This window comes from Paraburkholderia kururiensis (genome assembly GCF_034424375.1).
Classification (GTDB): domain Bacteria; phylum Pseudomonadota; class Gammaproteobacteria; order Burkholderiales; family Burkholderiaceae; genus Paraburkholderia; species Paraburkholderia kururiensis_A.
In genome coordinates this window covers 2059584-2982329 of the sequence record NZ_CP139965.1, presented here as the reverse complement: position 1 = coordinate 2982329, position 922746 = coordinate 2059584, and the positions used below count along the sequence as shown (strand labels likewise).

Genomic DNA, 922746 nt, shown 5'->3' with positions numbered 1-922746 from the left:
GGACATCCGTTTTGTGGACACCGTGGCCGACAACGCGTCGAGCGCGCTGTTCGTGCTGGGTAGCCGTCCCGTTGCGCTTGCCGACATCGATCTCGTTGCAGCCGGTATGACGCTCGAGCGGGAAGGCGAAGTGCTGTCGCGTGGCAATGGAGGCGCGTGCCTCGGCAATCCGCTCAACGCGGCCGTCTGGCTCGCGGACCGCATGGCGCAACTCGGCACGCCGCTGCGTGCGGGCGACGTCGTGCTCACGGGCGCGCTAGGCCCGATGGTTGCCGTGACTCAGCCTGGTACCTACACCGCGCACATCGAAGGGCTCGGCAGCGTACGCGCGAGCTTCGCATAACGCCGCGCGCGACACATTCATTCAGTCAAGGAATTCGACATGGCTTCCGCCAAACTCAAAGCGGCGATCATCGGTTCGGGCAACATCGGCACCGACCTCATGATCAAGATCATGCGCCACGGCAAGCATCTGGAAATGGGCGCGATGGTCGGCATCGACCCCAACTCGGACGGTCTCGCACGTGCCGCGCGTCTGGGTGTCGCGACGACTCACGAGGGAGTGCAGGGCCTCGTCAATCTGCCCGTGTTCAACGACATCGACTTCGTATTCGATGCCACCTCGGCAGGTGCTCACGTGAAGAACGACGCGTTTCTGCGTCAACACAAGCCGGACATCCGCGTGATCGACCTCACGCCTGCTGCGATCGGCCCGTACTGCGTGCCCGTGGTCAACCTCGACGCGCATCTCGATGCAAAGAACGTGAACATGGTCACTTGCGGCGGTCAGGCCACCATCCCGATGGTCGCGGCCGTATCGCGGGTGGCGCACGTGCATTACGCGGAAATCGTCGCTTCGATCAGCAGCCGGTCGGCCGGGCCCGGCACACGTGCCAACATCGACGAGTTCACCGAAACAACCTCGACGGCGATCGAGGTGGTAGGGCGCGCGGCGCGCGGCAAGGCGATCATCGTGCTGAACCCGGCCGAACCGCCCGTGATGATGCGCGACACCGTCTACGTCCTTTCGGAAGCTGTGGACCCGGCGCGCATCGAAGACTCGGTCGAAGAGATGGCGAAGGCCGTGAACGCGTATGTGCCCGGCTATCGCCTCAAGCAGAAGGTGCAGTTCGACGTGATTCCCGAGAGCGCGCCGCTCAACATTCCGGGCCACGGCAAATTCAGCGGCCTGAAGACGTCCATCTTCATCGAGGTGGAAGGCGCAGCGCACTATCTCCCCTCGTATGCGGGCAATCTGGACATCATGACCTCAGCCGCGCTCGCTACTGCGGAGCGCATGGCACGTGCTGCCGTGGCCGCTGACGTGGCTGAATAAGAGGCGAGGAACACGCGAACATGGGCAAGAAACTCTATATCTCCGACGTAACGCTGCGCGACGGCAGCCACGCGATTCGTCATCAATACTCGATCCGGAACGTACAGGACATTGCGCGCGCGCTGGACAAGGCGAAGATCGATTCCATCGAGGTGGCGCACGGCGACGGCTTGCAAGGGTCCAGCTTCAACTACGGCTTCGGCGCGCATAGCGATCTGGAATGGATCGAGGCCGTGGCCGACGTCATCCAGCACGCGAAGATCGCGACGTTGCTGTTGCCGGGCATCGGTACGTTGCACGACCTCAAGGCCGCCTACGAGGCCGGCGCGCGCGTGGTACGCGTGGCCACGCATTGCACCGAGGCCGACATCTCGAAACAGCACATCGAATACGCGCGCGAGCTCGGGATGGACACCGTCGGCTTCCTGATGATGAGCCACATGACCTCGCCCGAAAATCTCGCGCAGGAGGCGAAGAAGATGGAGAGCTATGGCGCAACGTGCATCTACGTGGTGGACTCGGGAGGTGCGTTGAACATGAGCGACGTGCGCGACCGCTTCCGCGCAGTCAAGGGCGTGCTCAAGCCCGAAACCGAAACCGGCATCCATGCGCATCACAACCTCAGTCTCGGCGTGGCGAACTCCATCGTCGCCGTGGAGGAGGGCTGCGATCGCATCGATGCATCGCTCGCCGGCATGGGCGCGGGCGCCGGCAACGCCCCACTCGAAGTCTTTATTGCCGCGGCCGAGCGCATGGGCTGGAACCACGGCACCGATCTCTACACGCTGATGGATGCCGCCGACGACATCGTGCGCCCGTTGCAGGATCGCCCGGTGCGCGTGGACCGCGAGACACTGGCGCTCGGTTATGCCGGCGTGTATTCGAGCTTCCTGCGCCATTCGGAAGTCGCGGCGAACAAGTACGGCCTCAAGACCGTGGACATCCTGGTCGAACTGGGCAAGCGGCGCATGGTGGGTGGCCAGGAAGACATGATCGTCGACGTCGCGCTCGACCTGCTGAAGAAGCGGGAAGCCGCGCAGGCATAACAACGAGCAGGAACGTAGGCGGCGCGCGGTTAATCCGCTGCGCCGCTTATGTCCTTTCACCGCAGCACGAAAAGCACATTCACGCAAAGGATCCGCACATGAGTGCCAATGCATCCGCCTCTACCGAAGCCTCTTCCAGCCGGTTCGCGAAGGTTCGCGACGGCGAAGTCGAGTTCAACGTCCACTACAACGATGTAGGCCCCGCCTCAGGCCGGGCCGTCGTGATGCTCCATGGGTCCGGGCCGGGGGCCACCGGCTGGGCAAACTTCCACCGCAACATCGATGCGTTCGCCGCCGCGGGCTATCGCGTGCTGCTGATCGACATGCCCGGCTGGGGAAAAAGCGACGCATTCCTGAATACCAGTGGCTCGCGTTCGGACTTCAACGGACGCATCGTCAAACTCGTGCTGGACCAAATCGGTATCGAACGCGCGCACGTGGTGGGCAATTCGATGGGCGGCCATAGTGCCACGGCTTTCGCACTCGCCAATCCGGAGCGTGTGGGCAAGCTCGTCTTGATGGGCGGAGGCACGGGTGGCCCGAGCCAGTTCGTGCCGATGCCCACGGAGGGCATCAAGCTGCTGAATCACGTCTACCGCGAGCCGACGCTCGAGAACGTGAAACGCATGATGAACGTCTTCGTCTACGACGCGAGCGCGTTGACCGACGAGTTGCTGCAACTGCGCGTGGAGAACATGCTGGCGCGCCGCGATCATCTGGAAAACTGGGTCAAGAGTCTTGCGGCACAGCCTAAGCAGTTCAGCGACTACGGCCCGCGCCTCGCGGAAATCAAGGCCCATGCACTGATCATCTGGGGCCGCGACGACCGCTTCGTGCCGTTCGATATCGGCCTGCGTTTGCTGTGGGGCATGCCGAATGCCGAGATGCACATCTTCAACCGCTGCGGTCACTGGGCTCAGTGGGAACATGCGAACAAGTTCAATCACATGGTGCTGGAGTTTTTGCGGGACTAACGCCGGTTAAAGAGCGCTTTACGCGCCCGGACGAAACGACGCTCGCCGCATCAGCCCGATCAGGGCCTCGATGTGCGGCGAGTGCGGTCCTGGGCGCGAGACCATCAACAGATCGATCGACGGAGCGGGCTCTGCGAGCGGACGACAGCACAGCGATTCACCTGTGAGCGCCATGACGTACTCGGGCAGCAGTGCAACACCCAGCCCCATACCCACGAGGTTCAGGTTGAGCAGAATGTTCGTCGCAATCTGCACCACGTCGGGGTGTATTCCGTGCATCTCGAAGTAGCTTTGCACGATGTCGTAGAGCTGACCCGCATACGCGGGGTCGGTGCGAATGAAGGGCAGGCCATCGAGCATCTTCGGCGTGATGCATGCATGTGCCGCGAGCGGATGGTTCGCCGGCATCAACACGACGAGCGATTCCGTGAGCACCACTTCTGTCTGTAGTGCCGCCGTGCGAACGGGACGGCGCATGAACGCGATGTCGATGTCGCCGCGCAGCAGCGCGTCTTCCTGCTCCATGGTCGGCAGGCTGCGTAGCTCGACGTTCAATTCGGGAAACTGCAGCCGCAATTTCGGCAACACGGCCGGGAAAATCCGTATTTCAGCGGCCGGCACGAAGCCAATGGTCACCGTGAGCGCACGCTGCTCGCCCACATGACGCGCACGCGCGATAGCGTGCTCCACCTGCGCGAGCGCGAGCCGCGCCTCTTCCAGAAAAGCCTTCCCGGCCTCAGTCAATTCGACCTTGCGCTTCGAGCGCACGAAGAGCGGCGTGCCTACTTCCTCTTCGAGATCGCGAATCTGCTGGCTGAGCGAAGGCTGGGCCGTATTCAGACGAAGGGCGGCGCGCGTGAAGTTGAGTTCGTCCGCGACGGCGATGAAGTAACGCAGGTGTCGGAGTTCCATTGGTCGAATGATCGCTGATAAGTCTCACAACCTACAAACAAAGTATTTCACAGCGCAGGCGCGAACAACGATCATGCACCGCGTGCTTACCGATATGGAATGGGTAATGCCACGGAGGAGACACGGATGACCACCACCAATATCAACGTCGACGCGCTCGTGGACGCCAGAAACGGACGCGTGACGTCGGCAATCTACACCGACCCCGCGATTTACGAACTGGAAATGGAGCGCATTTTCGGCCGCTGCTGGCTGTTTCTTGCGCACGAAAGCCAGATTCCCAAGGCCGGCGATTTCTTCAACACCTACATGGGCGAGGACCCGATCGTCGTCGTGCGGCAAAAGGACGGCTCGATCAAGGCATTCCTCAACCAATGCCGTCATCGCTCGATGCGCGCGAGCCATGCCGACAGCGGTAACACGCGGGCATTCACGTGTCCGTACCACGGCTGGTCGTATGGCGTGGATGGCGCGCTGATCGAAGTGCCGCTCGAACCGCGCGCGTACCCGCAGGGCTTGTGCAAGGAGAAGTGGGGCTTGCTCGAAGTGACGCGCGTGGAGACCTACAAGGGCCTTGTGTTCGGCAACTGGGACGCCACGGCGCCCGACCTGCGCACGTACATGGGCGATATCGCGTGGTATCTCGACGGCGTGCTCGACCGTCGCGAGGGCGGCACGGAAATCATCGGCGGCGTGCAGAAGTGGGTGATCGACTGCAACTGGAAATTTCCGGCCGAGCAGTTTGCAAGCGACCAGTACCACGCGTTGTTTTCGCACGCGTCAGCGGTCGAGGTGCTCGGCGCGAAGAGCGGCGACGCGAACAAGGCGCTCGGCTCGGGCCAGACCGCGCGCCCTGTCTGGGAGACCGCGAAGGACGCCGTGCAATACGGCGAAGACGGTCACGGCAGCGGCTTCTTCTTTACCGAAAAACCCGACGCGAACGTGTGGGTGGACGGCGAGGTGTCGCAATACTTCCGCGACACGTATCCCGAAGCCGAGGCGAGGCTGGGCAAGGTGCGCGCACTGCGTCTTGCCGGCCACAACAACATGTTCCCCACGCTGTCGTGGCTCAACGGCACGGCGACGTTGCGTGTGTGGCATCCGCGCGGACCGCACCAGGTGGAAGTCTGGGCGTTCTGTATTGCCGACAGGAACGCGCCCGACGACGTGAAGGTCGCGTTCGAGCGCAGCGCCACGCGCGCGTTCGGTCCTGCCGGCTTTCTCGAACAGGACGACTCGGAGAACTGGGCCGAGGTGCAGAAGGTATTGCGCGGCCATCGCGCGAAAAAGACGCGGCTCTGTCTGGAGATGGGACTCAACGGCGAGCGCGTGCGCGAAGACGGTGTACCTGGCATAACGAACTACATCTTCTCGGAAACAGCCGCGCGCGGCATGTACCGGCGCTGGGCCGACCTGTTGATGTCGGAAAGCTGGGACGAGGTCGACGAGCGCACGAGCGCGTACAAGCAGGAGGTGCTGAAATGAACGTGATGGACGCACCGCAGTCCGCCGCGGTTTCTCTGGAGTTGCATCACGAGATTTCGCAGTTTCTGTATCGCGAAGCCGCACTGCTCGACGACTGGAAATTTCGCGAATGGTTGGACCTGCTGGCCGAAGACATCGGCTACGTGATGCGTACGGTCGTCAACGCGCAGACGCGCGATCGTCGCAAAGGCGTGCAGCCGCCCACCACGTGGATTTTCAACGACACGAAGTTTCAGCTGGAGCGACGCGTCGCGCGTCTCGAAACCGGCATGGCGTGGGCGGAAGAGCCGCCGTCGCGCACGCGCCATCTGGTCTCGAACGTGCAGATCGAATCGACCGCGAACCCGGACGAATTCGACGTGCGCGTGAACTACCTGCTGTACCGCTCGCAAAAGGAGCGCGACGAAGCGTTCTATGTCGGCATGCGTCGCGATTGCGTGCGTCGCGCCGACACCGCGCACGGCTGGCTGCTGTGCCGCCGCGAGATCGTGCTCGACCAGGTGGTGTTGACGTCCCATAACCTCAGTGTGATTTTCTGATCATGAGCCGTATTACCGTTTGCCCGGTCGGCACGCTGGCCGAAGGCGAAGCCGTAAAGATTGACGGGCCGTCCGAGGCGATCGCCGTCTTCAACGTGCAGGGCGTGTTCTATGCGACGACAGACCGCTGTAGCCACGGCAATGCTTCGATGTCCGAGGGATATGTCGAGGACGACGGCACCGTGGAGTGCCCGCTGCATGCCGCACGCTTCTGTCTGAAGACCGGCACGGCGCTCTGCCAGCCTGCAACGGAGCCGCTCGCCACTTATCCGGTAACGGTGGAAGACGGCACGATCTACGTCGAAGTGGCGGAGGCCGAAGCATGAGCTGGCTGAAGGAAGAGGTGGCGCTCATCACGGGCGGTGGCTCCGGCCTCGGGCTTGCGCTCGTGGAGCGCTTTCTCGACGAGGGCGCGCACGTGGGCGTGCTGGAGCGCTCGGCCGAAAAGGTTGCGGCACTGCAGGCACGCTTCGGCGAAAAAATTGTTGCCGTGCAGGGGGACGTGACGCGTTACGCCGACAACGAGCGCGCTGTGACGGCGGTGACGGCGCGCTTCGGCAAGCTCGACACGTTCGTTGGCAACGCCGCGATCTGGGACCATGCCGCATCGCTGATCAGCCTTTCTCCAGAGCGCCTTGCCGAGGGCTTCGACGAACTCTTCTCGATCAACGTGAAGGGTTATCTGCTGGGTGCGAAGGCCGCTGCGGACGCGCTCATCGCATCATGCGGCAGCATGATCTTCACGCTCTCGAATGCATCGTTCTATCCAGGTGGCGGCGGGCCGCTCTATACCGCGAGCAAGCATGCGGCGGTCGGTTTGATCCGGCAGCTTGCCTATGAACTCGCGCCGAAGGTGCGCGTCAATGGCGTGGCGCCGTGCGGGATGGCGAGCGATCTGCGCGGGCCGGCATCGCTCGGACAAGACCGCATACGCATCATGGATTCGCGTACCCCTGAAGACATCGCGAGCATCCTGCCGTTGCAGTTCTTCCCGAGTCCCGACGACTTCACGGGGCCGTTCGTACTGCTCGCTTCGCGTGCGAACAACCGCACGTTGAGCGGCGTGACGATCAACGCCGACGCAGGGCTTGGCATTCGCGGCATTCGTCATGTCGCGGGCGGCCTCGCGTTGTGAGTGTTGCGTACGAAAACATCATGAATCAGCCCACTTTCGTTATCGTCGGCGCAGGGCAGGCCGGTGCCCGAGCTGCCATGGAACTGCGTCGGCAGCGCTTCGACGGCCGCATCATCCTGATCGGCGACGAACCTCATTTGCCCTATGAGCGGCCTCCGCTCTCGAAGCAGGTTTTGTGGAATCCTGAAGAGATGCAGCCCGGCATCCTTCCACGCGGCTTTGAGCGAGAAGCCGCAATCGAGCTGATGACGGGCTCGGCGGTACAGATGCTCGACGTGTGCACGCGCACGTTGACGCTGGCCGACGGCAGACGGGTTGCCTACGACAAGCTGCTGCTGGCAACGGGCGCGCGGGCGCGCCGGCTGCCGCTGCTCGACAGCCTCGGCGCCGGCGTGCATACGTTGCGCACGGTCGACGAAGCCCGCGCGCTCGCAGCTTCGCTGCGCAGTACGCGGCGCGTGGCGATTGTAGGCGGTGGGGTGATCGGACTCGAAGTGGCGTCCAGCGCGGTCGAACTCGGTGTGGCCGCGACCGTGATCGAGCAGGCCGACGAGGTCATGGCGCGCAACGCACCCGCGGTTCTGCGCCGGTATCTTGAAAACGCGCATCGGCAACGCGGGGTCGAAGTGCGCACGGGCTGCCGCCTCGTCGACGCGCGGCGCGACGTCGATTCGTTCGTACTCGTGCTCGACGACGGCACGGAAGTCCGCGCGGAAACGGTGGTCTACGGAGTGGGTGCGGAGCCCAACGTGGAACTGGCGCGCGATGCCGGCCTCGCCGTGAGTAGCGGGATCGTGGTCGATGCGAACTGCCGCACGTCGGATGGGGACGTATTCGCCGCGGGAGACTGCGCGTGCCAGTGGAACACCTCGGAAGGACGGCACGTGCGACGCGAAACGTGGGAGAACGCGAACCGTGAGGCCGAGACGGCGGCGAGCGCCATGCTCGGGCACACGACCGCACCGGTTGGCGTGCCGTGGTTCTGGACCGACCAATACGGCATGAACATCCAGTTCGCGGGCGACATGCAGGCGCCGACGTGGCTCGTGCGCGGCACACTCGACGATCCCGCGTTCGTGCTGTGTGGCCTGCACGGCGACACGCTCACGGGTGCCGTCACGGTGAACCGTGGTCAGGACATGCGCAGCCTCAAGGAACTGATCGCGATGCAGGCCACCGTCGAGGCCGAGGTGTTGACCGACAGCACGCAGAACCTGCGTGCGTTGGTAAAGCGTCTGCAAGAGACGGTTTAAACGCGCCTTCCACGCCACTTCAACTTCACCACTCATACCTCGTAGCGGCTCAGCAGGAATCTGCTTCGGAGCTGCTGCACTTTGCGACCGCCCTGAGGCCACTGGCAGCAGGGTCGGCCGCCATCGTCACCTTCATCGCCGCCGCTTCCGTGATCGTCGCATCAGCGTTGCCGCAATCGCCCAACGTCGGGCGACGCGCGTTCACGCTCTCGCAGCTTGCAAGCGATGTGCAGATAACACGGGCGAATATGGATGCCAACAGCGTGAGGAGGGAGCAGTCGGGATTAACCGGCGCGGTCGGAAGCAAGCTTGTCGAAGCGGCTCGCCGTTACGGCGGCCGCCTGAACGTGAACGGCGTGCGTTATTGCACGCGGAAGATCGCAACGGCCGTTTGCAACTCGCCTGCTTGCGATTCGAGGGACGATGCGGCCGCTGCCGCCTGTTCGACGAGCGCGGCGTTTTGCTGGGTGACCGAGTCCATCTGCGAGATCGCCTGGTTAACCTGACCGATCCCCTTGCTTTGTTCCACCGATGCCGCAGCGATCTCGCCCATGATGTCCGTCACGCGGCGTACGGACTGTGTCATCTCTTTCATCGTCGCGCCCGCGGAGTCGACGAACTGCGTACCGTCTCGCACACGGTCCACCGACTCCTGAATCAACTCCTTGATCTCTTTCGAAGCCGACGAAGAACGCTGCGCGAGCGAACGCACCTCGGCCGCCACCACCGCAAAGCCGCGCCCCTGTTCACCGGCGCGCGCAGCTTCCACCGCGGCATTCAACGCCAGTATGTTGGTCTGAAAGGCGATGCCCTCGATCATGCCCACGATGTCCGCAATCCGGTCCGAACTCGCGTGGATGCCGTTCATCGTGTCGATCACCTGGCTCACGATATGGCTGCCGCGCTCGGCGACGTCCATCGCCTGGGCCGTCACCTGGCTCGCCTGGCGTGCGTTCTCAGCGTTCTGGTTGACGGTCGCCGTCAGCTGTTCCATGCTCGCGGCCGTCTCCTGCAGTGCTGCCGCCTGTTCCTCGGTGCGCTGCGAAAGGTCCTGATTGCCGGCTGCAATCTCGCTCGTGGCGGTCGCGATCGAATCCGTCGAAACCTTGATCGAGCGGATCGTGCCGGCCAACTGGTCCTGCATGCGCTTCATCGAATAGAGCAGGCTGCTGGTGTCGCCCGGTGCGGTCCGCACCTCGAGCGCGAGGTCGTTGTTGGCGATGTGCCCGGCGATCTCGGCGGCATACGCGGGTTCGCCGCCCAGCGTGCGCAGAATGCCGCGATTGATGACCACGACGATCACGCTCAGAAACGCCGCCGCGAGCGCCAGCAGACCGATGCTTTGATAGAGCGCGGAGCGGAAGGCTGCATCGATGTCGTCGATATAGACGCCCGTCATGAACACCCAATCCCACGGACGATAGCTGTCGTTATAGGAGAGCTTCGGATAGACCCCTGTCACGTTGGGTTTGGAAAACGAGTAGGACGTGAAGCCGTGTCCGTCGCGTTTGATCTGCTCGATCACGTCACGATAGAGCGGCACGCCGTTCGGGTCTGTGAACGAGCCCATATTGCGGCCCTGCAATTCAGGCCTGAACGGATGCATCAGCACGACAGGCTGCGAGTCGAGAATCGTGAAGTAGCCCGAATCGCCGTAGCGGATATCGCGTATGACGTCGAGTGCCCGTTTCTTCGCTTCGTCTTCGGTGATCTTGCCTGCGGCCGCCTGCGCGGCGAAGGTTTTGACGACGCTCAGCGCGGCCTGGGTCGCATGCACGAGATCGGTCTTTCTCTCGTCCAGACGAATCGCGCGTGTTCGCCATGCATCCGTCACGGCCAGCGTGGCGAGACAGACAAGGCTGGCCAAAAGCGGCATCCATAACTTCTGCGAAAAAGACAGCTTCATCACCGACACACTCCTTGTGGGAAATGAGCGCGAGTCCGGTGGCTCGCGCCTCTTCTACTCTGTCAGTGTTTACGACGTTTCCTTTGAAAACGTGAGGGCAGCGCGCAAGAATATTTCCTCAAAACTCCATACGATTAGTAGTATTTGTCCTGCAATTGCCTTCGCATGAGTAATCAGACTTCGTTCACCATGGCGTCGTCTGCACAACCGATTCGCTGAGTTCTGAGATCCAGGGCTGATCGACTAAATCGAAAAAAGAAGGCCTCGAAATGGAGGCCGCATTTCCACGGGAATTTCGGATAACGCGGAAGCTGGCCCGTTATTTCGTCATCCATATCAAAAGCGTGGAAGATGCTCAAGCGACTCGAGTTCAGCATCAGCCGTGCTGACCCAGATAGGGGTCACCAAGCAGCCCACCGTCACGCGTCACGGACGACAGCTCGTCGCAGGCAGCCCGGAATCCAACACTTCCAGGAGACGGTCGTTGCTTGCAGCGGTCGAATAAGGAGCAGGAGCGGTACGTTCTCCTGCCACGTCGTCGCGTTACTTCGGCCACTGCCACGAAGGCTCGGAAAGGTGCGCTGCGAAATAGTCCGATAAGACCCTCACCTTCGCGGGCCGCGCACGCGCCGACGGCGTGACGAAATAGAGACCGCCCGTTGTCAGCGACCAGTCTGTGAGGATGGCTTCGAGGCTGCCGTCGGCCAGGTACGCTGCCGCGATGAACTCCGGCAACTCGGCAATGGCGAGGCCGTCGAGCACAGTGGGAAGCAGCGCGTCGGCATTGGTTACGCGCAGCGGACCCGCCGGCGTCACCGGTTCCTCGTCGCCTGCGTCGTTCGTGAAGCGCCACACGTCGCTGCGCGCGCGGTACGCGTACGAGAGGCAGGCGCGGCCCGCCAGTTCGCGTGGATGCGTGGGCCGGCCCTCGCGTTTCAGATAGGCGGGCGACGCCACGACGAATTGCTTCACCGTGCACAGCTTGCGCGCCACCAGCGACGAATCGGGCAACGCCGCGATGCGCAGCGCCGCATCGAAACCGTCGGCCACCAGATCGACGGATGCATCGGAGAGATGCAGGTCGATCGCCACCTCCGGATACGCGCGAAAGAAGCCCGGCAGCAGCGGCGCGACCCAGCGCAAGCCGAACGACATCGGCACGGCAAGGCGAACGAGCCCGCGCGGCTGCACCGACATCTCACGCGCTGCGCTTTCCGCTTCCTCCGCCTGGCGGTAAATGTCGCTCGCCTTCTCGCAGACGGCGCGCCCGAACTCCGTCAGGGCGAGCTGGCGCGACGTGCGGTTGAAGAGCCGCGCGCCCAGACGGTCTTCCAGCCGCGCCACGCCGCGCGAAACGGTGGCGATCGAGACGCCCATCGCGCGGGCCGCCGCGGCAAACGAACCTTCTTCCGCCACCTTGGCGAACATCGCGAGTCCTTCGAAATCGGGCAGTTTCATCATTTCATTTTTGCAACGTTGGTTTTCGATTAATTCTATTTCGAAAAGAAGAGGCCGTCGATATTCTCCTCACATCGCAGCACGAACACCGAATCGCAGTCCCTCATCCACTCATTGAACGAACGAAGGAGAAACGTCATGGCACGCAAACTGGAAGGCAAGATCGCACTCGTTACCGGCGCAACCAGCGGCATCGGGCTGGCCACGGCCCGCCGCTTCGCCGCGGAAGGTGCACACGTCTATATCACGGGCCGCCGCGAGGCGGAGCTGGAGGCGGCAGTGAAATCGATCGGCGCGGGCGCGACGGGCGTGCGCGTGGATTCGACGAAGCTGGCCGAACTCGACCGCCTCTACGCGCAGATTCGCGAAGAGAAGGGCCGTCTCGACGTGCTGTTCGCAAACGCAGGTGGCGGCTCGATGCTGCCGCTCGGCAGCATCACCGAAGAGCACTTCGACGACACGTTCGATCGCAACGTCAAGGGCACGTTGTTTACGGTGCAAAAGGCTTTGCCGTTGCTCGGCAAAGGATCGTCAGTGATCCTGACGGGTTCGACGGCGGGCAGTGCAGGAACCGCCGCGTTCAGCGTCTATTCCGCTTCGAAAGCAGCCGTGCGTGCCTTCGCACGCAGCTGGATTCTCGATCTCAAGGACCGCGGTATCCGCGTCAATACCATCAGCCCGGGCGCCACGCGCACGCCGGGCCTCGCCGACCTCGCCGGTCCGGACGCCGCGCAGCAGCAAGGGCTGCTCGACTATCTCGCTACGCTGATTCCGATGGGGCGACTCGGCGAGCCGGATGAAATCGCGAGCGCCGCGCTGTTCCTCGCCTCGGACGATTCGAGCTTCGTGAATGGCGCCGAACTGTTCGTGGACGGCGGCCAGCAACAGGTCTGACGTGACCACGAACGCGGGCTCTTCATCAGCGCCTACGCGCCGTCCTTCGCTGCCCGCGTCGGACGGCGCGACGCCTTGATGGAACGCAGCTCGCTGCAATGCGCTTCGGCCCACAACCACACGCTGCAAAACGCGGCGCACAGGCTCGAGCCGAGTTCGGTCAATTGATACTCCACGCGCGGCGGCACTTCGGGATAAACGGTGCGCGTCACGAAGCCGTCGTCCTCCAGTTGCCGCAACGTCTTCGTCAGCATGCGCTGGCTGATGCCGCCCACCAGTTCGCCGATGCGCGTAAAACGCAGCACGCCGTTCTGTGCGAGTACTTCCAGCACGCACATGGTCCACTTGTCGGCAATGCGCGCAATGGCCTGCATGACCATGTCGTCGATTTCGGGAGTCGACGACGCGCCGTGCGGCGATTGAAATACGACTCGCCTGCCGGATGCAGCGGGTGCCTGCGTGGGCGTTGCAGCGGTCGCCGCAGCGGCCACGTCATTACTTACCGTCGTGTTCGTATCGGCCATAAAAGTGCCTACTTCCGGAAAGAGACTGACGGAATTATGCTCCGCTACGTCAACCCCAGGAGGACACGATGAACGTCACCGGAAATACGATTCTGATCACGGGCGGCGGCTCGGGCATTGGCCGCGCGCTGGCCGAAGCGTTCCACCGTCTCGGCAACAAGGTCATCATCGCGGGCCGGCGCGAGGCCGCATTGCGAGCCGTGGCCGAAGCGAATCCCGGCATGGAAACAGCGGTGCTCGACGTAACGGATGCGGGCGCCATCGAGCGTTTCGCCGCGAAGCTCGTGCACGACCATCCCACGCTCAATGCGGTGCTCAACAACGCGGGCATCATGGCGCTGGAGGACTGGCGCAAGGAGCCCGTCGATCTCGCGGTGGCCGAGTCCACCATCACGACCAATCTGCTCGCGCCCATCCGTCTGACGGCGGCCTTGCTGCCGCATCTGAAGAAGCAGGCGCGCTCCACGGTGATGTTCGTGTCGTCGGGGCTGGCGTTTCTCACGCTTGCGCCCACGGCCACCTATTGCGCGACGAAAGCGGCCATTCATGCGTTCAGCGATGCGCTACGTTATCAGTTGCGCAATACGTCGGTGGATGTGGTCGAGATCGTGCCGCCCTATGTGCAAACCGAACTGCTGGGCGCACATCAGGCAACGGACCCGAACGCCATGCCGCTCGCCGAATTCATCGACGAAGTCATGGCGATTCTCGAAACGCAGCCCGACGTGCGCGAAGTGCTCGTCAAGCGCGTGCATCCGCTTCGCTTCGCCGCGCAACAGGGCGAGGAGAAATACCGGGCGCAGTTTCAGACCTTCAACGACCGCTCTGAAGAAGCGTTGCCCTGATCGACGCGATACGGTCCTCGCCCGCGCGCTGCTGCTGTAAAGAGAACGCGGAGGCCATCTCTCTGTACGCCGTTATCGCGGAGTGTTCCTGGTCCGCTCGCCATGCCAGGATCCTCTCCGCCTTGACGTTGCAGCGTGCGATAAGGAGGAACGCGACGTAGTCGTAGTGAAAGCGCTGCGCGGTGGCGAGCAACGTGCTGGGCGGCATCATCTCGCGCAGCGGCGCGCGAATAACGCTGCGTGATCGAGGGGCAACGCCTTGTGCGTTGCCCTCGCGTCGTTCCTCTTCCGGCGCAGCCTCGCACATCGAGGAAGCATGTCGGCCGGTACTTGCCATCCCCTCCTGTCATTTCTTTCGTCGCGAGCGCACTGCCGCTCCAACGGCGCCGACGGTGCCCACGTGGCGCCCATGCCGCCCGAACGCGGCCCTGCATGTGCCGCGTACCTTGTGTTGCCCTTTTGTCGTTGTACACTCCGATGTCCCGCCGTTCGTCGGGCAACGTCGTGAAGGCGGCGGCAAGCGCCGCCGTCTCCTCGCCGCCGTTGCCAATCGACGCGGTATCGAAGCGTGTGAGCATGGGTAGCCGTTGATCGCCAGCGTCATGGTTTTCAACACCCCTCCTTCTCATGAAGACGATCAAGATCGGGCAACTCGAAATCTTGCTCGACCGCCGCGAAGTGCGCGTCGACGGACGCAAGGTTCGCGCGGGCAGCCGGGCCTTCGACATCCTCGTGCTGCTCATTGCGGCGCAGGGCGAAGTCGTCGCGAAAGACGAGATCATTCGCCGCGTCTGGCCCACCACGGTCGTCGAAAAGAACAACCTGGAAGTGCACATCTGCGCGCTGCGGCGCGTATTCGGCCGCGAACGCGATCGCATCCGCACTGTGCCTGGGCGAGGCTATCGGCTGATCATGGACGGCGTGCTGCCGGGCCTTCCGGGGCCGGGCGTGTCGAAGCAAGGCAGGCCTAAGCAAGGCGCGTCGAATGCCGCCGTACAGCGTGCGGCCGTACAGCGCCCCGCCGACGCGCTGCAACCCGCGCACGAACAGCATGCGCAGCCGTCGTTTCCCGAGAGCGCTCAAGAGCCGACTTCCTCCGATGCCAGGCCGAGACCGCGTCAGCCGCTGCCTGCACGCATGCCGGAACTGATCGGCCGGCATGAAGCGCTGGCCGGCATCGCGGACGCCTTGCGCACGCGTCGCATCGTGACGCTCGTGGGGACGGGCGGCATCGGCAAGACGCGTCTTGCCGTCGAACTCGCGCATTACCTGCAGCACGAATTCGCGGACGGTGCGGTGTTCGTGCCGCTTTCGGCCGCGCACGGCTGGCGCTCCGCGCTCGACGCGCTCGCGGTCGCCATGGGCAGCCGGCTGTCGGCAGGGCCCGCCGCGTTGGCGCAACTGGCGGGCGAATGGCGCAATCGCGAGGCGCTGGTCGTGCTCGACAACTGCGAGCAGATACTCGACATCGCCGCGGCCATCGCCGAGGCGCTGGTAGCGGCCGGCAGCGGCGTCCGCGTGCTCGCCACGAGCCGCGAAGCGCTGCGCGTGCCGGACGAAACGGTCCACCATGTGCCGCCGCTTGCGTTGCCGTCGGCGGCTGGCGGCACCGGCGAAGTGCTCGACACCCCCGCGGTGCAGCTCTTCCTCATGCGAGCTCAGGCCGACGGCGCACACTTCCTGCTCGACGAAACCGTCGTTCGGCTCACCGCGGACGTGTGCCGCCGGCTCGACGGCATTCCGCTCGCGCTCGAACTGGCGGCGTCGCGCGCGGCGGTGCTGGGGCTCGGTCAGCTCGCGGCGAATCTCGACGACCGCTTCAGCATTCTCACCGGCGGTCGCCGCACGGCGCTGCCGCGCCATCAGACGCTGCAGGCCACGCTCGACTGGAGCTACCGTCTGCTCGGCCGGGACGAACAGAAGCTGTTGCGTTGGCTCGGTACGCTGGTGGGCAGCTTCTCCTTCGACGCCGCCCGCGCCGTGGGCGAATACGCGGGCCTCACCGCCATCGCCACGCTCGATGCGCTCGGCGGGCTCGCCGCGCGCTCGTTGCTCGCCACGGAACCCGAGGGCGCGGGCTATCGCTATCGGTTACTCGAGACCACGCGGGCCTACGCGCAGCAGCAGCTCGACGACGAGGGCGAACGCGCGCGAGCGGCGGACGCGCATGCGTCGCTCGTCGTGACGCTGCTACGCGAATTGCAGACGCAATGGAAGCAGCAGCCCATCGAGGAATGGCTCGTGCACTTCATGCGCGAGCTCGGCAACGTGCGCGCGGCACTCGACTGGACGCTCGAAGGCGCGGGAGACGCCGTGGTCGGAATCGAACTCGCGGCCATCACGGTGCCCTGGCTGTATGAGCTTTCGCTGGTGGAGGAGTGCTGCGATCGCGCTCGCGCGGCCTTGCGTTGCCTCGCACGAACGGAAGGGGCCACGCTGCCCGTCGATACCGAAACGCATATCCGGCTGGTGGGCGGTCTCGCGGCAGCAGCCGTCTATACGGATGGTCCGCTGGAAGAAACACGCGAGGCATGGTCGCGTGTTCTCGATCACGCGCTGAAAACGGGCGACACGGGGCACGCGTTGCGCGCGCGTTGGGGCGTGTGGAACTGGCATCAATACGGCGGACGCGCGCGCGAAGCGCTCGTTCTCGCGCGTCGTTTCGGCGAGCAGGCCCGCGAAACCGGCGAGGCGATTCACGGCGTGCTGGCGGCACGCGTGGAAGGCATCGCGGAACACTATGCGGGCAATCAGCCGCGCGCCCGCACGTTGCTGGAGCAGATGATCGAGCAATACGACGCGCCTCTCGCACGCTGGCACACGACGGGCTCTCGCGTTGACCACAGCACCGCTGCGCGGGCCACGCTCGCTCGCGTGCGATGGGCACAAGGCGAACAGCACGAGGCCTGCGAACTGGCTGCCCGGAGCTTTCACGCCGCGCTACGGGCGGACTACGAGATCGTGACGTGCTATGTGCTTGTGGAAGCAGCGGTGCCGCTTGCGCTCCTCAACGCCGACAACGCTGCAGCGAGGCAAGGCATCGACGTATTGCAGCGACTGTCCACGCGTTTCGGTCTCACGATCTGGAGCACCTGCTGCGCCTGCTACGACGCCTGGCTCGCCACGCTCACGCAGCCCGGGCCCGAAGCCACGGCGCGACTCGCGGTCGCGATCGCCGCGTTGCGGGCCACGAACTTTCTCGCGCCGCTGCCCATGCTCTCGGGGCAGCTCGCCCGCGCGCTCCTGCATGAAGCACGCGATGGCGAAGCGCTTGCGGTGATCGGCGAGGCACGCCGCCATTGCGAACGGAGCGGCGCCCGCTGGTACGACGAGGCGCTCGGCCGCATCGACGACGAAATATTGGGCGCGCCTTATGGCGGCAGCGCCGCGCGGCACACCTTTACGTCCATGACGGTCGACCTCGCGCGGGACGTCATGGCTGCGCCCGAAATTCGCGCGGCCATGGGCGCGCTGCGTTTGCCGCCAGGACAGCCCACTAAAACGGCCCGCGAAAACCCTTAAAAACCCGGTGATTACGGCACGTTCCCCATGTGGGACAATAAAAACGTTACCGGTTCACGCGCGGCAGGCGGACCATTGCACGCGATCGGACTTAGCTCGTCGGGGGAGGCGCATTGAGGGTGCTCACGGACGTATCGCATCTGTTCCTGTCGACGCTGCCGCCCGACCGGCGCCAGCGCCGGCTCGCGGCGGTCATGATGTCGGCCTCGGTGGCGATGCTGGCCGCGCTTGCGCCGTTCGCGCGCGTGCAGTTGCCTGCGGTCTGGGCCTTCATTCCCGTCTACGAAACCGCGGTCATCGTCACGGACCTGGTCACGGCCTGGCTACTGCTGAGCCAGTTCTCGATTCTCCGTTCGCGCTCGTTGTTGCTGCTTGCGGGCGGCTACCTGTTTTCCAGCCTGATCGCCGGCGCGCACATGCTGAGCTTTCCCGGGCTGTTCGCGCCGTCAGGGCTGCTCGGCGCGCGCGACCAGACCACGGCGTGGCTCTATATGTTCTGGCATGGCGCGTTTCCCGTTGCGGTGATGGGCTACGCATCGGACCGCGGCGAGCGGGAGCCGCGGCCCGCGTCCGTGCGCGGTGCCGCGATACCCGTTGTGTTGTGTGTCGTCGGCGTCGTGGTTGCCGCGGCTGCCTTCATATTCCTTGCGACCGGCGGACACGACGCGCTGCCGCGCATCATGCGCGGCTCGGCCATGGCGTCGAGCATCTTCGTCGTGGTGGGCACGGTGTGGGCGCTGAACGTTGCGGCGCTCGTGGCCGTGTGGCGTCGCACGCCGCGCTCGGTGCTCGATCTTTGCGTGATGGTCGTGCTCGTTGCGTGGTTATGCGATATCGCGGTGTCCGCGATACTCAATCACGGCCGCTTCGATCTGGGCTTCTACGCGGGGCGCGTGTATGGCTTTCTCGCGTCCACGGTCGTGCTGTTCGCGCTGCTGTTCGAGAACGGCAAGCTGTATGCGAAAACGGTACGGGCCCTGGAAGGCGAGCGCTTCAAGCATCGCCTCGTCCAGGAGAAGACCGACGAACTGAACGAAGCCAACGAGCGGCTCGAACAGCGCGTCGCGGCGCGCACCGCGGAGCTCAGCACATCCAACGAAGAACTGCGGCGCGAGGTGGAAGAGCGCCAGCGCGCGCAGCGTGATCTCGCCGCCTCGCGCGAAGAGTTGCGCGAGATGTCGGTCATCAGCGCGTCGGCGCGCGAAGCGGAGCAGCGGCGTATTGCGCGCGAACTCCATGACGAACTCGCGCAGACGCTTGCCACCTTGCGAATCGATCTGGAATGGCTCATCGAGCGTGTGCCTCAAGACGACGCCGATCTCGCGCGCAAGATTGCAGGCATGCATGGTTTGCTCACTGAGGCCGTGGGCTCCACGCGGCGCATTGCGGCAGACCTGCGTCCGTTGATGCTCGACGACCTCGGGTTTGCCGCCGCCACGCAATGGCTCGTGGAGAACTTCGAAAAGCGTTACCGGATTGGTTGCATATTGCATATCGAGCCTTCCGGGCTCACGCTTGCCGAACCCTATGCAACGGCCGTGTTTCGCATCGTTCAGGAGTCGCTCACGAACATCGCGCGGCACGCCCAGGCCTCGCACGCCGAAGTGGATCTGCGTCATCGCGACGGCACGCTTGCCCTCACCATTCGCGACGACGGCGCCGGCTTCGACTCGGCCAGCGCGCGCAAGCCTGGTTCGTTCGGTCTGGTGGGGCTGCGCGAGCGAGCGTATCTGGTGGGCGGCACGCTGCGCATCGAGACGTCGCCGGGCAAGGGCACGCGCATCGAAGTCCAGCTTCCGCTCGACGCCGCAGCAACCGGCGACGGCAACCCATTGACGTCGCAAAACCGCGCCTTCCAGAACACGACCCGCTGAGGGCGCGCGTCGCAGCATCGGAAAATCCCTACGCCGGGCCCACAAGTCCTACATCGATTGCGGCCACCCCCGATACAGCCCGCCGCGCAAACCCGCCAAACTGCACGCTGCGAGAATTTTGGCTGTGCCGCGCGGGCGCCTATGATGAATGGCAGGCCGCAGCGCATCCAGCGACACCATTTTCATCGGACAAGAACGTGCAGAAGGTGCCCAAAGGGAAAGCCGATACGCCCGAAACGCACGCCGTAGACGCGGCCGGCGCCGGCGCGCACACGCAGGCTCACAGCGGGCCTGCGGACGGCCACGTGCGGCGGCTCGTCTACGTGGCCCGTCAGCACGACGAGTCGTTGACGGCCCACCTGCGCGAGGCCGGCTGGGAAGTGGTCGCCGCGCGTACGCCGGCTCGCGCGGAGAAAGCGGTGGCGTGCGGCGTGAGCACCGCAGGTTTCATCGACCTCTCCGGCTTCGCGCCGCGCGATCTTTCGGAACTGGAAGCCTGCCTGAAGACCTCGCCGCTCGGTTGGGTGGCCACGGCGAAGAGCCGCCAGCTCGCGGACCCCACGGTGCGCCGTCTCATCAGCCAATATTGCTTCGACTACGTCACGCTGCCCATTCCGTGGGACCGCTTCGCCGAACGGCTGGGGCATGCGCTCGGCATGGGCGCGCTCGGCGCCGAGGTGCAGATCGCCGAGGGAACGAGCCACGACGCGATGATCGGCGAATGCGATGCGATGCGGCAGCTCTTTCGCGCCATCCGCAAGATCGCGACGAGCCATGCGCCCGTGTTCATTTCGGGCGAGTCGGGCACGGGGAAGGAACTCACGGCGCGCGCCATTCACGAACATTCGCCGCGACGCGGCGCGCCCTTCGTGGCGCTGAATTGCGGAGCCATTCCGCATCACCTGCTGCAGGCCGAACTCTTCGGCTATGAGGCGGGCGCATTCACGGGAGCGACGCAGCGCAGGACCGGGCGCGTGGAAGCGGCCGAAGGCGGCACGCTTTTTCTCGACGAAATCGGCGACATGCCCATCGAGGCGCAAGCGAGTCTGCTGCGCTTTCTCCAGGAGGGCAAGATTGAGCGGCTGGGCGGCCTGCAGTCCGTGCCGGTGAACGTGCGCGTCATTTCGGCCACGCACGTGAATCTCGAAGATGCCGTGCGCGAAGGGCGTTTTCGCGAGGACCTGTTCCATCGCCTGTGCGTGCTGCGTATCGACGAGCCGCCGCTGCGCGAGCGCGGCGCCGACATCGAACTGCTCGCGAACCACATGCTCGCCAGGTTCCGCTCGGACAGCACGCGACGCATTCGCGGCTTCACGCCGGACGCCATCGAAGCGATGCGCACGTACTGCTGGCCGGGCAACGTGCGCGAGCTCATCAATCGCGTGCGGCGTGCCATCGTGCTGGCGGAGCACCGGCTCATTTCGGCTCACGATCTTGAGCTTCGCCCCGCCGACGAAGGACCGATGACGCTTGCCCAGGTGCGCGAGGCCGCGGAAAAACGCGCTATCGAAGCCGCGCTGCTGCGGCGGCGCAACCGCGTGGGCGAAGCGGCCGAAGCGCTCGGCGTGTCGCGCATCACGCTGTACCGGCTCATGAACGCCTATGGCATGCGCGCGGCGACGGACGATGCGATGCACGACGCGGCACATGAGCCGTCGCACGACCCCGCGCACGACGGCCCACCCGCGGCGCCTGCCGATGGCGGCGCCACCCCGGACGCCGGTGCGCCATCCGGCAAAAGCGGAAACGCTGCCTGACGGCGGCGTGATGGTAACGCGTGATGGCAACGTATTAGGCGCGGCGCTCAGTCCGCGTATTGCCCGACTCGCCGCATTCCCTTCGCCTTTTCTCGATCCAGCATTCCATTTTCTCTATGCCATGCCGATAGGTAATTGAATCGGCGTTATGTGCGCATGCAGCAACTTGGCGGAATCCATCACGAGCGTGACGGAATTCGACATTGGGCTTGCCATATCCTTCTAGCCATGGGTTGCATCAAGTGGAGCGGGCCATGTTTGCCTGCTGCATTGCGCTGGGAGAACCGCCTGTCAAGCTCGCCGGGCCTGTTGGTCGCGCGAGGGGAGAGGGGTCTGCCTGCGCATCGGAATGCGTCCCCGGTTGAATGCCATTAACGTCGTTTTAGCGGCTATTTCCAATATCGACTCGAATCTGTGTCGATGAATTAATCAAGCGATTTACGGCCATTTTTTTTGGCCGCGGCGCTTCACGCCTGCTCGACCTCGCGTCGAATCAAGTCAAGTATCCTCGCAACGGAGAAAGCAGACATGGCCGGATTTCAGGGAGTGTTCGCGCGGGCAGTGGATGTCGCGCTGATCGTGGGCGGCGGCGCGCTCGCGTCGCACATCCGCTTCGAAGAACTCGCAGACACGCATTCTCCTGCCGCGTTCATCGCCTTTGCCGCGGCGTTTGCGCTCGCCGTGCTGCCGGCCTTCGACATCTATGAATCGTGGCGCGGCCGTTCGATGCTGCACCATGCCGGCCAGCTTTTGCTCGCGTGGCTCGTCGTGCAGGCCTGCGGCGTTGCGCTCATGTTCGTTCTGCACCAGACCGTGCTGATTTCGCGTCTATGGTTTGCGTATTGGACCGTCATGACAGGCGTGGCGTTGGTCGCGTCGCGGGTGGCCTCGCACCTCGTGCTTGCGCGTTTGCGCAACGCGGGCCTGAACCTGCGGCGCGTGGCAGTCGTCGGGTTCGGTGGCCGTTCGGACCAGGTGTTGCGCAATATCGAGGCGTCGTCCGCGAGCGGGTTTCGTGCCTGCGCGCGCTTCGATCTGCGCGATGCCGGCAACGCCGCCGGGCACGCCACATTGCCCGCCTTCGCGGACCTCGACGCGTTTGTGCAATACGTACGGGCCGAGCGCGTGCAGGAAGTGTGGCTCGCCCTGCCGCTTTCCGAGGAACGCACGATCGCGCGCGTCGTGAACGAGTTTCGCGACGACCTCGTGAATATCCGCTTCATTCCGGACGTGAGCGACATGACGCTGTTCGACAGCAGCATGATCGACCTGATCGGTGTGCCGGCCATCAACCTGATGGCCTCGCCGCTGCCGCTGCACGCAAAGCTGAAGAAGGAGCTGTTCGATCGTTGCTTCGCCGCGGTCGCACTGCTCGTGCTTTCTCCGCTGCTGATCGCGATCGCCGTCGCCGTGAAGCTCTCTTCGCCGGGGCCGGTGCTCTTCACGCAGTACCGCAAGGGCGCGGACGGACGCGCCTTTCGCATCTACAAATTCCGCTCCATGCGCGTGCATCGCGAGGAGCCGGGCGTGGTTCGACAGGCCACGCGCAACGACGCCCGCATCACGCGTGTGGGCGCTTTTCTGAGGCGCACGAGCCTCGACGAGTTGCCGCAGTTCTTCAACGTGCTGCTGGGCGATATGTCGGTGGTGGGACCGCGTCCGCATGCGATCGAGCATGACGAGTTGTACCGGAAAATCGTGGACGGCTACATCCATCGCTATCGCATCAAGCCGGGCATCACGGGCTGGGCACAGGTGAACGGTTACCGCGGCGAGACCGACCAGCTCGAGAAGATGCAAGGCCGCGTCGAGCACGATCTCTACTACCTGCGCAACTGGTCGTTTGCGCTCGACATGCGCATCGTCTTCGCGACCATCGCGAAGGGATTCACGCATCGGAACGCGTATTGAATCTCGCTGAGCGGCCGGGGCGTGCACGCGCCGGCCGTCCCTCCCGTTCCCGCTGGTTCCGCGCGTTCCGCCTTCCTCGTTAGTCCCCCATCCAACGTTCGATCGTTCGTTCCAGGTTGCCTGGCCTGGCGCGCCTATGCGCTCGTGTCATGCACTCGTGTCATGCACTCGTGTCGCGCGACCCGTTGCAGATGCCTCTATCAAGCGCCTCAAAAAAAGAACCCGCCGATACAACAGGCGGGCGCAAACGGGGCCAAACCTCACGCGTTACATCGATGGATGCGCTATCGGCATGACGTGATCCATGTGGTCCACGCGATGCAGCGCCGGCGGCGCGCTCACGTGGCGCTTCACGTCATAGAAGCGGCGCAATGTCCGCGGCGCAGCTACATGGCCTTCACCGCAGGCCTTCTTGTCGCGCGATATTCGGTGGGTGTCGAGCCGAGATGTTTGCGGAACAGCTTCGAGAGGCGTCCGCCGCTGCCGATGCCGCAGCGCCGCGCGATCTTGTCGACGGGCAGATTCGTTTCGGCAAGCAGACGGCAACTCATGTCGAGGCGCACGTAGAGCAGGTATTCGGACGGCGTCACGCCCATTTCCATCTTGAAGCGCCGCAGGAAGTTGCGCTCGCTCATGGCGGCCACCTGAGCGGCGTCGTCGATGGAGACCTGGCGGTCGCCGTTCGCCTCGATCCAGCGTGCCGAAGCCTGAATCTGTTCGCTGATGCAGATCGAAGCGTTCTTGCGCACGATCGCCGTGAACTGCGTTTCGGCGGGCGGCGCCACCCAGTTGCCGATCTGCCGCGCAACGTCGGCGCCGTGGTCTTCCTGCACCACCGCGAGTGCCCTGCGCAACGGATTCACGCACTCGGACAGGATGCGGTTGCCGGGCGCATTACGCGTGAGCTCGCCCATGCGCTCGCCGTGCGAATCGTTGCCCGCCGTCTGCGCGATGCCCGCGGCCTCGAGCAGCAGCCGGCCCTCGCCGATAGGCACGATGGATTCGCTGCGCGGATAGGCGCGACGCAGCCATGTGATGAGACGCTCGTCGCGCAGCGCATGACTCACCCCCACGCCGCCCACGATGAAGAGCGTATGGAACGGATCGGTAAGGCGATGCGCGTCCACGCTCTCGGTCCAGACGAACACGGACGACGAGCTTGCGATACGGCCGCCCGATGCCGAGAGCAGGCACACCTCGTAGCGCGTGCCGCCGCGCTGCGAACTGGTGAAGTCGTTCGCAGCCTGGAAGACTTCCACGATTGTGGCGGCACCAGGAAGGGCAAAGCCGTTGAATAACGCGATACCAATGCGTTTTGTGATGCGCGTTTCAGGCATAACGCTCGCCGGTGCTGCACGATTGACCTGGACGTTGACAATGCACTCCATCTGACTTCCCCGAAAGATAGGTGGTCCACTCCGACTGGCATTGAGGCGGATTAATTGGTCGCTCGATGCTACCTGGCGTTTATCTCAAACGTAATTTGCTGGCCGAATTCGCCAATAATTTGTCGGATATCGTCCACGGTTAGATAAGCGAATTATTAATGTCGAATTGACGGACATATCGCGCTTGTGGCTATGCCGGATCGGCAATAGTCTTCCAGTTGAAACGTTTGCTTTTTCCTCATTGCGCATAAATGCGGCGCGAATCGCCGCATGGTGTGTGGCCGCTCGCTCCGCCACGCGCACGGTGGCGCCTCGGCACAACGGCAGGCACGGCGGACGCGGGCTGGCCGCATACGCCGGGGTCCTGCGAACGGTCATCCGGCGCGCGGCGTATATGCCCGCGTCATACTGGTTTAGGGAGTGGCTTGCGGCATTTGGCGCGACGGAATTTGTTGCAAATTCTTTCGCGCAACATGGTTCGCGACGGGGGCAAAAGACAAGCCTTTGTCGGAATATGCCAATGCAGCTGGCTTATCGTATGCAGACAGAAATAGTGCGTAATGCAATTTGATTGCGTGATTCGGTATCCGGAAAGAGATGCATATAGCGGCATGACTGCCCTGTGACAACCGGTATCGGGTTGCGCGCATACGACAATGAGAGCGTCTTGCGGCGTGACTACACCCATATTGATCATCGAGCCGGTGGCGCGCGGCTTTCGCCTGGAAGTGCTTGCCAGTGCGATATCAGCCATCCGCAAACGTTCAATGTACCCGATTTTCATCATTACGCGTATGGATTTCGCGAGCACGGAGTTGACCCGGCTCGATATGTCCGCATGGCAGCAGGTGCATATCGTGCAGGCGCCCGTGGACTTCGGCGGGGCCACCATGGGGCGGCTGGATGCCGTTCGGATGGACGCGCTCCTGAATGCCTGCGCGGAAATGGTGAATGCGGATCAGGATGCACAACTGATTTTCCTCGGCGCCGACGATTATCTCGATGCATTTTCCGCCCATGCTTCTACGCTCAAGCAGCGATTCGCCCGCTCGCGCGTTTCGGTGTCGATGCCGAATACGGAAGATCTGATTGCGCGGCAACTGAAGGCGTCGGGAAAGAGCGCGTTAGGGCGGCAAGCCGTGGCGTCGCTGAACGCGGCCGACGCCACGTTGATCGCATTCGACGACGCCTTGCGCGGGCATCGCATCGGTCAACGCGAGGTCGTGGTGCTGCCCGACCCGTGGCATGGCCATTTCGCGACCGCGCAGCGCAGGCGTTCACGTGAGCGCTTCAAGTTCGCGCCGGCCATGCTGGTGATGGCGGCGGCGCTCGACCCTGCGGCGGGCGGCGACCCGGCGTCGTGGCTGGGCGCGGCCGAGCGGCTTGCCGAGGTGCCGGGCGTGCACCTCGCGCTGCATGGCAAGGTTCGCGCGCTCGACCGGCCGAAGCTGCGGCGCCTCGTCGAACGTTTTGGCCCGCGCGTGAGCCACACGGGCTCGGCGGCTGCGTCGGACGATGTCGCGCGCGACGTGCAGTTGCTCGCGGCCGCGGACGTCATGCTCACCTCGTTGATCGGCGCCGCGGACAGCCAGGGCGCCGATGGACTCTGCGAACACACGCCGTTGTCCGAAGCGCAACAGGCGCGCCTGAACGGCTTCGGTGCGGCGTTCGATCATGAGGCCGCGCGTCAGCTCGTGGCGAGCGCCGACGCGCTGCGTCTGTTTTCCGGCAAGGAAATGGCGCTGCTGCGCGACACGCTGGAGCGTCACGCGCAGGACCTGCTGGTCGATTCGTTCGGCGCCGGCTTGCGTGCGGCGCTCGGCGTCGACGCCTGAGTGGCATTCAATCGGCGTTCAATTGGCGACGCGGCCCGATCCCGATCCCGATTCCGATTCCGAAGCTGCGTCGTTCAAGCCTTCCGCCGCTTCCTCGCGCATTCACCTCACTGCGGAGTTCACATGCTCAAAGTAACCAAGGCGGTATTCCCCGTGGCCGGTCTCGGCACGCGCTTTCTGCCGGCCACGAAGGCGAGCCCGAAGGAAATGCTGCCCATCGTGGACAAGCCACTGATCCAGTACGCGGTGGAAGAGGCCATGGCCGCCGGCATCACGGAAATGATCTTCGTGACGGGCCGCAGCAAGCGCGCCATCGAAGACCACTTCGACAAGTCCTACGAGATCGAGGCCGAACTCGAGGCGCGCGGCAAGGACAAGCTGCTCGAACTCGTGCGCAGCATCAAACCGAGCCACGTCGACTGCTTCTACGTGCGTCAGCCCGAGGCGCTGGGTCTCGGCCACGCAGTGATGTGCGCCGAGAAGCTCGTGGGCGACAACCCGTTCGCCGTGATCCTCGCGGACGATCTGCTCTACGGCACGCCGCCCGTCATGCAGCAGATGATCGAGGTGTTCGACCACTATCACAGCTCGGTGATCGGCGTGGAAGAGATTCCGCCCGAGGACACGAAGTCGTACGGCATCGTGGACGGCAAGGAGTGGGAAGACTCGATCATCAAGATGTCGGGCATCGTGGAAAAGCCGGCTCCCGACGTGGCGCCGTCGAACCTGGGCGTAGTGGGCCGCTACGTGTTGAAGCCGCGCATCTTCGAACATCTGCGCGCGCTGAAGCCGGGCGCGGGCGGCGAACTGCAGCTCACGGATGCGATCCAGTCGCTGCTGGCCGACGAACAGGTGCTGGCCTACAAGTACCACGGCACGCGCTTCGACTGCGGCAGCAAGCTCGGTTATCTGAAGGCGACCGTCGAGTTCGCGTTGCGCCACCCCGAGGTGCAAGCCGACTTCAGCGCGTATCTCAGTGATCGACTGGGGTTCGGGTTGGGTGAGGCGTCGCTGCGAGCGTCGGCGCAGCAGGCCGAAGTCACCGGCTGATAGGGGGACGAACGGCGGCGCCGGCCCGTCGCAGGTCGCAGTATCATCGGCGCACTTTCCGTTCGCGCCATAGCGACGCCGACGACGCGACAGACAAGGCCTGGTGGAGGGCTGTCGCGCGGACCCGATGCGGGTCGTCGACGGCCATCGCTTCGCCACCCGATTGCCGGATGAAAACTTTCCTTCTCTACGTTGCGACTGCGGCGGCCGAAATCGTCGGCTGCTACCTGCCTTATCTGTGGCTGCGCGAAAGCCGTAGCGTCTGGCTGCTCGCGCCGGCTGCGCTTTCGCTGGCGCTCTTTGCCTGGCTGCTCACGCTGCATCCCGCCGCCGCGGGCCGGGTCTATGCGGCCTATGGCGGCGTGTACGTGTCCGTGGCGCTCGTCTGGCTCTGGGCTGTGGAGGGCGTGCGGCCCACGGCCTGGGATTGGTCCGGTGTCGCCCTGGCGCTGGCCGGAATGGCCCTGATCGCGTTCCAGCCGCGCTGACTCGCGCATCCATCATCACCCAGACGCGCCAAGACGGGCCGACGCGCGCCGCGCTCGTTGCGCGCAATTTTGTCCGGTTATCATCCGGGAAAACCCTGTCCTCCCTCTTGCCGCGCGAGCGTCCTTACCCGGATGCGTGCGCGGCGCGGCATGGTTTCCCCGTTCGCCGAATGCGCGTGAAGCCGGAGATCCCGGCTGAAGCGCGCGTCGGCGCCGACTCACCGCCGGGCGTCGTCCCGGCCATCGGCGCGCGGCCACAAGCCGGGCAGCCGATTCGCATGAACGTCGTCGACATGATCATTGCCGTCGCTGATTCGATTCGCGCGCGCTACTCGCGCGTGCTTCAAGACCTGCACCGTCGGGCGGTGATTGCCGATCCCGGTCTGCTGCGTCTTCGCAACGCCGCACGCTCGGCGCTTGCCACCTTCTTGAGCGCTGCACTCGCGTCGGCATGGGCGCTTCACCACCATCTATCCGTGACCGTCGCCGCGCTCGGCGTGCTGTTCGCGATGATCGCGCCGCTGTTTCTGCGCGACGCGCGGCTCTCGGGCTGGATGATCTCGCTCGGCTGGCTTTATGCCACGGCCTGCGCGTGTTTTGCCGGGGCCGCCGCGGTGGCCGCCCAACCGGCCATGCGCGGCGCCGGCCTCCTGTTCGTGGTGTTCGCGGGCATGCTGTGCCAGCGCAGCGGGCCACGCGCCATCGGTTGCGCCATGCTCGCGCTGGTCGCGTTTTATCTCGGGCTGTATCTGCATCCCGCGCACGCGATGGTCGTCGCGATGCTGGCCGTCTCGGCGTGCGCGCCCGTCGTCGTGACGTTCGTTTCGCGCGTCCTCATTCCGGTGCAGCGGCGCCGCGCGTGGTCCGTGTGGCCGACCGTGCGGGGTCTGACGCGCGACGCGTGGCGCACGGCCGCGCGCTTCAATCGTTCGGCGCGGCGTGGCAGCCGTTTTCTGCAAGGGCTGCGCAAACGCGAGCAGACCGTTCTCGTCGCGCTCGTGCATCGGGTCCGCGCGCTCGCGTGGCTGCCCGCCATACCCGCGACCCTTGCGGCGGCGGTGGCCATGCTGGTCGGCAGCGGATTGTCGGAAGAGCGCTGGATGTGGGCGGTCATTAGCACGTTCGTGGTGTTCCTCGGCACCACGTCGCGCGAGCACACCATCAACCGCGCGATGCAGCGCCTTGCGGGAACGTTTGCCGGCGCGCTCGTGAGCGCGCTCGTCGTGACGGCGTTCCGCCACACGCCAGGCGTGCTCGCGGCGGCCATGGTGCTGTCCGTGTTCGGCTGGGCCTATTACATCTTCCACGCCTACGCGCGGGGCGTGTTCTTCATCACGGTGCTGGTGGGGCTCGTCTATGGATCGCTCGGATTCGAGATCGTGCCGCTCGCGCGCCTGCGCGTGGAGGAGGTCGTGACAGGGTGCCTGATTTCGCTCGCGCTCGCGCTGCTCATGATGCCCTCGGCGGCGGCGCGGCGCGTGCAGCCCGGTGTGGCGGCGGGGCAGTAGGGCCGGTACCGCCGGCGCGTCCCCGTCTTGATAGACTTGCGCTTCCAGAAAAATCAGACGGGGAAAACGCGTGAGCCTCGACGAATACTACAGGCGGCTCGAGCTGCCGGGCACGGCGTCGCAAGCGGACATCAAACGCGCATACCGGCGGCTGCGGGCGAAGTACCACCCGGACCGCAACAAGGGGCGGGAGTCGACGGTCGAGCCGGTGTTCAAGCGCGTGCAGGAAGCGTTCGAAATCCTGATGGGCAAGCGCGAGGCGCCGGTTTCGCCGGCGCCTGCCAAGGCGCCCGCCGCAAAAGCCGGCAAAGGCTGGAGCAAGGATCCGGGAAAAGACGCGGGCAGAGACCCCGGCAGACACCCAGGCCCAGGCAGCGCCAGGGAAGACCACAAAGACAGCGGCCGGGACGGTAGTAAAGACAGCAGCAAGGAAACTTCCGCGCACACCGCCGCGCGTGAATTCCGCAGCGGACCGCCCATGCGCGGTGCGAACTGCCTCGTCGAACTTTTCGTGCCGCTCGAAGCGGCGATTCACGGCGGGGCCGTCGAAGCGACCTATCCCGTGAACGCCGCGTGCCGCGAATGCGGTCAGTCGCGTCGTTCGCATGCATCGACTTTCGCCTGTGCCGCCTGCGATGGCCGTGGCCTGACGCCTCACGGCATGCGTTGCGCCGCGTGTGCGGGAACGGGGCGTCCGCTTGCTGGCCGGTTGTGTGCCGCATGCGCCGGCACGGGCGTGCGCAGCGAACGCAAATCGCAGGCCGTGCCGGTGCCCGCGGGCGCGTGGGACGGACAGCGGCTCGTCGTGGAAGGCGGTGGGCAGCCGGGCGTGAACGGCGGCGCGCCAGGCGATGCGATCTTTTCCGTGGCCATCGTCTGCGATTCCGCGTTCCGCCGTGACGGGCTGAATCTCGCCTGCGAGATCGAGGTCGATTTCGTCACCGCGACGCTGGGCGGCTCTTTCGAGACCCACGTGCTGGGCCACCCGCTGCAAGTCGCCATTGCGCCGAACGCGCAGCCGGGCAGCACGATCCGGTTGCGCGGGCAGGGCCTCGCGGACCGCCACGGCAAACGCGGCGACCTCACGCTGCAACTCGTGCTGGGCATGCCGGCCGCCGTTGAATGGCTCAGCGACGAGGAACGGCACCAACTGCGCAAGATATTCGACGCTGCCGGGCAGCGCGCGGCGCGCGTGACGGCGAAGGAGGGGACGTGAACATGAAGCGTGTGGGGTGGATGGCCGGGGCGGTACTCGTCTGCCTGCCCGTGGCGGCGTTCGCATTCATCAAGCCGCTGCGCGTGGCGGTGCCTGCGTGGGTCCCCGGTGTGCAATGCGTGAGCGCCAGTATTTGCACCGACAACGTCGCCGCGCTCGCGGACGCGCAGGGGCTTTATCGCGAGGGGTATGCGAGGGCAGGCGCGGCGGTCGGGCCATTCCGCGGCACGCCACGCATCGTGTTCTGCACGACGTCGAGCTGCGCCGATGCCTTCGGAATGGGCCGACGCGCCGCCATGGCGGTCGGCAACCTGGGGATGATCGTGGCGCCGCGCGGCTGGACACCGTTCTACGTCGCGCATGAACTGATCCACTATCGCCAGGCGGAGTCGCTCGGCAACCTCGCCGTGGCGACGCAGCCGCGATGGTTGATCGAAGGCATGGCGTATTCGTTGAGCGGCGACCCACGCCATCCGCTCGGCGAGCCGTTCGAGCAATGGCGGTCTAAATTCGAGGCCTGGCACGCAAGCATCGGTTCGCGGGATATGTGGCAGGCGGCGAGGGACGTGCGGTAGGCCAATCAGCAAAGGGGTCCAGTTGAAGGTGCCGAAATGAAGATCACGCTTGCGTACATCGAAGAGCCGCCGTTCGGCTGGACAGCGACCGACGGTTCGGCAACCGGCGCCGATATCGACCTTGCCACCGTCGTGTTGCGCACCCTGGGCGTGACGCAGATCACGCCGTGCCTCACCACGTTCGCGGAACTGCTGCCCGGCGTCGCGGCCGGTCGGTGGGATCTGAACGTCCCGCTTTTCGTCACGCCCGAACGCATGAGCCAGGTCGATTTCAGTCTGCCCGTCTGGGCTATCGGCGACGGGTTGCTCGTGCGTGTCGGCAATCCGATGTCGTTGACGGGCTACGGCGCCGTCGCCGCGCGCCGCGACGCGCGGCTTGCCGTCATCACGGGGCAGGTGCAGCACCAGGCGGCAAAAAGCGGCGGCGTCCACGACGACCAGATCGTGCTCTTCGACGCACAGGGCGAGGCCATCGAGGCGCTGCTCGCCGGCCACGTGGACGCCTATGCGAGCACGGCACTCGGCAACCGCGTGGTGGCACAGCGCGTCGGGTTGCAGCGAGTGGAGGCGGTCGCTGTAACCCCAAGCGCTCATGAGGCCGGCACGTCCGCCGGCTGCCCCATGCCGATGGGCGCGTTTTCGTTCAGGAAGGGCAACGCCGCATTGCGCGACGCCTTTAACCGCGCGCTGCGTGCGTACCTCGGTTCGGCGGAGCATCGCCGCCGCATGGCGGCCTTCGGTCTCACCGCCGCCGAAATCGACCCCATCGTCGATCACCGCACCTGACTACGCTCGGGCGCTACTACCTCGCGCCGCTACCGTCCCCACGCCCCTCAACTAAGCCTCTCCATCAAGCCCCCAGGCACGTCCCTTGCGCGTCGTCCTTTCCGAGCCATTCTCCGGAAGAGACCCGCCATGCCCCACGTGACCGAACCCGAACACGGCGCCGCGCTCGACGTCCCGCATCCGTCCAAAGATCGCAAGGCGCACACGCCGCCCGCCACCGTTCCCATCCAGCTCACGGTGAACGGCAAGCGGTACGAACTCGAAGTGGAGCCGTGGATCACGCTGCTCGACCTGCTGCGCGAACGGCTGCATCTCACGGGCACCAAGAAGGGCTGCGATCACGGGCAGTGCGGCGCCTGCACGGTGCTCGCCGACGGCGTGCGCATGAACGCGTGCCTCGCCCTCGCGGCGGTCTACGACGGCGCCGCGCTCACCACCATCGAAGGACTGGCCGAAGGCGACACGCTGCATCCGCTTCAGCGCGCGTTCATCGAGCACGACGCGTTCCAGTGCGGCTACTGCACGCCGGGGCAGATCTGTTCCGCCGCGGGCCTGCTTGCCGAAGGCCACGCCCATTCGCGCGACGACGTGCGCGAATTGATGAGCGGCAACCTGTGCCGCTGCGGTGCGTACGTGAACATCGTGAACGCCATCGAGGCCGTACGTGCGGGCTCGGCGCAAACGCCCCCTCAGGGCGGCGAGGAGGAATCCCGATGAATCGTTTCTCCTACGCCCGTGCCGCCGACGTCACGCACGCGCTCGACCTGCGCGGCGCCGGTCCCGCCCATCAGTTCATCGCGGGCGGCACCAATCTCGTGGATCTGTTGCGGGAACACGTGGCGCGACCCGCGCGCGTCATCGACATCACGCGGCTGCCGTTGCGCGAAATCGAAGCCACGCCCGCAGGCGGCCTGCGCGTCGGCGCGCTCGTGACGAACAGCGCGCTCGCCTACGACGCGCGCGTCGAGGCGCGCTACCCGCTGCTCTCCAAGGCCATTCTCGCGGGGGCGTCGGCGCAGATCCGCAACGTCGCGACCGTGGGCGGCAACCTGCTGCAACGCACGCGCTGCCTCTATTTCTACGACACCACCACGCGCTGCAACAAGCGCGCGCCGGGCACGGGCTGCGCCGCGCTCGACGGCGTGAACCGCATGCACGCCATTCTCGGCGCAAGCGAGCATTGCATCGCCACGCATCCTTCGGACATGTGCGTGGCGCTCGCCGCACTCGACGCCGAAGTCGTCGTGCAAGGGCCGGACGGCGCGCGCTCCGTTCCGTTCGCCGACTTCCACCGCTTGCCGGGCGACACGCCGCATCTCGACACGACGTTGCGCCACGACGAACTCGTGACCGCGATCGTGCTGCCCGAGCAGGGCTTCGCCGGGCATCACGCCTACGTGAAGGTGCGCGACCGGCAGTCGTTCGCGTTCGCGCTCGTCGCTGTCGCAGTGGGCGTCGAACTGGACCGCGACGGCCTGATTCGCGACGTGCGCTGTGCGCTGGGCGGCGTCGCGCACAAGCCCTGGCGTGATCGCGAGGCCGAGCGCGCGCTGGTGGGCCGGCGTCCCGCGCGTCCTGCGTTCGGCGAACTCGCGGCGGCCCTGGTGCGCGACGCGCAGGGCCGCCGCGGCAACGCGTTCAAGATCGAACTGGCCACGCGCGCCATCGTGCGCGCATTCGAACAGGCGCTTGCGCCGAAGGAGTACCGCGGATGAGCACCACGCCACTTTCTTCTTCCGGTCAGGCCAGCGCGCGTGTGGGCATCGGCACCGCGCTGCCGCGCGTCGACGGCGTGGCCAAGGTGACGGGCACGGCGCGCTATGCGGCGGACTACATGGCGGACGACGGCGCGCACCCCACCACGCGCAACGCCACGCACCCCACCGCGAACATCGCCGCCCACGACCTCGTCTACGGCTTCATCGTGAACAGCGCGATTGCGACGGGCCGCATCGTCTCCATCGACGCTTCCGCTGCGCTCGCCACGCCCGGCGTGCTGCTCGTGCTCACGCACGAAAACCGGCCCGACCTCGCGCCGCTCGACCGCGCCTGGAAAGACAAGGTCGCGCCCGGCGGCATGCCGTTCCGCCCGCTCTACGACGACCGCGTCTGGTACAGCGGGCAGCCCGTGGCGCTGGTGATCGCGACGTCGCTCGAACTCGCGCGCCATGCGGCCTCGCTGCTGCGCATTCGTTACGAGCCCACGCCGCATCAGACCGCGCTTGGCGAAGTGCTGCACACCGCGTATCCGCCCTCCACCGAAAAGGGCGGCTTCGATCCGCCTCCGCCGCCGCGCGGCAAGGCCTATGCCGCGCTCGCGAAGGCGCATGCGCGCGTGGACGCGTTCTACTCCACGCCCGTCGAATTCCATCAGCCTATGGAGATGCACGGCTGCACCGTGGTGCCCGCAAGCGACGGCACGTACACCGTCTACGAGAAAACGCAGGGCGTGATGAACACGCAGCAGTACCTCACGCGCGTGTTCGGTTTTGCGCCGGGGCAGGTGCGCGTCGTATCGCAATTCGTGGGCGGCGCGTTCGGCTCGGGGCTGCGGCCGCAATACCATCTGCCGCTCGCGATGATGGCCGCGCGCGAACTGAAGCGCCCCGTGCGCGTCACGCTCACGCGCCAGCAGATGTTCACGTTCGGCCACCGTCCCGCCACCGTGCAGCACGTCGCGCTCGGCGCGCGCCGCGACGGCCGGCTCGCGGCGATCATTCACGAAGCCGTGTCCGAGACCTCGCAGTTCGAGGACTACGCCGACGTTACGGTGAACTGGGCGGGCCAGATCTACGACGCGCCCAACGTGCAGCTCGGTCACAAGGTGGCGAAGCTCGACGTCTACACGCCCTGCGACATGCGCGCGCCCGGCGCCGCGCAAGGCGTCTTCCCGCTGGAATGCGCAATGGACGAACTGGCCGTGACGCTCGGCATGGACCCGCTCGAGTTGCGCATCCTCAACTACGCGCAGCGCGACGCCAACAAGGACCTGCCGTTTTCGAGCAACGCGCTGCTCGAATGCTATGCGCAGGGCGCGGAGCGTTTCGGCTGGGGCGCGCGCAGTGCCGAACCGCGTTCGATGCGCGAGGGCCGCGAACTCGTCGGCTGGGGCATGGCGACGGGCGCCTGGGACGCGATGCAGACCGAGGCCAGCGCGCGCGCCGTGCTGGATGCGAGCGGGCGTCTGCGCGTCTCGTCGGCCACGGCCGACATCGGCACCGGCACCTACACGGCGATGACGCAGATCGCGGCCGACGTGCTCGACATTCCGCTCGACGACATCACCTTCGTGCTGGGCGATTCATCGCTGCCGATGGCGCCGCTGGAAGGCGGCTCGTGGACGGTGTCGTCGGTGGGCAGCGCCGTGCATGCCGCTTGTGTGCAGCTGCGCTCGCGGCTCGCGGAAATCCTGCAGACGCACGGCGGTGTGGCGTTCGCGAATCTCGATACGGAAACGCTCGCCGCGACGATGAAGATTCGCGACGGCCGCGTGCGGCTGCAACGAATGGAAGAAGACAGCGAACACAACAGCGACGAAGACACCGCAGCGAGCATCGCACTCGCCGACCTGCTGCACAGCGCGCGTCTGCGCGAACTCGACGAGCAGGTGACGGTCTCGCCCGACGCGCGCCAGAAGCAGTTTTCGATGGGCACGTTCTCCGCCGTCTTCGCCGAGGTGCGCGTGGACGAAGCGTTGGGCGAGATACGCGTGAGCCGCGTGGTGAGCGCCGTGGGCGCGGGTCGCATCGTCAACCCGAAGACGGCGGCGAACCAGGTGGCGGGCGGCGTGGTGTGGGGCATCGGCATGGCGCTGCACGAGCACGCGCAGTTCGATCACAGCCTCGGCCGCGTGATGAACCACAACCTCGCGGAGTACCACATGCCGGTGAACCGCGACGTCGGTGAGATCGACGTGCTGTTCGTGGACGAGCACGACGACGTGGTGAATCCGCTGGGCGCGAAGGGCGTGGGCGAGATCGGCGTGGTGGGCGTGGCGGCGGCCATTGCGAACGCCGTCTATCACGCCACGGGCCGGCGCGTGCGCGATCTGCCCATCACGCCGGATAAGGTGCTCGAGTCGCCGCGTTGAAGCCCTCGACGCGACGGTGCATGAACGCGATGAGCCCGCCGCCCCCGCGCGCGGCGGCTCGCGCTTGAAATGATACCGTCGTGGTTACATTTCGTGCGGCACGCGCGCCGCTCACACCGTGCGCCGCGCGAGCATCGAACGAATATGACCGATGGCCGACGCCGGGTTGAGTCCCTTCGGGCACACGTCCACGCAATTCATGATGGTGCGGCAGCGGAACAGCCGATACGGGTCTTCGAGATTGTCGAGCCGTTCGGCCGTGGCTTCGTCGCGTGAGTCCACGATGAAGCGGTAAGCCTGTAGCAGTCCGGCGGGCCCGACGAACTTGTCCGGGTTCCACCAGAACGTCGGGCACGCCGTGGAGCAGCACGCGCACAGAATGCACTCGTAGAGGCCGTCGAGCTGATCGCGCTCCTCGGGCGACTGCAGACGCTCGCGTTCGGGCGGCGGATGGTCGTTCACGAGGTAGGGGCGTATCGAGTGGTACTGGTTGAAGAACTGCGTCATGTCCACGATGAGGTCGCGAATCACGGGCAGGCCCGGCAGCGGACGCAGCGTGATGTGCGCAGGCATCTGGCCCATGTTCGTGAGGCAGGCAAGACCGTTCTTGCCGTTGATGTTCATCGCGTCCGAACCGCAGATGCCTTCGCGGCACGAGCGGCGATACGCGAACGTTTCGTCCATCGACTTGATACGGCCCAGCACGTCGAGCAGCATGCGGTCCGTGGGCTGCAACGCCACCTCGTAGCGCTGCATGTGCGGCTGGCTATCGCGGTCGGGGTCGTAGCGGAAGATGTCGATGGTGCGGGTGTCGGGCATGGGTGTTCCTGGTGGGCGTGGGGCGTGTCGTTCGCGGCATCGCGGCGCGGCAATGTGTCGAGACGAAGCGGTGGGGCGACGCGATGAAGCGAAGCCATGAAGAGAGGCCATGAAGCAAAGCCACGAAGCAAAGCGGTGAAGCGCGAGCGGCGGCGCTCGGCGACGTAACAGGCACAAGCGCAAGCTTCGTGCCGCACGTCACGCGAATGGCGCATGTGCAACGCGCCCTGCGCGGAAGGTGGGCGGAATGACGCTTGCTGCCCCCAGTGCAGCACAGCAACCGTTGCCCCTCACGAGGAGAACCCGATGACTTCACCGAAGCAACCCGCCGACCTTCCGCGCGCCGCTCACAAGACATCCCCCGAGCCCCATACCACCGACCAGCCTCCGCGACCCGACACAGAGCCGAAGACGCCGGTGCGCGACGCGCTCTCTCCGCCGGGGCACGCGCCGGGCGGCGGCGAGATCGATCGCGTTCCCGACGAAGCCGCCGACAAGGTCGCGCCACGCGATCCGCGCGAGACGCAGGCGCGCGACCCCGGCTCGAAGCCATGGCCCGACGAACTCGACCGACCCGACGCGGCGGGCGACCGGCCGCGTCCGCTGTAACGCGAACAACACCCATCGAGGCAAATCGAAGGCACATCGAAGCGCGGGCCGCCTTGCATCACCCGCGTTTCGCACTTCTCTCGCGCTCCTCTCGCGCTTCATCACTCCCACCTCCCACCGAAGCACCCCAGCCCCTCACTCGCCCGCGCCCACGCCGCTCGAATACGAGCCCGATCCTTGCCCCGGGTCCGCGCGGCGCAGCTCGCGCTGCATCGGCGCCGGAAAGCCCGTGGGCTCCACAGGCTCCGCGTTCTTGCGCATGCGCGCCACCTGTTCGGCAGTCGCCGGCCCGCCGCGATTGCCCCAGCTCGTCTGGATGAACGAAACCACCTCGGCCACCTGCGCGTCGTCGAGCAGCGAGGCATACGGCGCCATCGTCAGGGCGGAAGGCGCCGCGCGCGTGCCCGGCTGCGCGCCACCCGACAGCACGATATGAATCGCGGACGTGGGGTTGGACGTCTGCAGGATCGGATTGCCCGCCAGCGCCGGGAACGCCTTGCCGTAGCCCTTGCCGTTCGAGCTGTGGCACGCGGCGCAGCGGTCCAGGTAGAGGCGCGCGCCGGGGCTCGCGGCCTGCCCCTCGTAGAGCGCCTTCGCGAGGTGCGCGTCGTAGGCGAAGGCGGGCGCCTTGCCGTCGTACGGCCCGAGCGACTTCAGATAGGCCGCGATGGCGTGCAGGTCCGCGTCGTTCATGTACTGCATCGAATCCACGATCACGTCGTTCATCGCGCCGAACGCGGCCGTGCGCGCTGTCTTGCCGGTCTTGAGGAACTGCACGAGTTCGTCGGCGGACCAGTTCGCGAGCCCGCCGCCGTGCTCGTTGCGCAGCGAGGGGGCGATCCATCCGTCGATGGCGCCGCCGCCCGAGAGGTACACGGGCCCGTCCTGGTTGGTGAGCGCCTTTTCCTGCAACGTGAAGCTGCGCGGCGTGTGGCAGCTGCCGCAATGCCCGAGCCCCGTGACCAGATAGGCGCCGCGCGCCGTTTCCGCGGACATGCCCGCGGGCGGCACGAACGGCTGCGGCTTCGGCGCGAAGAGCGCGCGCCAGAGCTTGAGCGGCCAGCGCATGGAAAGCGGCCAGGCAATGCCGTTCTGCCGGTTCGGCTGCGAGACGGGCGGCACGGCCGTCATGAAGTAGGCGTAGAGCGCGTGGAGGTCGTCGTCGGTGAGGCGCGCGTAGGACGGGTAGGGCATCGCGGGATACACCACGTAGCCCGCCTTCACCTCGCCGTGCCGCATGAGGCGCGCGAAGTCGTCGAAGCTCCAGGTGCCGATGCCGGTGCGCCGGTCCGGCGTGATGTTGGTCGAGTAGATGGTGCCGAGCGGCGAGCCGATGGGCAGGCCGCCCGCGAACGGCGCGCCGTTCTTCGCGGTGTGGCAGGCCACGCAGTCCCCGGCACGCGCCAGGTAGGCGCCGCGCGCCACGAGCGGCGAGGGCGCCTCGCCGTGGCTCGCGGCCGCGGCGAGATTCGCGTCGGGCGCGCGCGGCCCGCCCGCTTCGGCGGACGACGCGCTGCGCCCTTCGAGCGCCTCGCCCGTCGCCGCGGACGCGGGCGGCTGTTGGGCGCGCGTGGCGCGATCCACGGCGGATTGGCCCGGCCCGCTCGACGAAGCCGACCCCGGCGCCACCTGCGCCTCGCCCGTGGGCGGCAGCGAAGCGGAATCGGCGCGTACTGCCGACGGCATCACGGCGAGCCCCACGGGCAGAAGACACGACATCACCAGCGGCGCGGCCACCATGTGGCGCACGCTGCGCAACCAGCCGCGAACGCCACCCGCGCGATGGGCAAGAGCCGGAACGTATGCAGCCCGACCTGCCGTGGCCGCTGTGTTTCCGCAAGACGAAGACCTCATGCTGTTGACCTCCTCGTGCTCGGACCGTGCTCAGACGAGCGCACGCGGGTTGGCGAGGTACTGTTCGCGAATCGCCTTCGCGCACCAGTACGCCAGCGCGCACGCCGTGCCCGTGGGGTTGTAGCCGAGGCCGACCGGAAACACGCCGGAGCCCACCGCGAAGACGTTGGGCACGTCCCAGCTTTGCAGATAGCGGTTCAGCACGCTCGTCTCGCGGTCCATGCCCATGGCCACGCCGCCGGCCCAGTGCGTGGTCTGGTAGGGCCGCAGATCGAACCGGTCGCCGAAGTTCTTCACGCTCACGTTGATGGACTTCGGATTCATGGCGCGCGCCACGTCGAGCATCCTGTCCGTGATGTAGCGGCTCATGCGGATGTCGTTGTCTTTCCAGTCGAACGTGAAGCGCAACAGCGGCAGGCCGAAGTGGTCGCGATAGGTCGGATCGAGATCGACGTAGACGTCGCGATAGACCATGTTCGTGCCGTGCACGTCGAACGAAGCGAAGTTCAGGTAGTTCGCCTTCACCGCGTGCTTCCATTCGAGCCCCCAGCGCGGCGTGCCGTGCGGCGTGGGAATGCCCGAGATGGGCTTCGCGCCCGCCGGGTTGCACCACACGGGCGCGCCGCCCACGAAGTGCGCGGGGCCGTGGTCGAAGTGGTCGCCGTTGTAGTCGTCCACGGCCACGCCGTTGCCGCCCGCGCCGATGAACATGTTGGTGTTCTTGCCCGCGTCGAAGAACATCTGCACCGTCGACATGGTCTGGTACGCGATGTTGCGTCCCACCACGCCCTTGCCGGCCACGGGGTCGTAGGGCGTGCCGATGCCCGAGAGCAGAAAGAGCCGCGCGTTGTTGTAGGCGAACGTGCTTGCAATGACGATGTTCGCGGGCTGGCGCACGGTGTTGCCGTTCTCGTCCACGTAGATGACGCCGGTGGCGCGGCGCTTCGTGTCGTCCAGATCGATGCGTGTGACGAAGCAGCGCGAGCGCAGTTCGAAGCGCGGCTCCTGGCGCAGCGCGGGCAGGATGTTCACGTTGGGCGACGCCTTCGAGTAGTTGTAGCAGGCGTAGCCCGAGCAGTAGCCGCAGAACGTGCACGGTCCCATCTGGCAGCCGTACGGATTCGTATAGGGCATCGACGTGTTGGCCGACGGCTCCGAAAACGGATGCAGCCCCACCTGCGCCGCGGCGAGCTTGAACAGATGCGCCGTGTAGTGGTCGGCCTGCGGCGGCAGCGGATAGTCGGACGCGCGGTCCGCTTCGAACGGATTGCCGTCGCCCACGATCTGGCCGCGCACGCGATACGCGCGGCCCGAGGTGCCCATCATCTTTTCGACGAAGTCGTAGTGCGGCTCGAGTTCTTCGTAGGTGACGCCCCAGTCCTGAATCGTCATGTCGTCGGGAATGAAGCGCTTGCCGTAGCGTTCCTCGTAATGGCTGCGAATGCGCAGTTCCTCGGGCAGCGCGCGCCACTGTTGCCCGGACCAGTGCAGGCCCGCGCCGCCCACACCCTCGCCGGGCTTGAACGCGCCGATCTGGCGATAGGGCAGCGCCGTGTCGCCCACGCGGTGGCGAAACGTGAACGACGACTTCGACATGTTCTGAAAGAGCTTCCAGCGTTGCAGATACGTGAGCTCGTCGATGGTCTTCGGATAGGCGCCGTCGGGGTAGGTGTCGCGATAGTTGCCGCGCTCCAGCGCGACCACCGTGAGCCCCGCCGCCGTGAGTTCTTTCGCCATGATTGCGCCGGTCCAGCCGAAGCCCACGATCGCCACGTCGACGGGCTTCATTGTTTTATCTGCCTTGTCTGCCATGGGTACTCCTGTGATGAAACGGTGCAGGCGGGTTGCCTCGCGGGCGCGGGGCACGTACGGTCCTGACGCACGCCGTGCGCTAGCCGCGCGAGATGGGCGGCAGCGGGTAATGGGCGCCGTACTGGCGCACCCAGTCCATGTAGTCCGCGCGGGCGCCGGGAAAGCCGATCATCTGCCACGCGCGCATGCCGCGATTGCCGCCGTGCACGGGGTCGCAGAAGTAGCCTTCGTAGGTGTTGGCGAGCAGTTGCCCGAAGAAGGTGGCTGCGGGCACCTCGCCCATCTCGAGCTTGCCGTCTTCCAGTTGATGGAGAACGGCGTCCTTGTCGTTGGCGGCGAGGTCGCTGAAGTGCTTGCCGTGGTCGCGGCGCATGGCGTCGTCGAGGCCGCGCAGCGCATGGCGATAGAGTTCGCGCGGCACGAGCGAAAGCTGGTAGCCGAACTGCGGCGCAGCGTCGGCATGGAAGGGGCCGTTCATGTACCAGAGTTCGCCGTGCCCGTAGGGCAGGTCCATCTGGCGGTCGATGAACTCCGGCACGCCCGCTTCGAGGGCGCCGGGGCCGGCGTCGTCGGCGGGAATGAGGCGGTCCACGAGCGCGTTGAGCGTGGGCCACTCGTCGGCGTTGAAGTACTGCGGACGGTAGCCGGCTTCGCCCGCCCCCGACGCCGTGCGCGCCGGGTCGAGCAGCGCGGCGCCGCCTGCTGCGGCGGCGACGGCCGTGGCAGGCGCGGCGAGCGTGGCGATGCGGACGAACCGGCGACGGCCGGGCTGGATGCCTTGGGAGTTGTCTCCCCGGTTGTGTCCCATCGCGGGCTCCCGGTGTGATCAGCGCTGGGGAGCCCGACGCAACTCATGTGCCGCTCGCCAATGGACGGCACAGCGAAGTGCATGGCGAAGAGCGTGGCGAAGTACGCAACAGCGCGACGTCGCGAGGCGGAAGAGGGCGCATACAGAGGGCATACAGAGCGCATAGAGCAAACGCGACGAACCCTGTGCCGGGACATATGCGTCGCGACTCGCACGCCGACGATATGCAGACGTCAGGCGCCAGGGCCACAACACTTATTGCAAGGTGCCCCGACACTTTTACATCGGCACGGCGGCACTTCGCGCCACCCGTCGAGCGACGCTCTCGCGCATACGACCGGCCCGCTTACGGGCCGCCTGCACTCGCGCAGGCACCGCGCTTGCGGCGCGAGCCCAACGCCGGTTCACCTCGCTGCTTTGCCTCGCCGCCTCACATTCTTCCCACCTCGAAATCTGGAACGCCCATGCACGTCACGGCCCTTCTGCTTTCGCGCTTCCAGTTCGCGTGGGTCATCGCGCTGCACATTCTGCTGCCGGCCTTCACCGTGGGCCTGTCGTGCTACATCGCGACGCTCGAGGTGCTCTGGTGGGCCACGGGCCGCGACGTCTACCGGCGGCTCTCGGCGTTCTGGCTGCGCATCTTCGCGGTCTCGTTCGGCATGGGCGTGGTCTCGGGCATCGTCATGCCGTTCCAGTTCGGCACCAACTGGAGCCGCTTCGTCTCCGCCACCGCGAACACCATCGGCTCGCTCATGGCCTACGAAGTGCTTGTCGCGTTCTTTCTGGAGTCCGCGTTTCTGGGCGTGCTGCTGTTCGGCCGCAAGCTCGTGCCGCGCTGGGCGCATGTGATGTCCGCCATCTTCGTTGCGCTCGGCACGCTGCTGTCGTCGTTCTGGATTCTCGCCGCGAACAGCTGGATGCAGACGCCCTCGGGCTACACGATCATCGATGGCCGCTTCTACCCGCGCAGCATGCTCGACATCATCTTCAATCCGTCGTTTCCGTTCCGGCTCGCGCATACCGTCACGGCGTTTCTGGTGACCACCGCGTTCGTGGTGCTGGGCGTCGGCGCGCACTATCTGCTCAAGGGCCGTGCTCAGGAAGAGAGCCGCGTCATGGTGAAGATGGCGCTCTTCTTTCTCGCCATCATGGTGCCCGTGCAGGTGGTGCTGGGCGACGCGCACGGCCTCAACACGCTCAAGTACCAGCCCGCCAAGCTCGCGGCCATGGAAGGCCTGTGGGACACGGGCCGCGGCGTGCGCGCCACGCTCTTCGCGATTCCCGACGACGACGAGGAAACCAACCACTTCGAAGTGGCCATTCCGAAGCTGGGCAGCCTCTACCTCACGCACAGCTTCAACGGCCTCGTGCACGGCCTCAAGGATTGGCCGCGCGAAGACCGGCCCGTGGTGCCCATCGTGTTCTTCGCGTTCCATCTCATGGTGCTGATCGCCGTGATCATGCTCGCCGTCGTGGTGCGCGGACTCATGCTCTGGCGCGGCAGGCGTCTCTACACGCGGCGCGGCTGGCTGGCCGCATGCCGCCTCGCCATGCCCGCGGGCTTCATCGCCGTGCTCGCCGGCTGGACCACGACCGAAGCGGGCCGCCAGCCGTGGACCGTCTACGGACTCATGCGCACGGCCGATTCCGTTTCGCCTTCGCTCACCACGTCGAACGTGGCGCTGTCGCTGGCGGCCTATGTGATCGGCTACATCGTGATCTTCGGCTCGGGCTTCATTCTGCTGCGCCGGCTCGTGCATATCGGACCGAGCGAGGTGCCCGCGGACGGCGCGCACGAAGAAGCCGCCGGCCCAGGCCCCGGTCGTCGCGCGGCGCGACCGCTCTCGGCGGTATCGGACGCGCCCGCCGTGCCGCCGCTGCCCGTGGACGCCAATACACGGCGCGACGGTTAGCGCGCCCGCCACGACGAAAGCGCTGAAGCCAAACGGAGAGCCTCACCATGCAGCAACTCGATCTCGTCCCGCTGTGGGCCGGCATTCTCGCACTGGGCGTGCTGATGTACGTGCTGCTCGACGGCTTCGATCTGGGCGTGGGCATGCTGCTGCTTTTGCGCCGCGACGAAGCGCACCGCGACCTCATGGTGGGGTCCGTCGCGCCCGTGTGGGACTTCAACGAGACGTGGCTCGTGCTGGGCGGCACGGCGCTGCTCGCGGCGTTTCCGGTGGCCTTCGCCATCGTCGTGCCCGCGGTCTACTTTCCCGTGGCCGCGATGTTGCTGGGGCTGCTGTTTCGCGGCGTCGCCTTCGAGTTCCGCGACATTCCGGGCTCGCACAAGCACGCGTGGAACGGCGCGTTCGCGTATGGATCGCTCGTGGCCACCTTCGCGCAAGGCGTGGTGGCCGGCATGTTCGTGCACGGCTTTCCCGCCGTGAACGGCCAGTACGCGGGCACGAGCTGGGACTGGATCGCGCCGTTTCCGCTCATGACGGGCGTGGGTCTCATTGCGGGCTACGTGCTGCTGGGCGCGACGTGGCTCGTGCTGAAGACCGAAGGCGCGTTGCAGGACTGGGCGCGGCGCATGGCGAGCCGCGCGGTAGTGGGCGTGTTCGCGTTCATCGTCGTGGTGAGCGTGTGGACGCCGCTTACCGATCCGCGTATCGCCGCGCGCTGGTTCTCATGGCCGAACCTGTTGTTCTTTTCGCCTGTGCCGGCGCTCACGGTCGTGCTCGCCGTGCTGCTCGTCTGGGCCTTGCGCGCGCGCCGCGACGTGTTGCCGTTCCTCTGTTCCATCGGGCTTTTCTTTCTCTCGTTCACGGGGCTCGTCATCAGCCTGTGGCCTTACGTGGTGCCGCCTTCCGTTACCTGGCACGACGCCGCGGCCGCGCCCATGTCGCACGAATTCCTGCTGATCGGCACGGCGTTCCTGCTGCCCGTGCTGATGCTCTACGTGTGCTGGTCGTACTGGGTGTTTCGCGGCAAGGTGCGCAGCGATACGGGATACGGACACATGTGAGCGACGCGGCCGTTCGGCGATTCGCGCTCGCCAGGCTCGCGGCTTGCTCGCTCCCCGCCTGCGGTAACCGCATCGTTCACGACAGGCAAGGAGCAGGTAATGAAGCTGCAGGGAAAACGCGTTCTCGTCACCGGAGCGGACTCCGGCATCGGGCAGGCCATCGCCGCCCTGTTCGCGCATGAGGGCGCCGACGTCGCTATCGTCTATCACACCGACCGCGCGGGCGCCGAGGCCACGCAGCGGCTCGTGCAGCAGGCGGGCCGCCGCGCGCTCGTGATGCAGGGCGACGTGGGTAACCCGGCGTCGGTCACGCGTTTTTTCGAGCAGGCGTGCGCGACCTTCGGCGGCCTCGACGTGCTCGTCAACAACGCGGGCGTGGGTGCGAGCCAGGCGAACGTGGCCGACCTCGACGACGCCGAAGTCGAGGCCGTGCTCAAGACCGACCTGCTGGGGCCGCTCTACTGCTGCCGCGCGTTCGTGCGGCATCGGCGCGAGAGCGCGGGCGGCGCAGGCGGCTCAGGTGGCGGCGGACGCATCGTCAACGTGTCGTCGGTGGCGCAGCATTTGCCGACGCCGGGCAGCGTGCCCTACGGCATGGCGAAGGCGGGCGTCGGCTCGCTCACGCGCAGCCTCTCGCGCGAAGTCGCGCCCGACCGCATCAACGTCAACAACATCGCGCCGGGCCTGATCGAAACGCCCATGACGGCCGCCCGTCTGCAAGACCCGCAGCAGCGCGATCAGTCGTTCTCCGTGATTCCGTGGCATCGCGCGGGGCAGCCCGAGGAAATCGCACGCGTGGCGCTCTTTCTCGCCAGCGACGACGGCGACTACGTGACGGGTCAGACCTGGACCATCGACGGCGGTCTCACCATGCAATGGGGCGGGGCCTGAGGACCGTGGGGGCGCGGGTACGTCCTGGCGCGTGTCCTGCCGCACGCGCCCGTGTCCGCGTCCGCGTCGCCACACGCCTTGCCGCGCCGTGCCCCGCAGGCCGGCCCCCCGCGTCCGCTACTCGCGCGCCCGCTCGATCATCGCCGCGCGCGTGTTGCGCTCGATGGCGAGGACAGTCAGCAGCAGTGTGAGCGTGGCCGCAACGCCGAGCAGCGTGCCGAACGCCTCGCGATACGTTTCCAGCTTTTCGGCGGCCTGCTTGCGGGCGTCGGCCATGGCTGCGATCCGTTCGATCGTGAGTCGCGCGTACTCGCTCATCGCCGCCGCCACATAGTGTTGCCGGTTGTCCCATTCCCACGCTGCCGCGTGCTGGTTCGCCGCCGCGACCACCGCAGCGAGGCCGTCGACGAAAGTGCGTCGGCCTTGCACCGGAATGTCGCCCAGCCAGCCGTTCAGAATGGACTGGCTGCTCGTGTCGCTCGTCAGCACGGTGTTCAACGGCTTCGGAATGGGAATGCCCATCGCGTTGGGGACATCGATGCCCGAGTCCTGCGCGTTGAAGAAGTCGTCATTGGCCGATTGCGTGCCCGGTACGGCCGCCAGCACCGTCGCGACGGACACGGGCGCCGCATTGCCCGAGGGGAACGCGGCCTTGCCCGCGACGAGGCTGATGCCGAGCGCCGCGATGGCCGCAAGCGCGCCGCCCAGCAGAATCTGGCACAGCACCCTGGCGATGCTGAAGAACACCCGTCGTTCGGCTTTTGCAGTCATTTTTCTGAGTCCCGTTTGCGGATACCGCGGGTGCGGCCCGGCTGTCTTTGCAGTGAGCGTGCTGGTCTTTCATTCGTATTACGTCGCGCGCGCGACAACGTGCTGCAACGCGCCTCGACGATCGCAGAGACGCCATTTCGTACCGCACAGTTCCCGTGGACTGCGAGGAGAGGCGTAGGGACAAACCCGGCGGGGCTGCGCCGCGGCCGCGTTCAGGCGTTGCTCGGCTTGCCCGTAAAGGCCGAGATGGGCTTCTCGACGTCCTGGTCCAGCCCTTGCGCAAAGGCCTTCAACCCTTCGATGAGCGGCAGCAGCGCTTCCCACAGCGCGTCGTCGTGCAGCATGCGATAGGCGCCCGTTACGCCAGGCGCCGCGTGACTGTCCGCTTCTTCGGGGCGCCAGCTGCCCGCGCGGTCCAGTGCGCCTTGCAGCGCGAACGCGATCTTGTAGAAGCGCGCGGGCGGAATGCGCGAAAGCGCCATCAAGAGAATCGAAAGGTTTTGCAGCGCGTTGAGCGTGCCTTCTTTCTGCAACCCGCCTACGAGCACTTCGGCGAGCGGCGTCTTCGCGCACACCACGTCGTTGGCGAAGCGCAGCACGCCGTGCTCGTGCAGGCTCTGCAACAGACGCGCGAGTTCTTCATGGGCGTCGGGGCCGATCTTCGGCGGCGTGACTTCATGGTGAATGCGTTCGGCCATCAGAAGCGCTCCGGGTGCGGTGCGCGCGCCGGCGGTTCCACGTAGTCGCTGCGCGACCATTTGCGCGTGGCGTCCACACCGTCGTTCGGCGTGCGCGTGGCGTTGCGATAGTTTTCGGGCGGCAGCGGCGTGCGGCCTTTTTCCTTCGGCAGCAGTTCGAGCTTCACGGCCACTTCCTTGTAAGCGGGCGTGTTCACGTCGGGGTCGTGATGCTCCCCCGTCATGCCGTTCATGCCCGGCTTGCCCTGGTGGATCGGCACGAAGAGCGTGTGGCCGGTCACGCGGTCGGTGACGAGCGCCTGCAACTCCGCCGACCCGCGTCGCGAAGTCAGCTTCACCCACGCGCCGCTTTCGATGCCGCGTTCGGCCGCCAGCTCGCGGCTCACTTCGACGAACCACTGCGGCGCTTCCGCAATGACGCGCTCGCCGCGTCCGGTCTGGTTGTTCGACTGGAACTGTTCGAGCATGCGGCCGTTGTCGGCGATCAGGTCGTATTCGGCATCGGGCGCTTCCGCGGGCGGCTGCCATTTGAGCGGGTACAGCGTGGCCTTGCCGTCGCTCGTGTGAAAGCGCTCGGTGTAGAGCAGCGGCGTGTCGCTGCCGTCCTCGTTCATGGGCCACAGCAGCGAGCCGAAACCCTCCAGCCGCGCGTAGCTCACGCCCTTGAACAGCTTCGCGATGCCGGCCACTTCGTCCATGATCTGTGACGGGTGCGTGTAGCCCCAGTCGTGGCCCATGCGCGCGGCGAGGTCGGTCAGGATGCGCCAGTCGGGGCGACTGTTGCCCAAGGGCGGCATGACTTCGTAGAAGCGCTGGATGCGCCGCTCCGTGTTCACGAAGGTGCCGTCTTTCTCGACGCTCGGGCAGCCCGGCAGCACCACGTCCGCGAATTCGGCGGTGCGCGAGAGGAAGATGTCCTGCACGACGAGGAATTCGAGGTCCGTGAAGGCCTTGTGCACGTTGCTCGAATCGGCATCGGAAAACGCCGTCTCTTCGCCGATCACGTACATGGCCTTGAGCTTATGCTGCGCGGCCTCTTCGACCATCATGAAGTTGTCTTCGCCCACCTTGTCCGACAGCTGCTCCGGTGCCACGCCCCAGGCCTTCGCCCAGCGTTCGCGTACCTGCGGGTCGGTCACTTTCTCGTAGCCGGGGTAGACGTTCTTGAGGCAGCCGAAGTCGCTCGCGCCCTGCACGTTGTTGTGGCCGCGCATGGGGTAGCCGCCCGTGCCGGGCCGGCCGTAGTTGCCCGTGACGAGCAGCAGGTTCGAGAGCGCCGTGCTCGTATCGGCGCCGTGCGAATGCTGCGTGATGCCCATGGCCCAGAGCAGGCACACGCTGCGCGCGCGGCCGATCATCTCGGCGGCCTGCACGAGTTCTTCGCGCGGCAAGCCCGTGACCTCGGCAGCGAATTCGAGCGTGAATGGTTCGAGCGACGCGCGGTATTCGTCCACGCGATTCACGCGCGCCTTCAGGAAGTCGAGGTCGGCGAGGCCGTGGTCGAACATGTAGCGCGAGAGCGCCGAGGCCCATACGAGGTCCGTGCCGGCTTTGGGCCGCAGATGCAGGTCCGCACGCTCCGCCATCTCGTTGCGCCGCGTGTCCACCACGATCAGCTTCTGCCCATGATGCTTCTTCGCAGCCTTGATGCGCGACGCGATGACCGGATGATTCTCCGCCGTGTTGCTGCCCACGATCACGACCAGTTCGGCAGACTCGATGTCCTTGATGGTGCCCGCGTCGCCGCCGTAGCCCACCGTGCGAAAGAGCCCCATGGTGGCGGGGTTCTGGCAGTAGCGCGACGAGTTGTCCACGCTGTTCGTGCCGATGATGAGCCGCGCGATTTTCTGCGTGAGATACGCCTCTTCGTTGCTCGCCTTGCTCGATCCGATGAAGCCGATGGCGTCGGGCCCATGTTCCGCGCGAATCTGCAGCAGCCGCTGCGCGACCACGCCGAGCGCTTCGTCCCAGCTTGCCTCGCGAAAGCGGCCGTTCTCGCGCACGAGCGGCGTGGTGAGCCGCTGCGGATCGTTGATGAAGTCCCATGCGAAGCGGCCCTTGATGCAGGTCGAAATGCCGTTCGCGGGCGCCTCGGCCACGGGCTGCACCTTGAGCAGTTGCCGGTCGCGCGTCCACATCTCGAACGAACAGCCCACGCCGCAATAGGTGCAGACCGTTTTCGTGCGCTTGATTTCGGGCTGGCGCCAATGCACGTCCATGCTCGACAGCGCGGTGACGGGCGGCGCGCCGATGGTGTTTTCGAGCGTCTTCACGATGTCGATGAGCGGGCGCTTGATCGACTGCGGCATCGACGTGAACGGACCGGCATCGGGCTGCATCGTGCGTTCGAGCAGCGCATTGCACGGGCATACCGTCACGCAGTGGCCGCAGCTCACGCAACTCGATTCGCCGATGGCTTTGCCGCCGTCCCACAGCACGCGCGGGTGCTCCATCGAAAAGTCGATGCTCAACGTTTCGTTCACCTCGACGTTCTGGCACGCCTCCACGCAGCGCCCGCACAGAATGCACTGGTCGGGGTCGTAGGTGTAGAACGGGTTCGTCTGGTCCTTGTCGTAGGGCTTGCGCTGGAACGCGTAACGCTGGATGGGCGGGTTCAGGTCCGCCACCGTGTTGTGCAGCGTGCAGTCGCCCGTGTTGTGCTCGCACACGGAGCAGTAGAGTTCGTGCTTCGCGAGCAGGCGGTCCAGCCCTTCGTGCTGGGCCTCGCGTGCCGTTGCGCCCGCCGAGGTGACGACGAGGCCTTCCGCGCTGCGCAGCGTGCAGCCGCGCACGAGCTTGCCGTTCACCTCGACCCAGCACACGTCGCAGGTCTGGATGGCGCCGAGCGACGGGTGATAGCAGACGTGCGGCAGCGTAATGCCCTGCGCGGCGAGGAAATCGATGAGCGGCGTGTTGCGCGGTCCGCTGACGGGCCGGCCGTCGAACAGCAGCGTGCAGAGGGTGTCGTCTTCCATTGTGGGCGTGCCGAAGGAGGGTTCGAAAGACCCTCAGCACGTGGCATTCCTGCGGGTCTCGTCAGCTGTGTTGCGGCGTATCCGTTGCAGCCCGTTGCCGCCCGTTGTTGCAGCAGGCGCCGAAAACGCTGCTGCACTGCCGCGACGCCGCGACGCAAACGCACGCGCGCCCCGTCTATGGGGTTTCACCGCATAGGCCGTTTCGCGCGGCGTGAGTACCGTGGCGCGAGGCACGAGGAATGCGAGGTTGACGGCGCACGTACCTCGCCTACACTCTTCAGACGTTTCCGGCTTCGGCATTGCCGGCCCTTGCAGGACCCTTCGGATGCTCGATGGAGGTCACGCCATGAACGCGCAACGTTTGATCGTCAGTGCCGACCGCGGCAAGCTCAGCGTGATCGCCGTATGGAAAACGCTGCAACGCTATGAGGTGCAGGTGAGCGGCTGCAAGGCCATCGTGGACGCGCAGCGCGGCGCGGAAAGCCTCATCATCGACCTCGCCGACGCCACGCCCGAACGCCTGAGCAACGTGGTGGCCGCGCTGAACCGGCAGCCCGCGCCGCTCAAGGTGCTGGTAAGCGTGGCATCGGACGCGGCGCAACGCGCGAGATGAGGCGCCGCATTCCCACACGGTCGGCTCAAAACAGCTGGCGCGGCCTGCCGTCGGCCATCTCGCGCGGCATCGTCTCGGGCAGCGTGAAGACGACGTGCGGCAGGTCGTCCAGCAGACCGTCGAAGCGCGCATCGGCTTCGCTCGTAAAAAGCGCATCGAGATAATCGAAGCTCAAGAGCGGTACGAGCGCGCGCAACGCCGCTTCCTCGTCGGGATGCGGGCCGGTTTCGATGCCGTCCACGTCGAGGCGCACGGTGTATGCCGCGCTGGCCGCGCGATCCAGCGCGCCGATGTCGATCAGTTTTCCCGCCGCGTTTTGCGCGAGCACCCGGCCGTCGTGGGCGAACACCCGGAACGGGCGGTCGAATTGCGGCAGGGAGCGTCGAGCTTCGTTTCTGATGTGCCCTCGTGCTTCACGTGATTCGTTAGCCATCCTGATTCCTCCTCATTTCAGCGTGGGACCGGTATGAGGCCGATCCCATGAGCCGATACCGCAAGGAGAGTGCCACGTCAGGCCGTTGCCCCGGGCTCGCGAATCTGCCTAGACGTCGCCGCGATGCCTGCGCCACGCGAACAGCGCCGCGAGCGCGAGCGTGGCCGCGGCGAACGTGGTGCGCCGGTGCGTATCGAGCCAGAGCGACGCGCTGCCGGCACGCGCTTCGTCGCCGAACGAACCGCGCAGGCGATGCTTGTCGGGCACCGGTTCCCAGAGGTCCGCGGCGCGCCCGGGGTCCGCGGGCGTCTTGCGCTGCTGGCCGCGCCACGCATGGTGCGCGAGATAGCGGTCGAGCCACGCGGGCGCAAGGCGGTTCGCGAAAATCGCCTTCACGGACGAGAAGCCCACGTCGAGTTCGCGCCGCTTGTGGGTGGCGGCCCAGAAGATGGCGCGCGCGGCCACTTCCGGTTCGTAGACCGGCGCAACGGGCCGCGGCTCGCCCGGCAGGCGGCAGAGCGCCCAGTCGAATTGCGGCGTGTTGAGCGCGGGCATCTGCACCATCGTCACGTGCACACGGCTTTTCTCGTGCAGCAGCTCGCAGCGCAGCGCGTCGGTGAAGCCGCGTATCGCGAATTTCGCGCCGCAATACGCGGATTGCAGCGGAATGGCGCGATACGCGAGCGCCGAGCCCACCTGCACGATGGTGCCGCGATTGCGCCGCCGCATGTGCCTGAGCGCGGCCATCGTGCCCCACACGTAGCCGTGGTAGGTCACGTCGGTGACGCGCGCGAACTCCGCGGGTTCGATCTCCGTGACGGGCGCGAACACCGTGACCATCGCGTTGTTCACCCACACGTCGATAGGCCCCAGCTCGCGTTCCACGCGCTCTGCCGCCGCGTGCACGGCGTTTGCGTCGCTCATGTCGAGCGCGATGGGCAACGCGTGTGCGCCCAGCAGGCGGATGCCTTCCGCGACGGTTTCGAGCGCCTCGGCATCGCGTGCGATGAGCGCCACGTTCGCGCCGCGCTGCGCGAAATGCAGCGCAGCGGCGCGCCCCACGCCCGCGCTCGCGCCCGTGACCACCACGATTTTCGGTGTGCATGAAAGGAACGGCATGGCCTTGTCTCCGTTGTGCATGTGATCAGAGTTCGCCGCGCGCGCGCAGCGTCGCGATGCGGTCCGCCGTGCGGCAGGCAATGGCCTGGATGGTGAGCGACGGGTTCACGCCGCCCACCGTGGGGAACACGGAGCCGTCGCAGATCCAGAGGTTCGGAATGTCCCAGCTGCGGCAGTCCGCGTTCACGACGCTCGTGCGCGGGTCGTCGCCCATGCGCGCGGTGCCGTTGAGGTGGCACGTGTCGTCGTGCTGCTTCCAGACGTTGCGCCCGCCTGCCGCTTCGAGCGCACGCTGCATGAAGTCCAGCGAATGCTCGACGAGCTTCAGGTCGTTTTCGCAGTACGAATGCGTGACGCGCGCAATCGGCAGGCCGTACTGGTCTTTCTCGTCTGCGAGCGTCACGCGGTTGCATTCCTGCGGCAGCGTTTCGCCCACGATCTTCAGGCCTGCCTGATGGTTGTACCGCTCCATCTCGGCCGCGAGCGCGTCGCCCCAGAGGCCGCGTCCCGTCTGCACCGCGGCCCATGCCTTCGGCAGCGGCCCCTGGCTCATGTAGCAATAGCCGCCGAAGAAGTCCTTGCCTTCGTCCGTATAGTTCCAGTGCTCGGTCATCGCGAGCGAGGGCGGACCCTTGTACCAGCGGATCTCTTCGTCCATGAGCCCCCACACGGCCTGGTTCGACTGCACCATCAGGTTCTTGCCGACGAGGCCCGAGCTGTTCGCGAGGCCGTCCGGAAAGCGCGGCGTGGCCGACATCAGCAACAGGCGCGGCGTTTCGATCGCGTAGCCCGCCACCACGACGTGGCGCGCACGCTGGAATTGCCAGCGGCCTTCGCGGAAGTATTCGACGCCGTCTACGCGGCCCTGGTCGTTCACGGAGATGCGGCCGGCCATCGCGAGGTCGCGAATCTCGGCACCGGCGCGCAGCGCGCGCGGTATCCATGTGACGAGCGCGCTTTGCTTCGCGTTGGTCGCGCAGCCCGTTACGCAGAAGCCGCGATAGACGCACGGATGCGCCGCGCCGCGCGGTGCGGAGACGGTGGCGAGCGGCGTGGGCGTCCACGGAATGCCGAGCGCTTCGCAGCCGCGCGCGAGCACGAGCGCCGAGGCGTTCAGTTCGTGCGCGCGATACGGATAGCGCGGTCGCGGCGGGCCCCACGGGTAGTTCACGGGCCCCGAAATTTTCAGCGCGTCTTCCACTTCGCCGTAGTAGCGCCACATCTCGCGCCAGTCGATGGGCCAGTCCGCGCCATAGCCGAGCAGGCTGCGCGACTTGAACCACTCGGGACGAAAACGCAGCGACACCATCGCGAAATGCACGGTGCTGCCGCCCACGGCCTTGCCGCTGTTGTTGCTGCCGAGCTTCAACGGATGGTCGCCGTCGCAGAGGCGCTCGTCGGTCCAGTAGAGCTTGGACTGATGCGTTTCGTCGGAGGCGAACTCTTCGAGCGGACGCCACCAGGCGCCGGCGTCGAGCGCCACCACCTTGAAGCCGTGCTCGGCGAGCCGACAGGCCAGCGTGCCGCCGCCCGCGCCGGTGCCGATAATCGCGAAGTCCACGGGCTCGTCCTGGCGGTACTCGCGCATGGGCACCCAGCCGCCCGGCGTGAAGACGTCGGGCGCGCGGCCGTGCCTGCCACGCGGATGGTGCATGGCGTCGAGCAGCGAATCGTTGCGCACGTCATCGGACACGGCGGTTCTCCCGTGTCACGCGCGCGAGGCCCGCGGGCGTGGTGTCGTGTGCCTCGGCGGGTTCCCACGGGTCGCGGCGATTGGCCTGCATGCGCACGTAGCCGCGCGGATTCGCGGGGCCGCCGAAGCCGATCTCGTTCCACGATTGCGGATGTCCGTAGTACGCCGAAGCGAGGTCGTGCAGCACGCGCTCGGTGAAGAAGAGGGCGCTCGGCATGCCGCGCCATTCGGGGCCGTGCAGTGCGCCGCGCTGCATGTCGCGAATCAGGTCGTCGCGCGATGCGGTGCGCAACTGCGCGAACGGCACGCCATGACGCGCGCGGCTCGCGGCGTCGAGCGCGGCGAGACCGGTTCGCCACGCTTCGCGCAGCGGCGGCAGACGCGCGTCGCGAAAGCCGTCGCGCACGTCGTCGGCGAGCTTGGCATCGATGTAGGCGGCGAGGGGCACGGCGGGTTCGCGGTTTGGGTCGTGTGCTTCATTCCGCTCTTCGTCCCGCTCCCCGTCGCTGTTCGCCGACGTGCCCGCGGCCTGCGGAATGATCGCTGCGCACAAGGCCTGCAACGTCTGCCATTCCAGCGCGTTGCAAAAACGCGCGACGTTGCGCTGCGCAAGCCGATGGTCGATCACGGCGCGTGTCGCGTCGTCCCACGACACGCTGTCGCGTTTGCGCATGACGTCGTAGCCCGGGTAGCGGGGCGTGTGCCGCTCGACGGGAGACGACGATCGATCTTTTCCCGACGGCGCTTTCGACAACGCATGCTTCATTTTTCCGTGCTCCTCAAACGCAATGCCGCGAGCCCCGCGAGCGCGAGGGCGGTGAACGAGGGCGGCGCGGGCAGCGGCGGACCGTTGAGCACGTTCTGCGTCCATGCGCGCCAGCCGCCTTGATAGCGTGCGATGCCGCGCGCGTGGAAGCCCACGCCGATCACGCCGAGCGCCGTCGTCACACGCAGCCACAGCCGCGTCCACCAGCGTTCGCGCGGCGCGCTGAGCGCGGCACGCGCGAGCAGCGCCGCACTGACGGGCGCCACGACGATGGGCGCATACATGGCGCGATGCTGGAACGAGCCGCGAAAGTGCAGCAGCGCGACTTCGCCCAGCGTGCCCGCGAGGCCCACGGCCGAGACCAGCGCGAGCGCCTTGCCCGCGGGCATGCCGAAGAGCTGCGGGTCTTCGGCGGGCTCGTCGCGCAGCCGTTCGCCCACGGCGCCCAGCACGCCGGACAGCAGCAACGCCATGGGCGCCCCGAGCGGCGCGCCGTAGAAGAGGTTGTGCCAGCTCAGTTGCCCCGGCCGCTTCGTCACGTTGTAGAGATGGAACCCCGTGCCCACCACGCCCACCGTTGCCGCGAGTCGATACGCCGCGTGGCGCAGACCGTGCAGGCCCGGCGTGCGGTCCGTGCCGCCGTGCGCGCCGGCGGCAAGCGCGAGCGCGCCGGCTACGAGCGGCGCATACATGGCGCGATTCTCGAACGACCCGCGATAGTGTTCGATGCCGCTATCGGTCAACGCGGCCCACGCGAGCAGGGCCGATCCGCGATTGAACGTGCGTGCGGCATGGATGTGCTCGTGCACGAGCGTGCCGTCGCTGTCGCGCCTGGTGGGTACGGCGCTGGGCGACGTGTGGCGGGCTGTTGGGCGGACTGAGCCTCGGGCGCTAGACCGAGCGGTGGGAGATCTTCCGTCATCGGTCGCGTCGTCGTCGCGGTGGGCGCCGCGTACCAGCGCACACGCGGCAAGACCGACCGCGCCGGCTACACCGAACCACGACAGAAAAGAGTGATCTCGATCGTTCATCGCAACTTCATCCCGTTGTTTTCCTTGCCGTCGAGCGACGGTTCATCCCACCGCGAACGGCTGCGCGTCCGCGTAGCGGAAGGCGAGCCCGCAGCCGGGCCGCGACAGGTCCGGTGCGATGGCGCCGTCGCGCGGCGTGGGCGCGCCGTCGAACAGCATGGATTCGATCCGCACGTGGTCGTGAAACCATTCCTGGTGGCGCAGGCCCGGCACCGCGGCGGCCACGTGCAGATGCAGGGCCGGCGCGCAATGCGCGGAGAGCGGCACGTGCCACGCGTCGGCGAGGCGCGCGGCCTGCATGAAGCCCGTCACGCCGCCGCAGCGGCTCACGTCGGCCTGCAGCACGTCGACGGCCCGCGCTTCGAGCAGGCGGCGCGAATCGTCGGCGGTGTAGCTGTATTCGCCCGCGGCGACGTCCATGCCCGCGGGCGCACGCCGACGCACGGCGTGCAGCCCCGCGGCGTCGTCCGAACTCACGGGCTCTTCGAACCACGTCACGCCGTAGGGTGCGAACTGTTCTGCTGCACGCAACGCCTGCTGTACGGAAAGCGCGCCGTTGGCGTCGACGAAGAGTTCGGCGCTTGAATCGATCGCCGCGCGCGCGTGCTTCACGCGCTCGGGGTCGCGCGCCGGGTCGCTGCCCACTTTCATCTTCACGGCGCGGCAGCCGTCGTGCGCGACCCAGCGGCCCAGTTGCTCCGCGAGATGCGCGTCCGTGTAGTTCGTGAAGCCGCCGCTGCCGTAGAGGGGCACCGCGTCGCGAGCCATGCCGAGCACCTGCGCGAGCGGCGCATGCAACAGCTTCGCCTTGAGGTCCCAGAGCGCGCAGTCCAGCGCCGATATGGCCGTGGCCGCGAGTCCTGCGCGGCCCAGGTTGCGCACGCGCTGCTGCATGCGCAGCCATAGCGCGCCGGTGTCGCCGGGGTCCGCGTGCATCAGCACGGGCGCGAGCGTGTCGCGCATCAGGCTCGCCACGCAGGCATCGGAATACGTGTAGCCGAGTCCCGTTTCGCCGCCCGCATCGATCTGCGCGACCACGAGTGTGGTGGCGTTCCAGCTGAACGTGCCGTCGGACTCGGGGCTCTCGGCAGGAATGGTGTAGGCCGCGGCGCGCAGGGCGGTAATGCGCGGGCCGAAGCGGCGCTCGTATCCGTCGGTGAGGTCGGTCTTGCCGGTGGGCTCCGTTCGCGGTTCGCGTGATTCGCGTGAGGCGCGTGATGAGGGCGCGTCGTTCATTTCGTTCGTCGCCTGTGGGTTCGTCTGCTGCGCCTGACAGCGCGGTTGATGCACATGCGGCACATGCGGGCCCATGCGGGCACTTGCGTGCGCGGACGGTCGTGATGACCGCCGCAAACGAGGCGCGCGCAACATCCGTTCCTTGCAGCGCGTAAGCGACGAAGGCGGCATGCGGCAGACAGCGGAGAGCCGAGACGGTATCGAACGAGGCGCCGTTGTAGCGCCTGGAATTTTTACCGGGCCTCTGCCTTTACCAGGCATCTGCCGCGGAGCAGGCGCGCCACGACGCAACCAACGAGGTGCGTGGACTCGCGCCTTACATGCGTTCCTTGATGCCGCGCGCGATCAGCCACACGTTGACGGGATACGTGGTGGCGAAGCCCGCGAGCATGGCCCACTGCATCGGCAGCCAGTACGCGAGCGTTTTCGGCGTGAGGCCGGTAAAGGCGTGGGACGTGAACCACATCACGACGAACATGCCCACTTCGTAGGCGACGAGCGAAAGCGTGTCGGCCTTGATGGCCTGCACGAGTCCCTCGCGCACGCCGAGGCCGCGCATGGGCGCAATCGCGAAGAACTGGAACACGATGCCGAGCGCGTAGGCCAGCACGAAGCCCACCACCACCTTGCCCGCGAACACCGAGCCCCACGGGCGGAAGTCGGTGCCGTAGGCAAGCCAGTCGCCGATGAAGTCCCCGAGCGCGCAGCCCGCGCCGCAGTGTGCCGCGCCTTCGAATACCGCTTGCCACATGGGACGCGACGGGACTGATGGAGGCGAGGCAGTCTCGTGCTGGCCGCGGTGTTCAGTGTGGGCGTCGTGCGTCTTGTGCGTCTCGTGCGAAGAGGCACGGTTCGCGCGGCCGAACCAGAAATAGAAGATCAGCCCCACGGGGCCCCAATAGAGCACCGTCAACGGCCAGACGAATGCCATCACGCGCATGGGCGGGCGGTGCCGCGGCAAGGCGACGTCCGCGGCCACGTAGAGCGCGGCGAGCACGGAAAGCGGCAGCCATACCGCTGCCGCCTGAGCCAGCCAGGGTGGCATGAGGGTCCTCACAGGTGCGTCGAAAGCGGTCGAAGCGATGCGCGCAAACGAAGCCGGTGGCGTGGCGCGTGGGCTCCACATGCGCCACGTGCATCACGTGCTGCACGTACAGGCGTTCAGCACGAAGCGCGCCCACGGTCGGCAACCGTGGGCGCGCAGTGTGGCAACGACGCGGACGCGATGAGGGGGAAGAGAAAGCGATTCAGACCGGCAGGCTCAGGCGAGCCCGCGGTCAGCAATCAAAACCGGTCGGCCCGGAACGGCGTCGGATCGACCACCGGCTGTGCGCCCGTCACCATCTCGGCAATCAGCCGTCCCGTGACGGGGCCCAGCGTGAGGCCGTGATGCGCATGTCCGAACGCGAACCACAGGCCGGCATGGCGCGGCGCGGGGCCGATCACGGGCATCATGTCCGGCGTGCAGGGGCGACGGCCCAGCCACGGCGTGGCATCCAGCCGTTCGCCGAGCGGAAACACCTTGCGCGCGATGGGCTCCACCGCGTCGAGCTGGGCCGGCGTGGGCGGCGCGTCGCGCAATGCCAGTTCGGCGCCGGTGGTGAGGCGGATGCCGCGCGCCATCGGCGTGATGAGGTAGCCGATTTCGGCATCCAGCACGGGCTGGTTCAGACGCGCGCCGTTCTGCGCGGCGTAGTGCATGTGATAGCCGCGCTTCACCGCGAGCGGCAGACGGTAGCCGAGCCGGGTCGTCACGAGATCGGACCACGGTCCCATTGCCACCACCGCGGAACGCGCCTCGATCACGCCGGCGTCGGTGGTCACGCGCCATTGCGGTTCGAGCGTCGCGGCATCGCCCGTCAGGATGCGGCCGCCCAACTGCTCGAAGTGGCGCGCGTAGGCCGTGACGAGCGCGTTCGGGTCGCTCACCGAGTCCGAGTCCGTATAGCGCAGGCCGCCGATGAGACTGTGGCCGAGCCAGGGCTCGTCGTGTTGCAGACGCGCGGCGTCGAGCACGTCGAACTGCACGCCGTACTCCGCGTTCCAGCGGCGCGCCTGGCGCTGTTCCGCTTCGAACTTCTGCGCCGTGCGAAACACCTTGACCCAGCCGCCCGTGCGCAGCAGCGCTTGCGCGCCCGATGCCTCGATCAGCGCGCGATGCTCGCTGATGCAATGCTCGATCAGCGTGGAATACGCGCGCGCGATGGCCGCGTGACGGTCGGGCCGCGAGTTGTACCAGTAGCGGTACAGGAACGGCAGCAGGCGCGGCAGCGCGGACGGGTGGTAACGCACGTCGGTGGAGCGGTTCAGCGCATAGCGCAGCAGCGTGCCGAAGCCGCGCGGGAAGGCATACGGATAGACGCCCTCGCGTTGAATGAGCCCTGCGTTGCCGAACGAGGTTTCGTAGCCGGGCGCGCGGCGATCCACGAGCGCGACCGCGAGTCCGCGCTGTTGCAGATGCAGCGCCACGGAAACGCCCACCATGCCTGCGCCGAGTACGACGGCATCGAACTTCATTGCAGCGATTCCTTTTTTCGTTGTGTGTTGCGAGCGTGAAGCGACACCGCAGCTTACGCCACGGAGATCCCGCCGTGCGCGCGAGCCGGCGCGTCGAACACGGGCGGAGCCGTCACGATGGACTTGAGCGACGGGTTCGGCTGCGTGAGCTTCGAGAGGTCGGGCCGCGGACGACGCAGCGCGGGCACCGCGTCGAACGCATGCTCCAGCGCCTGCGCGACGGCGAGCGTCTTGAGGTCGCCGTGGAAGGGCCCGACGATCTGCAGGCCGAACGGCATGCCCGCGTGGTCCACGCCGCACGGCAGCGAGAGCGCGGGGTGCGTGGTGAGCGTGACCACGTAGGTGAGCGCGAGCCAGCGGTAGTAGTTTTCCTGCGCGCGGCCGTTGATCTGCGCCGCGTAGAGTTCGCGCCACGGGAACGGCGAGACCGGCGTGGTGGGCGAGACGATCACGTCGTAGCGCGCGAACGCGGCCTGGAAGCGGCGGAACACGCGCGTCTGCTCGGCTTGCGCCCAGGCGCTGTCGGCGAGCGTCATCGCGGCGCCCATCTCGTAGTTCGCGCGCGTGTTGGGGCCGAGCGCGCCGGGGTCGCGTGCATACGCGTCGCGCAGACCCGCCACGAAGCTTTCCGCGCGAATCACGTCGAAGGCGCGGTGCGCGTCGCCCAGATCGAACGGCACGGGCTCGCAGGTATGGACCATGGACGCGAGCGCGGCCATGCGCGAGCGGAACACGGCGCGGATGTCGTCGTCGACGTCGCAGCAGCCGAAGTCTTCGGTGAAGCCCACGCGCAGCGTGGAGAGATCGAGCGCGGGCGGCGTGGCGAAGTTGAGCGGATCGGTGTCGTAGCTGAGCGGGTCGCTTGCCGAAAGCCCCGCCGTGGCTGCCAGTTGCAGCGCGGTTTCGGCCACCGTGCGGCCCATCGGACCGACCACCGAAATCGGCGTCCAGCCCAGCAGCCGGCGCGAATTCGGCACGAGCCCCGGCGACGGACGAAAGCCCACCACGCCGCATTTGGCCGCGGGAATGCGCAGCGAGCCGCCCGTGTCCGAGCCCGTGCAGACGGGCAGCATGTCGCAGGCGAGCGCGGCGGCGGACCCGCCCGACGATCCGCCCGCGTTGAGTTCGGTATTGAACGGATTGCCCGTGGCGCCCCACACCGGGTTGCGCGTGTTCGCGCCCGCGCCCAGTTCGGGCACGTTGGTCTTCGCCACGACGATGGCGCCCGCGGCGCGCAGGCGCTCTACCAGCACGACGTCGTGCGAGGGCACGTTGGCCCGCGACATCGGCGAGCCGTAGGTGGTGAGCAGCCCGGCCGTGTCTTCGAGGTCTTTCACGCCGAGCGGCAGGCCGTGCAGCAGACCGAGCGGTTCGCCCGCCAGCACCTTGCGCTCGGCTTCCCTGGCCGCGGCGCGGGCCGTCTCATAATCCGTGGCGGTGATCGCGTTGACGGCCGGGTTGATTGCTTCGATGCGCTCGATGCAGGCCTCGAGCAGTTCGACAGGCGAGATTTCTTTTGCGCCGATCAGACGGCGCAGTTCGACGGCACTGCGTGCGACCAGCGCGTTGCGATCGGATGGGCGTTCGGACGGGCGTTCGGACGAATGAGCAGACACGGTTGCGGACATGAGTACGGTTCCGGAGTCGGATGAAGGTGAAGAGGCTTGAACACGCTCGAAGAAGCCCGGCCGGCGCTACATCGACGCGCTATGCCAGCGTCTCGCCCGTGCGGTCGCGCAGCCAGATCACCGGCACGAGCGACACGGCGCAGGCCGCGGCGACATACCACGCGGGCGCCAGCACGTTGCCCGTCAGCGCCACGAGCCAGCTCGCGATGAACGGAGAGAAGCCGCCGAAGAACGACGCGCTCACCACGTAGGTGAGCGCGATGCCCGTGGCGCGCACGGGCTTCGGAAACAGCTCGGGGATCATCACGAGCACCGGCACGATGTGCCCGGCGACGAACACCGCGAGAAACGCGGAGACGGCGCAGAGCCGGAGCGTCGACGGCTCGGCCGAGAGCCACGCAAACGCAGGATAAACCGTCACCAGCAAAATGACGCGCGAGACCACCAGCACGCGCTTGCGGCTGTAGCGGTCCGCGAGTTTGCCCGCGAGCGGCGCGGCCGCGAACAGCACAAGCGAACTCACGATGCCTGATACGACCGCGGCTGTCTGCGGCAGATGCAGCGTGCGCACCGCGTAGTTCGGCAGGAAGAAGGCGGTGATGTAGACGGACACCGAGCCGCCCAGCTCCGCAAACGTGCCGAGCACGGTGAGCTTGAGGTGCGTGGTGAGCGCGGCTTTCAGCGCGGCGTAACGCCCGGTGTTCGACGAAGGCGCCGCGTCGCATGTCGCGCAGGCGTGAGGTGCCGTGTGGTCGCCCAGCGTTTCCTCGAGCCGCTGACGGATCAGCATGCCCACGGGCGCCGCCACGATGCCGAGCAGGAACGGAATGCGCCAGCCCCAGGCGAGCAGGGCGTCTTTCGGCAGAGCCGCGTTAACGAGGGTCGCCACCACGGCGCCCAGTGCAATGCCGAGCGCGATGGCCGCGAAATTCCAGCTTGCGAAGAATGCGCGCGTCGTGTCGGACGCGTGCTCGATGAGCAGCGTCGTGCCGGGGCCGAACTCGCCGCCCGCGGCGAAGCCCTGCAGCAGACGCGCGCCCAGCACGATGAAGGGCGCGGCGAGGCCGGCCACGGCGTAGGTCGGCGCGGTGGCGATCAGCGCACAGCTCACGGCCATCAGCATGATGGTGAGCACCATCGCCTTCTTGCGGCCCACGCGGTCGGCATAGCCGCCAATCACGATGCCGCCCAGCGGCCGCACCACGAAGCCCACGCCGAACACGCCGATGGAGAGCAGGAACTGGTTCACGGGCGACGCGGCCGGGAAGAACAACTGACCGATCTGGATGGCGAAGAAGCTGTAGATCGTGAAGTCGTAGTACTCGAGCGCCGTGCCGAGCGTCGTCGCGGCGATGACCTGGGCCTTCGAGAGGCCCGCCTTTTGCAATGCGAGAGTGGACACAGCGGCGGCTCCTTCAGCGTGGCCCTTGGATGCGGTTATCCTATACGAGAAAAAAATAATTCTCGTATACGACAAAACCCGCGGCCAGGCGAGCAACAGGCTGCGACGACGATCGTTACCTCACGCTCAGCTTTTCACATGGCCAAATCCGCTGTCCGTTCTGCCACCCGTTCTGCGCCGGTTGTTATGCCAAAAGCGATGCCAAAAGCGATGCCAAAAGCGGCCCCCAAAGCGGTGCCCAAGGCCGCGACCCAGGCGGCCCCCGCTTCGCAGCCCGGCGCCGGCCAGACCGATCACAAGGCCGTCGGCGCACGGCTGCGCGAGGCGCGCAAGGCGCGGGGGCTCACGCTCGTGCAGCTTTCGGAGCAGTCGGGCATTGCGGTGTCGACCATCTCCAAGGCCGAGCGCGGCGACATCGCGCTTACCTACGACAAGTTCGCCGCGCTCGCGCATGCCTTGCAGCTCGACTTCGGCGCGCTCTTCGGGCGCGCTTCGTCCGACCCGGCCCGCACCCGTCAGACGCCGATGACGCCGGCGTTTACGGCCTCGGGCAAGCAGATGATCTACGACACGCCGAACTACGAGTACGGCATGCTCGCCGCCGACCTCACCGGCAAGCGCATGGTGCCCATGCGCGCCCACGTGCGCGCGCGCTCGCTTGCGGACTTCCCCGACTACATCCGCCACGGCGGCGAGGAATTCGTGTTCCTGCTGCAAGGCGCGCTCGAACTGCGCTTCGAGAACGGCACCGCATACGCGCTCACGCCCGGCGACAGCCTTTATTTCGACAGCGCCGTGGGCCACGTCTACCTGAGCACGGGCGAAGGCGACGCCGAAGTGCTCGTGTGCTGCGTGGACGCCGACACCGACGCGCCGCGGCCGCCCGAAGCGATCTGATTCGCGCATCGCGCGAGGCGTGGAGTAGCGCGGGGCCGGCCGCGCACGCCGCGCTGCGCGATGCGATGCTGTTTCACGCGACCTCGCGTCGCGCACCTCCAGTACCATTGGCCGCACCACCGCTATTGTCGAAGTCCAGCGAGGAGACCCACGATGAAGCTGTGCAGCACCTTCGCGGCGAGGGCCGCCGCGCCCGTCTTCGCGCCTGCGCCGCGGCTTGCCTTTGCGCGTCTCGCGACGACGGCGGCCACGTTCGTCGCCGCGTCGGCTTTCTGGTTCATGGCGCCGGAGCCGGCCTGCGCGCAGACCCCGGCGCAGACGAAGACCCTCTACCTCGGCATGAACGGCGGTTCGATGGAAAAGGCGTACACGAGCCAGGTGCTGCCCGACTTCGAGAAGGCCCACAACGTGAAGGTGACGGTGGTGCCCGGCACGTCGTCGGAAACGCTCGCGAGGCTCCTGGCCGACCGCGCGCATCCGCCTATGCACGTGGCCTTTCTCGACGACGGCGTGATGGCGCGCGCGGTGAAGAGCGGCGTATGCCAGAAGCTCGACGACTCGCCCGTGCTGCGCGAACTGTATCCGTTCGCGCGCATGAAGGACGACATCGGCGCGGGCGTGCAGCTCGGCATGACGGGCATCGGCTACAACACGAAGCTCTTCGCCGAGAAGGGCTGGGCGCCGCCCGGTTCGTGGATGGACTTCGCCAATCCCAAATACCGGGGCAAGGTGGTGTTCCAGTCGGCGGCCACGAGCACGTTCGGACTGCACGGCTTTCTCGCCATCAACCGGCTGCTGGGCGGCAGCGACCGGAACGTCGAGCCCGCCTTCACGAAGTGGGCGAGCACGGTGGGGCCGAACGTGGTCGCATACATTCCGGATTCGGCGAAGCTTGCGCCGATGATCGAGCGCGGCGAGGCCGGCCTCTTTCCGCTCACGCCCACGGCCGCGGGCGACCTGGAGGACAAGGGCGTGCCCGTCGCCTACGCGAATCCGAAAGAGGGCGCCGTGCTGCTGCTCGTGGACCTGTGCGTGGTGAAGGACAACCCCGATCCCGACCTCGCCCAGAAGCTCGCGCAATACCTGCTTTCGGCCGCGGCGCAAACGAAGGCGGCCGCGGCGGGCCGGCAGATTCCCACCAACCGCGACGCCGCGACCACGCCCGCCATGCGCAAGAGCATGGGCGACCTGAGCGACCTGGTGCGCAAGGTGACCGTGGTGGACTGGGACGCCATCAACGCCCATCGCGCCGAGTGGGACGCGCGCTGGAAACGGACGATCGCGCAGTAGCAGGCGCGCGCGACCCGCTGGCCCGCCGGCACGCCCGGTCGGCACCACGTGCGCCCTCAGGATTTCCTGACAGGCGATTCAGCACCTATCCCGCTCCGATTCCGGCCTTCCCGACGGAAAGCGGGCCCTCGGGCTCCTACCATGTCGACTGGGAACGACAGGCGCAACACGACCATGCCACGCCTGGTATCGCCATCTGCGGGGAGCGGTTTTTTATCATGTCCAGCCTGTTGTCCGAGCGCGAGGCGCTGTACCAGCGCATCGAGCGCGCTTGCATGTGTCTCTTCGACACGTGGTGCGAAACGCGCAGCGTCGCGCCGCTCACTTATCTGCTGCACTGCTGGCCCCTCGCGGACGGTAGCGCGCGAGCCATTCGTCGCATGCGCGACACGTTGCGCGAATTGCAGGGCTCGCATCCCGACTCGCTCGCCCCCTCGGCCGCTGCGACGCTCGCCACGCTGATCTGTTACCTCGACGAGGCGCTCGTCGAAGGGTCCGTTGCGGAGCAGAAGGCGGGCCGCTAGCGGGCGAGGCCGCGCCCGGCGGCAACGCGCCGCGTCGAGGTCTCGCAGTCTCGCGGCCTCGCGCACCATGGCCGGCCGTGCAAAGCGCAGCAAGGCGCCGCCAAAGGCAACGTGGGAGCCAAAGCCAGCCACCATGACGAGCCACTTCGATTCCGACGCTGCGGGGCCGCCCTCCATCCTGATCGTCGACGACACGCCGGCCGGTCTCGCCGTCGTCATGGAAAGCCTTGCCGACAGGGGCTTTCGCGTGCTGACGGCGCTCGACGGCATCGAGGCGATCGAGCGCGCAAAGTACGCCCAGCCCGACGTGATCCTGCTCGACGTGGAGATGCCCGGCATCGACGGCTTCGAGACCTGCCGCCGGCTCAAGGCGCACGCCTGCACGCGCGACATCGCCGTCGTCTTCATGACCGCGATGACCGACGCCACCGACCTCACCGAAGGCTTCGCCGCGGGCGGCGCGGACTACGTGACGAAGCCGCTGCGCCTGCCCGAAGTGGCGGCGCGCATCCACACGCAGCTCGCCTTGCGCGGCATGCAGCGCCAGCTTGTCGCGCAGCACCGCGAACTCGCTGACGAAGCGGCCGTGCGCGCACGCACGGAGGCGGCGCTGGGCCGCATCCGCGAAGCCCTGGAGGAGCGCGTGGCGCTGCGCACCGAAGAGCTTGCGCGCGCGAACGCGCGGCTCACCGCGCAGATCGAGGAACGGCGCCGCGCCGACGCGAAGCGCCTCGCGAGCGAGGCGCGCTTTCGCACCATCGCGGAGGCGAGCCCGGTGCCGCTGTGCATCGCGTCGATGCCCGAGGGGCGCATTCTCTACACCAACCAGCCCCTGCGCGCACTGTTCTTCGGCGCTGACGTTACCGATACCGCCGCCGCGCGGGACGCCAGCATCGTCGACTTCTGCGTGGACCCCGTGCAGCGCGACGCGCTCATCGCGCATCTGCGCCGCGAGGGCAGCTTCGTCAGCGCCGAAGTCCAGTTGCGCCGCGCCGACGGCACGACGTTCTGGGCCATCGCCACCGCGCGCGTGGGCACCTACGACGACGCGCCCGCCATCTACGTGGGCCTGAGCGACGTCACGGCGCGCAAGCAAGCCGAAGAGGCGCTGCGCGCGAGCGAGGCGAGCCTGGCGAACGCCCAGCGCATCGCGCGTCTGGGCGACTGGGCCTGGGACGCGGCGCGCGGCATGGTGCACTGGTCGGACGAAACGTGGCGCATTCTCGGCCGCTCGCGCGCCGTCGCGCCGAGCTACCGCACCTATCTGCGCGCCGTGCATCCCGACGACCGGCCCGCCGTGCGGCAGGCGGTGCGCGAGCTGCTGGCGGGCGCGCCTGCGTACGGCATCGATCACCGCGTGACGGGCAAAGACGGCGGCGTGCCCGCCGTCCGTATGGTGCGCCTGCAGGCCGAGGCCGCGCCCACGCCGCCGGGCGGCGTGTTGCGATTGATCGGCACGCTCCAGGACGTGACCGAACGCAAGCTGATCGAGCAGGAACTGCTGGCGTCGCGCGAGCAACTGCGCGAGCTGGGCGGGTACATGGAAGCCGTGCGCGAGGAAGAGCGGCGACGCATCGCGCTCGAAATCCACGACGAACTGGGGCAGCTTCTGACCGCGCTGAAAATGGATGTGGCGCTGCTGCGCATGCGTCTCGGCACAGACTGCGAGGCGCGGCGCAAGGCCGACGACATGCGCGAGCTCGCGGAAAAAACGCTCTGGATGGTGCGCAACGTCTCGAACCATTTGCGGCCCGCGGCGCTCAACTTCGGCATCGTGTCCGCGCTCGAATGGCTTGCCGAAGACTTCGCGCGGCGCACCGGCATCGTGTGCCAGTTCCGCGCGCGCGGCGGCGAGCCCACGCTGCCCGATGCGTCGGCCACGGCGGTGTTTCGCATCGCCCAGGCGTCGCTCACCAACGTCGCGCGCCACGCGCGGGCCTCGCGCGTGGACGTGACGCTCGACAGCACGCCCGAGGGCTTCGCGCTACGGATCGGCGACGACGGCTGCGGCTTCGACACCGACGCCGCGGGCAAGGGGTATTCTTATGGCCTGCTCGGCATGCAGGAACGGGCGAGGCTGATCGGCGCGGCGCTGCGCATCGACAGCGCGCCGGGCACGGGCACCGTGGTTTCGATGATCATCCCGGCGGAAAGCGGAACAACAACACCATGATCCATATCCTGATAGCGGACGACCACGCGATCGTCCGCGGCGGGCTCAAGCAGATCGTCGCCACCACCACCGACATCGTCGTGGCCGGCGAAGCAGCGAACGGCGCCGAAGTGGTGGAGAAGCTGCGCACCTGCCAGGTCGATTTGCTGCTGCTCGACATGACCATGCCGGGCATCAGCGGCGTGGGGCTGATCCGCCGCGTGCGCACCGAGCAGCCTGCGCTGCCCATTCTCGTGCTGAGCATCCACAACGAAGCGCAGGTGGTGTCGCGGGCATTGCGCGCGGGCGCCACGGGCTACGTGACCAAAGACAGCGACCCGGAAATCCTGCTCGCCGCGATCCGCAAGCTCGCGGCGGGCGGCCGCTTCATCGACCCCAAGCTCGTGGACGCCATCGTGTTCGAGGCGCACGCGGGCGACGCGCCGCCGCACGAAGTGCTCTCGGACCGCGAGTTCCAGGTGCTGCAGATGTTGGCCTCGGGGCGCAGCATCAATGACATCGCCGACGCGTTCGCCCTGAGCGCGAAGACCATCAGCACGCACAAGATGCGGCTCATGCAGAAGCTCAACCTGACCAACAACGCGGAGCTGATCCGCTACGCGATCAAGCACGGGCTCGTGGCGGAGTAGGGCTGCGCTTGTGCGTGTGCCTGCGCCTGCGTTTGTACCCGGCGACCGGCTCACTCGCCTATGAGATGCAGCACAATCTCGCGCGACTGCGGGTGACGCCGGTGCTCGAACAGATAGAGCCCCTGCCACGTGCCGAGCACGGGTTCGCCATGCTCGACCGGAATGGAAAGCTGCACCTGCGTGAGCGCGGTGCGCAGGTGCGCGGGCATGTCGTCGGGGCCTTCGGTGTCGTGCTCGTAGCGTGAGGCGTCTTCGGGCGCGAGCGTGGCGAAGTAGCGCTCCATATCGCGCCGCACCGAAGGGTCCGCGTTTTCCTGAATCAGCAACGACGCCGACGTGTGGCGGCAAAACACGGTGAGGAGCCCCGTGTCGATCGCGGTCTCTTCCACGAACGCGCGCACGTGTTGCGTGAATTCCACGAGCCCGCGCGCGGGGGCTCGCACCTGCAGATGATGAATGGCCTGGCGCATGGGAGTGCCTTTTGAACGTGCGAAGGTGCGGACGTGCGGCCCGCGGCGCGCGTGGGTTGCCGCGCGGTGGTGGGTGTTGGTGCGCGCTGGTGCATGTCGGCCCGAACCGCGAAGGGTGCGGGCCATGATACGGGAAGCGCGCGCCAGTCGTACGCATGGGGTGTGGTGTGCAACCAGCACGCGTTGCGCAAACAGCGCGCCCGGTCGCGTGACCCGGGCCGCGTGCCCCCGGCCTCACCTACATCATCGGCATATGCAGATGGTGCGGATCGTCGAGCGTATCCGCGATGCGCTGCAAGGCTTCGCGGCAGTCGGCGCGATCCTGCGGACCGCCCAGGCACACGCGGATCGCGTTGGGCGCGTTGCCGTCCGTCGAGAACGCCGCGCCCGCCACGGCGCCGATGCCCTGATTGCGCAGATGCAGCGCGAGTTCGGACGCGGCCCAGTCGCACTGTGCCGGAATGGGCAGCCACAGGTGGAAGCCGTCGGGATGCGCATCGTAGGGCCACGCCGTGAGTGTCTGCGCGGCAATGGCCTGGCGCGCGTTCGCTTCCGTGCGAATGGCGCGCAACATGTCGTGCGCCGTGCCGTTGTTGATCCACTGCGTGGCGAGCAGCGCGGTGAACGGGCTGGGCATAACCGTGGTGGCGCGCAGGGCGCCCGCAATGCGCTGCGTCTGCCGCGCCGTGGGCATGGAGAGATACGCCACGCGCAGTCCCGCGCCCAGCGTCTTCGCGAGTCCCGTGACGTAGCACGTGAGTTCGGGCGCGAGCGTGGCGAGCGCGACGGGTGCCGTCTCGGGCAGCATCGCGTAGGCGTCGTCTTCGATGATCGGCACGCTGTAGCGCAGCGCGACGTCGGCGAGCGCTTCGCGCCGCTGCGTGGAAAGCGTGAGCGTGCTTGGGTTTTGCAGCGTGGGGTTGCAGTAGAAGGCGCCCGGTTTCTCCGACTTGCAGAGCGCCTCGAACGCATGGGGCAGTGGCCCTTCCTCGTCGCGCGCCAGCGCCTGCAGCCGCACGCCGAGCTGCGAAGCGATGGCCTTGATGCCGGGGTAGGCGAGCGCATCGAGGCAGATCGTCTCGCCGGGCCGCGCGAACTGCGAGACGAGCGCCACCAGCGCGCTGTGAATGCCGGGGCAGACCAGCACCGTTTCGTCCTTGCAGTCGGGCAGCCGCATGCGCAGCCACTCACGGCCCGCGGCGCGGTCTGCCGCGGTGCCGCCGAAGTCCTGATAGCGCAGCAGGCGGTACGGGTCCGTTTCGGCGAGCAGGCTTGCGGCGGACGCGGCCAGCCGTGCCGCGAGCTCGGGCGGCTCGGGCGGCATGTTCATCGACATCTCGACGCTGCTGCCGCCGGCGAGCGGCAAGGTCTGCGTCTTGCCGCGCACGAACGTGCCGCTGCCGGCGCGCGCATCGAGCAGGCCGCGCTTGCGCGCCTCCGCGTAGGCGCGTGCGACGGTGGTGTAGTTGAGCGCGAGCGCGGCCGCGAGATCGCGCAGGCCCGGCAGCCGGTCGCGCGGTCGCAGCCGGCCGCTCGCCAGGTCTTCCTCGATCAGGTCGGGAATGGCCAGATAAGCGGGCTTGCGGATTTCGGCCAGCCTTTTATGCCAGTGATGCGCAAGACTCTGTGTGAGATTCTGCGTGAGACTGTCCATAACCGGTGATTTTCCTCTTTTGCCGCACGCGCGCGGTTCAATTCAAGATAGCACGCAGCCTTTAAAAAAATAAAAACAGATTGCTTTTATTTCTTTCATTGATCGCATTGATTGGGTCAATGCACGGTTTCGGCGTGTCGCGCACCATCGCCGCGCGACAGAATGCCGCTGCGCGCGGTCTGGGTGCACGCCCGGCGCCTTGCCGCATGGCCTGAAACGGCCTCCCACGCGCCTGCGCCGGCCTTCGCAAAAAATTTTCGGTTCGCCTTGCGACTTCCGCTTTGCTTGATTGGAAAGTGATTGCATTTTGCGGGCCAGTGATTGGCATATCCGTTGCGTTATTCGGTGCGCCGGTTACGCGAATTAGCCGGGATAACCGCAATAGCCGCATAAACCGCACAACCCATGCGATAAATCGGAGAGAGCCATGCCCGCTGTCAATCAACCGCTTCACAAGAACGGCGATTTTCTGGTCGATTACGAAGAGAAGGTGTTCGAGGACGTGAAGGCGGAGCCCGGCGAGAAGGCGCTCGTCACGTTCCACACGGTGGCGTTCGAAGGCTCCATCGGCTTCGTCAACCTGTTGCAGGCCACGCGGCTGCAGCGCAAGGGCTTCGAGACGTCGGTACTGCTCTACGGCCCCGGCGTCACGCTCGGCTTGCAGCGCGGTTTTCCCACGCTGGGCGACGAAGCGTTTCCGGGCCACCTCAACTTCAACAAGCAGCTCGTGAAGTTCATGGAAGAGGGCGGCAAGGTCTACGCGTGCCGCTTCGCGTTGCAGGCGCTCTACGGGCACGGCGAGGCGTCGCTGATCGAAGGCATTCGTCCCATCAATCCGCTCGACGTGCTGGACCTGCAACTGCTGCACCGCAAGGCCGACGCGCTGATCATCCATACGTGGACGGTGTGAGCCGCGCGGGGGCCATCATGGCGGAACAACGAAGCGCGAGCGGCACCGTGCGCGCCGCCGCTGTGCAGATCGCGCCCGATCTGCATAGCGCGGCGGCCACGCTCGCAAAGGTCTGCGCCGCGATCGACGAAGCCGCGGGCAAGGGCGTGCAGCTCATCGTCTTTCCCGAAACGTTCGTGCCGTACTACCCGTACTTCTCGTTCGTGCGGCCGCCCGTGGCATCGGGCGCGGATCACATGCGGCTTTACGAGGAAGCGGTCGTCGTGCCGGGACCGGTGACCGAAGCGGTCGCCGCGCGGGCGCGCCGGCATGCGATGGTGGTGGTGCTCGGCGTGAACGAGCGCGATCACGGCAGCCTCTACAACACGCAGCTGATCTTCGACACGGACGGCGCGCTGCTGCTCAAACGCCGCAAGATCACGCCCACTTTCCACGAACGCATGATCTGGGGCCAGGGCGACGCCGCGGGCCTGAAGGTCGCGCAGACCGCGATAGGCCGCGTGGGTGCGCTCGCGTGCTGGGAGCACTACAACCCGCTCGCGCGCTATGCGTTGATGGCGCAGCACGAAGAGATTCATTGCAGCCAGTTCCCGGGCTCGCTCGTGGGCCCCATCTTCGCCGAGCAGATCGAGGTGACCATCCGGCATCACGCGCTCGAAGCGGGCTGCTTCGTGGTCAACGCCACGGGTTGGCTCACCGAGGCGCAGATCGAATCCGTGACCACCGACCCGAAGCTCCAGGAGGCGCTGCGCGGCGGCTGCATGACGGCGATCGTTTCGCCCGAAGGGCAGCATCTGGCCGCGCCGCTCACCGAAGGCGAGGGCATGGTCGTGGCCGACCTCGATCTCGCGCTCATCACCAAGCGCAAACGCATGATGGATTCGGTGGGCCACTACGCGCGCCCCGAACTGCTGAGCCTTGCCATCAACGACCGGCCCGCCGCGCCGCTCATGCCCATGCCCGTGCGGGACACGCGCGAGGGCGCGGTGGGCACGCCTTTCTTCGACACCGGCTATACCGGAGGACGCGATGAACGCCAGAGAGACCTTGCCGGCCGCGAGCCGGCAATTGATGACTGAGCTGCAGTCGAGCGGCCTGCGTCTGGCCGACCCGCACGCGGGCGCCGCGAGCCGGCGCGGCGGCGCGGGCCCGTCGGACCACAAGGCCGTGACGGTGGACGGCGTCACGGTCATGGTGCCCGTGCATACGAGTAGCGCCTGGCAATCGCCGTTCGTGGCGAGCGCGCCCGATGCCTCCGGCACGAGCACGCTGCTGCGCGGGACGATTCCCGTGGCCAGCATCCGCTTTCCGAAAGCGCCGCGCTTCTACGCGTTGCAGACGCTGGACGGCGTGCCGTATTCGCAGATCGCCACGCTGCACAGCGCCGACGTGCTCGCCACCACCGTGCTGCAAACCTGCATCCGCTACGAAAGCCGCCGCAAGGCCTGCAAGTTCTGCGCGATCGGGCAGTCGCTCGCGGCGGGCCGCACCATTGCGCGCAAGACGCCCGAACAGCTCGCGGAAGTGGCGCGCGCGGCCGTGTTGCTCGACGGCGTGAAGCACATGGTGCTCACCACCGGCACGCCGCCTACGTCAGACCGCGGCGCGCAGATGCTTTGCGAAAGCGCGTTTGCGATCAAGGCCGCAGTCGATCTGCCGATCCAGGCCCAATGCGAGCCGCCCGACGACGACCGCTGGTTCGAACGCATGAAGGCGAGCGGCGTCGATACGCTCGGCATGCATCTGGAAGTGGTCACGCCCGAGTTGCGCGAACGCATCATGCCGGGCAAGGCGAGCGTGCCGATGACGCGCTACATGCAGGCGTTTGAAGCCGCCGTGGCCGTATTCGGTCGCGCCCAGGTCAGCACGTACATCCTCGCGGGGCTGGGCGACAGTGCCGATTCGATTCTCGCGATGTCGCGCGACCTGATCGCGCTCGGCGTGTATCCGTTCGTGGTGCCGTTCGTGCCCATCAGCGGCACGCCGCTCGAAGATCATCCGGCGCCGTCGCCTGCGTTCATGCGCTCCGTGCTGGAGCCGCTCGGCGCGATGCTGCGCGAGGCCGGCATGCGCTCGGCGGAAATCAAGGCCGGTTGCGCGAAGTGCGGCGCGTGCTCGTCGCTTTCGTCCTACGAGGTGTGACCGTGCTCTGCGAGACCACCGAACCAGATGCCCTGCCGCTCGCGTATGCGCCTGCCGCGTATCGCGTGAAATGGGTCACGCTGCCGTGGGAAGCGAACGAGGCGTACAAGCTGCGGCGCGCAGTGTTCTGCATCGAGCAGGGCATCTTTCCCGGCGACGACCGCGACGCCGTGGACGAGCACGCGCAACTGCTCGTCGCGGTCAGTTGCATCGCGGGCCTGCCGGATCAGGTGGTGGGCACGGTGCGCATTCATGAAACGGAGCCTGGCGTGTGGCTCGGTTCGCGGCTTGCCGTGCACGCGGCGTTTCGCCGGCACGGCAAGATCGGCACGACGCTCATTCAACTCGCGGTGACGAGTGCGCACGCGCTGGGCTGCACCACGTTTCTCGCGCACGTGCAGAGCCAGAACGTGCCGCTCTTCGAGCGCCTGCATTGGGAGTCGCTCGCCGAGGAAGCCCTCTTCGGGCGTCCGCATCGGCTGATGCAGGCGCAGCTGGCGCATTACCCGCCGTGCCATGCGCCGCAGGCGGGGTTCGTGGTGGCGTCGAGGGGCGCGTGATGAACGCGACGCAAATCGCGCAGGCGCTGCCGCTCGATGCGCTGAACCTGGCCGCGCTCGTCGAACGGCTGCGTGCGAGCCGCGGCTTCGCGCACAAGACCGATATCGCGGACGTGGTAGGTGCGCTCGCACAGCGCTTTCCGAATGGCTCACATGATCTCGCGCAGGCTGTGGCCCTGGGCGACGACTGCGCGGCCATCGTAGACGGCGACGGCTACCTGCTGTTCGCCATCGAAGGCATGGTGGGCGACTTCGTGGCCGCGATGCCGTGGTTCGCGGGCTATAGCGGCGTGATGGTGAACGTGAGCGACATCTACGCCATGGGCGGCCGTCCGCTCGCGGTGGTGGATGCGCTCTGGAGCGACGGCGTGGCCGCCGCGCAGCCCGTGCTGGAAGGACTCGCCGCGGCGGCCACGGCGTACGGCGTGCCCGTGGTGGGCGGCCACAGCAACGTGCGCAGCGGCGCGGCGCAACTGGCGGTCTCCATCGTGGGCCGCGCGAAGGCCTTGCTTTCGAGCTTCAACGCGAAGCCCGGCGACCGTCTCGTCATGGCCGTCGACTTGCGCGGCCGGTACGAGGAACCGTATCCGTTCTGGAATGCGTCGGTGGGCGCGCCCGGCGAGCGGCTGCGCGCGGACCTCGAACTGCTGCCGCAACTGGCCGAGGCGGGACACTGCGATGCGGCCAAGGACATCAGCATGGCCGGCACGCTGGGCACGGCGCTCATGTTGCTGGAATGCTCGGGCGTGGGCGCGCGTATCGATCTGGATGTGATTCCGCGGCCTGCGTTCGTGCAGTCGGCCGTGGACTTCGAACGCTGGCTCAGCGCGTTTCCGAGCTATGGCTTTCTGCTCTCGGTGCGCGAGCCCAACGTCGATGCGGTGCTCGCGCGCTTCACCGAGCGCTCGCTTGCGTGCGGCGTGATCGGTACCGTGGACGCAACGCGCGAAGTCGTGGTGACGCAGCGTGACGATGCCGCCTTGCTGTGGGACTTGCGCGATGCGCCGTTCATTCTGCCGGCGTCACGTGGGCGGCGCGTGTCATGAGCAACCGGCTTGCGTCGTTTCCGCCCTCGGTGCCGGCAGCGGCGCGTCCTGTACGCGCGTTGCGCGTGGCGCTCTTCACGCACTCCGTGAATCCGCGCGGCGGGGTGGTGCATACGCTGGAGCTTGCGCGTGCGCTCAACGACCGAGGTTGCGACGTGACCGTGTTCGCGCCCGCCGCCGAAGGCGAGACGATGTTTCGCCGCTCGCCGTGCCGCGTGGTGCTCGCCCGCGTGACGGAGCGGCCCGCCAGCACGGTGGCGATGGTCGAAACACGCATCGCCGCATTGAGGCGCGCACTGCTCGACGTGCTGCTCGAACGCGGTGCGGATTATTTCGACATCCTGCACGCCGGAGACAGCATCAGCGGCAACGCGCTCGCGCAGCTGAAGGAAGAAGGGCACATCGCGGGCTTTGTGCGCACGGTGCATCACCTCGACGTGTTCGACGACTTGCGGCTTGAACACTGGCAGCGGCGCGCATGGCACGACGCGGACGTGGTGCTCTGCGTGAGCGACGCATGGGCGCAGCGTATGCGCCGCGATCACGGTGTGGCCGCGCTCACGGTGCCCAATGGCGTGGACGTCGAACGCTTCGGCGCGACGCCCGCCGACGAAGACCCCGCCGTGCGGCAACGCCTCGGCATCACGCGCGACGGTGGGCCGGTGGTGCTCGCCGTGGGCGGCGTGGAGGCGCGCAAAAACACGCTGATGCTGCTCGAAGCGTTCGCCCGCTTGCGGCAAGCGGCGCCGGCCGCGCAACTCGTGATTGCGGGCGGCGCGAGCCTGCTCGATCACGATGCCTACGCGCGGCAGTTCGCGGCGCGCGCCGCGGCGTGCGGGCTGCGCATCGGGCGGGGCGCAGCGGTGGTGTTGACCGGCACCGTGGACGATGCCGCCATGCCCGCGCTGTTCCGCAGCGCGGACGTGGTCGCGATGGTCTCCGTGCGCGAGGGCTTCGGCCTCGTAGTGCTGGAGGCGCTCGCGAGCGGCCGCCCCGTGGTGGTCTCGCGCATCGCGCCGTTCACCGAATACCTCGATGAGCGCGCGTGCGTGTGGGCGAATCCGTTCGACGCGGAGTCCATTGCCGATGCATTGCGACGTGCCCTGCATGCGCGCGGCGGCATCGACTTCGCGCAGGCCGTGCCCGCACTGCTCCAGCGCTTCAGCTGGGCGGCGAGTGCCCGGCGTCATGTACAGATCTACGAAGCGTGGCTTGCCGGGCGACGGCTCGCCGCGACTTGAGCCCCGGCTTCAGCCCTCGGGTTAAACCATCACAGGAGCACGTCATGCCCGTCATGCATTTCCTCGTCCGCTGGCCCGACGGCAGCGAGGCGGACTGCTACTCGCCTTCCACCGTGGTGGGCGACTTCTTCGCGCCGGGCGAGCGCTATGCGCTCGAAGACTTCGTCGAGCGCGCGCGGCGAGCGTTGCACATCGGCTCGGAACGTGTGCGCGAGAAATACGGCTTCGCCTGTTCCGCGGCCATGGACCAGCTCGCGCAAATCGAGCAGACCGCCGCGGCCTTCGCCGGTGTGGCCGATGCCGCCGTTACCGTGATCGAGTTGCGCTAGCGCGCAACGGTCGCGGTAACGGTAAGCGGCAAGCGCCACCCTCAACCGTCCTTTAGCGATTCAGGAATCCGTCATGTCGACTTCTCTTTCCACCCAACACGCCGGCGCGGCCGGCGAGCCCGGCCATTACAGCGTGATCGTCGTGGGCGGCGGGCAGGCGGGGCTCTCGGTGAGCTACTACCTGCAGCAGGCCGGCATCGATCATCTCGTGTTCGAAAAGCACACCGTCACCCACACGTGGCGCGACCAGCGCTGGGACACGTTCTGCCTCGTCACGCCGAACTGGCAGTGCGCACTGCCGGGGCACCCGTACGACGGCGCCGACCCGCACGGCTTCATGAAGAAGGACGAGATCGTCGCGTACCTGGACGGCTTCGTGGCCGCCGTGAATGCGCCCGTGCTCGAACAGACGGGCGTGAAGCGCGTGAAGCTCGTGGGTTCCGGCGCGCAGGGACAGGGCCCGACCCCGGGCCGCTATGCCGTCGCGACCGACCGCGGCGACTTCACGGCGGACCACGTGGTGGTGGCCTCGGGCGGCTATCACACGCCCATCGTCCCGCGCATGGCCGAGCGCGTGCCCGCGCACGTCGTGCAACTGCATTCGGCCGAATATCGCAACCCGCAGTCGCTGCCGGAAGGCGCGGTGCTCGTGGTGGGCTCGGGCCAGTCGGGCGCGCAGATTGCCGAAGACCTGCATCTCGCGGGCCGCAAGGTGTTCCTCGCCGTGGGCGACGCGCCGCGGTGCGCGCGCTTCTATCGTGGCCGCGACGTGGTGGACTGGCTCGCCGACATGGGCTACTACGACATGCCGGTGGAGCAGCATCCGTTGCGCGAAGGCGTGCGCGACAACACCAACCATTACGTGACGGGCCGCGACGGCGGCCGCGATATCGACCTGCGCAAGTTCGCGCGCGAGGGCATGGAACTGTACGGCCGCCTGCATGACCTGCGCGCAGGGCAATTGCACTTCGAAGCGAACCTCGCCGCGAGTCTCGACAGTGCCGACGATACCTATAACCGCATCAACGCGAGCATCGACGCGTTCATCGAGAAGCGCGGCATCGACGCGCCGCCCGGCTCGCCGTACGAGCCGCTCTGGCGACCGTCCGCGGAGCGCACCACGCTCGATCTTGCCGCGAGCGGCATCGCGGCCATTGTCTGGTGCATCGGCTTTACGCCCGACTTCAGCTGGCTCGACGCGCCCGTGTTCAACGGACGCGGCTATCCCGCGCACGTGCGTGGCGTCACGCCGCTGCCGGGGCTCTATTTCGTCGGACTGCCGTGGCTGCACACGTGGGGCTCGGGGCGGTTCTCGGGCGTTGCGCGCGACGCCGCCTATGTGGTGGACGCCATCCGCGGCGAGGCAGACAGAATGGGCAGGACAGACGAGCCGCCGGCAGAGCAAGCAGGCCAGCCGGGCCAGGATCAGCGTGCGGCGGCCTGAGCCTGGTCGGTGGCCGTGGCGTCATGTTGGGTGTCATGCCGCGGCGACGCCGTGCCTGCGTTTGCACGCCGCCTGCACATGGGTTTCGGATCAGATACTTACGGCACGTACCCGCAGGTTGTCCACAGTCTTGCCAACAAAAACTGGGGATAACTGTGGGGCCGCTCACGTCATCCGATACTTCGGCCCCGGCACCACCTCCGCGGGCACCGGCTCGTCGCACAGTTCCAGCAGTGAGCGTTCGATGGTGCGCGTCATCGCGTCGAGCGCGAGGTTGTTCGGCGCGGTGCCGAAGGGCTCGGCGATGTCGCCTGCAATGGCTTCGAGCGCGATCAGCGTGTACGAGACGAACACCGTGATGAGCGGCGTAAATACGCCCACCGACTCTACGAGGCCGAAGGGCAGCAGGAAGCAATACGCGTAGACCGTGCGATGCAGCAGCACGCCGTACGCAAACGGAATGGGCGTGGAGGCAATCCGCTCGCAGCCGCCCACGATTTTTTCGAGTTCATTCAATTGCGCGTCGAGCATCCAGAGCTGCGTGCCGTCCAGCGCGCCGCGCTTGTGCAGCGCGCCGAGCGTGGTGCGCAGATCGTTGAGGATCGCGACCGGCCGATACTGGCGCCCCTTCAGGGCGATGGCGCGCGCGGCGCCCACGAGCGGTTCGAGGTCGTCGTAGGGATCGGTGTCGCGCAACTGATGCTTGAGCGCATAGGCGAACGCCATGAGCGAGCGCACGAACGCGTCGCGGTCAAACTGCTGCGAACCTTCATGCGAACCTGTTGGCACATAAGCCAGCATTTGCGACGTGAGCGTGCGCGCCGAGATCAGCAGATTGCCCCACAGCGTGCGCGCTTCCCAATAGCGGTCGTAGCTGCGGTTGTTGCGAAACGCCAGAAAGATAGTGAGCGCGACGCCGCACAGCGTGAACGGCGCGGTGCTGAGCAGCATCTTTTCGCCGAGTATGCGGCCGCCCGTGGCCACGGCGAGCACGCTCACGCCGAGCATGATCGCAAGCTGCGGCATGATGGCCTGAAGCACCGAGCCGTTCCAGACGAACAGCATGCGCAGCCAGTGCTGCTGCGGACGAACGATCATGGCTGGGCCCCTCCTGTCGCGGCGCTCATGTCTTCATGCACCTGAACGCTCAAGCCGCTCAAGCCGCTCAAGCCGCGGCAGCCTGCGCGGCCGAGCGATGCAGCAGCACCGGAACGGATTTCGACGTGGGCGTGTTGCAGACGTCGGCCACGCTCGAAAGCGGCACGAGCGGATTCGTTTCCGGGTAATAGGCGCCGATGCAGCCGCGCGGAATGTCGTACTCGACAAGAAGGAAGCCGTCCGCGCGCCGCTCGATGCCGTCGTCCCAGACGGTCGTCAGGTCGACCCAGTCTCCCGCCTTGAAGCCCAGCATCGCGAGGTCCGCGGCGTGGATGAACACCACGCGGCGCTGGCCGAACACGCCGCGATAGCGGTCGTCGAGCGCGTAGATGGTGGTGTTGTACTGGTCGTGCGAGCGCGTGGTCATGAGCGTCATCACGCGTTCGCCGTAGAGGCGTTTCGCGCGATGCACGGGCGTGTCCGTGTCGAGCGCATGCGGCACGAAGTTGGCCTTGCCCGTTGCGGTCTGCCAGTCGCGCTCGCGCGAAGCCACACGCAGATGGAAGCCGCCCGGCTGCGCCACGCGTTCGTTGTAGCGCTCGAAGCCCGCAATGGACTGCTCGATGGCGTCGCGAATGCGCGCGTAGTCCGCGGCGTAGTGAAGCCAGTCCACCTTCGCGCTGCCGAGCGTGGCGTGCGCCATGTGCGCGACGATGGCCGTCTCCGACATCAGGTTCGGCGACGCCGGCGTGTTCATGCCGTACGAGATGTGGACCATGCTCATGGAGTCTTCCACCGTGACGCCTTGCGCGACGCCGTTTTGCAGGTCCACTTCGGTGCGGCCGAGCGTGGGCAGGATCAGCGCGGCCTTGCCGTGCACGAGATGGCTGCGGTTCAGCTTGGTCGCGATCTGCACCGTGAGGTCGCAGGCGCGCAGCGCGTCCCACGTGCGCGGCGTGTCCGGCGTCGCGATGGAGAAATTGCCGCCCAGCCCCACGAACACCTTGATGCGGCCCGCGAGCATGGCCTCGATGGTTTCCACCACGTCGTAGCCGTGCTCGCGCGGCGGCTCGAAGCCGAACACGCGGCCCAGGCGATCGAGGAACGCTTGCGTGGGCTTTTCCTCGATGCCCACCGTGCGGTTGCCCTGCACGTTCGAATGACCGCGCACGGGGCACAGGCCCGCGCCTTCGCGGCCGATATTGCCGCGCATCATCATGAGGTTCGAGAGCATCTGGATGGTCTGAACCGAGCGCTTGTGCTGCGTGAGGCCCATGCCCCAGGTCGCGATCACGCGCTGGCCGTTCGCGTAAATGCGCGCGAGCCCTTCGATCTGCTCGCGCGGCACGCCCGATTCTTCCTCGATGAGCGGCCAGCTTTCGGCGCGCAGGTCGTGGGCGAAGGCGTCGAAGCCCGAGGTGTGCGCGGCGATGAAGTCGAGGTCGAGCACGCGCGGCGTGCCGGCGTCGCGCGCTGCATCGTCCAGTTCGAGCACGCGTTTGGCGACGCCCTTGATGAGCGCGAAGTCGCCGCCCACCTTCGGCTGGATGAAGGTGGACGCGATGGGCGTGCTGCCGAGCGTGAGCATCTCCACGGGATGCTGCGGGCTCGCGAAGCGTTCCAGGCCGCGCTCGCGCAGCGGATTGATCGAGACGATGGTGGCGCCGCGGCGTGCGCATTCGCGCAACTCGCCCAACATGCGCGGATGATTGGTCGCCGGATTCTGGCCGAAGATCAAGAGCGTGTCTGCGTGCTCGAAGTCGTCGAGCGTGACCGTGCCTTTGCCGATGCCTACGGTGCCGGGCAACCCGCGGCTCGTGGCCTCGTGGCACATGTTCGAGCAGTCGGGGAAATTGTTGGTGCCGTACAGGCGCACGAAGAGCTGATAGAGGAACGCGGCCTCGTTGCTCGCGCGGCCCGAGGTGTAGAACGCGGCTTCGTTGGGGTTGCCCAGCGCGTTCAGGTGGCGCGCGATCAGCGCGAACGCGCCGTCCCAGGAGATGGGCACGTAGCGGTCGGTGAGGGCGTCGTAGACCATCGGGTCGGTGAGGCGGCCGTGCTGTTCGAGTTCGTAGTCGCTCTCTTTCATGAGCGCTTCGACGGTGTGCGCGGCGAAGAACGCGGGCGTGACGCGCTTCGAGGTGGCTTCCGCGGCCACGGCCTTCACGCCGTTCTCGCAGAACTCGAAGGTGGACGTGTGCTGGCGGTCGGGCCAGGCGCAGCCGGGGCAGTCGAAGCCGTCGGGCTGGTTCTGCCTGAACAGCGTGCGGTACTTGCCGCCCGCCACCTTTTCTTTCACGAGGCTGATGGCGACGTGCTTGAGCGCGCCCCAGCCCGCGGCGGGCTGATGGTAGGGCGCGATGCGTGCGCGGGGTTTCGACTCTGCCATGTGTGTGCTCCGTTGCTTTGCGCCGTGCGGGTGGGTGCGGCGTTATGGCGGCCACCGATCGCGACCAGCCGCGATCAGCCGCGCCCGATGGCGGCGTGTGGCCGCGTGCCGAAATGCCGCGGGCGCTTTTTCAGTGAACGAAGGTTAAGGGCGGCGGCGCCGGTGCAAGGCGCACGCATCGCGAGCCATTGAAGGAGTACAGTTCGGCAGGCGCGCCCGTTGCGGCGCGCACTGTACTCCCTGGCTGTGCCTCGTCCTGGAGGCAGGCCCAACCAAGCGAGGCACGCATTGAAGCTCTACGAAAAGCTCACGGCCGACGTCGAGGCCCAGATTCGCGGCGGCGTGTTCCGCGCGGGCGAACGCATTCCGTCCGTGCGGCAGACGAGCCAGCAATATCGTGTGAGCATCAAGACGGTGATTCGCGCGTATCTGCAGCTGGAAAGCCGCGGGTTGATCGAGAGCCGCCCGCAGTCGGGCTACTTCGTGCGGGCCGCGGCGGGCGGGCAGCGGCAGGCTTTGCGTAAGAACGAAGGCCGAGCGGGCGCGGAGGGCTTGACCGCGTCACGCCCCGCCGCCGTGTCGGCCCAGGTGGACGTGAGCCGCCTCGTGCTTGCCACGCTGCGCTCCATCGGCGTGGACAAGGCCGTGCCGCTCGGCTCGCCGTACCCGGACCCGTCGCGCTTTCCCTCCGCGAAGATCAGCCGGTACGCCTACAACATCGCGCGCCGCAAGGTGCAGTGGGGCGTGACCGACGAGTTGCCGCCGGGCCACCCGGAGCTGATCCGCCAGATCGCGCGGCGTTACGCCGAAAACGGCGTGCCCGTGGATGCGCGCGAGATCGTGGTGACGGTAGGCGCCACGGAGGCCATCAACCTCTGCCTGCAAGCGGTGGCCAAACCGGGCGACACCGTGGCCGTGGAGTCGCCGACGTTCTACGCGATGCTGCACGCCATCGAACGCATGGGCATGCGCGCCATCGAGGTGGCCACGCATCCGCGCGAAGGCATCGACATCGACGCGCTCGCCGACCTGCTCGCGAAGCGCCGCATCGCGGCCTGCATGGTGATGCCGAATTTCCAGAACCCGCTCGGCTTCCAGATGCCCGACGAGAAAAAGCGTGCGCTCGTCGAACTGCTCACGCGCCACGACGTGCCCGTGATCGAAAACGACGTGTACCAGGAACTGCATTACGGCGACGTGCACCCCACGGCGCTGAAGTCGTACGACACGGCGGGCATCGTGCTGCACTGCGCGTCGTTCGCAAAGAGCCTGACGGCCGCTTACCGCGTGGGCTGGGCGATGCCGGGGCGCTATCGCGATCAGGTCGAGAAGCTTAAGTTTCTCAACACGCTCACCACGCCTTCCATCGCGCAACTGGCCATTGCCGAGTATCTGAAGAACGACGGCTACGACCATCATCTGCGCCGCCTGCGTCAGGCCTATGCGCACCAGGCGAAGCTGATGCGCGCAACCGTGGCGCGTTTCTTTCCCGAGGGCACGCGCACGTCCGAGCCGCAGGGCGGTTACGTGCTGTGGGTGGAGTTGCCGCGCAAGGTGGACTCGATGCAGCTGTACCGCGACGCGCTCGAAGCGGGCATTACCGTGGGGCCGGGCTGCATGTTTTCGGCGAAGGGCGGGTATGGCCACTTCATCCGTCTCAACTACAGCTATGCGTGGTCGCCCGAGATCGAGCAGGCCGTGATTGCGGTGGGGCGGCTGGTGGTGGCTGCGGCGGCTGCGGCGCGATAAGCGGCTTTGCGCCGTTGGTGTCGCGCAAACGTTTGCCCAGGCGCGCAGCACAAAACGTGCACACAGATCGACGCTGAGAACCGCAGAAGTTAACGGCCGCGCCGGCCCAAACTTTATGTCTGAGAAAAGCAATAAACCGTTGCTCGGCGCGGCCCCTACGGGCTCCGTGACCGTCACATCCGAGTCACACGCGCGCACCGATAATCCGGGGGCTCGACGATTCCGCATAGAAAAAGCGCGAGCCACTACAAGACAGCATCCGGCTTGTTACGGGGAGTTGTGCCATGACCATACGCCACCGCATTACGTTGCTGATCGTTCTGATGTTCGTCGCGTTGTCGGCGATCGGCGGCTACGCCGTGTATCAGACGCGCCGCAGCGCCGTCGATGTGAAACAGGTCACGCAGGGCGTGGTGCCGAGCGCACTCGCTTCCGCGGATCTGGTTTCCGAAGTGAAAGACGTGCAGATCGCCACCATGACGCTCGTGTACGCGCCCGACGCCAACATGGTGACGCAGGCGCAGGCCGAGTTGAAGGCGAAGGAAGCGGCGCTGCACACGGCGCTCGACATCCAGGAGAAGTCCGCCGCGAGCCACGCGCAGCGCGGGCTCGTCACGCAGGCGCGCGAAAGCCTTGCCAATTATTTCCAGGCCATCGACGAAACCGCGAAGATGAAGGCCGCGGGCAAGAACGAACTGGCCCAGGCGTTTCTGTTCGCGAACGTCGCGCAATATCGCGACGAACTGGAAGGCATCGTCGAGACGATGCGCGTGGAGAAGAACCGCCAGAAAGACGACGCTATCGCCGCGCTGAACGGCATGCTGGCCACCACCGTCACCGCGATTTCGGGCGTGACGGGCGGCGCGGTGCTGCTGCTCACCGTGATCGGCCTGTTGCTCTATCGCCAGATCACGCGGCCGCTGTCGCACATGCAGTCGATGATGAGCGAGATCGCATCGAGCCAGGACTTCACACGGCGCGTGCCGGTGGGGCGCATGGACGAGATCGGGCGTTCCATCGTGGCCTTCAACGGCATGATCGAGAAGATCCAGCAAAGCTCGGCGCAGCTCAAGCAGAAGACCGCCGACATCCAGGCGATGCTGCAGAACATGCAGCAGGGCATTCTCACGGTGGTGGACGGCGCCGTGGTGCACGCCGAATATTCGGCGTACCTCGAAACCATTTTCGAGACGCGCGAGATTGCGGGCCAGCCGCTCATGAAGCTCGTGTTCGACGACACGGACATCGGCTCCGACGCGCTTTCGCAGGTCGATGCCGCGATTCACGCGTGCCTCGGCGAAGACAGCATCAACTTCGAATTCAATCAGCACCTGCTCGTGAACGAGATCACGAAGCGCATGCCCGACGGTCGCGAAAAGATTCTCGACCTCTCGTGGTCCGCCATCACGGACGAAAGCGACACCGTGGTGCGCCTCATGCTCTGCGTGCGCGACGTGACCGAACTGCGTCAGCTTGCGGCGCAGGCCGGCGAGCAGCAGCGGCGCCTCGAGATGATCGGCGAGATTCTTTCGGTGAGCCAGGAGAAGTTCCATCACTTCGTGGAAAGCGCGACGGGCTTCATCAGCGAGAACGAGCGCATCATCCGCCAGCACGAACGGCCCGACGGCTCCGCCATTGCCGAGCTGTTCCGCAACATGCACACCATCAAGGGCAACGCGCGCACGTATAGCCTCCAGCATCTGACCAACATCGTTCACGAAGCCGAGCAGGTCTACGAAGAACTGCGCCGCGCCGATAGTGAACACGGCAGCGAACACAAGTGGGACCAGGAAGCGCTGATGCAGGACCTCGCGCGCGTGCGCGAAGCTATCGAAAGCTATGCCGCGATCAACGAGGAGAGCCTGGGCCGCAAGGGGCCGGGCGGCGCGGGCAACCCCGAGCATTACCTCGTGGTGGAGAAGGCGCGCATTCAGGAAAGCCTGCGCCTGATCGAAGAAACCGACACGGCCGACCTGCGTGGCCTCTTGACCATGCGCGAGTCGGTGCGCGACACGCTGCGGCTCCTGGGCACCGAAACGTTCGGCAAGGCGCTCTCGGGCGTGGTGGAGTCGCTGCCGTCGCTCGCGAAGGAGCTGGGCAAGGAAGCGCCGCAGGTCCGCATCGACGACAACGGCTACCGCGTGCGCAGCCAGGCCGTGGGCACGCTGCGCAACGTCTTCATGCACCTCGTGCGCAACTCGATGGATCACGGCATCGAACCCGCAGCCGAGCGCCTCGCGCACGGCAAGCCCGCGGCGGGCACCATCGCCATCGAAGCCGGCGTGGACAACCACGTGCTGCAGATCACGCTTACCGACGACGGCCGCGGCCTCGCACTCGGCCGCATTCGCGGCATCGCGATGGAGCGCGGCTGGATCGATCACGACACCGAGCTTGCCGACGAAGCCATTGCCGAGTTCATCTTCCGCCCCGGCTTTTCGACGGCAGAGCGCGTGACCGAAGTGTCGGGCCGCGGCGTGGGCATGGACGCCGTGCGCAACTTCCTCAAGCGCGAGCACGGCAGCATCGAACTGCGTTTCACCGACAACAACAAGGGCGCGGCGTGGCGGCACTTCCAGACCGTGGTGTGCCTGCCGGGGCATCTGGCGGTGGACAGCGTCGGCATGCAACAGGCCGGACATGCGCCGCAAAGCGCCGGCAAAGCGGATTACGCGAGCGAGGACGTCGCGTAAGGCACGCGCGACGCGCAACGAAGGCATGCAGGACAAGCACGACATGCCCGACATGGACGCCGCCTCGCGCGGCGTCCCGGCAAGACAGCACAAAAAGCACCCGGCAGTGGCAGTGAGGAAAAAGACGTGATTGAAACTTATATCGCCGCCGCCCTGGCAGGCGGCGTGGTCGTGCTGATCGTGGCGACGCTCGTGTACAAGCGGCGCATGAGCCGCACGACCGCGGCGCTCGGCGCGCAACTGGACGGCGAGCGCGCCGCGCGGGCCTCGGCCGAGGCGCGCGAGCAGGCGCTCGCGGCGCAGCTCGAACGCGAGACGGCACAACGGGACGCCGATACGGCGCGCCTCGAAGCGCAACTCGGGCAGCAGTCGGAAGAAGCAGAAGCCGCGCGCGGCGAACTGCAGACCGCGCGGCGCGAACGCGACGAATGGCTCGCGCTGGGACGGCGCATCGCCGACGAAGCCGCGCGTTTGCGCGGCATGTCGGGCACGTTCGAGCGCTGGCACGAGCAGATGATCTCGCTCATGACGCAGAACCACGACATGCACGCGAAGAACCAGGAGCTGTCGTCCATCGTGGCGCACGTGCTGATCGTTTCGCTCAACGCATCCATCGAAGCGGCGCGCGCGGGTGCGGCGGGCCGCGGTTTTTCGATCGTGGCGAGCGAAGTGCGCACGCTCGCGTCGCGTTCGCAGGAACTCTCGAAGAGCTATAAGGACAGCCTCGACCGCAACGACCTCGTCACGGCCGCCACGTTCCAGGACATCCAGGCAGGCGGCAAGATGATTACGGCGTCGCTCGGCAGCGTCGAGGTGCTCGCGAACCAGCTTCAGGCGAAACTTCAGGCGCAGGCAACGACGTGATCACCGAGCAGGCGAAGCACAGCTTCGAACAGATTTTCCACAAGGCGGCCCGCACACGGCTCGTCATCCACGCCGACGACGCGTGCGAGATCGTGCGCGCCGACCACGTGGCCATGGAGGCCGACCCGGAAGCGCGCGTCGTGGTGCTCACCATCTCGTCGCTCTTTTTCCGCCTGCTGGTGGGCCTGCATTTCACCGACGACGACGCCACGCGCCGCTACTTCGCGCGCGAGACGTCGGCGGGCGGCCAGCCGCTGCGCGAAGCGTTCATGGAAGTGGCGAACCTGTGCTGCGGCGCGATGAATCAGGCGCTTGTCGGCCACTTTCCGGACCTCGGCATGTCCACGCCTTACGTGCTGGGCAGCGCAAGCCTCGCGCACCTGGCCGAACTGAAGCCGGACCACGTGGCGTCGTACGAACTCACGATAGGCGGCACCGTGCCGCTCGCGGCCACGCTGTGCGTCTGCGCGAACGCGCCGCTGGACTTCGCGGCGCACGTCGAGACATTCGAGGAAACCAGCGGCGAGCTGGAATTGTTCTAGGCAGGCCATACAAGGCAACCCAGCTAACGAAGCGACAAGGAAGGATCATGGCGAAAATTCTGGTGGTGGACGATTCGGGCACGGTGCGCGACGAGGTGGCGGGCTTCCTGCGCAAGAACGGCCTCGACGTGGACACGGCCGTGGACGGCAAGGACGGCCTCACGAAACTGCGGGGCAACCCCGGCATCCGGCTCGTGATCAGCGACGTGAACATGCCGAACATGGACGGCCTCACGATGGTCGAGAAGATTCGCGGCGAACTCGCGAACACGGCCGTGAACGTGATCATGCTCACGACGGAAAGCAGCCCCGCGATGAAAGAGCGCGGCAAGGCCGCGGGCGTAAAGGGCTGGATCGTGAAGCCGTTCAAGGGCGACGCGGTGCTGGAGACGTTCCGCAAGCTGGCGGGGTAGGGCGGCCGGCTGTCCTGCGCTTTTGCCGGGCGTGGGCGGACTCCGCCCTACCGCCCGCGACCTCTCACGAAGTCAATCCGTGACTTCGATCAGCCTTTTGCGTTAAAGAAATCTCCGCGCGTTGTCGTTACCAGAGCTAGTAACGAAATGTAACGACACCGCCGCGCCGGTCAAGGAGGCGTCCGCAGGTCGAAGTCGACCCGCGGGCGGACGGACCGGCGCGGCCATAACACGCTACGGGGATTGCATCGTGAACCAGCAACGATCGTCATGGCCGCGCACCGCCGCGCCGGGCGAGGTCATTTATTCCGAAGGCTTTGCGAGCGACGGGCTCGTCTACGTGATTGCGGACGGGAAAGTCGAAATTTCCGCGGTCTGCGACGACAGCAAGGTGGTGCTCGGCACCCTCAGCAAAGGCGAACTCTTCGGCGAAGCCGCGTTGCTGCCCGGCGAGCCGCGCGGCAACACGGCCCGCGCGCTGAGTTTCTGCCAGCTCACCGTGGTGGAGGCGAGCCTCATCGAACAGGAACTGGAACGCGTCTCGCCGCTGCTGCGCCACATGGTGCGCACGCTGATCCGCCGCGTGAAGAAGCGCGACGACCTGCTCGCCACCTACACCCACGCGGACTTCCTGCCCGGCGTGCTCTCGTATGCCCATGTGCTCGCGCTGATGGCGGGCGGTGCCGAGAGCGGCGGCGACCGCTGGGACGGCAACGGCCGGCGCGGGCGCGGCGAGGAAGTGTCCGTGCCGCTTTCCGAAGTCGTCAAGAAGTGCCGTGCCATTGCGGGCCATTCGCGCCTGCACGTCATGGCCATGCTGAAGCGCATGGAAAAGCTCAACCTCGTCACGCTGGAAGGCGGTCGCGCCGAACATCTGGCCGGCGCCGCGAGCCGGCTGGCGAGCCAGGACAGCGCGTCGAGCCGCCAGCAGGTCACGTTCGACCCCACGCGCATTACCGAGCGCGCCCAGCAGGTGGCCGATCGCGAACTCGATGTGGCGCTCGCAAGCGAACTGGAGCTGATCGATCTCGACGACCTCGAAGCGCTGATCGGCGTCGAAAAGTCAGTCATCCTGAACAAGCTTTCGCACGCCGAAATTGCCGACGACGTCTTCGCGTTCCGCAAGACCCGCGTGCTGGACTACGTGGAAGAGAAGGGCGTGAGCTACTTCTCGCGGCGCAACGCGCGGCCGGGCGGCGAGATCACGTCGATCGACGACCTCGCGTTCGTCGACCAGCGCACGCTGTTCGAAGCCGTGAGCGCGTTCGACACCTACGACCTCGCGAAGCTGCTCGCCTCGCTGGGCGGCCAGCCCGTGGCCGAGCGGCTGCTCTCGGTCATGACCGAGACGCGCAAGAACGAGGTGTCGTGGGTCATGCGGCGCGACATCAAGATCGACCCCATCGAAGTGGGCGAAATCGAACAGCGGTTCGTGGAAACGGTGAAGGCCATCAAGGCGGCCGCCGTGAATGCGGCGGCTTCGGGCCAGCCGGGCGCTTGAGCGGTTCGAAGCGCCTGGTACGCCTGGATATACGTTTGAGACTATCGGGAGGCGGGCGCGTCGCTCGCGTGCAGGGGCCGCAAACAGCGGCGCCTGCGCGCGAACGGCGCCCCGATGAAGCATGGACCTGTTGACCCTGTTCGGCGTGCTGTTCGGCGCTGCCGCCATCATCGTGGGCTTCTCGCTCGAAGGCGGCAGTATCGCCACGCTCGTGCAGCCGGAGGCGCTCGTCATCGTGTTGGGCGGCACACTCGGCGCCGTGATGATCCAGAACACGTGGGCGCGCTTCTTCGACGGCATCAAGCAGTTGCACCTCGCGTTCGTGAAGGCGCGCCAGGTGGATCGCGAGAGTCTTTCCGTGCTGCTCGAATGGGGCGACCAGGCGAAGCTGAACGGCATGCTCGTGTTCGAATCCATCGACGCGAGCGGCATCAGCCTCTTCGCCAAACGCGGGCTCGAACTGCTCGCGAACGGCGTGCCGACCGCAGTGATCGAAGACGCGTTGCAGCGCGAACTGGATGCCTACGAGCGCAACCACATGGCCGCCGCGCGCATCTGGCAGCAGGCCGGCGGCTATGCACCCACCTTCGGCATTCTGGGCGCCGTGCTGGGGCTCATTCACGTGACGGGCCACGTGCTCGAACCGGAACGGCTGGGCGAGGGCATTGCGGTGGCGTTCATCGCCACGCTCTACGGCCTCGGCCTCGCGAACCTCGTGTTTCTGCCGCTCTACGGCAAGATCAAGGCCCAGGTGGATAGCGAACTGCGCTTCCGGCGGCTCTATATGGACGGCCTGCTCGCGATCTCGCGCAAGGAGTCGCCGCAGATGATCGAAACCCGGCTCGCGGGCGACGTGCGCGGCCGCTCGGCGGAATCGCTCGTCTGAGGGCTTCGGCTCAAGGCTTCAGTCATGGATACCTCCTCTTCCAGCAGACGCGCTTCCGCGAAGCGGGGCCACGATCATGCGGACCACGATAGCCACGAAGGTCACGAAGACGGCCGCTCCGACCGCTGGCTGATCTCGTACGCCGACGTCGTCACCACGATGATGGTGCTGTTCCTCGCGCTGTACGTGTTGCAGCTGGCGAAGAACAAGGCGCTCGAAATCAAGGTGTTCGACGCGCACGTGGCCGGTCAGCGCACGGCGGGCGCGCAGCCCGCTTCCTCACCCGCGCCGGCTCTCGTGCAACGTGATCGCGCGCGGCGCGAGCTGATGGCGTCGCTGGCCCCGCTGCGCGAAACGAGCGAGATATCGGTCGAGCCCGTTGCGCAGGGCGTGGAGATTGCCATCAACGCGAAGGTGCTGTTCGATTCGGGCGATGCGCATTTGCGGCCTGCATCGTTCGACGAGTTGAGCAAGGTGGCGCTCGCGCTCACGCGGCATTCCACGCGCAACATTCTGGTGGAAGGGCACTCGGACAACGTGCCCATTGCGAACGCGAAATACGAGTCGAACTGGGAGCTGTCGTCGGCGCGCGCCGGCGCCGTGGTGCGTTTTCTGGTGGAGCGCGGCGTGGAGCCTCATCGGCTCGCCGCCGTGGGTCGCGCGGACAACGTGCCGCTCGTGATCGGCGACGACGCGGCGGCGCGCGCCGCGAACCGCCGCGTCACGATTCTCGTGCAGGACTGAAGCGGCAGCACACCGCCGCCGCGCGCGGCTAACAGCGCCGCACTGCTTCAGCCCTCTGCCACTGCCGCCTCACGCTCTCCACGCCCTTTCCCGTGGTGGTCCTGCGCAAGCAGCATGTACATCGCAGGCACCACGAAGAGCGTGAACAGCGTGCCGATGGAAAGCCCCGTGAAGATCACAAGGCCCATCGCGTTGCGGCCCGCGGCGCCCGCGCCCGATGCGATGACAAGCGGCACGACGCCCAGCACCATCGCGGCCGTCGTCATCAGGATGGGGCGCAGCCGCACGCCCGCGGCTTCTTCCAGTGCTTCGCGTTTGGAGCGCCCCGCGCGCTGCAATTCGTTGGCGAACTGCACGATCAGAATGCCGTGCTTGCTGACGAGCCCCATCAGCGTGACGAGCCCCACCTGCGTGTAGATGTTGAGCGTGGCAAGGCCAATGTTGATGAACACGAGCGCGCCGAAGAGCGCCATGGGCACCGAGACCAGAATCACCACCGGATCGCGGAAGCTTTCGAACTGCGCCGCGAGTGCGAGAAACACGATGATCGTCGCGAACATCAGCGTGAGCACGAACCCGCCGGACTCCTGCACGTACTGGCGCGACTGCCCCGAGAAATCCACCGAGTAGCCCGAGGGCGCGACCTGCGCCGTGGTCTTGCGCAGGAAGTCGAGCACCTCGCCCTGCGAAACGCCCGGCACCGTGACGCCCGAAATGGTCGCGGAGTTGAGCTGCTGGAAGTGGTTGATCGATTCGGGCACCACGGTGTGCTGCAGATGGGCGACCGTCGATGCCGGAATCACGTTGCCGTCCGGTGTGCGCAGGTAGTAGTCGAGCACCTGCGACGGGTTGAGGCGATCTACCTGCAACACCTGCGGAATCACCTTGTACGAGCGGCCCGCAATGGAGAAGTAGTTAACGTAGTTACCGCCCAGCCCCGCACCGAGCGACTGCCCCACGTCGCTCTGCGAAAGCCCGAGCGAGGCCACCTTGTCGCGGTCCACCACGAGCGTGACCTGCGGCTTGTCGAGCTTGAGGTCGCTATCCACGAAGAAGAACATGCCGCTCGCGCGGGCCTTCTGCAAGATGGCCTGCGAAACTTCGTTGAGGTTCTGGAACGGCTCGGTGGTGTTGACGACGAACTGCACGGGCAAGCCCTGCGAGCCCGGTAGCGGCGGGAACTGGAAGGCCGCCACGCGCGCGCCCGCAATGCCGTTCCATTCCTTTTGCAGCAACTGCTGCAATTCGTTGGCGCTGCGGTGGCGCTTGTCCCACGTCTTGAAGAGCACGCCGCCAATGCCCTGGTTGAGCGTGGGCGAGCCCGTCAACTGGAACATCTGCGAGTACTCGGGCAGCTTCTTCGAAATGTCGAACACCTGGTCCGCGTAGGTCTGCATCTGCTGGATCGTGGCGTCGGGCGGGCCCTGGATCTGCGAGAGCACGATGCCCTGGTCTTCCTGCGGCGCGAGTTCCGACTGCGAGGTCATGAAGAGATACACCGCGCAGGCGAGCACGAGCGCGCCCATTACCGTGAGCACGGGCCACGTGTCGAGCATGGAGTGCAGCGCGCGGCCGTAGCCGCGATGCAGGCGGTCGAACTGGCGGTCGATGAACTGCGTGAAGCGCCCCGATTCCTGTTCCGCGCGGAAAAAGCGCGAGCACATCATGGGCGAAAGCGTGAGCGCCACGACGCCCGAGACCGCAACCGCACCCGCCAGCGAAAACGCGAATTCCGTGAAGAGCGCGCCCGTGAGTCCGCCCTGAAAACCGATAGGCACGTACACCGCGACCAGCACCACGGTCATGGCGAGAATCGGGCCGCCCAGTTCGCGCGCGGCGATCAGCGCCGCCTCGAATGGTTTCTTGCCTTCCTCCTTCATGTGGCGGTCCACGTTCTCCACGACGATGATGGCGTCGTCCACCACGAGCCCGATGGCGAGCACGAGCGCAAGCAGCGTGAGCAGGTTGATCGAGTAACCGAGCAACTGCATCACGAAGAACGTGCCGATCAGCGAAAGCGGCATGGCGATCACGGGCACGATCACGGCGCGCAGGCTGCCGAGGAACAGGAAGATCACCACCGTCACGATCAGCAGCGCTTCCACCAGCGTCTTCACGACTTCGTAGATGGCGGTGTTGATGAAGTCCGTGGCGTCGTAGACGATCTCGCCCGTCATGCCGATGGGCAACTGCTTCTGCATGTCGGGGAACACGGCCTTTACGCGTTTGGCCACGTCGAGAATGTTGGCGTCCGGCGCCACCTTGATGCCGATGAACACCGAGCGCTTGCCGCTGAACGCCACGTTGAAGTCGTAGCTGTCCGCGCCGAGCACCACGTTGGCCACATCTTCCAGCCGCACGATGGCGCCGTTCTTCTCCTTGACGACGAGCTTCCTGAAGTCGTCCACGGAATGCAGATCGGTGGCGGCGTTGAGGTCCACGCTCACCATCTGCCCCTTCGTCGCGCCGAGCGTGGCGAGGTAGTTGTTGTTGCCGAGCGCGGTGTAGACGTCGGCCGCGGTCACGCCGTGCGCGGCGAGCCGCGCCGGGTCCAGCCAGGCGCGCAGCGCGAACTGACGCCCGCCCAGGATTTCGGCGGTCTGCACGCCCTCGATCGAATCGAGCTTCGGCTTCACGACGCGCAGCAGGTAATCCGTCACGTTGTTGGTGGGCAGCACGTCGCTGTAGAAGCCCATGTACATCGCGTCGGTGGTCTGCCCGGTCTGCACCGTGAGCACCGGTTGCTGCGCCTGCGGCGGCAACTGGTTGCGCACGGAGGCGATCTGCGTGTTGATCTGCGTGAGCGCGCGGTTCGCGTCGTAGTTGAGGCGCAGTGTGGCCGTGATGGTGGAGACGCCCGTGGTGCTCGTGGACGACAGATAGTCGATGCCCTGCGCCTGCGCAATCGCAGCTTCCAGCGGTTGCGTGATGAAGCCGGCGATGGTGTCGGCGTTCGCGCCGTAGTAGGCCGTGGTCACGGTGACGACGGCGTTCTCCGTCTGCGGATACTCGCTCACCTTCAGTGCCGCGAGCGAGCGCAGGCCGAGCACGAGAATCAGCAGGCTCACCACGGAGGCGAGCACCGGGCGACGGATGAAGAGGTCGGTGAAGTTGGCGTTCATCGAGCGTGTCCCGTCATTGTTCCTGCGGCGTGGGGTTCGGGCTGTCGGCGGGCTGCACGCGGTTGTCGACCACGAGCGGCGTGCCGTTCTTCAGCTTCAACTGGCCGCTCGTGACCACCTGCGTGCCTTCGGCAATGCCCTTCATCACCGCGACCTGGTCGCCGCGCGTGGGGCCCGGCGTGACGAATACCTGCTGCGCGACGGGCATGGTCTTACCCTCGGCCTTCTTGCCTTGCGCATTGGCTTGAGCGTTCTGTTGGTCGCCGTTCTTCACCACGAACACGGTGGCGCCGTACGGGTTGTAGGTAATGGCCGTCTGCGGCAGCGTGAGGTAGCGCTGGCCCGCGCCCGCGTCCACCTTCACGTTCGCGTACATGCCGGGCAGGAGCTTGCGGTCGTGGTTGTCCACGAGCGCTTCGATCTGCACGTTGCGCGTGTTGGTGTCCACCTTCGGGTTGATCGAGAGAATCTTGCCGGTGAAGGTGCGCCCGCTATACGCGTTGGTTTCCACGATCACGCTCTGGCCGATGGCGAGTTGCCCGAGCTGCTGCTGCGGCAGATAGAAGTCCACGTAGATGGGGTCCACCGTTTGCAGCGTGACGATGGTGTCGCCGGGATTCAGGTATTGCCCGGGATTCACGGTGGTGATGCCGAGGCGCCCCGCGAACGGCGCGCGAATCGTTTTCTTCGCGACGAGCGCGGTCTGCTGCGCGACCTGGGCGAGCTTGCTCTTGAGGTCCGCGGCGTCGGCGTCGAGCTGCGCCTTCGCGATGGCCTTGATCTCGTACTGCGCGCGGTCGCGCTCGAAGACGGTCTTCGCGAGTTCGGCCGCGGCTTCGAGTGCGGCGAGCTGGGCTTTGTCGGTATCCGCGTTCAGTTGCACGAGCAGCTGGCCCGCCTTCACGTCCTGCCCCGAGCGGAACGCGATGTCGCGCACGAGGCCCGCCATCTCCGTGGTCACGTCCACGCCGCGCACGGCGCGCAGGCTGCCCACGGCGGCAAGCTGCGGCTGCCACGCCTGGTAGCGCGCCACGGTCGCGGTGACGGTGGCGGGCGGCGCGGCGTTGCTCGCCATGAATTTCGCGATCATGTGCGCGCGGAACAGGTTGAAGCCGACGAGCGCGGCCACGAGCAGGCCCACGCAAATCAGCATCACGATCATCCGCCTCGTCATGGGTCGTTTCTGATTCATTGTCGTTTCTTCCTGCGTTTTGCCGCGCTTTATCGGGCGGCGTTGGACGAAGTCGTCGAACGGGAAATAGCGCTTGTGGAGAGGCTTCGATTCAGTTCACGGGCGGGCTGGCGGCCGCCTTCGTGTCGCCGGGTGCGTGGTTGGCTGCGTCGCTTGACGGGGCGTTCCACCAGCCGCCCCCGAGCGACTGGAAGAGGGCGGCCGTGTCGGCATAGCGGGCCGCCTGCGCCTGCGCGAAGTTCACTACGGTCTGCTGATACTGGCGCTGCGCGTCGAGCAGCGCGAGGTAGCTCACCGCGCCCACGCGGTACTGCGCGCGCGTGAGGTCCAGCGAGTCGCTGGCCGAATGCCAGGCCTCGGTCTGTGCCTTCAGGCCGTTCGCGTCGTTGTCGAGCGCGCGCAGCGAATCGGCCACGTTCTGGAAGGCCTGCAACACCGTCTCGCGGTACTGCGCGTCGGCCTGTTCGAAGGCCGCGACGGCCGCGCGCTTTTGCGCGAGCAGTTCGCCGCCGCGAAAGAGTGGCTGCAACAGGCTGCCCCCGATACTCCAGATCGTGCTGCCCGCGCGGAACACCTGGGCCGGCGTGAGCGCCTCGGCGCCGTAACTCGCGGAGAGCGTGAGCTGCGGATACATGGCCGCCGTCGCCACGCCGATCTGCGCGCTCGCTTGATGCAGCAACGCATCCGCCGCGAGGATGTCGGGCCGCTGCTTCACGAGCGACGACGGCACGCTCACAGGCAGCGTCTGCGGCAGCGAGAACATGTCGAGCCGGAATTCGGGCAACGCGGCTTCGGAGGGCAGCTTGCCCGAGAGCACCGCCAACTGATGGCGCACCTGGTCGAGCGCCTGTTGAAGCGAGGGCAGCGTGGCACGCGTTTGCGCGAGCAACGTCTGCTGCGCGAGCACGGCGGTGCGCGCCACGCCGCCCAGTTCGAACTGCTGCTGGAGCAGTTTCAGCTGCTGCTCTTCGTCGAGCGCGATGCCCGCTGTGGCTTCGATCTGCGCGCGCAGCGACGCTTCCTTCACTGCGGCCGTCACGATGTTCGCGGTGAGTGCGAGCCAGGCGGCCTGCAACTGGTAGCGCTCGTAGTCGATCTGCGCGGCGAGTCCTTCCAGCTGCCGCCGCGCGCCGCCGAACAGGTCGAGCTTGTACGACACGTTCACCGAGGCGTTGTAGAGATTCAGTTCTTCGACCACGCCCGGCTGGCCGACGCTGAGGCCGCTGAACTTCTGGCGTGTGGCGCCGAGCTGCGCGTCCACGGAAGGCAGGAGCGAACCGCCCACCTGAGCACGGTAGTTCTCGGCGGCCTGCCGCAGCGCGGCCTGCGCGGCGGCGATGTTCGGACTGTTGGCGAGCGCCGCGCGAATCACGGTGTCGAGCGGCTCGCAGTGAAAGAGCGTCCACCACGCGGCGGGTATGTCGGCGCCGGGCGCGAAGCGCTGCGCAAGCCCCGCCGCGCCCGGTGACGACGCGGTTTGGTCGGGCATGGGCGCCGGCGTGTAGCGGTCCACCGTGGGCGCTGCGGGCGCATGGTAGTTCGGGCCCACCATGCAGCCCGCGAGTCCGAGGCTCAGGCCGAGCCCGACGGCGCAAAGAAGGCCTGCATGGCGGGCAAGGCGAGACAGACGGACAGCGTGGGCAGCAGGAACAACGTGAGCGAAGCGACGGCGGGTGGCGCAGTGACTTATTGCGGCGCACCAGAGCGGAGGGTGCCGGGTCTGGCAAGCACGAGTTGTCATCGATTGACCTTATAGGGCTTGGCGCAATGCGGATCGTCGCAGAAAACCGCGACTAAATCACGCGGTGTGTGCGTTCGGGCGGACGGTGCGCGCCCATCGGTGCATGACGATTTCGCCGCGCCAGTTGTGACTTCGCGCGCATCGATCGTCGCGCTCGCACCGGCGTCTGCTGACACGCGCTGACATCGTTCGGCCGGCGCCTGCCGCAGCTACCTGGCCCCGTTGACGTGGATCAACGGCGCCGACCCGCGCGCCGGTACGGTACGGAGTGATCCCGGGGCGCGTGCTGTCGTCCCGCTTTGTCTCTTGCCGGAGCTGCCTTCATGACGATGCGCCATGTCGACTTTCTGCTGGTGGGCGGCGGCCTTGCCAGCGTCACGGCGGCCCGCACGCTGCGCATGGAAGACGCCGCCGCGAGCATCGCCATTCTAAGCGGCGAGGACGTGCTGCCGTACCAGCGTCCGCCGCTCACCAAGGGTTTTCTGAATGGCTCGGTCGGCGCGCTGCAAATCGCCATTCGTCCCGCCGAGTTCTATGCGGAGCAGCGCATCGATTTGATGCTGGGCGCGCGTGCGGTGCGCGTGGACGCCACAGGCCACGTGGTGCATCTCGCGGACGGCAGCGCGATCGGCTACGGCAAGCTGCTGATCGCCACCGGCGTGTCGCCGCGCGCGCCCGAGCTGCCGGGCATGGGGCTCGCGGGCGTGCACAGCTTGCATACGCTCGCGGACGCCTCGGCCGTGCGCGATGCCGCGTTGCAGAGCGCGCAGGCCGGCCGCACGAAGCACGCGGTGGTGATCGGCGCAGGCTTCGTCGGCATCGAAACCGCTGCGTCGCTGCGCGCGCTCGGGCTCGCCGTGACCGTGGTCGAGCGCAAAGACGCGGTGATGCCGCAACTGTGCGCGCCCGTGCTCTCGGCTTACTTCGCGAAGCGCTGCGCCGAGCACGGCGTCGCGGTGAAAACGGATTGCCTCGTCGAAAGCGTGGTGGGCCGTGAAGGCGTGGAAGGCGTGGAAGGCGTGGTCACGCACACCGGCGAGACGATCGCCTGCGATCTCGTGGTGGCGGCGATGGGCGTGGCGCCGAACTGTGCGTTCCTGGAAGGCAGCGGCGTGGTGCTCGGCGACGGCGTGGTGGTGGACGACTGCCTGCAATCGAGCGACCCCGACATCTATGCGGCCGGCGACGTGGCCAGCTTCTTCGACCCCGTATTCGGCGTGCGCCGGCGCATCGAGCACTGGGACAACGCGCGCCGTCAGGGCAACATCGCGGCGCGCAACATGCGCGGCGGGCGTTTTCCGTATCGCGACGTGTCGATGTTCTTCGGCGACGCGTTCGGCCAGCCGTACAACTTCCTCGGCTTCCCGCGCGGCGTGACGGAAACGGTGGAGCGCGGCTCGCTCGAAGCGGGCTCGTATTCGCTGCTGTATCTCGAGCACGACGTGCTGCGTGCGATCTTCTCGTTAGGCCGCACCGCGGGCGAGACCTCGGCGGCGGAAGAACTGATCCGCCTGCGCATCAGCCTGCACGGCGCGAAGCCGCGTCTTGCCGACACCACGTTCCCGCTCGACCGCCTGCCCGAGCAGACGGTGCTGATCCTGCAAGGCGGCGGGGCGCTGGGCGCGTTCGAATGCGGGGCGATCCGCGCGCTCGAAGAAAAGGGTGTGCGGCCCGACGTGATTTCGGCCGTCTCGATTGGCGCGTTCAATGCGGCGATTGTCGCGAGCCATCCGGGTGACGCGTCGCGCGCGCTCGAGGCGTTCTGGCGCGACGTGTCGATTCCGCTGCCTTCACTGCCTACGTTGCCCACGCCGTTTGCATGCGGCGACGGCGCGCTGCACAGTGCGCTGCTTTCCTGGTACGTGATGTGGTTCGGGGTGCCAAATTTTTTGCAGCCGCGCTGGTGGAATCCGAACCTCGGCCTCGCGGCGTGGCTGCCGTGGTGGACGAGCCTCTACGACACGTCGCCCGTGCGCACGCTGATCGAGCGCCACGTGGACTTTGACGCGCTGGCCGCGAGCCACACGCGGCTGCTGCTCAGTGCAGTGGACGTGGCCACGGGCGAGCCGCGCATCTTCGACAGCTACGTGGACCGCATCGGCCCCGAACATCTGCTGGCAAGCGGCAGCCTGCCGCCCGGCATGCCGTGGACGATGGTGGAGGGCCGCCCTTACTGGGACGGCGGCATCGTGAGCAACTCGCCGCTCGATCTCGTGATCGAGCGCTGCGGGCGCATTGGCGGACGCATCTTCGCTGTGGACCTGTTCTCGGGCACGCGCGCCATGCCGTCGAATCTGCTCGAGGTGATGCTGCGGCGCGACGAGATCGTCTACACCGACCGCGTGCGCAACGATCTTCGCTTCGAAGAGTATGTGAACGACTTCAGCGACCTCGTCGACGAAATTCTCAGGCAGGTGGACGAGCCCACGGCGCGGCGCATCCGCCAGCGTCCGCACTTCATCCGCCTGATGGGCAACCGCGCGCCGATCCGCATCGCGCGGATCGCGCTGGACGGCGGCCCGTTGTCGCTCTCGAGCGATTTCGATTTTTCGGCCTCGACGGTGGCGCGCCTGCAGACGCGCGGGTACGAGACGGCGCTTGCGGTGCTGGCGCGTGAAGAGATGCCGGCCGCGGCCGGTTGAATGTGGCTTTGGGATGGCCTGGGTGTCTTGGGGAGGAGGCGTGGCGCCAGGTGTCCGGCGTTTGCCGCCGCAACCACCCGCAGGGCGCGCTGCACCGTCACCGCTCACCCCTCACCCCGTTTGCGCCGTTTGATTGACCTCAAGCGATGGGTGTCGATCGCGCGCAGAATTTCTTCGTGGTGTCGCAAACGGTTCGATCTCGCGAACGCTCCCTTTATGGCGTGGGTCGCGTTCGTTGCCTTCGCGGCGTTCGTGGAGCAGCACGCCGCGACCGGGCACGCGACACGCTTTCTCTTCTGCTGCGCCTTCACGGTCGGGAGGATCTGCCATGGAATTTCTCTACGACGACCGCGCCCATGCCGGCCGCGTGCTCGCGGGAAGGCTCGCGCGCTATGCGGGGCGCGATGACGTGATCGTGCTCGGCTTGCCGCGCGGCGGCGTGCCCGTGGCCTACGAAGTGGCGCGCGCGCTCGGCGCACCGCTCGACGTGGTCGTGGTGCGCAAGCTCGGCGTGCCGAACTATCCGGAACTCGCGATGGGCGCGGTCGGCCGTGGCGACACCGTGTATCTGGACCGGCGCATCGTGGCCGAAGCCGGCGTGCCGCAGCACGAGATCGATCGCGTGCTGACCGCCGAGCGCGCGGAACTGCAACGCCGCGAGGCGCTGTACCGCGGGTCGCGGCCTGCGCTCGATGTCGAAGGACGCACCGTCATCGTGGTGGACGACGGCATGGCGACGGGCGCCACCATGCGCGTGGCTGTCCAACTGCTGCGCAAGGGCAACGCCGCGCGCATCGTGGTGGCCGTGCCGGTGGCGCCGGGCGAAACGGTGGCGCGCGTCGGGCCGCTCGCGGACGAGGTGATCTGCGCCTACGTGCCGCGCGTGTTCCAGGGCGTGGGACAGTTCTACGGCGACTTCGCCCAGACCGCCGACGCGCAGGTGACCGAACTGCTGGCGCGCTCGCGCGTGGAGCCCGCGGAGTAGGACAGATACCGTGCCGGGGTGCTGCATGGCATCGGCGCGGCGCAGACCGGGTAGCGGTCGTACCCGAACAAGGCGAGCGACGGGCGCGCGCATGCCGCGATCGGGCGGCATGAATCCGCGCTTCACGTGGGGCCTGAAGTCGCACGTTGTTACAGCCGGTGACCGAAAGATTTCACCGGTAACGATCGAGTAACCAACACGTGCAGCAGGTGGCCTATCGTGTCGCCATCGCAATGCAAGGAGTCAGGCAATCATGAAACGCAAAGCCAGTTTGTCGGCCTTCCGGATGGCGCGCCGGCTGCCGGCGTGGTCGCGGCTCGCCGTACCTGCCACCATGGTCGGTGTGGCGGTGGCGCTGGTGGGCTGCACGGTCATGCCCCCCAGCGGCCCGAGCGTGGTGGCGTTGCCGCCCAAGGGCAAGTCGCTCACCGAATTCCAGCAGGAAGACTATGCCTGCCGCGACTACGCGTTCCGCTCCACGGACTCGGCGGGCGCGGCGCAGGGCGCGACGGCCAACAGCGTGAACAGCGCCGCGCTCGGCACGGTGGGCGGCGCGGCGGCCGGCGCGCTGCTGGGCGCGGCGGCGGGCAACGCGGGAGCGGGCGCGGCGATCGGCGCGGGCAGCGGCCTGCTGCTCGGGTCGGCGGTGGGCGCGAACGGCGCGCAATATGCGTCGGGCGGTCTGCAGGCACGGTACGACGCGGCCTACGCGCAGTGCATGACCTCGAAGGGCAACACCATTTCGCAGCCGGCCTACGCCACGCCGATGTACGGTCAGCCGGTCTACGGTCAGCCCGTGTACGCGGCGCCGCCCGTCATCTATCGCGCGCCGCCTCCGCCCGTCTACTACTACGCGCCGCCGGCCCCCTGGTATTACTGACGCGGGCGGGTAGCAGCACGGCATCCCGCCCCTCATAGGACTGTCCGCGGCCCGGTTTTCATGACCGGGCCGCGGCATTTGCTGTCAGTCCTGCTTACGCGCCTGCACGTCAGCCGCGGTGCTCTTCCGCCTTGTGAGCGGGCGGATGGGACTGCGGGTGCGGCTGCGCCGAATGTGCGCTGGTGTGCGGCGCGGGTCGTGGCGCGGCGTTGGAGTGCTGGGCCGGACGCGGATTGTCGTGCGGTGCTTCCACGGCGTGAGGCTCTGCATGCTGCGCCGGCTCCGCATGGCGCGGCGCTTCTTGCGGCCGCACGGCTTCATGCTCCGGCTGCTGCGGCTCGTGCGGCGCCGCGGTTTCATGCGGCTGCATCCGCGCCGTTTGCGGCGCACGCGGGCCTTCCGGCTGAGGTGCCTCCTGAGGTGCCTCGAAACCGCCTTGCGCCGTCCGTCCGTTGCGCGCTTCCTCCTGCGCACGCGAGGCGCCGCCCGTCGGGTGCGGCACGCCATTGTCGGCGGCCGCGGGCGCGCGCGGTGCCGGCTCGCCGGGGTGCGCTTCACGGTCGATTCCATGGTTCGCTTCGCGGCTGTTTCCGTCCGCGGGCGCTTGCGGCGCGCCCGGCTCACGGGCCGTTTCGCCGCCGTGTTGCGGGGCTCGTTGCGGTTCGCCCTGCGGGGACGCCTGGAGTCCTGCCTGCCGGCCAACCGGCCGCGCCGTTTCGCGATCGATCACATGAAAGCCCTGCGTCTGTGGTTCGTGGGCCGCCGGCGCCCCGTGTGCGGTTTCGGGCGAAGCACTGCGCACGACCGGTTCGCCCGCGCCTTCCACGCGTCCGCCCGCTGACGCGAAACGCTGCGCAAGCGTGTCGTGGAATGCGGGCGGTACGGCCGGCGCACGCGTGGCGATGACCTGCCGCTGCGCGGCTTCGGCCGGCGCGCCGATCTTCGCGGCGCGCATGCCGCCCGCAAAGCTCTGCCGTACCGGGGCCACGGCGGGCGCGCCTGCTCCGAACTGCGCATGCGCCATCTGCTGCGGCGTGAGCGCATGGGCGGCCATGGCCACGGGTTGCCCATGCACGAAGGTGTTGGCCGGGACCGCGGTCACCGCGCCGGGCACGGTCTGGTTGATGTACGTGTTGTGCACGTTGGTGATGTTGTTGACGATCGTCGTGTTGTGGATGTTCGTCACGTTCACGTTGTTCACGCGTTCGTAGTAGCGCGGACTGTAGCCGTAGGCCGGATGCCAGGGCTCGCCCGGGCCGAGCGGGAGCCACGCCACGCCTGTGGTGATGGCCGCGCCGATGGTGAGGTTGATCCCCCAATGCGCGCCGCCGCCTCCGCCCCCCACGAAGGCCACGAGCGCCGGCGCATAGCAGGGCGGCCGCGTGACCACGACCGGGCCGGGCACCCACGCCCACACGCGGTCGATATACGCCCAACGTCCATAGTGGAACGGCGCGAAGCCCCAGGGCGCGTCGTCGATCCATGTCCAGCCCCATGGCGCGATCCACGCCCAGTGCCCGGCGTGATACGGCACCCAGCCGGCCGAGACGGCTACCGTCGGCACCCACACCTCGCCGTAGGTCGGATCGTGTCGCCACGTGCCGTTGGCATCCAGTGCTTCGTAGCCCGGCATCTCGCGCGAGACGTAGCGCGCCGAGACCGACTCGTCTTCGGCGCGGTCGCGCGCGGCGACCCAACGGTCGAAGCTGTCCGGCGCGGGGGCCGCACCGCCCGCCTGCTGCTGGAGATTCGTGCCGACGAAGCGGATCTGCTCGCCCGCGCTCATGGCATACGAGCCGCCGTCGCCGTACAGGGTGGCCGTTCCCGAGCGCAGCGTGACCGTCGTGGCGCTGCCGTCCGGCGCCACGTCGACGCGAAAGAGTCCGGCGTTCGTGGCGACGAGCGCGACGTTCGGCGTGTCGATCTCGAAGCTTTGGCCGGCGGGCAACGCGCGTACGTGCGCCGAAAGGGAGCCTTGCGTGACCTTGAGCTGCGTGACGGTGTCGGTGAGGTCGACGATATCGAGGGCGGTCTGCTGGTCGAGCCGCAACGCGGTGGAGCCCGCATGCAGTTCGGCCCGCGCGCCGCTGTCGGCCCAGAGTTGGTCGCCGGTGGTGAGCGGACGGTTCAGCACGGCGTAGGACCAGTCGGTGAGGCCCGCGGGCTCCATCGTGACGGTGCCGTTGAAGTAGTCGAGGCGCGCCACACGGCCCGGCGGGTCGCTCGCCGCAGCGCCTGCCGGCACGCCGCCCGGTGCCGCGGGCGATGGCACGGTGTCCTGAGCAAATCCAGGTGGGGCAATGAGGGCGAGCGCGGCGCATAGCGATAGCGCGCCCGCGCGGATGCGGTGCAAGCTTGTTGTCATTATTCGAAGCTCCGTTGTTATGGATCTGTCAGCGTGGACTGCGGCAAGCGGAATCAGGCCGGCTTCACCTGTGTCGTCACGTTTGCTAACGCCGTGATTGTTAAACGCGATGACACGCGCGAACCCGTCGCCGCGCACGACATTGCAACGAAATGTGAGTCCTGTATCGCGCGCGGCATGGGCGTCTGTAAAGGACACGAAAGCGCGCGACAGGGCACGAGCGCGCGTGCGTTGGTGGTATGGTCGGGCTTCGGTGTGTCCGTTTTAGGCGCCCGGATGCAGCGCGTGCGCGAGCGTCTTTCGTTCGGCGCGCTGCGCCGGCGCCCACCCATCACCACAAGACAGGGAGCCCCATGATCGACGCCGTGAAGGAAATCGCGGACCGGAACGCCAACCGCGAGCCGGAGCGCCTGGCCATGAAATACCGCGCCATGCGCACGTCGCCGTTCGTGTTCCTGCGCGGCACGTGCCACCTCTTCTACCGCCGGGTGCCGGCTCAGGGCGTGCTGGCGCAGGGGCCCACGGTGTGGATCTGCGGCGACATGCATCTGGAGAACTTCGGCAGCTACAAGGCCGACAACCGGCTCGTCTATTTCGACATCAACGACTTCGACGAGGCGTGTCTCGCGCCCGCGCTCTACGAGGTGGTACGGCTGCTCACGAGCGTGCTGGTGGGCGCCGCGGACCTGAAGCTCTCGCGCGCGGAAGCGCTGGGCCTGTGCCATTCGGCCGTGGACGCCTACGCGCGCGCACTCGCCTTCGGCAAGGCGCGCTGGGTGGAGCCGGAGACGTCGGTGGGCCTCGTGCGCGAACTCTTCGACGGCCTCGCCAAGCGCACGCGTGCGGATCACCTCGATCGCCGCACTGACCTCAAGGGCAAGAAGCGCGTACTGCGCGTGGACGGCAAGAAGGCGCTGCCCGTCGACGACCCCACGCGCGAAGCCGTGACCGCGTTCATGGCGAGCTTCGCGAAAGAACTCCAGACGCCCGACGCGCCCGCGTTCTATCGCGTGATCGACGTGGCGCGGCGCATCGCGGGCACGGGCAGCCTCGGCGTGGACCGGTACGTGGTGCTCGTGGAAGGCAAGGGCTCGCCGGACGGCAACTATCTGATCGATCTGAAAGAAGCGCTGCCTTCGTCGGTGGCGCCGACCCTGAAGACGAAGCAGCCGCACTGGTCCACTGAGGCGCAGCGCGTGGTGGCCGTGCAGCAGCGCATGCAGGCCGTCTCGCAGGCGTTCCTGCATGCCGTCACGTTCAACGGCCGTCCGTATGTGCTGCGCGGCCTGCAACCGTCGGAGGACCGCGTCGCGCTCGCGAACCGCGACGGCAAACTGCCGCCGCTGGAAGACGTGGTGAACACCATGGCCGAACTCTGCGCGTGGGCGCAGTTGCGCAGCGGCGGCCGCGAAGGCTCCGCCATCGCCGACGAGATGATCGCGTTCGGCGAGAAGACCGACTGGCAGATGCCGCTCATCGAGCTGGCCCTGCAATGCGAGAAGCAGGTGCAGGACGACTGGCGCGCGTATTGCGAGGCGTATGACGGCGGGGTGTTCGGGGCCGCGGCGAAGGGCTAGGGCCAGGGCGGCCGGCGGCGCGCCGCCACGTGCGAGCAGGCGGTTGTTCGCTTCACACCTGCAGGCGGCGATGGGCTTCGCTACTTGCCGCGCCGCTTCCCGGGCTGAGGCGCAAGCATGGCGCGCGCCCTGGCCGCGGCCTGCGGATGGCCCAGGTCGCGCGCCGCGAAGTGCGCGATCTTGCGCCCGGCAAGGCTCACGTTGACGTAGTCGTTGGGCGCTTTGGTCTGCGTGCCGTCGGCGGCACAGTGGTACTCGATGCGCAACTGGCTCTGCGTGACCACCACGCGCAGGTAGCCGTAATGCGTGTCGTCGTAGTTTTCGAGCACCACCTGGTCCGTGTCATTCGATGCCGCCTGCACGATTTGCGGCGCGCGCGGCGCCGGCGCGCCGGGCTTCGCGAGCTTGACGAGCCCGTGTCCGCCATTGCCGCAGACCACGTACGGAATCTGCGTGCCGTCCGTGCTGCGTGTGCGCGTGTAGCGCTGGTAGTTGTGCGCGTGTCCCGACAGAAACGCGTGCGGCCATACGCCGTGCCGTTCGCAGACGGCGTCGATCTGCGCGAGCATGTCGACGCTCGAGCTATGTTGGCCTATCGCGTAGGGCGGGTGGTGGGTGGCGAAGAGGAGCGCGCCTTCGTAGCCTTCGTCCTTGATCCGCTTGAGCGCCGCGTCGAGAAAATCGAGCTGGCTCGTACCGATGCGCGGGTCGGCGATCACGCCCGGGTCTTCCAGCGTATTGCTGTAGAGCGCGAGCACGCGCACGAACGGCGCTTCGAACGTGAAGAACACGCCGGGCTGAATCTGCGCGGTGCGCGAGAGACCGCCCGCTTCGGGTGTCACCGCGAAGTCCGGCGCGCAGAAGTTGCGCAGGTAGGCGTCGAGGCTCGTTGCGTGCGCCTCGGGCGACACCATGCCGTCGTGGTTGCCCGCGCAGGCGAGGATCGGCGCGGGATAGTCGCGATACGGTTCGTAGAACTGATCGTAGTAATACTTGCCCTCGCCGAAGCTGTAGACGATGTCGCCCAGCAGCAAGGCGAACTGCGGCACTTCGGCGGCGTCGGCTTCGGTAAAGTCGGCGGTCATCTTGTCCGCGACTTCGTTTTGCGTAGCGGGGCCTTTGACGCTGCCGCAGTCGCCCGTGGCGTGAAAGACGAGCTGTCCCGACGACGTGATCGTATCGATGGCCTTCCGGTTGCCGCCGAAGACATCCGCGAGCGCGAGCTGCGGCTCGACGCCGCCGCGCGGCGCGGGAAACGGCAACGGAAACAGCTTGTGCTCGGCGTTGAGCTTGTCGATTTCCTTGTAGGCCGCGTCGTCGGAGGGATGCGGCACGCGAAATACGCTCGGGTCCGGCGTAGGCTGCGGCTGCGCGAACACCGGATGGTCGAGCACGCGCGGCGCGGCGAACGCGTTCCCCGTGCCGGGGGCGGTGCCGCTGCGTTGCTGGCGCGTTCCTTTCACCGCGTTTGCGCTTTTCTTCGATTGCGGTTTCGACGTTGATTTCGCGGCCATGAGGCGTTCTCCTGTCGGTGGGCATCGAGCTGCAAGGCACGACGGTGCGGCGTGCAGGCCGTACGACAGGAGGTCGGGCGGAAAGTGCCGTTTGGGGCCGCCGAAAAAAGCGTGAAAGAAGCGTGAAAGAAGCGGGGAAAAAAGCGCGGAAGAGAAGCAGCAGCGCCCGCGCCGCTTCCCGAACGAAGCACTCAGTCGAAGCAGTTCCTGAACGCCACCGCCGCGATCACCGGCACGGAAAGCACCAGCGGAATCGCGAAGTAGGGCACTTCGAGGTCCACGACCCAGCTATAAACCAGCCAGCCGATACCGGCGCCGAGCGTGACGAGCCCCACGAGCGCCGTCAGGATATTGAGCATGAGGTTCGACGGGCGCCAGCGCGTTCGTTCCTCTTTGGAAGACGTCTTCATCGCAGTTCCGGCGCAGTGCGCGGCAAGGGGGAGCAACGGGATAGGCGATGAATTTTACTCTGCGGTGGGCCGCAGGCGTATCGGTACTATCCGTGCGCGGGTGTGTGCGCGCCGAGCGGAAGAAAGATGTCTGTGACGGCTTCATGTTCGGCTACGTCGGGAAAGAAGCGCACGCGCTCGAAGAAGAGCGGCGCGTCGCGCGTCTCGTAGCCGCTTGCCGGCAGCCATTGCCGATAGAGCCATGCCACGGAGGCGCGCAGCGTCGCGTCCGACCCCGTGTGGCGCAGCCACGCGCAGCGGCCCCCGGGCAGCGTCGCCGGGCTCACGCCGAACGCGTTGTCCGCGATCTCGCGCGCGGTTGCGGCGCACAGGTCGAGTCGGTAGTCGGCGGGGGCGACGGTCTCCGGGTCGTTCCACGCCACGACGAACGTGCGGCTGGCGGCGGGCGGCAGGCGGTTTAGCTTGCGCCAGTCGATGAAACGGCGGATGGATTCACCGACGAGCCGCGGGTCGCCGCGATGCACGAGGCACGCCACGCGGGTTTCGGGAAAGTCCACGATGCGCACGGCGTCGTCGGTATGGACGGGCGTCATATGCGTGCTCCTGATCTGGCTGATGACCTGCGATGCCGCGTGCCACGCGTCCCAGCGCGGCGCCTCGCGAAACGCGGACGGCGATTGTCCGCTGTCTTTCCTGAAGGCGCGCGCGAAGGCTTCGGGCGCCTCGTAGCCGCTCGCGAGCGCGATCTGCATGATGGATTCGCGCTGACGAAACGCGAGCCTGTGCGATGCACGCGTGAGCCGCACGAGTTGCACGTACCGGTGCACGCCCACGCCGAAGCGCAGCGCGAACTGCCGGTGAAAATGGAACTTCGAGAACGCGGCCACGCGGCTCAAGCGTTCCACGTCGAGCGGCTCGTCCAGGTGGCGGTCGATGTAGTCGAGCACGCGCCGAAACCGCGCGTCGTGATCTCTGGCTGCGGGGTCGTGCAAGCTGGCCTCCCTCTTTGCCCGCCGCGGGTGACGTGCGGGATGACCGCAGCTTACCGGCAGCGCGGCGCGCGCGCCTGACCGGAATTGCTCGACGGCAGCTGCCGGCTATTTTTTGCCGGGCATGAAGCGCAGCGCAAAGCGCATGAGCGTCGGATGGTTTGCGGGCGCAGCCGCCGCGTGCCGTAGCCGGCGAAGCGCCGGTCGTTTTCTTTGAGGCACACACGGCGTCGGCAGTGTGCCCCCGCAATCTCCAACCCAATTCCGACCCATTTCCAACCGCATGACCCTAAATGGCCGCCGCGCATTTCCCGCCGAATTTCCCCCGCATTCCGCTCCCCATTTCCTCGCACCATTTCCTCCCTAATGCCGGGCCTCATGCGAATCGATGTCCGCCAATGCGAAACGGCGGTGTTGTAATGCCGCGACATAGGAAAAGAAAAGGCGCGGTGGAAATGCGCAAATGCGAAAACGTTTGCGGGTGTTTAGTTTCAAGTATTTGAAGCGGGTTGTTAAAACGGCGTGACGCGCGCGAACTGCCTCAGCTAACAAAGTTTGATGCTTGAAGAAAATTCTTCGCCGTGGTGGTGCGGTTAGAATCCACGCGCAGGACAGAACAGGCGCGAGGCGCAATTCGGTAGGGCGAGGCCGCAAAGGCTTGCCGCGGGGCGCGGCGGGGACATTGCCGGCACATCGGAGAAAATGCCCGCAGCGGCGAATTTCCGGTGAAAATACACGAATTGCGAAGACCTGGATTCACGAAAAGCAACATTCCGGACGCACGCGGCCGCTTTCGAATTTCGCCGCAATCGCATTGCGCGAATTTCATGAGCGGCCGGCGACCATAAAAGGGCAGGATGTTGATAACGAACAAGAACGCCGGGCAATACGGCGGTAATGAGCGAGGTGGCCGGGGGGCGAAATTGCAGCGCGCGGCGGCCGCCATTTCGGCAGCATTTTCCATTGCACTGGTGGTCAATGCCGTGCCGTCCCCGGCACGGGCGCAGCCAACCCCGGGCGCGAGCCAGCAGGCCGTTCGCCCCACGGTTTCGGAATCTTCCGCTGCTGTCGCCGCCCAGGGTGCCGCGGCAGGCCCGCAAGAAAGCACGCGTCCGAACATCGCCTTCTTCGACGGCGCCGATCCGCCCGTCGACCTGCTGCAGGCATTCGACGCCGTGGTGCTCGATCCCGCGCGCGGCTTCGATCCCGCGGCTCATCCGCTCACGCATACCCTCTGGCTCGCGCGCACCGATACGGGCGGCGCCGGCACCCCGGTTCTTTCCTACGTCGAGTCGCTCTGGCAGAAGGGCTATCGCGGCTTCCTGCTCGATACGCCCGCCGCCGTCGATGCGTTCGATGCCATTCACGCCGCGCATCCCGAAGCGCGCCTCATCATCGGCGGCAGTCGTCCGCTGGAAGCCGCGCGGCCTCATACAGGCGCGGCCGCTGGCCTTCGTGCGGGCGCTGCCAGCGGGCTGTATGCCGTGGTGGGCGGCTCGCTCGTGAAGGGCGCGGCTGCGGGCAACGCGTCCGCCGACGCCGCGGGCCAGCCCACGCTCGCGGAGGCACGTGCCTTCACCGAACAGACCGGCGTGCCCGTCATCTCCATCGACTACTGCCAGCGTGCCGACCGCGCCTGCGCGCGCGACACGGCCGCGAAGGCCCTCGCGGCCGGCGTGCTGCCCTACGCGACCGACCCGGAACGCGACGTCGTGGGCATCGGCGCCATCGAGGTGCTGCCGCGCAAGGTGCTCGTCGTGCAGGACCGCAACCCGAAGGCGATGCTCGACATCACGCCGGGCGTGGACTATGTGTCGACGCCGCTCAACTATCTGGGCTACGACGTCGAGTTCGCCGACTTCAATTCGCCGCTGCCGCGCAACGTGACGCCCGACCGCTATGCGGGCGTCGTGGTGTGGATCACCGGCAACTCGGTGCCGGACCCCGTGCAGTGGGAGCGCTGGCTCGGCGCACGCATTGCCGACCACGTGAACGTGGCGGTGTTCGGCCACTTCGGCTTCGACGCCGCCAACGACATGGGCCCGCAGCTCGATCTGCAACCCGTGGCCGGCAGGCCGGCGGGCGCGCTTTCGGTGGTGGTGCGCGACCCGATGATCGGCTTCGAAGTGGACCCGCGCCCCGACCCGCGTGACCTCGCGGGCTTGCGCGCGGGCGCGAAGAGCCGACCGCTGCTGCGGCTGTCGGCGGGCGACGGCGCGATCTTCGACCAGGCCGCCATCACCCCGTGGGGCGGCTTCACGCTCGACCCCTACGCGGTCTACACGCTCGACGCCATTTCGCAGGACCGCTGGGCCATCAATCCGATGGCGTTCCTCAAGGACGCGCTGCGCCTTTCGCCCATGCCGTCGCCGAACGTGACCACCGAAAACGGCCGGCGTCTTTTCATGTCGCACGTGGACGGCGACGGTTTCGCCTCGCGCACCGAGTTTCCCGGCCCCGACTTCTCGGGCGAAGCGCTCTACGAGCGCATCTTCACGAAGTACAAGGTGCCGATGACGCTTTCGGTGATCGAAGGCGAAGTGGGGCCCGCGGGCCTGCATCCCGACATTTCGCCGCGGCTCGAACAGATCGCGCGCAAGATGTTCGCGCTGCCGTATGTGGAGATCGGCTCGCACACGTATTCGCATCCGTTCCGCTGGGACTGGCTGGATCTCGTCACGGGCAAGCGCATCGACAACGGCGAATCCGACGACGGCTTCTCGCTCAACATTCCCGGCTATAAGTTCAACATCGACCGCGAGATCACGGGCACCATCGACTACATCAACTCGCGGCTCGCGCCGCCGGGCAAGCGCACCATGGTGCTGCAGTGGCCGGGCGACTGCCAGCCGCCCGGCGTGATCGTGCGCAAGGTGTACGCGGCGCACGTCTACAACATCAACGGCGGCGACACGGTCATCACGAAGTCGGCGCCCAGCTGGACGAACATCGCGCCCATCGGCGTGGAGAAGGGCACGGGGCCGGAATCGTTCCAGCTCTATGCGCCAAACCAGGACGAGAACGTCTACACGAACGACTGGCTGGGCCCGTTCTACGGCTTCACGCGCGTGCTCGAAACCTTCGACATGACGGACCGCCCGTATCGCTTCAAGCCCATCGACGTCTACTACCACATGTACAGCGGCACGAAGATCGCCTCGCTGCGTGCGCTCGAGCAGATTTTCTCGGCGGTGCTGAAGCAGCCGGTGCTGCCCGTGCACATCACGGACTACGCGCGCAAGGCGCTCGACTGGCGCACCTTCGCGGTGGCGCGCGAGGTGGACGGCAGCGGCTGGCGCGTGCGCGGCGACGGCGAGGTGCGCGAGCTGCGCTGGCCGCAGACGCAGGCGCCGGACCTCGCCACGGCCACGGGCGTGACGGGCTACAGCGACGGACCGGACGGCACCTACGTGCACATCGACGGCGGCAACGCGCGCTTCGCGTTCGAACCCGCGGGCACTCAAAGCGGCACGGATGCAGGCTCGCGCGCGCTGCCCTACATCGCCGAGGCCAACGGCTTCGTGCGCAACTTCCATCGCACCGCGAACGGCATGACCTTCGAGTTCGGCGGCTACTACGAACCGTTCGTGCGCATTGCCAACGGTGCGCGCTGCACGGCGAGCGTCGCGGGTCGCGCGGTGGCCGCGCAGCGCGACGGTACGTTCCTGCGCTTCGACACGCCCGGCGTGGCGGGCCAGACGGTCGACTATCAACCCGTGAGCGTGACCTGTGGCAACTGAGCGCTCACCCCTTCGTCCCGTCCATGGCCCGCACGGCGCCGTGCAGGCGCGTGCCGCGCTGCCCGCCAAACGTCCGCGCATCGCGCCGCTCTGGCTCGTGCTGCTGCTCGCGGGCATGGTCGTGCTCACGTTCTACGCGACGTGGCCGGGCGGCGGCCTGCGCGAGCGCGTGGCCACGGCGCCTACGAGCGAGTTGAGCGTCGCGTATCTCGAAGCGTGGCTGCGCGTGCAGCCCGACAACGAGGAATTCCTGCAACTGCTGGGCACGCAGTACCGCGAGGTCGGCCGGCTCGACGACGCGCTTCGCGTCGCGCAGCGCATGGCGCGCTCGCAGAGCCCGGACATGCGGCGCTCGGCGCTGCTGCTGCGCCTTGGCATCGACGAGCAGAAGGCGTTTGCGTACCCCGAAGGCAGCCGCAAGCGCGAGGAAGCGCTCGAACAGGTGCGCGACGAACTGCACGCGGCCGCGGCCATGCAATGGGACACGGACGACCTGCAACACCTCGCGTCGCGCGCGGCCGCCACGGGCACGCCCGCGCTCGCACGCGACCTGTACGCGCGGCTTTCGCAGCAGGACGCGGCGGGGCGCCGCGAGTGGGACCGCGCGCTTGCCCGCTATGCCGTGGAAACGGGCTCGTATCGCGAAGCGGCGGACGCGTACTTCCGCCTGCAAGACAGTGCGACGACGCTCGACGCGCGCCGCAACGCGTTCCTTTCCGGCATTCGCACGCTGCAGTCGGGCAACCTGCTCGCCGATGCGCTCGACGCCGCCCAGCGGCACGCGGGCTCGCTCGAAAACGACAAGGCCACGCTGATCGTGCTGCTCAATCTGGCGCGTGCCGCGCAGCGGCCCGATCTGGTGGACCGTTACGCGAAGGCGCTGGCGAAATACGCGGCGGTGCCGCTGCCGTCGCCGGAAGACGCGCAACGCGCGGCACGGTTCGCCTACATGGATGGACCGGTCGCGACCCCGCGCGGTGGCATGCGCGGGCCCGCCGGCCTGTACGCCGCGGCGCTGCGCGAGGGACTGGGCGCGCGCATCATGCGCGTAGCGGCGTCTGCAGCGGCAGCGGCAGCGCCGCGTATTTCGCAAGCATCGGCCGGCGCTTCTTCTCCCGCCGCTTCCGCTGCCTCGGCCTCGGCACCCGCTGCCGTCTCCACCGCGAAACCGGCCGCTTCGACCAACACCAACACCAACGCCAACGCCAACGCCAACGCTTCCGAAGACGTCGCGAGCCTCGTCTTTACCGCGTTCGTCGAATCGCGCGATCTGGACAACGCGCAGAAGATCGCCGAGCAGCAAGTGGCGCGTCATCCCGATTCCGGGCTGTGGCTGAAGCGCCTCGCGCAGGTGGCCGAGTGGAACCACGCGCCCGCGCTCGCGCTGAAGACGTGGCTCGCCTACGCGCGCACCTCGAACGACGCCGACGCGTGGCAGACCGTGCGGCGCATGGCGCCCATGCTCAACGACGACGAAGCGTATCTGGACGCCATGATCCACGCGTCGGCCGCCGCGCCCGCCGACATGAACCTCGTGGACGCCGTGACCTCGACCTACGAGCGGCTGGGCCGCCCTGACGACGCGCTCGCGTTCCTGCGTGCGCATCCGCGCGACGGCGCGGGCGACGCCATCGACGAACGCATCGCCACGCTCGCCGAGCGCGCGGGTCACGACGACGAGGCGCTCGCCGTCTACCGGCAACTGCTCGCGCGCCGTCCGGGCAACACGCTCTATGCCGTGCGGGCCGCCAGCCTTCTCTTTCGCCGCAGCGATTTCGCGGGCGCCTATGCGACGCTGCAAAAGTCGCACGACGCGGCGAAAGACGACGACGTGCTCTACTGGCGCAACTACGCGCAGGTCGCGCGGCTGTTGCAGAAGGACGGCGGCGCGAACGACGCGTACCGTCATCTGCTCGCGGGCGGCAAGGAAAGCCCCGACGACCTCGCGGCGATGACGTATTTCTACAGCGCCTGGCCGCTCGACGCCGGCCGCACCGCCGAACTTCAGTATCGGCGCGACGGCACCGTGCGTGCGTTGCAGCTTGCGCTCTTCAACTACACGAGCGCGCGCGCCTGGGACCGGGCGGCCGCGCTGCTTGCGAGCCTCACGCCGAAAGAGCGCGAGCAGGCCGAAGCGTCGGTGGAATTTCTCACTACGCGTGCCGAGTACGAACGGCAGACGGACCACGTCGAGCAGGCGCTGCGCGATCTCGAACGCGCCGTCGCGCTGCCCGACGCCACGGACGACGCCCGCGCCGCGCTCTTGTGGACGCTCGTGGACGACGGCAACGACGCGGCGCTCAAGCGCGCGCGCTGGCGGTGGTGCGAGAACGCCCAGCAGCGGCCCGCGCTGTGGGGACCGTGCGCCGCCGCCGAACTGCGCATGGACCGGCCCGTGGCGGCGCTGCGTCTGTTGCGTCTGCAATCGGCCACGATGCAGCGCGACCCACTCTGGCTGCTCACCTACGCCGACGCCGAAGAGCAGGCGGGGCGCGCGGATCTCGCGCGCTCCATTCGCCGCCACGTCTGGCGCCGGCTGCAGCGCGAGAACCCGGCGGCACTGGCGGCCACCGGCCAGGTGGCAAAGACCGGGCTGCTGCAGGACGAAGACATGCGCGAACAGTTGAGCGGACGGCGCGTGACGCTGGCGCAGACCTTCGAGCGCGCCGACGTTTCGCTCGCGCTGCTCAACGACCTGATTGCGTCGGACGCGGGGCGCGACGGCAAGGGCCAGCCGCAGCCCGAGCAGCGCACGCTGCTGGGCAACACGCCAGGCCTGCTGCCGTTGCATCCGGCGAACACGGGCGGCAAGGCGGCCGGCGAGCCCGTCGATCCGCAACGCCTGAAGTCGGCGGTTGCCAAAGACGTGGCGCTCGCGTGGGCGCTGTCGCAGGAGGCGAACCCGCTTGCCAAACGCTGGCTCGCGCAGCAGTACGCGAACCGGCTCGCGCAGCCCGCCGACGCGCGATTGACGCTCGCGCTCGCCGACGGCGACACGGCCACGATGGAACATCTGCTCGACGAGGAGGGCGGCAAGCTGCCTGTCACGTCGCGCATCGACGCGTCCGTTGCTGTGGACCGTCCCACCGATGCCGAGCAACTGGCGTTCAACGCGCTTGAAGGCGCGCCGGACAACACCGACTACCAGACACGCCTGACCGACACGGCGCTCGCCTGGCCGCAATCCATCGACGCCGACGTCTCGAACCACATCGAGCATCCGCTCGACTACACGGAACTCGCGCTGTCGGCGAGCCGCAAGCTGACCGGGCGCTACCTCGTGGGCGTGACGAGCGTGCAGCGCTTCCAGCATTCGGCCGACGAGACCCAGCTCGTCAACGTGCCGGCCCAGGACCGCTCGATCGGCTTCTACGTGGAGCGGCGCACCAACGACACGTCCGTTACGCTCGCGGGCGGCCGGCGCGAAGGGCTCGACAGCTTCTATACGGCCAATGTGGAAGCGGAAGTAGGCCGCAATTCGCCTGTCACGCTCACCGTGCGCGCGGGCCGCAACCAGAACGCGACCGAATCGCAGGCGCTGCTCGTGGGCGGCATGAAGGACAACGTGGCCGGCACGCTGCTCTGGAACGTCACTCCGCGCTGGTACGTGTCGGGCAACGTGGAAGCCGACCGCTTCTACAGCCAGGCGCGCAACTACCTGGGCAGCGGCGTGCTGACGACGGGCGAGATCGGTTACCGCATCCGCACTACCTACCCCGACTACACGCTGCGCGTGGTCGGTACGCGCGGCAGCTACGGCGCCAGCGGCGGCGCGGACGCGCTGATTTCGCGGCTCCTGCCCGCAACGGCCGGGCCCGCGACCGCCGCGACGTTCGTGCCGCAGACCTACGCGCAATACGGTTTCTTCGCCAGCGTGGGCGGCGCGCTGCGCGAGCAGTACACGCACGCATGGCGTCCGTTCGCGGAAGTGGGCCTCGTCCACGACTCGCTGCAGGGCTGGGGCCCGCAGCTGAGCGCGGGCGTGGCGGGCACTGTGTTCGGCGGCGACCATGCCGCCGTCTATGTGGAGTATCAGCGCGTGTCGCAGCTCGGCACGTCGGTGCGGGTGATCGGCGGGCGCTACAGCTGGTTCTATTGAGGCAGGCAGGCGGGGCGGCACACGCGAAGCTTCGCGCGGCCGCTCCGGCACAAGCGGGCAGACCGTCGAACGGATCGGTCCGCACGCCGGCCAGATGCGAAGTATCTTGAGGAGAACATCAATGAAAGAAGAACGTGGTTCGCGGTTCGTGTGGTTCGCGCGGTGGGTTCCCATGGCCTCGCGTGCGTCGTTGTTCGTCGCCGCGGCGGCACTCGTCGCTGCGTGCGGCACGGTGCGGCAGACCAGCGCGCCCGCGCTTTCCGCACGCGACGCGGTCGCGGTGGCCTCCATCGCCAACTACACCGAAACGCCTGCGGCCGGCCGCAGCACCGAAGCCATCGCGGCCAGCGTGCTGCGCGCCAACGGGCTGACCGACGTGCGCGTGGCACCTGCCGGCACGGGCGGCGGCGCGGCGCTCTTCGACACGGCGCAGCGCCAGGACATGGACCAGCAGCTCGAATGGGCGCGCTCGCAGCAGGTCCGCTACGTACTGACGGGCGCGGTGGAAGAATGGCGCTACAAGGCCGGCGTGGACGGCGAACCCGTGGTGGGCCTCACGTTCGAACTCGTCGACGTGCAGTCGGGCCATATCGTGTGGAGTTCGACGGGTTCGAAGAGCGGCTGGAGCCGTTCGAGCCTCGCGAGCGTGGCGACGTCGCTGATCGGCAAGGTGCTCTCGCCGCTCGCGGTGCGCCGTTGATCCCGCTTTTCCTGGGACGTCGCCCGGCGCGGCACCTGCTGTTTCAGCCGATGCCGCGCGGCGCACGCCCAGTTGTCCGATCGCTCACAGGAAACACGCCGTGAACACCGCTGCCGCCCCAACCGAAACGCGCGAGTCCAAAGCGCGTACCGCCAATCCGCTGGGCAACCTCAGCCCTGTGCGCCGCTTCGTGGCGCCCGCCGTGGCCGGGCCGTTCGCCATCGTCGAGACGGTGCTGTTCATGGCGATCGCGATCGGCCTCGCCTGGGCGTACGACCGCGCCGACCCGCTGATGCTGCACGCGGGCTTCGCCTGGCTGTGGCTCGCGCCGCTCGTCGTCGCGCTGCGCTACGGCACGCTGCCGGGGCTCCTCGCGAGCGGGGTGCTGGTGGCGGCCTGGTACGGGCTCTATCCGCGCGGCAGCGCGTGGCCGCTCATGTACTTCACGGGCGGCTTCATCCAGAGCATCGTGGCAGGCCATTTCGGCGACACGTGGGGCAGCCGCGCGGCCCGTTCGCGCGCGCTCAACGACTACCTGAACGACCGGCTCGTCGCGATCACGAACAGCCACTACCTGATGCGCCTCTCGCACGAGCGGCTCGAAAAGGATCTGCTCTCGAAGCCCACCACGCTGCGCGATTCGATTACCGAGTTGCGCCGGCTTTCCGTGGCCCAGTCGGTGGCGCAGTCGAATGGCGAGCGGCAGCCGGGCGCTGCGCCCGCGGCCCGCGGCGACACGCTGCCCGGCGCGCAGCCGCTGCTCGAATTCGTCGCGCAGGCCTGCCAGATCGAAGTCGCCGCGCTGCATCCGGTGCGCGGCGGCCGTATCGCAGAGCAGCCGGCGGCGCGCGTCGGCGAACCGTTCGCCCTCGACGTGCACGACGAACTCGTCGCCCACGCGGTCGACACGCTGGGCGTGGCGCATCTGAAGAGCGTGCAGAACGGGCAGAACGGCGAGGGCACCATCACGAACACGCGCTACGTGGTCTGCGCGCCGGTGGTCTCCGCCGACGGCGAACTCATCGCGCTCGTCGTCGTGAAGCGCATGCCGTTCCTCTCGCTCAACTACGACAACCTTCAACTGCTGCTCGTGCTGCTCGGCTACTACGCGGACGGCGTGGAGCACACGAGCCTCGTGCAGGGCGTGCTCGACGTCGTGCCGGGCTGCCCCTACGACTTCGCGCTGGACCTCGCCCGGCTCGCGCGGCTCAAGCGTTCGGCGGGCATCGATTCGTCGCTCGTCGCGCTCACGTTCATGCGCGACGAGGCGGGCGAGTCGCTCTTCGAGCACGTCATGCGCCGGCGCCGCGCGCTCGACGTGATGTGGCCCGTGCAGAGCAAGGACCGCTCAGTGCTCATCAACCTGATGCCCGCGACGGACACCACCGGTATCGACGGCTACCTCGCGCGCATCGAGGCGAGCCTCAGGGCGCAGTTCGACACCGACCTCGAAGGCGCGCGCATCGGCGTGCATACGCTGCATCTGGAAAACGGCGATCCGGGCCCGGCGCTCGGGCGTCTGCTGAAACGGGCGGGTGTCGATGCGCAAGCCCGCTGACCTCGCCGTGACGGCGCTCGCCGTCGTCGTCGCGCTCGCCGCGCAGTTCGTGGCGCTGGCCGCGGTGCTGCGTCCGCCTGCGGGCATCGACCCGCTGCTCGCGTTCGTACCGCTGCAGGCTGCCGCGGGCCTGATCCAGGCGTTCGCCCTGCGGCGCGTGCTGCCCGCGCGTTACCGCGAGCCGCGCACGATGGCCATCGTGCTGCTGTGGGCGCTCTGCACGTTCGTGCCGCTCGCGGGCGGCCTCGTCGTGCTGGCAAGCGCCATCTGGGCCATGTGGCTGCCGGCTTCGCAGAAGAGCGAGCGCCTCTCCGAAGTGCCGCGCCCCGAGTTCGTGTCGTATCTCGTCTCGCGCGTCACGCACGGCGGCGGCGCGCGTCTTCAGGCGCGCCTCGTCAATACGCGCGTGGCCTCCGACGACCGGCTCTCCGCGCTCGTCGCGATCCAGGGCATGCCCACGCGCACCACGGGCACGCTCCTGCGCGAGTTGCTGGCCGATCCGCTCGAAGACGTGCGGCTCATTGCCTACGGCACGCTCGACAAGGCCGAGAACGAGATCATGCAGCAGATCTTCGAGGCGTCGAACGCACTGCAAACGGCCGCGAGCGGTACGGAGCGCCACGCGCTGAACCGTCATCTCGCCGAGCTGTATTTCGAGCTCATCTATCAGAATCTCGTGCAGGGCGCCGTGTATCGCCACACGCTCGAACAGGCGGACCGTCACGCCGAAGCGGCGCTCGCGAGCGACGGACGCGACGCCGCGCTGTGGCTGATTCGCGGGCGCCTTGCGCTCGCCAACGGCAAGCCCGACGAAGCCGCGGGCTACATCGAACTGGCGCAGCAACTGGGCTTTCCGCGCGAACGCCTGGTTCCGTGGCTCGCCGAGGCCGCCTATCTGCGCGGCGACTACCGGCAGGTGGCCGCGCTCGTCGCCTCGCTCGGCCATGCCGCGGCGCTGCCGACGTTGAAACCCGTTGCGAGGTACTGGCTGTCATGAAAGAGTCGCTCAAACGCCGCGCCGATGCCGTGGACGTCTGCCTGTTGCTGGAAGGCACGTTTCCGTTCGTGCGCGGCGGCGTGTCGAGCTGGGTCAACGAGATGCTGCGCGCGTACCCGTCCATCCGCTTCGGCATCGTCTTCATCGGCAGCCGCGAGGAAGACTATGCGGGCGCGGCCTACCCGCTGCCCGACAACGTCGTGCATTTCGAGGCGCATTACCTCTACGAAACCGGGGCGCCCGATGCGCTCGCGAGCCGCGCCGTGCCCGGCGATCCTGCGGCTTTCGCGCGTTCGGCGGAACTGCACGCGGCGCTGCGCCACGGTGACGACGCGGGCGCGCTGCTGGTGCACATGATGCCGATGCTGGGCGAACACGGCGCGCTCAACGAGGCGCAGTTCACCTCGAGCCTGCGCGCGTGGGACTACATCGTCGAGCAGTACAACACGCACTGCACAGACCCGTCGTTCACCGACTACTTCTGGACCGTGCGCATCATGCACAAGCCGCTGTGGCTGCTCGCGCGCGTGGCGGAAAAGCTGGTGCCGGCGCGCGTCTACCACACGGTGTCCACGGGCTACGCGGGCTTTCTCGGCGCGCTCATGCACTACCGCACGGGTCGGCCGCTGCTCGTGTCCGAGCACGGCATCTATACGAAGGAACGCAAGATCGACCTGCTGCAAAGCGAGTGGATTCGCGACAACCGCGGCGCGTTCGAACGCGACATCTCGCAGATCAGCTACTTCCGCGAACTTTGGGTGCGATTTTTCAGCACGCTCGGCAAGCTCGCCTACGACGCCGCCGAAGACATCGTCGCGCTCTACGAGACCAACCGTCAGCGCCAGATTGCGGACGGCGCGGCGGCCGAACGCACGCAGAACATTCCGAACGGCGTGGACGTGGACGGCCTCGCGCCGCTCGTCGCGAAACGCCGGCCCGGCCCGCATCGCGTGGTGGGGCTGATTGGCCGCGTGGTGCCGATCAAGGACATCAAGACCTTCATTCGCGCCATCTTCATCGCGTCGCGCAGCATGCCGGAGATCGAAGGCTGGATCATCGGGCCCGAGGAAGAAGACAAGGCGTACGCGCTCGAATGCCGGGCGCTCGTCGAGAGTCTGGGGCTGGCCTCGACGGTGAAGTTCCTGGGCTTCCAGCGCATCGACGACGTGCTGCCGAAAGTGGACGTGATCGCGCTCAGCTCGATCAGCGAGGCGCTGCCGCTCGTGGTGCTGGAAGGGTTCGCCGCGGGCGTGCCGTCGATTACGACGGACGTGGGCTCGTGCCGCCAGCTGATCGAAGGCATGGACGAGGAAGACCGCGCGCTCGGCGTGGCCGGGGCGGTGGTGCCCATCGCGAATCCCGCCGCGTTTGCGACCGCCGTGCTCGACCTCTTCGCCGACGACGCGCGCTGGCACGCGGCGCAACAGGCCGGGCTCGCGCGCGTGCGCCGCTATTACACGAAGCCGCAGATGATCGAACGTTACCGCCTGCTTTACGAGCGGTTGTCCGCGCTGCCGGACCGCGAGCGGACGGCCGGTTCAGCGGCCCGCGCCGCAGGCTGCCCCGTGCACGGCGGGGCTTCGCATGGGCAGGAGACACGCTAATGGCCGGCATTGGTTTCGAACTGCGCAAGATCATGAAGCGCGAGACGCTCACGGGCGTCGCGCGTGCCTACGCCTACGCGGGGCTCATCAGCTCAGGCCCGCTGATTCTCTCGATCGTGGGCATTCTCGTGATCGGCGTAATGAGCCTCGCGTTCGTGATTCCGCAATACGCGATCGTGCAGTTTCAGGTGTCCGTCACCTATCTGATCGCGTTCAGCCTGATTCTCACGGGGCCGTTGCAGCTTTCGTTCACGCGCTTCATCTCCGACCGGCTCTTCGAGAAGCGCCGCGACCTCGTGCTCTCCAACTACAACGGCGTCGTGCTGGTGGCCACGCTCGCCGCGGGCGTGATCGGCGTGGCCGTGATGGCGATCGGCTTTCGCGCGGAGCCGCTCGGCTACCGGCTCTTGATGGTGGCGGGCTTCGTGCTGCTCAGCAACATCTGGATCGCGGTGATCTTTCTGTCGAGCGTGAAGCAGTATCGCGAGATTCTGCTGGCGTTCTTCGTGGGCTACGCGTGCACGGTGGGCTTCGCGCTGATGCTGAACCGCCACGGCATCGTGGGGCTGCTGGGCGGCTTCGTGGCGGGGCACCTCGTGCTGCTGGGCGGGCTCTCGGGGCTCATCTATCGCAACTTCGTGAGCCCGCGGCTCATCTCGTTCGAAGTGTTCGAGCGCCGTTACGCGTACCCGCGGCTCGCGCTCGTGGGGCTGCTCTTCAACCTGGGCGTGTGGATCGACAAGTTCATGTTCTGGTACGCGCCGGCCACGGGGTCGGTGGTGATCGGGCCGCTGCACGCGTCGGTGATCTACGACATTCCGGTGTTCATCGCGTACGTGTGCGTGATGCCGGGCATGGCCGCGTTCCTCGTGCGCATCGAGGCGGATTTCGTCGAATACTACGACGCGTTCTACGACGCCGTGCGCAGCGGCGCCACGCTGCATCACATCGGCGAGATGCGCGACATGATGGTGACGAGCGTGCGCGCGGGCCTCTACGAGATCATCAAGGTGCAGGCCGTGGTGCTGCTGCTCATCTTCGCGTTCGGCGCGGGGCTGCTCGAAGAGCTGCACATCTCGGTACTGTACATGCCGCTGCTGATCGTGGACGTGGTGGCCGCGAGCCTGCAGGTGCTGTTCCTCGGGCTCATGAACGTGTTCTTCTATCTCGACATGCGGCGCACGGTGCTGCGGCTCTGTGTGGCGTTCGTCGTGCTGAACGGCGTGCTCACGGCCATCACGCTCCAGCTTTCGCCGAACACGTATGGCTATGGCTTTGCCTTCGCGCTGATGATTCTCGTGGTGGCGGCTGTGCAGTTGCTGGACCGCAAGTTCGCGCGGCTCGAATATGAAACCTACATGCTGCGGGCGTGATGTGAAAGCAACGGATGGGCATGGCATGACGGGCACGTTGCGCGGCGTGGTGACGTTCATCGCTCGCTTCATTGGGCGCGCGATGGCGTGCGGCGCGGGCCTCGCGGCGAGCGCTGCCGTGGCCGTCGCCCAGCCGGGTCCCGGCGGCAGCGCGGCGAGTGCTACGGCAGGGCAGTCCGAGGCGTCCGGCGGCAGCGCCAATGCGCAGTTGCCGTCGATTGCGCTCTACTACGGCGAACACCCGCCCGTGGACCAGCTCGCCGCGTTCGATACCGTGGTGGTGGAGCCCGACAGCGGCTTCGATCCCGCCGCCGCCCGCACGCCGGGTGCGCCCTGCACGCAATGGTTCGCCTACGTGAGCGTGGGCGAGGTGACGCCGCTGCGCGGCTACTACGCCGCCATACCGAAGCACTGGCTGCTCGCGAGCAATAAGGTATGGGAGTCGACGGTGGTGGATCAGAGCGCGCCGGGCTGGCCCGCGTTCTACGTGAAGCACGTCATCGCGCCGCTCTGGGCGCGCGGCTATCGCGGCTTCTTTCTCGATACGCTCGATTCGTATCAGCTGGCCGCGAAGACCGAGGCGGCGCGTGCGCGGCAACAGGCGGGGCTCGTGGCCGTGGTGCGCGCCATCAAGGCGCGGTATCCCGAGGCGCGGCTCGTCTTCAATCGCGGCTTCGAAATTCTGCCGCAGGTGCAGGGCCTCGTGTATGCCGTGGCGTTCGAATCGCTGTTCAGCGGCTGGGATCAGGCGAAGAAGCGCTATGTCGCCGTGCCCGCCGACGACCGCGCGTGGCTGCTCGGGCAGGCCCGCACGATACGCGAGCGGTACGGGCTGCCGGTGATCTCGATCGATTACTGCGATCCGCAGGACCGCCAGTGCGCGCGCGACACCGTGGCGAAGATTCGCGACGCGGGCCTCGTGCCGTATGTGACGGACGGAGGGCTGACGACGGTGGGCGTCGGCGTGCCGGGGCACTGTGCGGCGGGTGGGGTGCCGGAGGGTGCTTCGTCCGCACCGGCGAATACGCCGTCGCGCTGAGCGTGAACGGCCAGCCTTGACGTCACTGCGTGCCGCTCACGCAACGGCCGTGACGAACGCAAGCGCATGACGGCCGCCACTGCATCAGGCACGCTACTGCATCAAGTCCGCAATTGCGCGACGGCCAGCAACAACACCATGCTGCCGATCGCGCCGTCCAGCACGCGCCACGCCGCCGCGCGCCGGAACAGCGGCGCCAGCGCCCGCGCGCCGTAACCCAGTCCCACGAACCAGACCGCACTCACGGCCATGGCGCCGACCGCGAAGGCCAGCCGGGCGCCTTCGGGCTCGCGTGCGCCTGCCGTGCCGATCAGCAGAAACGTGTCCAGATAGACGTGCGGATTGAGCCACGTGAAAGCCAGCGTCATCAGCACGATGGGCAGCGCGCCCTGCGCGGGCGGCGTTGCCGTTGGCGTGGCCGCGCCGCGCGCCTCGACGTCGAGCACGGCATGGCCCGGCTGCACGGCGCGCCGCAACGCGCTCAACCCGAACCACGCGAGATACGCGAGCCCCACATAGAGCAGCGCGTGCACGAAGGTGGGATAACGCGCGACCAGCGCCGAAGCACCGCCCACGCCCGCGCCGATCAGCACGAAGTCCGACAGGGTGCAGAGCACCACGATCTTGCCCACGTGCGAACGCATGATGCCTTGCCGCAGTACGAAGGCGTTCTGTGCCCCGATGGTGACGATCAGCGACGCGCACAGCGCGGCGCCGTGCGAAAAAGCGCTCCAGTTCATAGCAGGCCCGGTGAGTAGACGAACGGCATGAGATGGCGCTAGTCTGCGCAATCGGCTGTCGTAAGAGAAGCTAATTTACTTAAACCGGATTAAGGAACGCTAATGCTCGACTACGCCCTGCTCGATGCGCTCGCGGCCGTGGTGCGCCACGGTTCGTTCGACCGCGCGGCCAGTGCGCTCAACGTCACGCCGTCGGCCGTGTCGCAGCGCGTCAAGCTGCTGGAGGAACGCATGGGCAGCGTGCTCGTGAAGCGCGGACAGCCGTGCGTGGCGACCGCGTCGGGCGCGTTGCTGTGCCGGCATACCGAACGCGTGCGGCTGCTCGAAGCGGAACTCACGGGGCACGTGCCCGCACTTTCGGCCGCGCTCGGCGATGCGTGGCCCACGTTGCGCGTGGCCGTGAACGACGACAGCGTGGGCACGTGGTTCATCGACGCCGTCGCGGCGTTCTGCGTGGAGCGCGAAATGCTGCTCGATCTCGTGATCGACGATCAGGACCACACGGCGCAGCGCATTCGCGACGGCAGCGTGCAGGGCGCCGTCACGACGCAGGCCGAACCGGTGCAGGGCTGCCGTTCCACGCGGCTTGGCCGCATGCGCTATCTCGCCGTGTGTTCGTCGGACTTCATGGCGCGCTACTTCGCCGAAGGCGTGTCGCGCGAGTCGCTGCGTCGCGCGCCGTGCATCGAATTCAATCCCAAAGACCAGCTGCAAAAGCGCTTCGTGCGGCGCATCACGCGCGCGGAGGTGGACCCGCCGCTGCACTGGATTCCGCACGTCGCGGGCTTTTTGCGCAGCTGCCTGAACGGGCTCGGATGGGGGATGTGCCCGGAGCGCATGGTGGCAGAGCATCTCGCGCGCGGCGAACTCGTCGAGATGGCCGCGGGCCGCCATCTCGACGTCGATCTCTACTGGCAGAGCTGGCGGCTCTCCATCGGCTGGCTCGACGACTTCGGCACCATGCTCAAGCGCCGCGCGTCGCAGTTTCTCGACTGAGTACGGCGCGCGAGCCTTCGCGCGTCGCGTTGCCGCTTAGCGGGCCTTGCCCGGCGAGGCCTCGCCGGCATCCACGGCGGGCGCTGCGGCGCCTTCTTCGGCGAGCACGGCGTCGCGCGTTTCCGGCATGGCGGCCCACACGAGCAGCACGGCGAGCGCACCCGCACCGGCGAGGCCGAAGAAGCTGATGGCGTTGCCGAAGTGGTCGGCGATGAAGCCGGCCACCGCGGTGCTGAGCGTGGCGCCGATGCCGGCCGAGAGTCCGAAGAGCCCGATGCAGAGGTTGTAGCGTCCCTTGCCGCCCGCCACGTCCGCGGCGATGAGCGGCATCAGCACGCCGAACACGGCGGCGCTGATGCCGTCGAACATCTGGATCGGCACGAGCAGATACGGGCTCGCCACGCCGGCGAACAGCAGCGCGCGCACGGGCAGCGCGGCGAAGCCCAGCAGCAGGATGGGCCGGCGGCCCCAGCGTTCCGCGGAGCGTCCCACCCACGGCGACATGAGCGCGACGATGGCTTGCGGCACGATGATGCACGCGGCGATCACGAGCTGCACGTTGTCGCCCATGCTCGCCGTGACTTCGCCCGCGGCGAGGTTGAGCATGGCCGCATTCGAGAGATGGAACAGCACGACGCACGCCGCGAAGATCAGCATGCGGCGGTCGCGCAGCAGATCGAGCAGCGACTCGCGTTCTTCGGCCGGCGGCGTCGGCACGTCTTTCGGGCCGCGGTGCAGCAGGCGCGAGGGCGGCCCCGTGTGCTCGATCATCGCGAGCGCGACGAGCGCGGGCAGCGCGAGCGCCGCCGTGAGCCAGAACACCGCGCGCGCCGAAAAGTACTGCCCCGTGAGACCCATCAACCCCGCGGCCACCGCGCTGCCGATCGACGCCCAGCGCGCGTTGCGGCCCAGCCGGTCGCCCAGATCGTGGCGTCCGACGAGCGTGAGCGAGATCGCGGCCATGGCGGGCACGAGCATGCAGCTCGCGAAGCCGTGAAAGACCTCGGCGGCCATCACCGGAACCACGGTGGGGCTCGATGCGAGCAGCACCGCGCACAGGATGATGGCGCCGATCGCCCACGCGGCGGCGGCCTTCTTGTTGCGCAGTGCGTCCACGGCGGCGCCGCCCGGCACCTGGCTCACCATCGCGCTGATCGTGCCCACCGAAAGCGCGAGGCCGATCTCGCCCTGAGTCCATTTGTGCGAGGCGAGATACGACGCAATGAACGGACCGAAGCCCGTCTGCACGTTGGCGACGAAGAAGTTGACCCAGTCGAGGGCGCGAAGGCTGCGTGCGTTGACCATGGCGCGGCCCGTCATTTCGGATTGCGCGCGACGGCCGCGGCTTTGTCGCTGTCGGCGGCCGACGCCGGCGCGGCCGGCGCCTGGGATGCGGCCGCCACGGCCGGTGAAACCGCCTGGATCGGCCGGTCCGCGGCATAGGGCGGCGACGCGTTGATCTGCGCCTCGGACAGATCGATGAGCGGATGCAGCTCCTTGTCCTTCGTGACGAAGCGCAGCGCCGACCAGTTGGCCGCAATCGTGCGCCGCTGCTGGATCAGGCCGCTCACGTCGAGCACCACGGCCTGCGGCTGCGCGGCGCCGTCGATCAGCACGTCCACCACGCGGCCCACCTTCGCGCCGTTCGGGCGCTCCACGGTGGCGTCGAGCATGGGCAGCTGCACGGGCGTGACCGGCAATTGGCCGCCTTGCGGCGCGGTGGGTGTGGGCGCGGGGCGCGGACGGTCCGGCACGGGCAACTGGGCCGGGGACGGGTTGAGCGTGATGGGCGCCGTTTTGGCCGCCGGGTTCACGCGGATTGCGCTCCACGGGAAGCTGGCCTTGCGATCGCCCACGCCCATGAAGCCTTGCAGGTTCACGACGATCTGCACGGGCTTGCCGTTCGCGTCGGCGACCATGTCCACGGCGCGGCCCACCACCTTGCCGTCGGGCTTTTGCACTTCGGCGTCGAGCAGCGTGCGCGTGGTGGCGCGATCGATCAGGCGCGTCGTGATGAGCGGCGCGGGCGCAGGCGGGGGCGGCGCCGGCGCGGGCGGCGGTGGCGCCGGCTCGGGCTTGCGCGGCCTGAAGACGGGGTGGTGCGGCTTCTTCGGCGCGGGCGCCTTCGCTTCTTCGGGCGCGCTCGCTTCTTCCATGGGCTCGGCCACCACGGGCTCGCTCGCCGGTTCTTCGGGCTCCAGTACCTCGGACCGGTCGATCACGGGCGCGGGCGGCCCGAGCCGCACCATGCTGCAACCCGAAAGCAGGGCGAAGGCAGCAACGACGAAAGCCAGCCAGACCGCGTGGAAAAGCGAACCACTGTGAACATCGCCAGAAACACAACCCGGAACGCTGCCGGGACGTGTGAGACCGCGTCTCATCAACTGACACTCCTTGAGCCGGGCCCGTCGCGCGAGGTGCGCGCCGCAGCCGGTGCAATTGAAACGTAACGTGCGGGAGAGTTTAACCCGCGTAGGTGTAAACACGCGGGCCACCGCGTGTGCCGCCGTGCGGGCGGCGATATAAGCATCGCGGCATGGCCGGCATGCGGACCATGCGATGGGAGCCCCTATTGTGTTCGCCTACGCTCCGTACCAACGCAAGAACAACACGAACACGGTACCGGACGCGTTTTGTCCGACGTGGCGAGCGAAGCGGACATCGCAGGGCAGGGCGATTGTAGACGAAGAATCGTCCGCCGCAGCCTGCGGCTGAAAACACCAAAGGAAACGGGACAACCCTGAAGACGGTGCGCCGCGGTGCGCCGTTTCAGCATGCTCATCAAGGAGGCACGCATCATGATGGAACCCCAGGCCCAGTCGATTGCAGACGCCGGCGCACAGCGCCTTGAAGGCGGCGCCGAACGCGCCGGCGGCGGTCATGTCGTCGAGCGCTACTTCGGCATTGCGGCGCGCGGCAGCACCGTGCGGCAGGAAGTCGTAGCGGGCGTCACGACGTTCTTGTCGATGGTGTACTCGGTGTTCGTCGTGCCGGGCATGCTGGGCAAGGCCGGCTTCGATACGAGCGCGGTGTTCGTCGCCGTGTGCCTCACCACGGCGTTCGGCTCGCTGCTGATGGGCCTGTGGGCGCGACTGCCCATTGCGATCGGCTGCGCAATCTCGCTCACCGCGTTCACGGCGTTCGGACTCGTGCTCGGCAAGGGACTGCATCCGGGCGTGGCGCTGGGCGCGGTGTTCCTGATGGGCATCGTCTTCACCGCGATTTCGGTGACAGGCGTGCGCTCGTGGATCTTGCGCAATCTGCCGCACGGCATCGCGCATGGCACGGGCATCGGCATCGGGCTTTTTCTGCTGCTCATCGCGGCCAACGACGTGGGCCTCGTCGTCAAGAATCCGGGGCCCGGGCTGCCGGTCTCGCTGGGGCACGTCACCGCGTTGCCGGTGCTCATGTCGGTGGCGGGGCTCGCGGCCATCTTCGGGCTCGTGCGGCGCCGCGTGCCCGGCTCGATCCTGCTCGTGATCGTCGCGATCTCGGCGCTGGCGCTCGTGCTCGATCCGGGCGTCGCGTTCCACGGCGTCTTTGCGTGGCCTTCGCTCGCGGCACCGGGTCATGCCTCGTTGATCGGCGCGATGGACATCAAGGGTGCGCTCTCGCTCGCCGTGTTGCCGAGCGTGCTCGCGCTCGTCATGACGGCCGTGTTCGACGCGACGGGCACCATTCGCGCGGTGGCGGGCCAGGCGGGGCAACTGGATGCGAACGGGCGCATCGTCAACGGCGGCCGTGCGCTGACCGCGGATTCGCTGTCGTCCATCTTCTCGGGCTTCATGGGCGGCGCGCCCGCGGCGGCCTACATCGAATCGACCGTGGGCGTGGCCGCGGGCGCGAAGACCGGGCTTACCGCGGCGGTCGTGGGGCTGCTCTTTCTGGTGGTGATGTTCTTCGCGCCGCTGGCGGGCCTCGTGCCTTCGTATGCGACGGCGCCCGCGCTCATGTATGTGGGGCTCATGATGCTCGCGAACGTGAGCCGGCTCGACATGGCGGACACCATCGACGCCATGTCCGGACTCGTCTGCGCGGTGTTCATCGTGCTGACGGCCAACATCGTCACGGGCATCATGCTGGGCTTCTGCACGCTCGTGATCGGCCGCGTGGTGAGCGGCGAGTATCGCCGGCTCAACGTGGGGACGGTCGTGATTGCCGTGGCGCTCGCGGCGTTCTATCTGGGCGGCTGGGCCATCTAGCGCGAGCCCGTCTTGTTGAGCCGCTGCGTGGCGGCGCTGGAAGACGGGATGGCGCCCTGAACGCCAAAACCCGAACTAGAGCGAAAGGGCGAACGCCGGCTTCAACAATTCCTCGATGGCCATCACGATCAGCCCCATGGCGCCCGCGGCCAGCGTCAGCGTGCCGTATTCGTCGTGGTACGAGTCATAGACGCACGCCACGACGAACAGAATCGCGAGCAGGTTGGTGAGCCATTCGAAGTTCAACTCGAGCGTCATCGTCAGCATCCGGGCAACGGAACGGCCGCTTCGTTTTCGATACGGCCTGGCGAGGCCGCAAGTCCCATCAGTCGTTCCCATCAGTCGCCCGGATTCTAGTCTGTCCACATTACGGAACGGCAACGCCGGCAAGGCCGCGCGGGCGGCCTGCGCGTGAGCCGAATTTTGTCGGCTTGCGGCGTGTCGCGGTGATGTGTATATACAAGTGAGGCGTCAGGGCGAATGGCTTTTCGGCCAGCCGCGCCGCACCGCCGTCCGCGCCCGCCGCGACCCTCATCCGATCCCCCGGAAATTCGTGCCGCAACCGCGGGCAAAGGGCGCGAGTGCTCGAGCGCCGCCTCGGCCTCATGGAAATCCCCAGGCCGGGATTTTTGAAAAACCGGTTGTATAGACAAGCTCGGCCCGCTAGACTTTCGCCAACTTGTATAGACAGGACGCGACGATGATTCTCACCCCCGGCCACCTCACCTTGCCCCAGCTGCGCCAGATCGCGCGCGAAGCGGTTACGTTGCAGCTCGACCCCGCGAGCTTCGCCGCCATCGACGCCGGCGCGCGCGCCGTTGCCGAGATCGCCGCGAAGGGCGAGCCCGCCTACGGCATCAACACGGGCTTCGGCCGGCTTGCGAGCACGCACATTCCGCACGACCAGCTTGAGCTGCTGCAACGCAATCTGGTGCTCTCGCATGCGGTGGGCGTGGGCGAGCCGATGTCGCGGCCGGTGGTGCGTCTGCTCATGGCGCTCAAGCTCTCCAGCCTCGGTCGCGGCCACTCCGGCATTCGCCGCGAAGTCATGGACGCGCTCATCACGCTCTTCAATGCCGACGTGCTGCCCGTGATTCCCGTGAAGGGGTCGGTGGGCGCTTCGGGCGACCTCGCGCCGCTCGCGCATATGTCGGGCGTGCTGCTCGGCATCGGCGAGGTGTTCATTCGCGGCGAGCGGGCCAGCGCGCAGGAAGGCCTGCGCGTGGCGGGCCTCGCGCCGCTCACGCTGCAAGCGAAGGAAGGGCTCGCGCTGCTCAACGGCACGCAGGCCTCCACGGCGCTCGCGCTCTACAACCTCTTCGCCATCGAAGACCTCTATCGCACGGCGCTCGTTTCGGGCGCGCTCGCCGTGGATGCGGCGGCCGGCTCGGTGAAGCCGTTCGATGCGCGCATTCACGCGTTGCGCGGTCACGAAGGCCAGATCGAAGCGGCGGCGGCGTATCGCGCGCTGCTGGAAGGCTCGGCCATCAATCTGTCGCATCGCGATTGCGGCAAGGTGCAGGACCCGTATTCGCTGCGCTGCCAGCCGCAGGTGATGGGCGCGTGCCTCGACCAGATGCGCCACGCCGCGCGCGTGCTGCTCGTGGAAGCCAACGCGGTCTCGGACAACCCGCTCATCTTCCCGGACACGGGCGAGGTGCTCTCGGGCGGCAACTTCCATGCGGAACCGGTGGCCTTCGCCGCGGACAACCTCGCGCTCGCCGCGGCGGAAATCGGCTCGCTCGCGGAGCGCCGCATCGCGCTCTTGATCGACGCCACGCTCTCGGGCCTGCCGCCTTTCCTCGTGAAGGACGGCGGCGTGAATTCGGGCTTCATGATCGCGCACGTCACGGCGGCGGCGCTCGCCTCGGAGAACAAGACGCTCGCGCATCCGGCCTCGGTGGATTCGCTGCCCACGTCCGCGAACCAGGAAGACCATGTCTCGATGGCGACGTTCGCCGCGCGCAAGCTGGCCGACATCGCGGACAACACCGCGAACATTCTCTCCATCGAACTGCTCGCCGCGGCCCAGGGCGTGGACCTGCGCGCGCCGCACGCCACGAGCCCCGCGCTGCAGCGCGTGATGCACGCGGTACGCAGCGAGGTGGCGCACTACGAACTGGACCACTACTTTGCGCCCGACATCGCCGCCATCACGCGCCTCGTGCAGAACGGCGCGATTGCCTCGCACTGCCCGTTCGCGTTCGAGTCGGAACAGACGGCCGAGGCGCAAGAGGCGCGATAACGGCATGAACGCACCGGCCTACCAGGGCATCAAGGACTTCATCCTCGCGCGCATTCATGCGGGCGAGTGGGCGGAGGGCCACCAGGTGCCGTCGGAAAACGAGCTTGCGCGCGAGTTCAAGGTGGCGCGCATGACCGTGAACCGGGCACTGCGCGAACTCACGGCCGAACAGGTGCTCACGCGCGTGCAGGGCGCGGGCACCTTCGTCGCGCGGCCCAAGTACGAGTCGACGCTCGTGGCGATTCGCAGCATCTCCGACGAAATCGCGGCGCGCGGCCATCGTTATCGTGCGGACGTGCTGCTGCTGGGCGCGGCTATCGCGGACGAAACGCTCGCGCCCGAAATGGAGATGAAGCCCGGCAGCCCCGTGTTCCATTCGCGCGTGCTGCACTTCGAAAACGACGAGCCGGTGCAACTGGAAGAACGCTGGGTGAACCCCGCGGTGGCACCCGAATACGCGTTGCAGGACTTCACGAACACCACGCCGAACCAGTACCTCGTGCGCGTCGCGCCGTTGCAGCGCGTGGAATACCGCATCGAGGCGCTCGCCGCCGACGCCGCCACGCGCGCGCTGCTGACCATGGAGGAAGGCGAGCCCTGTCTCGTGCTGCATCGTCGCACGTGGTCGAAGGGGCAGGTGGCGTCGGTGGCCAACCTCTGGCATCCGGGCAGCCGCTATCGCTTTACCGGCCACTTTTGAGCCGAACACCGCCTGCATCGAACCCAACGTAACTGAACCGAACCCCTCTGAGCCGAACCGAACCTGAGAGAGCCGACATCATGAACGACCCGAAGCACATCGATCCGCGTTTCGATCCCACCCGCACCATTCGCGCGCCGCGCGGCAGCGAACGTGTCTGCAAGAGCTGGCTCACCGAAGCCGCGTATCGCATGATCCAGAATAATCTGGACGCCGAAGTAGCCGAGCATCCGCATGCGCTCGTGGTGTACGGCGGCATTGGCCGGGCCGCGCGCAACTGGGACTGCTTCGACCAGATTCTCGCTTCGCTCAAGGACCTGGGCGACGACGAGACGCTGCTCGTGCAATCGGGCAAACCGGTGGGCGTGTTCCGCACGCATGCCGACGCGCCGCGTGTGCTCATCGCGAATTCGAACCTCGTGCCGCACTGGGCCACGTGGGACCACTTCCACGAACTGGACCGCAAGGGCCTCATGATGTACGGCCAGATGACGGCCGGCAGCTGGATCTACATCGGCTCGCAAGGCATCGTGCAGGGCACCTACGAAACGTTCTTCGCGGTGGCGAACCAGCATTTCAAGGGCGACCCGAAGGGCCGCTGGATTCTCACGGGCGGCCTCGGCGGCATGGGCGGCGCGCAGCCGCTCGCCGCGACCATGGCGGGCTTTTCGATGATCGCCGTGGAATGCGACGAGACGCGCATCGACTTCCGCCTGAAGACCCGCTACGTGGACCGCAAGGCAAAGACGCTCGACGAAGCGCTCGCGATGATCGAGGAAGCGAAGCGCACGGGCAAGCCCGTGTCGATCGGTCTGCTCGGCAACGCCGCGGACGTGTTCGCCGAATTCGTGGCGCGCGGCATCACGCCCGACTGCGTGACGGACCAGACGAGCGCGCACGACCCGATTCACGGCTACCTGCCGCAGGGCTGGAACATCGACGACTGGCGCGAGCGTCAGAAGACGGACCCGCAGAGCATCGTGCAACCGGCGAAGCAGTCGATGGCCAATCAGGTGCGCGCGATGCTCACGCTGCAGCAACGCGGCGCGGCCACGCTCGACTACGGCAACAACATTCGCCAGATGGCGCTCGAAATGGGCGTGCAGAACGCGTTCGACTTCCCCGGCTTCGTGCCCGCGTACATCCGCCCGCTCTTCTGCGAAGGCAAGGGGCCGTTCCGCTGGGTGGCGCTGTCGGGCGACCCCGAGGACATCTACCGCACCGACGCGAAGGTGAAGGAGCTGATTCCCGACGACGCGCATCTGCACAACTGGCTCGACATGGCGCGCGAGCGCATCGCGTTCCAGGGGCTGCCCGCGCGCATCTGCTGGGTGGGCGTGAAGGACCGCTATCGTCTCGGCCTAGCGTTCAACGAGATGGTGAAGAAGGGCGAACTGAAGGCGCCCGTCGTGATCGGCCGGGATCATCTGGACACGGGGTCCGTCGCGAGCCCGAACCGCGAAACCGAAGCGATGAAGGACGGCTCGGACGCCGTGAGCGACTGGCCGCTCCTCAACGCGCTGCTCAATACCGCCGGCGGCGCGACGTGGGTTTCGCTGCATCACGGCGGCGGCGTGGGCATGGGCTTCTCGCAGCACTCGGGCGTCGTGATCGTTTGCGACGGTACGGACGCCGCGGCGAAGCGCATCGAACGCGTGCTGTTCAACGACCCTGCCACCGGCGTGATGCGCCACGCGGATGCCGGCTACGAACTCGCGCAGCAGACCGCGCGCGAAGTGGGCCTCAAGCTGCCGATGCTGGGCCGTTGAAGACGTGAGCGTGCAGCCCGCGGATCGCATGACCCTGAACGACGTCACGCTCGTGCGTGTCGCGACGCTCGTCGCGTCGCCGTGGAAAAACGGCGGCGGCGTGACGCGCGAAGTGGCCGCCGCGCCGGAAGGCGCCGGCTTCGATACGTTCGTCTGGCGAGTAAGCCTCGCCGACGTGGCCGCGCCCGGGCCGTTCTCGCGCTTTCCGGGCATCGACCGCACGCTGGTGCTGCTGGCGGGCGCGGGCATGCTGCTCGACGAGCACGTTAGCGGCACAGACGCTGCCTCCGGCACGACGCACACGCACACACTGGAGCAACCGCTCGACGTCGCGCGTTTTGCGGGCGAAGCCAGCATCGACGCACGGCTCGTGAGCGGTCCCACGCGCGACTTCAACCTGATGGTACGTCGCGGCGCGGCCACGGCGACGCTCGACGTATGGCGCGGCAACGTGCAGCGTGAGCTTTCGGGCGACACCGTGCTGCTGTTCTGCGCGGCGGGCCCGATGCGCGTCACGCTGCCCGGCGCCGCGCCGGTGGACCTCGCAACCGACGACACGCTGCGCGTGGACCGCGCGCAAGCGCTCGACGTGAGCGCCGAAGGCGAGGGCGCGCTGCTTGCCGTGACGGTGCAGCATGTCTGATGCCGTGCGCCGCCGCGCGTTCACGCGAGCCGAGCCCGCACCTCGACCGCATTCCACACACCCCGGGAACGCCATGAACCCGACTGTCTGGCATCACCTGAATCTCTGTCCGCAGGGCGACCCCGGCGAATCCGTCGCGGACGCGGCGCTCGCAGTGCGGGACGGCACGATCGTCTGGCTCGGCGAACGTGCGGCCTTGCCTGCCGAATATGCGACGTGGCCGCGCGAAGACCTGGCCGGCGCGTGGGTGACGCCAGGGCTCGTGGATTGCCACACGCATCTCGTCTACGGCGGCCAGCGCGCCGACGAATTCGCGATGCGGCTTGCGGGCGCGAGCTACGAAGAGATCGCGCGCAAAGGCGGCGGCATCGTGTCGACCGTGCGCGCCACACGCGCCGCGAGCGAAGACGCGCTCTATGCCGCCGCGGCCGCGCGACTCGAACCCTTGCTCGCCGAAGGTGTGACGGCCATCGAGATCAAGTCGGGCTACGGCCTCGATCTCGCGAGTGAGCGCAAGACGCTGCGCGTGGCGCGACGGCTGGGCGAGCGCTACCCCGTGAGCGTGTACACGACGTTTCTCGGCGCACATGCGTTGCCGCCCGAGTTCGCGGGCCGTGCCGACGACTACATCGACGAAGTCTGCGAACGCATGCTGCCCGCGCTCGCGGACGAAGGCCTCGTCGATGCCGTGGACGTGTTCTGCGAGCGCATCGGTTTTTCGCTCGCGCAGAGCGAGCGCGTGTTCGACGCCGCGGCCCGGCGCAACCTGCCCGTGAAGATGCATGCCGAGCAGTTGTCGCTCTCGGGCGGCGCGGCGCTGGCGGCACGCTATCGTGCGCTCTCGGCCGATCATCTCGAATTCCTCGACGAAGCCGGCGTGATCGCGATGAAGGATGCGGGCACGGTGGCCGTGCTGCTGCCCGGCGCGTACTACTTCATTCGCGAGACGCAGTTGCCGCCGCTCGATCTGCTGCGCCGCCACGACGTGCCCATCGCCATTTCGACGGACTGCAATCCGGGCACGTCGCCGGCCACGTCGCTGCTGCTCATGATGAACATGGCGGCCACGCTGTTTCGCATGACCGTGCCCGAGGCGCTGCAAGGCGTGACGCGCCACGCGGCCCACGCGCTCGGCCGGGCCGACGTGCACGGCACGCTCGCGGTGGGGCGGCGCGCGGATTTCGCGGTGTGGTCCGTCGAAACGCTCGCGGAACTGGCGTACACGATGGGGCGTCCGCTGTGCGCGCGCGTGGTGCGCGGCGGCACGACGGTTTACGAGCGACCCGCGTATGGCCTTTGTACGCACGAATCGCCGTTCGGGCGCTGAACTGCTCGCTGCATCGGCCCAGTACCTCCCTCCACGCTCGTGACCCCTTACGCCACACGCCTCATAACGCGCCCATCACCATGACCCAGCAATCCCTGTTCGCCGCGTACGCGTATCTGCCCGATGGGTGGCGCTGCAATGTCCTCTTGCAATGGGACAGCAACGGCACGATCACGGCAATCACGCCCGACGCATCCGTGCCCGCCGACGTTCCTCACGCCGCCGGTCCCGTATTGCCTGGCATGCCGAACCTGCACTCGCACGCGTTCCAGCGCGCGATGGCGGGACTTACCGAATATCGGGCCAACGCCACGGACACCTTCTGGAGCTGGCGCGACCTGATGTACCGCTTTGCCGCGCGCATCACGCCCGATCAACTCGCGGCCGTCGCGCGCTGGCTCTATGTGGAGATGTTGAAGGCGGGTTACACGTCGGTGTGCGAGTTCCACTACGTGCATCACGCCGAAGACGGCGCGCCGTATGCGAGCGTGGCCGAACTCGCGCAGCGCGTGGTGGGCGCGGCACGTGAGGCCGGCATCGGCATGACCATGCTGCCCGTGCTCTATCAGTACAGCGGTTTCGGCGCGAAGCCGGCGCGCGACGATCAGCGGCGCTTCATCAACACGCCCGAGCGCCTGCTGGCGTTGCTCGACGGCTTGCGTCGTGCCTGCCCCGAACACGCCGGGCTGCGCTACGGCGTTGCGCCGCATTCGCTGCGCGCGGTGTCGGAGGCGTCGCTACGCGAAGTGCTCGAAGGGCTCGACGCCCATTTTCCCGGCGCGCCCGTGCATATCCACATCGCCGAACAGACCGCCGAGGTGGACGCATGCCTCGAAGCCGAAGGCGCGCGGCCGGTGCAATGGCTGCTCGATGGCTTCGACGTGGATGCGCGCTGGTGCCTCGTGCATGCCACGCACGTCGATGCGAACGAGGTGGATGCGCTCGCGAAGCGCGGCGCAGTGGCGGGGCTGTGTCTTACGACGGAGGCGAATCTGGGCGACGGCATCTTCCCCGCACGCGACTACCTCGCGGCGGGCGGCCGCTTCGGCGTGGGGTCGGACAGCCATATCGCAGTGGACTGGCGCGCCGAGCTGCGGCTGCTCGAATACGGGCAACGTCTCGCGCGGCGGGAGCGCAACGTGCTCGCCTCGGCGCAGGTCACGCACGTGGCCGACCGGCTTTACGCCGATGCGCTTGCGGGCGGCGCGCAGGCCACGGGCCGCGCCGTGGGCGCGCTCGAAGTGGGGCGCCGCGCGGACTGGATCGTGCTCGACGGCGAACACGCGAGCATCGCGGGGCACGAGCCGCGCACGTGGCTCTCCGGCGTGGTGTTCTGCGAGCATGGCGAGTCGCCCGTGCGCGACGTCTACGCGGGCGGCGCTAAGGTCGTGGAAAACCGCCGCCATCGCGACGAGCAGCAGGCTTATGCGGGCTATCGCGCAGCGCTCGCGGCATTGTTGCGGTAAGTTGCCGGGTGGGTTTGCAAATGAGTCTGCAGTGAGTCTGCAAACGCGTTTGCGGACGGGTCGCTGAAGTACGTTGTACGTTGGCCGAAACAACGTTCGCACGAAGCATGACCAGCGGAAGTCCCCTTTGCTGCGCATTCGCGGCTCCGTGTTTGCGCACTTCGCCGTTACTGGACCGACATGAACGCTTCCTTCTCTCCGACCGCTTCGCCGGTCTTTTCGCTGCAACGCGGCAGCGTGCCGCTGCTGATCTCCATACCGCACCTCGGCACGCGCATTCCCGACGACATCGCCGCCACCATGACGCCCGCTGCGGCGCGCGTGGATGACTGCGACTGGCATCTGGACCGCCTGTACGCGTTTGCGAAAGCGCTGGGCGCGTCGATTCTCACGCCCGTCTACGCACGCTACGTGATCGATCTGAACCGTCCGCCCGACGGCGCAAATCTCTATCCGGGCCAGGACACCACGGGCCTCTTGCCCGTGGACACGTTCGACAAGGCGCCGCTTTACCGCGACGGGCACCTGCCCGACGACGCGGAAATGGCGCGACGCCGCGAGGCGTACTGGCGGCCGTATCACGATGCGCTGAAAAACGAACTGGCGGCCCTGAAGGCCCGGCATGGCCGCGTGCTGTTGTGGGAGGCGCATTCCATCCGCTCCCACGTGCCGCGTTTTTTCGAGGGACGTCTGCCCGATTTCAACTTCGGCACGGCGAGCGGCGCGAGCGCGCTGCCCGGTCTCGCCGAGCACCTGGTCGCGCTCGTGACGCAGCACGGCGGCTACACGGCGGTCGCGAACGGCCGTTTCAAGGGCGGCTACATCACGCGCGAGTACGGCAAGCCCGCGGAGGGCGTGCACGCCCTCCAGCTCGAACTCACGCAGGTCACCTACATGCAGGAGCAGATGCCGTACGCCTATGACGAAATGCGCGCGGCGCAGGTGGCGCCGCTCATCGAAACGCTCGTGAAGGCGGCGCTCGCGCGCGTGACGGCGTGACGGTGTAAGGGCGCGATGGCGCGCAATGGCGTGCGGTTGCGCGCGGCACCGCAAAGCGGCTACCCTTTCACGACGAAGCGCCGCGCGGGCGTGGACGAGCGTGACCCCGAACGTGATCCGGTGTGACCCTACCGCGCGGCGCCCAGCCTCTCCGGCAAAAACCTGGACGGACCCACATGGACGACCCCGCAATGGACGAATCCGGTGAATCGCTGCTTCCGGTCTGGCGTGCCAATCTCGTGCTGCTCACGCGCAAGGTCGGCGCGGCGACGCGCCTCGCGCGCATGATGACGTTCTCCGAGTCCTATCTGAAGCTCATACTCGCGGGCCAACGCGACTTCAGCGACGAATTCGTGCGCGGCGTGGAGGCCGTGACGGGACTGCCCGCGGGCTGGATGGACACGCCGCACGAAGACGCGGACATTCCCGACGACACGCGCGCCTCCATCGACAACGAAATTCCCCACGCCCGCTTTCGCGGCACCGCGGCGCCGGTGCGCAAGAAGTCGGTACTGCGCGCGCCCGAGCCCATCTTCGGCCAGCCTGCGCCCACGAAGCGCGAAGAGCCGCCCACCGACGTGGAAGCGCATCGCAGGCTCGCGGGCCTGCGCAAGGTGCGCGAGCTTGCAGTGCAGGACGTGAAGCGCATCGAGCGGCATCTCACGCTGCTGCCTGTGGAGCATGCCGCGCTGCGCACGCGCATCGACGACGTGATTGCCGCGGCCGATCCCGATGCCCGCGTGCGCGCCGATCTCATGGGCCGGCTCGAGCAGATCGAGAAGCATCGCGAGCTGTTGCTGCGGCATGTGGAGAAGCTGCATGCGTTGCTCGCGCGCGTGGGCGAGCAGGAGTAGCGGACACGACGCGTAGCGAAGCGTCGTGGCGGCGTCGCTCGCTTCAGCGCCGCAATCCCGTCAGGATCTGTTCGGCGAGAAAGTCGCAGGGCGGCCGGTTCGAGCGGCCGCTGCGCGCCAGCACGATTTCGAGTTCGGGCAGCTTGGGCAGGCCCTGTGCGCGGCCGAGCTGCGTGAAGCCATCGGGCACAGCGCAGCGCGCGAGCGGCGCGATCGCGAGGCCCGCGGCCACCATGCTGCACAGGCCCATCAAGCTCGGGCTCTCGTACGAGGTGCGGTAGGGGATGCGGGCGCGTTCCAGCGCGCGCAACGCATTGGCGCGCGCGACGCTGCCTGTGCCGAAGACGGCAATGGGCAACGGCCTTTCCTTCCAGATTTCGCGGCCTGTCGCCGTGGTCGGAGCAGTGGCCGGTCCTGCCCGGCCGGGGCCTGCCCACACCATTGGCTCGAAGCGGATGAGTTCGCCGGACAGCCCCTTCATGCGCGTCACGCAGGCCAGGTCGATGCGGTTGTCCTTGAGGAGCGGAGCGAGCGCGTGGCTGGGCAGCCCGATCACCTGAATTTCCACCTTCGGCCAGCTTGCCGAGAACTGGCGCAGCACCGGCGGCAGCAGCGACGACGCGTAGTCGTCGGGCACGCCGATCGACACCCGGCCCTTCACCTCGGGATGCACCATCGAGGCCCACGCCTCGTCGCGCAGCGCCAGCATGCGGCGCGCGTAGCCGATGAGCATCTGGCCGTCCTGCGTGGGCACGGCGTTGCGCGGGCCGCGCACGAACAGCGTCTTGCCGAGCGACGTTTCGAGCGAGCGGATCTGCATGCTCACCGCGGATTGCGAGCGATGCACGAGCGCGGCGCCGCGCACGAAGCTGCCTGCATCGGCCACGGCGACCACCATGGCGAGCACGTCGAGATCGAGAGCCTTCATGAAGGGGAGATCGAGGTTGAGTGACGGAAAACGGCGTTGACGCTGCCATCAGAAAAGCTGATTGCGGCGTTCAATATAACGCGTTTGCCTGAACCCGCTCATGGCTTGCATACTGGCCCGGTTCTGACAACGTGCCGCTGCCGCGGCGGGAGACCGATGCAATGCCGATGAGTTACGACGAGTTTCGCCAACGGGGAATGCGCCTCGACATGTCGCGCGGCAAGCCCGCGCCCGAGCAGCTTGCGCTTTCGCAGGCGCTGGTGGACGACGCGCCGCGCGCAGGCTGGCTGTCGCGCGATGGCATCGATTGCCGCAATTACGGACACGCGCTGGGCTTGCCCGAGGCGCGTGAATTCGGCGCGGCGTTGCTGGGCGTGCCCGCAGCGCAGGTGGTGGCGGCGGGCAACTCGAGCCTCGAACTCATGTACGACGCGATCGCCTTCGCAATGCTGAGGGGCACGAGCGGTGCAGCAGGTGCGACAGGTTCAGCAGGCTCGACACCGTGGCGCGCGCAGGGCGACGTCGCGTTTCTGTGCCCCGTGCCGGGCTACGACCGGCACTTTGCGATCTGCGAGGCGCTCGGCATTCGCATGGTCAGTGTGCCGATGCGAGACGACGGTCCCGACATGGAGGCGGTGGAGCGCGAACTTCGCCGCGACCCCGCCATCAAGGGCATGTGGTGCATGCCGCTCTACAGCAACCCGAGCGGTGCGATCTGGTCGGACGAGACGATCCGGCGTCTTGCCGCCATGCCGGCCGCGCCCGATTTCAGGCTCTTCTGGGACGACGCGTATCGCGTCCACCATCTCACGCAGACGAAGCACGAGACGCTCGACGTGCTTCGCGCCTGCGCGGAAGCGGGCCACCCCGACCGTGCGATCGTGTTCGCGTCGCTCTCGAAGGTGACGTTCAGCGGCGGCGCCGTGGCGTTTCTGGCGTCGTCGCCGCGCAATGTCGAGTGGTGGCAGCGTTGCACGTCGGTGCGCACCATCGGCCCGGACAAGCTCAACCAGTTGCGCCACGTGCGCTTTCTGCCGGACCGCGCGGCGCTGGAGGCGCTCATGGAACAGCATCGGGCGCTGCTGCAACCGAAGTTCGATGCCGTGCTCGAGGTGTTCGGCGAGCGGCTGGGCAGCGTGCCCGGCATCAGCTGGACGCGGCCTGCGGGCGGCTACTTCATCAGCCTCTACGCGCCGCATGGGCTGGCGAAACGCACGGTTGCACTCGCCGCAGATGCAGGGCTCGTGCTCACGCCGGCCGGCGCGGCGTTTCCGTATGGGCACGATCCGCACGATACGCATCTGCGCATCGCGCCGTCGTTTCCTTCGCTCGACGAGGTTCGGCTCGCGGCGCAAGGCATTGCGGTGTCGCTGCTGCGAGCCATCGACGAGGCGCGTGATTGAACCGATGGGCTGGCAGCCCGACGAATGAAGCGATGCGTTCGAAGCACCGGCCACCCTTCACGCTGGCACGCGCGTCGCGATGAAATCTCCGCCCACCTTCCACGTCACGCCGTCCGCTTCCAGCGACGTACCGGTCCAGCGAAACGTGTTGGCCGTGATGTGAGTGAAGTTCCAGCGGATCGGCGTGCCGTCCGCGCGCGTGCCGATCTGCACGATGTCGTCGCCCACGCGCCTGCCGATCAGTTCGCTGCGCTGGCCGCTCACGGGATCGATCCACGTGACGCGCCACGCACGCAACGCGGGGTCCCATACGCGCAGCGTCGTGCCGTAGCCGAGCGGCCCCTCGGCTTGCGCGCCGCGCGTGCGGCCTTGCCATTCGCTTCGCGCGGGAAAGATCCAGACGTCCTGCATCGCGCGGCCGTCCAGCACCCACGCGAAGTGCGCCTCGGCCTTCATCGGTGCGGCGCGCATGTCGGTGCGGTAGTGCAGCACCTCCAATGTCCAGCTGCCCGCGAGCCAGCCGTAGAGGTCGTCGCTCGCGGCGATGTCGGCGGCGCGGCCCGATGCGCCGAGCGCGGACCAGAGTGCTCCTTGCGCGGTGTCGGCGTGCAGCGGGTCCGGTGCCTGGGAAGCGGAATCGAGGCGCGTGGCCCCGGCCATCTGCGGGTTCATCGGAAACCTCCTCGAGGGTGCGTGTGGCGCGTCACGCCGGCCACAGCGATGTGCTAAAAACGAGGATACGAGACCTCGCGGGGGACTTCCTGGTGAAAATTGCAGTGGATCTGCAGCAGGCACTGGCGACGCGAACACGCGACGGCGCGGCGGGTCACACGACGGCGCGTCCTCTCGCGGCGGGCGAGGGCTGGTGCGTGGACGACGTGCTCTGCACCTTCGGTCCGCGCGACCAGCCGTTCGAGGAGCGGCACGGCAGCGTCTGCATCGCGGTCGTGGCCGCGGGGTCGTTCGATTACCGGTGTGAGGCGGGGCGCGAATTGATGACGCCAGGTTCGCTCATGCTCGGCAACGCCGGCGCCTGCTTCGAATGCGGACACCGGCACGCGGCCGGCGACCGCTGCCTGTCGTTTCATTACTCGCCCGCATGGTTCGAACAGCTGGGCGCCGATCTCGGTGTGCGCAGCGGCGGCCTCGCGTTTCGCGCCACACGCGTGCCGCCCACACGCAGACTCGCGCCGCTGGTTGCGCGTGCGATGGCGGGTGCTGCCAGTACCGCCGGAGGGGCCAGGACCGACTGGAGCGAACTCGCCGTGCAGCTTGCGGCGGCCACGCTCTCGGTAATGAACGAACACGAGAAGGGACGCACCGCGTCGAATGCCTCGTGCGATACCGCAACGGCGTGGTCGCGTGTGGCGCAGACGGCGCGGCTCATCGAAGACACGCCAGGCGATGACCACACGCTCGCCACGCTCGCCGCCTGTGCCGGCGTGAGCGAGTTCTACTTCCTGCGCACGTTCGCGCAGGTGACGGGCGTGACGCCGCATCAGTACGTGCTGCGCACGCGTCTGCGGACCGCCGCGCTGCGTCTGCGTCGCCATGATGCAGGCGAGACGACCGTGCTCGATATCGCGCTCGATTGCGGCTTCAACGACGTGTCCAACTTCAATCACGCGTTTCGCGCCGAATTCGGCATGAGCCCGCGTGCGTGGCGTGCCGCAGCGCAGGGTCGATCCGGTGTCCTCAGCGCGGCCAAGCGCCCGGGGACACCGCGCGAATGAACGCCATGCTGCCGATGCTGCATGCGGCCGGACAGCCTCGCACCGGCATCGCGTCTGTGCCGCGTTTTGCGGGGCTGTTCGCCCGCATGCTTGCCGTCCTCATGCTCACCCTGCTCATGATCCCGCCAGCGCAGGCCGCTTCCGAGGCCGAGTCCGAAGACGTGCCGCCTTCCACCGTCGAGCGCGACGTGCATCTCTTCGTCGTCCAGCAAGACGGCTCCGTGGAAGAGCACGACGACACCGTGCTGCGCGCGAACACGAACGCGGGCGTCGATGAAATCGCGCAGCGTTACGTCTGGTTCAACAAGGACACGGAGCGCGTGGCGCTGCTCGCGGCCGAAACCATCGAGCCCGACGGCACCGTTCGGCGCGTGGAGCCCGAAGGCATACGCGACGTGCAGGAGCCGCGTTCCTCGGGCGCACCCACCTTCGAAGACGGCGTGCTGCGCACCGTGATCTTTCCGGGCGTGCAGCCCGGCGCGCGCGTGCATCTGGCGTTCCGCAAAACGCGCGTCGCGCCGCGGACCGGCGCAACCTTCGCGTACTTCGTGGAGCCCACGGGCGGCCCCGTCGAATTCCAGCAGCTCATCTACGACTTGCCCGCCGACGTGCCGCTCTACGCGGACGCACGCGGCTACGTCGCGCTCACGCCCGTCACCGCGAACGGCCGCACCCGCTACACGTTCGAGTATCGCCACGGTCCCTACGCGCCGCAGGAGGCGGGCGCGGCGGGCTACGTCACCTGGGGCGACCGCCTGATGGTCTCGACGGTGCGCGATTACGCGTCGTTCGCCGCGCTCTACCGCGATGCCGCCGCGGACCCTACGGCGACCGATCCGCAGGTGGCCGCGCTGGCCGCGGCGCTCACCGCGCATGCAACCACGCCGCGCGAAAAGGCGCGTGCCATCTACGACTGGGTGCGCTTCAACATTCGCTACGTGGCGCTCTTTCTGGGCGAGACGGCGACGGTGCCGCATCGCGTGACGGACGTCTTGCGCAACCGCTACGGCGACTGCAAGGACCACGTCGCCGTGTTCACTGCGCTGCTCGCCGCGGCGGGCATTCGCGCCGAGCCCGCGCTGATCGGTCTGGGGACCGTCTATACGCTGCCTTCTGTGCCGGGCTACGGGGCGGGCGCGATCAATCACGTAATCGTATGGATACCTGAATTACAGCTGTTCGCCGATACCACGGCGGGCGGCACGGCGTTCGGCTATCTGCCTTCCATCGTGATGGACCGGCCCGCGCTGCTCGTGGACGAAGGCGTGCTCACGCGCACGCCCGCCACGCAGGCGCGCACCCGCAGCGTGCACCTCACGATCGAGGTGAGTATGGACGGCAACGCGGCCTACGCGTACCACGTGGAAGACGACGGCGTGAGCGCCGAACTGGAGCGCAACGTGTTCCGCCGCGCCACGCGCCAGCGCGCCCAGCAGATCGCCGCGGACCGTCTGCGGCAAACGGGGCTCACGGGCACGGCGAAAATCCGCACGGCGCCCCTCGCGCCCACGGACGGCCCCTTCGCCACGACGACGACGGGCACGATCGAACACGCCGTCTGGCCCGCGGGCACCACCGCGATGCCCGCGCTATCGAGCCTCGCGGGCGGCATCGCGAGCCAGCTTCAGGCGTGGCTTTCCGTGCCGCGACGCACGCAGCCGTTCGTTTGCATCGACGGCGATTTCGACGAGACCGCGCAGATCGCGCTGCCGCGCACGGTGCGCGTCGAAGACCTGCCCACCGATACAGAGGTGCACGACCGCTTCGTCGACTACGCCTCGCACTACGTGTTCGACGCGGCGTCGCAGACGCTGCAGATCGATCGGCGGCTGCATACGCACTTCGGGCAACAACTCTGCACGCCCGAAGCGTTCGACGCGATGCGCGCCTCGCTCGTCGCGATCGAACGCGACGCGCTCTCGCAGATCGTGGTGCGCGCGAAAGAGGGCGGTGCGGCTCACACGCCGCGTTGAGACGGCGCAGGCCGGACGAGTCTGCTCATGAACCTGCGCTCATCAACGTGCGCTTATGAATCCACGCTCATGAACCCGTCAGCGTATTGGTCAGTTCCAGCGCCGGCGTGGTGGTGTTGCCGCCTTGCGCAACCAGCAGATGGATCTGGTTCGGCGCCAGCTGGCTCAGTACGCCGGCAACGGGCACGGTGGTGATGAGCCAGTCGGCGTTGTTGGCGAGGCTGAAGGTGGAGGACTGGAAGATCGGTGTCTTGCTGCCCGCCGTGGTCGCGATGGCGACGTAGTTGCCGCCCGAGAGATAGATGGAGTCCTGGCCGCTTGCCGGCGCCGCGTTCTTGAACGACACGCCGGCCATCGTCGGGCTCACGGTGTTGATGTCGGTGTTGGGCGGCACGATGTAGAGGTCCACGTTCTGCGCGTTGGCCGTGGCGTTGAAGGCGCGCACGCGGGCGTCGTTGGAGAGCAGGCCCTTGTCGAACGGGTCGTCGATCAGGCCGATGTCCGGCGCGGCGAGTCCGGGCAGCGCGAGCACGGTGTACTCGTGACCCTTGGCGACGTCGGGGAAGTTGCCGCTCGCGAGCGCGGTCGTCGAACCCGTGTTCGCATAGGCCACCGCCGTTGCGCCCGTATTGATGTTCGCGAAATTCGTGACCTGCTTGTACGAGATGCCGGTCTGCAACGGACTGCCGTTCACGAGGAAGTCGACAGTCGGCCCGCCTGCAATGGCGTGCACGAAATGGACCTCGGGGTTTTGCAGGCCCAGTTCCTTGCCCACGTCGTGACCGCTGCCGCCGCATGCGGCGACGAGCGCCGCCACGGCCGCGATCGAACCCAACGTACGAAATGCCTTCATGTTGTCACCTCATCGAAGAGGGCGAGCTGCCCATGTTTGTCGTGCGGCCGTCGCTGCCGGGGCTGCGTGCATAGGCACGCATGTCGCCTCGCGGCAGCATCGCAAAGGGACGGCGCGCGTTCTTATCCCTGTTGTCCGTCGCGCGTAAGACTGCGCAAGCGCTACTCGACGAACATCGTTTGGACGGCGGCAAAAGCGCAATCGGTGTGCCACGCATGGCACGAGCGCGTGCGCGGCGTGCGCAACGCAAGGCGGCTCAAGGGGAAGGGGGACACCGAAGAGGCGTTCTAATCGGCGTATTGCGGCGCGCAAAAGCCGTGGCAGCGGCCCTTCGGCCTGCAAATCCGCCACGGTTTTGCAAGAAGTGGTAAGAAACGAGTCCGGAGGAAGGAACGCGGCGAACCGCCGACGTCCATGGCGCAAAAAAACGGGCGGCTCGTGAACCGGGCCGCCCGTTTTGTCTGATGGGAACTGCCGTGATGGGGACGGCAGCGAGCAGAATCAGTCGATCAACTGCCCTTGGTCACGACCGTCACCCACGCACCGTTCTTCACCTGGTACATCGTGGACGAGCCGTGCTTCAGCGCGCCCGTGCTCTCGAACGCGATGTGGCCCGTCACGCCGTCGAAGCTGATGTTCTTGAGCGTGGCGCGATAGGCGTTTGGCGAGGTCGACTTCGCTGCTTCCATCGCCTTGATGGCGGCCCATGCCGCGTCATAGCCGAACGGCGCATACGAGAGGATGTCGACGCCGAAGCGCTTCTTGAACTTCTGCGAGAAGTCCTTGCCGCCGGGCAGTGCCGCGAGCGGACGGCCGTATTCCCAGGCCATCACGCCTTCGGCCGCGTCGCCCGCGAGCTTGATGAACTCGGGGTCCATCACGCCGCCGCCGCCCACGAGCTGCGCGCGCAGGCCGAGCTGCTTCATCTGCTTGGCGACCGACGCCGCCTGCGTGTCGAGACCGCCGAAGAACAGCAGATCGGCGTCCGTCGACTTGATCTTGGTGAGCTGCGTGCGGAAGTCCACGGCCTGGTTGTTCGTGTACTCGTGCGCGACGATCGTGCCGCCCTTCGCCTTCACGGCTTTCTCGAATTCGTCGGCCTCGCCCTGGCCGAAGGCCGTGCGGTCGTCGAGAATCGCGATGCGTTTGGCCTTCGTCACCTCGACGGCGTAGGCGCCCGCGGTGCCGGCGTTCTGCGCGTCGGTGGAGATCACCATGAACGCGTTGGCGAAGCCCTGGCTCACGATGGTCGGGTTGGTGGCGGCCGGGTCGATCATCGGAATGCCGGCGCCCTCGTAGATGCGCGAGGCCGGAATCGTGGTGCCCGAGTTGAAGTGGCCCACCACCGCGGACACGTTCTGGTCCACCAGCTTCTGTGCAGCCTGCACGCCGATGCGCGGGTCGGCCTGGTCGTCTTCGGCCACGAGCACGAAGTGCGCGACCTTGTCGCCGATCTTGATCTTCTGCGCGTTGGCTTCGTCGAGCGCGAGTTGCACGCCGTTCTGCAGGTCCTTGCCGTAGCCGGCGTTGGCGCCCGTGAGCGGCGCTGCGAAGCCGATCTTGACGTCGACGTCCTGCGCATGCGCCGCGAGCGGCGACATCGCAAGCGCGCCCAGCAGCACGGCGAAGGGTTGGAGGGTCTTGCGAAGACTCATGTTGTGCTCCTTCTTGTCGGCGGTTCGTGAAAGACGCGATTGCAACTGCGCCGGGCCGCATGCGCGGCGCCCCCCTGAGGCGTCGCGGCACGTCGCGTTCATGCGGTGCGCGCAGGCAGTCTGCCAGCCCGACACGGGCGGTGTTATCCAGACGTCCCCTGGGGGAGCGAAGCGATGTGGCGTTTGCGTTCGCCGTGCGTGTGGTCTCGTCGCCGGTGCCTGGCTGGCAGTCTGGCACGAATATAGGAAGCCAAATTGTTCGCGTCTTGGTCGAAGCCCTCGTTTTGGCTGCGCATTTCGGCACAGCGCGCGAGGGCGCAGGAACGCGGGAAGGAAAGGCGTCCGGCGCGGCGTTGCAGGCGGCGCGGGAAGCGTATATCTAAAGGCGTGGTGCCGGCGAAGGAGCGGCGGAAGAAGTGATGCGAGCGGTGCGACACAGCGGCGCACGCCGCCGCGTCGCTAGCCGCCCAATAGCATGACGATTTCAGCGCTCGGCTTGCAGCTCGAGCAGCGTTTCGTGCAGACGCACGAGCGGCTCTTTCGTGTCGTCGGAGGCCCAGGTGTCGAGGTCGTCGAGCGCGCGCTGGCAGCCGTCGAGCACCATGTCGAGATCGACGGCCACGCCGTTGGCGAGCGCGAAGCGCAGCGTCGCGGCGAACCGCTCGCAGTCGTCGTCGCCATACGCGATGTCGAGGTTTTCCGCGATCACGGCGGCGATGTCGCTGCGTGCGCGGTCCTCTTCGGCAACGAAATCGATGATGCCGCGCGCCACGTCGGGCGCGTGATAGAGCGCGATATCGAGCCACTGCGCGGCGTCGAAATCGTCGCTCTCCATCTGGCTCTCGAAGTATTCGATCGCCTCCTGCTCGTGCGTTTCGCCCGCGTCCACGTTCAGACACAACTGCTCGAAATACTCTTCCTGTTCGCTGCGGATGGGATGGCTCATCGTGAATCTCGTCTTTTGATGCGTGAAGCTGGGCAAGGGTGAAGTGCGCGCGCGATGCCGCGGTGGAGCGCGTGGGGAACGCGTATGGACCGCCTGGACTACCTGGATCGCTTGAGGCGCGTGGGCCCGCATTATAGGCGGTCCGCCTGAATGCCTGCGCGTGTGCCGCTCAACCGTTCAGCGCATCGGCCCGCCACGCTTCGAACCAGTCGCGCGGCTGCGCGATCTCGTTCTGGGCGGCCACGAGTTCGAGTTCGTAGCGGCCTGCGTCCCAGGTCTCGCGCATCACGGCGTTGACGGCGGCGAGCGTGTGCTCGAACGCCACGCGCAACGTGTTGCCGTTCATGAGGCACGCCACGAACACGGCGCTCGTCAGGTCGCCCACGCCCACGGGCTGCCGCGCGAACGGATAAAGCGGACGCTGGCCGACCCACGCTTCGCGCGCGGTCACGACGAGCATGCTGTAGGTATCCGCGGGACTGTTGCGGTCGAGCAGTTGTTTGACGAACACCGTCTTCGGTCCGCGCTCGATCAGTTCGCGGCAGGCCGCGACGGCTTCGTCGGCGGTTTCGAGTTCGCGGCCCACGAGGCGTTGCAGTTCGGCATGGTTGGGCAGCAGCACGTCGGCCACGGCAGGCATGTGTTCGGCGATGAAGGCGGCCATGCCGGCATCCGGCTCGCTGCCCGCGCTCGCGCTCATGACGGGATCGCAGAAATAGAGCGCACGCGGATTGACGGCCTTCACGAGCCGCACGATCTCGAGCACGGCTTCGGCCTGCCCCGGCGTGCCGAGATAACCGGAGAGCACGGCGTCGCAGCGCGGCAGCATGCCGATGGCGCCGATGCCTTCCACGAGGTCCTGCATCTGCGGCGGGTCGATAACGCTGCCGGTCCAGTGGCCGTACTGCGTGTGATTCGAAAACTGCACGGTGTTGAGCGGCCAGACGTTCACGCCGAGCCGCCGCATCGGAAACACGGCCGCGCTGTTGCCGGCGTGTCCGAAGACGACGTGGGGCTGGATGCTGAGAACGTTCTTCATGATGCGCTCTTGGCCATGCGGCTTTGCCGGTCTGGAGTCGATCGTGAGTGGGGCCCGCCGCCGTGGCGGGGGTGGGGTCGGGCGGGCGGTCCTGCGGTCCTGCGGACCGCCACGCCGGCGCCGCTGAAAACGTGTGACCCGGGTTCGCCGCCGTATGCGCTGCTGCACTCGAAACGCCTGCGGTATCCGCTGAACGATACCCGAAAAACCGCGCCGCAAGGCGCTTGCCGCCGTCTCTGTTGTACGGAAACTTCAGCAAGGATCAAGAAGGCGTGCCACGGGCCGGGGCGCGCGACCCATGACGCACGGGCGGCGTCGGTGCGCGGTCTGTGCCGCTTTAGTCTGCGCTGCGGCTATCAGGCAAGCTCGCGGTAGAGCGCGAGATACTGCTGCGCGGAGGCGCCCCAGCCGAAGTCCTGGCGCATCGCGCGCTGCTGCGTGGCGCGCCATTCGCGATGACGGCCGTACAACGCGAACGCGCGGCGGATGGCCGCCGTGAGCGCGCGCGGTTCGAAACGCTCGAAGACGAAGCCGGTGGCGAGGTCGTCGGCGAGATTTTCGAGCGACGCGTCGGTCACCGTGTCGGCGAGGCCGCCCACGCAATGCACGAGCGGCAGCGCGCCGTAGGCGAGCGCGTAGAGCTGCGTGAGGCCGCAAGGCTCGAAGCGCGAGGGCACGGCCATCACGTCGCTGCCCGCCACGATCTGATGCGCGAGCGCTTCGTCGAAACCGCGCTCCACGGCCACGGCCTCGGGATGCGCGTGGGCCGCGCGCATGAGCCCTTGCTCGAGCGCCGGGTCGCCGGTGCCGAGCACGACGAGCTGGCCGCCGCGCGTGACGATCTCGGGCAGCGCAGCGAGCAGCAGGTCGAGGCCTTTCTGTTCGGTGAGCCGGCTCACCACGCCGAAGAGCAGTGCATCGCTTTTTTCCGCGAGTCCGAACCGGCTTTGCAGCGCGGCCTTGCAGGCGCTTTTGCGTGCGAGCCGCGTGGGCGTGTAGCGCGCGGGAATCAGCGTATCGGTGGACGGATTCCAGACGCTGTAATCCACGCCGTTGAGAATGCCCGTGAGGTCGCGCGCGCGTCCGCGCAACAGCGCATCGAGCCCGCAGCCCTGCGCGAGCGTCTGGATTTCGCGGGCGTAGGTGGGGCTCACCGTCGTGAGCCGGTCCGCGTAGTAGAGCCCGGCTTTCAGGAACGAAAGCTGACCGTAGAACTCGACGCCGTGCATGTCGAAGAAAGCCGGCGGCAGCCCCAGCTGGCCGAACTGATGGGCCGGGAAGATGCCCTGGTAGGCGAGGTTGTGCACGGTGAAGACCGACCGCGCCGGGGCGCGCCCGCGCTCCTGTGCCGCGGCGGCGAGGTAGGCGGGCGCCATGCCGGCGTGCCAGTCGTGGGCATGCACGATCTGCGGAGCCCACGCGGAATCCAGATGCTGCGCGAGCTGGGCCGCGGCCCAGCCGAGCAGCGCGAAGCGCTGGGCGTTGTCGCCGTAGGGGACGTGTTCGCTGTCGAGATAGGGATTGCCGGGGCGGTTGTAAAAGTCGTCGGCGCGAATCACGTAGACTGCGAGGCCCGTGGCCGGCAGCGTGCCGAGTTCGAGCGTGGCTTCGCGCGCGCCGAAGCGGCGCGCGAGCGGCGCCACGGGACGCAGATCCGCGAGGCCCGCGAGCACGGCAGGAAAGCCGGGCAGCAGCGCGCGCACGTCGGCGCCCAGTTCGACGAGCGCGGGCGGCAGTGCGCCCGTCACATCGGCGAGTCCTCCGGTTTTCAGCAGCGGATACAGCTCGCTCGCAACGTGAAGGGCGCGAATCGTCATCGGGCAAGGCTCCTTGCGGGCTTGGGGTGGCCGCTCAGTGCGCCTGCTGGCGCCTCAGGGCTTCCTCCGTCACGAGCACCACGCCGCTTTCGGTGCGATAGAAGCGCTCGGCGTCGCGTACCGGGTCTTCGCCGATCACCGTGCCGTCCGGCACGGTGCAGCCGCGGTCGATCACGACCTTGTGCAGCCGGCAGCTCGTGCCCACGGTGACCTGCGGCAGCAAGACTGCCTCAGCGATGTTACAGAACGATCTCACGACCACGTTCGACGAGAGTACGGAGCGCGAAATCTGCGAACCGGAGATCACGCAGCCGCCGCAGACGATGAGGTTCGTGGCCGACCCTTGCAGCCCGTTGAGGTCGCGCACGAACTTGGCGGGCGGCAGTTGTTCCTGGTGCGTCCAGATGGGCCAGTTGCGATCGTAGAGATCGAGCGCCGGAATGGTGGAGGCGAGGTCGAGGTTGGCGGACCAGTAGGCGTCGACGGTGCCCACGTCGCGCCAGTAAGGCTCGACGGCCGGTGCCGAAGGGTCGGTGGGCCGCGTGGAGACGCACGACAGGCTGAACGGATGCGCCAGCGCTTCGCCCTGGGTCACCACGCGCGGAATGATGTCCTTGCCGAAGTCGTGATCGGTGGCCACGCTCGCGATGTTTTCTTCGAGCAGCCGGTAGAGGTAGTCGGCGTTGAACACGTAGATGCCCATGCTCGCGAGCGCCACGTCGGGGTGGCCGGGCATGGCGGGCGGGTCGGCGGGCTTTTCGACGAAGCCCGTCACGCGGCGGTTTTCGTCGACGGCCATGACGCCGAACGCGGTGGCGTCCATGCGCGGCACCTCGATGCAGCCCACGGTGCAGTCCGCGCCGCTCGCTTCGTGGTCCGCGATCATGCGCGTGTAGTCCATCTTGTAGACGTGGTCGCCCGCCAGCACGATCACGTACTTCGGCCCGATCGAGCGGATGATGTCGAGGTTCTGGAACACAGCGTCCGCCGTGCCGCGATACCAGTGCGCGCCTTCCACGCGCTGCTGCGCGGGCCACAGGTCGATGAACTCGTTGAACTCGCCGCGCAGGAAACCCCAGCCGCGCTGCAGGTGCCGCAACAGCGAATGCGCCTTGTACTGCGTCACGACGGCGATGCGCCGGATGCCTGAATTCAGGCAGTTCGAGAGTGCGAAGTCGATGATGCGGAATTTGCCGCCGAAGTAGACCGCGGGCTTCACGCGCTTGTTGGTGAGCGGACCGAGCCGCGTGCCGCGTCCGCCGGCGAGGACGATGGCGAGCGTCGTGCGCTGCAGATCGTTGAGGCGTGCCGGAGTGTCCATGGGTGTCTCCTTGTTGTGCCCCCGGGATCAGGTCTGCGGCGGTGCGGCTGCCGGTTGTTCTTGTTTTGCGGTCTGGTCGGGCGCGCTTCGTTGTTTCGTCGTTTCGTTGTTTTGTCGTGCGCCTTCGTTACGCGTTTTCGTTACCTTGCTGCCACGTCAGTTAGTTCTAGCACCGAATGCCTGCGCACGGAAAGGCGGATTTGCGACGGCGTACAGGCGTTGCGGCGCAACACGCGGCGCTGCGGCGGTCCGCCATGCCCGCTAGAATCGGCGCGGTCGTTCCGGCTTGTCGGGCTGATGCCCGCGCTGTCGTTCGTCAGGAGTCTGTGCCTTCATGTCCATGCCTTCTTGCCTCGCCGTGTTGCGTCGTCGGTTGTTCGCGGCATCTTGCGTTGCGCGGTGGGTCGCTTGTGCCATCGCTCGCGTCACCGCTCGTGCCACCGCTTGCGCCGCTGTTTTCATCGCCGCTTGCACCGTGCTCGCGTCTCCCGCATTCGCGGCAGCTGCGCCGGTTGCCGACGACGGCCCCGCCTATGGCCCGGAGTTGCAGGGCTTCGACTATCCCGCGCCCGTGCAGCAGTTCGAGTTCACGTCACAAGGCGTGGCGCTGCACATGGCCTACATGGACGTGCGGCCCGCGCAGGCCAACGGCCGCACCGTGGTGCTGCTGCACGGCAAGAACTTCTGCGCGGCCACGTGGGAAGGCACGATTCGCCGACTCACCGATGCCGGCTATCGCGTGATCGCGCCTGACCAGATCGGTTTCTGCAAGTCGAGCAAACCGGCGCACTACCAGTTCAGCTTCCAGCAGCTCGCTCGCAATACGCATGCCTTGCTGGCGTCGCTGGGCGTCGCGCGTGCGACCGTCATCGGGCACTCGACGGGCGGCATGCTCGCCGTGCGCTACGCGCTCATGTACCCGCGCGAGACGGAGCAACTGGTGCTGGTGAACCCCATCGGGCTGGAGGACTGGAAGGCGAAGGGCGTGCCTTCGCTTTCGGTGGACGAGTGGTACGCGCGCGAACTGAAGACCACTGCCGACGGCATTCGCCGCTACGAGCAGGCCACCTATTACGCGGGCGAGTGGCGCAGCGACTTCGAACCGTGGGTGCAGATGCTGGCCGGCCTCTATCGCGGGCCGGGGAAGGAGCAGGTGGCGTGGGACTCGGCGCTGCTGTACGACATGATCTACACGCAGCCCGTGGTCTACGAGTTCGGACTGATCGAGCCGCCCACGCTGCTACTGATCGGCGACAAGGACACCACCGCTATCGGCAAGGACATCGCGCCGCCCGAGGTGCGCGCGAAGATCGGTCACTACCCCGAACTCGCGAAGCAGGCCGCGCGCGCCATTGCGCACGCGACGCTCGTCGAGTTCCCCGATCTGGGCCACGCGCCGCAGATGCAGGATCCGCAGGCGTTTCACAAGGCGTTGCTGGAAGGACTCGCCCGGTTGCCGACGGCGCGTTGAGGTTCGATATCAGGCACCCGCACCCGCCGCCATCTCGTCGCGCACCTGCGCCGCGATCTCGAACGACCGCAGCCGCGCTGCGTGATCGAAGATCTGCGCCGTGATGATCAGTTCGTCGGCACGGGTTTCCTCGATGATGGACGCGAGCCCCGCGCGCACGTCGTCGCGGTCGCCCACCACCGAGTACGAGAGCGAATGCGCGACGCCCGCGAATTCGAGTTCGTTCGCCTCCAGCGTCTCCACGGGCGGCGGCAGTTGCCCCGGCGTGCCGCGGCGCAGATTCAGGAACTGCTGCTGGAGCGACGTGAAAAGCCGTCGTGCCTCGTCGGCGGTTTCCGCCGCGAACACGTTGACGCCCACCATCGCGTAGGGCTTTGCCAACTGCGCCGATGGCCGGAATTGCGCGCGGTACAGCCGCAGCGCGTTCAGCAGGTAGTCCGGCGCGAAATGCGAGGCGAAGGCGAACGGCAGCCCGAGCGCCGCGGCAAGCTGCGCGCTGTAGAGGCTCGAGCCGAGCAGCCACAGCGGCACATCCTGGCCCGCGCCCGGCACGGCGCGAATGCGCTGGCCCGGCACCGGTTCGGCGAAGTAGCGCTGCAACTCCACCACGTCGTCCGGAAACGAATCGGCGCTCGCCTGCAGGTCGCGGCGCAGCGCGCGGGCCGTGGTCTGGTCCGTGCCGGGCGCGCGGCCGAGCCCGAGGTCGATGCGGCCGGGGTAGAGCGCGGCGAGGGTGCCGAACTGCTCGGCGATCACGAGCGGCGCATGGTTGGGCAGCATGATGCCGCCCGAGCCCACCCGGATGGTGCGCGTGCCGCCGGCCACGTGGCCGATCACGACCGACGTCGCGGCGCTCGCGATGCCGGGCATGTTGTGGTGCTCCGCGAGCCAGTAGCGGCGGTAGCCCCAGCGCTCGGCGTGCTGGGCGAGATCGAGCGTGTTGCGCAGGGCGTCGGTTGCCGTGGAGCCGGCGGCGATGGGCGCGAGGTCGAGAACCGAAAAGGGGATCATGGAAAGGGCGAGCCGGGTCGTTTGCAGTGCGCGAGGCGAGCCGTCGACTGCCGCGGAGCCGCAGGCACAACGCGGGCGAAAGCGTGTCGGCTCGAGGCTCCGGCGAACGGTGGGCGCAGCGCAAGGTGAAGGAAAGCCGATTGTGCCAAAGCGGCTCCGATTGCGCTGAGGGCCGCCCCATGTCCCTGCGGCCGTCAGGGTCGGCGGGCCGTGGCAACCGGGCGGGACGACCGCTGGATAGGGCCGTGCGCCGATATAAACGGCCGGGCATAAAGGCGACAACCTATGCGGATCAGCATTTTTTTCCGGACATTTCATCCGTGCGGATTTAGAAAATAATGGCGCCCGATTTCGCCGCGCTATTGCGCCGTTGTAAAAAGTGCGCAAATAGTCGTGTAAAAGCCTCAGTTCGTGCCGGCCATCAGGCAAGCCACGCGCGGCCCTGCTAAAATTTCGCCACCATGAATGGGCGTGCGGTTGCCATTCAACAGGAGGGTGCAGCGTGAAGTCCGTCTGCCCTACCTGCCCCGTATTCGTAGCCCCTTTTCCGTCGAGCCACGGAAAGCGCATCGAGCCCGTCCGCCTTATCCGGCAGGACCGAGCGCCGCTGCGCTTTCATTTGCGTGTCAGGTGGCCGAATCAATATTACGGTCGATTACGGGAACGCGGATCGCACGCCTTCAACCCGGCAAGCTGCCCGCGCCATGCCGGCGCGGCAGCTCACGTGCGGGTCGCAAGCAGAAGGAGTCGGGATCGTGCGTACCAGCATTCCCAGCAAGGTTTCATCGAACGGCCGTGCGGCCCGTGGGCGGCGTGTCGCCCGGGGTAGCGGCCAATGACGCTTCCATCGTTGCCTGTTTTCGAGTGGCTGGCCATTGCGCTGTGCTGCGTGGCCACCCTCTATGCCATCGTGGCGGCGCTCGCCATGCCGTCGTTCGGCACTGCGCGCTTCACGCGCGAAGCCGTGCGGCGCGCCCGCGCGCAAACGCCGATGTCGGTCAGCGTGCTCAAGCCGCTGTGCGGCGCCGAGCCGCGTCTTTACGAAAACCTTGCAAGCTTCTGCGAGCAGTCGCACCCATGCTTCCAGTTGCTGTTCGGCGTGTCGTCGCCGGCCGACCCCGCGATTGCGGTGGTGCGCCGGCTCGAAGCCGCCTACCCGCACCTCGACATCGAACTCGTGGTGGACCCGCGCGTGCACGGCAGCAACCTCAAAGTCAGCAACCTCATGAACATGGTGGCGCGCGCGCGTCATGAGGCGATCATCATTGCGGACAGCGACATCGCAGTGGAGCCGGACTACCTGAGCACGGTCACGGCGCCCCTCGCCAACCCCGAGGTGGGCGTGGTCACGTGCCTTTACCACGCGAAGAGCATTGGCGGCTTCTGGCCGCGCGTGGGTTCGCTCTTCATCAACGAGTGGTTCGCGCCCTCGGTGCGGGTGGCCCACGCAGCCGGTTCGCGCGATTTCGGCTTCGGCGCCACGCTTGCGCTGCGCCGCTCGACGCTCGCGAAGATCGGCGGCTTCGAAGCGCTCAAAGACTGCCTCGCCGACGACTACATGCTGGCCGAACACGCTCGCGAGCAAGGCCTCGCCACGGTGCTCGCGCCCGTGATGGTGGAAACCGATGTGATCGAGCCGAGCCTGCGTACGCTCTGGCTGCGCGAAACGCGCTGGCTGCGTACCATCCGCTCGGTCAACCCGTCCGGTTTCGCGTTCCTGTTCATTACCTTTACGTCGCCGTGGCTGCTCGTGGGGGCGTTGTTCGCCTGGCTGCTCGATGGCAGCGCGGCCATGGCGGGGCAGCCGTTTGCGGCGAATCTGCTCGTGGCGAGCACGGTTGCGGGTATCATCGCGCGTGTTCTGCTGCATGCCCGCAGCGCGCGGCATGCCCGGGCGTTCTGGCGCGACCTGCCGCTCGTGCCGCTGCGTGACGGTTTGCTCGCGCTGCAGTGGCTCGGCGCGGTGTTCGGCACCCATGTGGTGTGGCGCGGCGCCCGTATGGCCGTGGCCAATCCGGTCACGGCGCAGCCGCGGCCTTCGGTGGTCGAGGTGTCGGACGGCCGCTAAAGGGGCGAACGCCTCGGGACGGAAAGCGTTCGGAAGGCCAGGGCGGCGGGTTGCCCCAAGGCAAGTCGCCCTCGGTTCGATCCCGAAAACGAGGCAGCGGTGCACTGCGCGCCGCGCGCCCATCAGCATCGTTTAAGCAGGACGACGTAGGCTGCCCCTTGCGGCGCTCGCATCGCATGTGCGGGCGGGCGCCGCGAAGCCGAGGCACGACGTCGATGAAAGCAGGCACGCCCGTACGGGCGCCATTCAACAAGAGTTCAGTTACAACGCAGGTTGCCGGAGCATTCATGAAAACGCTGTTTTTGCAGGCGCCGTCCTACGACGGTTTCGACGGCGGCGCGGGTTCGCGCTATCAGGCCAAGCGCGAGATCCGCTCGTTCTGGTATCCCACCTGGCTCGCCCAGCCGGCTGCGCTCGTGCCCGGCAGCCGCGTCGTCGATGCGCCGGCCGACGGCCTGTCGGTCGAGGAAACGCTGAAGATCGCCAACGACTACGACCTCGTCATCATCCACACGAGCACGCCGTCGTTCCCCACCGACGCGATGTTCGCGCAGGATCTCAAGAAGATGAAGCCGTCGATGCTGGTCGGCATGGTGGGCGCGAAGGTGATGGTGGACCCGCACAATTCGCTCACGGCCACCGACGCCATCGACTTCGTCTGCCGCGAAGAATTCGACTTCACGTGCAAGGAACTCGCCGAAGGCAAGCCGTTCCCGGAGATCAAGGGTTTGAGCTGGCGCGCGAAGGACGGCTCGATCGAGCACAACGAAGCGCGTCCGATCCTCGAGAACATGGACGAACTGCCGTTCGTCGCGCCCGTCTACAAGCGCGACCTGAAGATCGACAACTACTTCATCGGCTATCTGAACTACCCGTACGTGTCCATCTACACGGGCCGCGGCTGCAAGTCGCGCTGCACGTTCTGCCTGTGGCCGCAGACGGTGAGCGGCCACCGCTACCGCACGCGCTCTGTCGAAAACGTGCTGGAAGAAGCGAAGTGGATCCGCGACAACATGCCGGAAGTGAAGGAACTGATGTTCGACGACGACACCTTCACCGACGACCTGCCGCGCGCCGAAGCCATCGCCATCGGCCTCGGCAAGCTCGGCATGACGTGGTCGTGCAACGCGAAGGCGAACGTGCCGTACAAGACGCTGAAGGTCATGAAGGAAAACGGCCTGCGTCTGCTGCTGGTCGGCTTCGAATCCGGCGACGACCAGATCCTCGTGAACATCAAGAAGGGCGTGCGCACCGATTTCGCGCGCCGCTTCAGCGCGGACTGCAAGAAGCTCGGCATCAAGATCCACGGCACGTTCATCCTCGGCCTGCCGGGCGAGACGCAGGAAACCATCAAGAAGACGATCGAGTACGCGAAGGAAATCAATCCGCACACGATCCAGGTCTCGCTCGCCGCGCCGTATCCGGGCACGACGCTCTACAAGCAGGCCGTCGAAAACGGCTGGATGGAAGAGAACAAGACCATCAACCTCGTGAGCAAGGAAGGCGTGCAGCTCGCGGCGATCGGCTACGCGCACCTGTCGCGCGACGAGATCTATCACCACCTCGAGCAGTTCTATCGCCAGTTCTACTTCCGTCCCTCGAAGATCTGGGAAATCGTGCGCGAGATGCTGACGAGCTGGGACATGATGAAGCGGCGTCTGCGCGAAGGCGTGGAGTTCTTCCGCTTCCTGCGCGCGCACGAGGCGTAATGCAGTCCCCCGGGCTCGCGCCGCAGCGTCCATCCGGCCGGGTCCGAACGCTGATCATCACGGCAGACGACTTCGGCCTGCACGAGCGCGTGAACGAGGCCGTGGAGCGCGCGCACCGCGACGGCGTGCTCACGGCCGCGAGCCTCATGGTCGCCGCACCGGCCGCGCGCGATGCAGTGGAGCGTGCGCGGCGTCTGCCGCACCTGCGCGTGGGCCTGCACCTCGCGCTCGCGGACAGCGACGCCATGCTGCCGCCCGCGCAGATTCCCGCGCTCGTCGACGCCAACGGCCGTTTCGGCAGCAACATGGTGCTGGACGGCGTGCGCTTCTTCTTCCTTCCGCATGTGCGCCGCCAGCTCGCGCGTGAAATCCGCGCGCAGTTCGAAGCGTTCGCCGCCACGGGCCTCACGCTCGATCACGTCAATACGCACAAGCATTTCCATCTGCATCCCACGGTGCTTTCGCTGATTCTCGAGATTGGCCGCGACTACGGCATGCGCGCCATGCGCCTGCCGTGCGAGGCCGATGCGCCGGCGTGGCTGCGGCCGTGGATCAACCTCGTGCGGGCACGGCTCGTGCGCGCCGGCATCGACCACAACGACTACGTGGTGGGCATGACCAACACGGGCGGCATGGACGAGCAGGTGCTGCTCGACACGCTCGCGCGGCTGCCCGACGGGGTGGGCGAGATCTACTGCCATCCGGCGGCGCCCGCGGATTCGGGCGAAGGCCCGATCACGGCCTCCATGCATGCCTACCGCCACGCGGACGAACTCGCGGCGCTGCTGTCGCCGCGTGTGGCCGCCGCCATCGACGCGGCGGGCGCGGTACGCGGCGGCTTTGCCGACGTGTTCGCGCGAGGAGCGCAAGCGTCATGAAATGGCTCAAGTGGATGGGCTTTCCCGTCGGTATCGCGATCCTGATCGCCCTCGTCGTGCACGAAGGCGCGCGCGACGTGATGCACGTGATCGGGCAGGCCGGTCCCGCGCTGCTGTGGCTCGTGCCGTTTCATGCGTTGCCGTTGTTGCTCGACGCGCACGCGTGGCGGCTCTTGCTGGGCGGCCGCGCGCCGCTCGCGTTCCTCTGGTGGATCGCGACCGTGCGCGAAGCCGTATCGCGCCTGCTGCCTTCGGTGGGCGTGGGCGGCGAGATCGTCGGCATCCGGCTCGCGCGCTGGCGGGTGCGCGATGCGAGCCGCGTGAGCGCCTCCGTGATCGTCGAGGTGCTGATCACCATCGCCGTGCAGTACGCGTTTTCGGCGCTCGGGCTCGTGTTGATCGTGGCGAGCACGCATCACGCGGATTCGCTGCGCGCCATCGGCCTTGCGCTGCTGCTTTCGCTGCCGGTGCCGGTGATCACCGTGGTGCTGCTGCGTCGCGGCGGCATCTTCCACGCCATCGAACGCTGGGCGGGCCGGCTGCTCGGCGAGGCGCATCCATTCCTGCTGGGCGTCGACGGCAAGAAGCTCGACGCCGACATCGACGCGTTGATGTGCCGCGCGGGCCTCCTGTTCCGCTCGTTTGCGTGGCAGCTGGGTGGCTACATGCTGGGCGCGCTCGAGACCTACTGGGCGCTGGCGCTGCTCGGGCACCCGGTATCCATTGCAGGCGCGCTCGCCATCGAGGCGCTCACCCAGGCCGTGCGCCACGCGGCCTTCATGGTGCCTGCGGGCCTCGGCATCCAGGAGGCCGCCGTGGTGCTGCTCGCGCAGATGTTCGGCGTGAACCACGAGGTGGCGCTTTCGCTCGCGCTCGTCAAGCGCATGCGCGAGGTCGTGTTCGGCTGCATGGCGTTGGCGTCGTGGCAACTGGCGGAACTCGTGCGCGGCCGACGGCATGTGCGGCCGGCGGGTAGCGCGCTGGCCGTTGCCACGGCGACCGCGGATGTGTCGCGCACGACGGACGGCGGTGCGCAGGCCTCCAGCGACGCGCAACGCGCCTTAGACCACGACGACGAACGGCACGCTCGCGAGCACGTGCGGTAGTTTTTCTGTCGTTCTCTCGTCGAGCGCTCTGCACTTCGGTGGCCCTCCGGCGCTGATCGTGCCCCTCCATGTCGCTTTCCGCGACAGCATTCCCTTCCTGACCTGAAACACGACGCGCGATCCGCGACGATATGCGCGCCCATCTCCGGCTGTGCCCGCACCCTGCGGTGCGGTGCGGAAATTGCGGCGCAGCTGTCGCACGAGTGCCTGCGCCGTCGCCTCTCCGCGCGCGAAAACGGTGCGCAAAAACGCCATCACACAGGCATGGTCGATGCTTGAACGCCTCGCATCGGTGACATACGACGTCAGAAAGGGGGCTGACCGGCGCCGTCTGCGACCACGCGCCCTCTGAATTCACGTTGATGGTGCAAACGTCGCGGCCACGCGTGGCGTCCATGCGGTGCCCATGCCGTGCTCTTGCGACCCGACCGGCCAACGCAGGACCGCAAGGCAAGGCTGCAAAGCAAGGCCGCAAAGCAGAACCCCAAGGCAAGCCCGGAGGCCGACCTCGTCTCCCGCTATTTCGAAGCATGTGTTGCCGACTCTCTGGAACATTTCGAAGGAGCTTTCCGCGTCATGACCCGATTCAACACCCGTTCTTGTCAGGACGTGCGCCGCACACTGATCGAACGACGCGAAATTGCGTTGCTCGACGTGCGCGAGGAGCATCCGCACGCACAGGGCCACCCGCTTTTCGCGGCCAATCTGCCGCTCTCGAGACTGGAACTCGACGCACCCGTGCGCCTGCCGCGCCGCTCGGTGCCCATCGTCGTGCTCGACAACGGCGAAGGCCTTGCCGCGCGCGCCGCGCAGCGCTTCGCCGAACTCGGCTATACCGACGTGGCGCTGCTCGAAGGGGGGCTGAAGGGCTGGGCCGTTGCCGGCGGCGAACTGTTCCGCGACGTCAACGCGCCCAGCAAGGCGTTCGGCGAACTCGTGGGGGCGGAGCGCCGCACGCCTTCGGTCGATGCGCGCACGCTGCAGGCCATGCTCGACCGCGAAGAGAACGTCGTCGTGCTCGACGCGCGCCGCTTCGAGGAATACCAGCGCATGAACATTCCGGGCAGCATCAGCGTGCCCGGCGCGGAACTCGTATTGCGCGCGCGGCAGATCGCACGCGATCCTGCGACGCACATCGTCGTCAATTGCGCGGGCCGCACGCGCAGCATCATCGGTGCGCAGTCGCTCATCAATGCCGGCGTGCCGAACCCGGTGAGCGCACTGCGCAACGGCACCATCGGCTGGAACCTGGCGGGGCAGCCGCTCGCGCACGGGAGTGCGCGCCGCTACGACACGGCGCTCGACGACGTGCTGCGCCTCGAAGCCGCGGACCGCGCCCGCGCCCTTGCGGACCGCGCCCGCGTAGGCCGCACGACGCGCGACGAGGCACGCCGCTGGGCCGACGAACGCGTGCGCACGATCTATCGCTTCGACGTGCGTTCGCAAGAGGAATACGAAGCGGGCCACGTGCCGGGCTTTCGTCATGCGCCGGGCGGCCAGCTCGTGCAGGAAACCGACGTGTTCGCGCCCGTGCGCGGCGCGCGCGTGATTCTCGCGGACAACGACGGCGTGCGCGCGAACATGACGGCGTCGTGGCTCGCGCAGATGGGCGTGGAAGTCTATGTGGCCGATGGCCTCACGCGCGGCGATTTCAGCGAGGAGGGGCTCACCACCGCCGTGCGCGACGCGCTCGCCGCACCGGTTGCCCAGGAGGTGACGCCTGCCGAGCTTGCCTCGTGGCTGCACGAGCCGGGCACGGTCGTGATCGATCTGGCCGCGAGCACGAACTACGTGAAGCGCCACATTCCGGGCGCGTGGTTCGCCATTCGGTCGCTGCTCGCGGACGCCGTACATCCATTGCCGCAGGCGCGCCGCTACGTACTTACGTGCGACACGAGCGCGCTTGCGCGTTTTGCGGCGCCGGAATTCGCGGCGCTCGTGGACGGCAAGCCCGTGCACGTGCTCGCGGGCGGCACCGCCGCGTGGATCGATGCGGACCTGCCGGTCGAAGCAGGCGAGACGCGCCTCGCCTCGCCGCGTATCGACCACTATTCGCGTCCCTACGAAGGCACCGACGTACCGCGCGACACGATGAACGCCTACCTCGAATGGGAGTGCGGACTCGTGGCGCAACTCGCGCGCGACGGCACACATGGTTTCTTCGTGATCTGAATGTGGAGCAGCGTGTGGCAGGGTGCGGCGGCGTGTGTTGCCGCATGTATTGCCGCATGTGTCGCAGCGCGTTGCATCCGCATGCAGACGTGTACGCGGATGGCCCGCGGAATCGGTGTAAACGCGGTCTCGATAAATGCCGGCGTTGAGTCTAGATTGTGGTCCACCGAGACACACCGAATAGTCGAGGGACCAGCAAGCCGCGTGAGACGGCCCATCAATCACGGGGATGGCGCGCAGGTCGGAGGCATTCGCCTCTGACCGTGTGCGTCACCAGCGCTCACCCCATTTCCACCGCCCTGGTTTGCGCATGTCGCGAGCCTGAAGCGTTCGCCGCTTCGAGTCCTTCCGGTCCCTTCTCGCCGTTTTCCCCCGCGCGCGGTTATGCTGTCGGACATTGCGTTTGGCGCACGCCCGTTCGTGCATGCATTCGACCATGTTCAATCCTCACCCTCGCGGGTGGCTTGCGCGCATGATGCTCACGGCGGCGCTTGCCGCCGGCGTCACGCTAGGCGGCTGCGATAGCCGCGAAGGCGACTGGCTCGTGCAGAAACTCAAAGAAATCTTCAACGCCATCAAGCCCGACTTCCTGCTGCTGCGCGGCCTCACGCCGGGCGTCTCCACCGAAGAGCAGGTGCGCGACCAGATGGGCCGGCCCGAAACCGAACGCGTGTTTACCGACGGCTCGAAGCGCCTCGAATATCCGCGCGGCCCGCAAGGGCTCAACACCTACATGGTCGATATCGATCGCGACGGCAAGCTCGCCGCTATCACGCAGGTGCTCACGGCCGAAAACTTCGCGAAGATTCGCCTGGGGATGACCGAAGACGAAGTGCGTCGCCTGCTCGGCAAGCCCGGCGAGATCGCGGTGTATCCGCTCAAGCCCGAAACGGTGTGGAGCTGGAAGTGGCGCGAAGGCGGGGTCAACGAAGAAGCGTTCTTCAACGTGCACTTCGGGCCCGACGGCCGCGTTTCGACCACGTCGCGCTCCGACATCATCCGCGGACATTAGCGATACTGGCGGCATGCGGACGGCCAGCAGGACGACCTGCATGGCGACGTGCTGGCGATAGACCCGCCGCGAAAGACGCCCGACCGAAAAGGACAAGACAGACTCATGCAACGCAGATTCCGACCTCCACGCATCGCGCTCGTGCTGGGCGGGGGCGCCGCGCGCGGCTGGGCGCACATCGGCGTGATCCGCGCGCTGCACGAGGCGGGCATCAAGCCCGACGTCGTGTGCGGCACGTCGATCGGCGCACTGGTGGGCGCCGTGTACGCGAACGGCGACCTCGACTGGCTCGAGGAATGGGTGGGCCGGCTCACGTGGCAGGCCGTGGTGCGCCTGCTCGACCCGCGCTTCACGGGCGGCGGCCTCTTGGGCGGCCGCAAGCTCATCAATCTCTTTGCCGACCGCTTCGACGGTTGCCTGATCGGCGAGTTGAAGATGCCGTTCACGGCCGTGGCCACCGAACTCGATACGGGGCGCGAGGTCTGGCTGCAGGAGGGCAGCGTGGTGGACGCCGTGCGCGCCTCCATTGCGATTCCGGGCATCTTCACGCCCATCTGGCATGACGGCGCGTGGCTGGTGGACGGCGGGCTTTCGAATCCCGTGCCCGTTTCGGCGGCGCGCGCGCTGCGTGCGGACTGTGTGATCGGCGTGGATCTGAACCACGACATCCTCAATGGCCGCGATCTGGGCGGTGCCGTGGACGACACGCCCGTGCCCGACCCCGACGCGCCGCCGCCCGTCGCGCTTCGCCGCAACGGCAAGCCGTTTCCGCGCTGGCTCCAGCCGGGGCCGCCGACCACCGACGTGCGCGTGCGGCCCCCGCCGGGCGCGCGCGTGCCGTCGCTGCTCAACTCGATTGCGCAGAGCATCGACATCATGCAGGTGCGCATCACGCGCAGCCGTCTTGCGGGCGAGCCCGCGGACATCATGATCCAGCCGCGCCTGGGCGGCATGGGCATCTTCGATTTTCATCGCGCGGCGCCGGCCATCGAGGAAGGCAAAGCTGCGGTGGCCTACATGATGCCGGCCATCCGCGCGCGGCTGGGGCTGGACGGGTGAGGGGCTGAAGCCTGGAAAGCAGGCAGGCCAGGCAACCAGAAAACAGGAGGCGGCGCGGGCTCTCCAGCGGGCCCGCACTCCTTGCCCGGTCTATCGAAAAAGCGACCCCAAACTTGCGAATTTGCGGCGCGCCCGCAAGCGTACGCGCCCCTTGACGGCGGCATGAAGCCCGCCGTGGCGCGGCCTGGCAGGCCGCTCTCGCATCAGGCGAACTTATTGCGTTGCAGCATCGCAACCGCGTCCGATTGAGCAATTCATTTTCGCTTGGGAGTATCCGCGCCATGCCGGACGGCGGCCCATTGCGGCGAGGGCTACGCGGCCTGCGTGGCCCGGCCTGCGCGGCCCGACCTGCGCGGCTTGCCCCGAACAAAACACCTACGGAGACAACCCAGTGTTCCTGTACGGCTTCGGCCCGATTCTTCTTGCCGGCACGATCCAGACGATCGAGCTTTCGGTGCTCTCGCTCGCGGCGGCCGTGTTGCTCGGTCTCGTGGGCGCCGCCGCGAAGCTGTCGTCGAACCGGCCGCTGGCCGCGGCGGGCACGGCCTACACAACGCTGATCCGCTCGGTGCCCGACCTCGTGCTGATGCTGCTGCTCTTCTACAGCATCCAGATCGCGGTGAACAACGTGACGGACCTGCTCGGCTGGGATCAGATCGACATCGATCCGTTCGTGGCCGGCGTGCTCACGCTCGGTTTCATCTACGGCGCGTACTTCACCGAGACCTTTCGCGGCGCCTTTCTCGCCGTACCGCGCGGCCAGCTCGAAGCGGGCTACGCCTACGGCATGAGCGGCGCACGCGTGTTCGCGCGCATCCTCTTTCCGCAGATGATGCGTTTCGCGCTGCCCGGCATCGGCAACAACTGGCAGGTACTCGTGAAGGCGACCGCGCTCGTCTCCATCATCGGACTTGCCGACGTCGTGAAGGCCGCGCAGGACGCGGGCAAGAGCACCTTCAACATGTTCTTCTTCATCCTCGTGGCGGCGCTCATCTACCTTGCCATCACGACGGTGTCGAACGTCGTGCTGTTGTGGCTCGAGCGGCGCTATTCGACCGGCGTGCGGCACGCGGAACTGTAAGGGCTCAGGCGACCATGATCGAAATCCTCACGCAATTCGGACGCGCGTTTCTCTACTGGGACGGGCAGCGCCTCTCGGGCCTCGCCGTGACGCTGTGGCTGCTGGTGGCGTCGGTCGGCATCGGCTTCGTGATGGCCGTGCCGCTCGCCGTGGCGCGCGTGTCGAAGAAGCGCTGGCTCTCCACGCCGGTGCGCCTCTACACCTACGTGTTTCGCGGCACGCCGCTCTACGTGCAACTGCTGCTGATCTACTCGGGGCTCTACAGCCTCGAGTTCGTGCGCTCGCACGCCGTGCTCGACGCGTTCTTTCGCAGCGGCTTTCACTGCGCGATTCTCGCGTTCGCGCTGAACACCTGTGCCTATACGACCGAGATCTTCGCGGGCGCCATTCGCGCCACCTCGCACGGCGAGGTGGAAGCGGCGCGCGCCTACGGCATGAGCTGGCTCACGATGTATCGGCGGATTGTGTTACCGTCCGCGCTGCGCCGCGCCCTGCCGCTGTACAGTAACGAGGTGATCCTGATGCTGCACGCCACCACCGTCGCGTTCACGGCCACCGTGCCGGACGTGCTCAAGGTGGCGCGCGACGCGAACTCGGCCACTTACGCGTCGTTCGAGGCATTCGGCCTCGCGGCGTTGATCTACTGCACCGTATCGTTCGCGCTCGTGGCCGCGTTTCGCCGCGCCGAACGTCGCTGGCTCGGCTATCTCGCCGTGCCGCGGCACTGAGATTCAAGACACCGAAGCATCGAACACCGGGTCGACCCGGCCGGCCTCGACGGCCACCGGCCTGCATTCTGACGGGAGAGCATCTTGCCCCAAACCACGCAAACCGAAACCTGCAAGCTGAGCGCGCAGGACATCCACAAGCGCTACGGCGACAACGAAGTGCTCAAGGGCGTCACCCTCAACGCGAAGAAGGGCGACGTGATCAGCATCATCGGCGCGAGCGGGTCGGGCAAGAGCACGTTCCTGCGCTGCATCAATTTTCTGGAGCGGCCCAACGCCGGGCAGATCGTCGTGGACGGCGAGACCGTGCGCACGAAGGCCGACCGTCACGGCAACCTCGAAGTGGCGGACCACAAGCAGTTGCAGCGCATCCGCACGAAGCTCGCCATGGTGTTCCAGCACTTCAACCTGTGGGCGCACATGAACGTGCTGGAAAACGTGATGGAAGCGCCCATCCACGTGCTCGGCGTGCCGCGCCGCGAAGCCGAGGACCGCGCCCGCGAGTACCTCGAAAAAGTGGGCCTCGCGCCGCGCGTGGAAAAGCAGTATCCGTCGCATCTGTCGGGCGGCCAGCAGCAGCGCGTGGCGATTGCGCGCGCGCTGGCCATGCATCCCGACGTGATGCTGTTCGACGAACCCACGTCCGCGCTCGACCCCGAACTCGTGGGCGAAGTGCTCAAGGTCATGCAGAAGCTTGCCGAGGAAGGCCGCACGATGATCGTCGTCACGCACGAGATGGGCTTCGCGCGCAACGTCTCGAATCACGTGATGTTTCTGCATCAAGGTCGCACCGAAGAAGAGGGCACGCCCGCCGACGTGCTGGGTGCGCCGAAGAGCGAGCGTTTGCGCCAGTTTCTTTCCGGCAGCCTCAAGTAAGGCGCGCGGCGGTGGCCGTTGCCACCGTTGCCGTTGCCTTTTAAGCAACATTCCCCATCGCCGTTTTTCACTCCACTCCACACCGCACTCGCGCTGATTTCACGATGGCCCGCACGTCCAGCCCGGCTCGCACCACGCAGGTGGCCATCGTGGCCTTGCCGCCCGTGTCGATGTCGGGTGTGGGGCCGATCGTCGATACGCTCAATCTGGCCAACGAGATCGACGGCCGCGCGCTGTACCGCTGGCAGGTGTGCTCGTGGGACGGCCGGCCCGTGCCGCTTGCGGGCGGCGCGCACTGGGCTGCGGACGCCGCGTTCGGCGACGCGCTCGCGTGCGACTGGCTCATCGTCGTGAGCGAGCGGTTTCAGCAGTTCGCCGACTACCGGCTCTTTCTCGCGAGCCTCGCGCGCGTGGGGCAGCGCACGCCGCTCGTGTCGGGCATTCATCACGGCGTCTGGTGGCTCGCCATGGCGGGCCAGTTGTCGGGCTATCGCGTGAGCGTGAACTGGGAGGCCTACCAGCAGTTCGCCGAGCAGTTCGAGCGCTCCATCGTGACCCAGCAGATCTTCGAGATCGACCGCGATCGCGCCACCTGCGCGGGCGGCCAGGCCACGCTCGACTTCATGCTGGCGATGATCGGCCGCGAGCACGGCCCGGAACTGGCCGAACGCATTGCGGACGCGATGGGCACGGGCGCGATTCGCAGCGGCGAGGAGCGTCAGCGCATTCCGTTCGTGACGGCGCCCGGCGAGCGGCATCCGCGCCTGAACGACGCGCTGCTGCTCATGGAAGCGAACATCGAAGACCCGCTCACCACGGACGAGATCGCGAACCTGGTCGGCGTATCGCGCCGGCAGCTGGAACGGCTGTTCCGGCAGTACCTCGGGTCCATGCCGTCGAAGTATTACCTGGGCTTGCGGCTTGCCAAGGCGCGCACGCAGTTGCAGCGCACGAGCAAGTCGGTGGTGCAGATCAGTCTGGCGTGCGGGTTTTCGTCGGCGGCACATTTTTCGAATGCGTACCGCGAGCGCTTCGGCGTGACGCCGCGCGAAGACCGCCGCAACTGGATCGAAAAGCAGCACGGCGGGGCGGCGGGGGCAGGCGGCCGGCCAACCCGGTTGACGGCCGACGAGCCGCGCGCCACGGCGCTGATCGAACGGCCCGACGAAGACGGCTTCGAGCGCTGAGGGTGCATCGCGCATCGCAGCATGCAGGAACGGCAAGCCCGATAGAACGCGTCGCCTTCACGCAAGACGCTGGCGCCGCGGTTTCCTACACTACTTTCATCAGCGCCTCGCGCGACTTCCCACAGGATTGGCCATGAACGACCTGACAGTGACCCGACAGACCTTCGACGAAGTGATGGTGCCCGTGTTCTCTCCCGCGGCTTTCGTGCCGGATCGCGGCCAGGGCTCGCGCGTGTGGGACACCGAAGGTCGCGACTACATCGACTTCGCAGGCGGCATCGCGGTCACGGCGTTGGGCCACGCGCATCCGGCGCTGCTCGACGTGCTGCGCGAGCAGGGCGGCAAGCTCTGGCACATCGGCAACGGCTACACCAACGAACCCGTGTTGCGCCTCGCGAAGCGTCTGGAAGCGCTGACCTTCGCCGACCGCGCGTTCTTCGCGAACTCCGGCGCGGAAGCGAACGAGGCGGCGCTCAAGCTTGCGCGCCGCGTCGCGTTCGACCGCTTCGGCGCCGACAAGTACGAGATCGTTTCCTTCACGCAGTCGTTTCATGGCCGCACGTTCTTCACCGTGAGCGTGGGCGGCCAGCCCAAGTATTCGGAAGGCTTCGGCCCCGTGCCCGAGGGCATCCGCCATCTGCCGTACAACGACATCGAAGCGGCGAAAGCGGCGATCGGCGCGAAGACGTGCGCCGTGATCGTGGAGCCCGTGCAGGGCGAGGGCGGCGTGATTCCCGCGGACCCGGCGTTCCTGCGCACGCTGCGCGAGCTGTGCGACGCGCACGGCGCCGTGCTGATTTTTGACGAGGTACAAACGGGCGTGGGCCGCACGGGCCACTTCTACGCGTATCAGGGCACGGACGTGACGCCCGACATCCTCACGACGGCGAAGGCGCTCGGCAACGGCTTTCCGATCGGCGCGATGCTGACGACGAACGAACTCGCCGCGCACTTCAAGGTGGGCGTGCACGGCACGACGTACGGCGGCAATCCGCTCGGCGCCGCCATCGCGGAAAAGGTCGTGGAACTCGTGAGCGACCCCGCCGTGCTGGCCGGCGTGAACGCGCGCGGCGAAGCCATTCGCGCGAAGCTCGCGGCGCTCAACGAACGCTTTGGCATCTTCCGCGAAGTGCGTGGCAAGGGCCTCCTGATCGGTGCGGAATTGACCGACGCGTGGCGCGGCCGCGCGAAAGACTTCCTCACCGCCGCGGCGAAGCGCGGCGTGATGATGCTGATTGCCGGCCCCGACGTGCTGCGCTTCGCACCGTCGCTCATCATGCCGATGGACGACCTGAACGAGGGCTTCGCGCGCATCGAACAGGCCATTGAAGACGTGGTCGGCGCCGAGGCGAGCGTTGCGGCCGACGCGGCGCGCTGAATCGCGCAACGAACACGCGCTTAGCGTATTCATCCCCCTACTGGAACGACGATGCTATTCGTACGCCCCGCGCGCCTGGCCGATCTCGATGCGATCGCCCACATGGCACGCACCGCGCAGCCGGTGCTGCATTCGCTGCCGCACGACCGGCAGGCGCTGGAGGCGCGCATCGCGCTCTCCGAAGACTCGTTTCGCGCCGACGTCGATTTCCCCGGCGAAGAGTTCTACCTGTTCGTGCTCGAAGACAGCGAGACGGGAAGGCTGCTCGGCACGGCGAGCATCGTGGCGGCGGCGGGGTACGCCGAGCCGTTCTACGCGTTTCGCAACGACGCGCTCATTCACGCGTCGCGCGAACTGCACGTGAACCGCAAGATTCACGCGCTCACCATGTCGCACGAACTGACGGGCCGGAGCCGGCTGGCGGGCTTCTATATCGACCCGTCGCTGCGGGCCACGGCGGCGGCGCATCTGATGTCGCGCGCCCGCATGATGTACATCGCGGCGAACCGCAAGCGCTTCACGCCCGAGGTCTTCTCGCTGCTGCTCGGCGTGACCGACGAGTCGGGCGTGTCGCCGTTCTGGGAAGCCGTGGGCCGCAAGTTCTTCGGCCGCGACTTCCGCGAGATCGAAGTGGCCTCGGGCGGACGCAGCCGCACCTTCATCGCGGAAGTGATGCCGAGCTATCCGCTCTATGTGCCGCTGTTGCCCGAAGCGGCGCAGCGCGTGCTGGGCGAGCCCGACGAGAAGGCGCTGCTCGCGTGGGAGATCCATCTGGAAGAGGGCTTCGAGACGGACCGCTTCGTCGACATCTTCGACGCGGGCCCGGTGCTCACGGCGCAGGTGGATCGCACGGCGTCGGTGCGCAGCAACGAAACGCGCGTGGTGCGGGAAGAGGGCGGCGAAGCGGCGAGCAATGCGGCAGGCGGCGAAGCGGCGAGCACGGCCGCGTACCTCGTCGCCAGCAACCGTGCAGGCGACTTCCGCTGCGTGCTGGCCGAACTGCCTGTGCAAGCTCACGACCACACGAGCCAACGTCACGATGACGCCTGCACGAGCCGCCACCGCAGCGAGGCCGGCGCACCGCTGAGTGCCGCCGCGCGCGCGGCACTCGGCGTGCAGGCCGGCGACACCGTGCGCTGCGTGCGCCTGCATCGCAACGAAGAAGCGCAAGAAGCACGAGACACACAAGACAACGGCCCCTACCCAACCGGGGACGAACCGATGGGAGACGCACCATGATCGTCGTTCGCGTCGTGCAGACGGGCGATGTGGATGCGCTCGTCGCGCTCGCCCAGGAAACGGGGCCGGGCCTCACCACCTTCAAGCCGGACCGCGAGGCGCTCGCGGCGCGCATCGATCGCGCTCGCCGCACCATGGAAGAGCGCGCCGAGCCCTACGAGAAGGGCTATTTCTTCGTGATGGAAGACACGGCCACGGGCGACGTGGCGGGCGTCTGCGGCATCGAAACCGCCGTGGGCCTGCAGCAGCCGTTCTACAACTATCGCGTGAGCACGGTGGTGCATGCGAGCCAGGACCTCGGCATCTGGACGCGTATGCGCGCGCTCAACATCTCGCACGACCTCACGGGCTACGCCGAAGTCTGCTCGCTGTTCCTCTCGCCGCGCTATCGCACGAGCGGCGTGGGCGGGCTGCTCTCGCGCTCGCGCTTCATGTTCATCGCGCAGTTTCGCGAGCGCTTTCCGCAACGCATCTGCGCCGAACTGCGCGGCCATTTCGATGCGGACGGTATCTCGCCGTTCTGGCGCGCGGTGGGCTCGCACTTCTACCAGATCGACTTCAACGCCGCGGACTATCTGAGTTCGCACGGCCGCAAGTCGTTTCTGGCGGAGCTGATGCCGCGCTATCCCGTCTACGTCGAACTGCTGCCGGAAGACGCGCAGCAGGCCGTGGGCCTCACGCATAGCGATACGCTGCCCGCGCGCCGCATGCTGGAAGCCGAAGGGCTGCGCTACGAAAACCACGTCGATATCTTCGATGCCGGCCCGGTGCTGGAATGCCATATCGCGGACCTGCGCACGGTGCGCGAAAGCGTGGTCGTGCCGGTGGAGATCGGCGCGGCACATGAGCCTTCGAACGCGGCGACAAAAGCGCGCTCGCTGGTATCGAACACGTCGCTTGCCGACTTTCGCGTGGGCATAGCGCCGGGTGTCGTGGAGCACGGCGTGTTCCGCCTCTCGCCCGACGAAGCCGCCGCGCTGCGCGTCGCCGCGGGCGACCCCGTGCGCGTGCTGCCGCTCAAACAGAAACAGGAATGACCATGAACGAGCTTTTCATCGACGGCGAATGGGCCCCCGCCAGCGGACCCGCCTTCGCCTCGCGCAACCCCGGCACGGGCCGCACCGTGTGGGAAGGCCGCAGCGCATCGGCCGAAGACGTGGACTATGCCGTGGGCAGCGCACGTCGCGCGTTCGCCGCGTGGTCGCACACGACGCTCGACGAACGCTGCGCGATCGTGCGCCGCTTCGCCGCGCTCATCAACGAACGCAAGGAAGCGCTTGCCGAGGCGATCGGCCGCGAGACCGGCAAGCCGCTGTGGGAAGCGCGCACGGAAGTGGCGTCGATGGCGGCCAAGGTCGAGATCTCGATTCAGGCCTATAACGAGCGCACCGGCGAAAAGCGCACGGCCATGGCCGACGGTGTCGCGGTGCTGCGGCATCGTCCGCATGGCGTCGTGGCCGTGTTCGGTCCGTACAACTTTCCGGGCCATTTGCCGAACGGGCACATCGTGCCGGCGCTGATCGCGGGCAACACGGTGGTGTTCAAGCCGTCCGAACTCGCGCCCGACGTGGCGCGGGCCACGGTCGAAGTGTGGCAGGCGGCGGGCCTGCCCGCGGGCGTGCTCAACCTCGTGCAAGGCGAGAAGGACACGGGCGTGGCGCTCGCCCATCACCGGCAGATCGACGGCCTGTTCTTCACGGGCAGTTCGAACACGGGCACGCTGCTGCATCGCCAGTTCGGCGGACGGCCCGAGATCGTGCTCGCACTGGAGATGGGCGGCAACAATCCGCTCGTGGTGGCGCCCGTGGCCGATCTCGACGCGGCCGTGCATCACACGATCCAGTCCGCGTTTCTGTCGGCGGGGCAGCGCTGTACCTGCGCGCGCCGCATTCTCGTGCCGCGCGATGCGTTCGGCGACCGCTTCATCGAGCGCTTGCGCGACGTGACCTCGCGTATCGCGGTGGACGAATACGACGCCGACCCGCAGCCGTTCATGGGTGCCGTGATTTCGGCGCGCGCCGCGGCGCAGCTCGTGCAGGCGCAGTCGCACCTGCTCGCGCACGGCGCCACGGCGCTGCTGAAGATGGAACAGCGCGACCCGTCGCTCGGCTTCGTGAGCCCCGCGATGCTCGACGTGACGAACGTGAGCGACCTGCCCGACGAAGAGCACTTCGGCCCGCTCGCGCAGATCGTGCGCTACGCGACGTTCGACGAAGCGATGGAGCGCGCCAACGATACCGCCTACGGTCTCTCGGCCGGCCTGCTCGCCGACGACGAAGCGCTCTGGGCGCGCTTTCGCAGCCAGATCCGCGCGGGCATCGTCAACTGGAACCGGCCCACCAACGGGGCATCGAGCGCCGCGCCGTTCGGCGGCACGGGCCGCTCCGGCAACCACCAGCCCAGTGCGTATTACGCGGCGGACTACTGCGCCTACCCCATGGCGTCAGTGGAAAGCGCCGAGCTGCACATGCCCGCGAGCGTCTCGCCGGGCCTTCATTTCTGAGGATCGACGCGATGCAAGCCTTTGAAGCGAATTTCGACGGACTCGTCGGCCCTACGCACAACTACGCCGGGCTCTCGTTCGGCAACGTGGCGTCGAAGAACAACGAGAAGTCCGTGGCCAATCCGAAGGCCGCCGCGAAGCAGGGTCTGCGCAAGATGAAGCAGCTCGCGGATCTCGGCTTTCAGCAGGGCGTCTTGCCGCCGCAGGAGCGGCCCTCCGTGCGTCTGCTGCGCGAGCTGGGCTTCTCGGGCAACGAGGCCGCGATGATGGCGCGCGCCGCAAAAGACGCGCCCGAACTGCTCGCGGCCGCAAGCTCGGCCTCGGCAATGTGGACCGCCAACGCGGCGACGGTGAGCCCGTCCGCCGACACGCACGACGGCCGCGTGCACTTCACGCCCGCGAACCTGTGCAGCAAGCTGCATCGCGCGATCGAACACGAGGCCACGCGCCGCACGCTGCGCACCATTTTTGCGGACCCGGCGCATTTCGAAGTGCACGACGCGCTGCCGGGCACGCCCGCACTGGGCGACGAGGGCGCGGCGAACCACACGCGTTTTTGCGCGGAATACGGCGCGCGCGGCGTCGAATTCTTCGTGTACGGACGCAGCGAATACCGTCGCGAGCGCGAGCCGAAGCGTTACCCGGCGCGTCAGAGCTTCGAGGCGAGCCGCGCGGTTGCGCATCGCCACGGGCTCGATGAGGACGCCACCGTTTTCGCTCAACAGAACCCGGACGTGATCGACGCGGGCGTATTCCACAACGACGTGATCGCCGTGGGCAATCGCCATACGCTGTTCTGCCATCAGCGCGCGTTCGTCGAACAGCAGCAGGTGTACGACACGCTGCGCGCAAAGCTCGCGAAACTCGCTGCGCCGTTCGAGGTGATCGAGGTGCCCGAGGCCGCGGTGAGCGTGGAAGACGCCGTGTCGTCGTATCTGTTCAACAGCCAGTTGCTCACGCGTGCGGACGGCCGCCAGGTGCTCGTCGTGCCGCAGGAGTGCCGCGAGAATGCGCGCGTGGCCGCGTACCTGGACGGCCTCGCCGCAGGCAACGGTCCCATCGACGACGTGCTCGTTTTCGATCTGCGCGAGAGCATGAAGAACGGCGGCGGCCCCGCGTGCCTGCGGCTGCGCGTGGTGCTCAACGAAGCGGAGCGCGCAGCCGTGGCACCGGGCGTGTGGATCGACGACGCGCTGTTCGGACGGCTCGATGCGTGGATCGAACGGCACTATCGCGACCGGCTTGCGCCCACGGATCTGGCCGACCCGCATCTGCTCGTGGAATCGCGCACGGCGCTCGACGAACTCACGCAGATTCTGGGCCTCGGTTCGCTGTATGACTTCCAGCGTTGAGTCGGACGGGAGAGGTCACTTGAGCACGCACGTGGGCACGTCGGCCGAGATGCTTCGGGACTTCCTGGGCTTTACGCTGGCGGGACGACGTCTCGCAGCGCATGAAACGCAGGGCTTCACCGCGCATGGCGTGCGCTGGCGCTGGCATGACGAAGGCGTGCTGCAACTCGAACCCGCCGACGCCGTTGCCACCGGCATGCGAAGCATCGTCGCCTCGGCGGGCGTGCATGGCGACGAGACTGCGCCCATCGAACTGCTGGCGCGCTTCGTCGGCGACATCGCGCGCGGACGTGCCGCGCTGGCGTGTCGCCTGCTCGTCGTGCTCGGCAACATCGCGGCCATGCGCGCCTCGTGCCGCTATCTCGACGACGATCTCAACCGGCTCTTCAGCGGACGGCACGCGCAGCTCGCAGGCAGCCGCGAAGCGCCGCGCGCCGCCGCGCTCGAACGTGCCGCGAGCCGCTTCTTCGAAGATGCGCCTGCCCCGTCCGCCACGCCGGGCGCGCGCTGGCACATCGACATGCACACGGCGATACGCGCCTCGGTATTCGAGCAGTTCGCGCTGCTGCCGTACACGGGCACGCCGCCCACGCGCACGATGTTCGAATGGCTCGCCGATGCGCGCATTGCAGCCGTGCTCATTCACACGGCGAAGGGCACCACGTATTCGCACTACACGGCCGAGCATTGCGGGGCGATAGCGTGCACGCTGGAACTCGGCAAGGTGCAGCCCTTCGGCGCGAACGACCTCACGCGCTTCGCGGGCGCGGACTTCGCGTTGCGACGGCTGGTGAGCGGAGCGAGCGGCGATGGCTCGGCGGCGTTGCCGCGCGTCTTCACCGTGATCGACCAGATCACGAAGCAAAGCGACGCATTCGAACTGTTCCTCGCGCCCGACGTGCCCAACTTCACGCCGTTCGAAAAAGGCACGCTGCTCGCGCGCGACGGCGACTATCACTATGCGGTGCGCCACGACGAGGAGCGCATCGTGTTTCCGAATCCCACCGTGAAACCGGGACTGCGCGCGGGGTTGCTCGTGGTCGATACGACGCGCGAGACGCTGGCGTCGTTGCGCTGAGCCGACGGGCTTCGTCGGCTTCGTCTTCTTCGGTTCTACTTCTGCTGCTCGATTTCCACGGCTGGACTTTGACGGACCGCGTTCGCGCTCACGCGAATCGTGCGGCGCAAAGCGCATGACGCCTTGCCTGAGCGCGACGCGAAATTGCATCTTCGTCGGACAGCGCTCACATGTTTCGAAGCGCGGCATGTGACGGATAGAGGCGAACTTCACGCCGTCGCCTTTGCTGGCGTGAGCGCTGATGCGTGCCGCGCATCTGTAGAATCACGCGCTCGCCGCTGTTGCGGCGCATCACAACGGCGTGCCGTATTTGAGCGGACATTTTGTCGTTGCGATGCTGCGCCACCGGAATTGGCCGATATCAACTCGCGCCGATTCCGGCCGCACGAACCGTTTGTGTTTTCGTATCCATTGATCCCGCAAAGGGCTGCTTCATGAAATCGAACTCGAAATTGAACTGGAAGAGTATGGCCGCCTGCGCGCTGTTCGGCGCAGCGGCCGTGGCAACGAGCGGCGCGATGGCCGCCGACATCAAGGAAATCCGCTTCGGCCTGGAGGCGTCGTACGCGCCGTTCGAATCGAAGACGCCGGCGGGCGCTCTGCAAGGCTTCGACGTCGACGTCGGCAACGCCGTGTGCGCGAAGCTGAAGGCGAAGTGCGTGTGGGTCGAGAATTCGTTCGACGGCCTGATCCCGGCACTCGAGGCACGCAAGTTCAACGCGATCAATTCGGACATGACGATCACCGACCAGCGGCGCCAGGCGATCGACTTCACGGACCCCATCTACACCATCCCCAACCAGATGATCGCGAAGAAGGGCAGCGGCCTGCAGCCCACGGCCGCGTCGCTGAAGGGCAAGCACGTGGGCGTGCTGCAAGGCACGATCCAGGAGACCTACGCGAAGGCGCGCTGGGCGCCCGCGGGCGTGGACGTGGTGCCTTACCAGACGCAGGACCAGATCTACGCCGACCTCGCGGCGGGCCGGCTGGATGCATCGTTCCAGGACGCGGAGGCGGCATCGAAGGGCTTCCTCAAGCGTCCGCAAGGCGCCGGCTTCGAGTTCGCGGGGCCGCCCGTGAGCGACGAAAAACTGCTGGGCGCCGGCGTGGGCTTCGGCGTGCGCAAGGGTGACAAGGCGCTCAAGGACGCGCTGAACGGAGCGCTCAAGGAACTGAAGGCGGATGGGACGATCGACCGGCTGGCGGGGAAGTATTTTGATGTGAAGGTGGTGGTGAAGTAGGGGGGCTTGCGGGTTGTTTGGCAGGGAGGACGGCCGCGGGAGGCGGCCGGCTTCTTTTTGGGGGAGATGCTTAACGACTCGAAGCGGTCTTTCGACTTACGGTCTGCCTAACGACTGCTTGCAAAGGCCAACGGCCGCTCACTTTGGTAAATCGAAAGCTGAACTAGCGATTAAGCGCGGGTTATTGCAGCTCAAAGCTGGTCAACAATGTCCTCGATCCCCGCGTCGCGGAGTAGCTGCTTAACGCGTTCACGCTCTATGGACTTATTATCGGCAAACTCTTGCAGCAAGACTGGATATTGATTGCTGTGTCTCACCTGATTGTTTTTGACCGCAACTTGTATCATCTGGCTCAAATGTTTTTCGGGCTGCGCGGAGTCCATAAGCGGATACCTCAGCTTCTTCGCGAATTCATTTGCTTCTGCAAAATTATTAACTGTTCGATAAAGAACAATTAAGCGATCGATCACTGGTGCCGGCGTATCGAACCACATTTGGTTTAACAGTTCCTCGGCCGTCGCATGCCGCACCCTTGACAATGCTGAAGCGTATAGCGGTAAGGTCTCTTCCTTGAGGAGGTCATCTATATCGTCAAGAAAATCAGTGGGTAGATTTTCCACGAACGTCATCAGACGAAGGCGATCTGCCACGCCGACGTACGCCCAAAGCTCGGCACCGCGCTTTGCTCCAAGAAAGCTCACTGCCTTAGCGAGTCGTGCATCGTCCTGAAGCGTAGGTATCACGTTGCTCAATAGCTCGCGTACTAGACGCTTCCACGGCTCAGGATGTAATTCCGCGACCGCGAAAAGTGCGTTTGTCGCCCGTAATCGCCGTTCAAAATCGGAGTCAACCTCCTTCAGTAGGCGTTTTAGCAAAATGCTCAGATAGTTTCGAATCAGCGACTCTCTCGGTTTTGCCAGTGGTCCAGCACGCAGAAACACGACCATGTCTTTGCGCTTGGCTGGAAAAAAATTCGAATCCAGTTCCGTCTGGAGACGGGCCAGTGCCTGCTTTCCCTGGGCCGCAGGTTGGGAAAGCACGTAGCGGGTGGCGTTGACAATATGTAATCGGGCGAGTTCGGGAGAGGCTTCGAAGACTTCCATATCGGACACATGTGACGGGTGCGCACATCTGTTGCGGTCATCGACGAGGCGCTCTAGGTCGATATATTCGATGGGGGAAATGAATTCAAACCTGTCACGGGCCACCGTCAATAGGTCCTTCTCAAAAGTCAGCGCCGCCCTTACATCCCCATCCTGTCGAGCACGGTCGAATTTCGATATCGCTTCTTGGGCCATCGCATCGCCCGACGCAGCCAGCTCGCGAATCTTGTCTACTAGGTCGAAGGCGACGGCTATCCAGCACGAAACCACTGCTGATCGATAGGCCCCCGCTTTATAGCATTGCACCGCCTCGCGGATATATTTCCTCGAACGCGGATCCGGGCACTCCGATACCAATTCGTCTAGATCTATGAGCATTTAATCTCTCGGTCGGCGTTGTCTATGCCGTTCTCACGCCGGCATGACATGTCGCGAGAACTTCAGAAGGCGGCCTGCTGTAGACGTGTCACCAAATAATACTGCCATTGCCGACGATGCTAGATGTGCCATCCGGGTACGGACGACCGGTAGCTAGTCAATAGCCGACACCCGAATGTCGAACTCCTGCCCAAGGCGAGCGACGCATCATGGCCGCACGAGGATATTCCACCACGCCACCTCCCCGAAACCATCGCCTCCCTTTCCATACCCTCTGCAAAGACCCATCCCCACCCTCAACCTTCCCCCAACCATGCCGTAATCCCGAACGTAACGTCGTGATGTTTTCGCGCAAACGTAAGCCAATCGAAGGCACGCAAAGCGCGCAAAACCACGCCGCAAAACAGGCTGAAATTACCGGCCCTCCGCTGCCACCACCCACCTCGCCAGGATAGAATTTGACCTTGTTTTCGCGGCTCGCAAACGATTCACACGTCGCCCGTACGCACGCGGCGCCACACTGCATCGAAGCAAACACGTAAGCGCCGCAAGACACTAAAAAGCCGCACACACCACCACAAAACTCACGCAAGAAGTCGAGGCGCCGCGCGCCTTTCGGGGGACCGCAATGACGATGAGAGCAGCCGCAGGAGCAGCGGCCGAGACGGGTGAAGAATCGAGCAGGCAGCACGGCGGCTACGAGGTGACGTTCGCGCGTCAGCCCATACTCGATCGCGACGGCATGCTCTGCGCGTTCGAGTTCAAAAACCGCATCGTCGCGCCCGAGCATGACGACAGCGACAGCGATGACGACGACGACACTCCCGAGCTGCGTCTCGCCCGCCGCGAACGGCGTGCGGCGGCGGCCTTCATCGAGGCGCTCACGCATCGCGACGTGCGCGGTGCGCTTGCCGGCCACGCGGGTTATGTCGACGCAACGCGCGCTGTGCTCCTCGACGAACTCGTGCAGCGTATTCCGCCCGAGCGCTTCACGTTCGAACTCGCGCCCGACATCGAAGTGGACAGCGAACTCATCGCGCGTCTCGTCACGTTGCACGCGCGCCGCTATCGCTTCGTGCTGGATGGGGTGACGCAGGCTGACGAAACGCTTGCGAAGCTCTTGCCCTACGCCGAGGCGGTCAAGATCGACCTGCGCCACATTTCGCGCGCGCTGTTGCCGAAATTCGCGAGCGTGCTGAAGTCCGCGGGCAAGCTGCTCATTGCGCTCGGCGTGGATTCGCAGGCCGACTTCGAACTGGCGCGCGACCTTGGCTTCGACCGCTTCCAGGGCTACTTTTTCGCGCTGCCGCATGCATCGAGCACGCGTCGGCCTAGCGCGCCGCGCCACGCGCTGCTCAACCTGTTGAAACTGCTGTCCGCGGACCCGACGGTGGCGCAGCTCGAAGCCGAGTTGAAGCTGAACCCGGTGCTCGTCATGCATCTGATGCGCCTTGCCAATTCGAGCGCATTCGGCCTGGGTCACAAGGTCACGACGCTGCGCGAGGCCATCAACGCCACGGGAACGAATCGTATTGCACGCTGGACCCAGCTGCTGCTCTACGCCGACGGTCGCAAGGTCTCGCTCGAAGACGATCCGCTGCTGCAACTCGCGGCCACGCGCGCGCGCTTCATGGAGCTGGCGGTCGGCCAGTTGCCCGAAGCAGGCCGCGACGTGGCGGATGCCGCGTTTCTCGTGGGCGTGTTCTCGTTCGTCGATGCGGTGTTCGGCGGCACGCTGGAAAGTACGCTCGACGCGCTCACGATGTCACGCACGATCCGCGAGGCCATTCTGCATCGCGCAGGCCCGCTGGGTCGTCTGCTGACGGTGGTGGAACAACTGGAGCGCGCGGCGTGGGACGAGGTCGATGTCGTCTGCGCGGAGCTTGCGCCTTTCACGACAAGCACCGCTGCCGCGCTGGCGCTTGCTGCCGGTGAATGGGCGGGTATGGCGGACCACCATGCCGAAGCGGAAGGGCTGGAGCGGATCGAAGACTGATCGCTCCGTGGAGAAGGAATGAGCAACTGAGCGGAACGCGCGCCGCGGCAATCGCGGCGCGTATGGCGCCTCAAGTAGCACCTCAGGCGCCGCACCTCGCGCCGCGCTATTGCACCTCGATTTCCTGCGCCGGCACCGACACGAAGAAGCGCCCCAGTTCGCGCGCCAGTTCGTTGAGCGCGCTCATTGCCTGCGGCGTGATCTTGCGCGGCTCGTGTGCGTCGTTCCAGTCGCCGTAGAGCAGAGCGACCGGCGCGCCGCCTTCGGCCGCCACGGGCAGCAGCACGAACGCGCGGGCGTCGTCGAAGGTATGGCGGAACCAGGCGGGCAGGCGCGTCACGATCTTCGGGTCGCGCGCGTTCTCGATGTAGATGCCCACGGCGTTCGCAATCGCGAGATGGAATACGTCCGGCTGGAATGCGGCGTCGAAGGCGAGCTTCGGCAGTGCCTGCTCCACGCCTGGGCCGAAGCCGAATTTCGCCTCGAAGGCGTTCGAGCCGCGCCGCACGAACACGACGGTGCGTGCGAAGCCAAGTCCTGCGAGCACGGTTTCGGAGGCGAGCGCAAGCGCGAGCTGCAACGAGTTGTCGGGCGGCAGTGCCCGCAGGTCCGCGACGCCGGCGGCAATGCGCGCTTCGGGGTCCAGCGCTTCGCGTGCAATCGCGTCGGCGTTGGCCCGCAGTTCCATGATTTCGCGCATCACGCCTTCGCCCGCTTCCTCGCGCGCGAGAGCCACGCTCATTTCCACGAGCACTTCGGGGTCGGTGGCGAGGGCGCGGCTGTAGCGGTGCGCGAGTTCGGTGATGTGCGCCTCGCGTTCGCGCGGATCGATGTCGGGCGCAATCAACACGCTCGCCACGTCGGTTGAATAGTTGGTGGTGGCGCGCAGCCACTGGATAGAGCGCTGTTCGTCGGTGGCGTGCGGGTCGTAATGGCTCATGCCCGCGCGGATCGTTTCAGGCAGGCGCCAGCGCGAGGCCGCTTCGAGCCCGAGTTCGTCGAACGTGACGCCCAGCACGGCGACGCTCGCTTCACTCTCGTCGGCGCCGTCCATACAGCGCCGGCGAATCTGGTCCCACTCCGCTTCCAGATAAAACACGACGAGCAGCTTGCCCACCTGGCGCATCAGCGTGCAGACCACGGCTTCTTCGCCCACGCGCAGGTCGCCGTGCTCCGTGAGCTTGCGCGCGACGCAGCCCGACAGCATGGTGCGGTTCAGTTCGAGCTTGGCGTCGATGCGGCGCGGTGCGGAATGATGGAAGTGATCGACCAGCTTGAGGCCCACCACGAGGTGGCCCACGGCGTCCATGCCGAGCACCATCAGCGCGCGCGTGACGGTGGTGATGTTGCCGCCGAACGCCATGTACATGGCCGAGTTGGCGAGACGCAGCACTTTCTGCGTGAGCGCGAAATCGGAGAGCACGACCTGCACGAGCGCGGCGAAGTCGAGGTCGTCGTTGCCCATCGCCGCCACCGTCGTGCGCAGCGACTGCGACAGCATCGGGAAATCGCCGCGCTCGTTCATGCGCGCCCATAGCCTGTCGAGTACCGCTGCCTTTACCATCTGCCCCATGTCAATTCCGCGAAAGCCTTGCCTGTCCTGGTCCGGCCGCCTGCGCCCCAAGGCACCGCCGCCGGCCGTCGATATGATCTGCTGCACGCATCAGGCCGCCGCATGGAGATGGAGTTCGCGCGCTTCGAAGCGCTGAGCGAGCTCGTCGGAGGGCAGCGCCTTGCACACGAGCCATCCCTGTATGTGGTCACAGCCCATCTCGGTCAGCAACGTGCGCTGGGCTTCGGTCTCCACGCCTTCGGCCACGAGCTCGAGGTCCAGTGTGCGCGCAAGACCCACCACCGCGTTGACGATGGCCTGATCGTTGCGCGAGGTTAGCAGATTTTCGACAAAGCTCCGGTCGATCTTGAGTTTCGCGAGGGGAAACCGTTGCAGGTACGCGAGGCTCGAGTAGCCGGTGCCGAAGTCGTCCACGGCAAAACGGATGCCGATGGCCGTTAATTCCTCCAGCAGCACTTTTGCGTGCGCCGGGTCGTGCATGAGCAGGCTTTCCGTAATCTCGAACACGAGCCGGCACGGGTCGAGGCCCGTGAGGCGAATGGCTTCGCGCACGCTGTCGGTGAAGCGCGGATTGCGGAACTGCTGCGCGGAGACGTTCACGGCTACGTATTGCAGCGCGATGCCCTGGGCGTCCCATTGGATCAACTGCATGCAGGCCGCGCGCAACACCCAGTTGCCGAGGTAGTTGATGAGCCCCACCGACTCGGCGAGCGGAATGAACATCGAAGGCGGCACGAGTCCATGCACGGGATGCTGCCAGCGGATCAGCGCTTCCACGCCCACCACGCCGCGCGTCTGGCTGCTCGTGATGGGCTGGAAGTGCAGCGAGAACTCGCCGTTGCGCACGCCGTCGTAGAGGTCCGATTCGAGCTTGAGGCGCTGGGCGTCGCTCGGGTCGTTGTCGGGCACGTGAAAGGCGAGCGTGTTGCCGCCCGCGGCCTTGGCCTGCTGCAGCGCCTGGTCGGCCCAGCGTTGCAGCCGCGTGTCGCCCGCGGCGGTGCCGGCGCTGTCCGGCGTGTCGGCGGCGTGGCGCGCGTCCGGGTAGAGCGCGATGCCGATGCTCGCCGACAGATGCACCGGCTGGTCGCGGTACGCGTACGGCTGCAGGATCGAAGTCAGCATGCGCCGCGCGAGCGACTCCGCATGCAGCGAGGCGGCGGTCACGTCGGGGCGCGCGGCGTTCGAGGGAATCAGGATCGCGAACTCGTCGCTGCCCACGCGCGCCACGGTTTCGTGCTCGCCTGCGAGATGCGTGAGCCGGCGCGCGGTATCGCAGAGCATGGCGTCGCCCGCGTCGTAGCCGAGGGCCCGATTGATGCGCTGGTAGTCGTCCACGTCGAGCAGCAGCAGGGCGGCGGGCAGGCCGGTCTCGTCGGCGGTGCGCTGCGCGGCGGCGAGCGCGGGCGCAAGCGCGGTCACGTTGGGCAGGCCGGTGAGCTTGTCGTGGTTGAGCGCGTGGGTCAGCTCGACTTGCGTTGCCTGCCAGATGGACACGTCGAAGCCGGCAATGGCGTAGCCGTCCACGCCGCCGTGCGGATTCCTCACGACGCGCAGCTCGACGGCCACGGGGTAGGTGAGCGACTTGACGAGATTGAGCGTGTCTTTTTCCACCGCCCCCGTCTGGGCGGCGCGCGCGAGCAGCGCATCGACGCGGGCGATGTCGGAGGGCGCCACGAGGTCGTGCAGCGTGGCCGTCTCCAGATACTCGCGGTGATAGCCGACGAAGCGCAGGCTCGCGTCGGAGATATAGAGAAAGCGCAGTTCGCGGTCCACCTGCGCGAGGAAGTCCACGGCGCCGGCAGCCTGCTCGAACGGATTGGGCATGGGCGGGAGCGCGGCGATTTCGGCTCGACCTGCCGGGCCGCTGTGTGCGCTGCGGTCATCGTCCTGGCCGTTTCGGCCCGCGGGGCTGCGGCCCGCCGGCTCACCGGCGCCGCGCGGCGCGTCGGTGCGGCCGGCTGGGTGACTCGGGGACCGCCGCACGAGCGCGCGCAGGCGCTCGACGACCGTGCTCAGTATGTTCTGGCGTGGCGCGGTGTTCCTGTTCGCTTCCATGTATGGTCGGCAACCCTGTTTCCGCGCGGCCCGCTCCGCGGGGCGCGCGATGTGCTTCGAGGCGGAGCCGGGGCGTACTCGGGGTACGTGTTGACACCGCCCATCAGAGCAGGTTATCGACCGGCCAGCATAAATCTTTAGAGTCGATTTAAACATTTTCGGGGCCGCGACTATGCGTCCTCCGCACGATGCGGGGCCGCAGGGATTCAGTTAAAGTGGCGCGGTCATTGCCGGTCACATACGCCCTCGCGCGCATGCGCACCGGCTCACGAGGGTCCCGGCGTATGAGACGCGTGACGGGGCGGTCCGTGAAGGCCGCCGCAAGGGCGGTATGCATACGATGTGGAGAGCCTGAGCATGTCTGATTCACCGTCGCCGGACACCGCGAGCGTGCCGTCTGCGCCATGCGCATGCGCCCCGACGGGCGATGCGCCGTTGCAGCCGGTCGAGACCGCCCGCTCGGCTGATGCAGCGCCCGGCGAGGCCGGCGCCGATAGCGGTGCAACGCCGTGCCGCGTCGAGGGCAGCACCGCCAGCGCGTGCCGCAGCGACGCCCAGGCGGCCGCCGGGGCCGCCGCCACGGCCGAGCCCGTCTCGACGCAGTTCGTCTATGTGGGCCGTCAGCCCATTCTCGATCGCAGCGGCGCGCTGCATGCCTACGAACTGCTGTTCCGCTCGGGCCTTCACAACTACGCGGAAGTGACCGACGAGGCACGCGCCACGGCGCAGGTCGTGGTGCGCACCATCGGCAGCATCGGCGTGTCGGCCGTGCTCGGCTCGCATCGCGGCTACGTGAACATCGGGCGTGAACTGCTGTTCGACGACATCGTGCATTTGATGTCGGCCGACCGCTTCGTGCTCGAGATTCTCGAAACCGTGACCTTCGATGCACGCCTGATCCGGCGTGTCGACGAGCTGCGCCGCAACGGCTTTCTGATCGCGCTCGACGACGTCTGCGCGCTCACGCCGAGCGTGCTCGCGGCGCTGCCTCACGCGGACATCATCAAGGTCGATTTTCTGCAGACGGGCCGCGACGCGTTGCCTGCGCTCGCCGCGGCGCTGCGCCGCGAGGGCAAGACGCTGCTTGCCGAGAAGGTCGAGACCGAAGAGGACTTCGAGCTGGCGCGCGACCTCGGCTTCGACCTGTTCCAGGGGTACTTCTTCGCGCGACCGCAGGTGCTGAGCGCACGCCGCGTGAGGTCGTCGCGCGAGGCGCTGCTGCGCCTGCTCGCGCTCGTGGCGCGCGACGCGGGCATCGCGGAACTCGAAGTCGAACTCAAGCGCCATCCCACGGTGGTTGTGCAACTGCTGCGGCTCGTCAATTCGAGTGCGTTCGGCCTGGGGCGGCCCATCTCGTCTCTGCGCGAGGCCGTGATCGCCGTGGGCACGCGTCAGATCGCGCGCTGGGCGCAACTGCTGCTCTACGCGAACGGGCGCGACATGCCGTGGCGCTCCGACCCGCTCGTGCAACTCGCGGGCACGCGCTCGCGCTTCATGGAACTGGCGGCGCGCTGGCTCAAGCCATCGAACGAGGACTTCGCCGACCAGGCCTTCATGACGGGCATCTTTTCGCTCGCTCACGTGGTGATCGGCGCGACGCCCGAGCGGGCGCTTCACAAGCTCGGCCTGGCGCGCCCCATTCGCGATGCCATCGTCGATTACGCGGGCGAGCTGGGCGCTTTGCTCGCGCTGGCCGAGGCCGCCGAACGCGGCGAGTGCTCGCACGCGACGGTGGCCGGAACGGAGCTCGGGCCCGAAGTGCTGGCCGAATTGAGCCTTTCCGCAGCCGCGTGGTTCGGCGCGCACGCGGGCGACTGAAGCGGCGGCGAACGCGTGCCGGCGCATTGTGGTTCAATGGCCGTTCGCCCACCCGCAAGGAATTTCGAGATGAAACGCAGCGACATGAAGCGCAGCATCATGATGCGCAGCGCGACTTGCGCGGCGCTTGCAGCCGTGCTCGGAGCAGGCCTGTCGATCTACGCGGCGAGCGCATCCGCCACGCTCAAGCCCGGCGACGCCGCGCCGAACTTCACGACCGAAGCGTCGCTTGGCGGCAAGACCTATACGTACTCGCTCGCCGATGCGCTCAAGAAGGGCCCGGTGGTGGTGTACTTCTATCCGGCCGCGTTCACGAAGGGCTGCACGATCGAGGCCCATGAATTCGCCGAGGCCGTGGACGAATACAAGAAGTACGGCGCCACCGTTATCGGCGTATCGCACGACAACATCGATACGCTCACGAAGTTTTCGGTGAGCGAGTGCCGCAGCAAATTCCCGGTGGCCGCCGACGCCGATTCGAAAATCATCAAGGCCTACGACGCGTCCATGCCCATGCATTCGGCCATGGCCAATCGCGTCTCGTACGTCATCGCGCCGGACGGCAAGGTGCTCTACGAATACACGAGCCTCTCGCCCGACCAGCACGTGGCCAACACGTTGCGTGCGGTCAAGGAGTGGGCCGCCGCGCACGGTCAGCAATAAGGCCTGCGGTGCGGGCGTGTCCGGACCTGCCGGTCTTCGGGCTCAGGCCGTGAGGTCGACGATCACGCCCGCCGCGCGCCAGTGCATGTTCTGCGTGCGTTGCGCCAGTGCTTCGAGCAGCGCGGGCAAGGTCACGTTGCTCGTGCTGTCCACGCTGCCTGTATCGAGCGTCGAGAGGTAATCGTTGAGCGCGCCGTTCAGTTGACCGATGGCGCCGGTCATGGTGCCGCTTTCGGTGGTGGTGGAGGCGGACGTATCCGTGCTCGCGGCCGGCGTGGTCGCGAGGCCCCATTCCCAGTCGTCGCTGCTGTTGCCGTTGACGCCGTTCGCTGCCCGCGCGGTGGCGACGGCCGGGTTCGCGCGCGCCGAAGCCGCCAGGGCCGCAAGCGAGGTGCCGAGGTCGCGGTAGGGGCCGGTTGCCGCATCGATGGCGCCGGCCTCATGCACCGCGCCACTCGCGCTTGTGTCGTTCGTCCCGCTCGTCTGCGGGGTGCTCAATCCGGCTTGCGCCGCCAATGTGCTTTGCAGCACCAGCGCCTGGTAGAGCGCGACGAGAAAGCGTTCCTTTGCGGACTGCGTGTCTTCCGCCGAGGCGCCGCTCGTGCTCGTGATCGTGCCGCCCGCGGTACTCGTGACGCTCGACGCCGACGTGGCCACCGTAGCGGGATCGATACCGAGTTGCTGAAGGCTTTGTTCGATGGCAGCCAGCAACGGACCGTTGCTCGGGTTGCCGGTGGGAAGGTTGCCCGTGCGTGAGGGCGGCTTCTGAGGCGGCACGGCCGCAGCGGCCGGCGCATTGGTGGTGGAGGCCAGTGCGGCCGTCCATGCGCTTTGCGTCATGTCGATTCCCCGAAGCCCGTTGGCCCTGCGCGCTGGCCGCGCGTGATTATTGGCTGCATTCCGGCCACGCCTGTTCGACATGCCGTTGGCGTTCCCGTATTGCATTGGAATGCCAACGGATGCTAGCACGTCAAAATCTTACGGATTATCCGGCTTCATCACCTGTTATTACGTGCGCTCTTGCGTTCCCTCGCGCACGGATCAATACGCGACGTAGGGCCCATTGCCGCCGGGTGTGGATTGCTGCTCGATGGCCGCGTAGACAGTGCGTCCGTAGAAGAACGGCAGCCCCCAGTCGAAGATCGACGACGTGACGAAGGCGGGCCCCGCGAGCAACGGCATGACGGCGTCGCCCGCGTAGGTCTGCGCAAGCGTGCTGGCGTTGCCCACGTCGAACGAGACCGACGCGGTGATGCCGTTCGCCCCCTGCATCACGGCGCTCAATTGCTGCGTGGACGGCGGGCAGTAATACGCGCTGTTGGGGCTCGCGCACACGGGCAGCGCGCCGGTCTGAAAGAACACGCCGGTGGAGCCGCTGTCGACGATGCTGCGCGAGTACGTGGTGCCGTTGTGCGTGGTCGTGAAGGTGCCGTTGCTCGCGCTCACGCCGATCACCTGCGCGTTGCCGAGCCCATTGTTGCTGCGCGTGCCGATGCCGAAGATCAACTGCCCCGCGAGCGACGCCTGGCCGCCCGACGCGACCGCTGGCAGCGCGAGCAGCGAGCCGTTGTTGTCGGTGGCGAAATACGGAATGGGATTGGCCACCTGGAACGCTTCGGCAAGCGGGATCGACGTGCAGCCCGAACTCGTGCAGCCGTAGTAGGTGGCGGGCACCGCCTGGTTCACGCAGTTGTAGCCGCAATCGTGCTTGAACACGCCGATGCCGAGTATGCCGTTGGCCGCCAGCGTCGAGGGCGTGTTGCGCGAGGCGCCCACGTTCGTGCAGTCGGCAGGCGTGGTGCTGTACGACGGATCGATGACCTGGATGGGCAGCGACGCGGCCTTTTCGCCCGCGATCTGCACGTCTGCGATGCGCACGGGGCCCCACGTGTAGCCGTCGAAGAACTGCATGCATTCGGCGAGCTTGTTGCCGGAGGCGTCCTGCTCCTGAGGAAGCGCGACGGCGGCGGGCAGTTGCGAGGCGAACACGCGCAACCCCCACGAACCGGTATCCACGAGCACGTGGTCGATGGTCTGGCACTGCGCGGTGCCGGGCGCGCACACGGTCACGCTGACGAAGGGCATGTTGGGCACGCCGCTCACGCCGGGGTCCACGGTAACGGCCGCGGCGTTGGCCGCGAGCGCGGGTTGCGACGACGTCGTGTTGGTGACGGGCTGAGCCGGCGCCGCGGAGTTCGTGGTGGCGGCATTGCCGGTGGCGGCGGACCCGCCACCGCCGCCCCCACCGCAGGCGGCGAGAACGAACGAGAGCGCAAGCGCGATGAAAGACGCGGCGAACGAGCCGCGCGATGAACGTTGAGCCAGCATGATCGCCCCCGCCCTTACTGGATGACGCCGACGTCGACGCCGGCCGGCACGGCTTTCGGCAGCCACGCGTGACCCGCGAAGGCGCGCAGATGCCCGCCCGAATAGACCACTAGGTCGTTGCTCGAAACGGCAAGCGGCGTGGCCCGGCGCGTCGCGTTGGCCGCGACGTACTGGTCGAACGCGGCGCCGAGCGTCGCCTTCAGATCCGGCAGCGTGGGGCCTTCCCACGCCACGCCGAAGACGATGCCGTTCGGTGCCACGTACTCGCGCACCACGGTGCCCGAGGCAAGCGTGATCTCGTGCACCGTATAGGCCGCTTGAACGACCGCGGCGTGCGCAACAGCGCGCAGGCTCGCCACATCGTGGCTCACGCTGCTCGCGCTTTCACCGAGCGCGGCATGAGCCGGTCCGACGAGGGCAAAAGCGCCCCCCAGCATTGCGCAGGCAATGCCCGTAGAAAACTTCGGCTTCAATTGATTTCCTTCGACGTCGATACGCCTTTGACTGACAGATCGTGTCCGCGGAGGGCGGACGGCAAGCGCAGACATGGGCGAGGCCGGCGTGTTGGCCGGGGTGCGTCGCGATGCTGCGTGGATGCGTCAACGGAGAGGCGGCGCGAATCTTTAGCGACGTGAAGCGGCGCGATGCAATCGTTTGCGCGAAGTGTGGAACAGGGGCGCGGGACGGTGCTGTTTGAAAATCGGCAGGACGCTGCCAGCGCATGTGGCCACGCGCTCTGTTTTCCCGCTCACAGGCGTTTTAAGCGAACGGGTGTTAGCGAGCCTGCCGGGCGCGCGAAAAAAATTTCGGAAAAGACGCGGTCGCACGAAATTCTTAAGCGGGCTGTTCATACGCGGGTACACCGTTTGCTGAACGAGGGTACTCACCTTGTTCGTTGACTGCGGCAGGGGAGGGAGAGCGACGCGGCGGACCTGCGGCGTCGCTTCACGGCCGCGGCCCGCGTATGGAGGCGTCTATGCTTGGAACCATTCTGATCGTCGTACTGCTGCTGTTGCTGATCGGCGCGTTTCCCGCCTGGCCATATAGCCGGAGCTGGGGCTACGCGCCTACCGGGACGCTCGGCCTGATCGTCGTGATCGTCGTCGTGCTGGTGGTGTTGGGGCAGATATAGCGTTGCTGCCGATGTGGTTGCCAGTTTGGCTGCCGGTCGTTGCGGTGGCTTTTGCAACGGCGTTGCAGTGGCGATGAGAACCGGCAGTCTGTCATGCAGTGGGCCGCGCGAGGTTGGGCGCGGCCCGCTCTTTATTTGGCGTCCTGTTTAGTTCGCATGCCTCGCGCGTGGCGCACTTCACCGCTCACGCACGAATTACTTCACCGTCCCCGCCTCGAACGTCCCCGGCCGCCGCCGGCGGTCCCACCACACGCGCAGCCGATCCATGTAGAGATAGACCACCGGCGTCGTGTAGAGCGTGAGCATCTGGCTCACGATGAGCCCGCCCACAATCGAGATGCCGAGCGGCGAGCGCAGCTCCGCGCCTTCGCCGCGTCCGAACGCAAGCGGCAACGCGCCGAGCAGCGCGGCGCACGTCGTCATCATGATCGGGCGGAAGCGCAGCAGGCACGCCTGGTAGATGGCGTCGCGCGACGAGAGCCCTTCGCGCGAGGCCTGGATCGCGAAGTCCACCATCATGATCGCGTTCTTCTTCACGATGCCGATGAGCAGAATCACGCCGATCAGCGCGATGATGCTGAACTCCGTATTGAAGAGCAGCAGCGCGAGCAGCGCACCTACGCCCGCCGAAGGCAGCGTGGACAGGATCGTGAGCGGATGGATGTAACTCTCGTACAGAATGCCGAGCACGATGTACACGGCCGCGAGCGCCGCGAGAATCAGGATGGGCTGGTCCGACATCGACTGCTGGAACGCTTGCGCCGTGCCCGCGAAGCTGCCGTGGATGGTACCCGGCATGCCGATGCGCGCCATCGTGTCGTAGATCGCCGCGGTTGCCTGCGAGAGCGAGCGGCCCGGCGGCAGGTTGAACGAGATGGTGGAGGCCACGAACTGGCTCTGGTGATTGACCGAGAGCGGCGTGTTGCCCGGCCCGAACTTCGCGATGGCCGAGAGCGGCACCATGGTTTCCTTCGAGGTGGAGACCGCCGCGCCCGAGGACGCCCCCGACTTGCCGCTCGACGCAATCGAGTTGATCGCGAGGTTGCGCGCCGAATCGGCCGCGATGGTGGCCGCACTCGATGCGGTGGTGCCCGCCGTGCCGCCCGCCGCGCTCGACGTGGCGGCGGTAGTGGGCCCGCTCACGGTGCCTGCCGTGGCGTTGGTGCTCTGCACGCCGCTCGCGCTGCCGCCCGAGGTGCTCACGTAGATCTGCTTGAGCATGTCGGGGCTCTGCCAGTATTGGGGCGCCACTTCCATCACCACGTGATACTGGTTGAGCGGGTTGTAGATGGTGGACACCTGGCGCTGCCCGAACGCGTCGTAGAGCGTGTTGTCGATCTGCGCGGGCTTGATGCCGAAGCGCGCCGCCGTGGCGCGGTCGATGGTCACCATTGCTTCCAGGCCGCCTTGCTGCTGGTCCGAATTCACGTCCGCGAGTTCGGGGCGCGCCTGCAGTGCCTCGGTGAGCTTCGGCGTCCACTTGTAGAGGTCGCTGGTGTTGTCGGCGAGCAGCGTGAACTGGTACTGCGCATTCGACTGGCGTCCGCCCACGCGGATGTCCTGCACCGCCTGCAGGAAGGTGCGCGCGCCGGCCACGTGCGAGAGCGGGCCGCGCAACTGCTGGATGACCTGGTCGGCCGTTGCCTTGCGCACGCTCTTCGACTTGAGCGAGACGAACATGAAGCCCGAGTTGGTCTGCCGGCCGCCCGTGAAGCCCACCACCGTATCGACGTTGGGATTGGCCTGCACGATGCGCATCATTTCCGAGAACTTCACCTTCATGGCCTGGAACGACGTGGCCTGATCCGCCTGGATGCCGCCGATGAGCCGCCCCGTGTCCTGCTGCGGAAAAAAGCCCTTGGGCACGATGATGTAGAGCCACACGTTGAGGCCGATGGCCGCAACCAGAATGAGGAGCACCGTGCGCGGATGACGCAGCGACCAGCCGAGCGTGCGCTCGTAGCCGTTCTGCATGGCGACGAAGCGCGCTTCGAGCCAGCGTGCGAAGCGGCCTTCCTTGCGTGCGTCGTGCGGTTGCGCGAGCAGCCGCGAGCACATCATCGGCGTGAGCGTGAGCGAGACGACAAGCGACACCGCAATGGCGAGCGACAGCGTGAGCGCGAACTCGCGAAAGAGCCGTCCCACGATGCCGCCCATCAGCAGAATGGGCAGGAACACGGCCACGAGCGACACGCTGATGGAGAGCACCGTGAAGCCCACTTCGCGCGCACCGAGCAGCGCGGCCTGCATGCGCGGCACGCCTTTCTCGATGTGCCGCTGGATGTTTTCGAGTACCACGATGGCGTCGTCCACCACGAAGCCCGTGGCGATGGTGAGCGCCATCAGCGAAAGGTTGTCGATGGAAAAGCCCATCAGATACATCGCCGCGAAGGTGCCGATAATCGAGATAGGCACCGCCACGCTCGGAATCAGCGTGGCGCGCCAGTTGCGCAGGAACAGGAACACCACCATCACGACGAGCGCCACCGCGATCATCAGCGTGTGCTCGGTGTCTTTCAGCGAGGCGCGGATCGTCACGGACCGGTCCGCGGCCGGCGTCACGTCGACGTCCGCGGGCAGCGATGCCTTCAGCTGCGGCAGCATCGCGATCACGCGGTCCACGGTCTCGATGATGTTCGCGCCCGGCTGCCGGTACAGGATCACGAGCACCGACCGCTTGCCGTTCGAGAGGCCGAGGTTGCGCAGGTCTTCCACCGAGTCGACCACGTCGGCCACGTCCGAGAGCAGCACGCCCGCGCCGTTGCGATACGCGATCACGAGGTCGCGGTATTGCGCGGCGTGGTTGGCCTGGTCGTTGGTGTAGATCTGCACGTGGTTCGGGCCGAACTCGATGGCGCCTTTCGGGCTGTTCGCGTTCGCCGAGGCGAGCGCGGCGCGCACGTCTTCGAGGCCGATGCCGTAATGAAAGAGCGCCTGCGGCTTCAGCTCCACGCGCACGGCAGGGTTGGCCGAGCCGCTTACGTCCACTTCGCCCACGCCGTCCACCTGCGAGAGCGACTGCTGCAAGACCGTGGCCGCCGAATCGTAGAGCTGGCCCGCCGTGAGCGTGTTCGACGTGAGCGCGAGAATCAGGATGGGCGCATCGGCCGGATTGACCTTGTGATAGGTCGGGTTGCTGCGCAAGCTGGACGGCAGGTCCGCGCGCGCCGCGTTGATGGCGGCCTGCACGTCGCGCGCGGCGCCGTCGATGTCGCGGTTCAGGCCGAATTGCAGCGTGATGCGCGTGTTGCCGACGGAACTCATCGAGGTCATCTCGGTGACGTCGGCAATCGTGCCCAGATGGCGTTCCAGCGGGCTAGCCACGCTCGTTGCGACCGTCTCGGGGCTCGCGCCGGGCAGCGTGGCCTGCACGGAGATGGTGGGAAAGTCCACCTGTGGCAACGGCGCCACCGGCAACCGCGCGAACGCGAAGAGACCGGCGAGCGCGATGCCGATGGCGAGCAGCGTGGTGGCAACGGGCCGGGCGATGAACGGACGCGAGAGGTTCATGGCTTATGCCTCGGGCGTCGTGGCCGACGGGTTGCCGCCTGCGCCGCCGCCTGTGCCGTTGCCTCTATCGCCCTCCATGCCGAACCGCTCGCGCAGCCGGCGTGCGAGCGAATCGAAGCCGAGGTAGATCACGGGCGTGGTGAAGAGCGTGAGCAGCTGGCTCACGATCAGCCCGCCTGCAATAGCGATGCCGAGCGGCCGGCGCAGTTCCGAACCCGCGCCCGTGCCGAGCATGAGCGGCAGCGCGCCCAGCAGCGCCGCCATCGTCGTCATGAGGATGGGGCGAAAACGCAGCAGACACGCCTGGTAGATCGCCTCGCGCGGCGGCTTGCCTTCCACGCGCTCGGCCTCCAGCGCGAAGTCGATCATCATGATCGCGTTCTTCTTCACGATGCCGATCAGGAGCACGATGCCGATGATGCCGATGATGTCGAGGTCGTGGCCTGTCAGCATCAACGCGAGCAGCGCGCCCACGCCGGCCGAAGGCAGCGTCGAGAGAATCGTGATGGGGTGGATGAAGCTCTCGTAGAGCACGCCCAGCACGATGTACATCGTCACGATGGCGGCGAGGATCAGGAACAGTTCATTCGACAGCGACGCCTGGAAGGCGAGCGCCGCGCCCTGGAAGCGCGTCTGGAACGATGCGGGCAGGCCGATGTCCTTCTCCGCCTGGTCGATGGCCTTCACCGCGGCGCCCAGCGACGCACCCGGCGCGAGGTTGAACGACACCACGGTGGCCGGGAACTGCGAGAGGTGCGTGACGAGCAGCGGCGCCGCGCGTTCGTGGAAGCTCGCGATGGCCGAGAGCGGCACCTGCCCGTTGGTCGCGGTGGAAGAGGGCAGGTAGATCGAGTTCAGCGAGTCGGTGTAGTGCTGCATGTCCGGCTGCGCTTCCAGAATTACGCGGTACTGGTTCGACTGCGTGAAGATGGTCGAGATGATGCGCTGGCCGAACGCATCGTAAAGGGCGTTGTCGACGGTGGCCGGCGTGATGCCGTAGCGCGACGCGGTAGCGCGGTCGATCTCGATGTAGACGGACTGGCCGTTCTGCTGGAGGTCGGTCGCGACGTCGGCCAGTTCGGGCGACTGCTGCAGGCGGTTCAGGAGTTTGGGCACCCACGTGGCGAACTCCGCGATGTTCGGCGTGGTGAGCATGAACTGGTACTGCGTGGGGCTTACCGTCGAGTCGATCGTGAGGTCCTGCACCGGCTGCATGTAGAGCGAGGCGCCTGGAAGATGGGCCACCTGCTGCTGGATCTGGCGGATCACTTCGCTTGCCGTGTCGCTGCGCTCGTCGCGCGGCTTCAGGTTGATCAGCATGCGGCCGCTGTTGAGCGTGATGTTGGTGCCGTCCACGCCGATGAACGAGGTGAGGCTTTCCACGTTCGGGTTCTTCAGCACTTCGGCGGCCAGCGCCTGCTGGCGCTCGGCCATCGACTGGTATGAGGCCGACTGCGGCGCTTGCGTGATGGCCTGGATCACGCCCGTGTCCTGCACGGGAAAGAAGCCCTTCGGCACGAACACGTAGAGCACGGCCGTGAGCACGAGCGTGCCGAGCGCGACGAAGAGCGTCAGGCGATGGTGGTCCAGCACCCAGCGCAGCGCCACCGAATAGCGTTCGATCACGTAGTCGATGAAGGCGTGGGCGCGCGCCTCGAAGCCGCCGTTCTCTTTGGGCGGCGTGTGGCGCAGCAGCTTCGCGCACATCATGGGCACGAGCGTGAGCGAGACCACCGCGGAGATCACGATGGTGACCGCGAGCGTGATGGCGAATTCGCGGAAGAGGCGCCCCACCACGTCGCCCATGAAGAGCAGCGGAATCAGCACCGCGATCAGCGACACCGTGAGCGAAATGATCGTGAAGCCGATCTGCTTCGAGCCCTTCAACGCCGCTTCGAGCGGCGTGTCGCCTTCTTCCACGTAGCGCGCGATGTTCTCGATCATCACGATGGCGTCGTCCACCACGAAGCCCGTGGCGATGGTGAGCGCCATCAGCGAGAGGTTGTCGAGCGAGAAGCCGCACAGGTACATCACGGCGAGCGTGCCGATCAGCGAGAGCGGCACCGAAAGGCTCGGAATGATGGTCGCGTAGATGTTGGCGAGGAACAGGTACATCACGAGCACGACGAGCACCACCGACATCAGCAGCTCGAACTGCACGTCGCGCACCGAGGCGCGGATGGTCGTGGTGCGGTCCGTGACCACCTTCACGTCGAGCGAGGCCGGCAGCGACTGCTGCAGCGTGGGCAGGAGCCGCTTGATGCTGTCCACCACCTGGATCACGTTGGCGCCGGGCTGCCGCTGCACGTTGAGAATGATGCCCTGCGTGTTGTTCGCCCACGCGCCGAGCTTGGTGTTTTCGGCGCCCTGGATGATGTTGGCCACATCCGTGAGCATCACGGGGCGGCCGCTGCGGTACGCGACCACGGCGCTCTTGTAGGCGTCGGCGTCGGTCAGCTGGTCGTTCGCGTTGATCGTGTAGTTGCGCGTGGGGCCGTCGAAGTTGCCCTTCGGCGTGTTCACGTTGAGGTTCGCGATGGTGGTGCGCAGGTCGTCCAGATTGAGCCCGTACGCCGCGAGCGCACGCGGGTTCGCCTGAATGCGGATGGCGGGGCGCTGCCCGCCCGACAGCGATACCAGCCCGACGCCGGCCACTTGCGAGATTTTCTGGCCGAGCCGCGTGTCGGCCAGGTCCTGGATTTGCGTGAGCGGCAGCGTCTTCGAGGTGATGGCGAGCGTGAGAATGGGCGCGTCCGCCGGATTGACCTTCGCGTAGATGGGCGGCGCGGGCAGGTCGGAGGGCAACAGGTTGCCGGCCGCGTTGATGGCGGCCTGCACCTCCTGTTCGGCGACGTCGAGCGGCAAATCCAGGCTGAACTGCAACGTGATGACCGACGAGCCCGCCGAACTTTGCGACGACATCTGGTTGAGCGACGGCATCTGCCCGAACTGCCGTTCGAGCGGCGCCGTGACCGAAGACGTCATGACCTCGGGGCTCGCGCCCGGATAGAAGGTCTGGACCTGGATGGTCGGGTAATCCACTTCGGGCAGCGCCGAGAGCGGCAAGAAGCGCAGCGCGACGAGACCGACCAGCATGATCGCCGCCATCAAGAGGGCGGTGCCGACCGGGCGCAGGATAAAGGCGCGGGATGGATTCATGCGGCGTTACTGGTTGGCGGCGGCTTGTGAGGCGTGGCGGCGATGGCCGTGAGCACCGGATGCACCCGACGCCGCGTGGGCGCCTGATGCGCCCGACGCGCCGCGCGGCATGTCGGCCGGGATCGTGATCTTCGCGCCTTCGCGCAGGCGGTCGGAGCCGTCGGTCACCACGCGCTCGCCGGCCGCGAGGCCAGACTTGATGCTGGAACGTTCGCCGTCCACGGGTCCGACCTTCACGGGGCGCACCGTCACGGTGTTGTCGGGCTTCACGACGTAGACGAACTGGCCCATCGATCCGTTCAGCACGGCCGAGGTCGGCACGATCACGGCGTTCTTCAGCACGTCCACGAGCAGCCGCGCATTGACGAACTGGTTCGGGAACAGCCCGAGGCCCGTGTTCGGAAACATCGCGCGCAGTTTCACGGTGCCCGTGGTGGTGTCGATCTGGTTGTCCACGGTTTCGAGATAGCCGCCTTCGAGCGACGTGGTGTTGCTGCGGTCGTAGGCCGTGACCGACATCTTCGTGCCCGCGTGCAGCTGTTTCATGATGGCGGGCAGGTTGTCTTCGGAGGTGGTGAACACCACGCTAATGGGTTGAAGCTGCGTGAGCACGACGATGCCGTTGGTGTCCGAAGGCGTCACGTAGTTGCCCGGGTCCACCTGGCGCAGACCCACGCGGCCCGAGACGGGCGCCGTGATGCGCGCGTAGGCGAGGTCGAGCTTGTAGGTGGCGACGTTGGCGCGGTCGGACTTCACGGTGCCCTCGTACTGCTTGACGAGCGAGGCCTGCGTGTCCACCTGCTGGCTCGCGATGGAGTCCTGCGAGAGCAGCGTCTGATAGCGCTTGAGGTCGAGGCGCGCCGTGGCGAGCAGGGCCTCGTCGCGCGCGAGCTGCCCCTCGGCATTGGCGAGCGAAATCTCGTAGGGGCGCGGATCGACCTGGGCGAGCACGTCGCCTCGCTTCACCATCTGCCCTTCGTTGAAGTTCACGGACTGGAGCGTGCCCGAAAGCTGCGTGCGCACCGTGACGTTGGCGAGCGGCGTGACGGTGCCGAGCGCGGTGATCACGATCGGCATTTCACCGAGCGACGCCGTGGCCACGTGAACGGGCTGCGGCATGTTGGCGAACGCGCCGGGGCCGCCGCGTTGCGCCCCGGGGCCGCCCGGGGCATGCGCGCCGCTGGCGCCGCCAGGTGCGGCCGTGCCGCTTCCGGCGCTCCACGGATGCCAGCGCGCAATCACGATGCCGGCCACCACCAGCGCCACGACGAGCAGGCCAATGACCCGACCGCGACCGCGCGGCTTTTCCGGCGGCGGATGGCCGCCCGGCGTGCGTTGGGCGCTGGGCGCGTCCGGCGTGGTGGACGGGCCGGGCGACGCAGCCGAGGCCGGCGGTGGCGTCGGAGATGCGTGGGCGGGCTCGTCGTTGCGCGGCGTGTCGAGAGGCTTTTGTTGTTCGTCCATCGGTCAGATCGGTAACGGGCGTGTAGGTGGGAGCGGCGCAGCCGCGGCGGCGGGCGCGGGCGGTGCGGTTTCGTGGCGCGGGCGCTGGGCCCGCGGCTGCACGGTGGCCGCGGCGTCCGGAATCGCAACGATGCTACGCGAGGAACGTGGATGAACCGGTGACGTTCCCGCGACGGCGCTCATCGGAATGTGCTGTCGGGCCGTATGGCGGCCTGGGTTACGGTTTGTGCTGCGGTCTGCGCTGCGGTGTGCCGGATGCGCCGGCCTGAGTCCATTGGCAGGCCGCGTGCGTCGCGCCTTGTCGCGTGGTGCCCGCTTGCAGCAGAGGCGACGGACGCGACGGAGTCGGCAATGAGGCGGCGACGGGTATTCGATGTGCGGGCGGCGATGTGAAGAGGCGTGGTCGGCATGTGCGGCTAGAACAGGTGCAAGCGAACGGCGGAACAGCGGGGCGCGGCGCGTGGAGCCGGACCGTGAGGCGGTGGGCGACGGGCAACGCGGCCGGACAGCCCGCCGCGCAACGGCCCCTCGCCCGTGCCTTGCCGGAACGGCACGCAAGCCGCACCGGCGGCCGCGTCGAGGAACCATGATGCTACGTCCGTGCGTAAGTTACAGTCCAGCGGCGTATTTTTCGGTGGATTACGTACAGGCTGCGGTGCCTCGCTCGTCACGCCACGCCGCTTCGCACGGTGGGCCGCGAAGGCGAGGGCCGGCCTAGTTGTCGAGCCGCTGCTGAGGCGTGCCGCCGATCTCGCGCACGATGTTCGCAATGCATTCGGTAAGAGCGGGCACGGCGCGCTCGATCAGCCAGTCGCGCGGGCACTGGTGCGCCGCCCCGCCGCAATTGACGGCGTAGCGCTCGCCGGCGGGCCCCACGAAGCCCGCGGCGACGGCATTGAGCCCTTCGTGCCATTCGCCTGTCGCAATGGCGAAGCCTTGCGTCGCGGTTTCCTGCAGCGCGGCGTCGAGCCGTCCGCCGATCAGCGCCCAGTCGTCGCCCGTGGCCGCCTGCAGCGCGACGAGCATCTTGTCGCGCTCGGGCGCATCCAGCGCCGCCAGATAGGCGCGACCTACCGCGGTGCGCGGCATGTCGATGCGCGAACCCACTTCGAGCCGCGACACGAGTACCGCGGCGCGCGGCCGGATGGCATCGATCACCACCATGTCCAGCCGGTCGCGCACCGCGAGATGGACCGAGAGCGCGGTGCGTTCGGCGAGCTCGATCAGGAACGGCCGGGACCGCGCCCGAATGTCGAAGTTGCGTAGAAAGCCATGCGAAAGCTCGAGCACGGACGCGGTGAGCACGAAGCGTTCGTTGTCCGCGAGGCGAAGCAGAAAGCCCGTGTTGACGAGCGTCGCCGTGATGCGCGAGAGGGTCGCCTTCGGAATGCCGGTCTGCTCGGTGAGTTCGCGGTTGCTGATGGGCGCGTGGGCGGCGGCGACGCAACGGAGCACGGCAAGGCCGCGTGCGAGCGCCGTGACTTCGTCGCCGGATCCGTCCTTTTCCTTGACGGGATTGGCGACCGGGTGGGACGTCGGAGTCATGGTTGCTGTTTATGAAACATCATTTCAGTTTAGTGAAGTCAAGCGAGAATCCCGGCGCGCCGCACCATGCCGCACTCGTCGTATTGCGGCTGGGCTACGCGCACGACACCCAATCGAATAGAGCGCTGATTTTCGCGACAGATCATTCTACTGCACGGCGGCAGCGCACCTGGCGGAAGCGCGGGCCTTATGCGTCAAATTTTTCTTGACTTCGTCAGCATAAATGGAAAAAATGGAACCCGATTTCGAATTGCCGCGTCGGCACGGCATTTATTGTCGGGCGCTTAATGTGTGTCAAAATATGCGGATTGCATAATATGCCGTGACAACGGCAGCACGCAGGCGCGTTTGAGCAAGCTTCGCCCCGGCCGGCCGAGGCGCATGCGGCCCTGGCACGGGTGCCCAACGTTTTCGAAATACCGTCTCTCAGGTTCTAGCACGGCCCTCGGAATGGCTAGAACTTTTCAAGCGTCACGCGACAGCGTGGCGCTTTTTTTTGTCCTTTGTACGTTCCATCGGACTCCGCATAAGGCACTCACGTATTGCAAATCGAAGAGGCGGGGGAGAGCCAGCACGAACAATCGGCGATTGATTGCCGGCGCTCAGGGAGTGCCGCATTTGGGCGTTGTGGCGCTCAGCCATCGCGTCGATTCGCCAACTTCGCGACCGCGTTTTCGCCGCGAACATGAATTTATATTCATGAACCCGAGCGCGAGTGGACATCTCAACGCAGTAGAGTCCGCCCGTCGAAAGAGGGATGCGATATGGCGCAATTGCGCGTACTGACCGTCGAAGATGATGCCGTCACGGCAAACGAGTTCATCGATGAACTCAGGAAATGCGCTTTCGAAGTCGATTGGACCGACAACGCGGTCAAGTACGTGAGCCCGACCTATCGGGGACTCACCGCAGAAGCGATGTACGCCGCCGTCGCGCCCGCATGGCACCGAAGCGCGGCCTGTTGCACGCTCGAACGCGTGCAACAGGCTTCGCCGTTATCAGCATTCCGGACGTGCGGTCCATGGCGTTCCTCCTTGATTATCGAACGGACAGGCTCGGGCCGATGGCCCGAACCAGCGTGGCGGCATCTGCCAATGGAAGAATAAGGATGCCGAATTATCGTAACGGTATTCGCTTCGTGAAAGACATTTCACCGAAGACCATACCGAATGCTTGCGGAATCTGCGCGTTCGCGTTGAAGGCGCGCTTCCCTCTACGCGAAGGCATTCGAACGGCTTGTGTGCCTCATCGATTCCGAATCGCCGAACGCGCAACGCGGCAGGCTGCCAGGTCCCATGCGCCGCTGCCCACGGTCTTCAGCAGGATCGGCTTGTCTTTCGGCGCAGGCGCTTCGCAGGCGGAGGCCAGCGAGCGCACGGTAGACCAGTCCACCGCTGCCTGAAGCAGGTCGCCGGCTTCTTCGCGCGTCGCGTCGAGGTCATCGACAAACACGGCGCTCGCTTCAACGGTCGCTGGCGCGATCTCCGCGGCATCGGGCGTGAACGCGCCCACGCCGATGACGAGCCGGCCGGGCTGCGCGGCCTCGGTGTAGACGGGCGTTTTGCTCGTCGTGACCGTGATTACCGTGTCGATGTCGGCCGGATTTTTTTCGCGAGCGGACATGACGGCCACGCCCGCCAGTCTCATCGACGCGCAAAAAGCACGCTCCGCCTCCACGTGTTGCCCACGAACGTACAGCAACGCTTCGGGATGTAACTGGCCGATCGCCGCGGCATGAAACTGCGCCTGTTGACCGGTCCCGACGAGCAGAAATGAAGAGGGCGTGCGCGGATGAAGCAGACGCACGCCCAACATCGAGAGCGCGGCCGTGCGCCGCCCCGTGACCGTCGGGCCGTCCAGAATGAATTCCGGTTGCCCCGTGGCCCCGTCGCACACCGTCACGGTGCCGAAGATAGTGGGCAGCTTCTTCGCGACGTTTGCGGGGCTCACGCTGACGAGCTTGTGGATGGCAACGTCCGCGGCGCTCGCGGGCATCGAGAGAAACACACCGCCGTCCTGGAGCGGAACGCCTATGCGAACGGGCGCGTGGATAAGGCCTGCCGCGTGCTCCAGGGTAGCTTGCCTCAGCGCTTGCACCAGTGCGCCGAAGTCGAGAAACTGTGCCGTCGCTTTGGCGTCGAACACTTCGACGGTTTCCATACTTTCATTTCCTCATTGAATGCGCCGATGCGGACGGTGTTTGTCTCGCGAGAAACGGTCCACGCGGAATGGATGCAGATCGATGTCGGGCGCGGCTGCGTGTCTGTGGCGAGCCATCAGTCGCGCGACGAGTTCGCCCGTCAGGGGCCCAAGCGTGAAGCCCAGATGCTGGTGTCCCGTTGCGACGAAGACATTCTGTGCGTGCGGCAATTCGCCGATCATGGGCAGATAGTCGGGGAGCGTGGGCCGGTCGCCGTGCCAGCGCGACGCGATTTCCGGTAGGGCGCCTTCCGGAAACAGTTCGCGAAAGTGAGTGGCGAGAATGTCGGCTCGTTGCCAGTCGGGCTCGCTGCCGGCGCCCAGTTCCACCGTGCCGGCAAGACGGATGCCGTCTGCCATGGGATTGCAGGTGAAGCCTCGTTCCATGAAGCTCACGGGCACCTTCAGCAGATCGGTCGTGGGTTGCGAAAGCTGGACGTGGTAGCCGCGTTCCTGCGTAAGCGGAACGTTGCTGCCCAACGCTTGCATGAGCGGGCGACTGCGTGCGCCCGCGGCGATCAGGACCTTGTCCGCAAGGGTCCGCTCGCCGTTGATCGTCAACTCGACCTTGCCGTCAAACGATGGCTTGATACCGTCGACGCAGGCCAGCTTGAAGCGCGCTCCCGCCTTCATGGCCGCATCGAAAAAGCCTTGAACGACCTTTTGCGGATGCGTGACCGAGGCCATGCCCGGAAAATAGCGCGCGTGGCTGATGTGCGGCGTCAACGCCGGAAGAAATTCGCGGCGCACCTCCTGAGCCGAGAGGTTTCGGTACGGCACGCCGTAATGATCCAGCAACGAAAGCGTGCGGTGCTCCGTCTTGCGCGCGACAGGCTTCTCGAATACATAGAGCGAGCCGATGTCACGAAACAGGTCGCGCACGATGTGCTGGTCGAGCAGGCGGCGCCACGCGCCCGCCGCGCGCGTGATGAGGCTCGCGAGCGCCACCGTGTTGCGTTCGAAATTGTGTTGCCGCGACTGGCGCAGAAATTCGACCATCCACGGTGTCATGCGCGGCGCGCTGCATGGGTGCAGGCGCAGCGGACTATCGGGGCGCAGGAGCATGCGCGGAATGCCCGACAGTGTGTCGGGACTGGCGAGCGGCGCGACGTGATCGACCGCGATCAATCCGGCGTTGCCGAACGAGCAACCCATTCCCGGCGGCGAGGAGTCGATCAACGTAGTTCGGAATCCTGACTTCGCGAGATTGAATGCCGCAGCGGTTCCAACTACGCCGGCGCCGATGACAACGACGTCCTCCACGTGGGTCTCCTGCCGAAGGGTGGTTCGGCAGATACTACCCGATCAATTTCTGATGTGAAACAAATTTCGTATCGGAAACGAAGGTGGCTAGCGGCCTCGCCGGGCCTTTGTCGCGCTGTACGAGCCAGCTTCTTCGAGCAGCCACGCGCGAAACATCTCCAGCGGTTTGCCGTGCGACAACTCGGTGGGATACACGAGGTAGTAGCCGGAATCGGCCTCTGTCGACGCATTGAACGGAACGATCAAGCCGAGTTGCTCGAGGCGGTCCTCCACGAAGAACTTCGGCACGAGCGCGATGCCGAGGCCCGCGGCCGCTGCGGCGATCAGCATGGTGTGCAGTTCGTAACGCACGCCGTGCATGGTGGAATGGTCGTCGACGCCGAGGTCCGAGAACCAGCGCGTCCAGGCATCGGGACGCGTGGTGGAGTGCAGCAGCGGATACCCCAGCAGTTCATGCGGTTTCTTCACCGTGCGGGTGAGCAGGCGAGGGGAGCAGACGGGCACGGTTTCTTCGCCGAACAGGTAGTCGGCCGTGGTGCCGGGCCATGTGGGTTTGCCGTAGTGGATGGCGGCTTCGAAGTGGGACTCCTCGAACGAAAACGTGTCGGTGCGCACGCCCATGTTCACCCTGACGTCCGGCGCGCGGTCGTAAAACGCCTTGATTCGCGGAATCAGCCACTGCGACGCGAAGGTGGGTAGTACGGCGAGTTCGAGGTATCCGCCACCGCCGCCGTGGGCGATGATCGAAAGGGTGTCCCTGTCGAGGTTCTCCAGTGCGCGGCGCACCTGCGTTCCGTACAGGCGTCCCGCCCGCGTGAGGACCACCCGCTGTTTAGCGCGGACAAAGAGTCGTACGCCCAGTTGCGATTCGAGTGTCGCGATCTGGCGGGAGACGGCGCTTTCCGTGAGGAACAGTTCTTTCGCGGCGTGCGTGAAGCTTTCGTGCCGCGCGGCGGCTTCGAACGCCGTCAGCGCGCCCATGTTTGGAATCTTGAACTTGCGCATCTTAATTCCGAAAACTCATCATGTGGCAATTTTATCTCGCTTTACGCGGGCCACAACGATTTCAATAATGCACGGCATGCAGAACCGGCGTGCACACAGCGTCCCGCCGCGTGTTTTTTCGCCGCGCTTGCGCGGACCCGCTTCAGAGACCAATCATGCGCAATTCGAACATCGAACGTTTGCTGGAAAAGCTGCTCGGACCGGAAAAGACGGGACGACTCTTTGCCACGCTCAATTTCCCCGCCGTACTCGCCGACTGGGAAGACGGCAATGTGACGCGTGCCGAACTCGCCCAGGCCATGAACATGGCGCTCTTCGACGATCTTCTCGAACGTTCGCCGAACGGGCGCGCCTACACCGAGGACGCCATCGCGAACGGCGGCTCGGTCTACTTCGACCATGGCGCGCTGCGCACGGTGCGTTGGGCCGAGAACGGCGCGCTTCCGCCGGGAGAGGCGGCGTTCACGCGCATTCTTCGTCCGTTGGGTTTCAGGCTGAATGGTCGTTATCCGCTGGACAAACTCGGTATGACGGGGCGCGCATACGTGCATGCGGACGCTCCCGACGAGATCGCGCAGTTCTTCGTGAGCGAGCTGCACCCCGAGCGCTTTTCGGGCGAATTCCAGCAGGCTGTTTCGAACGTGCTGCGTTCGTCGAAGGACCCCCTTACGCCGCTTGCGGTTTCGCAGCTGTCCGAACTGGAGCGCGACGGCCATTTGCCCATCGACACGGCACATCGACTATTGCCCGTTATCGTGAGCGCATTTTCGCGTCAGCACGACATGCCGCACGTCGACGACTACGAGACCATTCTTCGTGAGTCTGCGGAAATGGCGTGGATTTCGACGGAGGGCAACGCATTCAATCACGCGACAGACCGCGTGGCGAACGTGTTCCAGCTCTCCGACGACGAAAAGGCGAAGGGACGTCCCATCAAGCCCGACGTTGAACGATCGCGCTCGGGCCGCGTGTTTCAGACCGCTTATCGCGCGGACATCGTGAAGCGCGAGTTTCGTAGCGCCGACGGCCGCGTCGTTACGCGCGAAGTACCGGGCTCGTTCTACGAATTCATCACGCGCAAGCGCGAATTCGACGAGACCGCACGCAGCTGGAAGACGGATCTGCGCTTCGACGCCGGTAACGCGACGGGCATCTTCAAGATGACGGCTCACGCGGCAAGATAGGAAAGCAGCCGTGAAAGCAGCCACGCCGTTTCAGGCAAGCAGCAGCCTGCTTCAGCAGGTGGAGACCGAACTGCGCCGCACCGTGCGCGGTGAGGTTCGGTTCGACGCGGGCTCGAAGGCGCTGTACGCCTCCGACGCTTCGAACTACCGGCAGGTGCCGCTCGGCGTGGTGCTGCCCACCGATGTGGACGACCTGGTGGCGGCCCTTGAGACATGCCACCGCCTGGATGTGCCGTTTCTCTCGCGCGGCGGCGGCACGTCGCAAAACGGGCAATGCGTGAATGTCGCGGTGGTGGCCGACACGAGCAAGTACGTCAATCGCGTGGTGAGCGTCAACCCTGCGGGCCGGACCGCAATCGTGGAGCCGGGCGCGGTCTGCGACACATTGCGCGAAGCGGCCGAACGGTACGGCCTGACCTTCGCGCCCGATCCGGCCACGCACAGCCGTTGCACATTGGGCGGCATGATTGCCAACAACTCGTGCGGCGCGCATTCGGTCATGGCGGGCAAGACGGTGGAGAACGTCGAGGCGCTCGAGATTGCCACGTATGACGGCGCACGCTTCTGGGTGGGTCCGACAGACGACGCCGAACTCGAAGGCATCATTGCGAAGGGCGGCCGCAAAGGCGAGATATACGCGCAGCTGCGGGACCTGCGCGACCGGTACGCCGATCACATTCGCGCTGAATTTCCGCAGATCAAACGACGCGTATCCGGTTTCAATCTCGATCAATTGCTGCCTGAAAACGGCTTCAACGTTGCACGCGCGCTGGTGGGCACCGAAGGCACATGCGCGGTGACGTTGCAGGCGAAAGTTCGCCTCGTTCACAGCCCGTCATGCCGCGTGCTGCTTCTGCTCGGCTTCAAGGACATTTACACCGCGGCCGACGCGGTGCCGCACTTCAACCGCTTCGCGCCGATCGCCATCGAGGGCCTGGATCGCGCCATCGTTCGCGGCCTTCAGGCGCGCGGGCTCAAGAAGGACGAAATCGCGTTACTGCCGAAGGGCGACGCCTGGGTGGTGCTCGAATTCGGCGCGAACACGCACGCGGAGGCGGTGCGGCAGGCGCAGACCGCGCACGCCTATTTCAGCGCAGGTCACGGCGGCGCCGACGTGACCGGCTTCGTGGTGGAAGACAAGACGCAGCAGCAGAAGGTGTGGTCGATCCGCGAGACGGGTGCGTCGGCGGTTGCGCTTTCGGTCGACCCGTCCATACCGGACCCGATGGTGGGCTGGGAAGACGCGGCAGTGGACCCGATGCGGCTCGGCGACTACCTGCGCCAGTTCCAGGCACTCGTCGACCGCTACGGCTACGAGACATGTCTTTACGGCCACTTCGGCGATGGTTGTGTGCATGCACGCATCACCTTCGATGTCCGAACCGTGGAAGGCGTGCAGAAGTGGCGCCGCTTTCTGCGCGAAGCAGCGCAGCTCGTGGTGGACTTCGGCGGCTCGCTTTCGGGCGAGCACGGCGACGGCCAGGCAAAGGCGGAATTTCTGCCCATCATGTATGGGCCTGAAATCATGCGTGCAATGGAGGAGTTCAAGGCGATATGGGACCCCGCCAATCGCTTGAACCCGGGCAAGGTGGTACACGCCTATCGTGCCGACGAGAACCTGCGTATGGGCCCGGCGTACAAGACCGTTACGATCGATACGAGGCTTACGTTTACGAGTCCAGAAGGCGACGGTATGCAACGTGCGGTGGAACGCTGCATCGGAATGGGGAAATGCCGGTCGCTCGATGGCGGCACCATGTGCCCCAGTTATCGCGCGACGCGCGAAGAGAAATTTTCGACGCGCGGACGCGCGCACCTCTTCTGGGAAATGCTGCAAGGGGAAGTGATGACGGAGGGTTGGGACAGTGAGCCGCTAAAAGAAGCGCTCGATTCCTGCCTTGCGTGCAAGGGCTGCAAGTCGGACTGTCCGACCCACACGGACATGGCGTCGTACAAAGCCGAGTTCCTGTCGCACTACTACGAGAAGCATCGTCGGCCGAGGCAGGCGATGTTCATGGGAAGAATCGGGCAATGGGCACCGTGGGCGAGCCGCTTTCCGTGGCTGACGAATTTCATGACTTCCGCTCGTCCCCTGGCTCGTATCGGCAAATGGGTGGCGGGCGTCGCGCCACAACGCACCCTCCCCGTGTTCGTGCCGAAGACGTACCGTGCATTGACGCGCCATCGCACGCCGGCGAGCCGCACCGCGACGGTCGCGAAGTCGGGCAAGGTGATGCTCTGGGTCGACACCTTCAACGACCATTTCTCGCCGGAGGTTGCTACGTCCGCGGCAAACGTACTGACTCAGCTCGGCTACGAAGTTGTGCTGCCGCGCAAGCGTTTGTGCTGCGGCCGCCCGCTCTACGACTATGGCCTGCTCGACGAAGCCAGGGCGCTGCTCAGGAACGTAGTCGACGAGCTGTCCGAAGACATACGCGCCGGCGTGCCGGTGGTCGGGCTCGAGCCCGGCTGTCTTTCGGTGTTCAAGGACGAACTGCTCAAGCAGTTGCCGCACGACGTCACGGCAAAAAGGCTCGCGCAGCAGACGTTCCTCTTCTCCGACTTTGTCGCGCGTGCGGACTTTCAATGGCCACGGCTGGAGGCCGATGTCGTCGTGCACGGACACTGCCATCAAAAGGCGGTGTTCGGGATGAAAGGCGAAACCGCATTGCTCGATAAGCTCGGTGTGCGCTGGTCGCTGCTCGATGCCGGCTGCTGCGGTATGGCGGGCGCATTCGGATTCAACGCCGAACACTATGCCCTGTCGATGAAAATCGGCGAGCAAAAGCTCCTGCCATCGGTGCGCGATGCGGCGCCCGAAACGATTGTCGTGACGAACGGCTTCAGTTGCCGCGAGCAGATTCAACAGGGCGCCGGCCGGCACACCTTGCATATTGCGCAGCTTGCAGAAAGAGCGCTCACGCGTGGGAACCTCCGTCGATCCGATACGCCTATCGAAGCGGTTGGTCATATAACATCGGTATCCTGAACAACTCTGTTTTCTGAATGCAAAGGGGACGCGCCGCGTCCCTTTTTTGTTGTTCGATTGAAGCAATGGGGGTATGCCCTTGTGCCTGATAGGGAGCTCGGGCTGCGCTGAACGACCCGGAATTCACGAGGTTGATGATCGGAACGCATCACGTCGTGCATAGATATCGTTTGATGCAGGTCTATTGGCTGCTGACAATTGCTCCACATCATCACCGGACGTGTGTTAGCTGCCAATGGTTGGCCGGGAGATGAGTGTGCTGTGCGCGACCGTTGAGGCCATCGCCTCGCGCTGTGTGTCGACTACAAATATCAAAGGAAACTCCCCATGCTCTCCCGTATTTGCGTGTCCCGTCGTCCTCTCGTCGTGGCTCTTTCTCTTTGCTTCGTTTCCGCGGCAGCTTGCGCGCAGGAAGCGGAGGTCAAGATCGGCATCGCCGGTCCGCTCACGGGCGGGGGTGCCGCCTACGGCAAGGACATCGAGAACGGCGTGCGAATGGCCGTCGACGAAGCCAACGCAGGCCATCCGAGTATCGGCGGCAAGCCGGTCAAGTTCGTCGTCGACTCGCAGGACGACCAGAGCGACCCGCGCGTGAGCGTGCAGGTCGCGCAACGGCTCGTGGATGACGAAGTGTCGGTGGTGATCGGCCATTTCAACTCGGGCACCACGCTGCCGTCGTCGAAGATTTACGCGAAGGCGGGCATTCCGATGATCACACCCGCGGCCACGAATCCGACCATCACGCAGGCGGGGCTCTCCACGATCTATCGCGTCATCGCAACGGATGCGCAGAACGCCGGCAACGCGGGCACCTATGCGGCCACGGTGACGAAGGCGAAGCGGATTGCCATCATCGACGACAGAACGGCATTCGGGCAGGGCGAAGCGGACGAATTCGAGAAGGCCGTGAAGGCGAACGGCGGCACCATCGTCGACCGTCAGTTCACCAACGACAAGGCGGTGGACTTTTCCGCACAGCTGACCGCCATCAAGAGCACGAACCCCGACCTCGTATTCTTCGGCGGCCTCGACACGCAGGCAGCCATGATCGTCAAGCGGATGCGCCAGCTCGGCATCAGGGCGCAGTTCCTCGCCGGCGGCGGCGTGATGGACGCGAACTTCATCAAGATCGCGGGCGACGCGGCGAACGGTTCGTCCGTGTGGGAATACGGCCAGCCGCTGTCCACGCTGCCGAAGGGCAAGGACTTCGAGGCGAAGTTCAAGCAGAAGTACGGTGTCGACATGCTCGCTTACGCGCCGTTCGCGTACGACGCAACGTGGGTCGCCATCAAGGCGATGCACAAGTCCAATTCCACGAAGCCCGCGGATTTCAACACGGCAATGAAGGGCACCGACTATCAGGGCGTCACGGGCCGTATCGCGTTCACGCAGACAGGCGACCTGAAGAATCCCAGCTCGACGATGTATCAGGTCAAGAACGTCGCCTGGACGCCGATCACGACGAAGACCGCCGACTAAACGCGTAAGCGTGTCACGAAGGATGCGTGCGGGCGAACGTCCGTCGCCCCAGGCATCTTTTTCGCACCAACGTGCGGCTTCGGCCATGCACCTGTATTGGAAACACTGAAGAGGCTCTACTGTGAAAGCATCAAGCATTCTCTCGGAACTCGGCATTTCGCATCTGGCGGAAGCGGGCGACATCGAGGTGCGTTCGCCCATCAACGGCGAACTGATCGGTCGTGTCGCGAGCCAAACGGTGGCGGACGTGGACGCGGCACTCGCGAAGGCGCACGAGGCCTTCAAGGTCTGGCGCAATGTGCCGGCGCCGCGCCGCGGCGAACTGGTTCGCCTGCTCGGCAACAAGCTGCGCGAGAAGAAGCACGCGCTCGGCAGCATCATCACGCTCGAAACCGGCAAGATTCTCCAGGAAGGCTTGGGCGAAGTGCAGGAGATGATCGACATCTGCGACTTCGCAGTGGGCCTCTCGCGTCAGCTATATGGGCTCATCATCGCCTCCGAGCGGCCGGGCCACCGCATGGCCGAGACGTGGCATCCCATGGGCGTTTGCGCGGTGATCTCGGCGTTCAATTTTCCCGCGGCCGTATGGTCGTGGAATGCGGCGCTCGCACTCGTGTGCGGCAACGCCGTGCTCTGGAAACCCTCGGAAAAGACGCCGCTCACGGCGTTGGCCGTAGACCGGATTCTTCAGGATGCCTTGAAAGAATTCGACTCGGCACCCGAAGGCCTGACAGGCCTCATCAACGGAGGCCGCGAAGTGGGTGCGAAGCTGGTTGCGGATCCGCGCTCGAACATCGTGAGCGCCACGGGCAGCACCGGGATGGGCCGAGCGGTCGGCGTGGAAGTGGCGCGTCGATTCGGCCGCGCGATTCTCGAACTGGGCGGCAACAACGCCGGCATCGTGAGCGGTACGGCCGACATGGAACTCGCCTTGCGCGGCATCCTCTTTTCCGCAGTGGGCACGGCCGGTCAACGGTGCACGACGCTGCGCCGCCTGTTCGTGCACGAGAGCGTGTACGACAAGACCGTGGAGCGGTTGAAGACGCTCTACGGCAAGGTGACGATCGGCAACCCGCTCGAGCAAGGCACGCTCATGGGGCCGCTCATCGACGAGCAGTCGTTCGATCGTATGCAGGCGGCGCTGGAGCAGGCGCAGCGCGAGGGCGGCAAGGTGTTCGGCGGCGAGCGGCAGATTATCGCGGGCAACGAGAAGGGCTTCTACGTGCGCCCGGCAATCGTCGAAATGCCGTCGCAAACGGACATCGTGCTCACGGAAACCTTCGCGCCCATTCTCTACGTGCTTAAGTATTCAAGCTTCGACGATGCGATCGAAGCGAACAACGCTGCGCACCACGGCCTGTCGTCGTGCGTGTTCACCACGGACATGCGCGAGAGCGAGCGTTTCCTGTCCGCGTCGGGCAGCGACTGCGGCATTGCGAACGTGAACATCGGGCCGAGCGGCGCGGAGATCGGCGGGGCATTCGGCGGCGAGAAGGAAACCGGCGGCGGGCGCGAATCGGGTTCGGATGCGTGGAAGGGTTACATGCGCCGTGCCACCAACACCGTCAATTTCTCGTCGGCGCTGCCGCTCGCGCAGGGCGTCGATTTCAACATCGGGTAGCAACGCGCATCGGGCGTGGGGCGTTTCGTTCGCAATAGGGAAGGCGATAGAGCGGACGATAGTGGACGAAGCCCCACGCCGCGCGTGGCATCAATCGCACCCTCAGCAAACATGGAGCCTGTCGTGAGTTCTAAAGTCGTTATCGTTGGCGGCGGCGTCATCGGTAGTTCTATCGCTTACTTTCTGCGCGCTGGCGACCCGACGATTTCGGTGACGGTCATCGAACGCGACCCGAGCTACGCGAGGTCGTCGTCGGCGCTGTCGGCCGCGTCTATCCGGCAGCAGTTTTCCACGCCGTTGTCCATCCAGATGTCGTTGTACGGCATCGAATTCCTGCGCGATATCGGCGAGCGCCTGGAAGTGGAGGGCCACCGACCGTCAATCGATCTGCACGAAGGCGGCTATCTCTTTCTCGCAACGCAAGCCGGCGAAGCCACGCTGCGCGAAAACCACGCCTTGCAGGCGAGCCTGGGCGCCGACATCGCGTTGCTCTCACCAGACGAGCTGGCGCAGAAATTCCCGTGGTTGAACGTCGACGATATCGTTGCCGGCGCATACGGGCTTTCCGGCGAGGGCTGGTTCGACGGCTACGGCCTCGTGCAGGCGCTTCGAAAAAAGGCTCAGTCGCTCGGCGCACGCTATGTGGCCGCTGACGTGACCGGCCTTGAGCGCGACGGACGCAAAGTGACGCACGTCGTGACCAGCGACGGCGAACGCTATGCCTGCGACACGCTCGTGAATGCAGCCGGCGCGTGGGCACGGCGCATTTCGGAACTGATGGGCGTGGACATTCCGGTCTATGCGCGCCGCCGCAGCATCTTCAACGTGTCGTCGCCTGCGCAGTTGAAGAACAGTCCGCTGCTGATCGACCCCACGGGCGTGTACTTCAGACCGGAAGGCAAGACCTATATCACCGGCACGTCGCCGGATGAGGACAACGATCCGGACGACCTGCCGCTCGACGAGGTGGACCACGAGCTCTTCGACGACGTGATCTGGCCGACGCTCGCCCACCGCGTGTCCGGCTTTGAAGCGCTGCGCGTCGAGAACTGCTGGTCCGGCTATTACGAGTACAACGTGTTCGACCACAACGCGATCATCGGTTATCACCCGGACGTCGAGAACTGCGTTTTTGCGAACGGCTACAGCGGGCATGGTCTGCAGCAAGGCCCGGCGACGGGGCGCGGCGTGAGCGAACTCATCGTCAACGGCCGGTACACCACGCTGGATCTGTCGTCGCTCGGCTGGGAACGGATTCTGGAAAACCGGCCCATCGTCGAAAAGAACGTCGTCTAGCAACGTCGTCTAGCGGGCTGCGTCGTTCCCGATCAGCCGGCTCCTCGCAAACGAAGACATGTACGAATTCACTGCACCTTTCCAGCAACCTGCCGGTTCGCCGATACGAGAACTGTTCAAGTACCTCGGAGAACCCGGCATGATTTCGTTCGCGGGCGGCTATCCCGCGAGCGACCTTTTCGACGTCGAAGGGCTCGACGCCGCGGCAACGCGCGCGTATCAAGCGCCTGCGCAATGCCTGCAATATGGTCCCACCGACGGATTGCCGTCGCTCAAGGCACAACTCGTTCAACTGATGGCGCGGCGCGGCGTGTCGTGCGCGCCGGACGAGATGCTCGTCACCACCGGTTCGCAGCAAGGCCTCGATCTGATCTTGCGCGTGCTCGTCGGCCCCGGCGATCTCGTGCTCACGGAACAGCCTGCGTATCCCGCAACGCTTCAGGCGTTGCGTTTGCAGCAGGCAAAGGTGGTCACGATTGCCGTGGATCGGGATGGCCTCGATGTGGCGCATCTCGCGAACCTGCTGGCTTCGGGCGAGGTGTCCCGGCCGCGGCTCTTGTATACGGTTCCGACGTTCGCGAATCCGACCGGCGCGACGCTGACACGCGAGCGCCGCATCGCGTTGCTCAAACTCGCGGTGCAGTACCGCTTCCTGATCGTCGAAGACGATCCCTACGGCGACCTTCGGTTCTCGGGCGAGCCCATTCCTTCCATTCTCGCGTTGACGAGCGAAGTGGCGGGATCGCGCGACTGGGTCGTGCATTTCTCCAGTCTCTCGAAAATCGTGGCGCCGGGTTTGCGGGTGGGCTGGACCATTGCGCCCGCGGCAATCACACGGCGCTGCGTCATCGCCAAGCAGACGGTGGACCTGTGCAGCGCGCCGTGGACGCAGGCCATCGCCGCGGAGTATCTCGCTGACGGCGCACTCGAGCGGCACGTGCCCACCATCGTCGCGGCATATCGCGAGAAGAATCACGCGCTGTGTCGTGCGCTTCGCGCAGCGCTGGGCGAGTGCATCGAATTTCACGCGCCATCGGGCGGCATGTTCGTGTGGGCCCGCATTCAAGGCCTCGACGCGGCGGCGCTGCTCGCGCGCGCCATCGAGCAGAAGGTGATCTTCGTGCCGGGCAACGCGTTTTTCGCGGATAAGGCCGACGCCTCCAGCTTGCGTCTTTCGTTTGCTGCGCCCGATGTCCCCGCGATCGAGGAAGGCGTGCGCCGGCTCAAGCGTGCCTACGACGCGGCAGTTGGCACGTCGGTCTGAATGTCGAATAGAAAATGAAGAGAGTGTGACCCATGAAGATCGTAGTGGCCGTAAAGCGCGTGGCGGATTTCAACGTGAAGGTGCGCGTGAAGGCGGATCAGTCCGGCGTTGAACTCGCCAACGTGAAGATGTCGATGAATCCGTTCGACGAAATCGCCGTGGAGGCGGCCGTGCGGCTGAAGGAGGCCGGGCAGGCGAGCGAAGTGATCGTCGTGTCGGCCGGGCCCGTGCAGTGCCAGGAGACGTTGCGTACGGCACTGGCCATGGGCGCGGACCGCGGCATCCACGTGAAAGTGGAGAGCGAATTGCAGCAGCTCGGCGTGGCGCGCATTCTCCGCGCAGTAGCCGAACGCGAGAAGCCGGGCCTCGTGATGCTCGGCAAACAGGTGATCGACGACGACGCCAATCAGACCGGTCAGATGCTCGCCGCGCTGGCCGGTTGGCCGCAAGCCACGTTCGCGTCGCATCTGCAAGTGAAAGACGGCGCAGCCAGCGTGACGCGCGAAATCGACGGCGGTTCGGAGACGGTCGATATCCGCTTGCCTGCGGTGGTCACGACGGACCTGCGACTCAACGAGCCGCGCTACGTCACGTTGCCCAACATCATGAAGGCGAAGAAGAAGCCGGTCGATGTGATCGACGTGGCCGCACTCGGCGTCGACATCCAGCCGCGCGTCAAGACGTTGAAAGTCAGCGAACCTCCGAAGCGCATCGCGGGCGAGTTCGTGGCGGACGTCGACGCGCTGGTCCACAAATTGAAGAACGACATGAAGTCGATGTGAGGTCGAGCCATGACGACGCTGGTGATTGCAGAACACGACGACACAACCCTGAAGGCCTCCACCTTGAATGCACTGGCCGCAGCGAAGCAACTGGGTACGGCCGTTCACGTGCTGGTGGCGGGTCACAACGTCCACGCGCTGGCCGCGGAAGCCGCGGCGTTCGAAGGCGTGGAAAAAGTGTTGCACGCCGATGCGCGCCATCTCGCGGGCGGCCTTGCGGAAAACATCGAACCGACCATCGTGGCCGTGGGCGATCGATACACGCACATCGTGTTTCCGGCCACCGCGTACGGCAAGAACATCGCGCCGCGCGTGGCGGCGAAGCTCGCCGTGGGGCAGATCTCCGACGTCACCGCGGTACTCAGCCCGGACACGTTCGAGCGTCCCATCTATGCCGGCAATGCGATGGCGACCGTGCAGTCGCTCGATCCGGTGAAGGTCGTCACCGTGCGCCTCTCGGCCTTTGCGCCCGTGAACGCTCGCAGCGAGCGCCATGCCCCCATCGAAGCACTCGCGCCTGCACCGGACTCGGGACGCTCTGCGCTCGTCGGTCGCGAATTGACGAAGCTCGAACGCCCCGAATTGACCGCGGCGAAGATCGTCGTGTCGGGCGGGCGAGGGTTGGGCTCGGCGGAGCAATACAAGGCCGTTCTGGAGCCGCTCGCGGACAAATTGCAGGCGGCGTTGGGTGCGTCACGTGCAGCCGTCGATGCAGGCTACGTTTCGAACGACTTCCAGGTGGGACAGACCGGAAAGATCGTCGCGCCGGACGTTTATTTCGCAGTGGGCATCTCGGGCGCGATCCAGCATCTGGCCGGCATGAAGGACTCGAAGACGATCGTCGCCATCAACAAGGACGCGGAAGCGCCCATCTTCGGCGTGGCCGATCTCGGGCTGGTTGCCGACCTCTTCGAGGCCGTGCCGGAACTGACGGGCAAACTGGGTGCTTGACCCGTGACGGTACGCGCGAAAGCCGGCCCTTCCGTATTTCCGTGCGGGGCAGGGTGCAACGTTGCGGTTAGATAACGTCGAGCTGAACGCGAAGTATCGTTACGCCGGCCGCGCGACCAGCGTGACGGTGAGGAGTCCGAGCACGGTCATCGCGAGCGAGATGCCCACGTGAATGGCGATCTCGCCGGCCGCCCAGCCGAGCCGGCCTTCCTGAAGGTGCGAGACGACTTCCGCGGAGAACGTCGAGAAGGTGGAGAGGCCGCCCATCAGCCCTGTGATGACGAAGAGCCGCCATTCGGGCGCGAGGCCCGGGTAGCGCGCGAATACGCCGACCGCCACGCCGATGATGTACCCCGCCATCGTATTGGCCGCGAGCGTGCCGAGCGGCAGAGGCGGAAAGAGACCGTTGAGCCGGATGCCGAGCAGCCAGCGCAGCAGCGAACCGAGCGCGCCGCCCAGCGCGACGGCAAGAATCGACAGATACATAGCGGGAAAGAAACCTGTAGGGGAAAAGAAATCTGCGCGACACAACCGCTTTTAAACGTGCCGAAGCCTGGCTGAAGCGTGACTGAAACGAAGCCGCTGCGCCTCCCGTTTTCAGCGCGTGAGTCTAGCATCGGGCGAATTTCGATGCGCTTACGTCGTGCCACCGTCGCCCATGACGTGGCCTAAAATCGCAAGAGCGGCGCATGCTGCGACTTCACGGGGACACGATATGAAAGGCTATCAACTCACGTTCTATACGGAGCAGAGCCGGCGCCACGAGCACCAGCCGGTGGTCGACTGGCTCATGGCGAGGGCAAAGCAGATGGGCGTGCAAGGCGCGACCGTCATTGCTGCGGCCGAGGGCATCGGCCATGCCGGTGCCCGTCACGCCGCGCGGTTCTTCGAACTGGCCGACCAGCCCATGCAGGTCATCTTCGCCGTCACGGAGACGGAGTCCGAATTGCTGCTCGACGCCGTACGACGCGCCAATGTGCACGTGTTCTACACGCGCTGCCCTATCGAGTTCGGCGTATTGGGTTTGCCGGGCGGCGAGCAGGCGGCGCCCTGACCCGGACCCCGGCGTAGGGCGCTTTCATGGTGCCCTACGCGAGGAAACGGGCTTCGCCGTGCCGCAACGCAAGCACGGCGACGCTACGCGCGGTTCAACTCGCGGTTTCCCGCTCCGGCGTTGCCGAGATGCGGTGAATCGAGAGGTCCGCGCCGTTGTATTCGGCTTCCTTATCGATGCGCAGGCCCACCGTCGCACGCAGCGCGCCGTACACCAGTGTGCCGCCCAACGTCGCAATGACGATGCCGCCGAGCGTGCCCACCACCTGTGCGCCGAGCGACACGCCGCCCAGCCCGCCCAGCGCGCGCAGACCGAAGAGGCCCGCCGCAATGCCGCCCCAGGCGCCGCAGATGCCGTGCAGCGGCCACACGCCGAGCACGTCGTCGATGCGCCAGCGGTTCTGCACGAGCGTGAAGAGGTACACGAACAGCACGCCCGCCACCGCGCCCGTGACGAGCGCGCCCAGCGGATGCATGACGTCCGAGCCCGCGCACACGGCCACCAGTCCCGCGAGCGGGCCGTTGTAGGTAAAGCCCGGATCGTTGCGGCCCGCGAGCCACGCCGTGAGCGTGCCGCCCACCATCGCCATCAGCGAGTTTACGGCGACGAGGCCGCTGATCTTGTCGACGGTCTGCGCGCTCATCACGTTGAAGCCGAACCAGCCTACGGCCAGCACCCAGGCGCCCAGCGCGAGAAACGGAATGTTCGACGGCGGATGCGCGGCCACGCGTCCGTCGCGCTGATAGCGGCCGTGACGGGCGCCGAGGAGCAGCACCGCCGGCAGCGCGACCCAGCCGCCGAAGGCGTGCACCACCACCGACCCCGCGAAGTCATGGAACTGCGCGCCGAAGGACTGTTCGAGCGCGGCCTGCACGCCGAAGCGTCCGTTCCACACGATGCCCTCGAAGAACGGATAGATGAAGCCGACGATCACGAAGGTCGCGAACAGCTGCGGGTTGAACTTCGAGCGTTCGGCGATGCCGCCCGAGACAATGGCCGGAATGGCGGCGGCGAAGGTGAGCAGAAAGAAGAAGCGCACGAGCCCGTAGCCGTTGTGGGCGGCGAGTACGTCGGCGGGGTCGAAGAACTGCACGCCGTAGGCGATCATATAACCGATGAAGAAGTACGCGAGCGTCGATACCGAGAAGTCGACCAGGATCTTCACGAGCGCGTTGACCTGGTTCTTTTTCCGCACGGTGCCGAGTTCGAGAAACGCGAAGCCCGCGTGCATGGCCAGCACCATGGCGGCACCGAGCAGCAGAAAGAGCGTGTCGGTGCCGGTCTTGAGGTTTTCCATCTGTCCGTCCTGCTATGCGCAAAAAACGGGCAGAGGAAGCAAGATGTGGGCCAAAATGGGTCGAAACGGCTTCATGAAGGTGCGCAGACGGGCCTCTGTGGGCCAGTACGGTGCGCCATGCCTGCGGCCGTAGTCAGATATCGGCCACGTCAGTGCACCGACTTCAGGCGAGTAGCACCTAAGAAGTGCGTTTGCCTCGAGAGAGGTACGGATCGCGCGCCAAATTGAGGCATTTTCTTTGAATTGGCTTACGCCGCTGGCGCGGCCATGCCCCGCGCATGGTGATGCGAGCGTTTCGCTGAAGCCCGCTCGCACGCGGCGGCCCGTCCGACAAGGCGTTCGCGCCGCCGTGCGAGGCGGCCGGGCGTACCCGCCTTTGTCGCCGGGCCCAAAGGCGACATAATGGGGCCCCCGCCATGAGTTCTCCGGCACGCCGCCCGGCAGGCTCGCGAACCAACCTGCGCGCATGAGACTGACGACCAAAGGGTTGCTGCTGATCGCCATTCCGGCCGTGTTCGAGCTGACGCTTCTCTCGGGAATCGTCAAGGCACAGGCCGATGCGCTCGAAGCCGAGCGCGCCGCGCAGCACAGCCAGGACGTGCTCACCCAGACGTCGCGCATTCTCGAACCCGTGCTTCTCGAATCGGCGCGTCTGCGCGGCGCGGTGGCCGCGACCGACACGACTTACGCCACGCCCGTTGCGCTCTGGATGGACGTCGATCGCCGCATCGACGGGCTCGTCGAACTCGTGGCCGACAACCCCGGGCAGGTGGAGCGCGCCGCGCAGATCCGCCAGGCCGTGCAGGCCTATCGCCAATGGTCGGACCGCGTGCAGGACCTGCTGCGCTCGGGCCGCCGCGCCGACGTGCTCGCGCGCTTTCGCGACCTGGGCGTGACCGACGTGCTCGATCGCGTGCGCGTGCAGGTGATTTCGTTCCAGGCCGAGGAAAAGCGGCTCGACGTGCTGCGCGCCGCGGCGGCCGAGGCGGCGCGTTCGCGGCAGCAGACGCTCGTCGTCGCGGCGGTGGTGGGGTCCATCGTGTTCGTTGCGCTCGCGGTGTATCTGTTCACGCGCGGCCTGCGTGGGCGCCTCGCGCTGCTGTCGGACAATGCCGGGCGTCTCGCGGGCAACGAGCCGCTCGCGCCGCTCACGGGCGGCGACGACGAGATCTCGCGACTCGATCTGGTGCTGCACGAGACGAGCCGGCGCCTGATCGAGGCCGAGCGTTTGCAGGTGCGCTTCCAGTCGGATCTCGCGCGGCGCGCCGCGGAACTGGCGAACATCAACGAAAGCCTGCGGCAACAGACGCAGGAAAACGAGATGTTCATCTACAGCGTTTCGCACGATTTGCGCGCGCCGCTCGTCAACCTGCAAGGCTTTTCGAAAGAACTCACGCACGCGTGCGAGGACCTGCGCCGCGTGGTGGCGCAGTCGTCGCTCTCGCCGGCGCAGCGCGCGCACATCGAGCAGCTCATCAACGACGACATTGCGGTCGCGCTGCGTTATCTGCAATCGGCGGTGTTGCGCGCTTCGCACATCATTGACGCGCTGCTGCGGCTCTCGCGCGTGGGCCGCGTCGAGTACCGCCGCCAACCCGTGGACGTGGAAGACATCGTGCAGCGCGTGATCGATGCCATGCGCGTCTCGATCCGCGCGCGGCGCGCCGAAACGGTGGTGCACGAACTGCCCGCCGTATGGGGCGACCCGACCGCGCTGGAACAGGTGTTCGCCAACCTGATCGGCAATGCGGTCAACTATTTGAGCCCCGCGCGCGAAGGCCGCATCGAGATCGGCACGACCGCTGCGCCTCCCGGCGTGCAGACGCTGCGCATCTTCTACGTGAAGGACAACGGGCTGGGTATTCCCGAAGTCGCGCTGCCGCGGCTCTTCAATGCGTTCCAGCGTATGCACGGCAACGTGGCTGCGGGCGAGGGCATCGGACTGGCGCTCGTGCGGCGCGTGGTGGAACGGCACGGCGGCCGCATCTGGGTGGAATCGACCGAAGGCGTGGGCACGACGTTCTACTTCTCGCTGCCCGAGGCGGCGGCGAAGGCGCAATTGACAGCCGAGGCGATGGGGTCGTCGGAGACGCAGGGGTAATGAGGCTTATCGGCTGCTGGGCGCCACTGCGAGGCAGGCGCGCCGCGCCGCGGTGTGGGCGGCACGGCGCGGATTCGAAATGCCGGAGGCGGTTGTTTCGTCGTGTCGTGCTCGGGCGCTAGCGGCTCAGCACGTCGGCCCGGCTATGCGCCTGTACGCTCGTACGCGGACACGACCGGAACGTTCCGCACGAAGTCGACGCTGCATCAAAGCTCGATGCGCGTGCCAAGCAGTGCAAGGAATTGCCGCAGCCATTCTGGATGCGCGGGCCATGCCGGCGCGGTGACGAACGGTGCGTCGGTGACGGCGGCGTCCACGGGGATGTCAGCATAGTCGCCGCCCGCGAGCCGCACTTCGGGTGCACAGGCCGGGTAAGCCGAGATCCGCTTGCCGCGAATCACGTCGGCGGCGGCGAGCAACTGGGCCGCGTGGCAGATCGCCGCGATCGGCTTCTGCGCCGACGCGAAATGGCGCACCAGATCGATCACGCGTTTGTCGAGCCGCAGATATTCGGGCGCGCGGCCGCCTGCAATGGCGATGGCGTCGTAGCGGGCGGGGTCGATGTCGTCGAACGATGCGTTGAGCGTGAAGTGGTGGCCCGGTTTTTCCGTGTAGGTCTGGTCGCCCTCGAAGTCGTGGATGGCCGTCTTCACGCGGTCACCGGCCTTCTTGTCGGGGCATACGGCGTCCACCGTATGGCCCACGGCCTGGAGCGCCTGGAACGGCACCATCGTTTCGTAGTCTTCGGCGAAGTCGCCGGTGAGAAACAGAATCTTCTTCGCTGCCATCGTAAGTCTCCGGTTGAGGAACGGAACACTGCGGACGTCGGTGGAGTCTACTCCAGCATCGTTGATGAATCAGTGACGCAGTCGATGGATGCTTTCCAATGGCGGCGCTACGCGCGCCGCGACGCGCCGGCGCTGGCAGCGCTGTTTCGCGAGGCGGTGATGGCGACGGCGCATTACGACCTGCGCGCTCGCACCGCCTGGGCGCACGCCGCCGCCGACCTCGACGCATTCTGCCGCCTGCTGGCGCCAGGCCTGACGCTCGTCGCTGTGGCACAGCGACGCCACAGCGAGGCCGCGCGCGGCGAAGAAGAGGTGGCCGCATTTGCGCAGTTGCATCCCGCCGATCACGTCGAGATGCTCTATACGGCGCCGCGCTGGGCCGGGCGGGGGCTCGCTGCGAGCCTGCTCGCGCGGCTCGAAGCGGCGGCACGCGAGGCCGGCGCCGTCGTGCTCACCGCCGACGCGAGTGCCGCCGCAAGAAGCGTGTTCGAGCGGGCGGGCTTCGGCTGTGCCGGCGACGAGGTGGTCTGGCGCGAGGGCGTATCATTGCGCCGTTTTCGTATGTGCAAGCCGCTCAACGCGACCCAGGATTTTCGATGACTCTTCATAACAACGCTCGCGCTTCCCTTTATACCGGCCGCTTCGGCCGTGCTTCTCGCCGTCGCTTCACGCTTGCCTCGCGTACCGCGCTTGCGTGGATGTTCGCGCCGCTCGTGCTGCTCGCGGGCTGCGAGAAGCAGACCTCTCCGTCGGATGCCGACGCGAAGCTCAACGACGCCGCAAAGCAGGCTGGCCAGAAGCTCGATCAGGCGGCGAGCTTCGTCGGTCAGCAGCTCGATGCCGCACGGGCCGCCGCGCAGCAGCATATCGACAAGGCGGCGTCCGCTGCGTCCGCGGCCGTGGGCGCATCGGCGCCTCCGTTGTCCATCGACCCGGGCGCGCTTGCTTCGATGGCGCAAGGGCATCTGCAGGGCGCCGCGAGCGCCGTGGCCGGCGCGGCCGCCGCCGCAGCGGGCAACAGTCTCGAACAGGCGGGCCGCAAGCTTCAGCAATGGGCGAGCGCCGTGGCCGGCTCGTCGTCGGTGGCGGCGCAAGGGGCGGCATCCGGCGCGGCGGGCGCGAGCGCGGCACCGGCGCGTACCAGCCCGTGAACCGCGAATTGCCGATTGACCGCTCCGGTAAATGTAACTACCATGCTTACACTTTTCGTCGTGCAGGTGCGTGATGAACACGAGTAGCCGCTTTGCGTTTGCGGTGCACGTGCTTGCGTTGCTCGCGCAGCAGGAGGGCGTACCGCTGTCGTCGGAGATCATCGCCGGCAGCGTGAACACGAATCCCGCGCTGATTCGCCGGCTGTTGACCATGCTGGCGCAGGCGGGGCTCACCACCTCGCAGCTTGGCGCGGGGGGCGGGGCGCTGCTGGCTCGTGAGCCCGAAGACATCACGCTGCTCGAGGTCTACCGCGCGGTGGACGAATCGCAGCTGTTCGGGCTGCATCGCGAGGAGCCGAACCCGGCGTGCATGGTGGGCCGGAACATCCAGCAGGTGCTGGTCGGCATCATCGACGATGCGCAGCGCGCCATGGAGGCATCGCTTGCGGCACGAACGGTTGCCGACACGTTTTCGGACGTGGTGCGCAATGAACGGCTGCGCAAGCGGCGTGCGACACGCGGCGATAGTTGAAGCGGTATGAGGGCGGGTGAGCGAAGCGCCGCCCGTCAGGGAACACGTAGTCAGGAACGGGGCATTGCCCCGGTTTTTTTCGCCTTATATGTAATCGTTATGGTTACATTTTTTGATCGTCACGAAGGGAGTATCGACATGAGCAAGACGTTGAAAATCGCACTGTTTGGCGCCACGGGCATGATCGGTTCGCGCATTGCCGCCGAAGCGGCGCGCCGCGGGCACCAGGTCACCGCGCTCGTGCGCAACCCGCAGCGCGTGCCGGCGGACACCGCGAACGTCCGCGCGTCGCAGGCCGATCTGCTCGATGCGGCGGGCGTGGCGGCGGCGGTGCGTGGCCACGATGTCGTGGCAAGCGCCTACGCCCCGCTTCACGACAACACGGCGACGCTCGATGCCGCCACCCGCGCGCTGGTGGCCGGCGTGCGCGAAGCGGGGCTCAAGCGCCTCGTGGTGGTGGGTGGCGCGGGGTCGCTCGAAATCGCGCCGGGCAAGCAGCTCGTAGACAGCGAAGGGTTCCCGGCCGCCTACAAGGCCGTTGCGCTCGCGCATCGCGACGCGTTCAACTATTACCGCACGGTCTCGGACCTCGACTGGACGTTCTTCGCGCCTGCCGCGATGATCGCCCCGGGCGAGCGCACCGGCCAGTTCCGCACGGGCGCCGGCACGCTGATCGCCGACGCCGCGGGCACGAGCCGCATTTCCGCCGAAGACTATGCGGTTGCATTCGTCGACGAGCTGGAGCAAGGGCGCTTCGTACGCCAGATCGCGACGGCGGCGTACTGATCGCGCATTCGCATTCATGGCGCGCTAAGGGGTGTCAGCGCAGATAGCGCAAGCACGCTGACAATCTGTTACGCGCGCTCACGTAGCTTCACGCGTTCGGGGCGGGAGGACGGCTAAACTTATGCCTCCTTTCCGGGTCCTTTGAGGCCCTCTTTTGATCCCGTTCGCCATGAAGTCAAGCCTGGAGCAGCGTGATGCAGGCACGCCGGCCGTGGCGCCGGCGTGCAGGACGGCTGCTCGTCTACCCGATCGTTCCGACCGTCGCCGCGGGCCGTCCCGTACCGGCCGGGCTGGTCGCGCGCGTCTCACAGCGTCGTTTCTTTCCCTGTGGCTCGTCGCGTTCGCGGTGCTCGCGAGTTTTGCCTGCGTGCCCGGCGCCGCGCGCGCGGCCGGCGCGACCGGGTCGCCCAGCGTGCCCAGCGCGCCGGTCCCCGGCGCGGCCACCCCCGTGTTGCCCGCGCTCCAGAGCCTCATCAGCAGCGCGACGGCGTCGGCGGCGGTGTCGGCCTCGGCGCCCGATGCGGCGTCCGCACCGTCCCCCGCCAGCGAGGCCGAGTTCGCCCGTTCGCTCGACAGCGTGATTTCGACGCTCGACAACGATCGCCAGCGCCGGGCGCTGGTCGCCCAGTTGAAGAAACTGCGCGACGTTTCGCAGCATGCGGCGCCGCCTGCCGCGGCGTCGTCCGCGCAGGGGGCAGCCGGGCTGCTTGGGGCCATCGCGTCGGGCCTTGCGTCAGTTGCCGCGGACGTGCACCAGGGCCGCACACCGGCGCGTTACTGGAGCGGGCGCATCAACGCCGCCGCCAACGAGCTGTATGCCATCGTCGCGAGCCAGGGTTCCGAGCATTTCGGCAAGGTCGTGCTCGACATGCTCGCGATGCTCGCCGGCTGGGGCGCCTGCGCGGGCAGCCTGATCTGGCTGCAACGCCGTCTGCATGCGCGCTTCGGCATCGTCGAGGGACTGAAGCCGAACCCCGCCACGCGCGAGCTGCTGATCTTCGCGCTGCGTCGTGTGGGGCCGTGGGTGGTCGCGTTCGTCGCCGCGCTCGCCTTCGTGCGCGCGATGCCCGAGGCGCTGGGCCGCACGCTCGGCATGGTGATCGCTTACGCGATCGTGGCGGGCGCCGTGTTTTCGGCGATCTGTCTCATCATGTTCTCGCTGTTCGGCTCCGGGCACCGGCGCGCGGCCGTGCACGTGCTGCTGCGCGACGCGCGCCGGCTGCTGTTTGCGATCGGCGTGTGCGGGGCGCTGGGTGACGCCGCGGTCAACTACGACGTCGCGCATCAGCTCGGCCCCAATCTGGCGGGGCTCGTCTCGACGGTGGCCAACATGACGGCCGCCGTGCTCACCGCGTATTTCGCGCTGGCGTTCCGGCAACCCGTCGCGCACCTCATTCGCAACCGGTCGTACGAACAGCGGCACGATCACCGCGCGGCGACCGAGGGCTTCGAGGTGCTCGCCTCGCTCTGGCATCTGCCGATGCTGCTGCTCGCGGGGGCGTCCATCGTCGCGACACTGGGCGGGCTCGATTCGAGCGAGGACGTCCTGCAGATTTCGGTGGTCACGGCTCTGCTGCTAGTGATCGCGTTCTTCCTGTCGGCCATCGTGCTGCGCGTGACGCGCCCGCGTTTGCACGACGCGCACCGTCGGCGGCGCCACCGTTCGCCGTATCTCTGGCGGTTGCTGCGCTTCGCCGGCACGCTCGTCATGCTGTTCGTCTGGCTCGCGTTCCTCGAGTTCTCGTCGCGGCTGTGGGGCGTGTCGCTCGCCGGCATGATCGAAGACAGCGTGACCGCGCGCGGCATCGCCCACGCGGTCACGGCCATTCTCACCACCGTCTTCGTGGCATGGCTGATCTGGATTCTCGTGGATACCGCGATCCAGGAGGCGCTCAATCCCGGCGGTCCGCGCAGCAAGTCGCGCAACCCCGGCACCCGCGCGCGCACCATGCTGCCGCTCGTGCGCAATGCGCTCGCCGTCACCATCCTCACCATCGCGGGCATCGTGACCGCGGCCAACCTCGGCATCAACGTCACGCCGCTGCTGGCCGGCGCGGGCGTGATCGGTCTGGCGGTGGGCTTCGGCGCGCAGTCGCTCGTGACCGACCTCATCACGGGCCTCTTCATCATTCTCGAGGACACGATTTCGGTGGGCGACTGGATCGAGATAGACGGCGGGCACGCGGGCACGGTCGAGCATCTGACCATCCGCACCGTGCGGCTGCGCGACGGCCAGGGCGCCATTCACGCCATTCCGTTCTCGCAGATCAAGATCGTGAAGAACCTCTCGCGCGACTTCGCCTACGCGGTGTTCGAGGTGCGCGTGCCGTTCTCGGCCGACGTGGACATGATTACGGCGCTGATCCGCGAAGTCGGCGCCGACCTCGCCGCCGACTTCCGCTACCGCAACGAAATGCTCGGGCCCGTCGAAGTGTGGGGGCTGGACCGTTTCGATCCGAACTGGATGGTGGTGAAAGGCCAGATCAAGACGCGGCCGCTCCAGCAATGGAGCGTGGCGCGCGCGTTCAACGTGCGCCTGAAGCGGCGCATGGACGAGGCGGGTATCGAGATTCCCGTGCCGCAGATGCAGGTGTACACGTCGCCGAAAACGCCTGGGCGGCAGGCGGAGAGGGCAGGGGACAAGTCGTCTGCGATCTGGCGCGAGACGGACGGCGCTCACGCGCACTCGCAGCCGGCGGCGGGCGTGACGGCCGCAAAGCCGCCTGTCGACGTGCCGCAGGCGCAGGCACGCGACGTCTCGCACGAACCGCGGCCGGCACCGGCGCCGACCGGCGGCTCGCTGGCCGCGCCGCCGCAGATTCCCGTGGCCGGCGACGCGCCAAAAGGCTAGCTCGGCGCGGCTTCGTGCGCGGGTGTTTCGACGGTGTCGGGTGCGATGGCTGGCCCGTTGCGGTGTAAGGCGCTTGATACCGCTTCGATACCGCCTTCGGCCACGCGAACCAGATCGTTCACGTGCGTGGCGATCTGCGCGCCCGCCACGCCGTAGACGTGTAACGACACGGCGCGTCGGCCGCTCTCGTTGACAAGCCGATGAATGGCCGCATGTCCCGCGCGCGTGAACGACACGGCGCCGGCGGCACGCGGCTGCGTGCGAAGCGCGGTCGCGTCGCCGCGGGCCTCGTTCCAGCCGTACAGCGATTCCGTGAGTTCGCCCTCGACCACCGCATAGCTGCACCACGTGTGATGCGCGTGCACGGGGCTCGCCTGGCCCGGCATCCAGACGAGCGCCGCGATGGCGTAGCGGCCTTGCGCGTCCGCGGCGAGCAGATGGCGGCGGTAACCGTGGGCATTGCCTTCGCGGGCCGGGTCGTCGAGCAGCTCCGGGTCGGCGACGGCGGCGGCCAGCGCCGAGCGGACGCGCTGCGCAAACGCGGCATCGTTTGCATGAAGCGGCGACGCGGATGCCGGCGCGCCCGTTTCGAACGCCGCATTCAACTGGTCGCACAGGTGCCGGATGGCAGCGGTGGGCGGCAAGCAGGGCTGGACGGGCGTAGGTTCGATGGTGGGTTTCATGGCGGAGGTCGGGACGCGATCGTTGTGGTTCGATACTGCGATTTATACCGGCTTGCGCGGAGAAAGGGTTTCCATATAATTTCCCGTCTGGCCAAAAAAGTAGAAAAAATTTCTATCCAAAGGGATGTGTGGGAATGGACATCATCGACCGGAAGCTGCTGGAATTGCTCCAGCAGGACGCCACGATGCCGGTGGCGGAACTGGCGCAGCGGGTGAACCTGTCGCAGACGCCGTGCTGGAAGCGGGTGCAGCGTCTCAAGGAAACCGGCGTGATACGCGCTCAGGTGGCGCTATGCGACCCGAAGAAGTTGGGCGTGGGTACGACGGTGTTTGTCGCGGTGCGCACGAACGAGCACACCGAAGCGTGGGCGCAGCAGTTCACGCGCGCGGTGCAGGACATTCCCGAGGTGGTCGAGGTCTATCGCATGAGCGGTGAAACGGACTACCTGCTGCGCGTGGTGGTGTCCGACATCGAGGACTACGACCGCGTCTACAAGCAGCTGATTCGCGCGGTGCCGTTGTTCGACGTGAGCTCCAGTTTCGCGATGGAGCAGATCAAATACTCCACGGCATTGCCCGTGCGACCGGCGGCGTTGGTGGACGGGCGTTAATGCACGCTCAGGCGCGCGCTGCTCGGCGCATCGGTGAGCAAGGCGCAAGGCGAACGCAAGGTGCGGCGGCGTAGAATGCCGGGTCTGCCGAAGCTGGACAGGCCGTTCAGCCAGGCGTGTCCGCACCATCCTTCCGATTCCGAGCCTCTCCCATGAACGATCCGCGAAAGAAGAACCCCACCCTTGGCGTTGCTATTTTCATCGTGGTGGCGGTGCTGCTCGTGATCGGCACGCTGCTGTTCAACGCGATTCGCGGCAAGCGCGAATACGACGAAACGAACGAGGCGCCGTCTACCGCGGCGGCCTCTGCTGCGTCGGCTGCGACGGCGCTTGCGGCACCTGCCAGCGCGCCGGCTGCTGCTGCCAGCGCGGCCTCGCAATAGGTCATGCAATAGGCCTTGCAATAGCCCATGCAATAAGCCGTGCAGCAGGCCGCGCTGGGGCGCGTGCGGTGGGGCGCGCCGTTGCGGTGTGTCGCGCCGCTCGGGCCACCCGCGATAACGCGCTTCGTTTCGCCTCCGCTTTTTCCTACCCCGCTTTCTATCCCTCTTCGGGCAACCGGATCGCGCTCGCGTCCTTGCGGATGAGCCAGGACGCCGCGAGCATCTGCTTGCACTGATGCGCGAGCAGCTTGAGTTCGTGCACCGCGTCGGCCGGGCAGTCCGGCGACTTTTCCGCTTCCACCACCATCGCGTCGAGTTCGCGGGAGATGCGCTTCGTGATCTCCGTGTGATCGGCGGGCGGCGCGACGCCTTCGTCGGCTGCCGAGAGGTTTTCGCGCACTGTGTGAAGAACGCGCTGCAACGGCTGGAGCGAGGTATGGTCCTGGAGCGGCGCCGTGGTCTTGAGGAGCGGCGCGGCAGCCGTGATCTGCGACGCGAGCGCATGGCTGCGGATCAGCAGGTCGTTGAGTTCCGCCACGAACATTTGCACGGTCTTCGGCTCCAGCATCATGCGCTGGAATGCCTGGCCGAGATTGGCGAACGCGATGTGGACGTTCTTGCGCGCGAGGCGATAGCGGAAGTCGCGGTCGAGCGCGCTCGCTGCCGCCGACGCGCCCGCCGTGGCCGACGCCGAAGCAGCCGCGGCGCGGCTGCCCACGGCTGCCACCATCGGCTGGCCCGGCCCGACTGCCGCCACGCCGCTTGCCACCGGCTGGGCAGCGGTGGCCATTGCGATGGCCGGCACGCGCGCCGCCGTTTCGGTGGCGAGCTCCGCGCTGGTCGCCATCGCGGCCGCCGGCCGTGCGATCCACGACCACGTGGCGTCCAGATACTGGCGCATTGCCGCGATCATGTCCGTCACGAGCTTGCCCATGAGCCGGTATTCCCAGTAGGGGAACAGGTGGCTCGCGGCAATCGCGATGGCGCAGCCCACCATGGTGTCGATGGCGCGCTCGCCGATGATCCGCATGCTGCCCGGCGCGAGCAGATGAAAGAGCAGCAGCACATACGACGACGTGAACACCACGCTTGCCGCGTAATTGAAGAGCAGCAGGCTGTAGCTCATCACCATCGACGCGAACATCACCACGATCAGCACGTGCGGTTCCTTGACGGTGAGGATCAGGGCGATGCTGGCGGCGCAGCCGATGAGCGTGCCGATGATCCGCTGCGTGTTGCGCTGCCTCGTGAGCGAATAGCCCGGCTTCAGGATGATGACCGTGGTCATCACGATCCAGTAGGCGTTCGTGAGCGGCAGCAGGCGGCCTAACCAGAAGCCGACGGCCACGGCGATCGTCACGCGCAGCGCATGCCGGAAGCTGGGCGACGCCATGGTGAGGTTCGAGAAAATCTGCCGGAACGGCACGCGGCGGCTGGAAACGAAGCGCGAGAGCGCCTCGTCGATGCGCAATTCCGTTTGCGTGGTGGGCGTCTCGCCCGTGAGGCTCTTGCGCATGCGGTCGATGAGCCGCGTGGCGCTCCAGATGCGCCGGAACGTGGCGGCCACGGCCGCGTACGCTTCCGGGTTCTTCGCGGGCAGCTCGTTTTCGCGCATGAGTTCGATTTCGTACTCGATGGCGCGCAGTTCCGCCTTGACGTTGATGCGGCCGCGCGGCGACTGGTTCTGCAGCACGGCGAGGCCGATGTCTTCGAGGTCGGCCGCGGCCTTGTCGATCAGGTCGCGGTAGAACACGAGCAGGTCGGAGCCGCCGAACGTGGTGCGCACGAGCGCGTAGTCGGTGTGCGCGCCCACGAAAAGCTCGTGCAGATCGACCGTATTGATGAACAGGTTGAAGTGCATCGCGCGGTGCGGGTCCAGGTTGCCGCTGCGCAGTTGCGGCAGATTGCGCAGCACGATGTCGCGCGCCGCGTCCTGGCGCTCCACCGCCGCAATCTGCTTCGCGACGAGATTGCGATAGCACTCGTCGAGGTCGTTGTCGAGATCGTAGAACTGGCCCCGTGCGCGCAGATAATCGGCACACGCGAACACGCTTTCGGCAATGGCCTGCTGCTCGATGCGGTCCATGAGCAGACGGCTCACGAGCGTGGCCCAGTACGTGTACCAGAGGCCGCCCGCCAGAATCCACGCGGCGTTGACGAGCGCCTCGTGCGGCGTGAAGTGCTCCTCGAGCGTCATGATCATCATGAACAGCGTGGCGAAGCTGATCTGCGGCCAGCGGTTGCCGTAGACCACGATCAGCGAGAGCACGAACGTGAGCGGCACCACGGTGCACCACAGGGCCACCGAGTTCACGGTGGCAAGGCCCGTTGCGAGCGCGGACAGAAAGCCGATCACGCTGCACGCAAGCATCTCGTTGTGCTTGTACTTGAGCGGCCCCGGCATGTCGACGACGCAGGCGCCGAGCGCGCCCGTGGCGATGGTGAAACCCACCTCGCTGTTGTGGAATACGATCAGGCTCAGCACCGCGGGCAGCGACACCCCGAACGCCATGCGCAACCCGCCGTAGAAATACTGGCTGTAGAGGAATTTCTTGATCTCGACGGAGTAGCGCATCGACTGCCAGTGTCTCGAAAACGGGCGAGGCAAAAAAGGAAAGGCCGAACGTCAAACGGAACGCCGCGAAGCGTCTGCCATAGCAGGACCCGCACGCAAGCCCGTATGGCGATGGGCTCGACAGACTGCGGGTGAGTCTAACTGATTTTGCCTGCGCTCAGACCTCGTCCGTTCGGCCGGGTTCAGCCCGAAAGTCCTCTTTGTTATGCTGTCGCCTCATCCGTGATCCATGCCGTTTTGGCGCGGTTCGCCGCCGTCTCTTTCGCAAAGGTCCATGCTGCAGCTTTTCTATTCCAACCGGTACGAGACGCTCGCCGATGCGCTGCTCGAAGACCTGCGGCACGCGCCGGAAGACCCGTGGAGCGCGCAGCCGGTCATCGTGCCGAACGCCGCGGTGCGGCGCCAGCTGGAACTCGACATCGCGAGGCGGTATGGCGTGTGCGCGAACATCGCGTTCGGTTACCTCGCGAGTTGGCTGTGGGCGCAGATCGGTCGGGTGATTCCGGTGCCCGAGCATTCGCCGTTCGCGCCGGACCGGCTCGTGTGGCGCTGTTATCGCTTGCTCGATGCCGCGGCCGGCGCCGAAGGCGCGCCGTGGCTCGCCTCGCCGCGGCTCGGAACCTATCTGCGTGCCGCCGACGACACGATGCGCTATGAACTGGCCCGGCGCATCGCCATGGTCTTCGATCACTACCTGACCTATCGGCCCGAGTGGCTGCTGCAATGGCAGGCCGGCCACTCGATCCTGGCGGCCGCCGCCGGCGAAGCGGCCGCGCCAGCTGCCGGGCCGCGTCTGCAATTGCCCGGTGCGAGCGAAGCCCAGCATGAAGACGAGCGCTGGCAGGCGGCGTTGTGGCGCGCGCTGTTGCAGGAAGTGGCGGGCGAGGGCCGGCCGCTTGCCGATGCAACGCCGCCTGCCTACCGCTTTCTCGACGTCGTGCGCACACTCGACCTCGATGCCGTGGCACGGGCACGCTGGCCGGAAGCTGTGAGCGTGTTCGCGTTGCCCACCATGCCGCCGCTGCACGTGGCGCTGTTGCGCGAACTGTCGCGCTGGATGGACGTGCGCCTCTACATGCTCAACCCGTGTCGCGAATTCTGGTTCGACATCGTGACCGAAGCGCGGCTCGAAGCGCTGGATGCAGCAGGCGAGCGCGACTATCACGAAGTGGGGCACCCGCTGCTGGCCGAATGGGGCCGGCAGACGCAGGCGCAACTGCACATGATTCATGAGTTGACCGAGAGCGCGGCATCGGGCGAGGCATCGGCTTACGAGCGAAACCCGCGGCCCACGTGGCTGGCGCGCATTCAGAACGCGATGCTCGATCTCGAGCCCGAAACGCAAACGCATACCGTGCCCGCGGAGCATGGCATCGAAGTGCATGTGTGCCACAGTCTCTCGCGTCAGCTCGAAGTGCTGCACGACCGGCTGCTCGGCTGGTTCGACGAGATCGAGGACTTGCAGCCGTCCGACGTGCTCGTCGCCGTGCCCGACCTCGGCGCGGCCGGTCCGCTGGTCGACGCGGTATTCGGCATCGCGTCGCCCGGCGAGACGCGCCGCATCCCTTATCGCATCACCGGTTTGCCGCCGTCGCAGGCCAACCCCGTGGCGCGCGTGCTGCTCGACTGGCTCGCGTTGCCGGAGCGCAGCGTCGGTGCGCCGGAGTTGATCGAGTGGCTGCGCGTCGACGCGATCGCCGCGCGTTACGGCATCGACGCCGCCGCGCTCGAAGCGGCCCAGACATGGCTCGCGGCGGCGGGCGCACGGCGTGGACTCGTGCCTGCCGAGCCCACGGGCGAGGACGTGCCCGTCGCGCGTCATACGTTCTCGGACGCGCTCACGCGGCTCTTTCTCGGCTACGCGCTGCCTGAGGGCGGCGAACCTGTCGACGCGTGGCTACCCGTGGAAGGTGCGGACGGTTCCGAGGCGGAACTGCTCGGCCGGCTCGCCCGTTTCGTCGACGACATCGACGCGTTCGCGCGCCGCTGTGCCGAAGGCAACACGCCTGCCGGGTGGAGCGCGCTGCTGCTCGACACGCTCGCGCAATGCTTCGATTCCGGTGTGGCCTTCGCGCCGATGCTGGCGGGCGCACGCGACGCAATCGACGCGATGGTGCGTGCCATGACCGACGGCATGGGCGTCGGTGCCGATGCCGCCGTGATTCCCGCGGCAGTCGTGCGCACGGCATTCGCCGAGGCGCTCGACGATCCCGCGCGCGGTGGCGTGCCGTGGGGCAGCGTCACATTCTCGTCGCTAACGAGCCTGCGCGGCCTGCCATACCGCGTGGTGTGCCTGCTGGGCATGGACGACGGCGTGTTGCCGAGCCTCGCGCGTGCCGACGAGTTCGACCTCATGGCGTCGTTCAGCAAGCCGGGCGACCGTCAGCGGCGCGACGACGAGCGCAATCTGTTCCTCGATCTGCTGCTCGCCGCGCGCGACCGGCTGCTGATCGCCTACACGGGCCGCAGCATTCGCGACAACGCGCCGCTGCCGCCGGCCGCGCTCGTGGACGAACTGCTCGACCATCTCGCCACGGTATCGGCGGGGCAAGGCGCCGGTCCCGACGAGGTCGAGGCCGCGCGACGCGCCTTTATCGTGGACCATCCGCTTCAGCCGTTCTCCGCCGACTACTTCGCGGCGTGGTCCGATCGCGCCGCGTCAGGCCGGGCCGCGACAGGCGAGGCCGCACGCGCCCTGTTCACCTACGACGCCGACCGCGCCGAACTGGCCGAACTGCTCGCATCGCGGCACGTCGAAGCACGCCCGCCGTTCTTCTCGCGGCCGTTGCCGGCCAGCACCGCGTCGCTCGTCGCGTTCGACGACTTCCAGCGCTTCTGGCGTCATCCCGCGCGCGCGCTGCTGAGAGACCGGCTCGGCATCGTGCTCGCAGACGCTCAGGCGGAACTGCTCGACACCGAGCCGTTCGAGCTCGACTACGCCGGCAGCGACGCACTTGCGGCGCGCCTCATGCCCATGCTGCTCGACACGCAGGAGCGCACCGATGCGCTGGAGCGCGCGCGGCGCGTGGCCGTGGCGAGTCCCGAATTGCCCGGCGGTGCGACGGGCGCCGTGTGGCGAGAGCGCGAACTCAACGCGTTGCGGCTACTCGCGGACCGGGTGCAGAGCGAGATTGCCGGTGGCGTCGAACGGTTGCCGTTCGCGCTCACCATCGATCCGCGCTGGCCGCACACAGACGACGTTGCGCTCTTCGGTGCGCACGAGCAGACCTTACGCGAAGCCGCCGAGGCGGCGCCGCTCGAATTGCACGGTTCGCTGAATCTGCTCACGGAAAACGGCCAGGTGATTTTCCGTTATGCCCGTCCCGGCGCGCGCGACTACCTGGCCGCGTGGCTTGCGCACCTCGTCTATTGCGCGGCGCAGCCCACCGGCCCTCGCCGCACGGTGTGGCACGGCAACGGCGAAACGTTTGAATTCGCTCCCGTGGATGCGCCGCTCGATAGCCTCGCGCCGCTCGCCGCGCTCTATCGGGCGGGGCAGATGTTGCCGCTGCGCTTCTTTCCGAGGAGCGCATGGAAGAAGTTCACCGAGAGCGAATCCGCTGCGCAGGGCGCCTGGATCAACGACCGCACAGGCGGCGAGTCCGACGACCCCGCCTGGCGCATCGCGCTGCGCGGCACGCCGCTTACGCTGGACGAGCCGTTCGGCACGTTGACCTCGCTCGTGTTCGAGCCGCTCGTCGCCCATCTGCGGAGCGCGTCATGACCGCCGCCACCACGCAGCGCCACGACGCGCCCGCCGAACTCGACGTGTTCGCGTGCCCGCTCGACGGCGTCAACCAGATCGAAGCGTCGGCGGGAACCGGCAAGACCTGGAACATCTGCGCGCTCTACGTGCGCCTGTTGCTGGAGAAGGACTGCAAGGCCGACGAGATACTCGTCGTCACCTTCACGAAAGCGGCCACGGCGGAACTGCACGAGCGCATTCGCGGCCGTCTTGCGCAGCTTCATCGCGAGATCGAACGGGCCATCGCGGAGCGAGACGGAGAGGGCGAGGCGGAGCCGGACGACCTCGATCCGTTCGTCGTGCGTCTCTTCGAAACCACGCTCGCACCGGAGCGCGGCATCGACCTCGATACCGCCGCGAAACGCGTGCGTCGCGCGTTGCGGATGTTCGACCAGGCGGCCATTCACACCATCCACGCGTTCTGCCAGCGCGCGCTGCAGGAAGCGCCGTTCGCGGCGGCGATGCCGTTCGCGTTCGAAATGGAGGCCGACGACGCGTCGCTACGCTTCGAGCTGGCCGCGGACTTCTGGCGTGAACAGGTCGAACCGGTCGCGGCCGCGCATCCCGCGTTTGCCGCCTGGCTCGTGGCGAACCGTGCGGGTCCGGCATCGCTCGACGCGCAACTGGCGCGCCGGCTCAAGAAACCGCTCGCCGTGCTGCGCTGGGATGGCCGGGCCGATGCAGCCGCAACCGGCGAAGACGCGCAGGCGCGCTTCGATGCCGCACGCGAACTCTGGTGCGCGGAGCGCGACACCATCGTGAGCCTGCTCGCCGAAGCGAGCGAGCGGCTCAGCAAAACCTCGCACAAGCCCGAGGCCGTGAGCGCGGCCATCGCCGCCTGGAGCGACTGGTTTGCCGAAGGCGATTGCCACGCGCCGCCGCCGCGCGCGGCGCTGAAGCTCACGGCGTCCGCGCTCAAGAAAGCGACGAAGATCAAGTTCACGCCACCCGAGCACGCGTTCTTCGCAATGGCCGACACGCTGGCCGCCGCCGCCGAGGCTGCCGAGGCGGCGCAGCGCGCGCGCTGGCTCGGGCTTGTCGAGGCGTGGCTCGATTTCGCGCCCACCGAACTGAGCGCGCGCAAGCGCACGCGTCGCGTCGTATCGTTCGACGATCTGCTCTCGAACCTGTATCGCGCGCTTGGCGCGCATCCCTGGCTTGCCCAGACACTGCGGGCCCGCTATCCGGCCGCGCTCATCGACGAATTCCAGGACACCGACCCGCTGCAGTTCTCGATTTTCAGCCGCATCTTCGCGCCGCGCGGTCCGCTGTTTCTGGTCGGCGATCCGAAGCAGGCCATCTACAGTTTCCGGGCCGCGGACCTGCACACGTATCTGGCCGCGCGCGATGCCGCATCGCATTGCTACACGCTGGCGGTCAATCAGCGCTCCACGCGGACTATCGTCGATGCGTGCAATCGCCTCTTCGAGACCAATCCGCGGGCGTTCGTGCTCGATCGCCTCGACTATCAGCCGGTGCGGGCCGGCTCGCGCGAGCGCCCGCCGTTGCATGACGATGCGGCGACGGGCGCGGATTTCCGCGTGTGGATGCTGCCGGAAGGCGCGAAGACCGAGGCAGCTGCGCGGGACGAAGACGCGATGCTCAGCAAGAGCGCCGCGCAGCGCGCAGCCAGCGAGGCGTGCGCGCAGGAAATCGTGCGGCTGCTGCGCGGTGCGCGCGAGGGGCGCGTCACGATCGGCTCGGCGCCGCTTACGCCCGGCAACATCGCGGTGCTCGTGCAGACGCATCGGCAGGGCAGTCTCGTCAAACGGATGCTCGCGGCATGGGGCGTAGGCAGCGTGGAGCTGGCCCAGGCATCGGTGTTCGAGACGCTCGACGCCGAGCAGATCGAACGCGTGCTGGCCGCCATCGATACGCCGGGCGACCTGCGTCGCCTGCGTGCAGCACTTGCAACAGACTGGCTCGGTCTCGACGCGGCCGCGCTCTGGCGCCTCGAACAGCTGGCTGACGCTCCGTCGGGAGAGGACGACCCCGCGCACGCGGCCGATGCCATGAGCTGGGTCGAACGCTTCTCGCGTTATCGGGCGCTATGGCACGAACGGGGCTTCGCCATGATGTGGCGCACGCTGATGCGTGAGCTGCGCGTCGCGCAGCGCATCGTCAGTGGACCCGAGGGCGAGCGCCGGCTCACGGACGTGAACCATCTCGCCGAACTCGTGCAGGCACGCGCGTCGGTCACACCGGGCATTGCGCCCACGCTGCGCTGGCTTGCCGCGCAACGCGCCCAAGGCGGCGGCGAAGAGGCGCAGTTGCGTCTCGAATCCGACCGCAATCTCGTGCAGATCGTGACCGTGCACAAGTCCAAGGGGCTCGAATACGCGGTGGTGTTCTGTCCGTTTCTTAACGACGGCGGATTGCGCGATGCGCCTTCGTCGGGCCTGCCCGACGCGCGCGAGTACCACGACGAAGCCGGCCATGCCGTGCTGCATTACGGTTGCGGCGAAGACGAAGCGCGCGAGGCGGACCGCTACGCCCAGCGCGAACAGGCGGCGGAGCGCGCGCGGCTCGTCTATGTGGCGCTGACGCGCGCGGTTTATCGATGTTATCTGGTCGCCGGTCCTTATCTCGCCTCGCGGTCTACCAGGGAATCGCAGCGCAGCGTGCTGAACTGGCTCGTGGCCGGCGCCGGCCGCGACTTCGAAACGTGGCTTGCCGATCCGCCCGATGTGCCCGTGCTCGGCGAGCAGTGGCGCGCGCTCGCAGGCGGGCCCATATCGGTCGAATCGTTGCCGAAGGTGGCGGGACGTGTGCCGCTCCAGGCCGATATCGCGGCCGGGGCACGCATGCAGGCGCGCGCGAGCCGGCGCGTCTTGCGCGACCCGTGGCGCCTTGCGAGCTTCAGCTCGCTTGTGGCCGACGGCGCGAGCCGCGGCGAAGCGTCGTCCGCAAACGAAGATGCGCGGCCCGATCACGACGAACTGGCCGACGTCACACCTGACGCGACGCCCTGGATCGCGGCTCGCCCGGCGGCTCTGCCAGCGGACGACATTCTCGCGTTTCCGCGCGGCGCCGCGGCAGGCGAATGCCTGCACCGCATGTTCGAACTGGCCGACTTCTCCGACCCAGGCACGTGGCCCGAGGCCGCCCGGCGCGCGCTCGTGGAGCGTCCCGCGCCCGCCGCGCCCGAACTCGTCCCGCGTTTGCCGGCGATGATGGAGAAGCTGCTCGCGGACGTGGTGGCCGTCGACCTCGTGCCGGGCATGACGCTCGCGTCGCTCGATCCTGCACGCCGTCTCAACGAGTTCGAGTTCGTGTTTCCCGCCGACGCGCTGGATCTCGCCGCGTTGCGCGCGCTGCTTCTTGCGCACGGCTATCCCGACGTCGCACTCGAGCCCGGCACGTTGCGCGGCTTCGTGAAGGGTTTCATCGACATGATCGTGGAACACGACGGACGCTACTGGATCGTCGACTGGAAATCGAACCACCTCGGCGACGCGCCCGAAGATTACGATGCGCCCTCGCTCGGCGAGGCCATGTCGGCTCACGCATATCATCTGCAGGCGCTGCTTTACACGGTCGCGTTGCACCGCTATTTGCGTACGCGGTTGCGCGATTACACGTACGACACGTATATCGGGGGCTACCTGTACCTGTTCGTGCGCGGCGTACGGGTGGCCTGGCGCGCGAGCGGCAAGGCGGGCGGGGTGCACGTGGGCAGATCTTCGGCGGCGCTCGTCGAGGCGCTCGATGCGCTGATGGGCGGAGGCGAGGCATGAGCACGACGGAACGACTATCGGGCGCACCCGCCGGCACCGTCATGCCGGCTCCGGCGGACTTCAGCCTCGCGCTGGCAGAAGGCTTCGCGGCGAGGGTCGGCATGCTGGCGAGGCGGCTCGGTGCCCACACGAGCAGCGTGCGCTGGGCGCAACGGGCCGCGTTTGCTGCGAGCCGCGCAACGTCGGAAGGGCACGTGTGCGTACCCCTGTCGGCGCTCGCGAGCCGTGACGGCGACGACATCGCCGAGATCCGCGCGGCGCTTCTTGCAAGCGGTGTGGCCTGCGACGGAACGCAGAAGGCCGAGGCCTTGCGGCCGCTCGTGATCGACGCGGCGGACCGGCTCTATCTCGCGCGCTATTACGATTACGAGCGGCGCCTCGCGCGATTGCTGGTGGCCCACGCGCAGGGCTCGCCTGCGGTCTCCGATGCATACGTGAAAGGGCTGCAGGATAAGCTCGAGCGCTTCTTCGGACCGGCGCCGCACGGCGAGGTGGACTGGCAGCGCGTGGCGGCGGTGACGGCCTTGTCGGGCCGGCTCACCATCGTGAGCGGCGGACCTGGCACGGGCAAGACGACGACGGTGGCGGGGCTCTTGGCGTGTCTGCTCGACACTCAACCGGATTTGCGCATCGCGCTGGCCGCGCCCACGGGCAAGGCCGCGCAGCGCATGCAGGAAGCGCTGCTTGCGCGTGCGGCCACGCTTCCCGCGGAGCTGGCCGCGCGATTGCCCACGACCTCCTACACGCTTCATCGGCTGCTCGGTCAGTCGCCGGGCGGCGGATTTCGCCATCACCGCGACAACCCGTTGCCGTACGACGTCGTGGTGGTGGACGAGGCCTCGATGATCGACGTGGCGATGGCGACGCATCTACTCGACGCGCTCGCACCGCGTACGCGGCTCGTCATGCTCGGCGACAAGGACCAGCTGGCGGCCGTCGAGGCAGGCGCCGTGTTCGCGGAATTGAGCGCGCGTCCGGCGTTCAGCCGGCAGGGCGTCGAGCGCATCGCGACGGCGTTGGGAATCGGTGCGGATCAATTCGAGGCGGCCTTGCCCGATACGGGCGGGAGGCCGTTGGGCGCAATGGGCGCAGGGAATTCGCCACATGGCAGTCGTCACGTTGGACAGGCAAACAATGCTGCACATGGCGACCTGTTCGACCCGCGGCCGCCCGAAGAGGAAGCGAAGTCCGCAACGATACCCGGCCCGGCTGTCGCGGCGACTGCGGTGCTCACGGATTGCGTCGTCTGGCTGGAACGCAATTACCGCTTCGGGCTCGACTCACCGATTGGCCGGCTCTCGCTTGCTATTCGCCGCGGCGACGCGCAGGCGGCGCTAGAGGCGCTGGCGTCCGGTGGCGCAGCCGGAAGTGACGCGGTGCCCGCCAATCCGGCTGTCTTTTATGAAGACGACAGTGCGCCACTTTCGGAGCGAACCGCTACCCGACTGGCCGGTGCGTTCGCTCCGTATGCGCAGGCGCTTCGTCGTGCGCTCGCGGCGCCCGTGCCCGATCCCGTACCGCTGTTCGATACGCTCAACCGGTTTCGCGTACTGTGCGCGACGCGCCTCGGCGCACGCGGCGTCGATGCCCTCAACGCACTGATCGCCGCCCGCGTGCGTCGCGCGGCCAACGTGCTGGTCGGGATAGGGGCGAACTGGTACGCGGGCCGCCCGGTCATGGTGACCCGCAACGACTACGCGCTCGGTCTCTTCAACGGCGACATCGGTATCGCGCTGCCGGGCGCGGACGGCGTGCTGCGCGTGTACTTCCGTACCAGCGATGGCGGCGTGCGAACCGTGTCGCCTGCCGCCTTGCCGCCTCACGACACGGCGTTTGCGCTGACCGTCCACAAATCGCAGGGCTCGGAGTTCGACCATGCGGCGCTGGTGCTGCCGGCCGGCGCGAGCCGCGTGCTGTCGCGTGAACTCGTGTACACGGCCATCACGCGGGCCCGCGAGCGCGTCGAGGTGGTGGGGTCACGCGCGGTCTTCGCCGAAGCCGTCGCGACGCCGACCCAGCGGGACTCCGGGCTTTCGGCGCGAATCGCCGAAGCGTTGCGCGAAGCAAACCAGGAGGACAAAGCATGAATGCGCGATACGCGATACCGCCCAACGAAATCGAGTTGACCGCGGTCCGCGCGCAGGGCGCGGGCGGGCAGAACGTCAACAAGGTATCGAGTGCGATTCACCTGCGCTTCGACGTGCGGGCGTCGTCGCTGCCCGAGGTCATCAAGATGCGCCTGCTGGCGTTGCATGATCGTCGCGTGACGCGCGAAGGCGTCGTCATCATCAAGGCGCAGGAGTATCGGACTCAGGAAATGAACCGCGCGGCGGCGCTTGCGCGGCTCGACGAGCTGATCGAAAGCGTGAGTGTGACGCGCAAAGCCAGGGTGGCGACGCGACCTACGCGCGCGTCGCAGACGCGTCGCCTCGACAGCAAGACGAAACACAGTGCGCTCAAGGCGGGGCGAGGCCGCATCGCCTTCGACTGACGAAAGCGGGGCAGGCCTGCTATTGCGACGACGCGTGCGGCCGTTCGCCGAGAAAGTCGACACACAGCACGTGAAGCTTGCCTGCGTGCGTGACCGCGACGGCCGCCGTGTAGCAATCCGCGCCCTCGGTGAGCGAGCAGTGCGGTCCCATGATGGCCACCCGCCCTGGCGCCGCGATGGCACGACGGAAATAGTCGCGCCGCGACCAGTTCGAATGGGTATCGGGAAAAAGCGGCGCGAGACGCGCGGGAGGGGGCGGCAGATGCGCTGCCGCAATCGAGGGCTGCTCCTGCTCGCCTGACTCGTTCGTGACGAAGACGCGACAGGCTTCGGCCACGTGAAACGCCACCTGAGCGGCTTGCTCGAGATCGCCCGTCTTCGCGAACGCGCTGCCGGCGTCGGCGGCAGCGCGTGTGAAGTCGTCGAAAGAAGGGCGCTGGCGACGCGCGTGCCGGCGTTCGTAGGACGCGTAGCGTTTCCACATCGAACGCAACTGCGCGGGCGCGGCGGCGCCGGCCGCGCGAATCGACGCATTCGGCTGGCCGAACCAGAAGCCCTGCACGAAATCGATGTCGGCGCGCATCAACACCATCAGCTCTTCCTCGGTTTCCACGCCCTCGGCGAGCACCAGCGTGCCCGCCTGATGAAGCATGGTGACAAGGTGGCCGATGAACGATGCGTCGCCGCCGTGCAGCGCCGCGCGCGTGACGAGCGAGCGGTCCAGCTTCACGATGTTGGGCCGGTAGCGCCAGACGCGATCGAAATTCGAGAAGCCGGTGCCGAAGTCGTCGATGGCGATGAGGAAGTCGCGCGGCTGGGAAGCGGCCATCGCCGCGACGGCGGCTTCGTCGTCGGCACGGTGTTCCAGCACTTCGATCACCACGCGCTCGTAAGGCAGACCGAAGTACTCGCACAATTGCTCGATGAACGCGCGATGCGGCCAGCCCGTTTCGAATGCCTGCGGCAGGGCGTTGAGAAAGAGCCAACCCGTTTCGATGCGCTGCTCGACGAAATTCGCGACGTGGAGGCAGCGCGTGAGCGGGTCGAGCTGCACCGGATCGCTGGCGGATTTGGGCTGCGCGAAAAGCGTTTCGGGCGCCACGGGCTGGCCGGCGGAGTCGGTTGCGCGTGTCAGCGCTTCATAGCCCACCACCCGCTGATGGGTGATCGACAGCACCGGCTGAAACACGCTCGACAGCGCATAGTCTCGCCATGTCGCTGTCCAGCCGGACTCGTTGCGCGCGAGATGCGGCAGCAGGGCGGTAATCGTCCGGTCTTCGACTATGGACATGGCAAAACGCCGAAGTGTGATGTCTGGAAGGGCGATGGCAATCGCGTTCCACGCTCGCCAAGTCGCGGCGAGCGGGGAGCGCGGATCGTGGCCGCCGGTGTAGCCCGTGTGAAACGCAATGCGCGATTGCAGCGCCGGCATTGCAATGCCCCGTCTGCTGCCGTGATTCGACTCAATGGCGCAAGTCGAGGCGAGTCTAACAGTTTGGGCGTTCGGCGAATGTTCGGGTAATCACGTTGCTCGCCATCAGGCATGACGTTGCAGGGCAACGATTGTCGTGGTGCTGCAACGTGGTGCGCATCGTGGGATTTCACCGCGAAGCGCGGCGATGGGATGCCGACAAATGGCGAGTTGTCGTGCTGGCTGTCGGGCATGACATCGACGGCCATTCCACGCCGGTTTCGACGGCGCCGTACCGAAAGTCCGCAGAGGACTCTTTTCATACGGGACGGCACCGCACGACTGCTCATCGCAGGCCCGACTGACCGCATCGCCGCCGCGCCGACGTGTGCGCCCTCCGCGACCTCAATGCGCCGCTTGCGGGACGTCGAGAATCAGGATGATCGTCCAGTCGGCATCGCCGTCGTGGTGATATTGACGTTCTGCAACGATGAACGGTTGCTGCTTGCCTTGAGGCCCGAGGAACAGCACGTCGCCCTCCATAGGCAGGCATTCGACCGGCGGCAGCGCAAGGAAGGCTTCCTTGTCGCCGCGCGGCATCAGCTTCTCGATCTTGCGGGATGCCGCTTCGGTCCATTCGATGTCCAGCTGGATATTGCTCATTGAGTCCTCCGCACCGGGTGGGCGCATGCTTGCTCGCGTGCCGGGCCGTGACTGCAGGCCCGACAGGGGATAAAGGAAAAGTGCGCGACTTTAGCATACCGACACCGGGCCATCGACCGACAGTAGACCGTTAGGCCACGTGACCCCGCGCACCCCAGAAGACCGCCATCTGCGGCCGCCCAATCTGACTAAAGTCGCACGGCGCCATTGCAGCAAATGTGTCGCCGAAAAGCAAAACAGGCCGGTGCCGGTAATCCGGCATCGACCTGTCTTGTGGGATGGCGGGCGCTGCCCTGTGCGGCCGCGCCCTGCCTTACATGCTTGCGCCCGAAGCGGCGGCAGCCTTGCCCGCCTTCTTGTGATGGCGCGCCGGGCCATGATGGCGCATGGGCTTGGCCGGTGCGGCTTCGGCCGGCTGCTGCGACTGCAGCGCCTGGGCACGTTGCTCGATGTCGGCGGCCTTGGCCGGATCGGTGCTCATCGTAATGCCGGTGTCGGACTGCGCGTAAGCGGCGCCGGTCAGTGCGGAAAGGGAAACCAGAATGGCGAGGGACACTTTCTTCATCGTTACCTCCGTAGGAGCGGTTTATGGACCCAGCTGGTGCCTGTCCAGTCCAAGAAGACGTTTGGAGAGACAATTCATTCTAACGAGCAATATGGGATCCAGATGACGGCGAGTTACACAACTGACGCATAGTTACATGTCGTTACATCTTCGTGCCGACTGTGACGGCCCCAGTGCACGCGGCTTGTCGTCGCATGTCGACTGCGCGGCGACCCATTGATGGCGATCCGGTACGGGCTATGCATGATGGGTCAGCCGCGCGATTGGACAGCCGGCCCTTCTGCTCAGAACCACCCGATGCGCCGGTAAACATGGAATTGCGCGATGCCGACAAGCTCGTGCAATGCCGTCTCGGCTGCCGCGAGATTCGACAGTCTCGGCAGCCAACCGCATTTCGCGTGCCGCACGTTGGACACGACCGGCTGTGGGGCGTACCCGAAGCGGTGAAAGTCGAGCATGGCCCGCGGCATCTGGTACGCCGATGTCACGAGCATCAACGAATCGTAACGTTGATGCTGCAGAATCGCCCCGACGTTCCGGGCATTCTGATAGGTGTTGAGGCTCGTATTGTCGAGAGCGATGTCGTTGCGCGCCACGCCGAGCGCGAGCAGGTAGGGCAGGTAAGTATCGGCCTCCGACGCCGGGTGCCGTTGCGGATTGCCGCCGCTCACGATTACACGGCAGCTCGCCCCATCGCTGTGACACCTGCGGTAGAGCTTCGATACGGTCACGATGCGCGCCATGGCGTCATGCTTGGGGACGAGCACGTTGTCGTCGCTAAATTCTGTGCCGCTGCCGAGCATGACGATGACCGTAGCTCCCGTGCCAGTGAACGTCACAGCGGTTGTCGCCAGGTCGTAAGGAGTGCGATAGATCGCGGGTTGTGCCCAGTCGAGTAGCGGCTGGGCGAGCCACCCGGCGGCGAACAACCAGAAGAGCGCTGCCGCGGCAACGGCGATAGCTCTGCGCGCGCTGCGCCACAGCATGAAAGCGATCACGAACAGCGCGAATAAAGTCGATAAAAGCAATTTATTTGCGGTAATGTATGGATTTTCCGGTGAACGTGCGTGTAGCCATCGCGCCTTCAAGGTTGCATCGTCCGCGCGCGCAAGGAACGGTAGCACGACGTTCGTACGGGGACCGGAATAAACGCGGCCGCCGCGCAAGGTCAGCCATGCCTCGCTGCAGGATGACCATGCCGGAGCGGCCGCAATGTCCGCCGCGCGTGTAAGCGCGCACAGGCGCCAGTGCCGCCGGCCATGCCGCGGTCTGTTGCGCCTGCGGGCCGGCACGGCGACGTCGGATCGGGTTGTGTCATAGCTGCACTTTGAGAAAGAAGCGAGATGACGACGTATTCCAACGAAGCGGTACTCGAAGCATTGCGGCGCGCGCAGTATCGTCAGGTCCCCTGGGCCCGGCGTCCCGAGGTGTTCGAATATCTTCGCGCCCTGGGGTTGATGGAGACGGTGCGGCAGCGTACGGTGGCACCGGCGCCCGGTTTTCATGCGCCGGTCGACATTGCAGTGCTCACCGATCGTGGCCGCGCGGAGTTCGCCAGACTGGCCCGCGACGAACGGTCCCTGCAATGGGAATCCTGCCGCATGAGCGACTACGTGGCGCGCCAGTGGCACGAAGCCGACCTCGAGGCACGTCATTAACGGGTGCCGATGACATAGGCCGTCGAGCCCGCCCCTCCCGACGGCGCCGTCATCTTCACTGGCTGCAAGGCACAAAAAAAACCCGTATCGCGAGATACGGGCTTACCGGATTACTGCTGCCACGCTGTGCTTGATGGCATTCGGTAGACCGCGTGGTCGGCACGGGGTTCCCGCAGCATTTGCCCACAGCCTCATTTGCGTGGCGACGCCCGGCGGGTATTCGGCATCGGCGGCTCCGGCCGTTCGCGAACATTGCTCGCGATGTCGCCGCGCAGATCGCCGCGCGGCGCAGGCGGCGTGAAGCCGCGGCCGCGCATGCCATCTTCCCGCCAGGTCTGAATCGTTGCGGGCCGCTCGGGACGCCAGTTCCAGCCCTGCGGCCGCTGTTGCGCATGAACTGCGACCGCCAGCCACGAAACCAGCGCGACCAGCAGGCCGCGCGCAAGCCGTGGTGCCAATTTCATGGCGCTTTCCTGTCAAGCCAGTCGTGCTGGACCTGTTTGCATGTTCCTACCGTATGCTGGTAGGCGAAAGCAGGCTGTAAATAATAGTAAAGAGATGTTTCGCTGAACGCTGAAGAACGATGCGGACGCAGGGGCGTTGCAGCCAGGCCGGGCTGATGCGGATGCTTGAGGACGGCAACCGCAGAGGCGGGGAGGCCGCTTCGGAACCGACTCTACCGTGCGCTACGGCTAACGCGTGAGGCACGGCTGCGGCAAGCAGGGGGCGATAAAGGAAGGGGGGAGGAGGATCGAAAGCACACCGGGCGCACGAAAGCGCCCGGTGTCGAAGAAAAGGGCTTTGTGCTCAGGCCATCTTGACCGGCGCGCGCCAGGACTCGGGATTGGTCCAGAAGGCGCCGCGCAGCCGGTCGCGGCTCGGCGGTGCCGGCGGCTTGGCGGCCGTCGCGCCGATGCGTCCGCGCAGCGAAATCTGCCGGCCGCTCGAACTGAGGCGCTTCACAATTTCGGCGAGCGTACCGTCGGCCTGCCACTCATCGAAACGGCGGCGGCACGTCGGCGGCGACGGATAGCGGCCCGGCAGCTTCGACCAGCCTTCGCCCGTCGACAGGACCCACAGCACCGCGTTGACAACTGCACGCGCTTCGACACGAGGCCTGCCGCGCCGCTCGCTCCGTGCGGGCTCCGCACAGAACAACGCCTCGACCAGCGCCCACTCGTTATCTCTCAAATCGTCGAACAGCATCATGTTTCACCTCAGCGAAGCTAACTCCGGTGCGCTGCCCCGCGCCGCGCACTCTTCACGCACCCCGTGGAGTGCCAGGAGGGACCGGGCTTGCCGCGACGGAAAGGTGCATCGTCGCGGGCGTTGCCGGCCCTGTGCGCATTCCTTTGCATGAAGCGTGCCATGTACGCAGCATTCACCTGTAAGCCGCGCGGCATCAAGCTCACGCGGGCGCTAGCCAGGGGCGTATAAGAATCCAAAATGCACATCCCGCAAATCGGGACAATCACCAATCTTGTGCAGTAAGGCTCGTCCAGCGTGCGTTTGCGCTCTATTGCTGCATTGCCGCGAATAGTTGTGCACCGTTGGCCTGTTTTTCGATGCAGGACAGACCGGCGGCCACATGCCGCCGGCGCGGCACGGCGACAGGGTAGAATGCGCATCAATCAACTCCACTCATGAGATGGCGCAATGAATGTGACGCTGCGGCAGTTGCGGGTGTTCATCGAAGTCGCCCGGCGGCAGAGCTTCAGCCGCGCCGGCGACGAGATCGGGCTCACCCAGTCCGCCGTAAGTCGCTGCGTGCGTGAACTGGAGGCGGAAATCGGCCTGAAGCTGATCGATCGCACCACGCGCGACGTGCAGCTCACGGACGTCGGCGCCAATCTCGTCGCGAGCGTGTCGCGCCTGCTTGCCGACCTCGACGATACGTTGCGCGAAGTTCGCGAGATCGGTGAGCAGCGGCGCGGGCGCGTGGTCGTCGCGGCGAGTCCGACCGTCGCGTGCCGGCTGATGCCGCGCGTCATCGCGGCATGCGGGCGGCAGTTTCCGTATGTCGCGCTCGGCCTGCGCGACGACGTGCAGAGCGATGTGGTGCGCAAGGTGCGCTCGGGCGAGGTGGATTTCGGCGTGATCATCGGACCGTTTGCGGCCGAGGACCTGACGAGCGAGACGGTCATGACCGATTCGTTCTGCGTGGTCATGCGTCACGACCACGCCTTGGCGGGGCGCCGTGAGGTGGCCTGGAAGGATCTCGATGGCGAGCAACTGGTCATGCTCGATCAGGCTTCCGGCAGCCGCCCCATCATCGACGCCGTGATGAACGAGCAGGGCGTGCACGTCACGGTGGCTCAGGAATTAGGGCATTCGGCGACGGTGTACGGCCTCGTCGAGGCGGGCATCGGCCTGAGCGTGCTGCCATGGCTCGCGCTGCCGCTGCCGGCTGGGTCGTCGCTCGTGGCGCGGCCGCTCGTACCGCGCGCGGAGCGTACTGTCGCGCTCGTGCGCCGGCGCGACCGCTCGCTGTCTCCGGCCGCGGAGGCGGTCTGGGCGCTCATCGGACAGATGCCGAAGCGCGCCGAAGACCTGGAGTGAGATCGCGCGATGCAGCGCAGGCACAGTCCGCCGTTCGAATGTCCCGTGACGTTCACTGCGAGAGACCGGGCCTGAATCGCCTGTGCGGACGTGCACGTGAGCTGGCCGTAAGGCGCGTTACACTGGCGGCTTTCCCGGAAACCGACGGGCGCGTTGCCCAATGAGAACCTGAATGAGTGCGTCGATGAACGAGCTCGATCCGTCGTTGCGAAGCTCCGCTGCGCTGGATGCGTCCACCCCTTTCCCTTCCCCCGCGTCGGGCGCGCCTCGTGCCCGCGATGCCGTGCGCGACCTGCGGCCTTCGCAGATCCGCGAGGTGGCGAACGCCGGTTTCGGGCTCGATGACGTGTTGCCGTTCTGGTTCGGCGAGTCGGACCGGGTGACGCCGGCGTTCATCCGCGACGCGGCGAGCGCGTCGCTCGCCGCGGGCGGGACGTTCTACACGCACAACCTCGGCATCGCGCCGCTGCGTGCGTCGATTGCGCGTTACGTGAGCGGCCTGCACGGCGAGACGTCGTCGGACCACGTGGCCGTGACGAGCGCGGGCGTCAATGCGCTGATGCTCGCGGCGCAACTCGTCGCCGGCGCCGGCGATCGCGTCGTCACGGTGACGCCGCTGTGGCCGAACATCGTCGAGATTCCGAAGATTCTCGGCGCGCGCGTGGAAACCGTGGCGCTGAACTACGGCGCGGCCGGCTGGACGCTCGATCTCGACCGGCTGCTGGCCGCTCTCACGCCGGACACGAAGCTGCTCATGATCAACTCGCCGAACAACCCGACGGGTTGGGTGATGAGTCGGGAAGACCAGCAGGCGGTGCTCGATCACTGCCGAAGGTACGGCATCTGGATCGTCGCCGACGAAGTCTACGAGCGCCTCTATTACGGCGAGCCGGGTGCCCTGACGGCCCCTTCGTTTCTCGACCTCGCGGGGCGCGAGGAGCGTGTCATTTGCGTCAACTCGTTTTCGAAAGCATGGCTGATGACGGGCTGGCGCCTCGGCTGGATCGTCGCGCCGCGAGCGCTGATGGACGACCTCGGCAAGCTGGTGGAGTACAACACGTCGTGCGCGCCCGAATTCGTGCAGCGCGCCGGTATCGCCGCGATCGAGCAGGGCGCGGACTTTACGCTCGAACTCGTCGCCAGTCTGCGCGCCTCGCGCGATCACCTGGCTCGCCTGCTTCGCGAGCACGCCGGCATCGACGTGAAAGTGCCGGCCGGCGCCATGTACCTGTTCTTTCCGGTGCCGGGAGGGCAGAACAGTCTCGAGCTGTGCAAGGCGCTGGTGCGCGAGGCCCATCTTGGGCTCGCGCCGGGCAGTGCGTTCGGCCCCGAGGGCGAAGGGTTCGTGCGGTGGTGCTACGCGTGTGATCTGGCGCGACTCGACGTCGGCGTCGAGCGGCTGGCGCGGTTTCTCGCGCAACACGGTCTGCGCTGATGAGGGCGTGGCGGCCGATAGTCGTGTGAATGCAGTGTGAGCATCGACGCGGCCTCAGTCTCCCGGTTCAGCGCGTACAAGGCGGTCTGCTTGCGCCGCCCGATGCCATGCGCATAAGGCCGATCGGCCCATGTCGATGCGGCTTTGGCGCCTTTGTGAACGCGGCTGAACGCCTTCACGGTGCGCCGGGGATTTCGTCTTTACGCACCGGAGGTTTTTGCGTAAGATGGCGCTCAGTCACGCGAGTCCTGCCTAAGGAATTTCGCTGCTCCGTCCGGCTGGGTCTGGCTACAAAGCCCGCTTCACGGCCCCCCGGCGCGTGCTCCCATCAATATGACCGATCAGAAATCGGGCGAGCGCGTCTCCAGTTCCATTTCGTCTGTCTGATCCGGTTTCCTGAACCTGACATAAGGTCTGACCTGGCTGCATGAATACTCAAGAGGCGAAGATCGTCCTCGAGACTGCTTTGATTTGCGCGCAGGAGCCGCTCAAGATCGGTGATTTGCGCAAGCTGTTTGCCGACGGCGTTTCCGCCGACGCGGTACGCACATTGCTCGAAGATCTCAGGCATGACTGGTCGGGGCGGGGCGTCGAACTGGTCGGCCTCGCTTCGGGCTGGCGCTTTCAGAGCAAGCCGGCAATGCGCCCGTACCTCGACCGGCTGCATCCCGAGAAGCCGCCCAAATACTCGCGAGCCGTGCTTGAAACGCTGGCGATCATTGCATACCGGCAGCCGGTCACGCGCGGCGATATCGAAGAGATTCGCGGCGTCACGGTGAATACGCAGGTCGTCAAGCAGCTCGAAGATCGCGGCTGGATCGAGGTGATTGGACATCGCGATGTGCCGGGCCGTCCAGCGTTGTACGCCACGACGCGCCAGTTTCTCGACGACCTGGGCCTGACGTCGCTCGAAGAACTGCCGCCGCTGGATGACCCGTCCGCACAGCTCAATGTCGAGATGCTGGGTCAAAGTGCCATCGACTTCGCCGACGAGGCTGAAGCTGCGGCGGAGGCTGCGGGCGAAAACGAAGTTCAGAGCGGTAACGGCGTTGAGATGGCGGAGGCGGCGCACGAAAGCGTCACGACCGGAGCCTCGAGCCAACTGGCGCAAGCCGAAGAGATTCCGTCCGCCGATGTGCCTCAAGCGCCGTTGCATGCGGCTGAGGCCGGCAACGGTAGCAGTACCGAAACACAAGAATCGATTGCCGGCAGCGAGTCTGCCGGCGATGAACCGTCTCTGGCCGGCAAGGGGCCGGCGGACGACGAGAACGTTGACGCTGCGCGGGGCGAATCCGCCGTGCGCGAGGCCAACGGCGAACACGGCGAGGCAACTGCTTACGGACACCGTCCGGAGCAGGACGCCGACGAAGCGCCGCAAGACGGCCGCGACGCGGAGCAGGATCGGGACACACCGGTCAGCCCCGAAGCCGCGTCCCGTAACGCCTGATCCGAACAAACACCTGTGCCGCGCCCGCAAGGGGCGCGCGCGACCTGACATTTCGAGGTTGTTTTGACACATACCCATGACACCGATTCGACCGGGGCGTCCGAGTCCGGGCGTGCCGCGCAACCGGCTCAAGCCGGCGAGCAAAACGTGACGACCGGCGCCGATGGCGCGCAAGGCCAGGGCGGGCAGGGCGAGGATCGTCCGCGCCGTGGCCTGCGCCGGGGGCCGCGCAGTCTGATTGCTCGCCGCCGGGCAGGCGCGAAGGCGAAGAATGCCGAAGGTGGGGCCGAACAGTCCGCGCCCGCAGCCGTTACGGAAGCACCGCCCGACGGCGTCGTCGTCGCTCAGGTGCGCGCGCCGCGCAAGGAGAAGGGGCCGAAGCCCGAAGGCGGGCGTCGCAACGCATCCGCGGGCAAGCGTCAGAAAGGCCAGGGTCGCGGTCAGGGTGACGCTCCGCAAGGTCAGCAGGGTTCGGCGGGCGCGAGCGGGGACGGCGCCGCCCAGGACGACCTGTTCCTCTATGTGACGTCCCCGGCTTTCGACGCCGACAACAGTACACCGGGTTCGGGCGTGCGTGCGCCGATGCTGCGCCGCGGCCGTCCGCAGGCGCCCAAGCGCGTGCTCTCCCCGGACGACGACGCACCCAAGCTCCATAAGGTTCTTGCCGAGGCCGGCATGGGCTCGCGCCGCGAGATGGAAGAGCTCATCATCGCCGGTCGCGTTTCGGTGAACGGCGAGCCCGCGCACATCGGCCAGCGCATCCTGCCGACCGACCAGGTCCGCATCAACGGCAAGCCCGTCAAGCGCAAGCTGCAAAGCAAGCCGCCGCGGGTGCTGCTCTACCACAAGCCCGCGGGCGAGATCGTGAGCCATGCCGACCCCGAAGGCCGTGCGTCGGTCTTCGACAAGCTGCCGCCCATGAAGACGGCCAAGTGGCTCGCAGTGGGCCGCCTCGACTTCAATACCGAGGGTCTGCTGATGCTGACGACCTCCGGCGACCTCGCCAACCGGTTCATGCATCCCCGTTATAGCGTGGAGCGTGAGTACGCGGTGCGGGTGGTGGGCGAGCTGACCGAAGGTTCGCGTCAGAAACTCTTGCGTGGCGTCGAACTCGACGATGGTCCCGCGAACTTCCTGCGTATTCGCGACGGCGGCGGCGAAGGGACGAATCACTGGTATCACGTCGCGCTCGCCGAAGGCCGTAACCGCGAGGTGCGGCGCATGTTCGAGGCGGTCGGTCTGATGGTGAGCCGGCTCATTCGCACGCGGCACGGCCCGATCTCGCTGCCGCGCGGCCTGAAGCGCGGCCGTTGGGAGGAACTCGAGGACAACCAGGTGCGCAGCCTGATGTCGTCGGTGGGCCTGAAGGCGCCTGTCGAGGAGAAGGGTGGTCGCAACGGCGCACCGGAGCGCCGCCAGCCGGACCCGATGGAGACGTCGATGGGCTTCATCCACAAGGAGCCTGTGTTGACCGCGCACGGCAACTTCAACCAGCCGCGTCAAGGCCGTCGAGGCGGCGCGGGCGGGATGGGCGGCGGTGTCGGCGGCTTCGGCAATAACGCCGGGCAAGGTTACGGTGGCCGCGGTGGCCACGCGGGCAGTCGCGGCGGCATGGGCGGACAAGGCGGTCGCGGGGGGCGCGATGTCGACGGCAACCGGGCGCCGGCTCCGGCCAAGCGCGCCTCGGGCAAAGCCGCCCCGAAAGCCAATCCGAACGCCAATGCCGGCGGCAACCGCCGTTCAGGCAGCAACGGTACGGGCGGGCAGCGCGGTGGACAGCGCGGACCGCAGCGCAACCGCTCTCGCGGTCACTGACGCACGGGGGCGGCGCGAAACTCGAAGTGAAAACCCTTGAGAATCAAGGCGTGTCGCCCCATATGGTCAAGCATCGGGAAGCCTTGCCGGTTTGCGTTCATATCGGAAAAAGGCTACAATTGCGAAGTCGCTGGGCGCGCGGTTTCACGATGTGCGGCTCAGGTGCGACCACCGGTTAGAAGAAGATGGGCGTTCAGCCCATTTTTTTTTGGTCGAAACGGTTGGGCATCTCGGGTCGGGCGGGAACGGAACGGGCGCGCCCGCCTGGTGCGCAGCCCGCGCGAGATGTTCGCAGGCTTGTCGCGCGAACATCTGGAGTGGGCATTGTGCAATTGACGGAACTGATAGAAACCACGGTCTCGGGCCTCGGCTACGAACTGGTCGATCTCGAACGCACCGGGCGCGGCATGCTGACCGTGTATATCGACCAGCCCCAGGGCATTGCGATCGAAGATTGCGAAAAGGTCACGCGTCAGTTGCAGCACGTCCTGACGGTCGAAAACATCGACTACGAACGGCTCGAGGTTTCGTCGCCCGGTCTCGACCGCCCGCTCAAGAAGCTGGCGGACTTCGAACGCTTCGCGGGAAGCGAAGTGGTGATCACGCTGAAAAAGCCATTGGACGGACGGAAATCGTACCGGGGCATCCTGCATGCTCCCGACGGTGAAACGATCGGTCTGGAATTCGAAGGGAAAGAAGGCGCTGCAATGCTCGATTTCACGCTCGCGGATATCGACCGCGCGCGCCTTGTGCCCAAAGTTGACTTTAGGAGCCGCAAATAATGAGTCGCGAAGTGTTGATGCTGGTGGATGCGCTGGCACGCGAGAAGAATGTCGACAAGGACGTGGTCTTTGCCGCCCTTGAAGCGGCGCTTGCATCGGCATCGAAGAAACTCTTCGACGAAAACGCGGACATCCGCGTCCATATCGACCGGGAAAGCGGCGAGCACGAGACGTATCGCCGCTGGCGCGTCGTGCCGGACGAGGCGGGCCTCCAGGAGCCGGACCAGGAAATCCTGCTGTTCGAAGCGCGCGAGCAGAAGCCCGACGCGCAGGTGGACGACTACATCGAGGAACCGGTGCCGTCCATCGAGTTCGGCCGCATCGGCGCGCAGGCCGCCAAGCAGGTGATCCTGCAGAAGGTGCGCGACGCGGAGCGCGAACAGATCCTGAACGACTTCCTCGAGCGCGGCGAAAGCATCATGACGGGGTCCGTCAAGCGTCTCGACAAAGGCAACTTCATCGTCGAGTCGGGCCGTGTCGAAGCGCTGCTGCGCCGCGACCAGCTGATTCCGAAGGAAAACCTGCGTGTGGGCGACCGCGTGCGCGCCTGGATCGCGAAGGTCGACCGCACGGCGCGTGGTCCGCAGATCGAGCTGTCGCGCACGGCGCCCGAATTCCTCGTGAAGCTTTTCGAGATGGAAGTGCCGGAGATCGAGCAGGGCCTGCTGGAGATCAAGGCCGCCGCACGCGATCCCGGCGTTCGCGCGAAAATCGGCGTCGTGGCGTACGACAAGCGTATCGATCCGATCGGCACCTGCGTCGGTATTCGCGGCTCGCGTGTGCAGGCCGTGCGCAATGAGCTCGGTGGCGAAAACGTCGACATCGTGCTATGGTCGGAAGATCCCGCCCAGTTCGTTATCGGCGCGCTCGCGCCGGCTGCTGTCCAGTCGATCGTCGTCGACGAGGAAAAGCATTCGATGGACGTCGTCGTCGACGAAAGCGAACTGGCTGTCGCGATTGGCCGTAGCGGCCAGAACGTGCGGCTTGCCAGCGAGCTCACCGGCTGGCAGATCAACATCATGACGCCGGACGAATCCGCGCAGAAGCAGAACCAGGAACGTACGGTTCTGCGCGATCTGTTCATGGCGCGGCTCGACGTGGACGAGGAAGTCGCCGACATCCTGATCGACGAAGGCTTTACGAGCCTCGAAGAGATCGCCTACGTGCCGCTCAACGAGATGCTCGAAATCGAGGCGTTCGACGAGGACACGGTGCACGAGCTGCGCAACCGCGCACGCGACGCGCTTCTCACGATGGCGATCGCCAACGAAGAGAAGGTGGAGAGCGCCGTGCTCGACCTGAAGAGCCTCGACGGCATGGACGCGGACCTTCTCGCGAAGCTCGCCGAGCAACAGATCCATACGCGCGACGACCTCGCGGAGCTGGCAGTCGACGAACTGGTCGAGATGACAGGAATGGAAGAGGACGCCGCCAAGGCGTTGATCATGAAAGCACGTGAACACTGGTTCCAGTGAAAGATGACCAGGACCTGAACGGGACCCGACCATGAAGCACTGAACCTGACGCGGCCGGATGTCGAAGGGCCGCACGATCCGATGTCAACCGCAAGGAATGGATCCTTGCATCAAGAGGAATGAATGGCGAGTAACAACGTAGCCCAATTTGCCGCGGAACTGAAAATGCCTGCTGGCGTCCTGCTCGAGCAGTTGCAGGCGGCAGGCGTCCAGAAAGCGAGCGAAGACGATGCCCTGTCCGAGACGGACAAGGCGCGTCTGCTCGACCACTTGCGCAAGTCCCACGGTTCCACCGACGGCGACAAGCGCAAGATCACGCTGACGCGCCGGCATACGTCGGAGATCAAGCAGTCCGACGCGACGGGTAAGGCTCGCACCATTCAGGTCGAAGTGCGCAAGAAGCGTACGTTCGTCCGCCGCGACGAGTCGGCCGAACAGGCCGAGGCATCGAATCATGCGACCGCTGAGGACGAACTCGAGCTCCAGCGCCGTGAGGAACAGGCGCGCCGTGAAGCCGAGCTGCTCGAGAAGCAGGCTCAGGAATTGAGGGAGCGTCAGGAGCGGCTGGAACGCGAAGAAGCGGAGCGTCGCGCTCGCGAAGAAGCGGCTGAAGCCGAGCGCCGCCGTGCCGAAGAGGAAGCGGCGAAGAAGCGCGCGGCGGCCGAAGCGGCAGCCCGCGAGCTGGCTGCGCAGACGGTCGAAGCCGAACGTACGGCGACGACCGAACAGGACGAAGCACGCGCCGCAGCCGAGCGCGCGGCCCAGCGTGAAGCGGCGAAGAAGGCCGAAGACGCTGCCCGCGAGGCATCCGAGAAGGCGCGCGCCGAGCAGGAAGAGATCGCTCGCCGCCGCGCCGCTGCGGAAGCCGAGGCACGCGCGATCCGCGAAATGATGAACACGCCGCGCAAGGCGCAGGTGAAGGCGCCGGAACCGGCGAAGCCGGTCGAGGCACCCAAAGCCGCCGAGGCGAAGGGTACGCTGCACAAGCCCGCGCGTCCGGCCGGCGAAGTTGCGCGCCCCGCAGTCAAGAAAGCCGGCGCACCGGCACCGGCCGCAACGCCCGCGTCGCCCACGGCGCCGGCAGGCGATCGCGCCAAGAAGCCCGGCGGCAAGGGCGGCTGGCAGGACGATGCCGCCAAGCGTCGCGGCATCAAGACGCGCGGCGATACCAGCGGCGGCGTGGATCGCGGCTGGCGTGGCGGTCCGAAGGGCCGGGGCAAGCATCAGGATGCGGGTTCGGCCTTCCAGGCGCCCACCGAGCCGATCGTGCGCGAAGTGCATGTGCCGGAAACCATCACGGTGGCCGACCTGGCTCACAAGATGTCGGTGAAAGCGTCCGAAGTCATCAAGGTCATGATGAAGCTCGGCCAGATGGTCACGATCAACCAGGTGCTCGACCAGGAAACGGCGATGATCGTCGTCGAAGAACTGGGCCACCGTGCGGTTGCGGCCAAGCTCGACGACCCGGAAGCGCTCCTTGTCGAAGGCGAGGCCTCCGACGCGGAAATGCTGCCGCGTCCGCCGGTCGTCACGGTGATGGGCCACGTGGACCACGGCAAGACCTCGCTGCTCGACTACATCCGCCGCGCGAAGGTGGCGGCGGGCGAAGCGGGTGGCATCACGCAGCACATCGGCGCTTACCACGTCGAAACGCCGCGCGGCGTGATCACGTTCCTCGACACGCCGGGTCACGAGGCCTTCACGGCCATGCGTGCCCGCGGCGCGAAAGCGACGGACATCGTGATTCTCGTGGTGGCGGCCGACGACGGCGTCATGCCGCAGACGAAGGAAGCCATCGCGCACGCGAAGGCGGCCGGCGTGCCGCTCGTCGTGGCCATCAACAAGATCGACAAGCCGGACGCGAATCCTGAGCGCGTGAAGCAGGAGCTCGTCGCCGAAGGCGTCGTGCCGGAAGAATACGGCGGCGATTCGCCGTTCGTGCCGGTGTCCGCCAAGACCGGCGCCGGCATCGACGATCTGCTCGAAAACGTGCTGCTGCAGGCCGAAGTGCTGGAACTCACGGCACCGGTCGATGCGCCGGCCAAGGGCCTCGTGATCGAAGCGAAGCTCGACAAGGGCAAGGGCCCGGTTGCAACGGTGCTCGTGCAGTCCGGTACGCTGAGCCGCGGCGACGTCGTGCTGGCAGGCAGCGCCTATGGCCGCGTGCGTGCGATGCTCGACGAAACCGGCAAGCCGGCGAGGGAAGCCGGCCCGTCGATCCCGGTCGAAATTCAGGGTCTCTCGGAAGTGCCGGCCGCAGGCGAGGAAGTCATCGTGCTGCCGGACGAGCGCAAGGCGCGCGAAATCGCTCTGTTCCGTCAAGGCAAGTTCCGCGACGTGAAGCTGGCGAAGCAGCAGGCCGCGAAGCTCGAAAGCATGCTGGAGCAGATGGGCGAGGGCGAAGTCCAGAACCTGCCGCTCATCGTCAAGGCCGACGTGCAGGGCTCGCAGGAAGCGCTGGTGCATGCGCTGCTCAAGCTGTCCACCGACGAAGTGCGCGTGCAGATCGTGCACGGCGCCGTGGGTGGCATCACGGAAAGCGACGTCAACCTGGCAACGGCTTCGAAGGCGGTCATCATCGGCTTCAACACGCGGGCCGACGCTCAGGCGCGCAAGCTGGCCGAGACCAACGGCGTGGATATCCGCTACTACAACATCATCTACGACGCTGTGGATGAGGTGAAGGCGGCCATGTCCGGCATGCTGGCGCCGGAGAAGCGCGAGACCGTGACCGGCATGGTCGAGGTCCGTCAGGTCTTCAAGGTGCCGAAGGTCGGCACGGTGGCCGGCTGTATGGTTACGGACGGTGTGGTCAAGCGCACGTCTTCGGTGCGCGTGCTGCGCAACAACGTGGTCATCCACACTGGCGAGCTCGACTCGCTGAAGCGCTTCAAGGACGACGTCAAGGAAGTGAAGCAGGGCTTCGAGTGCGGTATGTCGATCAAGAACTTCAACGATATCGTCGAAGGCGATCAGTTCGAAGTGTTCGAGATCACCGAAGTGGCGCGTACGCTGTAATACCAGGCGCTACGCATCCGGGCGGGGCGGGCGCAAGCCGGCTCCGCCCTTTGTTTTTGGGCGCCGCGCGCCGTGCCTTTCTGACGAGGCGCGCCCGCCCCTCAGCCGATGAACGGCTTACGGATTCACCATGGCGAAGAAACGCACTTCCCCCAATCGCAACGTACAGATTGCTGACCAGATTCAGCGCGACCTTTCCGAACTCGTGAGTCGCGAGGTCAAGGACCCGCGCGTCGGTCTCGTCACGATCCAGAGCGTTGAACTCACGCCGGACTACGCGCACGCGAAAGTCTATTTCACGACGCTCACGGGCGACCCCGAGCAAACGCGGCAGGCGCTCAACCACGCGGCCGGTCACCTGCACAACCTGCTTTTCAAGCGCCTGCACATCCATACCGTGCCCACGCTGCACTTCTTCTACGACAAGACGATCGAGCAGGCCGTCGAAATGTCGCGTCTCATCGACGAGGCGAATGCCACGCGCGCGAAGGACGACTGAGCCGCGCACGCATGACTGCATCTTCCGGAACTCCGCGGCCGAAGCTGCCGCGCCGCGCGCTCGATGGCGTGCTGCTGCTGGACAAGCCCGTGGGGCTGTCCAGCAACGATGCGCTCATTCGCGCGAAGCGTCTTTTCCTCGCGAAGAAAGCGGGGCACACGGGCACGCTCGATCCGCTCGCGTCGGGCCTGCTGCCGCTGTGCTTCGGCGAAGCCACCAAGTTTTCGCAAGACCTGCTCGAGGCCGACAAGACCTACGAGGCCACGATGCGTCTCGGTATTCGCACGGCGACGGGCGATGCCGAAGGCGAGGTGATCGCCACGCGCGATGTCCACTGCGACGAGGCCGACGTGCGGCGCGCGCTAGAGAACTTTCGCGGCGAGATCGTTCAGGTGCCACCGATGTATTCGGCGCTCAAGCGCGACGGCAAGCCGCTCTACGAATACGCGCGGGCAGGGCGGGTCGTGGAGCGTGAGGGCCGGCGCGTGACGATTCACGCGCTCGAGCTGATCGCGTGCGCGCTGCCCGACGTGACGTTTCGCGTGACGTGCAGCAAGGGCACGTACGTGCGCACGCTCGCCGAGGATATCGGCGAGGCGTTGGGCTGCGGGGCACATCTGGTCGCGCTGCGCCGCACGGGTGTCGGCGTGCTGACGCTCGAGCACGCGGTCACATTGGACGCGCTCTCCGACGCGCCCGAAGCCACGCGCGACGCCTGGCTGCAGCCCGTGGATGCGCTGCTCAGCACGTTCGCGGCGGTGCATCTCAATGCCGTCGCGACGAAGCGTTTTCTGCACGGCCAGCAGTTGCGTCTGGACGAGTTGACGCTCGACGATGCCCTTACCGACACCACGGAGGCATCGCGCGTGCGCGTATATGGCGACGACGGCCGGCTGCTCGGTGTCGCGAACGCACGCGACGGTGTGCTGGCGCCGGAACGTCTCGTCGTGACGGCCGCTTCGTAGGAACCGACGCGTCAAGGCCCGCAGGTAACGGCAAAACAAAAGGCGTTGCTGCCCACATACCGAAGTGCAGCAAAGCCTTTTTTGTTCACCTGGGCCGCAGCCCTCAATGCCCGATGTTCAATGCGCCGCCGAAGCCGCCGCGCCCGCATCCCCGCCGCCCGCGCGTTCGGGGCGCGTGATCCAGATTAGTGCGATCAGCGCCACGAAAATGCCTGCCGACACGTAAAACAGGTCGTTGACGCCGAGCTGGGCAGCCTGCTGCGTCACCATGTTGTTGAAGAGGCCGTGCGCCTGCGGCTCGGTGAAACCCGCGGCCTGCATTTGCCGCATCGACTGGTCGAACGTCGGGTTGAACGCATTGGCCTGTTCGGTAAGCTGCGCATGGTGAAAGATCGAGCGATGATCCCAGGCCGTCTGGAAGATCGAGGTGCCGATGCCGCCGCACATGATCCGCACGAAGTTGGAGAGGCCCGACGCCGCCGGAATGCGATGGCCCGGCAACCCCGACAGCGTGATCGAGACGAGCGGAATGAAGAACCCCGCCATGCCGATGCCCTGGATCAGCGTCGGCAGCGTGAGCGACCACGTGTCGACGCCGGTCGTGTAGAGCGAGCGCATCCAGAAGATCAGCGCGAAGATCAGGAACGACGCCGTCGCGATGTAGCGCGGGTCCGTGCGCGGCAAAATCTTGCCTGTTACCGGCGAGAGCAGGATCGCGAAGAGGCCCACGGGCGCCATCACGAGGCCGGCGTCCGTCGCCGTGTAGCCGATGTCGGTCTGCAGCCACAGCGGCAGTAGCACGAGGTTGCCGAAGTAGAGCCCGTAGCCCACCGAGAGCGCCACCGTGCCGCCCGTGAAGTTGCGCAGGCTGAAGAGCGAGAGGTCCACCACGGGGTGGTCGGCGGTGAGCTCCCAGACTACGAAGAACGCGAATGCGATCACGGCGACGAGCGCAAGCACGACGATCGTCGTGGAGGAAAACCAGTCGAGGTCCTTGCCCTTGTCGAGCATCACCTGCAGCGAGCCTACCCATGTGACGAGCAGCGCGAGGCCGACCATGTCGATGGGCGCCTTCTTCACGATCGAATCGCGGTGGCGGAAGATCGCCCACGTCGCGAGTGCCGCCACCGTGCCCACCGGAATGTTCACGTAGAAGATCCACGGCCACGAGATGTTGTCCGAGATCCAGCCGCCGAGAATCGGGCCGGCCACGGGCGCGATCAACGTCGTCATGGCCCACATCGAGAGCGCCATGGGCGCCTTCGCGCGCGGGTAGCTGGCGAGCAGGAGCGTCTGCGAGAGCGGAATCATCGGACCGGCCACGGCGCCCTGGATCACGCGCGAGGCGAGCAGGAACGGCAGCGTGGGCGCGAGGCCGCACATCCATGACGAGATCACGAACAGCACGATCGACGCCATGAAAAGGCGCACCTGACCGATGCGGTCGGTGAGCCAGCCGGTGAGCGGCACCGAAATGGCGTTCGCCACGGCGAACGAGGTGATGACCCACGTGCCCTGGTCGGAGGACACACCGAGGTCGCCGGAAATGGACGGAATCGAGACGTTCGCGATCGACGTGTCGAGCACGTTCATGAACACCGCGAGCGAGACCGCGATCGTACCGATCACGAGTTGCGCGCCGGAGAGCGGCGGGTGAGCAGCTTGTGGCTGGGACATGAGAGCATGAAGGGGCGCTTGCGCGCCCCTTTCCGATGTATTCGGGTAAGAAGTTGCCGTGCGGGCGGCTTGCCCTTACATCATCTTCACGGCGCGCGAGGCCATCGCCTTTTGCGCCGTGCCGGCCGTCTTGCTGGTCGCGTTCGGGCCTGCGTTTTCAGCGATGATGCGCGCGATTTCCGCGTCGGCGTCCGCGCCGTAGTGGTCGAACACGTTGGTCTGGTAGACCGTGTTCTGCGCGTTGCCGAGCTGGCCGCCGCTTTCGTCCTTGACGGTCACGTCCACCTGCATCGAAAGACCGATACGCAGCGGATGCTTCGCGAGGTCGGCCGGATCGATTTCCACGCGCACCGGCAGGCGCTGCACCACCTTGATCCAGTTGCCCGTGGCGTTCTGCGCCGGCAGCAGCGAGAAGGCCGAGCCGGTGCCGGCCGAGAAGCCCACCACCTTGCCGTGATACACCACCGACGAACCGTAGACGTCGGCCGTCATTTCTACCGGCTGGCCGATGCGCATGTGGTTCAGCTGGACTTCCTTGAAGTTCGCATCGACCCACACTGCGTTCAGCGGCACCACGGACATCAGCGGCGTACCCGGCGACACGCGCTGGCCCACCTGCACCGAACGCTTCGCGACGTAGCCGTCCACCGGCGCGGGCAGCACGTTGCGCGCGTTGGCGAGATACGCGTCGCGGACCTTCGCGGCGGCGGCCATTACGTTCGGATGCGTCGAGATCGTGGTGTTCGCAGTGAGCGCGCGGTTCGCGGCGAGCTGCTGCTCGGCGGCGTTCAGCGCGGCCTGGGCGCTCGCGACGGCATCGCGTGCGTGCGAGATTTCTTCCTGCGACACGGCGCCCGTCTGCGCCACCTGCATGCGGCGGTGCAGGTCGTCCTGGGCGCGCTTCAGGTCCGATTCGCGCTGGGCCACCTGGGCTTCGTATTGGCTGTCGTCGGCGAAGAGGCCGCGCACCTGGCGCACCGTCTGCGCGAGGTTCGCTTCGGCCTGCTCGAGCGCCACGCGGGCGTCGGCCGGGTCGAGGACGACGAGCGGGTCGCCGGCCTTCACAGTCTGCGTGTCGTCGGCCTTCACGGCGACGACCGTGCCGGTCACCTGCGGCGTGATCTGCACGACGTTGCCGTTCACGTAGGCGTCGTCGGTGCTTTCGTGAAAGCGTGCATCGAGGAAGTAGTAAAGACCGTAGGCAACTGCCGCGATCAGGATCACGACGACGAGCAGCGCCATCAGGCGCTTGCGTTTGCCGTTGGCATTGGCGGGCTGCGGGTTGGCCGCCGGTTGTTGCGGGGTGCTCATGACAGGGCTCTCCAGTGCTTTCGTGCTGTTCGTTCGATTGTTCTTTGAGGCTGTTCTTTAATTCGACGCGGTTGCGGTCGTGCTTGCTGCCGATGTTGTCGTGGGCGTTGCTGCTGCGCCCGGCGGGTTCGCCCCAGACTGCGTGGCCGGCGGCGCCGGCTCGCGGCTCCAGGGCGCGCCGTTCGCGTTCACGGCGACGGGAGGCACGAGCCCGGCGTCCTTCGCATCGAAGCCGCCGCCCAGCGCCGTGATGAGCGCGATCTGCATGTCGCGGCGGCGCATGTTGAGGTTCGTCAGGGTCTGCTCCGCGGCGAGGCGGTTCTGGTCGGCGCTCAGCACCTGCAACTGCGGCGACAGCCCGGCGCGATAGCGCACCACGGCGAGCTGCCAGGCCTTCGTCGAGGCATCCAGCGCGTGCTGCGCGTCGATGAGTTGCCGGTCGGCCGAGCGGATCGACGCGACCTGCGTGGCGACGTCGTTGAGCGCGTTGATGAGCGTCTGGTCGTAGTTGGCGACGTCCAGATCGAAGTCGGCGTAGCGGCCTTTCAGCTGGGCACGCAGGGCGCCCGCATCGAAGATCGGCAGGTGGATCGCCGGCCCGGCCTGAATCTGCCGGCTCGAGGCGCGCAGAAAGCGGCCCCAGCCGAACGCGTCGAAGCCGAAGCCGGCGGCCAGGTTGATGTCCGGGAAGAACTCGGCCTTCGCTTCCTTCACGTCGTGGGTCGCGGCTTCCACTTGCCAGCGCGCGGCGACGATGTCGGGCCGGCGCGCGAGCAGGTCGGCGGGCAGGTTGTCGGGCAGTGCGACGTTGGCGAGCGGATTGAGCGTGGGCTGCGCGATCTGCAGGCCGCGGTCCGGCCCCTTGCCGAGCAGGGCGCCCAACTGGTAGCGCACGGTCTGGATCTGGCCGTCGAGGTCGCTCAGGTTGGCCTGGCTCGTCGCGATGTTGCCGTTCGCCGTCTCGCGCTCCACGTTGGTGTCGAGCCCGGCCGTCACACGCTGGTTCGTGATCGTCCCGATGGTGCGGCGGTTGTCGATTTCGCGCGCCGCGATGTCGCGCAGCGCATAAAGCTGGGCGAGCTGGTTGTACGTCCGCGCCACGGACGAGGCGAGCGTGACGCGCGCCTGCTGCATGTCGGCCTCGGCCGCCTTTTCCTGCGAGACGGCCTGACCGAGCCGCTGGCGGTTCTTGCCCCAGACGTCGAGTTCCCACGAGGCGCTGGCGAGCACGTTGTTCTCGCTATACCAGTTGCCGCCGTACGGAGGCGGGTAGAGCCCGTTGCTGGAAAGCAGCTCGCGCGTCCACGAATAGCTGCCTTCCACCTTGGGATACAGATTCGACTTCGAGCTTTCGATGTACGACTGCGCCTTCGCGAGCCGTGCCTGCGCCTGGGCGATGGTGGGGTTGCCCGCCAGCGCTTCGTCGATCAGCGCGGACAGTTGCGGGTCGCCGAACTGCTTTGCCCAGTCGAGCGTGGGCCATTGCCCGCCCTGGGCGGGAATGCTCTGCGAGGACTCGTACTGCGTGGATTCGGCGATCGCCTTGTCGCTCTTGATGCCGAAGTAGTTCGCGCAGCCGGAGAAGGCGAGCGCCGTCGCCGCGGCTGCTGCGGCAAGGGCGATACGCCGGTACGACGGCGCGGGCGCAGACAGGGATGAGGGTTTCATTGCGCGTCTCGTTGCCTGAAAGGTGTCGGTGTGTGTGTCCGTAATGCTGGACGGTGCAGCTAATTTGATCAGCTGTTCTTCTTCAACTGCTTGCCAGGTCACGCATTGTCGGCGGCGTCGCAACTACAGGCGTTGCCGAGAATGCGCCGCAGCATGCTCTTCAGAAAACCGATCTCCTCGGGCGACAGGCCGGCGGTGAGCCGGTCGAGCACACCCGAAAAGATGGCCGGCATGCGGCGCGCGAGCGCGAGACCTTCCGGCGTGAGCGCGAGCCGCACGGCGCGCCGGTCTTCGGAACTGCGCACACGCTCCAGCAGTCCGCGCTTCTCCAACCGGTCCACCAGCCGCGTCACGGCGCTTGCGTCGATGCCGTACTCGCGTGCGAGTTCGGCCGCGAGCACGCACTTGCCGCTTGCCACCATGAAGAGCACGCTGGCCTGCTGGCTCGTGATGCCCAGTTCCGCCATGGTGCGCTGATTGACGAGGTTCGACATGCTCGATTTCACCCGTGCCAGCAGGTAGCCGACGCTCTCGCCGAACTGGTAATTGAGCAGGTCCGATGAAGCGGCGGCGGCCTGCGGCGGCTGTGTGGCGGGGGTAGGATCGGCCATGATTCTCGTGCGACTGCAATGGTTGACCAGGCAGGCATTATAGGGGGCGTTAATTGACGCGGCAAGTGTTTTCTCGGCTTAGGCAGAGAATCGGCGGATTGCCCCGGCCAGGGCCTGGGCTTTCGTCTGCGCGCGGATGTGGAGGCAGGCTTTATGACCCTTATCAATTTGTTCACGCGAACGTGCTAGAATTTTGGGTTCCCAAGAGTGCGCTCTGTACCGGTTTGGATTCGCCGAGCCGGTTTTGCCTCGCCCGTCGCTCCGCGGCCTTCCTGGTCCTGGTTTTGCGGCAGCAGGCGTCGGTAGTCGGCATTGCCGCAAGGAATCGTCTGGCGCACTCCAACTGTTCCCAGGTTTCTATGTCCCGCGCCCTTCGCAATATCGCCATCATCGCTCACGTCGACCACGGCAAGACCACGCTCGTCGACCAGCTGCTCCGCCAGTCCGGCACGTTCCGCGAAAACCAGCAGGTCGCCGAACGCGTGATGGACTCCAATGACATCGAGCGGGAGCGCGGCATCACGATTCTCGCCAAGAACTGCGCCGTCGAATACGAAGGCACGCACATCAACATCGTGGACACGCCGGGCCACGCCGACTTCGGCGGCGAAGTGGAGCGCGTGCTGTCGATGGTGGACTCGGTGCTGCTGCTCGTGGACGCCGTGGAAGGCCCCATGCCGCAGACGCGCTTCGTCACGAAGAAGGCACTGGCGCTGGGCCTCAAGCCCATCGTCGTGGTGAACAAGATCGACCGGCCGGGCGCGCGCATCGACTGGGTGATCAACCAGACGTTCGAACTGTTCGACAAGCTGGGCGCCACCGAAGAGCAGCTCGACTTCCCGGTGGTCTACGCGTCGGGCCTGAACGGCTATGCCGGGCTCGATCCGAGCGTGCGCGAAGGCGACATGCGGCCGCTCTTCGAAGCCATTCTCGAACACGTGCCGGTTCGCCCGGCCGACCCTGACGCGCCGCTGCAACTGCAGATCACCTCGCTCGACTACTCGACCTACGTGGGCCGCATCGGCGTGGGCCGCATCAGCCGCGGCCGCATCAAGCCGGGCCAGCAGGTCGCGCTGCGCTTCGGGCCGGAAGGCGAGGTGCTCACGCGCAAGATCAATCAGGTGCTGTCGTTCAGCGGCCTCGAGCGCGTGCAGGTGGATTCGGCCGAAGCCGGCGACATCGTGCTCATCAACGGTATTGAAGACATCGGCATCGGCGCCACGATCTGCGCGGTCGATACCCCCGAAGCGCTGCCCATGATCACCGTGGACGAGCCCACGCTCACCATGAACTTCCTCGTCAATTCCTCGCCGCTCGCCGGCAAGGAAGGCAAGTTCGTGACGAGCCGGCAGATTCGCGACCGCCTGATGAAAGAGCTCAATCACAACGTGGCGCTGCGCGTGAAGGACACCGGCGACGAAACCGTGTTCGAAGTCTCGGGCCGCGGCGAACTGCACCTCACGATCCTGATCGAAAACATGCGCCGCGAAGGCTACGAGCTGGCTGTGTCGCGTCCGCGCGTGGTGTTGCACGAAGTGGACGGCGTCAAGCACGAGCCGTACGAACTGCTCACCGTGGACGTGGAAGACTCGCATCAGGGCGGCGTGATGGAAGAGCTGGGCCGCCGCAAGGGCGAAATGCTCGACATGGCCTCGGACGGCCGGGGCCGCACGCGTCTCGAATACCGCATTCCCGCGCGGGGCCTGATCGGTTTTCAGAGCGAATTCATGACGCTCACGCGCGGCACGGGCCTGATGAGCCACGTGTTCGACGAGTACGCTCCCGTGAAGGAAGGCTCGCTCGGCGAGCGCCGCAACGGCGTGCTGATCTCGCAGGACGACGGCGCCGCCGTCGCCTACGCGCTGTGGAAGCTCCAGGATCGCGGCCGCATGTTCGTGAAGCCGGGCGACGCGCTCTACGAGGGCATGATCATCGGCATCCACAGCCGTGACAACGACCTCGTCGTGAACCCGATCAAGGGCAAGCAGCTCACGAACGTGCGCGCCTCGGGCACGGACGAAGCGGTGCGCCTCGTGCCGCCCATCCAGATGTCGCTCGAATATGCGGTCGAATTCATCGACGACGATGAACTCGTGGAAGTGACGCCGCAGTCCATTCGTCTGCGCAAGCGTCACCTGAAGGAGCACGAGCGCCGCCGCGCGAGCCGCGAAGCCGCCGTCGACTAAAGCGCCGCGTCGCTTTCAGAGGTTCGCTGGAAACAAACGGAAAAGCCGCCTTCGGGCGGCTTTTTTCATGGCTCACAAAACACCGGCCGATGCCCTTGGTTGGACGTCGACGAGATGTCGATGGGATGTAGAGGAACATTGCTTTGCATTGCACCACGCCCTGCAAAGCAATGTTGCGAATACCGAAAAGTGCTGCTGCGACGGGCGTTTGCGGCGTATCTCGCGGCTATTGGACGCATCCGATCTGTGCTATGCTCCGCGGATGCCAGTTTTAGGTCCTTCCAAGCAAGACTTGATTCGCGCAATCCGCTAAACGGTCAGGCCGTGTCGCGGAAGGTTGAGTAACCCGCTATTTCTCGAGAAACTCGAAGAAAGGTGAGCGTAAAAATGATGAAGCAATTCCAGCTGAACTCGTATCTGTTCGGCGGCAATGCTCCGTACGTCGAAGAATTGTACGAAGCATATCTCGATAATCCTGCGTCAGTGCCCGAGAACTGGCGTGAATACTTCGATGCGCTACAGAACGTTCCCGCATCGGACGGCACTTCGGCAAGCGACGTCGCCCACGGTCCCATCGTCGAGTCGTTTGCGCAGCGCGCGAAGGCCAATGCCTTCATCCCGCGCGAAGGCGGCGAGAACCTCGCCACGGCCCGCAAGCAGGTCCACGTCCAGACCCTTATCAGTGCCTACCGCTTCCTCGGCTCGCAATGGGCCAATCTCGATCCCCTGAAGCGTCGCGAGCGTCCCTCCATTCCCGAACTCGAACCCGCGTTCTACGACTTCACGGAAGCGGACCTCGACCAGACCTACAGCGCAAGTAACCTCTACTTCGGCTTCGAGCAGGCGTCGCTGCGCGAGATCGTCAAGGGGCTGCGCGACACGTACTGCGGCACGATCGGCGCCGAGTTCATGTACATCAGCGACCCCGAGCAGAAGCGCTGGTGGCAGGAGCGCCTCGAATCGATCCGCGCTACGCCGAATTTCACCGCCGACAAGAAGAAGCACATCCTGCAGCGCCTGACGGCCGCCGAAGGCCTCGAGCGTTATCTGCACACCAAGTACGTCGGCCAGAAGCGCTTCTCGCTGGAAGGCGGCGAGAGCTTCATCGCCTCGATGGACGAAGTGGTGCGCCACGGGGGCGCCAAGGGCGTGCAGGAAATCGTGATCGGCATGGCCCACCGCGGCCGTCTGAACGTGCTCGTGAACACGCTCGGCAAGATGCCGGCTGACCTCTTCGCCGAATTCGAAGGCAAGCACGTCGACGACCTGCCGGCCGGCGACGTGAAGTACCACAAGGGCTTCTCGTCGGACGTCGCGACCGAAGGCGGCCCGGTCCACCTGTCGCTCGCGTTCAACCCGTCGCACCTCGAAATCGTCAACCCAGTGGTGGAAGGCTCGGCCAAGGCCCGCATGGACCGCCGCGGCGACGACGCCGGCCTCCAGGTGCTGCCGGTGCAGATCCACGGCGACGCGGCCTTCGCGGGCCAGGGCGTCGTGATGGAAACGCTGAACCTCGCGCAGACGCGCGGCTACGGCACGCACGGCACGCTGCACATCGTCATCAACAACCAGATCGGCTTCACGACGTCGGACCCGCGCGATGCGCGCTCCACGCTGTATTGCACGGACGTGGTGAAGATGATCGAAGCGCCGGTGCTGCACGTGAACGGCGACGACCCGGAAGCGGTCGTGCTCGCCACGCAGATCGCCATCGACTACCGCATGCAGTTCCACAAGGATGTCGTGATCGACATCGTGTGCTTCCGCAAGCTGGGCCACAACGAGCAGGACACGCCGGCCGTCACGCAGCCGCTGATGTACAAGAAGATCGCGCAGCACCCGGGCACCCGTGCGTTGTACGCCGAGAAGCTCGTGCAGCAGGGCGTGATCGGCGCCGAAGACGCGGACGCTTACGTGAAGGCCTACCGCAAGGCGATGGACGACGGCCACCACACGGTCGATCCCGTGCTCTCGAACTACAAGAGCAAGTACGCGGTGGACTGGGTGCCGTTCCTGAACCGCAAGTGGACCGACGCGGCCGACACGGCCGTGCCGCTCGCCGAACTCAAGCGTCTGGCCGAGCGCATCACCGCGATTCCCGAGAACTTCAAGGTGCACCCGCTCGTCGAGCGCGTGATCAACGACCGCCGCGCCATGGGTCGCGGCGAAGCGGCGCTCGACTGGGGCATGGGCGAACACCTCGCGTTCGCATCGCTCGTCGCTTCCGGCTACGCCGTGCGCCTCACGGGCCAGGACTCGGGCCGCGGCACGTTCACGCACCGCCACGCCGTGCTGCATGACCAGAACCGCGAACGCTGGAACGACGGCACGTATATCCCGCTACAGAACATCGCCGAAGGCCAGGCAAAGTTCACGGTGATCGACTCGGTGCTCTCCGAAGAAGCGGTGCTCGGCTTCGAGTACGGCTATTCGACCGCCGAGCCGAACACGCTCGTGGCATGGGAAGGCCAGTTCGGCGACTTCGCCAACGGCGCACAGGTCGTGATCGACCAGTTCATCTCATCGGGCGAAGTGAAGTGGGGCCGCGTGTCGGGTCTCACGATGCTGCTGCCGCACGGCTACGAAGGCCAGGGTCCGGAGCACTCGTCGGCGCGTATCGAGCGCTATCTGCAGCTGTGCGCCGAGCACAACATGCAGGTCGTGCAGCCCACCACGCCGGCGCAGATCTTCCACCTGCTGCGCCGCCAGATGATCCGCCTCTTCCGCAAGCCGCTCATCGTCTTCACGCCGAAGTCGCTGCTGCGCCATAAGGAAGCCGTGTCGGACCTGTCGGAACTCGCGAAGGGCTCGTTCCAGCCTGTGATCGGCGAAACCGATGCTTCCATCGACGCGAAGAAGGTCAAGCGCGTCGTGGTCTGCTCGGGCCGCGTGTACTACGACCTCGTCGCGCATCGCCGCGAAGCGAAGGCCGGTGATGCCGCGATCGTTCGTATCGAGCAGCTCTATCCGTTTGCCCACAAGCAGTTCGAAGCGGAAATCAAGAAGTACGACAACGCGACCGAAGTGGTGTGGGTGCAGGACGAGCCGCAGAACCAGGGCCCGTGGTTCTACGTTGAGCACCATCTGAAGGAAGGCATGAGGGAAGGCATGAAGCTCGCGTACAGCGGCCGCCCGGCATCGGCTTCGCCGGCTGTCGGCTACTACGCGAAGCACTACGAGCAGCAGAAGGCGCTCGTGGAAGGTGCCTTCGGTCGTCTCAAGAGCGCGTCGATCGCGAAATAAGGATTGAGCGGACCGGGAAAGCGCGCAGGCGCTTTCCCGCGCGTGTGCGCGCGTTGCGTCTATTGCGCACATTGGCTGCCCGGTCCGCCGTACACGACATACACGTATTCAGGAAAATCACATGGCTATTGTTGAAGTCAAGGTTCCCCAGCTTTCCGAATCGGTTTCGGAAGCCACCATGCTGCAGTGGAAGAAGAAGCCGGGCGAAGCCGTTGCCCAGGACGAAATCCTCATCGAGCTCGAAACCGACAAGGTCGTGCTCGAAGTGCCGGCGCCCGCAGCCGGCGTGCTCGCGCAGATCATCAAGAACGACGGCGACACCGTGGTCGCCGAGGAAGTCATCGCCAAGATCGACACCGAAGGCAAGGCAGGCGCCGCCGCGGTGGAAGCCGAAGTGAAGCCCGCACCGGCCACCACGGCCGCTGCTCCGGCCGCCGCGCAACCCGCAGCGGCTGCCACGGCATCGTCGAGCGCGGTTGCTTCGCCTGCCGCTGCCAAGCTCATGGCCGAGAAGAACCTGGCCGCAGGCGACGTGGCCGGCAGCGGCCGCGACGGCCGCATCACGAAGGGCGACGTGCTCGGCGCAGGCGCGCCGGCCGCCAAGGCTGCGCCGGCTGCCGCGCCCGCGGCGCGCCCGGCCAAGCCTTCGCTGCCCGACGTCAAGTCGCCGGCATCGGCCGAAACGTGGCTCAACAACCGTCCGGAGCAGCGCGTGCCGATGTCGCGCCTGCGCGCGCGTATCGCGGAACGTCTGCTCGAGTCGCAGCAGACCAACGCCATCCTGACCACGTTCAACGAGGTCAACATGGCGCCGGTCATGGACCTGCGCAACAAGTACAAGGACAAGTTCGAGAAGGAACACGGCGTGAAGCTCGGCTTCATGTCGTTCTTCGTGAAGGCCGCCGTCCACGCGCTCAAGAAGTTCCCGCTCGTGAACGCGTCGATCGACGGTAACGACATCGTCTATCACGGCTATTTCGACATCGGTATCGCCGTGGGCTCGCCGCGCGGTCTCGTGGTGCCCATCCTGCGCAACGCCGACCAGATGAGCCTCGCCGACATCGAGAAGAAGATCGCCGAGTTCGGCCAGAAGGCTCGCGACGGCAAGCTCTCCATCGAGGAAATGACGGGCGGTACGTTCTCGATCTCGAACGGCGGCGTGTTCGGCTCGATGCTCTCCACCCCGATCATCAACCCGCCGCAGTCCGCGATTCTCGGCGTGCACGCCACCAAGGAACGCGCAGTAGTGGAAAACGGCCAGATCGTGATCCGTCCGATGAACTATCTGGCGCTCTCGTACGACCACCGGATCATCGACGGCCGCGAAGCGGTGCTCTCGCTCGTCGCCATGAAGGATGCGCTGGAAGATCCGGCGCGCCTGCTGCTCGACCTGTAATCGCCCGCATTGACTGCATCGAAGCGCCCGGCGCGCCGCAAGGCGCCGCGGGCGCGTCCATGACGCACCGGACCACGGACGTGATGGACGCACCTCGCGCGTGGCGCTTCCTATCGAAAGGATTCTTATGTCCAAGGAATTTGACGTCGTCGTGATCGGTGCCGGTCCCGGCGGCTATATCGCCGCGATTCGTGCCGCCCAGCTCGGCAAGACGGTGGCGTGCATCGAAAAGTGGAAGAACCCGGCCGGCGCCCTCAAGCTCGGCGGCACGTGCCTGAACGTGGGCTGCATTCCGTCGAAGGCGCTGCTCGCGTCGTCGGAAGAGTTCGAGAACGCCCAGCATCACCTCGTCGACCACGGCATCAGCGTGTCGGACGTCAAGATCGACGTCACGAAGATGATGAGCCGCAAGGAAGGCATCGTCGAAAAGATGACGAAGGGTATCGAGTTCCTGTTCCGCAAGAACAAGATCACGTGGCTCAAGGGTCACGGCAAGTTCACGGGCCGCACCGACGCCGGCGTGCAGATCGAAGTGAGCGGCGAAGGCGAAACCGAAGTCGTCACGGCGAAGAACGTGATCATCGCGACGGGTTCGAAGGCGCGCCACCTGCCGAACGTGCCGGTGGACAACAAGATCGTGGCCGACAACGAAGGCGCGCTCTCGTTCGACGCCGTGCCGAAGAAGCTCGCTGTGATCGGCGCGGGCGTGATCGGCCTCGAACTGGGTTCGGTGTGGCGGCGTCTGGGCGCGGAAGTGACCGTGCTCGAAGCGCTGCCCGAGTTCCTCGCGGCCGCCGACCAGGCGCTCGCCAAGGAAGCGGCCAAGCAGTTCAAGAAGCAGGGCCTCGACATCCATCTCGGCGTGAAGATCGGCGAAGTGAAGGCGACTGCAAAGGGCGTCACCATCGCCTACGCGGACAAGGACGGCAACGCGCAGACGCTCGAAGCCGACCGCCTGATCGTCTCGATCGGCCGCGTGCCGAACACGGACAACCTCGGCCTCGAAGCCATCGGCCTCAAGACGAACGAGCGCGGTTTCATCGACGTGGACGCGCACTGTGCGACGTCCGTGCCGAACGTGTACGCGATCGGCGACGTGGTGCGCGGCCCGATGCTCGCGCACAAGGCCGAAGACGAAGGCGTGCTGGTGGCCGAAGTGATCGACGGCCAGAAGCCGCACATCGACTACAACTGCATTCCGTGGGTGATCTACACCGAGCCGGAAATCGCATGGGTCGGCAAGACGGAGCAGCAGCTGAAGGCCGAAGGCCGCGAGATCAAGACGGGCCAGTTCCCGTTCCTTGCCAACGGTCGCGCGCTCGGCATCAACAAGGCGGATGGTTTCGTCAAGATGATCGCCGACGCGAAGACGGACGAGCTGCTCGGCGTGCACATCATCTCGGCCAACGCGTCGGACCTGATCGCTGAAGCCGTCGTGGCGATGGAGTTCAAGGCGGCGTCCGAAGACATCGGCCGCATCTGCCATCCGCACCCGTCGCTCTCCGAAGTGATGCGCGAAGCGGCGCTCGCCGTCGACAAGCGCGCGCTGAACATGTAATGACGCCGGTCGCATGACGCTGGCCGAATGAGGCAGGCTGCGAAGGCGGGCAGGGTGCGAATCCCTCCCGCCTTCTTTCTTACCGTTGCACGATGAACGTCACCGAGTACTACGAAAACGAACTGCGGACGCGCGGTTACCAGTCGGACGCCGCCCAGCGTGCCGCCGTGGACCGTCTGCAGCGGTGCTATGAAGAGTGGGTGGCCTACAAGGCGCGCCGCTCGAATGCCTTCAAGAAGCTCATCATCCATCCGGACCTGCCGCGCGGCGTGTACATGTGGGGCGGCGTGGGGCGAGGCAAGAGCTTTCTCATGGACAGCTTCTATGCCGTGGTGCCCGTGCAGCGCAAGACGCGTCTGCATTTCCACGAGTTCATGCGCGAAGTGCACCGCGAACTCGAAGAGCTGAAGGGCCAGGCCGATCCGCTCGACGAACTCGCGCGCCGTATCGCGAGGCGCTACCGGCTCATCTGCTTCGATGAGTTTCACGTCTCCGACATCGCGGACGCGATGATCCTCTACCGTCTGCTCGACCGGCTCTTCACGAACGGCGTGCAGTTCGTGATGACCTCCAACTACGCGCCCGATACGCTGTACCCCGACGGACTGCATCGCGACCGCATGCTGCCCGCCATCGAGCTCATCAAGGCGCAGCTCGACGTGATCAACGTGGATGCGGGCGTGGACTACCGGCAGCGCACGCTCGCGCAGGTGCAGGCGTATCACACGCCGCTCGGTGCGGCCGCAGACCGCGCGTTGCGCCGCGCCTATAGCGAGCTTGCCGCGGTGCCCGACGAAAGCCCCATCCTGCACATCGAAAAGCGCGAGCTCAAGGCGCTGCGCCGCGCGGACGGCGTCGTGTGGTTCGACTTCGCGACGCTATGCGGTGGCCCGCGCTCGCAGAACGACTACCTCGAACTGGCGAGCCGCTTTCATGCGGTGATTCTCTCCGAGGTGCCGCAGATGACGCCGCGCATGGCCTCCGAAGCGCGCCGCTTCACGTGGCTCATCGACGTGTTCTACGACCACAAGGTGAAGCTCCTGATGTCGGCCGCGGTGCCGGCCGAAGAGCTTTATGTCGAAGGCCCGATGGCCAACGAATTTGCGCGCACCGTGTCGCGCATCGTGGAGATGCAATCGAAGGAGTATCTCGACACGCCACGCCGGCTTGTCGACACGTCGCTCACGTGAACTGAAGCCGGGCCCAACGCAGCGAACCTCGGCCGACCGCTGTTAGCCCCGGCGTTACACGACGAAGGTTGCAGGCCTTGCGCCCGCAACCTTCATCACGCGATCACTGCCAACCTTATTGCTGCCGGATCCACGTCTGCGAGCGCCCGAGCAGCGACACGCCGATATAGCCGCGCACCACGAGTTTCTGCCCGCCGTCCTCGAGGTGCATGTTGCACTTGTAGACCTTGCCGTTCTCCGGGTCCAGGATGTGGCCGCCGTCCCACTTGTCGCCGTCCTTCTTCAGGTCGTTGATGATCGTCATGCCGAGAATCAGCTGGTTCTTGCGCGAATCCGTGCATTCCGTGCAGCGACGGTCGGGCGAATCGGCAGGATTGAGTCCCTTGATCACTTTGCCCGACAGCGTACCGTCGCCGTCCTGCGTGATCTGCACGAGCGCTTTGGGCTGGCCCGTGTGATCGTCGATGGTTTGCCACACGCCGACGGGCGTATCGGTCTGCGCCATGGCGGTCATTGCGCCGGTGAGCAACACGCCTGCGAGCGCGGCGTGGCGGATCGTGTTGAGCGCGACGGAGCGCGCACGTTGAGTCATGCGGATCATTGTCTTCCTCCTGAGTAAGAGTCGTCGCGAATGCCCGCCATGATGGGTGTGTTGAAGGTGCGTCAAGCGGCGGGTTTCGCGCGGCGTCGTATGCATCGACAGGCGACGCCTTGCCTGTTTCCAGCGGCCGGTGATCAATCGCACGGTCGTGCGATCGTGAACCGAGAGGGCAGGATACGTGAAAGCACGCCGCGCGTTTGCGAGTAAAACCTCTAGTCGCAGGCACTCGCGGCGCGCATTCAGTTAAGCTGATAAGAGAACGTCGCATTGATACGCGGGCTGCGCGAAGGGCTTTCCACGGGCGCGTCGCCAACGGCTTTCGCGACCGAAAGATCGAGGCTGTAGTACTTCGCGTCCGAGATGCGAAAGCCGAATGCAACCGACGCGAGCCGCGACGGTTGCGGCGTGCCGGCATGCAGATAGACGCGTGCCGTGTCGAACGACACGTACGGCGTAATGGTGCGCAGATACGTGAAGCCCGGCGTGAACGCACGATTGACCTCGAACGAAACGGCCCAGCCCGAATCGCCCGATGCCTCGCCCGGTTCATAGCCCTGCGCGAAACGTTGCGCGCCGAACGAAATCTGTTCGGAGGTGGGCAAGGTGTCGGGGCTGTACTGTCCCGTTGCGGAAATCGCGGTGCCGATCTTGAACGGCCACTCGTTGGTCTGCGAAAAGCTCGCACCGGTGCGCACGAATTGCAGCGACACGGGGTTCTGCTGCACGAGGCCCGGCAGGTTCGTATCGACAGATTTCGACGCGCCCAGTATGTCGAACGCCTTCGCCACGTTGATGCTCGCCTTGCGCACCTGGCTCGTCTGCACGCTCGTGTAATCGGCCTGCAGTTGCAGCACGCGCACCTGCGAGCGCAGTCCGTACTGCGCGCCGTTGATGGTGTTGTGATAGCGGTCCTCGTCGTGCGAGGCGTAGGCGCTCACGGTGCCCACCACGCTGCGCGTATTGCTCAGCAGCAACGGATACGCGAGCGAGCCGCCCAGCTTTTCGTTGATTACCGTTCGCTCCACATACGAAGGCAGCCCCGGATTGTCGACGGGATTGCCGCGATAATGCGAGGCGTCGATCTTCGCGATGAGCCCGTCGCTGCCTATCGGCACCGCGCCGTGAGCGGCGAGGTAGGTCTGGTGATCGCGGCCTTTGGGCAGCAGCGCGGAGATGCTCAACTGCTCGCCGAGCGAAGTGAGCCCGTTCTCGGTGGCCGTGAGCAGGCCCTGCACGCCGGGATGATTGAAGTCGATGCCCGTGCTCAGATCGACAGGCTTGCGGTCCACCTTGAGTTCGAGCGCCGTGGCGCCGTCCGTGTTCTGCGGCGGCGGCACGTTGGCCGCCACCTTCACGCCGGGCAACAGACCGAGCACGTTGATGTAGCGCTCGAAGGTGGCAAGTCGCAGCGGCCGGTCGGCGCGGATGTGTTCCGCGATTGCGCGGATCTTGCCTTCCACGTTGCCGGGCTTGCCCGTGACCTTCACCTCCGAGACATAGCCTTCCACGATCGTCACGCGCACCACGCCGTTCTCGAAGGTCTGCGCCGGCACGAACGCGAACGAGAGCGCGTAGCCGCGTTCCTGATAGAGCTTCGTCACGCCGTTCGCTACTTCGATCAACTCGCCGATCGTGATGTCGTGATTCACCAGCGGTGTGAAGCGCTTTGCCACGTCGTCGAACGGAATCGACTTCACGCCTTCCACCTGGAAGCGCGTGGGCGTGAGATGCCGCGCGAGCAACTGCTGCAACTGCGGCGCCTGCTGCTGAACCTGCACCGTGACGTTGGGCGCTTTCTGCGGCGCGTTGATCTGCGGCAGAGCGTCGAGCGGGTTGCCGCCGGCAGCGGCGGGGCGGCTCTGTGCGTGCGCAACGCTACCCGCGGCAAGCGTCGCCAGCGCGATCGTCCAGATTGCGTATGCGTTGTATCCGTTGTTCATCGGATTGTCCTCGTAGGCCATTGTTGTTGTGTGCGCGTTGTGTGCAACGCTGCTGTTCGATGTGTGCTGCGGTGCTGCTGGTTGCTGGCTGCGCGATGTGTGATGTGCAGAAGCGGCGTGGCGCGTGACGAGATGGGCCCTTGCGATCGCCGGCACCATCGATCGTCTCGCTTGCCTCGATCACCCGCCGTGCGGCCCGACGGTCTGTTCGGTCCGCACGGCGATGCACGGTCGTGGGACGCCGCATTCACGCGGCGCCGTCACGCGCGTTCAGCTCATTGCTTGTGGAGGATGCCGCCGAGCGCCGAGAGGCCGCCCGTCGTGGAACTCGCCCCCGAGGTGGAGCCCGCTGCGGATCCGAGTGTGCCCGTCACCTGGCTCACGATTGCCGTGAGCGGCGCGAGCAACTGACCGCCTGCGCCCGTGCCGCCTGCACTGCCTGCGCTACCCAGCGCACCCGTGACCGCGGAAAGCGGATTCGACGCGCCGCTCGTCCCGCTGCCGAGTGCCGACGTGAGCCCCGCGAGCGGACTGGCCGCGCCGCTGCCCGTAAGCGAAGACGTGAGCGTGGAAAGCGGATTCGATCCCGCCACCGACCCGAGCGGGGCGAGCGGCGTGCCGGTGAGCAGCGACGTCGCCGAGCCGAGCGGATTCGTGCCGAGCCCGAGGCTCGCGAGCAGGTTCGAGAGCGGCGTGAGCGGGTTGTAGCCGCCGGCGGGCGGACCGTTCGCCACCACTACGTTCGAGCTGCCCACAAGACTCGTGATGAGGCCCGGGATGGGCGCGGCGCCGTTCGCTCCGTTCGGGTTCACGAGACCGCCCGCGTTGGTCACCGTGTTGCCGAGCGCGCCCACGAGGCTGCCCACGTCGGCGCCGAGCGGATTCTGGGTCGTGCCGCCCACTGTCGCGCCGGCCTGCTGCAACGCGCCGCCCACCTGCGCTAGCGCGCCTGAAAGCGGCACGCCGAGGCCCGTCGCGACGCCGGCCGTCTGCGTCGTGTTGCTCACGGTCTGCACGAGCGGCGTGATCAGCGTGCTCACGGGCTGCGTGATCTGCTGGACCGGCGCGGAGCCCAGGGCATTGCCGAGCGTCGCGCCGCCCGCGTTGACCGCGTTCGCCGTGTTGGCGAGCAGACCCGCAACGGGCGTCGTCACCGGCGAGAGCGGGGCGAGGTTGCCCGTGCCCACGCCGCCCACCGCCGTGGAGAGTCCTTGCACGACGCCGCTCGTCGCGCTGACCACCGAGCCGAGACCTGCAACCGTGGTGCCGACCGGGTTTGCCGTCGAGCCCGTCTGACCGATGCCGTTGCTCACGGCATCGGCCAAGGCGCCCACCACGCCGCCTGTGCTCGACACCGCATTGCCGAGCCCCTGCGTCACCTGCGGGCTCACGCCGGGAATCGTGGTGGAGGCGATCGTGCTGCCCAGATCGCCGGCCGTTTTGGCGACGGTGGTCAGCGCGCCAGATGTGCCGGTCGAGCCCGACGTCGTCTGGCTGCCGCTGCCGGACCCGCTGGTGCCGCCGCTCGAAGCCGCGGCCGGCGGCGCGTTGACACTGCTGCCGCCGCAGGCCGCCACGAGGCAGGCCACGGCGAGCGCGACCGCGGGCACGCGCAGCGATGCGACGGCCGTTCGTGCGTGGCTCGGAGTGAAGGTGAGGTGATGGGTCATGGTTGCTCCTCGGTCTCTGTGTGATGCAGGTGGTCTGCCTCGCGTGATGCCTGTGCCTTCACGCGTTATTTCCAGTCGTCGTTATTTCTTCGCGATGCCGCCGAGCAGCCCGCCCACGAGCGACGTCACGCCCGCAAGCGGATTCGACGCGCTGTTGGTGCCGCCGCTCGCCGAGGTCAGCGAGATGCCCGGGGTGCCCGACGTGGCGGACGTGGCCGCCGGCGCCGCGCCCGACGTCGCACTCGTCGCTGCGCCGGCCAGCGACGAAACGATGCCGGTGACGGGCGCGAGCGGGCTGCCGGCGCCTGCGCCACCCGCGGCACCGGTCAATGCGCCCGTGAGCGTGCCGAGCAGCCCCGTGACGGGCGCAAGCGGGTTGCCGCTGCCCGTGCCGCCGGCCGCGCCGCTCAGCGTCCCGGTCACCGTGCTGACGAGCCCGGTCACGGGGGCGAGCGGACCGCTCGCGCCACCCGCCGCGCCGCTGAGCGCACCCGTCACCGACGACAGCACGCCCGTGACCGGCGCGAGCGGTCCGCTGCCGGCACCGCCTGCGAGTCCGCCGGTGACGCCGCTGAGACCACCCAGGCCACCGAGTGCGGAGGTGAGCGGCGAGAGCGGACTGCCGCCCGTGCCGCCGGTCACGAGACCGCCCACCGAGGCCACGGTCTTGCCCGTATCGGAGACGACGTTGCCGAGGCTCGCTGCTACGGGATTGCCGCCCGCCGACGACGCGACGAGCGCGCCGCCTTTCTCGAGTCCACCGCCGAGCGTGCCGAGCAGTCCGGCCACGGGCACGCCGAGGCCCGTCGTCGTGCCCACGGTCTGCGTCGTCGCGGCCACCATCGACGTGATCGGCGTGATGGCGGTGCTGACCTGCTGCGTGATCTGCTGCACGGGGCCGGTGGAGAGTGCGTTGGTGAGCGTGGCGCCGCCGTTCGTCACGGCGCCGCCGAGCGTGTCGATTGCACCGCCCAGCGGCGACGTCACCGCACCGAGCGGCGCAAGCGGGCCGCTGCCGAGGCTCGTGACGAGATTGCCAGCACTCGTGACCGCGCCGCCCACGTTGCTCACGGCGCCGCCGACGCTCGCGAGCGTGGTGCCCACGGGATTGCCGCCTGCGCCGAGCTGACCGAGTCCCTGCGTGACGCCGTTGCCGAGCGTGGACACGGCCGCCCCCACGTTCTGCACGACGCCGCCCGCGGCCTGGGTGGTCTGCGTGCTCACGCCGGGCAGCGTTTGCGAGCCGATCACGCTGCCGATGCTCGACACCGTGGATCCCACGTCGCTGACGACGTTGCCGGCACTGCCCACCACCTGGCCCGCTGCGTTGGCGGTGGGCGTGGTGCCGTTGTTATCGTTGTTGTTGTTATTGTTGTTGTTGTTATCGCCGCCCCCCGGCTTTTGCGTTCCCCCCGAACCCGTGCCCCCCGTAGAAATGGCTCCGTTGCTGCCGCTCCCCGCACCGCCCCCGGTACCCGAACTCAGCGTGCCTGAGCCGCCGCAGGCAGCCAGAGAAAGAACGACGGCCACCGTGGCGGCAATCGTCGTCGCGCGCATTCCGGTCTCTATTGTTTGAATCTGCATTTCGCCCTCGCATGAACATGTTGTTGGAAGCCTTGCGCGAAGACTCTCTGCAACAGCTATGCCATTTCAGTAGCGAACACAACGATGGATTCATCGCGCAAGGCGCAGAGCGAAGACGGGCGTGGCTTTGCGGCCTTTATCGAGGTGCCGCATACAGGTTTGCCGCGCGTGAAAGAACCGGCGAATCATGCGTTTTCAATGGCCGCGTAACGTAACGACCCCGAGCCCCCGTTACGCACGCACGCGTAACGGGGGTTACACGACGCTTGAAACGTGCGTTCAACGGTGAATTAGTGAAACGGGTCTAACGTATGGTTAGCCCTACCTGGTTCGCGTCGGAACTGCCGCTACGCTTGTGTGGCAGTCGAACCGTCGCCTCGACGGCGGACCAGAAAAGAGAAGTCGCAGGAAGAAGCACGGCAGGCCAGGCGGAAACATCCGGAAAAGGCTGCACGAAAAAGCCGAAAAAAAATTCGGAAAAAATTCGGTGGCAAATTGCTTCTTGCCGATTGATCGGTTATAAAGCGTTGGAATACGGGGTTTGACGAGGGAGGTGAAATATCGGGCCGAATATCCTATCCCCTATGCGCGGCTGAATTCCAGCTGCCATGTAGCATCGCGCTCCTAGAAAAAGAACCGGCATGGCCGGCTGCAAAGAACAGCCGTGAATTGCCGTCATATGCGCGCCGTTACGAATTTCAATTCGCATACAAAGATTAAACGCAGTGTCGAGGGCTAAAATGAAAAAGTTCGCCGGGCGTTTCCTGAGAGATAACAAGGGTGTAACCGCACTTGAATACGGGCTGATTGCGGGGTTGATTGCATTGCTGATCGTGGGCGGGGTTACGACGATCGGCACAAACCTAAAAACGGTTTTCGATACCATCGCGACATCGATCAACACGGCGAAGGGTTCCTGACGCGTAGCCGTCAACGATCCTTATTTAAAGCAGCAGTGCCATTTACACGGGCCGTCTGTCGGCGCGTGGGAAGGGTGCTGCCTGCCGGATCCGACATGAACCCGCTCGTGAGCAGCCTCGTGTTCGCCGCGTGGGCTGCGGCTGTCGCCGTGTGCGACTGCCGCAGCCGTCGTGTGCCCAATGCGCTCGTCGCAGTCGGCCTCATCGCCGCGCTGGCGTTCGCGCTCGTCCACGGCAACCCGTTCGGCCTGACGCCGGCGCGCGCGCTGGCAGGCGCGGTCGTGGGGTTCGTGGCGTTGATGCCGTTCTTCGCGCTGGGCGTGATGGGCGCCGCGGACGTCAAGGTGTTCGCCGTGCTCGGCGCCTGGTGCGGCGTCGATGCGCTGCCGGGCCTGTGGGTGGCCGCGAGTCTCGCGGCGGGCGTGCATGCCGTCGCGCTGCTCTTTACGATGCGCGGACACACGGCCACGTCGGGGCCGCAAACGTCGCATGGCATCGTGTTGCGCGGTACGCGCGGAACGCCTTACGTTGCGTGTCTCGCGGTGCCCGCCATCGCATGGCTTGCGCTGCACACGCTGCATCTGACGGCAGGAGCGGCGCGATGAATTCGCTGCGTACTCTTCGCCCTGTCAAACTTTCCGCCCGCTATATCAAGGCGAGTCCGGACTGCATCTCGCGTCACACGCGCCGGCGCGAGCGCGGCAGCACCGCCGTCGAATTCGCATTGCTGTTTCCCGTGTTCTTCGCCATCGCGTATGCGGTCGTGTCGTATAGCCTCGTGTTCGTCGCGCAGCAGAGCCTCACGCTCGCTTCCGAGGAAGGGGCGCGTGCCGCGTTGCGCTACCAGAAGGCCGCCAACATGAGCGCTGCGCTCGCGGCCCGCACGAGCGCAGCGTGTCTTGCCGCCACCAATGCCGCGAGCTGGCTCGGCAGCACGGCACTGACGTGTTCGCCGCAGGCGCAAAACTGCAGCTACGACAGCACGATGACCTGTGTTCAGGTGCAGCTCTCCTACGACTACAAAAACCATCCGCTCGTCCCGAGCCTGCCGCTCGTCGACTTCAAGATACCGGACGCCATCGTCACGCAGTCCACCGTGCAGCTCAATCCGGAGAACATCCTGTGAGGAACGCCATGCCTGCCATGAACGACCGCTCAGAGAGGAGGCGCGCATGGCCAACCTGACCCGCATCACCGCGGGCGTACTGCTCGTGCTCGCGCTGCTGCTCGCCGTGTTCGCCTGGATGCTGGCGCGTCGTCCCGCTACGCCGCTGCAGGCCACAGTCGCGGCCCATGCGACGTTCCCGGTCGTCGTGGCCACGCAGACGCTCGTCGCGGGCAAACCCGTCTCCGCCGACGCACTGCGCGTACAGATGCTGCCCATTCATCCTGGCGGCGCGTTCAGCGACCCCATGCTCGTCGCCGGCCGCGTGCCGACGGCGGACATCGCGCCGGATTCGCCCGTGCTCGAAACGCAGCTCTCGTCGGGCATCGCCGACAGCATCGCGCCGGGCCAGCGCGCCGTGGCCGTGCGCGTAGACGAATCGAACGCGGTGGGCAATCGCGTGCGCGCCGGCAACGTGGTGGACGTGTTCTTCACGTTGAAGCGCGACGGCGGCATGGGCACGGGGGGCGAGATCGGCCGTACCCAGGCGCGCCTCTTGATGTCGAAGGTGCGCGTGCTCGCGTTCGGCAGCCCCGCGCAGAACGCGTCGGTCAGCACGACCGGCTTCGGTGCCGATCCGAATGGCGTCGCGCGCACGGCCGTGCTCGCGGTGCCCGTTGCCGACGTCGACAAGCTCACGCTCGCGGAAAGCGCGGGCCGGCTCGTGCTCGCGCTGCGCAATCCGAAGGACGACGAGGTGGCGGACGCGTCCGCGTTCGCGCCTTATGCGGGCGTGGTGAAGACGGTGTCGCGCCAGCCGTTGCAAGGCTCTACGCAGGCCGCGGCCGGCGTGGCGCTCGACGAACTCGCAGGCGGCGCGGGCGCCGGCAGCCGCGCACCCGCGCCGGCTCGCGCAGCCCCGGTGCTGACGGCTGCCGCACGCGGCGCCGCGGCCACGGGCGGCGGGCGAGCAAACAGCATCGAAGTGGTACGAGGCGGGCACGCCGAGACGGTGGCGTGGTAACAGCAGCATCGGGGAGACGGAGCCGGATAGCCGGCCCGTGGGACGCCTTGTGAAGATGAAAAGGGCGCCGGTCGAGCAACAGGGAGCGGATGCGGGCGCGCACGCCACGACATCCACGACAACATGACAAAACGCATCGTTAAAGTCGCAGTGGCACTCGGGCTCGCGGGCATGGCGCTTGCCACGCACGCGAAAGACGCGCGCGCGGCGCCGGCCTCGGGCCTCGCCGCCGCGAGCATGCAGCAATCGACCATCGATCTCGCTGTGGGCGCGCAACAGACGCTCGCGGCCGGGCACGCGCTCACGCGCGTGGCGGTGGGCGATCCGTCGGTGGCGGACGTGCTCATCGTGAAGGGCGGGGGCGGCGGCGTGCTGCTCGTCGGCAAGGCCGCGGGCACGACGAGCGTGATGCTCTGGGAGCGCAACCGCGAGACGCCCGTCACCTATACCGTGAACGTCACCACGAACGCGGCCCGCGCGCTGCTCTCCGACGACACGCCGAGCGTCAAGGTGCTGGGCGGCACGGCGCTCATCGGCGGGTCCACGCCCACGCTCGAGAAGCATCAGCGCGCGGTGGTCGCGGCCAACGGCTCCATCGGCAAGGACGGCACGGTGTTCGACACCTCGACCATCGCTACGCGCGCCGTCGTGCAGGTGGACGTGCGCGTGGTCGAGTTCAGCCGCCAGGTGTTGAAGCAGGTGGGCTTCAACTTCTTCCGCCAGAACAACGGCTTTTCGTTCGGCACGTTTTCGCCGACTTCTTCGACCGCGGTCTCCAACAATCAGCTCTCCGTATTGCAGACGCCGATTTCGTCCGCGTTCAACCTCGTGTTCCAGTCGGCCTCGCACGGCATCTTCTCGGACCTGAGCCTCATGGAGAGCAACAACCTCGCGCGCATTCTCGCCGAGCCCACGCTCGTCGCGCTCTCGGGCCAGAGCGCGAACTTCCTTGCGGGCGGCGAGATTCCGGTGCCGGTGCCGCAGGCGCTCGGCACCACGTCGATCGAATACAAGCCGTATGGCGTGGGGCTCACGCTCACGCCCACCGTGCTCTCGCCGCAGCGCATCGCGCTCAAGGTGGCGCCCGAGGCAAGCCAGCTCGACTTCGTGCACGCCGTCACGATCAACGGCATCGCGGTGCCGGCCATCACGACGCGGCGCGCCGACACCACCGTGGAACTGGGCGACGGCGAGAGCTTCGTGATCGGCGGCCTCATCGACCGCGAGACGGCGTCGAACGTTGATAAGGTGCCGTTGCTCGGCGACTTGCCCGTGATCGGCGCGTTCTTCAAGCAGCTCAACTATCAGCAGAACGACAAGGAGCTCGTGATCATCGTGACGCCGCATCTCGTGTCGCCGCTCGCGAAAGGCGCGGCCTTGCCCGCGACGCCGGGCGAGCAGTCGGAGCAGCACGACGGTCCCGTGTGGCGCTCGTTCATCGGCGGCGCGTTCGCGCGCGACGCCGCGCCGGGGTTCTCGCGATGAACGGCGAGACACCACGAGCGCTCGCCGATCGAGAGCGGCGCACGAAGCAGCAAACAAAGCAACACACGAAGCAGTACACAAAGCGGCGCACCACGACGCGGCCGCAGGGAGAAGTCCAACATGAACGCGAGAACGCAGGCTTTGACTGAGCGCGCCGTCGCCGACTATTTCGTGTTCGCGTCGCTGGCCGGCGCGCACGTGGAATGGCTCGCCGACACGCTCGTCGCAGTGGGTGCCGTGGATGCGGTCACGCTCGACCCCACGCTGCTCACGCAGCGCATCGCCGCGCTCAACCCGTCGCTCGTGTTCGTCGACTTTTCGGGCGGTCACGTGGCCGCGGCCAGTGCCGCCGTCGCCGCCGCGCGCGCCGCGTACCCCGGGCTGCAGATCGTCGCGGTGGGGTCGCTCGCCGAACCGGAAAGCGCGCTCGCCGCGTTGCGCGCCGGCGTGCGCGATTTCGTCGATCTGGCCGCGCCCGCCGACGACGCCCGCCGCATCGCGCGCCGGGTGCTCGACCACCTCGTGGAGCCGGTGAGCCGCCACGGCCGGCTCGCGGTGCTGCTCGGCGCGCGCATCGGCATGGGCGTGAGCACGCTTGCCGCGAACCTCGCCGTCACGCTGGCACGCCGCGACGCGGCGCTCGGCCGCCAGGCCGCGCTGCTCGATCTCGGCCTGCCCGCGGGCGACGGCACCTTGCTGCTCAATACGCGCAGCGAATTCCATTTCGTCGAGGCCGTGCGCAACGTGCGCCGCTTCGATCAGACCTTCGTGCACACCGCGCTGTCGCGCCACACGAGCGGCCTCGCGCTCACCACGTTGCCGCCCAACCTCGCGGAAATGCGCGAGGTCTCGTACGCGTCGTCGCTTGCGTTGCTCACGCGGCTGCGCGCGTTCTTCGACCAGCAGATCGTGGATCTGGGCGGCTTCACCAACAGCGAGTTCATCGCGCAGGTCGTGCAGGCCGCCGACGAGACCTGGCTCGTGTGCGACCAGGGCGTGGCATCGATCGTCTCGGCGGTGGGCGTGCTCGATGCGCTGCGCGCCGAGGGCGTGGACACGGGCGGCGTGCGGCTCGTCGTGAACCGCTTCGAGCCGCAGCTCGATCTCACCGCGGCGCAGATCGCAGAGCGTCTCGACGTGGAGCTGCTTGCCGTGTTGCCCGAGCGGCGCGTGGCGCTTGGGCAGGCGGCGAACCGCGGCCAGCTGCTGGCCGACGCTTCGCCGCGCGACCCGTACGTGCGCGCGCTCGAACCGCTGATCGAACGGCTGGGCGGTCCCGCGGCGAGCGCGGGGCTGCCGGGCCGCGCCACGCGCGTGCGCCCGGCGCTCGACGCGCTGCGGCGTCTTCTTCCAACCTCAACGAAGCGGTCATAGACGATGGCAAAAGACATCGAGTTCGCCGACGACACGCCGATGTTCGCGCAGAGCCAGCAGTTCCAGGACATCAAGAACGCGGCGCACGAGCATCTGCTCACGCGCATCGAAGAGCTGGGCGCGGAGTTCGGCCGCTGGTCGCGCAACGCGATCAGCCAGTTCGTGGATCTGGAGATGGACAGCTTCGTGAGGCTGCGCCGCATTCCGATCAACGAGGCCGAGGTGCGCCAGATTGCCGAGGCGCTCACCAAGGAGCTGGCGGGCTTCGGGCCGATCGAAGACCTGCTCAACGACCCGGTCGTGGAAGACATTCTCGTGAACGGCTACAGCGATGTGTACGTGTCGCGCCACGGCATGCTTACGAAGATCCCCGTGCGCTTCGCCGACAACGCGCATCTCTTGCGCATCGTGCGGCGCATTCTCGCGCCCATCGGGCGGCGGCTCGACGAATCGAACCCGATGGTGGATGCGCGGCTGCCCGACGGCGGGCGCATCAACGTGGTGATCGAGCCGCTTTCCATCGACGGTCCAGTCGTCTCCATCCGCAAGTTTCGCAAAGACCCGCTGCGTCCCGACGACCTGCTCGGCAACGGCACCTACAACGCCGAGATCGGCGCGCTGCTCGAAGCCGCGGTGGCCGCGCGCTGCAACGTGCTGGTGTCGGGCGGCACGAGCTCGGGCAAGACGTCGCTGCTCAACGCGCTCGCGTTCCACATTCCCGAGCCGGAGCGCGTCGTGACCATCGAAGACACGGCCGAGCTTTCGCTGAACCACCCGCACGTGGTGCGGCTGGAAAGCCGGCCGGGCGGCTTCGACGGCACAGGCGTGGTGTCGATTCGCGACCTGCTGCGCAACACGCTGCGCATGCGGCCGGACCGCATCATCGTGGGCGAAGTGCGCGGCGGCGAAGTGCTGGAAATGCTCCAGGCCATGAACACGGGCCACGACGGATCGATGGGCACCGTGCATGCGAGTTCGCCGCGCGAGTGTCTGTATCGCCTCGAAATGCTCGCGGGGTTCGCGGGTTTTCAGGGCACCGAGGCGAGCCTGCGCCGCCAGATCGCCAACGCGATCGACTTCATCGTGCAGATCGGGCGGCTCTCCAACGGACGCCGCCGCATTCTTTCAGTGACCGAGGTCACCGGGCTCGCGGACAACATCATCGCGACGCAGGAGCTTTACCGCTACGAGCCGCTCACGACGCCCGAAGGCGAAGAGGTGGACCAGTGGACGTCGCTCGGCATCCATCCGCATTCGCCGAAGCTCGCGCGCTTCCGCCAGGCGCTGGGGGGCGGGAGCGGCAACTATGGCGGCAACTACGGCGGCGAGCCTGGCGGATTCGGCGGTGGCTTCGGGGGTGGCTTCGGCAGCGACTTCGGCGGCGGACGCGGCGGAGGCTTCCGTGGCTAGCGCCATCGCGCTGTTGATCGGGGCCTTCGCGTTGCTGTGCGCGGCGGTCGCGCTGTTGCTGTGGCGCAGCGGCGCGCAGCGCAGCGACCGTGCGGCCGCGGCGCGCTTCGTGGAGAGCCGGGTGGCGTCGGCGGCGCAGGGCGCGGCTTGGGCGGGACAGGGACCGCAAGCGGCACCGGTGCCGCATTCCGTTCATGCGGCCCATGCGGCGCATCCAGCCCATTCGGGTCAAGCAGCCCGCTCGTCGCCGCGATCCGCTGCCGCGGCGCAGACGCTCATGAGCGCAGCGCCCGGCCGCGGCGCGCCGCTCGTCGCGCGCGTGCAGTACTGGCAGGCCCGCCTTGTCACCGCCATCGACAACACCTTGCGCCGCGCGGGCATCGGCAACGCGCGCATGCCGTTGCTGTGCGTGTCGCTCGGCACGCTGGCGCTCGCCATCTGGGCGTTTGCGCGCGGCGGCGTGTGGGGCGTGCTGGCCACGCTCGCTTTCGTATCGGCGGGGCTCGGGTTCGTCGTGTCGCGGCGCGCGTACCGGCGCCGCGAAAAGATCGTGCGGCAGTTGCCGTCGTTTCTTGACGGCATCGTGCGGCTCATCGTGCTCGGCAACAGCGTGCCGGCCGCGTTTCAGGCCGCGCTGCAAACCACCGAGGCGCCGCTGCGCGAGTGTCTGGACCACGTCTCGCGCCTGTTGCGCAGCGGCGTGGAGATCGACCGCGCGCTCTATCACGTGGCGGGCGTGTACCGCACGCGCGAACTGGAACTGGTGGGCGCCGTGCTGCGCCTCTCGGTCAAATACGGCGGACGCGCGGACATCATGCTCGACCGCATGGCGACCTTCATGCGCGACCTCGAACAGGCGGGCCGCGAGCTGGCCGCGATGTCCGCGGAGACGCGTCTTTCGGCCTGCGTGCTGGCGTTGCTGCCGCTCGCGATAGGCGGTTTTCTCGTGCTCACGAACCCGAAGTACTTCGGCTCGATGTGGTACGACGAGGCGGGGCGACGGCTCGTTTTCGTCGCCTTCGGACTGCAGGCGTTCGGTGCGTGGATGCTGTACCGGCTCACGCGTCTGCGGAGCGGAACATGAGGAGCCGTGCATGAGGAGTCACGCATGAGCGCCGGGTCGCTTTTTGCCGCCGCGCTGGTGCTGGCCGCGCTCGGCTGCGCGCTGCTCGCGGCGCATGCCGTGGTGCGGCTCGCGGGCGCGAGGCGCAGCGCGCGCACGCTCGCGGTGGCGCTCGAGGCGCGGGCGGCGGCTGCGGCGATGGCGTCTTCGTCTGCTGCGGCTGCTGCGGCTCAGGTGGCGGCGCGCATGGGGGCGGGGACAGCGGCCGGGGCGGCTGCCGGTGGCGGCACGTCGGCGAATTCGACCGTGGGTGCAGGTTCGGGCGCAGCGGCGCGTGCCGGCGCGGGTATGGCCACAGGCGTCAATGGCATGGTGGGCATGGCCGGCCCCGGCGCTCGGGCCGCCGACCGGACGACTGCGGGCACCAACAACCGCCCGCGATCGCGCGGCCTTGCCGCGTGGGTCGAGCGCCTCGCCGATGCGGGCGTGCGCTGGCTCGATACGCCCTTCGGCCGTCAGGCCGTAGCGGACGAAGAGCGACGTCTGCTCGAACAGTGCGGCTTCGTGGATGCGCGCTCGCGCGGACTCTTCCTGATGGCGCGCGTGGCGTCGGCCATGGTGGTCGCGGCGTTCGCCGGCTGGTTCATGCACGGCGGCGTGGCCGCGTTCGACTGGATGGGCAGCAGCGGCGTGACGGGGCTCTTCGTGCCGGCCGCGGGGCTCGTGCTTGGCTTCATGGTGCCGAAGCTCTACGTGCAGCGGCGCGCCGCCGGCCGCCGCCGCGCCGTGGTGGACGAGCTGCCGATGCTGGTCGACCTGCTGCGCCTGCTGCAAGGCGTGGGCCTTTCGCTCGACCAGAGCCTCCAGGTGCTCGTCAACGAATTTCGCGGCGTGCTGCCGGTGCTCGCGGGCGAACTCGAAATCGCACAGCGGCAGTTCACGGCGGGACGCACGCGCGAGCAGTCGCTGCAACGCGTGGCCTCGAGCTACGACAACGAGGACCTGCGTGCCGTCGTGCGGCTCCTGATCCAGGTGGACCGTCACGGCGGCGCCGTGCAGGAACCGCTTCGGCAGTTCGGCGACCGCCTGCGCGAAGTGCGGCGCGCGATGCTGCGCGAGCGCATCGGCCGGCTCACCGTGAAGATGACCGCCGTGATGATCCTCACGCTGCTGCCCGCGCTGTTGATCGTCACCGCAGGGCCGGGCGTGGTTTCGGTCACGCATTCGCTGGTGTCGGTGCGACCGCACCGGTAGCGCGGCGTACGAGGGAATCGCGCATGGGAAAGAACGGCAAGGAACGAGGAGAGCCGCGCCATGAAGGAAGCGTCATGAACTACGTCAGCGAGACACTGCGCCGCGCGCTCGCGCTGGCCGCCGTTGCGCTGCTGGGCGCCTGCGCCTTCAAGGAGCAGGGCTACGGCGTGGGCGCGCAGGCCGAGCGCGAGGCGAAGCTGCAGCAGGCGAGCCAGCCCGCGCCCGACACGCCCGGCATGTACCTGGGCCTCATCGACCGGATGCAGGCGCAGGGGCTCTACTACGCGTCGCTGGCGCACATCGACGCCTACGAGAAGCAGTACGGCGCTTCGCCCGAGTCGATCCTGCTGCGTGCCGATGCCTTGCGCGCCACCGGCCAGCCGGCAGCGAGCGCGGAGGCCTACCGGCAACTGCTCGCCACGCCGCTTGCCGCGCGCGGGCATCGCGGGCTGGGTTTGCTGGCGGGCGGCGCGGGCGACTTCACGCGGGCGGCCGCGGAGCTTCAGGAGGCGGTGCGCCTTGCGCCTACCGATGCGTCCACGCTCTCCGACCTCGGCTATGCGCTCCTGCGCAGCGGCGACGTAACGGCCGCGCGCGTGCCGCTCATGAAAGCCGCGGAACTGGATCAGCACAATCCGAAGATCGTGAGCAACGTCGTGCTGTTTCTCGTCGCGGACGGACAGAACGCCGAAGCGCAGGCCGTGATGAAGCAGCAGAACGTGGCGCCCGACGTGCGCGCCGCGATCCGCAGCGACGCCGCGAAGGTCGCCCAGGCGAGCCGCCTGCGCCAGCGCGCGGCGGCGCGTGCGCATCTTTCGGAGACAGGCAGTGCGGGGCACGGCGACATGGGCGGTGTCGAACGCGCGGCGGCCGGCGAGAACGTGCCGATGGCGAGCATGCAGATGGGACAGTCGGGCCAGTCGGGCATCGACGTCGCGCCGCGGTTGTTGCAGCGCTTTTCGCAATAGCGCCAGTATGCGGCCTGGAAAGAACGAGCGCGCATACGCGTGCAGGTACGAGCGCAGGTACGAGTGCAGGACGGGAGGAAAACATGAAGACAACTGATCGGCACGCGCGTAGGGCAAGTGCCGCGCCGCGCGCCCGGGCGGGCGTGCTTTCTGCGGCGGCGTCGGCGTTCGCTTTGGCAATCGTGCCGGGGTTCGTTGCCGGCACGGCCCACGCGCAGGAGAGTAGCGGCGTGCTCCCCGCTCAGGCCCAGGCAACGACGAAGGCCGCCACGAAAGCCAACGCCCGGGCCAGCGACATCGGCCCCGCCACCTCGGCCTGGCTCGCGCTCCAGCGCAGCAACGCCGCGGCTGCGCCCGCGCAGCCCACGCCCGGCGCCGAAGCGACGCTCGCCTATCAGCGCTACCTCGAATCGTTCAAGTCGAAGATTCCGGAGCGCTTCGATTCGTCGATGGGGCAGGGCGGCAATGGCCTCGGCATGCTCGTGGGGTACGGCGGCGCGCCGTCGTCGAACTGACATGCCGGCTGGCTGCGTTCCTCGTCGGGTACCGCTGCGCGCCGCTCACCGCGGCCTGCGCAAGCAACGCGGCGCCATCTCGATCCTCGGCCTTGCGTGGATGCTCGTGGCGGTGGCGGCGCTGGGCGCCATCGACGTGGGGAACGTCTACTTCGCCCGCCGCGCGTTGCAGCGCGTGGCGGACATGGCCGCCATCGCGGGCGCGCAGACCGTGTCGAGCGCGACCGGATGTGCGGCCGCCACGGCCTCGGCACAGGCGAACGCCAACCAGGGCAACGGCCTGCCGTCCACGGGTACGGTCACGGTGACCTGCGGGCGCTGGGACCCGTCGTCGAACACGTTGCAGCCGTACTTCGGCACCACGGGCGCGCCGCTCAACGCGGTTCAGGTGACGGTGTCGCGCCAGGTGCCGTACTTCTTCGTGGGCCCGGCGCGCGAGGTGCAGGCCACGGCCATCGCGCAATCCACCAACATCGGCACGTTCTCGCTCACCACCACGCTTGCCACGCTCCAGGGCGGCCTGCTGAACAGCCTGCTGGGCGCGTTGCTCGGCACGAGCCTCAATCTCGACGTCGCCTCGTATCAGGCGCTCGCTGCGGCGCAGATCAAGCTGGGCGACCTTGCGGCCGCCGTAGGCGCGGCGTCGGTGAGCGAGCTGCTCGCCACGCAGTTGCAGGTGCGCGACCTCGCGAGAGCGATGGTCACGGCGCTCGCGGCCGGCAACGTGGCGAGCGCGAGCGCCACGAGCGCGCTCGGCTCGCTCGCCGCGTCGATTCCCTCGGGGCCGTCCATCAACGTGGGCAACACCGCGGGTGCGGGCAATCCGCTGCTTTCGGTGGGGCTCGCCGACGCGCAGTCCGCCGCGTCGGCCACCGTCAATCCGCTCGACATGCTGCTCGTGGCCGCCGAGATCGCCAACGGCCAGTCCACCGTTAATCTGGGCGCGGCGCTGAACCTGGGTCCGCTCGCCAACGTCACGGCGCAGGCGCGCATCCTGGAGCCGCCCGTGATCGCGGTGGGCGAGGCGGGGCAGGACGCCGCCGGCAACTGGCGCACCACCGCGCATTCGGCCGAGGTACGGCTCTATCTCGACGTCAGTCTGCTCAATATCGATCTTGGGCTCGTCAACCTGACGGCGCTGAACCTGCCCGTGTACCTGGAAACGGGCGGCACCGGCAACGCGCGGCTGGAAAGCACGCGCTGCACGGCGTCGCAGGCCACGAGCCAAAGCACGATCGGCGTGCAGCCCGGCGTGCTAGGCGTCTGCGTGGGCGGCAACGCGGCCGCGAACTTCACGAACTACAGTCTGCCGTCCAGTTGCACGCAGCCGGCGGCGCTGACGACGCTGACCGTAGGCATTCCGCCCGCGGCGTTGAGCGTGGCCGTCAACGTCGGCAACCCGACGAACAAGACGGGGCTGCAGCTCCAGCTTGCGCCTTCGACAACCGGCTACACCTCGCTCAACTTCAACGGCGTTGCCGGCGACAGCGACGACTACCAGTCCGTCAACTCGAACGCCGTGGGCAGCGCGGCGGGCGGCCTGCTGACGCAGCTGGCCGCGCAGTTGCCGAACTCGATCTACGCGACGCTCAACGGCGTGAACATCACGTCGGTGGCTGGGGTCGTGCTCGCGCCGCTGCTCGATCTGCTCGTTGCGGCGCTCACGCCTGTTCTGAATTCGCTCGACGCGCTGCTCGTGCCGCTGCTGCAACTGCTCGGCGTGCAGATCGGCGTCGCCACCGTGCACGACAGCGGCTTGTCGTGCGGCGAGGCTCAACTGGTTTATTGACATCCACCCATGAGAACCCCCACCAAAATCGAGGAACTCGACGTCTACGTCTGGGAAGGCAAGGCGGACATCGTCGACCGGGTCGCCCGCTGCATGGCGAGCTTCGACGTCGAGGTGATCCGCGCGGACGACATCGCCATCTCGCCGGAGCGCTCGGCGCTGCGGCCGTCGCTTGCCATCATCAGCGTGAGCGTGATCGATTCGGGCGCGCTCGTGCTGCGCGACTGGCAGGCGGCGCACGGCATGCCCGTGGTGTGGGTCGGCCAGGCGCCGCGTGACCACGACCCGACCATGTATCCGGCCGAGTACTCGCACATCCTGCCGCTCGACTTCACCTGCGCCGAACTGCGCGGCATGATCTCGAAGCTCGCGCTGCAACTGCGCGCGCATTCGGCGCAGACGGCGGCATCGGACGCGCTCGTCGCGAGTTCCGAATGCATGCAGGCGCTTCTGCACGAAGTGGACACCTTCGCGGATTGCGAAACGAGCGTGCTCGTGCACGGCGAGACCGGCGTGGGCAAGGAGCGCATTGCGCAGCTGTTGCACGAGAAGCACTCGCACTACGGCAAGGGGCCGTTCATCGCCGTGAACTGCGGGGCGATTCCCGACGGTCTCTTCGAGTCGCTGTTCTTCGGCCACGCCAAAGGCTCGTTCACGGGCGCGGTGGTGGCGCACAAAGGCTACTTCGAGCAGGCCGACGGCGGCACGCTCTTTCTCGACGAGATCGGCGACCTGCCGCTCTACCAGCAGGTGAAGCTGCTGCGCGTGCTCGAAGACGGCGCGGTGACGCGCATCGGCTCGCCTGCGGCGGTCAAGGTGGACTTCCGGCTGGTCGCGGCGACCAACAAGAACCTGCCGCAGCTCGTGAAGGACGGCACCTTCCGCGCCGACCTCTACTACCGGCTCGCCGTGATCGAACTCAAGGTGCCCTCGCTCGAAGAGCGCGGCGCGGTGGACAAGATCGCGCTCTTCAAGGCGTTCATCGCGACCGTGGTGGGCGCCGAGCGGCTCGCGGCGCTGCCCGACCTGCCTTACTGGCTCGCCGACGCGATCGCGGACATGTACTTTCCCGGCAACGTGCGCGAACTGCGCAACCTGGCCGAACGGATCGGCGTGACGGTGCGCCAGGTGGGCTCATGGGACGCAGCGCGCCTGCAGCGGCTGATTGCGCTTGCGTGCAGCACCCAGCCCGTGCCCGCCGAAAGCGCCGCCGAGGTGCTGGTGGACCGCAGCAAGTGGGACATGGCGGAACGCAACCGCGTGCTGGCAGCCCTCGACGCGAACGGCTGGCGCCGCCAGGACACGGCGCAGTACCTCGGCATCAGCCGCAAGGTGCTGTGGGAGAAGATGCGGAAGTACCAAATTTTCGAGGAGGAACCCGAAAGTCGGGAAACTGAGTAATAATGACCCCCGAATTGTTAAAACTAAAACTGTTCGATCAGGGGTTACATGGACCAGAAGTCAAAACTTCGACAGATCGCGCTCGTCGCGATGTTGACAATCGGGGGAGTGCAAGCCGGCTGCGCGCAGACCGCACCGGCTGAGAGCGGGGCAACGGCGACGGCGGGGGCCGTCGAGTCTCAACCGGCTGTGCCGGCGCCCTTGCCGGCAGTGACGCCGGCTGCTGCGTCGACCGTTGCGGCCGCGAGCGCAAACGATTCCGCGACCGAAGGCGGCAATGTGGCGGAGCTGCAACGTATGATCCACGGCCCGGACCTGGCCGAACTGCGCACCACTTACAACGGCAGCTACGGCGCAAGCCTCTTGTTCTACGCCAAAGAGATGACGTACTACGTCGCGCTGTTCCAGCAGAAGACGTTCTGGCGCGTCATCAAGACCACGGACGAAACCCGTGCCGAAGCCATCTACCGCGACTTCGCGCGGCAGACGGTGCAGCTTTCCGACGTCGAGATTCGCCGCACGCGGCTCGAAGCGCAGAAGGCGTTCACCGAACGCCTGATCGCCCTGCAGCAGATGCGCGCGAACCGTCTCGAGGCCGACCTCACGGTGGCGCGTCAGCAGCAGGCCGCCGTGGCGAGCCAGCAGAAGGAAACCCGCCAGCAGGCGAGCACGCTGCAGAACCAGAAGGCTGCGGCGCAGGAGCAACTGCGCGCAACGCAGCATCAGGTGCGCGACCTCCAGCGCCAGCTGGAAAGCGGCTTGCCGACGCGCTGATCGCGGCGTCCGCATCGGGCGTGACGGCTGCGGCGGTGCATGCCGCAGCCGGATCCAACGTGTGCAGATTATTTTGGCGCGCCGGTCGGCGTGCCTTTTGTGCTTGTGCGCCTGGCGTCGGGCATCCGCGCGCAGGCGGGCTCGCTGCTCCTTCGGGCGGTTCACGCCATACGGCTCGCCTGGCCTACGGCTTGTGCTTCTGCTTTTCCGGCGGTTCCGCGGGATCGACGGCGATCGGGTCGCTGGCGGGGAACGTCTCTTCGAGCGCCTCGTCGAGCCGCTCGTCGGCCGGCTCGACGGGATGTGCCGCGTCGGGGTGCGGCTGGTCGGTCTGCGGCGTGGATGGAGCGGGCTTCGTCATGGCGTTCTCCGGGCATCGGTTGGTCCTGAGAAGCATAGTTCAATGGTGCGCAGGGGGTAGCCGTGCCGGCCCCACACCTTCCGATGCCATCTGGGCGTGGGGCGCGTCAAAACATCGGATGAAAGCCAAACGCAAATGTCACGCTCCACGTTTATCGTGAAAGGCGAGCAGGACTTTCAGCGTCTTGCCGGCATTTGCTTCACCGCAAAGTTGGCCGTCAATTCTTACATTGAGGTTACGGCTGTACTAGCCTTGTAGAGGCCTGCCACAGGCCGCCGCATTTCTACAATTTCCCGTTACGACATTCGTCTTCGGAGTGTCGCGGATGCGGCACGCATCGTGCTCTTTCTCCGCACACAAACAAGGTGCACGTCTATGGAAACAGCCCGAAGGGAGCGGATGCGCCGCATCCACGCCTCACATCTGGTCGAAGCCGAGCTGGAACATCTGGAGTGGGCCACGCGTCAGCCGATGCGGCGGCCCCTGAGCGCCGGCTATTGGCGCCGCCGGGTACTGGCCGTCAAGACCGACTTCGAACTCACCCAGCAACAGGACAGACGGCTCGAGATGCTGCTCGCGCGGCTCGACAACACGCCTGTCTAGCGACGTGCGGCGCCGTGCCTGCCGGTGGCCGCAGGCACGGGTACATACGCTTCGCGCGGATCACCTCAGCACGCTGCAGATCCTCATCACATCATCGTTTCGAGAGCAAAAGCGTTGCGTCCATGTGCGCAAAGGGCGCCGCATGCGGGCGCCCTTGGGCAAATTCGGTCCGATGACGTCATGTGGTGGCAACGCGACAGGCACATCGCAACCCGAAGCGCCTGTCGCGCCGACGGCCGATTACTCGTGACCGCCGGAGTGGCCGCCGCCGTCGCCGTGGCCGCCGCTGCCGCCGTTACCGGCATTGCCGTAAAGCCTGCGGCGGCGCGTGACGACCACTGGTCCTTCGGACGACGACGTACGCTCGGCGCCGGGTGAGGGCGCGCCGGTCGAGCCTTGCGCGTCGCGCGGTTCGCGCGATTCACGCGGGCCGTGCATGCCATGCGGGCCACGAGTGCTGCCATGCTCGCCGTGCGACGGGCGACCCGTGCGCGGCCCGGGGCGCGTGCCCGTATCGAGCTGGATGGTGGAAATGGCGCGCTTGTAAATGCCTTGCAGGCCGACGGGCGTGCGCAGCATCACTAGGTACTGATCGAACGACTCGATGCAACCCGTCAGGCGAATGCCGTTGACGAGGTAAATCTCCACGCGCTTGCGTTCCTTGCGCGCGGCGTTCATGAAGTCGTTTTGCGGATGCGATTCTGCGGAAGGCATGGATGTTCGAGGCGGGCGGCGCAACGCCGCAGTAATGGGAAAACGATTGCTCGCCGCGATTCTACCCTGTGTGGGGCGAGCGCGTGCTGACAGACCAAACACGCCCACTATAGACGCTTGCGCCAGCATGCGCACTACACGAGCGTCATGTTACTTCCCGTTACCAGCGACGAAAGGCGGATCGCCTGGAATAAACGTGCGTCGCCGCGCGTTCAGGTGAGAGGCAGCGCGCATCCGCGGCTGCCTTTCCTGCCCACCGACATCGCGACACGTGCGGCGTTGCCGCCGCCTGCCGCGAGACGTCTTTCGGAGACGACCCATGAAATCGCCGCGCCTTTTCTCTCTTTTCGTGATGCTCTGCGCGCTTGCGCTGTCATCGCTGGCCACTGCCTGCTCGACGGGCAGCGACATGAATTCCGGCAGCAGCGGTCAGTCGAGCGGCAGCAGCGGCGGTTATTGACGAGCCGCGATGTGCTTCGCCGTCCGCCGCAAGACTTCGAATCCGAAGTCGTCAGCTGGTTGCCGCAGGTGCGCCGTTACGCACGTGCCCTGACAGGGGACGCGGCGTGGGCCGACGACCTCGTGCAGGACACCGCCGAGCGTGCGCTCTCGCGCTGGTCCGCGTTTCGTCCGCATAGCAATCTGCGCGCGTGGCTGTTCACGATTCTGCGCAATCTCTACGTGGACCAGCTGCGTGGCCGCCGCGAGTTCGCCGTCGATGACGAAAGCGCGCCCTGGCGCAACCTGGAAGCGCCGCGCAGCGAGGTGGATGGTCTCGTGCTGCGCGACGTGGAGCGCGCGCTGTACTGCCTGACCGTCGAGCAGCGCGAGGTGTTGCTGCTCGTCGGTGTGGAGGAACTCAGCTACAGCGAGGCGGCCGCCGTGCTCGGGGTGCCGGCCGGCACGGTGATGTCGCGGCTCTCCCGCGCGCGCGAGCATCTGCGCATGCTGCTCGCCGCCGGGCCCGCGGCGCGGCCCTGCACGTTGACCGTAGTGAGCAATTCGCGATGAACAACGACGACCACAGCCACGGCCGGGGCCACGCCAATCACGCCGACCCGCCCGCCGACGCGCTCGATGCCCGCGCCTTGCAGGCGTTGTCCGCGTTCGTCGATGCGGAGCTGCCGCCCCACGCGCGCACCGAACTCGAGGCACAGCTTGCCGCCGACCCCGAAGCGGCGAGCCGCGTGGCCGCCTACCGCGCGCAGCGAAATGCGCTGCGCGCGCTGTGCGCGGTGCAGTCCGGCAAAGCGAACGATGAAGCGGCCTATGTCGTGCTGCGCGCGCGCACGCCGTGGTGGCAGCGCGCGGGGCTGGCCGCGTGCTGGCTCGTCGTGGGTGCGGGGCTGGCCGCGACGCTCGCGACCGTGGTTCCGCCGCTCTTCCAGCATCACGACGACTACGGCAAGCCCGCCGCGTTCGCGCAGCGCGCCGACGTGGCCTACGCCGTCTATTCGCCGGAGCAGCGTCATCCCGTGGAAGTGGGGGCGGACGATCAGGCACAGCTCGTTGCCTGGCTCTCCAAACGGCTCGAGCGGCCGCTCTCCGTCCCCTCGCTTGACGACTACGGCTATACGCTCGTGGGCGGCCGTCTGCTGCCGGGCGAAAGCGGGCCGGCCGCGCAGTTCATGTACGAGAACGCGGCCGGCACGCGGCTCACGCTCTACGTGACGGGCGCGAAGAACCAGACCGCCGCGCTGCGCACGTTGCGCGAAGGCGAGCGGCGCACCATCTATTGGATCACCGACCGCACCGGCTACGCGCTCTCCGGGCAACTGCCCGAAGGTCGCCTGCATGCGATCGCCGTGGATGTCTGCACCGCGCTCGGCGGCAAGCCGGACCAGTGGTGACGTGCGAAACATCGCGTAATAGGGCCCGCAACAGTCGCGCCGGGATGCCGGAATAGCGTGAACCCGGCCAGACGTTTACGACGTGCAGACCCGGCCTCACGGCGCGCGACCGTGCCGACGCGAACGCGCTTCGCAACATTGCTTCAGCGAGGCAGCGCCGCGCGCATCGCTCACGGCAGTGGCACGCCGACGACAGGCCCGGGCCGTTGCGAGACTCAACCGTCGACGGCGCCGCATGACCCGTGCGTGCAGGTACGCGCCCGTTGACGGTCCTGTTGCAGGACGAACGTCATGCCGAAAACCTTTCCTCGTACCCTGGGATTCGCGCTCGCCGCGACGCTGTACGGTTGCGCCGTGCCGCCGCCGAGCGAGGCCGTGCAACCCGTGGCAGCCGTGCCGCTGAACGACACGCTGTGCCGCACGATCACGACCACAGCCGACATCGACAGCCAGCCGCAAACCGTGCGCGGCACCGCGTGCCGGCAGCCGGACGGCACATGGCAGACGACGGACGCGAGCCCGCCCACCGCCGTCGTCTATCCGGGCCCCTATGCCGACTACTATGATGACTGGTGGTACGGGGCCGCGCCCGTCACGGTGGTGGGCGGCGGATTCGTGTTCTTCGACGGTTTTCATCACCACCATCATGGGTCGTATGGCGGCAGTTTTTATGACCACGGCTTTCACGATCACGGCTTTCATGACCACGGTGGTTTCCATGGCGCCGGCATGCACGCGTGGGGCGGCGGCATGCATGGCGGTATGGGGGGCGGTATGGGGGGCGGGCGGCGCTGACCACGCGCTCCCCATGCAGCCAAGACGCACCCACGACGCCCCACCGTGATCGACGCAACCCGACGAGGCGCAAGCCGCGCTCGCCCCACATGATGCCCACCTTGCCACCCCATGTGTCCGCCGCGCGTTTTGCGCAGGCCCTTGCCGCGTTCGGCGCCGTCGTCGGTGCGAATCAGGTGTCGACGACGCCCGCCGAACTCGCGCGCTACGCCGACCCGTTCGCGCCCGGCGACGGCGAGCGCGCCTTCTCGGCGTCGGCCGTGCTCACGCCGGCGTCCGTCGACGAAGTGCGCGCCATTCTGCGTGTCGCCAACGAGCACAGCATTCCCCTATGGACGGTCTCCACGGGCCGCAACTACGGTTACGGCGGCGCGGCGCCGCGGCTTGCCGGCTCGGTGGTGCTCGATCTGCAACGGATGAACCGCATTCTCGAAGTGAACGAGCCGCTCGGCTACGCGCTCGTGGAACCGGGCGTCAGCTACTTCGACCTGTACCAGCACCTGCGCACGCACGGTTACCGGCTCTGGACCGACCCGCCCGCCGCGGGCTGGGGCAGCGTGATGGGCAACACGCTCGAACGCGGCTTCGGCTACACGCCCTACGGCGACCACGCGGCCACGCAGTGCGGCATGGAAGTGGTGCTCGCAAACGGCGACGTGGTGCGCACGGGCATGGGCGGCATCGATACGGGCACCGCCTGGCAGCTCTATCGCTACGGCTACGGCCCGCAGTTCGATCCGCTCTTCATGCAGTCGAACTACGGCATCGTGACGAAGCTCGGCGTGTGGCTGATGCCGGCGCCGCCCGCGTACTGGATCGTCGAAGTGCAGTTGCCGCGCGAAGACGATCTCGCGCCGCTCGTCGAAACGCTGCGACCGCTGCAGCTCGCAGGTACGATCGGTCAGCATGCCGTGATTGAAGGCGCGATCCGTCGCGCCGCGGGACTCTCGCCGCGCGAGCGCTGGTACGACGGTCCGGGCGCGATGCCCGAAAGCGTCGTGGCGTCGATGACGAAGCAGCTCGGCGTAGGCAGATGGAACCTGCATTTCGGGCTCTACGGCGACCCCGACGTGATGGCGGCGCAGTACCGGCTCGTCGAGCGCGCGTTCGCCGGCCTGCGCGACGCCCGTTTCATCGTGACGAAGTACGCTGGCGACGAAGCGCCCACGGCCGGCGGCGCGCGCAACCGCGCCGGCATTCCCGCGATGAGCGCCTTTCGCATGCTCGACTGGCGCGGCGGCACGGGGGCGCACGTGGATTTTTCGCCGCTCTGTCCCGCCACGGGCAGCGACACCATGCGCCAGTACACGCTCGTGAAGACGCGCGCCGCCGAATACGGCTTCGACTACTACGGCGGCTTCACCGCGGGCGGCCGGCATCTGCATCACATCTTCTCGGCAATTTTTCCGTCCGGAGACGCGCTCCTTACGCAGCAGGCGCGCGACCTCATGCGCGCATTGATGAGCGATGCGCGCGCGGCGGGCTACGGCGTGTACCGCTCGCATCTCGCGTGGATGGACTTCGCCGCCGCGCAGTACAGCTTCAACGACGGGGCGCTGCTGCGCCTTGCCGAAACGATCAAGGACGCACTCGACCCGCAAGGCGTGCTCTCGCCGGGCAAGCAGGGCGTGTGGCCGCGCGCGTGGCGCGGTGCGCGCGGCTATACGTGAACGGGCGGAGCGGGGCGAGGAAAAGGCGCGACGTGGACAGACGCAGATTCGTGATGACAGGAGGCGGACTCGCCGCCGGCTTGTGCCTGTCGCCGTGGACGGTGTGGGCGGCGGGCAAGGCCGGCGCCATCGTGCTGTTCGACGAGGCGCTCGTCGCGAAGCACGAGTTCGCGCGCTATGTGCGCGACGCAGGGTCCACGGCTTACGCCGCGCTGGACCGGCTGCCTTGCGTGCCCATTGGCGAAGACATCGCCGATGCGTGGTACGGCGCGTTGATGCCCGAACTCCTGCGGGCGCAGAGCGCACCGCGCCAGCCGTGGACGTTGGTGGGCATCGCGCGGCCGTCGGACTTCTTCGTGCTGTCGCGGCTCGCGCACATGGAGCGCGCCTTCAGCTGGCAGGTGCGCAGCGAGACGATGGGTGGCGCGCGTCGCGACGATCTGCGCGGCGCGCTTGCCGAACACGTGTGGTTCACGATGGTGGCTTCGTGAGCGTCTGCGTGGGCGCCGGAAGCCGTGTCGCCACGGCTTCCGCCTGGACGCTTGAGCGACCCTGGACGCCAGTGCGCGTCAGGCCTTGGCGGAAAGCCGGTCCTGGATGTGCTTCGCGCGCGCGGGCGAGGAGGGGTGCGAACTCATCATGCTCGACTGGCCGCCGTCGAGTTTCGCGAGCTTGTTGAATGCCGTCACGAGGCCGGACGGATCGAGGCCTTTGCGACGTTGCAGGTCGAAAGAGTAGTCGTCTGCGGCGCTTTCCTGCGATTGCGAGAACTGCGCCTGGATGAACTTCTCCGACACGTCGCCGAGCTGCGACGCCGACAGCGCGCCGGCCACGCCGCCGGCCGAGGACGCCGCCGAGCGCGCGGCGGAGGTCGCGTAGGCCACCTGCATGGCGTGCTTCGTGTGGCCGAGCGCCACGTGTCCCATTTCGTGGCCGATCACGCCGCGCAGCTCGTCGTCGGTCATGAGGTCCATCAGACCGCTGTAGACGCGCACCTGGCCGTTGGCCATGGCCCATGCGTTCACGTCCTTCGTGATGTAGACGCGGGCGTTGACCGGTTGGCCGTTGACCTGGCTGTCGAGCTGCTTCATCACGTGCGCGAGCCGTTGCTGATATTTGCCGCCGACCGGCGCGATCTTCGCGTTCTTGTCGTGCAGGACGCAGGCCTGGTCGCTGAGCGACTTCACGTCTGTGTCGGAGAGGGTGGCGGCCTGGCCCAGCTTCATGCCGGAATTGACGAGGGCATCGGTGCTCACGCCGCTGCAGCCGCACAGCATGGCGTAGCCGCCGAGGGTGAAAAACGTACGTCGGGAAATCGACATTGTTATTCTCCTGAATAAAAGTTCAGACGAGTCGTGCAGCACGCATTCGATCGTTTATTTCTGCCCATTCCCGATAATTCGATTGCGGGTGCAGCCGCATTGTTGAACGATAATGGCCGCGAATATCGATTGCGTCGCGTGTGACCCGGAATTAAATAAGCTTGTTGTATATCAAGCTTTCTTCGATGCGATGGGGACGCACATCGGTGGCGTACCGGCGGCGGCCCAAACGCCGTGCCACGGTAGCACGTATCGTTTGCGGTATCAGCCGGCGAAAGTCAAAAAAGGCCGCTGGAAAAGCGAATCGTGACGATTATTGACATTCAATTGAGGTGAACCGGTTTGATGGGGCAGTTGCGCGCCGCCGGACTTTTCTCGTCATTGCATTCCGCATTTCGCATTCCCCATTCCGATAATGTGAAATGGCAGCGGCGCCTTCATTCAAAACCGGTACTCGGGATTCTTCGGGTCGAACATGAGATCGTCGAAAGTCTTCGGCGAGATATGTTCGAATACGATGCGCTCGAAAATCCTGCCGTCGTTGTCGTAGGACTCGATGGTGCGAAACCAGGGATGCCGCAGATCGAGCCCCAGCACTTCCTTCTTCGCGTAGAAGGCGGGCCGGCCCGTCGGGGTCTCCCACGTGAACGCGACCACGCGCACGCCGTTCATCGTCTTTACTTCGATCCGGCTCGGGTGCGTGATGCCCGCTTCGGCGAACTTCGTGCCTTCGGCAAGGTACTGGCGAACGATGAACGCCGTACCCAGATCGGTCACGCGATGGTTCGACTGGGCGCGGGCGAGTACGCCGTCGAGCGACGCCCACAGCGGCATCACGTTGAGCAGGCCGCCCAGGTGGCCATACATTTCGTCGCGGCGCTTCGACGCGTCGTAAAGCACCTCCTGGCCTGCGTGCGCGCCGTCGGGCAGCCACTTCGCGTAGATACGCAGCGGGTCGTGCGCGAGCCGCACGAGCATGTGATCGGGCTTGCCCGGCCAGATGCCGCGCACGCGCTCGCTGCGCCACATGGTGAACTCGTACGAGGGGTAGCCGCCCGCACCGGTGGCGAGATAGCGCGGCAGCGTGAGCGGATCGAACGATTCGAACAGCGAGACGAGCTGGCCGTCGTCGAGCTTTTCGAGCAGACCGGTTTGCGCGGCGTGCGCGAGCCAGGCGACCTGCGCGTCGGGCGCGAGCCGGCCGGCCTGAGCAGGCGGTACGTTGGCGATGCGGGGCGAGGCAGAGGGCAGCGCGGTGGCGGCCACGTCGGCGGTGGTGTTGGCCGGTGCATCGGTGGAAACGGCCGTGCCGGCTGGGTCTGAGTTTGCGTTCGCGTCGCTCGCGACGGCGTCCTCGCCGGCCTGCTGGGCAGCCGCAGCCGCAGCCGAGGCCGCGGGCACCGGCGCCACCGTTGCGGCCACTGCCATCATCAACGCGGCGACCCGAATGCCGACACGCCGGCTCAGCGCAATATCCCCACCACGCCCCCACAACCGCTGCAAGACAAACGCAAGCAAGGCGTGGCCGCGCCCTGCCGCCGGTGGATGCTCCATCGTTCACTCTCCATGTTGAGCGAGAGGAGCCGCCAGGGCCCCTCGACGCAGGCAAATGGAAGAGTAAACGGTTCAGCCGCGCGTTTGCTTCCGCAGTTCCTCGTCGCGCAATTCGCGGCGCAGGATCTTGCCTACGTTGGTCTGCGGCAGCGACTCGCGGAACTCCACTTCCTTCGGCACCTTGTAGCCGGTCAGATGCTTGCGGCTGAACTGGATGACCGCCTCGGCCGTGAGCGACGGGTCGCGCCGCACCACGAACACCTTTACGTGCTCGCCGTGTGCGGGGTCGGGTACGCCGATGGCCGCCACTTCGCGCACATCGGGGTGCATCGCGATCACGTCTTCCACTTCGTTCGGATACACGTTGAAGCCCGAGACGAGGATCATGTCCTTCTTGCGGTCGATGAGCCGGATGAAGCCGCGCGCATCCATCACGCCGATGTCGCCGGTCGCAAGCCAGCCGTCTTCGTCGAACACTTTCGCGGTTTCGTCCGGGCGGTTCCAGTAGCCCTTCATGACCTGCGGCCCCTTCACGCACAGCTCGCCCGGCTCGCCGATGTTGGCCCAGCTGCCGTCGTCCTTCCTGAAGCGCACCTGGGTGGACGGCGCAGGCACGCCGATCGACCCCTCGAAGTCGTGCAGGTTCGAAAGATCCACGGGATTCATCGCGACGATGGGCGAGCACTCCGTGAGCCCGTAGCCCTCGATGATTGGCTTGCCCGTCACGGCCTTGAAGCGCTCGGCCACGGCCTTCTGCGTGGCCATGCCGCCCGCCATGGCGAGCTTGAGACCGGAGAAGTCGCGCTTGCGGAATTCCTCGTTGTCGAGGAACGCGTTGTAGAGCGTATTGACCGCGGTGATGCCCGTGAACCTCTCGTGGCGGATGATCTTCATCACGCGCGCTGTGTCGCGCGGATTCGCAATCAGGATGTTGCGGCCGCCGAGTCCCATGAAGATGAGTGCGTTCACCGTGAGCGAGTAGATGTGATAGAGCGGCAGCGGCGTGAGCACCGTTTCGACTTCGCCCGTGAGCTGGCCCGCCGACCACGCCTTCGCCTGTAGCAGGTTCGCGATGATGTTGCGATGCGTGAGCATCGCGCCCTTCGCCACGCCCGTGGTGCCGCCCGTGTATTGCAGGAACGCGATGTCGTCGTGGCTCGCCTGCACGGGCGTATGCGGGCGGCTGTAGCCGAGCGCGAGCGCATCGAGCAGCCGCACCGCGCCGGGCAGCCGGTACTCGGGCACCATCTTTTTCACGCGCTTCAGCACGAAGTTGATGAGCCGGCCCTTCAGGTTGAGCCCATCCGCGAGCAGGTCGCCCAGCGCCGTCACGATCACGTTGCGCACCTGCGTGCCGGGCAGCGCGTCCTGCACGGTCTTCGCGAAGTTCTCGAACACGATGATGGTTTGCGCACCGCTGTCCTTCAATTGATGCGCAAGCTCGCGCACGGTATAGAGCGGATTCACATTGACGACGATGCCGCCTGCCTTGAGCACGCCGAAGAGCGACACGGGGTACTGGAACGTGTTGGGCAGCATGATGGCCACGCAGTCGCCGGGCTTCACGCCGATGGACTGCAGGTACGCCGCGAGCGCCGTCGCCTTGCGCGCGAGTTCGCCGTAGGTCATTTCCTCGCCCACGCTCACGTAGGCCACGCGCTCGCGAAACTGTTCGATGCATTCGTCGAAGAACTGGACGATGGACGCGTACTGGTTGACGTCGATCTCGCGCGGCACGTCGGCCGGATACGAGGCGTACCAGATGCCGTCGGTGTTGGGCGCGGGTCTGGTCGAGCCGGCGCCCGCCGTGGGCACTGTCGGCACGGTGGGCACTGTCGGTGCCGTTGAGATAGGTTGGTTCATCGCTTCGTCTCCTGACTATTCTTGTAGGGAAATCGGGTGCGTGCGCGCGGGCGGAACGGCGAGGCTAGCGCTCCAGTATCGCCACCACGCCCTGGCCGCCCGCCGCGCAGATCGAGATGAGGCCGCGCGCCGTGCCTTCGGGTTTGTCGAGCTGGGCGAGCATCTTCGCGAGGCTCGCCACGAGCCGGCCGCCCGTGGCCGCGAACGGGTGCCCCGTCGCGAGCGATCCGCCGTTCACGTTGAGCTTCGCGGCATCGATGGGACCGGGCGGCGCGTCGAGCTGCAACTGCGTGCGGCAGTACTCGTCGTCCTGCCAGGCGGCGAGCGTGCAGAGCACCTGCGCCGCGAAGGCCTCGTGGATCTCGTAGAGGTCGAAGTCCTGCAACATGAGGCCCACGCGCGCGAGCATGCGCGGTACCGCATACGCCGGCGCCATCAGCAGACCTTCCTTCTTCTCGAAGAAATCCACGGCGGCCGTCTCGTAGGCGCTGAGATAAGCGAGTACGGGCAGCCCGCGCGCCGCGGCCCAGGCTTCGCTTGCGAGCAGCACGGCCGAAGCGCCGTCCGTGAGCGGCGTCGAGTTGCCGGCCGTCATCGTGCCGGCGTCGCGGTCGAACACGGGCGTGAGCGAGGCGAGCTTTTCGGCGGTCACGTCGGGGCGCAGATTGTTGTCGCGCGTGAGGCCGCGGTAGGGCGTCATGAGGTCGTTGAAGAAGCCGCGCTCGTAAGCCGCGGCCAGCTTGCGATGGCTTTCCAGCGCGAGCGCGTCCTGCGCTTCGCGCGCGATGTTCCAGCGCTTGGCCATCAGCTCGCAATGCTCGCCCATGGACAGCCCCGTGCGCGGCTCGACGTTGCGCGGCAATTGCGGCTTCACGAGCATGCCGGGGCGCAGCTTCGCGAGCGCGCCCACGCGCGCCGCGGTGCTTCGGCCGCGATTCGCTTCGAGCAGGATCTTGCGCATCTTCTCGTTCACGCCGATGGGCGCGTCCGAGGTCGTATCCACGCCGCCCGCGATGCCGGCCTCGATCTGCCCGAGCGCGATCTTGCCCGCCACGAGCAGCGCGGCTTCGAGGCCTGTGCCGCAGGCTTGCTGCACGTCGTACGCGGGCGTTTCCTTCGCGAGCGTGGTGGAAAGCACGGACTCGCGCGTGAGGTTGAAGTCGCGCGAATGCTTGATGACCGCGCCCGCGGCCACTTCGCCCAGCCGCTCGCCATGCAGGTTGAAACGATCGATAAGCCCTTGCAGTGCGAACGTGAGCATGTCCTGATTCGACGCGGTGGCGTAGGCGGTGTTCGAACGGGCAAACGGAATGCGGTTGCCGCCGACAATCGCGACGCGGCGCACGGCGGGAAGCGGCAAAGTCATGCAAGGCTCCTGGTCGTGGTTTGACAGGCAATCGTTGTAATGGCTTTGCGACGGCGCGAGCCATTCATCGCAGCACCCATTGAAACCGGCCGCGCAGATGCGGCTTCTCGCCGGCGGCGTCGCGCACCTCGAACTCGCGTTCCACGAGCGAGGTGGCCGCGCTCCAGAGCGACGCCTCACCGGGCAGCGCGAGCGGCAGCTTGAATTCGGCGCTGGCGCTTGCACTGGCGAGCGGCTTCGGCGGCTGCAGTGCCGCGCACGCGCGCGCGAGCGTCCACATGCCGTGCGCGATGGCGCGCGGAAAGCCGAACGCCTTCGCGGTGAGCGCGGTGAGGTGGATCGGGTTGTAGTCCCCGGAGACGCTCGCATAGTCGCGGCCGAGTTGCCGCGGCAATTGCCAGCGCGCGAGCCGCGCAAGTGCGTCGCGCTCGAACGCCATGTTGCCGAGCGGGTCGCCCGCTGCATTGATGCCGCGCTTCAGGTACACGCTCTCGCCGTCCCAGACGGCTTCGCCGCGCCGGTACACGCGCGAATTCACGACGAACGCCTGGCCTTTCTCGTGACGCAGCAGCGCGCCGAACTCGGCCTCCACGCGCAGCACGTCACCTTCGGCAAGCGGCTTGCGCAGGTGCACGTGATTCGCGAGGTGCACGATGCCGGGCGCCGACCATGGAAATGCGGGGTCCGTGAGTAGCATGAGATGCAGCGGGAACGCGAGCACATGAACGAACGTGAGCGGCACGCCGTGCTCGGGAATGAAGCCGCACACGCGCGCGTAGCGCTCCATCGCGAGCGGGTCGAGCGTCACCGTGGGACGCACGAGGCGCAGCGCCGGCAGCACGCCCGCGCGATGGCGCCGCGTGAGCCCGGCGAGTGTGCGCGCGTAGAGCGTCGCGGGCGCGGGCACGCGGTCCACCACGACCGTCTTCGCACGCCGTGGCGCGTCTGCGTTCCGCTGTTCGTGCCCGCTGCCCGACGGCTGCCCGATGCTCACGGCTACGCTCCAATCAGGCTCTGACCGCACACGCGTACCACCTGGCCCGTCACGCCCGCACTGCCGGGATGCGCGAGCCACGCGATGGTCTGCGCCACGTCCACGGGCTGCCCGCCCTGGCTCATCGAGTTCATGCGACGGCCGGCTTCGCGAATCGCGAGCGGCATCTTCGCGGTCATCTGCGTTTCGATGAAGCCGGGCGCCACCGCGTTGATCGTGATGCCGCGCGCACGCAACGGCGTGGCCATGCTTTCCACGCGCCCGATCACGCCGGCCTTCGAGGCCGCGTAATTGATTTGTCCCACGTTGCCTGCAATGCCGCCGATCGACGACACGCAGACGATGCGTCCGCCGTCGCGCAACGTGCCGGCGTCGAGCAGCGCATCGTCGATGCGTTCCTGTGCGCTCAGGTTGATGTCGATCACGCTGCGCCATGCGTCGACGCTCATCTTCGCCACGGTCTTGTCTTTCGTGATGCCGGCGTTGTGCACGACGATGTCGATGCCCTTCTCGTCGAGTGCCGCCGCGATGTTGGCTGGCGCTTCGGGCGCGGTGATGTCGAAGGCGAGGGCCGTGCCGGCGATGTGGCGCATCGTCGAGTCGAGTGCGTCGCGGGCCGCGGGAATGTCGATGCCCGTCACGTGCGCGCCCTGGGCCGCCAGTTCGTGCGCAATCGCCGCGCCGATGCCGCGCGCGGCGCCCGTCACCATCGCACGGCGGCCGGCGAGGGGACGTTGCCAGTCGAACGTGTCGGTAAGCGCCTGCACGGCAGGGGCGCTTTCGATTCGCACGACCTGGCCCGACACATACGCCGAGCGTGGCGAGAGCAGAAAGCGCAGCGTCGATTCGATGCCGTGCGCCGCATCCGGCGCCACGTAGATGAGATTCGCGGTCATGCCGCGCCGTGCCTCTTTGCCGAGTGAACGCACGAAGCCTTCGAGCGCGCGCTGCGCGGTCCATTGCCGCGCGCTCGCGCAAAGCTGCGGCGTGCGGCCCAGCACGACGAGCCGCCCGCAGCGCGCAACAGAGCGCAGCGCGTCGTGAAAGAACGTGTAGAGCGGTTCCAGATGCCGGCTGTCGTCGATGCCCGACGCGTCGAAGATCAACGCGTTCACGCGCGCGGGAGAGCCTGCATCCACGGGCTCGAAGCGGCCCGTCATGAGACCGTGCCGGGCCGCGAGCGGCATCCATAACGCCGCGCTCTCGTGGGCCACGCTCGTCATGCCGAGCCGCGCGATCACGCCCGCGAGCGCATCGAGACATTGCGGCTCGCGGCCGGCGCCGATCGCGACAAGCCCGTCGAACTCGGGCTGGTCCGCGCGATAGCGGCGCAACACCTCGGGCTTCGGCAGCCCTAGCGTGCGCACGAGCTTGCCGCCGAGCGGCGAGTTCACGAAGTTCAGGTAAGCGTCGTTCATCTTCGTGGTGGTCCTCGTAGTGGGATGGGCGCGTTTTCACGCGCTTTGTTCCGTGTCTTGTTTTGTGCCCGGTCTGGTGCTTCGTTTCGGGCGTTGTTCTGCTCGTGGGTCCGCTCGTTTTTCGTTCACGCGGCCAGATCCATCGCCCTTTCCAGCGCTTCGCGGCGTTTCTGCAGACCGGCGAGCATGTCGAAGTCCGGTGGGAAGTCGTCCACCTTGACGGCCTCGGCCACATAACGCGCATAGTCGTCGAGCGTTCGCCGTTCGTCTGCATCGATCAAGCCTTGCTGCTGGGCGCTCGCGGTCCACGCGGCGAGCGCGGCCATGCTTTGCGGCATCGGCGCGAGCCTGCCCGCGTGCACGGCGTCGCGCAGCCTGCGCTCGATGGCGGCCACGCGCGGGCTCAGCGCAAAGACCAGTTCGCCGTAGCCGATCGCATCCACGTCGACAGGCGGCACGTACGAATCCGCGACGAGACGCTCGCGCGCGGCACCCGGCGTCTGCATGAGTTCGGCGATCTGCGTGCCGAGCGCATCGGAGGGCGCGCGATGCGGCAGGCCGAACGGGAACGCCAGCGCGCGCACGAGCCACGCGACCACGCGGTTCGGGTAATTCGCGAGCACGCCGTCGATGGCCTGTTGCGCTGTGAAGAGCGCATCTTCCACGCCCCAGCACACGAGCGGCAGATCGTCCTGTTGGCGGCCGTCGTCCTCGTAGCGCTTGAGCGTGGCGGAGATCAGATAAAGCTGCGCGAGCACGTCGCCGAGCCGTCCCGAAATGCGCTCGCGCCGCTTGAGATCGCCACCCAGCACGAACATCGAAACGTCCGCGAGCAGCGCGAACACCACGGACAAACGCGTGGCCGCGCGATAGAACGGCGCGAGCGCGGCATCGGCGCGGCGCGGCGCGCGAATGAAGCGACCGCCTGTGAGACCGTAGACCACGCTGCGCACCGCGTTCGAGAGCGTGAAGTTCAGGTGCCCGAAGAATGCCGCGTCGAACTCGCGCAGCGCGCGCGGGTAATGGGCTTCGTTGCGGCTTTCGCGCGTGGCCGTCATTTCCTTGAGCACGTAAGGGTGGCAGCGTATCGCGCCCTGGCCGAAGATGATCAGGCAGCGCGTGAGGATATTCGCGCCCTCCACGGTGATCGCGATGGGGATCTGCTGATAGGCGCGCGCGAGAAAGTTCGACGGCCCCATGCAGATGCCCTTGCCGGCGACGACGTCCATGCCGTCGTTGATCACTTTGCGGGCACGCTCCGTGATGTGATATTTCGCGATGGCCGAGATGACCGAGGGCTTCTCGCCCAGGTCCACGGCCTGCGCCGAGAGCCGGCGCGCCGCGTCCATCACGTAGAGATGCCCGCCCATGCGGCCCAGCGCTTCCTGCACGCCCTCGAAGCGGCCAATCGCGGTGCGGAACTGCCGGCGCACGGCGGCGTAGGCGCCGGTGCCGCGCACCGCGAGCTTCGCCATGCCGACGTTCGACGAAGGCAGCGAGATGGCGCGTCCCGCGGCGAGGCACTCCATCAGCATGCGCCAGCCGTTGCCCACCTGCGCACGGCCGCCGATCACCCACTCGAGTGGGATGAACACGTCCTTGCCCCAGTTCGGGCCGTTCTGGAACACGGCGTTGAGCGGCCAGTGGCGCCGGCCGATCTGCACGCCGGGGTGCGTCGTGGGAATCAGCGCGCAGGTGATGCCGGGCTCGTCGTCGGCGCCGAGCAGATGGTCGGGGTCGAGCGCGCGAAACGCGAGGCCGAGCACGGTGGCGATGGGGCCGAGCGTGATGTAGCGCTTCTCCCAGGTCACGCGAAAGCCGAGCGTCTCGCGGCCTTCGAACAGCCCCTTGCAGACGATGCCGACGTCGGGAATGGCGGCCGCGTCGGACCCGGCATAGGGACTCGTGAGCGCGAAGCACGGAATCTCTTCGCCGCGCGCGAGGCGCGGCAAATAGTGGTTCTTCTGCTCTTCGGTGCCGTAGTGCATGAGCAGTTCAGCGGGGCCGAGCGAATTGGGCACCATGACGGAGACGGCCGCGGCCGAGCAGCGCGTGGCGAGCTTCATGATGACCTGCGAATGCGCGTACGCGGAGAATTCCCTGCCGCCGTAGCGCTTCGGAATGATCATGCCGAGAAAGCCTTGCTCCTTGATGTAGCGCCATGCCTGCGGCGAGAGGTCCTGCCAGACGGCCGTGGTGTCCCAGTCGTTCGCGAGATGGCACAACTCCTCGCATTCATGATCGAGGAACGCCTGTTCCTCCGTGCTCAACGTGGCCGGGCCGTGCGCGAGCAGCGTGTCCCAATGCGGGCGTCCGGCGAACAGTTCGGCGTCCCACCATACGGTGCCGGCTTCGATGGCATCGCGCTCGGTGGGCGACATCTCGGGCAGGATGCGGCGGAATATATCGAGCACCGGCCGCGCGAGCCATGCGCGGCGCAGCGGCTTGAGCGCGAGCAACAGCGCGGGCAGCACCACGACGACTGCGAGCAGCGCGGTGCCGGCCATGCCCGCAACGCCGGCAAGGTATGCGGTGCCCACCCATACGATCGATGCGGCGAGCCACCACCACGCACGGGCCTCGACATAAAGCAGCGCGGCCGCGCCGATGACGAACGCAACGATGAACCACGACATGACGTATTCCTCCCTGATTTGCCTGTCTGCGACCTGTTCGCGCCGATGACAGCGGGCGCGTGCCAGCCCGTGACTGGCTGAGGCCGTGCTGTTGTTGCCGGTTTTGAGCCGGTCTTGGTGTTGTCTTGTTAGTGAACCGTGTCAGGTCATTGTGTTGGCCGGTTGTGTCTCGCGGCCATGTTTCGGGTTGTGCGAGGCGCGGCCACCCCCACGCCTCGCACACCGACGCCGCTTTCCTCCCGCTCGAGCGCTTTCCCAGTAATCTCGCCGGTACGTGCCACGTGCCTGTGTTGGCCCGCGATCACATCGCGCCGCTCGCGGCCCGATGCAACGTCGATCCCGGCGCCACGCCGCCGCCCGGACGCTCCACGTCGCGCGGAGCCGATCCGGGCGGCGCCGCAGAAGAAGCCGCCGACGTCTCGCCGGGCGGAGCAAGCGGTGTGCTGCCGTCGGCCTTCAGCACAGGCGCCGATGCCGTGGCCACCGATGCCGTGCTGCACGCCATGGCTTCCACGCCGTCGCCCGCATCGTTTGCGTCGCCCAGCACGGCCGCGAACATCGCGAGCTGCGCCGAGTCGGGCAGCGGGGCCTTCAACGCGGACACCATCAACGACGCGAGTCGCGCGATCAGTTGCAGGTCGTTCATCGACTTGCCCTGCGAGAACTCGGAGATGAGCCGGTCCGTATCCGCGCCCGCGAGCACGCCCGAGAGCGCGCCGATGGCGAAGTGCAGGCGCCAGCCCAGCTCTTCGCGCGGCAGATGCGGCAGCGCGCGCTGAAACGCGGCGAAGAACCGCTCGGCAACCGATGCGTAATGCGCATTCAGAAAGTCGCGAATGAACGCCGAGGGATCCGTGTAGGCGCGGCCGAGGAGCCGCAGAAATGCGCGGCCGCCCACAAGCGGGTCGCGCGAAAGACGCAGCGCGGGAATGAACATCGCGCCCAGCACGTGCTCGCAGGTGAGCCGCTCGCCGAGCAGGGCGTCGAAGCGGTCCAGCAGTTGAAGCCGCGCTTCGTTGAGACGGTCGAGGCGGCGCGAGAGCATCGCGTGGATCAGCGCTTCCTTGCTGCCGAAGTGATAGTTGACCGCGGCCAGATTGACCTCGGCGCGCGACGTGATCTGCCGCAGCGACATCGCTTCGTAGCCGAACTCGACGAACAGCGTTTCGGCGGCATCGAGGATGCGGGTTTTCGTGTCGCCGGTGGCCCGGCTCGTGTTGCGGACTGCCATGTTGCGCCTCCATTGCCGGTGGCCCGGCACGCAAACAAGCGATTCAAATTTTTAATTCAAACAGTCGTTTTACCGAGAATAAGAGACGGTGCGGTGAAGCGTGAAGGGGTGAGCGTGGACGGACTCCTCTAAAAAAGCGGTCGTATGACGGGCCGCAAGGCGTGGGCACTGCACAACGTGCTAGGCACACCGGTGCGGTACGGGACGCGTTGTGCACGGCACAAACGAAAAAAGCCGTCCCGATTCGTCATCGGGACGGCCTCGTAAGGACTGCTGTGGCCGGCGGACCGTGGCCCGCCTTATTGGATGTTCGTGGTGCTGCTGCGCGAAAGATGGAACCCGGCGATGGAACCGCTAATCCATCGACGCCACCTGTTTCGCGGATTGTGTCATATCTATGCCGCGCCGTTCACGGCTGAAAAGAATCAGCACGGCGATGACGACCGCCACGGTTCCGCCGACAGCCGCGAGCGCGAACGAGTAGTCGTTGCCGCGGCTCGACGCGATGTAGGCCTGCATCGGAGCATTGACCGCTGCTAGCAGATTGCCAAGCTGATAGACAAGCCCGGGGAATGTCGCACGAATTTCGTCGGGCGAGATCTCGTTCAGGTGCACAGGAATCACGCCCCATGCTCCCTGCACGGAGATTTGCATCAGGAATGCGCCAGCCGCGAGCGCGATTGCACCGCTCGAGAACGCCCACAGTGGCAGCACAGGCAGCGCGATCAGCGCGGCGATGAAGATCGCCCACCGGCGACCGATTTTCTCCGAGAGCGCGCCGAAGAAAAGCCCGCCCACAATCGCCCCGATGTTAAGCGTGTCTGTAATCAGTGAGGCCGTATGCGGGTCGAAGTGATGTTGCTCTCGCAGGAAGGTGGGGTACAGGTCTTGACTGCCGTGTGAGAAGAAGTTGAAGCAGGTCATCAGCACGATCGCGTAGAGCGAGAGGCGCCAGTTGCGCTTCAGTGTTTCGACGAGGCCCGGCCGATGCTTCTTTTCCATGGCCTTCCACGCCGGCGATTCGGGCACGCTCGCGCGCACGTAGAGTACGAGCAGCGCGGGCGCTACGCCCACGAAGAACATGCCGCGCCAGTGAATGTGCTCATAGAGCGCGCCAAACACCAATGAGGCGAGCAGGTAGCCGCTCGGGTAGCCGGCCTGCAGCAGGCCGGAGACGAAACCGCGCGCATGCGCCGGCACGGTTTCCATGGTGAGTGCCGAGCCCACGCCCCATTCGCCGCCCATCGCAATGCCGAACAGCGAGCGCATGACGAGCAGCGTGGTGAGATTGGGCGAGAAGCCCGAGAGCAGTTCGAGCAGCGAGTAGCACGCGATGTTGACCATCAACGTGGGACGACGCCCGAATTTGTCGGCGAGCCGCCCGAAGATCAGCGCGCCGACAGGCCGCATGATGAGCGTGAGCATAATGGCGAAGGAAACAGTGGTGATTTTCGTATTGAATTCTGCGGCGATATCTTTCAATACGAAAACCATGAGAAAGAAATCGAATGCATCGAGCGTCCAGCCCAGATAGGCGGCGATCGTCACGTTTCTCTGTTCTCGCGTCCAGCTCATGTGATTGTTCTCCTGTATCTGCGGTGCTCCGCGCAGTTGGGCGAAAGCAGCGAGGCGCCCGGCACGCCCCGTGGTGCGGGCTTGCGGCGAGTGTACGCCGACGTTTAAACGGATGCATGAAACTCGCCGCCAAATCGGTACTAATCCCTGGTTGAATTGCGTCCCAATGAAAGCTTTATGTATTTAATGTATTGATAATGTAAATTTGTGCCGGAACATCAGGCATTTGGCGTTATTGCAATGCAATAAAGGTGGCGATGAAAAAGGCGAATCCGTCTTCGAGCGGATTAAGCGCGCTTTAAGCCTCACCCCGTACCTTCGAACGCAAAGCGTGGGACGTCTGCACGCCCACGCGGGTCCATCGACGTGACCAGCAAGGAGGTCGATATGAAGAAGCGTGCCATTCTCTGGATGCCTGCGGGCGTGTTCGCGGCGGTGTGCGGTTTGCAGCTCGCGTATGGGGCCGAGCCGGGCTTGCCGCCCATGCGGCACGCGGGCGAGATCGGTTATCTGTCGGGCGGTGTCGGCAGCGACCAGTCGAGCGCGATCAAGAGCGTCATGCACCGTTACCCGCTGGTACTCGAGTTCGTCGGCAAGACCGGCGCGGACAACGAATATCTCGCGGACGTGCCGGTGCGCATTGCGGACGCGCACGGCAACAACCTGCTGACGACGAAGGCCAACGGGCCGTTCATGCTGCTCTCGCTACCGCGAGGACGCTATGTGGTCAGCGCGAACTACAACGGCAAGACCGAGCGGCGCGAAGTGGATATCGAAGCCGCGACGCGCGCGCATGAAATGTTCGTTTGGCAGATGTAGCGGGTGGCGCGCCGCCTGCAGGCGAAGCGGCGTGCTGCGCTGCTGGCGCGCTGACGGACGCATGGCACACGGCGTATCGCACAGAAAACTGCGCGCCCGGCTGCTTCGCATAAGCAGACGGGCGCGGAGATGACGCAGTGGAAGCCGCGGAAACGGCGGCGCGATCAGTAGCGCGGAGGCGGGCGGTGGTCGTCGCGATGGTCGTCGTGCCAGCGGTGCGGCGGGCCCGGGTCGCGTGGATGGTGACGCATCCATTCGTCGTGCGCCCAGTAGCGATGGCCGTCCCAGTAACGGTCGCCGTGCCAGCCTACCGAGATGCGCAGGTCGACCGGCATCAGATGAGCCGCGGGGGCGTCGGCGGGCACGTAGCCCGGCGCATAGCCGGGCGCGTGTTGAGCCATGGCCGCACCTGCGGCAAACAGCGTGAAGCCGCCGGCGAGTGCGGCGACGAAGGGCTTGAGTTTCGATCGCATGAGCCTGTTCTCCATTGACGTGGCGGTATGGCTGTTGAGCTTGCCATGCCGCGTAGCGTGGTTTTATCGGTTGCAGTGCGTTCCATGTTACGGAGGCGTGCCGGCGCAAACGTAATGGGTTGTAAATGAGTGTTCCGCAATATTCGGACCGCCGGATGTTTCCACTGCGTGTGGACGGAATGAGGCCGCAGCGGCCTGCGAGGGATCACGCGTAGTCCGCGCGCGGTAAGGCGTTTCGCAGGCGCGGGCACTCGTGTCCGCCGGACAATCTGCCGTTACAACGCTCACAGCGCGGAAATCCTGGGGGGCTCGTGTGCGCGGCGCGGTTGCCGTGACGAGCGTGTTCAGGAACCGACGTCAACGACTGCGCCGCCACTGGCTATACGGCTTGTCGCGCTCCGATTGCGCGGCGGGTGGCGCGCTCACGCTCAGGCCGTCCGCTATTCCCGTAGCGTCCGACGAGGCACAGCGTGCCGATCACGAACACGTCGCAGGCGAGGCCCGCGAGCGAGGGAAAGGGCTGCGCGATGGTCGTGTGCGTAGCGGTGTCCACGGCCACGGAAAGCACGCTGCCGAACACGAAGCACACGAGCCCGCGTTGACCCACCGAGACGATCCACGGCGCCCATACGGCGAGCCGACGGACCCAACCCGCGTGCGTCGCGCGCGCAGCGAGCCACGCAATGGCGACGAAGTTGCCCACTCGCACGAAAGCGAGGTTTTGCTTCAGTTCGCCCGCAAGCGGATGCGCCTCATGCAGGCGCGCCGCCGCAAGCGCGAGCACGAGCGCAAGCGCTGCGACGCCGGAAAGCGCCGCCAGCGGAGAGGCGTGAATTCGCGTGTCGATGGGCTGTGCGCGCGCAAGCATGCCGAGCACGAACATCAATTGCCAGGCGAACGGATTGAACGACCAGGTGTCCGGCGCCGTAGCGGGTAAGAGCGCGAGCGCCTGCGGCGCCAGCCACCATAGCGCGATGCTGCCCGCCAGCAGCGCGGCGGGGCGACGCGTCGCGGCCGGCACGGCGAACGGCACGGCGAGGGCGAACAGCACGTACATCGGCAGCACCGCGGAAAGATACGGCTGACGCCGGAACGATGCGACCTCCAGCAAGAGGCCCGCGGGCCGCGCGAGGAAATCCGTCCAGTCGGTATAGCGCACGAGCGGCGAGTCGAGGTGCAGGCCCAGCAGCAGGGCGCCGCTTGCGAGCATGAGCGCCGCCGTGAGCAGATAGGCGCCGTAGATCTGGCCGCTGCGTTTGACGAAGCGTTTGCGGGCGGCCGATTCGCCGCGCCGCGCGCAAACCGCGGCCCACGCCGCCGCCGACGCGTAGCCGCCGAGGAACACGAACACCTCCGACGAGTCGCAGTACGCGAAGTTGTGCAGCGTGAACTTCGCGAGGATGCTGCCGGAGTTGTGGTCCACGGCAATGACGAGGAGGACGAGACCCCGAAAGAAGTCCACTTCGAGCGACCGCCGCACGTCCGTCTGCATCGTCTGTTGCTCGCAAGGAAGCCGGCCTCGGCGCGCGTGGGCAAGGTGTCCCCGCCATGACGGCGCGGCGCCTATGTGTGCCCGGCATCAGCCGGCGTTTCAAAGTGAGCGTTCAGGATACGGGGACGAAGATGGCGCCAGGCTGACAGCGTGCCGGCACGGCTGACACGTCCCGGCGGGCCACGGTGGCGACGCGCTCGCGAGGGGAAGGACGATAGCGAAGGAGAGGGTGGCCCGAGGGTGCCGCTCAAAGAAACGCGGGCAAAAAACGCGGCCAAAGAAAAAGGCCAGCATGTGCTGGCCTTCGAATCTGGTGCCCAGGAGAGGACTCGAACCTCCACGGAGTTACCCGCTAGTACCTGAAACTAGTGCGTCTACCAATTCCGCCACCTGGGCAGGTGTTCTGCTTTCGCCTCACCTCGTAAGGTGCCGCGAAGCGAAGACCGGCATTATAGCGAAGCGTTTCAGCTTGTCAATTGCGACCGGTGCCCGTGAGGACAGTCGATTCGACGATGGTCGGGATGACCGCCTGGCGCTGTGCCGTGTCCGCCGAAAAAGAAAAAGGCCAGCATGCGCTGGCCTTCGAATCTGGTGCCCAGGAGAGGACTCGAACCTCCACGGAGTTACCCGCTAGTACCTGAAACTAGTGCGTCTACCAATTCCGCCACCTGGGCAGGTGCTTTGCTTTGCGAAGTTGCTGCGAAGCAAAGATCGCCATTATAGCGGTTCATCGAACGCTGTCAAGCAATTCGAGCGGACCGCCTGCATGGCGCGCGCGCCGCATCGGCGCGCCCGTTTCCCCGTGCCGCAAGGCGGACGGCGCGTCATGCACGGGTGTTAGAATGGCCCGCAGCAAGCCGCCCGGCGCGCTTGCCGCGTCTCATCGACCGACGTCCCACGCAACGAGAAAAACCATCGACAAGCCCTTGAGCAAATATCCGTACCCGATTCCGAGTCGTGAAGAAATCCTCGGCGTGCTGCGCACGAGCGACTCTCCGCTGACGGCGAACGACATCGCCGAAGCGCTCGCCATCAAGCGCCAGGAGCGCGAAGGTTTCTTCCGGCGGATCGCCGCCATGGAGCGCGACGGCCAGATCCGGCTCGATGCGCGCGGACACTACCAGTTGACCCATCCGTCCAGTTTCGTGGCGGGCCGCGTACAGGGGCACCGCGACGGCTACGGCTTTCTCGTGCGCGACGACGGTCAGGACGATCTGTTCCTGCCGCAGCCCGAGATGCAGAAGGTCATGCACAACGACCGCGTGCTCGCGCGCATCGTGGGCTTCGACCGGCGCGGCCGTCCGGAAGGGCACATCGTCGAGGTCACGGACCGGGCGAATCGCCGCGTGATCGGGCGCCTGCTCAACGAGAACGGCGCGCTCATCGTGGCGCCCGAAGATAAGCGCATCGGCCACGACATTCTCGTCACGCAGAACACCAAGAAGGCCAAGGTGGGCCAGGTCGTGGTGGTCGAGCTCACGGACTTCCCGAGCCGCCATTCGCAGCCGCTTGGCCGCGTGGTGGAAGTGCTGGGCGACATCGACGACCCGGGCATGGAAATCGAAATCGCGGTGCGCAAGTACGGCGTGCCGCATGAATTCAGCGACGCCGCGCTCGAAGAGGCCGCGAAGCTGCCCGACGAGGTACGCCCTACCGACGTGCGCCATCGTGTGGACCTGCGCGACGTGCCGCTCGTCACGATCGACGGCGAAGACGCACGCGACTTCGACGACGCCGTCTACTGCGAGCCCGTCAAGGTCGGCCGCGGCGACGGCTTTCGCCTGATCGTCGCGATCGCGGACGTTTCGCACTACGTGCGCCCGGCAAGCGACCTCGACGTGGACGCGCTCGAGCGCAGCACCTCGGTCTACTTCCCGCGCCGCGTGATCCCCATGCTGCCCGAGAAGCTCTCGAACGGGCTGTGCTCGCTCAATCCGCACGTGGACCGCTGCGTGCTGGTGTGCGACATGGTCATCACCACGCGCGGCGAGATCAAGGCGTACCAGTTCTACCCGGGCGTCATGCATTCGGCCGCGCGGCTCACGTACACCGAAGTGGCCGCGGTGCTGAAGAACACCAAGGGGCCGGAAGCGGCGCGCCGCGCCGGGCTCCTCGAGCATCTGCAGAATCTGTACGGCGTCTACAAGTCGCTGTTCTCCGCGCGCCAGAAGCGCGGCGCCATCGACTTCGACACCACCGAGACCTACATCGTCTGCAATGCGCAGGGCAAGATCGAGCAGATCGTGCCGCGTCAGCGCAACGACGCGCACAAGCTCATCGAGGAATGCATGCTGGCCGCGAACGTCTGCGCGGCCGACTTCATGAAGCGCAACCGGCATTCGGGCCTGTACCGCGTGCACGCCGGTCCCACGGCGGAAAAGCTCGAAAACCTGCGCACGTTCCTGCGCGGCATGGGCCTCACGCTCGGCGGCGGCGAGACGCCGCACGCGAGCGACTACGCGGCGCTGATGGCGCACATCCGCGACCGGCCCGACGCGCAGATGCTGCAGACCATGCTGCTGCGCTCCATGCAGCAGGCCGTCTACAGCCCCGACAACATCGGCCACTTCGGCCTGGCCTACGAGGCGTACGCGCACTTCACGAGCCCGATCCGCCGCTATCCGGACCTGCTCACGCACCGCGCCATCTACGCGATCCTGCAAGGCAAGAAGTACCAGCCGGAGACGCCCGCTGGCGTCGCGCTCAACACGGCGCTGTCGCCGCGTGCCCGCGCGATGCAGCAGGAAGACGAGGAAAAACGCGGCAGCCGCGGCCGTCCGAACACGGCGATCTGGGAAGAGCTGGGCCTGCACTGCTCCGCCAACGAACGGCGTGCGGACGAAGCCTCGCGCGACGTCGAAGCGTGGCTCAAGTGCTACTTCATGCGCGACAAGCTGGGCGAGGAGTACGGCGGCATGGTGAGCGGCGTCACGTCGTTCGGCATCTTCGTGCAGCTCGATGCGCTCTTTATCGAAGGGCTCGTGCACGTCACGGAACTCGGCTCCGACTACTTCCAGTACGACGAGATCAAGAACGAGCTGCGCGGCGAGCGCACCGGCATCCGCTACCGTCTTTCGGACCGCGTGCGCGTGCAGGTGAGCCGCGTGGACCTGGACGCGCGCAAGATCGACTTCCGCCTCGTGCGCGACACGCTCAAGAAGCCGCTCGCGGGTCGTGGCGCGCCGGTCGAGAAGGCGGCTGCCGAATCCGCTGGACCGCGCGTGCGCGCGTTGTCGCCGCGCGATGCCCGCGAGGCGCGCGAAGTCCAGGACGGTCCGCGCGGCAAGAAGGCCGCGCCGGCACCGAATGCCGCCGTGAAGGCGGCCCGCGCCGCACGCGGGGCGACCAAGACGGCGAAGAAGCACGCCCCGTCCAAGGCCGCCGCGAAGAGCAAGGGCACCTCGCGCAAGAAGCGCTAATACCGCCGGAAGTATTCAAAGGTTTGTCTCATCCATGTCACGTCTCAAGGTTCTATACGGGTTTCACGCGGTTACCGCGCGGCTGCGCCACGATGCATCGTCAGTCGAAGATGTCTATTACGACGCCACGCGGCGCGACCGTCGCATGACGGACTTCCTGCATGTCGCGAAGGAAGCGGGCGTCCGGCTGATTGCCGCCGACGAAACGCGCCTCTGGGGACTCGCGCGCACGGAGCGCCATCAAGGTGTGGTGGCACGCGCGGGCGACCTGCCGCTGGCGCAGAACCTGGCCGAACTGCTCGACGGCATTCAGGGCACGGCGCTGCTGCTCGTGCTGGACGGCGTCACCGACCCGCACAATCTGGGCGCCTGCCTGCGCGTGGCCGACGCCGCCGGCGCGCACGCCATCATCGCGCCGCGCGACCGTTCGGCGGGTCTGAACGCAACCGCGGCCAAGGTGGCGAGCGGCGCCGCGGATACGGTCCCGTACATCACGGTCACGAACCTCGCGCGCGCATTGCGCGAGTTGAAGGAAGCGGGCGTGTGGGTAGTGGGCACCGCGGGCGACGCGCCGGCCAGCCTCTACGACACGAAGCTCGACGGTCCCGTCGCGATCGTGATGGGCGCCGAAGGCGAAGGCATGCGCCGCCTCACGCGCGACACCTGCGACGAAGTCATGCAGATTCCGATGGCGGGCACGGTGGAAAGCCTCAACGTGTCGGTGGCCTCCGGCGTGTGTCTGTTCGAGGCGGTCCGGCAGCGGCGCGCGAAGACGGGCGCCTGAGCCCGATCCGGTAAACTTGCGGCTTTTCCGCGCCTTGCGCGCGGGCCGCTTTGCCCCGTTTCTCCGCTTCTCTCCTTCAAGCCGCTTCATCCATGACTCAAGACGAACTCAAGCAACTGGTCGGCCAGGCCGCCGCCGACTACGTGAACGCCAACGTGCCCGAAGGGGCCGTGATCGGCGTGGGCACCGGCTCCACGGCGAACTGCTTCATCGACGCGCTCGCCGCCACGAAGCACCGCTATCGCGGCGCGGTGTCGAGCTCCGTGGCCACCACGGCGCGGTTGCAGCAGCACGGCATCAAGGTGTTCGACCTCAACGAGATCGAGTCGCTGCCCGTGTACGTGGACGGCGCCGACGAAATCGACCATCGCGGCGCCATGATCAAGGGCGGCGGCGGGGCGCTCACGCGCGAGAAGATCGTGGCCTCCGTGGCAGACGTGTTCGTCTGCATCGCGGACGCTTCGAAGCGCGTGGACGTGCTCGGCCAGTTCCCGCTGCCCATCGAGGTCGTGCCGATGGCGCGCACCGCGATCGGCCGCCGCGTTGCGGCGATCGGCGGCGTGCCCGTGCTGCGCGTGGCGAAAGACGGCACGCCGTTCATCACCGACAACGGCAAGGAAATTCTCGACGTGAAGGGCCTCGCCATCAGCGACCCGTGCGGCCTGGAAGCCGTCATCAACGCATGGCCCGGTGTCGTGACCGTCGGCCTGTTCGCGCAGCGCGGTGCGGACCTGTGCCTGCTCGGCACCGAAACCGGCGTTCAAACCATCACTTACGCGAAGCACTGAGCGAAGCGCTGAGCGCATCGCGCGAGGCCTCGCCTTTCGAAAGACGAGGCCTCGTCCATCAAGGACTCACGCAGCCGATTGCGCGGGTCATCTGCTCGACATAGACGTCGAGCGAGAAATAGCGCTGCGTATCGATGAGCGCCTGTTCGGCGAGCCGCTGCGCGAGTTCGGGCGCGGCGCGCAGCGTCTCGATCGCATCCACCAACGCCCGGCGGTCGCCCGGCGCCACCAGCCAGCCGTTCTGGCGGTGCCGCACGATCTCTTTCACGCCGCCCGCGCCCGCCGCAATCACGGGCCTGCCCGCCGCCATCCCTTCGATGATCACGCGCCCGAACGGCTCAGGCTCCGTCGAGGTATGCAGGATCACGTCCATCGCTTTCATCCACGCGGCCATGTCGTCGCGAAAGCCCGCGAAGTGCACGCGGTCGGCCACGCCGAGTCGTAGCGCCTGGCGGCGCAGCCGTTGCGCGTAGTCGTCTTCGCCGAAGAGCGCCGCGCCTACCAGCACGAGATGCACGTCCGGCAGCCGCGGCAGCGCGGCGATGGCGATGTGCTGACCCTTCCACGGCGCCAGCCGTCCGAAGAGACCGGCGAGCCACGCGTCCTCGGGCAGGCCGAGGCGGCGGCGCAGCGTGCCGGGATCGGCGCTGTCCACGTTCGCGAACGCGTGCGTATCGATACCGTTGTGCACGACCGGAATCGCCGCGAGCGGAATGCCCGTGAGCGAGGCGAGCGACTGCGCGGAGGCCCGCGAATTGGCCACCACGTGATCGACGAGATGGCGCGCGATGAACTTCACCGCGAGCAGCTGCATGGACCCAAAGTGGTCGGTCGACATGATGTCGTGCAGATGCCAGATGACGGGCCGCCTGTGCAGCGGCTTGCCCAGCGCGCCCAGTACGAGCGCTTTCTGCGTGTTGAGGAACAGCACGTCGTAGCGCTTCGCTGCCTCGGCGATGGCGCGCACCTGGCGCACGATGGCGGGCAGCGCGAAGAGCCAGCGAAAGCGCAGCGCTTCCTTGCTGATGCCCGACACGCGCGCCTCGCTCGCCACGCTCACGTTCACGCCGAGCGACGCAAGCCGCTCGCGAAACGGGCCGTCCGAGAGCAAGAGCACCGCGCCGCGCGCGGCGAACGCCTGGGCGAGCGGCAGCAGCGAAAATTCGGCGCCGCCCAGTTGCCCGCTCTGATCGACGAAGAGCACGGTCGACTTCGCCTTGAGGCCGGCCAGCAGCGCGCCGACTGACGAGCCCATCGACGAAGCAGCCGCCGACGGCTGCGCCTGCGGCAACCCATGAGCTGCGCCACGGAGTTCGGATGCATTCATCGGCGCTTACCTCGCGAAGGCCTGAAAGAAGTGGCGAGATGTCCCGCACTGGGCGCCATTATTCTCGTTACGTTCCCTGAATTGTGTGGTCGCGCGCACGCACGGCAACGCATAAGCCGTCTTACACTCGTTCGCGAGATACGAGACCAGGGGGCGGGGAAGATGAAAGTCGCGATCGTGCACGACTGGCTCGTGCAGCCGGGCGGCGCGGAGAAGGTGCTGGAGCAGATCATCCGGTGTTTTCCCGACGCGGACCTGTTCAGCCTCGTCGACTTTCTCGAGGACCGCACGCCCGTGTGCGGCAAGCCGGTCACGACGTCTTTCATCCAGCATCTGCCGTTCGCGCAGCGCCGCTATCGCGCGTATCTGCCGCTCATGCCGCTCGCCGTCGAGCAGTTCGATCTTTCGCCTTACGACCTCGTCATCACGAGTTCCTATGCGGTGGCCAAGGGCGTGCTGGTGGGTCCGGACCAGACCCATGTGAGCTATGTGCATTCGCCCATGCGCTACGCGTGGGACCTTCAGCACGCGTATCTGCGCGAGGCGCATCTCGAGCACGGCCCGAAGTCGTGGGCGGCGCGCGCGCTGCTGCATTACCTGCGCGGCTGGGATGCACGTTCCGCGAACGGCGTGGACCGGCTGATCGCGAATTCGCATTTCGTGGCCCGCCGCATGATGAAGACGTATCGACGCGAGGCAACGGTGATCGCGCCGCCCGTGGACGTCGATCGGTTCGAGCCGTGCAGCGCGAAGGAAGATTTCTATCTGACCGCCTCGCGCATGGTGCCGTACAAGCGCATCGACCTCATCGTCGAAGCGTTTTCGCTCGTGCCCGAACGCCGGCTCGTCGTGATCGGCGATGGACCCGGTTTTGCGGCGATCCGCGACAAGGCCGGTCCCAACGTGACGGTGCTCGGCTATCAGCCGTTCGAAGTGCTCAAGGACCACATGCGGCGCGCGAAAGCGTTCGTGTTCGCCGCCGAAGAAGACTTCGGCATTGTGGCCGTGGAGGCCCAGGCGTGCGGCACGCCCGTGATCGCCTATGGCAAGGGCGGCGCGCTGGAAACGGTCGTCCCGCTCGGCGAGCCGCAACCCACGGGCGTGCATTTCGGCACGCAGAGCGTGGCGTCGCTGCTCGAGGCCGTGGACCGCTTCGAGCGCGAGCAATCGCAGATCAGCGCCGCGGCGTGCCGCGCGAATGCCGAGCGTTTCAGCGCAGCGGCCTTCCGGCGCGCCTTCATGGTGGAAGTGACGCGCGCCATCGCGGCGGCCCGAGCCGGCCTGCACGGCGGCTACGCGGGCCATGCAGCCCATGCAGGCTACGAACGCTTTGAGCACGGCGAGCGCGCGCAGGCTTACGAGGGCTACGCGGGTTACGAGGCCCGCGAAAGAATGACGGACTCCGAACCGAGTTTCGACGTGAGGCAGGCGCCGGCCAACCCTCGCGATGCAGTAAGCGGCAGCGTGGCAGGTCGCATGTGGGGCCGCTGAAAGACCCGCTTCAAAGAAGACAGATCGATGCCTCCGTAGCGGGGCACACACACCACAGAAGGGGCCATACGACAATGAACGCAGAACCTTTTAACGGGGGCTTCCCCGATATCGCGAGTGCATGGATGCTGTTGCAACGGCAGATCCTGCTCAAGCCGATACGCAGCGAGGCCGACTATCAGCGCATGCTGCGCCTCGCAGGCCAGCTCACGGCGCAGATCAACGGCAATGCCGACAGTCCGCTCGCGGACCTCGTCGGCGTGGTGAAGGATTTGATCCAGGTATGGGAGACGCATCGCGTCTCGCTGCCCAAGGCGGCGCCGCGCGAGGTGCTGCGCGAATTGCTGCGCACGCATGGGCTCAAGCAGAAGGACCTCGCCGACATCGCATCCCCCACCGTGATCAGCGATATCCTCGCAGGACGCCGCGCCATCAGCAAGAACGTCGCCAAGGCGCTCGCCGAGCGCTTTCATACGGACGTCGGCATCTTTATCTGATTCCAGCCGGAGTGGCAGCGCGGTGACGCGTTGCCGGCCGCCGCCACCTGTCGCGCCTGCAACGCCCTCCCATCGCATCGAACCCAGGCATCAAACCACGGCATCAAACAAAACGCGGTGGCATTCCTTCGTCGCAAAGGAACGCCACCGCGTGATCGCTTCCTGAAATTCCCGCTGAAGTCTCACACCGGACCGGGGCCTATCCGCACCCCCGTCCGCTTCGTCTGGCTCAATGCGTTTTGCCGTCCGTCGGCCCGCCGGCCGTGTAGGTGTACGCATACGCGTAGTCGTAGGTGCCGTAGCGGCCGCCGTGCTTGAGCGGCATCGCGTTCATCACGCCGCCGATCACGCGTGCGCGGGCGCGCCGCAGTTTCTTGAGCGACTCCGCGATGTTGCGTTCCGTGTGCGCGCCTGCCCGCATCACGAGCACCGTCGATCCCGCGATGTTCGCCACGATCGCCGCATCGGCCACCGCGAGAAGCGGCGGGGTATCCACGATCACGAGGTCGAACTGCTGCTCGAAACGCGACAGGATATCGACGAAGCGCGCCGAGGTGAGGATCTCCGACGGATTCGGCGGATAGGCACCGGCCGCGATGAAGTGCAGCCCGTCCACGCCCGTGGCGCGTGCGGCTTCTTCCAGATCCATCTGGCCCGTCAGTAGTTCGGTGAGCCCGCCGTTCGGCGAGCGGCCCAGGTATTGCGCGAGCCGCCCGCGCCGCAGGTCGGCGTCGATCAGCAGCACGCGCTTGCCGGATTCCGCGAGCAGCGCCGCGAGGTTTGCGCAAAGGAAGCTCTTGCCGTCCGACGGCGCGGGGCTCGTCACGGCGACCACGCGGTTCGGCGCATCGATCAGACCGAACTGAAGCGTCGCGCGCAGCCCGCGCAGGCCTTCCACCGAGGTATCGAACGGGTGCGTCTTCACGAGCAGCGGACGCAGCGCGGGCCGCGCCGCCGGCATCACCGTTTGCGTGCCGGTGGGCAGCGACACCTGCACGGGCGCCGTCGCGGCCCCCGCGGCGCCGGCCATGTGCGGCGGGCGGATCAATCGCGCGAGCCCCGCCGGCAGCGCCGGCAGACCATGCCGCGCTGCTGCGCCCTGCACCAGCGTCGCGCGGCTCGTGCTGAGCGCAATGCGGTCGCTGCGCGCCTGTTCGAGCGAGAGGGGAATCGCGCCGAAGATGGGCAACTGATAACGCCGCTCCACGAACTCGGGGTCGCTCACGCCGGTAAAGAACGTGCGGCGGCAGTACGCGAACACGATGCCGGCAATCACGCCGAGCACGCTGCCCGCCGAGATGATGAGCGCCGCCTTCGGCCGCACGGGCGAGGAGGGCAGCAGCGCATCGTCGACGATATGCACGTTGCCGATCGTGCCTGCGCGCGAAATGGAAAGCTCCTGGATCTTGTTGAGCAGCGCCACGTAGATTTCTTCGGCCACCTTCGCGTCGCGCTGCAGCGACATCGCTTCGCGCTCGGAACCGGGCAGCGTCTTGAAGTGGTCTTCGAAGCGCGCCTTCTCGCGCGAGAGCGCCTCGAGCTGCGCGTCGAGCGTCTTCACTTCGGGGCTGTCGCTCGTGAAGCGTTGCAGCAACTGGGCGCGCGCAATGCGCAGCTCGGCGATGTGCTTCTCGTATTCGAGCCCGCCCGAGAGGTACATGCCCGCTTCCTGCGTGGGCTGGAACGAACCCACACGTTGCTGGTATCCCGAGAGCGCCGTTTCCGCGCGATGCACTTCGTCGCGCACGCGCGGCAGTTCGCTGTTGAGGAACGCGAGCATGCGGCTCGCTTCTTCCTGCGCGCGCTCGGTGCGTTCCTTGAGATACGACGCAGCCACGGCGTTCGTGATGGCGGTGATGGCGTGCGGGTCGGTGCCCATGTACGAAAGCTGCACCACGCCGGTTTCGCGGCCTTTTTCCATCACCTGCAGCCCGGAGGCGAGTCCGGCCACGGCGTCGAGCTGGTTCGCGCGCGTCACGTAAAACTCGGTGCCCGGGCGTGCCACGAGCGTGCTCACGAGGATGGAGATGCCGTTTTCCGTTGCGCGTTCGCCGGCCACGCCTGCGAGCAGCGCCTTGCCGTAGGGGTCGACCAACGTGTAGCGGCCGTCGCCCAGCGCACGCAGCGTGAGCCGCACGCCTTCCAGCGACTTCGGCACCGTGATCGAATCCACGGCGAACTGCTCGCCGCCCCATGCGTAGGAATCCATACCGAACCATGCCGGCAGCGGCTCGCCGGGGTGCGCAAAGAACGCGGTGAGCTTGCCGAGGAACGGCATCGTCTTCGGTGCCGCGCTGAAGTTGAGCTTGAACTGCTCCACCACGGGCTCCACCACCGCGCGGCTTTTGATGATCTCGATCTCGGCGTCGGTGCGCATCGCGCCCGCGGACGGCACGAGCGAGGCGAGCGCCTGCGAGGTGCTGTTCGCGTTGTTGGCGGCGGGCTCCACCTGGATCAGCGCGTCGGCCGAATAGATGCGCGTGGCGAGATGCGCGTAGATCACGGCCGCGAGAATCACGCAGCCCGCAATGCCGATCACCCAGCCGATCTGTTCGCCGATGATGCGCAGGAGGTCGCGCATCACGGCGTCTTCGTCGCTTCCCGCCGGGGCGTGCTCCAATGTTTCGTAAGTGCTCATGTCGATGGCTCCGTTGGTCTTAGCGCGTGAGCTGGCGGGTGAAGAACAGCGTTTCGAGGGTGGGCGTGATCTGCTGGAGCGCACGGTTGAAGCGCGCCGAGCTCGCCACCTGCACGTACACCACGTCCTTCGGCTGCAGGTCGAACTTCGTCATCAGCAAGAGCGCGTCCACCTGGGTCATGTCGAGCCGGAACACCGTGGGCGTGAGCGTGCGCGAGTTGATGACGGTGTCGCGCGTCACGGGGTTTAGCAGCTTGTCCGCACCGCGAATCACGTAGACGAAGTGCGGGTCGCCCGTCTTCACGTCGAGGCTGCCGGCGCCTGTAAGCGCGTCGGCGAGCGTGAGCTTGCCGCGGTTCATCGGCAGCGAGGTGGGCTTCGCCACTTCGCCCAGCACGAATACGCGGCTGTTCGCGCGGTCGGGCACGTCGACGATGTCGCCGTCTTTGAGCAGCACGTTCTGTTGCGGGTCGCCCGTGTCGAGCAGGGCCGCCACGTCGATGGTGTAGCGCTTGCCGTTGCGCGTCACGCCCACGTTCTGCAGATCGGCATCGGCCTGTGCGCCGCCTGCGCGGTTGATCGCGTCGATCACCGAAAGCGGCAGGTCCGTGATCGATTCGGCCACCGGTGCGCGCACGCTGCCCGTCACCTGCACGATCTGGCTGTTGAAGCCCGACACGCGCACGTCGATCTGCGGGTCGCGAATGGTCTTCGCGAGCCGCTGCGTGAGTTCGTGCTGAATGTCCGCGGCGCTCTTGCCGCGCGCCTGCACACGGCCCACGCGCGGGAAGAAGAACGTGCCGTCCGCGGCGATGCGCACCGTGAGCCCGGCCTCGCCACCGCCGCCCACCGCGGGCGCCGTGCCGTTGGCGATGGGGCTGCCCGCGCCTTCGCCGCCCGCAGAGGCCGCCGGGCCGCCCGCACCGTATCCGGCATAGCCTTGCGGCAGCGGCGCTGTGCCCGACGCGCTGCCGAAGCTCGCGCCCGTGAGTTCCGGGTGGTCCCAGACGATGATGGTGAGCTGGTCGTTGATGCCCACGCGGTACTGATACTGGCCGCGCGTGGCAGGCGTGAGGCAGGTGAGCGGGCATGCCGATTCGTTGACCGCCGCCGTCTCCTTCTTCGCGAGGTCGCGGAACCACGCGACGTCGATGGGCTGCACCGGGAAGCGGTCGGCTTCCTGTTGCGCCTGCACGCTATCGTCGAGCCGTTTGCTGTCCAGATACGGTCCGGGCGCGAGTGCGCAGGCACAAAGCGCCATGGCCGCGCTGCACGCGGCGAGTGTTCTGATCTTCATGTGGATGGTCCCTCTTTTTTTCCAACCCCGAGCTTCTTTTCAGCTTCTTGTGTGCACGGCCTCATGCCACGCAACGCGCATGGCGCACAGGCCGACCCACCACTTGCGCAACGCGAGCGCGACCCCGTCGCGCCCCAACGCAAGTGACAACGCGCGCGCAAGCCCCGGATCCGCGCGGTTGCCTATCAGTGACGAGTAAGCGACGAACGCCCAGCGGCCAGGCGGCGACAGGTGTTCGCACATGATGAGTCTGAGATTGAAGGACGCGTTGTAGAACGCCGCGTCGCTGAACGTGAAGCGCTGGTCTTCGTCGCCGCGCGGCGCGGGGTAGTGTTCCACCACGAGCGCCGGGTCGTAGACGAGCTTCGCGCCGCGGCGGCGCACGTCGAGACTGAACGCCATCTCGCAGTGCACCTGCGCGCCGCTGCCGCGCAGGCGCGGATCGAAACGCAATGCGCCGACTGCCACGCGCCGGAACGCCATGTTCACGCCCTTCAACACATGCACTTCGCGCGGCTCGCCATGCCCCAGATGGTGGTTGCCGATGGCGCGCCCATACCAGCGCACGAGGCCCACCGCCGCTTTATGTCCTTGCAGCACGCCGCCGCGTTCGTGCACGACGTCGCGCCCGCCCAGGCCGCCCAGCGTCGCGTCTGCCGCAAACGCGGCTTCGATGCGTGCGAGCCAGTCGTCATGCGGAGCGGCGTCGTCGTCGGTGAAGCAGAGCACGTCGCCCGTGGCCGTATCGAGGCCGCGGTTGTACGCGGCCACGACGCCCGGCTCCCGAACCCACACCACGCGCAACGGCAAGGTGGTCTCCTGCGCGCGTAAAAAGGCATGCGTGTCGTGATCGTCCGGGCGTGCCACCACCAGCACCTCGTCGGCGCGGCGGCGCTGTGCGGCGAGGGCGGCGAGGCAGCGCGCCAGATCGGCGGTGCGGCGCCACGTCGGTACGATCACGGACAGTTTCACGGCTTTTCCCCGGTGTGCTCTATGCGATGCTGTCTGCTGCCAATGCATTGGTCATGCGCGATGTGGTCCTGCGGTGACTGCTGCTGCGTGGTCTCTCTCTGCTGTGTTCTTTCAGTACGCGTTGCGGCCCGTGAAACCCTTGAGGATCGTGGCCAGCACGATCTTCATGTCGAACCAGAACGACCAGTTGTGGATGTAGAAGAGGTCGAACTTCACGCGTGTTTCCATCTTCTCGACCTTGCGCGTCGCGCCGCGGTAGCCGTTCACCTGGGCCCAGCCCGTGATGCCCGGCTTGATGCGGTAGCGATGCATGTAGCCGTAGACGAGATCCTTGTAGAGGTCGTCGTGCTCCAGCGCGTGCGGGCGCGGGCCCACCACAGACATCTGGCCGAGCAGCACGTTGAAGAACTGCGGCAGCTCGTCGAGGCTCGTGCGGCGCAGGAACGCGCCGATGCGCGTCACGCGCGCGTCGCCGCGCGTGGCCTGGGTGATCTGGCCAGGCGTTTCGTGGTGCACGGTCATGGAGCGGAACTTGTAGATGTCGAACGGCTGCCCGTCCACGCCCTTGCGCCTCTGCCTGAAGATCACGGGCCCGGGCGAGCTGAGCTTGATCGCCACGGCAATCGCGGCGAGCAGCGGCGAAAGCGCGACGAGCGCCGTGAGCGCGAAGAGCCGGTCGAACACCATCTTCGGCCACAGTTGCGGCGGCGACACCGCCGGGGCGGTGAGATTGATGGTGGGCAGGCCCACGATATCCACCACGCCGTGATCGAACAGCGAGATGGAGCGCACGTCCGGTATGAAACGCAGGTTCACGAAGTCGTCGCGGAACGCGCGCATGAAGCGATAGAGCGTGTGCTCCTCGGAAAGCGGCAGCGCGAGCCACACTTCGTCGATGTGCTCGCGGCGCACCCTGGCCACGAACGCGTCGGGGTCCGTGAGCACAGGCAGCGTGCCGATGCGCTCCGTGCCGCGCTCTTCCAGCGCGTACGGGTCGGGCACGGCGCCGGCCGTGGTGGCATCGAACACGCACAGGGGCCGGAAGCCGCCTTGCGGCATGCCTTGCAGATGCGCCACGAGCGAGCGCGCAAAACCCGGCGCGCCCACAATCGCCACGCTGCGGCAGTTGATGCCGCGGCTGCGCGCACGGCGCAGCGCGAGATGCGCGACGAGCTTGGTCGCCACGATGAGCGCACCGGAGACCAGCGTGGAATAGCCGAACCACAGTCGCGACACCGCGTTCATCTGATGCAGCGTGAAGACCAGCATGAGGCCCGCCACCACCACGACGAGCCACGCGCACACCACGCGCATGAGCATCGCGACGAGCGGCTTGCCGCGCCACGTCTCGTACACGCCGAAGGCGGGAAAGAGCAGCATGGCGAGCGTGCAGTTGAAGGCGATGAGCAGGTACTGCGTGTCCGTAAGCAAGATCGGCGCGGGGTAGCGCAGCAGGTACGCGAGAAGCGCGCCTGCAACGACGGCAAGCGCATCGAGACACCGGGCGACGTTGGCGAACATCATGGCGCGTTCCTCGTCCTGTTCCTGTCGTGGGGTCTCGTTCGCGTTGGCGTGGGCGTTGGCGTCGCGCGCGGCATCAACCGACGGTTTCTGCGTGGCGGGCTTCGTGCAGGCGCGGCAGCAGACGGTCGAACTCGCGCTTCACGAGCCCGTAGCATTCGCAGGCGCGCGCTTCGAGGCCCTTGCGGTCCAGCACCTTGATGTGGCCGCGGCTGTGGTGGATCAGCCCCTGGTCATGCAGCCGGCCCGCCGCTTCGGTAATGCCTTCGCGGCGCACGCCGAGCATGTCGGCGATGAGCTGTTGCGTGACGGTGAGTTCGTCGGAGGCCACACGGTCCACTTCGATCAGAAGCCAGCGGCACAGCTGCTTGCTGAGCGAGTGATGGCGATTGCAGGCGGCGGTCTGTGCGACCTGCGTGAGAAGCGCGTGCATGTAGAGCAGCATCAGGCGGCGCAGGAAATCCGAGCGCGCGAACTGCTGGCGCAGCGCCTGTGCGCTCATGCGATAGGCGAAGCCCGAGCATTGCACCTGCACGCGGTTCGGCATCGTTTCGCCGCCCGTGAGCACGGGCACGCCCGTCATGCCTTCGCGTCCCACCGCGGCAATCTCCACGGAGCTGCCGTCTTCCATCGTCGAGAGCATCGAGATGATGGCCGTGGTGGGGAAATACACGTGGTGAATGCGCTGGCCGGAATCGCACAGCAGTTGTTCGGTGCGCAGATGAACCAGTTCGAGATGCGGTGCCAGTGCCTGCCATTCGTGTGACGGCAGTGCGCCTAGCAGATGGTTACCGTGCAGGTCGGATTGAAGGGTCAACATGATCGGTCCTCGTATGAAGCCGCGCAGCGTGCAGCTTCGCTTCTTCTTCATCCGGCGCGACTTCCACGTGTCGTGTTGCCTGCCGTCTATCGACGGGCTCTTCCGTGTTCATATCGCGCCGGCCCCGTTTGGCCTCCTGTGCATACGTCATGAGCGCCTCGTTGCCTGACGTATGCACCGTGTTGCGCACCACATTTAGCGAGGACCGTGCCAGACACGTCAGACCATAGGTTTGATGCGGCGCAGCGACACACCGGGCACGAGGCTGCGAGGCGGACTGCGGCAAAGCGTGCGTTTTTGTTTCAAATCTGCACAACGCGGCGCGGCGCGAAACTCTTAATCCGCTGGTTTATTCGAGTTGAATCAAGTTGTTGATAAATAGCGTTTTTTTGTTTTTGATCAAAGCCTGCTTCGCAACATGGGCGCCCGGCAAACACGCGCTGGATGCGTGTGGCCCGCGCGCGGTTCGCGCGAACCGAAATGATTCAGTTGTGTTCCATGGGTTGCGTGGGCTCCCGCACGGAACGGCTTTTTGACAGTTCCATGTCGTTGACCTGACGGAGAGGCACGCGCGGGCGAGCCTTGCGTATCGCAAGGCGTGATGCGCTTCTTGAGAGGATGGGGCGTTGGCCGGCGGTTCAGCCGTAGAACACGGGAGCAGGTGCGTTGATCGCCCGCACCTCGCCCGCCGGCGCTGGGGCTGTTTCTTTCGTGCACAAGGGCGCGGGGGACGCGCTATAGGCGCCGGGGGTGGCGGTGAGCGCAAGCAGATCGACCACGCGCCGGCTGCCCGGCGCCAGATGAAACCAGTCGCATGCGGCGCGGTAGTGCGCGTCCGTCACGTGGACGAAGCGCGCGAAGCGCTGCGTTTCGATCACGAGCTGCCAGCCGTCCGGACCCTGCACGGGCGTGACGGTGAGGCCCGGGTCGTAGCGCGGCGCGGGCGAGCGGTCTGGCAGATGGAATGCTTCGGCGAGCACCTCGCCGCTTGCGGCATCCGTGAGCGTGGCGATGGTGACGTCGTGCGAGGGCGGCCCGAAGCGATAGGCGTGGGTGAAGTCGAAGAACTGGCCGAGGCACGCCGCGGCTTCCACGCGCAGCGTGCCGCGCGCGGGGACCTCGAGCATCAGCTCGCCCGCCGCGACCCGCACGCTGCCGTCGCGCAGGCAAACCAGCGCAAGGCGTGCGTGCAGCGGTTGCGCCGTTTCGTTGACGACGTGCAGGTCGAGCCCGTTGAGACCTTCGTCCGTGATCGCGATCTGCACGGGGCGCAGGGCTGCCGCCAGCGCGTGCCACACGCTCTTGGGCCGCCCCGTCGAATCGATGACGCCCCAGCCCGCGCCGGGCTGCAGGTCCTGGAATTGCCACACGAGGGCGCCGCCGCAGGGCGAGCCGTGACGGCGCCATTCGGCGAAGACGTCCGTCATCAATTCCGCGACCACGGCGCGCGAGAGTTCGAGATAGCGCGCGGCGTCTTCGTAGCGCAGCCGCGCGGGATCGATGCCATAGAGCGTGCGCAGGTAGTGTTCGCGCACGTCGTCGAAGTCCCAGCCCGCGCCCGCATCGCGCGGCACGGCGGCTTTCCAGCGCGCGTCGTAGGGCTGCATGCCGCCCGCTGCGTGCAGCGTGGCGTCGTCGGGCACGTTCGCGAAGGCGAGACACTCGGCGGCGAAGCGCACGTGCGCGCGCCGCACGTCGTCGAGCGGACGCTGATACGCGCCCACGCCGTAGTAATGCGTGATGCCCGTGCGCGTCGAGAAGGGCCAGGTGCCGCCCGTCGGCGAATTGGGCACGTAGGGCACGTCGGGCCGCAGCGCGGCCACGAGTGCCGGAAGATGCTCTGTGAAGAGCGGCTGCTCGCGCATGGCGGGCGGCAGGCCGAACATCGCGGCCTGCTGATCCACCTCGCTGCCGCCGCACAGCACGGCGAGCGACGCGAAGCGCTGCGTGCGCTCCAGGAACTGCGTGGCCTCGCGTTGCACGGAGGCGAGAAAGGCGTCGTCGCGGGGGTAATCGAAGTTCGCGAACGCGAAGTCCTGCCAGATCAGGATGCCGTGCTCGTCCGCGAGGCGGTAGAACGCGTCGGATTCGTAGACCATCGTGCCGCCCACGCGCAGCATGTTCATGCCGGCGTCGCGGGCCAGCGCGAACGCGTGTGCGAGTTGCGCGGGCGTGCCCGCGAGCGTGGCGAGGTCGGCGCTCGTCCAGCACGCGCCGCGGCAGAACACCGGCGTGCCGTTCACGCGCAGCGCGAAGCCTTCGCCGTCGGCGCTGCGGTCCACCTCGATAGCGCGAAAGCCGACGTGGCCGAGCGCGATGGACGTGCCGTCCAGATCGAGCGTGACTGCGTGCAGCGTGGGCTTTCCGTGCGTATGCGGCCACCAGGGTTCGACGCCCGGCACGCGCAGCGTGCCCACCAGCGTGTGCGCATCGCGCCAGGCGAGTGAGGTCTCTGCGCCGGCGCAGACGAGTGTCGCTGCGCTCGATGTTTGGCTGGACGCGGGCTGCGGCTGCACGAAAGTCAGCGTGAGCGCGAGCACGCCGTCGTCGCCTTCCCTGCGCGGGGCGAGTCGGACCGTGTCGAAGGCACGCGGCGTGGCGGCGAGGCGCTCCACGGGCCGCCACGGGCCCACGGGTTGCACGCTCGGACACCAGCCCGGCATGTGGCCCAGCAGCGTGGTGCGCACGTTGCGCAACGTGGCGGGCGAGACGAGCCGCGGGCGCCAGCGCGCGCGCGTGCGGCGCGCCTCGAGCAGCGGCGTCAAGGCACGAAAGCAGAGCGCGAGCGTGGCGCGGCCGTCGAGCGTCACGTCCAGATCGTGGCGCTCGAACATCGAGTCGGACGTGAGCAGCAGCGTGCCGTCGAGCCACACTTCGGTGAGCGTGGCAAGGCCGTGCAGGCGCAGGCGTTCCTTGCCGTGGCCCGTGAGCGTGAGGCGGTACCAGTGATCGTCGAATGCGAAGGCGGGCGGTGTGCGTTCGTGAAGGCCGGCGCCGATATCGAGCCGGCCCGCGGCGCGTGAGGCGCTTGCCACGGTGCCGGGCACGGGCGCGTCGAGCCAGCCGTCGCGCGGCAGATCGGCGGGCGTCGCGCAGGCGCCTGCCGGCGTGCTCACGCACTGCCAGCCTTCGCTGAGCGGGACGGGCCAGACGCCAGGGTCCGGCGTCTCGCGCGTTTTTCGTGCCTCCGGCGTATCCAGAGCGGCTTCGCGGGTGCGTTCGTGAGCCGCGTTGCCCGTGGCGTTGTCCGTCGCTTCGGCGATGGTTTCGTACGCCGCTTCGTGAGGCGCATGCGTTGCGTCGGCGCAAGCCGCTTTGCTCGCGCCGGTCGCCGCAGGCGTAGCGCCCATGCGTGGCGGTGCGCCGCCCGCGCCCGTCATGACCGCTTCATCAGCCGATGCAGGCGCGGACGGCAAGGCGGACGGCACGGTCGCGCTCACAGCACATGCGCGGCCAGCGTCGTGACGGTCTTCTCGTACGCGCTTTCCAGCACGTCGAAGCAGTCGTCGCAAAGGTCGCGGCGCCCGCGCGTGATGGCACGCACGAGGCGGAACTGCATCACCATGGCTTCGGACGCGATGCTCTGCGCCGACACCGCGATCTCGGGCGGCAGGTCCACACCCTGCGCGGCGAGCCATTGCAGATACTTCGAGAGGAATTCGAAGTTCGCGCCCAGCTGCCGCATCAGGTTGAACGAGTACGGATGGAAGAACGCCTCGCCGCGCGCGAGCAGCCGGTCCATGTGCTCGGGGAACACGGCGCGCCATGCGCTGACCGGGTTCGCGAGCGGCCGCCGCTCCAGATGCGCGCAGAGCAGCTCGGCGGAGGCATCCACGAGTTCCGCGCCCTGCAGCGCGGGCCGTACCTGTTTCGCGAACTCCACGTAGGGAAACAGCACGTCGGGCTGGTTCTCGAAACGCGGCAGCTTGCGGAAGATGCCGTCGTAGTCCTCGCCGTCCAGATGGTGGTAGCCCGTGTTGTGGAAGTAGCCGAGCCGCCGTTCCGCGGGCGAGATGACGTCGATGCCGATGGTCGTCTTCGGATGCTCGCGCCGGTACGACGTGGCGCGCGTGTTGGGCAGGTAATAGCCGTCCACTTCGACCAGCACCGTGTGGCCGCGCTGCGTCTGCGCGAACACGCGGTCTTCGAGCGAATCGTAGATGGCCAGCTCCTGCACCTGCGTGCCGTAGAGCAGATCGAGGTCTTCCAGCGGAAATTTGAAGAACGTGAACTGGTCGCCTTCGAAGTCCTGCGTCACCGTGAAGGCGAGCGCCGCGCGCGGGTCGAGCCCGTAGCCGTGCAGCAGCTCGATCCACAGATCGACGTAGCAGTTCGTCTCCTGCCACACGCGCTCGCCCTGGTGCAGCGCGTGCGCCGTATGCACGCGCGGCGGTCTTGCCTGGGCCGGCCACGCGGCGGGCGTTTCGCCGGCCGCCACGTGGACGGTTTTCCTCACGGTGGTCAGTGGCGGATTCATGCGGTGCCTCCTCGTTTCGCGTCGAGGGCGTCTTGCACGACGCGCTGCGTGTCGCCCCACAGCAGCGCGCGCACGTCCGCGGGCCAGGCCTTCACGTCGAGCCCGTGATGGCGGAACAGGGCCAGCGTGATGCGTTCCATGCCGAAGCCCACGCAGCCCGTGTGCGCGACGGACCCGTCGGCGCATTGCAGCTTCCAGATCACGCCGAAGTGGTCCATGTGGTAGTTGAACGAGAGGCACGCGGTCTTGCTCTCGGGGTTCGCCACCGGAATCAGCAGCTCGAACTTGAGCGCCTGCTGGCGCTGGCTGTCCGCGATGATCTTGCCGCCGCGGCCGAAGAACGGGTCGTTGGCGAGGTCCACGTCCACCGGCAGCGCAAGCAGCGAAACGAGCAGCGAGCCGCGTTCGATCCACATCTGCCGGAACGCCATCACCTCGTCGGGCGAGCCGAGCCGCACGTACTCGCGCTGGCGGAACATCTGCATGCGCGCGGGGTCGAGCGAGGGCTCGTGGCGAAAGCAGTACGAGAGCACGTCGATGGTGGCGCCCCCTTGCGGCAGCGGGCCGCGCCGCGAGATCACCGGGTAGACCGGATAGCAGGCGGCGGGCGTCATCACCACGCGCGTGGGCTGCTGCTGCTCCATCCACGCGGGGTCGCGGTCGTCGTCGCGTTCGGCCATCGCGTCGTCGAGGCAGCGTAACAGGCGCTGGTGGCCCGCGTCGTTGCCGCAGAACGAATGGATGGTGCCCGCGAGGTTCGGGAAGCTCTTCAGGTACTCGCTGTCTTCGAAGTCGGTGCGGCGCATGGCGGGCGGAAAGCGCAGCACTTCGGGCTGCTGGTCCGCGCCCAGATGCGTGATCGCGACGTTGAGGCGATCCACCACGTCTTCGAACACCTGGCTGCGGCCGTAGAGGCCGTTTTCGCCCGTGTCGATCAGGATGCCCTTTGCCAGCAGTTCGTCGCGGAACGTGGGTTCGGCCGCGCGTTCATCGGCACCGGCAGCCGCGCTTGCGGCCGGATCCGCGGCGGCAAGCTGCGCCGTTTCGGTCATCGTGTTCATCTCAAGCCCTCCCGGGCGCGGCGGGCCGCTGCGCGAGCAGCAGGTTGGCCGTGTTCTGGGCGATGCGGTCGTTGTTGATCATCAGCGGCGCGGAATGCAGGTCGCGCAGATGACGGCCCACGCTGTACTCCGTGCCGTTCTTGTAGCCGGCAAGGCCGCAGATCATGAGCACTTCCTGTACTACCTGGAGCGCCGTGGCCGAGATGCTGGTCTTGAGCGTGTTCATGTCGGAGGCGAAACCGAGCATGGCCGCGAGCGGCGCGTCGAACTGGCACTGATCGCCGGCGCGCTGACGGGCGGCGTGCGCGGCACGGTCGGCGTCGAGCGCGACGGCGAGGCGCGCCTGCATCATTTGCAACAGACCCACGGCCTCTGCAAGCCGCAGCCCCGCGGGCGGCACCGAGCCCGGCTTCGCGCGCGCCTGCGCACGGAAGAAGGCCTTCGCGCGATTCACGGCGTCGGTGGCCACACCCGTCCATACCGACGACCACAGCATGTGCGAGATGGGCAGCATGGTCTGGTCGGAGATGTCGGCGAACGGTGTGGGCAGGATCTGCGCCGCGGTGCCGTGCGAGACGATGCGAAACGGCTCCGTGCAGGTGCCGCGCATGCCGAGCGAGTCCCACGTGCCGCGCTTTTCGAGCGTCGTGTTGGACGGCAGCGTGACGATCAGCACCTGGTCCGACGCAGCCGCTTCGGCGTTGCGGCGTGCCGTCATGAGGACGCTGTCGGCGTACGCGCCGTACGAGACCGCGGTGGCCAGCTTTTCGATGCGCAGGGCCGCGCTCGCGTCGTCGCCGTCGAGTTCCACGGCGCAGGCGCTCGTGCGCGTGTTGCCGCCGATGGTCTCTTCGGACGTGGCCGAGGCGAGCAGCCACTGCTTGTCGGCCAGCTGCGCGAGGAAGTCGCGATGCCAGGCGGAGCCGTGCCGATGCTCGTCGATGCAGGCCACCTGGATCTGGTGCATGGCGTAGATCATGCCGGTGGACGCGCACGCTTCCGCGAGGATGCCGCAGATGGTCGCGATGTCCGCCACGGGCAGGCCCATGCCGCCCAGCTCCGGCGCGAGCATGGCCGACAGCAGCCGTTCGCGGCGAAGCGCGTCGAAGGCTTCGTGCGGAAAGCGCGCGTCGCGGTCCACCGCGTCGGCATGCTGCGCCGCAACCTGGGCCGCGCGGCGCGCGGCGGCACGCCAGCCGGGTTCCGTGCCCACGGCCGCGAGCGGGGCGGCCGACGTGCCGGCCGCGTCTTGCGCAGCCGCGTTCGCGCCGGGCGCGGGGGGCGTATGGAGGAGCGGGGCGTTCATGCTGCCGCCTTTGCCTGCTGCAGCTCGGTCACGGCCGCGGCAAGCGAATCGATGCTGGAGAAGAGACGGCGGGTAAGCATCCGGTCCGGAATCTCGATGCCGAACTCGTCTTCGATGGCAAGCATCAGGTGCACGGTCGCCAACGAGGAAAGGCCGGCTGCGTACAGATCGGCGTCGTCGGCGAGCGTATCCGGTGAAACAGACAGGCGAGCCGACTCGGAAAGAATACGTCGCAGTACGTTTTTCATGTAAGACGCCCTCACGTTTTGGTCATGTCGATCGTCGCAGCCTGTGTGCCTGCGGCGCACGCGTTTGGTATGCATGTCCGGCGAGAGAGCCGGCAGTGCGTATTTAACGGACCGCGATCAGGGGCGGTCGGTGCGATTCCGCACGGAAACCGCATAGCTACGTCACGTAACGTGTCCCCATACAACGAAACGGGCCGTGCAGCAGGCGCGGAACTTCGAGAAACGCGGCGCGCACGGGCTGAAAGCGCGCCGGAAGAAGCGGGGCAAGCGTGGCGAAAAGCCGCGACGAAAACCGCGGCGAAGCGTGCGCAAAGCAGGCGGCCCGGGACGAAAAACGAATAGCCGAGGAAAGACCATATGAACTGGAAGACGCTTGAGTTCGAGCAGCTCACGGCGCGCGAGATGTATTTGATCCTGCGCGCGAGGAGTGCGGTGTTCGTCGTCGAACAGTCGCACGTATGCCTCGATCCTGATGGACACGACGAAGCGGCGCTGCACGTATTCGGCGCCGAGGACATCACGCGACCCATGCCGATCGTCGCCTATGCGCGGGTGAAACCGGGCGACGCGGAAGACCCCGATATCGTGATCGACAAGGTGCTCACGAGTCCGTCGCGGCGCGGCGACGGCACCGCCGAGCAGTTGATCGAACGCGTGCTGAACGCCATTGCGCAGCGCTGGCCCGGCCGCACGGTGCGCGTGAGCGCGCCGCTCGGACTGCGGCAGTTTTACGAACAGTTCGGATTCCGAAAAACCGAAGGGCCGTTTCTCGAATACGGCGTGCCCTTCATCGGACTCACGCGCAGTTCGCGTGCGGCGAAGCCGCTCGTGAACGGGACGCGCCGTGAGCGCAGCGGTTTCACGCTCGGCAGCATCTTCGAGCTGTGAGCACCGCCATGGCGCCCATGCCGGGTCCGCGCCCCGGCTTGCGGGCTGTAGTGCAGGCCGCCGCGGGCTCGTTGCGCGGCCGGCAGGCAGGTGGGCTGGGTAGTGCGCTTGATGGTGCGCTCGATGGTGGACCCTCAGGCGAACCCGAAGGCCTCCGCCCGCAGGCGAGCGCCACCGCGCCGGCCGGTGCGGCGCGCGCCGTCTCGCGCACGGCGCGCGAGCGGCATCCGCTGCGCCTGCCGCTCGCGCTCTTCGGCATCACGCTGCTGCTGATCGTGCTGCACCAGGGGCGGCTCGTCGAACTCGTCTACCCGGTGGGCGCGTTCGCCATCGCGCTGCGCTTTTACCGGCGCTCGCCGGCCCACTACCTGGGCTTCGTGTGCTGGCTCTTCTTTCTCTCGCCCGAAGTGCGGCGCCTCGCCGACTTCGTGAACGGCTCGTTCAATCCGAAGAGCCCCGTGATGATCGCGCCGCTCGTCGCCGTCGCGCTCTCGGGTTTCTCGCTGCTCTCGAACCTGCGCGTGCTCGGCGAGCGCCGCGCCATGCCGCTCGTGCTCGTGGTGCTCGGGCTCTTCTACGCCTATATCGTGGGCGTGGTGAGGGCCGGACCCGCCGCGGCCACCTTCACGGTGGTCAACTGGGCGTTCCCGGTGCTCGTCGCGTTTCGCCTGCTCGTGACGTGGCGCGACTATCCGCTCTATCGCGACGTGCTGCTCAAGACCTTCACGTGGGGCGGTTTCGCCATCGGCCTGTACGGCGTGATCCAGTTCGTCTCGCCGCCGCCGTGGGACGCGTTCTGGCTGCTCGCTTCGCAGATGGAGTCCGAAGGGCACCCCGTGCCGTTCGGCATGCGCGTGTCGAGCACGATGAATTCGTCGGGGCCCTACGCGCAGACCATCATGTCGATCCTGCTGATGTCGCTCGCCGCGCGCGGGCGGCTGAAGGTGGCCACGGCGTTCGTCGGCGTGCCGTCGCTGATGTTCACGGCGGTGCGCAGCGCGTGGGGCGGCTTTGCGCTCGGGCTCGTCTATCCGCTCGCGATGCTCGACGGCAAGAGCCGCATGCGTCTCGTGGGCGCGTTGCTCGGCTTTGCGCTGCTCGGCGCGCCCGCGTTGATGATCGACGAAATCTCGGCGCCCATCATGCAGCGCTTCGACTCCATCCAGAACATCGGCGACGACAACAGCTACCAGGTGCGCGCGGAGTTCTACCGCAGTTTTCTGTCCGTCGCGCTCACCGACATCTCGGGGCAGGGCCTCGGCACCACGGGTCTCGGCACCAAGCTCTCCGCCGACGACAACGACGGCGCGCAGGCCAACGTCGTGTTCGACAGCGGCCTCATGGAAGTGCCTTACGTGATGGGGTGGCCCGGCACGCTGCTCTACGTGACGGGCGTGGTGATGCTGCTGTGGCGCGCGTTCTGGGCGAGCCTCGCGCGCGGGCGCGACCGCTTCGCGATTTCGGCGGTGGGCGTGGCGCTCGCGATGCTCGGCATGATGGTGTTCGTCAACACGCTCACGGGTTTGCCGGGCTTGTTCTTCTTCGTCGGCGTGCTGCTGCCCGCCATCGCGCAGCGCCATGCGCGCGAGATGCAATGGCTGCGGCGCCGCCGCGCGCTGGCCGCTGCGTGCAGCGGCGCAGGCACGGTGCTGCCGCAGGCTCGCGCCGGCACGGCCGTTGCCGTGCCGGTGGGCGCGGCGGCGGGCTTCGCCGCAACGGGCGTCGCGCGCGCCGATGCGAGCGGCGGCCGGCCCGGCGCTTTCCGTGGCGGCCCCGGACCGCTCAACGCAAGGAGCGAGCCATGAGCGGGCCGCCGATGTGCATTCTCATCGTCACGCACGTCGTCGCAAAAAACGACGGCCAGGGGCGCGTCAACTACGAGATCGCGCGCGCCGCGCTGGAAGCGGGCCACGAGGTCACGCTGCTCGCGTCCGCCGCGGACAGCGCGCTCGCGGCGCATCCGCGCGCGCGCTTCGTGAAGATCGCGCCCTCGAAGCTGCCTTCGCGCCTCGTGCAATACCAGCTCTTCGCGTGGCGCACGGCGGTGTGGATCGCCGCGCATCGCGACGCGTTCGACGTGATCCACGTGAACGGCTTCATCACGTGGGCGCGTGCGCACGTGAACGCCGTGCACTTCGTTCACGACGGCTGGTACCGCTGCGGCTTCTATCCGTTTCGCGCGCGGCGCGGCGCCTATCACGCGTACCAGGTGCTCTACACGCGGCTCAACGCCTGGTGCGAGCGCTGGGCGTTGCGGCGCGCCGAGGCCATCGTGCCGGTCTCCGCGAAGGTTGCGCAGGAAGTGGCCGCGCTCGGCATTGCCGACGCGCGGCTGCACGTGATCCACAACGGCGTGGACTTCGACGAATTCGCGCCCGGCGCAAGCGAGCGCGAACGCTTCGGCTTGCCGCGCGACCCGTTCATGGCGCTCTTCGCGGGCGACCTGCGGATGTCGCGCAAGAACCTGGATACGGTGCTGCGCGCGTTGCGCGAAACGCCGCCGCACGTGCATCTCGCGGTGGCCGGCATTCTGCGCAACAGTCCGTATCCGGCGCTGGCGCAGTCGTTGGGCGTGGCCGACCGCGTGCATTTTCTCGACCTCGTGAAAGACATGCCGGCACTGATGCGCTCCGTGGACGCCTTCGTGTTTCCCTCGCGCTACGAGCCGCTCGGGCTCGTGCTGCTCGAAGCGATGGCCGCAGCGCTGCCCGTCGTGACCGCGCGCACCGCGGGCGGCGCGGAGATGATCGAGGCTGGCGCCTCGCGTGACGACCCGCACGGCACGCACGACCCACACGACGCGGCCCCCACGGAAGACGCGCCGCACACCGGGCCCGCCGCCGGCATCGTGCTCGACGATCCCGACGACGCTGCCGCGCTCGCCACGGCGCTCGTGCAACTCGCCACGGACCGCGTGGCCGCCCGGCAGATGGGCGAGGCCGCCCGGCAGCGTGCCGCGACGCTCGGCTGGCCGCGCATGGCCGAACGTTACCTCGCGCTCTACGAAGAGGTGCGTACGCCCGCGCCCCGCGCGGCGCGCGCGCCGCATTCCATCGCGGCGGCGCGGCCATGACGGCGCCTATCGATTCGTTGCAGATCGGCATGCATTGGTTCGGCGAGCGGCCGGGTGGGCTCGACCGCATGTTCATGTCGCTCGTCGAGGCGCTGCCCGGCGAGGGCGTGAACGTGCGCGGGCTCGTGGCGGGCAGCGGCGCGGTGCGCGAAGTCACGGCGGGACGTGTCGAGGCATTCGCCGACGCCCACGCGCCGCTCGGCGTGCGGCTGTGGCGCGCGCGCAGGCATTCGCGGCAGCTCGTGGGCATGAAGCGGCCCGACGTCGTGGCCACGCATTTCGCGCTCTACGCGGCGCCGCTGGCGGGCGTGCTCGGCGGCGTGCCGCGCGTCGTGCACTTTCATGGCCCATGGGCCGACGAGTCGTTTCCCGAAGGCGGCGGCGGGCTTTCCATCGCGGCGCGCCGGGCACTGGAGCGCTTCGTCTATCGCAGCGGCACGCGCCACATCGTGCTCTCGCGCGCGTTCGGCGACATTCTCGAGCGCACGTATGGCGTGCGGGACGAATCGATTCGCGTGGTGCCGGGCTGTGTGGACGTCGATCGTTTCGACATTGCCACCACGAAGGACGAAGCCCGTGAGTTGCTCGGCGTGGCCACCGACCGTCCGCTCGTGTTCTGCGTGCGGCGGCTCGTGACGCGCATGGGGCTCGAAAACCTGATCGACGCCATGTTCTTCGTGCGCCAGGCCGTGCCCGACGTGCTGCTCGTGATTGCGGGCAAAGGGCCGCTCGCCGAACTGCTGCAGGCGCGCATCGAGGCACGGGGGCTCGTCTCCGCGGTGCATCTGGCGGGCTTCGTCGAAGACGCCGCGTTGCCGCTCTGGTATCGCGCCGCGGACCTTTCGGTGGTGCCCACGGTGTCGCTGGAAGGCTTCGGACTCACGACCATCGAATCGCTCGCGGCGGGCACGCCCGTGCTCGTCACGCCGGTGGGCGGGTTGCCCGAGGCCGTGGCGCCGCTTTCGCCGGACCTCGTGCTGCCCGCGGGCGGCTTTCACGCGATCGCCGCCGGCATGGCCGACGCGCTGCGCGGCCGCATCGCGCTGCCCGACGCCGACGCGTGCCTTGCCTACGCGCGCGGCCGCTTCGATCTGCCCGTGGTGGCGCGCGGCGTGGCGCGCGTCTATCGCGAAGCGATCGAGGCGCACTGAAGCGCGCGGGCGATGAAACGCGTCGCTTTTTGCGCGCTGTTCGCGGGCGTGCTGTGCGCAGCGGCCTGGGTGGCGACTTTCGCCACTGCCTTTGCTGGTACCTCTGCTGCCGCTACTTCTTCCGCCACGTCTACTACCACTTCTGCCGCCGCTTTTTCCACGGAACCCCCGCTCTCGTATCGCACCTCGTGGGTCGGCAACACGTGGGGCTTCGGCGACGGCCGCTGGGTGCAGTCCGACGTGCAGGCGCTCGCTGTCGCGCCGAACGGCGAGCTCTTCACCAACGCGCCCTGGGACGAAGGCGGCGGCGAGATCGGCCACTACCGCGACGGCGCGCTCGTCGGCTACGGCGGCGGCTCGCACGGCTGGGGCATGCTGGGCGGCGACGCCATCGCCGTGAACGACGACTACGTGTTCGCCGCACAGATCGTGGTGAGCATCGGCAACGCGATGGCGGCCGAAAAACATCTGCCGCGCGAAGGCGTGCGCTGGTTCGGCGTGTCGCGGCGCAGCCGCGCGGACGTGCGCCGCGGCGTGCCGTTCGCGGGGCAGGCCGACTGGCCCGGCAGTGGCCTCGCGTTTCGCGTGGTCGCGCAGGCGCCGGAGCCGATAGACGACGCCATCCGCGGCCTTGCTGCCGACAACGCGCGCCTCTTCGTGTCGAACCTCCACGACAACCGCATCGAGATCTTCGATGCGCAGACCATGCAGCCCGCGGGCGGCTTTCCCGTGCGCGAGCCGGGCCGCCTCACGCTCGCGAAGGACGGGACATTGTGGGTCATCGAGCGCAGCCGCACAGACAGCGCGAAACGCGTCGTCCACCATGCACGCGATGGCGCCGTGCTCGGCACGCTCGCGTTGCCGCGCGGCACGGTGCCCGTGGACATCGCCGTGGATGCGCGCGGGCGCCTGCTCGTTGCGGACAACGGTGTGCGCCAGCAGGTGTTGATCTTCGCGCCGGCCGCAAGCGGCGGCGCGCTCACGCAAAAGAACGACGCGGCGGCTGCCGATCGCCGCATCACGAATCAAGGGGCTTCCATGCAACTGTCGGGGACGTTGGGCGTCGCGGGCGGCATCTATGCCGGCAGGGCGGGCACGCCCGGGCCGCAGCGCTTCAACGGCCTCACGGCAGTGGCCGCGGATGCGGCAGGCAACGTCTACGTCGCGATGAACGGCACGGGGCCGCGAGGGTTCGCGGGCGGCCCGGGCAACACGGAAGGCGCCGTGATAGAAGGCTACGCGCCCGACGGCACGCGCCGCTTCAGCGTGCAAGGGTTGCTCTTCGTGGACGGCGCCCAGTTCATGGACGGCATGCCGCCCTCGGTCTATACGGGCAGCAAGCGCTTTGCGCTCGACCTCTCGCGTGGAAGCGGCGCGGAGTGGTCGTATGCGGGCTTCACGGCGAACCGCTTCCGCTATCCCTACGATCCGTTCCTGCATCTCGGCCAGGGCATGCGCGGGCTGCCGCTGGTGCGCGAGGTGCGCGGACATCGGCTGCTCTTTACGACGGACATGACCTCGTCGTTCCTGCGCATCTATTGCTTCGAAGCGGGCAGCGAGACCGCGATTCCGTCCGGGCTCTTTTCGCCCTCGCATATCGACAAGCCGTGGCCGCCGAACCAGCCTGCAAGCGGCGAATGGATCTGGCGCGACACGGCGGGCAAGGGGCGCTTCGCCGTCACGGACTTCGACCAGCCGCAGTGGGGCGAGGGCGCGCCGCGCGTCACGGCCTGGTGGGTGGACGAGGCGGGCAACGTCTGGCAGGGGCTGGGCGCGGCGGGCATCCGGCGCTTTGCGCTGCTCGGTTTCGATAACGTTGGGAATCCTGTCTATCGCTACAGCGCGGTCAAGACGTGGCCGATGCCGGAACCGTTCACGCGCATCGCGCGCCTCGCCTATTTCCCGGCCGACGACACGCTCTACGTGTCGGGCTCCACGCCCGCGCATCCGTTCCTCGAATACAACTGGAACGGCACGGGTTCGCGGCTTGCGCGTTACGACCACTGGCTGCGCGGCGCGCCGGTGCTGCGCTATGCCATCGATCTGCCCGACCGCGGGCCGCCCGATCCGGCCTCGATGAACGGCTGGACCGTGGCCGGCGATTACCTCTTCACCGTGGAAACGCGTGCGGGCGCGGTGCACGTGCACGAACGCGACACCGGGCGTGAAGTGGGGCGCCTCACACCGGGGCCCGAAGTGGGCGAGCGAAGCGGAATCGTCGACGTGCCGATGCCTATTACGGCGCACCGCATCGAGTCGGGACCGTATGCGGGCGAGTACCTCGTGTTCGTCGAGGAAGACAGCCACGGCAAGGTGCTCATGTATCGCTTCAGGCCGCCGGGGTCTTCGTCGCGCTCGGCCGATGACGCGCCGCGCCTGCATTCCGTTTCGTCAGAGTCTGCCCGCGCGGCCCGTGCCGCGCTTCATCCGGGGTCGCCATGAAGATCGTCCATCTCGCCAACCATGCGCAGAACGTGGGCAACGGCATCGTCAACATGATGGTGGATCTCGCCTGCGTGCAGGCGCGCGCGGGGCACGAGGTGACGGTGGCCACCTCGGGCGGCGGCTTCGAGCCGCTCTTCGCGCGCTACGGCGTGCGTCACGTCGAGCTTCGTCAGTCGAAGACGCCCTGGCGCGTGCCGGCCATGCTCGCGGGCATGCGGCGGCTCGTGGCGCAGACGCAGCCCGACGTCGTGCATGCGCACATGATGACGGGCGCGCTGATGGCGCGGCTCTGCACGACGCGGCGGCGCTTCGCGCTCGTGACGACGGTGCACAACGAGTTCCAGAAGAGCGCAACGGTGATGGGCGTGGGCGATTGCGTGGTGGCCGTGAGCGATGCGGTGGCCGCGTCGATGGCGGCGCGCGGCATACCGGCCGCGAAGCTCGCGGTGGTGCGCAACGGCACGATCGGGACGCCGCGGTTTGCGGCGGATGTCGCTACGGCCGACTCGGCTGATGCGGGTGCTACGGCTGATTCGGGCACCGCGGCGCAGTCGGCCGCGCCTGTGTTGCCAGCCGGTCCGCTGCCCGGCGTCGTGCGGCCGAGCATCGTCACCGTGGCCGGCATGTACGAGCGCAAGGGCATTGCCGATCTGCTGCGCGCGTTCGCCATGCTGTGCGGACAGACGCATCGGCCGGTGCAGCCGGCGTTGTATCTGGTGGGCGACGGTCCCGACCGCGCGCGCATGGAAGCGCTTGCCGCCACGCTGGGCGTGGCGGATCGCGCGCACTTCACGGGCTTCATGGCGAACCCGCGCGCGTGGCTCGCGCAGGCCGACGTGTTCGTGCTGGCCTCGCATCGCGAGCCCGGCGGCCTCGTGCTTTCCGAAGCGCGCGAAGCGGGCTGCGCCATCGTCGCGACGAACGTGGACGGCAACCCCGAAATGCTGGACCGCGGCGAAGCGGGGCGACTCGTGCCGGCGTCGGACCCGGAGGCGCTGGCCGCCGCGATCGGCGGCCTCATCGACGACGCAGCCGCACGACAGGCGCTCGCCGCGCGCGCACGCGAACACCTCGACGTGTTCAGCGTGACACGCGTATGCGCCGATTACCTCGCGCTCTACGAGCGCACGCTCGAGGCGCGCCGCGCCGGGCGTGCGCGCGGTGCGGGTACGCGCGCCGCGGCGTCGGACGCAGCCGCGCGCGGCACGGCGTCGGCGCGAGGGGTGGTGCGATGAACGCGCGCAATCTTGCGGATGCGGCTGGCCCATCGCGGCCCGAGAGCGGCGCGCGTGCCGAGCAGGGCGGCTCGAACGCGACAGAAGTCGCGCCCGATGTATCGCTTGAAGCGTGCCCTGATACCGCGCCTGATACCGCATCCCATGATGCCTGTGCCCTGCGTGTCCCCGGCGATGCCCGCCACGCTCGCGCAAGCGACCCATTCGCCGCGCGCGACGCTTTCTCCGAGATCCGCTTCGCCGTCTGCATCACGACGATGAATCGCACCGAGACACTCGACGCCTGTCTCGCGAATCTCGCGCGCTGCGTGCCGCCGCCCGCCTGCGTGGTGGTCAGCGACGACTCGCCGGCGTCCGGCACACGCGAGGCGAACGCCGCGGTGGTGGCGCGCTATCCGGGCGTGGCGTGGCTCGCGGGGCCGCGCCGCGGCGTCTGCGCGAATCGCAACAACGCGGTCATGCACTGCCTCGCGCACGCGGTTCGATGCACGCATGTGTCGTTCATCGACGACGACGTGCAGCCTGCGCCCGACTTCTTCGCCGTGGCGAAGACCTGGCTCACGGCGTTGCCCGCGGCGCGACGCACGCAGACGGTGCTGACGGGCGGGCCGTCTTCCACGTCGGCGGATTTCGACGACGCCTTTGCCGGCCGCGCCACGTCGTGTGCCGCGGTGCGCCTCTCATTTGCCGGCTATTTCACGGCGGCGGAGCGGCCCGAGTGCGTGAATATCCATGCCGCCGTGTTTCCGCTCGCGCTCTTTCGCACCGAACGCTGGGACGAAAACATCTACTTCGGCAGCGAGGACGCCGAACTCTCGCTCAGAGCCATGAAGCGCGGCTATCCGATCGAACTCGTGCCCGCATTGCGCTCGCGCGACACCCAGGCGGGCAAGGGCGTGCTCGCCACGCCCGCCGACGATGCGCCCCGCGCGCTCTCGCGCTACGAACTCTGCTGCGAGGCCGCGCGGCTCTACATCGGCGTGAAGCGCTATCGCAGCATCGACCCCAGCGTGCTGAAGCTCGCGGCCTTCGCCTCGTACTGGCTCGCGCATATGACCGTGTATCTCGCGCGGCGCGGCGCGTTGCGTTCGCTGCCGGAGATCGTGCGGCGCTCCAACGTGTGGCGCGCGTGGCGACGGCCGCCGTCCGCGTGTGCGCGTTGCGGCTAGCCGATGGACAAAGCGCACGACACCTACAAACTCGCGCGATCCGATTCACTTCCTTACGACGACCCCATGAACATCCTGTTCACGATCCATCACACCTTGAGCCGCAGCGCCGGCGCGCCCGGCGTCACTGTGAAGCTTGCCGAGGCGCTGCGTCAGCGCGGCCACCACGTGCGCGTCTTTTCGCACGACGACGTGAGAGGCGTGACAGGCATGCTGCGCACGATGCTCTTTCCGTGGTTCGTGCTCGGGCACGTGCTCTTGCATCCGGAGTACGACGTGCTCGACATGTCGTCCGGCGACGGCTGGCTCATCAACTTCGCGCGGCGCGCGTTCGGTTGGCGTCCTAAACAGTTGTCCGTGACGCGCAGTCACGGCATGGAACCCGTGGTGCACGAACTCTTTCTGGAACGCTGCCGCAGCGGCGAGGAAGACCGCTCGTGGCGCTATCCGCTCTATCACGGCGGCTTGCGGCTCTGGGAATGCACGAAGTCGTTCGCCTGGGCCGACGTGGCGATGCTGCTCAACGATACGGAATGCGAATTCGCAGTCTCGAAGTTGGGCTTTCCGGGCGACCACGTCGTGCAGATCGACAATGGCATCGACGAGACCTTTGCCTCGGTGGCGCGTGCGGCGCTGAGCGTGAGGAGCGATGTCGCGGGCGATGTGGCGTGCAATGTCCCGTGCGATGCCACAGGCACGCAGAGCGACGCGCAGCCGCCGCGCGCTGCGCCCACGAAGCTCGCCTTCATGGGCCGCGCGAACTACTGGAAGGGCATCGAGACCATGGCGAAGGCGGTGCCCGTGCTGTTTGCGCGCAATCCGCAGCTCACGCTCACGCTGTTCGGCACGGGCGAGGCGCCGGAGGCGACGCTCGCGCGCTTTCCCGAATCGGTGCGTGAACGCATGACGGTGGTGCCCGCATTCGACAACGCACAACTGCCCGCGCTGCTCGCGTCGCATCACATCCTCATGTTCCCCTCGATGTACGAAGGCTTTCCGCTCTCGCCGCTCGAAGCCATGGCGTGCGGGCTCGTGCCCGTGGGTTCGAACATCGGCGGATTGCGTGCGTTCCTGCGCCACGGCGACAACGGCCTCATCGTGCCGCCCGGTCATGCCGAGGCGCTCGTGAATGCGGTGCAGTCGCTCGTCGACGACCCCGCGTACTGGGCGCGCCTGCAACGCCGTGCGCGAGAAACGTCGCTCGACTACGCGTGGGAGAAGGTCGCGCATCGCTTCGAGCGGCTCTATGCGACGCGCCGGCAGCGGCGGCTGGATACGGTGGCGGCGTGAAGGGCGTGGCCGTGTCGTGAGACCGTGCGGTTGGTCCGTTTCGTCGTGCCGATTCGTCGGTTCACGAAGCCCACGAAGCACGAGAAGCGTGCGGCTCGCCCCATGGCGTCGCGACGTTCCGTAAGCCTTCTCGAAGCGGTCTGAAAGCATACGGGGCGGCCTGAAACCGCAGCAAGTTCGAGGTGCCCGCCAGCGTGGCGCAGACCACAGACTCGAAGCGTTTGTGCCGTGCAGTATGGGCTCTGACACTCGGTTCAGGCACTCCCAACGGCATCGGTCATGAAAGACGCCCCCCAGGCTCCGGGCTTCGCCCGCAACGCGCTGTTCAATCTGCTCGGCAGCGTGCTGCCGCTCGCGGTGGCGCTCGTTACGGTGCCCATCTATCTGCACCGTATCGGCGACGCGCGCTACGGCGTGCTCGTCACCGTGTGGATGTTGCAGGGCTACTTCGGCTTCTTCGATCTGGGGCTCACGCGTGCCACGTCGAACCAGGTGGCGCGCATGGGCGGCGCGCCGCATGCCGAACGCGAGTCGCTGCTCTGGACCGCGGTCGTGCTCAACGCCGCATTCGGCGTGCTGGGCGCATTCGTGCTCTACGGCGTGGCGGGACTCGCGCTCGGCCACGTGTTCCACATGGATGCATCGATTCGCGCCGAGGTCGTTCCGGCGCTGCCGTTCATCGCCTGTGCGGTGCCCATGGCCACGCTCACCGGCGTGTTTTCGGGCGCGCTCGAAGGCATCGAGCGGTTCGGGCCGCTCAACGCGGTGCAGTTCGTCGGCATGCTGCTCTACCAGACGCTGCCGCTCGCCGCGGCGCTGCTGTTCGGCCCGCAACTGGAACACCTGATTCTGGCTGCGATGGTGGGCAGCGCACTCACGCTGCTGCTGCTCGCCGTGACCGTTGCGCGCGTGTTTCCACTGCGCGGCGCGGGCGGCCCCGCACGTCGCCACGTGCGGCCGCTCTTCGGCTTCGGCATGTGGGTGACGCTCACGAACCTCGTGAGTCCGCTGCTGGAAGCCGCGGACCGCTTTCTGATCGGCAGTGTGCTCAGCGCCAACGCGGTGGCGTACTACACGGTGCCGTTCAATCTCGCCACGCGGCTGCGGCTCATTCCGGCCGTGCTGTGCCGCACGCTGTTTCCGCGCCTCTCCGCACTCGCCACGGAACATTCGAGCGCACTCGCCGAGCGCGCCATCACGGGGCTTGCCGCGCTCATCACGCCCGTCGTCGTCGTGGGCATGCTCGCGATGCAGCCGTTCCTGCGGCTCTGGGTCGGCGCGCCGTTCGCGGCGCATGCGTCGCTCGTGGGCGAGGTGCTGCTGGCGGGCGTGTGGATCAACAGCCTCGCGCACGTCGCGTTCGACAAGCTCCAGGCGCAGGGACGCCCCGACGTGGTCGCGCGTCTGCACGTGGCGGAACTGGTGCCGTTCATCGCGCTGCTGTGGGGCGCGATGCATGCCTTCGGCCTCGTGGGCGCAGCGTTCGCATGGAGCGTGCGATGCGCGGTCGACGGCGTCGTGCTGATGTGGCTCGCCGGCTATCGCGGCGCGTTCTGGCGCCGGCTCGTGGCGCCGGTGCTCACGCTCGCGGCCACTTTCGCGTTGATCGCCGCGGGCGGGTGGCCCACGTGGACCGCGACGCCGGCGGCGTTGCTGCTCGTGGCGGTGGCCTGCCTTTGGGCATGGCGCGCGGAGCCGCTCATCGCAGACGGCGTGCGGCGTTTCGCGACGCGCCTCGCGGGGCGCACGGCGCAACGGAGGACCTCATGACGCGAGACACGAAGACAGCGGGCCGCGCCCGCACACTGCCCGCCATTTCGATTGCGCTTGCCACCTGCAACGGCGCGCGCTATCTGCCCGAGCAACTGGCGAGCCTCGCCTCGCAGCGCTGGCTGCCATACGAACTCGTGGTGACGGACGACGGCTCCACGGACGGCACGCCCGAACTCGTCGAAATCTTCGCGCAGCACGCGCCGTTTCCCGTGCGGCTGTATCGCAATGCCGCGCGGCTCGGTTACGCCGAGAACTTTCTGCTCGCGGCCTCGCATTGCCGCGGCGACTGGATCGCCTTCTGCGACCAGGACGACGTGTGGCGTGCCGACAAGCTCGAACGCGTGGCCGCCGCGGCAGCGGAGCCGGGCGTGACGCTCGTGGCGCATCGCGTCTGCACCGTCGATCAGAACCTGCAACCGCTCGCGGGCGACACGCTGCACACGTGGGTGCGCAAACGTGGCTCGGGGCCGGGAAGGGTGGCGCCGTTCGGCTTTTTCGCGGGCATGAAGATCTGCTTCGATGCGGCGCTGCTGCCGCTGTTGCTCGAACGTCCGCGGCTGCCCAATTTTCCGGGCGAGCACACTGAGGTGGCGCACGACGAATGGGCGTCGCTGCTGGGTGACGTGACGGGCACGGTGCGCGTGGTGGAGGCGCCGCTCGTGGCGTATCGGCAGCATGGCAAGAACGCGTGCGGCGCGCCGCAGGCCGGCTCGCGCGGCGCGCGTGCCCGCGTGGCGGCGAGCGGCGCGGCGGCGTACCGCGAACGCGCGGCGATTGCGTCGCAGTATCGCGACGGCCTCGCGCAGCTTGCGCAGCGCACGCAAACGCGCTTCGCGCCGCAACTGCTCGAGGCATCGCGGCGCTACGAAGCGGTGGGCGCGTATCTGCTGGCGCGCGCCTCGCTCTACGAATCGCGCAGCGCGTGGCGGCTCACCGTGCAGTTCGTTTCGATGTGCATGCACTGGCGGTATCGGTACAACCCGTTGCGGCCGGGCGTGCAGGCGTGCGCGAAGGACTTCGTGCGCGTGGCGCGCGCGTGGTTGCGCGGGCGGCGGACGCCGACCGTGCCCGTGGCCGGCACGGCGGAAGGGCCGCACGGTTGAGGCTTCGCTTGGCGGTCCGCGTTTTCGTGTGCCTTCGTGCAGGCCCGTTTTGCGGGCGCTATTGGGCGCCATCGGGCGGGCTATCGAAGTGCTATGGCGGGCGCTGTTGCGCGTTCTTTTGCGGCCGCACAACGCGGCCCGAAGTGTGTGCGCACCCGAACAGAGCGGGCAAGAAACACGTTGCTTAAATGAGCGTCGACCGGTAGGCCGGGCCGGCGCAAAGGGATGGATACCCATGAGACCTGTCGTGTTCGATGGCTGCTTCGGCTGGCTCCATGAGGCGGATGGGGAACGCGGCGTCGTGCTCTGCAACCCGTTCGGCTACGACGCGCTGTGCACCCATCGCGGCTGGCGCGCGCTCGCGGAGCGCATCGCGGCGGCCGGCATGCCGGTGCTGCGCTTCGACTACCCCGGCGCGGGCGACTCCGACGGCGCCGAGGACGACCCCGAGCGCGTCGCCGCCTGGCTCGCCGGCATCGAGGCGGCCATGGCGCGGCTACGCGAATGGACGGGCGTGAAGCATGTGTCGCTCGTGGGCCTGCGGCTGGGCGCGACGCTCGCCGCGCTCGCGGCGCAACGCAGCGGCGGCGTGGACGCGCTGGTGCTGCTCGCGCCCGCGGTGCTCGGCCGCCACTACGTGCGCGAACTGCGCGCTCACCGGCAGAGCTGGCTCAGCACGCCGGCCGGCATGAACGCGGACCCCATCGCGAACCCCGAGGCCTATGTGGAGGCGTTCGGCTTCGGCATCCACGGCGAGGACATTGCGCATCTTGCGGCCGTCGACCTGTGCAAGGACACCCACGCGCCGGCCGCGCGCGTGCTGCTGCTCGATTCGAGCAACCGCCCGCGTACGGAAGCGCTCGCGGCCCATTACGCCGCGCACGGCGTGGCGGTGGAGCATGGGCCGCTCGACGAACTGGACCGCTTCCTCGTGGAAGCGCTGTATAGCGAAGCGCCCGCGAAGGCCTTCGAGCGCGTGACGACGTGGCTCGCGGCCGATGCGTGCGGCGCGTGCGAGCGCTCCATCGATGCACAGCCACGCGCAAGCGGCGCCCTTGCATCGGACGACGAAGCGCCTGCACTGCGCCTCGCCGGCATGCGTGCCACGGAGCGCCCGGTCGTGTTCGGCGCGTACTTCGGCATCTACTGCGCGCCCGACGTGCCGCGCGCGGGCGCGCCCGCCATGCTGTTTCTCAACACCGGCGCGAGCCACCACATCGGCGACGGCCGCATCTTCGTGCTGTTCGCACGACGGCTCGCGGCGCTCGGCATTGCGTCGCTGCGCATGGATCTGGGCGGTATCGGCGATGCCACGCCCATCGCGCCCGACATCACGCTCGACACCATCTACTCCGACGAAGCCTGCCGCGACGCCGCCGCGGGCGCTGACTGGCTCGTCGCGCACGGACACCGCCGCGTGGCCGTGTTCGGCGTGTGCGGCGGCGCCTTCGCCGGCCTGCACGCAAGCGCGCGCCATGCGGCCGTGGAGGGCGCGTTCTGCGTGAACCTGCAGAAGTTCATCTGGGACGGCGACGCGCGCGCGCCGGGGGCACATCAGTTCGCCTCGTCGAGGGTGTACTGGCGTGCGGCGTTCAACCCCGAAAAGTGGGCACGCGCCCTGCGGGGGCAGAGCCACCCGCTGCGGATCGCACGCGTGATGGGCGCGCGGCTCGCGCGGCGCGGCTGGCTCACGGCGGCAGGCTGGATCGAGCGCCGCACCGGCTGGGCGCTCGTCGCGAACGAAGCGCGCGACCTCGTGCGCGCGATTCATCGCAAGGGCGTGCGTCTGCGGCTCGTGTACGGCGATTACGACGTGGGGCTCGACGAAGCGCGCATCCAGTTCGGCACGCGCCTTGGGGCACTGCATTGCCACGACGGCGTGCGCGCGGCGACCCTGCCGAAGCTCGACCATGCGTTATTTACGCGGCCTGCGCGCGAGGCCGTGATGGCCGATGCCGAGCGCTGGCTGTTTACGGAGCTGATCCAGGCGGCGCCTCATACGGGCGGCCAGGCAGCGCGATCTGCGGCGGCGCGCGCGAGCGCCACGCCGCCGTACCTCGATGGAGCCAGGCTGTGAACCCGACTTCCGATCTCGACCGCATCAACCAGAGCGCGTGGAATTCCCACGATGCCGAGCGCGAGTTCACGCTCGAAAAGACATGGACCGACGCGGGCGAAGCGGCCGCGTTCGCGTGGCTCACGCCGCGCTGCGCGGGCACGCCCCTGCTCGACATCGGTGTGGGCGCGGGCCGCACAATTCCGCTCATGCGCGCGCTCTCCACGGACTACACGGGCATCGACTACACGGAGAAGCTGCTCGAACTGGCGCGCAGCCGGCATCCGGGCGTGGACCTGCGCCACATGGATGCGCGCGACATGCACGCGCTGCCGTCGGATCACTACGGGTTCGTGGAGTTCAGCTGGAACGGCATCGATTGCGTGGACTACGAAGACCGTATGCGCATCTTGCGCGAGATGTTTCGCGTGACGCGCCCCGGCGGCTACGTGCTGGTCTCCGCGCACAACCGCGACGGTCCGGGCTACGGCGAGACGCCGCTCAAGCTGCTGCCGCGCTTTACGCCCAATCCCGTGCGGCTCGGCTGGCGCGTGCTGCGCTCGCTCGTCACGCTGCCGGTCGCGACCACCAACTATCTGCGGCACATCAGCCTGAATCGCGACTATCCGGGTTATTCGATTCGCGCGGCCGCGGCGCACTACTTCGGCATCGTGATCGTCTACACGACGGTGGCGGAGCAGCGGCGGCAACTGGCGGAAACGGGCTTCGTGAACGACGCGGCGTTCGGCAGCGACCGGGGCGAACGCATTGCCGACGATGCAAACACGAGCGACGCGTGGTGGGTTCACTACGTGGCGCATAAGCCGGCATGAGTGCGTCCGCACGATGAAGCCACGGTAAAGACCGCAACGAAGACTGGAGCAATCGACTGGCGACTTCGCGCCTCGTCCGCTGTGGGCGAGGCGGCGGGCGCCGCGGTTGGGGGAGCAACGACAATGAACCGGATCGCCGAACCTTGCGTCTCTGTGCGGGAGACGTCGCTTGCCGCTGTACCCGCGCCTGCGGCGCCATTGATGGAGCCCGGCGTGCAGCGTGTGGCCGAGTTGCCTGTCGATGCGGGCGAGCGTCTGCTGCGGCGTGCGTTCGGCCGCTTCGCGACGGGTGTCGTGGTGGTCTCCACCGGCTGCGGCGAGACGCTGCACGCCATGACGGCCAACGCGTTCATGTCGGGCTCGCTCAGGCCGCCGCTCGTCGTGGTGTCCGTGGGGCAGCGCGCGCGCATGCACGAGCGGCTCATGACGCACGAACTGTTCGCGGTGAGCGTGCTTACCGACGAGCAGGAAGCGCACAGCCGGCACTACGCGGGCGAACATCAAACGTGGCTCGCACCGCATTTCAGCGAGGCGCAGGGCGTGCCGGGCATCGCGTGGCTGGACCGTGCCGTGGCGCGCTTTGCGGCACGCGTGGTGGACCGGCATCCGTGCGGTGACCACACGCTCTTCATCGGCGAGGTGCAGGCCTTTTCGCTCGAAGACCACGCGCCGCTGCTGTTCTTCGGTGGTCACTACGCGAACGTCACGCATCGCTGAATTTCGGGACGGCTCGAAGACATCGATCCGTGCGATGCGCGCGCACCGCGAGGCGACCCAGGAATACCTGGCAGTCTGGATTAATTTCCACGTCCGTTGACAACAAGGCTTGACGTGCGCGGCCGACGCGGTTACGAGGGCCTAGGATCATTGCAAGCTTTGCCGGTTTTTCGCACCTCGTGCGAGGCCCGCCGACGGCCATTGCCAGGCGCGTTGCAGAGTTGAAACAAATCTTCAGAGGGATAACCCTGTCAGGACGTTTCCCACTGGCGCAGTGCCCACGAAGCAAGCAATTTATTGTTAGATGAGAAGAAGAACACAGACGCGAGGGCGCTTCTTCATCAGTCTTCATAGACAGGCGTAAAGCCATATCGGGGAGAGTGCCATGGAAACGGCCAACAAGGATCGTTCGCTCGTCAGCAAGGTGATGGATGGCCTGGTGTCGGGCATCGTCGAGGAAAAGTACGGAGCCATTCTGCCGCCGCAGGATGTGCTCTCGAAGGAGTTCAACGTCAGCCGCACGGTGATGCGCGAGGCGCTGTCGATGCTGCTCGCGCGCCACATGCTGGACGTGCGGCCCAAGATCGGCACGCGCATACGACCCATGCGCGACTGGCGCATGCTCGACGAGGACGTGGTCAGCTGGCGCTTTCGGGCCAAGCCCGATTCGCAGTTCCTGCGCGACGTGATCGAGTTTCGCGTGCTGATCGAGCCGCGGGCGTCGGCGCTCGCGGCCATGCGCGCCACGCCGGCCGAAATTGCCGGCATTCGCGAGGCGTTCGACGCCTTCCGTTCCATCGCGCCCACCGACCCGGCGTATCAGGACGCCGACGAGCTGCTGCATACGCGCATCGTGGCTGCGAGCGGCAACCAGTTCTTCCAGCAGATGGCGGCGATCGTGCGCGGTGCACTGTCCGCGGTGAACCCGATCATCATGCGCAAGGAAAGCTCGTGGGAAACCGTTGTGCGTACGCACGGACGCGTGGTGGAAGCGATCGAGCGGCACGATCCGAAGGAGGCCGAAGCAGCATCGCTTGCGCTGATCGACTTCACCTCCGACGAAGTGGAGCAGGCGTTCCCGGTTTCGCACGCGGAGCGCGTCTAGGCGTGTAGGGGTCTGGGCGATCCGGCGGGCAGGACGGCTGTTTCGACGGCTCTCCGAGCGCCGCTGTACGGCTGCGGGTAGCCGCCGTTGCTGCGACAATGGCGGCTTTCTCACCACAGCCGGACTTCCCAATCGATGAGAGACGACGCCGTCATCCGCTGGGGCATCGTCGGCGCGGGCCGCATTGCGCGCCGCTTTGCCGCGAGCTTGAAACACGTGCCGCACACCCGGCTTGCCGCCGTCTGGTCGCGCCGCGAAGAGACCACGACGGCCTTTGCGCGCGACACAGGCTGCGCGGCTTTCCCGAACCTCGAAGCGCTGTTGTCCGCGGGCATCGACGCCGTCTATATCGCCACGCTGCAAGACACGCACGCGCAGTACGCGATCGCGGCGCTCGACGCCGGGCTGCACGTGTTGTGCGAGAAGCCGGCCACCATCAACGGCGCGCAATTGGAGCGCGTGATCGATGCTTCGCATCGCGCCGGGCGGCTCTTCATGGAGGCCATGAAGCCGCCGTTCTATCCGCTCTACCGGAAGTTGCGCGCGCATCTGGCCGCGGACCCTATCGGCGAGATCGGGCTCGTGCGCGCGGGTTGCGCGGTCTCCACGGTGCCTGCCGACCACCCGTCCTTTTCATTCGAGCATGCAGGCGGCGCGCTGCTCGACATCGGCATCTACGAGATGTTTCTCGCGGTGGACTGGCTCGGCGCGCCGCTCGAGATTCAGACCACGGGGCGGCTCGGTCCCACCGGCGTGGACACGTTCGCCGCGCTGAATTGCCGCCACGAGCGCGGCATCGCGCAGCTCTTCTGCGGGCTGGATCTGTACGGCAAGGGCGATGCGCTGCTGGCGGGGCCCGCAGGCCACGTCACGATTCACGAGAACTGGTGGAACCCGGTGCGCGCCACCGTGCGCTATGCCGATGGCCGCAGCGTGGAGCTGGAGGCGCCGTTCGAAGGCGGCGGACTCAACTACGAAACGGAGCACTTCTGCGAACTGCTTCGCGCGGGCACGCTGGAAAGTCCCGTGATGACGCACGACACGTCGCGCCACATGATCGCGATGGCCGACGCGGCGCGCGCGGCGCTGGGGCTTCGCTTCGCGGGCGAATGAGCGAGGCGTTGGTCCAGGTAATGGCCTGTCTGTCGTGCCTCGCGCCGTGTTCGAGCCTGGCCGGTAACGAGGCGGGTCTCGCCTCGATCCGTCTCTACGAGGCCAATGCCCGCACGCACTCGCCGACGAGCGCCGGGCCGCGATAGATGAAGCCCGTATAAAGCTGCACGAGCGAGGCGCCCGCGGCGAGCTTCGCACGCGCGTCCTCGCCCGAGAAAATGCCGCCCACGCCGATGATGGGCACGGTGTCGCCCACTTCGGCGCGCAGCTTGCGGATCACCTGGTTGGAGAGGTCGAAGACCGGCTTGCCCGAGAGGCCGCCGGCTTCGTCCGCGTGCGGCAGGCCCGCGACAGCGGTGCGCGAGAGCGTGGTGTTGGTGGCGATCACGCCTTCGATGCCATGACGCAGCAGCGTGCCCGCAATCGCCTTGACCTGCTCGTCGTCGAGATCGGGCGCGATCTTGAGCACGAGCGGCACGAGCTTGCCGTGCAGGTCGGCGAGCCGCTGCTGTTTGTCCTTGAGCGCGGCGAGCAGCGCGTCGAGTTCGCCCGCGCCCTGCAACTGGCGCAGATTCTTCGTGTTCGGCGACGAGATGTTGATCGTCACGTAGCTCGCGAACGGATAGACGCGCTCGAGGCAATAGAGATAGTCGTCGGCGGCGCGTTCGATGGGCGTGTCCGCGTTTTTGCCGATGTTGAGGCCCAGCACGCCGCGATAGCGCGCCGCCTGCACGTTCTTCACGAACTGGTCGACGCCTGCGTTGTTGAAGCCCATCCGGTTGATGATGGCGCCCGCGTCGGGCAGCCGGAACATGCGCGGGCGCGGATTGCCCGGCTGCGCGCGCGGCGTGACCGTGCCCACCTCGATGAAACCGAAGCCGAGCGAGGCGAGGCCGTCGATGGCCGCGCCGTCTTTGTCGAGCCCGGCCGCGAGGCCCACCGGGTTGCGGAACGTGAGGCCCATCACCGTGCGCGGCGCATCGGCCACGTGCGGCGCGACGAGGCCCGCGATGCCGGTGCGGCCGGCCGCGCCGAGGGCGCGCAGGGTGAGGTGGTGGGCGTTTTCCGCGTCCATGCGAAAGAGCTGGGCGCGCAAGAGCGGGTAGAGGGAACTGAACACAGCGGACGGGCCGGGCGGCCGGAAAATGGGAACCCGGTATTTTACCGGCAATCGGCACGGTTCCCGGCGCGGCGGTTTGGTCGGGGCGGCGCGGGCTGCGGGTCGATCGGTTGAGCCGATTCAACCGGCTCAACCGGCTCAACCGGATTCAGCTGCCGCGCGCGCGTTTCATCGCTGCATCCACGGGCGGCAAGCCGAGGTGAAGCGGATTGATGACTTTCCACGCGCCGTCGAAGAGCCCTTCGAGCGGCCGGAAGTTCGACTTGTACGCCATCTTCGGGCTCTCGCGAATCCAGTAGCCGAGATAGACGTAAGGCAGTTGCAGACTGCGCGCCTGCTCGATCTGCCAGAGGATGTTGTAGGTGCCGTAGCTGGTGTGCGGCGCGTCGGGCTCGAAGAACGTATAGACCGACGAAAGCCCGTCGCCGAGGATGTCGATCATGCTCACCATGCGCAACACGCCGGGCGCGTTCGGATGCTGCGGGTCGGGCTCGCGGAATTCCACGAGGCGCGAGTTGATCCGGCTTTGCAGCAGGAACTGCTCGTACTGGTCGCGGCTGTCGCGGTCCATGCCGCCGCCCGCATGCCGCGCGGACTGGTAGCGCATGTAGAGCGCGTAGTGCTCCTCGTCGTAGTGAAGCGGCGAGACGGTCGCGACGAGGTCGCTGTGCCGCTTCCACGCGCGGCGCTGCGTGCGGTTCGGCGTGAACCGCGCAGCCGGCACGCGCACCGGCACACAGGCGCGGCAGCCGTCGCAGTACGGGCGGTAGGTGAACACGCCCGAGCGACGAAAGCCGGCCTTCACGAGATCGGTATAGACGTCGGAGTTGATGAGGTGGCTGGGCGTGGCGACCTGGGAGCGCGCGATGCGGCCCTCCAGGTAACTGCAGGGGTAGGGCGCCGTGGCATAAAACTGCAGCGCGGAAAGCGGTGAAAGCGGCAGCTCGTTAGGATGAGTCACTTGGCAGCTCTCGATGCGTTCTGTGGGGCGGAACCCGCCGCGCCAGCCCCGTTTGACAACCGCCTGGACGACTGCTTTGCGGGCGCCGCGACGAAGCCGCGAGGGTGCGGCGAGGCGCAGCGCGCGCTATCGAGCCGTCGGCGCCGTCAGATTATGCGGACCGTGCGATCAGATCGGCGAGGACGCTCTTGTCGAACCGCCAGGGAATCGATGCGGCATCGACCGACACGCGCACATGTTGCACGAACGCTTTGCGCGCAATTTCGCGGCCGCCGAGCGACGCCAGATGTGACGTGTTTTGCTGGCAGTCTATCATTTCTACTTCGTGACAGCGCAAGTGGGCGGCGAGCGCGGCGAGGGCGATTTTCGAGGCGTCGGTGACCTCGGCGAACATCGATTCGCCGAAGAACATGCGGCCGAACGAGACGCCGTAGAGGCCGCCCACCCGCCTGCCGTCGAGCCAGGTTTCCACGCTGTGCGCGTCGCCGCGGCGATGCAGCGACGTATAGGCGTCGATCACGTCCGCCGTGATCCATGTGCCCCGCTGGCCGCGCCGCGGCACCGTTGCGCAGGCGCGCATGACGGCGGGGAAATCGGCGTCGACGCGCACTTCCCACGCATCGTCGCGCAGCACTTTCCTGAGCGTCTTTCTGAACGACGGCGACACCTTGAATTCGGCGGGACGCAGAATCATGCGGGGGTCCGGACTCCACCAGAGCACGGGCTGGCCGTCCGAATACCAGGGGAAGATGCCGTGCCGATAGGCGTCGATGAGGCGCGAGGGCAGCAGGTCGGCGCTTGCCGCGAGAAGCCCCGGCGCGCCGCTCGACGCGCCGAGCGCGCGTTCCACGGGCGGGAACGGGTCGTCGGGACCGAGCCAGGGCACCATGCTCGTCGGGCTCAGCCTTCCCGCAGCGAGCGGAGGATGTCGCCGGTGTGCAGCCCGTAGCTGCCCGAGGCGCGGTCGGCGAAAAAGAAACGCAGCGTCTGTCCGACGGTAGGGAACGCAATGTCGTCCCAGGGAATCTCGTGCTCGTCGAAGAGGCGCACTTCGAGGCTTTCCTCGCCGGCTTCCACGTCGATATCGAGCAGCCGCGCCATATAGAAAAGATGCACCTGATGCACATGCGGAACGTTGAGCAGCGAAAACAGACTCTGCACTTCCACGCGCGCGCCGGCTTCCTCGAGCGTTTCGCGCGCGGCGGCTTCCGACGTGGTCTCGCCCATCTCCATGAAGCCCGCCGGCAGGGTCCAATAACCGTAGCGCGGCTCGATAGCCCGGCGGCACAGCAGCACCTTGTCGTCCCACACGGGAATCGTACCCACCACGTTGCGTGGATTCTGGTAATGCACGGTGCCGCAATGCGCGCAGACGTGGCGCTCGCGGTTGTCGCCGGGCGGAATGCGCAGGCTGACGGCGTGGCCGCAGATCGAGCAGAATTTCATGGGATGGGGACGGTGAATGGTGATGCGAGTGTATCACCGTGCGTGCGGCCGCAAGGGTGGCCGGTGGAGATGACAAGCGGAGGGTGGCAGCAAAAAGGGCAGTATGCTGGATGGCGCGCCAAAAACAAAAAAGCCCACCGGTTGGTGAGCTTTCTGGTTTTTGCGCTGCTTCTTTGTCTTTTGTTTTACGCGTGCTTTCGCACTCGTTTTTGCCTTTTTCGCGTCTTTTTTCGTAAAGCCGCATTCGACTGATCGAATCCGGCAAACGGGTCTGGTTGCGGGGGTAGGATTTGAACCTACGACCTTCGGGTTATGAGCCCGACGAGCTGCCAGACTGCTCCACCCCGCGTCCGTCGAAAGATGAAATTATAGGGTAAAGCGGATATGCGCGCAACACATTCTCTCGCGTGCGATGAAGAAAGGGCTCGCAGAGACACCTGACAGGCACGTGAACCGGCGGGTGTCGTGACCTGGGTGGTCGCGCAGTTGCCGCGCGCGCATAGTCGGATGCGTGTCGTCTGCAAGCTCGTGCGTGCGTAGGCACGGCATGGACGCTGGGCTAGAATCGGGGGCCATCCGCTCTTTGCCGTGCACTGTGTTTGCCACGGTATTCCGCATTTCCACCATCACGCCGGGTCGACGAATATGGACATCGCACACGATTTGCAATCGATCGCGCATCAGGAAAAGACGCTCGTATTTCCGCGTTTCGATGCGGATCGCGCGTGGGAAGTCGGCGCGTGGCTTCACGAGATCGCGAAGGCGCGCGCGCTTGCCGTCGTCATCGACGTGCGCACGTTCGGGCAGCCGCTCTTTTTCGCGGCGCTCGACGGCACCTCGCCCGACAACGTCGACTGGGCAAGGCGCAAGGGCAACGTCGTGGAGCATTTCCGGCGCAGTTCGTACGCGATCGGTCTGCGCATGCAACAGGCGGGCACCTCGCTTGCAGAAAAGCACGGCCTGCCCGTGTCCGGTTATGCATCGCACGGCGGCGCGTTTCCGCTGACGGTGGCCGGTGCCGGCGTCATCGGTTCGGTCACTGTTTCCGGGCTGCCGCAACGCGCGGACCACGAACTCGTGGTCGAGGCGTTGTGCGCGCTGCTCGACGAGGACTACAGCAAGCTCGCGCTCGCAAAGGCTTGAGCCTATGCGACTGTCTGCCTACGCATGGCTCGCCATTGCCATCCTGGCCGAAGTCGTGGCCACGTCGGCGTTGCGCGCGTCCAATGGCTTCACGCGGCTCGTGCCGTCCGCGATCGTGGTCGTCGGGTACGCCATCGCGTTCTACGGTCTTTCGCTCACGTTGAAAAGCATTCCGGTGGGTATCGTCTACGCGATCTGGTCCGGTGCGGGCATCGTGCTGATCACGCTCGTCGCGCTCGCGCTGTACCGGCAGGTGCCTGATGCCGCCGCCGTGGTGGGACTGGGGCTCATCGTGGCCGGCGTCGTCGTGCTCAACGTGTTTTCGAAAATGGAAGCGCACTGAGGCGTGGGTCGGCACGGTGCGCGGTCTCTGCCGTGCCCATACCCGTGCCGCCCGCGGTTCCCACGCATCGCGCGTGACCGTTCAGCGTTTGGCTGCGAGGTTCACGCGAATGCCCGCGTCGCTCAATGCACGGCGGCTTTCTTCTCCATCGCGCGACAGCGCGTCCTCCCAGATGCTGATGGCCCGCGAAATGTCGATGTCGTGATCTTTCGCGTAGGCGAACCAGTGATTGGCCGCATCCGGTTCCTGCACCTCGCGGTCCTGAAAAAAGTACTTTCCCATGCGTGCTCCACGTCGCGATTCTCCCGATCGATGTGCAGCGCATCATTCGTGCCCGCGCCATGACGGGCCGTGAATCCTGTGCTTCGAGGCCCGCGTGGGCACGCGCCTTTCTTCTCCCGCAGGAAACTTCTTGCGTGCGACGCCGACTCATACGTAGTAACGGTTGGGAGCAGGGGCGTACGCTGATCGATCGCGAATGAAAGCCGGTGTGTGCGTGCCCGATCGAATGCGACGGAGAAATCGATCATGGTTGAACGTGTGAGTGGGCCGTACCGTGGCTATTACATCAGTGCGGCGGCGCGTCGGGTCGCGCCGCCTCTCGCGCCCGAATCGAACGATGCGGGCCGGGGGCCGGACGGCCCGCAGACTCGAATCGACGAGCGGCAAGAAGCCCGGGCGAGTCGCGAGACGGACGGAACGCGCGGCGATGTCTACGTCGGCTCGGTAAGTCTTTCGCAGGGTGGCCTCGACACGCCGCGCCGCATCGAAACGCTGCTCGAACTTGGCGACGGTCGGCGCTTCGCGTGTGAAGACGATGCGCTCGACCAGATCGAGCAAGCCGCGCGCGCATACATCGACCGGCTTTACGGTGAGCAGTGAACGGGCGTGCCGCCTGTCACCGCGCGCGAGTGCGGACGACCACTGGACGACGGCGCGACCTGCCCGGTACGATAAGTCTCTTGCCGTGCTGTCGCCGGTATTGACCGGCGCGTCATTTCCCGAGCATTTTCTGTCGAGGCAAGCATGGAAATTCAATTCTCCCCGGATGCGCCTCTCTACCGGGACGCCAATCTGACGGTCGTGTTCGCCGCATTCGTGGACGGCGAGCGCGTGTCGTGCGCCATTTCCGTCGAAGCACTGGAAGATCACTTCGGCGCCCGCGCGGCCGACCGCGAGGCCTGGATCCGCGCATTCGACGCAGGCCGGTCGCGCATCGAGGCCGTGGCGCGCGAGCATCTGCGCATCAGCAACGGCACGCCCGTTCTGCTCAAGAGCGGACACTTTCCGCCCGACAGGGTGTAGCCGAAACCGCTGCGCCCGCCGGCGTCACGGCTCGCGCAGCGTATCAAGCGAGCGCGTTTGCCGGCGCGAGGGCCGCCGCGGTACGGGCGGCCTCGAACGCCAGACGAATGCCGTCTTCGTACGATGTCTTCCTGACCGGACCGATCAGTACACGTAACGCGCTGTCGTCGAGCACGACGGGATCGGTCTGCAGATAGTGCATTTCCACCAGCTCGCGCATGATAGGATTGAAGAGCCCGAGCGCGCGCAGCATCGTTTTGCCCGCCACCATCAGCTTCGGTTCGCGCCCTGCAAGCGCGTAGGCCTGCGTTGCGATTTCGCGCTGCGTGATCGTGCCCGCGCCCGCCAGGTGCAGCACGCGCCCGAACGCCGCCTGCGTGCGCGTCAGCGTCTCCACCACGGGGCCCACGTCGGGCACGAACACGTATTCGTGGGGCACATCGATCGGTCCGATCATCTGCGCACGCGTGCCGCGCGCGGCACCTGTGAACACGCCGTCGAGAAAGCTGTTTGTCACACGCGGCCCGTAGAAATCCGGTAGTCGCAGCACGAGCGTGGAAAGGCCGTTGCGACCGTGCGCATCGAGCACCAGGTTCTCCTGGGCGAGCCGCATGCGGCCCTTGAATGTGTGAGGCTCGCGCGGATGCGCTTCCGTGACGGGCGTGGTTTGCGCGCGGCCGTACGGGTACACCGTGCCGACGAGAATCAACTGCTGGACACCGGCCGCTGCGAGCCCAGCGAGCGTCGTTTCCATGAGCCGCGGATGCAGCTCGAACCGGTCATAAGGCACGCCGACGAGATACACGGCTGTTTGCAGCCCTGCGGCTGCGGCAGCGACCGAGTTGGCGTCTTGCGGATTCCACGTCGCAATCTCGGCGAGCGGGTCGTCGCCGACCATCGCTTCAAGCGCCTTGCTCGAATGACCGGCTGGCCTGCCGATCGCGCGCCAGGGCCGGCCTGCCGTGCGCAGCGCGGCGGCGATGCTCGCACCGATTGCGCCGGTGGCGCCTAGTAATCCGACTCTGCCCGTGTTTTCCATGACGACTGTGCTCCTGGGTATGTCCGGGTGTTCGACTGAACACTGTTCACTGAACGGCGTTCAGTTTAATTTGACTTTTCAGGAAGTCAACTGGAGAATTGCCCAGATGGGAATCGCAGAACGAAAGACACGTGAAAAGCAGGCGCTGCGCGAGCGCATTCTCGATGCCGCGCGGCGCATTGTCATGCGCGACGGTTTTGCCGCACTCTCCATGCGCAAGATCGCGGACGCCATCGAGTATTCGCCCGCCACGCTGTACCTGCACTTCGAGAGTCGCGACGAGATCGCGCATGCGCTGTGCGCCGAGGGCTACGCCCAGTTGCTGGAGACCTTCGTGCCGCTTGCGGCGATTGAGGACCCGCGCGAGCGTCTGCATGCGCTCGGCCGAGCGTACGTCGCATTCGGCCTTGCGCATCCGCAGACGTACCGGCTCATCTTCATGGAAGACCCGAGCTATACGAGCGCGACGCTGACGGGCAACCGTTCGGACGACAGCGGCGACGCGGCGTTCCAGATCATGATCGACGCACTCGATGCGCTGCGCGACGCAGGCCGGCTGCCGTTGCCTTCCACGGCGAGCGTCGTGTGGGCCGAGGCGCTGTGGTCCATCTTGCACGGCATCGTGGCGTTGCAACTGACGTGTCCGGTGTTTCCGCATGCGGCGCCCGAATTGCTGGTCGACGTGGCGTTTGGTGCCTGGTTCGCGCAGGCCGGCACGGCGGCGAAGAGGCGGGGCAACGGCACCGCGAAGTCGCGCGCCCGGCCCGCGACGAAGGCCGACACGAACGCCACGAAGAAGGCGCAAGCAAAGCCGGAGGGGACGCGCAAAGCGGCGTCGCAGGCGAAGGCGACCCCAAAGCCGGTCTCGAAAGCCGATAGCGGAGCCGCCTCGGGTCCCCCGGCACAGGCCAGTCCGGCCGTGCCCGCCATACGCCGCAAAGCGGCCCGTGCGTGATACCGTAGCTCCTCACGCCTGTCCGCCGCTTTCACGCCATGAACCCAACACTTTCCGCCGGCACTGCGCCGTCGTCGCAAGGCGACGTCGTGACGCGCGTTGCGAACCGCGTCGGTTTTATCGAACTCGAGCGTCCACAGGCGCTCAACGCGCTTTCCACCGACATGATCCGCGCCATGCAGGCGGCGCTCGAGCGCTGGCGCGAAGACCCCGACGTGCTCGCGGTGGTGGTCCGCTCGGCTCACGCGCGTGCGTTCTGCGCGGGCGGCGACATCCGCTTTCTCTACGAGGCGGCCCGACGCGGCGACCAGGACGCGCTCGATACGTTCTTTACCGAGGAATACCGTCTTGATCACGCCATCTTCACGTATCCGAAGCCTTACATCGCGCTCATGAACGGCGTGGTGATGGGCGGCGGGATGGGGATTTCGCAAGGCGCGCATCGCACGGGTGGGCTGCGTGTGGCGACGTCCTCGACGCGCATGGCGATGCCCGAGACGCGCATCGGTCTCTTTCCCGATGTCGGCGTGGGCTGGTTTCTTGCGCGCACGCCGGGCGCGATCGGCCGCTATCTTGCGGTGACGGGCGAAACGATCGGCGCGGCGGACGCCCTCTACGCAGGCCTTGCCGATACCTACGTGGACGAGGCGGCGTTGCCCGCGCTGGTGGAAGCGTTGCAGACCGAGTCGTTCGAGCGCGGCGCCGACGTGGTGGCGCTCGTGGAACGCGAAGCGGCCCGACACAAGGTCACGCCGACGCCCGACACTTCCATGCTGGCCGACACGCGCACGCTGATCGATCGGCACTTCTCGCATGCGGACGTGCCGGCGATCCTCGCCTCGCTCGAAGCGGAGCAGGACTGCGCCGCGGCCGAATGGGCCGAGCGCACGGTGGCCGTGCTGCGTGAACGCTCGCCGCTTTCGATGGCGGTGTCGCTCGAAGTCGTCACGCGCTCGGAAGGTTCGATGGCTTGCGCGTTGCGTCGCGATCTCGATCTCACGCGCTCCACGTTCGCGCACGGCGACGTGATGGAAGGTATTCGCGCGCGAATCATCGACAAGGACAATCGCCCTGCATGGCGCATTGCGCGCATCGAGGACGTGAAGCCCGAAGACGTCGCGCGCATGTTCGAAAGCCCGTGGACGCCGCAGACGCATCCGTTGCGGGAATTGCTGGGATAGCTGCGGGCTGACTGCTCCCGCGAGCCACGTGCGGACGCGGGCCCGCTTATCCGACTGAAAACGCTATTCCTCGCCGTGCGCATCGCGCATGAAGGCGCGCATGAACACGAGTGCGCCCCAGCCCCACATCGCATTGGCCGCGAAACCCACGGCAAGGCGCGGCAGCATGTTGCCGCTCGGCCAGATGCCGCGAATGGGGTCGACCACGAACACGCTGGCGGCCGTGAGCACGATGCCGCCGAACATGAATGCCGGTACCCACGGCGCGGGGCGCGCGGGCGACACGCGCACGAGCCAGGCCATCAGCACGGCCCACACGGCGCTCCAGATGGCGTTGGCGAGAAACTGGGGCAATCCGAGCGGCACGAAGGGCGCGGTAGAAAAGCCCGAGGCGTCGATCAGGCCCGCCGCGTGCAACAGTGCGAGCGTCGAATCGTGAAAGAACAATGAAGCCAGAAAGCCGGCTACGAACGGCAGAATGAATTTTTGCATGCGAACTGCCTGAAATGGGGGCGGCAGGGGCGCGCGCCTTGGGCGCCACAGGCGCGGACCCGAATGTGCGCCATTATATCGGCGCACTGCTTCGGCCCTGTGTGTCGGGTACACCATTGCTCGCGCGTTGAACGATTCGCGCGCTGTATGCCCGAGCATCAGGCTAATCACGAAAGCGGAAAACCTAAGCTCAAAAAAATCGTTCAAAAGGAGAGACCGCGTCCATAGACTGCTTTCCCATGCAGGCGGCAAGGCCGCCATCGGCAAGCGGCCGTGTTACGGGCGCTTGCGCATTTTTTTCGGGGAAGCCGTCGCGATGACCTTGCTGTTGCCGATCCTGCTTGCCTCGTGCCCTTCATTTCGAACAAGCAGGAGCAACGCATGAAGGTGTTCTGGTTCATTCCCACCCACGGCGACACGCGCTATCTGGGTACCTCGGAAGGCGCGCGCGCCGCGGATCTGCCGTACTTCCAGCAGATTGCGGTGGCCGCGGACACGCTCGGCTACGAAGGCGTGCTGCTGCCCACGGGCCGCTCGTGCGAGGACGCGTGGGTGGTCGCATCGAGCCTCATCGCCGCAACGAAGCGGCTCAAGTTTCTCGTGGCTATCCGTCCCGGCATTTCGTCGCCGGGGCTCGCGGCGCGCATGGCCGCCACCTTCGATCGTCTCTCCGGCGGGCGTCTGCTCATCAACGTGGTGACGGGCGGCGATGCGGTGGAGCTGGAAGGCGACGGCGTGTTCGTCGATCACGACACGCGCTACGAAATCACCGACGAGTTCCTGCATATCTGGCGCGGGCTGCTCGAGGCCGCGCATCGTGGCGAGTCCATCGATTTCATCGGCAAGCACCTGCGCTCGAAGGGCGGCAAGCTGCTGTATCCGCCGGTGCAGCAGCCGCATCCGCCGCTGTGGTTCGGCGGCTCGTCGCCGGCGGCGCACGAGATGGCCGGCGCGCACATCGATACCTATCTCACCTGGGGCGAGCCGCCCGAAGCGGTCGCGAAGAAGATCGCGGACATTCGCGCGCGCGCCGCGGCGCACGGCCGTGAGATCCGCTTCGCATCCGGCTGCACGTGATCGTGCGCGAAACCGAGGACGAAGCGTGGGCCGCCGCGGACCGTCTCATCAGCCGGCTCGACGACGAGACCGTCGCACGCGCGCAGGCCGCGTTCGCGAAGATGGATTCGGAAGGGCAGCGGCGCATGGCGGCGTTGCACGGCGGCAAGCGGGGCGGACGCAAGGAACTCGAGATCTATCCGAATCTGTGGGCAGGCGTCGGGCTCGTGCGCGGCGGCGCGGGCACGGCTCTCGTCGGCGATCCTGAGCAAGTGGCCGCGCGCATGCGCGAATACGCGGACCTCGGCATCGAGACGTTCATCCTCTCGGGGTATCCGCATCTCGAAGAGTCGTATCGCTTTGCGGAGCTTGTCTTTCCGCTGTTGCCGGGGCACGTGCGCGAGAAGGTGGGCGGCCCGCTGTCGGGGCCGTTCGGCGAGGTGGTGGGCAACCACTATGCGCCGCGCGCGAGCCAGAGCTGAACGGCGCGGCTGAGTTGGCTCGCGCCGTGCAATGCACGAAGCAAGGAGGACATTCAGATGACGCAATCCGCAGTCACAGGCGCGTTGCCGCGTAGCGATCGAGGCGCCGCCGGAACGCGACGCGGGTACGCCGCCGTTCGCACGACGCTCGCGAAAGCGGGCGCGCATCTCGCGCCGTGGATCGTACCCATCGCCGTGCTGCTCGCATGGGAACTGGCGGCCCGCAGCGGCGTGCTCTCCACGCGCGTGCTGCCGGAACCGCTTGCGGTGGTGAAGGCGGCGTGGTCGCTGATCCAGTCGGGCGAAATGTGGGCCGACGTCAAGGTGAGCACGTGGCGCGCGCTGTCGGGCTTCGCCATCGGCGGTGGTATCGGCCTTGCGCTCGGACTGGCGACGGGGCTTTTCAAGCCCGTGGAAATCGCGCTCGATTCCACGGTGCAGATGATCCGCAACATTCCCGCGCTCGCGATGATCCCGCTCGTGATCCTCTGGTTCGGCATCGAGGAAGAGGCGAAGGTGTTTCTCGTTGCGCTGGGCGTGTTTTTTCCCGTGTACGTGAACACGTTTCATGGCATTCGTTCGGTGGACGGCAATCTTGTGGAGATGGCCCGCAGCTACGGCGTGAAGGGTTTCGCGCTGTACCGCGATGTGATCTTGCCGGGCGCGTTGCCGTCGATCCTCGTGGGCGTGCGCTTCGCGTTCGGGCTCATGTGGGTCACGCTGATCGTGGCGGAAACGATTTCGGCGCAATCGGGCATCGGCTACATGACGATGAACGCGCGCGAGTTTCTGCAAACCGATGTGGTGGTGGTCGGCATCCTGCTGTATGCGGCGCTCGGCAAGCTGGCGGATCTGCTCGCGAAAGGCATCGAGCGCGTGGCGCTGCGCTGGCATCCGGCTTACCAGGGAGGAAGCAAGACATGAACGCCACGACGTTAGCAGCGCACTTCGGCGGCATTGCGGGAAGCGATCTGGAAGCCGAACTGGCGCAGCCGCGCGAGCAGGACGACGCGGCGGTGCATGCGGTGGCGTTGGAGCACGAAGGCGTGCATCCGCACACGCGGCGACAGGACGGTGGCGACGCGCCGCTGCGCGGCAACTGGGCGGCACGCGAACGCGGCGCCATCGCGACGCCCGAGTCATCCGCCGATTACGCCGTCGAGCTGCGCGGCGTGAGCAAGCGCTACGGCGAGCGCACCGTGCTGGACGGCTTCGATCTGGCCATCGAACGCGGCAGCTTCGTGGCGATCGTCGGGCGCAGCGGCTGCGGGAAATCGACGCTGCTGCGGCTCGTCGCGGAACTCGAGGCGCCGCAGGCCGGCTCGCTCGTGAAGCGTTCGACGCACGGCGCGCCGCTCGACACGCGAATCATGTTCCAGGACGCGCGGCTGCTGCCCTGGAAGACGGTGCTGCAGAACGTGATGCTGGGCTTGCCGCGCAGTGCTCGCGAGGATGCACGCGCGGTGCTCGCGGAGGTGGGACTGCTTGCGCGCGCCAACGACTGGCCCGCGCAACTCTCGGGCGGCCAGCGTCAGCGTGTGGCGCTTGCGCGCGCGCTCGTGCATCGGCCGAGCCTGCTGCTGCTCGACGAACCGCTCGGGGCGCTCGATGCGCTCACGCGCATCGAGATGCACGCGCTCATCGAACGGCTGTGGCGCGAGCATCGCTTCACGGCGCTGCTCGTCACGCACGACGTGCACGAAGCGGTCGCGCTGGGCGACCGGATTCTGCTCGTCGAGGAGGGCCGCATCGCGCTCGATCAGCCGGTGCCGCTCGAGCGGCCGCGCGTGCGCGCATCGGCGCGTTTCGCCGAACTCGAAGACTACGTGCTGCAACGCGTGCTGAAGACGCAGCCGAACGATGCGGAGCCTGCGGGACTACGCACCGCGTTTGGCTCGGGCGCGAGCGTGCGGCCTCATGAAGTGCGGTGGGCCGTCTAAAGGACGAAGCCTGAACGATCAGGAATCCGAACCGTAGCGCAACACACACTATCCTTCCACGGAGCCATCCCACATGAGCATTTCCGCCATCAACGTGCGCAACCAGTTCAGAGGCAAGATTCGCGAGATCATCCGCGGACCGGTTGTCTCCGAAGTCGACGTCGATACGCCGTTTGGCATCGTGACGTCCGTCATCACGACGCGCTCCGTCGACGAACTCGACCTCAAGGTGGGCTCCGAAGTGGTGGCGCTCGTGAAGTCCACCGAGGTTTCGCTCGCTCGCCTCTGAACGCCGCCTTCGCGCGCGCTTTGCCGCGCTGCTTTGCGCCTACTTTGCCGTGCCGCCGCTTGCAGGCGGCCGGCGCGCCATGCCCTCGTTGACGGGCTTGCGAGGACGCTTGACCGGCATGTTGTCGGGGTTGTCGGCGTTCACGGCATCGGAGGTGGCCTGCGGCGGCTTCACCATCGGGGCCGACGGAGCGGCGGCCGGCGGGTGTGCGGGCGCCTGGGCATGTGCGGCGCCGGGCAGGGCGCCGATCAATGTCGCGACGGCAGCCGCGAGCATGCGTCCCAAGCGGGGCGGGCGAACCTGTATCGACCGCCTTGCTATGACAGTGCCGGGCGGCCGTCGTTTTCCTGAAAGCGCTTTCCTTTCCATATCGCGTGCCTCCGTTTCGGCATCGGACGCTCCGCGCGCGTTCTGCGGCTGGGCTGCCGTTCGAAACGGCGGGGCGTCCGTTCTTCGGGATGCCGCACATGGCGTGCCGCCGCCTTCGTAGGCCTGCGTGCGTTGGCCTGTCTCTCTCTGTCTGCCTCGGTCGCCTGGTGCTTGCTCGAATTAAGGGTTCCAGGTCAGGTGTCGTAAATCGCTGACGGGTAAATGAAGGGCAAAACCGAGCGATCCGGCGACGCAAAGGGATAGGGGCTTCCGTTCCAGGAAGCCAGCCGGTTGGCTGCCGATTGCAGTCGACGGCGGGCCGAACGATAGGCGCGTTCCAGCGACACTGGAGCCGGCGCTATCTGGCTGCACGACATGAATGCATCTTTGCAATGCCGCATGAGGCGCGGCGCCACGGCGGCGAAGGGGCGGTTCCGGACGGCTGCCGCGGCTCTCGTCTCCGCACCCGGCTGTCGGCAAAGTGATCGGCTACGTGTCGACCGCGTACGGCAAGCGGTTCCTGTCGGCGGTCGTGATAGGGCGCCTGTGGGCAGCGCAGTGTTGCCGCCTGAGGCCGCTGTATAGACCACCGTACTCCGTGGTAAGTGCTAGCATGAATTTCGGCACCACGACGGAGACGGCCATGTCGAAGTCACTGAGTCTCGAAGCGATCGAAGCCCTGCGGCGGTTGAACGACACAGACGGCGGACAGGTTCCGCCCGTGCTGTCCCCCGATCTGGCCCAGGAACTGGTGGGCGCCGGCCTTGCGACAGGCACAGGCGCCGATCGCGTCCACATCACCTGCGACGGCCGCAAGTACCTGTCCGGCGACTGCGACTGACAGCGCTTGGCGAGGCGCGTGTCCGAGGTGTAGGTCGTAGCGAGTCGCGCGGCGTGTTCGAACGTCGTGCGCGTGGACGATCGTGTCTGCGTCGTGGCGATGCGAGACCGGTTCTGCGTCGCGCGGCGTATCCGTCACGAGGAGGCGAACATGGAGCCTAAGGGCATCGACATGGGCGACTACACCGAGCGCTACCGGGATCACGACATCGAGGTTGCGGTCGAGCAGGTCATGACAGGTGTAAAGGCGCATTTCCGCGTGCTGAAAGGCAGCGACGTTGCGGTGGACTGGCGGCTCGTGCATATCGACCGGCTATGGCCCACCGAACGCGCGGCTGCCGACGCCGGGCTCGAAGCGGCGCGTGGCGTGATCGATCGGGAGCTCATGAAGGATTGATGGGCGGCGCGCGCTCGCTCGCAACGAAGAGAAAATTGTCGTTTCGGCGGTAGCCTGTAAAAGGCAAAAGGGCTGCCGCGCGATCTGCGCGAGCAGCCCTTTTCGTATGTCCGCGGGCCGGGCGCTCATGACGCCCGGCCCACGGATACTCTGTCAAATGCGGTTTCCGCTTTGAGCGGTTCTCCGACAGCGATTAGTGCGCGCCGAAGTAGACCGATTGCGGACCACGTTCCAGCGAACGGGCGCTACCGGCTTGCGACGAGGTGCTCGACACGCCGCCGTAAGCGGTTTCGTTGGCGCGCGATTGCGCGGCTTCTGCTGCGAGCGTCTGGCTGTTCTGGCCTTGCTGCGAAGCCGGCGCGCCGACGGCCGGGCTGTAGTACGGTGCGGGGCCGTAACCGCTGGCGAAAGCCGGAGCGGCGATGGTGGCGGAGGCGGCTACGAGCAGAGCGGCGAGGATCTTGGTCTTCATGGTGTCAACTCCAATCAGGTTCAACTGCGTTTCGGAATGACGCGGCGCCCTGGGTGGTCCGGTAGTGCCCGTGAGCTACGTCAGTGATGCTCAGTGTAAACACCTACTATCGAAAAATAATCACGATAATCCGAATTTACTGTTCTGGATGAGGAAACAATGGTGGCCGCCAATACGGGCGGGCCTCCGCGGCGAATGAGCCCCAAAAAGGGCGCGTTTCGAGGGAGGTGGATTACATACTGGGAAAGGGGTTTTGCAGTGCGGCAAACCGCGTCACACGCCGTTGTGCGGCGAAAGTGACGGCCGAGACGCTAGGAGGGCGCGCCGTGCGGCTTGCGGTAGAATGACGGGCTGATTAAAGGTGCGCGGTCCGCTGTCCGGGCCGCCGTTCCACTTGTTGTCCCACCTGTTTTTCCCCATGTCTTCTGCCCGTTTCACCAGTCCTCGCCGCGTCAGCGTGGCGCCGATGATGGACTGGACCGATCGCCATTGCCGAGCCTTTCACCGTTTCGTGTCGCGCCACACCTGGCTCTACACCGAGATGGTGACGACGGGCGCGCTGATTCATGGCGACGTCGCTCGCCATCTGGCTTTTACGCCCGAAGAGGCGCCCGTCGCGCTGCAACTGGGCGGCAGTGAGCCGGACGATCTGGCGCGCGCGGCGCGGCTGGGCGAACAGTGGGGCTACGACGAGATCAACCTCAACTGCGGCTGCCCGTCTGAACGGGTGCAGCGCGGTGCGTTCGGTGCTTGCCTGATGAACGAGCCGCAGCTCGTCGCGGATTGCGTGAAGGCGATGCGCGACGTCGTGTCCGTGCCCGTCACGGTGAAGCACCGGATCGGCGTGGACGCCGTCGAGGAATACGGCTTCGTGCGCGATTTCGTCGGCACGGTGGCGCAAGCGGGTTGCAACGTCTTCATCGTGCATGCCCGCAACGCGATCCTCAAAGGACTGAGCCCGAAGGAGAACCGCGAGATTCCGCCGCTCAAGTACGACTACGCGTATCGGTTGAAGCGCGACTTTCCGCAGCTCGAGATCGTCATCAACGGCGGAATCAAGACGCTCGACGAAGTGGCGATGCACCTGGAGCACGTGGACGGCGTGATGCTGGGGCGCGAGGCGTATCACAACCCGTATGTGCTCGCGGACGTCGACGCGCGTTTCTACGGCTCCACCGCCGCGGCACCGAGCCGCGCGGAGGTGGAGGCGAAGCTCATCGAGTATTGCGCGGCGGAACTTGCGCGGGGCACCTACCTCGGGGCGATCACGCGCCACGTGCTGGGCTTGTACCGAGGCGTGGCGGGCGCGCGAGGCTGGCGTCGTGTGCTGTCGGACAGCCGCAAGCTCGCCGCGGGCGACCTCGCGATCTTGGATGAGGCGCGGCAGTATCTGCGAGAAGACGCCGAAATGTTTGAATAAGGGCTAGGCAAACGCAGAACGTGTTTGTATAATCTCGCTTCTTCATCGGCGAGCCATTCAAGGCAAGCCAAAAAGTTGTAGCAGTGGTGGCTGTAGCTCAGTTGGTAGAGTCCAGGATTGTGATTCCTGTTGTCGTGGGTTCGAGTCCCATCAGCCACCCCAAAGATCGTCCCAACGTTTCCCATAGTTGCCCAAAAATCCCCGCCAGTCAAGCACTTGCGGCGGTTCTGCTTGCCATCTTTGCCCAAGGTTTCCCATTGACACCCACTGAATCTGGGGGCATCGTTGGTGGCACTTTTCACAGCCTGCGGGGCATTGATGCCCCCGTGATGCCCCCATGCCCCTTACCGATGTCGCGGTGCGTGCTGCGAAGCCGCGGGAGCGCTCCTACAAGCTGGCCGACGGCCAGGGCATGTACCTCGAGGTCATGCCGAACGGTTCGAAATACTGGCGCCTGAAGTATCGCATCGGCGGCAAGGAGAAACGCATGGCCCTTGGCGTCTATCCAGCCGTTTCCCTGCTTGAGGCACGGAAGGCCCGCGAGGCGGTCAAGGACACACTGCGTGCCGGGCTCGACCCGTCTCACGAGAAGAAGCGGGAGAAACTGCAGAGGACGCTGGAGCGCCTGAACTCCTTCGAGGCGGTTGCGCGCGAATGGCACGAGAACCGGAAGGACGGGTGGTCGGAAGGGCACGCGGGGAAGGTGCTCAAGCTTCTGGAGCGCGAACTCTTCCCGTCGCTTGGTGCCCGGCCGGTCAAGGAGGTGTCGGCTCCCGAACTGCTGGCGGTGCTCCGGAAGATCGAGTCGCGCGGCGCGCTCGAGCTGGCGCGAAAGGCCATGCAGGCGGCCAGTCAGGTGTTCCGCTATGCGATTGCGACGGGGCGAGCCGAGCGCGACCCCGCGCCCGACCTGCGCGGCGCGCTCAGGAGCAAGCCCGTGACGCACATGAAGCGCGTCGGCGAGGCCGAGGTGCCGGAGCTGATGCGCAAGATCGCGGCCTATGACGGCGACCTGCAGACCCGACTGGCCCTCCAGTTGCTCGCGCTGACGTTCGTTCGCACGGGTGAGCTGCGTTACGCCGAATGGACCGAGATCGACGAGGAAAAGGCCGAATGGCGCATTCCGCCGGAGAGGATGAAGATGCGCGCCCAGCACATCGTTCCGCTGTCGAGGCAGGCCCTCGGCATCATCCGGCAACTCCGCCAACTGAACGGTCAGTGGCAGTGGGTATTCCCGAGCCGCTCGAACGCGAAGCAGCCGATCAGTGAGAACACCGTCCTCTACGCCCTGTACCGCATGGGCTACCACTCACGGATGACCGGTCACGGATTCCGCGGGCTGGCGTCTACCATCCTGAACGAGAACGGCTTCGAGAGCGACTGGATCGAGCGGCAGCTCGCGCACAGCGAGCGGGACAGCGTGCGGGCTGCATACAACCATGCGCAGTATTTGAGCGAGCGCAAAAAAATGATGCAGTGGTGGGGTGACTATCTGGAGCGAGTTTCCAGTGCCTGTGTTGCGTTGTAAAGACTGGCAGCAGTCGTGCCGTTATCGTGCTCTAGGGCACTCTTCGTTCGGGTAGGAGGCACGGATCTAGGGGATTTGCTACTATTCGTGCGAAATCGAACACATAAACTGGGGGCGGCGGCGTTGAATCAGCCATTAGAAGTGGGCCGAGAGCGCTTGAGCGAGATCATCGATCTGGCGATTCGGCGGGACGGCAATCTGCTGACGCTAAAACGGATCGAACGGGAAATGCAGACGCTGCTGGGCAAGCACGTCGGGGAACCGGAGATCTATTGGCTCGTCCTGGCGTTCACGGCGTTCCTGCAGAGTGACAATGAAGAATGCATAAGACGGTTGCAGGCCGCGCTAAAGCTCGCGCCGCATGACGTGACGATCCTGGGTAACGCAGGCTCGATACTTGCTAACATCGGAGAACCGCGCCGTGCCGCCGACATTGGCGGAAGACTGGCGGAAGTTGCCAACGATGTGAACCAGTTTCGGTCTGGGGCTCAACTTCTGGGCATGGCGCTCCGTTTTGAGGAGGCTGCGGAAATCATGGAGAAGCACGGATTGTCACAGGATTCCATCGCTCTCTCGACCCGTCGCCTGGTGGAAGTCGCCCATTCGCGACGGGTACCGGCCGAGACCCGGCTGAGGCTTCTTGAATCTGCGATAGCCGTAGTCCGAGCGCGCGGCTTCCCGATTAGACAGGCGGCTCTTCGTCATTACCCTGACGACTCACTGCGCTACGAATTATTTATCGATGCGGATGCGGAGACCTGTGGCGAAATCAACTTCGAAATCGCAGAAGCGTTGGTTGAGCAGTTCGAGGATTGTTATCCAGAGTTGGTGACCTTCGCGTGTCGTCCACTCACTTCATATACCTTCCAGGACACTTACGTAGAGGTGGCACGTTGAGCATCGGGGTTTCTGATCTTTTGGCTCTCGCTGGGCAATTGGCAAACGGAGCGGTCGAGGCAGAATGGCGATCAGGCGCCTCTAGAGCCTACTACGGAGCTTTCCACAAGGCGCTTGAAGTGGCCGATGCGAATCTTCCACCTAGTCCGCAGTCGCTGGGGGAACATGAGAAGCTGACTGAGCGTTTGAAAGCGCACAGCATGAAAGGTCGCTCTCTCGCGTACGTTCTGATTGATCTGAAAAAGGTCAGAACGCACGCGGACTATCATCTCTCTATGCCGTTCGCTCAGAAAGAGGCGACCGACCTAGTGGCCTCGTGCCATGCCTTTCTGCCTAAGGCCGATCTATTTGCCGCTTACGTGAAGGCGAATCCATAGAGCCGGCCAATTTGGACGCGCATTCTGAAGCCCCGCCCCGAGCGGGGCTTTTCATTTTCAGCGCTTCACGCGCGGGCAGTGACGATCACGAGGCTACGCAGGAAAACGTCAGTTCGGCTTCCTGCGGCGTCCATCCGCGGACGCCATGAGTTTGCATGTCCACCTGATGCATCTGCTTGCCCTGCTGCCTGCAGTAGTCGTCCGCGCGCTTCAGGCTGGACGCCTTGACTTCTCCCCACGGCGTCATGCCGCCGCGCACTTGCGTGGTGACGGTATAGTTGCCATCACCGGCCGGCGTGACCTCCGAAATGGTCGTGCAGCCGCAGAGAACGGCAATCATGCCAAGTGCATAGAGTCCGCGCATCGTGTTCCCCGTTGTTCGTTTGCGGCAATGGTATCAGTGCGGCAGTCAGATTCAGAGGAGGCGACATGGCTATCACGAACGAGCAGCTCGCAGAGCTTCTACTCGGCATCGCGAAATCGCAGAAAGCGATCATCGATTCGATCGCGCTTCATCTTGGCCAGAACGGCGCCGCTTTCCATGCACGCGCACTTATTCCAACGCTTCAAGGTGCGGCAAATGTCATGAATCACCAGGCTCAACCAACATTGCAGGACCTGCCATCGCGACTGCTGTTGCAGGTTCAGGCAGGTGGGGTCAATCGGAACGCGCAGCCTCTTGACGAGTGGCTGGTAGAGCAACTGGATCGGCTTGTGCCTTGATGGGGTGGTGCCGGCGCCCCGCACGCCGGCCCGCCTCTACGCCATGCTCGCGAGGAAGCTCGCGGCGGCGCGCTTGACGAGGTACTGCTGCAGCGCTGCAGCATCGGCCTGCGGCAGCGACATCTCGATCCGGCCGCCGCGCATCAGGACCAGACTGCCGTCGTTGGCGATTGCACATGAGAAGATGCGGGGTACGTCAGTCGTGGGCGCCAGCGTCGTGACGGGCTGCTTTGACACCGGCTTCCGTGAGCGAGCCGCCTTCGGCACGTCGAACACGCTGTTGCGAGCCTCGGGTGACTTCGGTACGGGAACGGCTTCACCCGCGTCGATGATTTTCTGGTTGATACGTTCGGCCGCATCGGGCGGGATCTGATCCGACATGTAGTGCCTGTTCATCCACCGACCGTCAATCTCGGCGCGCTCGGTCACGATCTTTTTGCTGCGAACGTACTGCCAAAGTGCAGTCGTCACCTTGCTTGCGCCGACTATGCCGACGCGCGACGCGAGTTCGGCGGATGATATGCCGGGATGCGCCTTTATCAACTGGATCATCTCTGCGCGTTTGCTCAGTATCTGCTTCTTTGCCGCCATTATTAGTCTCCTATGTCCAGGGATGTCCCGACACCATTGCCGAGGCCGCAACAGGATATTTTTTGGCGAGGCGAGCGTGATGGATTCGAGCGACGGAACACGGCCATTCAATCAGAAGAATCAATTTGCCGTGCGGGGAATGCGGTAGCGGGTAGCGTTTCGCCGCCGAAGTAAAGTGCGCTGTACACACGGTGTTTAGTGTCCTGTACTCGTGGTGTGAACAGTGCGTGGGCAGGGCTCCCATAAGGAATCTATTCACGATCGTATAGCACCGCTAATAATTGACGCGCGCTGCCGCGGAGAAATACAAGCACTGCTCCTACAGGCGATCGAAGATGACGGCCTATGTGTGAATCCACTTGACGCGGTCGATGCAGGCGACTACGCTTTAACCGTCGCTGAGACAACAGCGGCCGGGTTTGGCGACCCGAGCAAACTGGGCGGACGACCGCCGCTTGGCGGTATTTTTTCGTCCGTTGTACCATCTCATCCGATTTATGGGTGGGCCATGGTGGGGATGCGCTCGCGCGCATGCCGGTTCCTAGTTTCCGGTTCGCCAACCCCGTTGTGTGCCCGCCCACCCCATTTGGCGATGGAAGGCGGGCCCTAATTAACTAGGAGCCCGAACTATGTCTACCGTTGATCTCCCATCCGGTGCTTCCGAGGCGAGAAACTTTCTCGACGAGGATTTTTCCCAGTTCAGCAGTCGCGTTCGCGACGCAGCTCGCACCAACCGCCTGCAGGTCGAACCGTTTCTTCGCCATGCTGACAGTGCGAATCGCATTGTTCGTGGTCTCGAAGTTATTTTCCGCATCGCCGGAGCGAACTTGGTGCGCGAGGACGCCTTCGCTTTTGACAACGACCTTGCCAATGTCGAACCACCGCTTTCGCGCGCCAGCGTTGCGTCGCTCCTCGGCCTCGGCGCCGAGGTATCGTCAAGGTTTGCGGCCGAAATAGAGGAGCTCTCCGGCTGGGCAGAAGAGTACGGCGTGATCGGCGAGCAGGAGGCCGGCGATGAACGGAAATAATCGCGCTGACGCGGTCGACTTCGGGGAACTGACCATCCACCTTGATCCGAAGTACGGCATGGTGCAGTACATCGGGACGCGCCTCCAGCTGGAAGCCGAGGGGGTCGTCCCGTCCGGGATGAAGTGGCCGGACGGCTACGCGGTCGTGCGGTGGGAATCCGGTCAATCCGAGTTCTGGATGCGCCGGAAGCGCCCGGAGGGTGCGAAGGGACCGCGTCGTGCATTCCTTGACGTCGACAACTGGTGCGTTGGGGTCAACCCGAGGCATGACGGAAGTTGGTGCGACCACAAGATACGCATGATGAAGCTCGAGCTTGCGCGCCTGCAACGTTACAACTCCCCGCAAGGGATCGCAGAAAGTAAGCGTCAGTGGGAGTGCATCGAGGCAGCAAGCAATGACGAAAAATTCCAGCGATTTAAGTTACTTGTCCCCGGGCTCGTGCAGCCGCCCCGGTCGCGGGCGAAGGGGACCCGCGTGGATGGAGTCCGCCATGAGTAACGTCGTCAGTTTCCAAACTCGTGAATCGGCTCGCGTACGCCGTATTGGATGCGGCGCGGGTGGCGAAGGAGATAAGGAAACTTTCGCAACCCGATTGACGACGGGCATAATCGTTCGCAACCGCGCCTAGCCTGACGGGGCGAAAGCAGGGCTCCCTTACCCTGTTGGCGCGGCTCCTCATTTGAGGGTGTGAGAGGGTGTAAATGAGATCAAGAAATTACGCAAGGTCGAATATACCGGCGAGCTTTCAAATAGGACGATATTCCATAGTAGAGTCATTTGATATTGTCGACTGGACTTTGAATCTCGAGGCGAGGGGATTCCTCTTGCATTGCACAAGCTCAAAACATGCTTCTGATAAGGGTCTTAAAGATTTTGCTGACAGCATTTTGAACGATCCGCTGATCACGGCTACAGTGAGGCAGGATATTGCGCCGCCAATGGAATTCCCCACTGTTACGGACTTTACTGTGGAAGACTATTTTTGGTGTGGCGAGCCCGACGACCGATTTCAATTGTACAAGGAAGCTTTCGATAAGTTCAGAAACAATGGAAAAATTTCCGATATGGACCGCACGTTTTTGTCAAAACCAACTTGGCTGATGTTCATGGAATGCGATTTGGGGTATGAGGAGAATGTTGCTGTCAATGTCAATCTTCATAGTAGTGAAGATAAAATTATTCGCGACTTTACAAATTGGCTTAGAAAAACTCGGGCGTGTCTATCGATTTCAGTTCCGCGAAAGCCAGTGAAATTGAGGGAATTCGAAGAATGGTCGAAATATAAGGTTCTCCCTTTCCTTGATTTGTGGTTGTGGTCCATGGTGAATGGCGTCCGGATTTCCCATCAGGATATGGGAGTAGCTCTTTTCCCAAACGACGTTGATGTGAGCGTTTCTGAACGAATCAGAAAAGTCGTGGCACCATTGGCTAGGGACGTTTGCGCTGAATCATTTACAGATGCCCTGCGAGACCAGGCACGCTACGAGATAGCGTCGGGGCGCCTTGAAAAGGCACTTCCTCATAAATTCGCGAACATTGGGTCTAATGAAAATGGATGGGTATTGGTGAGATCATGAATACACCAATGAAAGAAATTTCTGCCCTGAAGGATTTTTCCGTACAGAAATATAACGCTTGCGGTGCATTTGATTGCGCAGACTGGTACATAAACCTTATGTTTCGTAGATTGCGTCTCTCTATGGAGCCTGCAGTTCCGCGACACGAATTGGTTCAAGCTGCGGACAATCTTTTGCGGAATCCTATTATCCCACCTAGAAAACTGAAGGAGGGTGACGGATACATGAAAAATGTATTTCGATCCCAAGTCAGGGATGTGACTGCTTTCGATTTATTATCCGGTAATTGGATATTGAAAACTTTTGGCGATGATGTCGCCGCTCCTGAGTATCGTGATGCGTTGGCGGTTCTTGAGAAAGAGATGTATGGGGAGGCAAAATTCGATGATAAGTCGCGCTACGCTTATGAAAAACTCGATGTTCCGGCTTGGAAGATGATGGAAGAATTAGGGCTTGATACGTCGGGTGAAGTTCAAATGAAGGTAGATCTTTTTGCTTCTGAAGAGAAACTAATCGACGATTTTAGAAATTGGATTCGCGTAACTCGAAAATCTCTGAATATACCAAATCGTCAAAGGCGTTTCGCAAAAAAGGATTTTGATAGATGGCATCAAAATCGCATCTTGGCCTATCTTGATATCACTTTTTTTGCTGGTATTAAAGATTGGTCGATTACGAATCAAGCGCTAGGCGTGATGCTATTTCCCGATGAATACGACGTAAATCTCGCAGAGCGCATTCGGAAAGTCGTCGCGCCGATGGCGCGCGAAGCGTCTAGCCCCGCGTACCTTGAAGCAATGTTTTCGCAATCACTAGAAGAGCAGGAACAAACGTAGGGCGCGTATCGTTCCGGAACGGAATATACGTAAAAACCGTTCCGGAATACTTTCTTAGTAATTTTCATCCCTTTATCTGTTTCCGGTCGCTACTTAGCATTTGCCCATGTTCACCAACCTTGTACGAGGTTCACAGCATGGCGTCAGGAGCGACAAACACACAGCTGGATGGCGGCGCGCATCCCGCGTCCATCCCTCTTGACGGGTTCTCCAACTGGAAGAGCGTCCAGATATTCACCGGAAATCGCTCGCGTGAATGGGTTCGCCTTCAGGAAAAAGCTGGACGTTTTCCCCGCCGGGTTCGTCTGACACAGCGCACTACTCTCTGGCCGAACCGTGAATTGCATCGCTGGGCGGCGGACCCCATCGGCTACACCGCCGATGCGGCTGACCAGCAAGCCGCGTGAGGTGCGCCATGGAGACACTGCTCAAGCGCGCCATCATGGCCGGATACAACCATCGCGTCCTGCTGGCCGCCGCGGCTTCCTTGCTGATCCGTCATTTGCGGCTGGGGGCGGCGTAATGTCACGCGCCCATCCAGCTATTGGGTCCACCGCCTCATCGTCGGGCATTGATGGGCGGCGCCTCCCCGGGAAGCCTGATATCAGTCTTGCACACGGGGCAATGCCACCATCCGACGATATGTTTGCTAGTCGGATGCAACCTGAGAGTCACCTTGCGCCTGTCGGGCCCGTCGAAGCAGGGCTGGCAGATGTAGTGCTCCGGCTCCGCGGTAACTGGGTTACCTCCATGGGTGGCACTTGGTCCGCCATCTGCGCGGTAAGCGAAGCTGCCGGGAACGATTTCGAACAGCGTGTAGCGACCCTTCTCCGCCAGGGCTTTTTCGACTTCGGCCAGCTTTTGTGTGGTCTCGAAGTGTTGCTGCTGCAGCGCCAGCAACTGGGTGTTGTGAGCGAAGAGGCTCTCCTGCGCGTCGAGCAGCCTGGCGTTCATCTCGCTGATTTGCGCCGCCATCTGGTTGAAATCTCTCAACCCAAGCGCGGCCTTGCCGATTTCCTTGGCGGCGGTGATCGAAGCGACAGCACCGCTGACGAGCGAAAAGTCCATGGGAATCCCCCGGAAGATAGTTTCGTCGGTTGTGGCGATCACGATTCTACTGCCGGTGCGGATTCCCCCCTGAATCGGGGGGAGTCGGCATGAGCGACCTCGAATTGCATCCCCTCTGCTCGCTTTTCCCGCCCATAGAAGGCATCGAATTCGAAGCACTGAAGGCCGACATCGAGGCGAACGGCCTGCAACGGCCGATCGTCGTGCTCGACGGGATGATTCTCGACGGCGCCAATCGCTACCGGGCATGTCTGGAAGCCGGCGTGGAGCCGGTCACCGTGTCATATGCCGGATCCGATCCGCTGCAGTTCGTGCTGTCGGAAAACCTGCATCGGCGGCATCTGACGCCAGGCCAGCATGCCGCTATCGTCGCCGCCGCGACGGACTGGATTGAGGCGGAGGCGCACGGCGGTGACCGGAAATCTTCAAAGTGCAACGTTGCACCTCGATCGACGTCAGCGGACAGGGCTGCTCAATCCGGTGCCAGCGTCCGCACGCAGAAGATGGCGGACAAGGTCGCCAGGCGTGATCCAGAACTTGTAAAGCGTGTCGCTCATGGCGAAATCAGCCTTCCTCAGGCTGCGAGGCAGGTAGAACAAGGGCACAGGAGCGCGGGCCGTCAATCAGGATTTTCGCGTTTCGATAACACTGAGCAGTCCTTATCAGGGGATTGCGGCCCGACGCCTGAGGAAATGGCTGTGCATCGGGAGCAGGAGCGCCTCGATCGCGCGAAATACGACGCGTTGGTCGAAGTGGCCTATGCCGATGACAAGCTTGCCGCCGCGCTGACGCTGATTGACGAACAGGCGGCGGAGATCAAGCGTCAGGCTGCCGAGATTGCCGTTCTGCGCGAGCGTCAGACCGGCCTGATGAACGAGAAGGTGCAGCTTGAGGCGCAGGCGAAACGCTGGCGGCGTATCGCTGAGAAGCACGGTTACTCGGACAGGGCAGCGAGATGAACGAGCCCCTGTTCGATCTGTTGCCCGACTATTCCGAGGCGAGATTCCCGCCGCCGCGGACGTTCCAGGATCCGGCGATCGACAGCATCATCGCCGGCCGACGTGCCGGGCATCGCGTCCAGATGCTTTGTGCCCCGACTGGCGCAGGCAAATCGTACCTTGGCCTGAAGCTGTGCCACGCGGCCCTGAAGACTGGCCGAAAGGCGACATTCGTGTGCGACCGGAAGTCGCTGATCAACCAGACGAGCGCCGTGGCGTCGGCGTACGGACTACATCAGCACGGCATCATCCAGGCGCAGAACCCGCGATTCAACATGGATCTGCCGTTCCAGATCGCCAGCGTGCAGACGGTGATGGAGCGCGGCTGGCACGATACCCATCTCATCATCATCGACGAGGCGCACACGCTCTACCAGTCGATGGTCGAGCACGTCAAGACCACCAAGGCTACGGTTATCGGGCTCAGTGCGACGCCTTTCTCGCGAGGGCTGGGGCAGGTTTTCACGAACCTTATCAATGCCGCCACGATGCACGAACTTACCGAGTCGGGCGAGCTGGTGCCATTAAGGGTGATGTCCTGCACGCGCATCAACATGGACGGCGCCAGGACGTCGGACGGCGAATGGACCGACAAGGCAGCCGCGGAGCGCGGTATGGAGATCGTCGGTGACGTAGTTTCGGAGTGGACGCGATACGCGGAGAGCCGCAAGACGATCGTGTTTGGTTCGAACGTGCGCCATTGCGAAGAGCTGTGCCGTCAGTTCAACGAATGCGGGGTGATGGCTGAGGTCTTCACACACGCAACGAAGGACAACGAGCGCGAGCGGATCCTGTCCGAGTTTTCAAGGCCGGATTCGGCGATCCGCGTTCTGATCAGCGTGGAGGCGCTGGCAAAGGGCTTCGACGTAAAGGACGTCGGATGCGTGGTCGACTGCCGTCCACTGCGGAAATCGCTCAGCACGGCAATCCAGATGTGGGGCAGGGGACTCAGGGCCTCGAAGGAGACCGGCAAGACTGACTGTCTTCTTCTAGACCACAGCGGCAACATCGTCCGGTTCATCGAAGACTTCACGCACTTCTTCTATCACGGTCTCGATTCACTTGACGAGGGCGAGAAACTCGACCGGTCCGTACGGAAGGACGTGTCGGAACGCGAGACCCTGTCATGCCCGAAATGCGGCTACAAGCCGTTCTTCAGACGTTGCATGTCTTGCGGCCACGAGACGGCGCCGCAGGCTGCGGTGGCGGCGCTCCCGGGGCAGATGCAGGAGATCTTCATCGGGAAAAGCAGGGTTGCTGCGAACGAGCGTGACCTGTGGGTGCAGTTGTGCTCGTACGCGAACAGCAGCAACTCGAAGAATCCGCGCGGCCGGGCCTGGCATCTCTTCCGCAACATCAGCGGACACGAACCGCCCCGGTCGTTCCCGTTCAGTACCGATGCGGTCAATGTTGACCCGGCAATCATCCGGAAGATCAAGTCGCTGGACATTGCCTTCATGAAGGCGAGGTCAGCGGCATGAGCGACTTCGTCCGGTTCGCTGCTTCGCACGGCGTCCTGATTTCCCATCTCGACGACTCCGGACGCATCCGGCGTTGCCCGACTGACTCTCATCCGCGGTCAAGGAACGGCGCGTACATGTTTGACGGACGCCGTGGATGGGTCATGGCCTGGGATGGGGCCGCCGAGACGGTCTGGTTCGACGATCCGCATGCCAGATCCTGGACAGATGCGGAAAAACGTGTCTGGGCGGAAAAGCGACGTGCTTCGGAGAGGCTAGCCGCACGACGACGTGCCGATGCCGTCCATCGGGCAGAAAAGCTCATTTCCACCGCCGTAATCGGGGAGCACAACTATTTCCACTTCAAAGGGCTTCCCGAGGCTCGTGGGCTGGTCCTTCCCGACAGGCGTCTGATAGTGCCAATGCGCTCCATGCAGGGCGAGCTGCGCGGCGTCCAGTCGATCTACTGGGACTACGACGACCTCAGGTGGGTCAAGAAAATGATCTTTGGTATGAGCGCGAGCGGTGCTGTTTTCAGGATCGGCCCTTCACGCGCATCCGAAACGATTCTCTGCGAAGGCTATGCAACCGGTCTGTCGATCGAGATGGCGGCCCGCCAGATGCGCCTCAACGCCGCCGTCCTCATCTGTTTTAACGACTCGAACATGGCCGCGATGGCGCCGTTTGTGGCGGGCCGCAAGTACGTGTTTGCAGATAACGATCAGTCGAATGCCGGTCAACGTGCGGCGGAGAAAACAGGCCTGCCCTGGACGATGAGCGACGCCGTAGGAGAGGACGCCAACGACCTCCACAAGCGTGCCGGGCTGATGGCGGTGTGCAGGAAGCTGATGGAGGCGCGCCGGACGTCGTAGGCAGCAAAGCACCGCGCTGGTCGGACATGGTTTAACGGCAGCGGCACGGGAAGAACCGGGACTGTGGGATAGATCTGAAACACCGGTAAGGGCGGCGAAGCCAGCACCCGAGATCGAAAGGCTGGCGAGTCAATGCGATCCGACGAGCGGAATGCGTTGTAAAGGCGGACTCAGGATGGGCTGAGTCCGCTCTCCTCGGAGCGGTAAAGCGCAGGGATGTGGTTTTGGGGGTTGGGAGAAGGTACTGGTTAGTACCACTAGAGGTCGGATGGCTGAATACGGAAAGGAGCAGAAGCATGAACGACGTTGTCGACTGGAACGGCGGAGAGCGATCGTGAAGCAGATCGAACGCGACGGCTCTCCCCAGCGCCGCATCTGCGCGCTGCTCGACGAATGCTTCCCGCTGACCGTGAAGCAGATCGCGGAGTGTTGATTTGCACGGAAACCTGACCCGGCCAGGGCAGTAATTTGCATCGAATATTGACCCACGTAGAACACTGACCTGCTCGGCAACGGGCAGGGGAACGGAGTGATCGACGTGGCTATATTGAGCATCATCCGACGCTGGCACTTTCGCGATCAGGTCTCGTTGCGCGAGATTTCCAGACGGCTGGGCGTGTCCAGAAACACGGTCAGGCGTTACATCCGGGCCGGCACGGTTCTGCCGGCCTATCCCGAGCGCCACAGCCCCAGCAAACTCGACGGGTTTGCCGCGAAGCTCGCAGGCTGGCTCAAGACCGAGGCGAACCGGCCGCGCAAGCAGCGCAGGACGCTCAGGCAGATACACGCGGATCTGTGCGCGCTTGGCTTCACGGGCTCCTATGACCGCGTGGCGGCGTTTGCCCGGCGGTGGCGGCAGGAACAGCACGAGCAGGCGAAGACCACGGGACGCGGAACGTTTGTGCCGCTGCGCTTTGCCCCTGGCGAGGCATTCCAGTTCGACTGGAGCGAGGACTGGGCGGTGATCAACGGCGAGCGTGTCAAGCTGCAGGTCGCGCAGCTCAAGCTCAGCCACAGCCGGGCCTTCTTCCTGCGCGCCTACCTGCTGCAGACCCACGAGATGCTGTTCGATGCGCATCATCATGCGTTCGTCGCCTGGGGCGGCATTCCACGCCGCGGCATCTACGACAACATGAAGACTGCCGTTGACCGGGTGCGTCCCGGCAAGGTGCGCGAGGTCAACGCGCGCTTCAGCGCGATGGTGAGCCACTACCTGTTTGATGCCGAGTTCTGTAACGTGGCCTCGGGCTGGGAGAAAGGGCAGATCGAGAAGAATGTCCAGGACAGCCGCCACCGCCTCTGGCAGAAGGTGCCGGCGTTCGGTTCACTGGATGCGCTGAACGACTGGCTGGCCGACCAGTGCGTACTGCTGTGGCAGCAGACGCGGCACCCGGAGCAGGACATGACGGTCTGGGATGCGTGGTCGGCCGAGCGGCCCCACCTGATGCCGGTGGGCCAGCCGTTCGATGGCTTCGTCGAACATGTCAAACGCGTTTCGCCCACCTGCCTGGTGAACTTCGAACGCAACCGCTACAGCGTGCCGGCGTCGTTCGCCAACCGGCCCATCAGCCTGCGTGTGTATGCCGCAAGGCTGGTGTTCGTTGCCGAGGGGCAGGTGATCGCCGAGCACGGGCGGCGTATCAACCGCAGCCATGACCGCGGCGAGACGGTCTACGACTGGCGTCACTACCTGGCCGTCCTGCAGCGCAAACCGGGCGCACTGCGCAATGGCGCACCGTTCGCCGAGTTTCCGGAGGCCTTGCGCAGGCTGCAGGGCGTGCTGCTCAGGCACCCGGGCGGCGACCGCGAGATGGTCGAGATCCTGGCGCTGGTGCTGCTGCACGACGAACAGATGGTGCTCACCGCAGTTGAGCGGGCGCTTGAGGCGGGTGTGCCGAACAAGCAGACGGTACTGAACATCCTCAGCCGCCTGCTCGACAGCCCGCCTGTGCCGCCGCTGCAGACGCCGCAGGCCTTCGCACTGAAGGTCGAGCCACAGGCCAACGTCGGCCGCTACGACCGCCTGCGTGGCCGGGAGGACAGCCATGCAGCCTGAGGCCATGATGCAGATGCTCAAGTCACTGAAGCTGCACGGCATGGCCCAGGCGCTGGGCGAACTCGCAGCGCAGGACTCGCCGGCGTACAAGGCGGCTTCGCTGGTGCTGGCCGGGCTGCTCAAGGCGGAGATTGCCGAGCGCGAAGTGCGTTCCCTCGCGTACCAGATGAAGGTGGCACGCTTCCCGGCGTACCGCGACATGGGCGGGTTCGACTTCAGCTGCAGCGATGCCGACGAGGCGCTGGTGCGCCAGCTGTACCAGTGCGACTTCATCGACTCGGCGCACAACATCGTGCTGGTGGGTGGGCCCGGTACGGGCAAGACCCATCTGGCAACGGCCATCGGTGTGCAGGCGCTCGAACATCATCGCCGCCGCGTGCGCTTCTTCTCCACCATCGAACTGGTCAACGCCCTCGAGCAGGAGAAGCTGGGCGGCAAGCCCGGGCAACTGGCCACACGGCTCATGTATGCCGACCTCGTGGTGCTGGACGAACTCGGCTACCTGCCGTTCAGCCAGACCGGCGGGGCGCTGCTGTTCCATCTGCTCAGCAAGCTCTACGAGCGCACCAGCATCATCATCACCACCAACCTGAGCTTCGCCGAATGGGCCAGTGTGTTTGGCGATGCAAAGATGACCACCGCGCTGCTCGACCGGCTCACACACCACTGCCACATTGTAGAAACAGGCAACGATAGCTATCGTTTCAGAAACAGCACAACACAGCCAAAGAAGGAGCGAAAGAAGACCCAGATACCCACCGCATAACCCGCAAGGCTGGTCCAAGGGGTGGGTCAGAATTCAATGCAAATCGTGGGTCAGGCTTCCGTGCAAATCAACACGCACGACGCCTACGCGGGCGTGGCCGCAGCGATGGCGATGCCCAACTTGACGCCTTCGGGGCCGGGCAAGACCGTTGTGGCGGCGGGTGTGGCGGCGTATCTGGGTTCGCAGGCCGTCGGTGTCGGCGTGACCTACCGTTCGGAGAACGGCCGTTGGCTGGTGAATGGTGGAGCCTCGGTGACGTCTACCGGATCGACGGGGGTGCGTGCCCAGGTCGGATACGAGTTCTGACGGAGGCAGCGATCGGGGACGGTGTTTCTACTGTCCCCGATCGCCCGTGCCGCGCTTGCGACGGCGGCGCGGCGCGGTTGCTTCATGAGCCGACGCACAGGAACAGATGCAGGAGACGGAGCGAGCGCAGCCACATCGGGCGGTCGCTCCTGTCCATTCTTCGCAATGGACCGTCAGGTCCAAATGGCCGTCAAACTCGCCCAGCCAATGTCACCCGGCAACGCGTAGCCGTCTGCGTAGCCGCGGCCTTGAGCGCAATAGCGCCTGTCCTACCGCTTCGCGTGTCCACTCACCTCGGCGCCGGCATGCCGTGCCAGCCCGAACACGTCGTAGAGCGCGGCAAATCCCACCAGCGAAACGAGCACGAACGCGAGGCTGAAGTCAGCAGGCGTGACCGACTGCGCGGGATGTCCGTGCAGCCACGCCGCAACGCGCAAAGCAATGGCGCCCACGGCCACGCCCATGCCCATCGTCATCTGGCCTAGCGTGCTTGCAAAGGTGGACGCGGCACTCATCTGCGCTTTCGGTACGTCCGCAAAGCTCAGCGTGTTGATCGCCGTGAATTGCAGCGAGCGTGCGAGGCCCGAGAAGAACAGCAGCGCGACGACCCACCCGTATGGTGTGGTCGGCGTCAACAGGCTCATCGCGGCGAGCGAGAGCGCCGCGAGCGCGCCATTCACGAGCAGCACCGAACGAAAGCCGAAGCGTCGCATGACGGGCGTGGTGACGACCTTCATCGAGAGGTTGCCCGCGAACACCGCAAGGGTCAGCAGTCCGGATTCGAACGCGTCGAGTCCGAAGCCAATCTGGAACATCAGCGGCAGTAGAAACGGCACCGTACTGATCGAGATGCGAAAGAGCGATCCGCCGCCCATCGCCACGGCGAAGGTGCGCACCCGCAGCGCGCTCAGATCGACGACGGGATGCGGGCAGCGTCGCAGGTGGAGGAATGCCGCCACGCCGGTCGCCACGCTCGCCGCGAAAAACGCGAGCGCTTCGCGCCACGGTGCGTCGCTGCGACCAATCAGTTCCATCGCGTACATGAGCGCTGTACAACAGACGCCGGACAGCACGAAGCCGAGGCCGTCGAAGGGACGCCGCTCGGTGTCGTCGTCGCGGCCGTCGATGAAACGCCAAGCGAGCACCATGCCGATCAGGCCGAGCGGCAGATTCAGATAGAAGATCCAGCGCCACGACGAATACGTGGTGATGAGACCGCCCAGCGGCGGCCCGATCACGGGCGCGACGAGCCCCGGCCACGTGATGATCGAGATGGCGCGCATGAGGTCGTCTTTGGGCGTGGCGCGCAGCACCGCGAGTCGGCCGACGGGCACCATCATTGCGCCGCCGATGCCCTGCACGATGCGGGCCGCCGTGAAGCTCACGAGCCCGTCGGTCATGCCGCATACCACGGAAGCCGCCGTGAACACCGCGAGCGCGGCCGTGAAGACGCGGCGCACGCCGAAGCGGTCGGCGGTCCAGCCGCTGATCGGAATGAACACGGCGAGCGTGAGCAGATACGAGGTGATGCCGATGGAGAGATCGACGGGATGCACGCCGAACGAGTGCGCCATCTGCGGGAGGGCGGTCGCGATGATGGTGCCGTCGAGGTTCTCCATGAAGAATGCGCCTGCAACGAGCAACACGATCAATGGCGAGTCCGGTGCGCGAAGGGCGGTAGAGGAGGAGCCTGACATGGGCAGCTGGCGGGGAACGGAGCGGCGTAAATGGGCTGGCTGCGGGAAGCAGGCCTGATTGCGACGTAATCGAAAAGCGCCTGAAATCCCTTTGGAAAGCATCGCGTGTCGCGAATGACGCGGCACTGGCAGGGCGACGTACGGCGCCGGACCGCCATTGTAGCCACGCTGAAGAAATCGCGTGGCTATGGTAGGTTTTGCGTCTTTGCCGCCGCATTCGCGGCAGGTTTGACCCGTCGATCCGGCACGGGGTCCAGACATCAATCAACGCACAATCCACGCACAATCTACCCACAGGACGCTGCAATGGAATACCGCAAACTCGGCGACTCGGATGTGAAGGTGAGCCTGATCGGCCTCGGCACGATGACGTGGGGCCAGCAGAACACCGAAAGCGAGGCGCATGCCCAGATCGATTACGCGCTCGATCACGGCGTGACGCTGATCGATACCGCTGAAATGTATCCGGTGCCGCCACGCGCCGAAACGCAAGGCCTGACGGAACGTTACATCGGCACCTGGCTCGAAAAGCATCCGGCCGCGCGTGAACGCATCGTACTTGCCACGAAGATCGCGGGTCCCGCGCGCCAGCCGCACAACCCCCGCCACATTCGCGGCGAGACCAACCAGTTCGACCGCAAGAACCTGACCGAGGCGCTGGACGGCAGCCTCGCGCGTCTGAAGACCGATTACGTCGATCTCTACCAGTTGCACTGGCCGGACCGCAACACGATGACGTTCGGGCGCTCAGCCTATCCGTGGATCGACGACGCCTACACGGTGCCCATCGAAGAAACGCTCGCCGTGCTCGCAGACTTCGTCAAGGCGGGCAAGGTGCGCCACGTCGGGGTGTCGAACGAAACGCCGTGGGGTGTCGCGCAGTTCCTGCGTGCTGCCGAAAAGCTCGGGTTGCCGCGCATCGTGAGCATCCAGAACCCGTACAGCTTGCTGAACCGCACCTTCGAAGCCGGCCTTTCGGAGTTCAGCCACCGTGAAGGCATCGGGCTGCTCGCGTACTCGCCGCTCGCGTTCGGCTGGCTCTCGGGCAAATACGAAGGCGGCGCACGGCCCGCCGGCGCCCGCATCACGCTGTTCGAGCGCTTTCAGCGCTACAGCAAGCCGCAGGCGGTCGCTGCGACGAGCCGGTACGTTGCCCTCGCAAAGCGACACGGTCTTTCGCCGGCACAACTGGCGCTCGCTTTCGTGAACAGCCGGCCGTTCGTGACGAGCAACCTGATCGGCGCAACGTCGCTCGATCAGTTGAAGGAAAACATTGCGAGCGCGGAGGTGCGGCTCTCGCCCGAGGTGCTGGCCGAAATCGACGCGCTGCACGAAGCGCAGCCGAATCCTGCGCCGTAAGCGGGAGGCGGCGGCCCGGACCAAGGCGCCGGCCGCCGCCGGGCCGCGTGCGATAATTCCGGGCTTGCGCTTCCTGCGCCGGGCTTCGTCGCACGCTGACGGTTGCCGGTGCGGATAGGCACCCCGTTTCCGGTAAGGCCAAATTGAAGAACCTGCTTGCGACCCTGGACCAGCTCGGCGACTTCGACGAGATCGTCGACGTGCGCACGCCGCTCGAATTCGCCGAGGACCACATCCCCGGCGCCACGAACGCGCCCGTGCTCAGCAACGAGGAGCGGGTGATCGTCGGCACGATGTACAAGCAGGTCTCGCCGTTCGACGCCACGCGCGTCGGCGCGGCGATGGTCGCGCGCAACATCGCCATGCACCTGGACACGATCTTCGCGGACCGGCCGCGCAACTGGCGCCCGCTCATCTACTGCTGGCGCGGCGGCAAGCGGTCCGGGTCCATGACGACGTGGTTCAACATGATCGGCTGGAAGGCGCGCCAGCTCGAAGGCGGCTACAAGACGTGGCGACGCCACGTGCTGGACCGGCTCGACGCACTGCCGGGCCGGTATCGGTATGTGGCGCTCACGGGCCACACGGGTAGCGGCAAGACGCGTTTGCTGCAGGCGCTGAGGCTCGCGGGCGCGCAGGTGCTGGATCTCGAACAGCTTGCGTGTCACCGGGGGTCTTTGCTCGGCGCACTGCCGGGGCAGCCCCAGCCGTCGCAGAAGGCTTTCGAGACGTCGCTTGCCGGTACGCTCGAGCGTTTCGATGCGAGCCAGCCCGTGTTCGTGGAAGCGGAGAGCCGGCGCATCGGCACCGTCTCGCTGCCCGAGAACCTGCTGAGCGGCATCCACGGGGGCACCTGCATCGAAGTGCAGGCGACGCGCGAGGACCGCGTCGCGTTCCTGCTGCAGGACTACGCGCATCTGTTCGACGCGCCGGAGCAGTTCAAGACGCAGCTCGCCAAGCTGGTCGGGCTGCATAGCCACGAGCAGGTGCGGCACTGGCATGAACTGATCGACAGCGGCGCGCGCGCCGAGCTGTTCGGCGAATTGATCGAGCGGCATTACGATCCGGCGTACCGGCGCAGCAGCCAGCAGCATTTCGGCAACCTCGCGCACGCGCTGTGTTTCGAGTTCCGGCCGAATGCCGCCGACAGCGTCGCGCAGGCGAGGGCGCTGCTCGAGCGGCTGGGCGGGCACGAACGTGCGGCGCCCGATGCCTTGCAGGAGCCCGCGCATCACCCGGCCGCACAGCCATGAAGGGCGGCCAAACCGCATAGCACGCCATAGCGGGGTCGATAGCGGCCCAAAGCGATAGCGGCCCCAAGCATTCCAGCGCGCAAGCGCCTCGAGTTTTCAAACTGACACATCCAACGACGATACCCATGAACACCACACGCCACACGTCCGCGCCGCCCGCAGCGGGATGGATGATCTTCCTGCTGATTGCCGTCGCGGGCCTCTTCTACGTGAAGTGGTTTCCGTACTACCACCGCGCCTTCACAGCCGCGGAGACGCATTCCATCGGCAAGTCGATCCTGATGGGTACGGCAGCGAGCCCGCCCGCGCCGACGCTTCAGGCCGCGCTCGACTATGCCTGGGCCTACGGCAAGGCCATCTGGCAGGCCATGGTGCTCGGTCTGCTCCTCGGCTCCGCGGTGCAGGCGCTCGTGCCGGCGCAGTGGGTCGCGCGCGTGCTGGGCCGCAACGGCTTTGGCAGCGTGGCGGCGGGCGGCTTGCTCGCCATCCCCGGCATGATGTGCACCTGCTGTGCCGCGCCCGTGGTGGCGGGCCTGCGCGCGCGTCACGCGTCGCCGGGCGGGGCCATCGCGTTCTGGCTCGGCAACTCGGTGCTCAATCCGGCGACGCTGGTTTTCATGGGCTTCGTGCTGGGCTGGCACTGGACGGCGCTGCGCCTCGTGCTTGGCGTGGCGCTCGTATTCGGGCTGGGCTGGTTCCTGAACCGGCTCGTGACGCCCCAGGAATCGCGCGCAGCCGACGAGCAACTCGCGCAAGTCGTGATGCAGCAGGCCGAAGGCAGCATGTTCGCGCGGTGGATGCGCATTCTCGGCCGCATGGCCGTGCGCCTCATACCTGAATACATCGTGCTGGTGCTGCTGCTCGGCGCCGCACGCGCGTGGCTCTTTCCGCACATCGGTCCGGAGATCGGCAACGGGCTGGTCTGGATTGTCGCCTTCGCCGTGGCCGGCATGCTGTTCGTGATTCCGACGGCGGGCGAGGTGCCGATCATCCAGGCCATGCTGTCGCTCGGCATGGGCGTGGGGCCGGCGGGCGCGCTCCTGATGACGCTGCCGCCCGTGAGCGTGCCGTCGCTCGCGATGCTGGCGCGTTCGTTCCGGCCCAGGGTGCTGGCGATCGTCGCGGTGACGGTGGTGCTCTTCGGCATCGCGGCCGGTCTCATTGCCATGGGACTCGGCTTCTAACCGCAGCCGAGGTGCCGGCCACCGGGCCGGTGAAGCGGTGTAGCATGCAACAACGGTGGGGTATGCGGCGCACATGACTGACCGCATGCGCGCCACCCGCCGCGCGCCGTGAGGGCGCGTGGCAGAAGCAAAGGAACCGGGGGCTCAGAATGGCGCAACAGAAAACGAATCCGAAACTCGAACAGGCGCTCACGCGCGGCGATCTGGCAATCCGCCAGGCCAATTCCGCACGCGCGACGGCGGTGCTGCGCGCGCTCGGCAAGATGATCGTGGAGGCGTCGGCGACGATCGGCGTGGAAGCGCACACGTCGGTGCCGGACGGCGACCGCATTTACGATCCCGCGAACGGCCTGTGGCCGCAGCAACTGCTGGTCTCGCTCGACGGTCCCGTCGAGGAAACGGATCCTGAGGAACTGCGCGCGGTGCGTCTGCTTGCCGATACGGCGGCCACCGTGTTCCGCGTGGAATGGCATCGCGCGGATGGGAAGATGGGGCGGCAGGACGGCGGCCCGTTCGCGACGGTCGCGTTCATTACCGACGTCGAGATTCCCTGGAGCGACGACGAGGACTGAGTGTCTTGCTGAAAAGAGAGACGCCGCTATGGTAGCGGCGTCTCTGCTTTAATCGATGGCTCTTGACCGATGACATCATCCGCACGCGGTCACGCCCATCGCATCGTCTAGCGCATCATGCGCCGGCGGAACAGCACCGCCGATATCGCGAACGTCACCACCACGTAAGCCGCGAGCACGCCCACGTGCAGCGCTGCATTCTCTATCGGCCGGCCCAGCATGGCGGGGCGTACCAGCGCGACCGCATGCGCGAGCGGCAGCAGCAGCGTCACCTGCTGCGCCGCGGCGGGCAACTGCGTGATGGGGAAGAACACGCCGGAGAGCAGCAGCATCGGCGTGAGCACCAGCGTCTGATAGAACATGAAGAAGTCGTACGAGGGCGCAAGCGCCGTCACGATCATCGCGAGGCTCGCAAACGCGAGGCCCGCGAGGGCAATGACCGGCAGCGCCAGCAGCATCGACGGAAAGCTCGCGTAGCCGAGCGCCGCGGCCACGATCATGATGGCCGTGCCCGAGAGCAGGGCCTTGCTTGCCGCCCACACGATCTCGCCGAGCACCACGTCGCCGAGCGTGAGCGGCGTGTGCATGATCGCTTCCCACGTGCGCTGCACGTGCATGCGCGAGAAGCTCGAGTACATCGACTCGAAGCTCGCCGACATCATCACGCTCGACCCCACCGTGCCGGCCGCGAGAAATGCGATGTACGAGACGCCGTCCACGTGCCCGACCATCAGCCCGAGCCCGAACCCTAGCCCGAACAGATAGATCATCGGATCGGCCAGATTGCCGAACATCGAGGCCAGCGCGAGCTTCTGCCAGACGAGGTAGTTACGTCGCCAGACGGCGATCCAGTTCGTGGCGTTGGAGGGCAGCGCCGCAATGCGTTCGCGCATGGGAGCGGGCCGGCCGGGGGTATCGTAGGTGCGTGCGTCCATGTCGTGCCGTCGGTTTTTCGTGTTCGTTCAGTCCTGCATCTCGCGCCCCGTGAGGCGCAGGAACACGTCTTCGAGATTGGCCGGCCGGTGCAGATAGCGCAACTGCGGCCGGTGCTTGATCCGATCGAGCGTGGCCTGCGGATCGGTCACGTAGCAAAAGAGCGTCTCGCCGCTGATCTCCGTGCGCGTGGCGAGCGGCGCGAGTTCGTCGCGCAGGGCCGCTGGGTCGGGTCCGTAAATCTCGATCACGTCGCAGCCGATCTCGGACTGGATCAGATCGTTGGGTGCGCCCTCGGCGATCTTGCGGCCTTCCTCGATCACACACAGCCGGTCGCAGAGTCGCTCGGCTTCTTCCATGAAGTGCGTGGTGAGCAGAATCGTCTTGCCGCGTGCGAGCAACGAGCGTAGCCGCTCCCAGATCAGATGACGCGCCTGCGGATCGAGGCCCGTGGTGGGCTCGTCCATGATGAGCACGTCGGGGTCGTTGACGAGCGCCCGTGCGAGCGTGAGCCGCCGGCGCATGCCGCCCGAGAGTTCGTTGACGCGGGCTTCGGCCTTGCTCTCGAGTCGTGCGAATTCGAGCAGCGCAGGCACGAGCGCACGCGTATGCGCCGCCGACTGACCGAAATAGCGGCCGAACACGAGCAGATTCTCACGCACGGTGAAATCGGGATCGAGGTTGTCGAACTGCGGTACGACGCCCACCCGTGCGCGGGCAAAGCGTGCGCGCGAAGGCACGGGTTCTCCGCACAGGCGGATCGTGCCGGCGTCGGGCGAGGAGATGCCGAGCAGCATCTTCAACGTGGTGGTCTTGCCTGCGCCATTGGGGCCGAGTAGCCCGAAGCACTCGCCGGGACGGACATGGAACGACAGGCCGTCGACTACCTTCTTCTCGCCGTAGCGTTTTTCTACCTGTTCGAATTCGATGGCGGCGGACATGGAAACTCGTGTTCGTGTACCAGGAAACCACACCGGTCACGCGATGCACGGCGTGACCCGAATGCGGAGAGGAGGGAGGCAAGGCGGCCTATTCTAGTGCATCGCTGCATTTGCGTTGGGCGCGGGATCTCTGTCGCGGCAAGCATTTGCGCGCTGCGGCATGGTGCTGAAAACGGTTACGGGCGTGCCACAGGGGGCCAGCGCACACCTGGCGTTTTCCAGGCCTTGCAAGCGGAATTGCGGCGCACCATGATGAAAGCACATTCAAACCGCAGGGAAGGCGGATCGGAGAAACCTCATGGCGAGCTACAAGAAAATCCTGCTGTGCTACGACGGCTCGCGCGAAGGCCGCAAGGCGCTGCGCTGCGGCGCCGAACTGGCACTGGACCTGAAAGCGGAAACCCATCTGCTTTCTGTGGTGGACATGCGTTCCAGCATTGCACAGAGCGCGGGCCTGTTGACCGACGTCGCTTGCGGTCGCTTCGAAGAGACCGCGCGGCAGATTCTCCAGGAGGGAGTGGACTGGCTGACCGAGCACGGTGTGAAGGCACAGGGCCATTTCGCGTTTGGACACCCCATCGACGAAATCGCGAATCTGGCCAATGAATTGCAAGCCGACCTCGTCGTCGTGGGGCACCGGTGCCGCACGGGTCTCTCGCGATGGTGGATGGGCGCAGGCAACACCCAACTGCTGGATCGCGTGTCGTGCAGCATCCTGGTCGCGTGTTCGTCTTCGGCCGAGCAGAAGGAGGAGGCCGCAGCGGCCTAGTCACGCGCAGTTCGCGGACGACCGACCGCGCGAGCCGGAGGGCTTATCCGTTGAGGTCCACGGCAGACAGCTTCCATGAGAAGAGGCCGTCGCGGCGCAGGATGGCGGCATACCGCGTATCGCCAACGCCATGCTGATAGGTCACGACGAACTCGTTGAGGCCGCGGTATCCAGCCGTGGTCTGGGGTGGCTGAGGCGGGGCCGTCTGCGCCTCGGGTGGCGTCTGCGGAGTGGCGGGCGCGGTGGGCGTCTGGGTGGTCGGGGGCCCAGAGGGGGCGGAGGATGCAGACGGCGCAGTTGATGCGGTGCCTTCAGCCTCACCGCCCGTCGTTCCTCCGGACGGGCCCACAGGGGGAGGCCGTTCGCCGGGTTGCCCGCGCGGCGGCATGCCATTGAGAATCGCCGCGACACCGTCGGGCGTCGCGTACGCATCCACCAGCGGACCAATCAGCGCGGCACCGATCATCGCGCCGATCACGGCGAACGGATTGCCGTGCTTTTGCGCGTCGATGCGCCGCATCAGCAACTCGGTCACCTGTTGTTTGAGGCTCACGCGCAGGGCCGGATAGTCGACATAGGCGTTGACCGTTTCGGCGTCGCGCGCGTCCGCCGCACGCTTGAGCCGATCGAGCACGATGTAAGGCGACGCGTAGGCGTAACCCAGCACCGCTACCACAAGCAGCACGACGGCCGCGATAGCGAGCCGCCGCGTAGCGTGCTGTCCCGGCCCGTTCACGCGCCCGCGCCCTGTTCGGCGATGCAATGGTCGATCATGCGGCACACCGCCTCGAACGTGCCCACCATGATGAGGCGCGACGGCCCGTGATAGACGCGCACCGGGGCACGGCGAGCCGGCTCGCTGTGCACGCCGGCGTTGAGCGAGACGCGGGCGAACGCCGGTTGTGCCGACGGCAGGGCGGGCAGCGATTGGGTTTCATTGCCGAAGAGCGGTGCTGTCCGGGGGGCCGACACAGTGTCTACGGCGGACGCGACCGGGATGCAGGGCACCAGCGTGCGCAGATGACGAAGGCGGCCGAACTGGCGGAAGGGCAGCAGGCGGGCAAGACGTTCCATGAATCTCTCCAGGCGGCGTTCAGACGTTCAGAATTCGGTCGGGCGGATGAGGCCCACCGCAATGCCTTCCAGTGCGAAATCCGCACTGCCGGCTTCCACAAAGATGTTCTCGTAGTCCGGGTTTTCGGCGATCAGCTCGATGCCGTTCGGCCGGCGCTTCAGGCGCTTCACCGTGACGTCGTCACCCAGCCGCGCCACGATGATCTGGCCGTCTTTCGCCTCGGTGCGCTTTTGCACGGCGAGCAAGTCGCCGTCGAAGATGCCCGCGTCGCGCATGGAAAGACCGCGCACTTTCAACAGATAGTCCGGCTTGCTCGAAAAGAGCGCGGGGTCGCAGGCGTAGTGCTGCGAAATATGTTCCTGCGCGAGGATCGGGCTACCCGCGGCCACGCGTCCGATGAGCGGCAACGAAAGCTGCATGAGGCTGGAGTGCGGCAACGTGAACTGATGCGGCATGTCGTCGATGCCCGGCAGCAGCCGGATGCCGCGCGATGCGCCCGCCGCCAGTTCGATGACCCCTTTGCGCGCCAGCGCCCGCAGGTGCTCCTCCGCCGAGTTGGCCGAACTGAACCCCAGTTCCGCGGCGATCTCGGCGCGCGTGGGCGGAAACCCCGTGCGCTCGATGGCCCGGCGAATCAGATCGAAAACCTGCTGCTGTCGTGCGGTGAGTTTGGTCATGGCGCCACTGTATGGATAGACAGGTGACTGTATTTTTATACAGTGTCCGGCACTTTTCAAGCGTTACTTGAAGTTCGCGGCACGAGCCTGTGCCACAACGCCGCATTGCGCTGCGATGACAGCCGAAAACACGCCGCAGCGCCCCATCCCGCCGTCGTTACCACTTTTCCGTATTAAAAAATGAAGAAGGATTATTTTTAATCATGAAGGGGTCTCATTAGACTGGCTCGCATTACCCGGAGCGTCCGCCAAACCCGCTTTGCGGCACGGCGCCACCGCTACGCGACACAAAAGGAGAAAACCGATGCAAGACCACACGACGGGGTTCGGCAGGACACGCGCCTCCGCACCGGCTGCCACGCGCAAGGCAAAACACTGGATCGCCGCATTCGGTCTCGGCCTTGCCGCGGTGCTGGGCGCGCCGGGGGGCGTCACGACGGCGCACGCCGACACCACGCTCCTCAACGTTTCCTACGACCCCACGCGCGAACTGTACCAGGACGTCAACCAGGCGTTCGCGAAGGAGTGGAAGGCGAAGACCGGGGAGACGGTGACCTTCAAGCAGTCGCACGGCGGGTCGGGCGCACAGGCGCGTTCCGTGATCGACGGGCTTCAGGCCGACGTGGTGACCCTCGCGCTCGCGTACGACATCGACGCCATCGCGAACAAGGGGCTCATCGACAAAGGCTGGCAGAAGCGCCTGCCCGACAACGCCTCGCCGTACACGTCGACCATCGTGTTCCTCGTGCGCAAGGGCAATCCGAAGCACATCAAGGATTGGGACGATCTCGTAAAACCGGGCGTGTCGATCGTCACGCCGAATCCGAAGACCTCGGGCGGCGCGCGCTGGAACTACCTCGCGGCGTGGGCCTACGCGCTGCACCAGCCGGGTGGCAACGAGCAGAAGGCGAAGGACTTCATCGCGAAGCTCTACCGCAACGCCGGCGTGCTCGATTCCGGCGCCCGCGGCGCGACGACGAGCTTCGTGCAGCGTGGCATCGGGGACGTGCTGATCGCCTGGGAAAACGAAGCGTTCCTGTCGCTCAAGGAGTTCGGCCCCGAGAAGTTCGAGATCGTGGTGCCCTCGGTGAGTATCCTGGCCGAGCCGCCCGTGGCGGTAGTGGACAAGGTCGTGGACCGGCACGGCACGCGCAAGGTCGCGGAGGCCTACCTGAACTTCCTCTATAGCGAAGAGGGCCAGGAGATTGCAGCGCGCAACTTCTATCGCCCGCGTTCGACGAAGGTGCCCGCCGAACTCACGCAGAAGTTTCCGAAGCTGAAGCTCTATACCGTGGACGACACCTTCGGCGGCTGGACGAACGCACAGAAGACGCACTTCGCCGATGGCGGCGTATTCGATTCGATCTACCAGCCGCAGTAACGGCGGCTTATCAAGCAGCAAAGCGGAAGCAACACGGCGGGAGCAGCACGGCAGAACGCCGATACGGCATCGAAAGAGCGCCGTGCAATATCACCGCATCACGCGTGTCACGATAAAAGCGACCGGCAGATCGCGGCGACGGGAACGGCAGCACGGCGTGGGCATGACCGGCCGCGCGCGCTGCCGGCCTCGCCGACCGCATGACCGGACGTCGATGTAACCCTGAAGAACCCTGACAGAGCATTGGCATGACGACGTTCACCTTCCGCAAACCGGCGGCGTTGCCCGGTTTTGGCGTGACGCTTGGTATTACGGTGGCGTATCTGAGCCTCGTGGTGCTGATTCCGCTCGCCGCCACGTTTCTCAAGACGGCCACGCTCGATTGGGCGCAGTTCGTGCATGCGGTTACCTCGCCGCGCGTGCTCGCCTCGTACCGGCTCACCTTTTTCGCCGCGCTGGGCGGTGCCGCGATCAACGCCGTGTTCGGCTTCCTCGTGGCGTGGGTGCTCGTGCGCTACACGTTTCCGCTTAAACGCGTCGTCGATGCGGTGGTCGACCTGCCGTTTGCGCTGCCCACGTCGGTGGCCGGCATTTCGCTTGCCGCCATTTACTCGGGCAACGGCTGGATCGGTCAATTTCTCGTACCGCTCGGCATCAAGATCGCGTTCACGCCACTTGGCGTGCTGGTCGCGCTCACGTTCATCGGACTGCCGTTCGTCGTGCGCACCGTGCAGCCGGTGCTCGAAGACTTCGAGCGCGAACAGGAGGAAGCGGCCGCGTGCCTTGGCGCCTCACGCTGGCTCACGTTCCGGCGCGTGGTTTTGCCCGCGGTGCTTCCCGCGCTGTTGACCGGTTTTGCGCTCGCGTTCGCACGCGCGCTCGGCGAGTACGGCTCGGTGATCTTCATTGCGGGCAACGTGCCGATGAAGTCCGAGATCACGTCGCTGCTCATCATCACGAAGCTCGAGCAGTACGACTATGCCGGCGCCACAGCGCTCGCGGTGGTGATGCTCGTGGTGTCGTTCCTCATGCTGCTGCTCATCAATTCGCTGCAGTGGTATCTGCAACGGCGCACGAGTCGCAGCGCCTCGGCGGCGTCGGCGGGGCCGGGCACGATACCGGAGCTGGGCGCCGCGTCGCACGCGACGGGAGGTGCGCAATGAGCGGCAACAGTAGAGCGGCATCCGCCGCGAACGGAGGGCACGGCGCCGTGGCCGCGCGTCGTCCGGACCCTGTCACCGAATCGCGCCTCGTGCGCTGGACGCTCACCGCGATCGCGCTCGCCTTTCTCGGGCTCTTTCTCGTCGTGCCGCTTGCGGCGGTGTTCTACGAGGCGCTGAGAAAGGGCATCGGTGTCTATTTCGAATCGCTCGCCGACCCGGACGCGCTCGCCGCCATCCGCCTCACGCTCACCACGGCCGCCATCGCGGTGCCGCTCAATCTCGCCTTCGGACTGGCGGCGTCGTGGGCCATCGCGAAGTTCGAGTTCAAGGGCAAGGCGCTGCTGACCACGCTGATCGACCTGCCGTTCTCGGTTTCGCCCGTCATTTCGGGGCTCATCTACGTGCTGATGTTCGGCGCGCAAGGCTGGTTTGGCCCCTGGCTGCAGGACCACGACGTGCAGATCATCTTCGCCGTGCCGGGCATCGTGCTCGCGACGATCTTCGTCACGTTTCCGTTCGTCGCACGCGAGCTGATTCCGCTCATGCAGGCGCAAGGCAACGACGAGGAAGAAGCGGCCCACGTGCTGGGTGCCTCGGGCTGGCAGATCTTTCGGCGCGTCACGCTGCCCAACATCCGCTGGGGGCTGCTGTATGGCGTGATTCTGTGCAACGCGCGGGCGATGGGCGAGTTTGGCGCCGTGTCCGTGGTGTCGGGACACATTCGTGGTCAGACCGACACCATGCCGCTGCACGTGGAAATTCTCTACAACGAGTACAACTTCGCAGCGGCGTTCGCAGTGGCTTCGCTGCTCGCGTTGCTCGCGCTCGTCACGCTCGGTCTCAAGCTGCTCGCGGAGCGGCACATGTCGGCCGAACAGGAGGCGGCGCGCGGCGCGGTGCATGCCGGCGCGTCTGCGCTGGCCGGCGCCCACGCAGCCGTATCGAAAGAAACCGCAGCCGCGCCGCGTGTGGCGCTGGCGCGCCCGGTTCACCATGGAGAGCAGTAAATGGGCATCATCGTTCGCAACCTGCAAAAGCGTTTCGGCGACTTCGCCGCGCTCGACGACGTCTCCCTCGACTTTCCGCCCGGCGAACTCGTCGCGTTGCTGGGGCCCTCCGGCTGCGGCAAGACGACCTTGCTGCGCGTGATTGCGGGCCTCGAATTCGCCGACGCGGGGCAGGTCGTGCTGCAAGGCCAGGACGTGGCCGCCGTGGGCGCACGCGAGCGGCAAGTCGGCTTCGTGTTCCAGCACTACGCGCTCTTCCGGCACATGACGGTGTTCGAGAACGTCGCGTTCGGCCTGCGCGTGAAGCCACGCAAGGAACGGCCAGCGGAGTCCGCGATCCGCGAGAAGGTGCACGAGCTGCTGAAGCTCGTGCAGCTCGACTGGCTGGCGCAGCGCTATCCGTCGGAGTTGTCGGGCGGTCAGCGGCAGCGCATCGCGCTGGCGCGTGCGCTCGCCGTGGAACCGAAGGTACTGCTGCTCGACGAGCCGTTCGGCGCGCTCGATGCGAAAGTGCGCAAGGAACTGCGCAGCTGGCTGCGGCGGCTGCATGACGATCTGCACATCTCGACGCTCTTCGTCACGCATGATCAGGAAGAAGCGCTCGAAGTGGCGGACCGCATCGTCGTGCTCAATCACGGCCGCGTCGAGCAGGTGGGCAGCCCGCAGGAGGTGTACGACCATCCGCGCACGCCGTTCGTCTACGAGTTCCTGGGCGCGGCGAACCGGCTGCGCGGCAGCGTGGGCCGCGGCGGCTTCGTGGCGGAGGGGGCGGCGCAGCCTATCGGCATCGACGCCGCTTTCGAAGGGCCCGCGTACGCGTACGTGCGGCCGCACGATCTCGTGCTGTATCCGCAAGGGGCCGCGCGCGCCGACGGCATCGTGGTAGATGTGAGGCGCGTCGTGCCGCTGGGCGGGTCGGTGCGGGTGGAACTGGCCGCAGCCGAAGGCAGCGTGCTCGAAGCCGAACTCGACCGCGAAACGTGGCGCGAGCTGCGCCTTGCCGTGGGCGACGGGGCGACCGCCGTGCCGCGCGCGTTGCGCGTGTTTCCGGCAGGCTGAGCCGGTCCGGGCTCGTTCGAACCACCATGACTATTTCACTCTGGCAGAACCGGAGACACAGATGAATTTTCAGCAACTGCGCTTCGTGCGCGAGGCCGTACGGCAAAACATGAACCTCACCGAGGTGGCCAACGTGCTGTACACGTCGCAGTCGGGCGTCTCGAAGCAGATCAAGGATCTGGAAGACGAACTGGGCGTGGACATCTTCATTCGCCGCGGCAAGCGCCTCACGGGTCTCACGGAACCGGGCAAGGCGGTGCACCAGCTGATCGAGCGCATGCTGCTCGACGCCGAGAACCTGCGCCGCGTGGCTCGCCAGTTCGCCGATCAGGACAGCGGCCACCTCGTCGTCGCCACGACGCACACGCAGGCGCGCTATGCGTTGCCGAAGGTCGTGCATCGTTTCCGCGAAGTGTTCCCGAAGGTGCATCTCGCGTTGCGCCAGGGCAGCCCGCAGCAGATCGCGCAGATGATCATCAGCGGCGAAGCGGACCTCGGCATTTCGACCGAGGCGCTGGACCGCTTTCCCGACATCGTGACGTTCCCGTGCTATTCGTGGCACCACGTCGTCGTGGTGCCGAAGGACCACCCGCTCGTGGGCCGACCGAATCTCTCGCTCGAAGAAGTCGCGGAGTATCCGATCATCACCTACGACCAGGACTTCACGGGCCGCTCGCACATCGACCAGGCTTTCGCGAAGGCGGGGGCGCTGCCCGACGTGGTGCTCACCGCAATTGACGCCGACGTGATCAAGACCTACGTCGAGCTCGGCATGGGGATCGGCGTAGTGGCGGCGATGGCCTACGACCCGAAGCGCGATACCGGGCTCGTCGCGCTCGACAGCGAGCATCTGTTCGAGGCGAGCACGACGCGCGTGGGCCTGCGCAAGGGCGCGTTCCTGCGTCAGTACGCGTACCGGCTCATCGAGATGTTCGCGCCGCATCTGACCGAAGCGCAGATCGCGAGCCAGTTGCGCGAGGCGGGGTGATCTGAACATGCGCACTGCGCGGGCAGTCGCGCCCGCCGTTGCGCGACTGGGCCGCTCAACCGCCCAAGGCCGCGAATCGCGTGCTCGCGTTCGCTTACAATCGCGGCCATGAATACACCTCTTACTTCCTCATCCGCGGCCGCTTCCGCGCTGCCGCGCGTCGCGGTGCTCGCTACGGGCGGCACCATCGCCGGGGCCGCGCCGGACGCGGCCAACACCGCGGGCTATCAGGCCGGCGTGGTCGGCGTCGATCAACTGCTGGCGGCGGTGCCAGCGCTCTCGTCGGTGGCGCGTATTCAGGCCGAGCAACTCGCGAGCATCGACAGCAAAGACATGGCCTCCGCGCTCTGGACCACGCTTGTCGAACGCGTGAACGCGCTGCTCGCGAGCGCCGACGTAGACGGCGTCGTGATCACGCACGGCACCGACACGCTCGAAGAAACCGCCTACCTGCTGCATCTCGCCGTGAAGAGCGCGAAGCCGGTGGTGCTGACCGCGGCGATGCGTCCGTCGTCGGCGCTTTCGGCCGACGGTCCGCTGAATCTGCTCAATGCCGTGACCGTGGCGGCGAGCGAGAAGGCGCACGGGCAGGGCGTGCTGCTCGCCTTCAACAACCGCATTCACAGCGCACGCGACGTGGTGAAGACGAGCACCTACGCCGTGGACGCGTTCCAGTCGCCGGAGATCGGCGCGCTGGGCTGGGTGCAGGACGGGCGTGTGGAGTTCCAGCGCAGCGTGGTGCGCGCGCATACGACCGCGACGCCGTTTGCTGTCGGCGCACCGTGGCCGCAGGTGGAGATCGTGGCGAGCTATGCAGGCGTCTCGCGTCTTGCCGTCGATGCGTTGGTGGCCGCGGGCGTGCGCGGGCTCGTCGTGGCGGGAACGGGTAACGGCTCGATCCACGCCACCTTGCAGCAGGCGTTAGCCGAAGCGGCGGCGCGCGGCGTAGCGGTGGTGCGCTCGTCGCGCGTGGGCTCCGGGCACGTGATGCGCAACGGCGCCGCGCCCGACGACGCGCTGGGTTTCGTCAGCGCGGGTACGCTCAATCCCTACAAGGCGCGCGTGCTGCTGATGCTGGCGCTGGCCAGCGGCGTGAGCGACAGCGCGGCGCTACAGCGCGTGTTCGACACGTACTGATTGCAGCGTGATTTGCGACCACGTGTGCGGTTGGCTCCGCTTCCGCACCGCAAGAAGAATCCGACAGCCGGACACCCGGCGAAGACGTCTGACCGACCAAGGCTTCCCCGCTTTCGCCGGGCGCCGCTGCGGACCCCACTGGCCACCCTCAGCCCAGGGCGGCCCCGATGGCTCCTTCCCGCGCAGGTTCATGCGCGGGAGGGAGCGCCCCACCTGCAACCGCCGCCCAATGGGGCGACGGTTGTCTGTCGATCGACGGGCGACGTAACCGACACAGCCGCCCGCGCAACAGGCGCAACCCGGCTCAGGCCGCCTTCGCCTCTTCGTCGGGCGCTTGCGCCACCTCGAAGTTCGCCATGATTTCGAGGGCGCGCACCATCGCCGAATGATCCCAGGCCTTGCCGCCGTTCGCGGCGCACACGCTGAAAAGCTGCTGTGCGCTCGCCGTGTGCGGCAGTGCGATGCCGAGCTTGCGTGCACCATCGAGTGCGAGGTTCAGGTCCTTCTGGTGCAGTTCGATGCGAAAGCCGGGGTTGAAGGTGCGCTTCGTCATGCGTTCGCCGTGCACTTCGAGAATGCGTGACGACGCAAAGCCGCCCATCAGCGCGCGGCGCACGCGTTCGGGGTCCGCACCCGAGCGAGCGGCGAACAGCAGCGCCTCGGCCACGGCCTCGATGTTGAGCGCCACGATGATCTGGTTGGCCACCTTGCAGGTCTGACCCGCGCCGTTGTCGCCGATAAGCGAGACGTTCTTGCCCATCAGGTCGAAGAGCGGCTTCGCCAGATCGAAAGCGTTTTGCGGACCGCCCACCATGATCGTGAGCGTCGCGTCGCGCGCGCCGATCTCGCCGCCCGAGACGGGCGCGTCGAGATAGTCGCAGCCCAGCGCGTTGATGCGCTTCGCGAAGGCCTGCGTTTCGAGCGGCGAAATGGAGCTCATGTCGATCACGAGCTTGCCGGCCGTGAGGCCCTTCGCGACGCCGTCGTCGGCGAAGAGCACGTTCGCCACGTCGGGCGTGTCGGGCACCATGGCGATCACGATGTCCGCGGCTTGCGCCACGGCGGTCGAGTTGGCGACGGCGGTGGTCTTCGCGCGCAGATCGTCGGGCACGGGGTAGGCGCCGTTCACGAACAGCGTGTGCCCGCCCTTGATGAGATTGCGCGCCATGTGCGCGCCCATGATGCCGAGGCCGATGAATCCGATCTTTGCCATGTGTGTCGTTCTCCGATTGAGTCAATGTCGGTCTGTATTCGTCGAGTCGAGTGCATGCGTCTCGCGTCAGGCGGCCACGCGCGTCTGGCTTGCGCGCTGCAGCCAGCCGAGCCCTTCCACGGTGGTGGTGCGCGGCTTGTACTCGCAGCCCACGTAACCGGTGTAGCCGAGCGAATCGAGCAGGTCGAACAGGAACGGGTAATGGATTTCGCCGGTGCCCGGCTCGTGGCGGCCTGGGTTATCCGCAAGCTGGATGTGCGCGATTTGCGGCAGGTGCTTCGTGATGGTCGCCGCGAGTTCGCCCTCCATGCGCTGCATGTGATAGATGTCGTACTGGAGGAACAGGTTGTCGGAGCCCACGGCGCGAATCACGTCGAGCGCCTCGGCCGAGCGGTTGAGCGCGAAGCCCGGAATGTCGTAGCGGTTGCACGGTTCCACCAGCAGCTTGATGCCCGCCTTCCCGAGTTCGCCCGCGGCGTAGCGCAGGTTTTCGACGATCGTCGCGCGTGCGGCGTCGCGGTCCACGTCCGGTGTCGGAATACCCACGAGGCAGTTCAGTTGCGGCACGCGCAACGCCTTTGCGTATTCGATCGCGCGGCCCACGCCTTCCTGGAATTCGGCGACGCGATGCGGCAAACATGCGATGCCGCGCTCGCCGGCCTCCCAGTTGCCGGCCGGCAGGTTGTGCAGCACGAGGCGCAGACGGTGCTGCTCGAGCCGCGCGGCGAGATCGGCCGCCTTGTATGGGTAGGGAAAGAGGAATTCGACGGCGTCGAAGCCCGCTTCGGCGGCCGCCGCAAAGCGGTCGAGGAACGGCACTTCGTTGAACAGCATTGTGAGGTTGGCTGCGAATTTGGGCATGGTGCGTGGGTCCAGTGGTCGGTCAGGAAGCAGAAGGAAATCGCATCAGGTCAGGAGAGCACGCCGATCGACGTCGGCGCGTCTTCGGGCCTTTCGGCGAGCGCTTCGAACTCGTTGATCGCATCGATTTCAGCGCCCATCGAGATGTTGGTCACGCGCTCCAGGATCACTTCGACGATCACGGGCACGTTGAACTCGCCGAGCATCGACTGCGCGCGTCGCAGGGCCGGCGCGATGTCTTCGGGCTTGAAGACGCGCAGTGCCTTGCAGCCGAGCCCTTCGGCCACGGCCACGTGATCCACGCCGTAGCCGTTCATCTCGGGCGCGTTGATGTTCTCGAAGCCGAGCTGCACGCAGTAGTCCATGTCGAACGCGCGCTGCGCCTGGCGGATCAGGCCCAGATACGAGTTGTTCACCACGACGTGCACGTAGGGCAGCTTGAACTGTGCGCCCACGGCGAGTTCTTCGATCATGAACTGGAAGTCGTAGTCGCCGGAGAGCGCGACGATGGGCCGTGCCGGGTCCGCGGCGCGCACGCCGAGCGCCGCGGGAATCGTCCAGCCGAGCGGGCCGGCCTGGCCGCAGTTGATCCAGTTGCGCGCCTTGAAGACGTGCAGGAACTGCGCGGCAGCAATCTGCGAGAGGCCGATCGTGCTCACGTAGCAGGTGTCGCGGCCGAACACGCGGTTCATTTCCTCGTAGACGCGCTGCGGCTTCACGGGCGTGTTGTCGAAATGCGTGCGGCGCAGCAGCGTGCGCTTGCGGTCGAGACATTCGGCGGCCCAGGCGCTGCGGTCCTTGAGCCTGCCCGCCGCCTTCCATTCTTTCGCCACGTCCACGAAGAGTTCGAGCGCAGCCTTCGCGTCCGACACGATGCCGAGGTCCGGCCCGAACACGCGGCCGATCTGCGTGGGTTCGATATCCACGTGCACGAACTTGCGGCCCTTCGTATAGACCTCGACGCTGCCCGTATGGCGGTTCGCCCAGCGGTTGCCGATGCCGAGCACGAAGTCCGACGCGAGCAGCGTGGCGTTGCCGTAGCGGTGCGAGGTCTGCAGGCCGACCATGCCGGCCATCAGCGGATGGTCGTCGGCAATCGCGCCCCACGACATCAGCGTGGGAATCACGGGCACGCCGAGCGTTTCGGCGAACGCGACGAGCAGATCTTCGGCGGCCGCGTTGACGACGCCGCCGCCCGACACGATGAGCGGACGCTCGGCGTCGTTGAGCATGGCGAGCGCGGCTTCGATCTGGTGGCGCGTGGCGCGCGGCTTGTAGACGGGCAGCGGCTCGTACGTGTCGATGTCGAATTCGATTTCGGCAAGCTGCACGTCGATGGGCAGATCGACCAGCACGGGGCCGGGCCGGCCCGAACGCATCAGGTGAAAGGCCTGCTGGAACACGCGCGGCACGAGCGCCGGCTCGCGCACTGTGACGGCCCACTTGGTGACGGGCTTGGCGATGGACTCGATGTCGACCGCCTGGAAGTCTTCCTTGTAGAGCCGCGCGCGCGGTGCCTGGCCCGTGATGGCGAGAATCGGAATCGAGTCCGCGGAGGCCGAGTAAAGGCCGGTGATCATGTCCGTGCCCGCCGGGCCCGAGGTGCCGATGCACACGCCGATGTTGCCGGGCGCCGCACGCGTATAGCCCTCGGCCATGTGCGAGGCGCCCTCCACGTGGCGCGCCAGCACGTGGCTGATGCCGCCCGCCTTCTTCATCGCGGAGTAGAGCGGGTTGATGGCGGCGCCGGGCACGCCGAACGCCGTGTCGATCCCTTCCTTTTCGAGCACCAGAACGGCGGCGTCGACGGCTCTCATCTTGGCCATGCGTGTCTCCTGAAGTTCTCAATATCGGTGGAAGCGGGTGGCGCGTAATGCCCGTCGGATTGCCCGTCGAACCGGGCGACGGATCACGGAAAAGCGCCTGTTGAGAGGCACTTTAGGGGTGCATCAAAGGTTTGATAAGATCAGTGCCGGTCGTTTAATACGAAACAAAAAGTATCGAATGGCGGTTGCGGGTCGGACCGGCCACTGCTCAGGAGACGAACATGGACCGCTTCAAGCAGATCGAGACGTTCGTGCGTGTGGCCGAGGCCGGCAGCCTTGCGGCCGCGGCGCTCGAAGAAGGCGTGTCGCCGGTGATCCTCGGGCGGCGTATCGATGCGCTCGAAAAGCGCCTCGGCGTGAAGCTGATGTACCGCTCCACGCGGCGGCTCGTGGTGAGCGAGGAAGGCGCCGCGTTCCTCGAACGCTGCCGCGGACTGCTGACCGAATGGGAGCAGGCCGAAAACGAGCTGGCGGCGGGCCGGCGCGCGGTGAACGGCCATCTGATCGTCTCGGCGCCCGCGGCCTTCGGGCGCAAGCACGTGGCGCCGCTCGCGCCCGCGTTTCTCGCCGACAAACCGGGGCTGCAAATCTCCTTCAACCTGACCGACCGCGTGGTGGACCTCGTGCGCGAGGGCTACGATCTGTCGATTCGCATCGGCGGGGCGGTAGATCCGAATTTCGTCGCGGTGAAGCTGGCGTCGAACCGGCGTGTGGTCTGCGGCACGCCGGGATACTTCAGCCGGCACGGCAAGCCGAAGACGCTCGAAGACCTGCCGCGCCACAACTGCCTCGCGTTCAACCTGCAGGGCGGCCAGAACCGCGGCTGGTATTTCCGCCGCAACGGCAAGCTCGTCACGGTGCGGGTGGGCGGCACGCTCGACTGCAACGACGGGGAACTGCTGCACCGCTGGGTGTCCGAGGGGCTGGGCCTTGGCTGGCGGTCGACCTGGGAAGTCGAGGAACAGCTTGCACGCGGCGAGCTGGAAACCGTGCTCGACGAGTTCGCGCTGCCCGACTACGACATCCTCGCCGTGTACCCGCAACAGCGCTACGTGCCTGCCCGGGTGCGCTATTTCATCGATTACCTGAAGGACGTCTACGCCCAGCCAGGGTATTGGCGGAGCATCGCCGCCACCGAGGCCGGGAATAAACTCGCGGTGTGACCGGTATTGCCGGGGGAAACGTGGCGCACGAGTGTGTGGGGTGGCGATGGCCGAGACCGACGCCCGGCGCACGCGCGGACGGCGAGACGATGAACGACCGGGAGGGCCGGGGTGGCGCAAACCTTGGACGAGGGCAGGCAAGGCGGCGACGTGGCAAGCACGGCGGATGAGGCGGGCAAGGCGGCGCGCGGGGCGAGCGCGGGTGAAGGCGTGGGTGACAGCCTGACTGGCAGCGCCGACGCAGAGGACGCCCGCTCGGGCCGTACCGAAGGCCCCGCGGACGATGGCGCCTGCGGCGCGCATGCCGCCGCGCGCAGTCTGCGCTTCCAGCAACTCGCGCTGCCGCATCTGGATGCGGCCTACAACCTCGCGCGCTGGCTCTGCGGCAACCCGAGCGATGCAGAAGACGTCGTCCAGGAAGCCTGCGTGCGTGCGTTCCGCTTCTTCGACACCTTTCATGGCGACAGCGCCAGGCCGTGGCTGCTCACCATCGTGCGGCGCACCTGGTACACCGAGTGGCGGCGCCGCGCCAACGCGCACGAAGTCGCGCCCTTCGACGACAACGACGGTAACGACGGCGAGATTGCGCTCGACGGATGGAGCGTGGGCGGTCTCGATCCCGAGGCGCTGCTGATTCGGGAGGAAGACGCGCGGCGCGTGCACGAAGCCCTCGAACAGTTGCCACCCGAATTTCGCGAAGTACTGGTGCTGCGCGAAATGGAGGATCTGAGCTACCGCGAGATCGCGGTCATTGCCGATCTGCCGGTCGGCACCGTGATGTCGCGCCTCGCGCGCGCTCGCCGCAAGCTTGCCGCGCTGCTCGGCGGCGCGCCGGGACGGCCGCCGCAGGCGAAGCAGGAGCCGCAGACAGGCGGTCTTGCGGGCCGGCCGCCTCGTCCGGGCGGCGACGCCGCGCGCCGCGCCCGTCCTGACAACTCTGCATCGGAGGCCTTCGATGGAATGTAAGGAAGCGCGTCTGCTGCTCGATGCGGATTTCGATCGCGAACTGCCGGCGCTCGAAGCGCTGCGTGTGCAGCAACACGTCGACGGTTGCGCCGCATGCCGCGAAGCGCGCGCTGCACTCGCGGTACTGGCCGGTACGGTGCGGCACAGCGGGCGCTACTACCGGGCGCCCGAGGCGCTGAGGGCGCGCATCGTCGCGACGCTGCCTGCGGAGGTGCCCGTGCTGACGCACTCCCCGGTCTCCGGCGCTGCGGCAGGAGGGGACGCGCAGCAGGAGCCGGATGAGAGGCGGGACCGGCGGCTCGCACCGGACGTGCGGAAGGCCGACGATACGGGCGGCGGCGGGGAGGCCGACTACATGGGACCCGGCGCCGCGAGCGCAGGCAACGGCACGGGCCATGGCAACGGCGCGGGTGCGGCCGTGGCGGGTGGCGTGAGCAATGGTGCGCGTGCGCGTCCTCGTGGGCCATTGTCGTGGCTGGCGGACGCTTTCCGGCCCTCCGGCGCGTCAGGTGCGCGTGCCGGGCACGGCGGCTGGGGCGGTAGGGCAGGCTGGTCGAGCGGCGGGGGCGCAGTGGCAATGTTCCGCGGGGGCCTGTTCGCCGGCGTGGGGCTCCTGCTCGTGGCAGCGGTTGCGACAGCCGTGCTGCTGGTGCGCAGGCCGGCCGGGAGCGGCCCGTTCGTCGACGAACTCGTCGCGAGCCACGTGCGGGCGGAGCTTTCCGGACGCGACATCGACGTCGTCTCCACCGACCAGCACACCGTCAAGCCCTGGTTCAACGGGCGGCTCGACTACGCGCCGCCGGTGGAAGACCTCGCGGCGAGCGGCTTCGCGCTGACGGGCGGCCGGCTCGACTACGTGGCGCATCGGCGCGTCGCCGTGCTGATCTATCGCTACCGCAAGCACGTGATCGACGTCTATGTGCTGCCCACGGCCGATGCGGCGAAGCGTGGCGAGCGCGCGCCGCTCGCCACGCAGTCGGACGGCTATGCCGTACGCCGCTGGCAGGCGGCCGGCATGACCTGGTGGGCGGTGAGCGATGCCGAATCGTCCGTGCTGGACGGCTTCCAGGCAGCGCTGGCGGCGCGGCTGGGCGGCGGCGCGTGAGGGGAGCGAGGGCGGGGCCAGCGCCGTGCGACATCAGGTAACTGGGGGCGCTTCTGGACAAAGCCGGCCTGCCCGCCCGTCAAGTCCTTGAAAACACGGCCGAATCTGGCGTCCAATTCTCCGCAATCCTTGCGTGCCCCGGCCATTCGGGTTACACTCTCCGGCTTCTCACTTGCCACACCGGTTCCGACGCCCGGGTGGCTTCTATCCACAAGGAGTGTGTATGCGTCATTACGAAATCGTCTTCATCGTGCACCCGGACCAGAGCGAACAGGTGCCCGCGATGATCGAGCGGTACAAGTCCATGGTCACGTCGCACAGCGGCCAGGTCCATCGTATCGAAGACTGGGGCCGTCGCCAGCTGGCCTACATGATCGAGAAACTCGCGAAGGCTCACTACGTCTGCATGAACATCGAATGCGACCAGCCCACGCTGGACGAGCTGGAACACGCGTTCAAGTTCAACGACGCCGTGCTGCGCCACCTCATCGTCAAGATGAAGAAGGCTGAAACCGGCCCGTCGCCGATGATGAAGGAAGTGCAGCGCGAAGAAGCCCGCAAGGCGGCTGCCCAGCCTTCCGAAGCGCAGGCTTAAGAGAGAGCACAAGCCATCAGGGAAGCGTTTCGCTCACGGCCCACGTGAACAGGCTGCAGCTCACGGCAACCATCGTTGAACGCGAACCGGTGCGGTACACCCCGGCCGGCGTTCCGATCGCAAGCTGTACGTTGCAGCACCACGCCGAAGTCGTCGAAGCCGGCATTGCCCGGCAGATCGAACTGACGATGCCGGCCGTGGCGGCCGGCGAGGCGAGCGGCAAGCTGGAAAGCTGCGAGATGGGCGTCGAAGCGCTCTTCACCGGTTTTCTTGCGAAGAAGAGCCGCAACGCGCGAACCCTGGTGTTTCACATCACAGAACTGCAGTACACAGGAAAGGACTGAACATGGCCCGCCCGACTGGCAAGAAATTCGACAAGCGTCGTCAGCAACAGAACCCGCTCTTCAAGCGCAAGAAGTTCTGCCGTTTCACGGCAGCTGGCGTCGAGCAGATCGACTACAAGGACATCGAAACGCTGAAGGACTTCATCGGCGAAAACGGCAAGATCACGCCGGCGCGTCTCACGGGTACGAAGGCGCACTACCAGCGCCAGCTGGACACGGCGATCAAGCGCGCGCGTTTCCTCGCGCTGATGCCGTACACCGACCAGCACAAGGCTTAACCCGAACGACGACGCAACAAGGAGCATCCGAATGCAAATCATTCTTCTGGAAAAGGTCGTCAATCTGGGTAACCTGGGCGACATCGTTAAGGTCAAGGACGGTTACGCACGTAACTTCCTGATCCCGCAAAAGCGCGCCCGTCGTGCCACGAAGGAGGCCATCGCCGAATTCGAAGTGCGCCGCGCCGAGCTCGAAAAGGTCGCCGCCGAAAAGCTGGCAGCCGCGCAGGCACAAGGCGAGAAGCTGGCCGGTCTGACCGTGCAGATCGCGCAGAAGGCCGGCGTGGACGGCCGTCTGTTCGGCTCGGTCACGAACGCCGACATCGCCGAAGCGCTCAAGAAGCAAGGCTTCGAAGTCGAGAAGGCGCAGGTTCGCCTGCCGGAAGGTCCGCTGAAGATGGTCGGCGACCACCCGGTGCAAGTCGCGCTGCACACGGACGTCGTGGTCGACGTCACCGTGTCGGTGCTCGGCGAGCACGTCTAAAGACGGCGGCGGCCGGTCGCGGGCGTTTGCCTCGCGGGTTTGCTTCGCACGCCGGCCGTTAGCATCGCAGTACACCAAGGCAGGAGCCGTTGTTCGGCTTCTGCCTTTTTTCTTCTCCGCTTTCCCCTTTTTCGCTTCTCTTCGGCCGCTTCCGGGGGCTTCCGGCTGCTGTCGCGCTTCGTTGGGACGGCGCCCGCACCGGTTCCCGCCGCTCCGGATTTCGTCGATAATTGCCGACCATGAATGCACCGAAAGATCCCCAAATCGAGTCGCTGAAAGTCCCGCCGCATTCGATCGAGGCCGAGCAGTCGGTGCTCGGTGGTCTGCTGCTCGACAACGGCGCCTGGGACCGGATCGCCGACTTTCTCTCCCAGAGCGACTTCTACCGCTACGACCACCGGATCATTTTCGAGCACATCGGCAGGCTCATTGCGGGCTCGCGTCCGGCCGACGTGGTCACGGTCTACGAGGCGCTCGGCACCTCGGGCAAGGCGGACGAAGTAGGCGGTCTCGCCTACCTGAACGCGCTGGCGCAGAACACGCCGAGTGCCGCCAATATCCGCCGCTACGCGGAAATCGTGCGCGATCGTGCCGTGCTGCGCAGGCTCGTGTCGGTCGCAGACGAAATTTCGGCCGACGCATTCAATCCCCAGGGCAAGGAAGTTCGGCAACTGCTCGACGAGGCCGAAGCCAAGGTGTTCTCGATTGCCGAAGACGGCGCGCGCGGCACTCAGGGCTTCCTCGAAATCGGACCGCTGCTCACGCAGGTGGTGGAGCGCATCGACACGCTGTACCACACGGCCAATCCGAGCGACGTGACGGGCACGCCCACCGGTTTCGTCGACCTCGACCGCATGACTTCCGGCATGCACGGCGGCGAACTGATCATCGTGGCGGGCCGGCCCTCGATGGGTAAGACCGCCTTTTCGATGAACATCGGCGAATACGTGGCCGTGGAGTATGGCTTGCCGGTTGCCGTGTTTTCGATGGAAATGCCGGGCACGCAACTCATCATGCGGATGCTCGGCTCCGTGGGCCGGCTCGACCAGCACCGCATGCGTACCGGTCGTCTCACCGACGAGGACTGGCCGAAGCTCACGCACGCCGTGCAGAAAATGAGCGAGGCGCAAATCTTCATCGACGAAACGGGTGGCCTCAACCCGATGGAACTGCGCTCGCGTGCGCGGCGTCTGTCGCGGCAATGCGGCAAGCTCGGGCTCATCATCGTCGACTATCTCCAGCTGATGAGCGGCTCGTCGCAGGGCGAGAACCGCGCGACCGAGATCTCCGAAATTTCGCGTTCGCTCAAGAGTCTCGCCAAAGAGCTGGACGTGCCCGTGATCGCGCTCTCGCAGCTCAATCGGGGCCTGGAGCAGCGGCCGAACAAGCGCCCGGTGATGTCGGATCTGCGCGAGTCGGGCGCTATCGAACAGGACGCGGACGTGATTCTCTTCATCTACCGCGACGAGGTGTATAACCCGGACAGCCAGGACAAGGGCACCGCGGAAATCATCATCGGCAAGCAGCGTAACGGTCCGATCGGCCCGGTGCGTCTCACGTTCCACGGCCAGTTCACCAAGTTCGACAACTTCGCTGGCCCGCAGAATTTCTACGGTGGGGAATGAGGGCGCTTTAGTGGCGCCTTGAACTCACGCTCAAGGTGCTTCTTGCACCAAGCCGTGGCAAGAACGCCGCGGTACGACATGGGACGGGTGCGTGCCCAGGGTTGCGACGGTACAATATTGCACTTTTGTGTCAGCACCCTGATTCCACTACAGGACTCCCATGTTCGGTCGATTCATGCCCACCGAGGGCAAGTTCTTTGAAATTTTCAACGCCCATGCAGAGCACATCGTCTCCGCGAGCCGCGAGCTCGAGCTTCTGATCGACAACCTCGGGGAAGCCGAGGTCCACAAGCAGAACATCCAGGTTTCGGAAAAGGCCGCCGACAAGCTCACGCACGAAGCGATCGACCTGCTGCACAAGACCTTCATCACGCCGCTCGACCGCGACGAAATCCACAAGCTCATCACCACGATGGACGACATCCTCGATCTGATGGAGGACGTCGCCACGGCGATCTGGCTCTACGACGTGCAATCGGTCACGTCGGAAGCGAGCCAGCTCGCGCACATCTGCTCGGCCACGAGCGCGCAGGTGAAGAACGCCGTCGCACTGCTCTCGGATATGAAGCAGGCGCGCCAGATCCTCAAGGCGTGCGAGGAGATCGACCGGCTCGAATCCGAAGCGGACGCCGTGCTGCGCACCGCGATGTCGAAGCTCTTCCGCGAGGAAGATGACGTCAAGACGCTCATCAAGCTCAAGGCGATCTACGAGTTGCTCGAGTCGATCACCGACAAGTGCGAGGACCTCGCGAACATCATCGAAGGCATCGTGCTGGAAAACGCCTGAGCGGACTCGACGATGCATTCGATACAACTCGCAATCTGGGCGGTGGCCATGCTGGTCATGATCTCGCTCGTGTTCGACTTCATGAACGGCTTTCACGACGCGGCGAATTCGATCGCCACGGTCGTCTCGACGGGCGTGCTCAAGCCGCAGCAAGCCGTCGCGTTTGCCGCGCTTTTCAACGTCATCGCCTATTTCATCTTTCACCTCAAGGTCGCGCAGACCGTGGGCAAGGGCACCATCGACCCCGGCATCGTGGACCACTACGTGGTGTTCGGTGCGCTGATGGGCGCGATCGGCTGGAACCTCGTCACGTGGTACTACGGCATTCCGTCGAGTTCTTCCCATGCGCTGATCGGCGGACTCGTGGGCGCCGCGCTCGCGAAGTCGGGGTGGGGCGCGCTGAACGTCGACGGCATTCTGAAGACCGTGGCGTTCATCTTCATTTCGCCGCTGCTCGGCTTCGTGCTGGGCTCGTTCTTCATGCTCACGGTGTCGTGGATCTATTTCCGCACGCCGCCCAGCAAGGTGGACCGGCGTTTCCGCCGCCTGCAGCTGATTTCGGCGGGACTCTATAGCCTCGGCCACGGCGGCAACGACGCACAGAAGACCATCGGCATCATCTGGATGCTGCTGATCGCCACGGGCTACGCGTCCGTGACGGCCGATGCGCCGCCCATCTGGGTGATCGGGCTCTGCTATCTCTCGATGGGGCTCGGCACGCTCTTCGGCGGCTGGCGCATCGTGCGCACCATGGGCCAGAAGATCACGAAGCTCAAGCCGGTGGGCGGCTTCTGCGCCGAGACGGGCGGGGCGCTCACGCTCTTCATCGCCTCGTCGATGGGCGTTCCGGTCTCGACGACGCACACCATCACCGGCGCCATTGTCGGTGTGGGCGCCACGCAGAAGCTGAGTGCGGTGCGCTGGGGCGTCGCCGGCAATATCGTCTGGGCCTGGGTGCTGACCATTCCGGCGTCCGCCGTATTGGCCGCCGCAGGATGGTGGCTGGGGCATCGTTTCCTGTAGCCCCGCCCGGGCGGCGCTCGCCGCCCGTTCAGATCAGGGGCGCGGTACCGCCATCCATAGGGATGATCGCGCCCGTGACGTAGCTCGCACGCCGACTCGCCAGGAAGAGCGCGACCTCGGCGATCTCCTCCGGCTTTGCGAAGCGTTTGAGCGGGACTTTGCTCTGGCCTTGCGCCAGGGCCTCGTCCGCACTCAGCCCTTGCTGCGCCGCTTCGAGCTGAAGCGCTTCCTGAAGCCGCTCGGTGAGCGTGGCGCCGGGGTTGATCGCGTTAATGCGGATGCCGTAGCGGGCGTGATAGTGCGCGAGTCCCACGGTCGCCAGCATCAGCGCCGCATTGGCCGCGCCGCCCGCGATATGGATGTCGCTCGCGATCTTTCCGCCCATCCCGATGATGTTCACGATCGCGCCCGCGTCTTCGGCGCCGTCTGATTTCGCGCGTTCCACCATGCGCCGCAGCACCTCCTGCTGCGTGTAGACGTACGGGAAATATTTGGCTTCCATGGTCGCCTTGAATGCGGCGGCATCGAGCGTTTCGGGGTCGTAGCGCCGGGCGGCGCCGGCGCTGTTGATCAGCACGTCGATGGGTCCGACCGACGTGGTCACGTCCTCCACCAGATCGGCTACGGCGTGCGGCTCGTGCAGATCGGCGCGCGTCAGATGGACATGCAGGCCTTCGGACGCCAGCTGTTCACGAGCTCGTGCCAGATTCGCGGGGTCGCGCGAGACGATCGCGACTTTGGCGCCTTCGCGCCCGAACGCGCGGGCACAGGCGAGGCCGATGCCTTTGCTGCCGCCTGTGACCAGTACCACCTTGTTGCGAAGCTCGAGATCCATCGTGTCACCCTCCGCGCGAGGAACGCTACGGCGCAACGATAGCAGAGCCTGCGGACGACCGCGTGCGAACCGGGCGGTGCGGATCGCCTAGAAGTTGCCGTTGGCAAAGCGCGCGATGGGATCGTCGCCGGATTGGGTGGGCGCGGGCGTGCCGCGCGATGCCGTGGATGCGCGCATGACCTGCACGTCCGTTGCTTCGCCTGTGGCATGGGCTTGCTGCGCCTGACGGGCCGCGACAGCTGCCGGCGGAGGCGGCTCGAACGCGTCGGCAGCGGCATCGATGGGATCGGCCGATCGGCTGGCGGCTGTGTCTGCTGCCCGGTTGCCGGATGGGTCGAACGCTGTGCCTGTCGTAACTTGAGCTTGCGTTGCCGACGTAACGGCCGTCGACGGCGCAATCGCGCCTGCCGCCTGAGCCTGTCGCTGTGCCGCGCTCATCTGGGGCGGGGGCGGCTCAAATGCATCAGCGGACGTCGCGACAGCGGAGCCCGCAGTCGTGCTGGTGCGGCCTGTGTCCTGCGGATACGGTTGGTAGCCTTGCGCCGGAGCGATCGAAGGCGCCACGCTTGCCGCCGCGCGAGGCTCCGGCGCAATCGCAGCCACGCGAGCCGGTGCCGACGACGGCGCAACAGCGGTCACCACCCGCGGCGCCGGACCGCGCTGGGCCGGCGTCGTCGAAGCCTCATAACTCGGGGCGTCGAATGGCGTGGGCGCCGTCTTCGGTGGCGCGACCCGGCGAATACCGTCGAAGCGCTTCGCCCAATAAGGGTTCGTCAGGTAATCGAGGCGCACCGTGCCGCCCGTGGATGGCGCATTCACGAACCGCAACTTGCCGACATAGATGCCGACGTGCGAGTGCGGCCGTCCGGTGGTGTTGAAGAAGATGAGGTCGCCCGGCGCGATCTCGTCAGGCTCGATGGATTCGCCGCGCCCGCTCATTTCCGCCGTCGTGCGCGGCAGATTCACCGACGCTGCACGGGCGATCACGTAATGCACGAGTCCGCTGCAGTCGAAGCCGCTGTCCGGCGTATTGCCACCCCAGCGGTAGGGCACGCCGACAAGGCTCATGGCCTGGATCGAGATTTCCTCGCGCCCCACGCTGTGGTCGACGAAGTTTGGCAGGCCCGGCGGCCTTGTGCGAAACGCGTCGCCGGATGCGCCCGAGCCGCCTGTTGCGCGCGCGACGCGCTGTGGCGGGCTCGAACACGCCGCCAGCAGCAGCGCGATCAGCAGGGCAATCCAGAGACGGAGCATGGCGCAAGCGAACGCCCGGGAGGCGCGCGGGACATGGGAATGTGCCGATGGTAGCCCGTGCGGCGCGGCTGCGGCAAGAAATCCTCATAAGTTACGTGAAGTTTACGCGCTAAGTGTTGTATTGCCGTTGCGCCGGCCGCGCTTTTTGGCGTCGATCGACGTTTCTATGGACGGGCAAAAAAAGAACCGCATCCGGCGACCCGAATGCGGTTCCTGGTGAGGCTGGCGTTAAGGGGCAACCGGCAGCAGCAGGGTACGCGCGGCTTACAGAATGTCCGAGGCGTAGTCCGCGAGACGCGAGCGTTCGCCGCGCGCGAGCGTGACGTGGCCGCTATGCGCCCAACCCTTGAAGCGATCCACGACGTAGGTGAGGCCCGAGCTGCCTTCCGTGAGGTAAGGCGTATCGATCTGCGCGATGTTGCCGAGGCAGATGATCTTCGTGCCGGGACCCGCGCGCGTGACGAGCGTCTTCATCTGCTTGGGCGTGAGGTTCTGTGCCTCGTCGATGATCAGGTACTTGTCCACAAAGGTGCGACCGCGCATGAAGTTCATGCTTTTCACTTTGAGCCGCGAGCGGATCAACTCCTGCGTCGCCGCGCGACCCCATTCGCCGGCGGCGTCGTCGGTCTTCTGGAGCACTTCGAGGTTGTCGTCGAATGCGCCCATCCACGGCTGCATCTTTTCCTCTTCGGTGCCGGGCAGAAAGCCGATGTCCTCGCCGACGGGCACGGTTGCCCGCGTCACGATGATCTCGTTGTAGCGCTTGTCGTCCAGCACCTGCGCGAGGCCGGCGGCGAGCGCGACGAGCGTCTTGCCGGTACCGGCCTGGCCAAGCAGCGTGACGAAGTCGATCTCCGGATCCATCAGCAGGTTTAGCGCGAAGTTCTGCTCGCGGTTGCGCGCCGTGATGCCCCACACGTTGTTCTTGTGGTGCCCATAGTCGCGCAGGGTTTGCAGCAGCGCCGTCTTGCCGTTGAGCTCGCGCACGATCGCATGGAACGCGGGCTCGCCGTTCTGCGGCTCCAGGTACACGAACTCGTTGACGAGCATCGACGCGACGAGCGGTCCGGTCACACGGTAATACGTGGTCCCGGTCTTGGTGTCCTGCCAGCTTTCCATGCCCTTCGCGTGCTTCGTCCAGAAGTCCTGGGGCAGGGCGCGAATGCCGGTATAGAGCAGGTCCTTGTCTTCGAGAACCTGGTCGTTGAAGTAGTCTTCCGCGGGCAGGCCCAGCGCGTGCGCCTTGATGCGCATGTTGATGTCTTTCGACACCAGCACGACGAGCTGGTCTTCACGGTCGCGCTGAAGTGCGCGCACTACGCCGAGAATCTGGTTGTCGGCCTTGCCTTGCGGCAGCCCTTCGACGGGTTCGATCTCCGTGAGCTGCGTCTGGAAATACAGGCGCCCAAGCGCTTCGAGGCTGCCGAGACGCGACAGCGGAATGCCTTCGGTAATCGGCCCGGCGTTCGCGACGAGCGAGTCGAGCGTACGGCTCACCTGACGTGCGTTGCGCGCGACCTCCGACATCCCCTTCTTGTGGTTGTCGAGTTCTTCGAGCGTCATCATCGGCAGATAGACGTCGTGCTCCTCGAAGCGGAAGAGGCAGGTGGGGTCGTGCATCAGCACGTTGGTGTCGAGCACGAAGAGCTTGCGGACTTCCGTCGCCTCTTCGGGATGAACGCGTTTCTTGCGCGAACCTTGGGCGCGCGGCGCGGCGCCGGTTCGCGCCTCGGCCGGCGCGGATTTTCCATTACGCGCAACGGGCGTGCTGGGCGCGAGCGGTGCGGCAGGCGCTTCGAGGTCGTCTTCGGCTGCAAGAGGTTGCAGCAACGCGGCTGTCTGTTTCTTGCGGCCGCGCGGCGCCGGCGCCACGGGCTCGAGCGCGGCGGCCACAGCGGGCGCCGAAGGCAGCGGTACTTGCCGCAAGGTAGTGGCGGCGTTTGCCGCTTCGGTCATCGGCATGGCGACGCTGGCCGCGCCGTATTCGGCCGTATCGGTGAAATCCCCTTCGGCCGTCTGCTTCTTCACCGGTTTTGCGGGGCGGGCTTTGGCCTTGTACTCGTCAGGCGACAGCAGGTTGCCGAGTTTGCTGGGTGGGGTAGGCAAAGGCATGGTGTCCCTCGAAAAAATCGGGTCGAGTATCGTGCGCCGTCTGCGCCTTGATGCGAACGCCGGGTAGGCATTCGATGAAGACGTATCGCGGCGCGCTCAGGTCTGAAAATGCCGGTTCGCCTGGTTTTCGATGGGCTCCTTGGGAAAGACGCGTGACCGGAGAGAGCTCCGGCGGGGCGCAAACAAAAAAGCCGCTGCCTCGGTGAGCGAGGCAAGCGGCTCGACTACTACCATTGTCGCGTCGTACCTCGCGGCATCAGCGTCGGCGGACTGAACTGCCGGACGGCGGCGGGTACGACTGCGAAAAGAATGGGGTGGACAGGCACTCATTGCAACCCAATATAACGCGCCTCAAAGCGCTTGTACAGCCTCCAGGATTTCATCGACATGGCCCGGCACGCGCACGCCGCGCCACTCCCGGCGAAGCACGCCCTGCCCGTCGATGAGGAAAGTGGAGCGCTCGATTCCACGTACCTCTTTGCCATACATTTTCTTCATTTTGATGACGCCGAAGAGCGAACAGAGCGCTTCATCGGCATCCGATACCAAGGTAAACGGCAGTTCCAGCTTTGCCTTGAAGTTGTCGTGCGAACGCACGCTGTCGCGCGATACGCCCACGATCTCGGCGCCGGCCTTCTTGAATTTCGGATACAGGTCGCGGAACTGCAGGCCTTCGGTCGTGCAGCCCGGCGTGTTGTCCTTGGGATAGAAATACAGCACCACCTTCTTGCCCCGAAGACTGGAAAGCGTGAAATCGCCGCCAGTCGCCTGAGCGGTGAAGTCGGGGACGGGTTGGTCGACTGCGATGGGCACGTGTTTCTCCGGTTGTTGGTTTTATGACGGACGACGTGCGCCGCGCGACGGTACCGCGGAGGCCGCACATCGGGAGGGGGAACGGCCGGCAGGCACGGCGCGTCGTACCTCGTGGCGAGGCGCGCGTGCTGCGGTCAAACGGGCTTGCTGAAGCGGCGGGATCGACCTGAAATCGATCGGGAATCGATCGACAGTCAATCGGGCTGAACGATCAACTCGCCGGAGCGGCCGGGAATTTCGCCCCACGTGACAGGGTACGATGGCAGCGCGTTGCGGTCCAGCGTCGCGTAGTAGTCGCCCATCGTGGCGAACGTGTGACCTTGTGCACGCCAGCCTGCAAGCAGCGCTTCGAACACGGGCGCAAGCTTCTGGCCTTCGAGTTCGGCGTGCAGCGTGAACACCTGGTCGCAGGGATTGTTCTCGGTGCGCTCGAGCATCCACTCCGCGACGTTGCCTTCGTCGATGCCGTCCACGCCGAGCACTTCGTCGAGCGTGGGCAGCGTAGTGGGCATCTGCACATGCGAGAGCGTGCGACCGTTCACGACCGGCCGGTAGGGCGTATGCCCCCGTCCGTCGGACGCGTAGTGCATGCCCCACGCGTCGATCTGCTCGAAGGCTGCATCGTTCATCTGCCAGCCGGCCGCGCCATGCGTGACGGGCGGCGTGCCGAACACGTCGACGAAGCGCGCGTGGCTCTGCTGCATCTGTGCGACGGTCCACTCGCGCGAGCGGCTGCGCACGTTGTCCTGCCAGTAGACGTGGTCCCACGTATGGATGCCGCACTCGAAACCGGCTTCGTGGATAGCGCGCATCTCGGTGGCCGCGCGCACGCCGATGTCAGGGCCTGGCAGCAGCACGCCGTACATCAACTGCCTGACGCCGTAGTGCTCCACCACGGACGTGCGCGACACCTTCTTGAGAAACCCCGGCCGCAGGACGCGACGCAGCGCCCAGCCCGTGTGATCCGGGCCGAGGCTGAACAGGAACGTGGCGCGAGCCTTGAAGCGATCGAAGATGCGCGCGAGATTCGGCACGCCTTCGCGCGTGCCGCGCAGCGTGTCGACGTCGATCTTCAGGACGATACGGGCCAAGGCGTGTCCCGCTTATTGCTGCTCGACGAGGGCGCGCGCCTCGGCGACGTGGCCGCGATACGCTTCGAAGATCTTGCGGAGCGCGTCGTCGAAGGTAGCCTTCGGCGCCCAGCCCAGTTCCTGCATCGTGTTGTCGATCTTCGGCACGCGGTTTTGCACGTCCTGGTAGCCGGCGCCGTAGTACGCGCCCGACGACGTTTCCACGAGCTGCACGCGCTTTGCCGTATCCGCGTATTCCGCGTACTCCGCGGCGAGTGCAAGCATCTTGTTCGCGAGCTCGCGCACCGAGTAATTGTTCGACGGATTACCGATGTTGTAGATCTTGCCCGAGGCCATGCCGCCCTTGTTCTCGATGATCTTCATGAGCGCGTCGATGCCGTCGTCGATGTCGGTGAAGGCGCGTTTCTGGGCGCCGCCGTCCACGAGGCTGATGTTCTCGCCGCGCACGATGTGGCCGAGGAACTGCGTGACCACGCGCGAGCTGCCTTCCTTCGGCGTGTAGATCGAGTCGAGGCCCGGTCCGATCCAGTTGAACGGACGGAACAGCGTGAAGTTGAGCCCTTCCTGCATGCCGTAGCCCCAGATCACGCGGTCCATCAGCTGCTTCGAGCACGCGTAGATCCAGCGCGGCTTGTTGATGGGGCCGTAGATGAGCGACGAGGCGTCCGGGTCGAACTGCTCGTCGGTGCACATGCCGTACACCTCGGAGGTCGAGGGGAACACCAGATGTTTGCCGTACTTCACGGCCGAACGCACGATGGGCAGGTTCGCCTCGAAGTCGAGTTCGAACACGCGCAGCGGCTGTTGCACATAGGTGGCGGGCGTGGCGATCGCGACGAGCGGCAGGATCACGTCGCATTTCTTCACGTGATATTCGACCCACTCCTTGTTGATCGTGATGTCGCCTTCGAAGAAGTGCATCCGCTCATGATTCACGAGGTCGCCGAGGCGCTCGGTCTGCATGTCCATCCCGAAGACTTCCCAGTCGGTGGTTTCGAGAATGCGTTTGGACAGGTGATGGCCGATGAAGCCGTTGACACCCAGAATCAGGACTTTTTTGGCGAAACCTTCGGTTTTCATGAATGACGGGAAGAATGAATGAGCTGGGCGAATCCGGCCGGCGTGACGACGGTCTCGATGCCGTCGTGCTGGTGCCGCAATTCATGAACGGCGATCGCACGGCCGTCGCCGCAGATCGCGAGGAGGGCATTATCGCTTACCGCGAGGCCCGGCGGCAAATCCGCGGGGGCGGCGCCCGGCGGCGCGAGCCGTGCGCGGGCGATCACGAAACGCTGTCCGTCGAGGTCGGTGAAGGCGCCCGGGTAGGGCGGCGCCACGGCGCGAATCAGGTTGTAGACCTCGCGCGCCGGCTTCGTGAAGTCGATGCGGCCGTCTTCGGGCTTGCGGCCCCCGAAATAGCTGCCGTGCGCGAGGTCGTTGGGCAGATGGGGCGCCTCGCCCGCGAGCAGCGCGGGCAGCACGCGCCACAGCGTCTGCTCGGCCGCAACCGTCACCTTGTCGAACACCTGTGCGGCCGTGTCGTCGGGCAGGATCGGCACGGGCGTCTGGGCGACGATGGCGCCCGCGTCGGGCTTCGCCGCCATCTCGTGGAGCGTTGCGCCGGTTTCGGTTTCGCCGTTGAGCACCGCCCAGTTGACCGGCACGCGGCCGCGGTACTTCGGCAGCAGCGAGCCGTGCATGTTATACGCGCCGCGCGCGGCGAGCGCGAGCAGGTCGGCGGGCAGCATGTGGCGGTAATAGAACGAGAAGATGAAGTCGGGCCGCGCGGCGCTCACGGCCGCACGCAGCTCCGCGCTCTTCGGATCGGCGGGCGTGATGGTGGGAACACCGTGTTCGGCCGCCACCGAGGCAACGCTGCCGAACCAGATGTTCTCGGCGGGATTGTCTTCGTGGGTGACGACCAGCGCGACGTCCACGCCGCGCGCCAGCAGCACCTGCAGGCAGCGCACGCCGACGTTGTGATACGCGAATACGACAGCACGCGGTTTCATGGATTCGGCCCCGGATCGGCAAAAGAAGCGGTAGGAGCGGCGGAAACGATGGACGGGCTGCCCGCGCTCGCCGTGCCGGCTGCGCGCAGGGCCTGCGCGTCACGGTCCTCGAGAATGGTCTGGATCAGATAGCGCGGACGCGCCCGCACCTGCTGGTAGATGCGTCCGATGTACTCGCCCAGCAGCCCCAGCGCGAAGATGATCACGCCGAGCAGGAAGAACGTGATGGCGAACAGCGTGAACACGCCTTGCACTTCCGCGCCGATGATGAAGCGGCGAATCAGCAGCAGAACGAAAAGCGCGGCGGAGCCGAGCGACAGGATCACGCCGATGAACGAGAGCCACTGCAACGGCACCACCGAAAAGCCCGTGACGAGATCGAAGTTCAGCCGGATCAGGCTGTAGAGCGAGTACTTCGATTCGCCCGCGAAGCGCTCCTCGTGGCCTACCTCGATTTCCACGGGGTTCTGCGCGAAGGTGTAGGCGAGCGCGGGAATGAAGGTGTTGATTTCGCCGCAGCGGTTGATCGTATCGACGATGTGCCGGCTGTAGGCGCGCAGCATGCAGCCCTGGTCTGTCATCTTGATGCGCGTGATGCGCTCGCGCAGCCGGTTCATCGCGCGCGACGCCTTGCGGCGCCACAGCGAGTCCTGGCGTTGCCGCCGGATGGTGCCCACGTAGTCGAAGCCCTCGCGCATTTTCGCGACCAGGTTGCCGATCTCTTCGGGCGGGTTCTGCAAGTCGGCGTCGAGCGTGATGACGATGTCGCCGCGCGCGTGTTCGAAGCCCGCGAGAATCGCCATGTGCTGGCCGTAGTTGCCGTTGAGCAGGATGGCGCGCGTGGTGTCGGGGCGCACGCGGAACTGCTCCGCGAGCATCGCGGCCGAGCGGTCGCGGCTGCCGTCGTTTACGAAGATCACTTCGTAGCCGGTGCCGAGCGCATCGAGCGCCGGATAAAGACGCGCGAACAGAGCCGCGAGTCCGGCTTCCTCGTTGTAGACGGGGATGACGATCGAGACCTCGGGTCGTTCGGTCCGCTCCAGCAGCGAGGAGCGAGGTTCGGTATGACTCATGTGTCGTTGTTTTCCGTTTCCAGTGGTTTGCGCTTCCATCCGTCTCCACTCCGGTTTCCACGCAGGTTGCCGTTCGCGGAGGGCGGTTCCCAGGTCTTGCGCCTGGTTCAGCGCGTCGGGCCGTTGCGGCGGCCCGACGTACTTCGGTTGCATTCGCCTGCTTTACTTCGCGCAGGCTTCGCAGATTTCGTTCACGGCGCGGCACACGCGCGCCACATCGTCCGCGGTCATCTGCGTGAAGAGGGGCAGCGTGACCGTGCTCGCGCCGAAGCGCTCGGCGTGCGGGAACATGCCTTCCTTGAAGCCGCGCGCGCGGTACAGCGTGAACAGGTGGATGGCCGGGTAGTGCACGCCCGAGCCGATGCCGCGCGCCTTCAACTGCTCCATGAACTCGCCGCGGCTGATCGAGAGCCGCTCGAGCGGCAGCGTGATCTGAAACATGTGCCAGTTGCTGTTCTCGAAATCCGCGACGGGCAGGCCCACGCCCAGGCGTACCGCGGCGCCGCCTTCGAAGCCGGCGAAGTAGGCCCGCGCGAGCGCCTTGCGCAGCGCCGTGAAGCGCGCGAGATGCGGCATCTGGCCAAGGCCCACGCGTGCGGCGACGTCGGTGAGGTTGTACTTGCCGCCCAGCACGTCGCAATCCATGCCGTCGAGCCCCGAGCGCGTGATGCCTTGCAGCCGGTACTTCTGCGCGAGCACGGCTTCGTCCTCGTTGTTGAGCACGAGCGCGCCGCCTTCGATCGACGTCAGGTTCTTGTTCGGATGGAAGCTGAACGAGACGATGTCGCCCAGCTTGCCGATGCGCTCGCCGTGCCACGTGGAGCCGAGCGCCTGGGCCGCGTCTTCGATCACGCGCAGCTTGTGGCGGCGCGCGATCTCGTAGAGGCGGTCCATGTCCACGGGCAGGCCCGCGAGGTAGACGGGAATGAGCGCCTTCGTGCGCGGCGTGACGGCGGCTTCGATGCGCTCGAGGTCGATGTTGCGGGTACGCGGATCGATGTCCACGAACACGGGCGTCGCGCCCACCTCCAGGATCACGTTGCTCGTGGCGACCCACGACGCGGGCGTGGTGATGACTTCGTCGCCGGGACCCACGCCGGCAATGCGCAGACCGATTTCGAGCGTCGCGGTGCCGGAGTTGAACGTGCGCACCGGCCGGCCGCCGCAGAATTCCGAGAGCGCGGCTTCGAATGCGGCGTTCTGCGGGCCGGTCGTGATCCAGCCCGAGCGCAGCACGTCGGCTACGCCGGCGATGGTGGCTTCGTCGATTTCGGGACGCACGAACGGCAGGAACGGCAAGGACGAGTCGGTTGGCTGGGTCATGGTTGGCTTGGGTGCCTGGATTCGAAGAAAAAGGGTGCGACCTGCAAGGATGACGGCCGGCTGCTTACGAAAAGCTTAAGCGGCGCGCTAGCTGCGCGCCAGGATGAACACGCCGATCAGGATGATGCCGATGCCGACGAGCCGCTGGACCGTCAGCGCTTCGCCGAATAAATACCACGCGGCGAACGCGTTGACGACGTAGCCGAGCGAGAGCATGGGATAGGCGACGGAGACGTCCACGCGCGACAGCCCGAGAATCCACACGACCACGCTCACCACATAGCAGGCAAGGCCGCCGATGATGGGCAGTTGCATGGCGAGCTTGAGCCCGACCGGAAGGATGTTCGCACGGGTGAATTCGAAGTGTCCAACGGCGCTGACGCCGGCCTTGAGCAGCAGTTGGGCGCAGGCGTTGAGGGCAACGCCGGCCAGGATGCAAACGAGCGAGACGGGATTCATCGGAGGGTATCCATTTCCTCGGTTTGAGCGGGTTTCGCCGGATTTCAGGGCGTTTCCGCGGCTTTCAGGAGTTTGTCAGGGCTTGTCAGTGCAGGGCAACCGGCCGGCATCGTGGAGCCGGCCGGGCCTCAATACGGTTTCTCGACCACTACACGACGCAGATCGCGCGCGACCACGCGCATCGGCAAACCTTGCGCGGCGAACTGTTCGTAACGCTGCGGGGACATCAGGGCCAACGCGTAACGGTCTGCTTTCCAGCGCCGCACCCATTCGTCGATGGTCGGCACCCATTTCTGCGGCTCCACGCTCACGCCGAACGCGAGTTCGTCCGGGTGTTCGACCATGATCATCGTGTGGTCCACGTAGAACGGCAGCGTGTGATCGAGCACGCCGACCGAATAGAACGGCGTGTCGGGCGGCAGCTTCGCGAGTTCGGCCTTCACGGCGGGCGCGAGCGGCGCGCCCGAACTCAGGCGGCCGAACACGTCGTGGCCGGTGCCGGCAATCGTGCCGAGCAATAGCCAGGCGGTGCCGAAGGCGACGGCAGCCGCGCCGATACCGGCGCCGCGGTTGCCATTCGCTGCGTTGCCACGGCTGGGGCCGCGGACCAGCCACAGCGCCACGAGCGTGAGCACGAACGCGACCGCGATGGCGGCCTCCACCCACACCTGGAACGCGCGGTACAACTCGTTGGGATTGCGCGCGTCACCCAGCCGCGACAGCCACAGCGCGCCAATCGCCGCCGCAACGAGAAACACCGCGTAGCCGAGCAGATGGCGCCGGAACGACTCGCGCGGCACGAGCGGCAGATACAGGCCGATCATGAGCGCGATGGGCGGCGCGATGGGCAGCGTGTACGAGAGCAGCTTGGAATGCGACGCACTGAAGAAAAGGAAGATGAACGCCGTCCAGACCACCATCACGAGTACCGGCGAAAAGCCGTTCGGCTGGCGCGGCAGCCGCAGCGCGTGGCGCAGACTTTGTGCCGCGACCGAAAGCCACGGCAGGAAGCCGACGAGCAGCACGGGCACGAAATAGTAGAACGCGCCCGGGCGATTCTGCTCCGGGGTCAGATAGCGGCGAAACTGCTGGACGATGAAGAAGAAATTGAAGAACTCGGGGTTGCGGTCCTGCACCAGCACGAACCAGGGCAGTACGACGGCGAGAAACACCACAATCCCGCTCACGATGCAAAGCCGCCGCCAGAGCGCCCAGTCGCGCGAGACGAGCGTGTAGAGCACCAGCACGGCGCCGGGCAGGATTACGCCGACGAGTCCCTTCGAGAGCACGGCGAGGCCCATCGCCGCCCAGCAGAGCCACATCCAGAGCCTCGCCTGATTCCTTGGCAGGCCGGGACGCTGCGCGAGCAGCAACGCGCAAAGCGTGAGTTCCATCCAGAACGACAGACCCATGTCCAGCGTGTTGAAGTGGCCCATGAGGTTCCAGTACGGCGACGTGGCCAGCACGAGCGCCCCGAACACGCCGGCCGCCGCGTTGAACACGCGCGCGCCCGTGAAGCCGATCAGCAGGACGCCCGCGAAGCCGGCGAGCGCCGTGTAGAGCCGCGCCTGCCATTCGCCGATGCCGAACGCCGCGAACGTGAGCGCGTTCGCCCAGGTTTGCAGCGGCGGCTTTTCGAAATACTTGTAGCCGTTGTAGCGCGGCGTGATCCAGTCGCCGGTGACGAACATCTCGCGGGCCATTTCGGCGTAGCGGCCCTCGTCGCTCGGCAGCAGATGGCGCCAGCCGAGCGGCACAAACCAGATGACTGCGAGCGCAAGGACAAGCAGCAGGATGGCGGTTCGATTGAGCGGTAGCCGGGACGGCGTATCGTTCATGGGTGATATGACCTGTTGTTGTTCGGGAGATGACAGGGGCCGGGCGGTCCGGGCGATGCGGCATGGGCGGGTGTGTTTCGCTTCACGGCTGCTTCACTTGCGCGTCACCGCCTTGCGGCAGGTGAAAGCGGGTACAAGCGCCACACCGACGACCGGAGTAATGGCCGGACTTCCGGCGCAACCGCGCGCTCACGGTGTTGCTCGACCTTCCGCGGCGAAGCCGGCCGGTCGCGAATTGCCGCGCAGTTTACGCCATCGCGGCACGAGGACGGAAAAATGAACGGCGATGGGCGCGCCGGCCGGGCCGCGCAGGCCGGTTTTCCGCAAGCCTCGTCCAAACCTCGCGCAAGCTCGCTCAGGCTTCGATCAGCAGCGCTGCCGCGACCTTGCGGCCTTCCGCCATGAGGATGTTGTAGGTGCGGCAGGCCGCCTTGAAGTCCATCGTTTCGACGCCGATGCCGCGGCCCGTCAGCACGGCCGTGAGCCGCGGGTGCGGAAAGCGCAGCCGCTCGCCGCTGCCGAACACGACCACTTCGGGCAAGAGCGGAAGCAACTGTTCGAAGAGTTCGGGGGTGAGGGCGTCGAACGAGGAGACGGGCCAGGCGGTGACCGGTGCGTCGGGCTGCACGATGACGCTGCCGGTGTGACGTTGGAGGTTGATGTCGACGTAGTCCGCGCCGTAGCCCGTGACGGTATTGAGCGCGCCGCTCGAGTCCTGATGTAATTTCAAAATCGGTGTTCCGGGTAGGGGCAATGCTGGGCCGCAATGGACGTGCCGCCTTGGGGCTCGTGCGCGGCAAGCGGATGGGTCGAGGCCTGTTTAGCCCGATTCGCGCTGGCCCGGGCCGGCCTCGCGGCGCGCCGCGGCGGTTCTTGCATTGCGGAAGTCCGACAAAATCCGCTAAATTATAGCTTTTTAGCCGCCCCCGCGGCGCTTCCCGCCTCGCGCGCCGCCCGCCACAAGCCACGGACCGCGAACGCCCAAGCCAAGGCTCCCATCGCGCGCCATTGCACCGCTTCACGCTCGCCATCCCATCCATCGTGGGGCGCCGCCGTGAGGCCGGGTCCGGCAACGGGGACAGCCTGCCGCGCCACCGAGCCATTGCCCCGACGAATTCCTGGCCTCCAACTGCTTCATCTGCCCGCCGTGAAACCGATTCTCAAATCCAACAAGCTGTTGAACGTCTGCTATGACATCCGCGGGCCCGTGCTCGAACACGCGAAGCGCCTCGAAGAGGAAGGTCATCGCATCATCAAGCTGAACATCGGCAACCTCGCCTCGTTCGGCTTCGACGCGCCGGACGAGATCATTCAGGACATGATCCTGAACCTGCCCGATTCGTCGGGCTATTCGGATTCGAAGGGCGTGTTCTCGGCGCGCAAGGCGATCATGCATTACGCGCAGCAGAAGGGCGTGCGCGGCGTCGAACTCGACGACATCTACATCGGCAACGGCGCTTCCGAACTGATCGTGATGGCGATGCAGGCCCTCCTCAACGACGGCGACGAAGTGCTGCTGCCCGCGCCCGACTATCCGCTGTGGACGGCCGGCGTGAGCCTCTCGGGCGGCACGCCCGTTCACTACATCTGCGACGAGGCGAACGGGTGGCTGCCCGACCTCGACGACATCCGCGCGAAGATCACGCCGAACACGCGCGCGATCGTCGTGATCAACCCGAACAACCCCACGGGCGCGCTCTATCCGGATGACCTGCTGCTCGGTCTGATCGAGATCGCGCGCCAGCACGGCCTCATCATTTTTGCCGACGAGGTCTACGACAAGATCGTCTACGACGGCCGCGAGCACACGTCGATCGGCGCGCTGTCCGAAGACGTGCTCACGGTCACGTTCAACAGTCTCTCGAAGAGCTACCGCTCGTGCGGCTACCGCGCCGGCTGGATGTTCCTCTCGGGGCTGGGCGGCGAGAACCGCCGGCGCGCCAGGGACTATTGCGAAGGGCTCGGCATTCTCGCCTCGATGCGGCTGTGCCCGAACGTGCCGGGCCAGTACGCGATCCAGACGGCGCTCGGCGGCTATCAGAGCATCAACGAACTGATCGCGCCCGGCGGCCGGCTCTTTCGCCAGCGCGAGCTCGCGCACGAAATGCTCACGGCGATTCCCGGCGTTACGTGCGTGAAGCCGCAGGCGGCGCTCTACATGTTCCCGCGGCTGGACCCGAAGCTGTATCCGATCGAAAACGACCAGCAGTTCATTCTCGACCTGCTGCTCGCCGAACGCGTGCTGCTCGTGCAGGGCACCGGCTTCAACTGGAAGTCGCCCGACCACTTCCGCGTGGTGTTTCTGCCGAACGTCGACGACCTCGCCGATTCGATCAACCGCATCGCGCGTTTCCTCGACGGCTACCGCAAGCGTCACGCAACCTGAGCCGGAGCCCGGGCCGGCGCAGGCGGGCACCACGGGTGCCGCTGTCTTGTCCCGGCCCGTTCCCTTTCATATCAACCCGCACTTAGAAACACACGCTGCATGGAACCGATCAAAGTTGGACTGCTGGGCTTCGGCACGGTGGGCAGCGGCACCTTCACGGTACTGCGCCGCAATCAGGAAGAAATCAAACGCCGTGCGGGACGCGGCATCGAGATCACGCGCATTGCCGTGCGCAATCCCGCCAAGGCGACGGCCGCGCTCGCCACGATTGGCGGCGCGGGAGAGGTCGACATTACCGACGACTTCAACGCCGTGGTCGACGACCCTTCCATCTCGATCATCGCTGAAATGATCGGCGGCACCGGCATTGCGCGCGAACTCGTGCTGCGCGCCATCGCCAACGGCAAGCATGTCGTGACGGCCAACAAGGCGCTTCTCGCGGTGCACGGCACGGAAATCTTCGAGGCCGCGCATGCGAAGGGCGTGATGGTTGCGTTCGAGGCGGCGGTGGCGGGCGGCATCCCCATCATCAAGGCGCTGCGCGAAGGGCTTACGGCGAACCGCATCCAGTACATTGCCGGCATCATCAACGGCACGACGAACTACATTCTTTCCGAGATGCGCGAGCGCGGCGTCGACTTCGCCACCGCGCTCAAGGGTGCCCAGGCGCTGGGCTACGCCGAGGCCGATCCGACCTTCGACATCGAAGGCGTGGACGCCGCGCACAAGGCCACCATCATGAGCGCCATTGCGTTCGGCGTGCCGGTGCAGTTCGACAAGGCCTACGTGGAAGGCATCAGCAAGCTCTCCGCCACCGACATCCGCTATGCCGAGGAACTCGGCTATCGCATCAAGCTGCTCGGCATCGCGCGCCGCACCGACCGCGGCATCGAACTGCGCGTGCATCCCACGCTGATTCCGGCGCGGCGTCTGCTTGCCAACGTGGAAGGCGCGATGAACGCAGTCGTGGTGCACGGCGACGCGGTGGGCACCACGCTCTATTACGGCAAGGGCGCGGGCGCGGAGCCCACGGCCTCGGCCGTGGTCGCCGACCTCGTCGACGTGACGCGCCTGCATACGGCGGACCCGGAGCATCGCGTGCCGCATCTGGCGTTCCAGCCGGGCAGCCTCTCGAACACGCCGATCCTGCCCATTGAGGAAGTCACGAGCGGCTACTACCTGCGCCTGCGCGTGGCGGACGTGACGGGCGTGCTCGCCAACATCACGCGCATCCTCGCGGACACGGGCATCTCCATCGACGCGCTGCTGCAGAAGGAGTCGGAGCAGGTGGACGAGCGCGGCCGCGGCGAGACCGACATCATCCTGATCACGCACGAGACGCTCGAAAAGAACATCAACGCCGCGATTGCGCAAATCGAGGCGCTCACGACCGTCGTGTCGAAGGTCACGAAGCTGCGCATGGAAGCGCTCGATTGAGCGCGGCCCCATGACTGCTCCAGAAACTTACGCAGGAAAGCGCACATGAATTACGTTTCCACACGCGGCGCCGGAGCCGGCGAGCGTCACTCCTTCTCCGACATCCTGCTCGGCGGCCTCGCGAAAGACGGCGGGCTCTATCTGCCGCGCGAGTATCCGCGCGTCACCGCAGAGGAACTCGCGCGCTGGCGCACGCTTTCGTACGCGGATCTCGCGTTCGAGGTGCTTGCGAAATTCGCCGACGACATCGCCCACGACGACCTGCGCGCGCTCACGCGGCGCACCTACACGGCGCAGACGTACTGCAACGTGCGCGACGGCGAAGACGCCGCGCGCATCACGCCGCTGCGCCAGCTCGGCATAGAAAACGGCACGCCGCTCGCGCTGCTCGAACTCTCGAACGGGCCCACGCTCGCCTTCAAGGACATGGCGATGCAACTGCTCGGCAACCTGTTCGAGTACACGCTTGCGCGCACGGGCGAGACGCTGAACATTCTCGGCGCCACTTCGGGCGACACCGGCAGCGCCGCTGAGTACGCGATGCGCGGCAAGGCCGGCGTGCGCGTCTTTATGCTCTCGCCGCACGGCAAGATGAGCGCCTTCCAGACGGCGCAGATGTACAGCCTGCAGGACCCGAACATTTTCAACCTTGCGGTGGAAGGCGTGTTCGACGACTGCCAGGACATCGTGAAGGCCGTGTCGAACGACCACGCGTTCAAGGCGAAGCACAAGATCGGCACGGTGAACTCGATCAACTGGGCGCGTGTCGTGGCGCAGGTCGTCTACTACTTCGCGGGCTATTTCGCGGCCACGAAGTCGAACGACGAACGCGTGTCGTTCACGGTGCCCTCGGGCAACTTCGGCAACGTCTGCGCGGGCCACATCGCGCGCATGATGGGCCTGCCCATCGAGCAGCTCGTCGTGGCCACCAACGAGAACGACGTGCTCGACGAGTTCTTCCGCACGGGCGTCTACCGCGTGCGCAAAGCGGCCGAAACGTGGCATACGAGCAGCCCGAGCATGGACATCTCGAAGGCATCGAACTTCGAGCGCTTCGTCTACGACCTGCTGGGCCGCGACCCGGCGCGCGTGGTTCAGTTGTTCCGCGACGTGGAAGAGAAGGGCGGCTTCGACCTCGCCGCGAGCGGCGACTTCGTGCGCGTGCGCGAGTTCGGCTTCGTGTCCGGCCGCAGCACGCACGCAGACCGCATCGCGACCATCCGCGACGTGTTCTCGCGCTACGAAACGATGATCGACACGCACACCGCCGACGGCGTCAAGGTGGCGCGCGAGCATCTGCAGCCGGGCGTGCCGATGATCGTGCTGGAGACGGCGCAGCCGGTCAAATTCGGCGAGACCATTCGCGAGGCGCTGCAGCGCGAGCCGCAGCGTCCGGCCGCGTTCGTGGGGCTCGAAGCGTTGCCGCAACGGTTCGACGTGCTGCCGGCCGACGCGCAGCGCGTGAAGGACTTCATCGCCGCGCACACGGGCGAATGAGGCTCTACTCGATGGTCGCTCAGTGTGGCCATTAAGCGTTGGTTCAGAGCGGCTGTGGCCGAAGAGGTGAAGGGCCTTGGCCGCTCGCCGCGCACGCGGCAGGGCGCACCGCTACAATGATTCGATCTGTCGTCCGAGCCATCCGAACCCGCCCGATGTCCACGCCCGCTTTCCCGTCTTCCACGCCTCCCGCGCCGCAGCCTGCAGTCGGCGCGCGTCCTCCCATGCTTTCGACGGCCGACGCGCTCGCCACGCTGCTTGCCGCGGCCCGGCCGCTCGGCGGCATCGAAACGCTGCCCACGCTCGATGCGCTCAATCGCGTGCTGGCGGCCGACGTGGTGTCGCCGCTCGACGTCCCGCCCATGGACACCAGCGCGATGGACGGCTACGCCATGCGCGTGGCCGACCTCGCGCACGGCACGGCTCGCTTGCGCGTGTCGCAGCGCATTCCCGCGGGGCACGCGCCGCAGCCGCTCGAGCCCGGCACGGTGGCGCGCATCTTCACGGGCGCGACCGTGCCGCCCGGCGCTGACGCCATCGTGATGCAGGAGCAGGCCGAGCCCACCGGCGATGAAGTCGCGCTGCTGCACACGCCCAGGGCCGGCGAATGGATTACCGCCCAGGGCGCCGACATCCGCCGCGGCTCCGTCATCCTGCCCGCCGGCACGCGGCTCACGCCGCAGTCGCTGGGGCTGGCGGCCTCGGTGGGTTGCGCCGAACTCGCTGTCGTGCGCCGGCTCAAGGTGGCCGTGTTCTTCACCGGCGACGAGCTGACGATGCCCGGCGAGCCGCTGCGCCCCGGCGCGATCTACAACTCCAATCGCTTTACGCTGCGCGGACTGCTCGAAAACCTGGGCTGCGAGGTGTCGGACTTCGGCATCGTGCCCGACCGCCTCGACGCGACACGAGCCACGTTGCGCGATGCTGCGCGCGAGCACGATCTGATCCTCACGTGCGGCGGGGTCTCCGTGGGCGAGGAAGATCACGTGAAGCCCGCCGTGGAAGCCGAAGGGCGACTCTCGATGTGGCAGATCGCGATGAAGCCGGGCAAGCCGCTGGCATTCGGCGCCGTGCGGCGCGGCGAGAACACCGGCGCTCACGGCGACGCCGACGGGACGTTCTTCATCGGCCTGCCCGGCAATCCTGTTTCGAGCTTCGTCACGTTCCTGCTGTTCGTGCGACCGTTCGTGCTGCGCCTCGCGGGCGTGAAGCAGGTCGCGCCGCGCGCGTTGTCGCTGCGCGCCGATTTCACGCAGCCGAAGGCGGATCGCCGCAACGAGTTTTTGCGCGCGCGCGTCAACGCGGCGGGCGGACTCGACCTCTTTGCAAACCAGAGTTCGGCCGTGCTGACATCGACGGTGTGGGGCGACGGACTCATCGACAACCCGCCGAATCACGCGATCAGCGCGGGCGAGACGGTGCGCTTCCTGCCATTTTCCGAACTGCTCTACTGACGACGCGGGCGCCCGGCTCTACGGTGCAGGGTTGGCGTCTCCCGGTCACATGAAGATCACATGAAGATCCAGTTGAAATTTTTCGCAAGCGTGCGTGAGGCGTTGGGCGTGGCGCACGAATCCGTCGAGGTGCCGGACGGCATCGCGACCGTCGGCGACGTGCGCGACTGGCTGCGCGCGCGCGGCGGCGTCTGGACCGACACGCTCGCCGAAGGGCGCGCGCTGCGCATGGCCTGCAACCACGTGATGACCGACGCCGGCACGCGCGTCACCGACGGTTGCGAAGTGGCGTTCTTCCCGCCCGTCACGGGCGGCTGAGCCCGTTCCGCACACGCAGGAGGTACGCCATGACCGTACGCGTCCAGACCGAAGACTTCGACCTCTCCATCGAGGTGGCGGCGCTGCGCGCGCAGAATCCGCGCATCGGCGCGGTGGCCTGTTTTGTCGGCACCGTGCGCGACCTCAACGAGGGCAGCGGTGTCGAAGCGATGGAACTCGAACACTATCCGGGCATGACGGAAAAGGCGCTGACCGATATCGTCGACGCGGCCCGCGGCCGCTGGCCGGGTGTCGAGGTGCTGATCGTCCATCGCGTGGGGAAGCTTTACCCGCTCGACCAGATCGTGCTCGTGGCGACTACTTCCGCGCATCGCGGCGATGCGTTCGCCTCGTGCGAGTTCGTGATGGATTATCTGAAGACCCAGGCGCCGTTCTGGAAGAAGGAAAAGACCGCGGCGGGCGAGCGCTGGGTGGATGCACGCGAGTCGGACGACGCAGCGCTTGCGCGTTGGGGTATCGAGTCGGGCAACGCGATGAAGTAGTCGTCTGGCGCCGCCGTCCTGCGACGCAGTTTTACGGCGCGTCGGCTCGACGTCCGACGATCTTCGCGGGGAAGGGTTCGCCTGCCTTTGCATTCGGCTTGTCGTGGCCTTCGCCACGGGCCGCACGGCGCGGCGCAATGCGCTCGAGCAGTGCCTGCTGCTCCGGCGGAATCACGTAGTCCCAGCCAAAGCGGCTCAGTTGCAGGCTCTGCGCGATACGCAGCGCAGGTTCCATGAAACGGACGGCGGCAGCCGGTTCGTAGCGCGCTTCCACGGTATCGAGAAACAGGTAGAGCCATTGGCTGAAGTGTTTCGGCTCCACGCCCGGCAGCGGCTCGTGCGCTTGCTGGACGTTGCCGCGGTAGCCCTTCTCGCCGAGCACGAGGCTCGCCCAGAACGTGCACATCTTCGGCAAATGGGTGTCCCAGCGGCCCGCGAGCGCGGTGTCGAACACGGGGCCGAGAAGCGGGTCCGCGCGCACGCGGTCGTAGAACGCGTAGACCAGTTCGCGAATGTTTTCGGCGGTGGGTTCGGCGTGGCGCGCAGCCGGAGCGGCAGGGCCAGAAAGTGAAGCGGACGGCGTCATGAAACGTAGTGGTGGTGAGACAAGGTGCGGAAGCGGGCCGGTTCGGCCACAGCCGGATATATGCCCGATGAATGATCAAGGGCTCCGCAACTTGCGAAACTGAAGGACAATAACTGACGTTCCGATCTAAAACGTGCATCGATGGCGCATGTTATGGTGCCGTTATGATTGCCGCAACCCCAAAACCGACAAGGTCTTTTGCGCGACATGCGCGTCGAAGGCCAGCCCGTTGCCATGAGACTCACTGACTATACCGACTACTCGCTGCGCGTCATCCTGTACCTGGCGGCCCGCGACGAGGGACTTTCGACCATCCAGGAAATTTCGGACGCCTACGGCGTTTCGAAGAATCATCTGATGAAGGTGGTGCAGCAACTCGGCGAACTCGGCTGGGTGGAGACGGTGCGCGGGCGCAATGGCGGGCTGCGGCTCGCGCCCACCTCGCGCGCGCTCACGGTGGGCGAGATCATTCGTGCGACCGAAACCGATTTCGCGCTGGTGGGCTGCTTTCCGGACAGCAAAGGCGAGCGGCGCGGCTGCGTGATCGACCCGCAATGCCGCCTCAAGCAGGTGCTCGAAGCAGCGCGCAGCGCGTTCTTCGCCGAGCTGGACCGCCACACGGTGGCCGAACTCGTCGAGCCGCCGGGCAAGCTTGCCGCGCTGCTCGGCATCCCGGTTGCCGTCCCGCTCGTGCAGGCCTCTGCCGACCCGGTCTGAGGCGCGCCCGCCTCAGCCGCTTCCTTCTCACGCTCCGTTCAGGTGCCCGGTTCCGGCACCGTTTGATACTCGTCAACACCGTCCCGCCCAGCGAGAGCACTGTGTGGCAGACCCTCGGCGCAGGACGGTTCAGCGCGCGTCGCTTTTCGCAAAAACGTGCCGCGGCGTGCAAAAGCATGCGAAAAGTGCCTTGAAACCGGCCTGAAGCGCCTCATTTTGGTGACAGTCAGAATTGGAGCGTTCATCAATGAGAATCGACAAACTCACCACCAAGTTTCAGGAAGCCCTGTCGGACGCGCAGAGCCTCGCGGTCGGCCACGACAACCAGTACATCGAGCCGCTTCACCTGCTGGCGGCGCTCGTCGCACAGGAAGACGGTTCAGCGCGCTCGTTGCTCTCGCGCACGGGCGTGCACGTCCAGGCGCTGCAGGCCGCGCTCAACGACGCCATCACGCGGCTGCCGCAGGTGCAGGGCACGGACGGCAACGTGCAGATCGGCCGCGACCTGCTTGGCCTCCTCAATCAGGCCGACAAGGAAGCGCAGAAGCTCAACGACACTTACATCGCGAGCGAGATGTTCCTGCTCGCCGTGGCCGACGACAAGGGCGAAGCCGGCCGCATCGCGCGCCAGCACGGCCTCACGCGCAAGGCGCTCGAAGCGGCGATTGCAGCCGTGCGCGGCGGTGCGCAGGTTCACAGCCAGGACGCGGAGAGCCAGCGCGAAGCGCTGAAGAAGTACACCGTCGACCTGACCGAGCGCGCCCGTGCCGGCAAGCTCGACCCTGTGATCGGCCGCGACGACGAGATTCGCCGTTCCATCCAGATCCTGCAGCGCCGCACGAAGAACAACCCGGTACTGATCGGCGAGCCAGGCGTGGGCAAGACCGCGATCGTGGAAGGGCTCGCGCAGCGCATCGTCAACGGCGAAGTGCCGGAGACGCTCAAGGGCAAGCGTGTGCTCTCGCTCGACATGGCGGCGCTGCTCGCGGGCGCGAAGTACCGCGGCGAGTTCGAAGAGCGGCTGAAGGCCGTGCTCAACGACATCGCCAAAGACGAAGGCCAGACCATCGTCTTCATCGACGAGATTCACACCATGGTGGGCGCGGGCAAGGCCGAAGGTGCGATGGACGCCGGCAACATGCTGAAGCCCGCGCTTTCGCGCGGTGAACTGCACTGCATCGGCGCCACGACGCTCGACGAGTACCGCAAGTACATCGAGAAGGACGCGGCGCTAGAACGCCGCTTCCAGAAGGTGCTCGTGGACGAGCCGACGGTCGAGGCCACCATTGCGATCCTGCGCGGTCTGCAGGAGAAGTACGAGCTGCATCACGGCGTCGAGATTACCGACCCCGCCATCGTCGCGGCCGCGGAGCTTTCGCATCGCTACATCACGGACCGCTTCCTGCCGGATAAGGCGATCGACCTGATCGACGAAGCGGCGTCGAAGATCAAGATGGAAATCGACTCGAAGCCCGAGGAGATGGACCGTCTGGACCGGCGCCTGATCCAGCTGAAGATCGAGCGCGAAGCCGTCAAGAAGGAGAAGGACGAGGCCTCGCAGAAGCGTCTGCAACTGATCGAGGAGGAAATCGACCGGCTCAACCGCGAATATTCGGACCTCGAAGAAATCTGGACCGCCGAGAAGGCCGCGGTGCAGGGCAGTGCGCAGCTGAAGGAAGAAATCGAGCGCACGCGCGCCGACATCGCGCGCCTGCAACGCGAGGGCAAGCTCGAGAAGGTCGCGGAATTGCAGTACGGCAAGCTGCCGCAACTCGAAGCCCAGCTGAAGCAGGTGACGCAGGCAGAAGCGAAAGAGCAGCACAACCCGAGCCGACCGCGCCTTTTGCGTACCCAGGTGGGCGCGGAGGAAATCGCGGAAGTGGTTTCGCGCGCCACGGGCATTCCCGTTTCGCGGATGATGCAGGGCGAGCGCGAAAAGCTGCTGCAGATCGAGGCGAAGCTGCATGAGCGTGTGGTCGGGCAGGACGAGGCGATCACCGCGGTTGCCGATGCGATCCGCCGCTCGCGTGCGGGTCTTGCGGATCCGAACCGGCCGTATGGCTCGTTCCTGTTCCTCGGTCCGACCGGCGTGGGCAAGACCGAGCTGTGCAAGGCGCTGGCGTCGTTCCTGTTCGATTCGGAGGAGCATCTTATCCGCATCGACATGAGCGAGTTCATGGAAAAGCACAGCGTTGCGCGGCTGATCGGCGCGCCGCCCGGCTACGTGGGCTACGAGGAGGGCGGCTACCTCACGGAAGCCGTGCGCCGCAAGCCGTATAGCGTGATCCTGCTCGACGAAATCGAGAAGGCGCATCCGGACGTGTTCAACGTGCTGCTGCAGGTGTTGGACGACGGCCGCATGACCGATGGCCAGGGCCGTACCGTCGACTTCAAGAACACGGTGATCGTGATGACGTCGAACCTCGGCTCGCACCTGATCCAGGCGATGTCCGGCGAGCCGCAGGAAGCGGTGAAAGACGCGGTGTGGGGCGAGGTCAAGCAGCACTTCCGGCCCGAGTTCCTGAACCGTATCGACGAAGTGGTGGTGTTCCACGCGCTCGACCGGTCGAACATCCAGTCGATTGCGAAGATCCAGCTGGAGCGGCTGCACGAGCGGCTCGCGAAGCTCGATATGCAGCTCGTGGTGTCGGACGAAGCGCTCGATCAGATCGGCAAGGTGGGCTACGACCCGCTGTTCGGCGCGCGGCCCCTCAAGCGCGCGATCCAGCAGGAAATCGAGAATCCGGTCGCGAAGCTCATTCTCGCGGGCAAGTTCGGTCCGAAGGACGTGATTCCGGTCGACGTGGAAAACGGCAAGTTCGTGTTCGAACGGGTCGTCCACTGATGGAAGCCGTGCGCCGGTGAACGGCCACGGTAAGGCAAGAAAAAAGGGCAAGGAAGCGATTCGTTGCCCTTTTTCATGTGTGCGTGATCCGCAGATCAGCGGACCGCGGACATGGACGGCTTCACGCCTTGCCGAACAGCGACGCGAGGCCGCCCAGCGTGCCGAGCACCGTGTCGGCGTTGAGCGTGCCGCCGGCCGGCACCTGGCCTTCGGGCGTCGCGGCGTTAATCACGTGGGGCAGCACTTGTGAGAGCAGGCCGCTGACCTGATCCGGCTGCATGCCAACTTTCTGCGCGAGGCCGGAGACGGCGTCCGAGCCCAGCACGTTCTGCAACTGCTCGGACGAGATAGGCTGGTTCTCGCCGTTGCTGATCCACGACTGGATGACGCCGCCCGCGCCGCCCTGTTCGAATTTCTGGACGAGGCCCATCAGCCCGCCGGGCTGGTTGTTGACGTACTCGAGCGCGGCTGCGATGAGCGCCTGTTGTGCGCCGCCGCCCGAAGACGACTGGCCGAGGAGGGAACCGAGGGAATCGAGTAGGCTCATGGCAATTTCTCTTGAAAAGGGCGCAACGTCGTCACGCCGACAGGGGGAAGACGCCGTGCATTCGCGCGACGCCTGATCGCGGCAACCGGCGGGTGCTTACGGACGGGCGCCCGTCAGGCGCCCGAAGCGGCCGATGCCGCCTTGCTCTTTTTGGACTTCTTCGTCTTGCCGGCTTTCGTGCCCGACGCTTCAGCCGGCGCGCTCGCTGCGGTCGTGGCCGGTGCCGCAGCGGGAGCTGAAGCAGCGGACGCCTGTTCGGCGGCCGCAGCCTTTTTGCTCTTCTTCGATTTCGTGGCCTTGGCGCCGGATGCTGCGCTCACAGCGGCCGAGCTGGCTGCCGGCGCGGTGGTTGCCATGGTTGCAGCGGTGGTTGCCGTTGTCCTGGCAGGCGCAGTACCGGTCGACGCTGCCTGCTTGGCCGGGGCGGTCGACACGGACGGGGCGGCCGGCGTCATGGACGTCGTCGCCTTGCCGGGTGCCGGTGCAGTGGACGGTGCGGCGGGCACCGTCGAAGTCGTCGCGGCCGGAGCCGTGGTCGCCGTGGTGGCAGACGCTGAGGGCGCAGTCGTTTTTGCAGCGGATTCCGTGCTCTTCTTCGATGCGACCTTGCCGGCAGGCGGCGCCGACGAGCCGTTGATCGTCAGGCCGGCCGCTTCGAGATTGATCACCGACTTCTGGCCGATACCCTTCACCCGTGCCGCCAGATCGTCGGCGTCCTTGAACGGACCGTTCTTCGTCCGCTCGTCGATGATCGCCCTGGCGTGGACCGGGCCGATGCCCTTCACCGATTCGAGGGCGGCCTCGTCGGCGGTGTTGACCTCGACTGCCGCGGCAAGCGCTGCGGACAGCGACAGGCCGACGGCGAGGCACAGCATGAACAGCTTCTTCAGCATGGCAATCACTCCATTGATGGCAAGACGGGAAGCCGGAACGGACGACGCTCTGTGACGAGCCGCTGTGCTTCCAGCATAGGACAATTGGCTAGTCCTATTGGGTGGGACGGCCCCGATTTATACCGACCCGGCCCCGCGAAGTAAATGTCGCCTCACATTCTTTAACCTTTTGCGTCAGACCATTACGATGTCCGCCATCTATGTTCAGGCCGGCGTCACGCCGCGCTTGACCTGGAGTGCACTCGAAGTCTTAACCTGAGTTCCGTCATGTCGAAACCGCTGAACATTGGAGAAGTCGCCGCGCAACTGGGCGTCTCCACGCACACGCTGCGTTACTACGAGCAGGCCGGTCTGTTGCGTCCCGTGGGGCGTACCGCGGCCGGGCATCGCCTGTATTCGCCGGCCGATCTCGACTGGCTGCAATTCGTGATGCGTCTGAAGGCGACGGGCATGTCCATTGCCGGCATGCAGGCGTTTGCGGCGCTGCGCAGCCAGGGCAACGTATCGATCGGGGCACGTCGCGAGATGCTGGAAGCGCATCGCGAGGCCGTGCTCGCGCGCATCGCCGACTTGCAGACAAACCTCGAAACGATCACCGCCAAGATCGGGTTTTACGAGGAGGCCGAGCGGCACGCCCAGCAAGCCGGAAAAGGCGAGGGCAACGAGAAGCGCAATGGCGGGCGGAAAGTCACATGACGCAGAACCTCCAGCGGATAGGCCGCGGCGCTATGCCGCAAGCATCCTCCGGGGGCGAGGACGCCGTCGCCACGACGGCACGCCAATCAGGCAACTGATCACTGACCAGGAAAGGACACGCCATGCAATACGCACACGACGACCGCTACACGCGAGGCTGGAACAAGCTGAAGGAGATCGACGGCGAGGTGGGAGAGCGCGTGATCGAGGCGCTCGCGCCGGTTGCGCCCGACTTCGGGCGGCTGTTGATCGAGTTTGGCTTCGGCGACATCTACAGCCGGCCGCAGCTCGATCTGAAGTCGCGCGAGATCGCGACGATCGCCGCGCTGGCGGCCATTGGACATGCCCAGCCGCAGCTCAAGGTGCATATCGAGGCGGCGCTGAACGTCGGCTGCACGCGCGACGAGATTGTCGAGGTGTTCATGCAGATGGCGCTCTATGCCGGCTTTCCTGCGGCGCTCAATGCGCTGTTCGCTGCGCACGAGGTTTTCACGCGACGCGAGCGGGAGGCGAAGACGGTCGCGCAAGCCGCTCAGGCGGCGTGATCGCCGGGCGGCGCGCGTAACGACGCGCCTTGCCGCGCGCCGCTCAGCCTTCCTCGCGCAAATACCGCGTACTGACCCCGCGCAGATAAACGAGCAGCCCCGCACCCGCCACCATCAGGCTCGCCATGTTCGCGAACCAGAAACCTCGGGCGCCCGTGAGCCACGCGGGCGCTACACCGCCCACGTTGAAGCCGAGCGCATAGCCGCCGCAGAGACCCACGCCCCACAGCACGACCGCATAGATCACCGTGGGGATCACCACGACCTTGTAGGCGCGCAGCACGAAGGCCGTCGTCACCTGGATGGCATCGAAGAAGTGATAGCACGCCACGATCAGCACGAGCGGCATGGCCGCGGCTACGACGGCCGGGTCCGGCGTATATCCGCCGATGATGACGGGCCGCAGCGCGAGCACGATGGCGCCGTAGCACAACGCGATGGCCGCCGCCATCGTGATGCCGTGGCGCGCGAGCGCGCGGGCGTCCGCATGGCGCTGGCCGCCCAGCGCCTGGGCCACGAGCGTGGACGTCGCGATGCCGATGGAAAGCGGCGTCATGTACAGCACCGCGCCGACGTTGCCCGCGATCTGGTGGCCCGCCAGCGTCGTGGTGCCGAAGCGCGCGATGAAAAGCGCCATGAACGTGTACGAGGTCACCTCGATCAGGTACGAGAGTCCCATCGGAATGCCGAGCTTGAGCAGCTCGGCCTGGCGCCGCCATACCGGCCAGCAGAATCGCTTGAAGATGCCGAAGGGCAAAAACACGTCGAGCCGCGTCATCAGCAGCATGCCGACCGCGGCGAGCATCCAGTTGATGAGCGTGCTCGCGAGCGCGCAGCCGGGGCCGCCCAGCGGGGGTACGCCCAGCCCGCCGAAGATGAACCACGTGTTGAGCGGCACCTTCAGGATCAGCGCACCGACCTGGAGAATCATCACGAGGCGCGGCTGGCCCACCGCGTTCGTGAGCGAACTGTAGACGCGAAACGCGAGGCTCGCCGGCAGTCCGAACGAGAGAATCTTGAGGTAGCCCTCGGTGCGCTCGCGCAGCGCCGCGGGCGCATGGGCGAGATCGAGCAGCGGGCCGGGAAAGTACAGGATCGCGAAGCCGGCCACCGTCAGCGCCAGCGCAAGCCACAGTGCCTGGCGCACTTCCTCGCCGATTTCGGCTTCGCGTCGGGCGCCGTAGAGCTGTGCCGCGACGGGTTGCAGCGCGGTCAGAATGCCCGTGAGTCCGATGAAGACCGAAATGTAGATCGACGACCCGAGCCCCAGCGCCGCGAGGTCGGTGGCGGAGTAGCGGCCCACCATCGCCGTGTCGATCACACCGAACGCGATGATGGCGAGCTGGCCGATCAGCACCGGCCAGGCGAGGGCGGCGATGCGGCGTGCGTCGGCACGCAGGCTGTGCAACTGGATCGTCGAGCTCATCCTATTTGTGGCGCTTGTGCCAGGTGCGGCGCGTGACAGGCGGCTTCGGACGGTCGATGCGGACATAAAGCCGGAAGCGTTCGTCGCGGTCCGCCGCGCGCCGGCCTTCCCAGACGAGCTTCCAGACAAAGTCCGACATCGAGCTCGGCGCGCCGAAGTCCTGCGAGTCCTGACGCAGGATCACGTCGCAGTCTTCGTCGAACGAAAAATGCATGTCGCCGAAATAGGCGAAGGTGGCGATCTGGGCATCGCCGAGCCGTGCCGGCGAGATGCAGTTGTAGTCGGCGGGAAGATGGGCGGCGATCTGCTCGGCGACGTCCTTGTAGGTCCGGCTGTAGTTGACGACCGGCAGCCACAGTGTCATCAGCAGCACCCACATGAGCGTGGTGCCGCCGCTCGTCAGCACGACGCTGCGCCACAGCACCTTGGGATGCCGCGCCACGCGCCATTGCACGAGCACGAACCAGCACAGCGTGACGGCCACGGCGCAGACGAACGAGAGAATCTTGAACTCGGGCGTGAAGCCTGGCGCGTAGCGCGCGAGGTTGCGCGCGAGCGGCGCGGGGAAGCCCGTCAACGCGGCGATCCAGACCAGCCAGACCATCGTGCCGACGATGGTGAAGCTCAGCACCGCGAACCAGTCGATGGCGTTGATCGCGCCGCGCTTGAGCGTGGGCAGGGCGAACGCCGCGAACACGGCGAGCGCGGGCAGCAGCAGCATGTAGAGCCGGTTCGATTGATGGCTCTGCAGTACCACCAGCACGATGAGCGGCGCGATCACGGAAAGCGGAATTGCCACATGCGGCGCTCGGCGCAGGCCCGCCCAGCTGAACCAGGCCCAGATGGCGAGCGGCCACGCGGGCCACGTGAAGAGCGGCAGGTTCTTGGCGGCGTAACGCAGCGCCGAGCCCGGCGGACCGGCGAACGCGTTGATGCTGCCGCGCACCCACTGGTTCAGGAACCAGACGGCGTCGTCGGGGAAGCGCTGCAGCGCGGCGATGGGCCACGAAAACGCGATCACGAGCGCGAGAGGCAGGCCCGCGAGCAGCAGCCAGCGCGTGCGCACCTCCGGCGCGATGACGGCCATCGCGAAGGTGCCGATGAGGAGTGCGCCCACCAGCACGGGGTTGCTCGTCACGGCGACGAGGCCCATCGCGAGCCCCCACCAGAGCGAACCCTGGATGGGCTTGTCGATGGCACGCACGAGGCCGTACACGAGCATCGCCACGCAGACGAACTGGGCGATCTGCGGCGTGGTTTCGTGGCCGCGTTCGGCAAGGCCGAAGCAGCCGAGCAGGATCAGCAGTGCGCCGTCGGCGAGGGTGCGCCCGTAGTCGCGCGGCTCGGGCTCGCCGCCGAACGCATATTTGAACGGCTGAACCTCGGCGCGCCGGCCGAGCAGGTAGGCCGCGTACCACACGAAGGCACAGGCGGCGCAGAAGAGCAGCCCCGTGAAGACCCGCGAGGCGTTGCTCGCATCGACCCAGGGCGCGAGCGCGCGGATGGCCGCCGCGCCCAGCCAGTAGCCGACGGGACCTTCCGAGGTGATGTACTTGCCGACGAGGTTGGGCAGGAGCCAGTCGTGCGCGGTGCCGTTGGCCATCGTCCACATCACGCCGAAGCCCGCCGCGTCCTCGTTCTTCCACGGATCGCGCCCGAAGAGCCCGAAAGACGCGTAGACGATGCAAATGGTGAGCAGCAGCCAGCGCGGCAGGGCGCTCGTGGCGGAAGCGGTGAGACGGACGACAGGCTTCATGCAGTGTGCGGTGATTGGATGGGCGCCCGGGCCGGTGACGAACGGGCCGACCCGCCGGGAAGGGACAACGACGGCAACAGAGGCAGGCCCGGCTGACGGGACAGCGTCGATGAAGGCGAGCGCAGCAGGCCGCCTCGCGCGAGCATCCGGCATTGTAGTCGGGGCTGCCCGCGTGCGTCACGGTGGTGCAGGTGATGCGCGGTGCCGCTCAACACGAGGTAAGGGCACCGGTAAGGCAGCGGTAAGACAAAACCGCCCGACGACAAAAAAGGGCAGCGTGCGCTGCCCTTTTGCGGTTCGGACCCGGCGGTAAGAGCCGGCATCGCAGGCGATCCTGCTTCGCTTACTTGGCGACCTTGCCCGTGGCGCGCGAACCGAACTTCTTGTTGAACTTCTCGACGCGGCCGGCCGTGTCCATGATCTTTTGCTGACCCGTGTAGAACGGGTGCGATTCCGAGGACACTTCGATCTTCGCAAGCGGGTAGGTCTTGCCGTTGAACTCGGCGGTTTCGCGCGTCTGGATGGTGGAGCGCGTCACGAAACGGAAGTCGTTCGACACGTCGATGAACAGAACTTCGCGGTAATCCGGATGAATGCCTTTCTTCATGGTCTTTCCTTTAGTCTGGCGGTAGCCAACCCGCGTGCCGCGACGAGGCGCCGTGCTTCGGCATTCCCGATCGCCGGCAGTTCGGCGCGAGCCACTTGCCTAAGGTCGAAAAGCGGCGATTATGCCAGAAAATCAGATGCTTGGCGACTTTTTTGGCGGCCAGTCGCGCGCGGGCCGGGCTTTCGGACGCCTCACCGTGCCTCCAGCGCGCCCACCTTCGCCGGATCCTGCCGGTAATAGCGCGCGAGCAGCCGGTAAAGCTCGGGATACTCGGCCTCGAACGCCTTCGGTTTGACGAAGAGGGCCTCGCTACAGACGGCGAAAAACTCCGACGGATGGTCCGACGCATAAGGATCGATCAGCGAATCGCGCTCGAAGCGCGCCCAGCGCCGCTCGGGCACCGCGTCCACCTTTGCGCAAAACTGGTCGTAGGCGTGGTCGAAGACATCGGACCACGCCTGCGCGTCGAGCGGCGCGTGCCAGCGTCTGAAGAGAGGCGGGTGGCCGTCGGCCTCGCCGGTCAGCATGTCGATCTTGTGCGCGAACTCGTGGATCACGACGTTGTAGGCGTCGGCGCCGTCCGTCATCTGCGCGTCTTCCCACGAAAGAATCACGGGACCGCCTTCCCAGGCCTCGCCGCTCGCGTCGTGCTCGACTTCGTGGACGATGCCGGCTTCGTCCTCCACCGTCTTGCGGATGACGAACTCGCCCGGATACACGATCACGCCCACCCAGCCGCGATACAGGTCGAGGCTCAGGTTCAGCACCGGCAGCGACGCCTGGGCCGCGATGGCGACCGTCATTTCGTCGGTGAGTTCGAGGTCGTGCGCCGTGGAAAACTCTTTCTGGGCAAGGAAGAGGCTTGTCAGTTCGCGCAGCCGTTCGAGGTCCGCCGCGTCGAGATGCGAGAGGAAGGGGAGCCCGTCGAGCGTCTTGCGCCACAGCGCGTCGGAAATGGCATGCGTGCGCAGTGCGCGATCGCGGCGGCGCGTGTCCAGCCATTGCGTGAATTTCGAAAGCATCGGGTGGGCTTGTCCGGTCGGTGCTGTAACGGTTGGTTTAGTCGATCTGCTTTTGCCACGCCGCGAAGAGTCCGCCGCACACGGCCACGCCGATCAGGAAGTAAAACCCGTCCAGCGACGTGAGGAAGCTCGCCTGCCGTACGACGAGCCGGCCCACTTCCGCTACGGCAAGCGTGTGCGCTTCGCCTGCCGTGCGGCCGGCCGATTCGAAGGCTTGTGTCAGCGCACCGAGCGCATCGCGAAAAAGCGGGTTGAACGGCGTGGCGACTTCCGCGAGCCGTGTGCGATGCAACGCGTCGCGATGCCGCTCGACGACGATGACCGACGTGGTGGCGAACGAAATCGTGAGTTGCCTCACGATGTTCTTCAGCCGGTAGCCGTGCGTGAATTCGTCGATGGCGAATATTCTAAACGTGAGATTGGCCACCGGCAGCACGATGAAGAGCAGCAGCAGACCGCGCAGGAGCAGCGGCGCCACGAGCGCCGCTTCGCTTGCGTCGGGCGTCATGCGCGTCATTGAAAACGCCGCGAGCGCGGCGACGGCGAAACCCGAGACGATCAGCCACTTCTTGCGCGGCAACAGCTTCGCGTAACGCAGATACGCGAACAGCGCGCTCGCCGAGATCAGCGAGGTCATGCCAACGAGCCGGCCTGCGTTCTCGACGGGATAGCCGAGGCCGCTTTCGAGAAAGCGCGAGACCAGATAACTGAAGCCCGTCGACTCGTAGTAGTAGAGGACGTAAAGCGCGAGGCCCACCTGAAACGTCTTTTCGCGCAAGGCATGCAGACGCATGAGCGGCGCCGGATGGTGCCATTGATGCCAGGCAAACCAGCCGAGTGCGCCGATTCCCGCCACGGTGAGCGCGATGAGCGCAGGCGACGCGCTGAAGAGTTCGAAGCGCAACTGCTGCATCACGATCTGGAGTGCGCCCTGCGCGAAGGCGAAGACGAGGTAGGGCCAGAAATGCGCGTCGCCGCGTGCTTCGGCTTGCAAGCCGCCGGTGTCCGGCAGGCAGACGAGGGCGCAGCCCGCGAACAGCACACCCGCGGGCGCCGTGCAGGCGAACAGCGCGCGCCAGCCGAAATTCGCCACCAGCAGCCCGCCCGCGAGCGGTGCGAGTGCGCTCGACAGCACGATCAGGATCAGAAAGGCGCGCGTTGCGGCGGGGCGCTCTCGCGGCGTAAAGCTCATCTGGATGAGAATGCGGCAGGCGCCCATCATCGGCCCGATGAAATAGCCTTGAAAGCCGCGCGCAATGGCCAGTTCCACCGAACTCTCCGCAAGCGACGCCGCGACGGCGCCGCACGCGTAGAGCAGCATGCAGCCGGCCACATAGCGGCGGTTGCCAAGGCGCTCCACCCACCATTGCTGTTGCAGGATGCCGAGCACCGCCGCGACGGCGTAGGCGGACGACGACCACACGAGTTCGTCCGGCGACGCATTGACGCCGCCCGCGATGTAGCTGGCGAAGAACGAGAAGATCGCGTTGTCGAAATAGTCGAGGCCCGTGACGACGGCGAGCACCCACGGGAAAAAGTCGCCCCGCAGCGTGTCTATGCCGAACGCGCCGACGAGGTCCCATCGCGGGAGCCGGAATGCTCGGGACGTCACGGCTTACAGGCCCTCGTCCGCGGCCCTCTTGCGCGCAGTGCCGCGTGCGGCTTCTGCGGATCGTCGTGCCGGTGTCGGTGTGCGCCGTTTTGCCCCGAGTGCACGGCGTTCGTCGAGCAGCGCGTCCGCGTTCTCGCCGGCAAGACGCCGTTCGACATAGTCGAGATCGCGAACCAGTTCAGTCTTGAGCGCCTGCGCTTCCTTCAGCTCGCGGCGCACCGCGTCGATGCGCGCATCCAGCGCGGCCACCTGTTGGCTGAGCCCGTCACGAATCTCGCGTAGCGACTCGTTGGAGTAGCGACGCCGACCGCCTTCAGCCGGCTCGAGCGGACGCTTCAGCATCTCCGTGATGCCGCTCAGCGAAAAGCCGAGCGAGCGCAGTCTCAGGATGCGGCCGAACCGATCGAGATCGTCCTCGCTGTAGAGGCGATAGCGCCCGTCGCTACGCGCGGGCGTGACGAGGCCGCGCTCCTCGTAGTACTTGAGCGTGCGTGGCGTGACGTTGAGCCGGTGGGCGGCGTCGCGGACGGTGAGGAGGGCAGGCATTTCGCTGGACATGAGCGGCGGCTACCGGGCGAGGAGTCGCGCGGGCGTGGTGTGTACGATCGCCACATTGTAGCAAAACGTGAACGTTCACGTACAGGTTGGAACGAGCGGGCAGTGATTGTTGCCATCGTGTCGCCGGCACACACAAAAGCAAACGCCCGCGCGAGGCGGGCGTTCAAGGAATGCGATAGGTGAGGCGCGCGCCGATCAGCCGCCGCGCCGCATCATCTCGAAGAACTCTGCGTTGCTCTTCGTCTGGCGGATCTTGTCGAGCAGGAATTCCATCGCCTCGACTTCGTCCATGTCGTGGATGAACTTGCGCAGTACCCAGATCTTCTGGAGGATGTCCGGCTTGATCAGCAGCTCTTCGCGGCGCGTACCGGACTTGTTGAGGTTGATGGACGGATAGACGCGCTTTTCCGCGAGGCGTCGCTCCAGGTGCACTTCCATGTTGCCCGTGCCCTTGAACTCTTCGTAGATCACGTCGTCCATGCGGCTGCCGGTTTCTATGAGCGCCGTGCCGATGATGGTGAGCGAGCCGCCTTCCTCGATGTTGCGCGCCGCGCCGAAGAAGCGCTTCGGGCGTTGCAGCGCATTGGCGTCGACACCGCCTGTAAGCACCTTGCCCGAAGCCGGTACCACGGTGTTGTAGGCGCGTGCAAGGCGCGTGATGGAGTCGAGCAGAATCACCACGTCATGCTTCATTTCGACGAGACGCTTGGCCTTCTCGATCACCATTTCGGCGACCTGCACGTGGCGCGCGGCCGGTTCGTCGAACGTGGAGGCGATCACTTCGCCCGCCACCGAACGCTGCATTTCCGTCACTTCCTCGGGGCGCTCGTCGATCAACAGCACGAACAGCACGACGTCCGGATGGTTCTGCTTGATCGCGTGCGCGATGTGCTGAAGCATCACCGTCTTGCCTGACTTAGGCGAGGCAACCAGAAGGCCGCGCTGACCCTTGCCGATGGGTGCGATCATGTCGATGATGCGGCCCGTTACGTTCTCCTCACCGCGCATTTCGCGTTCGAGCAGCAGCACCTTGTTCGGGTGCAGCGGCGTGAGGTTCTCGAACATGATCTTGTGTTTGGAGGCCTCGGGCGGCTGACCGTTGACCTTGTCCACCTTCACGAGCGCAAAGTAGCGTTCGCCGTCTTTCGGTGTACGCACTTCCCCTTCGATGGTGTCCCCGGTGTGCAGGTTGAAGCGGCGGATCTGCGACGGGCTGATGTAGATGTCGTCCGTGCTCGCGAGGTACGAGGTTTCCGGCGAGCGCAGGAAACCGAAGCCGTCCGGCAGCACCTCGAGCGTGCCGTCGCCGAAAATCGTTTCGCCCGTCTTGGCGCGCTTCTTGAGAATCGCGAACATGAGTTCCTGCTTGCGCAGGCGGTTCGCCGCTTCGATCTCGAGGCCATTGGCCATCTCGATCAGTTCGGACACGTGCAGGGACTTGAGCTCGGATAAATGCATACGGAGAACCCGTCGGGGAGGAATGCGACGAAATGAAATATGGGAGGAGGGTGAGCGGAACCGCTCAAGGACTTAGGCGCCTGTCCGACGCCTTATTGATTCTAGCATAGCACACGCGAAAATCCGCCTGCGCGGCAGACGGACATGTTGTCATTGCGCGTGTTGCCGGCTGACAACACGCGCAATGACTCGCGCAACGCGCGTATCAGGCGCTTAGAGGTGGCTGTCGAGGAACGCGGTGAGCTGGGACTTCGACAGCGCCCCTACCTTTTGTGCCGCAACGGCACCGTTCTTGAAGAGGATCAACGTCGGAATGCCGCGCACGCCGAACTTGACCGGCGTCGATTGATGTTCGTCCACGTTGATCTTCGCGATCTGCAGACGGTCGCCGTAATCCTTCGCGACCTCGTCGAGAATCGGCGCAATCATCTTGCAGGGACCACACCACTCGGCCCAGAAGTCGAGCAGCACCGGCTTGTCGGACTTGACGACGTCCTGCTCGAACGATGCGTCGGTAATGTGCTTGATTTGTTCGCTCATTGTGTGAATACCTCTTTAGGATCGAGGCTTGCCAAAAGTGTCCGCCACGATACACCAAAACTGAAAAGACGTCCGTTCGCGCCGCTGTCGAGATCAGGCCGAAAGCGCTTGCGATATAAAAAGCGCTGACGTCGGATTCGCGCGAAGAACCTTGAATTCCAGCGGCTTTGCCGGTATTTGCAGCGCCAGTGTAGCCTAAATTGCTATGTGCTGCCGGTGGTGATAGTACTCATGCCGACGGTAGGGTCACCGACGTTTTGATGCCGCGGCGAAGCCTGTCTGGTGGCGTCCGCAGCGGATACAAGAGTGCCCGTTCTCAGCGGGTAAAACATGTTTCGACGCGAGAGCAGTCGCGTTGTGCGGCCACCGATGCTAGAATGCGACGTGACGGGCCTCCTCGCATGGAGGGGCGGTCAACCTGGTCAGGTCGGGAACGAAGCAGCCACAGCCGTTTTCCGCCAGTGCCGAGGGTCAGGCTCGTCACCTTCCTCTTTTCTTTTTTGTATCTTCCCGGTTGTTTCGCGCGTGTTTGTTCGCGTCATTTCCAGCGCGCCGTTTTCAACGATTTCCCGCCGCACCCCCACACGTTTTCGTCACCGTTTTTCGCACCTGTCCAGCGATTGCTTTCGCGCGATATCACGCCGCTGATTCGCCGGCTCTGCGTTTCGGGCGGGGCATTTCTCGCAGGCCCATGGTATTCGCCCTGTATCATCCGCGGCTGCCGCGCCTCGCGTGCTGCGGTCGGCCGGCGTGACGCCGCGCCGCCGGGCGCGGGCTGGTCTTTGCGCCCCTGGGTTGCTGATACAATTTCCCGATGACCTATCAAGTTCTCGCACGCAAGTGGCGGCCGAAGGATTTCGCTTCGCTCGTCGGACAGGAGCACGTGGTGCGCGCGCTCACGCACGCGCTCGACGGCGGACGGCTGCATCACGCCTATCTGTTTACCGGAACGCGTGGTGTGGGCAAGACCACGCTCTCGCGGATCTTCGCGAAGGCGCTCAATTGCGAGACCGGCGTGACGGCGACGCCGTGCGGCGTGTGCCGCGCGTGCCGGGAAATCGACGAGGGGCGCTTCGTCGACTACGTGGAAATGGACGCGGCGAGTAATCGCGGTGTGGACGAAATGGCGGCGCTGCTCGAGCGCGCCGTCTATGCGCCGGTGGATGCGCGCTTCAAGGTCTATATGATCGACGAAGTGCACATGCTCACGAACCACGCGTTCAACGCGATGTTGAAGACGCTCGAAGAACCGCCGCCGCACGTCAAGTTCATCCTCGCCACGACGGACCCGCAGAAGATTCCCGTGACGGTGCTCTCGCGCTGTCTGCAGTTCAACCTTAAGCAGATGCCGGCCGGCCATATCGTGTCGCATCTGGAGCGCATCCTCGGCGAGGAGCAGGTCGCATTCGAACCGCAGGCGCTACGCTTGCTCGCGCGTGCCGCGGACGGCTCGATGCGCGATGCGCTTTCGCTCACCGACCAGGCCATCGCGTATTCCGCGAACCAGGTGACCGAAGAGGCGGTGCGCGGCATGCTCGGCGCGCTCGACCAGAGCTATCTGGTTCGCCTCATCGACGCGCTGATAGAAGGCGACGGCGCCGCCGTGCTCGCGATCGCCGACGAAATGTCGTCGCGCAGCCTGTCGTTCTCCACCGCGCTGCAGGATCTCGCGGGCTTGCTGCATCGCGTGGCGTGGGCGCAGTTCGCGCCGTCGTCGGTGCTCGACGAATGGCCCGAAGCGGCGGACTTGCGACGCTTTGCCGAAGCACTGAGTCCCGAGGCCGTGCAGCTTTTCTACCAGATCGCGACGATCGGCCGAAGCGAGCTTGGGCTCGCTCCCGACGAATACGCGGGCTTCACGATGACGCTGCTGCGCATGCTGGCCTTCGAGCCCGCTGCAAACGGAACAGGGGGCGGCGGGACGGGCGGCGCCCGCGCCGTGAAACCCGCGTCGGCTGGCACGAACGGCCCGCGTTCGACGACCCCTGCCATGGCGACGGGCGCGCAAGCCGCGGCGCCGGCTGCCATGCAGTCGTCGGTTTCGGCGCCTTCGTCTACGGTTACGGCTACGCGCGCCGGAACCGCTTCTCCGGCAACCGCCGACGTTCCACTACAAGCGACCGACCTGTCCACGCAGGCGCCTGCCGTTGCCCCGCCGTGGGAAACCGAGATCGAGGCAACCGCAACCTCCGCCGCCCACGGGGAGGCGCAAGCAACTGAGGCTGCAAGCGACGACACACCGCTCGACGCTGCGCCTCGTGCGCCCGAGGTCATCACGCCGGGGAGTGCCTCCATTGCAGACGCGCCCGCTGCCTCGAGCGAGCGGTCCGAGCCAGCGCGGACGCCCGCACCGGCCGCCGCGCCGCGCCGCGGTGGTGCGAGCGCAGCGCTCGACGTGCTGCGCAACGCCGGCATGAAGGTATCGACCGACCGCAGCCGCTCCGTCGCCGCCTCAGCGGGGGGCGCTTCAACGCCCACATCGAAGCCTGTCGCACAGTCTTCCGCTCAGCCCGCGCCCGAACGTAAGCCCGCTGCGCCTCGCGTCAACGTTCCGGTTCCCGCGCCGGCCGCATCGCGGCGCGCCGAAGAGGCGTCGCCGTCGGGCGCCCGCGCGCAGGTGCAAGATGCAAGCGACGCCGCTCCGTCGATGCCGCCGTGGGACGACATCCCGCCTGACGACTACCTGCCCGCCGGCGCCGAGGACGCGTACTTCGCGCCTGTCGACGACAACGACGACCGGTTCATGCCCGTATTCGACAGTGAGCCGGGCTACCCGCCGTCAGGCAACGCGAAGCCGGCTTCAGCCGCACCCGCCGCTCCGCCCGTGATCGACGTGAGCCAGTTGCCGCCCGGCATCGCGCTCGACGCCATCGGCTTTGTCGGCGACTGGCCCGCGCTCGCCGTCGGCCTGGCGCTCAAAGGCATCTCATATCAGCTCGCGTTCAATAGCGAACTCACGGCGCTCGACGGCACCACGCTCAAGCTCAGCGTGCCGGTGCCGCAGTATGCCGAGGCCACGCAGGTCGCCAAACTGAAGGCCGCGCTTGCCGAGCGGCTCGGCAAGCCGGTCGAGGTGCTGGTCGAGGTAGGCCCTGCGCGTCGCACGGCCGCCGCGCTCGATGCGGCCGCGCGTGCCCAGCGTCAGCGCGACGCCGAGCGCGAGATCGGCGCCGCCCCGTTCGTGCAGCAATTGATCCGCGAGTTCGGCGCGAGCATCGTGCCGGGTTCCATCCGGCCCATCGTGCCGGACGCAGGCATGGGCGCCAGCGGCGCGTCGGCCGGCCACTAACCCCTGAGCCTTGCCGCGCGCGAGGCGTCCCGTTTTCGAATCCACAGAATCCACAAGGAGCAGTGACCATGATGAAAGGCCAACTCGCCGGGCTCATGAAGCAGGCCCAGCAGATGCAGGAAAACATGAAGAAGATGCAGGAGCAGCTCGCGCAGATCGAAGTGGAAGGGCAGTCCGGCGCGGGCCTCGTGAAGGTGACGATGACGTGCCGCAACGATGTGCGTCGCGTCTCGATCGACCCGAGCCTGCTTGCCGACGACAAGGACATGCTGGAAGACCTCGTCGCCGCCGCCTTCAACGACGCCGTGCGTAAGGCCGAAGCCACCACGCAGGAGAAGATGGGTGGCATGACCTCCGGTCTGCCGCTGCCGCCGGGCTTCAAGCTGCCGTTCTGAGGCGCACGCCAAGCGGAACCGATTTCGCATGAAGCAACCATCCGCCCTCGCAGCGCTCGTCGAAGCGCTGCGTGCGCTGCCCGGCGTCGGACCGAAGTCCGCGCAGCGCATGGCGTACCACCTGATGCAGCACGACCTGGAAGGCGCGGAGAAGCTCGGCCGCGCGCTGCTGTTTGCGACCGAGCATCTGCAGCACTGCGAGAAGTGCAACACCTTCACCGAAGCGCGCATCTGCGAGGTCTGCAGCGATGCCGAGCGTGATCCGACGCTGTTGTGCGTCGTCGAAACGCCCGCCGACCAGATCATGCTCGAACAGACCATGACCTATCGCGGCCTGTACTTCGTGCTGATGGGGCGGCTGAGTCCGCTCGACGGCATCGGTCCGAAGGAAATCCATTTCGATCGGCTCGTGAAGCGCGCGTCGGACGGCGTCGTCAAGGAAGTCGTGCTTGCCACCAACTTCACGAACGAAGGCGAGGCGACCGCGCACTACCTGGGGCAGACGCTCAAGGCGCGCGGTCTCGCGGTGACGCGGCTCGCGCGCGGCGTGCCGGTGGGCGGCGAACTCGAGTACGTGGACGCCGGCACGATCGCGCGCGCGATGCTCGACAGACGCTCGCTTTAGCGGTGCAACCGGCGCTGCCTGCGGCGCCGCTAACGCGACCCGCCTGCGCTGCGACGGCGCCGCGAGAAAACGCCGCGCCAGATAGGCACCCGCAGAAGGCACCCGCAGTCGTCGCCAGACCTTCGCGCCGGACATCACCCAGAGACACAAGACAGATGAGCGCAGCCTCCCCCCAATCCCCGCAGCATCCCGCCGCTCACGACGAGGGCGCCACGCAGCACGCCACCGCTGCCGCCGGCAAGCCGAGCGGGCCGCTCGCCGGCGTCAAGGTGCTCGAACTCGGTACGCTGATCGCAGGCCCCTTCGCAGCGCGGCTCCTTGGCGAGTTCGGCGCGGACGTCGTGAAGATCGAAGACCCGAAGGGCGGCGATCCGCTGCGCAAGTGGCGCAAGCTTTATCCCGAGGTAGGCGGCACCTCGTTGTGGTGGGCCGTGCAGGCGCGCAACAAGAAGTCCGTGACGGTGAATCTCAAGGCCGAGGAGGGCAAGGAGATCGTGCGTCGTCTCGCGCGCGAAGCCGACATCGTGGTGGAAAACTTCCGGCCCGGCCTGCTCGAAAAGCTGGGCCTTGGTTACGACGTGCTCTGCAAAAACAACCCCGGCCTTGTGATGGTGCGCCTTTCCGGTTACGGGCAGACCGGCCCGTATCGCGACCGCCCCGGCTTTGGTGCGATCGCCGAATCGATGGGCGGGCTGCGCCACATCACGGGCTACCCCGATCTGCCGCCGCCGCGCATCGGCATTTCGATCGGCGATTCGATCGCGGCGCTGCACGGCGTGATCGGCGCGCTGATGGCGCTGCATCATCGCCAGGTCAACGGCGGCAAGGGACAGGTGGTCGACGTCGCGCTCTACGAAGCGGTCTTCAACATGATGGAGAGCGTGGTGCCCGAATACGGGCTTTACGGCATGGTGCGCGAGCGCACCGGCGCATCGCTGCCGGGCATCGTGCCGTCCAACACCTACCCTTGCCGCGACGGCAGCATCGTGATCGGCGGCAACAGCGATCCGATCTTTCGTCGCCTGATGCTGGCCATTGGCCGCGACGACCTCGCCAACGATCCGGCGCTCGCGCATAACGACGGCCGTGTGCCGCGCACCGCCGAAATCGACGGCGCGATCGCGGCGTGGCTCGCGAGCCGCACGATCGACGAGGCGCTCGCGGTGCTGAACGAAGCCGAGGTGCCGGCGGGCCGCATCTACAGCGTCGCCGACATGTTCACCGACCCGCAGTACATCGCGCGCCAGATGATTCAGCGCTTCAAGTGGCAGGACGGCGTGGAGGTGGCGCTGCCCGCCGTGACGCCCCGCTTCTCCGAGACGCCGGGCGAGACGCGCTGGCTCGGCCCGCAGCTCGGCGAGCATACCGACGAAGTGCTGCGCGGCCTGGGTTACGACGCGAATCGCATCGCGCAACTGCGGGAGCGGCACGTCATTTGATGGGCCAAAGCGCGAGCCTGCGAGACGGGCGTGGGGCGAAAGTCCGCGACAAAACGTCGAGACGGAATCCGTCCTCGCGTGCGTCGAAGAGAACCGCCCGGCGCCCCCTCACATCTCGATGACGATCTTCCCCGTGACGCGCCGCGAGGCCATGTCGGCCAGCGCGCGCGGCGTATCGGCGAGCGCATGGCGCGCCGAAATGTGCGGCCGCAGCTTGCCGGCCTTCATCCACTCGAACATCTGCGCGAACGCCGCCGCATTGCGGTGCGGCTCCCGCTTCGCGAACTCGCCCCACGCGACGCCCACCACGCTCGCGCTCTTGAGCAGCGCGAGATTGAGCGGCAGTTTCGGAATCTCGCCGTTGGCGAAGCCCACCACCAGATGTCGGCCGCGCCACGCGATGCTGCGAAACGCGGGCTCCGTATAGACGCCGCCGACGGGGTCGTAGATCACGTCCGGTCCCTTGCCGTCGGTCAGTTCGCGGATGCGCGCGCGCAGGTCGTCGCGTGCATAGTTGAGCGTGGCGTCCGCGCCGTGAGCGGTGCAGACGGCGAGCTTCTCGTCCGTGGAGGCCGCCGCGATCACGCGCGCGCCGATCGCCTTGCCGATCTCGACCGCCGCGAGCCCCACGCCGCCCGCCGCGCCCAGCACGAGCATCGTTTCGCCAGGCTGCAGCGCGGCACGGTCCACCACCGCGTGATGCGAGGTGCCGTACGCCAGCATGAACGCTGCGGCCGTCGCGAACTCGGCGTCGTCGGGCAAGGGCATGCAGGCCGAAGCCGGCGCCGCCACCTGCTCGGCAAATCCGCCGTAGCCTATGAACGCGACCACACGCGTGCCGGGCGCGAGCGTGACGCCTTCTCCCGCCGCGCGCACCACGCCGGCTACCTCTGCGCCGGGCGTGAACGGCAGCGGCGGCTTCACCTGGTATTTGTTCTCGATGATCAGCACGTCCGGAAAATTGACGCTCGCCGCTTTCACGTCGATCACGACGTGGCCCGGCGGCGGCAACAGATCGGGCAATTCCTCAAGCGTGAGCGTTGCGGGCGGGCCGTACTTTTTGCAGCGTATTGCGCGCATGACGTCTCCTCACAGTGCAGGCGAATGTCGGACAGGCAGTGTACGGCATGGCGAACGGACGTGCGCTTTCGCGCCGGTGCGAATCGCCGGAAGACGGGACGTCTGCGCGGCGATGCGCGGGCAGCGGCGCGGCAAGCTGTGTCGTTCGCGTGCCTTCTTTCCTCGGTTACAATCGGCCGATGCGAATACTCCTCAGCAACGACGACGGCTATCTGGCACCCGGTCTCGCCGCGCTTTACGCGGCGCTCAAGCCGCTTGCCGATGTCACGGTGATGGCGCCCGAGCAGAACTGCAGCGGGGCGTCGAACTCGCTCACGCTGTCGCGTCCGCTTTCGGTGCTGCGCTCGGCGAACGGCTTCTATTACGTGAACGGCACGCCCACGGATTCGGTCCACATCGCGCTCACGGGCATGCTGGATCACAAGCCCGACCTCGTCGTATCTGGCATCAACAACGGCCAGAACATGGGCGAGGACACGCTGTACTCGGGCACGGTGGCCGCCGCCACGGAAGGCATCATGTTCGGCGTGCCGGCCATCGCGTTCTCGCTTGTCGACAAGGACTGGGTGCATCTGGAAGATGCGACCCGCGTGGCGGTCGAAATCGTCGCGCATTTCCTCGAGCATCCGCTGCCGGGGCATCCGCTTCTGAACGTCAATATTCCCAACCGGCCTTACGACGAGCTCGGCGACTGGCGCGTCACCCGCCTGGGCAAGCGCCATCCCTCGCAGCCCGTGATCCGCCAGACCAATCCGCGCGGCGAGCCGATCTACTGGATCGGTCCGTCGGGCAGCGCGCGCGACGCGAGCGAGGGCACCGATTTCCACGCGGTCGCAACGGGCCATGTGTCCATCACGCCGCTGCAACTCGACCTCACCCACACGCAGATGCTTCCCGTTGCGCGCGACTGGCTTCGCGCAGGCCGCAGGGCCTCATGACTGGCGAGCGCGCAAAGCGTTTTCCGCTGGAGCTCGCCGACCTTGTGCGCGAGCCGCGCAAGCGCGACGGCGGGCCGCTCGATGTGCGCGCCGCGAAACCGGCGGGCGCGGTGAAGCCGGTGGGCGTCACGAGGTCGCCGGCCATGTCGCCGAAGCCGCTTGCCGCGGCGAAGCCTGCTGTCGTGGCGAAGCCGGCTGCCGCCGCGTCGCCGCGCGCCGGGAAGGCGATTACCGCGAAGCCGGCCCAACCTGTCGCGATCAAGTCGCGCGACGCCGGTACGCCGCAAGGCATGGCAGCGAAGCCACACAGCGCCGCGAGGCCGCGCGGCGCCGCCGTCACTTCGGTTGCCGGCGCACCGAAGAAGGTGGCCGGTGCGGCGTCGATGGCATCGCCTTCGTTGCATCCGGTCCGGTCAGTCGGTGCCCGTGCGATGCCGACCGGTGCGCCCAATGTCGCCTTGAACGGCGCGCACGCCCTGACCTCGGAACGGGTGCGCGAGCGCATGGTCGAACGCCTGCGGTCGAACGGCATTGCCGATTCGCGCGTGCTCAATGCGATGTCGGTCGTGCCGCGCCACATGTTCGTCGACCCGGGCCTCGCGACTCAGGCCTACGAAGATGCGGCGCTGCCGATCGGCCATCACCAGACGATCTCGAAACCGTCCGTCGTCGCCAGGATGATCGAGCTCGCCGCGGCGGGACGACCGCTTGCGAGCGTGCTCGAAATCGGCACGGGCTGCGGGTATCAGGCCGCGGTGCTGAGCCAGGTGGCGCGCGAGGTGTATTCGATCGAACGGATCAAGCCGCTCTACGAGCGCGCCAAGACGAATCTGCGTCCGCTGCGCATTCCGAATATCCGTCTGCATTACGGCGACGGGCGGTTGGGTCTGCCGGCAGCGGCGCCGTTTGATGCAATCGTGATCGCCGCAGCGGGGCTCGACGTGCCGCAGGCGCTTCTCGAGCAGCTCGCCATTGGCGGCCGGCTCGTGGCGCCCGTGGCCGAGCAGGGCTCGGCCGGTGCGAACGGTGCGCAAAGCGAAAGCGCCCAGGTGCTCACGCTCGTGGAGCGCACCGGGCCCGCGCAGTGGCGGGAAGTGCGGCTTGATCGCGTTTTCTTTGTCCCCTTAAAATCCGGAGTGGTTTGAAAACGATGAGTATGTTGCGCGCGATGCAAAGAAACAAAATGAACGTAGATCTGACGGTTTTTCAACGTAGCGCATGCGTGCTCGCGATTTCTCTGCTGACGGCGTGCGCCACGCGGCTCGACAACGCGCCGGTGGTCGATCGCTCCAGTCCGCTCAACACGGCCGGCGCCGCGGCGCAGCCGGCCGTGCCGCTCGGACCGCCCCCGCCGGGCTACTACCGTGTGAAGCCGGGCGACACGCTTTATCGCATCGCGCTCGAAAACGGTCAGAACTATCGCGACATCGCCGCGTGGAACAACCTGGCCAATCCCAATCAGATCGAGGTCGACCAGCTGTTGCGCGTGGCGCCGCCGGGCGCGAACGTTGCCGCCGCCACGCCCGGCGTGGCCACGTCGCCTATCGTGGGCGGCGGCGTGCAGAGCGCGCCGCTTGGCAGCCCGACTGCGGCTGGAGCCGCGGCGGTGCCGCCTGCGAACGGTTCGGCGTCCACGGCGACCACGATTTCTCCGCAACCCGCCGCGAGCGACACGAGCGCGGCAAGCGGTGGCACCGTGGCCTTCTCATGGCCGGTGCGTGGGCCCATCCTCAACACCTTCGACGATTCGAAGAACAAGGGCGTCAACATCGGCGGTACGCAGGGCGAAGCCGTGAAGGCCGCTGCTGATGGACGCGTGGTCTATGCCGGAAATGGGCTGCGCGGATACGGCAATCTCATTATCATCAAGCATGATGCGACGTACCTCACGGCGTATGCACATAACAGCGCTTTGATGGTAAAAGAGGGGGATGCGGTCACCAAGGGGCAGAAGATTGCCGAAATGGGGAATACCGACTCGGACCGCGTCATGCTGCATTTCGAAGTTCGCCGTCAGGGTAAACCTGTCGACCCGCTGAAGTATTTGCCGCCGCAATAAGCGAGCTGACCATGCCGAAACCGAAGCGCCGCCAGCAGCAAACCGGGAGCGAATCCGTGAACCGAGCCGCAGAGGCTTCGGTGGACGAGGGCGGCGCGTCGGCGAATGAAGACGAAGCACTCGACAGCAGCGACGGCGGCCGCGATTTCGACGAGCGTGAATCCGGGGACGAAGCCGAAGAGCAGGAAGGCGGCCGGGAGGCCGCCCCCGACGCCGACGACTTTCGCGCGCTCCTTCAGGCCGAACTCACGGCCGACACCATCCAGCACTATCTGAATCGCATCAGCGTGAAGCCGCTTCTCACGGTGGAGGAGGAGCAGCGCTACTCGCGGCTTGCGAAGGCGGGCGAGTTCGAGGCGCGGCAGGTCATGATCGAGCGCAATCTGCGGCTCGTCGTGAGCATCGCGAAGGGTTACCTGAATCGCGGCGTACCGCTGCTCGATCTGATCGAAGAAGGCAACCTGGGCCTCATGCACGCCATCGAAAAGTTTGACCCGGCGCGCGGCTTCCGTTTCTCGACGTACGCCACCTGGTGGATCCGCCAGAGCATCGAGCGCGCCATCATGAACCAGGCGCGCACCGTACGGCTGCCCGTGCACGTGATCCGCGAGCTGAACCAGGTGCTACGCGCGAAGCGCCACCTCGAAAAGAATTCGCTCAATTCGGGCGAAGTCGCCGAGCGCCGCGACGCCAGCATCGACGACATCGCTTACCTCACCGGCAAGACCACCGAGGAAGTCACGGACATCCTCGCGCTCAACGAGCATACGGCCTCGCTGGATGCACCGCTCGACCTCGACCCGGCAAGCAGTCTGCTCGACCTCCTGTCCGACGACCAGAGCCAGTCGCCCGACGCCGAAGTCCAGCACCGCGAGCTTGAAACGCTCACGCGGGCCTGGCTTGCGCGCCTTTCGGACAAGCACCGCCACGTGATCGAGCGCCGCTTCGGCCTCAACCACATCGAACCCGCCGCGCTCGAAGAACTCGCCGACGAAATGGGCCTCACGCGCGAACGCGTGCGGCAAATCCAGCAGGAGGCACTCGTGCGGCTCAAGCGTTTCTTCGCCTCCAATGGCGTGCGCAAGGACGCCGTTCTGTAACTGATGACACCCATCCTCGTATTCGACATCGAGACGATTCCCGATGTCGCCGGCATTCGACGCCTCGACGATCTTCCCGCCACGCTGACCGACGCCGAAGTGGCCGAGCACGCCTTTGCCGCTCGCCGCGAGAAGACCGGCAGCGATTTCCTGCCGCATCACCTGCAGCGCGTCGCTGCGATCTCGTGCGTGTTTCGCGACAGCAGCGGATTTCGCGTGCGCTCGCTCGGCACGCTGACGGACGGCGAGGGCGCGCTGATCCAGTCGTTCTACCGGACCATCGAAAAATACACGCCGCAACTCGTGTCGTGGAACGGCGGCGGATTCGATCTGCCCGTTCTCCACTACCGGGCGCTCGTGCACGGCATTCGCGCATCGCGCTACTGGGATCTGGGCGAGGACGATCGCGAGTTCAAGTGGAACAACTACATCAGCCGCTACCACTCGCGCCACACCGACTTGATGGACCTGCTCGCGATGTACCAGGCGCGCGCGAACGCGCCGCTCGATGCGCTCGCGAAGCTGTGCGGCTTTCCCGGCAAGCTCGGCATGGACGGTGGCCAGGTGTGGCAGGCGTTCCAGGAGGGGCGGATCGAGGAAATCCGTAATTACTGCGAGACGGACGTGGTCAATACCTACTTGCTGTATTGCCGCTTCCAGCTGATGCGCGGCGGTCTCTCCGCCGATGAATACGCAGATGAAATCGCGCTCGTGAAGAATTCGCTCGCGCAGGAGCCCGCGGCCCACTGGGCCGAATACCTGGCCGCGTTCGAGCAGTGATGTGCCCGAGGTAAATGGCCGGCCGCACTTTGTGCCGCGTCCTCCTTTAGCGCTCCCGCTTTAATCCCGTCAATCCAGTTCAAGCACGACCGGCTGATGGTCGGACGCGCGTGTCGCGCCGTCGATTTCGCAGCGCGTCAGCCGATCGCGCAGATCTTCGGTGACGAATATGAAGTCGCAGGCGATGGACCCGTCGCTCCACTGCGCCTTGTCGTAGACGCCGGCCGTGGGCGGCGGCGTCAGGCCTGGGTGCAGCGTGGTCCACGCGTCGATGAACGAAGGGCTGCCCGCCAGGGGTGCGAGCATGCGCTGATACGCCTCGCTGCCGAAATCGCTGTTGAAGTCGCCGCAGATGATCGCGCTTGCGGGTCGCCCAGTGGGCGCGAACGGACCCTCGGTATTTTCAGCGGGAGCGGGATGAGCCGCGTGGCCCGCGGCCTCGAGTTGCAGCCGCCGCAGCTCATCGACCTGTGCGACACGCTGCTGCATCGAATAGAACTCCAGATGCGTGACGAGCACGCGCACCGGCCCGCGATCCGGCGTGCGGATGATGGCCTCCAGCGCGACGCGCTGCATCGAAGGCGCAGCCGGATCGGGCGGCCACGGCAGTGAATGACGGATCACGTGTTCGACAGGTAGCCGCGTGGCGATGGCGTTGCCGAACTGACGCCGGCGCGGGCGGGCGGCGGAGCCGGAGTCAGAGCCAGAACCAGAACCCGACCTCGCGGACAACGCCGGAAGATCGGCGCCGATTGCATCGAGCACCGTGAAGCCCGGCAGCAACGCGGCGAGTTCCGCGAACTGGTCGTCGCCGGGATGGCCCGGCAGCGCGCCGAAGCCGCGCGTCACCTCCTGCATGCAGAAGACGTCGAAGTCCACGAGGCGCCGTGCCTCGGCCACGGTGCGCGCGAGGTCCACCTTGCCGTCGGCGTCGCGTCCCCATTGGACATTCCAGCTGATCAGTCGCATCGTCATCTCCCGTATGGTTCGTGTCGCTGCCGCGCGCCCGACGGATCGGCACGGCGCGGGCGTACGGTCCACATCGTCTACAATCTCGCCTTTGCCGCGTGGTTGTCCGTTCGTTGTCCGTGTTCACCGGCTGGCTTGCCAGCCATTGTCTGCCAGGAATTCGCAGGTGTCCCAAGCTGCTTTCCCCCGTCGTTCCCGAAAAGAAAAGACCGCTGCCGGCGCTGCGGGTGCCGCACAAGGCGCGTCGTCGCAAACCGCGTTTCCGGCGCCGACCCTCGAGATCGAGTCGCTCGATATGGAGGCGCGCGGCGTAGGCCGCACCGTGACCGACGACGGCCAGCCCGGCAAGGTGATCTTCGTCGAAGGCGCGTTGCCGGGCGAGCGTGTCACGTACTCCAGTTACCGCAAGAAGCCGAGCTTCGAGCAGGCCCAGGTGGTAGACGTACTGCGCGAAAGCGTCATCCGCACCGTGCCGCAGTGCAAGTTCTTCGGCACCTGCGGCGGTTGCTCGATGCAGCATCTCGACGTGCGGGCGCAGATCGCCGTCAAGCAGCGGGTGCTCGAAGACAACCTTCAGCATCTCGCGAAGCTGCGCGCCGAGACGATGTTCCGGCCCATCCACGGCCCGTCGTGGGGTTACCGCTATCGCGCGCGGCTCACCGTGCGCAACGTGCCGAAGAAGGGCGGCGTACTGGTCGGCTTTCACGAGCGCAAGAGCAGCTACGTCGCCGACATGACGAGCTGCGAGGTGCTGCCGCCTCACGTCTCAGCAATGCTCGTGCCGCTGCGCCACCTCGTGGAGGGGCTCTCGATCAAGGAACGCATGCCGCAGATCGAACTCGCGGTCGGCTCCAGCGTAACGGCGCTGGTGCTGCGCATCCTCGAGCCGATCAATGCCGCGGACGAGGCGCTGCTGCGTGCTTTCGCCGACGAGCACAACGTGCAGTTCTGGCTGCAGCCCAAAGGACCGGACACCGTTTTCCCGTTCTATCCGCTCGACGCGCAGCTCGACTACACGCTGCCCGAGTTCGGCATCCGCATGCCGTTCAAGCCGACCGACTTCACCCAGGTGAATCACCAGATCAACCGTGTGCTGGTGGGCCGTGCGTTGCGCCTGCTGGCGCCGGCGGCAGGCGACCGCGTGCTCGATCTGTTCTGCGGCATCGGCAACTTCACGCTGCCGCTCGCGCGGCTCGCACGCGAGGTGGTGGGCATCGAAGGAAGCGAGGCGCTGACCACGCGCGCGCTCGCCAATGCGAAGGAAAACGGTGTGGACGGACACACGTCGTTCGCCTGCCGGAACCTGTTCGAGGTAACGGCCGACGACATGCGCGCCCTCGGACATTTCGACAAGTTCCTCGTCGATCCGCCGCGCGAAGGGGCGCTGGCGGTGTGCAAGGCGCTCGCGGAGATCGCGCAGTCGGGCGAGGGTCCGCTGCCGTCGCGCATCGTCTACGTGTCGTGCAATCCCGCTACGCTCGCGCGCGACGCGGGGCTGCTCGTGCACGAAGCCGGCTACCGGCTCAAGGGCGCCGGCGTGGTGAACATGTTCCCGCATACGTCGCACGTCGAATCGATCGCGCTGTTCGAGCGGGATTGACGAGGGCGCGTTTGACCTGGGCGCGTGCCGGCGGCCGCCGCGGGCACGAACGAAGCTGCAAAGAAAAACGCCACGGCGCAATGCCGTGGCGTTTTCGTATCGAGAGGCGCGGGGCGGTCGGCTCAGAACTGCCACCAGGATTTCGCCTTGGTGGGCCGCGGGTGTCCGGTGACGTACGGGCTGTCGGGGAACGTGGCGGCGAGCACGCGTTTCGTATCGTCGGCGAGCTGCGGCTCGTTGAGCTTCTGATACGAGAGCATCATGATGTGCAGCGCGTCTTCGATAGCCGGCGCGTTGCGGTATTCCTTGATCGCCAACTGTGCGCGGTTGATCGCGGCCACATAGGCGCCGCGGCGATAGTAGTAGTCGGCCGCGTGCACTTCGTGCGAAGCGAGCGCGTTCACGATGTAGCGCATGCGCTGCGCTGCGTCCGGCGCGTACTTGCTGTTCGGGTAGCGGTCCACCACGGCCTTGAACGCGTCATACGACTCGCGCAGCGACTTCGGGTCACGCTCGCTCATGTCCTGACCGGAGAAACGGCCGAACAGACCGAGGTCGTCGTTGAAGTGGATCATGCCCTTCAGGTAGTACGCGTAGGCGATGTCGGGGTGATCCGGATGCAGGCGGATGAAGCGGTCGACCGCGTCGTCTGCGGCGGCCGTTTCGCCGTCCTTCCAGTTGCAGTAGGCCACGTTGATCTGCGCCTGCTGGGCAAAATGGCCGAACGGGTCGCGACCTTCAAGCAGTTCGAAGTACTTCGCGCACTTGCCCCAGTCGCTGCCGGAGAGCGCATCCTGAGCCTCCGTATATAATTTGTTGTTCGGCCAGGCTGCTGTCTCGTCGGTCTTTTCCGGCAGGCCATGGCAGGCTGCCACGATGGCCAGCGCCGCGGCGCAAACCGCGTACTTCACGATGCCGCGAGCCGTGCGCGAGGCCGCGCGGATCGCTCCTTCGGCCGCTTCCCGCGCTTCATGTTGGGCCCCGCAATGCGCTGCTAGTCGCGCCGTTTGCCGCACCGTGTGCCGGGTAGTGACTCGTGCCGCGCGTGGGCCGGATGGAGTAGTGGTGTTCAAGGCTCGCATTTTCCAGTTCAGCTTCAGGTCCAGTCGACCCAACCTCAATGACCCGTTCAGATCCTCGGGACGCCGCAGCAGCCGGCGCCAAAAACAGCAGCGATTATAGCCTGGGCGGCTCGCCCGACGACGTAGTTGCAGGCGAGCCGCTCGACGACGAACTGGAGAGCGACGAACTCGCGCTGTCCGGCGGCGGCACGGACGTCGGCGGCGGCACCGCGCAAGGCGATGCGGCTGCGCCGCGCGTGGCAGAAGTCCCGCTTCAGCTGGCCGGCGAGCGTCTCGACAAGGTGGTCGCCAAAGTGTTTCCCGAATTTTCACGTAGCCGCCTGCAGGCGTGGATCGAGGCACAGCGTGTGCGCGTGAACGGGGCGCCCGCGAAGATCCGTCAGCCGGTGCCGCTTGGCGCGACGATCGAACTCGTGCCGGACCTGCTGCCCGAGCAACTGGCCTTCACGCCCGAGCCCGTGCCGCTCGCGATCGTCTACGAGGACGACACGCTTGTCGTGATCGACAAGCCCGCCGGGCTCGTCGTGCATCCCGCCGCAGGCAACTGGAGCGGCACCGTGCTCAACGGCCTGCTGCATCGCTATGGCGAGGCGGCGGCGGGGCTGCCGCGTGCGGGCATCGTGCACCGGCTCGACAAGGAAACGTCGGGGCTCATGGTCGTAGCGCGCACGCTCGAAGCGCAGACCGATCTCGTGCGTCAGCTGCAGGCGCGCACGGTGAAGCGCCGCTATCTCGCGCTCGTGTGGGGCAACATGCCGGAGGAAGGCACCATCGATGCGCCGATCGGACGCGATCCGCGTGAACGCACGCGCATGGCCGTCGTGGCGGGCGCTTCGGGAAAGCCCGCGCGCACGCATTTCCGGCTCGTTGACTCGACCGTCTGGCAGGGGCAACCCGTGAGCGCGATTCACTGCGATCTGGAGACGGGCCGCACCCACCAGATTCGCGTGCATTGCGCGCACGTCGGTCATCCGCTCCTGGGCGATCCCGTGTACGGACGCGCGCGCGGCAAGCGTTCCGTTACGCCGTTGCCAGGCGGCTTCGCGCGCCAGGCGCTGCATGCGTGGCAACTCGGCCTCGTGCATCCGCGTACCGGCCGCCCGATGCGTTGGCGTGCCGAGGTACCGCAGGACATGCAGGAACTGATCGCAGCGCTCGGCTTCGGCGCCGAAGACGCGGCCCACGGCTTTGCCGAAGAAGACGTGTACGAAGCGTACGAAGGCGATTCGTACGAGGAAGACACCGACGCCAACGAAGACGTGGACGCCGCCGAACCCTATGACGGCGCCGACGAAGACGGCTACGATCCGTCTTCCGATGAAGACGAGGACCCTCGCGCATGACCGAGCCTGACCTGACACTCGCCGACGTGTTGCAACCCGACTGGGCCGTTTCGTCCCGCGTACGCGCATGCGTGACGACGCGCAACGGCGGCGTGAGCGAGCCGCCCTACGGCCGTTGGCGCAACGGCGCAGATGCGTCCGGTGGTCTGAACCTCGGCACGCATACCGGCGACGATCTCGTACACGTCGAGGCCAATCGCGCGCGTCTCGTCGCGCTTGCCGGCGCGCGGCCTGCGTGGCTCGAGCAGGTGCACGGCAGCGACGTGGTACAGGCGGAACACGCACTGGCCGCATTGGACGCAGGCAGTGCGCCGCTGCGTGCCGACGCGAGCGTGACCGCGAGACCCGGCGTCGCCTGCGTGGTGATGGTCGCGGACTGCATGCCGGTGTTGATCTGCGACCCGGCGGGACGTGCCGTCGGCGCTGCCCATGCGGGCTGGCGCGGACTCGCGGCGGGTGTGATCGAAAAGACCGCTGTGCGTGTGGCCGGGCTGGCCGGTTGCGCGGTCGAGTCACTCCAGGTCTATCTCGGCCCCGCCATTGGCCCGACTGCGTTCGAAGTGGGCGCAGACGTGCGTGACGCCTTCATGAACAGCGTGCCCGCTGTGGACGCATCGCGACAGGCGGGAACGCCGCCTGCAATCGCAGATGCAACGGCGCGCGCGTTCGTTGCGCATTCACATGCGCCGGACAAATATCTGGCCAATCTCCCGGCGCTTGCGCGTTTGCGTCTGAATGCAATGGGCATCGAGTCGATTGCGGGCGGGGACCGCTGCACGGTCACCGATCGCGAACACTTCTATTCCTACCGGCGCGATCGCGTGACGGGACGCATGGCGGCCATGATCTGGCTCAACGATTGAATCTGCGATCGAAGCGGTGAACGCGCGGCATGACCGTGCGATCAATTCGCCGCGATGCGAGCAAATGAAGGACGCGCGAGACGGCTTCGCTCCGCGCGATTGTCGGCGTACGAGGTGCTAAACCGACGATGAACGCACGAGGCGCAAGAACCCACGACGCTCGCGCCACACGTAGAAGGAAGCCGCGGCGCAGAACGCGATGCGCAGCCGTCTTGCGCGGCACCGCACATACGTGCTTCGTCCGTCGCGCGCTATGGGATCGACGAAGATTCCATGCGTTGCTGCACATGGTTTTGCCGTCCCATTACGCATTGCGTGCCTGCGCGAATTGCTGCGCAGCATAACGGATGGGGGAAAACGATAATAAAAAAAATATCGCACTGCGGCAAAATCGGGAGCAAGCATTGACATGGCTTTTGGTGGGGAGCAAGAATGTTTCCCATCCACGGGACAGGGCGTCGAGGTCGCGAGCAATCGGCCCGTGCGCGTGCAACCTGCCTCTCAACCCGTCCTTCGGGGCACACCGGTCAACAGCAGGTATGGCTGCATCACGAGATTCCTCCGCTTCTTCGCGCAACAACGCTTCGGCGCACAGCACGCAGCACACCTCGCCGGACGCTGCCGGCATGCAGCAGATGTTCGATGCCTGGCTCAACGCCTGGCGCTCGCTTGCGAATGCCGCCACTCAACAGATTCAGGAAGGTGCGGCTGCGGCCAATGCGGCGCGTCATGGCGCGAGCGGCGCTAACGGGACCGCTGGCAAGGACAAAGGCGCAGCGGGTCAGGGCGCGGCAACCGCGTGGCCCTGGTGGCCGCCCGGTGTGCCGGGAGCTATGGGCGGGGCGGGCGCATTCAACGCGGGTGCGATGCCATCGATGCCCTCCATGCCGCCGATGCCCGACTTCACCAAGGCCGCGACATCGTTCGCATCCTCGCCGTTCTCGGCATTGCAGGCGTTGAAGCTGCCTACGGCGTCCATCGCGCCCGAGCGTCTGCAGTCGCTGCAGTCCGACTATTCGCGCGAGGCGGTGCAACTGCTGCAACAGGCCGCCGATACCGCACAGTCTCCGCTCGAACTCAAAGACCGCCGCTTCTCGTCCGAGGCCTGGAAGACGACGCCGGCCTATGCGTTCACGGCCGCGTGGTATCTGCTCAACGCACGCTATCTGCATGAACTCGTCGATGCGCTTCAGACCGACGCGAAAACGCGTGAGCGCATCCGCTTCGCCGTGCAGCAATGGACGGCTGCCGCGTCGCCCAGCAACTTCCTCGCGCTCAATCCCGAAGCGCAAAAGACGCTGCTCGACAGTCACGGCGAAAGCCTGCGTCAGGGCGTGATGAATCTGCTCGCCGACCTGCAGCGCGGCAAGATTTCGCAGACCGACGAGTCGCGCTTCGTGGTCGGCAAGAATCTCGCGAATACGGAAGGTTCGGTCGTATTCGAGAACGACCTGATGCAGTTGATCCAGTACAAGCCGCGGACGTCCTCCGTGCGCGAGCGGCCGCTGCTCATCGTGCCGCCGTGCATCAACAAGTTCTACATCCTCGATCTGCAGCCGGAGAATTCGCTCGTCGCCCACGCGCTGGAGTCGGGGCACCAGGTGTTTCTGGTTTCGTGGCGCAACGCCGATGCGTCGATTGCGCACAAAAGCTGGGACGACTACGTCGAAGAGGGTGTGCTTACCGCCATCGAAACGGTGCGCAGCATCAGCGGTCGCGAACAGATCAATACGCTCGGCTTCTGCGTGGGCGGCACGCTGCTCGCCACGGCACTCGCCGTGGCCGCCGCGCGCGGCGAACATCCGGCCGCCTCGATGACGCTGCTCACCGCGATGCTCGACTTCTCGGACACCGGCGTGCTCGACGTGTTCGTGGACGAGGCCCATGTGAAGATGCGCGAGCAGACCATCGGCGGCAAGGACGGCACGGCGCCGGGCCTGATGCGCGGCATCGAATTCGCGAACACGTTTTCGTTCCTGCGTCCGAACGATCTCGTATGGAACTACGTGGTCGACAACTATCTCAAAGGGCGCACGCCGGCACCGTTCGACCTGCTCTACTGGAACAGCGATTCGACGAACCTGCCTGGCCCGATGTACGTGTGGTACCTGCGCAATACGTATCTGGAGAACCGGCTGCGCGAGCCGGGCGCGCTCACCGTGTGCGGCGAGCCGGTCGACCTCTCGCGCATCGACGTGCCCACTTTCATCTACGGTTCGCGCGAAGATCACATCGTGCCGTGGCGCACGGCGTACGCGTCGGTGCCGCTCCTCACCGGGCCGCTCCGGTTCGTGCTCGGGGCGTCGGGCCACATTGCGGGCGTGATCAATCCGCCTTCGAAAAACAAGCGCAGTTATTGGACCGTGCGCGGCGACGGCAAGCATCTGCCGAAAGATGCCGACACATGGTTCGAGGCGGCGGAGGAAGTGCCCGGCAGCTGGTGGCCCGAATGGGTGAATTGGCTCGACCAGTACGCGGGACGCAAGATCAAGGCACGCATGCAGGCCGGCTCGCCGGAGTTTCCCGAGATCGAGCCGGCGCCCGGACGCTACGTGCTGCAGCGCGACTGAAGCGCACGGCGTACCGGCCATTCGCGTGGCCGGACGGATTTTTAACTTGAAGGGCTGGCGCCGCCCGGCGCCCCGATGCCCGAAGGAACCTGAAATGACTGATGTCGTGATCGTATCGGCCGCCCGCACTGCCGTGGGCAAATTCGGTGGCACGCTCGCGAAGATCGCGGCGCCCGAACTCGGCTCGAAGGTGATCGTCGCCGCCCTCGAGCGCGCGGGCGTGACGCCCGAACAGGTGAGCGAAGTGATCATGGGCCAGGTACTGGCAGCGGGCAGCGGTCAGAACCCGGCGCGCCAGTCGTCGATCAAGGCGGGCTTGCCCACTTCGGTGCCGGCCATGACCATCAACAAGGTGTGCGGCTCGGGCCTGAAAGCCGTGATGCTTGCGGCCAACGCGATCATCGCGGGCGACGCCGAGATCGTCGTGGCAGGCGGCCAGGAAAACATGAGCGCGGCACCCCACGTGCTGCCGGGCTCGCGCGACGGCTTTCGCATGGGCGACGCGAAGCTCGTCGACACCATGATCGTGGACGGCCTGTGGGACGTCTACAACCAGTACCACATGGGCGTCACGGCCGAGAACGTTGCCAGGGAATACAACATCACGCGCGAAGAGCAGGACGCGTTCGCGGCGCTCTCGCAGAACAAGGCCGAAGCCGCGCAAAAGGCCGGCCGCTTCGACGACGAGATCGTGCCCATCGAGATTCCGCAACGCAAGGGCGAGCCGCTGCGTTTCGCCACCGACGAGTTCGTGCGTCATGGCGTGACCGCCGAATCGCTGGCAGGTCTCAAGCCCGCATTCAGCAAGGAAGGCACGGTGACCGCTGCGAACGCCTCGGGCATCAACGACGGTGCCGCTGCGGTCGTGGTGATGTCGGCGAAGAAGGCCGAAGCGCTGGGCCTCACGCCGCTCGCGCGCATCAAGGCGTACGCGAACGCGGGTGTCGACCCGAAGGTGATGGGCATGGGCCCGGTGCCGGCTTCGCGCCGCTGCCTCGAACGTGCCGGCTGGTCGGTGCAGGACCTCGACCTCATGGAGATCAACGAAGCGTTCGCCGCACAGGCGCTCGCCGTGCACAAGCAGATGGGCTGGGATACGTCGAAGGTCAACGTGAACGGCGGCGCCATCGCGATCGGTCATCCGATCGGCGCGTCGGGCTGCCGCATTCTCGTTACGCTGCTGCACGAAATGCAGAAGCGCGACGCGAAGCGCGGCCTCGCGTCGTTGTGCATCGGCGGCGGCATGGGCGTCGCGCTCGCAGTCGAGCGCATGTAATGCCGCGTCGGGTTGCACACGCTACGCCGCTCGCCGCGCACGGTGCGGCGGCGTAGCGCGCAGTAGCAGTCAGCGGCAGGCGAGGCGGCACCGAGGTCAGCAGGAGGAGCGGTAGAGGGGCGAGGCATGGGGCCGCCGGTCGGTGCCCCGAAAACGATAACGGAGCGTGGTTTATGTCACAACGAATTGCATATGTAACGGGCGGCATGGGCGGCATTGGCACGAGCATCTGCCAGCGCCTGCACAAGCAGGGTTTCAGGGTGATTGCCGGGTGCGGGCCGAATTCGCCGCGCCGCGTGAAATGGCTCGAAGACCAGAAGGCGCTCGGCTACGATTTCGTCGCGTCGGAAGGTAACGTTGGCGACTGGGAGTCCACGCGCGAGGCGTTCGACAAGGTCAAGGCCGAAGTCGGCGAGATCGACGTGCTCGTCAACAATGCGGGCATCACGCGCGACGTCGTATTCCGCAAGATGACGCACGAAGACTGGACCGCGGTGATCGACACCAATCTCACGAGTCTCTTCAACGTGACGAAGCAGGTGATCGACGGCATGGTGGAGCGCGGCTGGGGACGCATCATCAACATCTCGTCGGTCAACGGGCAGAAGGGGCAGTTCGGCCAGACCAACTATTCCACCGCGAAGGCCGGCATTCACGGCTTTACGATGGCGCTCGCCCAGGAAGTGGCGACCAAGGGCGTGACGGTCAATACCGTGTCGCCGGGCTACATCGGCACCGACATGGTCAAGTCGATCCGTCCCGACGTGCTGGAAAAGATCGTCGCCACGATTCCGGTGCGCCGCCTCGGCTCGCCGGACGAGATTGCATCGATCGTCGGATGGCTGGCGTCGGACGAGTCGGGTTTTGCGACCGGCGCCGACTTCTCGCTGAACGGCGGTCTGCACATGGGCTGATCCGGCGGCGCCCGGCGCTGCACGGGCGCCAACGGATCAGAAGAGGGTTGGCGGCGCGACGTTCGCACACGGATGGCCGTGTGCCGGGCGGGCGCCGTTTCTGCGCTGTTACGCGCGAAAGGGCGATACATGACCACTACAAAGAAGAGCGCCGAACGACTGATCAAGAAGTATCCCAACCGTCGGCTGTATGACACTGAAACGAGCACGTACATCACGCTGACCGACGTCAAGCAGCTCGTGCTCGACCAGGAGGATTTCAAGGTCATCGACGCGAAGACGAACGAGGACCTGACGCGCGCCATCCTGCTGCAGATCATCCTCGAGGAGGAGAGCGGCGGGCTGCCGATGTTCTCGTCGTCCATGCTCTCGCAGATCATCCGTTTCTACGGCCATGCGATGCAGGGCATGATGGGCACGTACCTGGAGAAGAACATCCAGGCGTTCATCGACATCCAGAACAAGCTCGCCGACCAGTCGAAGAACCTGTACGAAGGCAACGCGATGAACCCGGAGGTCTGGTCCCAGTTCATGAACATGCAGGCGCCGATGATGCAGGGCATGATGACGAGCTACATCGAGCAGTCGAAGAACATGTTCGTGCAGATGCAGGAGCAGATGCAGAACCAGGCGAAGACGATGTTCAGCAGCTTCCCGTTCAAACAGCCGGGCGCTGCTCCGGGCATGGGCGGCAGCGGCGGTTCCGCTTCGCCTTCGGGTGGCGCGGCGCGCGGCGAGCCGAATCCGGACAAGGAACCGGAGAGCAAGTAAGGGCGAACGGCTGCAAACGCGGCGGCGAGCGGGCGGGGGGCAGGCGGTAAGCCGCCTGCGTTGCGCCGGGGCAAGCGTGGCCCGGTCGGGCGCCTCCCGCAACCCGCGCGGTACAATACGCGGTTACGCGCGCCGGCGCCCGCCGCGCGCGAGGAACTCCGCGAGGCGGCGCACGCTTGACTGTGTGCGACTGTCTCGCCGCCATCGTCGTCATTGCGCCGGACCTCTCTTATGCCGCCCAGCCTTTCCTCCGCTTCATCCAGCGATTCCGCCCAGCCCGCCGTGCCCAAGGTCGGCTTCGTGAGCCTCGGTTGCCCGAAGGCCCTCGTCGATTCCGAGCAGATCATCACCCAGCTGCGTGCCGAGGGCTACGAGATTTCGGGCACCTACGACGGCGCCGATCTCGTCGTCGTCAACACGTGCGGCTTCATCGACGAAGCGGTGCAGGAGAGTCTCGACGCCATCGGCGAGGCCCTTGCCGAGAACGGCAAGGTGATCGTGACCGGCTGCCTCGGCGCGAAGAAGAGCGCGAGCGGCACGGGTCTCATCGAGGAAGTGCATCCGAAGGTGCTGGCCGTGACGGGCCCGCATGCCGTGGGCGAGGTGATGCAGGCGGTGCACAGCCACCTGCCGAAGCCGCACGATCCGTTCGTCGACCTCGTGCCGGCCGCGGGCGTCAAGCTCACGCCGCGCCACTATGCTTACCTCAAGATTTCCGAAGGCTGCAATCACCGCTGCACCTTCTGCATCATTCCGTCGATGCGGGGCGACCTCGTCTCGCGGCCCGTCGCGGAAGTCATGCTCGAAGCCGAAAACCTGTTTCGCTCCGGCGTGAAGGAACTGCTCGTCATCTCGCAGGACACGAGCGCCTACGGTGTGGACGTGAAGTACCGCACCGGTTTCTGGAACGGCCGTCCGCTGAAGACGCGCATGACCGAACTGGTGAGCGCGCTGGGCGAACTGGCCGCGCAATACGGCGCGTGGGTGCGGCTGCATTACGTCTACCCGTATCCGCACGTCGACGAAATCATTCCGATGATGGCCGAAGGGCCGCTCAAGGGCCACGTGCTGCCGTATCTCGACGTGCCGTTCCAGCACGCGCACCCCGAGGTGCTGAAGCGCATGAAGCGGCCCGCGAACGCGGAAAAGACGCTCGAGCGCGTGCAGGCCTGGCGCAAGGTGTGCCCGGACCTCACGATCCGCAGCACGTTCATCGCGGGCTTTCCCGGCGAGACGGAGGAGCAGTTCGAAACGCTGCTCGACTTCATCCGCGAGGCCGAACTGGACCGCGTGGGCTGCTTTGCGTACTCGCCGGTGGAAGGCGCGAGCGCGAACGAGCTGGACGGTGCCTTGCCCGACGACGTGCGCGAGGCGCGCCGCGCGCGCTTCATGGAAGTGGCCGAAGCCGTGTCGGCCAGACGCATGCAGCGCAAGATCGGCAAGACGCTGAAAGTGCTCGTCGACGAAGTCAACGCAGACGGCGGCATGGGCCGCACGGCCGCGGATGCGCCCGAGATCGACGGCGTGGTGTACGTTGCGCCGCCGTCGAAGCCCTCGAAGCGCTACAAGGTGGGCGATTTCGTTTCCGTGAAGATCACGGGCGCGGACGGCCACGACCTGTGGGGCGAGGTCTGAGCCATGGCGTCCACGGGCACGGCAGGCTCCGCAGGTCACAGCACACCGCAGATCCTCGCGCTCGGCGAGGCGATGATCGAGTTCAACCAGCGGTCGCCGAACGCGCCCGAGTACCTGCAGGGTTTCGGCGGCGACACGTCGAACTTCTGCATCGCGGCCGCGCGCCAGGGCGCGGCGACGGGCTTCGTGTCCGCCGTGGGCAGCGATCATTTCGGGCGTCTGCTGCTCGACCTGTGGCAGCGTGAGGGTGTCGATACCTCGTATGTGCGCACGGACAGCGGCGCTTCCACAGGCGTGTACTTCGTCTCGCACGGGCCGTCGGGCCATGAGTTCGACTATCTGCGCGCGGGTTCGGCGGCAAGCCGTTATGCGCCGCGGGACCTGCCGCTCGATGCGATCGCAGCGGCGCAGGTCGTGCACCTCTCCGGCATTAGCCTCGCGATCAGCGTGTCCGCGTGCGACGCGGCGCTTGCCGCCATCGATCATGCGCGGGCGAACGGCGTGCGCGTGAGTTTCGATACGAACCTGCGGCTCAAGCTCTGGCCGCTCGCGCGGGCGCGCGCGGTGATGCTCGAAGCGATCCGGCAAGCCGACATCTGCCTGCCGAGCTGGGACGACGTGACGGCGCTGACGGGCCTCACCGGCCGCGACGAGATCGTGGACTTTCTGCTCGCGCACGGGCCGCGCGTGGTGGCGCTCAAGCTGGGGCGCGACGGCGCGTACGTCGCGACGCCGGACGAGCGTCGCGTAGTGGCCGGCCATGTCGTCGATGCCGTGGACGCCACGGGCGCCGGCGACTGCTTCGGCGGCGCCTTCGTGGCGCGACTCGTCGCGGGCGACGATCCGTTCGCCGCGGCGCGCTATGCGAACGTGGCCGCCGCGCTGTCGACGCGGGGCTTCGGCGCCGTTGCGCCCATCCCGTCGCGCGAGACCGTGGAGCGCACGCTGGCGGGCTGAGCGATACCTTCAGCGCGTAGCTATTTTCAGCACAAAAAAGGGAGACAGACGATGCAACGCGAAGTGGTAGTGGCAAGCGGTGTGCGCACCGCCATCGGCGATTTTGGCGGCAGTCTCAAGGACTTTGCGCCCACCGATCTGGGCGCGCGCGTGATTCGCGAGGTGCTCTCGCGTGCGCAGGTGTCGGGCGACGAGGTGGGCCACGTGGTGTTCGGCAACGTCGTGCATACCGAAGCGAAGGACATGTACCTCGCGCGCGTGGCCGCGCTCAACGGCGGCGTCGCGCAACACGTGCCGGCGCTCACCGTGAACCGGCTCTGCGGGTCGGGGTTGCAGGCCATCGTGTCGGCCGCGCAGAGCATTCTGCTCGGCGACGCGGACATCGCCATCGGCGGCGGTGCCGAAAGCATGAGCCGTGCGCCGTATTCGATGCCCGCGGCGCGATTCGGCCAGCGCATGGGCGACGCGCGTCTGGTCGACATGATGGTGGGCGCGCTCAACGACCCGTTCCAGTCGGTGCATATGGGCGTGACGGCGGAGAACGTGGCGCGCAGGTACGGCATCACGCGCGAGGCGCAGGACGCGCTCGCGCTCGAATCGCACCGCCGCGCGGCACGCGCCATCGCGAACGGCTACTTCAAGGACCAGATCCTGCCGATCGCGATGGCGTCGAAGAAAGGCGAGACCGTCTTCGACACCGACGAACACGTGCGCGCCGAGGCGTCGCCGGAGGACTTCACGAAGTTGAGGCCGGTGTTTGCGAAGGAGGACGGCACGGTGACAGCGGGCAACGCGTCGGGCATCAACGACGCGGCCGCGGCCGTCGTGCTGATGTCGGCCGAGGTCGCGCAGCAGCGCGGCGTGAAGCCGCTCGCGCGCCTCGTCTCCTACGCGCATGCGGGCGTCGATCCCGCGTACATGGGCATCGGTCCCGTGCCGGCCTCGCGCAAGGCGCTGGAACGCGCGGGCCTCACGGTGGCCGACCTCGACGTGATCGAAGCGAACGAAGCCTTCGCGGCGCAGGCCTGCGCGGTCAGCAACGAACTGGGCTTCGATCCCGCGAAGGTGAACCCGAACGGCTCGGGCATTTCGCTGGGGCATCCCATCGGTGCGACGGGCGCGCTTATTACGGTGAAGGCGTTGTACGAACTGCAGCGCATCGGCGGACGCTACGCGCTCGTCACGATGTGCATCGGCGGCGGGCAGGGCATTGCCGCCGTGTTCGAACGGATCTGAATACACGGCACGCCGGCACGCGATGGGTGAGCCGCGGCTGCCGCAAGGAAGAGGGCTGATGGAAGGATTGCAGGCGACGAAGTTGGGCAGCGTTGGAATCGCGGAACGGCTGGCGAGGTGCGCGCCGGCTGTGCGAAGCGCGGCAGGCCGGCGCGAAGAGATGGGCACGAACGGTGCGAGCCGAGACGTTGCGCGGCTGGATCTCGTGAAGCCGGGCCGTATGAAGCGGCGCTATGCCAGCGGCCTTTCGGCATTGACCTTCACGCTGCTCGCTGCCTTGAGCGCGGGCCTGCCGCTCGCCGCGCAAGCGCAGAGCGATGCCGTCAAGGAACTCGCGGCGCCGCCGCCCATCCAGCTGCCGCTCAAGCCCAGCCCGGAATTCGCGAGGTTTCCGCGCTACACGGGCACGCTGGGCAAGCGCGCCATCGTGCTGCGGCTGGGACCGAAGACCGACGATCCCTCCGGCGTGCACGGCGAGTATCAGTTCACCGATACGGGCGAAGTCATCCTGATTGCCGGCGACCGCGAAGGCGACACGCTGGAAGTCGAGGAATCGAACGACGGCACGCACATCACCGGCAACTGGGTCGGCAAGTTCGGGCCGGACGGCGTGCTGCAAGGCGACCGCATGAACGTCGACGACTCGGACCCGCAGCCGTTCGACCTGCATCCGTTGGCGGCGGGGCAACCGTCCCCCGCCGTGGGCGCCCGGCCGGCGGCGCAGGGGCCAGGGCAGGCTGCTGTGTCGTCGCGGCCCGACGCCCAAGCGTCGGCCAGTGCGACGGCGCCCTCGTCGTCATCGGCGTCCTCGGCGCCTGTTGCCGCGACGCATGCCGTGGGCGGTGTCAGCAATCTCACCATCGGCGATTGACGGCGTCGCGCAATGAGCTTCGCGCGGTGTCGTGCCGCGCGAAGCGCACCGTGTACGGTGGCCGCATCGCGCCAGGGGCGCGCCCGAATCGCGTGCCGGCATCGCCCGCCGCATCGCGACCTCGGCTAATCTTCAGTCTACGCAGCGTGCGAGCGGCCCGATCATTCGAGCCGCTCGCGTCATCGTCATCCCATAACCTTCCCGTCGCTCTCGCCGCCATGACCCAACCGCCTTCCAAGCGTCATTCGAACCGCCGCCTCCAGACCCGCATCGTGCGCGCCGAAGACCAGCTCGCGCCGGGCTTCGAGTCGTTCGCCGTGCCTGTCACGCGGGCCTCGACCGTCGTGTTTCCCGACCTCGCCACCTTGCGCGCGCTCGACTGGCGCAACGACGCACAGTGGCGCTACGGCCTGCACGCCACGCCCACTTCGCTCACGCTCGCGCAGCGGCTCGCCGCGATCGAGGGCGGCAATCACGCGCTGCTCCAGCCGTCGGGGCTCTCCGCCATCTCGAACGTGTACTTCGGCATCGTGAAGGCCGGCGACGACGTGCTCATTCCCGACAACGTCTACTCGCCGAACCGCGACCACGCCGAGTGGCTCGCGCACGACTTCGGTCTCACGGCGCGCTACTACGATCCGATGATCGGTGCGGGCATCGCCGACCTGATCCGCCCGGAAACGAAGCTCATCTGGCTGGAGGCGCCGGGCTCGGTCACGATGGAAGTGCCCGACGTGCAGGCCATCACCACCGTCGCGCGCGCACGCAACGTGATCACCGCGATCGACAACACCTGGTCGGCCGGCCTCGCGTTCCGCCCGTTCGAACACGGCGTGGACATTTCGGTGCAGGCGCTCACGAAGTACCAGTCGGGCGGCGGCGACGTGCTGATGGGCGCGACCATCACGGCGGACAAGGAACTGCACCTGAAGCTCAAGCTCGCGCGCATGCGCATGGGCATCGGCGTGTCGTCGGACGATTGCTCGCTGATCCTGCGCAGCCTGCCCAGCATGAAGGTGCGTTTCGAACAGCACGACCGCAGCGCGCTTGCGCTCGCCAGGTGGCTGAAGACGCGCAGCGAGATCGCGGCGGTGCTGCATCCCGCGCTGCCCGACTGCCCCGGCCACGAATTTTTCGTGCGCGACTTCAACGGCGCGGGCGGTCTCTTTTCGGTGGTGTTCGACGAGCGCTACACGCCTGCGCAGATCGACACGTTCTGCGAGTCGCTCGAACTGTTCTCGCTCGGCTGGAGCTGGGGCGGCGCGCACAGTCTGGCCATGCCGTACGACGTGGCGTCGATGCGCAGCGCGAGCCGCTGGCCGTATCGCGGCACGCTGGTGCGCTTCTACGTGGGGCTGGAAGACGAGGCTGATCTGCAGGCCGATATCGAGCGCTGTCTCGTGGCGCTCGGCTAATCGGGATAAGCTTGGATTAGCCTCGGCTAGCGAAGGCGTTGCGGCCTTGCTGGTCGCCGCCTTATGCCGCAGCAACGGCAACGGGCAACGCGGCGAATGTCATGTGACGAGGTGAGTCGGGGGCGGCGAAGTCAGGCGGCGAACGTTCGCCGCTACGCCGCCCGAAATTTCAGAACAGGCGCAAGAGCCCGTCGAGCCCGACGAAGTTGAAGGCCACGCTCGCGGCCTCGCGCACCACGGGCTTGGCGCGGAACGCCACCGAGAGCCCGGCCGCGGCCATCATCTTGAGATCGTTCGACCCGTCGCCCATCGCAATGGCGCGGCGAGGATCGATGCCCATTGCCTTGCAGGTTTCGAGCAGCGTGCGTGCCTTCACGTCGGCGTTCACGATCTCGCCCACCACCTTGCCCGTGAGCTTGCCGTCCACGATCTCGAGCGTATTGGCCCGCGTGTAGTCGAGGCCGAGGCGCGCCTTGAGCCGCTCTGTGAAAAACGTGAAGCCGCCCGACACCAACAGTGTCTTCAGGCCCGCCGCCTTCGCGCCGGCGAGCATGCGTTCGGCACCGGGCGAAAGGCGCAGCCGCTCTTCGTAGACGCGCCCGAGCACGTCCGCGTCGAGCCCCTTGAGCAGGGCGACGCGGCGCGTGAGGCTTTCGTTGAAGTCCTGAATCTCGCCGCGCATGGCGGCTTCCGTAATCGCCGACACCTCGGCCTTCAGCCCGCAGAAATCCGCAATCTCGTCGATGCATTCGATCGTGATGAGCGTCGAGTCCATGTCCATCGTGACGAGCCCGAAGTCCGCGAGCGAACGGCCGGGTTCCACGAAGGCGTAGTCGAGCGCGTGGGTCGCGCAGTAGACGTCGAGGTCGGGGCGCTGCGCCGGATCGGCGTCTTCGATGCGGATGGCGTGCGCGTCGATTTCGACGGCGCGGCGGCCGCGTGCCAGCGCGACGAGCGGTTTCTGGTGGACCGGATTGAACGGCGACGAGGCCTGGATGACGAGATTCATGAGCTAGGCAGCAGAGCAGCGCAAGGGGCGGGGTAGTCAGAAAGCGGCGCGAGAAAGGGGCGCGGAAAATCCGGCTATTGTAACGGTTCGGGGCAGGCAGTCCGGTGCGGCTGCGGCGGCGCGGCGGGCGGGCACGCTGAGCGTCGTTGAGAGCCGGCACCATGCAGGTTCTCGCGGCATTCCCACTTTCCTCCGGCGCCGTGCCGCTGGCGAGCGCCGTTTTCCGGGCGCGGGATCGAGCGCCCGTTTAGCGCGCCCTTCGGCAGCCGTCCTCGTGATCGGCAGCTTTTGCATGCCGTGGCGCAGGCGTTACAGGGCGAACGCGCGCCACGCGGCCTCGCACCGCCGCCGTCCTGCGTTGCCGTCAGCGGCTTGCGGGACCTTCCAGATGCAGGCACGCATGCTGCTTGGTACTTCGTTCAAGACCTGGGAGTGCAACATGTCACGCATGATCTGGAAAGGCGCGATCAGTTTCGGCCTCGTGCACGTGCCGGTGCAGCTGTTTCCGGCGACGCGCTCGGAGAAGGTGAGCTTTCATCTGCTCGACAAGCGGTCCATGGACCCGGTGGGCTACCGGCAGATTAACAAGCGCACGGGCAAGGACGTGCCGCGCGAGCAGATCGTGCGCGGCTACGAGTACGAAAAGGAAAAGTACGTCGTGCTTTCCGAAGACGAAATCCGCGCGGCGAACCCCGAATCGACGCAGACCGTCGACATCCTCGCCTTCGTGGATGCCCCGGCCATCTCGTTCCTCTATCTCGAAACGCCGTACTTTCTCGCACCGGACCGCAAGGGCGAGAAGGTCTACGCGCTGCTGCGCGAGGCGTTGAAGGCGTCGGGCAAGATCGGCGTGGCGAGCGTGGTGATGCACAACAAGCAGCATCTCGCGGCGCTCGTGCCGTTCGGGCCCGTGCTCGCGTTGAACACGCTGCGCTGGGCCGACGAGATCCGCCCCGTGAGCGAACTCACGTTGCCGCCCGAAGACGCGAAGAAGGCCGGCGTCACGGCCCGCGAACTCGACATGGCGAAAAAACTGATCGACGACATGAGCGAGGACTGGGACCCCGAGCACTATCACGACACGTTCCGCGACGACGTGCTCGAACTCGTCGATCGGAAGATTCGCGAAGGCAAGACCGAAGAAATCGAGACGCCGGAAGAGCCGCAGCCGCGACGCAGCGCCGACATCCTCGATCTTTCGGAGCTGCTGCGGCGCAGCCTCGGGCGCGGCAAAGGTCGCGCGAGCGGTCGGGCCGACCGCGACGAAGACCCCGACGACGACCCGTCGGGCAGCGAAGCATCCGAGGACGGCAAGCGCGGCAAATCGCGCAGCCGTGCGCGCGACGACGACGGCGCACGCACCACGAACCGCACGACCGCACGAGGCAGCCATACCGCGGCGCGCGGCACGGGCCGCAGCAGCGAAACCACGCGCAAGGAAACGCCGCACAGAAAGCGGCACGCGGCTTGACGACGCGGGCGCGGCTCCCGGTCCGGAGAAAGGCGCAGGCAAAGACGCACGCGAGGGCACACGCGAGGGCACAAGCAAAGGCACACGAGCATGGCCGGCAAACTCGACACCTATCAGCGCAAACGCCGCTTCGATGCCACGCCGGAGCCGTCCGGCGCGCAAAAGCGTGCCGCCCGTGGTGCGGCAAAGGCCGCGGCAGCCACCTCGCGTGCGAGGCGGTGCGGCAACGGCCACGCGCTGTCCTACGTGATCCAGGAGCACGACGCGCGGCGGCTGCACTACGACTTCCGGCTCGAACTGGACGGCACCCTCAAGTCGTGGGCCATTCCTAAGGGGCCGTGCCTCGATCCGTCCGTGAAGCGCCTCGCGGTTCATGTCGAAGACCATCCCATCGAATACGGCAGCTTCGAGGGCGAGATTCCCGAAGGCAACTACGGCGCGGGCACGGTGCTCGTCTGGGACCGCGGCGTGTGGGAGCCCGTGGGCAGCGAAAGGCAGGCGATCGAGGCCTACCGCGCCGGCAAGCTCAAGTTCAGGCTCGAAGGCGAGAAGCTGCACGGCGGCTGGACGCTCGTGCGAAGCGGCATGCGCGGCAGCGGCGACAAGGAGCAGTGGCTGCTCATCAAGGAGCGTGACGAAGAGGCGCGCAGCACCGACGAGTACGACGTGCTCGCGCAACGTCCGGGCAGCGTGCTGTCGCGGGGCGGTGCCGAAGCGGCACGCCGTGGCGCCGCTGATGCAAGGCAGGGCGCGAGGCACGGTGCCAGGCACGGATCGAAGCACCCGACGAAGGCCGACCGCCCCGACATCGTCGCCACGCGCAACACCGAGTCGCTGCGCGAGCTTGCGCGCGAGCCCGGCATCGAAGGTGCGGTGAAGGCGGCATTGCCTGCCGCGCTCAAGCCGCAACTCGCCACGCTCGTCGACTTCGCGCCGCCCGGCAACGACTGGATCTACGAGATCAAGTTCGACGGCTATCGTGTGCTTGCGCGCATCGACCATCACGCACGCAAAGAGCCGGTGCGCATTTTCACGCGCACCGGCAACGACTGGACCGCGAAGTTCGGCCGCCAGGCGCGCGCGTTCGCGTCGCTGGATCTCGAAAGCGCGTGGTTGGACGGCGAAGCCGTGGTGCTCGACCGCCACGGCATGCCGGACTTCCAGGCGCTGCAAAACGCGTTCGACGCGAACCGTGCGCAAGACATCGTGATTTTCGTGTTCGACGTGCCGTTCCTGAACGGCTACGACCTGCGCGCCGTGCCGCTCGTGCAGCGGCGCGCGATTCTGCGCGCGCTCTTCGCCGACATCGACGAGCGCACCCACGGCCTGCTGCGTTTTTCCGAGGACTTCGCCATCGAGCCCGACGAACTGCTGCAAGGCGCCTGCGCGAGCGGGCTCGAAGGCATCATCGCCAAGCGCGCGGACAGCCACTACACCTCCGCGCGGGCGTCGTCGTGGCTCAAGCTGAAATGCCGGCAGCGGCAGGAGTTCGTGATCGGCGGCTATACCGAACCCGCGGGCAGCCGCGCGGCGTTCGGCTCGTTGTTGCTCGGCGTGTATGACGCGAAGGGCACGCTCCATTACGCGGGCCGCGTCGGCACGGGCTTCGACGCCGCGAAGCTGCGCGCCGTGAAGAAGGAACTCGACGCGCTGGAAACGCCGCGCATGGCGTTCGCGAGCATGCCGCGCGAGCGCAGCAGCACGCCGGTGCATTGGGTGAAGCCCGAACTCGTCTGCGAATGCAATTTCGCGCAATGGACGGGCGACGGCCTCGTGCGCCAGGCCTCGTTCGTGAGCTTGCGCCGCGACAAACCCGCGCGCCAGGTGACGCGCGAGGCGCCGGTGCATGCGGCTGCATCCGCAGAGCAACCGGCACAGGACCGTTCGAACCAGGAGGACACCATGCAGCAGACCGGGGAAGCGACGCAGACCGGCAAAGGGAAGCGCACGGCAAAAGCCGCCTCAAAAACAGCCTCGAAAACAGCTTCGAAAGCAGACGCGAAGTCTGTTTCGACGCGCGTCAATCGCGCGAGAGACACCGACGAAGCCGTCGACTCCAGCGTCGCGAAAAAGCGCGCGACACGTGCCGCATCGTCGGCAGCGCGTGGGTCCGGTACGTCGAGCGCGCGCTCGCGCAATGCGTCGACCGAAGTGGCCGGCGTACGCATCTCGCATCCCGATCGCGTGATCGACCGCGACAGCGGCACGCGCAAGCTCGACCTCGTCCACTATTGGGAGTGGGTCGCGCCGTGGCTGCTGCCGCATCTGCAGCAGCGGCCCGTTTCGCTCGTGCGCGCGCCCGAAGACATCAGCGGCGAGTTGTTCTTCCAGAAGCATGCCCAGAAGCTGGAGATTCCGCACATCACGCAGCACGCGGGCCTCGATCCGGGGCACGCGCCGCTCCTGACCATCGACAGCGTCGAGGCGCTTCTGGGCGCAGCGCAGATGGGCGTGATCGAACTGCATACGTGGAATGCGCTCGTCACGGACATCGAACGGCCCGACCGCATGGTGTTCGATCTCGACCCCGACCCGGTGCTCGGCTGGGACCGCATGATCGAAGCCGCGGAACTCACGCGCACGGTTCTCACGGAACTGGGCCTCGAATCGTTCTGCAAGACGAGCGGCGGCAAGGGGCTGCACGTGGTCGTGCCGCTCACGCCGCAGGCCGGCTGGGACGAGGTCAAGGCGTTCTCGCAGGTCGTGGCGCAGCACATGGCCGCCACGCTGCCCGATCGATTCAGCGCGAAAATGGGCCCGCAGAATCGCAAGCGCAAGATCTTCGTGGACTACCTGCGCAACAACCGCGGGTCGAGCACCATCGCCGCGTATTCGGTGCGCGCGCGGCCGGGGCTTGGGGTCTCGGTGCCGATTAGCTGGGACGAAGTCCCGCAGACCACGGCCGGCAACCAGTGGACGATCGCGAATCTTCACGAACGGCTGGACGCCTTGCGCAAAGACCCGTGGGCCGGTTATGCGAAGACGCGCCAGCGCATTACCGCGACCATGAAGAAGCGCCTTGGCATCAAGGGTTGAAGCATGCGGGCTCCGCCGTCGGCCGCTTGCTGCATCAGCCGAATGTGCAAGGCCTGTGGCACCCCCGCGCGCCCATCCATTCCATCAAGGAGTCTCGGATGAAAGCTGTTGGTCTCTATCGCTATCTGCCCGTCGACCATCCCGAAGCGCTGGTCGACGTGGACATCCCCACGCCCGAGCCGCAAGGCCGCGACCTGCTCGTGAAGGTCGAGGCGATCTCTGTCAATCCCGTGGACTACAAGGTGCGCGCACCGAAAGACACGGTCGAGAAGGCGCCGCGCATCCTCGGCTGGGATGCATGCGGCACGGTGGCCGCCGTGGGTCCCGAGGTGGAACTCTTCAAGGTGGGCGACCCCGTGTTCTACGCGGGCAGCATCACGCGGCCGGGCGCGAACAGCGAATACCACCTCGTCGATGAACGCATCGTGGGCCGCAAGCCGGCCTCGCTCGATTTCACGCACGCCGCAGCCTTGCCGCTCACCGCGATCACGGCGTGGGAGGCGTTGTTCGACCGGCTCGGCGTGTCGTCCGAAGGCGCCGATGCGGGGCGCTCGGTATTGATCGTGGGCGGCGCGGGCGGCGTGGGGTCCATCGGCATCCAGCTCGCGAAACGGCTCGCGAAGCTCACGGTGATCGCGACCGCATCGCGGCCCGAATCGGCGAAATGGGCGAGCGGGCTCGGCGCGGACCACATCGTCGACCACTACGGCGACATGCCCGCGCAGATGAAGTCAGCGGGCTTCGAGCAGGTGGACTACGTGCTTCTCTTCAACGACACCGACGCCAACTTCCCGGCCGCCGCGCAGATCGTGAAGCCGCAGGGCGCCATCTGCACGATCGTGGAAAACGCGAAGCCCGTGCCCGTGGAACTGCTCAAGGCGAAGAGCGCGTCGTTTCACTGGGAGTTCATGTTCACGCGCTCCATGTTCGGCACGCCGGACATGATCGAGCAGCACAAGCTGCTCGGCGAGGTGGCTCGTCTCGTGGATGCGGGCACGCTGCGCACGACCGTGGGCCAGCATCTGGGTGCAATCAACGCGCAGAACGTGAGGCATGCGCATCAGCTGCTGGAGGCGGGGCGCGCCATCGGGAAGATCGTGTTGTCCGGGTTCTGAGTGCGGCACGCGCGGCCTCGTGCCGCGCCCACACGCAAAAAACGTGCGGCGACAAGCGGGGGAATACCTGAATCGGTTCGCGTCCTCGTGGCTGCAGGGCGGCGTTAGACTGGCAGGACACCCTGAAACCGGAAGGCAGCGCCGGGCCGCACGCGTGGTCGTTGGACGTGTATGCGGGCACGGCGCCACAACAAGGAGGTGAGGTATGAGCGCGAGCCGTACACGCCGGGCCGTGGTTGCCGCAGCCGCACTTGCCGTGGTCTCGGGAGGCGGACTCATGACCTCGGTCGAGGTCGGGGCCGCTCCGCCCGTCAAGGTGACGTCGCAGACGCCGCCCGATGGGCCCATCCAGTACACCGTCAAGGTCGTGTCGAAGGAGTTCGGCAACTCGCAGGAGACGCGCACGCTCCGTTCCGGTCAGACCGACGACTTCACCTGGAAAACCGTGCCGCCGGGCGGCTCCGTGAGCGTGAGCAACCAGTGCCCCGGCTATGCGGACCTGCCGCTCGACGCGAACGGCGCGCTGCTGCGTCAGACGCGGATTCGCCTTGCGCCCATCGTCGCGAACGACGGCACGGCCACCGTGCAACTGAGCTTCCAGGCGCAGGCGCCGCGCGGCAAGGCGGCCGTGAAGAACGGCGGCAAGACGCAGACGTGCCCGACTTTCGTCACCTCGAATCAGGTGCTGCGTTTCGCGATGCCGACCAACGGCACGGTGAAGACCGTCACGCTCAATGACGGCACGCAGATCAGCGTATCGGCCAAACGCTAGGCGCGGCCCGCGGTTCGCTCCACGAGCCGCGAGGCGAGAAAACGGTGCTCGGCCGAGAAGAGATGCCGGTAGGTGAGCAGCACGGCGCCCACGGTGCCGAGCGCGGAGGCCGCCGCGATCAGGAACATGATCACCATCTGATAGCGCACGGCCTGCAGCGGCGACTGTCCCGCGAGCACCTGGCCCGTCATCATGCCGGGCAGGCTCACTACGCCCACCACGGCCATCTGGTTGAGCGTGGGAACCATCCCGGCTCGCACCGCCTGACGCGCCGGCTCCTGGGCCGCTTCCCAACGCGTCGCGCCGAGCGCGAGCGCCATCTCGACGCGGTCGCGTCGCGCCGTCAGTTCCTCGGTCATGCGCTCCACGCCGAGCGACACGCCGGTGAGCGTGTTGCCGAGAATCATGCCGAGGATCGGAATCGCATATTGCGGCTCGTACCACGGCCGGATGCGAATCACGACGAAGAGCCCGACCGCCGCCACGAGCCACGAACTCACCCAGATCGAGACGATGCTGTCCGCGCGCTGGCCCGCGTAGGTGCGCGCGCCGCGCTGCGCGCCGGCGAAGCCGGCGATCAACGTCATCAGCGCCATGAGCGGCAACACCGCGTACCAGCGGTCGTACTGGAACACCCAGCCGAGCACGTAGCCGATGGCGAGCAACTGCACGACAGTGCGCACCGCGGCCCAGGCGAGCTTGCGTTCGAGATCGAGCTTGAGCAGCACCGACACGGCGCCGTTCACCACGATGAGCAACGCCGCGATGCCGACGTCGACGAGGCTGAGGTTTTGCAGACCGGGGTTCATCGCGTAGGCTCCTTCGGCGTGTTCGGATCGGGCTGCGACGTGGGGCGCTCGTCTTCGTGCGGGTGCGGGACTTGATGCGAGGGCGAGGGCGCGTGCGGGGCCGGCGGCGCGTCTCCTTCGCGGGCTGCTTCGGCATTCCCTTCTGCTAACGCCTGTCCGTCCGCTTCGCCCAGAACGCCGGCGCGCATCGTGAGGTGCCGGGTGCTGACGCGCTGCGCCTGGACGGGATCGTGCGAGACCCAGATGGCGGCGCGTTGGGCGGTGGCGCCGTCGCTGGCCTGGAACCACGCGAGCACGAGTGCTTCGATGGCGCGCGACGAATCGGGGTCGAGCGATGCCGTGGGTTCGTCGAGCAGCAACACCTCCGGATCGAGTTGCAGCACGCGCACGAGCGCCGCGATCTGCGCTTCGCCGCCCGAGAGTTCGCTCGCGCGCCGCGCGAGGAAGTCGTTGCCGCGTCCCGCCGCGTGCACGAGCGCCGCGGCGCGTGTGCGGTCGAACGACCCGTCGCGATAGACGCGCAGCGAATACGGATAACGCAGGTTGTCTTCCACGGTGCCGTCGAGCATCGCAGGACGTTGCCGGATGTAGGCGACGTTGCGCCGGTAGCGCGGCATCGCGTGGCGCGAGACGGGTTTGCCGTGCCACCACACGTCGCCGCCGTCGAGCGGATCGAGCAGCGCGAGCGCGCGCAGCAGCACGCTCTTGCCCGAACCGGAGGGGCCCGTGATGGACGCGCGGTCGCCCGCATGCAGCGCGAGGCTGGCGGCGTGCAGCAACACCTGGCCGCGCGCGGCATCGCGGCGCACGATGGCGCGGGCTTCAAGAAGAGGCGTATCGGTCATGGGCGCGGTATTCGGGGGACGGGGCTGCTGTGATCGCGGCAGTGCTCGTGCGACTTCTTCTTCGTCGGCGAGCGGCTGGCTTCGCGTGCTCGCGGGCCGCGGTTTGCGGGGCATGCGGCGCTGCGGCATCATACGGAGCCCCGGCCCGGGGTTTGAGCCGCCGTTGCCGCAGGCACGGACTCTGCTGCCGCCCTCATAAACAGTCAAAAGCACAATGGAGCAGGCATGACGCCGGAGCAGACCCCCGCGCGCACTCCCGGCCGACGCGTCGGCAAGATCATCGCATGGCTCGTGGCACTCGTCGCTGTCCTCGTCGCCGTGGTCGTCGTGGTCTTTCTCACGTTCGACTGGAACCGCGCCCGCCCGTGGGTGGACGACAAGGTGAGCCAGGCGATCGGCCGCACTTTCCGCATCGAGGGCGACCTCAAGCTGGGCTGGCGCCATCCGGTGGGCGAGAGCGGCTGGCGCGCGTGGGTGCCGTGGCCGCGCTTCTCGGCGGCGCACATCACCGTCGCCAATCCCGATTGGGCAAAAACGCGCTACTTCGCGACGCTCGACGAGATCGACTTCGAGGTCGAACTGCTGCCGCTCCTTGCGCATCGCATCGTCGTGCCCGTGATCAACCTCGTGAATCCGTCCGTCGATCTGGAGCGCACCCAGGACGATCGCAACAACTGGACCTTCAAGCTGCCGTCGTCGAGCGGGCCGTCCACGTGGAAGCTGGATCTGCACGACATCACGTTCGCCAAAGGCTACATCGCGTACGCGGACCGGAAGACGAAGGCCGACGTGCAACTGACCGTGGACACGCTGGGCCAGGCGGTCCCCATCGGCGACGTGATGGCGGCGCAGGAGAGCGCGTCGCGCAACGCGTCGGCGCAGATGGTGGGTAAAGCCGGCGCCGCGCGGCTGGCGGCGCAGGCGAAGGCGATCGAGGCGTCCGAGGCCGCGGCGGCTTCTGAGGCTTCCGCGGCTTCCGGTTCGCGAACGGCGACCGCAGCGGCTTCGAGCGCTTCGGGTGCGGCGGGTTCGGGGTCGGCGGTGACTGCCTCGAAAGCCTCCGGTAGCGCAGCGGTGCGGACGAACCCGGTGGCCTCGACGGGAAGCGGCGCATCCAGTTCCAGCGCACCAAGCCAGCCCACTACCGGACCCGCTTCAGCGCCGCTCTACGCCATCGGCTGGACGCTCAAAGGCACCTACAATCACGCCGCCGTTTCAGGTACCGGCAAGCTGGGCGGCGTGCTCGCATTGCAAGACGCGAACCGCCCGTTCCCCGTGCAGGCCGACATGCGCGCGGGCGACACGCATATCGCGCTCGTCGGCACGATCACCGACCCGGCACACCTCGCGGCGGTCGATCTGCGTCTGTGGTTGCAAGGCGCGAGCATGGCGCATCTGTACACGCTCACCGGCATCACGCTGCCCGAGACGCCGCCGTATGCGACGGAAGGGCGCCTCGTCGGGCAGTTCAGGCGCGACGGCAAGGTGTTTCGCTACGAAAACTTCACGGGCCGCGTGGGCGGCAGCGATCTCAACGGCACGCTGGCGTGGTTCCAGCGTCAGCCGCGGCCGCTGCTGCAGGGGCAACTGGTGTCGAACCTGCTGCAGTTCTCCGACCTCGCGCCGATCATCGGCGCCGATACCAACGCGAGCAAGCGCAAGCGTGGCGACGTGGCGACGCAGCCGGCGAACCGCGTGATTCCCGTGGAGGAATTCCGTACCGACCGCTGGAAGGCCATCGACGCGGACGTGACGCTCACCGGCCGGCGCATCGTCAAGAACGCGAACCTGCCGATCACGGATCTCTACACGCACGTGGTGCTGCGCGACGGCGCGCTCTCGCTGCACCCGCTGCGCTTCGGCGTGGCGGGCGGCACGCTGGATTCGAACATCGACCTCGACGGCAGCGGCGTGCCGCTCAAGGGACGTTTCGCCACCGCGGCGCGTCACCTGAAGCTCAAACAGCTGTTTCCGGGCGTGAAGTCGATGCAGTCGGCGCTCGGCGAAATCAACGGCGACGCGTCGCTCACCGCCACCGGCAATTCGCCCGCGGCCCTCGCCTCCACCTCGAACGGCGAGGTGAAGGCGCTCGTGACGCAGGGCACCATCAGCCTGCTGCTCATGGAGGCGGCGGGGCTCAACGTGGCCAACGTGGTCTACGAAAAGCTCTTCGGCACGCGCGACGTGAAGATCAACTGCGCCGCCGCGGACTTCGTCGCGACCGACGGCGTGCTGGATTCGCGCGTGTTCGCCCTCGACACGGAGGACGCCGTGATCGACATCGGCGGCAAGGTCAATCTGCACGACGAGTCGATGGACCTCAACATCCATCCCCATACAAAGGGCTTTCGCGTGTTTTCGCTGCGCTCGCCGCTCTACGTGAAAGGCACGTTCAAAGACCCGCATGTGGGCGTGGACGCCGCGGCGCTCGCGTTGCGCGGCGGCGCGATGGTGGGGCTCGGGCTCATCAACCCATTCGCGGCGCTGATTCCGCTCATCGCGCCCAGCAACAACAAGCCGTTGCCATGCGCCAATCTGCTTGCGCAGATGCGGCAGCAGCCCACGGCGCCGCCGCCCGGTCAGAAGGAGAAGGCGCCGCGTCTGCCGTCGGCGGACAAGGGTATGCCCGCATCGGGTGCGGCCTCGCGATAGCAGGCCGGACGGGCGGGGTATGACCTGGGGATTACTCGGGTGTTACCTGGATCTTCGAGGCAGGCCAGGGTCTGTCATGAACCGGACAGACCCCGGTGCAACTGACGCGCAGTGGACATGACCGCAGCAGCGAACCCCTAGCGCAGCGAACGCGGCGTGGCGTCGCCGGCTGCATCCTGACGCCGTGCGCCACGCCGGGCAGCAAGGCCCGCGCGGGTGGCGCCGAACTCGGGCAGGATTCGCCCGCGCGCGCGGCTTGCGAAGACAAGGAAGCCGAAACCGTCGGCCTCGTACCAATAGCCGCCGTTTTCGAGACCGTCGAGCGGCTGCTCGAGCGCGTTCGCAATGGATTCGATGCAGCGGCGGCGCAGCTCCGCGGTGGCGGGGTAAGGCGGCTGAGCGCCGCGCACGCTGCACAACAGCACGTCGAGTCCGGGCAGGACGTGCGCATAGAGCACGGGCTCGTCCTGGGCGCGTGCCCGCGCGATCTTCGTGTCGAGCTGACCGAACGGTTTGAAATGCGTGAGCACGGCGAGGAATGACTCGTCGCTGTCCGCCTTCACGCGCTTACGCTTCTTCGGGAAGGACATAAACATTCGCCTGAAAAGAAATTGCACCAAACGCAGCGTTCTCATGCGACCACTCCCGGCCTCGCGCGCCGCACGTCGATCTTTTATAGCATACGAAAATGCCGGATTCACGATGATTCGACCACTGCTCGTCTCATGTGCACCGCACGTCTCATGCCGGACCGCGCGCCGCGCTGCAGGCGTCTCCGGACTTCTGTCTGTAGCCATAATATAGACCGGCGTGCGTGCGCAGTGCATGCGGGCCCCATAAAAAAGGCGTCTTGCGCACGGTGAGTGTGCGCTTTATGTGCGGTGGCGCTTGCTGGAGCGGTCGTTGAAATATCTGCCGTTCGACAGGATAATGGGCCGCTTCTGTGCATGCGAAGTTCCCGCCCTTGCGGCGCGCCCGTCTACCCGACAAGGCGCGGCCCGCAGCGTCGCGCATGTCGTGCAGAACTGCACAAGAGCATAAGAGCCGCGAGCGCACGATTCGGCAACCTGGGCGCCTAACGATGAAACTGTTCACCAAGGGTCTGCTGCTGATCGCCGTGCCGAGCGCCGTCGAACTGGCGTTGCTGGGGTTCGTGTTCGGCACACAGGAAGAGGCCATGCAGGCGGCCAAGGGCGCCGCGGACAGCCAGCAGGTGCTGTGGCAGTCCACTACGCTCGCCCAGCCGCTGTTGCGCGAGGCGGCGCGCGTGCGCACCGGCGTGGTGCTGGGCGACCCGTCTTTCATCGACCGCCGCGCCATCTGGGCCGACTTCTCCGACCGTCTCGGCCAGCTCGAACATCTCGTGGCGAAGCAGCCGGAGCAGGTGGCGCGCGTGCGCCGCATGCGCGCGGCGGCGGACGCGTGGCGCGCCGAGGTGTCGGCCGTGGCGACCGCGCTCTACGAAGGGCGCACCATCGAGCCCTACGCCGACGCCCAGAACGACGCGCTGCCGCCGCAAATCCAGCTGGTGCGCACACAGCTCGACGATTTCATTGCCGAAGAGCGGCGCCGCGATGCGCAGAGCCGTGCGTCGCTTGCGCTCACGCGCACGCGGCAGCAGGCGGCGCTGATCGCAGCCGTGGTGGGGTCCATGCTGATCTGGGCGGGCTCGGCGTTCGTGTTCGCGCGCAATATCGGCAGGCGCCTCGCGGTGCTCACGGCGAATGCCGAGCGGCTCGGCAACAGCCAGCCGCTTACCGCACCGCTGTCGGGCAACGACGAAATCGCGGCGCTCGACACCGTTCTGCACGACACCAGCGTGCGGTTGCGCAGCGCCGAGCGCGAGCAGGCCGAACTCAAGGCGCAGCTCGAAGCGCGCGCGGCCGAACTCGCGCGCGTGAACGAGCACCTGCGCCAGGAGACGCAAGACAACGAGATGTTCATCTACAGCGTCTCGCACGACCTGCGCTCGCCGCTCGTGAACCTGCAAGGGTTTTCGAACGAGCTGCAGGTCTCTTGCGAAGATCTGCGCACCACGGTGGAAACGGCGCGACTGCCCGCGCCCGAGCACGAACGCCTCGCCGAGGTGCTGGACGGCGACATCCGCGAGTCGTTGCAGTTCGTGCGGCGCGCGGTGAGCCGGGCGGCCGCTATCATCGACGCGCTCCTGCGCATTTCGCGCGCGGGCCGCGTGGAGTACCACTGGCAGCGCGTGAGCATGGGTCGCGTGGCGGCGCGTGTCGTGGACGGCCTGGAAGGGACGCTCGCCGCGTGCGGGGCCTCCATCACGATGCGCGAGTTGCCGCCGGCGTGGGGCGACCCCGCGGCGATCGAACAGGTGTTCAGCCAGTTGATCGGCAACGCGCTGCGCTACCTCGATCCCGCGCGACCGGGCCGCATCGAGGTCGGGGCGCTGGAACCGGAACCGGAAGAGGCCGCCGACGAACCTGAGCCCGGCGCCGTGCCGCGTCCCCGCATGCGCACTTACTATGTGCGCGACAATGGTATGGGCATTCCCGCGGGGTCGCTGCCCGGCATGTTCCGCGCGTTCTCGCGTCTGCGGGCCGACACGGCCGAAGGCGAGGGCATCGGCCTTGCCATCGTGCGGCGCACCGTGGAGCGGCACGGCGGACGGGCGTGGGTGGAATCGGTGGAGGGCGCCGGGTCCACGTTCTTCTTCACGCTGCCCGAACAACCCTTGCGTGCACCATGAAGCCGACGCCAGTACGCGTTGAAAAGCAGATCGATAAACCGACAAGACGAACCACACAGCCGACCATGCCGACATCTCACGCCAGCCTCGCAACCGACTGCGCACGGCGCGCCTTCCGGAGCCAGCCATGACACAAGGGGAGACGGTCAGCATCGTGCTCGTTGAAGACGACGACGGCCATGCGACGCTCGTCGAACGCAACCTGCGCCGTTCCGGTATTTCGAACGGCTTTCTGCGCTTTCGGGACGGCGCCGAAGCGCTCGACTATTTCTTCGGCGACCCAGCCACGCACGCCGGGCGCGCCTGGCCTGCGCGCGACCAGCTCACCAACTTCGTGGTGCTGCTCGACCTGCGCATGCCGCGCGTGGACGGCTTCGAGGTGCTGCGACGGCTGAAGGCGTCGCCGGAAACGGCCGCTGTGCCCGTGATCGTGCTCACCACGACCGACGACCCGCGCGAGATCGAACGCTGTTACGAACTGGGCTGCAACGTCTACATTACGAAGCCCGTCGAATACGAGGCGTTTATCGAGGCGGTACGGCGGCTCGGCTTCTTCCTTCAGGTCGTGAAGCTGCCCCAGGGCCAACGGTTCGCCTCGCATGGATGACGACACGGCCGGCGCCGCGTCGCGCGCGCCCGCTACGAACGAACGCTTTCTCACACCCAACGCCGCCGCATTCACCAGCATGCCCGACCGCGCTACGCCTGCCGCCTACATTCTCGTCGTCGACGACGACGAAGGCATTCTCCGTCTTGCCCGCAAGTCGCTGATGCGGGCCGGCGTGCGCGTGGCCACCTGCACGGGCGCCGCGAGTGCACGCGAACTGATCGCTGCCGAAGCGCCCGATCTGCTCGTGCTCGACTATCAGCTCGACGGCCCCGAAACCGGGCTCGATTTCTTCCGCCGCCTGCGCGCCGAAGACGTGCGCATTCCGGCCATTCTCGTGACGGGCTTCACCGACGAATCGCGCGTGATCCAGGCGTTGCGCGCGGGTGTGTCCGACGTGGTGCCGAAGTCGGGCGACTATCTCGACTATCTGCCCGAAGCGGTGGAGCGCGTGCTCGCGCAGATTCGCCTGCAACGCGCGTCGGCCGAAGCGCTGTTGCTGCTCGATCGCGAAGAGCATTACCGCACGCTTTCCGAGGCGCTGCCGCACCTCGTGCTCACGTGCCGCTCGGACGGCCGCTGCGACTTCATCTCGAAGCAGTGGGTGGATTACACGGGGCTCGACGAAGCGCATTCGCTCGGCCTCGGCTGGCTCGACGCCGTGCACGCCGACGACCGCGAGGAAGTGCGCCGCACCTGGCTCGCGGCGGTGTCGGGCGGCGCGACGGGTTACTACCATCACGAAATGCGGATTCGCCGCCACGACGGCGCGTACCGCTGGTTCGACGTGCGCATCGTGGCCGTACGCGATCCGCGTGGCGGCGTGAACAAATGGTTCGGCAGTTGCACGGACATCCAGCCGCAGCGCGAGGCGATCGAAGAACGCGAACGGCTGCTCGCCTCGGAGCAGGTGGCGAGACAGGCGGCCGAAGACGCCAATCGCGCGAAAGACCGCTTTCTCGCCATGCTGTCGCACGAGCTGCGCACGCCGCTCACGCCGGTCCTCGCCGGCACGCGCGTGCTCGACATGATTGCCGAGCTGCCCGAGCAGGCGCGCGCAAGCGTGCGGATGATCCGCCGCAACATCGAACTGGAGGCACGCCTGATCGACGATCTGCTCGATCTCACGCGCGTGGCCAACGGCAAGCTGAGCCTCACGCTGGAAACGGTGGACGTGCACGAGGTGATCGACAGCGTGCTCGAACTCTTTCGCAGCGAGATTCAGGTCAAGCAGCAGGACGTGCACATCGACACGGCGGCGCGCCATCATTACGTGCGCGCCGACCGCGCGCGCCTGCAGCAGATGCTATGGAACCTCGTGCGCAACGCCGCGAAATTCACGCCCGACGGCGGGCACATCTATGTGCGCACGCGCGACGAAGGCTCGCAGATCCAGATTTCGGTGGAAGACACCGGCATCGGCATTGCGCCTGAGCAGATCGGCAAGCTCTTCAATGCGTTCGAGCAGGGCAGTCACAACATGACGCGGCAGTTCGGCGGCCTCGGCCTCGGGCTCGCCATCACCAAGGCGCTCACCGATGCGCACGGCGGCAGCGTGAGCGCGCGAAGCCCGGGCGTGCATTGCGGGGCGACCTTCACGATCGTGCTGCCCGCCTGCGAGCCGCCGCAGGCCGAGCCGGCCGCGCCGGTGTCGGCCGTATCCAGCGCCGCCTGCACGTTGACGATCCTGATGATCGAAGATCACGAAGATACGGCCGAGGTCATGGCGCAGCTTGTGCGCAGCCTCGGTCATGACGTGACGGTGGTGGGCCTCGTGGCCGATGCGCTCGCGGCCGCGCAGAGCGTCGAGTTCGACCTCGTGATCAGCGACGTGGGCTTGCCGGACGGCACGGGTCTCGATTTCATCCGCGCCTTCCGCGAGCATTCCGCGGTGCCGGCCGTTGCACTGACGGGCTTCGGCACCGACGAGGACGTGCGCCGCAGCGTCGACGCAGGCTTCACCTGGCATCTCACCAAGCCGGTGAACTTCGCGCAGCTCGAACAGCTGATCGAGAGCGCGGCGCGGCAGAAGTCCGAGCCGCCGGGTGCCACGCCGCCGCTCGAACAGACGGCGCGCGACGTCGATCTGGGTCGATAGCGCTTTCGTAGCGCTTCGTTCCGCTTCGTGGCTCTGCCGGCACCGTGCGCAGGCAGAGCCACGCGTGAGCCGGTATCAGCGCGGCTGGCTCTTGAGCGTGTCGCGAATCTCGCGAAGCAGCAGCACGTCTTCGGGCGGTGCCGGCGGGGCGGCGGGCGCGGCTTCTTCCGGCTGACGCAGCTTGTTGATGAACTTCACCATCAAAAAGATGATGAACGCGAGGATGAGGAAGTTGATCACGGCCGTGATGAACGAGCCGTAGCCGAACACGGCGACGCCCGCCGTCTGCAGATCCTTGTACGAATCGGGATTGCCCTTGAACGAGGGCGGAATGGTGCCGAGCCGCACGAACTGGTTCGAGAAATCGAGGCCGCCGGTGACGACGCCGATGACCGGCATGATCAGGTCCTTGACGACCGAATTCACGATGGTGGAGAAGGCGCCGCCGATGATGACGCCCACCGCCAGATCCATCACGTTGCCCTTGACGGCGAATTCCTTGAATTCCTTGATCATGCCCATGGGGCGAACCTCCTTGAGGTTATCGATTGAAATGGCGCGGCGTTGAAGCCCACCGTTGAAGCTCAAGCGCGCGGTTCGGCCAATGATAGTCAACGTCTTGCCGCAGGCATAGCGACTTGCGCAGCGATGCGAGGCTCAAGCCTTAAGCCGATTTCGTGCCCGGGTGTGCGCCGGCGTTCGCTCCCGCCACCGCGCGACCGATGTGCACGACGAAGCTGGCTGGATCGATGTTCGTGCCGCACAGAAGCACGCCCACGCGCTTGCCCTGAACCGTCTCGCGCAGCGGCCCGACGAGCGCTGCCGTGGCGGCCGCGCACGCGGGTTCGACAGCGAGCTTCAACTGGTTGAAGAGCAGCAGCATGGCCGCGCGCAACGCGTCGTCGGAGACGGTCACGATGCGGTCCAGATGGCGGCGGCACAGCTCGTAGCTGTACTGCTCGGTGAAGGGCGCCATCAGCGAATCCGCAATGCTCTCCATGTGGCTCATCTTCACCGTGTGATTGGCTGCGAAGCTGCGGCTCATCACGTCGGCGCCTTCGGGTTCCACGCCGTACACGTGCACGCGTGGATTGGCGAGACGCAGCGCCGTTGCGACGCCCGCGGCAAGCCCGCCGCCGCCCACGGGCACGATCACGGCATCGAGGTCGGGCGTCTGCGTGGCCCATTCGTAGCCGAGCGTCGCGGTGCCGAGCACCGTGCGATAGCCGTTGAACGGATGCACGTAGTAACGGCCTTCTTCGGCTTCGATCTGGCGCACGGTATCGAAGGCTTCGGCGGGACTGCCGGCCATGACGATCTCCGCCTTGTACTGACGGCACAGCGCCACGCGCGCCGGGTTCGCCGAATGAAACAGCACCACCTTCGCGCCGATGCCGAGGCGCATGGCCGCATAGGCCACGGCCACCGCATGATTGCCGCCCGACACGCAGGTCACGCCCGCGCTGCGTTGCGCGCTGTCGAGCGCGAGCATGTTCGTGAACGCGCCGCGCGCCTTGAAGCTGCCGCCCGCCTGCAGCAGTTCGAACTTGAAATTGACGATGGTGTCTTCGAGCGACGGAAAGTCGTGGCGCTCGAACACCGGCGTTCGCACCACCCAGGGCGTGAGCGCGAAGTGCTGCGTGGCGATGTCGTCGAGCGTGGGGATCGGCTCGCCGTCTATCGTGTGGTCGGTGTGTTGCGGCGTGGCAGTGGACATGGCGCGCTGGCGTCGGCGTGAACAGTTTGCGAAGCGTGCGCGTCAGCGCAGCTGCGCCTCGAGCGACATGCTGTGAATGAATCGATGCAGGAAGCGCTCGCATTCGGCGAGCTGCGCGAGCGCGACGAACTCGTTCGCCTTGTGCGCCTGCGCGATGTCGCCGGGCCCGCACACCACGCTCGGAATGCCGGCGCGCGCGAAGAGCCCGGCTTCGGTGCCGTAGGCCACCTTGCGCCGGTCGGTGTCGGACGTGAGTGCGCGCACGAGCTGCGTGATGGCGGCCGCTTCGGCGTCGTCGAGGCCCGGGGCCGCGGCGACTTTCGTGAAGTCGATGGCCGCCGCCGCGTGCTCGCGCTGCATCTTCGGCAACAGCGTTTCGCGTGCGTACGACTCGATGCGCGAGAAGATCGCGTCGGGGTCGAGCGTGGGCAGATTGCGGAACTCGAAGGCGAAGGTGCACTCGGCGGGCACCGTGTTCACGGCGTTGCCGCCTGTGATCGTGCTGGTCTGCGCCGTGGTGAACGGCACGTCGTACAGCTCGTCGAACGGGCCCTGTTCGCGAAAGCGGTCGGCCATGTCGCGAATGTGGCAGATGAGACGCGCCGCGTATTCGATCGCGTTGAGCCCCTTCGGCGTGAGCGACGAATGCGCCGCCTGGCCGCGCACGCAGCAGCGATACACGTTGATGCCCTTGTGCGCGATGATGGGCCGCATGCTGGTGGGCTCGCCCACGATGCAGCCTTCGGGCGCGACGCCGCGCTTCACGAGTTCGTCGATCATGAGCGGCGCGCCGACGCAGCCCACTTCTTCGTCGAACGAGAGCGCGAGGTGAATCGGCTTCGCGAGCTTCGTTTCGAGCATCGTGGGAACGAGCGTGAGCGCGGCGCCGATGAAGCCTTTCATGTCGCAGGTGCCGCGGCCGTACAGGCGGCCGTCGCGAATCTCGGGCTTGAACGGATCGCTGTCCCAGTCCTGGCCGTCCACGGGCACCACGTCGGTGTGGCCCGAGAGCACGATGCCGCCCGCGGTGCGGCCGTCATGCGCGGGAACGGTGGCGAACAGATTGGCCCACTTGCCGCTCGGGTCGTGCGTGAGCGTGGACTGCACGCCGAGCGCGTGCAGCGCGTCGCGCACCGTCTCGATCAGACCCAGGTTCGGATTGCGGCTCACCGTGTCCATCGACACGAGGCGCGTGACCCAGGGCAGCGAAGCGGGGGAAGCGTTCGAATTGGTTGAAGCGGAGGATGCGGAAGGCGGGACGGCGGAGGATGCGGAAGACGGACCGGGCGACGTGGCGGGATACGCTGACGCGGCAACCTGGGACATGGCAGAACTCCACTGGTTTATCGTTGGATGATACAGAAAAAGCCGAGCCTCGCCAAAGGCTTACGGGCCCAGATAAGCGGCCAATCAGGGCTCGGCAGGCGCTTGCGCGTTGCAACATGAAAGCCGCGCGTATGAAAGGGCGCGAAGGTCGGTGGAGTAGAAGTGAAGCGCAGGCGAAGCGGCACTGAAGGAGTGCGGCGAGGCTCGCATGAAGGCATAGGCAGCTAGGGGTGCCTTCATGCGAGCCACGCGCCGCGAAACCAAACCGAACCAAACGAAGCGGGCGCGGCAAGCAACAGACTTCGCGTTACGCCGAACGCTTACCGCTTACCGCACCGACGTCGCCGCCCCCGCAGCCGCATGACGCGCCGGCGTGCCGAGCGCGCGCAGCGTTTCCTTGACGGTGGCCACGCGCACCGCGAGGTCGGGGCTGCGTGTTTCGATGCGCAGCTTGTCCTGGCCCGCGAGCTTGATGTGCCGGTTCTTCTGCACCATCTCGATGATCCGCATGGCGTCGATGGGCGGGTTCGGCACGAACTGCAGTCCGATCACGGCTTCGCCCGCGTCGATCTTCGAAATGCCGAGCGGCCGCGCGGCAAGGCGCAGGCGGTGCGTCTCGACGAGCGCGTGCGCCTGCGGCGGCAGCTTGCCGAAGCGGTCGATCAGCTCTTCCTGGATGCTGTCGATCGCGTCGTCGTGTTCGCAGTTCGCGAGGCGCTTGTAGAGCGAGAGCCGTTCCTGCACGTCGCCGCAATAGTCGGCGGGCAGGATGGCGGGCGCGTGCAGGTTGATCTCGGTGGTTGCGGCGAGCGGCGCGTTGAGGTCCGGTTCGCGGCCTTCCTTGAGCGCCTTCACGGCGTCGTTGAGCATGTCCGTGTAGAGCTGGAAGCCGATCTCCTGAATTTCGCCCGACTGCTTGTCGCCCAGCACTTCGCCCGTGCCGCGAATTTCGAGGTCGTGCATGGCGAGGTAGAAGCCCGCACCCAGTTCCTCCATCTGCTGGATCGCTTCGAGGCGCCGCTGCGCCTGCTTCGTGAGCCCCTGCGGATCGTGCACCAGCAGATACGAATAGGCCTGGTGATGCGAGCGGCCCACGCGTCCGCGCAACTGGTGCAACTGCGCGAGCCCGAACTTGTCGGCACGGTGGATCAGGATGGTGTTGGCCGTGGGCACATCGATACCGGTCTCGATGATGGTCGTGCACAGCAGCACGTTGGCGCGCTGCGCGACGAAGTCGCGCATCACGCGTTCGAGTTCGCGCTCGTGCATCTGGCCGTGCGCCACCGCGATGCGCGCCTCGGGCACGAGGGCTTCGAGCATCGCGCGGCGGTTCTCGATGGTCTCCACTTCGTTGTGCAGGAAGTACACCTGGCCGCCGCGCTTCAGCTCGCGCAGCATCGCCTCGCGAATCACGCCGTCTTCCTCGCGGCGCACGAACGTCTTGATGGCGAGGCGCTTTTGCGGCGCCGTGGCGATGACCGAGAAGTCGCGCAGGCCTTCCAGCGCCATGCCGAGCGTGCGCGGAATCGGCGTGGCCGTGAGCGTGAGCACATCCACCTCGGCGCGCAGCGCCTTGAGCGCTTCCTTTTGGCGCACGCCGAAGCGGTGCTCTTCGTCGATGATGACGAGCCCCAGCCGCTTGAACTGCACGTCGGAGGAGAGCAGCTTGTGCGTGCCGATCACGATGTCGACGGTGCCGTCGTTGATCTGCTGGATCGCGGCGTTGACTTCCTTCGTCGACTTGAAGCGCGACAGTTCGGCGATGCGCACGGGCCAGTCGGAGAAGCGGTCCGTGAAGGTCTGCGTGTGCTGTTCCGCGAGCAGCGTGGTGGGTGAGAGCAGCGCCACCTGCTTGCCGCCCATGACGGCGATGAAGGCCGCGCGCAGCGCGACTTCGGTCTTGCCGAAGCCCACGTCGCCGCACACGAGGCGGTCCATCGGCTTGCCGCTCGTCATGTCGCCGATCACGGCGGCGATGGCGGCCGCCTGATCCGGCGTTTCCTCGAAGCCGAAGCTTTCGGCGAACTTCACGTAGTCGCGCGGTTCCAGCTTGAACGCGTGGCCCGCACGCGCGGCGCGGCGCGCATAGAGGTTGAGCAGCTCGGCCGCAGTGTCGCGAATCTGCTGCGCAGCCTTGCGCCGCGCCTTTTCCCACTGGCCCGAGCCGAGCGCGTGCAGCGGCGCGCTTTCGGGGTCCGCGCCGCTGTAGCGCGAGATGACGTGCAGCTGCGACACCGGCACGTAAAGCTTGCTGTCGCCCGCGTATTCGAGATGCAGGAACTCGGTTTCGCCTTCGCCGAGGTCCATGGTGATGAGCCCGCAGTAGCGGCCGATGCCGTGCTGCGCATGGACCACGGGGTCGCCCACCTTGAGTTCGGAGAGGTCGCGCACCATCGAATCGACGTTGCTCGCCTGCTCCTGGCGGCGCCGGCCGGTGCGGCGCGCGAGCGTGCCGTACAGCTCGGTCTCGGTGATGATCGCCAGCCCTTCGCCGGGCACGATAAAGCCGTTCGCGAGCGGCGCGACGCCGAGCGAAAAGGGCGCGTCGCCTGTGAGCCAGTCTTCGAAGCTGTCGGTCTGCGCGGGGCGCAGGGCGTTATCGGCGAGCAGTTGCGCGATGGTCTCGCGACGTCCCGCCGATTCGGCCGCGAACAGCACGCGGTTCGGCGTGGTGGCAAGCCAGGCGCGCAGCGCGGCGACGGGGTCGTCGGCGTGGCGATCGAGCGCAAGCCCCGGCAGCGGCGCGGTCCAGCCGCCGCCGCTCGCGGCCGGCAGCACGAGGCGTGCGAACGGCTTGGCGAGCGTGAAGAAGTCGTCGTCGGAAAGGAACAGCCGCTGGGGTTCCAGAATCGGCCGGTCGCGGTCGTGCGAAAGGAAGCTGTAGCGCTGCTTCGTGTCGGCGGTGAAGCGGCGGATGGCGACGTCGAGGTCGCCCGAGAACACGAGATGCGCCGCTTGCGGCAGGTAATGGAACAGCGTGGCCGTCTCTTCGAAGAAGAGCGGCAGGTAGTACTCGATGCCCGCTGACGGCACGCCGTTGCCGATGTCCTTGTAGATCGACGCGCGGCTCGGGTCGCCTTCGAACACCTCGCGCCAGCGGCTGCGAAACGCGGTGCGCGCGGCTTCGTCGAATGGAAATTCGCGGCCGGGCAAGAGGCGCACGTCGCGCACGGGATAAAGGCTGCGCTGCGAATCGGGGTCGAACGCGCGGATGGAGTCCACCTGGTCGTCGAACAGGTCGATGCGGTACGGCAGCGGCGAGCCCATCGGATAGAGGTCGAGCAGCGAGCCGCGCACGCAGTACTCGCCGGGACGCACGACCTGGCTTACGTGCTCGTAGCCGGCGAGCGTGAGCTGCGCCTTGAGCTTCGCTTCGTCGAGACGCTCGCCCTGCGAGAACGAGAACGTGTAGGCCGCGAGGAACGAGGCGGGCGGCATGCGGTACAGCGCCGTGGTGGCGGGCACGAGAAGGATGTCGCAGCGGCCTTCGCCCAGGTCGTGCAGCGTGGCGAGCCGCTCGGAGACGAGATCCTGGTGCGGCGAAAACGTGTCGTAGGGCAGCGTTTCCCAGTCCGGCAGCAGCCGCACGCGCGCATTCGGGGCGAAGAACGCGATTTCCTGCGAGAGCCGCTGCGCGTCCACGGCGCTCGCGCAGACCACCGCGAGCAGCGGGATCTTGTCGCGGTAGGCGAGGTGGTAGCGGGCGATCAGGAGCGCATCGGACGACCCGTGCGTGCCGTCGAACGCGAAGCGCTGCCCGCTCTTCACGAGCGCGACAGGGCAGGCGTCTCGCGACGGAGAAGACGGGGGCGACGATGAAGCGGCGGTATCGGACATAGGAAAGGGAGCGGCCTTGGGCGGCAGTGAAGCCGTGATGAAGCGCGATTGCAGCGGCCGCCGGACCGCGCTCGGGCGTGCTCCGGCGTCAACGCAAAGGACCTATTATAAAATCCGTCCTTCAATTTGACTCCCGCAGCTTTCGCACCCGGCTTCTACGGGCGCTCCGGCGAGCGGCGCCCGCAAGCATCCGACTACCGTGACCTCACGCCTTTTTGCCCTCATTCCGTGCGCCGGCACCGGCAGCCGCTCCGGCTCGGCCATGCCGAAGCAGTACCGTACCGTGGCCGGCCGCGATCTGCTCCACTACACGCTTTCCGCGTTCGACGCCTGCAGCGAATTTGCGCAGACGCTCGTCGTGATCTCGCCCGACGACACGCATTTCGACGCGCGCCGCTTCGCCGGCCTGCGCTTCGCGGTGCAGCGCTGCGGCGGCGCTTCGCGCCAGGCGTCGGTGCTCAACGGCCTCATCGCGCTGTCGGGATTCGGCGCACGCGACGACGACTGGGTGCTCGTGCACGACGCCGCGCGCCCCGGCATCACGCCCGCGCTGATCCGCACGCTGGTCGCCGAGCTCAAGGACGATGCCGTGGGCGGCATCGTCGCGCTGCCCGTGGCCGACACGCTCAAGCGCATGGCGCCCGCGCAGCCGCCGCACGTGGCGCGCACCGAGCCGCGCGACGGCCTCTGGCAGGCGCAGACGCCCCAGATGTTCCGGCTCGGCATGCTGCGCCACGCCATCGAACGCGCGCAACAGGAAGGCCACGACCTCACCGACGAAGCGAGCGCGATCGAATGGCTCGGTCACGCGCCGCGGCTCGTGCAGGGCAGCCTGCGTAACTTCAAGGTGACTTACCCGGAAGACTTCGATCTCGCGGAAGCGATCCTGAGCCGCCCGGCCGCTCAGTGACGCTGACGCGGGCTTAAAGCGACCTCGGCATCACCCGAATTTTCACTACGGACTCACGCATGGATTTCAGAATCGGACAAGGCTATGACGTACACGCGCTCGTGCCGGGGCGCCCGCTCATCATCGGCGGCGTGACGGTGCCTTACGAGCGCGGGCTGCTCGGCCACTCGGATGCCGACGTGCTGCTGCACGCGATCACCGACGCGCTTTTCGGCGCGGCGGCGCTCGGCGACATCGGCCGCCACTTTCCCGACACCGACACGCGCTTTGCGGGCGCCGACAGCCGCGTGCTGTTGCGCGAGTGTGCGGTGCGCGTGAGGCAGGCGGGCTTCGCCATTGCGAACGTCGACAGCACCGTGATCGCGCAGGCACCGAAGCTCGCGCCGCACATCGACGGCATGCGCGCCAATATCGCGGCCGACCTCGAATTGCCGCTCGACCGCGTGAACGTGAAGGCGAAGACCAACGAGAAGCTGGGCTACCTGGGGCGTGGCGAGGGCATCGAAGCGCAGGCCGCTGTGCTGCTCACGCGGGCGTGAATTGCGCATGTGCCGGCGAGAGCCGGACAGGATTGCCGGACGGCGAGCGACGGGCCCGCGTCCGGTAAAAAGGCCGCGAAATAAAAGAACAAAAAGCGGTAAAAGCGTGGTCCGCGCTTTAACGGTCGATGTTGATCGAAGCAATAACGGGCGACTCTTCGTTCCGGATTAATTTCAGTATTTGTCGCCCTATACTGCGTGAGTATTGGCACGCGGGAAGGGCGATGAACGCAGCTCGAGCATTTCAAGGGCACGTAAAGGGCCTCAACGGCATACGCGCACTGGCCGTGACGCTGGTTTTTCTGGCTCACAAAGGCCATCTGGGTGAGGTAGGAGAAGCGTTGGACCTCGGCAAACTGGGCGTCTGGCTGTTCTTTCTCATCAGCGGTTTTCTGATTATGGGAGAACTGCATCGCAACAGGCTGCGTATTGAAGAAGCCAGTGCGCGCCGCGATGCCGCACTGTGCGTGTTTTATATGAAACGCGCCCTGCGCATTTTCCCGGTTTATTACCTTTTGCTTGCGGCACTCGCCATTGCGCATCACCTGTTTTATCAGCGCGACGTGAATCTCGGCTTGCCGTGGCATGTGCTTTATCTCTCGAACTACTGGATCGGTTTCGTGCAGGACGGCTGGCCAGGTACTGTCTCGCATTTCTGGAGCCTCGCCGTCGAGCAGCAGTTCTATCTGGTGGCGCCTTTCGTGCTGCTGTTCTCGCCGGCCTCGCGTCACGTCGCGCTGTGCGCGGCCTTCGTCATTGTGGCGGCCGTCGTGCATGTGGCGCTGGGTGCGGGCGGTGCGAGCGAGCCGCTCGTCTATGCGTGCTCGCCGTGGAATTTCGCGTTGCTCGCGCTAGGCGGAATGGGCGGTATTGCCTGTGGCCGCTATCGCGCGGTGGGGTTCGTGGCAGGCGCCATGCCCACATTGCTCACGTGTGCGGCGGGGCTTGTTGCCGTGCTGGCCTGGCGCGCGGCCACGCCTGGCGTCACGGCCGGTGGTGCGCCGGCGAGTGTGGTGGATATCGGGCTATCTTTCGCGCTGCTCGGTGTATTCCTGTGGATCGTCAACCGACAGAACAGCAGGGCCGTCTCGATGCTCGAATGGCGTGCGCTCGACTACTTCGGCACCGTCAGCTACGGCTTCTACCTGTTTCACAACCTGATTCCCTCGAAGCTCGGTGACGCGCCGCATCTGTACGCGCGGCTTCATGTGCCGGCGACGCTGCAGCCCGTCTTGCCCGTGGTGCTCCAGTTCCTGCTTGCGCTGCTGCTCGCGCATCTGTCGTGGCAGCTGCTCGAGAAGCGTCTGCTGGAACTCAAGAAGCCGCTCGAAGCGGCGATCCGCAGGCGGCTTGCCGCGCAGCCGGCGGCGGATCTCGGCGCGCGCTGAGCGGCTGGTGGCAGTTCACGGCGGCTCGCGCGGCCCCGCATGTGCGCCACAGGCCTACGCGCTCTCGGCCGCGATCACCTGAGCAGCTGCATTCACCACCGCGGCAATACGCCCGACGTCGCGCAGTTGCGTCGACGACATGCCTTCTTCAACCAACGTGTCGAAGTGCGACTTCACGCAGAAGTGGCATTTGCCGACGATCGATGCGGCGAGCGCGTACAGCTCGAAGCGGCGTTTATCGACGCCGCCGTGCGCGGCATAGGCGTTCATGCGCAGGCCGGCCGGCTGCGATTTGAGGTCCGCGTTGCCGGTCATCTCCACGTATGGATACCAGACGTTGTTCATGCCCATGAGTGCGGCTGCGGTGAGCGCGCCGTGCGTTTCGTCGGGGGACAGCACGCCGGCGTCGCGGATGGTTTTCACGATCGCCGTGCTCTTCGCGGCAAATGCTGCCGCGAGCGCGGCGCCCACGGCGTCGTTGCCTTCGAGCGACGAACGCGCAATCGTGCCGTCGAGGTTCAGGCGGATGTCCTTCGCGTAGTCGGGGATGCGCTCCTTGATCGCGGCAAGAAACTCCATCAATACTTCCTCGTGGTCAGTCGATAAAGGCCTGCGCGGGCCGCCGGCCTGGGCGAGCCCTTGCGGTGCGCCCTTTCATCGCGCTCACAGCGTGGCGCCGCCCACCGAGCGGTTGCACGGGCACAGCTCGTCGGTCTGCAGGCCGTCCAGAATGCGCAGCACCTCGTCGGGATTGCGGCCCACGTTCAGGTTGTTCACCGAGACGTGCTGGATCGTGTTGTCCGGGTCCACGATGAAGGTGGCGCGCAGCGCAACGCCGGCTTCCTTGTCGCGTATGCCGAGCTGGTCGATCAGTTCGCCCTTCACGTCGCCGAACGAGTAGTGGTTCAGCTTGCTGAGGTCCTTGTGCTCGCGGCGCCAGGCGAGCTTGACGAATTCGTTGTCGACGCTGCCGCCCATCAGCACCGCGTCGCGCTCCTCGAACGCCTTTTGCAGCTTCGCGAATTCGACGATCTCGGTGGGACACACGAACGTGAAGTCCTTGGGGTAGAAGTAGATGACCTTCCACTTGCCCGGGAACGACGTTTCGGTGATCTCTTCGAACGCCGAGGCGCCGTTCTCTTCGTGATTGTTGAAGCCCGGCTTCGCGGCGGTGACGGTGAATGCTTCGAGTTTGTCGCCCACGGTTTTCATGCGCTTGCTCCTGTGTCAGTTGCCTCAGATGGAAAGACCGCGCGTTGACGCTCCGGCTTTCGGAACGCGTTCGCTATACCCGCGAAGACAGGCCGGTTGGCCCAGTTGTTCAATAGAAATTGTCTAAACGACGGGAAGAAGGTCTTAGATGTACGAGAGGCAGCAGGGGGCGTTCCCGCCGCCTGCCAGCGAGAGGGCTGCTCGTCATGATGCACCCGTTGCGGGTGCGAGGCGGAAGCGCCGTTGGTGTAGGGCCGACGTGGCCCGGGGATCAAACGCCCTTCGCGAGCGGAAATTCGATCGTGACTTCGAGGCCCGGTCCCGGCGCGCGGTTACGCAGGCGCAGCGTGCCACGGTAACGCCCCACGAGACGTTGCACGATGGCCATGCCGAGACCCGTGCCGTTTGCCTGCGTGCGAGCGGAGTTGACCCGGTAGAAGGGGCGCGTGACGAGCGCGAGCTGGTCTTCCGGAATGCCTGGGCCTTCGTCCACCACCGAAAGCTCCACGCGCGAATGCGAGACGCGCGTTTCCAGCATGACGTGCGGAATGCCGTCAGTTTCGCTGATGCCGTACTTGCGGGCGTTCTCGATCAGATTGCCTACCACGCGCCGCATGTCGGTCTCGTCCGCTTCCACCATGGCGGCGGGCGCAAGCCGCGTGATCAGGCGCATGCCGTCTTCGGACGACATGCGCGCGGCCAGTTCGCTTGCGATCACGGACAGGTCGACCTTTTCGGGCTGACGCTGCACCGGGCGCGCGTAATCGAGGAAGCGGCCGATGATCATGTCCATCTGCTCGATGTCGTCGATCATCGCGTCCTTGGTCGTCTGGTCCGACGGACTCATTTCGGTTTCCAGGCGCAGGCGCGCGAGCGGCGTGCGCAGGTCGTGCGAGATGCCCGCCAGCATCAGCGCACGGTCCGCCTCCAGCTGCTCGAGGTCGCGCACCATCTGGTTGAAGCTGCGGTTCGTTTCGGCGGCCACGCCCATGCCACGTTCGGGCAGCGGCTCGGGCGATTGCCCCGAGCCCACCTTGCGCGCGGCCATCGAGAGCCGCGAGAACGGGCGATTCACGAGACTCGTAATGAAGGCCGCCCCGAAGAGCGAGAGCGCGAGCGCGAACACGCCCCAGCCCACCCACTGCAGACCGGTGACGTTGTCGAGCTGGTCGCGGTCGAGCGCGACCCAGTAATCGTCGTCGTCGATCTTGAAGCTGATCCACACGCCGGGAATGTCGTTGACCGATTGCGCGATCACCGTGTCGTCGCCGAGGCGGCTGCGGATGTCGTGCTCGATCAGCCGGTTCAGCGACTCGTCGGGCTGCAGCTTGTATTTGTCGGTGGTCTCGCGCGGATAGACGCGCACGCCTTCGTTGCTTTCCAGGTCCTGGAGCAGCGCGCGACGCAGGTCGGGATCGGAATAGAGCAGGGCCGTGCGGGTCAGCTTGACGATGGCGACGAGCTGAAGCGCCACGCGCTGCGCGCGCGGCTCGCGCTCGATCACGCGAAAGCTCTGGAACCACGCCGCGAGACTTACCGCAATGAGGAGCGCGATCAGCAGGAAGGTGCGCCAGAAAAGCCCGCCGAAGGCGTGCGTGAGGAGGCGCCGGTCAATCCGCATGGACCGTCCCTGTCAGAGAAACGAACCGCAACGCTGGGCTCGGGATCAGGCTGCGCCGTCCGGAATGAACACGTAGCCGAGTCCCCAGACAGTCTGAATGAAGCGCGGGCTGCCCGGATCGGGTTCGATCAGTTTGCGCAGGCGCGAAATCTGCACGTCGAGGCTGCGATCGAACACTTCGTACTCGCGGCCGCGGGCGAGCTCCATGAGCTTTTCGCGCGAGAGCGGCTGGCGCGGATGCCGGGCAAACACCTTGAGCACCGAGAATTCGCCGGTGGTAAGCGGAATTTCCTGGCCTGCCTTGGTGAGCGTACGCGTGGCCAGATTGAGGGCAAACTCGCCGAACTCGAACACCTCCGTGGTTTCGGAGGGCGCGCCCGGCAGTTCGGACGGCGACTGGCGGCGCAGTACCGCATGAATGCGTGCCACCAGTTCGCGCGGATTGAAGGGCTTCGGCAGGTAGTCGTCGGCGCCCATTTCGAGGCCGACAATACGGTCCACGTCTTCGCCCTTCGCGGTGAGCATGATGATGGGCGTGCGGTCGTTGCTGCCGCGCAGGCGGCGGCAGATCGACAGGCCGTCTTCGCCGGGCAGCATCAGGTCCAGCACGAGCAGGTCGAAACGCTCGCGCACCCAGAGCTTGTTCATGGCCGGTGCGTTTTCCGCGACGTAGACGTTGAATCCCTGTTCACCGAGGTAGCGCCGCAGCAGGTCGCGCAGGCGCGGATCGTCGTCGACGACAAGGATTTTCGAAGGGTTCTTGGTTTCCATGGACGGCATCTTAGCGCGATTAGAAAGGGGTGCGAGTTTTGGCGAATTGCCACGTTACAGTCAGTTACAAAATTTACCCGCCCCGTGGCACGACGTAAAGCGGCCACGCGTACACTCCTTTACTGACTGCGGCTGTTCGGTAGATACTTCATTAGACTACAACGCTCGCACCCGCCTTCTCTGGGTCCAGCACATGCACACATGTATTTGAGGTAAGCCGTTTGCCGCGCCACGAAGGGAACAAGATGAAGGGAGGGGTCAGGCCAAGGGTGCGCCTCATCGTGACAGGGCTCGCCGTGGCAGGTGCTCTCGCGAGCGTGCTCGATCCCGTTTGCGTCCTCGCCCAGCCTGCTGCCGAACGGCTCCCCAACTCCCGTCTGCCTCAACGCGCCTCCAGCGCGAAGCCGTATCGCCATCCCCGCGGTCCCGTGGTTGTCCCGCCGCAGCCGGCCTCGGACCTTGCCATGCGCACCGCCGTTCCCCCCGACCTCGACCAGCGCCGTCGCGACGGCCATATGACGCCGGAAGAGCGGCGCCTGCTGCGCCAGCACATCGAAGACGCCGTGCGCGAACTTTACAAGCGCTGACGACGGAAAAGTCAGCGCGCGCCGTGTAAGAGCTGACCTCGCTATCTCAGCCCACCCACGAATCCGTCGACCATGAATACGCTTATGACGTTGCGGCCGAGCCTTGCGCGGGCGGCGCGACGCGCGGTGCTGGCCGCTGCGGTGTCCTGCGCGACAGCCGTGGCGCAGGTACCGGGCGCGATGCCGTCGCACGTTACGAACGATGTCGCCCTCGACGCCGACGACGCCCGCTACTTCCTTACCCGCATCGGCTTCGCCCCCGACCGCGCCGAGGTGGCGCGGTACGTCGGCCTCACGCGCGAGGAGGCGGTGGCGAGCGTGCTTTCCACGACACGCACGATCGCCGTGACGCCCATGCCCCTGTGGACAGCCGAGCCCATCCCGACGCGCACCGAACGCAACGCCTGGACGCCCGACGAACGTCGCGCCGAGCAGCAGACGCGCGGCCAGCGCTATGACGAGTTGCGCGCGTGGTGGGTACGCGAAATGATCGCCACGCCGTCGCCGCTGACCGAACGCATGACGCTCTTCTGGCACAACCATTTCACGTCGGCGCAAGACAAGGTGAGCTGGCCGCAGTCGATGGCGCAGCAGAACGCGCTATTGCGTCGCGACGCGCTCGGCAACTTCGCAACGATGCTGCACGACGTCGCGAAAGACCCTGCGATGCTGCAATACCTCGATGGCGCGAGTAATCGCAAAGGCAAGCCGAACGAGAATTTCGCGCGCGAGGTGATGGAGCTCTTCACGCTCGGCGAGGGCCGCTATACGCAGCGCGACGTGGCCGAGGCGGCTCGCGCATACACGGGCTGGGGTGTCGATCCCGATACGGCGGCATATGTCTGGCAACCCGATCGCCACGACGCGGGCACGAAAACGGTGCTGGGCGAAACAGGACCGTTCGACGGCGACGCGGTGCTCGACATTCTGCTCGCGCGCCCCGAAACAGCCGACTTCGTCGTGCGCAAGCTGTGGCGCGAATTCGTTTCCGAGAGCCCGGACCCGGCGCAGATCGAACCTGTCGCTGCGCGTTTTCGCGCGAGTCACTACGACATCAAGGTCGCGCTGCGCGGCCTCTTTCTCACGGACGCGTTCTGGGACGAGCGCAATCGCGGCGCGCTCGTGAAGTCGCCGGCCGAATTCGTGGTGGGCGCGGTGCGCGCCTTCGACATCGGCTACGAGAGCACGGCACCCTTCGCTGGAACCATCCGCAACCTCGGCGAAAACCTGTTCTATCCGCCGAACGTGAAGGGGTGGCCGGGCGGTGCAACGTGGATCAACAGCTCGACGCTGCTCGCGCGCAAGCAGTTCGTCGAACAGATGCTGCGCTCTACCGCTGCGGCGCCGCCCGCGCGCATGGCGAAGGGCAGCATGCATTTCGACATCGCGCGGTGGCTCGCGGACTACTATACGTCGCCGACGGCGCGGCCCGGGCTGACCGCGGAGCTGCAACTGCAGCATGCGGTGTTGCCGTTCGCGCCTGTGGACCCGATTGCAACAGACTCGACGGCGAGTGCCTATCTGCAGGCGCTGCTGATGGATCCGGCTTACCAGCTCAAATGACAATGACCCGGGCTTGCCGAAGCGACGGCGCGCGCCGCGCGACCCGCGCTGCAACGACGCCGGCGCCGGCGCCGGCGAGACCGCGCGAACGAGGTACAGCATGAAACGACGCGATTTCCTGACGATGACCAGCGTGGCCGGCGTGTCTCTATGGCTTGCGGGCGGCGCCTCCCGTGCCTGTGCCGCGCAGGGCGCCTCGCGCTCAGGCTCGTCGGTCGCAGGCAGCTACGACAACCTGCTGATTCTCGTGGAGCTCAAAGGCGGCAACGACGGTCTGAACACCGTCATTCCCTATGCCGATCCGCTCTATCTGAAGCTGCGCAAGAACATCGGCATCAAGCGAGAGCAGGTCATTCAGCTCGACGAGCGCACGGCGCTGCATCCCGCACTCGAGCCGCTGATGCCGCTCTGGCAGACGAAGCAGCTCGCCATCGTGCAGGGCGTGAGCTATCCGCAGCCTAACCTCTCGCACTTTCGCTCCATCGAAATCTGGGATACGGCGTCGGATGCCGGCGAATATCTGCGCGAGGGATGGCTCACGCGCGCGTTCGGCCAGAAAGCGGTGCCGCACGGGTTTGCCGCCGACGGCGTGGTGATCGGCAGCGCGGAGATGGGTCCGCTCGCCAACGGCGCGCGTGCCATTGCGCTCGTCAATCCCGCGCAGTTCGTGCAGGCGTCGAAGCTCGTGACGCCCGTCTCGCTGCACGAACGCAATCCCGAGCTGGCGCACATTCTCGAGGTGGAGAACGACATTCTCCAGGCCGCCGATCGCCTGCGCCCACGCCCCGGGCAATACGCGCTGAAGACCGCGTTTCCGGGCGGCGCGTTCGGCGCATCGGTGAAGACGGCGATGCAGGTGCTCGCGGCGTCGTCCACGCCGCAAGGCAAGGCGATGTCGGGGCAGGGCGTCGCCGTGATCCGGCTCACGCTGAACGGCTTCGATACGCATCAGAACCAGCCTGGTCAGCAGGCCGCGCTGTTGCGTCAATTTGCCGAGGGTATGGCCGCGATGCGTGCCGCGCTCACCGAACTGGGCCGGTGGGGCAGCACGCTCGTCATGACCTACGCCGAATTCGGACGGCGTGCGCAGGAGAACCAGAGCAACGGCACCGACCACGGCACGGTGGCGCCGCATTTCGTCGCGGGCGGACGCGTGCGCGGCGGGCTCTATGGTGTGCCGCCGGTGCTCGCGAGACTCGACGGCAACGGCAATCTGCCCGTCGGCGTGGACTTTCGCGCGCTTTACGCGATGGTGCTCGATACGTGGTGGGGCATGGACGCGCAGGCCGTGCTCAAGCAGCGCTTCGAACCGCTGCCGCTGCTACGCGTGTGAAAACGGGCTTGGCAGCGGGCAGGACGTGAGCCGTCGCCGTCGGCGAGTTCAGCCGCGCCGTGCCGCACGCCAGGCAATCCACAGCTTGCGGATGGGCGTGAGCACGATCTGCTGATGCAAGACCTGATAACCCTCGCGCTCGATCTCGTCGAGCAGCGCGAGCGAGAGCGCGGCGAGCGAGCGCAACGGACGCTGCGCGCGGCGCTCGGCGGCCGGAATGGCGGCAAGCGCGCTATGCAGCGCGTCACGCGCGCGCGTGGTCTGGAACTGCATCAGCTGCGTGAAGGCTTCGCTGTAGCGGCGATTGATGAGGTCCGCGGCCATCACGTTGTAGCGCTGGAGTTCGTCGATGGGCACGTAGATGCGGCCGTGGCGCGCGTCGTTGCCGATTTCGTGAACGAACTGCGCGAGCATGAGCGCGTTGCCGAGCGAGGTGGCCCAGTCCTGCGCCCGCGCCGGGTCTTGCGCCGTGACGCGCGCGAGCAGCGTAGCGAACGTGCCGCCGACGCCGTCCATGTAACGTCGCAGATTCGGGAAGTCGAGGTAGCGTGCCTGCTCGAGATCCATCTCGAACCCGGCAAGCAGCGCCTGCAGCGCGGGATATTCGGCGGCGACGTCACCCAGATGCGCGGCAAGCGCCCTGGATACCGGATGCGAGGGCGAGCCCGCCGCCAGCGCGGCCGTTTCCTTCTGCCACCACGCAAGCTTGGTGCGGCCCACGGTAGGGTCGCTCGTTTCCTTGACCGTTTCTTCGAACTCGCGCCGTAAAGCGAAGAGGGCCGCGAGCAGCGGCTGCTGCGCGAGCGGCGCCTGGCGCAGTGCGTAGTAGGTGCTCGATCCAGGCGGGGCCGCCTTTTGCAGGCAGTAGTCGTCGAAATTCACAGTGGGAGCGGTGGGGGCAGGGGACGCATTTCGCACGCCGACGCGCATGCCGGCTGCCGCGCAGCAAAACGGGGTGCCGCGATCGCGTGCGAACGGGTGCGTCGCGCGAAACGGCAAATTCTAGCACCGCAGCGGCTCGTCGACTCAGCACGCATGCAGACAAGCGAGAGGCAATCGGTTAGAATCTCGCCCTCACGCGATTCCGGCGTGCGGTGCCAGCCGCACCCATGCCAGCAACTGGAGGCCGGATAGCGAGCCGAATATCGGGCGGGCGGCAGCGCCAGAAGCGCGGCCCCGCGCCCGGCGGCGAGGATGGCGAAATTGGTAGACGCACCAGGTTTAGGTCCTGACGCCAGCAATGGTGTGCGGGTTCGAGTCCCGCTCCTCGCACCAAGAAGTCCCCCAACGATTCCCATCGTTGCCCAAAAAGCCCCGTCAGTCAAGGACTTGCGGGGCTTTTTCTTACCATCGTTGCCCAAGGTTTCCCATTGACACCCACGGTCCGAGGGGGCATCTTTGGGGCCATCTGGCGCTCTCCTGCGCCCCGATATGCCCCCACGGTGTTCCATGCCCCTTACCGACGTTGCGATCCGCGCGGCGAAGCCCCGCGAGAAGGCCTACAAGCTCGCCGATTCACAGGGCCTGTACCTTGAGGTGATGCCCGGCGGCGCGAAGTACTGGCGTCTGAAGTATCGCATCGACGGCCGCGAGAAACGCCTCGCCATCGGCGTGTACCCGGCGGTCACGCTGCTGGCCGCCCGCAAGGCACGCGACGCGGCCAAGGACCGGTTGCGCGAGGGGCTGGACCCGGGCCATGAGAAGAAGATGGCCAAGCTGCAGCGCAGCCTTGAGCGGGAGAACTCGTTTGAGGCGGTCGCGCGCGAGTGGCACGAGAACAAGAAGTCGGCCTGGACCGAGCGGCACGCGAAGCGGATTCTGACGCTGCTCGAGCGCGAGCTGTTCCCGTTCATCGGGGCCCGTCCGATCGGCCAGGTGACGGCGCCGGAACTGCTCGCCGTGGTGCGCAAGGTCGAGTCGCGCAACGCGCTGGAACTGGCGCGCAAGGTGATCCAGACGGCGAGCCAGGTATTCCGCTACGCCATCGCCACGGCGCGCGCCGAGCGCGACCCTGCGCCTGACCTGCGCGGGGCGCTGAAGCCGCGGATAGTCCAGCACATGCAGCGCATCAGCGAGTCCGAGGTTCCGGAGCTGATGAAGAAGGTGGCCGCGTACGACGGCGAGGCCCAGACGCGGCTCGCGATCGAGCTGCTCGCGCTCACGTTCGTGCGCACGGCCGAGCTGCGCCATGCCGAATGGACCGAGATCGACGAGAAGCGCGCGGAGTGGCGCATCCCGCCGGAGAAGATGAAGATGCGCATGCCGCACATCGTGCCGCTCTCGAAACAGGCGCTCGCGGTCATCCGGCAGCTTCGCGAGCTCAACGGCCGGTGGCGGTGGCTGTTCCCGAGCCGCAACGACGCGAAGAAACCTATCAGCGAGAACACGGTGCTCTTCGCGCTGTACCGCATGGGCTACCACTCACGGATGACGGGGCACGGCTTCCGCGGGCTCGCATCGACGATTCTCAACGAGCACGGATTCCATGCGGACTGGATCGAGCGGCAGCTAGCGCACAGCGAGCGGGACAGCGTGCGCGCGGCCTACAACCACGCGCAGTATCTGAGCGAGCGCAAACGCATGATGCAGTGGTGGGGCGACTATCTGGAGCGGGCGGCCGGCGGGAACGTTGTGCCGGGCGATTTCAGGCAGGCGGGCTGAGGCTGAAACTACGGCGCGGTGCTTACCGCGGGGCAAGCGTTGCTTTTCGGGCAATCGGCTCCAGATTGGTACGGTGTGGCACCGTACTGCCGGCATCGCCTGGTAATATGGTGCCAGTAAACTTTTGTGTAGAATCGCCGTTAACACGGTGTAGCAACCTCTTAACACCTAACCCGAAGGAGATTCCATGGTCACGAAAGGAAAGACCGGGAACATCCACGGAGTCGAAGTCAAGGCCCGGGCAGGCGTGCAGCTCCCCACTCAGAAGGTCAATACTAGCTCCGCGGATGGTCGTAAGCAGATCGTCAATGCTGCTAAACGCGTCTATGAGCAACATCATGCTGTCATCCAGGCGCTGGCTAAGCGATGATTCTGGATGCGGATCTGGTCGTGCTGGTGCACGACTTTATCCTCTCACGTGAGCCAGGATTGACTGGAAATACAAACAGGGGCGCTTTGGAAGGCGCCCTTGGTCGTATTGAGAACCGCGTCCACTATGGCGGTCTCGTCGATGTCTTCGAGATTGCTGGCCTGTATGCAGAGGCGATCGCCAGAGGGCACGCGTTTTCGGACGCGAACAAGCGTACCGCGCTAGTATCGGCGCTCACCTATCTTCTGATTGAAGGTCACGATGTCAAGCGGACGCAGTCTCTTGAAGACATCATGGTTGACGTAGCGGAAGGGAAGCTTGACTACCAGGATTTAGCAAACATCTTTTCCTCGCTGGCTACGCCGGCCGACGTGGCAAGAAGGCTGAAGACGAACAATGAGTGAGCCCCGCCCCGAGCGGGGCTTTTCACATCCGCCGTAGTTTGTTCGTCCGGGTCCGAGAAGGTCTATGCCCGCTTGGAGGAAATCATGTGGCTCATCATTGCGCGCAACCCGATATCCAATGGAGCGCAGGTCATACACCACGTAAGGTGGCGCAAGGCGAGAGCGGACGCGAACGGAAAACCTGTCTGGGATGGCGACGAGGAAATCGTGCCAGTCGGCACAGTCGTCCATGCTCTTCGGAACGGCGAGGAGGTCGGCTCGCTGTTTTCTGTGCCAGGTGGAGGCACCGTGAGCGGCCCTCGCGTTGTCATTGGTAAGGACTATCTGGGACACGAGCGCATCGATACGGTGAGCGATCCTCAGTCGGTCTATAGGTCGCTGCTCGATTTGCCGGAGTTCGACGTATAGCGTCCAGGCGCGTCGTACCGTCGAACGCCGGCCCATCTCTACGCCATGCTCGCGAGGAAGTTCGCGGCGACGCGCTTAACGATCCATGGTTGACCAAGCGGGTCTCTCGTGTGGTCACCTTCCGCAGCCGACGGTCATGAACCTCTGACCTTGTGCGAGCCAGGGGCGCCACGCACCCTGCCGATGTCGGCGACAGGCCGCGGTGGCATACCGGTTGTCGCGGCCGCCTATCGTTTTGCCTTGCTGCGTTTGTCGAGCGCTTCCACTACCTTTCCAGCAACGTGTTCGGCGAACAGATCCATCGTGCGATCATCGATAGTCGTCTCGACGTCGCTCGCTGCTGAAAAGCTCGCTTCAAGCCTGGCGACAACTTCGGCAGTCAGTGACCGTCTTTTCTTCGCCGAAGCGGCATCAAGCCGCTCTTTCAGTTCGAGCGGGATGCGGAGGTTGATTTGCGGATCGTCTCTGGCCATGCCGGATTGTAATGTAGCACGGTGCTTGCGTTCAATAAAGCACCGTGCTACATTTGGGGCATGGTAGCTACCTCTCACTGGCGCCCATTCTGAAAACGACCATGCAAGAAGAACAATTCGCTATCCGCGATCGCGCCTATGGTGTCTGGCATCGACCGCGTTCGATCGGCCGCTTTATCGCCGCGCGCGAGGCCAGGGCGCTGACCATGGCGGACCTAGACGGTGTGCTATTCGTCGAGTTCGGCTATTCCAATAAATTGCCACTGGCGCTCGTAGAGGTCGCGCGGGATATCGGGCAGCAAAAAGCAACTGGCGTGATTCGTCAGCTCGCGCGCATGGCCGGCTTGCCCGCGTTCGTCGCGCTCTACAGCCCCGCGAACACCGCGAATCCTGCCAGCCCCGCATGGCATGACATCGAATCGTTTCGTGTCCGGCGAATCTGGCCTAAACCGGAGAAGTGCTGGCGGCGTCTGTCGCCGGCCGAATGGGCCGCAGCGCTCGTCCAGATCCGGGATTGGCAACTGCGGCGGGTTTCATCACAAGTCGCTGCGAATGACACGGTGTACTAAGGAGAGTCACATGAAAGTCGATCAAGAGACGTCCCTAGCGGCCGGGCACGTGAACACCCACGCGCCAGAGCACTTCGAGGATTGTTTGTCCGACGAGTCGAGGGCGGCATGGCGCATCCACAATATTCTGTCGTTTGTCGTTGAGGCTATCCCGGAGGATGGGCTCAACGACCTGCCGCTCAAATCCACGTTGGTTGACTTGATGGTGGATTCGGAGAAACTCGCCAACCGCTTGATGGACCTCGCCGAACTCGTGCCACACAAGTAGGCGACGTTTAAGGCGCCGAGCGTTCAAGGCGCCCACACCATCATCGATTCGGCGGTCCGCGAGGCGGGGAGGCGCATCAGCCGCTATCGACGGCGGCGCGCCAAGAGCCGCTATGAACGCAGGTTGATCAAGACGAGCGGACGCGGTAGCGCCTAGTCTTCGACGTCATCGTGGCACAATCGACGCGCTTTACCACTCCTGACTGGCCCGACGGGGCGAACGCCGGTCCCCTCACCGGTTTGTCAGGGGTGCCTCCATTCGGAGGGGGGATTGCGCGAGGGCGCATGATGAGTACGAAGTTCAAGGGGGCGCTCGGCCAACCCATTTGCGTTCAACTGCCCGGCCTAATGCTTCCGACGCATGAGAGGGAGCAGGCCGAGAAAGCCGTGGATGCCGCCGTTGCCGCGGCGAGAAGTGAAAAGCTGGCGCTGTTGTTCGAGCACTATTCCGTCCAACAGGGCAATTTCGCCGTTCTAGCAATGGCCATGGCCGTTGACCTTATACCGGGATTCCAGTTCGTACATGAGCAGAAGCGCCGCGGGCGCCCTGTCAAATGGGACGAACTGGCAAACGGCTATCTAGTCGTCGAGATCGAACGAGCCCGTGCAAATAACACGCATCTCTCCGTCAAGGATGCAGCTAGAGCTTTAGCTAAGCGAGATCCGTGGAAAAGCTTAGTTGACGGGAAAAACCCCGGCGAGACTCTTCGGCAACAATACGACGCAGCGAAAGATAGCTTGTGGGCGCGCGCTTGCCGCGATGCGTTCGCATACCACGAAGCGATGGGGACCATTCCAAGATGGGAGAGGCCGTCGCGGAGCTTGGATCGTAACTGTCCCCTTGTGTGGCGTGCCGCAACAATAAAGCTGTAGATAAATCGAATAAGGAAATTTCCTGCACCCAATATCAGCAGCATGCAAACGACGCCTAGGAGCGACAAAGCATGCGTGCAGATACCGGAACTAGCCAGGCCCCAGCGACTCTCCCTGCCGTCGGGTTCTCGCGATGGGAGCAGCTTCAGCGCTTCATTCCTGTCAGCCGGGAGACTTGGAGAAAGCTGGTCAAGGACGGTCGCGCCCCTCAGCCGCAGCGCTGGACAGAACGTTGCACTGTCTATAGCAACGCGGAGATCCATCGCTGGATGGAGGATCCTGCGGCCTACCGCGCAGAGCAGGAAATGGCTAGCTGAGGCGCCGCGATGGCCAAAAAAGAAAAGGCCGAAACCCGCGAAGGCTCGGCCAAAATCAAATCGCAAATCCAGTGTGCCGATACCAGCGTGCCGCGTCAATCGGCGGCACTGGTCCGTGTGCGCGGCGCCGATCTCATCACCGATTCGCTCACGATCGCACAAGAATTCGGGCGCCGTCACGATAACGTGATGCGCTCGCTGTCGATACTGATCACAAACGGCACTCTCGGTCCCCTCGACTCCAAGGAGACCTCCTATATCGATCACTGGAACCGTTCGCAGCCATGCATCGAGCTGACGGAGCGCGGTGCACTGATCGCCATGCCGTTTATCGGGGGAGCCCGCTCCCGCCAAGGTCAGGTGCGCCTGGTCGACGCATTCCTTCGGCTTCGCGATCAGGTCGCGCTGGCACAGCCGGCGCAGAGCGTTCCGCAGACCCTCGCAGGTGCGTTGCGGTTCGCCGCTGAACTCGCGGATCGCTGCGCGCGTCTCGAGAGCGCTACGCAGCGGCAAACTCAATACGCCGCAGCGCTGGATCGGCTGGCGGCCGCATCGGGTTCGATGAACCTCACCGCTGCTGCGAAGAGCCTGAAGGTCAAGCCAACGTATCTTTTCAACTGGCTGTCGCGTGAACAATGGATCTATCGGCGAGGCGGCGGCCGTTGGGCCGCGTACCAGGTCGCCATCATGCGCGGCGTGCTCGAACACCGGACCACGACGATTCAGCGCGGCGACGGCGCCGACAAGGCGGTTGCTCAGGTTCTGGTCACGTCCAAAGGGCTCGCTGAACTCGCGAGGAAGTTGCCGACGAGCACGGCCCAAGGGGCTAGACAATGACCGTGCACCACTTCGACATCGAAGACGCTGGGCAGCACGGGTTGGTCGGCGCCATCCTGCTCTACAACCTGCGCTTCTGGATTCTCCACAATCGCGCCAACGACAGGCACTTACATGCAGGCCGCACGTGGACGTTCAACTCGGCCAAGGCCTTCGCTGCACTGTTTCCGTACCTGAGTGAAGACCAGATCCAGCGCGCGTTGAAGAAGCTCGTCGAGTCAGGGGTTCTGATGCGTCGAGTGGGCACCGAGGACCGATGGGACCGCACCAACTGGTACGCCTTCGTTGACGAGGGCAAATACCTTGCCGGCTCTCGGGAGCCCGTCGCAGCCGATTCCGCAAAACTGCGGAATGCATCCCGCGATATTGCGGCATCGATTCCGCAGGATCGCGCCGTCGATCCCGCAGAGTCGCGGAATCTCTGTACAGATGTAAACGCAGATAAAAAACGCAGATCTGCCTCACACGAGGCACCGACTCGGCCCGACTGGTTCGTCGAGGAACAAACCGCAGGTGATTCGTCTGTACCCATCGATTCGTCGGCAGCCGCGAAGCTCGCCATAGCCCTACGGGCCGCGGGCATCAATTGCGCTGTCGCCCATCCGAAAATCCAGATGCTTGCGGAGCAGGGCGTGTCTGTCGAGACGGCGGTGGCCGCTGCAGAGTACGCGACGGCCGCAAAGGAAGGCGAGAAGGTCAGTCTTGGCTACGTGGTAAAGGTGCTCGAATCGTGGGCAAAGAGTGCATCGACGCCAACCGTGGCGGGCGCCAAGGCGCCGGCCGCAAAGGCGAAATACGGCGCGTGGTGGCTGTCTGACTCGACGGCGCTCTCGGTAGCAAATCAGGTTGGCGTTGGCAGTGCTCGAGCACACGAGTCACGCGAAGCGTGGCATGCGCGGATCAGCGCCGCAATCGACAATGGCGGTACGCCGTCGGCACCACGCGCAGAACCCACGCCGATCCCTGTCCAGACGCCGCTCGATGTGTCGCGAACCGGCGCCTCCGATGCTTCGCGCGTTGCCATCGCGAGCGTGAGGGATCTACTGAAGACGCGCGTCCTCGGAGCAAGAGCATGATGCCGCGCCTCTTTCTGGTTGGCCGAGTGTGGCATTACCGGTTTCAGGCTGATGGTCGGCGGTGGCAGCGTTCGACCGGCGAAACGGTGCGCCGTCGCGCTGAGATCGTGGCGGCCCAGGCGGCAGAAGACGCCCGGCGCGCCGCGCTCGGCCTTGAGCCTATCCCAACGCTCCGCGAGCTGGTTCGCCAGTGGATCGCCGTACACGAGCTCGTCGTCAGCGCATCGCACCTCAAGGGCATGTACGAATTCGGTCGCCTGCATCTATACGACCTGGGCGAACTGAAAATTGACGTGATCTCGACGTCTCGCGTCGAGGCGGCGCGCGCGCAGCATCTGCGCGGGCATTCACCGACGACGGCAAACCACTGGCTCCGACTGCTGCGGCTACTTTTCCGCTGGGCCGTGCGTCGTCGCCTCATCGCTGAGGTGAGCTGGACGGTGAAGCCGATCAAGACGCAGAAGCGTCCACGCGCGATCCTGCCAGCAGCTCATGCCCTCGAATGGCTTGCCGCCGTCGATCAACAGGGGCGTCCGTCGGCGTCCTGCGGCATTCGGCTGATGCTGGGCCTTGGCCTTCGCGAGGCTGAGGTGAGAACGGCGCGATGGGAATGGATCGACTGGGAGCGCCAAACGTACACGCCGGGTCGCACCAAGGGTCGTGAGGCGGCCCCGGTGCCACTGCCAGACTGGTTGGCGGCTTACCTCCAGTCGAAGCGTGCGGAAAACCCTCCCGCAAACTCGACCTATCACTAACTGGAACTGAAGGTGCATTCAAAAGGAGTGGGGAAATGAACGACGCAGAAACGCAGATTTTTCTTTCCACCTGTGAGCACGTCCTCACGCTCGCTTTGGCTGAGGTGCGGATGGTGACAGCTCACGTTGCGCCGGTGGCACAGAGCCTTGAGGAGGGAAGTGCGAACCGTGGCTACCTCGACAGCAGCCTCATGCGGCTCAGCCAACTTCATGGATACATGCTCGAGCAGTTACGTGTCCTCGGCTGCATGTCCGCCGAAATTCTCGGCAATAAGAACAAGGCGGCGATGCAGTTCGTTTCGAATGACAACAGCGCGGCAGCGAGCACTAGCGATGCCGATAGTGCGGATTGCAAAGTCCACTAACTAACCGGAGAAACAAAATGCCCAGTGGTGGCGGCAGCACGACGACCGTTCAGAAATCGGATCCTTGGTCGGGTCAGCAACCGTATCTAAACAACGTGTTTTCCGGTGCACAGAGCGTCTACAACGGATTCGCGAGCAACCCAGCGTCGTCCGTTGCAGGGTTCACGCCGATGCAGACGCAGGCCATGGGGGTGGAGCAGGGCATTGCCAACGGAACGAACTTCGGCAATGCGGACGGGGTCAACAACGCCGCAGGAAACTACACCACGAACCTGCTCAATGGCAGCTACCTCAACGCGAATCCGGCGAATGGCACGCTCTCGTCCATCGCAAACGGTTCGCAGCTGAACCCAAACAGCAACCCCTACATGCAGGGGATGGCGAATGCGGCCAACACGAACATCATCAACGCGTACCAGACCGCGACGGCGCCGCAGACGACGAGCGAATTCGAGGGCGCGGGCCGCTATGGTTCGGGCGCGATGACGAGCGCGCAGAACATCGCGCGGCAGGGTCTTGCGACGCAGCTCGCGAACGCGCAGAACAACCTGTACGGCTCGATGTACCAGCAAAACCAGGCTAATCGGCTCAGCGCGGCGCAGATGCTCGGCAACAACTACAACACTGCGTCGCAGCAGATGCTGCAGGGCTCGTTCAACGCGCCGAACATGGTCAACTCGATCAATGGTGCCGTTTCGAATCTCTACAACATGGGCGGCAACGAGCAGGCGCTAAACCAGTCGCAGATCAGTGCACCGTGGCAGCAGCTCAATAATCTCTCGAACCTGATCCAAGGGCAGTATGGCGGCCAGACGAGTACAACGCAGCCCTACTACACGAACCAAATCGCGGGCGGCGTGGGTGGCGCTCTTGGTGGTGCGCTTACCGGGGCGGCACTGGGGAGTGTAGTTCCGGGCCTTGGGACGACAACTGGCGCAATCGGAGGTGGCCTGGTCGGCGGGCTCGGCGGCCTCTTCTCGGACCGTCGCCTGAAGCTCGACATCAAGGTGACGGGCGTGCGTCTGCCGAACGGTCTTCCGGTGTACCGCTACCGCTATCTCTGGGACGGCCCCGGCGTGCGCCGCTTTGGCGTGATGGCGGACGACGTGCGCCACGTGCGTCCGGATGCCGTCCGGACCGACCCGGCCGGCTTCGACATGGTGGACTACCACGCTATCGGAGCCGCGCATGTTGGGTGATATCGGCGCGACTTTCGGCGACCCGGGCTCGTAGCAGGCTTCGTTCAGGCATAAAAAGCCGCGATTGCGCCCTTTCCTAACGATCAAGCGGCCGGTGCCTGTTGCTTGTCGTACTGCGCTCTAGCAGAGCTCACGAGAGAGACGATTCGCCTCGAATCGGCAATGCACGACGATGCGTCCGCTTCGTTCACAGCGAGGTGTATGTCGTAATCCGCTCGTTTGCGAGCGCGCTTTAGGTTGGCGAGGGACCGGGCCGCTTGCTGCGCGTTTCCGCGCCCAGGGGCGGCGGCCTTTCCCCATGAGGCGAGGGCGTCTATCACCGACTTATGCGATTCGCCGGAGAGCAGTTCGTTGGTCGTAGGTGCATATTCGTCGGGCAAGCTGATTCGACTCGCGTGCAGTGCCCCGTAGTACGCCCGCGAAACAGCGCTTCGCTTATCAGCTTCTTTACACGGCTCGCTAAGAAGTCGCTCGGCAGTCTCGATAAAATCGTCAGGCGACAACTTCAATCTCCCGCGGCGCCAAAGAGATGTGAAACGAGCCAATCGGGAATTCATCGACCGCGTCGAACAGTACGGGAGTCAGCGCTTCGTCAAGTTGACGCGCATCCCCTATGACTCGGTAACAATCGAACGTCTGCGCGGCCGGCTTTGTCCGGCCGTTTTTTCGTGCTGACGGTTGGTGCTGACTGCGGCATGTGCGCTACACGAAGGCGCATGGTTGCTCCCGCAACCGTCCTCTCCTATCCTGCATGGGCTTGCTTCATCCGCCTTCGTCCACGATCCGGCCGCACCGGCAGAGGAGACCGTCATGCAGACCATCGGCGCCACGCACGCGGCTTCGCGTTCAAGCACGAGCGGCGGCGACGAGCGTTCGCTGCGCGTTCTGCTCGCGGGCACCTACCGCGTCTTCGCCATGCTCGGCTGGACCGAGCTGATCTACAACCACATCACCGTACGCGTGCCCGGCCCCGATCGGCACTTCCTGATCAATCCGTTCGGCCTGCATTACTCCGAGGTCACGGCATCGAATCTCGTCAAGATCGATCTCGACGGCAACGTGGTGGGCGAGACCGCGGCGCGCGTGAATCCGGCCGGCTTCGTCGTACATGCAGCGATTCATCGCGCAGTGCCGGACGCGCATTGCGTCATGCACACGCATACCACCGCGGGCCTGGCCGTTGCCTGTTCCGAGCGAGGCCTCGAGAACTCGAATTTCTATTCCGCGCAATTGCACGACATAGTGGCGTACCACGATTTCGAGGGCGTCACGATCCGCCCCGACGAAGGGCCACGGCTCGTGGCGAATCTCGGGGCAAAGCGTCTGATGATCCTGCGCAATCACGGGCTGCTCGCCATCGGCGAGACCGTTGCGCAGGCGTTTGCGCGGCTCTGGACCCTGAACCGCGCGTGCGAGGTGCAGCTCGCGACGGCGGCGCTCGGGGCAGCGCGGCTCATCCCCGCCGAGATATCGGTGCGTTGCACGCGCGACGCGCTGCAGTGCGATCCGCGTCACGGCGCCGGGCAGGACGTGCTCGATGCCATGCTGCGGCAAGTGGACCGGATGGACTCTTCGTACAAGGCGTAGCGTGTCGCTACGCACCTCAGTTCAAGGCAGACATGGAAACAGCACAGATCAGGACGACCGTAGTGGGCGCGGGCGCGATCGGCGGATTGATCGCGGCGGCAGCGGCGCGGGCAGGGCACGCGGTGAGCGTGGTCGCACGAGGCAAGACGCTCGACGCCATTCGCGGCGACGGCATTCGCATCATCGACGACGAGGGCGAGACGGCCACGCGCGTGACGGCCACCGACACGCCCGCGGAACTCGGCACACAGGACTTTGTCGTTGTCGCGCTGAAGGCGCAGGCGTTGCCCGGCGTCGCTGCGAGTCTCGCGCCGCTGATCGGCCCCGATACGGTCATCGTCGCCGCCATGAACGGTTTGCCGTGGTGGTTTCTGGCAGGCACGGAAGGGCCGCTCGCGGCCACGCCGATCGAAGCCGTGGACCCGGACGGCGCGGTCTCGGCCGCCTTGCCGCCACGGCAGTCGATCGGCTGCGTGGTGCATCTTTCGTCGTCCACGGATGCCCCGGGCGTCGTGCGGCGCGGGCGGGGCAATCATTTGATCGTCGGGGCCCCGCGCGGGACGAACGGCGCCACGGGCGCGCTCGACACGCAGGCCGCGGCATTCGCCGGCGCGATGCGTGACGGCGGTTTCGAGGTCACCGTCGCGGACGACATCCGTACCGAGATCTGGGCCAAGCTGTGGGGCAACATGAACATGAATCCGTTGAGCGCGCTGACGGGTTCCACCTCGACGCAACTGCTCGACGACCCGTTCACGCATGCGCTCGTGCTGCGCATGATGGAAGAAGCCGAGGCGATCGGCGCGCGTCTTGGCCTTTCCACGGGCATGAGTCCGGCCGAGCGCATTGCCGTGACGCGGCGGCTCGGATCGTTCAGGACGTCGATGCTGCAGGACTTCGAGGCGGGACGGCCGCTCGAAGTGGGGCCGATCCTGGGCGTGTTTCCCGAACTGGGCCGCAGGCTCGGCGTCGCTACGCCGTTTTGCGACGCGGTGCTTGGCTTGCTGAGACAGCGCGCGGCGAACAGCGGGCTCTGACGCGGGCTGGCACGCTGGCGGTAGCGTGGGCGGCGAAGCGGACGCCGATGCCCGCCCGGCGACATCGGTTCAATGAGACTGCATCAGCCCGCTGCGCGCTCCAGCACCTTCGCAATCACCTTGTCGAGCATTTTGCTCAATGCGATGCGCTCGGCGTTGTCGAGGCAATCGAACAGGTCCACGTTCCATTGGCGCGCAATGGGCATCACGCGGCGATAGAGTGCGCGACCTTCACGTGTGAGCGAAAGCAGCACGACGCGTCCGTCCGCGGGGTCGCTGTCGCGGGCCAGCAGCCCCCGGCGGATGAGCGCCTCCGCGGCGCGGCTCGCCTGACTCTTGTCGAGATTCGCGTGGCGCGCGAGGTCCATCACCGAAAACGGCCCGAACGATCCCACTGCAGCGATGATGCGAGCCTCGGGCAGCGTGACGTCGAGTCTCGCCTGGTAGCGTTCGCTGATGCCGCGCTCGGACAGCTTGTTCAGGACGTGCAGGCGATAGGTCAGAAACTGGTCGAGTCCGGCTTTGTCGTCGGCCTTCATGGGGGGCCTGTCGTAGTGGGAGGGCGGCACCGTGATGCGGGCAACATGACGTCGTCATGGCGCTGTGATTGTTGCTGCAACTGTGCAGGCAGTCAACGCGCGGCGCGATGCCGATGCGTCATGGCGCGACGATATTCGCGATGGCGTGCATGACAAGGCCGTGCGGCATGCGGCATGAATGGTGCTGTCGTTGCGGGTGACTGCGTGACCGCTTGATCGCTTGATCGCTTGATCGCGGGGCGACGCGCGACGCGTTGGGCTGGGCTTCGCTGTCCTGGCCTTGCAGCGTCGATCAGCGCGCGCCGTATTTCAGCCGCGTCAGCTGTTCCGCCTCATTCGCGAGCAATCGCGCCGCATCGCGAATCGCGGTGTCCAGCGTGATCGGGCCGGGCGCGGGCGAGAAGCAGCCGCTGAAGTGCTCCGCGAGCCTCGGCAATGCGGCGGGATCCACAGCGCCCGACAGCAGCGACGCCGGCACGCCCGCCGCTTTCGCGTGGCGACAGGCGACGAAGGGCGCTTTGCCGTGGAGCGTTTGCACGTCCGAGCGTCCTTCGCCGGTGATGAGCCAGTTCGCGCCGGCGAGTGCGGCGTCGAGGCCGGCCTCGCGCGCGACGACTTCCGCGCCCGGCTCGAAATGCGCGCCCAGCATGCGAAGCGCGAAGCCGAGCCCTCCCGCGGCACCCGAGCCAGGCTCATGACGCGCTTTGCGTTGCAGCGCGGCTTCGAGCAGATCCGCGAAGCGCGCGAGCGAGCTGTCGATGTCGGCGATCTGTTCCGGCCGGACACCTTTCTGCGGGCCGAACACGGCTGTAGCGCCATGCTCGCCGGTGAGCGGGTTATCGACATCGGACATGCCGACGAACGAGGCCTGCGCGACGCGCGCGTCCAGTTGCGAGACATCGACGCGTGCCGCGCGGGCGAGCGAGGCCGGTGTCGGTTCGAGCGCCTCGCCGGCTGCATCGAAGAGCTTCATGCCGAGTCCGGCGAGGAGCCCTGCGCCGCCGTCGTTGGTACTGCTGCCGCCCAGCGCCACGTAAAAGTGCCGCACGCCCGCATCGAGCAGCGCGCGGATCGCCTCGCCCATGCCGCGCGTGCTGCGCGCCTCGACGGGCACGCTCATGCCGTCGGCATCCGTGATCCCGACGATCTCGGCGGTTTCCACGACGGCGCTGCCGTCTTCGAGCAGGCCCACCGCGGCCTCACGGACCGTACCGGCAGCGCCGTGCACGCTGAGAACGCGGCGCGCACCGCCGCGCGAGAGCAGCGCATCGAGCGTTCCTTCGCCACCGTCGGCCATGGGGCACAGCCGCACTTTTGCGTCGGGGCGCGCGCGGCGCACGCCGTCCGCGATGGCCGCGGCCACCTCGGCGGCACTGAGCGAACCCTTGAAGGAGTCGGGAGCGATGACGACGACAGGCGCGGGGGACGTGTCTGACATAGTGTTCCTGGGTGTCTCGTGAAGAGTTGGAGTAGTCGGCAAAGGCGCGGCGCTGAGCTGTCATCGAAGCTGCTGTGGCGCAGGCCACGCGCGAAGCGCGCCCGTTAGCTTAGCAGCGTCGCTCGCGCCCGCGATATGGGCGCCTGCATGACGGGCATCGGAGGCTTGTGCGCGAATCTTCGCACCCGACTGCCTACGTTGAATGCGGCGGACACGCCGATTCCGCTTGAGTGCGTCAATAGTTTGCTAAACTACTGGGCTCTTTTGACGAAACCGTGCTGGAAGGGGCCGCGAAAGCGGTGGGCCTGAAGAAGCGATGGGCCCGAAAGCCGGAGGCATTACCCGGCTGTGGCGTGTGTGTCACAGGCGGGAACCGGACCAGGGCTAAAGAGGCTTGAAGGGCCGGTGCCAGCCGCGGCAAAGCGGTTCGGCGGTCGCGGCTCCCGGGTTGCGAGACTCGGGCTGCGCGCGAAGCATCCCACGCGGCGGCACTGCGCGGCACGGCAAAGACTGACAGATTCGCTCGAATAATTTTAGGACGATTGAAGCCATGGCTAACGTTGTTGAAAACCTCGGCAAGCTCGAACGCCGCGTGACGATTTCCCTGCCGAAGGAGGCCGTGCAGAAGGAGATCGAGTCCCGTATCCGCCAGATCGCCAAGAATGTGCGCATGCCGGGCTTCCGCCCGGGCAAGGTGCCGCTCAAGATGGTCACGCAACAGTATTCCGGCCAGGTCGAAGCGGAAGTGCTGAGCGACAAGGTCGGCAAGGAGTTCTTCGACATCAGCCGCGCCGAGAACCTGCGCGTGGCCGGCCAGCCGAGCTTCAGCCCGAAGACGGACGCCGCCGAAGGCGCCTACGCCTTCGACGCGACGTTCGAGGTGTATCCGGAAGTGACGCTCGGCGACATCTCCACGGCCGAGATCGAGCGCACGACCACCACGATCAGCGAAGCAGAAATCGACCGCACGCTCGACATCCTGCGCAAGCAGCGTGTGCATTTCCACGCGCGCGGCGAGGCCGGCGAGCACGGTGACGGCGGTGCTGACGCGGCGGCCAAAGACGGTGACCGCGTGACGGTGGACTTCGTCGGCAAGATCGACGGTGTCGCGTTCCAGGGCGGCAGCGCGGAAGACTTCGCGTTCGTGCTCGGCGAAGGCCGCATGCTGCCGGAATTCGAAAAGGCGGCGCAGGGCCTGAAGGTCGGCGAACCGCGCGAATTCGACCTGAAGTTCCCGGACGACTACCACGGCAAGGAAGTGGCCGGCAAGACGGCGCAGTTCACGATCACCATGAAGAAGGTCGAGTGGCCGCACCTGCCGGAAATAGACGCCGAGTTCGCGAAGTCGCTCGGCATCGCCGACGGCGACCTCGTGAAGATGCGCGCCGAGATCAAGGAAAACCTGGAGCGCGAAGCGAAGCGCCGCACCCAGGCGATTGTGAAGAACCAGGTCATGGACGCACTCCTGAAGCTCGCCGAGCTGGACGTGCCGAAGGCGCTCATCGAGCAGGACCAGGAACGCCTCGTCGAAATGGCGCGTCAGGACCTGATGCAGCGCGGCGTGCCGAACGCGAAGGATGCGCCGATTCCGGCCGAGATGTTCAAGGACCAGGCCGAGCGCCGCGTCAAGCTGGGCCTCGTGCTGGCCGAGCTTGTGAAGCAGAACGGCCTCGAGGCGAAGCCCGAGCAGATTCGCGCCGAAGTGGACGAATTCGCCAAGAGCTACGAAGACCCGAAGGAAGTCGTCCGCTGGTATTATTCGAACAAGCAGCGCCTTGGTGAAATGGAAGCGTTCGTCGTCGAATCCAACGTCGTCGAGTTCGTGCTCAGCAAGGCGAAGGTGACGGACAAGGAAGTCAGCTTCGAAGAACTGGCAAGCGCAACGGCGCAGGCGTAAGGCGTCGCTGCAACGGCGTGCCGGCTGTCGGAGCGACGGCCCGCACGCCGTTTTTTCGTCCGCGTTTTTGGCCCTTCCCACGGTATGGTTGAATAGCGCGGCGTTCGTCGCCACGTGGCGAATCAGACGATATTTTCCGGACAAGGACTCATTGCATGACGACTCGCGCTCAATTGCTGGACACGCTGGCTTCCCACGCGCCGCGGGACTTCGAGACTCAGGCGCTTGGCCTCGTGCCGATCGTCGTGGAAACGAGCGGCCGTGGCGAGCGCTCGTATGACATTTACTCGCGCCTGCTCAAGGAGCGGGTGGTGTTCATGGTCGGCGAAGTGAACGACCAGACGGCCAACCTCGTGGTGGCCCAGATGCTGTTTCTGGAAAGCGAGAATCCTGACAAGGACATCAGCCTCTACATCAACAGCCCGGGTGGTTCGGTGTCGGCAGGCATGGCCATCTACGACACCATGCAGTTCATCAAGCCCGACGTGTCGACGCTGTGCATGGGGCTCGCGGCCAGCATGGGCGCGTTCCTTCTTGCCTCGGGTGCGAAGGGCAAGCGGTTTGCGCTGCCGAATTCGCGCGTGATGATTCACCAGCCGCTCGGCGGCGCGCGCGGCCAGGCATCGGACATCGAGATCCAGGCGCGCGAAATCCTCTACCTGAAAGATCGGCTCAACCATTTGCTGGCGCATCACACCGGCCAGCCGGTCGAACGCATCTCGCGCGACACCGACCGCGACAATTTCATGTCCGGCGAAGACGCGCAGGCGTACGGCCTCGTGGATCAGGTCTTGCATAAGCGTCCCTGATCCGGTGCGCTTTCTGCCCAAATTGGGGCGGGAGCGCCCGGTGCAGCGCTTGTGAAATAATCGGGATCAGCGCCCCCGCAGCCTGCGGCCATCACGCCGTCACAGCAGCGCGGTTCACGCGCTCCCGCCGTTGCGGCGGGAGGAAACGGCGTATCATGTAACAGAGTGTCCGGAGGCTCATTTATCCATGGCGGACAAGAAAGGTTCTAACAGCGAAAAGCTGTTGTATTGCTCGTTCTGCGGCAAGAGCCAGCATGAAGTGAAAAAGCTGATTGCTGGTCCGTCGGTATTCATCTGCGATGAATGTATCGACCTGTGCAACGAGATCATTCGCGACGAGGCAGCCGGCGCGGGCGTCGAGGCGGGTCTGTCGAAATCCGACTTGCCGAGCCCGCAGGAAATCCGTGAGATCCTCGATCAGTACGTGATCGGCCAGGAACGCGCGAAGAAGATTCTCGCGGTGGCGGTGTACAACCACTACAAGCGCCTCAAGCATCTCGACAAGAAGGACGACGTCGAGCTTTCCAAGAGCAACATCCTCCTGATCGGGCCGACCGGCTCCGGCAAGACCCTGCTCGCCCAGACGCTGGCGCGCCTGCTCAACGTTCCGTTCGTGATTGCGGATGCCACCACGCTGACAGAAGCGGGCTACGTGGGTGAGGACGTCGAGAACATCATTCAGAAGCTGCTCCAGAACTGCAATTACGAGGTCGACAAGGCACAGCGCGGTATTGTCTATATCGACGAAATCGACAAGATCAGCCGGAAGTCTGACAACCCGTCGATTACCCGCGACGTGTCGGGCGAGGGTGTGCAGCAGGCGCTGCTGAAACTGATTGAGGGCACGATGGCGTCGGTGCCGCCGCAGGGTGGTCGCAAGCATCCGAACCAGGATTTCATCCAGGTCGATACCACCAACATCCTGTTCGTCTGCGGCGGTGCGTTCGACGGGCTGGAAAAGGTCATCACCGACCGTACCGAAAAGACCGGCATCGGCTTCGGTGCGAGCGTGAAGAGCAAGCAGGACCGCGACGCCGGAGAGGTGCTGCGCGAAGTGGAACCGGAGGACCTGATCAAGTTCGGCCTGATCCCCGAACTGATCGGCCGTCTGCCCGTGGTCGCCACGCTCGGCAAGCTGGACGAAGCGGCGCTGATGCAGATCCTCGTCGAGCCGAAGAACGCGCTCGTCAAGCAGTACCACAAGCTGTTCGCGATGGAGCGCGTCGAGCTCGAGATTCGCCCCGCCGCGCTGCAGGCCGTGGCGCGCAAGGCAATCCGTCGCAAGACCGGTGCGCGCGGGCTGCGCTCGATTCTGGAACAGGCGTTGCTGGACGTGATGTACGAGCTGCCGGCAATGAAAGGTGTCAGTAAGATCATCATCGATGACAACGTGATCGAGGGCGATGGCAAGCCGCTCCTGATCTACGAGGACGCGCCGAAGGTTGCAGGGTCGAATTGATCGGCTAAAGAGTTGTGGAAAAAAGCCGTTCATGGGAGTGTGAACGGCTTTTTTCGTTTATCTTGTGGTCAAGGCGTACTTTTTGGTGTCACTGAACTTTTCCCACACGCTTGAGGCTTGCAATCGATTTCGCCGGCCTCACTTACCGAACAATCTGATTCCATCCATGGGGAAATGAAATGTCAGGAACCCAACTCCTCCCGCCCGAACGCACCACGCTCCCGTTGCTCCCGCTGCGCGACGTCGTCGTGTTCCCGCATATGGTGATTCCGCTCTTCGTGGGCCGTCCGAAGTCGATCAAGGCTCTGGAAGCGGCGATGGAGGGCGGCAAGCACATCATGCTCGTCGCGCAAAAGACTGCCGCGAAAGACGAGCCCACCGAAAAAGACATGTACGAAGTGGGATGTATCGCCAACATCCTGCAGATGCTCAAGCTGCCCGACGGCACCGTGAAGGTGCTCGTGGAGGGGCTGCAACGCGCGAAAACGCTCTCGATCGAAGAACAGGAAACGCAGTTCTCGTGCGAAGTGATGCCGCTCGAACCGGACCATGCCGACAGCGCCGAAACCGAAGCGCTGCGCCGCGCCATCGTCTCGCAGTTCGACCAGTACGTGAAGCTCAACAAGAAGATTCCGCCTGAGATTCTCACGTCGCTTTCGGGCATCGACGAGGCAGGCCGCCTCGCGGACACCATCGCCGCGCACCTGCCGCTCAAGCTCGATCAGAAGCAGCACATCCTCGAGATGTTCCCGGTCGTGGAACGCCTCGAACATCTGCTTGCACAGCTCGAAGCCGAGATCGACATCCTGCAGGTTGAAAAGCGCATCCGCGGGCGCGTGAAGCGTCAGATGGAGAAGAGCCAGCGCGAGTACTACCTCAACGAGCAGGTGAAGGCGATCCAGAAGGAACTGGGCGAGGGCGAGGAAGGCGCCGATCTCGAAGAACTCGAGAAGCGCATTACCGCCGCGCGCATGCCGAAGGAAGCCCGCAAGAAGGCCGACGCCGAGCTGAAGAAGCTCAAGCTGATGTCGCCGATGTCGGCCGAGGCGACGGTCGTGCGCAATTACATCGACACCTTGATCGGCCTGCCGTGGCGCAAGAAGAGCAAGGTCAACAACGACCTGTCGAACGCCGAGCGCGTGCTCGACGAAGACCACTTCGGGCTCGAGAAGGTCAAGGAACGCATTCTCGAGTACCTCGCGGTCCAGCAACGCGTAGACAAGGTGAAGGCTCCGATCCTGTGCCTCGTCGGGCCTCCTGGCGTCGGCAAGACGTCGCTGGGGCAGTCCATTGCGCGTGCAACGAACCGCAAGTTCGTGCGCATGGCACTGGGCGGCGTGCGTGACGAGGCCGAGATTCGCGGTCACCGTCGCACGTATATCGGTTCGATGCCGGGCAAGATTCTGCAAAGCCTCACGAAGGTCGGCGTGCGCAATCCGCTCTTCCTGCTCGACGAAGTCGACAAGATGGGCATGGACTTCCGCGGCGATCCCTCGTCGGCGCTGCTCGAAGTGCTCGATCCGGAGCAGAACCACACGTTCGCGGACCACTACGTCGAAGTCGACTTCGACCTCTCGGACGTGATGTTCGTGGCGACGTCGAACTCGCTGAATATTCCGCCCCCGCTGCTTGACCGGATGGAAGTGATCCGTCTGTCGGGCTACACCGAGGACGAGAAGGTCAGCATCGCGCAGCGCTATCTGCTGCCGAAGCAGAAGAAGAACAACGGCCTGAAGGAAGGCGAGATCGAAGTCACGGAGCAGGCTATCCGCGACATCATTCGCTACTACACGCGTGAAGCGGGCGTGCGTTCGCTCGAGCGCGAAGTATCGAAGATCTGCCGCAAGGTCGTGAAGATGCTTCTGCTCAAGAAGGCTGAAGGTGCGGTGAAGGTCGACGGCAGTAATCTCGATACCTTCCTCGGCGTGCGCAAATACGACTTCGGTCTCGCGGCGAAGGAAAACCAGATTGGTCAGGTGACGGGTCTCGCGTGGACGGAAGTGGGCGGCGATCTGCTGACGATCGAAGCGGCCGTGATGCCGGGCAAGGGCAACGTGATCCGCACGGGCTCGCTGGGCGACGTGATGAAGGAGTCGGTGGAAGCAGCGCGGTCTGTGGTGCGTTCGCGTTCGCGGCGTCTTGGCATCAAGGACGAAGCGTTCGAGAAGCAGGACATCCACATCCACGTGCCGGAAGGTGCAACGCCGAAAGACGGTCCGTCTGCCGGTATCGCGATGACGACCGCGCTGGTGTCGGTGCTCACCGGCATTCCGGTGCGCGCCGATGTGGCGATGACGGGCGAGATCACGCTGCGCGGCGAAGTGTTGCCCATCGGCGGTCTGAAGGAAAAGCTGCTGGCGGCGCATCGTGGTGGCATCAAGCTCGTGCTGATTCCGGAAGAGAACGTGAAGGATCTCGCCGAGATTCCGGACAACGTGAAGAACGCGATCGAGATCGTGCCGGTCCGCTGGATCGACAAGGTGCTTGAACTGGCGCTCGAACGCACGCCGGAAGCATTGCCGGAAGAAGAGGTGAAGAGCACGCCGCCCGTGGGCGAGCCGGGCAAAGAGTCCGGTGCAACGGACGTCGTGAAGCACTAGGAAGCCCAGGCCGTTCTTCTTGCAACCCTCACCCAACCCGCGGTTTTTACCGCGGGTTTTTTATTGCCTAGAAAGCTTCGAAAGCCGGCCGCGAACGCCCGCCGGATCAGGCTCAACCCCGCTTGACACAAGGGTTTCGGCCCCTTCTAATGACCAGGCCCGGCGCATCGCCGGGGCCGTTATTTCCCGCGCTTCGTGCGCGCTCAGGATTGCCCAAACACATTCTCGGGGGCTGGAATGAATAAAACGGAGTTAATCGACCACATCGCTCAACAGGCCGACATCTCGAAGGCCGCAGCGGGACGTGCGCTCGAAGCCGTGATCGCTGGCGTAAAGGGGACGTTGAAGAAGGGTGGCACGGTCACGCTCGTGGGCTTCGGCACATTCGCCGTCGGCAAGCGCACCGCGCGCACGGGCCGAAATCCGCGTACGGGTGCGGCGATCAAGATCAAGGCGGCAAAGGTGCCCAAATTCAGGCCTGGCAAAGCGTTGAAAGATGCGCTAAACTAGCGGGCTCGTTGGTTGACGGGCTGAGAGTCGAAAAATGCGGCGCTCCGCAGTAAGTCAGCCGGCAGGCAGTTAGCAGGCGTCGTAGCCGAACGGCGATGGCGCAAGACCGAGGGACGGGTGCTTAGCTCAGTTGGTAGAGCGGCGCCCTTACAAGGCGTAGGTCGGGAGTTCGAGCCTCTCAGCACCCACCAGTTCCCGGTTAGTCCGCTGCGTGATTCAGGTGGTACATCCAACTTGAGGCTAGTGGCAGGGCATCATTAAGGAGTGGTAGTTCAGTCGGTTAGAATACCGGCCTGTCACGCCGGGGGTCGCGGGTTCGAGTCCCGTCCACTCCGCCAGTCAAGCAAGAAGGCGAACTCCGGTTCGCCTTTTTTATTGCCCGCTGTTGTAATATCGGGCGTTCTGTTTTAGGGCTAACGGCTACGCATGCTCGATTTTTTCCGCAATCACCAACGGCTGATGATGTTCATGCTCATCCTGGTTGTGCTGCCAGGTCTGGGCTTCGTAGGCATCCAGGGTTTCCGCGGCTTTTTTGACGAAAGCGCGAATATCGCGAGCGTCAACGGGCACAAGATCACGCGCGTCGAGTACGACAATGCGATCCGTCAGCAGCTCGATCGCGCCCGGCAAGTGCTCGGTGCGCGCTTCGACCAGAAGCAGTTCGATACGCCGGAGCGTCGGCGCCAGATGCTCGACGGATTGATCCAGCAGCGCGTGCTCGCTGACGAAACGCAGCGTCTGCATCTCACGGCATCGGACGAGGCAGTGCGGCGCGTGCTGCTTGCCGACCCGATCATCTCCTCGCTGAAGAAGCCCGACGGCACGATCGATCTGGAGCGTTACAAGGAACTGCTCGCCATGCAGGGCATGACGCCCGAGCAGTACGACGAACGCATCCGCTATGGTCTCGCGACTCAACAGTTGCCTGATGCGATTCAAAGTTCGGCCTTTACGCCGAAGGCGCTCGCGACGCAGCTCACCGATCTGGCCGAGCAGCAGCGCGAGGTGCAGGGCCTTGCATTCCGCGCGCGTGACTACGCCTCGAAAGTGCAGCCTACCGATGCGCAGCTCCAGGCCTACTACGACGCACACCGCAACGACTTCGCGACGCCCGCCACGGCCACGATCCAGTATGTCGTGCTGTCGCCGGCCACGGTGGCCGCAGCCGTTCAGCCTTCCGACGCCGACCTGAAGAAGTACTACGACGACAACGTCGCACGCTATCGCACCGAAGGCGAAGTGCGCGCGAGCCATATCCTGATCGCGGCGCCGAAGGACGCGAGCGCGGCCGACAAGGAGAAGGCAAAGCAGAAGGCGCTCGCCGTGCTCGCCGAAGTGAAGGCGCATCCGGACCAGTTCGCGCAGATCGCGCAGAAGGAGTCGCAAGACCCGGGCTCGGCATCGAAGGGCGGCGATCTGGGCTACTTCACGCGCGGCATGATCGCTGGCGGTCAGGCGTTCGACGACGCGGCGTTCAAGCTCAAGAAAGACGAAGTGAGCGACGTCGTGCAGACGGACTTCGGCTATCACATCATCAAGGTCACGGACATCAAGCCGGCCACGACCAAGCCGTTCGATGAGGTGAAGGCCGCGATTGCGAGCGAAGTGAAGTCCCAGCAAGCCGCGAAGCTGCTCGCCGACGAATCGGAAGGCTTTTCTTCGACCGTCTATGAACAGGCCAAGAGCCTGCAACCGGCCGCGGACAAGTACAAGCTGCCGTTGCAGACCGCTACCGTGTCGCCCACGCCCAACCCGGCGCTGCCCGCGGATAGCCCGCTCAACAACGCGAAGTTCCTGGCCGCTGTGTTCGCGGACGACTCCGTGAAGTCGCACAACAACACGCAGGCCATCGACGTGGGTAACAGCACGCTCATTTCGGCCCACGTCACGGACTACAAACCGGCCGCGGTTCCTGCTTTTGACGCCGTGAAGGACGCCGTGCGGCAAAAGGTGATCGCCCAGCAGTCGGCTGAGCTTGCACGCAAGGACGGCACGGCGAAGCTCGCCGCGTTGCAGAAGTCGAAGTCGACTGACGGTTTCTCGTCGCCGCTCAAAGTGTCGCGCAACGATACGCAAGGCGTGCCGCCCGCTGCGCTGAGCGCAATTTACAAGGCTGACGCGAAGAACTTGCCGGCCTACGTCGGAGTGGACCTCGGCGCCGACGGCTACGCGATTTACCGAGTGAACTCCATCGTTCCCGCGGCGCCCGTCGACGCTCAGCGCCTTGCTGGGGCCCAGCAGCAGATCGCTCAGGTCGCGGGGCAGGCCCAGGTGCAGGCTTACGTGGATGCTGTGCGCGCCCGTTCGAAGGTGAAGTTGTATGGCTCGGTGGATTCGCCGAGCCAGCCTCAGAGCGGTAACTGAGAGAGGCCCACGCGCCGGCGGCTGAGAGCCGCATCGGTCGCGTCAGTCCCGTGGACCACAAATGAAAAGCCCCGCATTCGCGGGGCTTTTTCTTTCTACAACGGTTTCCTACATATGAGCTTCGCGTGTGCGTCTTTCAGACTCGCTCAATGGCGCACCGCGAACGATCGAGCAAACGAGCGCGACCGTCATAGGCACGCGCTGATGTCACCTGTCGCGTCGCTGCCTGCAGCACCGTTCGGGCGGAAACCGGCCCACGTGCCGCCCTTGCTCGTCCACGACGGCCGGATCACCGCAGCCGCGCCATTGGGCGGTTGCTGACCAGGGGCGTAGACGTCGACGGCCTGGCCGTTTGCCAGCATGACTTGCGAGGTGACCTGCTGCTGCGACTTGTCCGCCCATTTCTGGGCAACACACTGCGCGACGGTGGCCGGCGGTTGCCGGCTTTCTCCCACGGACTGCACGCCCGCGGGACCCGTTGCGCACGCCGATATTGCAACCGTAAGCGCGATAAGCGGTAAGTATTTCACGGCATCTCCCTCCTGTTGCGCTCTGTACGAGCCGGTTGTTGAAGGTGAAGCGAACGAGTCAGATCACCCCTTGCCGGTCATGTTCCGCATCTTCAGGAAACAAGATGTAAAGCGAGCCTACTGCGCGGCGGGTTTGTGCAGGAGCGGCTTGAGCGTCGGCCAGACGTTGTCGAGCAACGCCGGCTGCGCCTGCTGGGTGGGATGGATCTGGTCCGCCTGGAACATGTCCGGTTTGTTCTCGATACCTGCGAGCAGGAAAGGTACCAGGGGTATGCGCATGTCCTGCGCGAGCTGGCCGTACAGACTGTGGAACTTTTGCGTGTAGGCGGGGCCGTAGTTGGGCGGTACGTACATGCCGACGAGAACCGCTCTCGCGTTGCTGCGTTGCACGCTTTCGACGATGGCGCGTAGATTGGCTTCGGTCGTGGCAAGCGGCACGCCTCGCAGCGCGTCGTTGGCGCCCAGTTCCACGATCACGATGGCGGGCTTGAGCCGTTGCATCAGCGCAGGCAGGCGCGAGCGGCCGTCGCTGGTGGTGTCGCCGCTGATGCTTGCATTGGCAACGTTATAATCGAGCCGCTCGCTGGCAAGGCGCCGACGCAGCAAGGCCACCCAGCCGCTGTCGCGCGGCAGGCCGTATTCGGCGGACAGGCTGTCGCCCAGCACCACGATGACGGGCTTGGCCGACAACTGATCATTCGCGGCAAACGCGTCGGGCAGGGCGGCGACGCCGAAGGCCCCAACGATGCCCAGTACCGCGGCAACCCGCGTGGCGCGTACTTTCAACCTGTGCTTCATCATGCAAAAGAAAACCGATCCAGTCATCGAAGTGCGGGGTGTGTGCAAGAAGGTCAAGGACGCGACAGGCGAACTCACGATTCTCGACGACATCAATCTGTCGATCGAGGCCGGCAGCAGCGTGGCGATTGTCGGCGCGTCCGGTTCGGGCAAGTCCACGTTGCTCGGATTACTCGCCGGTTTGGACAGCGTCACGTCGGGCTCGGTTCGGCTGCTGGGTCACGAACTCACCGGGCTGGACGAAGACGGCCGGGCTGCATTGCGCAGCGGCGCGGTCGGTTTCGTATTCCAGTCGTTCCAGTTGATGCCTCATCTCACGGCGCTCGAAAACGTCATGCTGCCACTTGAACTGCAAGGCGGCGTGTCGGCCCGCGAAGCCTCGGTGCGTGCGAGGGAACTGCTCGAGCAAGTGGGGCTGCGCGAGCGCACGGGTCACTATCCCAAACTGCTGTCGGGCGGCGAGCAGCAGCGCGTGGCCTTGGCGCGCGCCTTCGTCACGCGGCCCGCGATCCTGTTCGCGGACGAGCCCACGGGCAGCCTCGATGCCGCAACGGGCCATGCCGTGATCGACCTGATGTTCGAGATGAACCGCGCGCACGGCGCGACGCTCGTGCTGGTGACGCATGACGTCGAGCTTGCACGCCGCTGCGACGCCACCGTCACCATCGAAGCAGGCCGGCTCGTTTGAGCCCGGCCCTTCGTTTTCCGCTCAGCCGTTCAACGCCGCACGCGCCCGCGCGATCAGCGCGGACGTGGACGAATCGTGCGGCTTCACGTCGGCAGCCGCAGCCGTCAGATCGGCCTCCACGACCTTGCCGAGAATCTTGCCGAGTTCCACGCCCCACTGGTCGAACGGATTGATGTTCCACACCGTCGCCTGAACCAGCACCTTGTGCTCGTAGAGTGCGATGAGCGCGCCGAGCGAGCGCGCCGTCAGTGCATCGACGAGCAGCGTGGTGGTCGGCCTGTTGCCCGGAAACACGATGTGGGGCACGAGGTCGGGCTTGTCCGGGCCCGCGATCTTGCGCGCTTCCTCGACGGTGCGGCCCAGCATCAGCGCCTCGCTCTGCGCGAAGCAGTTGGCGAGCAGCTTCGCATGGTGGCTCGCGAGTGGATGCTCGGGCGTGAGCACGGCGATGAAGTCGATGGGCACGATGGTCGGGCCCTGATGCAGCATCTGGAAGAACGCGTGCTGGCCGTTCGTGCCCGGCTCGCCCCAGGTCACGGCCGAGGTGGGGTAATCCACGGTCGCGCCGTCGAGTCGCGCCGACTTGCCGTTGCTCTCCATCTCCAGTTGCTGGAGGTACGAGGGCAGGTAGTGCAGCGCCTCCGAGTAGGGCGCGACGAGATAGCTCTGCGAGCCGAAGAAGTTGCGATACCAGATGCCGATCAGCGCTTGCAGCACCGGCAGGTTGCGCTCGAGCGGCGCCTCGCGGAAGTGCCGGTCCATGTCGTTCGCGCCGGCCAGCAGCTCGTCGAACTGCGCAGAACCTACGGCAATCATGATCGAGAGGCCGACAGCGGACCACAGCGAGTAGCGCCCGCCTACCCAGTCCCACATTTCGAACACGTTTTCGCGGGCAATGCCGAACTTTACGACTTCCGCCGGGTTCGCCGAAACGCCGACGAAGTGCTTCGCGAGGTCGCTCTCGGCGCAGCCGCTCTCGACGAACCAGTCGCGCATGGAACGTGCGTTGGTCATGGTCTCGAGCGTGGTGAACGTCTTCGACACCACGATGGCGAGCGTTTCTTCGGGGTTCAGTCCTTCGAGCGCGCGATGCAGGTCGGCGCCGTCCACGTTTGACACGAAGTGCGTCGAGATGTCGGGCGTCGCGAGGTGATGCAGCGCGTGCACGACCATTTTGGGCCCGAGGTCCGATCCGCCGATGCCGATGTTCACCACGTGGCGGATCCGCTTGCCCGTGTGTCCCGTCCAGGCGCCGTTGCGCACCTTGTCGGCGAACACTGCCATCTTCGCGCGCTCGGCCTTCACCGCGGCGTGGAACGGTGCGTTGGCGTCCATGGCGCGCAGTGCGGTGTGCAAGGCCGCGCGGCCTTCGGTCGGGTTGACGACCTCGCCCGCGAACATCGCGTCGCGACGCGCCTCGACGCCGGCTTCACGCGCCAGTTGCACGAGCAGACCCAGTGTTTCGTCGGTGATGCGGTTCTTCGAAAAATCGGCAGCGAGGCCGCCGCCCGTGAACGTGAAGCGTTCGGCGCGGGTCGGCGCAGTATCGTTCTGCGGCGCGAACCAGTCGCGCAGTTGGGCATCGCGAATCTGCTCGTAGTGCGTTTGCAGGGCGGACCAGGCGGGAAGCGATTTCAGCGTCGTCATAACGGTTCGTCTAACGATGGGGCGGATGGGAAAGGCGGCACAGCGAACAATCGCCGCCGGCGATGAGGCGTACGAGCCCCGGCGCGCCAGGCATCTGCCGCACATGAGGAGCGACGTGGTTGCCGCGAGGTGGAACAACGTGGCACGCGAACGCATCACATCGATCACTCGCGGGATCACATCACATCGCGAAGGCAGCAGGGCCGCCGCTCAGCATTGCGGCACAGGCATTGCAACGGGGCGGCGGCAGAAGGCGGCGCAGTGGATCAGTATAGCGTCGTCGTGTGACCGCGGCATGCTCAGCGCGCGTCGCGATAGAAGAGCCGGTTGAGCAGCGTGCGGACCATCGGTGCAAGTTCGCCCGCGGTGAGTCCCGCGGGTCCGTCGCCGCGCGCCGTGAGATGTTCCGCTGCGAGACCGTGCAGATAGATACCCGCGAGCGCTGCTTCCCAGGCCGGCAGCCGCTGCGCGAGCAGCGCACCGATGATGCCGCCCAGCACGTCCCCTGTGCCGCCCGTGGCGAGCCCTGCATTGCCGGTGGGGTTCACCGCAAGCCGGCCGTCGGGCGCGGCGATTACCGTGCCGCTGCCTTTGAGCACAACGACCGACGCGAAGCGCGAGGCCAGCGCCCGCGCAGCCGCGAGCCGGTCGTGCTGCACGCTGCGGGCGTCGGTGCCGAGCAGGCGCGCAGCCTCCAGCGGATGCGGTGTCAGCACGCAGGGCGAAGCCGGCGCCTTGCGCGTCGCCAGGTGGCTGGCCAGCGCGTCGTCGCGGGCGACGAGGTTCAGCGCGTCGGCATCGAGTAGCGCGGGCAAGCCCGTTTGCAACGCGCGGATCAGCACATCGCGCGCGTGGTCGCTGCCGCCCATGCCGCAGCCCACAGCGAGGGCGTCCATCGTGTCGAGCGGCAGATCGTCCGCGGCGTGGAGCATGAGTTCGGGATGCGGCGCGTCGTAGGGCGGCCAGCCGCTACCGATGAACGCGACGTGCACCTTTCCCGCGCCGGCATAGAGCGCGGCCCGTGCCGCGAGCACCGGCGCGCCGCACATGCCGGTGTCGCCGCCCACCACGGCGAGACTGCCGAACGTGCCCTTGTGGGTGGCGAAGCCGCGCGCCGGCAGATGCGACGCGAAGAGTGCGGGTGCGTTGAGCAACGCGGGCGTATGGGGAAGTGCGGGCGTCTGCGTATCGACGCCGATGGGCGCGACGGTCACCGCGCCCGCGCAGTCGCGTCCCGCGGTCATGAATAGGCCCGGCTTCGCGCCGATGAACGTGAGCGTATGCGTCGCGTGCACCGCCACGCCGCCGCCCACGATGTTGCCGGTATCGCTGTCGAGACCGCTCGGTACGTCGAGCGCGAGCACACGGCCGTGAACGCGCGCATGCTCGCCGAGCCGTTCGGCGAGCGCGGCGAACACGCCGTCGAGCGGACGTGCGAGCCCAATGCCGAGCATGCCGTCCACGAGCCAGCCGAAGCTTTCGAACGATGCGGGCGGCTCCACCGAGATGGGCACGCCCGCGGCCCGGGCTTCGGCCAGCGCCCAGCGCGCGTCGTCAGGCTTCACGTCCACCGGCATGCAGACTTCGACGGCAACGCCCGCCTGCAGGAGTTGCGTCGCCATCACGAGCGCATCGCCGCCGTTGTTGCCGGGGCCGGCGACGAGCCAGACCGGGTGGTCTGCATCGACGGAACCGTCATGTGCGGCGTGTTCGCGCAGCCAGTGCGCCGCGGCGGCTCCGGCGCGTGCCATCAACGTGTGGGCGGGCAGCGTGGCTTCGGCGTGCGCCTCGCAGGCGCGCAAGTCCTCCACCGTGAGCAGCGGCAGCGGACGATCCTGGGTGGAAACGAGCGTCGGGAAGGTGGACGAGACGAGCGAAGCAGTGGACAAAGCGGCGTCGGTCATGGCGGCGGATCGGAGAGGAGCCCCACCACGGCGCGTCGGCTAGTCTTGCAGCCGCTCGGGCCGCAGCGCGGCGAGCGTGTCGGGCGGCACGGCAGGCGTTGCGCCCGACACGAGGTCTGCAACCACTTTAGCAGAGCCGAGCGCCAGACCCCAGCCGGCCGGGCCGTGTCCGGCGTTGACGAAAAGCCGCGGATGGAGCGCGTTACCCACGGCGGGCAGGCCGTCCGATGCCAGCAGCTTGAGGCCTTCCCAGGGCAGCGCGGCCGAGATCTTCGCGGCGCCGGGCACCCAGTCGCGCGATGCCTCGCCGAGCAGCGCGAGCGCGTCTTCGGTGAGCGCTTCGGGCAACGGCTTGTCGGCCAGCCCGGCGGCCTGCAGCACCGCGCCGCCCGCAATACGCAGGCGCTGGCTGAGCGGCGCGATCACGACGCGCTTCATGGTGTCGATCACGGTCATGTGCGGGGCGCATTCTTCGTGCGCGATGGGCGCCGTCAGTGTGTGCAGCCGCAGCGGGTAGAGCGGCAGGCGCAGCCCGAGGCGCGCGGCGAGCGGCAGGCTGCCCGCGCCCGCGGCGAGCACCACGGCGTCGCCCGAGATCACGTCGACTTCACGCGAGCGCGCCGATTCGCCTTCGCGCGGCGCCAGCTCCACCGCGGCACGCGTGTTGTCGAGACGGATGGCCGTCACTTCGCGGCCGGTCTGGAACTGCACGCCGCCTTCGGTATCGAGCACCTGCTTGAGCAGCTTGACGAAGAGCGGGCAGTTCGCGGTGCGTTCGGACTCGAACAGCACACCGCCCGCGAAGGCGGGATCGGCCGGCACGGCGCGCTCGTGCTCGGCGCATTCCGCGGGCGTCAGCACGTGATGCGGCACCTCGAAGCGCCGCAGCAGATCGAGCGCGGGCTGCGCGAGTTCCCAGTCGGTGTTGCCGCGCACGAGGTGCAGCACGCCGTCGCTCTGCTCGAATTCGAGCCCAAAGCGGCTTTCGATATCGGCCAGCGCCTCGCGCGCGGACTCCACGAGCGGGCGCAGCCGTTCGTACTGCGCGGCGAACGCGTTGGCGTCCTGCAGCGTGGCGAGCCGGCGCACGAAGGCGCGCGCGGGACCGTTGAAGCCGGTTTTGCTGATCACGCCGCTCGCCGCGCCGCGGCGGCCTGACATGAACGTCGGTCCGAACCAGACGTCGAGCGGCGTGGGCAGCACGATGCCGCTATGTCCCCACGTGGCGCCCTGGGCGACCGTGGCGTGGCGTTCGACGACGCACACGCGGTGGCCCGCGGCACGCAGCTGGTAGGCGGTGGCGACGCCGACAATCCCGCCGCCGATGACGATGACATTCATGATGATTCGATCTGCCGGCCGGAGCACCGCCGTGCGCGGTATTCGCCGCGCAGTGCTGGCCGTGTGAGGGCATGCGGCACGCAAGCGCGCGCCGATCCGATGAAACCGGCAATGATAGCAGCCAAATGTCGCAACGCGCCGTGCTCACGCGGCGGCAAGCGCGGCCGCGGACCGACCGCGCGCGAGGCGCGCAGGAACCCGAAAACGCCCGGCACAGCCTTGTCGCGCCAAGCCCGGCGCGTCCCATGAGGGGCGGAAAGAGGCGCTTCCGGGTTATAATCGCGGTCTCCCTTTCGCCTCACGTCGCCTTCTCGCGCGACGCATCAGCCCACCGACGCAAGGTCTAGTCCAGTCCATGGCCCACTTCTCGTGTTTCCCCGGCGCGTCCGCGCTCTCCGATTTCCGTCAAACCCGTCTGCTCGAAACGCTCGGCCGGATCGACGCCAACATCGTCGGCGTGCGCGGCCAGTTCCTGCATTTCGTCAACGCGGCGAGCCCGCTCGGCGAGGAAGACCGCGCGAAGATCGAGGCGCTGATGCACTACGGCGCGCCGTTCGAGGCGGCCGAAGCGCGCGGTGCCGAGGAAACCTTCCTTGTGCTGCCGCGCTTCGGCACCGTGTCGCCGTGGGCCAGCAAGGCGACGGACATCGCCCACCACTGCGGTCTGCATCAGGTGCGCCGCATCGAACGCGGCATCGAATACACGGTGGTGCTGAAAACGGGCCTCTTCGGCAGCAAGAAGGGGCTCACGGACGAGGCCCGCGCAGCGGTGGCCGCCGCGCTGCACGATCGCATGACCGAGAGCGTCGTGGCCTCGCGTGAAGACGCCCGCCATCTGTTCGACGAACTGCCCGCAAAGCCGCTCGCCACGGTCGACGTGATCGCCCACGGGCGCGCCGCGCTCGTCGCCGCGAACGGCGAACTGGGTCTCGCGCTCGCGGAAGACGAGATCGACTACCTGGTGGACGCGTTCACGAAGCTCGGCCGCAATCCCACGGACGTCGAACTCATGATGTTCGCGCAGGCCAACAGCGAACACTGCCGCCACAAGATCTTCAACGCGCAATGGACCATCGACGGCGAGCCTCAGGACGTGTCGCTGTTCCAGATGATCCGCAATACCGAAAAGCTCAATCCGCAGGGCACCATAGTCGCGTACTCGGACAACTCCGCGATCATGGAAGGCGCCACCGCCGAGCGCTGGTTCCCGCGCAAGGCGACGGACGGCCCGAACGAGAAGTACGGCCGCCACACCGAACTCGTCCACACGCTGATGAAGGTGGAGACGCACAACCACCCGACGGCGATCTCGCCGTTCCCCGGCGCCGCTACGGGCGCGGGCGGCGAAATACGCGACGAAGGCGCGACCGGGCGCGGCGCGCGCCCCAAGGCGGGTCTCACGGGCTTCACGGTGTCCAACCTCGAGTTACCCGATGCCCGCGAGGTCTGGGAAAACGCCCGCGACGTGGCCCAGCCGCTCGCGCACCGCGATCCTTCGGCGGAACACGGCGCCTATGGCCGCCCCGACCGCATCGCGTCGCCGCTGCAGATCATGATCGACGGCCCGTTGGGCGGCGCCGCGTTCAACAACGAATTCGGCCGGCCGAACTTGGGCGGCTACTTCCGCGTCTACGAACAGAACGTGGCCGGCACCGTGCGCGGCTACCACAAGCCCATCATGATCGCGGGCGGCATCGGCAATATTTCGGCTGCGCACACGCACAAGCACGATTTGCCCGAGGGCTCGCTGCTGATCCAGATCGGCGGCCCGGGCATGCGCATCGGCATGGGCGGCGGCGCGGCCAGTTCGATGGCCACCGGCACCAACACGGCAGAACTGGACTTCGACTCGGTCCAGCGCGGCAACCCTGAAATCGAACGGCGCGCGCAGGAGGTCATCAACGCGTGCTGGCAGCTGGGCGACGGCAATCCGATCCTGAGCATTCACGACGTGGGCGCGGGCGGTCTCTCGAATGCGTTCCCCGAACTGGTCGACGGTGCCGGCAAGGGCGCGCGTTTCGAGTTGCGCAAGGTCGCGCTCGAAGAAAGCGGCCTCTCGCCGCGCGAAATCTGGTCGAACGAGGCGCAGGAGCGCTACGTGCTCGCCATCGCGCCCGCCGACCTCGCCCTGTTCGAAGCCATCTGCGCGCGCGAGCGCTGCCCGTTCGCCGTGGTGGGCGTGGCGACGGCGGAGCGCCAGCTGAAGCTGATCGACGCAGAGCACGCCGCCGAGGGCGAACCGCAACCCGTCGACATGCCGATGGACATCCTGCTCGGCAAGCCGCCGCGCATGCATCGCGACGTGAAGCGCGAAGCGAAGGCGCTCACGCCCGTGGACGTCACGGGCGTCGCCTTCGACGAAGTCGCCATGAGCGTGCTGCGCCATCCGACGGTGGGCAGCAAGTCGTTCCTCATTACGATCGGCGACCGCACGGTGGGCGGCACCAGCGTGCGCGACCAGATGGTCGGGCCGTGGCAGGTGCCGGTGGCCGACTGCGCGATCACGACGATGGACTACGCGGGCTTTCACGGCGAGGCCATGACGATGGCCGAGCGCACGCCGCTCGCCGTGATCGACGCGCCCGCATCCGGCCGCATGGCCGTGGGCGAGGCCATCACGAACATCGCGTCGGCACCCATCGCGTCGCTCGACAAGCTCAAGCTCTCCGCGAACTGGATGGCCGCGTGCGGCGCGCCGGGCGAAGACGCCGCGCTTTTCGAAACGGTGAAGGCGATCGGCATGGAGCTGTGCCCGGCACTCGGCATCGGCATTCCGGTGGGCAAAGACTCGCTGTCGATGCGCACGAAGTGGGACGAGAATGGCGTCGCGAAGGAAGTGGTGGCGCCGGTCTCGCTCATCATCTCGGCGTTCGCCCCGGTTGAAGACGTGCGCGGCCACCTTACGCCGCAACTGCGTACGCACGACGAAGCGGGCGAGGCGCTGGACTCGGTGCTGATCGCCATCGATCTGGGCCGCGGCAAGCACCGCATGGGCGGCAGCATCTTCGCGCAGGTCACGCAGCAGATCGGCGACACGGTGCCCGACGTCGACGATCCTGAAGACCTCAAGCGCTTCTTCAATGCCATCCAGTCGCTCAACGCAAAGGGCCAGTTGCTCGCCTATCACGACCGCTCGGACGGCGGCCTCTGGGCCGCGGTCTGCGAAATGGCGTTCGCGGGGCACGTGGGCGTGTCGCTGAACGTCGACATGCTGACGCTCGATGCCGACCACGAGTTCGACTACGGCGACGCGAAGGACTGGGCGAAGCAGACGAGCGGCCGTCGCGAAGACCGCACGCTGCGCGCGCTGTTCTCCGAGGAACTGGGCGCCGTGATCCAGGTACGCGCAGCCGAACGCGACGTGGTGCTCGGCGCGCTGCGCGAACACGGCCTTTCCACGTGCTCGCACGTCATCGGCAAGCCGAACGCGCACGACACCATCGAGATCTATCGCGACGCGAAGAAGGTCTACAGCGCGCCGCGCGCCGAATTGCAGCGCGCGTGGAGCGAAGTGAGCTGGCGCATCTCGCGCCTGCGCGACAACCCGGCCTGCGCAGACGCCGAGTACGACGCGTTGCTCGACGCGAACGACCCCGGCATCACGCCGCGCCTCACGTTCGATCCGGCCGAAGACGTCGCTGCGCCGTTCATCGGCAAGGGCGCGCGTCCGCGCGTGGCGATCCTGCGGGAGCAGGGCGTGAATTCGCATCTCGAAACGGCGTATGCCTTCGACCGCGCCGGCTTCGATGCGCACGACGTTCACATGAGCGATCTGCTCGAAGGCCGCGCGACGCTCGCCGACTTCACGGGTGCCGTGGCATGCGGCGGCTTCTCGTACGGCGACGTGCTGGGCGCGGGCGAGGGCTGGGCGAAGACGATCCGCTTCAATGCGCAACTGGCCGACATGTTCGCCGCGTTCTTCGCGCGCAAGGACACCTTTGCGCTCGGCATCTGCAACGGCTGCCAGATGCTGTCGAGCCTGGCCTCGATGATTCCGGGCGCCGACGCATGGCCGAAGTTCACGCGCAACAAGTCGGAGAAGTTCGAGGCGCGCTTTTCGTTCGTGGAAGTTGCGGCGTCGCCGTCGCTCTTCTTCACGGGCATGGAAGGCTCGCGCATTCCGGTCGCGGTGGCGCACGGCGAAGGGTTTGCCGACTTCTCGCAGCAGGGCGACGCGTCGCGGGTGGCCGTGGCCATGCGCTTCGTCGACCATCAGGGTGCGGCGACCGAGCGCTATCCGTTCAATCCGAACGGCTCGCCGAACGGCATCACGTCGGTCACGACGCCGGATGGCCGCTTCACGGTGCTCATGCCCCACATGGAGCGCGTACACCGCACGGTGCAGATGAGCTGGCACCCCGAAGGCTGGGGCGAAGCGAGCCCCTGGATGCGCGTGTTCCAGAACGCGCGCCGCTGGCTCGGCTGACGGTTCTTTTGGGCGGCACACCGCAGGCCGCCATAAACCGTACGCCGCCATAAACGACAATGCCGCCCGAGGGCGGCATTGTTTTTTGAAGTGCGTTGCTACGAGAGCAACGGCACCGTTCCGTTCGGCGTTACTGGATCTTCGCCTGCTTGCGCAGGTTTTCTTCGAACGCCTGGAGCTTTTCCTGCTGCATCTGCTGGACGATCTGCGTCTTCACCTGTTCGAGCGGCGGCGGGGTGATATTGCGAATGCCGTCCACGCGGATGATGTGCCAGCCGAACTGCGTATGCACCGGCGTATCCGTCATCTGGCCTTGCTGGAGCTTCTGGGCAGCCGCGGCGAACTCCGGCACGTAGGCGCGCGGATCCGACCAGTCGAGGTCGCCGCCGTTCTTGCCCGATCCCGGGTCCTTCGAGTACTGCTTCGCGAGGTCTTCGAAGCTCGCGCCGGCCTTGATCTTCGCGATCAGGTCTTTGGCCTGCTGCTCGTTGTCCACGAGGATGTGGTGCAGGTGATATTCCTTGCCGCCCGCCTGCTGGACCAACTGGTCGTAGCGCGCCTTGATTTCCGCGTCCGTGGGCGCGTTGTTCTTCATGAAGTCTTCGATCAGCGCGCGCAGCACGACGGTCTGCTGGGCAACGGCGATCTGCGCCTTGATGTCGGGCCGCGTGGGCAGGCCGCGGCGTGCCGCTTCCTGCATGAGAATCTCGCGATTGACCAGTTCTTCGCGCACCGCAGTCTGAAGCTGCGGCGTGTCTTGCTGGCCTTGATGCACCAGCTGCGCGATCAGCGCGTCGGCACGCGACTTCGGAATCGGCGTGCCGTTCACGACGGCGATGTTCTGTGCAAACGCGGGCGCGGCCGCGAACGCAGCCAGCATCACCCAGAGACGGGTCTTCTTCAAGATCATCGGAAAAGTCCTAACGGAGCAAAGAAATGTAGGCTTGCTAGCGGGGCAGCGAGCCGGCTTCTTCGGGCGTGTACGCCGTGATGGCGAGCGCGTGAATGCCGCGCTGCAGCGCATCGGCCAGCGCATCATACACCATGCGATGCCGCGCCACGCGCGGCTTGCCGGCGAACGCGGCGGCCACGATCGTCACGCTGTAATGGCCGCCCGCAGCGGCGCCGGCGTGGCCTGCGTGCTGCGCGCTGTCGTCGCGAACGTCGATGGAAATCACCGGTGCAAGTGCAGCGCAAAGACGGCTGCGGATGAACGCGAGGCGCTCCTCGGGGCTTGCGTGCAGGAAGGCGTCGCTCACGTCTTACTCCTCTTCCTTCATGTACTTCGCGAGCCACAGGCTCTGCCCGACGATGAACACCACCAGGAGGCCGGTCGCGCCGAAGAGCTTGAAGTTGACCCACGTGTCGGTCGTGAAGTTGTAGGCGACGAACAGATTGACGAGCCCGAGCAGCACGAAGAACACGGCCCACACGATGTTGAGCTGGCCCCACACGCGGTGCGGCAGCGTGATCTGCTTGCCCATCATGGCTTCGATAAGATTCTTGCCGAACGCGAACTGCGAGAACACGAGCACGACGGAGAACGCCCAGTACAGCACCGTGGGTTTCCACTTGATGAACGTGTCGTTGTGAAACACGAGCGTTGCGCCGCCGAACACGGTCACCACGCCGAGACTGATCCACAGCATCGTGTCGACCTTGCGATGCCGGAACGCCACCCATGCGATCTGCACGAGCGTCGCGGCAATCGCGACGGCCGTGGCCGGGAAGATGCCCCACACCTTGAACGCGATGAAGAACAGGATGATGGGGAACAGATCGAACAGGAATTTCATCGTGGCTTGAGGTTCCGGAGAAGGGAAGGTGCGGGCGCAGCCAGGGCAGGCGCGGCGCCCGCGCAACGTGTTGCGTCGCGCCGCAGCCCGGCCTGGCGGCACGAAGCGGCCAGGCCGGGCGATGTGCTCAAGGTTCGCCCGCGCCGAAGGCGACTGGCGATGATCGGCAAAGACCGGCAAAGACCGGCAAAGACTGGCAATACCCGCCGTTATTTCGGCTCGAATTGTAGCGCAGCCGAATTGATGCAATACCGCAGGCCGGTGGGCGCCGGGCCGTCTTCGAAGACGTGGCCCAGGTGGGCGCCGCAATTCTTGCAGCGCACTTCGATACGAAGCATGCCGTGCGAGCGGTCGGTGCGTTCCTCGATGACCTCGCCGTTGATGGGGCGGAAGTAGCTCGGCCAGCCGCATCCGGCGTCGAACTTCGTATCCGATTCGAAGAGCGGCGTGCCGCAGCAGACGCAGTCGTAGATGCCGCGGTCCCAGTGGTCCCAGTAGCGGCCCGAGAAGGGGCGTTCGGTCGCGGCGTGGCGCGTCACCTCGTACTCGGTTTCGGAAAGTTTCGCGCGCCATTCGGCGTCGTCCTGCTGTCCGGGGTAGGCGTCGGAGTTGTGATCGTCCTCGGTCATGGTGTGTCCTGTGGGTGTGTTTCGTGAGGGGGCGAAGAAGCGTGACATCGTGAACAGCGCGATCACGACGAGCAGCTCACTTCGAGCGAGCCGGCCCAGTCGGGCGGCAGCGCGGCATAGCTTTCGTATTGGGGCTGTTCGTCGAACGGGTGTTGCAGCACGGCGGCGAGGCGCTCCACCTCGCTGAAGTCCTTTTCCTTCGCGCGGCGAATTGCTGTTTCCGCGAGGTGATTGCGCAACACGAACTTCGGATTCACGCGATTCATGGCGGCGGCACGCGAGGCGTCGTCGCGCGTTTCCGTTGCGAGCCGCGCGCGATAGTCGGCGGCCCAGGCATCGAATGCGGCGCGATCGAGGAACAGGTCGCGCACCGGCGCGTCGGCGCTCACGTCGTCTTTTCGGTGCTTTGATAGACGGGCGAGATTGCGGAACGTCAGCGTGAAGTCGGCGCGGTTCGCGTGCATGATTTCGAGCAGCCGGTTGGCGAGGGCATCGTCGCCTTCGCGCGCGGTCTCGAGCCCGAGCTTGTCGCGCAGCCGCTGTTCGAGCGACGGCGCGAAGTGTTCCTTGAAGCCTTCCAGCACGCGCTGCGCATCTTCCACGGCACGCTCGCCGCGCTTCGCTGCGTCGTGCCGTTCACCGATGATGGGCAACAGCGCCTGGGCAAGACAGAACAGGTTCCAGTAGGCGATCTGCGGCTGCATGCGATACGCGTAGCGGCCCTGCGAGTCCGAGTGATTGCAGATGTGGCCGGCGTCGAAGCCGTCCATGAAACCGAACGGACCGTAGTCGATCGTAAGGCCAAGGACCGACATGTTGTCCGTGTTCATCACGCCGTGGCAGAAACCTACGGCCTGCCACTGCGCAACGAGCGATGCCGTGGACCGCACCGCCTCGGCGAGCAGCGCGAGATAAGGGTCGTCCGCCTCGCGGCAGTGCGGATAGAAGCGGTCGATCACGTGATCGGCGAGCGTGCGCAGCGCGTCGACGCGGTCGTTCGCGTAGAAGTGCTCGAAGTGGCCGAAGCGCACGAAGCTGGGCGACACGCGCGTGACCACCGCCGCGGTTTCGATCTCCTCGCGCCGTACCGGCTGGTCCGAGCCCGTGACGCAGAGTGCGTGCGTGGTGGGAATGCCCAGATGATGCATGGCTTCGGAGCACAGGAATTCGCGAATCGACGAACGCAGCACGGCGCGCCCGTCTCCCATGCGCGAATAGGGCGTGCGGCCGCTGCCCTTTAATTGCAGTTCGTAACGCCGGCCTGCGTGCTCGACCTCGCCGAGCCCGATGGCGCGCCCGTCGCCGAGCTGCCCGGCCCATACGCCGAACTGGTGTCCTGAATAAACGGACGCGTAGGGCATCGCATGATCGGGCCAGTCGCGCGTGGGACTGCCGCTGAACCAGGCGGCGAAGCCCGGGTCCTGCACGACGGCGGGATCGAATCCGAGCAGCCGTGCCGTATCTTCCGAAAAGCCCACGACGTAGGGCTGCGGCAAGGGCGCCGCGGGCAGCCGTGTCATGAAGGTGGGACCGAGTGTGGCGAACGCGCCTTCGCGCGAAGTTGTGATGGCCGACGTGACGCGCGAGAGCAGGGACGTGGATGCGCCCTGTTCGACAGGACCCGCAGCGGCGGAAGGATCAGCGGAAGGGGCCGTCGCAGCAACGTCGCCGTGGCCGGCGGCCTGTGAAGTGCCTGGTGAAAACGACATGTTGAGCGCCTCTGGGTTAACCGATATTGTAAGTCCGCGTCCGCGGGCCTGCAGGCGCCGTGCCTGGGGCCGTTCAGGGCTTCGCGGCATCATGGTGACGAGGCGTCACGTTGCAAGCGCGACACTGTTCGCCGCGGCGTATGGCGCAATGTCGAACGGCACGCCGCCGCAGCCGCGACAGATAGCGTAAAGACACGACGAGCACAGAACGAGGCGAGGAGACCCGTGCCCATGACAACGCCGCTGCTGGGACAAATGATGGACGTGCCGCTCAACGTGTCGTCGCTGATCGCGCACGCCGCGCGCTATCACGGCACCACGGGGATTGTGTCGCGCCGCATCGAAGGCGACATTCACCGCTACACCTACCGCGAGTGCGAACAGCGCTCGAAACAGCTCGCGCAGGCGCTCATGAGGCTCGGCATCACGGCGGGCGAGCGCATCGGCACGCTCGCCTGGAACGGCTACCGGCATCTCGAGGCCTACTTCGGCGTGACGGGCTTCGGCGCGGTGTGCCATACCATCAATCCGCGTCTCTTTCCCGAGCAGATCGCGTTCATCGTCAACGACGCCGACGACCGCTACGTGCTGTTCGACACCACCTTCGCGCCGCTCGTTGCGCAACTCGCGCCGCTGTGCCCGAACGTGCGCGGCTGGGTCGCGCTGACCGACGAGGCGCACCTTGCCGATTGCGCATCCATTGCGGCGCCCGTGCTCTGCTACGAGACGCTGGTCGCCGCGGAAGACGGCGCATTCGACTGGCCCGTGCTCGATGAACGGTCCGCGTCGAACCTCTGCTACACCTCCGGCACCACGGGGCATCCGAAGGGCGCGTTGTACTCGCATCGCTCGTCGGTGCTGCATGCGTTCGGGGCGTCGTTGCCCGACGCCATGGGTCTGTCGTCGCGCGATTCCGTGCTGCCCGTCGTGCCGATGTTCCACGTGAACGCCTGGGGCATTCCGCATGCCGCGCCGCTCTCGGGCGCCAAACTCGTGCTGCCGGGCAAAGACCTCGACGGCAAGTCGCTGTTCGAGCTCATGGAGGCCGAACGCGTCACGTTTTCGGCCGGCGTGCCCACCGTCTGGATGGGCCTGCTCAACCATGTACGGCAGCAGGGCACGCGGTTTCATTCGCTCGAACGGACGGTGATCGGCGGCTCGGCCTGTCCGCCTGCCATGCTGCGCGCCTTCGAGGACGACTACGGCGTGCGCGTGATCCACGCCTGGGGCATGACGGAGATGTCGCCGCTCGGCACGCTGGCGAGCCTCAACTGGGAGCAGTCGCAACGGCCGCGCGAGGCGCAGCACGCGCTGCTGCAAAAGCAGGGCCGGGCGATGTTCGGCGTGGACATGAAGATCGTGGGACCGGACGGCGCGGAGCTGCCCTGGGACGGCGTCGCGTTCGGCGACCTGCACGTGCGCGGGCCCTGGGTGATCGACCGATACTTCCGGCACGACGAATCGCCGCTCGTGAACGGCTGGTTCCCGACCGGCGACGTCGCCACGATCGACCCCGACGGCTTCCTCAACATCACCGACCGCAGCAAGGACGTGATCAAGTCCGGCGGCGAGTGGATCAGCTCCATCGACATCGAGAACATCGCCGTGGCGCATCCCGCCGTGGCCGAGGCCGCGTGCATCGCCTGCGCGCATCCGCGCTGGACCGAGCGGCCGCTGCTCGTCGTCGTGAAGCGCGCGGGCAAGACGGTGACGCGCGACGAGCTGCTTGCCTTCTACGAAGGCAAGGTCGCGAAGTGGTGGATTCCGGACGACGTGGTGTTCGTCGACGAACTGCCGCACACCGCGACGGGCAAGCTGCAAAAGCTCAAGCTGCGCGAGGTGTTCCGCAACCACGTGTTGCCGACCGCGCTGGGTGGCGAATGTGGCGGTCTGGGCGGAAGCTGACGCGGCTTTCGCCCGGAAAAATTGGACGACCGTTCTTTTTTGTGTATGCTCCAGCTGATCCGGGTTTGTCGGACAATGCAGCCGACAGCGCCCAACGCGCACCGGCACGCATGGAGGCAGACACATGGCAGTCGACTACACGACCCGGGATGGCATGGCCGTCCTCACCCTCAATAACCCGCCCGTCAACGGGCTCGGCCACGCCACGCGAGCCGGCATCGTGGCTGGGCTCGACCGCGCGAACGCCGACCCGGACGTCGTCGCGATCGTGTTCACGGGCGCCGGCAAGGCCTTTTCAGGCGGCGCCGACATCACCGAATTCAATACCCCCAAGGCCACCCAGGAGCCGACGCTCGGCACCGTCATCAAGGCGGTCGAAGCGAGCGCCAAGCCCGTCGTCGCCGCCATTCACAGCGTTGCGATGGGCGGTGGACTAGAGCTTGCGCTGGGTGCGCATTACCGCATCGCGGCCCCCGGCGCGCAGATCGCGCTGCCGGAGGTCAAGCTGGGCCTGCTGCCTGGCGCCGGCGGCACGCAGCGTCTGCCGCGTGCGGTGGGCCTCGAAACCGCGCTCAACATGATCGTGTCCGGCGCGCCGGTGATGTCCGAGAAGCTCGCCGGCACGGGGCTCTTCGACGAGATCGCGCAGGGCGATCTGCTCGACGCGGCGCTCGCGTTTGCGCGCAAGATCGCGCAGAAGGGCGGCACGCATCCGCTCTTGCGCAAGCGCGAGATCGAGCATGCGAACGCCGCCGGTTTCATCCAGTTCGCGCGCAACAGTGTGGCCGCTGTGGCGAAACACTACCCGGCGCCGCACAAGTGCATCGACGCGGTGGAGGCCGGCGTGAAGCACGGCTTCGACAAGGGCCTCGCCTTCGAGCGCGAATGCTTCATGGCGCTCGTGCAAACGCCTGAAAGCCGCGCGCTGCGCCACGCGTTTTTCGGCGAACGCGCGGCGAGCAAGATTCCCGACGTGCCCGCCGGCACGCCGGTGCGCAAGATCGAAAAGGTCGCCGTGATCGGCGCCGGCACGATGGGCGGCGGCATCGCGATGAACTTCGCCAACGCGGGCTTGCCCGTCACGCTGCTGGAAACGAAGCAGGAAGCACTGGACCGCGGCCTCGCGACCATCCGCAAGAACTACGAAGCAAGCGTGAAGAAGGGCAAGCTCAGTGCCGAATTGCTCGAAAAGCGCATGGCGCTGATTCGTGCGACGCTCGCGTGGGACGATCTGAAGGACGCCGACCTCGTCATCGAAGCGGTATTCGAAGAACTGGGCGTGAAAGAGCAGGTGTTTCGCCAGCTCGACGAAGTGGCGAAGCCGGGCGCGATCCTCGCCTCGAACACCTCGACGCTGGACCTGAACCGCATCGCGTCGATCACGAAGCGGCCGCAGGACGTGGTGGGCATGCACTTCTTCAGCCCCGCCAACGTCATGAAGCTGCTCGAAGTGGTGCGCGGCCGCGAGACGGCCAAAGACGTGCTCGCCACCGTCATGCAGGTCGCGAAGACCATCCGGAAGACCGCGGTGGTGTCCGGCGTGTGCGACGGCTTCATCGGCAACCGCATGATCGAGCAGTACTTGCGCCAGGCGCTCTTCATGCTCGAAGAAGGGGCGCAGCCCGCGCAGATCGACCGCGCCATCGAAAAGTTCGGCTTCGCCATGGGGCCGTTCCGCATGAGCGATCTCGCCGGCAACGACATCGGCTGGGCTATCCGCAAGCGCCGCTATCGCGAGCAGCCCGAGATGCACTACTCGAAGATCGCGGACCGCCTTTGCGAAGCCGGCCGCTTCGGCCAGAAAACGGGCGGCGGCTGGTACGACTACCAGGCGGGCGACCGCACGGCGAAACCCTCCGCCGTGGTGGACGAAATGATCGTCGCGTACTCGAAGGAAATCGGCGTGGCGCGCCGCAAGATCGCCGACGAGGAGATCGTGGAGCGACTCGTGTTCGCACTCGTCAACGAGGGCGCGAAGATTCTGGAAGAGGGCATTGCATCGAAGGCGTCGGACATCGACATGGTCTATCTGACGGGCTACGGTTTTCCGCTGTGGCGCGGCGGCCCGATGCTGTACGCGGACACCGTGGGGCTCTACAACGTGGAGCGGACCATTCGCCGCTACGCCGCGCAACCCAACGGCGACGCCTGGCAGATCGCGCCGCGCATCGTCGAACTGGCGGCGCAGGGCCGCGGTTTCAACTGAACGTCGGCGGCAGCCACACCCGCGGAGTGATCGAGATGAAAGGCACACACGAAGTCCTGCTCGTCGTGGACGTGCAGAACGATTTCATGCCCGGCGGCGCGCTGGCCGTACCGCACGGCGACGAGGTCGTGCCGGTCGTGAACCGGCTTGCGCGCGGCTTCAGTCATGTCGTGCTGACGCAGGACTGGCACCCGGCCTCGCACGTTTCGTTTGCAGCGAATCACGCGGGTCGTGCGCCGTTCCAGACCATCACGCTGCCGTACGGCGACCAGGTGCTGTGGCCTGTGCACTGCGTGCAGGCCACGCCGGGTGCGCAGCTGCACGCAGCGCTCGACGTGCCGCACGCGCGCGCCGTGATCCGCAAGGGGCACCACGCGGCAGTGGACAGCTACTCGGCGTTTCTCGAAGCCGATCGCAAGACGCCCACGGGCCTTGCGGGCTACCTGCGCGACGCAGGCGTGACGCGCGTGTGGTGCTGCGGACTCGCTACCGACTATTGCGTCGCGTGGTCCGCGCTCGATGCGCGCGCGGCCGGTTTCGAAGTGGCCGTGATCGAAGACGCCTCGCGCGCGATCGACCTCGACGGGTCGCTGGCCGCGGCCTGGCAGCACATGCACGCAGCAGGCGTGGCCCGGGTGCAGAGCGCCGACGTGCTGCACTGAGGGCTGAGCAACCGGAAAGGCCCGAAGCGCGTGGCCGTACCCACACATCAACAGCAACATGAATGGCAGGAGACAGGCATGACCGACGCAGTAATCGTATCGACGGCCCGCACGGGTCTCGCCAAATCGTGGCGCGGCGCGTTCAACATGACGCACGGCGCGACGCTGGGCGGCCACGTCACGAAGGCCGCGGTCGAGCGCGCGAAGCTCGACCCTGCGCGCATCGAAGACGTCATCATGGGCTGCGCGAACCCTGAAGGCGCGACGGGCGGCAACATCGCGCGCCAGATCGCGCTGCGCGCCGGCCTGCCCGTAAGCGTGCCCGGCATGACGGTGAACCGCTTCTGCTCGTCGGGGCTGCAGACCATCGCGCTCGCCGCGCAGCGGGTAATCGCGGGCGAGGGCGACGTCTACGTGGCGGGCGGCGTGGAGTCCATCTCGTGCGTGCAGAACGAAATGAACCGCCACATGATGGCCGACGGCTGGCTGCTCGAACGCAAACCCGAAATCTACTGGACCATGCTCGAGACGGCCGAGAACGTCGCGAAACGCTATGCGATCTCGAAGGAGCGCCAGGACGAATACGGCGTGCAATCGCAGCTGCGCGCGGCCGCCGCGCGCGAAGCGGGCCTCTTCGATGCCGAGATCGTGCCCATGACCGTGCTGGCCGGCGTCGCGGACAAGGCGAGCGGCCGCCTCTTTACCCAGGAAGTGACGATCGCCGCGGACGAAGGCATTCGCGCGGACACCACGCTCGAAGGCGTCGCGAAGATCCGCACGGCGCTGCCGGGCGGCGTCATCACGGCGGGCAACGCGAGCCAGTTTTCGGACGGCGCCTCGGCGTGCGTGGTGATGAACGCGAAGGTGGCGGAGCGCGAAGGACTCGAGCCGCTCGGCATTTTCCGTGGCTTCGCGGTGGCCGGCTGCGAGCCGGACGAAATGGGCATCGGCCCCGTCTTTGCGGTACCGAAGCTGCTCAGGCAGGCGGGGCTCAAGGTCGAGGACATCGACCTGTGGGAACTCAACGAGGCGTTCGCCGTGCAGGTGCTCTATTGCCGCGACACGCTCGGGATTCCGAACGAACGGCTCAACGTCAACGGCGGCGCGATTGCGGTGGGCCACCCGTATGGCGTGTCGGGCGCGCGCCTTACGGGGCATGCGCTCATCGAAGGCAAACGCCGTGGCGCGAAGTTCGTGGTGGTCACGATGTGCATCGGCGGCGGGCAGGGCGCAGCGGGCTTGTTCGAAGTGGCGTGAGGGGGGCGAAAAAGCGGATGGGCTTGTACGGCCGGGCCGGTGAGGCTGCACGCGCCGACACGCTTTGCCTGCGCGCCGTGAGCCGTCTCGACGTGGACGAGCAGGTATCATGGCGGCTTGCCGGTGCGCACAGAAGCACAGAACGGCATCGCACGCCCAGGCGAGCCGGCGCTCAATCTACGCCGCATCCGCGCCTTTTTTCAGACAAACCCGACTACAGGTGAACACGTTGATCCGTCATATCGTGATGTGGAAGCTCAAGGAAACCGCCGAAGGCGCCACGCGTGAACAGAACGCGCAGACCCTCAAGGCGAAGCTCGAAGCGTGCCGCGGCATCGTGCCGGGCATCGAACATCTGGAAGTGGGCCTTGCGGCGCCCGGTCTCGAATCGACCTACGACGTGGTGCTCGTTTCCGATTTCGCCGACAAGGCCGCGCTCGACGCCTATCAGGTCCACCCCGTGCACGAGGAAGTGAAGAAGTTCATCTCCGGGGTGCGCGAAGCGCGCCAGTGCGTGGACTACGAAGTGTGAGCCTCGCGATGAGCGACGCACAGCCTCCGGCGGGCGCAAGCCCACAAACGCCGCCTATGATCGAAAGCCCTTTCGTCGATCACCTCGGCGTACAGGTGGTCAGTGCCGCCGACGGCGCGAGCGAAGTCGTGCTGCCGCTTGCGGCCATGCATCTGAACACGTGGGACGTCGCGCATGGCGGCGTCACCATGACGCTCGCCGACGTGGCGCTCGCCATGGCCGCGCGCAGCCTCGCGCCGGACGGCGTGGGCGTGGTCACCGTCGAAATGAAAGTGAACTTCATGCAGCCGGGCCGCGGCGAATTGCGCGCGTCGGCGCGCGTGCTGCACCGCTCCACCACCATGGCCTACTGCGAAGGCGAGATTCGCGACACGGCCGGGCACTTCGTCGCCAAGGCGCTCGGCACCTTCAAGTACATGCGCCGCCTTGCCGTGGGCCGCGAGATCACGCAGCAGAGGTTGCGCACCGATCCGGCAGCGCGACCGGGTCCGAGCGACGGCTGAACGTTTCATCCGCCTTGCCTGCCGCCCGCTGACCGCGGCGTGCCGCTTTTTGTCCGCTACCTTTCTGTCTGCCTCAACCCGATCGAACACGAGGTGCCTGTCATGTCCCAGACCAATCGTCAGATCCTGCTGGTTTCGCGGCCGCAAGGCCCCGCTACGCCGGACAATTTCCGGCTCGTCGAAACGCCGCTGGCAGCGCTCGAAGCGGGCCAGGTGCGCGTGCGCAACCACTACCTGTCGCTCGATCCGTACATGCGTGGCCGCATGAACGATGCGAAGTCGTATGCACCGCCCCAACCGCTCAACGAAGTGATGCTGGGCGGCACAGTGGGCGAAGTGGTGGAGTCCACGCATCGCGACTTCGCGGTGGGCGACAAGGTGGTGGGCATGTTCGGCTGGCAGGAGTACGGCACCTCCAACGGCGAGGGGCTGCACAAGGTGGACGACACTCACGTGCCGCTGTCGGCTTACCTGGGCGCCGTGGGCATGCCGGGCGTGACCGGCTGGTACGGACTCAACCGCATCATCGGACCGAAGCCGGGCCAGACCGTCGTGGTGAGCGCGGCGAGCGGTGCCGTGGGCAGCGTGGTCGGGCAACTGGCGAAGCTTGCCGGATGCCGCGCGGTAGGCATCGCGGGCGGCGCTGAAAAATGCCGCTACGTCGTGGAGACGCTCGGCTTCGACGCCTGCGTGGACTACAAGGCCGGCAATCTCTACGCCGACCTGAAGGCCGCGACGCCGCAGGGCGTGGACGGCTACTTCGAGAACGTGGGCGGCGCGGTGTTCGACGCCACGCTCGCGCGCATGAATCCGTTCGGGCGCATCGCGCTGTGCGGCATGATCGCCCGCTACGACGGCGCGCCCACGCCGCTCGGGCATCCGGAGCTGATGCTCACGCAGCGGCTGCTTGTGCAGGGCTTCATCGTGACCGAGCATCTCGATGTCTGGCCCGAGGCGCTGCGCGAACTGGGTACGCTCGTCGCGCAAAAGAAGCTGCATTACCGCGAGAGCATTGCGCAGGGGCTCGAACGCGCGCCGGAGGCGTTCATCGGTCTGCTCAAGGGCCAGAACTTCGGCAAGCAACTGGTGAAGCTCATCTGAATCGCGCGGAGTCTGCCCTCGATATGACCATTCCCTTCGAGTTCGGCGGCAAGGTGGCCGTCATGACCGGCGCCGCGAGCGGGCTCGGCCGGGCCTTCGCTCAGAAGGCCGCGGCGCTCGGTATGAAACTCGTGCTCGCCGATGTCGACGGCGACGCACTCGCCGCCTGTGTGACCGCACTGCGCGACCAGGGCGCCGAAGCCGTGGGCGTGACGACCGACGTGTCGCAATCCGCGCAGGTCGAAGCGCTGGCGCAGGCCGCGCTCGATACCTTCGGCAAGGTGCATCTGCTCTTCAACAACGCGGGCGTCGGCACGGGCGGCTTCGTCTGGGAGAACACCGAAAAGGACTGGACGTGGGTGCTCGGCGTCAACGTGATGGGCGTGGCGCACGGCGTGCGCGTGTTCGCGCCCATCATGCTGCGGCAGAAGGAGCCGGCGCACATCGTCAACACGGCGTCGGTAGCAGGGCTGCTCGCGCCGCCCGCCATGGGTGTCTACAACGTGTCGAAGCATGCGGTGGTGGCGTTGACCGAAACGCTCTACCACGACCTGCGGATCGTGGGGACCGAGGTGGGCTGCTCGTTGCTGTGTCCCGCGTTCGTGCCCACCGGCATCGCAGAATCGTATCGCGCGCGGCCTGAGGCGCTGCGCAACACCGAGGCGCCCACGCGCTCGCAGGCCGTCGCGCAAGTGCAGCTTCAGCGCGCGGTGAAGTCGGGCAAGCTCTCGGCCGCCGACGTGGCCGGCCTCACGTTCGACGCCGTGCGCGAGCGGCGCTTCTACATCCTCACGCATCCCGCGATTCTGCCTTCGGTGCATCTGCGCCACGAGGACATCGAACTCATGCGCAACCCCACGGACCCGATGTCGCTGAAACCCGAGACGGGGTACTCGGCGTGACGCAGCTGAACCCGAAGGTCGCGTTGATTCTCGACATGGTGGCGCGCGCCGGGCGGCCGCCGTATCACGATCTGACGCCCGCCGAAGCGCGTGCCTCCTACGAGCGCAGCGCGCCCATTCTCGAAATTGCGAGTGCCCCGATGTTTTCCGTCGAGGACATCGAGGTGCCCGTGCGCGACGGCGCTACCATCCGCGCGCGGCTCTATTTTCCCGTCGAGCCGCAATGGGCCGAGCCGCTGCCCGCGCTCGTCTACTACCACGGCGGCGGTTTCACCGTGGGCAGTGTGGACACGCACGACGCGTTGTGCCGCATGTTCGCGCACGACGCACATTGCGCGGTGCTGTCCGTCGACTACCGGCTCGCGCCCGAGCATCGTTTCCCCACGGCCGTGAACGACGCGTTCGATGCGCTCGCGTGGCTTCATGCGAACGCGGCCGTCTACGGCATCGACGCGCACCGCATCGCGGTGGGCGGCGACAGCGCCGGCGGCACGCTGGCCACGGTCTGTGCCGTGCTCGCGCGCGACGCGGGCATCCGGCTCGCGCTGCAACTGCTGATCTATCCCGGCACCTCTGCGCATCAGCAGACGGAGTCGCACGCGCGGCTCTCCGAAGGCTATCTGCTCTCGGGCGACACCATTCAGTGGTTCTTCGCCCAGTACGTGCGCGAGCCCGACGATCGCAACGACTGGCGGTTTGCGCCGCTCGACGGCGAACGCGGCGCGCCGTCGTTCGATCATCTCGCACCCGCGTGGATCGCGATTGCCGGCTACGACCCGCTCAGCGACGAAGGCGAGGCTTATGCCGTCAAGCTGCGCGCGGCGGGCAACACCGTCACGTTGCGCAGCTATCCGGACATGATCCACGAGTTCTTCAAGATGGGCGGCTTCGTGCCCGAGGTTGCGCAGGCACATGCCGATGCGGCTGCGGCGCTGCGCGGGGCGTTTGCGGCGGGGTGGGGCGGTTCGGGCGGCGAGCGCGGTGTCGCGTGCTGTGTTGCCGCTGCCGCACGCGGCCCGTCTCTGCACGCGTTACAGCGTGCGCGTCACATCGAACGCGTACTCGCGCTCATAGTGCCCCGGCCGTGCGATGCGGTGAGACCCGTTGTCGTCGCTGCGTTCGGTCACTTCCACGCTGATCGCTTCGCCGCGCACGGTCACGCGTAGGGCTGTCGTGCCGCGCGTGCCGTAGTCGGGGGTGTCGATGAACGCCGCCGAGAGCGCGCGCTCGCGTTCGAGCGTGATGCCGGTGGCCGGCAGTTCGTCGTCGCGCGCCAGTTGCGGGTCGCGCATCATCTCGACGAGGCTTGCGAGCGGCGCGTTGGAGTCGGCCGCGAGGCGCGCCGCCAGTTCGCTGCGCTTGCGCACGAGCTTGGGCCACGGCGTGTCGAGCACCGCGTTCGAAATGCCGTGGGTGCCGGCTTCGAGCAGCGCGGGCGGAGCACTCGACCGGTTGCAGTACCAGCCGAGTTCGCGCCGCGTCCAGTCGCCCACGATCAAATTGAAGCCGTTGTAGATCTCGCCGTCGCGTGCCACGCGCCGCAAGTAGTCGAGCGGCGTGGTGCGAGGCTCCGTGAGCCACGCGGAGACCAGCGTGCCGCGCGTCGGTGCATCGGCGCGCATCTCGCGCGGGGCGCGGTAGTTGGTGAGCGCGGCGAAGCGGCCATCGCGCGTCATGCCGAGCCACGTGCCGCCGCCCACGAGATCGCGCCCAGCCAGCAGCGTGGGCACCTCGGACCACCAGTGCATCGGCTCGGCAGTGCGCCGGAAGAATTCGTCGCGATTGGCGGCGAGCGTGAAGAGCGCGCCCTCGGTGGCGTCGGGGCGCCAATCGAACACGATCAGACACATGGCGCCGCGCCGGCCCTGCTGCGAAGACTGCCGGCCGTCACCGCGTCAAGCCTCGACGGGCAGCGAATAGGGCAGCGGCTCGAACGCGAGCGCGGGGCCGTCCGCGGCGCCCAGGTGCACGGAGCCGGATTCGAGCGCGGCGAGCTTGATCTCCGCGAGTACGTCGTAGACGCCGGCGGGCGCCGCCGCGGCGTTGACCACCATCCCGCACGGCTGGCCGGGATCGTCCGAATGGAACAGTTCGGCGCCCGCGTGGAGGGCACCGGGCGCCGCGTCGGCCCCGATTCGCGCAAGCGCCGTGCGCCGCTTGATCGTGCCGCGATACTGGCTGCGCGCCACCACTTCCTGGCCGGGGTAGCAGCCTTTGCGGAAATTGACGCCGCCCAGCACGTCGTAATTGACCATCTGCGGCACGAACTGCTCGACGACCGGCTGCGTAATGCGCGGCTCGCCTGCACGGATATCGAGCCAGTCCCACACGGCGGGCGCGACCTGCGCGAGTTCCGCGAGCGTCCCGAGCCGTGCTTCGACCTCGGCCTTCGGTCCGACCCACAGATAGCGCAGGCGCCCCGCGGCGTCCGGCACGCGGATCAGTGACCCCGCCGCGCCGTCCACCTTCACGTGCACGCCGTCGGGCAGCGCGTCGAACACGCGCGAAAGCGCACCGCGCACGTCGCCGGCGAGGCCGATTACCGCGATGGCGTCGCTTGCGTCCGCGAGCTTCGCCTTGGCGCGCAGGATGAACATGGAAAGCCGCTTTTGCACCGCCGGCTGCACGTCCTTCGACAGCAGCAGGCGGATCGTCTCGCCCGTGCGCCAGGTGAGGAACGACGCGAGCAGGCGGCCCTTCGGCGAGCAGTAGCCCGCGAGGCGCGCGTTGGCGGCATCGAGGTGCTGGACGTCGTTGGTGAGCTGGTTGTGCAGGAAGCTGGCGGCGTCGTCGCCCGTGGCGTCGATGGCGCCGAACTGCGTGAGGCGCATCCAGGCGCCGCGCTCCAGCACGGCGTCGAAGTCGCCGGCAGCGGGGCGTTCAAGCGGAACGGGGGCGGCGGTGACGGCCGCCGTGGCCGGGGCGGTAGCGAGCGGTGAGTTCATGGAAACGGGATTGAGTCAATCCTGACTTGAGCGAGGGCAAGCAAGTATTATATGGGGTCCATCTGAGCCCTGTTTCGCATGACCCTGCTGAAGAAATGTCTCGCCGCCGGCATGGCGCTCGTCGTCCTGGCGGTCGCGGCGGGCGGCTGGTCCGCCTGGTATTGGGCGACGAGCCCCGTCAAGCTTGCCGCTCCCCAACTCGACGTCACCATTGCGCCGCACAGCACCTTGCGCAGCGTGACCGCGCAGCTCGTGCGCGGCGGCGTGCCCGTGGAGCCGGACCTGTTCGTGGCCATGACCCGCGTGGTGGGCCTGCAGAGCCAGGTGAAGGCCGGCAACTACGAGTTCAAGGCGGGCGTGACGCCGTGGCAGGTGCTGCAAAAGCTCGCGCGCGGCGACGTGAACGAGTTTGCCGCGACCATCATCGAAGGGTGGACCTTCAGGCACATGCGCGCGGAAATCGACGCGAACACGGCGCTCACGCACCAGACGGCCCGCATGAGCGACGCCGACTTGCTGAAGGCAATCGGCGCCGCCGAGACGCCGCCGCTCGGCAACGCCGAGGGCCTGTTCTTTCCGGATACGTACCTGTTCGACAAGGGTACGAGCGATCTGGACGTGTACCGCCGCGCCTACCGCCTGATGCAGCAGCGGCTCGCCGAGGCCTGGGCCGGGCGTGCGCCCGGCTTGCCGTACCGCACGCCGTACGAGGCGCTGACGATGGCGTCGATCATCGAGAAGGAGACCGGCAAGCCCGCGGACCGGCCGCTCGTGGCCGCCGTCTTCGCGAACCGGCTGCGCGCGGGCATGCCGCTGCAGACCGACCCCACGGTGATCTACGGCATGGGCGCGAGCTATACGGGGCGTATCCATCGGCGCGATCTGCAGGCGGACACTCCCTACAATACCTACACGAGGATGGGGCTGCCGCCCACGCCCATTTCGCTGCCGTCGGTCGCGTCGCTGCAGGCGGCCGTGAATCCGGCACCTAGCGCGGCGCTTTATTTCGTGTCGCGCGGCGACGGCACCAGCATCTTTTCTGACACGCTCGGCGATCACAACAAGGCCGTCGACAAGTACATCCGAGGGCAATAAATGGCGCGCGGCAAATTCATTACGCTCGAGGGCATAGACGGCGCGGGCAAGACCACCCATCTCGGCTGGCTGCGCGAGCGCCTCGAACAGAAGGTGGGCCCCACGGGGCACGCCGTGGTGATGACGCGCGAGCCGGGCGGCACGCCGCTCGGCGAAGCCCTGCGCCATATCCTGCTGCACGAAGCCATGGATCTCGAAACCGAGGCGCTGCTGATGTTCGCCGCGCGCCGCGAGCATCTGGCCCAGGTGATCGAGCCGGCGCTCGTGCGCGGCGACTGGGTGCTCTCGGACCGTTTCACCGACGCCACCTTTGCCTACCAGGGCGGCGGCCGCGGGTTGCCGCGCGACAAGCTCGAAGCGCTGGAGCGCTGGGTGCAGGGCGGCTTCCAGCCCGACCTCACGGTGCTTTTCGACGTGCCGCCGGAAACCGCCAGCGCCCGGCGCGGCGCGGCGCGCGAGCCTGACCGCTTCGAGAGCGAGTCCGACGCCTTTTTCACGCGCACCCGTGCCGAGTACCTGCGTCGGGCCGAAGAGGCGCCGTATCGCTTCGCGATTGTCGACTCGACGCAAAGCATCGAAGAGATTCGCCGGCAGTTGGACGGGATCGTGGCGGCGCTCTGAGGCATACGCCGCCACGGCTCGCGGGGCGCGACGACCGGAATGACCTCATGTGTTGCACGAAGAATCTTGCGTAATAAATTGATTAGAAAAGACAAACAATGATCTATCCGTGGCAGGCCGACGACTGGAATCGCCTTCAGCAACTGCGCGCGCACTGGCCGCATGCGCTGCTGCTGCACGGGCAGGCCGGTATCGGCAAGCTCGACTTCGCCCGGCATCTGGCCAAGGGGCTGCTCTGCGAGGCCCCTCAGGCGAACGGCGAGCCGTGCGGCGCCTGTGCAGCGTGCAACTGGTTCGAGCAGGGCAATCACCCGGACTACCGCATCGTGGTGCCCGAAGCGCTCGCCGCCGAACTGGGGGCGACCGCCGCCGACGAAGGCAAGCCCGAGAAGGACGACGCCGACGACGGCAAGAAGACCCGCACGCTGAGCAAGGAAATCAAGATCGAGCAGGTGCGTGCGCTGCTGGACTTCAGCGGCATCGGCTCGCACCGCGGCGGCATGCGCGTGGTGGTGCTCTATCCGGCCGAGGCGCTCAATGTCGCGGCGGCTAACGCGTTGCTGAAGACGCTCGAGGAACCGCCGGCGGGTGTGGTGTTTCTGCTGGTGTCGGCGCGTATCGACCGCCTGCTGCCCACCATCGTGAGCCGCTGCCGCCAGTGGCCGATGAGCACGCCGTCAGCTGGAGCCGCCGCCCGGTGGCTCAAAGCGCAGGGCGCCGACGATGCCGAGGCACTGCTCGCCGAAGCGGGCGGTGCGCCGCTCGCCGCACGCGCGCTCGCGCACGACGAGAACCGCACGCTGCGCGACTGGACGCTCGCCCAGCTTGCCTCCGGGCCACGCTGCGACGCGTTCGCCTGCGGCGAGACGCTGCAGAAGCTGCCCGTGCCGCTCGTGATCGGCTGGCTGCAACGCTGGCTCTACGATCTGCTGGCGCAGCGCACGGCGGGCCGGCCGCGCTACTTCCCGCAGGCTGCGCCCGCGCTCGCCCGTTGCGCGACGGAGATGAACCCCGACGCGTTCGCGCGTTTCCAGAGAGCCGTCACGCGCCAGCGCCGGGTGGAGAACCACCCGCTCAACGCGCGTCTGGTTTTCGAGGAGCTGTTTCTCGGTTATCGGGAGCTGTTCGGCTGACGGGGGCGCCATGGCCTCGTGCTTACGCCGCCGTCGCCTTGCACCGTTGCAGACCCTTGCCGTCCCGAAGCCATCTATACGCCCAGCCGGATATCCGCCATGACGCTTTCGTATCGCGATGCCACGCTCGACGATCTGCCCGCTATCGTCGCCATCTATAACTCCACGGTTGCCTCGCGCCAGGTCACGGCCGACCTGGAACCCGTCAGCGTGGAGAGCCGGGTGCCGTGGTTCCATGCGCATGGGCCTGCCACGCGGCCGCTATGGGTCGTCGAGGAGGCCGGCGGCGTGGTCGCCTGGCTCAGTTTCTCGGACTTCTATGGCCGGCCGGCGTACCGGCATACCTCGGAAGTCAGCATCTATCTGGACGAGACGGTGCGCGGTAAAGGCCTTGGCCGGCAACTGCTCGCGGCAGCCCTTCAGGCGGCGCCGGGGCTCGGCATTCATTCGGTGCTGGGTTTCATCTTCGGCCACAATGAACCGAGCCTGCGGCTCTTTCGCGCCTATGGCTTCGAGACTTGGGGCACGCTGCCACGCGTCGCGGTGCTGGACGGCGTGGAGCGCGATCTCGTGATTCTCGGCAAGCGGCTCGACGCCGGGAAGTGATGCCCGATGAAACCGCCGGTACTGCCTATGCCGCCGGTACCGCTTGATGTCGCTCGATGCCGGGCTGAGTCTGCCGCCAGCCGCGTAGAAGGGAAGCCTTGCGCAAACCCGACGCAAGCGAGGCCGCAAGCCGTCGGCACGTCTGCGGCACTCGCGGGTCAAACCACGCAACTGTCGTCCGCAATCCACCCATAACCGACCCACGCAGGGATGTCCTCATGTTTGTCGACTCGCATTGCCACATCAACTTCGAAGGACTCGGCGACCGGCTGCCGCAGGTGCTCGAAAACATGCGCTCGCATGACGTGAGCCACGCGCTGTGCGTGTCCGTCGATCTGGAGACGCTGCCCGCGGTGCTCGAGATCGCCGGCACCTACGAGAACGTCTACGCATCGGTGGGCGTGCATCCCGATCACGAGGACGCGAAGGAGCCGACCGTGGCCGAACTCGTCGAACTCGCGCAGCACCCGAAGGTGGTGGCGATCGGCGAGACCGGGCTCGACTACTACCGCCTCGGCGAACGCACCATCGCCGACATGGAATGGCAGCGCGAGCGCTTTCGCACGCACATCCGCGCGGCGCATGCCACCGGCAAGCCGCTCATCGTCCATACGCGGGCGTCGTCGGACGACACGCTGCGGATCATGGAAGAGGAGCGCGCCGGCGTGCCCGGCGGCGTGATGCACTGCTTCACGGAGCCCTGGCCCGTGGCCGAACGGGCGCTCGCGCAGAACTTCCACATTTCGCTCTCGGGCATCGTCACGTTCAAGAGCGCCACCGATGTTCAGGAGGTGGCGCGGCGCGTGCCGCTCGAGCGCCTCCTGATCGAAACCGATTCGCCGTATCTCGCGCCGGTGCCGTATCGCGGCAAGCCCAATGAACCTGCGTACGTGAGTTATGTCGGAAGGTTCATTGCCCAGCAGCGCGAGGTGCCTGAGGCCGTGGTCGCCGACGCGACTACGCGCAACTTCTTCCGGCTGTTTCGCATTCCCGCGCCTCAGGACGTTTGAAGGCGCGGCGGTGAAAGCCGTGATGCGGCGGTAAATGTTCCAGTATTATCAGCTACATAGACAAATAACTTAAGGTAAAGCATGAAATTTTATCTTCGGCCTTCGCGCGCTATTGCGGGTTTTCTGGCAGACGGTTCTTCGGTGAGCCATGACGGGGCGGCTTCGTCGCGGCGTATCGGCGCTCTTGCGGAATCGGCGGCATCGAGCGCAAGGGCCGTATCGGCCGTGCTGCGGCGCGGCGCCACGTCTTTCGCGCTTGTCGCGGGGTTCGCCGTCGCATGGGTGGCGTCGCCCGTGCACGCCGCGCCCGCGGACACCATGATCAAGGCCGTGAAGTTCGACGACGTGAAGGAAGTCAACAAGCAGCTCGCGAACGGCATGGACCCGAACCTCACGGACGACCAGGGCATTCCGCTCCTCGTGCTTGCGGCGCGCGAACAGTCCAACAAGGTGGCCGCGGCGCTCGTCGCGAATCCGAAGACCAATATCGAAGCGCAAGACAAGGCCGGCGAGAACGCGATGATGCTCGCGGCGCTGAACGGCGACCTCGACCTCGTGAAGCTCCTCATCGCGAAGGGCGCCGAGGTCAACAAGAAGGGCTGGGCGCCGCTGCATTACGCGGCGGCGAACGGCCAGGACGACGTCGTGAAGGTGCTGCTCGACCAGTCGGCCTATATCGACGCGGCCTCGCCGAACGGCACCACGCCGCTCATGATGGCTGCACGTGGCAACCACATCTCGACAGTCAAGCTGCTGCTCGACAACGGCGCCGATCTCAACCTGAAGAACCAGCTGGGTCTGACGGCGCTCGATTTCGCGAAGCACTACAAGGCGCCGGACGTGGTGGAAGGCCTCACGGCCCGTATCGCGCAGATGCAGCAGCAGGCTCCGGCGGCTGCGTCGGCACCGCAAAACGGTGCAAAATAGCGGGTTGATGCGCCGCGCGCGGGAATGACGGACCGCCCACGCGGCGCATCGTTGCATTGCTCGCTTTTCTTGCGCGATCGTTGCATCCTCTTTTTCGGCCGGCTGCGGCGCCGGGCGCATCCTGCGCGCGACCGCGCCGGGCCACACGTATGCATCAAGGGAGAATCATGCTGCGGGTTCTGATCCGGGCCGGCGCCTGCGCCGGCGCGCTTGTCTTGCCGGTCGCCGCCTTTGCGTTCACGGCGAGCGACCTCAACCGCCTCTGCATGAAAACGGACGTGGCGTCGCGTGCCGCATGCGCGGCCTACATCGAAGGCGCGGCAGACGGCGTGTTCAATACTATCGACGCCATCGGCGGCACCACCGGCCCGCGCGTGGGTCAATACTTCTGCCTGCCTCCGGACGCACGCTCGGCGCAACTGACGGACGCGGTACGCAAGTACATTGCCGACAATCCGAACGTGGCGGGCTACAACGCCAGCACGGCGGTTTCTCTGGGGCTCGGCAAGGCCTTTCCCTGCAAGACCGGTAACTAGTGCCGGGAGCCGGGCGGCGTCGCATCGCCGCCGCGCCCTGGACGCGCGCGGAGAAGCTTGCTGAGGCGGCCACGCGGGTGTTCCGAGGCGGGCTGCGAGCGCGACCGCTGCCGCTTGTCGCCTCGCTTCGCGTGCAACCAGGCGCCCGCCGGGGTGCCTGACAGGTTGCGTGAAAAGTTGCCTGATTAGCTGCCGGCTTAGTCGCCTGCCTGGTTGCCTGCTTAATCGCCTGTCTTCCCGCGCCAGGGAGAAGGAGGAAAAGGCCGCTCATGATCACAATCGACGATCTCGAACGCATCGCTTCCGCGCCGCTGGAGGCGTGGCCGGGTACGCTGCTGTTCACCGCCATCGGGCTTGCGCTGGCCTTCGGCGTGCATTGGGTGGGCGGACGCGTGCTCACCCGCATCGCGAGGCCGTATCCGATCCTGAGCGTCTTTCTGCGCTACATCGACAAGCCGGCGCTCTTCGTTCTCGCGATTCTCATGCTCGAAATCGTCTGGTGGGAGGCGCCGGATACGCTCCATTTCATCGGCACCCTGCGTGATCTCGCGGCGTTCGCGCTGATCGGCGGGATAACGTGGCTCTCGGTGCGCTCGGCGGCCGCCATCGGCGAAGCGATCATCGAGGCGCATCCGCTCGATACCGCGGACAACCTCCAGGCGCGCCGCATCCACACGCAGGCGCGCGTGCTGGCACGGTCGGTGATGGTGGTGATCGTGATCGTCGGCGTGGGCGCCGCGCTCATGACGTTTCCGAACGTACGGCAGATCGGCGCGAGCCTGCTGGCCTCGGCCGGCGTGGCGGGCCTCGTGGCCGGTATCGCCGCGCGGCCGGTGCTCGGCAATCTGATCGCGGGGCTGCAGATCGCGCTGTCCCAGCCCATCCGGCTGGACGACGTGGTGGTCATTCAGGGCGAGTGGGGCCGCATCGAAGAGATCACGGGCACCTACGTTTCGGTGCGGCTGTGGGATCAGCGCCGGCTGATCGTGCCGCTCCAGTGGTTCATCGAAAACCCGTTCACCAACTGGACGCGCAGCAGCGCGGAGATCATCGGCACCGTGTATCTCTGGCTCGACTACCGCATGCCGCTCGCGCCGCTGCGCGAGGAACTGGCGCGCCTCGTCACCGACGCGCCGGAGTGGGACCGGCGCGTGCAGGTGCTGCAAGTGACCGACACCAGCGAACGGGCGATGCAGTTGCGCATTCTCGTGAGCTCGCAGGATTCGGGGCTGAACTGGGACTTGCGCTGCCGCGTGCGCGAGGGTCTGCTCGACTTCGTGAACCAGCATTACCCGCAGTATCTGCCGCGTGCGCGGGCCGAAGTGTCGGCGGAACTGGAGAGCAGCATGCGTGGAGGGCACGACCACCACGCGCCGGGCGCGCGGCACCATGCCTCGAGCACGGCCGCCCACACCGAGGCCGACCCGGTGGCAGGCCGCAGCGCGCAAGGCGGAGGGCGCGCCGGACGTCCGCCTGACGGTGGCGGGGCGCGAGCAGGCGATGGACTGGCGGCCGTCGACGGCGACGCGAAAAGCACCTCGCCGACGCACGCGCGAGCGCCGGACCGATAGGCCGCTAAAAGACCCGGCGAGGCTGCCTCGCGATCAGACCGGCGGCGGCGCGATACGAGACTGCGGCCGGGCCGTTCACGACCGCTACAGCGGCCAAGGCCGCGCAGGCACGCAGAATCGAGTACCCAGCGCCCCGGCGAGAGGCGCGACAAGTTTCCCAGCCACAAGCATCATCACGACAAGCATCGCCACTACACGCCACGAGACCGGCACAACGAGAGCAGACGAACACTCGACACAACAGGAATCGGGAGAACAGGTTTCATGGGCAGACTGATCGTAGTATCGAACCGTGTGGCCACGCCCACGGAGACGAAAGGGTCCGCGGGCGGCCTCGCCGTCGGCGTATTCGGCGCGCTCAAGGACGCGGGCGGCGTGTGGTTCGGCTGGAGCGGCGACGTGGTGAGCGAGACCGTGGCCAACGCGGGCCCCGTGCTGGAGCAGGAGGGGTCCGTCACCTTCGCCACCGTGGGCCTCACGCGCAAGGACTACGACCAGTACTACCGCGGCTTTTCGAACGCCACGCTCTGGCCGGTCTTCCATTACCGCAACGATCTCGCGCGCTACGAGCGCGACGAATACGCGGGCTACCGGCGCGTGAACGCCTGGCTCGCGCACAAGCTCACGAAGCTGATCGAGCCCGACGACGTCATCTGGGTCCACGACTACCATCTGATTCCGTTTGCCGAGGCCCTGCGCGCCGAGGGCGTGACGAACCCGATCGGCTTCTTCCTGCACATTCCGTTTCCCGCGCCGCAGATCCTGCTCAACATTCCGCCGCACGAAGAACTGGTGAAGTCGTTGTGCTGCTACGACCTGATCGGCTTCCAGACGCGCAACGACCAGGTCGCATTCCACGACTACCTCGTGCGCCATGCGCGCGGCGAAGTGACGGACACGGGCGAGGGCGAAGGCGCGGTCGCTTCGGCGTTCGGCCGCACGTTGCACACCGGGGTGTATCGCATCGGCGTATTCCCCGACGAGATCGCCGAGCAGGCGAAGCGCTACGAAAGCCGCCAGCACGTGCTCGATCTGAAGCAGAGCCTGGAAGGGCGCAAGCTCATCATGAGCGTCGACCGGCTCGATTATTCGAAGGGTCTCGTCGAGCGCTTTCGCGCCTTCGAACAACTGCTGGAGCGCGCGCCCGAATGGCGCGGCAACGTCACGCTCGTGCAGATCGCGCCGCCCACGCGCTCGGACGTCGATACCTACCAGCAGATCCGCCAGGAGCTGGAGGGCGAAGCCGGGCGCATCAACGGCCGCTTTTCCGCGCTCGACTACACGCCCATCCGCTATCTGAACCAGCGCTACGACCGCTGGAAGCTGATGTCGCTCTTTCGCGAATCGCAGATCGGCTTCGTCACGCCGCTGCACGACGGCATGAACCTCGTCGCGAAGGAATACGTGGCCGCGCAGAACCCGGACGATCCGGGCGTGCTCGTGCTCTCCATCTTCGCGGGCGCGGCCGCGGAGCTTTCCGGGGCGCTGCTCGTCAATCCGCACGACGCCATCGGCATGAGCGAGGCCCTGCAACAGGCGCTGGCAATGCCGCTCGCCGAGCGCAAGGCGCGCTACGAGACCAATATGACGGCGTTGAGAAAGAACGATCTCGGCGTGTGGCGCGACTCGTTCCTGCGCGACCTGCGCAGCCTGAAGCGCGAGGCGTGAGGGGCATAACGGCATGACGACACCCGCCAGGAACGCTTCGCAGGCGAGAGCATTTCGCCATGAGCGATGAACGCAAAAGCGAGCCGATGCTCGGCACGCTCGCCATCGCGGGTTACCGGTCGCTGCGCGAGCTGGTGGTGCCGCTCGCGGCGCTCAACGTGGTGACGGGGCCCAACGGCAGCGGCAAGTCGAACCTCTACCGGGCGCTGCGCCTGCTCGCGGCCACGGCACGCGGTGGGCTGATACCGTCGCTCGCACGCGAAGGCGGCTTGCCGTCCACGCTCTGGGCGGGCCCCGAGCGCTTCTCGCGCGGCATGCTCGCGGGCGAGGTGCCCGTGCAGGGCACGCGCCGCAAAGAGCCCGTGAGCTTGCGGCTCGGCTTTGCCGGCGACACGTTCGGTTACGCGATCGACCTGGGTCTGCCGTTGCCCGGCGTCTCGCAGTTCCAGCTGGACCCCATCATCAAGCGCGAATGCATCTGGAGCGGGCCGGTGCTACGCCCGTCGGCGCTGCTCGTGGACCGCCAGGGCCCGACGCTGCGCACGCGCGACGAGGAGGGCGAGTGGGCGCCCGTCGCGCAGCCCATCGCGAGCTTCGACAGCATGATGACCGAGTTCTCGGACCCGAAGACCGCGCCCGAGATGATCGCCGTGCGCGAGCAGATCCGCTCGTGGCGCTTCTACGACCACTTCCGCACCGACGCCGAGGCGCCCGCGCGCCAGCAGCAGATCGGCACGCATACGCCGGTGCTGGCCGACGACGGGGCGGACCTCGCCGCCGCCTGGCAGACCATCCGCGAGATCGGCAACCCGCGGGCGCTCGATGCCGCCGTGGAAGACGCGTTTCCCGGCTCGAGCGTGGCGGTCGTCAATCACGATGGCCGCTTCGAAGTGACCATGCAGCAGCATGGCCTGCTGCGGGCCCTCAAGGCCGCGGAGCTCTCGGACGGCACGCTGCGCTACCTGCTGCTCGTCGCGGCGCTGCTCACGCCGCGGCCGCCCGCGCTGCTCGTGCTCAACGAGCCGGAAACGAGCCTGCATCCCGATCTGTTGCCCGCGCTGGCCAGGCTGATTGCCGATGCCGCCACGCGCTCGCAGGTGCTCGTCGTCTCGCATGCGGCGCGGCTCATCGCGGCGCTGGAGCGCGAGGGCGGCAGCCAGTCGATCGTGCTCGAAAAGAACCTGGGCGCCACGCGTATCGCGCAGGCCGACGAACTCGATCTGCCCGCCTGGAAGTGGCCGGCGCGCTAAGCGCCCCCCGCGGCGGCCGTTTTCCTCGAAAGGCATACTGTTTCGCGGCTGTAACAGCGCTTTTCAATTGAAATACCAGGGGCGCCGGGGCGGCCGCTGAACAATAATCGACCTATTGGCCGTGCCCGCCGTGCGTGGCAAGTGCGCGCGCGAACCCCGGCTCAGACATGGCGTTCAGGCCGCTTCATGGAGACACCAATGAGAATTGCGCAGATCGCACCGTTGACCGAATCGGTGCCGCCGAAGCTCTACGGCGGTACGGAGCGCGTGGTCTCGTACATCACCGAAGCGCTGGTGGAACTCGGTCATGACGTGACGCTTTTTGCCAGCGGCGACTCGATCACGAGCGCGAAGCTCGAACCGGTATGGCCGCGTGCGCTGCGGCTCGACCCCGGCATTCGCGACCGCGTCGCGCCGCACATGCTGCTCATGGAACTGGTGCGCCGTCAGGCCGACCAGTTCGACGTGCTGCATTTCCACATGGACTACTACTCGTTTTCGGTGTTCAAGCGGCAGGAAACGCCGTTCGTGACCACGCTGCATGGGCGCCTCGATCTGCCCGAACAGCAGCCGGTGTTCGACACGTTCAACACGCAGCACGTTGTCTCCATTTCGAATGCGCAGCGTCAGCCGCTGCCGCAGGCGAAATGGCTCACCACCGTCTACCACGGGCTGCCTGAGCGGCTCTACACGCCGCAGCCGGTGGAGCAGCGCTACCTCGCGTTCCTCGGACGCATCTCGCCCGAAAAGCGCGTGGATACCGCGATCCGCATTGCGGGCCGCTGCGGCATGAAGCTGCGCATCGCGGCCAAGGTGGACGCTGCGGACCGCGAATACTTCGACCGCGAAATCCAACCGCTGCTGGCGTTGCCGCATGTCGAGTACATCGGCGAAATCGACGATTCGCAGAAGGCCGAGTTTCTCTCGGGCGCCCACGCGCTGCTGTTTCCCATCGATTGGCCCGAGCCGTTCGGGCTCGTGATGATCGAGGCGATGGCTTGCGGCACGCCGGTGATCGCGTTCAACCGCGGGTCTGTGCCGGAAGTACTGGACGAAGGCGTGAGCGGCTTCATCGTGGAAGACGAGATTGGCGCCTGTGCCGCCGTCAACCGGCTGCATCGCGTGTCGCGCGCCGGCGTGCGGCGGCGCTTCGAGGAGCGCTTCACGTCGCACCGCATGGCGCAGCAGTACGTGGAGGCGTATCAGTCCGTGATTCGCGCGCAGAAGCGCTCACGCTTCAAGGTGATCGACGCGTCCACGACGTGAAGCGCTTTCACGCTTTGCGGCTTTCGCGCCCTGGTACCGCAGCGCGCGCCAACGATACCCAGCGGTCGTTGCCCAGCCGGTGAAACGACACAGGCGCAGCCGGAGCCCACGCGTTGGGCTCCGGCTGCGCCTGTCGTATGTCGAGGATTTAGCAGCGGGCCGGAGCCCGCCGCACTGGCCGCCGCACTCGAATCACTCAGATGTGAAGGCGCGAAACCTTCGTGCCGGTCAGCGACAGGTCGCCCATCAGGCCGGCATTGGTCAGCACGATGACCTGAACGGGCGCCGTGGCCGTGTTCGAATCGATCGCGCCGTTTGCGCCGACCTTCACGAGCGCCACCGAGGCGTCGCCGCCCACCGCCCAACCTTCCGAGCTGCGGAATTTGTCGAGCGCGTCCTGCGTCATGAACAGGAAGACGATCGCCTTCGACTGCGCGCCCGCCTGCAATCCGAACGAGCCGGTCGCCGTGCTGTAGTAACCGACGCTGCTGCCGCCCACGCGCAGCGCGCCTTCGCCGTACTGGCCGCCCACGATGAAGCCGGCCTGGATCACCGACGGGAACACGAGCACGCCACGCGCCTTGGCTACGAGTTCGCGCGAGCCCGGCACGGTCTGATACAGGCGTGACAGAGTGCCGTCCACGCTCGCGTCGATGGAGTGGCGCTTGGACGCATTGGTCGACGCCGTATTCGACTGGTCAGGCGTGGTCGTGCAGCCCGCGAGCGCGAGCGCGCCGAGCAGGACCGCCGTGGAAGCCTTCAGAATCAGGTTGCGTTTTTGCATCGTTTTTTCTCCGTTGTGGTTTCCGGAACGGCCACCCACCCTCGGCGGCGGCCGGGAACTGCCTGGCCCGTTATAACACGGGGTCCATGACGGCCGCCCTTGAGGCGACACACTGCGACATCGTGTGACATTGCGCTCGTCACGCGTGCTGCGATTCGTACGAAATGCATGGCAGCACGCGCGGCGGAGCCTGCGGCAAGCGGAGGGGCGGCCACTGTGTCAGCGCGCGGCGGGTTTGCATGCCGCGAATGCCTCAGTCATGGCTGAAGTAGCAAGCGGTGTGCCCCGGTGGCAGCGAGGCCCGCGGGTGAATGGACGGCGTGCGGCGGAAGTTGTGACCGACGGGAATACAAATTGAAAGGAATTCGGGTGAGCCGCGTGATCCGGGCAGCCGGCCCCTCAATGCGCCGCCGGCCGCTTGACGGGGGGCCGCCGCAGCGCGCGACGAATGCCGGCAATCAGAAGTCCCACGGCGAAGAGGGTGGCCGCCGGCACGACCCAGTAACCCACGAAGGCATGCCATAAATAGCTGGCGAGGGTGGCGCGCCGCACGGCGTATTCGTCGCGTGCTTCTTGCTGGCGCGCGGCGTTCGCGGCAAGGACGCTCTGCGGGCAACCCGCGGCGGCGGCCTCGTCCGGTGTGCCGTGGCAGCGTTGTGCGGCACCGGCGGCGCGCTCAGCGTCGGTGAACGTCCAGGTGGTGAGCGCCTGCTGGAGGTCTGCCCGGTTGTAGGCCATTTCTTCCTGGATCTCGCGCACGGCCACGATCGCCACGGGCACCGCCCAGAAGACGATCACGATCAGCCAGCGCCGCATCCAGCGGTTTTGTCTCCATGCCATCCCTGCCTCCGTTCAATGCACTACGGCATCAACGACCGGTCGGCGCCCGATGGCTCATTGTGTTTGCATGTGATGGAGGCGCCGCCCTGGCCGCCATCATAGAAGAAAACGGCCGGCGTGGTGTACGGGCGCGCTGCGGGAAGGGGAATAGGGAAACGCGGGGAAGAAACTGCGCGCGGCCCAGGCGGGCGCCCGGGCCGGATAGAACGGATGCGCCCGCTCAGCTCTTGGTCGAGAGGCACGACTTCATGAACGCCTTGCGCTCGTCGCCCTTCTTGCCGGTGGCCTGCTGGTTGCACATCTTCATGCGATCTTGCTGGCTCATCGGACCGGAGGCCGCGGCCGGCGCATCGGCCGAAAGGCATTGCTTCATGAACGTCTTGCGATCGTCACCCTTCTTGCCGCTGGCTTGCGCGTTGCAGGCCTTCATCTTTTGCTGCTGCGTGTTGGCTGCGGGGGCGGCGGGAGCCGCGGCGGGTGCGGCCGTTTGAGCGAACACCGGTGCTGCGAATACGCCACCCAGCACGACTGCGGCGATAGCGGTTTGGATTTTCATGGACACACTCCCATCAGAGATTGGACTTTCTCGTTGTCATGTCAGGGTGGCACGGACGGCGCCAGTTTATCGGCATCGTCCCGCGCGTGGCAAAGCCGCCCTGAAAACGAGGCGGCAGTGGCTTTGGTTGACACGGTGAGGGCAGGTTATTCCCTGGGCGCGCGACGGCACTGGGTTGACCCGCACGCTTCCACATTCCGCGTGCGGCGATATGATCCACATGCAATGCGCCGGGCCGGCGCCCATCGCGACCGCCCGGCTGTAACTCGAACTTCGTCACGGAGACGCACATGCACTACCTGCTCATGTACGACGTTGCACCCGACTACCTTCAACGCCGCGGCGACTACCGCGCGGCGCACCTCGCGCTGGCCTGGGCCGCTGCCGAGCGCGGTGAACTGCTGCTGGCAGGCGCGTTGACCGACCCCGTCGATGGCGCAGTGCTGCTTTTCACGGGCGACACGCCTGCCGTCGCAGAAAACTTCGCGCGCGCCGACCCTTATGTGCGTGAAGGGCTCGTTACGCGCTGGCACGTGCGTGGCTGGCAGACGGTGGTGGGCGAGCAGGCGGCCACGCCTGTGCGCGCGCAGTAAAGCGCGTTTATTGCAGCCGCCTCGCACATCGCGCCCATGCATGTGCGATGCGCAAAGCATGGCGGGCGTATTGCGGACTACGCAATTGGCATGGAATGACGATATTCGGCGCAGGCTATATCGACGTGATAAGAAATCCATAAAAAAATCGATAAGCCGCGAATGCGCCATCGATATGTGACATTAGCTGTCACAAAGCCGCAAAGAGACTCGGCAAGGCCGCCGGAGCGACGTCCGGCGTGCCGCGGCTGCCATCATTTCCGTTTTCAAGCCAGCCGTCTCGACGCCGCGAAAAGGACAAGTTTGTTTCCATGCGTAACAACTGTCTCTGTCATATTCATGCAAACCCTGGTGATGGTATGCTTCGTGCACAAATTCTCCCATGCACGAGTGAGACCCCGTTTTGTGCGTCGCGCCGGGGAATGTTCGCACTACCTCAGTGCGATCGTTCGAAAGTGGCACAAAACGCATAAGCCTATTGTGCAACCGAGGGCACGACACGAATCCCCGTTTCATGAAATTCGTGCGTGCTCAAAGCCGCAGCCCGGCCTGGCTGCGTGGAGAAACACATGTTTTTCGATGAGCTAAGCAATGAAGAATGGGCGCAGGTGGCCGCGCTCGTTTCCGACGAGCCGGTCGTGCGCCTGAACCGGCGCGGCCGGCCCCGTGCCGAGCCTCGCGTCGTGGCCAACGCAGTCCTCTGGATTCTGACCACGGGCGAGCCGTGGTCGAAACTACCGGGCCGCTATCCGTCCGGGCCAACCTGCCGGCGCCGCTTCGAAGAGTGGCAACTGAACGGCACGCTGGCCGAGGTGGTCCGCATCCTCTCGCAAGGCGGACGCAAGTTCGCCTACGTGCCGGAACCGTCGGCGCCCGTCGCGCGTCAGACCGCGCCGGACAGCACGCCGCCTGCGCGCGAGGAAACCGTGCGCGCGGACGGCATGCGCGGCGTGTTCTGGAAAAGCCCCGAATCGTGGCAGACGCCCGATGCGACGCCGGGCTGGCGCGCGTTCGGCCGTTCGCTCGATTCGCTCGGCCGTCTGGATCCGATCGCGAACATCACGCGTCAGCTCGCGGGCGAGCCCGAAGGCGACGCGGACGATGCGCACGCGTCGCGCGCCACGACGGCGGCCGGGCAGGGCGCGACCCATTCGTCGCGGTCGTCCCAATCGCTTCACACGTCGCAGGGCCAGCAGGTCGTGACGCGCGACCCGATGTGGTCCAGCCTTCCCGCGCAGGGCGAGCAGGTGGTGGATCGCCGCGGCTATGTGATCTACGCGATGGCGCAGCCCATTCCCAATCGTCTGTATCGTGCCGCCGCCGAAATCATGCGCGACGGGCGCCGCGTGGAGCGCTCGGGTCTCGTGGGCCCGCGTTTCGACGATGCCGAAGTCGCGCAACGCTATGCGCTCGAGTGGGCGCAGCAGTGGATCGACCGCGATTGCCGCACGCGCGCGGCCGCACAGCAACTCGCGCAACAACGCGAATGCGGTGCCGTGAGCGCGCCCGTGCCCAGCCGACCGCCGCTTGCCAATCAGGTACAACGGGCGCTGCCCGGCGCGCCAAACGCAGGAACGGTGACGCGCAACGCTGCGGACGCGCTCAATGGAAACGCGCGGTGGGTCGCGCTGCGTCGCTATCCCACCGACGTCGTATCGAGAAGCGAAGACGTCACGCTGGGTGCACTCGGTGACGGCGACGCGCAAGGCGCGAGCCTTGCACCCCCCGCGCCGCAACGCACCGCCGACCGCATGCCTGAACGCGCCCCCGACCACGGGCCCGAACGCGCGCCGCGCGTCTCGCAGTTTCTGACGCACGCGAACTGACGCGTCGCGCTGTCTCGCCTGATCGAGGCGCAATGATCTGACGCGGTGTTCCGCGACGCGGGCGCCACCTCATCGCAGTTGCCATCCGCTCCCACGCGGTCGGCGGGTCGGCGAACGAACGTCGCTTCGCCGCCGTCGCGGGAGACGGTCAAATGAGTCCGCTCAGCCTACTCAGCGGACCCATTCAGCGAACCCTCTACGGGCGGGCGCACTTTCACTGCCGCCCGTAGGTATCGTCGAAGCGCACGATGTCGTCTTCGCCGAGATAGGAGCCCGACTGCACCTCGATGATTTCGAGCGGCATCTTGCCCGGGTTCTCGAGCCGGTGCGTGACGCCCAGCGGGATATAGGCCGATTCGTTTTCGGAGACGATGAAGCGCTCGTCGCCTCGCGTGACGAGCGCCGTACCGCGCACGACGATCCAGTGCTCCGCGCGGTGATGATGCATCTGCAGCGACAGGCGGGCGCCAGGCTTCACGACAATGCGCTTCACCTGGAAGCGCTCGCCCGTATCCACGGAATCGTAGTGGCCCCAGGGGCGGTGGACCTTGCGATGGTTCGCCGCCTCGGTGCCGCGGCTGCTGCGAATGCGGCCCACCACTTTCTTCACGTCCTGCACGTGTGCCTTGTCGGCCACGAGAATGGCGTCGGGTGTTTCCACCACGACGAGGTCATGCGTGCCGACACAGGCAATCAGGCGTCCTTCCGAATGGGCGAACGTGGTCTGCGCACCTTCGAACAGCACGCGGCCGCGGCCCACGTTGTTGGCCTCGTCCTTCGGCGAAATTTCCCAGATGGCGTCCCACGATCCCACGTCGGACCAGCCCGCCGCGAGCGGCACCACGACGCCCGTGGCGACGGAAGTGTCGCTGCCCAGTTGCTCCATCACCGCATAGTCGATCGAGTTCGACGGCGATGCGGCGAACGCTTCGCTGTCCACGCGAAAGAAGTCGCCGTCGTCGCGGCCGCGTTCGCAGGCCGCGACGCACGCCTCGTGAATGGCGGGCTCGAAATGACGAATCGCCTTGAGCCACGTGGACGCGCGCATGATGAAAATGCCGCTGTTCCACCAGTACGTGTTGGACGCTACGTATTGTTGCGCGAGTTCGAGATGCGGCTTTTCGACGAAGCGTTCGAGGCGCCGCGCGGCATCGTTCGACCCGGCATTCTGTGCGAGCGGCTCGCCCACGCGGATGTAGCCGTAGCCGGTTTCCGCGCGCGTCGGCACGATGCCCATCGTCACCACGTGTCCCGCCGCGGCATGCTGCACGCCGGCGGCCACCGCGGTCTGGAACGCGGCGAGGTCGGTCACGGCGTGGTCGGCGGGCATGATCACCATGATGCCGTCTTCGTCGGCAGCCGCAATGGTGAGCGCCGCCACCGTGAGTGCCGGCGCCGTGTCCCGGCCCGCGGGCTCGAGAATGAGACGTGCAGCCTTGCCGCTCACGCGCAACTGTTCCGCTGTCGTGAAGCGATGTTCCTCGTTGCCCACCACGACGATCCGCTCCGCGAGCGGATACCCCGCATCGAGCGCATCGAGCCGGCATGCCGTGGATTGCAGCAGCGAGTCGTCGCCAAGCAGTCCGATCAATTGCTTCGGATACTGCTCGCGCGACATGGGCCACAGGCGCGTGCCCGAACCGCCCGCGAGTATCACCGGATGAACCTTCAGCTTCACGCCAGCCGGGGCGGCCGTACGAACGCCGGCGCCGGGCGCCGCCGCAATTGCCGGATGAGACATATCGTTCTCCTCACACAGGATCAAAGGACCAGTGCGAGCAGTTGTAGCACGACGTAAATAGTCAATAAAACGCATTGGGAAACTTTCGCAAAAGCGTTTTGCGTGAACCCGCTGGATATCCAATAAAACGCATAAAGATTTATGGCGATTTTATTTCGTTTTCTATAGAAAATTAAAAATAAAAGGAAAGAAAAGACGCCACGGCCGGAGCCGGCAAGGGCGAGCCTGCCCGGGACGGGGCTGGACTGGGGAGCAAGCTGCTGTGATATGTCTGACAAGAAGGGCGGTGGCCCGCCGGATGGGGCTCGCGAAGGCGCCGTTTGTCATCGGAGCGTCGCAGAAAATGCAGCAATTACCGAACAAAAATAGACAAAATTCGGTAATTCGTACCGATACATTTAGAGATATTTTGCGCGCTTGCCGGGCGAATTTTAATACCGCTTTATTGAGCCTTGTACGAGGGTATTCACTCATATTCCCGGACGGAACACGAACTTGATCGACAATCCGAGGTGCGGTTCATGCTGAGCGTTCTATCCAGAGTCATCGATATTGCGATGGTTGCCGCGGGCGCGCTGATCGCAGCCGCGTTGCACGGCGGGTCGCTGGTATGGCTCACGGACATGCAGAACGTCACGCTGGCGTTCAACTGCCTGCTGATGATCTGGATATTCCCGGCTTGCGGTATCTATCAGTCGTGGCGCGGCAAGCCGCTCTACGACCTGCTGGGCCGCGTGGCGCTTGCATGGCTCGCGGTGGAGGGCATGGGCATTCTCATGAGCTTCAGCCTGCACCGCTCGGACATGCTGTCGCGGCTGTGGCTCGGTTACTGGGCGATCGCCACCGTCGCGCTGCTGATCGTGACGAAGACGGCGGTACATACCGTGCTCAAAGGCCTGCGCCGCGAGGGCTACAACCAGAAGGCCGTGGCCATCGTGGGCAGCCCGCGCTACGCCCGTTTTATGATCGAGCAGATGCGCGCGCGCCCCGAGGCCGGCTTCAAACCCGTCGCGGTATTCGACGACGGCAGCTTCGGTGCGACCGGCGAAGCGGCGACGCCGGACACGGGCGCCATCGAAGGCGTGCCCGTGGAGCACGCCTTCGCCGCGATGATCCGCCTGATCCGCCATCGCGGCATACGCGAACTGTGGCTCGCGCTGCCCATTTCGCAGGAGCGCACCATCCATGGCTTCGTGAAGGAGCTGCGCCACGACTTCGTCAACATCCGGTTCATTCCGGACGTGCAGAGCCTGTCGCTCTTCAGCCAGCCCGTGGTCGATCTGCTGGGCGTGCCGGCCATCAACCTGGCGGCGTCGCCCATTACCGATTTGCGCGTGCTGCCGAAGCTCGTGTTCGACCGGCTCTTCGCGCTCGCGGCCCTCACGGCGCTCTCGCCGCTGATGCTCGTGATCGCGGTGCTCGTGAAGCTGTCGTCGCCGGGCCCCGTGTTTTTCCGCCAGAAGCGCAAGGGCATCGACGGCAACGAGTTCGAGATCTACAAGTTCCGCTCGATGAAGGTGCATCGCGAGGAAGCGGGCAAGGTGACCCAGGCGCGTCGCGGCGACCCGCGCGTGACGGCCGTCGGCGCGTTCCTGCGCCGCACGAGCCTCGACGAGTTGCCGCAGTTCATCAACGTGCTGAAGGGCGAGATGTCGGTGGTAGGTCCGCGCCCGCATGCGCTCGAACACGACGACATCTACAAGGACCTCGTGAAGGGCTACATGCACCGCTATCGCATCAAGCCCGGTATCACGGGCTGGGCGCAGATCAACGGCTATCGCGGCGAGACGGACCGCATCGAAAAGATGATGGGCCGCGTGAAGCTCGACCTCTACTACATGCAGCACTGGACCTTCTGGCTCGACCTCAAGATCGTCGCGCTGACCATGTGGAAGGGCTTCGCGGGCCGCAACGCGTATTAGTGGAATAGCGGAATAGCGCAACAGCGCGGCGCGGTGCGCTCCGGCGCGCGAACGCACGCCACACGATTCGACACGGCGCGGCCCGTTCCGCACCGTTTTCTGAAACCGGATGTCTTGTCCCTCGAGGTGTGATTCATGAACCTGACGATCATTGGAAGCGGCTACGTTGGCCTCGTTACCGGCGCGTGTCTTGCCGACATCGGCAACGACGTGTTCTGCCTCGACGTGGATGCACGCAAGATCGACGTGCTCAACAGCGGCGGCGTGCCGATCCATGAACCGGGCCTGCAGGAACTCATCGCGCGCAACCGCAAGGCGCGCCGGCTCACGTTTTCCACCGACGTCGAAGCCGCCGTCGCGCATGGCGACGTGCTCTTCATCGCCGTGGGCACGCCGCCCGACGAAGACGGTTCGGCGGACCTGCAATACGTGCTTGCGGCTGCGCGCAACATCGGCCGCTACATGAACGGCTTCAAGGTGATCGTCGACAAGTCGACGGTGCCGGTAGGCACTGCGGCGCGCGTGCGCGAAGCGATTGCGGGCGAGTTGCGCGCGCGCGGCGTGCAGCACATGTTCTCGGTGGTCTCGAACCCCGAGTTCCTGAAGGAAGGCGCGGCCGTGGAGGACTTCACGCGGCCCGACCGCATCGTGCTGGGCTGCGACGACGACGTGCCCGGCGAAAAGGCGCGCGAACTCATGAAGCGCCTGTACGCGCCGTTCAACCGCAACCGCGAACGCACGCTCTACATGGACGTGCGCTCCGCCGAGTTCACCAAGTACGCCGCGAACGCCATGCTCGCCACGCGCATCTCGTTCATGAACGAACTCGCGAATCTGGCCGACCGCGTGGGCGCCGACATCGAAGCCGTGCGCCGCGGCATCGGTTCCGATCCGCGCATCGGCTACGACTTTCTGTATGCGGGGTGCGGCTACGGCGGCTCGTGCTTTCCGAAAGACGTGCAGGCGCTCGTGCGCACCGCCGACGAGCAAGGCCAGAGCCTGCGCATTCTGCAGGCGGTGGAAGCGGTCAATGAAACGCAGAAGAAGATTCTTGCGCACAAGATCGTCGCGCGTCTGGGCGAGGACCTGACGGGCCGCACGTTCGGCGTGTGGGGTCTCGCGTTCAAGCCCAACACCGACGACATGCGCGAGGCGCCCAGCCGCGCGCTGATCGCGGCGCTGCTCGCGCGCGGCGCCACGGTGAAGGCCTACGACCCGGTCGCCACCGACGAGGCGCGCCGCGTGTTCGCGCTCGACCTCGAAGGCGCTCCGCAGCAGCAGGCCCGCCTCGCATTCGTGGACGACGAGATGGAAGCCGCGCAGGGTGCCGACGCGCTCGTGATCCTCACCGAATGGAAGGTCTTCAAGATGCCCGACTTCGAAGCGCTGAAGGCGCAACTGAAGATGCCGCTCGTGTTCGACGGCCGCAATCTCTACGAGCCGGAAGCGATGGCCGAACTCGGCATCGAGTATCACGCCATTGGCCGCCAGGGCGCGATTGCGGGCGCACGTGCCGCCGTGCAGCAGCCGCGCACCGCAGGCAACGTGCCGGCCGGCGAAACGGCGAGAGCGTGACGCCCACGCGCGCGGCAACACGCGACGGAGAACCCGCGATGTTCAACAACGTCCTGATCGTTTGCCATGCGAACGTGTGCCGGTCGCCCGCCGCGGAGCGGCTCTTCCGCGCGCAGGCCGCCCAGGCCGCAAGGGCGGGCCGCTCGCCGCGGGCGCCGGCGTTTCACTCGGCCGGCATTCGCGCCATGGAAGGCGGCGGCATGGACCCCGTGATGGCGCGCCTGCTCGCCGAGCGCGGCATCGCGGCGGGTGCGCACCATTCGCGCCGGCTCACGCGCCGGCTCATCCGCGACGCGGACCTCGTGCTCGTCACGGAACGCCGTCAGGTGAAAGACGTGGAAGCGCTCGAGCCCACTTCGCGCGGCAAGGTCTACGCGCTCGGGCAGTGGGAAGACTCGGACGTGATCGACCCGCATGGCCGCGACGAAGCGGCATACCGCGACAGCTTCGCGCTGATCGAACATCTGGTGAAGGGATGGCTGGACAAAATATGCTGAAGAGAAACATCGGAATCGTCTTGACGCTGACCGCTTTCCTGTCGGCCTGCGCAACCGCGCCCGGTAACTACCTCGATACGTCGAGTCTGGAAGACTCCAACGAGCAGAAGCAGCAGGAAACGTATCCGGTGCATCTGATCGACTCGCAGCTCGTCGCCGCGCAGATGCAGGCCGCGGCCGTGCCCGTGGATCTGCCCGCATCGCGCTATGCGAGCCCCGCGGACTACGTGTACCACCTCGCGCCGCAAGACATTCTCGGCGTGACGGTCTACGACCATCCCGAACTTTCCACGCCGCAGGGCAGCACGTTCTCCACGGGCGGCAACACCACGCAGACCGTCGCGCAGGCGCTCACGCAGCCCTACACGAACGCGCTCTCGGGCCAGGCCGATCCGTACGGCCAGACCGTTGCCGCCGACGGCACCATCTACTTCCCGTTCGTGGGCCGCATCCGCGCCGCGGGCAAGACCGTCAACGAACTGCGCGACGAACTCTCGAAAGGGCTCGTGCGCTACATCCGCAACCCGCAGGTGGACGTGCGCGTGCTCGCGTATCGCAGCCAGAAGGTGCAGGTCACAGGCGAAGTGAAGCAGCCGGGGCCGCTCGCCATCAGCGACGTGCCGCTCACGCTCGTCGACGCCATCACGCGTTCGGGCGGCACCACGGCAGACGCCGACATCCAGCGCGTGCGCCTCACGCGCAACGACAAGCTCTACGTGCTCGACGCGAACCGTCTGCTCGATCGCGGCGACGTGACGCAAAACGTGATGCTGCAAAACGGCGACATCGTGAACATTCCGGACCGCTCCGACAGCCGCGTGTTCGTGCTGGGCGAAGTGAAGACGCCCACGCAGATGCCCATGCTGAAGGGCCGCCTCACGATTGCGGATGCGCTCACGCAGGCGGGCGGCATTCTGGACACCGATGCGAACCCGCGTCAGATCTACGTGATGCGCGGCATGATGGACAACCCCACGAAGCCGGACGTCTACCGGCTCGACATGACGCAGCCGGACTCGATCATGCTCTCCACGAAGTTCCAGTTGCAGCCGCTCGACGTGGTCTACGTCGGCACGGCCGCCTCGACGACGTTCAACCGCGTCCTTCAGCAGGTGCTGCCGACCATCCAGACCATCTTCTACACGAAGCAGATCACGCGCTGATGCACGACATGACACGCACGAGCTACTTCTCATCCATCGGGACCGAACTGTGAGCACGCAAGCAAACACTCCACTGGCCGTCACGGCCCGAACCGAAGAAGAGGACGTGGTCCTCGGCGACCTGCTGCAGGTGTTGATCGACGACATCTGGTGGCTCATCGGCATTGCCGCCATCGTCGTCGGTATCGCGGTGTTCTACTGCTACGTCGCGAAGCCCGTCTACACGGCGGATGCGCGCGTGCGCGTGGAGGCCGCGGACTACACCTCGCAGCCGCTTACGCAGACGCAGACGGGCGCCGCGGTTTCCACGGGTTCGTCCGCGCTGCCCACCGACGCCGAGATCGAAATGATCAAGAGCCGCAGCGTGGTGGAGCCCGTGGTGGACCAGTTCAAGCTCAACTTCTTCGTGGCGCCGAAGACGTTCCCCGTGCTGGGCAGCCTCGCCGCGCGTCTTGCCACGCCGGGCGAGCCCGCGAAGCCGTGGCTCGGCCTCGATTCGTACGCATGGGGCGGGGAAGTGGCGAACGTCGATTCGATCGACGTGGACCCGGCGCTCGAAGGCAAGAAGCTCACGCTCGTCGCCGAGGGCGCGGACCACTACACGCTGGAAGACAGCGAAGGCCGCCTGCTCTTGCGCGGCGAGGCGGGCCAGCAGGCGCAGGGCAACGGCGTGACGATGCTCGTGAACCGGCTCGTGGCGCGCCCCGGCACGCGCTTTACGGTGGTGCGCCTCAACAACCTCGATGCGATCACGGCCTTCCAGTCGGCCATCAACGTGCAGGAGCAGGGCAAGCAGACGGGCGTGATCCAGATCTCGCTGGAAGACACCGACGCAGGCCGCGCCGCGCAGATCGCCAACGCGCTCGCGCAGTCGTACGTGCGCGAGCACGTCGCCACCAAGCAGGCCGACGCGAACAAGATGCTCGACTTCCTGAAGGCCGAGGAACCGCGCCTGAAGGGCGACCTCGTGCGCGCGGAAGCGGCGCTCACGGCTTACCAGAGCAAGTCCGGCTCCATCAACGCGAGCGACGAAGCGAAGATCTATCTGGACGGCAGCGTGCAATACGAGCAGCAGATTTCGGCCATGAAGCTGCAGATCGCCTCGCTCGACCAGCGCTTCGGCGAGGACCACCCCGTGCTCGTCGCGGCGCGCCAGCAGCTCGCGCAACTCGAAACCGAGCGCGCGAAGTACGACACGCGTTTTCGCGATCTGCCTGCCACCGAAGTGAAGGCCGTGCAGTTGCAGCGCGACGCGAAGGTGGCCGAAGACATCTACGTGCTGCTGCTCAACCGCATCCAGGAGCTCTCCGTGCAGCGCGTGGGCACGGGCGGCAACGTGCATATCGTGGACGCCGCCATGCGGCCCGGCATGCCGTCGAAGCCGAAGAAGGCGCTCATCGTATCGGCCGCCGCGATTCTCGGGCTCATCGTGGGCACGGGCTTCGTGTTCGTTCGTCGCAACATGTTCAAGGGCATCGCGGACCCGGAGCACATCGAACGCACCTTCCATCTGCCTGTGTACGGCATGATCCCGCTTTCCACGGAACAGACCGCGCTCGAAAGCGCCGTGGTGCGCGGCGGCAATCGCCTGCGCTCCGTGCTCGCCAGCGTGCGGCCCAAAGACGTCACGGTGGAAAGCCTGCGCAGTCTGCGCACCGCGCTGCAGTTCACGATGATGGACGCGAGCAACCGCGCCATCATGCTCACGGGCTCCATGCCCGGTGTGGGCAAGAGCTTTCTTACCGTGAACCTCGCCGTGCTGCTCGCGCACTCGGGCAAGCGCGTGCTGATGATCGACGGCGACATGCGGCGCGGCGCGCTGGAACGCTACCTGGGCGGCCCGCAGGACAACGGCTTCTCGGAACTGCTCTCGGGGCAGATCGCGCTCGAAGAGGCGATCCGCACCACCGAGGTCGACAACCTCCAGTTCATTTCCTGCGGACGCCGGCCGCCGAATCCCTCGGAGCTGCTGATGTCGCCGCGGCTCGCCCAATACCTCGACGCGCTCGCGAAGCGCTACGACGCGATCCTGATCGACACGCCGCCCGTGCTGGCCGTGACCGACGCCGCCGTGATCGGCGCGCACGTGGGCTCCACCTTCGTCGTGGTGCGCTCGGGCATGCACAGCGAAGGCGAGATCGGCGACATGCTCAAGCGCCTGCGCGCAGGCGGCGTGCACGTGCAGGGCGCCATTTTCAACGCGATGCCGCAGCGGGCGCGCGGCGCGTACGGGCGCGGCTATGCGGCCGTGCAGGAATATCTGAGCGCGTGACGCCGCATCTCGGCGCTCCATCAGGCAACACGTCAAACGATACAGAGGAACCCGAATGAAAGTCTCCGTACTCGTTCCCACCTTCCGCCGTCCCGCGGACCTTTCGCGGTGCCTCGCCGCGCTTCAGCGCCAGCAGCGGCGGCCCGACGAAGTGATCGTCGTGGCCCGCCCCGACGACGACGCGACGCACGAATGCCTCGCGCGGCACGTGGCGAGCCGCGTGCTGCCGCTCGTCGTGGTGCCCGTCGAGCAGCCGGGCCAGGTTGCCGCGCTGAACCGCGGGCTCGATGCGGCCACGTGCGACGTCGTGGCGATCACCGACGACGACGCCGCGCCGCGTGCCGACTGGGTCGCGCGCATTGCGATGGCCTTCGAAAGCGATCCGCGTCTGGGCGCGCTGGGCGGGCGAGACTGGGTGCACGAGAAGGGCCGCGTGCTCGACGGTGCACGGCCGCTCGTGGGCAAGCTGCGCCTGTCGGGCAAGATCGTGGGCAACCATCATCTCGGTGTGGGCAGCGCGCGCGAAGTGGACGTGCTCAAGGGCGCGAACATGAGCTACCGCCGCGAGGCCATCCGCCACATCCGCTTCGACAACCGGCTGCGCGGCGCGGGCGCCCAGGTGCACAACGACATGGCCTTCAGCATGAGCGTGAAGAACGCGGGCTGGAAGCTCGTCTACGACCCGCAGGTGGCCGTGGACCATTTCCCCGCCGAACGCTTCGACGACGACCGCCGCGACGCGCAGACCATGCAGGCCGTGCGCAACGCCGCCTACAACCTGCACCTGATCCTGCGCGCGCAATTGCCGCCGCTGCGTCGCGAAGCCGCGTGGTGGTGGTATGCGCTCGTCGGCACGCGCGTCTATCCGGGCTTCGCGCATGCGGCGCTCGCACTCGCCTCGAAGCGCGGGCGCACCACCATCGCCCGCTGGCGCGCGGTGCGAACCGGCGCACACGAAGCGCGGCGTGCCGCGCTGTGAGTCGAGCTGTGATTCGCGCTGTGACCCACGCTGTGACCCGCGCGGTCGACTACGCCCAGCGTCCCTGGCCTGCGAACACCTTCCGGAGAACCGCATGAGCGTGACCCACGTCCACGTCCACCTGTTTTACGGCGCCGATCCGCGCTACTACCGCAAGGGCGAGAACATCGGCTGCCTGTACGGTTATCACCATGCCGAGTCGCCTGAATTCGCGCTGTCTTATTCGCAGGACGCACGCGAAAGCGCGCCGGTGCGGCTTGCGCGTCGCGCGCTGAAGGCCGTGCTCGGTTTCGACTTCATTCATACGTGGCGCAACCGCGCGGCCATCCTGAATTCGGACGTGGTCTGGACGCATACCGAGCACGAGCATCTTTCGGTGGCGTTGCTGCTGCTTTTGCTGGGCCGGCGCGCCGCACCGCCGATGCTGCTCGCGCAGAGCGTGTGGCTGCTCGACAAGTGGCCGCACTACGGCGCGCTGCGCCGCGCGTTCTATCGCAAGCTGATCGCGCGTGCCGACATGCTCACGACGCTCGCGAGCGAAAACGCCGCGCTGTGCCGCGACTATCTGAAGCGCGAGGCGCGCCACGTCTACTACGGGCTCAACACCGCGGACTTCCCCGTGCGCGAACCCGAAGCGTGGACACCGCATGCGCCATTGCGCATCGCGGCCATCGGCAACGACCGCGACCGCGACTGGGAAACGCTCATCAAGGCGTTCGGCCACGACGCGCGCTACACCGTGAAGCTCGCTACACGCCGGCGCATTCCCGCGTCGCTGCACGCGCCCAACGTCGAGATCGCGTCGGCTTCGGGACTCAAGAAGCAGCACGCGCTCTACGACTGGGCCGACGTGATCGTGGTGCCGCTGCGTCCCAACTCGCACGCTTCGGGCATTACGGTGATGCTCGAAGCGGCGGCCGTCGGCAAGCCGATGATCGTGACCAACGTGGGCGCGCTCGCGGACTATTTCGACGGCAAGGCGGTCTCCTACGTGCCGCCGTTCGACACGCAGGCGCTGCGCGAGGCCGCGAACCGGCTCGTGGCGCAGCCCGCGGTGGCCCTTGCCCAGGCGCGTGCGGCAGCGGCGCAGCTCGTTTCGCGCGACCTCACGACGCAGCATTTCGCCCAGCAGCATGTCGAGATCACGCGCGAGATGCTGCGCCTCGCGCGGCCGCAGCCCGTTTCCGCGCGTGGCCGCGCAACGGCGGCCGACGACGCGAAGGCGAACGAAACCGCCGTCATGCGGCACGCGCCGAGCGAAGCACGAGGAGGGCGATAGCCCATGACGATGTCCGTCACAGGCGCGGTTCATCCCAACGGCGGCGGAGCGCAAGCGGGCGCGCAGGAACCGGCCGCGCGCGCTTCGGGCCTTTTCGGCGGCGACCGCCTCGAATGGATGCCGCCCGCGGCGCTTTGGGTCATTACCGCTGCGCTGATCGTCGCGCATCAGGGCACGGTGCTCACGCTCGCGTTTCCCGTGCTCGCCACCGCGACGGGCGTGTGGCTCTATTTCCGCAGCCCCGCGCGCTACGTCGGCTTCATGTGGTGGACCTGGTTTCTGAGTCCCGAAGTGCGGCGCCTCGCGGACTACGGCAAGGGCGGCTTCACGCCCACGAGCCTGATCCAGATCGCGCCGCTCGCCGTCACGATGATCAGCGCGCTCTCGCTGTTGCGCTACTACCCGGTGCTCGCGCAGCGGCGCGGGCTGCCGGTGCTGCTGATTCTGGGCGGCATCGGCTATGCCTTCATCGTGGGCGTGGTGGCAAGCGGGCCGCTCGCGGCCACCTACGACCTCGCCAACTGGATCTACCCGGTGCTGATCGGCTTTCACATCATGGCCAATACGCGCCAGTATCCGCAGTACCGCGACACCATCGTCAACACCTTCATCTGGGGCATGCTCGTGATGGGCGCCTACGGCGTGGTGCAGTTCTTCATCATGCCGCCGTGGGACGCCATGTGGATGATCGGTTCCAACATGAACTCGCAGGGCGACCCCGTGCCGTTCGGCGTGCGCGTGTTCAGCACGATGAACTCGTCCGGGCCGTTCGCGTTCGCGATGATGGGCGCCATGGTGTTCGTGATGGCCGCGCAGCATCGCTTTCGCTGGGTGGCCGGCGCGCTCGGCTTCCTCTCGTTTGCGCTTTCGCTCGTGCGCTCGACGTGGGGCGGCTGGGTCATCGCGCTCCTGATTCAGCTCATGAAGTCGAACAACCGCGTGCGCGTGCGCATCGTGGCGAGCGGCGTGCTGCTTGCGGGCCTCTGCGTGCCGCTGCTTGCCGTCGGCCCCGTCGCCGAGCGCATGCAGGCGCGCCTCGACACGCTCGTGAACCTGCGCGACGACCAGAGCTATGCCGCGCGCAACGAGTTCTACGCCAACTTCGCCAAGACCGCGTTCACCGACGTCACGGGCGAAGGGCTGGGCGCCACGGGCGCCTCGACGAAGCTCTCGAGCGACAGCGGCGAACTCGGCAAGTACGGTAGTTTCGACAGCGGCGTGATGAACATTCCGTTCGTGCTCGGCTGGCCCGGCACGCTGCTTTATCTCGCGGGCACGCTGTGGCTCCTCGCGCGCGCCGTGCGGGCGTCGTTCGCGCTGCGCGAGGACCGCTATGCGTCGGCCTGCCTGAGCCTCGCGCTCGCCATTTTCGCGATGCTCGTCTTCACCAACTCGCTTGTCGGCACAGGCGGTCTGCTGCTGTTTTCAAGCGTGTTTTCCATTCTTTCCGCGGCGCATTGGCAGAAGGCGCAAAGGGCCGCGCTGCGACGCGCCGCCATGCAACGCTCGACACCGGAGGCACCGCATTGAGAGTCGCCATCGTCACCCACGTGGTGCGCCACAACGACGGCCAGGGGCGCGTCAATCACGAGATCGCGCGGGCCGCACTCGAAGAGGGCATGGAGGTCACGCTGGTGGCCTCGCACGTCGCACCGGAACTGCTCGCGCATCCGCGCGTGCGCTGGGTCTGCGTAAAGCCCGGCAAGTGGTGGCCGACCAATCTGCTGCGCCAGCAGGTCTTTGCTGCGAAAAGTGCGCTGTGGCTGCGCGCGCATCGCAGCGAATACGACGTGCTGCACGTGAACGGCTTCATCACGTGGGCGCGCGCGGACGTCAACACCGCGCACTTCGTGCATAGCGGCTGGGCACGCAGCCGTTACTACCCGTTCGGTATCGGGCGCAGCCTGTGGTCGTCGTATCAGTATGTCTATACGCGCTGCAATGCGTGGCTCGAACGCTGGGCCTATCGGCGTTCGCGCGTCATCACGGCGGTGTCGAAGAAGGTGGCCGACGAAATTCGCAGCATCGGGCTCACGCCGGGCAACCGGCTCGACGTGATCTACAACGGTGTGGATACGCAGGGCTTCGCCGCGGCGAGCGGCGACCGCGCGAAATTCGATTTGCCCGCCGACGCGTTCCTGCTGCTTTTCGTGGGCGACCTGCGCACGCCGCGCAAGAACCTGGGCACCGTGCTCGAAGCGCTGCGTGTGTTACCGCCGCGGGTACAGATTGCCGTGGCGGGCTACCTGCCGGGCAGCCCGTATCCCGAGATGGCGCGCAAGCTCGGCATCGCGGACCGCGTGCATTTTCTCGGTCTCGTGAAAGACATGCCGGCGCTCATGCATTCCGTGAACGCATTCGTGTTTCCCTCGCGCTATGAAGCGATGAGCCTGTCGCTGCTCGAAGCGATGGCCGCGGGTCTGCCCGTCGTGACCGCGCGCACGGCCGGCGGCGCCGAGATCATCACGCCCGAATGCGGCATCGTGCTGGAAGATCCCGACGATCCGCACGCATTGGCCGAAGCCGTGGCGCGCCTCGCCGATTCCACGGACCGCTGCGAGGCCATGGGCCGCGCGGCAAGCGAACTGGCCACGCACTTCGGCTGGACCCGCATGGCGCAGCAGTACCTCGCGCTCTACCGGCAACTCGCGGACGGCGAGGCAGGCCGCCGCGCCGAAGCGCCCGATGCGGCCTACGCGCAGTAGCGGGTACGGCCCGCGCGCCGGGTCATCGATCAGCACGCAACCCATGCAAAACGACAAAGGAACTGCCATGACCACCCGTTCAATCAAGTCGCTACAGATCGGCATGCACTGGTTTCCCGAACGTGCCGGCGGGCTCGACCGCATGTATTACTCGCTCGTCGGGGCGCTGCCCGGCGCGGGCGTGGAAGTGCGCGGCGTCGTCGCCGGCTCGCCGCGCGTGGCGGAGGATACGGGCGGCGCCATCAACGGCTTCGGCCCCGCGTCGCAGTCGCTGCCGCTGCGCCTCATGGCCGCGCGCCGCGCGCTGCGTCGCGAGATTCGCCGGCATCGGCCCGACGTGATCTCGTCGCACTTCGCGCTCTACACGTTCCCCGGCCTCGACGTCACACGCGGCATTCCGCAGGTCTCGCATTTTCAGGGACCGTGGGCCGACGAGAGCCAGGTGGAAGGCGCCGACTCGCTCGGCCAGCGCATGAAGCGCTACCTGGAGCAGTCGGTCTACGAGCGTTCGTCGCGACTCATCGTGCTCTCGAACGCGTTCGGCCAGATCCTCACGTCGCGTTACGGCATTCCGCCCGAGCGCGTGCGCGTGGTGCCGGGCTGCGTGAACGTGGAGCAGTTCAATCTGCCGATGTCGCCCGCGGACGCGCGGCTCAAGCTGCAACTGCCGCAAGGGCGGCCCATCGTGCTCGCGGTGCGGCGGCTCGTGCGCCGCATGGGACTCGAAGACCTGATCGATGCCGTTGCGCTGCTGAAGAAGCGCGTGCCCGACGTGCTGCTGCTGATCGCGGGCAAAGGGCGGCTCGAGGGCGAGCTGCAACGACGCATCGACGAAGCCGGGCTCAGCGACAACGTGAAGCTGCTCGGCTTCGTGCCCGATGCGCACCTCGCCGCGCTCTATCGCGCCGCGACCATCAGCGTGGTGCCCACGGTGGCGCTGGAGGGCTTCGGGCTCATCACGGTGGAGTCGCTCGCGTCGGGCACGCCGGTGCTCGTCACGCCGGTGGGCGGACTACCTGAAGCCGTGGCAGGGCTCTCGCAGGATCTGGTGTTGCCTTCGACGGGAGCCTCCGCGATTGCCGATGGCCTCGCCGCCGCGCTGCGTGGCGCGCTGCGTTTGCCGGATGCCGAAGCGTGCTACGCCTATGCACGCGAGAACTTCGACAACGCGGTGATCGCAAAGCGTGTGGCGCAGGTGTACGAGGAGGCGATTGCGGAACGCGTGCACTGAGGCGTGCAGCGTGCAGGCCGCACGTTGTGCGGCACGACCTGCGGCTCGGCTATGTAGGGGTTCTGGCACGCACGGACGTTCGTGACGGTGCCGCGAGCCGGAGATGGGCAGGCAGATGGACAGGCAAGGGCGCTACCGTTCGCGGCCCTTGCCAACTGCCTCGTGCGATCAGAACGTGTCGTGGTTCTGGTTACGTGCGAGATCGGCCTGAACCATCATCTGGCACAACTGCTCCAGCGTGGTTTTCGGTTCCCAGCCCAGCACGGCCTTCGCCTTGTCCGCGCAACCGATCAGCAGGTCGACTTCGGCCGGGCGGTAGAAGCGCGGATTCACGCGCACGAGCACCTTGCCCGTGGCCACGTCGATACCCGTTTCGCGCTCGGCCTTGCCCGACCATTCGAGCTGGTAGCCTGCCGCCGCGAACGCCATGCGCACGAAGTCGCGCACGGTTTCCGTGCGGTTCGTGGCCAGCACGAAGGTGTCCGGTTCGTCGGCCTGCAACATGCGCCACATACCCTCCACGTATTCGAGCGCGAAGCCCCAGTCGCGCTTCGCGTCGAGGTTGCCCAGTTCGAGCACGTCGCGCTTGCCGAGCTTGATCTTCGCGGCGGTGTCCGTGATCTTGCGCGTGACGAACTCGCGGCCGCGCAGCGGCGACTCGTGATTGAACAGAATGCCGCTCGACGCGAAGATGCCGTACGACTCGCGGTAATTGATCGTGCTCCAGTGCGCGAACAGCTTCGCGACGCCATACGGGCTGCGCGGATAGAACGGCGTGTCCTCGCGCTGCGGCACGGCCTGCACCTTGCCGAACATTTCGGAGGTCGAAGCCTGGTAGTAGCGCGTGGCCGGATTCACGATGCGAATGCCTTCCAGCAGATTCAGCGCGCCCACGCCCGTGACTTCCGCCGTCGTGACGGGCTGGTCGAACGACACGCCCACGAAGCTCTGCGCGGCGAGGTTGTATAGCTCGTGCGCCTGGGCGCGTTCCAGCAGACGCAGCGTGGAACCGAGATCGGTCAGGTCGTGTTCGACCAGTTCCAGATGCGGATGATCGAGCACGCCCAGTTCTTCCATGCGCCAGAAGTTCACGGAGCTCGTGCGCCGGTACGTGCCGGTCACGTGATAGCCCTTGCCGAGCAGCAGCTTCGTGAGATACGCGCCGTCTTGCCCGGACACGCCGGTGATGATCGCCTTGCGTTGATTGCTCATGGAATGTGCCTTCCCTGTGTCGGAGAAAAAAGGTGTTCGCCCGAATGCGCGGGCGGTGCGTATCAGGACTGGCTGCCGGCAACGCGCGCATGCGGCGCCGCACGCTCGCGGCCCGTTTCGGCCGGGCTTGCGGCGTGGTTCGCGGCGCTGCTTGCCGTGGGTGCTTCGCGCAGCAGCTTCTGCACGAGCGGGTCGATGACTTCGAAGTCGTGCCCGGCCTTCACGCGGTACAGCTCGGGCTTCGGATGCGCGCCGTCGGACATCATCCCTTTCCAGTCGGCGAGCGTCTGGATCGACGCGTAGTGATCGACGAGCGGCACGTGCTGTTCCTGCGCGACGCGGCGGGTCATTGCCACCATGGCGCCGAGCTTCGCGTTCAGACGGCCATCGGGCATCGGGTTCGACGTTTGCAGCACGGGCAGCTTGCCGGCCGCGAGCGCGTCTTTCACGAGCGCGGTTTCGGCAGCGTAGAACTGCTCGGGCGTCTGGTTGCGCATCACTTCGTTGATGCCGTAGTTGATCGTCACGATCTGCGCAGGCGAGGTAGCGAGGCGCGCCTTCCACGGCGGATTGCGACTGCTGCCGTCCAGCAATTGCGTTGCCATCGTGCCGCCGATGCCGTAGTTCGCGACGCTCACGCGCTCGCCGTGTGCGGCGCGCAGGTCGTCCTGCAGGTACGTCACGGCGTTTTGCGGACGCGGCCCGCAACGGCCGTCCGCGCACGAGATGCCGAGCGTGGTGGAGTCGCCGTAGGCTTCGATCACGACATCGCCGCTGCGCGTTGCGTCGACGGACGATGCCGCGGGCGCAGGCGTCGTGCCCGCGCTCCATGCCGCCACGCAGGCCACGACGGCAAGCGCGATGCGGCGTGAGCTTCGCGTTGTCGCGCGGCGCCTCATACGCGCGTCCTCGCCGCCGCACGTACGGCGGACGCGGACGGCTCATGCGCCGGCGCCGCGCCTGACGCACGACCCGTACCGAAGATCAACCGCCGCTCGAAGCCGAACCAGCTCAGGCTCGCATAGGCGAGCGTGACGGCAAGCGCAATGCCCGCACTCGCGAGCCGGCTATGACCCAGCGGCCACACCGCATAGAGCACGGTGAGGTGGATCAGATAGATCGTGTAGCTGATCGTGCCGATGTAGACGAGCACCGGGTTGCACAGCAGGCGCTTCACGATGCCCTTCGCTTCCAGCGCGATCACGACAATCGAGGTGCAGAGCACGAGCGAAATGCTGTAGAGCGCCGCGTTGGAAAGCGGCGTATTGGCCGCCCGAAAGCGCGGAAAGTGCAGATGCAGCCACGCGAGCACGGCGAGCGCCGCCACGAAGCCGAGCACCGCAAGCGGCTTGAAGCGGCCGATGGCCTGCGGATCGCGCCGCGACACCACCGCGAGCAACGCGCCCGCGGCAAGCAGGTCCATGCGAAACGGCGTGAGGTAATAGATGGGCCAGAACGTATCGAACCAGGGCGTGGCCAACGCGCGCAGCAACGGCACCACGACGATCAGCGCCGCCGCGACGAAACCGAGCGCGCGTTCGGAAACGAGCAGCACCACGAACGGCCAGACGATGTAGAACTGCTCTTCGACGGCGAGCGACCACAGCACGTTGAGGCTGTCGTGCCCGCTCTGGCCGAGGGCGTCCCCGATGTTGGTCGCAAAGAACGTGTACCACGGCCAGTATTTCGCCCAGCCGAGCCCGAACAGCAGCGACGACACCACCATGAGCAGCACGTAGGGCGGCAGGATGCGTCGCGCGCGGCGTGCGTAAAAGTAGCTGAAATAAGGCACCTGGCGCGCCTTGCGGTCGAGCAGGATGCCGGTGATCAGAAAGCCGCTCAGCACGAAGAAGAGGTCCACGCCCATCCAGAGCGGCGCCTTCAGCGCATGCTGCGCAAACACGGCCAGCACGGCGATGGCGCGCAGCCCGTCGAGCTGCACGATGCGCCGGCTGTGAGAGGGCGGGGCAGGCAAGGTACTCGCTGTCATGAACCGTCCACGAGAGTCGAAAGAAGCACGCGCAAGAAGCACATGCAAAAGCCGCGGCAGCGTTCAGTGCCGACGGCCACCAGTGCGATTCGATTCTAGGGAAAAGAAAATGGCGAAAAAACGGAAATGAAACAGCGTGAAACAACGATTCAACCGGGCTAATGGAGAAATGCTTTCCGGTAATTCATGACCCATACGGCTGCGGGGATGTAAAACCGTCCGGCCCGCGCTGGGCAACGGCGTGCAATATGTCACGCGGACGTCACTTCACTGTGCGCCGGTCATATTCCGGTTTTAACGAAACAGGCTTTCAATCCGCTTCGCTGAAACGAATATTTTTGAATTATTTTCGATTTTCGTCGCAGCGATTTTTCCGCTTACTGTGACGCTTGTCCACGCGGACCGCCAGCCGGCCCGACGACCTCGGCGGTCCTCGTCGCCCCATCGCCGGCTTCACTGACTGGAGGATGCGTTTGCCGCAGTTCGTCTCGCCGTTCCACGCGCGGTTTCTTTCGTACGTGTCGTTGCACCGGCGCTTCAATGCGCCGCGAAGGCGGCTTGCGGCCACGCTCGCCTGTGCGTTCGTTGCGGCATCGATCGCCATCGCGCCGCGCTGCGCGCACGCACAGACCGAAGCCAGGACGCTCGATGCAAAGACTTCGTGGATCGGCAACACGTTCGGTTACGGGGACGGCACGTGGGTGCAGATCAACATCACCGCCATTGCCGTTGCGCCGGACGGCAAGGTGTACACCAACGCGCCGTGGGACGAGAGCGGCGCCGAAATCAGCGTGTACCAGAACGGCAAGGCGCTCGGCTTTGCGGGCGGCACGCACGGCTGGGGCAACAGCGGCGGCAACGCCATCGCGGTGAACCGGCGCTATGTCTTCGCGGCCGTGGCGGTGGGCAACGAACGCGGCCATCTGAAGGGCCCCGGCATCTGGCCGGACAAGGGGCGCCAGTGGTACGGCATCACGCGCCGCGAGATCAGCGACCCGAAGCAGGCCGCGCCTTTTCAGCCGCAAGCGCAACCTCAAGCGAAAGCGGTTGATCCGCACGCACGGCTCGCTGCGAGTTTCCTGATGGTCAACGACGTGCCCGCACCCGGCACGAACGCGGCCGACACGGCGAACGACGACAGCGGCAACAAAACAGGCACGACCAGCGAAATTGGCGGGCTCGCGGCGAACGACACCACGCTTTACGCGGCCAACACAGCACGCAATCGCATCGAGGTCTACGACGCCGAATCGATGACGTTGAAGACGAAGTGGGACGTGCCCGAGCCGGGCCGCATGGCGCTCGCGCCCGACGGCACGCTATGGGTGCTGACCGGCACGCACAGCGGCAAGGCGCCGCGCGTCGCGCACTACACGGCCGCGGGCCGCGCAATCGACGATGCGTTCGCGTTGCCGGCCGACACCGTGGCCGTCGATATCGCCGCGGATTCGCAGGGCCGCGTGCTCGTCGCGGACAACGGCCCGCGCCAGCAGGTGTTGATCTACAGCCGCAGCGGCGGCCGCTATACGCAAACGGCGACGCTCGGCGAACGTGGCGGCATCTTCGCGGGCGTAGCGGGCCGGCCGGGACCGCAGCGCTTCAACGGGCTCACCGGCGTGGGCGTGGACGCGGGCGGCAACATCTACGTCGCGACCAACGGCATCGGACCGCCCGATAGCGCGAGCGGCCACAACGGCCCGCTCGGCGCGGGTCTGGGCGCCACGCTGGAAAGCTACGCGCCCGACGGCAAGCGCGTGTGGCAACTGCAAGGGCTGCTGTTCGTGGATGGCGCGTCGGTGGACCCGTCGCAGCCCGACAGCGTCTACACGGGCAACAAGCGGTTCGTGCTCGATCTGTCGAAACCGGCCGGAGAAGACTGGACCTACGCGGGTTTCCTCTCGAACCGTTTTCGCTATCCCGAAGACCCGGTCTTCAGCACGGACCAGTGGCCGGGGTTGCCCACGGTACGCAGGCTCAAGGGCCGCACGTTCCTCTACCTCACCGACATGTATGCGGACCACCTGAAGATCTATCGCTTCGATCCGCAACATGACGGCGAAACCGCGATTCCTTCGGGCTTCATCGCGGGCCGCGCGAAGGCCGTGGCCCGCGTGCCGAATGCGCCGCCGGGCGGCGACTGGATCTGGCGCGACGACAACGGCAACGGCCGGTTCGATGCGAACGAGTTCGACCTCAACACGAGCGGCACGAAGCTCGCGGGGGGTTGGGGCTGGTGGATCGATACGGCCGGCGACATCTGGCGCACACGCGACGCGAAGGGCATCTACCGCTTCCGCTTCGGTGGGCTCGATTCGAAAGGGAATCCTAAGTATTCGTACACGGACCTCACGGCGTATGCGGTGCCCGCGCCGTTCACGGAATTGCGCCGCGCCCTCTACGAGCCCGAGACCGACACGCTCTACGCCACGGGCTATACACAGGACGCACCGCCGGACCGCGCGTTCTGGAAGGAAGCGGGCCGCGTGCTGGTGCGCTACGACCACTGGTCGTGCGGCAAGCCCGAGGCGCGCTACACGATCGCGCTGCCGTGGAACACGCAGTCGAAGCCCATTGCCACCGCCATCGGCGTGACGGTGGAAGGGCAGTACCTGTTCGTGGTGGAGCCGGTGGGCATTGTGCACGTCTACGACAAGGCGAGCGGCAAGGAAGTGGGCGTGATCCGCCCGGGACCCGAGGTAGGCCGCGCATCGGGCTGGGTCGACGTGCCGTTCGGCGTGAGCGCCTACCGGCGCAGCAACGGCGAGTACCTCGTCTTCGTGGAGGAAGACGCGCGCGGCAAGGTGATGATGTATCGCTGGAAGCCGGCTTGAGGTTTGAGGTTTCGGGTCAGGGATTCGCGAGCAACAGCAAGGACCAACGCTACCCGGCGCGAATATTTTTATCTACGGGAAAACCCGGCTGCGCCGATTTTTTACGTGCTTTACTGCAGCGCGGCCCGCACGGCAGGCCGCACGTTTCGGGCGAAACCCCGCCCTGGGCGCATGCACTTTCCACGCAAAGGCTTCATTGATGGACAAAGGCATCCTCAAAAACGTCGCAATCAATTTCTTCGGGCTCGTGCTGCCGACCTTCGTGTCGCTCGTCACGGTGCCGTCGTACATCCATCTGCTCGGCGTGGAGCGCTATGGCGTGATCGCGCTCGTGTGGACGTTGATCGGCTACTTCAGCGTGCTCGACCTCGGCATGAGCATGGCGGCGCAGAACCATATTTCGAAGGCGCGTGCCTCGAACGACGAAGACGAATGCGCCGACGTGTTCTGGAGCGCCTTCTGGCTCAATCTGGGCACCGGCGTGATCGGCGGGCTGCTCATCTACTTCGGCGCGTTCATCTATACGGCGTACTTCACGAAGGTGCCGCCTGCGCTTCAACACGAGGTCTACATGGCGCTGCCGTGGCTCGCCGTGGCCATTCCCGTGGCGAACGTGTCGTGGGTGTTCGCGGGCGCGATCAACGGCGCGGAACGCTTCGGCATCTACAACACGAACCAGACCATCGGCACCTTCCTGTTCCAGCTGCTGCCGCTCGGCGCCGCGTGGCTCATCGCGCCGAACCTGCAGAACGTGATTGCGGCCGCCGTGGTGGCGCGCCTGATCGCGGCCTGGCTGCTCGGACGTTCGGCGCTGCGCGTGCTCGGGCTCAAGCGCCTGCGCGGGCCGCGGCTCGGTACTTCGAAGGCGCTCTTCAGCTTCGGCGGATGGATGCTCGTGGCGAGCGTGACCAACATGGTGGCCGAGTCGCTGGACCGCGTGCTGCTGGGCACGGGTCTGGGCGCACGTTTCGTCACGTATTACACCGTGCCGCAGAACCTCGTCACGCGGCTCAATATCGTGCCGAACGCGCTCGTGCGTACCTTGTTTCCGCGCTTGTCCGCCGTGCGTCGCGACCATGCCGACGAGATCGCGCGCCAATCCCTGGAATTCCTGAATGGTGTGTTCACGCCGGTCGCGCTGGTGGCCACCCTCGTGCTGGAGCCGTTTCTGCGGCTATGGGTGGGCAACGTCATCGCGAACGAAGCGGCGCCTGTGGGCCGCATTCTCATCATCGGCGTGTGGCTCGTGGGGCAGGCCAGCGTCACGCGCATTCTCATCCAGTCGCAGAACAACCCCGCTGCCGCTGCGCGTGTGGGCCTCATCGAACTGCCCATTTTCGCGGGGCTATTGTGGTTCGGCATCGCGCATTTCGGGCTGGCGGGCGCGGCGGTGGCCGTCGTGGCGCGCGCGCTGTTCGACTACGTGGTGCTGCTGTACCTGAGCCGCATTCACATGCGGCCCATTCTGCTCGACATGCTGCCGCATCTCGCGTTTCTCGCAGGCAGCCTGTATCTGGCGAGCCTCGTGCCCACGCTCGCCATGGCCATTGCCGCCTGCGCGGCCGTGGTGGCGGCCAACGTCTTGTGGTCGATCACGACGACACCCGCGCTGCGCGAACTCGCCCGTTCGCTGCTGCTGCGGCTGAATCCGAGGAAAAGCGCATGAATCCCGAACTGCTCGAACCCACCGCTCTGCAACCGGTGCCGCTCGCGCGCACCGAGGTTTCCGACGCTGCCGCGACGCCGGCCGTGGCGCGCCGGTCCGCACCGGCACGCCGCACGCCGGCGCGCAACCGGCCCGTGCGTATCGCGATCGTGCATGACTGGCTCGTCACCTATGCCGGTGCCGAACGCGTGCTCGAACAGATCGTGGCGTGCTTCCCCGACGCGGACCTCTTCGCGCTGGTCGATTTTCTCGACGACCGCACGTTCCTGCGCGGCAAGCCCGTAACGACCTCGTTCATCCAGAACCTGCCGTTCGCGCGCACGAAGTACCGCTCGTACCTGCCGCTCATGCCGCTCGCCATCGAGCAGCTCGACGTGTCGGGCTACGACGTCGTCATCTCGAGCAGCCACGCGGTGGCCAAGGGCGTGCTCACGGGACCGGACCAGATTCACATCAGCTACGTGCATTCGCCAATCCGCTATGCGTGGGACCTCCAGCATCAATACCTGCAGGAATCGAAGCTCACCAACGGGCCGAAGTCCGCGGCCGCGCGTCTGATCCTGCATTACATCCGCACCTGGGACATCCGCACGGCGAACGCGGTAGACCACTTCGTCGCCAATTCGGAGTTCATCGCGCGGCGCATTCACAAGGTCTATCAGCGTGATGCGCAGGTGGTGTTTCCGCCCGTGGACGTCGAGGCGTTCACGCTCAACACGCAGAAGGACGACTTCTATCTGACCGCTTCGCGCATGGTGCCGTACAAGAAGATCGACCTCATCGTGGAGGCCTTTGCCCAGATGCCCGAGCGCAAGCTCGTGGTGATCGGCGACGGGCCCGACATGCAGAAGATCCGCGCGAAGGCGGCGCCCAACGTCGAGATCATGGGCTATCAGCCGTTCGCGGTTCTGCAGGACCGTATGCGTCGTGCGAAGGCCTTCGTGTTCGCGGCGGAAGAGGACTTCGGCATTTCGGTGGTCGAGGCGCAGGCGTGCGGCACGCCCGTGATCGCGTTCGGCAAGGGCGGGGCGCTGGAAACCGTGCGCGATCTTTCGGAGCCGAGACCCACGGGCCTCTTCTTCGACGAGCAACGCGCCGATTCGATCGTGGCCGCAGTGGAAACATTCGAAGCGAACGCGCGCGCGTTCTCGCCCGCGGACTGTCGCGCCAATGCCGAGCGCTTTTCGGTGACGCATTTTCGCGAGCGCTTCTTTTCGCTCGTGCGCTCGGCCGTGCCTGCACTCGAAGGTGTGACGCTGCCGGCACCGGGTGGGGTGCCGCTTAACGACGCGAAAGCATCTGCCGCCTCGCGCGCGCTACGCGTGCTCGCGGTGGACCAGAGCGGCGTGCTGGGCGGCGCCGAACTTTCGTTGCTCGAAATCGTGAAGGCGCTGCGCGAACGTATCGAAGTCGTGCTGTTCGAAGACGGACCGTTCCGCACGGCGCTGGATGCGGCGGGCGTCACGGTCAACGTGCTCGAAGCGGGCGCACTGCGTGCCGTGCGCAAGCAGGGCCGTGCGTTGCCGAAGGGCAAGGTGCTGGCGAGTGTCGTGGGGCTCGTGCGCAAGACCGCGCAACGCGCGCAGCGCGTCGACGTGATCTATGCCAACACGCAGCGCGCAATGGTGATCGGCGCGCTGGCGGGCCGGCTCGCGAAGCGGCCCGTGGTCTGGCATCTGCGCGACATCGTGAGCCCCGCGCATTTCGGCGCGGCGCAGCGCACCATCATCAAATGGTGCGCGAAGCTCGGCATCGCGCACGTCATCGCGAACTCGCAGGCCTCGGCGAAAGCGTTCGCCGCGCTCACGCAGTTCGACGAAACGCGCATCGACGTGGTGTTCAACGGCATCGACGAAGCGCCGTTCGAAGCCCTGCGCGAGATGCCGCCCGCGCGGTTGCGCGCGCGCCTCGGGCTGCCGCTGGACGCGTATCTGGTCGGCTCGTTCAGCCGCCTCGCGCGCTGGAAAGGGCAGCACGTGCTGCTCGAAGCGATGGTGCTCAACCCGCAGATGCACGCGGTGCTGGTGGGCGCGCCGCTCTTTGGCGAAGACGCTTACGAAGCGGAGTTACGTGCCTACGTGCTCGCGAAGGGCCTGGGCGAGCGCGTGCATTTTCTCGGCTTTCAGCGCGACATCGCGGCCTGCATGCGGGCGGTGGATGTCGTCGCGCACACCTCGATCACGCCCGAGCCCTTCGGGCGCGTGGTGGTGGAAGGCATGCTCGCCGCGCGCCCGGTCGTGGCCGCACGCGACGGCGGCGTACTGGAGATCGTGGATGACGGCGTGAACGGCCTCTTGTGCCCGCCCGGCGATGCGCACGCGCTGGCCGACACGCTTGCCGAACTGCGCGCGGATGCCGCGCTGCGCGAGCGGCTGGTGGCCAACGGCTTGCAGACCGCACGGCGCCGCTTCGGCACGAAGACGTATGTGGACGGCGTGGAACGCATTTTGCGAAAAGTAGCGGCCGCGAAAGCGAAAGGGTAGCGAAGCGGTAGCGTCAATCACGGAGCATCGGTCATGGTGGCGGGACAGAACAAGCAGAAGAAGAGAGAGACGCGCCAGCGCGCCGGCGAAACCACCGGGCAGCCGTGCGCTATCAGGATTCCTGAACGAATTCGGTCGAACCTCACACGTGTTGCTCGCGCGACGATGGCCGTCGCGATGGCAACCGCCGTCGGTACGGTGATCGCTATCGCACCCGAGGCTCACGCGCAATACACCACCGACTGGCTTGCGAACACCTACGGCACGATCGCCGCACACGTCGGCAACGGGGCGCGCTCCATGTGGGTTTCGCCCGAAGGCGTGATCTACACCTCGTCGCTCTGGGACGAGAACGAAGGCGGCGTCGCGATCTACCAGAACGGTCAGAGCATGGGCTCGATCGGCATTCATAGCGAGTTCCAGGGCAGCGCGATCACGGGCAACGTCACGTCCCTCTTTGCGGCGCTCCAGTACAGCACCGCGTACGGCAGCGGCGCAGTGGGCCGCTATAACCGCACCACCGGCACGCGCGACCTGCTGATTCAGGTGAGCGCGTGGAATGCCGTTACGCGCGGCGACGTCATCACCGGCCTCGCCACCGCGGGCTCGCTGCTCTACGCCAGCGATTTCCCCGGCAACCGTGTGCGCGTGTACACCACCGACGGCACCTGGCAGCGCGACATCAACATCACGGGCCCCGGCGCACTGGCCGTGGACAGCAGCGGCAACCTCTGGGTCGCGCAGCAGAGCACGGGCGCCGTGACCGGGTTCAGCCCGAGCGGCCAGTTGCTCAACACGATCCAGATGGCAACGAACGCGCGCCCGTCGGCGCTGTACTTCGACGCATCGTCAGGTCAACTGATGGTGGGCGACGAAGGGCCGGACATGAACATCAAGCTCTACAGCGTCGCGGGTACGCCGACGCTCGTGGGCACGTTCGGCGTGACGGGCGGCTACCTGGACAGTACGACCGGCGTGAAAGGGCAGGTGGGCGCGAAACGGTTCACGCGCGTGGTGGGTATCAGCAAGGACGCCGCGGGCAATCTCTACGTGCTGAACAACCCCTGGGGCGGCGGCTGGGACCTGGGCCGCAACGGCGCAACCGACATTCACTCGTACGACCCGGCCGGCAATCTGCGCTGGAAGCTGCAGGCGCTCAATTTCGAGGCTGCCGCCGCGCCCGACCCCGTGACCGACGGCGCGCTGTTCTACAGCGGCAACGAGGTCTACACGGGAACAGCGGGCGGCACCTACGTGGCGAACACCATCGATCCGTTCACCTATCCAACGGATCCGCGCCTCGACATGAACGACACGCAGCGCGGCCAGCACTTCGGGCAGCTCGTGGCCGTGAACGGCAACCGCATTCTCGTCGCGTCGGGCCAGAACCCCGGCGCCTTCAACTTCTATCACTTCAACCCGGCGAGCGGTTACGTCGCGATACCGGACGGGTCGCTGCCGGGCACCGCGTTCAATACGACGCGGCAGGTAACAGGCGGCTTCTGCATCGACAGCCGCGGCGACATCTGGGCCGGCCTCGATCGCACGAACCACATCTACCACTATCCGCTCACCGGTTTCGACGCGAGCGGCAAGCCCACGTGGGGCGCGCCCGTCACGATCCGCATTCCGACGAGTATTCGTCCGCTCACGCGCATCATCTACCTGCCCGAAAGCGACACGATGATCCTCGCGCAAGGCATTGCTGGCAGCTGGGACTGGACGGCGATGAGCACGCGTATCGAGGTGTATCACGGGTGGAACGCCGGCAACACCACGACGCCGAATCCGGTGATCAACCTGACGAGCGCCAATGCGAAGTCGATGGCAGCCGCGGGCCACTATCTGTTCCTCGGCTACGTGCACACCGTGCCGAACATCGACGTGTTCGACCTCAACACCGGCGCGCTCACCACCACGCTCGTGAACACCAACACGAGCGCGATGGATGTGGGCAACGACGTGGACTCCATGTATGGCGTGCGCGCCTATTTGCGCTCGACGGGCGAATACGTGATTACCAAGGACAACTACAACGGATCGAGCCTCGTGGTCTATCGCTGGACGCCTTGAGGCGTTACCCGCGGTTTGGCCGCGCGAGGCTTGAGGCTCGCGGACCAGCGCATGGCGGGCAGCTCGACGAGGCGGTGGAAGAGCCACGCGACAGGCAGCACCGCGAGCATGAACGCGAACGACGGCCAGATCGCAAGCTGCAGTTCGGAGCGGAAGAACACTGAACCGAGCAGCACGAAGATGGGCAGATGGATCAGATAGAGCGAGTAGCTGAAGTCGCCGAAACGCGAGAGCACACCGAGTGCGAGGTGCGGCGCGCCGTTGCCAGCGCCTGCCGCTACGCCGCGGCTTGCGGATTGCCGGGCGAGTGCCGCATAGAGCCAGCACGCGAACCCCGCCGCCCAAAGCTGGAACGCACCGTACTGGCCGAAGTGGAACGCGCCGCAGCCCAGCACGATGAGTGCGGCCGCGGCGGCATACCAGAGGCGCGACGGCTGTGCGCGCGGCGCAGTAGCACTTGACGCCGAAGCGGAGCGCATGGCCCCGGCGTCGGCAATCCACGCGCCCAGCATCCACGAAAGCCAGTACGACGTGAAGAACTGCAGATCGTGCCGCTCGAGCAGCCAGGCCGACGCCACGTTGACGAGCGCGACCAGCGCCACGATGGCCGGCATGCCGATGCGCTTTCTGAGCGCGAACACGAGCGGATAGACGGCGTAGAACTGGACTTCGAGCGAGAGGGTCCACAGCGCGCCGTTCGAGCCATAGGTCTTGCCGGCCACGCCTTGCAGCGAGAACAGATTGACGAGGAACGCCTCCAGCCCGATGTCGCGAATCTTGTGGCTCACGGGCGGCAGTTGCAGGCTCACGGAGTCGAGCAGGAACGTGAGAATCAGGGCGGCCAGCAGCACCGGATAGATGCGGGCGAAACGGCGCGCCCAGAAATTAAGGGTGTCGAGCCGGTAAGCCGGTTGTGCGGCAAGCCGTTGCGCGGCGCCGCGATGAATGCAATAGCCGCTGATCACGAAAAAGATCGGCACGCCCGCGGAGCCCCACGCAACGGGCAGCGTCAGCCACGCGGCAATGGCGCCAGGGGAGAGCGAATGCCCCATGGTTTGATGGAAGCTCTGCATGCCGACCCACACCACCTGGCGGCAGTGAAAGTAGGCGACCAGCAGCGCCGCGAAGCCGCGCATGGCATCGATGAGGTGCTCCTTGCCGGCTGCCGTATCGACACGCAGCGTGTCGCCCACGGTTTCGCGGACAGCGGCGACGCGCAGGGACGAACCGGCGGCATCGAGTGCGGGATCGCTCATTCGGGTCCTCGGTGACGGATGACGGGAGGGTGACCGGCGCCCTCGAGCGCCTGGCTCAATCGTAGTGCAGCGGGGCGGCCAAAAATGCAGTGAAAAAATCGATAAAAAATCGCGCTGTCACTCAATGCGATGGCGTGTGCATGGAATAAGGCATTCAAAAAAAGCACGGCCTTTTCATCCGGATTCCCGACGGAATTATTTGCCCTTTTTTTCGTGTTAACGTGATTCCCGGTGAATCTCGGCGAATCTCGGATTCTTCTGTTCAAGGGTAAAGCTATGAACCTGCATCTGCTGGCGGGCATTGCCGTCATCCTGATTCTCGTGGCCGCGTCGGCCTATCGGGAAGCCTTGCGTAACGAGCCGATCAGGCGCTTCACGACGTCTTCGGGCAAGTTGCCTGAAGCCGATGAAACCGAGTAGACTGGCATTCCGCTCGGGTATGCGTGGCATTTCGTATCGATTATGCCGCTCGGGCTCTTCTGGCCGGAAAATCGTGCTGCGTCGTCCTTTCTGCACGCGCAAATCTTTCCGGCGGCGCTCACCGCATCGGTTCGGTTCCGCGCATACCGCCTGTTTTTTTCCTGCTAGCGTATTCGGACAGGCAATGAATACGCAATGCCACAAAAATAACTTCCACCAGTCTTCTCGGGGATGCCGGCTCGCCGCTGCACGGGCGTGCCGTATATCGGCAATCGATGGGGGAATACCTGTAATGCTAAAAGTTACCAAAGCTGTCTTTCCTGTGGCTGGTCTCGGGACACGCTTTCTGCCCGCTACCAAGGCAAGCCCGAAGGAGATGCTGCCCATCGTCGACAAACCGCTGATCCAGTACGCGGTAGAAGAGGCGATCGCAGCCGGCATCACGGAGATGATCTTCGTGACGGGCCGCAGCAAGCGCGCCATTGAAGACCATTTCGACAAGTCGTACGAGATCGAGGCAGAACTCGAAGCGCGCCGCAAGGACAAGCTGCTCGAACTCGTGCGCAGTATCAAGCCGAGTCACGTGGACTGCTTCTACGTGCGCCAGCCCGAAGCGCTGGGTCTCGGGCATGCGGTGCTGTGCGCCGAAAAGCTCGTGGGCGACAGCCCGTTCGCCGTGATTCTCGCGGACGACCTGCTGCACAGCACGACGCCTGTCATGAAGCAGCTGGTCAACGTCTTCAACCACTATCACAGCTCGGTGGTGGGCGTGGAGACCATTCCGCGCGAGCACAGCCGCTCCTATGGCGTGGTGGACGGCCGCGAATGGGAAGAGGACGTCATCAAGCTCTCGGGCATCGTCGAGAAGCCGGCGCCCGAAGTGGCGCCTTCGAATCTCGGCGTGGTGGGTCGCTACGTGTTGATGCCGACCATCTTCAAGCACATTCGCGCGCTGAATCCCGGTGCGGGCGGCGAGCTTCAGCTGACCGACGCCCTGCAATCGCTGCTTGCCGAAGAACAGGTGCTGGCGTACCGCTATCACGGCACGCGCTTCGACTGCGGCAGCAAGATCGGCTACCTCAAGGCGACGGTGGAATTCGCGCTGCGCCATCCCGAGGTCAAGGACGAGTTCGAGGAATATCTGCAGGCGTATCTGCCCACGATGATCACGGCCGCCGCGGCCTGACTCAGGTCCGTCCCCGCACGCCGGGGGCGCACGGCACGAGCCACATTTCCGATGTACGACGGGCGACCGGTTCACCACCGGTCGCCCGTTTTTCGTTTTGCGTATCGCTCGCCCAGTGCGAAAGACGGCTTGCCAGTGCGGCGATTCGTAGCGTCGTCGCTGGAAAGGGCGGGCAAGCGTCGCACCAGGGAAAACACCAGGCGCGGGCCGAAACTGGTGTTCCATGCACGGTTCGCTTTTTTCGAAGTCCAAAACGATGTGCGGGAAAAAGTGCCGTTTTGGGACGAGCCAATTCGTCGGATCATAGTGTCTTGGCCTTGAACTAGAAGGCCAATTTAAGCGCGCCCCCACTCGCGTCCCAATCGCGCTCTTCGTCGTATCGAACGCTGCGCCACACGTGGCCACACGCCCGACCTTGCACGTCACGGCAATTGCGCAAGAGAGACGTTGATATGAATCAAATAGAACACCTACGTTTCTTGTCGCCTCCATACCAGGGAAAACGATCCTTCATCTCGTATTCCTAAAGATAAAAAAGGGCTCGCCGTTAACTTGCCTAGCCATCGTGGGTCCGTATTTCCGTAATCGTTTTACGGACACCAGGAGGGCCGCCCTTGTTCAACTCCCTGGGAAAAGGAACCTCAAATGCGCAAACTTCTGAAGGCATTTGTCCGCGACGAACGTGGCGTGAGCGCCATGGAGTACGCGATCATGGCAGGCATCGTTGCAGTCGCGCTGACCGCTGTCGGCACCGCGTTCGACACCAGCATCGGCACCCTGTTCACGAATCTCTTTACGAAGATCACCACGGCTTCGGCGAGCTGATTCGTCTGGGAGGGGAGTCTGCCAGCGTGCTGGTTCCCCTGCTTGCATCATGCCGTTAGTTTCTCTTGCCCTGCGGGCCGTGGCGCTGGCCGTGCTGTTTTCGCTCGCCGTCATCGACGTTCGTGCGCGACGCTTGCCCACGCGCTCCGTGCTCGCATTCGGGCTGCTTTTCTTTGCGGATGCGCTTGCGGTTCATCGCAGCGCGTCCGACGTGCTCTCCCATGTGGCGCTGGCCTGCGTGGTGTTCGCGGTCTGTGCCGTGCTGTTCGCGCTGGGCTGGATGGGCGGCGGCGACGCCAAACTGGCCGCCGCTGTCTTTCTGTGGGCCGGCCCGCCGCTTTCGTGGCCGGCGCTCGTGCTGATATCGGTGAGCGGCACCGTGGTCGCGCTTCTGAGCCTCGCGACGCAGCGCCTGGACCCGCGGCATCGTGCGCGAGCGGTGCGGGCGCTCGCGATGTTTTCGGGCACGCGCGGCGTGCCGTATGGCGTGGCGCTGGCTGCGGGCGGCACGGCCGTGATCGGTCTGCCCGCGTGGTTCTCGCTGCTGGCTGTGCGATAGGAGGGGACCCGCCGTGTCGAACATCATCAAGATTCTGTTGTTGCTCGTGGGCGCCGTGCTGATCGCGTTGATCGTGCGCACGGTGGTGGCGAGCATCTCGCATCCCGGGGCGCAGGTGGTGCCCACCGTGAAGATCCGCGTGAGCGCGGCCGATTTGCCGCAGGGTCTGCTGCTGCGCGACGACGACCTCGCCTGGAAAGACGTGCCCTCGGCCAACGTGCCGGCGGGCGCCGTCATCGCGAACGCACCGAACGCCAACGAGCTGAAGGGCGCATTGCTGCGTCACGCCGCTGCGGCCGGCACTGTGCTGGGCCCGGACGACGTGATCCTGCCGAGCGCGCCGGGCTTCCTCGCGGCCACGCTCAAGCCGGACATGCGCGCGGTGTCCGTGGCGATCGACGACGTCTCCGGCAACGCCGGCCTGATCCAGCCGGGCGATTACGTGGACCTGCTGCTCACGCAGCAGATGGACCGCCGCACGGATTCGCCGGACCTTGCCGTATCGAGTGAAACCGTCGTGGAGCGCGTGCGCGTGCTCGCCGTGGGTTCGGAACTCAGTCGTCCGAAAAGTAGCGATACGCCCGACGCCAACAGCCGCGCCCGCACCGTAACGCTGGAAGTGACGCCGCACATGGCCGAAGTGGTGTCGGTCGCGGCGCGCCTGGGCAGCCTCTCGTTCGCGCTGCGCAGCTTCGCGAAGGCGAGCCGCGAGCCCGATGCGGCCTCCGCCGTACCGGCCTCGGGACCGCTGCACGCGCGGCCAGTCTGGGCCGGCGACATATCGAGCGCCGTGCGCGAACTGCCGTCGCCGCATGCGTCCCAGGCTCCGCAAGGCGCGCCTGCCGCGGTGGCGCCTGCGCCGAAGTCCGTCGTCATTTATCGCGGCTCGGAACGCTCGGACAGCCTGGGCGGCGGCAGTGCCGGCACGCCGCCGCTGCCTTCGACGGTGGCGGCTGCCGCGGCACTTCCGGGCAACCCCAGCCTGCCCGCGGGCGGCCCGCCGCCGTCGCCGGGCGCACCCGAGCAACCCACGCGTTGACGCGGATGGCGCATTTCTCAGGGATCCGAAGCATGAGCAAGCCGTACAGTCCGATCCGCTTCGCCGCGCCGCACGCCGGAACGCGACGCGCGGCATGCCGCGCGCTCGTCTGGGCGGCAGGGTGTGCCGTGGCCGCGCTGACGTGCATCGCGTCCGCGCAGGCTGCGGCGCCCCAGGGCGTGGCCCTCGTCGCTGGTCAGCCGGTCGGCGCGGGCAAGAAGGACGCGGCCACGTCAGGCGCCCAGCGCGAAGCGAACGGGGCACACGCCGAACCGCTCGCATATGGAAACGGACCGCTCGCCGTCACTGCGGGCAAGGGCACCTTGCTGCGGCTCAACGAAGATGCCACTTCGGTTTTCGTCGCGGACCCGAACGTGGCCGACGTCCACGTGCCGTCGCCGCGCGCCGTGTTCGTGCTCGGCAAGAAGAGCGGCTCCACGACGCTCTATGTGCTCGGCCCCAACAACCGCACGCTATTGCAGCGCACGATCACCGTCTCGCGCGACACGGACGCGTTGCGCGCCGCGCTTGCCACGCGCTTTCCGAACATGAAGCTCTCTGTGACGGAAGGGCTGGGGTCGCTCCAGATTGCAGGCGACGCCGCGAACGCCGCCGACGCCGACGCCGTGATTCAGGCGGTCACGCCGTGGCTCGACGACAAGGAGGTGCTGGTCAACCGCATGACGGTGGGCCGGCCGCTCCAGGTGCAACTGCTCGTGCGCATCACGGAAGTGGATCGCAACGTTACGCAGCAACTGGGCATCAACTGGCAGTCGCTCGGCAACGCCGCGGGCCACTGGTTCGGCGGCGTGTTCAGCGGCCGCCCGATCACGACGACGACCAATGGCACGACGACGTTCAACTTGCCGACGAACAATGCGTTCTCGCTGTTCGGCGCATTTCAGACCGGCCACAGCAACATCCAGGTCTTGATCGACGCGCTCAACGAGGAAGGGCTCCTTACCGTGCTGGCCGAACCGAATCTGGTTGCGCTCTCGGGGCAGACGGCGAGCTTCATTGCGGGCGGCGAATTTCCGATTCCGGTCTCGCAGGTGAACGGCGCCATCACGGTCGACTTCAAGCAGTTCGGCGTGAAGCTCGACTTCACGCCCACCGTGCTCGCCGACAATCGCATCAGCCTCAAGGTGCGCCCCGAAGTGAGCCAGATCGATACGTCGGTGAGCGTCACCACGGGCAGCATCACGGTGCCGGGGCTCTCCGTGCGCCGCGCGGATACCACGGTGGAACTCGGCAGCGGCCAGAGCTTCGCGATTGCGGGTCTTCTGCAAAGCGTGACGAAAGACACCGTTTCGCAGTTGCCGGGCCTCGGCTCGATTCCGATTCTCGGCAAGCTGTTCTCGTCCACGAACTACCTCAACAACAAGACCGAGCTCGTGATCATGGTGACGCCGTACATCGTGCAGCCCACCCAGGCCGCACGCCTGCGCTCGCCGCTCGAATCGCTGGAGTCGCCGGCCAACGACATCGAATACAGCTTCGGCCGGCGCTTCGGGCCTGCCGCGGGCGAGAGCGCGGCGAGCAGCGCGGAACCGCGCCTCGTGGGCGCGGCCGGCTATGTCTACTGAGAGGCCCGCCATGACACGCGCATCTTTTCCGTTGCAACCCGTTCGCTGGCTCGCGATGGCGGCCTGCGCGGCAAGCCTCGCCGGCTGCTTTCATCCGCCGCGCGACATGCCGGACACCTCGGTGCTCACGCTGCGCGGCAACACCGTGGCGCCCCCCGATTGCGACAGCCTTTCGCGCGCCTCGGTGCTGATCGATGCCGGGCACGTGCGTCCGCGCATGGCATGGGGCTGCGCCACGTACACGAATCTCGCGGCGCAGATCGCCAATCCGCGCGACCTCGTGGCACCGCAGCCGCTCGGTCCCGCCGATGCGGCGACGGCAGCCTCCGCCGTGCGTCGCTACGAGGCGGGCAAGGTGATGCCGCTCGACCCGACCACGTCGCGCGACGCGAGATAACGCACGCCACATTAGAGGCCACCATGAGCACGATGCCCTCCATTCTCCCGAAGCCCCGCAGCGCCGCGCGCGCGGCCGACTTCGTGGCGTTCGTCGCGGACAAGGCCACGGAACAGGTGCTGAAGAACTACGTGCTCGAACAGGCGATGCCGCACACGTACATCGCCGTGGGCACCATCGACGACGCAATCGCCCATCTCGCGAAGCTCGACCGCTCGCCGCAGTTCCTGCTCGTCGATCTGCAAGGCTGCGTGATGCCGCTCTCCGATCTGGGCCGGCTCGCGGAAGTATGCGAACCCTCGGTGCAGGTGGTGACGCTCGGCGAACGCAACGACGTGGGCCTGTTTCGCAGCCTGCTCAAGATCGGCGTACGCGACTATCTGGTGAAGCCGCTCACGGTGGAGCTCATCAAGCGCACGGTCAACGTGACCGACGGCGTGGTGAACCAGGTGATGCTGGCGCGCGCCGGCAAGACCATCGCGTTCGCGGGCACCCGCGGCGGCGTGGGCGTGACCACCGTTGCGCTCAACGTGGCGCGGCATCTTGCGGAAGAAACGCACCGGCGCATCGCGTACGTCGATCTGAACCTCTACAGCGGCGCGGCGAACTGCATGCTGGGCGCGCAGAGCAACAACGGTCTCTTCGACGTGCTGCAGAACGTGCACCGTATCGATCCGCAATACGTGGAGCGCACGCTCGTCCCGCACGGCACGCGGCTCTTCATGCTGTCGGCCGAACTCGACTACGGCGCGCCGCATCCGTACGAGCCCGGCGCGCTCGCGCGTCTGCTCGCATTACTGTGCGACAGCTTCCATTATGTGATTCTCGACGTGGCGGCCCCGGCCGAAGCCCTCGGCAACGAGGCCTTCGATCACGCCTCGCGCGTGTATCTGGTGGCCGACCGCTCGGTGCACTCCACGCGCGAGGCGGTGCGTCTGCTGCGTTTCGTGGAAGACCGCGACAACAATCCCATCACGTCGCTGCTCGTCAACAACGTCTCGCCCGCCAGCGCCGGCAAGGTGGAACTCGCCGACTTCACGGCGGCGGTGGGCCGTTCGGTGCTGCACGAAATTCCGTACGAGGCGAAGGCCGTGACCGTGGCCGAGAACCTGGGCGAGCCGCCGCGCGAGCGCGCGCCCAACGGATTCAATCAGACCGTGCGGCGCATCGCGAGCGACCTCACGGGCCAGCGTCCCGCTGAAGCACCGAAGCGCGCGCCGCGCTTTCGTCTCTTGAGGAAGCGTTGATGTTCGGCCAGAAAAAGCGCGTCGCGGAATTCGAAGAGAGCAGGGCGGGCGCCGCGTCGGCGTCGGCGCCGCCGCTCGCGGAACTGCTCGTCGTGCGCGAGATGCCGTCCGCGCGTTCGCCGCAGGCGGACAACGCCGAATCGCTCGTGCGCTCCGATCTTTTCCGCGTGATTCGCAGCGGCGTGTTCGCGTCGATGAACGCGTCGGCTGCCGTCGGCAAGACGCGCGAGCAGATGAAGCCCGGCGTCGAGCAACTGGTGCTCGAAATTGCGGAGCGCGAGCATCTGAACATGACGATGGCCGAGCAGATGCAGATCGTCGACGAACTGCTCAACGACATGTTCGGCTTGGGCCCCATCGAGCCGCTGCTCGCCGACGAGACCGTGACGGACGTGCTCGTGAACGGCCCCGACCAGGTCTACGTGGAACGGCATGGGCGGCTCGAACTCACCACCTGCAAGTTCCGCGACAACGCGCACGTGATCAACGTGGCGCAGCGCATTGCCGCGGGCGTGGGGCGCCGCGTGGACGAAAGCAGCCCGATGGTGGATGCGCGTCTGGCCGACGGCAGCCGCGTGAACGTGGTGCTGCCGCCTCTCGCCATTCGCGGCGCCTCCATCTCCATCCGCAAGTTTTCGAAGCGCAACATCACGCTGCACCGCATGACGCAGCAGGGCAATCTCTCCGCCGCCATGGCGACGGTGCTCAAGATTGCGAGCACGTGCCGCCTCAATATTCTCGTGTCGGGCGGCACGGGCTCGGGCAAGACGACGCTGCTCAACGCGCTCTCGCACTTCATCGATGCGGGCGAGCGCGTGGTCACCATCGAAGACGCCGCCGAACTGCAACTCGTGCAGCCGCACGTGGTGAGCCTCGAAACGCGTCCCGAAAACACGGAGGGACTCGGCGCCGTGGCGCAGCGCGACCTCGTGCGCAATGCGCTGCGGATGCGGCCGGACCGCATCATCCTCGGCGAAACGCGCGGGCCCGAAGCGTTCGACGTGCTCCAGGCCATGAATACGGGCCACGACGGTTCCATGACGACGATCCACGCGAACTCGCCGCGCGACGGCGTGACGCGTCTGGAAAGCATGGTGATGATGGCCAACGGCAACCTGCCGCTCTTTTCCATTCGCCGCCAGATTGCGAGCGCGGTGCACATGATCGTGCAGATCGAGCGCATGCGCGACGGCATGCGGCGCGTCACGCGCATCACGGAACTGGTCGGCATGGAAGGCGACGTCATCATCACGCAGGACCTGTTCACGTTCCGCTACGACGCGAGCGCCTACAGCGAGGAAGTGAAGGGCGAGTTCGAGTGCGCGCCCGTGCGGCCGGCCTTTGCGCCGCGCGCGGCCTACTACGGTCTCGAAGAGCAGTTGCTGGAGGCCATGAAGCCATGAACCCCATCGACCTCGTCACCGTCGCGACGTTCGGCATTGCCATCGTGAGCGGGCTGATGTGGCTGATCGTGCAGGACATGCGCCGCAAGCTGCCCGCCGCGCGCGTCCACGCGCGCATGGAAACGACGTTCGACCTGGCGCGGCGCACGAAGAAGGTGGACGGCAAGACGCGCCGCCAGCACGCGGACCTCTTCAAGGTGGAGCGCTACGAAAGCGCATGGGCGCGCTGGACCGCGCCGAAGCTCGCGCGTCTGCGTACCGTGGCCGGCAGACGCGGCCTCAAGATCGTGGTGGGCGTGGCATTCACGGCGGAGATAGCGGCTCTCGTCATGGTCGCGCTCATGCCGCTGCCCACCGCTGTCGCCGTGTTCCTGCCCATCGAAATGCCCGTGTTCGCGGCGATAAAGACCTATGGCTGGCTCGTGAACCGTTTCCGCCGGCGCTTTCTGGACGGCTTTCCCGACGTGATCGACCTGCTTGTGCGCGCCGTGCGCGCGGGCGTACCGGTCACGCACGTCATCAGCACGGCGGCTGACGAGGTGGAAGAGCCGCTGCGCCAGGAGTTCAGGCTGATGGGCGACGCGTTGCAGGTGGGGCTCGACCTCGACGAAGTGCTCTCCACGGCGGCCAAACGCATCGGCATCGCGGATTTCTCGTTTTTCTGCGTGTGCCTGAAGTTGCAGCGCGAAACGGGCGGGCAACTGGGCGAAACGCTGGAGAACCTCGCGGGCATCGTGCGCAGCCGCCGCGAGATCCGCCAGAAGACCCGCGCGCTCACGGGCGAAGCGCGCATCACGACGCGCATTCTCGCGGTGATTCCGCCGCTCATCCTGCTGCTGATGTTCCTCATCAACCGCAGCTACGTGATGGTGCTGTTCCAGACGCCCACGGGCACGAAGATCCTGACCTATGCCGTGGTGTCGGTGGTGATAGGCGTCGCGCTCATCACGAAGATGTCGAAGCTGAACACGATGCGATGAGCCCGAACCACACCGAAACCCTCGTCAATCTGCTGATGCTGCTCGCGCTCTTCGGCGCGCTCGCGCTGTGGTGGGTGCGCAAGCACGGCGGGCTGCGCGGGCGCATTGCGGAGCGCGCGCGCCAGGCCGCGCTTTCGCAGCGCGCCGAGCGCGTGCATGCCGACGTGACCGACGACCCTGGCAGCTGGCGCACGCGGCTCACGCACCGGCTGGCGCGCATCGGCGACCGCTTGCCGTTTTTCGACGTGGCGTATCGCGCGAAGCTGCAAAAGGAAATGCTGCGCGGCGGATATCGCAGCCGTCATGCGGTCTCCGTGCTGCTCGCGATGAAGTTCGTCATGGCGCTTTCGTTCGCGACGCTGGCCGTGATGCTCGGCTCGCATGTGCCGAACGTGGGCCACTATCCCGCCGTGCGCGGCGCGATGATGCTGATCGCGTTCGTGATCGGGCAGGTGTTGCCGGAATACGTGCTGGCCTTCACCGCCTCGCGGCGCCGCAAGCTCATGTCGGCCTACCTGCCCGATGCGCTGGACCTGCTCGTGATCTGCACGAACGCGGGCAACAGTCTTGCCGTCAGCATCCGGCGCGTGGCGGACGAACTGGCCGACATCTGCGTGCCGCTCTCGGGCGAGTTCTCGCTCACGGCCGACGAACTGCAACTCTCCGGCGACAACACCCGCGCGTTGCAGGGTCTCGCCGACCGCATCGATCTGCCGTCCATCCGCGCGCTCATCTCGACGCTGATCCAGGCCATGCGCTACGGCACGCCCATCACGCATGCGCTGCGCACGCTGTCGCGTGCCGAGCGGCTCGCGCATCTCGTCACGCTCGAAGAAAAGGCCGCCAAGCTCGCGCCGAAGATGGTGGTGCCGATGATGATCTTCATTCTGCCGGCCGTCGTCGTGATTGCGGCGGGGCCGTCCGTCATTCAACTCATACGGGTGCTGGCATCGCAATGAAAGCCCATCTTCTGTTTCGCGCGGCGGCCCTCGCCTGCGTAGCATTCACGGCGGCCTGCACGACCACGGTGACGCAGCACGCCACCGAGATCCGTCCGCTCGATCCGCGCGGCACGCCGTCCACGGCGAGCGAGTTGCGCATTGCCGAGACGGCGCTCGAGTCGGGCAATCTCGACATGGCGACCACCATCTACAGCCGCATCGTGAAGGCCGACGCGAATTCGGTGCCGGGCCTCACGGGCCTCGGCAACACGCTCTATGCCGTGGGCGACTTCACGCGCGCGGGCGTGTACTTCGAGAAGGCGAGCCGGATCGAGCCGGCCAACGCCGCGCCGCTCATCGGCATGGCGCGCGTGGCGATGCATCAGCGGCGCCTGGCCGATGCCGCGGCGAATTTCCGTCGCGTGCTCGCGCTCAAGCCCAACGACGCGCTCGCGAGCGCGGGCCTCGGTGCCGCGCTCGACCTCGCCGGCGACCACGCGGGCGCGCAAGACGTGCTGCGCGGCGCGCTCAAGGCGAATCCGGGCGACCCGATGCTCAGCATCAACCTGGGGCTTTCGCTCGTGCTGAGCGGGCATCCGCGCGAGGGCGCCAACGTGCTGCTCGACGTGACGCGCTTTCCGTCGGCGCCGCCCCAGGCCCGCGAAGATCTCGCGCTGGCGTACGGCCTGCTCGGCAACACCGAGGCCGCCGCGGAACTGCTCAGGCAAGACCTGCCGAAAGCGTCCGTGGACGATAATCTGCGCTATTACGCGTTGCAGCGCGCGCGGCTGATGGGCACCCGGGCGCCTGCGCCCGCGGGCAACAGGGCAGGAGCGGCAAAGGAATCGGCAAAGGAGTCGACAAAGGACTCAACAACGGGCGCGCTCCCAGCAACCGTGACGCAAGCGGCCAACGGCCCGCTCGCGCAATGACGCCACACGCGGCAGACCACAGGGCAGGGTGAAGCGATCATGAAAACCACGACGGCAATGCCGCTACCGGCGGCAGCCGAGGCAGGGCAGAACGGCACATCGGAAACCCTCGCCTCGGGCGTAGACGTCTCGGGCATGGCGCGCGCGGGCGAAGCTTGTGCCTCAGAGATGCCGACCGTCACGCTCACTCCCGGCCGGGTTGCAGTCGAAATCGCGGTGCGGCTCGCCGCCGTGCTGATGTTCTCGATGTTCGTCTCGTCGGCGCTGCATCAGTTCTATCGCGACCCCACGCGTGTCACGTTGCTGCTGCTCGTGGTGTCGGAGGCGATCACGCTCGCGCTCGCCCTCTGCACGCGCGTGCCGCGCGAGCGAGACTGGCATCCGCTCACCGTGGTCATTTCGACCTGCGCGAGCTTCTACTTCGTGGCGTTCCAGCTGGCGCCGGGCTGGCGCGTGCTGCCCGAGACGGCGGCGGCCGGTCTGCAGATCGCCGGCATGGCCTTGCAGATCAGCGCGAAGCTCACGCTGCGCCGCTCGTACGGCATCTTGCCCGCCAACCGCGGCGTGGTGGTGCGTGGACCGTACCGCCTGCTGCGTCATCCCATCTATGTGGGCTACTTCATCACCAACGTGGGGTTTCTCGCGGCCAACTTCGGCGTGCGCAATCTGCTGATCCTCGTTTCGCTGTGGACGCTGCAGATCTATCGCGTGCTGCGGGAGGAAAAGATGCTGCTCAAGGACCCGGCCTATCGCGAGTACGCGCGCCGCGTGCGGTATCGCGTGATGCCGGGGTTCTTCTGAGGCTGTTTCGAAGCGCCTCGCCCGGTTAGCGCTGCTCGACGATCGAGATTCCGCCGTTGGTTTCCACGACCACGTACTTCACGTCGTCCATGCTGCGCATGCCGCGATACGTGCCGCGCAAGCGGCCTACCTGAACGCCTACTGACTCAGCACCACCTCGGTAAAGCCGCTTCCGCTGCCGCCGGTCGTCTGGCATTGCATGGCGAAGAAGTTGTTCTTGTACTGGCAGTCTTCGCCATAGCCGGGTCCGTTCGACGTGGTCGCGGAGCAGTGGCTGGAGGGCCCGTAGTACTGCTCGCCGGGGCCGACACCGCCTGCGTCGTCCCACCAGTAGACTGCCGCGGGCACGGTGCTCGAACCGCCGCTCTGGAGCGCCGAAAGCTGCGCGCAGGTGGGGGCCGAGTAGCTTCCGCCGCCCGTGGTCGGGGCAAAGCATTTGGTGAGCGCCGCAGAGGGCGCGGAACTCGAATTCGACAACCCGCTGAGGTAGCTCTGCGTCACGCCCGTCTGCACGTAGAGCACGCAGTTGGGTGTGGACGACGAAGCCGACGTGAAGTATTGGGTGCGGCAGTTGTAGGCCGTCGTGGTGGTCGCCGTTTTGCCCGAGCCCGACGTGGTGGACGACGAGGTGCAGTTCGAGCTTCCCGTGCTGGGCGCATTGATGCCGAGATAGGTGGAGAGGTTGTTGTACGAAGACGAGGCCACCGGCACCGACCACGTCTGGCCGCCTACGGTAGCCGTGACGGCGGTGATGGTTCCGCCCGAATTCTGCGTGACCGTCACGGTGTAGTTGTAGTTGGAATTTTGCGTGGGCGGCTGCCCGTTCAGCAGCAGCGACGAATAGAACGTCTGCGTGCTCTTGTGCGGCGCGCCGTAGGAGTTCGCGCCCGTCACCGTCACGCCGCAACCCGAATTGCCGGTGTTGCCGTTGGTCTGGTTCACCATCGCCACACCGAGCGGCTGGTTCGCGCTGACGGTGGGCAGCGCCTGGCCCGGGGGCAGCGCGGCGCCCGTGCTGTTGCCGATCTCGTAGTAGTTGCCGCCGGAGCCGGTGGACCACGTCGGCACGGAGCCGAAATCGTAGCCGGAGCCGCTCGCGTTCTTCGGCACCTGGTACAGGTAAACGGCGTTGCCGTCGCAGGCCACCGAGTTGACGTTGGTGAAGCCGAGCTTCGCCGAGACCACCGGGTCGCTCGCCGTGCCGGTGGCCGTCATCGAAACCGAGGGCAACAGCATCGAAAGCAGCGTGGTGGAAACGGTCGCGCTGGCCGACACCTTGACGGTGTAAGCGGGCGCGCTGCCGAGCGCGGGATTGATGGTGCCGTTTGCGTTGGTGGTGACGGTGGGCGCGCCGGCCTTCATGGTGGCAGGCAAGATCGCGCGATTGAAGTAGCTGGCCGCCACGGTGGCGGCATTGGCGCCCTGGTCCGAGGTGGTGAAGACGCTCGCGCCCGCGAGCGCCGCTTCGTCCACGGCGTTCTGCAGGATCGCCCGGCACTGCACCATGCGCGCGTAGTCCACCACGAGGCCGAGAATCAGCATCATGGGAATGAGCAGAAGCGCGAACGTGACGGCGATAGAGCCCGAGTCGTCGGCGGCGGCGCTAAAAGGGTTGCGTGCGAGGCGCGGGAAGGAACCGCCCGAACGCGTTCGGGCGGCGCACGGCGAGGCGGACAGGGCCAACGCGTCTATCGTGGCGGACGGCATGCTGGGTCCTCAGGAGCAGGGCGCCGCGCACGCAATCGTGCCCGTGATGCGCGGCCGGGCGAAGGCCGTCTGCGTGAGCGTGAACGCAGACGGAATGAGGTACTGGATCGGCGAGCTGTACTGGTACGTCACCTGCACGACGATCACGCTGTCGCCCGGCGTGCCCGCATTGGGCACGAGATTCGTGGGCGACGCGACCAGCGTTTTCGCGGTGGCGCCGAGCGCAGTGGCCGTGACCGTGCAGGCGTGGTCGCTTTCCCAGTCCACCGTGACGCCCGTGGCCGAATAGTTCGTGACGCTCGCAATGGCCGCGGAAAACGAGCCCGCGCCCGACGTCGCGCTGGCGGGGAACGGGTTCATCATCAACCGGCCCGCGGCGCAGAAGTTGCCGAGGCTGCCCGCCGTGCCGCCCGTCACGCCTGCGGCCTGCTGCGAGACGAGATCGGCCATCGACGTGGCCGCGTTCGCGAGTTGCATGTTCACGCGCGCGTATTGCCCGACTTCGTAGATGCCGAACAGCATGCCCGTCATGAGCGGCAGGATGAAGACGAACTCGAGCGCCGCCACGCCGCGCGTGTTGCGCAGAAAGCCGTGCACGAAGGCGCCCACGCGGCGCAGAACCGGCTGCATCAGTAGGGCTCCGTCTGGAAGGCGAGGGTAGAGGTAAGCATCGCGTTGCCTGAAAAGAACGCCGCCACCCACGGCATCTGATAGCCGATTTCCAGAATCACGTCGTACTTGGGCGAAAGCGAGGCCTTGGTTTGCGTCATCACGCCGTTGCTGATGGCGGCGGGCGCGAGCGTCTTGAAGCCGCTGCCTGCCGGTGTGCTGGAGGCAGCGGAGGCCACATAGATCTGGATCTTCGATGAGCACGACGGCACGAGATTGAGGCCGCTCACCGTGAGGTCGTTGCAGACGGCCGTGGTAAGCGCACTCGAATAACTGCCCGACGTGCCGGTAAAGGTGCCGATGCGAATCAGGCGGGCCACATCGCGCGCGGCGTTGTCCATGAGCGATTGCGTCGTGAAGATCACGCCGAACTGAAACATGCCGATCACGACCGCGAGAAAGAGCGAGAGCACGATGGCGTATTCGAGGGCGACGACGCCGCGCTGTTCCGAAGGCGCGGCGGCATGCAAGGGCCGGGCGAGCCGCGCGCCGAGGCGCGGCAACGCACGAGCCGCTGCCGGCGCGCGTCGGCCGGCGAGCGGTGGGGGAACGGGTCTCCTCATGAGCGACAAGCCTCGTGTCGGTGCGTCTTTGCGAAGAACGTGCTGCGGGCGCCGCGGACGGTTCGTGCGGGGCGCTGCGGGCTTCGGGCTTTTGTTTAGAAAAGCTAAAAGTCGGATGAATGCCGCACGCCGCGTTCGCCGAAGCGGCGGCTACGTTCCCGATAACGGCACGCGAGCGCGGCGACTTGAGGGTGAAGAGGGGGGAATAAGCGCGGCGTGGAGACAACCGCGCGGCGAGTTGACCGGCGTCTAATGACGCCAGGTGGGCAACGAGAGCGGGAAGCCCTCGGCAAAGCTCTCGCGCAGATAGTTCACGAAGAGACTCACCGCGCGCGGGACGTGCGAGGTGTAGGGCCGCAGCACATAAAGCTGGTCGGCGAATGTGCCGGTGATGCGCCACTCGGGCAGTACCTCGACGAGCTTGCCGGCCCGCACGGCGGCCTGGGCGGTGAAGTCGGGCAAAAGGGCGATGCCGAGGTTGTCGAGCGCGGCATCGCGCAGCGTCTCGCTGTTGTTCGCACAGAACGGGCCACTCACGGGCAGCGCGATGGTTTCGGCCGCCTGCGACGCAGCGGGCTTCGACGCGCCTTTGGTTTGCGTCTTCGTGGCTGCGCGACGCTGCGCGCGGCGCTCGAACGACCACATCGCGGGGCCCGTGGAGCGCGGGTAGAACAGGCAATCGTGGCCGGCGAGGTCCGCCGGCGCTTTGGGTGTGCCGCGTCGACGCAGATACGCGCGCGTCGCCACGATCACCGAGCGCGTCTCGCACAGCTTCCACGCCACGCAGGTGTCGGGCGCGTCGGCGCTGTGGCGGATGGCGAGATCGAACCCTTCGGCCGCGAGCGACACGAGCCGGTCCGACACTTCGAGCTGAACCCGCACCTCAGGGTTTGCCCTTAGAAACGCGGGCAGGCGCGGCACGAGCTGCTGACGCGCGAACGCCACGGGTGCCGTGACGCGCAGCAGCCCCCGCGCCACGCCGGCCAGTTCACGCACGCTGGCAAAGCTGGCGGCGATCTGCTCGTAGTGATGCCGCGTGTTCTCGACGAGCCGCTGCCCGGCCTCGGTGAGCCGCACGCTGCGCGTGGTGCGCTGCACGAGCGAGATGCCGGCGGCCCGCTCCAGTTCGGAAATACGCTGGCTCATGGCCGCCTTGCTGACGCCGAGGCGCGCGGCCGCAGCCGTATAGCTGCCCTGTTCGGCGAGCATGGCAAGCCAGTGCAGATGGGTCCACAGTCCTTCGATTTTTTCGATATCCATACGCTCATTGTTCACAATGGCAAACAACGCGTTCAACGATAGCACCTTTGCAGACGGCCCGGCTCTTCCTACACTGACAGGCATCGCAATCCGTATGCACAGGAGCTCCTCATGCAGGCCTACAACGACAGCGCGGACGTCGGTCACTTCATTCATGGCGAGCGGGTCGCCGGCACCGGCAGCCGCTCGCAGCCCGTCTTCAACCCGGCCACGGGCGCCCGGGCGCGCAAGCTGCTGCTGGGCGAAGCGGCGGATGTGGAAGCCGCAGTCGCGAGCGCGAAGGCGGCCTTTCCCAAGTGGAGCGATACGCCGCCTATTCGCCGCGCGCGCATCATGCTGCGGTTTCTCGAACTCATGAACCAGCATCGCGACGAGCTGGCCGCCATCATCACGGCCGAGCACGGCAAGGTGTTTTCGGATGCGCAGGGCGAAGTGTCGCGCGGCATCGACGTCATTGAATTCGCGTGCGGCATTCCGCAACTGCTCAAGGGCGACTACACGGAGCAGGTGTCCACCGGCATCGACAACTGGACCGTGCGCCAGCCGCTCGGCGTGGTGGCCGGCATCACGCCGTTCAACTTTCCGTGCATGGTGCCGTGCTGGATGTTCCCGGTCGCCATTGCGTCGGGCAATACGTTCGTGCTGAAGCCGAGCGAGCGCGACCCGTCGGCCTCGCTCTTCATGGCCGGCCTGCTCAAAGAGGCGGGCCTGCCCGATGGCGTGTTCAACGTCGTGCAGGGCGACAAGGTGGTGGTCGACGCGCTCCTCACGCACCCCGACGTGAAGGCGGTGAGCTTCGTGGGTTCGACGCCGATTGCCAGCTACATCTACGAAACGGGTGCGCGGCTCGGCAAGCGCGTGCAGGCGCTGGGCGGGGCGAAGAACCACCTCGTGGTGATGCCCGACGCCGACATCGGCCAGGCCGTGGATGCGCTGATCGGCGCCGCTTACGGTTCCGCGGGCGAACGCTGCATGGCGATTTCGGTGGCGGTGCTGGTGGGCGACGTGGCGGACAAGATCGTGCCGGCGCTCGCGGAGCGCGCGCGCACGCTGCGCATCGGCAACGGCATGCAGGCCGATGCGGAGATGGGACCGGTCGTCACGCGCGAGGCGCTGCAGCGCATCGAAGGCTACATCGGCCTCGGCGTGGAAGAGGGCGCGAAGCTCGTGGTGGACGGCCGCGGCCTCAAGGTGGCGGGTCACGAAGACGGCTTCTTCACGGGCGGCACGCTGTTCGACCACGTGACGCCGCAAATGCGCATCTACAAGGAAGAGATCTTCGGGCCCGTGCTCGCGTGCGTGCGCGTGAAGGACTTCGGCGAAGCGGTCGATCTCATCAACGCGCACGAGTTCGGCAACGGCGTGGCGTGCTTCACGCGCGACGGCAACGTGGCGCGCGAATTCGGCCGCCGCATCGAAGTGGGCATGGTGGGCATCAACGTGCCGATTCCGGTGCCGATGGCGTGGCACGGCTTCGGCGGCTGGAAGCGCAGCCTGTTCGGCGACATGCACGCATACGGCGAAGAGGGCGTGCGCTTCTACACGAAGCAGAAGTCGATCATGCAGCGCTGGCCCGAAAGCATCGAAAAGGGCGCGGAATTCGCTATGCCCACCGCGAAGTAACGCGCTCCTCGCGGGGGCATTCCGGACATTCCCGCGAGGAACGGCAGTTGCGCCGGTGGGTGCCGTTGATCGGCGATGCGCCGATGCCGCGCCCGCCGGGATGGCGACGGTCAGGGCACGCATGCACGCGCCGCAGTATGCTTGCTCGCGGTATCCGTCACGTTCGGTCAACAGGAGGGCGACATGACCCAGCAGGCAGAGGCGGGCGCATTGCTGCGCCGGCTCGGCATCGATCAACCCATCATCCTCGCGCCCATGGCCGGCGTGGGCACGCCGGCGCTGGCCGCCGCCGTATCGAACGCGGGCGGCCTCGGCTCCATCGGCGTGGGCGCGATGAACGCGCAGGCCGCGCGCAAGGCGATTCGCGACACGCGCGAACTCACAGCGAGGCCGTTCAACGTCAACGTGTTCTGCCATCGGCCGGCTACGGCCAACGCCGCGGTGGAGCGGCAATGGCTCGAGTGGCTCGCGCCCGTGTTCCAGCGCTATGGCGCAGAGCCGCCCACAAAACTCGGTGAGATCTACACGAGCTTCGTCGCGGACCCGGCCATGCTTGCCGTGTTCCTCGACGAAAAGCCGGCTGTGGTGAGCTTCCATTTCGGCTTGCCCTCGGCGGAGGTCATCGCGAAGCTGCGCGCGGCCGGCATCCGGCTGCTCGCGAGCGCGACGAATCTCGACGAAGCCGCCCAGGTGGCGAGTGCCGGCGTGGATGCGATCGTCGCGCAAGGCATCGAGGCGGGCGGTCATCGCGGCGTGTTCGATCCGGCCGCACGCGACGATCAGCTGGGCACGTTCGCGTTGACCCGCCTGCTCGTGCGCGAATTCGATCTGCCTGTGATCGCCGCGGGCGGCATCATGGACGGCGCCGGCATCGCCGCAGCGTTGGCGCTCGGCGCACAGGCGGCACAACTGGGTACGGCGTTCGTGGCGTGTTCCGAAACGTCGATCGACGAAGGCTACCGCTGTGCGATCCTGGGCGACGCCGCGCGCCACACCACGCTCACGCTGGCCATCTCGGGCCGCGCCGCGCGCGCCATGCTGAACCGCTTCACGGAACTCGGCAGCGAGCCGACGGCCCCCGCCACGCCCGATTACCCCATTGCCTATGACGCGGGCAAGGCGCTCCACGCGGCGGCGAAAGCGAAGGGCGAATTCGGCTATGGCGCGCAATGGGCAGGCCAGGCCGCGGCGCTCGCGCGCGAGATGCCGGCCGCCGACCTCATGGCGCAGCTCGAAGCGGAGTTGAAGGAAACCATCGGACGATTGCAGGGGCTTGCATAAGCGGCGTGGCTGGCGGGTGCGCGTGAAAGCGCGGAGCGCAAGTGCGAAGTCGAATCGACAAGGCCACGCCTGAACAGGCGTCGATGCAAACGTCAAAGATGGTCAAGTGACGCGATTCGAGAGCGGGCAGCGTCAACCCCTGGGAGTGCCGAGCGTTTTCAGTCGGCAGGAGGCGAGCGGATTCGCCTCCGCGCAAACAATCTCGTCTCAGGGAAACATCATGAAGAAATCGCACCTGCTCATGCTCGCCGGCTTCAGCGCCGCTGCCGCCTTTTCGCTCGCGGCTCAGGCCGTGGAGGTGGGCGTCAACATCGGCCTGCCCGGTGCCGTCGTGACCGCACCCGCGCCGGTCGCGGTCGTGTCGCCGGGCTGGTACGGCGATCGCTACTACGACGGCAGCCGCTACTGGAACCGCGACGAGTGGAACGAGCATCAACGCCATGGCAAGGACCATCGTCATTGCCCGCCGGGTCACGCGAAGAAGGGCGAGTGCTGAGCCCATGCCGGTGCGAAAAGCCGTCACGGTTGTTCTGCTCGCAGCCGCCTTGCTCGCGCAGGGCGGCTGCGGCATTTTCGGCTGTGGCGGCGCAGCGACCAACGGCGCCGCGTTCGGCGGTTGCCACGCCGGCACGCGCTTCTAGCGGCCGGTCTTCTTCATGTCCGGACGGGCATGCCGATTCGTGTCCATTCGCGCCCCTTCGCGTCGATCGCGGAGCATCTGACAGACTTCCATGCCCAAACGCTTCATTTCCCTGCTCGCAGCCTGTGCCGCCATGACCTGTGTGGCCGGCTGCGACGAGCAGAAGGTGGCCGACGCGGTCAACGCCATCAAGCCCGATCCGATGGCATTCGGGCATCTGCAGCCCGGTGTGTCCACGCTCGACGACGCGCGTCGCGATGCCGGCAAACCCGAGATCGTCTGGCAAAACGAGGACGGCTCGACGCGTCTCGAATATCCGCGCGGCCCCAACGGCACGCATACCTACATGCTGGACTTCGATGCCAACGGACGGCTCGTCGCGATCACCCAGGCACTGAGCGCCGCGAACATCGCGCGCGTGGTGCCGGGCATGACGAAGGACGACGTGCGGCGCCTGCTCGGCAAGCCGGCCCAGGTGGCGCAGTACGCACTGAGTCAGGAAGAGGTGTGGAGCTGGCACTGGGACGAGGGCGGCGTGTCGCGCGACGCCATGTTCAATGCGCATTTTTCGCCCGACGGCGTGGTCGTGAAGACCTCGCGTTCCGAGGCGCCGGGGCATGAACAACCGTAAGCCGTCCGCCCGTGCAGCATGGACCCGTGCGCGAGCGAGGCACGGGTGCCGCTCCAGATAAACCCTCGATTGCAGGGAAAACCCCAGTCATAAAGGGCTCGAACCAGCCACGATTTCGCTTCAGTCCGTGTGGCGAGAAACCGTAATACAGGGCAGCGTCTGTCGAATGATCGCTCCCTTGACGCAGAAGCAGGCGCAAGTGACGGTCCATCCGTCGGTGATGCAACCTCACGCGAAACCACCATGCGCACACTCGGCTTCAAGCAGAAACTCTGGCTGCCCCTCATCGCGAGTCTCGCGGCACTGCTCGTCATTTCAGTGTCCGCTGCCTATCTGTCATACGAGACGCGCCTCGAAGAGCGCAAGGTCGACCTCGTCAACAGCGCGCAGATCGGCCTTGGCATCGTCAACGAGTACGCCGCGCTCGCGCGCGACGGCAAGCTGAGCGACGACGACGCGCGCAAGCAGGCGCTCGAGCGGCTGCGCGGCATCCGCTACGGCAGCGACGGCTACTTCCTCGTGCTCGATACGAATGCGCGCATGGTCATGCACCCCATGAAGCCGAAAACGGAAGGCACCGATCTTTCCAAAGTGACGGACGTGGACGGACGGCATCACTACGTCACCTTCGTACAGGTCGCCACGGGGCCGCAGGGCGCGGGCTTCGTCGATTACGTGTTTCCGCGTCCCGGCGTGATGCCGGCAAAGGCCGTGCCGAAGCTCGGCTACGTGCTGCGCTACGAGCCGTGGAACTGGATTGTCTCTACGGGCGCGTACCTGGACGACATCAAGGACGGCTTCTACACCTCGCTCTATGTGACGGTCGGGCTGTTCCTCGCCGTGGCCGCGGCGCTCGGCTTGCTGGTCGCGCTCATCAATCGCAGCATCGAACGCACGATTGGCGGCGACCCGGTTCATGCCATGCACGTGACGCACGAGATCGCGTCCGGCAATCTGACCGTGGCGGTCGATACGCGCAGCGGCGATACGTCGAGCCTCATGCAGGGCATTTGCGCCATGCGCGAGGCGCTGGGCGGCACGGTGAAGCACATCCGGCGCGCGGCGGAAACGATCACCGTGGCCACGAGCGAAATTGCGAGCGGCAACCTGGACCTCTCGGCACGCACCGAAGAACAGGCGGCGTCGCTCCAGGAGACCGCGGCCAGCCTCACGCAACTCACGCAGACCGTGCGGCACAACGCCGACAACGCACGCGAGGCCAACGCACTGGCTGCACGCGCCACGGACATCACCGGCGCCGGCAACACGGCGGTCCACAGCATGGTCGATACGATCGAGCGGATCAACGGCAGCTCGGCGAAGATCTCCGAGATCACGGGCGTGATCGAAGGCATCGCGTTCCAGACCAACATTCTGGCGCTCAATGCGGCCGTGGAAGCGGCGCGCGCCGGCGAAGACGGACGCGGCTTCGCCGTGGTGGCGGGCGAGGTGCGCAGCCTCGCGCAGCGCTCCGCGTCGGCGGCCAAGGAGATCAAGGAACTGATCGGTTCCTCCGTGGCCATGATTCGCGACGGCGCAACGCAGGCCACCGAAGTGGGCACGACCATGGATCAGATCAAGCTCGCCATCAAACAGGTCTCGGACATCGTGGGCGAAATTGCTTCGGCATCCGAAGAACAGAGCCGCGGCATCGAGCAGGTGAGCCTCGCCGTCACGCAGATGGACGAGGTCACGCAACGCAATGCGGCGCTTGTCGAAGAGGCCGCGGCGGCCGCGCAGTCGCTGGAAGAACAGGCCGCATCGCTCAAGAGCGCCGTGGCCGCGTTCAACGTGGGGGAAGGGCAGTGAGGCGGTAACCCGTGCGTCTTCAGTGCGCGCCGTTGCGCAGTTAGCCGCGTTGCAGCGCGACGAAGGCGCTTACGACGTCCGGATCGAAATGCGTTCCGGAGCTGGCGGCGATCAGGTCGATCGCGCTCGCCGCCGGCATCGCGTCGTGATAGGGGCGCGTCATGGTCAAGGCGTCGAAGCAATCGGCGACGGCAATGATTCTGGACCAGAACGGAATGCCGGTTGCCTTCAGGCCTGACGGATAGCCGGTGCCGTCGTACCGTTCGTGGTGATGGAGAACGGCGTCGGCGATCCGTTCGTTCGACCCGTCTTGCTGGTTCTGCGAGGACAGAATCCGCTTGCCGATGGCGCTATGGGTCTGGATCAGCTGGAATTCCGTGTCGTCCAGCGCGCCCGGCTTGAACAGCACCCTGTCGGGAATGGCGATCTTCCCGATGTCGTGTGCGAATCCCGCCTCCCGCAACATGACGAGGTCGGCGTCGCGCACGCCCAACGCGCGCCCGAGCGACTCGGCAAGCAAACCGACGCGCAGGCAATGTCCCGACGTCTCGCCGTCCCGTTCGTCGAGCGCGACGAGCAGCGCCCGGTTCACGTGAGCACATTCCAGATCAGCCGCAAAAGGCATGGCGTTCGACATTGCAGTCCACATTTCTCGAAATACTGGCAAAAAGCGTATGGGTCATATACCACAGGATGCGCCGCGGAAGCATGGGGTTCGCCAGGCCAGCTTGGGTCTTTGGTCATGAAGCGGCGGCGACCATGCCGCACGCGGGAACACACGGTATGTCTAACGGCTGGAGCCGCGCGTTGCTGAATGGCTGGCGCACGAAAAATGTCGATAATTTATCTTATGTAAACTCACGTCGAGCCATCTGCATCCGCGCGCCGCGCTCTCCATCATTGACCACCCACGCTCCGCCCCCTAGATTCATTGTGTCCGCAGCGTGCAGCGCCACCCACGTCCGGCCCCGCGTACGCCAATTGCTTCAGGGTCGCCACAAAAATCAGACAGGGAGACACCATGTTCAGGCATCTGGTCGTCATGGCCGCCGCCGTGGCCAGCACGTTGGCACAGGCGGCTCCCGCGCTCGATAGTCCCGCGCCGGATAGAAAGGCCGAATGCACGCAGACCCGGCAAAGCGAGATTGCGCGCGATACGGAGTCCGTCGCAAGGCTCGACGCCCTCGTCGAACAGGTGCCGCCGGACGAGGACAAATATCTCGGCGTCGAATACGGCGCGGCCGACGGCGCCCAGAACCAGGCGCGGCTGCAGACGCTTCGTCTGCGCCCGTACTATGCCTCCTGGGCGTTGCATCGCGAACTCCAGGCACTGGCGGATGCGCTCGCGCGCGTCGATGCGCCGCCCGTCGGCGAAAGCAAGGAGGCGTATCAGATCAAGACGGCCGCATTCGCGCTCGTCCAGGTGGCGGCCGCTTCCCGTGCGCTCTCCACCTACGTCGCCTACGACCAGCAGCGGACGTCCCACGTCCTGAGCGACGACGACATCAGCCAGCACACGTTCAGTCTCGGCACCATGGGCGCCGGCCTGGCCTGGTACATCGGCTGCACCGTCGATGCCATGAAGGCGCCCGCGGCGCCGCGCGGGCACGCGTCGTCCATCCACCGCACGCGGGCTCACGGTGCCTACGCCGGCTCCAGACGGCGTACGACGAGCGCCGCCGTGCCCGCCGATCCCACATTCTGGATGCGCGGCGCGCGTTGAGCTTCGTGCCGGGCGCGGCCGAAGGCGAGGAACACGGCATCGCGCAGGCCGCCGGCTCGAACCGCGCACAGGGCCCCGATAACCATCGCCGCGCCCTGTGTCGCTATCCATTGCCCCCTTTCGCACGGCTGTCATCCAGCTTCCGCCCGGCTGGCGTACGCTACGCATCGAGCGCGGCCCGCGTGTGACCCGCCAACCGAAAAGACCGGACAGCGCGCTGCGCTCGAAAACAGCGGACACCGTCGATGAAAACTGAGACAACCCTTCAAAGCTATGGCGCCGACACGGCGGGCATGATCTGCGGCTTTCGCTTCACGCCGGCCGCCGCGGGCGAGACGCTCGACGCGGACACAGCCGCGAGCCTCACCGATAGCGCCGCCCAGCCCGGCGAATTCCTGTGGCTGCACTTCAATCTGGCGCACGCCGCGAGCGAGCGCTGGATGCGCGCCCATCTGAATCTGCCCGAGACGTTCTACGAATTCCTGCGCGAAGGCTCGCACTCCACGCGTATCGAGCAGCAGGAAGGCACCTTGCGCGCCGTCGTGAACGACGTGATGTTTACGCTCGATCTCGAAACGTCCGAGATCGCGACGATGTGGGTCTACGTCGACCGGACGATGATGGTGACGGCGCGCGCCAAGCCGCTGCGGTCCATCGATACGCTGCGCGAAAGCGTGCGTCACGGCGAGCGCTTCCGCTCGCCGGCCGAACTGCTGATTCATCTGCTGCGCGATCAGGCGGATCTCATGATGCAGATCGTGCGGCGGGCGAGCGTCGACGTCGATCGCATCGAAGACCGCTTTCTCTCGGAGCGCCCCACGGCCAACCGCGCGCAGTTGGGTGCGATGCGCCGTACCCTCACCCGCCTGCAGCGCATGCTGGCGCCCGAGCCGGGCTCGATCTTCCGTCTGCTCGCACGGCCACCCGCCTGGCTCTTGCCCGAAGACCCGCAGGAGTTGCGCGAATCGACCGAAGAGTTTTCGGTGGTGCTCTCGGACCTCGCGGGCCTCGTCGAACGCATCAGGCTCTTGCAGGAAGAGATCACCTCGCGGCTCGACGAGCAGAACAACCGCACGCTCTTCACGCTGACGCTCGTCACCGTGATCGCGCTGCCGATCAATATCGTGGCCGGTTTCTTCGGCATGAACGTGGGCGGCGTGCCGTTCGCCGAGAACAAGCACGGCTTCTGGCTCATGGTCGTGCTGGTGGCCGGCTTCACGGCGCTGGCGGGATGGTGGGCTTTCCGGCGGCGCGGCGACCGCTGACCCTCGGGCATGGGGTGTCACATAGCATGTTAATATCGTTATCATGCTATAAGCATTCACCGTTCCGCGCGTACGTCGCCGTTCGCGCACGGCAGGCGCAACGGCGCGCCTGCTGCTTCGGGGCGGGCCATTCCGCGAACACATCCATGCCTGCGCACTACTTTCGACGCCTCGCGGGTAAAGACCGCAAAACGAGCGCGAACCGCCAGCTCGGTTTTCAGCTCGCGTTCATCGCGGGCGCCACCAATGCCGGCGGCTTTCTGGCGGTCAAGCAATACACCTCGCACATGAGCGGCGTCGTCTCGACGATCGCAGACCAGTTCGCGCTCGGCGACATCGAACTCGTGCTGGCCGGCATCGGCTCGCTCGTCTCGTTCCTGATCGGTGCCGGCTGCTCCGCAGTGCTCGTGAACTGGGGGCGCCGGCGCGACCTGCACAGCCAGTACGTGCTGCCGCTGCTCATCGAGGCCACCCTGCTCCTTCTCTTCGGCCTGCTCGGCAGCCATCTGGCGTTATGGGAGGCGTTCTTCGTGCCGGTCACCGTGATCCTGCTGTGCTTCATCATGGGCCTGCAAAACGCGATGATCACGAAGCTCTCCGGCGCGGAGATCCGCACGACGCACATGACGGGCATCGTCACCGACATCGGTATCGAGCTCGGCAAGCTGTTCTACTGGAATTCGTCGCGGGCCGGCCCCGACGCCCAGGCGGTAATCGCGAACCGCGAGAAGCTGAAGATTCACGCCACCACGCTTGCCATGTTCTTCTCGGGCGGTCTGGCGGGGGCGCTCGGGTTCAAGCATGTGGGCTACGTGTCGACGGTGCCGCTCGCCGCCTTGCTGATCTCGCTCGCGGTCGTGCCCGTGATCGACGACATGCTGGACTGGTTTTACGGCGCCGAACGCTAGGCCGCGCCCCGCGCGGCCGTTCACTGTCAGTCGGACCTCGGCCAGCCCGGGACCTTCCAGTGCGAAATGCCCGGCTCGTGCCAGACGAGCCGCTTCGGGTTGAAGCACTCGCCCTCCTTCAAACGCTGCGCGGTCGCGCGCAGGCCGAGATTGCGTGCCCAGCCCGGAGCGTGCGCGCGATCGAAAAGCGCCTGCCTTGACGGCAATGCCTGCGCATCGTTCCACGCGAATGCCACGTAGTTGTCGCCGGTCGCGACCGGGAAAACGGAACGCGACGTACCGAACGCACGCTCGAGCCGCGCCAGTTGCGCGGGCAACGCAGGGTCGTCGTTACCGAGATTGATGGCGAGCACACCGCCGTCCGCCAGCCTTTCGCGGCATGCCGTGAAGAATTCGACGCTCGTGCATCGCGCGGGCATGCCGTCGGCGCCGAATGCGTCGAGCAGAATCACGTCGAGCCGTTGCGTTTCGCTCTCCTCGCCACCGTGGCTGCCTACGTTGCCGATGTAGTCCGCGCCGTCCGCGCAGAGCACTTCGAAGCGCGCGTCGTCGGGCGGAATGCGGAACGTGTCGCGCAGCGCGATGACTTCCGGATTCACCTCGACCGCGGTGATCTTCGACTCGGGCAAATGGCGATAGCAGTACTTCGCAAGCGACCCGCCGCCCAGCCCGATCATCGCGATATGCCGCGGCGTGGGCCGCAGCAGCAGGAATCCCATCATGGCGCGCGTATAAGGCAGCACGAGCCGGTCCGGCTGGCGCAGCGACATGAAGCTCTGCGTGGCGAGATGATCGAAATGCAGCGACACCGCGTGCTCCGTCTCCAGAACGAACGGCCGCGCTTCGTCGACCGGCGTCGAGAGGAACGCCAGATACGCTTGCCACGACGTCTGATCGCCGCTCATGGTTGCTTCTCCCCTTCTCTGCTGTTGTTGACCATTCACAAGAACGTCGCTCGATGTGTGCGATCCGCGCACGAATCGAGGGTTACTCCGTAGCCGCGGCCGCTCAAGGCGTGAAGGGCCGTGCCGATATATGTACCGAATAGTTAACGGAACCGGCCCCCACTTCACTACATCAGACATGAGCCACATGAAACTGTCCACGAAACTGTTGCTGCTCGTCGGCGCCGCGCTGCTCGGCGTCGTGCTGCTGGCTGCCATGGCGTTGCAGACCTTGCGCGGCGCGCTGATCGAGAGCCGTCGCGAAGAGATCGTCATTCTGCTGACCAAAGCCGAGCATCTCGTGAACGCGTATCGCGAGTTGCAGGCGCGCGGCACGCTCACGCGCGACGAGGCGCAGCAGCAGGCGAAAGTCGCGCTCTCCCAGCTCAACGCGAACACGAAGAGCTACTACTGGGTCACGACCGCGGACGGCATCAACCTTGTCCATCCGAACGCGAAGTTCATCGGCACCAAGGCCAAAGGCAACCGTACGACAGACGGTCTCACGGACAGCGAAGCCTATCGCGCCGGCATGGCGCAGTCGCATTTCGCGCTCGTCGACGTGCTGATCAAGCGTAGCCCCGACGCGGACGTCGAGCCGAAGCTCCAGGGCGTGGTGTCCATTCCCGACTGGGACTGGTGGATCGGCACGGGCTTCTTCTACGACGACATCAACGCCGCCTTCAACCGGCTCGCCATCGAACTCGGCAGCATCGCGCTCGTCATCGCGGCGGCGCTGGCGACCATCGCGTGGGCGGTACTGCGCAGCGTGAGGCGCACGCTCGGCGGGGAGCCGGCCCACGCCGCGCATGTGGCCGCGCAGATCGCCAACGGCAACCTCGACATCGCGTTCGACGCCACGCGCGCGGGCAAGGACAGCCTGCTTGCCGCGCTCGGCGAAATGAAGACGCGGCTCGCGGCCACGATTGCCGAAATCCAGTCGGCGACGCACTCCATCGCCGTGGGCACGGGCGAGATCGCGCAAGGCAACCTCGATCTCTCGCAACGCACCGAAGAGCAGGCGGCGTCGCTCCAGGAAACGGCCGCGAGCATGGAGCAGATCACGGCGACGGTCAAGCAGAACGCCGACAACGCCCGCGAGGCCAACGGCATCGTGAGCACCGCGAGGCTCGCGACGGAGCGCGGCGGCGCGGCCGTGCGCGAGGTGGTCGACACCATGCAGCAGATCTCGCAACAGTCCGGGCGCATTGCCGACATCACGACGGTAATCGAGAGCATCGCCTTTCAGACCAACATCCTCGCGCTCAATGCCGCTGTGGAAGCGGCGCGGGCCGGCGAGGAAGGACGCGGCTTTGCCGTCGTGGCCGCCGAGGTCCGGTCGCTCGCCCAGCGCAGCGCCGCAGCCGCGAAGGACATCAAGGAACTGATCGAGGTGTCGGTCGAGAAGGTGGACAGCGGCAGCCGGCTTGTCGAAGTGGCGGGCGAGCGCATGAACGACATCGTGCGCTCCATCGGTCAGGTGGCTCACATCATGGGCGAGATCTCGGCAGCGTCGGACGAACAGAGCACCGGCATCGAGCAGGTCAGCAGGGCCGTCGCGCAGATGGACGAAGTCACGCAGCAGAACGCGGCCCTCGTGGAGCAGGCCGCGGCTGCCGCGTCGTCACTCGACGAGCAGGCGGGGCGCCTCAGGTCCGCGGTGTCGGTGTTCCGGCTGGGTTGATGCCTGCGCCAGCGGCGCCGACTCGCCTGTCCGCCTGTCTGCCCGTCCGCACCGCTCAGATCGCGAGCCGCTGAATGCGATGCGCGAAGCGCGCGCGTTCGGCGTCGCCCATCAGCGAGAGAAACTGCTCGGCGCCCATGTGGACGAGCTCTTCGTGGTCGCCGGCCTCGAAGTAGACGTCCGGTTGCTGGGCGAGGCTCTCGTCGAGATACGTCTTCATCCCGTAGGCCGTGCAGACGGGCGGCAGCGCGCCCACCTCGCAATCCTTGAACAGTTCGCGAAGATCGGTCTCGCGCGCGAGCGTGAGGCGCCGCCCCGTCTTCGCCCATAGCTCGGAGAGCCGCACCGCGTAGGTGGACGGCAGCACGGCGGCCACGTAGCCCTGCTCGTCTTCCAGCAACACGGTCTTGGCCAGCCGGTCGCCCGGCACGTGCGCCGCGGCCGCGGTCTCGACGCTCGAATGACTGTAGGGGTGATGCACGATCTCGTAGCGGGCGCCCTTGCTGCGCAGGCACGCCTCGAGGGTGGTTGACATCGGCATGACGCACCTCCATGGAAAGAGCGGTCGAAGAAAACCGCGCCTGTGCCGTTCAGCATAGGTCGCTTTGCGGTGCCCCGCGGGCCCGCTTCGCGCGGCTCGCCCATGGGCTTGCCGGACCGCCTTCCCGCATTTCTCACCATACCTTACTGCGCCGCAACATTCATTCCTCAGACAGTTCCGATATAAATTCGCGCTTCTCCCGCCTTTCGTCTGGTTTTTTCGCGCTACGCGCGCGCTTTTCGTATCGGCCAGCCGCGGCGAATAATTTCCGATTTCTTTCGAGTTTTTTTCAACTACCGTCATGCCACCCGGCAAAAGTTCGCATGGCGAATACGGTCGGGGCGCCTTTCACGACCGGAGCGTGTCATGACGACAAGTACCAAAGTCTCCATCTGCCTGCCGACGTGCGACCGTCCGCACCTGATCGTGCGATGCATCGACTCGTGTCTCGAACAGACCCACGCCGACCTGGAGATCCTGATCGGCGACGACTCCCGCGACGACCGCACCGAGCGGCTCATCGCCACGCGCTACGGGCACGAGCCGCGCGTCGTCTATCGACGCAATACGCCGCCGTTGGGTCAGGCGCGCAACGTGGAGAGCCTCTTTACCCGCGCGACCGGCGACAAGATTCTCCTGATTCACGACGACGACTACCTCATCACGAACGGCGTGGAACGGCTTCTCGCGCAATGGGACCGGCATCCGGGGCTCGACGTGGCGTTCGGCAATCAATACGAGGTGGACCAGCACGAACGCATCGATTTGGCGGCAAGCCGCAAGCTCAACGAGGCATTCCATCGAACGCCGCGCGCCGCAGGTCTGCAGCGGCAGCCGGGCCGCGTGGGTCTCGTGCAGATGTTTCCCAACAACGGATGGATGGCCAATGCGGCGCTCGTGAAGCGCATCGGCTACGACGGGCACTACGGCACGTGCTGCGATTTCGTGTTCGGCACGCGCCTGTGCCTCGCGGCGCAGCAGGTCTGCTATGTGGACGAATACGTGTCGTGCTACCGCAAGACCGACGTCTCCGTTTCGCAGGCCACGCGTCATACGACGAGCGCGGCGTCGATGGCCGCATGGCAGTTCGTGAAGGGCCTGGCCTTGCCGCCGGCACTGGAACCGGCGCGCAAAATGGCGTTGCGCCGGCTCGTGCCGATCGTGGTGTCGCTCTACGCGCGCAACGGGCAGGCACGTACGGGGCTCAATCTCGCGCTGCATCATCTGCACGCCTATCGATACGGATTGAGTCCCCGCCTCTACTATCACCTGCTCATGATCGGCAAGGCGGCGCGGCATGCGCGGCGTGCGCCGGTGCCGACGCCGATCGCGGGCGAACAGGGGGTGGACACACCCAGGGTGCGCTTGCCCTGACCGTGTCCCTGAAGAGCGTTGCGAGGCACGCGCCCTGCCCTTGCGGCGTCAGGGCTCGTGCCGCAGATAGCCTTCCGCGGACGGGTCGCGCATGCGCAGCGACACGATGCCGGCCAGCGCGCACATGGCCGTGACGTACCAGTAGAACATCGATTCGCTGCCTGCCTGCTTGAGCCAGAGCGCGACGTACTCGGCCGAGCCGCCGAAGATCGCATTGCCCACCGCATACGAAAGGCCCACGCCGATCGCCCGAACTTCGGGCGGGAACATCTCGGCCTTGATGAGGCCGCTGATCGACGGCGGAAACGAAAAAGGCCAGCCCGGAGGCCGGCCTTGCATGGCACGTCGCTGCGAAGCAGCTGTGGGCCGCCGAAGCAGGAGCCCGTGAGTTCCCTGCGCCCCTCTTACGCCGCTATCGCGCGGCCTAGAGTCTTAACGCCGGCGGCACGTAGCGGCACTCGTAGCGCTTCCTCACCGTGCCGTTCTCGTCCACGCTCTCCAGGTACACGTCGAATTGCCAGAGCCGCGCCATGTGCTTGAGCACCTCGTCGCTGTCGCTCGACAGATGCCGGTTGTCGCTCATGAAGTGGCGCAACGTAAGGCTCCGGTCGCCGCGCGTGTTGACCGACCACACCTGGATGTTCGGCTCACGGTGATGGATGTCGTATTGCCGCGAGAGCGCCTGGCGCACGTACTGGTAGCCGCTGTCGTCGTGAATGGCCGAGACTTCGAGCGCGTCGCGCATGTCGTCGTCGAGCACGGAGAAGAGCCGCATTTCGCGGATCAGGTGCGGCGACAGATATTGGGCAACGAAGCTCTCGTCCTTGAAGTTTCGCATCGCGTAGTGCAGCGCCCGCAGCCAGGGACTGCCTGCCAGTTCCGGGAACCACTGCCGGTCTTCTTCCGTGGGCGATTCGCAGATGCGGCGAATGTCGCTCATCATCGAAAAGCCCAGGGCATACGGATTGATGCCGCTGTAGTAAGGCTTGGTGACGGGCGGCTGATAGATCACGTTGCTGTGCGAATGGAGGAACTCCATCATGAAGCTGTCTTCCAGCTTGCCCTGGTTGTACAGCGTGTTGAGCAGGGTGTAGTGCCAGAAGGTCGCCCAGCCTTCGTTCATGACCTGAGTCTGCCGCTGCGGATAGAAGTACTGGCCGATCTTGCGCACGATGCGGATGACTTCGCGCTCCCACGGCTGCAGCAGCGGCGCGTTTTTCTCCGCGAAATACAGCAGGTTTTCCTGAGGCTCCGGCGGAAAGCGTTCCTCCACTTCTTCGGCAAGCTGCAACGGCCGCGTGGGCAAGGTGCGCCATAGATCGTTCACCTGCGACTGCAGATAGGCCTCGCGCTCGCGGCGCATCGCGGCCTCGCGTTCCAGCGAGAGCTTTTGCGGCCGCTTGTAACGGTCCACGCCATAGTTCATGAGCGCGTGGCACGAGTCGAGCAGTTCTTCGACGCGGTCGAGCCCGTAACGCTCCTCGCACTCCGCGATGTAGTTCTTCGCGTAGACGAGGTAGTCGATGATGGCGTGCGCGTCGGTCCAGAGCCGGAACAGGTAGTTGCCCTTGAAGAACGAGTTGTGCCCGTACGCCGCGTGCGCGATCACGAGCGCCTGCATCGTCATCGTGTTCTCTTCCATGAGATACGCGATGCAGGGATTCGAGTTGATGACGATCTCGTAGGCGAGGCCCATCTGGCCCCGGCGGTAGCTCTTCTCCGTGGCAAGGAAGTGTTTGCCGAACGACCAGTGCCGGTAGTTGACCGGCATGCCGACGGACGCGTAGGCGTCCATCATCTGTTCGGCGCTGATGACTTCCAGCTGGATCGGATAGACGTCGAGCTCGTATTGCTCTGCAACACGGGCGATGTGCGTGTCGTACTCTTCGATCAGCTCAAAGGTCCAGTCTGACGGGCACGGCAACGGCCTTCTGTCGGCTACGTTCATACGGACTTCCCTTTGCCCGGCGACGGGCGTTTCGGTGCGCCCCCGCGCTTCAACCTGCCCCGCTTCGCTTTGCGCGGCCTCGCTCTGCTGCATGCGCGGCTCGTCATGCTGCTGCGAGCTCGCGTCTTTGCCGCGCTCCGGCTGGTAGCCGCGCGCTTCGTTATCCAGATGCCGGGTCGTCATGATGCGGCCGCCTGCTTTTCGAACAGCTCCCGGAACACCGGATAGATATCGGCGGCCGTTTCCACCTTCTTCATCGCAAGGTGCGGGACGGTCTCCGCCAGTTGGGCGTACTCGAGCCAGAGGTTCTGCTCTTCGGGGGTCACCTGGATATAGGCAAAATACCGCACCTTATCGAGGATGTCATCCGAAAGGATCTTGCGGCACTTCGGCGAGTCGTCGGTCCAGTTGTCGCCGTCCGACGCCTGCGCCCCGTAAATGTTCCATTCAGTGGGCGAGTAGCGCTCTTCGATGATCTTGCGCATGAGTTCGAGCGCGCTCGACACCACCGTGCCGCCGCTTTCGGTCGAATGGAAGAACGTGTCTTCGTCGACTTCTTCGGCGCGCGTGTGGTGGCGGATGAACACCACCTCGATGCGCTCGTAATTGCGCTTCAGGAACAGGTACAGGAGGATGAAGAAGCGCTTGGCCAGATCTTTGCGCTGCTCGTCCATCGACCCCGAGACGTCCATCAGGCAGAACATCACCGCCTGGCTGGACGGTTGCGGCTGCTTGACGCGGTTCACGTAACGCAGGTCGAACGGGTCGATGAACGGAATGCGCCAGATGCGCCCACGCAGATGATGGATTTCGTCTTCGAGCAGCTTGATCTCTTCGCGGCGATCCGCCGGGTCCGCCTTGAGTTCTTCGAGCTGGCGTTCGAGTTCGTGCAACTCGTTGACGAGCGGGGCGCCCAGCGCGATGCGCCGGCCCAGGGCGCTGCGCAGCGAGCGCACCACGTCGATGTTGTTCGGCGTGCCCTCGGCGGCCCAGCCGGCCCGCACACTCTTCCATGTGGGCACGGCGAGCAGGTGCGTCTTGACGAGACGCGGCAACTCCAGGTCGTCGAAGAAGTACTGCATAAATTCTTCGCGCGAGAGTTCGAAGACGAAGTCGTCCTGGCCCTCGCCTTCGTTGCTCGCCTGGCTGCCGCCTCCGCCCGAGCCCCCGCCCGGCGGCCGCGGAATGCGGTCGCCGCGAATGTAGTCGGCGTTGCCGGGATGCACCATTTCGCGCCGCCCGCCCGGGCCATGCCGGAACGACGGCTCCGCGATGTCCTTGCGCGGAATGGTGATGCTCTGGGTGTTCTGAATGTCCTTGATGCTGCGGTCACGCACCGCTTCCGAAACGGCGTGACGAATGTAGTGCTTTACGCGACGCAGGAAGCGTTCGCGGTTTGCAATGCTCTTGTTCTTGCCGGCCAGTCTGCGGTCGATGATCTGGTGAAGCACATCCGGTCTCCCGCTCCAGTTTTAGAGAGGCGAAGCGCGGGTTGCGGATGCGACGTACGTGTACGTCATCCCGCAACCGGAGGCCATGCGGCCCGCGTCTCGCAGGGTGCCCGCGCGGTGCCCGTCAAGCGGGCTCGCGCGGGCTGTACGCCCGCCGTTTTCATGACGACTTGCGCACGCGCAGGTACCAGTCGCACAGGAGCCGGACCTGCTTCGGCGTGTAGCCTTTGGCGACCATCCGGTTGACGAAGTCTTCGTGCTTGCGCTGTTCCTCCGCCGACCCTTTCGCGTTGAACGAAATGACCGGCAAAAGTTCTTCCGTGTTCGAGAACATCTTCTTTTCGATCACGACGCGCAGCTTCTCGTAGCTGATCCAGGCGGGGTTCTTGCCCGCGTTGGCCGCACGTGCGCGCAGCACGAAATTGACGATCTCGTTGCGGAAGTCCTTGGGGTTGCTGATGCCGGCAGGCTTCTCGATCTTCTCCAGCTCGGCATTGAGGGCCGCGCGGTCGAAGCTTTCGCCCGTGTCGTGGTCGCGGAACTCCTGGTCCTGAATCCAGAAGTCGGCGTACGTCACGTAGCGATCGAAGATGTTCTGCCCGTACTCGGAGTACGACTCCAGATAGGCCGTCTGGATCTCCTTGCCGATGAACTCGGCGTAGCGCGAGGCGAGCACATCCTTGATGAACGAAAGGTACTTCTGCTCCGTTTCCGGTGGGAACTGTTCGCGCTCGATCTGCTGTTCGAGCACGTACATGAGATGCACCGGGTTGGCCGCGACCTCGGTCGAATCGAAGTTGAACACGCGCGACAGAATCTTGAACGCGAAGCGCGTCGACACACCGGTCATACCCTCGTCCACGCCGGCGAAGTCGCGATACTCCTGGTACGACTTCGCTTTCGGATCGGTGTCCTTGAGATTTTCGCCGTCGTACACCTGCATCTTCGAGAAGAGACTGGAGTTCTCCGGCTCCTGCAGACGCGTGAGCACCGAGAACTGCGCCATCATCTTGAGCGTGCCGGGCGCGCACACCGCACTCGAGAGCGACGAGTTGCGCAACAGCTTCTCGTAGATCTTCATCTCTTCCGAGTAGCGCAGGCAATACGGCACCTTCACGACGAAGATCCGGTCGAGCAGTGCTTCGTTGTTGCGGTTGTTGCGGAAGGCTTTCCATTCGGACTCGTTCGAGTGCGCGAGAATCACGCCGTCGAACGGGATCGCACCGAAGCCTTCCGTACCCTTGAAGTTACCTTCCTGAGTGGCGGTGAGCAGCGGGTGCAGCACCTTGATGGGCGCCTTGAACATTTCCACGAATTCGAGCAGGCCCTGATTCGCGAGACACAGGCCGCCCGAGTAGCTGTAGGCGTCGGCGTCGTCTTGCGCGTACTGTTCGAGCTTGCGGATATCCACCTTGCCGACGAGCGAAGAGATGTCCTGATTGTTCTCGTCGCCCGGCTCGGTCTTCGCAATGCCGATCTGCCGCAGGATAGAGGGATAGCGGCGCACCACGCGGAATTTGCGGATGTCGCCGTTGTACTCGTGCAGCCGCTTCACGGCCCACGGGCTCAGAATGCTCTTGAGGTAGCGTCGTGGAATTCCGTATTGTTCTTCGAGGATCGGACCGTCCTCGTCGTAATCGAACAGGCCGAGCGGCGATTCGTTCACCGGCGACCCTTTGATCGCGTAGAACGGCACGCGCTCCATCAACTGCTTGAGACGCTCGGCAATCGACGACTTGCCGCCGCCCACAGGCCCGAGCAGATAGAGAATCTGCTTCTTCTCTTCGAGCCCCTGAGCCGAATGGCGGAAGTACGACACCACCTGCTCGATCACGTCTTCCATTCCGTAGAACTCACGGAATGCGGGGTAAACCTTGATGACCTTGTTCGCGAAGATCCGCGAGAGCCGCGGGTCGTTGCGAGTGTCGATCTGTTCAGGCTCGCCTATGGCCATCAACATGCGCTCGCCAGCGGTGGCGTACGCGGCGGGATTGTCTTTGCAGAGCGCGAGATACTCCTCGAGCGAGAGTTCCTCCTCTCGTGTTTTCTCGAAGCGGGTCGCGAAACTGCTGTAGATATCCATGCTACCTCCTCGCCGAAGTCTGCGACCGATGTCGTGCGCGGCGCGCTAATCGGAAACGACATCGCTCGAATTCATCCTAAACCCTTTTAAATTTTTTTTCACGGGCTCGTTGCTAAAAAAGCGTCGCACTACGTTCGCGCAAAACGCGCTGGAAAGCACGTACTGCGTCACCTACAATCTTCTTCCCTGCTTCATCCTTTCCGCGGTCCGGCGGTTTCGCGCAGCAGGTACAAGGCGCTCTCGATGGGCGGCACAAGATCTCCCGCCGCCCTTGCTTCACGCTCTGTCACACTACGCAACGCACTGTCACGTTCATGGCACATCGGATCATGTCCTCTGGCCGTATCCGTTAGCAGCTTTCCACGTTTGCTGCTCATGCGTTTGGGAATGGAAAGCGCTGGATGGTTCCACACGGTTCCTTTCATCACGCCGGTGCAGGTCGCGCGATCACACCTCGCGGGCTCTTTCGGTATAGCCGCCGTTTCCGCTTCAACGCGCCGACGTCGTTGCGCGATTACAGCCTTCAGCGGGTGTTACAACTTCTTGCTGCGTTACTCGACGTCACGCCCCCGGTGCAAGTGCAATGCCCGGCGTTTCATCCTGCCGTTCGATAGAGCTTGCCCGTTCCATATGTGCGAAATGTGCCGCGCTACCTCTACGATAACGGCCGGCATAACGTTGTGAGCGAGAGGGGTTATCCACGAGAGGGTCTACCCGAACGCGTGGAAGACGCCACGATCACGCGCGGCGAACGCCGCATGCGCACGCAAGCTGCGCATGACACGTTGCGGCGCCGAGGCCCGGCCAGCGACAGCTGATCAGCAGCGAAGAGAGAAAGGCAGAAAAAGCCCAACAGGACTCAGAGGAACGACACCTCGACGTCGCCAAGGCCGTCGATATGTGCATGGACCGCGCCCGGCCCTTCGATGCGATGGGCCCCTACATATGAACCCGTGGTGACGGTCCAGCCAGGCTCGATGGTGATGCCCATGGCCGCGCAGTGATTGACGAACCAGACCAGCAGTTCGCGCGGATCGCCCGCGGGATTGCCTGGCGCTTCAGGTACGAGCGAACGGCCGTCGAACGACAGTTCGAGCTCGGGCGCGACGAAGTCGAACGTGCGCGCAAAACCGCTATAGGACACCGGGTGGCCCGTCACGAGCGCGCCATTGTTCTGGGCGTCGGCAAGCTGCGCAAGCGGTGCGACGTTGGGCCAGCCGCCAAAGCGGCTGTCGACGATCTCGATGGTCGGCAGCACGGCGCCGAGGAGCGAGAGCACTTCGTCGCGCGCATAGGCTTCGCTGCGCGGCGCAATGGCATGGCCAAAGCGAAACGCGATTTCGAGTTCGATCAGCACGCGGAAAAACATGCCGCGCTCGAGCCGCGCGGGAGATTCATACACGGCGGTGGCAGGAATGGGCGCGCCGGCCGCCTCGCCACCGGGCGAGCGGGCGCCGATCTTCCAGGCGCCTGTCGTCGTGCCGAGTCCCGCAATCACCTTCTGCTGGATCGCATAGGCCGTGGCCGCGTCGGGCGGCAGTGCCTCGGCAGGCAACGCGTCGATGACCCGATGCTCGCGGCGCGCATCGATGAGGTATTGCGCAAGGTCGTTACGCGTCATAGGGGATTCCTCCTCGCTCGCTCCGTTGGTTTGCTGCCGTACCTGCACCTGCGCCGTGGGGATGAAGCCGCGTCGGCCGGATTGCTGCCGGGGCAGACACAAGCTATGCCACCGCATCAGGGCGCTGTGGCTTGCGTCGCAGCACCCTTGCAGGCAGCGTGCCGGGTAGGCGCATGGCTACCGCGCACGACAATGTACCGGAACCCGGGCCGCATCGCGACCGTTCATTTATGAAGAATGAAAAAAAGACCGCCATTGCGTGCAATGGCGGTCTTTTCGGAACATTCGCATGCCGCGAACGGAATACGGCTTGCCGGGGAGGTCTCGCGCGACGCGCTACGGGCCGATCAGAAGGTCTCCCAGTCCTTGTCCGAGCCGGCCGTGGCGGCAGCGGCCCTGGCACCCGAAGCGCCACTTGCCGGGACAGCCGTTGCAGCTGGCGCAGCAGCCGAGGCTGCCGCCACGGCATGCACTGCGCGAGCCGGCGCGCTCGCCCGTGCACGTGCAGCCGGCTTCGCCGCAGTACCGTGCGCGGTCGGGGTCGGCCTTGCCGCCGTCGCGCTTGCGCGAACCGGCTGGGCGAATGCCATTGCGTCGCGACCTTCGTCCACCTGGAACACCGCCACCGCCTGGCGCAGCTTCGCAGCCTGGTCTTCCAGCGACTGCGCCGCGGCCGCCGCTTCTTCCACCAGCGCCGCGTTCTGCTGGGTTACTTCGTCCATTTGCGTGACTGCGCGTGCCACCTGGTCGATGCCGCTGCTCTGTTCCTCGGATGCCGCGGCGATCTCGCCCATGATGTCGGTCACACGCTGAACGGCGCCGATGATATCGCCCATCGTGCGCCCCGCTTCGTCTACCAGTGCCGAGCCCGACTGCACACGCTCCACCGACGTGTCGATGAGTTCCTTGATTTCCTTGGCCGCCGCCGACGAGCGCTGTGCGAGGCTGCGCACCTCGCCTGCCACCACGGCGAAGCCGCGTCCGTCCTCGCCCGCGCGGGCCGCTTCCACGGCGGCGTTGAGCGCGAGGATATTGGTCTGGAACGCAATGCCCTCGATGATCGCGATGATGTCCGCGATCTTCGCCGAGCTCTGGTTGATGTCGCCCATCGTGCCCACCACCTGGCTCACCACCTGGTTGCCCTTGTTCGCGATGTCCGAGGCGTTCGCCGCCAGCGCGCTCGCCTGGCGCGCGTTGTCCGCGTTCTGACGCACGGTGCCTGTGAGCTCGTCCATGCTCGAGGCTGTTTCCTGAAGCGCCGACGCCTGCTCCTCGGTTCGCGACGACAGGTCGATGTTGCCCGCGGCGATCTGCCGCGTGGCCGTCGCAATCGATTCGCTGCCGGCGCGCACCGTGCGCACCGTGTCGATCAGGCTCTTTTGCATCTTCGCGACGCCTTCCATCAGTTGGCCCATCTCGTCGCGCGAGCGCACCACCACGGCGCGCCGCAGGTCGCCCGCCGCAATGGCCTCGAAGTGGCTGAGCGCTTCCGCGAGCGGTCGTGCAATGGCGCCGCGCAGCGTGAAGAACGAAAAAAGCGCCGCGCCCAGTCCGACCAGCAACGCGCCAATGCTCGTCATGCGAAAGAAGCCGACCATCGACTGCGTGCTGTCGTAACCTTCCTTCGCCTGCCGGAACTGCAACTGCACGAGATCGCTGTCGGCGTTGACGAGGTCGTTGTAGACCTTTTGCAGCCGCTTGGCCGCGTCCGGAATCCTGGACTGGTCGCCGGCGTTGACCATGGCGGCGAACGCATCGGCCTCGGTGTGCAGCGCGTCGCGCCTGCCCGCCACCACTTGCGCGAGCCGGTCTTCCTCCGCGCCGCGCGGCAAGGCCAGATACTTCTTCCACCAGTCGTCGGACTGGCTGCGCATGACCTTCGCGCGCTCCACCGTCGCGGCCACCTCCGAGGTGCCGATCAGGAACGCCGCGCGGTCCAGTGCGAGGCGTTCGCGCGCCGCATAGACTTCCGCGTTCGCGATCGAAACGGCGCTCGGCATCTGATTCGTGAAGGTGTCTTTCAGCGCGTCGTTGGCGCGCGTGAGACCGACGAGCCCCAGCACGCTCACGGCTGCCAGCAACGCTGCGAGAAAAGTCATGGTCAGCCCGATGCGGGCTTTGATGGTGATGCCTTTGTTCAACATGTTCTTCCTGTGTGCAAAGCGGGGAGGCCTGTTCCGGGTGGCCTTGCCAGGGTCTCGCTGGCGGCCCTCGATACACCGTCTTTGGGTGCGGTGCTATGAGGGCGTTTACGGCCAAAGGCGTCCCGCCCTTGAATCTTTTATATGGGTCGACCCTATTCGACAGACAAATAGGTAAAAATTGCAAGACTGAAGAATGATGCGACGTGCATCATTCGCGGTGCAGCGCTATCGAGTGCGGGATAAACGGGGGGAACGGGGCGAGGCCCTGCGAGCCGAAGATGGGCAGAACAGGTAACCGGCGACGGCAGGAAGCCCGCTGACCGGGTGGCACGCGGAGCGCGATAGATCAGCCGGAGTTCAAGACAGCGAGCACAACGCACGGCCCCTCGTCAGGCGTCGCCATGACGGCGACGAGGGCAACACGTGCGCTGACAACGCTTTTACGCGCTATTGAGCGCTGAGCTCGGCGAGACGCGGAATGGAAGGCTGCGCGCCTTCGCGCGTGACCGACATGGCCGCCGCGCGCTGCGCGAAGCGAATCGCGTCGTCGACGGGCACGCCCGCCGCGAGTTGCGCCGCAAAGCCGCCGATGAAGGTGTCGCCGGCCGCGGTCGTGTCGACGGCTGTCACGCGCGGTGCCGGATAGAGCACCGGCTCCGTGGCGCCGAGCGCGGCGCAGACGCCTTGCGCGCCGAGCGTCACCAGCACGTTGCGCGCGCCGGCAGTGCGCAGCGCCGCGGCGGCGCGCGCGGCGTCTTCGGGCGTGCTGGCCGGCAGGCCCGTCAGCGTTGCGGCCTCGAGTTCGTTCGGAATCAGATAGTCGATGAGCGGCAGCCACGCGGCGGGCAGCGGCCCCGTGGCCGGCGCGGGATTGAGGATGACGGTCTTGCCGAGCCGATGCGCCGTGTCGAGCGCCGCATGCACGGCCTCCACGGGCGTTTCCAGCTGGCAGACCACGACGTCGGCGGCGGCCAGCACGGCCTCATGGCGCGCGACGGTCGCCGGTGACACCTCGCCGTTGCTCCCGGCCACGATGACGATCGCGTTCTGGCTGCTGTCGTCCACGACGATCAGCGCAACGCCGGTCGGCGCGTCCGCGCTGGACTCGAGCGCGGCGCAATCGATACCTTCGGCAACGAGGCCCGCGTGCAACTGTTCGCCGTTCGCGTCGGCGCCTACGCACCCCACCATCGCCACCCGGGCGCCCAGTCGCACGGCGGCCACGGCCTGGTTGCCGCCCTTGCCGCCCGCCACCTGGGCAAACGCGTGGCCCGCGAGCGTCTCGCCCGGCTTCGGCATGCGCGGCGCGCGCGCCACCAGATCCATGTTGAGGCTGCCGACCACGGCCACACTGCCTGCCTTACCCGCGATACCTGTCATTGCCGCGTTCCCCGCGCTTACCGTCGTTGCTGCTGTTTCGTTCGTCACGCCCTTCTCCGGGCGTCGCGCGCCCTGCTGTCTTCCCTCGCCCCGCACATGACGGGCTCTGCGCCGCTTCCTGCCGCCGTGCACCGCTCGCCCGCTGCCGCGCCAGTCAGGCCACGAGCGTCGACGGCCGCTCGCCCGACCACTGCGCCGTCGATTCGCGCACGATCAGCTGCGGCGCCACCACGCGGCGCCGCGGCGGCGCACCGTCGGTCTGGCCCGTGCCCGTAATGCGCTCGATGAGCGTCTGCGCCGCCGTCTCGCCCAGCGCGCGCACCGACTGGCCCACGGTCGAAAGCGCCGGATACGTGAAGCGGCCCAGCTCGATGTCGTCGAAGCCGATCACCGAGCAGTCCTGCGGCACGCGCAGGCCGCGTTCGGCCGCTGCGCGCAGCGCGCCGATGCCCATCATGTCGTTGCCGGCGAAGATGGCGCTCGGCCGCACCGAATCGAACAGCTGGCTTGCCGCGAGATAGCCGCCCGTGCCGGAAAAGTCGCTCTCGACGATGGCCCCTTCCGGAATCTCGATGCCCCGTTCGGCCATGGCACGCAGAAAGCCGTGCACCCGCATGGCGCTCACCGCGGTAGACACCGGTCCCGTAATGCAGCCGATCTTCGAATGGCCCAGCTCCAGCAGATGCCGCGTCGCGAGCCAGGCGCCCTTCTCGTGGTCGATCTGCACGAGGTCGGCGGCAAGCCCTTCGATGTTGCGGTCCACGATCACGAGCGGCTCGCGCGATCCGGAGAGCGTCTGGGCGAGCACGGCGTCGTCGCCGGCCGACGCGACGATCAGCCCGTCGATGCGCTTTTCCTGCAGCACGCGCAGGTAGTTGCGCTGCTTGGCCGGGTCGTCGTCGGAGTTGCAGAAGAACACGCAGTAGCCTTTGCGCGCGCAACCGTCCTCGACGCCGCGCGCGAGTTCCGCGAAGTACGGATTCGTGCCATTCGGTACGACGAGGCCCACCGTGGCCGTGGAACGCGCCTTGAGTGAGCGCGCGACGGCCGACGGCACGTAGTTGAGCTCGTGGATGGCTCGCTCGACCTTCGCGCGAACATCCGCGGACACCGGGCGCGAGTTGTTGACGACGTGCGATACCGTCGTAAACGACACGCCTGCCACGGCCGCTACATCCTTGATCGTCGCCATAAGCTGTTGCTCTCCTGCTTCGCTGTCTGCTGCTGTTTTCTGCTCTCTGTGCGCTCGATGCCTTACGCGCGCCGGCGCCGGCTGCGGTACGTGTCGAGCACGACGGCCACCACGATCACCGCCCCCGTGATGATGCGCTTGGTCGGCTCGTTCGCGCCGATCTGCGCGAGCCCGGCCGCCAGCACCGAAATGATCAACACGCCAAAAAAAGTGCTGATGACCGAGCCGCGCCCGCCCATCAGGCTCGTGCCGCCGATCACCACCGCCGCGATCACCTGAAGTTCGAGCCCCGCGCCGGCGTTCGGGTCCGCGGCTTCGAGCCGGGAGATCTGGAACAGCGCGGCGAGCCCTGAAAGCGCGCCCATCAATGCGAATACGATCACTTTGTAGGGCCGCGGGTTCACGCCCGCAAGCCGCACCGCTTCCTCGTTGGTCCCGATGCCCACCAGATAGCGCCCGAACACCGTGCGCGTGAGCACGAGCTGCGCCGCCACCATCACGACGACGGCGATCAGGAACGCCGGCGAAATGCCGAGCGCAATCGGGTTCGAGAGGAAGTCGAACGCATCGCCGATATAGGCCGTGCGCGAGTTCGTCATCTGGTAGGCGAGCCCGCGCGCCGCTTCCAGTACGCCGAGCGACACGATGAACGACGGAATGCGCCAGCCCACCGTCACGGCGCCCGTCAGCGTGCCGGTGAGCGCGGCGGCCGCGAGGCCGATCAGCGCAGCGGGCCACGCGCTCCAGCCCCACTTGAGCGCGGCGACGCTCACCACCGAGGCGCCGAGCGCGAGCACCGAGCCCACCGAAAGATCGATGCCGGCAATGATGAGCACGAAGGTCATGCCCACCGACATCACCACGAGATCGGGAATCTGGTTGGCGATGGTGCTGAACGTGTCGTAGGTCAGGAAGTGCGAGCTCAGCACCGAGAAGAGCGCGATCATCGCGACGAGCGCGCCCGCGAGGCCCAGATAGTTCGAGAAGCCGAGGCGCGTGCCGGCCGGCTTCGCGCTCGCCGCAATCGAGCCGGCCGAGGCATCCTTCGCGCCGGCGACGTTCTCCTGCGTGCCCGGGGCATGGCCCTGCGGCAGCGGCTGGTTGTTCATGACAGACTCCGTGCATTCGGTTGGGCGTCCTCGCGGCGCTGGCCGCCGGGGACGTCGTGGCTATCGTGGGGATCGTCGTGCGGGCTGTGCAGCAGCGCCTCGCGACTGCGATAGCCGGCAAAGGCGGCCGCCAGCAGCGCGTCCTGCGACCACGTCTCGCGGCTGAAAATGCCGGTCATGCGTCCCGCCGACATCACGCCGATGCGGTCGCAGATCAGCATCAGCTCGCGCAGGTCGCTCGACACCACCACGAGCGCGCGGCCCTCGCGCGCAAGCGCCCCCATGAGGCCATAGATGTCGAACTTCGCGCCGACGTCGATGCCGCGCGTCGGTTCGTCGAACAGCAGCACCTTACGTTCGCGCGCAAGCCACCGGCCGATCACCACCTTCTGCTGGTTGCCGCCCGACAGTTCGCTCACCGGCTGGGCCGGTCCCGAGGTGCGGATGCGCAGCGCCTCGATCTGGCGAGTCGCGAGCGCGTTCTCGCGCGTGGCGTTGACCACGCCGTGCCGCGACACGCGGCCGAGATTGCCGAGCGACACGTTAGCCGCGATCGGCTGAGGCAGCAGCAGCCCTTCGCCCTTGCGGTCCTCGGTGATGAGCGCGATGCCGGCGCGCACCGCGTCCACGGGCGAAGCGATCTTCACGGGCTCAGGCGTCGCCCCCGGCGACGGCGCCAGCGCGACGGTGCCGCCGTCTTTCTCGTCCGCGCCGTAGATGAGCCGCAGCAGCTCCGTGCGGCCCGCGCCGATCAGCCCGGAGATGCCGAAAATCTCGCCCGCGCGTACCTCGAACGACACGTCGCGCACCGCTTCGCCGCGCGTGAGGCCCGTCACGCTCAAGAGCGGCGCGCCGATGCGCCGCTCGCCCAGGTCGATGCGCTCGCCCAGTTCGCGCCCCACCATCAGCGCGACGATGCGATCCGGCGTGAGGTTCGCCATCGCGTCCGTGTGCACGAGGCGCCCGTCGCGCAGCACGGCCACGCGTTCGGCCACGCGCGCAAGCTCTTCGAGCCGGTGCGAAATGTAGACGAGCGCCACGCCGCGCGCCTTGAGCCGCGCGATCTGCTCGAACAGTAGCTCGACCTCGCGCGAGGTCAGCATGGCCGTGGGCTCGTCGAGAATCAGCACACGCGCGTCGCCAATCAGGTTGCGCGCGATCTCCACCATCTGCTGGTGGCCGATGCCGAGTTCGCCCACGAGCGTGTCGGGGTGGATCGCGTCGAGCCCGACCTGGGCCATCGCCTCGCGTGCATCCTCGCGCAGCCGCTTGCGGTCGATCCAACCGAACGCCGCGGGACCGAAATGCGGCAACCGGCTAAGGAACAGGTTTTCGGCCACGGAAAGCGTGGGCAGCAGGTTCAGCTCCTGCATCACCATGCGCACGCCGAGCGCTTCAGCCTCGGTGCGGCTCGCGGGCCGGTACGGCGCGCCGGCCAGCTGCATCGACCCCGTGGTCGGTTCCACGAGGCCGCCTACGATCTTCGAGAGCGTGCTCTTGCCCGCGCCGTTTTCGCCCGTGAGCGCGAGCACTTCGCCTGCACGCAACTCGAGGCTCACGTCGGCGAGCACAGGCGACGCCCAGGTCTTGCCGATGCCCGTGACCGAAAGCACGGCAGGCAAGCCGGACGGCGCGCGCGGCACGTCGGAGTCCGTTGAATCCATTTCCATCCTGTTGTCGAAAGCCGCTCTCGCCGGCCTGGTCACCGCACTGGGGCGGCGGAAAGCCCGACTGCCGCTTCGTGTGTCATGTTGGCTGAAGGCGTGGCCGCAGGGCCGTGCCGCAGATGCTGCGCGGCCCTTATCGCTGCCCTTACCGCTGCCCTCGTCGATACCCGCGGCGAGGCCGCGCCCGTCAAGGAAGCCCGCTCGCGCCTGCCACGATGCCTCCGCCGTGCCTGTTCGCCCGTCGACGGTGTTCATGCTGCCCGAATGACCGCCTTTGCCGCCATGACGCTATACCGGTGAATAACGGCGACGCCGAGCTTTTCTTGAGTGCCGGACGGCACGCCAGGTCATGAACCTAGGGACGAACGAACGCGGCGCCGGCTTCGCAGGGTCGCGGCCTGGTTTCACCCTGGCCGCGACCGTCCGGTTACTTCGTGATGAGATCGACCGGCGTTTCCACCACGCCCGAAAGCTCAGACTGCTTCTTGTGATCGGCAATCGCCTTCAACGCCGTGTCGATGCCGAACACGGCCTGCTTGGCCGCGTACTGGTCGGCCGTGGCGAGCACGCGGCCGTCCTTGAGCATGGGCTTGATGGCGTTGATGTTGTCGTAGCCGACCACGTACACCTTGCCCTGGCGGCCCGCCGCGCGCACCGCCGATACGGCGCCGATCGCCATGTTGTCGTTGCCGCACAGCAGCGCCTTGATGTTCGGGTACTCGTTGAGCATGGCCGAGGCCACCGCGTTGCCCTTGTCGATTTCCCACTCGCCGGACTGCACCGAGTCGATCTTCGCGCTCACCGCCTGCATGGCGTCCTTGAAGCCGGCCGTGCGCTGCTGCGCATTGGTGGTGGTCGAAACGCCTTCGAGAATGCCCACTTCGTCGCCGGCCTTCAGCTTCTTCGCGAGGTAGTCGCCCACCTTCTTCGCGCCCTTGCGGTTGTCCGGGCCCACGAACGGCACGTTCAGGTCTTTCGACTTGAGCACGTCCGGGTCGAGCCGGTTGTCGATGTTGACGACGATGATGCCGGCGTCAACGGCCTTCTTGACCACGGGCACGAGCGCCTTGGAATCGGCGGGCGCCAGCACGATCGCATCGACCTTCGAGACGATCATCTGCTCGACGATGCGGATCTGCGCCGCGGTGTCGGTTTCATCCTTGATGCCGTTGGTGATGAGGTCGAACTGGCCCGGGTTGTGTTTCTGGTAGTCCTTCGCGCCGTTCTCCATGGTGAGGAAGAACTCGTTGGCGAGCGACTTCATGACGAGCGCGACTTTCGGTTTCTTTGCAGCTTCGGCGTGAGCGGTGGAAAACGGCAACGCAGCCGCGGCGGTGAGGGCCACGGCGGCCGCGAGCACGCGGCGGCGAATGCGGGAGTTCATTCGGGTTATCTCCTTGTTGTTCGGCTCGGGCGAGCCGTATTTGTATCGCGCGCAAACGTTTGCGAGCGCCTATTCTGGACATTGCCAAAACGCCGTGTCAACGGCGGGCGCTGCTGCGTCGCACACGGCGGCTTGCCGCCCCGTACCCGCCGTTCGGGCGGAAAACGAAGTGCCGCAAGGCAATGGCCGACGCGCGACATGCGCGGCCGATGCGGGGTCGTGCGGGTAATCCCTGGCGATTGGGCTGGGTCAGACACAGTCTGCGCCTTGCATTACTGCGCTACTCGCCGGATCCCGACACGGTGGTCGGCGTTGAAGCTGACGCTCGCCCGGTTCGTGAACCGGGCATCGACCTGAAAGGGAAGCTCGACGACAGGATCGAACTGCGTGGACACCGCGATGCGGTGCAACCCCGGCGTGAGCCAGAACGTGACGTGCTCGCCCTGCATGAGGTCGGTGACGCGCTCGCCGTCCACGTAGACGAGCACGTCGCGCAGGCGCACCAGCACGTTGGTCGCGGGCTCGCGGCGCACGTCGACGGCGACCTTGCCTTCGGCTTGCGTCGTGTAGCCTGGCTTCACGATGCGCTCCGCGGGCACAGGCCGAAGCGGCAGCCGCGTGCCGGGCGTTTCGGCGCAGCCGGCAAGGGCCGCTGTCAGGGCAATCGTGGTGATCGCAGTCAGCGTGGCGGCGGTTGCGATGGCCGCCACGGTTGCAAGACGCGTGTGGAACGAATGGAATGCGCGCGTCATGAGACGCAGGGCCGCGATGCCTGCTTCGCCCCGCCCCGTGCGCGCGATCTGCGTGAAATGCATGCGCCGTAACGGCATGTTCCGGCCTCCCTCGCGTCGCCGCCCGGGCGACCATGCTGGACGTTCTGTTTGTTTCGTTGTTGTCGGCGTGCCGCCTGTCCGCCCGTCACGCGATGACCGCGCGGAGCCTGCACAGCACGCGCGCCCATGATACCCGCGCCGGTGTATCGACCGCTGCGTGCGCGTGTCCGAGCATGAACGCCGACGTGCGGCCGCGCACACAACCCGCCTGCCGGCCGGGCTTGCGCAGCGCCCGCCTGGCCGTCATGATCGGCCGGAAGACGCCAACCCACACCGATAGACCTCGAGCCGATTGAAGGCAACTGAAGCCAATGAAGCCAACTGAAGCGATGGAGCGTTCGTGGCTCGACTGATATTCATCTGCGGTCATGCCGGCACCGGCAAGTCCACGCTGGCCAAACGCCTGATCGCGCCGCTCATGCGCGCGACGGGCGAGGCCTTCTGCCTGCTCGACAAGGACACGCTCTATGGGCGTTACAGTGCCGCGGCCATCGGCGCGCTAACGGGCGACCCGAACGATCGCGACAGCCCGCTCTATCTACAGCATCTGCGCGATCCGGAGTACCTGGGTCTGATCGACACGGCGCGCGAGAACCTCGAACTCGGCATCAGCGTGATCGTGATCGGACCGCTTTCGCGCGAGGTGCGCGACCGGCGCCTGTTCGATCGCGCGTGGCTGGGAGTGGGCGCGGATGTCGCCATCCGCATCGTGTGGGTCTACGCCTCCGAGGAGACGGCGCACCGGCGCATCGTCGCGCGCGGCAATCCCAACGATGCCTACAAGCTTGCGCATTGGGACGAGTATCGCCAGCGGCGCTTCGTGCCGTCGGGCGCCGCATGTGAAGGGCTTCTGATGTTCGACAGCACGGCGCCCTCCGATGCCGACTACGACGCCCTGCTCGCTCAGCTCGCGGCGCCGTAGTTTTCGGTGGCTCTTCGGTGGCTCTTCGGTGGCTCGCGTGGGCAGGCCGGGGGCGCTTTCCCCGGCATTCACCTCACGCTTCCTGCGTGCTCAGACCGTTGCCATCGCGCCCAGCGTCGCGCCTTCGTACAGCTGACCGAAGCGGTTGCCGAGGAAGTCGCGCAGCGACACCTGCTCCTGGCGCACGAAACCGCTTTGCGGCAGGCGTTTTTCGCGGAACAGATCGAGCACGGCGCACATGGCGCCTGCGGTGGTGATCTGGATGGCGCTCATCGGCACGCCGCAAACCGTCTTCGCAAAAATCTTGCGCGTGAAGACGTCCTGCACGAGCTGGCCGTCGCGCATGCCCGTCACCGTGATGAACACGAGCACGACGTCCTGAGCCGTGGACGGCACCGAGCGCCGCAGCACCGCCTTGAGCGTGTCGCGGTCGCCCGCAAGCCGCAGATCTTCGAGCAGGAAGTGCATGAGCGCGCGGTGGCCCGGATAGCGCACCGACTTGTAATCGAGCGATTCGACGCGCCCCGCAAGCGTCTCGCACAGCGTGCCCAGACCGCCCGACGTGTTGAACGCCTCGTACTCGGTGCCGTCGAGCGAGAAGTGTTCGAGGCCTTCCAGCGGCTGCACCCATTGCGTGCGGCTGTCGCGAATCGCTTCGCACGGCTGGCAGTATTCGTTGATGAGGCCGTCCACGCTCCAGGTCAGGTTGTACTTGAGCGCGTTGGTCGGAAACTCGGGCAGCGCACCCACGCGCATCTTGACCTCGCGGATCTCGCTGAAGCGGTTCGCGAGTTCGTGCGCGGCAAGGCCGATGAAGCCAGGCGCGAGACCGCATTGCGGCATGAAGACGTGCCCGGCGTCTTCGGCGAGGCTGCGGATGGCGTGCGTGGCGCGTACGTCCTCGGTCAGATCGAAGTAGTGGACGCCCGCGCCTTTCGCCGCGGCCGCCACGCTCACGGCGAGGTAGTACGGCAGCGCGTTGACGAGCGCGTCGAACCCCTGGATGGCGTTGCGCAGTGCGGCGGGGTCGGCGGAATCCACGCGCTTCGTGGGGATGCCCTGGGCCGCGAGCTTGTCGAGCGCGGATGGGTCGCGGTCGAACGCGGTGACTTCGTAGTCGCCGGTTTCGCGCAGCAAATGGGCAATGGTGTGTCCAATCAGACCGGCACCGACGATCGCGACTTTCATGGGCTTCTCCTTGTGTTCTGTGTCTTAAGTGGCGAACCTGCGCGACACAGTGTAGGGACGGCCCCGTACGGTTGATAGGCGCAAAATGCTGCGCTTCGACCACTGCTTTCGCCGTTTTGACGAAGCTTCTCGTCATTACGACGAAAACATCTAAAAACCGCGTCAACGGCGGCCGACAATCAGCCCGTCACCGTGCCGCGATCGATCTTGCGTGCAAGCACGATGGAGGTGGTGGTGCGCTCCACGCCCGCGAGGCCGCCGATCTGGTCCAGCAGGTCGTTGAGCCGTTCCGGCGAATCGGCGCGCAGCCAGGCCACGTAGTCGTACTCGCCGCTCACGGCGCACAGCAGTTGCACCTCCGGCATCCTGCCGAGGCGCTTCTGCACGTCGGGTCCATGCTTGGGCGCGATGATGAGGCCCACCCACGCCTGGATGCTGGCATCCAGCACGTCCTGCCCGAGCCGCGCGCTGTAACCCGCAATCACCTGCGAGCGTTCGAGCCGCGCGATGCGCGCAATGACCGTCGTGCGCGCCACGCCGAGCTGCCGCGCGAGATTCGCCACGCTTTCACGGGCATTCTGCTGGAGCAGCGCAACGAGGTTGCGGTCGAGTTCGTCGAGCTGATCGAGGCGCGGAGGTCTCATCGGAAAGTGGCCGGAGTCGGTTGAAAGACGCGATTATCGCCTGCGTGGCAACGTGCCGGCGAACCGCTTCAGGCCTGCGTGGCCGGGACGTCGCACGCGTATTTTTGCGGTTCGTTTCGTTTGTAAGGAGTTGTGGCGGGTCACACGGAGCGCCGTGATATCGTGATACTAATAGCGCCCAAGGCGCCGCGGCCTTTCCACACGCACCCTCGCGGTGGACCGCCGTCAACGGTGCGCCCTGCCTCGCTAAGCAACATTCCAAGGAGCAACAATGAAAAAAGCCCTCGTGGTTTTCGCCGCCGTTCTTTCGATGACGAGCGCCTTCGCGCAGAGTGCCGCACCCGCCTCCGCGCCGGCCGCCGCCAGCGCGCCCATGCGCGAGCAGCACGTCGAGCAGCGCATCGCCTATCTGCATTCGGCGCTCAAGATCACGCCGCAGCAGGAAAGCCAGTGGAACGCGTTCGCCGACGTCATGCGCAGCAACGGCCAGGCGATGGCGCAGCTCTACGAACAGCGCAAGGCGGATGCGAACCGCACCGCGCTCGACGACATGAAGCAGTACGCGCAGATCACGCAGGCGCACGCGGACGGCATGAAAAAGCTCGTCGATGCCTTCGAACCGCTCTACAACAGCTTCTCGCCGGATCAAAAGAAACTCGCCGACCAGACCTTCCACGAGCGTCAGGAATCGCGCCGTCACCGTTCGGGTAAGGCGCCGCAATCGCAGCCCTCCCCGCAGCCGTCCAAAGCGCAGTGAGCACGATGATCGCACTCGAACATCTCGACCTTCGTGCGGACCCGGCCGCACAGCGCGTCGTCAAGGACGAAACCGTCATGGTCGAATTCGCCACGCAGGAAGGCGAACTGATGAGCCTGGAAGGTCCGAACCGCTATGCGCCCGGCGACGCGCTCATCACGAGTTCGGGCGGCGAGCGCTGGGTGGTGTCGCGCGAACGGTTCGACGCGAAGTATCTGCCCGCCGTCCCGTCCCTGCCGCACGGCGAGGCTGGACCGTATCGCAATCGCCCGGTCGTGGTGCTCGCCAAGCCGATGAACGAAGCGTTTTCGATCGCGCGCTCGGCCGCGGGCGGCGACGTGCTGCACGGCACGGCCGGCGACTGGGTCATGCAGTACGCACCCGGCGACTACGGCGTGGTGAAGGCCGAACGCTTCGCGAAGGTCTATCGCCGCGCTCACTGAGCGTCGCGCGGCGTCTTGCCTGCTTCGCGCAGGACGCTCTTCGGCCGGCGCTTTCTTTCAGCACGCCTGCACGGACGCGCGAGGGCATCGGACGGTTTCGTTCAGGCGAAGTCGTCGCCCGGTGCCACAGTCACCTCGCGCGGCACCGTCTCGCCCTTCGCGTAGAGTTCTTCGAGCGATCCCAGCTCGGCTTCCACATAGGCCCTCAGCACCGCGTAGCTGCGTCCGCGCAGCCGCGGCCGCAAGGCCCGGTAGCGCGCCAGCGCCGCCGGCGTGATGGCGATCGTCAACGCGATGCGCCGCGCCGTGGCGCCGAACCGCATCGCGACCCAATGCACCGTGAGCTGTGGCGTGCCGTCGTCGGCGGAGTGCTCGACGAAGCGTGTCTGCTCCGGGAAGAGATCGGTGATGACGCGCGCAAGCTCCTCGAACTCCGGGCTTGCGCATTCGTACAGGTAGCCTTCCATCTTCTGCCCATCAAGTTGTCGTGTGGAGCGGCGCCCCGTTTCGCCCCTCGTCATGCGCGCTCATACCCGCTTATGCCGCTTATGTCCGCTCATGCCATCCCCAGGCGCGCGGCCTCACGCTGCCCGTTCCGGCCGCGCGGCGCGCGCCTCGCTCACTCGCTTCGCGAGCACGCCCGCCACGGCGACACCGGCCAGCGCATAGCCGCCGTCCACCACGGCAAGCGGCAACACGTGGGCCTGAAAAAGCGCGGCGGGCACATCGATCAATGCATGGAGGCCGACGGCAAGCGGCAGGATGCCACGCCAGCCGGCTCGCACGCCGCGCCACATCAGTACTGAAAGCCCGATCTGGAACGCGAGCGCGGCAAGCCGCTCGAGCGCGAAAATGCCGGCCGTGGTGGGCGAGAGGCTCGCAAGAATCAGGTGGATGCGCATCATGGCCGGTTCGGGCACGTTGGGCAGATAACCGTCGAGCTGACCGCGATTCTCGAGCACCGCGAACACGATCCATTGCAACTGCACGAGCACGCCGATCATCCACGCTTCCGCGCCGCCGTGGCCGATGCCGTAAGCGAAGCCCGTGCCGTCGCTTTCCCCGGCGGGCCGGCCGCGGCCGAAGCGCTTGAGCAGCATCCGCATCGCGATGAACCGCCCCACCTCCTCGCAGACGCCCGCCGCCAGCGAGCCGTACACGACGAACACCGCAGGCTGCATGAGCCAGGCCGAGGTAACCGGGTTCTGCCGGAGCAGGTAGTCGTTGAGCGCGCGCTCGATCACCATGGCAAAGAGCGCGAAGACGGCGATGCCGGCGATAGCCGGCCGCCGGTCGAAGCCGAGCGGCTCGCGCAGACGCCGATACAGAAGAATGGGCACAGCGGCGACGGCGAGCGTCGCGAGCGAAAGGCAGGTGAGCGTGAACGGCGATACGGTCATGAGGGTCCTTGAGACGGCCGGCACGCCATGCAGGGAGTGCCCCGCCCGCGCGCCGCAGACCGAATGATCGCAGATTATGGATGCGGGCCATGCTGCCATCGGCGGCCGCCTGGCAGCACGACCATCGCGGCCGTCGCGGCGTCCCCGCGCCGCATACGTTCAACCGCCCGTCGAGGCCCGCACGATCAATTCGCCCGGCAGCACGCAATCGCGCGCGACGTCGGCGAGGCCTTCGATGCGTTGATGCAGAAATTCCACGGCGCGATAGCCGATAGCGCGCGTGGGCTGACGGATCGTCGTGATGCCCGCAAGCTCGGCCCATTCGGGATCGTCGAATGCGAGCAGTCCGACGCGCCGCTGCCATTGAGCACCGTAGCGCGCATTCAGATGCAGCGCGATGCGCATCGCGACCGGCGCATTGCCCGCGAAAAGCGCGATGCGGGGTGGTGCCTCGTGCGCCTCGTGCGGGTCGTTCGGGTCGTCATCCGCGCCCTTTCCGATGCGCTCGTCCAGCGCCGCGAGCGCGGCGCTTGCCGCGTCGTCGTTCTGCAGGTCGAGCACCACCGTATCGGCGCGAACCTGCGGCGTCGTCCGCATGGCGTCCTGGAACGCCGTCACGCGACGCCGCCGCGAACTCACGTGCTCGTACGGCTGCACGACGAACACGATCTCCTCGTAGCCGCGCGCGAGCAGATGCGCCGTGCCGAGCCGCACCGCGGCTTCGTTGTCGAGCCCGACCATGTCTGCGTCGAGCCCTTCCACCGTGCGGTCCACCAGCACCGACGGAATGCCGCCGCTGCCCACAGGCTTCAGCATCGCTTCGCGCACGCCGAGCGCGTTGACGATCACGCCTTCCACGCGATACGTGGTGAGCAGTTGCAGATAGCGGCCCTCCATCTCCACCTCGTTGGCCGCGTGACAGATGAGCGGCATGTAGCCGAGCGCCTGACACGCCGCTTCCACGCCTTGCAGCACCTCGACGGAGTACGGATTCGACAGGTCCGCGAGCAGCATCCCGATCAACCGGTTGCGGCCGCGCTTCAGGCCGCGCGCCATCTGGTTCGGGCGGTAGTCGAGCCGCTCGATGGCGGCCTCGATGCGCGCCCGCAGTTCCGCGGAAAGCACGTTGAACTCGCCGTTCAGGTAGCGCGAGATGCTGGTCTTGCCGGTGCCGGCTTCGCGCGCGACGTCGCTGATGGTCGCGCGGCGCGGCGACATCGGCGTTGCCGATGCCGGCGACGGTGGGGAAGGCACGCGGCTCATCGCGCGAGCACTTCGCGGTTGACGACGTTGTTGGCGAGCGTGCCCGCCAGCGCCGCGACCAGATTCTCCGCGGCGCAGCGCGCCATGGCGTGACGCGTCTCGTGCGTGGCCGACCCGATGTGCGGCAGCGCCACCACGTTGGCCATGGCGAGCAGCGGCGATGTGGCGGGCAGCGGCTCTTCTTCGAACACGTCGAGCCCCGCGCCGTGAATCGTGCCGGCGCACAGCGCGTCGATCAGTGCCGCTTCGTCGACGGTCGCGCCGCGCGATGCGTTGATGAAGATGGCGCTGCGCTTCATCTGCCGGAACTGCGCGGCGCCCATCAGATGCCGCGTGTCGGCCGTGAGCGGCACCTGCAGGCAGACGAAATCCGACGCCGCGAGCAATTCGTCGAGCGCCACGCGCCGTGCGCCGTAATCGCGTTCCGCCTGTTCGTTCGCGCTGCGGTTCGTGTAGAGCACGCGCATATTGAAACCGAGCGCCGCGCGGCGCGCCACGGCACCGCCGATGCGCCCCAGTCCGACGATGCCGAGCGTCTTGCCCTGCACGTCCGTGCCGTAGTGTTCGGGCCCGATGCTGCCCGACCAGTGCCCCGCCTTGACCCACTGCGCCAGTTCAACGACGCGCCGCGCCGTGGCGAGGATCAGCGAGAACACCGTGTCGGCCGTCGATTCGGTCAGGACGTCCGGCGTGTGCGCGAGCACGATGCCGCGCCGCGTGAGGTCCGGTACGTCGAAGTTGTCGAAGCCGACGGAGATCGTGGAAAGCGCCTTGAGCCGCTGTGCGCCTTCCAGCATGGCGGGCGTGATCTTCACGCTCGCGCCGATGGCGCCGTCCGCCTCCCGCAGCGCGGCCACGAGCGCATCGTGCCGGGCAGCGTCCACTTCGATCACGTCGGCGTGCTCGCGCAGAAAGGCGAGCACGTCGGCGGGCAACGGTTTGTAGGCGACGATCCTGTTCTTCATCCAGTTATTTCCCTTGCATGGGCGTGGCAAGCCGGTGCCCGTCGAGTTCCTCGTGCGACTGGGGCTGCGGCGGCTGCGGCTTCACCGCGAGCGTAAGCACGACGGCGGCCACGAGCGCCGCGCTCATGAACGCATAGGATGCCGCAGGCGAGCCCGTCGCGCCATTCAGATAGCCCACGGCATACGAGCCCACGAACGAGCCGAGCGCGCCCATGCTGTTGATGAGCGCCATCGCGCCGCCCGCCACGTTCTTCGGCAGCAGTTCGGGCACGATCGCGAAGAACGGTCCGTACGGCGCGTACATCGCGGCGCCCGCGATCACGAGCAGCGCATACGAGAACCAGAAGTGCGTGCCCGTGCCGGTGCCGATCACATACGAAGCCGCAAACGCGGCAGCCCCGATCAGCAGGAACGGCCAGACGAACACCTTGCGGCGATTGAGCCGGTCCGAGGCCCACGACGCCGCGAGCATGGCGATCGTCGCGGCAAGGTACGGCAGCGCGGAGAGCCAGCCCGTCTCGACCATGCCGAGCGTCGAGCCGCCTTTCAGGATGGACGGCAGCCACAGCACGAAGCCGTAGACGCCGATGCTCCAGCAGAAATACTGCGCGCAGAGTTTGATGACAGCAGGCGAGCGGAACGCCTCGCCGTAGTTGCGCACCGGCCGGATGGCCGCCTGTTCGGCGCGCAGCGCGGCGTCGAGCGCCTGCTTGTCTTCGGTGGAAAGCCACGCGACCTGGTCGGGCCGGTCGCGGGCGATGAACCACCAGGCCACCGCCCACACGACGGCGGGCAGCCCCTCTGCGATGAACATGTGGCGCCAGCCGAACGAATGCACGAGGTAGCCCGAGACGATCGACATCCAGAGCACTGTGACCGGGTTGCCGAGAATCAGGAACGTGTTGGCGCGCGAGCGCTCGCGCTTCGTGAACCAGTTGCTGATGAAGATGAGCATGGCCGGCATCACGGCGGCCTCCACCACGCCGAGCGCGAAGCGGATCGCAATGAGCGCCGGAATGTTGCGCACGATGCCCGTGAGCGCGGCACATCCGCCCCACAGCACGAGGCTCACGAACACGAGCTTGCGCACGCTGCGGCGCTCGGCGTAGATGGCGCCCGGAATCTGGAAGAAGAAGTAGCCGAGAAAGAACAGCGCGCCGATCAGCGACGAGAGGCCCTTGCTCACGCCCAGATCCTGATTGATGCCCGCCGCGGCGGCAAAGCCGTAGTTCGCGCGATCGAGATAGGCGAGGCTGTACGTGATGAACACGACCGGCATGATCGCCCACCAGCGGCGCGGCGCGAGGGTGGCGAGTGTGGACGAACCCATGAGTGTCTCCTTCATGCAATGAATGAAAGCATCGTTCAACGGATGCAGACGCACGGGCGCGCGAAGTGCCCCCGAAGTGTCCCTGCGTCAGTGCGCCGTTGCCGACATCTTGTTGTGGTTGGCGATGTCGCTCGCCAACGAGGCGGCGGCGCCGTCATGAGCCTCGCAGGCCGCTTCGAGGGCGTCGAGTTGCGCGCGCGTGGGCAGCCCTTCCGAGTCGCCGATCACCTGGATCGCGAGCGCACCGATGCGATTGCCGCGCGCCACCGCCTGCGGCAGCGTACGGCCTTCCAGCAGCGCGCTCACCACGCCCACGGCAAAGCCGTCGCCGGCGCCCACGGTGTCCACGACGGTTTCGACGCGCTGCGCGGCAATCGTGCCCGCGCTGTCCGCCGTGCGGTAGTACGCGCCCTGCGGACCGAGTTTCACGATCACGGCGCGCGCGCCCGCATCGAGGTAGAACCGCGCGATGTCTTCGGGCCGATCGTAGCCGGTCAGCACCTTGCCCTCGCCGATGCCGGGCAGCACCCAGTCCGCGTACGCGGCCAGCGCGTTCAACGTCTCGACCATCGCCTCGCGCGACGGCCACAGCGTGGGACGCAGGTTCGGGTCGAACGAGATCGTCCTGCCTGCCGCGCGCATTTCGCGTACCAGGCGGAATGCGAGGTCGCGCGAGCTGGCCGAGAGCGCGGGCGCCACGCCCGTCAGGTGCAGGTGACGCGCGCCGAGCACGTAGTCGGCGTCGTAGTCGTCGGGCGAAAGATGGCTCGCGGCTGAACCCTTGCGGAAGTACTCGACCACCGGATCGGTGCCGTCGTCGGTCTTCGACTTGAGCTGGAAGCCGGTCGGATAGCGCTCGTCCGTGAGTACGCGACGCTGGTCGATGCGCTCCTTTTCCAGCGTGTCGCGCACGTAGTCGCCGAAGGAGTCGCGCCCCACGCGGCTCATCCAGCCCACCTTGAAGCCGAGCCGCGAAAGACCGATGGCGACGTTCAGGTCGGCGCCTGCCACGCGTTTCGTGAAATGGCCGACGCGGGCGAGCGCGCCAGGCTCGGCGGCCACGAACATGGCCATTGCCTCGCCGTAGGTAACGACATCGAGTGGGGTATCTGTCATGGGTTTGCTTTCCTGCTGCATGTCGTGCTTCGTGTCGTACGTCGTGTCACGCCGCGGTTCTGCTCATGCTGCGGCAAGCCATCCGCCGAGCCATTCGACGTAGCGCGCGGCGTCTTCGGCCACGCGGTGGGCGTGGAACGGAAACTCGATGCCGCGAGGCACGTGCCTCGGCAGCAACGGCAGCACGGTTGCCAACACGGGGTCGTCGGCGGCCGGCGCCACGGCGAAGCGTCGCGCGCCCTCGCCCGTCACCGCCTTGCAGTGGATGTACTCCACGTGCCGCGCCAGCCGTTGCGCCGCGGCTGCGGGCGCCACACCGGTCCACTGCCAGTTGCCGATATCGAACGTCATGCCCGCGACGCGCCCGTGCCCTTGCGCTTCGAGCGCCTCGAAGAACGCAACGAACTGGGCCGTCATGCCGCCCTCCGCTAGTTGCCCGTTTTCCACCACGAGCCGGGTATCCACGCCACGCAGACACGCCGCGATGCTGGCGGCGTCGCTCTCGCCGGCGAAGCCGCCCAGTTGGAGCTTCACGAAACGGGCGCCGAGCGCCGCGGCTTCGTCGAGCGCGCGGCCGAGTGCGGCGACGTCGAGCCTGCCGTCGGCCGCATAGAGCGAGTCGGGGGTCGACCAGACGGCCCACATGCCCGTTTCGCGAATCGCCGCGCCGAGTTCGCGCAGCGCGGCGGGCTGCACGCCGGTCTCGGCCGAAATCAGCTCGCGGCGCACCTCGAAACCCGAAGCGCCGGCCGCAGCCGCGGTCGCAATCCACGCCCGGTGGCCGTCGCGCCGCACGGCGTCGGCGCCGAACGCGCTTGCCACGATGACTACTTCGGTCATGACGATGCTCTCCTTTCTGCTTCCGCTTGTTCCGTTCCCGCCTTCGAGCGGGGGAATCGCTTTCCCCATTTAAATGGAACCGGTTCCAAAACTGGTTGCGATAGTGCGCCGGGCATCGTGACAAGGCCATAGTGGAAATCCCTGGCGCGCCGCCCGAGGCTTGTCCCGCCTGGGGAATCATCCGGTCGCCTCGCCGGCCAGGCACAGCTCCAGAAACCGCCGCGCGACGCGCGAGGCGGCGCCCGCATGCGGCACGAGAATCGAAAAGCGCCGCGTGAGCGGCTCGGGCGCGAGCGAAAGCTGGGCGAGCGCCCCGTCCTCGTGCCGCATCGACATGGCAGAAACGAAACCGACGCCCATGCCGGCGCGCACCGCCTCCTTCACGCCTTCCACGCCGGCCACCTCCAACGCCACGCGCATCGGCACGCCAGCCCGCGCGAACGCGCGCTCCACCGCCTGCCGCACGCCGGAGCCGGCCTCGCGCAGCACCAACGGAAACGCGCCCAAGGCCGCAAGCGTCACGCGCGCCTCGCCTGCGGCCGTGGGCTGCCCGTCGGCTGAGAGCAGCGCGTGCCCGCGCGGCGCGATGGCCACCACCTCGTCCTCGTGCCATTCGTGGGCAGTGGTGTCGAGGGACAGGTCCATGCCGACCGGCCCTTCGATCAGCGCAATATCCAGCGACCCGAGCAGCCCCACCACGTCTGCGGTATTGCCGCTCATGGTCTCGAGCGAGACCTCCGGATAGCGCCGATGAAAATCCGCGAGCAGGTACGGCAGCAGGTAGCTGGCCGGCGTGGTGCTCGCGCCGATGCGCAGCGTGCCGCGTTCGAGTCCACGCAGCGCGTCGCGGAACGCCTGCGCCTCGCGCCAGGTGTCGCGCAGGCGCGCCGCATAGACCGCCAGTTGCTGCCCGGCGGGCGTGAGCCGCACGCCGCGGCCGTCGCGCTGATACAGCGGCTCGCCCATCTCCTCCTGCAACAGCTTCAACTGTCCCGAGACGGCGGGCTGCGAGAGATGCAGGGCGTCGGCGGCGCGACTCACGTTGAGGCATTCGGCCACGGCGGCGAAAGTTATAAGCTGGTCTGGCGTCATGGTCGCTCAATTATCGGATTTTCCGATATCGTACGTCACAAATCACGATTTCTCATATCGATATATCCAAATTAGGATTAGGCCATCCGCTGCCTGCGCCCCCGCCCATTTCCTGGCAGGACTCAGCCCGCTCCACGTCATTGACCAAGGCCGATCACCATGTCCACCGTCCACACTCCCGCGCTCGCGTCCGGCTCGTCGACGCGCGGCCAGCTCAACGGCATCCTGTTCGTCGCGCTGTTCGCGGCCGCCGTGACGAGCATCGCTTCGCTGCCGGCCATCGCGGGGCTCGGCATGAGTCCGCTCATCGTCGGCATCGTCGCGGGCGCCGTGTATGGCAACGCGCTGCGCGACGGCATGCCCGAAAGCTGGAACGCCGGCATCCACTTCTCCGCGCGCAAGCTGCTGCGCATTGCCGTCGCGTTCTTCGGGCTGCGCGTGAGCCTGCAGGAAATCGCCCAGGTGGGACTGCCCGGGCTGACGGTGTCGGTGCTCGTCGTGATCAGCACACTCGCCGTCGGTACCTGGGTCGGCATGAAGTTGATGAAGTTGGACCGCGACACCGCGATCCTCACTGCGGCCGGCAGCGCCATCTGTGGAGCGGCGGCGGTGCTGGCATTCGAATCGACGCTGCAGTCGAAGCCGCACAAGAGCGCGATGGCCGTGGGCAGCGTCGTGCTGTTCGGCACGCTTTCGATGTTCCTCTACCCCGTGCTCTACCACGCAGGCTGGCTGCCGCTCGATACCGAAGGCGTCGGGCTCTTCTTCGGCGGCACGATCCACGAGGTGGCCCAGGTGGTGGGCGCCGCGAGCAACGTGAGCCCCGAAGCCACGCATATCGCCACCATCGTCAAGATGACGCGCGTGATGCTGCTCGTGCCGGTGCTGCTCCTGCTCGGCGTGTGGCTGAATCACACGACACGTCGCGCCGTGCGCGGCGCGGGGCATGAAGCCGCTGCCGCCGGGCACACGCAAGGTCACACGTCGGGCCGCGCCGGCCACCACGCGCCGCGCAAGCTCGCGGTGCCGTGGTTCGCGCTCGGTTTCCTTGCGTTCGTCGTGGTGAACTCGTTGCACGTGCTGCCGGCCGCAGCCACCCACACGCTCGATACGCTCGACACGTTCGCCCTCACCATGGCCATGACGGCGCTCGGCATCGAAACGCGCGTGTCGCAGATTCGCGAGGCCGGTCCGCGTGCGCTGACGACGGGGCTCATTCTCTACGCGTGGCTGACGTTCGGCGGCTTCGCGATCACGTGGGCCGTGCTGCGCGTCTTCCACTGACGCACTGACTGGATGGAACGACCGCTGCGCCGCTTTCCGATCGTGATTCCGGACGCCCCGCCGTGCACGGGGCGTTCGGCGTTTTTCGGCTGCGGCATGCAGCGCATTCCGACCGCCCACGGCGTGCCGCATCGAGAGAGGTTCGCGGGCGCGTCCGGCGTATCGGCTACATCGAGCACGGCAGACGACGCCGCGCGATACTGTGGGCTCGCATCCCTTCCTGTGCCGCAACACCGGAGAACGATCGATGGCCTACGAACTGTATTACTGGGACGGCCTGCAGGGCCGTGGCGAATTCGTGCGGCTCGCGCTCGAAGAAGCGCGCGCCGACTACGTGGAGATTGCGCGTGGCCCCGAGGACGAAGGGCTCGGCACGAGCGCCATGATGGCGGTGCTCGGCAGCCGCTCGGAGCCGCATCCGCCCTTCGCACCGCCCTTTCTGAAGGACGGCGACCTGATCGTCCCGCAGACAGCCAACATCCTGCTGTACCTGGGCCCGAAGCTCGGCCTCCTGCCGCGCGACGAAGGGCTGCGCTACGTGGCGAACGGTCTGCAGCTCACCATCGCGGACATGGTCACGGAAGCGCACGACACGCATCATCCGCTCGCGAGCAGCCTCTACTACGAAGACCAGAAGGAAGCCGCGAAGACGCGCGCCTCGGACTTCATCGACCACCGCATCCCGAAGTTCATGCGCTACTTCGAACGCGTGCTGCGGCAGAACCCCGAGGGCGACCAGCATCTGGTGGGCAACGCGCTCACGTACGTGGACCTCTCGATGTTCCAGCTGATCGACGGCCTGCGCTATGCGTTCCCGAAGGCCACGAAGCGCTTCGACGAGCAGTACCCGCGCCTCGCCGCGCTCTATCAGGCCGTCATGACGCGCCCGAACATCGCGGCCTATCTCGCTTCGGACCGCCGCCTGCCGCACAACGAGCAATGCATCTTCCGGCACTACCCGGAACTCGACAAGGCGTCGCGCTGAAACGGCGCCCGGCGGCTCGCACCGAACCGGACGCGGCATCGCATGGCGCGACGGCGATGCTATTCTTGCGCCGGACTCATTGCGCCGAACTCCATGACATCCGAAACGCCCGCCCCGCGGCGTGCCCCCAACCCTTTCCGACCGACCGTCGCCCGTGCTGTCCTTCCTGCTGAAACTGCGCACCCGCGCACAGAACCTGTTCCGTCTCTCCGACGCGCACACCATGCTCGTCTGGTCCGTGATCGTCGGCGTGGCCGGGGCGTTCGCGACCATCGCCTTTCGCGAGGCGATCGCGCTGCTGCAACGGTTGTTCTCGGGTACCGAAGGCAGCTTCGTCGCGATCGCGCGCGGCTTGCCGCCCGCCGTGCGCATCGCGCTGCCGGCCCTGGGCGGCCTCGTGGCGGGTCTGTTGCTGCTCGTGGCGCGCCGCGGTTCGGAGCGCGGCAACCATACCGACTACATGGAAGCGGTGGCCATCGGCGACGGCGTCGTGCCGGTGTGGAAAAGCGTGTGGCGCAGCGCGTCGTCGCTCTTCACGATTGCGAGCGGCGGGTCGATCGGCCGCGAAGGTCCCATGGTGCAGCTCGCGGCGCTCGCCGGATCGCTGATCGGACGCTGGGTCCACTTCGACCCGCCGCGCCTGCGCCTGCTCGTCGCCTGCGGCGCGGCGGCCGGCATTACGTCGGCGTATAGCGCACCGATTGCGGGCGCGTTCTTCGTCACCGAAATCGTGCTGGGCTCCATCGCGATGGAAAGCTTCGGGCCGGTGGTGGTGTCGTCGGTGGTGGCGAACATCACGATGCGCGAGTTCACGCGCTACAGCCCGCCCTATCAGATGCCGGTGTTCCCCCCCATCGCGGGGCTCGAAGTGCTGCTGTTTGTCGCGCTCGGCATTCTGTGCGGGGCGATGGCGCCGCAGTTCCTGCGTCTGCTCGACGGCGCGAAGGCCGGCTTCGCGCGGCTCGCGCTGCCGCTGCCCGCGAGGCTCGCACTGGGCGGCCTCGTGGTGGGCGTGCTCTCGGTCTGGGTACCCGAGGTGTGGGGCAACGGCTATAGCGTCGTGAACTCGATCCTGCATTCGCCGTGGACATGGACGGCGCTCGCCACCGTAGTCGTCTTCAAGCTCGTCGCCACAGCGGCGACGGTGGGCTCGGGCGCGGTGGGCGGCGTATTCACCCCGACGCTCTTCGTGGGCGCCGTGCTGGGTTCGCTCTTCGGCGAAGGCATGCATGCGCTCTGGCCGCACGCGACCTCGGCGCCGTTCGCCTACGCGATGGTGGGCATGGGCGCCTTCCTCGCGGGCGCGACGCAGGCGCCGCTCATGGCGATCCTGATGATCTTCGAGATGACGTTGAGCTACCAGGTGGTGCTGCCGCTCATGCTCTCGTGCGTGGTCGCGTACTTCGTGGCGCGCGCCATCGGCAAGACCTCGATGTACGAGATCACGCTGCATCGCAATCGCGAAGAGCAGGAACGCATGCGGCTGCGCGCCACGCAGATGCGCGAGCTGATCCGCCCCGCCGGCACCGTCGTGCCGCCCACGGCGACGGTGCAGGACATGACGCGCGTGTTCCTCGAATACCCCGTGAAGTATCTCTACGTGACCGATCCCGAGAACCGGTTTCTGGGCGTGGTCGCGCTCAAGGACATCACTTCCGACCTGCTCGAAAAGCGCGAGACGTCCACTAAAACCGCGGTGGACTACCTTCAGTCCCAATTCGACGTGCTCACGCCCGACATGCCGATCGGCGTCGCGCTCCAGCACTTCATGGCGTTCCAGGGCGAGCGGCTGCCCGTGGTGGAAAGCCTGCAATGCCCGACGCTGGCCGGCGTGGTCTACAAGACCTCTTTGCTCGACGCCTACTGCCGTATGAACCCCGTGCGCTGAGCGCCGGGGACGCTGTTCGCTCGCGCCCGGTTTTCGCATGCGGGCGTCGCAGCCCGCGACCGGCTCGGCATTTTCCCTGGCGCGATCCGGCATGCGCCCGCTCCTGCCCATGCGGCAAGGAACACGCCCGGTGGCACGCAGCCGCGCGGGCTGGCATCGGCGGGCAGATTCTCTACAATGGACGAACCAAGCGAACCAGAAGCCGCATGCCGCGCGCATTGCCGGGCGCGCCGTGCAGGCCGGAGACAGCGCTGTTCCGGAGCGAAGATGAGCGAACCGTCCATCGATGCCGTACGCCGCGATCACGCCGGCTGGATCTTCCTGCATATCGAAGGCGAGCCGTACGACCGCGGCGAGCAGCACGGCCAGCTGCTCGCGGCCGAAATCCAGAGCGCTATCCGCACCGCGCGCTATCTCGCGAAATGGGATACGGGCGAAGACTTCGACACCTTCGTCAACGCCGCCGTTTCGCAGTTCGCGCCCCGGCTGGACACGGAGTACGCCGACGAAATCCAGGGCATCGCCGACGGGGCGAAGCTGCCGTTCTCCGAAGTGCTCGCATGGAACGGCTACATGGATCTGCTGCAAAGCTGGTGGCCCATGCATGTGGCAGCGCAGCAGCCGCATCTGGCCGCGAAGCCCTGGCGGGGCCGGCGCGGCCACCATTGCAGCGCCTTCATCGCCACAGGCAGCGCCACCTGCGACGGCCGCATCGTCATGGCGCACAACTCGTGGGACCGCTACGCCGCGGGCGACGCGTTCAACGTGGTGTTCGACATCGTGCCGGACCGCGGTCATCGCATCCTCATGCAAGGGTTGCCGGGCTGCATCTCGAGCCTTACGGATTTCTGGGTCACGTCCGCGGGCCTCATGGTGACCGAGACCACGATCTCCAACTTCGTCGGCTACAACCCGGCCGGCGCGCCCGAGTTCTATCGCTCGCGGCGCGCCACGCAGTACGCGAACAGCATCGGCGAGTGGTGCGAGATGTTCGCCGTGGCGAACAACGGCGGCTACGCCAACAGCTGGCTGTTGGGCGACACGAAGACGGGCGAGATCGCGCGCTACGAACTGGGCCTGCACTACTCCGGATTCGAGAGCACGAAAGACGGCTTCTACAGCGGCTACAACACGGCGACCGACCTCAAGATCCGCAACCAGGAATGCACCGGCGAAGGCGAGGACTACACCGACGTGCGCAAGAACGGCGCGCGGCGGCTGCGCTTCATGCAGCTGGCAGAGCTGCATCACGGCAAGATCGACATCGAAGTGGCCAAGCAGATGATCGCCGACCATCACGACGTCTATCTGGACCGCAGCGACAACCCGTGCTCGCGCACGATCTGCGGCCACCTGGAACTGGACGACGCGCGCTTCGGCGGCACCGACCACGGCCCGTTCAACCCGTGGGGCGCCAACGACGGCAAGGTGGTGGACAGCGAGATGGCCCGCGATCTCGCCTTCTGGGCGCGCTGGGGGCATCCGTGCGGACGGCCGTTCGACGCCCAGGCGTTCATGCAGCGGCATCCGCAGTGGAACTGGTTGAACGGCTACATGCGCGACCGGCCGTCGTGGCCGTGGACACGTTTCGACGTGCTGCGCTGAGGCCGGCTGCGAGGCCAATCGGCGGGGCTGCCGCAACAGGCGGGACGCCCACCAACTACGACGAACCAACGCCGAACCCGTACCGAACAGCCGGCTTCGTGCCGTGGCGCGGAATATAGAACGGCCGTTCGCGACGCGGTTTTTCCATCCTGCCATGATGAGGTATCCCGCACGTTTTTCTCGCCGCAGCGGCGCGCTTTGCGTCGCGCACGGCCCGGTAAAACGTGCGTGCGCCGGCGCGTCGCGTACGGCGCCGCGGCCGTGCAACGGGCACGCCCCGCTACGCGCGGATGAAACGGCACGGCACTTGCGGCAACCCCCACGGGCTGCATGAGAAAGGAGGTCGAGCGATGAAAACCTCGACGCTGATGACCGCCGTGTTGCTGTCGGCTTCGTGCTTCGCCGCGCCGGTTCACACCGCGCGCGAGAGTCTCGCCGATCTTGCCCGGTCCCCTGCCTTCACCGCCGGCGCCGCGCCCGGATATGCGGCTCCGGTCGCCCCGCCCGCGCCGGACGTGCCCATCGATGCCAATATCGGCCCGCAGCGTTGGCAGCACATCGCACTGCCACCGTCGCGGCACCTGGGGCACTTCGTGGCGCCCCACGAGCATCTGCAGACGTGAGCGGCTCGCACGGATTGGCGGCCGGAGCGACGACACACCGCGCCACATCGCCCGTGCGCGGCCGCAGCCTTACTATGCCGTTCAGGATCGCCAACAAGGAACGCGAGCATGCCCTCTTCGAACATTCCCGACGAATCCATCGACCTGCAAATCGCCGACGTGCTGCGCGCGGTCGCCTGGCCCGCGAACAAGGACGCGCTGGTGGATACGGCCCGCGCCGCGGGCGCGAGCAACGAAGTGCTGACGATGCTGGACGGGCTGCCGGAGCAGGATTACGCGGACATTGCGGCCGTCACGCGGCTGATCGGCAGTAACTACGGGCCGGGACTCTCGGTCTAGCCGCGGCCCGGCGCAGTCGCGAGGATCAGGCCTGCGGTTCGCCGTCGGCGGACAGGGTGCGCCCGAACACGACGCGGCTGAAGAAGCCGGCCAGCACGTTTTCCACGAGTTGCACGGAAACATTCTGTGGATCCGCCGTGGCGAGAAACTGCACGCCGTCGCACAGTCCGATCAGCCCCAACGCCAGCACGTCGGACGGCAACGGCAGCGGTGTGCCCACGCGACGCGCGAACTCGTCGATATAGCCCGCGAGGTGCTCGCGCTTTTCCTTCATGAACTCGTTGAAGCGCGTGCGAAAGCGCGCCTCGCGCGCCGCGAGCAGCTTCGCCTCCACCCATAGCAGGAAGCACTTGTTGTCCTGCGGCAGACGGCTGTAGTAGGTCTGCACCTTCGCTTCCATCTGCTCGCGCGTGAGCGCCGGGTCGAAGATCGCGTTGAGCCCGGCTTCCATCGCCTCGTGGTCGCGCCGCAGCAGCTCGATCAGAAGCTCCGGCTTGCTGCGGAAATTCGAGTAGAACGCCCCGCGCGTGTAGCCGGCGGCAAGCGCGATGTCTTCCACGCTCGCGCCGACAAATCCCTTTTTCATGAACATCGCCTGCGCAGCGTCGAGCAGACGCTGGCGCGTCTGGTCACGGCTTTGCTCGCGTGTGAGTCGTTTGCGTTTCATGTGCGCAGTCTAGCATCCGGGCGGAAATCCGGATGCATTTCCACACTCAGATACAGGTATGTATTAGAATCCAGCGCTGTAGTCGAAAGGCGTAGTAGGCTTCGGATGCACTGTCGCGCGATTCGACGGGCGAATCCGGCCCGTCTGCGACCGGCAAGGCCCGCGGCCATGCCCTGCTCCAGCGCTATCTTGCCTCGCTTTTTGTCGCGTATGGCCGCCGTGTCGCGCGTGGCAGCGCGGGGCCGTTTCTCCAGTCGAGGTCGATGTGAATCATCCCGGTTGTGACGTATGGCCCTTCGCAGCAAGACGCTTGCGCCGCTCGCCGGCTCTGGAAAGCACGCGTGACACCGCGCGACCGCTTCGCCTCGGCGCCCTGGCACTTCTCTTTTCGAGCTTCGCGCTGTTGGCGGCCTGCCACAAGCCGGCCGATGTCGCCCCCGCGGCCCGGCCCGTCGTGGCCGTGGCGGTGCAGCCCGACGGCGCGCCGGTCGTGGCGTCGCTGCCCGGCGAGGTGCAGTCGCGCTATTCGACGCCGCTGTCGTTTCGCATCGGCGGCAAGATCCTGGAGCGGCGCGTGCGCCTGGGCGATACGGTGAAAGCCGGGCAGTTGGTCGCGCAGCTCGATCCCGCGGACGTGCAGAAGAACGCCGCGAGTGCTGCGGCCCAGCTGGAGGCGACGCAGCACCGGCTCGTATATGCGAAGCAGCAGCTCGATCGCGACCGCGCCCAGGCGAGCGAACAACTGATCGCGCCGGCTCAGCTCGAACAGACCGAAGATGCCTACGCCTCCGCGGCAGCCCAGCGCGACCAGGCCGCGCAGCAGGCGGCGCTCGCTCGCGACCAGCTCCGCTACGCCACCTTGCTGGCGGACCACGACGGCGTGATCACGGCCGAACAGGCGGATACGGGGCAAAACGTCTCAGCGGGCCAGGCCGTCTACACGCTCGCCTGGAGCGGCGACATCGACGTGGTCTGCGACGTGCCCGAAAGCGCCGTGGGCGGGCTTGCAACGGGACGCGCGGCACAGGTCACGCTGCCTGCGCTGCCGAATCGCGTTTTCGCCGCCCGCGTGCGCGAAGTTTCGCCGGCGGCCGATCCGCAAAGCCGCACGTATCGCGTCAAGCTCACGCTCGATCACGCCGGTGCCGACGTGCGGCTCGGCATGACAGCGAACGTGGCCTTCGCGAGCGCAAACGGCATGACAGGCGTTCAAGCCTCCCAGGCCGGCGCATGGGCTCAGCCCGGCGGTCCGACGTTCACACTTCCCGCCACCGCCCTCTTTCACGACGGCAATGCGCCGGCCGTGTGGGTGGTGCGGATGAACGGCCATGCGGCCAGCGCGACGAACACGGCCAGCGCAGCCAATGCGGCCAGCAAAGACAACGCGGCCGAAACCGGCACATTGGAACTGCGCCGCGTCACCGTGGCGCGCTACGGCGAACGCACCATCGCCGTCACGCAGGGGCTCGCGAGCGGGGAGCGTGTCGTGCTGCAAGGCGTGCATACGGTAGCCGCGGGCGAGCAGGTACGGCCAGTGGCGCCGCTGCATCCCGAGGACTTCGCGTCATGACGGCCGCGCGCGAAGAAAGTGCCAATACCGGCGCGGGCGCCGCCGCCGAAGCCGGTCCCACGCAACGCTTCAACCTCTCGGCATGGGCACTGCGCCACCAGGCGCTCGTCGTGTTCGTGATCGTGCTCGCCACGCTGTTCGGCGTGCTCGCGTACACGCGGCTCGCGCAGTCCGAAGACCCGCCCTTCACGTTTCGCGTAATGGTGATCCAGACGTTCTGGCCCGGCGCAACCGCGCGTCAGGTCCAGGAACAGGTCACCGACCGCATCGGCCGCAAGCTGCAGGAAACGCCGTACATCGACTTCCTGCGCAGCTATTCGCGGCCCGGCGAGTCGCTGATCTTCTTCACGATGAAGGACGCCGCGCCCGTGAAGGAGGTGCCGCAAACCTGGTATCAGGTCCGCAAGAAAGTCGGCGACATCGCCGCGACGCTGCCGCCCGGCGTGCAGGGCCCGTTCTTCAACGACGAGTTCGGCGACGTCTACACGAACATCTACACGCTCGAAGGCGACGGCTTTTCGCCGGCGCAGCTGCATGACTACGCGGACCAGCTGCGCACCGTGCTGCTGCGCGTGCCCGGCGTGGCGAAGGTGGACTACTTCGGCGACCCGAACCAGCACATCTACATCGAGATATCGAACACGCAGTTGACGCGCCTCGGCATCACGCCGCAGCAGCTCGCGCAGGCCATCAATTCGCAGAACGCCGTCACGGCCGCGGGCACGCTAACCACCGCCGACGACCGCGTGTTCGTGCGTCCGAGCGGCCAGTTCACCGACGTCAAGGCACTCGCCGATCTGCTCGTGCGCATCAACAACCGCTCGTTCCGTCTGGGCGACATCGCCGTGATCCGGCGCGGCTACGACGATCCGCCCGTTACGCAGATGCGTTCGAACGGCCATGCCGTACTCGGCATCGGCATCACGATGCAGCCCGGCGGCGACGTGATCCGCCTCGGCAAGGCGCTCGACGCGCAGACCGCCGAACTCGAAGCGCGCCTCCCGGTCGGTCTCAAGCTCGTGCAGGTGTCGAGCATGCCGCACGCGGTCTCGCGCTCCGTGGACGACTTTCTCGAAGCCGTGGCCGAAGCCGTGGCCATCGTGCTGATCGTGAGCCTCGTTTCGCTCGGCGTGCGCACGGGCATGGTGGTGGTGATCTCGATTCCCGTCGTGCTCGCGGTCACGGCGCTCTGCATGTATCTGTTCGATATCGGCCTGCACAAGGTGTCGCTCGGCACGCTCGTGCTCGCGCTCGGCCTGCTGGTGGACGACGCGATCATCGCCGTCGAAATGATGGCCGTGAAGCTCGAACAGGGCTGGAACCGCACGCGCGCCGCGGCCTACGCCTACACGAGCACGGCGTTCCCGATGCTCACGGGCACGCTCGTCACCGTGTCGGGCTTTTTGCCCATCGCGCTCGCGAAGTCGAGCACTGGCGAGTACACGCGCTCCATCTTCGAGGTCTCCGCCATCGCGCTGATCGCATCGTGGCTCGCGGCGGTCGTGCTGATTCCGCTGCTCGGCTACCACCTGCTGTCGGAACGCAAGCGGCCGGAACACGCGCCTCACGATCAAGGCCGTCACAACGACCACGAAGAGCACACCGACATCTACGACACGCGCTTCTACGACCGTCTGCGCGGCTGGGTCAGCTGGTGCATCGAACGTCGCTTCGTGGTACTGGTCATTACCGTGGCGCTCTTTGTCGTGTCGCTCGCGGGTTTCACGCAGGTCGCCCAGCAATTCTTTCCGAGTTCGGACCGCCCGGAGTTGCTCGTCGATCTGCGGTTGCCCGAAGGCGCCTCGTTCGAGGCGACGCTGCGCGAGGCGAAGCGTTTCGAAAAGGCGATTGCAGGCCGGCCCGAGATCGATCACAGCATCGACTTCGTGGGCACCGGCGCGCCGCGCTTCTATCTGCCGCTCGACCAGCAGCTGCAGTTGCCCAACTTCGCGCAGTTCGTGATTACGGCGAAATCCGTGGAAGAGCGCGAGAAGCTCGCGCGCTGGCTCGAACCCATGCTGCGCGACAGGTTCCCCGCGCTGCGCACGCGGCTCTCGCGCCTCGAGAACGGCCCGCCCGTCGGTTATCCCGTACAGTTCCGCGTGAGCGGCGACGATATCGCGACGGTGCGCTCCATTGCCGAACGCGTGGCCGCGAAGATGCGCGACGACGCGCGCACGGTCAACGTGCAGTTCGACTGGGACGAGCCCGCCGAACGTTCGATGCGCTTCGAGATCGACCAGAAGAAGGCGCGCGAACTAGGCGTCAGTTCCGAAGACATCGCGAGCTTTCTCGCCATGACGCTCTCGGGCTACACCGTGACGCAATACCGCGAGGCGGACAAGCTGATCAGCGTCGATCTGCGCGCGCCGCAACGCGAACGCGTGGACCCCGAGCGTCTGACCACGCTCGCCATGCCCACGCCGAACGGCCCGGTGCCGCTCGGCGCACTCGGCAGCATGAAACCCGACCTCGAATACGGCGTGATCTGGGAACGCGACCGGCAGCCCACGCTCACGGTGCAGTCGGACGTCACCGGCAACGCCCAGGGCATCGACGTCACGAAGCGCATCGACCAGGCGCTCGCGCCCATTCGCGCCACGCTGCCCGTGGGCTATCGCATCGAGGTGGGCGGCTCGGTGGAGGAAAGCGCGAAGGGCCAGGCGTCGATCAACGCGCAGATGCCGATCATGATCATCGCCGTGCTGACGCTGCTCATGATCCAGCTGCAGAGTTTCGCGCGCGTGCTGATGGTCGTGCTGACGGCGCCGCTCGGCCTGATCGGCGTGGTGGCGACGCTGCTGCTCTTCGGCAAGCCGTTCGGCTTCGTCGCGATGCTGGGCGTGATCGCCATGTTCGGCATCATCATGCGCAACTCGGTGATCCTCGTCGATCAGATCGAGCAGGACATCGCGGCAGGCCACCGGCGCTTCGACGCGATCGTGGGCGCCACCGTGCGGCGCTTCCGGCCCATCACGCTGACCGCCGCGGCCGCCGTGCTCGCGCTCATTCCGCTGTTGCGCTCGAACTTCTTCGGGCCGATGGCGACGGCGTTGATGGGCGGCATCACGAGCGCGACGGTGCTCACGCTCTTCTATCTGCCAGCGCTGTATGCGGCCTCGTTCCGCGTGCGGAACGACGAACGCGATGAGAGCCGTCCGGGCGCATCCCACGAACATACGGGGAACTGATCATGAAGACGTCTGGGGTGCTGCTCGCCGTCGCGACAGCCGCGAGTCTCGGTGCCTGTTCCTTCGGTCCGAACGGCAATCCGCCTGCCATGCCGCAACCGGAGCATTACGGGGCGACCGCACAGCCGGCGCAGACGGTGTCCGCGCAAGGCGTGGCGCAGACCTTCGTGGTGGGCGCGCGGCCCGTGCCCGAATGGTGGAAGCTGTTCCGCTCCGACGCGCTCGACTCGCTCGTCGACGAAGGTTTGCGCAACAGTCCCACTCTCGCGGCGGCGGACCGCAATCTCGCGGCGGCCCGCGAGCAACTGCGCGCGCAGATCGGCCAGTCGATGCTGCCTTCCATCGACGCGGGCGGCCAGGCGACGCGCGAACGCGCGCTCGGCATTCCGGAGGCGGGACCGAACACGGTGCTCTACAACGTGTTCGTGGGCCAGTTGCAGGCGAGCTACACGTTCGACCTGTTCGGCGCCGCGCGGCTCGAAAACGCGGCGCTCGCGGCGCGCGTCGGCATGCAGGCGTTCCAGTTCGACGCGGCACGGCGGGCGCTGGCGGCGAACATCGTGTCGGCGGCGATCTCGGCGGCGGCACTGCACGCGCAGATCGACGCCACGGAGCGGCTCGTCGCCCTCGCGAACGACGAAGCCCGTGACCGCGAGAAGCGCTACGCGCTCGGTGCGCTCGCCCATGCGGATGTGCTCGCCGCCCAGCAGAACGCCGCGTCGCTCGCGGCCAGCCTGCCCGGCCTTCGCCAGCAATCGCTCACCACGCGCCACGCGCTCGCGGTACTGCTGGGCCGCACGCCCGATGCCGCCCCGCCCGATCTCGACCTCGCGAGCCTCGACGTGCCGCGCGACGTGCCGGTCGTCGTGCCCTCGGACCTGCTGCAGTCGCGTCCCGACGTCCTCGCCGCGAGCGCCGCGCTGAAGGCCGCGGCGGCCGACGTCGGCGTGGCCACGGCGCAGATGTTCCCGAGTCTTTCGCTCACGGCGTCGATGGGCAAAGGCGGCTTCAGCTGGCCCGCGATGCTTTCCGGCGCAGGCGCGCTGTGGAGCGTCGGCGCGTCGCTCTCGCAGCCGGTGTTTCATGGCGGCGCACTGTTCGCGCAGCGGCGCGCCGCGTTGGCGTCATACGACGCAGCCGTCGCGCAATATCGGCAAACCGTGCTCGCCGCATTCGAAAACGTGGCCAACACGCTGGCCGCGCTCGAACACGACGCCGAAGCGCTCGCGGCGGCTGACACCGCCGCACGCGCCGCGCAGGGCGCCTTCGGCGAGACCGCAGCGCGCCAGCGTCTGGGTTCCGTGCCGCGATCGGCAACGCGCTCGGCCGAGCAGCAATGGCGCAACGCGCAGCTCGATGAAATCCGCTATACGGGCGCGCGCCTCTCGGACACGGCCGCGCTGTTCCAGTCGATGGGAGACCCGCCTGCCCCTGTCGGGCACGCCGGCGATGCCGGGGATGCCGGGGATGGAGCGCACGCTGCGTCGGCGCAGCCCTCGACCGGCCATGCGCAGCACGCCGAGCCCACAGAGAACGCCGCTACGCGATGACAGCCGGCTCGCGTGCCGCGACAGCGCTATGCTTGCGGCGTAGCGAACGAGGAGACGCCTCATGTCCCAACGCCTGAGCTCGACACCCACCCCGCCGCGCGAGATCGAGTTGTGGTTCGACTTCGCCAGCAACTACAGCTATCTGAGCGTCATGCGTATCGGGCAGGCGGCCGCCGAGGCCGACGTATCGGTGCGATGGCAGCCGTTCATGCTAGGTCCGGTGTTCGAACGGCTCGGCTGGTCGGGAGCGCCGTTCGTCGTGCAGAAAGAGAAAGGCGCTTACGTGAAACGCGACATGGAGCGCCTGTGCGCAAAGTACGGTCTGCCGTGGAGGTGGCCCTCCGCGTTTCCACGGCGTGCGCTTCTGCCCATGCGCGTGGCCGCCTTCGCGGCGGGCGAGCCGTGGATGGGCGCCTGGTGCCGCGAGATCATGCAGATGAACTTCGCCGAGGACCGCGAGATCGACTCGCCCGAGGCCGTACGCGAAGCGCTGAACCGCCTCGACCTGCCTGCCGGCGAGATCGTTGCCGCGGCGCTGAGCGACGAGCACCGCGCGAAGCTGCGCACGCAAACGGCAACCGCGATCGAACGCGGTATTTTCGGTGCGCCGACGTTCTTCGTCGGCAACGAGATGTTCTGGGGAAACGACCGGCTCGAAGATGCGATCGCGTGGGCGGCGGGGCGGACCAGCGCATGAGCGCCTAAGCGGAGAGACAACTGCGAACCGCCTGCCTCGTCGTCCGCGCGGATGGTGACGCACCGCCGGCCAGTTATCCCCAGATTATGTTGAAGAGCCTGTTGAAAACTCGCCGACAAGCGCCCTAACCCGTTGAGCCGCCGGCGCTTTCCGCATGCGATGCGAAATGCGCCGGCGTAGCGTCAACGTGCGTTGCGACGACGCTCAGGGCTTGTTCGACTCGAACAGATCGATGATCTGTTTCTTCTCGGTGGAACTCACGCTGGGCGGCGACATTCCGGCCGGGCCCACGTTGCCGGTCGCGTCGCTCGCGCCGGCCAGCGCCGCGCCCGAATCCATGCCGATGCTCGCGACGAAGCCGTTGCCCGGCGTCATGTCGGCGAAGTAAAGCTCGCCGTTCACCACCGTCACGCCGTCGGGTTGAGGCGGCTCTTCCTGCGGCACGCCGCGCAGCGCGCGCTGCATGTACTCCACCCAGATCGGCAGCGCGAGTTGCGCGCCGAACTCGCGGCTGCCGAGGCTCTTCGGCTGGTCGTAGCCCATCCAGGCCACCGCGACGAGCGTCTTCTGATAGCCGGCGAACCAGCCGTCCTTGGCGTCGTTGGTGGTACCCGTCTTGCCCTGCAGGTCGGAGCGATGCAGCACGTTGGTGCCCGCGCCCGTGCCCGAGGTCGCCACCGTGTGCAGCAGGCTGTTCATGACAAACGCGTTGCGCGGCGAGAGTGTCTGCGGCGCGTTCTGTCCGGCCACGAGCGGCTGCGCCTTCGAAAGCGGCTGGCCGTGCGCATCGTCCACTTCGCTGATCAGATACGGATTGATGCGGTAGCCGCCGTTCGCGAACACCGAATACGCGCCCGCCGACTGCAGCGGCGTGACGAGCCCGGCACCCAGCGCCATCGGCAAGTACGGCGGCGTCTTGTCGGGGTCGAAGCCGAAGCGCTGCGTGACATAGTCCTGCGCGTACTTCGTGCCGATGTACGAGAGGATGCGGATCGACACGAGGTTCTTCGACTTCGCGAGCGCGAGGCGCATCGGCATCGGACCGTCGGGTTGGTCGTCGTCCTTCGGCTCCCAGGCGTCGCCGCCCGGCGTGGTGGGCGGGAAGTAGAGCGGCGCGTCGTTGATGATGGTGGCCGGCCCCAGGCCCTTTTCGAGCGACGCCGAATAGATGAAGGGCTTGAAGCTGGACCCTGGCTGGCGCCACGCCTGGGTCACGTGGTTGAACTTGTTCTTGTTGAAGTCGAAGCCGCCCACGAGCGCGCGAATCGCGCCGTCCTGCGGCGTGAGCGACACCAGCGCGCCCTCCACCTGCGGCAGTTGCGTGATCTGCCAGTTGCCGTTCGCGTCGGCCACGAGCCGGATGATGGAGCCGGGCCGGATGCGCAGCGCCTGGCCCGCGCGCGGCGACAGCGCGGCAGCGACGAACCGCAGCCCCTCGCCAGTCACCGTGACGCGCGTGCCGTCGAGCATCTGCGCCTTCACGACCTTCTGGCTCGCGTCTGTCACGACCGCGGCAACGATCTCGCCGTTATCGGGGTGATCCGTGAGCGCATCTTCGATGGCCTGCTCGCGGTCGTCGCCTGCCGCGGGCAATTCGACGAAGCCCTCCGGTCCGCGATAGCCGTGACGCCGCTCGTAATCCATCACGCCCTTGCGTACGGCACGATAGGCGGCTTCCTGGTCGGCCGAGTCGATGGTCGTGGTCACCGTGAGGCCACGCGTGTAGGTTTCGTCCCTGTACTGCGAGTACATCATCTGCCGGACCATTTCGGCCACGTACTCGGCGTGCACGCTGTACTCGTTGCCCGCGGCCTTCGTGTGGATCTCTTCCTTCACGGCGGCGTCGTACTGCGGCTGCGTGATGTAGCCGAGGTCGAGCATGCGCTTGAGGATGTATTCCTGGCGCACCTTCGCGCGATGCGGGTTCACCACGGGGTTGTAGGCCGAGGGCGCCTTCGGCAGGCCCGCCAGCATCGCGGCTTCCGCGAGCGTGATGTCCTTGAGATCCTTGCCGAAGTACACGCGCGCAGCGGCCGAAAAGCCGTAAGCGCGCTGGCCCAGATAGATCTGGTTCATGTACAGCTCGAGAATCTGGTCCTTCGTGAGCGCGCGCTCGATCTTGTAGGCGAGCAGCATTTCATAGATCTTGCGCGTGTAGGTCTTCTCGCTCGACAGGAAGAAGTTGCGCGCCACCTGCATCGTGATCGTGCTCGCGCCCTGCGACGCGCCGCCGTGCAGCAGGTCCGTGAAACCCGCGCGCAGAATGCCGACGAAATCGACGCCGCCGTGCTCGTAGAAGCGGTAGTCCTCGATGGCGAGCACCGCTTTCTTCATGACGTCCGGAATGTCCTGAAAGCGCACGAGCTGCCGGCGCTCTTCGCCGAACTCGCCGATCAGCACGTGGTCCGCGGTGTAGACGCGCAGCGGCACCTTCGGCCGGTAGTCGGTGAGCGCATCGAGCGAGGGCAATTGCGGCGCCATCACCACGAGCCCGTAGCCCACGATCAGCGCCCCGACGACAGCAAGCGTGGCGATCAGCCCGATGAACCACAACGCGATCGAACGGCCGATGGAACGCCCGCGGTCGACACCGTCGCGCGACGTGGTGTGTCGCTGCGGTTCGCGGCCTCGTGGCTGGCCGTTGGAGTGGAAGGAAGGTTCCCGATCGTCGGACGGGTAGCGCGGGGAAGACGGTCGTTTGATGATAGGCATGACTGGAATGGTTCGGGAGTGTCTCTTGCACCCCTGCTGCGTGCGGCCGCACGCGTGTGGATCGTGGTCATGGCGTCTGACGCGGACTGCGCCTCGTACGCTGGACGGCGCGCGGGGCAGCGAGCGCGCCACGCAGACACAGCGAACAGACGACGAAGGCGCAACAAGGCCCAACGAAGGCGCGGCGCCGGCGCATGGCCGGCTACGCCCCCGTCCGGCCCGGCCGCGCCGGAATACGATATCCCGACGCAGTGCAACAGCGCATTTTAAAGAATTCGCGCGGGCTGCTACGCGCTTTTTTTTGTAAGAATTTCCGTGCGGAAGTTCCCGGGCTTACCTCGTCCGCGATAGTCCGCCGATGCCCGGCTGCTTCGCCGCGGCGTGCGCCGTGTCGACGAGGGTTCGCCGAAGTGTCGGGTTATCAACAGAAATGGTTGAAAAGCCTGGGGACAATGCCTCGGCAAAGCTGGCAAGCCGTTGATGGCACGATATTTTCTTGGAACGCCCGTTTTGGGCCCATGCTTTGACCCATCTTTCGCCCGGTAGACCGGATTCGGCCCTGCCCGGCCAGACCCATCTGCGATAGCGCACGCGAACTGCGCGTCGCCGTATGATGGACGCGCCATGTCTGCCGCGTCCGCCGTTTTTCCATCGAGGCCTTATTCCCGCGAGCCGATCGCAAACGAGCCGACCATGAACAAGCCCAGCGAACGTATCGTCGTCTTCGTCACGCCCGCGCAGAAGCGCGCCATTGCGGCGAGCGCGGAACAGCTCGGCATCAGCGTGAGCGAGTTGATGCGGCGCGCGGTGCTCGCCTATAGCGGCACCGCGGATCAGGTGAAAGCGGCCAGCATCGTGGATCGTCTTCATGCGCCGCGTGAGCCGGATGCACTGGCCGAAGCGCTGCGCAAAGTCACGGCGCGCACGCGGACTACATCGGTGAAAGATCCGGCGTTGGCCGGGGCGCGTGCCAAGGCCGACGCAACGGCGAAAACCGCGGTCGACGACGCCGTGACTCCTTCGCCGCGCACCGCTTCCCGCGTCACGGCGGTCTTGCCGCCTTTGCCCGAATCGCCGGCGCTGCCGCCGCTGCCCGACCTCTCGATGCCGCCCGACCCGGACGAAGCGTCGCTGCGCGACGTCGAAAACGCTGTGGCACGCGTGGCCGCGGCAGAGGCCGCATCGATCGGCTCGCATTCCGTCGCGCCGCAAGCGGCCGATGCGCTCGCGGATGGGCGGCCACCGGCACCTGCCGCAAAGCATGCCGCCAAGGCCACGCGCCTCGATGCCGGCAGCGAAGATCTGCCCTTCCCCGGCGCTGCGCCTGAAGGCGGACATTTCGCGTGAAGGCGCGCCCGTTCACGTGCGCCTGATCGGTCTGCACGCGTGTGTGCGCCCTGCTCGCCGAGCCTGCGCGTCGCACGTCTGAACGCGCCCTTTTAAGTCCGTTTTAAGCGACCGGTGGTGTAATATCCGCGAGCAGTTCGGGCCTTGCAGGACGCGCCACTCGCAACGCGTTTCGTATCCACGCGTCGCGGCACGGCGCAGGGCGATAAGCCTTCGCCGCTATTGCAATCTCGCGAGGTGCCCCGATCTGCGCGCTGCATGCGCGGTCCGTTCCAGACGGCGTAAGCTGAAGGGCCTCGCATGCATGGCGCGCCGCTTCACGACGATGCGCGCCGCTTTCAATCCACGGAGGAATTCATGTCGCTTTTTGATTCTGTCTCGCGCACGCTGAAGGGTCTGCTCAACGATGCTGCCGAATCGGTCCAGGATCCGTCGCGCGACGCGCGTCAGATCGTGCGCGAGCTCGACGACAGCATTGGGAAAGCGGAAAACTCGCTGATCGAGATCCAGGCGCAGGTCGCCACGCAGCAAAGCAAGCGCGACGTGGCCGCCGACAAGGCGAAGAAGTACGAAGACGGCGCGAAGCGCGCGCTGCAATCGGGCGACGAAGCGCTCGCACGCGAGGCGCTCGCCGCGCAGGCCAACGCCGAGGCAGAACGCGACGCGCTCACGGCGGAGCTCGCGAAGCTCGAACCTTCGGTCGATCATCTGAAGCAGCAGATCGACGAGATGCGTCAGCGCCGCAACGACCTCAACGCGCGCTCGAACATCCTGCAGGCGAAGCAACAGATTGCCGAAGCGAAAGACGTGGCGGCCACGGCGCTGGGCGGCATCGGCGGCAAGAATCTCTCGCAGGACTTCCAGAAGCTCGAAGACAAGGTCGCGCTTTCGAACGCGCGGTCCGACGCGCGTCTGAATTCCGCCGACGAGTCGAGCGGCAAGGCACTCGACGACAAGCTCGCGGCGCTCACCAAAGGCCCGTCCGTCGACGACCGGCTCGAAGCCCTGAAGAAGCAGTTGAATACGCCGGCGCAGTAAGCGGCCGCGCAAGCGGAAGGCGCCGCGCTCACGCGATCCGGCCACTTTGCGGGTCCGCGCCTTGCGCGCCGCCTTCCTGTCCCGACTGTCATGGAGACGGGCGTCAAACCGCCCGGCCCACATCATGAAAAAGTTTCTGGTCGCTGCATTCGCATCGCTTGCGATGATCTGCGGCGGCGCGTTCGCGGTGCCGAGCGTGCAGCAGATCGAGTCGGCCATGTCGCAAGGCAACTGGCAGCAGGCCGACACGGGGCTGACCCAGGTGCTCGAAGCGCATCCGAACAACGCCCACGCGCACTATCTCTACGGCCAGGTGCTGGAACGCGAAGGCCGCTATGGCGATGCGCTCGCGCAGGTCGAGCAGGCGAAGTCGCTCGACCCGCAAATCCGCTTCACCTCGCCGTCGCGCTTTGCGCAGGTGGAAGCGCGCATTCGCGCGAGCGCACAGCGAGCCGGCAGCGTGACCACGCGCCGCGCCGACAACCCCTTCGTGCAGCAGGCCGCGCCGGCGCAGACGCCGCCGCCCGGCACGTTCGCCGAGGCGCCCGTGAAGCACGGTCCCTCGATGGGCATGTGGATCGGCATTGCCGTGCTGCTGGTCGCCATCGCGCTCGTGCTGCGCTGGACCGTGCGTCGCGCGAAATCGAGCGAAGACACGCGCGCCAACGACGACCGCCGCGTGCAACTCAAGCGCGCCACCGACCTGCTCAACGAAGTGCGTTCGCTGAAGCTCGACGTGCGCCTTTCCACCGCGCCGGGTCACGAGGCGCTGGAAAAGGATGTCGAAGCCACCGAATCGCAGTTGCGCGAGCGCGTAGAGGCGCTTTCCAATGCGAGCAACCCTGTGCCGCCCTACGAGATCGAGGCGCTCGAACGCCAGGTGGCGAGCCTCAAGGCACGCGCCGAAGGGCGTCCCGATCCGAATGCGCAAACTGCGCAGACGGCAGCGGCGGGCGACCGCACCGGCGAGTCCGTGTTCGCACGTGAAGCGGACGAACGCTTCGGGCGCGGCCAGCAGCCGGGCTATGGCCAGCAAGGTCCCTGGCCCGCTCCGCCGCCCCAGCAGCAGCCGCCCGTGATCATCCAGCAAGGCGGTTTCGGCGGCGGCATGGGCGGTCTCCTCACCGGCGTGCTGCTCGGCGAGGCGCTCAATAGCGGGCGCGACCGCGTCGTGGAGCGCGACGTGATCGTCGACGACGAACGGCGCCGCCGCGAAGCCGACAATGGCGGCGGCCTCGATTTCGGTCAGGGCTCGAACGACTGGAACGACGACAACTCGGGCGGCAACGTCGATCTCGGCAACGACGACTCGGGCGGTTGGACCGACACCTGACCGACCCGCCGGCTGCGAGGTAACGCAACCGGAAGCGCAACCCACCCACAGGCTCCGCGGCGCACGCCCCGGAGCCTGTTTCTTTTGCCCGCCGCACGTTTGCGATGCGGCAGCGCTCACGCCATGTCATGCTGCGCGAGCATCGCCGCGCCTGCGAAGAGCCGCATGATGAAACGCTCGGCGTATCCCACGAGCGCCTCGCGCTGCGCCGCGTGATGAATGTATTCGTGCGAGAGATGGAAGAGCTGCAGCACGATCTGCGCGCAGATTTCGTCGACGGTCGCGCGCGACAGACCGGGCACGAGGCTCAGTTGCACGACGTCGTCGGCCATTTCCTGCGAGACCTCGTTGAGATTTCCGCGCACCGCATCGCGCAGCGCGGCCGACGTGCCGTGATACTCGGCGAGTGCGCAAAGAAACGCGTCGCGATGCTCGAGCACGAAACCGAAGAACGCCGCACAGGCGCGGCGCGGCACGCTGAACGGCTCGTCGTGGGCGGCGAGCCAGCGCTCGCGACGCAGCATCGGACGCAGCCGCGCACTGATCGATGCCAGCGCCTCGCGGGCCAGGTCGTCGAGTGTATCGAAGTGGCGATAGAACGTGTTCGGATTGAGGCCGGCCTCGCGCGCGAGTTCGCGGATGCCGAGCGTCGCGAGACTGCGCCCGCTCGCGGCGAGGCGCAGCGCGGCTTCGATGAGGCGCCGCTTGCCCGGCGCGAATTCGGGTTCGTCTGGAGCAGTTTGCATGCGGTTTGAAGGGCAGGCTCGGAAGCACGGCGCGGTACCGTTGCGCCTCGCGTGCGCGCCGGTTCGTCGGTTGAACGCTGTTTGAATGCAGCCGTTGGCGGGGTCCCGCGCACTGCCTGCGCCCGGCGCCGCCTTGACGCGAAGTGTACACTTGTCTACCCTGCGCCGTGAACGCCGGCCTTCACGCGATAGAGCCTGAAATCAGGCCTCGACGTGCATCTGAAGACGCCCGGCGACGCCCTCCTTTCGTTCGCTGGAGCCCACTGCATGCCGCTTTCTTCGCCGGATTCGCCTGCCATGCCGCGCATCGCCATCGTGGGCAGCGGCTTCGCCGGCATCGGCATGGCGATCCGTCTGCTGCGCATGGGCATTACACCGCTCGCGCTCTACGAAGCCGGAGACGACATCGGCGGCACCTGGCGCGACAACACGTACCCCGGCGCGGCATGCGATGTCCCCTCGCATCTCTATTCGTTTTCCTTCGAGCCGAATCCCGCGTGGACGCGCGCCTATGGACAGCAGGCCGAAATTCTCGAGTATCTGCGGCACTGCGCACGCAAGTACGGCGTTGAACCGTTCGTGCGGCTGCGCACGCGCGTAGTGGCGGCGCGCTATGACGAACAGCGCGGCGTCTGGAAGCTGGACCTTCAGACGCAGGACCATCAGAGCGACGCGCATCCATACACGCACACGGACAGGCAAGACACGGCGCAAACAACGGAAACCGTCGAGGCCGACGTTGTGATCTGCGCGGCCGGTCCGCTCTCGCGGCCCGCGCTTCCGCAGATCGAAGGACTGGACCGCTTCGAAGGCAAGCTCTTTCACTCCGCGCGCTGGGACCACGCCTGGCCGCTCGACGGCAAACGCGTAGCCGTGATCGGCACAGGCGCGAGCGCCATCCAGTTCGTCCCGCAGATTCAACCGCGCGTGGCCCATCTCGCCCTCTTCCAGCGCACGCCGCCCTGGATCCTGCCGAAGCCCGACCACCCCGTGAGCCCCCGCGCGCAATGGCTGTTCCGGCGCCTGCCATTCACGCAGCGCCTCGTGCGCAGCGCGATCTACTGGCGGCTCGAATCGCGCGCGATCGCATTCGTCGTGAGCCCCAAGCTCATGAAGTACCCGCGCCAGTTCGGACTCGGCTACCTCGCGCGCAAGGTGAAAGATTCGCAGTTGCGCGCGAAGCTCACGCCCGACTATCTGCCCGGCTGCAAACGCATTCTGCTGTCGAGCGACTACTACCCCGCCGTCACGCAACCGAACGTCGACGTGATCACCACCGGCATTCGTGAGGTGGTGGCGGACGGCGTGGTGACTGTGGACGGCGCGCATCATCGCGCGGATGCGATCATCTGCGGCACCGGCTTTCACGTCAACGATGTAGGCGCGCCGTTCGACGTGACCGGCGTGGGTTGCGCGGACCTCGGCGCCGCGTGGCTGCGCGACGGTCCCGAAGCGTATCTGGGCACGAGCATCGCCGGCTTCCCGAATTTCTTCATGATGGTGGGTCCGAACACGGGACTCGGCCACAACTCGATGATCTACATGATCGAGTCGCAGGTCCGCTATATCGCCGACTGCATCCGCGCGCTCAAACGGCGCGGCGCCCGCACGATGGACGTGCGCGCCGACGTGCAGCGCGACTTCAACGCGCGACTCCAGCAGACGCTCGCACACACGGTGTGGCAGACCGGCTGTCACAGCTGGTACCAGACGCGCAGCGGCAAGAACACTTCGATCTGGCCGGGCTTCACGTTCAGCTTCCGGCGCCGCACGCGGCGCGTGCGCGAAAGCGAGTATCGCTTTACGGCGTAGCGCGTCGGGCAGAACGAACTGCGGCTCGCTGTGCTCGCGTTGTGCCTGCGTGCGTCTTCGTTGTGCCGGGCTCTCGCGTCACAAACACCGCAGCATCCATCAACAAGAACAGGGAGACATGAATGGCAAGCCTCGATTCCACGCACCCAGACACAGCCACCGGCGCACAGGTGTTGCCGCCCCGCTCGTTCGCGCAGCGGCTCGGGCTCGTGAGTGTGCCCCGCGACGTGCTCGCGCAGCGCTACACGCAAAGCGGCTCGAAATTCATCGACGTCATGGGCGCGAAAGTGCATTACGTCGACGAGGGCAGCAACGAAGGCGATGACGTGCCCATCGTGATGATTCACGGCTTCGCGTCGTCGCTGCATACGTGGAATGGCGTAGCGGCGGGGCTTGCGCGCGAGCATCGCGTGATCCAGCTCGACCTGCCGCCGTTCGGCGTGACGGGGCCGCTGCGCTCGGCGCGCGGCGCCGTCGAAACGATGAACCTGCCGATGTACCGCCGCTTCATCGATACCTTCATGGGCGCGCTCGGCATCGGGCAGGCCACGCTCGTCGGTAACTCGTTAGGTGGACTGATCTCGTGGGACTACGCCGTGCGGCATCGCGGTGCGGTGAAGCGGCTCGTGCTCGTCGACGCCGCCGGTTTTCCGATGAAGCTGCCCGTCTACATCGCGCTCTTCAATCATGCGCTCGTGCGGCTCAGCGCCCCGTGGATGCTGCCCGAAGCCATCGTGAAAGGCGCCGTGCGCAACGTCTACGGCGACCCGCGCAAGATCGACGCTGTCACGCTGCGCCGTTACGTCGATTTCTTTCACGGCGAAGGCACGCGCGAGGCGATCGGCAAGATGGTGCCCACGCTCGATTTCGCGGACCTCGACACCGACGTGCTGAAGACGCTCGACGTCCCCACGCTCGTGCTGTGGGGCGAAAAGGACCGCTGGATTCCGCCGGCCCATGCAGCCGATTTCGCCGCACGCATTCCGGGCGCGAAACGCGTGATGTATGCAGGGCTCGGCCACATTCCGATGGAAGAAGCGCCGCTCCAGGTGCTGGCCGATCTGCGGACGTTTTTCGCGGAGAGCGCAAAGAAGTAGGACGAAAGCGCTGCGCGGCCGGCGGACCGCCCTCGCCTCCTCAACGCGTCGGCGCAACCGCCATGCGGCCCGCGTACACGCGCGTGTCGTAGGCGAATTCCACGGTGCCGTCCTGCGCGGTCGCGTCGAACAGTTCGCGCAGGGCCGCGAGCATCGGCTCATGGTTCGGATGCCCGGGTTTGGGTGCGTACGACGACGACATCAGCCGGCCCTTCAGTGCGTCGAAGTCGAGCCGCTGCGCGTTGGGGAACACCGCCTTGTGCTCGAAGCCGTCGCCGAACCAGCGCGCCATCGCGGCGTCGTCGCCGTAGCGCTCGGCCACTTCCTGATAGTCCACGCCATAGCGCTGCAGCAACGCTTCGTAGCCTTCGAGGAACGGCGTGCCCGCAACGAGCCGGCTGTTCCAGAACAGCATGACGATGCCGCGCGGCTTGAGAATGCGCGCGAACTCGCGTTTCGCGCCTTCTTCGTCGAACCAGTGGAACGCCTGGGCCGCGATCACGAGATCCACGCTGGCATCGCCCAGCGTGGTGGCCTCCGCCGTGCCCGCGGCGCTGCGATAGCCCGGATACCCGCCCAGCCACTGGTCGGCCGCATGACGCATGGCCGTGTTCGGTTCCACCGCCACCACGGGGTGGCCCGCCTCGAGAAAGAGCCGCGCCGAAATACCCGTCCCCGCGCCAATGTCCGCCACGCGCGCATGAGTCGCTACGCCGCAATCGATATGCGCAAATGCGACGACCTCGCGCGGGTACGAGGGCCGGTATTTCACGTAGTCGGCCACGCGGTCGGTGAAACGCTGGGTGGAGTCGTGCAGCATCGGGCATCCTCGGTCGCGTCAAAGACGCACAACGTTACCTGAGATCGGCACGTGTCGCATGACAGCGCGCTTTCAGCCGCCGCCGAGAAAACGCAACAGGCCCCACAGAAAACGCACGACGAGCACGATCAGTTCCCACAGCCGCACGAGCTGGTCCCAGCCCACGGCGAAGCCGGGGCTCGTCTGGCCGGCGAACCGGCCTGCCAGCGCGGCGAGGGTGTGGATCATTGCGGTTGCCCTTGTGCGCATCAGAACGCGGAAGCGGCGCCTGCCGCGGCGGCGCCGTTTGCCCTCATTCTCGCGCGTGTGCGGAATCTCGAGGGCCCATGCGCGACGTACAGCAGGCGCCAAAGCGGGCATCAAGCGACGCGCGCGGCATGCGGTACGGTGACGTCACCTCGCGGGCCGCCACCTGCGCCTGGACCGCCCTGGCCGGGTCCCCCTGCGGGGCCGCCGCCCGGGCCCCAACCCGGACCACCCGGGCCACCCGGACCGCCGCAGAACGGCCATCCCCAGCAGCAGCCATTCAGCATCGAGGTCAGCGCAAGCAGCGCTGCGACGGCAAACACCTTTTTCGTTTTCGTCATGGCGTGCCCCGGCGCTCAACGGTGCGGCGCAAGCAGGATGCTCGCAATCACACCGGTCGTGATCGCGACCAGCACGAACTCGCCATTGACCTGCAGCCATTGATAGCCGGCGGGCGGCGCCTCCAGATCGTGCGCACGCCAGTCGTCCACCACATAGCGCGGATCGCGATAGTCGGGCGGCACGCGCTCGCCGCGATGCCAGTCGCTGTGCGGCACGGGGCGCCGCGCGTCGTGCCCGGGCGGCATGCCGGGACCATCGGGACGGTGCCGCGGACCGTGCTCCGGCGAATCCTCGCCGTGCCCGCCCCGCCGATCCTGTGGCGGCGGGCCGTCCGGTGCATCGCCCGGGACGGGTTGTGCGAAGGCCGACAGCGCCGTGCCCAGCATGCACGCCGCAACGGCGAGTGAGAGTGTGCGTTTTTTCATGTGTGGGTTCTCCCTGGGTGAAACCTCGAAACAAGACCGGGAAGGGAAGCATCGAAAGCGCTGACGATGCTCCCAAAAGTCCAGCCCCCGGGGGTTACGACCCCTTACCGAAACTCACCGTTGCCCCAAGCCGCGACGGTTTCCCTCATCTCAAGTCGCAAGACAGTCCGCCGTAAACACAGAATGAAGACACGGCGTCTGCATCCTGCATCGCGGCGACCGCGCCATTTCAAGCCCTTGCCATGAAGGAGACAACCCGATGACGCGTTTTCGCTTCCGTCGTGCCGTGCGCGCGCGGTCGATCGTCGACGATATTGCGGCCCAGGCCGGCCGGCTCGGCATCGAGATATGCGATGTCTCGGGTCACGTCGACGAGGTGGCGGCACGCGTGGAGCGGCAAGCCGAAGTCTGCCAGGCACTGCGCGAGTCCGCGGCGCAGACCATGAGCGGCAATCATCGGATCGCCGAAGCGGCGCGCGCCATGCGCACGGTCACGGCCGGCACCGCGGAGAGCGTGCAGCAGTCGCAACAGACCATCGAGTCGTCGCTCGCCGACATCCACGGCCTCGTGGAAGGCGTCACCGTGATCGAGACCCAGATCGCGGCGCTGCGCACGGCACTGGAACACGTGAGCCGCGTGTCCGAGGAAATCTCGCTGATCGCGCGGCAGACCAATCTGCTCGCGCTCAACGCGGCCATCGAAGCGGCGCGCGCAGGCGAATCCGGCAAGAGCTTCGCGGTGGTGGCCGCCGAGGTGAAGAACCTCGCGGCGAAAACGGCGCAGGCTACGAGCCAGATCGAGACCACCCTCACCCAGCTCACGCGCCAGACCGACGAACTGATGACCGAAGGCGCCGCGAACACGGCGCGCGCGCATCGCGTGCGCACGGGCACGGCCATGATCGGCGAAGTCGTGCATTCGACGGGCCACGCCATCGCGCAGCTCAACGACGAGGCCGCGCAGATCGCGGAACTCACGGGGCAGATCGAGACGCAGTGCGACGGCCTCGAAGCGCAAGTGCTGGAGATGGCAAGCGACGTGGAAGATTCGGGCCGCAACTTCGTCCACGCGAAAGACCAGTTGGGCAAGCTGCTGGGCGTGTCGGAGTCGCTGATCGAGTTGACCGCGGCCACCGGCGTGGAAACGGCCGACACGCCGTTCATCGCGGCGGTGCAGGAAGCGGCCGCGAAGATCGGCAAGCTGTTCGAGGCGGCGGTGGCGCGCGGCGACATCTCGATGGACCATCTCTTCGACAGCCACTACGCGCCCATCGCCGGCACGAACCCGCAGCAGTTCATGACGCATTTCACGGCGTTCACGGACCGCGTGCTGCCTGCCGTGCAGGAGCCGCTTCTCAAGCTCGACGAACGCGTGGCGTTCTGCGCGGCCGTCGATACGCGCGGCTATCTGCCTACGCACAACCTGAAGTTCTCGCAGCCGCAGCGTGAAGACGCGGTCTGGAATTCGGCGAACTGCCGCAACCGGCGTCTCTTCAACGATCGCACCGGTCTTGCTGCCGGCTCGCACACCAAGCCGTTCCTGCTGCAGACGTATCGCCGCGACATGGGCGGCGGCGCGCTCGTGCTGATGAAGGATGCGTCGGCGCCTATCTTCGTCAATGGGCGCCACTGGGGCGGGTTCCGGATGGGGTACCGGGTTTAGGGACGGCTCGCCTGCGGAACTGGCTATCGCAGCGCGCGCAGGCGAACTGTCCTAAGCCGCTTCGGCGAGACGCCTGCGCTCGGCCCGCTGCATGAAGTGATTCGCCACGATCACGCCGACCGTCACGACGGCGATGAAGAGCGTGGCGAGCGCGTTCATCTCGGGATTCAGGCCCAGACGCACGCGCGAGAACACCACGAGCGGCAGCGTCGTGGAACCGGGCCCGGAGAGGAACGCCGAGAGCACGAGGTCGTCGATGGAGAGCGTGAACGAGAGCAGCCAGCCCGCCACCAGCGCCTGGGAAATGAGCGGCAGCGTGATCGCGAAGAACACCTTGACGGGCGTGGCGCCCAGATCGAGCGCCGCCTCTTCCAGCGAAGGATTCAGCTCGCGCACACGCGACTGCACGATGATCGCGACGTACGAAATGCACAGCATCACGTGACCGATCCAGATCGTGAAGATGCCGCGCCCCGCAGGCCAGCCGATCAGCTTGCCCATTTCCACGAAGAGCAGCAGCAGCGAAATGCCCTGGATCACCTCGGGAATCACGAGCGGCGCGTTGATCATGCCCGTGTAGAGCGTGAAGCCGCGAAAGCGGCCCATGCGCGCGAGCACGAAGCCCGCCCACGTGCCGATCACGACCGAGGCGAACGCCGTCATCAGCGCGATGCGCAACGAGAGCCAGGCGGCGGCGATCAGTTCGTCGTCGCGCACGAGCGCCGCGTACCACTTCGTCGAAAAGCGCGTCCACACCGTCACGAGTTGCGACTCGTTGAACGAATAGACGACGAGGCTCACGATCGGGATGTACAGGAACGCGAAGCCGAGTCCGAGCGCGACGATCTGCAGGATACGATTCGGCTTCATCGGCTGCGCCCCTCCAGGTCTTTCGCCTGGTAGTGCTGGAACAGCGCCATCGGCACGAGCAGCAGCAGCACCATTGCGCAGGTGACGGCGGACGCCATCGGCCAGTCGGCGTTGTCGAAGAACTCGTTCCACATGACGCGGCCGATCATGAGCGTGTTGGCGCCGCCGAGCAGTTCCGGAATCACGTACTCGCCCACCGCGGGAATGAACACCAGCAGGCAGCCTGCGATGATGCCGTTGCGCGAGAGCGGCAGCGTGATCTGCACGAACGCCTTCCACGGTTTCGCGCCGAGGTCGTAGGCCGCTTCGAGCAGCGTGAGGTCCATCTTCACGAGGTGTGCGTAGAGCGGCATCACGAGAAACGGCAGATACGAATACACCATGCCGATGTAGACGGCCGTGTTCGTGTGATAAAGCTCGAGCGGCACATGAATGATGCCGATCGACATCAGGAAGTTGTTGAGCAGTCCGTTGTTCTTGAGAATGCCGATCCACGCGTAGACGCGGATCAGGAACGACGTCCAGAACGGCAGCATCACGCCCATCATCAGGATGTTGCGCGTAGCCGGGTTCGAACGCGCGATGTAGTACGCCATCGGGTAGCCGAGCAGCAGGCACAGCAGCGTGGAGATGGCCGCGACCATCACCGAGTTCACGTAGGTCGCGAAATACAGACTGTCCTGCAGCAGGAACGCGTAGTGCGAAAGATCGAGCGCGACGTGGACGATGCCGTCCGCGTACGAGGTCAGCTCCGTGTACGGCGGAATGCCGAGCTGCTGGTCCGCGAAGCTGATCTTCACGACCAGGATGAACGGCACGAGGAAAAACAGCAGCAGCCAGACGAACGGTCCCGCCACCACGGCCGTGCGGCCCGTCAGGTTGAATCGTCGCACCGGCCACTGGGCCAGCGCCTTCAGCTTGCTCTTCATGACGTCAGCACCACGCCCGCGGAGGCGCTCCAGCGCACGTAGACTTCGTCGTCCCAGGTGGGCGAGTCGATTTCGGACAGCGCGAGGCTCGACACGTTCGCGATCACCGTTTTGCCCGAATCGAGCTTCACGTGGTACAGCGAGTAGCCGCCCATGTACGCGATGTTCTTGACGACGCCATGGCCCCAGTTGAACGCACCCTCGGGCGGCTTGCGCGTGAGCGCGATGCGCTCGGGCCGCACCGAGATCGTCACCGGCATGCCGAGCGGGCCCGTAATACCGTGGTTCACGTAGAGCCGCACGGGCAGTTCCGCGCATTCCACGAACACGTGGTCGGGCTCGTCTTCCACCACGTTGCCGTCGAAGAGATTGGTGGAGCCGATGAATTCGGCCGAAAAACGCGTGTTCGGGTATTCGTAGACTTCGCTCGGCGTGCCGAGCTGGACGATCTGGCCTTCGCTCATCACGGCAAGGCGGCTCGCCATCGTCATCGCCTCTTCCTGGTCGTGCGTGACCATGATGCAGGTGACGCCCACCTTGTCGAGAATGTTGACGAGCTCGATCTGCGTGCGCTGGCGGATCTGCTTGTCGAGCGCGGACATCGGCTCGTCGAGCAGCAGCAGCTTCGGACGTTTCACGAGCGAGCGCGCGAGCGCCACGCGCTGCTGCTGACCGCCCGACAGCTGATGCGGCTTGCGCTTCGCGAAGCGGCTCATCTGTACGAGGTCGAGCACGGCCTGCACGCGCTCCTTGATCTCGGCCTTCGGCACGCCTTCCTGCTTGAGGCCGAAGGCGACGTTGGCCTCCACCGTCATGTGCGGAAAGAGCGCATACGACTGGAACATCATGTTCACGGGCCGCCGGTACGGCGGCAACTGCGCGAGGTCTTCGCCGTCGATCAGGATCTTGCCCGACGTGACGGGCTCGAAGCCCGCCAGCATGCGCAGCAGCGTAGACTTGCCGCAGCCCGAGCTGCCGAGCAGCGCGAACAGTTCGCCCTTCCTCACCGACAGGCTCACGTTCCTCACCGCCACCGTCTCGCCGAACTTCTTGACGACGTCGATGACCTGAACGAAATCTTCCGTTGCACGGTCTGCAACGGGCGCATTGCTTCGGGGCGATGCACCGGCCGCGGCCGGCGCGCTCGACTGCTCACTCATGATCTGCTGCCCTGCTCCAGCCCGGTTGATACACCGGGTTTGACGAACAAAGCCCCCGGTAGACACCGGGGGCCTCGTGGTTGCACGGCGGCTATCGCATCGCGCGCAGCCGCCGCCATGACTGCCACATCAGCGGCCGGACTTGAACTCGGTCCACAGGCGCGTTTGCAGCCGCTGGATTTCAGGCGGCAGCGGCTTCAACAGGAACAGCGTCTTCACGACGTCCGCCGGCGGGTAGATGGCCGGGTCGTTGGCGATGTCCTTGTCCACGTACTTGCGCGCCTCGGCGTTGGCGCTCGGATAGTAGACAGCGTTCGTGATCGCGGCATGAACCTGCGGCGTCTCGATGTGGTTGATCCACTCGAGCGCGGCTTCCTTGTGGGCCGCGTCCTTCGGAATGGTCATCACGTCAAACCAGATCGGCGCGCCGCCCTTCGGAATGAAGTATTCGATCTTGTAAGGTTTCTTCGCGTCGATGGCGCGGTGCTTCGCGATCACGACGTCGCCCGACCAGCCGTAGGTGAAGCACACGTCGCCGCCCACCATGTCGTTGATGTAGCCCGACGAGTTGAACTGCGTGATGTACGGCCGGATCTTCTTGAGCATTGCGAGCGCGGCGCGATAGTCGTCCGGGTTGTGGCTCATCGGGTCTTTGCCGATGTAATGGAGCGCCGCTGCGAACATCTGGTCGGGTGCATCGAGCACCGATACGCCGCAGGCCTTCAGCTTCGAAATGTTCTCGGGCTTGAAGAGGATGTCCCAGTTATCGAGCGGAACGTTCTTGCCGAGAATCTGCTGCACCTTGGTCACGTTGTAGCCGAGGCCCGTCGTGCCCCAGGCCCAGGGCACCGCGTACTTGTTGCCCGGGTCCGCGCCCGCCACGAGTTCCATCAGTTGGGGATCGAGGTACTTGAGGTTCGGCAGCTTCGACTTGTCGAGCGGCGCGAAGATGCCGGCGGCGATCTGCTTGCCCGCGTAATTGCTGGTGGGCACGACGATGTCGTAGCCGGAATTGCCGGTGAGGAGCTTGGCCTGCAGCGTGTCGTCGCTGTCGTAGTTGTCGTAGCGGACCTTCACGCCGGTCTGCTTCTCGAAGTTCGGGATCGTGTCCTTGGCGATGTAATCGGACCAGTTGTACACGTTGAGCTGCGTGTCCTTCGCCATCGACGTCGCAAAGGGCACCGCGCACAGCACGAGCGCCGCCAGCTGGCCCACCACCTGTTTCTTCATCCCGTTCTCCCTATGACCGGCATCGTGCCGGTGCTTGACCCCGCCTGACGCCGCGCCGTCGCCGGTGCGGCTCCCCTGAAAAACCCGAAACGTACCACTAAACGTTGCCCGCGACAAAAAAAACGCTCCGCTGTCGCGGATACGGCACAGCCTTTGCCGACGCCGTTCCTCGCGCAGCGGTCGCCCCACTGACGGGGCCATGGGCGCCCGCGTCGCTGAGCGGTGGCACGCGCTCCGGCGGCCGACGACCCAAGCCGCGGAGGCGGGCAAATCGGGCGCAATTTTATCGGGTTATGCGGCTGTGTCCACCGCAAAAAAGCCTGGAAACCGGGTCGAAAGCGACAGCAGGCGCCCGGGGCGACCCGCACCCGCCGCCTGCCGCGCTGCGTCGCCTGAGACGGGGTCGCGTCGACTGTCCTGATCGCCCCCATCCGACGGTCCGCATGGGCCCCGCCCGATGCCCCTACCGCGCGAGAGGCGTTCGGGGCATCGGTTACCATAGCGCCACTTGCCGGTGTTCCCTGGACTTTCCCGATGACCTCCAATCTGCACGACCTTCCCGACAGCCCCTGCATCGGCGTCTGCTCGACGCTTTTCGACGAGGTCTGCAAGGGCTGCGGCCGCACGGCCGCGGAGGTCTCGCAGTGGGTTTTCATGAGCGAGGAGGAAAAGCGCGCGGTCTGGGAACGCATTCAGCGCGAAGGCACGGCGATGCGCTTCAAGTACGACAAGCTGTAGCCTGCCGTAGTGCCATGGCCGCGACAGCCACAGCAGCCGCAATAAAAAACGCCGGGTTTCCCCGGCGTTTTCGTTCCCCCTGAACGCGTTCTATGACGCGCTTGCGTTCCGCCTGTCGGTCAGAACTTCATGCCGACGCCCACGCCGACCACGAGCGGGTCGATGTGAAGCGTGCCGAGCGACGCGCCGTTGAGCGACGCATCCGTCTTCATCCAGATCTTCTTGATGTCCACGTTGGCGAAGATCTTCTTCGTCACCTGGAAGTCGATACCGGCCTGCAGCGCCGGACCGAAGCTGTGGTTGCCGACGGAGATCTGCGAGCCGCCCGCATGCAAGCCGTTGTTGTAGAAAAGCGTGTAGTTGACGCCGGCGCCCACGTACGGACGCACCTTGCCCGCATGGTTGAAGTGGTACTGCAGCAGCAGCGTGGGCGGCAGCACGCCGACACCGCCCAGGTTGCCGAGGCTCGAAGTGACCTGATGGCGCGACGTACCGAGAATCAGCTCGACGCCGAGGTAGTCGCGGATCATGTACGTGAAGTCGAGTTCCGGCACGATCGCGTTGTTCACATCGACGTTCAGCGCGGAGAGCGTATCGCTCGTGCGCGCGTTCGGTTCGATGCTGATGGCACGCAGACGTACCAGCCAGTCGCCGGCATGGATGCCGCCGCTGGTGGCGTCGGTAACCGCGTCCGGCGTGGTGGCGGCGTCTGCCGCGTTGGCCGCCGGGGCGGCGAATGCCGCGCCAAGCACGCAGGCTGAAGCGGCAAGGGTCTTGATGAGCTTTTGCATGTCTTTCCCCGTGGTCAAAATGCCCCTACATTCTGTAGGGCCGATTGCCGCGGAGAATTGACGTTTGTCAAACCAGCGCGAACGCTCCACACCGTGCGACAGCCGGTCGCGCTACGCCGGTCAGCAACAGTTCCATGAGCTCGCGCACGCTGCGAATGGCGTTGCCGAACGGCAGCGACTCGCGGCCGCGGAAGAAGAGCCCATTGGCGACGTCGCCGCGCAACGCGGCGGCAAGACGCGTGTCGATACAGAAGTGCCCGAACTTCTCCACGCCGTCGCGCAGGCCGCACACCGAGAGGCATTCGAGCGCCGTGGGGCACGCATTCTTGATGCTGCCGATCTTGGCGCGAATGCGCGCCTCGTTGCGCAGGTAGCGCGCGAGCCACGGCGTCTTCACGGCACGCGCGGGCAGCCCCGTCACGCTCACGAACTCGACGATGTCTTCGGGGCGCGCGTCGGCCAGCACACGCTTGAAGTTGGGGTGCGCGTCGCCCTCTTCCGTCACGGCAAACGGCGTGCCGACCTGCACGCCGTTCGCGCCCGCGGCCAGCCACTTGCGCACGGCCTCGTGGCTGTTGATGCCACCCGCCACGATCAACGGCACGTCTTCGCGGCGCAGACCGAGCGACGTGAAGACAGGATCGAGTTCGGCAAAAATGCGCTCGAACGAAAAACGCTCGTCGTTCATTTCCGAGAGGTTGGTCACGCCGAGGTGGCCGCCCGCGTGAGCGGGATGCTCGATCACGACCGCGTCCGGCAAGCGGCCCTTCTTCATCCACTTCTTCAGCACGAGCGCAATGCCGCGGGCGTCCGAGAGAATGGGGATCAGCGCGATGTCATGCCCTTGCGTGAGATCGGGCAGATCGAGCGGCAGACCGGCGCCCATCACGATGGCGTCCGCACCGTTCTCGCAGGCCGCGCGCACGTAGTCCGCGTGCGCGCTCACCGCCTTCATCACGTTGACAGCGATCATGCCGCGGCCTTCCGAAAGCCGCTTCGCGCCTTCGATCTCGCGGGAGAGCGCGATCAGGTTCGCACGCTCCAGCGTCTCGCGTCGCGGGTCCGCACGGCACATGTCGAGCAGATCGGGGTGATGGTGGCGCAGGTCGATGCTCGCGATCGTGCCGACCGCGCCTTCGCGCGCCACGCTGCCGGCGAGCCGATGGGCCGAAATGCCGACGCCCATGCCGCCCTGCACGATGGGCAAGAGCGCGCGGCCACGAATTCTGAGTGGCGCGAACGGGTGAGATGGAAACATGAGGGGTGCCCGCTTCATTGATGTCGAAGCCGCCATCATCGCGTGACGCGCCAGACGCACCTTGCGCAAAATCAACGACTCGTGCGGATGGGCGGAAAAATCGCCTGCTCTTGATCGGCGTCACGCGAGTGGTGGTGACAAAACGGCGCGCGTGCCAACTTTTTGGTGTATTGGAATATGCGGAGTGCCCTGTGAACGGCCGGTTTAGGCCGCCGGCGGCATCGTCAGAAACCGCTACGCTGTCACCGTCGGCGCCGTAAGCGACGCGAGCGGTCGAATAGCCGTCATGCGGAGCCAACACAAAACTTTCACCTTCGCTCCGTCTCCATTTCCAGGCTGCGATCCGCGGCCATCAGCCTCACCGGGTCGGTTTTCTTCCACTGCGACTTCGGCACGAGCACGGACCATTCGCTACTGTCCGTATCGCGGAAGAACGCCGCCACGCCCACGTAGTTCGCCGCATCGCCGATCGGCTCGGACACCTTGACCGTCTGCCCCGGCCCCAGGGTTACGTCGCGGCTCCAGAGTGTTGCAGCCTTCAGCGCCTCGCTGCCTTCGAGCATCTGCCCGGGGGTCGCCGTGGCGAATGCCTTCCCGTCCTTCAGCTGGACGATGCGCAGCACGACCGGCAGCGACGCGCCGTGTGCGTCCGGGTTCAGCGCCCCGCGTGCCGTGATCACCAGATTCATCTGCTCGACCTTCGCCTCGAACACCGCGCGCGTGGCGCTCACGGCGCCCTCCTTCACCGACTGCCATGTTGCGCATGCGGAAACCGTCAGCGCGAGGATTACGCCGGGCGCGTATCGCCTGATCCACGTTGTCATCAGCATGCGGCTCCCTTCCAGTCGGTGCCCGGCCAAAGCGTTTCCTCGCCATCGACCGTCAGCGCCAGTTGTACGGAATACTGCAGGCTCGCGTAGCGCCCGAGGAAACAGGCCAGCACGTCGCCGAACAGCACGACATCGCCCGGTCCGTCGAAGCCGGCCGCATCCAGTTCGACGTGGACGCGCACGACCGGGAACACGTCCCTGCGCCGGATGGTCTGCTCCTGCGAGAAACGCACCGACCGGATCGCCTCGATACGCCGCGAGATCGCATCGTCCGGCGCCCAGTCGTAGAGTTCGAGCACCTCGCGTAGCACCGGCGCTCCGTCCACGAGCATTCGGTTGAATTCGTTCGAGCCGTTCGCGGTGTAGTGGCCCAGCACGCGCCAGTCGTAGCCGGGGTAGTCGCGCGGCGGGTACTGCGGCAGGCTCGGTGGCGTCAGGTTGCGCACCGACGCGATACCGGTGAAGCCCGAAACGGTTTCGGTGATCGTCGCCTGCGCGAGGGCGAGGCGCGGCAGGCGTCCGTTGTTCGCGAGCGAGCGCACCATCACATGGTGGTCAGGTGGCGGACGCTCTTCATCTGCGTGCGCGTCGTCGTGTGCGTCGTGGTACGCGTCGCGGTACGTCCCTGCCCACAGCTGACCGGCCAGCGTCACCCACAGTTCACGCCCCACCGCGCCATGGCGCGTGGCGGTATGGAAGTACCGTTCGGGGTTGTCGTAGCGCAGCATCCAGCCGCGATGCCGGAAGCTCGTGAATGGTGTGTAGGCATGCCGGGCGCTGCCCTCGGGGTCGGCGGCCGTCACCGTGAGCAGGTCGTAGGGCTCGACGTGGTCCTCCACGGCCGGATGCACGCGCACGCGATGCTCCGTGTCGTGCCAGCCGGCGGGATGCAGCGGCAGCGCATCGACCTCGAACAGGTTGATCACCGGCGTGCAGAAGAGCCGGAAGCTGTCGCGGCCCACAGGGTGGTCGCCGGGCATGCGGCCGTCCAGTTCGATCTCGAAGGTCAGGCGCGTTTCGTTCGCCGGCACCATCGCGCTGTCGAAGCCGCAGAGGTCGACGAAGTGGAATTTCTGCGGGAACACGAAATACTCGAGCAGCGTCTGTTCGCGATCGAGTGCCTCGTTGCGCGCGGGGTCCGTGACCGGCCACAGCCGCGTGGATGGGCCGAAGCCCGCCGACTCGAAGCGCACACCGTCGAGCGGCAACAGCTCGCCGTCGCGCACGGACGGCAGACGCAGGCCGACTGACGCGACCTGGCGCGTCAGCGCCGCGTATAGTGCGGCCGCGGCAGGCCGGTCGCCATGCAGGTACAGGCGGATGCGCAAGAGGTCCACATGCTCGCGCTGGTCCCCGAACCAGAGGCCCAGCGTCAGGCGGATGACCGTGCGTCCGTCCGCACGGACGGCCACGGAGGCATCCTCGATGGAGAGCGGCAGCAGGTCGACCGTCTGCGTCGTGCGGAACGGGCAGCGCACGCCATCGGGCCCAACGGGCGCCGAGCGCACCAAGGCCCCGGCAGGAATGCTCGCCGTCATGGAACCGCCGCGGTTCAGGGGCAGGCATTCGATGATGGACAGCGACGGAACCGGGCGTGCCATGTGCCCGTAGAGGTTGTCGAGCAGCCCTTCGGTGACTTCCGGCATGCCGTCGTCGAGCTTCATGCGCAGCCGCGCAACGAGCAGCGCGAAGCCTTCACTGACCGCCCGGACCGGTCCGTCCTCCTCGCCGCGCGCCTGGCCCGGTTGCATGCCGAGGCGCCGCGCGGCGTCCGGCTGGCTGCTCGCGAACTCGCGCCCGGCTTCACGCAGATAGCGCATCTCCGCATCGAAATAGCGCAGCAGCGGACTGGCATCTTCCTGCTGGTGCGGCTTCCATGGTGCGGTCACGGCTGCAACTCCGGTGGCAGCGGCGGCAGTGACGGCAGGCCAGCGATCACGCCCGCGCGGCCGGTCACGAAGATGCGCTCCGGCATCCGGAAGCCGCGCAGCTTCAGCAGTTCCAGCGGCCCCGCCCCCGCCTGTACGCGCAGCAGGTAGCGCAGCGGCGGCGGTGCATCGGGGTTCGTAACAGCACTGGCCACGCGGACGGCACTCGCCGCCGATACCGCCTTCGCGTCATCGGCACCTGCCGCGCCGTTCCAGACCAGTTCGTAGCGCGTATCGTCAAGCGCCCTCACCCGGGCCTTTTCCAGCAGGCGCAGGAAGGCCCAGTCGCCGGTACTATCGAACGCGATGCGCACGCCCGCGTCCAGCGTCTGCCACGTCAGCGACGCCTGGCCGTGCAGGCCGTCGCCCGGCCACGCGAACGGCGTCCACGCTTCCTGCTGGTTGAAGTAGGCGACACGGTGGCCGTCGACGGAAAGCTCCGTGCGCGTCACGCCCGGCGTGGACTGCGGCATGATCGCGAAGCGATAGCCGGCCTCGCCCTGCGCGTAGAGTCGCGCGCCCATCGGGCCGATCAGGCGCAGCATGGCGAGGAACTTCGGATCGAACTGCAGCGACTGCGGCGCGAGTTCGTTCGGCACCCACTGGTCGCCCTGGCACTTGAGCACACCGGACAACTCGACCTGGATGAAGCGGTTGACGAGCCCCGTATCGGGACGCACGTAACGGCCGAATTCGGCGAAGGACGCATCCGCGGCCGTCGGCGAGAACGGATAGCGCGAGGCGAACGTCGAGGCGAACGGGGCCGCCACGCCCGCGCGCCATGCCTCGTTCAGGCTCGCGGCTGCGGGCTGGAGCACGGCCTCCCATGCCGCGTCGAGCGGTTGCACGAACATCGTCTGCCCGAAACCCGCCCACTGTGCGCCCAGGCTCGCTGCAGTCAGCGCTGCGTCGTCGCGCGCCTGCGTGAGATCGGAGAGCTTGCCCTGGAACACCGCCTGCGCGAGCGCACGCGCCATCGCCTGTGCGTCCGGGCTCGACTGGATCTGCTGCAGCTTCAGGCGCACGGTCGTATCGGCGGTCAGCACGCGCGGGAGGCTCACGCCGCTGAACGCAGCGGCGTTCGTGCCGTTGGCCGCCTGGCTGTTCCCAGCGCCAGGCTGAGCCGCGTTCGCCGCGCCCATCAGCGCGAGCAGCGGGCCGAAGCTGCGGTCCAGCGGATTCGTCACGGGCGCCTGTGTCGCGTTACTGTCGCCGCCGTCGAACAGCCCCTGCGCCTTGCGCACGAGCGTATCGGTGAGCGCCTGCGAGGGACGGCCCGCCTCGCCCTGGTACTGCACCGACTTCATGACCGCCAGCAGCGGCGAGGTCTGTGCATCGGTCAGGCGCGTGAGCTGGTCGATCACGGCGGAGAAGCTGCTGGCGGGCAGCCACTGGAAGCTGTTGAGCATGCTCGCCCAGGCTGCCGTGTAGTCGGCGAAATAGCGCTCGCGCAGCCGCCTTTTCAGGGCGGCCGCACCCTGTCTTGCCTCGGCTTCGGCCTGCGCCGCCCCGACCGCGCCTTCCACGGTGGTGGCATTGACGCGCGCTGTCGGCTGTTCGCCGGTCAGCACCCAGTCGCCTTCGACATGCTGGCCTTTCACGGCGTCGTCGATGGCTTTTTCGACCACGCCTTCCCAGGCCGCCCGCGTGAAGAGGCCCGGCACCGTCTGCGTGGTCGTGAAGAGGCCATGTGCGTCGGCACCGGCCAGCAGCGTGGCGAGCGACACGTCGGCGTAGCGGCCGCGCGCCTCGCCGAGCACGCGCTGGTAGAGCACGTCGTCGCTGGCCGCGAGGCCGATCTGGTTCACGAGCGTCGAGCGCATCTGCGTGACGAGCGGCGCCGACGCGTTCAGCCGCCACTCCGGATGCGCCCTGAGGTGACCGGACCAGAAGCCCGCGAGCTGCTGCGAGATATCGAGCCATTCGCCCGCGCGCATGCCGGCGACCGCGGGCCAGACGTCGAGCATCTGCGCCTTGAGAAACGGTGCGTCGGTACGGGCCGGCGTGGCGAGCATGAGATAGGCCTTCAGGCGGCTGTACGCACGCTGTTGCGCGTCATGGCTCTGCTGCTCGTCGGCGCGGACCTGCGAGAGCTGGGCGAGCTGCCCTTCGAGTGCCTGCGCGACGGGCTGGCGCAGGTTGCGGAGGGCCACCGTCTGATAGGGCTGCCACAGTGCGGCGAGAAGGTCGTCGTTGCGTGAGAGGCCCGCCCGCAGGGACCACGGCGCGCCGTGCTGCCGGCGGTATTCGAGTGTCGCGATGCGGTTCTGGAGGGCGAGCTGTGCACGCAGCGCCTGCGGTGTGCCGGGCCCTGCTGCAAGCGCCGCTTCAGCGGCGGTCTGTGCGTCGCGAACGAGCGCGCGGTTGCCAACACCGGACACCACGAGCAGCACCGTCCACACGACGGCTGCGGCCAGCACGCACGCCGCGAGGACGTTGGGCCAGTACAGCCCCGTGCGGCGGCCGCGGTAGTGCGGCATCGAAGCCGTGATCTGTTTCCACACCGGGAGCAGCGCCGGGGGTTGGAGAGGCGTGACGAGGCTCACAGGCTCCGCCCGGGCGGCCGGAATGGCCGGGATTTCGTGTCCCGCCGCTTCCTCACGGTCAACGACCGGTACCGGCACGGGCGACGTGCCTGCAAAGACCGGCGCGAACAGGACGCCGGCCAGCGGCGCGCGCAGCCAGTTCGATGCAGCCAGCGCGCCCAGGCTCGCGGCGATGTGCGCTGCCTCGTCGCTGACGTACTTCGCAATCTCCAGCATCCACGCCGTCCAGAGCGGCGCGCCTGCCTGCGACACGCCGATGTCCGCGGTCCGCTGTTGCAACTGGTCCAGCAGCGCCGGCGCGCGGGCTGCGCCAGCCTGTGCCTGCCTGCGTGAACCGCCGGGCAGGAGCGTGCCCACTGGCTCGAACCGTTCGGGCGCGTGGCCCTGCGCCTCGACCGGATGCAGGAACGTGACGGGCGCTGCCCAGCGCAGCGCCGTGGCGATGGCCGACAGCCTGCGCGGCAGTTCGGTATCCGGATCGTCAGCACGCGCGACGTGCACGACCCCATCGACCGGGCAATGCCGGCGCAGCCGCCGGATCTGGTTGAGCCACTTCGCCGCCTCGATGCCGTCGGGCGACGCGTGCACGAGAACCGTTTCGCCTACGTGCATGACGCCCGCCTGCTTCAGGCCCGGTGCAACCTGATCAATACGCCCGTCTGTGCCGTTCACCAGCAGCCAGCGCAGGCGGCGACGCCAGAACCAGCCGTGTGAGACGCGTAGCTCCTCGTACAGGCGTTGCAGGCGTGCATCGCGCCTGAGTGGCTTTGCGGCCTTCGTGTGATCGCCAGTCTCTCTCTGGAAGAGCCGTCCCGCGAAACCGTACGTCCCGGTCGCGAACAGTACGAGATGGGACACGACGACGATAGCGAAGATGGCAAGAATGGCAATGATCGCCTTCAGCTTCGGCTCGCCGGACGCTACGCCCATCATGTCGCCACGCACCGAGACGATGCCGATCGCAAGCAGGGCGACAACGAGAGCCGCTACGGGCAGGCCCCAGATCGCGAGGCGGCCCCGTGACGCCGGTTGCTCCATTGACGCTGCCGCCTCAAGCGGTTGCAGGGAAAGCCTGGGGTCTGTCATCGGTAATCCGGTTGTTATCCGTTGTTGCGGGCATGACGCGCAGGACTGCGGACTGCAGGCCGTCGGCGATCAGTTGCGGGCCATCGGCCGCACCGGCCTCGACAGCGGCGGCAACCGCCAGCCATCCGTTCGCGTCGCCCATGTCGCCCACCACGCGATCGGGCCGAAGTTGCGTGTCGTCTTTCGCGATCGCGTCCATATGGGCAGCACTGAGCGCCCTGTCGCAGCCTTCGACGGGCCGGGTGATCCATGCGCGCACGAGCGAGGCAGAACCAGCCTTGCCCCAGACGGCAGCATTGGCAAAGCCGTATTCAGCCTCGCCGTCAATCGCCCGGACAGGACGATGCAGCAGCGCCACAACCGTCACGGCCTCCGGCAGTCTGAAGTGGCCCGGCGAGAGCAGCACCACGACACAGCCCTCGGTGCTGCCCTCGGGCGGCCCCTTCTCATGCCAGGCCGTCGCCACCACGAGCAGCGGCCTCGCCTCCTTCGCATCGAGCCAGGCATCGGCGACCATCAGCCCGTCCGTAGCCGGCGATGCCTGCACAGCGAGCGGCGGCAGACCCGCAATGCGCAGGGCGTCGATGACCCGCGCAACATCCGCCTGCTCGCTGCCGGGGACACTCAGGACGCGGACCTGTGGCCACCATTGCCGTTCGTAGCACGCGAGCGCGCGCAGGCTGACTGCAAGCGCCTCCAGCGCCCTTGCGATCTTGAGCGTGAGAAGAGAGACCTGCGCCGGCGCGCCAAAATCAGGGGTCTCTTCGTTTCCAGCAAAACCGTCGATGACCACTGGCTCGTCGACCAGCCAGTCCGCCTCGCAGAAGCGGGCATGTTCGACAGGTTTCGAGCCAGCGCGCGGCACCTGTGACGCAGGCAGTCGCTTCTTTCGGGCCATGGCTTCGGCAAGCGTCTGTGCGGGTTCTACGCCAAGGGGAAGGCTGTAGCCGATGCCCAGTACCTGGAGCGGCTTCTGTGCGGCGCGTAGCCGCTCTGCCAGCCACCGTGTACGAAACTCATTGCGCCAGTGGGCGCGGTACCAGAGCGCCTCGTAGCCGGCCCGTTCGATGGCAAACAGAAATACGAATGCGCCGTTAGGAAAACCAGCGAAACAGAGCCAGAACCAGGCGCCGCGCGCCGCTTCTCCCTTCGGCCAGAGAATCATCGCAATGGCAACGCCGGATACATTGCAGGCAAGCCAGATGCAGAACCACCACGGCCAGAACCTGGGGCGGCGGGGATAGGCACTCGGGCGTCCGGCAGCAGAAAGATCGACAGGCATTACGCGACGTTGAAGTTCATCAATGATGAAAGCAGCCGGCATCCGCACGCACAGCGATAGTGGTGAAAAGCGACGGCCCTGCCGTCCCGGTCGGGAAATTTCCCGTAACCCTCGGCAATCGCAGTGGGTCCGTGCTGCTCGCAGATCGCCTCGTCACCCTTGCGGGCGAGCGGACGGCCCATCACCTCGAACCACGGTGAGCCCTCTGTGACTTCGCCACCGTTTTCCAGCTTGTCGCCCTTGCGGATGGGGGATTTCATCATTGCACCTGTATCGCCGTTTTTAAGTGTGACCAGAAAAAAGATGATTTTTCGTGAGACACGATTTGGATTATTTAAATCATCAACTCAATGACTGAAAATTAGACATTCATATCATCATCAATAAGCAATATATTCAATCAATTGCATGATTTTCGAATCAACAGGATATTATCCAAACGCTGTCTTGCAAAATTAAGAGTTAACTCACTACCAGTCCATCCCACGAAATTTTTCGTTTGCTTTCCAACATTAGCCTCCATACGCGAAGCCTCATTCAAGTAATTCTCAACAAGATCTGCGCACACAACCGCACTTTTACCCTTGATATCTTCACTTAGTTTGACTATTTGATTATTTATATCCGCAACACCCTCGTCGTAGCACTGTTGAACAATCATTCCGCAACCAGCCTGACAATTTAGGCGATCGTTTTTGGTACGAGCCATGCATCGAGCATAAGCATCAGTGCTCGGCGTTTTTGAAAGCGCAACGCCAGATACCAAGACCATAAATATAAATAAAAAATTTAATAAGGCAGCCTTCATCAGAACACTCCTTTATACTGGTCGCGACAAATCCACTACAACAGTTGCATGCCTCGGCGTTGTGACGCTAATTTTCATGGCAGATGGCAACCAATCAGTAAATATATCCCTCACATACCAAGTAAAGGCAAATCTTTCGAAGTACCCAAAAAAACCTCCGTTTACCAGCACATTAACCCTATGAATCGTTTCTGGCGAAATACCCAAATCAGCTACCCGGCCAATATGCCGAGCTCCATCATGGTGCTTCCAGATCCAAAAGAAACCACCGCTATCGCACGCCGCCAATGAATTAGCCGAAAGAACGTCGGGATCATAGTAAGGCGCCCAGTGTCTCGGAGTTCCTGCTATAGCAATGTGGCCATGAGAATCCTTTTTCCTCGGATCATCCCAATAATGAAGAGACGCTTGCGTAATTCGCAAGTCAACATACGCTCCATAATTATCTGATCGCGCAGAAAATTTCCCATACGCTTCGTATTGGCTGGCCCATGTCAATTGCATAATCCCACGGCCATAGAATGCAGCGTAGTATTGAGCTGCGGGGATATTCGGGTTAGCGGTCCCAAGCCCATATTCCTTAAACGTCTTCCACCGATCGGTCTCAAGATATGTTTGCGCCAAGAAAATCGCAAGCCTCTCTGACGACGAGTTAATCGAGTACTTTCTAATCGTCTTATTCAGATTGGAAAGATGCGGAGAAATACGATCAACGACCTGTGTCGAGGTTAGTACAGTAGATGCCGGTGTATAAAGCGCTCCAGCTTGGGTTAGCCACGCGTGCGCGGGCATCAATTGCCGCAACTCTTGCGTCCCAATCCACCCACACTTCCTGAAATGCCGGATAAACGCGAGCGGATGAAAGAACCAGAGCTTCTCCCCCGCAGGCAACCCCGTCACGTCCCAGAACTGCAGTTCCTTGAGGTACTTCAGAAAATCCTCGTAGCCCTTCCGGTTGCCGTGATAGAACCCGCCTTCGTCGAGCAGCTTCGCGAAGCGCGTCTCGTTGTGCGTGCTATCCCATTCGCTCGGCGCGTTGCAGATGAATCCGCGCAGGGCCCGACGTACTTCCTCATGGCCCTTCACGTAGTACGAGAGCGCGTCTGCCTTCTGGACTTCAGTGGCTTCCTTCACGACTGTGGGCTGCTCGCTGGCCGCGGCGTCCCTGACGAGCTTCTTCAACAGGTCGACATCGCACAGGCCGTCACTGACAAAAGGTGTATTGCCGTCGCTGATCTTCTGCCAGCCCATGAAGGACGGGAAATCCGCGTCAGACAGCTTTTTGACCTCTGCCCTGCTGATATCGATGTAACCCCGCTTCCCCGTGTCGTAGGGTATCTGCACCCACGTCGCACGGGCTGCCTCCGGGAGGGTCGCAGGCATTGAAAGAATGCGCCCGAAGCGCAGCATCTCGTAACCGTCGCTGGGGCAGGCTTCGTAGAGCGCCGTTGCGCGATGGTACAGATCGTATTCGTAGTCCTTCTCCTCGACCGGCGCGGATGTGAGCAGCGTGCGCGAGCCGTCCGCCGCAATGCTCCAGACGTTGGTGTACTTCGCTCCCTTGCTGAAGTACATCTCCACGGCAAGTGGCAGGGCATTCGTGCCTGCGTAGCCCGCCTTGAAAGCGATGCCGTGGAGTTTGCCGTGTGCGTCCGTTCCCTGGGGCAATGCGTAAAACTGCTGTCCCGCAGGAATGGTGAAACAGGTATGCCCCCAGCAGTCCGAGGTTGTCGCTGTTGCCGGCGACGTCACTCCGAGCTGCGTGTGCCCGAAATACGCATCGAAATCGCCCGGCGTCGTGAATATCTCGAAGTGCATGTAGGGGACGCCCTGATAGCGCCCGAGAAAACCCAGCACATCCTTGCGCCGCACCTTCTGGCCGTTTCCCTTCGCCGCAGGCGTGACCTTGCCCTGGGTATCCGGCCCGGATGGTTTGTGCAGGAACGCCGGTAGCCGGGTCGCGTCGTGTCCGAACGTGTGGTATTCAGCAAGCGGCAGCAGGTGCATGTAGAGCGAATAGAACGTCAGCGCGCGTCCGTCGCCCGTTTCGGTGGCGTGCCTGAGCAGCACGAAACCCGCATTGCCGTTGCCGTCATCCATCGCATGCTGGCAGACGCGGTATGCCACCACCTCGCCGTCGGCGATGGCATGGACCGGACCGTGCACGTCCGGCGCAAGATGGGCGCCGCAATGCCAGGTCCGGTCGGCTGCGACCGGATAGATGCCATGCGCCAGCTCGAACCTGTCGACGGCATCCATCATGGGGTCGGGCTTCGATGCGTCGGTGGACGTGAGTCCCGATGCGGGCAGAAAGGGCGGGCTGATGATCATGACGTGTCAGTTCGTATGGGGGGGACGGTCGTTGACCTGGAGATCGCTTTTCGGCAGGACGGGCAACGGCGTCGGCACGTTGTCAGGTCCGACAAACGTGAACGACGCCGCCTTGATCGTGAACGCGCCGGGGCAGTGGAACGTCATGTTGCCGCCCTCGATCACGAGCGAAGCGCCGCCGCTGTTGAGCGTGATCTTCGATTTCGCCGCCACCTGCACGTCCGCGTTCTCGCTGGCAATGCGTAGCTGCTTCTGCGCGAAGAGGTCCATGCCGTCGGTAAGCGCCGCGGCCGTCAACCTGCCCTTTGCGGCAGTCAGGTTGATGCCGAGCTTGTGCGCGCACAGCGAGATCATGTCGCCCACGGCCATGCGCAGACGCCTGACGACACTCACGTCCATGTCCCTGCCCGCCGTGACGATCACGTTTTCGCCCGCCGACTGCTGCACCGACTTCGGCGTCACGAACGCCATGCCGCCCGGCGCGCTCGCGAGCAGCCCCGCGTCGCGAAGCTGGTTCAGTCCATCCAGCAGCGCCGCCTGCGTGGAGCGGTCGGCAGCGTCGGCGCCGGCCTGCCGGGTCGCCATCGCCAGATCCGTCACGCGCTGCAGTGCCGCCTTGAGCTGTGCGATAGCCGCCGGCATCTCCAGGTGCGGTGTGTCTGCCCCGGCGGCTGCGTCCGCCGTGAGGAACAAACCCTTCGCCGCGCGCACCGTGCCCCACCCCTGGGTCGTGGCCTCGAAACCTTCACCGCGCGGAAGCTTCTTGCTGTTGAGCAGATATCCCTGATTGAACGCCGACTGGCTGTACACCGTGGCAATGCGGGCGCTCTCCTTGCCCCGCAGGTCGTTGAACACGATCTCCGCGCCGAGCAGCGGCGAGCGCCAGATGGCATAGCTGAAGAGCGCATCGGTGCTTCGGACTACGTCCGGATGCGAGTAGTCATGCAGGGCACCGGTGATATGGAGCCGGTCCACATCGCCGTGTGCCCCATCGAGCAAAACCTCGGTTCCGGGTAACAGCGGCGAATGGAATCCGCCCTGGTACGACGACGAGGCGCGCAGCAGACGCAGATGCAGCAGTCTGTTGCGGGCGTTCGCCGGACCCTGCAGGAACTTCGGCAGAACCGGATAGCGACCGTACTCGTCAAGAAACGCGTAGGGAGCCGAATCAAGGGTTGTCACGACACCGACCACAGGGCCGTTCAGGAATCTCCAGTCCCGCTCGTAGTCAAACCGCGGCCGGTAGGCCAGATGCGCCGGCATCGCCTTGAAGCGCGTATACGCTGGATTCGTGCGGCTGCCCTTCATCCGGAACGACGTCACGACGAAACCGTACTCGGCGCCCGGCATCTTCGTGTTGGTCAGCCTGATCACCACGCCCGGTGCGATGCCTTTCGCGTCGCTCGCGCCGGCGAATGTCACCTGACGCGCGATCTGCTCGTCGCGCCGCGTCTGCGCGAGCGCCTCGCCCTGCTGCCGGGTGAGATGAAACTCCGCACTGCGGCTGATCCGGCCGAACACCGACCGGTCGCCGTCTCCGGAAGAGACGTTCGCCGTGGCCTGCAGCGGGTCCTCCGGCGTGCGGTAGTTACGCTCCCACACCTCGATCGTGGCCGGCACCAGCGTGCGCTGCCCGTGGACCGACTGCGCCGCCTCGTGCCAGTTGCTGTGCAGGCCCGAACCCGCCAGCAACGGCAGGTTGATCGAACGGATATAGGCGCGTGGATTGTCCGCAAAGACGAGAATGTCGAGCAGCCCGTTCTCGCCCCGCTCCTGGCGGTAGAACCAGAAAATCCCCTTGCGCTTCGCGTGACGTGCGATGAAAGCCCACACCGACTCCTCGTACATCACGACCTGCTCCATCTTTTCCTGCGGGCCGTCCAGGTGGAACTCGACATCGAAGGCGTCGATGTTCTGGCCGTCGACCAGCTTCGTGCGGACCAGATCCTCGAACGTGACGTCCTGAAGCACATCGGAGTGCACCATGCGCTTGCCGAGCGCAGCAAAGCGCGGCTCGATGCGCAGTTCGTAGGCCGCCTCGTCGCGGCTCGTGCGGACGCGCTTCCAGCGCGTCACCACGCCGTTGAAGGTAGCCGCTGCGTGATCGACCGGAGTGGCCCAGGTGGCCGAGGGCACTGCTGCGCGCTCGTCGACCTGCAGGCCCGCGCGCCGGCCAACGTAGTCCCTGCCGTCGATATCGAGCCGAGGCGACGTGACCGTCACACTGACCACGTAGTCCTTGCAGAAGCCGCCGCGCACCTTGAAGTCGAGCACATCGAGATCGTGCTCCTCACTTCCGATCCACAGCCTGAGATGCTGGGTCAGGCGCGCGCTGGGGTGAAGCAGCGCATCGGTAAAACGCTTTGCGGGAGTATTCATTCCGCGCATCCTCGTCCGGTTTAAAAGAGCGATGCGAAGCAGATTAATTCGCATGCCATTAAGCCGGATAACCGTATCAGAAGCGGACCGAGATATTGTCAATAATGGTCAATAGGCTCCGTCGGTTTTTACAGACGCGTGGCGATTTCCGGCGCAGCCGTGCTCGATGCATAAGGGAAATGCATTCTTCTGCGATGGAACAGTTGTCCGGCCCCGACGTGGCGCCTCATTGCGGCGCGCCCTGCCCCGCGCCGATGCGCAACGTTAGCCACGGCGTGGCAGCGCATATCGGCGCGCAACAAGATCGCGCCTGAAACAAAAATGGGCACGCTTTGCGTGCCCATTTTTTATTGGTGGACGTTGGCGTGGTGACCCGGCATTTCGCCAGCGCCGTAACGCTTACTGCACACCCTGACTCGCGAGAAAATCCTCGTAATTGCCACCGAAGTCATTTAGCTTGCCGTCCGTGCGCACTTCGATAATGCGGTTCGCAAGGCCGCTCACGAATTCGCGGTCGTGCGAGACGAAGATCAGCGTGCCTTCGTACTGCTCCAGCGCGATCTGCAGCGACTCGATGGACTCCATATCCATGTGGTTAGTCGGCTCGTCCATGAGCAGCACGTTGTGGCGGCCCAGCATGAGCTTGCCCCAGATCATGCGGCCTTTCTCGCCGCCCGAGAGCACCTTCACCGACTTGCGGATGTCGTCTGCATTGAAGAGCAGACGGCCCAGCGTGCCGCGCACGGCCTGATCATCGTCGCCTTCCTTGCGGTACTGGTCGATCCACTCCATGAGCGTGACGTCGTCCGGGAACTCCTCGTAGGTGTCCTGCGGCATGTAGCCGACGTTCGCGTTCTCGGCCCACTTGATGGAGCCGCCGTCGAGCGCGAGGTTGCCGTACAGCGCACGCAGCAGCGTGGTCTTGCCGGCGCCGTTCTCGCCGATGATCGCGATGCGCTCGCCCGGCTGCACGCTCAGACTGAAGTTCTGGAAGATCGTGCGGTCGTACTTCTTGGTGATGCCTTCGGCCACCACGACGATGTTGTGCAGCTTCTTTTCGAACTCGAAGCGGATGAACGGATTCTGCCGCGACGACGGCTTGAATTCCTCGATCTTGATCTTGTCGATCATCTTCAGGCGACTCGTGGCCTGGCGTGCCTTCGACTTGTTGGCCGAGAAGCGGCGCACGAAGTCCTGCAGTTCGGCCACGCGTTCCTTGGCCTTCGCGTTCGCGGCGACCTGGCGTTCGCGCGCCTGGGCCGAGGCCAGCATGTAGTCGTCGTAGTTGCCCGGATAGACCTTGAGCGTGCCGTAGTCCATGTCCGCCATGTGCGTGCAGACCTGGTTCAGGAAGTGCCGGTCGTGGGAGATGATGATCATCGTCGAGTTGTACTCGTTGAGGACGTCTTCCAGCCAGCGGATCGAGTTGATGTCGAGGTTGTTGGTCGGCTCGTCGAGCAGCAGCACGTCGGGCTTCGAGAACAACGCCTGGGCAAGCAGCACGCGCAGCTTCCAGCCGGGCGCCACGTTGCTCATGGGGCCATTATGCAGGTCGCCGGCAATACCGATGCCGAGCAGCAGTTCGCCCGCGCGCGCCTCGGCGGTGTAGCCGTCGTATTCGGCGAACTTCGCTTCGAGCTCGGCGGCGTGCATGTAGTCGTCGTCGGTGGCTTCGGGGTTCGCGTAGATGGCGTCGCGCTCCGTCATGGCGGCCCACATTTCGGTGTGGCCCATCATCACGACGTCGAGCACGCGCACGTCTTCGTACGCGAACTGGTCCTGGCGCAGTTTGCCGAGGCGCACGTTGGGTTCGAGCATCACGGTGCCCGACGACGGCTCGAGGTCGCCGCCCAGGATCTTCATGAAGGTCGACTTGCCGCAACCGTTCGCGCCGATCAGGCCATAGCGGTTGCCTTCGCCGAATTTGACCGAGATGTTCTCGAACAGGGGCTTCGGCCCGAATTGCATGGTGATGTTGGCGGTAGACAGCACGGCGTGTCCTTTGGTCCTGTGGTGCTCAGAAAATGCCCTGTGGGGATGCTCGGCGGAGTCGATCGACGGGTTGACCAACGATTTGACCCACGATTGGCAAACGCGGTGATCAACCGGGGCGATCGACATTTCCGCCGGCCTGTTTTAAAGGGCAAATGAGGCAGATCGACGAAAAACCTGTAATCTTAGCAGGTTATGGAGTGGTGGGGTGGCGCGCTGGATGTTGCCGCGGCGGCGGTTCGTGTGATTCCTTGGCGCGCTCCGGGCATCGGTTTGCAGGGGCAGATGGCACTTCTCGTGTGCGGCGCTTACGCAGCGGCTCTCCCGCTTTCGGGGCCTTATCGCGGCCGCGCCTCTTCCTTCACCCGTTATCTCGTACGCGGCGTCTGCAGCACATCGATGAACGCCGACAAATCCGCTTCGCCCAGCCCCATCGCCGCGCCCAGCCTCAGGAGCTGCTGCACCGTGCCGGAGACCGGCATCGGCGTGCCGGTGGCGGCCGCCGCGGCGGCGATGGTCTCCACGTCCTTCTGGAAGGTTTTCAGCGCGCCGATGGGCGCGAGGTCGCGCTGGGTCATGCGCGGCACGAAGGTCTGCAGCAGCGCCGAGTCGGCCCAGCCGCCTGAGAGCGCTTCGGCAAGCTTCGCGGCGTCGATGCCGCTGCGCTGCGCGAGGCTCACGGCCTCCGCGATCGCCGCTACCGTGGCCGTCACGATGGCCTGGTTGCACAGCTTGGTGGTCTGCCCCGCACCGCTGCCGCCCATGCACGTAACGCGCGCGGCGTAGGCGCCGAGAAGCGGCGTGACGGCCGCGACGTCGGCCACCTCGCCGCCTGCCATGACGGCAAGCGTGCCCGCCTGGGCGCCCGCCACGCCGCCCGAAACGGGCGCATCCACCCACCCCACGCCCCACGCCGCCGCACGTTCGGCAAACGTACGCGTGGCGGTGGGCGGAATGCTGGAATGATCGACGATCCGCAGCACGCGCCGCGTTGGCGGCGCATGCACGGGCGAAACCGCGCCCTCGCCCCGCCCTGAGCCCGCCTGGCCGACAACGACCTCCGGCGCCTCGCGCCCGAGCACGCCCTGCTCGCCGAATACGACCGCTTCCACGGCCGCCGCGTCCGCGACGCACAGCAGCACGACCTCGGCACACGATGCCAGTTCACGCGGCGTCGCCACCACCCGCGCACCGTCGGCCTCGAGCGCCTCGGCCTTTTCGCGCGTGCGGTTCCACACGTGCACCGCGTGTCCCGCTCGCAGCAGATGACGGATCATGGGCGCGCCCATCAGCCCCGGGCCGCAAAAACCGATGTCCACGTTCGAAGTCCTCCCAAGGTCGATCCCGTATCAGCGGGCGACCATCATACCGGTGCGACATCGCGGCCGCAGCGGGCATGCGCCGTGCGCAGTCGCACGACGCGGACGCGCGCGGCGCACGCAGGTGTGCCTCGCCGCCGGTATTCGTTGCCTATACTCGTTTTGAACCGACCCGCGAGGAGCACACCATGGACGACCACGTCTACAAGCAGATCGAGCTGACCGGCTCGTCACCCACGTCGAGCGACGATGCCGTGCGTCGCGCCATCGAGCGCGCATCGAAAACGCTGCGCAACCTGCACTGGTTCGAAGTGACGGATACGCGCGGACATATCGAGGGCGACCGCATCGTGCACTGGCAGGTGACGATCAAAGTGGGGCTGCGCATCGAAGAGTGAAGCGCAAGGCTGAAGCGCGGAGGCGCACAGACACCGGCGTGGAAGTGACCGGCGCGTCAGGCGGCGCGCCGGCGAAGAAGGCGTTGCGTCCGGATACAAAAGCGCTGGCCCCGCCACCGCGCACTCATGCGGGCAGTGGAGCCGGCGGTTCACGTCGGTTTACTTCGGCAACGCCCCGTCCACGCCCTCGACATACCAGTTGAGCCGCTGCAGGTCCGCGTCGCCCAGCGTCTTGCCCGCCGGCACTTTCACGGCGCCCGACTGATCCTTGATCGGGCCCGTGAACACGTCCCACTTGCCGCTCGCGAGCTGGTTGCGTTTCGCGTCCACGTCCTTGATGGCGTTAGCCGGAATCGCGCCCGTGTTCAGGTCTTCGAAGTTGACCGCCTTCTGCGGAATGCCCCACCAGACCGGATCGTTCTTCCACTTGCCGTCCAGCACCTGCTGGATGGCGGCCGTGTAGTAGACGCCCCAGTGGCCCACCACCGACCCCAGGTGCGCGTCAGGCCCGAACTTCTTCATGTCCGAGTCCCAGCCGAACGCATGGACCTTCTTCTCCTCGGCCGTGGCAAGTGTCGCGCTCGAGTCGGTGTTTTGCAGCAGCACGTCGGCGCCCTGCCCGATCAGCGTTTCGGCGGCCTGCTTTTCCTTGCCCGGATCGAACCAGCTGTTGATCCAGATGACCTTCGTGTGGATCTTCGGATTCACCGACCGCGCGCCGAGCGTGTACGCGTTGATGTTGCGCACCACTTCCGGAATCGGCACCGAGGCGACGAAGCCGAGCGTGTTGGTCTTTGTCACGTAGCCCGCGGCCACGCCGGCAAGATACGCGCCCTGGTACATGCGCACGTCGTAGGTGCCGAAGTTCGGCGCCTTCTTGTAGCCCGTGGCGTGAAGGAACACCGTGTCCGGGAAGTCCTTCGCGACCTTCAGTTCGAAGTCCTGATAACCGAAGCTCGAACCGATGATGATCTTGTTGCCCTTCGAGGCGAGATCGCGGAACACGCGCTCGGAATCCGCCGACTCCGGCACGTTCTCCACACGCGTCACCTTGATCTTGCTGCCGAACTTCGCTTCGGCTTCCTTCGACCCCTGGTCGTGCGCGAAGGTCCAGCCCGCGTCGCCGGGATTGCCGAGATAGACGAAGGCGACGCCGGGCGCGTCGGCGGCCTGGGCCGGTGCCTGCAGCCCCACGGCGCCGACGAGCGCCGCAGCCGATGCGAATGCGGTCAGCAGTGTTCTTTTCATCTTGTTTCTCCTGTTGTGTAGCTGTCGTTCAGATTCAAAACGGTGAAAGCGGTCAGAACCGTAAAAGCGGTATCGCCGCGCGCCTCATCCCGCCGCAAAAAAGGGCTTGCCGAGCGAGGCCGGCGCATTCAGCCGGATCGTGTTCGGGTTACGCGAAATCAGCACGAGCACGACGATCGTCGCGACGTAAGGCAGCATCGCGAGGAATTGCGTAGGCACCGCCACGCCGACGCCTTGCGCGTAGAACTGCAGGCCGTTCACGGCGCCGAAGAGCAGCGCGCCCACGAGCAGGCGTCCGGGGCGCCACGTCGCGAACACCACGAGCGCAAGCGCGATCCAGCCGCGGCCCGCCGTCAACTGCTCCTGCCACAAATGCAGTTGCACGATCGAGTAGTACCCGCCCGCGAGCCCCGCCATCGCGCCGCCGAAGAGCGTCGCGCCGTAGCGCACGCCGATCACGGGAAAGCCGACCGAATGCGCGACTTGCGGCGACTCGCCCACCGAACGCAGTACGAGCCCGGCGCGCGTGCGATACAGGAACCATGCGACAAGCGGGAACATGAGGAACGCGAGGTATTCGAGCGGGCGCAGGCTGAAGAACGCGGCGCCCAGCACGGGAATTTTCGCGAGGCCCGGAATGGGCCAGACGGCAATGGTCGCGCTTACCGCGGCCGACGTGTACGGCTTGCCAACGTACGCCGAAAGCCCAATGCCGAAAATGGTGAGCGAAAGCCCCGTGGCCACCTGGTTGGCGAGCATCGTGAGCGTGAGGAAGCCGAACAGCAGGGCCATCGCCATGCCCGCGCCGATGGCGGCGAGCACGCCGAGCCAGGGCTCGCCCGTCACCGTGGTGACGGCGTAACCGCTCACGGCGCCCATCAGCATCATGCCCTCCACGCCCAGGTTGAGCACCCCCGACTTTTCGGTGACGAGTTCGCCGATGCCCGCGAACATGAGCGGAATGGCGGCGAGAACGGCGCTGGAAACGAGTGCGCTGGCTTGTGGAATGTCCATGGCGAATCAGTGGCGTAAAGCGGTGAAAAAAGCGTGTTGTCGCGATCAGCTCATGCGGGACGGCGCCGGATTGCGCACCGATGTCGGCTTCACTGCCCGTGCGCAGCCGCATGGCGGCGCCGCACCACGCGGTAGTTGACGAACAGGTCCGCGCCCAGCAGGCAGAACAGCAGCAAACCCTGGAACACGCCCGAGAGCGCCTGCGGCAATTGCATCGACGTCTGCACTGCCTCGCCGCCCAGGTACAGCAGCGCCATCAAGAGACTCGCGAGCACGATACCGACCGGATGCAGGCGCCCGACGAACACCACGATGATCGCGGTGAAGCCGTAGCCCGGCGACCACGTGGCCTGCAACTGGCCGATGGGTCCCGCAATCTCGCCCATGCCGGCAAGGCCCGCCAGCCCGCCGCTCGCGAGCAGCGTGGTCCAGATCGCTTTCTTGTCCGAGAAGCCCGCGTAGCGTGCCGCGAGCGGCGCGAGTCCGCCCACGTCCATGCGATAGCCCGCGAAGCTCTTGCGCATGAAGAGCCAGACGAGCGGGATGGCCGCGAGCGTGACGAAAACCGATGCGTTCAGGCGCGTGCCGCGCAGCCACTTGATGTGCCAGTCGCCGCCGAAGGTGGGGTACAGCGCGTCGCCGCTGAACATCTCGGACAGCGGGAAGTTCATGCCTTGCGGGTCGCGCCACGGGCCGCTCACGAGGAACACGAGCAGTTGCGTGGCGACATAGGTGAGCATGAGGCTCGTGAGAATCTCGTTGGTGTTGAAGCGGGTCTTGAGGAACGCGGGAATCGCGGCCCACAGCATGCCGCCCGCAATGCCCGCGAGCATCATCGTGGGCAGAATCCACCAGCCGCTCGACTGATCGAAGTAAATCGCCACGCCGCTCGCCGCGATGCCGCCCAGCAGCATCTGCCCTTCCGCGCCGATGTTCCAGACGTTCGCGCGATAGCCGAGCGCGAGCCCGAGCCCGATCAGGCACAGCGGCGACGCCTTGAGCAGCAGTTCGCACACGCCGTTCACCGACGAAACCGGCTCGATGAAAAAGGCGTGCATCGCCTCGCCGGGGTCGCGGCCCACGAGGCCGAAAATCAGAAAGCCGATGATGAGCGTGAGCAGCGCCGCGACGAGCGGCACGGCGAGCTGCATCGCGCGCGACGGAGTGGTACGGGCTTCGAGTCGGTAGGCAAACGTCATGATGCGTGTGGTGAGGCGTTGTTCTGTGTTGTTGTCGATGCCCGCATGCCGCTGGGAATGGGGGCGACGGGCGGGTCGAATCGAAGCGCGGCGCCCCTATGCGTGCGCCGGTTCGCCGGAGCCGCCCGGCACCGCGTTCGCGCGCTCGCCGAAGAGCCCGGCCATCCAGCGGCCGATCTCTTCCGCGTTGGTGTCGCCCGTGCGGCGCGCCGGCGACAGCCGGCCACGCGCGAGCACCGCGATGCGATCGCAGATGTCGAACAGCTCTTCGAGTTCCTCCGAAATCACGAGTATCGCCACGCCGCTTGCCGAGAGATCGAGCAACTGCTGACGGATGAACGACGCCGCGCCCACGTCGACGCCCCATGTGGGCTGCGCCACCACGAGCACCTTCGGCGCCTGCAGGATCTCGCGTCCCACGATGAACTTCTGCAGATTGCCGCCCGAGAGGCTTTGCGCGAGCGCGTCCGGGCCGCCGCAGCGCACGTCGAACGAGTCGATGCAGCGCTTCGCGAAGTCGCGCATGGCACGCGTGCTGATCCAGCCCGAGCGCACCATCTTTTGACGGTGCGCGGTGAGGAGCGCGTTCTGCGCGAGCGACATCGCCGGCACGGCGCCGCGACCCAGCCGCTCTTCGGGCACGAAGGCGAAGCCGAGCGCGCGCCGCGCACCGGCCGACAGCTTGCCGGCAACCTTGCCGCAGATCGTCACGGCATGCGCGTCGGCGCCGCGCCGCTCGCCCGAGAGCGCCGCGAGCAACTCCGCCTGGCCGTTGCCCGACACGCCCGCGATGCCGAGAATCTCGCCCGCGTGCACGGCGAACGACACGTCTTCCAGCGAGGTGCCGAACGGGTCGTCGCTTGCCACCGTCAGATGCTTCACGTCGAGCAGCACGTCGCCCGGCGTATGCGCGCGGCGCGTGTAGTCGGGCAGCGAGTGCCCCACCATCAGTTGCGCGAGCGACGCGTGCGTTTCCTCGCGCGGCGTCACGCGGCCCGTCACGCGACCGCCGCGCATCACGGTGGCCGTATCGCAGAGTTCCTGGATTTCGTCGAGCTTGTGACTGATGTAGAGGATGCTGCAGCCCTCGGCCGCGAGGCGCCGAAGCGTTTCGAACAGCTTGCGCACGGCTTGCGGCGTGAGCACGGAAGTGGGCTCGTCCATGATGAGCAGGCGCGGGTTCTGCAGCAGGCAGCGCACGATCTCCACGCGCTGCCGCTCGCCTACCGTGAGGCTATGCACGTGGCGCTGCGGATCGATGTCGAGCCCGTATTGCGCGGACACCTCACGAATGCGTCGCGCGAGTGCCTTCAGATCGAAGGGCTCGTCGAGCGAAAGCGCGATGTTCTCGCCCACCGTCAGCGTTTCGAACAACGAAAAATGCTGGAACACCATGCCGATGCCGAGGCGCCGCGCGGCGGCCGGGCTCGCGATCTCGACGCTCTCGCCTTCCCAGCGGATTTCGCCCGCATCGGGACGCACGGCGCCGTAGATGATCTTCATGAGCGTGCTCTTGCCGGCGCCGTTTTCGCCCAGCACGGCGTGAATCTCGCCGGGCGCCACGGTGAGCGTCACGTCGTCGTTGGCGAGCACCGCGGGGTATTGCTTCGTGATGCTGCTGAGCGCAAGCCGCGGGACGGCCCCGCGCAGGCCCGTGCCTTGAGCCGTGCCTGCCGCGGTGCTTGCCGTGCCCTCGCCTGCGAGGCCGCGTGAAGATGAATCGCTCATGTGTTTCCGTGTTACGTAGTGACTGCAAGGCGAACCGGGCTGCGAACCGAACCGCGCCGGGTTCCGAAGCACGCGGCCGGCTGGACGACGGCCCGCGCGGCACGCCGCGCCGCCGGTGACGATACCCGATCAGGCCGCCGCCAGTCGAGCCTTCAAAAATGCCGGGAGGCCGCGCCGGTCCTGGCTTTGCGGGTAACTCTCCCTTGACGGCCTTTTCTGTCCATACTAAAAACCATATACCCACCCCACCACTCGATCAGCCAGCCCATATAGTCCGGAGAGTTCATGAGTCAGCAACGCGAGGCGATCGACACGTACCTGTTGCGCGTCCTGCACACCCTCTTGATGGAGCGCAGCGTCACGCGCGCGGCCGTCAAGCTCAACCAGTCCCAGCCGGCCATCAGCGCTGCGCTGCGCCGCCTGCGCGACATCACGGGCGACCCACTCCTCGTGCGCGGCAAGTCCGGCATGGTGCCCACCGAATACGGCCTGCGCCTGCTCGAGCCCGTGCAGAACGCGCTGCGCGAAATCGAGCGCATCCGCTTCCAGCAGCACACGTTCGACCCGGCCACCTCGATCCGCTGCTACCGCATCGGTTGCCCGGACTACCTCAACGTGCTGTTCGTGCCCACGGTGATCGAGCGCTTCCGGCTCGCCGCGCCCAACGCGACGCTCGAATTCCACTCGCTCGGTCCTGCCTTCGACTACGAACTCGCGCTGGAAGAAGGCAAGCTCGACATCGTGGTGGGCAACTGGCCCGAGCCGCCCGAGCAGCTGCATCTCTCCAACCTGTTCGTGGACCAGATCGTGTGCCTCATGAGCAACACGCATCCGTTCGCGCGACGCGGCACGCTCACGCTCGACCTGTACCTCAACGCGCCGCACCTCGCGCCCACGCCCTATTCCGTGGGCCAGCGCGGCGCGATCGACGTGCATCTGGCCCGCGAGCGGTTGAAGCGCCACGTGGTTGTCACGCTGCCGTACTTCAATCTCGCGCCCTACGTGCTGGTCAAGTCCGACCTGATCTTCACCACGACGCGGCTCTTCGCCGACCACTACGCGAAATTCCTGCCGCTCACCGTGGTGCCCGCGCCGCTCGATTTCCCGCCCATGCAGTACTACCAGCTCTGGCACGAGCGCTGCCATTACTCCGACGAAGTGCGCTGGCTGCGCGGGCTCGTGGCCGAAGCCACACGCGCGTTGATCGAAAAAGCCTGAGCGGGAAGGCCTGATCGGAAAGGCCCGCGCGCGGCGGCTGCGCTTCTGCTACGCGCAGCCCGCTTCCTCGATCCCCGCTTCACCTCACCCGGCTGCGGTCGCCAGTTCGGCGGCCAGCCGGTTGTGCCGCTCGATCACGGGGCCCAGTTCCACCGTTTGCAGCACACCGTCCTTCACGACGACGCGTCCGTCTATCACGCTCAGCGCCACCTGCGACGGCGCGCAAAACACGAGCGCTGCCACCGGATCGTGCAGGGCGCCCGCAAAAAGCGGCTGGCGCAGGTCGAAGGCCACGAAGTCCGCGGCCATGCCGGGCGCGAGCGCGCCGATGTCGTTGCGGCCCAGCACGCGTGCTCCGCCCAGCGTCGCGATTTCGAGCGCCTCGCGGGCCGTCATCGCGTCCGGCCCGAAGCCGACCCGCGCGAGCAGCAGCGCCTGGCGCGCCTCGGCCACCATCTGCGCGCCGTCGTTGGACGCGGAGCCGTCCACGCCCAGCCCGACCGGCACGCCGGCGCGCCGCATCCTGCCGACCGGCGCGATGCCCGAGGCCAGCCGCATGTTCGAGCACGGGCAATGCGCGACGCCCGTTCCCGTGCGTGCAAAGAGCGCGATGCCCGCGTCGTCGAGCTGCACGCAGTGCGCATGCCAGACGTCATGCCCGACCCAGCCCAGGTCTTCGGCATACTGAGCAGGCGTCATGCCGAACTTCTCGCGGCTATAAGCCACGTCGTTCACGTTTTCGGCCAGATGCGTATGCAGTGACACGCCGTAGTGCCGCGCCAGCTTCGCGGACTCGCGCATCAGGTCACGGCTCACCGAGAACGGCGAGCACGGTGCCACGACCACGCGCAGCATCGCGTAGCGCCCGTCGTCGTGATACGTCTCGATCACGCGCTGCGTGTCGGCCAGAATCGCGTCTTCGCGCTCCACCACCGCATCGGGCGGCAGTCCGCCGTCCTTCTGCCCCACGCTCATGCTGCCGCGGCTCGCGTGAAAGCGCATGCCGATCCGTCGCGCCGCAGCGATGCTGTCGTCGAGCCGGCTACCGTTCGGGTAGAGATAGAGGTGGTCGCTCGACGTGGTGCAGCCCGAAAGCAGCAGTTCGGCCATCGCCGTGAGCGTGGACACCTCGATCATCTCCGGGCTCAGGTTGGCCCAGACGCGGTACAGGCTCGTGAGCCAGCCGAACAGCTCGGCGTTCTGCGCAGCCGGCACGGCGCGCGTCAGGCTCTGATACATGTGGTGATGCGTGTTGACGAGGCCCGGCATCACGATGTGGCCGCGCAGGTCCAGCACCTCGTCGGCCTCGGCGGGCAGCTCGTTCGTGGCGCCCACCGCGACGATGCGGTTGCCTTCGACGTAGAGGCCGCCGTCGCGTATCTCGCGCCTTGCGCCATCCATCGTGACCAGCATGTCCGCGTGCTTCACGAGCAGCGTCCGGGCGGCGCATGGCTCGCCTTTGCCTGCGTGCAATGCGGGGTCGCCTGCCGGGGCCGGGTGCGCCGTGTACGCCCTCTGCGCCGCCTGCCCCGCTTGTTCCGCCTGTCCCACCTGACTTGCTGCTGCCCTGTGCTCGTCCTGCTGCATTGCCATTCGTCTCTCTCCCGTCCGTGTGCCCGCCGTTCGTTTGATGCGGCGCGGCGCCTGAAAGGCTGTCCGAACGCAATGCCCCGGCACGCACCGTGCCGACGCGTTCCGTTCTGAACGCCGCTGGCCCGGTTACCCGGCGTGCCGCCGTCTTCGGGACGCGCAGCCGTGCTGCGCATGGCGTAACCTTCGACGGCCAAAATTGCCCTGGCAATGCGCGCCGCTGCGATACCCGCCCTCAGCGTGGCGATATAACGGTCAATTTTGGTGCCGGTACGATCGGAAGCAGGGGGCGATCCGTGCCTCGTCCTGCGCTACCGCGCGGCGCACGGGCGCGCCGCACATGCCGCTGGCATTATCTTTCCTATCGCTCGCCCGCGGAACCGGCGATCGTTCATAGAATCACCCTCACGGCGCTCGCATCGATCCGCCGACGGGTATGTAGCCACTGACGTGGAGCCTCGATCCGCCGCCAGCAGTTCTGGATCGGATCGGGCTGCCGCCGAAACCTCGCACACAGGTCGAACCGACACAAGGAAACTGCGAATGGGCAAGCTCACTACCCACGTGCTCGACACCGCCAACGGCCGTCCCGGCGCTGGCGTCAAGGTCGAACTCTTCGCGCTGGCGGGCGACACGCGCCGCGCGCTGAAAACCACCACCACCAACCACGACGGACGCTGCGACGAACCGCTGCTCGAAGGCGCGTCGTTCGCGACGGGCGAATACGAACTCGTCTTTCACGCGGGCGACTATTTCGCGGCCACAGGCGCGCAACTGCCGCAGCCGCGCTTCGTCGATCGCGTCGTGCTGCGCTTCGGCATTGCCGACGCCAACGCGCACTACCACGTGCCGCTGCTCGTCTCGCCGTGGTCCTACAGCACGTATCGCGGCAGCTGAAGTCGTCACGCAGGCGCCGCGCTGTGTATGCGAGCGCCGCAGCACACGTTCATCGATCAACCCGCACCACCGGAACCGAAGGCCTGCACGCGCGGCCACGCCGCCGCCCTATCGCATCGGCGCGTTCCGGCATAGAAAGAATCAGGAGTGGAGGCGTTTCATGGAAGGCTTTATCACCGACTGGCTGAACCTCGCGATCCGCTGGCTTCACGTAATCGTCGCGATTGCCTGGATCGGCGAGTCGTTTTACTTCGTCGCGCTCGACAACAGCCTGAAGCCGCCGAAAGACCCGAAGCAGCGCCAGCGCGGCGTGTTCGGCGAACTCTGGCACGTGCACGGCGGCGGCTTCTACAACATGCAGAAGTACACCGTCGCGCCACCTGAAATGCCTGAAGACCTGCACTGGTCGAAGTGGCCGTCGTACACCACGTGGATGTCGGGCTTCGCGCTCTTCACCGTGCTCTACCTCAGCGCGCCGAACACCTACCTCATCGACAAAAACGTGCTCGACATGGGCCCCGTGGTGGCCATCGCGTCGGCGCTCGGTTTTTTGATGGCGGGCTGGATCGTCTACGACTCGCTGTGCCGCGTGCTCGGCAACCGCGACAAGCTGCTGGGCGTGTGCGTGGGGCTCTACGTGCTGGCCGCCGCCTGGCTCGCCTGCCATGTGTTCGCGGGGCGTGCCGCCTATCTGATCGTGGGTGCCATGCTCGCGACCATCATGTCCGCGAACGTGTTCTTCGTCATCATTCCGGGGCAGCGCAAGATGGTGGACGCCATGCTCAAGGGCGACACGCCGAACCCCATCTACGGCAAGCGCGGCAAGCAACGTTCCGTGCACAACACGTACTTCACGCTGCCTGTCGTGTTCGCGATGCTCTCGAACCACTACGCGATGACCTACACGCACGCCTACAATTGGGCGGTGCTCGCCGTCATCATGCTGGCCGGCGCGCTGATCCGTCAGTTCTTTGTGATGCGCCACCGCGGCCAGGTGCTCTGGTATCTGCCCGTCGGCGGCGTCGCGCTGCTGGCTGCGGCGCTCGCATGGACCTTGCCGCGCCCCGTCGTCCCGCAGGCCGAAGCGGCCAACGCGCCGCGCGTCAAGGTCGCCGATATCGCGCCCATCCTGCAACAGCGCTGCGTAGCGTGCCACTCGGCGCACCCGACGCTCATGGGCAGCGCGCCGGCCGGCGTGATGTTCGACACGCCCGCGGAGATTTCGCAGAACGCGCAGCGGCTCTACCAGCAGGCCGTGACGTTGAAGGCGATGCCGCTCGGCAACGTCACGCACATGACCGACGAGGAGCGGATGAAGATCGCGGCGTGGTTCCAGGGTGGGGCTGCGCAGTGACGAGATGAGAGAGCGGCAACGGCAGTCGATGCCGCAGCGGGGTGGCCCGGCGATCGCCAGATGGAGCGCGATGGTCGGGCTTTTTTGCTTGCGACGTTGGTGGTGTGGCTCGATGGCGTTGCTTGATGGGCGGACCGCTGGCTCAGTCCCCCGTACCGTTCGACTCGCCATGCTCATGGCAATCGACATCGCCGCGCGAACTGCGTAGCGCCATCGCTATCCGCAACGCCTCCTCGCCTCGCGCAGAACAAAGCGGCGCAGGCATCGCGCGCTCACCCCAGATCGTTCCTCGACGTCCGGGTACAAAAAAGCCCGCGGCCAATTCAGCCGCGGGCCGTTCTTCTTTCCACGCACGCACCGTTATCGCCTTCCACCAGCGGCGACCCCGACTCAACGCGCGTTCAACGAACCACCGCTTTCAACGCCTCTTCCGTGAGCCACAGCGATTCTTCGAGGTCCTGCTCGTTGAGGTTGAGCCCATCGCCGCCGCGATCCACCACGATGAAGTCGCTCACCTCGCCGAGCGCGATGAGCGGATGGTGCCAGACGCCCTTCGCGTAGTTCACGCCCTGCCAGCCGCTCGTCACGAAGGCGCGAATGCCGCGCGGGTCGAGCACGCCCGCCGGCGCCACGACGACCAGATACGGCCGGTCGTTGAGCGGCACGAACGCCTGTGAGCCGAGCGGATGACGCTCCAGCATCTTCACCTCGAAGGGCAACCGCCGCGGCTGGCCGCGAAAGAGATTGACGAGCGGACGGCCGCCTTCGTCGGCCACGTCGACCTTCGCGAGGTCGTGATAGCGCATCGTGGTGCCGAGGTTGATGGGAATCTGCTTCGCGCCCTCCAGTTCGATCACGTCGCCGAACGGCGCGAACGCAGCGCGCGTGAGCGGCTCGATTGCGAGCATCTTCATGGTTGCTGTGCTCATGCCAGCGTGCCCCACAGACGCAGACGCGAGACGCCGCCATCCGGAATGATGTTGAAGCGCACGTGCGTCACGGGACCGAGCGCCGCCAGTTCCGCTTCGAAATAATGCTGCGCGTCCATCTGCAATTTCTGTTCGCCGAGCAGCACGGGCCAGAACATCGCCTGCGTGACGAGCGAGCTGTCGGTGCCGCCCGTCACGCGTGCGGCCTGAACCGAGCAGCGGTCCGGATAGTTGCCCTTGAAGTGCGCCGTGTCCACTTCGATCTTGCGGATCACGCCGGGCTGCGCGAGCGCGATGATGGCCCAGTCGTTGCCCGGCTCACGGCGGCGGCGCGTTTCCCAGCCGTCGCCCATGTTGACGCCGCGGCCCGGCATGAGGAGGCTCGAGGCCGCGCCGAAATGCTGGTTGTTCGCGGCCACCACGTAGGCGCCGTTTTCCATCGCGGCCAGATCGAACAGTTCGCTGCGGCTCGCGCCCGACCGGTCCACCTGCGGCTGCCCGTACACGCGCAGCCGCGCAATGCCGCCGTCGGGATAGATGTTCACGCGCAGGTGCGTGAAGACGCCCGTGTTCGTCACGTCGACGTAGTGGTGGCTGTTGCCCTGAAGCGTGGTGGACGGCACGATCTCGGTCCACTGCGTGGCGGCGCCGGGCGCACCGTCAACCACATACGCGGCCTCGATGGACGCCGCGGGCGGGAAGTTGCCCGTGAAGTGGCTCGTATCGATGTCGAGTCCCTTGATGACGCCCGGCCGCGCGAGCTTCACGATGCACCAGTCGTAGCCTGCCGTGCGCTTGCGGCGCGTTTCCCAGCCGTCCATCCACTTGCCGTGCTCGTCGTACTTGCCCGGAATGAAGACGGCCGGCTCGGGATTCAGCATGCGGTCCTTCGGCGCGAAGAAATCGTCGCTGGCCTCGAGCGCCGCGGCGCCCAGGCGCGGGTCCGCGAGATTGACGTAGCGGCGCGTGAAGTCGGGCGCGTTGGGATCGAGAATCGGGAGTGCCATCGTTGTCTTCCTTGGTGTGTCTGTGTCGGGAGATGCCGTCTTTGGCAACGGTCGGTGTGTGTGAGGCCGTCAGGCACGCGGCGCCGGCTCGTCGATGAGTTCGTCGAGCCTGAAGCGCGCGATGCGGTAAATCTGGTCGAGGCTCGCGCGCAATTCGTCGGCGCGGCTGTTGTTCACGCGTGCTTCGAAGTTCGCGATGATGCCGTGCCGGTCGTAGCCGCGCACGGCGAGAATGAACGGAAAGCCGAATTTTTCGCGGTACGTGCGGTTCAACTGCTGAAGCCGGTCGAACTCTTCCTGCGTGCATTGATCGAGCCCCGCGCCGCTCTGCTCGCGCGTGGATTCGGCGGTCAACTCGCCACGCACCGCGGCCTTGCCTGCCAGTTCCGGGTGCGCGTTGACGAGCGCAAGCTGCCTCGCTTCGCCCGCCGTTTCCACGGCCTTCGACATCGCGCGATGCAGCGCGTCGATGCTCGCGAACGGCCGCTCGCCCGCGACAGCCTCGGGCACCCACGGCGAATGTTCGAAGATGCCCGAGAGCGCCGCGACGAACGCGCCGACAGGCAGCGTGTTGATCTGGTCGAGGGTATGGCGCATGGCCTTCATGCCGCGGCTCCGCGGCCCGTCTGCGCATACGGATGCCGCTCGCGCCAATGGCGCGCGATGTCGATGCGGCGCGTCACCCACACGCGGTCGTGCTGCTCGATGTGATCGAGAAAGCGCTGCAACGCGCGAAAACGCCCCGGGCGGCCCAGCAGCCGGCAATGCATGCCCACCGACATCATCTTCGGCGCTTCGGCGCCCTCTTCGTAGAGCACGTCGAAGGCGTCGCGCAGGTAGGTGAAGAAGTGGTCCGCGGTGTTGAAGCCCTGCGGCGTCGCGAAGCGCATGTCGTTGGTGTCGAGCGTGTACGGCACGATGAGCTGCGGCACCTTGGCGCCGCCCGTGACTTCCACGTCCATCCAGAACGGCAGGTCGTCGCCGTAGTAGTCGGAGTCGTAGAGAAAGCCGCCGTATTCGGCGACGAGCCGGTGTGTGTTCGGACTGTCGCGCCCGGTGTACCAGCCGAGCGGCCGCACGCCCGTGACGCGCTCGATGGCCTGCATGCCGAGCCGCATGTGTTCCGCTTCGCGCTCGGGCGCCATGTCCTGATAGTGAATCCAGCGATAGCCGTGACACGCAATCTCGTGGCCCAGTTCGACGAACGCTTTCGCGACCTCGGGGTTGCGCTCCATCGCCATGCCGATGCCGAACACCGTAAGCGGCAGGCCGCGCTTTTCGAACTCGCGCAGAATGCGCCACACGCCGGCGCGCGAACCGTATTCGTAGATCGACTCCATGCTCATGTGGCGCGACGGATACGCCGCTGCGCCCACGATCTCGGAGAGGAACTGCTCGGACGCCGGGTCGCCGTGCAGCACGCAGTTCTCGCCGCCTTCTTCGTAGTTGAGGACGAACTGCACCGCAACGCGCGCGCGGCCGGGCCAGTCGGCCTGCACGGGATGACGGCCGTAGCCGGCCAGATCGCGGGGATAGTGAGAGTCGAGTGTCATGATGGAACGCAAGTGTCGGAACGGAAGAAGGCGGTACAGGGTGGCGGTGAGGGGCCGATGTGCAGCCCGCGCAATGCGCCGATAGCGCCCGCCTTCAGGACCGGACCAGTGTAGCGAAATCGGCCCGAAGCGCCCATACAGCGGGCGAGATAGTGCCCGTCAGCGGCGATGTATGTGCGGTGCGCAAATGTGACGTGGGCGTGGTGCCCGAAGCTGACACGGTGTCGACATGGTGCTGCCGCTATGCAGTCGCTGCCATGCGCTGTTTGCGACGGGAGCGCTCATTGCCCGCCATCGCCGACCTCGCGTCCATCACAACCAAACCTCAGCCGAACCGATACGCCGTCTTCGGCACCTCCCCATCCGGCACGCCGTCATCGCCGGGGCTGAAGCGTTCGAAGTCGCCGTCGTAACGCTTCGGAAGCGGCCGCGCGAAGTCGCCGCGCTTGGCCGTGCCGAGCCGCAACGTGACGAGCGCTTCGGCCCACTTCACCGCGGCCGTCACGCCCTCTACCACCGGCACGCCCACGGCGTCTTCCACGTAGGCGCACAGCTCGGCCATGCCGGCACAGCCCAGCACGATGGCCTCGGCGCCGTCTTCGTCGAGTGCCCGGTGGCATTCGTCCACGATCAGCTCGCGTGCCGCCGAACCGGGCCGATCCAGATCGAGCACCGCGACGTCGGTCGCGCGCACGTTGCGGCAGAAGCGCCGCATGCCGTAGCGCTCGGCCAGATGCCAGGCCATCGACCGTGTGCGGGCCAGCGTCGTCACCACCGAAAAGCCCGGTGCCAGCACGCTCGCCGCGTGCATCGCGGCCTCGGCAATGCCGATCACCGGCCCGCGCGCCAGCTCGCGTGCTGCGTACAGCCCGGGGTCGCCGAAACAGGCGATCACGTAGGCATCGAAGCCTTCGCGTTCGCCCGCGGCCACTTCGGCGAGCAGGCCCGGCGTGGCCATCGCCTCGTCGTAATAGCCTTCGATGGAAGGCGGCCCCATGGTCGGGCTGACCGCCACGACTTCGGTGCCTGCCGCCGCGACGTCGCGCGCGCAGCGGCCCATTGCATCGGTCATGCGCTGGGTGGTGTTCGGATTGATGAGCTTGATGCGCATGGTGACTCCCAAGGTTGAGCGATCAGCGCGTGACCGCCATCGCTCGATAAAAAACCGCGCCCAGCCCCGCGCCGATGAACCACGAGAAGTTCGCGAGGCTATCGAGGTGAGGTACGAGCACACACGCCACCGCGATCAGCGCCGCGGGCAGTAGCGCGGCCACCGCCCGATAGTTGACGCCGTTGCGGTACCAGTAAGCGCCCGTCGGCGACACGGTGTAGAGGTCGGCTGTATCGAGCTTCTGGCGCTTCACGAGGTAGAAGTCGGTCACGAGCACGCCGTAGAGCGGCCCGATGAAGCTGCCCAGCACGTCGAGCGTGTAATGGATCACGGCCGGGTTGTTGAAGAGGTTCCACGGCGTGATGAAGACGGAGGCCACTGCCGCCAGCATGCCGCCTGCGCGCCAGCTGATGAGACGCGGCGCGACGTTCGAAAAGTCGAATGCCGGCGACACGAAGTTCGCGACGATGTTGATGCCGATGGTGGCGATGGTGAAGGTCAACGCGCCCAGCACCACGGCCGTGGGCTGATCGATGCGACCCACCGTTTCGACGGGGTCGGTAATCAGTTGTCCGAACACCGGCAGCGTGGCCGACGTGGTCACTACCGTCACGAGCGAGAACGCGAGGAAGTTGACGGGCAGCCCCCAGAAGTTGCCGCGCTGCACGCTGCGAAAACTCTTGCCGTAGCGCGAGAAGTCGCCGAAGTTCAGCATCGGTCCCGAGAAATACGAGACCACGAGCGAGATGGCCGTCACCATGACGGGCAGCACCTCCATGCCGTGATACTTCACTCCGCCGAGGTTGATGCCGATGTTGTTCCAGCCCGCGCGCCACACCATGTAGCCCGCCAGCACGAACATCACCACGTAGACGGCGGGGCCGGCGAAGTCGATGAACTTCTTGATGGTCTCCATGCCGTTCCAGAACACCAGCGCCTGCAAGACCCAGAGCGTCATAAAGCCGGTCCAGCCGAGCGCCGAAAGACCTGCGAAGCCATGCCGATGCAGGTCGGCATACGGCATCAGTTGCGGGAAGAACTTGAGCACGACGATGACGAGCGCGCTCGACGCAAGGTAGGTCTGGATGCCGTACCACGCCACCGCGATGAGCCCGCGGATCACGGCGGGAATGTTCGCGCCGAGCACGCCGAAGGTCGCGCGGCACGCCACGGGGTACGGCACGCCATGCATCTGGCTGGGCCGTGCGATGAGATTGCACAGCACGTTCACGATGCCGATGCCCACGAGCAGCGCGATCAGCACCTGCCAGCTCGTGAGGCCCAGCGCGAAGAGACTGCCCGCGAACACGTAGCCGCCCACGCTGTGCACGTCCGACATCCAGAACGCGAAGATGTTGTAGGCGCCCCAGGTCTGGTGACGCAACGGCGCGAGGTCGTGGTTGTAGAGACGCTCGCTGTAGCCCGCGGGCACGAGGACGTCGCCGTCCACGCCTGCGTTGCCCGACTGCGCATCGTCGTAAGCGGATGCTGCCGGCGCACCTTGCGCCGCACTGAACTGAGCCATGACTCCTCCTCCGTGAGATGGAACCGCCGACCGCTGCCTTTCGCCTTTCGCTTTTCGTCGACGGCGGGCAGCCGCCGCTGTGCTGCATCCCTCATGCCAGTTGCCGGCGGGCTCGCAGGCGCGTTGCGCCGCGGCCTGCCGGCTCGTCAGCCAAATTGAGCGCCGGCGAAATGGCATGGGGCGCCACGGTGGCCTGCGTACTTTGCGTACGGCGTTTGTCGTCGAGGCGAGACCGCGGCGCTCGCCTCGACGTGGGTACTGTCCTGGATTCGTTTCAGTGCGCGGCGCACCACGTGCAGGCACGTCGGCGCCGATGGCCGGCGCCCGGGTGAAGCACGTTCGCCCGTGCAGGCGCCGTTATGGTGGTTATCTTAGGATGGACATAAAGATTGTCAACAATTTTTGAGTGGGGTTTTCGCGGAGATGAGCGGATGGGGTTTGCTGCTGCAGGGCTTCAAAGCACCTAAGCTCTGGCCTCTTTTGGCGTTACGGCGGGGTTCTGCAAGGATTGCAGCGAGTTCAGAAAGACACCTTGGTCGATCGGCTCACCGCTAATTTTGTCAACAAAAAACCAGGCAGAACGACGGCTGGAACAGCGGCCACGCACACGGCCCTGGCAAGGCCATCGGAATTGACCCACGCCAAAGCCGGCACGCGTCTGTGCGTCATTCAGACCCGGCTCCGCTGCCAGGCCGAGCCCGATAATGATGCTTTTGCGTTGTCGCGATGGCTTCGCCGGGAGAACACGCATGGTCAAGGTCTTTCCGCTACACCCCCTGCGTCCGGAGCGCATCTGCTGGGGCTGCGACCACTACTGTCCCGCGAACGACATGCGCTGCGGCAACGGGCAAAGCCGCACCCAGCATCCGTCCGAATTGCTCGGCGACGACTGGTACGAACACGGTGACTGGGGGCTCGATGTGAGCCCCGGCGACAAATGCGTGAAATCCGGCAGTGGCGGCACCGCGAGCCCGGCGCCTCGTGCGGCGCCCAGCGTGCCGCGCTGAGCCCGTCGGACAGGCCTTGCGAGGCCACCCGGCCTCGACGCCGCGAAGAACATAGAAGAAAGCAAAAGAAAAAAGCGGGCCATTCGTGAATGGAACCCGCTCCGCCTGCGCTTCCCCGATGCGCGCCGCCTCTTACCCCAGGTGCGGATAGCCGCTCACCGCGAGCCTGAACCCGTTGGCATCGGCATCCAGCTTCGCCCTTGCGCCCACGGGCAGCGTCACCATGTCGGCGATATGGCCGAACGGCAAACCCGTGATGACCGGAATGCCGACCACCGCGCGCACCTGCTCGATCATGGCCGCGAGGTCGTAGCCGTTGTCGTAGTCGAACGCCTTGCCGCCCGAAAAGCCGCCCAGCACGAGCGCCTGCTGGCGCGCCAGAATGCCAGCCAGGTGCAGCTGATAGATCATCCGTTCGACGCGAAACGGCTGCTCGTTGACGTCTTCGAGAAACAGGATGCCGCCTTCCACAGGCGGCATGTAGGGCGTACCCACCAGCGACGACAGCACCGCCAGGTTGCCTCCCCACAGCGTGCCCGCGACGCTCGCAGCCTGGGTCTGCGGCGCCTCGACCTCGAGCGTGAAAGACGGCCTGGATAGCGCCTGCCAGAAGTGCTCCATGGTGAACGGGCTCAGTTCTTCGGCGCCGAAGTCGCTCGCGAGCATCGGACCGCCGAACGTCACGAGGCCGGCGCGCGCGAGCAGCGCAAGCTGGATCGCGGTGAAGTCGCTATGCCCGACGAGCGCGACCGGCTGGCCGCGCAGCCGCCGCTGCAAGCCTTCATAGTCGAGCCCGTGCAGGATGCGCACCGCGCCGTAACCGCCGCGCACGGCGAGCACGATGTCGGGCAGCGGCTGCGAGGCATCGGCGAGCCGGTTCAGTTCCGCGGCACGCTCGCCGTCGGTACCCGCGAACCGCTGGTAACGCCGCGCGAGCGCCTCTATTCCCTCCACGCGATGCCCCTCCGCGCGCAGCCGCTCGACGGCCCGCGTGATGGCGTCCGGATCGTGCGGGTAGCCCGAAGGGGCGATCAGCAAAATGGTACGGGCATGAGCGGTCATGGCAGGAAGCAGTCGTGTCGTCGTCGTGGGTCAGGAAGGCAGATCGGTATGCGGTGCTTGAGCGGTGGCGGCTGCCGCGGCCCGCGCCTCGCGGCTGGCCCGCCGCCGCTCGGCGAAGAAGCTGCGCAGCGCGTCGCCGCATGCGTGTTCGAGCACGCCGCCCGTGACAGTGGTGTGGTGATTGAGCTGCGTGTTGGCGAAGGCGTCGACCACGCTGCCGCAGGCGCCCGTCTTCGGGTCCCGTGCGCCGAACACCACGCGCGCAATGCGCGCGTGCATGATCGCGCCGGCGCACATGAGGCACGGCTCGAGCGTCACATACAACTCGCAACCCGGCAGACGGTAGTTCCGTTGCGACGCGGCGGCGGCCCGCAGGGCGACCATTTCCGCGTGCGCGGAGGGATCGTGAGCGCCGATAGGATGGTTGAAGCCGGTCGCGATCACCTCGTCGCCGCACACCAGCACGGCGCCCACCGGCACTTCGCCGGCCGCGCGCGCTTCGTCAGCGGCGGCGAGCGCGAGCGTCATGAAATGGAGATCGCGTTCGGAAACGGGCTCGGGGTTGCCCGTGAAAGCATGGCTAGCCGCGGATGGCGCCGCTTCGTTCGGCGTATCGGAAGCATCGGATGCATTCGGCGACGCGCATGCCCCGGGCCCTTCCGACGTATCGGCCACGTGGGGCTCGTCGGGTACGACGCTCACCGCGGTCTCGCTTCGAGGCTCTCGCCGCCTTCGCGGCGGTCTTGAAGCGCAGGGCCGGCCGGCGCCGGTTCCGTGCTCGCGGCATCGCCCTCTTCCACGACACGCTCGGACAGCCGCTCGGCAATGCGCCGGCAATACTCGCGCGGCAAGACCATGGGGCCGCCGCGCAGCGATTCGAGCGCCATATCGAGCGCGAGCATCTTCGCCTGGAGCCGGCAACGCGCGGCGCGGTCGCTCACCGCGTCCAGTTCGTCGCGCAGATCGCGCAGCGCGCGCAGCTGTTCGACTGCGGGCGGAACGAAGCCGGCGTTTTTGAGAATGCGGTTCGCGACGCGCACTTCCTCGGGCACGAGCAGGTCGTCGTCGAACGCCTGCGGCTGTCCGGCCCCCGGCAAATCGTCGAACTCGCCGCGCGCGGCTGCGGCGGCAATGCGTTGTTCGACGAGAGCATCAAGCAATTTCATCTGCGATCCACGGCGTTTGCGGCCCCGGCATTTTATCAGGGTGTTCACAAAACGTTCACAGCGCATGGCGGCTGTTCGTCGAAGGTTCCTTCGGCTCGCCGGCACACCCGCCGACACGGCCACTCGGGCCGAGTCCTTACTGCGCGAGCCTCCACCGGCCCAGCACCACATGCCGGCGCTGGCCGATCAGGCTGTGCACGAGCAGAAACTCGCTCACCGTCCAGGCAATGGGCGGTTCAACAGGGAAGTCGCTCGCGCCGTTGTCGCCGCGCGCGAGCGTCAGGTGAGGCGTATAACCGGACGCCGATCCGACCCGAAAACCCACGTCCCTGAGCGCGGCGCCCAGCGCCTCATGCAGCAAGGCGCACCCGACCACGCCCTCGCCGCCCGTCAACACGAACGGATGCCGCGACTGCTCCGGCGAGAAGCGGGTCGCCGCGTCGAACGAGACGTTGAACTGCCGCATCGACACCGCGGTCGCGGCGGCACTCGCACGCGCGACGACGTCGTTCGGCACGCCCGCGTAGACGCCCAGCTCATGCAAGGTGACGTGCAGCAGCGGCACGGGAACCGGCACGCCCGCAAGCCCGCGCTGCCCGTGCCCAGTGAATAGCCGCTGCACCAGCGCAGCAACGCGCGCGGCGGCCTCCACGTCGGGACGCAGCAGGAACAGCAGGCGGTCCGTGGCAGCCGGCACGGGCGCTTCGAAGCCGGGCAAGGCGAACTGCCCCGGCATGGGTGAGCGAGAACCCAGCGAACGGGCACGGGCCGGCGGACGGCGCACCGTCATGCCGTCACGGGCGCCGTCACGCGCGCGGCGATCAGTGCGCGAATGCGCTCGGCGTCGTCGGCCGTGGTGGGGTTGTAGACCATCATCGTGAGGTCAGGCCGCCCGTCCACGGCGAACGACGAGAACTCGAGCGACAGCAGACCGGCCACGGGATGCCGCAGCTGCTTCGAGCCCTCGCCGTGCATGCGCACGTCCTTTTCGCGCCACAGGGCCGCGAATTCGGGGCTCGATGCGCTGAGTTCCGCGACCAGTGCCTCGACGTTCGCCGCCGCCGTTGCCCCCGCCCGGCAGACGCCCGCACGGAACGTGGCAAGAAGAAAGCGCGCCACGCTTTCCCAGTCCAGTTGCACTTCATGCATTCGCGGGTTGCCGAAGAAGAGCCGCAAGACATTGCGCTGCTGGACTGCAAGCGAGGCGTAATCGGTGAGCACCGATGCCGCCGCGCGATTCCACGCGACGATGTCCCACGTCGGCGTCTTGACGAGGGCCGGGCTCAGTTCGAATGCATCGAGTACGCGCTGCAGGCGCGGCGTCACGCCGCTCGCTTCGTAGCGCACCGCGGGCGGCCGGCCCTGCGCCAGCAGAAAGAGGTGTTCGCGCTCCACCGGCGTGAGCAGCAGCGCGCTGGCGAGGCGTTCGAGCACTTCCGCCGAAGGGGCGCCGCCGCGCCCCTGCTCCAGCCACGTGTACCAGGTCGCGCTCACGTTGGCGCGCAGCGCGACTTCCTCGCGGCGCAGTCCGGGCGTGCGGCGGCGCGTGCCCGAAAAGCCGAGCGCGGCGGGGTCGAGCCGTGCGCGGCGGTCCTTCAGGTAATCGCCCAGCAGATTGGGGGGTGCGTTCGGCGTGCTCATCCTGTTAGTCCGTATACCTGTAAAACGCCACGACTTCACCGCGTGACGCGAACGCGCGAGAGTGCCGACGTACCAGGATCACCCAGGACCACCCTGGATCAACCAGCATTCACCAGCAACACTCAGGAGATTTGGCTATGCGCGTGTTCGTTACCGGCGCCACCGGATTTGTCGGTTCCGCTATTGTGCGGGAATTGCGGGATGCGGGACACGAAGTGCTCGGGCTTGCCCGCTCGGATGCGGGCGCGGCGTCGCTCGTCGCGGCCGGCGCTCAGGTCCACCGCGGCTCGCTCGAAGAACTGGATGCCCTGCGCCGCGGCGCGGCGGCCGCGGACGGCGTCATTCACACGGCGTTCAATCACGACTTCTCGCGGTTCGTCGAGAACTGCGAGCTGGACCGCCGCGCCATCGAGGCGATCGGCGATGCATTGGCGGGCTCGAATCGCCCGCTCCTCGTCACCTCGGGCGTCGCGTTGCTCACACAAGGGCGCGCGGCCACCGAGGACGACGTGCCGCCGCCGCGCTCCGAGCACTACCCGCGCGTCTCCGAAGCGACGGCGAACGCGCTCGTGGCACGCGGCGTTCGCGCCTCGGCGGTGCGGCTGCCGCCTTCGACGCACGGCGCGGGCGACCACGGTTTCGTGCCGATTCTCATCGCGATCGCGCGCGAGAAAGGCGTGTCGGCCTATGTGGGCGACGGACTCAACCGCTGGCCCTCCACCCATCGCTTCGACGCCGCACGCGTGTTCCGGCTGGCACTCGAACACGGCGCCGCGGGCGGCCCGTTTCACGCCATCGCGGAGGAAGGGGTGCGGTTCAAGGACATCGCCGACGTGATCGGGCGGCGCCTCGGCATACCGGTCGTCTCGCTTTCGCCGGAAGAGGCCGTGCAGCATTTCGGCTGGTTCGGGCGCTTTGCCGGCGCGGACCTGCTGGCGTCGAGCGAGCGCACGCGCAGGCTGCTCGACTGGGCGCCGACCCAGCCGGGGCTGCTCGACGATATGGAAGCGACGTACTTCGACTAAGACCCGGCCCCTCGACTCACGGCATGGAGCCAGCAACAGCGGCCGGCGCCGGGTTCCCGGTGCCCCGCTCCCAAGCCGCGGTTCCCCAGAAACAAACGGGCCGGGCGTAGAGCCCGGCCCGGCACTGATCCCGACCAGCTTCGCTCAAGCCTCATCCAGTTGCCCTTCGATGCCTTCGAGCGCGCGTTCGCGCTCTTTCGTGAGGCCGCCGATAGGCGGCCCGCTAAAGCTCTTGCGCACGCCGCCCACGTACCAGATGGCAAGCAGCACCACGAGCAGCGCGACCATCACGTAGATCACCTTCTCGTTGGGCGGCTGGATGCCGACATACGCGAGCACGAGTGCGCCGAACACGGCGGCCACGGCAAACGGCTTCGAGAGCCAGCCCAGCTGGAACGGGCCTTTTTCGGTCCACGTGCGGCCTTCGGCGAAGATGCCGGCCGCCGTCGGCATGGCGTACGAGACGAACAGGAACACCGCGCTGCCCGCGCTCAGCACCGTGAACGCGTCGCCGTACAGCGTGACGAGAATGGCGAGCACGGCCGAGACCCAGATCGCCGTGCCCGGCGTGCGATGCGAGGCGTTGACCTTGCGCAGCCACTTCGAGCCGGGCAGACCGCCGTCGCGGGCGAACGCGAACATCATCCGCGAAGTCGAGGTCACGGCAGCGAGGCCGCAGACGTAGTTGATGAAGAACATCAGCAGTTCGATGACGATGCGCAGCGGCCCCGGGATCGGCGCGAGGATGGCCTGGAAGAAGCCCGTGCCCTGCTTCACCGCGGCGCCGATATCGGGCATCACGAGCACGAACGCGCAGACCATCACGTAGCCGAACGTGGTGGACCAGAACACCGACCCGATGATGCCGCGCGGCACGTTGCGCGCGGCTTCGTGCGTTTCTTCCGAAGTGTGCGCGGACGCGTCGAAGCCCGTGATCGTGTACGCCGTGAGCAACAGGCCCGAGAGGAACGCGAGCGCCATGGTCTGCTTCGGCCACGCGCCGCCGTCCACGCCCGTGAAGTTCGTGAACGTGTAGAGGCGCGAGAGGTCCACCTTCACCGGCGAAAACGCCAGCAGCGAAATCACGAGCACCACCGTCACGACGAAGATCAGGTATCCCGACAAATCGGTGATGCGGCTTGTGATGCGAATGCCGCGATGGTTGAGAAACGCCTGCGAGGCCGTGATGACGGTGAGGAAGAGCGTCTGCGACCACCAGCCGAGCGAATCCGGATTCACGCCGAACATCGGCGCGATCAGCGTGCGGAAAAACGGATCGTAGGTGCCGTAGTTGATGGCCGCGACCACGAACACGAGCCCCAGCAGGTTCAGCCACGCAGTCAGCCAGCCCCACGTCTTGCCGCCGAGAATCGAGCTCCAGTGGTAAAGGCCGCCCGCCGTGGGAAACGACGACGCGATCTGCGCCATGGCCGCGGCCACGACGAGCGCGAACACCGAGCCCAGCGGCCAGCCGAGCCCGATGGATGCGCCGCCCGCCGCCGACAGTCCCATCTGGAACGACGTGATGCCGCCCGAGAGAATGCAGATCAGCGAAAACGAAACGGCGAAATTGGAGAACGCGCCCATGCGGCGCGACAGCTCCTGCGCGTAGCCCATCTTGTGCAGGAGCCTGACGTCGTTGTCGACCGGCTCAGCCGGTTGCACGGCCGGGTTGATATCCATGATCGATCCTTGATTCGAGGTTTAGGGCAGTGCAACTGCAATGGGAACAGCTTTGGATTGATGCTTCTTCGTTGCCGCTGATGCTTCGTTGCCGCGGGAACGATCGAGAACGCTCAGGCCGCGGTAAAACAGTTGTCGACGTAGAGGTGCGCGCCGTTGATGAACGACGCGTCGTCGCTCGCGAGGAAGAGCGCGGCCTGCGCGACCTCCTCCGGCGCGCAGAGCCGCCCCTGCTGCACCGAGAGCGCGGCCTCGCTCGCGTCGAAACCATATTTCGTGAGCGCACTCATTTCGCGGCGGCCGTGCGGCGTATCGATGAAGCCCGGGTTGACCGCGTTGCAGCGAATGCCGCGATCCCGATACTCGACTGCAATGGCCCGCGCAAACATGGCGCAGGCGCCCTTCGTCGTGCAGTACAGCACTTCGAGCGGCGTGGCCGCGACCGACGAAATCGACGCCGTGCAGACGATCGAGCCCCCGCCGTTCGCGAGCATGTGCGGCAGCACCGCGCGCGTCATCATGAACATGCTCTTCACGTTGACGTCCATGAGCCAGTCGTAGTCGTCGTCGGTCGTGTCGAGGAACGGCTTCACGACGATACTGCCCGCGTGATTGAACAGCACGTCGATGCGGCCGAAGCGCCGCGCGATGCCGGCAACCGCGGCGTCCACCGCCTCACGCTTCGAGACGTCCGCCGTGAAGAGCTCGGCCACGCCGCCCGCGGCGCGAATCTGCGCGACCACCTCTTCGCCCGCGTCCCCGTTGACGTCGACGAGCGCGACCTGCGCGCCCTCGCGGGCAAACAGCCGCGACGCCGCACCACCCGCGCCCGTCGCCCCGCCCGAGACGATGGCGATCTTGCCCGCCAGCCTGCCCGGGCGCGTTCCGGCGCCCTCCGTGTATCCGCCTGCCGCTACGCTCATGCAACGCCTCCTGTGTCGTTCCGTTGGCTCAACGGTAGTCACCACGCTGGAAGCACGATAAGCAGCCCAAATCGTAGCGACTATCCAAAATTGGCAAAAAAAACTTTGCGGACGGGATGTGTCGACCGGCCCCGAACCGCGCCGCCGAACCGACACCGTTGCGCACGACACGGCGCGCGGAACGACGCGCACCCGGCGTTTCCCCCATACAGCGCGCATTTTTTTCACTTACACTGGGGCGGCCGATTCCTGACGCCGCCCGCTTCCCGGGTCGGTGCCCGTGCCCCCTTCACTCGCGCCGGAGAACGCCATGCAGACGTGCGCCTCTACCCGCGCCGCAGTCGACATCCGACGCTGCCGGAACGTCGACGAACAGGCGCTGCTGCTCGACGCCTGGAACCAGACCTACTGCCAGATCTCGCGCGGACCGTTCGACGGGTCGGTGAGTTCGTTCGTCGCGGGCGGTATCCGCGTGCTGGTGGAGCGCCTGAACCGCACGGTGTATCAGCGCGGCGCGGTGGCGCCGGGGCGCATCGCGATCGGCGTGCCGTTCCAGCTGGAAGGGCCTGCGCTGCTGTGCGGCCAGGCCAGTCATCGCGACGGCCTGCACGTGTTTTCCGGCGACGGCGGCTTCGAGTTTCTTTCGCCGGACCGACATGTCGTCGTGAATCTGGAGATCGAGCCCGACGCGATGGCAAGCGTTCTCGCGCGCGAGCAGATCGCGCGGCTCGCGGCGCGGCTCGGCACGCATGCCACGGTGCTCGATGTCGACCCTGTGCAGTTGCAGGCGTATCGGGCCACGTTGAAGACGATGCTCGATGCGGTCACCTTGCAGCCCGCGCTGCTCGACGACGCCGGCGCCGTGGATGCGTTCGAGCGGCACGCCGTCTTCGGCCTTGCCGAGATGCTCGCGGCGACGCCGGACGATGCGCCCGCGCGAACCGCGTCTCCCGCGGCGGCGCGCATCTCGCGGCACTGGCAGCTGGTGCGCGCGGTGCGGGACGTCGTCGAGGAATCGCCGGACTGCGCGTTGTCCGTCGCGGAACTCTGCGCGCGCTTCCACGCGAGCCGCCGCACGCTGCAATACGCGTTCGAGGAAACGCTGGGCGTGAACCCGTCCGCCTACATTCGCGCGGTGCGCCTGGGACGCGTGCGGCGCGAGCTGCGCGGCGCCCGGTCCGTGACCGAGGTCGCGACACGCTGGGGCTTCTGGCACTTCGGAAATTTTTCGGGCGAGTATCGCGAGCAGTTCGGGGAACTGCCGTCGGAGACCTTCAGGCGCGAGAACCGGTGCTGACGGCGATACGCCGCGGTACGGCTGCTTGAGCGGTGCTTGAGCGGGTGCTTGACGCGGTATCGGCGCCGATCCCGTCAGCCTCGATTGAACGCGCCTCGTCACGGCGCGATCCAGCGGTGAATCCAACGGTCGCCCTCACGGGCATAGCACGCCCGCAATGGGCGAGCCCCTGACAGGTCCAGCCAGTCGAGCCGTGCCGGACGAACCTCGACCACGCAGAAATGCTGGAACCCTTCGGCGGGACCCGGCACATCGTGCGGATCGTGTGAGGCTCCGAGCGCGTCGTCCGCGTGGCGCATGGGCGTGCCGGGCGCGAGTCGCGTGCGGTAGGCGATCAGGTCATGATCGGGACTGGCGTGCCACGCATCGAGCCGCGCTTGCCCGTCGCGCACGATGCGGGCTTCGCCGGACACACGAATCTGCTGACTCCGCGCAGCGTCCACGGCAACGAGCGCAATGCGCGGCTCGCGGCTCAGTTCGGCCACCTTCGGCGAGCGCAGGTCGGTGTGAAAAGTGAGCAGGTTCTCCCGCTCGCTTACGCCGCGAAGCAGCACGGTACGCACGTTCGGCGACCCGTCGAGGCCGATGGTGCCAGCCTGCATCACCTTGAACGGCAGACTGTCTTCGCGTACCGAGGCGGCGAGGCTGTCCCAGATTCGGGCGTAAATCTGTTCGAGATTCATCGGGCGCGTTCCTGGCAAGCCGGTTCCGCGTCGATACAGAACCGGGCGTCCGCAACGAGAAAGCACACCGGATGCCCGCCTGTCATGCATGCATACGCTTGCGATGGCGCGCTGATGGCCACCCCGCGCCGCAAACCACGGACGCGGCACGGTACGAACGATCCACGTGCATCGAACCGCCCGTGCCCTCAAGGCCGCATCAAGCCCACGTCGAGCCTGTATCAACCCCGCGCCCGACGCCCCAGTACGGCCATCGCGACAAACCCCGCCGCGCCTGCAAGCAGCGCCGCCGCCGCGACCCACAGCGCCGGCGTGAACGAGCCGAAGCGCGCGGCCAGCGGCGCCGCGACGAGCGGCCCCAGAATCTGTCCGACGCCGTACGACGCGGTCGCATAGCCCATGAGGCCGGTCGCGTGGGCGCCGCGCAGGCGCCGGGCGTCGCGCATGGCGAACAGCGTGATCGCGGTAAACGGCAGCCCGAGCAAGGCGCTGCCCGCCGAGAAGCCCGCCGCGTTCGGCCACACGATGCCGGCCGCGATGCCGAGCGCCTGCGTCGCGCAACCGGCGGCCAGCAGCAGCCGGTTGTCCCAGTGCGCCGGCAAGCGCGCGGCGGCAAGGGCGCCGACGATCAGCGCCACGCCGAACATCGGCCAGAACAGGTCGGGCCACGGCGAGCCGGCGGGCAGCGCGGCGCGCGCGATCACGGGCAGGAAGGTAGCCGTGATGATGTAGCCGAAGCCCGGCAACCCGTACAGCACGACGAGTCCCACCGCATCGGCGCGCTGACGCCGCGTGTCGTCGTATGCCGGCGCCGCGGCGGGCACTGCGGTGACCACGCCAGCCGCCGCCTGCGGCGTTGCGCTGCCCGCAGGCACGACGCCGAACGTGCGCCAGATCGCCATCGAGAGCACGGCCGACAGCGCCGCGAATCCGAGCCAGCCCGGCGCGGCGCGCTGACCCTCCAGCGCACGGCCGATCAGCCCGGTCAGCACGATGCCGACACCCGGCCCCGTGTAGATCACCCCGCCCCACTCCGGCGCGTGCAGTTCGGCAAGCCGCCGCAGTCCCCATTGCGACACGAACACGAAGGTCCACGCACTGACCACGCCCGCGACGAAACGCACGGCGAGCCACACCGGCAGCAGATGCCCGACGCCCATCGCCGCCAGGAGCAGAGCCGTCGCGGCAAGCCCGAAGCGAATCATCCGCGCGGGCGCGACATGCAGCGCCGCGCAGCTGAGCGCGCCGACGAAATAGCCCGCGTAGTTGGCCGATGCGAGCCAGCTGCCCGCCTTCAGCCCGATCGACCCGTCGGCCAGCATCAACGGCAGCAGCGGCGTGAACGCGAAGCGCCCCACGCCGAGCGCGACCGCGAGCCCGACCATGCAGGCAAGCGCAGCCGCGCCGGCGCGGCGGTCGGTCGTGTCGGGCAAACGCTCGCGGACGTCAGCGGGCGGAGCATCGGAACGGGCCATATGCGAGGGGCCGCGCGGAAAACGCCGGCCGTAACGGAGGTGAAGGCTTTCATCGTAGCTTGACCCAACGTTCTCCGAAAATGAATAATCGAGAATCCATTCATCGCTGGGAGAGAACGATGGATCTGGCAGCCCTGGCCATCTTCCGGGCCGTGGTGCGCGAAAACGGCGTGACGCGCGCGGCGGCGAAACTCAATCGCGTGCAGTCGAACGTGACGACGCGCATCAAACAGCTCGAGGAGGAACTGGGCGCGGCGCTGTTCGTGCGCGACGGGCGCCGGCTCGTGCTGACGCCCGCCGGCCATACGCTGCTGCCGTATGCGGAGCGCCTGCTCGCCCTTGCCGACGAAGCGCGCGACGCCATGCGCGAAGACACGCCGCGCGGACGGCTGCGGCTCGGCACGATGGAGAGCACGGCGGCGAGCCGCCTGCCCGCCGTGCTCGCGCGCTATCACCAGGCGTGGCCGGACGTGTCGCTCGAACTCGTGACCGGCACGACGGGCTGGCTGATCGACAGGGTGCGCGACTTCGAGGTGGATGCCGCGCTGTTCGCGCGGCCGCCGGCACCCGACACGCTGCCCGATACGTTCGAGACGGTGCCGGTCTTCCGCGAGCACCTCGTGCTGCTCACCGCGCGCGGCCACCCGCCGGTTCGCACGCCACGCGACGTGATCCCGTCGACGCTGATCGCGTTCGAACGCGGCTGCACGTACCGCAAGTACGTCGAGCAATGGTATGCAACGCATGGAATGAAGCCCGCGCGCGTGCTGGAACTCGGCTCGTACCACGCGATCGTGGCGTGCGTGGCGGCCGGCGCAGGCGTCGCGGTCGCGCCGCGCTCGGTGCTCGACCTTCAGCCGGAGACGGAAGACGTCATGCAGCACGCCATCGCCGGCTTCGCCGAGATCGATACGCTGCTGGCGTGGCGGCAGGGCTACGCGTCAGCCGCGCTCGCCGCGCTGCGCGATGCGCTCGCCGAGGCCGCACGGCAGCCTCGCGGGGCCAGAAAGCGGGCGGCCGCCATGTCGGCGTGAGTCGGTGCAGCGGCCACCATCAGCGATGCGCACCGCTACCGCCGGCCGTCTCCCATTGATAACGAAAAAACATCAATCCTTCCGAAAATCGCACTTATCGTTTCGCCGGCTCCGGGCGAACATTGCCGAAACGACAATCAACCGACACCCGCGCATTTTCCGGATTTCAGGAGACACTTCGATGCACCCTTCGTCCAGCCTTCCGAGCGGACGTTCGAAGGCCGCTACGGTCTTTCGCGTCACGGCCGGCAACTTCCTCGAGCAGTTCGACTTCTTCCTGTTCGGCTTCTACGCCACGCAGATTTCCAAGGTCTTCTTTCCCGCCGACAGCGAGTTCGCCTCGTTGATGATGACCTTCGCCGTCTTCGGCGCGGGCTTTCTGATGCGACCGCTCGGCGCCATCGTGCTGGGCGCTTACATCGACGACGTGGGCCGCCGCAAAGGTCTCATCGTCACGCTCTCCATCATGGCGAGCGGCACCATCCTGATCGCGTTCGTGCCCGGTTACGCCGCCATCGGCCTTCTCGCGCCCGTGCTCGTGCTGTTGGGCCGCTTGCTGCAGGGCTTTTCGGCCGGTGCCGAGCTGGGCGGCGTATCGGTGTATCTGGCCGAGATGGCCACGCCCGGCCGCAAGGGCTTCTTCACGAGCTGGCAGTCCGCGAGCCAGCAGGTCGCCATCGTCGTCGCGGCGGCCCTCGGCTTCGCGCTCAACCAGTGGCTCAGTGCGTCGGCCATCGCCGCGTGGGGCTGGCGCGTACCGTTTTTAGTCGGCTGCATGATCGTGCCGTTCATCTTCATGCTGCGCCGCAATCTCGCGGAAACGCAGGAGTTCAAGGCGCGCCAGCATCGTCCCGGCATGAAGGAAGCATTCGGCACGCTGCTGCAAAACTGGGGTGTCGTCGTTGCCGGCATGATGCTGGTCGCGATGACCACCACGAGCTTCTACCTCATCACGGTCTACGCCCCCACCTTCGGCAAGACGGTTCTGCATCTGAGCACGTCGGACAGCCTGCTCGTGACCCTGTGTGTCGGCGCATCGAACTTCGTGTGGCTGCCGGTGGGCGGTGCGCTCTCCGACCGGATCGGCCGCCGGCCGCTTCTCGTCGGCATGACGGTGCTCACCGTCGCGACCGCCTATCCCGCGCTCTCGCTGCTCGCTCACGCGCCGTCGTTCACGAACATGCTGCTCGTCCTGCTCTGGCTCTCGTTCATGTACGGCATCTATAACGGCGCGATGGTCGTCGCGCTCACGGAAGTGATGCCCGTCCAGGTGCGCGTAGCCGGCTTCTCGCTGGCCTACAGCCTTGCCACGGCCGTGTTCGGCGGCTTCACGCCGGCCATCTCGACGGCGCTCATTCACATGACCGGCGACAAGGCCGCACCCGGCTACTGGATGAGCCTCGCGGCGGCGTGCGCCCTCGTCGCAACGTTCGCGCTCTATCGCCGCCGCGCGGCGACGTTGACGCCGGCGCACTGAGCCCCGGTTCATCCCGCATCTTCACGCACACACACGACCTCGCCTCACGACAACCATGCGAAATCTGCTTCTGAAACTCTGCGCGGCAGCGCTCGTTGCAACCTCCGCCGCCGCAGCGAACGTGCAGGCCGCCGACCTGCACGTCATGAGTTCGGGCGGCTTCACCGCTGCCTACAAACTGCTCGGCCCCCGCTTCGCCGCCCAGACCGGCAACACGCTGGACACCGCGCTCGGCCCGTCCATGGGCAAGTCGCCCGAAGCGATTCCGAACAGGCTCGCGCGCGGCGAGCCCGCAGACGCCGTCATCATGGTCGGCTACGCGCTCGACGCGCTGATCAAGCAAGGCAAGGTGATGCCCGGATCGCGCGTCGAGCTGGCCGATTCGCGCATCGGCATGGTGGTGCGCGAAGGCGCGCCGACACCCGACATCAGCTCGCCCGAAGGCCTCAGGCAGACGCTGCTGCATGCGAAGTCGATCGCCTACTCGGACAGCGCGAGCGGCGTCTATATCGAGCGGGAGCTGTTCAAAAAGCTCGGTATCGAGGACCAGGTGAAAGACAAGGCGAAGATGATTCCGCGAATTCCCGTGGCGTCGGTCGTCGCGAACGGCGATTACGAAATCGGCTTCCAGCAGGTGAGCGAGCTGCTGCCGGTCAAGGGCGCGACCTTCGTCGGCAAGATTCCCGAGTCGCTGCAGTCCGTCACGCGCTTCGCCGCGGGCATTCCCGTCGGCGCGCAGCATCCGAAGGAAGCGAAGGCGTTGCTCGACTATCTCGCGTCGCCGGACGTGCAGCCGGAAGTGAAATCCACGGGCCTCGATTCCGTCTCCGCCCACTGACGCGCCACCGCGGGAAGGCTTGCCTCAGGCCGCCTTCCCGTCGTCGCGGTTTTTTCTTGCGGCGTGACCGGCACGGTCGGCGCCTTCCGTTTCGCCGGGCTCACCAGCCTCGCGAGGCTCCGCCACGCTGAGCATCCGCGCCAGATGCGGACGATCGCACGCCCCTTCCCACGACGACACGAAGATCACCGCGCAGGCGTTGCTGATCACGCTCGTGAGGGCGCGTGCTTCGGACATGAAGCGATCGATGCCCACCAGAAGCGCCACGCCCGCAACAGGCAGATCGGGCATCACGACGAGCGTGGCGACGAGCGCCACCAGCCCGCTGCCCGACACGCCGGCAGCCCCCTTCGACGTCAGCAGCATGACGGCGAGCATCGTCGCGATCTGCTGCGCGGAAAGCGGCACGTCGCACGCCTGCGCGATGAAGAGCGAAGCGAGCGTCAGATAGATCGCGGTGCCGTCCAGGTTGAACGAATAACCCGCGGGCAGCACGAGCCCCACGACGCCTTTGTCGCAGCCCAGCGCCTCCAGCTTGACGATGAGGCGCGGCAACACCGGCTCCGTGGACGACGTCGCGAGCACGATGAGCAGTTCCTCGCGCAGGTAGCGTAGCAGGCGCCACAGCGCGAAGCCGTGCAGCCGCGCAAGCGGCGCGAGCACCAGCGCGACGAAGAGCCCGCATGCCGCATAGAAGGAAGCCATCAACATCGCGAGCGAACCGACCGAGCCGATGCCGAAGCGGCCCACGGTGAACGCCATCGCGCCGAATGCGCCGAGCGGCGCGAGCCGCATGATCATCGCGAGGATGCGAAACACGATCCCGGCGAGGCTCTCGATCAGTGCCAGCACGGGCTTCCCCGCGCGCGGATTCGCATTCAGCGAGAAGCCGAAAAGCAGCGAGAGCAGCAGCACCGGCAGCACCTCGCCCTTCTCGAAGGCGGAGAACGTCGTGTCCGGAATCACGCCCAGCGCGAACGCCACGAGCCCGTGCGGCTGTGCGTGTTTCGTGTATGGGGCAAGGATGCTCGAATCCAGGTGATGCACGTCGATGTGCATACCGGCGCCGGGCCGCAACACGAGTGCGGTGACGAGGCCGAACGCAAGCCCGGCTGCGGTCAGAAGATAGAAGAGCACCAGCGCCCGCACGATGGTGCGCCCGATCGTCTTCCCGTTCGCGAGCGACGTGATGCCGGGAACGATCGTGCAAAACACGATAGGCGCGATCATCATGCGCACGAGGCCGACGAACGCGTCGCTGAGAGGCTTCAACATGGCGCCGGCCGACGGCCAGAAGTGGCCGAGCGTCACGCCCAGCACCATGGCGAGCAGCACCTGCACGTAGAGCGAACGCAGCGGTCTTGCCAACCTCACGATACGGCCTTCCCTGTGGTCTTCCTTGTCGTCCTCATGTTGTCATGTCGATGCATTGCTGCGGGCGAAGCCGCCGCGCTTCGCTTCGATGATGGCCCGGTGAAACTCCTCGGCGGCCGGCGTGAGCGGCCGTCCGCGCCGCTTCACGATGCCCACGCGGCGTTTCACGACGGGCTCGACGAGCGGCACACTCGTGAGAACCGGATGCTCCTGGCCGGGCATGGCCATGGACGGCACCGCGGCCACCCCGAGCCCCGCCTCGACGAGGCCGAGCATGGTGGTGACGTGCCGCGTCTCGCACACGCTCGGCACACGCGGCGCCACGGCGGAGAGCGCCTGGTCCAGCAACAGGCGGTTACCCGAGGTCTTGTCCACCGACACGTACTCGTGCTCGTAAAGCTCGTTCCACGTCACGCGCTTCTTGCGCGCAAGCGGATGATCGCGGCGGCAGGCGACAACGAAGCGCTCCTGCAGCAGCAGCTTGAACTCGATCTCGGACTCCTGGCTGCCCATGAAGCTCACGCCGAAGTCGGCCTCGCCGCTGATCACCGCGCCCAGTACCTCGTTCGCGCTCGAGTCGAGCAGCTTGACCCGGATGCGCGGAAAGCGCCGATGATAGTGCGCGATGACGTTAGGCAGAAAGTAGTAAGCCACCGAAGGCACGCATGCGATGGTCACATGACCCAGGCGGCTCGACGAGACGTCGCGGATGCCGAGCAGCGCGACGTCGAGATCGTCGAGCAGCTGTTCGGCGCTACGCGCAAACACGCGGCCCACGGTGGTGAGCGTGACGCTGCGCGTGGTGCGCTCGATGAGACGCACGCCGAGCGCTTCCTCCAGCTTGTCGATGCGCCGACTCAAGGCCGGCTGCGAAATGCTCACCGCCTCGGCCGCTTTGCGGAAGCTGCCCAACTCGACCACGGCGCGAAACGCCTGCAGGTCCGTCAAATCGAAGTTAATTCCCACGGGCCGGTCTCCGCATCCCAGAATGGCCGGTATTTTGCCCGATTCCGCCGGGAGCACTGGCGGGCACGATGCTGCCCGGCGACACGCCGTTGCACGGCGACGACCGCGCGCGACCTGACGCGACTCGCGCGCGCCGCGTACGGCTACCCGCAGATTCGCCTCTATTCGACGTCGCACCAGAAGCTCGTGCTGGGTGGCGCGGGACCGCTGATGTATCGCAACACGGATCCGCTCGTGCGTAACGACGCATGGCACGTCGCGCTGCAAAAGACGGGCTTTACGAACGAAGCGGGGCATTGCCTGATCGTCACGACGCCCGTGCATGGGCACATGATGCTGATCGTGCTGCTCGGCGACCCGACGCCCCAGGCGCATTTTCAGGACGCTATCGATCTGCGGCGCTGGCTGGCCGCAAGGCGCTATCGCTGAGGGGCCGGGGCGCCGGGTACTCCGCTGGGTATCTTGCTGCTTATCTTGCTTGTTACCCCGCCCACTCGCTGCCGTCACCGGGCGGCACTCGAAGCCCCTCGTGCCGCTTCGGGATTCGCCACGAGCCGCAGCCTCACGCGCAGCGGTTGCAGCATGTCGGGCGGTGGCGGTTCCGGCAACGGATGCGCCATCAGCAAATCGCGCAACGCGGCATCCGCCCGTTCGTCGCCGAGCGACTCGAACTGGATCCGGCTCACAGCGCCGCGCTCGCCGATCCATGCGCGCACCACGATGGCCGGCGGCGGCGCATCGGCGGTCGCGTTCACGACGCGGTCTTCGAGGTACTGATGCAGTTGCGCCGACGCGTCGTTGTCCGCTTCGAGCGAGGTCTGGAACTGCGTGCTCGCAAGCTGGGCGTAACGCATCCACGACGGCGGAATCGACGACGCTGCCGGCACATCCGCCGTCTGCGCCCATGCGCACGTCTGCCCCAGCCACGTGCACGAGGCCACGACCAGCGCCCAGACGCACTGCCGCCACACGGCCCTTCGCTGCCGTTTCATGGCCACGCCCTCCTCCCGCCGTTTCATTTCATGCCTCGCGCCGCGCATGCCGCCGCACTCAACCCGGATCGACCGGCAGATACAGCCGCGTGCCGCCGCGTTGAACAAGCAACGCAACGGGCCCATGCGCGCCATGCACCTCGTCAGCCAGCGCGCCGATGCTCGTCACCGGCGTACCGTTCACGGAGAGCACCACGTCGCCGCTGCGCAGGCCCGCTCGCGCGGCCTGACCGTTGGCCGCTTCGATCAGGAGCCCATGATCGACGCCCAGTTGCCGCTGCTCGCGCACGTTCAATGCGCGCAGCGCGAGCCCCAGCGGCGCGGCATCGGCCTCGCCGGTCGTCGCGGCCACGGCGCTGTCGAGCGCGCCCACCGTCACCGGCATGTGGCTGCCCTTGCCCGCGCGCCACACGAGCAGATCGGCCTGCTGCCCCGGCTTGATCTTCGCGATCGTGCCGAGCAGGTCCGCCGAATCCGCCACGCTGCTGCCGTTCACGGCGAGCACCACGTCGCCCGCCTGCAATCCGGCCTGCGCCGCGGGACCGCCGGCCTCGACGGCACTGATCAGCGCGCCGTCCGGCGTCGCAAGCCCGAACGAGCGCGCCAGCGCCTGGCTCACCTCCTGCACCGCCACCCCCAGGCGCCCGCGCGTCACCTTGCCGGTCTTGAGCAACTGGTCTTTCACGTCGAGCGCCACGTCGATCGGAATGGCGAACGCGAGCCCCTGGTAGCCGCCCGTCTTCGAATAGATCATCGAATTGATGGCTACGACGCGACCGTTCAGATCGAAGAGCGGGCCGCCCGAATTGCCGGGGTTGATCGGCACGTCGGTCTGAATGAACGGAATGTAGCTTTCGCCCGGCAGCGAGCGCGACTTCGCGCTGACAATGCCTTGCGTGACCGTGTTCGCGAACCCGTACGGCGAACCGATGGCCATGACCCAGTCGCCCACGTCGATCTTCGCGGGGTCGCCGGTCACGACGGCGGGCAGATTGCGCGCGTCGATACGCACCACGGCCACGTCCGAAAGCGGGTCGCTGCCGACGACCTTGCCCTTGAACTCGCGCTTGTCCGTGAGCTTCACGTCCACGGTGGCGGCATCGCCCACCACGTGGCGGTTCGTGAGAATGACGCCGTCCGCGCTCACGATGAACCCCGAACCCAGACTCACCTCTTCGCGATTGCCGATCACGCGCCGCGCGAGAAACGGTGCAAGCGGATTGCCGGGGCTGATGCCGGGCGGCAACTGGATGCCCATTTGCGTCACCTCGCGCGTCACGCTGATGTTGACCACGGCCGGACCATAGCGTTTGACGAGCGTGGCGAAGTTGGGCATGGCAAGCGCCGTGCGGACCTCGCGCGGGGCGAGTCCGCTGGGAGCGCCGTCGTCCGCGGCACACGTCGCGCTTGCCGCAAAGAGGAACACGAGCACGGTGATGGCCCACGCACGTCGTCGCGCCGCCAGGGCGCCACGCGATTGCGCCAGCGCTTTCCTCGTCGCCATGAATGAGGCTTCGCCGCGAACATTCATTTCGGCGGCACGTTGACGGGCGCGGCCGGCCGTTGCGGCGTAACCGACTTACCCCAGTTCGAACCGAAGCGGTTGCGTTCGGTGGAAAGATTGAACGTCCCCACGCGGTTCGATGGGCCTTTCGCATTGACCTCGGCAGCCGTGGGCGATGCACCCTGCGCCGCATCGGCCGCGCTCGGCTTCGGCCGCAATTGCGCATTCAGACAATCGATGGACGGCGCACGCTGCCCATTTATTTCGGCATCCACACAAACGGGTTTCGTGCCCGACGTCGCTTCGGCAGCGGCCGCGCCTGAAGCGTCCGCCTTCCGCTGGCCGCTCTGGGCGTAGGCAGAAGCACTGAGTGCGCCACATACGAGCATCGCCGCCGTCCGCTGCCACTTCTTCATCTCGTTCTCTCCTGTCGCAACCCGTGCAACGCGCCCATCATTTCGCCCTTCATTCCATCCCTTCATTCCAACCGATATTCGCGCGAGCGCGCGACGTACTGCGCGACGGCACGCCGCTCGTCCGCGGTTACCGAAAGCATCGACGTGGCAGGCTGCCGGTGCCAGAGGTCGCTCGCGTCGCCTACGCGCGTGCAGGCCAGCACCTCATTGCCGGTGGGAAACGGCGTGGACTTCGCGTCGCGATAGTCCACGCGAAACAGCGCGGCCGGCGTGTCCTGCGGCTTCCATAGATCCGCGGCCTCGCGCACGTTCGCGCCGAACCAGAAGCGCACCCAGCGCGCTTCATCGCTCACGAGTCCTCTGACGCGTGGCGGCGCGAACGCGTCCTCGTCGGGCACGCGCATGAAACCCGCGAGCACGAGCAATACGGCCGGCACGTCCGCTTCGCGCAGTTCGGCGTAAGACCAGAGGTCCAGCACGTCCGCGCACGCGAGCACCGTGACGAATCGCGCGATGACAAGCGAGGGCCACGTCGCCTGCATCGCGAGGTAGTGGCGCGCCCAGTCTTCCAGAAAACGGCGCCGGTTCATGGCCGAGATCACCGCGTTACGCGACCCGTTCACGACCAGTTCGTCCGGTTGATAACGTGCGGTGCTCAGCACGCATTGCGCGGCCCGACGAGCGCTCTTGTGGCGCACGTGCTCCGGCATGTCGGGCACGTGGCTTAGCGCGCCTCGGCACAGCGGGCAGCGCACGAGAGCGGCGCCATCGGGCATGCGCCATGCGCCCGGCTCGCCGGATCGCGCGCGTTCAGCGCCGTTGCCTGACTGGAGCCTGTCCGCCGATGCCTGTGTCGATACCTGCGTTGATACCTGAGCCGGGGACGCGATCGGAAGTGCCATATGCGCGCGCCTCTATTGCACCGCTGCGAGCGCCTTCTTCAGCGCGTCTTCGTTGATGGGTGCGTTGCCGGCGAGCTTCGTGAGATACGCCTGCACGTTTTGCTGCGTGCGCTGGGCGCGCAGCAACGTTCGGAGCTGCTCCTTCACTTCGGCGAACGGACGCACGCCGGCCGGCCGCGTATCGATCAGCTTCAGCACGTGAAAGCCCGTTTGCGTGCGAACCGGCGCCGAAACCTGACCCGGCGTCAGTGCATTCGCGGCATCGCGCACGGCGGGCAGCAGCATCGTCTCGGGCACGAAGCCCATGTCGCCGCCGCGGTCCGCACTCGCCTTGTCCTGCGAGTTGGCCTTCGCGAGCGAGGCGAAGTCGTTGTTCTTTGTGCCACCGCTTGTGCCCGCTTTAGCGCCGCTTCTTGCAAGCTCCGCCAGATGGGCGGCCTGCTTGCCGGCCTTGTCGAGCGTGGCCTGATCCGCATTCGGCGGCACGGCGATGTAGATCTGCGCGAGATGCAGCGCGCGCGGCACGGCAAACGCGTTCTGGTGTTCGTTATAGGCCGCCTCCAGATCGGCATCCGACGGATAGTCGGACGGCGGCGCATTCACGGACGCCAGATACGTGCGCACGATCACCTCACGACGCGCGGCCTCGATTGCGGCCTGCACCTGCGGTTGCGTGTCCCAGCCCTTGGCCTTCGCTTCGGCCAGCACGGCCTTCTGTTCGAGCGTGGAATGCACAAGACGATCCATTGCCGCGGGGTCGGCGGCAAGGCGCGTGCGCCCTTCGGGGCTCAGCGACTTCACGAGCGTTTCGATATCGTCCTGCGTGACGGACGCCTGCGCCGCATTCGCCACCACGTCGTTGCCGGCGAGCACGACCAGCGGCGTGCCGAACAGAACCATTGCTGCAAGCATTGCGAGTTTCTTCACGCCTTCTCCTGCGACTACCCGACTGCTGTTTCCGGAACGTTGGCACACCGCCGTCGCGTCACAACCGTGCGCCGGCCCGTATGCCGCCTCTTGCCTGTCTTATCTGTGCGGCGCCGAATCCGCTACGCTCGCATTCAGCTGCATCACGATGGGCTGCCTCATGCCGTGCGGCGGCGGCGCACCCATGCACGTTGCGACGAGCGCCGTGCGCAGCGCTGCCTCGAGGGACGACTCGCACGCCGCTGCCACTTCGACGCGCTCGATGCTCCCGCGCTTCTCGATCCATATCTTCAGCCGCAAGCGTTCGTCGCGCGCCTCGGCATGCGCGTTCGACGCACTGCGTTGCGCGGCCCACGCGTCGCGAAAACGCAGCGCGGCTTCGGCGGAATCATCCAGTGCCGCACGCACGCGTTCGCTCACGCGGCCCGCGTATTCCATCCAGTCCGCGGGAGCCTCGTGAACGGCGATAAGCCGGTCGCTCTTCGTGCTGCGCGCGCTGCCCGTGAACAGCGCGCGCAGCATCGCACCCATTGCAGCGATGCGCGCCCACGCCGTCATTGCAACGTGGCCTTGTCACCGGCGGCCGGCTGCGTCACCGCCGCGTCCCCCTTCGCCGCGTCCGCCGGGTCCTGGCGGGCCGCGGCCTCTTGCGCGGCCATCGCGGGACGATTGCGAAGATGGAGCAGAAACTCCTGGATCAGCCTGTCCCATAGCTCGATGGTGGAGCGCAGGTAACGGCCGCTCACGCCGCCCGCCACCACCACGTCCAGTTCGAGCGCGAGAAAGGGCCCGTGATTCGCGAGCCGCGCGAAACGCTTCGTGCGGTTCCAGCTGGCGACGAGGTCCGCGGGCAATTCGCCTTGCACCTGAAGCACGCAGCTCAACGTGTAGTCGAGATAACGCAGCGCGTCTGCGCCCGTTTGCGCGGACGCCTCCGGCGCCGTGAACCCGGCCGCCACGTTGCCGAAGCGCACCGCGAAGCCCACGCCCTGGCTCGCGCTCATCAATTGCACCGCGCCGTTCTGCTCCGCGGCCGTCACGCGATAGCCGGCGGCGCGAAACACCTGCGCGAGTTGCTCGATGCCCACAGCCTCGATCCATTCCTCGTTCGAGACGGCCGCGTTCGCGTTTGTGCTGTCGTTGTCCATGTGGTCTTCCTTTTTCATGGGTTGCCTCGTATCGGCGTGCCCCGCGGGCGATCGCGGGCCATCGTCGTTCATTGCGCGCCGGCAGGCGCCGATGCCGCCGACGGACGCGCCGCCGGGTCGTATTTGCCCGCATAGAGCGCGTCGCCGTAGCGCTGCGCGATGTCGTCGTACTTCACGCGCGCCGACTCCGCGAACGGCTGCCGCGACGAGAGAAACGTGCCGAGGCCGACGTGCTCGTAGGCTTCCAGAATCTCGTGGCCCACGCGGTACAGGTCCGCATTTTTGGCTTCGCATGTTTGCAGTTGCGTGTCACGTGTCTTCACATCGTTCTGCAATTGCGTGCGCTGCGCGTCGCGGGTTTTCGTGACGGCGAGCAGATCTTCGTAGGAGGTCTTGTACTTCGCGAGTTGTTGCGTGTCGCGCGTATGGCTTGCGCGTTCTTCCGCCAGCGCGCGCCGTGCCTCTACTTCGGCGCTCGACTGCCCCTTCGCCGCAGCCAGCTGCCCCTGCAAGTCTTTGACCTGCGCCAGCGCCTGGTCGCGCTGCTGCTCCGCGGCGGTCTTGTCGGCCTGCAACTGCGTCTGGTTGTCCTGAAGCTGACGCAGTTCCTGCGTGGTGGCGCGCAACTGGCTGCGTAGTTTGTCTTCGATGCTCTGCGCGCCGGCGCCGGTCGCGGCGAGAATCAGCCCGCCGGCCAGGCCCACCGCGATCATCGCGTGACGAGTTCGTTTCATGCTTCGCTCCATCAGAACCGCGCGTTGAGTTCGAGTTGAAGCACGTCGATGGACACCGGCGGCCCATACACTTCCTTCGCGCTCAGGTAGCGCGCGGTGAACCACGTGTCGCGCGCCACGGCGTACGCGGCGGCCAGAATGTAGCCGCGCGCGTTGGTGCCGCCCAGGTGGAAGTCGGGGTCGGTGAAGGCGTCGAGCGTGGCGTCCGGTTGCAGGTACTTGTACGCCACGGAGAAATTCCACTGGCCCTTCGTCTTCGGTTCCGGCTCGCCGATGGTGGCCTTCGCGAGGAAGCCGTTCGGGCCGCTGCGGTAGTCCGAGCGCGACGCATTCACCGTGGTCGCCTCGTAGTTGTTCACGGGCAGCGAGGCCGCGCCGAAGGCCTTGTTCTCGTCGTAGGCCAGGTTGCGCACGAATTCGCCGTCGAGCCGCAGCTTGAAGCGGTCTGCGATGACCGTATCCCACTGCGCCTTGATGTCGAAGAGGCGATAGTTGTAGGCGAGGCCGAACACCTGCGGCTGCGGCGTGAGCCCCGGCGAGAGGTTCGGGTTCTGCACGATGTTGCGCAGCGCGATGAGCGAGTTGCCGCCCTGCATGAAGGTCGGTGCTTCGTTGTCCGTGCTGCAGCTCGTCGCGCCCAGATACAGCGCGCACGGCGAAGACAGCGTGCCGCGCATGTTCTGGAAGTCGTAGTAGGCAATGGCGCCCTTCAAGCGGTTCTGCGCGTTGATCTTCCAGTCCGCGCCGAACTGCGCGCCGAACATCCACTTCGTATCGCTGCCCACCTTGCTCGTGCTGTTCGACGGGAAGTTCTCGGCCGTGTACTGGATCGGGAACACGCCCAGTGTGCCGAACAGCATCACGTCCTGGTTCGCAGGCAGCGCGTAATGGAAGTTCGACGCGATGCCGTCCATCTCGAGGTCGTTCGAGAACAGCAGATCTGAAGCGAAGAACGGATTGTCGAAGCGGCCGGCGATCACGTTGGCCCACGGCGTGGGCGTATAGGCGAAGTAGACCTTGTTGAGCCAGATGTTCTTCTTGCCGAAGCCGCCGCCCGCGGTGGCCGTGGTGGACACGGGGCCGTTGTCGTTGCCGCTCGCGAGTTGCAGGCCCGCCGTGAGCTGCTCGGAGAGCAGCGCCGTCACGCCGAGCCGCGCGCGGTAGCGCTCCAGGTTGTTGCGGTTCTGCGTGGTGTTCTGCGTGGGCAACTGCGTGGTGTTCGTGTTCGGATTGATGTCGAAGCCGCCGGCCTGGTTGATGGCCGCGAAGTTCGTCACGTTGTTCGCGTTACGGCTGCCGTAGAAGTGGTACTCGTCGCGCACGCGCAGGTCGCCGTCCAGCTTGATGCGCGAGATCCAGTCCGGCAGCGCGTTCGGTTGCGCCCAGTTTTCGGCCTTCGCCTGGGCCATGACTTCCTGCTTCACCTCGTCGCGAATCTGGTTGCGCACCACCTGCGGCACGTAGGGCACGGCTACGTCGCCCGGTTGCGTGGGTGCGTTCACGACGGCTGCTGCGGGCGCACGCGCGGCGTTTGCGGCGCGTGCCTGCGCAGCCTCGGAACGTGCCTCGCTGATGAGGTCGTTGGCGTTCTGCTGCGTGAGTACCCCGCGCTTCACGAGCAGGTTGATGAGGTTGATCACCGTGTTCTCGGTGGGCGCCGCGGCGCCTTGCGCGGCCTGCGTTTCGAGCGACTGCGCGTGAGCGCCCGCGGCACACGTCATGCCCAGCGTGAAGAGCGCGGCGCTCATGCGCGAACGCCGCATGGGCATACCGCCGCCGCTCCATCCGCTACCCCGAATCTTGTTCATGCGAATCATCAAAGCTCTCCACATACCTGTTGTTTGCCTGGCACCGTCTTCGCGACGGGCCTGCGCTTTCGATTGCCGTATGTCGTTGCGTATGTCGCTGCGTATGTCGCTGAGTATGTCGCTGCGTATGTCGTTTGCGTATGTCGTCTTCTGTCGCCGCTCTTTCGTTCCGGCCCGCGCTAGGCCGGCTTGCGTCCCTGCAGCTTCACGAGCACCGGCCACGTCGTCGAGGGCGGCGGGGGCTCGTCCACCTTGCCGAGCGCTTCGATGGCCGCGACCACGGCCGCGTCGATCTTCGCGTCGCCCGTGGACTGCGCGATCGTCACCTTCGTGATGCGGCCGCTCGGCTCCATCCACAAATTCAGGCTGCCCGTGAAACGGCTGCCGCCCGCTTCCTGCACGCCCTTGTCCTGCTCGATCGCGCGTTGCAGCACGTAGACCATGTAGGTGTTGTAGCTCGCGTTGCCGAAGCGCCCTCCGCCGCCGCTGCCCACCATGCCGGAGCCGTCGCCCGCGCCGATGTTGAAGCTGTCCGTGCCAGCCTGAGCCGGTGCGTTCATCGTCATCTGCCTGGGTTGGTTATCCGAAGGTTTCGGCGCTTCGGCCGGTTTCGGCGCAACCGTAGGACGATCGACGGGCGTTTTCACCTCGTCCTTGATCTTCTCGGGCGGCGGCTTCTGTTTCGGCGGCGGGGGCGGAGGCGGCGGCAGCGGAATGACCGTGGTCACCTGCGGCGCGGTCGCGCGCTTCACGCCGGCCGTATCGCTGGCGAAATGCCAGACGAGCGCGGCCACGCCCAGCAGCACGAGCGCGATCAGCACCGGCTTGATGAAGCGGCCCGGACCGTTGCCGCTCGCGCCGCCGTTGTAGGTGGTTTCCATTGCGCGTTCCTAGCCGCCCTGCTTCGCCTTGCCCGTGACGAGGCCGACCTGCGAAAGATCGAGACGCCGCAGCAGATCGAGCACGTCCATCACGCGCTGGTACTGCACGGTGGCGTCGCCCTTGAGCACGATGGGCACGTCTGGATTGGTCGCTTTCTCCGTGCGCAGACGGCTTTCCAGTTCGTCCATCGTGACGGGATACGCGTCGAGAAAGATCTGCCCCGAGTCGGACACCGTGATCGCTTTTGTCTTCGGCTTCGCGAGGCTCGTGGACGAACTCGCCTTCGGCAGATCGACGCGAATGCCCTGCACCGAAGCGGTCGTCATGATGATGAAGATGATGAGCAGCACATACGCCAGATCGAGCATCGGCGTGATGTTGATGTCGTCGTAGGGCTTGTCGTCGTCCTGAACCTGCATGGCGTTCTCCCCGTCGCGTTCAGGCGGCCAGCACCGCGTGGTCGCGGTGGCTGCGATGCGCTTCGGCGAGGCGCGTGACGAATTCGTCGACGAACACCTGCATGTTCGCGGTCACGTTCTTGTTGCGAATGAGCAGGTAGTTGTAGCCGAAGAGCGCGGGAATCGCGACGAAGAGGCCCGTCACGGTGGCGAGCAGCGCTGCGGCGATACCCGGCGCGATGGCGTTCACGTTGACGTCGCCCGCCGCGGCGATTGCGGCGAACGTGATCATCACGCCCACCACGGTGCCGAGCAGACCGAGGAACGGGCCGCCCGAAATGGCGATGGTGAGCAGCACCATCGACTTCGAAAGACGCTGGTTTTCGCGCACGAGCGTGGCGTCCATCGAGGCGCGAATGGCTTCGATCGATTCGCTCGTAATCACCGTGCGGCCGGTTTCATCGACGCGGCTATGAATTTCCTGCACGCCGGCCTTGTAGAGCCGGTACAGCGACGACTGCCGCAGGCGCCGCCCTTCGTCGGTGGCTTCGTCCACGTGCGCGAGGCCCGTGAGGTGACGCCCCGCCACTTCGCGAAAACGCTGCACGAAGTAGTTGTTCGCGCGGTCCACGGTGCCCACGTAACCGGCCTTCGTCCACATCACGACCCATGAAATAACCGCCATGCCGAGCAGGATGCCGATGACGACCCACGCGTCCACCGTCACGGACTGCACGATGATGCCGAAGTAGCCAAAGCCGAAGCCCGACTGCTTTTCGTCGGCACCGTACCCCACGAGCTTCGATTCGGAGCCCTGCGACAAGGCATCGAGCGAGATGAGCGTGGGCGAACGCGCGATCTTCGAAAGACGCAGTTCGTCCAGCGCGCCGTTGAAGCCCGCGAAGCCGGCCGGCGCGCCGGCCACATCGCCGCCTACGGCCGCGGCACCCGCGAGCGCGGGCAACGTGGCCGCCGCCTGCGCGGCCTGCTTGCCGTTCACATAGAGCGTGAGGTTCTTGCCGTCCGCGGTGACGGCCACATGCGTCCATTGGGCCGCGGCCACGGGCGTGGTAGCGGCCACGCGCACGGGCGCCGCGCCGCTCGCCACCTCGGCAAACGGCACGCCGTTGTCGAGCCCGATCAGGAGCGCGTTGGCGCCGTCGCGACGGCTGTAGAGCAGCGTGTTCGGCGCAAGGGCCGCGGGCTTCGCCCACACGCTGAACGTGAAGCTGCCGCCCGCGCTCACGTTCAGCGACGGACTCGCCGGCAGGTTCAACGGCGTGCTGCCGTCGAACTGCGCACCCTTGCCGATCACGCCGTCTTCGATGGTCTTGAACGGCGCGTTCTGCGCGTTGTTCGCGTAGGCCGTGGCATCTTTCGGCGGCGTGCCCGACGCGCCGTTGAAGTGGTAGACGAGCGTGTAGTCGGGGTCGAACGTTTCCGCGGGCTTGCTGCCGTCCGGCGCCTTCTTGTTGCCGTAGTACATCCAGATGGACTGCGCGGCACCGGCCGGCATCTGCGGCACGTCGATCCAGACGAGCGCCACGCCGAGCACGGGGTCGTATTGCTCGATCTGGTAGTTGAGCGGCGTCTTGTCGTCAGCCGCGACGAAGCGGATGTCGGCGCCGCTGTCCTGCAATCCGTCGAACTGGAAGTTGCCCGAATGCAGCCGGATCAGAAGCGGCATGCGTCCTGCGGACTCCGATACGTTCACGCCCTTCGGGCTCGTATCGATGGTGATGGCCTTGCGATACGACCAGTCGTTCTGCCACCACGCGTTGGCCACGCCCGGCACGCAACCGAGCAGCACGGTCACGGCCGACAGAAAGAGAAATAACGCTCGCTTCACAGTCTTGCTCCCCGATAAGCCGGCCGCAACGGCCGGCACGACAGATGGAAACCGGTCAAGGTGGTGCATGCGGGCCGTGTTCATCAGAACCCCACACGCACGTAGAAATCGAAGCGCGGGCTGTACTGCCGCGTATAGACGCCCGCTTTGAGCGGCCAGCCGGCCTCGAAATCCGCGCTTGCATACTTGAAGATCTGCACGCGCGTGCCGAAGCCGATGCTGAGCAGGTTGAAGCTCGAGGTCTGCTCGGGCAGCGGGCTCAGCAGCCAGAGATGCGCGGCATCGACGAACGCATGGAAACGCCACTCGTTGACGTTGCTGCCTACGTACTTCGCAAGGGACGGGCTTCTCAATTCGAGCGAGCCGATCACGCCGCTGTCCGCCGTGTCTTCCGCCTGCATGTAGCCGCGCACGCTGTTCATGCCGCCCGCCGCGAACTGCTCGCTCGACACGAGCGGCGAGTTCGAAAGCTGCGCGCTGACGTGCGCGTTCGCCTGCATGTCGTTGGCAAAGCGCTGCGTGTGATTGACGTCGAACTTGCCGTAGACGAAGTCGGGCGTCGCGTTGTAGCGCTTGTTGTCCCACGCGTTCCAGTCGCTGCCCACGCCGCGAATGTTGGTGGTGAGCGACGCGGAAAACGCCGTTTGCGACTGCTTCAGCGCAAGCTGCCCGTTGTACGAGAACGTGACCGGCACATAGGTGAGCGGCGCGCTCGACGCGCCCTGACCTGCCAGGCTCACGTTCTCGTCGTAGTGCTTGCGGTCGATCTCCACGCTCGCGGACTGCGCGTAAGTGTCCGTGGAGGGCAGCGTGTAGATCGCGGTGAGGCCGAACGTGGTGCCTTTGCCGAGCACGTTCGTGCCGCCCACGGACGCCACGTTGCTGTCCGAATGCAGCACGGTGGCAAGCAGGCTCCAGTGCGAGTCCCTGAACGGTGCGAGATACGAGAACGAATAGACACGAGCGTCGTCGGGATGCTGCGGCGCCAATAGATAGGTACCCGAAATCACGTGCCCAAGCTGCCAGAGATTCGAATAGCTGAGCGTTGCGCTCGTGCGCAACAGCGAGGTGCCCGGGCTGTTGTCGTTGTTGAGGTCGAAGTTGCCGTGCAGCGGGCTGTGGTCGTCCACTTTCAGATCCACGTCCAGCGTCTGCGGCAGCGCGCCGGGCTTGAGCACCGGAATCACCTGGCGGTCCTGCGAACGGTTGAGGTCCGCCAGTTGCTGCTGCGCCTGCGTGAAGTCGGGCACTGTGCCTTCGGCGAGTGCGGGCACGGCGTCGCGAATGTTCTGCGGCGAACTGTATTGCGCACCTTCCACGCGCAGGCGCCCCACCTTCGCTTCCACCACCTGCAGCACGATCACGCCGTTCTTCACCTGCTGCTGCGGCAGCTCCACCACCACGGACTGATAGCCCTTGTCCTGATAGACCTTCTGCAGCGACTCGCGCGCGCCGTTGACGTCCGCGAGCGTGCGCCCCGGTCCTTCGAACGGGTACACGGCCTTCTCGATATCGAGGCTGGACAGTGTGGTGTTTCCGCGCACAATGAACTCGTTCACGTCGAAGGTTTGCGGTGCGGCGGTGGCCGGCTGCTGCGCCGGCGCGGCGTCGGCGGCACGCGCCCCGCAGGCGAAGCTCAAGCCGCCCGCCAGCGCGACGCCCGCAAGGCGTTGTCGCCTGCCCTGCCGCATCCGTTCCAGTCGTTCCCCGTCTACTGTTGGCGGCATGCGCCATTCCCCTTTTGTCAAACTGGATCGCTGTGCGCCGGGCCGGCCTTCCGGTCTGCGCCGCGCCGCCCGCTAACACAGCAATGTTTCAGATTCGTGATACTTGTTTAGTGATCCTTATCGCTATGATCGAACCATGGACGACGATCCGCGTTCCTTCTAGCGTGATGCCAGAACGAGGCGACGCGTCATATCGACGTGCGTTGCGGCGGCACCGCCCGCAAACTCGCCGAGCGCGTAGTGCAACAGATTGCTCACGCACGTCGCGACGTCCATGTTGGCGGTATCCAACGTCAGCTCCGCTTCGACAGGTGTTTCATATGGTGCGGAGACGCCCGTGAATTCCGGCAGTTCTCCGGCACGCGCCTTGCCGTACAGCCCCTTCGGGTCGCGCGCCTCGCACACGTCGAGCGGCGCGCTCACGTACAACTCGCGAAAGCGTTGTCCCACGATCTGCCGCGCCTGTGCCCGCATCGCGGCAAGCGGCGAAACGAGCGCGACGATGGCGATCAGCCCGGCGTCGGCCAGGAGCGTTGCCACCTCGGCCACGCGCCGCACGTTCTCGAAGCGGTCGCGGCACGAAAAGCCGAGATCGCGATTCAATCCGCTGCGCAGATGGTCGCCGTCCAGCACCACGGACCGCACCCCTTGCTTACGCAACTCGCGATGCAAGCCCTGCGCGAGCGTGGACTTGCCTGCACCGGGCAGGCCCGTCAGCCACAGCACGCCGCCGCTCGTATCGCGTTCGTTCCAGTCTGTCGTTTGCATCGTGACTTTCGCCCCACACGTGTTGCGCCTGCTCACATCCGGCCAACCGGTTTCACAAGAATCGGTCTCTAAGGACAATGACGAAACGCCCGCACGTATCCCGCATATTTTTTGCGTCGCACGACTCGCAGCGCCGCTTTTCGCCGCGCGCTGCGTGCCGCGCGTCAGCTTGCAGGCTCGTCTTCTTCGCGCGGACGCTGCTGCCAGAAGCCGCCCTTCATGGTCGCGATGGAAGGCGTTTCGGCCCATTGCCACGGACTCAGAATTTCGCCGCGCAAGATGTTAGGCATCACCTGCACGTCGAACACCTCGTCCACGCCGTTTTCGAATTGCAGCGTGCCCAGCACTTCCCCGGTGCGGGCATCCAGTGCCGCAACACCCGCCACAAGCGACGTCGATTCGCTTTCGATAGGCAGCCCCTGCGGGCCGCGCTTGTCGCGCAGCCGCGAAAGCCCGACGAACAGCACGCCGCCGTATTCCGCAAGACCGTGCGTAAAGCCCGGCAGTGCGGCGACCACGCGCTTCGCGCCGCTCGCCGCATCGATCTCCAGCACGTGGCCGCGCCCGCCTTCCAGCACGAAGAGCCGGCCGCCGATCAGCCGCGGCGAATGCGGCATGGACAATCCCGACGCAACGATGCGGCCCGACGGCACTTCCATCACGATGCCGCCCGTGGCCATCTGCTTGCGCCAGCCGAACGGCGTGCTGGTTTCGCCGAGCGCCGTCGCGTAGCGCACCTTGCCGTCGTGAAACGCCATGCCGTTGAGGTGGCAGCGATCGTCGGGGCCGAAGTCGGTGACGAACGGCGGCTGCCAGATCGGCGTGAAATTGAAGTAGCCGTCTATCACGCTGATGCACGAGTAGCGCGTGTTCACGGCAAGCACGATGTGCCTGTCGAACACCATGTCGTGCAGATCGAGGTCGCCCGTGTAGTAGGACACGCGCGGCACGAACACGGCGTCGTAATGGTTGGGGCGCGCGGGATAGAGCGGCGCAAGATTCGACACGTTCGCGAAGATCATCAGCTCGTGGATGGTCGCCACGGCGAGGCGATTGCCGCTCACGGTCATGCCCATCGAACGCGGCAAGAGGCATGCGGAAAGCGTCGGTACGCCGTTGTCCACGCCGAGCAGCGCCACGCCCGAGGGCCGGCGGCTTAGCGCGAGCGAGCACTTGAGCGAGGCGAGCACGTCGAGAAATCGCCCCGTGTCGCGCAGATGGATGAACGGTTCGTCGATACCGCTGACTGCCGACGCGCCATCGGTTCCCCGCGCTGGCGTATCGGCGGCCTTGTCTTCGTCGGTCTGTTTCACCCTTGTCGCGCCTCTCGTGCCCCGCGGCGCGCCTCATACGAGGCTGCTATCCGCATGCGCGGCAGCGGGTTGCCCGCGCCGCTGGTCTACGGTATCCAGACTTCATCCGGTTGCGCGCAAATCGTTTTGGCGAACCGCGGTCAACGCGCTTTCGCCTCGAATCGCTGCGCACCGAATGGCAAGTCGTGACTCTTATCTTCCTCGACGCATCGGACGGCTCAATACCGCATATTTTTTTGTACAAGCCGCTTTTGCGCATCCACTGAGGAAATCAATCCTCGTCTTTCCATCGTAAGTTTTTGTGACAGCTAACCGAATAATTCATCACGACATGCAAGTTTCTGACGGTGCCTGAAAAAGCGGTGCCGAGGCGCGCACCGGCAGCATGCGTCTGTCCATTCACAGTGTGGGAAACGGCGAAAAGGGGGAAAACTCAGCACTTCGCGCAACGAATAGCGTGAAACGCGAAACGCCAAATGACAGTCGCATGACCGTTATGCGATTGCGCATAAAGGCATTAGCGCAATAGCCTGCGGCATAGCGCGCTTTGCAACGTCTTATCCAATACAGGGAAAAGCAAAAGGGCAAGAACGTTCATGTCGATCACCACGGGGTTTTGGCGGTGGTTTTGGCGGTGGTTTTGGCGGTGGTTTGGGGCGCGGCTCACGGGTGCCTGCGCCCGCTCCGTCCACGCGCGCGCACGGTTGGCCGGGTCGCTTTCGCATGACGACTCGCGGCTGCCGCTGCGCTGGCGCATGCCGTGGCTCGCGTGGCAATCGCTTTCGTGGGCCGTGCTCACGGTGCTTGCGCCGCCGTTCTGGGCCGTCGGCATGCTGCTCGTCATCAACGCGCACAGCGACCAGCCGCTCTTCTGGGCCGCGACCATGGCGATCGTGCCTATTGCCCACGGCATCGCCATCGTCATGGTGAACCAACTGCATCACCGCGCGCGGTTCACGAGTCGCCGCGCCGTCGCACTGCGCTTCTTTCTGGTGAGCATGGCGGTGTGCTGCGTGCTGTTCGTCGCGGCACTGTGGGCCACAGGAGCAGGCGATGCGCTGCTTCGTCCGCTCGTCGAAACCGCACCCGGCACGCGAATCGACACGCTCGTGCTGCCGGCCGCGTGCGTGGCGGCGGCGTTCGGCATATCGTCATCCGCGCATGCGAGCATCGTGCATGCGTGGCTTGCGTTCGAAGCCTGACGCATTCCTTCACCACCGTGGGCGCCCGCACATGGATTCCGATGCCGACCGTCGCGCAGCACGATTGAAGCCCCCGCGTCGCGAGCGCGGCATCGCGATCATCACGGTGCTGCTCGTCGTCGCGCTGGCGGCCACGCTCGCCGCGAGCGTGCTGTGGCGTCAACAGGTTGCCACGCGCGACGTCGAGAACCAGCGTCTCACGGCGCAAACGCTGTGGAGCGAGCGCGCCGCGGTCGAGTGGGCGCGCGCGGTGTTGCGCGCGCAGAGCGCCACCTCGAACGTGACCTACCTGGGGCAGCCGTGGTCCGCGCCCGTAAGCGACGTGCAACTGGGCGACCTGCTTCCGCCCGAAGCCGCCACGCTCAATAGCGAGCTTGCGCACGCCTCCATCTCGGGCAACGTGGAAGACGCGCAGGCGAAGTTCAACGTGATGAATCTCGTCGCGCGGCGCGCGCCCGGCCAGCCGTGGCAGCCCAACGCGGAGGGCGTGCTCGCCTACCGCCGTCTGCTGGCCGAACTCGGGCTCGATCCCGCGCTCGCGCAGCAGACGGCCGCGTACCTCGTGCGCTCGCTGAGCGACTCGAACGGTTCGGCCGAGTGGCCACTGCAAGTCGTTTCCGTCGACGACCTCACGCGCATTCCCGGCTACGACGACAAGACTATCGAGGCGCTCACGCCCGTCCTCACCGTGCTGCCCGATCTCACCAGCGTGAACGTGAACACCGCGAGCGAACCGGTGCTCGTCGCGGCCATTCCCACGCTCTCGCGCAGCCAGGCGCACCGGCTCGTGGAGCGGCGCGGTACCGCCTACTTCGTGAGCACGGGCGATGTGGCGGAAACGCTCGCGCCCACGTCGGGCAGCACCGCGCTGCCCGACGGCGCGATGGTGGGCGTGAACAGCGGCTACTTCATCGTGCATTGCCGGATTCACTCGGCGCGTCTCGACGCACGCATCGACACGCTGATTGCGCGCTACGGCGTGGGCAACTTCTCATGGACCGCGGTGATCTGGGTGCACCGCGTCGCGGCGTAGCGGGCCGGCTTGACGCCCGCGGTTCAATTCAACGAGGGCTCGCCCACTGCGATGGTGGCAGGAGCGAGGTTCGCCAACGCCGACGCATAGCCGAGCGAAAGCCGTTCGAGGCTCGTCTCGCGCACTTCGCCCACGAGGCGGTTCCAGTCTTCGATCGAAACGAGCAGCGCGATGGGCCGGTTGTATTTGGTCACCATCACGAGCGCTTCGCCGGCATCGCGCAGCGCCTTCGACGGGTTGCTGCTGAAGTCGCGCGTGGCCATGGCGATGGTGCGCAGCTTCAGCGGTCCGGCCACGTCGAAGTCGGCCTCGTCGCGCAGCAGCCGGTCCAGCGTCGTGTTGCGCAGCCTGGCCTGGGCGCGCGCGGAGACCTTGTTTTCGCGCCGTTTTCTGCGCTCGCTGCGCGGGTCCACGTGAACGGCCAGGTGCTGCACGATCTCGCCCAGATCCGTCGCGCCGAGCCGGTCGTAGCGCGCCCAGCTTTCGGGCGGCAACGCGATCATCATGCCGGCGTACGTGGCATCCACGCCCGCCGCGATGTAGGCCGGCAGACGGCCCAGATCGCGATCGTCGAGGTCGAGCGCGCCGTTCACCGCGGCCTGCATCGCGCTGAGCGCGTTCCACGCGAGCGCGGTAATGCCGGAGGCCAGCAGCGCCGCGCGCGGCGGCACAGCGGCAAGCATGGCGCCATCGCAGAGGGCATCGAGCGGCAGCGGCAACGTCTCGCTCCAGGACCGGCACGACAACTCGACGACGCGAGCCGCGTCGAGTTGCGCAGCGGGCACGTTGGTCAGCACGACAACGGAAGCTTGCGCGCCGTTGCCCACCGCGCCGCGCCGCCATTCGATGCGCCGAAACACGAGCGAGGCCCCGCAGCCGTCGGAAAGGCTCACACGCTGCTCGCAGACGGCGTCGCCTTCCATCAGCGCCGCCTCGCGCGCCGGCTCGAGTTCGCGACACGGCACCGGCATGCAGGCATGCTCGCGCACGATGAACGCGCTGCCGCCGCGCGGCCAGCCCGCGAGCACGGCATTGGCACCGAAGCGGCCGTCCATGATCCACAACTCGCCGGGGCGAACCGATTCCAGGAGCTTCGCGGCTAGCGCGCGCTCATGCACGAAGCCGCGCTCGTACGGCAGAAGATCCACCACCATCGCGAGATCGGGATCGTAGACGGGCAGCGCGCGCAGCGCCGCGGCCGTGCTGGCCTCAGCGGTAGTCGCGGTATCGCGTCCGCATGCGCCCGCGGGCGCCATGCAGGCAACGGCTGGCGCGACGAGCATGCTGTCGAGCACGCGCACGCGAAATCCCGCTACCGTCGCGGCCGCCTCGCGCCGCCTTGGCGCAGCGGCCGGCGCGAGCAGTTCGGCGCAGTCCCTCACGAGCGTGCGGCCCCATTCGCTGCGCAGCCGGCTCACGCTGTCGTGCAAGGCCGTGACGGCCGCACCGAAGCCCGCGCCTGGATGCGCAGGCAGCGCATGCAACACAGGCGATAGCGACGGAAACGGCGCCGGAATGGCGGCCATCGCCTTCACCGCAAGCGAGAACAGCGCCTCGCGCGTCTGCCCCGATTCGTGTACCGGCGGCTCGCGCAGCGCTTCATCGCTTGCGGCCGCGTCGCTCATCCACTCGCCGTGCACCGCGGCCTGCATCACGAGCCTCGCCATGACGGCCATCGGGCTCTGTTCGACAAAGCGTTCCATGATCGTGCGTATCACGTCTTCTCCCGCCCCTGTTTCGTCACTGCCCGCATGCGCGGCCTCGAGGCCGCTCGCCTCGTCCACCCCATCCGACGCACCAAAATACGCGTGCTATCCTGCCTGCTCCGCGGGCGCAGCACGCCGCCCGCCATGGATCCGCGAGAACCCGGCATGTTTGTCGATCCACGTGTCGCGCATGGCCGCGCCAAGCTCGATTTGAACCGCTCCCCGCGCCTCTTCGCCGAAGAACGCCGCTGGGAAATTGCCGACGTCATCACGCGCGCCATCGATCAATTCGGCGGCACGCGCAACCGGCGCAATCTCATGCGCCTGCTCGAACGCCAGATCGCGCCGAAGCTCGCGCGGCTCGGGCTCGAACCGTACGTGGGCACCGTGGGCGAACGCGAAGGCCTCTTCCTGAATTTCTCCACGATGAGCGCGGAGCACGGACTGCGCGAATTCCAGCTCGACCTCGCCGTGCCCGATCTCGTGCTGCGCAGCTTCGCGTCGAACACGATCCGGCCTCATGCGGTGGCGCGCTGCATGCAGCGCAACGGCGTGATGTCGATGGCGGATATCGGGATCGAAACGGACGTGGCCTTCGTGCTCGCGCGCGTGGTGCGTGCCCTTGCGCTCGCGCAAAAGTGGCAGCAGGTGGGTGTGCCCACGCCGAAGGGGCTCTTCGTCGGCGCGCTCGACGAGAACACCAACGTGTGCCTGAACACCTACATCCGGCCCGCTGCCAGCGACCGGCCTTCGCGCTGGAGCGGCTTTGCCGCCCTCTTTTCGACGATGCCGGCCTGGAGCGCGGCCCAGATCCGGCAGGGAAGCGATCTGCTGCAATGGATGATCAACCATATCGTCGCCTTGCAAGAATCCGCACTGTTCGCCGAACGTTTTCCTTTTCTGCTCGAACCGTATCGCGCCGCCGACGACCCGCTCGACGCAGCCTGGTCCGCCGCTCGCGCGAGCACTTCAGGCGGCCCTGCGTCGAGCTGAAGCGCGCGCGTATCGCTTACATAAACTAGGTCGAAGCGAGCGGCGCTAACCCGCAGACGAACGTTCGACTGCGCGCGGCCACGGCATGGGCAACCGGCAACCGGCGACGAAAAGAAAACGCCATGCACGCGCCATCGTCCGACCGCGGACGCTTAAGACAAGACGGATGACTCAATGAACCGACGAGGCCCAGTCCGTGGCCTCGCGGCCCGGCATGCCGAGCATCTTCCAGAGCCAGACGATGTCGCGCGCCGCGCGCGCATGCGCCTCGCTCTGCATCCGCCAGCGCCGGAAGGCTTCGCGGTCGGCCTCGTTCGCCTCGCGCGAGCGCAGCCAGAGGACCCAGCGCACGGCTGCGTCGCGAATCTGCGCGGAAACGGTGTGCGTCCGGCAAGAAGAGTCATGCAGTTGCGATACTTTCATGTCCGCCACCGCTCGCGCTGAGTTGAACCTGCCCGCATCGTGCGGGCGCCCCTTGTGCCCTTGCCTTCTTCCGCCATGCGAGGGCGCGCGCGCCGGCTCGCAGGCACGTGCACGCGTTGGGGCCTTTCTACAGGCCCTCATTGATCAGGTCGGATGGGACGGGGGGTAACCCGCAAAGCGCGAAGCGCGTTTCGTCGTGCAGCGCGTGGCCGAACGCACCGCGCGCGCAGCTTCGCTTCAGCTCAGCAGCACGATGTTGCCCGGCAGCCGCATGACGCGCGCGCCGTACAGGCGGCCCATCATGTCGAGCACGTCGTCGAGCCGCGTAATGGGGAATTGCGCCTGGATGCGGTTCTGGCCCAGCGCCGCATTGCGCAGCACGACCTTGCCGGGCCGGTAGCGGTTGATCTCGTCGATCACCTCGGAAAGCGGCACGCCGTTGAACACCAGCACGCCGCGGCGCCATGCGGTGACGGCGGCAGCGTCGGTACGCGTGACGGGCCGCACGTGGCGGTCGTCGTAGGTGACCTGCTCGCCCGCGCGCAGCGTGAGGTCGCCGCGCGAACGCTGCACCGGATGGTCGAGCACGAGCCAGCCCGACACGCACGTGACGCACACCTCGGCGCCCGTGCGGCGCACGTTGAAGCGCGCCACCTGCGCCTGCATGCGGCCTTTGCCGGCCACGACCGTGACCGGCTGGAGCGGCGCGACGCGGCCCGCGGCGGGCGCGGCTGCGTCGAATTCGGCTTCGCCGTCCACGAGTTCCACGCCGCGTGCGGCCACGCGCGTGGGCAGCACGTCGAGCCGCGTCTGCGTATTCATTTCGACGCTCACGCGGTCCGAGAGCGCCACGCGGCGCTGCTCGCCCGTGCCCGTGTAGTAGTCCGCGGCCATGTCGCCCAGCGACGGCCACAACTGCATGGGCGGACGCAGCGCGAGCCACGACGCGCCCGCCGCCACCGCGAAGCCGACGAAGGCGCGCCGGCCCGTGCGCACGGCGCGTTCGCGGCGCGCCACGCCGGCCCACGAACGGCCCGACGCCCGCTCTTCCTGCGCGATCTCCGCTGCCGCCGTGCGCAGCGAACCCCACGTCTCGCGCAACAGCTGAGCCGTCTGCGGATGATCGGCGCACCATTCGCCGAACGCCGCGGCATCGGCCGGGCCCGCCTGGCCCGAACGCAGGCGCAGCAGCCACGCGCGCGCTTCTTGCTGCGCGAGGTCGACGGAATCGGCTTCAGCTTTGGTCATTGCGATGAGGCTCAAAATTTACGTGGCCCGCTGCGCGAACCAGGGTAGGCGTCGCCCGCTTCCTGGACGCGTTGCAGGCAATACTTGAGGGCCGCGCTCAACTCGCTTTCCACGAGCCGCAGCGAAATGCCGAACTGCTCGGCGATCTCGCGGTTCAGCAGGCCGTCCACGCGCGCCGCGATCAGAATGGCGCGGCGCCGCGGCGTGAGACCGCGCAGCACGTCCTTCAAGGCTTCCACCTTGCGCCGCGCCTCGACGATGCGCGCGGGGTCCGCGAGTTCGTCGGGCACTTCCATCAGGGTTTCGACGTCGTCGTCGTGCAGATGCCGGCGCTCGCGCCGATGCTGGTCGATGGCCACGTTGTTGGCCATGCCGAGGATATAGGCGTCCGCGTTGGCCACCTGCGTCGTGACGTTGGCGTTTTCCAGACGCAGCCACGTTTCGTGCAGCGCGTCGGCGGCGCCGTCTTTCGATCCCGTCACGCGCTCGAGGCGCCTGACCAGATACGCGTAGCGCGAGGCCAGGAGCTTGCGGAGCTGGACGCGGGTACTGTCGGCCATGGCGCTAGTTCGAGTCCGGCTGCGGGCAGTGAAAGTGCACGCCGTTGCCCACGGGCCGCAACAGGATCGTGACAGGCTCGGGCACGCCCGCGGGCGGCGCCGAATCGAGCTTCATGCGGCGCAGTGCGCGCACGATGGCCGCGTCGCGCGAGGCCAGGCCGCTCGATGCCACCAGGTTGACTGCCACTACTGTCCCCTTGTCGTCGATACGCAGTTGCGCCACGAGCCGGTAACTGCCCGGCACGGCAGCGGGCTGCGCGCACAGCGCTTCAGTCATGCGCGCCTGCAGCATGGCTGCATAGGCGCGTTGTTCGTCGTTGCCGCCGATGCCGTCCGCGGACTGCGCGGCACTGGCGGGCTCGCTGCCCGCCGCGGCCGGCGGCGCAGGTGCAGCCGGTTCGGGCTGCGCCACGATGATGGCCTCGTCCGGGCCCGTGAATTCGGCTCGCAATCCGGTGCCCGCGAGCAGTTGCTCGAGCGCATCGCGCGGCGCGTAGTCGCCCGCCAGGGCGGCGCTCGTGCGCCCTTCCAGCAAAGGCGCGGGCGCCAGCACCACGAGCTCCGTGACGTGCGCAAACGCTTGCAAGGCCTGAGACAAGGGCTGCGCGGGCAGATCGAAATGCACTGCACCCGCCGCTCGACTGTCTCGCGCCGCCTGCTGCGCCTCGGCGCAACGCGCCGTGAAGGCGGCAAACACCAGGCATGCGATCAGCGCCAGGACACCGGTTGGCGTCCATGAACGTCTCATGAGTCAATGGCCGGAAAAAAGATGCGCCCAGCGGATAGCGCCCGCCCCGAACGAATGGCGCCCACCGGAAAAATGCGAACGTCATACGATAGGTAAAGACTGTGACAGTCAGGTGACGTCGCGGCGAAGGTGACGTTGGGGTTGGGGGTGCTGGCTTGGCGGTGGGGAGTGGCGTGGGGGCGTTGTTGGGGGGAGCGTTTTTGGGGGCCTGTTTTCGGGCGGCGTTTTTAGGCAGCGTGTTTGGGCCGCATGTTTTTGCGGTTCATCTGTCGCGCCCGCATTTCGCGCTGTGTTTTTGGCGCTGTGTTTTTGGCGCTGTGTCCTTCGCGCTGTGTCCTTCGCGCTGTGTCTTTTGCGACGTGTCTTTTGCGCCTCGCGTTTCGCACCCCATGTTTCGCGCCTCGTCTTTCGCGCCCCATCTTTCGTCGCCTACTGTTGCGCCGCCGGTTGCAGCGTAGCCGACACCGTGGCGAGGCCCGCGCGTGCGTCCGCGTTCGCGTGTGCGTTGACGACGCGCACGTGCTGCTCGCGGCGCACCTGGTCGAGCCAGGCCATCCACGCGGCGAAGGGCACGGCCTTCGCGTCGATCTGCACGCTGCCGCCCGTGGCGACCACGCGCGCTTCGCCCATGCCGGCCTGCGCGAGCGACGCCGCCAGCGCCTCGCGCAACGCGTTGCCTTGCGGCGCACTCACGGCGGCCGCCGCGCGCAGGCGGCGCGCTTCGTCCATTTGCGCGCGCACGTCGGCGAGTTGCGCATCGAGCAGCGGCAGGCTGGCCGCGACGCGCGCGCGTCCTTCATAGGCAGGCTCCCACAGCACGGCGTAGACGAACGCAACGAGCAGCACCGCGCCGCCCGCGACGAGCAGCACGCGCTCGCGCGGCGCGCGCGCCTCGAACCATTCGGTCAGCGCGGCGCGCGCGTGGTGGAATTGAGCGAGCCGAGCAGCCATTTGCCGTTGTCCTCCTGGGTCGATACGCCCTGCGCGACGAGACGCCGCCGCAGGCCGTCGCCGTCGATAGCCGTCTCCGGCTTGAACGTGACGGCGAGCACGCCATCGCTGTAATCGAGCGTGGCGAGCGCGCTCGACGGAATGGGCCCCAATGCGCGCGAAAGCGCCGCAGCCAGCACGAGATAGTCATCGGGCCGCAAGTCGCCGGCCGCGCCGCGCAGCCGCTTGAGTTCGATCTGCATCTGCGTGTGCGGATCGAGAACCAGCGTGACGCCGGGAAAGGCGTCTTTGACGAGCGCCGTCATCTGCGCATTCAACGCGTCTTGCCGATGACGCAACTGCCACCACTGAACGTTGACGGCCGCGACGGACACCCCGACCGATGTGACGACGAGTGCAATAGCAGGCCACCACGGACGCAGACCGCCGTGGCCGCTCGCCGCCCCGCGCCCCGCGTGGGCGAATTCGAACTGGCACAGGTCGAACGGGCACGCGAGCGCGTTGCGCGCGAGGTGCGCCCACGCGAAGGTTTGCGCGGCGAGCGGGAAGGCGCTGTGCGGCGAGGTTTGCGATGACAATTGCGCCGACGTTTGCGTTGAGGTTTGCGACGAGTTCGACGGACCGCTGTGATGGATGGCGTGCTCCATCGACGCGCTGTGCGCGTGGTCTTGTGCCTTCGTTGCAGGCCTGGCCGCCGTGGTCGCTTCGTTCGCTTCACCTGCTGCGTCGGCCACGCCGGTAGCAGTCAACGCCCATACCTGCAGCGTGCCGCGCCGCGCGAGTTCGGCAATCGTCGTGTCGAGACGGTCCGCGGACACTTCCATGCCGAAGCCCGTGGGCCCCTGGCGGATCGCGAGTTCGACGCGTTGCGGCGGTTCGGCCGCTGCAATGCTTTCGAGGGGGCCGACATGTTCGACGGAAGCGGCAACGGCGTTGTCGCGCGGCTCATCGCCGTTGGCGTAGGCCGCCTGTTCCTGCGTGGCCGTCTGCATGAGCACCGTTGCTGCCGCGTGAGCTTCGGCTTCACTGCCCGTGCCTGCCGTCGTTTGCGCGAGCGGCGCGCGCCGCACAATCAGCACGCCCGAGTGGCGGCTGGCATGGCGCGCGTCCGTCTCGCCCGCCAGTAACGATGCCTCGCTTGCGTCTTCGTCATCGCCGGGCGCGAGTTCCGGTTCGCGCCTCGCTTCATGTGATTCGTGCGCTTCGTGCGCGTCGTCTGGCGGCTCGTGCTCCGGCGAAGGCATGCAATGCGCCAGCGGCACCACGCGCAACTGCCCATACCCGAGCGCGGCGAAACGTTGCACGACCGCTGCAAACCGCTCGCGATCCACCACCGCGACGACACGGTTCGCCTCGCCCTTGCGCGCGGGCGCAACGGCAATATGACTGCGCTGCGCATCGTCGATCAAAAACTCTTCCACGACGTTCGGCAGCAGCTTGCGCAGCTTCGGGCCCGCGACGGGCGGCAGGCTCGCTTCGAGCAGCAGCGTGTCGCGCGCCGAGAGAATCAGCACGGCCGTCTGCGCCTTCGGCAACGCGCTGGGCACACACTCGCCGGTTTGCACGATCTGCCCACGACGATCGAACAGCGCGTAATGCACGGACTCATCGTGCTCATCGTGCTCCTTGTACTCGCCGTCAAGATTCGTATTCCTGAATGGAATAGCAGGCAGCAGCACGACGAGAGTCGTCATCGCGCACCTCGCACGGCGCGTGGCGGCATGCCTGCAAACGCGTTCATGGCGCGCGCACGACGAAGTTGCCGATGCCCGTGCCGACCACGAGCCATTGCACCGACCCGGACGACAACGCGATCGTGACAGGCACGTCGATACTTTCCGCGCCCAGCACCACGCGCGAAATCGACGCGCCGCCCGTGTAGCGCATCGACACGCCCGTCACGCTCGCGCTCCACCGATGCGCGCGAAACAGGTCGTCGGTCATGGGCTGCCAGGCGCCGTTTTCGGCGCGCTGATAGAAGCGGTACCCACCGTTCACGGGCTGCCATGCGATGGGCGTGGACCGCACCTGTGCCTCGTCGCCGGCCGATTCGAGCAGGCTGGCGAGGTGCTGCGCTTCTTCTGCGAGATCGGTGCGGCGGTTCGTGGTGGGCGCGAGCGTCACCACGGCCACGAGCAGCCCCACGATCAACATGACGACGAGCATTTCGAGCAGCGTGAAGCCCGCGGCGCGCTGCGGCGCGCGCACGCGGTGCCGCGCAAGTCGGGCGCCGGCACGCGTCACGCTGTGCGCAAGGCCACCGTCACGCGCGATGCGCTCAGCCCGCACGAACGACAGCGCGATGCTCACGCCCCAGCCGCGCATGCGCGCTTCGCTGCGCTCACTGCCACGAGCCGATGTCTGCATCGTTGTTCTCTCCGCCTGCCTTACCGTCGGCGCCATAACTGAACACGTCGATTGCGCCGTGCACGCCCGGATTCAGATATTGGTACGCGTTGCCCCACGGGTCGTTGGGCAGCCGCTCCAGATAACCGCCGTCTTTCCAGTTGTTCGGCACGGGGTCTACCGTCGGCTTTTCCACGAGCGCGCGCAGCCCCTGGTCCTGCGACGGATACCGCCCGTTGTCGAGCCGATACAGATTGAGCGCCTGCATCACGGTGCCGATGTCCTGCTTCGCCGCCACGCGCCGCGCCTCGTCGGGACGGCTCATGATCTTCGGCACGATGAGCGCGGCGAGAATGCCGAGAATGGCGATCACCACCATGATCTCGATGAGCGTAAAGCCGCGTTGACGGTGCGCCTGGCGTTGGCGTCGCCGCGCCGCATGCGCGGTACACGCATGCGTTGAATGAAGCATTCCGGACCGCGTCATCATCTGTTCACCCTCGCGTCAAAAAATGTCGGCCTGTACTGCGTTTCGTGCACGCGCCGCTTAATCGCCCGCTTGTTTGGTTCCGCTTCTTCGCCCAGGACACACGCCATGATCCGCCTGCCTCTGAACCGCCGCGCCGTTGCACCCATGCTCGCCACGGCCGCTGCGGCCGCGTTGTTTATCGCCGTGGTGCTCGGGTGGGCGCGCGTATTCAGCGCACCCGCGCCCGCCGCACCGGCCACCCCGCCGCCGCCCGCGCCGCTCGACGTGTCCGCCGGCACGACCCTCTTCGGCGCCTCGCCCGACGCCGACACGCACAACACCATCCAGCTGCTCGGCATTCTCTCGTTCGATGCGCACCACGCGGCCGCCATCGTGAGCCTGGGCGGCGACGCGGCACGCGTCGTGCGGTTGGGCGGTGCGCTCGGCAACGCCGTGAAACTCGCGGAGGTACACGCGCGGTCCATCGTCGTGGAAAGCAACGGCTTGCAGCGCGAAATCAGACTGCCCGACGCGCAGAGCCCGAGCGCGTTCGTGCGTTGAACCTGCATGCCGCCACGCGCGGCCGGTGCGCCGTTCATCACTGCACCATGTTGTTGAGTTCGATGATGGGCATCATCACCGCAAGCACGATCACGAGCACCACGCCGCCCATCGCGAGAATCAGCAGCGGTTCGAGCAGGCTCGTGAGAAACATGGTGCGGCGTTCCAGTTCGCGCGACTCGCCTTCGGACGCGCGGTCGAGCATCGTCGTCACGTCGCCGGTCGCCTCGCCCGAGCGGATCAGATGCACGAGCACCGGCGGAAACGTCTTCGTGTTGCCGAGCGCACGCGAGAGCGACGAGCCTTCGCGCACGCGCACGATGGCGTCTTCCACCTTGTTCAGCATCGCGCGGTTGCTGAGCGTTTCGCCCGCGGCCTGCAACGCGCGCAGAATCGGCACGCCGGCTGCCGAGAGAATGCCGAGGGTGCTCGCGAAGCGCACCGTGTTGTAGCCGCGCACGAGCCGGCCCGCGAGCGGCGCCGTGAGCAGCCATTGGTCGAACGCGAGCCGCGGCCCCGGCAGCGAAAGCACCTTGCGCACGAGCCAACCCGTCGCGAAGAGCCCGCCGAGCGCGGCCCACCACCCGTGCCGCACGAAACCCGAGAGCGCGAGCATCGCCACCGTGAGAAACGGCAATTGCTGTTTGGTGCTCGTGAACACGTTGGCGACCTGGGGCACCACGTAGCTCAACAGAAACGTGACGATGCCGAACGCGATGACCGTCACGACCGCGGGGTACGTGAACGCGAGCACGATTTTCTGCCGCAGCGCGTTGCTCTGCTCGATGTAGTCCGCGAGCCGCGAGAGCACCACGCCCAGCTTGCCCGTGTGCTCGCCCGCCGCCACGAGCGCGCGATAGATGTCGGGAAAATCGCGCGGATGCTGCGAAAGCGCGTTCGCAAACGAATGGCCGCCCACCACCTCGGCACGAATGGAGGCCATCAGTTCGCGCACGTAGTCGCGCTCGGACTGGTCGCTCAACACCGAAAGCGATTCGTCGAGCGGCAGGCCCGCGATCAGCAGGCTCGCGAGTTGCCGCGTCACGATGGCCTGCTCGCGCTGCGAGAGCTTCTTGCCGAGCGCGAGCCGCCGGTTGCGCTCGCCATGCAGCCGCGACGCCGCGAGTTCGACCACGAGCGGCGTCAAGCCCTGCGCGCGCAACTGGCTGCGCCCGGCCTTCGCGCTGTCGGCTTCCAGCACGCCTCGCAAGGTCTTGCCCGTGGGGTTGATTGCTTCGTAGCGGAACGCAGACATCATGGGGCTCCTGTTGTACCTGAAGCACTTGCAGCAGCCGAAGCACCTGTTGCACCTGTCGCTGCCGTTGCACCGGTCACGCTGTCCGGCGCGCGATCCGAACCGCCATCGCCACTCCCGGACGGCCGCTTCATCCGCTGCAAGTCGAAGAGGCCTTCGGCCGGCGCGACGCCCTGCTCCGGGCCCGGCGGACGCGGCGGCAGCGCGGGGCTGTCGCGGTCGCGTTCGATGCGGTTGTCCGACCGGTAGTCGCTCATCTGCTGTTGCAACTGGTCGTAGCGGTTGCCCGAAATGCTCGCTGTGGTCTCGCCGTCGTGCAGGATCACGGGCCGCAGAAACACCATCACGTTCGTCTTCGTGCGGCTCTTGTTTTCCGCACGAAACAGCGAGCCGATCAGCGGCAGGTCGCCGAGGAACGGCACCTTGTTGTTTCCGTCCGAATAGTTATCCTGAATAAGTCCGCCCAGCACGATGATCTCGCCATCGTCGGTGAGCACGGTCGATTGCACCGACCGCTTGATGATGGTCACGCCGCCCGGGTTGTTCACCGAGGTCGGGTCCACCGACGAGTCTTCGGAATAGATCTGCAGCTTGATGACGCCGCCCTTCGTGATCTGCGGGCGCACGTGCAGCACGATGCCCACGTCCTGGCGGTCGAACGTGTTGAACGCATTGACGCCCGTGCTCGACACGGCCGTAGCCGTCGAATACGAACCCGTTTGCACCGGTACGTTCGAGCCCACCACGATGCGCGCTTCCTCGTTGTCGAGCGTGATGAGATTCGGCGACGAGAGAATCGACGCGTTGCTCACGGTGGCCAGCGCCTGCACGAGCGCCCCGAGTCCGAAGAACTTGCCGAACTTGTGCAGCAGGCCGATGTTGATGCCGTTGTTGAGCAGCGTGGTGGCCGTTGCCGTGGAGAGATTCTGGCCAAGCGTCTGCCCTTGCGCCGTGAGGTCCACGATGCTCTGGCTCGTCGACGTACCGAAGTTCGTGCTGCCATAGAGCGCGTTGTTGCCGTTGCCCGACTGGATGGCGCCCTGCCACTGCACGCCGAGATTCGCGGCCGACGTCGCGCTCATCTCCACGATCATCGCTTCCAGATAGACCTGCGCGCGACGCACGTCGAGCTGGTCGATCACGTTGCGGATGTTCTGGTAGACCGGCTCTGGTGCCGTGATGACGAGCGAGTTCGTGGCGGCGTCGGCCTGGATCATGCCGTTCGCGGCGGACTCCGCGCCGCCGCCCATCGCGCCCGCAATCAGGCCGCCGCGGCCCGTCGTGGTGTCGCCGCCGTTCGAGCCCGATGCGCTGTCGGTCGTGCCCGGCAGCGGCGGCACGCCGGCTGTGCCCGTGGACGCATTTGTGCCGGTGCCCGTACCGCCGCTCTTGCCCGACATGCCGCCGTTGCCCTCGCTGAAACTCTTCGACGACGCATTGCCCAACGAACCGCTGCCCGTATCGCCGGCGAGACCCAGCATGCCGCGCAACACCCTCGCGAGATCCACGGCGCTCGCGTTTTGCAGGCGCACCACGTGCATGTTGCCGGGCACGCGCGTGGGCGCATCGAGCTGCGCGATGAGCGCCTTGGCGTCGGCGACGCGGCCGGGGTCGGTGGCACGCAGCAGCAATGCGTTGAGGCGCGGGTCCGCGCTCACCGACACCTTGAGCGTGGCGTCCGCGTTGCCCGTCGTGCTCGGGTCCAGCATTTTCTGCACGACGGGCGCGAGGTCCATGGCGCTTTCGTGATTGAGCGGCACCACGGCCACGCGCTGCGACGTGCTGGCGTCGATGCCCGAGATGATCTCCGCGATGCGGCGCACGTTGTCGGCGTAGTCCGTGACGACGAGCGTGTTGTCGTTCGCGTAGGCCGCGATCACGTTGTTGGGGCTCACGAGCGGCTTCAACACGGGCAGCAGGTTCGTCGCGGATTCGTTGCGCAGCCGGAACACCTGCGTAATGACGTGGTCGCCGCTCGCGCGCGGCGTGTTGCCGACGTAGGTGGGCGTGCCTTGCAGCTTCGCATCGGCCTCGGGCACCACCTTCAGAATGCCGTGATCGCGCACGAGCGCGAAGCCCTGCATGCGCAGCGCCGCCTCGAGCGTCTTGAGCGCGCGCTCCTTGCTGACGGGGTTGTCGGAAACGAGATTGAGCTGCCCTTTCACGCGCGGGTCCACGATGATCGTCGTATCGGTGGCGGCGCCGATGGCCCTGGCCACCTGCGCCACGTCCGCATTCGAAAAGTTGAGGCTGACCTGCGCGAAGGCAAACCGCGCGGCGACCAGACCGGTCAACAGAATCGCGAAGCCTGCGGGAACACGACGGAAGCGACCGAAGCGGGAGCGTGTACTTGTCATAGGGCTGGGTTCGATGCCGGAGCAACAGGCGGGCGGCGACGGACGCGTCTGCCGCGTGCATCGATACTCCACAGCACACCCCGCATGGCCTCGTCTGTTCGTCGGGTCCCCGGCGCGCCTCATGCCGGACGGATTCGCCCGGCAAAGACTAAGCAGCGAAGTGGATCAGAATTATGACGAATGGTGGGCAACATTTTGGGCGCGCTTGAGTGGTTTCCATTAAATCGTTTTCGGTGAATTCGATTGCCGTTCATGTCATATAGACGTTTCGACGTTTTATATTCATGCCGCATTGCGTGGTTTATTTTTTACGTCGAAATTCACTTCTTTATAAAGGGCGAATCGCGGAATGGCGAGGCTTTTCAAGACGTGACAGAAATGGTCCGTAGCATCTGCCATCAAATTGACGTGGAAGGGCGTTAGGGGCTTCGCCCGTCGCGGGCACGGGTTCGCCTGGCTTGCTACCTGGGCGGTTGCGGGTTTTCTTTCGCTCGTTTTTGTTGCCTGTCTTCGGCTTTTTTCGGCTCGCTGCGGCGCTCCCAATCGTTCTTTCCAGAGCCCATATGGGTTACAGCCGATTTTCAAAAATGGTCCGTACCATTCGATATAAAAGTTTCACAAATTCTTTCCAGATTTCACCTAGAGTAATTCGGCGGTTCACACCGGATACCGGTCGCCGCAATGTGGCAATCAAGCGGTACTCGTCTCGTCATCAGGCGACAGGCATTCCCTTTATCTTCGTTCAAGGAAATCTCATGAAATCCAGCAAGCGCAAGATCTGCCAGGCTATCACCCTCGTCATTTCCGCCCTCGGCGCCTCGGTCGCCATGGCGCAAACGGCGCCGTCGCTGATCGGCGGCGGCTCGTCGCTCGTCGCGCCGACCATCGGCACCGAAATCTCGGCGTTCCCCGCTGCGGACGGCACGATTTCGTACTACTCCGTCGGCTCGGGCAAAGGTCAAACGGCCTTCCTGAACAACGACCCCTCGCAATTCAACTCCGGTACGGTCACCGTAACGGGCACGGTTGACTTCGCGAACAGCGACGCGCCGCTGTCGTCGGCCCAGATCTCGGCTTACACCTCGACGGGTGGCCTCGGCGTCACGAACGGCCCGCTGATCCAGATTCCGTACATCGTCACGCCGATCGCGATTCCCCTCGTGAACGCCCCGACCGGCACGGGCCCGGCTCTGCCGAACAGCACGACGCCCACCGTTGCCCTCAGCGACGACGACCTGTGCGGCATCTTCTCCGGCAAGCTGACCGACTGGAACCAGGTCGTCAACCCGGACAACGGCTCGGTCTACTCGGCCACGAGCAAGCCGATCACGGTGATCTATCGCGCAGACAACAGCGGCACGACCGACCTGACGACGGCTCACCTTCAACAGGTCTGCCATACGACGTCGTTCGTGCGTAATGGCGTGACGGTTGCGGCCAACTCGAACATCACGTTCACCGAGTCGCAAAACTTCGCGGGCGAATTCACCGGCGGCGTGCCGTCGAACTTCCGGTCGGCAACGGGCAGCGGCGGCGTTGCGGCCGCGCTGCTTGCGCTCTCCGGCGCTGGCGTGGGTTATCTGAGCCCGGACTACACCAACACGTTCCTCGCACCGTCCAGCTCGCCGGCCAAGACGAACAATCTGTCGGTCGCCAGCCTGCGTAACGACTTCACGGGCACGGACATCGTTCCGACGTACCAGAACGCAACGACGGCCATCGGCACGGCCAAGGCTCCGAGTGCCCAACTCACCGCCAAGAACCCGGCCAACTGGGTGCCGGCCGTTAGCAACCCGACGACGGGCTACCCCATCGCCGGCACGAGCCAGATCATCGTCAGCCAGTGCTACGCCAACCCGGGTTCGAACAGCCCGTCTCCCGCTGCTGCGGTCGTCGACTTCCTGACGCAGCACTATTCGAGCAGCAACGCGGCGACGCTTCACGGCAACGGCTTCGACTCGGTGCCCTCGGGCTTCCTGACGGCGATCAACAACGACTTCCTCTCCAACGCCAGCACGTGGAACCTCAACATCGGCAACACGACGGGCTGCTCAGGAAAGGTAGGCCGCTAATCGCGCCATCCGTCTGACTAGAGCTTTGCATTTCACGGCCCTGCGTAGCAGGGCCGTTCTCTTTTTATCCGCCCGGATTCGCAGCACAGACGCTAATTCCGCACGCCATACGCGGGTGTGGTCAAGCCCATACAGGAATTCCCATGAAACTCAACAAACGCAGGATCTGTCGGGCCGTCACGCTTGCCACGTCGATCCTCGGCACCCCGGTTGCCATAGCGCAAACGGCGCCATCGATGATCGGTGGCGGCTCGTCAATGGTCACTCCGCTGATTGGCACTGAAGTCTCTGCTTCCCCTGCGGCAAACGGCACGATTTCTTACTACGCGGTCGGTTCAGCCAGAGGCGAGGCGGCGTTCCTGAACAACGACCCCTCGCAATTCGACTCCGGTACCGTCACGGTGACGGGTACGGTCGACTTCGCGATCAGCGACGCGCCGCTCTCGCCGGCACAGATCTCGGCCTACACGTCGACGCTCGGCGTCACGAACGGCCCGCTGATCCAGATTCCGTACCTCATCACGCCCGTCACGATTGCCCTTGTGAACGCTCCGGCCGGCACAGGGCCCGCGCTGCCGGGCAGCGCGACGCCCACCGTTGCGCTCAACGACGACGACCTGTGCGGCATCTTCTCCGGCAAGCTGACCAACTGGAACCAGGTCGTCAACCCGGACAACGGCTCGGTCTATTCGGCTACGAGCAAGCCAATCACGGTGATCTATACCGCTGGCGACGGCGACGCAACCGATCTTTTGACCGCTCACCTCGCGCAGGTCTGCCACACGACGCCGTTCGTGCGCAACGGCGTGACGGTCGCGCCCAACTCGAACATCACGTTTACCGAGTCGCAAAACTTCGCGGGCGAATTCATTGCTGGCGTGCCGTCGAACTTCGCGCCAGCATCAGGCAGCAGTCGCGTTGCCGCTTCTCTGCTTGCGCTCTCCGGCGCTGGCCTCGGTTATCTAAGTCCCGACTACACCAACACGTTCCTCGCGCCCTCCAGCACGCCGGCCAAAGCAAACAATCTTCCGGTTGCGAGCCTGCGGAACGACTTCACGGGCACGGACTTCGTCCCGACGTACCAGAACGCGACCACGGCGATGGGCTCCGCCTCCGCGCCCGGCACCAGACTGATCGCCCGGAACCCGTCCAACTGGGTGCCGGCCGTCCGCAACCCGTCAACCGGCTATCCCATCGCCGGCACGATCCAGATCATCGTCAGCCAGTGCTATGCCAACCCGAAGTCAAACAGCCCGTCTCCCGCTACTGCGATTGTCGACTTCCTGACGCAGCACTACGCCATGAGCAATGCGTCCGTCCTTCGCGGCAACGGCTTCGATTCGGTGCCCTCGACCTACCTGACGGCGATCAACAGCGACTTCCTCTCCAACGCCAGCGCATTCAACCTCAACATCGGCAACACGACGGTCTGCTCGGGCTCGGTGACAGGACGCTGATCGCACCATCCGCCAGATCGATGCCCCAATGGCGAACGGCCCTGCACAGCAGGGCCGTTCCTCTTCTGCCTCACACGTCATCCGGTCCGCCACATGCTCCATGCGGACCACGACAACCTTAGCAACTCAAATCTTCCCTAACCGCTCCTGCTCTTCCTTGCTCAAAGCCGCCTTCTGCGCCTGGCCCACGCCACCGAATCCGATGACGGAAACGGCGTTGGCCGGGTCGTAGCCCACCTGTGCGGACTTACGCTTCCTTGGGTCGCCGTCGCCGGCATCCCCGAATCCTTCCACCTGCACAGAGATGCTCCAACGCCGTTGGCCGACGCCGGTCGCATTGTTCTTCACGATGTCCTGGGCCAGCTGGCTCGCGGCGGACCCAGCGGAACTCGCCGCCGTCAGTGCGCCGGTGTTCACCGTCTGCGCCACGGGAATTCCGGCGGACTGCCCCTGAACCTGAATGTTGTCGGCGTTCGCCACGTGCAGCGCCGCGACGTTGAGATTGCCCGACACGCGAATACCGGCGTCGCCTGCGTCCACTGTGCCGCGCGGCGCGATCAGGGTCGCGTCGCTGGCCGGCGCACCGGCAATGGTCTGCAGCGTCGCGATGCCTGCACCGCTCACCTCGCCGCGTGCGTCCACCGTGCAATAGTGGTTCACGTCGCACACGTAATTCGGCGCAGGCGTATCGGCCACCGACTTCGAACCCTTGCCGGCGTTGATGTCGCCGTTCGAACTCCAGATGGTCATCGCGCCGCCCTGCTCGGTGAAGATCCGGCTTTGCGCAAGCAGCACGCTCTGGTCCGTGAAGATGTCGATATCGCCTTGCTCGAGCGTCAGGATGCCCTGCGTGCCGGGGCCTGCCACCACCTGGCCGTTGGCGTTGACGATGGCGGGCGGGGCCGACGTACTGCCCACCAGCGCCTGGCCGCCCGGCCCCAGAATCGAGATCGTGCCGCCCTGCTGCGTCTGGATGGTCGTACTGCGGATATCGAGATTGCCGGTGCTGACAAGCTTGTTCGCGCCGTTGCTGCCGCCGCCGAGATTGTTCGCCGTATAACCCAACGACGACGGGAACAGCGTGTTGATGGCCTGGTAGCCGCGCGCGTACTGCCGGTAGTAGGGGCTTGCCTGATTGTTGTAGTCCTGCCCCACGTCGGTCAGCACGCTGAACAACACCTGTTCGGCAAAGAGCTGCTGCACGTAGGGCGGCAGCGCCTGGAACTGCTGCCACGCCTGCGCAGCGGTGAGCGTGCCCACGGCCTGCTTCGCGGCGTCCTTGTCCTGCGCGCGCCCCGTGTCGACGGCAAGCCCGGCATCGTACTGCTCCATGAAGGCGATCAGGGCCGGCGTCGTGGACGGAACGCCGGGCACTGTCTTCGAAGGATCGATATAGGCGGAGATGAACCCGGCGCTGTCGACGCCCGGCCCTACGCCAAACAACACCTGAATGTTGGCGCTTTCGTGCGGCAAATTCGGATTCAACGCGTTGCCTACTGCCTCGATACCCGTTGGCGGCGCGACAAATCCGTCGTTCCGACCGCTGGCAACGAAGGCCTGCTGCTGATTCGTCAGCGGCCCGATGTTGCGTCCGGCTTCGACGTCGAACGTACCGGGACCGCCCAGCAGCAAGGCAGGAACCAGAGCCGTCGAACTGGCAAGCAGCGGCGTGTCGTAGATGTCGCGCCCGGCAACAATGCGGGTCACGTCCGCCGCACGCAGGTTTTGCCCCTGAAACGCGAGGTCTACGATGTCCTGCCCGGCCTGGATCAGGGCCGGCTTGTCGATCGTCACCGTCACCTGGTTGCCGTAAAACCCCGTCGAGCCGAGGATGCCGTTCACGATGCTGCCGTTCAGGCTGTAGATGCGTGCGGGCGTCGAATCGCCGGCATGCAGTGCGCTCGACGCGTGAAGGTCGGGCGTAGCCGTGGGATTGACGGGCGACGGCATGGACGATGGATCGGCGTCCGACAGGCCGAAAGTCTGGCCGCCATTCGCTACGTTGGAAAAGCTGATCGTCTGATTGGCGACGAGGTTCAGTTGGCCCGTTGCGGACGGGTAAAGCGTGCCGGCGGAATCGAGCGCGATACCGCCCGTGAACGCGGTGAGGTTCAGGCTGGCGGGCAAGGTGCTGATCGCCGGGATAAGCGTGAGGCTCTTGTCGTCCGGGGCAGGCGCCAACGTTCCGAAATCGACGTCGCCTGTCACGGACTGGACGTTGACGGCGGACGTGGACGAGTAGGCCTGCTGATCGCCGCTACTCGTGCCATATGACGGATTCAGCACGCCGCCGATATTCGCGCCTTGGCGCGCACTGACATTCAGGATGCCGTCCTGCACCGCCAGCAGTGTGCCGACCGGTCCGAACGAAACAATTGGACTGAGCCCGCGGCTGGCGTTGTTCGCGCTATACGTCGTGTAGTTCACACCGTCGGTGCCAATACCGCCGCCCGCCGTGATCGCTCCGGTTCCCTTCGCAACGAAGTAGTCCCCGCTCAGAATATTCCCGCCGGCATGAACGAACAGATTGCCGCCGCCCACCGTATTGACGGCGGCGTTGCCCGCGCCGTCATGGGTGAGAAACCACGTGGTGGGCAGCGAGACCGCGAGGTCCGTGATGTTTCCACCCGCGCTGACCGAGACGTTGCCGCCCACACTCATCACGCCCTGATCGAATGCGCCAAAGTTGATCGACGTTTGACCGGCGGGATTGCCGGTTTCCATCCAGGGCGACCAGAACTGGCTGATGTTCTGCCCAACGCGGCCCGATATCGTGCCGTCCTGATCAATAACGTTTTCGATACCCGTGATGTCGCCCTGTGCGTGAATGGTGATGTCGCCTGCGGAGTCGGGATTGACGCTCGGGCTCACCAGCGTATCGGGAATGCCGTTGGACGTATTCCCTTTCACAATGCTTGCCGTGCTGCCCGCCGTCGGCGCGCCCGCGGCAGTGGTCGGTGCGCCTGCTGTGTAGACGACGCCGGGCGCGGTGGCATCCTGAAGCACAAAGCTGTTTCCCGCCGCGATATCGATGGCCCCCGTGCCGGTCCGGATCATGGTGGGCGCCAGCAAGGCGACGCCGTTGGTGTCCACGTAGGCGGTGTGTCCGTCGAGCGACACGTTGCCGCTGCCGCTCGCGTTGCGGAACACCGATGCGGCCTGTACGGCGAGCGGGTCAGCGCTTCCCTGGTCGGCCCCCGACACCACGCGAAACGACGTACTGGCTCCGCCGACGAGCGAGGCGGCCGCGAGCGGCAACGGGTTGCTTGCTGTCGCCGTGAGCGACGGCGTGTTGTCGTTCACCGCCGGCGGACTGACGGTGGACGTCTGGATCACCGCATCCGGTTGAACGGCGGGCGGAACGAGCGGCGTGATAGTCGGTTGTTGAGAAGGATGGTCGTGCCAGAACTGGGCCACCTGGGTGAGATAAGTCTGGTACTGGTTCAGGTAAATCAGATAGAGCCCTGCATTGGTCGCCTGATCGCTGTCGGACGGCGCAGATGGCGCACTGGGCTGCCCCGGCTGAAAGGGTTGGGAAGCAAACGTATGGATTGCGTTTATTACGTTGGACGCAGCGGGAAAGCCCACGAGAGCGTTCACAGCCGTCGGCGTTTGGTCGAGATAGTTCGCATATGCGGTATACAAGGCGTAGTACTCGGCTATTTGGTCGGCCGTTCCTCCCACCGGTTGCCCTGGCGCAAAGGCCAGCGGGTTCGGTCCCTTCGCGAAATAATTGAGCCCATAACCATAGCTCGCGTAAAGCCCCGACGGCGCATTAAAAATAGCTTGCGCCTCAGTCAACGTCGACAACGGCGGCACAGGAATCGACCCGCCGCCGCCCAGCGGATTCGCGATCTGGAAAAACCCGTCGGTCAAACTCGCTTTGACCTTCACGTTGTTTTCGGCACGAAGCGTAATGACAGGCGCCTGGCCCTGAAAGCGGTACGCCAGATTCGTTTGCGACGTGCCCGCGCCGAGGTTCCAGTTCGTGAGCACCGAGATGTTGCCGCCATTGATCGCGGCGCTCGGGTTGTCGAGTTCGATGCCGGGCACCACGTGGAAATTCGCCACGTCCGTGCCGGCGAACTGATTGGCCACACCGGTCAACCCGTTGTTGACGAAGTTCATCAACGTGCCAGCGCCGTTGCTCGAATTGCCGCCGCTATAGCCGTAGAACGTCTCGTGGTCGGTATTCGCAGCGCTACCTGCCGGTGCGAAAAAGTCGTTGGTCAGATACGGCGTCAGTTGATCCGCCGTCATGCTGCCCGCCGTGTAGGTGAGCACGGTATTGCCGCTCTTGTCCGTGAACGTGCCTGACACCAGGCTGCCCTGACTGTCGTACCAGCCCGCGGGGTCGACGATGCCGTCGAAGTGTTGGGCGCCCGTGGAGGGGTCAGTCGTGCTCCATACCGCGTAGCCCTCCAGATTGACCGCACGCGCCCCGACAATCGTCGAACCGTTTTGACCCGGCGCGATGGTCACGTTCACGCTGCCGTCGTCGAGCACGGGCGCCCGGAAGCTGACCGTGCCGCCCGACAGTCCGCCGGCCGTTCCGCCCGAGACGTCGATCAGCGCCTTTGAGCCGACGGTGATCTTGCCCGAAGCCGTTTTCGACATCAGCTCGTAGCCATAGGTGGGATCGACCTGCACCGCACCATTGGCCGTGTCAGGCACGCCGCTCACGCCGACCTTCACCGTGCCGCCGCGTTGCGTCGCACTGGAGCCTCGCGCAAGCAGCGAGCCCTCGATATCCACGTTGCCCTTGCCGTACAAATCGATCTCGCCGCCTGCGGTACCCGAGGCGTTGATCGTGCCGAGAATCGCGACGTTGCCGTTGTTGGCGTCTAGGCCACCCGAGCCGCCATCGGCCGTCAGCGATACGGTCTGGGCTGTCAGCGCGTTGCCCTGCGAAAGCGTGAGGTTGCCCGACTTCGTGCGGATCGCGATCGACTGGTTCACGCCGCTCGATGCGAGCGTGGTGGCGAGACTGTCGAGGTTTGCCGCACCGCCCGTGTCGAGCGAAAAGGAGCCGCCCGCAAAGCCGGCCGCGGCACTGCCTTTGAGTGTGCCGTTCAGGTTCACCACCTGCTGCGGCGCGGACAACGAGAGGCTGCCGGCCGCCCCGCCGCCGGCCGGCGCCGAGAAGTCGAGCGTGGCGCCCGCCTGCACGTAGATCGTGCCGGTATCCGACGTGAGCGTGATGGCACCCGCCGGCGCGTACTCCGTCACGTCGAAGAACGGCATGGCGACGCCCGCCGAGCGGATGGTCGCGCCGCTGCCGATGGTCAGATCGCCCGACGTGGCCTCCATGCCGACATTGCCGGCCGGCGCCGCAATCGTGGCGCCGTTGTCGTTGACGGTGCCGCCAATGAAGCTCCACGCCCCGCCCAGCGACGTGCGGTTCAACGCGGTGCCGGCCGCGCTGTTCAGCGTCAGCCCGCCGCTCGTCTTGAGGGTGGACGCCGAACCGGTATCGGCCAGGAAGACCGGTGCGTTGAGCGTGACCGGCAGCGCGCCGAAATCGAACGTGCCCGAGTTCTGGCCCACGATGCCGCCCGTCGCGGTCATCGATACCGACCCGAAGCCGCTCGCCGTCTTGTTGCCCGCGCCGAAGTCGATTTCCTTCGCGTTCACGGTAAGCGTGCCGCTGCCCGTGGCCGCCGTGCCTTGGGGTGCACCCGTCTCGTTCGTGAATGCGATCTGTTGCGCGTTGAGCGTGACGTTACCGCCGCTATTGGCGAAATTCCCGGCGCTCAGGTCGACGCTGTTGCCGAACGTGGCGTTCACGTCGCCCACGAAGTTGATGGCGCCCGCGCTGCGCAGAATCACCTGCTGCGCGTTCGCCAGTTGTGCCACGCCGGCCGGATTCAGCACGAAGCCCGGCAGGCTCGCCGCGGCAGCGCTGCTGTCGTTCGTGAACGTGATGGCCGAACCGTCGACCGTGATGGCACGTGCCGACAGCACCGCGGCCGGGTCCACCTTCAGGTCGCCCGACGAATCCAAGGTCAGTGCCTGCCCGCCGGTCAGCGTCGCGCCCGCGCCCACCGTCAGCAAGCCCGTACCCGCGGCGCCCGTGCGGTTCACGGTGGTCATGGCCCCGTTCGATACGCGCAGCAGCGCACCGTCGCCCGCAATCGTGATGGGCTGGTCCTTTGCCGCGGGGTAGTTGCCGGTGGCCGAGATGGCAGCGCCCGCATCGATCTGCAATCCGTTGACCGCGTCGGGATCGGTGCTGGCCGATCCGGTCTTCGTCACGAGCAGGATCTCCGGCCCGCTCAATGCGTTGCCGGTGTTGTTGGAGAGCACCACGCTATTGGCGATCGGATTGATCGTCACGCCGCTCGTCGTCGCCGTGCGCGTGCCGCCTATCAGCAGACTGCCGGCGTTCAGGGAATCGAGCGCGTCGGCGCCGATCTGCAGGTAGCCCGGCAGCGCCGCACCGCCGTTCCCGGTGATCTGGATGTCCTGCGAGGCGATGTCGATTTCGGCCGGTGCGCCGCCGTCGCCCGCCGCGGTATTGAGCGTCGCGCCGAGCGTGAGCGCCTTCGTTGCGGCCAGCACCAGTTGACCGCCGTCCACGGGAAGCGGCGGCGTCACGTTCCCCTTGGTGGCTGCGAGCGCCGGGAAGAAGCTGTTGGCCCCCGTCAGCGTGTACTGCGAATACTGCCGCCAGACGGAGCCCGACTGCACGTCGAATACGGTCGGCGTCGCGCTGCGGCTGCCGGTCAACGCGTCGGCGAAATAGCCCGCGGTCACGACCGTGCCGTCCGGCAAGACCTTGCTCGATCCCGGCGCGATGTTGCCTGCGTTTGCCGACACCGTGATCCGATACGCGCCGGGCAGCGTCGCGTACTTGCCGGGCAGCAGCGTGTAGTAGCCGGCCGCGAGACCCGGCACGCCCGACAAATACACCGCCTGCCCCACAGAGCCGTTCATGCCGGCCTGCCCGATGCCGAGCGTGCTGGTCGTGCTGCCCACCGTCCCCTTCGCACTCGTGAACGGCTGCACGGTCTGCGCGAACACCGGGTCGTACGCGGCCACGGGCGACTGCGTACCGGGCACGATGGCGTACACGTTCGTGGCGCCCACGTTGACCGGCACGGCCGTGCCCGTGGCGCCGTTCGCATAGCTGACGTTGTACTGCGAGAGCACGTCGCGCGTGCCGCCGGTGCCCGGCACCCATTCTTCGGCCTGCAGATTGCCGCCGCCCGAAAGGTCGATCGTCGCGCCCGGGTTGAGCGCCACGCTGCTACCGTTCGCGCCGATGAACTTCTGCGGCGGCGCAGTCAGATCCGACAACGTGGTGCCTGCCGTCGGATTGAATTGCCACTCCACACCGTCCACGGTCGTGCCGTAGGGAATGACCGCACCGCTGTTCGACACCGACGTCACGCTGCCGCCTGCGAACGTCACTGAATCGGTCGCAACGATCGGCAGGTTGTTGAACTGGCTCTTCGTTGCCGCCGCCGTGGCGTCGCCTACGCCGAACACGATCGTGCCCGAAGGCGCCCGCACCGTGCCGCCCTGCACGATGTTCGTCGCGTCCACGAGCAGCGTGCCGCCCGCAGACAAGGGCGTGTCCGAGGCGCCGTTGGACTGGAACGCGATGGTCGTGGGCGTGGGACGCCCGCCCACGGTCGGTCCCGTCGCGTCGAGAATGAAGGGTGTGCCCGTGGCGGGATACACGTCCGCGGCCCGGAACGTCAGATTGCCCGGCGTAAACAGCTCGCCCGCCAGCAAGCCTTGCCCCTGGGTGATCCCGCCGTTGGTCGAACCCAGCCGGATATCGCCGTGGCTCGTGAACGTCGCCTGCGCGAAATTGTTGAGCTGCACCTGGTTTTCCAGGTCGATGAACGACGCGTTGACGTTCAGCGTACCGTCCGCCAGCGGTTTGACGGTCGGAGCGAGAACCGCGTTACTCCAGCTGGCCCCGATGAACGGCCCCACGAGCGCCACGTAAGGCGCCTCGATCGTCACCGCCGTCCCGGTCGAGGTGGTCGATATACCGTCGGGCAGCAAGCTCGAAAGAACGGTGTTGACGGGGTGAAGGTTGCCGCTGGACGGCGCAGGCGCGGCAGTGCCCAGCAGCGTCTGTACCTGTTGGCTGCCGAGCGCCACCAGTTGTCCCGCGTTGACGATGACCGCTTTGCCGAGGTTCAGGTCGACCGGGCCGGTGAACACGATCGGCACCGCCAACTGCGCAGTGCTGCTTCCGAGCACGAGTGTGGAGATACCGGAGCCCGTGAGGCGATCGGCGGAAAACTCCAGCACGCCGTTCAACGGCTGCGTGAAAGCCTGCCCCGGCGCGAGGCCGGCCGGCACCAGCGTGCCGCTCTGCTGGACGACCAGGGCCGTCGCGCCCGGCAGCGCAACACTGGCACCGCCCACCTCCACCGAACCCGCAACGGCATTCACTTCCGGCACGATCGACAGTGTGCCGCCCTCGGCCTGACTGGCGCCGGGCTGCGCCTTGAAGGTGCCGTCGAAATAGAGACCGCTCGATGCGGCCAGCGTGATGGAGCCCGCGTCGCTCCAGACCGGTTGCGAGGCATACCCGCCGCCCGGCTGCGCCTGATCGAAGTTCGTCGCGGCACCCGACACGTTGATGAGCGAGCCCGCCTGCGCCACGACATAGCCGGAATCGTCTGCAATGGTGACCGAGCCGCCGGACAAGACCTTGCCCGTGTGCGGCGTGATCGTCGTGAGCCCGCTCTTGACCGGCGCAGCAAGCGGATTGGTCAACGCCACGCCCGATACGTCGAGCACCGCGTCCGGCCCCAGCCACACGGACTTGCCGGGGCTCGTGAAGCCGCCGCTGCCGGTGTACTGGCCCGGCAGCGCATACGACGAGGTCAGGGCGGTATCCGCGCTCAACGTGATCGCGCCGCCTGGCGCGACGATCGAACCGAGCACCGTCACCTGCGCGGGCGAACCCAGCCCAATGCTCGCGCCGGCATCGCCGACTATCGACGCGCCCTGCCCGACGCTCACGCCGCCTGTCACGCCGGGATAGTTCGGAACGGCCTGCGTGGTGCCCGAGCTACTGTTGCCTTGCCAGGCCACATAGCCGCCGCCTGTCATGACGAAGTTCGTCGGCTGACGGTGATAGGCATCGAGCGTTCCGACTGTCGTGAGACCGCCCGACGAGAGATCAGCGCCGCTGGCCGCTCGCTGTAGCGCGGGAACGTCGGGAATCAGGTTCTGCTGCGTGACATTGACCGTCGCGCCTTGCGCCACGCCGGCGTCGAACATCGCGTTCAGCACGTAACTGCCGAAACCTTGTTGCGCAAAGAAGTCGGTCGGCAAGACGACTGACCATGCCGGCGCCGAAGCCGGATCGCCGCCGATCTGGAAGCCCGGCGCCTGCAGCGTCAACGTCCCGCCGCCGGCAAAGCCGAAGCTGCGGATGCTGCCGTCCATCGTGAGGCGGTCGTCCGTGGGCAACTGCGCCGGAAAACCGGGCTGCGCGACATACGTCAACAGCGAAACGCTGCCGCCCTTGCCGAGCGGCACGCCGTTGCTCATCAGCAGTTGTCCGTTGGCCTGCAGTTCGCCGCCGCTCGAGACGTCGATCACGCTGCCGGGCTGCAAGTCGATACTGCCCGTGGCCGAGAGGGAGACAGTGCCCCCGTTGATGAACTGGCTATCGCCCGGCGTGGTGCCCGCCGCCGTCTGCACGTCGTTGTTGACCCACTGCCCGGCCGTACTGAGAACCGCATTCGGCCCCACCGTGATGTTGCCGCCGTTCGAAATCGAAATCGTGCCGGCGGGCACCGTGATGCTGCCCGCCACCACGGTACTGCCGTTGCTCGTACCGCTGAATTTCACGCTGCCGCCGGGCTGCAGGTTCAGTTGCGTGCCCGCCGTCACCACGAATCCCGAGCCCGCCGTCTTGTCTTCCGTGACGTTGAGCGTCGCGAACCCGCCGGCGTTCAGCGTGCTCACCGGCACGACTCTCGTGGCCAGCACGTTGTCGGGGTCGGTGGCGGAAAGCCCGCCGAGTGCCGTGGTGTCGAACGGCGTGTCGATGGAGAACGCGGACGACAACGTATCGAGTTGCGGCGCGGTGTCCTGCAGGATCACGAGGCCCGATTCACCGGTAGTGGACGTGCTGGCCCCCAGCGTCAGCCCTGCGAGATTGCCCGCCGCGGAGAACGTGGAACTCGCCGCCGGGTCGCTGCCCAGATTGAACGTGCCGCCGGTCGGCTGACTGTTGCCCTGCACCTGTTTGGAGCCCGCAAATGCCTGGGCGCTGATGGCGCCGTCGAGCACGAGCGACTGGGTCGCGTAGAGGTCCAGCGTCCCGGCATTGCCGCCCACGATGAAGTCCGGTTCGATCAGGCCGCCCGTCTGCAGCGGGTTATACCAGGTCTTCGTCACCTGCCAGCGCGGGTGGCTTTCGGTGAATGCGCCCGCCACGCCCACGAACGTATCGTAAGGGCTCGCCTGGCCGATCGGCACAATGGCGCCGCTCGCGTCCTCGAGCAATGTGGTGTTCACGCGCCCGCCGAGGTAGTGGACGTAACCGCCGTTCAGGTTCATCGACGAACCGGCCGCCGTCATTACCTCGTTGCCCGAGAGCATGATGGTGCCGCCGTTCGTGAGCAGCTGGTCGACCGTGCGCGGAATCAGGCTGACGTATCCCGACAGGTTCAGGATCGGACTGCCGACCCATTGCACGCCGTCGCTGCGCGTGCCTGACAGCGTGCTGTCCACGACCACGTTCTGCATGCCGAACAGGATGCTGTTGCGCAAGAGCGGCGAATCGGCCAGTTCGTTCAGGCCGACGCGCGGCACCGTGACGAGCGTGGCGCTGATCGGCAACTCGACGTTTGCGAGACCAGAGACGTCGATGGTCGCGCCGTTATCGAGATAAATGCGCCCGGGCACCGCCGTATCGCCCGGCGGCGTGGCGTTCAGTGCAGCCTTCGGCGTGAGCGCGGCCACCGATACCGTCGAGCCCGGCGCTTCGATGAGCGAGCCGCCCTGGAACCAGACAGAGCCCGCCGTCATCGTGATGTTGCCGGCAGTGAACGTCGTGCCCGGCGACGACGTGACGGTCTGGCCGTCCTTGTCGGCCAGCACGGTCGTCACGGAATCCGGCCCGAAGGTCAGCAGGCCCGCACGATGCGTGTCGCCGGCGCCGCCATTCGCGCTGAACGTGACGGGTTTCCCGTTGGTGGTGAACGACTGACCCAGGGGGCTGTTCGAGCTGTATTCGTCGACGGTGGAAATCGTGATGGTGCCCGGCGAGTTCACGCTCGTCGTCACGCCCACTACGCCGTTTTGGGCCACGCTGCTGCCGAGCAGATTGACGTTGCCGCGCGCCGCCTGGATCAGGCCGGAATTCGTGAGCGTGCCGGCCGGCGTGACGTCCGCACCGCCGGCCGTCACCAGCTTGCCGCTCAATTCCGGCTGCAACACTTGCGGATTCACCGCGTTCGGGCGCAGGCTCACGCCCACGCCGGCCGCCAGCACAACCTGGCCCGCCGTCGCCGTGATGCTTCCGCCGTTGTTCACGTTCGGCGCCGCGATCAACACGAAGCCGCCGTCGCTCGCCGTGCCGTTCGTGTGCGTCGTGATCGACGCACCGGGCTCGATGGTGACGCTGCCGGGCAAGGAATAAGGGTTGGAGGCGCTGACCGTGGCCTGGTTGCCGAGCCCGAGTATCTCGTTCGGCACGTCAGGGTTCGGCGGGGTCGTCGAGTTGTTCGTCTCGGGACTGGCCAGACCGCCCGCTGTCCCCGGGGTCATGCCGAGGAACAACCGGTTGCTCGCGGCCACGTCGGCCGGCGTTTGCAGCAGGTGGTTGTTCGTGTTGAGCAAGTCCAGCGACGAGGCCACGAGCGAATGCACGTTGACCTGCGACCCCGCGCCGAACAGCACGCCGTTGCGGTTGATGACATACACCGAGCCCTGCGCGGTGATGTTGCCGAGAATCTGGCTCGGGCGACCGGTCGGGTCGTCGATCCGGTTCAGTACGGCCCAATTGTTGGCACCGTTCGTCTGCGTGCCCGTCGACTGGTCGAAATTGAGCGTCGTCTGCCTGCCCACGTTCATCGTCTGCCAGGTCAGCACGGCATTCTGGCCGGTCTGCTTGATATCGACCGTCACGTGCCCGCTGCCGTCCACGCTCTGCGTCGGAAGGTTGGCGTTGTACCAGAGCTGCGCGTTGGTGGTATCGGTCTGGCTCACGCCGGGCGCCACCTGCAAGCCGCCGGCGACGAGGCCGTTGGGCACGTTCGACGCAGTGGCCGCCGCCGCAGCCGCCGCGCTCTGCTGGGCCGCAATCTGCGAAGCGATGGCCTGCGCGGCATGCCCGAGATTGAGAATCGAGGGCTGGCTCGCCTGAAGCGCCTGTTGCGGCGACACGCCGAGGTTGGCGATGCCCGCACCTCCTCCGCCGCCCGCTCCCCCTGCCGCCGTACGCGTTGCCTGCCCGAGGTTCACGATGCCGGCCGCACCGGCGTGCGCGGTCACGCCCGCGGCAAGCGTGAGCGCAATAGCGTGACAGAGCGGCCTGAGCTTCGATCGCAATGCGACGGGTGGGTGGAGAAGTTGTTGTCGTGTGTGCGCACGTGCTGCCATTTCGTCTGCCCCGAACACAAGATTGAGCGATCACATCCGGCACGGGCTAGCGCGTTGCATCGAAGATGCAATCCGGATAACCCTCTGGACCGGTAAACGTCGAGACGTTAAGGGTCTGGTGTGGCGGCGGTATTTCCAGTGTTACGTACCATTCCCGCCGTCCAGAAAGGTACGGACCTTTTCCGGCTCTGCGCCATTGCCCGACGATGGCGCGCTACCGCTTTCGGGACGGCCCGGCATCGAGCGCTCCCACTCCTTCACGTGACGCTCCAGCGCCTGCGCGACGTGCCCGACCACCGTCGGCCAGTCGCCCGGTTTGTCCTGGCGAAAGAGCCGCGCCGTCGGATACCACGGACTGTCTTCCCGGTTCAGCAGCCATCGCCAGTCAGGGACACGCGGCAGCAGTACCCACACCGGCTTGCCGAGCGCGCCGGCGAGATGCACGACGGACGTGTCCACGGCGATGACGAGGTCAAGACATGCGACGAGCGCCGCCGTGTCCGCGAAGTCCTGGAGGTCCGGGCCGAAATCGAGCATGCCGCTTTCGGCAAACGCAACGGCGTCGCGCTCGCGAACCTGCGGTTGCAGGCTCACGAACGTTGCAGTTTGCGCAAGCAGCGGTGCGAGCGTCTCCAGCACAACCGACCGGTTCATGTCGTTGTTGTGCGTGGCATTGCCCGACCACGCGAGCGCCACTTTCAGCCGCCCGCGCGGCGCACGCGCCTCGAGCCGTCTTCTCCACTCGTGCATGCGGGCGACGTCCGCGTGCAAATAGGGCACGTCTGCCGGAATGGTTTCGAGACGGGTATCGAAGGCAAGCGGCAACGTCAGCAACGGACATTGCACGTCGAACGCCGGCAACGGCTCGCCGATCGCGACCAGATGGCGAACACCCTGAAGAGACGACAGCAGGGTCTTCAACGCTGCCGGCACCTCCATCACCACCGCGGCGCCGCGTGCCAGCACGAGACTCGCGTACCGGCAAAACTGGATCGTGTCGCCGTAGCCCTGCTCCGAATGCAGCAGCACAGTCTTGCCCGCAATGGGTTCCCGTCCGGACCAGAACGGCCGGTTTGCATGACGGCGCGACCGGGCCGCGTCCGGGTCCACCCATCGGTACTCGTATTTTTTCCAGCCCTCTGCGAAATCGCCTGTCAACAGGCGGCAGTAGGCCTCTTCGTGATGCGCGTGGCCTTTGTCGGGCTCCAGTGCGTGCATACGCGCGTAACAGCCGATGGCCTCGTCGAACCGCAGCAACTGTTGCAAGGCGCTGCCCCGCAACGCCCAGCCGGCGGCGTCGGTTGGCGGCACCTGCGCCGCCGCCTCGAAGCTCGCGAGCGCGTCGTCGTAGCGACCTAGCAACTGAAGCGTGTACCCGCGGCTGATCAGCAGTTGCGCATTCGCCCCGATTCGTTCGAGCGCCCCATCGTAGCTATCCAGCGCCTCCGCGTAACGCTCGAGCATACGCAGCGCGACGCCTTGATTGCTGAGCGCCGTCAGCACTTCGGTAGTGTTTGCGAGTGCCTGCGTATAGGCCTCTGCTGCCTCTGTATGACGATGCAGTCCTGCCAGGGCGTTGGCCCGGCCGAGCCGCGCGCCCGCATGGTTCGGCGCGATCGACAGGATGCGATCGCACCGGTTGAGTAGTTCCGCATAGCGGTGCCGCAAATCGAGCGCGATGCAACTTCTGTAGAGCGTGTCGACGTCGTCCGGCTTCGCCGCGAGCGCCTCGTCGAAACAAACCAGTGCTTCTTCATCGCGGCCAAGGGCAAGCAGCATCGTGCCGCACTGCGACAGCAGTTCGGGCACACGCGGGCGGATAACCAGTGCGAGCCGGTAACTGCGCAAAGCTTCCTCGTGACGCCCAAGGTCACGCAGCGCATGGCCTCGATTGGTGTGCGTCGCGAAGTTGTGCGGAGAAATCGCCAGTGCGCGGTCGAAACTGATGAGCGCGTCGGCGGCACGACCGAGCGCACGCAGCGCGTTACCCCGGTTGCTCCATGCCTCGGCAAGCCCCGGCGAAAGCGCCAGCGCCTGCTCATAGGTCTTTTGCGCCTCGGCATGGCGTCCCAGCCCGAGCAGCGCGTTGCCGTAGCCGACGTGAGCCGGTACGTGACGACTATCCAGCCGCAACGCTTCCTCGAACGGCGCGAGCGCCGCCTCATGGCGACCCAGCTTGACGAGCACCAGACCGTAATGGGCAAACGCCCACGCATAGCGGCGCTCGAGGCGCAGCGCGCGAGCCATCGCGCGTTCGGCCTGAATCAGGTCGCCACATTGATCGCAGGCCGCACCGAACAGCAGCCATGCCTCCGCATTGTCCGGGTCGATCGCGAGCACGCCGCGATACAGTTCCAGAGCCTGCGCAATCTGCCCTTTGTCGTGCAGCGCGCGGCCGTTTTGCAGTGCGCTGCGCACCGCCGCGTGCATGAGCGCTGCACGGCCGCCCGTCGGGTCGTCGTGAGATTGCGCCGTGCGACCGCCACGTTCCCTCTTGCGCTCCATAGCTCGCTCGTTCACATGGGCAATGCGGTGAAGTCCGCACGGGCGACTGAGCGCAATGCCAGCCTGACGCGCTCGAACACGTCGCCCCACTCCCCTGCGCGCGACTGCCGGAAGAGCCGTGCGGTGGGGTACCACGGGTTGTCGTCGCGCTCAAGCAGCCAGCGCCAGTCGGGCAGGTAGGGCAACATGAGCCATAGCGGCTTGCCGAGCGCACCGGCAAGGTGACCCACCGACGTATCGACGGTCACGACGCAGTCGAGGCACTGCACGAGCCCCGCCGTATCGGCAAACGAGCCGAGTTCGTCGCCGAAATGCACGATGGGCGATGCTTCCAGAACCGGCAGGTCCTCGTCGCGTACCACCTTCTGGATACTGACCCACTGCACCTCGTCGGTCAGCAAGGGCAGCAGTTCTTCAAGCGGAATCGAACGGTTGTGATCGTCCAGATGGTTCGGATTACCGGACCATGCGATGCCGATACGCGGGCGCGTACGCTCGCCGAGGCGAGCCTGCCATTTCTCGACGTGCTCGGGTCGCGCGCTCAGGTACGGCACGTCGGCCGGAATCGACGCCAGGTCGGTGCGGAACACGAGCGGCAAGCTCAATAACGGACAGTGAACGTCGAATGGGGGCAACGGGTCGCCGTATCCGACGACCGCGTCGACGCCTTCCATGCCCTCCATCAGCGACTTGAGCGGCACCTGCACTTCGACCACCGCGCGCGCGCCCAGCGCCTTGACGCGCTTCGCGTAGCGGCAAAACTGGATGGTGTCGCCGAGACCCTGCTCCGCGTGCAACAGGATCGTCTTGCCTTCGATCGATTCACCGCCCAGCCACAGCGGTTGCGCGAATGCACGCTTGTGAGCCCCTACCTGATCTTCGCGCCAGCGCCACTCGTAGGCAGGCCATCCCCGCTCGAAGTCGCCCGTCTGCAGATAAACGAACGCCTTGGTGAAATTCGTGGCGATATTTTCGGGGTCGATGGCCAGCACGCGGTCATAGGCGGCCAGCGCCTCGTCGTGACGCATGAGCGAACGCAGCGCATTGCCGCGCTGAAAATGCGCCAGCGTATCGGCCGGATCGATGGCGAGCACGCGGTCATAACTCGCGATGGCCTCGTCGTAGCGGTGCAGCCTCTGCAAAACGCGGCCTCGCGTGAACCATGCGAGCGCATAGCTACCATTGATCTCGATGGCCCGGCCGCAGCTTTCCAGCGCCTCGTTTTCGCGCCGCAGGCGGGTCAGCACTCTGGCGCGATTGCAGAGCACTTCCACAAAGCGCGGCGCAATATCGAGCGCTGCGTCGTAGCTGGCAAGCGCCTCGGCGTCGCGCCCAAGACCGTAGAGCGCGTTGCCACGGTTGGCGAGCGCGCCGGCGTGCCGCGCGTCCAGCGCGATGGCACGAGTGCAGCGCGCGAGTGCGTCCTCGTATCGACCAAGCCGTTCGAGCATCACGGCGCTGTTGTACAGCGCGTCGACGAAGTCCGGCCGCCCCGCAATGGCTTCGTTCAAGCTCGCGAGCGCTGCGTCGAGCCGGCCGGAATCCGCAAGCGTCAAGCCTTGCATGAGCAACATCTCGGCGTTGTCCGGCCGGATGGCGAGCGCGTGGGCGTAATGCTCGAGCGCTTCTTCGAGCCGGCCCATCTCGCGCAGCAGTTGTGCGCGCTGCCGATGCGCCTCGAACGACCGGTTATCGACGGCCAACGCCCGATCGCACGAGGCCAGCGCCTCCGTATGGCGCTTGAGCACGCCAAGCGCAGCCGCACGCCGCCACAAGGCCTCGACCAGCGTTGGAGCGAGTTCGAGCAGGCGGTCATACGCCGTGACCGCTTCGGCATGTCGACCGAGATCGGCGAGCACGCCGGCGCGCCAAAGCAGCGCGCGCAGGTGCGAAGGATTGAGCGCGAGCGCGGCGTCAAGACGAGTCAGCGCTTCGTCGGTACGGCCAAGGCTGATCAACACCGACGCGTGATTGGCCAGCGCGAGCGCCGACGGACTGCGCTCGATGGACCGCCGCATGGCCGCGTCCGCCTGCTCCATCCTGCCGTGCTGAAAGTGCAGCACCCCCAGCAGGTGCAGCGCTTCCGCATGGTCAGGATCGCTTTCGAGAATCTTGCGATAACCCTTTTCCGCGTCCAGCAAAGCACCGCGTTCGTGAAACGCGCGTGCGCGACGCAAGGCGCTGTCGGCCGCTGTCAACATGTCTTGTGTGTCCGATGTTTTATTCGCCCGCCTCGAAGTGGGCAGCGGACGCGCCTCGCCCTGCGGCCCACTTTCCGCGTGAGACCCCGTTGTTCTTTCCCGGGCGCGATCACGTCGCGTGCTCCCTAGATCCACCGCGCAATGGCGGCCTGGACCTGCTCGACCACGTCAGCCCAGCGGCCCGGCGCCGGCTGCCGGAACACTCTTGCGCTCGGATACCACGGGCTGTCTTCGCGTTCGCTCATCCAGCGCCATTCGGACAGGTGAGTCACGAGAATCCACACAGGACGGTTCAGCGCGCCGGCCAGATGCGCGACGGCGGTATCGACCGAGATGATGAGATCGAGCGACTGCATGATTGCGGCCGTATCCGAAAAGTCGCGAATATCGGTATCGAATGTGCGCACGGGCGCTGCGTCCAGCAAGGCGGCGTCGCGATCGCGCACGACCTTTTGCAGACTGATCCAGTCGATATCGGGCCTCAGCAACGGCAAGAGCGTGGCGAACTCGATCGACCGATTGCGGTCGTTGCGGTGTTCCGGATTACCGGACCATGCCAGCCCCACCCGCGGACGATGCCTGAGGCCCAGCATGCCGGCCCACTTTTCGACCAGAGCCGGATCCGCATGGAGATACGGCGTGCTGCCCGGAATGCTCGACAGATCGGTCTGAAACGCATACGGCAGACTCAACAACGGGCAGTGATAGTCGAAAGCCGGCAAGGGCTCGCCCCGCGCAATCACTTGTGCCGGGCCCTGTAGCGAGGCCATTAACGAACGCAGCGCCGGCTGGACTTCGAGCACGACGCGCGCGCCTGCGTCGCGCAGCTGCTGCGCGTAGCGGCAGAACTGCACCGTATCGCCGAAGCCCTGCTCCGCGTGAACCAACAGCGTGCGGCCATCCAGTGGCTCTACGCCGGTCCAGCGCGGCTGAGAAAAAATACGCTCGTTGTGTTCGGACTTCGGGTCGCGCAGCCGCCATTCATATTTGGGCCAACCGCGGGCCAGATCCCCCTGGCGCAAATAGATGAAGCCTTGAGCGAAGTGCGCATCGGAATAGTTCGGATCGCAGGCGATTGCGCGGTCGAACGCCTCCAGCGCCTCGTCGAATCGCAGCATCTCGAGAAGCACACTGCCCCGGTTGAACCATGCGATGGCGTATTTCGGATTGATCGAAATGGCCCGGTCAAAAGATTGCAGCGCGTCTTCGTAGCGGTGCATGTCCTGCAGCACATTGCCGCGATTGCACCAGGCCTCGGCGAATTCCTGATTCGCTGCAAGTGCCGCGTCGTAGCTGTACAACGCCGCTTCGTAACGTTGGAGGCGATGCAAGGCAGTGCCCTGATTGCACAAGACGTCTGTTGCACCCGGTTCCATTTCGAGCGCGCGAGCGTATTCCGATAGTGCCTCTTCGTATCGCTGCAGGCTCAGTAGCGCATTGCCCCTCGTCGCGCGGGCCTTCGAGTGACGCGAATCGAGCGCCAGCACGCGGTCGCAGCGCTGCATCGACTCTTGCGAACGGCCCAACCGCTCCAGTGCCACTGCGCTGTTGTACAGCGCTTCCACGAAATCCGGCCTCGTCGCAATGGCCTCGTTGAAGCTTGCGAGCGCTTCCTTGACCCGTCCTAAATCGACGAGCGTGAGGCCCCGTACCGACAATATCTCGGGATGGTTCGGCGCGATCTCCAAGGCCCGTTCATAGTTGTGCAGCGCCCGCGCGTATCGTTGCAGGTCGCGCAGCACGTTGCCCAGGTTGTAGAACGATTCGAACGAGCGCGGATCGACGGTGAGCGCACGTTCATAACTTTCGAGCGCTTCCTGATAGCGCTGCAACGCACGTAGCGCACTCCCCCGGTTGCACAGCGCATCCAGCGTGAGCGGCGATATTTCCAGAGCGCGATCGAATGTCTCAAGTGCGGCTTCGTAGCGGCGCGCGGCAAGTAACGTGTTGCCCTTGCGAACCAGTGCCTGCACGTCTTGCGAGTCGATACGCAACGCCGCCTCGAATTGCTCGAGCGCTTCGTCCGTGCGAGCGGCACTTGCCAGAATTGCACCGAGATCCGACAAAGCGCGCGCGGAGGCGCCGAGCGAGATCGATCTGCGTATCAGCGACTCCGCTTTCGCCGCCGCCCCGCGCTGATATTCGAGGACGCCGTAAAGATGCAACGCATGGGCGTTGTCAGGCTCGCGAACCAGCACTGCTTCGTATTCGCGCGCCGCATCGTCCAGCCGCCCGCTACCGTGCCAGTCGCGAGCCCGGTCTAGATTCGCCGCGCTGCGCCGGGCCGCTGCCGCATTGTCCACGGACGCGCCAGCACCTGCTTGATGCGGGTGTTCGAGCTCCATGTTCGCCCCCTCGTCGTGTTAAGCGACTTTGCCGCCGAAGTATTCGAATGGCGTGTCGTTCCGGCCGTTTCCAGAGGCAGACTAATGGACGAGCGATAACAGGCGTATGACGAATGTTACGGACCATTTTGTCGAGCTTGCGGCCAGCCGCATGCAGTCCGAATTCGATGCAATTCGCATGATCGACACTCACTGGCTGATCGGAATCATCCGTAAATACTCGAGCGGCGGCGAACCTAGCATGACGGACACCTGCACGCCGCGCGGCAGTGGCATCCCGCGCGATGTAGCGTTGCTGATGCCGTGTTCGGCAAGAAACTTCTCGTACGTCTTTTCCACCACCGCCTGACTCGTCGTCCAGCCCGCAGGCGCGACCCACACCGCGAGCTTCATCGACCGCGCGTCGTCGCTCACCACGACGCGCGCGAAGTCGTCCATGTGGTGCAGGGCATCGGCAAGTGCCGCGAGCGACGCCAGCGGCGCCGAGGCGCTGCGTATCAATTGCCGTCCCTTCAGTTGATAGCGCACCACCTGCACGAAAGTCGGACCGCCGCCGCCCACGCCCAGGTGGCGCACGAGCACGAGTTCGCCGGGGCGGATGCGCAACGGCGGGCCGAACACTTCGTCGGGCGTGACGAGGTTCATGAGGTCGTATTGCAACTGCGAGAAGTAGCGGCCGAGCAGCCGCGTGCTGCCGAGGTTGGCCGCGATGTCGTCGCGGCCGCGAATGGTCGCGTCGAGTCCGCGCCATGAGAGCAGCGCGATCACGGCGAGCAGCGCGATGGCGACGAGCATCTCGATGAGCGTGAAGCCGCGTGCGCGGCGGCGCGGCCTTGCGGTACCCGGCCGTGGGGTGACGATTGCGGCACGCGCGGTTCTCATCGGCCTTGCGCTAGCGCGCCTCGTTCTGAATGACCGTGACGACTTCGGCCAGCACGTTGGCGCTCGCGGCCGACGCGTAGACGCTCACCGTCACCTGGCGCACGAGCGGGCTGCCGAGCGTCGTCACGGTCTGTCTGCACACGAATGCGTAGCGCCCCTGCGGACACGCGAAGGTGGTGCGCCCAGGCGGCGGCCAGGCGGCCGCGATGCGGATGGCGCTCAACGCGTTGTCGGCGCTCCAGAGTGCAAGCAGATGGCCGCGGGCGCTGTCGGTGTCGGCGGCGAGCGCGCCGATGGCGCGCGTCACGGCGCCCAGCGCCACCGCCACGATGGCGAGCGCGATCAGCACTTCGATGAGGGTGAAGCCGGCTGCAACGGCGTGTGGCAGACGGTCCGGCAGGCCGCGCGGCGCACGGCGCAGAACGTGCGCCATGCGATGCGCTTTCCGCTTTTCGCCCGTGCCCGCGCTACCCGGTTCCGAATCAGCCTGTTTCGGCGCATGCCCATTCATGAGGTCTCCCCGCACGACCCGACCGCGAGACCTTAAACAGAACGTATGGCAATGCCGTGTCCGATGCTACGGACCATTTCGTGCGGGGAAGTCCAAGGTTCAGCATGGTCGGCCCCTGGCCGGATCGTCGTGGAGCCGGCATCGTACGGTGGGTATTGGCTTATGGTTGCGAGTCCGGCTGAGAGCTGGCGTAAAAGCCTCGGGACAAAAGCGCTCGGCGTGTCCGGGGACGATCGTTCAACTTCACCGAATGACTCTTGATGGCCGTCCTCGACCGCCGGTCACATAACGGGCTGCGCCGCCGCGTCGCCGGGCAAATCAGTCATCGACCGCGCTTTACGCTGGCCTTCGTCTTCCCGCCTTTCGAGAAACGCTGACGATGGCCAAGAAGCTCGACCAGCCGTGTCTCGCATGCGGAAAACGCGTACCCGCGCCGCTGCGAGATCATGAACGTGAGGGGACGCATGTGCCATGCGCGCCGCTGGAGTTCGACAAGCGTTCCATTCGCCAGGTCTTCCGCCACCATATGACGCGGCATGTGGCCCCAGCACAGGCCTCCCCTGAGCAGATCGTGCTTCGCGCCGAGGTCGTTCACCCACCACTGGCGTTCACTGGCGACGCCCTGCTGGGTCTTTTCCGCATGGGGCTGATTGTCCGTGACGACGAGCTGGATGTGCCGCGCAAACTCCTCGCGCGGAATGGGCCCCGCGATCGAGGCCAGCGGATGCGATGGCGCGCAGACGGTCACCATTTGCGCGTCACACAGATGCTGCCGTTCTATGGTGGCCGGGTTCAACTCGGGCACGTCCGTGATCGTCACCGCTAACGCGCACGTGCCTTCAACAACCAGACGCTCGCCGCCCTGCATGGTCGTCATGCGCAGATTGATGGCGACCGTTGGAAAGTCCGCCTGCACGGTGCGCAGGCATTCGATCAGGTGGGCACGCGGAAAGTAGGTATCCACGGCAACCGAGACCTGTGGGACGCCGGCTTCAGCAATGGCCACCGCGCGCATCTTCATTTCCTCGGTGCGCGAGATCACCCCACGCGCGTCAGGCAGGAGGCTGCGGCCCGCGGCCGTCAGCGTCGCTTTGCGCGTGTTGCGCTCGAACAGCACCACATCGAAGGCACTTTCGAGCGCGCTGATCGCGTGACTGATCGCCGACTGGGCACGCCTCAACTGTCGTGCCGCTCCGGAAAAGCTTCCCTCGTCGCACACGGCGACGAACGCCCGAAGTTGATTGATGGTGACGTTGTCCAACATATCTATCTGAAAAGTAGATGGTACTTATAGATATTCAGTCAATTGGCTTCATGAATCAAGAGGCCCAGAATCGGCCTTGTCGCTTTTGTTTCGAAGGACGCATGACATGAACAGACTGAATGGAAAGACCGCGGTGATCACCGGCGGCGCCACGGGCATCGGCCGCGCCGCAGCGAAGCGCTTCATCGAGGAAGGCGCCTTCGTCTTTATCTTCGGCCGCCGCCAGGAAGCGCTCGACGCCGCGTTGGCCGACCTCGGGCCTCATGCCCGCGCGGTGAAGGGTTCGGTTTCCGATGCGGCCGACCTCGACCGGCTCTACGCGGCGGTGAAGGCCGAGCGCGGAACCCTCGACATCGTCTTGGCCAATGCCGGGACGGGCAGCCCGCTTGCGCTTGGCCAGATCACCGGCCAGCACATCGACGAGACCTTCGCCACCAATGTGAAGGGGACGATCTTCACGGTCCAGAAGGCGCTGCCGCTGATGGGCCCAGGCGGTTCGATCATCCTGACCGGCTCGAGCGCCGGCACCACGGGCGCCCCTGGATTCACGGCCTACAGCGCGAGCAAGGCGGCGGTGCGCAACCTCGCCCGAACCTGGGCGGAGGACCTGAAGGGCACCGGTATCCGCGTGAACGTGCTCTCGCCCGGGGCGACGGCGACCGAACTCGCGAAGCAGGCGCTAGGCGAAGAAGGCCAGAAGGCCTACGGCGCGATGACGCCGCTCCAGCGTATGGCCGATCCGGCCGAGATCGGCGCGGTGGCCGCCTTTCTTGCATCGTCGGACAGCAGCTTCATGACCGCCAGCGAGGTCGCCGTCGACGGTGGTCTGGCGCAACTCTGAGGAGAACGACTCAATGACCCAATCACTCAAGGGCAAAACGGCGCTCGTCACCGGCGCATCGCGGGGCATTGGCCGCGCGATCGCCGAACGTCTTGCAAAGGACGGGGCGACGGTCGCGCTCACCTACAACGCCAGCCGATCGGGTGCGGACGAGGCCGTCGCGGCCATCGCGAAAGCGGGCGGCACCGCGTTCGCGATTCATGCGGATCTCGTCGATCCGGCGGCCGTTCCGGCCTTGTTCGAGCAACTCGACGACGAGCTCACGAGGCGCAACGGCAGCAAGGCTCTCGACATTCTGGTCAACAACGCCGGCAATTCCGGCTGGCTTGGCTTCAAGGAAGCGACGCCGCAGAGTTGGGACACGCTGATGGCGGTCTACGCCCGCGCGCCCTTCTTCATCATTCAGGCCGCATTCGATCGTCTCGCCGACGGTGGACGCATCGTCAACATTTCTTCCGCAGCCGCCACGAAGCCCGTGACAGTCGCGCCCGTCTACTCGATGGCGAAAGCGGCCATCAACACCCTGACCCATACGCTCGCCATCGAGCTGGGGCCGCGCGGCATTACCGCGAACGCCGTCGCACCGGGCTTCACGCGAACGGATGCGAACGCCGAATTTCGGCAGAATCCCGAGCTCGTCAAGGCAGTCGAGGCGCAGATCGCGCTGGGCCGCTTTGGCGAGCCTTCGGAAATTGCCGCCGTCGTGGCGTTCCTCGCCTCCGACGATGGCCGCTGGGTAACCGGCCAGACAATCGAAGCGAGCGGCGGTTACAAGCTCTGACCGCGCCACGAAACGAAGGAGAAACGCATGAATTACGCAATCATTGGCTTCGGCAAGACCGGCCAGGCGCTGGCCAGGGCGTTCGCGCGCAACGGCATCGAAGTATCCGTCGCCACCACGCGCGACCCGGCAAGCTTTGCGTCCGATGCAGCAGCCATCGGACCGACGATCACTCCCACCACCCTGACGGAAGCCGTCAAGGCGGACGTCATCTTCCTGGTGGTCCGCTTCGAGTCGCACCCGGCGGTCGCAAAAGCGCTGCCCGACTGGACGGGAAAGACCATCATCGACGTGATGAACACGCAGGCGCCGCCCGAGGAACTGGACGGTCTCCCGTCCTCGGCTTTCGTGGCGAACGCGTTCACCGGAGCGAAGCTGGTGAAAGGCTTCAATCATCTGGTTGCGGCCGTCCTTGGCCAGGACCCGGCCGTACAGGGCGGCAGGCGAGTCGTGTTCCTCGCAAGCGACGATAACGGCGCCGCAGCGCAGGTGGGTGAACTTGCGGAAAAACTCGGCTTCGCGCCCATCCAGCTAGGCGGGCTTTCGGAGGGTGGACTGCTCGTGCACGCGCGCGGAAAGCGTTGGGGAGAACTCATCTTCAAGGACTTGATCACGTTCGACTGACGACGAACGGTTTCCGCCTGTTTCTCGGCACCGTTCGCGGCCCTGCAAAGTGTCGAGCCTCGGGCCAGGCGAAGGCCTGCCGAGGTTTCGTCAAAGCGGATCGCTCATGCGACGGAGCGGACGGAAGAACGCACGAATGTCCTCGACGAGCAGTTCGGGTTGTTCCAGCGCAGCGAAGTGTCCGCCGCGCGGCATCGGGGTCCATCGTTGCACGTCAAAGACACGTTCGACCCAGGAACGCGGTGGCGTCGGTAACTCGCGGGGAAACAGCGCTACGCCGAGCGGTGTCGCCACCCGTTCGTGCGGACCGAAAGCAAGCGGCCGCAGCCGGTTTTCCCTGTAAATGCGGAACGACGCGTCGAGCATGTGGCCGAACCAGTAAAGCGAAATATCGGTCAGTAACTGGTCCATCGTGAACACGCGTTCCAGATCGCCGTCGCAATCGCTCCAGCTGCGAAACTTCTCGACGATCCAGGCGGCAAGACCCACGGGCGAATCGCTCATCGCGTACGACAAGGTTTGTGGTTTGGTGCTTTGCACAGCCGCATACGCGCCTTCAGCGGCCGACCAGGCCGCCACGGTGTCGAGATACGCCTGCTCGTCCACGGTCACCGGCGGCAGATCGTCCGTTAGCGACGGCCGGAAACTGCCCGGAATGTAGTTGAGATGGGCACCGATGATCTGCCCGGGAAAACGGCGCGCCAACCACATCGAGACGCCCGCTCCGATGTCTCCGCCCTGCGCGGCGAAACGATCGAAGCCGAGCCCGTTCATCAGCTCGAGCCACAGGCCGGCAACATGGTGAGCGCTGACGCCGGAGCCTGCCGGCGCCGCGGAAAAACCGAAGCCGGGCAACGAAGGGACGACCACATGGAACGCATCCGCCGCATCGCCGCCATGCGACGCGGGGTCGGTCAGCAGCGGGATAACGTGCTCCATCTCGACGAAGGAACCCGGCCATCCATGCGTCAGGACGAGCGGCACGGGCGCGGGCCCTTTGCCGGTCTGATAGACGAAATGGATATCGTGTCCGTCGACAGTAGCCAGAAACTGAGGCAGCCGATTCAGCCGCGCTTCCTGAGCACGCCAGTCGAATCGATGCAACCAATAATCTGTCAGTCGCCGGACGAAAGCGAGGCTCGCACCATCGTCCCACTGCTCGGCATCGAGGGACGCAGGAAAACGTGTGTTGCGCAATCGCAGCTTCAGATCGGCAATCTGCCCGTCCGGAACGTTGATTTTGAAGTCTCGCAGCTCCATTCTCTCTTCCCGCTGTTCAAGGTTATCCAGCGTCGTGCACGCGTCCTGCTTCAAGCACGCAATGCGTCTTCCACCCTGCGCTCCCAGGGCGTGGTGGGGCGACCGATCAGCCGCGCCAGCTCGCCTCCGTCGTCGAACAGCGCGCCGTGCGAGGCCGCGACGTCGGCATCGGCCAGCAGCGCGGCCAGGTCCGCAGGCAGCCCGATGCCCGTCAATACATTCGCATAGGCGTCCGGCTCAAGGTCGTTGTAGACCACGCTTTTTCCCGACTGGCGCGACACTTCAGCCGCCAGTTGCGCAAGCGTAAAGGCACGGTCGGCCGCCAGCTCGTACGTTGTTCCTGCCAGACCGTCGGTGGTCAGCGCCACAGCGGCGGCGGCGGCATAGTCCTTCCGGGCGGCGGATGAGAAGCGTCCCGCCTTCGCGGCGCCGACGAAGGCGCCGTGCTCGAGCACCGCCGGGAGCGCCGCCAGGTGGTTCTCGATGTACCAGCCATTGCGAAGAATGACGGCGGGAAGGCCGGAGGCTGCAATGGCCTCCTCCGTCTGTCGATGCTCAATCGCAAGCCTGGCGGGCGACGTGTCCGCGTGCAGCATGCTCGTGTAGGCCAGCAGCGAAACGCCGGCCTGCCGGGCCGCCTCAATCACTGCGCGATGCAACGGCAGGCGGCCGGCGACCTCGGTGGAAGAAATCAGCAGGAGTTTATCGACGCCCGCAAAAGCGGCGATGAGCGTCTCGGGGCGTTTGTAGTCGGCCTCGCGCACGATGATGCCACGCCCGGCAAGATCCTGCGCCTTTGCCCGATTCCTGACGGCGGCCACAATGCGGTCAGCCGGAACGTTCTCCAGCAACGCGTCGATCACAAGCCGCCCAAGCTTCCCTGTCGCGCCGGTTATTGCGTACATAGCCCGTCCTCGTTCGTAGTCAGTAGAAGAGGCACGTAGTCTAGGGTCATCAGTTTCCAATGGAAAGCACCTATCCATGGGTTACCATCATTTTCAGGTAACCGGATAGAAACCAGCTAACCCACTGGAAACCGCTGTGAGAACGCAACGATGAGCCTGAAAACCCGTAAGAAAGTGGCCCCGCTGCCGGGCTGTCCCATGTCGAAATGCATGGCCCTGCTCGGCGGCCTGTGGACGCCCGAGATCATCTGGTGCCTGAGCGACGGCCCACGCCGGTTCTCGGAACTCCTGCGTGACAACCCGACGCTTACCGCGAAAGTGCTGACCAGCCGATTGCGTGATCTGGAAGCGCGAGGCGTGCTCGAGCGCAATGTGATGGCGACGTCGCCGCCATCCGTGGAGTACGGGTTGACGCCGCTGGGTCAGGAACTGCTGCCTGCGATTACGTCCATCGTGGCGGTGGGAACGCGCCTGTTGCTCCGCGACACCCATCGGTAAAGCTAGCGCGCCAACAGAAGGTGCGGCGATGACGCGACGCACCGGCATTGTTTCCAATGCCACGTCGCTAGACGGGCGGCACCGCCCCTTCCAGCAGCATTTTGACGAGTCGGGCGCGACGTTTTTCCAGGTCCGCGATCTGACGCTCGATGGCTTTAAGCCGCTTGCGCTGGACGTCGGTGATCTGGTCGCACGAACGCGCACCTTCGATCAGCAGCATGCAATCCGGAAACCCGCGAATGTCTTCTATCGTGAAGCCGGTCGCGATCATGCGCTGGATCTGCCTGACCTGCGTGACCGCCTGGTCGGGGAACGTGCGGTATCCATTGCTCGCGCGGACGGACGCGAGCAGACCATGTTCGTCGTAATGACGAATGGACCGCACACTTGCGCCCGTGCGGCGCGACAGTTCTCCCACCGTCATCCATTTCTGCGAAGGCATTTTCTTCATGAGTTCGAGGCTAGCACGATTCGCTTGACTCTCACATCAGTGTGAGCGTTGAGACTGGGCCGGTCTTCAACTCATGGAGTAACGTCATGCACACCCGCGTGTTCGGCATGCTGCGCACGGCCGTCGTCTGGGCAGCCACGCTGTTCGTGTTCGCGTCCGGCGCGACCGCCGCTCCGACGACCTATACGGTGACGTCGTCGGACGGCGTCAAACTGGCGGTAGAGGAAAGCGGCAACCCGGACGGCACACCCGTCATCCTGATTCACGGCCTGCTCGGCAGCCGCCTGGACTGGGACGCCCAGGTGACGAGCCCGGAACTACGTCAGTACCGGCTGATCACCTATGACCTGCGCGGACACGGTCAGTCGGACAAACCGTCCGGCGCCGCGCCCTATCACGATGGAAGCCGTTGGGCCGACGATCTGGCAGCGGTGATCGCGGGCTCGCACGCGCGCAAACCCGTGGTCGTCGGCTGGTCGCTCGGTGGCGTCGTGATGTCCAGTTACCTCGCCAGGTATGGCGATCGCGCGATCTCCGGCGCGGTCTTTGTCGACGGTGTAGTCGAGCTCGCGCAGGGCCAGATCGTCCAACATCCCGACGTGTATCGGGACATGAACTCGCCGGATCTGAAAACGCATCTCGACGGAGAGCGTGCGTTCGTCGGACTCTGCTTCCACCGTCAACCGGATGCCGTCACGTTCGAGCGCCTTCTCGCCAATGCGGCAATGGCATCGTGGGACATGCAGAAGGAAATCCCGACGATGACGGTATTCGCCGCAGAGGGGCTGGGCAAGGCGCGCGTGCCGTTGCTCTTTCTCTACGGCGGCCGCGATGCATTGGTCGACACGCGTGCGACGCTGGCACGCGCGACTGAGTTGAATCCGCACATCGTCACCCACGTGTACGCCGATTCAGGACACGCGCCGTTCGTCGAAGAGCCCGAGCGCTTCAATCGCGACCTGGCCGAGTTCGTCCACTCGGTATCGCGGTAATGAGGCGGGCTAGCGGGTCCCTCGCCCTTCAACATGCATGTTTTATATCTTTATCTGAATATACTATTTCGCTCTTGCATAACCCGATGTTAGCCTCATTCGACCCGCAGGCGTGCCCGGAATCGCAACACGTCTGCCCTCGCATCCATTCCGTCAATCAAACGGATTTCGGCAAGGAGCTAACGTGAGCGTCGAATTCATCGGCATGATCCAGCAGCGCAAGGTATCGGAAACGCACAAGCCGCAAGGCCCGGCCGTCGATACGGACTACGTGCGCCACTTCGCGCAGGCGCACGAAAACGCGGGGTTCAACCGCATTCTCGTGCCGCACAGCTCGACCAGTCCCGATGCCACCATCACGATCGCCTACGCGGCGAGCGTGACGTCGCGCATTCACTTCATGCTGGCCCATCGTCCCGGGTTCGTGGCCCCGACGCTCGCGGCACGTCAGATCGCCACGCTCGACCATTTCTCGGGCGGACGCCTCGCGGTGCACTTCATCTCGGGAGGAAGCGACGAAGACCAGCGGCGCGACGGCGATTTCCTGAGCCACGACGAACGCTACGCCCGCACCGACGAGTATCTGCAGATTCTTCGCCGCGTGTGGACCGCAGACCAGCCGTTCGATCACGAAGGCCGCTTCTATCGCTTCGAAAAAGCCTTTTCCGAAGTCAAACCCAAACAGACTCCGCACGTGCCGATCTATTTCGGCGGAGCGTCCGAGCCCGCCCTCGCCGTCGCGGGCAAGCATGCCGACGTCTACGCGCTGTGGGGCGAATCGAAAAAGCAGGTGGAAGAACAGGTCACGCGCGTACGCGCCGAAGCGGCGAAGCACGGCCGCAGCGTGCGTTTCTCTGTTTCGTTCCGGCCCATTCTCGCATCCACGGAAAAAGCCGCGTGGGAGCGAGCCCAACACATTCTCGAAGAGACACGCCGGCTGCGCGTCGAACAGGGGTTTTCGCGCGGCGGACCGCAGCAAAGCGAAGGCGCCCGTCGGCTGCTGGCCGCGGCCGGTGACGGCGATCGCGCCGACGAGCGTCTGTGGACGGCCGTGGCCAAAGAGATCGGCGGACGCTCGAATTCGACGGCGCTCGTCGGCACGCCTGCGCAAGTCGCGCAAACGCTGGCGGAATACTACGCACTGGGCGTGACCACCTTTCTGATTCGCGGCTTCGACCCGCTCGAAGACGCCATCGATTACGGACGGGAATTGATCCCCGCCACGCGCGAACTCACGTCGCGTGTGCGTCACGCAGCATAACGGCGCACCGACGACATCATGAGCACCGTACTCGCCAACACAAAGAAACTTGCGCCGAAGCTCGCGTTTCGCAAGACGCCTCTGCGCAAGTTCTGGTTCGACGACAACGCCGAGCCCCAACGTTCGATCGAGCAGGAACGCCTTCACCGTCAACAGCGACTCGCCGGCGCGTTTCGTCTCTTCGCCCGCTACGGCTTCGCGCAAGGGCTCGCCGGCCACATCACGGCGCGCGATCCCGAATGGACAGACCACTTCTGGGTCAACCCGCTCGGCCGACACTTTGGCCGCATACGCGTATCCGACCTGCTGCTCGTGAACCGCAATGGCGAAATCGTGGTCGGCGACGGCCCCGTGAATCAGGCCGCGTTTGCAATTCACGCCGCGATTCACGAAGCGCGACCGGACGTGGTGGCTGCGGCGCACACGCATTCGCTCTATGGCAAAGCCTGGTCGACACTGGGCCGCAAGCTCGACCCGTTGACGCAGGACTCGTGCGCCTTCTACGAAGACCACGCGCTGTTCGACGACTTCCGCGGCGTGGTCTTGGACACCACCGAAGGGGCTCGCATTGCCGATGCGCTGGGCCCGCACAAGGCTGTGATCCTGAAGAACCACGGCATCCTCACGGCCGGGCCTACTGTGGAAGCGGCCGCGTGGTGGTACATCGCGCTCGACAATGCGTGCCACGCGCAGTTGCTCGCCGAAGCGGCGGGCACGCCACAGCCCATTGCCCACGAAATGGCGGCGCTCACGCATCAGCAGGTGGGCCGCGCAAGCGGCGCGCGGTATGCATTTGAGAGCCTGTATGAAGGGCTGCTCGATTCCGAACCGGAGTTGCTCGACTGATGGCCCTTCACAAACTGCGCGAGTTCGTCGCGGAAATCGCGACGCTCGTCGATTCCGGTGCGAGCGAGTCCACGCTGCTCGATCAAGGCGGACTCGCGTTGCGCGAACTGATCCGTGTCGACGACTGGCTTCCCCCGCAATACGCGCAGCCCTCCAGCGAGCGCTATCAGCAATTCCTGCTCTACGCCGATGCACGCCAACGTTTCAGCGTCGTGAGCTTCGTCTGGGGACCGGGCCAGCAGACGCCGATTCACGACCACACCGTATGGGGCCTCATCGGCGTGCTGCGCGGCGCCGAATTCGCGGCGCCCTATGCGCGCAACGACGACGGCACGCTGCGAGAGGCCGGCCCGGAAGTGCGTCTCGAAGCCGGCGACGTCGAAGCGGTATCGCCGGCTATCGGCGACATTCACCGCGTACGCAACGCCTACGACGACCGCACGTCGATCAGCATCCACGTGTACGGCGCGAACATCGGCGCGGTCCGGCGCTCCACCTATCAAGCACACGGTTTGCCGAAGCCTTTCATATCCGGCTATTCGAACGACACGCTCCCTAACCTGTGGGATCTCAGCAAGGAACTGCATCGCTCATGACGTCCTATCCCGTGCGCACCTATGAAGACGTGCGCGCAGCGCTGCTCGCGCGCCGCGAAATCGCCCTCCTCGACGTACGCGAAGAAGACCCGCATGCGCAGGCGCATCCGCTCTTCGCCGCGAATGTGCCATTGTCGAAGCTGGAACTGGACGCCTACACGCGTCTGCCGCGCCGCGACGTCCCCATCGTGTTGTTCGATGCGGGCGAAGGACTCGCTCAACGCGCCGCGGACAAACTCGCGTCGCTTGGCTACACGCAGATCGCATTGCTCGCGGGTGGACTCGATGGCTGGATTCGTGCGGGCGGCGAAGTGTTTCGCGACGTCAACGTGCCGAGCAAAGCGTTCGGCGAACTCGTGGAAGCGCAACGCCATACGCCTTCGCTTTCGGCCGAAGCCGTGGAAACCCTGCTGAAGCACGGCGACGACGTCGTGGTGCTCGACGCGCGCCGCTTCGACGAATACCAGACCATGAACATTCCCGGCAGCGTGAGCGTGCCGGGCGCCGAACTCGTGCTGCGTGCGCGAGCGCTCGCGCCGGACCCGAAGACACGTGTGATCGTCAATTGCGCGGGGCGTACGCGCAGCATCATCGGCGCGCAATCGCTCGTCAATGCGGGACTGCCGAATCCGGTCGCCGCGCTGCGCAACGGAACGATAGGCTGGACGTTGGCGGGCCAGACGCTCGAGCACGGCAGCCATCGGCAATTCGACGCGCAGGCCGGTCTCGATGCCGCGAGTCTCGACGCATCGCGCAGCGCGTCGCGCGCGCTCGCCGATAGCGCGGGCGCAGGCCGCACCTCGCTGGACGAAGCCGCGCGCTGGGCCAACGAACCGTCGCGCACGACCTATCGCTTCGACGTACGCACACCCGCCGAATACGAAAACGCGCACGCGCCCGGTTTTCAGGGCGCGCCAGGCGGCCAGCTGGTTCAGGAGACCGACATGTTCGCGCCCGTACGCGGCGCACGTGTCGTGCTCTTCGACGACGACGGCGTGCGCGCCAACATGACCGCTTCATGGCTCGCGCAGATGAATATCGAGGTCTATGTGGTCGACGGCGCAGCGCCGCAAGCGCTGACGGAAAGCGGACCGTGGCGAGGGGCGAAGGCAGAGGCGCCACCCATACCGGAGGTATCCGCTCACGAACTCGCCGCGCTGCTCGCCGACGCATCGAGCGGCACGCTCGTGATCGACGTCACGTCGAGCGCGAATCACGTGAAGGCGCATATTCCCGGCGCGTACTGGCTGGTTCGCTCGCGGCTCGTCAATGCGATCGACGATCTGCGAGCGCTACCCGACGCGAAACGCTACGTGGTGACGTGCGGGACGAACGCACTCGCGCCGTTCGCGGCCGCCGACATCGCCGCGCTGACGGGCAAGCCCGTGCACGTGCTGGCAGGCGGCACAGCGGCGTGGATTCGAGCGGGCTTGCCGACGGAGAATGGTGACGCCCGCCTCGCTTCGCCGCGCATCGACCGCTATCGGCGCCCCTATGAAGGCACCGACAACGCGCGCGAGGCCATGAACGCGTATCTGGAGTGGGAATACGGGCTCGTCGCGCAACTCGAGCGCGACGGCACGCACGGCTTCTTCGTGATCTGATCGGCCATCGCGCTCATGGAACAGGTCTCAGGCGGCGCGTGAAAGACGCGCTGCCTTGAAGCTCCGTTCGACGCTTTCCGCCAGCGTCGTCAGCGCCGACTGCATCTTTCCCAGCGCACGCGACCTCACCATCCACACCGCGATTTCAGGCTTGAAGTCGCGCACCTGAATGACGTCGAGCTGCGCCGCATGCGCGCTGACGCGCAGCAACGGCAACGGCACGAGGCCCAGCCCCACGCCATCCGCCACGAGCCCCAGTTGCAACTCCGTGCCCAGCGTTTCGAGATTCAGCTTCAACGTATAGCCTTGCGCGGCGAGCGCCTGGTGCAGGCCGGCCCGAAAGCCGCAGCCATCCGGATTCAGCACCCAGCCATGCGACTGACATTCCGCCAGCGTATGCGTGCACTTCTTCAGGCTCCCTTTGCGCGCGACGACCGCCAGCTTCAGTTCGCCCAACGCTTCGCCCACCAGCGTTTCGGGCAATACGCGATTCGAGGGCAAGAGCACGATGACCGCATCGAGTTCGCCCTCCTCGACCTTTTGCAGCAGCGGATTGCCCCATCCCGTCGAAACACGCGCCTGTAGTTCAGGATGTGCGCTGCGTAGTGCATTGAGCGCCTTGAGCATCGCGACATCGGCCACCGTTTGCGCCACGCCGATGCGCAGCACACCCGCGAGCGGCGCGCCGTCGGTTACGAGATGCCTGAGCCCATCCACCTCGCGCACGATCGCGCGGCACTGCTCGTACACGGCGCGGCCCATCGGCGTCGTTCTCAGCGGCTTGGTGTTGCGGTCGAGCAGTTCCACGCCGAGCGCTTCTTCGAAGTTCTGAATGCGGCGCGTGACGGCCGGCTGCGTCAGCGCAAGCGAGTCGGCTGCCTGGCTCAGCGACTGGCTGCGCACGACAGCAACGAAGGCCTCGATTTCATCGAGTTTCATGGGTTTTTCTGTCTGTGGGTGATTGACGAATGCGACCGGGGTAGCGCATTTCCTGCACGAGCTTACCGTGCCGACACGGCGGCATTCAAGCACGTTCTTTTTCCGGGCCGCATATTAGTAAAGCATAACAATGCGTTTGCCTTATATAAAACCGGCTCGTATCGTGTGCTTTTCCGCTACCCTGCCCTCCGGCTCTTCATCGCGCCTATGCTCTCCCTTCTCAACCACTACCTGCTGCGATGGTCCCGCCTTGTGATCGTGCTCGGCACAGCCGCGACCGTCGCGTCGCCTGCCGTTCTGGCCGAAACCACGCTGAAAGTGGGCGACCAGCAACTGCAGACGCGCGGCATTCTCGAAGCGTCTGGGCAACTGAAGGATGTGCCGTACAGGATCGAGTGGTTCAACTTTCCGGCCGCACAGCCGCTGGGGGAGGCGCTCAATGCGGGTGCCATCGATGTGGGCGGCCTGGGCGACGCGCCGTTGATCTTCGCCTACGCGGCGGGCGCGAAGGTGCGCGCCGTCGCCGCCACACGGTCCACGCCCACCGATCTCGCGATCATCGTGCCCGACTCCTCGCCCATCAAGACGGCCGCAGACCTCAAGGGCAAACGCATTGCAACGACGCGCGGCTCCATTGGCCACTACCTCGTCATCGCGACACTGGAGCGCGCGGGCATCAAGCTCACCGACGTGTCGCTGCGTTTCATGCAGCCCGCCGATGCCAAGGCCGCGCTCGCGTCGGGCAACGTCGATGCGTGGTCCACGTGGGACCCGTATGTCGCGCTCGGCGAGCAGCGCGACCACGACCGTGCCGTCGCCAACGGCGTCGATCTCTCTTCGGGGCTGAGCTTTCAGGCGGCCACGCAAACCTCGATCAAGGAAAAGCACGCCGAAATCGGGGACTTCCTCAAGCGCGTCGCGGCGGGCCAGCGCTGGGCGTTGTCCCATCCCGACGAAGTGGCCGCCATGCAATCGAAGGTGACGGGGCTGCCGCCCGAAGTGCTGAAGGTCGTCTATCAGCGCGCGCAACTCCATCCGGTCGCCATCGACGACCACCTGATCGCCGAACAGCAGAAAACCGCCGACCTCTACCATCGCGCCGATGTGATCAAGACCCGGCTCGATGTTTCGCAGAGCTTCGACCGGCAGTTTCCGCTCTCTGCGCAGTGATGCCGGCGCGTCAAATGCATGAACCGAGACAGAGCCCACCATGACAAGCCGCCTTCCCGACAACTCGCTGGCTGACGTCGAACGCGACGCAACCGCGCTCGCGGCACTCGCCAATCTCGATAGCCCGCAGGCCGATGCATGGCTCGACGCGCTCACAGCGGACTTCGCCGCCACCGCCGCCGAACTCGATGCCGGCCCCACGTTTCCGCACGACAATCTCGCGCGTTTGCGTGAGGCCGATCTGCTCGCGCTGACGGTACCCCGAGCATTGGGCGGGCACGAAGCCACGCTGCCCCAAGCACTCAAGGTCATCCGCGCCGTGGCGCGCGGCGAGCCTTCCACGGCGTTGATTCTGGTGATGCAGTACGTCTACCACGTGCGCCTGCAAGCCAACCCGAACTGGCCCGACTGGCTCAAAGAAGCCATCGCGCGCGACGCGGTGGAACGCGGCGCGCTCATCAACTCGCTGCGCGTCGAACCGGAACTGGGCTCGCCCTCGCGCGGCGGCTTGCCCGCCACCGTGGGCCGGCTCGACGGCGGCCACTGGGTACTGAATGGCCGCAAGCTCTATTCCACGGGAAGCCCCGGCCTCACGTGGTTCGCCGTCTGGGGACGCACCGATGAAGCCACGCCGCGCGTGGGCACGTGGCTCGTGCATCGCGACATGCCGGGCATCCGTTTCGGCGAACCGTGGAACCACCTCGGCATGCGCGCGACGGGCAGCCACGAAGTGATCTTCGAAAACGTGCGCGTGCCGGTCGAGCATGCCGTCGATCTGCAACCGCCGGGGCTCGCCACCGGCATGGACGCTGTCACGACGCTATGGACGAACGTATTGCTGCCGGCCGTCTACGACGGCGTCGCGAGAGCGGCTCGCGACTGGTTCGTACACTGGGCCGCGCACCGTGTTCCCTCGGGGCTCAGCGCGCCGCTCTCGACGCTTCCTCATTTCCAGCAGACGGCGGGCCAGATCGACGCATTGCTGCTCAATAACCGCGTGTTGCTCGATGCGGGCGCGAACGGAAGTGTCGACGCGACAGCGGCCCCCACCCTCAAATATCTCGTGAGCCGGGACGCCATTCGCGCCGTCGAACTGGCGCTCGAAGCGAGCAGCAATCCGGGCTTAAGCCGCAACAATCCGCTGGAGCGCCACTACCGCGACGTCTTGTGCGCCCGCATTCATACGCCGCAGAACGATACCGTGCTTGGCAATGTGGGGCGCGCCGCGTTTGCCGCGGTCTGAGCGCGCCGCAGTGCCATAGTGGACGTACGGCTTGCATGAACGACGCGCGCCGCTGCTGTAGCGCGCGTCGTTCCGCGTTCGTCAGTCGCGTGAGATCAGGCCAGCACGTCCGAAAAAACACGCGTCGCAAAACGGTCCGAGTTCGTGCCCGCATTCAACACACCCACCGACTTGAGATCGTCCGCGTAAAGCGAGATTTCCTTCTTGAACGCATCGCCCACGGGATGGTGGTGATCCGTGTGGCTCTTCAGCATCTCGGTCAGTTGCGCGACGTTCGCGCCCGGCGCATTCGGCGCAAAGATCGCCGCGGCCTCGGCGGGGTGATTCGCCGTCCATTCCGTCGCTTCGAGCAGTGCCTGCGTCAGCGCCTGTGCCGTTGCGCGGTCCTTGCGGACCAGCGAGCCGCGCACGCCGAGCACGCAGCACACGCGGTTCGCGTACTCGCCGCAAAGGTTGTTCGAGACCTCCTGCAGGTGGTTCGTCTCTCGCAACGTCCAGATCGTCGGGTCGCCGTCGGCAATCGCCTGCACTTCGCCTTTTTTCAGCGCTTCGCCCAGCAGCGGCGCGGGGTACTGACGCCAATGCACGTCGTTGTCGGGATCGATGCCGAGTTTCTTCAACGTGATCGCGAAGAAGTTCTTCGCGGGACTCGCCATGTCGCTCACGCCCACCGTCTGGCCTTTGAGCCCCTGCAGATCGACAATGCCCGACGCGCGCGTGGCGAGCAGCCGCATGCAACCACCGTGGATGCCCGCCGTGAGCTTGACGTCGAAGCCCTGTTCGAGCGGCTTGATCCAGCGCAGCGCCATGCCCACGCCCGCATCGGACTTGCCGGTGGCAATCGCTTCGAGCAGCTGGTCGGTGGAGCCCGCGAAGTTGACGAGTTCCACCTGCAAGCCATGCTTGCGGAAGAACCCCTGCTGTACCGCGACGGGCACCGGCGCCGTGCAGATGGCGCCCGCGTTCCATGACAGCTTGAGCGGCTTCAACGCTTCGTCTGCCGCGGCGCGCACGCCGGGCAGGCCGAACGATGCGCCGCCCAGCGCTGCCGCGCCCGCGGCCCATGCCGTGTTGCGCAGCCACGTGCGGCGCGCGCGGCTCGAAAGTGTGCTGCCGTTCGAATGACTCATTGCGTTATTTCCCCTATGCGTGATGTGCTGGTTTTCGTGCGACCAGCTTTCGATTGCCGCCGGTCGATGCAGGTGCGTTACGTGTCGAGCCCCAGCACCGCGAGCGCCTCGCGGCGCAACGCCACGAGCGCCGGATCGTCGCGATGGCGCGGATACGGCGCGTCGTTGCGTATCTGCGAGACGATGCGTGCGGGACGTTCGCTCAACACGATCACGCGGTTGGCGACATAGAGCGCCTCCTCCACGTCGTGCGTCACGAGCAGCACCGAAAAGCCGGCTGCCTGCCAAAGCCGCACGAGTTCGCTTTGCATGCGGATGCGCGTGAGCGAATCGAGCTTGCCGAACGGTTCGTCGAGCACGAGCAGTTGCGGGTCGTTGACGAGCGCACGCGCCAGCGCCGCGCGTTGTGCCATGCCGCCGGAAAGCTGATGCGGAAACGCGTTGGCGAACGCGGAAAGTCCCACCAGTTCGAGCGCGGCATCGATACGCCTGCCTGCGCCGCGCAGCGTGCCTTGTGCCTGCGGACCGAGTCCGACGTTGTCGCGCACCGTGCGCCACGGGAACAGCGTGGGGTCCTGGAACACGACGACTCGCGAAGGATCGGGGCCGCTCACACGTTCGCCGTCCGCGTGAATCGCGCCTTCAGCGGGCGCATCGAGCCCGGCTACGAGCCGCAGCAACGTCGATTTACCGCAACCGCTCGGGCCGAGCAACGCGACGAATTCGCCGGGCTCGATCGTGAGACTGATGTCTTCCAGCACGGGGAGCGTCTCGCCGTGCAGGACGAAGCGGTGGCTGACGTTGCGGATGTCGATGCGGGCGCCCTGCGCCACAGAATGCGCATGTGAGCCCGCAGGAGCGGCGGAAGTTGGGCGGGAGACCGCTACCATTTGAGCATTCCTTTTTGCCACGCCAGCAGACGGTCGCGTACGCGGAACAGCAGCGTGATGAGCAGCGAGCACATGAGGGCCATGACGAGCAGCCCCGCGTACATGTTCGGATAGGCGGCCCACCCCTGGGCCCATTGCAGATACCAGCCGAGGCCCGCCTTCACGCCCATCATCTCGGCCACGAACAGCACGGCGAACGCCGCGCCCAGACCCATGAAGAGGCCGACGAACACGGAAGGCAAGGCGGCCGGAATCGCGACGCGAAGAATCAGGAACGACGGCTTCGCCCCCAGCGTGCGGGCCACGTCGTAATACGCAGCATTGACGCTCGCGACGCCGGACCAGGTGAGCACCGTGACGGGAAACGCTGTTGCGAGTGCGATCAGAAACACGCTCGCACTGAAACTCGACGGAAAGAAGAAAAACGCGAGCGGCAGCCACGCCGTCGCGGGCAGCGGCCCGATCAGACGCAGCACCGGATGCAGCCAGTAGCCCACCGCCTTCGACCAGCCGATGCTCACGCCGATCGCGAATCCGGCCAGCGCACCCGCCGCGTAGCCATAAGCCAGCAGGACGACGGAATGAGCGACGCTCGACGAGAGCCGCGGCAGATCGTCGGCATAGACTGCGATCAACGCCTGGGGCGGCGCGAAAAACGGCCGAGGCAGCCATTCCAGCTGCGCGGTCACGACCTCCCATGCCGTCAGCGCGACCGAGAGCGCGAGCAGCCACGGTGTGCTCTCGGCGAGCGCACCGAGACGACGGTTGAACGCGCGCGAATGCGCCCCCGGCACAGCGCGCACGCGCGAAGCGCCGATGCCGATCGCGAGCGACACCGCCGCCAGCACGAGTTTCAGAATCAGCAGTTCGCGCGTGTACGGCCAGTCGTCGAGTGCGGGCCACCACTGCGTGACGGCCGCCCCACCCAGCCAGCCCAACGCCGCAAGCCAGGCGACGATGCGTTTGCCGTTGTCATGTATGGCCGTCTCGCCCGCCGCGGACACATCGGCGAGCTCGAAAGATCGGGATTGTGTGGACATGTCGGAGCGCTCCGTCAATGCAAGGTCATGCGCGGGCAAGCTGGGTCTCCGAGATCGCGCGCACGTCGATACGGCGCGGCAGGATCGCGTCCTCGTGCGCACGGTCCGCCACTTTCTGCAACGCGTCGATATCGGCCTCGGTGACGAAGTGCTGCTGCAGCGATGCACGCTTCGTGATCTGCTTCGCCGCATCGAGCGGCGAGCGCGTGAGCGTGGCGTAGATCTGCGCGTAGGCATCGGGATTCGCCACCGCCCAGGCGCCCGCGCGCTGATAGCGCTTCAGCACGTCGGCAATGGCGGCACGCTTGCGCGGGTCGGACAGCGAGGCGCCCGAGGCCGTGATAAAACCCAGCCCGCTGTTGATGCCCGTGCCGTCGCGCAGGATACGGCCGCCGCGTTGCGCGGCGATGCCGTAGTACGGGTCGAACGTGGCCCACACTTCGATGGCGCCGGACGCGAAGGCCGCGAACGCGTCCACGGGCAGGATGAAGCGCACGGTCACGTCGTCTTTCGACAGCCCGGCTTCAGCGAGCGCACCGTACAGCTGGAATTGCGAAATGCTGCCGCGCGCGGAGGACACGAACACCGTGCGCCCTTTGAGATCCGCCACGCTGCGGATGGTGGAATGCGGCGCGACCAGAATGCCGAGTTGGGAACCCGAACCCACGCGCGTCGCCACGATTTTGAGCGTGGGGTCGCCCACGGCTGCCGCGAGCACGGGCAGATCACCGGCGGGCGCGAGATCGACGGAACCCACGCGTTGCGCTTCGAACAGCGGTGCCGCGCCCTGGAAGTTGGCCCACCGCCAGGCGTACGGTGTGCCATCGAGCACCTTGGCGGCTTCTACGAGCGCACGCGTGCCGCCTGCCTGGTCGCCCAGCACGAGCGTGACGTCTTCCGCGGCCCGCGCGTTGCGAAGTCCCGGCGCAAAGGCGGCTGCGGCCAGAGGCGTCGCAGCGAGTGCGCGCAGCACACGCCGCCGCGTAGAAAAAGACGTTTGAACAGAAGCCTTCATAAGCCCTCGCTGTCGATGTGCAGCACAGCGTAACGACGAAAGAAGGCTCTGAGAATTATTCTATTTCGATATGTTTATACGGATTAAATATTTATGGCTTGCATGTTTTGCCATGCGGCGAACGTCGATCTGACCGAGGCGTGCCGTGGTCGCCGACCCCGTCGGCGGAAAGCAGCGTGATCGAACCGAAGTCCCCACAATGCGCAGGCCCGTCAGTCTCTCCGGCGCGGCCGCGGCAATACAACGTGGCGCACGATCTGCACGAAGCTGCCGCGCAATCCGGATGGCGCCGTCAAACGAGAAATCGAGCATTCCATATCAATAAAGGGCAGATCGCACGCTGTGGCCGGCGCGGCATGGCCTCGGACGAGAGCCGTTATATCGCAGGCGCGGAACGGTTCGTCGACGGTGGCTCAGTTTCCGTTTGAACCGCGGCGTCACGGTTGGGTCGTTCGCGGCCAAACGGATCGAGGGCAGCCCCGCTCGGCGCGAGAAACGGCACGGCGTGGGTTCGTCGTCAGTGAGCCCAGCGCAGCACCTGTGCATCGAGTCGTCGCGCGATCTCGATCAGGCCCGCACGGGTTGCCGGATGCAGCGGCACGAGCGGCCGGCGTACAGCGTCCGACGCGATCACCCCGCCTTCCTTCATCAAGGCCTTGCAGGCGATCAGTCCGCACTGGCGGTTCTCGTAGTTGATGAGCGGCAGCCAGCGCGCGTAGCCCGCCGCCGCTTCGTCGCGATTGCCCGCCAGGTAGGCCTTCAGGATCGGCTGCAGGCCGTCCGGATAACCGCCGCCAAGGATGCTGCCCGTCGCGCCCGCATCGAGGTCGGCCAGCAAGGTGATGGCCTCCTCGCCGTCCCACGGCCCTTCGATGGCGTCGCCGCCCAGTTCGATCAGCTCGCGCAGCTTCGCGGCCGATTGCGGCACCTCGATCTTGAAGTAGCGCAGGTTGTCGATCTTGTGTGCCAGCCGCGCAAGGAACGCGGCCGATACCGATGTGCCGCTCATCGGCGCGTCCTGGTACATGATCGGAATGTCGATGGCGTTGGATACCTCCTCGAAGAAGTGTTCGATCGCCGCTTCGCCGCAACGAATCGTCGCGCCGTGATACGGCGGCATGATCATCACCATCGCGGCGCCGGCCGCCTGCGCCGCACGGCTACGTGCGGCGCAAATGGCAGGACTGAAGTGCGTGGTCGTGACGATCACCGGCACGCGGCCCGCGACGTGATCGAGGATCGTGGTCGTCAGTCGCGCGCGCTCGTCGTCGGTCAGCGAAAATTGCTCCGAGTAGTTCGCGAGAATGCAGAGGCCGTCCGCCCCCGCGTCGATGATGAAATCGACGCAGCGCTTCTGCCCGTCCAGATCGAGTTCGCCCTCCTCTGTGAAAATGGTGGGCGCAACGGAGAAGGCGCCTGCGTAGCGGCGCTTGATCGGCGTTGTACGATTCATCTCGCTTCCTCTTCCTTTAAGTAAGGATTGCATAACGATTAACGAGGTCTGCCGCCCTCTTTTCCTGTGCGGCATCCTGCGAAGGGAAAATCGCCCCCGACGTCAGACGCGGCCGTACTTCCCGCGCAGGCCATCCGCGATTCCGCACAGGATGGCCTGCAGCTTCATGCGCTTTTCCCGGGCGTGCAGCAGCACGAAGGCAATATGCTTGAGCGTGATCAGGTTGATGAGCAACAGCGCCGGATAGCGGCGCCAGTAATCGCGCGCAACCAGGATGCAGTTGCGGGCCGCGTAGTAGTGACGCAACGCGCTTTGGTCGAATATCTCGACGCGCGGCCAGCGCTGCGCCGGCACCGGCTTGCCAAGCTCATGCGGCAGCGACACGTCCGCATTCACGCATACCGGCACGCCGTGCGCCTGGGCACGCATGCAGTACTCCGCATCGACGTGGTCGATGAAGAAGTCTTCGCGGAAGCGGCCCAGCGCGCGATACGCTTCGAGCGAAATCGCCGTGCCGGACGAGATGATGACCGAGCACGGTTGCAGCCCATGCGCGCCGTCGCGAATCGGCGCGATCTGCGCCGACCACCGCCGCACGGTGAAGAGCGGCAGGTCGCGCCGGAAATTCAGGTTGAAGATGCGCGGCCCGACCAGAAAGCGCCTGTCGCCCACCGCCGCGCATCCTTCCAGCATCCGCGCAAAGTAGTCGTCGGGAATCGTCGAATCCTGATCGAAGATGAAGAACACGTCGCAGCCGCGTCCAATCAGAAATTCGACACCGGCGTTGAACGCGCCGGCGATGCCGCCGCGATTGTGATTAGCGATGACGTCGATGCCGCCGGCGGCCAGGCGTGCATGCAGGACCGGATCGGTCTGCGGGGAATTGTCGACCGCGACGACCACGGGGCTCAACGTTGGCAAGCGCAGCAGGTGATCGGTTTGTCCGGCGCTCGGCTTGTACAGCGTAATCAACGTGCCATGTTTCATGACGACGCCTCTTCGCAAGAGAATGATGGTTCGCCGCCCTCGCCTGCGGGCGGCCGCTTCCTCCTTTCAATTGCTGCTGTCCCGTCGTGCCACGAACAGCCCGTACCGTGGGCACCGTTATTTTGCGTACAGCTTCACGACGCTTGCGTGAACCACGCGTGTGATCTCTTCCATGCGCCAGCGGATGTGGGTATCCGTCAGCGCCACGCAGCGTGCGGTGTCGCGCTGCGCCAGTGCATCGAGAATCTGCAGATGCTCGGTGAACGCCTCGTTGCGGCGCTGATCGACGTCGACCCAGCGGACGTAGTGAATCCGCGCGTTGATTCCCTGCAGCACCCTGCCAATTTCTGCGTTGCCGGACATCGCCGCCAGCTCGAGGTGGAACAGCTCGTCATTCACGACAAGCTCGTCCGACGGCATGCGCTCCGCGCTCTTCATCACCTGCTTCCAGAAGCGGCGCAGCGTTTTGATGTCGCCGTCGGAAGCGCGCTCGCACGCGAGCATGACCGCCGTCGATTCAATCGAACGCCGCAATTCAAAGAGATCGAACACGTCCTTCTCGCCCAGTTCGCGGATAAAAAATCCCCGGTTCGGCACGAACGCCAGCAGGTTCTCCGCCACCAGCCGGTTGAGCGCTTCGCGAATCGGCGTACGGCTCACGTCGAGGCGCTCCGCCAGCTCGAGTTCGTTGACGCGTTCGCCCGGCCGGATCTTGTACAGCACCGCCATCTGCTTCAACTGCTCGTAAATCTCGTTGACCGTCATGCCCGTGCGCTTCGGCGCAACGGAGTCCCGCCCGGTGGGACGCACGTTCCGCGCAATCACGGAATCCGTTGTCATGTTGTCTCCTGGTTCAATCTGTCACCGCTCATTATCACTACTCTTCCAACCTTCAGGCCAGCTCTCGCGTGGCCACACGTGGCAGCAGCGGCGCGCAGGGCAGCATGTCGCTGCGGCGCGCGCTTCAGACCGTGAACAGTCTGCCGAACTGCGGCAAAGCGTCGGTCACGCCTGCCAGCCGCAGCGCATGCCAGGCCAACGCATGATTGCTCGACAAAACCGGCTTGTCGAGCCGCGCCTCGAAGCCTGCAATGGCGTCGGCAAGCCGAAGGCTGGTGCACGACACGAACATCGCGTCGACGGCAGGATCGCTCGCCAGTTCGAATACCGCGTGCTCGATGGACGCGCGGTCGATTCTCGCGACCTCGTTGTCGTCGCGATGTTCGAACGACCCTATCCGCACCACGTCGACGTTGCGGTCCTGCAGGTAGCGCGCCATCGCTTCGTTGATAGGCCGCTCGTAGGGCGTGAGGAGCGCCACCCCTCGTGCGCCGAGCGCGCCGAGCGCCACCCGCGCCGCGGTAATCGGCGTCGTGCACGCCACGTCCGGGCGCGCCTCGTGGATGCGCTCGAAGACACGTTCCTCGCCAAGCACCATCGATGCCGACGTACAGCCGAAGGCGACGACGTCGAGGTGTTCGCCGGGCCGGATCAGCTCCACGCCGGCGCGGATCCGGCCGTCCATCTGTTCGAGCGTGGCCGCCGTGATTTCCGCCGAATTCGCGACGCGGCTTTCGTAGAACGCCACACCTTCGAGCGCGAGCATCCGGCGCCATTCGTATTCGATCGTGTGATCCGTCGCGAGTACGACAAGACCGATTGCGGCGCGCCGCGCGATACCGTCATCCAGCGAGAAGCTGAAGCGCGCATAGGGGCTCGCGCTGCGCTCGACGCAATTCGAGAGAAGTTCGCTCACTGTAGTGTCATCCCTGAGATATCGATGTCCGGCTGCCGTCCGCTCATCACGTCGGCGAGGATCTTCGCGGTGCCGCAGGACATGGTCCAGCCCATGTGCCCGTGCCCCGTGTTGAGAAACAGGTTGCGGTGTCGCGTGGCGCCGATCAGCGGCGTACCCTCGGGCGTCATCGGCCGCAATCCGGCCCAGTAAGAAGGCCGCGCATAATCGGCGCCGTTCGGGAACAACGCTCGCGCGGTCGCGAGCATGTGAGTGAAATCGGCAGGCGTGTGCGCTGTGTCGTAACCGCAAAACTCCGCTGTCGCGGTGAGGCGCAGCCGCTGACCGAAGCGCGCCCACGCGACGAGTTGATTCTCTTCGACGCCGCCCAGCGTGGGCGATTCGTGCGACGCCTCGATCGGCAGCGTGACCGAATACCCTTTGACGGGATAAACCGGCAGCCGGTAGCCGAGTCCGCGAGCCAGCAACGGCGAATACGACCCCAGCGCGAGCACGTAGCGGTCGGCTGTGACGCGCCCTGCCGATGTCTGCACGTAGTCCACGGCATCCCCGCTCGCGCTGATGCCGTCGATCGCGGTGCCGAAGCGAAAGTCGACGCCGAGTTCACGGCAACGCTGTTCGAGCGCGCGGGTAAACAGATGCGCGTCGCCGCTTTCGTCGGTAGGGCAGTAGATCGCGCCAGCGATGTCGCCACCGGCTGCTCGTAGTGCGGGCTCGCGCGCCATCACCGCCTGCCGGTCGAGCGTTTCGAGCGGCAGTCCGTTGTCGGCGAGGATCGCCATGTTCGACACGCCGCGTTCGAACGACGCGGGATCGCGATACAGGTACAGCAACCCGCCGCTGATCCGGTCGTAAGCCAGCCTTTCTTCCTGCGTCGCCTGCTGGAGCTGCTGCTGCGCATAGCGGCAAAGCCGCACCTTGATCGACGTATTACGACGCGAACGTTCAGCCGTGCAGTTCTGCAGGAACAGCCAGCACCACGCCCACATCCGCCAGTCGGCCTTCGGTTTGAGCCGCAGCGCCTGGCCTTCCGTAAACAGCGACTTGAGCAGGATCTTGGGCGCGCGCGGCGACGCCCATGTGTACGAGTGCCCCGGCGCGATGAGGCCGGCATTCGCGAAACTGGTTTCGAGCGCGACGCCATCGCGACGATCGAGCACCACCACCTCGTCGCCCGCCTTCGCCAGAAAATAGGCCGTCGTCACGCCCACGATCCCGCCGCCCAGCACAACGGTTTTCATCCCGATACTCCGAGTTCAGCAGTCCGAATCTAGAACGCCGCCGCGATTGCCGCAATCGCCGCGATCTCCACCGTGTACTGCGGGAAAGCCAACTTCGACTCGACGCATGCGCGCGCCGGCGCATCGCCCTTCGGTACCCACGCATCCCAGATCCGGTTCATGTCGGCAAAGCTGCGATGGTCGGCAAGCCAGATGCTGGCGGACACGATGTGGCGCTTGTCGAGTTTCGCTTCTTCCAGCAGGCGGTCGAGCTTGTCGAGAATCTGCCGGGTCTGGCCGGCGACGTCGAGCGACGTGTCGTCCGCCACCTGCCCCGCGATGAAGGCGAATCCGCCCGCCACCACCATCTGGCTCATCCGCTCGCCCGCTCCGTAACGCTTGATTTCCATTGAGTCGCCTCTCGTTGACCTACGCAAGTTGAGGCCGATCGTATCACCTGAAATTCAACGGTGTATACACATTTTCAATAAAACGGATGAGTGCGCCAATCTAGAGCGCGCCTCCCGAAATGGTGCAGAGACGAATGCGTTATTGTGCGTAAAGTGCGCTTTATATGGGCATTTTGTGATTTATTTCGACCCAGCGCCCCGCTCTTCGAATTCCGCCAAAAATTTATCGCACAACTATTTTTGATCAGCAATTCTGTACACACTTTTGTATATCCAAACGGTCCAATCACCCATCAGGAGAAACACAATGAAGCTGTATCGCTGGAGTGCCGGAGTCGCTGCCGTGTGGTGTCTGTGCGCGTCGAACGCATGGGCGCAGGTCAGCCTTGGGGCCGTGTTGCCGTTGACGGGATCGAGCGCCTCGATCGGTGAGGATCAGCGGCGCGGCATCGAACTCGCTGTCGCGAAGATCAATGCACAGGGCGGCGTGCTGGGCCAGAAACTGCAGGTCAAGGTCGAGGACTCGGGCGGCACGGCCAACACCGCACTCGACGCGACGCGCAAGCTCGCCACCGTCGATCATGTGCCCGTCGTGCTGGGCGAGTTCTCGTCGTCGGTGACGATTCCGATCGGCCAGTTCCTCGTCAGACAGGGCGAGGTACACGTCAACATCGGCTCGTCGAGCCAGCAGATCCGCAAGATCGGTGCGGGCTCGTTCAGCGTGATCGGACTCGACGACCTCTCGGCGCGCTTCGCCGCACAGGACGTCTACGCGCGCAAGTTGCGCCACGTCGCGTTCATCGCGCCGAACAACGGCTACGGGCAGGGTCTTGCCAGCGAGTTCAAGAAACGCTTCGAGGCACTCGGCGGCACCGTCGTGTCGCTCGTGCTCTATACCGAGGGGCAGTCCACCTATCGCCGCGAACTCGAACAGGCGGCACGCGCGAAACCCGACGCCTACGTGTACAGCGCGTACGGTCAGGAAGCCGCAACGCTGAATCGCCAGGCCTACGAGATGCAGCTCAACAAAGCGCCGTGGTACGGCATCTATCTGACCATGTGCACGAGCGATACGACGCCGCAGATCGCACAAGGACAGATCGGCCTGGAAGTCGCGGCGGGCGGCGCGAACGCAAAGTCGTACGCCGACGCCTATCAGGCCGCCTACAAGGAGGCGCCGCGTTCGGCGTTCGGCAGCTATGCCTACGACGCCACGATGCTCGCCGCCGCGGCCATCAACAGCGCGCATTCGACGGACCCCGCGAAGATCCGCGCGGCAATGGACGCGCTCGGCAAGGGCTACGACGGCGTGACCGGCGACATCGCGTTCGACAGCGACGGCCAGCGCGCGGTCCAGCCGTACGAGAAGGTGGTCTTCAGGCAGGCCGTCGTCGCGCAGTGAGCGTCATCGTCCGCCGTTCACGGAGAATGCCATGCTGTCATTCCTGCTCGACGTCCTGATCCGCACCTCCGACCTGCTGCTCGTCTCGATCGGACTGTCCACGCTCTATTCGCTGATCCGCTTTCCCAACATCGCGCACGTGCAGTACGCGATGCTGGGCGCTTTCGCGTCGCTCGGCTTCGAACGCGCCGGGCTGCCGCTCGTACTCGCCGCCGCCGTGTCGTGCACGCTGGTGGGCTGCCTCGCGGTCCTGCTCAATGTTTTCGTATTCGCCCGGCTGCTGCGTTCGGGCAGTGCCACCGCGATGATCGGCTCGCTCGCGGTGTCGTTGATCGCCATCGCGCTCGTGCTGGGTACGGCAGGTTCGCGACCGCTCCAGTACGCGCAGGACCTGACGCCGCCCCTCTTGATCGGCGGCATCGCCGTGTCGCGGGCACAACTGGACTCGATCGCGTGCGGCACCCTCACGCTGCTGCTGTTCTCTGCGCTGTTGTACCGGACCGATCTGGGGCGCTCGATGCGCGCCCTCGCATCGAATGGTCCGCTCGCGCTCGCAACCGGCATCGACGCCCAGCGCGTCACCAACGTCATCACCTTCGCGAGCGGTGTCCTCGCCGCGCTCGGCGGCACGATGCTCGGCCTCACCGAGAGCGTGCACGTGAACCTCGGCAACGGGCTGCTCATTCCGGTGTTTTCGGCCGCGATCCTCGGCGGCCTCGGCAATCCGCTCGGCGCCGCGGCGGGCGCGCTGCTCATCGCGCTCGCCGAAACGCTGATGCTCAACGTCGATTTCGGCGCGCTGACGGGCTATCCGCAGCTGGCCTTCCCGGTGGCCTACGTGAGCGCCGTGTCGTTCCTGATCCTGCTCGTCGCGCTCATGTTCCGGCCGTACGGCATCTTCGACCGGGAGGTGCGGCGTGTCTAGCTTCCTTGTCCATCTGCTGACCTCGGCCTGCCTCTCCGCGATGATGGCGCTCGGACTCAACCTGCAGGCGGGCTACGCGGGCATGGTCAACTTCGGCTTCGTCGCGTTCGCCGGGCTCGGGGCGTACGCCGCCGGCATCGCCTCGCAGCTCGGCTGGACGCTGCCCGCCGCACTCGCCCTCGCGCTCGCAGCGGCGGGCGCGCTGGCCGTCGCGATTGCGCGGCTCGGCCGCCAGCTGTCGTCGGACTACTGGGGCATCGCGACGCTCGCGATTGCGGAGATCCTGCGCACCGTAGCGCTCAACGAAACGTGGCTGACGGGCGGCGCCCAGGGCATCGGCGGCATCCCGCCGCTGTTCGGCGGTCTCGCCGCGCCGTGGTCCGACCTTGCCTTCCTCGGCGTCGCCGCCGGCTGCCTTGCGCTCGTGTACGCCGCCTATCGCCGCATCGTGCGCAGCCGCTTCGGCCGTGCACTGAAGGTCATGCGAGAAGAACCGGCGCTCGCCGTCTGCTTCGGCTACGACCCGCTTTCGCTGAAGACGCGCGCCAGCGTCGCGGCCGCGCTGCCCGCCGCGCTGGCGGGGGCGCTGCTCACCTGGTACATCAGCTACGTCGGGCCGGACACGATGCTGTCGTCCGAAACCTTCGCGCTCTGGACGATCGTGATGGTCGGCGGCCTCGGCAGCCATGCGGGCGTGCTCGTGGGCGCGGTGCTGGTTCAGGCCGTGTATTCCTTCGCGCCTTTCCTGAAGGACTGGTTCGGTGTCGGCAGCGACCTCGCGGGCGCGGTCCGGCTCGGCCTCGTCGGGCTCATGCTGCTCGCCTGCCTGATGTGGCGGCCGCGCGGTCTGCTGCCCGAACGTCTGGAGACTCACCTATGAGCGCCCTTCTCGAGCTGGATGGCATCGCCATCCGCTATGGCGGCAACACCGTGCTGTCGGGACTCACGCTCTCGGTCGGCAGCGGCGAGATTGTGGGCCTGCTGGGCCCGAACGGCTCCGGCAAGAGCACGGTGCTGAATGCCGTGACCGGTTTCGCGCCGCTCGCAAGCGGCGAGATCCGCTTCGACGGCCGCCGCATCGACCGCTTCGCGCCGCAGCGCATCGCGCAACTCGGCATTCGCCGTACCTTCCAGCTTCCGTCCATGCCAGCCCGGATGTCGGTACTCGAACTGACGATGGCCGCCTCGTCGGTGCGTCACGGACTCGCGGCGGCGCTGCTGCGCGGCCCCTCGCTGCGCGAACTCGAACGCGAAACGCGCGCCCGGGCCACCGCGCTGCTCGACGAACTCAAGCTCTCGGCCGTGGCACATCTGCCCGCGGCGTCGATCTCCGGCGGCCAGAAGAAGCTGCTCGGCATTGCCTGCGCCATGATGACCGCGCCGAAGCTGCTGCTGCTCGACGAACCGACGGCCGGCGTTCATCCGAATCTGCGCGGCGAACTGGTTGCGGAACTGCGGCGCATCCACGCGCTCGGCGTAACGCTCGTCGTGATCGAACACGACATGCATTTCATCCGCGAGCTGTGCGACCGCTGCATCGTGCTCGATCGCGGCGCGGCCATCGCCAACTGCAAGCCGGTCGAACTGGAGCGCAACCGGCGCGTGCTCGATGCGTATCTCGGCCGCGCGCGCGGCGGCCGCCGGCCGCTGGAGGCGTCATGATCGAAGTCGACCAACTCGTTGCCGGCTACACCAAGGGCATCGACATCCTGCATGGCGTGTCGCTGCGCGTGGGCGCCGTGGAGATCGTGTCGATCCTCGGTCCGAACGGCTGCGGCAAGTCCACGCTGCTCAAGGCCATCGCCGGATTCGTGCTGCCGCGCTCGGGCACGGTGACGATGCAGGGCCGCGACCTCGCGCGCGAGCCCGTGCATCGCAAGGTGCGCCACCACGGCATCGGCTACGTACCGCAGACCGACAACGTATTCGGCGCCCTGACCGTGCGCGAGAACCTGATGCTCGGCGGCCAGGGCATGTCGTCGTTTCCGCGCGAGGCACGCATCGAGGAGCTGTGCGAGCAATACCCGGTGCTGCGGCGTCGCTACCGTGCGCCGGCCGCGGCGCTCTCGGGCGGCGAGCGGCAGATCGTGTCGCTCGCACGGGCGCTCGTGCCGCGGCCCGCCATGCTGCTGCTCGACGAACCGTCGGCCGGCCTGTCGCCAAAGATGGTGGACGAAGTGTTCGACGCGATTGTCCGCATGCGCGACACCGAACACATCGCCGTGCTGATGGTGGAGCAGAACGCGATCGAGGCGCTGCGCATTGCCGATCGCGGCATCGTGCTGACGATGGGCCGCGTGGCGCTCGAAGGTCCCGCCGCCGAACTGCTCGAAAGCGACGACATGCGGCGGCTCTACCTTGGCGGGAGAGCCGCATGAACCCGGCCACCTCCGGCACGGGCGGCACCAGCGGCACGGGCGGCACCAGCGGCACGGGCACGGCGGCCGCCGCACCGCAGGCGCGCCCCGCGACAGTCATGGCGGCCGTCGCGTGCGGCTTCGTGATGGCGATGCTCGACGTGACCATCGTGAACGTCGCACTGAAGGCGATGCAGAACAGCCTCGCGATATCGCTGACGACGCTCGTCTGGGTCGTCGACGCATACACGCTCAGCTTCGCCGCGCTGCTGCTGTTGGGCGGCGCGCTGGCAAACCGTTACGGCTCGAAGACGATCTATCTGCTCGGGCTCGCGCTGTTCGTCGCGGCGTCGGCGCTGTGCGCGCTCGCGGCGACACCCGCGATGCTGATCGCCGCGCGCCTCGCGCAAGGCGTGGGTGCCGCGCTCTTCATGCCGAGTTCGTTGAGCCTCTTGACGCTCGCGTTTCCGCCGGGCCCGCTGCGCACCCGCATGATCGGCCTCTGGGGCTCGCTCGTGTCCGCCGCGATGGCGCTTGGGCCGTGTGTCGGCGGCGTGCTGGTGGATGCGATCGGCTGGCGCGGCATCTTCTGGGTCAACCTGCCGGTCGGGGTCGTGGGCTTATGGCTGACCCGGCGCCACGTTGCACGTTCGCCGCGCCATGCCGGGCCGCTCAACGGCGCGGGCCATCTGTTCGCCGCGACGGCGCTCGCCGCGCTGAGCCTGACGCTGATCCAGGGGCCGAGCCTCGGCTGGACCTCGCCCGCCATCGTCGCCAGCGCAATGGCGACGATCGCGGCCACCGCTGCCTTCGTGCTGCGCGAGCGGTTCGCCCGCTACCGCATCCTGTCGGCCGCGCTGCTCGGCGAGCGGCGCTTCGTGGCCGGCAGCCTGCTCGGCCTCGCCATCAACTTCGGCATCCTCGCCGAGATCTTTCTGATCAGCCTCTACCTCCAGCAGCAACGCGGATCGAGTCCGCTCGCGACCGGCTTCCAGCTGTTTCCGCTGATGGCGATGTTCGGCATCGGCAATCTCGCCACCGCGCGCGTCAGCGCACGGCTCGGCTCGCGCGGCGCGCTGCTCGCCGGCCTTGCGCTCGCGACGCTCGGCAGTGCCGCACTGCTCGCCATCGACGTGTTGCCGTACGGCGCGATCGCGCTGTGCATCGGCGTCGCCAACTTCGGCGCGGGCCTCGCGATCCCGGCCATGAACCTGGTCGTCATGCAGGCCGCGCGCCCCGAGGATGCCAACCTCGCCGCCGCGTCGCTCAACGCGAGCCGGCAGATCGGCTCGCTCGTCGGCGTGGCCATCGCGTCGGTCGTACTGCACAGCTTCGCCGATGCCGGCCGCGCCACCGCCGCCGGTTTCGCGATCATCGCGGCAGCCTACGCGGGCGGCTTCGCGGTCGTGGTCCGGGCCATCAAGCCCGGCTGAACGCCGGACCATCGGCGCCCGCTCAACCTTTTTCCACTGGCAGCGAGGACAGCATGATCACAGCGACTGGCCGAAAAGGCCTCATTCTGGCGGGCGGCTCCGGTACCCGGCTGCATCCGCTGACGCATTCGGTATCGAAGCAACTGATGCCGGTCTACGACAAACCGATGATCTACTACCCGCTCAGCACGATCATGCTGTCGGGCATCCGCGAAGTCCTGATCATCTCCACGCCGCGCGATCTCGGCGCGTTCCAGCAACTGCTCGGCGACGGCACCCAGTGGGGCATGCGTTTCTCGTATGCCGAGCAGCCGCGTCCGGACGGCCTCGCCCAGGCGTTCGTGATCGGCGCATCGTTCATCGGGCACGACGCGGCGACCCTCGTGCTCGGCGACAACATCTATCACGGGCCCGCACTGTCGTCACTGCTGCAACGCGCCGCCGCGAAGACCACGGGCGCGACCGTGTTCGGCTACTACGTGCGCGACCCCGAGCGCTACGGCGTGGTGTCGTTCGACGAAACCGGACGCGCGATCGACCTCGAGGAAAAACCGAAGCAGCCGAAATCGAACTACGCGGTGACGGGACTCTATTTCTACGACAACGATGTCGTCGATCTGGCGAAGGCCGTGCGGCCTTCCGCACGCGGCGAGCTGGAGATCACCGACCTGAACCGCGCCTACCTCGAACGCGGCGCGCTCGATGTGGAGATTCTCGGTCGCGGCTATGCGTGGCTCGATACCGGCACACACGAATCGCTGCTCGACGCCGCCAACTTCATTCAGGTGATGCAGGCGCGCCAGGGACTGCAGATCGCCTGCCCCGAAGAGATCGCGTACCGGCTCGGCTGGATCGGCGCGGAGCAACTCGAAGCGCAGGCCCACCGGCTCGCGAAGAACGGCTACGGCCAGTATCTGCTCGAGGTGCTGCGCAAGGAGGTGGTCGCATGAAGATCGTCGAAACGCCGTTGCCGGGCGTGCTGCTTTTCGAACCGCGCGTGTTCGGCGACGAGCGCGGCTTTTTCGTCGAAAGCTTCCGCGAGAGCTGGCTGCGCGAAGCGGGCATCGACGCGACCTTCGTGCAGGACAACCAGTCGCGCTCGCGGCGCGGCGTGCTGCGCGGCCTGCACTATCAGCGCGTCAATCCGCAGGGCAAGCTGGTGCGCGCCGCGCGCGGCGCCGTCTATGACGTGGCCGTCGACATTCGCCGCGACTCGCCGCATTTCGGAGCATGGTTCGGTACCCGCCTCGACGACGAATCGCACCGGCAGCTCTGGATTCCGCCGGGCTTCGCGCACGGCTTCTGCGTGCTCTCGGACGCTGCGGACTTCGCCTACAAGTGCACGCAATACTACGACGCCGCCTCGGACGCCGGCATACGCTGGGACGACCCCGATCTCGGCATCGAGTGGCCCGTGTTCGACGACATCGCGCCGCAACTGTCCGACAAGGACCGGCTGCATCCGCGCCTCGCCGAACGCGCGCCCGACTCGCTGCCGCGCTGCCGGAGCGCATCGTGACGATCCTCGTGACGGGCGCGGGCGGCCAGGTGGGCCAGGAACTCGTGCGGCGTGCCGGGCAGCGCGCGTTGCTCGGACTGTCGCGCGCGCAGCTCGATATCGCCGATATCAATGCGGTGCGTGCCGCGCTGGCCGGACATCGCGCGAGTCTCGTCATCAACGCGGCGGCCTGGACCGCCGTGGACCGCGCCGAAACCGAACCGGAGGCGGCCTGGCGCGCGAACCACGACGGGCCGGCGACGCTCGCCGCCGCCTGTGCCGAAGCCGGGATTCCGCTGTTTCATCTGTCGACCGACTACGTGTTCGACGGCCGCGCGCCGGGTGCCTATGCGGAAACCGCCGAGGTGGCACCGCTCGGCGTCTACGGCATGAGCAAATGGGCCGGCGAACAGGCGGTGCGCGCGCATCTGCCGGAACGGCACCTGATCGTGCGCGTGGCATGGGTATTCGGCGCGTACGGCGGCAACTTCGTGCGCACCATGCTGCGCATAGGCGGCGAGCGCGACGTGGTGCGCGTCGTCGCCGACCAGTACGGCGGCCCGACCTACGCGGGCGCCATCGCCGACGCCTTGCTGTCGATCGCCTCTCGCCATCTCGCAGGCGAGCCGCTTGCCTCTGGCACCTACCATTTGTGCGGCACGCCGGTCACGACGTGGCATGGGTTCGCACAAACGATCTTCGCCGCCGCGCATCGTGCCGGGCTGCTCGCGCGCACGCCGCTCGTTCAGCCCATCCTGAGCTCGGCGTATCCGCTGCCGGCGCCGCGGCCCGCCAATTCGTCGCTCGACTGCACCCGGCTGCGCGAGCGCCTCGGCATCGAAGCCCCGCCGTGGATGGCGGGTTTGAGCGAAACGCTCGACATCTGGAAGCGAACCTCATGAACCATCGTCCGCAGCACGTGCTCGTTACCGGCGGCGCCGGCTTCATCGGTGCCAATTTCGTCCGCCATCTGCTGGCCACCGATCCACACGTGAAGATCGTCACGCTCGATCTGCTGACCTACGCCGGCAGGCTCGACAACCTTGCCGACCTGCCGGACGAGGACCGGCACCGGCTCGTGGTCGGCGACATCTGCGACCGGCAACTGGTCGACGCGTTATTGCGCGAGCACGCCATCGACACCGTCGTCCATTTCGCGGCCGAAAGCCACGTGGACCGCTCCATCGTTGGTCCCGGCGAGTTCGTCCGCACCAACGTCGTGGGCACCGCAACGCTGCTCGAAGCCGCGCGGCAGTACTGGTTCGGCGAGCAGCGCCTTGACGCCACCACGGCGCGCGCCCAACGACGCTTCCATCACATCGGCACCGACGAGGTGTACGGCTCGCTCGGGCCCGACGATCCGCCGTTCTCCGAAACGACGCGCTACGCGCCCAATTCGCCGTATTCGGCCAGCAAGGCCGGCTCCGACCATCTGGTGCGCGCCTACTGGCACACGTATGGATTGCCCGTCACGACGACCAACTGCTCGAACAACTATGGCCCGTTGCAGCACGACGAAAAATTCGTCCCCACGGTCATCCGCAGTTGTATGGAAGGCACGCGCATCCCGGTGTACGGCGACGGCTCGAACATCCGCGACTGGCTGTTCGTCGACGATCATTGCCGCGCCATCGACACGGTCGTGCGCCGCGGCGCCCCCGGCGAGACCTACAACGTCGGCGGCTGCAACGAATGGCGGAACATCGATATCGTGCGGCTGATCTGCGCGCTGATGGACGAGAACCGGCCCGATAGCGCGCCGCATGCAGGGCTTATCCAGTTCGTGACCGACCGGCCCGGACACGACTGGCGCTACGCGATCGACGCGGGCAAGATCATCGACGAACTCGGTTGGCGGCCGCAGGAGAGCTTCGAGAGCGGGATTCGTAAAACACTGATGTGGAATCTTGCCCGCCTGACACTGAGCTAGCCGCGTCGCGCGGCAGCGAATTCTCCCAGCATCCAGTCACGCAGTTTGCGCAGCGCCGTACTCGTATCGAAGCGTTCGGGCGTATAGCAGAGGAAGTGCCCCTGATCGTCGACGTCGACGGGCGCGTCTATGGGCTGCACAAGCGCGCCGGCCCCGAGCGGCACGCCGATCAGGAACGCCGGGACGAGCGCGACGCCCAGCCCTGACTGCGCCGCCTGAATCAATACCGCGTACTGCTCGAAACGCGGTCCCGAGAATGCGTTCATGGGCGCAACGCCATAGGCTTGCGACCACTGAAACCAGACGCTTTCGGCCTGCTCATGCACGAGCCGCGGCGCCGCGGCGAGGTCGGCCGGCGTGCGCAGCGCATGCTTTGCCGCGAAACCGGGCGAACAGACCGGCACAAACGTGCGCCCATCGAGATAGTCGCAGCACAAGCCTTCCCAGCGGCCGTCGCCATAGCGGATCGCCGCGTCGAGCCCGAGCGGGAACGGGTCGCCGTGCGCGAGATGGCGCCGGAAACTCAGCGTGACGTTCGGCGCGGCCGCCAGAAACGACGGCAGCCTGGGCACCAGCCACTTGGTCGTGAAGGTCGGCACGCTCGCCAGCGTCAGCAGATCGCTGTCCTCGCGCACGCTCAGCAGCTCCAGCGAAGCATTGCCGATCTCGCGAAGCGGGGCCGTCACGCGCCCGTGATAAAGCTGCCCCGCCCTCGTCAACGACAGATTGCGCCCCTCGCGCGCGAACAGCTTCACGCCGAACAGCGCTTCCAGGTTGGCGATCTGACGGCTGACCGCGCTCGGCGTGAGTCCCAGTTCGCGTGCTGCATACGAGAAGTTCAGATGTTTCGCTGAACTTGCGAACGCATGCAGTTCGGCCATGTTCGGATAGAGGTGTTTCATCGCCAGATATTCCGGATTCGCAAAGATCGATGCGTGGTTTGTACGTTTTTTTCATGACGATGCCATGTCGGGACCGCACACTGGCGGCCGTCATCGCGAACCCAGGTGACTGATTCAGCTGGGTTTCGCGCCGTCTTGCCGCCTGTTTACGGAATTGCCGATGCACTCTCCCGCCGCCACCGCCCGCCCGGCTGGTGTTCCTGTTTGTCGCAGCACGCGGTCGCCGGCGCCGGGGCGCATGCTGGTGCGGGCAGTCGTCGTGCTGTTCGCGCTCTACCTGCTGCTGCCCATCGCGCTGCTTCTGATCGGGTCGACCGGCCGCAGCTGGACCAATACGCTGCTGCCGACCGGATTGACCGCGCACTGGTATGCCGATCTCGCGGCCGACCCGAGCTTTCGCCGCGCGTTCGGCACGAGCCTCACGGTCGCGCTGGCGTGCTGCGCGCTCAACGCCGTGCTCGGCGTGCCGCTCGCCTATGCGCTTCATCACCGGGCGCGCGCCGGCGGCGGACTCGCTGCGCGCCTCGTCATGCTGTTGCCCGTCGCCGTGCCTGCGCTGACGCTCGGCTTCGGCTATATCGCCGTGTTCGGCGGCGATGGGCTGCCGTGGCTCGGCACGTTGTGGCTGATGATCGCCGCGCATGCGATGTTGACGATGCCGTACCTGCTGCAAACGCTGCTGGCCGACCTGCGCCACCTTGATCTCGCGACGCTCGAAGCCTGCGCCGCCACGCTCGGCGCGACGCCGCTGCGCCAGTTCCTGACCATCGCGCTGCCCAGCCTGCGTCACAGCCTGTTTGCGGGCCTCGTGATGGTGGCCGCCCTCTCGATAGGCGAATTCCAGATCTCCAACCTGATTGCGGGCTTTCGCTACCGCAACTATCCCGTCGTGTTGCTGCAGGCGTTCTACGGCGCCTCGGGCTTTGCCTGCGCCGCGACCGTCGTGCTGCTCGCGCTCGCCGTTGCCGCGGCGCTTGCCTCGATCACCACCGTGCAACGACTGAAGTGAAACCATGAGTCTCGAATTCGACACCGTCAGCTACACGTATCCAGGCGCGTCGCACGGCATTACCGACATTTCCCTGAAAGCGGCGCCCGGCGAACTGCTGGCCGTGATCGGCCAGAGCGGCTCGGGCAAATCCACGCTGCTGCGCCTCACCGCGGGGCTCCTGTCCGGGTACACCGGCCGCATCGCGATCGGCGGCCAGGACGTTGCCGGCGAGCCGGTCTGGCGGCGCGGCGTCGGCATGGTCTTTCAGCAGTACGCGTTGTTCGCACACCTGAGCGTGGCGGACAACGTCGCCTACGGCCTGAAGATGCGCGGCGTCGAGCGCGCCGCACGACGACGCCAGGCGCTCGCCATGCTGGACCGTGTGGGCCTCGCGAGCCATGCCGACCGGCCGCCGACGCAACTCTCTGGAGGCCAGCAGCAGCGCGTCGCATTGGCCCGCGCGCTCGTCATCGAGCCGCGCGTGCTGCTGCTCGACGAGCCGCTCGCCGCACTCGACGCCGGCATCCGACATCAACTGCGCGACGAGATTCGCGCGCTGCAACGCGCGTGCGGTGCGACCACCCTGTTCGTGACGCACGATCAGGACGAGGCGCTCAGCATGGCCGATCGCGTCGCCATCGTCGAAGACGGGCGCGTGCTCCAGGTGGGCACGCCGCGCGAGTTGTACGAGACGCCGGCCTCCGTGCGCGTCGCGCGCTTCATCGGGCATTCGACCATCTTGCGTGGACGCGTGATGACGACCAACCGCATCGACGTCGGATTCACGACGTTTTGCGCGGAAACCGGCCAGCACCGCCCGGGCGACACCGTCGAACTGCTGCTGCGTCCCGAGCACGTGCTGGCCGACCCCGAGCCGGGCTGCCCGAATCAGGTCCACGGCGCGCGAGGCGACGTCCGCTACTTCGGCTCGACGCACCGCTATGACTTCCTTCCGTACGGAGCGGACGCGCCGCTGCTCGGCGAGGGCCGCGTCGTGCCGGTGCACTGCATTGCCATCGAGCCGCGCCATCTGCGTGTGCTGCCAGCTGCGCCACGCGAATGAAGGTGCGTGCGGCACACCGCACACAGCCGGCTTTTCCTGAAATCCACACACCCGTCTGCTTCGTCAGATACCTGACCGGCCTCTCTTACGCATTCCGGAGAACCACGATGTTTGCCACACCCACCTTGATCCAACGTATGCGCGCCGCGGCGCTCGCGCTCGGCACGCTGCTCGCGTGCGCGGCCCATGCCGAGCCGCGTGTGCCGCTGTACCCCGGCGAGCAGGCGCTCTACGAGAAGGCGACCGACGAAGGCCTCGTCGTCTCGTTCGATACCGGTCCCGAGTGGGCCAACTGGAAGTCGTTGTTCGCGGGCTTTCGCGAGCGCTATCCGAAGGTCGAGATCACCTACAACGACATCGGCTCGGCCGCGACCGTAGTGGCGCTCGACAAGGCGCGCCGCCGGCCGCAGGCGGACACGGCCTACTACTTCGCCGCGTCCGCGCTCGACGCGAAAGCGAAGGACCTCGTCGCGCCGTTCAAGCCGCTCAACTTCGACAAGCTGCCGCAGGTGTTTCGTGATCCTGATGGTCGCTGGTTCACCGTCCACTCGCTGAACATCGCGTTCCTCGTCAATCGCAAGCTCGTGAAGGAAGTGCCGCGGCGCTGGTCCGACCTGCTCAAGCCCGAGTACCGCAACGCCGTCGTCTACCTCGATCCGCGTTCGACGGGCCAGGGCCAGGTGGACGTGTTCGCGGCGGCTTACGCCATGGGCGGCAGCGTCGACGACCCGAAGCCGGGCGCCGATTTCTTCGGCAAGCTGAAGGCCGCCGGCAACGTGATGCGCGTGGAGGGCACCACGCCGTACGCGAAGTTCGTGAAGGGCGAGATTCCGGTTCTGATCGGCTACGAGAACGACGGACTGAAGGCCCGCTACGTCGACGGCATGGGCGACACGGCCGAAGTCGTGATTCCGCAGGACGGCAGCGTGTCGGCACCGTACGCGATGAGTCTCGTCAAGAACGCGCCGAATCCGTCCGCCGCGCAGCTCTGGCTCAATTACGTGATGAGCGATGCAGGCCAGGCGTTGTTCGCGCGCGGTTACGTGCGCCCCGCCGTGCCGGCCGTCGCGCTGGCGCCGGAGGTGGCCGCCAGAATGCCGGATGCACCGCAGGTGCATCCGCTCGATGTCGCGAAGGCCGCGGCGAAGAAGGCGCTGGTCGACCAGCTCTGGTCGCAGGCGACGCTCGGCGAGTGAACGGTATGACGTTCCATCACGACAGCCAGGGCCGCCGGTAATGCGACACGCGACATTCGATACCCGCAACGCGGGCCTGCTGCGCCGCTTCGGTGCCATACCGGCCGCCATTCTGTTCGCCGTCGCATTCGCGTTGCCGCTCGCGTCGCTTGTCGTAGCCGCGTTCGACGGCGGCGGCCACGCGTTCGGCGCCGTGTTCGGCGATCCGCTGGTGAGCGACGCGCTCGTCCGCTCCATCGGGCTTGCGGCGGCCTCCGGCACGTTGTCGACGCTGGTCGGCATTGTGCTGGCCATCGCGCTGGCCGGGCAGTCGCCGCGGCGCCGCCGGCTCTGGCTGGCGGTGCTGGGCGTGCCGCTCGCGTTCTCCGGACTGGTGATCGCTTACGGCTTCATCCTGACGTTCGGCCGCGCCGGCTTCGTGACCCTGTTGCTCGCGAAGCTGGGTGCCGACCCGGCGCGCGTGGGCGGGGTGATCTACACCACGTTCGGGCTGGTAATCGCCTACGCGTACTACCTGATTCCGCGCGTTGCGCTGATGCTCTATCCGGCCTTCGCGAATTTCGACCGGCGCCCGCTCGACGCGGCCCTGACGCTCGGCGCACGGCCGTGGCGGGCCTGGATCGACGTGGCGTGGCGCGAACTGTGGCCCTCGGTGGCATCGGCGTGGTGCCTCGTCGCGGCGATCGCGCTCGGCACCTACGGCACCGCTGTCGCACTGGCCGGCACGCAGATCAATATCCTGCCGCTGCTCATGTACCTGAAGCTGTCCGACGGGCAGACCGATTTCTCGCAGGCGGCCGTGCTGTCCATCGTGCTGACGGCGCTGTGCACCTGCGTTCTTGCAATGGGGGAATGGATTGTCAGACCAAGGCAACATTGAACGCACGATGCTGGCCGAGGCGGCGCTCGCGGCGCACTCGGCGCACTCGGCGCTCTCCGAGCTCGCCGCGCGTCAGCGGGCGCCGAACCGGCATCGGATGCCGGTGGGCGTGATCGGCCCGCGCGAGGCCACGGCGGAGCAGTTGCACGTCGCCGAGACCATCGCCTATGCGCTTGCGCAGGCCGGCATGACGATACTCGGCGGCGGCAAGGGCGGCGTGATGGAAGCGTCCGCGCGCGGCGCGCAACGGGCGGGCGGCATCGCGATCGGCCTGCTGCCCGAGGACGACGCGCAAGGCGCGAATCCTTACCTCGGCGTCGCGCTGCCGACGGGGCTCGGCATCACGCGCAACGCGCTGATCGCACGCGCGTCGCTGTGCCTCATCGCGGTGGGTGGCGGTCTCGGCACGCTGTCCGAAATCGTGCTCGGGCTGCAATGGGGCAAGCCCGTGTTCGCGGTCTGCGACGCACCGCTGGTGGCGGGCGTCGAGGCCTTCGACTCGGCAGACGCAGTGCTTGCGCGCGCGGCGCACTGGCTCGCCACGCTTCCCTGATACACGCAACAGGGTTTCACGGTAGTAGAGATCTTTTTGTCAATCAAATAGGATGACTAAATATGAAAAAAACCATCATCGCGTCGTGCGTGCTGGGCGGCGCGGCCATGAGCGCTCATGCACAGAGCAACGTCACGCTGTACGGCATCGTCGATAACGGCCTTGCCTGGCAGAACAGCGCCACCTCGGTCGGCTCGACCTCAAATGGTCATTCGGTGGTGAAGATGACCGCGGGCGTGTGGGCGGGCAGCCGCTTCGGCCTGAAGGGCAGCGAAGATCTGGGCGGCGGTACCAAGGCCATCTTCACGCTCGAAGCCGGTGTGAACAGCACGAACGGCACCTCGCAGTTCTCGGGCGGCATGTTCACGCGCCAGTCGTGGGTGGGCCTGACCCACCCGCGCTTCGGTACGCTGACGGCGGGTCGCCAGTACACGGCCTATTACACGATGCTCTCGCCGTGGAGCCCGACCACCTGGATCACCGGCTACTTCGGCGCGCATCCCGGCGATATCGACTCGCTCGACAACATCTACCGTTCCAACAACTCGCTGGTCTATCAATCGCCGAAGATGGGCGGCTTCACGTTCGCCGCGTCGTATGCGTTCGGCGGCGTGCCGGGCAGCGTCAACGCCGGATCGACGTGGAGCGCGGGCGTGCAATACACGAACGGGCCTGTCGGCATCGGCGCGGCGTATCAGCGCGTGAACAATTCGACGCCCGGCGGCGGTGCCTGGGGCGCCTCGTCGACGACGTCGAACGGCGGCGCGCAAACGGCCGTCTCCGCCATCAACAACGGCTACCAGACCGCGCAGGCGCAGCAGCGTTTCGCGGTGACGGGCGGCTACCGCTTCTCGGACGCCTGGGACGTGTCGGCTTCGTATTCGAACGTGCAGTACATTCCCGGCACCGGCTCCTCGTTCCGCAACACGGCCATCTTCAACACGGCAGGCGCGGTGCTGCACTTCCACCCCTCCGCGGCCTGGGACTTCGCGGGCGGCTACAGCTACACGCGCGCCACGCTGGCCAACGGCATCACGAACGCCGCGCAGTATCACCAGTTCACGCTGTCGCAGTACTACGCCGTGTCCAAGCGTACGGGCTTCTACATGGTCGAGGCGTATCAGCGTGCGAACGGCGATACCTTGTCGGCTAACCGCAAGGTCGTCATCGCCACGCCGTCGATTGGCGATGGCTTCAGTGGCGCTCCGTCGTCGTCGCGCAGTCAGGTCGCAGCCGGCGTGGGTATCGTGCACCGGTTCTAGGCGACACAGCGGGCGGCGACGCCCGCCTGCGCCGCGGCTGGTAGGCGGTAATCGCGCCGAAGACTTCCGGTTCCGGGTTTCACCCGGGCCGCCTACACCGGCGAGATCGCGGCCACGGACAGCGCGATGCACAGCGGGCAGCACAGCAGCGTATCCACAAAGCCGAACACCGAGGTCTCGCCGTTGCGCTTGAATGCGCCGACATACCGGAAGTCGCCGATCGCCCGCAGAGAGAACGCAAGTGCGACCATGCCGGCCGCAACTCTCACGCTGGGCGGGTCGCGCCAGAGGTCGATCCAGCCGGCCCGCATCGCCACCACGGCCGCCGCCGCGCCGAAGGCGCCGGCGATCCCCACGAGCGCGACCCTCGAAGGCCGCACGCCGCGCGCGCCGCTGTGCGCCGAAGCCGCGACGGTAACAGCCCGCCGCCCGCCGAATGCCCAGTAGAGATGTACGAGTGCCAGCACGCACAGCACGGGTACACCGAACATCGCTCCGATCATTTCGCTCCCCTTCCCTATCCGTACGAACGGCGGCCGGACCGGCCGCCGTTCAGTGGCTAGAACACGTTGACGACCACGATCGTGAGCAGCGCCATGACGAGCCGCGACACCGCGTAGCCCGTCGCGTAGCCGATCACGGGCACGTTCGACTTCGCCACTTCCTGCAGCGAGCCGAGCGCCGCCGTGGTCGAGCGTGCGCCGGCACAGGCGCCCAGCATGATCCCCGGATGGAACTTGAAGACGTACCGTCCGAGCAGCAGCCCGACGATGATCGGCACGATCGTCACCAGCGTGCCCGCAAGGAACAGCGTGATCCCGTAGTGCTGGATGCCGCTCACGAAACCCAGCGCCGCGTTGAGCCCCACACACGCAATGAAGCCGTTCAGGCCCACGTTGTTGAACACCCAGATCGCGGGACCGGGAATGTGGCCGAAGGTACGCATCGTGGAGCGCAGGTAGCCGCAGATAATGCCGGCCACGATTGCACCGACCGCCGTACCCAGGCCCAACGGCACACCGCCGATATGCACCGTGATCGCACCGATCAGGCTGCCCGCCACGATACCGAAGGCCATGAACGCCATGTCCGAGCCTTCGAGGGGACGGTCCGCGTAGCCGAGCGTCCGCGCGATCTTCGCCACGTCCGGGCGTGCGCCGAGAATCTTCAGCACGTCGCCGCGGTGAATCTTCGTCTCGCGCCGCATGGGCAGCAGGACGTCCGAGCGCGTGACGTTAGTGAGAAACACACCGCGGCCAGGCTCGCCGAACAGGGCGTCGGAGATCTCGCCGAGCGTCTTGCCTGCATAGGCCTTGTTCGTCACCACGAGGTCGAGCAGTTCGGTCGGGAAGTCGAGCAGCGGCACGTCCTTCACCTCGGGGCCGAACTGCTCTTCGTAGGCGAGCAGCGGCGCGAGTCCACCAGACACCGCAACGATCGAGTCCGCCATCAACACGGTGTCGCCCTTGCAGTCGATCACGTCCATGCCGTCGCCAAGACGCATGCGGCGTACGAATACCTCGCGGTTGAACATCGTTTCGACGTCGGAGACCGTCTTGCCGATCAGCATCGGGTTCGTGAGGCGGAACGCCCGTGCGGAGTATTCGCGATACGCCGTCGTGCCGATCGGCGTGCCGACGCCGTGCTCGCGCTCGTAGTTTTCGCATTCGCGTGCAAGGTCGAAGCCGAACACCTTCGGCGCGACGTTGGCGAGTAGATATGCCGAGCCGATCGTGCCGAACGGATAGGTGACCGCGTACGCAATGGGCAACAGCGCAAGCGCGCTCTGCAACTGGGCCTGCTGCAAGCCCGACTGCTGGATCAGGTCGGTGGCGACGCCCAGCACCGTCGAGTTCGTATAGCCGCCCGAAAGCAGGCCGGCCGTGAGCGCACCGTTATAGCCGAGCAGCTTGCCGAGCGCGATGGCCGTGCCGGTACCCGCGAGGCACACGATGATCGAGAAGATGACCTGGGGCAGCCCGTCGCTGCGCAGCGCGCGAATGAACTGCGGCCCCACCGCATAGCCCACCGCGAACAGGAACATCGCGAAGAACGTGGACTGCAAGGCGACAGGCAGCTTGATACCGATCTGGCCGATCAGCAGCCCGGCGAGCAAGGTGGAAGTCACCACCCCGAGATTGAACTTGCCGAGTTTGAGATTACCGATCCAGAAGCCCACGCCGATCGTCAGGAACAGCGCGATCTCCGGGTACTTCTGGAGCGTGTGGACAAAGTATTCCATGATGAATCACCCGCTTGATTCGAGTAGTGGCGGATGCGCACGTTGCATGCGCATCCGGGGCGCAGGGGCAGCGTTCAATATGCCGGCCGGTAGAGCATGCTTTCGATCCACGAGCGGATTTCACGCGGTCGCGGCACGCGGGCAAGGCCCGCATCGAACATGTATTCGGCAATGCGGCTCGCGGTCGTGATTTCCGTTTCCAGGATGTGCTCCTGGCTCGGGAACAACATGCCCTTCGCCTGCAATGCCGGGCCGACCTGGTCGGCCGTGGCGTGCGCCGCGACGATGAAGCACTCGTCGGTCAGGCGCGCCGGGCGGCATGCGTAGGTCGCAAGACCAATGGCCGGGTAGATGTAGAAGTTGTTCGCCTGGCCCGGCCGGTACTGCACGCCGTTCAGCTCGAACTCGTCGAACTGCACGCCGGCTGCGAAGAGCGCGCGGCCGTTGGACCACGTGTAAGCCTGCTCGGCCGTGCACTCCGCCTTGTTGGTCGGGTTCGAGAGCGCGAAGATGACGGGCCGCTCGTTCAGGCGGGCCATCGTTTCGATGACTTCCTTCGTGAACGCGCCGCCTTTGGTCGACACGCCGACCAGCATGGTGGGCTTGAAGCGCTCGATGACTTCCACGAAGTTGCGGCTGGGCTTTTCGTCCTGCGCCCACAGCTTCTGCGCTTCCGTGAGATCGGTGCGCGACGATTCGACGAGGCCGTTCACGTCGAAGAGCCGCACGCGCTTGCGCGCTTCTTCGGCCGACAGACCGCGCGATTGCAGTTCCGCCGCGATCAGCTTCGCGATGCCGATGCCGGCCGAGCCCGCGCCGAGGAACAGGAACCGCTGGTCGGCCAGCTTGCCGCCCGTCTGGTTCAGTGCCGCCGAGATACCGGCGAGCACCACGGCCGCCGTGCCCTGAATGTCGTCGTTGTAGCAAAGAATGCGGTCGCGATAACGGTCGAGCATGCGGATGGCGTCGGTGCCCTTCCAGTCTTCGAAGTGCACGCAGCAGTCGGGGAACACTTCCTCCACCGCCTGGATGAACTCTTCGGTCAGCGCGTCGAGTTCGGCTTCGCTCGGCGGCAGCTCGCGTGTGCCCATGTAGAACGGGTCGGCGCGCAACTGGTCATTGGTCGTGCCGATGTCGAACAGCACCGGCAGCAGGCACGTGGGCGGCACCGCGGCGCAGGCCGTGTAGAGCTGCAACTTGCCGATGGGAATGCCCATGCCGTTCGCGCCGATGTCGCCCAAGCCCAGAATGCGGCCGCCCGTCGACACGCAGATGAAGCGCACGTCCTTCTCGGGCCAGTTGCGCAGCACCTCGGCAATGCGGCCTTTCATGTCGCGCGTGATGTACATGCCGCGCGCGCGGCGATACAGATTGCCGAACGCGAGGCAGGCGTCGGCGACGGTCGGGTCGTACAGGATCGGAATGAAGCGCTTCGGGTCCGACATGATCGTCTTGTAGAACACCGTCTCGTTGCGCGCTTCGAGATCGATCAGATAGACGTAACGCGCGAGGTCGTCGTCGAGACTGTCGAGATGGGAGAGCACGCGCTCCACCTGGCGGTCGAGCGATTCCACTGCGTGCGGCAGCAGGCCTTCGAGACCAAGCTGACGGCGTTCCTCGCGGGTGTACGCAGAACCCTTGTTCTTTGCCGGATCGTGCAACAACGCGGCGCCCGTGAGCGGGGCGGCAACGCGTACATTGAGCTTCTTCGCTTCGGCTGCATTGGTGATGGCCATGATTGCAATTCCTCTGGTGTGATCGGAAGTCGTACTGACACAAGCTCGCGAGAGCTTTCGCGATCTACTTTGCAAGGGGTATGCCAATCTGTCCTGATCGCCGCAAACGCTTGTCGTGCAAGGGTTTGCGGGCGACGTCGATGATCTTCCCCTGACGTTGCCGTTCGGCTTTACGAATGCGGGCGTCGAAGGCCGTTCGATATTTCGAATGCCTGAACATCGGTGCATGGCGCGCGCAGCACGATTAAACACAGGCAGTACGAGCACGAGCACAACGCGCAACGCGACAAGCGGGCTTCGGCCGCAGCGCGAAGCCCGCACACAGGAGCAGGTGAAAAAGCAGATGGAAGGAAACGAGCGGGGGAAACAGGCGGAAGAAACGAGCGCAGCAAAACGCGCAAGCGAAGCGCAGAAAAAAGCGCCCCGCCGCCGTCAGCTATCTTCGCCCTGTATCTCGTATTTGCGGATCTTGCCGAAGAGCGTCGTCTTCGGAATGTGCAGCGCCTCGGCCGCCCGCGACAGATTGCCGCCGTGACGGCGCAGCTCCTCCACGATGAGCCCGCGCTCGAACGCGTCGACGGTGGCCGTCAGCGAGACCGGTTCGGCGTCGTGCGTGCCCGGCGCACCCTTGAGGCCCAGCACGTACCGTTCGGCCTGGTTGCGCAGCTCGCGCACGTTGCCGGGCCACTTGTGAGCCAGCAGCTCACGCACCACGCTGTCCTTGATGGGCGGCGCCGGCCGGTCGAGCCGCAGCGCCGCCTGCTGCACGAACACGTCGAACAGCAGCGGAATGTCTTCCGGGCGCGAGCGCAGCGGCGGCAGCGTGATGGTCGCGACGTTGAGGCGGAAATGCAGGTCGGCGCGAAACTTCCCTTCGTCCGACAGCGCGAGCAGGTCGGCCTTGGTGGCCGCGATCACGCGGAAGTCCACGGGAATGAGCCGGTTCGAACCGAGCCGCTCGACGCTGCGCTCCTGGAGCACGCGCAGCAACTTCACCTGCATGGCGAGCGGCATGCTTTCGATCTCGTCGAGAAAGAGCGTGCCGCCCTGCGCGTGCTCGATCTTGCCGATGCGCTGGCGCGTCGCCCCCGAAAACGAACCGGCCTCGTGACCGAATATCTCGCTTTCGAACAGCGACTCCGGCAGGCCGCCGCAATTGAGCGCCACGAACGGCCCTTTGCGTCCCGACAGGTCGTGCAGGCAGCGCGCGACGAGTTCCTTGCCGGTACCGGTCTCGCCCAGAATCATGACGTCGGTGGAGAGCGGCGCCAGTTTCGCCACCAGTTCGCGCAGTTCCACGATGGCGGGCGAGCGCCCAACGATTCGATGCTCGAGCCCGCCGATTTCGGCCACCTTGCGGCGCAACCGTTGCACTTCGAGCGCGAGCGAGCGCTTTTCCAGCGCACGCTTGACGACCGACACGAATTCGCGCGACTGGAACGGCTTCTGGATGAAGTCATAGGCGCCGTCGCGCATGGCCTGCACGGCCATCTGCACGTCGCCGTGCCCGGTAATGAGGATGACGGGCAGATCGGCGTCGCGCTCCATGAGCTGACGCAGGAAGGCCATGCCGTCCATGCCCGGCAGCCGGATGTCGGAGACGACCACGAAGGCGCCGTCGTGCGGCAGATTACGCGGCACCTTCTCCACGCTTTCGAAGCCCGCCGCGCGCACGCCTTCCAGTGCGAGCGCCTGCAGGCAGCCCAGTCTCACGTCGTCGTCGTCCTCGACCACGATGACGTCGATGTTTTCTAGCATGACGCGTTTCCTTCAGACGGTGCGGCGCGCAGCATCAGGCGGAACAAGGCTCCGCCTTGCGGCCGGTTTTCGCAGGTGAGACTGCCGCCGAAGCTCGTGGCGATGTCGACGGAAATCGCGAGTCCGAGCCCGAGGCCACTCGCCTTCTTGGTGGTAAAAAACGGTTCGAACAGTCGCTCGCGCACGGCATCGGACAGGCCGATGCCGTTGTCGAGCACGTCGATGAACACATGCTCGCCGTCACCATACGTTCGATAAGCGCGAATGACGATCTCGCGCACGGCGCTTTCTTCCATCGCTTCGATCGCATTCGACAGCAGATTCACGAGCACCTGCTCGAGCCGCACGGTTTCGCCGAAGGCGAAAAGCGGCTCGGGCGGCGCCTCGATCTTCACCGCGACGTGTTCCTTTTCGAGCCGGTGAACGAGCAGCGCGACCGCGTTTTCGATGGACGGCACGAGCGGCATGGCGACGATCTCGCCGCTCGAACGCCGCGCGAACGAACGCAAACGTCCCGTGAGCGTGCCCATGCGTGTGACCAGTTCGCTGATGCGGCCCAGGTTGAACTGGGCCGTGGCCGTATCGCCGCGCTGCAGGAAACGCACGGCATTCTCCGAAAGCGTGGACATGGCCGCAAGCGGCTGGTTGATCTCGTGCGCGAGGCCCGCGGAAAGCTGCCCGATCACGGCAAGATTCTCGGTGCGGATGAGTTCGTCCTGGTAGTTGCGCAACCGCCGCTCCGACTCGATACGTTCGGCGACCTGCTGCTTCAGGTCTTCGTTCGCGATGCGCAGCTCCACGCTGCGGCGCTCGAAGCGCGTCTTGAGGCGCTCGTGCGCCGCCTCCAGCGCTTCGCGGGCAAGCTGCTGCTCATGCGTGTCGAGGCGCCGCTCATACACGATGTGCGCAAGCAGCGCGACGAGCGCCACCATCACCGCCACGAAGCCGGCCTGAGCCAGCGCGAGCCGTTCGGCGTCGGACGGATCGGCGAGCACGACGAGCTTCATCGCCAGTTCCGGCAGCGACGCGGTGACGGCGAGGTAGTCGCGTTCCTGGCCGGGCAGCCCGGCGCGCACGAACGGCCGGTCGCCGAACGGCGGCGTCACGCTGTTCCACGCGAGCGGACGCAGGTTCGCGCGATTGTATTGCTGGGTCTCGTCGAAACGGCGGCGCTCTTCGTCCGTGATGGCGTGGGTCAGTCGATACTTCCAGTCCGCCCGCGACGACAGCACGACCACGCCGTTCTCGTCGAGCACGACGACGCGCCGCTCGACGCCGTGCAGCCAGTCCTGCTCGATCCGGTCGAGGCCGATCTTGGTCGCGACGATGCCCACACGCCGGCCGGCGCCATCGTTTGCAGCGATCGCAAGGTAGTAGCCAGCCATGTTGCCGGTCGTTCCCACCGCGTAGTAGCCCACCACACGTCCCGGCTGCGCGCGCTGCACGTAAGGCCGGTACGAGATGTCGCGGCCGATGAAGCTGCCTGGCCCGTCCGGGTTCGACGACGCCACGACGTGCAGCGACGTATCGACGAGATAGGTCTGCAACGCGCCCGTGCTGTCGTTGAGGTTGCGCAGGATGTCGTTGATCGCCTCGCTGCGCTCGCGTGAATGGTCGCCCTTCAGGTACGCGATCACGTCGCGGTTCATGGAAAGCGCAAGCAGAAGCGTGTCGAACCGGTCGGTCTCGCGTTCGAGCCGCTGCACGTGCACCGGCAGCTCGCGGCTCGCAGAGGCCTCCAGACCTGCCACGCCAAGATCGAAGAAATAGCGGTAGGCGCCCACGAAGCACAGCACGGTGACCACCGCCGTGAGCGTGAGATAGACGATGGCGTCGCGCCGCCGGAACGAGCGGATGCACGCCAGTCTGGAAAGCTCGGCGTGGTCGCCCGGTTCGGTGGCGAGCCGCTCGCATGGCTCGGCGCAGCGCCGGTGGTAGCGGCAGTCGGCCGGCGGGTCGCTGCCGGCTTCGTCGTCGGCGCGCTTGATCGATACAGTCGTGGTCATTGTGGTGGTCCGTTGCTCTTGCCACACCAGATGGGCGGGCGGCGCGCGTCGTGCGCGCTCTTTCAAGGCAAGCCTCATGCCACCAGACCCGAGGCCCTCACCCGTTGATACAGCGCAAGCTTCCCCGTGCTTTGTACGCGGCGCGTTCGGTTTTCCGAACACAGGCCGCGCAAGGGGTTCGAAAAACCGAACGCCGGGCGGCGGCAGAGGTGTTGCGGCCGGGATGGCGTTGGCCGGCCGTCGGCGCCGTGCGGTTCGCGGCTGCTGCGCCAACCCGCCGCATCCCGCATGGCCTGCTCCTTGCGTCGGACAGCGCATCGCGCCTTTCAGCATCGGTCCTGCACCGGTGCGGCAGGCGCACCCGAACCATTCGTCCACGAGGAACAGCATGACGAACGAACGGCGCATCACCGTCGTGATCGACGGCCGTACGGCCGAAGTCGCCGCGACGCTTTCCATCGTCGAGGCCGCCGCCCATGCCGGCGCGCTCACGGCGAACGTCGGCTGCATGGGCCAGGGCGTATGCGGCGCCTGCCGCTGCCTCGTGCGGCGCGCGGGCGAACGCCAGGTCACGCCGTTGCTCGCCTGCGAAACGCGCGTGGAAGACGGCATGCAGGTGAGCTTCATCGACTACTTCACGCCGGACAAACCGCACCGCTACGACATGGGCCAGTTCGCCGACGGCTGGCACGCGCACCGCGAGCTGATGCGCGTGTTTCCCGAGGCGCACGACTGCCGCCACTGCGGCGGCTGCACGCGCGCGTGTCCGAAGGGTATCGACGTGGAGCGCGGCGTCGCACTCGCGGTGGCGGGCGACCTGCCAGGCGCTGCCGGCGTGTTCGACGCCTGCGTGATGTGCAACCTCTGCACGCTCGCCTGCCCGGAACGCATCTGGCCGAATCATCTGGGCCTCGCGGCGCGGCGCGTACAGACGGCACTGACGCTACGGCCCGTCGACCTCATCGCGCGCCTCGCGCAGCAGGACGCGGCAGGCGCCGAGCCGGGCATCCCGGGGCACAACGGCGAACGGCACGCTCACAGGGATTGATACGACCATGACCACTCCCTCCATCCGTTACGACGACGCACGCATGCGTCTGCTGCCGGGTCGCGACGTGCCCTTGCGGGCATCCGGCACCTGCGCCGCGGACCTCCTCGCCGCCTATCACCCCGACCATCGCGCAAGCGCGCGCACGCCGCTGCGCGTCGGCCCGAACGCAGGACACGCGTGCCACCCCGCGCTCGCGCGGCTTCTGGAGTCGGACGCGCTGATCGACGAAGTCGATCTGGCCGGCGCCCCGCCGCTGACCACGGACGTGCTCGTGATCGGCGGCGGCGGCGCCGCGGCGGCCGCCGCGCTCGAAGCCGCGGCCGCGGGCGCGGACGTGATCGTCGCCACCAAACTGCGCGTGGGCGACAGCAACACGGTGATGGCCGAGGGCGGCATAGAGGCCGCCGTGGGCAGCGACGACAGCATCGAGCGCCACTACGAAGACACGCTGCGCGGCGGACACGGCGCGGCCCGGCCCGAACTCGTGGCACAGCTCGTCGCCGACGGCCCTGGCGCGATCCGCTGGCTGATCGGCCTCGGCGTCGCGTTCGATCTGGAGCCCGACGGCCAACGGCTGCTGCGCAAACGCGCGGGCGGCACGAGCGCGGCCCGGGTGCTCTCGCATCGCGACTTCACCGGGCTCGAAATGATGCGCGTGCTGCGCGAAGCGGTGGAACTCGACCGGCGCATCACGGTGCTGAACCGGGCGCCCGCGCTCGAACTGCTCACCGACGAGAGCGGCGCGTGCGCGGGCGCGGTGCTCTGCGATCTCGAGCACGGCCGGCTGCGCCCCGTGCTGGCGCGGGCGGTCGTACTCGCCACGGGCGGCGCGGGCCGCCTGCACCTGGAAGGCTTTGCCACCTCGAATCACTACGGCGCAACGGCGGACGGCCTTGTGATCGCGTATCGGGCAGGCGCACGCGTGACCGACCTCGACAGCTTCCAGTACCACCCCACCGGCCTCGCGTGGCCGCGGCATCTGGCGGGCGCGCTCGTGTCGGAGGCCGTCCGTTCGGCGGGCGCGCGTCTCGTGAACGGTCTGGGCGAACGCTTCATCGACGAACTCTCGCCGCGCGACGTCGTCGCCGCCGCGATTCTGCGCGAATGCGCAGAAGGACGCGGCATCGAGCGCGACGGGGCTCTCGGCGTGTTCATCGACACACCGGACCTGCTCGCTCGCCAGCCCGACCTGCTTGCGACGCAACTGGTGGGGCTCGCCCATCTGGCCGCGAAATGCCAGATCGACCCCACACGCGAACCGCTGCTCGTTTATCCGACGCTGCATTACCAGAACGGCGGCGTCGTGATCGGCACAGACACCGCGACCGACGTCGCGCGGCTCTACGCCGCCGGCGAAGTGGCCGGAGGCATACACGGCCGCAACCGGCTGATGGGCAATGCGCTGCTCGACATCATCGCGTTCGGCCGGCGCGCAGGCGTGCACTCGGCCACATGCGCGGCAGAGCGTGGACCGACGGGCCGCGCCGGTCTCGGCCACGTCGCCGCATTCCGGCGGGCGCTCGCCATGGCGGGCGAGACGGCCGCCCCGCGCGCCCCGCTCCTGTACCCCGGGTACGGCAACTTCGATCTGCGCCGCCATCTGGCAGGCGGCGCAAGGGGGGATTAGCCATGGCACGCCAGAACGATCACCTGAACAAGCGCTTGAACCAACGTCTGCTGAGTTCCCGCTTCGACGTAGGGACCGATTACCGGCGCTGGCTCGCAGCGGGCGGCGGACACGGACTCGATGCCGCGCTTGCGAATCCCGCAGCGATCATCGATACCATCGAGGCCGCGGGCCTCGTCGGCATGGGCGGCGCGGGTTTCCCGACGCACCGCAAGTGGCGCGCGGCCGCGCAGGCGGCAGGGCTGCCTGCGAACGCGAACGCGGGCGAGGAAGCCGCCTCGCCCGGCACGGCACCGACGGTTCGCTACGTCGTCGTCAACGGCAACGAGGACGAGCCCGGTACGTTCAAGGACCGCCATCTCCTCTCGCACACGCCGCACCAGGTGATCGAAGGCGCGCTGATCGCGGCCCTTGCGATTCGCGCCACGCATGTCGTGTTCTACGTGAACCGGCGTCAGCGCGATGCACTCGCCGCGATGCGCGAAGCGCTCGCGCAATGGCAGACAAGCCAGCTCTTTGCGCGCCTCGCGGCGGCGCTCGGGCATCCGCTCGCGCTCGCGCTGAACGAGAGTTCGGGGCGCTACATCGGCGGGGAGGAAACGGCGGTCGTCTCGTGGCTCGACGGCGGGTTCCCCTTCCCGCGCAGCAAGCCGCCCTTTCCCGCCCAGGCGGGTATCGGCGGGGCACCTACGCTCATCAACAACGTCGAGACCATCGCTAACGCCACCCACGTCCTGCGTGACGGTGCCGAGGCGCACCGCGCGCTCGGCATCGGCGCGGCGAGCGGCACGAAGCTCTATTCGCTTTCGGGCGACGTGCTGCGCCCCGGCCTGTACGAACTGCCGATGGGCACACCGCTCGCCGACCTTGTATTCGGCTGCGGCGGCGGCATGCTGGGCGGCAAGGCGTTCAAGGCCGTGTTCACGGGCGGTCCGTCGAACACGCTCCTGACCGCCGCGGACCTGGACGTCGCGCTCGACTTCGAGTCGGTGCGCGCACGCGGTTCCAGCCTCGGCACGGGCGCCATGATCGTGCTGGGCGAAGGCACGAGCATCGTGCGCGAAGTGGCGCGCTACGTGGAATTCTTTGCGGCCGAGTCGTGCGGACAATGTCCGCCCTGCAAATGCGGCACGTTCCAGATGGCGCGCCTGCTGCATCGCATCGACACCGGCGTCGCCACGCAACGCGACGTGGATGCGCTCGCCAGCCTCGCCACGCTGCTGCCTCGCTCGGGGCGCTGCGGTCTGATCGATGGCGCGGCAACGGTGGTGCAGAGTTCGCTGCGCACGTTTCCCGGCGAGTACGGGCGGTGACGATGGTGGTTTCCGCGTAGCCGCAACGAGCCACCCGTCACGCCGCGATACCGGCCGGCAACGCGATGTCGCTCGTGCAAAAGACGTGGGACAAGTTTTGATGTGAGCGTGCGGCCACCGCGCCGCCCCACTCCAACATGCGTCGCTGCCCTCTCGCATTGCCCAGGGATCGACGCAACACGCGCGACACGCGACACCACGCACCTATTCCGCGGTTCCTGCTCGCGCGTGGGCCTGCTGCAAAAGCTGTCCGGCAATGGCCGCCACGCGCGCCACATGCGCCGTTGCCGCGTCGCGGGCACGTAGCGCGTCGCGGCAGCGAATGGCGTCGAGTATCTGGTTCATCTCGGCGACGGCCTGTCGTCCGCGGTCGTCAGAGGCGATGGTCATCGCGCGCAAACGGTTCACGCGGGCGTTCAACGTCTGGGCAATTTCCCATGCGACTTTTTTGCCGCCGCCGTCGAACATCTGCTCGTAAAACGACGTCGTGAGTTCGCGCACCGTTGCGTGCGCGTGCTCGTCGAACGCCCGCTGGATGCCGGCAATGCACGCGGCAAGTCGCGACACGACGCCGTCGTCGGCGAGCCGCGCGCAGGCCATCGCCGCGTCGCCTTCAAGCAGCGCACGGATCTCGTAGATCTGTTCCGCCGTATCCGCGTCGAGCACGGCGACGATCGGCCCCTGGTTCGGAATCGAGTCCACGAGCCCTTCCGCCTCCAGGTGCCGCAACACTTCTCGCACCACCGTGCGGCTCACGCCGAGTTCCTCGCACAGCGTGCGTTCCACCAGCCGCTCGCCGGGTGCGAAGTGCGCGTCCAGAATGGCGGTGCGCATCTTGTCGAGCGCGAGTTCACGCAACGTCGTCGTGTTGCGCTCCACCTTCAGCGAGACGACCATGCCGCTCGTCGTCGCCGTCATGCGGGCGCAAAGAGACGCACGTCCCGCGCATCCCAATCAACGAGCGCCTCGGTCCCGATCGCGAGGCCGCTGTCGTGGCGATGGCCTGCCGGCATGCGAATCGAGATCTCCTGCTGCCAGGGCGTCGCAACCGCGTAATGCATGGCGTCGCCCAGATACGTGATGTCGCGCACCGTGACGGGCAAACCCGCCGCATCGTGCTTTCCCTGCCACGCGCGAATGCGCATCTGCTCCGGCCGGATCATCAGCGTGCCGTCGTCTCCGGCCGCCAGCACCGACGCGAGGTGCGCGGCCGTTACCGCATGGCCATTCGGAAACACGCCGTTCATGCCGTTTTCGTTGTTCGACGTAACGCGCACCGGCAGGAAATTCGAGTTGCCGATAAAGCTCGCGACGAAGCGCGAAGCCGGGTTCGCGTACAGTTCTTCGCCCGTGCCCACCTGCTCGATGCGTCCTTTGTTGAACACCGCAATGCGATCCGACAGACGCAGCGCCTCTTCCTGATCATGCGTCACGTAAAGAATCGTGACGCCTGTTTCCTGATGGATGCGGCGCAGTTCGAGCTGTATTTCCTCGCGCAGCTTCTTGTCGAGCGCCGAGAGCGGCTCGTCCATCAGCAGCACCGGCGGGTCGTAGGCCAGCGCGCGCGCAATCGCGACGCGCTGCTGCTGACCGCCCGATAGCTGCGCCGGCATGCGGTCGCGGCAATCCGACAGATGCACGAGCTTGAGCATCTGTTCGACCTTGGCCTGCACTTCGCGGTCCGGCCGACGGCGCACGCGCAACGGAAACGCGACGTTCTCGCCCACGGTGAGGTGCGGAAACAGCGTGTAGCGCTGAAACACCATGCCGATGTTGCGCTTGTTCGGCGCCACCGAAAGCAGCGGTTTGCCGTCGAGCAGCACGCGCCCCTCGCTCGGCTCCTGAAAGCCCGCCACGATGTACAGCGTCGTGCTCTTGCCCGAACCCGACGGCCCGAGGAAGGTCATGAATTCGCCCTTGCGTACGTCCAGCGACACATGGTCGATGGCGACCACGTCGTCGTACGTTTTACGCAAGCGCTGGATTTGCAGGAATGCGGCAGTCATGGCTCATGCACCTCCTTATCGGGCGCGGCGCAATACCGCGCCCGCCAACATCAATACGGTCGTCAAGCCGACGAGCAGCGAAGACGCTGCCGCGACCACGGGCGTCAAATCCTGCCGCAGCGTGCTCCAGATGCGCACGGGCAGCGTCTGCAACGTCGGGCTCGCCATGAAGATCGAGATGACCACTTCGTCCCACGACGCGAGGAACGAAAAGATCGCGGCGGCGAAGAGCCCGAGCCGGATGGCGGGCAACGTCACGCGCAGCTTCACTTCGAGCGGCGACGCGCCGCAGATCAGCGCGGCATCTTCCAGCGCCGTGTCGAAGCTCACGAGCGAATTGCTGATGGAAATGATCGAGAACGGCAACGCGATGATGAGGTGGCCGATCACGAAGCCCACCATCGTGCCGTTCAAACCGATACGCAGCGTGAAGGCATACAACGCGACCGCCAGCACGACCACGGGCAGCACCATCGGCGTGAGAAAGAACGCCTGCACGGCGCTGCGTCCGCGAAACCTGCCGCGTACGAGCGCAAGCGAAGCGAGAAAGCCGATCGCGACGGAAAGCACGGTCACGATTGCCGCAAGCTGTGCGCTCGTCAGCAGCGAGTTGAGCCAGCCGGGATCGGTGAACAGCTGCCGATACCATTGCAGCGTCCAGCCAGGCGGCGGAAAGATCAGCCATTGCGAATCGCCGAACGACAACGCGACGATAAACACGATAGGCAGCAGCAGGAACACGGCGACGGCGGCGCCCACCGCCAGCAGCACCCAGCGCAACGCGCCCAGACGATCGAAGTCCAGCAACATGTCAGCGCCCTCCCGGATTCGCGCGCGCACCGCCGGTGAAGCGCAGCTGCAACGCATACAGCGAAAGGGTCACGGCCAGCAGCACGAACGCGGCGGCGCCCGCGAGCCCCCAGTTCAAGAGTTCCTGCACGAGCTGCGCGATCAGTTCGGCCAGCATCATGTACGACGGTCCGCCGAGCAGCGCGGGCGTGACGAAGTAGCCGAGCGCCATGACGAACACCATCAACGCGCCCGATGCAACGCCGGGCAGCGCGAGCGGCACCAGCACGCGCCAGAACGCCTGCCAGCGGCTCGCACCGCAAATCGCCGCCGCGCGCAACGTGGACGGGTCGATGCTGCGCAGCGTCGCATGCAGCGGCATGACGAGAAACGGCAGCATGATGTACGTCATGCCGATCGTCACGCCGACGAGGTTGTTCACGAGCGCAAGCGGCTCGCGGATCAACCCGAGCGCCATCAGCACACGGTTGATGGGGCCCGTGGCCTGCAGCAGCACCATCCATGCGAACGTGCGCGCAAGCAGATTGGTCCACATCGACAGCAGCAGGATCGCGAACAGCACGGAGCTGAGCTTGCGCGGCGCGACGGCCAATAACCACGCAGTCGGGAAACCGATCGCAACGGTGGCCATCGTCACGACGGTCGCCACAAGGAACGTATTGCCGAACACGCGCAGATACGTCGTCGACCCGAGCAGCTGCGTGTAGTTGTGCAGACCCGGCGTCGGTTCGAGCACGCTGCGCAGCAGAAGCGAAAGCACCGGCAGCAGGAAGAAAACCGCGAGCAGCAGCAAGGCCGGCGCGAGCAGGCGAACGCTGCGCCAATCGCGCCGCCGGCGCGAAGACGTTGCGGGCGGCTGGGCGACGGTACTCAAGACGTTAGGCATGGTGACTCCCAATCACACTGTGCGGCGCCCGCTGCGGGGCGCCGGGGTCATGCTTGCTTCATGCTTACTTCATGCTTGCTTCATGCTCACTTCGACTGCCACGCATACCAGCGCTTCGCGATCTCGTCGCGATGCTCGGCCCAATACTTCATGTCGAGGTCGATCTGGGACGACTTGTACTGGTCGGGCAGCGTCTTCGCGACCGCAGCGGGCATCAACGCCGGCGCTTTCACGTTGATCGGCGCATAGCCCGTATCCGCGGCGAACTTCGCCTGCGCCTGGGCGCTGGTCGCGGCGGCCAGATACTTCATCGCCTCGTCGCGATGTTTCGCGCCCTTCGGAATGACGAGCATGTCGGCCGCGGTCAGGTTCTGGTTCCACGAGATGCCCACCGGCACGCCCGTCTGTTCGAGCGCATGCAGGCGGCCGTTCCAGAACATGCCGATCGGCGCCTCGCCCGACGCGAGCAGTTGCTGCGACTGCGCGCCGCCGCTCCACCACACGATGTCGCTCTTGATGGTGTCCAGTTTCTTGAACGCGCGGTCGAGATCGAGCGGATAGAGCTTGTTGGCCGGCACGCCGTCGGCGAGCAGCGCCAGTTCGAGCACGCCCGGCGCGGACCACTTGTACAGCGTGCGCTTGCCGGGGAAGCGCTTCGTATCGAACAGATCGGTCCACGTCGCGGGTTGCGCGCCCGCGTACTTCGCCTTGTTGTAGCCCAGCACGAACGAGTAGTAGAAGCTGCCCACGGCGGCAGGCGACGTGAAGCGCGGATCGAGTTCGTCTTTCTTGACGACCGAAAAGTCGATCGGCTCGATCAAGCCCGCCTTCTGTGCGGCGTACGCGAAATCGCCTTCCACATCGACGACGTCCCACGTTACGTTGCCGCTTTCGACCATGGCCTTGAGCTTGCCGTAATCGGTGGGGCCGTCCATCAGCACGCTCACGCCCGTTGCCTTGGTGAAGGGCTGGGCCCAGTCCTTGTCCTGCGAAGACTGCGTCGTGCCGCCCCAGCTCGTGAAGACGATCGGCTCGGCCGCCGTAGCGCTTGCGGTTGCGAAGGCGGCCGCGCATGCCGTGATCAGCGCTGCCGTTTGAAAGACGTTCCTGCTGTTCATATTGGTCTCCTGCCTCAGGCAGTTGTCAATCGTGGAGTGGGGACATCGGGGAATGGTGTGGCCTTCATCCGAGCGGCGAGAAAGGCGCGGGCTTCATGATCTTGCTTTCCATTTCTTCCATCAGCGCCTGAATCTTCGGCGCGAAGGCCTGCCAGGCCGGGTCTGCGGCAAGCTGTGCGCGACGCCGTTCGCGTTCATCGAGGCTCGGGTAAGCCCAGATATGCACGATCTGGTTCAGCGGACCGATTTCCGAATAGAAATAGCCGACGAGTTGGCCCAGATACCGCTTCTGCAACCCGATGCCCTCTTCTTCCACGAGCTTCAGATAAGCGGGCACGGCGCCCGTCTTGATGCGATAGGTGCGGACTTCGTAGAACATGGCGACTCTCTCTTGAACGCTTGAACGCTTCAACGCATGACGAACGGGTCGGCGATCGGCTCGTCCGACGTGCGAATCCAGACCGACTTCGTGCGCGTGTAGTCGAGCACCGCTTCGAGGCCGCCTTCGCGCCCCAGACCGCTCAGGCCATAGCCGCCGAACGGCACGATCGGCGAGACCGCGCGGTACGTATTGACCCACACGATGCCCGCGCGCAATGCACGGGTCAGCCGATGCGCGCGCGTGAGGTCCCGCGTGAACACGCCGGACGCGAGGCCGTAGCGGCTGTCGTTCGCCAGCGCAATGGCCTCGGCTTCGGTATCGAATGCGACGATGCTGAGCACCGGGCCGAACAGCTCCTCCGTCACGCACGGCACGCGCGCATGCGGGCAATCGACGATGGTGGGCAGGAAGTAGTGGCCGGTAGTCATGCCGTCCGGCTGCGTGCCGCCCGCCACGACACGGCCGCCGGCTTCCACGCTCGCGCCCAGCACCTGCTGGATGTGGTCGAGTTGGCGACGGGTGGCGAGCGGCCCCATCTCGGTGGCGTCGTCCTGCGGGTCGCCAATGCGGATGGCGCCCGCCTTCGCGATCAGACGCTCGACCAGCGCATCGTGAATGCCGCGCTGCACGAGCAACCTCGAACCGGCCACACAGCTTTGCCCCGTCGCCGCGAAGATGCCCGCCACCACCGCGTTGCAGGCGCTGTCGAGGTCCGCGTCGTCGAACACGAGCACGGGCGACTTGCCGCCCAGTTCGAGCGACGTCGCCGCGAGGTTCTCCGCGGAATTACGCACCACGTGACGTGCGGTTTGCGGCCCGCCCGTGAAGGCGATGCGCGAGACGAGCGGATGGCTCGTCAGCGTGCGGCCGCATTCGTTGCCGAAGCCCGTCACGATATTGACCACGCCCTTCGGAAAGCCGGCCTCGTGCACGAGCCGCGCGAATTCCAGCAGAGGCGCGGGGCCGTCTTCGGAAGCCTTGAGCACCACGGTGCAGCCGGCCGCGAGTGCCGGCCCCACCTTCACGGCCGACAGGAACAGTTGCGAATTCCACGGCACGACGGCGGCGACGACACCCACCGGCTCCCGTCGCAACGTCACTTCCATATCGGGCTTGTCGACGGGTAGCCACGCACCCTGAATCTTGTCGGCCATGCCCGCGTAATAGCGGTAGTAGTCGGCGACGTAGCCGATCTGGCTGCGCGTCTCGCGAATGATCTTGCCGGTGTCCCGTGTTTCCAGTTCGGCAAGGCGCGGTGCATGCTGTTCGATCAACGCGGCGAGCCGGTACAGGAGCTTGCCGCGCGCACTCGCGGTGAGACTGGCCCATGCGCTGTCCGTGAGGGCGCGATGCGCGGCACACACGGCGCGATCCACGTCCTGCGCACTCGCCGCGGGCATGTGCGCCCATACGCTGCCCGACGACGGATCGATGCTGTCGAAATGCTCCGCGGCGTCTTCGAAGGCGCCGTCGATGTACTGCTGGAACCGTTGCAACATATCAAGCCGCTCCGTTCATGAAGTTGGCTTAGAGGCTCAGGGGCTGAGAAGCTCAGGGACTCGGTTTCAGCGCGCGCCGAATGCGGGCATCACCTCGGAGATGAACAGCTCGAGCGACTTGCGCTTGCGCTCGAAGCTCATGTGGCTGTCGAGCCAGAAGCTGTACTGGTCGTAGCCCAGTTCCTCGTAGTGCTTGAGCCGCCCGATGACTTCTTTCGGCTCGCCGATCACGAGGTTCTTGCGAATCGCCTCGTGCGAATACTGCGGGAACATCTCGACGTCGGCCTCCGTGAGCGGCTCCATGAAGCCTTGCGTGACCGGACGCTCGTTCTTGAACCATTTGGAGAAACACCGGTAGAAGTCCGCGAGGTCGGCAACGGCCGCGTCCACCTCGGCCGCATTGGCCCCGACGAACGTGTGCATCAGCATCATCACCTGCGGGCGCGGCACGTCCGGATGCGCGGCACAGGCGGCGTTGAAACGCTCCATCAGACTGACGACTTCGGCGTCGCCCGCGGCGAGCGACGTCACCTGCACGTTGCAGCCGTTGGCCACCGCGAACGCGTGCGAGTTCGGATCGCGCGCGGCGAGCCACATCGGCGGATGCGGCTGCTGGATAGGACGCGGCACCGGCGTCGTGGCGGGAAACGACCAGAATTCGCCCTGATGCGCGTAGTCGCCCTCGAACAGCTTGCGCAAGGCCGGCACGAGTTCGCGCATGCGCGCGCCGGCGCTCATGGCGTCGAGTCCCGGCAACAGGCGCTCGTACTCGAACGAATAGGCACCGCGCGCCACGCCGAGATCGAGCCGGCCGTTGCTCGCCACGTCGACCATGCCGGCCTCGCCCGCGAGCGCGATGGGATGCCAGAACGGCGCGATGACGGTGCCGGTGCCGAGCCGGATGCGCTCGGTCTTCGCGGCGAGATACGACAGATTCACGAACGGATTCGGCGCGATGGTGAACTCCATCGCATGGTGCTCTCCGATCCATGCCGTTTCGAAGCCGCCGCGTTCGGCAAGCTGCACGAGCTCGGTCATCTCGTCGAACAGTTCGCGGTGCGACGTCTTCGTGTCGTACCGCTCCATGTGCAGGAACAACGAAAATTTCATGATGTTTGCCTCCGATGGGCCGGCTGCCCGACACCGCTTCGTGTCCGGCAGCCCCGATGTCTGAATGCGTTCAGTGAGCCGCGGCGAGCGCCTGGACCGTGCCGGCTTCGCTGTCGCCCACATACACGCCGAACGCGTCTTCGCTTCGCTCGCGCATGTAGCGCTCGAGCATGGAGCGCTCGGCTTCGTCGTGTAACTCGTGCCACGGAATCTGCATTAATGGAACGATGCGGATGGGGCCGCCCGATTGCGGCGCAATGTCGTTCTTCACGCGGCCGCGGTAATAGATCTGCACGCCGGGCGTGGGCTGCCTGTCGGACTCGAACACGGCGAACAGAAAGTCCAGGTGCGCCTTGATGCCGAGCTTCGCCAGCACGCCCGCAAGGCTCGCGGCATCGCTCTGCGGTTCGAGCTTCGCGCCTGTGGGCAATTGCAGGCCTTGCGGCGTATCGAGCAGCACGAGCCCGTCGCGATGTTCGAGAATGGCGCCCACTCGCGCGCGGGTCCCGGTTGCCGCAAGCGCGTCGAGCGACAGGCTGAAATTGACGTACGCGCCGCGGCAATAGCCGAGCGGCGAAGATGGCGTATGAACGAAATCGAGGACGCGGCCGATCAGGATGATGTGGTCCCCCGCCTCCACCACTTCGTGGGTCGCGCAATCGAAGCTCGCCGCCGCGCCTTCCATGACGGGGGAACCCGTCACGCGGGCACGCCACGCGACCTGAGAAAACTTGTCTGCGGCCTTCGAGGCAAACACCCCGGACACGGCCTTCTGGTCTTCGGCCAGCACGCTCACGGCGAACTGGCGCGTTTGCGAGAACACCGGATAGCTCGATGCCGTCTTCGCGATGCAAACGAGGATCAGCGGCGGGTCGAGCGACACCGAGGTAAACGAATTGGCCGTGAAGCCGCGCGGCGAGCCGTCCGGCTGGATCGTCGTGACCACCGTCACGCCCGTGACGAAAGCACCGAGCGCGCGGCGGTATTCGGCGATATCGATGGTCTGTTCGTGGATGGGCTCCGTCATTGCATTCTCCTGATATCGGACCGTTGATCGCCGTTCGCACCGGCTTTCGATGTGTCGAGCAGGAATTCGAGCAACCGCTCGTTCACCTGCGCCGGATGGGTCACGTTCATCATGTGGCGCGCGTTCGCGATGATCGCGGCATGGCCGAGCGGCGCGGCGGCGGCCATGGCATGCGACATGACCGGATTCGAGTTCGCGTCGCATTCGCCCGTGAGAAACAGCGCGGGGACGGCGAGGTCGGCCAGCCTGCCGACATGCGCGTCGTCCGAGCAGGCAAAGAGCTGGTAAGTGCGCGCATAACCCACTGGGTCGACGTTCACGAGCAACGCGCGAATTGCCTCGGCCGCCTCAGCAAGATGCGGAGGCACCGGATCGCCGAACCAGCGCGCGAGGGTGGCGTCTACGCCCGTGTCGCCACCGCCTTCCGGGCCTGCCTGGGTGCCGGGTGCGCGCGGCGTGCGCGGTGATAAGCCGAGCATCGCCGCGCGGCTCATCACCGCTGCCCGTTGCCCGGGTGTGCGGTTGTAGACGGCGTTCAACGCCGCCACGCTCAACGTGCGCTGCGGATGCAGCAGGGCGAATTCGAGCGAGACGAGCGCGCCCATCGAATGCCCCACGACATGCACGCGCTCCACCTGCAAGGCGTCGAGCAGCCCTTCGAGTTGAGCGGCGTACTCGCCGAGCGTGGGCGTCGCCGTCGGCAGCCTGCTTTCGCCGTGCCCGAGCATGTCGTACGCAACGACCTGGTAGTGCTGCGTCAACGCGTCGATCTGCGGCGCCCACACGCTGTGGTTCATGCCCACGCCGTGAATCAGCACGACCGTCTCGCCGGCCATCGCCGCCTGCGACGGATAGAGGCTGTAGCGCGTGCCCGCGGCCAGGCCGCGCGTCACGGCACGGTCGAGCACAGGATCAACCTTCATTGGACGCCAGCTCCTGAAGGTCCTTCAGGTCCTGATAGCGGTCCCCGATACGGTGATGCGGGCGCCCGCCGATCGACGCGCCGAGCGCGATCACCAGTTCGTCGGGAGCGGGCGCATCGGTAATGGAAAACTGCACGGTCAGGTAATGCGAGCGCATGCCTTCGTCGTGCTTGTGCATCAGCGGAATCGAGATGGGGCAGTTCGGGCCGCCGCGCAGATTCGTAAAGCTCAGATAACTCTTCGCGCCGACCGCCTGGCGATAGTGATTGCCGAATCGCAACGTGTGGATCAGCGCGGAAGCGTGCTCGATTTCGCCAGACGTACCGACGATGGCCGCCTTGCCATAGCCTTCCACCGCATCGCCGGACCCCGCCGCGCGCAGGATTTCCGCCGTCAGCAATTCGCCGAGTTGCGGGGCAAGCCCGTGAATTTCAGGCTTCAGGTCTTCCACGAAGCCGCGGCCCGCCCACGGGTTGCGAAGCACGGCGGCCACACCGAACAGTTTCAACGGCCGCGGCGCAGCCTTGCCGCCTTCGATGAACGTTTCTTCGACGTAGCTGACCAGCTTGCGCACTTCTAGCTTCATAGCGTTCTCCTGACTTGAGCGATGCCCTGGATGTCATCGTTGAGATGATGGTATACCAGATTATGGCGCGCCAAAATTCAGGGATACTGTGGAATACCATAATATGGTGGAGGCGTTTTTGGCATGGTCCTTGCCATGCATTCGCCGCCGCTGGCGGACGCCGCGGCGCGGCGTTCGCATGCAGGCATCCAGATCGGGGATAATACGGAATACCATGTGCCGGAGTTCCCCCCGCCAGGCACTACCGGAAGCTCCTTTTGCCCTTATCTGCCATGTCCGACCTGAAAATAAACCGAACCGCCAAGACCCTGAGAGAACTGGCCCTCGACAAGCTGCGCGGCGCGATCGTGCAGGGCTATTTCAAGCCCGGCGCGCGGCTCGTCGAGCGCACGCTGTGCGATGAACTGGGCGTGAGCCGCACGGTGGTACGCGAAGTCCTGCGGCATCTGGAGACCGAAGGGCTCGTCGAAACAGCGGCGCGGCAAGGGCCCATCGTTGCGCGCCTCGATCCGGGCCAGGTGGAAGAGATCTATGAGCTGCGCGGCCTGCTCGAAGCGAACGCTGCCAACGCCTGCGCGGCGAGCGCAACGCCAGAGCTGGTGGCGCGGCTGCGCGGCATCCGGCGCATGATCGAGGCCGCCTTCGCGGCAGGCGACGCCTCGCGCGTACTCGAGCACACGGAACAGTTCTACGACGCCATGTTCGAGGGCGCGGGCAAGGTCGTCTCGCTCGGTGTCGTCAAGTCGCTGAACGCGCGCATCAACCGGTTGCGCGCGCTCACCATCGCCACGCCTGGCCGCAGCGACGAATCGAACCGCGAGATGAATGCGTTGCTCGATGCAATCGAACGCGGCGACGGGCAAGCCGCCGCGGCGGCGTCGTGCGCCCACATCAAGCGGGTATCGGAGCTTGCGCGGCGCGCGCTCGCCGAACAGGGCGAGGCAGCCGGTAGCACGTGAGTCAGCAGCGCGTGAGCCACGCGCCTGACGCCGACACGTTCACGGATGGTAGGCCGTCTCGCCGTGCGAACTGACGTCGAGCCCTTCACGCTCGCCGTCGGCATCCACGCGCAGCCCGATCGTCAGGTCGACCAGCTTGAACGCAATGATCGAGACGACCGCCGACCACACGAGCGACGTACCCACGCCCCAACACTGCGCGATCAATTGATCCGCGATGTGATAGTCGGCCACCTTGTTCGCGGTGTAGTCGTAGATGCCGGTGCCGCCCAGCGACGGCGATGCGAACACGCCGGTCAGGAGCGCGCCGGCAATTCCGCCGATGCAATGCACGCCGAACACGTCCAGTGAATCGTCCACGCCGATCAGCCGCTTAAGTCCGTTCACGCCCCAGTAGCACAGCGCGCCGGCCACGCCGCCCATCACAAGCGCGCCCATCGGACCGACGAAGCCGCACGCGGGCGTGATGACGACGAGGCCCGCAATAGCGCCCGACACCGCGCCGAGCATCGACGGCTTCTTCTTCAGCGCCCACTCGACGCCGGTCCACGAGACCGTGGCGGCGCACGTGGCGAGCAGCGTCGTGACGAACGCGAGCGTCGCGCCACCGCTTGCCTCCAGCGCGGAGCCCACATTGAAGCCGAACCATCCCACCCACAACAGCGACGCGCCGATCATCGTCATCGTCAGGCTATGCGGCGCCATGGACTCGCGACCAAAGCCCACCCGCTTGCCGATCATCACGGCGCCCACGAGCGCCGCGATCCCGGCATTGATATGGACGACGGTTCCGCCCGCGAAGTCGATGGCGCCCTTCTGGAACAGGAAGCCGGCCGAAGCGTTGGCCTTGTCGGCCGCCGCGGCGCTGGTATAGGCGTCCGGACCCGCCCAGTACCAGACCATGTGCGCGATGGGCAGATATGAGAAGGTGAACCAGAGCACCATGAACATGAGCACGGCGGAAAACTTCGCGCGCTCCGCGATGCCGCCCACGATCAGCGCCGGAGTGATCGCCGCGAACGTCAGTTGAAACGACACGTAGATGAATTCCGGAATCACCACGCCCTTGCTGAACGTCGCGGCAGTCGAGTCCGGCGTGATGCCCGCGAGAAACGCCTTGCTGAGGCCACCGAAGAACGCATTACCCTCGGTGAACGCGATGCTGTAACCGTAGAGCGCCCACAGCACGCCGAGCAGGCAAAAGACCACCAGCGTCTGCATGAGGATGGACAGCATGTTCTTCGCGCGCACCATGCCGCCGTAAAAGAGCCCCAGCCCCGGTGCCGCCATCATCACCACGAGCAGCGTGGCGACGATCATCCACGCCGTATCTCCCTTGTTCGGCATCGGAGCGGCCGGGCCGGTCTGTGCCCAGGCGGGCATCGCGAGGAAGAGCGTTCCCATCAATGCAAGCAAGCCGATCATTCTCTTCATTTGCCGATACCTTGAATAAAAGGAGGCGGCGCTCCCCGGCAAGGGGCGCGCCGAAAGAAAAACACGTAAAAGGAACGTTCCTGTCGCCGCGGCAAGCGCAACGCTAGTCGCGCATGCCCGGAATCCACGACGTGCCGGCGAGCGGCACGCGCGCCATGGCGGCCGCCTCGACCGTCAGCGCAACCAGATCCTCCCGTTCGAGGTGATGCACGTTCTGCTTGCCGCACGCCCGCGCGATGGTGGCCAGTTCCATGTTCAGCGTCTTCAGGTAGTTCCGCACACGACGTGCGCCCTCTTCCGGTTCGAGACGCCGTTCGAGCACGGCGTCCTGGGTCGTGACGCCGACCGGGCACTTGCCGGTGTGGCAGTGATGACAGAAGCCGGGCGACGTATGCAGCGCCGCGTAATCGGCCACGGCCGAATGCAGCATGCCGTCCTGGAAGTACGTTTCGCCGTTGCAGCCGAGCGCCATCAGCACGCCCTGGCCGATCGCGACGGCGTCCGCGCCGAGCGCGAGCGCCTTCGCCACGTCCGCACCGGTGCGAATGCCGCCCGACACGATGAGCTGCACCTGGCCTTTCATGTTCAGATCCTCGAGCGCGTCCACCGCCTGACGGACCGCGGCGAGCGTCGGAATGCCGACGTTCTCGATGAAGCAGGTCTGGGTGGCCGCCGTGCCGCCCTGCATGCCGTCGACCACGACGACATCTGCGCCCGCATGCACGGCGAGCTTCACGTCGTTGAAGGTGCGCGTCGCGCCCACCTTCACGTAGATCGGCTTTTCCCAATCGGTGATCTCGCGCAGTTCCTGAATCTTGATCGCGAGATCGTCGGGGCCGGTCCAATCCGGGTGGCGGCTCGCCGAACGCTGGTCCACGCCGGCCGGCAGCGTGCGCATGGCGGCCACGCGCGGGTTCACCTTCTGCCCGAGCAGCATGCCGCCGCCGCCCGGCTTCGCACCCTGCCCGATCACCACCTCGATGGCGTCGGCACGGCGCACGTCGTCGGGGTTGAAGCCATAGCGCGAGGGCAGGCACTGATAGACGAGCGTTTTCGACGAAAGACGCTCCTCCTGCGTCATGCCGCCGTCGCCGGTCGTGGTCGACGTGCCGGCCGCCGTCGCCGCACGACCGAGCGCCTCCTTCACGTTCGCCGACAGCGCGCCGAAGCTCATCCCCGCCACGGTGATCGGAATGTCGAGCACGATGGGCTTTTTCGCGAAGCGCGTGCCGAGCACGGTCTGTGTCGAGCACTTCTCGCGATAGCCCTCCAGCGGATAACGCGACAACGACGCGCCGAGAAACAGCAGGTCGTCGAAATGCGGCACGTGGCGCTTCGCGCCCAGACCGCGAATCTCGTAAAGACCGCGCTGCGCGGCCGTGTGGATGTAGTCGATCGTCTTGCGGTCGTAGCCGTACGACTCTTCCTGCTGCAAGCGTGCGAAATGAACGGGTTTGACTTCCATGGCGTCTTCTCGGTGGGGCGTGGATTCAATATTCCTGGTCCGCATCGGCGTTCCAGTGGTAGAGCGTGCGCGCCGAGGCGATGCGCTTGAACGCACGCGGATCGTGGTCCAGCCCGGCTGCATCGAGCAACGCCGCAACGGCGCTCACGTCGGCATCGGTCATCGGTTCGAACTGCGCGTCGGCGCCGAGCGATTTCACGTCGCCCTTCACGTAGAGCACGGCTTCGTACAGCGAATCGCCCAGCGCGTCGCCGGCATCGCCGCAGATCACCATGCGCCCGGCCTGCGCCATGAAGGCGGAGAAGCTGCCCACCGATCCGCCCACCACGATGTCGCCGCCCTTCAACGAGATGCCGCAACGCAGCCCCGCGTCGCCATCGATCACGAGCAACCCGCCGTGCGCGGATGCGCCCGCGCCGTTCGACGCAAAGCCCTTCACATGCACCTTGCCGCTCATCATGTTTTCCGCAACGCCGGTGCCGGCGCTGCCCTCGATGACGATGGTTGCGTGCTTGTTCATGCCACCGGCGTAATAGCCGGCGTGGCCTTCGATGGTCACCGTCACGTCGGCATCCACGCCCACTGCGATGTTGTGCGCGCCGTTGGGCGAGGTCACGACGATGGCCTCGCCGCGCAGCGTGTCGGCGCTGCCGTGCAGATACTGGTTGACCTCCCGGACGGTGGTGCGCTCAAGGTCGAATGTCATGCGTTCCATACGTACATCTCCTCGGGTGCGGGTTCGAAGACCTTCGCGTTCTTGATGTCGGGCAGATGCGCGAGCGAGCGGAACTCGGACGCGATCGCCACGTAGTCGTCGTTCTCCGCGACGACGGCAGGCTTGCACGCGAACGGGTCGCGAATCAGCGCGAGTTCGGTGGGCGTGCCCATCAGGAAGGTGTAGAAACCGTCCAGTTCCTCGAAGCCCCGTTGCAGCGCGACGGGCAACGTGTCGCCTTCGCGCAGGCGCCATTCGAGGAAGCGGCACGCGGCTTCGGTGTCGTTGTCGGTATCGAAGTGGATGCCCTTGGGCTCCAGCTTGCGGCGCACGCCGTACGGATTCGAGAGCGAGCCGTTGTGCACGAGGCAAAAATCTTCGCCGGCCGTAAACGGATGCGCGCGGTCAGGCGTCACCGCCGACTCGGTCGCCATGCGCGTGTGTCCCACCAGGTGCGAGCCCTTGAGCTCGCTGAACGCGTAGCGCGCGGCGATGTCCGCGGGCAAACCGATGTCTTTGTACAGATCGATGGACCGGCCCGCGGACAGGACGTAAAGGCGCGGGTAATGCTCGTTCAGCCATTTCCTCACCATGTCCGCCTGGGCATGCACCGTGAGCACCGCATGATTCTGTTTGGCCTCGACGTGCGCGCCCGTATCGACGGACGCCTTCACGCGGTCGAGCAGCACGTCCCACGGAAAGTGCTCGCCTTCGTCCGTAAAACCCGAGTACAGGCTGAGCTTGCGCTGGTCCGCCTCCACGGCATCGGCGAACACTGCGAGGCCGGCCGAATCGGGGCCCCGTTCGGTCATGCCGATCAACATCGGCACCATCAGTTCGCCAAGCCGGTCGCGCAATGCCGGTGTCTTGACCAGCAATCCCACGATTCCGCACATGTTGCTTTCTCCTCAGAAAAATTCGACGTACTGCCTGATTTCCCAATCCGACACGTGGCGCATGTATTCGAGCCACTCCATTCGCTTGAGCTTGATGAATTCGCCCACCACCGGCCCGAGCGCATCGCAGAGCGTCTGGTCGGCTTCGAGTGCGTCGAGCGCTTCGCCCAGGTTCTGCGGCAGCACGCCGATGCCGTGCTCGCGCAGCTTTTGGGGCGACCATTCGTACAGGTTCTCGTTGGCGGGCGCGCCGGGCGAAAGACCACGGTCGATGCCGTCGAGGCCCGCGGCGATCACGGCCGCCGTCGCGAGATAGGGGTTGCATGCGCCGTCGGGCAAACGCAATTCGATGCGGCCGCCGGGCATGCGCACCATGGTCGAGCGGTTGTTGTCGCCATAGCTGATATAAGCGGGCGCCCAGGTCGCGCCCGTCAGCGAGCGCCCCACGACAAGCCGCTTGTACGAGTTCACCGTGGGGTTGCAGAGTGCGGTCAACGCGGGCGCATGGGCGAGCAGGCCTGCGGTGAACTGGTAGCCGAGCGTCGACAGGCCCATGCCGAGCGCGTCCGCCTTGTCGGCAAAGAGATTGCGCTCGCCGTCGCCGATCGACATATGCATGTGCATGCCGTTGCCGGGCCGGTTCGCGAACGGCTTCGGCATGAACGAGCAGATCATGCCGAGTTCGTTCGCGATTTCCGATGCGGCCATCTTGAAGAACACGTAGTGGTCGCACGAGGTCAGGCAATCGGTGTACGTGTAGTTGATCTCGAACTGGCCGTTCGCGTCCTCGTGATCGATCTGGTAGACGTCGATACCCACTGCTCGCAGCGATTCGGTGAGCCGCTCCAGAAACACGCGCGTGCGGGACAGCCCCTTGTAGTCGTAGCACGGCTTGGCCAGCGTGTCGCTCGCGTCGCAAGGCTCGAGCACGCCGGACGCGCTGCGCTTCAACAGCGAAAACTCGGGCTCGAGTCCCGTGTAGAGCGTCCAGCCGCGTTCGGCAACGCGGGCCACCTGCTTCTTCAGCGTCACGCGCGAATCGAACGCCCACGGCGCGCCGCCCACGTGACCGTCGCAGACGATCCGCGCGAGGCCCGCCTGCCACGGCACCGGCGTGAGCGTCGCAAGGTCGCCGACCGCCATGTAGTCCGGCCCGTTCGGCTCGATGCCCACGCCCCAGATCGCAAAACCCGCGAAGCCCGCGCCCGCCTCCAGCACGCTGCGCAGATGCGCGAGCGGCACGGACTTCGCCTTGGCCACGCCGTGAATGTCGACGAATTGCGCCAGCACGTACTTCACGCCGTGTTGCGCGAGGTACGCCTGGGCTTCTTCCGCATTGCCAAAGCGGGGCACGCTTCCGAGCGCGTTGACGGGCAACGGGCTCGCATCGTTCAGGTTCATCGCCACTCCTTCCTGTTGCATGGTTCGCTAATTTGAGGAAGCCGCCCGGCAGACGAGCGGCCCGACTTCGCGACATGGACAGGCACCGCGCACGGCACGCTTGAACCACGTCTTCAGTATGTGGAGGAATTTATTGTCATGCAACAATTATTCCCTCCATGAAACTTCCGGCCTACACGCCGGCGTCAAGGGACAGCGCCTGCGCGAATACCGCAATCTGCTACTCTTGCCGATTTACCGAGGTCGACGATGCCCACCGCAGACGACAGCAAGACGCCGCTCGAACGCTATCTCGGAACCACCATCCGCGAGTTGCGCCAGAGCCACGACCTGACCATCGCACAGGTTGCCGAACAGGCCGGCATCAGCCGCGGCATGCTCTCGAAGATCGAGAACGCGCAGACCTCGGCCGGACTCGACGTGCTCAACCGGATCGCCCAGGCACTCGGCGTGTCCATGTCCACGCTGTTCCGCAACTTCGACGTCCCGCAAGGCGGCGCCCAGCTCGTCAAGAAAGGCGCCGGCATGGAAGTGGTCCGCAAAGGCACGAAAAGCGGTCACACCTACCATCTGCTGGCTTACGACCAGGGGCCGCGCAAGACTTTCGAGCCGTTCCTGATCACGATGGAAGACCAGGCCGAACGCTTCCCGGTGTTCGAGCATCCCGGCACCGAGTTCATCCACATGCTCAAGGGCGTCATCGAATACCGGCACGGACAGCAGACCTACGTCCTGCATCCGGGGGACACCCTGACGTTCCGCGGCGATGTTCCGCACGGCCCGGAACGCCTGATCAAAACCCCCATCCAGTTCCTGTCGATCTTCGTCTACGGGCAACCCGCCGAAGAGTGAGTCGCCCGTCGGCGAATACAGTGCAAGCTTCATGCCATGTTTATTGATGGGAACCAAAGATTCCCATGGATAAACACTCTGGGCGGCTATGCTCGGCGTCGTCATTGAAGGCCTGGGCTGTTTCTGCGAGTTGAGAGTGCGCTGGAGCAACGATTCCGGTGCAGCGCCGCACTATTCCGGAAAGCGCGGTTACGAAGGTGTATCACCCTTCCTTATGCTGCGACCGCGGCAACGCGGCCAACGCCGCCAGCGCCGCATCGATCATGGCGCGCACCGTGCCCTGTACCGCCGCCGCCCGCGCCGGCTCGTAGGCGAACGGGTAAGTCTCGTTCATGTACGTCGACTGACACATCTCGAGCTGCACCGCGTGCACACCGCCCGAAGGGTTGCCGAACGCGCGCGTGATATAGCCGCCTTTGAAGCGGCCGTTCGCCACCCACGTCTGCGGACTCGCCGCCGCTTCGCGCTCGATGGCGCGCTGCACGGACGGCGCGACCGTGCGGCCGTCCTGCGTGCCGATGTTGAGGTCCGGCAGCTTGCCGTCGAAGAGCCGCGGCAGCACGCTTGCAATCGAATGCGCTTCCCAGAGCAGCACGTGAGCATGGCGCTCGCGCAGTCGGGCCAGTTCGGCCGCGAGCGCCGCGTGATAGGGCCGCCAGTATTCGGCCACCCGCCGGCGCTTCTCCTCTCCATCCGGCTCGCAACCGTCGCGATAGAGCGGCTCGCCGCGAAATGTCTCGGCTGGGCACAGGCCGGTGGTGGTCTGGCCCGGGTACAGGCTTTCGTCGTTGGGCGGCCGGTTGAGGTCGATGACGTAGCGCGACACGGTCGCGCCCAGCACCGTTGCGCCCAGCGTCGCCGCGAACGCGTACAGGCGGTCGAGATGCCAGTCGGTATCGGCAAGCGTCAAGGCGGTATCGGTATAGCGGCCGCGCAGCGGTGCGGGAATCGTCGTTCCGAGGTGCGGAATCGAAATCAGCAACGGCGCGTCGCCGCGTTCGAGCGTGTAGAGGTCGCTCATGCAGGGCTCCTGGTGAATCAAAGCAATGCGTCGTCGGCAAGGTGCGGCAACGCGCGGGCGAGCGCAGGCCGGATGGAATGGTCGAGCACGGACCGCGTCAGCTCCACGATCTCCCTCACGAAGTCATCCCATTCGTCCTGCCGGTGCAGCAGAAAGAAATCGCGCCGCCCCAGCCGCCCGGACGGCAGCGGCAGGATCGCGATCTCGCTCAGGTAGTGCCGCGCCTGCCACAGGCACAGCGGCGTCGAGATGGCGAAGCCGAACCGCGCGGCGACGAGACTCAGCAACGGATCGGTCGCGTCGAATTCGAAACGCCTCGGGCTGTCGATACCCAGGTGGCGCGCAAGCCGCTCCACCTGCTGGCCGATCACCGAACGCGCCGTGTAGCGGATCAGCGGCAGTTCGGCGGCGAGCGTGCGCCAGTCCACGTTCGGGCGCCCGGCCAGGTGGCTGCGCGCGACGACGGCGACAAAGGCCTCCGAGAAAAGCGGCACCTCCACGATGCGCGCGTCGCTCAGCGCGGTTTGCGTGCACACGGCGACGTCCAGTTCCCGGTCGTGCAACTGCTTGCTCAAGCCCGGCGTGATGCCGGACCACATCGAGATCTGCCTCGACGTGCCGGACACGGCCCGGATCAGTTCCGGGCCGACGGTCGCGGCGAACGAATCGACGCAGCCGAGGCGCACCGGCAAGCGCCCCGAATCCGATGCGTCGCCCACCCGCGTGCTGACCATCTGCGCGTGCTCGAGCAACGGCCCGGCGAGTTCGAGCAGTGCGCGGCCGGCAATGTTGGGGCGCGGCGGGCGGCTGTCGCGATCGAACAGCACGGCGCCCTGCTCGCGTTCGAGCGCGGACACGGCCTGGCTGATCGCGCTCTGGCTCACGCCGATACGCTTCGCCGCAGCAGTCATCGACCCGGTCTCGCACACGGCGACGAAAGCCTGCAGCGCGCGCAGGTCGATTGGCGGTGGGGTACGTCGCATCTTCTCTCCAGCTGCCGTCGAATACGGCCGTTCCGGCAAGGTGGCAGGAATGATGCACCGGTTCGGTCTGCCCGCGCTCTGGATGAGCACTTCCGGGCGAGCTTCATAAGTTTGCCTAATACAAAATTCGGCGGCACCCGCGCTGCCTAGAATCGGCTCACCGTCTACCCAGAGGACCATGAAGGGAACCATGAGCCACTTCGACTTCATCGTGATCGGCGCCGGCGTGATCGGCACCTCGGTCGCGCATCACCTTGCCTCGCTCGGCGCCCGCAGCGTGCTCGTCGTCGAGCGCGGCATGATCGGCGCCGGCACCACGTCGCAATCGTCCGGCCTGTTGCGCACGCATTACTCGGTCCGCCAGAACGTCGAGCTGGCGCGCGCGTCGTGGTGGGCGTTCAACAACTTCGCCGAATACGTAGGCGACGACGAAGCGTCGTGCGGACTCGTCAAGTGCGGCTACATGATCTGCGCGCCCGACGGCCCGAAGCTCGATCCGCTGCGCGCGTCGCTCGACGCCCAGCGCGCAATGGACATCGAAGTCCAGTTGCTCGGGCGCGACGAGGCCCGCGAGCGCCTGCCTATCGCGCAGTTCGACGACGCGGCGCTGATCGGCTTCGAGCCGGAAGCCGGCTTTGCCGATGCGTACCTCGTCGCGACGAGCTTCGCCAAATCGGCGCGACGCCGCGGCGTCAAGATTCTCGAAGGCACGACCGTCACGGGACTCGTGCGCGAAGGCCGCCGCGTGGTCGGCATCGAGACGAACGCCGGCCGCTTCACGTGCGCAACGCTCATCAGCACGCAGAACATCTGGACACCTGAACTATCGGGCTGGATCGGCGTGCCGCTGCCTGTCGCGGCGGAACGGCACACCGTGCTGGCGCTCGAATGCGAGGCCCGCTACTCGTATCAGATGCCGGCGTTCAAAGACCTCGGCTCGGCCGGCATGCTGTACTACCGCAGCTACGGCGGCAGTCAGATGCTGGTGTCCGAGGGCGTGGTGGGCGAAACGCTGAACGCGCCTGAAACCGAACAGGGCGACATCTCGCTCGATTACGTCGCCGAAGTGGGCGCGCAGGTCGCCGAGCGCTTTCCCGCCTACGAAACGGCCGGGCTGGCATCGTCGTGGACCGGGGTCTATGACGTGACGCCCGACTGGAATCCGGTGCTCGGCAAGATGGGCGACATCGAAGGGCTCGTGGTGGGCTTCGGCTTCTCGGGCCACGGCTTCAAGCTCTCACCCGCCATCGGCAAGCTGCTCGCCCAGCACGCACTCGGTCAGCCAACCGACGTGTCGCTCGCGCCCTACGCGCTCGAGCGCTTTGCGACCGGCGCGTTGCTGACCGGCAAGTACGGCCTGGGCGCCGTGTCCTGATCGTCCTGCTTCCTTTGGGCTTCCCTCAGGCTTCCCTCCATTCCGTTTCAGACAGACATCCCATGTCCCTCAAGATACTGGTGCCGGTCAAACGCGTCGTCGATCCGAACGTGCGCGTGCGCGTCGGTTCGACCGGCAGCGTCGAGACCACTGGCCTCAAGATGTCCCTCAATCCGTTCGACGAATGCGCGCTCGAAATGGCGCTGCGCCTGCGCGAAGCCGGCCACGCCGCGCACGTAACCGTCGTGACATGCGGCCAGCCGGTCTGCCAGGACGTGTTGCGCACGGGCCTCGCGATGGGCGCCGACGACGCGGTCCTGATCGACACGGGCGATGCCGCGCTGGACCCGGCCGGCGTCGCGCGCCTGCTGCACGCGTGGCTCGACACGTCGCCGTACGATCTCGTGCTCTGCGGAAAGCAGGCCATCGACGACGACACAGGAGGCGTGGCGCCGATGCTCGCCGGCCTGCTCGGCTGGCCTCAGGGGCTCGACGCCACGGCGCTCGTGCGCGAAGCCGACGGCTGGCGCGTGGTGTGCGGCGACGACAGCGGCACCGCAACGTGGTTGCTCGCCGGGCGAGCCGTCATCAGCGCCGACCTGCGTCTCGCCGAACCGCGGCGCGTCACGCTGCCCGGCATCGTCAAGGCGAAACAGAAGCCGCTTGCCGTCGTCGACGCGAGCCGGTTCGCCGTGGATCTCGCGCCGGCATCGCGCACCGTGCGGCTCGATGAACCGTCCGTGCAGCGCGCCGGCCATCGTGTCGCCGACGTCGATGCACTGCTCGCCGCGCTCGCCGCACACCATGTCTTTTCCCGTTCAGGAGCCAGCACATGAGAACGCTCGTCGTCGCAGAAACGACCGCAGACCACACGCTGCCGGAAGCCGTTCGCCGCCTTGTGAGCGCGGCGCGTGTGCGGCGCTGCCCGGTGGATGTGCTGGTTCTCGATCCGGCTGTGGCCGCGCAAGCCGCACTCGTCGATGGCGTGGACGGTGTCATCCAGCCGGATACGCCGGCCTCTGCCAACACGGCGTTAGCTAACAGCATCACGCCGGAAAGCCTTGCCGCAGAGCTCGCCGCGCTGGCGCCGCGCTATTCGCTCATCGTGGCCGCGCATCGCACGCTGGGCCGCAATGCGTTGCCGCGCGCCGCTGCGCTCGCCAACGCCGCGTTCGTTGCCGACGTGACCGGCCTCACCGACGACGGACACTTCGTACGTGGGCTCTACGCGGGCAGCATCGTCGCGACGGTGGCCAGCACGCGCGACACGACCTTCGCGACCGTTCGTACCTCGTCGTTCGCGGTAGCGGAAGATCGCACCGAACCGGCCCCGATCGCCTCGCTCGAAGCGCCGCCTGCATTCGCTGCAACGACCTTGCTCGAACGTAACGGTGCAGAGGCCACCGGAATCGATCTTGCGAACGCGCCGATCGTGGTATCGGGCGGTCGCGGTCTCGCCTCAGGCGAAAACATGGCGCGGCTTGGCGCGCTCGCCTCGCGGCTCGGCGCGGCGCTAGGCGCCTCGCGTGCCGCGGTCGACGCAGGCTACGCGCCGAACGCCATCCAGGTGGGGCAAACCGGCAAGACCGTGGCACCCGACGCCTATCTCGCGTTCGGCATTTCCGGCGCCATTCAGCATCTGGCCGGGATGAAGGACTCGAAGCTGATCGTCGCCATCAACAAAGATCCCGATGCACCGATCTTCTCGTTCGCGGACGTGGGTTTCGTCGGTGATCTGTTCGATGTGGTGAGCGCACTGGAGCGTCACGTCGACGCCGGAGACCGCGCATGACGCACGCAAGCTACGAACGCAGCGCGTCGTTGCAGGGCGTACCGGCTGCTCCTGCCGCCCGCGCGGCGAACAGCCTGCCGGCGTCGCGCTATCCGTGCGTCCGGTTCGTGGATTGCGCGCAGATTCCGCCCGAAGCGTGGGCCAACGGCGCAGGCGTCACGCGCACGATTGCGAGTCGCACCGGTGCTCACGGCGACGTCGACTGGCGCATCAGTCTCGCCACGCTGGAGGGCTCGGCCGCGTTTTCGCGCTTCCCGGGCATGGACCGCGTGCTCGTGCCGATGGACAACACCAGCGTCGAACTGCATGCCCAGGACGGACATCTGACCGCGAGCCCGATAGCGCCCGCGCACTTCCCCGGCGACCTGCCGGTGTGGGCGCGCGACGTCGTCCGGCCGACACACGTGCTCAACGTCATGACGCGACGCGCGGCCTGCGTAGCCACCGTCGTGGTGGCCACGCATACGCATCGCGTCACACCGGCGCCCACGCAGATGCTGATCTGCGCGTCGGGGCACTGGCGCGTCGGCAGTACGCTTCTGAGCGCCCAGGACCTGCTGCCGATGCACGGCCTGTGGCTCGACGGCCGCAGCGAGGAACTCGACCTGACGCCCATCGCGCCCGAATCCCGGCTGATTTCGATTGCCATTACAACCGGCCCAGCCGGACGCTAACTCTTCTGCCTTGCATCCGCTCATGTCTCATGCCTCGCTGATCGAACCCGGCGAATCGCACGATCCGCGCGAATCGATGGAATACGACGTGGTGATCGTCGGCGGCGGGCCCGCCGGGCTCTCCGCGGCAATCCGGCTCAAGCAGCTCGCCGCCCGCAACAGTGCTGCGATAAGCGTGTGCGTGCTCGAAAAAGGCTCCGAAATCGGCGCGCACATTCTCTCGGGCGCGGTCATGGACCCGCGCGCCATCAACGAACTGATTCCCGACTGGAAGGAAAAAGGCGCGCCGCTCGACGTGCCCGTCACCGAAGACCGCTTCCTGTTTCTGACCGAAACGGGCGCGCGCGCCGTGCCGCACTGGGCGCTGCCGGACAACTTCAAAAACGAAGGCAACTACGTGGTGAGCCTCGCGAACGTCACGCGCTGGCTCGGCCAGCAGGCCGAAGCCGCGGGCGTCGAAATCTTCCCGGGCTTTCCCGCCGCCGAGGTCCTCTACAACGATGACGGCTCGGTAAAAGGCGTGGCCACGGGCAACATGGGCATCGGCAAGGACGGCCAGCCCACCGAGAACTTCCAGCTCGGCATGGAGTTACACGCGAAGTACACGCTCTTCTGCGAAGGCGCACGCGGGCACCTGGGCCGCCAGCTCAACGAGAAGTTCAGGCTGAACCGCGACAGCGACCCGCAGGTGTACGGCATCGGCATCAAGGAACTCTGGGAGATCGATCCCGCGAAGCACCAGCCGGGCCTCGTCATTCACTCCGCCGGCTGGCCGCTCGACCCGCAAACCTACGGCGGCTCGTTCCTCTATCACATCGACAACAACCAGGTGATGGTGGGCTTCGTGGTCGGCCTCGGTTACTCGAACCCGTACCTCTCGCCGTTCGAGGAATTCCAGCGCTACAAGACGCACCCTGAAATCCGCAGGTTCCTGGAAGGCGGCAAACGCGTTTCGTACGGCGCGCGCGCCATCACGGCGGGCGGGCTCCTGTCGCTGCCGAAGCTCGTGTTTCCGGGCGGCGCGCTGGTGGGCGACGACGCGGGCTTTCTCAACGCCTCGCGCATCAAGGGCTCGCACGCGGCCATCAAGACCGGCATGCTGGCTGCGGACGCCGCGTTCGACGCCGTGCAGGCCGGCCGCGCCGCCGACGAACTGACCGCCTACCCCGAATCGTTCAAGACCTCGTGGCTGTACACCGAGCTTCACCGCGCGCGCAATTTCAAGCAGTGGATGAGCAAGGGCCTGTACCTGGGCACGCTGATGGTGGGCATCGAGCAGAAGCTCTTCGGCGGCAACGTGCCGTGGACGCTGCATCACCAGCACTGGGACCACGAGATGCTCAAGCCCGCGTCGCAGTGCAAGCCGATCGAGTATCCGAAGCCCGATGGCAAGCTCACTTTCGATCGGCTTTCTTCGGTGTTCATCTCAAACACGAACCACGAGGAAAACCAGCCGGCGCACCTCACGCTGAAAGACCCGGGCGTGCCCGTGAACGTGAACCTGCGCACCTATGCGGGCCCTGAGGGACGCTACTGCCCTGCCGCGGTCTACGAATTCGTGAAGAACGACGACGGCAACGACCGGCTCGTCATCAACGCGCAGAACTGCGTGCACTGCAAGACCTGTGACATCAAGGACCCGACGCAGAACATCGTGTGGGTCACGCCGGAAGGCGGCGGTGGGCCGAATTACGCGGGGATGTAATCGCCCCGCTCGATTCCTGCCACAGCACGTGTGCCGCTACCCCGTTAGGGGTATATCTTCGTAAAGGTTGATTTCGATTTATTGGTTGACGATCTTCAACGTGTGCAAGCTAGTTTGCATATCGTCGGAGACAACACATGAGTTCAATCAACGATGGGGCGCAGACGAATCTATCTGGACTCCAGACTGAAATCTCGGGCCTGCATCGAAAGATAGGTTGGGCAGGCGCCTTCTGGGTAGCGAGCGGTGTTCCTGCGCTCGTGCTTTTCTCGATCGGTTCGATCGCTGCGACGGTCGGCAAGCCGTCGTGGATCGTCTGGATGCTCTCGATCGGATTCGGCTTCATCCAGGCCTTCTCTTACGCGGAAATCGCCGGTCTCTTTCCGCACAAGTCGGGCGGCGCGTCGGTCTACGGTGCCATCGCCTGGGTCCGCTACAGCAAGCTGCTCGCACCGCTCTCGGTCTGGTGCAACTGGTTCGCCTGGTCGCCGGTGCTGGCAATCGGCTCGGGCATGGGTGCAGGCTACGTGTTGAACATGCTGTTTCCGGCCACGGCCGCCATCAACACGTGGCAGTTCACCCTGCTCGATCTCGGCTGGCTCGCAAGCGGCCTCACGCTGCGCATCAACGCGACCTTCCTCATCGGCGCCGTCATTCTGCTTGCCGCGTTCGCCATTCAGCATCGCGGCATTCTGCAGGCCGCGAAGCTCCAGATGATTCTCGCCGTCGCGGCGCTGCTTCCGCTCTTGATCGTGGGCGTCTATCCGATTCTGAGCGGCGATCTGCCGAAAGATCATCTGCTGCCGCTCTATCCGCTCGCAAAGGATGCCGCCGGGCGCGTCATCGACGGCACGTGGAACGCGGGCGGGTTGCAACTGATGGCGGGCGGGCTCTTCATCGCCGCATGGTCGACGTACGGCTTCGAAACGGCGGTCTGCTACACGCGCGAATTCCGCGACCCGCGCCGCGACACCGTCAAGGCGATTCTCTACTCCGGCCTGCTGTGCATCGTGTTCTTCACGATGGTGCCGCTCGCGTTCCAGGGCGCCCTGGGTCTCGGTCAACTCGTCACGCCGGAAGTGCGCGACGCCGCCGGCAACGTCACGCAGGCGGCGGTCTACGACGGCGTGCTGTCGCCGGGCATCTACAGCGGCATGGGCGTTGCCGAGGCAATGGCGAAGATCGTGCACGTCGGCACATGGGGCGAATACATTCTCAAACCCATGCTCGTCTTCGCACTGGTGCTCGCCATCATGACGTCGATGGCGGGTTCGTCGCGCACGCTGTACCAGGCCTCGGTGGACGGCTGGCTGCCGAAGTATCTTTCGCACGTCAACGAAAACGGCGCGCCGACCCGCGCGATGTGGACCGACCTCGTGTTCAACCTGTTCCTGCTGCTGATGTCGGACTACACGGTCGTGCTCGCGATGTCGAACGTCGGCTATATCATCTTCAACTTCCTGAACCTGAACTCGGCGTGGATTCACCGTATCGACCGCCCGCACTGGAGCCGTCCGTTCCGTGCTCCAACGTGGCTCATCGCGGCGGGCACGCTGCTGTCCTTCGTCAACCTCGCGCTGATGGGATTCGGTGCCGACGTGTGGGGTAAAGGGACGTTGGTCTCCGGACTGGTCTTCGCCGCGCTGATCCTTCCCGTCTTCGTCTGGCGCCACTACGTGACCGACAAAGGTCGCTTTCCCGACCAGATGCTGGAGGACATGGAACTGTCCAGCAATCAGCCCTCGCGCAAGGCAGGCTACCTGCCCTATGCAGCACTGGCGCTCGGGGTCGCCGTGGTCGTCGTGACCCATCTGCTTGCCCCCTGACGCCGGGCTCGCTTCGCTTCGATTCGATACGATTCCATACGCCCCGTAGTCGATCCGTTATTCGCCCCGCTCTGCCTCGGGGAAAACCACAGGAATGCATACCAACCGCCGGCCCCGCCCACGCGAGCGGAGCCGGCGGCTGGCGCACGCCCGTCACGCCACACAACCAACCATCCGCTCTATTTATTCGGAGAACCAGGTGAAATTCATTGCCCTGCCCTCGCTATCACTCGCCATGCTCGCCGCCAGCGGCGTCGCTCATGCGCAAAGCAGCGTGACGCTGTACGGCGTCATCGACGAATCGCTCGAATACGTGAGCAACGCAGGCGGGCCCGGCGCCACGGGCGCACAGCGCCGCTACGGGCTCGACAACAGCGCGGTGGGCGTCAGCCTCTGGGGCCTCAAGGGCAAGGAAGATCTGGGCGGCGGCCTCGCCGCGCTGTTCCAGCTCGAAAGCGGCTTCAACACGACCAACGGTTCGGTCAGCGGCCAGCTGCCCGCCGCCTCGCTGTTCAGCCGCGATGCGTTCGTGGGCTTGTCGTCGGACCGCTTCGGCACACTCACCTTCGGTCGTCAGTACGACGCAGTAACCGACATGGTGCAACCGCTGACCGGCGACATGTGGGGCGCATCGGCATTCGCGACACCGGGCGACGTCGACAACAACGACGACGGCACTGTGGTCAACAACGCCGTGAAGTACGTGTCGCCGGTATTCGCCGGACTGCAACTCGAAGGCGAATACGCGTTCGGCGGCGTAGCGGGCGCGACGGGCGCGGGCCAGTCGTGGTCCGTCGCGGCGACCGGCACGACCGGCGGTCTGACCGTGGCGGCCGGCTACTTTCGCGCGAACAACAACCCGCTGACCGGCAACTGGTCGAGCGCCACGGCCCAGCCGCTGCTCGGCGGCGCGCTCGGTTACGATCCGGCGTCGTATCGCTCGGCCGGCATCGCCCAGGCCGCCGTGCAGTATGCGACCGGGCCGTACACCGTCAGCGTGCGCTACAGCAATGCGCAGTATCACGGCGCGGGCGGCGGGCCCTCGGTGCACTTCAACGTCGGCGCCGCGTTGTTCCAGTACCAGGCCACGCAGGCGTGGACGCTCGGGCTCGGCTATGCCTACGTGCACGGCAGCGCGCCGGCGGCCGTGCAAGGCGTCGATCCTGCCGCGACGGCGGCATCGATTCACCAGATTTCGGTGGGCGCGCAATACGGCCTGTCGAAACGCACGACGCTCTATGCGGTGGGGGCGTACCAGCACGCGAGCGGTGCGCTCGCATCGGCCGGCGACATGTACTACACGTCGAGCAACGGCGCGCAGATCATCGCCAACCTCGGCATCCTGCACCGGTTCTGAGAAGTTCGGCGATACCGTTGCGCACGCTCAACGGGCCTCGGGCGTGCATGCCTGCCGGCCCGGGAAAGGGAACGCCCGGCGGCCTTGCCGGGCTTGACGGCATCTGCGCTCAGCACGCGCCGTCGCGCTAGCCCGGCCGCACTTCGAAGATCACGCCTTCCACGCCCAGCACCTCGCCGCTGGCCGAATAGATGCCGACGCCGGTTTCCCAAACGCGCTTGATCTGTCCGTTTGCGCAGCAGATGCGATAGCGCAGTTCGAAGACGCCTCGCACCGCCAGCGCTTCCTGCACGCTGCCCCACACATAGTCCGCGTCGTCGGGCACGATCAGCTTGCCGAAGGTGTTTTCCTGGCTGTCGAGAAACCACTGGCGCGAATAGCCCGTCACGTGCTCGCAGCCCGCGCTGACGAACTCCATCGTCCAGAGCCGGTTATTGCGGCCGCGATAGACCATTCCCGGAATGTTGTCGAGCAGGCCCAGCGCGCTACGCAGATGCACCTGGGCCGACGTCTCGCGCCGACGGTCCACCGTAATGTCCGACAACGCGACGAAGAAGCGGTCGTCGGCCACGCGCACGGACACGTCGTACCACAGCAGCCCGCCGTCCGGATGAACCAGTCTCAGCCGCTCCCGTGCCGTGCCGGAGACGCCGGCCCTCGAACGCTGCAACATGGCGCACCAGACGCACCGGTCTTCCGGATGAACGTAATCGACCATCAGCGTATCCGCGGCCGGCGCCTCCATCGCGTCCACCCATGCGGCGTTGCAGCCCAGGATTTGGCCCTCCGCTGAAATCCGGATCAGCGAGACCGGAAACACGTCCACATCGAGTCCCTCGCCGCGCAGGCATTCCATGGTTTCGTTCTCACGACTCATCGCCACTCTTCCCCAACTGCGGCCCGATCCCGCTTCGATGCACCGATGCGGCGAGTTCGAGCCGGCTTCTCACACCCAGCTTGCGCAGCAGGTTTTTCACGTACACCTTCACCGTTCCGTCGCTGATGCCCAGTTCGCGGGCGATCTGCTTGTTGCTCATCCCCTCTGCGATGAGCGCGAGCGTTTGCCCTTCGCGTCCCGTGAGGTCGGATAGCCGGAGCGGCTCCGCGTCGTCGCCGGCCGCGCGGGCCTGCGCGAGAAGACGCACAAGCTCGTCGTCGAACACCACCACGCCCTGCATACAGCTGCGCACGTACGCGAGCAGGGCCTCGGGCTCCGACTCCTTGAGCATGTAGCCGTTCGCCCCGAGGCGGATGGCGCCGATCAGTTCGTCACGCGTCATCTCCGCGCTCAACAGCACCTTCACGCAATCCAGTTCCAGTTGCTGCAACTCGTCGAGGACCTGCAAACCGCTCAGGCCCGGCATGTGCAGATCGATCAGCACCAGCGCGGGCTTCAACTCGCACGCCAGCGACACGCCCTGTCGGCCGCTCGATGCGTCGCCCACTACCCGGAACTCGCCAGTCGAATTGAAGAACTCTGCCAACCCTCGACGAAACAGCGGGTGATCGTCGATCAGCAGCATGGTCGTCGGACTCATCAACGCAACTCCTTCGCAGACAAGTTGCCCGGCACGAACAGACTCACGCAGGTTCCTCCGTTCGCGCCGCTGCCAAGCTCGAGGGTGGCGCCGATCGCCTGTGCGCGTTCCTGCAGGATGGTCAGCCCATAGTGATTCTCCCCGACCGATGCACAGCCGAGGCCGACGCCGTCGTCCATCACGGACACGTGAAACCCTCCCTCACCGTCGCGCAGCACCACCCACGCATGATCGGCCTGAGCATGGCGAACGACATTGGACAACGCCTCGCGAACGATCTGCACGATATGCAGTTCGACACCCGGTTCGAGGCGCAGATGCGGCAGCCGATTGTCCAGTTCCAGCACCACGCCGCAGCGGCGCGAAAACTCCACGATCGAATCGGCCAGCGCCTGCTGGAGAGAACGCCCGTCGAGCGTCAGCCGCGCGCTCGTGATGAGTTCGCGTACCTGACGTTGCAGCCGCGTCGTCATGGCGCGAATCTCCGCCAGAAGCGGGTCGTTGCGCAATCCCTGTTGCGGCAGCCGGGCGACCAGCAGCGACAGGAACCCGAGCTGCTGCGCAACCGAATCGTGCAGCTCGCGCGTCAACGCCTCCGTCTCGCCGACACCGCGGCCCGCCGGGCCGGCGGCCCTGCCTGCCGCGAGTTCGAGCGCACGGTCGACCATGTTCACGACGCGATCGATATCTTCCAGCACCGCGGGCTCGACGGGCGCCGGCACGTCGAGCACCAGCACGACATCGGCCAGCTTTCGCACGGCCCGCATGAAACCGGACGACGGGCTGCAATCGGGACACCATTCCGCCGGCGCGCGCGCGGCCTTCGTGAACTGACACCGTGTTCCTTGCGTGCAGCACACCGACGCCTCGTCCATCGATTCGCGGCCATCCGCTCCATTTCCCGCCAGCTCGATACGGCTTCCGGGCAGGACGTTTCTGAGACCACACGCCAGAACCTGCAACGCCGTGGCCTGTCCGGAATCGCTCAACAGTTCCGTGAGGCACGCCAGCAATACCTCACGGAAAGGCACCGCTACCGGCGTCTTTCCGGTAGCCGGGCAAGCATCACCGACCAGACTGGCGTCCGCAATCACAGGGCATCCACTTCGGATTGAAAAAACGCCTGCATCAAGCAAGTTCCGCGCCTTTTTCCGCCTGCGACGGCGATTTACCTCTTTCTGGATACCTCGTCTTCCGGATTGATGGGGGATTACTGTCGAGAAAACATGTTTCCCAACGGGAAATCAGCACGGTCGGTGCAACACGCAGTCTGCAGAGCGCCCACGAATGAATAGGCGTGCTCGTTCCTGAGACAGGCAATGCACCTTTTTCGAACCTGGCCTGCCATGCGTGCACCGCCGCGCACGGCATCCACCCTTGCGAGACATGTCATGTCGATCAGCCTTCCGGATCATCCGCAGAGTGTTCCGCGCTATGCCGCCTTGCAGCTCGATGCATCGGGAACGGCCCATCTGCTGGTGGCGCAGGCTGAAGCATTGCGCGAGCAGGCCGCATTCGCCGCGCAACTGTCCGACCACGCGCAAGCGCGCGCGCTCGTGCTGGGCGAATCCGTCGGACCCGGCGCACCTGCCGGCGTCACCGCGCAATACGTCCGGCAGCAGCACGAACTCGAAGATGCCGTTCGTCAGACACTGGCCGCCGCCTCGGTCGGCACGCGCCTTTATCTGTGCGGTACCGAAGCCTTCATCTGGCGCGTGCGCCGGATCGCTGCCGCAGCCGGTATGCGCGCAGAAGAGATGCGCGCATCGGTGCATGGGGCACGCCGAAACGTCTATTGCGTGCACTGCGGCGAGACGCACGACTATCCATCGAACGACGAAGTGGTCTGCCTCGGCTGCGGCCTGCGCCTCGCCGTGCGTCAGCATTTTTCGCCGGCACTCGGCGCGTACTTCGGCGCGTGCGCGAATCCCGACCATCCCTACGCGGAAAACCACTCATGAATACGCTCGATGTTCGCGTCTCTTCGGTCCGCTCGCTGACGCCCGTGATCCGCGAGCTCACGCTCGCGCCGGTGCACGCCAGGTTGCCGCCGTTCTCGGCGGGCAGTCACATCCAGCTCAGGATGAACGACGGCACGCGCATCATTCGCAACGCCTACTCGCTGCTCGGCGACCCGATGGACCGCGAGACCTGGCGCATTGCCGTGCGCCGGCAGGAACGCTCGCGCGGCGGCTCCGCATTCGTGCACGAACGTGTTCATGCCGGCATGACGCTGCGCGTGACGGCGCCGGCCAACCTGTTCGCGCTGAATGCGACGTGCCGCACACACATTCTCGTGGCAGGCGGAATCGGCATCACGCCGTTCCTCGCGCACATTGCCGAACTCGAACGCAGCGGCGCCGACTACGAATTGCACTACGCGTGTCGCCCGGGCCTGACCGATGCCTATCTCGCCGATCTGTCGGCGCGGATTGGGGCGCGCCTGCACAGCTACGACGGCAGCCAGCGTGTGTTCGACGCGCGTCGCGTGCTGGCCGGCAGGCCGCTCGGTGCGCACGTCTACGTCTGCGGTCCCGAACGCATGCTGGCCGACGTTCGCCATGCAGCCCGTGTGCTCGGCTGGCCGGACAGCCGGGTGCACTGGGAAGCGTTCGTGGCCGCCGCCCCCGGCGCGCCGTTTACCGCACAGCTCGGGCGCAGCGCACGCAGCATCGACGTCGCGTCGGACCAGAGCCTGCTCGAAGCGCTCGAAAGCGCGGGCGTCCACGTTCCGAACCTGTGCCGCGGCGGCGTGTGCGGCCAGTGCGCGACACGGTACACGGGCGGCGAGGTCGAGCATCGCGACGCGTATCTCACAGTCGCGCAACGCGCGACCCATCTGATGCCCTGCGTCTCGCGTGCGTGCGGCCGAACCCTGACACTCGATCTCTGAGAGCCGAACCATGAGCCTGTCCATCGAATCCGTCGAAACGTATCGCGGCGACTTCACGTTTCGCAACAGCGAACGGGCCATTGCCCGCTTTCCCTTCCCGTTTCCCGAAGACAAGTACATGTACTCGGTCAACATCGAGCCGGCTGTCTCGCGCGACCCCGGTTCGGTCTTCGAGCATTACTTTGACATCGACGAACACTACCGTGCGGAAATGGCCGAACGCGCCATCGTCCTCGAACAGGACCCGCGCCGGTGCATCGTGATGCCGCACATGGAAACGGCCTCATGGGACGCGCTCGACATGATCATGCATCACCTCGCGGCCGACTACCCGGCGTGGTTCGCGCTCGAATGCGACGGGGACCGCTGGCACTGGACGAACCGTCCACTGAACATTCAGCAGACCTTCACGTTCGGCGACGCCGCGACACTGCCCTGCCCGCCGCTCGAATACATCATGCGGCAGACCCAGGGCGACATGGCGCTGCTCGATCAGCGCGACGGCGATCTGTTCATGGATGCCGGCGTGATCACCGGCCCGGCGGACTGGTCGCTCGCGTTCGATGCCGGCATGAGCTTCAAGCAGTGGCATTCGCCGGTTCCGCTCGCGCACCAGGCCGGCATCTTCGAGCGGGCGCTCAAATACCTGCTCGCCATCCAGCCCGGCAGCCCGGTGCGCCGGCTCAACTGGACCCTGACCATTCATCCGCGCCTCGATACCTCGTCGGAAACCTGGCACGTGTGGGGCAGCGAGCGCGGCCACGTCACGCCGGAAAACGTAGGCGACATCGTGCATCTGCGCGTCGAGCTGCAGTTCATGGCGCGCCTGCCGCGCAGCCATGCGCTGATGTTCGGCATCCGCACCTTCCTGTGCAGCATGGCCGACCTCGTGACCCACCCAGCCTGGGCGCGCCGCCTGCACCGCGTCATGCGCGACCTGCCCGATCCGATCGCCGAATACAAGGGCATATCGCGTTATCGCGCGACGTTGGTGGACTGGCTGAGCCAGTTCGACAGGTAAGCCCCGTGCAGGACATTCAACCCATCATCTTCTTGTCGGAGCATTCAGCATGGCAACTTCCTGGCGCATTTCCGCACTCGCCGACCGTCACCGCGCACTCGGCTCGAACCTCGAAGACTGGAACGGCATGGGCACGGCGTGGACCTATTCCAGCGATCTGGCCGATCACCACGAGGCGATCCGTACCCGGGCGGGACTGATGGACGTGTCGGGCCTGAAGAAGGTCCACTATGTCGGCCCGCATGCGCAAAGCCTGCTGGACTGGGCCACCACGCGCGACATCGGCAAGCTCTATCCGGGCAAGTCGGTCTACGCCGCTATCCTGAACGAGGAAGGCAAGTTCATCGACGACTGCATCGTCTATCGCACGGGTCCCAATGCGTTCATGGTCGTGCACGGTTCGGGAACGGGCTATGAGCGCCTCGTACGTTCTGCTTACGGACGGCAGGTTGCCGTGTTGTTCGACGACGATCTGCACGATCTGTCGCTGCAAGGCCCGGCCGCCGTCGACTTCCTGGCTGAGTATGTACCCGGCATTCGCGACCTGCCGTACTTCCACCACGTGCAGACTCGCCTGTTCGGCCGGCCGGTGACGATCTCCCGCACCGGCTACACCGGCGAGCGCGGCTACGAAATCTTCTGCAAGGCCGCCGATGCTCCGCTGATCTGGGACACCATCCTGGAAAAAGGCCGGCCGCTCGGCATCATCCCGTGCGCGTTCACCGCGCTCGACTGGTTGCGCGTCGAAAGCTACCTGCTGTTCTATCCGTACGACAACTCGGAAATGTATCCCTTCGCCGACGAAAAGGCCGGCGACACGCTATGGGAACTGGGCCTCGACTTCACGGTGTCGCCGGGCAAGACCGAATTCTGCGGCGCGACTGAGCACTTCCGCCTTCAGGGGCGCGAGCGCTTCCGCATTTTCGGCATCGAAATCGACTCGCAAAAAGCCAGCGCGGCCGGCGACACGCTCTGGCACGACGGCAAGCAAGTCGGCGTTGTGACCTGCGGGATGTACTCACGCCTGACCGGGCGCTCTCTCGCGATCGCGCGGCTCGACGTCCCGCAGGCTGTGCCCGGTACGCCGCTCCTGCTCAGAGGCAGCATCGAAGCTTCGGCCCGCGCCGCGGCGCTGCCGTTCGACGACCCGGAAAAGAAGAAGCGCACCGCGATCGGTTAGGCGATTGCCCGCGTGCAAAGACGCGCCCGGCCAGGCCGCGCGCGCCGCCCGGTTTTCCTTCACATGGACTCAAGGACTCAGCGTGAGCCAGAACTACATCTTGACGGTCAGTTGCCCGGCCACATCCGGCATCGTGGCAGCAGTCACCTCCTACCTTGCCGCGTCGCACTGCTATATCGGCGAACTCGCCCAGTTCGACGACGAGACCAGCGGTACGTTTTTCATGCGTGCGGTATTTCGCTTCAACGAAGGCGCGAAGGCCGACCTCGATCGCGTGCGCCATGAATTCTCAAGCATTGCGAACGATTTCTCGATGCAATGGAAGCTGACGAACGCCTCGGAACCCATGAAGGTTCTGCTGATGGTCAGCAAGTTCGATCATTGCCTCGCCGATCTGCTCTATCGCTTGCACAAGGGCGAACTGCGCATACGGATCACCGCGGTCGTCTCCAACCATCTGGATCTGCGTCCGATGGTGGAGCGCGAAGGCATCCGTTTCGTCTATCTACCCGTCACGCCGGAAACGAAGGCCCGCCAGGAAGCGGATCTGCTGCACATCGTCGAGGAAACCGGCACGGAGCTGGTGGTGCTCGCACGCTACATGCAGATTCTCTCCAACGATCTCTGTACGAAGCTGGCCGGCCGCGCCATCAACATCCACCACTCGTTCCTGCCGGGCTTCAAGGGGGCGAGGCCGTATCACCAGGCGTTCGACCGCGGCGTCAAGCTAATCGGCGCCACGGCGCACTACGTGACGTCCGATCTCGACGAAGGTCCGATCATCGAGCAGGAAGTGCAGCGCGTGGACCACGTGCTCAAGCCCGACGATCTGGTGGCGATCGGGCGAGACACCGAAACCGTGGCACTGTCGCGTGCCGTGAAATACCACACGGAGCACCGCGTCTTCCTGAACCAGCACCGCACGGTGATTTTCCGATGAGCGTCGCACACATGATCGACGGCAAGGCCGAGGCCGCGCGTCTGCTCGACATGCTGCGCGAAGACGTGTCGCGTCTACGCGCGCAGGGCGTGGCGCCGTGTCTCGCCGTCGTGCTGGTAGGCAACGATCCGGCCAGTGAGGTCTACGTCCGCAACAAGGTGCTGCGCGCCCGCGAGATCGGTATCGAATCGCTCGAATGCCGGTTGCCGGCCGACACCGACGAGCCCGCATTGCTCGGCCTGATCGCGCGGCTCAACGCCGATCCGGCCGTCCACGGCATTCTCGTGCAGATGCCGTTGCCCGCCGGGCTCACGGAAAGTGCCGTGATCGACGCGATCGCGCCCGCCAAGGACGTGGACGGATTCCACCGCGAAAACGTCGGCCGGCTCGTACTCGGTGAACCGGGGCTGGCGCCCTGCACGCCAAGCGGCTGCCTGCATCTGCTGCGCCGGATCGCGCACGACCTGAGCGGCAAGCACGCGGTGGTGGTCGGCCGCTCGAACATCGTCGGCAAACCCGTGGCAACGCTGCTGCTCCAGGCGAACTGCTCGCTCACCGTCGTGCATTCGCGCAGCGTCAACGCGGCGCAACTGTGCCGGCAGGCCGACATCGTCATCGCCGCCGTGGGCAAACCGCAACTGATCGACGCGAACTGGGTCAAGCCCGGCGCAATCGTCATCGACGTGGGCATCAACCGCATCGAAGTGGACGGCAAACCGAAACTCGTGGGCGACGTCGACTACGCCAGCGTATCGCGCGTCGCCAGTGCGATCACGCCTGTGCCGGGCGGCGTCGGGCCGATGACCATTGCTTTTCTGATGAAGAACACGATCGCCGCCGCGGCTGCGCAGCACGGCCTGCGGCAGCAGGCTCCCGCTTCAGCGGCCTGACCGCTGCCCGATTTCTTTCCAGCAAGGTGAACACCATGAAGAAACGCGTTGCAATCATCGGCGCCGGCCCATCCGGTCTCGCGCAACTTCGCGCATTCCAGTCGGCTGCGGCAAAGGGTGCGGAAATTCCGGACCTCGTCTGCTTCGAAAAACAGGCCGACTGGGGCGGCATGTGGAACTACACGTGGCGCACCGGCACAGACGAGCATGGCGAGCCCGTGCACGGCAGCATGTACCGCTACCTGTGGTCGAACGGTCCGAAGGAGTGCCTGGAATTCGCGGACTACACGTTCGAGGAACACTTCGGCAAGCCGATTGCCTCGTACCCGCCGCGCGAAGTCCTGTGGGACTACATCAAGGGCCGTGTCGAGAAGGCGGGGGTGCGCTCCCACATCCGCTTCAACACGGTCGTGCGCAACGTGAGCTTCGACGACGCGACCCGCCAGTTCACCGTCACGGTCCACGACTTCGACCGCGATGTCGCGTACAGCGAGACCTTCGATTACGTGGTCAATGCGTGCGGACACTTTTCAACGCCGAACGCTCCGACGTTCCCCGGCTTCGACTCGTTTAAAGGGCGCATCCTGCACGCGCATGATTTCCGCGATGCAATGGAATTCCGCGGCAAGGACATTCTGCTGATCGGCAGCAGCTATTCCGCTGAGGACATCGGTTCGCAGTGCTACAAATACGGCGCCCGCAGCATCACGAGCTGCTACCGCACCCAGCCGATGGGCTACCAGTGGCCGCCGAGCTGGGAAGAAAAGCCGCTGCTCGAGTACGTGAACGGCAACACGGCCTTTTTCGCGGACGGCTCGACCCGGAAGATCGACGCGATCATTCTTTGCACCGGCTACAAGCATCATTTCCCGTTCCTGCCGGACAGCCTGCGCCTGCGCACCAACAACCGCCTGTGGCCGCTGAACCTGTACAAGGGTGTGTTCTGGGAAGACAACCCGCAGATGATCTATCTCGGAATGCAGGACCTCTGGTACTCGTTCAACATGTTCGACGCCCAGGCCTGGTACGTGCGCGACGTGATTCTCGGCCGGCTTGCCCTGCCCTCGCGCGAAGCGATGCACGCGGAAGATCTCGCGTGGCGCGCTCGCGAAGAAAAGCTCGTCACGAATCAGGAGATGTTCGAGTTCCAGGGCAGCTACATCCAGGAACTGATCGACGCGACGGATTACCCGAGCTTCGACATCGCCGGCGTCAACCGCACGTTTCTCGAATGGAAGCACGACAAGCACGAGAACATCATGGCTTATCGCAACAAGTCGTATCGCTCGCTGATGACCGGCACCCAGTCTCCGCCGCATCACACGCCGTGGATCAAGGCGCTGGACGACTCGATGGAGGCCTACCTCGGCGAGCCGGCACCCATCGCCAAAGCCGGTTGAAACGCGGAGCCTGCTCATGACGATTCGCGCACCTTCCGTCTCCCGACCGCACGAGCCGGCCCTCGCCGGCCGGCACGACGGAGGCGAACGATACCGCGTGGCCGGCGGCGGGCTGAGCGTCGTCGAACTGCAACGTGGCGACACGTTGGAGGTCGTCGACATCGAGGGCCTTCAACCGGCGGAACTGCTCGCCGTGCATGCCGGAGACGGCCGCTGCGCGCTGGCCGCCCTCGGCCTGCAGGCGGATGCGCGCGCGACCTTCATCGCCGATTCGCTCGGGCGGCCGACACAACACAACTACAAGATCGCGGCCATCCTGTCCCGCCGTGAGCTCGATGTCCGGCGGGCGCAGGCCGCCGTGCTGTGGCCGCCCGGCACGGCCGCCGGTCATGCCTGCACCATGACCGCGAGCGAGCCTGTCGTCGTGTTCGTGGCCGCGCCGGGCAGACCCGGCACGCCCGAAGAGATCGGGCAGCAGGCGACGGAGTTGCAGCTCGTCGTGCGCCGTGCCCATCCGCCATCAGCGCACCAACCGCAGGAGAGCGTGCCGCTCGCCGACCCGCTCGACGACTTCCTGATTCACCCCGGCACAGCACGGGCCTATACGGTGCGGGCCGGCGAATACGTCCAGATACTCGACGTGGCAGGACGGCAATGCACGGACTTCGTCGCGTTCGATCTCGCCGCGCTCGAGCACGGCGACATGCTCGACCTCGACCCGACCGTCACCCGGACCCTGAACGGCAGCGCCTGGCCGGCACCGGGCCTGTTCTCCCGGTTCTACGACCGCAACATGCGGCCGATGCTGGAGGTGGTGCGCGACACGGCAGGCCGGCATGACTCGTTCTCACTCGCCTGCACGGCGCGGTATTACGAGTCGCAAGGCTATCCCGGTCATGCCAATTGCAGCGACAACATCAGCGCCGCCCTCGCGCATTTCGGCGTGCCGGCGCGCCCGGGCTGGCCGGCCATCAACTTCTTTTTCAACACGAGCATCGACGCCCGTCAGCAGATCACGATCGACGAACCGTGGTCCCGGCCCGGCGATTACGTGCTGCTGCGCGCGCAACGGGATCTCGTCTGCGTCAGCACGTCGTGCCCCGACGACATCGATCCGGCCAACGGCTGGAATCCGACCGATATCCAGGTTCGCACCTATTCGAGCAAGGAGCGCATTTCCGTGTCCATGGCCATCCGATCCACGCCCGACGCGCCCGCGGTCCTCACGCAGGAATCCGGCTTCCATTCGCGCACCTCCGTGCTGACGCACCACTTCACGCAATACCGCGGCTGGTGGCTGCCGTCGCAATTCGACGGCTACGGCGCGATCGACGAATACTACGGCTGCCGGGAACGTGCGGCGATCATGGATCTGTCGGCGCTACGCAAATTCGACATCATCGGGCCCGATGCAGAGGCGCTGCTTCAGTACTGCCTGACACGCGACGTCCGAAGGCTCGCGGTCGGGCAAGTCGTGTATTCCGCCATGTGCTACCCGCACGGCGGCATACTCGACGACGGCACGTTGCTGCGCTTCGGCCCGGACAACTTCCGCTGGATCTGCGGCGAGGATTACGCCGGCATCTGGCTGCGTGAACAGGCCGAAAAACTCGGCATGAAGGTCTGGGTCAAATCGGCCTCCGCACAAATCCACAACATCGCCGTGCAGGGACCGCATAGCCGCGCGATCCTGCAACAGATCGTCTGGACACCGGGGACTCAGCCCACGCTTGCCAGTCTCGGCTGGTTCCGCTTTCTCGTCGGCCGCATCGGCGGGTACGACGGGCTGCCTGTCTGCATCAGCCGCACCGGCTACACCGGCGAGCTTGGCTACGAAATCTGGTGTCATCCCGATCATGCGGCGGCCGTCTGGGATAGCGTGTGGTCCGCTGGAGAGCCGCACGGACTCGTGCCGCTCGGCTTCGACGCGCTCGACATGCTGCGCGTGGAGGCGGGGCTCGCGTTCTCGGGCCACGAATTCAGCGATGAAATCGATCCTTTTGAAGCCGGCATAGGTTTTTGCGTGCCGCTGAAAACCAAGAGCGACGACTTCATCGGACGCGAAGCTCTGCTGCGCCGTAGCGCGCATCCGCAACGCAAGCTCGTCGGGCTCGAACTGGCGGGGAACGAGCCGGCCGCGCATGGTGATTGCGTGCATACGGGACGGGCGCAGACAGGCGTGGTGACAAGCGCGACCCGCTCGCCGATCACGGGCCGCAACGTCGCGCTCTGCCGGCTGGATGTGGCTTACGCCGAACCGGGCACTGTCGTGCAGATCGGCAAACTCGACGGTCAGCAGAAGCGCATCGATGCCACCGTCGTAGCGCCGATTTTCTACGATCCGGAGAAATCACGCGTGCGGAGCTGATGGTCGGGTAAAGTGCGTCAGGCGATTTTCGTAAGGTATGCGAAATTGGTGGGCACCAGAATTGCCCAAGGTATCAAGTCAGATATCAAACGGGATCGTCTGCAGAGAAAGATGCTCTACCGTCGCTCATGCCGTCGGCGACGCAACGCTGCCGACGGACGGCAGCGGATCAAATCAGGAAGTCAGCGGACCTCTGCAGACCACTGCAGAGGATCCTGAATTACTCCCACTCGATTGTCGCCGGCGGCTTCCCCGAGATGTCGTACACCACGCGGTTGATGCCCCGCACCTCGTTGATGATCCGGTTCGACACGCGGCCCAGCAGTTCGTGCGGCAGGTGCGCCCAGTGCGCCGTCATGAAGTCGAGCGTCTGCACCGCGCGCAGCGCCACCACGTATTCGTAGGTGCGGCCGTCGCCCATCACGCCCACGCTCTTCACCGGCAAGAAGACGGCGAACGCCTGGCTCGTCAGGTCGTACCACGACTTGCCCGTTTCCTTGTCGATGGTGGTGCGCAGCGTTTCGATGAAGATCGCGTCCGCGCGGCGCAGCAGGTCCGCAAAGTCGCGCTTCACTTCGCCGAGAATGCGCACGCCGAGGCCGGGTCCCGGGAACGGATGGCGGTACACCATCTCGTGCGGCAGCCCGAGCTTCACGCCCAGTTCGCGCACTTCGTCCTTGAAGAGTTCACGCAGCGGTTCGAGCAGCTTGAGGTTCAGCGTTTCCGGCAGACCGCCCACGTTGTGGTGGCTCTTGATGGTGTGCGCGGCCTTCTTGCCTTTGCCCGCGGACTCGATCACGTCCGGGTAGATCGTGCCCTGCGCGAGCCACTTCGCGTCCTTGAGCTTGCCGGCCTCGGCCTGGAACACCTCCACGAATTCGGCGCCGATGATCTTGCGCTTCGCCTCGGGGTCCGTCACGCCGGCGAGCTTCGAGAGAAACGCCTCGCTCGCATCCACGTGAATCACCTTCACGCCGAGGTGGTCGGCGAAGGTGGCCATGACCTGTTCGGCTTCGTTGAGTCGCAGCAGACCATGATCGACGAACACGCACGTCAGCTGGTTGCCGATCGCGCGGTGCAGCAGCGCAGCCGCCACGGACGAATCCACGCCGCCCGACAGGCCCAGGATGACATGCTCGTCGCCCACCTGCTCGCGAATCTTCGCGACGGCTTCGTCGATGTAGTGGCCCATCTCCCAGTCCGCCTTCGCGCCCACGATGCCGAGCACGAAGCGTTCGAGCATGGCGCGCCCCTGAACCGTGTGGGTGACCTCGGGGTGCCACTGCAGGCCGTAGAAGTGGCGCGACTCGTCGGCCATCGCGGCGATCGGGCACGACTCCGTGGACGCCATCAGCTTGAAGCCTTCGGGCATTTCCGTGACCTTGTCGCCGTGGCTCATCCACACCTTCAGCATGCCGTGCCCTTCCGGCGTGCTGAAGTCTTCGATGCCGTCGAGGAACTTCGTATGGTTGCGCGCCCGCACCTCGGCATAACCGAACTCGCGCACGTGGCCGCCGTCCACCTTGCCGCCCAGTTGCTCGGCCATCGTCTGCATGCCGTAGCAGATGCCGAGCACGGGCACGCCGAGTTCGAACACGGCCTGCGGGGCGCGCGGCGTATCGGTTTCGGTGACCGAATTCGGGCCGCCCGAAAGAATGATGCCTTTCGGCGCGAAGTCGCGGATGAAGGCGTCGTCGACGTCGTACGGATGGATTTCCGAGTACACGTGGGCTTCGCGCACCCGTCGTGCAATCAGCTGGGTGACTTGCGAACCGAAGTCGAGAATCAGGATCTTGTCGTGCATGGCAGCGGACGGAATCTAAGAAAGAACGGATACAAAAAACCGCGCACGATGCGCGGCGTGGGTTTCAGTGCGTCGTTTTCAGTGCGGGGTGCCGGGCGTGGACGGATTGCGACTGCTTTCGACGGCGGCGTGGTGTCTCGTCTCACGTCAGCCATGGAACGGTGGCCGCGGAGCGCCTGCGGCTTCCCTGCGCGCTTCGTCGCGGGCTGCGCTGGAGCTGGCTGCGGTGCTTGCTGTGCTTCCCGCAGCCGCGGACTCGCTTGTGGCAGCGGGACCTGCGCCGGCACCCGGCGGGTCCTGCATCTCATTGCGCCCCGCAGTAGCCGTGAGGCCCGGTTCGACCGGATGACCGGTGGCCGGGCTCACAGGCGCGTCACTCGCGCTTGCCGAAGGGCTGGGCGCTACGCTCGTGGAGCGATAGGCGGACGTCGGTTCTGTCCTCGCCGGCTCGACGACTGCCGGGTCAACCCTTGCGGGTTCGACGCGATAACGCGCGGCATCGAACGCCGGCTCGCTCACGCTGGCCGCGGTCGCGCTCTGCGACTGCGACGTTGGTTTCGCGGACCGCGCAGCCGTCGCGCTTTCCGCTACCCGCGCCTTGTCGCGCTTGCGCACGGCCGAGGCCAGCCGCACGCTACCCAGCCCGAGCACAAGCAACCCCACAGCCGCGAGCCCCGCCACGAGCTGCCCGAACCCCGTCAAAGGCGGCGTATGCAGCCCGATCAGCCAGACCAGCATCAGCACGCCGCTCAGCCACTCGACGTGCCCCGCCACCCGGGCCACCGCAGACGTCATCGCACCGTCGATGGACGCATGCAACGCGAGCCATGCCAGCCCGACGAGCGCGACGCCGAACGCCTGCCCGACGAAGGCGGGCTGCGGCTGCACGAGTAGCAAGGCGTTGTAGAGCGACGTCCAGGGCGTAAGCAGAAACAGCACCCCGAACGTCAGCAGCAACAGCGCATCGACAATCAGCACAGCACGCAGCAGTGGCTTCATTGGCGTCAGTCCACGTGGTAGTTCGGCGCTTCCTTGGTGATCTGCACGTCATGCACGTGCGACTCGCGCATGCCCGCCGCCGTGATTTCGACGAATGCGGCTTTCTCGTGCATTTCCTCGATAGTGCGGCAACCGCAGTAGCCCATGCTGGCTCGCACGCCGCCGATCAGCTGGAACAGGATCGCGTTGACCGAACCCTTGTAGGCGACGCGGCCTTCGATACCTTCCGGCACCAGCTTGTCGATGTTGGCCGAGTTGTCCTGGAAGTAACGGTCCGCGGCGCCGTCCTTCATCGCGCCGACGGAGCCCATGCCGCGGTACGACTTGTACTGGCGCCCCTGGTACAGGAACACGTCACCGGGCGACTCTTCGGTGCCCGCCAACATGCTGCCCATCATGACGGCGTTCGCGCCGGCCGCGATAGCCTTGGACACGTCGCCGGAATAGCGCACGCCGCCGTCCGCGACCACCGGCACGCCCGTGCCGCGCAGCGCGTCCGCAACGTTCGCGATCGCGCTGATCTGCGGCACGCCCACGCCCGCCACGATGCGCGTCGTGCAGATGGAACCCGGCCCGATGCCGACCTTCACCGCGTCCGCGCCGTATTCGACGAGCGCCTTCGCGGCGTCCGCGGTGGCGATGTTGCCGCCGATCACCTCGACCTGCGGGTAGTTCTTCTTGACCCAGCGCACGCGCTCCAGCACGCCCTTGCTGTGGCCATGAGCCGTGTCGACGACGATGACATCCACGCCGGCCTGCACGAGCAGCTCGACGCGCTCTTCATTGTCCGGACCGACGCCGACCGCGGCGCCGGCGCGCAGCTTGCCGTGTTCGTCCTTGCAGGCCGCAGGGTGTTCGGTTTGTTTGGTGATGTCTTTGACCGTCATGAGGCCGCGCAGCTCGAACGCGTCGTTCACCACGAGCACGCGCTCCAGACGGTGGCTATGCATGAGCGACTTGGCTTCGGAGAGCGGCGCGCCTTCCTTCACGGTGACGAGCCGCTCGCGCGGCGTCATGATCGTGCGCACCGGTTCGTCGAGGCGCGTTTCGAAGCGCAGGTCGCGGTTGGTCACGATGCCGATCAGCTGTGCGCCTTCGACCACGGGGAAGCCCGAAATGCCATGCTGCTGCGACAGCGCCATGACGTCGCGCACTTTCATCTGCGGCGGCACGGTGATGGGGTCGCGCACCACGCCCGACTCGAAACGCTTGACCTTCGCGACTTCGCGCGCCTGCTCGGCAGGCGTGAGGTTCTTGTGGATGATGCCCACGCCGCCCTGCTGCGCCATGGCGATGGCGAGCCGCCCTTCGGTCACGGTGTCCATGGCCGCGGACACGAGCGGGATATTCAGGGAGATGTTGCGGGTCAGGCGGGTCTTCAGGCTGGTGTCGCGCGGCAGAACGTCGGAGAAGGCCGGGACGAGGAGCACGTCATCGAACGTGAGTGCTTTCTGGATCAGACGCATGGCAAATCCTATAGGCGCAAAAGCAGATTATACGCGATACATCCCCGGTTTTCACTGCACGAACAGCAGCTTAGCGACGATTTGCCAAAAATTTTTGGGATGTTCGCCCTCGAAAATTCGCTTTGCCGTTCGCCTGCCGTTCGATCGGTTTTCGTTTGTGCGTTCGGTAGCCGCGGGCCCGTTGCAGGATCGAACAAGACCGGCCGCCGTCCGTCCTGTTAAGCTGCGCGCCTCGTTCGACCGTCTTCGGGATTCCAGATGCAGCGCGGTGTGATGTACGGCGTTCTCGCCGGTGCGTTATGGGGCATGGTCTTTCTCGTGCCCCGCCAATTATCGGATTTTTCGCCTTTCCTGCTGAGCGCGGGCCGCTACGTGATGTACGGGCTCGTTTCGCTCGCCGCGCTGCTGCCGATGATCCGTACCGTGCCGGGCCGCCTCACGCACGAGGACCTCGCCGCGCTGGTGAAGCTCGCCGTCGTCGGCAATCTGCTCTATTACCTGCTGCTCACGGGCGCCGTGCACATGGTGGGCATCGCGCCGTCGTCGCTGATTGTGGGCGTGCTGCCGGTCAGCGTGACGCTGCTTGGCCGCCGCGACCACGGCGCCGTGCCGCTCGCCCGCCTCGTCTGGCCGCTCGCGATGGTGGTGGCGGGCATTGCCTGCATCAACGTCGACGTGTTCTCCACGGCGGGCACGAGCGGCGACGCCGCGGGCAACGACACGCTGACGAAACTCGCGGGCGTCGCCTGCGCCGTGGGCGCGCTGGCCTGCTGGACCTGGTTTGCCGTGGAGAACGCGCGCTGCCTGCGGCGCATCCGGCATTTCAGCGGCAACGAATGGTCGGTGCTGTGGGGTGTGGTGACGGGCGCGCTGGGCCTGCTGATGTGGGGCGTTATCGCACTACTGCCCGCCGGCGCCCTGCAGACGGCGTTGCCCACACCGCGCTGGCATACGTTCTGGCTCTTGAACCTCGGGCTCGCGGTCGGCGCATCGTGGCTCGGCAACGGGTTGTGGAACGCGGCGTCCCGGCGGCTGCCGCTCACGCTCTCCGGTCAGTTGATCGTGTTCGAGACGCTGTTTGCGCTGCTCTATGCGTTCATCTACGACCATCGGCTGCCGCGACCGCTCGAGATTGCCGCCATCGTGCTGCTGGTGGCGGGCGTGAGCTGGTCAGTCCGCCAGCATGGAAACGAGGATGGCGGCGACGGGCAATCGATCGAAGAAAAGGCGCAGGCTGCGGCGCATTGATGGTGTATTGACGGCGCTGTGGCAGCGCGTGGCGCGCGGGCCCGACTAAAGGAGCGCACGCGCGCCGCGACGACGTTGCCCTACCGCTTACCGCGAGTCCTTGGGCAGCCACTTGCGCCCTTCGATCGAGCCTTCGCGACGCGTTTTCTCCACGCGCCGCCGGCGCGCGAGCTTCGGATCGACGATCAGCGGCCGGTAGATCTCCACGCGGTCGTGATCGGCCAACGGCGCATCGAGCGGCTTGAGCTTGCCGAATACGCCGGTCTTTTGTCGCGCGAGATCGATATCGGGATGCCTCGACAGAATGCCGCTCGCGTCGATCGCATCGCGCAGCGTGGCGCCTTCGGCGAGTTCGACGGTAAGCACGGTCTGCGCGTCGGGCAGCGCGTAACAGACGTCGATGGTCAGCCGCTTCGTGTTCATGCCGCGCTCACGCCCGCCCGTACCGCTGGTCCGCGCGCTTCACGAACGACTCCACGAACGTGTTGGCGATGTGATTGAACACGGGCCCGATGATCTTTTCGAGCACGATGCTCGTGAATTCGTAGTGCAGCGCGAACTCGATTTTGCAGGCGTCCGCGCGCAGCGGCGTGAAGCGCCAGTAGCCCGTGAACTTGCGAAACGGTCCGTCCGCGAAATCCATGTCGATGCGCGTGGGCCGTTGCTGCGTATTGTGCGTGGCGAAATGGAGCTTGATGCCTTTGAAATGGATGTCGATGCGCGCCTCCATTCCGTTCTCGTCCTTACGGCGAATTTCCACGCCCCCACACCACGGCAGGAAATTGGGGTAATCGTCAACGTCGGTGACGAGGTCGAACATCTGTTCCGCCGAATGGCGTATCAACACGGTTTTCTGGACATCAGCCATAAATGCACGGCAGGCGGCGAGGATTGGGCAGCAGCGACGGGCCCGCGCCACGATTGCCGGCCCGCTTTGCTAAAATCACGATTTTAAACGAGTTGGGCACTTTCCATATTTCATGAGCATCATCGACAACAGGAAGGCCTTCTTCGATTACTTCATCGAGGAACGCTACGAGGCGGGGCTCGTGCTGGAAGGATGGGAAGTCAAGGCCATACGCGCGGGCCGCTCGCTGATCAAGGAAGGCTACGTCGTGATCCGCGACGGCGAACTGTTTCTGATCGGCGCGCACATCAGTCCGCTGCCCGAGGCGTCCACGCACATCAAGCCCGACCCCGTGCGTACGCGCAAGCTGCTTCTGCACGGCAACGAGATCAGCAAGCTGATCGGCAAGGTGGAGCAGCGCGGCTACACGCTCGTGCCGCTGAACTTCCATTACAAGGGCGGTCGCGTGAAGTGCGAGATTGGCCTTGCGAAGGGCAAGAAGCAGCACGACAAGCGCGAGACGGAGAAAAAGCGCGACTGGGAACGCGAAAAGGCTCGCCTCATGCGCTCGCCGGGCTGAACGTCGTCGAGGCAACCGTCTTCCTCTCCGGCAAGCAGCGCGAACTGCGTGACACCCAAACAGCACGGCCCGCAACACGCGGGCCGTTTTCATTGCTGGGGCACGGGCGCGGTCAGTTGCTGCGCGCCTCGCTGCCCTTCGCCTTCACGATGGTGAGCGCCGACGCGATCATCGACCCCATGTC

778 protein-coding genes, 7 tRNA genes, 1 other RNA gene and 5 pseudogenes (2 of these 791 running past the window's edge) are annotated in these 922746 nt (G+C 66.3%); 447 read left to right on the top strand and 344 right to left on the bottom strand.

Annotation, left to right across the window (positions count from 1 at the left end; genetic code table 11):
- The 4 genes from mhpD to U0042_RS13215 all read left to right on the top strand — a co-directional run.
- A protein-coding gene (gene mhpD / locus U0042_RS13230; RefSeq protein ID WP_114811161.1) for a 2-keto-4-pentenoate hydratase crosses the window boundary here: on the top strand, window positions 1-343 show its 3' end. 443 nt of this gene lie to the left of the window's left edge; 343 of the gene's 786 nt are visible here — the last part of the coding sequence; its start codon lies off the left edge, out of view; its stop codon occupies window positions 341-343.
- A 39-nt stretch (window positions 344-382) separates the two neighbouring features.
- Window positions 383-1336 (top strand): acetaldehyde dehydrogenase (acetylating), encoded by a 954-nt coding sequence (locus tag U0042_RS13225; RefSeq protein WP_114811160.1) that lies wholly within the window; start codon window positions 383-385, stop codon window positions 1334-1336.
- Between the two features lie 20 nt (window positions 1337-1356).
- Window positions 1357-2382 (top strand): 4-hydroxy-2-oxovalerate aldolase, encoded by a 1026-nt coding sequence (gene dmpG / locus U0042_RS13220; RefSeq protein WP_114811159.1) that lies wholly within the window; start codon window positions 1357-1359, stop codon window positions 2380-2382.
- A gap of 98 nt (window positions 2383-2480) precedes the next feature.
- On the top strand, window positions 2481-3356 hold the full coding sequence (locus tag U0042_RS13215) for an alpha/beta fold hydrolase (RefSeq protein WP_114811158.1): 876 nt from the start codon (window positions 2481-2483) through the stop codon (window positions 3354-3356).
- A gap of 18 nt (window positions 3357-3374) precedes the next feature.
- Here the strand turns inward: U0042_RS13215 and hcaR are convergent, their stop codons facing one another.
- Window positions 3375-4268, bottom strand: a complete 894-nt coding sequence (hcaR, locus tag U0042_RS13210; protein WP_114811157.1) for a DNA-binding transcriptional regulator HcaR — start codon at window positions 4266-4268, stop codon at window positions 3375-3377.
- A gap of 126 nt (window positions 4269-4394) precedes the next feature.
- On the opposite strand from hcaR, the gene hcaE reads away from it, so the two are divergent.
- The 5 genes from hcaE to hcaD are packed head-to-tail and all read left to right on the top strand — an operon-like array spanning window position 4395 to window position 8680.
- Window positions 4395-5753, top strand: a complete 1359-nt coding sequence (gene hcaE / locus U0042_RS13205) for a 3-phenylpropionate/cinnamic acid dioxygenase subunit alpha (RefSeq protein ID WP_114811156.1) — start codon at window positions 4395-4397, stop codon at window positions 5751-5753.
- The gene (gene hcaF / locus U0042_RS13200; protein WP_198665309.1) at window positions 5750-6292 is read left to right on the top strand and encodes a 3-phenylpropionate/cinnamic acid dioxygenase subunit beta; all 543 of its coding nucleotides are present in this window, start codon (window positions 5750-5752) and stop codon (window positions 6290-6292) included. Before hcaE ends, hcaF begins: the two co-directional genes overlap by 4 nt.
- Window positions 6293-6294: 2 nt before the next feature.
- Window positions 6295-6618 (top strand): 3-phenylpropionate/cinnamic acid dioxygenase ferredoxin subunit, encoded by a 324-nt coding sequence (hcaC, locus tag U0042_RS13195; RefSeq protein WP_114811155.1) that lies wholly within the window; start codon window positions 6295-6297, stop codon window positions 6616-6618.
- Entirely contained in the window at window positions 6615-7427 is an 813-nt protein-coding gene (gene hcaB, locus U0042_RS13190; protein WP_114811154.1) for a 3-phenylpropionate-dihydrodiol/cinnamic acid-dihydrodiol dehydrogenase, read from the top strand. Before hcaC ends, hcaB begins: the two co-directional genes overlap by 4 nt.
- Window positions 7428-7447: 20 nt before the next feature.
- On the top strand, window positions 7448-8680 hold the full coding sequence (gene hcaD, locus U0042_RS13185) for a 3-phenylpropionate/cinnamic acid dioxygenase ferredoxin--NAD(+) reductase subunit (protein WP_114811153.1): 1233 nt from the start codon (window positions 7448-7450) through the stop codon (window positions 8678-8680).
- Between the two features lie 361 nt (window positions 8681-9041).
- Here the strand turns inward: hcaD and U0042_RS13180 are convergent, their stop codons facing one another.
- Window positions 9042-10586 carry a methyl-accepting chemotaxis protein gene (locus U0042_RS13180; protein WP_114811152.1) on the bottom strand — a complete coding sequence of 515 codons (1545 nt, stop codon included), beginning with the start codon at window positions 10584-10586 and terminating at the stop codon, window positions 9042-9044.
- 543 nt (window positions 10587-11129) lie between these two features.
- Window positions 11130-12047, bottom strand: a complete 918-nt coding sequence (locus U0042_RS13175; protein WP_114811151.1) for a LysR family transcriptional regulator — start codon at window positions 12045-12047, stop codon at window positions 11130-11132.
- 135 nt (window positions 12048-12182) lie between these two features.
- Between U0042_RS13175 and U0042_RS13170 the strand changes: the two genes are divergently transcribed.
- Window positions 12183-12938, top strand: coding sequence for an SDR family NAD(P)-dependent oxidoreductase (locus U0042_RS13170; RefSeq protein WP_114811150.1), 756 nt, complete (start codon window positions 12183-12185; stop codon window positions 12936-12938).
- Window positions 12939-12970: 32 nt separating this feature from the next.
- On the opposite strand, the gene U0042_RS13165 is transcribed toward U0042_RS13170, so the two are convergent.
- Complete coding sequence (locus U0042_RS13165; RefSeq protein WP_269814043.1) at window positions 12971-13462, bottom strand: winged helix-turn-helix transcriptional regulator; 492 nt, start codon at window positions 13460-13462, stop codon at window positions 12971-12973.
- Window positions 13463-13530: 68 nt separating this feature from the next.
- Here U0042_RS13165 and U0042_RS13160 point away from each other — a divergent pair, with 68 nt between their 5' ends.
- Complete coding sequence (locus U0042_RS13160) at window positions 13531-14307, top strand: SDR family oxidoreductase (RefSeq protein ID WP_114811149.1); 777 nt, start codon at window positions 13531-13533, stop codon at window positions 14305-14307.
- Here the strand turns inward: U0042_RS13160 and U0042_RS13155 are convergent.
- Complete coding sequence (locus tag U0042_RS13155; RefSeq protein ID WP_157977823.1) at window positions 14276-14644, bottom strand: hypothetical protein; 369 nt, start codon at window positions 14642-14644, stop codon at window positions 14276-14278. The genes U0042_RS13160 and U0042_RS13155 overlap by 32 nt on opposite strands.
- A 290-nt stretch (window positions 14645-14934) precedes the next feature.
- On the opposite strand from U0042_RS13155, the gene U0042_RS13150 reads away from it, so the two are divergent.
- The 4 genes from U0042_RS13150 (at window position 14935) to U0042_RS13135 (ending at window position 23371) form a co-directional block, all read left to right on the top strand.
- Window positions 14935-17829 carry a winged helix-turn-helix domain-containing protein gene (locus U0042_RS13150; protein ID WP_114811147.1) on the top strand — a complete coding sequence of 965 codons (2895 nt, stop codon included), beginning with the start codon at window positions 14935-14937 and terminating at the stop codon, window positions 17827-17829.
- Window positions 17830-17942: 113 nt separating this feature from the next.
- Entirely contained in the window at window positions 17943-19703 is a 1761-nt protein-coding gene (locus U0042_RS13145; RefSeq protein ID WP_114811146.1) for an MASE4 domain-containing protein, read from the top strand.
- Window positions 19704-19909: 206 nt separating this feature from the next.
- Window positions 19910-21460 carry a sigma-54 dependent transcriptional regulator gene (locus tag U0042_RS13140; RefSeq protein ID WP_232833386.1) on the top strand — a complete coding sequence of 517 codons (1551 nt, stop codon included), beginning with the start codon at window positions 19910-19912 and terminating at the stop codon, window positions 21458-21460.
- 528 nt (window positions 21461-21988) lie between these two features.
- The gene (locus U0042_RS13135; RefSeq protein WP_114811145.1) at window positions 21989-23371 is read left to right on the top strand and encodes an undecaprenyl-phosphate glucose phosphotransferase; all 1383 of its coding nucleotides are present in this window, start codon (window positions 21989-21991) and stop codon (window positions 23369-23371) included.
- A gap of 386 nt (window positions 23372-23757) precedes the next feature.
- Here the strand turns inward: U0042_RS13135 and U0042_RS13130 are convergent, their stop codons facing one another.
- Window positions 23758-24759: a GlxA family transcriptional regulator gene (locus U0042_RS13130; RefSeq protein WP_114811144.1), complete on the bottom strand. Its 1002-nt coding sequence runs from the start codon at window positions 24757-24759 to the stop codon at window positions 23758-23760.
- 767 nt (window positions 24760-25526) lie between these two features.
- Here U0042_RS13130 and U0042_RS13125 point away from each other — a divergent pair.
- The 10 genes from U0042_RS13125 to U0042_RS13080 all read left to right on the top strand — a co-directional run bounded on the left by U0042_RS13125 (window position 25527) and on the right by U0042_RS13080 (window position 36307).
- Window positions 25527-26594 carry a hypothetical protein gene (locus tag U0042_RS13125; protein WP_327205057.1) on the top strand — a complete coding sequence of 356 codons (1068 nt, stop codon included), beginning with the start codon at window positions 25527-25529 and terminating at the stop codon, window positions 26592-26594.
- 123 nt (window positions 26595-26717) lie between these two features.
- Window positions 26718-27644 (top strand): UTP--glucose-1-phosphate uridylyltransferase GalU, encoded by a 927-nt coding sequence (gene galU, locus U0042_RS13120; protein WP_114811142.1) that lies wholly within the window; start codon window positions 26718-26720, stop codon window positions 27642-27644.
- A gap of 170 nt (window positions 27645-27814) precedes the next feature.
- The gene (locus U0042_RS13115) at window positions 27815-28132 is read left to right on the top strand and encodes a YnfA family protein (RefSeq protein ID WP_114811141.1); all 318 of its coding nucleotides are present in this window, start codon (window positions 27815-27817) and stop codon (window positions 28130-28132) included.
- Window positions 28133-28410: 278 nt separating this feature from the next.
- On the top strand, window positions 28411-29640 hold the full coding sequence (locus U0042_RS13110; RefSeq protein WP_232833385.1) for an FUSC family protein: 1230 nt from the start codon (window positions 28411-28413) through the stop codon (window positions 29638-29640).
- A 70-nt stretch (window positions 29641-29710) separates the two neighbouring features.
- Complete coding sequence (locus U0042_RS13105) at window positions 29711-30856, top strand: DnaJ C-terminal domain-containing protein (RefSeq protein ID WP_114811139.1); 1146 nt, start codon at window positions 29711-29713, stop codon at window positions 30854-30856.
- Between the two features lie 2 nt (window positions 30857-30858).
- The gene (locus U0042_RS13100; protein ID WP_114811138.1) at window positions 30859-31431 is read left to right on the top strand and encodes a hypothetical protein; all 573 of its coding nucleotides are present in this window, start codon (window positions 30859-30861) and stop codon (window positions 31429-31431) included.
- A 36-nt stretch (window positions 31432-31467) separates the two neighbouring features.
- On the top strand, window positions 31468-32217 hold the full coding sequence (locus tag U0042_RS13095) for a transporter substrate-binding domain-containing protein (protein WP_114811137.1): 750 nt from the start codon (window positions 31468-31470) through the stop codon (window positions 32215-32217).
- Between the two features lie 129 nt (window positions 32218-32346).
- Window positions 32347-32934 carry a (2Fe-2S)-binding protein gene (locus tag U0042_RS13090; RefSeq protein WP_114811136.1) on the top strand — a complete coding sequence of 196 codons (588 nt, stop codon included), beginning with the start codon at window positions 32347-32349 and terminating at the stop codon, window positions 32932-32934.
- The gene (locus U0042_RS13085) at window positions 32931-33932 is read left to right on the top strand and encodes an FAD binding domain-containing protein (RefSeq protein WP_114811135.1); all 1002 of its coding nucleotides are present in this window, start codon (window positions 32931-32933) and stop codon (window positions 33930-33932) included. The genes U0042_RS13090 and U0042_RS13085 overlap by 4 nt, the downstream gene beginning before the upstream one ends.
- The gene (locus U0042_RS13080; RefSeq protein WP_114811134.1) at window positions 33929-36307 is read left to right on the top strand and encodes a xanthine dehydrogenase family protein molybdopterin-binding subunit; all 2379 of its coding nucleotides are present in this window, start codon (window positions 33929-33931) and stop codon (window positions 36305-36307) included. Before U0042_RS13085 ends, U0042_RS13080 begins: the two co-directional genes overlap by 4 nt.
- A gap of 111 nt (window positions 36308-36418) precedes the next feature.
- Here the strand turns inward: U0042_RS13080 and U0042_RS13075 are convergent, their stop codons facing one another.
- Window positions 36419-37126, bottom strand: coding sequence for a succinate dehydrogenase/fumarate reductase iron-sulfur subunit (locus U0042_RS13075; RefSeq protein WP_114811133.1), 708 nt, complete (start codon window positions 37124-37126; stop codon window positions 36419-36421).
- Between the two features lie 306 nt (window positions 37127-37432).
- Here U0042_RS13075 and U0042_RS13070 point away from each other — a divergent pair, with 306 nt between their 5' ends.
- The gene (locus U0042_RS13070; protein WP_114811132.1) at window positions 37433-37735 is read left to right on the top strand and encodes a hypothetical protein; all 303 of its coding nucleotides are present in this window, start codon (window positions 37433-37435) and stop codon (window positions 37733-37735) included.
- A gap of 135 nt (window positions 37736-37870) precedes the next feature.
- On the opposite strand, the gene U0042_RS13065 is transcribed toward U0042_RS13070, so the two are convergent.
- The 3 genes from U0042_RS13065 to U0042_RS13055 form a co-directional block, all read right to left on the bottom strand.
- Complete coding sequence (locus U0042_RS13065; protein WP_232833384.1) at window positions 37871-39475, bottom strand: c-type cytochrome; 1605 nt, start codon at window positions 39473-39475, stop codon at window positions 37871-37873.
- A 144-nt stretch (window positions 39476-39619) separates the two neighbouring features.
- Complete coding sequence (locus U0042_RS13060) at window positions 39620-41401, bottom strand: GMC family oxidoreductase (RefSeq protein WP_232833383.1); 1782 nt, start codon at window positions 41399-41401, stop codon at window positions 39620-39622.
- 79 nt (window positions 41402-41480) lie between these two features.
- Window positions 41481-42209: a gluconate 2-dehydrogenase subunit 3 family protein gene (locus tag U0042_RS13055; RefSeq protein ID WP_114811130.1), complete on the bottom strand. Its 729-nt coding sequence runs from the start codon at window positions 42207-42209 to the stop codon at window positions 41481-41483.
- A 464-nt stretch (window positions 42210-42673) separates the two neighbouring features.
- On the opposite strand from U0042_RS13055, the gene U0042_RS13050 reads away from it, so the two are divergent.
- From U0042_RS13050 to U0042_RS13040, 3 genes are all read left to right on the top strand, one after another.
- Window positions 42674-44122 (top strand): cytochrome ubiquinol oxidase subunit I, encoded by a 1449-nt coding sequence (locus U0042_RS13050; RefSeq protein WP_114811129.1) that lies wholly within the window; start codon window positions 42674-42676, stop codon window positions 44120-44122.
- A 47-nt stretch (window positions 44123-44169) separates the two neighbouring features.
- Window positions 44170-45183, top strand: coding sequence for a cytochrome d ubiquinol oxidase subunit II (gene cydB, locus U0042_RS13045; RefSeq protein ID WP_114811128.1), 1014 nt, complete (start codon window positions 44170-44172; stop codon window positions 45181-45183).
- Window positions 45184-45282: 99 nt separating this feature from the next.
- On the top strand, window positions 45283-46074 hold the full coding sequence (locus tag U0042_RS13040; protein ID WP_114811127.1) for an SDR family NAD(P)-dependent oxidoreductase: 792 nt from the start codon (window positions 45283-45285) through the stop codon (window positions 46072-46074).
- 117 nt (window positions 46075-46191) lie between these two features.
- On the opposite strand, the gene U0042_RS13035 is transcribed toward U0042_RS13040, so the two are convergent.
- The 3 genes from U0042_RS13035 to fdhF all read right to left on the bottom strand — a co-directional run bounded on the left by U0042_RS13035 (window position 46192) and on the right by fdhF (window position 50518).
- Window positions 46192-46845 (bottom strand): hypothetical protein, encoded by a 654-nt coding sequence (locus U0042_RS13035; RefSeq protein ID WP_157977821.1) that lies wholly within the window; start codon window positions 46843-46845, stop codon window positions 46192-46194.
- Window positions 46846-47057: 212 nt separating this feature from the next.
- Window positions 47058-47543 (bottom strand): DUF1641 domain-containing protein, encoded by a 486-nt coding sequence (locus U0042_RS13030; protein ID WP_114811125.1) that lies wholly within the window; start codon window positions 47541-47543, stop codon window positions 47058-47060.
- Entirely contained in the window at window positions 47543-50518 is a 2976-nt protein-coding gene (gene fdhF / locus U0042_RS13025; protein WP_114811124.1) for a formate dehydrogenase subunit alpha, read from the bottom strand. Before fdhF ends, U0042_RS13030 begins: the two co-directional genes overlap by 1 nt.
- Window positions 50519-50864: 346 nt before the next feature.
- On the opposite strand from fdhF, the gene U0042_RS13020 reads away from it, so the two are divergent.
- A complete protein-coding gene (locus tag U0042_RS13020; protein WP_114811123.1) occupies window positions 50865-51131 on the top strand; it encodes a hypothetical protein in 267 nt (88 codons plus the stop codon).
- Between the two features lie 25 nt (window positions 51132-51156).
- Here U0042_RS13020 and U0042_RS13015 read toward each other — a convergent pair whose 3' ends face one another.
- The 10 genes from U0042_RS13015 to U0042_RS12970 all read right to left on the bottom strand — a co-directional run bounded on the left by U0042_RS13015 (window position 51157) and on the right by U0042_RS12970 (window position 62956).
- Window positions 51157-51564 (bottom strand): hypothetical protein, encoded by a 408-nt coding sequence (locus tag U0042_RS13015; RefSeq protein WP_232833382.1) that lies wholly within the window; start codon window positions 51562-51564, stop codon window positions 51157-51159.
- A gap of 108 nt (window positions 51565-51672) precedes the next feature.
- Window positions 51673-52683, bottom strand: coding sequence for an SDR family oxidoreductase (locus tag U0042_RS13010; RefSeq protein WP_114811199.1), 1011 nt, complete (start codon window positions 52681-52683; stop codon window positions 51673-51675).
- 25 nt (window positions 52684-52708) lie between these two features.
- Entirely contained in the window at window positions 52709-54337 is a 1629-nt protein-coding gene (locus tag U0042_RS13005; protein WP_114811197.1) for a GMC family oxidoreductase, read from the bottom strand.
- Between the two features lie 28 nt (window positions 54338-54365).
- Window positions 54366-55049, bottom strand: coding sequence for a gluconate 2-dehydrogenase subunit 3 family protein (locus tag U0042_RS13000; protein ID WP_114811198.1), 684 nt, complete (start codon window positions 55047-55049; stop codon window positions 54366-54368).
- A gap of 89 nt (window positions 55050-55138) precedes the next feature.
- The gene (locus U0042_RS12995) at window positions 55139-56173 is read right to left on the bottom strand and encodes a hypothetical protein (protein WP_114811122.1); all 1035 of its coding nucleotides are present in this window, start codon (window positions 56171-56173) and stop codon (window positions 55139-55141) included.
- 42 nt (window positions 56174-56215) lie between these two features.
- Entirely contained in the window at window positions 56216-57409 is a 1194-nt protein-coding gene (locus U0042_RS12990) for an enolase C-terminal domain-like protein (RefSeq protein WP_232833381.1), read from the bottom strand.
- A 316-nt stretch (window positions 57410-57725) separates the two neighbouring features.
- Window positions 57726-58454 carry a DUF4396 domain-containing protein gene (locus U0042_RS12985; RefSeq protein ID WP_114811121.1) on the bottom strand — a complete coding sequence of 243 codons (729 nt, stop codon included), beginning with the start codon at window positions 58452-58454 and terminating at the stop codon, window positions 57726-57728.
- Window positions 58455-58693: 239 nt separating this feature from the next.
- Window positions 58694-59926 (bottom strand): NAD(P)/FAD-dependent oxidoreductase, encoded by a 1233-nt coding sequence (locus U0042_RS12980; RefSeq protein WP_114811120.1) that lies wholly within the window; start codon window positions 59924-59926, stop codon window positions 58694-58696.
- A 53-nt stretch (window positions 59927-59979) separates the two neighbouring features.
- On the bottom strand, window positions 59980-61554 hold the full coding sequence (locus U0042_RS12975) for an amidase (RefSeq protein ID WP_114811119.1): 1575 nt from the start codon (window positions 61552-61554) through the stop codon (window positions 59980-59982).
- Window positions 61555-61633: 79 nt separating this feature from the next.
- Window positions 61634-62956 (bottom strand): MFS transporter, encoded by a 1323-nt coding sequence (locus U0042_RS12970; protein ID WP_114811118.1) that lies wholly within the window; start codon window positions 62954-62956, stop codon window positions 61634-61636.
- A 210-nt stretch (window positions 62957-63166) separates the two neighbouring features.
- On the opposite strand from U0042_RS12970, the gene U0042_RS12965 reads away from it, so the two are divergent.
- From U0042_RS12965 to U0042_RS12945, 5 genes are all read left to right on the top strand, one after another.
- Complete coding sequence (locus tag U0042_RS12965) at window positions 63167-63853, top strand: helix-turn-helix domain-containing protein (RefSeq protein WP_114811117.1); 687 nt, start codon at window positions 63167-63169, stop codon at window positions 63851-63853.
- 279 nt (window positions 63854-64132) lie between these two features.
- Entirely contained in the window at window positions 64133-65143 is a 1011-nt protein-coding gene (locus U0042_RS12960) for an ABC transporter substrate-binding protein (RefSeq protein WP_114811195.1), read from the top strand.
- A gap of 218 nt (window positions 65144-65361) precedes the next feature.
- Window positions 65362-65667: a hypothetical protein gene (locus U0042_RS12955; protein WP_114811116.1), complete on the top strand. Its 306-nt coding sequence runs from the start codon at window positions 65362-65364 to the stop codon at window positions 65665-65667.
- Between the two features lie 133 nt (window positions 65668-65800).
- Complete coding sequence (locus U0042_RS12950) at window positions 65801-67840, top strand: response regulator (RefSeq protein ID WP_114811115.1); 2040 nt, start codon at window positions 65801-65803, stop codon at window positions 67838-67840.
- Complete coding sequence (locus tag U0042_RS12945; RefSeq protein WP_114811114.1) at window positions 67837-68469, top strand: response regulator; 633 nt, start codon at window positions 67837-67839, stop codon at window positions 68467-68469. Before U0042_RS12950 ends, U0042_RS12945 begins: the two co-directional genes overlap by 4 nt.
- 50 nt (window positions 68470-68519) lie before the next feature.
- Here the strand turns inward: U0042_RS12945 and U0042_RS12940 are convergent, their stop codons facing one another.
- Entirely contained in the window at window positions 68520-68939 is a 420-nt protein-coding gene (locus tag U0042_RS12940; RefSeq protein WP_114811113.1) for a secondary thiamine-phosphate synthase enzyme YjbQ, read from the bottom strand.
- Between the two features lie 238 nt (window positions 68940-69177).
- Window positions 69178-70593: a PLP-dependent aminotransferase family protein gene (locus U0042_RS12935; protein ID WP_114811112.1), complete on the bottom strand. Its 1416-nt coding sequence runs from the start codon at window positions 70591-70593 to the stop codon at window positions 69178-69180.
- Between the two features lie 427 nt (window positions 70594-71020).
- On the opposite strand from U0042_RS12935, the gene U0042_RS12930 reads away from it, so the two are divergent.
- The 8 genes from U0042_RS12930 to U0042_RS12895 all read left to right on the top strand — a co-directional run bounded on the left by U0042_RS12930 (window position 71021) and on the right by U0042_RS12895 (window position 78265).
- On the top strand, window positions 71021-71503 hold the full coding sequence (locus U0042_RS12930; protein ID WP_042303115.1) for an MSMEG_0572/Sll0783 family nitrogen starvation response protein: 483 nt from the start codon (window positions 71021-71023) through the stop codon (window positions 71501-71503).
- Between the two features lie 17 nt (window positions 71504-71520).
- Window positions 71521-72582, top strand: a complete 1062-nt coding sequence (locus U0042_RS12925; RefSeq protein WP_114811194.1) for a Nit6803 family nitrilase — start codon at window positions 71521-71523, stop codon at window positions 72580-72582.
- Entirely contained in the window at window positions 72533-73645 is a 1113-nt protein-coding gene (locus U0042_RS12920; RefSeq protein ID WP_198665308.1) for an MSMEG_0568 family radical SAM protein, read from the top strand. The genes U0042_RS12925 and U0042_RS12920 overlap by 50 nt, the downstream gene beginning before the upstream one ends.
- Before the next feature lie 2 nt (window positions 73646-73647).
- Complete coding sequence (locus U0042_RS12915; protein WP_114811193.1) at window positions 73648-74205, top strand: MSMEG_0567/Sll0786 family nitrogen starvation N-acetyltransferase; 558 nt, start codon at window positions 73648-73650, stop codon at window positions 74203-74205.
- 41 nt (window positions 74206-74246) lie between these two features.
- Complete coding sequence (locus tag U0042_RS12910; RefSeq protein WP_114811192.1) at window positions 74247-75251, top strand: sll0787 family AIR synthase-like protein; 1005 nt, start codon at window positions 74247-74249, stop codon at window positions 75249-75251.
- Window positions 75248-76492, top strand: coding sequence for an MSMEG_0565 family glycosyltransferase (locus U0042_RS12905; protein ID WP_114811110.1), 1245 nt, complete (start codon window positions 75248-75250; stop codon window positions 76490-76492). The genes U0042_RS12910 and U0042_RS12905 overlap by 4 nt, the downstream gene beginning before the upstream one ends.
- A gap of 44 nt (window positions 76493-76536) precedes the next feature.
- On the top strand, window positions 76537-76821 hold the full coding sequence (locus tag U0042_RS12900; protein WP_114811109.1) for an MSMEG_0570 family nitrogen starvation response protein: 285 nt from the start codon (window positions 76537-76539) through the stop codon (window positions 76819-76821).
- A 73-nt stretch (window positions 76822-76894) separates the two neighbouring features.
- Complete coding sequence (locus U0042_RS12895) at window positions 76895-78265, top strand: MSMEG_0569 family flavin-dependent oxidoreductase (protein WP_114811108.1); 1371 nt, start codon at window positions 76895-76897, stop codon at window positions 78263-78265.
- Window positions 78266-78430: 165 nt separating this feature from the next.
- On the opposite strand, the gene U0042_RS12890 is transcribed toward U0042_RS12895, so the two are convergent.
- Together U0042_RS12890 and U0042_RS12885 are read right to left on the bottom strand one after the other, a co-directional pair.
- Window positions 78431-79363 carry a bestrophin family protein gene (locus tag U0042_RS12890; protein ID WP_114811107.1) on the bottom strand — a complete coding sequence of 311 codons (933 nt, stop codon included), beginning with the start codon at window positions 79361-79363 and terminating at the stop codon, window positions 78431-78433.
- Window positions 79364-79430: 67 nt separating this feature from the next.
- Window positions 79431-81752, bottom strand: a complete 2322-nt coding sequence (locus tag U0042_RS12885) for an FdhF/YdeP family oxidoreductase (RefSeq protein WP_114811106.1) — start codon at window positions 81750-81752, stop codon at window positions 79431-79433.
- A 288-nt stretch (window positions 81753-82040) separates the two neighbouring features.
- Between U0042_RS12885 and U0042_RS12880 the strand changes: the two genes are divergently transcribed.
- The 8 genes from U0042_RS12880 (at window position 82041) to U0042_RS12845 (ending at window position 91144) form a co-directional block, all read left to right on the top strand.
- Window positions 82041-83501 (top strand): PLP-dependent aminotransferase family protein, encoded by a 1461-nt coding sequence (locus U0042_RS12880; protein ID WP_114811105.1) that lies wholly within the window; start codon window positions 82041-82043, stop codon window positions 83499-83501.
- Between the two features lie 284 nt (window positions 83502-83785).
- Window positions 83786-86194, top strand: a complete 2409-nt coding sequence (locus tag U0042_RS12875; protein ID WP_114811104.1) for an MCP four helix bundle domain-containing protein — start codon at window positions 83786-83788, stop codon at window positions 86192-86194.
- Window positions 86195-86320: 126 nt separating this feature from the next.
- A complete protein-coding gene (locus U0042_RS12870; protein ID WP_198665307.1) occupies window positions 86321-87058 on the top strand; it encodes a methyl-accepting chemotaxis protein in 738 nt (245 codons plus the stop codon).
- Window positions 87055-87600 carry a hypothetical protein gene (locus tag U0042_RS12865; RefSeq protein WP_114811103.1) on the top strand — a complete coding sequence of 182 codons (546 nt, stop codon included), beginning with the start codon at window positions 87055-87057 and terminating at the stop codon, window positions 87598-87600. Before U0042_RS12870 ends, U0042_RS12865 begins: the two co-directional genes overlap by 4 nt.
- A 47-nt stretch (window positions 87601-87647) precedes the next feature.
- Complete coding sequence (locus tag U0042_RS12860) at window positions 87648-88013, top strand: response regulator (RefSeq protein ID WP_114811102.1); 366 nt, start codon at window positions 87648-87650, stop codon at window positions 88011-88013.
- Between the two features lie 250 nt (window positions 88014-88263).
- On the top strand, window positions 88264-89514 hold the full coding sequence (locus U0042_RS12855) for a Crp/Fnr family transcriptional regulator (RefSeq protein ID WP_114811101.1): 1251 nt from the start codon (window positions 88264-88266) through the stop codon (window positions 89512-89514).
- A gap of 121 nt (window positions 89515-89635) precedes the next feature.
- Window positions 89636-90400 (top strand): flagellar motor protein, encoded by a 765-nt coding sequence (locus U0042_RS12850; protein WP_114811100.1) that lies wholly within the window; start codon window positions 89636-89638, stop codon window positions 90398-90400.
- 24 nt (window positions 90401-90424) lie between these two features.
- Window positions 90425-91144: an OmpA family protein gene (locus U0042_RS12845; protein WP_114811099.1), complete on the top strand. Its 720-nt coding sequence runs from the start codon at window positions 90425-90427 to the stop codon at window positions 91142-91144.
- A gap of 47 nt (window positions 91145-91191) precedes the next feature.
- Here U0042_RS12845 and U0042_RS12840 read toward each other — a convergent pair whose 3' ends face one another.
- The 3 genes from U0042_RS12840 to U0042_RS12830 form a co-directional block, all read right to left on the bottom strand.
- Window positions 91192-94266, bottom strand: a complete 3075-nt coding sequence (locus U0042_RS12840; protein ID WP_114811098.1) for an efflux RND transporter permease subunit — start codon at window positions 94264-94266, stop codon at window positions 91192-91194.
- Window positions 94267-94279: 13 nt separating this feature from the next.
- Window positions 94280-95458 carry an efflux RND transporter periplasmic adaptor subunit gene (locus U0042_RS12835; protein WP_114811097.1) on the bottom strand — a complete coding sequence of 393 codons (1179 nt, stop codon included), beginning with the start codon at window positions 95456-95458 and terminating at the stop codon, window positions 94280-94282.
- A 91-nt stretch (window positions 95459-95549) separates the two neighbouring features.
- The gene (locus tag U0042_RS12830) at window positions 95550-97010 is read right to left on the bottom strand and encodes an efflux transporter outer membrane subunit (protein WP_232833380.1); all 1461 of its coding nucleotides are present in this window, start codon (window positions 97008-97010) and stop codon (window positions 95550-95552) included.
- Between the two features lie 518 nt (window positions 97011-97528).
- Between U0042_RS12830 and U0042_RS12825 the strand changes: the two genes are divergently transcribed.
- From U0042_RS12825 to U0042_RS12815, 3 genes are all read left to right on the top strand, one after another.
- Complete coding sequence (locus tag U0042_RS12825; RefSeq protein WP_198665314.1) at window positions 97529-99841, top strand: FAD-dependent oxidoreductase; 2313 nt, start codon at window positions 97529-97531, stop codon at window positions 99839-99841.
- Window positions 99842-100169: 328 nt separating this feature from the next.
- Window positions 100170-100826, top strand: a complete 657-nt coding sequence (locus U0042_RS12820) for a phosphoribosyltransferase (RefSeq protein WP_114811094.1) — start codon at window positions 100170-100172, stop codon at window positions 100824-100826.
- Between the two features lie 286 nt (window positions 100827-101112).
- Window positions 101113-101706, top strand: coding sequence for a glycine zipper family protein (locus U0042_RS12815; protein ID WP_114811093.1), 594 nt, complete (start codon window positions 101113-101115; stop codon window positions 101704-101706).
- A 109-nt stretch (window positions 101707-101815) separates the two neighbouring features.
- Here the strand turns inward: U0042_RS12815 and U0042_RS12810 are convergent, their stop codons facing one another.
- The gene (locus U0042_RS12810; RefSeq protein ID WP_157977820.1) at window positions 101816-104071 is read right to left on the bottom strand and encodes a DUF6600 domain-containing protein; all 2256 of its coding nucleotides are present in this window, start codon (window positions 104069-104071) and stop codon (window positions 101816-101818) included.
- Window positions 104072-104104: 33 nt separating this feature from the next.
- Here U0042_RS12810 and U0042_RS12805 point away from each other — a divergent pair, with 33 nt between their 5' ends.
- Together U0042_RS12805 and U0042_RS12800 are read left to right on the top strand one after the other, a co-directional pair.
- Window positions 104105-104428: a hypothetical protein gene (locus U0042_RS12805; RefSeq protein ID WP_157977819.1), complete on the top strand. Its 324-nt coding sequence runs from the start codon at window positions 104105-104107 to the stop codon at window positions 104426-104428.
- Window positions 104425-105648 (top strand): DUF2252 domain-containing protein, encoded by a 1224-nt coding sequence (locus U0042_RS12800; RefSeq protein WP_114811091.1) that lies wholly within the window; start codon window positions 104425-104427, stop codon window positions 105646-105648. The genes U0042_RS12805 and U0042_RS12800 overlap by 4 nt, the downstream gene beginning before the upstream one ends.
- A gap of 80 nt (window positions 105649-105728) precedes the next feature.
- On the opposite strand, the gene U0042_RS12795 is transcribed toward U0042_RS12800, so the two are convergent.
- From U0042_RS12795 to U0042_RS12780, 4 genes are all read right to left on the bottom strand, one after another.
- Window positions 105729-107162, bottom strand: coding sequence for a metallophosphoesterase family protein (locus U0042_RS12795; RefSeq protein ID WP_114811090.1), 1434 nt, complete (start codon window positions 107160-107162; stop codon window positions 105729-105731).
- Between the two features lie 191 nt (window positions 107163-107353).
- Entirely contained in the window at window positions 107354-107572 is a 219-nt protein-coding gene (locus U0042_RS12790; protein ID WP_114811089.1) for a hypothetical protein, read from the bottom strand.
- Window positions 107573-107658: 86 nt separating this feature from the next.
- Window positions 107659-108564 carry an AraC family transcriptional regulator gene (locus tag U0042_RS12785; RefSeq protein WP_114811088.1) on the bottom strand — a complete coding sequence of 302 codons (906 nt, stop codon included), beginning with the start codon at window positions 108562-108564 and terminating at the stop codon, window positions 107659-107661.
- A 538-nt stretch (window positions 108565-109102) separates the two neighbouring features.
- A complete protein-coding gene (locus U0042_RS12780) occupies window positions 109103-109540 on the bottom strand; it encodes a hypothetical protein (protein WP_232833379.1) in 438 nt (145 codons plus the stop codon).
- Between the two features lie 4 nt (window positions 109541-109544).
- Here U0042_RS12780 and U0042_RS12775 point away from each other — a divergent pair, with 4 nt between their 5' ends.
- The 8 genes and pseudogenes from U0042_RS12775 to U0042_RS12740 all read left to right on the top strand — a co-directional run.
- Window positions 109545-112301, top strand: a complete 2757-nt coding sequence (locus U0042_RS12775) for a sugar ABC transporter (protein ID WP_232833378.1) — start codon at window positions 109545-109547, stop codon at window positions 112299-112301.
- Window positions 112291-116400 carry a tetratricopeptide repeat protein gene (locus U0042_RS12770; protein WP_327205056.1) on the top strand — a complete coding sequence of 1370 codons (4110 nt, stop codon included), beginning with the start codon at window positions 112291-112293 and terminating at the stop codon, window positions 116398-116400. The genes U0042_RS12775 and U0042_RS12770 overlap by 11 nt, the downstream gene beginning before the upstream one ends.
- 172 nt (window positions 116401-116572) lie before the next feature.
- Window positions 116573-117100: a penicillin-binding protein activator LpoB gene (locus U0042_RS12765; RefSeq protein WP_114811190.1), complete on the top strand. Its 528-nt coding sequence runs from the start codon at window positions 116573-116575 to the stop codon at window positions 117098-117100.
- 100 nt (window positions 117101-117200) lie between these two features.
- Window positions 117201-118658 carry a PelD GGDEF domain-containing protein gene (locus tag U0042_RS12760; RefSeq protein ID WP_114811085.1) on the top strand — a complete coding sequence of 486 codons (1458 nt, stop codon included), beginning with the start codon at window positions 117201-117203 and terminating at the stop codon, window positions 118656-118658.
- Window positions 118642-119655, top strand: a complete 1014-nt coding sequence (locus U0042_RS12755; RefSeq protein ID WP_114811084.1) for a hypothetical protein — start codon at window positions 118642-118644, stop codon at window positions 119653-119655. Before U0042_RS12760 ends, U0042_RS12755 begins: the two co-directional genes overlap by 17 nt.
- Entirely contained in the window at window positions 119652-121259 is a 1608-nt protein-coding gene (pelF, locus tag U0042_RS12750; protein WP_114811083.1) for a GT4 family glycosyltransferase PelF, read from the top strand. The genes U0042_RS12755 and pelF overlap by 4 nt, the downstream gene beginning before the upstream one ends.
- Complete coding sequence (gene pelG, locus U0042_RS12745) at window positions 121259-122632, top strand: exopolysaccharide Pel transporter PelG (protein ID WP_114811082.1); 1374 nt, start codon at window positions 121259-121261, stop codon at window positions 122630-122632. Before pelF ends, pelG begins: the two co-directional genes overlap by 1 nt.
- Window positions 122633-122714: 82 nt before the next feature.
- A pseudogene (locus tag U0042_RS12740) lies at window positions 122715-123596 on the top strand (endo alpha-1,4 polygalactosaminidase); the annotation flags it as partial.
- Between the two features lie 176 nt (window positions 123597-123772).
- On the opposite strand, the gene U0042_RS12735 reads toward U0042_RS12740, so the two are convergent.
- A complete protein-coding gene (locus U0042_RS12735) occupies window positions 123773-124411 on the bottom strand; it encodes a LysE/ArgO family amino acid transporter (protein WP_114811080.1) in 639 nt (212 codons plus the stop codon).
- A 102-nt stretch (window positions 124412-124513) separates the two neighbouring features.
- Here U0042_RS12735 and U0042_RS12730 point away from each other — a divergent pair, with 102 nt between their 5' ends.
- The gene (locus tag U0042_RS12730; protein ID WP_114811079.1) at window positions 124514-125407 is read left to right on the top strand and encodes a LysR family transcriptional regulator ArgP; all 894 of its coding nucleotides are present in this window, start codon (window positions 124514-124516) and stop codon (window positions 125405-125407) included.
- A gap of 36 nt (window positions 125408-125443) precedes the next feature.
- Here the strand turns inward: U0042_RS12730 and U0042_RS12725 are convergent, their stop codons facing one another.
- Window positions 125444-126727 (bottom strand): MFS transporter, encoded by a 1284-nt coding sequence (locus U0042_RS12725; RefSeq protein ID WP_114811078.1) that lies wholly within the window; start codon window positions 126725-126727, stop codon window positions 125444-125446.
- The gene (locus U0042_RS12720) at window positions 126724-127656 is read right to left on the bottom strand and encodes a PRC-barrel domain-containing protein (protein WP_232833377.1); all 933 of its coding nucleotides are present in this window, start codon (window positions 127654-127656) and stop codon (window positions 126724-126726) included. The genes U0042_RS12725 and U0042_RS12720 overlap by 4 nt, the downstream gene beginning before the upstream one ends.
- A 549-nt stretch (window positions 127657-128205) precedes the next feature.
- Here U0042_RS12720 and U0042_RS12715 point away from each other — a divergent pair.
- A complete protein-coding gene (locus U0042_RS12715) occupies window positions 128206-129609 on the top strand; it encodes an NCS2 family permease (RefSeq protein WP_114811188.1) in 1404 nt (467 codons plus the stop codon).
- 75 nt (window positions 129610-129684) lie between these two features.
- Here the strand turns inward: U0042_RS12715 and U0042_RS12710 are convergent, their stop codons facing one another.
- Window positions 129685-129867, bottom strand: coding sequence for a hypothetical protein (locus tag U0042_RS12710; RefSeq protein WP_017776432.1), 183 nt, complete (start codon window positions 129865-129867; stop codon window positions 129685-129687).
- Between the two features lie 442 nt (window positions 129868-130309).
- Between U0042_RS12710 and hutH the strand changes: the two genes are divergently transcribed.
- The 8 genes from hutH to U0042_RS12670 all read left to right on the top strand — a co-directional run bounded on the left by hutH (window position 130310) and on the right by U0042_RS12670 (window position 139612).
- On the top strand, window positions 130310-131854 hold the full coding sequence (gene hutH, locus U0042_RS12705) for a histidine ammonia-lyase (protein WP_114811077.1): 1545 nt from the start codon (window positions 130310-130312) through the stop codon (window positions 131852-131854).
- A gap of 4 nt (window positions 131855-131858) precedes the next feature.
- Window positions 131859-132554, top strand: a complete 696-nt coding sequence (hutC, locus tag U0042_RS12700; protein WP_114811076.1) for a histidine utilization repressor — start codon at window positions 131859-131861, stop codon at window positions 132552-132554.
- A gap of 80 nt (window positions 132555-132634) precedes the next feature.
- A complete protein-coding gene (gene hutU / locus U0042_RS12695; protein WP_114811075.1) occupies window positions 132635-134323 on the top strand; it encodes a urocanate hydratase in 1689 nt (562 codons plus the stop codon).
- Window positions 134324-134351: 28 nt separating this feature from the next.
- Window positions 134352-134966, top strand: coding sequence for a HutD family protein (locus U0042_RS12690; protein ID WP_114811187.1), 615 nt, complete (start codon window positions 134352-134354; stop codon window positions 134964-134966).
- Window positions 134967-135039: 73 nt separating this feature from the next.
- Window positions 135040-136293 (top strand): imidazolonepropionase, encoded by a 1254-nt coding sequence (hutI, locus tag U0042_RS12685; RefSeq protein ID WP_114811074.1) that lies wholly within the window; start codon window positions 135040-135042, stop codon window positions 136291-136293.
- A 74-nt stretch (window positions 136294-136367) separates the two neighbouring features.
- Window positions 136368-137759 carry a formimidoylglutamate deiminase gene (locus U0042_RS12680; RefSeq protein WP_114811186.1) on the top strand — a complete coding sequence of 464 codons (1392 nt, stop codon included), beginning with the start codon at window positions 136368-136370 and terminating at the stop codon, window positions 137757-137759.
- A 180-nt stretch (window positions 137760-137939) separates the two neighbouring features.
- The gene (hutG, locus tag U0042_RS12675) at window positions 137940-138758 is read left to right on the top strand and encodes an N-formylglutamate deformylase (RefSeq protein WP_114811073.1); all 819 of its coding nucleotides are present in this window, start codon (window positions 137940-137942) and stop codon (window positions 138756-138758) included.
- 191 nt (window positions 138759-138949) lie between these two features.
- Window positions 138950-139612, top strand: a complete 663-nt coding sequence (locus tag U0042_RS12670) for a hypothetical protein (RefSeq protein ID WP_114811072.1) — start codon at window positions 138950-138952, stop codon at window positions 139610-139612.
- 43 nt (window positions 139613-139655) lie between these two features.
- On the opposite strand, the gene U0042_RS12665 is transcribed toward U0042_RS12670, so the two are convergent.
- Complete coding sequence (locus U0042_RS12665) at window positions 139656-140540, bottom strand: LysR substrate-binding domain-containing protein (protein ID WP_114811071.1); 885 nt, start codon at window positions 140538-140540, stop codon at window positions 139656-139658.
- A 161-nt stretch (window positions 140541-140701) separates the two neighbouring features.
- Between U0042_RS12665 and U0042_RS12660 the strand changes: the two genes are divergently transcribed.
- Window positions 140702-141943, top strand: coding sequence for an aminotransferase class I/II-fold pyridoxal phosphate-dependent enzyme (locus tag U0042_RS12660; protein ID WP_114811070.1), 1242 nt, complete (start codon window positions 140702-140704; stop codon window positions 141941-141943).
- Window positions 141944-142000: 57 nt separating this feature from the next.
- Here the strand turns inward: U0042_RS12660 and U0042_RS12655 are convergent, their stop codons facing one another.
- On the bottom strand, window positions 142001-142615 hold the full coding sequence (locus tag U0042_RS12655) for a hypothetical protein (protein ID WP_232833376.1): 615 nt from the start codon (window positions 142613-142615) through the stop codon (window positions 142001-142003).
- 92 nt (window positions 142616-142707) lie between these two features.
- On the opposite strand from U0042_RS12655, the gene U0042_RS12650 reads away from it, so the two are divergent.
- Together U0042_RS12650 and U0042_RS12645 are read left to right on the top strand one after the other, a co-directional pair.
- Window positions 142708-143676, top strand: a complete 969-nt coding sequence (locus U0042_RS12650; protein ID WP_232833375.1) for a helix-turn-helix transcriptional regulator — start codon at window positions 142708-142710, stop codon at window positions 143674-143676.
- On the top strand, window positions 143673-145649 hold the full coding sequence (locus tag U0042_RS12645; RefSeq protein WP_114811069.1) for a DUF3857 domain-containing protein: 1977 nt from the start codon (window positions 143673-143675) through the stop codon (window positions 145647-145649). The genes U0042_RS12650 and U0042_RS12645 overlap by 4 nt, the downstream gene beginning before the upstream one ends.
- A 67-nt stretch (window positions 145650-145716) precedes the next feature.
- Here U0042_RS12645 and U0042_RS12640 read toward each other — a convergent pair whose 3' ends face one another.
- The 6 genes from U0042_RS12640 to glgC form a co-directional block, all read right to left on the bottom strand.
- Window positions 145717-146502, bottom strand: coding sequence for a DUF4397 domain-containing protein (locus U0042_RS12640; protein ID WP_114811068.1), 786 nt, complete (start codon window positions 146500-146502; stop codon window positions 145717-145719).
- A 509-nt stretch (window positions 146503-147011) separates the two neighbouring features.
- Window positions 147012-148157 (bottom strand): branched-chain amino acid ABC transporter substrate-binding protein, encoded by a 1146-nt coding sequence (locus U0042_RS12635; RefSeq protein ID WP_114811067.1) that lies wholly within the window; start codon window positions 148155-148157, stop codon window positions 147012-147014.
- A 484-nt stretch (window positions 148158-148641) separates the two neighbouring features.
- Window positions 148642-149103 carry a hypothetical protein gene (locus U0042_RS12630; protein WP_114811066.1) on the bottom strand — a complete coding sequence of 154 codons (462 nt, stop codon included), beginning with the start codon at window positions 149101-149103 and terminating at the stop codon, window positions 148642-148644.
- 169 nt (window positions 149104-149272) lie between these two features.
- Window positions 149273-150142, bottom strand: a complete 870-nt coding sequence (gene pdxY / locus U0042_RS12625) for a pyridoxal kinase PdxY (protein WP_114811065.1) — start codon at window positions 150140-150142, stop codon at window positions 149273-149275.
- Between the two features lie 356 nt (window positions 150143-150498).
- Window positions 150499-151959, bottom strand: coding sequence for a glycogen synthase GlgA (gene glgA, locus U0042_RS12620; RefSeq protein ID WP_114811064.1), 1461 nt, complete (start codon window positions 151957-151959; stop codon window positions 150499-150501).
- A 34-nt stretch (window positions 151960-151993) separates the two neighbouring features.
- The gene (glgC, locus tag U0042_RS12615) at window positions 151994-153280 is read right to left on the bottom strand and encodes a glucose-1-phosphate adenylyltransferase (protein ID WP_114811063.1); all 1287 of its coding nucleotides are present in this window, start codon (window positions 153278-153280) and stop codon (window positions 151994-151996) included.
- 334 nt (window positions 153281-153614) lie between these two features.
- Here glgC and U0042_RS12610 point away from each other — a divergent pair, with 334 nt between their 5' ends.
- Window positions 153615-154751, top strand: a complete 1137-nt coding sequence (locus U0042_RS12610; RefSeq protein WP_232833374.1) for an alpha/beta fold hydrolase — start codon at window positions 153615-153617, stop codon at window positions 154749-154751.
- Between the two features lie 9 nt (window positions 154752-154760).
- Here U0042_RS12610 and U0042_RS12605 read toward each other — a convergent pair whose 3' ends face one another.
- Window positions 154761-155762 (bottom strand): LLM class flavin-dependent oxidoreductase, encoded by a 1002-nt coding sequence (locus tag U0042_RS12605; protein ID WP_114811062.1) that lies wholly within the window; start codon window positions 155760-155762, stop codon window positions 154761-154763.
- Between the two features lie 835 nt (window positions 155763-156597).
- Here U0042_RS12605 and hpnI point away from each other — a divergent pair.
- The 18 genes from hpnI (at window position 156598) to U0042_RS12515 (ending at window position 178429) form a co-directional block, all read left to right on the top strand.
- Window positions 156598-157830: a bacteriohopanetetrol glucosamine biosynthesis glycosyltransferase HpnI gene (gene hpnI, locus U0042_RS12600; RefSeq protein ID WP_114811061.1), complete on the top strand. Its 1233-nt coding sequence runs from the start codon at window positions 156598-156600 to the stop codon at window positions 157828-157830.
- A 287-nt stretch (window positions 157831-158117) separates the two neighbouring features.
- Complete coding sequence (hpnJ, locus tag U0042_RS12595) at window positions 158118-159539, top strand: hopanoid biosynthesis associated radical SAM protein HpnJ (protein ID WP_114811060.1); 1422 nt, start codon at window positions 158118-158120, stop codon at window positions 159537-159539.
- Window positions 159539-160417, top strand: a complete 879-nt coding sequence (gene hpnK / locus U0042_RS12590; protein ID WP_114811059.1) for a hopanoid biosynthesis-associated protein HpnK — start codon at window positions 159539-159541, stop codon at window positions 160415-160417. The genes hpnJ and hpnK overlap by 1 nt, the downstream gene beginning before the upstream one ends.
- Window positions 160414-161523 carry a lysylphosphatidylglycerol synthase domain-containing protein gene (locus tag U0042_RS12585; protein ID WP_114811058.1) on the top strand — a complete coding sequence of 370 codons (1110 nt, stop codon included), beginning with the start codon at window positions 160414-160416 and terminating at the stop codon, window positions 161521-161523. The genes hpnK and U0042_RS12585 overlap by 4 nt, the downstream gene beginning before the upstream one ends.
- Window positions 161524-162099: 576 nt before the next feature.
- On the top strand, window positions 162100-163695 hold the full coding sequence (locus U0042_RS12580) for a rhodanese-related sulfurtransferase (RefSeq protein WP_114811057.1): 1596 nt from the start codon (window positions 162100-162102) through the stop codon (window positions 163693-163695).
- A 436-nt stretch (window positions 163696-164131) separates the two neighbouring features.
- A complete protein-coding gene (locus U0042_RS12575) occupies window positions 164132-164707 on the top strand; it encodes a hypothetical protein (protein WP_198665306.1) in 576 nt (191 codons plus the stop codon).
- 105 nt (window positions 164708-164812) lie between these two features.
- Window positions 164813-165766: a patatin-like phospholipase family protein gene (locus tag U0042_RS12570; protein WP_114811056.1), complete on the top strand. Its 954-nt coding sequence runs from the start codon at window positions 164813-164815 to the stop codon at window positions 165764-165766.
- A gap of 391 nt (window positions 165767-166157) precedes the next feature.
- Window positions 166158-166847 carry an ABC transporter permease gene (locus tag U0042_RS12565; protein ID WP_114811055.1) on the top strand — a complete coding sequence of 230 codons (690 nt, stop codon included), beginning with the start codon at window positions 166158-166160 and terminating at the stop codon, window positions 166845-166847.
- A 14-nt stretch (window positions 166848-166861) separates the two neighbouring features.
- Complete coding sequence (locus U0042_RS12560; RefSeq protein ID WP_114811054.1) at window positions 166862-167575, top strand: ABC transporter permease; 714 nt, start codon at window positions 166862-166864, stop codon at window positions 167573-167575.
- A gap of 84 nt (window positions 167576-167659) precedes the next feature.
- Window positions 167660-168451, top strand: a complete 792-nt coding sequence (locus tag U0042_RS12555) for an ABC transporter ATP-binding protein (protein ID WP_114811053.1) — start codon at window positions 167660-167662, stop codon at window positions 168449-168451.
- Between the two features lie 104 nt (window positions 168452-168555).
- The gene (locus U0042_RS12550) at window positions 168556-169638 is read left to right on the top strand and encodes a GlxA family transcriptional regulator (protein WP_114811052.1); all 1083 of its coding nucleotides are present in this window, start codon (window positions 168556-168558) and stop codon (window positions 169636-169638) included.
- 133 nt (window positions 169639-169771) lie between these two features.
- A complete protein-coding gene (locus U0042_RS12545) occupies window positions 169772-171016 on the top strand; it encodes an aspartate aminotransferase family protein (RefSeq protein WP_114811051.1) in 1245 nt (414 codons plus the stop codon).
- A gap of 51 nt (window positions 171017-171067) precedes the next feature.
- The gene (gene aruF, locus U0042_RS12540) at window positions 171068-172255 is read left to right on the top strand and encodes an arginine/ornithine succinyltransferase subunit alpha (protein WP_114811050.1); all 1188 of its coding nucleotides are present in this window, start codon (window positions 171068-171070) and stop codon (window positions 172253-172255) included.
- On the top strand, window positions 172252-173292 hold the full coding sequence (gene astA, locus U0042_RS12535) for an arginine N-succinyltransferase (protein ID WP_114811049.1): 1041 nt from the start codon (window positions 172252-172254) through the stop codon (window positions 173290-173292). The genes aruF and astA overlap by 4 nt, the downstream gene beginning before the upstream one ends.
- Window positions 173293-173294: 2 nt before the next feature.
- Window positions 173295-174758, top strand: coding sequence for a succinylglutamate-semialdehyde dehydrogenase (gene astD, locus U0042_RS12530; protein WP_114811048.1), 1464 nt, complete (start codon window positions 173295-173297; stop codon window positions 174756-174758).
- 11 nt (window positions 174759-174769) lie between these two features.
- Window positions 174770-176110 (top strand): N-succinylarginine dihydrolase, encoded by a 1341-nt coding sequence (gene astB / locus U0042_RS12525; RefSeq protein WP_114811047.1) that lies wholly within the window; start codon window positions 174770-174772, stop codon window positions 176108-176110.
- Window positions 176094-177188, top strand: coding sequence for a succinylglutamate desuccinylase (gene astE, locus U0042_RS12520; RefSeq protein ID WP_419150513.1), 1095 nt, complete (start codon window positions 176094-176096; stop codon window positions 177186-177188). Before astB ends, astE begins: the two co-directional genes overlap by 17 nt.
- Window positions 177189-177622: 434 nt before the next feature.
- Window positions 177623-178429 carry an ABC transporter substrate-binding protein gene (locus U0042_RS12515; protein WP_114811046.1) on the top strand — a complete coding sequence of 269 codons (807 nt, stop codon included), beginning with the start codon at window positions 177623-177625 and terminating at the stop codon, window positions 178427-178429.
- A gap of 191 nt (window positions 178430-178620) precedes the next feature.
- Here the strand turns inward: U0042_RS12515 and U0042_RS12510 are convergent, their stop codons facing one another.
- Window positions 178621-179910, bottom strand: coding sequence for a hypothetical protein (locus U0042_RS12510; protein ID WP_114811045.1), 1290 nt, complete (start codon window positions 179908-179910; stop codon window positions 178621-178623).
- 628 nt (window positions 179911-180538) lie between these two features.
- Between U0042_RS12510 and U0042_RS12505 the strand changes: the two genes are divergently transcribed.
- The gene (locus U0042_RS12505; protein WP_419150512.1) at window positions 180539-181906 is read left to right on the top strand and encodes an EAL and HDOD domain-containing protein; all 1368 of its coding nucleotides are present in this window, start codon (window positions 180539-180541) and stop codon (window positions 181904-181906) included.
- A gap of 106 nt (window positions 181907-182012) precedes the next feature.
- On the opposite strand, the gene U0042_RS12500 is transcribed toward U0042_RS12505, so the two are convergent.
- Together U0042_RS12500 and U0042_RS12495 are read right to left on the bottom strand one after the other, a co-directional pair.
- A complete protein-coding gene (locus U0042_RS12500; protein WP_114811179.1) occupies window positions 182013-183470 on the bottom strand; it encodes an HDOD domain-containing protein in 1458 nt (485 codons plus the stop codon).
- Between the two features lie 99 nt (window positions 183471-183569).
- The gene (locus tag U0042_RS12495; RefSeq protein ID WP_198665305.1) at window positions 183570-185303 is read right to left on the bottom strand and encodes an EAL domain-containing protein; all 1734 of its coding nucleotides are present in this window, start codon (window positions 185301-185303) and stop codon (window positions 183570-183572) included.
- Window positions 185304-185891: 588 nt separating this feature from the next.
- Between U0042_RS12495 and U0042_RS12490 the strand changes: the two genes are divergently transcribed.
- Entirely contained in the window at window positions 185892-187352 is a 1461-nt protein-coding gene (locus U0042_RS12490; RefSeq protein ID WP_114811043.1) for an EAL and HDOD domain-containing protein, read from the top strand.
- Window positions 187353-187421: 69 nt separating this feature from the next.
- The gene (locus U0042_RS12485; RefSeq protein WP_419150511.1) at window positions 187422-188015 is read left to right on the top strand and encodes a peroxiredoxin; all 594 of its coding nucleotides are present in this window, start codon (window positions 187422-187424) and stop codon (window positions 188013-188015) included.
- 42 nt (window positions 188016-188057) lie between these two features.
- Here the strand turns inward: U0042_RS12485 and U0042_RS12480 are convergent, their stop codons facing one another.
- The 3 genes from U0042_RS12480 to U0042_RS12470 form a co-directional block, all read right to left on the bottom strand.
- A complete protein-coding gene (locus tag U0042_RS12480) occupies window positions 188058-188855 on the bottom strand; it encodes a hypothetical protein (RefSeq protein ID WP_114811042.1) in 798 nt (265 codons plus the stop codon).
- 201 nt (window positions 188856-189056) lie between these two features.
- A complete protein-coding gene (locus tag U0042_RS12475; RefSeq protein WP_114811041.1) occupies window positions 189057-190343 on the bottom strand; it encodes a DUF3443 domain-containing protein in 1287 nt (428 codons plus the stop codon).
- Window positions 190344-190357: 14 nt separating this feature from the next.
- The gene (locus tag U0042_RS12470; RefSeq protein WP_198665311.1) at window positions 190358-190780 is read right to left on the bottom strand and encodes a DUF2844 domain-containing protein; all 423 of its coding nucleotides are present in this window, start codon (window positions 190778-190780) and stop codon (window positions 190358-190360) included.
- 539 nt (window positions 190781-191319) lie between these two features.
- Here U0042_RS12470 and U0042_RS12465 point away from each other — a divergent pair.
- Entirely contained in the window at window positions 191320-191475 is a 156-nt protein-coding gene (locus U0042_RS12465; protein ID WP_114811039.1) for a DUF3309 family protein, read from the top strand.
- A gap of 195 nt (window positions 191476-191670) precedes the next feature.
- On the opposite strand, the gene U0042_RS12460 is transcribed toward U0042_RS12465, so the two are convergent.
- The 4 genes from U0042_RS12460 to U0042_RS12445 all read right to left on the bottom strand — a co-directional run bounded on the left by U0042_RS12460 (window position 191671) and on the right by U0042_RS12445 (window position 201153).
- Window positions 191671-194985 (bottom strand): efflux RND transporter permease subunit, encoded by a 3315-nt coding sequence (locus U0042_RS12460; protein ID WP_114811038.1) that lies wholly within the window; start codon window positions 194983-194985, stop codon window positions 191671-191673.
- Window positions 194986-194988: 3 nt separating this feature from the next.
- A complete protein-coding gene (locus U0042_RS12455) occupies window positions 194989-198144 on the bottom strand; it encodes an MdtB/MuxB family multidrug efflux RND transporter permease subunit (RefSeq protein ID WP_114811037.1) in 3156 nt (1051 codons plus the stop codon).
- 6 nt (window positions 198145-198150) lie between these two features.
- On the bottom strand, window positions 198151-199608 hold the full coding sequence (locus U0042_RS12450; RefSeq protein WP_114811036.1) for an MdtA/MuxA family multidrug efflux RND transporter periplasmic adaptor subunit: 1458 nt from the start codon (window positions 199606-199608) through the stop codon (window positions 198151-198153).
- 714 nt (window positions 199609-200322) lie between these two features.
- Window positions 200323-201153, bottom strand: coding sequence for an IclR family transcriptional regulator (locus U0042_RS12445; RefSeq protein ID WP_114811035.1), 831 nt, complete (start codon window positions 201151-201153; stop codon window positions 200323-200325).
- Window positions 201154-201917: 764 nt separating this feature from the next.
- On the opposite strand from U0042_RS12445, the gene U0042_RS12440 reads away from it, so the two are divergent.
- A complete protein-coding gene (locus U0042_RS12440; protein ID WP_232833373.1) occupies window positions 201918-202259 on the top strand; it encodes a hypothetical protein in 342 nt (113 codons plus the stop codon).
- Window positions 202260-202398: 139 nt separating this feature from the next.
- Here the strand turns inward: U0042_RS12440 and lhpI are convergent, their stop codons facing one another.
- The 3 genes from lhpI to U0042_RS12425 all read right to left on the bottom strand — a co-directional run bounded on the left by lhpI (window position 202399) and on the right by U0042_RS12425 (window position 205620).
- Complete coding sequence (gene lhpI, locus U0042_RS12435) at window positions 202399-203313, bottom strand: bifunctional Delta(1)-pyrroline-2-carboxylate/Delta(1)-piperideine-2-carboxylate reductase (RefSeq protein WP_114811034.1); 915 nt, start codon at window positions 203311-203313, stop codon at window positions 202399-202401.
- Between the two features lie 12 nt (window positions 203314-203325).
- A complete protein-coding gene (locus U0042_RS12430; protein ID WP_114811033.1) occupies window positions 203326-204615 on the bottom strand; it encodes an NAD(P)/FAD-dependent oxidoreductase in 1290 nt (429 codons plus the stop codon).
- Window positions 204616-204702: 87 nt separating this feature from the next.
- Window positions 204703-205620 (bottom strand): LysR substrate-binding domain-containing protein, encoded by a 918-nt coding sequence (locus U0042_RS12425; protein WP_114811032.1) that lies wholly within the window; start codon window positions 205618-205620, stop codon window positions 204703-204705.
- A 155-nt stretch (window positions 205621-205775) separates the two neighbouring features.
- Here U0042_RS12425 and U0042_RS12420 point away from each other — a divergent pair, with 155 nt between their 5' ends.
- From U0042_RS12420 to U0042_RS12385, 8 genes are all read left to right on the top strand, one after another.
- Window positions 205776-206804, top strand: a complete 1029-nt coding sequence (locus U0042_RS12420) for a DUF1338 domain-containing protein (RefSeq protein ID WP_114811031.1) — start codon at window positions 205776-205778, stop codon at window positions 206802-206804.
- A 10-nt stretch (window positions 206805-206814) separates the two neighbouring features.
- Window positions 206815-209793 (top strand): FAD-binding and (Fe-S)-binding domain-containing protein, encoded by a 2979-nt coding sequence (locus U0042_RS12415; RefSeq protein WP_114811030.1) that lies wholly within the window; start codon window positions 206815-206817, stop codon window positions 209791-209793.
- 327 nt (window positions 209794-210120) lie between these two features.
- A complete protein-coding gene (locus U0042_RS12410) occupies window positions 210121-211272 on the top strand; it encodes a branched-chain amino acid ABC transporter substrate-binding protein (RefSeq protein ID WP_114811029.1) in 1152 nt (383 codons plus the stop codon).
- A gap of 121 nt (window positions 211273-211393) precedes the next feature.
- Window positions 211394-212893: an aldehyde dehydrogenase family protein gene (locus U0042_RS12405; protein ID WP_114811028.1), complete on the top strand. Its 1500-nt coding sequence runs from the start codon at window positions 211394-211396 to the stop codon at window positions 212891-212893.
- A gap of 123 nt (window positions 212894-213016) precedes the next feature.
- A complete protein-coding gene (locus U0042_RS12400) occupies window positions 213017-214189 on the top strand; it encodes an NAD(P)/FAD-dependent oxidoreductase (protein WP_114811177.1) in 1173 nt (390 codons plus the stop codon).
- A 58-nt stretch (window positions 214190-214247) separates the two neighbouring features.
- Window positions 214248-215453 (top strand): PLP-dependent aminotransferase family protein, encoded by a 1206-nt coding sequence (locus tag U0042_RS12395; protein ID WP_114811027.1) that lies wholly within the window; start codon window positions 214248-214250, stop codon window positions 215451-215453.
- A gap of 32 nt (window positions 215454-215485) precedes the next feature.
- Window positions 215486-216235, top strand: a complete 750-nt coding sequence (locus tag U0042_RS12390) for an electron transfer flavoprotein subunit beta/FixA family protein (RefSeq protein WP_114811026.1) — start codon at window positions 215486-215488, stop codon at window positions 216233-216235.
- A 9-nt stretch (window positions 216236-216244) separates the two neighbouring features.
- The gene (locus U0042_RS12385) at window positions 216245-217186 is read left to right on the top strand and encodes an electron transfer flavoprotein subunit alpha/FixB family protein (protein WP_114811025.1); all 942 of its coding nucleotides are present in this window, start codon (window positions 216245-216247) and stop codon (window positions 217184-217186) included.
- Between the two features lie 99 nt (window positions 217187-217285).
- Here the strand turns inward: U0042_RS12385 and crcB are convergent, their stop codons facing one another.
- Complete coding sequence (gene crcB, locus U0042_RS12380) at window positions 217286-217672, bottom strand: fluoride efflux transporter CrcB (RefSeq protein ID WP_114811024.1); 387 nt, start codon at window positions 217670-217672, stop codon at window positions 217286-217288.
- 229 nt (window positions 217673-217901) lie between these two features.
- On the opposite strand from crcB, the gene U0042_RS12375 reads away from it, so the two are divergent.
- Window positions 217902-218240, top strand: coding sequence for a DUF190 domain-containing protein (locus tag U0042_RS12375; RefSeq protein ID WP_114811023.1), 339 nt, complete (start codon window positions 217902-217904; stop codon window positions 218238-218240).
- 94 nt (window positions 218241-218334) lie between these two features.
- Here U0042_RS12375 and U0042_RS12370 read toward each other — a convergent pair whose 3' ends face one another.
- Window positions 218335-219537 carry an ammonium transporter gene (locus U0042_RS12370; RefSeq protein WP_114811022.1) on the bottom strand — a complete coding sequence of 401 codons (1203 nt, stop codon included), beginning with the start codon at window positions 219535-219537 and terminating at the stop codon, window positions 218335-218337.
- 466 nt (window positions 219538-220003) lie between these two features.
- Between U0042_RS12370 and U0042_RS12365 the strand changes: the two genes are divergently transcribed.
- The gene (locus U0042_RS12365) at window positions 220004-221638 is read left to right on the top strand and encodes a sensor histidine kinase (protein WP_114811021.1); all 1635 of its coding nucleotides are present in this window, start codon (window positions 220004-220006) and stop codon (window positions 221636-221638) included.
- Window positions 221639-221844: 206 nt separating this feature from the next.
- Here the strand turns inward: U0042_RS12365 and U0042_RS12360 are convergent, their stop codons facing one another.
- Window positions 221845-222426 carry a DJ-1/PfpI family protein gene (locus U0042_RS12360; protein WP_114811020.1) on the bottom strand — a complete coding sequence of 194 codons (582 nt, stop codon included), beginning with the start codon at window positions 222424-222426 and terminating at the stop codon, window positions 221845-221847.
- Window positions 222427-222510: 84 nt separating this feature from the next.
- On the opposite strand from U0042_RS12360, the gene U0042_RS12355 reads away from it, so the two are divergent.
- From U0042_RS12355 to U0042_RS12335, 5 genes are all read left to right on the top strand, one after another.
- The gene (locus tag U0042_RS12355; protein WP_114811019.1) at window positions 222511-223026 is read left to right on the top strand and encodes a GNAT family N-acetyltransferase; all 516 of its coding nucleotides are present in this window, start codon (window positions 222511-222513) and stop codon (window positions 223024-223026) included.
- Window positions 223023-223577, top strand: a complete 555-nt coding sequence (locus tag U0042_RS12350) for a hypothetical protein (RefSeq protein ID WP_157977818.1) — start codon at window positions 223023-223025, stop codon at window positions 223575-223577. The genes U0042_RS12355 and U0042_RS12350 overlap by 4 nt, the downstream gene beginning before the upstream one ends.
- 73 nt (window positions 223578-223650) lie before the next feature.
- Window positions 223651-224109 (top strand): Rrf2 family transcriptional regulator, encoded by a 459-nt coding sequence (locus U0042_RS12345; protein ID WP_114811017.1) that lies wholly within the window; start codon window positions 223651-223653, stop codon window positions 224107-224109.
- Between the two features lie 138 nt (window positions 224110-224247).
- Window positions 224248-224895 carry an NAD(P)-dependent oxidoreductase gene (locus U0042_RS12340; RefSeq protein ID WP_114811016.1) on the top strand — a complete coding sequence of 216 codons (648 nt, stop codon included), beginning with the start codon at window positions 224248-224250 and terminating at the stop codon, window positions 224893-224895.
- Between the two features lie 169 nt (window positions 224896-225064).
- Entirely contained in the window at window positions 225065-227746 is a 2682-nt protein-coding gene (locus tag U0042_RS12335) for a mechanosensitive ion channel family protein (RefSeq protein WP_419150510.1), read from the top strand.
- Here U0042_RS12335 and U0042_RS12330 read toward each other — a convergent pair.
- On the bottom strand, window positions 227743-228429 hold the full coding sequence (locus U0042_RS12330) for a cysteine dioxygenase family protein (protein WP_114811014.1): 687 nt from the start codon (window positions 228427-228429) through the stop codon (window positions 227743-227745). The genes U0042_RS12335 and U0042_RS12330 overlap by 4 nt on opposite strands.
- A gap of 134 nt (window positions 228430-228563) precedes the next feature.
- Here U0042_RS12330 and U0042_RS12325 point away from each other — a divergent pair, with 134 nt between their 5' ends.
- Together U0042_RS12325 and U0042_RS12320 are read left to right on the top strand one after the other, a co-directional pair.
- Window positions 228564-229040 carry an Lrp/AsnC family transcriptional regulator gene (locus U0042_RS12325; protein WP_198665304.1) on the top strand — a complete coding sequence of 159 codons (477 nt, stop codon included), beginning with the start codon at window positions 228564-228566 and terminating at the stop codon, window positions 229038-229040.
- Window positions 229041-229192: 152 nt separating this feature from the next.
- Window positions 229193-229423 (top strand): hypothetical protein, encoded by a 231-nt coding sequence (locus U0042_RS12320; RefSeq protein WP_114811012.1) that lies wholly within the window; start codon window positions 229193-229195, stop codon window positions 229421-229423.
- Between the two features lie 157 nt (window positions 229424-229580).
- On the opposite strand, the gene U0042_RS12315 is transcribed toward U0042_RS12320, so the two are convergent.
- A complete protein-coding gene (locus tag U0042_RS12315; RefSeq protein WP_114811011.1) occupies window positions 229581-231998 on the bottom strand; it encodes an FUSC family membrane protein in 2418 nt (805 codons plus the stop codon).
- Between the two features lie 274 nt (window positions 231999-232272).
- Here U0042_RS12315 and recC point away from each other — a divergent pair, with 274 nt between their 5' ends.
- The 4 genes from recC to arfB are packed head-to-tail and all read left to right on the top strand — an operon-like array spanning window position 232273 to window position 241971.
- The gene (gene recC, locus U0042_RS12310) at window positions 232273-235722 is read left to right on the top strand and encodes an exodeoxyribonuclease V subunit gamma (RefSeq protein ID WP_114811010.1); all 3450 of its coding nucleotides are present in this window, start codon (window positions 232273-232275) and stop codon (window positions 235720-235722) included.
- Window positions 235719-239480, top strand: coding sequence for an exodeoxyribonuclease V subunit beta (gene recB / locus U0042_RS12305; protein ID WP_114811009.1), 3762 nt, complete (start codon window positions 235719-235721; stop codon window positions 239478-239480). The genes recC and recB overlap by 4 nt, the downstream gene beginning before the upstream one ends.
- Window positions 239477-241567 (top strand): AAA family ATPase, encoded by a 2091-nt coding sequence (locus U0042_RS12300; RefSeq protein WP_198665303.1) that lies wholly within the window; start codon window positions 239477-239479, stop codon window positions 241565-241567. Before recB ends, U0042_RS12300 begins: the two co-directional genes overlap by 4 nt.
- Entirely contained in the window at window positions 241564-241971 is a 408-nt protein-coding gene (gene arfB, locus U0042_RS12295; protein WP_114811008.1) for an alternative ribosome rescue aminoacyl-tRNA hydrolase ArfB, read from the top strand. Before U0042_RS12300 ends, arfB begins: the two co-directional genes overlap by 4 nt.
- A gap of 19 nt (window positions 241972-241990) precedes the next feature.
- On the opposite strand, the gene U0042_RS12290 is transcribed toward arfB, so the two are convergent.
- The 4 genes from U0042_RS12290 to U0042_RS12275 form a co-directional block, all read right to left on the bottom strand.
- Complete coding sequence (locus U0042_RS12290; RefSeq protein ID WP_114811175.1) at window positions 241991-243262, bottom strand: EAL domain-containing protein; 1272 nt, start codon at window positions 243260-243262, stop codon at window positions 241991-241993.
- A 525-nt stretch (window positions 243263-243787) separates the two neighbouring features.
- Complete coding sequence (locus U0042_RS12285) at window positions 243788-244045, bottom strand: hypothetical protein (protein ID WP_017776534.1); 258 nt, start codon at window positions 244043-244045, stop codon at window positions 243788-243790.
- A gap of 313 nt (window positions 244046-244358) precedes the next feature.
- A complete protein-coding gene (locus tag U0042_RS12280; RefSeq protein WP_114811007.1) occupies window positions 244359-244610 on the bottom strand; it encodes a hypothetical protein in 252 nt (83 codons plus the stop codon).
- A 284-nt stretch (window positions 244611-244894) separates the two neighbouring features.
- Window positions 244895-245638, bottom strand: coding sequence for a YdcF family protein (locus U0042_RS12275; RefSeq protein WP_419150526.1), 744 nt, complete (start codon window positions 245636-245638; stop codon window positions 244895-244897).
- A 315-nt stretch (window positions 245639-245953) separates the two neighbouring features.
- Here U0042_RS12275 and U0042_RS12270 point away from each other — a divergent pair, with 315 nt between their 5' ends.
- Window positions 245954-246268 carry a hypothetical protein gene (locus U0042_RS12270; protein ID WP_114811006.1) on the top strand — a complete coding sequence of 105 codons (315 nt, stop codon included), beginning with the start codon at window positions 245954-245956 and terminating at the stop codon, window positions 246266-246268.
- Window positions 246269-246459: 191 nt separating this feature from the next.
- On the opposite strand, the gene U0042_RS12265 is transcribed toward U0042_RS12270, so the two are convergent.
- Together U0042_RS12265 and U0042_RS12260 are read right to left on the bottom strand one after the other, a co-directional pair.
- On the bottom strand, window positions 246460-246732 hold the full coding sequence (locus U0042_RS12265; RefSeq protein ID WP_114811005.1) for a hypothetical protein: 273 nt from the start codon (window positions 246730-246732) through the stop codon (window positions 246460-246462).
- A gap of 346 nt (window positions 246733-247078) precedes the next feature.
- A pseudogene (locus tag U0042_RS12260) lies at window positions 247079-247474 on the bottom strand (transposase); the annotation flags it as partial.
- Window positions 247475-247924: 450 nt separating this feature from the next.
- Between U0042_RS12260 and U0042_RS12255 the strand changes: the two are divergent.
- The 9 genes from U0042_RS12255 to truB all read left to right on the top strand — a co-directional run bounded on the left by U0042_RS12255 (window position 247925) and on the right by truB (window position 260263).
- Window positions 247925-248827 (top strand): LysR family transcriptional regulator, encoded by a 903-nt coding sequence (locus tag U0042_RS12255; protein WP_114811003.1) that lies wholly within the window; start codon window positions 247925-247927, stop codon window positions 248825-248827.
- 184 nt (window positions 248828-249011) lie between these two features.
- A complete protein-coding gene (locus U0042_RS12250) occupies window positions 249012-250262 on the top strand; it encodes a pyridoxal phosphate-dependent aminotransferase (RefSeq protein ID WP_232833372.1) in 1251 nt (416 codons plus the stop codon).
- Between the two features lie 427 nt (window positions 250263-250689).
- Window positions 250690-251709: an SMC-Scp complex subunit ScpB gene (gene scpB / locus U0042_RS12245; protein ID WP_114811002.1), complete on the top strand. Its 1020-nt coding sequence runs from the start codon at window positions 250690-250692 to the stop codon at window positions 251707-251709.
- Between the two features lie 63 nt (window positions 251710-251772).
- Entirely contained in the window at window positions 251773-253524 is a 1752-nt protein-coding gene (rluB, locus tag U0042_RS12240; protein ID WP_114811001.1) for a 23S rRNA pseudouridine(2605) synthase RluB, read from the top strand.
- A gap of 326 nt (window positions 253525-253850) precedes the next feature.
- Window positions 253851-254306, top strand: a complete 456-nt coding sequence (rimP, locus tag U0042_RS12235) for a ribosome maturation factor RimP (protein WP_114811172.1) — start codon at window positions 253851-253853, stop codon at window positions 254304-254306.
- A complete protein-coding gene (nusA, locus tag U0042_RS12230) occupies window positions 254306-255781 on the top strand; it encodes a transcription termination factor NusA (RefSeq protein WP_017776545.1) in 1476 nt (491 codons plus the stop codon). Before rimP ends, nusA begins: the two co-directional genes overlap by 1 nt.
- 123 nt (window positions 255782-255904) lie before the next feature.
- Entirely contained in the window at window positions 255905-258799 is a 2895-nt protein-coding gene (gene infB / locus U0042_RS12225) for a translation initiation factor IF-2 (RefSeq protein WP_114811000.1), read from the top strand.
- 130 nt (window positions 258800-258929) lie between these two features.
- Entirely contained in the window at window positions 258930-259298 is a 369-nt protein-coding gene (gene rbfA, locus U0042_RS12220; protein ID WP_017776547.1) for a 30S ribosome-binding factor RbfA, read from the top strand.
- A gap of 11 nt (window positions 259299-259309) precedes the next feature.
- Entirely contained in the window at window positions 259310-260263 is a 954-nt protein-coding gene (gene truB, locus U0042_RS12215) for a tRNA pseudouridine(55) synthase TruB (RefSeq protein WP_114810999.1), read from the top strand.
- Between the two features lie 117 nt (window positions 260264-260380).
- Here truB and U0042_RS12210 read toward each other — a convergent pair whose 3' ends face one another.
- The 4 genes from U0042_RS12210 to U0042_RS12195 all read right to left on the bottom strand — a co-directional run bounded on the left by U0042_RS12210 (window position 260381) and on the right by U0042_RS12195 (window position 265530).
- Window positions 260381-261940, bottom strand: a complete 1560-nt coding sequence (locus U0042_RS12210; RefSeq protein WP_114810998.1) for a DHA2 family efflux MFS transporter permease subunit — start codon at window positions 261938-261940, stop codon at window positions 260381-260383.
- Between the two features lie 75 nt (window positions 261941-262015).
- A complete protein-coding gene (locus U0042_RS12205; RefSeq protein WP_114810997.1) occupies window positions 262016-263251 on the bottom strand; it encodes an EmrA/EmrK family multidrug efflux transporter periplasmic adaptor subunit in 1236 nt (411 codons plus the stop codon).
- A gap of 57 nt (window positions 263252-263308) precedes the next feature.
- A complete protein-coding gene (locus U0042_RS12200; RefSeq protein WP_114810996.1) occupies window positions 263309-264919 on the bottom strand; it encodes an efflux transporter outer membrane subunit in 1611 nt (536 codons plus the stop codon).
- Between the two features lie 98 nt (window positions 264920-265017).
- A complete protein-coding gene (locus U0042_RS12195; protein ID WP_232833371.1) occupies window positions 265018-265530 on the bottom strand; it encodes a MarR family winged helix-turn-helix transcriptional regulator in 513 nt (170 codons plus the stop codon).
- A gap of 359 nt (window positions 265531-265889) precedes the next feature.
- Here U0042_RS12195 and typA point away from each other — a divergent pair, with 359 nt between their 5' ends.
- From typA to zapE, 5 genes are all read left to right on the top strand, one after another.
- Window positions 265890-267716: a translational GTPase TypA gene (typA, locus tag U0042_RS12190; RefSeq protein WP_114810995.1), complete on the top strand. Its 1827-nt coding sequence runs from the start codon at window positions 265890-265892 to the stop codon at window positions 267714-267716.
- A gap of 387 nt (window positions 267717-268103) precedes the next feature.
- Window positions 268104-270959 carry a 2-oxoglutarate dehydrogenase E1 component gene (locus U0042_RS12185; protein WP_114810994.1) on the top strand — a complete coding sequence of 952 codons (2856 nt, stop codon included), beginning with the start codon at window positions 268104-268106 and terminating at the stop codon, window positions 270957-270959.
- Between the two features lie 121 nt (window positions 270960-271080).
- Window positions 271081-272355, top strand: a complete 1275-nt coding sequence (odhB, locus tag U0042_RS12180; RefSeq protein WP_114810993.1) for a 2-oxoglutarate dehydrogenase complex dihydrolipoyllysine-residue succinyltransferase — start codon at window positions 271081-271083, stop codon at window positions 272353-272355.
- Window positions 272356-272482: 127 nt separating this feature from the next.
- Window positions 272483-273913 carry a dihydrolipoyl dehydrogenase gene (gene lpdA, locus U0042_RS12175; protein WP_114810992.1) on the top strand — a complete coding sequence of 477 codons (1431 nt, stop codon included), beginning with the start codon at window positions 272483-272485 and terminating at the stop codon, window positions 273911-273913.
- 92 nt (window positions 273914-274005) lie between these two features.
- Complete coding sequence (zapE, locus tag U0042_RS12170; protein ID WP_114810991.1) at window positions 274006-275103, top strand: cell division protein ZapE; 1098 nt, start codon at window positions 274006-274008, stop codon at window positions 275101-275103.
- Between the two features lie 115 nt (window positions 275104-275218).
- Here the strand turns inward: zapE and U0042_RS12165 are convergent, their stop codons facing one another.
- The 4 genes from U0042_RS12165 to U0042_RS12150 all read right to left on the bottom strand — a co-directional run bounded on the left by U0042_RS12165 (window position 275219) and on the right by U0042_RS12150 (window position 280898).
- Entirely contained in the window at window positions 275219-275704 is a 486-nt protein-coding gene (locus tag U0042_RS12165) for a DUF2147 domain-containing protein (RefSeq protein ID WP_114810990.1), read from the bottom strand.
- A gap of 239 nt (window positions 275705-275943) precedes the next feature.
- On the bottom strand, window positions 275944-277644 hold the full coding sequence (locus U0042_RS12160; RefSeq protein ID WP_114811170.1) for a ShlB/FhaC/HecB family hemolysin secretion/activation protein: 1701 nt from the start codon (window positions 277642-277644) through the stop codon (window positions 275944-275946).
- Window positions 277645-277919: 275 nt separating this feature from the next.
- Window positions 277920-279314, bottom strand: a complete 1395-nt coding sequence (locus U0042_RS12155; RefSeq protein ID WP_114810989.1) for a collagen-like triple helix repeat-containing protein — start codon at window positions 279312-279314, stop codon at window positions 277920-277922.
- Window positions 279315-279395: 81 nt separating this feature from the next.
- Entirely contained in the window at window positions 279396-280898 is a 1503-nt protein-coding gene (locus U0042_RS12150) for a collagen-like triple helix repeat-containing protein (protein ID WP_327205055.1), read from the bottom strand.
- Between the two features lie 740 nt (window positions 280899-281638).
- Here U0042_RS12150 and U0042_RS12145 point away from each other — a divergent pair.
- From U0042_RS12145 to U0042_RS12080, 14 genes are all read left to right on the top strand, one after another.
- A complete protein-coding gene (locus tag U0042_RS12145) occupies window positions 281639-281818 on the top strand; it encodes a Flp family type IVb pilin (protein ID WP_114815350.1) in 180 nt (59 codons plus the stop codon).
- Between the two features lie 95 nt (window positions 281819-281913).
- Window positions 281914-282423 (top strand): A24 family peptidase, encoded by a 510-nt coding sequence (locus U0042_RS12140; protein WP_114815349.1) that lies wholly within the window; start codon window positions 281914-281916, stop codon window positions 282421-282423.
- Window positions 282420-282944, top strand: a complete 525-nt coding sequence (locus tag U0042_RS12135; protein WP_232833649.1) for a TadE/TadG family type IV pilus assembly protein — start codon at window positions 282420-282422, stop codon at window positions 282942-282944. The genes U0042_RS12140 and U0042_RS12135 overlap by 4 nt, the downstream gene beginning before the upstream one ends.
- Window positions 282945-282990: 46 nt before the next feature.
- Complete coding sequence (gene cpaB, locus U0042_RS12130; protein ID WP_114815348.1) at window positions 282991-283947, top strand: Flp pilus assembly protein CpaB; 957 nt, start codon at window positions 282991-282993, stop codon at window positions 283945-283947.
- Window positions 283948-284070: 123 nt separating this feature from the next.
- Window positions 284071-285432: a type II and III secretion system protein family protein gene (locus U0042_RS12125; protein WP_114815347.1), complete on the top strand. Its 1362-nt coding sequence runs from the start codon at window positions 284071-284073 to the stop codon at window positions 285430-285432.
- A 120-nt stretch (window positions 285433-285552) separates the two neighbouring features.
- Window positions 285553-286806, top strand: coding sequence for a fimbrial protein (locus U0042_RS12120; RefSeq protein WP_114815346.1), 1254 nt, complete (start codon window positions 285553-285555; stop codon window positions 286804-286806).
- Between the two features lie 3 nt (window positions 286807-286809).
- Window positions 286810-288216, top strand: a complete 1407-nt coding sequence (locus U0042_RS12115) for a CpaF family protein (protein WP_114815345.1) — start codon at window positions 286810-286812, stop codon at window positions 288214-288216.
- Window positions 288209-289300 (top strand): type II secretion system F family protein, encoded by a 1092-nt coding sequence (locus U0042_RS12110; RefSeq protein WP_198665453.1) that lies wholly within the window; start codon window positions 288209-288211, stop codon window positions 289298-289300. The genes U0042_RS12115 and U0042_RS12110 overlap by 8 nt, the downstream gene beginning before the upstream one ends.
- Window positions 289301-289324: 24 nt before the next feature.
- Window positions 289325-290533 carry a type II secretion system F family protein gene (locus U0042_RS12105; protein WP_114815343.1) on the top strand — a complete coding sequence of 403 codons (1209 nt, stop codon included), beginning with the start codon at window positions 289325-289327 and terminating at the stop codon, window positions 290531-290533.
- A 74-nt stretch (window positions 290534-290607) separates the two neighbouring features.
- On the top strand, window positions 290608-291501 hold the full coding sequence (locus U0042_RS12100; RefSeq protein WP_114815342.1) for a tetratricopeptide repeat protein: 894 nt from the start codon (window positions 290608-290610) through the stop codon (window positions 291499-291501).
- 83 nt (window positions 291502-291584) lie between these two features.
- Entirely contained in the window at window positions 291585-292016 is a 432-nt protein-coding gene (locus U0042_RS12095; protein WP_114815341.1) for a DUF3613 domain-containing protein, read from the top strand.
- 1 nt (window position 292017) lies between these two features.
- A complete protein-coding gene (locus U0042_RS12090) occupies window positions 292018-293805 on the top strand; it encodes a TadG family pilus assembly protein (protein WP_232833648.1) in 1788 nt (595 codons plus the stop codon).
- Between the two features lie 9 nt (window positions 293806-293814).
- Window positions 293815-295206, top strand: a complete 1392-nt coding sequence (locus tag U0042_RS12085; protein ID WP_114815340.1) for a sigma 54-interacting transcriptional regulator — start codon at window positions 293815-293817, stop codon at window positions 295204-295206.
- A gap of 48 nt (window positions 295207-295254) precedes the next feature.
- On the top strand, window positions 295255-295980 hold the full coding sequence (locus U0042_RS12080; protein WP_114815339.1) for a DUF2968 domain-containing protein: 726 nt from the start codon (window positions 295255-295257) through the stop codon (window positions 295978-295980).
- 184 nt (window positions 295981-296164) lie between these two features.
- On the opposite strand, the gene U0042_RS12075 is transcribed toward U0042_RS12080, so the two are convergent.
- Window positions 296165-296341, bottom strand: coding sequence for a hypothetical protein (locus U0042_RS12075; RefSeq protein WP_198665452.1), 177 nt, complete (start codon window positions 296339-296341; stop codon window positions 296165-296167).
- A 375-nt stretch (window positions 296342-296716) separates the two neighbouring features.
- On the opposite strand from U0042_RS12075, the gene U0042_RS12070 reads away from it, so the two are divergent.
- Complete coding sequence (locus U0042_RS12070; RefSeq protein ID WP_232833647.1) at window positions 296717-296944, top strand: hypothetical protein; 228 nt, start codon at window positions 296717-296719, stop codon at window positions 296942-296944.
- Between the two features lie 240 nt (window positions 296945-297184).
- Here U0042_RS12070 and hfq read toward each other — a convergent pair whose 3' ends face one another.
- Entirely contained in the window at window positions 297185-297658 is a 474-nt protein-coding gene (hfq, locus tag U0042_RS12065; protein WP_114815337.1) for an RNA chaperone Hfq, read from the bottom strand.
- Between the two features lie 319 nt (window positions 297659-297977).
- Between hfq and U0042_RS12060 the strand changes: the two genes are divergently transcribed.
- The 6 genes from U0042_RS12060 (at window position 297978) to U0042_RS12035 (ending at window position 302464) form a co-directional block, all read left to right on the top strand.
- Complete coding sequence (locus tag U0042_RS12060) at window positions 297978-298118, top strand: hypothetical protein (protein ID WP_198665451.1); 141 nt, start codon at window positions 297978-297980, stop codon at window positions 298116-298118.
- An 11-nt stretch (window positions 298119-298129) separates the two neighbouring features.
- Complete coding sequence (locus tag U0042_RS12055) at window positions 298130-298669, top strand: RNA polymerase sigma factor (RefSeq protein WP_114815352.1); 540 nt, start codon at window positions 298130-298132, stop codon at window positions 298667-298669.
- On the top strand, window positions 298666-299508 hold the full coding sequence (locus U0042_RS12050) for an anti-sigma factor family protein (RefSeq protein WP_232833646.1): 843 nt from the start codon (window positions 298666-298668) through the stop codon (window positions 299506-299508). The genes U0042_RS12055 and U0042_RS12050 overlap by 4 nt, the downstream gene beginning before the upstream one ends.
- Window positions 299509-299799: 291 nt before the next feature.
- Entirely contained in the window at window positions 299800-300303 is a 504-nt protein-coding gene (locus U0042_RS12045; RefSeq protein ID WP_327205054.1) for a hypothetical protein, read from the top strand.
- A gap of 89 nt (window positions 300304-300392) precedes the next feature.
- Window positions 300393-301973: an FAD-binding oxidoreductase gene (locus U0042_RS12040; RefSeq protein ID WP_114814658.1), complete on the top strand. Its 1581-nt coding sequence runs from the start codon at window positions 300393-300395 to the stop codon at window positions 301971-301973.
- 32 nt (window positions 301974-302005) lie between these two features.
- Complete coding sequence (locus U0042_RS12035; protein ID WP_157977902.1) at window positions 302006-302464, top strand: hypothetical protein; 459 nt, start codon at window positions 302006-302008, stop codon at window positions 302462-302464.
- A gap of 78 nt (window positions 302465-302542) precedes the next feature.
- Here U0042_RS12035 and U0042_RS12030 read toward each other — a convergent pair whose 3' ends face one another.
- The 9 genes from U0042_RS12030 to U0042_RS11990 all read right to left on the bottom strand — a co-directional run bounded on the left by U0042_RS12030 (window position 302543) and on the right by U0042_RS11990 (window position 315932).
- A complete protein-coding gene (locus tag U0042_RS12030) occupies window positions 302543-303295 on the bottom strand; it encodes a M48 family metalloprotease (protein WP_114814656.1) in 753 nt (250 codons plus the stop codon).
- Window positions 303296-303736: 441 nt separating this feature from the next.
- Window positions 303737-304723 (bottom strand): DUF1571 domain-containing protein, encoded by a 987-nt coding sequence (locus U0042_RS12025; RefSeq protein ID WP_419150525.1) that lies wholly within the window; start codon window positions 304721-304723, stop codon window positions 303737-303739.
- Window positions 304724-304921: 198 nt separating this feature from the next.
- Window positions 304922-306712 (bottom strand): AMP-binding protein, encoded by a 1791-nt coding sequence (locus U0042_RS12020; RefSeq protein WP_114814655.1) that lies wholly within the window; start codon window positions 306710-306712, stop codon window positions 304922-304924.
- 64 nt (window positions 306713-306776) lie between these two features.
- The gene (locus U0042_RS12015; RefSeq protein WP_114814654.1) at window positions 306777-308078 is read right to left on the bottom strand and encodes an acetyl-CoA C-acetyltransferase; all 1302 of its coding nucleotides are present in this window, start codon (window positions 308076-308078) and stop codon (window positions 306777-306779) included.
- A gap of 64 nt (window positions 308079-308142) precedes the next feature.
- Entirely contained in the window at window positions 308143-309066 is a 924-nt protein-coding gene (locus tag U0042_RS12010) for a MaoC/PaaZ C-terminal domain-containing protein (RefSeq protein WP_114814666.1), read from the bottom strand.
- 8 nt (window positions 309067-309074) lie between these two features.
- Window positions 309075-310490 (bottom strand): 3-oxoacyl-ACP reductase, encoded by a 1416-nt coding sequence (locus U0042_RS12005; RefSeq protein WP_114814653.1) that lies wholly within the window; start codon window positions 310488-310490, stop codon window positions 309075-309077.
- Between the two features lie 125 nt (window positions 310491-310615).
- Entirely contained in the window at window positions 310616-313126 is a 2511-nt protein-coding gene (locus tag U0042_RS12000; protein ID WP_114814652.1) for an acyl-CoA dehydrogenase, read from the bottom strand.
- Between the two features lie 301 nt (window positions 313127-313427).
- Window positions 313428-314357, bottom strand: coding sequence for a TetR/AcrR family transcriptional regulator (locus U0042_RS11995; protein WP_114814651.1), 930 nt, complete (start codon window positions 314355-314357; stop codon window positions 313428-313430).
- A 354-nt stretch (window positions 314358-314711) separates the two neighbouring features.
- Window positions 314712-315932, bottom strand: a complete 1221-nt coding sequence (locus tag U0042_RS11990; RefSeq protein WP_114814650.1) for an MFS transporter — start codon at window positions 315930-315932, stop codon at window positions 314712-314714.
- Between the two features lie 387 nt (window positions 315933-316319).
- On the opposite strand from U0042_RS11990, the gene U0042_RS11985 reads away from it, so the two are divergent.
- Window positions 316320-316751 (top strand): carboxypeptidase-like regulatory domain-containing protein, encoded by a 432-nt coding sequence (locus U0042_RS11985; RefSeq protein ID WP_114814649.1) that lies wholly within the window; start codon window positions 316320-316322, stop codon window positions 316749-316751.
- 164 nt (window positions 316752-316915) lie between these two features.
- On the opposite strand, the gene U0042_RS11980 is transcribed toward U0042_RS11985, so the two are convergent.
- The 4 genes from U0042_RS11980 to U0042_RS11965 form a co-directional block, all read right to left on the bottom strand.
- Window positions 316916-317224, bottom strand: coding sequence for a hypothetical protein (locus tag U0042_RS11980; protein WP_114814648.1), 309 nt, complete (start codon window positions 317222-317224; stop codon window positions 316916-316918).
- 379 nt (window positions 317225-317603) lie between these two features.
- Window positions 317604-318716 (bottom strand): OpgC domain-containing protein, encoded by a 1113-nt coding sequence (locus U0042_RS11975; protein WP_114814647.1) that lies wholly within the window; start codon window positions 318714-318716, stop codon window positions 317604-317606.
- 311 nt (window positions 318717-319027) lie between these two features.
- Window positions 319028-319112: transfer RNA gene (locus tag U0042_RS11970), tRNA-Leu, on the bottom strand.
- A 193-nt stretch (window positions 319113-319305) separates the two neighbouring features.
- Window positions 319306-319390: transfer RNA gene (locus U0042_RS11965), tRNA-Leu, on the bottom strand.
- A gap of 252 nt (window positions 319391-319642) precedes the next feature.
- Between U0042_RS11965 and rnr the strand changes: the two genes are divergently transcribed.
- The 3 genes from rnr to rpiA all read left to right on the top strand — a co-directional run bounded on the left by rnr (window position 319643) and on the right by rpiA (window position 323707).
- Complete coding sequence (gene rnr, locus U0042_RS11960; protein WP_114814646.1) at window positions 319643-322135, top strand: ribonuclease R; 2493 nt, start codon at window positions 319643-319645, stop codon at window positions 322133-322135.
- A 34-nt stretch (window positions 322136-322169) separates the two neighbouring features.
- Window positions 322170-322919 (top strand): 23S rRNA (guanosine(2251)-2'-O)-methyltransferase RlmB, encoded by a 750-nt coding sequence (gene rlmB, locus U0042_RS11955; RefSeq protein WP_114814645.1) that lies wholly within the window; start codon window positions 322170-322172, stop codon window positions 322917-322919.
- Window positions 322920-323011: 92 nt separating this feature from the next.
- On the top strand, window positions 323012-323707 hold the full coding sequence (gene rpiA / locus U0042_RS11950; protein ID WP_114814644.1) for a ribose-5-phosphate isomerase RpiA: 696 nt from the start codon (window positions 323012-323014) through the stop codon (window positions 323705-323707).
- A 58-nt stretch (window positions 323708-323765) separates the two neighbouring features.
- Here the strand turns inward: rpiA and U0042_RS11945 are convergent, their stop codons facing one another.
- Window positions 323766-325034, bottom strand: coding sequence for a glycosyltransferase family 4 protein (locus tag U0042_RS11945; protein ID WP_232833568.1), 1269 nt, complete (start codon window positions 325032-325034; stop codon window positions 323766-323768).
- 162 nt (window positions 325035-325196) lie between these two features.
- On the opposite strand from U0042_RS11945, the gene U0042_RS11940 reads away from it, so the two are divergent.
- A complete protein-coding gene (locus U0042_RS11940) occupies window positions 325197-326525 on the top strand; it encodes a glycosyltransferase family 4 protein (RefSeq protein WP_114814642.1) in 1329 nt (442 codons plus the stop codon).
- A 74-nt stretch (window positions 326526-326599) separates the two neighbouring features.
- Entirely contained in the window at window positions 326600-327022 is a 423-nt protein-coding gene (locus U0042_RS11935; RefSeq protein ID WP_114814641.1) for a helix-turn-helix domain-containing protein, read from the top strand.
- Window positions 327023-327251: 229 nt separating this feature from the next.
- On the opposite strand, the gene U0042_RS11930 is transcribed toward U0042_RS11935, so the two are convergent.
- The 10 genes from U0042_RS11930 to U0042_RS11885 form a co-directional block, all read right to left on the bottom strand.
- A complete protein-coding gene (locus U0042_RS11930; RefSeq protein WP_114814640.1) occupies window positions 327252-329660 on the bottom strand; it encodes a polysaccharide biosynthesis tyrosine autokinase in 2409 nt (802 codons plus the stop codon).
- Window positions 329661-329679: 19 nt separating this feature from the next.
- Window positions 329680-330957 carry a polysaccharide biosynthesis/export family protein gene (locus tag U0042_RS11925; RefSeq protein WP_114814639.1) on the bottom strand — a complete coding sequence of 426 codons (1278 nt, stop codon included), beginning with the start codon at window positions 330955-330957 and terminating at the stop codon, window positions 329680-329682.
- 39 nt (window positions 330958-330996) lie between these two features.
- Window positions 330997-331977: a glycosyltransferase family 2 protein gene (locus U0042_RS11920; RefSeq protein ID WP_114814638.1), complete on the bottom strand. Its 981-nt coding sequence runs from the start codon at window positions 331975-331977 to the stop codon at window positions 330997-330999.
- A 63-nt stretch (window positions 331978-332040) separates the two neighbouring features.
- Window positions 332041-333450, bottom strand: a complete 1410-nt coding sequence (locus U0042_RS11915) for an undecaprenyl-phosphate glucose phosphotransferase (protein ID WP_114814665.1) — start codon at window positions 333448-333450, stop codon at window positions 332041-332043.
- A gap of 76 nt (window positions 333451-333526) precedes the next feature.
- On the bottom strand, window positions 333527-334270 hold the full coding sequence (locus U0042_RS11910) for a Crp/Fnr family transcriptional regulator (protein WP_114814664.1): 744 nt from the start codon (window positions 334268-334270) through the stop codon (window positions 333527-333529).
- A 638-nt stretch (window positions 334271-334908) separates the two neighbouring features.
- Entirely contained in the window at window positions 334909-337620 is a 2712-nt protein-coding gene (locus U0042_RS11905; protein WP_114814663.1) for a glycosyl hydrolase 2 galactose-binding domain-containing protein, read from the bottom strand.
- An 86-nt stretch (window positions 337621-337706) separates the two neighbouring features.
- Window positions 337707-338747, bottom strand: coding sequence for a DUF1839 family protein (locus U0042_RS11900; protein ID WP_232833566.1), 1041 nt, complete (start codon window positions 338745-338747; stop codon window positions 337707-337709).
- Window positions 338744-339808 (bottom strand): amino acid--[acyl-carrier-protein] ligase, encoded by a 1065-nt coding sequence (locus U0042_RS11895; protein WP_114814637.1) that lies wholly within the window; start codon window positions 339806-339808, stop codon window positions 338744-338746. The genes U0042_RS11900 and U0042_RS11895 overlap by 4 nt, the downstream gene beginning before the upstream one ends.
- Before the next feature lies 1 nt (window position 339809).
- On the bottom strand, window positions 339810-341114 hold the full coding sequence (locus tag U0042_RS11890; protein WP_114814636.1) for an acyl-CoA dehydrogenase family protein: 1305 nt from the start codon (window positions 341112-341114) through the stop codon (window positions 339810-339812).
- Window positions 341111-341362, bottom strand: a complete 252-nt coding sequence (locus tag U0042_RS11885) for an acyl carrier protein (RefSeq protein ID WP_017776617.1) — start codon at window positions 341360-341362, stop codon at window positions 341111-341113. Before U0042_RS11885 ends, U0042_RS11890 begins: the two co-directional genes overlap by 4 nt.
- A gap of 357 nt (window positions 341363-341719) precedes the next feature.
- On the opposite strand from U0042_RS11885, the gene U0042_RS11880 reads away from it, so the two are divergent.
- From U0042_RS11880 to U0042_RS11810, 15 genes are all read left to right on the top strand, one after another.
- Window positions 341720-342250: a GNAT family N-acetyltransferase gene (locus tag U0042_RS11880; protein ID WP_114814635.1), complete on the top strand. Its 531-nt coding sequence runs from the start codon at window positions 341720-341722 to the stop codon at window positions 342248-342250.
- Window positions 342247-344055, top strand: coding sequence for a hypothetical protein (locus U0042_RS11875; protein ID WP_157977901.1), 1809 nt, complete (start codon window positions 342247-342249; stop codon window positions 344053-344055). The genes U0042_RS11880 and U0042_RS11875 overlap by 4 nt, the downstream gene beginning before the upstream one ends.
- Window positions 344056-344066: 11 nt before the next feature.
- Window positions 344067-345323: a glycosyltransferase family 4 protein gene (locus tag U0042_RS11870; RefSeq protein ID WP_114814661.1), complete on the top strand. Its 1257-nt coding sequence runs from the start codon at window positions 344067-344069 to the stop codon at window positions 345321-345323.
- Complete coding sequence (locus U0042_RS11865) at window positions 345320-346474, top strand: glycosyltransferase family 4 protein (protein ID WP_114814633.1); 1155 nt, start codon at window positions 345320-345322, stop codon at window positions 346472-346474. The genes U0042_RS11870 and U0042_RS11865 overlap by 4 nt, the downstream gene beginning before the upstream one ends.
- A gap of 12 nt (window positions 346475-346486) precedes the next feature.
- A complete protein-coding gene (locus U0042_RS11860; protein WP_114814632.1) occupies window positions 346487-348916 on the top strand; it encodes a hypothetical protein in 2430 nt (809 codons plus the stop codon).
- Entirely contained in the window at window positions 348913-350154 is a 1242-nt protein-coding gene (locus U0042_RS11855; protein WP_114814631.1) for a glycosyltransferase family 4 protein, read from the top strand. The genes U0042_RS11860 and U0042_RS11855 overlap by 4 nt, the downstream gene beginning before the upstream one ends.
- Complete coding sequence (locus U0042_RS11850; RefSeq protein WP_269814067.1) at window positions 350151-351323, top strand: glycosyltransferase family 2 protein; 1173 nt, start codon at window positions 350151-350153, stop codon at window positions 351321-351323. Before U0042_RS11855 ends, U0042_RS11850 begins: the two co-directional genes overlap by 4 nt.
- Window positions 351324-351389: 66 nt before the next feature.
- Window positions 351390-352613: a glycosyltransferase family 4 protein gene (locus tag U0042_RS11845; protein ID WP_198665411.1), complete on the top strand. Its 1224-nt coding sequence runs from the start codon at window positions 351390-351392 to the stop codon at window positions 352611-352613.
- A 279-nt stretch (window positions 352614-352892) separates the two neighbouring features.
- Complete coding sequence (locus U0042_RS11840; RefSeq protein ID WP_114814628.1) at window positions 352893-354383, top strand: flippase; 1491 nt, start codon at window positions 352893-352895, stop codon at window positions 354381-354383.
- Window positions 354380-355489 (top strand): glycosyltransferase, encoded by a 1110-nt coding sequence (locus tag U0042_RS11835; RefSeq protein WP_114814627.1) that lies wholly within the window; start codon window positions 354380-354382, stop codon window positions 355487-355489. Before U0042_RS11840 ends, U0042_RS11835 begins: the two co-directional genes overlap by 4 nt.
- Window positions 355490-355724: 235 nt before the next feature.
- Window positions 355725-357566: an alpha/beta fold hydrolase gene (locus U0042_RS11830; protein ID WP_198665410.1), complete on the top strand. Its 1842-nt coding sequence runs from the start codon at window positions 355725-355727 to the stop codon at window positions 357564-357566.
- Entirely contained in the window at window positions 357563-358378 is an 816-nt protein-coding gene (locus U0042_RS11825; RefSeq protein ID WP_114814625.1) for a class I SAM-dependent methyltransferase, read from the top strand. Before U0042_RS11830 ends, U0042_RS11825 begins: the two co-directional genes overlap by 4 nt.
- Window positions 358379-358579: 201 nt before the next feature.
- Complete coding sequence (locus tag U0042_RS11820) at window positions 358580-359095, top strand: flavin reductase family protein (RefSeq protein WP_232833570.1); 516 nt, start codon at window positions 358580-358582, stop codon at window positions 359093-359095.
- 385 nt (window positions 359096-359480) lie between these two features.
- Window positions 359481-360200, top strand: a complete 720-nt coding sequence (locus U0042_RS11815) for a FadR/GntR family transcriptional regulator (protein ID WP_114814623.1) — start codon at window positions 359481-359483, stop codon at window positions 360198-360200.
- A gap of 135 nt (window positions 360201-360335) precedes the next feature.
- Complete coding sequence (locus tag U0042_RS11810) at window positions 360336-361313, top strand: Gfo/Idh/MocA family protein (protein ID WP_114814622.1); 978 nt, start codon at window positions 360336-360338, stop codon at window positions 361311-361313.
- A 94-nt stretch (window positions 361314-361407) separates the two neighbouring features.
- On the opposite strand, the gene U0042_RS11805 is transcribed toward U0042_RS11810, so the two are convergent.
- The 5 genes from U0042_RS11805 to U0042_RS11785 all read right to left on the bottom strand — a co-directional run bounded on the left by U0042_RS11805 (window position 361408) and on the right by U0042_RS11785 (window position 365189).
- A complete protein-coding gene (locus U0042_RS11805) occupies window positions 361408-362433 on the bottom strand; it encodes a quinone-dependent dihydroorotate dehydrogenase (RefSeq protein WP_114814621.1) in 1026 nt (341 codons plus the stop codon).
- 148 nt (window positions 362434-362581) lie between these two features.
- Window positions 362582-363394, bottom strand: a complete 813-nt coding sequence (locus tag U0042_RS11800; protein ID WP_114814620.1) for an arginyltransferase — start codon at window positions 363392-363394, stop codon at window positions 362582-362584.
- Between the two features lie 151 nt (window positions 363395-363545).
- The gene (gene aat, locus U0042_RS11795; protein ID WP_198665409.1) at window positions 363546-364283 is read right to left on the bottom strand and encodes a leucyl/phenylalanyl-tRNA--protein transferase; all 738 of its coding nucleotides are present in this window, start codon (window positions 364281-364283) and stop codon (window positions 363546-363548) included.
- Window positions 364284-364294: 11 nt separating this feature from the next.
- The gene (locus tag U0042_RS11790; protein ID WP_017776639.1) at window positions 364295-364840 is read right to left on the bottom strand and encodes an NUDIX hydrolase; all 546 of its coding nucleotides are present in this window, start codon (window positions 364838-364840) and stop codon (window positions 364295-364297) included.
- Window positions 364841-365112: 272 nt separating this feature from the next.
- Window positions 365113-365189, bottom strand: a tRNA-Met gene (locus tag U0042_RS11785).
- Between the two features lie 296 nt (window positions 365190-365485).
- On the opposite strand from U0042_RS11785, the gene U0042_RS11780 reads away from it, so the two are divergent.
- Together U0042_RS11780 and U0042_RS11775 are read left to right on the top strand one after the other, a co-directional pair.
- A complete protein-coding gene (locus U0042_RS11780; RefSeq protein WP_114814619.1) occupies window positions 365486-365983 on the top strand; it encodes a heme-degrading domain-containing protein in 498 nt (165 codons plus the stop codon).
- A 10-nt stretch (window positions 365984-365993) separates the two neighbouring features.
- Window positions 365994-366326, top strand: a complete 333-nt coding sequence (locus U0042_RS11775; protein ID WP_419150524.1) for a DMT family transporter — start codon at window positions 365994-365996, stop codon at window positions 366324-366326.
- A gap of 81 nt (window positions 366327-366407) precedes the next feature.
- On the opposite strand, the gene U0042_RS11770 is transcribed toward U0042_RS11775, so the two are convergent.
- Window positions 366408-366608, bottom strand: coding sequence for a hypothetical protein (locus U0042_RS11770; protein WP_114814617.1), 201 nt, complete (start codon window positions 366606-366608; stop codon window positions 366408-366410).
- A 246-nt stretch (window positions 366609-366854) separates the two neighbouring features.
- Here U0042_RS11770 and U0042_RS11765 point away from each other — a divergent pair, with 246 nt between their 5' ends.
- Both U0042_RS11765 and U0042_RS11760 read left to right on the top strand, forming a co-directional pair.
- The gene (locus U0042_RS11765) at window positions 366855-367208 is read left to right on the top strand and encodes a hypothetical protein (protein ID WP_114814616.1); all 354 of its coding nucleotides are present in this window, start codon (window positions 366855-366857) and stop codon (window positions 367206-367208) included.
- A gap of 144 nt (window positions 367209-367352) precedes the next feature.
- Entirely contained in the window at window positions 367353-367631 is a 279-nt protein-coding gene (locus tag U0042_RS11760; protein ID WP_114814615.1) for a DUF1488 domain-containing protein, read from the top strand.
- Window positions 367632-367674: 43 nt separating this feature from the next.
- On the opposite strand, the gene U0042_RS11755 is transcribed toward U0042_RS11760, so the two are convergent.
- Window positions 367675-368670: an NAD-dependent epimerase/dehydratase family protein gene (locus U0042_RS11755; RefSeq protein ID WP_114814614.1), complete on the bottom strand. Its 996-nt coding sequence runs from the start codon at window positions 368668-368670 to the stop codon at window positions 367675-367677.
- 106 nt (window positions 368671-368776) lie between these two features.
- On the opposite strand from U0042_RS11755, the gene U0042_RS11750 reads away from it, so the two are divergent.
- Both U0042_RS11750 and U0042_RS11745 read left to right on the top strand, forming a co-directional pair.
- Window positions 368777-369625: a TetR/AcrR family transcriptional regulator gene (locus U0042_RS11750; protein ID WP_114814613.1), complete on the top strand. Its 849-nt coding sequence runs from the start codon at window positions 368777-368779 to the stop codon at window positions 369623-369625.
- 38 nt (window positions 369626-369663) lie between these two features.
- Window positions 369664-370806, top strand: coding sequence for an enoyl-CoA hydratase/isomerase family protein (locus tag U0042_RS11745; RefSeq protein WP_114814612.1), 1143 nt, complete (start codon window positions 369664-369666; stop codon window positions 370804-370806).
- A gap of 63 nt (window positions 370807-370869) precedes the next feature.
- Here U0042_RS11745 and U0042_RS11740 read toward each other — a convergent pair whose 3' ends face one another.
- The gene (locus tag U0042_RS11740) at window positions 370870-371298 is read right to left on the bottom strand and encodes a hypothetical protein (RefSeq protein ID WP_114814611.1); all 429 of its coding nucleotides are present in this window, start codon (window positions 371296-371298) and stop codon (window positions 370870-370872) included.
- Between the two features lie 381 nt (window positions 371299-371679).
- Here U0042_RS11740 and ssuD point away from each other — a divergent pair.
- The 4 genes and pseudogenes from ssuD to U0042_RS11720 all read left to right on the top strand — a co-directional run bounded on the left by ssuD (window position 371680) and on the right by U0042_RS11720 (window position 375065).
- Window positions 371680-372836: pseudogene (gene ssuD, locus U0042_RS11735) on the top strand (FMNH2-dependent alkanesulfonate monooxygenase).
- A gap of 57 nt (window positions 372837-372893) precedes the next feature.
- Window positions 372894-373760: an aliphatic sulfonate ABC transporter permease SsuC gene (gene ssuC, locus U0042_RS11730; RefSeq protein WP_114814610.1), complete on the top strand. Its 867-nt coding sequence runs from the start codon at window positions 372894-372896 to the stop codon at window positions 373758-373760.
- Window positions 373757-374776 (top strand): ATP-binding cassette domain-containing protein, encoded by a 1020-nt coding sequence (locus U0042_RS11725; RefSeq protein ID WP_114814609.1) that lies wholly within the window; start codon window positions 373757-373759, stop codon window positions 374774-374776. The genes ssuC and U0042_RS11725 overlap by 4 nt, the downstream gene beginning before the upstream one ends.
- 73 nt (window positions 374777-374849) lie before the next feature.
- Window positions 374850-375065 carry a TOBE domain-containing protein gene (locus tag U0042_RS11720; RefSeq protein WP_114814608.1) on the top strand — a complete coding sequence of 72 codons (216 nt, stop codon included), beginning with the start codon at window positions 374850-374852 and terminating at the stop codon, window positions 375063-375065.
- A gap of 39 nt (window positions 375066-375104) precedes the next feature.
- On the opposite strand, the gene U0042_RS11715 is transcribed toward U0042_RS11720, so the two are convergent.
- Complete coding sequence (locus tag U0042_RS11715) at window positions 375105-375341, bottom strand: hypothetical protein (protein WP_114814607.1); 237 nt, start codon at window positions 375339-375341, stop codon at window positions 375105-375107.
- A 736-nt stretch (window positions 375342-376077) separates the two neighbouring features.
- Between U0042_RS11715 and U0042_RS11710 the strand changes: the two genes are divergently transcribed.
- Window positions 376078-376275: a hypothetical protein gene (locus U0042_RS11710; protein ID WP_114814659.1), complete on the top strand. Its 198-nt coding sequence runs from the start codon at window positions 376078-376080 to the stop codon at window positions 376273-376275.
- A 150-nt stretch (window positions 376276-376425) separates the two neighbouring features.
- The gene (locus U0042_RS11705; RefSeq protein WP_114814606.1) at window positions 376426-376671 is read left to right on the top strand and encodes a DUF6566 family protein; all 246 of its coding nucleotides are present in this window, start codon (window positions 376426-376428) and stop codon (window positions 376669-376671) included.
- 193 nt (window positions 376672-376864) lie between these two features.
- On the opposite strand, the gene U0042_RS11700 is transcribed toward U0042_RS11705, so the two are convergent.
- Window positions 376865-377143 (bottom strand): hypothetical protein, encoded by a 279-nt coding sequence (locus U0042_RS11700; protein WP_114814605.1) that lies wholly within the window; start codon window positions 377141-377143, stop codon window positions 376865-376867.
- Window positions 377144-377561: 418 nt separating this feature from the next.
- Here U0042_RS11700 and dusA point away from each other — a divergent pair, with 418 nt between their 5' ends.
- From dusA to U0042_RS11675, 5 genes are all read left to right on the top strand, one after another.
- On the top strand, window positions 377562-378563 hold the full coding sequence (gene dusA, locus U0042_RS11695; protein ID WP_114814604.1) for a tRNA dihydrouridine(20/20a) synthase DusA: 1002 nt from the start codon (window positions 377562-377564) through the stop codon (window positions 378561-378563).
- 86 nt (window positions 378564-378649) lie between these two features.
- Window positions 378650-378725, top strand: a tRNA-His gene (locus tag U0042_RS11690).
- Window positions 378726-378900: 175 nt separating this feature from the next.
- Complete coding sequence (locus U0042_RS11685; protein WP_114814603.1) at window positions 378901-380091, top strand: tyrosine-type recombinase/integrase; 1191 nt, start codon at window positions 378901-378903, stop codon at window positions 380089-380091.
- A 156-nt stretch (window positions 380092-380247) separates the two neighbouring features.
- Window positions 380248-380988, top strand: coding sequence for a hypothetical protein (locus U0042_RS11680; RefSeq protein WP_157977899.1), 741 nt, complete (start codon window positions 380248-380250; stop codon window positions 380986-380988).
- The gene (locus U0042_RS11675) at window positions 380985-381365 is read left to right on the top strand and encodes a hypothetical protein (protein WP_157977898.1); all 381 of its coding nucleotides are present in this window, start codon (window positions 380985-380987) and stop codon (window positions 381363-381365) included. The genes U0042_RS11680 and U0042_RS11675 overlap by 4 nt, the downstream gene beginning before the upstream one ends.
- 85 nt (window positions 381366-381450) lie before the next feature.
- On the opposite strand, the gene U0042_RS11670 is transcribed toward U0042_RS11675, so the two are convergent.
- Complete coding sequence (locus U0042_RS11670) at window positions 381451-381705, bottom strand: hypothetical protein (RefSeq protein WP_232833565.1); 255 nt, start codon at window positions 381703-381705, stop codon at window positions 381451-381453.
- An 89-nt stretch (window positions 381706-381794) separates the two neighbouring features.
- Here U0042_RS11670 and U0042_RS11665 point away from each other — a divergent pair, with 89 nt between their 5' ends.
- On the top strand, window positions 381795-382088 hold the full coding sequence (locus U0042_RS11665) for a hypothetical protein (RefSeq protein WP_114814600.1): 294 nt from the start codon (window positions 381795-381797) through the stop codon (window positions 382086-382088).
- A 36-nt stretch (window positions 382089-382124) separates the two neighbouring features.
- Here U0042_RS11665 and U0042_RS11660 read toward each other — a convergent pair whose 3' ends face one another.
- Window positions 382125-382679, bottom strand: coding sequence for a hypothetical protein (locus U0042_RS11660; protein WP_114814599.1), 555 nt, complete (start codon window positions 382677-382679; stop codon window positions 382125-382127).
- Window positions 382680-383308: 629 nt separating this feature from the next.
- Between U0042_RS11660 and U0042_RS11655 the strand changes: the two genes are divergently transcribed.
- The 5 genes from U0042_RS11655 (at window position 383309) to U0042_RS11635 (ending at window position 386528) form a co-directional block, all read left to right on the top strand.
- Complete coding sequence (locus tag U0042_RS11655; RefSeq protein WP_114814598.1) at window positions 383309-383707, top strand: hypothetical protein; 399 nt, start codon at window positions 383309-383311, stop codon at window positions 383705-383707.
- Window positions 383694-384206 carry a hypothetical protein gene (locus U0042_RS11650; protein WP_114814597.1) on the top strand — a complete coding sequence of 171 codons (513 nt, stop codon included), beginning with the start codon at window positions 383694-383696 and terminating at the stop codon, window positions 384204-384206. The genes U0042_RS11655 and U0042_RS11650 overlap by 14 nt, the downstream gene beginning before the upstream one ends.
- Window positions 384207-384409: 203 nt before the next feature.
- Entirely contained in the window at window positions 384410-385285 is an 876-nt protein-coding gene (locus U0042_RS11645; RefSeq protein ID WP_232833564.1) for a DUF6387 family protein, read from the top strand.
- An 8-nt stretch (window positions 385286-385293) separates the two neighbouring features.
- The gene (locus U0042_RS11640) at window positions 385294-386121 is read left to right on the top strand and encodes a DUF6387 family protein (RefSeq protein WP_157977896.1); all 828 of its coding nucleotides are present in this window, start codon (window positions 385294-385296) and stop codon (window positions 386119-386121) included.
- Window positions 386122-386258: 137 nt separating this feature from the next.
- Window positions 386259-386528: a helix-turn-helix transcriptional regulator gene (locus U0042_RS11635; RefSeq protein ID WP_114814595.1), complete on the top strand. Its 270-nt coding sequence runs from the start codon at window positions 386259-386261 to the stop codon at window positions 386526-386528.
- Window positions 386529-386679: 151 nt separating this feature from the next.
- Here U0042_RS11635 and U0042_RS11630 read toward each other — a convergent pair whose 3' ends face one another.
- Window positions 386680-387231, bottom strand: a complete 552-nt coding sequence (locus tag U0042_RS11630; RefSeq protein WP_114814594.1) for a hypothetical protein — start codon at window positions 387229-387231, stop codon at window positions 386680-386682.
- Window positions 387232-387278: 47 nt separating this feature from the next.
- Between U0042_RS11630 and U0042_RS11625 the strand changes: the two genes are divergently transcribed.
- The 6 genes from U0042_RS11625 (at window position 387279) to U0042_RS11600 (ending at window position 393647) form a co-directional block, all read left to right on the top strand.
- Window positions 387279-388148: a ParB N-terminal domain-containing protein gene (locus U0042_RS11625; RefSeq protein ID WP_114814593.1), complete on the top strand. Its 870-nt coding sequence runs from the start codon at window positions 387279-387281 to the stop codon at window positions 388146-388148.
- Window positions 388145-389668 (top strand): DEAD/DEAH box helicase, encoded by a 1524-nt coding sequence (locus U0042_RS11620; protein WP_114814592.1) that lies wholly within the window; start codon window positions 388145-388147, stop codon window positions 389666-389668. The genes U0042_RS11625 and U0042_RS11620 overlap by 4 nt, the downstream gene beginning before the upstream one ends.
- Window positions 389665-390519 carry a toprim domain-containing protein gene (locus U0042_RS11615; protein WP_114814591.1) on the top strand — a complete coding sequence of 285 codons (855 nt, stop codon included), beginning with the start codon at window positions 389665-389667 and terminating at the stop codon, window positions 390517-390519. The genes U0042_RS11620 and U0042_RS11615 overlap by 4 nt, the downstream gene beginning before the upstream one ends.
- A gap of 529 nt (window positions 390520-391048) precedes the next feature.
- Window positions 391049-392575: an IS21 family transposase gene (gene istA, locus U0042_RS11610; protein ID WP_327204975.1), complete on the top strand. Its 1527-nt coding sequence runs from the start codon at window positions 391049-391051 to the stop codon at window positions 392573-392575.
- Window positions 392565-393341 carry an IS21-like element helper ATPase IstB gene (istB, locus tag U0042_RS11605; protein ID WP_327204976.1) on the top strand — a complete coding sequence of 259 codons (777 nt, stop codon included), beginning with the start codon at window positions 392565-392567 and terminating at the stop codon, window positions 393339-393341. The genes istA and istB overlap by 11 nt, the downstream gene beginning before the upstream one ends.
- A gap of 36 nt (window positions 393342-393377) precedes the next feature.
- Window positions 393378-393647: a YadA C-terminal domain-containing protein gene (locus U0042_RS11600; protein WP_327205053.1), complete on the top strand. Its 270-nt coding sequence runs from the start codon at window positions 393378-393380 to the stop codon at window positions 393645-393647.
- Window positions 393648-393916: 269 nt separating this feature from the next.
- On the opposite strand, the gene U0042_RS11595 is transcribed toward U0042_RS11600, so the two are convergent.
- Window positions 393917-395344 (bottom strand): MFS transporter, encoded by a 1428-nt coding sequence (locus U0042_RS11595; protein WP_114815477.1) that lies wholly within the window; start codon window positions 395342-395344, stop codon window positions 393917-393919.
- A 306-nt stretch (window positions 395345-395650) separates the two neighbouring features.
- Between U0042_RS11595 and U0042_RS11590 the strand changes: the two genes are divergently transcribed.
- The 4 genes from U0042_RS11590 to U0042_RS11575 all read left to right on the top strand — a co-directional run bounded on the left by U0042_RS11590 (window position 395651) and on the right by U0042_RS11575 (window position 399712).
- The gene (locus U0042_RS11590) at window positions 395651-396703 is read left to right on the top strand and encodes an NADP(H)-dependent aldo-keto reductase (protein ID WP_114815478.1); all 1053 of its coding nucleotides are present in this window, start codon (window positions 395651-395653) and stop codon (window positions 396701-396703) included.
- Between the two features lie 143 nt (window positions 396704-396846).
- On the top strand, window positions 396847-397956 hold the full coding sequence (gene mnmH, locus U0042_RS11585) for a tRNA 2-selenouridine(34) synthase MnmH (RefSeq protein WP_114815479.1): 1110 nt from the start codon (window positions 396847-396849) through the stop codon (window positions 397954-397956).
- Window positions 397957-398081: 125 nt separating this feature from the next.
- Complete coding sequence (locus U0042_RS11580; protein WP_114815480.1) at window positions 398082-399140, top strand: permease; 1059 nt, start codon at window positions 398082-398084, stop codon at window positions 399138-399140.
- 149 nt (window positions 399141-399289) lie between these two features.
- Window positions 399290-399712 carry a hypothetical protein gene (locus U0042_RS11575; RefSeq protein ID WP_017776717.1) on the top strand — a complete coding sequence of 141 codons (423 nt, stop codon included), beginning with the start codon at window positions 399290-399292 and terminating at the stop codon, window positions 399710-399712.
- Between the two features lie 107 nt (window positions 399713-399819).
- Here the strand turns inward: U0042_RS11575 and U0042_RS11570 are convergent, their stop codons facing one another.
- Window positions 399820-400647, bottom strand: a complete 828-nt coding sequence (locus U0042_RS11570; RefSeq protein ID WP_114815481.1) for an ABC transporter permease — start codon at window positions 400645-400647, stop codon at window positions 399820-399822.
- 27 nt (window positions 400648-400674) lie between these two features.
- Window positions 400675-401586, bottom strand: coding sequence for a nodulation factor ABC transporter ATP-binding protein NodI (gene nodI / locus U0042_RS11565; RefSeq protein ID WP_114815482.1), 912 nt, complete (start codon window positions 401584-401586; stop codon window positions 400675-400677).
- Window positions 401587-401884: 298 nt separating this feature from the next.
- Between nodI and U0042_RS11560 the strand changes: the two genes are divergently transcribed.
- A complete protein-coding gene (locus tag U0042_RS11560; protein WP_114815483.1) occupies window positions 401885-402355 on the top strand; it encodes a universal stress protein in 471 nt (156 codons plus the stop codon).
- 43 nt (window positions 402356-402398) lie between these two features.
- On the opposite strand, the gene U0042_RS11555 is transcribed toward U0042_RS11560, so the two are convergent.
- The 3 genes from U0042_RS11555 to lexA are packed head-to-tail and all read right to left on the bottom strand — an operon-like array spanning window position 402399 to window position 404107.
- On the bottom strand, window positions 402399-403091 hold the full coding sequence (locus tag U0042_RS11555) for a DUF2939 domain-containing protein (protein ID WP_327205052.1): 693 nt from the start codon (window positions 403089-403091) through the stop codon (window positions 402399-402401).
- Window positions 403088-403429 carry a hypothetical protein gene (locus tag U0042_RS11550; RefSeq protein WP_114810730.1) on the bottom strand — a complete coding sequence of 114 codons (342 nt, stop codon included), beginning with the start codon at window positions 403427-403429 and terminating at the stop codon, window positions 403088-403090. The genes U0042_RS11555 and U0042_RS11550 overlap by 4 nt, the downstream gene beginning before the upstream one ends.
- A 27-nt stretch (window positions 403430-403456) precedes the next feature.
- The gene (gene lexA / locus U0042_RS11545) at window positions 403457-404107 is read right to left on the bottom strand and encodes a transcriptional repressor LexA (RefSeq protein WP_114810731.1); all 651 of its coding nucleotides are present in this window, start codon (window positions 404105-404107) and stop codon (window positions 403457-403459) included.
- Between the two features lie 304 nt (window positions 404108-404411).
- Here lexA and U0042_RS11540 point away from each other — a divergent pair, with 304 nt between their 5' ends.
- The 6 genes from U0042_RS11540 to U0042_RS11515 all read left to right on the top strand — a co-directional run bounded on the left by U0042_RS11540 (window position 404412) and on the right by U0042_RS11515 (window position 410842).
- Window positions 404412-405488, top strand: a complete 1077-nt coding sequence (locus tag U0042_RS11540) for a sulfate ABC transporter substrate-binding protein (protein ID WP_198665292.1) — start codon at window positions 404412-404414, stop codon at window positions 405486-405488.
- Between the two features lie 248 nt (window positions 405489-405736).
- Window positions 405737-406651, top strand: coding sequence for a sulfate ABC transporter permease subunit CysT (gene cysT, locus U0042_RS11535; protein ID WP_114810732.1), 915 nt, complete (start codon window positions 405737-405739; stop codon window positions 406649-406651).
- Complete coding sequence (gene cysW / locus U0042_RS11530) at window positions 406648-407658, top strand: sulfate ABC transporter permease subunit CysW (RefSeq protein ID WP_114810733.1); 1011 nt, start codon at window positions 406648-406650, stop codon at window positions 407656-407658. Before cysT ends, cysW begins: the two co-directional genes overlap by 4 nt.
- Window positions 407659-408717, top strand: a complete 1059-nt coding sequence (locus tag U0042_RS11525) for a sulfate/molybdate ABC transporter ATP-binding protein (protein WP_114810734.1) — start codon at window positions 407659-407661, stop codon at window positions 408715-408717. It abuts the gene before it with no gap.
- Between the two features lie 61 nt (window positions 408718-408778).
- Entirely contained in the window at window positions 408779-409705 is a 927-nt protein-coding gene (locus tag U0042_RS11520; protein ID WP_017776727.1) for a CysB family HTH-type transcriptional regulator, read from the top strand.
- A 108-nt stretch (window positions 409706-409813) separates the two neighbouring features.
- Window positions 409814-410842 (top strand): asparaginase, encoded by a 1029-nt coding sequence (locus U0042_RS11515; protein WP_114810735.1) that lies wholly within the window; start codon window positions 409814-409816, stop codon window positions 410840-410842.
- Window positions 410843-411146: 304 nt separating this feature from the next.
- Here the strand turns inward: U0042_RS11515 and U0042_RS11510 are convergent, their stop codons facing one another.
- The 3 genes from U0042_RS11510 to gcl all read right to left on the bottom strand — a co-directional run bounded on the left by U0042_RS11510 (window position 411147) and on the right by gcl (window position 414742).
- Window positions 411147-412055 carry a 2-hydroxy-3-oxopropionate reductase gene (locus tag U0042_RS11510; RefSeq protein ID WP_114810737.1) on the bottom strand — a complete coding sequence of 303 codons (909 nt, stop codon included), beginning with the start codon at window positions 412053-412055 and terminating at the stop codon, window positions 411147-411149.
- A 66-nt stretch (window positions 412056-412121) separates the two neighbouring features.
- Window positions 412122-412916: a hydroxypyruvate isomerase gene (gene hyi, locus U0042_RS11505; protein ID WP_114810738.1), complete on the bottom strand. Its 795-nt coding sequence runs from the start codon at window positions 412914-412916 to the stop codon at window positions 412122-412124.
- A 50-nt stretch (window positions 412917-412966) separates the two neighbouring features.
- Window positions 412967-414742 (bottom strand): glyoxylate carboligase, encoded by a 1776-nt coding sequence (gene gcl / locus U0042_RS11500; RefSeq protein ID WP_114810739.1) that lies wholly within the window; start codon window positions 414740-414742, stop codon window positions 412967-412969.
- A 221-nt stretch (window positions 414743-414963) separates the two neighbouring features.
- Here gcl and U0042_RS11495 point away from each other — a divergent pair, with 221 nt between their 5' ends.
- From U0042_RS11495 to U0042_RS11450, 10 genes are all read left to right on the top strand, one after another.
- Entirely contained in the window at window positions 414964-415905 is a 942-nt protein-coding gene (locus U0042_RS11495) for a substrate binding domain-containing protein (protein WP_114810740.1), read from the top strand.
- A 318-nt stretch (window positions 415906-416223) separates the two neighbouring features.
- Window positions 416224-416871 (top strand): RNA polymerase sigma factor, encoded by a 648-nt coding sequence (locus U0042_RS11490; protein WP_232833364.1) that lies wholly within the window; start codon window positions 416224-416226, stop codon window positions 416869-416871.
- On the top strand, window positions 416861-417976 hold the full coding sequence (locus tag U0042_RS11485; protein WP_114810741.1) for a zf-HC2 domain-containing protein: 1116 nt from the start codon (window positions 416861-416863) through the stop codon (window positions 417974-417976). The genes U0042_RS11490 and U0042_RS11485 overlap by 11 nt, the downstream gene beginning before the upstream one ends.
- A 223-nt stretch (window positions 417977-418199) precedes the next feature.
- A complete protein-coding gene (rpsF, locus tag U0042_RS11480) occupies window positions 418200-418571 on the top strand; it encodes a 30S ribosomal protein S6 (RefSeq protein WP_017776736.1) in 372 nt (123 codons plus the stop codon).
- 44 nt (window positions 418572-418615) lie between these two features.
- A complete protein-coding gene (priB, locus tag U0042_RS11475; RefSeq protein ID WP_114810742.1) occupies window positions 418616-418915 on the top strand; it encodes a primosomal replication protein N in 300 nt (99 codons plus the stop codon).
- 2 nt (window positions 418916-418917) lie between these two features.
- On the top strand, window positions 418918-419193 hold the full coding sequence (rpsR, locus tag U0042_RS11470) for a 30S ribosomal protein S18 (RefSeq protein ID WP_017776738.1): 276 nt from the start codon (window positions 418918-418920) through the stop codon (window positions 419191-419193).
- A gap of 31 nt (window positions 419194-419224) precedes the next feature.
- Window positions 419225-419677, top strand: a complete 453-nt coding sequence (rplI, locus tag U0042_RS11465) for a 50S ribosomal protein L9 (RefSeq protein ID WP_114810743.1) — start codon at window positions 419225-419227, stop codon at window positions 419675-419677.
- Window positions 419678-419916: 239 nt separating this feature from the next.
- Window positions 419917-421302: a replicative DNA helicase gene (locus U0042_RS11460; RefSeq protein WP_114810744.1), complete on the top strand. Its 1386-nt coding sequence runs from the start codon at window positions 419917-419919 to the stop codon at window positions 421300-421302.
- Window positions 421303-421462: 160 nt separating this feature from the next.
- Window positions 421463-422089, top strand: coding sequence for a DUF47 domain-containing protein (locus tag U0042_RS11455; protein ID WP_114810745.1), 627 nt, complete (start codon window positions 421463-421465; stop codon window positions 422087-422089).
- Between the two features lie 12 nt (window positions 422090-422101).
- Window positions 422102-423112: an inorganic phosphate transporter gene (locus tag U0042_RS11450; RefSeq protein ID WP_114810746.1), complete on the top strand. Its 1011-nt coding sequence runs from the start codon at window positions 422102-422104 to the stop codon at window positions 423110-423112.
- Window positions 423113-423140: 28 nt separating this feature from the next.
- Here U0042_RS11450 and U0042_RS11445 read toward each other — a convergent pair whose 3' ends face one another.
- The 12 genes from U0042_RS11445 to U0042_RS11390 form a co-directional block, all read right to left on the bottom strand.
- Complete coding sequence (locus U0042_RS11445; protein ID WP_114810747.1) at window positions 423141-423947, bottom strand: SDR family NAD(P)-dependent oxidoreductase; 807 nt, start codon at window positions 423945-423947, stop codon at window positions 423141-423143.
- Between the two features lie 87 nt (window positions 423948-424034).
- On the bottom strand, window positions 424035-425201 hold the full coding sequence (locus U0042_RS11440) for a C40 family peptidase (RefSeq protein WP_114810748.1): 1167 nt from the start codon (window positions 425199-425201) through the stop codon (window positions 424035-424037).
- Window positions 425202-425465: 264 nt separating this feature from the next.
- Window positions 425466-427313 carry a PhoH family protein gene (locus tag U0042_RS11435; protein WP_114810749.1) on the bottom strand — a complete coding sequence of 616 codons (1848 nt, stop codon included), beginning with the start codon at window positions 427311-427313 and terminating at the stop codon, window positions 425466-425468.
- A gap of 351 nt (window positions 427314-427664) precedes the next feature.
- Window positions 427665-428126, bottom strand: coding sequence for a peroxiredoxin (locus U0042_RS11430; RefSeq protein ID WP_114810750.1), 462 nt, complete (start codon window positions 428124-428126; stop codon window positions 427665-427667).
- Window positions 428127-428320: 194 nt separating this feature from the next.
- Complete coding sequence (locus U0042_RS11425; RefSeq protein ID WP_114810751.1) at window positions 428321-429217, bottom strand: polysaccharide deacetylase family protein; 897 nt, start codon at window positions 429215-429217, stop codon at window positions 428321-428323.
- 12 nt (window positions 429218-429229) lie between these two features.
- On the bottom strand, window positions 429230-430297 hold the full coding sequence (locus U0042_RS11420; RefSeq protein WP_114810752.1) for a bifunctional UDP-4-keto-pentose/UDP-xylose synthase: 1068 nt from the start codon (window positions 430295-430297) through the stop codon (window positions 429230-429232).
- Window positions 430294-431229 (bottom strand): formyltransferase, encoded by a 936-nt coding sequence (locus tag U0042_RS11415; RefSeq protein ID WP_114810753.1) that lies wholly within the window; start codon window positions 431227-431229, stop codon window positions 430294-430296. The genes U0042_RS11420 and U0042_RS11415 overlap by 4 nt, the downstream gene beginning before the upstream one ends.
- Entirely contained in the window at window positions 431226-432302 is a 1077-nt protein-coding gene (locus tag U0042_RS11410; protein ID WP_114810754.1) for a glycosyltransferase, read from the bottom strand. The genes U0042_RS11415 and U0042_RS11410 overlap by 4 nt, the downstream gene beginning before the upstream one ends.
- A 162-nt stretch (window positions 432303-432464) precedes the next feature.
- On the bottom strand, window positions 432465-433625 hold the full coding sequence (locus U0042_RS11405) for a DegT/DnrJ/EryC1/StrS family aminotransferase (protein ID WP_114810755.1): 1161 nt from the start codon (window positions 433623-433625) through the stop codon (window positions 432465-432467).
- Window positions 433626-433712: 87 nt separating this feature from the next.
- Entirely contained in the window at window positions 433713-434084 is a 372-nt protein-coding gene (locus U0042_RS11400) for an SMR family transporter (RefSeq protein ID WP_114810756.1), read from the bottom strand.
- 128 nt (window positions 434085-434212) lie between these two features.
- On the bottom strand, window positions 434213-435922 hold the full coding sequence (locus U0042_RS11395; protein WP_114810757.1) for a glycosyltransferase family 39 protein: 1710 nt from the start codon (window positions 435920-435922) through the stop codon (window positions 434213-434215).
- A 355-nt stretch (window positions 435923-436277) separates the two neighbouring features.
- Window positions 436278-436652: an Mth938-like domain-containing protein gene (locus tag U0042_RS11390; RefSeq protein ID WP_114810758.1), complete on the bottom strand. Its 375-nt coding sequence runs from the start codon at window positions 436650-436652 to the stop codon at window positions 436278-436280.
- 408 nt (window positions 436653-437060) lie between these two features.
- Here U0042_RS11390 and U0042_RS11385 point away from each other — a divergent pair, with 408 nt between their 5' ends.
- From U0042_RS11385 to moaE, 6 genes are all read left to right on the top strand, one after another.
- Window positions 437061-438308, top strand: a complete 1248-nt coding sequence (locus U0042_RS11385) for a pyridoxal phosphate-dependent aminotransferase (RefSeq protein WP_114810956.1) — start codon at window positions 437061-437063, stop codon at window positions 438306-438308.
- A gap of 99 nt (window positions 438309-438407) precedes the next feature.
- Window positions 438408-439745, top strand: coding sequence for a homoserine dehydrogenase (locus U0042_RS11380; RefSeq protein WP_114810759.1), 1338 nt, complete (start codon window positions 438408-438410; stop codon window positions 439743-439745).
- A 45-nt stretch (window positions 439746-439790) separates the two neighbouring features.
- Entirely contained in the window at window positions 439791-441242 is a 1452-nt protein-coding gene (gene thrC, locus U0042_RS11375) for a threonine synthase (protein WP_114810760.1), read from the top strand.
- A 224-nt stretch (window positions 441243-441466) separates the two neighbouring features.
- Complete coding sequence (gene glp / locus U0042_RS11370) at window positions 441467-442696, top strand: gephyrin-like molybdotransferase Glp (protein ID WP_114810761.1); 1230 nt, start codon at window positions 441467-441469, stop codon at window positions 442694-442696.
- Window positions 442697-442756: 60 nt separating this feature from the next.
- A complete protein-coding gene (gene moaD / locus U0042_RS11365; RefSeq protein WP_114810762.1) occupies window positions 442757-443014 on the top strand; it encodes a molybdopterin converting factor subunit 1 in 258 nt (85 codons plus the stop codon).
- A gap of 29 nt (window positions 443015-443043) precedes the next feature.
- Entirely contained in the window at window positions 443044-443517 is a 474-nt protein-coding gene (moaE, locus tag U0042_RS11360) for a molybdopterin synthase catalytic subunit MoaE (RefSeq protein ID WP_114810763.1), read from the top strand.
- Between the two features lie 31 nt (window positions 443518-443548).
- Here moaE and U0042_RS11355 read toward each other — a convergent pair whose 3' ends face one another.
- Window positions 443549-444103: a group III truncated hemoglobin gene (locus U0042_RS11355; protein WP_114810764.1), complete on the bottom strand. Its 555-nt coding sequence runs from the start codon at window positions 444101-444103 to the stop codon at window positions 443549-443551.
- 234 nt (window positions 444104-444337) lie between these two features.
- Between U0042_RS11355 and U0042_RS11350 the strand changes: the two genes are divergently transcribed.
- A complete protein-coding gene (locus U0042_RS11350) occupies window positions 444338-444820 on the top strand; it encodes an Rrf2 family transcriptional regulator (RefSeq protein ID WP_114810957.1) in 483 nt (160 codons plus the stop codon).
- A 247-nt stretch (window positions 444821-445067) separates the two neighbouring features.
- Window positions 445068-447665 (top strand): ATP-dependent chaperone ClpB, encoded by a 2598-nt coding sequence (gene clpB, locus U0042_RS11345; protein WP_114810765.1) that lies wholly within the window; start codon window positions 445068-445070, stop codon window positions 447663-447665.
- Between the two features lie 121 nt (window positions 447666-447786).
- Here clpB and U0042_RS11340 read toward each other — a convergent pair whose 3' ends face one another.
- Both U0042_RS11340 and U0042_RS11335 read right to left on the bottom strand, forming a co-directional pair.
- On the bottom strand, window positions 447787-448212 hold the full coding sequence (locus tag U0042_RS11340; protein ID WP_114810766.1) for a YidB family protein: 426 nt from the start codon (window positions 448210-448212) through the stop codon (window positions 447787-447789).
- Between the two features lie 113 nt (window positions 448213-448325).
- Entirely contained in the window at window positions 448326-449105 is a 780-nt protein-coding gene (locus tag U0042_RS11335; RefSeq protein ID WP_114810767.1) for a ComEA family DNA-binding protein, read from the bottom strand.
- A 267-nt stretch (window positions 449106-449372) separates the two neighbouring features.
- Here U0042_RS11335 and U0042_RS11330 point away from each other — a divergent pair, with 267 nt between their 5' ends.
- On the top strand, window positions 449373-449801 hold the full coding sequence (locus U0042_RS11330) for a MerR family transcriptional regulator (RefSeq protein WP_114810768.1): 429 nt from the start codon (window positions 449373-449375) through the stop codon (window positions 449799-449801).
- 122 nt (window positions 449802-449923) lie between these two features.
- A complete protein-coding gene (locus U0042_RS11325; protein ID WP_114810769.1) occupies window positions 449924-450346 on the top strand; it encodes a carboxymuconolactone decarboxylase family protein in 423 nt (140 codons plus the stop codon).
- Window positions 450347-450389: 43 nt separating this feature from the next.
- On the opposite strand, the gene U0042_RS11320 is transcribed toward U0042_RS11325, so the two are convergent.
- The 8 genes from U0042_RS11320 to trxA all read right to left on the bottom strand — a co-directional run bounded on the left by U0042_RS11320 (window position 450390) and on the right by trxA (window position 459325).
- Window positions 450390-451745, bottom strand: a complete 1356-nt coding sequence (locus U0042_RS11320) for an MATE family efflux transporter (RefSeq protein ID WP_114810958.1) — start codon at window positions 451743-451745, stop codon at window positions 450390-450392.
- Window positions 451746-451773: 28 nt separating this feature from the next.
- The gene (locus tag U0042_RS11315) at window positions 451774-453528 is read right to left on the bottom strand and encodes an ArnT family glycosyltransferase (protein ID WP_114810770.1); all 1755 of its coding nucleotides are present in this window, start codon (window positions 453526-453528) and stop codon (window positions 451774-451776) included.
- Between the two features lie 343 nt (window positions 453529-453871).
- Window positions 453872-454135: a type B 50S ribosomal protein L31 gene (locus tag U0042_RS11310; protein ID WP_017773745.1), complete on the bottom strand. Its 264-nt coding sequence runs from the start codon at window positions 454133-454135 to the stop codon at window positions 453872-453874.
- 191 nt (window positions 454136-454326) lie between these two features.
- Window positions 454327-455157, bottom strand: a complete 831-nt coding sequence (locus U0042_RS11305; protein WP_114810771.1) for a M90 family metallopeptidase — start codon at window positions 455155-455157, stop codon at window positions 454327-454329.
- A 37-nt stretch (window positions 455158-455194) separates the two neighbouring features.
- Window positions 455195-456715 carry an MFS transporter gene (locus U0042_RS11300; protein WP_114810959.1) on the bottom strand — a complete coding sequence of 507 codons (1521 nt, stop codon included), beginning with the start codon at window positions 456713-456715 and terminating at the stop codon, window positions 455195-455197.
- Window positions 456716-456772: 57 nt separating this feature from the next.
- Window positions 456773-457327 (bottom strand): MerR family transcriptional regulator, encoded by a 555-nt coding sequence (locus U0042_RS11295; protein WP_114810772.1) that lies wholly within the window; start codon window positions 457325-457327, stop codon window positions 456773-456775.
- 195 nt (window positions 457328-457522) lie between these two features.
- Window positions 457523-458785: a transcription termination factor Rho gene (gene rho / locus U0042_RS11290; RefSeq protein WP_114810773.1), complete on the bottom strand. Its 1263-nt coding sequence runs from the start codon at window positions 458783-458785 to the stop codon at window positions 457523-457525.
- Between the two features lie 213 nt (window positions 458786-458998).
- Window positions 458999-459325, bottom strand: a complete 327-nt coding sequence (gene trxA, locus U0042_RS11285; protein WP_017773749.1) for a thioredoxin TrxA — start codon at window positions 459323-459325, stop codon at window positions 458999-459001.
- Window positions 459326-459711: 386 nt separating this feature from the next.
- On the opposite strand from trxA, the gene ffs reads away from it, so the two are divergent.
- From ffs to U0042_RS11260, 5 genes are all read left to right on the top strand, one after another.
- Window positions 459712-459810: signal recognition particle sRNA small type (ffs, locus tag U0042_RS11280), an RNA gene on the top strand.
- A gap of 329 nt (window positions 459811-460139) precedes the next feature.
- On the top strand, window positions 460140-462614 hold the full coding sequence (locus tag U0042_RS11275; protein ID WP_114810774.1) for a DNA polymerase III subunit gamma/tau: 2475 nt from the start codon (window positions 460140-460142) through the stop codon (window positions 462612-462614).
- A gap of 68 nt (window positions 462615-462682) precedes the next feature.
- A complete protein-coding gene (locus tag U0042_RS11270) occupies window positions 462683-463009 on the top strand; it encodes a YbaB/EbfC family nucleoid-associated protein (RefSeq protein WP_017773751.1) in 327 nt (108 codons plus the stop codon).
- Between the two features lie 28 nt (window positions 463010-463037).
- Window positions 463038-463634, top strand: a complete 597-nt coding sequence (recR, locus tag U0042_RS11265) for a recombination mediator RecR (RefSeq protein WP_114810775.1) — start codon at window positions 463038-463040, stop codon at window positions 463632-463634.
- A 155-nt stretch (window positions 463635-463789) separates the two neighbouring features.
- Entirely contained in the window at window positions 463790-465073 is a 1284-nt protein-coding gene (locus tag U0042_RS11260) for a CaiB/BaiF CoA transferase family protein (RefSeq protein ID WP_114810776.1), read from the top strand.
- Between the two features lie 108 nt (window positions 465074-465181).
- Here U0042_RS11260 and U0042_RS11255 read toward each other — a convergent pair whose 3' ends face one another.
- A complete protein-coding gene (locus U0042_RS11255; protein ID WP_114810777.1) occupies window positions 465182-466153 on the bottom strand; it encodes an NADPH:quinone oxidoreductase family protein in 972 nt (323 codons plus the stop codon).
- Between the two features lie 179 nt (window positions 466154-466332).
- Between U0042_RS11255 and surE the strand changes: the two genes are divergently transcribed.
- Genes surE through U0042_RS11230 form a run of 5 tightly spaced genes read left to right on the top strand, consistent with a single transcriptional unit; the run spans window position 466333 to window position 471030 of the window.
- Window positions 466333-467091 (top strand): 5'/3'-nucleotidase SurE, encoded by a 759-nt coding sequence (surE, locus tag U0042_RS11250; protein WP_017773755.1) that lies wholly within the window; start codon window positions 466333-466335, stop codon window positions 467089-467091.
- Window positions 467088-468236 carry a protein-L-isoaspartate(D-aspartate) O-methyltransferase gene (locus U0042_RS11245; protein ID WP_114810778.1) on the top strand — a complete coding sequence of 383 codons (1149 nt, stop codon included), beginning with the start codon at window positions 467088-467090 and terminating at the stop codon, window positions 468234-468236. Before surE ends, U0042_RS11245 begins: the two co-directional genes overlap by 4 nt.
- Before the next feature lie 5 nt (window positions 468237-468241).
- Entirely contained in the window at window positions 468242-469150 is a 909-nt protein-coding gene (locus tag U0042_RS11240) for a peptidoglycan DD-metalloendopeptidase family protein (protein ID WP_114810779.1), read from the top strand.
- A gap of 11 nt (window positions 469151-469161) precedes the next feature.
- A complete protein-coding gene (gene rpoS, locus U0042_RS11235; protein ID WP_114810780.1) occupies window positions 469162-470250 on the top strand; it encodes an RNA polymerase sigma factor RpoS in 1089 nt (362 codons plus the stop codon).
- A 3-nt stretch (window positions 470251-470253) separates the two neighbouring features.
- Window positions 470254-471030 carry a 3'-5' exonuclease gene (locus U0042_RS11230; protein ID WP_114810781.1) on the top strand — a complete coding sequence of 259 codons (777 nt, stop codon included), beginning with the start codon at window positions 470254-470256 and terminating at the stop codon, window positions 471028-471030.
- Between the two features lie 69 nt (window positions 471031-471099).
- Here the strand turns inward: U0042_RS11230 and U0042_RS11225 are convergent, their stop codons facing one another.
- Complete coding sequence (locus U0042_RS11225) at window positions 471100-471999, bottom strand: endonuclease/exonuclease/phosphatase family protein (protein WP_114810960.1); 900 nt, start codon at window positions 471997-471999, stop codon at window positions 471100-471102.
- Window positions 472000-472165: 166 nt separating this feature from the next.
- Between U0042_RS11225 and rlmD the strand changes: the two genes are divergently transcribed.
- Complete coding sequence (gene rlmD / locus U0042_RS11220) at window positions 472166-473599, top strand: 23S rRNA (uracil(1939)-C(5))-methyltransferase RlmD (RefSeq protein WP_114810782.1); 1434 nt, start codon at window positions 472166-472168, stop codon at window positions 473597-473599.
- A gap of 122 nt (window positions 473600-473721) precedes the next feature.
- Here the strand turns inward: rlmD and U0042_RS11215 are convergent, their stop codons facing one another.
- The gene (locus U0042_RS11215) at window positions 473722-474543 is read right to left on the bottom strand and encodes an outer membrane protein assembly factor BamD (protein WP_114810961.1); all 822 of its coding nucleotides are present in this window, start codon (window positions 474541-474543) and stop codon (window positions 473722-473724) included.
- A 176-nt stretch (window positions 474544-474719) separates the two neighbouring features.
- Between U0042_RS11215 and U0042_RS11210 the strand changes: the two genes are divergently transcribed.
- The 11 genes from U0042_RS11210 to U0042_RS11160 all read left to right on the top strand — a co-directional run bounded on the left by U0042_RS11210 (window position 474720) and on the right by U0042_RS11160 (window position 488532).
- Window positions 474720-476024, top strand: coding sequence for an RluA family pseudouridine synthase (locus U0042_RS11210; RefSeq protein WP_114810783.1), 1305 nt, complete (start codon window positions 474720-474722; stop codon window positions 476022-476024).
- Window positions 476021-476887: a peptidoglycan editing factor PgeF gene (pgeF, locus tag U0042_RS11205; protein ID WP_114810784.1), complete on the top strand. Its 867-nt coding sequence runs from the start codon at window positions 476021-476023 to the stop codon at window positions 476885-476887. The genes U0042_RS11210 and pgeF overlap by 4 nt, the downstream gene beginning before the upstream one ends.
- Before the next feature lie 539 nt (window positions 476888-477426).
- Entirely contained in the window at window positions 477427-479457 is a 2031-nt protein-coding gene (phaC, locus tag U0042_RS11200) for a class I poly(R)-hydroxyalkanoic acid synthase (RefSeq protein WP_419150509.1), read from the top strand.
- A gap of 94 nt (window positions 479458-479551) precedes the next feature.
- On the top strand, window positions 479552-480733 hold the full coding sequence (locus tag U0042_RS11195; RefSeq protein ID WP_114810786.1) for an acetyl-CoA C-acetyltransferase: 1182 nt from the start codon (window positions 479552-479554) through the stop codon (window positions 480731-480733).
- Between the two features lie 173 nt (window positions 480734-480906).
- Window positions 480907-481647, top strand: coding sequence for a 3-ketoacyl-ACP reductase (locus U0042_RS11190; RefSeq protein WP_114810787.1), 741 nt, complete (start codon window positions 480907-480909; stop codon window positions 481645-481647).
- 129 nt (window positions 481648-481776) lie between these two features.
- Window positions 481777-482418, top strand: coding sequence for a polyhydroxyalkanoate synthesis repressor PhaR (phaR, locus tag U0042_RS11185; RefSeq protein ID WP_114810788.1), 642 nt, complete (start codon window positions 481777-481779; stop codon window positions 482416-482418).
- Between the two features lie 231 nt (window positions 482419-482649).
- Entirely contained in the window at window positions 482650-484053 is a 1404-nt protein-coding gene (gene rimO, locus U0042_RS11180) for a 30S ribosomal protein S12 methylthiotransferase RimO (protein WP_114810789.1), read from the top strand.
- Window positions 484054-484056: 3 nt separating this feature from the next.
- On the top strand, window positions 484057-485010 hold the full coding sequence (locus U0042_RS11175; protein WP_114810790.1) for a sugar kinase: 954 nt from the start codon (window positions 484057-484059) through the stop codon (window positions 485008-485010).
- 51 nt (window positions 485011-485061) lie between these two features.
- On the top strand, window positions 485062-486246 hold the full coding sequence (bktB, locus tag U0042_RS11170) for a beta-ketothiolase BktB (RefSeq protein WP_114810791.1): 1185 nt from the start codon (window positions 485062-485064) through the stop codon (window positions 486244-486246).
- Between the two features lie 160 nt (window positions 486247-486406).
- Window positions 486407-487117, top strand: a complete 711-nt coding sequence (locus U0042_RS11165; RefSeq protein ID WP_419150508.1) for a hypothetical protein — start codon at window positions 486407-486409, stop codon at window positions 487115-487117.
- A gap of 218 nt (window positions 487118-487335) precedes the next feature.
- Window positions 487336-488532: a cystathionine beta-lyase gene (locus tag U0042_RS11160; protein WP_114810792.1), complete on the top strand. Its 1197-nt coding sequence runs from the start codon at window positions 487336-487338 to the stop codon at window positions 488530-488532.
- A 169-nt stretch (window positions 488533-488701) separates the two neighbouring features.
- Here U0042_RS11160 and serB read toward each other — a convergent pair whose 3' ends face one another.
- The gene (gene serB, locus U0042_RS11155) at window positions 488702-489541 is read right to left on the bottom strand and encodes a phosphoserine phosphatase SerB (RefSeq protein WP_114810793.1); all 840 of its coding nucleotides are present in this window, start codon (window positions 489539-489541) and stop codon (window positions 488702-488704) included.
- Between the two features lie 439 nt (window positions 489542-489980).
- Here serB and U0042_RS11150 point away from each other — a divergent pair, with 439 nt between their 5' ends.
- From U0042_RS11150 to U0042_RS11135, 4 genes are all read left to right on the top strand, one after another.
- Window positions 489981-491012 (top strand): Ku protein, encoded by a 1032-nt coding sequence (locus U0042_RS11150; protein ID WP_114810963.1) that lies wholly within the window; start codon window positions 489981-489983, stop codon window positions 491010-491012.
- Window positions 491013-491102: 90 nt separating this feature from the next.
- Entirely contained in the window at window positions 491103-494048 is a 2946-nt protein-coding gene (ligD, locus tag U0042_RS11145) for a DNA ligase D (protein ID WP_114810794.1), read from the top strand.
- Window positions 494049-494146: 98 nt separating this feature from the next.
- Entirely contained in the window at window positions 494147-495163 is a 1017-nt protein-coding gene (locus tag U0042_RS11140; protein WP_114810964.1) for a zinc-binding alcohol dehydrogenase family protein, read from the top strand.
- Window positions 495164-495368: 205 nt separating this feature from the next.
- Window positions 495369-495935, top strand: a complete 567-nt coding sequence (locus U0042_RS11135) for a DUF6013 family protein (RefSeq protein WP_114810795.1) — start codon at window positions 495369-495371, stop codon at window positions 495933-495935.
- Here the strand turns inward: U0042_RS11135 and U0042_RS11130 are convergent.
- Window positions 495932-496744, bottom strand: a complete 813-nt coding sequence (locus U0042_RS11130) for an ABC transporter permease (RefSeq protein WP_114810796.1) — start codon at window positions 496742-496744, stop codon at window positions 495932-495934. The two genes, U0042_RS11135 and U0042_RS11130, sit on opposite strands and share 4 nt — an antisense overlap.
- A complete protein-coding gene (locus tag U0042_RS11125; protein WP_114810965.1) occupies window positions 496741-497589 on the bottom strand; it encodes an ABC transporter ATP-binding protein in 849 nt (282 codons plus the stop codon). Before U0042_RS11125 ends, U0042_RS11130 begins: the two co-directional genes overlap by 4 nt.
- Window positions 497590-497814: 225 nt before the next feature.
- Here U0042_RS11125 and U0042_RS11120 point away from each other — a divergent pair, with 225 nt between their 5' ends.
- Window positions 497815-500241, top strand: a complete 2427-nt coding sequence (locus U0042_RS11120; protein WP_114810797.1) for an AsmA family protein — start codon at window positions 497815-497817, stop codon at window positions 500239-500241.
- Window positions 500242-500378: 137 nt separating this feature from the next.
- Here U0042_RS11120 and U0042_RS11115 read toward each other — a convergent pair whose 3' ends face one another.
- Window positions 500379-500876: a hypothetical protein gene (locus tag U0042_RS11115; protein ID WP_114810798.1), complete on the bottom strand. Its 498-nt coding sequence runs from the start codon at window positions 500874-500876 to the stop codon at window positions 500379-500381.
- Between the two features lie 446 nt (window positions 500877-501322).
- Here U0042_RS11115 and U0042_RS11110 point away from each other — a divergent pair, with 446 nt between their 5' ends.
- The 3 genes from U0042_RS11110 to U0042_RS11100 all read left to right on the top strand — a co-directional run bounded on the left by U0042_RS11110 (window position 501323) and on the right by U0042_RS11100 (window position 505659).
- Window positions 501323-502954, top strand: a complete 1632-nt coding sequence (locus U0042_RS11110; protein ID WP_114810799.1) for a sensor histidine kinase — start codon at window positions 501323-501325, stop codon at window positions 502952-502954.
- Between the two features lie 127 nt (window positions 502955-503081).
- Window positions 503082-503561, top strand: a complete 480-nt coding sequence (locus U0042_RS11105; RefSeq protein WP_114810800.1) for a response regulator — start codon at window positions 503082-503084, stop codon at window positions 503559-503561.
- Window positions 503562-503640: 79 nt separating this feature from the next.
- On the top strand, window positions 503641-505659 hold the full coding sequence (locus tag U0042_RS11100) for a hybrid sensor histidine kinase/response regulator (RefSeq protein WP_114810966.1): 2019 nt from the start codon (window positions 503641-503643) through the stop codon (window positions 505657-505659).
- A 75-nt stretch (window positions 505660-505734) separates the two neighbouring features.
- Here the strand turns inward: U0042_RS11100 and mscL are convergent, their stop codons facing one another.
- From mscL to argE, 3 genes are all read right to left on the bottom strand, one after another.
- Window positions 505735-506181, bottom strand: coding sequence for a large conductance mechanosensitive channel protein MscL (mscL, locus tag U0042_RS11095; protein WP_114810801.1), 447 nt, complete (start codon window positions 506179-506181; stop codon window positions 505735-505737).
- Window positions 506182-506323: 142 nt separating this feature from the next.
- On the bottom strand, window positions 506324-507376 hold the full coding sequence (locus U0042_RS11090) for a threonine/serine dehydratase (RefSeq protein WP_114810802.1): 1053 nt from the start codon (window positions 507374-507376) through the stop codon (window positions 506324-506326).
- A 42-nt stretch (window positions 507377-507418) separates the two neighbouring features.
- The gene (gene argE / locus U0042_RS11085; protein WP_232833366.1) at window positions 507419-508555 is read right to left on the bottom strand and encodes an acetylornithine deacetylase; all 1137 of its coding nucleotides are present in this window, start codon (window positions 508553-508555) and stop codon (window positions 507419-507421) included.
- Between argE and U0042_RS11080 the strand changes: the two genes are divergently transcribed.
- Entirely contained in the window at window positions 508548-508733 is a 186-nt protein-coding gene (locus U0042_RS11080; protein WP_232833354.1) for a hypothetical protein, read from the top strand. The two genes, argE and U0042_RS11080, sit on opposite strands and share 8 nt — an antisense overlap.
- A gap of 296 nt (window positions 508734-509029) precedes the next feature.
- Here the strand turns inward: U0042_RS11080 and mfd are convergent, their stop codons facing one another.
- The gene (mfd, locus tag U0042_RS11075; RefSeq protein ID WP_114810804.1) at window positions 509030-512539 is read right to left on the bottom strand and encodes a transcription-repair coupling factor; all 3510 of its coding nucleotides are present in this window, start codon (window positions 512537-512539) and stop codon (window positions 509030-509032) included.
- 199 nt (window positions 512540-512738) lie between these two features.
- On the opposite strand from mfd, the gene ispD reads away from it, so the two are divergent.
- From ispD to U0042_RS11060, 3 genes are all read left to right on the top strand, one after another.
- The gene (gene ispD, locus U0042_RS11070) at window positions 512739-513449 is read left to right on the top strand and encodes a 2-C-methyl-D-erythritol 4-phosphate cytidylyltransferase (protein ID WP_114810805.1); all 711 of its coding nucleotides are present in this window, start codon (window positions 512739-512741) and stop codon (window positions 513447-513449) included.
- A 59-nt stretch (window positions 513450-513508) separates the two neighbouring features.
- A complete protein-coding gene (gene ispF / locus U0042_RS11065) occupies window positions 513509-513988 on the top strand; it encodes a 2-C-methyl-D-erythritol 2,4-cyclodiphosphate synthase (RefSeq protein WP_114810806.1) in 480 nt (159 codons plus the stop codon).
- Between the two features lie 224 nt (window positions 513989-514212).
- A complete protein-coding gene (locus U0042_RS11060) occupies window positions 514213-515376 on the top strand; it encodes an acyltransferase family protein (RefSeq protein ID WP_114810807.1) in 1164 nt (387 codons plus the stop codon).
- Between the two features lie 54 nt (window positions 515377-515430).
- Here the strand turns inward: U0042_RS11060 and U0042_RS11055 are convergent, their stop codons facing one another.
- The 4 genes from U0042_RS11055 to ompR all read right to left on the bottom strand — a co-directional run bounded on the left by U0042_RS11055 (window position 515431) and on the right by ompR (window position 518989).
- Window positions 515431-515955, bottom strand: a complete 525-nt coding sequence (locus U0042_RS11055) for a carboxymuconolactone decarboxylase family protein (protein ID WP_114810808.1) — start codon at window positions 515953-515955, stop codon at window positions 515431-515433.
- Between the two features lie 84 nt (window positions 515956-516039).
- Window positions 516040-516588 (bottom strand): peroxiredoxin, encoded by a 549-nt coding sequence (locus U0042_RS11050; protein ID WP_114810809.1) that lies wholly within the window; start codon window positions 516586-516588, stop codon window positions 516040-516042.
- 271 nt (window positions 516589-516859) lie between these two features.
- Window positions 516860-518209, bottom strand: a complete 1350-nt coding sequence (locus tag U0042_RS11045; RefSeq protein ID WP_114810810.1) for an ATP-binding protein — start codon at window positions 518207-518209, stop codon at window positions 516860-516862.
- 45 nt (window positions 518210-518254) lie between these two features.
- On the bottom strand, window positions 518255-518989 hold the full coding sequence (ompR, locus tag U0042_RS11040) for a two-component system response regulator OmpR (RefSeq protein WP_017773795.1): 735 nt from the start codon (window positions 518987-518989) through the stop codon (window positions 518255-518257).
- A gap of 236 nt (window positions 518990-519225) precedes the next feature.
- On the opposite strand from ompR, the gene U0042_RS11035 reads away from it, so the two are divergent.
- The 3 genes from U0042_RS11035 (at window position 519226) to U0042_RS11025 (ending at window position 522463) form a co-directional block, all read left to right on the top strand.
- Window positions 519226-519567 carry a hypothetical protein gene (locus U0042_RS11035; protein ID WP_114810811.1) on the top strand — a complete coding sequence of 114 codons (342 nt, stop codon included), beginning with the start codon at window positions 519226-519228 and terminating at the stop codon, window positions 519565-519567.
- A 180-nt stretch (window positions 519568-519747) separates the two neighbouring features.
- Window positions 519748-521130 (top strand): DUF1800 domain-containing protein, encoded by a 1383-nt coding sequence (locus tag U0042_RS11030; RefSeq protein ID WP_198665300.1) that lies wholly within the window; start codon window positions 519748-519750, stop codon window positions 521128-521130.
- 100 nt (window positions 521131-521230) lie between these two features.
- Entirely contained in the window at window positions 521231-522463 is a 1233-nt protein-coding gene (locus U0042_RS11025; protein WP_114810967.1) for a DUF1501 domain-containing protein, read from the top strand.
- 48 nt (window positions 522464-522511) lie between these two features.
- On the opposite strand, the gene hpnD is transcribed toward U0042_RS11025, so the two are convergent.
- Window positions 522512-523345 carry a presqualene diphosphate synthase HpnD gene (gene hpnD / locus U0042_RS11020; protein ID WP_114810813.1) on the bottom strand — a complete coding sequence of 278 codons (834 nt, stop codon included), beginning with the start codon at window positions 523343-523345 and terminating at the stop codon, window positions 522512-522514.
- A 306-nt stretch (window positions 523346-523651) separates the two neighbouring features.
- Here hpnD and U0042_RS11015 point away from each other — a divergent pair.
- The 5 genes from U0042_RS11015 to U0042_RS10995 all read left to right on the top strand — a co-directional run bounded on the left by U0042_RS11015 (window position 523652) and on the right by U0042_RS10995 (window position 526306).
- Window positions 523652-523738, top strand: a tRNA-Leu gene (locus U0042_RS11015).
- Window positions 523739-523912: 174 nt separating this feature from the next.
- Window positions 523913-525124 carry a tyrosine-type recombinase/integrase gene (locus tag U0042_RS11010; RefSeq protein WP_114810814.1) on the top strand — a complete coding sequence of 404 codons (1212 nt, stop codon included), beginning with the start codon at window positions 523913-523915 and terminating at the stop codon, window positions 525122-525124.
- Between the two features lie 187 nt (window positions 525125-525311).
- Window positions 525312-525494 (top strand): hypothetical protein, encoded by a 183-nt coding sequence (locus tag U0042_RS11005; RefSeq protein ID WP_114810815.1) that lies wholly within the window; start codon window positions 525312-525314, stop codon window positions 525492-525494.
- Window positions 525491-525898, top strand: coding sequence for a type II toxin-antitoxin system death-on-curing family toxin (locus U0042_RS11000; RefSeq protein WP_198665294.1), 408 nt, complete (start codon window positions 525491-525493; stop codon window positions 525896-525898). Before U0042_RS11005 ends, U0042_RS11000 begins: the two co-directional genes overlap by 4 nt.
- Before the next feature lie 84 nt (window positions 525899-525982).
- Window positions 525983-526306: a hypothetical protein gene (locus U0042_RS10995; protein ID WP_114810816.1), complete on the top strand. Its 324-nt coding sequence runs from the start codon at window positions 525983-525985 to the stop codon at window positions 526304-526306.
- 227 nt (window positions 526307-526533) lie between these two features.
- Here the strand turns inward: U0042_RS10995 and U0042_RS10990 are convergent, their stop codons facing one another.
- Entirely contained in the window at window positions 526534-526779 is a 246-nt protein-coding gene (locus tag U0042_RS10990) for an Arc family DNA-binding protein (RefSeq protein WP_114810817.1), read from the bottom strand.
- A gap of 101 nt (window positions 526780-526880) precedes the next feature.
- Between U0042_RS10990 and U0042_RS10985 the strand changes: the two genes are divergently transcribed.
- From U0042_RS10985 to U0042_RS10940, 10 genes are all read left to right on the top strand, one after another.
- Window positions 526881-527348, top strand: coding sequence for a hypothetical protein (locus tag U0042_RS10985; RefSeq protein WP_114810818.1), 468 nt, complete (start codon window positions 526881-526883; stop codon window positions 527346-527348).
- Between the two features lie 10 nt (window positions 527349-527358).
- On the top strand, window positions 527359-527616 hold the full coding sequence (locus tag U0042_RS10980; RefSeq protein ID WP_114810819.1) for a hypothetical protein: 258 nt from the start codon (window positions 527359-527361) through the stop codon (window positions 527614-527616).
- A 284-nt stretch (window positions 527617-527900) separates the two neighbouring features.
- Window positions 527901-528488 carry a hypothetical protein gene (locus U0042_RS10975; RefSeq protein WP_114810820.1) on the top strand — a complete coding sequence of 196 codons (588 nt, stop codon included), beginning with the start codon at window positions 527901-527903 and terminating at the stop codon, window positions 528486-528488.
- 326 nt (window positions 528489-528814) lie between these two features.
- Window positions 528815-529642: a Rha family transcriptional regulator gene (locus U0042_RS10970; protein WP_114810822.1), complete on the top strand. Its 828-nt coding sequence runs from the start codon at window positions 528815-528817 to the stop codon at window positions 529640-529642.
- A complete protein-coding gene (locus tag U0042_RS10965) occupies window positions 529639-530718 on the top strand; it encodes a hypothetical protein (protein WP_114810823.1) in 1080 nt (359 codons plus the stop codon). Before U0042_RS10970 ends, U0042_RS10965 begins: the two co-directional genes overlap by 4 nt.
- The gene (locus tag U0042_RS10960; RefSeq protein ID WP_114810824.1) at window positions 530715-531473 is read left to right on the top strand and encodes a tyrosine-type recombinase/integrase; all 759 of its coding nucleotides are present in this window, start codon (window positions 530715-530717) and stop codon (window positions 531471-531473) included. The genes U0042_RS10965 and U0042_RS10960 overlap by 4 nt, the downstream gene beginning before the upstream one ends.
- Window positions 531474-531508: 35 nt before the next feature.
- Window positions 531509-531838, top strand: coding sequence for a hypothetical protein (locus U0042_RS10955; RefSeq protein WP_114810825.1), 330 nt, complete (start codon window positions 531509-531511; stop codon window positions 531836-531838).
- Complete coding sequence (locus tag U0042_RS10950; protein ID WP_157977811.1) at window positions 531823-533037, top strand: tail fiber domain-containing protein; 1215 nt, start codon at window positions 531823-531825, stop codon at window positions 533035-533037. The genes U0042_RS10955 and U0042_RS10950 overlap by 16 nt, the downstream gene beginning before the upstream one ends.
- Window positions 533038-533847: 810 nt before the next feature.
- On the top strand, window positions 533848-534624 hold the full coding sequence (locus U0042_RS10945; RefSeq protein WP_114810827.1) for a class II aldolase/adducin family protein: 777 nt from the start codon (window positions 533848-533850) through the stop codon (window positions 534622-534624).
- A gap of 32 nt (window positions 534625-534656) precedes the next feature.
- Window positions 534657-535661, top strand: a complete 1005-nt coding sequence (locus U0042_RS10940; protein WP_114810828.1) for a 2-dehydropantoate 2-reductase — start codon at window positions 534657-534659, stop codon at window positions 535659-535661.
- Between the two features lie 83 nt (window positions 535662-535744).
- Here the strand turns inward: U0042_RS10940 and U0042_RS10935 are convergent, their stop codons facing one another.
- Together U0042_RS10935 and U0042_RS10930 are read right to left on the bottom strand one after the other, a co-directional pair.
- The gene (locus U0042_RS10935) at window positions 535745-536200 is read right to left on the bottom strand and encodes a MarR family winged helix-turn-helix transcriptional regulator (RefSeq protein ID WP_114810829.1); all 456 of its coding nucleotides are present in this window, start codon (window positions 536198-536200) and stop codon (window positions 535745-535747) included.
- 292 nt (window positions 536201-536492) lie between these two features.
- The gene (locus U0042_RS10930; protein WP_114810830.1) at window positions 536493-537638 is read right to left on the bottom strand and encodes a glycerate kinase; all 1146 of its coding nucleotides are present in this window, start codon (window positions 537636-537638) and stop codon (window positions 536493-536495) included.
- Between the two features lie 550 nt (window positions 537639-538188).
- On the opposite strand from U0042_RS10930, the gene tig reads away from it, so the two are divergent.
- From tig to U0042_RS10890, 8 genes are all read left to right on the top strand, one after another.
- Window positions 538189-539535 (top strand): trigger factor, encoded by a 1347-nt coding sequence (gene tig / locus U0042_RS10925; RefSeq protein ID WP_114810831.1) that lies wholly within the window; start codon window positions 538189-538191, stop codon window positions 539533-539535.
- Between the two features lie 155 nt (window positions 539536-539690).
- Complete coding sequence (clpP, locus tag U0042_RS10920) at window positions 539691-540344, top strand: ATP-dependent Clp endopeptidase proteolytic subunit ClpP (protein ID WP_026121255.1); 654 nt, start codon at window positions 539691-539693, stop codon at window positions 540342-540344.
- 187 nt (window positions 540345-540531) lie between these two features.
- Window positions 540532-541803 carry an ATP-dependent Clp protease ATP-binding subunit ClpX gene (gene clpX, locus U0042_RS10915; RefSeq protein ID WP_114810832.1) on the top strand — a complete coding sequence of 424 codons (1272 nt, stop codon included), beginning with the start codon at window positions 540532-540534 and terminating at the stop codon, window positions 541801-541803.
- Between the two features lie 179 nt (window positions 541804-541982).
- Window positions 541983-544403 carry an endopeptidase La gene (gene lon / locus U0042_RS10910; RefSeq protein WP_114810833.1) on the top strand — a complete coding sequence of 807 codons (2421 nt, stop codon included), beginning with the start codon at window positions 541983-541985 and terminating at the stop codon, window positions 544401-544403.
- A 195-nt stretch (window positions 544404-544598) separates the two neighbouring features.
- Complete coding sequence (locus U0042_RS10905) at window positions 544599-544913, top strand: HU family DNA-binding protein (RefSeq protein ID WP_269814041.1); 315 nt, start codon at window positions 544599-544601, stop codon at window positions 544911-544913.
- A 115-nt stretch (window positions 544914-545028) separates the two neighbouring features.
- A tRNA-Val gene (locus tag U0042_RS10900) sits at window positions 545029-545104 on the top strand.
- A gap of 70 nt (window positions 545105-545174) precedes the next feature.
- Window positions 545175-545251, top strand: a tRNA-Asp gene (locus tag U0042_RS10895).
- 88 nt (window positions 545252-545339) lie between these two features.
- On the top strand, window positions 545340-547277 hold the full coding sequence (locus tag U0042_RS10890) for a SurA N-terminal domain-containing protein (RefSeq protein ID WP_114810834.1): 1938 nt from the start codon (window positions 545340-545342) through the stop codon (window positions 547275-547277).
- A gap of 188 nt (window positions 547278-547465) precedes the next feature.
- Here U0042_RS10890 and U0042_RS10885 read toward each other — a convergent pair whose 3' ends face one another.
- Both U0042_RS10885 and U0042_RS10880 read right to left on the bottom strand, forming a co-directional pair.
- The gene (locus tag U0042_RS10885) at window positions 547466-547807 is read right to left on the bottom strand and encodes a hypothetical protein (protein ID WP_114810835.1); all 342 of its coding nucleotides are present in this window, start codon (window positions 547805-547807) and stop codon (window positions 547466-547468) included.
- Between the two features lie 117 nt (window positions 547808-547924).
- Window positions 547925-548608 (bottom strand): arylesterase, encoded by a 684-nt coding sequence (locus U0042_RS10880; protein ID WP_114810836.1) that lies wholly within the window; start codon window positions 548606-548608, stop codon window positions 547925-547927.
- Between U0042_RS10880 and U0042_RS10875 the strand changes: the two genes are divergently transcribed.
- On the top strand, window positions 548607-549293 hold the full coding sequence (locus U0042_RS10875; RefSeq protein ID WP_114810837.1) for an ABC transporter ATP-binding protein: 687 nt from the start codon (window positions 548607-548609) through the stop codon (window positions 549291-549293). The genes U0042_RS10880 and U0042_RS10875 overlap by 2 nt on opposite strands.
- Before the next feature lie 21 nt (window positions 549294-549314).
- Here U0042_RS10875 and pgi read toward each other — a convergent pair whose 3' ends face one another.
- From pgi to U0042_RS10860, 3 genes are all read right to left on the bottom strand, one after another.
- Window positions 549315-550940 carry a glucose-6-phosphate isomerase gene (gene pgi / locus U0042_RS10870; RefSeq protein ID WP_114810838.1) on the bottom strand — a complete coding sequence of 542 codons (1626 nt, stop codon included), beginning with the start codon at window positions 550938-550940 and terminating at the stop codon, window positions 549315-549317.
- Window positions 550941-551239: 299 nt separating this feature from the next.
- Window positions 551240-552844, bottom strand: coding sequence for an NAD(P)H-hydrate dehydratase (locus U0042_RS10865; RefSeq protein WP_114810839.1), 1605 nt, complete (start codon window positions 552842-552844; stop codon window positions 551240-551242).
- Between the two features lie 39 nt (window positions 552845-552883).
- Window positions 552884-554185 (bottom strand): FAD-dependent oxidoreductase, encoded by a 1302-nt coding sequence (locus U0042_RS10860; protein WP_114810840.1) that lies wholly within the window; start codon window positions 554183-554185, stop codon window positions 552884-552886.
- Window positions 554186-554540: 355 nt separating this feature from the next.
- Between U0042_RS10860 and purL the strand changes: the two genes are divergently transcribed.
- Window positions 554541-558611 carry a phosphoribosylformylglycinamidine synthase gene (gene purL, locus U0042_RS10855; RefSeq protein WP_114810841.1) on the top strand — a complete coding sequence of 1357 codons (4071 nt, stop codon included), beginning with the start codon at window positions 554541-554543 and terminating at the stop codon, window positions 558609-558611.
- A 130-nt stretch (window positions 558612-558741) separates the two neighbouring features.
- Here the strand turns inward: purL and U0042_RS10850 are convergent, their stop codons facing one another.
- The 5 genes from U0042_RS10850 to U0042_RS10830 form a co-directional block, all read right to left on the bottom strand.
- Entirely contained in the window at window positions 558742-559521 is a 780-nt protein-coding gene (locus U0042_RS10850; RefSeq protein ID WP_114810842.1) for a peptidylprolyl isomerase, read from the bottom strand.
- 37 nt (window positions 559522-559558) lie between these two features.
- Window positions 559559-559870: a BolA family protein gene (locus tag U0042_RS10845; protein ID WP_114810843.1), complete on the bottom strand. Its 312-nt coding sequence runs from the start codon at window positions 559868-559870 to the stop codon at window positions 559559-559561.
- A gap of 3 nt (window positions 559871-559873) precedes the next feature.
- Complete coding sequence (locus U0042_RS10840) at window positions 559874-560407, bottom strand: septation protein A (protein ID WP_114810844.1); 534 nt, start codon at window positions 560405-560407, stop codon at window positions 559874-559876.
- Between the two features lie 209 nt (window positions 560408-560616).
- Window positions 560617-561036 carry a peptide-methionine (R)-S-oxide reductase MsrB gene (gene msrB / locus U0042_RS10835; RefSeq protein WP_114810845.1) on the bottom strand — a complete coding sequence of 140 codons (420 nt, stop codon included), beginning with the start codon at window positions 561034-561036 and terminating at the stop codon, window positions 560617-560619.
- A gap of 62 nt (window positions 561037-561098) precedes the next feature.
- Entirely contained in the window at window positions 561099-562745 is a 1647-nt protein-coding gene (locus U0042_RS10830; RefSeq protein WP_232833355.1) for a protein adenylyltransferase SelO, read from the bottom strand.
- 231 nt (window positions 562746-562976) lie between these two features.
- Here U0042_RS10830 and U0042_RS10825 point away from each other — a divergent pair, with 231 nt between their 5' ends.
- The 9 genes and pseudogenes from U0042_RS10825 to U0042_RS10785 all read left to right on the top strand — a co-directional run.
- A complete protein-coding gene (locus U0042_RS10825; protein ID WP_114810846.1) occupies window positions 562977-564650 on the top strand; it encodes a 3-(methylthio)propionyl-CoA ligase in 1674 nt (557 codons plus the stop codon).
- A gap of 124 nt (window positions 564651-564774) precedes the next feature.
- Window positions 564775-566856, top strand: a complete 2082-nt coding sequence (locus U0042_RS10820; RefSeq protein ID WP_114810847.1) for a 3-hydroxyacyl-CoA dehydrogenase NAD-binding domain-containing protein — start codon at window positions 564775-564777, stop codon at window positions 566854-566856.
- A gap of 35 nt (window positions 566857-566891) precedes the next feature.
- Entirely contained in the window at window positions 566892-567518 is a 627-nt protein-coding gene (pncA, locus tag U0042_RS10815) for a bifunctional nicotinamidase/pyrazinamidase (protein WP_114810970.1), read from the top strand.
- Window positions 567519-567596: 78 nt separating this feature from the next.
- Complete coding sequence (locus tag U0042_RS10810) at window positions 567597-568775, top strand: acetyl-CoA C-acyltransferase (protein ID WP_114810848.1); 1179 nt, start codon at window positions 567597-567599, stop codon at window positions 568773-568775.
- Window positions 568776-569004: 229 nt separating this feature from the next.
- A complete protein-coding gene (locus U0042_RS10805) occupies window positions 569005-569307 on the top strand; it encodes a Dabb family protein (protein WP_114810971.1) in 303 nt (100 codons plus the stop codon).
- Between the two features lie 8 nt (window positions 569308-569315).
- Window positions 569316-569810, top strand: coding sequence for a PaaI family thioesterase (locus U0042_RS10800; protein WP_114810849.1), 495 nt, complete (start codon window positions 569316-569318; stop codon window positions 569808-569810).
- A 102-nt stretch (window positions 569811-569912) separates the two neighbouring features.
- Window positions 569913-570911: an NADP-dependent oxidoreductase gene (locus U0042_RS10795; protein ID WP_114810850.1), complete on the top strand. Its 999-nt coding sequence runs from the start codon at window positions 569913-569915 to the stop codon at window positions 570909-570911.
- Between the two features lie 23 nt (window positions 570912-570934).
- Entirely contained in the window at window positions 570935-571813 is an 879-nt protein-coding gene (locus U0042_RS10790; protein WP_114810851.1) for an SDR family oxidoreductase, read from the top strand.
- A 35-nt stretch (window positions 571814-571848) separates the two neighbouring features.
- A pseudogene (locus tag U0042_RS10785) lies at window positions 571849-572760 on the top strand (alpha/beta hydrolase); the annotation flags it as partial.
- An 84-nt stretch (window positions 572761-572844) separates the two neighbouring features.
- Here U0042_RS10785 and U0042_RS10780 read toward each other — a convergent pair.
- Window positions 572845-573663, bottom strand: a complete 819-nt coding sequence (locus tag U0042_RS10780; RefSeq protein ID WP_114810852.1) for an NRDE family protein — start codon at window positions 573661-573663, stop codon at window positions 572845-572847.
- Between the two features lie 45 nt (window positions 573664-573708).
- Window positions 573709-574758, bottom strand: a complete 1050-nt coding sequence (locus U0042_RS10775; protein ID WP_114810853.1) for a YgfZ/GcvT domain-containing protein — start codon at window positions 574756-574758, stop codon at window positions 573709-573711.
- A 78-nt stretch (window positions 574759-574836) separates the two neighbouring features.
- On the opposite strand from U0042_RS10775, the gene mltG reads away from it, so the two are divergent.
- The 11 genes from mltG to U0042_RS10720 all read left to right on the top strand — a co-directional run bounded on the left by mltG (window position 574837) and on the right by U0042_RS10720 (window position 586441).
- Window positions 574837-575853 (top strand): endolytic transglycosylase MltG, encoded by a 1017-nt coding sequence (mltG, locus tag U0042_RS10770; protein WP_114810854.1) that lies wholly within the window; start codon window positions 574837-574839, stop codon window positions 575851-575853.
- Window positions 575854-576474 carry a dTMP kinase gene (gene tmk, locus U0042_RS10765; protein WP_114810855.1) on the top strand — a complete coding sequence of 207 codons (621 nt, stop codon included), beginning with the start codon at window positions 575854-575856 and terminating at the stop codon, window positions 576472-576474.
- Between the two features lie 98 nt (window positions 576475-576572).
- On the top strand, window positions 576573-577607 hold the full coding sequence (locus tag U0042_RS10760; protein WP_114810856.1) for a DNA polymerase III subunit delta': 1035 nt from the start codon (window positions 576573-576575) through the stop codon (window positions 577605-577607).
- Between the two features lie 99 nt (window positions 577608-577706).
- Complete coding sequence (locus U0042_RS10755) at window positions 577707-578213, top strand: GNAT family N-acetyltransferase (protein ID WP_114810857.1); 507 nt, start codon at window positions 577707-577709, stop codon at window positions 578211-578213.
- 218 nt (window positions 578214-578431) lie between these two features.
- Window positions 578432-579223 (top strand): TatD family hydrolase, encoded by a 792-nt coding sequence (locus U0042_RS10750; RefSeq protein WP_114810858.1) that lies wholly within the window; start codon window positions 578432-578434, stop codon window positions 579221-579223.
- 225 nt (window positions 579224-579448) lie between these two features.
- Window positions 579449-580150, top strand: a complete 702-nt coding sequence (locus U0042_RS10745) for an ankyrin repeat domain-containing protein (protein ID WP_232833367.1) — start codon at window positions 579449-579451, stop codon at window positions 580148-580150.
- 167 nt (window positions 580151-580317) lie between these two features.
- Window positions 580318-580686, top strand: a complete 369-nt coding sequence (locus U0042_RS10740; protein WP_017773902.1) for a Rap1a/Tai family immunity protein — start codon at window positions 580318-580320, stop codon at window positions 580684-580686.
- 269 nt (window positions 580687-580955) lie between these two features.
- Window positions 580956-582257, top strand: a complete 1302-nt coding sequence (locus U0042_RS10735) for a mechanosensitive ion channel family protein (RefSeq protein WP_114810859.1) — start codon at window positions 580956-580958, stop codon at window positions 582255-582257.
- A 264-nt stretch (window positions 582258-582521) separates the two neighbouring features.
- Window positions 582522-583925, top strand: coding sequence for an alpha,alpha-trehalose-phosphate synthase (UDP-forming) (gene otsA, locus U0042_RS10730; protein ID WP_114810860.1), 1404 nt, complete (start codon window positions 582522-582524; stop codon window positions 583923-583925).
- 86 nt (window positions 583926-584011) lie between these two features.
- Window positions 584012-585175 (top strand): AAA family ATPase, encoded by a 1164-nt coding sequence (locus U0042_RS10725; protein ID WP_114810973.1) that lies wholly within the window; start codon window positions 584012-584014, stop codon window positions 585173-585175.
- 198 nt (window positions 585176-585373) lie between these two features.
- Window positions 585374-586441, top strand: coding sequence for a glycosyltransferase family 4 protein (locus U0042_RS10720; RefSeq protein WP_114810861.1), 1068 nt, complete (start codon window positions 585374-585376; stop codon window positions 586439-586441).
- 196 nt (window positions 586442-586637) lie between these two features.
- Here the strand turns inward: U0042_RS10720 and U0042_RS10715 are convergent, their stop codons facing one another.
- The 3 genes from U0042_RS10715 to U0042_RS10705 all read right to left on the bottom strand — a co-directional run bounded on the left by U0042_RS10715 (window position 586638) and on the right by U0042_RS10705 (window position 588621).
- On the bottom strand, window positions 586638-587225 hold the full coding sequence (locus U0042_RS10715; protein ID WP_114810862.1) for a YSC84-related protein: 588 nt from the start codon (window positions 587223-587225) through the stop codon (window positions 586638-586640).
- A 399-nt stretch (window positions 587226-587624) separates the two neighbouring features.
- Window positions 587625-588065 carry a hypothetical protein gene (locus U0042_RS10710; RefSeq protein ID WP_114810863.1) on the bottom strand — a complete coding sequence of 147 codons (441 nt, stop codon included), beginning with the start codon at window positions 588063-588065 and terminating at the stop codon, window positions 587625-587627.
- A 220-nt stretch (window positions 588066-588285) separates the two neighbouring features.
- Entirely contained in the window at window positions 588286-588621 is a 336-nt protein-coding gene (locus U0042_RS10705) for a PsiF family protein (RefSeq protein WP_114810864.1), read from the bottom strand.
- A 290-nt stretch (window positions 588622-588911) separates the two neighbouring features.
- Between U0042_RS10705 and U0042_RS10700 the strand changes: the two genes are divergently transcribed.
- Window positions 588912-589214, top strand: a complete 303-nt coding sequence (locus tag U0042_RS10700; protein ID WP_114810865.1) for a YciI-like protein — start codon at window positions 588912-588914, stop codon at window positions 589212-589214.
- Between the two features lie 569 nt (window positions 589215-589783).
- The gene (locus tag U0042_RS10695) at window positions 589784-591040 is read left to right on the top strand and encodes a transposase (RefSeq protein ID WP_114810866.1); all 1257 of its coding nucleotides are present in this window, start codon (window positions 589784-589786) and stop codon (window positions 591038-591040) included.
- Between the two features lie 214 nt (window positions 591041-591254).
- On the opposite strand, the gene U0042_RS10690 is transcribed toward U0042_RS10695, so the two are convergent.
- A complete protein-coding gene (locus tag U0042_RS10690; protein WP_114810867.1) occupies window positions 591255-592781 on the bottom strand; it encodes a mannose-1-phosphate guanylyltransferase/mannose-6-phosphate isomerase in 1527 nt (508 codons plus the stop codon).
- A 521-nt stretch (window positions 592782-593302) separates the two neighbouring features.
- Here U0042_RS10690 and U0042_RS10685 point away from each other — a divergent pair.
- The 10 genes from U0042_RS10685 (at window position 593303) to U0042_RS10640 (ending at window position 606404) form a co-directional block, all read left to right on the top strand.
- Window positions 593303-594703, top strand: a complete 1401-nt coding sequence (locus U0042_RS10685; protein WP_114810868.1) for an undecaprenyl-phosphate glucose phosphotransferase — start codon at window positions 593303-593305, stop codon at window positions 594701-594703.
- A 135-nt stretch (window positions 594704-594838) separates the two neighbouring features.
- Entirely contained in the window at window positions 594839-596278 is a 1440-nt protein-coding gene (locus U0042_RS10680; RefSeq protein WP_114810869.1) for a UDP-glucose dehydrogenase family protein, read from the top strand.
- A 38-nt stretch (window positions 596279-596316) separates the two neighbouring features.
- Complete coding sequence (locus U0042_RS10675; RefSeq protein WP_114810870.1) at window positions 596317-596775, top strand: low molecular weight phosphotyrosine protein phosphatase; 459 nt, start codon at window positions 596317-596319, stop codon at window positions 596773-596775.
- A complete protein-coding gene (locus U0042_RS10670) occupies window positions 596754-597938 on the top strand; it encodes a polysaccharide biosynthesis/export family protein (RefSeq protein WP_114810871.1) in 1185 nt (394 codons plus the stop codon). Before U0042_RS10675 ends, U0042_RS10670 begins: the two co-directional genes overlap by 22 nt.
- A 49-nt stretch (window positions 597939-597987) precedes the next feature.
- Window positions 597988-600210, top strand: coding sequence for a polysaccharide biosynthesis tyrosine autokinase (locus U0042_RS10665; RefSeq protein WP_419150507.1), 2223 nt, complete (start codon window positions 597988-597990; stop codon window positions 600208-600210).
- Between the two features lie 55 nt (window positions 600211-600265).
- Complete coding sequence (locus tag U0042_RS10660) at window positions 600266-601189, top strand: glycosyltransferase (RefSeq protein WP_114810872.1); 924 nt, start codon at window positions 600266-600268, stop codon at window positions 601187-601189.
- 94 nt (window positions 601190-601283) lie between these two features.
- Window positions 601284-602468 carry a glycosyltransferase gene (locus U0042_RS10655; protein WP_114810873.1) on the top strand — a complete coding sequence of 395 codons (1185 nt, stop codon included), beginning with the start codon at window positions 601284-601286 and terminating at the stop codon, window positions 602466-602468.
- A gap of 3 nt (window positions 602469-602471) precedes the next feature.
- The gene (locus U0042_RS10650) at window positions 602472-603998 is read left to right on the top strand and encodes an O-antigen ligase family protein (protein WP_114810874.1); all 1527 of its coding nucleotides are present in this window, start codon (window positions 602472-602474) and stop codon (window positions 603996-603998) included.
- A complete protein-coding gene (locus U0042_RS10645) occupies window positions 603995-605173 on the top strand; it encodes a glycosyltransferase family 4 protein (RefSeq protein WP_198665295.1) in 1179 nt (392 codons plus the stop codon). The genes U0042_RS10650 and U0042_RS10645 overlap by 4 nt, the downstream gene beginning before the upstream one ends.
- 67 nt (window positions 605174-605240) lie before the next feature.
- Window positions 605241-606404 carry a glycosyltransferase family 4 protein gene (locus U0042_RS10640; RefSeq protein WP_114810875.1) on the top strand — a complete coding sequence of 388 codons (1164 nt, stop codon included), beginning with the start codon at window positions 605241-605243 and terminating at the stop codon, window positions 606402-606404.
- A gap of 168 nt (window positions 606405-606572) precedes the next feature.
- Here the strand turns inward: U0042_RS10640 and gmd are convergent, their stop codons facing one another.
- From gmd to U0042_RS10625, 3 genes are all read right to left on the bottom strand, one after another.
- The gene (gmd, locus tag U0042_RS10635) at window positions 606573-607616 is read right to left on the bottom strand and encodes a GDP-mannose 4,6-dehydratase (RefSeq protein WP_114810876.1); all 1044 of its coding nucleotides are present in this window, start codon (window positions 607614-607616) and stop codon (window positions 606573-606575) included.
- Between the two features lie 62 nt (window positions 607617-607678).
- A complete protein-coding gene (locus U0042_RS10630) occupies window positions 607679-608515 on the bottom strand; it encodes an SGNH/GDSL hydrolase family protein (protein WP_114810877.1) in 837 nt (278 codons plus the stop codon).
- Window positions 608512-609606, bottom strand: a complete 1095-nt coding sequence (locus tag U0042_RS10625; protein ID WP_114810878.1) for an acyltransferase family protein — start codon at window positions 609604-609606, stop codon at window positions 608512-608514. The genes U0042_RS10630 and U0042_RS10625 overlap by 4 nt, the downstream gene beginning before the upstream one ends.
- A 518-nt stretch (window positions 609607-610124) precedes the next feature.
- On the opposite strand from U0042_RS10625, the gene U0042_RS10620 reads away from it, so the two are divergent.
- From U0042_RS10620 to U0042_RS10605, 4 genes are all read left to right on the top strand, one after another.
- The gene (locus tag U0042_RS10620) at window positions 610125-612437 is read left to right on the top strand and encodes a hypothetical protein (protein ID WP_419150523.1); all 2313 of its coding nucleotides are present in this window, start codon (window positions 610125-610127) and stop codon (window positions 612435-612437) included.
- A 199-nt stretch (window positions 612438-612636) separates the two neighbouring features.
- Window positions 612637-614103 (top strand): flippase, encoded by a 1467-nt coding sequence (locus U0042_RS10615; protein WP_114810879.1) that lies wholly within the window; start codon window positions 612637-612639, stop codon window positions 614101-614103.
- On the top strand, window positions 614100-616586 hold the full coding sequence (locus tag U0042_RS10610; protein WP_114810880.1) for a glycosyltransferase family 4 protein: 2487 nt from the start codon (window positions 614100-614102) through the stop codon (window positions 616584-616586). The genes U0042_RS10615 and U0042_RS10610 overlap by 4 nt, the downstream gene beginning before the upstream one ends.
- Window positions 616587-616763: 177 nt before the next feature.
- Window positions 616764-618659 carry an SMP-30/gluconolactonase/LRE family protein gene (locus tag U0042_RS10605; protein ID WP_232833356.1) on the top strand — a complete coding sequence of 632 codons (1896 nt, stop codon included), beginning with the start codon at window positions 616764-616766 and terminating at the stop codon, window positions 618657-618659.
- Here the strand turns inward: U0042_RS10605 and U0042_RS10600 are convergent.
- Complete coding sequence (locus tag U0042_RS10600; RefSeq protein ID WP_114810882.1) at window positions 618641-619915, bottom strand: acyltransferase family protein; 1275 nt, start codon at window positions 619913-619915, stop codon at window positions 618641-618643. The genes U0042_RS10605 and U0042_RS10600 overlap by 19 nt on opposite strands.
- Before the next feature lie 231 nt (window positions 619916-620146).
- On the opposite strand from U0042_RS10600, the gene U0042_RS10595 reads away from it, so the two are divergent.
- The 13 genes from U0042_RS10595 to U0042_RS10535 all read left to right on the top strand — a co-directional run bounded on the left by U0042_RS10595 (window position 620147) and on the right by U0042_RS10535 (window position 632231).
- Window positions 620147-620335, top strand: a complete 189-nt coding sequence (locus tag U0042_RS10595) for a hypothetical protein (RefSeq protein ID WP_157977812.1) — start codon at window positions 620147-620149, stop codon at window positions 620333-620335.
- Between the two features lie 292 nt (window positions 620336-620627).
- Window positions 620628-621521: a UTP--glucose-1-phosphate uridylyltransferase GalU gene (galU, locus tag U0042_RS10590; protein ID WP_114810883.1), complete on the top strand. Its 894-nt coding sequence runs from the start codon at window positions 620628-620630 to the stop codon at window positions 621519-621521.
- A gap of 645 nt (window positions 621522-622166) precedes the next feature.
- Complete coding sequence (locus U0042_RS10585) at window positions 622167-622346, top strand: Flp family type IVb pilin (RefSeq protein ID WP_114810884.1); 180 nt, start codon at window positions 622167-622169, stop codon at window positions 622344-622346.
- A gap of 49 nt (window positions 622347-622395) precedes the next feature.
- Window positions 622396-622905, top strand: a complete 510-nt coding sequence (locus U0042_RS10580; RefSeq protein ID WP_198665296.1) for an A24 family peptidase — start codon at window positions 622396-622398, stop codon at window positions 622903-622905.
- A gap of 13 nt (window positions 622906-622918) precedes the next feature.
- Window positions 622919-623944, top strand: coding sequence for a Flp pilus assembly protein CpaB (gene cpaB / locus U0042_RS10575; protein WP_114810886.1), 1026 nt, complete (start codon window positions 622919-622921; stop codon window positions 623942-623944).
- Between the two features lie 32 nt (window positions 623945-623976).
- Window positions 623977-625530 (top strand): type II and III secretion system protein family protein, encoded by a 1554-nt coding sequence (locus U0042_RS10570; protein ID WP_114810887.1) that lies wholly within the window; start codon window positions 623977-623979, stop codon window positions 625528-625530.
- 10 nt (window positions 625531-625540) lie between these two features.
- The gene (locus tag U0042_RS10565) at window positions 625541-625927 is read left to right on the top strand and encodes a CpaD family pilus assembly lipoprotein (protein WP_114810888.1); all 387 of its coding nucleotides are present in this window, start codon (window positions 625541-625543) and stop codon (window positions 625925-625927) included.
- A gap of 23 nt (window positions 625928-625950) precedes the next feature.
- On the top strand, window positions 625951-627174 hold the full coding sequence (locus tag U0042_RS10560) for an AAA family ATPase (protein ID WP_114810889.1): 1224 nt from the start codon (window positions 625951-625953) through the stop codon (window positions 627172-627174).
- Window positions 627174-628577: a CpaF family protein gene (locus tag U0042_RS10555; RefSeq protein ID WP_114810890.1), complete on the top strand. Its 1404-nt coding sequence runs from the start codon at window positions 627174-627176 to the stop codon at window positions 628575-628577. The genes U0042_RS10560 and U0042_RS10555 overlap by 1 nt, the downstream gene beginning before the upstream one ends.
- Entirely contained in the window at window positions 628574-629557 is a 984-nt protein-coding gene (locus tag U0042_RS10550) for a type II secretion system F family protein (protein ID WP_114810891.1), read from the top strand. The genes U0042_RS10555 and U0042_RS10550 overlap by 4 nt, the downstream gene beginning before the upstream one ends.
- Complete coding sequence (locus tag U0042_RS10545; protein WP_114810892.1) at window positions 629554-630516, top strand: type II secretion system F family protein; 963 nt, start codon at window positions 629554-629556, stop codon at window positions 630514-630516. The genes U0042_RS10550 and U0042_RS10545 overlap by 4 nt, the downstream gene beginning before the upstream one ends.
- On the top strand, window positions 630513-631430 hold the full coding sequence (locus U0042_RS10540; RefSeq protein WP_114810893.1) for a tetratricopeptide repeat protein: 918 nt from the start codon (window positions 630513-630515) through the stop codon (window positions 631428-631430). Before U0042_RS10545 ends, U0042_RS10540 begins: the two co-directional genes overlap by 4 nt.
- Before the next feature lie 39 nt (window positions 631431-631469).
- A complete protein-coding gene (locus U0042_RS10535) occupies window positions 631470-632231 on the top strand; it encodes a methyltransferase family protein (RefSeq protein WP_232833357.1) in 762 nt (253 codons plus the stop codon).
- 25 nt (window positions 632232-632256) lie between these two features.
- Here U0042_RS10535 and U0042_RS10530 read toward each other — a convergent pair whose 3' ends face one another.
- From U0042_RS10530 to U0042_RS10510, 5 genes are all read right to left on the bottom strand, one after another.
- On the bottom strand, window positions 632257-632352 hold the full coding sequence (locus U0042_RS10530; protein WP_232833358.1) for a DUF421 domain-containing protein: 96 nt from the start codon (window positions 632350-632352) through the stop codon (window positions 632257-632259).
- A gap of 17 nt (window positions 632353-632369) precedes the next feature.
- Window positions 632370-633938, bottom strand: coding sequence for a TadE/TadG family type IV pilus assembly protein (locus tag U0042_RS10525; RefSeq protein WP_114810895.1), 1569 nt, complete (start codon window positions 633936-633938; stop codon window positions 632370-632372).
- A 9-nt stretch (window positions 633939-633947) separates the two neighbouring features.
- Window positions 633948-634568 carry a TadE/TadG family type IV pilus assembly protein gene (locus U0042_RS10520; RefSeq protein WP_114810896.1) on the bottom strand — a complete coding sequence of 207 codons (621 nt, stop codon included), beginning with the start codon at window positions 634566-634568 and terminating at the stop codon, window positions 633948-633950.
- Window positions 634568-635170 carry a TadE/TadG family type IV pilus assembly protein gene (locus U0042_RS10515; RefSeq protein ID WP_114810897.1) on the bottom strand — a complete coding sequence of 201 codons (603 nt, stop codon included), beginning with the start codon at window positions 635168-635170 and terminating at the stop codon, window positions 634568-634570. The genes U0042_RS10520 and U0042_RS10515 overlap by 1 nt, the downstream gene beginning before the upstream one ends.
- A gap of 249 nt (window positions 635171-635419) precedes the next feature.
- Window positions 635420-636430, bottom strand: coding sequence for a LysR family transcriptional regulator (locus U0042_RS10510; RefSeq protein ID WP_114810898.1), 1011 nt, complete (start codon window positions 636428-636430; stop codon window positions 635420-635422).
- 111 nt (window positions 636431-636541) lie between these two features.
- On the opposite strand from U0042_RS10510, the gene U0042_RS10505 reads away from it, so the two are divergent.
- The 6 genes from U0042_RS10505 (at window position 636542) to U0042_RS10480 (ending at window position 642414) form a co-directional block, all read left to right on the top strand.
- Entirely contained in the window at window positions 636542-638053 is a 1512-nt protein-coding gene (locus U0042_RS10505) for a CoA-acylating methylmalonate-semialdehyde dehydrogenase (RefSeq protein ID WP_114810899.1), read from the top strand.
- Between the two features lie 183 nt (window positions 638054-638236).
- Window positions 638237-639334 carry an NAD(P)H-dependent flavin oxidoreductase gene (locus tag U0042_RS10500; RefSeq protein WP_114810977.1) on the top strand — a complete coding sequence of 366 codons (1098 nt, stop codon included), beginning with the start codon at window positions 638237-638239 and terminating at the stop codon, window positions 639332-639334.
- A gap of 220 nt (window positions 639335-639554) precedes the next feature.
- Entirely contained in the window at window positions 639555-639830 is a 276-nt protein-coding gene (locus U0042_RS10495; protein ID WP_114810900.1) for a hypothetical protein, read from the top strand.
- A 4-nt stretch (window positions 639831-639834) separates the two neighbouring features.
- Window positions 639835-639975 (top strand): hypothetical protein, encoded by a 141-nt coding sequence (locus U0042_RS10490; protein WP_198665297.1) that lies wholly within the window; start codon window positions 639835-639837, stop codon window positions 639973-639975.
- 90 nt (window positions 639976-640065) lie between these two features.
- Window positions 640066-640605: an outer membrane protein assembly factor BamE gene (locus U0042_RS10485; RefSeq protein ID WP_114810901.1), complete on the top strand. Its 540-nt coding sequence runs from the start codon at window positions 640066-640068 to the stop codon at window positions 640603-640605.
- A gap of 243 nt (window positions 640606-640848) precedes the next feature.
- The gene (locus tag U0042_RS10480) at window positions 640849-642414 is read left to right on the top strand and encodes a methyl-accepting chemotaxis protein (protein WP_114810902.1); all 1566 of its coding nucleotides are present in this window, start codon (window positions 640849-640851) and stop codon (window positions 642412-642414) included.
- 40 nt (window positions 642415-642454) lie between these two features.
- Here the strand turns inward: U0042_RS10480 and U0042_RS10475 are convergent, their stop codons facing one another.
- The gene (locus U0042_RS10475) at window positions 642455-643006 is read right to left on the bottom strand and encodes an HD-GYP domain-containing protein (protein WP_114810978.1); all 552 of its coding nucleotides are present in this window, start codon (window positions 643004-643006) and stop codon (window positions 642455-642457) included.
- A 429-nt stretch (window positions 643007-643435) separates the two neighbouring features.
- Between U0042_RS10475 and U0042_RS10470 the strand changes: the two genes are divergently transcribed.
- The 3 genes from U0042_RS10470 (at window position 643436) to U0042_RS10460 (ending at window position 646310) form a co-directional block, all read left to right on the top strand.
- On the top strand, window positions 643436-644137 hold the full coding sequence (locus U0042_RS10470) for a hypothetical protein (RefSeq protein WP_157977813.1): 702 nt from the start codon (window positions 643436-643438) through the stop codon (window positions 644135-644137).
- Between the two features lie 245 nt (window positions 644138-644382).
- Entirely contained in the window at window positions 644383-645402 is a 1020-nt protein-coding gene (locus U0042_RS10465; RefSeq protein ID WP_114810904.1) for a transporter, read from the top strand.
- 146 nt (window positions 645403-645548) lie between these two features.
- Window positions 645549-646310, top strand: coding sequence for a YoaK family protein (locus U0042_RS10460; protein WP_114810905.1), 762 nt, complete (start codon window positions 645549-645551; stop codon window positions 646308-646310).
- A 26-nt stretch (window positions 646311-646336) separates the two neighbouring features.
- Here the strand turns inward: U0042_RS10460 and U0042_RS10455 are convergent, their stop codons facing one another.
- Window positions 646337-647215, bottom strand: coding sequence for a fused MFS/spermidine synthase (locus tag U0042_RS10455; protein ID WP_114810906.1), 879 nt, complete (start codon window positions 647213-647215; stop codon window positions 646337-646339).
- Window positions 647216-647402: 187 nt separating this feature from the next.
- Between U0042_RS10455 and U0042_RS10450 the strand changes: the two genes are divergently transcribed.
- Entirely contained in the window at window positions 647403-648938 is a 1536-nt protein-coding gene (locus U0042_RS10450; RefSeq protein WP_114810979.1) for a methyl-accepting chemotaxis protein, read from the top strand.
- Between the two features lie 55 nt (window positions 648939-648993).
- Here U0042_RS10450 and U0042_RS10445 read toward each other — a convergent pair whose 3' ends face one another.
- On the bottom strand, window positions 648994-649479 hold the full coding sequence (locus U0042_RS10445) for an aminoacyl-tRNA deacylase (protein ID WP_114810907.1): 486 nt from the start codon (window positions 649477-649479) through the stop codon (window positions 648994-648996).
- Window positions 649480-649845: 366 nt separating this feature from the next.
- Here U0042_RS10445 and U0042_RS10440 point away from each other — a divergent pair, with 366 nt between their 5' ends.
- Window positions 649846-650853 carry a glycosyltransferase family 2 protein gene (locus U0042_RS10440; RefSeq protein WP_114810908.1) on the top strand — a complete coding sequence of 336 codons (1008 nt, stop codon included), beginning with the start codon at window positions 649846-649848 and terminating at the stop codon, window positions 650851-650853.
- Between the two features lie 48 nt (window positions 650854-650901).
- Here the strand turns inward: U0042_RS10440 and U0042_RS10435 are convergent.
- The 12 genes and pseudogenes from U0042_RS10435 to U0042_RS10380 form a co-directional block, all read right to left on the bottom strand.
- A pseudogene (locus U0042_RS10435) lies at window positions 650902-651162 on the bottom strand (alpha-ketoglutarate permease); the annotation flags it as partial.
- A gap of 115 nt (window positions 651163-651277) precedes the next feature.
- On the bottom strand, window positions 651278-652984 hold the full coding sequence (locus U0042_RS10430) for a SpoVR family protein (RefSeq protein WP_114810909.1): 1707 nt from the start codon (window positions 652982-652984) through the stop codon (window positions 651278-651280).
- Window positions 652981-654252 carry a YeaH/YhbH family protein gene (locus tag U0042_RS10425; protein ID WP_114810910.1) on the bottom strand — a complete coding sequence of 424 codons (1272 nt, stop codon included), beginning with the start codon at window positions 654250-654252 and terminating at the stop codon, window positions 652981-652983. The genes U0042_RS10430 and U0042_RS10425 overlap by 4 nt, the downstream gene beginning before the upstream one ends.
- 160 nt (window positions 654253-654412) lie before the next feature.
- Window positions 654413-656335, bottom strand: a complete 1923-nt coding sequence (locus U0042_RS10420; RefSeq protein WP_114810911.1) for a PrkA family serine protein kinase — start codon at window positions 656333-656335, stop codon at window positions 654413-654415.
- Window positions 656336-657194: 859 nt separating this feature from the next.
- The gene (locus U0042_RS10415; protein WP_114810912.1) at window positions 657195-657956 is read right to left on the bottom strand and encodes a 2-keto-4-pentenoate hydratase; all 762 of its coding nucleotides are present in this window, start codon (window positions 657954-657956) and stop codon (window positions 657195-657197) included.
- 347 nt (window positions 657957-658303) lie between these two features.
- A complete protein-coding gene (locus U0042_RS10410) occupies window positions 658304-660100 on the bottom strand; it encodes a methyl-accepting chemotaxis protein (RefSeq protein WP_114810913.1) in 1797 nt (598 codons plus the stop codon).
- A 447-nt stretch (window positions 660101-660547) separates the two neighbouring features.
- Window positions 660548-661480 carry a ribokinase gene (gene rbsK / locus U0042_RS10405; protein ID WP_114810914.1) on the bottom strand — a complete coding sequence of 311 codons (933 nt, stop codon included), beginning with the start codon at window positions 661478-661480 and terminating at the stop codon, window positions 660548-660550.
- Between the two features lie 154 nt (window positions 661481-661634).
- The gene (locus U0042_RS10400; protein WP_114810915.1) at window positions 661635-662672 is read right to left on the bottom strand and encodes a LacI family DNA-binding transcriptional regulator; all 1038 of its coding nucleotides are present in this window, start codon (window positions 662670-662672) and stop codon (window positions 661635-661637) included.
- 62 nt (window positions 662673-662734) lie between these two features.
- On the bottom strand, window positions 662735-663781 hold the full coding sequence (locus tag U0042_RS10395; RefSeq protein ID WP_114810916.1) for an ABC transporter permease: 1047 nt from the start codon (window positions 663779-663781) through the stop codon (window positions 662735-662737).
- Window positions 663778-665445 (bottom strand): sugar ABC transporter ATP-binding protein, encoded by a 1668-nt coding sequence (locus U0042_RS10390; RefSeq protein WP_114810917.1) that lies wholly within the window; start codon window positions 665443-665445, stop codon window positions 663778-663780. Before U0042_RS10390 ends, U0042_RS10395 begins: the two co-directional genes overlap by 4 nt.
- Before the next feature lie 430 nt (window positions 665446-665875).
- Entirely contained in the window at window positions 665876-666832 is a 957-nt protein-coding gene (locus U0042_RS10385) for a sugar ABC transporter substrate-binding protein (protein WP_114810918.1), read from the bottom strand.
- A 272-nt stretch (window positions 666833-667104) separates the two neighbouring features.
- Window positions 667105-667662, bottom strand: coding sequence for a hypothetical protein (locus U0042_RS10380; protein ID WP_232833359.1), 558 nt, complete (start codon window positions 667660-667662; stop codon window positions 667105-667107).
- Between the two features lie 343 nt (window positions 667663-668005).
- On the opposite strand from U0042_RS10380, the gene U0042_RS10375 reads away from it, so the two are divergent.
- Window positions 668006-668587: an AAA family ATPase gene (locus U0042_RS10375; RefSeq protein ID WP_114810919.1), complete on the top strand. Its 582-nt coding sequence runs from the start codon at window positions 668006-668008 to the stop codon at window positions 668585-668587.
- Window positions 668588-668677: 90 nt separating this feature from the next.
- Here U0042_RS10375 and U0042_RS10370 read toward each other — a convergent pair whose 3' ends face one another.
- Both U0042_RS10370 and U0042_RS10365 read right to left on the bottom strand, forming a co-directional pair.
- Window positions 668678-669775 carry a saccharopine dehydrogenase family protein gene (locus U0042_RS10370; protein WP_114810920.1) on the bottom strand — a complete coding sequence of 366 codons (1098 nt, stop codon included), beginning with the start codon at window positions 669773-669775 and terminating at the stop codon, window positions 668678-668680.
- A gap of 179 nt (window positions 669776-669954) precedes the next feature.
- Entirely contained in the window at window positions 669955-670419 is a 465-nt protein-coding gene (locus U0042_RS10365) for an Lrp/AsnC family transcriptional regulator (RefSeq protein ID WP_042298754.1), read from the bottom strand.
- 271 nt (window positions 670420-670690) lie between these two features.
- Between U0042_RS10365 and U0042_RS10360 the strand changes: the two genes are divergently transcribed.
- Complete coding sequence (locus tag U0042_RS10360; RefSeq protein ID WP_114810921.1) at window positions 670691-671176, top strand: Spy/CpxP family protein refolding chaperone; 486 nt, start codon at window positions 670691-670693, stop codon at window positions 671174-671176.
- Window positions 671177-671181: 5 nt separating this feature from the next.
- Window positions 671182-671619: a PGDYG domain-containing protein gene (locus U0042_RS10355; RefSeq protein ID WP_114810981.1), complete on the top strand. Its 438-nt coding sequence runs from the start codon at window positions 671182-671184 to the stop codon at window positions 671617-671619.
- Window positions 671620-671720: 101 nt separating this feature from the next.
- Here the strand turns inward: U0042_RS10355 and U0042_RS10350 are convergent, their stop codons facing one another.
- The 8 genes from U0042_RS10350 to U0042_RS10315 form a co-directional block, all read right to left on the bottom strand.
- Window positions 671721-672086 carry a DUF3022 domain-containing protein gene (locus U0042_RS10350; protein WP_114810922.1) on the bottom strand — a complete coding sequence of 122 codons (366 nt, stop codon included), beginning with the start codon at window positions 672084-672086 and terminating at the stop codon, window positions 671721-671723.
- Between the two features lie 114 nt (window positions 672087-672200).
- Window positions 672201-673019 carry a YhfC family intramembrane metalloprotease gene (locus U0042_RS10345; RefSeq protein WP_114810923.1) on the bottom strand — a complete coding sequence of 273 codons (819 nt, stop codon included), beginning with the start codon at window positions 673017-673019 and terminating at the stop codon, window positions 672201-672203.
- A gap of 159 nt (window positions 673020-673178) precedes the next feature.
- Window positions 673179-674282, bottom strand: a complete 1104-nt coding sequence (locus tag U0042_RS10340) for a LacI family DNA-binding transcriptional regulator (protein WP_114810924.1) — start codon at window positions 674280-674282, stop codon at window positions 673179-673181.
- On the bottom strand, window positions 674279-675247 hold the full coding sequence (locus tag U0042_RS10335; protein WP_114810925.1) for a 2-hydroxyacid dehydrogenase: 969 nt from the start codon (window positions 675245-675247) through the stop codon (window positions 674279-674281). The genes U0042_RS10340 and U0042_RS10335 overlap by 4 nt, the downstream gene beginning before the upstream one ends.
- Before the next feature lie 4 nt (window positions 675248-675251).
- Window positions 675252-676577: an MFS transporter gene (locus U0042_RS10330; protein ID WP_114810926.1), complete on the bottom strand. Its 1326-nt coding sequence runs from the start codon at window positions 676575-676577 to the stop codon at window positions 675252-675254.
- Between the two features lie 87 nt (window positions 676578-676664).
- Window positions 676665-677693, bottom strand: coding sequence for a sugar kinase (locus tag U0042_RS10325; RefSeq protein WP_114810982.1), 1029 nt, complete (start codon window positions 677691-677693; stop codon window positions 676665-676667).
- 63 nt (window positions 677694-677756) lie between these two features.
- Entirely contained in the window at window positions 677757-678533 is a 777-nt protein-coding gene (locus tag U0042_RS10320; RefSeq protein WP_114810927.1) for a TIM barrel protein, read from the bottom strand.
- A 177-nt stretch (window positions 678534-678710) separates the two neighbouring features.
- Window positions 678711-679625 (bottom strand): LysR substrate-binding domain-containing protein, encoded by a 915-nt coding sequence (locus U0042_RS10315; protein ID WP_114810928.1) that lies wholly within the window; start codon window positions 679623-679625, stop codon window positions 678711-678713.
- A 159-nt stretch (window positions 679626-679784) separates the two neighbouring features.
- Here U0042_RS10315 and U0042_RS10310 point away from each other — a divergent pair, with 159 nt between their 5' ends.
- From U0042_RS10310 to U0042_RS10285, 6 genes are all read left to right on the top strand, one after another.
- A complete protein-coding gene (locus tag U0042_RS10310) occupies window positions 679785-680909 on the top strand; it encodes a YeiH family protein (RefSeq protein WP_114810929.1) in 1125 nt (374 codons plus the stop codon).
- 247 nt (window positions 680910-681156) lie between these two features.
- On the top strand, window positions 681157-681894 hold the full coding sequence (locus tag U0042_RS10305; RefSeq protein ID WP_114810930.1) for a glutathione S-transferase family protein: 738 nt from the start codon (window positions 681157-681159) through the stop codon (window positions 681892-681894).
- 154 nt (window positions 681895-682048) lie between these two features.
- Window positions 682049-683782 (top strand): ClcB-like voltage-gated chloride channel protein, encoded by a 1734-nt coding sequence (locus U0042_RS10300; protein WP_114810931.1) that lies wholly within the window; start codon window positions 682049-682051, stop codon window positions 683780-683782.
- 267 nt (window positions 683783-684049) lie between these two features.
- Window positions 684050-685387: a C45 family autoproteolytic acyltransferase/hydolase gene (locus tag U0042_RS10295; RefSeq protein ID WP_114810932.1), complete on the top strand. Its 1338-nt coding sequence runs from the start codon at window positions 684050-684052 to the stop codon at window positions 685385-685387.
- Between the two features lie 350 nt (window positions 685388-685737).
- On the top strand, window positions 685738-686010 hold the full coding sequence (locus U0042_RS10290; RefSeq protein WP_114810933.1) for a hypothetical protein: 273 nt from the start codon (window positions 685738-685740) through the stop codon (window positions 686008-686010).
- A 108-nt stretch (window positions 686011-686118) separates the two neighbouring features.
- A complete protein-coding gene (locus U0042_RS10285) occupies window positions 686119-686349 on the top strand; it encodes a DUF2795 domain-containing protein (RefSeq protein WP_042298739.1) in 231 nt (76 codons plus the stop codon).
- 25 nt (window positions 686350-686374) lie between these two features.
- On the opposite strand, the gene U0042_RS10280 is transcribed toward U0042_RS10285, so the two are convergent.
- Entirely contained in the window at window positions 686375-687016 is a 642-nt protein-coding gene (locus U0042_RS10280; protein ID WP_114810934.1) for a TetR/AcrR family transcriptional regulator, read from the bottom strand.
- A gap of 328 nt (window positions 687017-687344) precedes the next feature.
- On the opposite strand from U0042_RS10280, the gene U0042_RS10275 reads away from it, so the two are divergent.
- The 4 genes from U0042_RS10275 to U0042_RS10260 all read left to right on the top strand — a co-directional run bounded on the left by U0042_RS10275 (window position 687345) and on the right by U0042_RS10260 (window position 694024).
- Window positions 687345-688586 (top strand): efflux RND transporter periplasmic adaptor subunit, encoded by a 1242-nt coding sequence (locus U0042_RS10275; protein WP_198665302.1) that lies wholly within the window; start codon window positions 687345-687347, stop codon window positions 688584-688586.
- Window positions 688583-691777: an efflux RND transporter permease subunit gene (locus tag U0042_RS10270; RefSeq protein WP_232833360.1), complete on the top strand. Its 3195-nt coding sequence runs from the start codon at window positions 688583-688585 to the stop codon at window positions 691775-691777. The genes U0042_RS10275 and U0042_RS10270 overlap by 4 nt, the downstream gene beginning before the upstream one ends.
- Window positions 691778-691779: 2 nt before the next feature.
- Window positions 691780-693327 (top strand): efflux transporter outer membrane subunit, encoded by a 1548-nt coding sequence (locus U0042_RS10265; protein ID WP_114810935.1) that lies wholly within the window; start codon window positions 691780-691782, stop codon window positions 693325-693327.
- 61 nt (window positions 693328-693388) lie between these two features.
- On the top strand, window positions 693389-694024 hold the full coding sequence (locus U0042_RS10260; protein ID WP_114810936.1) for a 2-hydroxychromene-2-carboxylate isomerase: 636 nt from the start codon (window positions 693389-693391) through the stop codon (window positions 694022-694024).
- Window positions 694025-694228: 204 nt separating this feature from the next.
- Here U0042_RS10260 and U0042_RS10255 read toward each other — a convergent pair whose 3' ends face one another.
- The gene (locus tag U0042_RS10255) at window positions 694229-696736 is read right to left on the bottom strand and encodes a penicillin-binding protein 1A (protein WP_232833361.1); all 2508 of its coding nucleotides are present in this window, start codon (window positions 696734-696736) and stop codon (window positions 694229-694231) included.
- 693 nt (window positions 696737-697429) lie between these two features.
- Between U0042_RS10255 and U0042_RS10250 the strand changes: the two genes are divergently transcribed.
- From U0042_RS10250 to U0042_RS10240, 3 genes are all read left to right on the top strand, one after another.
- Window positions 697430-698083, top strand: a complete 654-nt coding sequence (locus U0042_RS10250) for a plasmid mobilization protein (RefSeq protein WP_198665298.1) — start codon at window positions 697430-697432, stop codon at window positions 698081-698083.
- A 357-nt stretch (window positions 698084-698440) separates the two neighbouring features.
- A complete protein-coding gene (locus U0042_RS10245; protein WP_114810986.1) occupies window positions 698441-699121 on the top strand; it encodes a PspA/IM30 family protein in 681 nt (226 codons plus the stop codon).
- A gap of 124 nt (window positions 699122-699245) precedes the next feature.
- Window positions 699246-700454, top strand: coding sequence for a tetratricopeptide repeat protein (locus tag U0042_RS10240; protein WP_114810937.1), 1209 nt, complete (start codon window positions 699246-699248; stop codon window positions 700452-700454).
- Between the two features lie 116 nt (window positions 700455-700570).
- Here U0042_RS10240 and U0042_RS10235 read toward each other — a convergent pair whose 3' ends face one another.
- Window positions 700571-701200: a TetR family transcriptional regulator gene (locus U0042_RS10235; protein ID WP_114810938.1), complete on the bottom strand. Its 630-nt coding sequence runs from the start codon at window positions 701198-701200 to the stop codon at window positions 700571-700573.
- A 267-nt stretch (window positions 701201-701467) separates the two neighbouring features.
- Between U0042_RS10235 and U0042_RS10230 the strand changes: the two genes are divergently transcribed.
- Both U0042_RS10230 and U0042_RS10225 read left to right on the top strand, forming a co-directional pair.
- The gene (locus U0042_RS10230) at window positions 701468-703012 is read left to right on the top strand and encodes a flavin-containing monooxygenase (protein ID WP_114810939.1); all 1545 of its coding nucleotides are present in this window, start codon (window positions 701468-701470) and stop codon (window positions 703010-703012) included.
- A 122-nt stretch (window positions 703013-703134) separates the two neighbouring features.
- Window positions 703135-704109, top strand: a complete 975-nt coding sequence (locus U0042_RS10225; RefSeq protein ID WP_114810940.1) for an alpha/beta fold hydrolase — start codon at window positions 703135-703137, stop codon at window positions 704107-704109.
- Window positions 704110-704149: 40 nt separating this feature from the next.
- Here U0042_RS10225 and U0042_RS10220 read toward each other — a convergent pair whose 3' ends face one another.
- From U0042_RS10220 to U0042_RS10210, 3 genes are all read right to left on the bottom strand, one after another.
- The gene (locus tag U0042_RS10220; RefSeq protein WP_114810941.1) at window positions 704150-704929 is read right to left on the bottom strand and encodes a class I SAM-dependent methyltransferase; all 780 of its coding nucleotides are present in this window, start codon (window positions 704927-704929) and stop codon (window positions 704150-704152) included.
- Window positions 704930-705001: 72 nt separating this feature from the next.
- Complete coding sequence (locus U0042_RS10215) at window positions 705002-705157, bottom strand: hypothetical protein (protein WP_157977814.1); 156 nt, start codon at window positions 705155-705157, stop codon at window positions 705002-705004.
- Window positions 705158-705531: 374 nt separating this feature from the next.
- Window positions 705532-705942, bottom strand: a complete 411-nt coding sequence (locus U0042_RS10210) for an RcnB family protein (protein ID WP_157977815.1) — start codon at window positions 705940-705942, stop codon at window positions 705532-705534.
- Between the two features lie 259 nt (window positions 705943-706201).
- Between U0042_RS10210 and U0042_RS10205 the strand changes: the two genes are divergently transcribed.
- Entirely contained in the window at window positions 706202-707605 is a 1404-nt protein-coding gene (locus U0042_RS10205) for a methyl-accepting chemotaxis protein (RefSeq protein ID WP_114810944.1), read from the top strand.
- A 51-nt stretch (window positions 707606-707656) separates the two neighbouring features.
- On the opposite strand, the gene U0042_RS10200 is transcribed toward U0042_RS10205, so the two are convergent.
- From U0042_RS10200 to U0042_RS10185, 4 genes are all read right to left on the bottom strand, one after another.
- Window positions 707657-708475 carry an ABC transporter permease subunit gene (locus U0042_RS10200; RefSeq protein WP_114810945.1) on the bottom strand — a complete coding sequence of 273 codons (819 nt, stop codon included), beginning with the start codon at window positions 708473-708475 and terminating at the stop codon, window positions 707657-707659.
- A complete protein-coding gene (locus U0042_RS10195; protein WP_114810946.1) occupies window positions 708472-709404 on the bottom strand; it encodes an ABC transporter permease subunit in 933 nt (310 codons plus the stop codon). Before U0042_RS10195 ends, U0042_RS10200 begins: the two co-directional genes overlap by 4 nt.
- Complete coding sequence (locus U0042_RS10190) at window positions 709401-710564, bottom strand: ABC transporter ATP-binding protein (protein WP_114810947.1); 1164 nt, start codon at window positions 710562-710564, stop codon at window positions 709401-709403. Before U0042_RS10190 ends, U0042_RS10195 begins: the two co-directional genes overlap by 4 nt.
- Window positions 710565-710693: 129 nt before the next feature.
- Window positions 710694-711794, bottom strand: a complete 1101-nt coding sequence (locus U0042_RS10185) for a polyamine ABC transporter substrate-binding protein (RefSeq protein WP_114810948.1) — start codon at window positions 711792-711794, stop codon at window positions 710694-710696.
- A gap of 534 nt (window positions 711795-712328) precedes the next feature.
- Here U0042_RS10185 and U0042_RS10180 point away from each other — a divergent pair.
- Window positions 712329-712532 (top strand): DUF1289 domain-containing protein, encoded by a 204-nt coding sequence (locus U0042_RS10180; RefSeq protein WP_114810949.1) that lies wholly within the window; start codon window positions 712329-712331, stop codon window positions 712530-712532.
- A 119-nt stretch (window positions 712533-712651) separates the two neighbouring features.
- Here the strand turns inward: U0042_RS10180 and U0042_RS10175 are convergent, their stop codons facing one another.
- The 12 genes from U0042_RS10175 to U0042_RS10120 form a co-directional block, all read right to left on the bottom strand.
- Window positions 712652-713323: an OmpW/AlkL family protein gene (locus tag U0042_RS10175; protein ID WP_114810950.1), complete on the bottom strand. Its 672-nt coding sequence runs from the start codon at window positions 713321-713323 to the stop codon at window positions 712652-712654.
- Between the two features lie 67 nt (window positions 713324-713390).
- Window positions 713391-714581, bottom strand: a complete 1191-nt coding sequence (locus U0042_RS10170) for an NAD(P)H-dependent flavin oxidoreductase (RefSeq protein ID WP_114810951.1) — start codon at window positions 714579-714581, stop codon at window positions 713391-713393.
- Between the two features lie 308 nt (window positions 714582-714889).
- Entirely contained in the window at window positions 714890-715411 is a 522-nt protein-coding gene (gene tssJ / locus U0042_RS10165; RefSeq protein WP_232833362.1) for a type VI secretion system lipoprotein TssJ, read from the bottom strand.
- Window positions 715405-717300, bottom strand: a complete 1896-nt coding sequence (gene tssF, locus U0042_RS10160; protein ID WP_114810952.1) for a type VI secretion system baseplate subunit TssF — start codon at window positions 717298-717300, stop codon at window positions 715405-715407. Before tssF ends, tssJ begins: the two co-directional genes overlap by 7 nt.
- Window positions 717297-720923 carry an ImcF-related family protein gene (locus tag U0042_RS10155; protein ID WP_232833363.1) on the bottom strand — a complete coding sequence of 1209 codons (3627 nt, stop codon included), beginning with the start codon at window positions 720921-720923 and terminating at the stop codon, window positions 717297-717299. The genes tssF and U0042_RS10155 overlap by 4 nt, the downstream gene beginning before the upstream one ends.
- A 13-nt stretch (window positions 720924-720936) precedes the next feature.
- Window positions 720937-722295 (bottom strand): hypothetical protein, encoded by a 1359-nt coding sequence (locus tag U0042_RS10150; RefSeq protein WP_198665299.1) that lies wholly within the window; start codon window positions 722293-722295, stop codon window positions 720937-720939.
- Entirely contained in the window at window positions 722253-722513 is a 261-nt protein-coding gene (locus tag U0042_RS10145; protein ID WP_114810988.1) for a PAAR domain-containing protein, read from the bottom strand. The genes U0042_RS10150 and U0042_RS10145 overlap by 43 nt, the downstream gene beginning before the upstream one ends.
- 140 nt (window positions 722514-722653) lie before the next feature.
- On the bottom strand, window positions 722654-723061 hold the full coding sequence (locus U0042_RS10140) for a hypothetical protein (protein WP_157977817.1): 408 nt from the start codon (window positions 723059-723061) through the stop codon (window positions 722654-722656).
- A 12-nt stretch (window positions 723062-723073) separates the two neighbouring features.
- Complete coding sequence (locus U0042_RS10135) at window positions 723074-725392, bottom strand: M23 family metallopeptidase (protein WP_327205051.1); 2319 nt, start codon at window positions 725390-725392, stop codon at window positions 723074-723076.
- A gap of 6 nt (window positions 725393-725398) precedes the next feature.
- Window positions 725399-727771 carry a type VI secretion system Vgr family protein gene (locus tag U0042_RS10130; RefSeq protein WP_114814960.1) on the bottom strand — a complete coding sequence of 791 codons (2373 nt, stop codon included), beginning with the start codon at window positions 727769-727771 and terminating at the stop codon, window positions 725399-725401.
- Window positions 727772-728170: 399 nt separating this feature from the next.
- Window positions 728171-729763 (bottom strand): ABC-F family ATPase, encoded by a 1593-nt coding sequence (locus tag U0042_RS10125; protein ID WP_114814959.1) that lies wholly within the window; start codon window positions 729761-729763, stop codon window positions 728171-728173.
- Window positions 729764-730131: 368 nt separating this feature from the next.
- Window positions 730132-731052: an NAD(P)-dependent oxidoreductase gene (locus U0042_RS10120; protein WP_232833607.1), complete on the bottom strand. Its 921-nt coding sequence runs from the start codon at window positions 731050-731052 to the stop codon at window positions 730132-730134.
- 218 nt (window positions 731053-731270) lie between these two features.
- On the opposite strand from U0042_RS10120, the gene U0042_RS10115 reads away from it, so the two are divergent.
- Window positions 731271-731480, top strand: coding sequence for a dodecin (locus U0042_RS10115; RefSeq protein ID WP_114814957.1), 210 nt, complete (start codon window positions 731271-731273; stop codon window positions 731478-731480).
- Between the two features lie 159 nt (window positions 731481-731639).
- Here the strand turns inward: U0042_RS10115 and U0042_RS10110 are convergent, their stop codons facing one another.
- From U0042_RS10110 to U0042_RS10095, 4 genes are all read right to left on the bottom strand, one after another.
- A complete protein-coding gene (locus tag U0042_RS10110) occupies window positions 731640-732728 on the bottom strand; it encodes a BMP family ABC transporter substrate-binding protein (RefSeq protein WP_114814956.1) in 1089 nt (362 codons plus the stop codon).
- Between the two features lie 84 nt (window positions 732729-732812).
- Window positions 732813-733742 carry an ABC transporter permease gene (locus U0042_RS10105; RefSeq protein WP_114814955.1) on the bottom strand — a complete coding sequence of 310 codons (930 nt, stop codon included), beginning with the start codon at window positions 733740-733742 and terminating at the stop codon, window positions 732813-732815.
- Between the two features lie 89 nt (window positions 733743-733831).
- Window positions 733832-734941, bottom strand: coding sequence for an ABC transporter permease (locus U0042_RS10100; protein ID WP_114814954.1), 1110 nt, complete (start codon window positions 734939-734941; stop codon window positions 733832-733834).
- 96 nt (window positions 734942-735037) lie between these two features.
- Window positions 735038-736669 (bottom strand): ABC transporter ATP-binding protein, encoded by a 1632-nt coding sequence (locus U0042_RS10095; protein ID WP_198665426.1) that lies wholly within the window; start codon window positions 736667-736669, stop codon window positions 735038-735040.
- Between the two features lie 285 nt (window positions 736670-736954).
- Between U0042_RS10095 and U0042_RS10090 the strand changes: the two genes are divergently transcribed.
- Complete coding sequence (locus U0042_RS10090; RefSeq protein ID WP_114814953.1) at window positions 736955-737887, top strand: LysR substrate-binding domain-containing protein; 933 nt, start codon at window positions 736955-736957, stop codon at window positions 737885-737887.
- Between the two features lie 84 nt (window positions 737888-737971).
- On the opposite strand, the gene U0042_RS10085 is transcribed toward U0042_RS10090, so the two are convergent.
- Entirely contained in the window at window positions 737972-739480 is a 1509-nt protein-coding gene (locus tag U0042_RS10085) for an 8-oxoguanine deaminase (RefSeq protein ID WP_269814069.1), read from the bottom strand.
- Between the two features lie 540 nt (window positions 739481-740020).
- On the opposite strand from U0042_RS10085, the gene uraH reads away from it, so the two are divergent.
- The gene (gene uraH, locus U0042_RS10080) at window positions 740021-740374 is read left to right on the top strand and encodes a hydroxyisourate hydrolase (protein WP_114814952.1); all 354 of its coding nucleotides are present in this window, start codon (window positions 740021-740023) and stop codon (window positions 740372-740374) included.
- A gap of 160 nt (window positions 740375-740534) precedes the next feature.
- Window positions 740535-741728, top strand: coding sequence for a urate hydroxylase PuuD (locus U0042_RS10075; protein WP_114814951.1), 1194 nt, complete (start codon window positions 740535-740537; stop codon window positions 741726-741728).
- A 401-nt stretch (window positions 741729-742129) separates the two neighbouring features.
- On the opposite strand, the gene U0042_RS10070 is transcribed toward U0042_RS10075, so the two are convergent.
- From U0042_RS10070 to U0042_RS10045, 6 genes are all read right to left on the bottom strand, one after another.
- Window positions 742130-742642 (bottom strand): ureidoglycolate lyase, encoded by a 513-nt coding sequence (locus tag U0042_RS10070; RefSeq protein ID WP_114814949.1) that lies wholly within the window; start codon window positions 742640-742642, stop codon window positions 742130-742132.
- A gap of 11 nt (window positions 742643-742653) precedes the next feature.
- The gene (gene alc, locus U0042_RS10065) at window positions 742654-743664 is read right to left on the bottom strand and encodes an allantoicase (protein ID WP_114814948.1); all 1011 of its coding nucleotides are present in this window, start codon (window positions 743662-743664) and stop codon (window positions 742654-742656) included.
- Window positions 743665-743733: 69 nt separating this feature from the next.
- A complete protein-coding gene (gene uraD, locus U0042_RS10060) occupies window positions 743734-744270 on the bottom strand; it encodes a 2-oxo-4-hydroxy-4-carboxy-5-ureidoimidazoline decarboxylase (RefSeq protein WP_114814947.1) in 537 nt (178 codons plus the stop codon).
- Window positions 744267-745217: an allantoinase PuuE gene (puuE, locus tag U0042_RS10055; RefSeq protein WP_114814946.1), complete on the bottom strand. Its 951-nt coding sequence runs from the start codon at window positions 745215-745217 to the stop codon at window positions 744267-744269. Before puuE ends, uraD begins: the two co-directional genes overlap by 4 nt.
- Window positions 745218-745542: 325 nt before the next feature.
- Window positions 745543-746328 carry an aspartate/glutamate racemase family protein gene (locus U0042_RS10050; RefSeq protein ID WP_114814945.1) on the bottom strand — a complete coding sequence of 262 codons (786 nt, stop codon included), beginning with the start codon at window positions 746326-746328 and terminating at the stop codon, window positions 745543-745545.
- A 22-nt stretch (window positions 746329-746350) separates the two neighbouring features.
- Window positions 746351-747853, bottom strand: a complete 1503-nt coding sequence (locus U0042_RS10045; RefSeq protein ID WP_114814944.1) for an NCS1 family nucleobase:cation symporter-1 — start codon at window positions 747851-747853, stop codon at window positions 746351-746353.
- A 749-nt stretch (window positions 747854-748602) separates the two neighbouring features.
- Between U0042_RS10045 and U0042_RS10040 the strand changes: the two genes are divergently transcribed.
- Window positions 748603-748860: a DUF3079 domain-containing protein gene (locus tag U0042_RS10040; RefSeq protein WP_114814943.1), complete on the top strand. Its 258-nt coding sequence runs from the start codon at window positions 748603-748605 to the stop codon at window positions 748858-748860.
- A gap of 132 nt (window positions 748861-748992) precedes the next feature.
- On the opposite strand, the gene ldcA is transcribed toward U0042_RS10040, so the two are convergent.
- The 5 genes from ldcA to U0042_RS10015 form a co-directional block, all read right to left on the bottom strand.
- Window positions 748993-749922 carry a muramoyltetrapeptide carboxypeptidase gene (gene ldcA / locus U0042_RS10035; protein ID WP_114814942.1) on the bottom strand — a complete coding sequence of 310 codons (930 nt, stop codon included), beginning with the start codon at window positions 749920-749922 and terminating at the stop codon, window positions 748993-748995.
- A 30-nt stretch (window positions 749923-749952) separates the two neighbouring features.
- A complete protein-coding gene (gene tadA / locus U0042_RS10030) occupies window positions 749953-750624 on the bottom strand; it encodes a tRNA adenosine(34) deaminase TadA (RefSeq protein WP_114814941.1) in 672 nt (223 codons plus the stop codon).
- On the bottom strand, window positions 750621-751088 hold the full coding sequence (locus U0042_RS10025; protein ID WP_114814940.1) for a DnaJ family domain-containing protein: 468 nt from the start codon (window positions 751086-751088) through the stop codon (window positions 750621-750623). The genes tadA and U0042_RS10025 overlap by 4 nt, the downstream gene beginning before the upstream one ends.
- Window positions 751089-751224: 136 nt before the next feature.
- On the bottom strand, window positions 751225-751824 hold the full coding sequence (locus U0042_RS10020) for a 2'-5' RNA ligase family protein (protein WP_157977912.1): 600 nt from the start codon (window positions 751822-751824) through the stop codon (window positions 751225-751227).
- A gap of 50 nt (window positions 751825-751874) precedes the next feature.
- The gene (locus tag U0042_RS10015; protein ID WP_114814938.1) at window positions 751875-752729 is read right to left on the bottom strand and encodes a helix-turn-helix transcriptional regulator; all 855 of its coding nucleotides are present in this window, start codon (window positions 752727-752729) and stop codon (window positions 751875-751877) included.
- Between the two features lie 137 nt (window positions 752730-752866).
- Here U0042_RS10015 and U0042_RS10010 point away from each other — a divergent pair, with 137 nt between their 5' ends.
- Window positions 752867-753754 carry an SDR family oxidoreductase gene (locus U0042_RS10010; RefSeq protein ID WP_114814937.1) on the top strand — a complete coding sequence of 296 codons (888 nt, stop codon included), beginning with the start codon at window positions 752867-752869 and terminating at the stop codon, window positions 753752-753754.
- A gap of 144 nt (window positions 753755-753898) precedes the next feature.
- Here the strand turns inward: U0042_RS10010 and U0042_RS10005 are convergent, their stop codons facing one another.
- Both U0042_RS10005 and U0042_RS10000 read right to left on the bottom strand, forming a co-directional pair.
- Window positions 753899-755437: an amino acid permease gene (locus U0042_RS10005; protein WP_114814936.1), complete on the bottom strand. Its 1539-nt coding sequence runs from the start codon at window positions 755435-755437 to the stop codon at window positions 753899-753901.
- Between the two features lie 113 nt (window positions 755438-755550).
- A complete protein-coding gene (locus U0042_RS10000) occupies window positions 755551-756360 on the bottom strand; it encodes an SDR family NAD(P)-dependent oxidoreductase (RefSeq protein WP_114814935.1) in 810 nt (269 codons plus the stop codon).
- Between the two features lie 310 nt (window positions 756361-756670).
- Between U0042_RS10000 and U0042_RS09995 the strand changes: the two genes are divergently transcribed.
- The gene (locus U0042_RS09995) at window positions 756671-757657 is read left to right on the top strand and encodes a helix-turn-helix domain-containing protein (protein WP_114814934.1); all 987 of its coding nucleotides are present in this window, start codon (window positions 756671-756673) and stop codon (window positions 757655-757657) included.
- Window positions 757658-757755: 98 nt separating this feature from the next.
- Here the strand turns inward: U0042_RS09995 and U0042_RS09990 are convergent, their stop codons facing one another.
- On the bottom strand, window positions 757756-758340 hold the full coding sequence (locus tag U0042_RS09990) for a pyridoxamine 5'-phosphate oxidase family protein (protein WP_114814933.1): 585 nt from the start codon (window positions 758338-758340) through the stop codon (window positions 757756-757758).
- 221 nt (window positions 758341-758561) lie between these two features.
- Entirely contained in the window at window positions 758562-759815 is a 1254-nt protein-coding gene (locus U0042_RS09985; RefSeq protein ID WP_114814932.1) for a YbfB/YjiJ family MFS transporter, read from the bottom strand.
- Between the two features lie 119 nt (window positions 759816-759934).
- Here U0042_RS09985 and U0042_RS09980 point away from each other — a divergent pair, with 119 nt between their 5' ends.
- From U0042_RS09980 to U0042_RS09970, 3 genes are all read left to right on the top strand, one after another.
- Window positions 759935-760849, top strand: coding sequence for a LysR family transcriptional regulator (locus U0042_RS09980; RefSeq protein WP_114814931.1), 915 nt, complete (start codon window positions 759935-759937; stop codon window positions 760847-760849).
- A 181-nt stretch (window positions 760850-761030) separates the two neighbouring features.
- Entirely contained in the window at window positions 761031-762326 is a 1296-nt protein-coding gene (locus tag U0042_RS09975; protein WP_114814930.1) for an MFS transporter, read from the top strand.
- Between the two features lie 55 nt (window positions 762327-762381).
- Window positions 762382-763164: a substrate-binding domain-containing protein gene (locus U0042_RS09970; protein WP_114814929.1), complete on the top strand. Its 783-nt coding sequence runs from the start codon at window positions 762382-762384 to the stop codon at window positions 763162-763164.
- A gap of 24 nt (window positions 763165-763188) precedes the next feature.
- On the opposite strand, the gene dctA is transcribed toward U0042_RS09970, so the two are convergent.
- Both dctA and U0042_RS09960 read right to left on the bottom strand, forming a co-directional pair.
- Window positions 763189-764538 (bottom strand): C4-dicarboxylate transporter DctA, encoded by a 1350-nt coding sequence (gene dctA / locus U0042_RS09965; RefSeq protein ID WP_114814928.1) that lies wholly within the window; start codon window positions 764536-764538, stop codon window positions 763189-763191.
- A 42-nt stretch (window positions 764539-764580) separates the two neighbouring features.
- Window positions 764581-765504: a LysR family transcriptional regulator gene (locus U0042_RS09960; RefSeq protein ID WP_114814927.1), complete on the bottom strand. Its 924-nt coding sequence runs from the start codon at window positions 765502-765504 to the stop codon at window positions 764581-764583.
- On the opposite strand from U0042_RS09960, the gene U0042_RS09955 reads away from it, so the two are divergent.
- A complete protein-coding gene (locus tag U0042_RS09955; RefSeq protein WP_114814964.1) occupies window positions 765406-765933 on the top strand; it encodes a hypothetical protein in 528 nt (175 codons plus the stop codon). The two genes, U0042_RS09960 and U0042_RS09955, sit on opposite strands and share 99 nt — an antisense overlap.
- A gap of 74 nt (window positions 765934-766007) precedes the next feature.
- Here U0042_RS09955 and U0042_RS09950 read toward each other — a convergent pair whose 3' ends face one another.
- From U0042_RS09950 to U0042_RS09880, 15 genes are all read right to left on the bottom strand, one after another.
- Window positions 766008-766496, bottom strand: a complete 489-nt coding sequence (locus U0042_RS09950; RefSeq protein WP_232833604.1) for a YbaB/EbfC family DNA-binding protein — start codon at window positions 766494-766496, stop codon at window positions 766008-766010.
- A gap of 58 nt (window positions 766497-766554) precedes the next feature.
- Complete coding sequence (locus tag U0042_RS09945) at window positions 766555-768027, bottom strand: Do family serine endopeptidase (protein WP_419150506.1); 1473 nt, start codon at window positions 768025-768027, stop codon at window positions 766555-766557.
- Window positions 768024-768416 (bottom strand): hypothetical protein, encoded by a 393-nt coding sequence (locus U0042_RS09940; RefSeq protein ID WP_114814924.1) that lies wholly within the window; start codon window positions 768414-768416, stop codon window positions 768024-768026. Before U0042_RS09940 ends, U0042_RS09945 begins: the two co-directional genes overlap by 4 nt.
- A 62-nt stretch (window positions 768417-768478) precedes the next feature.
- The gene (locus tag U0042_RS09935; protein WP_157977911.1) at window positions 768479-769318 is read right to left on the bottom strand and encodes a hypothetical protein; all 840 of its coding nucleotides are present in this window, start codon (window positions 769316-769318) and stop codon (window positions 768479-768481) included.
- 12 nt (window positions 769319-769330) lie between these two features.
- Window positions 769331-770218: a peptidylprolyl isomerase gene (locus tag U0042_RS09930; protein ID WP_114814922.1), complete on the bottom strand. Its 888-nt coding sequence runs from the start codon at window positions 770216-770218 to the stop codon at window positions 769331-769333.
- Window positions 770219-770344: 126 nt separating this feature from the next.
- Window positions 770345-770803 carry a hypothetical protein gene (locus U0042_RS09925; RefSeq protein WP_114814921.1) on the bottom strand — a complete coding sequence of 153 codons (459 nt, stop codon included), beginning with the start codon at window positions 770801-770803 and terminating at the stop codon, window positions 770345-770347.
- Window positions 770800-771393 carry a YbjN domain-containing protein gene (locus U0042_RS09920; protein WP_232833605.1) on the bottom strand — a complete coding sequence of 198 codons (594 nt, stop codon included), beginning with the start codon at window positions 771391-771393 and terminating at the stop codon, window positions 770800-770802. The genes U0042_RS09925 and U0042_RS09920 overlap by 4 nt, the downstream gene beginning before the upstream one ends.
- A gap of 68 nt (window positions 771394-771461) precedes the next feature.
- Window positions 771462-772127, bottom strand: a complete 666-nt coding sequence (locus U0042_RS09915; RefSeq protein WP_232833602.1) for a hypothetical protein — start codon at window positions 772125-772127, stop codon at window positions 771462-771464.
- Window positions 772128-772138: 11 nt separating this feature from the next.
- Complete coding sequence (locus U0042_RS09910; protein WP_114814918.1) at window positions 772139-773944, bottom strand: putative porin; 1806 nt, start codon at window positions 773942-773944, stop codon at window positions 772139-772141.
- Window positions 773945-774114: 170 nt separating this feature from the next.
- The gene (locus U0042_RS09905; RefSeq protein WP_114814917.1) at window positions 774115-774816 is read right to left on the bottom strand and encodes an energy transducer TonB family protein; all 702 of its coding nucleotides are present in this window, start codon (window positions 774814-774816) and stop codon (window positions 774115-774117) included.
- 9 nt (window positions 774817-774825) lie between these two features.
- Window positions 774826-775236, bottom strand: a complete 411-nt coding sequence (locus U0042_RS09900) for an ExbD/TolR family protein (protein ID WP_042300407.1) — start codon at window positions 775234-775236, stop codon at window positions 774826-774828.
- 19 nt (window positions 775237-775255) lie between these two features.
- On the bottom strand, window positions 775256-777064 hold the full coding sequence (locus U0042_RS09895; RefSeq protein WP_114814963.1) for a DUF2341 domain-containing protein: 1809 nt from the start codon (window positions 777062-777064) through the stop codon (window positions 775256-775258).
- An 83-nt stretch (window positions 777065-777147) separates the two neighbouring features.
- Window positions 777148-778791, bottom strand: a complete 1644-nt coding sequence (locus U0042_RS09890) for a ShlB/FhaC/HecB family hemolysin secretion/activation protein (protein ID WP_232833601.1) — start codon at window positions 778789-778791, stop codon at window positions 777148-777150.
- 159 nt (window positions 778792-778950) lie between these two features.
- The gene (gene cysC, locus U0042_RS09885; RefSeq protein ID WP_114814915.1) at window positions 778951-779559 is read right to left on the bottom strand and encodes an adenylyl-sulfate kinase; all 609 of its coding nucleotides are present in this window, start codon (window positions 779557-779559) and stop codon (window positions 778951-778953) included.
- Between the two features lie 164 nt (window positions 779560-779723).
- Window positions 779724-780872 (bottom strand): TIGR03032 family protein, encoded by a 1149-nt coding sequence (locus U0042_RS09880; RefSeq protein ID WP_114814914.1) that lies wholly within the window; start codon window positions 780870-780872, stop codon window positions 779724-779726.
- A 704-nt stretch (window positions 780873-781576) separates the two neighbouring features.
- Here U0042_RS09880 and U0042_RS09875 point away from each other — a divergent pair.
- On the top strand, window positions 781577-782074 hold the full coding sequence (locus tag U0042_RS09875) for a hypothetical protein (RefSeq protein ID WP_232833600.1): 498 nt from the start codon (window positions 781577-781579) through the stop codon (window positions 782072-782074).
- Between the two features lie 31 nt (window positions 782075-782105).
- A complete protein-coding gene (gspK, locus tag U0042_RS09870; RefSeq protein ID WP_114814912.1) occupies window positions 782106-783107 on the top strand; it encodes a type II secretion system minor pseudopilin GspK in 1002 nt (333 codons plus the stop codon).
- Between the two features lie 23 nt (window positions 783108-783130).
- On the opposite strand, the gene U0042_RS09865 is transcribed toward gspK, so the two are convergent.
- Window positions 783131-784825 (bottom strand): type II toxin-antitoxin system Phd/YefM family antitoxin, encoded by a 1695-nt coding sequence (locus U0042_RS09865; RefSeq protein ID WP_232833599.1) that lies wholly within the window; start codon window positions 784823-784825, stop codon window positions 783131-783133.
- 153 nt (window positions 784826-784978) lie between these two features.
- Between U0042_RS09865 and U0042_RS09860 the strand changes: the two genes are divergently transcribed.
- The gene (locus U0042_RS09860) at window positions 784979-785806 is read left to right on the top strand and encodes a hypothetical protein (protein ID WP_114814911.1); all 828 of its coding nucleotides are present in this window, start codon (window positions 784979-784981) and stop codon (window positions 785804-785806) included.
- Between the two features lie 171 nt (window positions 785807-785977).
- On the opposite strand, the gene U0042_RS09855 is transcribed toward U0042_RS09860, so the two are convergent.
- The 8 genes from U0042_RS09855 to gspG form a co-directional block, all read right to left on the bottom strand.
- Complete coding sequence (locus U0042_RS09855; protein WP_114814961.1) at window positions 785978-786229, bottom strand: FecR/PupR family sigma factor regulator; 252 nt, start codon at window positions 786227-786229, stop codon at window positions 785978-785980.
- Between the two features lie 237 nt (window positions 786230-786466).
- Complete coding sequence (locus U0042_RS09850) at window positions 786467-787477, bottom strand: FecR family protein (RefSeq protein ID WP_114814910.1); 1011 nt, start codon at window positions 787475-787477, stop codon at window positions 786467-786469.
- Between the two features lie 11 nt (window positions 787478-787488).
- Window positions 787489-788037, bottom strand: coding sequence for an RNA polymerase sigma factor (locus U0042_RS09845; protein WP_114814909.1), 549 nt, complete (start codon window positions 788035-788037; stop codon window positions 787489-787491).
- Window positions 788038-788041: 4 nt separating this feature from the next.
- Window positions 788042-788785 carry a secretin and TonB N-terminal domain-containing protein gene (locus U0042_RS09840; protein WP_114814908.1) on the bottom strand — a complete coding sequence of 248 codons (744 nt, stop codon included), beginning with the start codon at window positions 788783-788785 and terminating at the stop codon, window positions 788042-788044.
- Window positions 788786-789214: 429 nt separating this feature from the next.
- Window positions 789215-789736 (bottom strand): type II secretion system protein GspM, encoded by a 522-nt coding sequence (gspM, locus tag U0042_RS09835; RefSeq protein ID WP_114814328.1) that lies wholly within the window; start codon window positions 789734-789736, stop codon window positions 789215-789217.
- The gene (gene gspL / locus U0042_RS09830; RefSeq protein WP_114814329.1) at window positions 789691-791430 is read right to left on the bottom strand and encodes a type II secretion system protein GspL; all 1740 of its coding nucleotides are present in this window, start codon (window positions 791428-791430) and stop codon (window positions 789691-789693) included. Before gspL ends, gspM begins: the two co-directional genes overlap by 46 nt.
- A gap of 43 nt (window positions 791431-791473) precedes the next feature.
- Window positions 791474-792103, bottom strand: a complete 630-nt coding sequence (locus U0042_RS09825; RefSeq protein WP_269814062.1) for a GspH/FimT family pseudopilin — start codon at window positions 792101-792103, stop codon at window positions 791474-791476.
- On the bottom strand, window positions 792078-792554 hold the full coding sequence (gene gspG, locus U0042_RS09820; protein ID WP_114814331.1) for a type II secretion system major pseudopilin GspG: 477 nt from the start codon (window positions 792552-792554) through the stop codon (window positions 792078-792080). Before gspG ends, U0042_RS09825 begins: the two co-directional genes overlap by 26 nt.
- A 123-nt stretch (window positions 792555-792677) precedes the next feature.
- Here gspG and U0042_RS09815 point away from each other — a divergent pair, with 123 nt between their 5' ends.
- The gene (locus tag U0042_RS09815) at window positions 792678-793112 is read left to right on the top strand and encodes a general secretion pathway protein GspC (RefSeq protein WP_114814332.1); all 435 of its coding nucleotides are present in this window, start codon (window positions 792678-792680) and stop codon (window positions 793110-793112) included.
- A gap of 37 nt (window positions 793113-793149) precedes the next feature.
- Here the strand turns inward: U0042_RS09815 and gspF are convergent, their stop codons facing one another.
- Both gspF and gspD read right to left on the bottom strand, forming a co-directional pair.
- Window positions 793150-794367, bottom strand: a complete 1218-nt coding sequence (gene gspF, locus U0042_RS09810; protein ID WP_114814333.1) for a type II secretion system inner membrane protein GspF — start codon at window positions 794365-794367, stop codon at window positions 793150-793152.
- Window positions 794367-796724: a type II secretion system secretin GspD gene (gene gspD, locus U0042_RS09805; RefSeq protein WP_114814334.1), complete on the bottom strand. Its 2358-nt coding sequence runs from the start codon at window positions 796722-796724 to the stop codon at window positions 794367-794369. Before gspD ends, gspF begins: the two co-directional genes overlap by 1 nt.
- Window positions 796725-797479: 755 nt before the next feature.
- Between gspD and U0042_RS09800 the strand changes: the two genes are divergently transcribed.
- Together U0042_RS09800 and U0042_RS09795 are read left to right on the top strand one after the other, a co-directional pair.
- Window positions 797480-798796: a substrate-binding domain-containing protein gene (locus U0042_RS09800; RefSeq protein ID WP_114814335.1), complete on the top strand. Its 1317-nt coding sequence runs from the start codon at window positions 797480-797482 to the stop codon at window positions 798794-798796.
- Window positions 798797-798939: 143 nt separating this feature from the next.
- Window positions 798940-800253, top strand: a complete 1314-nt coding sequence (locus tag U0042_RS09795; protein ID WP_114814336.1) for a substrate-binding domain-containing protein — start codon at window positions 798940-798942, stop codon at window positions 800251-800253.
- Window positions 800254-800379: 126 nt separating this feature from the next.
- Here the strand turns inward: U0042_RS09795 and U0042_RS09790 are convergent, their stop codons facing one another.
- From U0042_RS09790 to U0042_RS09760, 7 genes are all read right to left on the bottom strand, one after another.
- Window positions 800380-812790 carry a filamentous haemagglutinin family protein gene (locus U0042_RS09790; RefSeq protein ID WP_327205050.1) on the bottom strand — a complete coding sequence of 4137 codons (12411 nt, stop codon included), beginning with the start codon at window positions 812788-812790 and terminating at the stop codon, window positions 800380-800382.
- A gap of 192 nt (window positions 812791-812982) precedes the next feature.
- Window positions 812983-815346, bottom strand: coding sequence for a tetratricopeptide repeat protein (locus U0042_RS09785; protein ID WP_114814338.1), 2364 nt, complete (start codon window positions 815344-815346; stop codon window positions 812983-812985).
- An 11-nt stretch (window positions 815347-815357) separates the two neighbouring features.
- Entirely contained in the window at window positions 815358-817547 is a 2190-nt protein-coding gene (locus U0042_RS09780; RefSeq protein WP_114814339.1) for a tetratricopeptide repeat protein, read from the bottom strand.
- Between the two features lie 125 nt (window positions 817548-817672).
- Complete coding sequence (locus U0042_RS09775; protein ID WP_114814340.1) at window positions 817673-819892, bottom strand: tetratricopeptide repeat protein; 2220 nt, start codon at window positions 819890-819892, stop codon at window positions 817673-817675.
- A gap of 189 nt (window positions 819893-820081) precedes the next feature.
- Window positions 820082-820774, bottom strand: a complete 693-nt coding sequence (locus U0042_RS09770) for a PulJ/GspJ family protein (RefSeq protein WP_114814341.1) — start codon at window positions 820772-820774, stop codon at window positions 820082-820084.
- A gap of 10 nt (window positions 820775-820784) precedes the next feature.
- On the bottom strand, window positions 820785-821207 hold the full coding sequence (gspI, locus tag U0042_RS09765) for a type II secretion system minor pseudopilin GspI (RefSeq protein ID WP_232833545.1): 423 nt from the start codon (window positions 821205-821207) through the stop codon (window positions 820785-820787).
- A gap of 400 nt (window positions 821208-821607) precedes the next feature.
- On the bottom strand, window positions 821608-822549 hold the full coding sequence (locus U0042_RS09760; protein ID WP_114814343.1) for a LysR family transcriptional regulator: 942 nt from the start codon (window positions 822547-822549) through the stop codon (window positions 821608-821610).
- A gap of 106 nt (window positions 822550-822655) precedes the next feature.
- On the opposite strand from U0042_RS09760, the gene U0042_RS09755 reads away from it, so the two are divergent.
- The 3 genes from U0042_RS09755 to U0042_RS09745 are packed head-to-tail and all read left to right on the top strand — an operon-like array spanning window position 822656 to window position 824795.
- A complete protein-coding gene (locus tag U0042_RS09755) occupies window positions 822656-823390 on the top strand; it encodes an SDR family NAD(P)-dependent oxidoreductase (RefSeq protein WP_114814344.1) in 735 nt (244 codons plus the stop codon).
- A 13-nt stretch (window positions 823391-823403) separates the two neighbouring features.
- Window positions 823404-824171 (top strand): SDR family NAD(P)-dependent oxidoreductase, encoded by a 768-nt coding sequence (locus tag U0042_RS09750; RefSeq protein ID WP_114814345.1) that lies wholly within the window; start codon window positions 823404-823406, stop codon window positions 824169-824171.
- Between the two features lie 27 nt (window positions 824172-824198).
- Entirely contained in the window at window positions 824199-824795 is a 597-nt protein-coding gene (locus U0042_RS09745; RefSeq protein WP_114814346.1) for an NADPH-dependent F420 reductase, read from the top strand.
- A 90-nt stretch (window positions 824796-824885) separates the two neighbouring features.
- On the opposite strand, the gene U0042_RS09740 is transcribed toward U0042_RS09745, so the two are convergent.
- Window positions 824886-826055: an epoxide hydrolase family protein gene (locus U0042_RS09740; RefSeq protein ID WP_114814347.1), complete on the bottom strand. Its 1170-nt coding sequence runs from the start codon at window positions 826053-826055 to the stop codon at window positions 824886-824888.
- Window positions 826056-826105: 50 nt separating this feature from the next.
- Window positions 826106-826960: an SDR family oxidoreductase gene (locus U0042_RS09735; RefSeq protein WP_114814348.1), complete on the bottom strand. Its 855-nt coding sequence runs from the start codon at window positions 826958-826960 to the stop codon at window positions 826106-826108.
- Between the two features lie 150 nt (window positions 826961-827110).
- Between U0042_RS09735 and U0042_RS09730 the strand changes: the two genes are divergently transcribed.
- On the top strand, window positions 827111-827458 hold the full coding sequence (locus U0042_RS09730; protein WP_114814349.1) for a winged helix-turn-helix transcriptional regulator: 348 nt from the start codon (window positions 827111-827113) through the stop codon (window positions 827456-827458).
- A gap of 67 nt (window positions 827459-827525) precedes the next feature.
- On the opposite strand, the gene U0042_RS09725 is transcribed toward U0042_RS09730, so the two are convergent.
- Window positions 827526-827909: a MerR family transcriptional regulator gene (locus U0042_RS09725; protein WP_114814350.1), complete on the bottom strand. Its 384-nt coding sequence runs from the start codon at window positions 827907-827909 to the stop codon at window positions 827526-827528.
- Between the two features lie 86 nt (window positions 827910-827995).
- Here U0042_RS09725 and U0042_RS09720 point away from each other — a divergent pair, with 86 nt between their 5' ends.
- The 5 genes from U0042_RS09720 to U0042_RS09700 all read left to right on the top strand — a co-directional run bounded on the left by U0042_RS09720 (window position 827996) and on the right by U0042_RS09700 (window position 833208).
- Entirely contained in the window at window positions 827996-828901 is a 906-nt protein-coding gene (locus U0042_RS09720) for an alpha/beta fold hydrolase (RefSeq protein ID WP_114814351.1), read from the top strand.
- Between the two features lie 184 nt (window positions 828902-829085).
- Window positions 829086-830162 carry an LLM class flavin-dependent oxidoreductase gene (locus U0042_RS09715; protein WP_114814352.1) on the top strand — a complete coding sequence of 359 codons (1077 nt, stop codon included), beginning with the start codon at window positions 829086-829088 and terminating at the stop codon, window positions 830160-830162.
- Window positions 830163-830180: 18 nt separating this feature from the next.
- A complete protein-coding gene (locus U0042_RS09710; RefSeq protein WP_114814353.1) occupies window positions 830181-831008 on the top strand; it encodes a class II aldolase/adducin family protein in 828 nt (275 codons plus the stop codon).
- Window positions 831008-831604, top strand: coding sequence for a cysteine dioxygenase (locus tag U0042_RS09705; protein WP_114814354.1), 597 nt, complete (start codon window positions 831008-831010; stop codon window positions 831602-831604). Before U0042_RS09710 ends, U0042_RS09705 begins: the two co-directional genes overlap by 1 nt.
- Entirely contained in the window at window positions 831601-833208 is a 1608-nt protein-coding gene (locus U0042_RS09700; RefSeq protein ID WP_114814355.1) for a rhodanese-related sulfurtransferase, read from the top strand. The genes U0042_RS09705 and U0042_RS09700 overlap by 4 nt, the downstream gene beginning before the upstream one ends.
- Before the next feature lie 27 nt (window positions 833209-833235).
- Here U0042_RS09700 and U0042_RS09695 read toward each other — a convergent pair whose 3' ends face one another.
- Window positions 833236-834147, bottom strand: a complete 912-nt coding sequence (locus U0042_RS09695; RefSeq protein ID WP_114814356.1) for a LysR family transcriptional regulator — start codon at window positions 834145-834147, stop codon at window positions 833236-833238.
- Window positions 834148-834354: 207 nt separating this feature from the next.
- On the opposite strand from U0042_RS09695, the gene U0042_RS09690 reads away from it, so the two are divergent.
- Entirely contained in the window at window positions 834355-835317 is a 963-nt protein-coding gene (locus U0042_RS09690) for an ABC transporter substrate-binding protein (protein ID WP_114814357.1), read from the top strand.
- 40 nt (window positions 835318-835357) lie between these two features.
- Window positions 835358-836560: an acyl-CoA dehydrogenase family protein gene (locus U0042_RS09685; protein WP_114814358.1), complete on the top strand. Its 1203-nt coding sequence runs from the start codon at window positions 835358-835360 to the stop codon at window positions 836558-836560.
- Window positions 836561-836655: 95 nt separating this feature from the next.
- Here the strand turns inward: U0042_RS09685 and U0042_RS09680 are convergent, their stop codons facing one another.
- The 10 genes from U0042_RS09680 to U0042_RS09635 all read right to left on the bottom strand — a co-directional run bounded on the left by U0042_RS09680 (window position 836656) and on the right by U0042_RS09635 (window position 846461).
- Window positions 836656-837690 (bottom strand): ABC transporter substrate-binding protein, encoded by a 1035-nt coding sequence (locus U0042_RS09680; protein ID WP_114814359.1) that lies wholly within the window; start codon window positions 837688-837690, stop codon window positions 836656-836658.
- A gap of 77 nt (window positions 837691-837767) precedes the next feature.
- Window positions 837768-838580 carry an ABC transporter ATP-binding protein gene (locus U0042_RS09675; RefSeq protein ID WP_114814360.1) on the bottom strand — a complete coding sequence of 271 codons (813 nt, stop codon included), beginning with the start codon at window positions 838578-838580 and terminating at the stop codon, window positions 837768-837770.
- Complete coding sequence (locus tag U0042_RS09670; RefSeq protein WP_114814361.1) at window positions 838574-839620, bottom strand: ABC transporter permease; 1047 nt, start codon at window positions 839618-839620, stop codon at window positions 838574-838576. The genes U0042_RS09675 and U0042_RS09670 overlap by 7 nt, the downstream gene beginning before the upstream one ends.
- Before the next feature lie 25 nt (window positions 839621-839645).
- Entirely contained in the window at window positions 839646-840635 is a 990-nt protein-coding gene (locus tag U0042_RS09665) for an ABC transporter substrate-binding protein (RefSeq protein WP_114814362.1), read from the bottom strand.
- A 517-nt stretch (window positions 840636-841152) separates the two neighbouring features.
- The gene (locus tag U0042_RS09660) at window positions 841153-842088 is read right to left on the bottom strand and encodes a dihydrodipicolinate synthase family protein (RefSeq protein ID WP_114814363.1); all 936 of its coding nucleotides are present in this window, start codon (window positions 842086-842088) and stop codon (window positions 841153-841155) included.
- Window positions 842089-842190: 102 nt separating this feature from the next.
- Window positions 842191-843075, bottom strand: coding sequence for a glycosyltransferase family 2 protein (locus tag U0042_RS09655; RefSeq protein ID WP_114814364.1), 885 nt, complete (start codon window positions 843073-843075; stop codon window positions 842191-842193).
- A 117-nt stretch (window positions 843076-843192) separates the two neighbouring features.
- The gene (locus tag U0042_RS09650) at window positions 843193-843915 is read right to left on the bottom strand and encodes a GntR family transcriptional regulator (protein ID WP_114814365.1); all 723 of its coding nucleotides are present in this window, start codon (window positions 843913-843915) and stop codon (window positions 843193-843195) included.
- 124 nt (window positions 843916-844039) lie between these two features.
- Complete coding sequence (locus U0042_RS09645; RefSeq protein ID WP_114814366.1) at window positions 844040-844831, bottom strand: Asp/Glu racemase; 792 nt, start codon at window positions 844829-844831, stop codon at window positions 844040-844042.
- A complete protein-coding gene (locus U0042_RS09640; RefSeq protein WP_114814367.1) occupies window positions 844828-846072 on the bottom strand; it encodes a D-amino acid dehydrogenase in 1245 nt (414 codons plus the stop codon). The genes U0042_RS09645 and U0042_RS09640 overlap by 4 nt, the downstream gene beginning before the upstream one ends.
- A gap of 29 nt (window positions 846073-846101) precedes the next feature.
- Entirely contained in the window at window positions 846102-846461 is a 360-nt protein-coding gene (locus tag U0042_RS09635) for a RidA family protein (protein ID WP_114814368.1), read from the bottom strand.
- 307 nt (window positions 846462-846768) lie between these two features.
- Here U0042_RS09635 and U0042_RS09630 point away from each other — a divergent pair, with 307 nt between their 5' ends.
- Genes U0042_RS09630 through rfbB form a run of 10 tightly spaced genes read left to right on the top strand, consistent with a single transcriptional unit; the run spans window position 846769 to window position 856006 of the window.
- Window positions 846769-847863, top strand: a complete 1095-nt coding sequence (locus tag U0042_RS09630; RefSeq protein ID WP_114814369.1) for an ABC transporter substrate-binding protein — start codon at window positions 846769-846771, stop codon at window positions 847861-847863.
- Window positions 847864-847894: 31 nt separating this feature from the next.
- Window positions 847895-848788: a branched-chain amino acid ABC transporter permease gene (locus U0042_RS09625; protein WP_114814370.1), complete on the top strand. Its 894-nt coding sequence runs from the start codon at window positions 847895-847897 to the stop codon at window positions 848786-848788.
- A complete protein-coding gene (locus U0042_RS09620; RefSeq protein WP_114814371.1) occupies window positions 848781-849668 on the top strand; it encodes a branched-chain amino acid ABC transporter permease in 888 nt (295 codons plus the stop codon). Before U0042_RS09625 ends, U0042_RS09620 begins: the two co-directional genes overlap by 8 nt.
- The gene (locus U0042_RS09615; protein WP_114814372.1) at window positions 849665-850450 is read left to right on the top strand and encodes an ABC transporter ATP-binding protein; all 786 of its coding nucleotides are present in this window, start codon (window positions 849665-849667) and stop codon (window positions 850448-850450) included. The genes U0042_RS09620 and U0042_RS09615 overlap by 4 nt, the downstream gene beginning before the upstream one ends.
- A complete protein-coding gene (locus U0042_RS09610; RefSeq protein WP_114814373.1) occupies window positions 850447-851166 on the top strand; it encodes an ABC transporter ATP-binding protein in 720 nt (239 codons plus the stop codon). The genes U0042_RS09615 and U0042_RS09610 overlap by 4 nt, the downstream gene beginning before the upstream one ends.
- A complete protein-coding gene (locus U0042_RS09605) occupies window positions 851163-852578 on the top strand; it encodes an MFS transporter (protein ID WP_232833546.1) in 1416 nt (471 codons plus the stop codon). Before U0042_RS09610 ends, U0042_RS09605 begins: the two co-directional genes overlap by 4 nt.
- A gap of 53 nt (window positions 852579-852631) precedes the next feature.
- On the top strand, window positions 852632-853528 hold the full coding sequence (rfbA, locus tag U0042_RS09600; RefSeq protein WP_114814374.1) for a glucose-1-phosphate thymidylyltransferase RfbA: 897 nt from the start codon (window positions 852632-852634) through the stop codon (window positions 853526-853528).
- On the top strand, window positions 853525-854097 hold the full coding sequence (rfbC, locus tag U0042_RS09595) for a dTDP-4-dehydrorhamnose 3,5-epimerase (protein ID WP_114814375.1): 573 nt from the start codon (window positions 853525-853527) through the stop codon (window positions 854095-854097). The genes rfbA and rfbC overlap by 4 nt, the downstream gene beginning before the upstream one ends.
- Window positions 854094-854978, top strand: coding sequence for a dTDP-4-dehydrorhamnose reductase (rfbD, locus tag U0042_RS09590; RefSeq protein ID WP_114814376.1), 885 nt, complete (start codon window positions 854094-854096; stop codon window positions 854976-854978). Before rfbC ends, rfbD begins: the two co-directional genes overlap by 4 nt.
- Entirely contained in the window at window positions 854975-856006 is a 1032-nt protein-coding gene (gene rfbB / locus U0042_RS09585) for a dTDP-glucose 4,6-dehydratase (protein WP_114814377.1), read from the top strand. The genes rfbD and rfbB overlap by 4 nt, the downstream gene beginning before the upstream one ends.
- Here the strand turns inward: rfbB and U0042_RS09580 are convergent.
- Complete coding sequence (locus U0042_RS09580; protein ID WP_114814378.1) at window positions 856003-856908, bottom strand: LysR substrate-binding domain-containing protein; 906 nt, start codon at window positions 856906-856908, stop codon at window positions 856003-856005. The two genes, rfbB and U0042_RS09580, sit on opposite strands and share 4 nt — an antisense overlap.
- Window positions 856909-857068: 160 nt before the next feature.
- Here U0042_RS09580 and U0042_RS09575 point away from each other — a divergent pair, with 160 nt between their 5' ends.
- The 6 genes from U0042_RS09575 (at window position 857069) to U0042_RS09550 (ending at window position 862853) form a co-directional block, all read left to right on the top strand.
- A complete protein-coding gene (locus U0042_RS09575) occupies window positions 857069-857917 on the top strand; it encodes an ABC transporter permease (RefSeq protein ID WP_114814379.1) in 849 nt (282 codons plus the stop codon).
- Between the two features lie 4 nt (window positions 857918-857921).
- The gene (locus tag U0042_RS09570; protein ID WP_114814380.1) at window positions 857922-858962 is read left to right on the top strand and encodes an ABC transporter ATP-binding protein; all 1041 of its coding nucleotides are present in this window, start codon (window positions 857922-857924) and stop codon (window positions 858960-858962) included.
- Window positions 858963-859069: 107 nt separating this feature from the next.
- Complete coding sequence (locus tag U0042_RS09565; RefSeq protein ID WP_114814381.1) at window positions 859070-860158, top strand: extracellular solute-binding protein; 1089 nt, start codon at window positions 859070-859072, stop codon at window positions 860156-860158.
- Window positions 860159-860198: 40 nt separating this feature from the next.
- Window positions 860199-861038: an ABC transporter permease gene (locus U0042_RS09560; protein ID WP_114814382.1), complete on the top strand. Its 840-nt coding sequence runs from the start codon at window positions 860199-860201 to the stop codon at window positions 861036-861038.
- 7 nt (window positions 861039-861045) lie between these two features.
- Window positions 861046-861591 carry a TIGR00725 family protein gene (locus tag U0042_RS09555; protein WP_114814383.1) on the top strand — a complete coding sequence of 182 codons (546 nt, stop codon included), beginning with the start codon at window positions 861046-861048 and terminating at the stop codon, window positions 861589-861591.
- Window positions 861592-861653: 62 nt separating this feature from the next.
- Window positions 861654-862853, top strand: coding sequence for a porin (locus tag U0042_RS09550; protein WP_114814384.1), 1200 nt, complete (start codon window positions 861654-861656; stop codon window positions 862851-862853).
- A gap of 92 nt (window positions 862854-862945) precedes the next feature.
- Here the strand turns inward: U0042_RS09550 and U0042_RS09545 are convergent, their stop codons facing one another.
- The 5 genes from U0042_RS09545 to U0042_RS09525 form a co-directional block, all read right to left on the bottom strand.
- A complete protein-coding gene (locus U0042_RS09545) occupies window positions 862946-863344 on the bottom strand; it encodes a DUF3995 domain-containing protein (protein WP_232833547.1) in 399 nt (132 codons plus the stop codon).
- 68 nt (window positions 863345-863412) lie between these two features.
- Complete coding sequence (gene aspT / locus U0042_RS09540) at window positions 863413-865095, bottom strand: aspartate-alanine antiporter (protein ID WP_114814386.1); 1683 nt, start codon at window positions 865093-865095, stop codon at window positions 863413-863415.
- A 74-nt stretch (window positions 865096-865169) separates the two neighbouring features.
- On the bottom strand, window positions 865170-866831 hold the full coding sequence (locus tag U0042_RS09535; RefSeq protein WP_114814387.1) for an NAD-dependent malic enzyme: 1662 nt from the start codon (window positions 866829-866831) through the stop codon (window positions 865170-865172).
- Between the two features lie 432 nt (window positions 866832-867263).
- Window positions 867264-868589, bottom strand: a complete 1326-nt coding sequence (locus U0042_RS09530) for a sigma-54-dependent transcriptional regulator (RefSeq protein WP_114814388.1) — start codon at window positions 868587-868589, stop codon at window positions 867264-867266.
- A complete protein-coding gene (locus tag U0042_RS09525; RefSeq protein ID WP_114814389.1) occupies window positions 868583-870595 on the bottom strand; it encodes a sensor histidine kinase in 2013 nt (670 codons plus the stop codon). Before U0042_RS09525 ends, U0042_RS09530 begins: the two co-directional genes overlap by 7 nt.
- A gap of 388 nt (window positions 870596-870983) precedes the next feature.
- Between U0042_RS09525 and U0042_RS09520 the strand changes: the two genes are divergently transcribed.
- The 3 genes from U0042_RS09520 to U0042_RS09510 are packed head-to-tail and all read left to right on the top strand — an operon-like array spanning window position 870984 to window position 874586.
- Complete coding sequence (locus U0042_RS09520) at window positions 870984-871643, top strand: 4Fe-4S dicluster domain-containing protein (RefSeq protein ID WP_114814417.1); 660 nt, start codon at window positions 870984-870986, stop codon at window positions 871641-871643.
- A gap of 7 nt (window positions 871644-871650) precedes the next feature.
- The gene (locus U0042_RS09515; RefSeq protein ID WP_114814390.1) at window positions 871651-873273 is read left to right on the top strand and encodes an FAD-binding protein; all 1623 of its coding nucleotides are present in this window, start codon (window positions 871651-871653) and stop codon (window positions 873271-873273) included.
- Window positions 873274-873275: 2 nt separating this feature from the next.
- Window positions 873276-874586, top strand: coding sequence for an NADH-ubiquinone oxidoreductase-F iron-sulfur binding region domain-containing protein (locus U0042_RS09510; protein WP_114814391.1), 1311 nt, complete (start codon window positions 873276-873278; stop codon window positions 874584-874586).
- Between the two features lie 204 nt (window positions 874587-874790).
- Here the strand turns inward: U0042_RS09510 and U0042_RS09505 are convergent, their stop codons facing one another.
- The 11 genes from U0042_RS09505 to U0042_RS09455 all read right to left on the bottom strand — a co-directional run bounded on the left by U0042_RS09505 (window position 874791) and on the right by U0042_RS09455 (window position 884933).
- On the bottom strand, window positions 874791-875504 hold the full coding sequence (locus U0042_RS09505) for a GntR family transcriptional regulator (protein ID WP_114814392.1): 714 nt from the start codon (window positions 875502-875504) through the stop codon (window positions 874791-874793).
- A complete protein-coding gene (locus U0042_RS09500; RefSeq protein ID WP_114814393.1) occupies window positions 875501-876592 on the bottom strand; it encodes an ABC transporter ATP-binding protein in 1092 nt (363 codons plus the stop codon). Before U0042_RS09500 ends, U0042_RS09505 begins: the two co-directional genes overlap by 4 nt.
- 15 nt (window positions 876593-876607) lie before the next feature.
- The gene (locus U0042_RS09495; RefSeq protein WP_114814394.1) at window positions 876608-877402 is read right to left on the bottom strand and encodes an ABC transporter permease; all 795 of its coding nucleotides are present in this window, start codon (window positions 877400-877402) and stop codon (window positions 876608-876610) included.
- A 1-nt stretch (window position 877403) separates the two neighbouring features.
- The gene (locus U0042_RS09490; protein WP_114814395.1) at window positions 877404-878288 is read right to left on the bottom strand and encodes an ABC transporter permease; all 885 of its coding nucleotides are present in this window, start codon (window positions 878286-878288) and stop codon (window positions 877404-877406) included.
- A gap of 86 nt (window positions 878289-878374) precedes the next feature.
- Window positions 878375-879406, bottom strand: coding sequence for an ABC transporter substrate-binding protein (locus U0042_RS09485; RefSeq protein ID WP_114814396.1), 1032 nt, complete (start codon window positions 879404-879406; stop codon window positions 878375-878377).
- Between the two features lie 64 nt (window positions 879407-879470).
- On the bottom strand, window positions 879471-879785 hold the full coding sequence (locus U0042_RS09480; RefSeq protein WP_114814397.1) for an NIPSNAP family protein: 315 nt from the start codon (window positions 879783-879785) through the stop codon (window positions 879471-879473).
- Between the two features lie 29 nt (window positions 879786-879814).
- A complete protein-coding gene (locus tag U0042_RS09475; RefSeq protein ID WP_114814398.1) occupies window positions 879815-881287 on the bottom strand; it encodes an aldehyde dehydrogenase in 1473 nt (490 codons plus the stop codon).
- Window positions 881288-881353: 66 nt separating this feature from the next.
- The gene (locus tag U0042_RS09470) at window positions 881354-882397 is read right to left on the bottom strand and encodes an LLM class flavin-dependent oxidoreductase (protein ID WP_114814399.1); all 1044 of its coding nucleotides are present in this window, start codon (window positions 882395-882397) and stop codon (window positions 881354-881356) included.
- Window positions 882398-882467: 70 nt separating this feature from the next.
- The gene (locus U0042_RS09465) at window positions 882468-883424 is read right to left on the bottom strand and encodes a flavin reductase family protein (RefSeq protein WP_114814400.1); all 957 of its coding nucleotides are present in this window, start codon (window positions 883422-883424) and stop codon (window positions 882468-882470) included.
- Window positions 883421-884347 carry an alpha/beta fold hydrolase gene (locus U0042_RS09460; protein ID WP_114814401.1) on the bottom strand — a complete coding sequence of 309 codons (927 nt, stop codon included), beginning with the start codon at window positions 884345-884347 and terminating at the stop codon, window positions 883421-883423. The genes U0042_RS09465 and U0042_RS09460 overlap by 4 nt, the downstream gene beginning before the upstream one ends.
- Window positions 884337-884933 (bottom strand): amino acid synthesis family protein, encoded by a 597-nt coding sequence (locus U0042_RS09455; RefSeq protein ID WP_114814402.1) that lies wholly within the window; start codon window positions 884931-884933, stop codon window positions 884337-884339. The genes U0042_RS09460 and U0042_RS09455 overlap by 11 nt, the downstream gene beginning before the upstream one ends.
- A 272-nt stretch (window positions 884934-885205) precedes the next feature.
- Between U0042_RS09455 and U0042_RS09450 the strand changes: the two genes are divergently transcribed.
- A complete protein-coding gene (locus U0042_RS09450; protein ID WP_114814403.1) occupies window positions 885206-885892 on the top strand; it encodes a GntR family transcriptional regulator in 687 nt (228 codons plus the stop codon).
- A 39-nt stretch (window positions 885893-885931) separates the two neighbouring features.
- Here the strand turns inward: U0042_RS09450 and U0042_RS09445 are convergent, their stop codons facing one another.
- The 5 genes from U0042_RS09445 to glnT form a co-directional block, all read right to left on the bottom strand.
- Window positions 885932-887317: an ammonium transporter gene (locus tag U0042_RS09445; RefSeq protein ID WP_114814404.1), complete on the bottom strand. Its 1386-nt coding sequence runs from the start codon at window positions 887315-887317 to the stop codon at window positions 885932-885934.
- A gap of 112 nt (window positions 887318-887429) precedes the next feature.
- Entirely contained in the window at window positions 887430-888791 is a 1362-nt protein-coding gene (locus U0042_RS09440) for an FMN-binding glutamate synthase family protein (protein ID WP_114814405.1), read from the bottom strand.
- 25 nt (window positions 888792-888816) lie between these two features.
- Window positions 888817-889506 carry a protein glxC gene (locus U0042_RS09435; protein ID WP_114814406.1) on the bottom strand — a complete coding sequence of 230 codons (690 nt, stop codon included), beginning with the start codon at window positions 889504-889506 and terminating at the stop codon, window positions 888817-888819.
- Entirely contained in the window at window positions 889494-890402 is a 909-nt protein-coding gene (locus tag U0042_RS09430) for a class II glutamine amidotransferase (RefSeq protein ID WP_114814407.1), read from the bottom strand. The genes U0042_RS09435 and U0042_RS09430 overlap by 13 nt, the downstream gene beginning before the upstream one ends.
- Before the next feature lie 12 nt (window positions 890403-890414).
- Window positions 890415-891803 (bottom strand): type III glutamate--ammonia ligase, encoded by a 1389-nt coding sequence (gene glnT / locus U0042_RS09425; protein ID WP_232833548.1) that lies wholly within the window; start codon window positions 891801-891803, stop codon window positions 890415-890417.
- Between the two features lie 249 nt (window positions 891804-892052).
- Between glnT and U0042_RS09420 the strand changes: the two genes are divergently transcribed.
- The gene (locus tag U0042_RS09420) at window positions 892053-892655 is read left to right on the top strand and encodes a helix-turn-helix domain-containing protein (RefSeq protein WP_114814408.1); all 603 of its coding nucleotides are present in this window, start codon (window positions 892053-892055) and stop codon (window positions 892653-892655) included.
- A 202-nt stretch (window positions 892656-892857) separates the two neighbouring features.
- On the opposite strand, the gene hutG (U0042_RS09415) is transcribed toward U0042_RS09420, so the two are convergent.
- A complete protein-coding gene (gene hutG, locus U0042_RS09415; RefSeq protein ID WP_114814409.1) occupies window positions 892858-893676 on the bottom strand; it encodes an N-formylglutamate deformylase in 819 nt (272 codons plus the stop codon).
- 17 nt (window positions 893677-893693) lie between these two features.
- Window positions 893694-894659, bottom strand: a complete 966-nt coding sequence (locus U0042_RS09410; protein WP_114814410.1) for a LysR family transcriptional regulator — start codon at window positions 894657-894659, stop codon at window positions 893694-893696.
- A gap of 190 nt (window positions 894660-894849) precedes the next feature.
- On the opposite strand from U0042_RS09410, the gene U0042_RS09405 reads away from it, so the two are divergent.
- From U0042_RS09405 to U0042_RS09375, 7 genes are all read left to right on the top strand, one after another.
- Window positions 894850-896034 (top strand): NAD(P)/FAD-dependent oxidoreductase, encoded by a 1185-nt coding sequence (locus tag U0042_RS09405; RefSeq protein ID WP_114814411.1) that lies wholly within the window; start codon window positions 894850-894852, stop codon window positions 896032-896034.
- Window positions 896035-896096: 62 nt separating this feature from the next.
- Window positions 896097-896870 (top strand): electron transfer flavoprotein subunit beta/FixA family protein, encoded by a 774-nt coding sequence (locus U0042_RS09400; RefSeq protein ID WP_114814412.1) that lies wholly within the window; start codon window positions 896097-896099, stop codon window positions 896868-896870.
- Window positions 896867-897826 (top strand): electron transfer flavoprotein subunit alpha/FixB family protein, encoded by a 960-nt coding sequence (locus tag U0042_RS09395; protein ID WP_114814413.1) that lies wholly within the window; start codon window positions 896867-896869, stop codon window positions 897824-897826. The genes U0042_RS09400 and U0042_RS09395 overlap by 4 nt, the downstream gene beginning before the upstream one ends.
- The gene (locus U0042_RS09390) at window positions 897823-898500 is read left to right on the top strand and encodes a HutD family protein (RefSeq protein WP_114814414.1); all 678 of its coding nucleotides are present in this window, start codon (window positions 897823-897825) and stop codon (window positions 898498-898500) included. The genes U0042_RS09395 and U0042_RS09390 overlap by 4 nt, the downstream gene beginning before the upstream one ends.
- Before the next feature lie 22 nt (window positions 898501-898522).
- Window positions 898523-900205, top strand: coding sequence for an electron transfer flavoprotein-ubiquinone oxidoreductase (locus U0042_RS09385; RefSeq protein WP_327205048.1), 1683 nt, complete (start codon window positions 898523-898525; stop codon window positions 900203-900205).
- Window positions 900206-900342: 137 nt separating this feature from the next.
- Window positions 900343-902031, top strand: a complete 1689-nt coding sequence (locus U0042_RS09380; RefSeq protein WP_114815077.1) for an APC family permease — start codon at window positions 900343-900345, stop codon at window positions 902029-902031.
- Between the two features lie 199 nt (window positions 902032-902230).
- On the top strand, window positions 902231-903388 hold the full coding sequence (locus U0042_RS09375; protein ID WP_232833616.1) for a porin: 1158 nt from the start codon (window positions 902231-902233) through the stop codon (window positions 903386-903388).
- Window positions 903389-903515: 127 nt separating this feature from the next.
- Here U0042_RS09375 and U0042_RS09370 read toward each other — a convergent pair whose 3' ends face one another.
- From U0042_RS09370 to U0042_RS09360, 3 genes are read right to left on the bottom strand one after another with little or no spacing between them, the layout of a single operon-like run.
- Complete coding sequence (locus U0042_RS09370) at window positions 903516-904265, bottom strand: PAS domain-containing protein (protein WP_114815075.1); 750 nt, start codon at window positions 904263-904265, stop codon at window positions 903516-903518.
- Entirely contained in the window at window positions 904255-904911 is a 657-nt protein-coding gene (locus U0042_RS09365; protein ID WP_232833615.1) for a response regulator, read from the bottom strand. Before U0042_RS09365 ends, U0042_RS09370 begins: the two co-directional genes overlap by 11 nt.
- A 14-nt stretch (window positions 904912-904925) precedes the next feature.
- On the bottom strand, window positions 904926-906020 hold the full coding sequence (locus U0042_RS09360; RefSeq protein WP_198665432.1) for a sensor histidine kinase: 1095 nt from the start codon (window positions 906018-906020) through the stop codon (window positions 904926-904928).
- Window positions 906021-906317: 297 nt separating this feature from the next.
- Between U0042_RS09360 and U0042_RS09355 the strand changes: the two genes are divergently transcribed.
- The 8 genes from U0042_RS09355 to U0042_RS09320 all read left to right on the top strand — a co-directional run bounded on the left by U0042_RS09355 (window position 906318) and on the right by U0042_RS09320 (window position 915618).
- Window positions 906318-906887 carry a dimethylamine monooxygenase subunit DmmA family protein gene (locus U0042_RS09355; RefSeq protein WP_114815072.1) on the top strand — a complete coding sequence of 190 codons (570 nt, stop codon included), beginning with the start codon at window positions 906318-906320 and terminating at the stop codon, window positions 906885-906887.
- Complete coding sequence (locus U0042_RS09350) at window positions 906884-907819, top strand: PDR/VanB family oxidoreductase (RefSeq protein WP_114815071.1); 936 nt, start codon at window positions 906884-906886, stop codon at window positions 907817-907819. Before U0042_RS09355 ends, U0042_RS09350 begins: the two co-directional genes overlap by 4 nt.
- A gap of 10 nt (window positions 907820-907829) precedes the next feature.
- Window positions 907830-908840: a heme-dependent oxidative N-demethylase family protein gene (locus U0042_RS09345; RefSeq protein WP_114815070.1), complete on the top strand. Its 1011-nt coding sequence runs from the start codon at window positions 907830-907832 to the stop codon at window positions 908838-908840.
- A 49-nt stretch (window positions 908841-908889) separates the two neighbouring features.
- Entirely contained in the window at window positions 908890-910020 is a 1131-nt protein-coding gene (locus U0042_RS09340) for an aminomethyltransferase family protein (RefSeq protein ID WP_114815069.1), read from the top strand.
- Between the two features lie 82 nt (window positions 910021-910102).
- Window positions 910103-910960 carry a formyltetrahydrofolate deformylase gene (purU, locus tag U0042_RS09335; protein ID WP_114815068.1) on the top strand — a complete coding sequence of 286 codons (858 nt, stop codon included), beginning with the start codon at window positions 910103-910105 and terminating at the stop codon, window positions 910958-910960.
- Entirely contained in the window at window positions 910957-911850 is an 894-nt protein-coding gene (gene folD, locus U0042_RS09330) for a bifunctional methylenetetrahydrofolate dehydrogenase/methenyltetrahydrofolate cyclohydrolase FolD (RefSeq protein WP_114815067.1), read from the top strand. Before purU ends, folD begins: the two co-directional genes overlap by 4 nt.
- Window positions 911851-911885: 35 nt before the next feature.
- Window positions 911886-913250, top strand: coding sequence for an NAD(P)-binding domain-containing protein (locus U0042_RS09325; protein WP_114815066.1), 1365 nt, complete (start codon window positions 911886-911888; stop codon window positions 913248-913250).
- Window positions 913251-913266: 16 nt separating this feature from the next.
- A complete protein-coding gene (locus U0042_RS09320) occupies window positions 913267-915618 on the top strand; it encodes a DUF1989 domain-containing protein (RefSeq protein WP_232833613.1) in 2352 nt (783 codons plus the stop codon).
- A gap of 220 nt (window positions 915619-915838) precedes the next feature.
- Here U0042_RS09320 and guaA read toward each other — a convergent pair whose 3' ends face one another.
- From guaA to guaB, 3 genes are all read right to left on the bottom strand, one after another.
- Window positions 915839-917422, bottom strand: coding sequence for a glutamine-hydrolyzing GMP synthase (gene guaA, locus U0042_RS09315; protein ID WP_114815065.1), 1584 nt, complete (start codon window positions 917420-917422; stop codon window positions 915839-915841).
- 147 nt (window positions 917423-917569) lie between these two features.
- Window positions 917570-918421 carry a hypothetical protein gene (locus tag U0042_RS09310; protein WP_114815064.1) on the bottom strand — a complete coding sequence of 284 codons (852 nt, stop codon included), beginning with the start codon at window positions 918419-918421 and terminating at the stop codon, window positions 917570-917572.
- Between the two features lie 5 nt (window positions 918422-918426).
- Window positions 918427-919887, bottom strand: coding sequence for an IMP dehydrogenase (gene guaB / locus U0042_RS09305; RefSeq protein WP_114815063.1), 1461 nt, complete (start codon window positions 919885-919887; stop codon window positions 918427-918429).
- A gap of 258 nt (window positions 919888-920145) precedes the next feature.
- Here guaB and U0042_RS09300 point away from each other — a divergent pair, with 258 nt between their 5' ends.
- Entirely contained in the window at window positions 920146-921135 is a 990-nt protein-coding gene (locus U0042_RS09300; protein WP_114815062.1) for a DMT family transporter, read from the top strand.
- A gap of 87 nt (window positions 921136-921222) precedes the next feature.
- Here U0042_RS09300 and U0042_RS09295 read toward each other — a convergent pair whose 3' ends face one another.
- The gene (locus U0042_RS09295) at window positions 921223-921558 is read right to left on the bottom strand and encodes an RnfH family protein (RefSeq protein WP_114815061.1); all 336 of its coding nucleotides are present in this window, start codon (window positions 921556-921558) and stop codon (window positions 921223-921225) included.
- Between the two features lie 7 nt (window positions 921559-921565).
- On the bottom strand, window positions 921566-922003 hold the full coding sequence (locus U0042_RS09290; RefSeq protein ID WP_114815060.1) for a type II toxin-antitoxin system RatA family toxin: 438 nt from the start codon (window positions 922001-922003) through the stop codon (window positions 921566-921568).
- A 112-nt stretch (window positions 922004-922115) separates the two neighbouring features.
- On the opposite strand from U0042_RS09290, the gene smpB reads away from it, so the two are divergent.
- Complete coding sequence (smpB, locus tag U0042_RS09285) at window positions 922116-922562, top strand: SsrA-binding protein SmpB (protein WP_114815059.1); 447 nt, start codon at window positions 922116-922118, stop codon at window positions 922560-922562.
- Window positions 922563-922674: 112 nt separating this feature from the next.
- Here smpB and U0042_RS09280 read toward each other — a convergent pair whose 3' ends face one another.
- Window positions 922675-922746, bottom strand: partial view of an SPFH domain-containing protein gene (locus tag U0042_RS09280; protein WP_114815058.1) — the 3' portion only. It continues 861 nt past the right edge of the window; only the last 72 of its 933 coding nucleotides appear in the window; the start codon falls outside the window, past its right edge; the stop codon is at window positions 922675-922677.

Excerpts from the sequence above, each read along its gene's own strand:
- U0042_RS11125 (WP_114810965.1), bottom strand. The coding sequence starts at position 497,589 with ATGACCGATACGCCTCTTCTTGAAGCCCGCGCCATCGTGCGCCGCGAT.
- U0042_RS10085 (WP_269814069.1), bottom strand. The coding sequence starts at position 739,480 with ATGGCAATGCAGCAGGACGAGCACAGGGCAGCAGCAAGTCAGGTGGGA.
- U0042_RS11745 (WP_114814612.1), top strand. The coding sequence starts at position 369,664 with ATGAACCCAACACTTTCCGCCGGCACTGCGCCGTCGTCGCAAGGCGAC.
- U0042_RS12075 (WP_198665452.1), bottom strand. The coding sequence starts at position 296,341 with ATGACGAAGCCCGCTCCATCCACGCCGCAGACCGACCAGCCGCACCCC.
- U0042_RS10505 (WP_114810899.1), top strand. The coding sequence starts at position 636,542 with ATGCAGGCCTACAACGACAGCGCGGACGTCGGTCACTTCATTCATGGC.
- U0042_RS09705 (WP_114814354.1), top strand. The coding sequence starts at position 831,008 with ATGGCCCTTCACAAACTGCGCGAGTTCGTCGCGGAAATCGCGACGCTC.
- U0042_RS11355 (WP_114810764.1), bottom strand. The coding sequence starts at position 444,103 with ATGACGCCGTCCGCTTCACTTTCTGGCCCTGCCGCTCCGGCTGCGCGC.
- U0042_RS12420 (WP_114811031.1), top strand. The coding sequence starts at position 205,776 with ATGCGCAATTCGAACATCGAACGTTTGCTGGAAAAGCTGCTCGGACCG.
- clpB (WP_114810765.1), top strand. The coding sequence starts at position 445,068 with ATGAGAATCGACAAACTCACCACCAAGTTTCAGGAAGCCCTGTCGGAC.
- scpB (WP_114811002.1), top strand. The coding sequence starts at position 250,690 with ATGAATACTCAAGAGGCGAAGATCGTCCTCGAGACTGCTTTGATTTGC.
- U0042_RS11010 (WP_114810814.1), top strand. The coding sequence starts at position 523,913 with ATGCCCCTTACCGACGTTGCGATCCGCGCGGCGAAGCCCCGCGAGAAG.
- U0042_RS11750 (WP_114814613.1), top strand. The coding sequence starts at position 368,777 with ATGGGAATCGCAGAACGAAAGACACGTGAAAAGCAGGCGCTGCGCGAG.
- U0042_RS11570 (WP_114815481.1), bottom strand. The coding sequence starts at position 400,647 with ATGGACGCACGCACCTACGATACCCCCGGCCGGCCCGCTCCCATGCGC.
- U0042_RS10285 (WP_042298739.1), top strand. The coding sequence starts at position 686,119 with ATGCCCTCTTCGAACATTCCCGACGAATCCATCGACCTGCAAATCGCC.
- U0042_RS12710 (WP_017776432.1), bottom strand. The coding sequence starts at position 129,867 with ATGACGCTCGAGTTGAACTTCGAATGGCTCACCAACCTGCTCGCGATT.
- U0042_RS12270 (WP_114811006.1), top strand. The coding sequence starts at position 245,954 with ATGACGACGTATTCCAACGAAGCGGTACTCGAAGCATTGCGGCGCGCG.
- U0042_RS11255 (WP_114810777.1), bottom strand. The coding sequence starts at position 466,153 with ATGCGCGCAATACGCTGCAAAAAGTACGGCCCGCCCGCAACGCTCACG.
- U0042_RS10970 (WP_114810822.1), top strand. The coding sequence starts at position 528,815 with ATGGCCAAAAAAGAAAAGGCCGAAACCCGCGAAGGCTCGGCCAAAATC.
- U0042_RS13075 (WP_114811133.1), bottom strand. The coding sequence starts at position 37,126 with ATGCCCGACACCCGCACCATCGACATCTTCCGCTACGACCCCGACCGC.
- U0042_RS09745 (WP_114814346.1), top strand. The coding sequence starts at position 824,199 with ATGAATTACGCAATCATTGGCTTCGGCAAGACCGGCCAGGCGCTGGCC.
- U0042_RS12105 (WP_114815343.1), top strand. The coding sequence starts at position 289,325 with ATGAGCGCCGGGTCGCTTTTTGCCGCCGCGCTGGTGCTGGCCGCGCTC.
- U0042_RS10760 (WP_114810856.1), top strand. The coding sequence starts at position 576,573 with ATGATCTATCCGTGGCAGGCCGACGACTGGAATCGCCTTCAGCAACTG.
- U0042_RS12845 (WP_114811099.1), top strand. The coding sequence starts at position 90,425 with ATGGATACCTCCTCTTCCAGCAGACGCGCTTCCGCGAAGCGGGGCCAC.
- U0042_RS09660 (WP_114814363.1), bottom strand. The coding sequence starts at position 842,088 with ATGAATCGTACAACGCCGATCAAGCGCCGCTACGCAGGCGCCTTCTCC.
- U0042_RS09925 (WP_114814921.1), bottom strand. The coding sequence starts at position 770,803 with ATGACGGCGTGGGCGCGCATCGCTGCAATGGGTGCGATGCTGCGCGCG.
- U0042_RS11590 (WP_114815478.1), top strand. The coding sequence starts at position 395,651 with ATGGAATACCGCAAACTCGGCGACTCGGATGTGAAGGTGAGCCTGATC.
- U0042_RS11560 (WP_114815483.1), top strand. The coding sequence starts at position 401,885 with ATGGCGAGCTACAAGAAAATCCTGCTGTGCTACGACGGCTCGCGCGAA.
- U0042_RS12800 (WP_114811091.1), top strand. The coding sequence starts at position 104,425 with ATGATCGACGCCGTGAAGGAAATCGCGGACCGGAACGCCAACCGCGAG.
- U0042_RS12515 (WP_114811046.1), top strand. The coding sequence starts at position 177,623 with ATGAAATCGAACTCGAAATTGAACTGGAAGAGTATGGCCGCCTGCGCG.
- infB (WP_114811000.1), top strand. The coding sequence starts at position 255,905 with ATGGCGAGTAACAACGTAGCCCAATTTGCCGCGGAACTGAAAATGCCT.
- truB (WP_114810999.1), top strand. The coding sequence starts at position 259,310 with ATGACTGCATCTTCCGGAACTCCGCGGCCGAAGCTGCCGCGCCGCGCG.
- U0042_RS10380 (WP_232833359.1), bottom strand. The coding sequence starts at position 667,662 with ATGCCGTTACGGCGCATGCATTTCACGCAGATCGCGCGCACGGGGCGG.
- U0042_RS11325 (WP_114810769.1), top strand. The coding sequence starts at position 449,924 with ATGCAATACGCACACGACGACCGCTACACGCGAGGCTGGAACAAGCTG.
- U0042_RS11110 (WP_114810799.1), top strand. The coding sequence starts at position 501,323 with ATGAAACTGTTCACCAAGGGTCTGCTGCTGATCGCCGTGCCGAGCGCC.
- U0042_RS12860 (WP_114811102.1), top strand. The coding sequence starts at position 87,648 with ATGGCGAAAATTCTGGTGGTGGACGATTCGGGCACGGTGCGCGACGAG.
- U0042_RS10240 (WP_114810937.1), top strand. The coding sequence starts at position 699,246 with ATGAAAAAGTTTCTGGTCGCTGCATTCGCATCGCTTGCGATGATCTGC.
- U0042_RS10155 (WP_232833363.1), bottom strand. The coding sequence starts at position 720,923 with ATGGAGCAACCGGCGTCACGGGGCCGCCTCGCGATCTGGGGCCTGCCC.
- U0042_RS12630 (WP_114811066.1), bottom strand. The coding sequence starts at position 149,103 with ATGAGCCATCCCATCCGCAGCGAACAGGAAGAGTATTTCGAGCAGTTG.
- U0042_RS12015 (WP_114814654.1), bottom strand. The coding sequence starts at position 308,078 with ATGACTTTGCCGCTTCCCGCCGTGCGCCGCGTCGCGATTGTCGGCGGC.
- U0042_RS12265 (WP_114811005.1), bottom strand. The coding sequence starts at position 246,732 with ATGAAATTGGCACCACGGCTTGCGCGCGGCCTGCTGGTCGCGCTGGTT.
- U0042_RS11340 (WP_114810766.1), bottom strand. The coding sequence starts at position 448,212 with ATGAGCCTACTCGATTCCCTCGGTTCCCTCCTCGGCCAGTCGTCTTCG.
- U0042_RS12755 (WP_114811084.1), top strand. The coding sequence starts at position 118,642 with ATGCGCAAGCCCGCTGACCTCGCCGTGACGGCGCTCGCCGTCGTCGTC.
- U0042_RS09560 (WP_114814382.1), top strand. The coding sequence starts at position 860,199 with ATGCGACACGCGACATTCGATACCCGCAACGCGGGCCTGCTGCGCCGC.
- U0042_RS09395 (WP_114814413.1), top strand. The coding sequence starts at position 896,867 with ATGAGAACGCTCGTCGTCGCAGAAACGACCGCAGACCACACGCTGCCG.
- U0042_RS09680 (WP_114814359.1), bottom strand. The coding sequence starts at position 837,690 with ATGAGTCATTCGAACGGCAGCACACTTTCGAGCCGCGCGCGCCGCACG.
- U0042_RS12280 (WP_114811007.1), bottom strand. The coding sequence starts at position 244,610 with ATGAAGAAAGTGTCCCTCGCCATTCTGGTTTCCCTTTCCGCACTGACC.
- U0042_RS11840 (WP_114814628.1), top strand. The coding sequence starts at position 352,893 with ATGAAAGACGCCCCCCAGGCTCCGGGCTTCGCCCGCAACGCGCTGTTC.
- U0042_RS11930 (WP_114814640.1), bottom strand. The coding sequence starts at position 329,660 with ATGAGCACTTACGAAACATTGGAGCACGCCCCGGCGGGAAGCGACGAA.
- U0042_RS12950 (WP_114811115.1), top strand. The coding sequence starts at position 65,801 with ATGACGAGCCACTTCGATTCCGACGCTGCGGGGCCGCCCTCCATCCTG.
- U0042_RS09685 (WP_114814358.1), top strand. The coding sequence starts at position 835,358 with ATGACAAGCCGCCTTCCCGACAACTCGCTGGCTGACGTCGAACGCGAC.
- U0042_RS12060 (WP_198665451.1), top strand. The coding sequence starts at position 297,978 with ATGAAATCGCCGCGCCTTTTCTCTCTTTTCGTGATGCTCTGCGCGCTT.
- U0042_RS10395 (WP_114810916.1), bottom strand. The coding sequence starts at position 663,781 with ATGAACAACCAGCCGCTGCCGCAGGGCCATGCCCCGGGCACGCAGGAG.
- U0042_RS10075 (WP_114814951.1), top strand. The coding sequence starts at position 740,535 with ATGGAAGGCTTTATCACCGACTGGCTGAACCTCGCGATCCGCTGGCTT.
- U0042_RS09405 (WP_114814411.1), top strand. The coding sequence starts at position 894,850 with ATGAGCCACTTCGACTTCATCGTGATCGGCGCCGGCGTGATCGGCACC.
- U0042_RS10615 (WP_114810879.1), top strand. The coding sequence starts at position 612,637 with ATGGACAAAGGCATCCTCAAAAACGTCGCAATCAATTTCTTCGGGCTC.
- U0042_RS12715 (WP_114811188.1), top strand. The coding sequence starts at position 128,206 with ATGATGGAACCCCAGGCCCAGTCGATTGCAGACGCCGGCGCACAGCGC.
- U0042_RS13000 (WP_114811198.1), bottom strand. The coding sequence starts at position 55,049 with ATGCGCAAACGCGACAGCGTGTCGTGGGACGACGCGACACGCGCCGTG.
- U0042_RS11335 (WP_114810767.1), bottom strand. The coding sequence starts at position 449,105 with ATGCTGAAGAAGCTGTTCATGCTGTGCCTCGCCGTCGGCCTGTCGCTG.
- hutC (WP_114811076.1), top strand. The coding sequence starts at position 131,859 with ATGAACGCACCGGCCTACCAGGGCATCAAGGACTTCATCCTCGCGCGC.
- U0042_RS12885 (WP_114811106.1), bottom strand. The coding sequence starts at position 81,752 with ATGGCAGAGTCGAAACCCCGCGCACGCATCGCGCCCTACCATCAGCCC.
- U0042_RS12030 (WP_114814656.1), bottom strand. The coding sequence starts at position 303,295 with ATGTCGATTTCCCGACGTACGTTTTTCACCCTCGGCGGCTACGCCATG.
- nusA (WP_017776545.1), top strand. The coding sequence starts at position 254,306 with ATGAGTCGCGAAGTGTTGATGCTGGTGGATGCGCTGGCACGCGAGAAG.
- U0042_RS13125 (WP_327205057.1), top strand. The coding sequence starts at position 25,527 with ATGTACCCGATTTTCATCATTACGCGTATGGATTTCGCGAGCACGGAG.
- dusA (WP_114814604.1), top strand. The coding sequence starts at position 377,562 with ATGTCTTCTGCCCGTTTCACCAGTCCTCGCCGCGTCAGCGTGGCGCCG.
- U0042_RS13160 (WP_114811149.1), top strand. The coding sequence starts at position 13,531 with ATGAACGTCACCGGAAATACGATTCTGATCACGGGCGGCGGCTCGGGC.
- U0042_RS12210 (WP_114810998.1), bottom strand. The coding sequence starts at position 261,940 with ATGTCCCAGCCACAAGCTGCTCACCCGCCGCTCTCCGGCGCGCAACTC.
- puuE (WP_114814946.1), bottom strand. The coding sequence starts at position 745,217 with ATGACACTCGACTCTCACTATCCCCGCGATCTGGCCGGCTACGGCCGT.
- U0042_RS09795 (WP_114814336.1), top strand. The coding sequence starts at position 798,940 with ATGAAACTCAACAAACGCAGGATCTGTCGGGCCGTCACGCTTGCCACG.
- U0042_RS10185 (WP_114810948.1), bottom strand. The coding sequence starts at position 711,794 with ATGAAGAAACAGGTGGTGGGCCAGCTGGCGGCGCTCGTGCTGTGCGCG.
- U0042_RS12195 (WP_232833371.1), bottom strand. The coding sequence starts at position 265,530 with ATGGCCGATCCTACCCCCGCCACACAGCCGCCGCAGGCCGCCGCCGCT.
- U0042_RS10070 (WP_114814949.1), bottom strand. The coding sequence starts at position 742,642 with ATGAAGATGCTCGCAATCGAGCCGCTCACGCGCGCTGCGTTCGCGCCG.
- U0042_RS10775 (WP_114810853.1), bottom strand. The coding sequence starts at position 574,758 with ATGAACTCACCGCTCGCTACCGCCCCGGCCACGGCGGCCGTCACCGCC.
- U0042_RS10200 (WP_114810945.1), bottom strand. The coding sequence starts at position 708,475 with ATGAAGCCGAATCGTATCCTGCAGATCGTCGCGCTCGGACTCGGCTTC.
- U0042_RS13065 (WP_232833384.1), bottom strand. The coding sequence starts at position 39,475 with ATGGTGGCCGCGCCGCTGGTGATGTCGTGTCTTCTGCCCGTGGGGCTC.
- U0042_RS12985 (WP_114811121.1), bottom strand. The coding sequence starts at position 58,454 with ATGCCACCCTGGCTGGCTCAGGCGGCAGCGGTATGGCTGCCGCTTTCC.
- U0042_RS11640 (WP_157977896.1), top strand. The coding sequence starts at position 385,294 with ATGAAAGAAATTTCTGCCCTGAAGGATTTTTCCGTACAGAAATATAAC.
- U0042_RS13155 (WP_157977823.1), bottom strand. The coding sequence starts at position 14,644 with ATGGCAAGTACCGGCCGACATGCTTCCTCGATGTGCGAGGCTGCGCCG.
- U0042_RS11000 (WP_198665294.1), top strand. The coding sequence starts at position 525,491 with ATGATTCTGGATGCGGATCTGGTCGTGCTGGTGCACGACTTTATCCTC.
- U0042_RS10100 (WP_114814954.1), bottom strand. The coding sequence starts at position 734,941 with ATGACGTTTGCCTACCGACTCGAAGCCCGTACCACTCCGTCGCGCGCG.
- U0042_RS11225 (WP_114810960.1), bottom strand. The coding sequence starts at position 471,999 with ATGCGACTGATCAGCTGGAATGTCCAATGGGGACGCGACGCCGACGGC.
- U0042_RS10850 (WP_114810842.1), bottom strand. The coding sequence starts at position 559,521 with ATGATCTTGAAGAAGACCCGTCTCTGGGTGATGCTGGCTGCGTTCGCG.
- U0042_RS11240 (WP_114810779.1), top strand. The coding sequence starts at position 468,242 with ATGAGTATGTTGCGCGCGATGCAAAGAAACAAAATGAACGTAGATCTG.
- U0042_RS12940 (WP_114811113.1), bottom strand. The coding sequence starts at position 68,939 with ATGCGCCAGGCCATTCATCATCTGCAGGTGCGAGCCCCCGCGCGCGGG.
- U0042_RS11140 (WP_114810964.1), top strand. The coding sequence starts at position 494,147 with ATGAAAGCTGTTGGTCTCTATCGCTATCTGCCCGTCGACCATCCCGAA.
- U0042_RS12645 (WP_114811069.1), top strand. The coding sequence starts at position 143,673 with ATGAACGCCATGCTGCCGATGCTGCATGCGGCCGGACAGCCTCGCACC.
- U0042_RS11915 (WP_114814665.1), bottom strand. The coding sequence starts at position 333,450 with ATGTTCGCCAACGTCGCCCGGTGTCTCGATGCGCTTGCCGTCGTTGCA.
- U0042_RS10500 (WP_114810977.1), top strand. The coding sequence starts at position 638,237 with ATGACCCAGCAGGCAGAGGCGGGCGCATTGCTGCGCCGGCTCGGCATC.
- U0042_RS12040 (WP_114814658.1), top strand. The coding sequence starts at position 300,393 with ATGATGCCCACCTTGCCACCCCATGTGTCCGCCGCGCGTTTTGCGCAG.
- U0042_RS12390 (WP_114811026.1), top strand. The coding sequence starts at position 215,486 with ATGAAGATCGTAGTGGCCGTAAAGCGCGTGGCGGATTTCAACGTGAAG.
- aspT (WP_114814386.1), bottom strand. The coding sequence starts at position 865,095 with ATGGAATACTTTGTCCACACGCTCCAGAAGTACCCGGAGATCGCGCTG.
- U0042_RS10115 (WP_114814957.1), top strand. The coding sequence starts at position 731,271 with ATGGACGACCACGTCTACAAGCAGATCGAGCTGACCGGCTCGTCACCC.
- U0042_RS10225 (WP_114810940.1), top strand. The coding sequence starts at position 703,135 with ATGGCAAGCCTCGATTCCACGCACCCAGACACAGCCACCGGCGCACAG.
- U0042_RS10005 (WP_114814936.1), bottom strand. The coding sequence starts at position 755,437 with ATGGATATCAACCCGGCCGTGCAACCGGCTGAGCCGGTCGACAACGAC.
- U0042_RS10515 (WP_114810897.1), bottom strand. The coding sequence starts at position 635,170 with ATGAGGAGACCCGTTCCCCCACCGCTCGCCGGCCGACGCGCGCCGGCA.
- U0042_RS10700 (WP_114810865.1), top strand. The coding sequence starts at position 588,912 with ATGCACTACCTGCTCATGTACGACGTTGCACCCGACTACCTTCAACGC.
- uraH (WP_114814952.1), top strand. The coding sequence starts at position 740,021 with ATGGGCAAGCTCACTACCCACGTGCTCGACACCGCCAACGGCCGTCCC.
- rbsK (WP_114810914.1), bottom strand. The coding sequence starts at position 661,480 with ATGACAGGTATCGCGGGTAAGGCAGGCAGTGTGGCCGTGGTCGGCAGC.
- U0042_RS12690 (WP_114811187.1), top strand. The coding sequence starts at position 134,352 with ATGACCCTGAACGACGTCACGCTCGTGCGTGTCGCGACGCTCGTCGCG.
- recC (WP_114811010.1), top strand. The coding sequence starts at position 232,273 with ATGCTGCAGCTTTTCTATTCCAACCGGTACGAGACGCTCGCCGATGCG.
- U0042_RS10520 (WP_114810896.1), bottom strand. The coding sequence starts at position 634,568 with ATGCAGCCGGTTCTGCGCCGCGTGGGCGCCTTCGTGCACGGCTTTCTG.
- U0042_RS12155 (WP_114810989.1), bottom strand. The coding sequence starts at position 279,314 with ATGACCCATCACCTCACCTTCACTCCGAGCCACGCACGAACGGCCGTC.
- U0042_RS10370 (WP_114810920.1), bottom strand. The coding sequence starts at position 669,775 with ATGAAAGTCGCGATCGTCGGTGCCGGTCTGATTGGACACACCATTGCC.
- U0042_RS10385 (WP_114810918.1), bottom strand. The coding sequence starts at position 666,832 with ATGAACTCCCGCATTCGCCGCCGCGTGCTCGCGGCCGCCGTGGCCCTC.
- odhB (WP_114810993.1), top strand. The coding sequence starts at position 271,081 with ATGGCTATTGTTGAAGTCAAGGTTCCCCAGCTTTCCGAATCGGTTTCG.
- gspD (WP_114814334.1), bottom strand. The coding sequence starts at position 796,724 with ATGACAAGTACACGCTCCCGCTTCGGTCGCTTCCGTCGTGTTCCCGCA.
- aat (WP_198665409.1), bottom strand. The coding sequence starts at position 364,283 with ATGGTGCCCTGGCTCGGTCCCGACGACCCGTTCCCGCCCGTGGAACGC.
- rimO (WP_114810789.1), top strand. The coding sequence starts at position 482,650 with ATGCCGCCCAGCCTTTCCTCCGCTTCATCCAGCGATTCCGCCCAGCCC.
- U0042_RS12480 (WP_114811042.1), bottom strand. The coding sequence starts at position 188,855 with ATGACGCAAAGCGCATGGACGGCCGCACTGGCCTCCACCACCAATGCG.
- U0042_RS10565 (WP_114810888.1), top strand. The coding sequence starts at position 625,541 with ATGACACGCGCATCTTTTCCGTTGCAACCCGTTCGCTGGCTCGCGATG.
- U0042_RS09400 (WP_114814412.1), top strand. The coding sequence starts at position 896,097 with ATGTCCCTCAAGATACTGGTGCCGGTCAAACGCGTCGTCGATCCGAAC.
- U0042_RS13030 (WP_114811125.1), bottom strand. The coding sequence starts at position 47,543 with ATGGCCGAACGCATTCACCATGAAGTCACGCCGCCGAAGATCGGCCCC.
- U0042_RS10455 (WP_114810906.1), bottom strand. The coding sequence starts at position 647,215 with ATGAGCGGCGATCAGACGTCGTGGCAAGCGTATCTGGCGTTCCTCTCG.
- U0042_RS10695 (WP_114810866.1), top strand. The coding sequence starts at position 589,784 with ATGTTTTTCGATGAGCTAAGCAATGAAGAATGGGCGCAGGTGGCCGCG.
- U0042_RS09850 (WP_114814910.1), bottom strand. The coding sequence starts at position 787,477 with ATGACCAAAGCTGAAGCCGATTCCGTCGACCTCGCGCAGCAAGAAGCG.
- U0042_RS12840 (WP_114811098.1), bottom strand. The coding sequence starts at position 94,266 with ATGAACGCCAACTTCACCGACCTCTTCATCCGTCGCCCGGTGCTCGCC.
- U0042_RS09520 (WP_114814417.1), top strand. The coding sequence starts at position 870,984 with ATGACGAACGAACGGCGCATCACCGTCGTGATCGACGGCCGTACGGCC.
- U0042_RS12465 (WP_114811039.1), top strand. The coding sequence starts at position 191,320 with ATGCTTGGAACCATTCTGATCGTCGTACTGCTGCTGTTGCTGATCGGC.
- U0042_RS12635 (WP_114811067.1), bottom strand. The coding sequence starts at position 148,157 with ATGAGTCTTCGCAAGACCCTCCAACCCTTCGCCGTGCTGCTGGGCGCG.
- U0042_RS11665 (WP_114814600.1), top strand. The coding sequence starts at position 381,795 with ATGGCTATCACGAACGAGCAGCTCGCAGAGCTTCTACTCGGCATCGCG.
- U0042_RS13130 (WP_114811144.1), bottom strand. The coding sequence starts at position 24,759 with ATGGAGTGCATTGTCAACGTCCAGGTCAATCGTGCAGCACCGGCGAGC.
- U0042_RS12560 (WP_114811054.1), top strand. The coding sequence starts at position 166,862 with ATGATCGAAATCCTCACGCAATTCGGACGCGCGTTTCTCTACTGGGAC.
- U0042_RS09295 (WP_114815061.1), bottom strand. The coding sequence starts at position 921,558 with ATGAACACGAAGCGGCTGACCATCGACGTCTGTTACGCGCTGCCCGAC.
- U0042_RS10585 (WP_114810884.1), top strand. The coding sequence starts at position 622,167 with ATGCGCAAACTTCTGAAGGCATTTGTCCGCGACGAACGTGGCGTGAGC.
- U0042_RS10655 (WP_114810873.1), top strand. The coding sequence starts at position 601,284 with ATGAGCGTGACCCACGTCCACGTCCACCTGTTTTACGGCGCCGATCCG.
- U0042_RS12545 (WP_114811051.1), top strand. The coding sequence starts at position 169,772 with ATGAACGACCTGACAGTGACCCGACAGACCTTCGACGAAGTGATGGTG.
- U0042_RS12895 (WP_114811108.1), top strand. The coding sequence starts at position 76,895 with ATGTCGACTTCTCTTTCCACCCAACACGCCGGCGCGGCCGGCGAGCCC.
- U0042_RS09435 (WP_114814406.1), bottom strand. The coding sequence starts at position 889,506 with ATGGAACGCATGACATTCGACCTTGAGCGCACCACCGTCCGGGAGGTC.
- U0042_RS11650 (WP_114814597.1), top strand. The coding sequence starts at position 383,694 with ATGAACGGAAATAATCGCGCTGACGCGGTCGACTTCGGGGAACTGACC.
- U0042_RS11460 (WP_114810744.1), top strand. The coding sequence starts at position 419,917 with ATGAATGCACCGAAAGATCCCCAAATCGAGTCGCTGAAAGTCCCGCCG.
- U0042_RS12450 (WP_114811036.1), bottom strand. The coding sequence starts at position 199,608 with ATGGACGAACAACAAAAGCCTCTCGACACGCCGCGCAACGACGAGCCC.
- U0042_RS11835 (WP_114814627.1), top strand. The coding sequence starts at position 354,380 with ATGACGCGAGACACGAAGACAGCGGGCCGCGCCCGCACACTGCCCGCC.
- U0042_RS10525 (WP_114810895.1), bottom strand. The coding sequence starts at position 633,938 with ATGCCGTCCGCCACGATAGACGCGTTGGCCCTGTCCGCCTCGCCGTGC.
- U0042_RS10570 (WP_114810887.1), top strand. The coding sequence starts at position 623,977 with ATGAGCAAGCCGTACAGTCCGATCCGCTTCGCCGCGCCGCACGCCGGA.
- U0042_RS13020 (WP_114811123.1), top strand. The coding sequence starts at position 50,865 with ATGAACGCGCAACGTTTGATCGTCAGTGCCGACCGCGGCAAGCTCAGC.
- U0042_RS11905 (WP_114814663.1), bottom strand. The coding sequence starts at position 337,620 with ATGGGCGCTACGCCTGCGGCGACCGGCGCGAGCAAAGCGGCTTGCGCC.
- hcaE (WP_114811156.1), top strand. The coding sequence starts at position 4,395 with ATGACCACCACCAATATCAACGTCGACGCGCTCGTGGACGCCAGAAAC.
- U0042_RS11485 (WP_114810741.1), top strand. The coding sequence starts at position 416,861 with ATGGAATGTAAGGAAGCGCGTCTGCTGCTCGATGCGGATTTCGATCGC.
- U0042_RS10540 (WP_114810893.1), top strand. The coding sequence starts at position 630,513 with ATGAAAGCCCATCTTCTGTTTCGCGCGGCGGCCCTCGCCTGCGTAGCA.
- U0042_RS10735 (WP_114810859.1), top strand. The coding sequence starts at position 580,956 with ATGATCACAATCGACGATCTCGAACGCATCGCTTCCGCGCCGCTGGAG.
- U0042_RS11935 (WP_114814641.1), top strand. The coding sequence starts at position 326,600 with ATGAACGCAGAACCTTTTAACGGGGGCTTCCCCGATATCGCGAGTGCA.
- U0042_RS10605 (WP_232833356.1), top strand. The coding sequence starts at position 616,764 with ATGGCAACCGCCGTCGGTACGGTGATCGCTATCGCACCCGAGGCTCAC.
- U0042_RS13080 (WP_114811134.1), top strand. The coding sequence starts at position 33,929 with ATGAGCACCACGCCACTTTCTTCTTCCGGTCAGGCCAGCGCGCGTGTG.
- U0042_RS11910 (WP_114814664.1), bottom strand. The coding sequence starts at position 334,270 with ATGTTGACCCTTCAATCCGACCTGCACGGTAACCATCTGCTAGGCGCA.
- U0042_RS09615 (WP_114814372.1), top strand. The coding sequence starts at position 849,665 with ATGAGCGCCCTTCTCGAGCTGGATGGCATCGCCATCCGCTATGGCGGC.
- U0042_RS11890 (WP_114814636.1), bottom strand. The coding sequence starts at position 341,114 with ATGAACGCCCCGCTCCTCCATACGCCCCCCGCGCCCGGCGCGAACGCG.
- tig (WP_114810831.1), top strand. The coding sequence starts at position 538,189 with ATGGCTAACGTTGTTGAAAACCTCGGCAAGCTCGAACGCCGCGTGACG.
- glnT (WP_232833548.1), bottom strand. The coding sequence starts at position 891,803 with ATGAACCTGAACGATGCGAGCCCGTTGCCCGTCAACGCGCTCGGAAGC.
- gspK (WP_114814912.1), top strand. The coding sequence starts at position 782,106 with ATGGATTCCGATGCCGACCGTCGCGCAGCACGATTGAAGCCCCCGCGT.
- U0042_RS10680 (WP_114810869.1), top strand. The coding sequence starts at position 594,839 with ATGAACCTGACGATCATTGGAAGCGGCTACGTTGGCCTCGTTACCGGC.
- U0042_RS10010 (WP_114814937.1), top strand. The coding sequence starts at position 752,867 with ATGCGCGTGTTCGTTACCGGCGCCACCGGATTTGTCGGTTCCGCTATT.
- U0042_RS09825 (WP_269814062.1), bottom strand. The coding sequence starts at position 792,103 with ATGCAGACATCGGCTCGTGGCAGTGAGCGCAGCGAAGCGCGCATGCGC.
- U0042_RS09900 (WP_042300407.1), bottom strand. The coding sequence starts at position 775,236 with ATGCAGGTTCAGGACGACGACAAGCCCTACGACGACATCAACATCACG.
- U0042_RS10110 (WP_114814956.1), bottom strand. The coding sequence starts at position 732,728 with ATGAAAAGAACACTGCTGACCGCATTCGCATCGGCTGCGGCGCTCGTC.
- U0042_RS09980 (WP_114814931.1), top strand. The coding sequence starts at position 759,935 with ATGGATCTGGCAGCCCTGGCCATCTTCCGGGCCGTGGTGCGCGAAAAC.
- pncA (WP_114810970.1), top strand. The coding sequence starts at position 566,892 with ATGAAAGGCACACACGAAGTCCTGCTCGTCGTGGACGTGCAGAACGAT.
- U0042_RS10040 (WP_114814943.1), top strand. The coding sequence starts at position 748,603 with ATGGTCAAGGTCTTTCCGCTACACCCCCTGCGTCCGGAGCGCATCTGC.
- bktB (WP_114810791.1), top strand. The coding sequence starts at position 485,062 with ATGCAACGCGAAGTGGTAGTGGCAAGCGGTGTGCGCACCGCCATCGGC.
- U0042_RS12905 (WP_114811110.1), top strand. The coding sequence starts at position 75,248 with ATGAGCAACCGGCTTGCGTCGTTTCCGCCCTCGGTGCCGGCAGCGGCG.
- U0042_RS11670 (WP_232833565.1), bottom strand. The coding sequence starts at position 381,705 with ATGATTGCCGTTCTCTGCGGCTGCACGACCATTTCGGAGGTCACGCCG.
- U0042_RS10800 (WP_114810849.1), top strand. The coding sequence starts at position 569,316 with ATGAGCGACGCACAGCCTCCGGCGGGCGCAAGCCCACAAACGCCGCCT.
- U0042_RS10995 (WP_114810816.1), top strand. The coding sequence starts at position 525,983 with ATGTGGCTCATCATTGCGCGCAACCCGATATCCAATGGAGCGCAGGTC.
- U0042_RS09770 (WP_114814341.1), bottom strand. The coding sequence starts at position 820,774 with ATGAGAACCGCGCGTGCCGCAATCGTCACCCCACGGCCGGGTACCGCA.
- hpnK (WP_114811059.1), top strand. The coding sequence starts at position 159,539 with ATGCAGTCCCCCGGGCTCGCGCCGCAGCGTCCATCCGGCCGGGTCCGA.
- rpsR (WP_017776738.1), top strand. The coding sequence starts at position 418,918 with ATGGCCCGCCCGACTGGCAAGAAATTCGACAAGCGTCGTCAGCAACAG.
- U0042_RS10400 (WP_114810915.1), bottom strand. The coding sequence starts at position 662,672 with ATGGCGACGATCAAGGATGTAGCGGCCGTGGCAGGCGTGTCGTTTACG.
- U0042_RS11595 (WP_114815477.1), bottom strand. The coding sequence starts at position 395,344 with ATGTCAGGCTCCTCCTCTACCGCCCTTCGCGCACCGGACTCGCCATTG.
- U0042_RS10460 (WP_114810905.1), top strand. The coding sequence starts at position 645,549 with ATGCCTGCGCACTACTTTCGACGCCTCGCGGGTAAAGACCGCAAAACG.
- U0042_RS09780 (WP_114814339.1), bottom strand. The coding sequence starts at position 817,547 with ATGTTGACAGCGGCCGACAGCGCCTTGCGTCGCGCACGCGCGTTTCAC.
- rlmB (WP_114814645.1), top strand. The coding sequence starts at position 322,170 with ATGTCACGTCTCAAGGTTCTATACGGGTTTCACGCGGTTACCGCGCGG.
- U0042_RS09505 (WP_114814392.1), bottom strand. The coding sequence starts at position 875,504 with ATGACGGCGACGACGAGCGGCATGGTCGTCTCGCTGAAGGTGGAGCGC.
- thrC (WP_114810760.1), top strand. The coding sequence starts at position 439,791 with ATGAATTACGTTTCCACACGCGGCGCCGGAGCCGGCGAGCGTCACTCC.
- U0042_RS12500 (WP_114811179.1), bottom strand. The coding sequence starts at position 183,470 with ATGGTAAAGGCAGCGGTACTCGACAGGCTATGGGCGCGCATGAACGAG.
- U0042_RS10015 (WP_114814938.1), bottom strand. The coding sequence starts at position 752,729 with ATGAGCACGCCGAACGCACCCCCCAATCTGCTGGGCGATTACCTGAAG.
- U0042_RS11615 (WP_114814591.1), top strand. The coding sequence starts at position 389,665 with ATGAGCGACTTCGTCCGGTTCGCTGCTTCGCACGGCGTCCTGATTTCC.
- U0042_RS11520 (WP_017776727.1), top strand. The coding sequence starts at position 408,779 with ATGAATTTTCAGCAACTGCGCTTCGTGCGCGAGGCCGTACGGCAAAAC.
- U0042_RS09970 (WP_114814929.1), top strand. The coding sequence starts at position 762,382 with ATGCGAAATCTGCTTCTGAAACTCTGCGCGGCAGCGCTCGTTGCAACC.
- U0042_RS11860 (WP_114814632.1), top strand. The coding sequence starts at position 346,487 with ATGAAACGCGTCGCTTTTTGCGCGCTGTTCGCGGGCGTGCTGTGCGCA.
- U0042_RS09630 (WP_114814369.1), top strand. The coding sequence starts at position 846,769 with ATGAAGCTGTATCGCTGGAGTGCCGGAGTCGCTGCCGTGTGGTGTCTG.
- U0042_RS12665 (WP_114811071.1), bottom strand. The coding sequence starts at position 140,540 with ATGAAGGCTCTCGATCTCGACGTGCTCGCCATGGTGGTCGCCGTGGCC.
- U0042_RS10750 (WP_114810858.1), top strand. The coding sequence starts at position 578,432 with ATGTTTGTCGACTCGCATTGCCACATCAACTTCGAAGGACTCGGCGAC.
- U0042_RS09430 (WP_114814407.1), bottom strand. The coding sequence starts at position 890,402 with ATGTGCGGAATCGTGGGATTGCTGGTCAAGACACCGGCATTGCGCGAC.
- U0042_RS11575 (WP_017776717.1), top strand. The coding sequence starts at position 399,290 with ATGGCGCAACAGAAAACGAATCCGAAACTCGAACAGGCGCTCACGCGC.
- U0042_RS09750 (WP_114814345.1), top strand. The coding sequence starts at position 823,404 with ATGACCCAATCACTCAAGGGCAAAACGGCGCTCGTCACCGGCGCATCG.
- U0042_RS11620 (WP_114814592.1), top strand. The coding sequence starts at position 388,145 with ATGAACGAGCCCCTGTTCGATCTGTTGCCCGACTATTCCGAGGCGAGA.
- U0042_RS10325 (WP_114810982.1), bottom strand. The coding sequence starts at position 677,693 with ATGACAGATACCCCACTCGATGTCGTTACCTACGGCGAGGCAATGGCC.
- U0042_RS13180 (WP_114811152.1), bottom strand. The coding sequence starts at position 10,586 with ATGAAGCTGTCTTTTTCGCAGAAGTTATGGATGCCGCTTTTGGCCAGC.
- guaA (WP_114815065.1), bottom strand. The coding sequence starts at position 917,422 with ATGCACGACAAGATCCTGATTCTCGACTTCGGTTCGCAAGTCACCCAG.
- otsA (WP_114810860.1), top strand. The coding sequence starts at position 582,522 with ATGGGCAGACTGATCGTAGTATCGAACCGTGTGGCCACGCCCACGGAG.
- U0042_RS10550 (WP_114810891.1), top strand. The coding sequence starts at position 628,574 with ATGAACCCCATCGACCTCGTCACCGTCGCGACGTTCGGCATTGCCATC.
- U0042_RS11945 (WP_232833568.1), bottom strand. The coding sequence starts at position 325,034 with ATGAATGCATCCGAACTCCGTGGCGCAGCTCATGGGTTGCCGCAGGCG.
- U0042_RS09310 (WP_114815064.1), bottom strand. The coding sequence starts at position 918,421 with ATGAAGCCACTGCTGCGTGCTGTGCTGATTGTCGATGCGCTGTTGCTG.
- arfB (WP_114811008.1), top strand. The coding sequence starts at position 241,564 with ATGAATGCGCGATACGCGATACCGCCCAACGAAATCGAGTTGACCGCG.
- gspL (WP_114814329.1), bottom strand. The coding sequence starts at position 791,430 with ATGACGACTCTCGTCGTGCTGCTGCCTGCTATTCCATTCAGGAATACG.
- U0042_RS10690 (WP_114810867.1), bottom strand. The coding sequence starts at position 592,781 with ATGTCTCATCCGGCAATTGCGGCGGCGCCCGGCGCCGGCGTTCGTACG.
- U0042_RS12610 (WP_232833374.1), top strand. The coding sequence starts at position 153,615 with ATGTCCATGCCTTCTTGCCTCGCCGTGTTGCGTCGTCGGTTGTTCGCG.
- rpoS (WP_114810780.1), top strand. The coding sequence starts at position 469,162 with ATGCCGAAACCGAAGCGCCGCCAGCAGCAAACCGGGAGCGAATCCGTG.
- U0042_RS09365 (WP_232833615.1), bottom strand. The coding sequence starts at position 904,911 with ATGCTGCTGATCGACGATCACCCGCTGTTTCGTCGAGGGTTGGCAGAG.
- U0042_RS13015 (WP_232833382.1), bottom strand. The coding sequence starts at position 51,564 with ATGGCTAACGAATCACGTGAAGCACGAGGGCACATCAGAAACGAAGCT.
- U0042_RS11510 (WP_114810737.1), bottom strand. The coding sequence starts at position 412,055 with ATGGCAAAGATCGGATTCATCGGCCTCGGCATCATGGGCGCGCACATG.
- U0042_RS12460 (WP_114811038.1), bottom strand. The coding sequence starts at position 194,985 with ATGAACCTCTCGCGTCCGTTCATCGCCCGGCCCGTTGCCACCACGCTG.
- U0042_RS12125 (WP_114815347.1), top strand. The coding sequence starts at position 284,071 with ATGACAAAACGCATCGTTAAAGTCGCAGTGGCACTCGGGCTCGCGGGC.
- U0042_RS12795 (WP_114811090.1), bottom strand. The coding sequence starts at position 107,162 with ATGGCCGCGAAATCAACGTCGAAACCGCAATCGAAGAAAAGCGCAAAC.
- U0042_RS11405 (WP_114810755.1), bottom strand. The coding sequence starts at position 433,625 with ATGACCCAGCCAACCGACTCGTCCTTGCCGTTCCTGCCGTTCGTGCGT.
- hfq (WP_114815337.1), bottom strand. The coding sequence starts at position 297,658 with ATGCCTTCCGCAGAATCGCATCCGCAAAACGACTTCATGAACGCCGCG.
- U0042_RS12050 (WP_232833646.1), top strand. The coding sequence starts at position 298,666 with ATGAACAACGACGACCACAGCCACGGCCGGGGCCACGCCAATCACGCC.
- U0042_RS12765 (WP_114811190.1), top strand. The coding sequence starts at position 116,573 with ATGGCCTCGCGTGCGTCGTTGTTCGTCGCCGCGGCGGCACTCGTCGCT.
- U0042_RS10150 (WP_198665299.1), bottom strand. The coding sequence starts at position 722,295 with ATGCCGGCTGCTTTCATCATTGATGAACTTCAACGTCGCGTAATGCCT.
- U0042_RS11455 (WP_114810745.1), top strand. The coding sequence starts at position 421,463 with ATGTTCGGTCGATTCATGCCCACCGAGGGCAAGTTCTTTGAAATTTTC.
- U0042_RS10880 (WP_114810836.1), bottom strand. The coding sequence starts at position 548,608 with ATGATGAAGCACAGGTTGAAAGTACGCGCCACGCGGGTTGCCGCGGTA.
- U0042_RS10345 (WP_114810923.1), bottom strand. The coding sequence starts at position 673,019 with ATGACCGTATCGCCGTTCACGCTCACCTGCCTTTCGCTCGCGACGCTC.
- U0042_RS12300 (WP_198665303.1), top strand. The coding sequence starts at position 239,477 with ATGAGCACGACGGAACGACTATCGGGCGCACCCGCCGGCACCGTCATG.
- U0042_RS10985 (WP_114810818.1), top strand. The coding sequence starts at position 526,881 with ATGCAAGAAGAACAATTCGCTATCCGCGATCGCGCCTATGGTGTCTGG.
- U0042_RS10230 (WP_114810939.1), top strand. The coding sequence starts at position 701,468 with ATGCCGCTTTCTTCGCCGGATTCGCCTGCCATGCCGCGCATCGCCATC.
- phaC (WP_419150509.1), top strand. The coding sequence starts at position 477,427 with ATGGCTGCATCACGAGATTCCTCCGCTTCTTCGCGCAACAACGCTTCG.
- cpaB (WP_114815348.1), top strand. The coding sequence starts at position 282,991 with ATGGCCAACCTGACCCGCATCACCGCGGGCGTACTGCTCGTGCTCGCG.
- U0042_RS13055 (WP_114811130.1), bottom strand. The coding sequence starts at position 42,209 with ATGGGACACAACCGGGGAGACAACTCCCAAGGCATCCAGCCCGGCCGT.
- uraD (WP_114814947.1), bottom strand. The coding sequence starts at position 744,270 with ATGAAGGCCATGCGCCATACCCTCGACCAGATCAACACGCTGCCTGTC.
- U0042_RS09475 (WP_114814398.1), bottom strand. The coding sequence starts at position 881,287 with ATGTTGCAACGGTTCCAGCAGTACATCGACGGCGCCTTCGAAGACGCC.
- U0042_RS12445 (WP_114811035.1), bottom strand. The coding sequence starts at position 201,153 with ATGACTCCGACGTCCCACCCGGTCGCCAATCCCGTCAAGGAAAAGGAC.
- U0042_RS12980 (WP_114811120.1), bottom strand. The coding sequence starts at position 59,926 with ATGAAGTTCGATGCCGTCGTACTCGGCGCAGGCATGGTGGGCGTTTCC.
- U0042_RS12425 (WP_114811032.1), bottom strand. The coding sequence starts at position 205,620 with ATGCGCAAGTTCAAGATTCCAAACATGGGCGCGCTGACGGCGTTCGAA.
- U0042_RS11985 (WP_114814649.1), top strand. The coding sequence starts at position 316,320 with ATGAAGAAGCGTGCCATTCTCTGGATGCCTGCGGGCGTGTTCGCGGCG.
- U0042_RS12360 (WP_114811020.1), bottom strand. The coding sequence starts at position 222,426 with ATGGCAGCGAAGAAGATTCTGTTTCTCACCGGCGACTTCGCCGAAGAC.
- cysW (WP_114810733.1), top strand. The coding sequence starts at position 406,648 with ATGAGCGGCAACAGTAGAGCGGCATCCGCCGCGAACGGAGGGCACGGC.
- U0042_RS10195 (WP_114810946.1), bottom strand. The coding sequence starts at position 709,404 with ATGAAGAGCAAGCTGAAGGCGCTGGCCCAGTGGCCGGTGCGACGATTC.
- U0042_RS10335 (WP_114810925.1), bottom strand. The coding sequence starts at position 675,247 with ATGAAGAACAGGATCGTCGCCTACAAACCGTTGCCCGCCGACGTGCTC.
- U0042_RS10480 (WP_114810902.1), top strand. The coding sequence starts at position 640,849 with ATGCGCACACTCGGCTTCAAGCAGAAACTCTGGCTGCCCCTCATCGCG.
- U0042_RS11295 (WP_114810772.1), bottom strand. The coding sequence starts at position 457,327 with ATGTCCAGCGAAATGCCTGCCCTCCTCACCGTCCGCGACGCCGCCCAC.
- U0042_RS12005 (WP_114814653.1), bottom strand. The coding sequence starts at position 310,490 with ATGAACGACGCTTACCTGAACTTCGTGAACTCGCCGCTCGGCGGCAAG.
- U0042_RS12325 (WP_198665304.1), top strand. The coding sequence starts at position 228,564 with ATGGACATCATCGACCGGAAGCTGCTGGAATTGCTCCAGCAGGACGCC.
- U0042_RS12020 (WP_114814655.1), bottom strand. The coding sequence starts at position 306,712 with ATGAACCAACCTATCTCAACGGCACCGACAGTGCCCACCGTGCCGACA.
- U0042_RS10490 (WP_198665297.1), top strand. The coding sequence starts at position 639,835 with ATGCCGGTGCGAAAAGCCGTCACGGTTGTTCTGCTCGCAGCCGCCTTG.
- U0042_RS09525 (WP_114814389.1), bottom strand. The coding sequence starts at position 870,595 with ATGACCACGACTGTATCGATCAAGCGCGCCGACGACGAAGCCGGCAGC.
- U0042_RS10280 (WP_114810934.1), bottom strand. The coding sequence starts at position 687,016 with ATGAAACGCAAACGACTCACACGCGAGCAAAGCCGTGACCAGACGCGC.
- U0042_RS12135 (WP_232833649.1), top strand. The coding sequence starts at position 282,420 with ATGAATTCGCTGCGTACTCTTCGCCCTGTCAAACTTTCCGCCCGCTAT.
- U0042_RS09565 (WP_114814381.1), top strand. The coding sequence starts at position 859,070 with ATGTTTGCCACACCCACCTTGATCCAACGTATGCGCGCCGCGGCGCTC.
- U0042_RS11635 (WP_114814595.1), top strand. The coding sequence starts at position 386,259 with ATGGCGTCAGGAGCGACAAACACACAGCTGGATGGCGGCGCGCATCCC.
- U0042_RS09575 (WP_114814379.1), top strand. The coding sequence starts at position 857,069 with ATGCACTCTCCCGCCGCCACCGCCCGCCCGGCTGGTGTTCCTGTTTGT.
- clpP (WP_026121255.1), top strand. The coding sequence starts at position 539,691 with ATGACGACTCGCGCTCAATTGCTGGACACGCTGGCTTCCCACGCGCCG.
- U0042_RS09975 (WP_114814930.1), top strand. The coding sequence starts at position 761,031 with ATGCACCCTTCGTCCAGCCTTCCGAGCGGACGTTCGAAGGCCGCTACG.
- U0042_RS10220 (WP_114810941.1), bottom strand. The coding sequence starts at position 704,929 with ATGCTGCACGACTCCACCCAGCGTTTCACCGACCGCGTGGCCGACTAC.
- U0042_RS11980 (WP_114814648.1), bottom strand. The coding sequence starts at position 317,224 with ATGCGATCGAAACTCAAGCCCTTCGTCGCCGCACTCGCCGGCGGCTTC.
- pelF (WP_114811083.1), top strand. The coding sequence starts at position 119,652 with ATGAAAGAGTCGCTCAAACGCCGCGCCGATGCCGTGGACGTCTGCCTG.
- U0042_RS11790 (WP_017776639.1), bottom strand. The coding sequence starts at position 364,840 with ATGAAATTCTGCTCGATCTGCGGCCACGCCGTCAGCCTGCGCATTCCG.
- U0042_RS12995 (WP_114811122.1), bottom strand. The coding sequence starts at position 56,173 with ATGAACGATCGAGATCACTCTTTTCTGTCGTGGTTCGGTGTAGCCGGC.
- U0042_RS09840 (WP_114814908.1), bottom strand. The coding sequence starts at position 788,785 with ATGAGACGTTCATGGACGCCAACCGGTGTCCTGGCGCTGATCGCATGC.
- astE (WP_419150513.1), top strand. The coding sequence starts at position 176,094 with ATGACTTCCAGCGTTGAGTCGGACGGGAGAGGTCACTTGAGCACGCAC.
- U0042_RS10270 (WP_232833360.1), top strand. The coding sequence starts at position 688,583 with ATGACGGCCGCGCGCGAAGAAAGTGCCAATACCGGCGCGGGCGCCGCC.
- U0042_RS09460 (WP_114814401.1), bottom strand. The coding sequence starts at position 884,347 with ATGAAGGTTGATCCTGTGCTCGACCGTGCCGTGACGCGCGGCCTGGCC.
- U0042_RS11715 (WP_114814607.1), bottom strand. The coding sequence starts at position 375,341 with ATGCTCGCGGCTGCCGTCGCGACATTGATCGGCGCCCTGCCCGGCGCC.
- astD (WP_114811048.1), top strand. The coding sequence starts at position 173,295 with ATGAACGAGCTTTTCATCGACGGCGAATGGGCCCCCGCCAGCGGACCC.
- U0042_RS09290 (WP_114815060.1), bottom strand. The coding sequence starts at position 922,003 with ATGGCTGATGTCCAGAAAACCGTGTTGATACGCCATTCGGCGGAACAG.
- U0042_RS12255 (WP_114811003.1), top strand. The coding sequence starts at position 247,925 with ATGAATGTGACGCTGCGGCAGTTGCGGGTGTTCATCGAAGTCGCCCGG.
- U0042_RS10120 (WP_232833607.1), bottom strand. The coding sequence starts at position 731,052 with ATGGGCGCGCCCATGATCCGTCATCTGCTGCGAGCGGGACACGCGGTG.
- U0042_RS11350 (WP_114810957.1), top strand. The coding sequence starts at position 444,338 with ATGAGACTCACTGACTATACCGACTACTCGCTGCGCGTCATCCTGTAC.
- U0042_RS10305 (WP_114810930.1), top strand. The coding sequence starts at position 681,157 with ATGGCCTACGAACTGTATTACTGGGACGGCCTGCAGGGCCGTGGCGAA.
- U0042_RS09995 (WP_114814934.1), top strand. The coding sequence starts at position 756,671 with ATGCAGACGTGCGCCTCTACCCGCGCCGCAGTCGACATCCGACGCTGC.
- U0042_RS09905 (WP_114814917.1), bottom strand. The coding sequence starts at position 774,816 with ATGGAAACCACCTACAACGGCGGCGCGAGCGGCAACGGTCCGGGCCGC.
- U0042_RS13005 (WP_114811197.1), bottom strand. The coding sequence starts at position 54,337 with ATGCACCATCCGCGTGGCAGGCACGGCCGCGCGCCCGACGTCTTCACG.
- U0042_RS11855 (WP_114814631.1), top strand. The coding sequence starts at position 348,913 with ATGAAGATCGTCCATCTCGCCAACCATGCGCAGAACGTGGGCAACGGC.
- U0042_RS10310 (WP_114810929.1), top strand. The coding sequence starts at position 679,785 with ATGTCCACCGTCCACACTCCCGCGCTCGCGTCCGGCTCGTCGACGCGC.
- U0042_RS13115 (WP_114811141.1), top strand. The coding sequence starts at position 27,815 with ATGAAAACTTTCCTTCTCTACGTTGCGACTGCGGCGGCCGAAATCGTC.
- rfbA (WP_114814374.1), top strand. The coding sequence starts at position 852,632 with ATGATCACAGCGACTGGCCGAAAAGGCCTCATTCTGGCGGGCGGCTCC.
- rpiA (WP_114814644.1), top strand. The coding sequence starts at position 323,012 with ATGACTCAAGACGAACTCAAGCAACTGGTCGGCCAGGCCGCCGCCGAC.
- U0042_RS10000 (WP_114814935.1), bottom strand. The coding sequence starts at position 756,360 with ATGAGCGTAGCGGCAGGCGGATACACGGAGGGCGCCGGAACGCGCCCG.
- lpdA (WP_114810992.1), top strand. The coding sequence starts at position 272,483 with ATGTCCAAGGAATTTGACGTCGTCGTGATCGGTGCCGGTCCCGGCGGC.
- U0042_RS10290 (WP_114810933.1), top strand. The coding sequence starts at position 685,738 with ATGAAAACCTCGACGCTGATGACCGCCGTGTTGCTGTCGGCTTCGTGC.
- U0042_RS10685 (WP_114810868.1), top strand. The coding sequence starts at position 593,303 with ATGCTGAGCGTTCTATCCAGAGTCATCGATATTGCGATGGTTGCCGCG.
- pgeF (WP_114810784.1), top strand. The coding sequence starts at position 476,021 with ATGACCGAGCCTGACCTGACACTCGCCGACGTGTTGCAACCCGACTGG.
- U0042_RS11720 (WP_114814608.1), top strand. The coding sequence starts at position 374,850 with ATGAGCATTTCCGCCATCAACGTGCGCAACCAGTTCAGAGGCAAGATT.
- tssJ (WP_232833362.1), bottom strand. The coding sequence starts at position 715,411 with ATGCTGATGACAACGTGGATCAGGCGATACGCGCCCGGCGTAATCCTC.
- U0042_RS10930 (WP_114810830.1), bottom strand. The coding sequence starts at position 537,638 with ATGTCAGACACGTCCCCCGCGCCTGTCGTCGTCATCGCTCCCGACTCC.
- U0042_RS09390 (WP_114814414.1), top strand. The coding sequence starts at position 897,823 with ATGACGCACGCAAGCTACGAACGCAGCGCGTCGTTGCAGGGCGTACCG.
- U0042_RS09675 (WP_114814360.1), bottom strand. The coding sequence starts at position 838,580 with ATGGTAGCGGTCTCCCGCCCAACTTCCGCCGCTCCTGCGGGCTCACAT.
- U0042_RS11245 (WP_114810778.1), top strand. The coding sequence starts at position 467,088 with ATGACTGGCGAGCGCGCAAAGCGTTTTCCGCTGGAGCTCGCCGACCTT.
- U0042_RS11655 (WP_114814598.1), top strand. The coding sequence starts at position 383,309 with ATGTCTACCGTTGATCTCCCATCCGGTGCTTCCGAGGCGAGAAACTTT.
- U0042_RS10355 (WP_114810981.1), top strand. The coding sequence starts at position 671,182 with ATGATCGCACTCGAACATCTCGACCTTCGTGCGGACCCGGCCGCACAG.
- U0042_RS11160 (WP_114810792.1), top strand. The coding sequence starts at position 487,336 with ATGACCCAACCGCCTTCCAAGCGTCATTCGAACCGCCGCCTCCAGACC.
- U0042_RS10140 (WP_157977817.1), bottom strand. The coding sequence starts at position 723,061 with ATGAAGGCTGCCTTATTAAATTTTTTATTTATATTTATGGTCTTGGTA.
- glp (WP_114810761.1), top strand. The coding sequence starts at position 441,467 with ATGCTTTCGACGGCCGACGCGCTCGCCACGCTGCTTGCCGCGGCCCGG.
- U0042_RS13060 (WP_232833383.1), bottom strand. The coding sequence starts at position 41,401 with ATGGCAGACAAGGCAGATAAAACAATGAAGCCCGTCGACGTGGCGATC.
- U0042_RS12115 (WP_114815345.1), top strand. The coding sequence starts at position 286,810 with ATGGCAAAAGACATCGAGTTCGCCGACGACACGCCGATGTTCGCGCAG.
- U0042_RS11310 (WP_017773745.1), bottom strand. The coding sequence starts at position 454,135 with ATGAAGAAAGGCATTCATCCGGATTACCGCGAAGTTCTGTTCATCGAC.
- U0042_RS10820 (WP_114810847.1), top strand. The coding sequence starts at position 564,775 with ATGGCAGTCGACTACACGACCCGGGATGGCATGGCCGTCCTCACCCTC.
- lexA (WP_114810731.1), bottom strand. The coding sequence starts at position 404,107 with ATGACCAAACTCACCGCACGACAGCAGCAGGTTTTCGATCTGATTCGC.
- U0042_RS12830 (WP_232833380.1), bottom strand. The coding sequence starts at position 97,010 with ATGGTGGGCCCGAACTACCATGCGCCCGCAGCGCCCACGGTGGACCGC.
- U0042_RS09700 (WP_114814355.1), top strand. The coding sequence starts at position 831,601 with ATGACGTCCTATCCCGTGCGCACCTATGAAGACGTGCGCGCAGCGCTG.
- U0042_RS12140 (WP_114815349.1), top strand. The coding sequence starts at position 281,914 with ATGAACCCGCTCGTGAGCAGCCTCGTGTTCGCCGCGTGGGCTGCGGCT.
- U0042_RS09815 (WP_114814332.1), top strand. The coding sequence starts at position 792,678 with ATGATCCGCCTGCCTCTGAACCGCCGCGCCGTTGCACCCATGCTCGCC.
- U0042_RS12660 (WP_114811070.1), top strand. The coding sequence starts at position 140,702 with ATGCCGATGAGTTACGACGAGTTTCGCCAACGGGGAATGCGCCTCGAC.
- U0042_RS11660 (WP_114814599.1), bottom strand. The coding sequence starts at position 382,679 with ATGGCGGCAAAGAAGCAGATACTGAGCAAACGCGCAGAGATGATCCAG.
- U0042_RS11175 (WP_114810790.1), top strand. The coding sequence starts at position 484,057 with ATGGCGTCCACGGGCACGGCAGGCTCCGCAGGTCACAGCACACCGCAG.
- U0042_RS12550 (WP_114811052.1), top strand. The coding sequence starts at position 168,556 with ATGGCCCGCACGTCCAGCCCGGCTCGCACCACGCAGGTGGCCATCGTG.
- U0042_RS12000 (WP_114814652.1), bottom strand. The coding sequence starts at position 313,126 with ATGTCGTGGTTCATCGTTGCGTTCGTCATCGGCGCGGCCGCGCTGCTT.
- U0042_RS12945 (WP_114811114.1), top strand. The coding sequence starts at position 67,837 with ATGATCCATATCCTGATAGCGGACGACCACGCGATCGTCCGCGGCGGG.
- U0042_RS09570 (WP_114814380.1), top strand. The coding sequence starts at position 857,922 with ATGAGTCTCGAATTCGACACCGTCAGCTACACGTATCCAGGCGCGTCG.
- U0042_RS12725 (WP_114811078.1), bottom strand. The coding sequence starts at position 126,727 with ATGACGGGCCGCGCCATGGTCAACGCACGCAGCCTTCGCGCCCTCGAC.
- U0042_RS11540 (WP_198665292.1), top strand. The coding sequence starts at position 404,412 with ATGCAAGACCACACGACGGGGTTCGGCAGGACACGCGCCTCCGCACCG.
- U0042_RS11195 (WP_114810786.1), top strand. The coding sequence starts at position 479,552 with ATGACTGATGTCGTGATCGTATCGGCCGCCCGCACTGCCGTGGGCAAA.
- U0042_RS11270 (WP_017773751.1), top strand. The coding sequence starts at position 462,683 with ATGATGAAAGGCCAACTCGCCGGGCTCATGAAGCAGGCCCAGCAGATG.
- purL (WP_114810841.1), top strand. The coding sequence starts at position 554,541 with ATGGCCCACTTCTCGTGTTTCCCCGGCGCGTCCGCGCTCTCCGATTTC.
- U0042_RS11135 (WP_114810795.1), top strand. The coding sequence starts at position 495,369 with ATGAGCGCGAGCCGTACACGCCGGGCCGTGGTTGCCGCAGCCGCACTT.
- astA (WP_114811049.1), top strand. The coding sequence starts at position 172,252 with ATGATCGTCGTTCGCGTCGTGCAGACGGGCGATGTGGATGCGCTCGTC.
- galU (WP_114810883.1), top strand. The coding sequence starts at position 620,628 with ATGCTAAAAGTTACCAAAGCTGTCTTTCCTGTGGCTGGTCTCGGGACA.
- U0042_RS10740 (WP_017773902.1), top strand. The coding sequence starts at position 580,318 with ATGCTGCGGGTTCTGATCCGGGCCGGCGCCTGCGCCGGCGCGCTTGTC.
- U0042_RS12365 (WP_114811021.1), top strand. The coding sequence starts at position 220,004 with ATGAGACTGACGACCAAAGGGTTGCTGCTGATCGCCATTCCGGCCGTG.
- U0042_RS10415 (WP_114810912.1), bottom strand. The coding sequence starts at position 657,956 with ATGACGCGTAACGACCTTGCGCAATACCTCATCGATGCGCGCCGCGAG.
- U0042_RS09555 (WP_114814383.1), top strand. The coding sequence starts at position 861,046 with ATGCTGGCCGAGGCGGCGCTCGCGGCGCACTCGGCGCACTCGGCGCTC.
- U0042_RS11090 (WP_114810802.1), bottom strand. The coding sequence starts at position 507,376 with ATGTCCACTGCCACGCCGCAACACACCGACCACACGATAGACGGCGAG.
- trxA (WP_017773749.1), bottom strand. The coding sequence starts at position 459,325 with ATGAGCGAACAAATCAAGCACATTACCGACGCATCGTTCGAGCAGGAC.
- U0042_RS10720 (WP_114810861.1), top strand. The coding sequence starts at position 585,374 with ATGAGAATTGCGCAGATCGCACCGTTGACCGAATCGGTGCCGCCGAAG.
- U0042_RS12150 (WP_327205055.1), bottom strand. The coding sequence starts at position 280,898 with ATGCAGATTCAAACAATAGAGACCGGAATGCGCGCGACGACGATTGCC.
- U0042_RS09370 (WP_114815075.1), bottom strand. The coding sequence starts at position 904,265 with ATGAGTCGTGAGAACGAAACCATGGAATGCCTGCGCGGCGAGGGACTC.
- gcl (WP_114810739.1), bottom strand. The coding sequence starts at position 414,742 with ATGGCCAAGATGAGAGCCGTCGACGCCGCCGTTCTGGTGCTCGAAAAG.
- U0042_RS11920 (WP_114814638.1), bottom strand. The coding sequence starts at position 331,977 with ATGCATTGGCAGCAGACAGCATCGCATAGAGCACACCGGGGAAAAGCC.
- U0042_RS10830 (WP_232833355.1), bottom strand. The coding sequence starts at position 562,745 with ATGTCGTTTTCACCAGGCACTTCACAGGCCGCCGGCCACGGCGACGTT.
- astB (WP_114811047.1), top strand. The coding sequence starts at position 174,770 with ATGCAAGCCTTTGAAGCGAATTTCGACGGACTCGTCGGCCCTACGCAC.
- U0042_RS12370 (WP_114811022.1), bottom strand. The coding sequence starts at position 219,537 with ATGGAAAACCTCAAGACCGGCACCGACACGCTCTTTCTGCTGCTCGGT.
- U0042_RS10990 (WP_114810817.1), bottom strand. The coding sequence starts at position 526,779 with ATGGCCAGAGACGATCCGCAAATCAACCTCCGCATCCCGCTCGAACTG.
- U0042_RS10265 (WP_114810935.1), top strand. The coding sequence starts at position 691,780 with ATGAAGACGTCTGGGGTGCTGCTCGCCGTCGCGACAGCCGCGAGTCTC.
- hutG (WP_114814409.1), bottom strand. The coding sequence starts at position 893,676 with ATGAGCGACCTCTACACGCTCGAACGCGGCGACGCGCCGTTGCTGATT.
- U0042_RS09640 (WP_114814367.1), bottom strand. The coding sequence starts at position 846,072 with ATGAAAACCGTTGTGCTGGGCGGCGGGATCGTGGGCGTGACGACGGCC.
- U0042_RS13090 (WP_114811136.1), top strand. The coding sequence starts at position 32,347 with ATGCCCCACGTGACCGAACCCGAACACGGCGCCGCGCTCGACGTCCCG.
- U0042_RS10050 (WP_114814945.1), bottom strand. The coding sequence starts at position 746,328 with ATGCGCATCAAGCTCATCAATCCGAACACCACCCAGCGCATGACCGAT.
- U0042_RS12090 (WP_232833648.1), top strand. The coding sequence starts at position 292,018 with ATGCCGGCTGGCTGCGTTCCTCGTCGGGTACCGCTGCGCGCCGCTCAC.
- U0042_RS12820 (WP_114811094.1), top strand. The coding sequence starts at position 100,170 with ATGGAATTTCTCTACGACGACCGCGCCCATGCCGGCCGCGTGCTCGCG.
- U0042_RS12205 (WP_114810997.1), bottom strand. The coding sequence starts at position 263,251 with ATGAGCACCCCGCAACAACCGGCGGCCAACCCGCAGCCCGCCAATGCC.
- U0042_RS12575 (WP_198665306.1), top strand. The coding sequence starts at position 164,132 with ATGTTCAATCCTCACCCTCGCGGGTGGCTTGCGCGCATGATGCTCACG.
- U0042_RS12990 (WP_232833381.1), bottom strand. The coding sequence starts at position 57,409 with ATGAACGACGCGCCCTCATCACGCGCCTCACGCGAATCACGCGAACCG.
- U0042_RS10045 (WP_114814944.1), bottom strand. The coding sequence starts at position 747,853 with ATGGCTCAGTTCAGTGCGGCGCAAGGTGCGCCGGCAGCATCCGCTTAC.
- recR (WP_114810775.1), top strand. The coding sequence starts at position 463,038 with ATGAAGCAACCATCCGCCCTCGCAGCGCTCGTCGAAGCGCTGCGTGCG.
- U0042_RS10210 (WP_157977815.1), bottom strand. The coding sequence starts at position 705,942 with ATGAAAAAACGCACACTCTCACTCGCCGTTGCGGCGTGCATGCTGGGC.
- rho (WP_114810773.1), bottom strand. The coding sequence starts at position 458,785 with ATGCATTTATCCGAGCTCAAGTCCCTGCACGTGTCCGAACTGATCGAG.
- U0042_RS09550 (WP_114814384.1), top strand. The coding sequence starts at position 861,654 with ATGAAAAAAACCATCATCGCGTCGTGCGTGCTGGGCGGCGCGGCCATG.
- cysC (WP_114814915.1), bottom strand. The coding sequence starts at position 779,559 with ATGCAAACGACAGACTGGAACGAACGCGATACGAGCGGCGGCGTGCTG.
- hcaD (WP_114811153.1), top strand. The coding sequence starts at position 7,448 with ATGAATCAGCCCACTTTCGTTATCGTCGGCGCAGGGCAGGCCGGTGCC.
- U0042_RS12145 (WP_114815350.1), top strand. The coding sequence starts at position 281,639 with ATGAAAAAGTTCGCCGGGCGTTTCCTGAGAGATAACAAGGGTGTAACC.
- U0042_RS10315 (WP_114810928.1), bottom strand. The coding sequence starts at position 679,625 with ATGACGCCAGACCAGCTTATAACTTTCGCCGCCGTGGCCGAATGCCTC.
- U0042_RS09450 (WP_114814403.1), top strand. The coding sequence starts at position 885,206 with ATGTCCGACCTGAAAATAAACCGAACCGCCAAGACCCTGAGAGAACTG.
- U0042_RS12315 (WP_114811011.1), bottom strand. The coding sequence starts at position 231,998 with ATGCGCTACTCCGTCGAGATCAAGAAATTCCTCTACAGCCAGTATTTC.
- U0042_RS12080 (WP_114815339.1), top strand. The coding sequence starts at position 295,255 with ATGGACCAGAAGTCAAAACTTCGACAGATCGCGCTCGTCGCGATGTTG.
- U0042_RS12890 (WP_114811107.1), bottom strand. The coding sequence starts at position 79,363 with ATGATCGTTCGTCCGCAGCAGCACTGGCTGCGCATGCTGTTCGTCTGG.
- U0042_RS10450 (WP_114810979.1), top strand. The coding sequence starts at position 647,403 with ATGAAACTGTCCACGAAACTGTTGCTGCTCGTCGGCGCCGCGCTGCTC.
- clpX (WP_114810832.1), top strand. The coding sequence starts at position 540,532 with ATGGCGGACAAGAAAGGTTCTAACAGCGAAAAGCTGTTGTATTGCTCG.
- U0042_RS09860 (WP_114814911.1), top strand. The coding sequence starts at position 784,979 with ATGTTTGTCGATCCACGTGTCGCGCATGGCCGCGCCAAGCTCGATTTG.
- U0042_RS11190 (WP_114810787.1), top strand. The coding sequence starts at position 480,907 with ATGTCACAACGAATTGCATATGTAACGGGCGGCATGGGCGGCATTGGC.
- hpnI (WP_114811061.1), top strand. The coding sequence starts at position 156,598 with ATGACGCTTCCATCGTTGCCTGTTTTCGAGTGGCTGGCCATTGCGCTG.
- U0042_RS09665 (WP_114814362.1), bottom strand. The coding sequence starts at position 840,635 with ATGAAGGCTTCTGTTCAAACGTCTTTTTCTACGCGGCGGCGTGTGCTG.
- U0042_RS12585 (WP_114811058.1), top strand. The coding sequence starts at position 160,414 with ATGAAATGGCTCAAGTGGATGGGCTTTCCCGTCGGTATCGCGATCCTG.
- U0042_RS10965 (WP_114810823.1), top strand. The coding sequence starts at position 529,639 with ATGACCGTGCACCACTTCGACATCGAAGACGCTGGGCAGCACGGGTTG.
- U0042_RS12095 (WP_114815341.1), top strand. The coding sequence starts at position 291,585 with ATGAAGACAACTGATCGGCACGCGCGTAGGGCAAGTGCCGCGCCGCGC.
- U0042_RS10860 (WP_114810840.1), bottom strand. The coding sequence starts at position 554,185 with ATGAATGTCATCGTCATCGGCGGCGGGATTGTCGGCGTCGCCACCGCC.
- U0042_RS12815 (WP_114811093.1), top strand. The coding sequence starts at position 101,113 with ATGGCGCGCCGGCTGCCGGCGTGGTCGCGGCTCGCCGTACCTGCCACC.
- U0042_RS11100 (WP_114810966.1), top strand. The coding sequence starts at position 503,641 with ATGCCCGACCGCGCTACGCCTGCCGCCTACATTCTCGTCGTCGACGAC.
- U0042_RS11305 (WP_114810771.1), bottom strand. The coding sequence starts at position 455,157 with ATGCTTTCGAAATTCACGCAATGGCTGGACACGCGCCGCCGCGATCGC.
- U0042_RS11420 (WP_114810752.1), bottom strand. The coding sequence starts at position 430,297 with ATGAAAACCGAAGGTTTCGCCAAAAAAGTCCTGATTCTGGGTGTCAAC.
- U0042_RS12290 (WP_114811175.1), bottom strand. The coding sequence starts at position 243,262 with ATGTCCATAGTCGAAGACCGGACGATTACCGCCCTGCTGCCGCATCTC.
- pdxY (WP_114811065.1), bottom strand. The coding sequence starts at position 150,142 with ATGAAGAACGTTCTCAGCATCCAGCCCCACGTCGTCTTCGGACACGCC.
- hutG (WP_114811073.1), top strand. The coding sequence starts at position 137,940 with ATGAACGCTTCCTTCTCTCCGACCGCTTCGCCGGTCTTTTCGCTGCAA.
- U0042_RS11515 (WP_114810735.1), top strand. The coding sequence starts at position 409,814 with ATGAATACACCTCTTACTTCCTCATCCGCGGCCGCTTCCGCGCTGCCG.
- zapE (WP_114810991.1), top strand. The coding sequence starts at position 274,006 with ATGAACGTCACCGAGTACTACGAAAACGAACTGCGGACGCGCGGTTAC.
- U0042_RS12810 (WP_157977820.1), bottom strand. The coding sequence starts at position 104,071 with ATGACAACAAGCTTGCACCGCATCCGCGCGGGCGCGCTATCGCTATGC.
- U0042_RS12510 (WP_114811045.1), bottom strand. The coding sequence starts at position 179,910 with ATGCTCATAGATCTAGACGAATTGGTATCGGAGTGCCCGGATCCGCGT.
- U0042_RS11105 (WP_114810800.1), top strand. The coding sequence starts at position 503,082 with ATGACACAAGGGGAGACGGTCAGCATCGTGCTCGTTGAAGACGACGAC.
- U0042_RS09480 (WP_114814397.1), bottom strand. The coding sequence starts at position 879,785 with ATGTTCTACGAAGTCCGCACCTATCGCATCAAGACGGGCGCCGTGCCC.
- U0042_RS12955 (WP_114811116.1), top strand. The coding sequence starts at position 65,362 with ATGTCCAGCCTGTTGTCCGAGCGCGAGGCGCTGTACCAGCGCATCGAG.
- U0042_RS12340 (WP_114811016.1), top strand. The coding sequence starts at position 224,248 with ATGAGCAAGACGTTGAAAATCGCACTGTTTGGCGCCACGGGCATGATC.
- U0042_RS10725 (WP_114810973.1), top strand. The coding sequence starts at position 584,012 with ATGCTCGGCACGCTCGCCATCGCGGGTTACCGGTCGCTGCGCGAGCTG.
- U0042_RS09515 (WP_114814390.1), top strand. The coding sequence starts at position 871,651 with ATGACCACTCCCTCCATCCGTTACGACGACGCACGCATGCGTCTGCTG.
- U0042_RS09940 (WP_114814924.1), bottom strand. The coding sequence starts at position 768,416 with ATGAAGAAGTGGCAGCGGACGGCGGCGATGCTCGTATGTGGCGCACTC.
- U0042_RS10810 (WP_114810848.1), top strand. The coding sequence starts at position 567,597 with ATGACCGACGCAGTAATCGTATCGACGGCCCGCACGGGTCTCGCCAAA.
- alc (WP_114814948.1), bottom strand. The coding sequence starts at position 743,664 with ATGGCACTCCCGATTCTCGATCCCAACGCGCCCGACTTCACGCGCCGC.
- U0042_RS11870 (WP_114814661.1), top strand. The coding sequence starts at position 344,067 with ATGTGCATTCTCATCGTCACGCACGTCGTCGCAAAAAACGACGGCCAG.
- U0042_RS09735 (WP_114814348.1), bottom strand. The coding sequence starts at position 826,960 with ATGTACGCAATAACCGGCGCGACAGGGAAGCTTGGGCGGCTTGTGATC.
- hutI (WP_114811074.1), top strand. The coding sequence starts at position 135,040 with ATGAACCCGACTGTCTGGCATCACCTGAATCTCTGTCCGCAGGGCGAC.
- U0042_RS11990 (WP_114814650.1), bottom strand. The coding sequence starts at position 315,932 with ATGAGCTGGACGCGAGAACAGAGAAACGTGACGATCGCCGCCTATCTG.
- U0042_RS10470 (WP_157977813.1), top strand. The coding sequence starts at position 643,436 with ATGTTCAGGCATCTGGTCGTCATGGCCGCCGCCGTGGCCAGCACGTTG.
- U0042_RS09320 (WP_232833613.1), top strand. The coding sequence starts at position 913,267 with ATGACGATTCGCGCACCTTCCGTCTCCCGACCGCACGAGCCGGCCCTC.
- U0042_RS10445 (WP_114810907.1), bottom strand. The coding sequence starts at position 649,479 with ATGCCGATGTCAACCACCCTCGAGGCGTGCCTGCGCAGCAAGGGCGCC.
- U0042_RS10955 (WP_114810825.1), top strand. The coding sequence starts at position 531,509 with ATGAACGACGCAGAAACGCAGATTTTTCTTTCCACCTGTGAGCACGTC.
- U0042_RS09755 (WP_114814344.1), top strand. The coding sequence starts at position 822,656 with ATGAACAGACTGAATGGAAAGACCGCGGTGATCACCGGCGGCGCCACG.
- U0042_RS09910 (WP_114814918.1), bottom strand. The coding sequence starts at position 773,944 with ATGATTCGCATGAACAAGATTCGGGGTAGCGGATGGAGCGGCGGCGGT.
- U0042_RS12605 (WP_114811062.1), bottom strand. The coding sequence starts at position 155,762 with ATGATCCCCTTTTCGGTTCTCGACCTCGCGCCCATCGCCGCCGGCTCC.
- U0042_RS10145 (WP_114810988.1), bottom strand. The coding sequence starts at position 722,513 with ATGAAATCCCCCATCCGCAAGGGCGACAAGCTGGAAAACGGTGGCGAA.
- recB (WP_114811009.1), top strand. The coding sequence starts at position 235,719 with ATGACCGCCGCCACCACGCAGCGCCACGACGCGCCCGCCGAACTCGAC.
- U0042_RS09920 (WP_232833605.1), bottom strand. The coding sequence starts at position 771,393 with ATGGACAACGACAGCACAAACGCGAACGCGGCCGTCTCGAACGAGGAA.
- U0042_RS11060 (WP_114810807.1), top strand. The coding sequence starts at position 514,213 with ATGAACGCAGCTCGAGCATTTCAAGGGCACGTAAAGGGCCTCAACGGC.
- U0042_RS10360 (WP_114810921.1), top strand. The coding sequence starts at position 670,691 with ATGAAAAAAGCCCTCGTGGTTTTCGCCGCCGTTCTTTCGATGACGAGC.
- U0042_RS11445 (WP_114810747.1), bottom strand. The coding sequence starts at position 423,947 with ATGGATCTCGAGCTTCGCAACAAGGTGGTACTGGTCACAGGCGGCAGC.
- U0042_RS11755 (WP_114814614.1), bottom strand. The coding sequence starts at position 368,670 with ATGGAAAACACGGGCAGAGTCGGATTACTAGGCGCCACCGGCGCAATC.
- U0042_RS13170 (WP_114811150.1), top strand. The coding sequence starts at position 12,183 with ATGGCACGCAAACTGGAAGGCAAGATCGCACTCGTTACCGGCGCAACC.
- hyi (WP_114810738.1), bottom strand. The coding sequence starts at position 412,916 with ATGCCCAAATTCGCAGCCAACCTCACAATGCTGTTCAACGAAGTGCCG.
- U0042_RS12720 (WP_232833377.1), bottom strand. The coding sequence starts at position 127,656 with ATGGTGCGGCTCGGGCCGCCCGCGCCCGTGATCGACCGGTCCGAGGTA.
- U0042_RS09655 (WP_114814364.1), bottom strand. The coding sequence starts at position 843,075 with ATGAAACATGGCACGTTGATTACGCTGTACAAGCCGAGCGCCGGACAA.
- U0042_RS11130 (WP_114810796.1), bottom strand. The coding sequence starts at position 496,744 with ATGAACCCCGGTCTGCAAAACCTCAGCCTCGTCGACGTCGGCATCGCG.
- U0042_RS11880 (WP_114814635.1), top strand. The coding sequence starts at position 341,720 with ATGAACTGGAAGACGCTTGAGTTCGAGCAGCTCACGGCGCGCGAGATG.
- U0042_RS10440 (WP_114810908.1), top strand. The coding sequence starts at position 649,846 with ATGACGACAAGTACCAAAGTCTCCATCTGCCTGCCGACGTGCGACCGT.
- U0042_RS11845 (WP_198665411.1), top strand. The coding sequence starts at position 351,390 with ATGAACATCCTGTTCACGATCCATCACACCTTGAGCCGCAGCGCCGGC.
- U0042_RS10675 (WP_114810870.1), top strand. The coding sequence starts at position 596,317 with ATGTTCAACAACGTCCTGATCGTTTGCCATGCGAACGTGTGCCGGTCG.
- ispF (WP_114810806.1), top strand. The coding sequence starts at position 513,509 with ATGGATTTCAGAATCGGACAAGGCTATGACGTACACGCGCTCGTGCCG.
- U0042_RS09500 (WP_114814393.1), bottom strand. The coding sequence starts at position 876,592 with ATGACTGCCGCATTCCTGCAAATCCAGCGCTTGCGTAAAACGTACGAC.
- U0042_RS12875 (WP_114811104.1), top strand. The coding sequence starts at position 83,786 with ATGACCATACGCCACCGCATTACGTTGCTGATCGTTCTGATGTTCGTC.
- U0042_RS12085 (WP_114815340.1), top strand. The coding sequence starts at position 293,815 with ATGAGAACCCCCACCAAAATCGAGGAACTCGACGTCTACGTCTGGGAA.
- U0042_RS12385 (WP_114811025.1), top strand. The coding sequence starts at position 216,245 with ATGACGACGCTGGTGATTGCAGAACACGACGACACAACCCTGAAGGCC.
- lhpI (WP_114811034.1), bottom strand. The coding sequence starts at position 203,313 with ATGGAAACCGTCGAAGTGTTCGACGCCAAAGCGACGGCACAGTTTCTC.
- folD (WP_114815067.1), top strand. The coding sequence starts at position 910,957 with ATGAGCGTCGCACACATGATCGACGGCAAGGCCGAGGCCGCGCGTCTG.
- typA (WP_114810995.1), top strand. The coding sequence starts at position 265,890 with ATGTCCCGCGCCCTTCGCAATATCGCCATCATCGCTCACGTCGACCAC.
- U0042_RS11525 (WP_114810734.1), top strand. The coding sequence starts at position 407,659 with ATGGGCATCATCGTTCGCAACCTGCAAAAGCGTTTCGGCGACTTCGCC.
- U0042_RS10795 (WP_114810850.1), top strand. The coding sequence starts at position 569,913 with ATGTCCCAGACCAATCGTCAGATCCTGCTGGTTTCGCGGCCGCAAGGC.
- U0042_RS12935 (WP_114811112.1), bottom strand. The coding sequence starts at position 70,593 with ATGGACAGTCTCACGCAGAATCTCACACAGAGTCTTGCGCATCACTGG.
- U0042_RS12440 (WP_232833373.1), top strand. The coding sequence starts at position 201,918 with ATGGCGCAATTGCGCGTACTGACCGTCGAAGATGATGCCGTCACGGCA.
- U0042_RS12825 (WP_198665314.1), top strand. The coding sequence starts at position 97,529 with ATGCGCCATGTCGACTTTCTGCTGGTGGGCGGCGGCCTTGCCAGCGTC.
- U0042_RS10350 (WP_114810922.1), bottom strand. The coding sequence starts at position 672,086 with ATGGAAGGCTACCTGTACGAATGCGCAAGCCCGGAGTTCGAGGAGCTT.
- U0042_RS10840 (WP_114810844.1), bottom strand. The coding sequence starts at position 560,407 with ATGAAATTCCTGTTCGATCTGTTCCCCATCATCCTGTTCTTCATCGCG.
- U0042_RS09545 (WP_232833547.1), bottom strand. The coding sequence starts at position 863,344 with ATGTTCGGTGTACCCGTGCTGTGCGTGCTGGCACTCGTACATCTCTAC.
- mscL (WP_114810801.1), bottom strand. The coding sequence starts at position 506,181 with ATGGGCATGATCAAGGAATTCAAGGAATTCGCCGTCAAGGGCAACGTG.
- U0042_RS10095 (WP_198665426.1), bottom strand. The coding sequence starts at position 736,669 with ATGAGCGATTCATCTTCACGCGGCCTCGCAGGCGAGGGCACGGCAAGC.
- moaE (WP_114810763.1), top strand. The coding sequence starts at position 443,044 with ATGACCGTACGCGTCCAGACCGAAGACTTCGACCTCTCCATCGAGGTG.
- U0042_RS11760 (WP_114814615.1), top strand. The coding sequence starts at position 367,353 with ATGGAAATTCAATTCTCCCCGGATGCGCCTCTCTACCGGGACGCCAAT.
- U0042_RS12395 (WP_114811027.1), top strand. The coding sequence starts at position 214,248 with ATGTACGAATTCACTGCACCTTTCCAGCAACCTGCCGGTTCGCCGATA.
- U0042_RS12730 (WP_114811079.1), top strand. The coding sequence starts at position 124,514 with ATGCTCGACTACGCCCTGCTCGATGCGCTCGCGGCCGTGGTGCGCCAC.
- U0042_RS13040 (WP_114811127.1), top strand. The coding sequence starts at position 45,283 with ATGAAGCTGCAGGGAAAACGCGTTCTCGTCACCGGAGCGGACTCCGGC.
- U0042_RS11645 (WP_232833564.1), top strand. The coding sequence starts at position 384,410 with ATGAGATCAAGAAATTACGCAAGGTCGAATATACCGGCGAGCTTTCAA.
- U0042_RS12165 (WP_114810990.1), bottom strand. The coding sequence starts at position 275,704 with ATGATCCGCATGACTCAACGTGCGCGCTCCGTCGCGCTCAACACGATC.
- U0042_RS10875 (WP_114810837.1), top strand. The coding sequence starts at position 548,607 with ATGCAAAAGAAAACCGATCCAGTCATCGAAGTGCGGGGTGTGTGCAAG.
- U0042_RS09935 (WP_157977911.1), bottom strand. The coding sequence starts at position 769,318 with ATGGCACTTCCGATCGCGTCCCCGGCTCAGGTATCAACGCAGGTATCG.
- U0042_RS11600 (WP_327205053.1), top strand. The coding sequence starts at position 393,378 with ATGCAAATCGTGGGTCAGGCTTCCGTGCAAATCAACACGCACGACGCC.
- U0042_RS09985 (WP_114814932.1), bottom strand. The coding sequence starts at position 759,815 with ATGGCCCGTTCCGATGCTCCGCCCGCTGACGTCCGCGAGCGTTTGCCC.
- U0042_RS12350 (WP_157977818.1), top strand. The coding sequence starts at position 223,023 with ATGACTCTTCATAACAACGCTCGCGCTTCCCTTTATACCGGCCGCTTC.
- U0042_RS12185 (WP_114810994.1), top strand. The coding sequence starts at position 268,104 with ATGATGAAGCAATTCCAGCTGAACTCGTATCTGTTCGGCGGCAATGCT.
- U0042_RS09410 (WP_114814410.1), bottom strand. The coding sequence starts at position 894,659 with ATGCGACGTACCCCACCGCCAATCGACCTGCGCGCGCTGCAGGCTTTC.
- U0042_RS10790 (WP_114810851.1), top strand. The coding sequence starts at position 570,935 with ATGACCATTCCCTTCGAGTTCGGCGGCAAGGTGGCCGTCATGACCGGC.
- U0042_RS10255 (WP_232833361.1), bottom strand. The coding sequence starts at position 696,736 with ATGCCTATCATCAAACGACCGTCTTCCCCGCGCTACCCGTCCGACGAT.
- U0042_RS11865 (WP_114814633.1), top strand. The coding sequence starts at position 345,320 with ATGACGGCGCCTATCGATTCGTTGCAGATCGGCATGCATTGGTTCGGC.
- galU (WP_114811142.1), top strand. The coding sequence starts at position 26,718 with ATGCTCAAAGTAACCAAGGCGGTATTCCCCGTGGCCGGTCTCGGCACG.
- U0042_RS12485 (WP_419150511.1), top strand. The coding sequence starts at position 187,422 with ATGAAACGCAGCGACATGAAGCGCAGCATCATGATGCGCAGCGCGACT.
- U0042_RS10495 (WP_114810900.1), top strand. The coding sequence starts at position 639,555 with ATGAAGAAATCGCACCTGCTCATGCTCGCCGGCTTCAGCGCCGCTGCC.
- hutU (WP_114811075.1), top strand. The coding sequence starts at position 132,635 with ATGAACGACCCGAAGCACATCGATCCGCGTTTCGATCCCACCCGCACC.
- U0042_RS11230 (WP_114810781.1), top strand. The coding sequence starts at position 470,254 with ATGACACCCATCCTCGTATTCGACATCGAGACGATTCCCGATGTCGCC.
- U0042_RS09720 (WP_114814351.1), top strand. The coding sequence starts at position 827,996 with ATGCACACCCGCGTGTTCGGCATGCTGCGCACGGCCGTCGTCTGGGCA.
- U0042_RS12355 (WP_114811019.1), top strand. The coding sequence starts at position 222,511 with ATGGATGCTTTCCAATGGCGGCGCTACGCGCGCCGCGACGCGCCGGCG.
- U0042_RS11770 (WP_114814617.1), bottom strand. The coding sequence starts at position 366,608 with ATGGGAAAGTACTTTTTTCAGGACCGCGAGGTGCAGGAACCGGATGCG.
- U0042_RS11495 (WP_114810740.1), top strand. The coding sequence starts at position 414,964 with ATGGACCGCTTCAAGCAGATCGAGACGTTCGTGCGTGTGGCCGAGGCC.
- U0042_RS10485 (WP_114810901.1), top strand. The coding sequence starts at position 640,066 with ATGCCCAAACGCTTCATTTCCCTGCTCGCAGCCTGTGCCGCCATGACC.
- U0042_RS13085 (WP_114811135.1), top strand. The coding sequence starts at position 32,931 with ATGAATCGTTTCTCCTACGCCCGTGCCGCCGACGTCACGCACGCGCTC.
- U0042_RS11975 (WP_114814647.1), bottom strand. The coding sequence starts at position 318,716 with ATGCAGACGGACGTGCGGCGGTCGCTCGAAGTGGACTTCTTTCGGGGT.
- U0042_RS10465 (WP_114810904.1), top strand. The coding sequence starts at position 644,383 with ATGAAAACTGAGACAACCCTTCAAAGCTATGGCGCCGACACGGCGGGC.
- U0042_RS09915 (WP_232833602.1), bottom strand. The coding sequence starts at position 772,127 with ATGAAACGAACTCGTCACGCGATGATCGCGGTGGGCCTGGCCGGCGGG.
- U0042_RS10205 (WP_114810944.1), top strand. The coding sequence starts at position 706,202 with ATGACGCGTTTTCGCTTCCGTCGTGCCGTGCGCGCGCGGTCGATCGTC.
- U0042_RS09855 (WP_114814961.1), bottom strand. The coding sequence starts at position 786,229 with ATGAAAGTATCGCAACTGCATGACTCTTCTTGCCGGACGCACACCGTT.
- U0042_RS11055 (WP_114810808.1), bottom strand. The coding sequence starts at position 515,955 with ATGGAGTTTCTTGCCGCGATCAAGGAGCGCATCCCCGACTACGCGAAG.
- U0042_RS09800 (WP_114814335.1), top strand. The coding sequence starts at position 797,480 with ATGAAATCCAGCAAGCGCAAGATCTGCCAGGCTATCACCCTCGTCATT.
- U0042_RS09350 (WP_114815071.1), top strand. The coding sequence starts at position 906,884 with ATGAATACGCTCGATGTTCGCGTCTCTTCGGTCCGCTCGCTGACGCCC.
- U0042_RS10535 (WP_232833357.1), top strand. The coding sequence starts at position 631,470 with ATGAAAACCACGACGGCAATGCCGCTACCGGCGGCAGCCGAGGCAGGG.
- U0042_RS12925 (WP_114811194.1), top strand. The coding sequence starts at position 71,521 with ATGGCGGAACAACGAAGCGCGAGCGGCACCGTGCGCGCCGCCGCTGTG.
- rpsF (WP_017776736.1), top strand. The coding sequence starts at position 418,200 with ATGCGTCATTACGAAATCGTCTTCATCGTGCACCCGGACCAGAGCGAA.
- U0042_RS10975 (WP_114810820.1), top strand. The coding sequence starts at position 527,901 with ATGATGAGTACGAAGTTCAAGGGGGCGCTCGGCCAACCCATTTGCGTT.
- U0042_RS10090 (WP_114814953.1), top strand. The coding sequence starts at position 736,955 with ATGAGTCAGCAACGCGAGGCGATCGACACGTACCTGTTGCGCGTCCTG.
- U0042_RS12790 (WP_114811089.1), bottom strand. The coding sequence starts at position 107,572 with ATGAAGACGTCTTCCAAAGAGGAACGAACGCGCTGGCGCCCGTCGAAC.
- U0042_RS09470 (WP_114814399.1), bottom strand. The coding sequence starts at position 882,397 with ATGAAATTTTCGTTGTTCCTGCACATGGAGCGGTACGACACGAAGACG.
- U0042_RS09485 (WP_114814396.1), bottom strand. The coding sequence starts at position 879,406 with ATGAACAGCAGGAACGTCTTTCAAACGGCAGCGCTGATCACGGCATGC.
- glgA (WP_114811064.1), bottom strand. The coding sequence starts at position 151,959 with ATGACGATTCGCGCCCTTCACGTTGCGAGCGAGCTGTATCCGCTGCTG.
- U0042_RS10390 (WP_114810917.1), bottom strand. The coding sequence starts at position 665,445 with ATGGATTCAACGGACTCCGACGTGCCGCGCGCGCCGTCCGGCTTGCCT.
- U0042_RS09355 (WP_114815072.1), top strand. The coding sequence starts at position 906,318 with ATGTCGATCAGCCTTCCGGATCATCCGCAGAGTGTTCCGCGCTATGCC.
- U0042_RS10175 (WP_114810950.1), bottom strand. The coding sequence starts at position 713,323 with ATGCAAAAGCTCATCAAGACCCTTGCCGCTTCAGCCTGCGTGCTTGGC.
- U0042_RS09490 (WP_114814395.1), bottom strand. The coding sequence starts at position 878,288 with ATGCCTAACGTCTTGAGTACCGTCGCCCAGCCGCCCGCAACGTCTTCG.
- U0042_RS10365 (WP_042298754.1), bottom strand. The coding sequence starts at position 670,419 with ATGAGACCTCCGCGCCTCGATCAGCTCGACGAACTCGACCGCAACCTC.
- U0042_RS12455 (WP_114811037.1), bottom strand. The coding sequence starts at position 198,144 with ATGAATCCATCCCGCGCCTTTATCCTGCGCCCGGTCGGCACCGCCCTC.
- U0042_RS10825 (WP_114810846.1), top strand. The coding sequence starts at position 562,977 with ATGACAACGCCGCTGCTGGGACAAATGATGGACGTGCCGCTCAACGTG.
- U0042_RS10935 (WP_114810829.1), bottom strand. The coding sequence starts at position 536,200 with ATGAAGGCCGACGACAAAGCCGGACTCGACCAGTTTCTGACCTATCGC.
- U0042_RS09325 (WP_114815066.1), top strand. The coding sequence starts at position 911,886 with ATGAAGAAACGCGTTGCAATCATCGGCGCCGGCCCATCCGGTCTCGCG.
- U0042_RS11030 (WP_198665300.1), top strand. The coding sequence starts at position 519,748 with ATGCCGTCGCACGTTACGAACGATGTCGCCCTCGACGCCGACGACGCC.
- U0042_RS09625 (WP_114814370.1), top strand. The coding sequence starts at position 847,895 with ATGCTGTCATTCCTGCTCGACGTCCTGATCCGCACCTCCGACCTGCTG.
- U0042_RS12850 (WP_114811100.1), top strand. The coding sequence starts at position 89,636 with ATGGACCTGTTGACCCTGTTCGGCGTGCTGTTCGGCGCTGCCGCCATC.
- U0042_RS12975 (WP_114811119.1), bottom strand. The coding sequence starts at position 61,554 with ATGTCCGCAACCGTGTCTGCTCATTCGTCCGAACGCCCGTCCGAACGC.
- cydB (WP_114811128.1), top strand. The coding sequence starts at position 44,170 with ATGCAGCAACTCGATCTCGTCCCGCTGTGGGCCGGCATTCTCGCACTG.
- U0042_RS09950 (WP_232833604.1), bottom strand. The coding sequence starts at position 766,496 with ATGAAACGGCAGCGAAGGGCCGTGTGGCGGCAGTGCGTCTGGGCGCTG.
- U0042_RS11450 (WP_114810746.1), top strand. The coding sequence starts at position 422,102 with ATGCATTCGATACAACTCGCAATCTGGGCGGTGGCCATGCTGGTCATG.
- U0042_RS11895 (WP_114814637.1), bottom strand. The coding sequence starts at position 339,808 with ATGAACACGATGACCGAAACGGCGCAGCTTGCCGCCGCGGATCCGGCC.
- U0042_RS10250 (WP_198665298.1), top strand. The coding sequence starts at position 697,430 with ATGAACAAGCCCAGCGAACGTATCGTCGTCTTCGTCACGCCCGCGCAG.
- U0042_RS09945 (WP_419150506.1), bottom strand. The coding sequence starts at position 768,027 with ATGAATGTTCGCGGCGAAGCCTCATTCATGGCGACGAGGAAAGCGCTG.
- glgC (WP_114811063.1), bottom strand. The coding sequence starts at position 153,280 with ATGGACACTCCGGCACGCCTCAACGATCTGCAGCGCACGACGCTCGCC.
- U0042_RS11380 (WP_114810759.1), top strand. The coding sequence starts at position 438,408 with ATGGAACCGATCAAAGTTGGACTGCTGGGCTTCGGCACGGTGGGCAGC.
- U0042_RS09445 (WP_114814404.1), bottom strand. The coding sequence starts at position 887,317 with ATGATCGGCTTGCTTGCATTGATGGGAACGCTCTTCCTCGCGATGCCC.
- U0042_RS09740 (WP_114814347.1), bottom strand. The coding sequence starts at position 826,055 with ATGGAGCTGCGAGACTTCAAAATCAACGTTCCGGACGGGCAGATTGCC.
- U0042_RS11710 (WP_114814659.1), top strand. The coding sequence starts at position 376,078 with ATGTCGAAGTCACTGAGTCTCGAAGCGATCGAAGCCCTGCGGCGGTTG.
- U0042_RS11395 (WP_114810757.1), bottom strand. The coding sequence starts at position 435,922 with ATGAACGATACGCCGTCCCGGCTACCGCTCAATCGAACCGCCATCCTG.
- U0042_RS13010 (WP_114811199.1), bottom strand. The coding sequence starts at position 52,683 with ATGCCGTTCCTTTCATGCACACCGAAAATCGTGGTGGTCACGGGCGCG.
- U0042_RS09710 (WP_114814353.1), top strand. The coding sequence starts at position 830,181 with ATGAGCACCGTACTCGCCAACACAAAGAAACTTGCGCCGAAGCTCGCG.
- U0042_RS12410 (WP_114811029.1), top strand. The coding sequence starts at position 210,121 with ATGCTCTCCCGTATTTGCGTGTCCCGTCGTCCTCTCGTCGTGGCTCTT.
- guaB (WP_114815063.1), bottom strand. The coding sequence starts at position 919,887 with ATGCGTCTGATCCAGAAAGCACTCACGTTCGATGACGTGCTCCTCGTC.
- U0042_RS10640 (WP_114810875.1), top strand. The coding sequence starts at position 605,241 with ATGACCACCCGTTCAATCAAGTCGCTACAGATCGGCATGCACTGGTTT.
- U0042_RS09495 (WP_114814394.1), bottom strand. The coding sequence starts at position 877,402 with ATGTTGCTGGACTTCGATCGTCTGGGCGCGTTGCGCTGGGTGCTGCTG.
- U0042_RS09510 (WP_114814391.1), top strand. The coding sequence starts at position 873,276 with ATGGCACGCCAGAACGATCACCTGAACAAGCGCTTGAACCAACGTCTG.
- dmpG (WP_114811159.1), top strand. The coding sequence starts at position 1,357 with ATGGGCAAGAAACTCTATATCTCCGACGTAACGCTGCGCGACGGCAGC.
- gspM (WP_114814328.1), bottom strand. The coding sequence starts at position 789,736 with ATGGCTGCTCGGCTCGCTCAATTCCACCACGCGCGCGCCGCGCTGACC.
- U0042_RS10180 (WP_114810949.1), top strand. The coding sequence starts at position 712,329 with ATGACCTCCAATCTGCACGACCTTCCCGACAGCCCCTGCATCGGCGTC.
- U0042_RS11900 (WP_232833566.1), bottom strand. The coding sequence starts at position 338,747 with ATGAATCCGCCACTGACCACCGTGAGGAAAACCGTCCACGTGGCGGCC.
- U0042_RS11330 (WP_114810768.1), top strand. The coding sequence starts at position 449,373 with ATGTCGAAACCGCTGAACATTGGAGAAGTCGCCGCGCAACTGGGCGTC.
- rbfA (WP_017776547.1), top strand. The coding sequence starts at position 258,930 with ATGGCGAAGAAACGCACTTCCCCCAATCGCAACGTACAGATTGCTGAC.
- U0042_RS12285 (WP_017776534.1), bottom strand. The coding sequence starts at position 244,045 with ATGAGCAATATCCAGCTGGACATCGAATGGACCGAAGCGGCATCCCGC.
- ligD (WP_114810794.1), top strand. The coding sequence starts at position 491,103 with ATGGCCGGCAAACTCGACACCTATCAGCGCAAACGCCGCTTCGATGCC.
- U0042_RS10670 (WP_114810871.1), top strand. The coding sequence starts at position 596,754 with ATGGCTGGACAAAATATGCTGAAGAGAAACATCGGAATCGTCTTGACG.
- U0042_RS11815 (WP_114814623.1), top strand. The coding sequence starts at position 359,481 with ATGGAAACGGCCAACAAGGATCGTTCGCTCGTCAGCAAGGTGATGGAT.
- U0042_RS13175 (WP_114811151.1), bottom strand. The coding sequence starts at position 12,047 with ATGATGAAACTGCCCGATTTCGAAGGACTCGCGATGTTCGCCAAGGTG.
- U0042_RS10980 (WP_114810819.1), top strand. The coding sequence starts at position 527,359 with ATGAAAGTCGATCAAGAGACGTCCCTAGCGGCCGGGCACGTGAACACC.
- U0042_RS10710 (WP_114810863.1), bottom strand. The coding sequence starts at position 588,065 with ATGGCATGGAGACAAAACCGCTGGATGCGGCGCTGGCTGATCGTGATC.
- U0042_RS10510 (WP_114810898.1), bottom strand. The coding sequence starts at position 636,430 with ATGGATATCGAAAAAATCGAAGGACTGTGGACCCATCTGCACTGGCTT.
- U0042_RS09465 (WP_114814400.1), bottom strand. The coding sequence starts at position 883,424 with ATGACGGAGCCCATCCACGAACAGACCATCGATATCGCCGAATACCGC.
- U0042_RS09300 (WP_114815062.1), top strand. The coding sequence starts at position 920,146 with ATGCAGCGCGGTGTGATGTACGGCGTTCTCGCCGGTGCGTTATGGGGC.
- smpB (WP_114815059.1), top strand. The coding sequence starts at position 922,116 with ATGAGCATCATCGACAACAGGAAGGCCTTCTTCGATTACTTCATCGAG.
- U0042_RS12045 (WP_327205054.1), top strand. The coding sequence starts at position 299,800 with ATGCCGAAAACCTTTCCTCGTACCCTGGGATTCGCGCTCGCCGCGACG.
- hpnJ (WP_114811060.1), top strand. The coding sequence starts at position 158,118 with ATGAAAACGCTGTTTTTGCAGGCGCCGTCCTACGACGGTTTCGACGGC.
- U0042_RS11705 (WP_114814606.1), top strand. The coding sequence starts at position 376,426 with ATGGAGCCTAAGGGCATCGACATGGGCGACTACACCGAGCGCTACCGG.
- U0042_RS11685 (WP_114814603.1), top strand. The coding sequence starts at position 378,901 with ATGCCCCTTACCGATGTCGCGGTGCGTGCTGCGAAGCCGCGGGAGCGC.
- U0042_RS09535 (WP_114814387.1), bottom strand. The coding sequence starts at position 866,831 with ATGGCCATCACCAATGCAGCCGAAGCGAAGAAGCTCAATGTACGCGTT.
- U0042_RS12470 (WP_198665311.1), bottom strand. The coding sequence starts at position 190,780 with ATGCTGGGGGGCGCTTTTGCCCTCGTCGGACCGGCTCATGCCGCGCTC.
- U0042_RS09670 (WP_114814361.1), bottom strand. The coding sequence starts at position 839,620 with ATGTCCACACAATCCCGATCTTTCGAGCTCGCCGATGTGTCCGCGGCG.
- U0042_RS12505 (WP_419150512.1), top strand. The coding sequence starts at position 180,539 with ATGACGATGAGAGCAGCCGCAGGAGCAGCGGCCGAGACGGGTGAAGAA.
- U0042_RS10555 (WP_114810890.1), top strand. The coding sequence starts at position 627,174 with ATGTTCGGCCAGAAAAAGCGCGTCGCGGAATTCGAAGAGAGCAGGGCG.
- ompR (WP_017773795.1), bottom strand. The coding sequence starts at position 518,989 with ATGCCGTCCATGGAAACCAAGAACCCTTCGAAAATCCTTGTCGTCGAC.
- U0042_RS11850 (WP_269814067.1), top strand. The coding sequence starts at position 350,151 with ATGAACGCGCGCAATCTTGCGGATGCGGCTGGCCCATCGCGGCCCGAG.
- U0042_RS10215 (WP_157977814.1), bottom strand. The coding sequence starts at position 705,157 with ATGATCCACACCCTCGCCGCGCTGGCAGGCCGGTTCGCCGGCCAGACG.
- U0042_RS10340 (WP_114810924.1), bottom strand. The coding sequence starts at position 674,282 with ATGAGCCGCGTGCCTTCCCCACCGTCGCCGGCATCGGCAACGCCGATG.
- U0042_RS09440 (WP_114814405.1), bottom strand. The coding sequence starts at position 888,791 with ATGGAAGTCAAACCCGTTCATTTCGCACGCTTGCAGCAGGAAGAGTCG.
- U0042_RS11050 (WP_114810809.1), bottom strand. The coding sequence starts at position 516,588 with ATGAAAACCGTGGGCGACAAACTCGAAGCATTCACCGTCACCGCCGCG.
- gspI (WP_232833545.1), bottom strand. The coding sequence starts at position 821,207 with ATGGCGCACGTTCTGCGCCGTGCGCCGCGCGGCCTGCCGGACCGTCTG.
- U0042_RS10430 (WP_114810909.1), bottom strand. The coding sequence starts at position 652,984 with ATGACGACCCGGCATCTGGATAACGAAGCGCGCGGCTACCAGCCGGAG.
- U0042_RS10580 (WP_198665296.1), top strand. The coding sequence starts at position 622,396 with ATGCCGTTAGTTTCTCTTGCCCTGCGGGCCGTGGCGCTGGCCGTGCTG.
- fdhF (WP_114811124.1), bottom strand. The coding sequence starts at position 50,518 with ATGGAAGACGACACCCTCTGCACGCTGCTGTTCGACGGCCGGCCCGTC.
- U0042_RS12490 (WP_114811043.1), top strand. The coding sequence starts at position 185,892 with ATGTCTGATTCACCGTCGCCGGACACCGCGAGCGTGCCGTCTGCGCCA.
- lon (WP_114810833.1), top strand. The coding sequence starts at position 541,983 with ATGTCAGGAACCCAACTCCTCCCGCCCGAACGCACCACGCTCCCGTTG.
- U0042_RS11120 (WP_114810797.1), top strand. The coding sequence starts at position 497,815 with ATGACGCCGGAGCAGACCCCCGCGCGCACTCCCGGCCGACGCGTCGGC.
- hutH (WP_114811077.1), top strand. The coding sequence starts at position 130,310 with ATGATTCTCACCCCCGGCCACCTCACCTTGCCCCAGCTGCGCCAGATC.
- U0042_RS13050 (WP_114811129.1), top strand. The coding sequence starts at position 42,674 with ATGCACGTCACGGCCCTTCTGCTTTCGCGCTTCCAGTTCGCGTGGGTC.
- pgi (WP_114810838.1), bottom strand. The coding sequence starts at position 550,940 with ATGACGACGCTGAAATCGCTTCCCGCCTGGTCCGCCCTGCAAACGCAC.
- U0042_RS11885 (WP_017776617.1), bottom strand. The coding sequence starts at position 341,362 with ATGAAAAACGTACTGCGACGTATTCTTTCCGAGTCGGCTCGCCTGTCT.
- U0042_RS10940 (WP_114810828.1), top strand. The coding sequence starts at position 534,657 with ATGGAAACAGCACAGATCAGGACGACCGTAGTGGGCGCGGGCGCGATC.
- U0042_RS12025 (WP_419150525.1), bottom strand. The coding sequence starts at position 304,723 with ATGGCAGTGGCCGCAACGGTGGCGCCGGTGCCCGCGGCCTCGGCTGCG.
- U0042_RS12570 (WP_114811056.1), top strand. The coding sequence starts at position 164,813 with ATGCAACGCAGATTCCGACCTCCACGCATCGCGCTCGTGCTGGGCGGG.
- U0042_RS10420 (WP_114810911.1), bottom strand. The coding sequence starts at position 656,335 with ATGGATATCTACAGCAGTTTCGCGACCCGCTTCGAGAAAACACGAGAG.
- U0042_RS09725 (WP_114814350.1), bottom strand. The coding sequence starts at position 827,909 with ATGAAGAAAATGCCTTCGCAGAAATGGATGACGGTGGGAGAACTGTCG.
- gspF (WP_114814333.1), bottom strand. The coding sequence starts at position 794,367 with ATGTCTGCGTTCCGCTACGAAGCAATCAACCCCACGGGCAAGACCTTG.
- hcaF (WP_198665309.1), top strand. The coding sequence starts at position 5,750 with ATGAACGTGATGGACGCACCGCAGTCCGCCGCGGTTTCTCTGGAGTTG.
- U0042_RS11780 (WP_114814619.1), top strand. The coding sequence starts at position 365,486 with ATGGACATCGCACACGATTTGCAATCGATCGCGCATCAGGAAAAGACG.
- U0042_RS09385 (WP_327205048.1), top strand. The coding sequence starts at position 898,523 with ATGTCTCATGCCTCGCTGATCGAACCCGGCGAATCGCACGATCCGCGC.
- U0042_RS11045 (WP_114810810.1), bottom strand. The coding sequence starts at position 518,209 with ATGCGGATTGACCGGCGCCTCCTCACGCACGCCTTCGGCGGGCTTTTC.
- U0042_RS09380 (WP_114815077.1), top strand. The coding sequence starts at position 900,343 with ATGAGTTCAATCAACGATGGGGCGCAGACGAATCTATCTGGACTCCAG.
- U0042_RS10715 (WP_114810862.1), bottom strand. The coding sequence starts at position 587,225 with ATGCAAAAACGCAACCTGATTCTGAAGGCTTCCACGGCGGTCCTGCTC.
- U0042_RS12495 (WP_198665305.1), bottom strand. The coding sequence starts at position 185,303 with ATGCCCAATCCGTTCGAGCAGGCTGCCGGCGCCGTGGACTTCCTCGCG.
- U0042_RS12200 (WP_114810996.1), bottom strand. The coding sequence starts at position 264,919 with ATGAAACCCTCATCCCTGTCTGCGCCCGCGCCGTCGTACCGGCGTATC.
- U0042_RS11925 (WP_114814639.1), bottom strand. The coding sequence starts at position 330,957 with ATGAAGATCAGAACACTCGCCGCGTGCAGCGCGGCCATGGCGCTTTGT.
- U0042_RS10705 (WP_114810864.1), bottom strand. The coding sequence starts at position 588,621 with ATGAAAATCCAAACCGCTATCGCCGCAGTCGTGCTGGGTGGCGTATTC.
- U0042_RS11400 (WP_114810756.1), bottom strand. The coding sequence starts at position 434,084 with ATGAATCCCGTCTCGCTCGTTTGCATCCTGGCCGGCGTTGCCCTCAAC.
- mfd (WP_114810804.1), bottom strand. The coding sequence starts at position 512,539 with ATGTCCGATACCGCCGCTTCATCGTCGCCCCCGTCTTCTCCGTCGCGA.
- U0042_RS09845 (WP_114814909.1), bottom strand. The coding sequence starts at position 788,037 with ATGGCCGACAGTACCCGCGTCCAGCTCCGCAAGCTCCTGGCCTCGCGC.
- U0042_RS09890 (WP_232833601.1), bottom strand. The coding sequence starts at position 778,791 with ATGCCGCCAACAGTAGACGGGGAACGACTGGAACGGATGCGGCAGGGC.
- U0042_RS10560 (WP_114810889.1), top strand. The coding sequence starts at position 625,951 with ATGAGCACGATGCCCTCCATTCTCCCGAAGCCCCGCAGCGCCGCGCGC.
- U0042_RS11700 (WP_114814605.1), bottom strand. The coding sequence starts at position 377,143 with ATGAAGACCAAGATCCTCGCCGCTCTGCTCGTAGCCGCCTCCGCCACC.
- U0042_RS11260 (WP_114810776.1), top strand. The coding sequence starts at position 463,790 with ATGAGCGCAGCCTCCCCCCAATCCCCGCAGCATCCCGCCGCTCACGAC.
- phaR (WP_114810788.1), top strand. The coding sequence starts at position 481,777 with ATGACCACTACAAAGAAGAGCGCCGAACGACTGATCAAGAAGTATCCC.
- U0042_RS11440 (WP_114810748.1), bottom strand. The coding sequence starts at position 425,201 with ATGCTCCGTCTCTGGATTGCCCTGCTGATCGCGCTGCTGCTGGCGGCG.
- U0042_RS11315 (WP_114810770.1), bottom strand. The coding sequence starts at position 453,528 with ATGAAGCCTGTCGTCCGTCTCACCGCTTCCGCCACGAGCGCCCTGCCG.
- U0042_RS11740 (WP_114814611.1), bottom strand. The coding sequence starts at position 371,298 with ATGCAAAAATTCATTCTGCCGTTCGTAGCCGGCTTTCTGGCTTCATTG.
- U0042_RS10135 (WP_327205051.1), bottom strand. The coding sequence starts at position 725,392 with ATGATCATCAGCCCGCCCTTTCTGCCCGCATCGGGACTCACGTCCACC.
- U0042_RS13035 (WP_157977821.1), bottom strand. The coding sequence starts at position 46,845 with ATGACTGCAAAAGCCGAACGACGGGTGTTCTTCAGCATCGCCAGGGTG.
- U0042_RS13165 (WP_269814043.1), bottom strand. The coding sequence starts at position 13,462 with ATGGCCGATACGAACACGACGGTAAGTAATGACGTGGCCGCTGCGGCG.
- U0042_RS10025 (WP_114814940.1), bottom strand. The coding sequence starts at position 751,088 with ATGAAATTGCTTGATGCTCTCGTCGAACAACGCATTGCCGCCGCAGCC.
- U0042_RS12070 (WP_232833647.1), top strand. The coding sequence starts at position 296,717 with ATGGAAACAGCCCGAAGGGAGCGGATGCGCCGCATCCACGCCTCACAT.
- U0042_RS12345 (WP_114811017.1), top strand. The coding sequence starts at position 223,651 with ATGAACACGAGTAGCCGCTTTGCGTTTGCGGTGCACGTGCTTGCGTTG.
- U0042_RS10170 (WP_114810951.1), bottom strand. The coding sequence starts at position 714,581 with ATGTTTCCATCTCACCCGTTCGCGCCACTCAGAATTCGTGGCCGCGCG.
- U0042_RS09930 (WP_114814922.1), bottom strand. The coding sequence starts at position 770,218 with ATGGTTCTGTTCGGCACGCCGCTGGTCGTGCTCGCCGGCAACGACGTG.
- U0042_RS10625 (WP_114810878.1), bottom strand. The coding sequence starts at position 609,606 with ATGACAGCGAGTACCTTGCCTGCCCCGCCCTCTCACAGCCGGCGCATC.
- U0042_RS11580 (WP_114815480.1), top strand. The coding sequence starts at position 398,082 with ATGAACACCACACGCCACACGTCCGCGCCGCCCGCAGCGGGATGGATG.
- U0042_RS09785 (WP_114814338.1), bottom strand. The coding sequence starts at position 815,346 with ATGGAGCGCAAGAGGGAACGTGGCGGTCGCACGGCGCAATCTCACGAC.
- U0042_RS11830 (WP_198665410.1), top strand. The coding sequence starts at position 355,725 with ATGAGACCTGTCGTGTTCGATGGCTGCTTCGGCTGGCTCCATGAGGCG.
- hcaB (WP_114811154.1), top strand. The coding sequence starts at position 6,615 with ATGAGCTGGCTGAAGGAAGAGGTGGCGCTCATCACGGGCGGTGGCTCC.
- rplI (WP_114810743.1), top strand. The coding sequence starts at position 419,225 with ATGCAAATCATTCTTCTGGAAAAGGTCGTCAATCTGGGTAACCTGGGC.
- U0042_RS09340 (WP_114815069.1), top strand. The coding sequence starts at position 908,890 with ATGGCAACTTCCTGGCGCATTTCCGCACTCGCCGACCGTCACCGCGCA.
- U0042_RS10330 (WP_114810926.1), bottom strand. The coding sequence starts at position 676,577 with ATGGGTTCGTCCACACTCGCCACCCTCGCGCCGCGCCGCTGGTGGGCG.
- hcaC (WP_114811155.1), top strand. The coding sequence starts at position 6,295 with ATGAGCCGTATTACCGTTTGCCCGGTCGGCACGCTGGCCGAAGGCGAA.
- U0042_RS09605 (WP_232833546.1), top strand. The coding sequence starts at position 851,163 with ATGAACCCGGCCACCTCCGGCACGGGCGGCACCAGCGGCACGGGCGGC.
- U0042_RS11115 (WP_114810798.1), bottom strand. The coding sequence starts at position 500,876 with ATGAGAACGCTGCGTTTGGTGCAATTTCTTTTCAGGCGAATGTTTATG.
- U0042_RS09690 (WP_114814357.1), top strand. The coding sequence starts at position 834,355 with ATGCTCTCCCTTCTCAACCACTACCTGCTGCGATGGTCCCGCCTTGTG.
- U0042_RS09650 (WP_114814365.1), bottom strand. The coding sequence starts at position 843,915 with ATGACAACGGATTCCGTGATTGCGCGGAACGTGCGTCCCACCGGGCGG.
- aruF (WP_114811050.1), top strand. The coding sequence starts at position 171,068 with ATGCTATTCGTACGCCCCGCGCGCCTGGCCGATCTCGATGCGATCGCC.
- U0042_RS09990 (WP_114814933.1), bottom strand. The coding sequence starts at position 758,340 with ATGAATCTCGAACAGATTTACGCCCGAATCTGGGACAGCCTCGCCGCC.
- U0042_RS11410 (WP_114810754.1), bottom strand. The coding sequence starts at position 432,302 with ATGAGTCATACCGAACCTCGCTCCTCGCTGCTGGAGCGGACCGAACGA.
- U0042_RS10945 (WP_114810827.1), top strand. The coding sequence starts at position 533,848 with ATGCAGACCATCGGCGCCACGCACGCGGCTTCGCGTTCAAGCACGAGC.
- U0042_RS10660 (WP_114810872.1), top strand. The coding sequence starts at position 600,266 with ATGAAAGTCTCCGTACTCGTTCCCACCTTCCGCCGTCCCGCGGACCTT.
- U0042_RS10650 (WP_114810874.1), top strand. The coding sequence starts at position 602,472 with ATGACGATGTCCGTCACAGGCGCGGTTCATCCCAACGGCGGCGGAGCG.
- U0042_RS12655 (WP_232833376.1), bottom strand. The coding sequence starts at position 142,615 with ATGAACCCGCAGATGGCCGGGGCCACGCGCCTCGATTCCGCTTCCCAG.
- mltG (WP_114810854.1), top strand. The coding sequence starts at position 574,837 with ATGACCCTGCTGAAGAAATGTCTCGCCGCCGGCATGGCGCTCGTCGTC.
- U0042_RS11725 (WP_114814609.1), top strand. The coding sequence starts at position 373,757 with ATGAACGCCACGACGTTAGCAGCGCACTTCGGCGGCATTGCGGGAAGC.
- U0042_RS10105 (WP_114814955.1), bottom strand. The coding sequence starts at position 733,742 with ATGGACATTCCACAAGCCAGCGCACTCGTTTCCAGCGCCGTTCTCGCC.
- U0042_RS09420 (WP_114814408.1), top strand. The coding sequence starts at position 892,053 with ATGCCCACCGCAGACGACAGCAAGACGCCGCTCGAACGCTATCTCGGA.
- U0042_RS11550 (WP_114810730.1), bottom strand. The coding sequence starts at position 403,429 with ATGGAACGTCTTGCCCGCCTGCTGCCCTTCCGCCAGTTCGGCCGCCTT.
- U0042_RS12960 (WP_114811195.1), top strand. The coding sequence starts at position 64,133 with ATGGCGCCGGAGCCGGCCTGCGCGCAGACCCCGGCGCAGACGAAGACC.
- U0042_RS12320 (WP_114811012.1), top strand. The coding sequence starts at position 229,193 with ATGAACGATCCGCGAAAGAAGAACCCCACCCTTGGCGTTGCTATTTTC.
- U0042_RS11275 (WP_114810774.1), top strand. The coding sequence starts at position 460,140 with ATGACCTATCAAGTTCTCGCACGCAAGTGGCGGCCGAAGGATTTCGCT.
- U0042_RS11940 (WP_114814642.1), top strand. The coding sequence starts at position 325,197 with ATGAAAGTCGCGATCGTGCACGACTGGCTCGTGCAGCCGGGCGGCGCG.
- U0042_RS11035 (WP_114810811.1), top strand. The coding sequence starts at position 519,226 with ATGAAGGGAGGGGTCAGGCCAAGGGTGCGCCTCATCGTGACAGGGCTC.
- argE (WP_232833366.1), bottom strand. The coding sequence starts at position 508,555 with ATGGACACGGTGAGCCGCAATCCGAACCTGGGTCTGATCGAGACGGTG.
- tmk (WP_114810855.1), top strand. The coding sequence starts at position 575,854 with ATGGCGCGCGGCAAATTCATTACGCTCGAGGGCATAGACGGCGCGGGC.
- U0042_RS13215 (WP_114811158.1), top strand. The coding sequence starts at position 2,481 with ATGAGTGCCAATGCATCCGCCTCTACCGAAGCCTCTTCCAGCCGGTTC.
- U0042_RS12335 (WP_419150510.1), top strand. The coding sequence starts at position 225,065 with ATGAAGTCAAGCCTGGAGCAGCGTGATGCAGGCACGCCGGCCGTGGCG.
- U0042_RS10320 (WP_114810927.1), bottom strand. The coding sequence starts at position 678,533 with ATGACCGAAGTAGTCATCGTGGCAAGCGCGTTCGGCGCCGACGCCGTG.
- gspG (WP_114814331.1), bottom strand. The coding sequence starts at position 792,554 with ATGCTTCATTCAACGCATGCGTGTACCGCGCATGCGGCGCGGCGACGC.
- U0042_RS12930 (WP_042303115.1), top strand. The coding sequence starts at position 71,021 with ATGCCCGCTGTCAATCAACCGCTTCACAAGAACGGCGATTTTCTGGTC.
- U0042_RS11165 (WP_419150508.1), top strand. The coding sequence starts at position 486,407 with ATGGGCACGAACGGTGCGAGCCGAGACGTTGCGCGGCTGGATCTCGTG.
- U0042_RS11435 (WP_114810749.1), bottom strand. The coding sequence starts at position 427,313 with ATGCCTTTGCCTACCCCACCCAGCAAACTCGGCAACCTGCTGTCGCCT.
- gmd (WP_114810876.1), bottom strand. The coding sequence starts at position 607,616 with ATGAGCAATCAACGCAAGGCGATCATCACCGGCGTGTCCGGGCAAGAC.
- U0042_RS09610 (WP_114814373.1), top strand. The coding sequence starts at position 850,447 with ATGATCGAAGTCGACCAACTCGTTGCCGGCTACACCAAGGGCATCGAC.
- U0042_RS10130 (WP_114814960.1), bottom strand. The coding sequence starts at position 727,771 with ATGAATACTCCCGCAAAGCGTTTTACCGATGCGCTGCTTCACCCCAGC.
- U0042_RS12835 (WP_114811097.1), bottom strand. The coding sequence starts at position 95,458 with ATGAATCAGAAACGACCCATGACGAGGCGGATGATCGTGATGCTGATT.
- U0042_RS11820 (WP_232833570.1), top strand. The coding sequence starts at position 358,580 with ATGGAGCCCGGCGTGCAGCGTGTGGCCGAGTTGCCTGTCGATGCGGGC.
- U0042_RS10610 (WP_114810880.1), top strand. The coding sequence starts at position 614,100 with ATGAATCCCGAACTGCTCGAACCCACCGCTCTGCAACCGGTGCCGCTC.
- U0042_RS11995 (WP_114814651.1), bottom strand. The coding sequence starts at position 314,357 with ATGGCAGTCCGCAACACGAGCCGGGCCACCGGCGACACGAAAACCCGC.
- U0042_RS11810 (WP_114814622.1), top strand. The coding sequence starts at position 360,336 with ATGAGAGACGACGCCGTCATCCGCTGGGGCATCGTCGGCGCGGGCCGC.
- U0042_RS12580 (WP_114811057.1), top strand. The coding sequence starts at position 162,100 with ATGACCCGATTCAACACCCGTTCTTGTCAGGACGTGCGCCGCACACTG.
- ssuC (WP_114814610.1), top strand. The coding sequence starts at position 372,894 with ATGACGCAATCCGCAGTCACAGGCGCGTTGCCGCGTAGCGATCGAGGC.
- pelG (WP_114811082.1), top strand. The coding sequence starts at position 121,259 with ATGGCCGGCATTGGTTTCGAACTGCGCAAGATCATGAAGCGCGAGACG.
- moaD (WP_114810762.1), top strand. The coding sequence starts at position 442,757 with ATGAAGATCCAGTTGAAATTTTTCGCAAGCGTGCGTGAGGCGTTGGGC.
- U0042_RS11415 (WP_114810753.1), bottom strand. The coding sequence starts at position 431,229 with ATGAAACCGCGTGCTGTCGTATTCGCGTATCACAACGTCGGCGTGCGC.
- U0042_RS12965 (WP_114811117.1), top strand. The coding sequence starts at position 63,167 with ATGCCAAAAGCGGCCCCCAAAGCGGTGCCCAAGGCCGCGACCCAGGCG.
- U0042_RS09695 (WP_114814356.1), bottom strand. The coding sequence starts at position 834,147 with ATGAAACTCGATGAAATCGAGGCCTTCGTTGCTGTCGTGCGCAGCCAG.
- rfbC (WP_114814375.1), top strand. The coding sequence starts at position 853,525 with ATGAAGATCGTCGAAACGCCGTTGCCGGGCGTGCTGCTTTTCGAACCG.
- U0042_RS09455 (WP_114814402.1), bottom strand. The coding sequence starts at position 884,933 with ATGAAGCTAGAAGTGCGCAAGCTGGTCAGCTACGTCGAAGAAACGTTC.
- U0042_RS10295 (WP_114810932.1), top strand. The coding sequence starts at position 684,050 with ATGAGCGAACCGTCCATCGATGCCGTACGCCGCGATCACGCCGGCTGG.
- U0042_RS10020 (WP_157977912.1), bottom strand. The coding sequence starts at position 751,824 with ATGCCGGGGCAGTTCGCCTTGCCCGGCTTCGAAGCGCCCGTGCCGGCT.
- U0042_RS10260 (WP_114810936.1), top strand. The coding sequence starts at position 693,389 with ATGTCCCAACGCCTGAGCTCGACACCCACCCCGCCGCGCGAGATCGAG.
- U0042_RS10780 (WP_114810852.1), bottom strand. The coding sequence starts at position 573,663 with ATGTGTCTGATCGTGTTCGATTGGCGCCCCGACGCCACCGAGGGCGCG.
- U0042_RS09775 (WP_114814340.1), bottom strand. The coding sequence starts at position 819,892 with ATGGAGCTCGAACACCCGCATCAAGCAGGTGCTGGCGCGTCCGTGGAC.
- U0042_RS12900 (WP_114811109.1), top strand. The coding sequence starts at position 76,537 with ATGCCCGTCATGCATTTCCTCGTCCGCTGGCCCGACGGCAGCGAGGCG.
- U0042_RS10600 (WP_114810882.1), bottom strand. The coding sequence starts at position 619,915 with ATGAGCGATCCCGCACTCGATGCCGCCGGTTCGTCCCTGCGCGTCGCC.
- U0042_RS10245 (WP_114810986.1), top strand. The coding sequence starts at position 698,441 with ATGTCGCTTTTTGATTCTGTCTCGCGCACGCTGAAGGGTCTGCTCAAC.
- U0042_RS09760 (WP_114814343.1), bottom strand. The coding sequence starts at position 822,549 with ATGTTGGACAACGTCACCATCAATCAACTTCGGGCGTTCGTCGCCGTG.
- msrB (WP_114810845.1), bottom strand. The coding sequence starts at position 561,036 with ATGACCGAGGACGATCACAACTCCGACGCCTACCCCGGACAGCAGGAC.
- U0042_RS10190 (WP_114810947.1), bottom strand. The coding sequence starts at position 710,564 with ATGAGTGAGCAGTCGAGCGCGCCGGCCGCGGCCGGTGCATCGCCCCGA.
- U0042_RS11025 (WP_114810967.1), top strand. The coding sequence starts at position 521,231 with ATGAAACGACGCGATTTCCTGACGATGACCAGCGTGGCCGGCGTGTCT.
- U0042_RS10545 (WP_114810892.1), top strand. The coding sequence starts at position 629,554 with ATGAGCCCGAACCACACCGAAACCCTCGTCAATCTGCTGATGCTGCTC.
- U0042_RS09580 (WP_114814378.1), bottom strand. The coding sequence starts at position 856,908 with ATGAAACACCTCTATCCGAACATGGCCGAACTGCATGCGTTCGCAAGT.
- U0042_RS11210 (WP_114810783.1), top strand. The coding sequence starts at position 474,720 with ATGACCCGTTCAGATCCTCGGGACGCCGCAGCAGCCGGCGCCAAAAAC.
- ldcA (WP_114814942.1), bottom strand. The coding sequence starts at position 749,922 with ATGACCGCTCATGCCCGTACCATTTTGCTGATCGCCCCTTCGGGCTAC.
- U0042_RS09345 (WP_114815070.1), top strand. The coding sequence starts at position 907,830 with ATGAGCCTGTCCATCGAATCCGTCGAAACGTATCGCGGCGACTTCACG.
- U0042_RS12375 (WP_114811023.1), top strand. The coding sequence starts at position 217,902 with ATGAAAGGCTATCAACTCACGTTCTATACGGAGCAGAGCCGGCGCCAC.
- rfbB (WP_114814377.1), top strand. The coding sequence starts at position 854,975 with ATGAACCATCGTCCGCAGCACGTGCTCGTTACCGGCGGCGCCGGCTTC.
- U0042_RS10410 (WP_114810913.1), bottom strand. The coding sequence starts at position 660,100 with ATGTTGAACAAAGGCATCACCATCAAAGCCCGCATCGGGCTGACCATG.
- U0042_RS10960 (WP_114810824.1), top strand. The coding sequence starts at position 530,715 with ATGATGCCGCGCCTCTTTCTGGTTGGCCGAGTGTGGCATTACCGGTTT.
- U0042_RS12330 (WP_114811014.1), bottom strand. The coding sequence starts at position 228,429 with ATGAAACCCACCATCGAACCTACGCCCGTCCAGCCCTGCTTGCCGCCC.
- istB (WP_327204976.1), top strand. The coding sequence starts at position 392,565 with ATGCAGCCTGAGGCCATGATGCAGATGCTCAAGTCACTGAAGCTGCAC.
- U0042_RS11625 (WP_114814593.1), top strand. The coding sequence starts at position 387,279 with ATGAGCGACCTCGAATTGCATCCCCTCTGCTCGCTTTTCCCGCCCATA.
- U0042_RS13100 (WP_114811138.1), top strand. The coding sequence starts at position 30,859 with ATGAAGCGTGTGGGGTGGATGGCCGGGGCGGTACTCGTCTGCCTGCCC.
- cysT (WP_114810732.1), top strand. The coding sequence starts at position 405,737 with ATGACGACGTTCACCTTCCGCAAACCGGCGGCGTTGCCCGGTTTTGGC.
- U0042_RS09530 (WP_114814388.1), bottom strand. The coding sequence starts at position 868,589 with ATGCTAGAAAACATCGACGTCATCGTGGTCGAGGACGACGACGACGTG.
- U0042_RS12475 (WP_114811041.1), bottom strand. The coding sequence starts at position 190,343 with ATGCTGGCTCAACGTTCATCGCGCGGCTCGTTCGCCGCGTCTTTCATC.
- U0042_RS10865 (WP_114810839.1), bottom strand. The coding sequence starts at position 552,844 with ATGACCGACGCCGCTTTGTCCACTGCTTCGCTCGTCTCGTCCACCTTC.
- U0042_RS13150 (WP_114811147.1), top strand. The coding sequence starts at position 14,935 with ATGAAGACGATCAAGATCGGGCAACTCGAAATCTTGCTCGACCGCCGC.
- U0042_RS09635 (WP_114814368.1), bottom strand. The coding sequence starts at position 846,461 with ATGGAAATCAAGCGTTACGGAGCGGGCGAGCGGATGAGCCAGATGGTG.
- U0042_RS12670 (WP_114811072.1), top strand. The coding sequence starts at position 138,950 with ATGGACGAATCCGGTGAATCGCTGCTTCCGGTCTGGCGTGCCAATCTC.
- U0042_RS11005 (WP_114810815.1), top strand. The coding sequence starts at position 525,312 with ATGGTCACGAAAGGAAAGACCGGGAACATCCACGGAGTCGAAGTCAAG.
- U0042_RS13110 (WP_232833385.1), top strand. The coding sequence starts at position 28,411 with ATGAACGTCGTCGACATGATCATTGCCGTCGCTGATTCGATTCGCGCG.
- U0042_RS13070 (WP_114811132.1), top strand. The coding sequence starts at position 37,433 with ATGACTTCACCGAAGCAACCCGCCGACCTTCCGCGCGCCGCTCACAAG.
- U0042_RS12250 (WP_232833372.1), top strand. The coding sequence starts at position 249,012 with ATGAACGAGCTCGATCCGTCGTTGCGAAGCTCCGCTGCGCTGGATGCG.
- U0042_RS09730 (WP_114814349.1), top strand. The coding sequence starts at position 827,111 with ATGAGCCTGAAAACCCGTAAGAAAGTGGCCCCGCTGCCGGGCTGTCCC.
- U0042_RS12735 (WP_114811080.1), bottom strand. The coding sequence starts at position 124,411 with ATGAACTGGAGCGCTTTTTCGCACGGCGCCGCGCTGTGCGCGTCGCTG.
- U0042_RS10235 (WP_114810938.1), bottom strand. The coding sequence starts at position 701,200 with ATGCAAACTGCTCCAGACGAACCCGAATTCGCGCCGGGCAAGCGGCGC.
- U0042_RS10890 (WP_114810834.1), top strand. The coding sequence starts at position 545,340 with ATGCTCGATTTTTTCCGCAATCACCAACGGCTGATGATGTTCATGCTC.
- U0042_RS11765 (WP_114814616.1), top strand. The coding sequence starts at position 366,855 with ATGGTTGAACGTGTGAGTGGGCCGTACCGTGGCTATTACATCAGTGCG.
- nodI (WP_114815482.1), bottom strand. The coding sequence starts at position 401,586 with ATGTCCGCCGCCATCGAATTCGAACAGGTAGAAAAACGCTACGGCGAG.
- U0042_RS13225 (WP_114811160.1), top strand. The coding sequence starts at position 383 with ATGGCTTCCGCCAAACTCAAAGCGGCGATCATCGGTTCGGGCAACATC.
- U0042_RS12640 (WP_114811068.1), bottom strand. The coding sequence starts at position 146,502 with ATGAAGGCATTTCGTACGTTGGGTTCGATCGCGGCCGTGGCGGCGCTC.
- U0042_RS13095 (WP_114811137.1), top strand. The coding sequence starts at position 31,468 with ATGAAGATCACGCTTGCGTACATCGAAGAGCCGCCGTTCGGCTGGACA.
- U0042_RS12160 (WP_114811170.1), bottom strand. The coding sequence starts at position 277,644 with ATGAACAACGGATACAACGCATACGCAATCTGGACGATCGCGCTGGCG.
- U0042_RS12120 (WP_114815346.1), top strand. The coding sequence starts at position 285,553 with ATGAACGCGAGAACGCAGGCTTTGACTGAGCGCGCCGTCGCCGACTAT.
- U0042_RS11150 (WP_114810963.1), top strand. The coding sequence starts at position 489,981 with ATGTCACGCATGATCTGGAAAGGCGCGATCAGTTTCGGCCTCGTGCAC.
- surE (WP_017773755.1), top strand. The coding sequence starts at position 466,333 with ATGCGAATACTCCTCAGCAACGACGACGGCTATCTGGCACCCGGTCTC.
- U0042_RS12920 (WP_198665308.1), top strand. The coding sequence starts at position 72,533 with ATGAACGCCAGAGAGACCTTGCCGGCCGCGAGCCGGCAATTGATGACT.
- hcaR (WP_114811157.1), bottom strand. The coding sequence starts at position 4,268 with ATGGAACTCCGACACCTGCGTTACTTCATCGCCGTCGCGGACGAACTC.
- U0042_RS13135 (WP_114811145.1), top strand. The coding sequence starts at position 21,989 with ATGGCCGGATTTCAGGGAGTGTTCGCGCGGGCAGTGGATGTCGCGCTG.
- U0042_RS10755 (WP_114810857.1), top strand. The coding sequence starts at position 577,707 with ATGACGCTTTCGTATCGCGATGCCACGCTCGACGATCTGCCCGCTATC.
- U0042_RS10630 (WP_114810877.1), bottom strand. The coding sequence starts at position 608,515 with ATGAGGCGCCGCGCGACAACGCGAAGCTCACGCCGCATCGCGCTTGCC.
- U0042_RS12100 (WP_114815342.1), top strand. The coding sequence starts at position 290,608 with ATGAACTACGTCAGCGAGACACTGCGCCGCGCGCTCGCGCTGGCCGCC.
- serB (WP_114810793.1), bottom strand. The coding sequence starts at position 489,541 with ATGAATCTCGTCATCCAGGCCTCGTCGCCGTTCAATCCGGTCCACCAG.
- crcB (WP_114811024.1), bottom strand. The coding sequence starts at position 217,672 with ATGTATCTGTCGATTCTTGCCGTCGCGCTGGGCGGCGCGCTCGGTTCG.